We start from the raw sequence: 857,039 nt of genomic DNA on the forward strand, positions 1-857,039 counted from the left end.
GATACCTTAGATGAAGGAAGTGAGACGACTACCTTAACAGTTGGAGGAGCAAGCGGAACAGGAACAATCAATGATCCAGCAGATCCTACAGTTGCCAGTGTTAGCAGTCCTACGGTTACCGAGGGTACTGACTTAGTTCATACGATTACCTTGAGTGGTAGTACTCCACAGCCAGTTACCTATCCATTTGTATTAGTAGATGGTAGTGCTGTCGCTCCAGGAGATTATACAAATACCCCAGTGTTTAGTGACCCAGGTATTGTTTATGATTCAGTAGCAGGAACGATTACAGTTCCGGCAGGAGTTACAGACTTTACAGTTAGCTATCCTACCGTTGTAGATATTTTAGATGAAGGAGATGAGACTACTACAGTTAGCGTTGGAGGAGAGAGTGGAACAGGAACGATTCAGGATCCATTAGATCCAAGTTTAAGCGTTATCAAAACGGTTCGCGTTACAGGAAGTGTATTGAATGATGTTATCGAGTACGATATTGTAGTTACCAATACTGGAAATGTTACATTAACAGATATCGAAGTTACAGATGCCAATGCAGATGCGGGAAGTATTATTGGAAGTCCAATCGCGAGCTTAGCACCAGGTGCTAGTGTAACGGTTACGGCAAACCAAACTATTACACAGTTAGATCTTGATGCGGGCTATATAGAGAATAGTGCTACAGCTACAGGAGATAGTCCCTTAGGCGGTCCTGATGATGTTCGTGATGATTCAGATGCAGGAGATGAAAGTGTTGAGACACCAGACGGAGACGGTACTACGGATGGTATTCCGGATAATGATCCAACCGTGACTATTTTAAATCCAGACCCTGAATTGACATTAGTGAAGACAGGATTGGCTAGTGGTTCTTCTGTAGGAGATATCATCACCTATACATTTACAGTTACTAATACAGGTAATGTTACCATAGATAATATATTCATAGATGACATACTTACAGGAAGCACAAATCTTTCTGTCAATCCATCTACTTTAGCTCCAGGAGAGGAAGGAATTGCAACTGCAACTTATGCAATTTCTCAAGATGATATTAATAATGGAGAAGTAATTAATAGTGCGACAGTAATGGGTGAGGATCCAAATGGAGATGATGTGATGGATGTATCCGATAACGGTGATGAAACTGTTGATGATAATGGTGATAATGACCCAACTAATGATGAGACAATAACGGATATCGAGCAATTACCTAATTTAGCTTTAACTAAGACAGGTATTTATGTAGATGTTAATGGAGATGACCTACCTAACGTTGGTGACGAGATTCAATATACATTTACAATAGAGAATACTGGTAATGTTGATATTGTCAATATTGTTCTTACAGATCCATTAACAGGTATTGTGTTAACCGGTGGACCAATTGATCTATTAGTTGGTGAAACAGATACTACTACATTTACAGCAACGTATGTTTTAACTGCTGAAGATGTTTTATTAGGAGAGGTATTAAATCAAGCTACTGTTACTGGTCAGGATCCAAGTGGAAATGATGTGGTTGACTTATCTGACGATCCAATAAATACTACAGATGTAGACCTTGATAATGATGGGGATGCAGAAGATGAAACAGTAACCGTTATTGAAGGAGTATTTACAGATGAAGATGACCCTATTATTGTATACACGGGAATTAGCCCTAATGGAGATGGAGTTAATGATGACTTTAGAATTGTAGGGTTGAACAATTTTCCTGACAATACATTAAGAATTTATAACAGATGGGGAGTTCAAGTATTCGAAGAAGAAGGATATGAGCAACCAGGTGTAGAATTATTTAAAGGAATTAGTAACGGAAGGGTTACAATTTCTCAGAAAAATGAGCTGCCTGTAGGTACGTATTACTATGTTTTAGAATATATAAATGCGAGAGGATTGAATACATATAAAGCAGGTTACTTATACATAAACAGATAAATTTATATTTGGAATAGTATATATTTGTTATTCCCTAAATCAAATAAAGATACTTATGAATAGACTATTAACAATATTTGTGCTGATTATATTTGGCTTAATAGCAAATTATGGTATTGCACAACAAGATGCTCAGTATACTCAATATATGTATAATACAATTAGCGTAAATCCTGCATATGCAGGTAGTCGAGGTGTTATGAGTATAATGGGGTTGCATCGTAGTCAATGGGTCGGATTAGATGGAGCCCCAAGAACCCAAACATTAACATTAAATACACCAATAGGTGATAATAATAAAGTTGGGTTGGGACTATCAATAGTTAATGATGAAATAGGTCCAACTAATGAAACGTATTTCGACATTGATTTTTCGTATACAATTCCCACTTCAGAACGAGGTAAACTGAGTTTCGGAGTAAAAGCAGGAGGGCATTTGTTAAATGTTGATTTTGATAGACTATCACAATTCGAAACAGGAGATCCTCTTTTTGGTAATGGTAATATCGATAATAAATTTAGTCCTAACGTAGGTGTTGGATTTTACTATCATACGGATAAATTTTATGTTGGGTTGAGCGCCCCAAATTTATTAGAAACAGACCATTTTGATGAAGGAGCTGAAATAGATGATAATGGTAATTCATCATTTATAGCAGAAGAACGGATTAATTACTACTTAATAGCAGGGCATGTTTTTGATCTTAGTGACACTGTAAAGTTTAAACCAGCTGTACTAAGTAAATTAGTATTTGGAGCTCCACTACAGGTAGATGTTTCTGCTAATTTCTTGTTGTATGACAAATTAACGTTAGGAGTTGGATATAGATGGAGCGCAGCATTTAGTGCTATGGCTGGATTTCAGGTGTCAGATTCTTTAATGATCGGTTTTGCTTATGACAAAGAGACTACAGAATTAGGAAGAACACAATTTAACGATGGTAGTTATGAAGTTATGTTACGTTTTGAACTATTTAGAAAGTATAATAGAATGCTAACACCTAGGTTCTTTTAATTGTAAAGCATTACATAATTCAGATAAGTTAATTTTTAGATTACATAAAATATAGCCAAAAATAAAATGAAGGGATTATTACACAAATTATTATTTGTTATTGTTGGATTTTTCTTTGTGAACTCCATGTTTTCTCAAGAAAGAAAATTAAAAGCGGCACAGAATCAGTATGACAAATACGAATATATCAATGCACAAGAGACCTATCTTAAAGTCGTAAAAAAAGGATACAAGAGTGCAGATTTATATAAGAACCTTGGAAACAGTTATTATTTTAATAGCCAATTTGAGGAAGCTTCAAAATGGTACGAAGAATTAGTGAATTCTTACCCTACTGAAGTCGAGCCAGAATATTACTTCAGGTATGCGCAGACATTGAAATCTGTGGGACGTTACGATGATGCAGATGTGTATATGAAAAAATTTGTAGAAGCTAGTTCAGATGATCAACGTGCTCAATTGTTTCAAGATGAGCCAAATTATCTAAAACGAATAGATTTTCAATCAGGAAGATTTGAGATAGAGAATTCTTCTATTAATTCTTCATTCACTGATTTTGGTTCTGCTTTTTTTGGAAGATTTGTAGTTTTTAGTTCTTCTAGAGATACACTTTTATTCAAAAAAAGTGTTCATCAATGGAATGAAGAGCCATTTTTAGACCTATTTAGAGCAGAATACAATCCTACTAATGGTGAGCTTTCTGAAATTGAGAAATTTGATAGTAAAATAAATAGTAAGTTTCACGAATCCACGCCTATTTTTGCAAAAGATGGTCAAACAGTATATTTTACCAGAAATAATTATGACGGTAGAAAATACGGAAATGATAAAAAAGGAACTAACCGATTAAAAATTTATCGCTCATATAAGAATACACAAGGTAGTTGGACGACTCCTCAAAATTTACCTTTTAATAGTGACCAGTATTCTACAGCACATCCAGCACTTAGTGTAGATGAAAAAACATTATATTTTTCGTCAGATATGCCTGGCGGTGAAGGACAGTCAGATATTTATGAGGTTGCTATAAATTCTGATGGAAGCTTTGGGGAACCTAAAAACTTAGGAAATAGAATCAATACCGAAGGAAAAGAAACTTTTCCTTTTGTAAGTGCCAATAATGATCTTTATTTTGCTTCTGATGGTCATATTGGACTTGGAGGATTAGATGTTTATGTAACCAGGCTTAATCCACAAACAGATGAAGAAAAATTAGTAGTTAATATTGGTAAACCAGTAAATGGCCCGGATGATGACTTTGCTTTTATAGTTGATGATAAATCCAGAAGGGGCTATTTTTCTTCGAATAGAGATGGAGGAAGAGGAAAAGACGATATCTATAGCTTTCTGCAATTAGAAGACCTTAAAAGCTTTTGCGAAATTACAATTGCCGGTATAGTAAAGGATAAAGATACTCAAGAATTATTGCCAGGAGCAAAAGTTTCCATTTATGACAGTAGTAATAATCTTTTAGAGAGTTTTATTGTAGGAGATGATGCAGCATATAGCCACTTGGTAAAATGTAGTTCTAAATATTTCGTACGTGCAGAAAAAGAAGCATATCTAACGTTAGAAAAACTAGTAAATACACCAGGAAAAACAGAAACGGTAGATGTAACGTTATTGTTAGAGAAAAAAGTGAAATCTGCTGATGTAGGAGACGACCTTGCTAAAGTACTATCTCTAAACCCTATTTACTTTGATTTTGATCAACATTATATACGTCCTGATGCAGCAGTAGAATTGGCTAAGGTGATCGAAGTAATGAATCAATATCCAGAGATGAAAATTGATGTAAGATCACATACAGATAGCCATGGTGATGATGCTTATAACCTGTGGTTATCAGAACAAAGAGCAAAATCTACAGTTGATTATATGATTGCTAAAGGAATTTCTGCTGATAGATTGACCAGTAAAGGATATGGAGAAACACAACCTGTTAATGATTGTGGAAATGATTCTAATTGTAGAAAATCAGAATATCAATTAAATAGACGAAGTGAATTTATCATTGTTAAGTAATATATAACAGCCCTATATAGACTAATAATAAATCTTTGTCTATCTAAAACACCTTACTTGTTAAGGTGTTTTTTATTAATAATACCAGTAAATTCAAATGACAAATGGTATAAGTAAACAATTCTTTATTTTATGCCAAAAATGGGATAGATTATGAATTGCTACTACGATTTCGTAGTTTTGGGGCAATACAAAGAAATGGAAGAAGAAAAAGTCATTTTAGTCAATGAAAATGATGAGCAAATTGGGCTAATGCCTAAGCTTGAAGCGCACGAAAAAGCACTATTACATAGAGCATTTTCTGTTTTTATTCTTAATGATAAACAAGAATTAATGCTACAACAACGAGCTCAACATAAATATCATTCACCAGGGTTATGGACAAATACTTGCTGTAGCCATCAACGAGAAGGAGAAACTAATCTGGAAGCAGGAACTAGAAGATTGCAGGAAGAAATGGGATTTACTACTCCACTTAAAGAAACTATATCATTTATATACAAAGCACCATTTGATAACGGTCTTACTGAACATGAATTAGATCATGTGATGGTTGGACATTATGAAAATAATCCGGTAATCAATCCAGAAGAAGTTGAAGATTGGAAATGGATGGCGATTGAGGATATAAAAGAAGACATGGCTAAGAATCCTAACCTATATACGGCTTGGTTTAAAATTATTTTTGATAAATTTTACTCACACATCACATTATGAAGATAAAAGCCTGTAGGAAAGCACATTTTAACGCAGCACATCGATTGTACAGAAAAGATTGGAGTGATGAAAAAAACACTCAGGTTTTTGGAAAATGTAGTAACCCGCTATATCACGGACATAATTACGAATTAAATGTTGCTGTAATAGGTGATATTGATCCTGAAACGGGTTTCTTAATTGATTTAAAGATATTAAAAGACTATATCAAATCTGAAGTAGAGGATTATATGGATCATAAAAATCTCAATGAAGAAGTTGAAGAGTTTAAGAATTTAAATCCTACTGCAGAAAATATAGCTGTGGTGATATGGAATAGACTTCGTAAAAAGTTAGAGTCAAAATATGATATAGAAGTTACATTATATGAAACTCCAAGAAACTATGTAATCTATAATGGCAAATAATAACTATGGGATTAGAAGTAGGAGACAAGGTTCCTGGATTTTTAGCTAAAACAGATACTAGAGAAGAGTTCCTTAGTAATGAGTTTATTGGTAAAAAACCTTTAGTAGTTTATTTTTATCCTAAAAACTTTACCCCAGGATGTATAAAAGAAGCTTGTGACTTTAGAGATAGTTACGAAGATTTTAAAAATATGGGAGTAGAGGTGATAGGAATAAGTTCTGATAGTGTTAAATCTCACGAAAGATTTAAAAACAAATATAGATTACCATTCATTTTTTTATCAGATGAGAAAGGCGATCTCAGAAAGGTTTTTGGAGTAAAAGCTGGCCTGTTCGGAATGTTGCCAGGTAGAGAAACCTTTGTAATTGATAAAGAAGGAATAATTAGGCTAAAATTTAATAGTATCAATGCGTCACAACATTTGAAACAAGCTATTAAAAAAACCAAAGAAATGATGAATGAATAAAGATTCACTATATATATTAAAATTTAAACCAATCCTTAAAGAAAAGATATGGGGAGGGTCTAAACTAAACAATCTTTTAGATAAAGAACCAAAAGGTTCTTCTATCGGTGAAAGTTGGGAAATAAGTGATGTAGAAGGAGAACAATCTGTAGTAATTAATGGATCTTTTAGAGGAAAAACGTTAAAAGATCTTTTGACTCATCACCAAGAAAAACTGGTAGGAGAAAAGAATTTTAAACGTTTTGGGACTAAGTTTCCTTTACTTATTAAGTTTATTGATGCTAAGGAAGATCTTTCCGTACAATTACATCCAGGTGATGAAATAGCCAAACGAAAACATAATTCTCTTGGTAAGACTGAAATGTGGTACGTTACTCAAGCTGACGAAAATGCTAATATTATTATTGGTTTTAATCAGAAAGTAAGCCCTGAGTTGTATCAAAAACATGTCAACAAAAAAACTATAAAGGATATTTTGCATTATGAACTAGTATCTTCTGGAGATACGTTTTTTGTGTATTCTGGATTGATACATGCAATCGGAAAAGGAGTATTATTGGCAGAAATACAGCAAACATCAGATATAACATATCGCGTTTACGATTGGGATCGTAAGGATACCAATGGAGTTTATAGAGAACTTCATCAAGAAGACGCTTTAGAAGCAATAGATTTTAATAATAGTACGGATTATAGGGTATCCTATGATTCTAAGAAGAATGAAGTAACAGGTTTAGTTAATTGTCCTCATTTTATAACAAATATTATAGAAGTTGATTCGGAAGTTTTATTATCACATAAGGTATTTGATTCTTTTGTGATTTATATGTGCGTGGAAGGTGAAGCAGAAATAATTAATGGAGAACAGAAAATAGCTATTAGCTTAGGGGAAACCATTTTGGTTCCTGCATCTATAAATGAAGTAAAAGTTATCTCAAAAGGAGTAAAACTTTTACAGACCTATATTTAAAACTAAAACCGTTTGATAAATGGTTTAAAAGACTAATTTTGCATAAAATATATTAAAAATGGCAAATAAAAGAAATCTAAAGAAGGATATTAACTACGTATTAGGTGATATTATAGAAGAGGTGTATATCTGGGAAGAAAACAATCCTGATAAAGATAAAAAAGCAGGAGAAGTTATTATTGATGAGGCGATCACATCTTTTGATGCATTTATGGCTAGAGTTAGTGATCGTAATGTAGAAAATGCAGCGAAACACTTTAAGTCTATTAAAGAAGATTTAGAAAAAACAGCTAAATCTTTAGCTGAAAAAGTAAATTCATTATAATTTTTTTAAAAAAGTATTTGCAAATATGATTACAGAAATTATATTTGCAACCGCTTTGCCGATGTAGCTCAGCTGGCTAGAGCAGCTGATTTGTAATCAGCAGGTCGTGGGTTCGAGTCCCTCCATCGGCTCTTCAAAGTGTAAATCCCAATTTCGAAAGGAGTTGGGATTTTTTCATGTAATATTACAAGAATTTGTAGGATGTTATTCTTAAACAAAGTCGAATACATTCTTGATTCAGAATAACATAAAGATATCGTATAGTGAACTAAAAGTGAAGTTTGATGCTTTTACAGTACAGTTTAATAACACGAAAAGATAGATACTATCTTCTATTCTTTTTTTTAAATTTAATTTTCCTTTTTTGCTTCCTTAGCTTTTCGTTCAGCTAAGTATTCTTTAAGCTGTTTTCCGTAGATTGATTTTTTAACTCTCGGGGATAAAGATTTTGCCACGGTATCTAGATATTTGATGTTAGCATCAAAAACTTCGTTAAGTGTTATATACGGAGCTACTTCTAGTTTTCTATTATTGATGGCAAAATTAATTGTATATAAATATTTCTGTCTTAATAAATTTTTGTAAGCCTTGTCGTTTTCAGTTAATTTCTCTTCGTCATTTTGTTTTTTAGCTTCGTAGTCTTCCTTAATGATTCTCAGATTTCTTTCATTAAATCTTTTATTCATTTTGTTAAATTCTACTAGTTTTGCCTGATTTTTTCCTCCTACAATAATAGCGTCTCTATCAAAACCATTTAAAGAAGTATTGATTACAACTTCTCCAGCTTCTGCAAAAAATTCTATGCGGTCATTAAATTGAGTACCGTCGTGTTTGTCAAGATATAGATAATGTATTTCAGGTTCCAGAACATCTGTTTGAAATGCAAATTGTGGATCACCATCAATAATCAAAGAATCAAGATTTACTAAAATAGTATCCTGTATCTTTTGAAGATAAAGAGTTCCTTTTTTAAGCCCTTGTACAGTTCCACTTATTGAAACATTTCCTTTTTTCTTTTGAGTACTACAGCCTAGTACAAGAATAGCTAAAAATAAGACGGCAGAAATTCGTTGCATTGATAGTTTTTTGATTTAAAAAAATTGGAGTACAAAGATGCTATAAATTAGATTGAAAAACTAACTTCCAGATGCAATTTGCATTAATATTGTACACAGAATTGCACCATAAGTTCCTACTACATATCCGAAAACGGCTAATAGAACACCAACAGTAGCAAGAGACGGATGAAAAGCGGCTGCAACTACTGGAGCAGAGGCTGCTCCGCCAATATTTGCTTTACTACCTACGGCAAGGAAAAAGTATGGTGCTTTTATAATTTTAGCTACTACAATAAGTAATAATACATGTATCAGCATCCAAACCACTCCGATACCAATTAGTCCAGGATTTTTTAATATTTGAGTTAAATCCATTTTCATACCAATAGTTGCGACCAATATATAAATAAAGATACTCCCTATTTTACTGGCTCCGGCACCTTCATACTTTTTTGCTTTGGTATACGATAATAAAATTCCAATGGCAGTCGCTATAGTAATCATCCAGAAAAACTGAGAAGTAAACGATGATAATGCCGAGCTTTTGTCGTTAAAAATTTCAAAATTATCAGATAAGAAATCAGACATACCATTGGCTCCCCAATGTGCCAATCCAACGGTAGTAAATGCAATGGAAAGCATAACCATATAATCCGTCAATGTGGGATTTCTAGTAATACTCTCCGAATAGGAAGATACCTTTTCTTTAAGGGATTCTATGGCACTACTATCTGCTTTGAGCCAACGATCAATTTTTTCACTTTTGCCAATACCAATAAGTAGAATAGCCATCCATATTTGAGCAACCACGATATCCACTAATACCATACCACCATATTTATCCGGATTATACTCATAAATTTCCAGCATAGCGGCCTGATTGGCGCCTCCACCGATCCAGCTACCAGCTAGTGTAGATAATCCTCTCCAGACAGCATCAAATCCAGCTCCTCCTACAGTTTCTGGTGAGAATATAGAGATGATTAATATGGCTAAAGGACCACCAATAATAACACCTACTGTACCTGTGAAGAACATTATCAATGCCTTTGGACCTAGATTAAATATTCCTTTTAGATCAATACTTAAAGTCATTAAAACTAATGAAGCAGGTAATAAATACCTACTAGCTATGTAATATACGTCGGATGATTTTTTTATAAGTTCTCCGTCCGAATCTAACTCTTTCCATTCAGGAGCAATGATTCCAAGAGAAGTAAATATTGCCGGAATAAAATAGCAAAGTAAAAGAGCAGGAACAAACTTATAGAACCCTTTCCAAAAACTTGTTTTAATTGAAGATGTATAAAATACCAGTCCTAGACATAGAAATAGTATTCCAAAAACTATAGTGTCATTGGTAAAAAAAGGAGCATTTTCCATAGTGTGAGTTCATTTTTTTGTGAGATGGGTTGCAAAATACAATTTTTGTAAAGATTTAAATTTATTCCTTTTCGTATTTTGAAAATAACTCACATATAGAAATGATTTCCGAAGCTCTTGTTTTTAAAGTTATAAGCTTTTATTGGCGAATAAGGTAGTAAGAAAACCCTTTATCATCTTCATCCAATACTTGCACAAATAATTTTGAATCATTAATTTTTTGATACTGAATTTTTCTAGGAAAATCGTGTGATAAATTTTCAAATGAAAGTTTATCCGTTATAGAGTTATTTAAGGTAAAGTTGATTGTTTTTCCATCATTTTGATTGGGTACGGTAGCTTGGTATATAATTGTATCATTTATTTTTTTTATAAGGAGATGTTCTGAAACTTTTTTAATTCTCTCAATTAATTTATATGAAACTCCAATAAATTGATCGCCTTTTTCTTTTTTCCATTCTTCATAAGTAGTTTTGTTTTCAATCTTCCATACTCCGACCATAAAATTTAATTCTTTTATTTCAGTTTGACCTATACAGGAGTTTAAAAAACATAAGGTTATAAATATGATGCTGGTGTAATTTACTTTTTTCATAATTGTTAAGTTTTAATAAAAAGTAAATATATTTTAGAGATGTATAGTAGTATTGTAAAAAACCGACAACTTACTTTTTTAGGAAAAAATTTGCCATATTTTCATCAGTAAAACCATATTTCGAGGGGTCTTCTCCAGTAAATTCCTTGAAGTTTTTTATAAAATGAGATTGATCATAAAAGCCTGCCAAATAGGTGATATCGGACCAATTGAAGTCTTGGTGATTGAGTAAATCAAATATGTTTGAAAAACGAATAACTCTGCTAAATAATTTTGGTGTTAGTCCTATATGTGACTTAAAATAGCGCTCCAAACTTCTTTCACTTATACCAGTTTGTTCATAAACATCACTTAAAAGTACTTTTCCTTTTTTGCTAATAATTAATTCTACAGCTTCTTGACCATTAGTAGATACGCTGTTTTTTGAATCATAAAAATCTAACAAGTGGTTTTCTATATGTTTAATTTTTTTATCAAATATACTATTCCCAATAGCAATTTGTTTGATTGTTTTTAGTTTTTCCAGAAGACTTTTAGGGATATCAATTACATTGTTTGTAATCTGAAACATCTCTATATTAAAAAGGGTTTTTAAGGCCCAAGGCTGAAATTTAATGGCAAATATCCTTGTTTTACCAGTGTTTTCAAGATAAAAATAATTTTTGATCTGCCCGGCTATTAAACTCATCCCTTGCTCCGACCAGTGACCTTGGATATTAGTTTTATAAGGTTGGCCATAGTGAAAAATCATTTCAGGATATCCATCCGGAATAATTTTCTCTTTCCTTATGGTTTGATCTGATTCACTATCAACCATCCAAAAATTTTTTACAGTTTTGGATAATTGAGTATTCGGTTCTTTTTGTTTGTAAATCAATTATTAGTGTTGTAAATAGATTTTATTAATCATTAATCCAACTCTTCAAGATTGTTATTTGTTTTTTAGTGGCATCTGGATTTTGTTTTAGAACAATCTTTTCTACAGTAGGCGCAATTACCTTAGAAGTAAGTTTTAATATATTTTGATCTCGTTCTATAATAAAAACAATATCATCGCCAATATTCCATTTACTAGAATCACTAAAAAGGTCATAGATGTTTTTAATTGTGTATTTTTTATTATTAATACCTAATAAAAAATCACCACTTTTTATCCCTATATTTCTTAAAAAATTGTTGCGTTCTGCACCAGCAGTAAAAACTACTTTTTTGTTGGATTCAGAGCCTTTGATAAAAGGTTCTTGTTCATGAATAAAATAGGCAGATGGAATTTCTATTGTATTGTAGATCAATCCAGCTTTTTCCAAATAAAAACCATAATCAATAGGTGTATTGTTTACTACGTGAGACTCTAAAAAATCTGCTACTTCTGGGTAAGAAACTTCTTTTATTATTTCAATCAACTCAGCATCCTTAAAAGGTTTTTCACTACCAAATCTGCCAGATAATCCTCTAATTAGATCTACAATGCCATAAGCTCCATTACTTTTTTCACGCATAATGATATCAATACACATAGAAATCAGAGCCCCTTTTTCGTATACATTACGATAATTGTCCAGGTATGGATCTTGTAAGATGTTTTTACTCATTTTAGTAAAAGACATAGTATCATCAAATACTTTGGAGTTGTTTATCTTTTCCAGAATTCTTTCGAAAAAATCTTCTTTGCCAATAAGTGCCTGATTTATTTGAAACAGTATTGAGAAATACTCTGTTGTTCCTTCATAAAGCCATAAATGTTCAGACATTTTTGGGTTGTTGTAATCAAAATCATGAATTTCCTCAGAATGTATGCTTAGTGGTGTAACAATATGAAAAAATTCATGCGAAACAACATCGGTTAGTGATTCATTTAATTTTTCAAGGGGTATAGATTCAGGAAGAACAACTACTGTAGATGTATTATGTTCTAACGCACCAAAACCTTTAGCATCATCATTTTTGGCAGAAGAAAGGTATAGTAAAACACTGTATTTTTTTGTTGTATTTATAGGTCCTAAAAAATTCTTTTGTGCCCTGATCACTCGTTCCATTTGTGGCATCAATTGTGCCGCTCGATGCAATTTATTTGGAGAATAGACACTTAGCAAAATTTCAATCTCATTAATATTAAAGGTTACTTTATCCGGAATCGAATACATTATGGGATAATCAGCCAAATCAGCGTATCTTTTAAATACAAAAAGGTCGGTGTCATACTTGGCACCTGCCTGAGGTTCTTTAGGTAAATATTCGGATAAAGAAGTAGAAGCTTCCATATCCAAAGGGTGTTTAATAAAAAGATTATATTTCTTTTCTTTCATTTTATCAAAATATCCTACGAAAGCATATAGATTTAAAACGAAATTTTTATTACTTAAGATGTTTGTTCCTGTTGGAGAAAATATTTGATGAGTACCTTCAGTATCAAAAGTATCATTCACTAAATAAGTTATGGAACTTAACCGTTTTGAATTATTAATTTTCCAACGATTATCTCCAAGCTTTTCTACCAATAGTTCATTTCCTTGATTATCAAAAGCTTTAAATTCTTCAATATATTTTCCGTAATTATTATTTTGATAAGTGCCAGGAACGATTTTAGGGAGATAATAACTAACCGTGTCTTTTGTTAAATTGGTTACTTTTAGTTCTACTTTTACTTTATCATTGATAATATTTACTAAATCCAAAGAAGCTATAATAGGGGTATGATCTACTGTCATTGTAGATTCTGCAGTTTTACAACCCACTACAGAATTTAATACAGCGATGTAAAGGATTAGAATTCTAATCTGGTTAATTTTTCTTAGCACAAGTATTAGATATTGTTTTTAATATATGTAGCTACACCATCTTCTTTTCCGGATAGGGTAACTACATCAGCAATTTTTAAGGTTTCAGGCTTAGCGTTGGCAACTGCAACTCCAGTGCCAACAGCTTTTATCATAGCAATATCGTTATAATTATCGCCAAAAGCTACTGCATCTGATAGAGAAATTTTATAATGCGTGTTCAGCAACAATTCGATGGCAGTTAATTTTGAAATGCTTTTATGAGCAACCTCTATATATGTTGGTTTGGAGCGATATAAATGTAATGTATTACTAAAATTGGTTTCCAAAAATCTAAATGCCTGATCAATGTATTTTTCATCACCCATACACATGATTTTATGAGCACCTTTACTTTTAGTTTTCCAGTTTTCAATAACTTCTTTAGTTGATTTTACTACAGGAGTTACTTTAGTGTTTTGAGCTTCTCTATTAGCCCAAAAATCCATTTGAGGTACAAACCAATCATCATCGTGGTATAAGCTTATATGAAATAAGTTATCCTTATTAAATGTATGTAGCTTTTGTATAATATTTGGAGCTATGAACGTAGAATGAATTGGTTTTTTATCGACTAGAATTAATCCACCATTATAACAAATTAAAGGAAGGTGGGTAATATTTAGTTCTTCTTGTAAATGTGTCATAGCACTTGGCATGCGAGAAGAAATTAATATAACGGGAATAGTATCTTTTATGCGTTTTATCTCAGAAATAGTGAAGTCAGAAAGTTCTCTTTCGGCATTAAGAAGTGTTCCATCGATATCAGAAAATACAATGCGATGTGGATTCAATAATATAAGATTTGGGTTACTAAATTTTACAGATTGGTTATTTGTTCACGAAGTTAATAATACTGCTGGTAACTTCGGGCATAATTTTTAACCAGTATTCATTATAGGATTTATGATTTTCTAATCTACTTCCTTTTATCTCTCTGAGAATGTGATTCATGTTTTCTATAATTACATAATCGGCATTAGGAACAGCCTCCTTTAATTTTTCTGCTTCAGAAACTTCCACCTGTAGATCCTTATCACCTTGTAATATTAGAATAGGGATGTCTATGTTTTTTATTTCATCTGATGGAGTATATTTTATCCAGGATTTCATAAAATGCTGTAACTTATAACTAAAAATAGATTCTAGCGCCGGATCATAATTCATAGCTCTTCCTTTTTCTTTTAAGTCAGTAAATGCTACTGCTGCACTTTTATCCAATCCTGGCGCCTGTTTTTCAAGTTGCTGAATAACAATTTGATCTACAGATTGCGCATTTCCGGCGATAGATATAAATCCATCTACATCGTTTTTAGCAGCCATAATCCCTATCAATGAACCTTGACCATGACCGGCTAAAATAATCTTGGTGTAATTTCCGTTTTTTCGAAAATATTCTACAATTGATTGTGCATCTTGAATAAAGTGGTCTAGTGAGATTTCATGTTCTCGAATACCAAGAGCATCAATTTTAAAAAGTCTTTTATCATATCTATATGTGGCAATACCTTGCTTTGCTAAGTCGATAGCTAATAATTTAAAAGCATCATTCTTAGACATTCTGTCATTACCTTCTCTATTGATAGCTCCTGCATCCATAATAAAAATAACAAGAGGAACACGATCATCAGAATATGGAGTAGCCAAGGTTCCTTCAATAAAACGATTTACTCTAACAATAGCAGAGTTATATTCTTTTTCTTCACTCGCTTCTTTTTCTTGTGCTAAACAAAATGTTGTAATGGCAATCAGTAAAATTGAAAACCGTGTTTTCATAGATATAGGGGTTTATAGGATCTGTATGTAAGAAACGACAAATATGTTGCCATATTTTAGGGTTAATTCTTTTTGATCAAAATGTATTATAAAAATAACATTTAACGATTCACTAACATACCCTTTTTTATCTTTGCTTCAAAATATAAAATTATGAATACTCGCTACATTATACTTTTATTACTTCTTACTATTTCTATTAAGGGATTTTCAGTAACCGAGGATTGGGGAAAAACCGGACATAGAGTTACAGGAGAAATTGCAGATAACTATCTTACGAAAAAAGCTAAGAGAAATATCGCAGAACTTCTGAAGGGTAAAGGATTAGCTTTCGTGTCTATTTATGCGGATGAAATTAAAAGTGATGATAGATATAGAGTATATAGCCCTTGGCATTATGTTAATTTTTCTTTTGATAAAAAGTATGGAGAGGATACACCTAGCGAGCGCGGTGATTTAATCCAGGGAATACAAAAATGTATAGAGATATTAAAAAGTGACACTGCTTCTGAAGAAGATAAAGAGTTTTATCTTAAAATGTTGGTACATTTTATAGGTGATTTACATCAACCATTACATGTTGGTAGAGGAGAAGATAAAGGGGGAAATGACATTCAGGTACGTTGGTTTAATGATGGTTCTAATTTACATAGAGTTTGGGATAGTGAGATGATTGATTATTATAAAATGAGCTATACAGAATTGGCTAACAATGCAGATGAATTATCGTTGTCAGAAGTAGAAGCTATAGAAAAAGGAGATGTTTTGGATTGGATTTATGAATCTCAAAGTCTTGCAAAAAAAGTGTACGCTTCGGCTAATATAGGAGAAAAGTTAGGTTATAAATATGTATACAATCATTTTCCAACTGTACGCTCTCAACTACAAAAAGGAGGAATACGATTAGCTAAAATATTAAATGATATTTTTGGGTAAAAGAATTTTTTTTACTCACTAACAGCAAGATCCTTTCGATATTGCTTAGGAGACATAGAGAAATATTTTTTAAAAGTTTTGGTAAGGTGACTCTCATCAGTATATCCCAATTGATATGCAATTTCTGCAATAGTAAACTCGGTGTTTTGTAACCTGTATTCGACCAGTTTCATTTTATACTTAGTCACATATTGATGGATTGACTCTCCGGTGGCTTTCTTAAAATATGTACTGATAGAGCTCTGAGACATATTAAACTTATCTGCCATATAATTTATCTTAGTGAGATCATTATCATATACATTTTGCCTAATATGACCTAGTATTTGATCTATTCTAGAATCATTTAATGATACATTTCTGTTATTAGAACTGTATTTAGCAGAAATATTCCGAACAATAATACTTAATATAGTACTGATTGCATTAGAAATGATTTCCTGGTAATATATTTTCTCATTTTTAAATTCTTCCATTACCACATTATGAATATCCCAGATAATCCTGCGGTCTTCTTCGTGAGAGATTACATCTCCGGGAATAATATTGGGATGATGAAGAAGTTGCTCGATTCTCTGAAGCCAATATTTCCTATCGGGTAAGTTGACTTTACTCGAAAATAAAAGTTCGGTAAACTTAAAATGTGTAAATGCAGAGTGCTTTTCTATTTCAAAATGATGCGTGTCTTCAGGCGCTAAGAGAAATATATCATCCTTTTTATAACGAAACCGAATTCCATTAATAGTATGATAACCGCTTCCATTCTCAACAAAAATAATCTCAAAATAATTATGATTATGTGGTTCCGCTTCCCATTTATCAAATGAATATTGATGTACAACAAAGGTCTCGTGTAAGGTATAACGATTCATAATCAATTTTTCTTTTGTCTTAAAGTTACAAAAATAAAATCAAACAAAATAACTGTTTTATACTTGTATTTTTAAACTATATCATTTGATGTTGTTGATAATTAGTTGATTATGTTTTTATTGTACAAGTTGTTACGATAGTTTTACAAGTAAATAGCATGAGAGACTTATATTTTTGCAGCGCGAATTTTTTACACAAATCAGCGATGAAATTTAGAATTTATTTATATGCTATTGCAAGAATATTATTTGGACTAGCATTAACGTTTAATGGGGCTTATAACGTAATTGTTTATCCTAAGTTTTTAGCTTGTTTAGATGATCATTTCGAAAGAACTACCATACTTGATTTTGAAATTATAGAATTTTTTCTAGTATTAGTTCCCTTTGCTGAGTTTATTATTGGTTTGCTTCTGATGATTGGTTGTTATACTAGAAAAGTTTTAATATCCTCTATAATTTTATTTTTATTTATAGTTATGTATTTGTTAGACGCAAATTCTGAAATTATGATATTTGTTTATACAGTTTTCTTACTGATGTCTGGAATTTTATTAAGAAAGGATAATTATAATCTAAAATCGATGGATTATTCCAGAGACTCTTACCAAATGATATAAATAAGTAGTGATACTCATCATATGGGATTCTAACAGTTGACCTTGTTTAAAATGTAAATCTTTATGATTTGAAATGAGTTTTTTAATCAATAATTCTAAAAGTCAGATTAATACGCGGTTTCATAACTTTTTTGGATTTTGGTAATTGATGTAACCAGTTTTTCTGTGTTTTTCCTTTCATTATAAGTAAACTACCATGTTGTAGCAAGATTTTTTGTTTTAGATCTTTTGTTTTATGTTTGAAATGAAACCAGCGTTCTTCACCTAAACTTATAGACGCTATTATTGGTTCTGTACCAAGTTCTTTTTCATTATCCGCATGCCAACCATTACTATCTTGACCATCTCTATACAGATTAAGTAGGCAGGTAGTAAATATTCCTAAACTTATATTTTCTATTTCTTCTTTAATCATTAATAACTCCTCTGTAAATTGATGAGGTTTCATGGTGATATTAGAGTAAGTATAGGTGTTTTTATTGTTAGCATATAATGAAGTCAGTCGAGGTTGTTTATATACTTTGCCAAAAACCTTAATATCGTCTTGCTGCCATTTGATAGATTCTTTTAAGGCTTTAAATAAATGATCAGCTTTGTTTTTATCGAAAAAATTAGGATAATAGCGTACATCACCATCGGGCATTTTTAATTGAATATCATCATTTTGGGAAGTAAATAAGTCCAACTTGTATGGTTTAAAGGTATAAATGAGCCCAATATATTAAACCAAATTGAAGTAAAAGCCTAAAAACAAGAACTGATTTTGGTAACTTAAGGCTTGCTTTTTTATTAACTAACATATGTATATGTACAGGAAAAAATAAAATAAGCATAGCAATGATTGCCCAAATTGAAAAAAATCTAGTCTGGAAAAAAAGAACACCTACTCCTGCCATTATCTCAGTTATACCACTCAAGTACACCAATTGCCTGTGGTATGGAATATATAATGGCATAATTCTCATAAATGCCTTTGGACGAATTAGATGAAAAATACCAGCAATTATAAAAATAGCTGATAAAGAGTATAAGTGCCAACTCATTAAACTCCCGTAGTTTTTTCTTTACCAGCACTACTAAGTGCAAAATCTTTACTTCTTGTCATATTTTTTATAAAGCTTACTTTTCTAAAACGTAATGCAGTCCAATCTTCATCAATGGCTACTTGTCGTACAGGTTCTAAATTATAGTCTCCCAAAACTCCCCAGCCATGGTCTCTGGTGATTTCGGTGGTGTATCTTTTAGAACTTTTTTTAGGATAAGCAAACCAAAGAATACCATCTCCTACTAACTTGGGATATACAGTTTCAATGCGGTTTTCAATCTGTTTTTTTTCTGTAACAAAAACCAATGCAAAGTCAACTTCAGATACTTGTATTAAAGACTCTTTAACTATAACATCTTTTAGGCAGTCCAGTTCTTTACAAAATCCTTCAGGTTCATTCAATATTAATATCTCATCCAGTGATGGAGGAAGTTGTAATTTTTTAAACAGCGCAGTCATGTGAGTAAATTTTAATTAGAACAACTTGTGTTTACTAAAGATACAAAAAAATAAAATTAAGATGGTTCATTTTAACGTAATCCTTTAGTATAAAACCTCTAAAACATGATAATCCATAAAGTTTCCGATATACCATTTTTGCCATCCTCTTTAAATATTTATCAGAAACGAATACTTTTTGATTTATAACGTTTGTTAAAAGTTTGAAAGCACTTAGTATTTTGAAGGTATTAGAAAGAAAAGTATTCACTAATATAGTAACGACTTTTAAAACTAACATAGACTTAATCATGAAAAAGTATTCTAAACTCTATATGCCATTATTATTAGGATTAATAATAAGTATATTATGCATCTCTTGTGAATCTCAAGAATTTGAATCTAACGACCAACAAGATCTAAATGAAGATTTTATGTTAGAACAAGCGTATCCTAATGAAACTGGGAAATTGCTAAGTATAACATTAAATGGAGGAGAGGTAGATGTAGAGAGTATTGACAAACATTACATATTAGAAGGAGATATAAAAGTATTACCTTCTGATACTGATAAAGGAGTTGGTAGAACAGGAGGAAGATGGCCAAATAATACGGTGTATTACTCTATTCAAAGTGGAATGCCTAATCAGGCGCGTATAACAAATGCTATTGCTCATTGGGAATCTAAAACCGCATTGAGATTCGTACAACGCACGAATCAATCGAACTATGTGTATTTTAAGAACGGATCAGGTTGTTCTTCTTATGTGGGACGCATTGGTGGTAGACAAGATATTACTTTGGCCGATGGTTGTTCTACAGGTAATACGATTCATGAGATTGGTCATGCAATAGGATTATGGCATGAACAAAGTAGAAAAGATCGAGATCAATATATAAGGGTGTTGTTCGAAAATATACAAAGCGGTAAAGAATTTAATTTTAGAACGTATATCGAACAAGGTCAGGATGGTAATGAATATACCTCTAATCTGGATCTAGGAAGTATCATGATGTATGGATCTTATGCTTTTTCTAAAAATGGTCAACCGACGATCACGCGTGCTAATGGAAATACATACAATGCACAACGCAACGGATTATCCAATAGTGATGTAGCTGGAATTAATAAAATGTATCCTCCAACAACTTCAGGAGGAACTATAGACATTAAAGGAAGCAATAATAATTATGTAAGTAGTGAAAATGGAGCTAAACCTATGAATTGTAATAGAGCCACTGCTCAAGGATGGGAAAAGTTCCAGGTAATCACGCTTAGCGGAGGGAAAGTTGCATTAAAAGGAAACAATGGTAAATATGTGAGTAGCGAGAATGGTGCTAATCCAATAACGTGTAATAGATCTCAAATTGGTGCGTGGGAACAATTTACTTTAGTTAGTAGAGGAGGAAATAAATATGCAATAAAAGGTAATAACGGTAAATACATAAGCTCAGAAAATGGGTCGAAACCGATGACTTGTAATAGAACTTCAATAGGGAACTGGGAAGAATTCGTAATTTCGGGATTATAAATTTCATCGAATTTGTGAATTAAAAAAACACCGCTCATATTGCGGTGTTTTTTAGTTTAAATCTTTGATCTTTGCTGTTAGTCTATTATTTTAGAATTCTCCGGATCGTCAAATAGTTCTCCCTCGTTTTCCAGAAAGGTAATATCTGTTATGGTAGCTTCTCCTAATTTATCAGTCATTCCCTTTTCTGAAGTCCAACCATAAAATTCCCATTTAGTAGCAAAAGGAATGTCATCTACAGTGGTAAATTCCTTGTAATGTATGGCATGTGGATCGGCTTCTGCTTTAGAAGTATCACCATCACTTCCAAAAGTTACGATATAAGCTGCAGCTTGCAGTGATTTCGCAACAGGATCCGCATAGATAATATACCAATCATCTGGAGCATCACCGGTTCCAGCTTCAAAAGTTAGTTTTGCAGTACTATGTTTAATATTATTTAGCATTCTATCATCTTGCAATTCCAATTTAGTTCCGGGATCACTTAGTTTATAAGGTAATCCAAAGAAGTAAGTCCAAGTAAACATATCAAAACGAGCTCCTTTATCATTAGCATCAGCGGGACACAGGTATACATTTTCTCCATCATAAATTAACTTACTATCATCTTTTTTATCAATTCTTATCTTTGATGAATTGGTAAGCATAGTAACTTTTCCATCCAAATGCTCTTTTCCGTTAAAGATGATATTCACATAGAAACTTACTGCTTTATGATTTAAGAATTTATCTTTTTTATGAGCTTTCTCTATAGTTTTGGTGAAATGGTTAGAAATAGACAAAGCCCCGTCACCAATACCACCATCAGGTTCTACGGGAATCATGTCTTTATTTTCTGTTACTTCGGGTTCCTTATTTTTTTCTTCTTTATTTTGATTACAACTAAGTACAATAATAGAAAGTAATACTATAAAAATTCTTTTCATTGTGAGGTTATTTGTGTTATGAGTCTAAAGTACTAAAACCTTAAATAGTAGTATAATCTTTATGAAAACTGTAACAGATATAAGCGGTTAGTTATGTCAATAGAGTGAAACATAGTACTGACTTTTTTATAATTTTAAATCTAAAAATTAGACAGTTATGTTCTTTTTCCTTGTTAAAAATCAACAAATAATGTAACAAAAAGCTAATGTTGATTACTAACATCATATACATTCACTTTTTTCATTATCAATTTTATAAACAGATAAAATGAGCTGTTAAATGAAACTAATAAATTATTAGAGTAATTGAAAGCGAATCCAATCTGAACTTAAAGATCAAAAAACAAACAGATGAAACAATTATTTAAAACAGTATGGGGTACATTCTTAGTAGTGTTATGCATGTCATTTACCCAAACGTACGGACAAGAAGTTATAGGAACTTGGAAAGGAAAATTATCAGTTCAGGGAACTGAAGTCCCATTACTATTTCATATTGAAGAAAAAGAAGGTGCTTTATCTTCTACAATGAATAGTCCTTCTCAAGGTGCAACAGGAATTCCATTGGATTCTACAGTTTTTGAAAACAATCAATTAACTTTGACATTTAAACAAGGAGGGATCAAATATGTAGCATCTCTAGAAGATAGTAAACTTAAAGGAACTTTTTATCAAAGCGGAATGGAACTACCATTAGAAATGGAAAAATCAGAGAAAACAATACCAGGAAATCCAGCATTGGTTTCTTCTGATACAGAATTAGAAAAAATAGCAAGTTTGGATCAAGGGAATTATAAATATTCTGTTGAAGATTATTTTGCAAGACCAAAGGCAAGAAGTTTTCAGTTTTCTCCAAACGGAAAATATCTTTCATACAGAGAGAAAGATGAAAATAGTAAAAATCACGTATATGTAAAAGAAATCGCAACTGATAAGGTTATCCGTGTAATCGAAGAGAAAGAAGAACTAATCAGAGGGTATGGTTGGGCTAATAATGAACGATTGGTGTATGTGATGGATAAAGGCGGAAATGAAGATTATCATCTATTTGCCGCTAATATTGACGGGACAGATCAAAAAGAATTAACTCCTTATGACGGTGTTCAAGTTAATATTTTAGAAGGATTAAAGGAAGATGAGAATCATATGATCATCTCCATGAATAAGAATAATAAACAAATCTTTGAACCATATAAAATTAATATTGTTACGGGAGAAATCAAACAATTATTTAAGAATGAAGATGCCGCTAATCCTATAGCAGGATATAATTTTGACAAGGATGGTAACCTTAGAGGCTATGGTAAGATAAGAGATGGAGTAAATGTGGATTTTTATTATGCTAAGGAAGAAGGCAAATACGAAATCATAAAAAAAATGAACTGGAAGGATACCTTCTCAATTCTAAATTATGATTACTCCACAGAAAACCCTCACGATGCCTATGTAGTTTCTAACCTAGATACAGATAAATCTCAGATATATTTATATGATTTAAAAGCTGATAAAGTAATCAAAAAATTATTCTCTAATGATAAATATGATGTTTCTAACTTATCTTTATCAAGAAAAAGAGGGTACGAATTGGATTATTTCTCGTATCAAGGAGAGAAAAGAGTGATGATTCCTGTAAGTGATTACTATAAAAAATTACATACAAGAATTACTAAAGAGTTTCCTGATCACCAGTATTCGATAGCAGGAAAAACAGACGAAGAAGATAAGTATTTGATCTTTTTTCAGAGTGATAAATTGTATGGAGTCTATTACTCTTATGATACAAAAAAGGATGAATTTAAGCTGCTTTATAATTTAATGCCTCAGCTTAAAGAGAATGATATGGCAGAGATGCGTCCGATTACTTTTAAGAGTAGAGATGGATTGACAATACACGGATATATTACGTTACCAAAAGAAGCAATACAAGGTAAAAAAGTACCATTGGTAGTAAATCCACATGGGGGACCACAAGGAATAAGAGATTCTTGGGGGTTTAATCCAGAATCACAATTGTTCGCGAGTAGAGGATACGCGACGTTGCAAGTAAACTTTAGAATTTCTGGAGGATATGGTAGAGAATTCTTAGAAACTGGATTCAAACAAATCGGTAGAAAAGCAATGGATGATGTAGAAGATGGATTGCAATACGTAATTGATCAAGGTTGGGTGGATAAGGACAGAGTAGCTATTTATGGTGGTAGTCACGGAGGATATGCTGTATTACGTGGATTGACTAAAACACCAGATTTATATGCTTGTGGAGTGGATTATGTGGGAGTATCTAATCTATTTACTTTTATGAAAACAATTCCTCCTTATTGGAAACCATATTTAAAAATCATAAAAGAGATTTGGTATGATGAAGACATAGCTGAAGAAAAAGCTATTATGGAAGAAGTGTCTCCAGTATATCAAATTGATAAAATCAAAAAACCACTGTTTGTCGTGCAAGGAGCAAATGATCCTCGTGTAAATATTGATGAGTCGGATCAGATCGTAAAGGCATTGCGTGATAAGGGATATGATGTTCCGTATATGGTACGATATGACGAAGGTCATGGTTTTGGTAAGGAAGAAAACTCTATCGCTATGTACAAAGCTATGATGGGATTCTACGCTAAGCATATTGGTAAAAAAGAAACTACTAAACCTGTTAAAGGATAATTAAGTGAAACTTTTAGACACTATCTCATTAAGTGTGTAAATGAAAATATCTAGGGTAAGGCTTTTTTTAAGGCTTTACCCTTTTTTCATTATAGTTAAGAACTGATTCAATATGGTTCCTCAATTTCTAATTCGCATAGACCATTGTTTGGTAGCCTATCTTTTTTTCAAAAATACAGATTTCGTAACTGCTTGATCTATTTGAAATTAAGATTTTTTTTTGGGGTACTTTCTTGTTTTTCCATTAAGGGTAGTTAATCAGTTTATAATTTATACTGAAATTTAGCTATAAGAAACAATGCGTCTATTATGTTCGTTCTGTTTTTGATTGATGTATCAATTACAGATCTTATTTCAGCAAATACCTGAGCTGTTTTATAGTCTTGAATTATCCAGATATCTTTTATTTGGTTTTTACATTCCTTATAGCTCTCCCTTAAGCATTATTATCTGATGGCACTTCTTTGATTTCTGAAAAAGAGACTATAGGTTCCTTATCTCTAAGTATTTGCTTATAGAAAGTGTAGAGCACTTAAAACACTGTTTTCCTTTTCTAAAAAAATCTCAAGGTGATCTTATCCATTCTAACTCCAATAAAATTCGTGATAAAAAATAAAAGGATAAATGTTAAAATTAAACTAAAATCGAAGAACAGGGTTCGAGTTTTTAATTCACAGTTGTTTAATTAATATAAAGATTGTTTAAACATTTTTAAGTTCAAAATAAACTATAAACCTTTAACCAATTAGTATCATGAAATCTAATTACATTTTTACCTTATTAATTGCAATATGTTTCTTTTCTTTTACATCTATTGCGCAGACTGCTAGAGTTCAAGCAATTCATAATTCGGCTGATGCAGCCGCTGCTATAGTTGATGTGTATATTTTTACATCCGTCTCAGGGGATCAACTATTACTAGAAGATTTTGCATTTAGAACTGCTTCTACATTTGTAGATGCTCCTGCCGGCATACCCATTACATTAAAAGTAACGGTTCCTGATGGTTCTCCTACTACTCCTGTATATGAAATTACAACAACACTCTCGCCGGGTTCTACTTATATATTAGTGGCTGATGGTATCGTTAGCGCTTCTGGTTATATGCCAGCACAACCTTTCGGTATCCAGGTGTATGATATGGGAAGAGAAGCTGCTTCTACTTCGGGGAATACAGATGTATTAGTGCATCACGGAGCAACAGATGCACCTACTGTAGATGTAAATTTACAATCAGGAGGAGCTCCATTAGTTGATGATGTATCCTATACAGAATTTGCAGGTTATTTAGAACTTCCAACAGATGATTACGCTATTAATGTTTCTACTTCAGATGGCGCCACTATTGTAAAAGCATATGATGCTCCTTTAGCTACTTTAGGTCTTACTGATTCTGCTGTTACAGTGGTGGCAAGTGGATTTTTAGATCCTTCAATGAATAGTAATGGAGCTGCTTTTGGATTGTATGCAGCTACACCAGCTGGAGGTGATTTAGTAGCATTGCCAGAAAGTTCTGCTCGTGTTCAAGTAATTCATAATTCTGCTGATGCTGCTGCGACCTCCGTAGATGTATATCTAAATGATGCTATGTTGATAGATGATTTTGAATTCAGGACTGCTTCTCCTTTTATCGATGCTCCTGCTGGAGTTCCATTAAGTATTGAGGTAGCTCCAGGAACAAGTACTTCTTCTATGGATGCTATTTATGAATTACCCGCTACCTTAGTTTCTGGAGAAACGTATATTCTTGTAGCTGATGGTATCGTTAGCGCTTCTGGTTATATGCCAGCACAACCTTTCGGTATCCAGGTGTATGCTATGGGAAGAGAAGCTGCTTCCATTTCTGGGAATACGGATGTATTAGTGCATCACGGAGCAACAGATGCACCTACTGTAGATGTAAATTTACAATCAGGAGGAGCTCCATTAGTTGATGATGTTTCATATACAGAATTTGCAGGTTATTTAGAACTTCAAACAGATGATTACGCTATTAATGTTTCTACTTCAGATGGTGCCACTATTGTAAAAGCATATGATGCTCCTTTGGCTACTTTAGGTCTTACAGATTCTGCTGTTACAGTGGTAGCAAGTGGGTTTTTAGATCCTTCAATGAATAGCAATGGAGCTGCTTTTGGATTATATGCAGCTACACCAGCTGGAGGTGATTTAGTAGCATTGCCAGAAAGTTCTGCTCGTGTTCAAGTAATTCATAATTCTGCTGACGCTGCTGCGACCTCTGTAGATGTATATCTAAATGATGCTATGTTGATAGATGATTTTGCATTCAGAACTGCTTCTCCTTTTATCGATGCTCCTGCTGGAGTTCCATTAAGTATTGAGGTAGCTCCAGGAACAAGTACTTCTTCTATGGATGCTATTTATGAATTACCAGCTACACTAGTTTCTGGAGAAACGTATATTCTTATAGCCGATGGTATCGTTAGTGCCTCTGGTTATATGCCAACGCAACTTTTCGGTATAGAGGTTTATGCTATGGGAAGAGAAGCTGCTTCAACTTCTGGGAATACGGATGTATTAGTGCATCACGGTGCTACAGATGCACCTACTGTAGATGTAAATTTACAATCAGGAGGAAGTCCATTAGTTGATGATGTATCCTATACAGAATTTGCAGGTTATTTAGAACTTCCAACAGATGATTATCAAATCAATATTTCTACTGCAGATGGTGCTACTATTGTACAAGGATATGATGCTCCTTTAGCATCTCTTAGCTTAGACGACGCTGCAATTACAGTAGTAGCAAGTGGGTTTTTAGATCCTTCAATGAATAGTAATGGAGCTGCTTTTGGATTATGGGTAGCTCTAGCAGCGGGAGGACCTTTGGTTGAGTTACCAACAAATACATTGAGTATCAGAGAATTTGCAAATGTTGATCAATTAGCTGTATATCCAAATCCAAGTATAGATGGTGATTTATTTATTTCATTACCTCAATTAACCGAAGATATAGATGCGTTCGTATATGATATATCTGGTAGAGAAGTAATCAAAACAGTACTTTCTAATGAGCTTACAAAATTGGATGTACGTTCTTTAAATACCGGATTTTACATTATTACATTAAGGAAAGGGAACGATTCTTTCTCAGTAAAAATAGCTGTTAATTAATCGAATTTCATTCTGAATTAGTACTTGAAAACCTTCGCTATCTTTATTTATGGCGAGGGTTTTATATTGATGTCTATTGTTTTAGAGAAAGAAATACTAAGTAACTATGGAAATATTTCTTTTGGTCAATTTTCTAACTATGAATCGTTTGGCTTTGCTTATCGATACGGTTTTGTTGAGTTAGAGATAGAAAGATATACAATTTTGTTTATTGATATTTAGGTGAGACTTGGTTAAATTACGGGAATTATACATTTGAGATAGGAGCCAATGATTCTTAGGAACAATGAATAAAGCTTTCTATAAGATTAGTTCAGGATTAATAAGTTTTTAAATGAATTCGATTCTACTGTTTGCTATTTAATTAGTTTCATGTCTTTGATCTAAAAATATAGTTTTTAAATACGGATAAACTATATTGAAAATTTAAAGACAATTCAGTTAACTACTCAATTTCCTGCTCTGACTTTAATTCTTTAAGTAGATTCTCTTCATCTTCTAGAGTAGTATCAAGTTGAGGTCTTTTTTGTCTGTTAAAGAACCTTGGAAACAAATTTATATATCGATTAAATGTATCTATTTCAGTATTTATAAGTTCTTTATCCTGATTTTCAACCAGAGTATCCACAAGATCCCGATAATACGTTACATTATCCATGATATTTTCAAAATGCTCTTCTTGTTTTTTATAAGATAAATTTGAAAAATAGTGTAGTTGTTCTTGATATTTTATAGCTAATTGTTTCCAGAGAGATCTTGCTTTTTCTTTTTTATCTATTTGATAATAGCTGCCTACAAAAGTGTGTAATGGTGTATAATATTCATAGATATCCAAAGGCATTTTTTCTATCCCCAAATCCAGGATTTCTTCAGCTTTAAGTAGTTGGTCTTCTTTAATTAACTGATTGGCTAATCTTCCAAGATTGGTCCTAAAGGATATTCCGTTTTTTCTGGTTTCTGTATCATGATAGATTTCTGTACTATCCCCATTTCCCCAGTCCCATTCTTTGACATTTTTATACATCACATCGGTATCGACTCTTCCTAATTGATAGGGATTGTTTGGATTCACCTTAGTTTTGATGGGAATAAGTTTATACGTCATTCCGTCTAATTGCAAATAGTCTTTCATCCAGATATAATCATCATCACCAAAACTACCACCAGTAAAATAAATCGGGCGTTCCCAATTGTTATTAGCAATGATGTCTAACATGACCAGTCTGTGTTTAGGGATGTAATTACCTTTTAGATGAATATCGATATAGGGCACAATGTTATCTGTATCTTTTTCAGACACTATTCCGTTTTTTAATACAGCTTCCTTATCAACTGGTATTCGAATATTCTTTGTCGGAAACGTAGAAACTACTTTTCCGTTCATAAGCTCTCCTTTGGTTCTATCGTCATCAGATGTGATCCAGCGCATCCAGTTTTTGATGAGCATAGTATCCTTTGTTACCTCTTTGTAGAAAACTGCGTCATTATTTCCATAGGTATAAAATGAGTGTTCTAATTGGGAAGGCACAGGTTTACCTTCATAAGCAGCTTTTTTCATTTGATCGATATACCAATCTGTCGCCAATAAATTAGTGATAAGAATGCGTATATCTGTTCGATATCCTTCTATTTCTTGCAAATACCATAAGGGGAAACTATCATTATCACCAATAGAAAATAGAATCGCATCTTTCTGACAAGAGGATAAGTATGTTTTTGCGGATGATTGAGCGGTATATCGATTGGATCGATCATGATCATCCCAGTTTTGGGCAATCAATAAGGAAGGTACTCCAAGTAATGAAATGAGAATTGTTATGTACGCAGCTTTCTTAGCGTTCATTTGATCCTTTAATATGTCGAAAAGTGCATATACTCCAAATGCAATCCAAATGGCAAATACATAAAAAGAACCTACTAGAGCATAATCTCTTTCCCTGGGTTCAAAGGGTCTTTCATTAAGATATATTTTTAAAGATAATCCTGTAAACAAAAAGAATATAAACAATACCCAGAAATTCTTTTTATCATGCTTCAATTGGAAAACTAATCCAATCAAACCTAAAATAAGAGGAATGAAGTAATACGTATTTCTAGCTTTGTTTTTTAATGCATCATTTGGTAAATTATCTTGAGATCCAAGGCGATGTTTATCAATAAACGAAATTCCACTAAGCCAATTACCGTGTAAAGAAGATAATTTCCCTTGAACATCGTCTTGTCTTCCAACAAAGTTCCACATAAAATAACGCCAGTACATATAATTAATTTGGTATTGAAAGAGGTAGGATACATTATCCCAAAATGAAGGCGGTCGGACATCCAGAAATTGACCAAATGATTCTAAGAATTTGTGATAATCACTGTAATCTAATTGGTCTGCTGCATATTGTTTTCTAAAATCAATAACAGTATCTATAAGTTCCTTTTCATCCTGATATTCAGCTTTTATAGAGAATTTCAGTGGTCCGCTAAATAACATATAATTACTGATATGCTCAGTACTCCACATTCTTGGTAACAAAGTTTTATGAGTATTATCTAAATTCTGTTTAGCATTTTTCCAATCATTAACAACTATATATTTTCCTGTATTTAGATCTTTTTCGTATTTCGGTTTGTCATCTAGATATGGTTCATTCTCATCTAAATTGCCATAGATCTCAGTGAATTGAGGGCCATAAAACAGGTGCGTTTTTGGGTATTGCTCCAGATTGTAGTATGCTAATAATTCTCTGGCATTGTTTGGGTTATTTTCGTTAATCACCGTACCGGCGTTTGCTCTAATCGGAATCATTAACCAGCTAGAAAACCCAACTAAAATAAAAAGAATACAAAGCAGGGAAGTATGGATCAATGGATAGGATTTTTTTCTAGTGTATTTTAATCCGAGATAAAAACAGATCATTAAACTTATGCCGGCAATAATAGTTCCTGAATGAAAAGGTAACCCGATTGAATTGATAAAGAAGATTTCAGAACTACCAAAATACGCCAGTGTATAAGGTAGTAGCATTTTAAAAATGAACAATAATATAGCAATCACAATAAGATTGGCGATTATGAAATTATTGAGTGTTATGGTTTTATAATTTTTAAAATAATACAATAGCCCTATTGCCGGAATCGAGAGTAATCCCATAAAATGAACACCAAAGGATAGTCCAACAATAAAAGAAATTAAAATGATCCATTTATTTCCTTGCGGTTGATTCATATCTCGTTGCCATAACAATCCTAGGTAGAATAACACTGACAGAATACAAGTAGCCATTGCATAAACTTCTGCCTCTACTGCATTAAACCAAAAACTATCTGTAAACGCAAAAGCCAGGGAACCTATTACTCCGCCTCCTAGTATGATAATATAAGTGCTTTTTGCAAGATTTGATTTGGCCTTTGCCAAATTAGTCAGCAAAATGGTGATTGACCAAAACATGAAAAGTATGGTAAATGCACTTGCAATTCCTGATGTAATATTCAATGTATATGCAATTTGTTCCGGATACGTAGCAAAACTGGAAGCAAAAGCTCCTATCATTTGAAACAATGGGGCACCTGGAGGATGTCCAATTTGTAATTTTGAAGATGCTGAAATATATTCACCTACATCCCAAAAACTATTTGTTGGCTCTGCTGTATTAATATAAACTAAGAGAGAAATAAGGAATACAGTCCAACCCAGTATAAGATTCCACTTTTTGAAAAGAGATATATTCATTTGTATTGATTGCCTTTTTTTAGGTAATCAAATGACGAGTAAAAAATTAAAAAAGTGGAGCGTTAGAAGTTGTAATAAAGTACTAGTACTGGTATGATTTTATTTAAATCACTTGAAAATAAGTTGTTTATGGTAAAATTCAAAACTTTGTTAGCATTGAAAAGAAGTTATGTTTTGAGAATTTTATAGACAAGAAAGTTCTATGAATAGAGCGATATAGAATTATTTATCTAAGTGTTATAACATATAAGTGACATCTATTCTTATCAATTAATGAGGATTAAACAATAGTTAAAACTTAGTTATTTGGGGAAAAATCTACTTTTTTAAATAAACATGAACTATCTTATATAATAATAATGCAATTGTATTTTAATTAGGCCCTGATTTTTACAAATTTTTTAAAGCATGCAAACTACCGAAGAAATTAGAACTATTAGTTATTTAAGTAATTCTTCAAAATTGGATAGTGAAGAAATAGAAGAGCTTTTGATAGATACTATGACTAATAACAATAAAATTGGAATAGGTGGAATTCTTATATATAGTAATGATACTTTTTTTCAAATTATAGAAGGTTATACAAAGGATATAGATAGATTGTTTGCCAAAATAGAGCTTGATAAAAGACATTTTAATGTCTTCAAAATTTTTGATAGAAAAGTATCAATCAAAAAATTTGAAAGATTTAGTTTTAGTTATATTAGAGTTGAAGATGAAAAGATATCTAATGAATTAATGAGTTTTTTAGAAATAGGAGATAATTTTGGTGATGAAACTCATGAAATGCTAGTAGGAAAAGTAAAAAACCTTATTAAAGATTCTAAATAACACTACTATTTATTAATTAGTTCTTTTCGATTAGTGATGTGTAATTTGCTGTAAATGTTAGAGATATGTGTTTTTACAGTGTTGATACTAATAAACAATTCATTGGCAATTTCTTTATTGCTTTTTCCGGAAATGATTAACTCCTTGATAGTATTTTCTTGTTTGCTTAATGGTACTAAAATAGTTTTTCGTTGATGTCTTTTTCTTTTTACAACTAAAAAAACAAGGGTTATAATAACCAATCCGGCGATACCATTTAATACCATGCTTATGGAGTATTTTTTTTCAGTTTTTTCCTTGTGAACCAATGAAAGTTTATTCTCAAGATATAAGAATAAAGCAGGATCGATGTCACTGGCTTTTAATTCTTTTAATAACTCGGCATAGTAAGCAGTATTTTCTTTAATATCTTTTTCCAATAATTTCTTGTCATCAAGTTTTTTAATACTTATTAACTTTACCAGAAGAATTTGCAAGGAGTCTTTTACGTATCCTTTGGTCCTAAGTAAATACTTTTCGGTATCAAAATCGTCGTGCAAGCTTTCAAACTTAGATTCGAATTTTTTTAGTTGTTGCCATTCCTTGTGAGCTTTATTATTGGTTGTATAAGAATCAAAAAACGACGTTCCTTTTTCAAAATAGATGGAGTCATTCTTAGATAAAATGAATAGCTTAGAGTTTTTAGTCACACCTGTATGTCTTGATACTGATTTAATTGGATCAATGTGAACTCTGTATATATGATCCTTATTATTAAACCATTTTTGGTCAAAAGAGAAGTATCCCTCTTTAGAAATAACCGAAGAAGCAATAGGTATATAGGTATGTCCATTAGCCGTACCGTTTAACTGTACTTTGCTTAAATTTACTTTTTCTTCCCAGTTCTCAGGGTTTTCCAGTTGTAAATATCCAGAAACAATTTCTTGCCCATTCGTCTTTAGACAAATTAATAGTGTTAGTATGAAAAGAAAGATTGTATTTTTCATTTGTCTTGTTATCTAGATGGAAAGTGATATTGTAAAAATAATAAAATATGTTATAAATAAGTAGAAATAAGAAAACCGCTTCTACTGTTCAACAGCAAAGCGGTTTTGTATATGTATTCCAAAAGCGCAGCTTTCTTGTAATCTAAAGATCCAAAAGCATAGCGTTTCTAAGATTACTTAATCATCTCAAAGCTGCGTTTGACAAATTCAGTCAATTCTTCACCTTTAAGTAAATTCTGTGATAATCTTGCTAAATCCAGTGATTGCTTAATCAAGCGCTCTTTCTTTTTATCAGTTTTAGTGTCTTTAATTTGGCCAATCAACTCGTGATTTGTATTCACAATTAGATTGTACATCTCTGGCATATTTCCAAACATGTTCATTCCACCACCGCCAGTCTGTTGCATCTCTTTCATACGACGCATAAACTCTGGTTGTGTAATTATAAACGGAGAAGCATTACTATCCATAGCTTCTAACTGAACCGTATATTTATCAGCAGGAATCACTTTTTCTAGATCAACTTTTAACGCATCCTTTTCTTCATCAGATAGTTTAGAAATAGTTTCCTCGTCTTTTTTAATCAGGTTATCAATATGATCACCATCAACACGAACAAAAGAGATATTTTCTTTACTGGTTTCTAATTTCTGGATGAGATGCGAAACAATAGGTGAGTCTAGTAACAATACTTCGTATCCTTTGTCTTTTGCAGCAGATATATAAGCGTGCTGCTCATCTTTGTCAGAAGCGTATAAGACAACTAGTTTATTATCTTTATCTGTTTGATTTTCTTTTATTTTTTCCTGTAATTCTTCAAAAGTGAAATAGGTGCCATCAACAGTAGGGTATAAAGCAAATTTATCAGCTTTTTCGAAGAACTTATCTTCAGAAAGCATTCCGTATTCGATCACTACTTTAATGTCATTCCATTTCTTTTCAAAATCTTCTCTATCATTTTTAAATAGAGAACTTAGTTTATCCGCCACTTTACGAGTGATATAACTAGAGATTTTCTTTACAGCACCATCTGCTTGTAAGTATGATCTGGAAACATTTAATGGAATGTCAGGAGAATCAATAACACCGCGGAGCATTGTTAAAAATTCAGGAACAATACCTTCTACATTATCCGTTACGAAAACTTGGTTTTGGTATAATTGGATTCTATCCTTCTGCATATTCATATCCTGTCCGAGCTTCGGGAAATATAAAATCCCTGTAAGGTTAAATGGATAATCTACATTAAGGTGAATATTAAATAAAGGCTCTTCGAACTGCATTGGATACAATTCTCTATAAAACCCTTTATAATCTTCATCTTTTAGATCAGCAGGTTGTTTAGTCCAGGCCGGATTAGGATTATTAATGATGTTATCTACTTCCTGAGTAGGTGCCGGATCTTCTTCTTTTGCTCCTTCTGGTTTTGGTAGTGTTTCTGTTTTAGTTCCGAATTTAATCGAAACGGGCATAAACTTATTATATTTTACCAATAATTCACTGATTCTACTTTCTTCAAGGAATTCTGTATCATCTTCTCCAATATGTAGGATGATTTCTGTTCCTCTTTCAGTTTTATCATGAGCTTCGATTGTGTATGTAGGAGAACCATCACAAGTCCAGTGTGCCGCTGGCGCATCTGTATATGATTTGGTAATAATCTCTACTTTATTAGCTACCATAAATGCCGAGTAGAACCCTAAACCAAAATGTCCAATGATTCCAGAATCTTTTGCGCTGTCCTTATATTTTTCTAAGAATTCTTCAGCACCAGAAAAAGCTACCTGATTGATATATTTTTCAACCTCTTCTGCAGTCATACCGATTCCTTGATCGATAATATGTAGTAACTTATTTTCTTTGTCAATTTTAACTTCAATCTTAGGATCACCATATTCTACCTTAGCTTCACCAATATTCGTTAAATGTTTTAGTTTTAAAGTCGCATCTGTTGCGTTAGATATTAACTCTCGTAAAAAGATCTCATGATCAGAATACAAGAATTTTTTAATCAAAGGAAAAATGTTTTCTACTGATACATTAATACTTCCTGTTGCCATTTTATTTATGTTTTAATTTTAATTATCACTTCTGGACTCTTTATAGTCAAAAAAAATACCAATTCTACATTGCTGACAAACTGACACAGAAATAACAAGATGATTAATAAAACGTAAGGATAATACAAGTATTTCGTCTATTGTAAAACGGCGAAATTAAGTTTCATTTTTTCTGAAACAACTTTAACATATTTTTTGTTTAGGTTTTTTATATAAAAGTTAAACAATTGTTATCTTTACAACGTAAATCAAGAATTATGGCATCTCCAAAAAAGAAACAGATAATTGATAGTCACTATATCATTACTAAGTATATGAATTTTGTTTTAGAGCATGATTCTTATCCTAAATCAGTATTTAAGTTCTGCAAAGAATCTAAAATAAAAGAAGAAGAGTTTTACGAATTCTTTGGTAGTTTAGATAGTGTAAATAAAAGAATTTGGAATACTTTTTTTAGTACTACTATAGACGCAATGAATAGCAATGAGGAATATGAAAAATTATCTAGTAAGGATAAAATGCTCACTTTCTTTTACACATTTTTTGAGTTATTAACTCTAAATCGTAGCTATGTGTTATTTGCATTAAAGTATCACGAAATGCCTCTCAAGAACTTGGGGCAGTTAAAAGGACTTCGGAAACATATAAAAGATTTTGCGAAGGAACTTATTGAAGTAGATAATGATGATAAAATGTTTAGGATTGCGAAAAACCCTATCTCTGTTTACTCAGAAGGTGCTTGGTTACAGTTTTTATTTCTTTTAAAATTTTGGATGGACGATGAGTCTTCTGGATTTGAAAAAACAGACATTGCTATTGAGAAGTCGGTAAATACAGTTTTCGATCTATTCGATAATACGCCACTTAGTAGTGTATTGGATTTTGGGAAATTCTTATGGAAGGAAAAATCAATGTGGAATTAGTGGTTTCTGAATATAGACAATAAGCAGACGGATAAGATATGAAGACTATAGATAAAATACCAACTACAAAAATAGGAAGAACAACAGAGCTGGTTAAGACGGGTGTGAAGGTAGGTGGAAATTATCTTAAATATTATAGTAAAAAAGCGATCAATCCTAACACGACTAGAGATCAGCTTAATGAGAATAATGCTGCTGATATCTATGATGGATTGAAGAATTTAAAGGGTAGCGCGCTAAAGGTAGCGCAAATGCTTTCAATGGAGAAAAATATACTACCAAATGCGTATGTAGAGAAGTTTTCTTTAGCACAATTTAGTGTTCCTCCATTGTCTGCACCATTAGTTAGAAGAACATTTAAAAAGTATCACGGACAATATCCGGAAGATTTATATGATACGTTTGCAACTCAATCTGTTAACGCCGCCAGTATCGGTCAGGTACACAAGGCATCTAAAGACGGGAAAAAACTTGCTGTGAAAATTCAATATCCTGGAGTTGCAGACAGTATAAGTTCTGATTTGGCGATGGTAAAACCCATCGCCATCAGAATGTTTAATTTAAAAGGTAAAGATTCTGATAAATATTTTCAGGAATTAGAAGGAAAGCTCTTAGAAGAGACAGATTATGTGCTAGAAGTACAACAAAGTAAAGAAATAACTGGAGCTTGTTCCAAAATTCCTAATCTTACTTTTCCTAAGTATTATGAAGAATTATCCAGCAAACGTATTATTACGATGGACTGGATGGATGGTGTGCATCTTAGCGAATTTGCTAAACAAAATACAGATCAGGAAAAAGCTAATAAAATAGGACAGGCGCTTTGGGATTTTTATATGTATCAAATGCATATCCTAAAAGCAGTTCATGCAGATCCACATCCAGGTAACTTCTTAATTGATAAAGATGACAATTTAATAGCAATAGATTTTGGTTGTGTAAAGAAAGTTCCGTTAGAGTTTTATACGCCTTATTTCGAATTAGCTGAAAAAGAAAATATAGAGAATCCGGAATTTTTTGCCCTGAAAATGTTTGAGTTGGAAATACTTCGAAAAGATGATTCTCCTGAAGAAAGAGCTTTCTTCTCGGAGTTATTCCACGAGATGCTTAGTCTTTTTACGACTCCTTTTCAGATGGATACATTTGATTTTGCAGATGAAAAATTCTGGGGAGCAATAACAGAATTGAGTGAAAAATATTCTAAAGACACAGAGCTTAGAAAAATGAATGGTAATAGGGGTAGTAAACACTTCTTGTATATCAACAGAACATTTTTCGGCTTGTATAACTTATTACACGATCTAGGAGCAACAATTCGTGTTAAAAATTTCGAAAAGTACCTTTAGTCAGTCGACTGACTGGCTTTGGTTTGTTTATTTATTGGTTAGGTTGTTAGAAAGGCATGCTGTGGTTGGCGTGCCTTTCGCTTTTTATGTTTCGCGAAGCATAAACAGTTGGTCTAACTAATCCACCATTTTATTCGTTTATCGTTTAATATTATAAGGTAAATTTTGTAAAACATTCATTATCTAAGGGTTTTAACTTTTTTGAAAATATCATTTTCTAAAATTCCGTAACCCTACGTATAATGATACAATACAGTTATATGTATCTTGTACATATTAAATTATGTGTATGTCTAGATTAAAAATACTCCTATATTTTGCTATTATTTTTCCTTTTTTACTGATATCCCAGGAAAAGGAAGGTATGATTCGGTTGATGAATATGCTAGAAAAAGAAACTAATGAAACTATAAAACTAGAAATTTTAGATTCCTTAAGTGATAATATTTATCCATTTCACAGAACAGATCAGGCATTTTATCATAAAAATTATCCTAAATATTGTTTAAAATGTATTGACTTAGCGAATAGACTGGAGGACTTTGATCTTGCAGCAAAAAAAACCGCTCAATTAAGCAATCATTATTTGCAAGTTATTGATAAACCTGATTCGGCATTGATAATAATAGAAAATTCCCTTAGGGATAGTAGTGGCATAAAAAACAAAAGTAACCTAGGACATTTACTGGTAAAAAGAGGAGGGGTCTATTATGAGATAGACGATTTGAAAAAAGCAATAATTGAGTACGAAGCAGCGCAAAAGATGTATCAAAAAAGTAGAGATACTATCTATGAAGCTGATGCAGTTTATTTTTCAGGACAAACTCACGAGCGTTTAGGAAACCTGACACAAGCAATTCTTAAATACCAATCTGCTTATGAATTGTATGCTGCAATGAAAGATACATCTTATATGGCATTTGCTAAGATAGGGGTTTCAGGAATTTTTAGTCAATTATATCTATTGGATGAATCTTTTGAAGAAAGACAAGAAATCAAAACATTACTGGAGCAGAGCAAAAATAAAGACTTTGGGGTTTTATCCGAATTACACCTAAATGATGCACGTGATTTTGTGAAAAAGAAAGAGTATAAAGCAGAAGAAAAATCACTTTTAGAAGCGTTCCGATTGTCTAAATATAATTCTAACTTATATAATCAAACTTCTAGGTTGGCTGCATATCTAGTTGAGTTTTATGCTAAGCAAAATCGTTTAGAAATTGCTGAAAAATACTTGGATACCTTAAATTCTAATAAGAGTTTTATACAAAGTAACTATGGGCAGTTATTCTACTTACAAGCCCAAGGAGCATTAAAAATAGCTCAAGGTAAGTATAATGAAGCCATTCCTTTTTTTGAAAAAAAATTAATACTAAGAAAGAATTCTAATGATGTAAGGGGTGAGCTTTTTGTACAAAAAGATTTGTACAAAGCCTATAAATCGAATGAAGAGCTAACAAAGGCTTTAAACCATTTAGAGGTTTATGATAAACTAAAAGATTCTGTTTATAATCTGGATAGATCTAATAGCGTCATTTATTATAAAACACTGTATGAAACTGAGAAAAAGGAGAGTGAAATACAAATTCAAAAAGCAAATATAGAAGCTTTAGAAACTATAAATAAGACTCGCAATACTCTATTTATCTTTGTTGTTCTAGGGTTGATTTTGTTATTCTTTATTATTTATTTGATCCGTAATCGAATGTTTTTAGTCAGAAACAAAAAAACACAACAATCTTTTTTACAAGAACTTTTACAAACTCAGGAGCGAGTAAGCAAACGTATTTCTAAAGATTTACATGATAGTGTTGGTCAAAGTCTATTATTGGTTAAAAATAAATTAGTTCAGAATAATGATGAAAAATCTGCTGTTATCGTAGATGAGGTAATTGATGAAGTACGTGAGATATCCAGAACTCTACATCCTTTTAAGTTAGAAGAAATAGGTCTTACAGGAACTATACAAAGTAGTGTGGATGCAATTGATGAAAACTACGATATCTTTATCTCTACTAAGATTGATAATATCGATGGTATTTTTGACCAGGAAAAAGAAATCAATATATATAGACTGGTACAAGAAAGTTTTAATAATATACTGAAGCATTCTAATGCTACTTCGGCAGAGATCAAAATAGATAATAATTCTAATGAGATAAGAATATCAATTACTGATAATGGCAAAGGATTTGATATAGAAAGCGAAAGAATTATTCATTCTAAAATTGGGCTTAAAACATTAAGTGAAAGATCAAAGTTTTTAAGAGCTACTTTTAGTATTGTATCCGATCTGAATAAAGGAACTAAATTGACTTTTAATATCCCTAAAAATGTTTAAACCTGATATATTAATAGCAGATGATCATCCTTTATTGTTAAAAGGATTAGAGGAATTCTTAAAAGAACGAAACCATAAAGTCATAGCGACTTGTTCTGATGGATTATCCGCATATAATAGTATTATAAAAGAAAAACCTGACATAGCTATATTGGATATAGACATGCCACATTTGTCGGGAATTGATATTGCAAAAAAATGTAAGCGACATCAGGTTTCTACCAAGATAGTGTTGATTACATTACATAAAGAGAAAAAATTGTACGAGAATGCGGTTCAATACAATATCCATGGATATTTGTTAAAGGAATTTGCGTTAAGTGAAATTGAAGCATGTATTCAGAGTTTGTCAAAGGGCAACCCGTATTTTAGTGAAAGGATTTATAAACGTTTTACTAATAGGACACAAAGTGATAATTCAATAAAAGACCTTACACCTTCAGAAGTAAAAATACTTAAACGAATAGCTGCTGAGATGACAAGTTCCGAGATTGCAGAGGCTCTTAGCATATCTGTTCGTACGGTAGAAAAACATCGTGCTAACATCATAAGAAAACTAGGTTTGGAACAAAAATCTAACGCTTTACTAATATGGTCTCAGCAAAATAAAGAGTCATTGGTATAAATTTTCTGTAATTCGTATTTACGTAGGGTTACGTATTTCATTAAGATGTAAAGATGAATACTTTTGATCTGTTCATCCCAAAATCTTATTGAAAATGAAATACATTACTTCGATTATTTTTTATCTATTACCAGCAATTTTAGTAGCAAGCCATGCACAGACAGTGGTTAATGGTTTTGCAATGAATAATGATGCAAGGCATATAAGAGATAATATTTTTGAACTTACTCCAGCTACGAATACAAAAAATGGTCAAATTTGGTTTACAGAAACGCTTGATTTAAGTAAAGACTTTACGATTGACGCGATATTGAATTTTGGATCTAAAGGTTCTAATGGAGCGGATGGTATTACTTTTACCTTACAAAATGAATGCCTGAGTGCTGGTAGTGGAGGTGGTGGACTTGGTATTTCTGGAGTCACTCCATCTTTCATTGTAGAATTTGACACTTTTAGAAATTTTCAAACACTAAGCGATCCGGCAGAAGATCATCTCGCAATGTTTAAAAATGGGGGTTTAGATCATGATAGTAGTAATCTTTTAAGCAACTACTTGGGTTCCAATACTGTAAAAGTTACCAATCTTGAAGATGGAACCAACAAAACAATCAAAATTACATGGGTAGCATCAACGAAGACTTTGGAGGTTTTTTTACAAAGCACGTTACGTTTAAGATTTATAGGTGACATAGCAGGCATTATTGGAAATACTGTTACCTACTGGGGTTTTACAGCATCTACAGGAGCTTCAAATAATAGACAAAGAGTAGAAGTTATAAATTTACCTGATAATCGTGTGACTTTATCAGATCAAAAGATTTGTGAGGGAGAATCTATTCAAAACGGATTAATTGGGGTAAGTAATCCTGTATGGTCACCAGAAACAGGTGTAAGTGATATTAATATTCTAAATCCTATTTTTTCTCCAACAGATACTACACAATATACAGTAAGTTATCAGGATAATTGTAATGGTATTACCTTGAATCAATCTTTTACAATTGTTGTAGATCCAAAACCAAGCACATCCGAAATCAATGGATCAGATAATATAATTTGTAATACAAACTTCCCCGAAATTTATAGCGTAACTAATACTACAGGAAGTAACTATAATTGGTCTGTTCCTGAAGGAGCTACCATTTTGTCAGGGCAAGGGTCAAATGAAATTGAAGTTGAGTTTAATGAAAATTCCGGAAATATAAGTGTTATAGAAACTAATTCAATAGGCTGTACAGGGGATGCAAAAACTATTGAAGTTTCGTGCTTAACATTGAGTACAGTAGATATAGCATTGAATGATTTTAGTGTTTACCCTAATCCCGTAACTAACAATAGACTTTCTGTTCAGAGTGATAAAATAATAAATGTTATAGATCTTATTACAATAAGTGGACAAATTATCCGGACTATTAAGAACCCGAAATTAGTTAACAATACATATACCATTTCTAATCTTATTAGTGGTTTATACTTTATACGAATTACAAGCAATAAGAAACAGGTATTCCAAAAGATCTTAGTGAATTAAACAAATCATTATTTACTACTCAGTTTTCTAATAATTTAAAAAATGAAACTAATGAATATCAATAAAAAAGTATTCCTGATCATTTTCTCTACAATGCTTTTAGAGATAGCGGCACAAGAAGCTGTAGTAACGTTAGGTGCTGAAATAACTGATGTTGGAGGAAGTATTAGTTATACAATAGGTCAAATAGTTTATATACCAATGTCTGGAACTAGCGGTTCTATTGTCCCTGGAGTTCAGCAAAGTGTAGAAATTAATGTACTAGATGTTGATGATATAGAAAAACCGGATATTGAGATTACTGTTTATCCAAACCCAATGCATGATCATTTGATTATAGAGTTACAGACTTTTAAACAAGAGTTTGACTATCTACTATATGATACATTAGGAAGAGAGATTAAATCTAATAAAATACAGGAAGATAAAACTGTAATTTCCTTACAAGATTTTCCCGATGGTACTTATTTTTTAAAAGTGTACTCTTTTAATAAAACAATGCGAACATTTCAAATAATTAAAGCATCTAAAAACTAAAATTACATGAAAAACCGATACAGTATATTAGTTGCATTACTTATAGCTACTATTAATTGGGCTCAAATTCCTGAAAAAATGAGTTACCAGGCCATTCTAAGAAGTGCAGATGACATACCGCTGGATAATCAATCTATTGGAATGCGGTTAAGTATTCTGAATGATAGTCCTACAGGCACTGCAGTATATTCAGAAACCCATACGTTAATGACTAATAAAAATGGTTTAATAAGTTTAGAAATAGGAACAGGTACTATTGTAAACGGAGTTTTTGCAACGATAGATTGGTCTTTGGGAACCTATTTTATCCAAACTGAAACCGATCTTACTGGAGGAACAAATTATACAATTACAGGAACTAGCCAATTATTAAGTGTTCCTTATGCCTTACACGCTAAAACGGTAGAAGAACCCATTTATACTATTGGTTTGAATAGAGATTTGGGCGGCTACGTATTTTATGTTACTCCTAATGGAAAACATGGATTGGTTGCAGCTTTGAGAGATCAAAGTGACAGTATTACTTGGTATAGAGCAAATAACGTATGTAGCAATTCAGAAAACCATGATAGTAATGGTCAACAATTTACAGATTGGCGTTTGCCAACAATAAATGAATTGTACATGATGTTCCTTAAACGATCAGAAATAGGGGCTTTTGATTCCTTTTGGTATTGGAGTTCAACAGAAAGTACCGCAGAAAAAGCATTAGGTTTTTATTTTGGTGGTAGTGGAGGTTCCGGTGATCCAAATAAGGCTATCTCATACAGAGTACGCTGTATTCGTTCTTTCTGAAAACTGTAATTACGTAAGGCTACGTATGTTTTAGCATGCGGTTAACATTTAGTTTTGTTATAGTCAAATTTCAAAATTGAAATAATGAAATTAAAACAACTTTCTTTAGCAACACTTGCGTTATCTTTTATATATGATGAGGCTCAAGTTCTCCATGCAGAAAGGAATGCCTTAATTGACCTGTTTAATACTACAAACATATATAATTGGATTGATACTACGAATTGGAATACCAATGAATCTGTAATCTGGACAGGTGTAACAGTTAGCAATAATAGTGTTGTTTCACTAGGTTTTGAGAGTGATAATCTCAACGCTTCTCTTAGAGATTTACTCAATGTAAAGGATATTGAATTTAGCAACAATGAAGTATTTGGAAGAATCTTAAGCTCTTTTGAAAACCTGAAAACCTTGTTTGATATTGCATGAACAAAACTTTTTTTAATAGTTAATTACCAAAACAGGTGATATGAAAAATACATTGATGTTAACTTTTTTATTAGTCTTATTGTCTTTGTCTTATAGGGTAGAAGCACAGTTTATCTTAAAAAACAGTGCGATTCCATTAGGTAATGACTGTTACCAATTAACACCCGACGAAAAATCAACAACAGGTCAAATTTGGAATGAAAAGAAGCTTGATTTAGAAAAAGATTTTACTATTGAAGCTACCATCAATTTAGGGGCGAAAAATAGTGGAGCCGACGGTATCACTTTTATACTTCAGAGTAGTTGTTTGTTTGAAGGAAGTGGTGCAGGAGGTATAGGTGTTTCTGGAATTAAGCCTTCGTTTATTGTTGAGTTTGATACGTTCAGAAATAGCTCACAAGGTGACCCACCTGATGAATCTGGCAAAGATCATATCGCTATGTTCAGAAATGGTGTAATAAAACACAATAGTTTTTATCACCTAAATAATGATGTAGGATCCATAAGGACTGTTGTGGTTGATGATATGGAAAATGGAGAGGATATTCCTGTCAGGTTTACTTGGATTGCGTTGGATAAATCATTAGGTATTTATTATATGGATTCGTTAATTCTAAGATATAAAGTGAATATGTTTAATGATATTTTTGGAGATGAAACATTAGTCTATTGGGGGTTTACAGCTGGAACTGGAGGGTCCAGCAACAAGCAATCTGTGTGTATTACTTCCTTTCCAAGAGACGAAGCACTTGTAGATAACAATACTTGTAGTTTAAGTATTGAGAATTTCAGAGAAAAGAGTATAGATATATTTCCCAATCCGGTTAGAAACATATTGCATGTCAATTTTAAAAGCGAAATTATTACTCCTTCTCTAGAGCTTTTTGATTTAAACGGAAAGCAGATAAAAGTTGTAAATAATATGTTGTTAAACAACAATATCTCATTGAATTCATTAGCATCCGGAACCTATTTTATCAAAATTAGAAACCAGCAAAGAGTTATTATAAACAAAATTCTGAAACTATAGTATTTAGTATAAAGCCTATCAATAATAAATGATTGAAAACATCTTAAAAAATAATTTTAATACCTACATTATGAAAACAAGAATACAAATTTTGACAATTTTGTTAATGATCAGTTCCATAGGTTTTTCCCAAATCCAACCTTTTGGACATTTAACAATCTTCTCTGAGGATGGTGATAAGTTTATTTTAATACTAAATGGAGAACAAATAAATGAAGAACCACAAACTAATCTACGAGTGGAAGAATTAATAAACCCCCATTATAATGCAAAAATAATTTTTGAAGATGAAGGTTTATTATCAATAAGTAAAAACTTTTTGAGAATAGCAGATGTAGATGGAATTATGAGTGATGTAACCTATAAGGTGAGAAAGAAAAGAGGAAAATTGAAGTTGAGTTATTTTTCCAGTGTTCCCGTAGTCGAAGGCTTTGTGGTGCCCTCAAATGTCTATGTTACCAGATATGGACATTCTAATCCTCCAGTACAAGAAATAATTACTCAAGAAGAAGGAAGTATTACCCAAACAACCACTACATCCTCTACTGTAGGAATAGATGCTAATGTAAATTTACCGGGAATTAATGTAAATGTTTCGGTCAATGATCCATTGGGATCCACTACAATTAAAGAAACAACTATAGTTACTACAACGGACGGTTATGTTGATGATAGTGAACATGGAAGTTATTATAATGATGAACGAAATAATGGATCAAGGGGTTGTAAAAACAAAAGTAAAATGTGGCAACAAGATTTTAAAGATGCATTAAGCTCTATAAAAAATATAGGCTACGATCAAACAAAACTTGAAACAGCTAAACAAATCGTTTCCGGTAATTGCATGAGTGCAATACAGATTAAGCATATCTGTGATTTATTCGGATACGAGGCTTCTAAATTAGATTTTGCTAAATACGCTTTCGATTATTGCGTAGAGCCTAATAATTATTTTAAAGTGCATAAAACTTTTAATGCTACAACCAGTATCAATGAACTAAATGAATATATCCAAAATAGCTATTAAAAATAAAATTAATTTTGAGTTGAATATATAAACCTGAACGCTAATGAGTTTGTATTTAGTTTTTGATAAAAATTAGCTATCTATTAAATTTACTATGCGCGCATACAATAAGATTGCAGTTTCTTTTATCAAAAAGGGAAGAATACATATCTTGCTCTTCAGTTTTTTTAGTATTATAAGTAATATGCTATAATTACGCACAATACACACTCAATATTATAATATATGTATACTTCAAAAGTAACAGGATTAGGTAGCTATGTTCCTGAAAACGTTGTAACTAATAATGACCTTTCTAAATTAATGGATACTAATGATGCTTGGATTCAAGAGCGTACTGGTATAAAAGAAAGGCGTCATATTAAAAAAGGAGATGGAAATAGTACTTCTGTTATGGGGGTAAAAGCAGCAAAAATTGCTCTGGAAAGAGCAAAATTAACAAAAGATGATATAGATCTTATCATTTTTGCAACATTGAGTCCGGATATGTATTTCCCGGGAGGTGGAGTCAGAGTTCAGGATATGATGGATATGAGTACAATACCAGCCTTAGATGTACGTAATCAATGTAGTGGGTTCGTGTATGCTTTATCTGTAGGAGATCAGTTTATTAAAACGGGCATGTATAAGAATGTTTTGATCATAGGCAGTGAAAATCATAGTGGAGGACTTGATATGACTACAAGAGGTAGAGGAGTTTCTGTGATATTTGGTGATGGAGCAGGTGCAATGGTATTATCCAGAAATGAAAAAGAAGATGGAAGTGGTGTATTATCTACACATTTACATAGTGAAGGTGCACATGCAAAGGAGTTGTCATTAGAAGGGCCAAGTACAGAACATTGGGTTCCTGAGATTATTGAAGAAAATGATCAGGAAAATATACCTTATTACCCATATATGAATGGTCAATTTGTATTTAAGAATGCAGTAGTACGCTTTTCTGAAGTCATTAATGAAGGATTACAGAAAAATAATCTTGCCGCTACGGATATAAATATGTTAATACCTCACCAGGCTAATCTAAGAATTTCTCAATTTGTGCAAAAGCAATTTAGACTATCTGATGATCAGGTATACAATAATATTCAACGATATGGTAATACTACTGCTGCTTCAATTCCAATTGCTTTAACAGAGGCTTGGGAAGAAGGAAAAATTAAGGAAGGTGATTTAGTAGTTTTAGCAGCTTTTGGGAGTGGTTTTACATGGGGAAGTGCAATTATTAGGTGGTAGTAAAGAGAGCATTAAAATTTCAATAAAATAAAAATCGCGAAACTAGTGAGCTTCGCGATTTTTTGTTACCGGGTTATTTTTTTTCTTTAAAGGCTAATTCAAATAAATTATAACCGTAATGGTACTATAATAGACGTAACAATTTCGATAGTGTTACAAAAACAGTGTATTTTTTGCATTTATTTAACTTATGGGGTTTTTCTTTAAGTAATATTTAAATTTAACAAATAATATGCGAATAATTTATTAAATTAACATATTATTTAATTTTTTTTAAAGTATCCCTCCGCCAGATTTTTCATTTTTATCTCTTCTTTTTCTGGAAACTTTTCTGTTTTTTCCACTACCAAAGCGATATGATAATCCAAGAAAAACTGTTTGCGTTTCTCCCTGAAATTGTCCATTTTGTTCAAAAGGAAAATCTCCAGAAAATCTAAAGCGCATCGTATTAAAAATATCATTAAAGTTGATACTTGCAGTTCCTTTACCTTGTAAGAAATTATAACGCGCTCCTGTATTAACGAAATAAAATGGTTTAGTTTTAAATTGGATCCCTTCTTGTTCGCCTCTATAAAACCCAAATACCTGGAAAGTTAAGTTTTTGGTAGCCTTAAAGTTGTTATTCATCCTAAAGTTATAAACCACAGCATCCACTTCACTAGATACTTGGATGATTTCATCCATTCCATTGATTTCTACCACGTCTTCTACAATACCTTTTTGAGTTTGCGCATAGAGATCAAAACTTGCATTAAAATTCCACCATTTGGTAGGACGATAATTACTCGAGATTTCTATTCCATAAGCAGAATTATTGTCAAAGTTTTCAAAAGTTAGAATTTGACCTTCTTCTACAGTTGGATCGGCTAATAAAGTCTGATTGATTTCATCATTTATTAAACGATAGAAGGTTCCAGCCGTAATAGAGCCTCCTTTTAGTTTACGAGTATAATTTAACTCAATAGAATTTGTAAATTGTGGATCTAACTCAGGATTTCCTCTAGAAGTAATTCTAGGCGTACTCCATTCTCTAATTGGATTTACCTGATTTAATCCTGGTCTGTCTACTCTTCGACTATAACTTAATTGATAGCTATTCTTCTCGCCTGGGGAATAGGTTAAATATGCAGATGGATAAATTGTGAAAATATCATCTTCAAATACTTTCTCGTTATTAAAGATTGCTTCTACCTGATAATTTTCCAATCTCGCTCCAACTTGGTACGACCATTTTTCATAATTTTTCCCATAAGTCGCATACAGTGCATGAATATCTCTATCATATTGATACATAGAATCGTCAAATAAAGTAGACTGATATTCATTATCAGTTCGTCTTAATCGACCTTCATACCCTAGTTCTAGTTTTGCCTTTTCTGATAAAGGATTTACATAATCCAGGTTGATTGTTGTGTTTGTTCTTTCATTATTTAGTACATCATTATAATCTAATGTAGATCCTCCAATAAAATTAAAATCATCGTCGCTATCTCCATCGAAAACATTATAATCAACTTCTAGTTCTATGTTGTGCCCTTCTTTTTTAAAGTCATGCTTATAATCAAAGTTATAAGTAGACCCAAGATTACTATTATTATTTATAAGATCCTGAAAAATGTTGTCTTCTGGTGTATCAAAAAATAGGATATCTGTTGTTCCGGCAGTGGCGCCATCAAATAAATTTTGATTGGTGTAAAAGGATACTGTATTCTGATCATTTATATAATAATCAAATCCTACCTTAAATAAGTGGGATTTGTTATTATCCTGAAAACGAAAATCAGTTCTATAATTTTGATCTCCTCTAAAAACAAAACCTTGATTTAAGTTTTTGGTAATATTTGCACCATAATTTCCGTATACATTTATCTTACCACTTCTATAGTTTAGATCTATAGAGCTGTTAAATCGTGCATTTCTATCCCAATTTACTCCCAGATTTATGTTTCCGTTAAATCCGATATTGGCGTTTTTACGTAATACAATATTAATAATACCACTCATTCCTTCTGGATTATATTTAGCGGATGGATTGGTGATTAACTCTACAGATTTAATAGAAGTAGAAGGAATTTGTTTCAATAATTGTGTTGGAGAAATATTGGTGGGTTTACCATCTATTAGTATCTGTACATTGGGATTACCACGTAATGCAATATTACCATCTTGATCCACATTTACTGATGGAATGTTTTGCATAATTTCAGCAGCAGTACCTCCGGTAGTTGTTAGGTCTTTTCCGATATTAATCACCTTTCTGTCGATTTTTTGCTCGATTGTCGTTCGCTCTGCAATAATAGTGACATCGTCTAATGCCTGAGCTTCTTCTTCTAAAGAAATGACACCCACATCTATATCCTTACTTTTTCTAGAAATTTCAATGGATTGTGTGTGGCTTGTGTATCCTATGAATTGTATTTTCAATGTATAATTTCCTTTTGGAACATCTGTGATTAAAAATGTTCCGTCTTCTTTAGTAATGCCTCCACTGATTAATTTTTCTGCCCCATCATTAATAATAATAGTTGCGTAGGGGATAGGTTCGTTAAGACCTTTATCGATTACTTTTCCCTTTACAGTTCCTACAATTGCATCATTATTAGGTTGTGCCGTTACTATTGCACAGCATAATGATAGAAATAAAAGAATTAGTTTTTGGCCTGTATATTGGCCAAGTAGATTGATTGTTTTCATCTGAACGCTTATTTGATTGATTTTTATGTTAAGCACTGTACTTTGTATTACATAATACATTCGTGCTTGTTTTCCATTATTACACACGTTGATTAGGCGTGTTTTGTATATGACGACTTAGAGTAAAATCTGTTACACCATAAGTCTTTTTTAACAATAAATTATAAAATCAAAAACCGCCCCTAGATAAGGGGCGGTCCTCTATAATAATCAAATAGTAACACTAACCATCAACTATGAATAAAATTTGATTATTAAGTAACTAACTAACTAAATCTATGAAAAATCATATTTCTTTCTTATAAGACGCGAGAGGTAAGGAGTATGTTACAGGTCATTTTTGTTTTTAACATTTTTGGGTTTATTTTTAACGTTTATACCATGAAACACTAAGGTATTAACTTTATTTTGCGATTAAATTATTAAGCAATATGTCTAAAAAGACTTTAGTATTAGGAGCTTCTTTAAAAACTAGTCGATATTCTAATCTAGTTATTCATAGATTAGTAAATCATAAACAGAATGTCGTTGCGATTGGGCTTAGAGAAGGAGAAGTGTCTGGGATTAAAATAGAGACCGATTTAATTGATTTTGATGGTATTGATACAATCACATTATATCTTAATCCGGTGCGTCAACAGCAGTATTATGAATATATAGTAAGTCTTCAACCTAAAAAAGTCATTTTTAATCCGGGAACTGAAAATCCTGAATTTTATAACATCCTGAAGCGAGCTAATATAGAAGCTGAGGTAGCTTGTACTTTGGTATTACTTTCTACGAATCAATATTAGTCCCAGAAACGTGAGTAATCCATTTAGCGGAAGTAATTCATAACCGATTTTATAACCACCGATTAATTCAGGAGGGATTTTCCATACACCGATAATAATTAGAACAGAGATCAAGGCTACAATCCATGTATATTGATCTTTTATTTTATAATTGGTGAAAATTCCGAAAGCAAATAATCCTAGTAATGGACCGTAGGTAAAAGTAGCAACAGTTAGTAAATTACTGATTACATTTTCAGTTAATACATGTTTAAAAATTATAATCACAATGATTAATAAAACGCTCATAGCGATATGAGTCTTCTTTCGGATAGCTACTTGATCTTGCTCATCTTTTTTCTCGATTCCTAAAAAATCAATACAGAAAGAGGTTGTTAGAGAAGTTAGTGCACTATCTGCACTACTATAAGCTGCAGCGACTAACCCAAGGATAAATGCAACAGCCAACACGATACCTAATCCGCCGTTAATTGCTATTTCGGGAAATAATAAATCGGTTTTTACATCTCCATCTACGATTGGAGTGGCTATATTGAATTGATCCGCATATATAAATAGCAAGGCACCTAATAAAAGAAAAATAAAGTTGACTACGATTAGTACCAGACTAAAAGAAACCATGTTTTTCTGTGCTTCTTTTAAATTACGACAGGTTAGATTTTTTTGCATCATGTCCTGATCTAATCCTGTCATACAGATGGCAATAAACATACCTCCGATAAATGACTTGAAGAAATGATTTTTTTCTAAAAAGCTGTCAAAGAAAAATATTTTGTCATAGTTTTTTAATTCTTCGGAAGAGAGAAATTCTGAAAAAGACCATCCTATTTGATCGTTAATATAATAGATTGCCGTTCCTAAGGCGATTAACATAAATAATGTCTGTAACGTATCGGTCCAAACTATTGTTTTGATACCTCCTCTAAAGGTATATATCCAGATTAACAGTATAGAAAGTATAACGGTAATTTCGAATGGTACATTCCATTCATCAAAAATATACTGTTGTAATACAATTGCCACAAGATAAAGCCTGAAAGAGGCACCTAAAACTCTGGATATGAAGAAAAAGAATGCTCCTGTTTTATAACTAACTATCCCGAATCTTTCTTCCAGATATTGATAAATAGAGGTGACGTTTAATCCATAATAAATAGGCATTAAGACATACGCAATGACAAAATTACCCGCCAGATATCCGAAGACGATCTGCATATAACTAAACTGTGCTCCCTCAACCCATCCAGGAACAGAAATAAATGTAACTCCACTTAAAGAGGCACCAATCATTCCAAAAGCAACTATATACCAGGGAGATTGCTTATTAGCTTTAAAAAAAGCTTCGTTTCCTGAACTTTTTCCTGTGAAATATGAAATTAATAGTAGTACGCCAAAGTAAGCGGCGATTAAAAGCAGAATATGTATGGGTTGCATATAGAAATCCGAATTAGTAAAACACCAAAATACGAATTAATATTTTCAAAAAATAAACTACAAACTATAAACTATCGATTCCTTATGTCGCTTTCGATCATCCCATCACGTAATCGGATGACGCGATGCGCATGTTCTGCAACTTCTTCTTCATGAGTAACCACAATTACCGTATTTCCGGCTGCATGAATCTCATCAAGCAATTGCATAATCTCCAGAGAAGTTTTAGAATCCAGATTTCCAGTTGGCTCATCTGCTAGGATGATAGAAGGTTTATTGACCAATGCACGACCTACAGCAACTCGTTGTCGCTGACCCCCAGAAAGCTGATTGGGTTTATGATCCATACGATCCGCTAGTCCCACATCTGTTAATACTTCTTCAGCTCTTGCATTTCTATCTTTTTTAGAAATTCCGGCATATACCATGGGTAAGGCAACATTATCTAGTGCAGTAGTTCTAGGCAGTAAATTAAAGGTCTGAAAAACAAAACCAATTTCTTTATTTCTAATATCCGCCAATTCATCATCCGTCATTTTACTTACATCATTTCCATTAAGATTGTAAGTACCATCTGTTGGAGTGTCTAAACAACCTAAAAGATTCATTAAAGTAGATTTACCAGACCCAGAAGGTCCCATAATAGCAATGTAATCTCCTCGTTTTATTTCTAGATCAATACCTTTAAGTACATAAACGGTTTCTTGACCTAATTGAAAATTTCTAATGATACCCTTAATGTCAATAACGTTTTCCATGCGATGTATTATATTACAGCTGTAAGATACAATTTTAGCCTATATGACGCATCATAAAGGAAGTTGTTACAGTTAAAAGTAATTTTTTATTAGTATGATATTTCTCATTTTTTAATTATTTAATTAGGATTACATTTTATTCTTTTTAAAATAATCTAAAATGTCTACAATCGAAAAATCGACAAGGGTAAATAGCGATGCTATTTTAAATACGGAAAAGTTGGTCTTAAGTAAGACTAACATTAATTTTTGTGTTAAATATATTGGCGATGATATGATGGTTTTAACAAGTAGATCTAAAGAATCAGATTATGTTAGACAACCTTCTACTGTGCTGTTGCATGCAGATATGCCTAAAGCAATTTTAAAAAGATTTTGGGTGCAATTACATAGTAAAAGAAATACGATTCTTATTAACAAAAACCCAATAGATGATGGAGGGTATTACTGGGTAATTATTGATTTTGAAGCAAAACTTAATAAAGGAGACAAGACATTCTCTTTTTTTGCAAAAAGAATATCACCATCAAAACAAACAATTAAAGAGATTTCGCGACTATATAAAAAACTGTTATCTATTGAGCAGACAATGGGGTTGGAGGTGTCGGAGAAATATTTGACTCGATTTTTGAAAGAACGAAATCAAACTTGTGATGAATATATAAAAGAAACTGTTATGCTCTGATAATAAAATGTTCTTTTTCCTGTTCTTTTCTGAAAAATACAAACCCAAAATCATACGTGTCAATGGTTACTTTGATTTTGGAATGATTTTGCAATTGTTGCCAAATAGTTTGATTCTCTTTGGATTTATTTATCGAATGTAGAAGAAGAAGAGAATCGTTACGGACTTTAGAAAACAAAATATCCAAAAACTCTGGATGTTTTTTGAATTGATCAATATCCAAATAAATACAATCAAATTGATCCAGATCTTCTGGAGAATAATAGATTGTAGCAGAATTATCAATGGATAAAATCTGGCCTATAAAATTAGATGAATTTTCAACGATTAATACCTTCTTATAATTAAAATATGCTATCAATCTGTTTAGAAGTTTTACATTCTTTAAGCTTATCCCTGAAGTATTGTTTCTATAGATAGATAGAATCGATTCATAAGACGCTCTTTTCTCTCTATCGTAAAAACATTTTGTAACTAGGTTATATACAAAAGGAGAATGAACACCGTGCTGGTTGGTGGATTTCCATAAAAAATATAGATATGATTTAATTTTAAATAGCATCAGTCCTGGAAATAGATTTGATTACTCCATTTTCTCAGATAGTTCCAGCCAGCGCATTTCTTTTTCTTCAATATCGTCTATAATCTTCTTTAGCTTTGCTGATTCTTCATTGATTTTATCTCCTTCTAATGTACCGCTGACAAAAAGTGCTTCGATATCTTTCTTCTGAATTTCTAATTTTTTTAGATCACGTTCTATACGGCTATATTCTTTTTGCTCGTTATAAGATAAGGCAGTCTTGTTTTCCTTTTTCCAAGAAGTTTTTGTTTTAGGTTCAGCATCCACAGTCTTAACTTTCTCTGGTGTACGACTATTTTCATAGGTTCGATAATCAGAATAATTACCAGGAAAATCTTCAATGACCGCATTTCCTCTAAACACAAACAAGTGATCCACTATTTTATCCATAAAATAACGGTCATGAGATACCACAATTAGACAACCTGGAAAATCAAGCAAGAAATTTTCTAAAACATTTAAGGTAACAATATCCAGATCATTCGTAGGTTCATCTAGTATTAAGAAATTAGGGTTTTGTATCAGAACGGTACATAAATACAATCGCTTTCTTTCACCACCACTTAATTTTTCTACAAAATCATATTGCTTTTTACGATCAAATAAAAAGCGTTCTAATAATTGCTGTGCAGAAATTTGTCTTCCTTTTTTCAAAGGGATGTAATCACCAAATTCTCTGATTACTTCAATTACTTTTTGTCCTTCTTTAATGTTAATTCCTCGCTGTGTGTAATACCCGAATTTTACGGTATCACCAACTACTATTTTCCCTTGATCGGGTTGAATAGCTCCGGTAAGCATATTTAGAAATGTGGATTTTCCGGTTCCATTCTTACCAATGATACCAACTCGTTCTCCCTTTCTGAATACATACTCATACTTGTCTAATAAAGTTAGATTTTCGAAGCTTTTAGAAACTTTATGGATTTCCAGAATCTTACTTCCCAGACGTTCCATATTAATTTCTAATTGTACTTCATGATCATTTCTTCTCTGATGAGCCCGTTCTTTGATTTCATAGAAATCATCAATTCTGGATTTGGATTTTGTGGTACGGGCTTTTGGCTGTCGCCGCATCCAATCCAATTCTTTTTTGTAGAGTTGTTTTGCCTTACCTGTTTCAATTTCTTCGTTAGCTATTCTAGCTTCTTTATTCTGTAGGTAGTAGGCATAATTACCTTTGTAACTATATAATTTACCATTTTCTAACTCTACAATCTCATTACATACATTTTCCAAAAAATAACGATCATGAGTTACCATAAAGAGTGTGAAATTCTCTTTGGCAAAATACTCCTCCAACCATTCGATCATTTCTAGATCCAAGTGATTGGTTGGCTCATCTAGATATAATAGTTCTGGTTTACTTAATAATATATTTGCTAGTGCAAGTCTCTTTTTCTGTCCTCCAGAAAGTTGACTTACTTTTTTATCTAAATTTTCGAGCTTTAACTTAAAAAGAATTTGTTTGTATTGCGTCTCAAAATCCCAGGCGTTAAGAGCGTCCATTTGCTCAAATGCTTTTTGGTATGCTTCTGCATCATCTGGATTTTCTAAAGCTTTTTCGTAGGTATTGATCACCCGTAAGGTCTCATTGTCCGCCGCAAAAATAGTTTGTTCTATTGTTAGACTAGGATCCAGGTTTGGTTCTTGCGGTAAAAAAGCTACTTTTAGATTCTTTCTATACACCACTTGTCCTTCATCAGGCTCTTCATCACCAGCAATAATATTAAGTAAGGATGTTTTTCCTGTTCCGTTTTTCGCAACAAAACCTACTTTCTGGCCTTCATTAATTCCAAAAGAAATGTTTTTAAACAGGATGCGTTCCCCAAAGGATTTGGCTATATTTTCGACTGATACGTAATTCACATTCATAATTTAAGATGTAAAGAAACGAAGAATTAACTACAATAGAAATGTGATTTACTTAATTAGTTACGTTTCGAAGATTTTTGGATTTTAAAACGCTGATTTTCCCCTGAATACTTTCTGCATCTGCTTTGTTGTAATAGCTTTTTTTACCTGTAGTTACCGATATCCACATGCTATGATCATTTTTGTTCTTATAAATTTTATACGTAGCATCTAGATTTTTGAACGTTAAAGATATTTCGGTATTTGTTTCTGATAATGTGAATTTAGGATCGCTATTTTCCACGGCATAATCAAACTCTATTTCGCCATCTTTATTAGTGAATACATAATTAAGTTTGTCTATTTCTGATGTAAAGAGAACTACTTCTTTTGAGTTTTTTTCTAACAAAAAGCGTAATAATATAGATTCCTCGATATCTTCAATCAATAATTTTTTACTTATGGTTTTTACCATAATTGAGCCATTCCATCTTTTTTCTACCGTATCAAATGTGTATCCTGTAGTACTCATACCAGATCCTTCTTCAGAAATGAGAATGACTTTTGGGAGATCATTTTCGATAATATATTCTGAAAATTGATGCCAACAACAACCGCTTTTGGTCCTAGTGAATATTTTTTTAGTTTCATAATCAACCTGAAACATTCCGCAATATTCTTGAGCAAGTTGTGTGAATTCTGGGCTATGAGTAAAACCGTTTGTTTTACCTAAATAAACCTGATACGATGGTCCATGGTAACAACTAAATTGACCATCCTGAATCGCAAGGTCTTTTATATTGTCAAAATTAAAATCCTCATAAATCAATACACTCTGCTCTCCATAAGGTAATTGAAGTGTATTGGTTTTGATAGCTCCCTTTTCATTATGCTCAAAAGCTAGTTCTTCGGATTGAATTTTGATGATCTCTTTTTTAGTTTTCTTTTTATAAATAATTATTTTTCCTTGTTTAAAAACTTCATTTTCGGATCCTTGATTAACATAAACTTTCCCGTAATATTCATCAGAAAAATCTTCGATAAAATATTGATTTTGAGAAAATAAAGGGATAGATGCGAGAAATGCTATAATAGGCAAGAATTTCATAATAAATATTTTGTATGCTATATAAAAAATTATATTTTCTTTCTTCGTCTAGTCACAGAAAACAGAAAAATAAAAATCATGAGAAAAATGGCAACTCTTGCCAGATAATCTCCCGCTTTGACATAAAAAGTTATTTTGTCGTTTGTTTTAAGGGTTCCTTTTAGTACTCCTTGTTCATTATATCCAAGGGACGAAACAATAGTTCCGGTTTGATTGATGATCGCAGAGATTCCTGTGTTGGCACTTCTTGCAATACTTCTACGCGTTTCTATAGCTCTGAATTTTGCATAAGCCAAATGTTGTTTGTGCCCTTGTGTGATTCCCCACCACGCATCATTGGTAATGATAGTAAGAAAATCGGCATTATTCCTTACATAACCTGATACAAATTCACCATACACGCTTTCGTAACATATAATTGGTCCTGCACCAATTCCTTCTTTTGTAAAGAATACTTCACGATCAGATTGAGTTGTTTTTTTTGCAACTGTACCACCCAAATCAATCATAGCATCTCCAACAATTGGTTTAAAAACACTTTGATAAGGGAAATTCTCTACACCGACTACCAATTTACTTTTGTGATACAGTTCATCGGTTCCATCTGGTCTTACTAAAAATGCAGAATTATAATCATCATAAAATACACCACTTTTATGTTCATTAGTCTGCGAGTGAACTTTAGATGGATCCCGAAATACATCAATTAACGAAATACCAGATAAGAAATTCGCCTTTGGATATTTGCTGATGATACTTAAAGCTGTTTTTTTGGCAATAGAACTCTGAAAGTTTTTTAATCTATTATTGTCGGCAAAAACAGTTTCCGGTGCTATAATGAAATCTGTTTCATTACTAATCTTTGATGCTGTAAGAGAACTCAATAATGTTCCTACACGATCATCTGTAGTGTTATACTTTTCGGTGTAAGGGTTTATATTAGGTTGCAAAATTATGACTTCTACATCTTGACCATCTTCTTCATAGGTTTTCAGGATAACAAAAGAAACTAAAATCGGAATGAGTATAATCAGTCCATTTCGTATTGCCGATCTGTATAAGATAGATTTATCTTTATGCTCAATAAAAAGTAATACACTTTTATAGACACCAATATTTACAATCCAGATCCATAAGGTTCCTCCAAAAGCTCCTGTATATTCATACCATTGGATCCAGGAAGTGAAATTAGCAAATCCATTACCCAAATTAAGCCAAGGCCAAGAAAACTGCCATTGTAGATGCAAGTATTCGAAACTCATCCATATGCATACCAGAAAAATAGATCCAATAGTAAATGATGCTCGTCTAGCTATAAGATGATAGATGAGAAATACCAACGCCATTAGTAAACTATTTACAATTTCGGCAAACCACATTCCAAAAGGAGTAGAGTTATAAATCCACCAAGTAGTGATCATATTCCAAATAAAGAGCGTCAGAAAGGCTAATCCAAATACCTGACTTTTATGGAATTTGTTATAACGTATTTTATATTCAGTAATTAGTAACGGAACAAAACCGAAAAAAAGAAATAGCGGGAAACCATAAGTTGGCCAGCCAATTGCAAGTAACAAACCGGATGAAATAGCAAGTAGGATATTCTTCATATAAGAGTGTTCTGTCTTAATAACGAAAATAAACTTATTTCGTTACAATACTTAAAACCTAAACTAAAAAAATGTAATGATTCTAGAATACCTATCTAAAGACACTCCAGTCTACTTTAATAGAAAATACATTAGAATAAATCGCGGCACTTTGATCTCCAATATCCGTTAAGGCGTAATCCACTTGAATCCCTTTGTATTGAAAACCTATTCCAAAATTGGGTTGGAAACCTACATTGTCAGATCCATCAAACTGCTCTATATTCTGAAAGTTACCAACACCAACACGTAAGTAAACAATTTTGGCGTAATCTAATTCAAAACCAAAAGCAGGCGTGATACTGATAGCAGAAGAGGAAATAATATCATTTGTTTCCGCAAAACGAACAATCATGTCCAATTCTGTATTTAGTCCTATTTTTTTACCTAAGTCAAAATTTCTTGCAGCACCAAATTGTAGTTTTGGGATGGTTATTTCAGTAGTTTCTGGTAATTCCTGATCTCTAATTTGTGGTATTTGATCTTCATCAGGAATGCCATCTCCGTTAAGATCACCAATGGCAAAATCCTCTACGCTCCAAGCATTAAACGTAGTAGTAATGTCCCTTACCATAATTCCAAATTGCCAATTGTTTTTCTGATATTGTAATGCTGCATCAAGACCAAATCCCCAGGAAGATGCAAAATCACCTATCACTCTTCGGATTACCTTTGCATTCGCTCCATAACTTAATCCCTCAATAGGTAATTTTCTTGAGTACGAAAATGTAAAAGCATAATCTGCGGCAGAAAATAAGTTAATCCTGGTATAATCAATATTTCCATCAGCATCTACTAAGCTAGTAGTATCAAGGATATCATCTACTCCAAATCTAATTAAAGAGAGAGCAATGGCGCTTTTTTCATCTAATGGCATAGCGAAAGCTAAATAATCATAATTAGCAATATTCGCAAAATATGCTGCATGCATAAAAGATACTTGATTATCCTCCAGATGAATTAATCCGGCAGGGTTCCAATAACCGGAATTTACATCTCCAGATGATGCAACCACGGCATTAGCCATACCTAAAGCACCGGCATCTACACCAATGTTTAGAAATTCATTAGAGTATTTTCTAGTCTGCGCCGAAGAAATTGATACAGTTAGAAACAGTAAAACAATTATAATTCTTTTCAATCCAAGCAATTTTTCACAAATATCTCACTATTTTTCAACATGATAAACTTTATTTGCGATTTCATATTGTGCAGTCTATGTTAATAGACGAAAATAGTTTATTATTTTTACACAAAAACCAAATCATATGCAGCTTAAAAAGCAAATTCCTAATATAATTACGCTACTTAATCTCTTTTGTGGATGTATAGCTACAATTTTTGCAGTTCAAGGAGCTTTAGAATTGGCGGCGCTTTTTGTAGCATTGGGTATTGGTTTTGATTTTTTTGATGGTTTTGCAGCCAGAATTCTTAATGTTCAAAGTGAATTAGGATTGCAATTAGATTCTTTAGCAGATATGGTGACCAGTGGATTAGTACCAGGTATTGTAATGTATCAGTTACTGGCAAAAACCTCTGGAAGTTCGGTCAGTACAGTCTTTAATTCTTGGGATTTTAATCAAAATTCAGCTCAGGTATTTATACCTTATATTTCTCTAATAGGTTTGTTAATAACACTAGCCTCTGCATATCGATTAGCTAAATTTAATATCGATACACGGCAAACAATATCTTTTATTGGATTGCCAACTCCTGCGAATGCTTTACTAATTTTAAGTATACCATTGATTTTACAGTTTCAAACAGAAGTTTGGATCTCAGATATTATATTAAATCAATGGTTTTTGATTGGTTTAACATTGGTAAGCTGTTATTTGTTAAATGCCGAAATCCCTTTGTTTGCTCTTAAATTCAAAACTTGGGGATTTGCAGAAAATAAGGTGAGGTATATTTTCTTATTACTTACACTAATACTATTGGTGATACTTCAGTTCACTGCAATACCCTGTGTGATATTATTATACGTAATAATGTCGATGGTTTTTAAGGAAAAGTCCGTTAGTGAGTGAATTATGAGTTTTGAGAGATTTTTTAACATAAATATTCAAGGATTCACAAACTAAAATACTAACTAAAAATCTAATTTCTTTTTTCTTAGTTCAAAATTCTGACCAAGATAGACTTTACGTACCATTTCATCTTCTGCCAATTCTTCAGGTTTTCCTGCTTTAAGAATACTACCTTCAAACATAAGATAAGTTCTGTCTGTAATAGCTAAAGTTTCCTGTACGTTATGATCGGTAATAAGTATGCCAATATTTTTATTTTTAAGTTGAGCAACGATACGTTGGATATCTTCTACCGCAACTGGATCTACTCCTGCAAAAGGTTCATCCAGAAGAATAAAATTAGGATCAGTCGCTAATGCTCTGGCAATTTCAGTTCTACGTCGTTCACCACCACTTAATAGATCACCACGGTTTTTTCTAATATGTCCTAATCCAAATTCTTCTATCAAAGATTCCATTTTATGCAATTGCTCTTTTTTAGAAAGTTTGGTTAATTGTAGCACACTTAGGATATTATCCTCTATACTTAACTTTCTAAAAACAGAGGCTTCCTGGGCTAAGTACCCGATTCCATTCTGAGCACGTTTATACATCGGAAATTTAGTGATATCGGTACTATCCAGAGTGATCTTTCCGCCATTAGGTTTTACCAAGCCAACAATCATATAAAAAGAAGTTGTTTTACCGGCTCCATTAGGTCCTAAAAGCCCTACAATTTCTCCTTGGTTTACTTCTAGAGAAATCCCTTTTACTACTTTTCTTCCTTTGTATGACTTTATTAGATTTTCTGCTTTTAACTTCATAATCAGAATGACTTCTTTAGATTTTAAGTGTTGCTAAAATGAACTGGTAAATTTACACTATTCTTTGGAACCTGAAATTTAAGATTCTTTTGCCTCTAACGCATCCCAAAACTCATAGGCACGACGCAAATGAGGTATTACGATAGTACCGCCAATCAAAGTCGCGATACTTAAGGTTTCTACCACTTCTTCTTTAGTTAAACCTTCTTTATAACAAGTTTCTAAATGATATCTCACGCAATCGTCACATCTAAGAACGGTTGAAGCGACAAGACCTAATAATTCTTTCGTTTTTACATCCAAAGCTCCTTTCATAAAAGCATTGGTATCTAAATTGAAGATTCTTTTGATGATTTTATTATTATCTTCTAAAATACGAGAGTTCATTCTCTCTCTATATTCATTAAACTCTTCTACTACGTTACTCATTAGGTTTTAGGTATTAATTCTTTGTTTTGTTTTTTGATGACCATTTTAGAAATAAAAATACTTATTTCATATAGAACCAGTATAGGGATTGCAACAATAACCTGACTTGCAATATCCGGTGGTGTAATTACTGCTGATAAAATTAAAACAATAACCAGAGCAAATTTTCTATATTTTTTTAAGAATTCTGGAGTAACCAAACCTACTTTTGTTAGGAAAAACATGATTACTGGTAACTCAAATATTAATCCACAGGCAATTACTGAAGCCCTAAGCAGTCCAATATAACTATCAATATCAAATTCATTAAGAACCTCTTCACTTACTTGATATCCTCCTAGGAAATTAATAGATAATGGAGTAATCACGTAGTACCCGAAAAGAACGCCTAAGAAAAATAGAAATGAGCAAATGATGATAAATCCTTTAGAATTTTTTCGTTCTTTATCATACATTGCCGGAGCAATAAATTTCCAAAACTCATATAAAACGTAAGGAAAAGCAGCTATAAAACCTGCCGTAATTGATGTCCAAATATGGACAGAGAACTGTCCGGCGACTTTTCTACTTTGAACACTAAAAGGTAATTCTTTAAAGCATAAGCTTTCATCTAAGCCTAGTAGTTTTGATAAATTACAGAGTCCTTTATACGTTGGGAAGTCAGGTTTTTTAGGACCGAAAATCAATACGTCAAAGATAAATTCTTTGGCTATAAAAGCAGCAACTGCTGCGATTAAAATTGCTACAGTAGCTCTAATTAGATGCCATCGTAACTCTTCTAGATGATCCAAAAACGACATGGATTGTGGATCTTTTGTTGTTTTATCCCCCATATTATAAAATACCTTCTCTCATTAGATCATGAATATGCAAAAGACCTGCATACTTACCTTTTTTTTCTGCTAACAGCTGCGAGATACCGTATTCCTCAAGTCTATCTAGCGCATCAACAGCCATGGCATTTACATCAATACGTTTTGGATTGGGAGACATAATATCTTCTGCGGTCAATCCTTCAAAAGAAGTATTAGTGGTTAACATTCTACGTAAATCTCCGTCCGTAATGATTCCGATAATTTTACTATCTCGGGTTACTGCCGTAGCACCTAATCTTTTTTCGGTCATTTCTACAATAACAGCGTTAATATTAGAATCCGGACTAACTTCTGGTTTTTCATTTTTTGATACAATATCGTTTACACGAAGATATAGCTTCTTTCCTAAAGCTCCTCCAGGATGATATTTGGCAAAATCGTTGCTAGAAAAACCTTTTAAATTCAATAAAGATACCGCGACAGCATCACCTATAACTAATTGTGCTGTGGTACTTGTTGTGGGCGCTAAGTTATTAGGACAAGCCTCTTTTTCTACAAAAGCATTTAATACAAAGTCTGCTTCTTTTCCTAGAAAAGACTCTTTATTAGAAGTGATCCCGATTAAAGTATTGTTAAAGTTTTTAATTAAGGGAACTAGTACTTTGATTTCGGGCGTATTTCCACTTTTAGAAATGCAAATCACCACGTCATCTTTAAGGATATTACCTAAATCTCCATGAATCGCATCAGCAGCATGCATAAATACAGCCGGTGTACCGGTAGAATTCATAGTAGCTACTATTTTTGAAGCTATAATGGCACTCTTACCGATCCCTGTAATAATAACTCGACCATTAGAATTATGTATGGTATTTACAGCTTCGGCAAATTCCTGGTCGATAAGTTGTTCCAGATGTGCAATAGCTTTGGCTTCTTCGTTAATGGTTTTTTGGGCAAAAGAAATAATAGTATCGAGGGTGTTCAAAATTTATGAAATTTGCGTGTTATAATTAAAGATTTTATTATCTTTAATTATGCAAAGGTATGTAATACCTTATGAATTTTAAATAGTGCTGAAAAAAAGCTTACTATTTTTTTGTTTGCTTATCTTTGGTAACTTTTTGAAAAAAGAACAATCCACTGGATCTTTATTGGGGAAAAAGGTTTAAGTGATAGCGATTTTAATTTAATTGGTATATAAAAGTTAAACGATTTAATGAGTTTGAACAAAACCGACTTACAAGGAGCTTTAAAGAAGTACTTTGGTTTTAGTCAATTTAGAGGATTGCAGGAAAAGGTAATAGAAAGTGTTTTAAGCAACCAAAATACTTTTGTTATTATGCCTACAGGTGGTGGAAAATCCCTTTGCTACCAGCTACCTGCCTTAATGTGTGAAGGAACAGCTATCGTAGTTTCTCCGTTAATCGCACTAATGAAAAATCAAGTAGATGCTATTCGAAGTATTTCTTCAGAAGAAGGAATAGCGCATGTATTAAATTCTTCCCTTAATAAATCCGAGGTTAAGAGAGTAAAAGAGGATATTGTTAATGGTGTGACTAAATTATTATATGTAGCGCCCGAGTCCTTAACTAAGGAAGAATACGTAGATTTCCTAAAAGAACAAAAGATTTCTTTTTTGGCTGTTGATGAAGCTCATTGTATTAGTGAATGGGGTCATGATTTTAGGCCGGAATATAGGAATCTAAAGAATATTATAAAGAGAATAGGAGAGAATATCCCAATCATTGGACTTACGGCAACGGCTACTCCAAAAGTACAAGAAGATATTCTTAAGAATTTAGCGATGAGTAATGCCAAAACTTTTAAAGCATCGTTTAATCGCCCTAATTTATACTACGAAATTCGTCCTAAAACAAAAAATGTTGATGCAGATATTATTCGTTTTGTAAAACAAAATAGCGGAAAAAGTGGTATCGTATATTGTTTAAGTAGAAAAAGAGTAGAGGAACTTGCTCAGACGTTAGAGGTAAATGGTGTAAAAGCGGTTCCATATCATGCAGGTCTGGATGCAAAAACGCGTGCAAAACATCAAGATATGTTCCTTATGGAAGATGCTGATGTGGTAGTTGCTACCATAGCTTTTGGAATGGGTATTGATAAACCTGATGTACGTTTTGTAATTCATCATGATATACCAAAAAGTATAGAAAGTTACTATCAGGAAACAGGTCGTGCAGGTCGAGATGGAGGAGAAGGACATTGTTTAGCCTATTATGCATATAAAGATATCGAAAAACTGGAAAAGTTTATGAGTGGTAAGCCTGTAGCAGAACAGGAAATTGGTCATGCACTTTTGCAAGAAGTAGTAGCTTTTGCAGAAACCTCAATCTCCAGACGTAAATTTATATTGCATTATTTTGGGGAAGAGTTTGACGATGTTACTGGAGATGGTGCGGATATGGATGATAATGTACGTAATCCAAAGAAAAAGCATGAAGCAAAAGATGAGGTTCAACTGCTACTAAAGGTGGTGAGTAAGACCGGAGAAATTTATAAATCCAAAGATTTAGTCAGCACATTAATCGGTAAGAGTAACGCACTGATTATTTCTCATAAGACTCACGAACAGCCATTTTTTGGGACTGGTAAGTCCAGAGAAGACAAATATTGGATGGCATTAATACGACAAGTTTTAGTGGCTGGATATTTAAGAAAAGATATAGAAACATATGGTGTTATCAGAATAACTCCTAAAGGAAGAGAGTTTATCGAATCACCAGTTAGTTTTATGATGACAGAAGATCATGTATATAATGAAACTAAAGATGATTCTATTATTACTGCCGCCAAATCAGGAGGTAAAGCAGGAGGAACAGATGATCGATTGGTAGGAATGCTAAAAGATTTAAGAAAAAGTGTAGCAAAGAAATTAGGTGTTCCACCTTTTGTTGTGTTTCAAGATCCGTCTCTAGAGGATATGGCGTTGAAATATCCAGTAAACATAGAAGAACTGGGTAATGTACATGGAGTAGGAGAAGGTAAGGCTAAAAAATATGGAAAGGATTTCGTGGCACTTATTTCCAAGTATGTGGAAGAAAATGATGTCATGCGTCCGGATGATTTTGTTGTAAAAAGTACTGGGGCTAATAGTGGTCTTAAATTATATATTATTCAGAATGTAGATAGAAAACTACCACTAGATGATATCGCTGCGGCTAAAGGTATGGATATGACTGAGTTTATTAAGGAGATGGAGGCTATTGTGTATAGTGGAACTAAACTTAATATTACGTACTGGATTGATGAAATACTTGATGAAGATCAGCAAGAGGAAATTCATGAATATTTTATAGAAGCTGAAAACGATAAAATAGATACTGCTATTGAAGAATTTGATGGAGATTATGATGATGAAGAACTAAGACTATATCGAATCAAATTCATTAGCGATGTTGCGAATTAATAAATTATCATGCTTTTAATTATATAAAAGAGGATGTGAAAACGTCCTCTTTTACTTTTTTCAATTGAACAACCTCTTTATAATTAATTTTCCTGATCCTGCGGGCCGCATATAGGTAATCCATGGATGTTACAATAGAATGGAGCACCTGCAAAACATCCATTTGGAAAAAATGTTGGACATTCGGGTAATGTTCCACCATTAATTGTCTTTTGTGCATTTTTGTTCAATTCTTGAACTCCGTTTTCTTTTAAAATGTTTTTTAACATACTATAGGTTTTAATAATGATTTGTACTTCCTTAACCATTTAAAGACACTTAAGGCATATGTCTCTTAAAGTAGTTAATGTCGTATGAGGAGGAATAGTTACTTAAACTTATGTTAAAAAGGGGTTTTTCAATCCTTATTGCTTCGATTTTATTGGATTGAATTTATTGTAGAAGTTGTTTATTGGAAATTTGTTGCTTTGTTAGAACAAACGAAAAGGGGTTGTCTAAAAGGTAAAATACCATCATCAAACTGATATCTTAATATTTTTATAGTTTTTTAGACAACTTCTATTACTATATGTAAAAATCGTAAGACCAATTTTTGGACTAGAATATATTCATCGAAAGATATAAGCTAGAGGTCGTTAACTCTGAATCTGGTAGTGATGTACTTTTGGATATGTTTTTACTGGTGTATTGTCTGAAACCAACTTTAAAACGACCGGATCCTAGACCTCCACCATAAAAATAATCAGTTGTGGTGTTTTCTATTTCGTTTTCGGCAAAAACATTGGATTCTGTGCCAATATTGAAATCTACTGTCAATCCACCTTCCAGGAATAACTCGAATTTAGAGCTCAAGTATATGTGAAATCGTGGACCAACAGCCACATTGATACTTTTGTAATCTAGTTCGAATTCACTATTGGCGATGGCAAGATCACGACCATCCATCGTAAAAGCTTTATAGGTAGATTCTAAAAAGAAACTTAAATCTACTTTAGAAAAGGGTATAAACGTTTCGACAAAAACTCCATATCTAGGAACAAAAACATCTTCATAACTTACATTTCCGGCACTTCCTGCTATTGAGTTATGAGTAAAACCACTTAAATCAACAGCTGCTACAATACCAATTCTGGTTTGATTGATTTTTTTGCGAATGATATATTCGATCTTATTTCCTTTGCACTCGTTATACTTTTTAAAATATTTTTTTAGGTCACGCTGAGTATAGGTAAGTTTAGATACATCTTGGTTTTTGCAATGTACCTTTTCTTGCAACTGTTGCTGATAGGTGTTGTTTTCTTGTGGGATGATTTTTTTCCCTGGTTTCTTAGTCTCATCTGGAGTATAGAACACCTTATAAATCAATAATTCAGGGTATACTGTGTTTGGATCTGTATAGAAAAAACGATGCACGCCATTTTCAGAATATTGATATAAGATTGTTTTACTTTTAAGAATCGTTCTAAGAAATATTTTTTTATATGTAAGATTAGGGTCTTTTGATTTGGTAGACTTTCCGACTGTATCTCCGTTTAGATCAAATTGGAGTATGTATCTTTTAAACCTATAATCTTCACCTACTGCAAACTCTTTAATGTTTTCAATAGTTTCGGTTTTAGAGCTAGAGGATATAGTTCTTTTCCACTCGAATTCTGTGGGATTGCTTTTCCAAGTGAGTTTTTTGATCAGGCATTCTGTGCGCTTACCGTTATTATCAATAAAATAACCAGCCTCATAAAGACTTTGTGCACTACTAGTAGCAATAAAAAATAAGCCTACTGCAAAACAAAGTAAAGATTTCATGTGTGTGACGATCTGAGTTTGTGAAGGAGCAAATATAGCTTTTTTGTTAAAAAGCATATGTTTTTATCATTGAATTATGCTGAAAATGGGAAGATTAGACATAATGAGTGTCTGAATGTTCTACTACTTAGTATGTATCAACTTATCATTAAACACTCATCCCAACTAGTTTCGAAATCTGCTAGATAATCTATAAGTGTAAGACCGATACCTGCGACTCCTTCTAATAAAGAAACTTCTTTTTTCCATTCATTCGGACCTTTCCATTGTTTGTAGCCGGCATATCCATCAATGTGAGTCGCTTTATTCAATCCATCTTGCATCCAAAATTCACAAGCGTCTTTAAAAGTATTGTTGTTTGTTTCTTTGTACATTCTTAGAAAGATTTGTGCATTACCAAATGATCCGTGACATAGTCCTGCGTCTTTAATCATGGTTTGTTCATTGTTCGTTCGCAAGGCGGCGTGTTCCATGATTTTAATAGCAGTTTTCAGTAATGATGCATCTTGTAAGACTTTGGCGGCGTGCCAAAATCTAATTCCTATGCCTAAGTCCCCATAACACCAAGCTAGCCTACTTTTATATTCGTGGGAGCCATTTTCGTGTATGATGTTAGGAAAAAGGCAAGAACCCTCTTTGTTTGGGTTTTGATACTGTAAGATATAGGATATCGTTCCACGAAGCATTTTTTTAGAAACCTTCTCAAAATCTTTATGTGGGGATAGTTTGGTTAACATACCAACGATACTAGACATCCCGTGAGAAAGACCTAGGTTGTAACCTTTTTCTTTTGTATTCAAACCAATTTCTGAAATCCATTTATAGGTCTTATCATTGCTTTCCGATCTCTTTTCAAGAATTTCTATAGCTGCAAGTAAGCATGTTTTGTAGTTTTCTTTTAATAGTTGTGAGTTGGTGTTTTTATATCTATTTAGAAAGTAAAATGCATAGCCCAGACCTCCATGTAAAAAATCATAATGCCCTTTTTCCAGGTCATTTTTCATTTTCTTAAAGAGATATTGATCCAATTCACCAAAAAGATTGTCTAGATCAATATCTATAAAACCGTTTCGTTCTAAATGACTAATCACCCATCCCATACCTGCAATTCCTGAACAAAATGTTCCGAGATTATATCCTTCATTAATTTTTTGGATACTTTGTTCCAGAAGTATACTGCCTATATCATTATTATCCTTATCAAGAAATTTGGAGTAGTAAAATTTAAAAAGAGCAATTCCCGATAGACCGGATAAGACACCAATAGTACTTTCCTCATATTCTTGTTGATCTATAATTTTATTGATCTCTTCTAATTTTTGATGGAATATGCTAGTATTCAATGTATAAGATTTAATTTAAATGGTAATGAAAGGAGGGATAGTAGATTACTATCCTCTCCTTTTTTTAATGAATCTTACTCACATGCTTTATGTATAGAATGGCAAGTTTGCTGACTAGGTCCATTACATTCAATTGTTCCAACTTCGCAATCCCCTGATAAACAGGGTAGATTTGCAGAACAATCATTATAACTAGGACATCCTCCTGTAACAAGAATTACTCCACCTCCTTTTATGTAATTACCATTAAGTTTAGAGATCACATTTTTGTTTAGGGATAACCCATCGAACTTTTTTTTCTTCATGATTTGTAATTTTAGAATAATAAGATTCTGAACATTTATAGACACTCAGAGTTTATGTCTACTACTGATTGTTAATGTCCTTACAATGGATGTTGTTTCTTAATATTGTGTTAAGAAAAGAAGAGGTTTATACCATATACCTCCTTATATTATGTGTGGGAAAGTTTATAGATAACGTATTGTATTTAAATCGTTTTATCTATAATAAGAAATAGCGTACTATATTTTTTAGTAGTAGATCATTTCTTTTTCTTTCTCAAGAAAAGGATATACAAAATAATTAATACTAAAACAAGACCCAATCCAACCCACAAAAATAGTAAGTTATTAGATTGCGGCAACAAGGTTCCACTATCACCAATCAATACCAACGATGCCCAATAATGAGGCGAAGCCTCTGCATCGGTATTGTTGTGTAGATAGTTAAGTTTTGCAGTTCGTAAAGCCGCAGATTTGGTTTGTCCTTCACTCAGGTTTTTATAAAAATCAGAAGTGATGGTGGCGGTTGCTTTATCATTGGTACTCCATAGTGATGGAATCACAGATTTCGCTCCGGATTTAAAAAATCCACGGGCAAGGCTTAATACGCCTTCTCCACTGTTTACAATCCCTAGAGAGGTGTTACAAGCACTTAAAACTACTAAATCAGCTTGGTTTTTTAAAAGATCTAATTCCTTGTCAATCATTTTTTGATTTCTAAATGCGATCCAGGGCGCTATAGAATCTGATGCATTTGCATGAGTTGCTAGGTGAATGATTTTGTAATCAGAAGCTTCTTGTATAAAATTTTCTTTGGTAGCTTCCCCATCTAGTAATAAAGAACCAGAATAATAAGTATTTGCAGTACTTATTTCCTTTTTACTTTGTCGTAGACTAGTGAGTTCATAAGGGAAATCTACAGGAGCAATGCCTAAGAATTCTTTTTGAGCGTTTCTAATTCTTGACTTATTTTGTTTTTCAAAGGATAGTGAATAGGTGTAACTGATCTCGCAATCTTCTAATAAATACCTTCCAGAATCTATATCAGTTACTAAAGCCTCAAAAGGAATAGTATTAATAAGGTGATCGGGTATGATGGTAACCTTTTTGTTTTTTAGAGTAGATCTTACTTCTTTTGGGATAAGAGAAGTGTAAAGATCATATGATTTTTCTTGATAGGAGAGAATATCTTCTTTACTTCTAAATGGTACATCCAATCGTTTTCTTAGATCGTATATTTTGTCGTGTAGTTGTTTAGTGTTTTCTAATTGATATAACTTTTTATCATTTTTAGATAACACTAGACAATAAGTGTTAGGGAATAAACCAGAAATTCTTTCTGTCATCATGTACTGTATGATGATTTTGTCAGTGTCATATGTTATTTCAGAGAGCGGTACGATTTTAGGGAGATTTCTACTTGAAAAATAGTTAGGATAAATAGTAGATAAAGAGTCTGTAAATGTGCTTAATCGTTCTTTTTTATCAAACAAAAGATTAGATATTGAATCGATGTTTTTTTGTGTGATATTACTATTATATAATTGTTGTAATTCAATGACACTATTCTTTAAATCTACTTCTTTTGCTAATACGGATTCAGGAATTTGAGAAACATCTTTATCAATCTCCAACATTAAAAGTAAGGCTTTGTGCTTTTCTGATAGATAGAAGCCGTATGAAGTCTCATTAATTTTATTACAAGCTTCTACCCCAGCTGCATAAGTACCGGAAGCAATACTTCTCCATAAAAGTTTAGAATTGTTAGATATATTATCTTCTATCATAATATCGATCAATAAATCTGATATTTTAGTCAACTTTATCGCTTCTTTATAAAACTGAAGCTCTTTCTTATGATCTCCTAAATTAATATAGTTGGAAGTAATATCTTTCAATATTTCTAACAGGAGCATTTTATCATTAATAACAGATAATTCTTTTCTATTTAATATATTTTCAAGGTTTTGATCTGTTAAAGAAGTGTTGAAAAATGCAGAAAGTGATTTGTAATAAAAATCTGTTGCATCTTGATAATTTGTAAGTGAATTTTCTAATAGTCCTAAACCATAATAGATAGACTTTTTTATAGAAAGATCTCCTTTTGAATATTGTAAAGATTGATCGAAATATTCCAGTGAACTATTTTTATTTTTTCTAATGTTAAGCAAACCTAAGTTATAAGAAGTTTTAGATATATATTCGTTAGAATTTTGATCCTTTGCTATATCGAGTGCTTTTAAAAAATATTTTTCTCCTACAATTGTGTCATGTAATGTTTCAAAATATAATCCCCCTAAGTTATTGTATATTTTGAAAAGGCTTTTTTTGCTAATAGAAGATGAAAAAATTAGAGATTCAGCTTTTTTTAAATGTTCTATTGATTTAGAAGCATATTTTTTATTTCGTAAACTTTTGAAAGAGTCAGCGATATTAATATGATTAAAGATTATATATTTTTTATTTTTTAAATGTAAAAAAGCTTTATTATTATTATCAATAGCATTAAAAGGATCTCCTAAAAGAGCGTAGCAATCTGCTATTCTTAAATAAGCTCTTCCGTTAAGAAATTTTGATCCATCCACTGCTATTAGTTTTTTATAAGCGTTAATTGCTGCCAGATATTTTTTTGTCCTTAGGTGGTATAACCCAAGATTGTTGTAACTACTGCGCAATAAATTGGGATTAAATGGTAAAGCTTTTATGCGTGCATCAATTGCTTTTTTTAATATTTTAATAGCTTCTTGTTTTGTACCATCGTTTTTGTGCAACCATTTGGCAATTTGATGAGCGTCAGATCCTAATTGAGTATAGTTTTTTTCTTCCTCCCACGTATTTAACAATTCATTATAAAGATGAATGTTATCATAATCCGTACCGGTTAATTGATGGATGGAATCTAATTGAGGAGATATTCCTTGACTATATAAAGTTAAACCTAATACACAAAAGATATAAGCAACTATGTGTTTGTGTAAAGGTTTCATCTTATTTTTTTAAATACGAAGTAACCTAACATAATTACCAAAATCAACCCCAATCCAATCCACAAAAACAATAAGTTATTAGGTTGCGGCAACAAGGTTCCGTTATCTCCTATTAATACCAAAGATGCCCAATAATGGGGCGAAGCTTCTGCATCAGTATTATTGTGTAGATAATTAAGTTTTGCGGTTCTTAATGCCGCAGATTTTGTTTGTCCTTCACTCAGGTTTTTATAAAAATCAGAAGTGATGATGGCGGTTGTTTTGTCATTTGTACTCCAGAGTGATGGAATCACAGATTTAGCTCCAGACTTAAAAAATCCACGGGCAAGGCTTAATACGCCTTCTCCACTGTTTACAATCCCTAGAGAGGTGTTACAAGCACTTAAAACTACTAAATCAGCTTGGTTTTTTAAAAGATCTAATTCCTTGTCAATCATTTTTTGATTTCTAAATGCGATCCAGGGCGCTATAGAATCTGATGCATTTGCATGAGTTGCTAAGTGAATGATTTTGTAATTAGAAGCTTCTTGTATAAAATTTTCTTTAGTAGCTTCCCTATCTAGTAATAAAGAACCAGAATAATAAGAATTTGCAGTACTTATTTCCTTTTTACTTTGTCGTAGACTAGTGAGTTCATAAGAGAAATTGACGGGAGCAATACCTAAGAATTCTTTTTGAGCGTTTCTGGTTCTTGACTCATTCTGTTTCTCAAAGGATAGAGAATAGGTGTAACTGATTTCACAATCTTCCAGTAAATACTTTCCAGAATTTATGTCGGCTACTAAAGCCTCAAAAGGAATAGTATTAATAAGGTGATCGGGTATGATGGTAACCTTTTTATCTTTTAAAAGAGGTCTTACTTCTTTTGGGATAAGAGAAGTGTAAAGATCATATGATTTTTCTTGATAGGAGAGAATATCTTCTTTGTTTCTAAAAGATAGATCCAATCGTTTTCTGAGATCATATATTTTGTCGTGTAGTAGTTTAGTGTTTTCTAATTGATATAACTTCTTATTATTTTTAGATAATACTAGACAGTAAGTATCAGGAAATATAGCTCCAACCCGCTCTGTCATCATATACTGTATGATGATTTCATTATCGTTATATGTTATTTCGGAGAGCGGTACGATTTTAGGAAGATTTCTATTAGAGAAGTAGTTGGGATATATTGTAGATAAAGAATCTTGAAATACTCCCAATCGTGCTTTTTTATCGAATAAAAGATCGGATATAGAATCTTTGTTTTTTTGTGTGATATTGCTAGTGTATAATTGCTGTAATTCTATTATCCTATTCTTTTGTGCTAATTCTTTGTCTAATATCGATTCAGGAATTTGAGAAGTATCTTTATCAATCTCTTGCATTAGCAAAAGTGCTTTGTGTTTTTCTGATAAGTAGAAACCATATGGAATATCCTTAATTTTATTACAGGCTTCGATACCAGCAGCGTAGGTGCCAGAAGCAATACTTCTCCATAAAAGTTTGGAATCATTAGAAATATTATCTTCTAGCATAATATCAATCAAAAGATCTGATATTTTCGTTAGTTTTATGGCTTCTTGATAAAATTGATCCTCTTTTTTCTCATCTCCTAAATTAATATAGTTATGAGTAATATCCTTTAATATTTCTAATAATAACATTTTGTCTTTAATAATGGATAGCTTGTTTTTATTTAAAATAGAGTTGATATTATAGGAAGTTATGTTAGTCTTAAAAATATTGGTTAAGGATAAATTATAGTACTCTAGGGCTTTTAGATAGTTTCTTTTGGTATTTTCTAGTATACCCAATCCAAAATATGGGTATTTTGTAAAATCACTGTTTTTACTAATATTCTGTAGTGATAATTCTAAATACCTTAAAGACTTATTGTTATCTCTGTTTATATTTATTAAGCCTAAATTATAATAGGTTTTAACAATGTATTCTTCTACTTGCATATTTTGAATATTAGTCAATGCCTTAATATAATATTTTTCGGATAAGGTAGAATCTTGTACACTATGAAAATATAGTCCTCCTAAATTGTTATTTATTATATATAAGCTATTTTTCTTTCTTTCACCTACACTATATAAATTAGTTAATGAATCAGCAATTTCTAAATGTTTGATAGCTTTTTTAGAGTCATCCTTATTTCGCATCAATTCATAAGCAGCGGCTACATTGATATGATTGCTAATGAGATAACGTTTGTTGTTTTGTAGAAATTTAAATGCATTATTATGGTTTTGAACTGCGGTATAAGGGTCTTCTAATTCCTTATAACAATCTCCTATTCGTAGATATGCTCTTCCAGTAAGGTAGTCAGTAGAATCATCTATGGATGCTAAATTTTTATATGCTTCAATGGCTTCGATATATCTTTCAGCTCTTAAACTAAATAAACCCAAGTTATAATAACTTCCTTTTAAAAGTTTAGAATTAAAAGGTTTTGCATTTTTTCTTGCATTTACCGCTTTTTTTTGAATGTCTATGGCTTCTCGTTTTGTAACTGTATTTTTATGTAACCACTTGGCAATCTGATGAGCATCAGAGCCTAGTTGGGTATAGTCTTTGGTTTTTTCTTGTTTTTCGAGATGTTGGTAGTATAGTTGTATCTTTTCTGATTCTGATATATCTAAGGTGTAGAGAGAATCTAAAGTCTTAGATATTTGTTGGCATTGAATCAAATTACAAATAAAGAGCAGGATAAAAAGAGGAAAATTTCTGTCAATTTTCCTCTTTTTGTCTTTTATTTTTATTTTTTTTGTCAAAATTAGAAACCGGATGGAAGTGGATTTTGGTTACAAATAGGAGATGTTCCATCCGTTTCATATATCGTAAATCGATAATCTCCAATAATCGTTTCTGATAATATGTAATTTCGTCTAATAGGATCATCATCCTTTCTAGTAACACTTGCAACCTTTTTTTCTTCTGTTATAATAACTCCAGATTCATTAAGAAGTCTTCTGTTATACCCTTCATAAACCCATTCTTCATTATATCCGCAAGAATTAGTATTTCCGTTTAAAGCGGCAAGTGTACTAAGAACATTTAGTCTCATTAAGCTTCTGGACTCACTTATCTCTTCAAAATTCATTGATTCAGAATAAAAGACGGACATACAATCTTCACAGTCTGCATTTAAAGTGTTAAATGTAGCTTTCATTTCTACATTCTCTTGTTTAATTAGATTTTCCTCTTCAATTCCAATTTCGTCTGTCGAACAGCTTTGTATTCCAATAGCAAAGACTGCGGCTACTAATAGTAGTGTGATTTTTTTCATTCTTAAATCTTTTTTTGTTTATATATTTATTAGTATGTTCCCCTAACCTAATAAATGTTACCATGCGAAAGTAAAAAAAAATAAATAGTTAAAGATATCTTAATGCAGATAACTGAAAAAGATCAACTAAAACAGCTTGTTACCGGAGATAAAGAGCTTATGCAAAACTTGTATAAAAAAAGAATTTCCTAAGATATTAAGTTTTAATTCTTAGTTCTTTTTCTAAAGATAAAAATCCCCAGCATTAAGATAACAACTACCAACCCAACCCACAAAAACAACAAGTTATTAGATTGCGGCAACAAGGTTCCACTATCACCAATCAAAACTAAAGAAGCCCAATAATGAGGCGAAGCCTCTGCATCGGTATTGTTGTGTAGATAGTTAAGTTTTGCAGTTCGTAAAGCCGCAGATTTGGTTTGTCCTTCGCTAAGATTTTTATAAAAATCAGAGGTGATGGTGGCAGTAGCTTTATCATTGGTACTCCACAATGATGGAATCACAGATTTTGCTCCAGATTTAAAAAATCCTCGGGCAAGACTTAATACACCTTCACCACTGTTTACAAAACCTAGAGAGGTGTTACAGGCACTTAACACTACCAAATCAGCTTGGTTATTTAGAAGATCCAATTCTTTGTCGATCATTTTCTGGTTTCTAAATGCAATCCAGGGGGCAATAGAATCTGATGCATTTGCATGAGTTGCTAGATGAATGATCTTATAATCAGAAGCTTGTTGTATGAAATTTTCTTTGGTAGCTTGTTTGTCCATTAATAAAGAACCTGTATAATAAGAATGTGCAGTGCTAATTTCTTTCTTGCTTTGCGGTAGACTGGTCAAATTATCAGTAAAATTGACAGGAGCAATACCTAAGAATTCGTTTTGAGCATTTCTAACTCTTGCCTCATTTTGTTTTTCAAAGGATAGTGAATAGGTGTAACTGATCTCACAATCTTCTAATAAATACCTTCCAGAATCTATATCAGTTACTAAAGCCTCAAAAGGAATGGTATTGATCAGATGATCTGGTATAATAGTTACCTTTTTGTTTTTTAAAGCAGCTTTTACCTCTTTAGGGATCAATGAGGTATATAATTGATAAGATTTTTCTTTATACAGGTCTATATCAGTTTCATTTTTAAACGGGACATCCAGTTGTTTTCTTAGATCATATATTTTTTCGTGTAATTTTTTCGTGTTTTCTAATTGATATAACTGTTTATGATTTTTGGATAGGACTAAGCAATAGGTGTTCGGAAATAAACCAGAAACTCTTTCTGTCATCATGTATTGTATGATAATTTGGTTATCATTATACGTTATTTCTGAAAGAGGTATTATTTTAGACTTTTGTAACGTCTTGTTGTAGTCAGGATAGAGCAAAGCAATAGAGTCCTTGAGTGATTTTAGGCTTTGTTTCTGGGTGAAAAGAAGATTAAAAATGGAGTCTTTAGCTTTTCCGGACTTTGTATTATAACTCTCTTCTAAATTTATAATACTCATTCTTAACTTAGACTCTTCTTTTAATATTGATGTTGGGATGCTAATTTTTTCTTTTGAAATTTCTTGCATTAGTAGTAATGCCTTGTTTTTTTCTGAAAGATAAAATCCATAGTCAATTTCTCTAGCCTTAAAGCTTGCTTCTATGCCAGAAGCATAGGTTCCAGAGACAATGCTCCGCCATAAAAATTTGGTATTATCAGAAATATTTTCTCTTAAGATATAATCAACTATTTTATCCGATATTTTTACTAACGCAATAGCTTTTTTATAGTACTTAATGTTTTTTTCAAAGATCCCTTGATCAATATAATTATCAGAAGCACTTTTTAAAACCTCTAACAAAAACGTTTTATCCTTAATATAAACAAGATTTTTTTGATTTAGGGCAATGAGAATATTGTCAATGTCGATTTCTCTATTAAAAAGTATAGAAAGTGATTTGAAGTAATTTATAGTAGCTTTTTCGTGGCTGTGATTAGAGTTTTCAAGTAATCCTATTCCATAATGAATTGAACTTAGAACCTTTAAGCTTCCATCGTAATTTTCTAAAGATTGTTCGAAGTACTGTTTTGCTATATTGTTATCTTGGTGAATATATGACAAGCCAAGATTATAAGAAGTAGTGGCTATGTATTCCTTAACTTCTAATTTATTAGCTTCTTCTAATGCCTTTTTATAATATTTATGACTGCTCAGTGTATCGTGTATGATTTCATAATACCAATTACCAGTATTATTATATACAGTATATAGTTTTTGCTTATTGGGTTTTTGAGATTTTAATAATAAAGTTTCCGCTTTTTTTAAATGATTAAGTGCCTGATCAGTATTTTTTTGAGATCTTATTTTTTTAAAAGCACTCGCTATTCTAATATGATTACTTATTAAAAACGTGTTTTTTTTACTCTTTTTTAAATAACTAAATGCTTTATTATAGTTGTCAATTGCCAAATATGGATCCTGTAAAAATCTATAACAATCTCCAATTTTGGAATATCCTCGCCCTATCAAATAGTCTGTTTCCGTTAAGTTTACCAGTTTTTTGTAAACTTTGATTGATTCTCTATATTTTTTATCTCTAAAGTAATAAAGGCCTAAGTTATTGTAGCTTCTTTTTAGTAAATCAGGATCAAAAGAATCTGCTTTGGTTCGAGCATCGATAGCTTTTTTTACATAGATAATAGCTTCTTCTTTTGTTTTTGGCTTTTTATGAAGCCATTTAGCAATTTGATGGGCATCAGATCCTAGTTGGGCATAATCTTTAGTATCCTCATGTTTTTTTAATAGAGAATCATATAGTGTTAGTTTTTTTAAATCTTCAACTTCTAAATTGTGGATAGAATCTAATTGAGGAGATATTCCCTGCCCAAATGAAACCAAACTTAAACCGCAAAAAATAAAAGCATATATGTATTTGCGTAAAGGTTTCATCTCAATTTTTTGGATACGAAATAACCCAGTAAAATTACCAAAATAACACCCAACCCAATCCACAAAAACAACAAATTATTATATTGTGGTAACAAAGTCCCACTATCACCGATTAATACTAACGATGCCCAATAATGAGGTGAAGCTTCTGCATCGGTATTGTTGTGTAGATAGTTAAGTTTGGCGGTTCGTAAAGCTGCAGATTTGGTTTGTCCTTCACTCAGGTTTTTATAAAAATCAGAAGTGATGATGGCGGTTGTTTTGTCATTTGTACTCCAGAGTGATGGAATCACAGATTTAGCTCCGGATTTAAAAAATCCACGGGCAAGGCTCATAATACCTTCGCCTCGACGAACTTCTCCCAAAGAGGTGTTACATGCACTAAGTACTACCAAATCAGCATTGTTTTTCAGAGTGTTTAGCTCTAAATGATATAGTTTTTTATCTCTAAAAGCAATCCAAGGATTTAAACTGTCAGAAGCATCAGCGTGAGTTGCTAAATGGACTATTTTATATTTATCAATTTCTTTTTTAAAGTTTTCTTTTGTGGCTTTATCTAGACTTAATAATTCTCCATCATAATAACTATTGGCATAAGAGATTTCTTCTAAACTTTTAGGTAAATTAATCAGTTTATCAGGAAATTCAACTGGAGCTACTCCAAGAAAATCTTTGCTTGGTTTTCTTATAAACGAGTTGTTTTGTTTTTTAAACGAAAGGGAATATTCATAATTAATCTCTGTTTCTTCTATTAAGTATGTATTCTTTTCTATATCTGTTATTAGAGCTTCGAAAGGAAAATAATTAAGAATATGATCCGCTATTATGGTAACTTTTTTATTTTTTATATAGCTTCTAATCTCTTTTGGGAATAGTGACTCATATACAATATTAGAAAGTTTTTTATATTCCTGAATTTCTTTTGAAGTATTAAAAGGTTTATTTAATTGTTGTCTTAATTTGTAAATATTTTTTTCAAACTTTTTAAGACTATCTATTTTAAATAACTTTTTTTTGTCATTGGATAATAACATACCATAAGTTTCTGGTGCCACACCATACACTCTTTCTGCCATAGAGTATTGAACAACAATTTCATCATTTGGTAATGTAACATCCTCTAAAGAAATAATAGCTGGAAGCTTTGTAGATGTAAAATATTCTGGATAATAAGTAGCAAGAGAATCTTTATACGCTTGAAGTTTTGTTTTTCTGTCTAATACTAGCGATAATATTGAATCTTTTTTATTTTCTTTCGTAGTAATCAATTCATTCTGAAGATTGATTATTTTATTTTTTAAGAAATACTCTCGTCCTAGTACACTATCTGGAATATTTATTTTAGTTTTACTAACATCCTGCATTAATAATAAAACTTTGCTTTTTTCCATGAAATAAAAGGCATCTTTTAAATTATTATTAGCATTGCAAGCGTATAAAGCTATAATATATATTTCAGAAGCTAAGCTTCTCCATAATAACTTTGATTCCTGCGAAATATTTTCCTTTAAAATATGATCTATTAAGGTATTACACGTATATGCGGTACGAATAGCCTGTTGATAATATTTTAAACTATTCTCTTTTTTACCCATTAATATCCAAGTATGCATTTTTCTTTTTAATAATTCTAAGAAATACGCTTTGTCCTCTAAAACACTTATGTGTTCTGTTTTAGGTAACCAATAGATATCCGGAATTTTTGTGTTAAAAAATAAAGAAAAAGACTTCCGGAAATATTCTTGCGCCTCTAAAAATTCTTTGTTTTGTTTTGCATTATATCCAAATCCTGTATATATGTTTGCTAAATAGGCATCATCTTTTGTAGTATGCAGTAGTGCTTGATTAAGATGTTGTCTGGAAAGAATAGAGTCAATTCCTATGTAAGAAATACCTATATTATAATGTATAAATTGCATTTCGGACATAACTTTTTCATTGTTAATAATCTCTAAAGCTTTAGTGTAATAATCAAACCCTTTCTCGACATCTATAATTCCAGACCCTTTTTGATATAGATTAGCTAAGTTATTATAAATGTAATATAATTTTAAAACGTTAGGTTTTTTTCCATTTTTAATTATTGAATCTGCAATTAGCAAATGTTGTACCGCTTTTTTGGTGCCAATTTCATTTCTTATTTTTGTATATGTAATAGCAATACTTATATGGTTACTTATTATGTATTTTTCGTTTTTATTTTTTTTGAAATATTCGAACGCTTTTAATTGATATTCTATTGATTTATATAAGTCATCTAAACTTTCATAGCATTCGCCTATAATTGCATTCGCTCTTCCTTTGAGATAGTCAGTTTTACTAACTTTAATTACTTTTTTGAAGTACTCTAGAGCTTCTGTAATATTACCAGAGTATTTGTTGTAATTGGCATAGTTGTAGTAGCTTCTTTTTAGTAATTCTGGATCAGGCGGATTTGCCTTTTCTCTTGCTTCATATGCCATCTTAACAATTTTAATGGCTAGTGGTCTATCTTTCTCTCTTAGTATCCATTTAGCTAATAAATGAGCGTCATACCCTAATTGCGTATAGTTTTTTTGTTCCTTATAGGAATCCAAAAGCTCATAATATATTTCAAGTTTATCATGATCCGTACCCGAACTTTTATGAATAGAATCTAAGGCAAAAGAAATATCCTGGCAATGAACATTCATCGCCAGGATATAAAACAAAAAGAGTATATACTTTTTCAATTAATTAAATTAAAATGATGATTCATAAATAATTCTTTCTAAAACGTCAACACAATCTGTAAAGTTACCTTCTAAATAAATATAATTAGAAGGATTCAGGCTGTCGTAAGGAGAATTATCATCATCATCGTTCAATTCATCTTCCTGATTTGTTGCTTTATAAACAGCTGTAGAACCTTCAACGGTCCCACCGTCATATTCTCTAGGCAATTTAGTGCAGTCTACTCTCCAGATTTCTATATATCCACATTCAGAGGTAATAGAAGTAAAATCTCCAAATCCTTCTGTAGCATTTCTATGCTGAAACCGGAATACATCGCGCTCATAAGAGCTCATTGCATTCGTAAATATTACAAAGAGGTCACAATAAGAAGTTGAGCCTTCTAACAAATTGTTAAATGTTAGTTTTTTAGATAATAATTCCTGTTTTGTTTCTTATTCAATTCCAATTTCGTCCGTTGAGCAGCTTTGTATTCCAATAGCAAAGACCGCGGCTACTAATAGTAGTGTGATTTTTTTCATTCTTAAATCTTTTTTTGTTTATATATTTATTAGTATGTTTCCCTAACCTAATAAATGTTACCACGCAAAAGTAAAAAAAATCAAATAGTTAAAGATATCTTAATGCAGATAACTGAAAAAGATCAACTAAAACAACTTGTTACCGGAGATACGAAGCTTATACAAGACGTGTATAAAAAAGAGTTTCCTAAAATAAGAAGGTTTGTCCTTACTAATAATGGAGATATTGCAGATGCAGAAGATGTTTTTCAGAAAGCGTTGATGCAATTGATAGCCAGATATAAGATAAAACCTTTTGTTATAGAAACCTCTTTTGGAGCGTATTTTTATACAGTTTGTAGAAATTTATGGCGTAGAGAGCTAAATAAACAAAAACGGATAGTAACAAATGATGAGGTTCTGGAACACTCTAAAGAAGCAGAAGACATGACCATGGCAACTTTAGAACAAGAAAAGTGGGAGCTGTTTCAGGAGAAATTAACCGAACTGTCTGATAATTGTAAGCAATTATTACAGTTGTTTTTTAAGAAAGTACCTTATAAAGAGATCATGGAAGAACTAGGATATAACACAGATAATGTAGTAAGACAACGTATTTTTAATTGTAAATCACAATTAACTAAATTGATAAAGAACGATACCCGATATAATCAAATTAAAGAATTATGAAGGACTACCCGATAGAAATAGATGATTATCTGAGTGGTACTATGTCCGCATCAGAAAAACAAGCGTTTGAGGAAAGACTAATTAAAGATCCAGTACTTGCTGAAGAACTAAAGTTGCAAAAAGATATGCTAACCATTTATGAAGATCAAGAGTGGTTACAAGGTGATAAGGGAGCGTTACAAACAGAAGAAGCTACACAACTGAAATCTTTTTACGAAAGTGCAGAAGCGGCTAATTTAAAATCTACTATTAATGAAGTAATCACAGAAAACAGATCCGGTTCGCAGAGTAAAACGTTTTGGTTTATCGGTATTGCTGCATCCATTGCTGTACTGATTACGGTTTCTTTATTTGTTTTTAAGGATAATAATTATGATGACTTGTATGCTTCTTATGTGCATCTGGATGAGATTCCATCATTAGTAACCAGAGGCGAGGATACTAATAAATTGTTAGAAAATGCGCAGTTGTTATTCGAAGATAAAAAGTATCAGGAAGCGACAGAGTCCTTCGCAGCTTATCACGCAAAAGAAACTTCTATCGATCCATTAAGTTATATATACAATGGTATCTCTTATATAGAACTCAATAAATTTGATGAAGCCTTAGCGCAGTTTGAACTTTTAGCCAGTTCTAATACATTACAGTCCAAAAAAACGCATTGGTATAAGGCTTTAGTGTTGTTAAAACAAAAGAAGAAACGTAAGCTCAAAGATGTTTTACAAACAATTATAGCAGATAAAAGCAATTACAAATACAAAGAAGCACAAGAGTTACTAGAAAAGATTGATTAATAATTTTGAGTCTTTTTCATAACATCATTTTTTTGAATATTCTGTTATAAACCAATAAACAATCCTAAGTTTTTATACACTAAACATTAAGCAATTACCTATCTTTGCAGCTTAAAATTTAACAAGCTTAAAACACGCAGTTATGCAAGACGGATTATACGCAAAATTTAATACAACAAAAGGGAGTATTCTGGTAAATCTAGAGTATAAGAAAACTCCGGGAACAGTTGGGAACTTTGTAGGTTTGGCAGAAGGAAATATGGAGAACCAGGCAGTTCCTCAAGGAAAACCTTATTATAATGGATTAAAATTTCATAGAGTTATTCCTGATTTTATGATTCAGGGTGGAGATCCTCAAGGTTCAGGAGCTGGTGGACCAGGATATCAGTTTGATGATGAAATTCATCCTGACCTAAAACATGACGGACCAGGAGTATTATCTATGGCAAATGCAGGACCTGGAACTAACGGAAGTCAGTTTTTTATTACTCACATAGAAACTGCTTGGTTAGATGGTAAACATACCGTTTTTGGTAAAGTGGTAGAAGGACAGGATGTTGTCAATACTGTAGCACAAGGAGATATTATCGAATCTTTAGAGATTGTTAGAGTAGGAGCAGATGCAGAGAATTTTAATGCAGTAGAGACTTTTAGACAGTTTAATGGAGCTAAAGCAGAGAGAGAAGCTGCAGCAAAAAAAGCGGCAGCACAACAATTAGAGGAATTGGCAGCTGGATTTGACAAAACTGATAGTGGTTTACATTATAAAATAATTCAAAAAGGAGATGGTGCACAAGCAGAAAAAGGAAAAACTGTTTCTGTTCATTATAAAGGAAGCTTAACGGATGGTACTGTTTTTGACTCTTCATATAAGCGTAACCAACCAATAGATTTTCCATTAGGAATAGGTCAAGTAATCTCAGGATGGGATGAAGGTATTGCTTTATTGCAGGTAGGAGATAAGGCACGTTTCGTAATTCCACCATCTTTAGGATATGGAGCAAACGGTGCTGGAGGAGTAATTCCACCAAACGCTACTTTGATTTTTGATGTAGAATTGGTTGCGGTGAAATAACCCCTTTTTTAAGGATATAAAAAAACCTCTGAAGTTTATTTCAGAGGTTTTTTTGTGCTGATTGTGCGTTTTTTTATAGTGATTAATATTTTTTAACTTTATGTTAACACTTGTAGGTAGCCTTAAAATGGATGTTTTTTTGTTTCAATTTGTAATTTTTAACGAAAACAGTAAACTTTTCCATCTATAATTTAGATATTTACATCCTATTTTTAGGGTTGGGAACAAATAAGGAACCCCATTTTTTTATTAGTTATGAAGTGGATACTAGTAGTTTTTTTAACATTTTGTTGTATAAATTTTTCTTTTTCTCAGAAAGATGAAGCAACAATGGCAGCTATCTATGATCAGATAGAAATCATCGATAGTTATATGGAATCTGATGTATTTTCATTGGATCCAGAAGAATTTCTTGATCAAATTGCTGATCATGGAGCAGAACTTAATGGATATTATGAACATGAGCGTTTAAAGAAAATAATAAGAAGAATAGGTATGCCTAATGCGATGGTGATTACCGTTTTCTATTTCTGGAACGATCAATTAATTCACGTAGACTATAAGCAGCGTCAATATATGGAAAAGAAAAATGATGATGGTTTCGTAGTGATGGATTATTCTAATGCCTTCACAAAGTATGAGTCTAAGCATTATTTTGATAAAGGAGAAGAGATCGACAAAGTGGTTACAGGTAAAGCAGTTACTAATATTGAACCAGAAGAAACTTTTGTAGCATACAGCTTGAGAATGAAATCTTTATTGGATAATAAGTTTAAGAATAGAAGTACTTATGACGCTCTTCAAGGAAAATGGGTGAATGTCCAATTTCCTGATGAACATATGATTTTCGAAGAAACCATACGATTTAATTTTCGTGATGGTAAGTTTTTAAAGAGATTAAAGGTGAAAATTAAGGATGGCGTTATGTATTGCTCATCTCCAAAAGATCAGTATGTTTATAAATATAAAATTGAATCTTTAAATGCATATGAGTTAGTAGTTAAGGATTTACAAGATACATCTTCAAACTTAGTTTTATATAAAAAAATAGAATAAAAACGATACTATGAATCTTCAATATCCCATAGGAGAATTTGAATGTCCTAATATTATTACTAAAGAGCATATCTCTAAGTGGATAAATGATATAGAAGAGTTACCAGCAAAAATATCTGAACTTGTTTCGGATTTTTCTGAAGAACAATTAGAGACCCCTTACCGATCTGGTGGATGGACAGCAAGACAGGTTATTCATCATATTCATGACAGTCATCATAATGGGTATATACGTTTTAAATGGGCACTTACAGAAGACAAACCAGTCATCAAAGCTTATTATGAGGATCGATGGGCAGAATTATTTGATACTAAATCAGCACCTATTCACCTTTCATTGGATTTGATTAAAGCATTGCATGCAAAATGGGTGTATTTCTTAAAAGGACTATCAGATAATGACCTGGAAAAAGGATTTATTCACCCGGAAGGTACTATAGAAATCTCGTTAGCAGAAGATATTGGTATATATGCTTGGCACGGAAATCATCATTTGGCACATCTGCAGATAGTGGCAACAGCTACAAAATAGAGAGCATCATTCTTTGCATTTCTCTGTAACCATCCTTTAATCCAGAATAGTCCAGATTGTAATAAGAAATAGTCTTGAATTCCAACTTTTTATAAAATTGAACAGCAGGACTTGTGGTCATAACATCAAGCCAAATAACTTTTTTATTCAATTCTTTAGCAAGATTTTTTGTAAAATCCATAGCGTGTGTACCTATGCCTAATCCAGTAGCTTCAGCCAGAAGATATATTTTTTCAAGTTGAAGAGCTTCGGTTGGTGTATATTCGACTAATTCTTGGTGCTTTCTTAGTTTTAGCAATCCAAGTATCTTCTCAGACTTTTGAACCAAAAAATAAATAATGTTTTCAGTCTCAATATCTTTTTTAAAAGCGGCGGTAGTAAAACTTAAATTGACATAAAAACTAGTGTCTTCATTTTTCCAGATATGTGAGTAGTGTTCCGGATAGAATTGCTGACTTATTTTTACCAAAGCCTCAATATCATTTTCTGAACATCTATGGAATTCAATTTCAAAAGCCATACAATATATTATTCTTTCCACTTAATATTACAACCTATACTTGGCTTCTGCGGTTCTACGACCTTTGCGTTTTTAAGCACAGCGTCTAAAGCCTGACGCAGATCACGACCATTTACAGGGATTCCGTTTCCTGGTCTGGAATCATCTAATTGTCCTCTATAAATAAGTTTTAATTCTCCATCAAAAAGATAAAAATCCGGTGTGCAAGCTGCATCATAGGCTTTCGCTACTTCCTGAGTATCATCAAACAGATAAGGGAATGTATAATTGTTTTTCTGAGCTGTTTTCCACATATGCTTAGGAGCATCTTGTGGATAATTTTCAATATCATTACTGCTTATAGCCACAAAACCAAAACCCTGTATACGATAATCGTTAGCTACTCTCACAATCTCCTCATTGACGTGAATAACAAAAGGACAATGATTGCATATAAACATAATTACGGTTCCTTTTTCACCTTTGATATCTTTTAAAGAAATCTCATTATTAGTAATCGCATCTACCAAAGTAAAATCCGGAGCGATTGTACCAAGTGGCAACATGTTAGATGGAGTTCGAGCCATATTATTTAGTTTTAATGTTTTCGAAATTACAATTTTATACTATATAAGTCTAAAAAATGCTATCTTAGTTACATTAAAATTCCATAGTTATGAAAACTTTAGAAACCTGGTTTAAAGAATATGCTGTAAGCCACCAAAACAAAACAAATATTGCAATTCATTTCATATGTGTTCCTGCTATATTCTTTTCTGTTGTAGGTTTAATTATGAGTATTCCTAGTGGGTTTTTAGCCTCAATTATACCAGGACAAAACCCTTTTATAGAAAATTGGGCCTTTGTAGTTTCCCTACTTATTCTGCTTTTTTATGTTAGATTATCTGTGAAAATGGCGCTTCAGATATTAGTTTTTGTTGCTTTTTGTATTATTGCTAATTATTACATTAGTCAATATGCACCATTGTGGATGGTGTCTCTTATTATTTTTGTAGTTGCTTGGATTGGACAATTTTATGGACACCACTTAGAAGGAAAGAAGCCTTCTGCAGCACAGGACTTGCAGTTTTTGCTAATTGGACCTGCTTGGGTAATCCAAAAAATGTTTGGAAAAAAATAATATGAGTTTGCAGAATTGGAAAAATTCCGGATCATATTATTCATACAAAAACTATAAAATTTTCTACAGGGAAGAAGGAGTAGAGGTACCATTGATTCTAGTTCATGGGTTTCCAACATCTTCTTGGGATTGGAATAAGATTTGGGATGCGCTTATCAAGAAATATAGGGTATATGCTATCGATATGTTGGGATATGGATTTTCTTCTAAACCTACTGATTTTAAATATACCATTGCTTCACAAGTTGATTTATGGGAAACATTTTTAAAAGAAAAAGGGATTACTTCTTTTCATATACTGGCGCATGATTATGGGGACACAGTGGTTCAAGAAATGTTGGCTAGATCTAAAGAAAATCCTGAGTATGATTTTAAAATTGAATCCGTTTGCTTTCTTAATGGAGGAATGTTTCCGGAGACCAATTTCCCTACACTTACTCAGAGAATGTTGCTAACTCCTTTTGGTACTATTCTGAAACATTTTATGGGTCGAAACACGTTGGCAAAAAACTTCAAAAAGATATTTGGACAAGATACACAAGCTAGTGAACAGGAAATAGATGACTTTTGGGAAACGATAGACTATAACTCTGGTAAAAATGTAATACCGAAACTTATAAAGTATCTAAAAGAAAGAGATACATATAAAATTCGATGGCGTGAAGCAATACAATATACGGATGTGCCTAAAAGACTTATTGATGGAGGAATGGATCCAATCTCAGGAAAACATATGGCAGAATTCTATAAAGAAATCGTGCCTAATGCTGATGTAGTGATATTGGACACAATTGGACATTATCCACAGACAGAAGCTCCTGAAGAGGTGTTGTATCACTATGAAGAGTTTAGAAAACAATTATAACTTTTAAATAGTGCCTATTCGGAAAATACATTGGTATGAAATGTCATTGTAATTCATTCATATTTTTCAGATGCCCATTGTATAGTAGGTTCTATCCATTCTTTTAATGGTTTGAAAAGAAATCCGTGACCCATTCCTGTAGTAAGTTCAATTTCTTTAAAATGTATAATATTACAGGTTGAATTTTCTTTTCTTGCTATAGCAGATACTCCAAATGGATCTGTTTTTTCATAAATAGTCAAAATATTTCCGCAATAATTGATTTCAGGAATATCTATAATATCACGATCTCTAAAACTGGCTATAAACACAAAATTTAAATTAGAATTATTTGCCAAAGTTGATACATATTGAGCAATATATCCACCTTTCGAAGTGCCTACTACAGTTATTTTTTTAGGATCAATCCCTTTGTTTAATAAACTATCTATTTGATGTACAATATTGTTTGCGTATGTATTTGCATTCACATTTCTATTTCTTTTTTCACTAATAACCTTAAAACCTTTTTTTTTAAACTCTCTAATGATTTCCTTGTATTCAGTTCTCCCAAATTCTGGATGAAGTTCATTCAGTTCATGGGTTTCAAGAAATCGATTATGAAAAAAGAAAATAAACCGATCATTTTGATCGTAATTATTTTTGCAAGATGATAGTATCCAGAGGAATAGAACAGTAAATATTAAATGAGTATTCATGAATCTCCAAGTAATTACATTTCGTCACTAAAGAAAATAGCATTCATCAATAACTTGTTAGTACCATACCAGAAAGCTCTAAAATTAGTATTGTCTGTGAATAAAATAGTATTTCCTCTCCCTAGACTCTGATGTCTAAAGGGTACAGTGCCGGATAAGGAATCTAAATTCTTTTTACTAATGTACCCGCTTAATAATGGAGATTTTGTGTATTGAATAGGATTGCTGTAGCTCTGTTTATCAGCTTTGACAAATAAAGTAGTATTTCTAAACATAGCTATTTTGTCATTTTTATAGCCAAAATTTATAGGGTGTGATCTATCCGTTTTAGTTTGAAAAATTGCTCCGCCAATGACTTGAGCACCAAAGAAATCTCGTTTTTCTTCAAAGGAGATGTTTTTAGCGTCATTTTCTGGTTTAGAAAATTCGATTTTCATTAGTTCGTTATTCTTAAAGAATTGAGCAGCGTTTCTATAGCCAATCAATGTTCCTCCGTTTCGAATCCAGGTTTTTAGTTTATCGATAACATTTTTATCCATTGTCTGATTCCAACTATTTGGTAAAATGATATGTGTATACCGGGATAGATTTCTTCTTTCTAAATAATCTGTATTTAGTTTCGTTATTGGAATATTATAACGTTGATCCATAAGATGCCAGATTTCACCAGCATCATAAGGGGTAATTCCATTTCCTGTCAATAAAGCAATTTTTGGCAAGGATAAGGCTCTAAATTGAGTGCTTCCCAGATCAATACCAGTGGTAAGCCCCGTTGATACTCCTGTAATATTTACGTGGTTTTCTGAAGCAAGTTTTTGTAAAAATGAATAGATGTCTTCAGAGTTGAGTTTCTGATTTTGTATAGGAATCATAATCGTTCCATAATCATAACTTTTGTTTTCGATAGAAAATGGTTTCATACCTACTTTAGCTCTTAATCCTTTATGTAAGATTTTATACAAGACAGCTGGAGTATAGTATTCATGCCATTCCATGAGGTATGCGTAACTACTTTTGACAATGGTTTTTGGTTTTCTAAAATTTAACTCAGTAATTTCATCTCCTAAATCAGTAGTAGCTGATTTTTCAGAATAATCTAAGTTAAATGCTAGTGGGAATGTCCAAGCGGATACATCATAAAATAAGCTATCCTGAAATGTAGTTCTTTTCTCAAACATAGCTTTTATCAAACGACTTTGCTTTTGGTTTTTGGGTACTACATAACTGTACCCTTTTCTAAATTTTTTACCATCTGAAGTCATATCATTTTTTAGATCGTAAAACTTAATTTGATGCCGTTTTAAGATCTCTGCTAAGTGGTATGCAGAAGCAGCGTCTTTTTCATTACCAAAAACATAAGCTCCATTTTGGGCTTCTTTTCTTGCATTTGCATAAAAATTCTTTTGGTATTTAAGTAGTTCTACACGCATGGATTTTGCAGCCTCTAATGTAGAAAGAGTTGCTGTAAATTGATTTCGTATGGTAAATGGAAATGTCAATATCCCATTATCTGTTTCCTGAGCATGTCCACGAGAACTTCCTTGCTCGAATAGAATACCAATTCCTCCATTGATATCCGGAAAAGTAGAACCTTTTCCGTAATAGAAATCATCAAAGTTTTCTTCGGTGAAGTATAAAGATCCTATTTTGTTAAATGCATCGGCATGATAATTAGCAATTTTTTTGGTAAGCTCCTGATTTAATTTGGGGGTCAAAGGGTGTGTCCTGGATTGTATTCCCGGCTGAAAAAAGAATGTGCTATTGGTTCCCATCTCGTGATGATCGGTAAGGATGTTTGGGTACCAGTTATGAAAAGTTTTGATTCTAGCTCTTGATTCTGGTAATTGTACAGGTAGCCAATCGCGGTTCATATCAAACCAATAATGATTGGTTCTTCCTCCAGGCCATACTTCGCTATATTCTCGATCTTGAGGATCAGTATTTATGTTTTTACTCTTATTAGTATTTGCCCAGTATGAAAAACGCTGCAAACCATCAGGATTAAATGATGGATCAAACAAAATTACGACCTTATCCAGTAACTCATTAATTTCATTTCCTTGTCCAGCAGCAAGATAATATGCTGCTAGTAAACTGGCATTAGATCCACTAGGTTCGTTTCCGTGAATAGAAAACCCTTGGTATACAACTGCTGGCATCGACGCGATATCTGCTGTGCTCGCATTAGCCTGCGTCAATTGAAGATGTTGGGTTCTGATTTTTTCAAGGTTTTGATGGTTTTTTTCTGAAGTGATCGTCAAAAGAATAATGGGACGATCTTCAAAAGTTTTTCCACGATCTTCTAGTGTGATACGTGGAGAAGCTTCTGCTAAAGCTTTCATGTATTCCACCAGTTTGTCATGCGTGACATGCCATTTCCCTGGAACAAATCCTAAAACACTTTGTGGTGTTGGAATCTCAGGATTGTAAGACACTCCTTTTGGTAAATAATAATCTAATGATAGGTTTTCTTGCGAAAAGGAAGAAAAGAAGAATAGGGATAAGATAATTGTAAAGAAGTGCTTCATTTTAGAAAGTTTGTGCGAGTGTTGAGTTTATAGTCATCGAAAATAAAAAAAACCGCTTCAGAGATTGAAGCGGTTTGCATAAGTTTAACATAAGTTATTATGTCTTATATGTCATCGAAGCTTACATCCGTAAAACTTTCTGTAGAAGCAGTAACTTCTTCATTAGTAGTTGTTGATTCTTCGGCACTTTGTTCGTAAGATTTCTGATAATCTTTTTGATGTCTTTCGCTTATAACTTCTTCACCTTTTTCATTAACAATGAAATCAGTCATTTCAGCTAAAATTTCACTAAACCCTACAAAGTCTTCTTTGTATAAATAGATTTTATGCTTTTTGTAGTGAAAAGATCCGTCGTCATTAGTGAATTTTTTACTCTCTGTAATGGTAAGATAGTAATCTCCAGCTTTTGTTGATCTTACATCAAAGAAATATGTTCTTCTTCCTGCTCTTAAAACTTTTGAGAAAATTTCCTCTTTCTCTAACATTTCATTATCGCTCATAATCCGTATTTCTTAATTAATTAGTCTGTTACGATGGAATCAAAAATCTAAAAAATTTGTTAATCGTACAACAAAATATCAAATTTCTTTTTCGCTCAGCTGTTTTAAATATAGTTCTTTATAATACCCATCTATGTCTAATAGTTGATTATGAGTGCCTTGTTGGATGATTTTCCCTTCGCTTAAAACAATTATTTTATCTGCATTTCTTACTGTAGAAACCCTATGACTCACAATAAAAGTAGTCTTATTTTTAGATATTCTATTGAGATTGTTGAGTATTTCTTCCTCAGTTTCTGTATCTACCGCAGATAAACAATCATCAAAAAGAAGGATAGATGGATTTTTAATAATTGCTCGAGCGATAGAAACTCGTTGCTTTTGCCCACCAGATAAGGTGATTCCTCTTTCTCCTAAAACCGTATCATATCCCTTACTAAATCCCTGAATGTTTTCGTGAACAACGGCATTTTTTGCAGCTTCTAAAACCTCATTATCTGTGGCGTTTACTTTTCCAAATTTTATATTATTTCTTATCGAGTCGCTAAACAAGAAGGCGTCCTGTGGAACATATCCTATGGACGTTCTCAGATTTACTAAATTTAGATCTCCAATAGGCTTTCCATCGATTCTAATTTCTCCATCAGAAACATCATACAATCTTCCAAGTAGATCTAAAATCGTTGATTTTCCTGACCCTGTTTTCCCGATAATGGCAATTGTTTGTCCGGAATTAATTTCAAAACTTATGTTTTTTAACGCTGTAATATTGGTGTCATCATAGATAAAGGAGACATTGTCGAAAATAATATTTCCTATTATTGGCGTATTTTCGGTAACGGTATTTGTGATTTCAGGTTCCTGGCTTAAGAATTCATTAATTCTAACCTGAGAAGCTTCTGCTTGCTGTATAATGGAAGTGACCCACCCTACAGTGGCAACAGGCCAGGTAAGCATATTGACAAAAATGATAAATTCTACAATAACACCAAGGTCCTGAATCGTACCATTAATATATTGTTTGCCTCCAATATAAATAACCATGATATTACTAATACCTATAAGTAGTACCATTAATGGGAAAAATAACGCTTGTACTTTTACTAGGTCAATGTTCTTTTCTTTACTGGTATTTGATAACTCCGTAAAGTTTCTTAACGTTTGTAGTTCTATCCCGTAGGCTTTTATAACAGAAATGCCACTAAATGATTCTTGAGTGAATGTCGTTAGTTTGGATAAAAATTGTTGTACGATGGTACTTCTTTTATGTATGGCTACACTCAATTTGTAAATAGAAACAGAAAGAATAGGTAAAGGAGCAACTGTATACAAGGTTAATTTTGGAGCAATACTGATCATATATCCTATTACTAAAACAAATAGCGTAATAGTGGTTACACTATACATGATAGCGGGACCTACATACATTCTCACCTTGGATACATCTTCACTGATGCGATTCATCAAATCGCCTGTTCTGTTTTTTTTATAAAAATTAAGTGATAAAATCTGGTAATGTCTGAAAACTTCATTTTTTAGATCAAATTCAATAAATCGTGATACTACGATAAAAGTTTGTCGCATTAAGAAAGTAAAGAAACCTGCTAAAAGAGCAGAACCAAGAAGAAGTAGAAGATTGATAAGTAGATTTCTTTTTAAGTAACTATAATCAGTAATTTCTCCATCAATATATTGACGAATAAGATCAATACTGTCGCCAATAAATGTGGGAACTGCAATAGCAAAAACTCTTGCAATTATTGTAATAACTAAACCAATGATAAGGCGATATTTATATTTTAGGAAGTACTTGTTTAGATGGCGTAATGCACGCATAAAGCATTGATTTTTAGAAGCTGAATTATTAACAAATTCTTAAAGTTTAACAACAAAAAATTTTAAATTCGTAAAAATACATTATTTTAGCACCTCAATTTTGACTATTATATAATTTATAACATTTTAAAATTTCCGAAAATGATAACCGAAGTGCTTACTGCAAATCAATTAAAAAAAGAGGCTCCTGTATTTGGCCAATTGTCTTTTAACGATCACGAACAAGTTGTTTTTTGTCAAGACAAAGATACAGGATTAAAGGCAATAATTGGGGTGCATAACACAATTTTAGGTCCGGCTTTAGGAGGGACTAGAATGTATAATTATAAAACAGAATGGGATGCTCTTAATGATGTATTAAGATTGTCAAGAGGAATGACTTATAAAGCTGCTATCACTGGTTTGAATCTTGGCGGGGGAAAAGCGGTTATTATTGGAGACCCTAAAACATTAAAAACTCCTGCGCTGATGAAGCGTTTTGGTGAGTTTGTGCATACACTAGGTGGAAAATACTATACAGCAGAAGATGTTGGTATGGAGACTTCTGATATGGATACTGTTAGAGAAGTGACACCTTATGTGACTGGAATCTCTGAGTCTAAAGGAGGAGCAGGAAACCCATCTCCTGTAACTGCATATGGTGTTTATATGGGAATGAAAGCCTCAGCTAAATTTGCTTACGGAACAGATAATCTAGAAGGTAAAAAGATATTAGTACAAGGTATTGGTCATGTAGGAGAAGAGCTTGTTCGCCTAACTGCAGAAGAAGGAGCTAATGTTATTATTACAGATATAAACCAGGAAAGACTTCATGAAGTAAGCAATGCATATGGAGTAGAAATATATAAAGGAGAGGATTTATATTCAGAAACTGCTGATATCTATGCACCTTGTGCATTAGGAGCTACGGTTAACGATGAAACTATTAATAAGCTAAAAGTTAAGGTGATTGCAGGAGCTGCTAACAACCAGTTGGCTTCAGAAAATATTCACGGTCCATTATTACAGGAAAAAGGGATTGTGTATGCTCCGGACTTTTTAATCAATGCAGGAGGTATTATTAATGTATATGCAGAGATTGAAGGATACGGAAGAGACCAAATTATAACTAAAACTGAAAATATCTATAATACTACATTAGATATTTTAAACAAAGCAAAGGCTACTGGTATGACTACAAATACTGCTGCTGTTAGTATTGCAGATGAAAGAATTGCTGCCAAAAAAAAGCAATAAACAGATTTGTATAAAATTTACTTCATAAAAAGTAAATTTTAGAATTGGTAGAATAAAAATAATAGTATTTTTGCAGGGCGAAAGTGATATACACTTTCGCCTTTTTAAATATAATAGTTCTTTGTAATTTCTTATGTTAACCAGAAGACATATCCGAGTTAAAGTAATGCAGTCCCTCTATGCACTAGAGCAGACGCAAAGTGATAATCTAGATAAAGAAGAAAAGTTTTTACTTTTTAGTATTGAACAGATGTATGATTTATTTCTTATAAATCTTCAACTTCTGGTAGAAATAAGAAAGCATGCTACTGATTTCTTAGAAAAAAGCCAGAAAAAATATTTGGCTACCTCAGAAGAAAAAAACCCAAACCAAAAGTTTATTAATAATGAAGTTCTTACCTTATTAGAAAAGAACATCGAGCTTAACGAAGCGATGGATCGTAAGAAAATGAACTGTTGGGATCTTGATGATGAGTATGTTAAAATTCTTTGGAAAGAAATTAGCGAGAGTGAACTCTATGCTGATTATATGAAAACAAAGATGAGTTCTTTTAAAGAAGACAAGGATTTCATTCTTGATGTTTTCAAAGAAATTATAGCTCCTAATGATAAGCTATATGAATATATAGAAGACAAGAAACTTACCTGGATAGATGATTTACCGTTAATCAATACTGGAATTATAAAGATGCTGAGAAAGGTAAAGCAAACTCATGATGAGCATATGTCTTTACCTAGATTGTATAAAGATGTCGATGATAAGAAATTTGCAAAAGATATTTTTAGAAAAACTGCTCTTAATGGAGTAGAATTTGCAAAAGAAATAGAAGGTAGAACTCCTAATTGGGATAAGGATAGAATCGCAGAATTAGACAAAGCAGTGATTAAAATGGCGATTTGTGAGTTCCAGAAATTCCCATCTATACCTGTAAAAGTAACAATTAACGAATATTTAGAGATTGCCAAAGAATATAGTACACCAAAGAGTAGTATCTTTATCAACGGGATATTAGATAAAATATCGAAAGAATATCAAGAAAACGGTAAACTAAATAAAGTTGGCCGAGGGCTTATGTAGTTCAAAAAAAATAGTATTTTTAACCCTCAATTAATTAAAAACCCAAGTAATGAAAAAAGGAATCTTGATTTTAGCTGGTGTTTTTGCTTTGACATTTATGTCTTGTAAAGATAATGCAGCAGAAAAAGTTAAAGAAGAAAATGTAGCAGATGCTGCAGATCGTGATGCAAAGAATACAGATTTCCCTGTAATGAGCTTTGATCAAACTGAACACGATTTTGGAACAATCAATGAAGGTGATGTGGTAGAGCATACATTTACATTTACTAATACTGGTAAAGCACCATTAGTAATTGTTAATGCAAAAGGAAGTTGTGGATGTACAGTTCCTGAGTGGACAAAAGAGCCTGTTGCTCCTGGAGCTACTGGATCTATGTTAGTAAAATTTAATTCTAACGGTAAACCAAACGCTCAAAACAAACAAGTTACTATTACTGCTAATACTGAAGCAGGAAAAGAAATCCTTAAGATTAAGGCAATGGTAACTCCAAAAGCTAAACCAGTAAGCGGAACTCCGGTAAGCGAGTAATATTTATGGAAGGATTTGGAGGACAATTACCTTTTATACTTTTGATATTTGTGGTGATGTATTTTTTTATGATACGTCCGCAAATGCAAAAAGCAAAAAAGGAGAAGAAATTCGCTGCAGAGCTTAAAAAAGGAGATCGCGTTGTAACAAAAAGTGGTCTTCATGGAAAAGTTTTTGACTTCAGTGAAAAAAGTAATGCTGTTATTATTGAAACAGGATCTGGTAAGTTGACATTTGATAAATCTGCTATTTCGTTAGAAATGAGTCAGAAGTTAAATGCACCACCACCTGCTGAAAAAAAGAAGTAATCATCGGCTTATAAAGTAAAAGCGTCATATTTCTAAATATGACGCTTTTTTTATGCATTTGTTTTTCTTTGTGAATTTATTTCTTCGCCGTCAACTCAGCAATTTTAACAATCACTTCTACAGCTTTAATCATGCTTTCTACAGGTACGTATTCATATCTCCCGTGAAAATTATGTCCACCCGCAAAAATATTAGGACAAGGTAGCCCCATATAGCTCAATTGCGATCCATCTGTACCACCACGAATTGGTTTAATAAGTGGAGTAATGCCTAACGCTTTCATTGCTTCTTCTGCAATATTTACAATATGCATTACAGGTTCCACCTTTTCTCTCATATTGTAGTACTGATCACTAATTTCAGTAGTTACAGTATCTTTTCCGTATTGTTTGTTTAGTTCGCTCGTAAGCTTAATCATCACCTCTTTACGAGCTTCAAAATGCTTTTTATCGTGATCTCTGATGATGTATTGCAATGTAGTTTCTTCTACATCTCCAGTCATATTATGTAAGTGAAAAAAGCCTTCGCGATCACTCGTATGTTCCGGAGTTTCTAATCTGGGCAGAGAATTGATAAAATCCTGCGCGATATACATACTATTGATCATTTTTCCTTTTGCATATCCTGGATGTACGATTTTACCTTTTACAGTAACCACAGCGCCAGCAGCATTAAAGTTTTCGTATTCTAATTCTCCAATCTGGCTACCATCCATAGTGTAAGCCCATTCGGCTCCAAACTTTTTGATATCAAATTTATGAGCTCCTCTTCCTATTTCTTCATCAGGAGTAAAACCAATACGGATTTTTCCGTGCTTGATTTCAGGATGTTGAACAAGATATTCCATTGCAGAAATAATCTCAGCAATACCAGCCTTATCATCAGCTCCTAGAAGCGTAGTTCCGTCTGTGGTAATTAACGTTTGTCGTTTGTAAAGCTTTAAATCTTCAAAATAATCAGGAGACAACACAATATTCTCGTCTTTGTTAAGGATAATATCTTTTCCGTCATAGGACTCAATAATTTGCGGGTTCACATTTGCTCCAGTGAAATCTGGGGTTGTGTCAAAATGAGAGATAAAACCAATTGTTGGTACATCGTGATCCACATTAGATGGTAATGTTGCCATGATGTAGGCATTTTTATCAATAGTAACTTCTTCCAGACCGATTGATTTCAATTCTTCTACTAATTTATTTGCCAGATCCCATTGTTTCATAGAACTAGGAGTGGTGTCACTATTCGGATCGCTTTCGGTATCTATAGTTACGTAACTTATGAATCTGTCAATAATGTGTTTTTTTGGAATCATAGCGATGCATTTTTTTAATCTTGAAGATTTCAAAAATACACATTCATACACTTTTATTAGAACCTCCTAAGACTTATTTTTGCACAGCAAAAGAATCTTTCAATGTATAAATCGCTTGTCCGTCCAATTTTATTCAAATATGATCCTGAAGCAGTGCATCACTTTACGTTTAAGATGATCAGGATTGTGTCTAAAATTCCCTTCATCTCATCAATTTTTAGAAGTTTATATCTTGTGAAAAATCCAGTATTAGAGCGAGAGGTTTTTGGGTTAAAATTTAAGAATCCGGTTGGACTTGCAGCAGGATTTGATAAAAATGCGATACTGTATAATGAACTAGGGAATTTTGGTTTTGGTTTTATTGAAATTGGTACAGTAACTCCAAGAGGACAGAAAGGAAATCCTAAGAAAAGATTGTTTAGGCTGAAAGAGGATGGCGCGATTATTAACCGAATGGGGTTTAATAATGAAGGTCTGGAAGCTGCAATCGAACAACTAAAGAAAAACAAAGGAAAACTTATTATTGGTGGTAATATTGGGAAAAATACAGATACTGCTCCAGAGGATTATACTAGAGATTACTTGGAGTGTTTTAAGGCTTTGCATCCGTATGTAGATTATTTTGTTCTCAATGTTAGCTGTCCCAATGTAAGTAGTCACGCTAAGTTAAATGATAAAGATTATTTGTTAGAGTTGATTGGAGCTGTACAAGAAGTAAATAATGCAAGTAATACGCAAAAACCTATTGTGTTAAAAATTGCACCAGATTTGAATAACAGTCAACTTGATGAAATCATAGAATTAGTTAATGAAACCAAACTAGATGGTATTATCGCTAGTAATACTTCCATGTTTAGAGAAGGTTTGAAAGCTTCAAAAGAGCAGTTAGATGCGATAGGTAATGGAGGTTTGAGCGGACAACCTATAAAAAACAGGAGTACATCGGTTATTAAATATTTGTCAGAAAAAAGCAATAAAGCTTTTCCTATTATAGGAGTAGGCGGTATTCATTCTGCAGCTGATGCTATAGAAAAATTAGAAGCAGGAGCAAGCCTTGTACAAATCTATACTGGTTTTATTTATGAAGGACCAAAACTGATTAAGGATATTAATAAAGCTGTAATCAAAAAAGGATTATAAATAAACTATCTCAAAATTATTTTTTGGGTTTCAGTTTTTCCAAGGTTGGTATGAAGTCTTACTAAGTAAATTCCAGAATTAAGATTAGTGAGGTCTAAATTAATGTTGGTATTACTTTCTTTAAAATCATAACGTCTCACTTGCTTTCCTAAAACATTATAGACCTGGATTTCTTCTACAGTAGCAGTTTTTGAAGATGATATTGATATGTTTCCATTACTTGGATTAGGAGAAATGGTAATAGCATCATCTAGATTATCAAAATCTTGTATGCTAAGTCGTTTTTGTGTAAAAACAATAGTTCCAATTTTTTCGGATGAAAAAGGAGTAACTCCTTGTAAACTTGATATTGCTTCCTGAGGCATTGTAGTGGTATTATTTAAGCTATAGCCAGTTCCATTTTCAGTTCCTGCATCATAGGCATAGAGATCCAATGTAACTTCTGGAATCCATTGCCCTCCGTTATCTAATAAGGAAACACTATTTACCGCAATCATCCAATCAGGACTTGGAGCGATCATAGAAGCAAGACTAATTAAAGGGTAATCAGAGTTTACAGTAATATCGCTTATGGTTATAGTTCTACCAGATCCAGTAAAAAACAAACTAGGACCTTCAATAAATTGATCAGCATTATTAGCGTTTATTGCATTCGTAACCTCTGAGTTAAAAGTACCGAAAGCACCGGTTTCTGCAACTTGTTCTATTCCAGCAGTGGCTGAACCACCCATTTCAAGAAAAGTAACATTGCTATTATGTGCAGCACCTACTAATTCAGTAAAATGAGCCCCACCTGGCAATGAACCGTGCGCTTCCCAATTACTGGTAAAAATAATATCGTATGTGGCTGTTGTTTGGCCGAATGTTGCTAATGAAAGAAATAATAGTGTAGTTTTTAGAATAAGCTTTTTCATTTGTGTGGTTGTTGGTTATTTTGATTTGTGTTATATATTTTAAACAGTTGAATAAAGAATAACCCTAATTTTTCAATAATAATTTATTATAAACGTGTTTTAAAATGATATGTATACTTTTGGGCTGTCGGTTGTTTATACAAAACCTTACAAAAAACACAAATGAATTTTGAAATTTTATACACTTTTGTAATTGCTACTTCTGCTTTGGCAATTTCACCGGGACCAGATAATATTTATGTATTAATGCAAAGCATTGTCAACGGAAAAAAGTACGGTCTAGCTACGGTAGCGGGCTTAATGTCTGGTTGTTTGGTGCATACTACCTTGGTTGCTTTTGGAGTATCTGTAATTATTAAGCAAAGCGAATTATTATTTTTTGTCATAAAACTTTTGGGAGCTTTATATTTATTCTTTTTAGCTTATAAAGTGTGGAGAAGCGATGCAGCGATACAATTGACTGGGGATAAGGTTGAGAAAAAAAGTTTGGGACAATTGTTTAGACAAGGATTTATTATGAATGTATTAAATCCTAAAGTATCTATATTCTTTTTAGCATTTTTCCCTGGGTTTTTGTTTAGTAAAGAATTAAGTAGCGTAACGCAGTTCTATATATTAGGGTTTTTATTTATACTGGTTTCATTTTTTGTTTTTGGTTTAATAGCGGTGATGGCCGGATATATTTCTGATTATGTAAAAGAGAATTCTAAAGTAGGAGTACTTCTAAAATGGTTACAGATCATAGTCTTTATCGGAATCGGAACTTTTATCCTCTTTTCTGAAAAATAAAGTTATAAAAAAGGTTGTCTGTTTTTAAGACAACCTTCCGTTTTGGTATTATAGATAAGAGAAACTACCTTGATTATCGCCTGAACATGACGCTCGATAACCATTTATAGTACAATTTCCAAATCTATTCACACAAGCAAGAGATATTCCGTTGCCATTTGGAGTATATGTTGTTCCAGTCCCATAACATATTGAATCTTGTGAATTTCTTCCACCATTAATCGATTTTAATCTGTCTTTCTTTAACTTTTGTACTCCTTCTAATTTTAAAATGCTTTTTAACATAAGTTTGTTTTTTAATTATTAATACTAATTTATTGATCCCAATAGTGAATCTTTACATGTACGTTCCTCGAAAAACAAAATGTTACTATTAAAAAAACTTTTTTTTAAAAAGTAGTTGAGTCATGGTCATTTTTGTCTTGAAGTTTTTTATCCTCTTTTCTGAAAAATAATCATATTTTTATACTCTTATTTGAATTTCTTTTAGATCTACGTGTGTAAATGGCGGAAAAAGTAAAAATTATTGAATGTCCGAGAGATGCTATGCAAGGCATTAAGGATTTTATTCCTAGCGAAAAAAAAGTTCAGTATATCCAATCGCTTTTGCGTTGTGGATTTGATACGATAGATTTCGGTAGCTTCGTATCTCCCAAAGCTATCCCGCAAATGGTGGATACTGCCGAAGTTTTATCTAAATTAGATTTGTCGACGACAGAAAGTAAATTATTGGCGATTATTGCCAATGTTCGTGGAGCGAATGATGCAGTGAAACATAAAGAAATTGATTATTTAGGATATCCTTTCTCGATTTCTGAGAATTTTCAGATGCGGAATACGCATAAGACAATTGCAGAATCTGTAGAAACATTACAAGAAATTCTCAATATTGCTGATAGATCAAATAAAGAAGTGGTAGCATATCTCTCCATGGGTTTTGGTAACCCTTATGGAGATCCTTGGAATGTAGAGATTGTAGGCGATTGGACGGAGAAGTTAAGTAATATGGGAGTGAAGATTTTATCGCTTTCTGATACTGTTGGAACATCTAATCCTGAGATTATAGAATACTTATATGCCAACCTGATCCCAAAATATCCCAAAATAGAATTCGGAGCACACTTGCATACAACTCCTACAAGCTGGCATGAAAAAGTGGATGCTGCTTATAAAGCAGGTTGTAGAAGATTTGATGGAGCGATACAAGGATTTGGTGGATGTCCAATGGCAAAGGACGAGCTGACCGGTAATATGCCAACTGAGCGTATGCTCTCTTATTTTACAGCTGCAAAAGCAGATACCAATATCAAAATGATGAGCTTTGAATCTGCTCATAATGAAGCTACCAAAATATTTACTAAGTATCACTAATAGATAAATTAGTAAAACAAAACCAACTCCTGAAATAAAGGAGATATTAGAAAGTAACTGTTACGACTGTCATAGCAATCAAACAGTATGTCCTTGGTATGCTAAGGTAGTACCTGTTTCTTATTGGTTAGCTCATCATGTAGAGGAAGGGAAGGAATATTTTAATATGTCGGATTGGGAACAGTATTCAGATAAAAAGAAAGATCATAAGTTAGAAGAGTTAATCAAAGAAGTGGAGGAAGGAGAAATGTCACTTTCTTCCTATACATGGATTCATGGAAATTTGGAGATAGAAGAGATGGAGCTGCTGATCAATTGAACAAAAGAACTTAGAAAAAAAATATACTTCTGAGTAAATACTTGTGGCAAATGATTCTATATGTTTTTTAATCTGTTGTAAATGTGGTTTTTAGAAGTGTTTTTCTGGAAAAGTGATCATTCCATTCTAAGGCTACCCAATTGTTAAATTTAATGTTTATTTAGATTTAGTATAAATAAAGTTTGTAAAATATGTTTTGATACATATATTTGCATTCGAAATAAGGAACTATTTATATTAAGTCTAAATAAAACAAAGCAATGAAGGTAAAAAGTCTAATCAATGTTATATGCATATCAGGAACTATTATTTTAGGTTCATGTTCTTCAGATGATGATGCACCAGTTGTGCAGGTAGAAGCTCCTGCTGCATATGAATTTCAACGTAATGGAGAAAGTACAGTAAGTTTTAGCGGTCAAACTACCAGAATAGTGATGGCAGAAGTTATTATTAGTGAATTTACTGATAATACAAGTACAGAAGCAATTATAGATGCAATGTTCGATCATCAAGAAAATGCCGATGATTTTGAAGATGCCGATTTAAATTCTTCTGATAAAAGTGTAAGAAGCAAAACTGCTGCAAGTGCTGATTATTTTTCTGCTAATGTTACAGATGCAGCGGCCATCAAAGCAGATTTTGATACTTGGATTAAAGGACAGGTTGATGAGGTTTTTCCTAACTGGGCTATAACTGCAACAGCAGGTAATCCGGGAGTTCTTCAAGAAGCTGGTGGAGGATCTAATAGATACTTAAATGCTAATGGATTAGAGTATAATCAAGCTTTTGCAAAAAGTTTGATAGGCGCTTTGATGACTGATCAGGCTCTTAACAATTATCTGGGAACTGCCGTTCTGGATGAAGCCGATAATGTGGTAAATAATGATAGCGAAGTTGTGGCTGAAGGGAAACCTTATACTACTATGGAGCACAAATGGGATGAAGCTTATGGATATTTATATGGAGCTTCTGTGAATCCAGCAAATCCTAATACGACGATTGGTGCTGATGATAGTTTTCTGAATAAATATATTGGTAGAGTTGAAGGTGATACGGATTTTGAAGGTATTGCAGATGATATTTACGATGCGTTTAAATTGGGTAGAGCGGCTATTGTAGCTAAAAATTACACAGTACGTGACCAGCAAGCGGCTATTATTAGAGAAAAGATTTCTGAAATCATTGCAATAAGAGCGGTGTATTATTTACAACAGGGTAAAGCTGCTCTAGAAGCTTCTACTATCGATTATGCAAGTGCTTTTCACGATTTATCAGAAGGGTATGGATTTATCTATAGTTTACAGTTTACAAGAAGATCAGATAGTAATGCTCCATATTTCACTAGAGCAGAAGTGCAAACATTTATCGATCAGTTAATGGGAGGTACCAATGGTTTATGGGATGTAACACCTGCAACATTGCAATCAATTTCTGAAACTATTGCATCCAAGTTTGATTTTACAGTAGCACAAGCTGGAAGTTAAAAATTAAACAAAGTATAAAATGATAAAAAAAAGAGAGAGGAAATTATACCAATTTCACCTCTTTTTTTACATTTGCAGAACTTTATTAAGAATAAATAAAAATAAGATGAAGAAGTTTGGGTTTTTAACAGTGGTTATTTTGGTTCTTGTTGTGGCTGCGTGTTCATCGAGTGATGATGGAACAGGAACAACTGATAATTTTGATAGAAAAGCGATGCTTGAAAATATTGCTGATAATATTGTTATTCCAGCATATCAAGATTTTTCGACAGATATGACGGCTTTAAAAACAGCTGTTTCTGATTTTGTAAATGCGACTGATGAAACTAATTTGATTTCTTTAAGACAGGCTTGGTCAACAGCATTTATCTCTTGGCAATCTGTTAGTATGTTTGAGATAGGTAAAGCGGAAGAGATATCCTTTAGGAATTTTATGAATGTTTACCCAGTCAATGCTACAAATGTAGAAGCTAATATTTCTTCAGGGACTTACGACCTTACTTCAATTTCTCAGCAAGATGAACAGGGTTTTGGAGCATTAGATTACCTAATTAATGGTTTATCTGATTCTGATGCTACTATTGTTGGTTTTTACACAGATGCTACCAATGGTGATGACTATGAAACCTATCTGACAGATCTTGTTACCAGAATGGATGATATAACATCACAGGTGTTGAATGATTGGACAGGAGCCTATAGAGACTCTTTTGTAAATAACAGTGGTTCTTCGGCAACGAGTTCATTAGATAAATTAGTAAATGATTTTATCTTTCATTATGAAAAACATTTACGAGCGGGTAAGATAGGTATTCCTGCAGGTGTTTTTTCTGGAAATGTTTTAGACGATAAAGTGGAGGCGTTCTATAAAGGTGATTTATCAAAAAGACTTTTTAATGCGAATCTTGATGCTTTACAGGATTTCTTTAATGGAAAGCATTTCAGAAGTAATACTACTGGTGAAAGTTTAAAGACATACCTTGATTTTCTCAATACTATCAAAGATGGGGAGGATTTAAGTGCTTTAATTAATAATCAGTTTAATTTGGCAAGAGCCACAGCAGGTAACTTAAGTGATGATTTTTCTGCACAGGTTCGGACTAACAATAATCTAATGCTCAATACTTATGATGAACTTCAAAAAAATGTGGTTTTTCTAAAAGTAGATATGCTTCAGGCTATATCGGTAAATGTTGATTTTGTCGATGCTGATGGAGATTAAATTTATTTTTAGTATTGTATGAGTTATCATTTAAACGAATATTTTAAAAAGAATACGGAGGCTGCACCACTTGCAGTCTTTCGTATTTTTTTTGGTTTGATGATGTTGATTAGTATTATTCGTTTTTGGAGTTATGGGTGGATAGACAAATTATATATCAAACCTACTTTCTTCTTCTCATATTATGCTTTTGATTTTATTAAACCTATCGGTGTTTACACCTATTTAATTTTTGTTTTATGTGGTGTTTCTTCAGTATTTGTAGCGATTGGATATAAATACAGAATAGCCATTATAACATTTTTTCTAAGCTTTACCTACATAGAATTAATGGATAAAACCACGTATCTCAATCATTATTATTTTATTAGTATCCTGAGTTTTTTACTTATTTTTTTACCGGCTAATGCCTATTATTCATTGGATGCTAAGATAAAGAGAGCATCTTTTCAGAAAGTACCAATCTGGACAATTGATGCGATAAAATTATTATTAGGAATTGTTTATTTCTATGCAGGTTTGGCAAAGCTAAATTCTGATTGGTTGCTAAAAGCAATGCCACTAAAAATTTGGTTGCCTTCTAAATATGATATACCATTAATAGGAGATCTGATGCAACAAGAATGGGTGCATTATGCTTTTAGTTATACAGGTGCTATTTATGACTTAACGATTCCATTTTTACTTTTATATAGAAAGACTAGGGTTTTTGGTTTTGTAATGGTAGTTGTGTTCCATGTTTTAACAAGAGTGCTTTTTCCGATAGGTATGTTCCCTTATATCATGATTGTAGGAGCATTAATATTTTTCGATAGTAGTGTTCATCATAAAATACTACAATTCATTTCTAAAATATGTGGCATAAATAAAACAAATTTTGATACAAATAGAGTGTTGGTTTTCCTGCAAATTAAAACCAAAATTATGACATCAGTATTAGGATTGTTTTTTGTGATTCAATTATTTTTGCCGTTTCGATATATGCTATATCCTGGGGAGTTATTTTGGACAGAAGAAGGGTATCGTTTTTCTTGGCGAGTGATGTTAATGGAAAAAGCTGGATATGCCAATTTTAAGATTGTAGATGAGAAAACAGGAAAGAGATTTTATGTGGATAATGATGATTTTCTAACTCCTTTTCAACAAAAACAGATGGCTACACAGCCTGATTTTATATTGGAGTATGCGCATTATCTTAAAACACATTTCGAAAATCAAGGGCATCAGAATATACAGGTATTTGTGGAAAGTCATGTAGCGCTTAACGGAAGATTAAGCAGTCAATATATAGATTCTAATGTGGATCTGGGAAAACAAAAAGAATCATTTAAACATAAAACGTGGATTATTCCATTTAAGGATGAAATTAAGGGATTGTAATGTAGTTATCTTTTTTTTATTAATAACTACAATCGTTTCAGCGCAGTATACGATAAAAGGAGTTGTAAGAAATCAAAATAGTCAACCTGTTCAAGGTGCGGAGGTTTATAATAGAACTACTGGACAACAAACAATAACAAAAGGAGATGGAAGTTTTGAGTTTGCTGAGTTAGTAGAAGGATCATATTTTCTTACAGTTTTTAGTTTTGATTATGAGATTTTAGAACAAGAGGTTACTATTAGTAAGGATACTGAGATTAAGCTGGTTTTGAACCTTTTGGGAGAAGAGTTGTCGGAAGTAATTGTGACTCAGCGAAGAGAAAAGGTGTTTGGACTTAAACAATTAAAACCAGTAGAAGGAACAGCGATATATGCAGGAAAGAAAAGTGAAGTAGTATTGTTGAGTAATGTTCAAGGTAATTTGGCTTCTAATAATGCCAGACAAATTTATGCGCAAGTTGCCGGTTTAAATATTTATGAGAATAGTAGTGGAGGATTACAGCTTAACATTGGGGGGAGAGGATTGGATCCGAATCGTACGGCAAATTTTAATACTCGTCAGAATGGTTATGATATTAGCGCTGATGTGTTAGGATATCCAGAAAGTTATTATACGCCACCAGCAGAAGCGATTGAAGAAATACAGGTAGTTCGTGGAGCAGCTTCTTTACAATATGGGACACAATTCGGTGGGTTGTTAAACTTTAAAATGAAGAGGCCAAATCCAAATAAAAAAATAGAATTGGTTTCTCGTCAAACATTAGGTTCTTATAATCTTTTTACCAGTTTCAATAGTTTAGGAGGTACCATTGGTAAGTTTAGTTATTATACCTTTTTTAATTATAAAAAAGGGGATGGATTTAGAGCTAATTCCGAGTTTGATTCTAAGAATGCCTATTTCCATTTAGGATATCAGTTGTCTGATAAAACAAAGTTGATCGGAGAATTTACATATTTAGATTATTTGGCAAAACAACCAGGAGGTTTAACAGATACCCAATTTAATATAGATCCTGCATTTAGTAACAGAACTAGAAATTGGTTTGATGTAAATTGGAAATTATTTTCCTTGAAACTAGAACATGAATTTTCTGACAAGACTGATTTTAGTCTTAATTTATTTGGATTAGATGCTTCGAGATCAGCGGTTGGTTTTAGAGGGATTCCGGGTAGTCTAAATACTAATCCTATTACAGATGTAGATGAAGTTGATGGATCTGGTAATTTTGTAAACTCAAGGGATCTTATTGTTGATAATTTTAGAAATTGGGGTGCAGAAGCAAGGCTACTTACTAGATATCAATTATGGGATGAGGAGTCAGTTTTTCTTATTGGTTCGAAATATTATAAAGCTTCTAATGATTCAAGGCAAGGGTCGGGAGGTATTGGATCAGGACCAAATTTTAATTTTCAAGATGAAGCTTTTCCTGATTATCCAAATCAATCTTCTTTTGATTTTCCTAATGTTAACCTAGCTGTTTTTGGAGAGAACATATTTAAATTATCTGATAAATTTTCGGTTACTCCTGGATTTAGATTTGAATATATTAAGACAGAAAGTCAAGGAACGTTTAATAATGTAATATTTGATAATGCGGGCAACCCTATTGCTAATAGTATAGAGACAGATAATAGAGAATTGGATCGATCTTTTTTCCTTTTCGGAATAGGGTCGAGTTATAAAATTAGTAACTCTTTAGAAGCGTATGCGAATGTCTCACAGAATTATAGATCGATCACTTTTAGTGATATTAGAGTTGTTAGTCCAACATTTAGAGTTGACCCAGATATAGGAGATGAAGAGGGATTTACTGCTGATATCGGAATACGAGGTAGGTTAAACAATATGTTATCTTATGATATCAGTGTTTTTGGATTAGTGTATGATGATAGAATTGGTATTGTATTTAATGATAGGGCCGAGCGAGTAAGAGGAAATATTGGAGATGCATTTATATATGGAGTCGAGAGTTTTGTGGATTGGAATGTTTGGAATACTTTCTCAGAGGGTAATGAAAACTATAGATTAAACTTGTTCGCTAATACTTCCTTTACTACTTCAGAGTATACGTCATCTGATCTTTCTGGAGTTGAAGGAAATAAAGTAGAGTTTATACCAGAGGTTAATTTGAAAGCAGGGCTGAAATTTGGTTATAAGAACTTCCTAGCAAACATACAATATACATATCTTGCTGAGCAATTTACGGATGTTTCTAATGCTGCTGTGGCATTAGATGGAGATAACAGAAATGGTATTATAGGAGAAATACCGTCTTATTCAATTTTAGATCTATCACTATCCTATACCTATAAAAAGTTCAAACTAGAAACTGGAATAAATAATCTTTTGGATGAAAGTTATTTTACACAAAGAGCAACAGGATATCCTGGGCCAGGAATTATTCCTTCTGATCCTTTAACTTGGTATGCTACTTTGCAATTTAAGTGGTAGTTTATATAAGATTTAACTTTTGTTTACTTATATAATTAACTTTTGTTCAATCTCTGGTTTTGGTTTTAATCTATAAATTTGTTCAAAACACACGTTATGAAAGAGTTTGAGGGTTATGATAATATGATGGCAGAGTACTATAATGCTAGTTCAGCACTTGTTTTGCCACTTTCTTCTTGGGAGTTTTATGGAGAACATAACTGGTTTTTTAATAGTTTTAAGAAAGACCTTGATTCCTTGAGCAAAATCACCAAAAAGTGGGATTTTGATAATATTTATCATAACGAGTTGGTAAATAAGCAATCAGTAATAGTTGTAACTAATCCCAATCTTGAAATAGTATATGCTACCCATAACATAGAGAAAATGAGTGGATATACTTCTGAAGAAGTAATAGGTAACTCCCCTAAAATGTTTCAAGGTAAACAAACCGATCCTAAAATATCTAAGGTTATAAGAACTGCAATAGATAAGGAAGAGCCATTTGAAGTTTCTATTGTTAATTATAAAAAAGATAAATCTCCATATTTATGTCATATCAAGGGCTTTCCGGTACGTGATAAACGCGGTAGACTTGTTAATTACATAGCTTTTGAACAGGCTGCGTAGTTCTTTTTCAATTTTTTTTTTAAAACAAGCACTTTTTATAACTAGTGCTATTCTAATTTTAGTCAAAATTTATTATTGATGAAATTATTTTCCTTGTTATCTATTCAGTTAATAGTTTTGAGTTAATAATTTACCTTTTTCTGTACTTCTATTAGATAAAGAAGTATTGAGAATAGAATTTCAAATTTTTAAAAAACTATTCTCAATATATCTTTCCTAAGTTTCCTTTTAGGAATTTTCAAAATGTATACCTTGTTATTTTTAGCCCACTTTTACAGCTTATTTTCATTCTAATCTATTCGATTAGTTGCTAGCTCTTTTAGGATATTGAGGTCTTTTACGCTCTTTTGGCGGATTGTTTTTTAGTTCTTTTAAGGCTATTTCTATGGCTTTTTCTAATTGAGGGTCCTTTCCTTTAATTACTTCAGAGGGTAATTGTTCTACTTCTATATCTGGTGCTACACCAACATTTTCTACTATGAAACCATCTTCTGTCCAAATTGCAACATTTGGAGCTGTAACACTGGCGCCGTCAATAAATTCTGGAAACCCTAAAACTCCAACTAAACCACCCCATGTTCGTTTACCTACCATTTGTCCTACTTTAAATTTTCTAAACATCCATGGTAGCATATCTCCACCAGATCCAGCAGTTTCGTCAATGATCATTACTTTAGGTCCCTGAATAGACGCACTTGGTGTTTTTAAATCTTTTCCATATCTGAAATTCCAATGAGATTGATAAGGATTTAATAATAAGTTGATGTAATAATCTGCTATTTGACCACCTCCATTAAAACGCTCATCAATAATAATGGCTTTTTTATTAGCTTGAGGAAAGAAATATCTTTTAAAATATTCATGACCCGCACCGGCAGTATTTGGAACATATACATAAGCAACTTCTCCGTTGGTAGCTTCGTGTACTTTTTTAAGGTTTCCTTCAACCCAATCACGATTACGTAATCGATATTCGCTTGATATGGGTGTCACTTTTACAACTCTAGAATCTTTATAGGTGTTATTAGCACCTACAGTAATTTCGATAATTTTGTTAGCAGTATTCTCGAAAACACTAAAAAGGTTCATAGTGGCTTTTAAGTCTACTCCGTTTACGGCCAATAGGTAATCTCCTTTATTGACTAATACTCCAGGTTCTGTTAGTGGGGATCTTAAATCAGGATTCCAATTTAAGCCACCATAGATTTTCTTAAATCGATATCTGTTGTTTGTTATTTCATAATCAGCACCAAGAAGACCTCCAGGAATTCTTTCGGGAGTATTCAATTTTTCTCCACCTCCTTGTAATCTATGATGCCCTACAGATAATTCACTACACATCCATTGTATCACTCTATTAAGATCATTCCTACAAGAAAGATGAGGTAAAAACTGTCGGTATTTCTTTTTCATTCCTTTCCAATCGGAGCCATGCATTCCAGGATCATAAAAATAATCACGATTGATTCGCCATGCTTCTTCGAAAATATTTTCCCATTCATTTATTGGGCTCATTTTTACTTTTATTTCGCTAACTTTTAAGGTTCCTTTTCCGTCTTTTGGCTTTTTAGCTATTTCTGTTATTATCCATTTATTATTTTTTTGATAGAGCATTTTTTTGCCATTAGAGGAAATAGCATAATTATCCAATTCCATTACTTTAGTGTCTTTACGTTCCTTTAGATCGTATTCGTGTAGAGAAGAAGGAATTGAACGATCTAGAGGGTTCGATGAAATGTATAAGATCTTATTAGCTTGCCCCGAATTTAATTCACTATAGTTACCTGCTTTTATAGGTATATCAATGATTCTATTTTGTATTCCGTCAATATCAATTTGCAGCAATTTCTTGGAATCTTCATCTTCTGAATCTTTATCTTTTTCTTTAACTTCTTCTTCTTCATCGCTTTCTTTTGCAAAAGGAGAAATGATATCTTTTCTAAGTGTAGCTAGATAAATAGAATTGCTAGATGTCATATCTTGATTAGACTGATCAAACCAGTTAACAACCGGTCCAGCATCGGTAGAAGCAAAGAAGTAAATATAATCGCCACTAGGATCAAAAATAGGATTGGTAGCATTACTTAATCCGTCACTAATAGGATGTGATTTGGATTCTTCTATGTGATGTAAAAATACTTGTTCGTAGTTAGAATCTATGATTTTCGAATAAACAATCCATTTAGAATCCTTAGACCAATCTCCAAAAATATTTCTGAAAGCTCCTGGAACATAATATTCATCATTGGCAATTTTAGAAACCTTTTTAGAAGCAATATCTAAAATATATAAATTTCTACCATTATCCGAAAAGCTTATTTTTTTGCTATCTGGAGACCAATTTGTATAAGCATAAAAACCAGTACCAGGAATTTTAAATCTTTGAGGATCTCCTTTACCATCTTGGGATTTAATATATAATTCATATTCTCCTGAATCATCAGAGAAGTAAGCAATACTTTTTCCATCAGGAGACCAAGCCGGATATTTTTCATGACTTCCAGGGCTTTGTGTTAGATTTCTAGGATCTCCTTTGCTTTCTGGAACGGTTATAATTTCTCCTCGATAATCAAAAACAGCTCTTTTTCCCGAGGGAGATATATTAGCGGAGCGTATATATTCGGAGCCACTTACATACCTGTCACGTAACTCTAAAAGATCTGTAGCTATCCCTATGGTTAGTTTGGTGCTTTTTTTTGTGCTGATATCATAGGTGTGGAGGTAACCAGCTTGTTCAAAAATTATTTTATTAGTTCCTAAATCTGCATTAGTAATTGGAAATTTATCAAATTGAGTAAGTTGTTCTATTGTTTTCGAGCTTATCTGATAAGAAAATAAATTAAATTCTCCATTTCGGTCACTCAAAAAGAATATAGTGTCATCTTTCCACATGGGTTGTACATCATTACTTCCATCTTTAGGTTGCGGAATTTTTATAATAGATTTATCTGCAAAAGAAAACAGCCATATATTTGCTGTTGTACCACCTCTATAGTTTTTCCACTGATGAAAACGTTCTCTTATTGGAGTGTAAGCCATATGCTTTCCGTCTGGTGAATAAGTAGCATGCCATGCATTTGGTATTTCTAATTCGGTTGGGAAACCACCATTGATAGAAACTTGATAAAGCTTTGAATATCGGTTGGTATGAATTGCTCTTTGAGAGTTGAAAAGTACCGAGTTGCCATCAGGAGAGAATCCCAATGTAGTGTCTCTCATTGGGTGCCAGGTGAGTCTTTTAGGAATTCCTCCTTCTACCGGAATGATAAAAACATCAACATTTCCGTCGTATTCTGCACTAAAAGCAATAAGCTTACCATCGGGAGAAAAAACAGGGTTAGATTCTATCCCCTCATCTATAGTAAGCCTACGAGGTTGAGTTCCATCTGATTTAGCCACCCAAAGATCTTCCGCATAAACAAAAGCAATATTTGATTGGCTGATCGCTGGTGTATGTAACATTCGGGTGTCATTAGGATCTGTAGCATAAGATTTGATAGAATACAAAACTGTTAAAAGCAGTATTCTATAAAGAGTCGAGTTTAAATTTTTCATGACTTTTTTGATTGATGAAGATTTGTGTTTTTTATTTAATGAACTAAATTAAGTGTTTATGAATTGGATTTTGTTAATCATATTTTAAAGTAATATAGTTTTAGAAATTTTAAGACAAATAAATGAGTGTGTGAATATCAATATTGAAGCCTATATACCTTGCTGTTTAGCTTTCATGATCTTAAATTTTTAATTGATTATAAATTCCGAATACTATTGTTTGTTGGTTTGTTAATCTGTTGTTAAACATATTTAGCTGTTGTAACAACGCTGGATTTCTATTCGTCTTATAAGTATAAATCAATAAAAAACGAATAGAATGAAAACATTAAATGTTATGCTGTTAGCAGCGGTATTTGCAATAAGTAGTATTGCAAGTGCAAGTACGAAATCGACAGAACCAGAAACTAGTTTTACAGAAGAGGTAAAAGAATTATTGAAAAAACCTTCATTTAAAATTGATAATGAAATTAAAGCCAAGGTAGTTTTTACCCTTAATGCAGAAGGTGAAATTGTCGTGCTCTCGGTTGATTCTGAAAGTGAAATAGTAAAAAGTTTTATCAAGAACAGATTGAACTATCAGAAAATTGAAACAAAATTAGAAACAGGAATCAAATTTTATACAATACCAGTTCGGGTAGTTGCCTCGTAAAATATAGTTTTAATAAAAGAAAATCCTGGACTCATCATCTGGGATTTTTGTTTGATTTGTCTTATTGAATGTTATTGTTTCTCAAAATTGGTTTTACATTATTTCCCTTTGATATAATTTATGCTAACAGTTGCCAAATCAGAATCAGGAAATTTAGAAAAATAATTTGGGTTACTTTCTAATCCTACTTCTCTAATAATCTTAAGAAAAGAATCTATTTCTAAAATATACTGGTCAGAAAATCCGTGAGTTGCATCATAAGCGGTGGCAGCAGTACTACCTATATTTTTAGCAGCTGTGTCAGGCGGAATGGTATGTAGTTCTATAACAATTAATCCGAATTTTGAGATATGCGGAGCCCATTTTTTAAAATGATCTTTCAGATTGCGTTCTACATCATCATTATGTAATAATTTTCCTCTAAAAGCGAATGCTCCCGTAGAGTTGCTAGGTGCGTCTAGTATTGCTATGGGGTCGCTCCAGATTCTGTTATGGTCTAGAAAAGTTCTTACCGATAAAAGATCTCTTAGTTCGATTTTATAGTTTTCTTTTAAATCTTTTTTCAAGAGATCGGGATCGCTAATGTCACCCCAGATTACTTTGGCCCATATATCTGCCTGAATCAAGTTAGCTCTGGTAACTTTAAGAGCCGCTTTATTATAATCTGCACCAACTAAAAATAAAGGATGATCATCCAGGTGTTTTCCTCTTAATGTTTTAGATGCTATAATCTCAAAAAGATGGATCAAAAAAGCACCATTACCACATCCCATGTCTAATATTCCTTTAGGTTGTTCATCTAATGGTTTATTGAATAAACTGATGATGATTTCGTCAATTTTTTTGAAATAAGTAGTGTGGGCGCCACCACTTCCCCAAACATTCATTTCGCGATCTACATGAATTTCATCGGTATGATGAGTAGGATTCCATAAAACTTCCGGATTACCAAATAATAAAGCATCCATCTGCCTAAACATAGGAATGTAGGAGACTGTCACCCCATATGCGGTTGCTCTTTTAGCAAAAAATAGTCCTTTATTAGTGAATGTATAATTTTCTTTGTTTTTAAGAAACCACCCTAAATAACTTAAGAAGGTGAGGATGGTGTCGAAACTTTCTGGAAAACGATGATATTCGTCTGCGCTAAAAGATGCTTCCATAAAATATTTATGGAACATTCCACCCATTCCAAGACGTACTACCGTTGGTCCCACCAGAATACCTTCAATATGTTTAAGGATTTGATGTTGAATAGTATTTGTCAATTGATCTTCAGGAGCAGGTAACTCTAATCTATTCTGATAGGGTTTAAATAGTTTTTCTAACTTTTTAAACGGTTCTAATTCGAATTTCCTCCTATGGAATTTACCAGAATATTCAAGAAGATTAACAACACCTTCATACAAATGAAAATGATCAAAAGCTATTCCTGTATATTGATTTATGGAAACAATAGGTATGTTTTTTTTAATTTTATAGTCTAGCCATCCTTGTGATGACAACATTCGTAGTCCTACATTCAGATATCCTTCATTTCCTCTAAATTCTTTCGCAATTTCTGATACAGTTATAGTTTTATGTAGGATTATATAATCAGTAACTTTCTTTTTGAATAAAGAATAAGCTACCGGCGCTACAGCAATTCCGTCTAAATGCCTAAATAGTTCTTCTCGGAATATTTGTTTTTCCTGTTTTGTGAGCATGAATACTTAATTGGTTGTTAGTTGAGATACTACTTGAAAGCCTCATCCAAATTAAGCATTTATTTTTGAAGATGATATGCTATACTTGCTTATTTCCTGATGGTTTATCTTTTTTCGCAGGCATGGGGCCTCTAAGGTGGATCACAAGTCCATTTAAGAAATTACGTAGGATTTGATCACCACATTCCATGTATTTGGGATGATTTTCGTTTCTGAAAATAGCTCCAAGTTCACTTTTGGTGACCTTAAAATCTACTAACGAGCAGATTTTTACAATATCGTCATCACGTAATTTGTGCGCTACTCGTAATTTCTTAAAAATATCGTTGTTAGTTAATCCCATAAGGCAAAGGTACTTTTTTAAATGAGTACAAAGAAAAAAATATCGATTATGTTCCGTAAGAAATATGTTTATAAGATATTTGCATACCTAAAATTTCATAATGTATAGTAAGGAAGAGAAATTGAGTTTGTTGTCAGAAATGATAGAATTCGCAAAGGCTGATAAGAAAATAAAAGATGAGGAGTATAATTTTATTTTAGCAGTAGCTTCTCAGCTTGAAATAACAGAAGAAGAGATTGGTCATTTAGTGCGTAACAATGCAGAGAAGAAAAATCTTCAGCCAGAATCACAAAGAATATTACAATTTCACAGATTAATTTTGTTGATGAATGTAGACCAGGAAACTACTCAAACAGAAATTCATAAGATTAGAGAAATGGGATTGCATATGGGGTTACGACCGGAGGCTATAGATACTGTCTTAAAGGAAATGCATAATTATCCCAATAAGGTAATTCCGCCAAAAGAATTGATTACAATCTTTACTAGGTTTTATAACTAATCTTATAAGTATTCAGGATATTATAAATATTAAACCCTCAAGATCCACTTGAGGGTTTAATATTTTATGCGCTTTTGTCATTAAAAAAACACAATAAATGTCAAAATGACATCTTTTAGTTGTGTCAAAGTGACAAAATGTCTTAAAAATAGCAATGGAATTCTAATTGCTATATACTCATTGAATTTAAAATATAGAATAACTTAAAAAATATAATACAATGAGTTTAGTAAAAAGAACAGACAGATTACCATTTATTCTTGATGATATTCTTAATACCGATTGGTTTGGTGGAACTAGTAATGGGCAAAAAATTGGTTTTAATACACCTGCAGTGAATGTAAAAGAATCCGATATTGATTTTGTAATCGAACTTGCTGCGCCAGGATTGGTAAAAGAAGATTTTGATATAGAATTAGATAATGATGTATTAACAATTTCTTCTGAAGTTAAAAAAGAAACTACTGAAGAAAAAGATAATTACACTAGAAAAGAATTTGGTTACAGTGCGTTTAAGCGTTCATTTACCTTACCGGATACTGTAAATATTGTTGATATTTTAGCTTCTTATGATAACGGAATTTTATCGGTAAAACTTCCTAAAAAAGAAGAAGCTAAGGTTCAACCTAAGAGATTGATAGAAATTTCATAAGTTGATTTTTAGTTAGTTAATGTTGCGAAAACGCCTTCCAGAAATGGAGGGCGTTTTTATGTTTTGAAGAATGTTACTCGGATGTAGTTTCTCTTTAGTTTTCTGTAAATTATTGTAATATGGAATTTTTTTTGTATCATTGTGATATCAAAATGATATTATTATGCAAAATGAAAAAAATTTGAAATCAAGTAATGGTTATGTAATGTTGCTTGTATTACTATTAACAATAGTCGGAACGATTCTAGGTGTAGTAATTACCAAGAATTTATTGTTTTTAATTTTTATAGTAGTAATAATCCTAATTATTAAAGGCTTTTTTACAGTGAATCCTAATAGTTCTAAAGTGATGGTTCTTTTTGGAGCATATAAAGGAACTGTAAAGGAAAATGGATTCTTTTGGGCTAATCCATTTTATACAAAACAAAGAATTTCATTAAGGGCTAGAAACTTTTATAGTGAGCGAGTAAAAGTGAATGATAAAATTGGTAATCCGATTTTGATTAATGTAATTTTGGTATGGAAAGTAAGTGATACTTATAAAGCGGCTTTCGATGTGGATCATTATGAAGATTTTGTGAGAGTGCAAACAGATGCCGCAGTTAGAAAATTGGCAGGTTCTTATCCATATGATAACTTTGCTGAAGGTGAAGTTGAAGTAACACTGTTATCCGGTATGGATGAAGTGAATGAAGCTTTGGAAAATGAAATTACCGAGCGATTATTGATAGCCGGAATAGAGGTAATGGAAGCAAGAATAGGATATTTGGCCTACGCCCCGGAAATAGCAAGTTCCATGTTAAAGAGACAGCAAGCCGTGGCTATAGTCGCTGCTCGTAAAAAGATAGTAGAAGGAGCTGTTGGGATGGTAGAGGATGCGTTAATTCAGTTATCTGAAGATAAAATTATTGATTTTGATGATGATAAGAAAGCATCTATGGTAAGCAATTTAATGGTAGTATTGTGCGGTGATAAGGAGGCGACTCCCGTTATTAATACAGGAACATTACATTCATAATTTATGAGTAAGAAAAAATCATTTGTCCTTAGAATATCCCCAGAAACTTTTGAGTTAATCGAAAAATGGGCAGATGATGAGTTTCGTAGCGTTAATGGACAATTAGAATGGATGATTCATAAAAGTCTTAAAGATGCTAAACGTTTAAAATCAAAAAATAGAGATGATGATGCTTCAGATGAAAAATAATTATAACTTATTTCCGTAATAACAATCTGTAGAAAGCGCTTTAGAATAACTGGTTTTAGAATCTAAATCCATAATAAGATACGTCTCTTTTTTTAGTTTTATCTCTATTCTATTTTGTTTCCAATAGACTTTTATATCTTTAGATCTAAGATTTTTAATATAACTATATTTGTTTGCGAAATTGGTAGTTAGAGGAGGTGCGTTCCCATTTTTAGTAGCTTCTTTTGGGCTAATTGTAATAGATTCCGGATCTACGACAGAACAAAGAAAACCATCAAAATCAATTCCTTGTTTATCAGGATTCAATACATATACCCATACAGAGTATTCATCTTCTTCAATCATTAAGGTTCTACCAGATATAGGATCTGTAGAGGTGATGAAAATACCATCTACGGAGCTTTCTGACCTTGTTTTTGGAGCGCCTATGGCAAATACACTAGTAAATATTGATAATAAAATTAGTTTCATTTAGGGCATACTTTATATTATTCATAATTGTAGCAAGTATAATGTACTTGCTTTGTTATAAGTTTTAAGCCCTAATAATAAAATGAATCTAGATCAAATGAAGAATACTATCTTAAATTATGATCCAGATGATTTGTGTAGGTTACGAATGTAAGAAATTAATTGTAAAGTTGTATATATTACTACTGTATAAATTTGTGAGATTTTCCCCTCAATTTTTGACTTAAATTCATAAAAATACTTTTGGAATTATGGAACTTCAAAATAATCTCAACTAATTTTTAATTACTGTTGATGTTGTTTTGTCTAATTTGATCTTACTCACTAAGTAATGAGCAACTATAAGATTAGGAACCCAACATAACCAAGCTACAATTCTATAAGCAATTATAAAATCTCCAAACGATGCAGAAAGAATCGGTAACCAAATTCTTAAGGTAACTGCTGCAAAGCAAGCCGCCTGACTATAGTACATTAGTATTTGATGTTTATGAATTTTTCCATTTATTATATTCAGATATGCTTTAGAGGTAGTATATACCCATATAATTCCTAATGCTATAAATCCAAGAGAAGCTATTATGCCTCCTGTAGCAAAGAAAGCAACGTAAATTCCTGTAATTCCGCTAATCAAAGCTGAGATAATATATACTTTACCAAGAAATTTATGTAGCCCTAATTTATTGGAACGAATACGTTTACTAAATTGTACCCAGCCAATTAATAAAGCAATACCACCTAGAGCTATATGACTATAAAAAGCGATATTCCAAAGACTATCTGCAAGTAACTCATTACTTTTAGAACTTAATAATCCAAATTTTCGATCAACAAAAAAGTAAATAAAAGGGTATAAACCAATTAAGATACTCAGTATTATGAATATAACTCTGATCGATTTTTTCATGCGATCAAACTAAACTTAATTTTATCGCACTTTCGGCACAAGCTAATACTGCATCTTTTGTAGAGATAGGTTGCCAGCCTAAAAGTTTTATGGCTTTGTTGTTATTAACTTTTCTTTCTGTATTCAGATCGATTAATATAGGTTTTATGGTTTTATCAATATTAGAAAATAGGCGTACTGCAAAGTCAGGTAAGGCGAACTTTGGAATTTTTTTGTTAGGATATTTTTCTCGTAATATGGATGCTACTTCTTCAAACGTCAGGAAACCAGCGGAGCCTACAAATCGCTCTCCGGAAGCTTCAGGGGCTTCCATAGCTTTTATGTGCAGATCGGCTACTGATCTAACATCTACCATATCAAAACCAATCTTTGGTATTGCAGGAGTACTTCCATCCATTGTTTTGATTACAATATTCGCTGAAGTACCAAAATCTTTTTCCAATATTGGTCCTAAAATAGCTCCAGGACAAATAGTCGTTAACTCTAATCCACTTGTATCATTTTTAATAAAATCCCATGCGGCTCTTTCTGCGATTGTTTTACTTCGGAAATACGGAGTAGAGTCTTTCACGTTGGAGATATCTGTCCAATCATTTTCATCAAAAATTCCTTTTCGCTTTAACTTCTCTTTTCCATAAACAATAGCTCCAGAAGATGAGGTAAGAACAACTCTTCTCAAGCCATTTCTAGAGGCTGCTTCTAAGATATGTAAAGTGCCAGTTTTGGCAGGGATAATAAGATCATCCTGATTTTTAGGTAATTCTCGTGGAAATGGAGAAGCAATATGTATCACGTTTTGAACTTCGCTTGCGAGATCATTCCATACACTTTTATCCATTAAATCTGCTTCGGCAAAATCTAGTTTATCAATATTAGAAGTGTTTTCTGCAATAACTTGTTTGATTTCATTGGCTCTTTTCATATCCCTTAAAGTTCCAATAACTTCATATCCTTTGTTAAGTAATTGGATAGCGGTATGAGAACCTAAAAAACCAGTAACTCCGGTTAGTAATACTTTTTTATTTTTCATTTTTTTTAAATGATGTTATAATTTTAAAGATCCAACCACTTTTTGAAGTTAGAGGTTCGCTCTCGAGAAACAATAATTTGCTCTTCTTCTTGAGGCCTTAGTTTAAGTAATAATCGACTATTAAAATAACTATGAATTTCTACAACTGACTTTACCGATATCATAAACTTTCTATTAATCCTGAAAAAATGAACAGGATCCAGAATATCTTCTAATTGATCTATAGAATATTCAATAGGGTATTGCTGTCCAGTATGAGAATGTAAAAAAATCAATCCTTCGTTAGACTTAAAATAAGCAATGTCCTCTACACTAAAGGTGTTAAACTGATTACCGACCTTAATCATAAATCGCTTTTTGTATTCTTTAGAGAATAGTTTTTTGATTTTTTCTAACTTTTGTTCATCAAAAATGGCATCAGCGTTTACTTGTGTTTTTTTGTATTTATTTAGTGCATTTCTGAGATCATTTTTGTCAATTGGTTTCAGTAAATAATCCAATCCATTATATTTAAATCCTCTGATAGCATATTCATTATATGCAGTAGTGAAAATAACAGGAGGATGCTCTTCTAGCATGTCCAGAATGTCGAAACCATAACCATCATTTAGCTGAATATCCAGAAATATTAAATCTGGTTTTGGATTATTATCAAACCAGTGACGACCGTTTTCTACAGATGTAATCTGTCCGGTTATCCTTATTTCGGGAGCTAGTTCTTCAATAAGAGTTGCTAGTCGTTTAGACGCAAAATTTTCATCTTCTACAATTACTGCTGTCATCTTATGATACTTTTACAATTGCAATTTCTTTAATATTCTTAGGAAGCAAGGGAATTGTTACTTTAAAATACCCATTTTCGGTGTCGATAACCACTTTCTGATTAGTGTAAAATGAATATCTTTTTTCTATATTTTTAAGTCCGAGTTTTGTCGATTCTTCTTTTTGTTTTCTTACGTGTAAATTATTCTGAACAACAAGGCTATTTTTATGGATTGAAATAATATTGATTTCTAAAGGTTTTTCTTTAGAATAATAATTGTGTTTTAGAGCATTTTCGACTAACATTTGTAGCGAAAGTGTTGGAATCACAAAATCTTTTGGATTAACCGAAATATGTGTAGAGATGGTTAGTGCTCCTTCATGTCTGATATTCATCATAAAGATAAAAGAATCTAAAAAGTTCAATTCTTTTTCTAAACTTACCAGATCTTCTTCACGATTATCCAGAATATATCGATAACAAGTAGCTAATCTCGAAACAAAATCGGAGGCCAGATCTCTATCCTCATACATAAGAGAAGTCAATGTATTCAGACTATTAAATAAGAAATGTGGGCTTATTTGGTTTTTTAGAGATTTGTATTTTGAAGTCATTATTTCTTTCTGAAGATCGTTCATCTTATTTTCTATTTCTTTTTTCTGTTGTAAAGAATGATAAAATAAGTTGAAGATGATTAAGGCAAAACCAAGAATGGCAGCTCTAAAAAAATCAATCCTAAAACGTAACCAAGGGTCATCCGCATCAATCTGACAAATTTGATCTAACTGAAAAATCGCTAAATAATATACTAATGCCGATATAGGAAGACAAATCGCTAGGTTGATTAGTAAGACCTTAACTCCTCCTGCTAGATCAAGCCCGCCACCTGTTTTCGATTGTTGCCTTTTTACTAGCCAGTCATTACTTTCCCAAGCAAGCATGAATAGAAAGAAAGCACTACAGTAATAAAAAACACCAGGAGCATCAAAAATGTTGTCTTTTTCATCATGTACAATGGTAAGTTTTATTAAGAAGTATATCACATTAATAATGAGAACTCTTATTCCTAACTTTTTTATGGTATTTTTTTTTAGCATAGAAAATCTAAATAGTACTGCTAAAGATACATAACTACAGACCAAGTTATATGTTACATTTTCTTGAATTGTTAAAATATTAGTTGAACTGTAGTAAAAGTCATTTCATCTGAAAATAGGAGAAAATCAATAACTAAAATAGATTCAATAGTGATTTTAGACACTTCAATAGCAAAATTAACAGCTCTACTATTTTGTCTTGTCAGATTATGATCAAGTTGGCAGATTTGAGTAAAATCAACAACATTATGAAAATATACATTCTCTTATTTACGCTTTTATGTATTAACGTAATTAATGCCCAAACAGGAACTATTAAAGGACTAGTAATTGACAAACAATCCGAAACTCCATTAGTTGGTGCAACTGTAGAACTGTTAAATGCAGATAATGTCAATGGTGTAATTACGGATCTCGATGGGTATTTTACCTTGGAAAAAGTTCCATTAGGAAGACAAGTAATTCGAGTGAGTTATATTGGTTTTGAGTCTATTACATTACCAAATGTTGTTGTGACATCTGGTAAGGAAGCAATAGTAAATGTATCATTGACCGAAGCTTTTGATCGACTAGATGAGGTGATTATAACTTCAGAAACTAACAAAGCACGAGCTATAAATAAATTAACATCCGTATCCGCCAGGCAGTTTAGTTTAGAAGAAGTAACTCGTTTCTCTGGAGGTAGGAGTGATGTAGGTCGTTTAGCAGCAAACTTTGCAGGAGTATCTGCTCCCGACGACAGTAGGAATGATGTTGTGATCCGTGGTAATTCCCCAACTGGATTATTATGGCGATTAGAAGGAGTTCCAATCCCAAGCCCCAACCATTATAGTACTCTAGGAACTACTGGAGGACCGGTTTCTGCATTAAACCCTAATCTGCTGAAAAATTCTGATTTTATCACCTCTGCTTTTCCTTCAGAATATGGGAATGCTATTGGAGGAGTTTTTGACCTTGGTTTTAGAAAGGGAAATAAGGATGCTTATGAATATACTGCTCAAGTTGGAGTTTTTACCGGAATAGAAGCGATGGCAGAAGGTCCTATTGGAAAAAATAATGGGTCCTTTCTAGTTGCAGGAAGGTATTCATTGGTTGGCTTATTAGGTGTTGGAGCTGGAGGAACTTCAGCAGCTCCTAATTATAGTGATGTTTCTTTTAATCTTGATTTAGGAAAAAGTAAGTTAGGTAATTTTTCTTTGTTTGGTATTATAGGCTTTTCTGATATCGATTTTCTGGGAGATGATATTGATGAAGATGACCTTTTTGCGGCAGAAGATGAAAATACTTTTGTCGAGTCCAGATTTGGAGTTGTTGGTCTGAAACATAGAATTAATATCACCGATAGGTCTTATCTAAGGACTATTGTGTCAGGTTCATTTACCGGAAATGATTTTATGGTAGATCGTTTTATTGATAAAGATACTCCGCAAGAACGCACCATACAATATACGGAGGCTGATAATACAGAAAGTAGATTTACTTTTTCAACCCTATATAATACTAAACTAAGTAACAAAAGTACTATAAGAGCAGGAGTTTTATTAGAAAATATTGGAGTATCATCATTATTGAATGATAGAACAGAGCAGCCTGATCTTAATAATGATGGTGATCCTGATCTGTTTACGTTTAGAGATATCGATGAAGACCTAACCATCATTCAACCTTTTGTTCAAGGACAATTTAGGTTAACAGAAAAATTAACTCTAAACGCAGGAGTTCATGGACAATATAGTTCGCTTAATGAACAGTTTGTAGTGGAACCAAGGGCTGGACTTAACTATAAAATATCCCCAAGCCATCGTCTCAGTTTCGGGTATGGTTTGCATCATCAACCTGTTCCACTACCCCTCTTATTCCTAAATGAAGAAGTGAACGGGGAGTTGGTGCAAACCAATAAAAATCTTGATTTTGTGCGGAGTAATCATTACGTGCTAGGGTATGATGTGAAGTTAGGAAGCAGTTGGCGAGCAAAGTTAGAGGCGTATTATCAGGATATTGATAACGCAGCTGTAGAGTCTTTTCCTTCAAGTTATTCGTCTTTAACTGAAGGTGCAGACTTTGGGTTTGATAATGATAGAATTTCATTAGTGAATGAAGGAACAGGATTTAATCAAGGAATCGAACTAACGTTAGAAAGGTTTTTTAGTAAAGGATATTATGGATTATTGACAACTTCTTTATTCGAAAGTAAATATGAAGGTAGTGATGAAATAGAGCGTAATACACCATTTAATAATGGATATGTGATCAATCTGTTAGCCGGAAAAGAGTTTGCTATGGGAAAAACCAAAAAAGATGTATTGTTTTTTGATACCAGGCTTACTTTTTCTGGCGGAAGGTATTATACTCCTGTAGATTTAGCAGCATCACAAGCAGCTGGTTTCGAGGTATTACAAGAAGATATTGCGTTTAGTGAACAAAACGATGGATATTTTCGATGGGATGTGAAGTTTGGATATAAAATCAACAGTAGTAAAAAGAAACGCTCTCATCAGTTTTATGTGGATTTGCAGAATGTAACGGCTAATGAGAATCTTTTTGCTCGACGTTATAATAGATTGACGAATAACATAGATGAAGTAAATCAGATAGGATTTTTCCCGGATTTCGGGTATAGATTTGAATTTTAACATAAATAATTAAAAATGAACACAATGAGAACACCGTTATTAGCGTTTTCTTTTATTAGCAACTTGGCTTTTTTGGGGTATGGACAAGGAGATAATAGTGAAGGTAAGAGAGGTTTTATGGATAGCCAATTGTATGATATTGCATATTTAATTCAGTTTAGAGACTGTATGAATACCAATGTTTCTAAGGTGCCAATCGCTTGGCACTTGGATCATAGTCTAAAAGTTATTAATACAATACATGATGTTCTTAAGAGTTCTGATCCTACCGTTTATGAAAAACGTTTCAGTCTAGCTCGTAGCTTCTCATATACATTTGGCTATATACCTAGAGGAAGAGGGAAATCTCCTGCATCTGTATTGCCTCCAGAGGATATAAAAACCGAAGATATATTATCTCAGTTAGAGATTGCCAGAGAAAACCTTGCAGACTTATCCAACTTGGACCCAAACGTAAACTTTATTCATCCTGTTTTCGGTCAACTAAATAAAAAACAAGCCATACGATTTCTAAAAATACACACGAAACATCACTTAAAAATTATACAGGATATTTTACGTAAGGAATAAGGTTTAAATTTTGCAAATACTTAAAAGTTGTATTTATTGTCGGTAGCATATTTCTTTATTGGATATTTATATTGAAGTTTATTTTGAAAGATAACTACCCTTGTTTTTCACGTTTTTCTATTTCAATGGCTCTTTTATAAAATTCTCGAAACTCTTCTTTGGTATATTTTGCGCGCATTGCAGATAGCACATCAAACAAGGATAAACTACACCAATCCCACAACATAGTATCAAAATTATATATGTACATCTGCTTTCCAACTTCGTTTCTTATGGTGTCAATTTCAATTTTGTTAAAACCATTTTCCAGAAGCCTGGCTGTAACCTGTTTGTTATTTTCTTCTGTAAATTCTGTATCGAGATAAGGTTCTAAAATCCAATCCCAATTCCAACTATAGGCAGATAAAGGGATTTTATTTCTTTCAGCAAACATTTTCAATTCGTCTTTTTTCTCTGCTGACAGAAAAACAATATCATCTTTTATTTTAATTTTTAAAGTTCCAAAATCAACACAGATAGCATCAATTTCGGTTACTGTAATTAATTTTTCCGGATATGCAATGGATGGTTCAAAAGGATAGTTAGATATCAATATGGTGTTTTCATGAATTTCAGAATCCCCAACTCCACAAAATAAATTATTGGATTTAATTTTTATAATTTTGGATTTGAATATGTTCTTGAAAAATTTCACGATACACAATGGATTATTTTTATTACTTAAAATTTAAAACAATCCTGTTATTTCCCCATCATCATTGATATCTATTCCCTCTGATGCTGGATGCGCAGGTAATCCCGGCATTCTCATAATATCACCGGTAATCGGAATTAAAAAACCTGCTCCAGCGGCTATTTCAATTTCTCTTACGGTAAGTATAAAATCTTTTGGTCTACCTAGTAACTTAGGATTGTCAGATAATGATTTTTGTGTTTTTGCAATACAGACGGGTAAATGATCTAGACCCAAATTAGTGATTTTCTTCAAATGAGCTTTAGCTTTAGAAGTGTAATCAACGTGTTTAGCACCATAAATTTCTGTTGCGATAGTTTCTATTTTATCCATCACCTTAGATTCCCATTGGTACAATGGTTTAAAATCTGAAGTGTCTGATGCTACTATATCAATAACATGTTTAGCTAGTTCTAGGCCTCCTTCTCCGCCTTTTGCCCAAACATCTGCGAGTGCAACTCTAACGCCTTTGGAAACTGCAAATTCTTTGATAATATCAATTTCTGCATCACTATCCGATGTAAATTTATTAATAGCAATAACTGGCTTTACATTAAATTTAGTAATATTCTCCAGATGTTTTTCTAAATTTGGTAATCCTTTTTGTAAGGCTTCTGTATCAGGAATGGTCAAAGATTTTAGATCTGCGCCTCCATGGTATTTTAATGCTCTTATGGTAGCAGTAAGTACTACTACTTTTGGTTTGAGTCCGGCACTCTGGCATTTAATATCAAAGAATTTTTCGGCACCCAAATCAAATCCGAAACCTGCTTCGGTAACTGTATATTCTGAGTATGACATGCCCATCAAAGTAGCTATAACTGAATTGGTTCCTTGAGCAATATTTGCAAATGGTCCACCGTGAATGATGGCTGGATTTCCTTCTATAGTTTGAACCAAGTTTGGTTTTATAGCATCTTTTAGCAATGCAGTCATAGCACCTTCAGCCTTTAGATCTTTTGCATAAATAGGATTTTTATCATAGGTATAACCGATAAAAATAGTACCTAAACGTTTTTTGAGATCACCTAAATTTTCGGCCAAACACAAGATTGCCATAATTTCTGAAGCAGCAGTGATATCAAAACCGGTTTCTCTGGGCACACCTGATGTTGTTCCGCCCAATCCTACAATGACTCGGCGTAATGCACGATCATTTAAATCAACGACACGTTTCCAGCTAATGGTTCTTGGGTCTAATAGTAACGTATTGGTTTTGCTTTGGATATTATTATCAATAATGGCAGCCAGTAGATTATGTGCTTTTTCTATAGCTGCAAAATCACCTGTAAAGTGTAGGTTGATATCTTCCATTGGTAATACTTGCGAATAACCACCACCTGTTGCTCCACCTTTAATTCCAAAAACAGGACCTAAAGAAGGCTCTCTTAAAACGACAGTCGTTTTTTTATCTAAACGATTTAAACCTTCCGATAAGCCAATAGACATTGTTGTTTTTCCTTCGCCAGCAGGAGTAGGCGAAATGGCTGAAACAAGTATCAGATTGCTTTTATGAACATTTTCTTTATTGATCGCGAGTAAAGGTAATTTAGCTTTGTGTTTGCCATACATTTCTATTTGATCTGGATCGATACCAAATTTTTCTGCAATAGACGAAATAGGTGTAAGCGTGACTTTTTTGGCAATTTGTAAATCATTCATAGCAAATAGGTTTTGATCGTTTGATAATATTTAAACTTATTAATGGTTCATGCGGTTTATTTCACCATTAAAAATAATGATTATTTTTATACAGTATTGCTTATGGTTTTTACTGATTATTAGCTTCTATATAAGGCTTTTATTGTTAAAATCACAAGGTCTGTTTTAATAATTGTTGAAGCTAATAACATATTTTTTTATTGGTTTAATTCAATTAAAAGCTTTTGTTTAGACTGTTATTATCCCAATTTTTTCGTTAACCCTTTTTCTGAAAGATCTATAACCAAATGCAAAACTATGAACAGCATAAATAGATGCGCCTTGATGGTCATATAATCTCAAAACACCGCCAAAAGTATATCTCTTTGATTTTGATATGTCTGACCATGTATATTCAATGGTTTTCTTCCCTGAAGTAATTTTAAAACCTTGTTCGGTATGAACAACAGAGTTAGGTATGTGTTTAAATAAAATTAAACCAGTATATGACATTTGACCAGCAAAATATAATAGAACAAGAACTCCCGCAGTTCCTAAGAAGCCTTCATTTAGAATGATGATTATAATCCAGTATACTAGAGCTATCGTTAAACCAATGAAAAACAAGACCCCAATATATAGTATAATTTGTAGCCATATCTGATGATATAATGTGTCATTTTTCATAGTAGATTTTATACTTGTGTAAGGAGTTATTTTTGTTTAAATCAATTTCCTATCATTTTCAAGAAAACTATAGGCATCCCAGAGCAAAATGATTGTGTGTTTTATAATATTTCATCAGATAAGAGAATCATGGTTGCAATATAGTGGCTATCCATTCTTTTTCTTCCAACTTAAAAAGTGTTCTTTTATGAAACCTGCTTTTTTCGAATTCCATACATTCTATTCTAATGGGACGAATGGCATAACCACCCCAGTTTTTAGGTTTAGGAATGTCTTTATTTTTATATTTTCTTTCAGTTTCTGCAAAACTACTTTTTAAAACATTTATGTTTTCGATAGTAGCTCCTTGTTCGCTAATCAGCGATATGATTTGAGAATCTTTTGCTCTTTCATCAAAATAATATACTGCTTCAGTATCTAATATTTTAGTGGCGTTTCCCTGAATGCGTATTTGCTTTTCTGTTGCTTCTCACCAAAAAGTCAATGAGACCTTGGATGATTTTTCCATTTCTAACCCTTTTCTGGATTTTAGAGGACCTGTAATGATAAAAGCATGATCTTTTACTTCTTTTAAAGATACAAATCGAGTATTAGGATACCCGTCCAATCCATTGGAAGAAAGACAACAGGCAGAAGGTATGCTGGCTGTACTTTTCTCAAGTTCTTCAGAATACCATGTATTAAATAATTGAAATGGATTCATACTCATTTGCTCTCCTGAAAGTATTGATCAATTTTTTGTATACTGTTTTCCTTTTCCTGATCGGATAACCAACTTGCTTTAAAACTATTTTTAACCAAGGTAGTGATCTGTTCTTTAGAAAGATGTAAAGCCTTAGCAATCCCCAGATAGTTTTCATTCATATATCCGCCAAAATATGCTGGGTCATCAGAATTAACAGTTACCAGTAGATTTTTTTCCATCATCTCGGCGATAGGATGCTCTTTCATGTCTTGCACTACTTTTAATTCTAAATTTGAAAGCGGACATAAGGTAAGCGGTATTTGTAGATCGACCAATCTTTCCACTAATGTTGAATCATCCAGGCAGCGATTACCGTGATCAATTCTGGTGATTTTTAGTAAATCCAGGGCTTCCCAAATATACTCGGCAGGACCTTCTTCTCCTGCATGTGCAACGGTTAGAAAACCTTCTTCAATTGATTTTGCAAATACGCGTTCAAACTTAGAAGGAGGATTTCCTACTTCTGAAGAATCCAATCCTACCGCACTAATCCAATTTTTATAAGGTAATGCTTGTTCTAATGTTTTAAAAGCAGAAGCCTCATCAAGATGTCTCAGGAAAGACATAATTAATTTATAACTGATACCTAGTTTCGATTTTCCATCTTCTAGTGCAGAACGAATTCCTTTGATAACAGTATCAAAAGAGACGCCACGATCTGTATGCGTTTGTGGATCAAAAAAGATCTCTACATGCACTACATTTTGCTCATGCACTTTAGTAAGATAGGCCCAGGTAAGATCATAAAAATCTTTTTCTGTAATTAGTACATTGGCGCCTGCATAATAGATATCCAGAAATTCCTGAAGGTTATTAAATTTGTAAGCATTTTTTAATTCAGAAACTGAGTTGAATGGAATCTTTTTTTTGTTTCGTTTAGCGATCTCAAACATCAATTCTGGTTCAAAAGTACCTTCGATATGTAAATGAAGTTCTGTTTTAGGAATACCTTCTATAAATTTTTCTATTGAAATCATGTATGTTTTTAGTTTTGTGTTTTAATTTCACTTCAATACTATGTTAGTTTGAAGAGGAAACTCCTTGTGATATTATTTTTAGAGTTTATTTTTTACATAAACTATACTTTTTGATCCTGAACCTTAGCTTGTAGCATTTTAATTTCATCCCGTAATCTTGCTGCGGTCATAAAGTCTAACTCTTTTGCAGCTTTCTCCATTTCTTTACGAACATTACGGATACGAGTTTCTAACTGATCCTTTGTATAATATGCAGTTTCCTCTTCTGCAGCTTTTAAGGTTGGAGCGGTTTCAAATTGATAGGGTTCTACTTTTTTACCGGCCAGCGCATTATCCAGTGATTTTTTGATAGCGGTAGGAGTGATCCCATGTTTGGTATTATAAGCAATCTGTTTTTCACGGCGATAATTGGTTTGATCAATTGTTAACTGCATACTTTTTGTTATTTTGTCCGCATACATGATTGCTAACCCGTTTACATTTCTTGCAGCTCTACCGATGGTTTGAGTCAGAGATCTATTATTACGCAAGAACCCTTCTTTATCTGCATCCAAAATAGCAACCAAGGACACTTCCGGAAGATCCAATCCTTCTCTAAGAAGATTTACACCAATCAGTACATCAAAAAGTCCTTTTCTTAAGTCTTGCATAATTTCTACACGTTCTAAAGTGTCTACATCACTATGTATATAACGGCATCGAATATCAATTCTAGTAAGATATTTAGTTAACTCTTCTGCCATTCTTTTAGTTAGAGTTGTAACTAGGATACGTTCATCTTTTTCGATTCGTTTATGCATTTCTTCAATCAAATCATCAATTTGATTAAGGCTTGGTCGTACTTCTATTACAGGATCTAGTAATCCAGTTGGTCTGATAATCTGTTCCACATAAGTTCCTTCACTTTTTTGTAATTCGTAGTCTGCTGGTGTAGCACTGATATAAATTATTTGATTTTGAATTGCTTCAAATTCTTCAAATTTTAAAGGTCTATTATCCATTGCAGCAGGAAGTCTGAATCCATATTCTACCAGGTTTTCTTTTCTGGATCGATCGCCTCCATACATCGCATGTGTTTGAGGGATAGTTACGTGGCTTTCATCTACGATCATTAAATAATCATCTGGGAAGTAATCTAATAAACAGAAAGGTCTCGTTCCTGGTTCACGGCCATCAAGATAGCGAGAGTAGTTTTCAATTCCAGAGCAATACCCCAGTTCTTTAATCATTTCTAAATCAAAGTTAGTGCGTTCTTCCAGTCGTTTAGCTTCCAGATGTTTTCCTATTTCTTTGAAGTATTCCACTTGTTTTCCTAAATCCAAAGCGATCTGATCAATCGCTCCGTGTAATACATCCGGAGAAGTGACAAACATATTAGCAGGGTAGATATTGAGGCGATCATATTTTTCAACAATTTCATTGGTTTGAACATCAAAAGCTTCTATTTCTTCGATTTCATCACCAAAAAAGTGTACCCTAAATGCATCATCAGCATAACTTGGATAAATATCCACTGTATCTCCTTTAATTCTGAAATTACCGTGATTAAATTCCGCTTCAGTTCTGGAATAAAGACTTTGAACTAATTTATGCAGTAATGCTGTTCTGGAAACAAACTGACCTTGTTCTATGGATATTACGTTTTTCTGAAATTCAACAGGGTTTCCAATACCGTATAAACAAGAAACTGATGCAACAACAAGTACATCTCTACGCCCTGAAAGTAGGGATGAAGTGGCACTTAATCTTAATTTCTCAATTTCATCATTAATCGACAAGTCTTTTTCTATATATGTTCCAGTTGTTGGGATATAGGCTTCCGGTTGATAATAATCGTAGTAGGAAACAAAATATTCTATAGCATTCTCAGGAAAGAATTGCTTAAATTCAGAATATAATTGAGCGGCTAAGGTTTTATTATGCGCTAATACTAATGTAGGGCGTTGGACCTTTGAAATAACATTGGCTGCAGTAAATGTTTTACCTGATCCTGTAACTCCTAAAAGCGTTTGATATCTTTCTCCTGCTTCCATAGCATTAACAAGCTGCTTTATCGCTTCAGGTTGATCTCCTGTGGGTTTAAAATCTGACTTGAGTTCGAACTTCATTATATGGGCTATCTTTTCCGAATAAAGATACAGAATACTGTTATGATTTTTAAAACTGAATTAAAGTTTTAGGGAAAGTTTATCGTATTAAAGAAAAGTTCCCTTTACGGATTCTTCCATCACCTAATTTTACCTGGAACCAATATTCGCTGGAAGGCATTAATCTTCCACCATATGTTCCATCCCACCCATTTCCTGAAGGGATTAACTGTTTCAGCAGTTTACCACTACGATCAAAAATATAAATAATAGAATTGCCCAGTACCTGAGATGATATTCCTTCTACATTCCAGGTTTCGTGAAAACCATCACCGTTTGGCGTAAAATATTTAGGAAATCCTACAACAGAAATATCCTGAGTAACTTCTCCACATCCGTTTTTATCTCTTACATATACTGTATGAAATCCCGGAGGAACATTCGTGAACGTAGGACCGTCTTGATAGGTTCTGATGTTACTTCCATTATATGCGATTGTATATTCGTAATCACCAGATCCGTTTACATTGATAGTAACAGTATTATTATCTGATGCATCATTGATCTCAATAGGTTGTATGATCGTAGCAGGAGAAGATATTGTGACGGTTACTGTTCTGTCTTTGGAACACCTTGTTAATTGATTTGTTACCGTTACCGTATATGTTCCTTCCTGAGTAATGCTAATACTTTCTGTAGTTTCTCCAGTAGACCATAGATAATCAAAATTATTAGAGTTTCCAGATTCTAGTCCTGAGTCGATAATAACGTTAGCATCTTCACATAAAAAAGCTTCACTTACTTCTTCAATATCTGGTAATGGATTGATAAAAAGTGCTACTTGATTAATACCAAAGCATTGATTTAGATTATCCTCTACTCTGGCATAGACTATATCTTGACCTTGGGTCCCAGCTGTAGTATTGGTATAGGTGGTTATCGGATTAGTTTCACTTAATGCATCATCAATAGATTCATAATAGACAACCGATAAGTTAGGGGTGGCAATTCCATTAATAATATCTGCATCAGCATCACTCATTATAAATTCGGCAAAACCATCTTCTGTGCCATCATCATCACAAGTTGGCAAAGATGCGTTATTTGCTGAGGTTATACTTGCCTGAAGATCTAGAGTAGTGACCCTAAAGCAATTATTAATATCATCTATAATCCGAACAAATAATTGCTGATTAATAATTGTGTTTTGATAGGTGTCAGTATTTGTAATTGAAGGTGTTCCCGCGTTAGCAGATACTATATCTTCAAAAAACATAACAGTTCTATCTGAAGCGCCACCTGTAATCTGGTCCGTTGCTTCGTTCAGATTAAACAATGTGATTCCATCAGTGAGATCGTTATATTCATCACACTGTATTAAGGATGATGGAGTAGCAACTGGTAATGGATTGACTTGTATATCTAAAGTTGTAATACTACTAACACATAATGAAGATGAAATGTCTTGAACTCTAATATAAATTACTTGAGGATTAGTAATGTTTGTGTATGGTACAGTCTTGTCAATACTATTAGTACCATTTTCGGCATCAACTAGCGTTGGGTGATAGGTGATGATGTTATTGGGAAGTGCTATAGCATCCAGGATTTCAGGGTCCTTGTTGTTTAATAAAAATGTAGCTATTCCGTTAGTGTCATCGCCATCATTATCATTATCACAAATACTAAATGGAGTTGGTGTATTTATTGCGGGTTTTGGAAGTATATTAAGTATGAAACTATTTACGATAAAACATCCTGTAATAGTATTTTCTATGCGAAAATATATTATTTCTTTGTCTTCAGTACTTAAATATGGACTTACTAGAGGTTGATCACCAGTATTAGCATCAGCGGCATTATTGTAATACGATATAACCGTGTTGGTTTGTGAACCCAGGATAATAGGAGTATTACTATCGAGATCAAAAAAAGTCATTCCATCATCACTATCACCTACTATATCACATTCTGATAAATCAATATTTGTTGTAGCGTTATTTATAGGGCTATCAGGTAATAATGCAGTTCCAGTAAATTCAAGATCAAAACCTCCATTCTGAGAAAAGTTATCGATGAGAATGTAGTATTCTTCTCCTGCGAGAGCATCTATAGATCTTACAAAACCATTTCCTAGATTTCCTGGACCTTCTGTTGCATCTGTTTCAGTATCGCTAAGTCCTGTTGTTGTAGCTACATTAGCTGCAGGAGGATTTGTGGAAGAACAACGGATAGAACTACCTAAAGTAGAGCAAGTAACATTGGGGCCATATACCGCAAAATCATAATCTTCTTGAGGACTAGAAGATTGTGGAGTTATGGTGAATGCCAAAGTACCGTCTTGAATGATATTAACTCTTAGCCATAAACTTTGAGATTCAGTAAAACCACAACTAGGCGGATTGTTCCCAGCAATATTAAAATCTGAAATACCTGTACCATTAGAGTTTAATTCTAAATTAGTATTTCCACAGACTAAAATAGCATTAACACAATCTGTAGGTTCATTTTGAGAATAGCTGTAAAAAAATGATATAAGAAGTACTAAGGTGATTAGTAATTTTTTCCTCATTTACAATTTTTGTTATACAGCGAATATACTAATAATAAAATAGTACATTAAGGTGACCTTAACAGTAAATGATATATTATCTAATTAGTGAGAAGCTTCCTTTACGGATTCTTCCATCACCTAATTTTACCTGGAACCAATATTCGCTGGAAGGCATTAATCTTCCACCATATGTTCCATCCCACCCATTTCCTGAAGGGATTAACTGTTTCAGCAGTTTACCACTACGATCAAAAATATAAATAATAGAATTGCCCAGTACCTGAGATGATATTCCTTCTACATTCCAGGTTTCGTGAAAACCATCACCGTTTGGCGTAAAATATTTAGGAAATCCTACAACAGAAATATCCTGAGTAACTTCTCCACATCCGTTTTTATCTCTTACATATACTGTATGAAATCCCGGAGGAACGTTTGTGAACGTAGGACTGTCTTGATAGGTTCTGATGTTACTTCCATTATATGCGATTGCATATTCGTAATCACCAGATCCGTTTACATTGATGGTAACAGTATTGTTATCTGATGCATCATTGATCTCAATAGGTTGTATGATCGTAGCAGGAGAAGATATTGTGACGGTTACTGTTCTGTCTTTGGAACACCTTGTTAATTGATTTGTTACCGTTACCGTATATGTTCCTTCCTGAGTAATGCTAATACTTTCTGTAGTTTCTCCAGTAGACCATAGATAATCAAAATTATTAGAGTTTCCAGATTCTAGTCCTGAGTCGATAATAACGTTAGCACCTTCACATAAAAAAGCTTCACTTACTTCTTCAATATCTGGTAAAGGGTTGACAAAAAGTGCTACTTGATTAATACCAAAACATTGATTTAGATTATCCTCTACTCTGGCATAGACTATATCTTGACCTTGGGTCCCAGCTGTAGTATTGGTGTAGAAAGTGATTGGATCAGTCTCACTAAGAGCATTTTCATTAGTTTCATAATAAGAAACGGCAAGATTTGGGCTAGCGATTCCTATAAGAACTTGTGCATTTGCTTGTGTAAGATCAAATTCCCTGAAACCGTCTTCTGTACCATCATCATCACATTCGTTTAAAATTGCATCACTAGCTGATGTAGTGCTTACTAAAAGATCTAGTGTAGAAATTCTAAAACATTCTGTTAGGTCATCTATTACCCTAACAAAAAGTTGCTGATTAGCTACTGTATTTTGATATGTATTTGTATTTGATATCGCAGGGGTTCCTGCATCAGCCGAGACTAGATCTTCAAAAAATAAAATTGAACGATCTGCACTACCTCCAATAATTTGATCTGTAGCTTCATTAAGATTGAATAATGTTATACCATCATTGGTATTCAAATATTCATCACATTGAGATAAAGATGTATCGTTTGCTACAGGTAATAAATTAATAGTTACAGAAATCTCTATGGTGTCAAAACAAGCTATGTTTAGATTATTTTCTAATCTGGCATATATCGCAGTCATTGTACTTGATAATACTGCATTTGTAGGATCTGGAATCGGATTCGTATTATTCTGCGCATCTACTAGAGTAGTATGGTAACTAATAGCATAGTCAGCAACATTTTGACCGTTATAAATGTCACCATTTACTGAAGTTAAATCGTATGTTATCATGCCATTAGTATCATCGCTATCATCTGCATTATCACAAGAAACTATTGGATTAGTTGCAAAAGCTGTTGGTCCATCAAAAATCTCAATTTGGAAACTAGTTGTGTTATTGCAGTTTATATTTTCTATATTTTCAATTCTCGCAACAATGGTTTGTGGATTGTTTTCGGTTGTAAAATTTTGAGGCAATACGTTGGTATCAGCATTAGCATCTGCTAGTGATCTGAAATAACGCACCTGAAACTGATTAGGGTCTTGAGTTCCTAAAATTGTAGCATCATATAATGACAGGTCTAGATCTGATATTCCATCATTATTCTCATCACAAATGATTTCATCAGCAGGGGTGTTTTGAACAGTAGGGACTTCAAAAAAGGTCGCGTTAGCAACACCAATCAAAGGGCAACTACCATCATTGAGATCAACTTCTAATCTATAATTTCCGGTAGTAGTAATATCCAGAAAAAAGGTGTTGTTGGTAATCTGAACATCATCGACAAACCATGTGTATGTTGCTGTGGCAATATCTTGGTATTCTAATCGATAAGTATCTCCTTCACAAAGTATAAGATTTACGTTATTAGGATCTCCACTGTTAATAATATCAATAGTTTGTGCAAAAATCGATTGAATAAATGGTGGTAGTCCTATTCTGGAACCTCTTCTTCCATCTATATTTACTAATACTCCTCTATCACTATAATTAATATTAGCTGCCAACTCTTCGGGGTTCTCTATAACTCCAAGGTAGTTTCCAGTGCTAGAGTTAAAGTCAAACAGTGCTCTGTAGATTTTTCCATCGGGTCCTAGCTGTAATGCTCCTGCACTAAAAATAGATGTATCTTGTCCGTTTTCATTTAAGATTCTTGTTCCGCTAGCCGCTATTTGGTTGTCTGGTAATGTGAGGTCAAATTGCATCAAAAAACCTTCTCCTTGACCACCAACTCCCAAACCTACTGTAGTATATAAACGTTCTCCACTTTGTGAAAATTCTATTCCATATGGGGCATCACCATCGTATAATTCTATTTCATTACTAACTATTCCTGTACTATTATCAAAATCATAAAACAATACCTTTCCTGGTCCATCACCGCCAGTGACATTGGTTAATCCAAAATGCACTACAGCTAATTTGTCTCCTTCTGGAGAAGCTTTTAGATATCCTAAGGCATTCCGTCTATAACCTAAAATGGGAACCGTTACTCCAACTTGTGATGTTACGGGAGTGGTGTTTACACCAGTTTGGTCTACACTAAACGCATAGTAAGTATCAATAAAATGCGTAATCACCCAAAAAGAATCACAATCATCACTTTTTACAGCTGTGATTTTTTCAGAACATTTATAAGAACTTTCAACATTATCTGAAGGGTTGTAAGTAATCAGAGGGATATTTTTTTCACTAACAACTACATCTCCTAATCCACCGTTTAAAGTCATATCCACAACAGAATAAGTAAACCCATTATTAAAACCATCATCTTGGTTAGCTGGGAATCCTGTATTTTGATTAGGATAGGTAGCTGCATTTTCGTGATGGGGTTCATCTACTGCAAAAATAAAATATCTATTAGGGACATTGGGTTGAGGTACAATCAATGCACTTGAGGTACTTGATGGATCACCCAATAGACCAGTGCCACCATTGTAATTAGCATTAGGCATCACCTGACCATTCCGGTTCCAAGCTGTTCTTCCATCTGTGTAAAAAAGTAATTGACCCGTGGCATCAGAAATAGTAGTGCACCCTTCTAGTGTATTTATATTTCCATCTGTAAGAGGAGTAGGAGGTGTCGTGCTGAAACTTATTCCTGCGTTTTGTCCAAAATACCAATTATTAGCTTCTCCTTGCGCAAATAGTGAGGAGCCTAATAAAAATAAAAGAACAGTTGATGCGTATTTCATGAGTTGAGTTCAAAAACTCAAAGATATCATAAATCTCTCTTTTTTAGAAGATAATATGAAAGTCTCACAAATATTGCAGTCCAAACTAATACAATTAGTATCTCATACCAGTGTACAGCATAGTCTCTCTGAAATCCTTCGCCAAGTTGGTTAGCTGCAGCTTGTATAAAATTTAATCTAGACCAAGGTTCATTAATAAGATTCGCCATACTATCCAAAGGTAAGAATGGGATCATTTTGTAAATCAAGTCAGAATCGAATTTCCATTTTACTAAATTTGCTAACCCCCAAACAATTGCTTCAATAATTTGCCAAAAAATAAGAAAACCAAGGGCGAAGGCAGAACGTTTAATGAGTATTCCTAAAAACATACAAAAAGAAAAGAACCCAACTAATTTTATGAAGTATGCAAAGATAAATTCTAAATCTGTAATGATTATAGAGAATTCATTGTAGTCCGAAAATATCAAGCCTAAAACCAGTGCAACCGTAAATAAAAAGATTGTTGATATTAAGGAAAAAACTATTACCGTCAGGAATTTAGAGGTTAAAAATTCTTTTTTACTTAATCCGTCAATAAGATTTTGCTTAAGGGTTCTATTGGTATATTCATTAGCCATTATGGAAACAATAACAATAGCTAGAAAAATCTTTAGCCAAGCAGCAATATACGAGGTAAAGTGCCATATGTAAGGAAAGTTAAAGATTCCTTGATCTGCTAATCTAACTTTTACCCCTCCAAGATTAAACTCATAAGAAGCTATAAGTGCAATCGCTGTTATTAATACAAAATAAGTAATAGTAAGTACTTTGGCAGACTTATTAAATCGTAATTTCTGAAATTCTATATTGAGTAATCGTAACATTGCTTTAGTTTAAATTGTTGGTTAATTGTAAGAACTGTTCTTCCAGACTTTCTTTGCGTTTTACCAGATGGGTAAGCGTAATACCAGCCTCGTGCAACTGCTTGTTCAGACTTTCTGCATCTAATTCGCGATTTAAAAAAGCAATAAGTTTGTCTTCTTCTTCTTTAATATTTCCAAAAGTATTTTGTTCAGACAACCATTTTTTAAGTACACTATTTTGATTACTATTTAATTCAAAGAAACCATGGCTTGCATTCATTTCATCTACAGGACCAGAATATAGTTTTACCCCTTTACGGATGATAACCACATGACTACAGACTTTTTCTACTTCATCTAATAAATGCGAAGCCAAAAGAATTGTAGTTCCTTTTGAGGCAATTACCTTAATAATTTCTCTGATTTGATGAATCCCTTGTGGATCTAAACCATTTGTTGGTTCATCAAGAATAAGAATTTCTGGATCATTTAGTAGAGCGGAAGCAATCGCTAAACGTTGTTTCATACCAAGAGAGAATGTTCTAAATTTACTGTCCTTTCGATCCAAAAGACCAACAAGCTCTAACTTCTCTTCAATTTTATCAGCGGGAACTTCCTTAATTTGACAGACAAGCTTCAGATTTTGAGCAGCTGTCATATATGGATAAAAGTTAGGACGTTCTATAATTGCTCCTACTTTTTTAAGAGCCTCATGTGTAGAGGTAGTTCCGTCAAACCAGGTAAAATCTCCCGAAGATCTATTAACTACATTAAGAACAATACCTAGCGTAGTTGATTTACCACTTCCGTTAGGTCCTAAAATACCATAAACGTTTCCCTTCTTTATAGTAAAGGAAAGGTCATTAACGGCGGTTATTGGTCCGAATCTTTTGGTAAGATTCTTCAAAGTTAGAATAGTTTCCAATTGTATTTTTTTTGGCGGTTATATTAAACAAGACGACTAGTATTGATTTTTGTTACAAAAGGAATGTTGAAAAAACGAACTTAATAATGATGATATACAAAAAAAGACCAACTTTATTAGCTGGTCTTTTTTGTGTAAAATCTTTTTGATCCGTTATTTTATTTTAAAATAATTTTTTTACTTAGTTGTCTTTGATCCTTTAATGCAAGTGTAATTACATAAACACCACTACTTATTGAATTCATAACGATAGTTCCCGAAGTTCCTATATCTTCTTTTCGAAGAATCTTTCTTCCATTCATATCATAAATGTTAATGCTTTCTACTTTAGAACTGGTTTCAGATATTTGATATGTAAGCGTTTTGTTGTTTGTAAAAATATAATACCCTTCCGCTTCAAATTCAGGTGTAGATAGCGTAGCATCATTTTTAGCTATTTCAATAAGAAATTCACTACATAGCTTTGCAAATTTTGTAGCATGTTCTGCAGTTCCGGATATGCTAAATGTGTCATTTCTAGTATGGATATTTGGGTTATATTGAGAAAAGCTGGCTTCAAAAGGAAAAGAAGCTTTATATCCTTGGCTGTTCCAACTAGCGTGATCAGAACAACCATAGTTACATAGAGCAGTACTGTATGTAAGTTGATGATCTCCAGATGCATTATAGTGGTCCATTAATTGTTTAAAAAACGCATTAAGAGTAGTATCTGTATTATCAGAGATAAAATAAACATCATTAACAGAGCCATTATAATTGGTCATATCAAATTGACCAACCGCAACTACATTTATGTTATTGGCTTTATAATCTGCTGCAATTTCTGCCGATCCTCGAAGTCCCACTTCTTCTGCAGCATATGCCATCACCTCAATAGTTCTTTTTGGCTGAAAACCGATTTCAAATAAAGCTCTTGTCGTTTCAGTAATCGTTGCAATACCAGATGCATCATCGTCAGCTCCTGGAGCGTCATTATTTCCTTGGGAAGAAGTAGAATCTAAGTGACCCCCAACAATCACAAATTCATCAGGAAATTCTGAACCCTGAATAGTCATTACTACCGATTGCATTGGAGTACTAGTATGATTTACTAATCGTACGCTAACATCTGTTCTGTTATAGGTTGTAGCCATGGTTTCCCATTTTACTTTTAGATCTTGAGCTGATTGTGCTGCAGCGTTAGAAGTATGGTATCTTGTTCCATAATTTTCAAGTTCCGTTATATGGTTTGCGATATTTTGAGTATTAATAGCATCCATTGCCAAATTTACTATAGCATCTTCTGTGATAGTAAATGCCATTTTACTTTGAGAAGCACTTTTATTGTCATTTAATAAAGCTTGTTTCGCTTGATTTTCTGAAGATTTATATATAAATCCAGGACCGTGAACTAAAACACGACCGTGTAATTTATGACTTCCTTCTTCAGATATCAAAACAGCTGCTTCATTTCTTCGTTTAGCAATTATCTTTATTTCGTTAGGGTATTCTTTTTGCAGGTCTTCAGCATCTATTAAAGCCATGGTGGCATAGAATGACGATGATTCTTCTTGAGCAAAAGTGACTGTGATTGTTAGTAATGATAGCATTACTAATGAGATGAAATGTTTCATTTTAAAAGATGTTGAGTTTAGAATATGACTGTAAAGATAAGTATTTGCGGGTCATGCACATATTTACTTTCCTAAAAAGAACTTACCAATTACATATTTTGGTTAATTTTATAATCATGGAAGAAAAGTTAATGTCTAAGAAGAAACCTACCTATCCGATTAATGATAGTCTGGATAGTTATTTAAAAGAATGTAATCGTAAAATTAAAATTCCGGTGTTTTATGATGATTTGTTGAGGTTTTCTGGTTCCATAGTTGTGTATGATAGTAATGATCAGGATACGTTATGGATTCGTGTATATTATGAAGAGCATGAGCGGCCAGAAATAGAATCCAGTTTAAAAAAGGTGTACACGATACTCCATTCTGATGGAAACGAGGATGCTATAGAGTTCCTTAATATAGATGCAATTGATTACTGTACTTTTGGGAATTCAAAACCGTTTAGAGTTAGGGTTAGAAACATCCTGAATGATAACTACACCTATATTTATGTTAAAAAAGCTGATGCTTCTCGTATCTATGGATTAGAGTTAGAGCATATGTTTTCACCTAATCGGATTAACTTTTTGGTGTATAAAAATACATTGATAGAAGAGCATATAGCAGGAATCCCCGGAGATGTATTTATTAAAGATTTTTTACCGGACTTAAGTGACCAGGCAAAATCTCAGATAGCAAAAGAGTTTGTGAAATTCAATGAGCGTTGTCAGATGCGTTTGTTAGGGGATATGCGATCCTATAATTATGTAATCATCCCAATCCATGATTTTGAACATGTAGAATATAAAATTAGAGCGATAGATTTTGATCAACAATGTTTTGAGGGTAAATTAAAAGTATATCAACCACAATTTTTTAAAGAGAATTTTGATATGGTTGCTATTGTCATGAATAAACTACAACCTAGCTCTATTGAACAGTACAAAAAAGAGGAGCGTTCTGTTTTGGCAAAACGAATATTAAATTCTCGATCGCGTTATGAAACACTCATAGATTGTATGTGTAAGGACACTGTTTCTACAGAGGAAAACCTCAAAGAATTAAGAGAACATTTATATAACTTTACATTAGATTTAAAATTCAGGAGAAGTAAATCTATGGGTGAAGTATTAAAAACAGCATTAGATTTTGTAAGAAGAAATTATGAAAATGTGAACATGAAAAGATTGTTAGAGGGATAGAGTGTGAGAGGTGAGTATGTGAGTTTTTAAGTGTTAGTTTAAAACTCACATACTCAATGACTCAAATGCTACTTAATTTTTTTCTCTAGTTCAGCATTTTTATGTTTTAATGCTTCTACTTCTTTGATAAGATTTTCTGTCTTTTTATTTTGCTCAATCATATAGAGTGTAAGTTCTTCTATTTTTTGAAGCAGTTTTGCATTCATTTCTCCTAACTGAATACCGTTTTTTGCTACTTCTGCTGCGGAAGGGATGTTTTCTAAATGTCCTTTTTCTGCGATATGGTTTTCTACCTGTTGTAGTGTTGGTAGGTTATGGTTATCTTCGAATACATAGTCAGGCCAGGCATTGTATAAAGCAACTTTAATCTCTTCTGCTGCTATTTTTCCGGCAACTCCTAATTTAAAGCCTTTGGTATCTGCGGTTCCAATACCGACATTTCCATTTTTCATTATAGACATTTTACTACTTCCATCAACTTGAAAACCAAACCTAGAAGTAGCAGACCCACCTGTTATATTTATATAACTATTTCCATCTCCAGAGGTGAAAAGGTTTACATATCTACCATCAGAATATGATGTTTTAATTACTCCTCGTACGTCTAGTTTTGCTAAAGGATTTGTAGTCCCAATACCTACATTACCAGTTTTATTAATTGATAATCTTGCGGTAGGACCTGCTGTGACAGTATTAGAAGTTCCTAAGAAAAAATTACCATTCACTGGATCAAACCTTATTTCACTTGAGTATTGTAAAGGGTCTAAATCTACTCCGCCAGATGGCTTGTATAAAAAACCTATAACTTTATGTCCACCATCGTGGAAAGTATATGTATTTCCAATTTGAAGTTTTTCTTGCGGATTTGTCGTTCCAATCCCTATGTTTCCGTCTCCTTTAATAGTCATTCTAGGATTTCTACTATTAGAACCTGTATTAAAATAAATGCCATCATACGCATTAATATCCAATGCATCAGGACTATTATCTCCATCATCATGTGTTAGGATTGATAAATTATATTTGTTTGATGATGAAAAACCTTCTCTAAAAAAAAGGCCATTTTGATCTCCTGTCTGATACGCATCTAATAAAAAAGATCCTTCTACATGGAGTTTCTCTATTGGATTTGTAGTTCCGATACCCACATTGCCATTAGCCGCCATTGTCATTAATTTTTGATCATAATTGGTCCATACAAATAAGGGTCTGTTTTGTACAGCACTATTTAATCTTCTTGCGTTAAAATTTATTAGTGCATTTGTACCATTATCCATAGCATCTGATGTAGATCCCATAATTGATATAGAATACCTGTTATCTGAATCATGATATCCTTTAATTAGTGGAATAAATTGATTTGCAGAACCTGTACTATTTGCTATCTGTAGATAATCTGAAGGAGCATCAGAAACCTTAAATCGCATTAGACTTTCTGTTTGTCCTGTGTTTGATAATATATCTAGTTTAGCTCCAGGGTTTGTTGTTCCTATACCTAAATTACCAGAAGGATTAAGAGTCATTAAATGCCCTGTTCCTTTATTAAAAAAGTACATATTCCCTATTGTCTTTTCAATGCTTCCTATATAAAGTTGATTAGCTCCATTTAAGCCAAAAGCTCTAGTAAAACCTGTTCCATCATTTTTTTGAACCCTAATGTAATCCGAAGAGTTGTTTAAATCTACATTTTGAGATTTTGCCTCGATAAAAATGAGTAATACTACTATTATGAATACTGTTTTTTTCATAGTTATTTTTTGATTATTTAGTTTTTGATTCTAGCTTTTCAAGACGCATTTGTAATTCAATTAACATGCTGCTTGTTGATTTTAATTTTTTGTTTTCTTCTTGAAGTTTATAGATTTCTTTTTGTTGGTTCTCTGTCTTTTTATTTTGCTCAATCATATAGAGTGTTAACTCTTCTATTTTCTGAAGTAATTTTGAGTTCATTTCTCCTAATTGGATACCGTTTTCTACTACTTCTGCAGCCGAAGGAATGTTTTCTAGATGTCCTTTTTCTACGATATGATTTTCTACCTGTTGTAATGATGGTAAGTTATAGTCATTCTCGAAAACGTAGTCAGGCCAAGTATTGTATAGGGCAACTTTAACCTCTTCTGCTGCTATTTTACCTTTTACACCTAGTTTAAAACCTTTGGTGTCTGCGGTTCCAATGCCTACATTTCCGTTTGATGTTAAAATCAAATTGTTTCTCCAGCGCCATGCTCCATTGTTTATATAACGTGTTTGTAATAACATTCTGCCACTGGCATTAGCATTACTTTCGTTATCCGGTGTGACCATAATCCTACCTTGTTGCCAAGAATTACCCCCATTAGTATTAGCAGGTACGACAAATCCGAGAGTGGCTCCTTTTGAAACAGATCTTGAAGTATTTGTTCCTTCTATAATCAAATTAGCATCATATCTATTAGTAGAGAATTCATCAATTGAAGTAGATGTAATCTGTAGTTTGGCATTTGGACTTGTAGTTCCGATACCCACGTTACCTCCATTAGCTGATAAAAAAACGTTAGTAGGAGTGTCATATCCACCTAAATACAAAGAAGAGGTTTCTCCATCTGTTCTTATAGGCTCAATAACAGCTCCAGAAGTTCCGTGCCAAATATTGAGATATTTGTCAGTTATTGTTTCTCTATAGATTCTTAACGCATTTCTTTCTAGAGCATTTAGGTGTAATTTAGCATCCGGACTTGTCGTTCCGATACCTACGTTACCGTTATGTTGAATTCTGAATCTTTCAGTTGCTCCAGTGTACAATCCTAGTCCAGTTGCATTAGAATGTAGGTTTTCTGCAATTGCAGAGATTCCAATCCATTTATTAGTTTCTCCTGCATAGCCTGAAAGAACTTTTAGCCCAACAAAATCTCCATTATTAGAAGCGGTACCAGCAATTTCTTGTAGCCAACCGGATTGATTTTTCTTAATATGAAGTACTGTATTAGGAGTTTTCGTTCCGATTCCTACATTGCCACTAGTCAGAACACTCATTAAAGGAATATCACCGTTGTATCTTCGGTTGATGTCAAATCTATTACTGCCATTTGGAGAAGTTATATTAAACCAACTACCTGACGAAGGAGTTCTAATTTGAAATTTTTCCGAATTAATATTTCCTCTAACTTCAAGTTTTTCAGCAGGAGTTGTAGTTCCAATACCTACATTACCGGTATTTTCAATTTTATTAGTCTGTCCGTAAGAACTAAAAACGATCCCTAGAATTAGAGATGATACGATTCTAATTTTTTTCATAATTACTTTTAATAGTTGTCTTGTGGAGCATAGTAACTCTACAAAAATTTATAATGCTTTTATATACGTGTCTTGAGATTACTAATTGTTACCTTGAAAAATGAAGTTTTTTTAAATAAAGGCGCGAATTTAAGGGAAATCTAAGATTTTTTCCCAGTGCAAAGGTGAAATTTAAACAGAGGTTTGGAAGGCAGATTTTTTTGGATATCCAAAGTCAGAAGTAAAAGGATTAATAAACTACCTTACCACTTCCGACTTCGAGCTTTTTACATTTTAATCTTTTTGCTCTTTATTAAAGTATACTAGATAGTAGTACATCTGTTTTTCTTCATCCCAACCTTTTTCAACAAATTTTTCTGCTGATTCAGGATTGATGAAATCCATTTTGATCTGAATATTGGTATCCAGATTAATGGTGTTTTTTATCTTTTTTCTTGCCGCAGATACTGCTGTGTTTGCAATCGGAAATTCCGTGAGATCTTCTATATGATATTTTGGAGCTTTCTCTGATTTATAGTGCTTAAACTCAGGAATTAGATCTGGATTATCGATGACTTCATTTAGAAAAGCAGATTCTTCAAACGTATCATTTTTTGCAAAGTGATTTACAGCTCGATTCATAAACATCACTTCCTCTTTTTTATCTTCGGCAGGCAATACCACATCTTTTGCAAAATCCTGACAGAACTTCATATACTTTTTTGTATAAAAGTTTTCATCCTCAAAAGCTTCTACTCCTAAGAAATGTTCTAACCAATATTTAGTGTCATAACGGTTAGAGTCTACAGAAAGAATTTTATATCCTTCTTCTTTTTTATGATTAAAGATCAAGCATCCTTTATCAAGTTTGTTAAGGTTTACACCTTGCTGATGCAATAATTCTATGTCACTCCCTTTTTCTTCAAACTGAAGGAAGTCATATTTTAATTCTGACTTAAAAATCCCAATAGCAGCTGTTTTTTCGTTGTCTATAGTTAGATTTTCTAGATAAGCAATGTATACTTCACCACTTTTAATATGTGGATGTTGTGACTGTTCGTATAATAAAGAAGTAATTCTTTTAGACTTTTCGTGCGCAGAAGATGGGTTGTCAAAAATTTCAGTAACTATCTTAAATAGCGGATTAAATTCTACATCTACTTCATTTGCGAATTGAAAATAGTTTTCTTCTTTTTCTCTAAAGGGTTTGAAAAAGTATTCTTTTAACAAGGCTGTTAACTCATCATTAAGTTTGTAAGGAGAATCAGAAAGAAATATATTCTCGTTTCTACTTTTATTTCCTATTCTGTGAATCGAAAGCGATTCTATTTGGGTACTGTATAAGTTGATCATATTTTTTAGTTACAGAGAAGCAAAGCTACAAAGTATCAAAGATTTAATTAAGAATCTTTGATTTTTCTGATATAGCTAGATAGCATGCGCTCTATTTCTCTAGTGTCTTCGTATAACGAATTAAAATTATTTTCTTTTAAAAAGGAAAGATTTTTTCCGATTTCTAACTGCGTCTGAACTTCAAACAATGAACTAATTGAAATATTTAGGAACCGAATATATTCTTTTTTACTCTCTCTACCATAACCTTCTGCAATATTACTGGGAATTGAAACGGAGGCTCTTCTTATCTGAGAAGTTAAGCCATATATTTCTTCTTTCGGAAACTTTGCTGTTTCCAGATAAATATTGTTGACTAAAGTCATAGATTTTTGCCATATTTTCAGATCCCTATAGGTGCTCAATATTAGATTTTTAGCTTTTTTAAAAATTTAGACTTTGTAACTTAGATTCTTAGATTCTTAGATACTCAAGATTTAATTCCAATTTTCATCAAACCCTAATTCATCGTAATCATCGAGATCCAGAAAACCTTCTTCCTCATTAGTGTCGTCTAGATTATCTGCTTTGAATTCTTTATCAGGAGCATTGTCAGGAATTTGACCATGTACAAACATAACGCTTGGATACTCTTTTCCATTTTCATATTCGGCAATTTCAGCAAGTTCTACCAAAAAAGTCCACATACTAAGAAAATCATATATATAAATCAATCGGGGAGAAACTTCATGAACAACATCAATCAATGATGTTTCATTCATCAATCTTACTGGCTGATTGCCATCACTCATATCAAAAAGAGAAATCTCTTCTCCTTGATTCCATTGTTCATCACTAGTGTAAAAGGAAGCCATTTCCATACCATCAAAACCAAAAGATTGGTTGATTACGTTATGAAACTGCTCTAAAGTAGCATCTTGCTCTATTTCGATATCTCTAAAAACATCTTCTTCTGTATCCAGGATAATTCTGAAACGGTAAATCATTCTTGATTAATTTGGATGGACAAAGATACAAACTTGTTTCTGACTATTTTTAATTTTCAGGCTTCAATAGCTTTATTTTTATACACCTCTAGCATAATGTAAAACTGTACTCCAAACAATAAAGAAGATAATACTAAATGTAATGGTTGTGACAAAAAAGGAAAATCAAAATAGTACATCAATATACCTGTTAATGCTTCTAAACCAATTAGTACTAGAACCCAATTTAATTTAGATAAACCGAATTGCATTTTTTTACTATACCAAAGAAGCCAGGCGTTAATAAGGACAACTAAAATAGAAAATGACCTATGGATGTAAAAGGTAAATGTAGGTGGATTTAGCCATTCTGATTTTGATAGTTCACCAACTATTTTTATTTGTTCATCCACATATTGTCGTACTTGTGTGCCTAATGCAACTTGAACTAAAGTAAGAATAACTGAAAAAAGGAGAATACTTTTAAAAGTAGTGTTAAATTCAATAGATTTAATTCTGTCTTTCGTTAAGAAAAGAACATATAACAATATTGCTAAAATAATAAATGCTACCAGCATATGAACGGTAATTCTTAGCGGCAATAAATTAGAGTCTACCACGATTTTACCTAACCAGGCCTGGAATGCCATTGCTAGGATAGTGATACCGGCAAATAATGTAATTTTTCGTTTTTGTTTCCAAAACCTTAATGATAGAATAAACATCAATAATATTGGTATTCCTGAAAGCACAGTAACTAACCTATTGATATATTCAATCCAAGTATGCCAGACATTAAATTTGGCATAATCATGCTTTGTATATGACTTCCAATTACTAGGGTTATATGTAAAAGAAGATGTAAAATCTCTAGCTGCAATTCTCAATTCTTTGTTCAGGATTACAATAAAACCTTCCTGATATTCGTGATTAGACTTCCACTGAATTTGTGCTTCCTCTGTAGGAGGAATATAATATCCAAAGCACTTAGGCCAATCCGGACATCCCATTCCAGATCCTGTCATTCTGACTACAGCTCCTGCAATGATGATCAAATAAATCAGTATGATGGATGTGATAACAAGTGGTCTGAAATATTTTTTCATAAATTAAGAATCTAAGTACAGTCTTTTTTCTATTTATTATTTTTAAAAGTTCAAAATATAGCTATCAAAAGAATCAACTTTAAACTATCAACTATCAACTATCAACTATCAATCCCAGTTCTTCACCTTTTTTAATCATAAACTGATAAGCAGCGTTATGTTCATTAGATATTTCTCCTTCCAGAATAGCTTCTTTGATGGCTTCCTTAATGATTCCGATTTCACGAGAAGGTTTGATATTGAAAGCTTTCATAATTTCTTCTCCACTTACCGGCGGCTGGAAATTACGAATATGATCGCGTTCTTCTACCTCTACCATTTTCTGGCGGACTATCTTAAAATTGTTGTGATACTTCCTAAAGCGTTTTGGGTTTTTGGTTGTAATATCTGCTTCGCAAAGGGTCATTAGCTCTTCAATATAATCACCTGCATCAAATACTAATCTCCTTACCGCAGCATCCGTAACATCAGACGCAATAACAATAGGGCGTGAACTCATCAATACCATTTTCTGAACAAACTTCATTTTGTCATTCAAAGGCATTTTTAGACGCTTAAATAGTTTAAATACCATTTTAGAACCGACAAACTCGTGACCGTGAAATGTCCATCCCACTTTTTTACTAAATCTTTTGGTAGGAGCTTTACCGATATCGTGCAATAACGCTGCCCAGCGTAACCATAGATCATCTGTGTTTTCTGATATGTTGTCTAGAACTTCTAACGTATGATAAAAATTGTCTTTATGTTTCTGACCTTCGACCTCGTCGATACCTTTTAACGCTATCAATTCTGGTAGTATATATGGTAATAAACCTGTCTTTTCTAACAGTAAAAATCCAACAGAAGGTTTTTCGCTTAATAAAATCTTATTAAGTTCGTCAACAATACGTTCTTTGGTAATGATCTTAATGCGATCTTTATTTTTAGTAATTGCTTTTAAAGATTTTTCTTCAATCTTAAAATTGAGTTGCGTAGCAAAACGAATGGCTCGCATCATTCTAAGTGGATCATCAGAGTATGTAATATCCGGATCTAATGGTGTACGAATAATTTTGGATCTTAGGTCTTCTAGTCCATTAAAAGGGTCTAAAATATCTCCAAAGTTATTGTTAGAAAGATTTAATGCTAATGCATTGATAGTAAAATCTCTTCGGTTTTGATCATCTTGCAAAGTGCCGTTCTCAATAATTGGATTCCGACTATTTTCTCGATAAGATTCTTTTCTGGCTCCTACAAATTCTACTTCTATATCATCGGCTTTTAGCATTGCCGTTCCGTAGGTTTTGAATATCTGAATTTTTGGATTGCCTGGTAATAATTTAGAAACTTCTTTTGCTAATTCAATACCACTACCAACGGCTACAATATCAATATCCTTAGCTGTGCCTCTTTGTAAAACATAATCTCTTACGAATCCTCCAATCACGTAGCTTTCTAGCTGAAGATTCGATGCCGCTTTGGATATAGTATTAAAAACAGAATATTGTAATGCTTCTTTATAATTTTTAGCTTCCGACATGAATCAATTTACTTCCTGATAATTTTCACTGTACTATCGCCTCCTATTTTGATGATAGAGGAAGGTTTAGCATCTTTGTTTTTCAACGGCAAATTTACAACATAGTCTACGCCTTCCAAAATCTCCTTACTTATTTCTTTTAAGTTTCGAGGTGTGGATTTTCCACTAATATTGGCAGAAGTAGAAACAATAGGTCGCTTAAATTTTCGAATCAGTTTTCCGCAGAAAGGATCACGAGCTACTCGAATTCCTAGTGTGTTATCTTCTGCGATTAGATTTTCTGCTACTCGTAAAGGTCTATCGTAGATAATCGTGGTTGCTTTTTTAGCGTATTTTAGTATGTCATATGCTACTTCGGGAACTTCTTCCACATATTGCTGAAGCATTTTAAAATCGCTAACCAGACATAACATAGCCTTACTATCTGCTCTTTGTTTTAAAGCATATATTTTATCTACAGCTTCTGCATTAGTAGCATCACAACCAATTCCCCAAACGGTATCTGTAGGGTAGAGGATAAGTCCTCCTTTTTTTAGGATGTTTATTGTTTTCTCTATTTCTTCTCTGTGATCTTCCATTATTATATTGAAGTAGGAGTATTATTAATATTATACATTTTATAGTAAGAAAAGTTAAAGTAAATATAAATACAATTTTAGGCAGTAACATACTATTGACTCAAGACATTTACTTATGTGATTGGCCAATCACTAAAATTTCCTGAATGCACAGCAGGATAAACTTTGTGCAAAAATAATTTTAAAACCTAAATATTATGAAAAAAATCATTTTTTTATTGATGATTAGTGCAGGAATAGTATCCTGTGAGAATGAAAGCAACGATTTTGTTGATCAAGAAACTAGTAATGATCTATCTATCCAAAAGGAAAAAGAAATATTTTCCTTTGATAACTGGGAGGAATTTAGAAAAAGCTATCTAAAATTTGCAAAATTAAGTACAGAAGAATTAGAAGGAGTTTCTTTTTTAACTTCCCATTATGATGAGGAAATGGAAATTTCTTATGCTTTGCAGGGAATTTTGAATAAAGATAATCAATTTAGATTAGCAGATAAGATTATTTGGTTTGATCAAGGTAATTTTTATGAATTTGAGAGTGATGAAGAAATTGCAACTCAGAAATTAAATATAGAAAATCTTAAGGAGGTTGGTTCTGTGTCTCAGATACCTGTTAGTCTTTCAGAGGATACAAGTTTAGCGAAGACCGTACCAATCTCTAATCAATATCAATTCAGAAAGCAAAGCTATATAGAAAATTGTGGAACGGGTATAACTCAAGGACCTTCGCCTAGAGCATTCAAATATGTACACGAGGCCTTTGCCGAATTAATAGTTTCAGGTTCTCCATTTTATCAAGTATACCAATATGCATTACATTTAAGAGTAAAATTAGAATACAATCATAGAGGAAATAGTTGGAGACTTTCAGGAGAAGGTAGAGATATTTCAATCAATTTGACAAATACTTCTTTTTTAACGAATCAATTAGGTTCTAATCTTTCTACTGGAATTGGGGCTACAAACTATCGAACTATAAGATTTTCTAATTCCTGTGCTTCACATCAACAAGAATTGCTTAATGAGGTTAGAGCTCCCGGATTAATACCTAATTCTTTTTGGAATATTAATGTAAGTGGTACTATAACTCAGAAAATGTTTGGAGATACAGAGAGTAATCGTTGGAGAGATACTGTTAATTGGTAATTAAATATTATTTCCAAATTGTATAATTATAAAAGTGGGAATCCTTTATTGGATTTCCCACTTTGATATAAAAATATGTCAGTTAAATTTTGGAACTATATTTTCTGAGTCAATATATTTTGGGACTTCATTGTTTATTGTTTCTCCAGAAATAACCTTTTCATATAGTTTTAGATATGATTCTGTCATTACTTTAGAATTGAAATATTTTACCGCATATTCGTGACATCTTTTTGGATTGTAATCAAATTCTCTAACGGCTTTTGCGATTTCATCGGCGTTAGTACCCGTAAAACCAACTTCTGATTTTATTAATTCCGGTAATGAACCGTTCTTTGTTCCGAAAACAGCACAACCGGCATACATGCTCTCTGTAATTGCAATTCCAAAAGGTTCGTGCCAAACTACAGGAAAAACTAAAGCTTTAGAATGCTGAGCGACTTCCATCTTTTTATCATTTTCAACCATTCCGTGAAAAATAATGTTCTTATTCAAGATATATTTCAAACCTCTTTTAAAATTTCTAAAGGTCCATCGTTCGCCACCCATAACGTGTAGTTTATTACCTGATTTCAGGGCAATATCAGCAGTTCCAAATAGGTTTTTTACTTTCCAGGATGCTTTGGCTAAAAAATGAAGATATTTTCTATCATTATCCAATATTGGATCAGGATAATCATCCCAATCAATTCCGTTATAAACAAAGGCGGTAGATCCATATCTTTTTGCATGATTTCCGGATACAAAAACCATATTAATATCAAGGAGTTGATCTGGTGAAGGATTACCTTCCATAGTAAAGATATAGGGTTTGCCAACCGCTTGGTTTAATGTATTAAAAAGATGAACTACATCAACATCTGCTGGGATCTGATCTTGTAATGTTTTGTTTTCGTCATATACTAGTACAGTAGCAAAATCAGAAGAGGAACCTTCTTTTGCTAAAAAGTAGATTTTATGTCCTAATTTGGAGAGTTCTTTACCAAGCCCCCAAATCACTCGTTCAGTTCCACCATATTTTTTTGCAGGCAATAGTGCAGTTTTATCTTCTATAAGTATATTCATTTTTTAGTATCAATAATTTTAATAGTTATTTTTTTACTACCGTAGCATATTGCAAATATCTCATATCCATTGCGGTAAAAAATAACGGGAGATTGTAAAGATATGGCTTGATAGATTTTGTTTTATTAATACCTTTGTGTGTTAAAATTTTATACCCTAAACGAGTATACATATTGGCTATACTTTTCCCTGTAAAGAATCTTAGATGCGTTTTATCCATGATTCCGTGATCTTCATATTCCCAATTTTTCTTAAGAACAAGATTCTTTAGGGCACTGTGATATCTCATATTTGGAATGGAACTAATGATTACTCCATCTTTAGATAATTTGCTCTTAATCTTCTCCAAAACCATATATGGATCTACAAGGTGCTCTAGAACATCATTGAAATAGATAGCATCAAAATACTCATCAGGAAGTTTGTCGATAAAACCTTCTACTTCTCCAATAAAAACTTTGTCAAGCAGCTTCTTTGCTTTTTCTCCTTCTTCCTTCATTAGTTCAATTCCCCAGGTTTCGGTTTGATATTTTTCTTTAATGAAAGAAGCAAAAGCTCCTTCTCCGCATCCTACATCTAATAATGTTTTAGTGTTTTCGGGCAGAAAATCCAACATTTCATGACGTGTGTTATTAAAATAATTATCGGGTTTATTATCGTAATCCATCGATCTGCTTATTTTTTTGAGTTATAGAAAATTATTATTAGTCAGTTTTAAACCAAAACTAGACTGTTGTTTTATTATAATTCTTAATATTGTACAATATTTATTTGTATGAAAGTTACATTAATCAGCTTGGATAATTGGGGTTTTAATCAATTCATTGCTAAAGAATTAGAGCGTCGAGGAATAAAGGTGTGTCAAATCAATTTTTACCAGCTACGCTATAAGTATCCTTCATTTTTTCATAAGGTTTTTAATTTCTTTGCAAAACTATTTTTTAAATATAACATAAAAAAGAAGTTTTTGGAGAAAAAAATTCTTGAGGAACTAAACAAGAACGGGCATCAAGATAAAATATTGATTATTAAAGGTGATTTTTTGAACCCAGATTTTATTGAAAAGATACGCCCTTACACGGATAATTTACTTGGCTTTTTTAATGATAATTATAAAAGATCTCCCAAGATCGCAAAGATCTATAATGAGTTTGATAAGGCATTTTCTTTTGAAAAGGATGATGTAGAGCGTTTCAGTTTTTCTTTTATCACCAATTTTATTTATAAAGAAGAATTATCAAGTGAAGAAACTCTAAAACAAGAAGTTTTCAATATTAGTTCTTCTGGAAAGAGAGATGTTGTGATTCAGAATATTGCTAGAGCATTAGATAAAATAAATATTAAGTATAAAATTGTAATTGTTGGTAAAAGTGAAGAACATAAAGATGACACCCATATTTTGTACACAAAAAAAACTATGAACTTACACGAGGTAGAAGGTTTGATCGCTCAGTCTAATGTTTTATTAGATGTACATCGTGAGAATCAATCTGGTTTAACCTTTAGGGTTTTTGAAAGTATGGGGTTTTCTAAAAAGCTGATTACAACGAATAAGGATATTGCTACTTATGATTTTTATAATCCAAATAATATTTTGATAGTGGATAAAAAGAATATAGAGATCCCTAAATCTTTTTTTGAAACACCATATGAGCCAATTCCAAAAGAAATCTATGATACATATACTTTACCTTTATGGGTAAATGAAGTCTTTGGATTTTAGAAATTTAAAAGTATGAAAAACCACTCAAGTATAGCTTTATTGATTTCTACCTATAATTGGCCCGGAGCATTGGATTTAGTATTAGCTAGTGTTTTGAAACAATCTGTTTTACCAACAGAAGTCATGATTGCTGATGATGGCTCTACAGAGGAAACTAGATTATTAATAGATAGTTACAAGAAAGTTTTTCCTGTGTCTCTAAATCATATTTGGCATGAGGATAATGGTTTTACTAAGACTATAATTCTTAATAAGGCTATAGCAAAAATCAAATCTGATTACATTATACAAATTGATGGAGATATTATTCTTCATAAACACTTTGTAAAAGATCATTTGAATGCACGTAGGGATAAAATGTTTCTTTATGGGACTAGAGTTACAATTACCAAAGAAAAGTCTTTGCGATTAATGGCTAAAAAGAAGGCGAATTTGAATATTTTTTCCAGTGGACTCAAAAAACGTATGAGGATGTTGTATTTGCCTTTTGTTTATAAAAATAGAAAACCAGATAAAGCTATCTCTACAAAATTAAGAGGTGCTAATATGTCGTATTGGAGAAAAGATGCAATTGAGATTAATGGATACAATGAAGATTTTTTAGGTTGGGGTTTTGAAGATTATGATTTTGGACAGCGATTGACTTTTTTGGGAGTAATGCCTAAAAGATTAAAGTTTGCAGGAATTTGTTTTCATATTTATCATAAAAAAGCAGTATTAGAAAATCCTGAGAAAGGAAACGAAATTCAAAATAAAACCATTGAAGGTAGGGTTAAAAGGTGTAAAAACGGAATTGATAAGTATTTGAAAGATGATTAGGTTTTTTCTTTTTTAATCTTACTTTAATACTAAGACCAAATAAGTGTCTTTTTTCAACTTATATAGAAATATGCCAAATAGATTTGTAGTACATAATTCCAAAATAGATTTGAAGCCTCTAGTAAAAGAGGCTATTAGAGATTTTGAGAATTACAAAGAGATACTGGGCGATGCAGAACGTAATGTGATTAAGATAGTAAGGCTAAATGATAAGAAGTATGCTATAAAATCCTTTAAAATACCTAATGTCATAAATCAGATTGCATATCGATTTTTTAGAGAATCTAAAGCAGAGCGTTCTTATATGTATGCCAATAATCTACTAGAAGCAGGTATTAAAACACCTTTTCCGATTGCATATGACATTAGAACAACTCCCTTTTTGTTTAAAAAAAGTTATTATGTAAGTGAGTTGGTGGAATGTGATTTGACGTATCGAGAATTGACTACAGATTTTGGTATTGCGGATCATGAGGATATATTGAGAGCTTTTACCAGGTTTACATATGAATTACATAAAAATGGAATTAACTTTTTGGACCACTCTCCTGGTAACACATTGATTAAGAGGATAGAAAATGGCTATGAGTTTTATCTCGTAGATCTTAATCGAATGGAGTTTGGTGAAATGAGTTTTGAAACTAGAATTAAAAACTTTGCTCGTTTAACAATTCATGAATCCATGATTAAGATAATGAGCAACGAATATGCGAAATGCACTGGAGAAAAAGAGTCAGAAATCTTTAGATTGATGTGGCAATATACCCAGGAATTTCAGAATCGCTATCACGGCAAACGTAAGCTGAAACGAAAGATCTTTTTCTGGAAAAAGAAATATAGAGATTAGTTCATTTCCTTAAATTATAAGGAAAGCCATTTTTTAAACTTCCCCAATTTCTCTATGGCAACAAAAATGTTACTCTCTGTAGCTATTGGGTTTAGCGATACTTTTATTCTTGATTTTGAGGTGTAATACATTTGTTCGATTGATTTTAGATGAACCATATATTTTCTGTTTATCCTGAAGTAATCGGATGGATTAAGTTCTTGTTCTAGTTTTTTTAGTGAAAAATCAATAGGAATCTTTTTTCCAGTCCAAAGCACAACAAAGGTTAGTTTTTCCTCACTATAGAAATAAGCAATTTCATCAATTTCGATTGTCTTAAGGCTGTTATTTAGTTTTGCCAAAAATCTTTTCTTGTATTCTTTTCCGTTATGAAGAAACAGATTTTTATATTCTGGTAGTTGGCTTTTATTTAACTCAAAGAATTTATCAATACTTTTTAATAAAGCTTCTTTGGCAACAGGTTTCAGTAAATAATCAATACTATTCTGTTCAAAAGCTTTAATAGCATATTCAGAATAAGCTGTTGTAAAAATAATTGGTGTTTTGATATCTAATATTTTAAAAATTTCGAAAGAATATCCGTCAGATAAGTTAATATCCAGAAAAATTAGATCAGGCTTTTTAGTCGATAAATACTGGATAGACTCGTTTATAGAAGTAAGTATCTTTACGATAATAATTTGATCGTTTACTTCTTGAATTAGGTTTTGCAGTCGCATAGCTGCAATACTTTCGTCTTCTATAATGATTGCTTTTATCATATTTCTGGCTCAATTAATGGAATTGAAGCGATGTAGTTATCATTTATTATCTTAAATGTAGGAGCTAAAGAATGTAACATCTTATATTGATTAACTAGATTTTTCTGTCCGATACCAAGGGATTTTTCATACTCATTACTTTTTGGTTGAAAATTATTAATTACATCAATATTATTTTCTTGACTTATAATTGATATTTTTAATGGCTTACTGTTTTCTATAGTATTATGTTTAATTGCATTCTCAAATAGTAATTCTAATGTCATAGGAGGAATTAGTAGATGAAGCTGTGATTCTTTTATATGATTTTGAAATATGATATTATCTCCAAATCTGATTTTTTGAAGAGATATATAAGAATTGATTAATTCTAGTTCTTTTTTTAATGGAACAACAACTTCTTCGCTTTGTGTTAGATTGTATCTATAAACATTAGATAATTCTTGTAAAAAATATTCTGCTTTTTTAGTGTCAGTACTTATTAAACCTGATAAGCTATTAAAACTATTAAACAAAAAATGAGGATTTAACTGTTTTTTTAAGGCCATGTACTGTGCTATTGATTTTTCACTTTGGTATTGCGTGAGTTTAATTTTGATGTCTTGTTTTTCTTGTTGTGATTCCAGGAAAATCTCTACAAAATAGACAAAAGCAATAACAGCAAAATTGATTAATAAGATCGACCAAAAACCTAAATCAAAAAACGATTCATTAATATCATCATCATCATTAAATAATGCAGACGAAATGCCCTTTAGCATAAAGGTCAAAAAAACTGTTTTTAAAAAAATAACTACTGTCCAAATGCCTAAGAATTGAGATCTATTTTCTGTATCAATGATTTTAGGAACTAGTTTTTCTTTTAAATATAATCTTGACCAAAAAATCACTAGTGTAAAAACGAAACTAATTGGTAGTAATACGAATGTTTCCCATATACCTTCTTGTATATTCGAGGTATAAATTTCACTAATAAAATGAAATCCATTAAACAGAAGTACAATAAATAGATAAAAATATATTCGGTTAGTGTTCAATGTTTTATTTTTAGTTTTCCGTAATGGTTATGGTGTCTTCTTCTATGTCTACAGCATAAAAGTATCCTAATGCTCTATTGTTTGGATTGCTTAAATTTATTAAATTTCCTCGGATTGATGCTGGTGGAGGGTTGCCAATTATTGGATTTCCTAGATTTCCAGTTTGCACAAATAACTCATTGAGGAAATCAAAATATTCTTCAGATATTGATAATTGTTGTGCTGTTGCTATATCACCAATTTCGAAAGGTACTTCATCATTTGGGCTTACACCAATACGTTGTCTTCCATCAAAGAATTCATCAGAAACAATTAGAACTTCACTGTTTCCAGGATCTGGAACGATTACAAATTCACCGTTTTTAAAAAGGCGGTAATAATAAAAGTTAGATATATTGGCAGGGTCTGTGGTGTCAAACTTCACAAAATATCCTTCATCTGTTGCAATAGTTTCTTCTTCAAATTCAAAATAGAAATTATCAAAAGAAGGAACTTCTGATATGTTGTCAGATCCTTCATAGGTGTCCCCATTCCAGTTTATGGTGATGGTATAGGTATTTCCAATTTCAGGAATTATGTTGGAGTTTTCGTAAACTCCATTAGATGTATGAGTAAATTCCCAAGAATCAGTATTGCTCGTTACAATGACAGATGCGTCATCTACAAACGGTAATTCTTCTGTAGATAAAAACGAAGCAGTAGTAGTTAGTTGAATTTGCTGTGTTGTCAATGGAGTTATAGTGTTTCTTTCTAATCCACCATTGATGACTAAACGTGGAGTGCTTTCATTAAGTGTGATATCATTAGTTACGTCTGTTTCGCACGATAAGAAAAATAATGAGATGATTATTAAGGATGTTATAAATAGATTTTTCATTTGATGTTTTTTAAAATTTGAATTCATACGATATACTCGGGACAATGCCAAAGAAAGATAGTTTGGTTGCTTGGGTCATTCCGGTAGCTACTTCCTGATCTCCAATTTCTCCAACTTCATTAAAGTAAATGGAAGCTGCGTTTTGTCTGTTATAGACATTTACCAGACTGAATACCCATTTGCCGTTTTTACCTTTTTTAGGATTTAGAGTAGCTGATATATCCAATCTGTGATAGGCGGGTAATCGATTTCCGTTTCTATTATTGTAATCAGCTACTACTAATCCATTTTGTTCGTATCTTCCGGTAGGGTAGGTTACTGGTCTTCCTGAGCCAAAAACGAAGTTTGCTCCAAAATCCCATCTTTTATTCAACTTATAGAATCCTACTAGATTTAATTCGTGTAATTGGTCACTATTGGATGGATAATATTCATTATTATTAATGCCAAGAACTTTAGTTTCTGATTTGGCAAGGGTATAACTTAACCAACCCGTAAGTCTACCTTCATTTTTATTTAGTTGTACTTCTAACCCATATGCTCTTCCGTCTCCTTGTGCAATCTGAGTTTCTATTTCTTCAGTAAATATTAGATCTGCTCCATCAATAAAATCAGTGACATCGTTAAGTTTCTTATAATATGTTTCGAGGCTTAAATCATATTTTCCTTCATTAAATGATGTAAAGTATCCTATTGCTAATTGATCAGCATATTGTGGTTTGATGTATGGACCACTTGGAGACCATACGTCCAGAGGAGTAGGAGAGGTAGTGTTGGAGATTAGATGCAGATATTGATACATTCTGTTATAACTTAACTTAAAAGAATTAGAGTCATTTAATAAATACCTAGCTGATACTCTAGGTTCTAGTCCATTAAATGATTTTATATTCTCTCCAGAACCGTATTGTGTAGTGCCTATAACTTCATTTTCTTCATAAATATCCTGTTCAGCGTTATAGGTTAAAGGAGTTCCTGTTTCATATTCACGTATTTCTTGAGCTCCTAGTCTAAAAAAGTTAGACCATCTTAATCCATATTGAACACTAAATTTATCTGATAATTTTTGTTTTAAATCCACATAAACTCCGTTTTCTAAACCAAACTTGTCACTAAACTCTTCTTCGTTGATACTAGAACCGTTTAGAGAAGATATTTTCCCAGGTTTAAATTGATAGTAAGTCATATCAATACCAGTTTTTAGTGTGTTATTATTGTTGATGTACCAGGACAGTTTGGGTTTTAGATTATAATTGGTGATACTAGATTTCCATCTAAATTCTGAACCAGTTCTTAGATTGTCTAGATTATATTCATAATTACTGAAAATGGCAGAAGTCTGTAGAAATAACTTTTCGTTGATCACACTTGTCCATCTAAGAGTTCCAGAGGAGTTTCCCCAGGTTGTTCCTAATAATCCATTAAGTTCAAACGTGTCTCTGCCGAAATACCCTGAAAGAAATAGTCGATTATTTTTGTTAAGGTCATAATTCGCTTTTAGATTAAAGTCATAGAAAAATAAGGAACTGTCTTCGAAATCTTCTAAAAGGAATGAAAATAGATCTATGTATGATCTCCTACCGGCTAACATATAACTTCCAGAAGCTTCTTCTTTATTACCTTTTAAAATAGGGCCTTCTATTAATGCTTTGGCAGAAATAAGACCTATTCCAATGTTTCCTCCAAATTTTTTAGTATTTCCTTCTTTTTGCTTTATATCAAGTACAGACGACAACCTTCCTCCGTATGTAGCCGGAATTCCTCCTTTGTATAATTTTGCATTTTTTATAGCATCGGAGTTAAATACTGAGAAGAAACCAAATAAATGCGAAGCATTATAGATAGTAGCTTCATCAAGTAATATTAGGTTTTGATCTACAGAACCACCTCGTACATTGAATCCTGATGAAGCTTCGTTCACGCTAGACACTCCGGGTAATAATTGCAATGATTTTAGTACATCGGGTTCACCAAGAATGGCGGGCATTTTTTTAATAGTTTCTCCTTGTAGTGATATAACACTCATTTCTGTAGATTCTATTTTTTTTCTTGTGTTGTTAGAAGAGATAATAATCTCATCCAATTCGGCTAATTCTTCTGATAAATCAAAATCTAATTTTTGATTATTTGAGATTAGAATTTCTTTTCGGATAGTTCTATATCCTAAATAGCTGATTTCTATTTGATGGGTTCCTTTTTCTATGTTTATAGAATAAAAACCATAATCATTTGTTGTGGTTCCTACAGAATCATCAATAATAATATTAACTCCAAGTAATTTCTCTCCGGAACTAATATCTTTTATATATCCACTGATGGTAAGTTTTTCTTGTCCAAATGTTCCAAGGGTATATAAAAAGAGCAGGTATACAAATCTTTTAGTCATACGAATACAGTTTTAAATAATTTTTATTCAAAACTATAGGAGAAGTCCTGCTAGGTTTTAGAAATAATGATGAACCTTGAAAAAACCTGATAAACCATTATTTTTTAAATAAATGGATAGTAAAATATTGAATATATAGGGTTTAAATAGTTAATACTTAGAAAACCAGAAGTTTGGTTTTACTGTTTTTGTTTAATTAACTCTCTAAGTTTAGAATACTTCAGAAATGTAATATTGGCAGTTTGCACACAGATAACAAAGCCATTGAACCCATCCAAAAATCCAAGTCTTAGAAAATACGCCTTAAAAAATGCCCAGGTTGGGTTAAGGATGATCTTCCAGATAGGCGCTTTTTTACCAAGTTTATAATACGATTGGGCGGAGATAGTTGAGAACTTATCAGTTTTAAGATTAAACTCTTGGTATGTGGCATAATTCCAATGTAGGATATCACCTTGTAGTTTCGAAGCAGCTTTTGAATTAGTTAATCTAAAAGAATCATGTGGATTAATGCCTTCCCATTCTCCTTTTCCTTTTATAAATGCTCTAAGTTTCTTGTCAGGATACCAATCCGAGTGCTTTATCCATTGTCCACAAAAATTATTATATCTATTCATATAATATCCATCATGAGCCCAATTGGATTTTAGTTTAATCAAAGAATCCTGAAGTTCACATGACAATGCTTCATCACCATCTAAAGATATGATATGATCATTGGAAGCTTGATGTATTGCAAAATTCTTTTGTTCTATATACCCTAAAAATTGCTGTTTTATAAATTTGACATCAAACTGTTTACAGATTTCCTCTGTTCTATCTGTAGAAAAAGAGTCTACAACCACAATCTCATCAACAACGCCAACCAAAGAAGACAAGCATCTCTCTATTTTTTTTTCTTCATTATAAGTGATGATAACAGCTGATAGTTTAACCATTCGGTTTTTTTTGTAATGATTGATGTTAAAATTATTTCAAGAATATCCCGTCACATTGAGCGGAGTCGAAATGTACTCCCTAGAACAAATATTATTTCTCGACTCCGCTCGAAATGACAGTAAAGTTTATTTTTGAATAACTTACTCGCAAAAATAACTATTTTTACGCCAATGCAATTACCAGTAATAACAGTAATCATAAGTACTTATAATCAACCACAATGGTTGCAAAAAGTATTATTGGGTTATGAGAACCAGAGTATCAATAACTTCGAGATGATCATTGCCGATGACGGTTCTGGAGAAGATACTAAGAAAGTGATCTCAGAATTTTCTAAAACGACTAAATTCCGATTAGAGCATATCTGGCATGAGGATCAAGGATTTAGGAAGACTGAAATTCTAAATAAGGCAATTCCGCTTGCTAATACAGATTATTTGTTGTTTACGGATGGTGATTGTATACCTAGGAAGGATTTCATTGAAACACATTTACGATTGAGAAAACCAGGTTGGTTTTTATCAGGAGGCTATTTTAAATTGCCAAAAGATATATCAAAACAAATTTCTAAAGAAGATATAGAAAGTCAAAGATGTTTTGATGCGAATTGGCTAAAAGGGCAGGGACTTCCACCTTCATTTAAACTGAATAAGTTGACTTCTAAAGGGTTTAAAGAACGTTTTCTTAATTTTATTACTCCTACTAAAGCTACTTGGGATGGTATGAATGTTTCCGGCTGGAAAAAGGATGTTTTATTGGTTAATGGTTTTGATGAACGTATGCAATATGGAGGAGAGGATAGAGAAATAGGAGAGCGGTTATTTAATTTAGGAATCAAAGCAAAGCAGATACGATATAGCGCTATATGTTTACATCTCTACCATGAAAGAGGATATGTGCAGCCTGAAATGATCACCCAAAATAACGCGATAAGAAAAGTTACCAAAAAGGATAAAGTAATTAGAACTCCTTTCGGAATTGAAAAAGACTAAAGCAGATTAGAGTTTTAAGTTTTTAAGATACGACCTTACACTAGGAATAATCAACTCCGATGAAAAGCTTTTGTATAATTCCATCGCTTTATCTTTCATCTCTTTTGGAGTTTTATCTCCATATAGCTCAGGTTTAAAATCATAAAGATGTACTGAATCGTGTTTTACACCATCTTCAAACATATTCCAGTCTTTTTTAATAATCCAAGGTGAGAAAATTGTAAAAGTAGGTTTATCAAGAGCTTTGGCCATATTAACGGCTCCACCTTCATTTCCGATCAAAGCATCACAGTGAGAAAGGATTGTGATGAATTCACGTAAGCTTTTTCCGAATACATTAAAATGAATTTGTTTCTGAGTGCTCTCTTTTGTGAGATCATAAATAGATTTAGCATCCTTTTCCTGACTTGGGATATAATTAAATAGAATATTCGCGTTCGTTGTTTCAACAATTTCATCAATAACCTTTGCCATATAGTCAAAAGGTAATGTTTTTCTCATCTCACTACCTAGAACACTAATCATTATAAGAGGTTTCTCAGAGGTAATTCCATTATCTTTTAGATATGATTTTGACTTGTTCTTTTCCTCTTCTGTCAAGAATATTTTTGGTCGAATGATATTAGAAGAGATCTTATCTTCTGAGTATACCAGTCTCAACCTGTTTTCAATTGCTATAGAAGCATTGGTGATAGGTTCTGGTTTTCTGTAAATAACTTTCGAGTATAAAAATCTAGTGTACCATTTGTAAAAAGATACTTTTTTAGGAGCTTTAGAGAAGTACGAAATAAGGTTACTTTCTAATTTTCCATATGCATCAACTACTAAATCATATTTTGACTTTTTGATTTCTTTTAAAAAAGAGTAAAACTCTTTTTTACTGTCACGATATTCGTTTTTGAATTCGATAATATGATCGAAAAATGGATTTCCCTGGATAACAGGTCTTGTACTAGAATTTACAAGATAATCAATAGTAGCTGCGGGATATTTTTTCTTTAGCCCTTCACAAATAATAGTGCTGGTAAGCACGTCACCTATCATTTTTTGCTGAATGACTAATATTTTCATGAACTATTAATTAAAAGGAATTCTGGATCTGTCATTTCGAGCGGAGTCGAGAAATAGCATATTTCAACTCCGCTCAATGTGACAGTATTTGATATAAATATTTATACAGCTACATCGTGCTCCCTCAATGCATCATTAAGAGAAGTCTTTTTATTGGTGCTCTCTTTTCGTTTACCGATAATTAGTGCACAAGGAACGTTATAATCACCTGCTGCGAATTTCTTTGTGTAACTACCAGGAATAACAACCGATCTGGCTGGTACTACTCCTTTTCGTTCTACAGGAGTGTCGCCAGTAACATCAATAATCTTGGTAGAAGCAGTTAATACAACATTTGCACCAAGTACCGCTTCAGTTTCTACACGAACACCTTCAACAACGATACATCTGGATCCGATAAATGCATTATCTTCAATAATAACAGGAGCAGCCTGTAATGGTTCTAAAACACCACCGATTCCAACACCCCCGCTTAGATGTACATTTTTACCGATTTGTGCACAACTACCTACGGTTGCCCAAGTATCCACCATAGTACCTTCATCTACGTATGCGCCTATATTAACATAGCTAGGCATTAAGATGGTACCGGGAGAAATATATGCTCCGTGACGCGCAACTGCATTAGGAACCACTCGAATTCCTTTAGCTTTATATCCTTTTTTTAGAGGAATCTTATCGTGGTATTCGAAAATACCTGCTTCCAATGTTTCCATTTTTTGGATAGGGAAATAAAGTACAACTCCTTTTTTCACCCATTCATTTACTTGCCATCCACCTTCTATAGGTTCTGCTACACGAAGTTCTCCAGCATCTAATAAGTCTACAACTTTTCTGATAGCATCCTGAGTACTTGATTCTTTTAAAAGCTCTCTATTATCCCAAGCTTTTTCTATGGTTTCTTTTAGTTGGTTCATTTATTAAAAAATTTTGGTAAAGATAACAGCTTCATCGGAAAAACATACGCTCAATAGATATTTTAGGATACTCTTAATAATTCTTACTATTTTATAATAATGTCATACTTTTGCACAAAATAAATTATGGCAAGGATTTTGGCAATAGATTATGGAGGAAAGCGATGTGGGATTGCAGTTACAGACGAATCCAAGATCATTGCTTCTGGATTGACAACAGTAGATACTAAAGAACTATTGGGTTGGTTGCAAAACTATGTGACACAAGAAGAAGTAGAATTATTTGTAGTTGGCGAGCCGAAACGTTTGCACGGAGAAGCTTCAGAGAGCGAAAAGTTGATCAAACCGTTTTTAGAAAAACTAGCAAAACTATTGCCCAATATTCCTGTAAAACGAATAGATGAGCGATTTACGTCTAAAATGGCTTTTGATACAATGATCGCCAGTGGAATATCAAAGAAGAAAAGAAGAGATAAAGCATTAGTAGATCAGATTAGTGCTACTATCATACTTCAAGATTATCTTTATAATTTATAAGGAAATTCAATAAGAATTAAGAATAGAAAATATAGAATATTTATCAAATGATTTTACCAATTGTAGCATACGGTGATCCGGTATTGAAGAAAAAAGCAAAGGATATTGCAAAAGACTATCCCAAGCTATCAGAATTGCTCGAAAATATGTTTGAAACCATGTACAATGCACATGGTGTTGGACTGGCTGCTCCGCAAATTGGACTTCCGATACGCTTGTTTTTAGTAGATGCAGAACCTTTTGCTGATGATGAGGAACTTTCTGAAGAAGAACGAGAATTGCTTAAAGGATTTAAAAAAGTCTTTATTAACGCTACAATTGTTGAGGAAACGGGAGAAGAATGGTCTTTTTGTGAAGGATGTTTAAGTATTCCTGAAATTAGAGAAGATGTGTTTAGAAAAGAAACAATAAAGATCAACTATTTTGATGAAAATTTTGTAGAACATACCGAAACATATAGTGGTCTAGCGGCAAGGGTTATTCAGCATGAATATGATCACATAGAAGGAGTTTTGTTCACAGACAAACTATCTAGTCTTAAAAAACGTTTAATTAAAGGGAAACTCACTAATATTTCTAAAGGTAAGATTAGTGCTGAGTATCGAATGAGGTTTCCACTGGCTAAAAAAGGACGTTAAAAAGATCTGTAGCATAATTAATACAAGTAATTGTATTGTAATTTATATTGGTTAATGTTTGATTTTTAAAAATGAACTGCTGATATTTGCCAACTTTGAAAAGAAATTTATGAGCTTAGACAAAATATTATCAATTTCTGGAAAACCAGGTTTATACGAATTAAAAGCGCAAACTCGTAACGGATTTGTTGCAGAATCACTGGCAGACGGAAAAAGACTATCCGTTAGTATACAAAACAATGTGAGTATTCTTAGCGAAATTGCTATCTATACTTTTACTGAAGAAGTTCCTCTAAGAGAAATTTTTAAAAGAATTCAGGAAAAAGAAAATGGTGAAAAATCTATCAGCCATAAAGAATCTAAGAATAAATTAGAAGCTTATTTTAGTGAAGTGTTACCTGATTATGATGAAGATAGAGTATATGTTAGCGATATGAAGAAAGTAATACAGTGGTATAATATTTTACAAGCCAAAGGAATTACTGATTTCACCGAGCCAGAAGAGGTAGCTTCTGAAGAAGAAGAATAAAATTTAATTTTTGTTATAATCAAAAAAATCCTGTCTTGTAGAGATGGGATTTTTTATTTATGGCTTTAAGAATTCGTTTTCAGTTTTTTATGCTGTTAGAGGATTATGAATAAGTTATATAAATATTGCCTTATTTTCAATGAACTCAATGCCCTGTTTGGTTACTTCTTTGTATTTTTGCGCAAAATTTAAACACAACCGAACAAATAGTTAAGTTTACATGGCTAATACCAAATATGTTTTTGTAACCGGAGGCGTATCTTCTTCATTAGGAAAAGGAATTATAGCAGCTTCTTTGGCAAAATTGCTTCAGGCAAGAGGATACAGAGTTACGATTCAGAAACTGGATCCATATATTAATGTTGATCCAGGGACATTAAACCCTTATGAGCACGGAGAGTGTTATGTGACTGATGACGGAGCAGAAACAGATCTTGATCTAGGACATTATGAGCGATTTCTTAATACCCCTACATCACAGGCTAATAACGTAACTACAGGTAGAATTTATCAGAGCGTTATTGAAAAAGAACGTCGTGGTGAATTTCTAGGAAAAACAGTTCAGGTCGTACCACATATTACAAATGAGATCAAGGAAAGAATTCAGATTCTAGGAAAAAGTGGTGATTATGATATTGTAATTACTGAGATAGGAGGAACTGTTGGTGATATAGAATCTTTACCATACATTGAAGCCGTTCGTCAGCTTAAATGGGAACTAGGGGATACAAATGCTTTAGTGATTCATCTTACATTAATACCATATCTCTCAGCTGCCGGAGAACTAAAGACTAAGCCAACCCAACATAGTGTAAAGACCTTAATGGAGAGTGGTATCAAAGCTGATATTTTGGTATGTAGAACAGAACACGAGTTGTCAGAAGATCTTCGCAGAAAACTAGCTTTGTTCTGTAATGTAAGACAAGAAGCTGTTATAGAGTCTATTGATGCTTCTACAATCTATGATGTTCCTAATTTGATGTTGGAAGAAGGTCTTGATGCGGTAGTTTTAAAACAATTAGTACTAAGAGATGATAACGTTCCGAATTTAGATAAGTGGAACGATTTTCTAAAACGACATAAAAACCCAAAATGTGAAGTAACCATTGGTCTTATTGGAAAGTACGTAGAATTACAGGATTCTTATAAATCCATTCTGGAAGCTTTTATACACGCGGGCGCAGAAAATGAGGTAAAAGTGAATGTAGAAAGTATTCACTCAGAATATATCGATGATGAGACCATAGCAAATAAAATTGCACATCTAGATGGAGTTTTAGTAGCTCCTGGATTTGGAGAAAGAGGTATAGAAGGTAAGATAAAAGCAGTACAGTTCGCCAGAGAAAATAAATTACCGTTTTTTGGAATTTGTTTAGGAATGCAGATGGCCGTAATAGAGTACGCCCGTAATGTATTAGGGCTGAAAGATGCTTGTTCTGTAGAAGTAGATGAAAATACTGCTAATCCAGTTATTAACCTGATGGAAGAGCAAAAGAACATAACAGATATGGGAGGTACTATGCGATTAGGAGCTTGGGATTGTGAATTAATGGATGATAGTAAAGTATCTGAAGCTTATGGAACATCTTTAATTGCTGAACGTCATCGCCATCGTTACGAATACAATGATCAATACAAAGAACAATTAGAAAAAGCAGGACTTAGAACTACTGGAATCAATCCTAAAACCGGATTGGTAGAAATTGTAGAAATTCCTGAACACCCTTGGTTCGTTGGTGTTCAATATCATCCGGAGTATAAAAGTACTGTGGCCAATCCGCATCCACTATTTGTTGCTTTTATAAAAGCAGCGGTAGAATATTCTAATTGTAAGAAAGATGCCAAAGTGGCACAAGGATCTTAAGTGGCGAGATAATTGACAATAAAAAAAGTAATATAATTTTAGAAGGCCTTTCTAACGGATAGAGGCTTTTTTATACACATATCAATGGAAGAAAAGAAATTTGACCTTAATACTGTAATTGGATTTGTACTGATATTTGGAATTTTTGCGTGGATGTTTTACGTAAATAAGCCTACTCCAGAAGAGATAGAAGCAGAAAAAGCAAAACAAGAACAGGTTGAAGCTGAACAAAAGACCGAAGAAAATAAAACAACAGAGTTTATAAAAGAAAGTGAAGCTATCGTTGCTAACCCACAAGATTCGTTAGCATTAGTAGCTGCAAAGTCTCAGTTAGGAGCATTTGCATATGCTGCGAGTTTACCTTCTGCTAAAGAAAATGTTACCAAAATAGAAAACGAAGTTTTAAGTTTAAAAATTAATAATAGAGGAGGTTATATTGAAGAAGCTTTGCTTAAAAACTTCAAAACATATGATTCAGTTCCTTTGTACTTAATCAAAGATGGAAAAAACGCTTCTTTCAATATTAATTTTGGAACGACAGACAATAGAATCCTGAATACAAAAGACCTGTTTTTTGAACCTACTGTAACTAAAAATGGTGATAATACTGTTTTATCTATGAAACTGAAAGTTTCAGAATCTAAATTTCTGGAATATCGCTATGAATTGAAGCCTAATGAATATATGTTAGATTTTTCAATTAAGTCTCAGGGTTTACAACAGGTGATTAATAGTAGCCAGGCTATTAACTTAGATTGGAAACTACAAGCTATTAGACAAGCCAAAAGTGCTTCTTATGAAAACAGATATACGGATATTCATTATGAATATGAAGATGGTAAGGATGATTTTACTGGACAAGGAGAATTTGATGAAGATCAAGAGGAACAGGTAAGTTGGATAGGGTTTAAACAACACTTTTTTACTTCTATTTTACTTACGGATACTCCTTTTAAAACAGCTACGTTGGCATCTAAAAATGTTGCTAATGCCAGCGAATTGGATGATAAAGACATAAAAGTTACTAAAGAATTTGCTGCCTCCGTCCCATTAGAACTTCAAGGAGGAGAGCTTAGTTATAATATGAACTGGTATTATGGTCCTACTGATTATAAAACTTTAAGCTCTTATGACCGCAACTTAGATGAGATTGTACCATTAGGATGGGGTATATTCGGAGTCATTAATAGATATATATTTATTCCATTTTTTGGTTTCTTAAGTGGATTTCTTCCGTATGGTATAGCGATTGTAGTAATGACAATTGTTGTTCGTATCGTTTTGTCACCTGTAACTTATAAGTCTTACGTTTCACAGGCGAAGATGAAAATATTAAAGCCTGAAATAGCTGAGATTACTGAGAAATATAAGGATAATGCTATGAAAAAGCAGCAGGAAACAATGGCTTTATATAGCAAAGCAGGAGCTAGCCCAATGAGTGGTTGTTTGCCTGCGTTCATGCAGATTCCCGTGTTCTATGCATTGTTTAATTTCTTTCCTAGTGCTTTTGATTTAAGACAAAAGAGCTTCTTGTGGGCAGATGATTTATCTAGTTATGATACTATAGCAAAATTGCCATTTGAAATTCCTTTCTATGGAGATCATATTAGTTTATTTCCAATCTTAGCTTCTATTGCTATATTCATTTATATGATGATGACAACTGGTCAGACGATGCAAACGCAACAACCGGGGATGCCTAATATGAAATTTATTATGTACTTATCTCCATTAATGATGTTGGTGTTCTTCAATAATTATGCAAGTGGATTGTCATTATATTATTTCATTTCTAATCTAATTACAATTGGTATTATGTTAGTGATTAAGAATGTGATTATAGACGAAGATAAAATTCACGCGAAGATTCAGGAGAATAAGAAAAAACCAAAAAAACAAGGTAAGTTTCAGAAGAAGATGAAGGAGTTAATGGAGCAAGCAGAACAACAAAAAGCAAAAAAATAAGTTGAAATTTTATTCATAAATAAAGGCTCGTTTTCGATAGAAAACGAGCCTTTTGTTTCTTTATAAATACTTGCCTATCTGTTAGGAGCTATTGGAGATAATAAAACATTATCGATTACATGTATAACACCATTAGTTGCTTGAACATCTGTTGCGGTTATTGTTGCTGTATTAGCAGGATCAGCTCCATCAGAAACTGTTTTTGCGGTGGCATCTATGGTTACGTTTCCACCTAACGTATTTACTTCTCCATCAGTCAAATCAGCTTCTAGTACATTAGCATTTTCAATTACATGAAGATTTAAAGCGTTTTCTAATGTCATTTCTGGAATATCTCCAGTGGCAGTCCACATAGGATCAGTTGCCAATAGAGCATCAAAAGCAGCATTGTTAGGAGCAAATACAGTAAAAGGACCAGCTCCTTGTAATGTATCTACATAATCAAAACTATAAGCTGTTAATCCTTCTGCAAGTCTTGAGAAATTAGGATCAACAGTAGCAAAAGTAGTTATGTCTGGTAATCCAATTACTGCATCTATTTTATGTATAATACCGTTTGATGTAGCAATATCAGGAGTTGTAACGGTAGCAGCACCATTAAAAACTACTCCATTACTAGTATTGTAGTAGATACTAATAGTGGTGCCATCGGGACCTGCGGTGGAAGCTGTTTTTGCGTAACCGGCACCATTACTTGTAAGTGCAGTAGAGGTAATTTCTCCGGGAATTACATGATTTAATAAAAGTTGCTGTAGCGCGTCTGTTGGTACAGCAGCAATGTCAGCATAATTGTTAGCAGCGAGAAAAGCTTCCATGGCTGTATTTGTTGGAGCTAATACTGTAAAAGGTCCTGTTCCGCTAAGAACAGATACTAAATCTCCGTCAGCAGCACCAAGGGCAGCGACCAGTAGTGATAAATCTGTATCTGCAGTAGCAGTTACTACAATGTTCTCTGTTGGAATAATAATGTTGCCATCGTCATCATCACCACAAGATGAAATACCTAACACTAATGCTGCAATGATTACAGCGTTGGTGATTTTTGAAATAATTTTCATGTTTTTGAGTTTTAAAAGTTATAATTTGTTCGGATACTGTAACGCTGGACTGAATTTATATATTTTCAATAATTCGTTAAACAAAAGTTAACAACGGGTTGTTTTAATATAGATTGGTTGTTTTTTTGGAAGTTTTAATGTTTTTTTTGTAGGATTTTCAGAAATAAAAAGAGTTGATATTTTCTTTTGATTGTATTTTTACAGAATATTGGTATGCTTTTTGGACTATTAAGTTACCCTAAAATTAAATTAAACTATGCGGAATAAATTTTTGTTTTTCTTATTTGTTTCTAGTCTAACACTCGGAAACGCACAGGAATTTAATGCTTTTGATGTTGAAGGAAAGCGACATGGAAAGTGGCAGAAGAAATATGAGGGCAGTGACCAGATCCGATATGAAGGAACATTTGATCACGGAAAAGAAATAGGTAAGTTTAAATTCTACAAGCCTAATAGTGGTAAATCACCTACTGCTATTAAAATATTCTCTAATAAAACCGATACAGTCAATGTAAAATATTTTACTAATAAAGGAAAGGTAATTAGTGAAGGGAATATGATAGGTAAGGAAAGAGTTGGGTTATGGACGTATTATCATAAAGGGTCCTCTAAAGTAATGATGACCGAAGAGTATAATTCAGGAAAACTCCATGGAGAACAAAAAACATATTTTGAAAATGGTCAATTAACCGAAAGAACAATATATGTAAAAGGTAAAAAAGAAGGGAAGCGTGTAGTATATTCTGATAAAGGTATAATTATTAAAGAATTTACATATGTAAATGACCAATTACATGGTAATACTAAATATTATGATGCTCAAGGAAAAGTAAAAATAGAAGGTAATTATAAGAAAGATCGTAAAGATGGATTATGGAGTTATTATAAAAATGGGAAATTACTCGAGCGAAAACAATTTCCTGTTAATAAAAGAGGTTCCTAGTATAAGTTTTTCGAATTCATTCATAGAAAAAACCTTAAAGCAATGCATCAGCATTGCTTTTTTTATTTATTATTTTTGCAAATAATTTAAAAACGGAAGTTGTATTGTTTTCTTCCGTTTAAGTTATAATGAGGATACAGACAAAATAATAGTAATGAAAAGAGTTATTGTAGGTTTATCGGGAGGAGTGGATTCTAGTGTGGCAGCATATTTATTAAAAGAGCAGGGATATGAGGTGATAGGTCTTTTTATGAAAAATTGGCATGATGATTCGGTTACTATTTCCGATGAATGTCCTTGGTTAGATGATAGTAATGATGCTTTATTGGTTGCCGAAAAATTAGGGATTCCATTTCAGACTGTTGATTTGAGTGTAGAATATAAGGAACGTATTGTAGACTATATGTTCAATGAGTATGAGAGAGGAAGGACACCGAATCCAGATGTATTATGTAATCGCGAAATTAAGTTTGATGTTTTCTTAAAAATAGCATTATCACTAGGTGCAGATTACGTAGCTACCGGACATTATTGCCGAAAAGATTCTGTTACTAAAGATGGTAAAGAAATACATCGTCTCTTGGCAGGAAAGGATTCTAATAAGGATCAGTCGTACTTTTTGTGTCAGTTATCACAAGATCAATTAGCAAAAACACTTTTTCCTGTAGGAGAGCTATTAAAACCAGAAGTTAGAGAGATTGCAAAAGAACAGGATCTGGTTACAGCAGATAAGAAAGATTCTCAGGGACTATGTTTTATTGGGAAAGTACGATTACCAGAGTTTCTTCAGCAAAAATTACAACCTAAACAAGGAGATATTATTGAAATCTCTTCTGCAGAAGAAATGTATAATAAAACAAAGCCAAACTTTGATTCTAAAAAAGATGAGCTGGCATTCCTTTCTTCAAAATATAAATATGATGTTAGTGATGGTAAAATAGTAGGAAAACATCAAGGAGCACATTATTATACAAAAGGACAAAGAAAAGGGTTAGCTGTGGGTGGAACTCCAGAACCACTTTTTGTTATAGAAACTGATGTAAAAACCAATGTAATTTATACTGGGCAAGGCAAAAGCCATCCTGGTTTATATCGAAAAGCACTTTTTATTAGTAATGAAGAATTACATTGGGTGCGACAAGATCTAAGACTACAGATCGATGAAGAATTAGATGTAATGGCTAGAATACGATATAGACAACCCTTAGATAAGGCTACTTTATATCAAGTAGAATCTGGGATGTATGTAGTTTTTGAAAATCCTCAGAGTGCGATTACAGAAGGACAATTTGTTGCTTGGTATATAGATGATGAATTAGTTGGATCAGGAGTAATTTCGTAACTTGTGAAGGTTGCCAAACTACTAATGATATGAAAAATATAATCACTCTTTTGCTTTTTTGCATGAGTCAATTAGCAATTGCTCAAACGGAGGACGCTTGGGTTTATTTTGCGGATAAGGAAAATGTGGCAAGTTCTATTGCCAATCCATTAACTATACTTACTCAAGAATCTATTGATAGAAAAAATCTTCACAATGTTGCTATTGATGAAAAAGATGTTCCTGTTAATGAAACGTATATCACACAGGTAAAGAATGCCACAGGAATAACTGTACTTGCAAAATCTAAATGGTTTAACTGTATATATGTTAGAGGAACTCAAGCAAATATTAGCAGTCTATCGAGCCTTAGTTTTGTGGATCGTATAGATTATGCAAACAATTCATTAGATTCAGGAAAGTCTGTATTTTCTATAGAAGATAGAGCTCCTATAAAAAATAATAAGTTCGAAGTAAAAACGACGTTTAATTATGGAAATGCAGCGCAGCAAATCCAACAGCTAAATGCTGATTACCTTCATGAGCAAGATTACACAGGGACGGGAATGACTATTGCTGTTATGGATTCTGGTTTCCCGGGAGTGAATACCATTGATGGTTTTAAGCGCATAAGAGATGATGGTAGATTATTGGATGGATATGATTTTGTTAGGAGAGATGATAATGAATTTGCCTTTGCGGGTAGTAGTCACGGAACTCAAACATTTAGTGATATTGCAGGGTTTATTGATGGGCAATTCGTAGGGACAGCTCCAGATGCTAAGTATTATTTATTCATAACAGAAGATGCAGCCACAGAGGGACCTAAAGAAGAAGCATTATGGGTAGAAGCTGCAGAACGAGCAGATAGTTTAGGAGTACACGTAATTAATACTTCTTTAGGGTATTCTAATGGTTTTGATAATCCAGCGTATGATTATACTACTTCTGATATGGATGGACAAACGGCTTTTATTTCCAAAGGAGCAAATATGGTCTTTGAAAAGGGCATGTTGTTAGTTTCTTCTGCCGGCAATTCCGGAAATAGTGCTTGGGGTATTATTACAGCTCCAGGAGATGCCCTTGGGTCATTAACTGTAGGTGCTATTGATGTTTTTGGAACCTATGCCTCATTCAGCTCTAGAGGACCTACGGCTGATAATAGAGTAAAACCAGATGTCGTAGCCAAAGGACTTGGAGCGGCGGTAATACGCTCTAATAATGCAGTATCTACTAGTAACGGAACTTCTTTCAGTTCTCCAATAATGGCAGGTGCCGTAGCATGTTTATGGCAAGCCTTTCCGTCCATGACCAATGCAGAAATTATGCAAATGGTAAGAGAATCAGCATCACTATATAATAATCCAACAATTCAATTAGGGTATGGAATTCCTGATTTTAAGTCAATATTCGAAAATTTATCTATAGATGAGAATTTCACTGAAGGCTTTAAAGTATATCCAAATCCAGTACGGGATAGATTATTTTTTGATTTAACTACTAAAGAATCACTTGAAATTCGCATTTTTACTACCGAAGGAAAAATGGTGCAATCTGAAATATTAAAAAATTTGAATTCTATCTCATTGAACAATTTATCAAAAGGTTTATACCTTGTAGAATTAATTTCAGGAACCTCACGTTACACATTGAAGATATCAAAATACTAATGAATAAAGTCAAAGAACTTTTTAAAATCCAATATCCTATTATTCAAGGCGGGATGATTTGGGCAAGCGGCTGGAAATTAGCTAGTGCAGTAAGTAATTCAGGTGGTTTAGGACTTATAGGAGCAGGTTCTATGTATCCGGATGTTTTAAGAGAGCATATTCAAAAATGTAAGAAAGCAACAAATGAACCTTTTGGTGTCAATGTTCCAATGTTATATCCTAATCTTCAGGAAGTTATTGAAATTATAATCGAAGAAGGAGTGAAAATTGTTTTTACATCAGCAGGAAATCCCAAAACGTATACTTCTTATCTTAAGGAAAAAGGAATTACCGTCGTTCACGTGGTGAGTAGCGTGAAATTTGCTCTAAAAGCTCAGGATGCAGGTGTGGATGCAGTGGTTGCTGAAGGTTTTGAAGCTGGTGGGCATAATGGAAGAGACGAAACAACTACTTTAGCATTGATTCCAATGGTTAAAGAGAAAATAAAAATACCACTCATCGCCGCGGGAGGCATAGCTACGGGTGCATCAATGTTTGCTGTTATGTCATTAGGAGCTGATGGAGTTCAGATAGGGAGCAGATTTGTAGCAAGCGAGGAAGCTTCCTCTCATATAGATTTTAAAAAAATGGTGGTGGACGCTAAAGAAGGCGATACACATCTTACTTTAAAAGAATTGGCTCCAGTGCGTATGCTGAAAAATAAATTTTATCAGGATGTGGCAGAATTGTATACCAAAGGCCCTACCGTAGAAGAACTAAAAACCTTATTGGGTCGTGCAAGAGCAAAACGAGGAATGTTTGAAGGAGATCTGGAAGAAGGTGAACTAGAAATCGGACAGGTGTCAGGTTTGATTCATGAGATTAAACCAGTAGTAAAAATAATAGAAGACTTAATTATTGATTTTGAAGTCACCAAGCAAAAGATGAGTAAAGTTAGATTTTGATTAGTTATTCTTTGGTGATAGCAGATTCATAATATTTTTTTTCGTTCCGATATGACTGGTTTAATTCTGAAATTTTAATTTCTTTGGTTTTTCATAAAGGTATATATGGAATCTCCATTTGTTTTAGTTTATCCTCATAAGCTTTATCAGTATACCATTGTACATCATGTTCTTTATTTTTGAGATGCATTGCTAATTCTGTCACTGGATTGAAATGACCGTCTGCAGGGATACAAGCAAAAAGATTTTTTATAGGAGGCATACAGAATCTAATCTGTTATATTAAAGAAGCCTCAAATTCATACTTTTTTTTATTGAAAATTACTTTTATAATCAAATTATAGGTTACACCTTATTATCCTTACTTTTGATGTAAAATGATATCTATGAACTCCAGAGAAAACCAGCTAAAAGCTTTTGATCGCTTGCTTACGATTATGGATGAACTGCGTGAACAATGTCCTTGGGATAAAAAACAGACTTTACAATCACTTCGTCATCTTACCATAGAAGAAACCTACGAATTAGGAGGTGCTATTTTGGATAATGACCTTGAAGAGGTTAAAAAAGAACTTGGAGATTTATTATTGCATATTGTTTTTTATGCTAAAATAGGAAGTGAAACAGGGGATTTTGATATATCTGATGTAGCCAATGAAATATGTGAAAAGCTTATTAATCGTCACCCACATATTTATGGTGATGTAAAAGTTACTGATGAAGAAGATGTAAAGCGAAATTGGGAAAACTTAAAACTCAAAGAAGGTAAGAAAAGCGTTTTAGAAGGAGTTCCAAAATCTCTGCCCGCGCTAGTAAAGGCTAGCAGAATACAAGATAAAGTCGCTGGAGTTGGATTTGACTGGGAAGAACCACAACAAGTATTTGAGAAATTACAAGAAGAGCTTGCAGAATTACAGCATGAAATTGATGAACATAATCAAGACAAAATAGAATCAGAATTTGGAGATGTACTATTCTCAATGATCAATTACGCACGTTTTTTAAATGTAAATCCAGAAGATGCGCTAGAAAGAACCAATAAAAAGTTTATAAAACGATTTCAATATTTAGAAGAAAAAGCTAAAGAAAAAAGTAAGAGTTTGAAAGATATGACATTGGCCGAAATGGATGTGTTTTGGGAAGAAGCAAAAAAAATATGATCATAGTTAGGGGTTGATATTCTTCTTTAGTAAAAATTATCGATCGGATATTTTATATGGTTTTTTCCTCACTTTATTGATAATTGGAAAGTGATAATTCCTCATGTTTTTATATAAATTTTACGGTTTAACCATATTTTATTTAAATTATTTTGTGTTCGGAACACCCTTGTTTTGCTGCGTTTTTCGGTAAAATATTATCGGGACATCCGTTGTTGTGATGAATTTCTAAAAAACTTATCGTAAATTAGGAAGTATAATTATTTAGTGATAATTGTGTGGCTAATTCAAAAAAAAAAATATTAAATCCATTTTTTGGTGCCTTTATTTTTCTATTTATTTCATTGTCGTTATTTAGCAATCATGATAAGATAAATACTTTAAATAATGGGGGCATCGAATTTAATGAACTCATAATTTCTGCAACGAAATATTATGACGATAATCGGTATGCTTTAGCTATTAAAAATTATGAGAGAGCCTTAGAACAAGTAACTGGAGATTCTATAGCTATATTTAAAAGATTAGCATTTTCATATGCTAAGAGTAATCAACCGGAACTTGCTAGTAAATACATACATAAATATGTTATAGTAAGTTTGAATCCCTCTTTTGTAGGACACAGCTACTTTGATGTAATCAGTGATTCTGAAGAATATCAATTACTAGCGGACACGTATCTAAAACAAGTTGGGTTATGGTCAATTTTCTGCTTTTATGTCGCATTCATAGGGTTTTTTATATCTATAGTTTTAAATTTTAGAGAAAAATCAGACAGAGTTGCTAATTTACTGATGAGTGCCTTCATATTGATACATTCGTTTTTTATAATTCATATTGGCTTATATTTTTCTAACTATCAGTACTATCTGCCTCATATATTTTATATGTCTACATTGTTTTCTTTCTTATATGGACCTCTTATCTATTTTTATTTCAAAAGAGTTACTATAAGTTATAGTTTTAAACGTTTGGATTTATTGCATTTGGTACCTTCCTTATTATTGGTAGTGTTGTTGTTTCCAATTTACAGCCTGCCTTCGAATGAAAAACTAAGTATAATATTAAATAAAGAGAGACCTTATATAAATCTAATATCAATTTCTAAATTAATATCGCTATTAATTTATGGAGGTTTAGTTATAAAAATGTATTTGAATTCTATTAAAATCAATAGATATTTTTCCAAAATAGTATTTAACTGGCAGAGAAATATTGTTGTTTTCTGTTCTGTTTATATCGTTTCCTACGGTATATATTCAATATTGATTATAAAACAAGTTCTTAGTGGTTTTTTGTTTTACGTCCAGATTGTATCCATGGCATTACTTGTACTATATGTAGGCTATACCGCTTTTGTTCAGCCTAGTGTTTTTGGTGTTTTAAGATTGATTAAAAATAATATACCACCAGAAATCGATAAGTATAAGAAATCTGGTCTTACTGAAAGTTTGTCACTGGAGTTAAAGGAGAAGTTGCAATATCTTCTTGATGAAAAGAAAATTTATAAACAAAATGATATTACTCTTCAGAAATTAGCACAATATTTGGATACTACAAGACACAATACTTCTCAGATCATAAATGAACATTTTGATCTAAACTTTTTTGAATTAATAAATAAGTCTAGAATTGAAGAAGCAAAAGAATTATTAAAAGGAGAAAAACATAAGAACTTTAATATTATCGATGTGGCCTATGAAGTGGGTTTTAATAATAAAGTTACCTTCAATAAATCTTTCAAGAAATATAATCAGATAACTCCATCTCAATATGTTAAATCCTTCGTTGCTTAACTTGTATTAGACATAATATTATTCTAAAATAGGATGTGTTATTTTGTAATGTAACTTTAGTAAGTGGGGTCAAAAGTATCTAAGAGAACTATGAAGTTTGTTAACTAACATTTGTTTTTTGTTAATATTAAAACATAAAAAGTAAAAAACATATTTGTAAATTTGTGGATTAGGTATTTGTTTATCTCAATTATGTGGCTAACTCAACTAAACATTACCGTATCATTATCACGATTTAGGGCTTTATTTTTTTTATTGATTTTAATTTCTTTATCCGCTTCTGGTTCGAACGGAAAAAACTTAAGTTCAAAAAATGCTAAATCCCAGATTGATAGTTTGTTTTATTCTGCGGAAGATAATTTTCAGAATGAACGATTTCTTATGGCCATTTCGGAATATAAAATAGTATTAGAAAAAGGAACTATTGATTCTTCGGTTGTCTATAAAAAAATAGCATTTGCTTATACTAAATTAAACCAACCTGAACTTGCTTGTAAGTATATAGAAATATATATAAAAAGGAGTCTAGATGTTGAGTTTGTTGGACATAGTTATTTTAATGAGATCAGCTCTTCTAAGTCATATCAGGCGTTATCTAGTAAATACCTTAAAAAAATAAATTTTTGGGCTCTATTTTGTTTATACGTAGGATTTATAGGTGTATTTATATATACTGTGTTAAATTTAAGGAAGGGACCGGATAAGATTGCGAACTTTTTGATAAGTACCTTTTTGTTAATCCATTCTTTTTTCATTATTAGGATTAGCATATTAATAACTAATTACGAATATTACCTACCCCATACTCTATATTTATCTGCGTCATTTTCATTTTTATATGGTCCACTTATTTATTTTTATTTTAAAAGAGTAGCAACAAAATATGAGTTTAAACTTATAGATATATTGCATTTAGTACCTACCGTTATATTTCTCATTCTTTTATTTCCTATTTATTCTTTACCTCAGGAAGAGAAATTGAGAATGATAATAAATAATGAGAGACCATACTTACAGGTACTTGTGACTTTTAAATTAATATCACTAATAATCTACATAGGATTGATTATAACAATTTATATTACTTCAATTAAGAAAAATAAAAATTTAGTTATAGGAGAACGTAATAGGTTACGAAACATAGTAATCTTGTGTGCTATTTATATTATTGCCTACACGATTTATGCGGTTCTTATAAACCAATTCATTATAAGGGGCTTTTTATTTTACTTACAGATAATTTCTATGTCCTTACTGGCGTTATATATAAGTTATACTTCTTATGCTCGTTTAATTCTTTTTGAAAACTCAAAAGGAATAAAAGGTAAAACTAAAATACAGTTTCACAAGTATAGGAAATCAAATCTAACAGAGAGTTTATCGGCAGAATTAAAAGAGAAATTGTTGATACTTTTAGACCAAGAGAAAGTTTACCTCCAAAATGATATCACCCTTCAAAAGTTGGCAGATTATTTAGATACAACTCGTAATAATGCTTCTCAGATTATAAATGAGCATTTTGACCTTAATTTTTTTGAACTAATTAATACGTATAGAATAAAGGAAGCAAAGGAAATTCTGAAAAACGAGAAATCAAAAAATCTTAATCTTATAGAAGTTGCCTATGAGGTCGGTTTTAACAATAAAGTGACATTTAATAAATCTTTCAAGAAATATAATCATACCACTCCATCCGAGTATGTGAAATCGCTTATCACATAATATTTTACTTTTCGAAATTAGATATTTTTAGGTAAACTTATGTAGGGTTTACCCTTTTTTACTGGTATTATATGTTTTTTTATTAACGTAATCATAAGTAAGGAAGGGAGAATATAATTACAGTTTCTACGGAAATTTTATTCTAGTTTTGTAATGCATATACCTTGAGTTCGCCTTCTTTTTATTCTAGCCTTCCTCCTTATGATTATACTAAGCTAATTTATATAATCTTGAAAATTTTATTTATGAGAGTACATCATTACAAATTGTTAATGTTCATGTTTTGGATGTCCAGCATTGCATTTGCTCAACAAAAAACAATCTCGGGTAATGTAACCGACGACAAAGGGTTGCCATTGCCAGGTGTAAATGTATTGGTAAAAAATACTGATAATGGTACCCAAACTGATTTCGATGGTAATTATTCTATTAATGCAGCAAGAGGAGCTGTTTTATCTTTTAGTTATGTAAGTTTTACTACCAAAAATGTCGTAGTAGGTGATTCTGATACTATCAATGTGCAACTAGTAGTTTCAGCAGCGGAGCTAGAGGAGGTTGTCGTAGTTGCTTATGGATCACAGGTTAAAAAGAAATTAGTAACTAGTATTAGTACAGTTGGAGGTGATGATATCGAAAATATTATTGCAGATTCTCCGCAAAACATATTACAAGGTCAAGCATCTGGGGTTCAGGTGTTTTCTAGTTCGGGAGGATTAGGGGCGGCACCTACCATTAATATAAGAGGTTCTGCCTCCATAACAAGTAATACCAGACCATTGTTTGTTATTGACGGGGTAACGCTAGGGGACAGTTTTACCACCTTTAATCAAGGTACTGGAGCTGGTATTAATCCTTTGGCTAGTATCAATCCAAATGATATTGAGAGTATATCCGTTCTAAAATCAGCAGCAGCTTCGGCATTGTATGGTTCTCGTGGAGCGAATGGAGTTGTACTTATTACAACCAAACGTGGAAATAAAAATGGAAAAGTGACGGTTGATATAGACGTAAACACTTCATTTGCTAGAATAACCGACACTCCAGATTTGTTAAATGCTCAGCAATTTATTGATTTTACAACACTCGTAAGAAATGGTTCTGCTGTAACAGCAAATCCACTAACTAGTGCAGGAGGGGAATTTGACGCATTAGATGCAATTTTGAGAACGGCTATAAGCCAATCCTACAATTTTAGTATAAGAGGTGGTAACGAAAAAAGCAATTATTTTATTGGAGCTACCCGTGAGGATATAGAAGGTATAAGAATAGGTGATAATTTAGAGAGAACTAGCTTTAGATCTAATATACAAGTTAAAGCCACTGATTGGTTAACAGCGACCTTAAATGCGAATGTATCACATAATCGATTCGATAGGGTTCCGAATGAAAATAGTTTTGCTTCCCCGTATACCATTGCTTTACTGCAAAGGCCAGATGTAGAGCCATTTGATGATCAGGGTAATTTTACAACAGCTGGTAATGTGGGCGGGGGTAACGTGATAGCCCAAGAAGCATTAAATCTTAACTTAGCTACAACCACCCGTATTATTGCAAATGGATCTCTAGATTTTAATCTATCTTCTTTGATAGATGGTTTAAGTTTTAAACAAGATATAGGAATTGACAGAACGTTTACGGAAAATCAACAAAGAAATGTTGAGCTATTAACTCCAGGAGGATTTGCAGCAAACTCTGTTTTTCAACAAAATAGATATATTCTCAACAGTTTACTCTCCTATAACAAAACTTTTGGAGATGCACATAATCTAAATCTTTTGGCAGGATATTCTTTTGAAGATAATCAATTAAGGAATGTTCAAACACAAGGTACAGGGTTTTTGTCTGATGCACAATTAAATATTGAGTCGGCTTCAACATTCCCTGTTACCTCTTCAAGTGGTGATGCAACTAGGCTAGTATCTTCATTAGGTAGATTAACATACGATTACGCAGATGGTAAATATATTGTAGAAGGTTCTATAAGAAGAGATGGTTCTTCTAGATTTGGTGCTAATAACAGATTTGGAACATTCTGGTCAGCAGCAGTAGGATGGAATATATCTGATGAAGCGTTCATGCAGAACGTAGATTGGATTCAGGGACTCAAACTAAGTGCAAGTTATGGTACAACCGGAAACGATAGAATTGGAACTCTTAATGTTTTCCCAGCATTAGGACTTTTTGCAGGAAATAATTATAATGGTAATCCAGGTCTAACACCTTCAACACTAAGTAATCCAGATTTACAGTGGGAAAGTACCACAACTCGAGATATAGGGTTAACAGCAGCTTTTTTTAATAGAAGATTAACTTTTAATGTAGAATATTACAACAATGTGACAGATGATTTAATTTTATTTGTTCCTAAAGATCCAACATTCAACAATGGATTAAATGGAAGAAACGAAAACATTGGAGAATTAGAAAATAGAGGTGTTGACGTAACTATAGATGCTGTGATTTTTGATGGTGCAAACGACGGTTTTAAATGGACTTCAAGCTTAAATCTTGGATTTAATGAAAATGAAGTAACCAATCTTCCTGATGGAACTAGTGTAGATGAGAATGGGAATAAATTTGTTGATCGTACGGGTGGATCTCTAGCATTTTCAGGACAGAGAGCTGTAGAAGGTTTTTCTGTAAATACTTGGTATTTAGTTCCTTATTTAGGAGTTAATCCTCAGACAGGAGATGCAGAATGGTTAGGTGCTGATGGTAGTCCAACGACAACTCCAGTAGCTGCAGATAGACGTATAGTAGGTCAGGCAAATCCTGATGTAGTCGGAGGATTTACTAATGTGTTTACCTATAAAAACTGGTCATTAAATACATTATTCAATTTTTCTTTTGGTAATGATGTCTTATTAACTTCTAGGACATTTACAGAAAACCCAATAAGTGGATTCAATAAATCAACAAGAGTGTTAAATGTTTGGCAGCAACCAGGAGATCAGGCTTTTATACCAAGTCCTGATAGTCCAACTATAAATACTTTTAACCAAAACTCAACGGCTCAGCTCGAGGATGGATCTTTCGTTAGATTAAAAAATGTAACCTTAGCGTATACACTTTCTGATAAATATTTAGAAAAAACTTTTATTAATAAAATAAGATTATATGCTACGGCAACAAATTTATTAACTTTTAAAAGTGATGGATTAGACGGATATGATCCTGAAGTATCCAATGGTTCCGATGGTTTTGATGCGGCTGGTCAAGATTTCTTTACTTTACCACAAGCATCAACATATACTTTTGGACTTAATGTTTCTTTCTAACAGTTTAACGAGATAATACATATATATGAAAACAAGTATAAATACAAACAATAAATTTAGTGTACTAGTAATTTTATTAGTAGTACTACTAACAACTTCTTGCGAAGATAAAATAGAATTATTACCTGAAGATCTTACGGTTAACGAAGTTGTATTTTCCAATGGAGCCTTAGCATTAGGAGCTGTAACAGGAATATATAATAGAGCACAACAGGATGATGTATTGAACGGTACACTACAATTTAGTTCAGAGTGGCAAGCCGATAATGTAGATTTTATAGGTACGTTTACCACATTTGGAGAGATAAGGGATTATGCAACGTTGGCTGCTAATACTTCAGTTTTTGGTATGTGGGATGATAATTATGAAGTTATCGGAGCGGCAAATTTAGTTATTGATAATGTTCCTTTAATTGAAGATGTGAGTTTTACAGCAGAGCAGCGTACGCAGGCTATAGCAGAAGCTAGATTTCTGAGAGCCTTGGTATACTTTAATATCGCTACTGTCTTTGGTCAACCTTTGCAAGTTGGAGCAGGTGAAAATAATTTGAGTGTTCCTCTTGTGACCTCGTCAGAACTTGATCAAGAATTACCTAGAGCAACGTTAGGCGAAATATATGATTTTGTAGAATCCGAATTCTTAGCTGTTATTCCTGATTTAGCTGATGGTACTAGAATATTAGCTAATCCCGGAGCTTGCAGAGCATTTTTGGCACGATTATACTTATATCAGGAACGTTGGGATGATGCTGCAAATTTTGCAAACGATGTGATCAATGATTCTTTTTATAGTCTAGCAACAGATTATACGTTCTATGATTCACCTGATGCAACAGAGCATATATTTACACTGCTAAATGACCCAGTGGATGGTCAGGATTCTGGACAAGGTTTTTCTGGATTAAGTAATCCTGTACCAGAAGGTAGGGGGGATGTTCCTTTTTCCCAAAATTTGTTAGATGCGTATGCAGAAGAAGCTGGAGACCTAAGATTTATAACTCAGACAGGAGCTGGAGCTGAAGGTCCAGATAGAATCTTTACCAATAAATTTCCTGAGGGGGATAATAATTCAGACGATGCCCCTGTGATGAGAGTTACCGAAATGTATCTAACCAGAGCAGAAGCTAATTTAAGAGGTAATACATCTATCGGTGCTACACCGCTTGACGATATTAATGCCCTTAGAAGTAGAGCAGGATTATCTGATTTAACTAGTGTTGATTTAGATATTATTTTAAATGAACGTAGAAAAGAGTTGGCCTTCGAAGGACAAAGACGAATGGATCTTTTGAGAAATAACCTGAGTTTAAGAAGGTCTGGTCAACCAAACGAAGCTAATTCGGCACCAGGCATGGATAAAACTATATATCCTATACCTCAGACAGTTAGAGATTTATCACCATTTCTTGATCAAAACCCTGGGTACTAATTACAATAAAATATTTTACAAAAATAAAGGTCTACTGAAAAGTAGGCCTTTTTTTATTCTCATATTTTAAGATCTATCTTTTTAGCAAGTGGTTAAATTTCGTAAGAAATAATCTTTTCCAATACTATAAAATGAATTTGATAATAATATAGCATTGTCAGGGAGTGATCAAAATGCGGGTTACTAAATTAGTTAAATATTTTTGCTTCAAACAGAACAACCACCTAATCTAAAAATTAGGTGGTTTTTTGTATCAGATAGTGAACGAGACCTTCAATAGATACAATTAGGGAACTTTATCTGAACGATGTTAAATTCTTTGCAACCTAGTTTTTCTAGCCGTTTGGGTAAGTTTTCTTCGGAAAAAGTAAAGTTTCTTCGGGAAAAGTAAATCCTGATAAGGGTTGCCTTACTTCATTAATTCTATTACTTCTTTTACAGTGTAATCATAATAAGGGTGAGCAATTTCTACATAAACTTTGTTCAAGTTTTATGAAATGTAATATTTGAGTTAGCCATCAAGATATTCTAGCCATCCTTTTATGATTATACTAAGCTAATTTATATAATCTTGAAAAATTTTATTTATGAGAGTACATCATTACAAATTGCTAATGTTCATGTTTTGGATGTCCAGCATTGCATTTGCTCAACAAAAAACAATCTCGGGTATTGTAACCGATGACAAAGGGTTGCCATTGCCAGGTGTAAATGTATTGGTAAAAAATACTGATAATGGTACCCAAACTGATTTCGATGGTAATTATTCTATTAATGTAGCAAGAGGAGCTGTTTTATCATTTAGTTATGTAAGTTTTACTACCAAAAGTATCGTAGTAGGCGATTCTGATACTATCAATGTGCAACTAGTAGTTTCAGCAGCGGAGCTAGAGGAGGTTGTAGTAGTTGCTTATGGATCACAAATTAAAAAGAAATTAGTAACTAGTATTAGTACAGTTGGAGGTGATGATATCGAAAATATTATTGCAGATTCTCCCCAAAATATATTACAGGGGCAAGCATCTGGAGTTCAGGTGTTTTCTAGTTCAGGAGGTTTAGGGGCGTCACCTACCATTAATATAAGAGGTTCTGCCTCCATAACAAGTAATACCAGACCATTGTTTGTTATTGATGGAATAACTCTTGGGGACAGTTTTACCACCTTTAATCAAGGTACTGGAGCAGGTATTAATCCTTTAGCTAGTATCAATCCAAATGATATTGAGAGTATATCCGTTCTAAAATCGGCAGCTGCTTCGGGGTTGTACGGTTCTCGAGGTGCGAATGGGGTTGTACTTATTACAACTAAACGTGGAAATAAAAATGGAAAAGTAACGGTTGATATAGACGTAAATACTTCATTTGCTACGATTACGGATACACCCGACCTATTGAACGCTCAGCAATTCATAGATTTCACAACACTCGTAAGAAATGGTTCTGCTGTATCAGCAAATCCACTAACTAGTGCAGGAGGTGAGTTTGACGCATTAGATGCAGTTTTGAGAACGGCCGTTAGTCAATCCTACAACTTTAGTATAAGAGGCGGTACCGAAAAGAACAATTATTTTATTGGAGCTACTCGTGAGGATGTAGAAGGTATAAGAATAGGTGATAATTTAGAGAGGACTAGCTTTAGATCTAATATACAGGTTAAAGCCACTGATTGGTTAACAGCGACCTTAAATGCTAATGTATCACATAATCGATTCGATAGGGTTCCTAATGAAAATAGTTTTGCTTCCCCGTATACCATAGCTATACTGCAAAGACCAGATGTAGAGCCATTTGATGATCAGGGTAATTTTACAACAGCTGGTAATGTGGGCGGAGGTAATGTGATAGCCCAAGAAACATTAAATCTTAACTTAGCTACAACCACCCGTATTATTGCAAATGGATCTCTAGATTTTAATCTATCTTCTTTGATAGATGGTTTAAGTTTTAAACAAGATATAGGAATTGACAGAACGTTTACGGAAAATCAACAAAGAAATGTTGAGCTATTAACTCCAGGAGGATTCGCAGCAAACTCTGTTTTTCAACAAAACAGGTATATTCTTAACAGTTTACTCTCCTATAATAAAACTTTTGGAGATGCACATAATCTAAATCTTTTGGCAGGATATTCCTTTGAAGATAATCAATTAAGGAATGTGCAGACAACAGGTACAGGGTTTTTATCCGATGCGCAATTAAATATTGAGTCGGCTTCAACATTTCCTATTACCTTTTCAAGTGGTGATGCAACTAGGTTAGTATCCTCTCTAGGTAGACTAACATACGATTATGCAGACGGTAGATATATTGTAGAAGGTTCTATAAGAAGAGATGGTTCATCTAGATTTGGTGCTAATAACAGATTTGGAACATTCTGGTCAGCAGCAGTGGGATGGAATATATCTGATGAAGCGTTTATGCAGAACGTAGATTGGATTCAGGGACTTAAACTAAACGCAAGTTATGGTACAACTGGAAACAATAGAATAGGAGTTACTAATTTTTTCCCAGCATTAGGACTTTTTGCAGGAAATAATTATAATGGTAACCCAGGTCTAACACCTTCAACATTAAGTAATCCAGATTTACAGTGGGAAAGTACCACAACTCGAGATATAGGGTTAACAGCAGCTTTTTTTAATAGAAGATTAACTTTTAATGTAGAATATTACAACAACGTTACCGATGATTTAATTTTAGCTGTTCCTAGAGACCCAACATTTAACAATGGCTTGAATTCAGTAAGCGAAAACATTGGAGAATTAGAAAATAGAGGTGTTGACTTCACTTTGGACGCTGTGATTTTTGATAGTGTAAACGACGGTTTTAAATGGACTTCAAGCTTAAATCTTGGATTTAATGAAAATGAAGTAACTAGTCTTCCTGAAGGAACTAGTGTAGATGAGCTAGGAAATAAATTTGTTGATCGTACTGGTGGATCTCTAGCATTTTCAGGACAGAGAGCTATAGAAGGTTATTCTGTAAATACTTGGTATTTAATTCCATATTTAGGAGTTAATCCTCAGACAGGAGATGCAGAATGGTTAGGTGCTGACGGTAACGCAACCACAACTCCAGTAGCTGCAGATAGACGTATAGTAGGTCAAGCAAATCCTGATGTAGTCGGAGGGTTTACTAATGTATTTACCTATAAAAATTGGTCATTAAATACATTATTCAATTTTTCTTTTGGTAATGATATATTACTAACATCAAGAGCATTTAATGAAAACCCAATAAGTGGATTCAACAAAACAACAAGAGTGCTAAATGTTTGGCAGCAACCAGGAGATCAAGCTTTTATACCAAGTCCTGATAGTCCGACTATAAATACTTTTAACCAAAATTCAGCTGCTCAGCTCGAAGATGGATCTTTTGTTAGATTAAAAAATGTAACGTTAGCGTATACATTTTCTAACAAACATTTAGAAAGAACTTTTATTAATAAAATAAGGTTATATGCTACAGCAACAAATTTATTAACTTTTAAAAGTGATGGATTAGACGGATATGATCCTGAAGTATCCAATGGTTCTGATGGTTTTGATGCGGTTGGTCAAGATTTCTTTACTTTACCACAAGCATCAACATATACTTTTGGAGTTAATGTTTCTTTCTAACAGTTTAACGAGATAATATATACATATGAAAACAAGTATAAATACAAACAATAAATTTAGTGTACTAGTAATTTTATTAGTAGTGCTACTAACAACTTCTTGCGAAGATAAAATAGAATTACTACCTGAAGATCTTACGGTTAACGAAGTTGTATTTTCTAATGGAGCCTTAGCTTTAGGAGCTGTAACAGGAATATATAATAGAGCACAACAGGATGATGTATTGAACGGTACACTACAATTTAGTTCAGAGTGGCAAGCTGATAATGTAGATTTTATAGGTACGTTTACCACATTTGGAGAGATAAGGGATTATGCAACATTGGCTGCTAATACTTCAATTTTTGGTATGTGGGATGATAATTATGAAGTTATCGGAGCGGCAAATTTAGTTATTGATAATGTTCCTTTAATTGAAGATGTGACTTTCACAGCAGAGCAACGTAGTCAAGCGATAGCAGAAGCTAGATTTTTAAGAGCTTTGGTATACTTTAATATCGCTACAGTCTTTGGTCAACCTTTGCAAGTTGGAGCAGGTGAAAATAATTTAAGTGTTCCTCTTGTGACCTCGTCAGAACTTGGTCAAGAATTGCCTAGAGCAACGTTAGGCGAAGTATATGATTTTGTAGAATCCGAATTCTTAGCTGTTATTCCTGATTTAGCTGCTGGCACTAGAATATTAGCTAATCCCGGAGCTTGCAGAGCATTTTTGGCACGATTATACTTATACCAGGAACGTTGGGATGATGCTGCAAATTTTGCAAACGATGTGATTAATGATTCTTTTTATAGTCTAGCAACAGATTATACGTTCTATGATTCACCTGATGCAACAGAGCATATATTTACACTGCTAAATGACCCAGTGGATGGTCAGGATTCGGGAGAAGGTTTTTCTGGATTAAGTAATCCTGTACCAGAGGGTAGAGGTGATGTTCCTTTTTCCCAAAATTTGTTAGATGCGTATGCAGAAGAAGCTGGAGATTTAAGGTTTATAACTCAGATAGGACCTGGTGCTGAAGGTGCAGATAGAATCTTTACCAATAAATTTCCTGAGGGGGATAATAATTCAGACGATGCCCCTGTGATAAGAGTTACTGAAATGTATCTAACCAGAGCGGAAGCTAATTTAAGAGGTAATACATCTGTCGGTGCTACACCACTTGACGATATTAATGCCCTTAGAAGTAGAGCAGGATTATCTGATTTAACTAGTGTTGATTTAGGTGTTATTTTAAATGAACGTAGAAAAGAGTTGGCCTTCGAAGGACAAAGACGAATGGATCTTTTGAGAAATAACCTGAGTTTGAGAAGACCTGGTCAAGTAAACGAAGCTAATTCAGCACCAGGCATGGATAAAACGATATTTCCTATACCTCAAACAGTTAGGGATTTATCACCATTTCTTGATCAAAATCCTGGTTATTAATTACAATAAAATTTTATAAAAGTAAAGGTCTACTGAAAAGTAGGCCTTTTTTTATTCTCATATTTCAAGACTTATCTTTTTAGAAAGCGGTTGAGTTTAGAAAGCATATTGCTATAATTTCTATTATAGGTTTGTTGCTCTATATCTGTTTTGATATGCGTGTTAGTTGTTTATTAAATAGGTTCCTGACTGTGCAGAAATAACAATTTTATATTAGAAAAAAAACGTTCATTTCGACATCTAATCATCTATTGATTTCTTTTTAAAAAATTAGCCGTAAAACAATACAGTAGCACCTTTGTAATTTATAAAATACTCTTCTTTAGTTCTATAAGGAAATGTTTATCGGTAAAGGTAAATTTTGATCAGGTTTACCCTCTTTTTTAACTTCTATAACGTCCTTTATAAATCAATTATAAAAAGAATAGGCAAGAGATCGCCGATGATAAGTGTATAGTTTATTCTTATTGGTGATGTTATTGTTGAGTTAGCCTTCAATATACTCTTGCCTTCCTTTAAGATATTATTGATGAGCGTAAGCGGGAACTGGCTTTCGAAGGTTTTGCTTTACACGATATAAAACGTTTACAAAGCGCAATTGGGGTATTAAATTATAATGATAACTTTTTGGTGATGCCAGTTCCTCAGAGAGAGCGAGATGCAAATCCTAATTTAATGCAAAATCCAGGTTACGGAAATTAATCAATTGAGGTTGTGTTTTTAAAATACCTAAAAAGCGGATTAGATTTCTTCTTATTAGTGAAATCAAGAAAATGATTGTGGGAGAATTTTTTAGGTAGTTTTATGTTTATTTATTAGAAGAAAAGCAAACTGTCGCGTTTCTATGTCTGGTTTTTCTTCTTCACTGAAATAAAGAAACTTAATTTTCTTTCATAGCGAATTAAAAATTCAAAAGATATTATTGGCAGCGGAAAGGTGTAACTCCTTTTCATCCCTCCAAAAAATTACCCACTTGAGTCGTTATCTTAAGTGGGTATTTATATTTTAATAGAAATATTATACTACAATAGCTTATTGCTTTACAATTTTTCTGGTAGAGGATTTACCATCAATAGTGATTTTACAGAAGTAAATTCCAATCGCTAACGATTTTTCTCCTAATGAGTATCGATGTTCTCCTCGACTAACCTGTCTGCTAATTATAGTTTGAGAAGCACCGTAAACATTAATAAGTTCTATTCTGAGGTTACTCACTGTTTTTGTGGTATATAACTGTATTATAGAGTTTTCTGTTATCGGATTCGGAAATATTGTGATTTTTCCTTGAGAAGTATCATCTTCTGAAATAGTATTGCCCAATCTTATGGTATCTGGATTTTGATCATACCAGGTGCCATTATAATACCATCCATTTTGACATCTGTTAAGATCTGATGTTTGCGAAGTGCCATTATTACTAAAGATGATATTGGTACAAGATGTATTCAATAATGTATATCGATACCAACCATCTGTATCAGCTGTCATAGATTCTCCAGGCCAGGATGTAGTTAATCCTGATGGAGTAGCATTCCAAAAGTAAATAGTTGGCGATGTATAAGAATCAGATTTAAAGTATACTGTTAAATCCTGACTTTCCTCAGGATTACTATCATACCAAGTTCCATTATAATACCACCCATCTCCGCATCTTTGTAAATCTCCTGTTTGGTTAGCTCCATTACCGTTAAAAATTATATTGGCGCAGCTAATACCACTAAATGTAAACGAAAACCAACCATTACCAATATCGGTCATGGTAGCTCCTGGCCAAGGAACTGTTGATTCTATTGGGGTTGTATTCCAATAATAAATATTTGGATTGGACAGTGGTCCTTTGTAATAAACCGTCATTGAATCGGTTGTTTCAGAAAAAGTGAATGCATTACGTATAACTTCAGAAGATAATCCTTCTGTGTCATAGGAAATAGCTTTTATAGTAGTATCTGATGTAATAGCTATTGATGAGGTATATCTAATAGAGGAAGTATTGGGTTCATCTCCATTAAGAGTGTAATAGATTTCAATTCCTTGAGGAGAATTATCAGTTGCACTTAATGATACGGTTACAGTTTCTCCTTCTGCAAAAGATCCTCCTTCAGGTGACATTACTATTGTTGGAGGAGTATTTTCGGTATTTCTAGGGTCTGTATCATACCAAGTTCCGTTATCAAACCATCCATCTCTATCTCTTGTTAAGTCATCGGTTTTGATACCGCCATTATCGTTAAAGAGTAAATTAGTACTTTGGACTCCTTCAAAAATATATTCATACCATTCAGAGTTGTCAATTTGACTCATTTGTGGTCCTGGCCAGTTGCTAGGAGGTAAAACATCAGGTGATTCATTCCAATAATGTACATTGGCTTGTGTCCAAGAAGATGGTTTTTTAAAGTAAACGTGTAAACCTTCGATTGGACCAATCTGATAATTCTTTGTAATTACATCGGATGCAGTTCCATCTTTGTCAAAAGCAATCGCTTTAATAGTCGTAGATTCTGTGATCGTAAAAGAACTAGTATACTGAGAACTAACCGCACTAGGATTTGATCCATCGATGGTGTAGTAAATACTATACGGAGCACCAGCTCCTCCAACGGCTTCCATTGTAACTTGTATTGGGTTTTCGGAGTTTGTGGTGTTTGGATTAATAATTACAACTGGATTACTTGGACCATTAACACAGTTCTCAAAGAATCCTCCTCCACAGCTACCAATTAGACCAGGTCCGTTTAATACATATATTCCAGCAGATCCGGAAGTTACAGTAAAGTTTAACACTCCATTTTGTGCTGCTATTTCACGACCAGTTACGGCATCTCTATACAATCCATTTGTCATTCCCGAAATACTAAATGAAGCATTCCCATCTTTGGCTAATCCTACAGCAACTTCACTACCTTGATATACTCTGCGATAAGAAACAGCATTACCAGGAGCATCTTTCCAATCCCAGCTTCCTTTTTGTAATGCTGGAACAGCTTTTCTTATAGCATTTAGCTTTTTAATATGTTGGTATATTTTATGATTTGGAGCTTGATCTATAACATCTCCATAATAAGCTCTTCCGGTATTATTAATAGATTCCCTAATTCCTGCTTCATTATGAATGTCATTAAATTCACCAGCTTTGAATCGCATTTCGGTTCCATAATATACGGTTGGGATTCCTCTCCAGGTAAACATGAAATTCATACATGCTGCTAGATTTTCATCAGATCCTCCATAGCGTCTATTCCAGTCATTATTCGGTCCAAAATCATGATTGTCTAACCAAGTTACCAGTGTTGAAGGATCACTATATAAATTATCATATCTTGCTGCAGCTTTAACCGTTGGGAAAGATTGCCCTTCTTCAAACGTACCGTGAAAAGTAGCCTCTCCGAAGAAATCAATTACAGCAAGATCTAATGGCTGGGAGTTGTTAACTTCTCCTCTCCAAGTATAATAATGAGGGTTGGTTTCCTCTACAGGATGTAATTCGTGACGTTTTTGTGCTACTTCTCCAAAAATAAACAAATCAGGGTTTATAGCTTTAAAGGCATCATAGAAATAGATAATGTCCTCTCTGCTCATATGCTTAACCGTATCCCAACGGAAAGCATCTACTCCCATATTAATATAGGTAGCATATGCATTAACAAGATAATCTCTAACAACTTGACTTTCTGTATTTAGATCAGGAGTGTCACCTGCCAATGCTCTATTTTGTAAATTTTCTACATCATCAAAACCTTGTGCAAAGCCGTTTCCAGAATGATGATACCAATCTGGATCAGAAGTATCAACATAACTCTCTTTCCCTGGGAAATTATGTTGTGATAAATCCTCATTATAAGGAGGAGGCATTTTTGCTAAATTAGCTCTACTCCATATAAGCCCATCTTCTGGATTGGGTGTTAAACCGTCATATTCCCAATTAGGATTGTCTGGTGCAAACCAGGGTTTTGTTGGGTCTGTATTATATTTTATTTCAGCTACATCTTTTATTCCAAACCTTCCTGCATGATTAGTAACTACATCCAGTACAATTTTCATGTCACGTGCATGGATTTCGTTAATTAGGTCTTGAAATGTGGCTCCGGGAGATTCTAAACGTGGATCGACCTTAGTGAAATCCCAGGCGTGATATCCATGATAGTCTAGTGGACTGCGGTTATGCACTATAGGAGTGATCCAGATGGCGGTAAAACCAAGATCTTTTATATAATCTAATTTTTGAATCAACCCTTTAAAATCTCCTTTCCAAGTCACATCATCAGAATCGGTAATGGTTGGATTTATTTCGGGATCAGGATTATAAGAGGACCATTCTGTTGGAGCATTATTATTAGGATCTCCATCAAAGAAACGAGTGGTCATTAAAAAATAAATCGTTTCTTCTCTGAAATCTGTCTGTGCAGTTATTAAATAAGAATTTAATAGTAAGCTCCATAGGCATAGAACGCCCAGGAATTTGAGTAATGAGTTTTTCATGAATTTTAGTGTTTGTGTTTGTGTCTTGTGTGAAATTTTGCCCTTCTTTAAGAAGTTGATGTCTAAATTGTCATATCGAAATAAAAATTTAAAAAATATTAATACAATGTTATTTTTTTAATAATAAATTTGTTGAATTAGCAATTTAGGTAATAATTATTCGCTTAAGTATCAACCGAGTTACTCAAACGTTTTCGTGTTGATAAGATTTTTTATATTGGTTTTTTTGAGTAGAGTTAAACCTGAATTTTCTGTAAATAGAGTTTAGAAAATCTATTTTCTAAAGCAGATAAGTTTTTTAGAGATAATCATTTCATTATAGTTGAAATGGTTTTTAATCCAATTCAATGTCTTTTTGGTGTAGAAGAATACATGAGTAGGGTCATTCTTGTACCACCATGAATCAAAATCAATAGATTCATCATAGAGATATGTCTTGCAGTATAGGTTTCCTTTATTTTTTAGTAATGAATGTAATAATTTGAACTCTTTAATAGGGTTATAGAAATGCTCCATTACTTCGCAACACGCGATATAGTCATAAGTAGATTGTAATGCTTTGGAATTAGGGTCAAAGAATGGGTCATATGTAGTAATAGTATACCCTTGATTTCTTAGCATGGTAGTAACAACTGGATCACTACCACTCCCAAAATCTAAACCTTTATGACTCTTCTCGTAGTCTTTTGTAATAGTATTAACGATTGGAGAAACGAAATTTTGATAACCTGGATCTGTAACATCATTGTTATGTATTTCATACCTCTTCCTTTCTTTATCATCTGAAAGGAAATAAGATGGATGTAATGAAATAGCATCACAATGAGAACAATGGTGGTATGCTCGTTTGTGTACAACAGAAAATTCTGAGGTTTTTGACCCACAAAGAGCACAATTCATATTGGAATATTAGAGTTGTTTTATTTTCTTTAATTTATTCTTCCAAACTTCGAGACTGTCTTTATGCTTTTCAATGTTTTTTCGCACTTCGATTACCAATGGATTATTGTCATCTGCGTGTTTAAAGAATTGCAGGTTGTTTTCTAATTGACGTATTTCACTGTGAACTTCTTCAATCTTTTTACGTATAAAATTTTGCTCATTTCTAAGTGCTCTATCATCAGACTGATTAGCAAGTGAATTGAGTTTATTTTCGTATTTGATCATTTCAGTCTCTTGTCTGCTTAAGTTTAATTGCCCAAAAAGGCCATCCAATACTTTATTGTAATCAGACTCGATGTTGCGTTTTTTATATGGAACTCTACCTATTGTCTTCCAAATACTAATATTTTCTTTAATGGTGTCAAGATCACTTTTAGGGTCCCCAGATAGCTTTAGTTCCTTTAGTGCCTCAATATGAGCTAGTTTTTTTTCATACGCTGCAACTTCTTCCTTATTGGCTTCATTTTTTTCAGCGTGTATACGATCAAAATAGGCGTTACAGGCATCTTTAAATCTTTTCCAGATTCTATCACTATCCTTACGTGGTACGTGTCCAATCTTTTTCCAATCTGCTTGAATCTTTTTCATTAATGGAGTAGTAACAGAAAAATCATCACTATCCTTATTGTCTTCAGCAATTTTGATGAGTTCCATTTTCTTGTTCAGATTTTCGAACTGATCTTTTTTAAGACCTTTGTAGAAAGCGTTTTTATTTCTGTTAAAATCTCTTACCGCACCTTTAAACTGACTCCATGTTTCTTCATTTGCGCTGGATGGTACTTTTCCTGCTTTAAAAAACTCTTCTCTCAGCGCTTCTATTTCTTTGATTTTCTGTTGCCAGCCTCCATGATTTTTTGGATGTTCGGTAGCAACTTCAATAATCTTGGCAATAATTTCTTGTTTTACCTCTAGATTTTTTTCATAAACCTTGTCTTGTACTTTAAAAAATTGTTGGCGGTTTTCATGAATCTGTTTGGTAAGTTCACTAAATTTTTCCCAAATGGGCTCTCTATACTCTTTGCCAACAGGTCCCAAATCTTCTTTCCACATTTTGTGGAGAATTTGTAATTCTCTAAACGCTCTATTCACATCCGTTTCCTGAGCTAACTCAGTAGCACGTTCTATAATTTTAAGTTTTTGTTCTAGATTGTGTTTAAAATCCAGATCCCTAAAATCTCTATTTAGATGTAGGAAATCATAAAAATTTTCTGTGTGATGATGGTATGTATTCCAAACCGTATTGTATTTGTCTCTTGGGATTGGACCGGCATTATGCCATCTTTCTTTAATTTCCTTAAAATGATTGTAGGTAGTATTGATATTCTCTTCTACGTTCAATAAACCTTTTAGTTCTTCAATGATATCTAATCTCTTCTGTAGATTTGCTTGAAGATCTTTCTTTAGGTTTTGATAGTACGCGTTTCTTTTCTCTTTATAATCAAAGTAAACAGAGTTAAATTCTTTTTTCAGTGGAGTCGAGTAGTAGAAGTCTATTATATTTCCACCATCAGCTAAAAATTCATCTTTTTTCTGTTCTACTTCTTCGTTAAACTTAGCATTAAACTCTGTCTTAATTTCTTCTACATGCTCCTTGATAGCCTGTATTTTCTCGCTTTTTATCAAATGGCGTAATTCAGATATGAGCTCATCCTTATTCATTGCATGATAGTCTTTCTTTTCGATATCATGACGCTCTAATTTACTTTCATCCTCGCTATCCTTCGCCACTGCTTCATCCATCTCACTTTGGATTTCATCACCTGGCGCTTCAGTAGATTCTGCGCTTTCTTTTGCTTTTTCAGTATTTGGTGTGTCTTCACTAACTGGAGACTCTTCGGTAGGTTCTGCACTTTCTTTTGCTTCTTCAGTATTTAGTTTGTCTTCACTAACGGGAGGCTCTTCAGTAGGTTCTGCACTTTCTTTTGCTTCTTCAGTATTTGGTGCGTCTTCACTAATTGGAGACTCTTCAGTAGGTTCTGCACTTTCTTTTGCTTTTTCAGTATTTGGTGCGTCTTCACTAACTGGAGACTCTTCAGCTGGCATGCTGTCCTCAACAGATTCTTCTACTTTAGTGGATTCTTCAGATTTATCATCCTGTGATTCTTGTGTCTCAGAATCCGGTTCCGCTGCTTCGGAAACAGGATTTTCTGATTTTTCCTCTAAGGGTTTGATCTTATTCTCTTCATTTCCATCTGCCTTAGGCAGGTTATCGTGTGTGGACATTATATAAAATGTTTTTGTTTGTCTGAGGTTAACGATTGACTAAGATACTAACATCTTATATAAACTCAAAGCAAATGCTCGGTTTTAGGAATTACTTAATTAGGATCCAATGGGTAATTTTGTGCCTGAAAAAACAGAATACTATTGATTCCAGATTTCCCAAGATTTTTCTGCTTGTAAAATTAACATATTCAACCCATTAGAAGTTGTTGCTCCTTTTTGTTTGCCTTTTTTCATAAAGGTTGTTTGTTCTGGATTGTAGATGAGATCATACAACACGTGATTTTTGCCTAGGTATTCATAAGGAATATCCGGATGATTTTCTATATTAGGGTGGGTTCCTAAAGGCGTACAATTAATAATTAATTTATAATCTTTTATGATATCCTCATCCAGATCATTGTAACTAAGTTCTTTAAAATCTGGATTCCGAGAAACAAAAACATATTCAATATTTAGTTTATCCAATGCATATGCTATGGCTTTTGATGCTCCACCAGTTCCTAGGATTAATGCCTTTTTAATCGTTGTATTAAGCAAAGGTTTTAGAGACTCCGTAAAACCATAGTAATCACTGTTGTATCCTGTTAATTTTCCGTTGTTTTCAAATTTAATTACGTTTACAGCTCCAATTTCTTTGGCAACAGGATCTAAAACATCTAGATAAGGAATAACTTCTTCTTTATATGGAATAGTTACATTCATTCCCTTTACATCTGTCTGCTGTGTGATTGTTTTTAATTCATCAATTGTTTGAAGATCAAAATTCTGATACTGACATTTTAGGTCTTCTTTGTTAAATTTATTGGAAAAATAGTTTCTAGAAAAAGAATAGCCTATATCTCTACCTAGTAGTCCGTATATATTCATTTTGGTTTGGTTTTTAAAGTTCTTTCGCCGTACCATTCTAACCAAAGAACAATAGCAATACCTACTAAAACAAAAAAGAAGGCAATATATGTTGGTGCAATTGTTAGATCGGGAAGATAACGATCGTAATTATCAAGAATGGGATTGCCTTGCGCATCAATTAGAATTTCTCCTAAATCATTTTGTTTATACATCTTGTATTTCCAAGGCCAAACAACACCAAGAGATCCAGTTATAAAACCAATAATTGCAGCAAAGGTGGCATTTTTATAATGCTTTAATACGTATCCTAAAAAATGTGATAACGTAACTAAACCAGTGATTGATCCTAAACTGAATACGACAAGAACTTTAAGTAATCGTATTCTCTTAGCATTTTCCATAAAGGACAAATCCCATTGTATAAGGTCGGCAATGGTATCGTATAAAGCATTTACCGCGTCTACCAATAATAATACATAATTTCCAAAAAGTATAAGGATAAATGAGCCCGATAATCCGGGTAATGTCATACCAGAAACACCCACGATACCACAGAAAAATACAAAAAATAAATTGTCATTTTCTTTAGCAGGCTCTAATAAACTGATACTAATACCTACAATTATTCCAATAATAATAAAGCAGATATTACGCCTGCTCCAATCATTAAAATCTTTTACTATATAATATATGGAGCCTATAATCATCCCGAAAAAAGCTGCCCAGACATACAATTCATAATGTATGATCAAATAATCGAGAATTTTGGAAACACTAAAATAACTAATTAGCATTCCTAAAATAAGCAGTGCTAAAAAACGGCCATTTATATATCTCCAGAAGCTTTTAAACCTAAAATTAATAAATAGCTTAAGTGCCTTAAGATTTATTTTCTGCAAAGAATAAATAAATTCTTCATAAAAACCTGCGACAAAGGCCACAACTCCACCAGATACACCAGGTACTTTATTAGCAGCTCCCATAGCCAAACCTTTAATGACTAAAAAAAACTTATCGCTAAACGTTCTGGTGTTTTCTGCCATCTATTAATTATCTTTTTTTATTGCCAGGCGCTCTAATATAAGAATTAATAGAAATCCAATAGAGACAAAAAGTAGTGCCCAAATAATTCTGGGATCTCCATCAAAATTTGTAGGCAAAATACTTTTTTCAATAAAAGGAACCTCAAGACCTTCTGAGTTTGTTCTCCAGGAGACTACTTTTTTCCACGGCCAAATTTTATTCAAAGATCCAATCATAAACCCCGTAAGTAAGGCTAAGGTCATGTTTTTATGGTTGTTGAACATCCAGTTTAATACTTTAGAAAATAGTTTTAAACCGGTAATGGCACCAATACCTATGATAACTATTTTATAAAAAGCTTGCCATAACATGTCAAAATCCATGGTTGTCAATCCTTCTCTAAATTGATTAAGAATTCCAATAAATGTTTGATATGCTCCAAGGATCAATAGGATAAAAGCCCCCGAAACACCTGGTAAAATCATTGCTATTATCGCAATAAATCCGCAAAAAAGTAAATACCAGAGACTTTCTGGAGATGCTATGGGTTCTGCTATAGTAACAAAATAAGAAATAACGGCTGCTAGTATTATGCTAAGAAAAACTTTTGGGTTCCACGAGTTTATTTGCTTACCGATATACAGGATACTTGCTAATACCAATCCAAAGAAAAATGACCATAACAATAAGGGTTCATTATGTAAAAGCCATTTAATTGCTTTGGCCAACGAAAGAATACTTATGGCTATTCCCATAAATAATGCTAACAAAAAAGAAAGATTGTATTTCTGCCAGGCACTAACAAAACCTTCGTTTTTCCAAACTTTGAAAAAATTAAGATCTAATGTATTGATTGTGGAAATAAGTTCCTCATATATTCCTGAGATGAAAGCTATTGTTCCTCCAGAAACTCCTGGAACAACATCTGCAGCTCCCATAGCAATCCCTTTTAGTGAGATAACCAAGTAGTCCTTAAGACTTCGTCGCATTCTTTTTAGTTTAGCAATTGTTATACAAACAAATGTATGTATTTTTTGATTTAAAGTATGCTGTCATTTTAAGGAAATTAAAATGTGAAATTAGTTTTATTGTCTTGTTTTGCTACTACACTCGTAATATATTCAATTCCTACTACGTTTTGTACTCCAAAATGATATTTTGGACCAAAGTAAGATTAAATACACGTTCGAATAACTCTTCTAAAACAATAGTATATTCTATATCTAAGTCCAGTGCTTTTCTAAGATGAAATTCTCCTTTATCGTATTCTTGCTTTTCATAATGCAGTCCGGCCAACCTATATTGAACTTCGGCATTTTCAGGATAAAACTCTATTGCCTGATGCATATTTTGAATAGCAGCATCAGATTCACCAATAAATGTTAAAATATCAGATCGATTAAGCCAAGTTTCAAGTTCATAATTGCCTAATTCTAATGCTTTCCTGTATCCACGTTCTGCTTCTTCAAAGAAAGCTAATCTGTTATTGATTTTAGCATAGCGTTTCCAGTACAATACATTTTCTGCATCAATGCTTATTGCTTTATTTGTATAGTATAATGCTTTCTGATAGTTGCGTTTTCGCATGTAGAAGTCCGTAATGGCAATCCAACCTTTATCTAATAATGGATCTTCATGTACGGTTTTGGAAAAATGCTGAATAGCTAAATCATCGCTACCTAATTTTTCAAAACATTTTCCTATTCTTAATAAAGCAAAAGAAGTAGGGTCATCTAATTCTAAGGTAATACGATAATTTTCTATAGCTTCGTTATAGCGTTTTAGTTTCTCTAATACTTTTCCTTTTTCCAGATAAGCACCTATAAAATATTCATCACTAATGATTGCGAAATCAAATGCTGCTAAGGCTTTTTCGTAATCCTTAAGGTCAAAATATTGTTTACCTACCTGATGCCAAGCCACTTCGCAATATGGATTTTTATCTAAAAACATATTAAGATACGTAATGGCTTCTTCGTGCTGTTCTAAGAAGTCAAAACAGTATATGATATTATATAACGCAGAGTAGTCTTGATTATCAGACTCTAGACATCTCATAAAATTTACTTTCGCATTTTCGAAATCATCCATAAAGAGATATTCCATTCCGATCAAGGAATATACATCAGCCTCATCTGCTGTGTACTCCAGCGCTGTACTTAATAATTCAATTGCTTTTATATGATCGTTTTGCTTAGAGAGAATATTTGCTTTTTGGATATATATTTCTTCATTTTCAGGTTCCAAGGCGTGAAGTTGGCCTAAAAGATTATCCGCTTTATCTAATCGATCCTCGAAAACAAGGATTTCAACTTGTAAGAGTTTTAAGTTTACAGAAGACGGATGTTGCGAAAGTCCTAAAGAAATTGCCTTTTTAGCCTTTGCGATTTTTCCATTTTCCAGATAGTGATGAATAATAGATTCAAACTCATCAGAATCAAAAAACTTAACATCATTAGATCTCAGCATAGACTCATAGCGAGTAATTGAGAAATTATTTTCTTCGAATTCTTCGTGGTTAAATTTCATCCGTTCGTCCTTATTTTTAATAAATGTCAGATGGAATTCGCATAGTACTCATTCCAATATTTTTGAAATTCATAAGTATGCTCATTTCATACACGTTGATTAAAGGTGCTCTATAAATCAAAAATATGTTACAAACCTTTTTTGTCTTCCCCAACAAGCAAGAGTTGTAAAAACATCATTACTTAATTTATTTTTGCACTTTTGATTTCCTCTGAATTAAAATTACAAATGAAATTGTACGATACTACTTCAGAAATCAATTGTTTTTAACAAACTAATTAACAAAATGTGTACCATTAATAATTAACGGTTTAGCATTTTTTATATTATAAGCCACTAGATGCGATTGAATGTGTGATTCGGTAAGATATTGTATTAAAGATAAGGGTTTTAAATCAATTTAGCAGTATTGTTTTTAAAACTTTTTGTGGTTTCCAATCTCATTTAATATTTCAAGAATGATCTGGCAGCCTTCCTTGATTTCTTCTTTAGATATTGTCAGAGGAGGCGTAATGCGTACTGCTAGGGGTTCAAAAAGCAACCAAAAAAGAATTAATCCTTTGTCTTGACATCTTAAAACAATTTCATTTGTGATTTCCGCAGAAGGAGTTATAAAGGCTAACATTAATCCAATACCTCTAACTTCTTTAATTAACGGATGTATTAATAATGATCTGAATAATTTTTCTTTTTGTAAGGCTTCTGCCATTAAGTCACCTTCTGTAATTTCTTGTAATGTTGCCAAAGCGGCAGCTGCAATTACTGGATTACCTCCAAATGTTGTGATATGCCCAAGTTTTGGATTGTCCTGTAGTTGATCCATCATCTTAGAAGAAGCTGTAAAGGCACCTATCGGTAATCCACCTCCCATACCTTTACCCATAACGAGAATGTCCGGAATCATTTCGTAATGCTCGAATCCAAATAATTTTCCGGTACGTCCAAATCCGGGTTGTATTTCATCTAAAATAAGGAGCGCGCCAACTTCAGTACAACGTTCACGAACTCTTTTTAGATACTTATTTTTGGGTTCAATAAATCCTGCTCCTCCTTGTATAGTTTCTAGAATTACTCCTGCTGTTTTTTCTGTAATGCTTTGTAGATCCTCTTCTTTGTTAAATGTTATGAACGATACATCGGGAATTAATGGTCTAAAAGCTTGTTTTCGTTCTTCGAATCCCATCACACTCATAGATCCCATAGTATTGCCGTGATATGCGTGTTTAGCAGCTATGATTTGACTTCTTCCGGTTACTCTTCTTGCTAATTTAAGAGAACCTTCGATAGCTTCGGTTCCGGAGTTGGTTAAATATGTTTTTTCTAAAGGATCGGGAAGAAGGGAGGCTAAAAGTTTTGTAAGCTCCACTGCCGGTTTCTGGATATATTCTCCATACACCATTACATGTAGATATTTATCTAGTTGTTCTTTTACAGCGTTTACAACTCTAGGATGTCTATGTCCAAGACTACAAGCAGATACTCCTGCCACAAAATCCAGATACTTTTTGCTGTCCGTAGAAAAAATATAACTTCCTTCTGCATGAGAAATTTCCATAGCCAAAGGATGCGGTGTGGTCTGAGCCTGATATTTGTAGAAGTCTTTTTTCACCTTGACAAAGTTAAATCAATCTATCGAAATTTTAGTTTCTTGATGTAAGAAACTCGCTAAAGTATAATTTGTAAAATAACAATTTTGTTGCTGATCTAGATTGTTATTTTTTCTTTTTGATACTATCAGCTGATTTTTGGTTTTTTAAGCTAGTTACAGTAATACTATCGCGTTGTCTAGCAGTTCGATTAAGATCAGGATCTAAGAAGGAAGTTTTGGCAGATGTTTTCTTTTTTGAAGTTGTATCTTTTTTCTTTTTTAATTTTACTTCTTCTCTTATTTTTTCCTTTATTATTGGTGTTGAATCCAGTTCTTTATTTGTTTCTTTTAGTTGAGCATCTTCTAGTTTTTGTTCTAATAGGCGAGAGTCTTTGGATTTATTATCCTCTAAACGTTTTATGGTTTCCTCATCAAAGAAGTCATCATCTTCTACTGGTAGTGGTATTCCGGTTATTTTAGTTAATTTTGGTGGTGCTTCGCCTCTAAAAAGATCTTTTTTACTTAATATTTGTTCCTCTCCACGCCACTTAAAACCTGAGAGCTCTCTGGCATTTTCTGGCAGATCGATTTCTCGATATAAGGTTCCATCTACATTTTGATAATAAAATACGTCTACAATTTCTCGTTGTTCCAATAGTAACTTGATGGAACTGGATAATACTTTATTAATACCAATCAATTTCAGTTCTCCTTCACTTTCTCTCTGATAAAATATAGTTTCGGTGTTTTTATCTATATCTACTTGATAAATTTCATTGTCCTCAAATAGTCCGTATAAAGTTTGTCCCTTCACCTGATTATATCCAGCTTTCAGTGTGTCTTCCTGTACTAAAAAGGCATTTTGGTATACGATCAGTGAATCTAGTTTTTCGGTTTCGGGATTAGAGATAATCTTAATGGTATCTCCTGTCATCTGATTACGCTGTGACCAGATAATGGGTTTACCTATCATTTTAGTATATCCAGTTGTTTGATCTACATTGATAGAGTCACTTTTACCACTCATATTACTTTTAAAAATCCGGACATCATAAAAACCATTCATAATCCTGCGTTCAGGTTTTCCTGTTACCATTAATGTGTCACTATGAATGTATATAGAATCTTTCTCCTGTAAAGTGGCTGCTAAAGCTCTTTTGGTAATAAATACGGAGTCTTTGTCCTTAAAGACTTCGGCATAATGACCGGTAATTACAGAGTTGTTAGCTGTATCCAATACTTTTATATTATTGGTTGCGGATGCAAATTGAATTGCACTGTTGTAAAATATACTATCCCCATAAACCGTACGATTGTCATAATCAATCCGTGCATTTTTTATAGCATACCCGGTTTTTACCTTAGTATCATAAAAACCACGTTCGCAGTACAATGTGCTTTCTTCTCCTTTTACGGTTGATGGGCCATATAAATATGCGTGACCATTATCTGTGTAATAATCTAAACGATCAGAATCTACAGTGTTTTCCGGATTGACGATTTTTACTTGGGTATTAAATGAATATTGTTTTCTATCCATAAAATATCTACCTATTCTACTGGTAAGCGTATTAGAAGAGTCTCTTACAGTTCCTCCACTTCGATAGTATGCTTGCTGACGTAGGCGGTCAAAAAATAACGTATCAGTGGTTAATGTATTCGATGGAGTTTCTAAAAACACTTTTTCTCTTGCATAGGCAAACTTACTATTACCATTATACTCTGCATAAGAACTTGTCATTGTTAGTGTATCCCCTTGTTTCATTTTTACATTACCAAGAGCCTTAATGAATTTATCTTCGCTATAATGTATTGCTTGATCGCACCAAATCTCAATACCATCATGCTCAATATAAACTTGTTTGTTTACTTTGGCTAGAATCGTCGCTCCAGGAAAACGTTCCTCATTTTTAATAGTACGATCCGATTGAACCTTAATTTTTTTACCTTCTTGCGCAAATGTGATGGTAGAAAAAAACAGTATAAAAACTATATAGAAAAATGTATTTTTCAAGTATCTAATATTTGTTTGCAAAATAACGAAAATTGTATGTAATGATTGTGAGGGTTTACTTAAAATAAAATTTCCCAGTTATAAGTTCATAGATAAATACTTAAGTAATTTGGTTTTGTTGCATTTTTGTATGTAAAACTTCTATTCACTATAATAGGATTTGGTGTGTTATTATGTTTAGTTCTTTCATGTTTAATAATAGCTTTGTTATATTACAGAAGAACACTTTACCCGACAGTCATATTGAATCTGAATCGCGACTATAACTTCCAGTGAATTATATTCAATATTGAGTGTTTTTTACTCGAAATTGAATGTTTTTCATTCAATTTCGAATGTTTTTTACTCAACATCGAGTATTTTTTATTCAAGTGCAAGTGAATTATATTCTTAAAAAAGCAAAAAAGACTCTGTAAAGAATCTTTTTTGTTACTATTGTTGAATTTTTTCTATTTCAATTAATCTCTTAGAATACATTTCTATAATCGCATTTTCGTCCCATTCTTCATTTTCTGTTTTTCCGTGTCCAAGAGACATGGTAGTAATTACCTTATTATTTTGGATATAGAAATCACAATTCCATCTCATTTGTTCGAAACTATTGATAGGATTATAATTTTGAGTTTCTCTTGCATAGAGGAGTTTTCCCTTCTTTTCGAAATAAATTTCCTGAAAATAAGTAGCTTCAGCATGAGATTCTACCTGAATAATTCTATTCCCATTTTTTAATTTGCAAATCTTCCAAAACTCAGTTTTCCCATTAAAATTAGTAACACCATTTTTACTATAGAATGAGCAATCACTGTAGTTTTTGATAAACTCGGAATGAATAGAATCTCTCAATTTTTGTTCAGCTTCTTGTTGATTTTGAGCAAAACCTTGAATGATTGAGCATAATATCATGTATATCGTTAATCGCAGGGTGATCATAGTAGATTTTTGCCATATCGGTTTATTCATAAGGTCTAAAAATTAGTGGTTTGTTACATATCTTTAGATTAACTTATATTTTGGGTAAATATTCTTTTGGAATCAGATTTTTCTCGGTTTCTTAGGGCAGTATATATTTATTATCCACCTGCTTTTCCCGTCATTAAGTAATTAGATGAGAACCTAAATTTCATAAGGTGCTTTTTTAAGTTCATTAGTCATTTAAAACTTTGGTGAGTTCCATAGGAGAATCAATACCTATAAGTTGGACAACATCTCCTTTATTATCTAATACAAATTGAATACGTTCTTTGATATCACCGACTTTAAAGGTGTGATTTTCTAATAGGGTTAATTCCATTTTACCTCCTTTTGCTCTCATCTGGCCATATAAAATATTATTTTCTAAGGAGATTGTGATGTGTATACTTCCTCCCTTATAGATTCCTAGGTATTTGGAATGCATTTCTTGATCTATTGCGGTGTTATTTTTGGGAATAGAAATGAAATCAATCAAATGGTCATAATTAGAAGGGTGTATGTTTCTTGTGTTGTTTTCTTTAGCATATTCCAAAGCTAGTTTATACCCTACAGAAAAAGCTTGAGTACCTGTAGTTGATATATGTGGGATAACTCCTGTTTTTTCGAAACTTGTTTTGGTTATAGCATTAATGGTTTCTTCACTAGATACTTGTATCGTAAATCGATCATTAATCTCATGAATTGAAGCACCATTTCCTGCACCGGCAGTTGTTTTACCAATAATTGTGGCTCTACCCATATGTTTAAGCATGTAGGCGAATGATTCTGCGGCAGATCCGGTATTGGCATTGACCAGTACATATAATTTGATGTTGGGTAATTTGGTTCCCAATACATTCGGATCTGTAGAAACCCCGTATGTATGATTGTGTAATGTGCATCTATAGTCAGAAAGATGGATTGGATCTTTACTATCAACAAAATAACTGATATAGTATGCAACCATATCTTCGAAACCGCCACCGTTATTTCTTACATCTACAATAAGCGCATCGGTGTTTTTTAAGGATTCGATAGCACTTGTTATTACAGGTTTAATGTTTTCCAAGAATTGGTGTCGTGTAAAGTGTTTAATTTTTAGATACCCTATATTTCCGTCTAATACTTTGATTTTATTTAACCCATAATTCGTCCAAAGTCCAGATTTATTTACTTGTATGGATGGAGTATTAGCTGTAGAAATTTCTCTTGGAGATTTATAAACCATACTCATATGCAGATCTCCATTAATAGCTCTCAGATCTTCTTTAAGTGAATCGGATAATACTTGTGGATTTTTGATATCAGCGTAGTGACCTTTTTTATGTTTAGTGCGAATGTGATTTACAATCTGTCTCCCTGTTTCTGGTTCTATATAATACCGCTGCACTATATCCGAAATAGAATCTATAAGAGTGTTTAGTTCTTTAGCATCTACAGATTTTATATTGTTTTGTTGCGCGGATGCTCCAATTGGTGCCAGATGAATGGTTATAACTAACAGTAATATAAGTAAGAGTTTGATCGTTTTGTTCTTAGATTTGATGTTCATAATGTTTGTTTTTTGATGCTATAAAAGTAGTGGTACTGGAGCATCAAAAATAGAATGGAATTAGCCTGTTTCTTAAAACTTTCTGTAATCCTTCGGCAAGAAGCCTGTAAGTTGTTTGAAGTTTCTAATAAAATGACTTTGGTCTGTAAAACCACAATGAAATGCAATTTCAGAAAGAGATAGTTGTGTGTTTTTGATTAGATCAATGCTTTTTTCGATTTTTAGCTTTCGTCGATATTCTCCTAAATTACAATGAAAGTATTTTCGAAAGTTTTTTGAAATGGTTACAGGATGTGCACCTACTTGTATTGCGATTTCTTGTAGCGATATTGTCTCATTCCAATTATCATTTAATAATTGGCTAAGTAGTATTACCCATCTGGGTTGCTGGGTATACGTTTTTTGTTTTTGATGTGATACTAGCTCAAGTAATAATGTCTGAAGATTTATATGATTATGATTATCTTGAACAAGTAGTTCGTTTTGAATTTTTAATATTAAAGCTTTTGCATTTATATTAGATAGAATAGCATTTTTAATAGTAGGTTCAGTTAAATTATATTTTTGAAGAAAACTCTGTTCAATTTCTATATTGGCACTTTTTGAAACTGGTAGGGGAGAGATCCATCTATGTTTCTCTTCTGAATGATAAAAAAAAATACTTCCTTCTTTTTTACTGTAAGAGGTTTGATGCCTGGTTTCCGCTTTTCCTCCTTCGAATACAAAACAAATATGAAGATTCTCGTGATAATGCCAATCAGGATTATTTTTGTTTACAGCATAGAGTGTATTTGTAATAGTACTTCCTTCTATATGAGCACTATGTATAATGTCTCCTGTGTATTCTCCCTTATGTAAGGCTATCATATTTTGTGTTTAGCGTATAGATCTTTTAATGTATTTATTTGATTATTCTAAAATATGGAAAACAATTGAAAAACTAACTTTTGTTTCCAAGGAGTTTCGGATTGAAAGAAGCTAAGATTTAAATGTAGAATTTCTATTACTTACATTATAAATAAATGGCGATGATAATTATTTATTTGTTATTACGTAACATTTTTATATTGGTTTCTACTTTTTGTATATTTTCCAATAATTGTTTTTCATTAATAAGCAAGTCACCGGTCATTAGTCTGATAGAACCAAAAACATCAATAATTTTTGTTGATGAATTAATATTTATCATTCTATTGAGTATCGAAGTTCCAAATTCGGTATATTTTTTTTGCTGATTATAAATTTTTGAAATATCGTGTATAAATTCGATTTGATATTCTTGTATGATACCACTAATTTTAGCTCCTTCAAAAGCCGTATCCTCTAAATTAGCTAATCTAACTCCATTCCAACCTTTTATTTGATTGTGTTTAAACTTTTTATTGCCCCAATAAGCTTCATATACATCTGTCCCACTTAAAGTTGGAACAATACTATCCATTTTTGTTTTTATTAATTGATGATAACTGATAGATTTTTGAAGACTATTTTTATTGTCATTCAATTCCTCGAGAATATAGTTCACGGATTTTTCTCTTTCTTGTTTCGTTTTCTTCTTACTTTCTTGTTCACTAACATAGATCCCTAGAAAAACTCCGAAGGCTACAATTAAAAATTCCAGTAAATACTTCAATACACTTTTAGTAGTTTTTTTCATGTTATAGTGCTTTTTATACCATTGATTTATTGCAATACGTTGCTTTTTCAAAATCCCTAATGTTAATTGAAATGATTTGAACGGTAGGAAACATTAATTTTAATTCAATAATAATTTTTTCAGAAAGGTTCTTTTTTTGAGCTGAGGTTCGTCCTTCCATAATATTAGCAAAAATGTGAATAAAATCATCTTTAGTATTTCCAATAGTATAAAATTCAAAAGGATTAATTCTTACTTTGATGTCTCCTTTGTCGAAAAGGTCAGTTGACTCTGCTGTATCATACACTTTCTGAATAATGTTTTTCGGTGATTCTATTTTTATGATATTCTCAGAGCAATCAATTACGAAATGTGGCATATTATTTTTTTTTATTCTAGTTTTATCAGTTCATTATAATATTTCGAAAGCTGCCCTAATTCACCTTTAAGAATTAATGCCTTCTTGTTGTATGCTTTGTTTTATTTAATCTAAAGTAAGCCATTCAATCGTTTGGTAATTAAGTTGTACGTTTCTTCCATTATACGGTCAATTAATTCTTTGCAGGTTGGTATATCCTGAATCAGCCCTACTACCATCCCACATGACCATGCTCCAACCTCCATATCTCCTTCCATCATTATTTTAGGATATACGCCTGCCACTTCCTCGATGATATCCTCAAACTTGATATTCTTTCCTAACTTTTTTTCCTTTTCTAACAATCGTTGTACTGCGGCATTATTCATTACGCGTTCCGTATTTCTTAGCGGGCGCATTACCAGACGCGTATCCAGTTCAGTGGCGTCCAGAATGGCTTGTTTTACATTTTCATGGATAGGAGCTTCTTTGGTGGCCATAAAACGGGTTCCCATATTTATACCTTCAGCACCCATAGCCAAAGAAGCTACTAAAGAGCGAGCATCTGCCATTCCACCAGAAGCTAAAAATGGAATCTCAAGTTCTTCTTGGGCGCGCGGTAGCAAGATCATATTCGGAATGTCATCTTCACCCGGATGGCCACCACACTCGAAACCATCAACTGATACAGCATCGCAACCGATAGACTGAGCTTTTAAGGCATGTCTTACAGAAGTACATTTGTGAATCACTTTAATTCCTGCGTCTTTTAGATATGGTAGTACCTCTTGTGGGTTTCGTCCTGCTGTTTCTACAACGGTTACACCACCTTCAATAATAGCTTTTACATAACCTGGATAATCTGGAGCGTTAACTGTAGGTAAAAAAGTGAGATTTACTGCAAAAGGTTTATCGGTAAGGTTCTTACATTTTGCAATTTCGTTTGCTAAATCAGCTGGAGTTTTTTGGGTTAATCCCGTAATTGTTCCAATACCACCAGCATTAGAAACAGCAGCAGCCAATTCGGCAAAGCCAACATAGTGCATTCCTCCTTGCATGATAGGATGCTCAATACCAAACAGTTCAGTTATCTTAGTTTTCATTATATTACTTTTTAATAGTCAAGTTCAATTTATTATTTTTCTTGTCAGAAACCTTTAGTTCAATGATTATTTTAAGATTATTTTTTCTTCGTCCAATGCTTATAAGTTTTCGTTGCTCCTAGGGAAATTAACATTTCTCGTTTTTCTTAGGAATTAATTGGATGCACCTAAAATAAAGATATTGGTAGATGATTTCCATCTGATAATATAACAATTTCCTACATCATTTGTTATTCTTTTTGGCGACGAGAAATAATACTCAACAATAAAGTTATAAGTATTAATGATTTAAGTTCTTTCGTTAGTAAGTTTTATTTTTCTCTTTATACAAAATCAAATGATTTGGAGACTTTGCAAATAAACATAAGTCTTTGGATTAGACATAGCTGTCCTATTTGCTATATATAATGTCATCGGCTTTTTTTTGGAACTCAGGATATTCTCCACAAGCTTTTCAGGATATTGATCTCTGAGATCGTCTATGGTAATTTGATAACATTTATTATCCTAGTGAGTAATATTTTTTATAATAAGTACTTCTAATATTTAATTGTTAAACTCTAAAGATAACCAAACCAAACTCATAGAGGTTTATAGGATAGTGTAATTGCTTATTTAAAAAGTAGGCGAGTTTGAAAAAGATGATTACTTTTGCAGACGATATTAAGTTGTCAAAATATAAAGTAAGAAGAATTAAATAGTTTTAATGCGTAACTAGCTCTTCGGACATATACCTCTTATAGAGGAGAATAGACTGAAGTAATACTTTTAAGTATTAATGATTATGATATTATATCATCATAATTGCATTAAAAAAATTTAAAAAGCAGTAAATGAAGGAATTATTTGATGATGTATCATTTAAGTGTAGTAAAATTGTTACACAGAATTACAGTACTTCATTTTCAATGGGTATTAAACTGTTTGATAAATCAATAAGAGATAGCATCTATAGTATTTATGGTTTTGTGCGTTTTGCAGATGAAATTGTAGATACTTTTCACGATTACGATAAAGCCGCTTTGTTTTCTAACTTTGAAGAAGATTACTACCGAGCTTATAATCAGGGTATAAGTCTTAATCCTATACTAAATTCGTTCCAAATAACTGTTCGTAAATACAATATTGATGATGAACTAATACAAGCTTTCTTAAAAAGCATGCACAGTGATTTATCAAAGAAAGAGTTCGATGATGATGAGATTAAAGCGTACATATATGGATCGGCTGATGTAGTTGGGCTAATGTGTCTTAAGGTTTTTGTTAATGGTGATGAAGAACGTTATCAGGCTTTAAAACCTGCTGCAATGCGTTTAGGTTCTGCTTTTCAGAAAGTGAATTTCTTACGCGATATCAATGATGATATCAATGAGTTACATCGCATCTACTTTCCAATCTTAAGGGATAACAAACTAACTGAAGCTATCAAGAAAAAAATCATTATTGATATTAATGAAGATTTTAGAGTTGCTTTAGAGGGAATCAAAGAACTGCCTGATAATTCAAAAAAAGGAGTGTATGCAGCTTATCTTTATTATACTAAACTTACGACTAAGATAGCGAGTACTCCCGTAGAGAAATTACTTAATGAGCGAATTCGAATTCCTAATAGAGTTAAGATATGGTCATTAGGCTCTATTTATATCAGTAAGAAACTTAAACTGGCATAGAGCATAATAAATCACGAACTATGTCACTTTATTTAATTATACTTGTTATATCACTTGCTGGGCCGCTTGCTTTGAGTTTCGAGAAAAACCTTAAGCTCTATAAGCGTTGGAAATACCTACTTCCTGCAATTTTAATAACGATGATTATTTTTGTGACATGGGATATTATCTTCACCCATATTGGATGTTGGTTTTTCAACCCAATTTATAATTCTGGCATTTATATAAATAAGCTTCCTTTAGAAGAATATTTCTTTTTCATTGCCATTCCATATGCTTGTGCGTTCTCATTTTATGCAATTCAATTTCATTTTCCAAAATTCAAGTTAAATGAAAAATGGACAAAAGTTTTAACTTTTCTAATTGTAATAGCATCAGTTATAGTTTCATTGTTACATCAAGATCTGACGTATACTTTTGTTAATTTCCTTGTTTTGCCTGCGGTACTTTTGCTAAGTTATTATTTTAGCAGAGAAGTAGTACAGCACTATTTAGCAATATATCCGATTTTACTTATTCCATTTTTTATTATAAACGGAATCTTAACAGGTACAGGAATTGAACAAGCTGTTTTTGATTACAACCCTCAAGTAATATTGGGAATTCATATTTTTTCAATTCCGCTTGAAGATATGTTTTACAATTTTTCATTGCTTTTATCACCTTTGGCGTTAACTCATATTTTTGAAAAGAGGTCTAAAAAAACTAAAAAGGTATGAAGATTGTAATGATTGATTCCAGAATTGATGGCTTGGTTGCTGCTTGCGGATTCGTAGCCAAGGAAGATAAAGTAATTATGTTTGAAAAAAATGCATCTCATGGTGGAATACCGCTTTGTTTAGTTAATGCTAAAATTGTTGCTAATGAAATACCTGCATTGTAGATGAACCGGATAGTTAAATACATTGTTAATGAAGGGCTCCCAATAACTTTTATAGTTTTTTACTGTGTGGGGTTGACTTTATATTTCACACCTTTCACTCACAATTTATTTATAATAATTACACCTTTCACCCTGGTTTTAGTTTCCGTAGCTGTTTTTTCACATCATAAAGAGTGGAATATAAAAACGATTACTGTTTTAGCAAGTATTTTTATACTAAGTATTGTAATCGAAATTATTGGCGTAGCAACCGGTAAATTATTCGGAGTGTATGAATACGGTAGAGGACTTGGTGTTAAAATAGCTGATGTACCTATTATCATTGGTCTTAATTGGGTTTTCTTAACGTATGCTTCTAACAGTATTATCTCTAAATATACATCTAAAAATATTCTGATTATTGTAGGTGCAGCGTCACTGATGGTACTATATGATATCTTACTTGAAAAAGCTGCACCCTTAATGGACATGTGGGTGTTTTCAAAAAACGACCCGCCTATAAATAACTATCTGGCTTGGTTTTTATTAGCTTTAATCTTTAATTGGGTTATTCAGATGTTTAGGGTGAATACGAACAATAGACCTGCACGTTGGTTGTTTTTTGTTCAGTTCGTTTTTTTTATAATTTTAGTTATTCACAATATTTATATTAAAAAATGATAAGAGCCAATCATAGTAAATTGTGGGTAAAGTTTTCTAAGTATTATACAAAAATACTAATAGGCTTTTTTTTTAGTAGTATTAAGTATATAGGTGAATACGAAGAAAAAGGACTGCCTATTCTTATGATCAGTAATCATTTTTCGTTTTATGATGGTTTTATTCAAATCTTATTAAACTTCAAAATTTTTAAACGAAGATTTAATTTCATGATGTTGGAAAAGGAGTTGAGTAAAAACATGTTACTAACCAAAATTGGCGCTAGTTCAATCAACAAAGGTAAGCGATCAAGTATAGCGAGCCTTGATTATGCCGTTGAAATGTTACAGGATAAAAAGAACCTATTTTTGTTTTTTCCGCAAGGGAGAATTAAGAGCATATATATACGAGAGTTTACTTTTGAAAAAGGCTTACTTTCCCATATTTTGGAGAACACAAAGAATGATTTCCAATTAGTTTATAATATTAACCTTATTAACTATGGAACTAAACTTAGACCTGATATGTTTGTATATTACGAGACACATACTATAAGTACGAATACAAATGCTGAAGATGTAGAACGAGAATTTAATCGTTTTGCGAAATCGTGTTTTACAAAACAAGGCGTAAGATGATTTATTTCTGTTATTTTCTAATAATCCTGCTTATTATCAGATTGCTTGTAGCATTTGTTAATTATCTGTCGTTTGCTTATTTACCAAAAGTAACTTCATTAACATCGGTGCCTCGTGTTTCAATTTTAATACCGGCTCGTAATGAGGAAGATAATATCGGAACTTTATTGGAGCAATTATCAACGTTTGAATACAGTATGCTTGAAATCATTGTCTATAATGATCACTCAACAGACAAAACGGAAAATATTATCAAGCATTGGACATCACTTAAACCTAATATTAAACTATTAAATGGAGACGGACTTCCACAAGGTTGGTTAGGTAAGAATCATGCCTGCCATCAATTAGCACAAGCAGCTACTGGGGATTTATTACTCTTTTTAGATGCAGATGTAAGTGTAAAAAAAGACGTAATCAAACGTAGTGTTAGCTATCTTCAGAAACACGAACTTCACTTGTTGTCGATATTTCCAAAGCAAATAGTAAAGTCTTTCGGAGAAAAAGTTTCGGTACCCTTAATGAACTGGGTTTTGTTGAGTATACTTCCAATTTATCTAATTCGAAAGTCAAAAAACAAAATTTTTTCAGCTGCAAATGGGCAATTCATGATGTTTAAAGCGACTACTTATAAGGCAATATGGCCTCACGAAAAATATAAGTCTCATAAAGTAGAAGATATTGCTATTATAAGATTATTTAAACAAAAAGGGCTTGCCAGTGATACGCGCTTAGGAGATAATGATATTTCTTGCCGAATGTATGTAGGGCTAGATGATGCTATTGAAGGATTTATCAAGAACATATTTCAATTTTTTGGGAATAGTATTTTAGTAACTATTTCCTTTGCAATTTTAACAACCATTGCTCCATTTGTAGTGTATGCACATATGGGTTTGTGGTGGTTAACTGCATATCTCACTGGCATTGTCTGCATTCGATTTTTTGTAATGTTGGCGAGTCAACAATCAATTGTTCAAAACCTATTTTTAGTCCTGCCACAGCACATTGTATTTCTTTTAATAATAATTAAAGGACTCATAAATAATAAACAGAAGAAACTAATATGGAAAGACCGAAATATATTACAAGATTTGTAATTGCAATTAGCGTTTTGTTGCTTTCAATACAATTGGGCTTTTCTCAAAGTCCTTACCGTGACCCAATTTACAAAGCGTATTCGAGAGGTAAAATGGATGTGTGGTATGAATTAATGCATACCTGCGAAAAAAATGTAAACTCGAATAGTAGTTTTGATGAACAATTAGAACTTATTAGTTATTACTATGGTTATACAGCTTGGTTAATTGGTGCAGAAAAAGACGATACTGCTGAAGAATATATAGATAAATCGGAAAAAATTATAGATAAATTATTAGAAGAATCTCCCGAAAATCCAACTTTACTAGCATATAAGGGAGCATATATTGCGTTTACGATTGGTATTTCAAATTTTAAAGCGATTTACTTAGGTAGGAAAAGCATGAAATACATTGACAAATCTATCGAACTAGATCCAGAGAATATTCAGGGCAATATAGAAAAAGGAAACTCCATGTATTACCGACCATCTGCTTTTGGAGGAGATAAAGCAGCGGCAATCGAATATTATGTAAAGGCAGTTAAAAGTTTTGAAAAACAGGGATTGGTTGTTAATAATTGGATGTATATCAATACAATGACTGCTTTGGGACAAGCATATGAAGCTACCGATCAAATACAACGAGCTAAATTATGTTATGAAAAAATTATGCGCATATTTCCCAACTTTATGTGGGTTGAGGATGAACTATATCCGGATATGATAAAGCGTAATAACCTGTAATATTTTATTATCTAGCATATCTAGTATTATGAAATTTATCATTTATAAAATAACATTGGATAGTATAAAATTCTTTATCCTACTATGTTTTATTGTTACTCCTATAACGACGCACGCTCAAAATGAGAAGGAAGACATTTTTAATGCAGGAAAAACTCCTCCACGTATTATTCGAGCCTGTTGTGCTTTTGGTTATGATTTAAAAATATGGGGAGTGCCATTTGTTTCTATTGATCAGGTGATTAGTATTGATGAGTTGAATGAACATCATTATATGGGTAATAAAAGTGAAGGCACTGGAACGATTTATACGAATAAAGGAGGCTTTATTGATATTGGTCACTTACGAGATCAAATTGATTGGACACGTTATTTATACACCACAATTCTAAATAGTAGAGGAAAAGGCGAAGTAATTTTACCTTTACGTAAAGAAGCAGGACGTAAGACTTTATATTTAAATGTACCTGCACAGCTTAGTAATAATGACTGTATTCTATTAGCTGGAAAAATAACCTACGATCTGTCCCTATGGCATGAGATCTCTACTTGGTATGGCGCATCAACCATTCCTTTTATACCAGAAAAATTTTCTAGTTTCTCGGTTGAAGATGTATATTCAAACTTGCTTGGTATACACATAGGTATGAAAACTTTGCATTCAGAGCTTCCTTTTAATCAGGCAGCAACTAGGATTATCGAATCGACATTAGATAGTTTAGATGTTGTGAAAACGGCAAAAGAAACCTATGACGCATATGATGCTATTAATAATAAATGGTACACGAATAAAAAAAGAATCCCTAGTAAGAATATTACACTAAAGCGTGATCCTGATGTTCTTAATTCAAGTCGTCCTTGGATAGTTCCTAATCTGGTAAATAATATTGATGATCCAATTGTTTTAGAGGTTCCTCTTTTAAATAGCAAGGGTCAGTTACTTACTAATTTTTATAAATTTACCATTGATCTTAATTATAGGTTTCCCGTAGAAGAAATTTTTCCGGGTCGAGAAAGTAATCTTATCAACCAAGATGACTTTGGGATATTGCTGGATACAATTACCGATGAGTTACAAATCATGGAACAAAATATATTTGCAGAAAAGAAATTGAGTGCTCAGAAGTAAGTGTCTTCGTAAATCATTCCTGATTAAACACAGAACTGAGTTTTTATGTTTTGTTTGCACTTACTTACTAGCTGTTTTTCTTATTGTGTTAGTAGCTTCCATTTCTTAACGTTAATTCCCATAATTAATAGCCACAACATTAATAATAATTCAGAAATGTGAGTAATGATTAGTACAGGATTTGTCCATAGCGTTGCTTCTGTCCCTGGAAATAGACAACCTAATAACTAGTTTTATTCAGCATTGTTAGCTAATTTTTCTAAAACTTCAATCGCTTTTTTTGAATCTTTTGTGTCAACAAAAATATGGTCATGATAATATCCAGCAATAATATTACAGCTTATATTATTCTTAGCTAATTCTGCAGAAAATATTGCTGTTAAACCAACAGCGTCAAGTGATGAGTGAATCATTAACGTTATCCAAGAAGCAATATATTCATAATTCAAATTGATTTCGTCTGCTTTTTTCCTCTCAATAACTATAGTCGTTCCTTCTTTTTCTTTGAATTCACAAATAGTATCATTTCGATTAATCTTACTTATATCCTTTACAGTAGAAAACACATATTCTCCTATATTCAGTTTAGGAGTCATTCCTTTTAATAATTCAGAAATATTTGTTTCTCCAGCCATTTAATTTAGGTTTTTTCCAATTAACTACAGAGGTAGTTAGATTGAGTTAAAGTTAGCAAAAAGGCACGAACCTGTCGTAAATTGAGAGAATTAATCGCTAGAACATAGATGTTCTAGCGATTAATTATATGCGTCTTTGTGGTAGGTAATTAAAAAGTAAAAGCTTCAATTCTTTTAATCACCAGGCACATTTTTTAGAAGCCTTATTAGTATTAGTTTTTATTGAGTTGTAATTTCATTTCTAGCTGCTCCAGATTTTTTTCAAATCCTATTTTTTGTAAAAAAGCATCAACGGTTTTTGAGCTTTTATCTACATTAATAATTGAGAATGTTGGCCCATAATCCTCTGTTAATTTAGACATTAGCGTTGAAGCGATTCTTCGTTGTCTAAAGTTTTTATCTATCGCGATTTGTTGCAATCTTTTATTATTTGGATTGTAAATAATATATCCGACTAGCTGATTTTTAATATAAGCACCCAATGAAATATTAGTATTCTTTAATTGATCGACAATATTATTAGAGTTTTGCCAAGTAGGAGTGATATCCCAAAATGATTGTATTAAACTCCAGTCATAATCTTGTAATTTATAAATTTCTAAATTGTTGTTTAAGTTAGAAATAACTATTTCTCCTTTGTAGCAGTATAACTCTCTTTCAACTTTATAACCAGATTTTTTGTAAGACTTAATGGCTGGTGTATTCTTAGAAATGACCTCAAGGAATAATTTGTTAATTCCCTTTTCTTTTAAGACAGGTAAAATGAAATTATACATCTGTTTGGTTAATCCTAAACCTCTTTTCTTTGGGATAACTCCTGTCCCCCCGTTATATACTATTTTTTCATTATTGATTTTATCAAAACCATGTAATATAAAAGCAATTAGTTTTTTATGCTCAAAAACTCCAACTGATAAGTTAAGATGAACCTTATCGGTTAACATTTTTGAATTCAGTTGTTCTTCTGTTAATTGAAACGGAATAAAATAATCTGAAAACGATTCATTGAATACATTTAGAATGTCTTTTGTATCTATTCCTATTAAAGTATTAATCTCCATTTCGATTTTTAAATTACTACGAGTGTTCTGTATATAGTCCGTATCCCGAAGGGTGCATATGCAATATACAAATCTTACGTTTGAAATAGAATAAGTTTAATTTTCGATCAGAAAGAATGAAAATTGCGATACAAATAGAAGCTAGAGACTTCATTAACATAGGTATTCATTCCATCATAAATATTCGCATCATAAATTAAATCACCAACTTTATGATTATTATCCATTTTGTCCTTCAAGATCTATTAATTATTTATCTGTTATTTTTTATACATCTTAAGTTTGAAGTCTTGCTTTAAAGTCAAGTATAGTTGAGTTGGGTAACGTTTTTATTATTCATACAATTCATTAATTTTTATACTCTTTTTGTCTTTCAGATAATTGCTAACGAGTTTATTGTAGCAATTCAGATTTTTATAAACCATACATCCAAGGTGAAAATTTTCTATTCCGTATTTTTTTATGTTCTCCGATAAATTTCCCGAACCAACTAATCCGCTTGAAAAATACTTAACTTCATTATTCGTTAAATCAGTTTTGAATCGTTCGGTTATTTTTTTACAATCTAACTCATGGTATTCGGTTAATACTTTTTCAGTTCTTTTCATTCCAAAATAATCCATAGTAAGTTGGGTTGTGAGAGTTATAAATACAATTCCAATTCCAAGTGCAGTTAAAGTCAAAAATTTGCTTTTAATCTTTAAACTCTTTGGTAAGAAGAAGAATACAATGAGTAAAATAGCCAATACTATTGGAAAGTAAAACTCTTGATAAAAGAATTCATACATTTTGCTGTAACTGAAAACCCCCAATCCAATTCCAATTAGAGTTATAGTAAGAATTATGTTTTTCAGTTTTGTGTACATTTCTGGTCAAAATGTTGGGTAACGGTTTGTGTATAGTTAGTTGCGTGGTTCAACAACTAATTTAGCAAAAGGAAACCGAACGTAGAGAAAATCCGTAGCAATTAATTATACATGGTGTTGTGTGCTGTCTTTTTTATTTATGTTAATTCCAAGGATTATATGAACCAAAATTCCAAATATGGTCTTCAATATCCTTGCATGTATAGCCACGACCACCATATTCTTGATCCTTAATTTCTAAAAGTATTTTTGCACCTTTGGCAACAGCATTTTTATAATGTTCATCAATTTTTTCAACAATTATATAGGGTGCTTGAGTATTCATTCCGTTCAAACTGTTGGGCGCTTTTACCAATTTGCCGTATTCGTTATTGTTTTCGGAACTTAACATAATCATCGAATTTCTATATGTCAGTTGAGTATGTATAATTGTATTGTCTTCTCCTTGGACTACAAGGTGCTTTTCAAATCCGAATGCTGTACATAACCATTCGATGGCTGTTTTTGCATTTTTATATTGAATTGTCGGGATAATACATGCTTTATTTGCTGTCATGATTTTATGGATTGCTTGTCCTAAAGTTACTAAAAATGTTTGTTTTTTGACTGGATTGATTCAGGTAAGTTCGGTTTATCCAGCTGCATACAACGGCAAATATATGAATCGGAGCAAGGCAAGTAAGCCAGAACCAATTGATTTATCTGCGCTATTTTTGTTTCTTATTTAATTTATGAAAATTTAGCGTCATTGCAAAAAGGAAAAGACCTTTCGACCTAGTATTAAACTTTGCTCTGATTTTATATATAATGTTAACCACAGTGATTTTTGTCAATATTTTACCGTGTAATTAAATCCAATTCCCACCGTATTTGATTTTGTCCATTCTCCTTGGCTGGTATATCTGTAAGCCATGGTATTCCCTAATAGTCCCGCTGAAAAGAATACCTCTTCCTCAGGTTTTTGGTTTTCCAATAATTCTATTGTAGAATAGAAATCTTCTTCTACAACTATATCATATTTTTCAAGATCTAAGGTAAATTGTCCTTCTTTTACATTAATCGAGAATATTATATTTTCCTTGATTAATTTTTCGTTCGGTACTCCGTCTTTAATATTATAGAAATTAAGTCTAAAATTCACTTTTTTACTCGTGTTTGATATAACATTGGCGTGAAACTTTTTTATGTAGGTTGGGCTGTCTTTTATTTTGATTTTCACTCCAACTTCGTTACCAGCTACAGCGTTACGAAAAGCACCTCTCATTTTTTTAGATTTGGTTTTATTTCCAAGTGTTTTTTCTTTCAGTTTTTTGTTTGTAACAACAACTTCATTCAATTCCGTGATTTCTGGTAGAAGTTTTATTATTGGATTGGTTTTCAAAATTGCTACAAAATCCTTTACGAGCATTGATTTTGGTTGATAGCCGATTGAGGATAATTTTATTGTGTCGTTCATTGATTTCGATGATATTTCGAATTCAAATTTGCCTTTGTCCGTTGAGACGGTTCCTTTGTCTTTTTTTATAATTCCAATATTGACATATGGAATGGGTTTGTCCGTCCTCACATCTTTGATAATTCCTTCTGTTGATATTTGTGCGAAAAGTGAAATACTGAAAAGAAAAAGTATAATATTGGTTCCTAATTTCATTTTTTTAGTTTAATTATCAAACTAAAGACAATAGTTTTTAATAAGTGTTACAATCGATATCCTTCATTACAATGTTTTAATTTCGGCAAATTTCAAGTTTAGTTATTGAAATTTAGTCACTTTATTTCCGTTAGCATGAGGAATTAATAGGATTCTGATGTGAAGAATGTTTGCTAACGTTAAATATATGAATCGGAGCAAGGCAAACAAGCCTGAACCAATCGATTTATCTGCTCATTTTTATTTCTTATTTAATTTATAAAAATCCAGAGCCATTGCAAAAAGTAAATGACTTTTGATCTAGCGTTAAATTGCTCTGATTTTGTATATGTTGTTGTAAACAGTTATATTTTTTCTAATGAACAATTTGTGTTTTTATTAAGGATATAAATATAACTTGAATTAAAGTCATCTTTGAATGTTAATTCAATTTCCCAAGCAGAATTTTTAGCGTATTCGTGATTAATAGCATACTTTCCATTTCTACCTCTTGCAGCAAAAAGTTTTAATGGTAGACCAATTCCCCATTCGTGGTCTTCTTTTAAATTTTTTATTTCGATTAATTTAAGAGGTTTTCCTTTATTTATTATTTCAAATCCAGAGGCGGTACAATGAATTTTGATGTCAGGATCATTTAATAGTGAGTATTTGAAAGAATTATCGAAAACTAATCCATTCGAATTATCACTGAGTTGTTTTAATTGTTCATATGAGTTTGGAACAAACTTTTCGAAATGGTCTTTTGAAAACTTAAGAACTTTTAATTCTTTTTTGTTTTCCTCAAAAGTTTTATAAATAAAATAGGGTTGATCATAACGTTTTATTTTTTTTTCTTTACTATTCAAAACACCAATATGGATACTATCTCTAGTTGATCTAAGTACTTTCCCATAGCTAGTAGTGGAATAATCCCTGAGGTATAAATCAATATGCTTTTCTTTCAATACTTTAAAAGATATAAAATAATTTTCATCTAAATTATTTACCATTTTTATCTTTTCATCATAAGTTGATTCAAGCCTATTGGATATAGTTTGAGAATACTTATAATTATGCATTATAGGATTTAGTAAAAAATAGTTTAGTAGAAAAATTGCTAATGTAAGTGTAATAAATATTGGTCCAAAATACATATACCAAGGGCTTCTATCCTTTTTTATATATTTTTTTATCTTTTTAATGGAATTTTCTGTGGCATAATATAGTTTACCGTCTTTTTTTCGTAAAGTCCAATGTGTTTTGTTAGGAAAGATCGGTATGTATGCAATATGAAAGTATTGAACCCTTTTTTCTATTTTATTAGATTCTGTTTTTTTCGTAAATAGGAAACCAGAATTCCAAGGATCTAGTTGGTCATATTTAACTGAAGATTTCATAGCATCTTCGTCAGTAATTTCAAACTTTGAAAGAGGGTAAGCTTTTAATCTACAGGTTCTATATCCAATTATGGGAATCATATCTAGTTATTTTTAATTATATATAGAAAAATGTAGTCATACTCGTGAGTAATTGTGTACAACGTTTAATATACGTGTCGTAGCGGAGCAAAATGTTACCTTGCTTTCCGGTTTTTCTTGCGCATTGGTTGCTAACTTTTACTTTCTGCAAGCATTGCGCCTTACCAAATATACAAGAACTATTCGAATCATCACTTAACTGCTATGATCACATAGAATATAGTGTTGTGGTATCGTTTTCAGCGAATTCTATTTACTTTCAATTCTGTAAATACTTTTTGAGTTCCGTGAATTTTTTTTCCGTATTTAATATCAATATAATAGTCTATTTGATATTCATTCAGAACTTCATCTATTTTGTCTTTTTTACTTTTTGCAAGATCAAATTCTTGTTTGTATTCCCGTAGCATTTTATATGCAATTCCAAATGGCAAAAGTCCAATACCCATAATTGTGATATGGACATATTCAATAAACAAGCTGGGATCTCTATCATCTAAAACATATTTCCCTAATACGTAACCATAAATAATAAATGCAAGTCCTATTAAAATAAAAATTCCTGAATATAGATATGTTAAGTTTTTTCGTTTTTTAACCTTATCATATTGAATATTTACAGTTTTTAATTTATTTTCAAACTTTTCATTAAGTTCAATTTTAGAACAAGTTTTATTAAATTCAGGTTTTCGACAAGTCAATTTGCAAGTCGTACCTTCTTTTAAGCTTGTTTTTTGATTATCACATAAATTACAGTGTCTCGCTAAGTCCATTCAGTATTCAATTCTTTTGTAGTTTTTTTTTGAATTCTTAATCTTTTTTTTTAATTATTGCCAATTACTGCATAACAGCAATTACGTTTATTTTTATTTTATATACTTGATTATAACCGTTTACTCTTGTTTAATAAATCTATAGTAAACGTTTAATTCTACGGCTATTAATCCTTTTGTTGATAAATATAAAAGAAAAACCCCCTAAATCAATGATAAAGGGGATGCTGTTCTGTACAAAGTAGAGAGAAAATTAAGATTGTAATCCAGGAATTTCTACCACTTCGTTTACATCTTGATCATAATCCACTCCAGCTACCTTAAACCCAAATAGATTAAAGAAATCATTGCTGTATCCTTCTAGATCACCAATAGTTGCTAAGGTTTCTGTAGTAGCATTATCCCATAATTCTTTTATTTTAGCCTGAATATCTTCACGCATTTCCCAATCATCAACACGTATTCTACCTTGATCATCGGTTGCAATGTCGTTGCTACTATATAATCTATCCGCAAACAATCGTTGCATTTGCTCTATACAACCTTCGTGGATGTTATTTTCCTTCATTATTTTATATAATAGAGAAATATATAGAGGAATTACCGGAATTGCAGAGCTAGCTTGAGTAACTAGTGCTTTATTTACAGAAACATACGCTTTTCCGTTGATACTATTAAGTGATTTAGTAATGTCAAATGCAGTAGCTTCTAAATGATCTTTAGCGCTGCCGATAGTTCCTTTTCGGTAAACAGGTTCAGTAAGTTTTGGACCGATATAAGAGTAGGCGACGGTTTTAGCTTCTGGAGCTAACAAATTTTCTTTTTGTAACGCATTAATCCAGAACTGCCAATCTTCTCCACCCATTACGGTTACAGTGTTTTCTATGTCTTCTTCTGTGGCAGGTTCAATGGATATCTGAGATATGTCTCCGGTATGAAAATCTACTGTTTTATTTGTATACGGATCACCGATTGGTTTTAAAACGGATTTGTGTTTTACTCCGGTTTCCGGATGCACTCGAACTGGTGATGCTAAACTATAAATAACTAAATCTATTTGTCCAAGATCTTGTTTGATGAGTTCTATGGTTTGTTGTTTAATTTCATTAGAAAAAGCATCTCCGTTAATACTTTTAGCATATAATCCGGCTTCATGTGCCTGCGTTTCAAAAGCAGCACTATTATACCATCCTGGAGAAGCTGGTCTGTTTGGTTTAGGGCGTTTTTCTAAAAACACACCAATTGTAGCAGCATTAGAACCAAATGCACTGGTTATTCTGGAGGCTAAACCAAAACCAGTAGAAGCACCAATGACGAGTACTTTTTTTGGTCCGTTTATGGTTCCTTTGGATTTGATATAATCTATTTGGTTTATTACATTTTGTTCGCACCCTTTTGGATGTGCAGTTAGACAAATGAATCCGCGAGTTCTAGGTTCTATAATCATTGTGTAAATTCTTTTCTGAATATACGAACATAGCCTAAAAAGTAGGGATTTCCAAAGAAATTATCCGGTTATTTTTAGCAATAGATAAACTAGTAAATAACCGGATAATTAAAATAGTAAAAGCCTTCTAAACAAGCATTAATTTAGGCGTTTTTTTGTTTTTGTAAGCGCATACCCTGTTAGAATAATCCAACTTACCAATCCTGCTATAAATATTCTGAAACTATAAAGGTTTGTAAAAGCCACATTAAACAGCATTAATATAATTGCGGTAATACCCAATAGTATTCCCAGATAGGCTATCCATTTAGGTAGGATTGATTTTTTGACAATAACAATCGACCATAATACGATTGCGAAGCAACAAGCTGCGATGAAAATATAATCCATAGCCTTGTTTAATGCAAACCCATAATGTATAATGTGATTAATTTGTGCTATGATTTCTGTAGATTGACCATGGTATCGTTTAATAAAAAAAGATAATGCTAGTCCATTAATAGCAGCTGCCATCATTCCTGCTAGTAATCCAAATACTATTATTATAAATCCTAATAAAGAGAGACTATTGTTTTTACCCAATCGAACCGTTAATCCCCAAAATCCGAATGTGAGTATAGGAATTGAAAGAATAGCTAGCGCATGAGATGTAATAGCCATTTTTGATATTTTTAATAAATGTTCGAAATTACCGCCTACAGGGTGGAATACCATGGTGATAATAACCAAAATTGAACCGATAATGAGCGCAATACCTGCACTTTTTTCTAATTGATTTTGCATAACTTTTATGTTTTAGTAAGAAAATCAAATTTGGCTTTTTACTAAGGAAGGAGCACTTGATCCAAATCAAGAAATTAAGAAGACTTGCTTAATTTATTTCGAACTCTACTTAAGGTTTCGGGAGTGATTTTTAAATAGGATGCTATATGCTTTAAAGGGAATTTCTGGATGAGTTGAGGATTATGTGTGAGTATCGCTCTGTACTTCTGTTCTGGTGTTGGTAGATTTTGGTATAACTCAATCCCAAGTAGCGGTTGTTCTAATATTTTACCTAATTGGAAAAATGAAGGTGATCGTCCTATTAATTCATGGATGGCATGAATATCCAGTTCATAGACTGTACAATCCTCAAAAGCCTGAATGGTTGTTGTAGATGGTTTTTGGGAGGTGAAGCTCTGATGCTCCAGCACCCAATTATTTTCCAGATACAAGTTTAGTGTGATCTCATCAAGATCTTCGGTAGTTCTATACTGTCGTATAGCACCTTTTAAAATAAAATAAAACGCACTGCAGGTTTCACCGATTTTCAATAGATTTTCTTTTTTACGAAAATTTCTCAGTTTTGTTTTACTTATGATAAGTGATGCTTCTTGTTCAGAAAAGCTTGCAAATCCTTGAAAAGATTTTAATAATTTTTCTTTCATAATGATCTGATTGCTTTTAAACAAATATGGATGCTACTTGTTGTATAATTTCATTAAAAGGGTAATAAATCTGGCTCTACATATTGTGTCTTGGCCTTTTCAGAATTAAATATATCAAAACCGTAATGAGAGTCCAGCAAATCTTTGAAATTATATTTCAATATTGGGAACTCGGTAATGAAATCCTGGAAACTGTTTGATTTAGATTTTTGCACAAAATGATTCACGGTTTTAACTGCCGCAATGGTAAGGGTTTTGTTAAATTTATCTGTTTTGCCTAATTGAGTCACATAGGCTAAAATTTGATTGGAAATTTCTTTACAAGCAGTATCAACCCCATATTTAGAAACATGTATCCACGCTAATCGCAAGTGAGCTTCATGACTAAACAAAGAGGGGTCAAGATTACCAGCTTTAAATTGTTTTTCGAATTCTGAATCGCTGAGATCTATATTAGTTTTCATTACTCTGGATATTAGGTAGTTGAAATATAATAATCATTTTTATTATTATTGATAAATGTGATTAGCTTTTCTGATTTGTAACCGTAAACATAGGCAGTGAAACTTTATATTTTACGACTAATAAACGTATAATAATAATCAATAGCGTGGTAGTTATATATATGATATTGACAGGTACGTTTAGTGAATACAAGATCATAAAACAAATTCCTCCAGCTATAGAGACTGTAGCATAAACTTCTTTTCTGAAAATCACCGGAATTTCATTACACAAAATATCTCTGATCACTCCTCCAAAACATCCAGTCATGGTTCCTAACGCAACAGATACAATAGGATCAAGATCCGTTTGTATTCCTGTTTCTACTCCCATAATCGTAAAAATCCCTAGTCCTATTGTATCAAACAGGAAAAGGGATTTTTTGAGGTAATCCAATTTATTCCTAAAGATGATGGATACACCGGTAACGCCCCCAATTAGATATAAATTTATAGTGTTTTGCATCCATGATACCGGTGTTGCTCCTATAAGTACATCTCTTAGTGTTCCTCCACCAATGGCAGTAACAAAAGCGATAATAAAGATTCCGAAAAGATCCAATCTTCTGTTCATAGCGCTCAATGCTCCTGAAATGGCAAAGGCAATTGTCCCCAAAATATCCAAAGTATCGAAAAGTGTCATTTTTCTCAATTTTGGAATAAATGTAGGATATCTAATCCGAATTTTAATTTTTCGATAGATATTTAGTGTTTTTCCCTTCTATTTCCATTTGTATGATTCCTGTTTGCATTTTTAGTGTATCTGGTATGATTCCGTATCTAAGTCCGATTCCTTTTACTAGAAAATAACGAATATAATCTCTTGCTAGTTTTATATTGTCGAAAAGATAGGTTCCTCCGATAGTTTTGGTTTCTGTATTTATATAATAATATTTTCTAATAAGCCCTTCTACATTCGCCATCGTATCCATATGATTGCTAGAAATTTTCTGTAACCTTTGCTGTGATAAATTTGATTTAAATTGAACATGGACTATTGCTTTTTCCTCCACAAGTTTCTTGATTATGGGATTAAGTATTTCGTTTTAGATTTTATTTAATTGAGGATTGATCTAGTTTTTCTAGACATGAATAATGAAATAACAATAACAAAAGTTGCATTAACTTTGACGATCATCTTGCTTATTCCGAAAGCATTTATACTATCTTTCGATAGGTATAAAGAGATAATAAGTATAGCTGCGAATAGAGTTATCACAAATATTTCGATTAATTCATTTGAAAAATGCAAATCAGACTTGGTTTGTAAAATATCTTTAGAAAAAAGTATCATGTTTATGATAATGTAAAATAAGGTTGCGTTATATATTTCTAAGTATAGCCACTCAATTGTACTTGACGTTCCGGAAGAAACAATTGAGAATAATAGCAAACTATAGGTAATAGCGCTAAATAATGACCTTCTATTAAGGAATTGAACCCAATACTTTTTAGATTTTTTTAACAGTGTATTCATAACTTGTTTTTTAATAGAAATTGTTAGGGTTTTTGTTTTGTCCAAAAACCCAGAACAATTTCATCACGACTCAACTATTTTTTTTATTGATATCTCTGAAAAGCATCATATCTACAATTTTGCCAGATCCTCCGGAATAAAATCCGGATTCTCTGGGATGTACTTTTGGGTTGTTAAAAGTGCCAAATAACATATCGATAAAGGATAGGTCAGAATAGTTATAGGCATGCACCCCTTTTTTATGATGGTAGGTGTGTCCTTCCGGTCGCTGAACCAGATATCCAATCCAATGTGGAGTGATGATATTGCAGTGCTGTACAATAGTAAAAAAATTAGTAATCAAAATGATAATTACTACAGCTTTAGGGTCAAATCCAGCGATAATAGTAAAGCAGAAACTCCCTAGAAATGTAAATCCGATCATATCCATAGGACTGAAGTAGAATGCACTATAAGAATCCATACGTTCTATGCTATGGTGCATCTGATGGAAGACTTTCCATAAGAAGTCACTTGCGTGCATTGCTCTATGCCAGGCGTATAATGCGAATTCGTATATAAGAAACCCAAAAGCTGCTCCGCCAAAAACACCTAATCCTGTAAGATCAAAAAATTGGTATTCTATTAAATAGTTGTCCCAAATTAGTGGTAGATAAGAGGAAAGTAGGAAGAATACAGCAAAAGAGATTAATCCTTTTACTTTCCAGTATTTTACTTTTGGTAATTGACGTGCTGGAGCTACTGCTTCCCAAATCATCAGTGCAATATACATCCCTATAATAACCAGAGATATAGGATCCAGTACGATTGCTGATACAGATGGTAAATTCATAAATAACTCTTTCATTACCCTATATTTTTATGATGTAACCCATACTTCAATTCATTTTTTCTTCTTACCCAGTAATTTTTAAGTGTAAGTAAATCTTCATTTTTTTTGTTCCTCAACATTTTCCAAGTTTTTAAGAATTAATAATTTGTTTTGTTTTCCGGAATCAAAAGTATAGAAGAGGATAAGTCATTGCTAATAAATGGAGTATACGGTAAGTGGGCAGTCTTTTATTAAAAGTAGACAGGAATGTTTATTATGCTAATAGGAGGTAGACAGCAGGTGAACAATTATTTTTAAAACACTTATTTTCAGTGTTTTGTGTTTGTGTCTTTTAGAAATGTATTTTCATGAAATACTTAAAAACAGCACAGGGCATGCTGGATTATTCGTTTTCTAACGCTAATAAATACGTGAAGATTTCTTGATTTTGATGTAATTCGAGCTTTTTACGTAGTCGGTAACGTGCAGTTTTAGCACTCTCAGGAGAAATACCAAGGATACTTGCAGTTTCTTTAATATTAAGATTTAGTCTAGTCAGCGAACAAATTTTTAGATCGTTTGCACTTAATTCTGGATGTTTAGCTTTTAGTTTTGTATAAAAACCAACGTGTACTTCTTCAAAAAAGCGTTTAAAATCTTCCCAATCTTTATCAATGCTTAAGTTTTGTTGGATGGTTTTGTTTAGTTGATCTATTAATTTATCTTTTTCTTTTGGGGTTGATTTTTTTGCCAGTTGAGCTGTACTTTGCAAATTTTGCAATAATTCATTTTTTTGAACAAAATTGATTGCATAGGAGGTAAGTTCTTTATTTTTAAACTCAAGTTGCTGTTTTAGCTCTTGTTGTTTGAGTTTTGCATTTTCGAGTGCTTGTTGGTTTAGCGCTTCTTTGGATTGTAAAAGCTCATTACTTTTTTCTAATAGCTCTCTGTTTTTTCTGGAACGTTGTTTTACATTGGTTAGAATTAGAAAACTACTTATCAATAATACCAGAATACCAAAGGCAAGGCTCCATTTAATTAAAACATCTGTTTTTTCTTTTTCCTGAAGGAATTCTAGTTCTTTATCTTGCTGTTCCAGTTGATTTTTAAACTCGAGATAGGCAATCTGTTTAGATTTTTCAGTATTAAAAATTGAATCTTTTAAGTTTGAGTAGAAATCATAAAAAACTAATGCTTCTTTAGGTTTTTCTTGTAGTGTTCTAAGCTCTTTTAGTTCTTCGTAGGCAAGCAATTCATATTTCTTTAGGCTATTGTTTTTAGCTCTATTAAGTCCTAAATTAAGATGAATGTCTGCAGCCTCAAAGTTGTTTTCTAGCCGCAGTAGTTTACCGTATTGGATTAGGTTACTGATCATACCATCTTCGTCCCCTATCTTTTTACCTACAGAAATGGATCTTTCTATATGATATTTTGCTTGAGCAAGCTCCTTTTCTTTTAAATACAGAATTCCTAAACGATTATGAGCTTCTGCGATTCCATATTGAAAATTATTCTTAGTGTGGAGTTTTAGAGCATCCGATATATATATTCGTGCATCATTAAGGTTACCTTTTTCGATATGAATAGTTCCTATTTTTGTAAATGTAGTAGCAATACGACCTGAGAGGTTTAATGCGGTAAAATTATCGATCGCATCGTTATAGTTTTTTAATGCCTTGTCATATTCTTTAAGATCTGCATACACCATTCCGATATTAAGCATAGTATTTGCAATACCTTCTTGATCCTTGTTGTTTTGAAATTTTTTCTGAGATTGAGTAAGATATAGTAATGCTTCGTTCTGATTTCCTTGTGCCCAATATGCTACTCCAATAATGCGATTTGCCACTGCAATACCGGCATCATATGTTAATTTTTTAGAGAGCTCTAATGCTTCTTTTCCGTATTTTAAAGATTCGTTAGGATCGATTATCCAATATTCGAAACCAGTTTCATTTAATAAATCAACCTTTTTAGTATCCTCAGAAGTATGCGAATTTAATTTTAATCTAAGGCTATCTACTTTTGTGTTTTGAGAATATATACCCGAATTAATAATTATAAAGATAAGAAAGAGAAGGTGTCGCACAGTATTAGTTGATTTGTTTACAAATATATATGTGTAGAGAGTTATTGTTTTTCATTTTAGTATTTATTTAAGATGTCTATAAGCTTATAACAATTCTTAATAACTTTAGTGTAAGGTTTCTCTTCAAATTGCTACTTTTACATCAGATAAACCGAAAAAGATTATGTCAGATACAATAGAAAGAATAAAATGCTTGATTATAGGCTCAGGACCGGCAGGATATACTGCAGCAATTTATGCAGCACGTGCAGATCTTAAACCCATTATGTATACTGGTATGGAACCAGGAGGACAGTTAACTACCACTACAGAGGTAGATAATTTTCCTGGATATCCTGAAGGTATTGATGGCCCAACAATGATGGTACAACTACAACAGCAAGCAGAACGTTTTGGTACAGAAGTACGAATCGGAATGGTTACTGCCGTAGAATTCAGTAAAGAAGTAGGAGGAATCCATAAAGTTACCGTAGATAATACAAAAGAAATTGAAGCCGAAGCTGTTATTATTTCAACAGGTGCTACTGCTAAATATTTAGGACTACCTAGTGAACAGAAATTACGTGGAGGTGGAGTTTCTGCCTGCGCGGTTTGTGATGGATTCTTTTATAAAGGCCAGGATGTTGCTATTGTTGGTGCCGGAGATACTGCAGCAGAAGAAGCTACGTATCTTTCTAATATTTGTTCTAGCGTTACTATGTTGGTGCGTAAAGATTATATGAGAGCGTCTAAAGCTATGCAACATCGTGTAAATAATACACCTAATCTTAAAGTATTATATAATACCGAAGTTGATGAGGTTGTTGGAGACCAAGTAGTGGAAGGGTTGCGTATGGTGAATAACCAAACAGGAGAGAAATCTGAAATTGCTATTACTGGATTGTTTATTGCGATTGGCCATAAACCGAATACAGATATTTTTAAAGGTCAGATCGATATGGATGATACCGGATATATTATTACAGAAGGTAAATCTACTAAAACCAATATTCCAGGTGTATTCGCATCAGGTGATGTTCAGGATAAAGAATATAGACAAGCAGTGACTGCAGCTGGTACTGGTTGTATGGCGGCATTAGATGCAGAAAGATATCTAGCCACTGTAGAAACTAGCGAGGAAGTTTCTGCATAATAGATATTAAATCGAAAAATACTTTTAGACCTGACAGTTTTTAAAATTCGTCAGGTCTACTATTTTTAAGAATTTCTATTTTAATTTGAGTCTACTCGGACTATAGTCAATTTTTTTCTTGTACAAAGTAGCTTCGTTAGCAAACATCGTCATATTAATTGTAGGTTCTCCTAGTAAATAGATTTCTGTTTCATTTGTAGCTTCAATAGTAATTTCTTCATTTGCTAACACATAGCAATCACTAGAACCTTCAGCAATAATAGACGTTTTACCTGATGTCAATTTTTCACCATAAAAATCTGTATCTCCATCTGCTCTTACCAGCATTGATTTAACATCTCCTTCTAATTTTGCATATCCTTTTTGATATAAATCTATCTTTAGACTATCGGCGGTTATGATTCCTTTTAATTCTGAATTTTCGTTTACCTGATAAAATGCCTGTTTTGAGTCAACGTGTAAGTCAAGAGTTGCTTTTCCATTAGAAATACTTGTTATGCTGCCTGTATCTACGGATAAAAACACTTCTGAATTATCATTCGCTTCGATACTTAATTCTGAGGATTTTATAGGTGCCAATGATTTAAGGTTAATCTTGTCATACGCACTTATTTTTTTTAATTCTGAAGCGTATGAGATCGTTATGTTTAATGCTTTGGCGCGCCGGAAGAGTTTAGTTGCTCTTATTTTTAACACACTATCCTGTATTTCTACTTCTATAAACTCCTGAAGATTGCTATCCGCTTCAATCTTTATTATATGATCACTATCTTCATCTATAGAAACTTCGAAGTTATCATATAACTCGATCGTATGAAAAGCGTCTACGATTTTTTCTTCGGTCATGACAATTTTATTGCCTTTAATCTTTTCTTTCTGAGCATGCAGGTTTCCTAAAGCGAAAATTGAAAATAGTGATAGCAGAAGTGGTCTCATTTTGTGTGTGGTTTATTTTTTAAACACTGTTTTTTATGTTTAAGTATATCCATTCGTTAAATTTATTTATAAAAAGACTGATTTCAGAAAAAAACGTTACATATATTCAGATTTCAAAAGGTATATCGAAAAGTATAACCTCTTAATTTAAGAGGTTATACTTTTACTATATTCAAAGAGGTACGTAAAGAAATGGTGAGACATTATTTTTATTTCACCTTCTTAGCTTCTTCTGCGATTTGCCCATTTTCTCGAACAATCATTTTGGATATAATCCCTTTGTCATCTTTTATAAATTCAAAAGTTAGCGGACTTTGTTTATGAAAAAATAGGTTCTCTTTTTGAGGGTAAACAATGGCTTCCATTTTACCAGCTTTTATCTCTAACAGATTGTCCTTTTTAGTTATTGTTACGGTCCCTGTTTGTGGTGCTTGGTAAGTCCCTAAGTATTGATTCAAGATTTCATCGGATAAAGAGATTTCTTTTTTATCTGCGTTCTGGGGAGCAGGTTGGTGATCATAACTTAATGCTCTAGTCATTTTCCATTGCTCATTTTTATGCTGCCAGACGTGCGTGAATTTTGCAATCTCAGCAAGTCGTTCTGCTTTACCCTTTTCTGAAACATAAAAGACGTGTTCGCCGGTAATGATGGCTCCGTAATTATTAAGAGGAAATACATCGACACTTCCTTCTACCACTTCTCGTCGTACCCTGGGGTTTTCTGGATTACATAATCCATTTTCTACGCTGGACATCATTTTAGCAAGTCCAGATGTTAATCCTCCTTTATCATGATAGAACTCAAAATCTTCTACAAAAAATGTTTTGAATGTGTTGATATCACAGCTGTTATAGGATTTCCAGAATTCGCCGTCTAATTCAAGGATAGTGTTCTTTAGATTTTTCGGAACTTCTGATTTTTGGGCATAGCTACTATATCCGGAAGCTACTATAATACATATGAATAGGATTAAATCCTTAAGTTTTGATGTCATTTTTTCGTTTTTTGATTCGCCTGGATCAGACAGATTGATGAATGTTGATATGATTGATAATCCATCTATAGAATAAGATGGTGGTAAAAAATTGAGAATGATTAAAACATAAGAACCACCCGAAAAGTATAATATCTAAATAACTTGTCTGTCAACAAACAATGGGTACTTTTCTGGTGGTCCTATTTTTTTGGTTGGTAGTGGTTGGTTGAATTGATTGGTTAGGTTATTGATTATTAATGTCTACGTACATTTCCTCCAGAGTTATCATCTTCAGATACTTTTTGAGGATCTCCATAGTACACTACATCCGCGCCACTGGTTGCTTTTCCGGTAAACTGGTCTTTAGCGTGAATTTTTATATGCGCACCACTGGTTGCTTTTGCTTCCGAGATAAGACTTAAAAGCTCATCTGCTCTTATATCTGCTCCACTTGTTGCACTAGCTTTATGGTTATTTACTTTTCCTGATAAGTTCATCATAGCACCACTTGTTACTGATGTAGTAAGTGTTTCGGCTTTTACCTTAAGTTCTATATCTGCACCACTTGTAGCACTAATAGCAAGATCTTTCTGCACAACGGCTCCCTGAGACGTAATTCTAGCACCACTAGTTGCTGATATTTTTCCTAGTTTATCATAGGATACATAGACTGTCTTTTCATCAGCTCGATAGATATTCTTGTCAGAAGTAATATACAGAATTTCTCCTTCTACATATACTTCTATATGTTGATGTAGGTTTTCGTTTGCTTCAATAATTACTTTCTTATCTTTTTTATTAGTTAGTACCACATCTAAACCTCGACTGGATTTTATAGTATCAAAGTTTTCGTTGATAATCTTTTCTTTTCGGATTACTTCTCCTTCGCCTTTGATTCCGTCAAAAGCTATGTTGCAAGAACAACATAAAGCTGTAAGGATTACTGTTGCTATAATTTTAGTTAGTGTTGTCATAATAGTGTGATTTAATTTATTAAACTGTTCGTTTTTTGATCCGCCTTAGGCGGACAGATTGATTAATTATCGGTTTTGATTTTTATTCCGTTCTCGTCTATTTTTATATCTACTTCTTCACTTTTGATTTGTACTCCATCTTCATCGATTTTAAGATTAGCATCCTCATCATCTGAGTTGATTTTGATTTGTACTCCATCTTCATCAATTTTAAGATTGGTTTCATCATCAGTATTGTTATTGTCTTCCCATTCATTGTATTTCCATTCATCCTTAGGGCAATCCTGACAAGTAAACTTACCATCAATCAATTTTAGATATTTTTCTTCTTTACCGTCTATAGTTAGATAATCATTGTATTTCCATGAGTTGTTATATCCAGACGTATTATCATCAGCGAATATGGTCATTCCTTCTGGGATAGAAAGTATAATTTCCACTTCCTGATCATTGTATTTATTTACGTAATCAGTAATTGCGTATCCATTTAATAATAACGTATTACCTTTTATGTCATAGTCGTACTTGATGGCTGCAGCTCTTTCTTTAGCTTCATCGTAGCTGCTTCCTTCAGCATTTCTTCTAATCATAATTTTCGGAATTGAATCTTCTCTGTTTTCTTTTATAAACACTTCGATATCCTGAATTACAATTACCTTATTGTCGTTTTGATCTCTTTTTATTTTAAAATCATTTCTATGATATAGGTTTCTTACATATCTATTGTTTCCGACCATTTTTATATGTAAGGTATCGCTAGATTGAAGGTATAAGTTTCTTGAATCTTCAATTACTTCTGCGTCATAGGCTTCTTGAGTAGCCTGACGGATACCTACAATTGCTAATCCTATTACTGATAGAATCCAAACTGCCAATAATGCTAACTTAGCTGGAGTACCTATTGATTTCAGGTTATTAATAACAATTTTTAAACCTAAAATGAATAAAAAGAAAAACGGAATACCAACAGCAAACAATGTAAGTAAGGATACTAGCCACAATGGTACATTAGGATGGTTAACAACATCTATATATTCAGTAAATGGTGTTTCTATAAACCCGAAAGTACCAACAGTGAATAAACTAATAAATAGACTTATTAAAGTGATTCCTGATACAAGGATTAATAGTACTCCTATGAATTTTACAAATATTTTCAATATCACTAATAATACATCTCCAAGTGCATCAAAAAAACTGGTAGAACCACTTTTTACTTTATCACTATATTTCTGATAATCTACATCTTTTACCTTATCTGCAACATCATTAAATCCTTCCTTGATTTTTTTTTCGATGTTGCTAATATTTACAGCTTCTCCTTTCATTGCTAAATAATCTGCTGTACTTTTTGCTTCTGGCACAAAAATCCAGAATGCGATATAGATAAGGATAAAGGCTCCACTAGAAAATACGGTAAAAAGAATCCATGCTATTCTTAACCAGATAGGATCTATACCAAGATAATGGCTTAATCCAGAACTTACACCTCCTACATAAGAGTTAGAAGTATCTCTAAATAACTGTTTAGATTTTGGAGTTCTTTGGTAAGAAGATTTTGGTTCGTCTTCAAAAATCTCTTCATCTAATCTATAATCTTCGGGTTGCCCCATAACCTCGATTACTTCATCTACTTCTTTCGTACCGATTACTTGTCTTTCGTCTTTTATTTTTTCACTGAAAAGCTCTGCTATTCGTGCTTCGATATCAGCGATAATTTCATCTCTACCTTGAGAGTCGGTAAATGAACGTTTTATCGCCTGAATATAGCGCTGCAGCTTTAAATAAGCGTCTTCATCGATGTGAAAAAATATGCCTGCTAAATTTATATTGACTGTTTTGTTCATTTTTGTTTCTTTTTTTGTTTAGTAACTATAGTTACCGCATTTTGTAATTCGTCCCAAGTGGTATTTAATTCTTTTAGAAAAAGTTTTCCTGTTTCCGTAAGGCCATAATATTTACGTGGTGGTCCTGATGTAGATTCTTCCCAGCGATAACTAAGCAATCCGGCATTCTTAAGCCTTGTTAATAAAGGATATATTGTGCCTTCTACAACTAGCATCTTTGCGTCTTTAAGGGTCCCTAAAATCTCTGCTACATAAGCGTCGTCATCCCTAAGAATTGAAAGTATGCAATATTCCAGAACACCTTTGCGCATTTGCGCTTTTGTGTTTTCGATCTTCATAAAACTGGTTTTTAAAAAGTTAAACTGTTCATTTTTTGATTGATTAATTGATTGATGATGTTATCTAAATATATATTGATCAGAGAATACAACTCCAGCAATAAAGACGGATGATAAAAGATAATTGATTAGGTTAAATTTTAAATTGTATCCCTGCTCTTTTGATGTTTTAATTAATAGTATTAGTAACGTAAAACCTACTAGTAATGGTAACATCCAATATCCAAGTCCAAGCCATTCACTAATACGAGCTTCATCATTAGGATTAAAAATTGATATAATCATTGCTAATACTCTAGAGTAAAATGCAAAGAATAAAAATGGATACCAATACTTATTATTCGTTTTTTTGATGAAATAAAATATTACAAAAGCCTGAAGCATTGTAAATATGGGGCCAGCTGCACTAACTAATTGTTGGTGCCAAGCCGATTGGTATTCTCCTTCTAATAAGAATGCAGAATTAAGTGTCATTCCCATTTCGTATCCTAAGAGTTTCCCAGTGATGAAGTGAGCCAACTCGTGAAAAAAGAAGGAGGATACCACAGCTATAGCAGTAATTAGAATATATTTTATGTTGATTGATGAGTTCATTCTAAATTACTTTATGAATCTTATTGTTAACGGATATCTATATAGTTCTCCTTTATTTCCTTTTAATGCTGCGGTGATAATAAAAATGATTTCTAAAAAGAACCCCATTAATGCTATAACACCTACGAATGAGGCACCTATTAACGTTCTGAATCCTCCATCGGTAGAAAAGTTAATATCTAGCCCGTTGTGATTAAAAATATCGAATAAAGATGCATCTCCAAGGATGTTAAACATAAAAAAAGGAACAGATATCATTCCTAAAATTATCGTATAAAGCAGTACACTCAACTGAAAATTGATAGCTTCTTTACCGTGGTTATCTATAAACTCTGATTTATCCTTATTGGTAGTCCATAATAATATGGGAACTATAAAATTCCCAAATGGAATAAAGTATTTGGTAAATACCCCTAAGTGCATAAATGTTGCGATATTTTTGTGGTTGTTATTGGACATTTTTAAAAGTATATAATAGTTTCTTATACAAATATATGGCTAAAAGAAGGTATTATGCAAAACATAGTACCATATTTTAACATAAATTTATGATTTAGCGCTATTTTGTATGTCCATACTTTTTCAATACTTTAGGGAAATTAAATATGATATTATGAAGATTACTCCTAGAAAGATCAACACCTTTACAATGTTCAAGTTACCTTCTGCATGGCTTTGTGGGGTTCGTGTAAAACAAGTCAATGAATCTAGTTGTATAGTGAGTGTTAAGCACAGATGGATGAATCAAAACCCTTTTAATTCCATGTTTTGGGCAGTGCAGGGTATGGCTGCAGAAATGAGCACAGGAGCAATGGTATCGGGTCAAATCCATGAAAGTGGAAAGAAAATATCCATGTTGGTGGCAAATAACAATGCCACCTTTACTAAAAAAGCAACAGGTAGAATTACGTTTGTATGTAATGATGGACATTTGATTAAAGAAGCCATTCAAAAAACTATTGAAACGGGAGAAGGGCAAACGGTCTGGATGAAATCTGTAGGAACCAATAAGGAAGGTATCGAGGTTTCCACTTTTAACTTTGAATGGACAATTAAGTTAAAAAGTTAACAAGTTGTAGATTTTGGAAACATTGATAAATATTGTTTAGGTAAAAATGAATATGTAACATTTTTTAAAAACTTATTACTTATATATTGAAATATTCATTAATCAATAGAAACAAATAATAAAAAACATGACAGCACACGAAATAGACTATACCATTTATGGGGAAGAAATGCAATATGTAGAAATAGAATTGGATCCTCAAGAAGGAGTAATTGCCGAGGCGGGAAGTTTTATGATGATGGATGATGGTATTAAGATGGATACCATTTTTGGAGATGGCTCACAGAAAGATCAAGGATTCATGGGCAAGATTTTTGGAGCAGGAAAGAGGTTACTTACGGGCGAGAGTTTATTTATGACTGCTTTTTATAATGAAGTAATAGGTAAAAAGAAAGTAAGTTTTGCATCTCCATATCCAGGAAAAATTATTCCGATAGATCTAACCGAATATGGAGGAAAATTTATTTGCCAAAAAGATGCTTTTCTATGTGCTGCAAAGGGTGTTTCTGTTGGAATAGAGTTTTCCAGAAAATTAGGAAGAGGTTTATTTGGGGGAGAAGGGTTTATTATGCAAAAGCTCGAAGGAGACGGTATGGCCTTTGTGCATGCAGGAGGAACCACCGCAAGAAAAGAATTACAAATAGGAGAAAAATTAAAAATAGATACAGGATGTATTATTGGATTCTCTAAAGGTGTTAATTATGATATAGAGTTTGTAGGAGGGATTAAAAACACCATTTTTGGAGGAGAAGGATTGTTTTTTGCAAACCTAACAGGACCTGGAGTGGTGTATATACAATCATTACCATTTAGTAGATTGGCTAATCGAGTATTAGCTTTGGCTCCTAGAGGTGGTGGTAAAAGTAGGGGAGAAGGTAGTATTTTAGGTGGGTTAGGCGATATTTTGGATGGTGATAATAGTTTTTAATAAAGTTAAATAAGGGTTAAAAGACAGTTTTTTGGTTTTATTTGACTATATTAGATTCAACAACTTTAAAATAGTAAGTATAATCCTACAATTACTTGTATTAAACCTAACATTTTAAACCCCTATTAATTTATGGCGAGAGCAATGTTTGATTACACTAAGACTGTACTAAAAAAAGTTAGTTTTGATGTAAATCTATTTACAAAAGAGGTAATTAAAGCACTAAACAGATTACTTCCACACGAGATTGAAGAATTAAAACTTTGGATTCAATCTTTAGCACTAAACAAACCAGAGTTAGAACCTTGTTTAATTTATTTAAAATCATAAATATAAAAGCGACTTTTTAGTCGCTTTTTATTTTAGATAAAGGGCTTATAATTTGTACATTCTGAAAAGTAATTGCGCCTTTTACTACTCCTGCAATTGTAGTATGTAGTGCTTCTATTATTTGCATTTTTAATTCACTTTTATGATAAATAAGACTTACTTCTCTAGCTGGAGATGGTTCATTGAAATGATGTAAGTTTCTTTTCTCTTTTTCATTAATATCTAGTGTATGGAGATAAGGTAATAGTGTCATACCGAGTCCTTCATTAGATAACTTAACTAACGTTTCGAAACTTCCACTTTCTAACTGAAAGTGATCATCATCATAGCTTTTTTGAGTTTTACAAAGGTTAACAATCCCATCTCTGAAGCAGTGCCCGTCTTCTAGTAATAGCATGTCATCTATATCGAGATCAGAAACATCAATTTTATTCTTTTGATTTAATCTGTGACTAGGAGGAATATATCCTACGAAAGGCTCGTAATATAATACCCGTTCTTTTATATTTTCATTTTGCAATGGTGTTGCGGCAATAGCAGCATCTAGATGTCCATCTTGTAAACGTTCCATAATAGCTTCTGTAGTCAGCTCTTCAATCTTCAGTTTTACTTTGGGATATTTCTTTATGAAATTATGCAAGAACATTGGCAATAGTGTCGGCATCACCGTTGGTATCACTCCTAATTTAAATTCACCTCCTATAAAACCTTTTTGCTGGTCTACAATATCCTGGATGCGTTCACTCTCATTCACAATATTTCTAGCCTGTAGTACTAATTTCCTACCTACTTCAGTTAGTTCAATTGGCTTTTTGCTTCGATCAAAAATAAGGATGTCTAACTCTTCTTCTAGTTTTTGAATTTGCATACTTAAGGTAGGTTGAGTAACAAAAGTTTTTTCAGCTGCTTTTGTGAAATTCTGGTGTTCAGCTACCGCAAGAACATATCTTAATTGTGTTATAGTCATTGTCGTTTTTTTGCAACACAAAAATAAAAAAGCTATTGATAATATTGATCAAATAAATGATAAAAATTTGTTTTATCTATAGAAGGGTTAAGTAATGTAGTTCTCACTAAATTATATGCTATTAGATATAAGTATAGGCAGTTTTATAGTAGTTAATACGCCTGAATTATTTTGCCGTCCTTCGAAATTATCCATGCTGAAATGATAATTTCCTTGATAAATGGTATCTATTCTGGATAGAATATTGGTGATTCCTGTACCAAAAGTAATATCCTCGTTTTTTGGTAGTGACTTACCGTTGTTAGATACTTCTATGATTAAATAATTTTTAGATTTTGACCCTTTTAAAGTGATTTTTAAATTATCATGCTTCAAAGAAAATCCATGCTTTATCGAATTTTCTATAATAGGTTGTAAAACCAGAGGAGGAACCTGAAGCTCTAACAAATCATCCTCTATGTTTATTTTGAAATCAATTTTATCTCCAAACCGTATTTTTTCTATTTGAATATATTTTTTTAACAAATGCAATTCTTGCTTCAATGTAAGCAATTTTATATCTTTTAGATTTAATGTATCTCGTAGCAAGTCACTTAAATCCGCAATAGCATTTTGGGATTTTTCAACATTAATTTCCATTAAGGCAGAAATGTCATTCAAAGTGTTAAACAGAAAATGTGGTTGTAATTGTGATTGTAAGGCATTTATTTTAGAATCCAGTAACTGCGATTTTAGATTTTGCTCTCTTAACTCGGTATCGGTCTGTTTTTTAAGATAGTAATAGGCATACACAATGGCTAGCATAGTAAAGTAGACAAAAAAATTAAAACTAAGTCCACTTAAGCCTCTTACCCAAACCGACTCGATTGTTATTGGGGAAGTAGTCTGATGGATCAGTTTGCTGGATACCATGGCCATGAAGGATGAATAAAAAGACAATAAAAATGCTGCAAATGTGTGTAAGATTAGGGATTGTATAAAATACTTTCTTTTATATATAAATGGTAATGTTATATATATGGCTATACCTAAGAAAAGTGATTTATAAATATAATAAACAATAAACGTTACTATTGTTTTACCAATGTCCTGATCAACAGGGTTTGGTCTCCAGTAATTTACTAAAATAGATCCTGTAAAGTCTATAACATAGGCCATAAAATAAAATAGAAGCAAAAACCGAAGTAACTTTTTGTTTAAAAAAAAATGTTTTCGAATACTCATTTTATATTCATTTTTCGTAAAAAATCGGATTTGTAATTTTTTGTAAGGACAAAGCTTTCTCCACTATTTATGGTAATACTGTAATCCCCAAGACCCTCGCTGAATACAGCTTTTATTTCTTTTAAACAGATGATTGTAGATCTATTAATCCTTGTGAAGTTATCCGGATTTAATCTACCAATTAATTCACTCATCGAAATTCGATAGATATATTTCTCTTTATTCCTGGTAAAAATTTCGGCATAATATGCTGATGAAGTAATATATTTAATATCATTTACATTAATAAAAATATATTTTTTACCAATTTTAATTACAATTTTATCCAAATATCTATTACTTCTACCTTGATCAACTTGATTATTATCCAAAAAGTTTAGTAGATGATTAATTTTATTCCGATAGCCATTAAGTTCTTCGGATTTCAGCTTCAGTTTAGCCCTGTTAAAAGAGTCAATTAGGCGTTCCTTTTTGTAGGGTTTTAATAAAAAATCAACTGCTTGAATTTCAAAGGCCTTTACAGCAAAATTATCAAAAGCAGTTACAAAAATAATAAGAGGAATGGTAAAGAGATCATTTTTTAATTTTTTGATAACATCAAAACCGGTCATATCAGTCATTTGGATATCGAGAAAGACAATTTCTGGTGTTTGCTCTCTTATAAGGTCAATAGTTTCTTTACCTGAACTGGATTCTATAATTTGATCCAAACCATCAAGTTTATTAAGAATACTAAAAACTCTTTTCCTTGCTAAATCTTCATCATCTGCAATTAAAACTTTCATATTTACTAAATAGCCTGATTGAACAAAACCTGTAAAATAAAATAAAACATATAATCCTTTACCGAATTGATAAGAAGATTATAAAATATAGATATGAGTTACTTAATTTTTGATATAAGCTTCTAGTCTGTGGTTAAGTTATGAAATAGAAATCTATTTGATGTCAAAGTATGTCTTATTTATCACCCTTTGAATCAAAAATATCAAATCTTGTTTTATGATAAATATCTGTTTTTAGTTTTGCAAATAACAGTTTAAGTTGAATTAGTATTAAATTTTGATGAAGTATACTACTTTTTTTGGGATATTATCACTAGTGGTAAATATCTCTTGCAACGATATAATTGGTTCTGATAAAGTAAAAGCATCCGAACCAACTACTCCTTCTATAGCATTTTTAGGAACCTTTCATTTCGGATCTACAACAGATTACTCTTCTATGAAAACGGATAATTTCTTATCGGATAAAAGACAGCAGGAGATAAACAAATTGGTAGCCGCTTTGGCTCAGTATCAGCCTACCAAAATAATGCTGGAATATACTGTTAAGGAAAACGATAAAGTAATGGAGCATTTTACAAATTATCTTTCTGGAGGCTATGAACTTAGGTTAGATGAGAGAGAGCAACTTGGTTTTCGTTTAGCAAAAAGATTAGGGCACAAAAAAATTTATTGTATTGATTATAAGAAGCCGCTTCCATTAAAAAGATTATCTGAATTTGCTAGCAAACACGATCCTGATACGTTCGAGAAATTTCTAAAAAGTATTAAAGAGAATGACAAAAAAGACTCTGAATATCTTAAAAATGTAACGCTTCTTGAATATTATACTTATAAAAATACAGAAACAGAAGATTTAAAAAATAAAAATCAATACTTAGTAGATACAGCGGGGTTTATTTCGGATTCTTCTTATATAGGAGTAGAATTCGTCTCAAAATGGTGGGAGCGAAATTTTCATATTATGGCGAATATAGACTTGGAAATCGAACCAGAAGATCGTGTTTTGGTAGTTATCGGAGGAGCACATAGAGCCATTTTAAAGGATTTTTATAAAGACAGGAATGATATAGAATATGTAGAAATCAACACGTTTTTAAAATGAATTTAGATCGTATTAAAAAGTATGCAGATGTTTGTATTCGCTTACCCATAGGATTTCATTTGATATACGGAGTACAGGATAATATTTTTTCGTGGGATGATATGCTAGGATTCAGAGAATTTCTAGAAAGTCATGGATTTCCTTTCCCTTTAATAGCTGCTCATATTTCGGTCTACGCACAGTTTATTTGCGGTGCGTTGTTTATTCTTGGTTACAAAACCAGGTATGCTGCTTTGGTTATGGTTTGCAACTTTATCATAGCGATTATAGCTGTACATTTAAATGACCCTTATTTTAATAAATTTCCTGCAATCATGATGCTTTTCGGTTCGTTTTATATGTTATTACATGGTGATGGATATTACACTATTAAAGTTTTGATGAATCAATTAAAGTCGAAACAAAGAAATCCACCTTTGTCATAAATATCAAAAAATAGTAAAAACATATCTTAGGCTTTTAGGTCTATATCATTCTTAGCTAAACTAGCTTCTACTATCTTTTAATTTGTTGGAAAATCATAAGACATGAAAAAAATAGTACTACTTAACCTTATATTTCTAAATATAACGTATCATTCGAATTCTCAATCTTTTGAAAATCAAAATATACCAGACGTGACAACAACTCTATCGGCATCGCGAAGTGCCAACTTTGTCGATATTAATAATGATGGATGGGATGATATATTTTTCTCAAATGGAAGATCAGGTGGACAGAATAACATGTTATATATCAACAATACAGATGGAACTTTTACAACAGTTACAGGAGATGATATTGTAAGTGATAATAGCAGTTCTGATGGAACTAGTTTTGCGGATGCTGATAATGATGGGGACTTGGATGCATTTATGGTAACTTGGGCATCTTCGCCAAATGGTATTAATTATTTTTATCGTAATAATGCTGATGGCACCTTTACTCACGAACCCAGTAATGTATCTGGTATTTCATCTACATTTTCTGAAATGATTACCTGGGTAGATATTAATAATGATCAATTATTAGATATCTATTTTACGAATAGTGCTGGAGCTACAGCCAATCGTTATTATGAGAATCAAGGAGATGGTAGTTTTCTACCAGTTACTAATCTTTCTATTACTGGCGAAATTTTGCGTACCAGATCAGTTGATTGGATAGATTACGATAATGACGGGGATTGTGATTTATTTCTGACGAATGAAAACAATACCAGAAATTCACTTTTTAGAAATGATGGAGTCAATAGTTTTACGCAAATAACAGATCTATCGATAGTACAGGACTTTAGAACTTCTGGAGGAAGTTCGTGGGGAGATATTGATAATGATGGGGACTATGATTTGTTTGTAGCTAATTATAGCAATCAAAACAATCAATTATTTATTAATGATGGTGGCACTTTTGTCGAACAAACCTCTTCTGTCATAGCCTCAGGAGGAGGATTTTCGTTTGGTTCCTCTTTTGCAGATATTGATAATGATGGAGATCTTGATTTATTAGTATGCAATGCATTTTTGGCGGGTCAGGAAAATAATTTTGTATATATAAATGATGGTCAAGGCAATTTCACTCAGGATACCACTAGTGCATTGGCTTTGCAAACAGGATGGACGTTTGGTTGTGCGTTTGGCGATTATAATAATGATGGCTGGTTAGATGTTATTTTGGCAAATACATTGAATGAAGCCCAGACAAACTCGCTCTTTAAAAATACAGGTTCGGGAAATAATTGGGTTAAATTTAATTGCATAGGTACGACATCAAATAAATCAGCAATAGGAGCTACTGTTAGAATTAAAGCAACGATTGATGGTAATGAGGTTTGGCAGACCAGAAAAATAATGGCTTCCTCAGGTTATAATAGTCAAAATAGTTATGCAGTTCACTTTGGGTTGGGGGATGCTACTATAATTGACGAACTGGAGATTACCTGGCCAGTTGGAGATATCGAAAGGTTGACTGATCTAGCTATCAATAATTATTACACATTAACAGAGAGTTCTGTACTTAGTGTTTCAGAATTCGAAAGATTTAACGCTTATATTAAAATATTTCCGAATCCGACAGGGAACAGGTTACAGATATCTATAGATGAATCTTTTTTGGACAAAGGAGATGCTAATTACGATTTTACAATATTTGATAGCTTAGGAAAAAAAACAAAGGTTTTTAAAAACTTAAGAGCAGAAGAGTTAAATAATAATACATATTTAGAGATTTCATCCTTATCATCTGGTACCTATTTTTATGAGTTAAAGCCACACAACTCAAATAATTCAGCCAGAGGAAAGCTTATAAAGAAATAATAACTAATTGCTTTATAAGTTTAATGTGTCAAGAAGGCTAACTCATATCGATTAGCCTTTTTGATGTATTAGAAAATATTCTAATTATTACATATTACTAGACATCGAATTAAACAAAATAGATAGCATCAAGTAGATAACTCCTAATTTTAATTTATTTCTAATAAATCCTTTTGTGATTAACTATATTCTGAATTCGTTCATTCTCATTCGTAATATTTCTAGCCCGTTGTACTAATTTTCTACCTACTTCAGTAAGTTCTAATTGGTTTTACTTCTTTCAAAAAATAAGGATGTCTAACGCTTCCTATAGTTTTTGGATCTACATACTTAAAGTATATTGTGTAGTTAAAGTTTTTCTGCTGCTTTTGTGAAGTTTTTTACAGAAAATGTTTACCTCTTTCTTTTTGTTCATACTAACTACTGAAAAAACTTTAATAATAAAAACGAAAGTGATGAAATCAATTACAAAAACTACATTAATGCTAGGACTAAGCCTATTTACATTTTTAACATCTTGTTCTGAAGAAGATATTGTTGAAGAGCTTACAGGAGGCTGTGTCCCTTTATCAGCCATAGAAAATTATAGTAATACATTAGAGCGTTATTCTAATAACCCAACAGTAGAAAATTGCGAAGCTTTTAGAGCAGCTTCGATTACATATTTAAACGAATTAGATAGCTGTCCTTTTATCGAAGATGCTGATTTAGAGGAAGCATTACGCGATGCTAGCGAGATAAGTTGTGAGGACAATACTTAAAATTATTACACAAAGAAAGGGTTTTGCCTTACTTTATAGGCAAAACCCTCTTTTTGATTGATGATTATGTATTAGTTGATTAAAATCTAATTTCTAGTTCCAAATCTTCAGTACCTACTTCGAATTTAGCATCTGTCCACATAGGTGGTCCATAGCTCATGTTATTATTGGATACTCCATAACTTTCTTTTGGCATTCCATTTTCTTCAAAATCCATTCTCTCATTATTATTAGCATCGTGTACGCAAGAGATTCCATATTCTCCTGTAGGGATATCTGTAAATGTAATTTTAGCTACCCCATTTGTTATTTCACCTTTTGCTGATTTAATAGGAGCAGCTTTCATAAAAGTAGCTTCGTCATATAAACCAAAAAGTACAGCGCCGTCAGAGTTAGATACGTTAGGTACTGTTACTGTGATGGTAATTCCCGCAGTATCTTGTGCTTTGGTTACAAAATTTACGGCTGTCATTGCTAAAAGTAAAATTAGAGTTTTCATAAGAGTTTAGTTTTTTGATTTTAATTATTTCGTTTTGATGATTCAAAAGTCTATAAATCTTATGTGTATTTATAAAGTATCTAACTCAATTGTAGAATTTATGGGATGAAATGTATTCTAGTATGTGAATAGATGAGTAAGGAGTGTTTTTAAGTAAGGAAGTATGGTAGTATTTGGGTAGGTGAGTTGTTGATTGGATCAGCGTTTGAGTATTGGAGAGATCTGTATATTAAAATCGTCAATCTAAAATCTAAAACCCGAAATTATGATTATAAAAGTCCTCTTGCTTTTATCTCCAGATATTTATTGATAGTATTTACCGTTAAATCTTCAGGCGATGTTAAAACGGTCTGAATCCCATGTCTTTGTAATTCTTTTACCATTATTTTTTTATCATAAGCGAATTGCTGCGCAATCGTTTGATCATAGATTCCTTCTAAATCCTCTGCGTTATGATTTATCAATTGATGTAGTTCAGTATTCTCAAAGAAAATTACAACCAAAAGATGTTTTTTCGCTAGTGCTTGTAAATAGGGAAGTTGCCTTTTTAAAGCAGAAATATGTTCAAAGTTGGTATATAGCAATAAAAGACTGCGATGATTTATTTGTCTTTTTGCGTGTGCATATAATAATCCGAAATCAGCATCTAGAAACTGTGTTTTGACATTATATAAAGTTTCGGATACATTATTAATATATGTTTTCTTTCTACTTGCGGGTAAAAAATTACTAACGGTATTAGAAAAAGTCAGCATTCCTACGTTGTCATTTTTTTTAAGTGCTATGTTAGAAAAAGCCAGCGTACTATTTATTGCGTAATCTAATAAACTTAGTTCTTTGAAAGGCATTTTCATCACACGACTTTCATCAATAATGGAGTAAATCGGTTGTGATTTTTCATCCTGAAATTGATTAATCATCAGATTTCCGTGCTTAGCAGTAGCCTTCCAGTTAATGGTTCGTACATCGTCGCCAATTACGTATTCTTTGATTTGCTCAAACTCCATAGTATGACCTATGCGTCTGATTTTCTTAAGTCCGAACTGAGTTAATTTATTATCGATAGCAAGGAAGTCATATTTCTTCATTTGAATAAAAGATGGATATACTTTTACCATAGCCGATTTATCAAAACTATAGCGTCTTTTGACTAAGTTGATTTTAGTCATAGCATACACATGTAAATGACCAAAAATGTATTCACCTCTTTTAACAGGTCGCAATGAATATTCGAAATCTAAGGTCGATTTTGGGTTAATTACACCTGTTTTTAAGAAGTCACGTTTTTGAAACTGAACAGGGATCTCATCAATTATTTCTGTGTAGGTAGTAAATGAATAGTTGTTTTTGACTCTAACTGGAATCGCATTAAAGTCACTGTTCGAAAATTTTTCTGGAAGTAATCTACTGGCTTCAATACCATTTCTGGTGTTGAACAAAATAACAATATCGAACAAAAAAGTAATCAGCAATCCCCATACCAATAACCAAGCTAATGGATATACCGCATGAAACCAATACGAAACTAAAAATAGTACCGATAGGATTGCGAGTATATAAAATACTCTAGAACTTAGATATAAGGATTTATAGAATTTAATCACAATTAACGTGGTATTTCTACTGATTGTAAAATCATTTCAATGACATTTTCAGTAGTCATTCCTTCCATTTCGCGTTCTGGAGATAGTATAATACGATGACGTAATACAGGATATAACGACTTTTTAATATCTTCTGGAGTAACAAAATCTCTACCGCTAATCGCAGCAAATGCTTTTGAAGCATTCATGACCGCAATAGAAGCACGTGGAGAACCACCCAAATAAAGATGCGGATGTGTTCTCGTTTTGGTAATGATCTCTGCAATGTATCCTAGAATCTTTTCTTCTATAATAATTTCCTGAGTTTTTTTCTTATACTCTACAAGTTTTTCCGGTGTCATCACAGGATTTACCATTTCTAATGGCTTTTGGGCTTTTCTTTCGTGATGCGTTTTCAGAATGTCTACTTCTTCCTGTAATGATGGGTAGTCAACTTTGATTTTAAATATGAAACGGTCCAGTTGTGCTTCTGGCAATGCATAGGTTCCTTCTTGTTCAATTGGATTTTGCGTAGCCAATACCATAAAAGGAGGTTCCATAACATATCGTATTCCATCAATGGTTACCTGGCGTTCTTCCATAACCTCAAACAATGCTGCCTGTGTTTTTGCAGGAGCACGGTTGATTTCATCAATTAATACCATATTAGAAAATATGGGACCTTTCTTAAATTCGAAATCACTGGTTTTCATGTTCAGTACAGAAGTTCCTAGAACATCACTAGGCATTAGATCAGGAGTAAACTGAATTCTGTTAAATGCTGTTTCCAGTGTTTTAGCAAATAGTTTTGCAGTAACTGTTTTGGCAATTCCAGGAACACCTTCAATAAGTACGTGACCGTTAGACAAGAGCGAAACGATAAGTAGTTCAATAAAATCCTGTTGACCAATAATTACTTTTGCTAATTCAGTTTTTAACTTTTCTACCGCGTGTTGTAACTCACTAAGATCAATACGATTCTCAAAGTTTATCTTTTCCGAAGTATCTTCGGTAGTCGTCGTAGCTTCTTGCGGAGTATCAATAGGAGCAGTATTTCCCTCGGCTTCCTGAGGAGTATTTTCTAAAGCATCATTTTGTAACTCTTCGTTTTCCATATGATTATATTTATTCTCAGTAAGAGATTGTTCTATATCTTTATTGTTATGATTTATTTTTAAATTCGCTTATCATATCATATAATCGAATTAATTCTTCTTTCGAGATAACTCTTTTGCGATTGAGTTCTTCAAAATACCTAAATAAATTTTTAGTGTCTTCTATATCATTATTACTTCTGGCAGAAATATCTAGCAATGTTTTTTCATCCAGTGTATTTGTCTGTATTCTAAGATTGTGATGAACATAATCTAAAAAGAGAAGGTTTTGTTTTTCTACAATTTCTTTATGTTTTTCCTTTTCATAATACATTGCGCTAATCGTTCTGGTAAAAGCCAGCGTCTGGTTTTTAAGAGGTTCTATAATTGGGATACTTCTTTGTTTTCTTTTTCCTTCAAAAATAACGAAAAGCAATGCTCCGATTATTAAGGTATAGTATGCCCATTTTAGATATCTGTTTTGTAATAAGAAAAATAAAGGAGATGTATAAAATGTTTTTCCGGATTTATAATGATTGTCCCAGAGAATTTTCTTAGTTGGATCTAGATATGATAACATATTCTGAGTGTATTCATAATTCTTGTCTGTTAACATAAAGTAGTTTCCAAAAGCTTCAGGAAAAGAATGAAGTAGTATTTCTCCATCGCCAAAGGATTGTTTGATATAATTTAGTTTTGGGTCTTTAATCTGTAAAGTATCATTGTATAGTTGCGTAACTCCAAGAACTGTTGCGTTAACAGTATCTATTTCACTAAAATATGGATTATATATATTGCGATCATAATGATACGGTTTTTCTTCTTTTAGATTTTTATTAACCAATTCGACCATTGGTTGGGTAGAAATGTCATCGATCGATATCAGATTATCTGTATCGATTAACAGCGTGTCTAGTAGGTTTCTACTAATAGTTTTTGAAGATACAAATAAGGTGTTGCCTTTTTCTACCCAGCTCAATATTCTATTCAATTCACTATCATCAAAACCAATAGATCCATTTACAAAAAAATAGGTGCCAGATACTGTATCATTATCCAATAAAAACTCATAAGGAGGTTGGTTGATATCTTTTAATCTACGATCTCCAAAAGTCTCTTTCATTATAGAGTAAGATACAAATGTTCCTAAAGGGATTTTGTCAGTCTTAGCATAGCTCGGAAACCAGTTAATAGGTTCTGGTTCACTTGCCTCCAGAAAAGTAAGTAAGCCTATAACAGCTATGATTATAATGATAAATATTTTAGACTTTTTACTTAACAAATTATGAGGGTATGCTATTAGTTATTGATTTAAATTTTTGTTGCGCTTGATGAAACGATTTCTCATCAACTTCAAAACTTCCATACCAGATGAAGTCATATAATCGAGTAATATTCCGAAACTTGCTTTTTAAAGAGTCATCTTTCAGTTCTTTTAAATAATCGGTATTCGTTTTTTGAGATTCCCAGTCGATTAATTCGGTATCTGATAATTCTTTTAGCACAGAAAGGTAATAATACCTGATTGCCAGTCTATAATTGTTCTCTTTTAATGCTAACTCTATCAATTGTTGAATATCTTGATTCTGAATAATATCCTCATCCTCTGTAAGTATGATTTGTGGAGCTTCTTGTTTTTCGAATAGCATATCTCTTGGATTTACTCTCATAAATAACCATCCCAATAAAAACAATACACCTACAATGATTAGATAAGGTAAAAGGGTAAGCAAAATAGCCCAAAATCCTGTAACTTCTCCGACACCAAATAACCACTGTGTAAATCTATTCCATATTTGACTTAGCCATTTTTTAAACTGTGTCCAGATATTATCCGGCTCCTCATATTCGGTATAATTAAAGTCATCATCATTTAATAATTCTTGAATTTTATCAGAACTAAACTTTTTAATTTCTTTACTAGAATCAAGATCATAGACGATCTCTTGAGGTTCAGATACGGTTGTGGTATCTTGAATCTTTGCGGATACAGAAAAAGATGCGGTTAGTACTAAAAAGTAAAGTAGTATTTTCAAGTTATTCGGATTTACCTAAAGAGTCAATCTGTTCTAAAGTTCCTGTATGATGTTTTCTTTCATTTAGATTGAAATAAATGAATGCACTGGAAATTGCGGTAAAGAGGTATATAATTATATATTGTATTACCGATGCTATTGTGTTTAATACAATAAATACCCAGTCAAACATACTTGAAGGATCCGAAAAAGATCCTTCTGTTGCTGCTGTAAATGTTTTAAAGAATGTATACATTATTGCCGGGATGGAAAATATCATACTAATAATGTATGATAATATTCCGATAACAAGCAGTGTAGCAAAAGTGATCCACCACTCGTTTTTTACTAATTCAAAACTTTCACCAATAGCATCAAACACACCTGATTTACGAAAAATAAGTATAGGAAAAACAAGACTTAGAGGCACATATAAGTATATTCCTGGTATGACACATAATGCAAATCCTACTATAGTCATTATTGATGAAATAATAGCAAGTCCTATAATACTTCCTAAATCCTTTTTTACACCATCAACAACAGTTTCTTGATTAATTACACCTACGTTATCAATATATACTTTTATGTAGTGCAAAACAGTCCCAAAAACTAATCCATAAAAAAGTAATACCGTCATTAGCATGACCAATGCAGCTATTATTATTCCTCCAGAATTAAATATTTGTGAATTCCCTCCAATATTAAAAGGATCCATAATATGAGAGGATGCGTAGGTATAATAGCCTATAGCAAGAAGCATTACAATAAAGACAATGCCAGATGTTTTAACTAAAACGGAAAATAGTGGTTTAATGTTAGTTCTTAAAAATGCAAAAACATCTGTAAGAATCTCTCCTAGTTCTCTCTTCTTTTTAAATTCTATATAATTATTGTTCATCTGTCAAAATTGATTTTTTATATAATTGTCTGGGATATATAACGTAATAGAATAGAATTAAACTTAAAGATCCCATTATAATAAAAATAGCCAGCCAATCTGGCATTTCTGTATGTCGAGTTACAAAACCTTCTAAGAAACCTGCAATAATAAAGAAAGGAACTGTACTTATCACTATTTTTAATCCTGCTTTAACACCTCTAACAAAAGAAGTAAGACGTGTATATGTTTTTGGGAATAAAATAGAATTACCGACTACTAATCCTGCACATCCTGCAATAATAATAACCGAAATTTCTATAGTTCCGTGTATCCAAATAGTTCTGGCACTTTCCCAGAGTAATCCTTTTTCATAAAAGAAGTATTGAAAAGCACCTAACATAATAAAGTTTTGCATAAGCATAAAAATAGTGCCAATTCCTAACATGATGCCTAATATGAAACAGTTTAAAGCTACTCTGATGTTGTTTATAGTAATCCCAAGAAACATATTAGTCTCTTCCATTTTCTTATATACAGCCATGGGATCATCATTCTCAATATTTTCTAATGTCATATTCACATAACCATCTCCTAGAATAGATCTAACAAATGCTCCATCCGTAGCAGAAGAATAAACTCCTATAGCAGTAAAAAGTGCTGAAATTAAAAATGCAATAAGAAGCTGTCGCTGATATTTATAAAACTCTAAAGGAAATTCTTTTACCCAAAAGGAATAAAATCGATTTTTCTTTTCTTTTTTTGTTTTATAGATTTTTTGATGTGCGTTAGAAGCAAGTCCGTTTAAGTAGCTGAATGTTTGGCTATTAGGGTAGAAAGTTCTCGCGTAACTTAAATGATCAGTGATCTCAATATATAAACTGGAAAGCTCATCTGGAGTTATTTGTGCATTATTAAGCAGAACACTTTCAAATTTTAACCATTTATCTTTATTTTGCTTCACAAAAGCCGCCTCACGCATGGATCAAAAATTAGGAGCTTCAAAGAAACATAATTAATGGATAATTTTCAAATAGAAACTGCTCAAAATGTAAGTATACAGCAAAATGCAGCTGGAATAGGAGAAAGGATCTTGGCATACTTGATCGATCTCTTGATTATTATAGCCTATTTTATCGTTGCGCTTTTTTTTATAGGAGCTTTGGACTTGGATGTCGGAGATCAATGGGCATTTTGGTTGATAATAGGACTTCCTCCTTTTCTTTACTTTTTATTATGGGAAACTTTTTGGGACGGAAAAACTCCTGGAAAGGCTACTATGAAGCTTAGAGTTGTAAGATTAGATGGTTCCAGACCTGCTTTTTCGGGTTACCTTATTAGATGGTTACTTAGACTGATTGATATTACTTTAGCATCTGGAGGAATTGCTGTGGTGGCAATTCTTTTTAAAGGAACCGGACAACGACTTGGTGATATGGCTGCCGGAACTACGGTAATAAGTGAGAAACAAAAAGTTAGATTTCATCAAACGATTTTAGTAGATATTCCTGAGGATTATAAACCAGTATATCCACAAGTTACTGTTTTTAGTGACATGGAGATGCGCAAAATAAAAGGTATTTATCAAGATGCTAGAAGAAATGGGAACCATAACATCATTTTACAACTCTCTAATAAGGTAAGTGGTCTTATGCAAATTACGCCTCAAGAAAAGCCAGTACAATTTCTTTCGAAGGTATTAGAAGATTATAATTATTATACGCAGAAACTTTGATTTGGAGGGTTAGTATTTGAGTTAGTGAGTAAATGTTTTTTATAAATTTAACTTTAAGCTAAAACTTAATAATTACATCGCTAAATCTATTAAAAGTCGAGATTTAATATTTCTGACTTTTCTAACTCAGATGTATTTTGTAGTTTCCCTCAAACCTCAAACCTCAAACCTCAAACCTCAAACCTCAAACCTCAAACCTCAAACCTCAAACCTATTTAATCACCTCTGCTTTAATAAAGATATTTTCTTTTGGCCATTCACTGCCATCTACAGGTACATTGGATATTTTATCAGCTACATTCATTCCTTTTACTACCTTACCAAATATGGTATGTTCTCCATCTAGATGATGAGCTCCTTGTTTTGCAATGACAATAAAAAATTCATAGGGAGTAGAACGATTAGAAGGATTATTGACCCATTGTTTTGACAAGGCTACAGATCCACGATTGTGTTTAAGGCCTTTAATAGGTTCATGTGGCACAGTATAATCTCCAATATCATGACGTTTCTGAGCCATTTGATTACGATCACTATTTCCACCTTGAATCACGAATCCTTTGGCTACTCGATAAAAAAAGGTTTCATCAAAATATTTTTGTTTTACTAGGTAAATAAAGTTAGCCCTATGTAATGGAGATTCTTTATAAAGTTGAATATGGATATCTCCAAATTTAGTATTGATACGCACTAATGTTTCAGGATTTTCCTTACCATATTGGAGTAAGAAGCTCTTCATGTTTTTGTTAGTAAGCTTAAAAGGTTCATCCTCCGAAACAGAAGTGTCTTCAGTTTTTCCTTTTATTTCCGTTTTTAGTGTATCATTCTGGGAACCAGATTTTTCTGTAGAAATAGGCTGTTCGTTTTCGATAACGCGCTGCTTAGTTTTTTTAGATTGTGTATCTTCACAACTACAGAAGCTAAAAAAAGCAATACAACTACACACTAAAATTACTCTGTTAAATGACATTCGAAACGTTTAAAAGTTTGATTCCAAAAATACAGAAAATGTCAGTACCTGGAGAATCTTCTCATTTTATTATGGCTCCCGAGATGAGAATGCAAGAGCTTTATAAACTTAAAATAGAAGAAAAAAATCCCAGAAATGCAGCTGTACTCATGCTTTTCTATCCTAAAGAACATCATACGCATCTGGCATTAATACTACGTCCTACCTATGAAGGCGTACATTCTGGTCAAGTTGCGTTGCCAGGTGGTAAAGTAGAAGAATTTGATAAAAGTTATGAATCTGCGGCGTTAAGAGAAACTTGGGAGGAAATAGGAGTGAAGTCTGATTCCGTGGATGTATTGAAGCAGCTTACCAAAGTGTATATTCCTCCATCTAATTTTTGGGTACATCCTTTTCTTGGTGTAACTCATAAAACACCTAATTTTATTCGTCAAGAGGAAGAAGTAGCAGAAGTTATTGAGGTTCCACTAGAACAATTGTTAGATGAAAACCGAGTAATTTCTAAAAAATTATCAACTTCTTACGCCGAAAATATCGAAGTACCATCCTTTGAATTAAATGGTTACGTAGTTTGGGGAGCAACTGCAATGATGCTTAGTGAACTTAAAGTACACTTAAAATCTGCGTTGGAGGCATGATTTTGTATATTTGGCTCCCATTTTCTTCTTAATATTTAGAAGAATTTAACTGAATTGTTATCTATTATTTAATTAATTGTAATTAGTTTTAAGTGAAACTAGTTGATAGTCAGATGTTATTGTCTGTTTTGTTAAATAAGAGAGACGCTGATAAATTAAAATTATTTATGGGATTATTTAAAAGAAATCCTTTTGGTCATATATTATTTCTGAAAAAATGGCTCATAAGAATTATGGGTTCTATGACGCATAGACGTTATAGAGGTTTTAATGAATTACAAATAGAAGGAAGTGAAATTTTTAAGGATCTTCCTGATACTAATGTGCTATTTGTTTCTAATCATCAAACGTATTTTGCAGATGTAGTGGCGATGTTTCATGTTTTTAATGCAAGTTTAAGCGGACGTACAGATTCTATAAAAAATATAGGGTATTTATGGAAGCCTAAATTAAATTTATACTATGTGGCGGCCAAGGAAACGATGAACGCTGGTTTGTTAGCAAAAATATTAGCATATGCTGGTGCTATTACAGTAGAAAGAACCTGGCGAGATAAAGGTCAGGATGTTAATCGTCAGGTAAAGATGAGTGACATTACTAATATCAAAAGAGCCTTAGAAGATGGATGGGTAATTACATTTCCACAAGGAACTACTAAACCATTTAAGCCTATCCGTAAAGGAACTGCACATATTATTAGACAATATAAACCTATTGTGATTCCTATCGTAATAGATGGATTCAGAAGATCTTTTGATAAAAAAGGGATTAGAATCAAAAAGCGCGGTATCTTACAGTCAATGGTTATTAAGGAACCATTACAGTTTGATTACGAAAATGATTCTATAGATGATATCGTTGGTAAATTAGAGTTCGCAATTGAGCAACATTCTTCTTTCCTTAAAGTAATTCCTCAAGAAGAATTAGATGCAGAAGAAGAGTTGAATAAAAAAAGACGTTGGGAATATTAGATATTCCTGTATTCAAGCTATAACTTGATATTTTATTTTCAGTAAAGTATTAGGGATAAGAAAAGCCAAAAAATCATTAGTTTTTTTGGCTTTTCTATGTTAACTTAATACGTATGAAAAAAACAATTACATGATTTGGCAATATCCCCAATGACAAAAGAATTCTTCATACTCATAACCTGGAATTCCATTTAAAGAAAGACAATCCGCATGATTCCTACACTGCATACCTGTGTTACCTCCATTAATAGTTTTTTGCTCCTTTTTGTTTAAAACTTGAGCCCCTTTTAATTGCATTAATTTTTTCATTTTTTTAGAAATTACTTGATTTTATTGTTGTAGCAAGCATTTAAAGACAGTTGCTATTTTCTGTCTGTTTTGGCTAAGAATCTTCTTTATTTTTTAACGTGGGCTTAAACCTTATAATTAGGATATTGAGTTTCCTCTCCTTAGGGAGAGGATTAAGGTGAGGGTGTTCATTATTAAAAACCCTCATCCTAGCCTTCTCCCTTAGGGAGAAGGAACTAATCAAGTTTATAAAAAACTGATTATCCAATAAATTTTAAGTCGAACTCACGTTTTTTCCTTAAAAAGACGCTCTAAATGGCGCTTTTTGAACTGTTTAATTAAACGAACAAATAGAAAGTGTAACAACGTTTCCGTTGATTATTCTTTCTACTCCGCAACTTCCAGAACAACAATCGCTGTCATCGATACATCTTCTGGCTACGTTCTGGCATCCATAAGTTCCTCCATGAATTGATTTTTGATGGTTCTTTTTAAGTATTGTTACTCCGTTTACTTTTAGAATTTTTTGAATCATTGTGTGATTTTTAGATTAGAAATGTTTTAAAAGAAGAGGTCTAAAAAATAAAATATCAATGTCAAACTGAGCTTATTGAAGTTTTTATATTTTAATTTTCAAATTGTCTTCGACAGGCTCAGACTGACCACTTCTTACTTTTAGAGCTTTTTATACAACCTCAGGGAAATCATTCTTAGTCTATCTGTTCGAAACAACGACCAAAAGAACAGCTTCCTGCACATAATCTAAGACACTGATCTCCGTAATACGTTCCGGCCTTAATGGTTTGCTGTTCTTTTTTGTTTAATTTACTTACCCCTTTTAATTCTAAAATGTTATTAAGCATAATGATGTGTTTTAAGTACCTACTCTGTCTTAAGGTTTTCGGCGACCCCTTTATCAAAATGTATGAAAAATGATATCTTGATGTTGATACTAAAGTAGTAGGTAAGGAGAGGTATTAAAAAGTAAGGTTGACCATTTTGAACAAAATAGCCATAAAAAACCCTGCATATTGGCAGGGTTATTAGGGTACAAAAAAATGTAATGCTATTCAATACCTAAAGCACAAACATTCCAAAGCTCATGGCCTAGATCGACAATGTTTGTATTGAGTGTAAGAGTACTAGATCCTCCTTCTATTTTTTTCATGCCAGATGTGTTAATCCTAGCTATAGTTAACTTTTTTAGTTTGATTTTTTGTTTTCCGTTTTTTTTCATTTCTAAAATTATTAATAATTAGTTACATTTCTTTTAATCTTGAAAAGAGTAATCTTACGATAAGAAAAATGTATTTCGATAGAAATATATTTTATTTTATGTACTTAGAACAATCATGCATGGCTAAATTGTTTAAAATAGTCATAGATTATGCGGTAATTTCGGAGCTTAGTTGTTGCTTATCCAAACTCTTAATATAATAGGACGGATTGATCCCTGTTTTTGCTTTAAAGTGTTTTACCAATGAATAACTACTCTTATATCCAATCTCCGTAGCAATGGATTGAATAGAGTAGGACCTAAATTTTTTATCCTCCTTTAATCTTTTTAGAACATAGTCGATTCTAAGATCGTTGATATACTCGGTATAGTTCTTTTCTTTATAGATGTTTATGGTTTTGGATAGATATGTAGCATTTGTTTTTAACTTTTTTGCCATGGATCTGAGATTACAATCCGATTTCAGAAAATATTCCTGAGCTTCTAATTTTTCCAGTCCTTTAATAATTTTGTTTACCTTTTGCTCATCGATAGCGATCTCTTTTCGCGGTTCTTCTTTGGGGATTGAAATTTGTTTGATCGATTCTAAAACATCGATTTCTTTCATTAATTTGTCAAACAAGGTTTTGTTTGATCGTTGCTTTCTAAAATATAAGAATACACTACAGATCAATGCTATTGCGGTAACCAAAAGAATCCAGAATATCTGATTTTTTGCCAGCTTCTCTTCTGCTTGCTTTGCTTCCAGTACAGTTATTTCTTGTTGAAGTTTATCTGTTTCTTTTTCGTGAATAATGTCTACCGTTTGGTCTTTATCTTTTTGGTAATACTCATTTAAGGTAGCATACTTATTATTCCATAACATGGCCTGCTTATAATCTTCCTTTTGATTATAACAATTTGCTAATAACAAATGGGATCTAATGGCTGGAGGTTTGTATGTGTCACTTTCTTCAAAAGAATTAATACTATTTAGTAATATATTAATAGCTTTGTCATATGATTGTTTTTTATAAAAACAATTAGCCATAAAATAATCAGTTCTGATTTTTGGGAATGATTTATTATTAATTTGTTTATGGTTTAGTATTTTCTTTGCCTCGTACAAGTGTTTTAAAGACGTATCGTACTCTTTTTGGTAGTAAAAAACCATTCCTTTTTTAATTAACAAATCTAAATACAATTCATCTAATTTTAGAGATTGACTCATCTTAATACCCTTCTTAGCATAGTGTAATACAGAATCATATTGCTCAGCATCCAGATATATATCACTTAGTGTGGTTAAAAATCTTAGATGGTTTTCTTTGTTATAATATGTAGTGTTAGGGATAGTTTTTAAAGATCGAAGTGCAATTTTTTGCGCTTTAACGTTTTTATTCATTCTTGATAACACTATGATAAGCCCGGAATTGACTATGATTTCTTGTTTTGAATCTCCCGTTTTTTCAATGATCTCAAGGGCATTATGGTAATTATCTAAAGCCTCTTTATTTTTTCCATTTCTACAGTAAATATGCCCTTTCATTGTATATGCAGTGCATAAAAGTGTATCGTTCTTTAGTTTTTTAGCTATAATTTCTAGCTCATTATAAGATGCAATGCTTTTTTCGTATTCTTCTGTTTTATACAATATCATTGCTAGCTTTTTGAGCTCTTGAGCATCTTGTATCGTATTCTCTTGAGCAGAAATATAGAAGGAGTTGAATACAAGTAAAAATAATGGTAAAAAAATGTATTTACCTGATAAAAATTTATTGTGAGTTGTCATTATGATGGATATGTGTATTATCCAAAAGTAGGTAATACTTTTATTTTTTTAGAATATCCAATCAATATCACCAGAATAGAAAAGAAAAATATTGTATTTACTTGATTATCATTGAATTAAAAATTATTATGGTAATCTAATGAAAATGTGTTGAATCTATCATAAAACAAAACATTCTGTTTTATTCTAACCATTCCCTAAAATCTTTCACACGTTCCCTGGCAACGATGATCTCTTGTTCATTAAAATGATGCAATTTTATCTGTAATCTAGAATTGGTATAAGAAATGATATCCTTAATAGCATTAATATTAATATAGAATTTTCGATTGACACGGTAGAATTGTTGAGGGTTTAATTCATCTTCAAGAGATTCCAGTGTAGTATCAATAAGATAATTTCTGTTTTCGTTGGTATGAAGATAGGTGCCTTTGTTTTCGGAATAAAAACATTCAATATCCTCGACAGAGAATATTTTAAGATGTTGACCCACTCGAGCAGTAAAACGTTTTTTATATACTCGATCCATAGGATTAATTAGCAATTTTTTGATATCCTCAAAATCAACCTTTAAAGATTGTGTAGAAGGTAGTTGATTTTTATATTTTTTCACAGCAGCTTCTAATTCTTCATCATCAATAGGTTTTAGTAGGTAATCAATGCTATTTAGCTTAAAAGCTTTTAATGCATATTCGTCGTAAGCAGTTGTGAAAATAATAGAACTTTTGATCGTAATAGTATCAAATATTTCGAATGATAGCCCATCACTTAATTGAATATCGAGAAATATAAGATCCGGATGCTCATTATTACTAAACCATTCAATAGATTCGCTTACAGAATGTAGCATAGTATGAACCTTCATATCTAGGTCATCCAGCATACGACTTAATCTTCTGGCAGCAGGTTTTTCGTCTTCTATTATTATTATATTCATGTTTTTAAGTTGCAAAGTTTAAAGTTACATAATTAAAGGGTTGCAAAGTTACAGAGAATCAAAGTTTGAAAAATCCAACAATCCAATTGATCTAATAATCTAATTTACTTTTTTGATTGTACTTTTTTCCCGGCTTTCCAAACGGTTTCAATGGTTTCTATATTTTGGATATCTTCTATGGGATTTTTACGAAGTAATAAAATATCTGCAATATATCCTTCTTTTATATATCCTATTTTACCTAACTCAAATCGATCAGCAGGATAGGAGGTAGCTCCTTTTAAGACTTCTGTGTTTGGAACGCCTGCTTCAGATACTAAAATTAATTCTTTATATAGATCTGTACCATGATTGATATTTGCATTTGGCGGATCCGTACCTATTAATATTGGAACACCTATTTTATATAGTTTTTGTACTTCTGCGAACAAGAATGCGGTTTTAGTTGCGATCTCTTCTTCGCTCTTTTTTCTAATTACTTTTAACACCTCAATATTAGTAAGTAGGGTAGGTATTACAAAGAAGTCTTTATCAGAAGATAACTGTTTAAGTTTATCATATGTTAATGGCTTATCATTCCAGATATGAACTAAACCATCTGCATTATTATTAAGTACCTGATAAGCATCTTCGACTTTAGAAACATGTACGACTACCTTTTTTTCTTTTTTATGAGCTTCGTTAATGATTGCTTTTACAGTTTCATGAGATAAAGTCGGTTTCCAGGGTTCGACAATGATTTTAATATGATCAACGCCTGCATTTATTCTATCCTGAACAAATTTAGCAGCATCTTCTGGTTTTGTTAGCGTCGGGACAGGAAACCCATATTGTGTTCCGTGTCCTTCTGGTGCAGTTGCAGCATAACCAGCAACAAAGAAGCGTGCATAATTTGTAGAATCTTTCATCGATTTCATCATTGCCTGATAGGGCTCCACTCCGTGCATATCTAATAAGTTTAATACACCAGCTTGCGCAGCTTGTTCTAATGCATTCGGTGCCCAGGCATGAACATGGCAATTGGTCATTCCTGGCATTACGAATTTTCCTTTGCCATTTATAATAGTAGCATCTGTACTAATAATTTTCCCGACTTTAGAAATTTCCCCGTTTTTTATTAAAATTGATGTTTTGTCAATTACTTTTTCACCGTCAAAAAGCGTTACATCTTTAATTACAAAAGATTCCTGAGCAGTAAGCACCCCTATAAAAAATATTATAATGAGATTGATAAATGTTTTCATGTGTTTATAATATTGTTTTAGATGTCACATGGAACTCGCCAAATAATCATTTTGCTAAGTTTCAGATTTTTTGCTTTGACTTGTTTTATTTTGATCGATGTTTAGACTTCTTAGATTGTTAGAATTCTTGGATATTTAGAAAGAAGGTTAGACTTTAGAAAAAATTATATGAAAGATCTGGCAATCCAACCATCCAATTGATACAATGATTCAATAATCCAGATTACTCCCAAAGTTGTTTTTCATTGTCTTCTTCATCCATATATTTTCTGATTCTGCGTTCTTCCCAATCTTTATCAAACATAGGATTAATTCTATAAGCTTTTACTGCGTGGAAAGCCAAACCTATTCCCCAGCCAAAAGCAGCCCATAAAAACCAGGCATAGCGCCATTCATTGGTGTAATAATTTATTCCAGCAAGAAACCCAATAATAACGATGTATGAAAAAAGGTTATTATAAAATTTCTTTAGTTCGTCTACACGTTCTTTTGCTCGTTCGTATCTTTTTTGTTCTTCGAAATCTTTCATGATGGTTAGTTTTATTTTTTTTAGTTTAGATTGATCTATAATACATCCAGGGTATCATCCTTATCCATTAGTTCTTTAATTTTACGCTCTTCCCAGCTTTTACGAAAAATAAAATTATTTTTAAAAACCTTTAACCCGTGAAATAATAATCCTATTCCCCAAAGTATTGGAGTAATGTATAAGTGCCACTGCGACCAGTTTTTAAATCCCTGGCTTTCAAAATTAGTATTGATAAAGAGCACAATTATATTGATGACAATATAAAATGTTAAATGTGTATAAAACCCGCGTTCATCGTCCACTCTTTTTTTAGCTAATTTGTATTTTTTTTCGTCTTCATAATCTTGCATGATGATTCGTTTTTTAATTGTTGCTTTTTAATTAATGATTCCTTTTTTTAATCTCAGTTCAATCTATGGATTTGATTAAAAGAGCCGTCAAATTGAGTGGTTTTTCATAGTGAAACGAAGAAAAATTGTATCGAAATTAGGCTTTTGATTGAAAATTCACTTGTCTTCGATACATCCGCATGAGGCGGACACTCTGACTGACGTAATTTTTTTACTAGAACTAACGTTTTTAATCCGGTTGATATCTATAGATAATCTATAGTATCATCTTTATCCATAATTTCTTTAATTTTTCGTTTTTCCCATTGTTTACTAAAAATTATATTAGGGTTAAAAACCTTTATCCAATGAAAGAATAAACCAATTCCCCAGAAAAACGGAGTGATATATAAATTCCAGTTTAACCAGTTATTAAATCCTTCATCCATAAAATCAGAGTTTACAAACAGCAAGAAAATGTTTACAATAACATATACCGTGAGGTGGCTGTAAAATCCTTTTTCTTCCTGAACTCGTTTTTTTGCGATTCTATATTTTTTTCGTTTTTCAAAATTTTCCATTTTCTATATCTTTTAAAGATCATCGATCTTATCCATTATCTCATTAATTTTTCGCTCTTCCCATTTTTTACTAAAAATGGATCTGCTAAACTTTTTTCTTAATCCGTTTTTTTCTCTAAACGTCCATAATCCATGTCCTAGCAAGAAGACACCCCACGATAATGGAGGAATTATTAAATTAGGAAGCAAGTAACTATCATAGAAATAATCTTTTAGATATAAAATAACTGCGATGATGATTATATTGATCACTACATATACCGATAAGTGTGTATAAAAGGCTCTCTCTTCTGTAACTCTTTTTTTTGCTCTTTTGTATGCTTTTTGTAGTTCAGAATTTTCCATTTTCTATTCTTTTAGATATCATTCTTCTCTTCCATAAACTCCTTAATCTTTTTGTCTTCCCATTTTTTACTAAAAATAGATTGATTAAGTAGTTTTCCCAATCCGTTTTTCTCTCTAAATGTCCATAATCCGTGTCCTAATAAACCTAATCCCCAGAATAGTGGAGTACTGATTAAATTCCAAGGTAAGAAATTGTTATAATCTTCGCTATTTATATAGTCTCCAACCTTTATTTTGAAAATAAAGATGATAATATTCATAACAACATATACTGCAGCGTGTCCGTAAAAGGATCTTTCTTCTTTTACTTTTTTTTTGGCTTTTATATAGGCTTTTCTTTTATCAAAATCATTCATAATTTCTTCTATTAGATTCGTCCATATACTTTCTGATTTTTTTCTTCTCCCAATCTTTTCCAAATATCGGATGGTGGTCAAATGCTTCTGCATAATGAAAAAGTAGACCTAATCCCCATCCTGCCATTGGGAAAATAAACCAGGGTAGACTAAAACCTGTAGTTCTGTAATTGATGAATATTAAAAATGGGATCACAATACAGTAAGCAGTTAAACTACCGTAAAACTCTTTCATTTTCTTTACTCTGTCTTTTGCTCTTTTATATTTTATATCTTTTACGATTTCTATGTTTTGTAATGTTGTCATATCGATTGATGTTATTCTTTTAGTTAATATTGGAAGCTTTGCAATAAAAGCTGTTTCTGTTTTGAATACAGAGAATTCTCTTTTGGTAAGCAATCCGTATCGTTGTTTTACATTTCCTAAACCTACACCGCTGCTTTGTTTGATTACTTGTTTAGGTTGTAGGTTGTTTTCTACAATTAGAAAACCTTCGTCTTCATAAATTTTAATATGCAATGGTCTGTTGGGCATGACCACATTATGCTTAATTGTGTTCTCTAATAGAATCTGCAAAGACAGTGGCACTACTTTCGCTTCTGGGTTAGAAGCGGATTCGGGCATTTCAAAAATAATGCTGTCTTCAAACCTTAATTTTAATAAGGTCATATAAGTCTTTGCGAATTTTAACTCTTCATCTATGGTTACTAATTCCTTATCCTTTTGTTCTAAAACGTATCTGTAAACCTTAGACAAAGAAGTGGTAAACTTCTGTGCCATTCTAGGGTTTTCATCAATCAAGGATGTCAATACATTAAGACTATTAAACAAAAAGTGCGGATCTAATTGGTTTTTTAAAGCTGCAAATTTTGCTGAAGCTGTTCCTGCTATTATTTTTTGTTCTGTAACCTTTTTTTCTTGTAATGCTTTGTAGAAATACATTGCATGGAAGAATAAAGATAATGCTGTAGTAAAAAGTAAAGGAAAAATATAGTCTTTAAAAGATTGATTTTCAATAAATTCACTAGGGTTCTGTTTTTTTAAGATAATTACTGAAGTAATAAACTCACAAATCGCATAGCCTACAATAGTTATAATTATTGAACCCCCAGCTCCGATAAGTATTCTTTTAAGACCTTTGTTTTTCCATTCAAATTTATAATTAATGAATCTAAAATATATAGTGTTTATATAGCATAAAGAAAAAGAATACATAAAATTAATGCCCCACCATAATAGTGTCGAAATTTTTTCAAATTGGAATCCATTACTAAAGAGTGTCAATAATGCCACAACTATAGAGACTCCCAGGGAAACAATGAAAATAAATTTTATGTCTTTTAATGTATGCATGTGTTTTAGAGATCTGTTTTTTAAATGTACTAATATAATATCATTTACAGTTTTCTTTGATCCGTTCTATTTGATCTTTTCCCCAAGATGGGTAAAAAAGAACTGTTGTTTGTTTTTGGGTATTAAAAAGAGAAATTGCTTTTTCTATCTCAGGACAAAAGGCTTTTGGGTCTTTACCCCAGAATTTTGCAGCTCCCATTTGCCACTCTGCGTGATATAATATTGCTCTTGGGTTTTCAGGCTCAATAATTTTTGCTTTTTGATACAATTCTTCTACTTTACCGGAATGTGTCATTCCATATTTTGCACCGTCATATACTACATAGGCTGTATTTAGCATAGCTTCCATAATCAGAATTTCTGCATTGTTCTTAGAAAAAGTTTTAGCTTCATTCAGGTAATTCTGTGCTTTTGTTAAACGAGATTCTATTTCCTCTGCATCTTTACTACCAAAAGTGGTAACAATATGTATTTGTGCAGCATAGTAATACGGTAGCCAGTTATCTTTTTCTGCCTTGCCAATACGTTCAAATAAATTGGCGGCTTCGTCGTTTTTTTGACTTCCCCATAACTCAAAAGCTTTACCCATTCCTTTTTCGTAAGCTGCTTGAGAATTTACAGAGGTTATTGCAAAAATGCTAAGTATGATGATAATTGTTTTCATTTGTTAGTGTTTTAAGGTTTTGTTTAACTATTCTCAGGGTGACAATGATTTTTGTTTTACAGTGTAAAGATCCTTTAATACTGTGTGTTTTGGAATTATATCTTACCGAATTGTAGTTTATTGAGGATGAATTGTGCTAAAGTTTAATAGACTGATGGACTACTTGTTCTGAAACTGAAAATTTAGCATCTTCCCAGCTTGGTGGTCCGAAACTTCCTTTCGCATTGTTACTAGTTCCATAGGGCTCTTTTGGTATTTTAAAAAAATTGGTATCTAATTTTTTATTATCATTTTCATCATGATATAATGAAATCGCATACGTTCCTTTTGGTATGTCATCCAGTGTAACTATTAGTGAACCTTTTTTAGCCTTTATAGCAACCGATTTGTATGTTTTTTTATAAAAATTATCTTCACCGCTATATAAACCGATCCTAATGTTTCCTTCATCTGATTTTATATTAGTTATATTAATTTCAATACTGTTAGTATTGTTTTGAGCAAATATTGCTATTGGTAATAAAAGCGCTAAAATGGATGTAATACGTCTAGTTTTCATATTTTTTGTTTTAAAGTTAAACTGAATTTGTGCTTAAGAAATAATAGGGCCTATGTTAATGTCTTTACTTTAGAAATCACAAATTATCCAATTGATTATCTGTTTTATTATCACTGATCGTCCAGAAGAATCCTATAATAAAAAAACGATCGGCCGTTGGCCTGATGGCACGTCTGGCAAAGTCTCCATTGACATTGGGAGTATTAGCGTATTGATAGTTAAATACATTATCGAAACCGAGAACATTAGATACGGATACGAATAAAATCTTTTGCTGACTGATTAAATATGCCCAGCTTACATTTAAAGAATTAAAAGTTCTTGTTTTTTCGCCTAAAAAGTTAGCTGTATTTGGATCTGTATACGGACGTCCTGAAGCAAAGTTATAGGTAGCGCTTATTAACGATTTCCAATCTTGAGCCCAATATTTCCCTACTACCGACAGATTATGGTTTGTCGCAAAATTAGGAGTGGCTCGTTCTGGATAGTTTCTGTAATCTCTCTCTGTGTCTAGATATGAATAACTAGTCCAATACTCAAAATTTTTGATAGACTTGTTATCTCTCCAATATACATCCAATCCTGCAGCGTATCCGTCTCCAGTGCTATTATAATTACTACCAAATTCGGGCATTTCAGTATCAAATTTCGCTAAACGATCATAACTTTTGTAATATGCTTCTGCTCTTAATGTTCTACCATTGTTTTGATAGAGGTAATTAAGAATATAATGGGATGACTTTTCTGGATCTAGTGAGCTATTATATTTAAGAATATCTTGCTGTGGTGTCTGATAAAAATCTCCGTAAGCTAAAGAAATCTGAGATTTTTCCGCAATCTTATAGGCTAACGAGGCTCTTGGTGATGCCTTAGTAAAGTCCAGTAACGCATTATGAGTTGCTCGTATTCCTAATTGCATAGCAAGCTTTTTATTGAAAAATATGTTTGCTTCAGAAAAAGCTGCGGTACTATTATTCTCAAAACTACTCTGGAAATTTCCAGAGGAAATAATAGTAGCTTCTTCTTTAAAATTTCCAAGAAATTGTTCTGCACCAAAGCTTAATTTGAAACGATTACTGAATCTCTTTCTCAGTTTTATTTTTAAATGAGCTGCATTGTCATCGTTGTCAACGTTTGTTTCTTCAATTTTTATATCATTATGGTCATTGGCAAAACTAGCTCCAGTTGCCAGAGTCCAATCATTTCCTAATTCACCTTTATAGGATGCATTGATATACAAGTTTCTATTTTTAAGCCCAAAATTGATGCCTTCTGGTACATTGATGTCTTCCTGTATTAATTCGAAATCTGTATAATTCAATCCTCCGTAGAGTTTAAATAACCCATTATCGAATTGATGTCTATATACAGCCTCTCCTGATAAAGACTCAAAAGGTTTTATCCAGTCTACGCGTTGAGAAATAATTTCCTGATATGGTTTTAGATTTAGGTAAAAGGCATTTATACTAAGGGAGTTATTTTTCCATTTTTGAGTATTTCCAATTCCGAGACCAACACTAATAAAGGATAGATCGGTTTTTTCTTGTTCTGGTTCATCAATCGTATTCAATAATAAAACACTGGATAAGGCATCGCCATATTCTGCAGAGTATCCACCAGTAGAAAAATTAGTTCCTTTGAATAAGAAAGGGGAGAAGCGACCACGCGTAGGGATATTATTAGCTGTTGCTGCAAAAGGTTGAAAAACTCTAAGTCCATCAATATAGACATTAGCTTCATTGGCATCACCACCTCTCACAAAAAGTCTTCCATCTTCAGCGACAGTTGACGTTCCAGGAAGCGTTTGGAAAGCTCCGATATAATCACCTGCTGCTCCCGCTGTGGTAACAATATCTAAGGGAGTTAGCACAGATGCTTTGCTATTGTCACCGGCAGAGAAGGTACCAGCATTAAGAATAACGCTACCCAGTGAATTGACATCTTCTTTTAATGCTATTTTTAAGTCTTTCATTTCTGTTACAGAAGTATGTAATGAATAGGTTTCAAAAGAAAGAAAAGAAATGACTAATGTTTGTTCACCAGTTTCAGAAGTAGAAAAATTGAAAGTTCCGTCATCTGTAGATGATGCACCATCATAGGTTCCTTCTAAGTAAATATTAGCTCCTGGAATTGGAACTCCGGATGGTTCTGTAACAATACCTGAAATTGTGGTTTGTGCATTCAAAAACGTTACAGTGAATAATAAAATTGTAATTAATAATGATTTCATTTGGTCGTTCTTTATTGTTCTTAATTGATACCTCAAAATTGAGCTAATGAATTAGATCTTAAAATTGAATACTACCGAACTGTAGAATAATTAGGATGGATTGTGAGATTGACTAAAAACAAGGGCGTTTAAAATAAACTAAGAAATTAGTTGAATCATTCAACTAATTTCTTAGTTTTACATTTCATAATCAATCAAAAAATGAAAAAACTATTATTACCTACTGTTATTTTATTCTCTGTTATACTTAATGCACAGAAGATTACTGTATTTTATAAGGAGAAAAGAGTTCCAACCCAGGTTTCCACGCGGCAGGAACAATTTGACCCAGAAGAGTTTTCAGAATATAGAACTGAAATTAAGAAGATTATAGCTGCGATGAGAGCAGATAAAGACAAGGATTCGACTCAGATTTTTAGAGAAATGTTACAGGAGCAAGCAGATAAAATGTCTGCTCATTCTATGAAAAAACGAAGAAAGCCTTTAGAAATTCCTGAATACGATTTTATTACTGTACTAAAAGTAGATCATAAGAAATCTTTGTATTATCCACAAGAGAAAGTTAGTAATGATACTTTGTCAGAAACCAGGACTAACGAAAAAGGAAGGAAGTATACAAGAGAGCATATAAATTATAATGACTCAGAGATTATATATGTTGATCGAACATCAAAAAAAATAGTGAGCTCTCTAAAAATACATGAGTTTGATCAAAGAGGTAGAACATTTTTGATAGAAGAAGAGCTAGAACAACTACAATGGACATTGATAAAAGAAACAAAAAAGATCGATCAATATATATGTTATAAAGCGATACTAAACAACTCAGACAAAAAAGTAGAAGCCTGGTACACTAGAGAGATTAAATTAGCTCACGGTCCTAAAGGGTATTATGGGCTTCCTGGACTCATATTGGAACTAAAAGAAGATAAAAGAACGGTTAGTTTTTATAAAATCCATGTACTCCCTGAAGATGGTTTTGAACTAAAACCTCCAACTGAGGGAGAAAAAATAAGCAGAGAAGAGTTAAAGGATTTACCCGCAAAACTATTCAACGAGTATTAATGGTTTCTTACACCCGTTCTATAGCATTTTCTTCTTTATTCTTAAAAGGTCTTACGATAAGTCTGGCAGCCTTGTCATAATTGATATAATTATAGGTCCAGTTAAAGAAAGTAACAAAGCGATTTCTAAAGCCTACTAAAAACCATAGATGGATAAACATCCATATAAACCAGGCAAAGAATCCTCCAAAACGAAATTTACCTATATCTACAACCGCCTTATTACGACCTATAGTAGCCATCGATCCTTTATCAAAATACTTAAAAGGAGTCATTGGTTTTCCTTTTAAATGTCTTTTTAGATTTTTTACTAAGTGATTTCCTTGTTGGATAGCTGGTTGCGCTACCATTGGATGTCCTCTCGGATAATCCTCTGTTTGCATCAAAGCGATATCTCCTAAAGCATAAATATTATCATATCCTTCAATTTGATTAAATTGATTTACCTTATATCTATTGGCTCTTGGTATGAGGGCATCTGCATGTAACCCTTCTACAGGAGCTCCTGTAACACCGGCAGACCAAATAAAAGTTGCTGTTTTTAGAGATAAATCTGTATTGGTAGATACCAGGTTAGATTCATAATTAGTTACCTGCGTATTGGTATGAATATGAACTCCCATTTTTTCTAAGAATTTGGTAGCCTTTTCAGAAGCATGCTCGCTCATTGGAGGTAAAACACGATTAGCACCTTCTATTAAATGAATTTCCATAGTACTAAAATCCATATCTGGATAATCTTTAGGAAGTACGTTTAGCTTTAATTCTGCTATTCCTCCAGCTAATTCTACACCAGTTGGGCCTGCACCTGCTAATACAAAACGTAATAATTCCTTCCTCTTTTTGGGATCAGTTGTAATTACTGCTTGCTCCAGGTTTTCTAACACCAGACTTCTTAGATTCAATGCTTGTGGTAAGTTTTTCATCCGCATCGCATTTTTTTCTATAGTCTCATTTCCAAAGAAATTGGTTCTTGCTCCCGTAGCAATGACCAAATAATCATAAGTAATGCTACCAATAGCTGTATGAACCTCTTTATTCTTTGGGTCGATAGCAGTTACTTCTGTCATTCTGAAATATGTATTCTTACCACGTTTTACGATTTTTCGTAACGGATATGCGATAGAATCAGGTTCTAAAGAGGCTGTAGATACTTGATATAATAAAGGTTGAAATGTATGGTAATTATGTCTGTCTAATAAAATGAGTTGTACATTTTCTTTTACCATTTTTCTGGCAAGTGCAACTCCTGCAAAACCACCTCCGATAATCACTAATCTTGGTAAATTAGTATAAGGAATATTCATAAATATAATCTTGTTTTACAAAGATAAAATGATAATGTCATATACACTATAGAATATTTATTTTTGTTAAATCTGAAGAATAAAATCGCTGATTATCAAGTGATAAAGAAGATGTGTTCCGAAATAAGATCATCATAAATGGAAAAATTAATTTTTAATGTGTAACGGATTCGTTTTATTGTCTACATATAAGATGTAACTAACTAAAGTGAATAAAGAATTAGAACATAGTTTTGTAACCAATCTTGAGCAAAATCAAAATATTGTGCACAAGGTCTGCAGGATATATACAAATGATGCGGACTCACATAATGATTTGTTTCAGGAGATAACTATCCAGTTATGGAAAGCATATCCTAAGTTTAGAGGAGATTCTAAATTCAGTACCTGGATGTATAGGGTTTCATTAAATACAGCGATTACCTTATATCGTAAGTCCAAAAGAAGTATTAAAACTACGGATTTTGATACGATGGATTTCAAAATTAAGGCTGAAGAATATGATGATGAGGTAGAGCAAAAGCTTAAGTTAATGTATGCAGCGGTAAAACAACTAAATGATATTGAGAAAGCTTTGGTTTTCTTATATCTAGAAGATAAATCATATAAAGAAATTGCAGAGACTATGGGGATCTCTGAGGTAAATGCAAGAGTGAAGATGAATCGAGTGAAAACAAAGTTGAAAAAAATATTAAACCCATAATTATGGATGAATTAGAATTATTAAAAAAAGACTGGAAGAATCAAGAAGAAGGGCTTCCTAAGTTATCATATAATGAAATCTATAAGATGATTTTAAAGAAATCATCTTCAATGGTAAAATGGATTTTTGTCATTAGTGTTTTAGAGTTTATTTTATGGTCTTCGATTGATATTATTGTAAGATTAAGTGGTCACTATGATGAACTTGAGGTTCATGGATTAGAAGGTTTCTCTCTTTTTACCACAATACTATCTTATAGTATCTTAATGTATTTTATGGTTCGATTTTATCTGAATTATAGAAATATCCAAACGACAGATTCGGCTGCTGTATTGATGAAAAATATACTGAATACTAGAAAAACGGTGAAACAATATATATGGATCAATATTGGTTTTTTAGCATTGACGACTTTAGTAATTACGATTTATACGGCATTTTATACCGATGCATATACCAGTAAATCAATAGATCAAGAAGTACCGACTTATTTAATTATAGCTACTACCTTAATCGTAATAGCAATTTTTCTAGTACTTTTAGCATTATTATATAGATTGATTTATGGTATATTAACAAGAAAACTTAAGAAGAATTACGAAGAGCTTAAAAAACTAGAAGTATAAGAGCAATAAAAAATCCCTGATCAAATTAGGGATTTTTTATTTATTCTCGTTAAAGGCTGAAGGCAATAGCTGAGGAATAAACTTAATTAACAAAGGCATTAATAAACTACCTCCTGGTAAAATAAAGATAGCTAGAGAAGGTATAGTCTTACATACATCCAGTAATTGTTGTTTTACTTTTTGCTTTTCTTCTTTAGATAGATCTCTAACCGCAGACTGACCCAATAAAATCATCAAATCTTTACTTTCTGAGATCTCTTTAATTAACCTTTTCTTATTTCTAAGAATTAGTACACTCACCGTTCTAGAGGTTTGCTTATAAAAGTGATGTGCAGGATTAGAATAATTAAAAAAGGAAATATCTTCTTTATGTTCTTTTACAAATGACTGTACAGAAGACAGAGATTCTTTTACCCATTGATTGGGTAATCCTAGTTCTGCTCCCAATGCACGAATAAAATCCTGTTCTCCAAAATCAATTTCTCTATCATTCCATACTGCTAAACTGGTAAGATCTAAAATATATCTCTTCTCTAAATCATCAGTATATTCATCCAGGTCAATCTGATCAAAACTGGCATCTTCATCTGTACTGACTTTTGTATATCTTACAGATGAAGCAAATAGTTTGACTAATAACTCGTCATAATTATCTTTTTCGATTTTTGAGTTTAAAGCTAGAAAAACAATATTAGTCAAGGTTTCTTCCAGTGTAGCCGCATATTCAATAGGGTTCTTATCATGAATCAAGAAATGCTCAAAAGCTAATACATCAATAAACAGTAATGCATTCGTTAATAAATGGCTAAAGTTTTTCTTAAAAATAGATTCATTGGTTTGGATACGTGTGTGCATAATCTTCTCCAGCTTTTCACTTTTACTTGTAGTCAATGCATTGATAAAAGAGAAGAAAGATTTTTTAGTATCCAGGTATTCATAAAATTCAATAAGCGCTTTTATACAATCCTTTGGATCACCATTATCAATAGTTTCATAGTAGGTTACTACTAAAGCTGCGAAAAGATTAATTTTTGTTTTCTCCTCTTCAGAATAAATAATTTCCGAATCATTAGGTAAGACTATTTCTACTGATGTACCGTATATAAAACCTACTTTCCTAAGTCTTAGATATAATGTATCCAGAGAAGACTGAGAAAGAGTGTTGACATCAAAATCTCTTAGAAATTTATCTATCCAACCAGTAGTTGAAGGGTTCATTGGTTAATTAGTTTAATGCAAAGTTAATTTTTTTTTATCTAAACGGGGCGCTATGATCGTTAAGATGAGGAATCGACTAGTTAACAAATCTTTAACAATGTATAGAAAACCGAGACCTTTTTTTCCTCGTATGTATTGGCGTAAACATTTAAAATTAAATAAAATGAACAAGATTAGAAAAACAAATTTATTCATCCTTGGTGGGCTTTTCAGTTTAGGAGTTGTACTTATGGCAGCAGATCATATTGATGCTCCTGCTGTGGTAGGAAGCACAGCAGATATTACAGATCTTTATGCTTTTGAAGGCGCAAATCCAGACAATACTGTATTTGTAGCTAATGTTCAAGGACTATTAGCTCCTGGAAGCTCGGCTACTTTTGATGAAAATGTATTGGTAGAAATTAACATCGACAATGATGGTGATTTAGTAGAAGACCTAGTTATACAAGCAATACCTAGAGATGGTATTATGTATTTTTTTGGTCCATATCAACCTTCCCAAACAGGACTTAACAGTACAATCGATGAAGACACCCAATATCTGGGTGAGGTAGCAATCAGTTCAGGATCTGGAGCTACTACATCAGAAGCAAATGGAATTTCGTATTTCGCAGGGTTAAGAGAAGATCCTTTCTTTTTTGATTCCAATCAATTCAATGCAATCATTGGAGGAATGGCTTCCGGAGGGTTTAATAATCCGGGTAATGATGATTTTGATGGAACCAATGTTCTATCTATTGTTATAGAAGTTCCTAATTCGCTTTTAGGAGAGACATTTAGCCACCCTGCAGGAACCGGAGTTGAAGTATTTAACACTTGGGCAGAAGCAAAAAGAAAACTGTAATCAAGAATTTAAAAAATAACAGATATTATGAAACTAAATAATTTAAAAAATATACCAGTAGCGCTAGCATTAGTAATAGGACTAGTAAGTTGTAGTAGTGATGACGATGCAATAGTAATTGAGCCGCCAGTGGCAGTTGATTTTTCAGGAACATTTTCACAAGAAGATCAAATGGGACGTCCAGGAATTAATACAGTTTTTAGTGCAACACCTGATATCGAAAATAACTTTAACGTTACAATTCCTTCACAGCAAGGATCCACTTTTCAGTCTTTATTCGAAACACAGTTAGCTGGATTACACAGTGCATTTGGAGCAACGTATGAGAATAATATTTTAGGATTGGATATTACAACCTTGACTACTGTCTTAGCGTCAGATGTATTACAAGTAGCTCCAGGAGTGCCCACAACATATTTTGACGGAACAAATGTGTTAACAGGAAGAAATCTTACAGATGATGTGATTGATGTTTCCTTAATCTTATTATTTGGAGGTCAAAACGGAGATCGTTTCAATGGACAGGATTTAGATGGTGATGGTACCCCCGATTTACCAATATTAGTAACAGATGGGGTAAGTGGTGCAGGCGAAACACCATTAAGTACATTTCCATATTTAGAACCCCCTCATGGTTCATAAATAATTTTATAATTAAGTTTTTTACTGTCTAACTGAGTCTGTCTGTAAGTATAAAAAGTCAGCCCTCAAATGACTTTGTACACCTTATATAGAAGGAAAGGTGGACTCAGAATGACAGCTTATTATCAAACAAAACAAACATCAAAAAACAAACACATGAGAGTATTAAAAGGCATTATAGGCTTTATGACGGGTATGCTCATTATTTCCTGCCAAGAAAAAGAAACTTCGATAACTAACCCAAAGGATTATACAATATATCTTAAGGTACAAAATAATCAAATAGTAAAAGAAGCAACAAATAAACTTAAGTTTTGGAACACTAAAATAAAAGAAGATAGTCTACAGATCACAGCATTAGCACCAGCAGCAGCAGCATATACTGAACTCTTCCAATCAACAGGAGATATCAAGTATCTAAAATTAGCAGAAAAAGTGTTAGTTAAATCTGCAGAGGTAGCGGCCATTGGCAAATCTGGACACCTTTTAGCTTTAGCTCATAATTATATCTCTCAGCACAGGTTTATAGAAGCTAAAGAAGCAGCACAGGGAGCATATCTTTTAAAAACAAATATTAAGGCTTCAGAAATGGTTCTGTTTGATGTTTCCATGGAATTAGGAGAATACGAAAATGCACAGAAGTACTTAGAACGTATAGCAAGTCAAAGTGATTATAATTTTTTGATTCGCTTGGCTAAATGGAATGACTATAAAGGAAATCTGAATGCCACTATAAGAAATATGGAAAAAGCTAAACAGATAGCTGAGAGCAGTAAAAAAGAAGGTTTACTATTATGGTCGTACACAAATTTAGCAGATTATTATGGTCATGCAGGTAGAATTAAAGAATCTTATGATCACTACTTAAAAGCTTTAGCTATAGATCCTTCTAACGCCTATGCAAAAAAAGGAATTGCCTGGATAGTATATTCTTATGAAAAAAAACCTGTAGAAGCATTAACGATCTTAGACGCAATAACGGAAAATTATCAAAGCCCTGATTATTTTCTTTTAAAGGCAGAGATAGCAGAGTTTCAAAAAGAAGATATCACTAAAAAAGTAAATCTTAAGAGGTATGAACAAGCAGTTAAAGATGAACAATACGGATTGATGTACAATACGCATACAGCCTTGTTACTTGCAGAAGAGTACCAAAAATTTGATCAAGCTTTAGAGATAGCTGAAAAAGAGATACAGAATCGTACCACACCACAATCCTATGATCTTAAAGCGCATATTCTTAATCTAAAAGGAGATCATAAAAAAGCATTGGCAATTGCCGAAAAGCATATACTAAATAAGACGTTTGAGCCAGAGGCAAACTATCACATTGCAGAGATATATAAGGCGAATGATATGAAGGATGCAATTGTTCCGATTAAGGAAGGGTTATTAGAGAGTGGCTACGAATTAGGACCTATAACTTTTAGAAAAGTACAGGGGCTGTAAACATTTTTCACCCTCTAAACAACACTCATGAAAAACATTTTTATAATAATTTCACTGATATTCAGTGTATACGGTTACGCTCAAAATCAAACATTAAAAGGTAAAGTTATTGATGTGTTCGATACCCCTTTGTCTGAAGCTTATGTGTATAATAATCAAGCCGAAAACCATACACATACTTTAGAAAATGGAACTTTTTTACTTCCTAAAGTAGCAACTAATGATACATTAACGATACGTCTATTAGGTTTTGAAACTAAAAGAATTGTCATTAAAAAATTGGATATATCGAATGGTATAAAAGTGCGATTGGAAAACAAAATTTTTCAGCTAGATGAATTGGTTTTGAAACAGGAAATTAATCCATTACAATTAATAAATAAGTTGGATATGAGAGTAAATCCGGTAAACTCCTCTCAGGAGTTATTACGAAAAGTACCGGGTCTATTTATTGGTCAGCACGCTGGAGGAGGCAAAGCTGAACAGATTTTTATTAGAGGATTTGATGTTGATCACGGAACAGATGTATCAATTTCTGTAGATGGTATGCCTGTAAATATGGTATCTCATGCTCATGGACAAGGATATGCAGATTTACATTTTATTATTCCGGAGACCATTAATAAAATACGTTTTGGTAAAGGTTCGTTTACAGCGGATCATGGAAATTTCAATACGGCTGGATATGTGGACTTTAAAACAAAAGAAAGTTTTACTGAGAATGAGATCAAAGTAGAAGCGGGAGCTTTCAATGCATTAAGAACAGTAGGGTTATTTAATTTATTAGAAGCTTCTAATAAAGAGAACGCTACACTAGCAATAGAATATTTAGAAGGAGATGGACCTTTTGAGTCTCCTCAAAATTTTAATAGAATTAATCTAGCGGGTAAATATGCGGCACAGTTACAGAACAATAGTAAAGTGTCTCTTTCAGCTTCTCATTTTACGAGTAGATGGGATGCCTCTGGACAAATACCAAACAGAGCTGTAGCGCAAGGCCTTATTTCACGTTTTGGCGCTATAGATGATACAGAAGGTGGAAATACATCCAGAACTAGTTTTAATATGATGTATGACAAGTTCTTAACTAATAACACCACTTTTAGAACAAATGTATTTTATACGTTGTATGATTTTGAACTGTATTCGAATTTTACTTTTTTCTTAAATGATCCTGTAAATGGAGATCAGATCAGACAAAAAGAACGTAGAAACCTATTTGGTTTTAATAGTACATTTAGTTCCAGAAAATATTGGGATAAGCTCGAGTTGGAGTTTAACGGAGGAATAGGTCTTCGAAATGATGCGATAAAAGATAATGAGTTATCGAGAACGGCGAATCGAAATGAAACTCTGGAAAATGTAAGTCTAGGAACGGTAAATGAGACAAATGCATATGCTTTTGCAGATGTTACGTTAGACTTTGGGAAACTAAAAATAACACCAGTAGTGCGTTTGGATTATTTTAAGTATACCTACGAAGATGTATTACTAATACCATTTCAGATACAGTCTGAAACTAAATCAATCATTACTCCTAAATTAAGAATCTCATATGATCTAACAGAGAACTTACATTTTTTTACGAAATCAGGAATAGGATTTCATGCGAATGATACTCGCGTAGTTGTTGCACAAAAAGGAGAAGAGATTTTACCCAAGTCATATGGAATAGACGTGGGTGCAAATTGGAAACCTTTTTCAAGAGTATTTCTAAATACAACACTTTGGTACTTAGGATTAGAACAAGAGTTCGTGTATGTAGGTGATGAAGGAGTTGTTGAACCAAGTGGAAAAACAAGAAGAATAGGAATTGATTTTAGTGGTAGATATCAGATAAATGATTGGCTGTTTTTAGATTCTGATGTAACTTATACATATGCTAGAAGTATTGAAGAACCAGATGGTGAAGATTATATTCCTTTAGCACCAAAGATTACTGCTGCGGGAGGAATAAGTGTAGAAAGTTTTCATAATTTTTCTGGCGGAGTTCGGTATCGATATCTAGGAGATCGAGCAGCAACAGAAAATAATAGTATAGAGGCAGAAGGATACACAGTATTTGATATATCCTTAAATTATAAATGGAAGCATTTTGATTTTTCTGTAAGTATTGAAAATCTATTCGATACTGAGTGGAATGAAACACAATTCGCTACGGAATCAAGATTGGTAAATGAAACCCAATCCAAAGAAGAAATTCACTTTACACCAGGTACTCCATTTTTTGCAAAAGCAGGGATAATCTATAGGTTTTAGTATATAATTATAAATAAAATATGGTATTACAAAAAGTATTAGAGTCACTTGGTTTTATTTTTTGATGTTGTTATGGAGAAGCTTGTTTGCTGGTGCAGACAGGCTTTTTCTTTGTTTAATATAAAAACTAACCGTAGATTTAAATTTTTATTTTGAAAGCTTAACGACTTCATCTCAATTCATAGGTTTACAATCAAGTAGTTTACAAGAAATACACTATCATTTTATGTATCTAAATAATCCATTTCCATATAATTCTTCCTATAAGATTCACACATGTATTGGATTGATTCTTGGATTATTATTAGGGTTTATTTTAGTGGTATTGCAACCTTTTAATATCAATAACCTAGAGCATGATTATAGTGAGGTTTTGTTAATGGGATTTGGTTTTGTGAAATTCGTAAATTATTTGCTTTCACATTTTATAGAAAATATTTATTACAAGAAAAAAGGAAATTGGACCTTATGGAATGAAATAGCATTCATTTTGTTATCATCATTTTCTGCAGCAATTTTAGGATATATTTACTTGGATACTGTTTTTGAAAAACAATCATTATCATTTCTAAGATTAGTACTCTTTTTATATTATATAGTATTACCGATAATACCTTTAGTCGTTTTTCCTAAATCAGTGCTTCGTTTTTTATTGACTAAGAAGTCAATTGGAGATAACAAGAGAGAGATTGCAGAAGATGGAAGTTCTGTTTTAGAAAAAATAACCCTGAAAGGACAAAATGCTAAGGATAAATTGACAGTTTCTAAAAAGGATTTGTTATATGTTAAATCGGTTGATAATTATGTCATGGTTTACTATACTAATGAACAGACGAAAAGCATTATGTTAAGAGCGAAAATGTCCGAAATATTGATTCAGGCACCTTTCTTAATACAACCACACCGTTCTTATTTAATAAACCCGACACATGCTTTCAGAATAAAAGGTAATTCTCAAAAAGCAGTTCTTATTTCACAAAATTTTGAAGCGGTTATTCCTATTGCTAGAACCTCTTATAAAACAGTAAAGAACTTATTCAATTAGTCCCTTTTTCTAGTCAATTCATACCGAAATTTTCTATTTAACCACTAATTTAAACTATCCATAACTTTATTTTTTTTGTCAATTGATTTTGCTTTTTGTTTGTGTTAAAACAAAACATAAACAGATGAAAAAAATACTAAAAATTACTGGTTGGATACTATTAGCAATAATTGTTTCTGGAATTGGATTTGGTGTTTATAAATACAATACTGATGATATGTTAAGGGCTATGATTCATCAGGATGAATCTAAGCTTTCTTATGGTCCATTAAAAGAAATTGTGTCTTTAGAGGGGTTTAATTTTGAAGAATATGAGTTACAAGTAAACGATTCCATAAAAATCTATACATACCTGTTTAAACCTTATACCGAATATAAAGGAAATATTTTTTTTATACATGGGTCTGGCGGAAATGCCGCATATTGGTCTCAATTATATAGGCCACTTCTTGATGAAGGATATGCGGTTTACGCAGCAGATTGGCGTGGATATGGTAAAGCAGAAGGGACTCCAAATTACAAAGGTGTTTTAGAAGATACCGAGGTAGCATTCAATGATTTTATGGATAAAACTAAAAATGATAATTTAAAAACTATTGTTTATGGTATGTCCTTAGGTGGACAATTAGCCATTAAGGTCACCATGGATAATCAAGACAAAGTGAATGCTTTGGTTCTTGATGGAGCCTTTGAATCTGCGCAACAGATAGCGATAGATTATGCTCCTTTTCAATTTTTGAAAGATAGAGCAATAAAACATCCCGAAAAATTCAATCAACTCTATGTTGGTTCAAGAGATATTAGAGAAATCAAAGATATTCCTAAACTTATTATTCATAGTGTTAATGACGTATCGGTTCCTATTAGTCACGGAGAGAGTTTATTTAAAAATGCTCTTGAACCAAAAGAATTTTGGAAAACTACAACACCACATATCATGACTTTGAAAGATATATCCAACGAAGCTGTAAAAAAGATAAATAATTTAATGGATATGTAAATAATTATGATGATGACATATTAATATATCCAAGCCATCCGGAGATTTTGATGATTAAGAACCAATATAGAATAAATCGAATATTTGACGGAATAGAATAGGAGGTAATTATTTTATCATAAAAAAGTCTACCATTCTAATTTAGAATGGTAGACTTTTTTATAATACTAATATAATATCTTATTTTAAGGATTTTTGATAGCTTTCTCTTTTACAATACCTACCATGATTTCTTTATATACATGGCTTAAATCTGTAGGTAGTAAACCGTCATTTTTAGAATGGCAGGAAAAACAACTACCATATTTAGAATAAGCAGATCCATTTTGCGCATATGTTTCCATTGTACTATTAGCTAATTGACTAGTTCCGATAGCAACTCCAGACGCTGTTAAAGTATCTTTAACTGAATAACTTTTTCCGGTAGGAGGTGCACCATCATTTGTCCAGGTAGCACCAATGAAAATATAATTTTTGCGCATATCTCCATCGCTTAACTGACCAAGAACACTATTGTTAGTCGATATAATCTGACTGTTAGATGCTGCAACCGAAGCATTTTCAGGATTTGGTACACCTGCATCTGCAACTCCCCAAGGCTTGGTCATCTTAGTGTTACTGGCAGTAATTTTTTGAGAAGGGTTTATTTTGGTATATGCTACAATATCACCATTAGTATATTTCATATGTGATTGATTATAAGTACTACTTGCGCTATCATCGTTTAATAACCAATCATTTCCAGTATCCGCAGAAACGGTTTTAGTTTTAGGTGTTGGTTTAGAATTATCTAAATATGTATATGATAGATTAGGAGCGTTATTAACGTGTTCAAAAGTTGCCCAGACCATTTCTGGATGACCGGCGGTACTACCAACAATATGAATTCCTACTAGAGCAAGTTTGGCCGTTCTGGTTGGATTTTTGGTATTTGGTGTCCATTTAGTATCTGTTTTTATATAATTAGGTACAATAGCATCCATAGTAATATAGTTACTATCAGATAAGCCCGTTACATCTACCCAAGATGTTTTTATTTCTATGGCTAATGTTTCTGGATCTTTTAATGGTTGCCCTATATTATTAGCAAAAGTTTCAATACTATCTAGTTTTTTTTGAGTAGTAGGAAATTCAGTATCCGAAAATTGATCCATCTTAGCGCCAAGTACAAACTTTGCATATACATCATTCACCATAGTGATATAATACAAAATAGAATCATTTTTTTGTGCCATTAGTACATCGTGAGTCGCCTGACCTTCTTCAGTATCACTTTTTTGAAGGTTTGCAACAGCACTGATCATTTTACCAGATGCGTGTGGGATTAAGGTTCTTTCTTTGGTTCCATTTACTAAATTAATTGGTGAAACAGTATAGAAAGCAGGAGTTTCTATTACGGCCCCACTGTTATAATCCCCTTCTTTTATGGGCGATGTCATCCAAAGGAACATTTGCTCTGACCATTTATAAAAATCACAGTTGTTTTTATGGGCAAATGTCACACTATTGGCAGGTTTTACAATACCATTTTTAGAAACACCACTCTTAGATTTAAACCAAGAATTAAAATCAGTGGTATCTACCACACAAGATTTTAAAACATCAGTTGGTAATTTAGAATGGATAGGTGTTACTGCTGCTATTAATGTCTCGGTATCTTCATTCGAAGAATTCGTAACATATTCCTTTTTTTCTTTTTTATTACAAGCAGCAATGGTAATCATTGATAAGAGTACCATAAATAAAACGTTAATAGATGATTTTTTCATTTGTTAGTTATTTAGTTAGTATAGTTTTGATCTATAAGAAAAATATAGACTAAAATTACCCTAAAAAAACAAACTATGTTAGCGTATTTATACGGGTTTTTCAAACAATTCGTTGTCGGAAAATGACATGTAAAAAAACCTGTTAATGTTTAATGGAACTTAATTGTTTATAGTATTTAAAATATAAGATAAGACTAGAAATGAAGTAAATACTATTATTAATTACATATATTAGGATTCTACCACACCGAGAGTGTATAACTGTTCTAGTGTTGGAGATTCACTTCCTCCTTCTGGTTCCAGTGTTATACCAAAAGCTTCTGATTGATTAGTATTGGTAAATGAGAAAATTTTTGTTTCGTCTTCAGAAAACGTATCCAATATTCCTAAGCTGGTAGGCGTTAGTGGATCTAATTTTAAGGACCATACCTGATACACTTTTCCAGGTGGAGGAGTGGGTAATCCGGCTACATCTATATAAGCCGTTTGTTTTTCTTTATCCCAGTATACAGCGGCATATGCAGTAGGATCTATTTTTTGAGCTTGCAGCGGAATTTGAAGTATGTCTTTATCACGCAGTACACTTAATAGTGTTTTGGTTTTAGATAAATCTTCTTCTGCTACATTAATTTTTCCTTCCAGTAAATTTTGTTCTATTTGCGATTCTACTACCTGTTGGCGTAAATCTTTATTCTTATTAAACTGTATGAACAAACCAATTAATAAAGCTATAGAAGCTGCCCAACCAATATACGCGGGCCAGTTATTACGTTTTGGAGCAATTGGGATAACATCCACTTCATTATCTGTAAAACTTAATTTTTCTTTGATACGATTAAATACAGATTCTGGATTATAAGGAGCAGTAGCTGCGGATAGCTTCATAAGAGACTTTTCTATCTCTTTTACCTCTTCCTCGATTTCGGGATGTTCTTTTAGTGCTTTGTATACTTCGGCATTTTCTTTTTCGGATAATGCACCATATACATAGAGCTCTAATATTCCGGATGATATAAATTGTTTGATATCCATAATTATATTGCCAAGACTTCTCTTAATTTATTAATGCAAATTCTGTTCCGAGTTTTAATAGTTCCAATCGGAATGTTTAATTCTTCTGAAGCCTCTTTTTGTGTGAACCCTTTAAAAAACAATAAATCAATGACTTTTTTACAAATAGGTTCTAGTATATCAATGTACTTTTTTATACCTATAACATCCATCTTACTGGAGAAATTACTTTTTTCTTCTAGTATATCTACGAAATAATCTGCAGTTTGGTTTCGTTGCGAGTTTTTAAAAGCTACAGATCTTGTTTTATCGATAGCTGCATTTCGGGCAATATTAAGTATCCATGTAAAAAAACGGCCTTTTTTTTCTGAGTAAGAATCAGCTTTATTCCAAACTTTTACAAATACATCTTGTAATACTTCTTCTGATAAAGTTTCGTCTCTAAGAATAGTATAAATCACACCAAATATATTCTCTGCATACATTTCATAAATGCGTTGAAAAGCTTTTTCATTTTTTTGTTGTAGCTGAAGAATCAGTTCATTGGATTGCATAGGCCGATAAGAGAGAGTGTTTTGAGGAAGAAGTAATCTATTTGAAAAAAGAAAGAGGCTGTTAGTATCAGCCTCTTTTATGTATGTTATTCTATAATTCCTCCGCAGCTTACTCTACTTCCTGCAGCACCTGATGGTTGAGATTTATAATCATCAATACCCTGATGTACTATGATAGCTTTGCCAACAATATCCTTTTTCGCATCTCCACATCCTATACACCATTCGTTAGTTGCAAAAGTTATAGAACCTTTACCGTCTGTAGAAGCGTTAAAATTACCTATATCTCCTTTATGATACCCTTCTGACGCTCCCCATTTTCCGTGTGGCTCCATAGTTGGATTCCAATGCCCTCCAGTTGATTTACCATCTGCAGAAGAGCAATCGGCTTTTTCATGAATATGAATAGCGTGTTCACCTTCTGATAATCCATTTAAATAGGCTACCATAGTTACCATGCCACCTTCTTCTGTAAAAGTAACATTACCGGATACTTCACTGTCACTTTTTGGTGTCAAAGACATTGCCAATGTTTTTGCTTTACTAGTTTCTTCTTTTTCCTCAGTAGTTTCATCGGTAATTTCTTCATTTACCTTGTCTTCATATTCCTTTCCTTCTTTCTTATCGCCTTTACAGCTAAGAATAATGATAGATAGAAAAGCAATTACCAATAGGTTTAGAGTTTTCATAATTTAATGATTTGTTACGTTTTGTTTAAACTAATATAGGGCAGTTTTAGCTTACAGCAAAGGATTTAAGAGGTTTTTAGATTTTGTTATATGCTAATTGTACTTAATTCTGTAATACTAACTCCAGAATTAGTATCAGGTGCTAATTTGTATTGATACAATCCGGTTTCTCCAATAGCGATTAATAGATCTCCAGAAATAATTACATCAAATGCACTTTTATTAACAGATGTGACCAAGTTAGATGCTGTCGGATTAGATATATCAAATACCTTAATCTCATCATCACAAACAATTAAAAAATCACCGTATAACCCTAATCCTCGGGGAAAAGTAAGGTTTCTGGAATTAATTAAAATAGGTTCAGTTATGGTAGTGATATCATATACCTGTAAGACATTGATATTATTACCGCAAAATGTATCAGAGTGTAAGGTCACAAAAGCATGGGTATCATTAGCAATCACCGGATCACAGGCCGTAAAATGCTCTACTTGAGATAATTTTTCTGGGAATTCAGGATTTGTTAATCCATATATAAACATTCCATTTCTGGACCCGATATATAAATAGTCTTTATAGCTAAAAAGAGTTTCAATATTAAACCCAATAGGTATCGTGTTTACTTGTACAGGATCCTTAATATCTGTGATATTAAATACAGTAAGATCAGTGTTGTCTACAGTATATAAATAATCTCCTTTTAATGTAAATGTTGCTAAAGATCCTCCAGTACCGTCAGCTACAGGAGATAATGAATCGCTTGAAGAGTCGGAGTCACAACTAAATATTATAAAAGAAGTGAGTATCATATAGATATGTTTTTTCATGATGTTTTGTTTTAGTTAATTAGTGCCCACCCTACTACTACATTATTTTCAGGGATACTATATGGAAGAAACCCATCTGGTGAGCGTAATTCTGGAAATACATTAATCACTCTTTTTGTTAGGGTAATTCCGTTAGTGGTATCATATTCTACAGCAATTAGATCTGTTGCTTGGTTTATATAGATCATATTATCACGGATGGCAAGATCTGTTGATCCAGGAGCTTCCAGAAATTTTATAGGAGTAGGGGACGTAGGGTCAGAATTATCATATATATGAAAACCTTTATGTACTTCATTGATAAAAAGTAGATTATCCTTGATATAGATTTTTCCAGAAGTACTAATGGATATAGGATCCTTTAGAGAAACTGAGTTTTCGAAATTGTTGCGATCTAGTAGTACAGGTTCATATCTAGAAAAGATAGGGTCATCATCGCTATTTTCGCAATCTGTCAGAAAAGGACAGCAACTCTGTAAACACATTAGGAACAAACCTAATACTAGTAATTTTGTTTTCTTCATCTTTTGACTGTTTGACTAAAAGATGAAATTATACAGAGATGGTTGCGTTAGGGATAGGATTATATATTTATTGACCTTAAGTTAAGTATTTATATACTGACCTCTAAAAGAAGTTATAACTTCTTTATTAATTCTCTTGGATTTCTAATGCCTAACCTTATGTTTTCTGAAATGATTAAAGCTTTATCAATTCGAGTTTGAGAATTTTTAAACCCTAATACATAATAAATTAGGCTTCTTTTTTTACCTGCTGTAAAGGATTCGAAAATCTCCGAAGCTTCTGGATCACTTTGTAATACGGCTTCCAGTTCTTCGGGCATCTCTACACCATATTTAGAAGTGTCTTCAAACAATTGAACCTGAAAATAGTCACTTGGAAAAACTCCTAATTGTTTTTGATATTTCTTACTGAACATTACTGAGAATAGCTCTTTTCTTTTTTGTAAAGCTGCGTGAAATTGAACAGACTTATCCTGATATTGTACTTGAACAAGGACTCTCTTATGGTTTTGATTTATAAAAGATTCAGCAATTTCGGAAGGAATCAATATACTATGTATAGATTGTAAGGAAGTTTCAAAAACAGGACTTTTCATTTATTCATTTTGCTAGTTGTTTGGGCCCCGGAAAAGAGCCTTTGACAATAATCTCAATTAGAATTAAATCAATAATAATACTTATTTCATAAACTCAAAAATATAGAAATTTTTTAAGCCAAAATATTTCCTACTTAGAATAAGTTGTTTAATCATTTCGTCTATTGATTAGTCAAAACGTACAGAAATGACTTCTGGAGTGCTTTTTTTTTGAAAAAATTAAGAAAAAATTCTACAGGTATCCCGTAACTGTAAAAAGGGATAGTTATTATTCTGATTTTCAGAACTTGAGAATAATTAGATGAAAATATTTTCTAAACTCTAGTGTTTATGTAGGTTAACTAACAATTGGTAGTTTGATGTTTTTCATTTGTCTTTAGTGTTGAAATATATTCACTGAAAATGTAAAATGATTGAACTTTGTTTAATGATATTGGATTTATGTAATAGATACTTCGGATTTTGTTAATTTTAGTTAACACAAATTCAAAATTTATACATATGAAAAAAATGTACTCGTTTGTCTTATTTACATTGTTAATAGGACAGACAATGTTTGCACAAAACATCATGGATGGTATTGTTAAAAACCACCTCAACGAAACAACAGCTAAATCGGCTCTGACAAAAGAAGATATATCAGAGTGGAAAGTAACAAATGTAGTTCCTTCATTAAATCCTAAGATACAACACGTGTATGTTCAACAGTATTTTCAAGGAATTCCAATACAGTATGCGACTTATAAACTTACTGTAAATAATAAAGAGACAGTAACTTGGGAGATTGATCAATTCGTAAAAGATATAAAATCTAAAGTTACTTCTGCAAAAGCATCTCTCTCACCGGAGAGTGCAATTATGAATGTAGCTAGAGCTCATAATTTACAATCTCCACAATTAGTTAGAGCTAAAAGCAAATCTGATGGAACATTAGTATATGAGAATTCTGGAATTACGTTAGAGCCTATAGAGGCTAAACAAGTATATATAAAGCAAGATGACAAGTTGGTATTAACTTGGCATGTAAGCTTGTACCAAAAAGATGGTCAACATTGGTGGAATGTTAATATAGATGCAACTACAGGTAAACCTTTACTTACAGAAGATTGGGTAATTAGCTGTAATTTTGGTACTCCAGATCATGAGAATCACAATCACGGAGAGTCTATATTATTTGATAAAGATATTCCTACAGTTCCCACTAAGGCAGAAGCAACGGCTACACTTGCTCCCGATTCTTATAATGTTTACGCAATGCCAATAGAAAGTCCAAGTCATGGGAGTCGCTCGATAGTAACTGATCCAGCGAACACTACAGCTTCTCCATTTGGATGGCACGATACCAATGGTAGTCCGGGAGCTGAGTTTACAATTACTAGAGGTAATAACGTTTGGGCCCAGGAGGATAGAAACGGAAATAATGGTACAGGTTTTTCTCCTAATGGAGGAGCAAGCCTTGATTTTAATTTCCCGATCGACCTTAGTCAAGGACCAACTACTTATGATGATGCAGCTATAACAAATCTGTTCTATTGGAATAATATTATGCACGATGTATTCTATCAATATGGTTTTGATGAAGCAAGTGGAAACTTCCAAGAAAATAACTATGGAAATGGTGGTGCAGGAAGTGATTCTGTAAATGCAGATGCACAAGATGGAAGTGGAAGTAATAATGCAAACTTCTCGACTCCAGGTGATGGAGGAAACCCTAGAATGCAGATGTTCCTTTGGACGAGTCCAAATCCTGACAGAGACGGAGATTTAGATAATGGAATTATTGCTCACGAATATGGTCATGGTATTTCTATTAGATTAGTAGGAGGGCCTTCTTCTAATAATTTAGGTGGTTCTGAACAAATGGGTGAAGGATGGTCTGATTGGTTTGGATTAATGCTTACTATGAAAGCTGGTGATACTGGTACAGACGCAAGAGGAATCGGTACATATGCATTGAACCAGCCAACTAGCGGAAATGGAATTCGTCCTACGCCATATTCTATAGATAGATCTGTAAATAATACGGACTATGCAGATATAGGAGGATTAGCAAGACCACACGGAGTTGGATATGCATTCGCTACTATTTTATGGGATATGACTTGGGGATTAATTGATGCCGAAGGATTTGATCCGGACTTCTACAATGGAACAGGTGGAAACAATATCGCCATGGCTTTAGTAATAGAAGGATTGAAAAATACAGCAAACAACCCAGGATTCGTATCTGGTAGAGATGGTATCTTACAAGCAGATCAAGACTTATATGGTGGTCAGTATAACTGTATTATTTGGAAAGCGTTTGCTGAACGAGGTGTAGGTCAAGATGCTAATGAAAATAATAATGGAGGTACCAATGGACAAACAGATCAAACTGTATCTTTTGTAAACCCTTGTGATGGTGGTGGACCTGGTCCTGGTGGAGATGAGTGTACTGGTGACATAGCTTCATTCCCATATAGCGAAAGCTTTGAAGGAAATATCGGTGATTGGTCTCAAGCTTCTGGAGATGATTTAGATTGGACTGTAGACTCTAATGGGACTCCTTCTAACGGAACAGGGCCTAGTGGTGCTGTTGATGGTACTTCGTACATTTATGTAGAAGCTTCTGGAAACGGAAATGGATTCCCTAACAAAAGAGCGATTTTAAACTCACCTTGTTTAGATTTCAGTGGATTAACCTCTCCAACATTAAGTTTCCAATACCATATGGTAGGTAGTGCAATAGGTACTTTTGATGTGGAAGCAAGAACAGATAATACAGGAGATTGGACAAGCGTATTTAGCAGATCTGGAGCACAAGGAACTGACTGGAATACTGCTAGTATTGATCTTTCTGCATATGCAGGAAATGCAAGTGTACAATTACGTCTTAATACAGTTACAGGAACTAGCTGGCAAGGTGACGTTACAATCGATGCTTTAAGTATCACTAATGGTACGACTGATCCAGGACCTACTTGTGAGTCAATTAATTTCAATAACTCTAGTATAACTCCGTTTGCTAATCAAGATGCAGCAGGTAATTTCTCAGTTGTAAATGGTGGAGCTGGATTATCATTGTCTAACAATACTTGGAAATATATTCCACTTAGTTATACTGTAACATCAAATACAGTTATAGAATTTGATTTCAGTAGTACGGCTCAAGGAGAAATTCATGGAGTTGCTTTTGAAAATGATAACACATTAACTTCTACAAGGGTTTTCAAAGTTCACGGTACTCAGAATTATGGAGTAACGAACTTCGATAACTATTCTAGTGGAACAACAACATATGTAATTCCAGTAGGTAATTTCTATACAGGCAGTATGGATCGATTAGTATTTATCAATGATAACGATGCCGGATCTGGAAATACGTCAATTTTCTCTAATGTTAAGATTTACGAAGGATCTTGTGATGGATCAGCTGCCGTAGTAGCGGATTTCGGACCTACAACGCCTATCCTAGGTAATGAGGATGAAGAAGGTATCTCTAGTTTCACAATTGCACCAAACCCATTAAAAAGTGGTGGTTTATTGCAAATTTCGATGAAAGACTCTAAGAATTCTGATACTATTTATTCTATTATGAATATGGTAGGACAGATTGTTGGACAAGGAACCATAAGTGGAAGTAAAACTATCAATGTAGGTAATCTTGAAGTTGGTATGTATTTACTAAAAGTTCAAGGAGAGACGAAACGATTTATAATCAAATAAATAAGATTATATACAAAGTTTTTTATCAAGGAGGTTATCTGTTAAGGATAACCTCCTTTATTTTATGATTATTAAGTTTTTACAGAAGAAGCTATTATATAAAAAACAAGTTTATTTCGAAGGTGATACTTTTCTATTCAAAATGTATTTTCATTCCTTCATGAGAATCTATAAAGCCTAATTCTTTATAAAATTTAATTGCTTCGGGTCTTCTTTTATCAGTGGTTAATTGAAGTAAATGAGCATTTCGTTCTTTCGCCCGATTAATTGCCCAGGTGAACATTGTTTTTCCGATTCCAAGTCCTCTTTTATCTTTTCTAACTCTTACGGCTTCAATTTGAGCTCTTATTTTACCTTGATATGTTAGATATTGTATAAATGTTAGTTGCAATGTTCCTATGATTTCAAAACTTTCATTTTCTACAACTATCAATTCTTGGCTTTTATCCGAATCAATATTCTCAAAAGCTTTTAGATATTCCTTAGGTAAAGGAATTTGGAAGTTCTCTCTTGTTTTTCCAAGTTCATCGTCAGCAATCATTTGTACAATTGATATTAGATCTTTTTTTATTGCTTTTCTAAACTTCATATAATATTTTTTTCATCATTAATAGGTAGTTGTCTATACATTACTCGTTAAGAAAATTATCTAATTCGGTAGCCTTCTTTATTTTATTGGTACTATATTTTTTAAGTAAAAGAATAACTAATAAAGGAGTTAATCCATGTGGAATTCGATATAAAACTTCATACAAATTCTGATGAATAGATTGTAAAGCAAAATCCCAATAGAAATTAGCAACTATTCTTGCCATAGCCGTTAATAATCCCCATACCACAGCATACCATAATGCATATACCTGAACTTTCGGAATAAAAATCAGAATAGCAAGTATAAAGTCTAAAATACCAGCTATATATAAAAAAAATATAGCAGTTGTTTCAGAAAATCCAAAGATTTGTATGGTCATATCTATGAATTTTCCCGGAACAGGATAAAACCCAAAAGCATATAATCCGTGAGAGAAGAAAGTGAAGGCTATTAGAACCTTAAAAATGAAAGCTAAACTTTTATAATGTAACTCTTTAGAATAACTATACAACAATACAAAGGGCAATCCGAATTGAATGCTGTGTTCAAAAAATTGAGCAGTATGATAAAATTTTTCTTTTGTAAGTAATATAGTTAATATTACTAAACTGCAACCTCCTAAAAATATTGGAATTCGAAACCATCTAACTGTAGTTTTTTTTATAGCCAAGGCAGAAATAGCCGCAATAAGATATAAGAATCCATTGATTTTAATACCATTTTGTATCATTTGATCTGTACGATCACTCGTGGCATATTCTTGCCACGAAGTATTAAAAACTCCTTCAATTATAGGTTTCAATAAAGATTCATCCCAAAAGAAAGATCTATATGGAGCATCCCAAAAGAGATGCTGCCAAGCTCTACCAATGAAAATTAAAAATACTGATATTTTAAAAATAAGTTGAGTTTGATCTTTTGCCATAAATACAAAGTAAAAAGGAATATTGTTAACTGATTACAAATTCAATATTATTTTATCTATAACATATGTTGATAAACATTAATTCTTAATTAAGAATGAGTTAGGAGTTAATTTTTATTCATTTAATGAACTAGTTTTATCAATTATAAACTAACTTTATAAAACCAACTTAATTATATTTTCATGAAAAGAATACTTACCCTTCTTGTAATTCTTATAGGGTTGCAAGTCACAGCCTCTAATGACAAGTATCGACTAACCTTACGAGGAAATCCAGCAACTTCCATAGTAATAGGATGGAATCAAATATCTGGGAGTAATCCCACTGTTTATTACGGAACAACTGATTATGGAACTAATTACAGTAGTTACCCTAATTCTAAGTCCACAGACAGAACGGTTTCCTATAAAAGTATGAATAACACCTTTGCCAGGCTAACTGGATTACAACCTAATACGGCTTATTATTTTGTAGTAAGAGATAGTCAAGGTACCAGTGAACGGTTCTGGTTTAAAACGGCACCTGCTGATAAAAGTAGGCTATCTTTTATAGCAGGAGGTGATTCCAGAAATAATAGAACACCAAGACAGAATGCTAATCGCTTGGTGGCTAAATTAAAACCGCATGCAGTTTTATTTGGTGGAGATATGACCGATAGTGATTCCAGTAGTCAATGGCAAACTTGGTTTAACGATTGGCAGTTAACCATAGCTTCAGATGGTAGAATGTTTCCAATTATCGCAGCACGTGGAAATCATGAAGATAGTAATAATAGTATATATAATCTTTTTGATGTACCATCATCCAGTATATATTATGCTATCACTTTTGGAGACAATCTGGTAAGAACCTATACATTAAACACAGAGATTTCTGTTTCAGGTAATCAAACTACCTGGTTACAAAATGATTTGAATTCAAATGCCAACGTGGTATGGAAAATGGCGCAATACCATAAACCTATGCGTCCACACGTATCCTATAAATCCGAGGGGAATAGCCAATATAGTAACTGGGCTCAATTATTTTATAATAAAGAAGTAAAGCTGGTAATCGAATGCGATGCACATACCGTAAAAACCACCTGGCCGGTAAGACCTTCTACAGGATCAGGAAGTGATGAAGGTTTTGTAAGAGATGATCAAAACGGAACTATATATGCCGGAGAAGGATGTTGGGGAGCACCTTTAAGATCTAATGATGATAATAAAAACTGGACGCGAAACTCTGCAAGGTTTAATCAATTTAAATGGATTTTTATTGACGAGGATAAAATCGAAACAAGAACCATTAAAGTAGATAATGTTTCACAGGTAAGTTCGGTCTCTAATAACAATGTATTTCAGATTCCTTCTAACCTAGATATATGGAACCCTTCTAATGGAAGTGTGGTAACTATCAATAAAGGAACAATTGTTGATCCAGATCCAGATAACGGTAGTATTGAAGTGTCAATTACGAGTGGCAATGATGATGTAGAAGAACGGCAGAATGGTGATGTATATACTAATAGTAGTGATCTGGAACTGGTATATGATGGTCATAGCGATGCAGGAAACCAAACTATAGGATTACGATTTAGATCTTTAGCTTTGCCAAAAGATGTAACAATTACCAGTGCGTATTTACAATTTACAGCAGATGAAAGTAATAGTGCCAATGCAGAATTAGAGATAGCTTTACATAATAGTAGCAATTCTCCTGCCTTTACAACAGCATCGAATAATGTATCAAATAGATCCGTGTTTTCTAATAAAGTAAGTTGGAATCCTTCTTCCTGGTCTAGCGGACAAAATGGCTCAGCACAACGCTCACCTGATCTAAAAGATATAGTTCAGCAGTTAGTTAATAAAAGTTCGTGGGAGTCGGGTAATAATGCTAGTTTTATCATACGAGGGAAAGGAGTAAGCTTAACTAATACATCTGCAAAAAGAGTAGCGGATTCTTACGAAGGAGGTGCAGGCAAAGCGGCAAGGCTTATTATTAATTATACTACAGATGATACTACTCCTGTTGATATTTGTGCAGGGGTTGCTCCTTGGCAAAGTGGTATCAGTTATGCTACAGGAGATAAAGTAACGTATCTAGGTTACTTATACGAACGTACATCATCAGGGTGGTCAAACTTGGGAGCTTGTGGAACATTACGTAGTAATACAGATGTATCCAAAATACAATCACCACCGTTAAAAGAGTTACACAACGGTTTGTTTTTTGTTATATCCCCTAATCCTTTTACGGATCAGATTAGTATCACAACCTCTTTATTCAAAGCTAATAAAAAATATACTGTTAGTGTCTATACGCTTACAGGAAAAGTAGTTCATAAAGAAGATGTTTCTTCTAAATTGAAGAATATGACTATTACGGTTACTCCGAAGATTAGTCAAACCGGAATTTATCTGCTTTCTATTAAAGACGAAAATGGAAAGACCATACAAACCAAAAGATTGGTAAAACAATAAGAAATTGCTTAATTATTTTGGATAAAGAGTTTCAAAAGCGTTTGCAAGATATAAATTAACGGTTTTTACTTTTATATAGTAAAGAATTTCTTTTGAAGAGAATTGTTATATAACATTTTGATAATCATTAGATAAACAATTTTCCAATATTAATTCGGAAATTTAAGTTCTAACTCTTAAAACCATAGTTATTATGAAACTAATGAAGAAAATCATACTATTATTCATACTCTGTTTCTCATTTTCTTGCGAAACGGAAATTGATAGTATAGAAGATAAGACATCAACAATTCAAGAGAAAAGTCAAGTAAGGTTCGATGTTGTGATCAAGTTAGTAGATGAATGGACCGGTCAGGAAATTCCGGCAAGTACATTACCGGGATATGGAGCTACAAATCTACAAACTGGAGCGATTTATTTTGATTCTCGATATGAAGTCGGACTTTTCGAAAGTCTTCCGGTGGGAACATATAGATTTGATGCACGTGATGGTTACTTTGATGGGGCATCTTCTGTCATTGTTGATGTAAGTTCAGAAAATGAAACTCCGGAAGGTTGGATCGAAGTGACTTTACGATATTGGTCAGAATAATAAGACCAGAAGATTTTATATACTTTTCATAATGATAAAAGGGAAGCGTGAGTCCTGTATAGCTTCCCTTTTTGACATGTATTAATATAATGATGGTAAAATATTCAGTTTTTCGGTTGTCTTACTTCTTTGAATACAACTTTTGTGCAAGTTCAATATTTACAGAATGATCAATCCGTAGGAAATAATTCAGTTGCCATTTTTGAGTTCGCTCTGCTTGTTTGTTTTTAGCAGTGTCCCAAGGTGGATATACTCTAAAAGCCCTTTTTCCTTCTTTTTTATTTGTAGTAATAATTCCTTTTTCAATCAACTTGGATTTTGGGAAAACAAATTGCCCAAAATGATCATCGTATTTCACATTCACTATAAAATAATCGATCAAATCTGTTTCTTCAAAGGGTTCAATGGGACCGTTTTTTTTGCGTTTCCAAAAGGTTACAAACTGACCATTTTTTTTTGGTGTTATTTTAGCATTTCTGCAAACAATTTTAAGATCATTTAAATGAAAATTACAGGCTTTATATTCTTTACTTTCGGGCTCTAGACTAATTTTTTTAATCGTTAGAGCACATGGATCAAATACTGATTGTTTTATATCTACAAGTTCTTTAGGAAGATCGTTCAAATGATTTGTGTTAGGAGAATAATATAGCTATAAACTGGCTTTAAATCAATGTAGTAATCACTTGCGTTTCACTATGCAATGTTTTATGAACAGGGCATTTATCTGCAATCTGGAGGATTCTTGTGATTTGTTTTTCATCTAGATCTCCTTCCAGCTTAATTTCTCTTTCGAAAGTATCTATTTTGGCAGTTGGATCTTCACAATTTTCGCAATCTTCCATATGCTTTTTATCATAACTGGTATGTACTTCTACATTTTGTAAATCCCAACCTTTTCTGGCTACATACATTTTAATAGTCATCGCAGTACAAGCTGATAATCCTGCAGATACGAGTTCATACGGAGAAGGTCCGAAATCATGACCGCCCACGTTTTCAGGCTCATCTGCAACCATATAGTGATTTCCTACTTTCATTTGAGTGGTATATCCCTCATCATTTCCTAAACTGGCAACTACATGATGTTGGCTTTTTAGATTAGGTTCTTCGGGAACATCAACATATCTAGATGACCAACCAGCAATTACTTTACCAGCATAGATAGAATCTTCTTTTCTCATTAATAAATGATCTGCTCCATTCAAGGTTACAAAACTTTTAGGATGTTTTGCGGCGTGGTAAATTTCTTCAGCGTTTTTAATACCTACGGTAGTATCCTGTGGAGAATGCATTACTAATATGGCTTTGTTTAAGTTTTTTGCTACTGTCGGTAATGATTTAGTTTCTAGATCATCCAGGAATTGTTTCTTAATGGTGAAATCTCTTCCACTGAGGTTCACTACCGCCTTACCATTTGCTTCAATTTCTTCTAAACCGCTTCGTAATAAATGTTGTACGTGAGTAGGATCAGAAGGAGCACCTATTGTAGCTACAGCTTTTATAGAGTCAATTTCTGCTGCAGCAAATATAGCCGCGGCACCGCCAAGAGAATGTCCAATCAATAGAGAAGGAGCTTGATATTCCTGTGCTAGGAAATCTGCAGCAGCGACCAAATCTTCTACATTTCCTGAGAAATTAGTATCTGCAAAATCACCTTCACTTTCTCCTAAACCCGTAAAATCAAATCGTAATACACCAAACCCTTGAGAAGTGAGTGCACGACTAATATTACGAACTGCCCCCAAGTTTTTATTACACGTAAAACAATGTGCAAAAAGCGCAAAGTTATGTGGATGTTGATCTGCAGGTAATTCTAAGCGTCCGGAAAGTGTTTGACCCTCTGCATTGGTAAAGGTAATTTTAGAAAGACTCATGTGATTGTTGTTTTTCTTAAATGTCGTTTTTTTTGAGCTTTTCTAACTTTTTTATAAGGTTAAAAATGTGTTAAAGAAAAAAATGAAGCATCATCTTACCATCATACTTCATTTGATATGGGGACATTCTTTGCTCAAGTTATAAGCATCACAAACAAATTACAATCTCTCCAATCACAGATGGTATTCCGATATAGGTAGCAAACCCCATATCATAATATCCACCGATAAATTCTATGATATACCCAATACACCCAATCATTAAAAAGATATCAAAAAACCTAGGTAAATTTTTGGATTTATATACAAGATACCCAAAAGGAAATAACCACAGCCCCTAGAATATCTATGCAATCAAAATTCCACTATTATATGAATCCAGCGATAGCATCACTTGAGCCTGGAGCTGTTCAGGGCTAAAAACCTTTAGATATTCTGCTCCACTTATTAAGGTTAGAACATCAAGTTTATGGTTAATATTATACAGAGAAACAGGGATACTGATCAAAGCAAAAGCTACCATCAAAACCGCTTGAGTTTTATCTACATGAGCTAATAATTTGTAAAGGATTGAGGGTAATACTAAAAATGCACTGTAGCATATCAATCCACCCGTGATACTCCATCAGAATAGTATAGCATCATCTATAATATTTTATACTGTGGTTGAAGGATCATCATAAACAATTAATTCCGAAGGAAGGTATAGCAAACTAAACATGCCACTCCACTAATAATGAGAATCAAATATACTCCTGCTAATCTGGCTGTTTTCTTATTGGAAGTCATGATCTGTTTTTATGCAATCGGCGAATGACCCAGACATTTGTTACGGTACTATTAGTAACTTTATATTTTAACTAAAGTTTTTTTAGGAATAGGATTATAAAAAGAAGAATGCAGTTTCTATAACACATAATTATTAAAGAGATTATCTAATTCTTTTTGGGGATCATTACAGATTCCAGAATGTGTTTTAGAACTTTGGATGATTGTACTTCTGCAAGCCGTTAACCATCGGAATCGATCAGATAGCTCTAGTTTGCCAATTGCTCCACCAGCTGGTTCACCCTTACAGATGAGTTCCCAGGATTTTAGGTATTCTTGTATAGATTCTATATTGAATTCACTAGAAAAAGCTTTCAATTTATTTTGGTCAATCAGGTATTTAACTTTCAGGAATTTCTTTCGCTTAGAAAATACAATTACTCCCACATTAAAAAACTCTTCACGCTCCACTTTGGGAACAAATCGGATAATGGCAAATTCAAATGTACATCTATTTGGCATCTTCAGCTTCTTTAACCAGTTCATTAATTTTAGAAAGTCTGGAGTTAATAAACTCTATATATGCAGCTCTCATTTCATCAGGTGTGAGTGATTCTGATTCATGAGTCAACCAATCCTGAGGTACTTTTGATACAATTTCGTTGATTTTTTGCGGGGTCATAAGTTTTTTGATCTCTATAGCGGCTTTTGTCAGATGATTAGCACGTTCTAATAATACGTGATCTTTAATAGCAGGAAACGTTCTACTTAGATGATTTTCCCATTGTTCCCAATTATGGTGAAAGTAAAAACTGGCTCCATGATCGATAAGCCATAACTCATTTTTCCAGTTAAGTAGGTTTGTATTTTTTGCAGTTCGGTCGATATTACTAATAATACTATCTAGTAACACAACTTTAGAGGCAGTAATAGAATCTGCTATAGAAACCAGTGGATCATACATAATTGCACCGGATAAAAAATGTAATCCTAAATTAAGACCCACACTAAATTTAAGCAAGTCTTGGATTTCTTCATCAGGTTCTGTTTTACTAAAAGAATCATCCAGATTCATAAGAACCAATTCAGGAACATTTAACCCTATAGCTCTTGCCAATTCACCACCTATAAATTCTGAGATCAGTACTTTTTTACCTTGACCAGCTCCTCTAAATTTCAGCACATACAGAAACTCATCATCTGCCTTAACAATAGCAGGTAAAGAACCGCCTTCGCGCAAAGGTTGTATATATTGCACCACATCTACGGCTCTAATATTAATTGTGTTCATAGCGCCTAATATAGTAAAAAGTTGAGGCTATTAATGCTGCTTTTAGATAGATTTTCGACTATAAATTGTATTAATTATAGAAAGACTAAATCAAATAATATATGAAGTTATATAAGATCTATAAAAAATTATAATTTATGGATTTGTTATTTCACTATCCAAAATTGTCTTTACGACCCAATCATTAAGATCATATCGATTGTAAAATTTAAAGATTCTGTATCGCTAAGATTATTGATTTTATGATAATTGTATAAATGATTTAAACTCTGCCAATATTTTCTTTGTATTAAAATAGGAAAGTAACTTAATTGGTTTTTTATAATGATTTCGGGTTCTGGTCTCTATATTTATTAAAGTACAGTGCGCAAGAACGCAGAAATAATAATATTTTACTCCTTTTTAATAGATTCTAAATACCAGGTGTAGGATCGTTTTTTTTGCCAGTTTCCATCTATAGAGATATCATAAGAGATGACTGTGAATTTATTACCGTTTAACTTAGAACGATGTCCGTGAATACTTTTGATACCTTCTGGAGAAACAAAATCCTGTATCATTTCAGTTTTATCACCCTTGGTTATGATCATTGGTCCTTTTCCAATAGTGCCATCGACACCATATTGTATTACCATAGCTTGGTTTTTCTCAAAATCCCAATACTGTCTGAACTCCCAGAAAGTTCCTTGTTTTTTTCCTTTAATTAGTCCATATAATGTACCTCTCATACTTTGTTTTCCGATACCCCATTTCCATTCCATACCATATTGATCAAAAGGTTCTTTCTCGCTTTTATATTCTGAATTATCAGTAATCCATATACCTATAGATTGTTTCATGTTTTTAGTAAACCAATCGGGTGTTTTTTGTTGACTATATATGATAGTGGTTAAAATCAAAAAGGGAATACTGGTGATGATTTTTTTCATAATATTAATGGTATTTACTGTTTTTAATTATTTAAATGAGTTACCAAAGCTTCTCCTTTTTTAAAAGGGAAATATCCACAAGAGGTGAATAGAGGGTTCACATTTCGGCAAGCTCTTGCCAATTATCAAGCAAATATTCAGTGTCTTTTTCTGCTTGATCCATGCCCATAGAAAGAAAGTATCCACTTAAAAAAGGGCTATTAAATTCATATGAGAAGTCTAGTAATAAGCGAGTTTGGTAAGGACTTATCGCTTCTACTTTCCAGGATCCTGCTAATGACTTCAGCGGAAAAGGATAATCTTCTCTCTCTGTATTCACTACAAACTGAAATTCTTCTCCTGGTTTCCAGAGTGTACAGGTTTCTTCCCAACTGCTACCATCAGGTGCGCTACATATACGTTTCATGCCCAGTCCGCTTCCTTCTACAATTTCTACGTGACTAATATTTGGTGCAGTTACCTTATGGTAGTTTCCTACATCTGATATCACCGTCCAGACTTTATCTTTTGGTGCTTCAATAATTCGTTCTGCAGTATAATGTTGTTCTCCTTTTGCCTTAGGATATTGGACAAATCCGTAGACCAATAAAAGCACAATATCCAATACTAAGAATAGTGCTAATCCTTTTAAAATTTTGCGTATCATATCTATTTGTTTTGATGTAAATGTACCTAAGAAAAACGCTAAAACCCCTGTAAATAGGGTGCCCTTAATTAATTGAAACACCTTTGTTTTATATTCTTTGTCATAGAGTTTTCCATGTAATTAAGTAGTACTATTTTTATCGTATGAATAGTATAGAATCTTTTGCATTTGTGATAACTTTTTTATTGGGAGGTGTTATTCTGATAGGATGTTTTATTATGTTGATTATCCTAAAAAGTACTTTGTTAAAACTATCTAGATTCTTTTTAGCACTAACTCTTTTTGGTTTAGTTCAGCATTTAGTGACCTATTTATTGTTTACAACACAATTGATCAAACAATGGCCACATGCTTTTGGAGTGGGATATCCTTTTTTACTCTTGGTAGGTCCTTCTTTTTATTTATTTATAAGAAGTTATGGTGAAGCTGAGTTTAAGTTACAATGGTTAGATGTACTTCATATACTACCGTTTGTTGGGATGGTAAGTATGTTTATTCCCAGATATTTTGGTAGTACCGAAGCTAAATTAGAGTTGATTAATTACTATTATGAAGTGCTACCAAACGGAATAGTTTCTTTTTCGGTATGGTTTCAGAATAGTCTGCATCTTTTATTATTACTAGTGTATGCGGTAGTATCCTTTTTGTATGTATACAGAAAGGATAAAAAGAATAGTATTTTATTGAAACGATTCAGCATATTATTGGCAACCTTGGCGATCTTAGAATTGCTAATACAAACAGGTTTTTTGTTATCAGGAGCTCCAGCGATTACTGCAGAAATAGTCTTATCCAGCTTGATGTCAATTACTGTATTATTATTAGGGTATTGGATTGTAGACATCAAACAAGTATTACCAATATTAGAAGGAGGGAAGTATAAAACCTCACCACTTTCTGAAACAAGATCTAACGAAATTCAGAAGCAGATAGAAATGTATTTTGCAGAACAAGAATCCTATTTAAATCCGAATCTAAAAATTGGAGACTTAGCAAAGGATCTCGGTATACCTTCCCATCACATTTCGCAGGTACTAAGCGAACAAATGAATTTGAATTTTTATGAATTAATCAATAGCCATCGGATTACTAAAGCTAAAGAAATGCTACGATCAGGAGCATTGAATAAACTATCTGTGCAAGCAATAGGAGAAGAATGTGGATTCAGTAGTAAAACTAGTTTTTACAGAGCTTTTAAGAAAATGACACGTATGACGCCTACAGAGTTTTTGAAGTATGAAGGATAAAACAACCCTTCGGATTTTGATGAAATCGAAATGTAATAATAAATCAGGAGCTTTATGGAAATAGTAGAATAACATCACGGTTGTTCTACTATTTATTTTTTCATGATTCAGAAGATATTCTAATTAGTTAATCTTTTGTTTTAATTGTAGATTAAAATTTAGGATTGACTAGTTTTTTTTCGTCTTTTAATTCGTCTGATTGAAAATCCATCAAAGTCAAATTTGAAGTCAGAATTTTCAAGTCCTGAATGAATAATATTATCTTTCAGTTCTTTTTTAATTAAAGTAATAGAATTCAATTGCCTAGTATTACTCCGTTTTGATTGGTTCAAATTTTTTCTCAGTTCGTTTTTGCCAATATATCAACAATGGAATCCCAATGACAGAGGGTAAAGCAAATGCCAAATAGGGATTCATTACATCGTATCCTGTAACTATTGTAGAAACAAAGGCTGTCAATGTTGCGATATAACCGCCCATCATATTTCCGATATGAGTAAGATACCAGTGATATGGCTTCTCTGGTTTTTTTACAAATTGATATAGATTGGTATAAGATATCAAAAGACCTCCAATACCAAATCCTATAGACAATAAGGCACCACCTGAGTTGAATCCTCTAGAAATACCATAATACAAGCCTAGACCAATGAATGCTATATTCGCTATTGCATTTAAAATACCCGCAAACCAATCAAACCATTTCGCTGTTTGATCTTTGTGTAATTTCTTTAATTTTAAAATTCTTACACCACAAAACACACTGTAGTAGCTTAAGAAAGCAATCAGAAACAAGAATTTGTTAAAGCGAACTCCAGCAACTATAATCCCAGTGATAAAAACGCCGGTCATTGCATAGAAGTATACTTTACCGGATTTCTTATGCAATTTCTTTCCTTTTGTACTAACTATTGCAAAAAGACCAGATATGAGGGCAATTGTACCTACTAGAATGTGAGCGTATAAAATATTGTTAAAAATCATCTCCATTATTTAGAATTTTGATAAGGCAAAGCTCTAATAAGAAAATTAAAAAAGCTCCCCAATTTGTCGCTTAGTGATTAATGGGACATATTTGTGATGTATGGGAAGTGTTACTACTGTAAATTATTTAAAAAGCTTGAAACTATACTTACTTTAGCTCTGGAAACAGGAATAGTTTCTTTAATTCCTTTCAAGTGAAGTATAAGGTTTCTAGCATTTCCTTCTATTTTAATAATATAATTACCATTCACAATAAAACTGTTGTGAGATCTAAAGAAAATAGTAGAGGGTAACATCGTTTCAATATTCTTTAACCTATTACGGATTAGTTTTTTTTGAATTTGAAGAGAATCCCAAAAAAAGATCTCGACATAATTACCATCAGATTTAACATATACCAAATCTTTAGGACTTAGTTGAAGTTCAATTTCGCCCTTCTCTGATTTTATTAATACAGTCTGTTCTGAAGTTGCCTCATTTTTAGTGTTAGTAAAAAGTTTAGCATTTCTGGATTTTAAAGATTTAGTAAGGGCAGTTGCTTTTTGGAGCTGTATTCTTTGATGTTTATACTGTTCAAATAAAATTGAAATAAGAATTGGAAAAATACTTAGGGCTATTGTAATGGATGCTGTTTTTAAAATTAATGAAAAAAAAGAGGTATTGGGTTTAAGAACAAACAAGGTAAGGGAAATTGCTAGAATTAGAATGATAACAACAAATAGTACCAGCAAAAATTCTTTTCCTATTGTCCATTTATGTTCTGACATGACTTTAGGTAAGAGTTTTTTTAATGTTTTTACAGAAATTACTATTACCAAAGCCACTATTACTGAAACAATCAAGCCACTTATAACCCTATAAGGTGTCCCAAACTCTTGAAAATGAAATGGAGCAAAAACAACTATTATTAAAAACGTAATAACACTTGGAATCAAAATGCTATAGGCGTTGAAGATAAATGGATGAGGTTTTTTAAAAAATATAAACATCTATTGGTGATCTAAAAACTAGCTTTTATTTGTTTTAAAATAGGAAAGCAAAGCCAAAGATATTAGAAAGGTATTAAAAAGGAGCATTTTCGTTTATTTTTGATAAAAGCCACTTAATATCATCTTCCTTGATCTCCTTTATATCCGAAAACTTGATGCGTTTAGCATGTTTACCTTTGCCGCTAAATGTAAGTCTTTCATGATTTATTTCTTCTATATGATGAACGTACAGCATACAAGATTCGTTACTTCCTTCCTGAATTCCGCATAATACATTGTTTTTACCATTTCTGGTATAAAGAGCAAGTTTTACTTTTGCCCCTCCTAGAATATTCTCTTCTATATTATCCATATAGAGTTCAATAATTTCTTTCAGTTTAATGCCCATTTCTTTGGCTTTCGAACTTTTAAACATTTGATTGAAGTCTTCCATTTTAATTATTTAATTATGGTTAGTGTACTTATACTCTAAATATATGAATCAGAGCAATGCAAGTGAGCTTGAACCAATCGATGTATCTCTGTATTTTTATTCAAAGTATTCATATTCATAACTTATTGTAAAAGTCAATTTATCTTCTTCATAAACATCTGCTTTTTCCAATAATCCATTCTTTTTGTAAAAATGCTTGTATAGAAAATGATTATCCAAACTCATACATGGGTCCATGAAATAGGTGTATTTCTCTTTTATAGCTCCGTTTTTATAGTATGCTATTTTTGTTATTAGTTCAGAAATATCTTCACGATTACTAGATTTTATAAAATTGATACTCTTGATTCGAGAAATATTCTTTTCTCTTTTTTCTATTAATCTATGTAATGAATCATAATTGTAAATGATTGTGTTTGTTACAACATCATCTTTGTAATGAGTTTCTTTAGACAGATTATTGTTGTTGTCATATTCGTATTCTTTACGATAGATTTTTAGTTTTTCATATTCCGTTGGTTTAGTGGTTTCGATGATATCAGTTTTAATGATATCAGTTTTAATGATTTCAGTTTTAATGATTTCAGTTTTTACTTTGTCGAAACTTGTCCAGTCTATTGTTCTTGTATTCCGGGCTACATTTTTCTCATTGTTTTGACTTTCGCTTAATTGCTTTACTAGTTGATTTTTATGGTTGAAAAGATTTTTGTACTTATTCTCTCCGTCTTGAATTAGTTGATTGTTTTTGTCATAGACATAGGGTATTGAATCTATTTGAGTAGTATCTATTTTGTCTACCCATAAAGTGAAAATTTTATTATTTTTCTTGTCATAAATATTTCTATAAATAGTTCCTAGTCTTCCCATATTCCATTCTATGGAGTTTCCCTGTCTATCGTATTTTTCCCAAATAACAGTACAGCTAGAATTTGAGCCTGAAAAACAGTGTTTTTCAAAAGATGATTCTACTTTATTTTCGACAATCACATCTTTATCATTTCCGATTTGTGCAGGAACAGATTGGATTAATCCTAGTAATATTATTAATGAAATTTTTATTCTCATTTGTTTTAATGTATACAACGTCAAATATATAAATAGGGGCAAGACAAGTAAGCTTCAACCAATTGATGTATCGCTATATTTTTATTTCTTGATTAATTTATGAAAATTTAGTACCACTACAAAAAGTAAATGACCTTTGGATCTAGCACTAAACTTTGCTCTGATTTTATATATGACTTTATCGGTTTATGTTATTCAATTCTAAGAAGTTTTAGGGTGTAATCAAAGCTATTATCTTCATCGGAGGTTTCATTGGTTTTTAAATATAGTATTCTATAAGTTTCAAAAAGGCCATTGATATTGTAGAGGTTTAAATAAGTGACATTATTTAGTTCTTTGATTTTAATGTTTATAGAATCCTTATTTTTTGAAATTAATTTTGTTGGCGGTTCATTACAGTAGTCGGCTTTTTCTAATACAAAATTGTCGCTAGAGTAAAAACTCCAATTTATTATATTACAATAGTCTCTTTTAAAAATTCTAGCACTATTTAAAACAATTGTATCCTTTTTTGAATAGTCATTATTCGTGTTATCAAAGAACCATTCATTTGTTGCTTCTGATACAAAATCTCGTGATTTAGTAAGAGTTTCTTTGAATATAGATAGAATTTCTTTCTTTGTAGTTTGGTTTTGGGCATTTAAAACTCCAAATATATTTAGAAATAGTATCAGTGCAATTATTCTCATATTCTATTTTTCAGATAACAACAATATCTAATCACTAATATAATAAGTAATGTGTTTCGAACAAAGTGATCATACAACTAGCTAGCTACTTTAAAGAAAACAATACTATTTGAATAGCCTAATTCACTAACTCAAATATAAAATTTTCTTTCTGATGGTAATAGCAGATTGTTGTCAATACTAGTTATAGTTGTTTCTTAGTTACAACCTTTATAGGATGGAGATACTTTTATTATAAATCATTAAGTACAATTAATTAGCGTAACTTGGTCATCACAATTATTTATTCATTCGTATTGATAATGTTATTCACTGATTCTTAGTGAACAAAAAGGCTCATTTTTAGTATCCTTTTTTGATTATTGACACATCTGTGGTCAAATTCATGCCTGATCGCTGGCAAATAATTCTTAATAGCAATTTTATAACATGGCCATACTCATTTCATTAGTGGTGTTTGGTTTCAATTAAAAAGAGAATCATATGATTTTATCAAAGATAGGAGTTATTAGAACTTCAAAAAAAGAGGATGAAAGACGTGTTCCAATTCATCCGGAACATTTAGAAAGACTTCCGGAAAGTATTCGTAGAAAACTTATTTTCGAAAAAGGATATGGCAAACCATTTAATATTGAAGATGAAGAAATTGCCAAACAATCAGGAGGAATAGCCACAAGATCAGAGATATTATCCGATATCGGGTCGGCAATCATTGCTAAACCTGTATTATCAGATCTAGAAGAATTAAAAGCAGGAGGAGTTCTTTGGGGATATCCTCATTGTGCCCAGCAAATGCAGATCACACAAACAGCTATTGATAGAAAGTTAACTTTAATTGCTTTTGAGGATATGTTTGTTTGGAGTCCAAGTGGGAGAATCGGTAGACACACATTCTATAAAAATAATGAAATGGCAGGTTATGCTGCAGTTATACATGCATTACAACTAAAGGGAATAGATGGGCATTATGGAAACCAAAGAAAGGTCATTATTTTTAGTTTTGGAGCGGTTAGTAGAGGAGCTATTTATGCATTAAAAGCACACGGGTTTAGGGATATTACCATCTGTGTTCAAAGACCCGATCACGAAGTGAGAGAGGAAATATTAGATGTAAACTATGTGCGTATCACAAAAGGAGAAGCTAACGAACCCAGGTTAAAAGTTATTGAACATGATGGATCAGAGCGATCTCTTTTGGATTTGATCAGCGAATCAGAAATAATTGTTAATGGTATCTACCAGGATACGGATCATCCTATCAATTTTGTTATTGAAGAAGAAAAATCCAGACTAAAACCAGGAACCTTGATTATAGATGTAAGTTGTGACGAAGGCATGGGTTTTTATTTTGCTAAGCCTACCACTTTTAAAAAACCAATACTATTTATAGATGGTATAGATTATTATGCAGTAGATCATACACCTAGTTATTTCTGGGAAAGTGCTTCCAGAGCTATCTCTGCAGCATTAATAGTACACTTAGAGTCGGTGATCGCCGGTCCGTTAAGTTGGGAGCAAAATGCTACAATCAAAAATGCAATAAATATTGATAAAGGAGTAGTGGTAAAAGAGGCTATTCTTAGGTTTCAGAACCGTGAAACCGACTATCCTCATGTAGTGAGTTAGAAAATATAGTAGGTTCGAGATATTATTGATAATGTTCTTCAGAACTTAACTTTCGTGTTGATGATCTAATCGAAGAGTTCTACAAAAAAGAGCAAAGGAATTAACCAAACTTAAAAAGAATACCTTTTTAAGTTTGGTTAATTATATAGATTTAGTTGATTATAATTCTAATAAATTTGAAAATGATCAAAATAATAAATAGTAAATATTTTCGAAATTCCCTCATTTGTTCATCCAACTCTAATCTATAAAGCTCTGGTAATGGATAAAGTATTGATATTCAATATTATAATAATGCCGCTTGGTTGATTTATTGATTAAAAATCAACAATCAGACATATGTTTTCTAATCCATTATCAACGCTAAAATTATTGTTCATTAGTCCACGCATTCCAAACTTTTTTGTGTCAATAAATACTAAATGTATGCTAGGTTTGACTAAAAATTAAAAGAGTTAGTAAGAAATTTTTAATCTTCCTCGATCTACATAGAAGAATTGCCAATCTCCTCCAGAACCATTATCCCAAGTATCTAACCAAAAATAATTGCTTCCGGAAGCGTTTCCAGATACTTTGTAAACTTCTACGGCTCTTCGATTTCTATACCAATCTAAAGATTGTCTCGATACGCATCTTTCAGGAGCCGAACCATATTGGTTAAGAAAAAAGGCATATCCTACCCCAAAAACTCTGGCTTTTCCGTTTTCGTCAATACAGACAGCAGTCCTCTCATCAATACCAATTCCTTTTCCGCGAATTCCCCAATCTTTATTGATACGAGCTAAAAAGGTGACATGACGTCCTCTTCTATCAGGATTATCATAATGGGTATCAGTGATTACATCTCTTAAGAACGGATTATCGATAAAATTATGTTTTTGTAATGTCAGATAAGAGTCATAAGGATTTCGTAATGCTTCTCGAGAAGTTATGGTCCCATTAGATGCGTCAAAGTAAATCCCGCCTTGAATTGCGCATCCTGCGCTAGTACCTCCAATAAGAACTTTTTTAGTATTTCTTAGATAGTTTAAAGCACTTTCTACTTTAGTGTCTTTCCAATAACTTACATAGTCATATTGATCTCCTCCAGCAATAAAAACCGCTTCGGCATTACGGATGGTTGTTTCTACATCCGTATTGTTTGCCTTGGTTCTGGAGTTAATCAGCAGGGTTTCTACTGAATTTACTGTGCCTAGATCAAAAAGGTATTGATTATAAGCGTCTGTACCGCTAGCACGCAACACTACAATATCACCACCTCCTGATTTATTGATCATCCATACCATTGCTTCATCCACATCCGTGCTTCCTCCCATTAATAAGGTGCCAGCGGAGGTTTGTGGTGTTACATCGGTAGGATCCCCAACGATTCCAATGGAAGCAGAAGAGAGTTTTACTTGCAATGGATCCTTAGTTATACTCGAATTGTCAGGATTATTTGTTATATCTTCTTTTTCGCAGGAAGAGATTGCTAGACAGTATACAATAAAGAAGAGTAAAGAAATCTTTGATAGTTTTTTCATTTTGAATTGTGTTAAATTATTAATAAATCAAGTTTGTTCTAATAAATAACATTCATTTACTCATGTATACAGATTCTGGTCACTTCTTTATCTTTCTTTGTTCAATCTGCTGTTGGCCGCTACATATATTAAATAATGTTTAAAATCATATAGTTATCGTATTATCTGTAATTGTATTTAATCGATTAAAGCACCGTTATCTACATACCAATTCTCCCAAGTGCCGCCAGTACCTGTTGTCCAATCATTTAAATCAAAAGTAGCATTACCATCTTCAGTACCTTTTATATGGTACACGCTAATAGCGTTGCCATCAAGATTCCAGGTAAGAGGAGTATTTGGAGCACAATTCTCTGGTTCCACTGTGATTAATTCTGGATTTACCTGAATAAAGTATGCGTTATCATCATAATCAGGATATTGTCCATACACGCTTGCAATTCCATTATCGTCAATACATATGGCTGTGTTTTCGTCACAAGCGATTCCTTTTATCTGTACACCAGAATCTTTTAAAACTCTTGCCATAAAAGTGACTTGTCGCCCTTTTCTGTCTGGATTATCATAATGGGTATCCGTGATTACATTGGACAGGAATTCATTTTTTATGAAATCATCCGATTCTACAGTTACATCCGTATCATATGGATTGTTTAGTGCCGTTGATGAGGTAACGGTACCATTTTTCGCAGAAAAGTAGTATCCTCCTTGAATCGCCATCCCAGCACTGGTACCTCCAATAACAATATTTCTATTGCTAATAGCATCATTGATAAGCGTTGCTATAGGGGTGTTTCTCCAATAAGAAATATAATCCCATTGATCTCCTCCAGCAAACCAGATAGCTTCTGCATTTTTTATCTTTTGGTGTATATAATCTTCGGTACTCGCTTCTGCATTTTTAACGACAATCGTCTCTACAGAATTCAGGGTAACCCCAAGTTCTGAGAAAAAGTATGAATTATAGCCGTCTCCACCGGTTGCTCTTAATACAAGAACATCACCACCATTTGCTCTCTCCAGAAACCATTTCATAGCTTGATCATTCTCTGTTGATCCACCCATAAGACAAACTCCACCATCGGGGCTGGTAACAAGGTCTGTTGATTTTCCTGTTAAAAAAGAAGTAAATGACTGGCTTACCGGAGGATTATTATCCTCATCAACCTGTATGGGATTTGGATTTTCATCACTAGAGGAACAAGCGTACAAAGCAACAGATAGTAATATGATTAATTTTTTCATTTGATTTTTTTTCTAGTTATTAATAAATACTATTTCTTTTTTATAAATTGATGACAGCTATCACATTACCACTCAAACAAAAACAACGGCGGTAATATCAGTATCATGCCTGTTAAACATAAAATCAACACAATGGGGAACGCCCATTTTAGCCACACATTAAATGGAATTTTTGCAATAGATAATGCACCCATAGTCACTCCGCTCGTGGGTACAATCATGTTAGTCAGACCGTCTCCTATCTGAAAAGTGAGTACGGATACCTGACGACTAATCCCTAAAAGATCACTTAGTGGAGCAATGATGGGCATGGTCAATGCGGCCTGACCTGATCCCGATGGGATAAAGAAATTAAGACTACTTTGGAATAACAACATCAACTCTGCAGAAACAAACTTAGGCGTTCCTTCTGCAAGAACAGCTACAGAATTTAGCAAGGTATCTATGATCTTGCCGTCCTGAGCGATGACCAATAATCCTTTTGCCAAACCAATAACCAAAGCTGCTGTCATCATTTCTTTGGCACCTTCTACAAATGCGCTAATTGTTGTAGAGACTTTCATCCTGTAAATAATGGCCGCAATAATACCTAATGCAATAAACAAACCTGCAATTTCATTAATATACCAACTGTATTTATTAACACCATAGATTAATATAATAATAGCTCCTAATAGTGTCAATAATATTATTCTTCTTCGAGCTGTTAAATCTGGTATTTCGTGATTGTTTTCTTTTTGGATTTGATGTGCCGCAGTTCCGTATAATAAACTCTTTTCAGGATTTTTATCAATACGTTTGGCATACCTGGAAATTGCTATGCAAGCGATAGTTGTTAGAATGAACCAAACCACTAAGCGATATTCCATTCCACTAAAAATAGGAACCTGAGCAATACCTTGAGCAATACCGATCGTAAACGGATTGGTAAATGCACCTGCAAAACCGACTCCTGTCCCTATTATAGGAATCGCGGCACCTACAATGGCATCATACCCAAGTGCTTTTGATAGAGGGATGGTAATAAGGATGAACACTAAAATTTCTTCGCTCATACCAAAGGTTGCCCCCGCAAGTGAAAACAAAGCGGTAATACCGGGGACAATAAAGTTTTTATATTGGGGGTTGTTACGGCTTATTTTTATGATACTAAACAAGCCTGCATTGATAGCTCCTGTCCGGTTCAAGATGGAAAAAGCACCTCCAACAAGAAAAACAAAAGCAATTACAAAAGATGCCGAGGCAAATCCTTTAATTGGTGCAGTTAAAAAAGCTCCTAATCCTTGCGGTTGTGAGTCGATTGATTTGTATGAATTCGCTATAATTACCTCTTTGCCATCTATAATTTCCTTGTCAAATTCCCCTGCGGGAATAAGCCATGTGAGTACTATAAATAGAAGGCTTATGCAAAGTATAATCGTTATAGTATCTGGAAATTTTTTAAATATTTTCATTCTTTTAATACTTAGCGTGTTTATAAACCAAAGGTGGAGCCTGGTAATTTTACACTGAGCTCTAAGTGATCACCTCCTAAGAGACCATTGTGTTTTTCTATTGTATTGTTTGGGTTTTTTAATATAATTACTTGCGAGACTCCAACGACCCGAACTTGTTTACCTTCTACCACAATTGCAGTAGACTCATCGATACCAATCGCTATTTGGTATGGGTTTTCTAGTGCTGTGCTTATTAGTCGATTCATTCGCATTCGTTTAATAAAATGTTGATCTATAATTGTGTTCTTGAGAAAACCCATGCCTTTTGTTATTTCGATGTTATCAGCTTCAATAGTTTTAAAATCTCCTGTGTATTCCGGGTGTTTATGTTCTATGCCTGTTATCATTTTATCGCCCATTATGGCTGCGCCCGCGCTAGTTCCTGCAATGGTTGCACCATTTTGATATGCTTCGTGCACGGCTGTATACAGAGGTGTGTTTATAATACTATTCATAAATCTTGTTTGATCGCCTCCTGGTATATATATCAAGCCTGCTTTTTTTATGATTTCAATCCATGTTGACTGCTCTTCTCCTTTTTTGAAATTAAAACCTTTAACCTGTGTTGCTTTAATACCTAGATCTGTAAATTGTTTTCTGGCATAAAATATAGCTGAATCAGGTTCTTGACTTGCCATAGGGAGAATTACTGCATAGTGTTCTTTATCTAACTTACTTATATGGATAAGTTCTTGTACCAATTCTTTAGGGCGTTTACCTCCTCCGATAATAAATAGCTTTCCTTTTGCGATAACAGGATCTTCTTTTTGATTAGCTGATGTTGTAACAGAAGAACTTTCAGTATTACAAGATGCAGTTAGGATTATCAAAAAAAGTATATATATACTTTTCATAGTTTTCATAGTTTAATGACTTGATTTTTAGAAAACGAGCATAGCCAACAACTATGCTCGTTTTTATCTATCAAAATTTTTCATCTTCTTCCCAAATAAATACTTTTCGTTCATCTGTGCTCTCATTAATAGAACCTCTATACATTCCTTCAGAATTATAAGGCATGGATATATTTCCAAGATGATCTATGGCAATAAGCCCACCTTCGCCGCCTAGTTTTCCTTGATGGTCATGAATTGCTTTTTTAGTAGCTTCTTCTAATGATAAGCCATCATATTCCATAAGATTAGACACTAGAGATGCAACGGTAGCTCTTATAAAATATTCTCCTATACCGGTACAAGAAACCGCACAAGTGTTATTATGAGCATAGGTGCCACATCCTATAATTGCTGTATCTCCTATCCGCCCATCCAACTTATTAGTCATACCACCGGTGGAGGTAGCGGCAGCAAGATTACCTTGTGCGTCCAATGCTACAGCTCCTACGGTACCCATCTTTAAATTAGAATGATCCAGAAAAGTAGCCGTTCCCGATAATTTCTTAGCTAGTATCCATTGATTTTCCCTAAAAACAGTATCAAAATACTTGTTATCTACTAGTTCATGTCCTAGTTCATCTGCCAGTTGATCCGCATGTTCTCCAGATATCATCACGATATCATCTCTCTTAAGTAATGTCTTGGCAAACTCGATTGGATTCTTAATACGGCGGGTATTGGCTAAGGCACCCGCTTTTAGTGTTGCTCCATCCATGATAGAGGCTTCCAAAAGATGCTGACCACTTCTAGAGTATACAGCTCCTTGACCAGCATTAAAATGTTTACTGTCTTCCAGACATACTACTGCAGCACATACCGCATCTACAGCAGATCCTCCGCTAGATAATATTTCTTCTCCTGCAGACAAACTAGCATGAATATCTTCTGTAATTAATTTCTTTTCTGAGTCAGAAAGGTTTTCTTTAGTAATAACACCTGCACCAGCGTGAACGCACAAAGTATATGTGGGTTTCTTTGACATATTTATATATTATTTTTAATCTTAATATTCTGAGTTTGCAGTACTCTTTTCTGTTTTTATTTATTTGGTTTTTTAAAGCTGCCGTATTCATTTAAAAAAATTATGAGCCGGGATTATTAGTAACCTGGATTCTGAACAATACTACCATTAGAAATAGTAATCTCTCTTTGTGGAATCGGATACACGGTTCTAAAAGATGCTATTCCAAGAATGGATTCTGCTTGTCCTAATCGCACGATATCAAACCAACGATGTCCTTCAAAAGCAAGTTCTCTGGAGCGTTCTTCTAATAAAACGTCTACAAAACTATCAAAATCAGGTACATCTATAGCTTCTATGGGTTGCGAAGATAAAGAACGGGTTCGCACTACATTCAGATCTTCTAAGGCATTTGTTAAATCTTCAGGAGTTAATCTTGCACGTGCTTCTGCTCTGATCAAATACATTTCAGAAAGTTTTAAAAGAATTGCATTTCCTTCCAGATCCGTATTGCTGGTTCCATATTTATCCACAAATACAATTCTACCATCATCAAAGTATCTAAAACTTCTAGGATCATTATCGGCATCCATTACATCAAAAAAATCTGAAAAATTAGCAGATACTTCAGGAGGAGAAGCTGATAATAAACTTGTTAAATTATTACCATCGGTTGCTAAAAATTGTAATTCGAAAATCGCTTCTAAAGATTGCTCTTCGTCATAAATATCATTGTAATCTGTATTTAATTCATAATCATTATTGTTGATTACATCCGTTGCGAGTTGTTCAGCCATCATATAATCTCCTTGATATAGATACACTCTTGCCAATAATGCTTCCGCTGTACCTCTGGAAACCAAAAGTTTATTATCATCAAAACCTAATAAATCTATAGCATCATTTAAGTCTGATATGATTTGATCATAAGAAGCGGCTACAGAAGAACGTTCAACAGTTAAAGCGGTCTCAGAATCCAGAAAATAGGTAGATATCGGAACACCAAAATCAGAACTAGTATCGGTAAATTGACCAAACTGCCGTAGCGCATCAAAAGTTCCTAATGCTCTAAAAAACAAAGCGGCACCTTCTGATTCAGGATCCTCTAAGTCTAATTCTACGATTTTATCTAGTATTAGATTACTGGCATTGACCGTGGCATATACGTCTACCCAATTACTTTCTAAGTAGGTGCTTGAAGTAGGAACAATAGCATTGTCTAATTGTGCGTAACTTTCTTGAAACCCTGTAGCGTCTGCAATACCGCCGGTTAACGCTTGTGCCAATATGAACTCACCACCGTAATAAGAACCACTCTGTAGTACGTCATATAATCCTGTTACTGCAGAACGCAACGATATAATATCCGTAATAGCTTCTGTTGTGCGTATTTCATCATCTAGTTCTACTTCAAGTACTTCCTCACAGCTAAATAAAAGTACTATCATCAGAGATAGTAAGGGTATATAATTGATTATTTTTTTCATAATAGATGTATTAAAATGTTGTGTTCAATCCAATTGTAATTGTTCTTGCCTGACCTAAAGTTCCAAAATCTTCTCCTTGAGAAATATTTAGATCCTGTTGATTAGATGTATTGGTAGATACTTCTGGATCGAATCCCAGATAATCAGTAATAGTAAATAAGTTTTGTCCTTGAATATAGAACGAAAGGTTTTTAAGTCCTAAAGATTTAATTGTATCATCAGGCAGTGAATATCCCAGACGTAATGTTTTTAGTCTAATGAAATCGCCATCTTCTAAGAATTGAGTGCTAAATCTTTGTAATTGTCCCGTTTCAGTAGAGGGCCTTGGTACATCCGTAACCTGACCTGGTTCACGCCAATAGTTGTTGTAAACCCTTTCGCTAATGTTACCATAAGGGATTCCACTTCGGGTAAAACCAAAATTCTCATACGCATGACGACTTTGATTAAAAATCTTATTCCCTCCGGAAAATTGGAAATTAGCGGTAAGAGATATTCCTTTATAAGATACGGTGTTTACCCATCCTCCAAAATAATCCGGTAATGCGCTACCTACTACCTGGCGATCATCAAAATCTATATTCCCGTCTTGATTAATATCTTCAAATAAAGCATCTCCATTTTGAGGGTCTACACCTAAGTATTTTATTAAATATAGTGTACTTACGGATTCTCCTTCTTGTAGGATATGATTACGGCCAATGATCTCTCCATTATTCAACAATTTTTTGATTTTATTAGTAATGAAGGAAATATTAGCTCCTGTAGTCCATTTAAAATTTTTACCATCGATTACATTGGCGTTTATACTAAATTCTAATCCTTTGTTTTCGATTTCTCCTATATTCTGAAATACAGAACTAAATCCTGTCAGTCCAGATACATCCGCGCTTAGTAATAAATCTTCTGTTTGTTTTTCGAAATAATCGGCAGTCAGGCTTATGCGCTCTTTTAAAAGTCCAAAATCAAGCCCTAGATTTACTTGTTTTGTTCGTTCCCAACCAAGATCAGGATTTTCTAATCGATTTGGTGAGATTCCTGGAATGCCATCATAATCTGCATTTAATGTATAGGTCCCAATCCAGTTGGAGGAGATTTCTTGATTTCCAGTAATTCCATAACTAGCTCTTAACTTGAAATTGGATATAGTTTCTACATCAAAAAAGGCTTCTTTATTTATTCTCCATGCTATAGAGCCAGATGGGAAATAACCGTACTGATTGTTTTCTCCAAAGCGTGATGATCCATCAGCTCTTAAGGTAAAAGATAAAATATACCTATTGTCGTACCCATAATTAGCTCTACCAAAAAAGGATTGTAAGCCAAACTGATTTTTTCCTGTAGAACTTCCTGTGATGGTTCCTGCGGCAGAAATACTGGTGGTATTATTAGTAGCAAATCCTACACCTGATTGCTCTGAAAACTGAGCATCTGTTCCCTGCATCGTCCAACCTCCGGTTAAACCAATGTTATGGGTTTCTCCTAATAGTTTATTATAATTCAGGGTGTTTTCTAGTTGCCAGGTCGTTTCTTCAAAAGTAGCAAATGCTGCTTCTCCTTCGGGAGCATTGTTAGACCCAACAGGAACAAAAGATTCTTCTACAAAATTAGAATACTCTACAGAAAAGGAAGACCGAAATTTTAAGTCTTTAATAATCTTATGTTCAAAAAATATAGAAGATTGTAAACGAGTACTTACAGATTCATTTTTATATTCTTCTGCTATATATACAGGATTTTCTAATGGCCACCAGGTATTAAAATCAAAGGGATTGGTATAGTCTCCATTAGCATCGCGAATCGGAGCCGTAGGATCCCAACCTTGGGCATTAATAATAACCCCATACTCGTCATTTTCATTAATGGTTCGCTGATGATTACCTCTACTTACAAAAATTGTGGATCCTATTTTGGTTCTATCGCTCGCGTTATGGTCGAGGTTTAGTCTACCACTTAAACGTTTAAATCCTTGTCCTAGCTGTATCCCTTCTTGATCATAGTAATTACCACTAATGTAGAACCTAGTTTTTTGGTTACCACCACGTGCACTTATATCTAAGTTTTGGGTAATCCCTGTTCTAAGAATTTCATCATAAATATTAGTGTTTACACCATTAGAAGTATCGATTCCTCCAAAAAAATCCGATCCTAACCCATCAAATTCTGCCGCTGTATTAAAAAACTCTTTGAATCTAACACTATCCACTAAATCAGGAGTATCGGTAATTTCAGAAAAACCAGCATAGTATCCAATGTCAAATGTTGTCTTTCCTGTTGCTCCTCGTTTCGTAGTGATCAAAATAACACCATTGGCTCCTCTTGAACCATAAATAGATGCAGAAGCAGCATCTTTTAAAATGGTGATAGATTCTATATCATTAGGGTTAATATCTGCAAAAGGATTCGCCGGTTGAATATTATTGTTTAACGCAGAATTGTTCCTAGAAACAAGTGGTACGCCATCAATAATAAATAAAGGCTGACTACTTGCTGATATAGAAGAAATACCACGAATATTAATATTAACTGCAGATCCTGGAGTGGCAGAGGAGGAGGATATATTTACTCCAGGTGTTTGTCCCTGAAGTGCATTTTCGAAACTTGAAGAAGGTATTTTAGAGATGTCCTCTGTTTTAATGGTTTGTATACTGGTACTAATATTCCTTTTAGCCTGTGTACCATATCCTACAATTACAATTTCATCTAGTGCTTCACCAGTTTTTAAAATGATTGTATAGTTTGTCTGATCACTTAAGGCTAAAGTAAATGTTTCGTAGCCTATATAAGAAACCTTAATATTATTGGTGCCTTCTGGGATTTCTAATGAAAATAGGCCATCAAAATCTGCAACTGCACCAATATTGGTGTTTGGAACTATAATACTAGCTCCGATTAATGGTTGTTTATCTTCAGTTAAAACCGTTCCGGTAATAACTCTTTGAGCAAAAATAGTAGAGCTCAAAGTACAAAGCATAAATAAAATAACTAACTGACTAGTTAACTTCATATCTAAATGTTTTTGTTAATAAAAAAAGAATTTAAGCTGAAAAGCTTACCCAGATAGCGAACAGAAAGATGCTACTGGTTAAAAAAGATATAGGAAGTGTCTAGCAATCAAAAATTGGTTGAAGCCCTCTTAATGTAAGAGATTTTGTGTAAAAATTGATTCGAAACTGATGTAATAATTTCATCTTAAGATATGATATAATATGAATCAGTAAATGTGGTTAAACGTATGAAAGCTACGTAAATGATCAAATAAACTCGAAAGAGCAAGTGTAAAGAAGGTGAAAAAGAATTCTAGCAATCAAAAATAGGTTGTAAGCCCAATAGTGTTAAGGACTTACAGAAGTATGTAGATTTTTTTTGATTTGATATCAAACTATAGAATATTAAATTAATGTTAATAAAAGTAAAAAAATAAATTAGAAAACAAAATTATTTTTGTTTTTTAATTTTTGATTGCCTGAAAATTAAACTTGTTTAACGCGAGTTCGACATAAGAAAATTTACGTCGGTCTGATCCAGAAGAAATGGATTGTGCTTCGGCAAGCTCATCATAGCAAGAATATAGAAGACCTGTCCACCCGTCGTATGGCAGACAGGCAAGTGGTTTTTTAAATAACAGCCTGATTTAAATATAAAATTTCCTTTCTATATGGTAATAGGGGATTGTTGTAAATACTAATTATAGATTTCCGAGTTGTAGCCTAGTCACAAACTTCTTAGTGCCTTTAAAATCAAGACTATAATTGGGTTTACATAATTATTCTAATGTATAAGTATACCATAATGATACTATATGCTAACGGAAATCCATATCTAAAATGTTTCAGTAAAGAAATTCTCTCTTCATTTTCTTCTAGTCTATTTATTCTATGATTTATAATAATGGCTAGTATTCCCAGAAAAATAAAAATATATCCTACAATAATTACATATTCAATAAACGTATTGTAGGGTAGCTTAGGAAGTATGGATGCAGAATAGAAATTGAAGGCAACAACAGTTAGCATTAGTGTAAAACCAACACCTATCTGAGAACTAAACTCCTTTATCCAAAAAATTGAAAACGACGCCAGAATGATAATAAGAAGCGGAAACAGCACTTGCCATTGGTAATATCCAGATAACCTTTTTGCATTTATTTCAAAAACTATTCTGGAATAAGAATTCTTTTCTGAGTTGATATGTGGATCCATATACCTATATTTTTTTGTGGTGATATTAGTATCACTACTTATAAATACCCAATCTTCACCAAGATAGTCATCCGCATTTTCTTCCAGAAACAATTTTGGATTTGTAAAAACAATATGTCGACTACTATAAGAGAAAGGTTCTATTTTTACAAAATATTGTTGCGAATCAAACGGAAACTTAACATAGTCCATATCCGAGCTAAATGTGCCAAAAAACCGCTGCTCGTATTCAATACGTCCATTATCATAGATTTCGATGCTTATGTTAGGGGTTTCTTCACTGCCTTGTACATTGATAAGTTCGAATGCAGGAACCCATAATTCATTTTGCATAAGCTCCCTTGCTCTTGCATTTTCATAGATGATGGATTGTGTCATAGAGTCTTTAGGCTTAAAAGGAGCATCCTCGTCCATCCAGGAATACAGTAAATATCCATCTATCTGATAGGTTTCATTTACAGAGTTTATATTGTATATTTTATTAATACGCAAGGTTACAGAAACTTCTAAAGCATTCATATCAGCAGAAGATTCTAGACCTTTTTGGACACCAGAAAAAGAGTATAATAGCGGAACGATTAATAGAAGAAAATATAATGGATTGAGTGTTCTTCTCATGTTATGAATTTTGTGTAGTATGGATTTCAATTTAATTGTTTGCTGAACCTATAAAAAGTTTTTGTTATGTACTAAATTGCTCTGATTTTATTTATAATATTTGGTATTGTTCTTTTTTTCAATAGGGTTCTCCGTTACATCCTTAACGGATTTTTCCTGATAATCAATTAAGTCGCCATCCAAACCTTCTCCAGCAGAAATAAAAAACAGCTCAATGAAGATTCCCCAGTATTTCCCCCATAATGTTTTTGGTTTCCATTCAACTCTCGTCACTTTTTGGGTTTCCAATTCCTTCTCAATGTCAAATATTTCATCCCAGTTTTTAATATGTAAACGACCGAATGTTTTAAATCTCAGTCCTTTCCTTTTTTTTAATTCAATCTCGGTTTTGTGTTTGTCAAATTTTCGTTTCCTAATGGAATATTTAAGATTGGAATAATTGACTTTGTTTTTACCTCGGTTTTTATAAATTATAGTAATCAAATTTTCGTCGAATTTCAATTCAGTTATAATAGAGTTCTCTTTTCTGAAATATATAAAGTCAAAGATCAGATTAACTATTAATGGAAATGAGAAAAGAAATTTTGAAATGGGATGCCAATTAGAATACTTGTTAATATAAAATAAAATGGCGAATCCGAGGATCATATAGATTATCCATTTTAGTTGATCAGTTTTGGTGTCAGTTGCTTTAAATTTCGTCATTTTTTAAAATATTAATTATTTAAGAATCGCTTTTTTGACACGTTCTAGAATTGGTTCATAATCTTCAAAATGTGAACAACCACCCTCACTCATTACTCTTTTTCCTGCTTGTTTAATCTTTCCTTCTGCCAATTCCCAATCAAAAACATGAAACTCTTTTTTGAACACTTCCTCTAATTTCGAATGTTTATATCCGTCATTTGTTCGTTCAAAATTTTCTTCCGTTTCGATAACCTTTATAGGAATTTCATTACTTAAATAAATAGTTGTTGTTTTTCTACCATATGAAAGCCCAATTTATTCAACGATTTTATGAATGATGTTGTTATTCATCCATACTTTTAAAATTCCACCGCCATCTGTTGTAATTCCTGTCAGTTTGACCCAATCATATTCATTCAATGATAATTCTGCGTTCGAATTTATCGAATTCACTTGATGATCAATTTGTTCGAGTCTATTTTCCTGACCAAACATTACGAATCCAATAGAGAATAATATAATAGCAAATGCTTTTTTCATATAGTAATTAAGAATTATAAAGTTCACAATACAGGTATAGCCCTAAAGTATTTCATATAAGTTGTCTGAAATTTACGAGCTTTTCTGAAAGTATAAATCTTTAAGTACGCAAGTTTTAATTTTTCTGACTCCGGTTTCTATATATTTTTAGAAGGTAATTGATCCTTTGTGTACTAATATCAAGCTCGTTTATAAGTATTTTTTCGTTCCTGTTTCTGTAATCATAGCTTAAATAATATTCGGATCGTCCTCCAGAGGACGAAGGTTCAAAAATGATATCCTCATTTTTTATTTCTGACCATCTTTTGATGCGGGTTCCTTTATAGGCAATGCCTTCTTCAGATAGTATAAGCTGAACACTTCTATCTTTTATAAGTTTGTGGTTGTTTCTTATTCCATAAACGGATATCGCAATGAATCCAATACCTATGAAGTAGCTTAAAGAAAAAAAAGAATAGATCCCAAAACCCAAAAACAGGATAGAAAATTCCATATGGAATAGACTAGTAGGTTTTGAATAGTAGATCTTAGTTTCTTTAGGAGCTTTTTTGTTTTCTACAAATAGACTTTCCAGCATTTTCTTAAAATTTGCTAACTATAATATACAATCACGAATATAATCATATCTATAATGTGTTTCGGATAAGGTTTGTACTAAATACATAGGTTTTTATGCAACTTTCAATACCCTATCTAATACGTTTAAATTTCCAATATATTCAGTTTTATGCTTCCAATTAGTAGCTAGTTCTGCCCAAATTTTTTGTCGATTAATTGCTAATTGAATTAATGGTTTATTTTTTTCGTCAATTTTTCCTTCATCAACTAATTGACCAAACCCAGTGGCAATAACAGAAATGTCAACTGTATAAATATATTGTTGGTCATCAAAATTATCGTCTTCTAATTGTTTTTTAATTAATATTCTGTCAATTATATTTTCGTTGTATTCTGATAGTTTTTTTTCAGAAACACCTTCGATAGTCCACTTTATACATTCGTAAGTTTCTTTATTCGGATTATCTTTTTTCCAATCTCTAAACTCAGATAAAGCCATATCTCCTTCGTCAGAACCAAATGGAGCTAATTCGTCAATACAAGACCAAAAGAATTCTTCGGGTATTAATTCGATAGCTCTTTCGTGAGCGTTGTCTTTATCAATTCCGTAAGGTTCATCTTCTATTTCTTGAACTGTTTTTTCTATTTTCTTTTTAGAAATTTCGTTTATCTCTTTCTTTTTTCCGAAAAGGTTTTTAAAGAATCCCATAATTTTTCCTGATTTTTCACAACGATATAGAGTCACGAATATAACAATATCTATAATGCGTTTAGAATAGAGTTAGTGCTGAACACACAGGTTTTTTATTTTCTTTTAGTAATAATGATTTCTATTGATTCATTATAATCAAACGTTTTTAACTGAAACTCATATTCATTCCAAAGTAAAGAATCATAATGTATGTCAGGTTTACCTTCAATTCCATGAATAGAAAGTGATTTTTCTTCAGTTAATTTGTTTTTAGAGAGTATTAAATATGCTGTTGCTTTGGTTGGTCCATTAGCATAAGGACGTTTATGGCTAAAATATTTTAAAATTATTGACAAGCCATCTTCAAATTGTATTTCTTCATTAAGATTCAGTTTTATGTTCGTGCCGTATTTGTAATCCATTTCTTTTATACTTTGGTTATTATTTGTGGATTGGCAATTGATTGAAAGGGTTATAAAAAAAAGTGCAAATAAAAAATGACTTTTCTTTATTATTATTGAATATCCGTAATCTGTCATAACCCATTGTCTCCCCGAGCGCAGTCGAGAGGTCATTAAACCTAAAGTGTTAAAAAATAAGGTCTCGACTGCGCTCGACCCGACATTCAAGTTATTATTATGAGACATTACGGACAATCAGTTTATTATTTTTTGAATCTTAAAATCGAAAGTTTTTATGCTCTTTTTGGTTTTGGTATTCATCAGTTTCTTATTTGTATATATGAGTACAGCTTTTTCTGCGGAAAATTCCGCCTCAATAAATTGCAGCAAGTGTCATAGTGTGTGTTGTCGTATTATTTTCAATGCTTGCTAGAATCATTAAACTGCCAAAGCACATTCACAATTTGCCATTTACCATTTAGCTTAGCAATATGCATATAATCAATCCATTCATCTGCTATTAGTTTTATTGAAGCCGTTTTTTCAGAAACATCAAGAATAATCACTTCTTTCTTTGGGTTTTCGGGAAACTTATCTCCATTTTGATTGTAAGTTTCAGCTAATAAAATCATAGCATCTGTAAAAGTTTCTCTCAAGTACTCATTGTTCGCTTTTTTATTTGTCCAAAAAGTTCTTTTAACCATTCTCGGATGAGCTGAACGTTCAAACTGTTCAGGTTTTACATTATGTTGAGATTCAATATAGTCTAATGCCGCTTGTTTAATATCTATCGAGTCTTGTTTAGTTTGTCCCTGAAGAGAAAAAGTAAAAATAAAAAAAACTGATACTATTATGATAATTGATTGTTTCATAATTGATTCTAATTTTTGATGTTATCTTAAATATACTATACAAATTTTTGTAAGTACTTTTATTGCGGTTTTTCTGATTTCCAATACTCTTTTTTAGCTTTTTTCTGTCTATAGTATGCAACAAATATTAAAGAAATAGGAAAGAATAAGATGATCAAGATCCATTTAAAAATATTCAAAATCATATTTATTTTTTTTCTTCAATTTTATTTAATAATTCTTTTGCATCTAACATTCCGTATTCGGATGCTTTTGTCAAAAATTTTCTTGCATTTGTTGTGTCATTCAAATAGTAATATGCTTCTCCGATCCAACTAAGTGCATCTGGTAATTCATGATTATATTTGATCGATTGTTCTAAATCTTTTATGGCAAGTTCGTAGTTTTTTAAATAGGCATAGGAGATTCCTCGCTCAAATTCAATTTCGTATTTTCGGACATAATAGTCTGATTCAGTATCTTTTTTGCTTGAAAAATTGATAACTAAATAAGTACTGTCAGATTTAATTGCACCATTTGTTTTTAGAGCCTTGCTATAAAACTTCACAGAGGTTTTATATTCCTTAAGTCGCTTATAGTTATTTCCGATATTCATCAAGGCAATGGTATTATCAGAATCGTACTTTAAAATCTGTTTGTAATCTTCTATAGCTCCGCCATAATTTTTTAGAATTGATTTATCCGCTCCACGATTCAATAATGCAGGCTTAAAATCCGGTTTTTTTTCAATTGCTTTATCTAGGTAAGGTATGGCTTCAGCATATTTTCCTTTTTCTTCTAGTTCATATGCTAAGTCAAAATATTGTTCAGCTGTTTTTAAATCACAAGAATAAAACAAAAGAGTAATAATAAATATATAAATTAATTTTCTTTTCATTACTTACAATAATACTATACAATGATATATAGTTACGAATATAACCATATCCCTAAAGTGTTCTGTATAACTAAAAGGATTTTACATAAGGTAGATTGTTGTTAGTAGTGTTTTTATGCTTATTAACAATCTAATTCAGAGTTCTTTTTGTGTTTAATTCCATCCTTGTAATAATGAAAATACCAATCTACAATTCGGTTATGAATTCTTTTGTAAACATTATTATTATTATTATGTTGGTTTTTAATATCCAAAGCATTTAGATCCTTATTTATTTGTTTGATCATTTTATTATCAAATAGATCTTTATCATTTAATTTTTCTTTCAAAAATCCGACAAAAATCCTGTGGCACTTTTCATCAAAGTTAATATTTCCATAAGCTTTATTTCGCAATTTTTCGAGTACTCTCAATAATTCTCCTTGAACAAATTCGGCCTGACCAGACTCAGGAACAAAATTTTTTTGGATATAATTTCCGTTTTCTGAATATTCCAGATCCTCCATAATCTGTTTATTATTCAAACAGCTAGAGACGAGTATTGCTAAAATTAGATAGAATTGCTTTTTCATATTACTAGAACAATAATATACAATCACGAATATAACCATATCCGTAAAGTGTTCAGAATAAGTTTCCGTAAAATTTATTAGTCTTCATCGTGCAGTTTCGTGTATAAGCATACCATTTTCATCAACCATTGGATAGGAGATTTGATATCTAAACCTTATTAAACCAATTGCGAAGCTTACAACTTCGTATAGTTGAGAAATCATCTTTCTTAGATAATGTACTACGCACATCATTTTGATATTGGAATATCTTTTACGGTAGAGTGAAGATGACTAATTCTCCATTTGCCGTCTGTTTTCTTCCAAATTTTGGTTACATATTCTAGAGTCTTAGTCTTTTCGTTTTTTGGAAATTCTAATGTTCGAACGACATACCCAGTATCACTTGTCAATGGATAAATCTCTAGTTTATCAATTGTAGGAGTTTTAAAAGGCCTCGGTATTGAATTGCAAAATTTGCCAATCATCATTTTCGAAGGTGCCTTACGACCATTCGCTAGAAAGGTTATATTTTCTTCCATTGCTTCCAAAACTTTATCGCAGTCTCCAGCTTTGAAGGCATTTTGCTCGGCTTTAATCGCCGCTGTCATTTCCAATTTCACTGTATCATAGTCAAAAGACTGGCCATTTACATATTCTGAAGTGATACAGAAGAACAATATAAAAAGAATAGAGGTTAGATAATTTTTCATGATTAAGCTTATTATGTTATACAATGTCTATGATTAGTGTCTTAATAGTGCAAAATGTCAACATATATTTGTGTTTTTCGTTGTTTGTTTGGTTAATAACAGACAGTTTGTTTTAATTATCTACTCACGCAGCGGGTACACATGTTTTTATGCATTTTCAGTATGTTCGATTCTCTATTTTTTTTAATCCGATCCATTCGTGTTCAATGTCTCTCATTAAAAGTGCATTGTCAAACTTCACAGAGCCTTTGGGGAAAATGCTTTCATTCTCAAAGAAACTTGATTGGACTTTTTTTACATCCAGAAGAGATACTTTCCAATCATAAGCCACGAGTTCTAATCCGTCAAAATTCTGTTTATCGGGTGAGTAACCAATTGAACCATTCTCAAAGAAGTCAGAAACGCAATTCAGGTTTTCAAATACGCTGTCTTCATTCCATTTGTTAGTTTCACTTGCTTCGATGGATAAGAAGGTTTCATCATCACTAAGAAAAGAAACTTTATAGTTACCTTTTGATTCATCAACAGAAAACTTAGCATGATGATGAATCCCAGGAAAGATAGTACCTCCTGCTATTGCATTTAATTTTGAGGAGGTGTCTCTTCTCGGAATATAAACTCCTTCTTTTAAGTTACCATCTTCTGTCCATTCTACAGCAATTCTGTGCGCTCCGTTTTCAGATGATATTCCGATTTGTTTTGGCAACCCTTTTGGACGTACTTCTTTTAATCTGATCAAACAAATACCTGCAATCCCTTTTCCATTAACCAGTTTTGGTTTAAACGGAGCGGGTAAATAATTATTCAGAACATCCTTATCAACCTGATAATTGATAAGAATTCTTCGGTCAATAATTCCTTTAATTTTAGGTATTTTCATTTTTTGATAATATGGACAGTATCTATTTTTATTAGTTAATTGCTAGAAAAGATAGATATATAGTTACGAATATAGCCATATCCGTAAAGTGTTCAGAATAAGTTACCCTAAAACTTGCGAGTCTTCATCGTGCAGTTATGCATAAACAGGGTTAAACCAACTTCGAAATTAAAGACTTTTGCATAGTGGGATAAAGCAAAATGTCGTACAACATTTTTACTACTAAAACTGATATCCGATGCGTAAGTGTAAATTTATAGCGGCTTCTCCTTTGTCTTCCCCAAACCCGGAGTTTTTAGAAAAGTAATGAATATAACCAACGCCAATTCCGGTTTCATAGTTAAAATGCTTTCCTATATTCCGTCTGACTCCCCAAGTAGGAATTATAGATAGGTTAGATACTATTCTTGCACTGTCATCATCCCCAAATTTGATAAGTAGATCATCCAAACGTAAGGTAGTTTTAAGAGCAAAGAAATTACCGCTATTGCCATCTATTCGTTTTGATGTATTGTTACGCCTATTAAGGTTATAATACCAACGTGGTTCCACTGAAGTAGTAGTTACCAACAAGAAACCGGCATCAGGATAAAAATCATCATTCTCATAAGCGTCCAAACCTAATTCGGTCCGCAACGAAACTTGGTTTGAGAGTTTAAATTCATTGTAAATCCATAATCCGGCAAATCCTGTTTGAATACCGAAAATTGATTTTTCTACACTTGATTCTTGTTTTTTATCAGTTTCATTTTGTGATGTTGCGCTTAATGTAATCACACAAAAAAATAAGGTCAATACGATTTTTTTCATCATTGTTTCTTTTTATAAAGTTGACCACAAATCAATGAATTTATAAGGATTTAGATTGACCAATAGAAGCATTGGTATGTTATAATATGTTAAAAAAGATAGCGCTACCTTTCCAGCATACTTTTTTTATACTCAGAAGGAGAAAGTCCAGTTTCTTTTTTGAAAATTCTATTAAAACTGGTTCTTGATTTAAAACCACATTCGCAGGCAATTCCAAAGAGGTTGTAATTTTTGTATGTATCTAAGTGTATTTTTTCTTTTACAGCTTGCACACGATATTTGTTTATTAAATCATAGAATGTAGTATTCATATATTGATTTAACATGGTAGAAAGTATTTTATCCGTTGTCGAAATTTTTTGTGCTAATTTTCCTAATGTTAAATCCTGATCTAAAAAGGTTTGATCGGTATCCAAAAGAAGCTCAAGTTTGTTCCTTAAGGTTTTGAATTCTTCTTTTTTTAAAGGTGAGATTATTTTGTTTTTTGTCTTACTAATTTCAGATTCTATCTCACTATTTAATAAAAAAGAGGGTAATAACACTTTAGATTGATTTACACCATAATACCCTAAATAAATAACTAAAACAATCATGGCTAATACAGAAAGATAGTCGGCATTCCAAGTGAAATCACCATAAAATGATTCATATACCTTAATCCCTAGATCAATACTAATAATACCAATAGCCGACATAAGCATAATCCTAATCCAATTAAAATCATGGTGTGTTAGATTCGAATATTTATATTTTGTTAGCTTTCTATATTTTGATAATAATCCTAATGAAAGAAATAGGTATAGTATGAAATATGGATTATCAATTCTTATAATAGTGCGAATCCAATCAGTATGTGTATATGCCAGTTCATTTATCCCGAAGGTATTGAATAGTATTGTTGGAATTGTAATACTAATGGCAAATAGGAAAGTAGGTATAAAATGGACTAATGTATTCTTTACTAAATAATCTTCCTCTAAAAATAAAGATTTTACATATAGAAATAATAAAGGACCTAAAGTCATGGTAGTGATGTCATTAGGCAAGAATAAAAGCCCTGTCAACCAAACAATATCGTGCAATAATGCGTAAAAATAGAAGGCAACAGAAAAGAGAAGAAAAAAAAGTACAATTAATATTTTCTGGGGTAGTTCTTTGTTTTTTATTCTTAGTAGTTGGACTATAATTATAGAAATGGTGAAGATGCCTCCCACTAAAAAGAAATCTAAAATTAAATCCATAATGTAATATTTACCCTTTTAAATATTAGAAAACTCATTTTGATTATTTAGCTCCTGTAGATATGTTTTCATAGTATACAAGTCTCGATTTTCTATTTTTTTTCTGATTCAATCTAATATATCTTCATCGATAAAATTACATTCGTTATCAATTAACTTCTTTAAATAGGTCTCAAAACTGTCAGCAATTACTTTAAATTCATCAGGGTCGTGCAAGAATCTTACAATTTGCCCTTTCTTTCCATTAGTTGATGGGCTAAAATCTATAAATAATTGCGAAGTACCGCCATTATTCATACAATCAGAAAAATGAAGCCATTTGATTTTATCTACTTCATTGGTGATTTTATCATCTATCGGCACCTCTTCATATTTTCTTTCAATATAATCCGAATAGTATTTAATGGCTAGATTCTGATTTTCAATCATCTGTTTGGAAGATAATAGATAATATGGATATTCATAAACGTCAGAACCTAGAAAATAAAAAATGACTTTCTCTCCGGCATACTCTCTCCAATATGTTCCATCCACATATTCCATCATACTTACTAATTCATCAGGAATATCTTTATATACTTGTTTAAGTTTTTTTATATCCTCTTTACTCGCACCATCTTTAATTTTTTCGAAATGTTCCCACGATTCTTTCGAATTGTTATCAAAATATGCTTGCTTAAGACCTATAATATATTTTTCTACTGTAGTATTCATTTTTTTAAATTACTATTTTTGATTATAAACGTCGGTAGGAAGATGTCGTTCATTATCGCAAAAGGCAATTTGTCCTCTTGTGAATTGTAAGCGCCTCCGGTAAAAACGGCAACCATGTCTATCTCGGGGATTACCATAATATATTGTCCACCATTTCCAGTTGCTGTTTTAGAAACGACTGCTTTTTTGTTTATGTTAAATGGGATATTCCACCAAAAATAACCATAGTCGATTTCAGTAATTTTTATTTTTGGTGTGGTAGCTTCTTTGACCCATTTCTCGGACACCACTTGTTTTCCTTCCCATGTTCCTTGATTGAGAATCAACTGTCCGATTTTGGCCATATCACGTGAGATCATATACAATCTTTTTCCAGATGCTATGATCTCTTTGTCTGAAGTATGTCCCCAATTCACGTTTGTAATTCCCAATAGATTAAATAAGTAATTTTCAGCGAATTTATCAATAGTCATTCCTGAAGCTTGACTTATTATTTCTGCTATCAAAATTGCACCCATTGAACAGTAATTCGATACTGTTCCAGGGTCATTGATCATTGGCAGGTCGAGTGTGTATTGAAGCCAATCTTTTTTTCTGTAGACTTTATCCTCTTGTCCTTTTGATTTTTTGTCCCAATCGTTACAGTCCAGTCCACTAGACATGGTTAAAAGATGTTTGATCGTAATCTTTTCTTTTCTTGCATCAAGATTTTTATTTGGTATTGGGGTTTTAAGGTATTTTGATATTGGATCATTAACATTCTCAATAAATCCTTTATCAATAGCTATTCCCATTAAAATTGCTCTTATGCTTTTAGTTGTAGAACGAAGGTCGTGTGGTTTCTCTGCAGAGTATTCATTAAAGTACTCCTCAATAATGAGTTGGTTATTTTTTACCAATAGAATGCTATGGACTTTATTTTTTCTATTTTTCATTTGGCTAAATAACTTATAAATCAGTACTGTGTCAATATGCTGTGATTTCAGGTTATTTATTTCCCATCCGTCCCCAAGTTCTTTTGGTGGATGATATTCATAAGTATTTTGTCCATAACAGAAAGTACTTACGAATAGCGCTAAAATTATTAAGTTTACTATGTACTTCATAATAATGGGTTACAATCAGATATGGTTACGAATATAGCCATATCAGTAATGTATCCAGAACAAAATTATCACAAAACTTGCTAGCTGTTTATCATTCATTTTAGTGATTCACTATAGGTACAAAAGTAACTCTGGTATCTTTGAGATTGAAAAATTTGTTCTTACAGTTGAAACTATTACAACAATAATCAAACTTTTCATCGCGGGAAAATATCGCTACATCGAAATAATAGCGTTGTTAACGTTTGTGAACGTTATTTTTGATATTTTCATCTCCGGAATACCAAATTATCAAGCCTATGGCCTTTCAGGCAAAACTATTTATTAATGGGGAAGAGCGAAATGTACTAGATAGTACGTTTTTGTACCAACAACTGATCGATAGCAATGGTCGCCCTAAAACGAGTATACAAGGTGGCAAAATCAGTTTACTTATAGAATCCACTAAGAACGATGAATTGTTCTACGACTGGATGTTTTCTACACATACAATGTACAATGGATATGTTCGTTTTTATAAACGAGATGGCTATAGTAAGTTGTTTGATTTTGAGTTTGCCAATTGTCACTGTATCCACTTACAGGAGCGATTTAATGCAGAAGGTAACAGTCCGCTAAAAATGGAGTTGGTACTTTCTCCAGGGATACAGCGAGTACGAGATGTACTCTTAGAAAAAAACTGGAATCCCAGCAATCCTTTTGATAATACGACTCCGGTTACGGAAAGGGAGGAAAACAACTCTAAGATTTTAGATGCTTATTTTGAAAATAAGGGAGGAGAGAAAATCACTAAGATACGAAAAGGACAAGATGTATTTTTAGTACTTAAGTCGGAAAACATGAATGGAAAACAAGTTGATATCGATTTAGGTATGGATCAAGGAAGCTTTGAGCATAATGGGGAGTTATTGGAAAATAATGTATTAGAAGCTCATAGTATTACTTCGGATTTGATGAAAATAGAATTAAAATCAACAAAGCAAAACAATTAGAATGGGAACCATTATTGTAAAACAATCTGACGATACAAGTAATTCTTATTCAGGTAGTGGAGTTGAATGGGATGAATTTATACCTTTTGTGGATTTAAGTAATCCAAAAGATTATAATACAGCAAATCATGAACTTCCATTAGAGAAGGATAAAGATAATAAATATGTGTATGTTGATTTATTGAGTCAGACTAAGGATAGTAAAAAGAATAAAACGATTACTACTCTGTCAACGGAATTAAAAAAACCAGTACTTCCGTTTTCTGTTGAAAAAGCAGGTCCTGATTCCTATTTTGAAGATGACGATGGATATATAGCTGTAGAATTATCATTAGAAAAAGATAAATATGTGAAGATAGAAGGAGCTACAGCACAAATAAAACTCAAAGGTGATACAGAATATGGGGATAGGGTATTAACAAAGTTTGGGGATATTGTAGAAGTGGAAATTAATATCACTGCAGAGAAAAGCATTGATTTTTATCTTCGGTTTTTAGCTAATGATGATGAAGATACGTTTAAAGGTGAATATGAAAATTTGTTTTGCGGATGTATGAAAATGGAAACTATTGTAGTCAAATCTAAAATATATTTTTATAGTAGTACTGATGGTGAGTTTTTAGGAGAAATTGATTCTGAATTTGAAAATAATCGTACTATTATTATTGCCAATGATAAATATAAATCGTTTGAAAAGAAAAAGTTTATTAGTCAAAATTTTGAAGATGAAAGATTTAAAGAAGATAAATTCAAGTTTGATTGGAGTTTAAAAAATCGAGGAGGGCTACCTAGTTTTGGAGAAATAATTCATAATTATCCAACAAATAAAAACGGTAATAAAGCTGCACCAAGTTCTGACTCTTATGCACATAATCAATGCGCTATTAGACTTTCCTACGGTTTGATTAATTCTAATTTTAGCATTGCTGCATACCCACAAGTTAATAAAACTAGTGAAGGGTATGCAAGATCTTCTAAAGGACTTGCTGATTGGCTACATAATAACGTTTTTGTACCTAAAAAATTTAAAAATCCTTCAGAATTTAAGCCAGATAAATCAAATGGGATTATTTTTTTGTGGGATAAAAGTGAAGGAGGTATAAGTCATATAGATGTATTGTATCATGGTCAGACTGGGTCTGGATATTATGGTGCAGATGAAATTTGGTTTTGGGAATTAAAATAAATAAGATGAAAAGTTGTATCACATATTTATTGATTGTTTTTTTTATTATTTCTTGTAATAATGAAAAAGAAAAAAATAAAGACGGAGCCATTACATCATCTTCAGATAAAAAAATAACTGAAGATGCTGTCAAATTATCAAAAGATAGCATTGTAAACTACATAACAGATCAGGATATTAATTATAAGCCTAAAACTGTCGATGGACATACATGGATTCCAGTTCAATTTTTAAAGTCCATTTATGAAAAAGGAGTGAATAACATAAATAGGAATCAGACGAATTATCCTTTTGAATCTGTATTTATTGAAGATTGGAATGATAAAAAAATATATACTGAAAGCGCAGGTTTAGACTATAGAAAAATTAGAGTCAAGGTTATTAATGATAGTACGTACTATTTAACTGACTGGAACAAGCATCACTATAAAAAAAATGATTCTATTTTTATAGTTAAGCGCAATAACGAAATAGGTTTTGTTGCACAAAATGATAGTATACCTTATACATCGGGTATAGGAATTTTTCCCTTTAAAAATTCTTCATTGATCGAGAATATTCATAGAATCTCTTTGTATAATAAAACATTTAGTTTGCTTAATAATGATCAGTTAATTTTAGATGGGAAGATATCATTTGATCTATCCACTAATACAATAAATAATTCGATAAAATTTAAGCAATATTCACTTACAAGTTATTTTTTAAATGAAAATTATCTTATCAAATTAGACACGACTAAATACTTCTTTAATTGGAAAGGAAACAATATGCATTTAAAGTCTAATCAAGGTGATAGTCTGTTTTTAAAACAGATTAAAGATTAGTTAAATCATCTTATAATTGTCATTTTAAATTTTGATTCAACCCTGCTGAATACGGTACAACGACCAGAAGATTATAAAAATTACAAAGAAAAATATTTATAAAAACATCAAGACGGTTGTTATATCCTGTGATACAACGAAAATTTGTAAATTTAAAGATCTTAGAAATTAAGTTTTATGCGATCTTTGGTTACGTTGTTTTTTATATTTTGCTCATGTATAGCCTTGTCTCAAAATCAATTCACTTTAGATAGACTGGAGAAAGATTTCTCAAAATGTAGTGACTGTAAAGGTAATTACGCATATTTTAATTCTTGTCAGGCGATTAACAAAATTTCGGATATAGAAAATGAACATCTTATAGACTTCAATACAGGAGCGAGTAGGTATTATGGTACCGTCTGGAGGCAACAGGCTGAGGTGACTAAATTAGAAACTGGAATTTCTCTTTATCAATCTTATCTGGAGGAAATACAACCCTATATTAAAAAACCAGATAGTCTGCATTGTACAATTTATGCATACAAAGGACTAAAAGCAGGTTTAAACCAGATGCAGCAAAAACGATTAGAAAAGATTCATAAACAAATCTGGAAATCAAGAGAACACGCTGGATGGAGTATTGGGTATATTTTAGTAAAATATTTTGATTGGAAAGCATATTTAATTATTCATCCCGATGCTAAAGAATATAATCACTGTCTGAAATCTTATAAAAAGAATAAATCATACCCTGTATGGAAACAACCAGATATTCCGTTAGAAGCTCTATATATTATAGGGTCGGATGATGAGGTTGTTAATGATTTATTAGTAGCTAATGAATTTGGATGGGGATTTAGTGAACAAGGGATTCATACTTGGATTACCAGATATAATGAATTAAAAGAGTGTAATTGGTTAGGCGTACCTTCCAAAAAGTATCAAGAATACGATAGCGATAAGCCTCTTTTTATTTCAACGAAATTCGAAGATTATAAAGATTACGATTCCCACGTTATGATTTTTCCTCCTAAATGATTATGTATTATAATAAGAAAATATTTCCTGTGCGAAAATAGAAACTTATAGTGTGATGGGTAATCCGCATAAATAATTAGATATGAGAATAAATCTGTTGTTATTATTTTGTCTTGCAATTAACTCGGCAAGTTGTCAAGAGAAGTATGAAAAAGAAGTAATTTTTTTGGGAGAATATAACGATCAAAATGATCTAAAAGTTTTTAAAGAAGATTCTGTAGTTTTTATTAATAAAGATTCTCTTTCACAAGTGGATCAATTTAAACCAGTAGAGTTAATAAAGCTTATGGAAGCTAATGAATTATACTTTATTGGAGAAGGAGATGAGCCTTTTTGGCAATTTAAAATAAACTCGTCGAAACTTTTGTTTAAAAAGTTTGATTCAGAGAAGGAAGAAAGTTTTTCCTGTAAATTTTATTATGATCAACAATCAGGTTTCAACTTAATGTTTAAATCAAATGATAATAAAGCATTTGGTCTCATAAGAAGAGTGGATCATAAATTAGAATCAGATAACTCTTGTTCTTTAGGACTATCGGATAACTATTTGGTGTATGAAACTTTTATTACAGTAGATGGTAAAATGTATAAAGGATGTGCAAGTATTGATAAGAATTAACTACATATTTGTTTTAAGTATTTCTTTCTTTTTTATTTGTTGTAAAAACAATAATAGAGATAATGAAATTTTGATAGTTTCTGATCCGAAAGATATTCAATCAAAAACTATAGAACACTTTGAGAATGAATATGATTATAGCAAGGTTCCTAAAGATTCTTTAGTATATAAGATTACCAAAAAATGCTTTAAAGATAAATTTGTGATTGGACTTAACTTTTCAAAGAGGGCTATAGTAATCAAAAAGAATAATACTAGTTTTGAAATACCCGCAGTTAAATTAATAGAGGAAGCTTCGGATAAGGAAATGGTATCTGATTTTAATATAATTTGTAATTGTATTCCCGAGGGTTTGTCTATTAATTATGAATTTGACTTATTTCTGTATCAGTATAAATCCATTCAGCATCGTGTTATTTTTGATGATGATAATGTTTATTTGACAAAAGCATTTAATTTTTATAGCAATAGACAACAAGAAACATTATTTGGAAGTGCTTATAAAAGAAAGACGTCTTATTCTTATGATGAATTGGTAGATTTAGAAAGTGATACTACTCAATTAATACAATTTAAAAATTTTCAGGATGAAAATTACGAACAAAATATAGATGCATACTTTAGTGAAATTCAAGAATTATATTCTGATTCTAAATTTGATAAACTGAAATTAATTGCTGATATCACAGTTTTAGAATTAGCATTAAAAAATGTTCAGATTACAGATGCGTTAGCTAAATATAATAATATAGCTTATTATCTAGAACAAGCAAAAGTTTATGAAGAAGCAGTATTCCTTTTAGAAAAGATTGTTCAAAATGCACCTAATAGAACTGTTGCTTATATTAATCTTGGCGATGTCTATTGGGGATTAGATGAAAAAGAAAAAGCCAAAGAGGCTTATAAAATCTATATTGAGCAAATGAAAACTAACAGCAAAGCATCTAAAATACCTAAACGTGTTATAGAAAGATTACAATGAATAGATTAAAAAGATATTTTCTGCTAACATATATAATATCCTTTTTGATAGGATGCAATCAAAACCCTTCTGCTTCCAACAAAAGTGAAATATCGGATGCTGATGCAGCAGTAGAAAGTTCCACTGTAGAAAATAAAGTTCTTACAAAAAGGAATATTCAAACACAGACATCACTCAGTAAGTTACAGGGAATATGGAAGGGACAAAAAGATTTAAATCAGAGTATTCCGTATAGGATTCAATACAACAAAAAAACTTTAGATATACTTTGTATAGAAGGAATATGTGATGAAGGAGGTAATGATAACTCAGTTTTAGAATTAAGTTATTTAGGTTTTTTAGATAAGAACGAGGAAGAAATACTAAAAAATAAGGAATCATATGATACTAATTCTCTTCAGAATGAAGGAAAAGTGATGGTTAGGTTGCTTAAAAATGATATTAATGTTGATGAAAATTATAGTTTTGATAGTTTTTTTTATACAACAAAGCTTACTTCTAGTTATATGTATGATGAAGAGCTCTATAATCAGTCAAGTTTTTTAAGAATAGATGCTCTTCCAAAAGAAATTTTTATCAAGCTCAAAAGTAGATCTAAAGCTGACAATGTTACTTATATAAAAGAGTTTAACATTCAGGAACAATCCAAGAAAGTAAAAATAACAGCTGATAAAACATTTTTTTATACTGAAATGTCGGAAGCATCAAAAAGAAAAGCTTTTTTGGTAAAAAATGATACCGCCTATTTAGAAGATATAAATGATGATTGGGTGAAAGTGTATTATGATGGTAAAATAGTTTCTGGTGGGTATATAAAGCGATCTGATATAAAGGTTTTAGAATGATGGTCACGGATTGCAACCTTAAATCCGCGCCAGCGTGGTTTTTTTGGAATTAAAAGTTTATAGAGTAGCGGATTGTAAATCTATGCTATCGGGGACACCTGTTTTACAACGACTCTCGTGTATGAGAAAGTACCAATCTTTACATTTAATACTTGGCAGTTATGTTTTTATGCATCTTGTTACAGAACGTATTAACCATTCTGTTTTTCACTTAAACATAAATTGCATTTATTTTTTGATTATTTTTCTGGTATAATATGTTGAGTCAGTTTCTATAACTACAAAGTACATTCCATTACTCAAATTACTCATATCTACAGAATATTTTTCATTAATGGAATCATCTATTTTGACATGGAATTGAGATCCTATACTGGAAATAAGTGAAATGTTTTTTATATTTTCTTTTGTGCTGATAACTATTTTTGAGGTCGTAGGATTTGGAAGAATAGTGAAATCATTATATTGAAATGTGTCATTGGATAAAGTAGCCGTGTCAAAAGAGAATCCTGTTGCTGTATCAGTAGCTATGGCATTAGCATTAGAATCCTGATATGCTAATGTTATATCGTAAATACCATCTGCTAAACTGTTTGAGCTAGCGACAAGAATTTCTGGAGTTGACGCAAAATTTAACCCGTCAATGTTTCCACTAAAAGAAGTTGCATCAGATAGTGTTAAAACAGTATCATTATTACTAGCATCTGTAAAAGTTAATGTAACAGAGCCTGCAAGTGGTGTTTCTGGAAGTGTATATTGTAAATCTATTAGAGAACTACCCGGTGTGGTAGAAGCGTTATCCGCAGGACTAATAAGCACTGGAGGTAAGGTAACAACATCACCAAAAGAGAATCCTGTAGCTGTATCAGTAGCTATGGCATTAGCATTGGAATCCTGATATGCTAATGTTATATCGTAAATACCATCTGCTAAACTGTTTGAGCTAGCGACAAGAATTTCTGGAGTTGACGCAAAATTTAACCCGTCAATGGTTCCACTAAAAGAAGTTGCATCAGATAGTGTTAAAACAGTATCATTATTACTAGCATCTGTAAAAGTTAATGTAACAGAGCCTGCAAGCGGTGTTTCTGGAAGTGTATATTGTAAGTCTATTAGAGAACTACCCGGTGTGGTAGAAGCGTTATCCGCAGGACTAATAAGCACTGGAGGTAAGGTAACAACATCACCAAAAGAGAATCCTGTAGCTGTATCAGTAGCTATGGCATTAGCATTGGAATCCTGATATGCTAATGTTATATCGTAAATACCATCTGCTAAACTGTTTGAGCTAGCGACAAGAATTTCTGGAGTTGAGGCAAAATTTAACCCGTCAATGTTTCCACTAAAAGAAGTTGCATCAGATAGTGTTAAAACAGTATCATTATTACTAGCATCTGTAAAAGTTAATGTAACAGAGCCAGAAAGTGGTGTTTCTGGAAGTGTATATTGTAAATCTATTAGAGAACTACCCGGTGTGGTAGAAGCGTTATCCGAGGGACTAATAAGTACTGGAGGTAAGGTAACGGAATCATAAGTAATATTAGTATTAATACCACTAAGAAAAGGATTCCCTGTTGTATCTAAATACCCTAATTGTACAGAATAGGTACCATCCGGCAAAAAAGAAGAATTACTAGAGGCAACAGAAGGACTGTTTATGATATCAGAAACATCAAGAGTTGTACTGTGTTGCCCCGCATTTTCAAAGGTGTTATCAAAGGTAACTACGACTGTCATTGAACCTATAAATGTTAACGTTACGCTTCCTGACATTGCATTTAAGGGTAATGTAAAATCTACAAAAATATCATTAGCAGTAGAGAAATTGGAAGGGGGGGAATTAAGGGTCGGAGTACTTAAAGCCATTGAAGTACTAAGATAAACAGGATTGAAAGAGATATGTTCAAAACTATTTACTTCTCCCGATGTGTTGTAACTTCTACCCAGAGGATTACGATAGTCATGTGCTTGAGTAAAAAACCAAGAAAATAAGATCATAGAAAAAGTAACTATTTTTTTCCATTTAAAAGTGTAGTGTTTTTTCATTTAGAATTATTTTTTATGGTTTATAAGACTTACTACAAGTGTCGAAAAAAGGCAATTATACTTATATCATTATACCTCTCTGTTTATTTTTATTTTTTATTCAATTTATAAAAATATAGTGTATTGGCAAAAATTAAAAGACCTTATGATCAAGTATTAAACATTTTGCTTCGATCAAATATATAGTTTTACAGAATGTGTTTTTAACCATTTTACTTCTCATTCAAACCTCACACAAACCCTTAGCAAATTCTTCTTCAAAACGGGTTCGATTTTTGAATTTCGCCTGCGTTTAGCATTTCAGATTTCACAAGCATTATTAGTTTTTACTCCAGCTTCTGGTGTTAGTGCTTCTAGTGTGTTTACTTTTGCGTCATAATGTTCTTTTGACATACTTTTTTTATTTTAATCGTTATCGCAGTACTCATTACTGCTTCCATTGGTATTGTGTCAAAAGAGCAAAAATATGTTACCAGTGGCTTGGGATGTTTTTGGGAAAAATGTTCTTACAGTTGACATAATTAAAAGAATAATCAAACTTTTCGTCGCGGGAAAATATCGCTACGTCGAAATAGTAGCCTTGTTAGGGTTTGTGAACGTTATTTTTGATATTTTCATCTCCAGAATACCAAATTATCACGCCTATGGCCTTTCAGGCAAAACTATTTATTAATGACGAAGAACGAAACGTGCTGGATAGTACGTTTTTGTACCAACAACTGATCGATAGCAATGGTCGCCCTAAAACGAGTATACAGGGTGGCAAAATCAGTTTACTTATAGAATCCACTAAGAACGATGAATTGTTCTATGACTGGATGTTTTCTACCCATACAATGTACAATGGATATGTTCGTTTTTATAAACGAGATGGATACAGCAAGCTGTTTGATTTTGAGTTTGCCAATTGTCATTGTGTTCACTTACAAGAGAAGTTTAATGCAGAAGGTAACAGTCCGTTAAAAATGGAATTGCTACTCTCTCCCGGTATACAGCGAGTACGCGGGCAGATTTTTGAAAAAAAATGGAATCCCAGCAATCCTTTCGAAGATGCTGTTCCTGTTACGGAGCGGGAGGACCCAAAAAAGGTGACGGACTATTATTTAACAGATGATCAAGGAAATCAAATTGATGATTATGAAACCGGGCAAATAATAACCTTACACATAGAAACTCTTAATCGTATCGGGGATAAAATAACAATTAATATTCAAGACAAAGAGCACGATTTTAAATACAAAGGCAATGTTCTTACTAATGACACTATAAAAGATTTTATAATAGGTAGTGACTTAGAAACGATAGAATTAGAAGTAATGGACCAACAAGAACCAGCTTAAAACTGACATTATGACCAAGTTTACGATATCTTTTGAAGACCGAGAAAGAAGAACTATAATTGCGAACTATATAAAACCTGAAATTATAAGAGGTTGGTGGAGTTATGATAAGGAAGGAGAAAAACTGTATAATTATAAGCAGCTTGATGAAAATAGTAACGAAGAAAAAGTTTCCATACCACTTGGAGAAACTATGTATTTTAACATTGAAGTAAAAGGTATTCTACCTGAAGAAGAATTGGAGTTTCAATTATTCGATTATGATGAATTGTTTTGGAGCAGTAAAGATGGAGATTTAGGAGATAATTTAGATCCTGACGATTCTAAATTTCCGAACGATCCAGTATTTGAAAAATCAAAAGTAAAACAAATAGGTAACAAACGAATTGCTACGATAGAAGTAAAACTACAAGATAGTTGGGAACCTGTTATAGCAGATGATCACGATGGATATATGATGTCTAGAGATCAAACTATAGAATTATACTGGAAGATTCGTTATAAAAATGTTTCAGAAGAATTTCCAAAAGACAAAAATGATGATCGTTTACGAGTTGGTTATAATGAGCAAGATTTGTTTGTGAAACCAATGGTGCAAGGTAGTGGCCTCCCTGAATTTTATGATAATAAAGGTAAGCTAATCATTTTTGCTTTTAAAATGATGGATAAAGTTTCAAAAGCACTTAATCCAAACCCTTATCTTAGTAGCGTATTTGTAAGTACGGTCAGAATTACGGAAACTAGTGCCCTGACAGAAATAAATAAGGTTAAAAAAACACTGTTATATGAACGAGTTTCTTGGGATACCAACGAAAGTGTCAGATTTGGTTATAAAAGTGTTCAGTCTAGTAACTATATTGTCAAAGGTACTGCTACTTTTGAAGATGTAACCCAATTTAATACGGAAAAAACTAAAAAGTTTAGCGACTATTTTAATAGAAGAGATTTAAGGAATGGTTCTGATATCGCAATCAGAAAAGCTAGAGAAGTATTACGTATAATGGATTTTATAAATGCATCGAAAACTGTTCATAGTATTTTTAAAGAGCCCGAAAACGGTTTACAAATTCCTAAGCCTTCATCTGTTGTAAGTGCTATGGGACTTTTAAAAGCTATTAGAGCTATTCCAGGATTTGGAGCTTTGAGCCCTTTATTTATGGTTGCCGATGTAATAGCCACAAAAGTGGTAAATGAAATTATTAATGAGTTTACAGATGAAGCTAAGCTAGAATGGGAACATCGTAAGATGGCAGGATTAAATTCTGCATTAGCTTGGGTACAAACTAAAAATGCAGGAGCTAAAATGCTTAATCTCGATTATATGGAGTTTGTAGGTCAATCTACTTTTGAAAAAATTATGAGAGGAGAGATTAATAAATTTAGCGAATGGGAAAATGCAGAAGAAGACTATAGCTCGAATACTTATACTATTTTTTACTACGTAAAAGAAGAAAATGGCAAAGTAAAATATCTAATAGACTCAATATTTTTAAGGAATGAATAAATTAATCATATTACTTTTTGTACCCGTTTTTTTTGCTTGTAGCCAAAAGTCGGAAAAAATAGAGGTTTCTTTCTTGGATAAAGAATCTTCTTTTGAATTTCTTTTTGATGATACCGACATTGAATATTATAGAGATAGTGTTCCAGTAAGAGTTATAATTAGGAGAGCCGTAGCTTTAAAAAAAAGTCAAACAAATAACGTACCTAGAGATATAATGTTTAGTATCGATACCTTATTTGGACAAACCGTTAACCAAGGTATCGGGTATGCAGTATTACCTTATAGAAATAATAAAAGAGTAAGAATTCGAAACTTTGAATTCAAAACAAATGAGCCTTATGAATTTGATTTTAAAATAATTTATAATGCAATGATTCCTTTAAAACAAAAGAGTAGAATCATAAATAGTTCAACAAAACAAGATTTTAATAGTGAATACGATCAAAATCTTTACTTATTAAATGAGCCTAAAAAGAATCAAAACCTTATTAATAAAATCATTCCAGATAGTTTAAAAGGTTATTTAGCATTTAATATAGTAAATAAGGAAATAGAACATCAATTCTATCAGTATAAAAAAATTGACTTTTAACCGCTTCGGAAAGTCTCAAGACTTCGCGAAATTTTAGGTATACAGATATCCTCAAAGTCAGGAAACTTTGCGGAGCAGGGTAAATGTTTTCCGGTGGGACATAGAAATGTGCAGGATTATACTCAGGGATTAATTTCGAATAGGCTTCTTGTAGTTTAGATCAATATTATTTTCTATTCATTAACGCCACTATTCTTAGAATAGTGAAAGCGGGGGATGTAATACACCAGACAGCAAAGTGTTTTACCATAGTTATAAAGTAAATAAGAAGTTTTCAGCTGTCGGTAGATAGAAGAACCTATAGAGTTCGATATTTTAATTTCTTATATAGCTAACATACACAATTGGGGTGAATCCTGAGTCCAAAGCTTTTTTTCTCCAATCTGTTAACTTCATTAAGAAAATGATTGAATTAATATCAGATAATCTATTTAAATCGGTTACGCGCTTAACTATAATCCATAAACAAATTTTTTGCACAGAAATACTCTGATTATCTTCAATCTCAATTTTACTTTCATTATTTTTTAATAGCAAAATTGTATTAATAGCTTGGTCAATTACGTACCCCAACTTTTGTGGTGTTCCCTTTTTTACAAAGAACAAGGTTTCATCTTTGTAAAGATCCATTTTCTCTACTTTAAACCTATTTGCCAATACAACCAAATCTTTATCTAGGTTTATGTAATCGTCGTGCTGCGCTCTATTATTATTAAAAGTATTTTCAGATATTCCGGAAGTTATATTGAACTCAGGCTTGAAATGACAATCTATTAACTCAACTTCACGCTCAAGGAACTCTATATATGATTTATTAAATTTATGCCATTTACCATCAATCAAACAATATCTATCTGTGTCTACATAGTCTAGAATACTTCTAACAGGTTTAGAAAATCCCCTGCCTTCTTCTCTATCCACTTTAACCATCACTTCATTTACATCTGTCAAATTTTGATGAGTCATATACTCAGCTAAGGAATCTAGAGACAGTTCGATAAAAGTAGATATAGTTTGTCCTTGAGAGTTCTTCTGATAATAACGATATTGAGAACCATCCGAAAATATAAAGTCTATCCCGGAAACAGTAAATTCCTGAGTTTCGATGTCAGCTTCCTCCTGTACTTGTAAAATAGCATTTGTCAATCTATCGTCTAATGTTTGAATTAACTGATCATCTTTAATCAAATCTGCTTTAGGTATTTGAATTATAGGTGGTTCTAAAAGTTTTGATTCAATTTGAAATATTTTTTCAGGTAGTTGAATAGGTGAAATTTCCAGTTTAAGTTGAACAGAAGTTCCAAAACTGGCAACTTTACCCCAAAGCTCTTCATTGATAGTTGCAGCTTTTATGTAGTGCATAGATTCCCCAGTATCATAAGTGAAAATTGTCTCACTTTGATAGGAGGTTATTGACTGATTTTTTTGGCTTTTGTAATATTTAGAGTTCTTGATCTTGAGATTTTGCTCATCAACAATCCTCTCTGCCAGCTTCATTCCGAACTCTGTGTCACAAAATTGCCTAAGATAAAAGTGTGATTTACCCAAACTTATAGCATAACAAATTTGACTAGACTCATTAAAAATCAGTAAGGTTCCGAAATACATTTGATTTTTAGGAATTTCCTCTGGGTTACCTAAAAAATCAGTGTAAAGCTCTGTCCACCAGATATCAATTTCATCAGGTTGAGACGAATAGTAGAAACTCATTTGATATTCTCCTGACTCTATGTTCCCTGCTTCTTCCAATCCAACATTTTCTAACTTCGTTATTAGTCCTTCTTTATTTACATAAGGAATTCGATATATATTATATTTATTTGCCATTCTAATTATAATTTTACTGGTTTAAATGATGATTCTTCTTATATAAAAAAGTGAAGTTTTGATTGTTTTTCACTGGCATTACACAAAAGATTAATTATTGATATATACTAAACTGTAATTTTCGTATGTTATAAACAAAGCTATTATTGATATCAAATTTTCTTCACGTAGGACGACAATTGTTTTCGTAATATTTTTACTTTAAATCATTAGGACTACTATCAGTTTTAAATGTAGCCCATGAATTCGATTCATCAATGAGAATCCCATCATCTTCGTCAATAAAAGACCTAAAATAATCTCTTAATTTAGTAGCTGAGGTATTTATCCTGTTAAAACACCAGGTGGATTCTAATACTTTTACAGCGTTAAAATTTTCAAGTTCATCGTAAAGCTTTTGATAATCCTTGCTTTTTCTTAAGTCGTAGGTCAAAAAATAAAGTGCCATAATGTTAATTTTAAATTGTTTTCATTTTGAATTTTTCACTAAAATAATATAAGGTAATCAACTGCAATATCTCTAGCATATCAGAAACAAAGTTACCATAGGATCCTGCGTCTTCTTTACGGAAAACCACAATCGTTGCGTTATTTTTTTATTTTGTAATAAAGGGTAAAATGGTGGGGTAAGACCTCTAAACTAAGAAATTATTCTGTAAGTTAAAAACGTGATTCATTAAAAAAATAATGGGAGTATTCCCTTTTTTAAGAGCTTATTCCTTGTGGTTGCTGATAAAATAGGGTGGAGAAGTGGTGGGGAAAATTTGTTGTTTTTTTCTTCGTTTACACTGAGCGTAGTCGAAGTGTACTTAATAAGGTCTCTCCAAAAAGAGTAAAAACATTGAAGGACTTGAGGTGAGATATGTCTTGTGTGTGTTTCTTCCATACATTATGTCTCAAGTCCCTTCTGCAAATCCTATTGCGCAAAAGACTTGAGACTAATTAACAATACTTTCGATCTACTTTATTCAGAATAAGCAGGGGTAGGGACATCCTGTAGCTGATCCACAATTCGACCAATAAGCCATATAAATGGTTCGACTTGCCCGCTTAGCAAACAGGTTCCTTTACAAATACTATGAAGCAATCCTTGTACATTAGATGACTGTAAAGCGGAAACAGCAGCCTTATTCGTAAGAAGTAACGAACAAGAAGGCACATCATCATCTGTATGAGTACCCAATGTTACGTCTCCGTCCTTAAATAAAATAGTGATTGGTTCAGCTTGCTCAGAAACACTAACGGATATGGCGAGATTTGGGGTTAGTGCAGATACTCCAATAATCGATTTTTTTAGATAGTCTATGAATGCACTGGCCCATACCACGACATCAGTATGTGTCATGTTTGGATCACCTGTTTCATCATGCGTCGCAGCGATTTGCTCATCTACTTCACGTTCTGCTTCGATGAGAGCTTCTAGCGTTTTGTCTACGTCTTCATAGGTATGAGCGGCCGAGCAGATGAGTCTTAAACGACCTCGTCCGCTCTCCACAATTGGATAGGTCACTGCAGATGTTTGAATCCCACGTTGATATAAACTCTGTACTATTGCGTAAAGTTTATCCTTATCGCCAAAATGAGGAGTGACGATAGGACCGTCTCCAGTTCCTAGATCATATCCTGCATCTTCGAATTGCTGGCGCATGTAGCGAGTTGTATCCCATAATCGCTCGCGTAATGCGTCATCAGAACGCAGGCGTCGTAATGAAGTGAGTGCTGCTGCCATATCCGCTGGGCTAATCGAAGCCTGAAAGATATATGCTCTGGAAGAGGATTTCATAAGGTTAACATGCGCTTGACTAGCTGCAACAACTCCACCAAGACTACCTAAGGCTTTGCTGAGTGTTGTCATGATGAAATCTACCTCTTCAGTAACACCTTGAGCAGCGCAAATACCAGCTCCACCTTTTCCATAAAAACCAAAAGAATGCGCTTCGTCTACTAGAACGAGTGCATTATATTTTTTTGCTGTGCGTACGATTTTTGCAACCGGTGCAGCACCTTCGCCCATACTATATACACCTTCTAGAACCACTAGAATAGTACGGTATGGTGACACTTCTGACGCTAGGACAGCCTCCAAATCAGATGCATCATTGTGTTTGAACGTTCTAATAGTCGCACCGCATAGACGAGCGCCATCAACAATGGATGCGTGACAGAGCTGATCGATAACGACAACATCGTTTTTACCTAAAATCCCTGCAATCGCTCCGACATTTGCTGTGTATCCTGTCGGAAACAGACAAGCGCTGGGCTTTCCTACTAAATCAGCAAATTCTGTTTCGAACTCCAGATGTTGATCGGTCATACCTGACGCAGCAGCAGAGGTGCCCATTCCGGTTCCAAAACGCGCTAAGGCAGTAGAAGCTTCTTCAATGACTTTCTGGTCGCGGTTTAATCCAAGATATAGATTGGTTGTCCATATAATCGCTTCCTGTTCTTCATCATTGTAGGCATCACCAACTAAGCCTTTTGTCGCGCTTCCCGTTCGTAACACTTTACTATAAGGGTTTCTGCGATCGTTATTCACCATGCGCAAGACTTCTTGAACCAGTTTGCTCTTATCAGTGACACTCCATGCAGTTGCTTTTGCAGCCTGAAACGTTGGATGGCTGGACTGAAGATGTGTTTGGAAGCTAGCAAGTGTATCTGTAGCTGCACTAGGCAGTTTATCTGTAGCGCGTGTATCGGAGCTACTTCCCATCATATCCATAATATAATTGACCAATCCATTTGGGGTGGAGTGTTCAAAGATCGCATTAGCAGACAATTCTCGACCCAATAATTTAGTGAGTCGACAACTGAACTCCAATGTAGTTAGTGAGTCGAGGCCAAGACTATCGAATGAATGGTCTGGCAACACATATGCTATATCACTTAAGTTAAGAAGAGAAGCTACCTCACTCTGAATAATCGACAATAGTGCTGCTTGCTGTTCATTGCTTGAGCCTATCAAACGTTGTATGAGAATGTTGGTGCTATTGACTGCTTCAGCACTTGGAGGTATTGCAACTGCACTTTTTTCAAAATATACTTCCTCTTCCAGGCTCATGAGCTTCTTGCGATCGAGTTTGTCATTTGGTAAAAGAGGTAGTACCTTGAGGTGTTTCACAACTTGAGGAACCATATACTTTGGTAGTCGTTGTGATAAATAAGACTTGACGCTAGCCTCCGTTACTGCTTCATTTCGGCTTACCACATAGACTACCAGTATTTTTTGACCAGCACCACCATCCACGGCTGCAGCTGCAGCTGCGTCAACACCTTGCATCGACTCAAGTGTAGACTCAATTTCTTCAAGTTCAATTCGAAAACCCCTGATTTTTACTTGTTGGTCGACTCGACCAAGAAACTCAATCTCTCCATTTTCTGTCCAGCAACACAAATCACCGGTTTTGTACAACCGATTATCAGGAATCAGGTCACTAGGTTTCATCTCGATAAAACGCTCTTTGGTCAGCGCCTGATCATATAAGTAACCACGCGCAAGCTTGTTTCCTGCTAGATACAGTTCTCCAGCTACTCCATTAGAAACAGGCTGAAAAGCATCATCCAAAATATATGCACGCGAGTTTGGTACAGACTTACCAATCGTAATAACTTTAGTACCAGAAGGGATTTCGGCAATGGTCGAATAAACAGTATCTTCGGTAGGACCATATGCGTTTAGTACTCTCAGACCCGGTTTTTGTGCATAGACTTGTTCGACCAGTGAGCGTTTGAGCGCTTCACCTCCAAAAACTAGACATTGTATCCCTTCAGGTAATTTTTCTATAGATATCAATGCTTGCACCGCTGATGCAACCATTACACATGTTCTCACCTGATCTACTGCAGGAAGTTTGGTAAGTTCAAGGGCGTTTTTTGCTAATATTACTGTGCCGCCCAAAGACAAAGTTCCCATAATTTCCATCACTGAAGTATCGAAACATACAGAGGCACCGGCAAATACACCTTTCAGTTCTTGGTCACTAAATTTCTCACGCATGGATTGGCTCATGGCCACAACACTACGGTGCTCAACAGCAACTCCTTTTGGTTGTCCCGTTGACCCAGAGGTATAGACGACATATGCCAAATCTTTTGCGGATGTTCGTATAGCGTTATCCGTATGATCGCCCAATGTATTAGTCCACACTAGCTCACGCACTCCGCTGCATAGTTTTGCAGCGTTATCATTATCCACGATAGCCGCCACAGCAAGAGAATGCTCTAACATATATCGAATTCGATCTTGTGGATATTCGGGATCCAATGGCACATATGCACATCCCGCTTGCATTACACCAATTAGAGCAGCAACCAGTTCCCAAGAGCGGTTCATACATACGCCAACCAGAGATCCTGGTTCTACCTCTCGAATTTTTAGTTCTCCGGCAACCTCACTAGCTCGTTTCAAGAGCGTCTTATAATCAATCTTGGTTTTACCATCAATAATTGCCACACGTTTTGGATATTCTAACATTTGCTTGGCAATCAGTCCACAAATTGTTGTTTCCAAATCGTTGCCAATTTTTTGAGCTAGCTCTTTCTCCATTAGTTTTTGCAAATCTTGGGCATCCATCCCAATGATTTCTTCTGCATCCTTCACTCCAGCTGCATGTAACATGAGCTGTCGATTGTTAGCAATTTCACGCTTGCTCGATCCTGAATTAAAACGGTCTAATTTATCCTTATTGGTTAATAGCTCGTTAAAAAACTTAGTTAATTTATCCATTTATTTCTTCTTTTTTATAAAAGTATAGGAAGCATAGATATGTTGAATAAAAAGGAAGTATACAATAAGTAGACCTGGAGAAATAAGCTGTTAAAAAAAAGTGCACAAGAAGTGGACAGAAAACTGTATATTGTTGCTAATAAGGTTTTTGAATTTAATTTTATTTTGTAATATTGAATAATTTAAATTACACTTTTAGTGCTGTTTTGAGCTAAATTATGAGATAAAACTATTTCATATAAGAAATAGTTTAGTATTGAAAAAATGAAAGTGTTTGGACTTTTGCAAATCAAAATTTTATTTCCATTTTTTTTGAACTATCAGTAGAGCTCGATCCTACTTATTTTACATACAATCTAGATCCTTGTAAACATTAAGAAAATAAGATAGGGAAGTCGTAGAAAAATTATTTTTATGGTTAAAACATTCGGACAGACGAATTGAAATTTTGAGAAATCAGGTTTTCATTTGATCAATTTATTTAATCTAGTTTTTCAATCTCGAATCATCCAAACCAAAGAGATATGGGAATTCATATCACACTTCTTCATATGATTGCGGATTCGTCCAATAGTTTATTCTTAGTTTGTTCAAAGAGATGGAACGACCTGTTGGAAAGAATAACTACAGGAACACACCTAAGAATTTCTAATACCCGTTTTTAAGGATATTGAAACTCTATCTCTACTTCGACTAAGCTCAGCACTAGTCTCAATTGGTAAACTTTATGTTTGACGACAACAAAGAATTACTGATAACTAGTATAAGCCGCTTATTACTTTTTTTCTCGAAATCCATTTTCAGTAATTACCTCAATTCGTGAAGTATTTGATTTTACTTCAGCTTTTGTAAACCAGGCATCACGCAGTTCTTTTTTAGAAAATAACTCCAACTGATCTCCGAAATGTGGAGAATCTTTTTGCGTTGCGTTACCATAAGAAAGTAACACTTTTGCTTTTACGGCATCACCAAACTCAATAACACCAACCCAGGAATCACCACCCCCTACAAACATGTTGTCATCAGTAGCATGACCCGGCCAGGCAACACGAAATACGCCCATAGATCCATCAGAGCCGTTTGCTGGTAAATTTTTGCCATTGTAGTTTATTCTATAATAGGTTCCCCAGGCGATGTCTAAGCTTCCAAACTTAGCTTCTAACTCTTGTACGGTTTTTTCTAATAATTGAACCGCACGGTCGGGATCTGCGATACCATCTGGTGTGGTGTTGGGTTTCTCTATATTCCATTTTTCTTTGTAGTTGGTATTGTTCCAGGTATTAAATTTTTGTGCCCAAGCATAAAATAAAAGCATACCCTTGCTATCTGCATCTGCGGTTCTGTCCCAATTTTCTAAAACGACTTTAGCCCTTTTAGCTAATTCGGAATCAGAGGAATCTATCGCTATAAATAAATCATCTAAAATCCTATCTGCAAATTCTAAACGGGTAGACAATTTGTAATCAACCAATTCATCAAAAGTTATGGATTCATCTTCGATAAGCATTCTTGCAGAACGTTGAGGTCTAAAGCTCATACTTTGTGGAGACATGTATCCAGGAAAATCATCTGGGTTCAAAGACATGGGAATGGTACTTGTCCACGGTGGATCATTGGCATTTTGCAGCCAACCGTTTACAGGGTTTTTAACTTTTGGTAAATCAACATACTCATGAACTTCGGTCCATATATCAGCAGATTTTCCGCCGGGGATTATACGATCCCAATACCCCCAAGCATCTTCAGTTCGCTTGGGTACTAAACCATTGAATAGATAGAAAATATCTCCTGATTTATCGGCATACATCACATTCCAAAAAGGAATTTGTGCCATTTTTAAAGCAGATTCAAATTCATTGAAGTTATTACTATTGATCATTCGCCACCACTGTAATAGCATATTGGGTCTATCTAAACCTACCATACGTAAGGTTAAAACTTTATTTTCGGTTTTATTGACTACAGGACCATGAATCGTTTTTAGTATCGGAATTTCTTCATCAATCATTTTACCATCTTTAAGTTTTATCTTAATTGTTTTCGGCGAAGTTTCAAACGCTTTCTGCTCACCGTCTAATACATAGCCTTCGCCTTTGAGGTCTAATTCATAAGTGTCGGCATTATCTATGGTATTATTCGTATGAGTCCAGCCAAGATTTTTATTAAAACCAATGGCAATTCCAGGAAAACCTACCAGCGTTGCACCGTACATGTTTTTGTCTTTTAAATTTAAATGAGACTCAAAAAACAAAAATTCTTGCCACCAGGGCAAATGAGGATTTTGAACCAACATTGCATTCCCAGAAGCGGAACGACTAGGTGCTATAGCATAAGCATTGGAACCCATATCAGGCCATTGCTGGACACGGCCTAAATCGTTTCCCGCAATGAAACGTGTAAAAATGACATACATACTGTGCATATTCACGTCTTTTGTGGTTAAAGGTAAAACCACTTTATTCTTTTCATCAATCGCCTCAGGATGTGATGCTGCGTACGCATTCATTCCGTTTATAAAAGATTCGTATATGATTTTTAGTTCGGGGTCTTGACTTTTTTCCCAATCATCTGCTAATTGATCAAAACCCAAGGTGTGAATTAGCCTATCATTACCAAATTGCTCTTGCCCCCAGTATTCTGCTCCTTTTCCTCTAGCACTTCCATAAAGTTTTAAAACAAGATTTGCGTGATTATGCATTTGGGCCCATCCTTGAGCATAGAACAGTTCTTCCACAGTGTCGGCTGTAATATGGGGAACACCCCAGGTATCCCAAGCAATTTGGGTTGCGGTTTTTTCTACCTGAGCGCAAGCGCTGGTTAAAAAAGAAACCAGGATCAGCGTAAAGAAAAGTTTAGTTTTCATATTTTTCAATTAGATGTTTATTATTAGTACCTTAAATAAGTTTAATACGGGGATGTAGTTATCTACAGCACCATATTTTTAATAAAACATACATAGAATTTATACAAGATGCTATGGTTTCTTATGGAAAACTACAACGGTTTGTTCGTATGTTGTTTTAAAAAAAGTAAATAATTTGGGGAAATGCATCTAAGCTAAACATTTATTCTGTAAATATTAGTTCGATATAAGGATTTGGTTTAAAAAAGCCGTCAAATAGAGCGATTTTTCATAGTGACCTCTCGACTAGGCTCTAGGTGACAGGCATGTCGAGACGGATTGGATTAAAAAGTTCTCGATAAACTTTTCACTATGGTCAAAGTACTCCTGACGGGATGAGATACGCCGGCAGTTTTTGTTGTTTTTTGTCATTCCAGTGTAGACTGGAATCCACCGTGTGCTTTTTGCTATGATTTTGGATTCCGCTATGCAGCGGAATGACAATAACGGGAAGGGCTTAGATTGAAAGTTCCCAAGAGTAGACTCAATTTAAGGTTCTTTAGTTGGAGTAGGTCTTTTTCCAGATCCCCATACAACATATAAGAAAACCAATATGAAAATAACTACTTCAGATATTGTCAATCCATTTCCAAAAATGTATGAAATTCCAACATATAGTACAGTCAAAATAGCAACGGTTCTTAAAGTCCAGTTATTCCTTAAAATTTCGAATATTTTGTTCATTTTATCTATGTTGCTTTTATCAATTTGGTCAATCTAGTTAATTAGTTTTCTAAACAAATAATTTAACCAAAAACATTCAGCATTTCTTCTGTCTGTACAATCGTAGCAAACTCATCCTTAAGATTCGCAATTTCTATATCATGAACTATTTGTGCATCATATCGCCGACCGTTGGCACCGATTTTATCAAAAGCTGCTACACCATCTTCAATCAAAAACACATTAAATCCATAGTTAGATGCCATTCTGGTACTGGTAGATACACAATGTTCTGTGGTAAGTCCTACTACGACTACATTTTGGATACCAGCATCTTCTAATTGTGCTTTTAGATCTGTGCCGATAAAAGCGCTGTTTACATCTTTTTCGATCACAGGTTCGTTGGGTTCCGGTACAATAAAATCCTGGAAGTCATTGCCAGGTTTTCCTTTGGCTAAAGGGGATTCCGGATTGGTGGAGCAGTGTTTTACATGATAAATTGGTAAGGCTTCTATTCTCCATTTTTTTAGTAAGGCCTCTATGTTTTTTTCTGCTTGTGGATTATTTCGTTCGGTACCGTAATATCCAGGACTGTTGATGCCTTTTTGCACATCTATTAGCAAGAGTGCCGGATTGTCTTTTTTGGTCAATGTCATTGTTTACTTTTTTTATAAGCTCCCTTCTTTTTTAAAGAAGGGAATGAATCCGCCCAAGGCGGAGAAAGGGGAGTTAAACCCTCCGTCTCAAACTGCGTTTGAGCCACCTCCCTTTATTTAAAAGGGAGGAACTTTTTTTTAAATTTATGTTTTAAAATTATCTTTTATTTCTGCTAAAACATATGGTAAATGATCGAAAATCATTTTGTTTTCAAATCTTATTACGTTAAATCTTAGCTCATTCAGTCGTTTTGTTCTTATTTCATCTTTTTCCTGAGCTTGGGGTGTATTGTGAATTTCACCGTCTAGTTCTATAACTAGCTTTTCTGATGCACAATAAAAATCCACTATATAATACTCAATACTATGCTGCCTCTGAAAACGTTTCCCTTCTAGTTTCCTAGCTTTTAATTCTTTCCAAAGAAAAACTTCTGCAGGAGTACTATTTTTTCTTAGTGTCCTTCTAAACTCTTGGAGCTCTTTTTTAGAATGAATTTGTTTTTTATTTAGCACGGTTTCTTTTTTAAAAGGAAGGCAGATTTCGAACTTTGGGTAATCATAGAAAGTTCGGAAACTTTTACCGGTACATTTCGACTACGCTCAATGTACCGGTGAAATTATTTATTCTTTCTTCCTAAAGTCGGTATTATAGATGATACCTAACTGTAATCGGTCAAAATTTGCTCCAGTAAAATGATTTTTTAGATACCCTAATTGAATACTAAAATTAGATTGTACGTTATACCCAACAGCTCCATACAATCGATTCTGACCAAAAATAGGTTCTTGTAGATTGATAAACACTTCGTCATACACATTCAGGAACCATGTATCATTAAAAGGGTAGGTGAGTTGTAATCGATATCGTGCGCGATGTTCTGTAAAATCATCAAACTGAGTGCTGATAAAACGTTGTTCTAACCGATATCGATGCTCAAACTTTACTTTCCCTACTTCGTTTTTAAGTATAAACTGCTCAAATATTCTGTGTTCATTGCTGTTTTCTTCATCCGTGATATCCGCAAAAGTTCCATCGGTATTAATATATCCATATCCAATAGTAGCAATTGCATTATCTGTGAGATGATAATTTAAACCAGTACGCAGTAATAGTTGATTAAACGTACCTACAACCTCATAGAATCTAAACTGCGCTTCAGAATGAATACTCAGTTTATCTGTTATTCGATTGGTTCCAAAATACATATACCAAGCACCCCATTCATCTTCTCCGGTTTCTTGGGCTTTGGTGTTTGTTATAGTAATAATTGTTAGTATTGCTGTAAGTACAATGATTTTTCTCATCTATTTGTTTTATTGTTTTTTATCGATATACCTGAAATTAAAGACAGGCAGGTGAAATTTGCCAATTGTCTTTCTGAGGACATCATCCATGGTATTATGGTTCATTTTCCCTCTTGAGAGTGATGGCATTTCAACAAATTTATATTTTGTTAGAGATTCTTAGGTGTGTTAAGTAGTAATTTTATCACTCAGACAGACATACCTCTAACCCCTCCGGAGAGGGGAGTGTTTTTACTTAAATAATTCATTATTTTTATTCAAGTTAGCATATCGAATTGGCGCTTTTTCCGATTAACGTTCCTAGATGCACAACGGGTATGATAACGCTTTGTTTTACGATTCAGGATCTACTGTTTTTACTTCTGATTTCCCATCATTAATCACATCGGATCCAGGCTCTTTTAGGTATTTATCCAAGAATTTTAGAATTCTTCCATAAGCTTCAATCTGATTTTCTTTTTTTACAAAACCATGTCCTTCATCTTCGAATAACACATATTCTACAGGAACCCCATTTTTCTTTACTCCTGCTACAATTTCATCAGATTCTACTTTTAATACTCTTGGATCTTTCGCTCCTTGTAATACAATCAATGGTTTTGTTACTTTTTCTGTATGGAATAAAGGAGAGATTTGACGTAATCTTACAGAATCTGCAGTATTAGGATCACCCATTTCTGTATATAAAGCTTCTTTAAAAGATTCCCACCACGGCGGAATACTTTTTAATGTTCGTAACCAGTTAGTTACTCCAAAGATATTTACTCCTACTTTAAATTCCTCTGGTGTATACGTAAGAGCTGCCATGGTCATATAGCCTCCATAAGAACCACCAATAATTCCGATTTTATTAGCATCGATAATATCTTGTTGTGCTAACCAATCTTTTCCTGCTACGCAATCTTTTAGATCTTTATCTCCGTGGTTTTGATCGTCCATTTTGTAGAACGTTTTTCCGTAACCACTACTTCCTCTATTATTGACAGCTAAGATTGCATATCCGTGGTTCACATAATATTGAATTTGTGAACTAAAACCTTGTCTGGATTGTCCTCCAGGACCCCCATGTACCCAAACCAAGGCTGGTACTTTGTTGTCTGCTGTTGCTTGTTTTGGTTTATAATAAATTGCTGGAATTTCTAATCCATCAAAGGATTTAAAGCGAACCACTTCTGAAGCTACCAGATGGTCTTCATTGATATCTTTATTGAGTACATCTGTAAGTTGATGATATTCTTTTGAAGCTAAATCATAAGCATATACATTTCTTGGAGTACTTGATCCCGAAACATTTAAGAATGCCATAGACTCATCTCTAGAAAAACGCGCACTAGAGATTTCTTTATTTTCGAATGAAGGAAATTCTACTGCTTTCCCAGTAGCGACTTCTTTTACATCCATTACAGTTTTAGCATCTTCATTGGTAAACATCACCTTATATTTTCCATTTCTGGTAAAATAAAATGAATTGATGTCCCAGTTTTTTTCGGCTACTTTTTCTTTTGCTCCATCTGTAAGATTGTATTTCATTAAATAACTAAACTCTGCACTGTCATCAGTAGTATAATAGAATGAGGTATTATCTGGAGAAAAATCCTGAGGTCTATTACTACTTGTATTCTCATTGATTTTAGTTTTTTCTTTAGTCTCCGTATTCATGATATACAGATCGATATCATTGGTAGTGATTGCTTTAGTAAGGGCAATATATTTTCTGTCTTCGGACATTCCGCCAAAATCCATTCCGTCATTGTTCTGATAGATCATTTTAGAGGAGAAATCAGCAATATTCATTTCATAATGATCCATATACTTAGGATCTCTTTCATTACTACCATAGAAGAAGCTTTTACCATCCTTGGACCAACCTCTAAATAATGCTCTTACATTTTTCTCTGGAGTTAGGCGTGTGATACCTGAACTATCTTTTAGGAAAATCTTAAATATTTCATCTCCATTACCATCCATTCTAAATAGTATCCTATCATCCTCTGGGAAATATGAAATTCCAAAAACAGAAGAACTATCTGATTTTGTAACCGGAATCAATTCTCCACCTTTAACCGAAGTCGTATACATATTATAGATACCAGAACGGTTACTAGTCATCAGCACTTTGGACTTATCGTTAGAAAATCCATTGGCAAATGCATTTTCATTATCCATAAATTGCTCAATTGAGTACTCTTCAATTGTAACAGCTTGCGCTACCTCTTCTTTCTTTTCTTTTTTACAGGAGTGGAGTAGTAGTACTCCTAGTCCTAAAATGATCAGTTTTTTCATGTGTGAAAGTTTTATTTGATAGTGAATGTTTTGACTTCTTTAAAAGGAGAAGTTTCTAGTTTCTCTATAGATTCCTGATAAGGTTTCCAATCATTTGTAAAGAAGGCATTTGTTTTTTCTAATGCATCCATTAGCGCATCTTTAGCATGTTTTATCAAGGTTTTCTCCGTAGTAGTCAACCCATTCTGTCTGCTGCCTGTATACCAACCAGCGGTTCCTAGACGCTGCATTACCGTTACTTCAGGATTACGAGTGATTCCTTGTCTTTTGTCCTCTTTTCCTAAATACATAGCAACGGTAGAATCAATCTTTTTGATAATATTTTTAGAGGCTTTGATCTGATCTTTAAATTTCTTTTTGTCCAGTTTTTTCAATTCTTTCTGATATTTTGAAGCTACTTCTTTACTTTCTACCAACTGTTTCACAGCATCCGCAGCAGCTTGTTCCATAGCTTCCAGGTTTTTAGAAGCGGCGTATACTTCATTGATATTTTGCTGAGAAACTTGTAATCTAGGATCCGATTTTACCTGTATACTGGTTTCGGATTTCTGATCTCCATATTCCATCACCACTTTATAGGTTCCTGGCTTTACATCAATGCCGCCTGGTTCTGCTTTACGTTTCTGAATCTCTCTAGAAGGTCTATCAACACCTTTCTCATCCATAAACCAGCTTATTTTATGAATTCCGGTAGAGTCGGGAGTTTTTTGCTTTAATGTCCTGATCAATCGATCACCATCATATACTTTTAGATGGATAGAATCCCATTTCACTTTCGTTTCTTCTTTTTCATCGTCTGCAGTATCATCTTCATCTTCATCATTTTCTTTGTCCGTTTCTTTACTGTCTTCCTCCTTTTTAGACGCTTCTTTTTGCGCCACGGTTACAAAATAAGAGATATGAGCTCCAAAATCACGATTTTCGCCATTAAATAAAGCATCTCCACCGAAACGACTTCCCGTAGGTTGTTGATAAGCAGCCTGATATCCAATAGGAGGATCAAATACTTTTAATTTTTGGCTTAAGATACTTTTGTCTTTTGCTAAAGCACGTAACGGTCTTATATTATCTAATACCCAAGCAGCTCTACCAAAGGTTCCTATAACCAAATCATGTTCTCTGGGTTGGATCACTAAATCTTTTACGGAAACTGTAGGGAAACCTGATGTCCATTTCGTCCATTTGTTTCCGGCATCCAGGGAAATATATAATCCGTCATCGGTTCCTAAGAACAGTAAATTTTTCTCAATAGGATCTTCTACGATACTCAATGCATAGCTTTTTACATGAGTACCATCTACAATGCGTTGCCATGTTTTACCATAGTCAATCGTTCTATATGCGTATGGTGTATAATTAAATCTTCTGTAATCATTAGCTACCAATAGTGCTTCTCCTTTTTTCTTATTAGAAGCTTTGATCTGTACAATCCAACTACCAGCTGGTAATCCTTTAATGTTTTTAGAAACGTCTGTCCAGTTAGCTCCTCCGTTTTGAGTAATATGAACTCGTCCATCATCTGTTGCCGCCCAAAGCATATTTTGCTCTAAAGAAGAAGGTTCTATCACTAAAACTGTACAATGATTTTCTGCTCCGGTAGCATCCATGGTTAGACCACCACTTTCTGCTTGTTTTAGTTTTTCGGGATCATTAGTAGATAAATCTGCAGAGATAATCTCCCAGGTTAACCCTTTGTCTTTACTTTTATGTACAAACTGACTTCCAAAATACAGCGTATTGTTATCAAAAGGATCAATATTGATAGCAGCATTCCAGTTAAAACGTAATTTTATTTCTGGATCGGGATGTGTAGGTCTCACTGTGTAGTTATTACCTGTCATCCAATCATAACGACTTACAAATCCTTGCTGACTCATAGACCATCCATATCTAGAGTCGTCTTTATCTGGTACTACATCGAATCCATCTCCAAAAGAAATTTCTTGCCAGTATGAATTTCGGATTCCCTGAGCTTTCCAAACATACGCAGGTCCGCGCCAGCTACCATTATCCTGCATGCCTCCATATACATTGTATGGAAACTCATTATCCACATTAATATGATAAAACTGCGCTACAGGTAAGTTTCCGATAAATCTCCAGGTTTTTCCTCCATCACGTGTGATATTCAGTCCACCATCATTACCATCGATCATAAAATTACCATCCTGGGGATGTATCCACCAAGCATGATGATCTGGGTGGACTCCATTATCTACACCATAGGCTGGCATTAGTTGTTTAAAGTTTTTACCGCCATCTTCGGATACATTTACATAGGTAAATACAGAATAGACTCTGTTTTCATTCTGTGGATCTACATAAATTTCTGAATAATAGAATGGACGATTACCAATATCATTTTTATCATTTATTTTTTTCCAGTTAAATCCTCCATCTTCTGATTTATAGAGTGCATTTTTTTTGGCTTCAATTAGAGCGTAGACGATATTTGGTTTATTTCTGGAAATAGCAACTCCAATACGTCCTAAATCTCCTTTGGGCAATCCATCTTTATCAGTGCGTTCTTTCCAGGTTTTTCCACCATCGTGTGTAATATATAGTCCAGAACCTTCACCTCCAGATTTAAAAAACCACGGATCACGTTTATGTTCCCATAAAGCGGCAATCAATTTATTAGGATTAGAAGGATCCATAATCAGATCAGCTGCACCGGTTTTGTTATTCGCAAAAAGTATTTTATTCCATGTTTCTCCGCCATCTGTAGTTTTAAAAATACCTCTTTCTGGATGTTCTCCCCAAGGCGAACCTATCGCAGCGACGTATACAGTATTTGGATCAGTAGGATCCACAATTACTCTGTGGATATGACGGGTTTTTTCTAAGCCCATCAGTTTCCAATTTTTGCCGCCATCCAGTGATTTGTATATCCCGTATCCTCCATTAAGACTGTTTCTGGGGTTACCTTCTCCGGTTCCCACCCAAATTACAGAAGGATTAGATTGTTGGATTGCTACCGCTCCGATGGAAGCAGTCACTTGTTTATCAAAAACAGGCTCCCATTTAATTCCGCCAGAAGTAGATTTCCACAGTCCTCCAGAAGCTGTTCCTGCGTACATAATATCTGGATCGGAAGTAACCACATCTATAGAAGTTACACGACCACTCATTCCTCCGGGGCCGATATTACGTGGATTTATTTTTTTTACATAATCCATCGAAAATTCCTGAGCAGAAATTCCTGAAACCAGGATAAGGGATATTAGAAATAGTAATCTTTTCATGTTGTAATAGTGAGTTAATTATAGTTGTATTTGCTGTTCTAGTATTGTTAAGAAATGTATGTCAGGATATTCTTTCTTCATGTCCTGCAATTCTTGTTGTTTTATTCTTGGAGATATATGTGTTGCGATAATTTGTTTAGGATTGATATGCTTCTTAATTTGTTGGGATGCGTTATTTTCTAAAAGCATCCAATAAGGCAGAATGGCAATATCTATGTTCTCATTGATCAGATCCAATTGATTAAATAGATTGATCTCCTCCATCCAATTCGTATCTCCAACATGTAGAATTCTGTGCGTACCTAAATCGACGATGTATCCTACATTCTCTACAGCAGTATGTCTTTTTTCGACGTGATTTATTTTTAGTCCAGTAATTTTAAAATCTTTAATTGTAATCGTTTGCTTGCTGTAATTAGTTGTAGCTATGGTAAACAATCTATCTTCAGAGGTTTTAATTTCTTCGGTGATTTGATTGGATCCAAACAAAACGGAATTTTTGTTAGATGCTAGATACTCATTGGCTAAGGATGCACTAAAATGATCTCCGTGATTATGTGTAAACAGAATAGCATCTGGTTGTAATTGCTTACGTATCTTATATATTAAAGAAGTAGTTGGAAAAAGATAATCCTCGCCGTACTTTATATGTAGGCCATCAATTAATACAGAAGAATCTTCATTTGATATATAAACACCCATGTTTCCTGTGTAGATTAATGATAATTTCTTTTGGGAAAAGCCAGAAATACCTATAGAAATGAGCGTTAAAAGGAAAAATCTTTTTAACATTTTTTGATTGATTACCTAATTGTGAGCTTAAAGTTAAGAAAATGAAAATGCGAAACTCTTAAAGGGGTGTTAAGGTGAAAAATAGGTACATTTGAAGGATTAAAACTAGTACCATGAAATTTATAGAACTTACCTTAAAGAATCATATAATTGTACATGGTTTCGACGCCAGAAATCAGGAAATTACCGAGGAAGTTACCGTTGCATCCGCATCAAAAAAATTCGTGGCAGTGGATAGAATACTATCGGTTAGTGAAAAATATATTTTAATCAAATATGGGTATGACCGAATTATATATTGGGAGTATTTAGAGGAATATAAAAGCGTAAAGGCAATGTTGCTCTAAGACCAATATTAAGGAATCATTATTTTAGTTTTTTTGCTATTTCGAGCAGAGATTAACTTAAATTCCTTATTCACTTTAATAATAATAATGTTTCCTGTATGTAGATTAATCATTTTCCATCTAAAACCATACGAAGTTTCGAAAATAGCCGATCGAGCCATTTTTCTTAAATCGATTTCATCTATTTGTTCAATTACTTCTGCAGCCAATACATCAAGTCCCCGTTTCTGAACTTCTTCATCAGAAAGTTTACGGTCTATTTGATTTTGAATAATTTCAAATGTTGGCTGTTCGGTAAAAAAGTCCCTTGGGTACAATATCCCGAAAGAGAATAATAAGAAGAATAGTATATATCGTTTCATATTTTGAGGTTTAAATAGAACTATATACTACGCCTTTGACATACTATATAGCTACTAGATTATTAATGCTGTAACCATACTGTTGTTGTTATTTGTACTAAAATTAGACGTTCTTAAACTAAGGGGTAACAAAATTAATTCATAAAAAGTCTATTAAAGATATAATTTTGTTAAAAAAACGTGAATAAATCATAAAAAATGAAATTTTCAGTGGTATTTGCTGATTTTTTTTGAAGAATTGTTAAAGAAATCTACCTTTTTAAGGTAAAATTACTTATTTCGAAGCTTTTCGAAATTATAGATTTTTCTTCCTAATTCTGCTAGAAAAGGAATGCCTATTTCATCATATTCATAGTGATCATCATTAAAAATTCCATTTTCATTTACATGTATTGTAGCGGATAGTACGAACTCTATATCGTTTTTTGTATCCTTAATATATGCACAATCTGTAAGATATCCATATGCATATCCAACCTTATTGTAGATTTCTATATGTTCCGGAATGTCTTCTTTTGTATCTCCAAACATAAAAAACTTCACATATCCATCATAGTATTCCTTTTTATCATATCCTGCTTCACTGGGTAAAGTCTTCATAGCATTAATCACAAATTCATAATCGCTCTCTGAGATATCAAAACCCTTTTCTTTACTATAAATATTGGGGAACTGAATACGCTTCATCATCTCGTGTAAAGATCGCAGCGGAAGATAATTTTTTTCGGAAAAGTCTTTTGGTTCCTTTATTAATGTATCATTATAGATGTACCCTTTACCTTTTAATGTTTTTTGCAACGATAATTTTAGGTGAGGATTATTTTCTATGCTTTCTTGTTGGTATGCAACAGTACTATCTTCTGCATTTTTTTTAAAAAGAATTGATTGTGTCTTCAGGTTTTGAGCGTGTAAGGCCGATAACCGATGCGAAATTCTACCCTTAAGGTCTTTAGACTGTAATTTTTGATTAATATAATCTTGTCCAAGGAATTCGAATAGTCGATTATATGCCTGGTTATCGCTTACCGCAAAAATATTACTAATTTCTTTCTCAATATTTGTATAAAGTGTATCACGCTGTAGAATGAAATTAGTCGTTCTGTCTAAGTTGATTCCTCTTTCCTTTAATTCGTTTAATTTCTCTAGGGCGATTAGGGCGATAGGGAATTTAACAGAACTTGCAGGATAAAAGTAGGTGCTATCAGAAACGTTGAATTCATAATCCGTAAAAATCACTTTTCCATGCTCATCTCGATCAACCTGACTGTACAAAATCTGAACTTCGTGTTTTTCAATATTTTGCATTACCTGTTTTATCTGTTCCTTTTCAGAATCCAGTATTTTTTCCAGAGGATTTTTTTGTGTACAAGAGAATATCAAAAAGCTAATAATAACGGATGAAATAGATTTCATATAGATTAGAAATTATATAGTAAGAAAAGAATAATCTACTTTTTATTATATAATTTTTTACCAGCTTCATAGTATTTATCACCTTCAACCCAAAAAGGAGTTTCGGGATTGTTAGCAATATTTCTGCAAGCCAATACATAGGACTGAAAGAATTTTAACAGATAATCATAATCTAATGTATCTGGATTATCAGTCACCTGGTGGTAGTATTTGGTTATTTCTTCATCAAAAGCTGTAAAACCCATACTGAATGTTGGTGCGGGAATTCCTTTGGCCGCAAAATGTACATTGTCAGATCGATCAAATAAACCTTGTTCAGGAGCTGGATCATCAATAGCTTTTAGTCCAAAAGGAGTTGCCGCTTTTTTAATATCTTCTGCTGCGGTTGTTCGTTCCAGGCCTACTATTGTCGCGATACTCGTATCATTATAACCTCCATTATCACTATTGAAACAATATACCATTTGATCTAACGGGATCATAGGATGATTTACATACCATTTACTACCTAATAATCCTTTTTCTTCTCCCGTGAATAGGATAAATAATGCTGATCTTTTAGTAGGATATTTAGCAATGTTTTGTGCTGCAGATAACACGGTTACAGTTCCCACAGCATTATCTCTTGCACCGTTATAAATAGAGTCATTATCAATAGCTTTTCCGATACCCACATGATCGTAATGAGCGGAATAAATGACAAACTCGTTTTTTAGTTTAGGATCCGTGCCTTCCACCATTCCGACTACATTTTGTGACATTATAGTACCCTTTTTAATACCTTGAACTTCTACAGTAGCGTTAATTTCATTTTTATCTTCAAAGAATTTGCTGATTTCTTCTTTCTGATCATTGATCCATAAATAAGTGAAGTTGTTAGGTTCCTCTTCTTCAGAAACACTCATTTTTTCTCCATTAAAACTATGGTCTAGTTGTGACCATGTTCTATCATCTATGCTATTAACTTCTATAATTCCTATTGCACCTTTTTCTTTGGCTAGTGCTATCTTCTCTTGGACTTTAGAAAATGCAAATCTAAGATTGCTATTGTCTTTTGTACCGGAATAAGTAACTACTATTTTTCCTTTCACATCTAAAGTATTGTAATCTTCAGCTAAACCATAATTGACAAATACTAATGATCCCGAAAAGGAAGTATTTACTTTTTTTAGTGTTACTATTTTAGAAGTAGTAAAATCTCCTATGTTTAATGATGCGTTCGCGAATGGAGAAGTAGTATTCAGCGTAACTTTCTGAAAATAACTGTTATTTTCAGTTACAGGTTTAGCACCGTATCCACGTAACATATTAGCCAGGTATTGAGCAGCTATTTTATTTTCGGGAGTACCAGTTTGCCTTCCTTTTAACTCATCTGATGCTAAAAAATAAATATGACCCTCAATTTCACTTTTAGAAACTGTGGATGTTACTTTTTCGATATCGTTTTGTGCAAAATTAATGAATGGTAAAGCTACTAATACTGATAAAAAAATATTTTTCATAAGCCAATTAAGATGTTTAGTTATTAGATGTCTGTAATTTCTATGGTGTGGATTAAAAAATATACTTGACTTCTCAAAGATAAGAATTGTAGAGAGTTTATGGGATGAGAGCAGAAAGAGTTGTTATCTTAGGCTAATTCTCCAAAACATTTGTTAATTCTATGTGATTACCTTCCAGTTCGGTCGGTATCTTTTGCAAAATGTGTTAAATTTATATAATGAAAGAGAAAAAGGGAATTTTTAAAAAAGGATTTGCTTTTAAGCATTATGAAGCCCCAGAACAATCTCCATTTGATAAACTTTTTGATATTTTTCAGGAGATTATCACTCATACTTCAGGAGACCTGGATGAAGCTTTGGATTGGTTAAAAGAGCTGGATAAAGAATACGAACTTACTAGTGAAGACTACACGCTAGACGATTTTATTGAAGATCTTAAGAAAAAAGGATACATACGAGAGGAAATCAGACCGGATGGAAAAGGAGGTATGTCTATTACGTCCAAAACTGAACGAGCAATCCGACAAAGAGCATTGGATCAAATTTTTGGCAACCTAAAACGTAGTGGATCTGGAAATCATAGAACCAAATATACTGGAAGAGGCGATGAGCATGCTGGAGAATATAGAAACTATCAGTACGGAGATGCCTTAGAACGAATATCTATAACAGAAAGTTTAAAGAATGCTCAAATCAATCATGGAATTGGAGAATTGAATCTTACGGAAGATGATCTTGTAGTAGAGGAAACACAGTTCAAAGCCCAGATGAGTACCGTATTGATGATCGATATTAGTCATAGCATGATTTTATATGGAGAAGATCGTATCACGCCAGCTAAAAAAGTGGCTATGGCGCTTGCAGAACTTATCACAACAAGATATCCTAAAGATACATTAGATATTCTGGTGTTTGGTAACGACGCCTGGCCAATAGCGATCAAAGATTTACCATATCTACAAGTAGGACCATATCATACCAATACAGTCGCAGGATTACAGTTAGCGATGGACATGTTGAGAAGAAAGCGTAATACTAATAAACAAATTTTTATGATTACGGATGGTAAACCAAGCTGTTTGAGAATGCCAGATGGTCAATATTATAAAAACAGTAATGGATTAGATCGTCAAATTGTAAATAAATGTTATATGATGGCGCAGCAAGCCAGGAAATTACATATACCGATTACAACTTTTATGATTGCACAAGATCCATATCTAATGCAGTTTGTAAGAGAATTTACATATGCCAATCAGGGTAAAGCTTTTTATACCGGCTTAAAAGGATTGGGTGAGATGATTTTCGAAGATTACGAAACCAATAGAAAAAAAAGAATTAAAGGATAAAAGATAGTATAAATCTAGAATTTTGCTTAAAAGAAAATATGAATACAAATACAATAACGACATTTGGACAATTAAAGGAATCAGGATATAAAAGTAAAAGTATAAAAGATGAACTTAGAGATAATTTAAGAACTAAGATTAGTAATAAAGAAGGTACTTTTACAGGAATCCATGGATATGAAAACACTGTAATTCCAGAGTTGGAACGAGCAATTTTATCACGACATAATATTAATTTATTGGGATTAAGAGGCCAGGCAAAAACTCGTTTAGCTAGGCAGATGATCAATTTACTGGATGAGTGGATTCCTATTGTAGCAGGGTCAGAGATTAATGACGATCCCTTTAGTCCAATATCCAGGTATGCTGTTAATTTACTCAAAGAAAAGGGAGATGAAACGCCAATAAGCTGGATACATAGAAATGATCGTTTTGCAGAAAAGTTAGCTACACCTGATGTTACTGTGGCTGATATTATTGGCGATGTAGATCCAATTAAAGCAGCGAATCTAAAACTAAGTTATGCAGATGACAGAGTAATTCATTTTGGGATGATTCCAAGAGCCAATCGCTGTATTTTTGTGATTAACGAATTACCTGATTTACAGGCACGTATCCAGGTAGCATTGTTCAATATCTTGCAAGAAGGTGATATTCAGATAAGAGGATTTAAGCTTCGTTTACCGTTAGATATGCAGTTTGTATTTACTGCTAATCCAGAAGATTATACGAATAGAGGTAGTATTGTTACACCACTAAAAGATAGAATTGGTTCTCAGATTCTTACACATTACCCGGAAACTATCGAAATTGCCAAAACCATTACACAGCAAGAGGCACAATTAGATTCTAGGCAAAGCAATTTGGTTCACGTACCAGATTTGGCTAAAGATTTATTAGAACAAATTAGTTTTCAGGCTAGAGAAAGTGAGTTTGTCGATTCTAAAAGTGGAGTGAGTGCCAGAATGAGTATTACTGCATATGAGAATTTATTAAGTACTGCAGAATATAGAGCATTAAAATCCGGAGACGAACAAACGTTACTAAGATTGAGTGATTTTATGGGTGTTGTTCCTGCAATTACTGGTAAAGTAGAGCTTGTGTATGAGGGAGAACAAGAAGGTGCAGCATCTGTAGCACATAATTTGATTTCGGATTCCATTAAAACATTGTTTCCTGAATATTTTCCTAAAATCGAGAGATTAGAAAAAGAAAGTGAAAGAAGCCCTTATCAAGAATTGATTGATTGGTTTTTCGAACAAAGTGGTTTTGAGCTTTTAGATGAAATTCCTGAAGCGGAATACATAAAAAAGCTAGATGAAATTAAACCGCTAAATGATCTTATTAAAAACTATCAGGAAGATATAGATCAAAAAGATAGTTATTTTATGAAGGAGTTCTTATTATGGGGATTGGTAGAGCATAAAAAACTAAGTAAGTATAGATTATCTGAAGGATTCAGATTTAAGGATTTATATGGTAGTTATATTAGTGATTTATAACGAATATAGTTTATGGTTGATTGTTTATGGTTGTTGGTTTTTTTAACCTTGGCTATAGCTATGCTGAAAAAAACAACTTCATTATAGCACAAAAATCAAACTTTTCGGTTGGAAACCTTTATTCAAGACGAGTTCAATGGTATAACCAAATAATTATATTCTTTCTATCAACTTAAAAATCACCACCAAACAATAAAACATTTAGAAAAAGAATCTTCACTACTTTTTATCCAAAGTAATGGAGATTTTTTTTTGGTGAGTTGCGTATTCAGCTGATCTGAAATGGATGCAAATGTATACCAAATTTCATTGTGTATGGGATCTGTTATCCAGTCTTTTTTCTGAGGAATATAATAGAGATAAGATCCGTATTTTTCTTCTGTAAATTCTTCTTCGTGAATCCAATATCCTACAATGCAATCATTATTAAGATGATAAATTTTCTTATTTTGATACGATAATGGAACGAATAAATTTCCAAAAAAGCAGACTTTTTGTATAATATCGTTAGGTTTGATATCTAATTCTTGTAATGTAGCTGAGGTTTCAGGGCGATAGAGTAGTGGTAACTGTTTTTCTTTTAACTTGGTTACTTTTTCTAATAAACTGTCATTACGATTAGGACCAATCCATCTTTCTAGAGCTACCTCACTTTTTTTAGGATCATAGAGATAAAACTTATAAATCAATTCTATGTGTAGTATCTGTTTTTGCTGTAGGTCTTCTACCAAAAAATCTAGTTCGCCGATGGTTATTTTATCCTTAAATATCTGAAGATTTTTTAGAATGATCTTATAGTTTTTACTGCTGTTAATGAAGTATTCAAAAAAATGCTCAACCCTTTTTCCTAAGACTTCATTTTCATGAATTTGAATAGGTAGCTGATTAGGTATAAAATCATCGGAAATTTGTAAGTCAAATTGTGATAGCTCAAAAAGAGCTATGTTTTTCCATAATAACTTGCTGTCTAAAAAACCAGCATATTGTTGTTTAATAGACATTACAGTTATTATTCATTTCTAAAAATAGAAATATATTTATCTAAGATAGGTTTTAATATTTTTCGATCCACCGGTTTAGCAACAAAATCGTCACATCCAGCTGCCAAAGCTCTTTCTATATCTTCTTCTGTAGAATACGCTGTTTGTGCTACTACAGGCAGATTTGGACGCATTTTTTTGATGCGTTTTGTGGCATCATACCCATCCATAACCGGCATTTTGATATCCATTAGAACCAAATCGATTTTGTCGTTATCTTCGCATATTTCAACAGCTTCTTTACCATTCTTAGCACGATAAATAACAAACTCAAAATCGTTCATTTTGGTTAACACGGTTTTTAAAAATAAGAAGTTTATTTCTCCATCTTCTGCTATGAGCACCACATGTTTTTCCGGTATGATATTTCCTTCTTTATTCGTAGGCAGTTCTGCGTTATTTTGCATTTGGGTATAAGGAATTTTTAATAAGAAGGCACTACCTTCATTTTCTTTACTTACAAAAGAAATTTTTCCTCCGATTAAATCTGTGTATTGTTTAGCAATTGCCAGACCTAAACCAAGGCCTCCAAAATTTTTAGAAATCTCTTTTTCTGATTGAGAGAAACTCTTAAAAATAATATCTTGATCCTTTTGTTTAATTCCGATTCCTGTATCCTTAATAGATATTTCAATGGAATCTTCCACAAGATAAGAAAAGATTGTTATTGAGCCAGTATTAGTGAATTTTATACCATTATCGATTAGATTATTGAGTATTTTGTAGAGCTTTGATTTATCAGTAATGATTATATTTTTTTCTTCTGGAATTTCATTCTCTAAATGTATGATAAGATTTTTCTCTTTTGCTTTATAAGCGTATTCAGATATTAATTTCAACAGAAGTTCTTTTAAATTGGTTTCTGTAAATCGTAGTTTGCTTTGTTTGGTTTCTAGTAAAGAAATTTCTAAGATGTCATCTACCGAAGTAATCAGGTCTTTACCACTATCAATAATAATCTCGGTGTATTCCTTTCTTTCTTCAGGTGTTAAGGAATCTGATTTAAGTAATTCCGAAAAGCCCATAATTCCGTTCATCGGAGTTCTGATTTCGTGAGATATATTCTGAATAAAATTGGTTTTTATCCTGTTGCTTTCTTCTGCATTATCCTTTGCAATTTGAAGCTCTTTAGTTTTTTGTTTGATGATAAATTTTAGATAGAAGTGTATAAAAATAATACTCGCCAAAGCAGTGAAAAAAATAATAGATGAAATAATCCAGAATTTAGGCTTTTTATAAAAAGGTTTCACTGTACTGAATAGCCAATTATCCAGAATCGTTTGCTTTTCTTTACTAGAGATATTTTGAGTTGCTTTGGCAATGATATTGTTAAGCGTTTTATTTTCTTTATGAACAGCGATGCTTGGAATGTAACTATAATTTATCTCTGTTATAACTTTTAAATCATCAAGCCCTTCTGATTTTATTAGATAATTTACCAGTGCTTTTCCACCGATATATGCATCAGATTCTCCTGATTGAACTTTACGTAAACTAGTTATGTCATCAGCGTAATTTTTTATGTTCAAATTAGGATAGTTTTCTTTAAGATAGTCATCTATAGAATACCCTGTAGGTACTGCAATTCGTTTGTTTTGAAAATCTTTAAGTTTTAATGCGCTATCAACTTCTTTTCTAGCAACTAAAACAAATGGGGTTTCAAAAGATTTGGTATAGAAATTTAGATATTTTTGTTTTTCTACAGTTTCCTGCATCTCAAGTACAATATCGATTTTTTTGTTTTTAAGGTCTTCTAGCAATTTGGTCCAACTTGTGTAATATTTTTTTTGAAAAGTATAATTAATTTTTTTTTCAATAAGATTGAAATGATCTACTAAGATACCGTCGATACTGTCTTTTTTATTTATAAATTGATAGGGTGGGTAATATGGATATACGGCAACATTAATGTTACCTTGCTGGTTTAACCAGTCTTTTTCGGTTTTATTAAGAATATCATCGTTAGAACAGGATGATATTCCAATAATCAGGCATATGAAAATAAAAATGAGTGTTATCTTGTTTTGCATATACTATTTTGAATTGATAGTCTTATTTCTATTTTTAAAAACAGGGAAATATTTATTCAGCATTGGTTTAAGTATTTTTCTATCCACAGGTTTGGAAACAAAATCATCACAACCAGCATCCAATGCTTTTTGTACATCTTCTTCAATAGAATACGCTGTTTGAGCTATCACCGGTAAATCGGGCCTCATTTTTTTGATATAAGAAGTGGCATCATATCCATTCATAATTGGCATTTTAATATCCATAAGAACCAGGTCAATATTATCATTTTCCTGACAAATTGTTACTGCTTCCTGACCATTTTTCGCTCTGTAGATAGTAAAGTCATACTCGTTCATCTTTGTGAGAATTGTTTTTAGAAATAAGAAGTTGGTTTCTCCATCCTCAGCAATTAATATGATATGCTTCTCTGTTTTTAAAAGGTTTTTGTCTTGGCTAACAATCTTATCTGCTTTGTTTTTAGTGACAGGATTGTATGGTAGCTTTAACGTAAATGTGGTGCCCTTGTCTTTCTCACTAAGTAGTGTTATTTGTCCACCAATAAAATCAGCATTTTTTTTAGCAATAGTTAGCCCTAAGCCCATTCCGTCGTATTCTCCGACCGTATTTTCTAAGTTAGATGCCAAACTTTCCTGTATTTTATCTTTGTTTTTTTCGCTAATACCGATCCCAGTATCTTTTATAGCAATATGTAAAAAATCATCTTTTATAGTATACGAAATAGTTATAGAACCATTACTTGTATATTTTACTGCATTATCAACAATAACATTTAAAATCTTATTTAGTTTAGGACGATCCATGAATATTAAATTCTCAGAATTTGTCAAATTGTTCTCAATGTAAAGTTTGATATTTTTTTCTTCTGCTTTAACTTTATAATTTGATACTAATGTTTGGAAGACATCCCGAAGATTGATTTCTACTAATCGTAGTGTAAACCTTCTTGTTTGTAATTGAGAAATTTCCAAAATGTTATCGATAATAGACAATAGCTCTTTACTATTCCCAATAATCATTTGAGTATATTTTTGTCTTTCTTTCGGGCTTAAATCTTCTTCATTTAAAAACTCAGAAAGTCCGATGATTCCGTTCATTGGAGTTCGTATTTCTTGAGGGATGTTATTAATGAAATTTGTTTTTAATCGATTGCTTTCTTCTGCAATATCTTTGGCAATGATTAGTTCCTCTGTTTTCTGTTTGATCTTAAATTTCAGATAAGAATTGAAAACGATAATTGCAATAAAGGATAATAGGGTGATTAAAGATACCAATATCCAGAATTTGGGAGTGCTATAAAAAGGAGTTACATTGCTATAGTACCAGCTATTTAGAATAGATTCTTTTTCTTCTTTTGTAATACTTGAAAGTGTTTTAGAAATAATACCATCAAGAACAGTATTACTTCTATTGATAGCTAATCCAGGTTGATAATTTAAATCAATACTAGGACTTATTTTTAGGTTATCAAGTCTTTTCAATCTAATATAATAATTAACCAAAGCTTTAGGGCCTATATACGCATCATATTCTCCTGAATTTAAATTTGTTAAACAGGTCAGTTCATCTTTATTGGTCACAATATTAAGATGGGGATAGGTACGTTTTAAGTTTTCGGTTATAGCATAATCTTCAGGAAGTACAATAGTTTTGTTATTTAGGCTTTCAATATCCTTGCCGAAAATAGCTTCGTTTCGGGTAACAATTACATGAGGGGATTTAAAAAGAGGAGGGTAAAATTTTAAATAAGATTTTCGCTCTTCAGATTTTTGTATTTCCAGAATACATTGAGCTTTATTATTCTTTACATCATGAAGTAATTTTGACCAATCGTCATAACGTTTTGTTTGAAATTTATAACCGGTTTTTTTTTCAATGAGTTTTAAATAATCTATGAAAATACCATCAACTTTATTTCGCTCATTAACAAATTGATATGGCGGGTAATAAGGATATATTGCGACTGTAATACTATCATTTTTTTGCAGGAACTTTTTTTCTAAATCACTTAAAACCAATGTTTTTGAACAAGAACATACTACTGAGAGTAGGAGGAAGAGTGGGAATAAACATAGTAGTTTTTTTATCATATAAGTTCATCATTTATAACTTAACTTTTTTATTCCCTTAAATAAAGATAGTGTTTTAATAGTGTTTTTAAAAGAGAAAGTAATCAAAATCTACAAGTAAAATAGGCTATAGTATGCTATACTACATCATTAGGTACTTTTAATAATTTCTTTGCCATCTGGATATAAAGCAAAACGTCCTTTGGGTTTTTCATGAATGTGATCATAACTAGGCCAAGGCCATCCACCGAATTCTGTTTTCTGATATTCTTGAATAGCTTCTCGGATTTCGGATTGACTATTCATAACAAATGGTCCTTGTTTTACCACTGGTTCTTTGATAGGTTTTCCTTGTAGTAGTAAGAAATGAGATTCAGTATCGCCGTTTTTAATAGTTAAACTTTTATGGGCATGTGTAATGATTTGGTGATTTACGGGAATGGTATATTCTTCACTTTCGATTTCATTTCCTTTAAAAAAGTAAACGGAACGATTAATTCCTTCAGAAGCATTTGGAAATGTATATTCCGCATTTGGAGCCATTTTTATTGTCCAGATATTAATTTCATTTTCTGGATTGGCTGCCCAGGAATCGGGAGCCGGATCTACAGCGGTTTTTCCTTCTAAATTTCCAGCAATTATGATTATTTCTATAGTATTTCCTTTTTTATCTTTTACAGTCACTTTTGGTATCTCCTCATTCCAGAGCATTTTAAAATATGGAGCTACCATTTTTTTATCTCTAGGAAGGTTAAGCCAAATCTGAAATAATAAAAAGGGATTTTCTTCTTGTTCATTCAAAAGTGGAAACATTTCTGAATGTTGTACACCTTTTCCGGCTGTCATCCACTGAACATCACCGTTGCCAAAACGACCCGCAGCTCCCAATGAATCGGAATGATCTACCAAACCTTTCTGAACAATAGTTACGGTTTCAAAACCGCGGTGAGGATGTGCTGGAAATCCGGGGACAGTAGTTCCGTGATACATTCTCCAACCATCTTTTGGAGTAAAATCCTGACCAATATTTCTTCCTGTTAACGAGGCGTTAGGACCTAATTTTTCATTTCCTTTAGGATACAGATCTTCGTGATATGCACAAAATAAGAAAGGATCACTAGTTTCCCAGATAAAATCTAGCGGTTTAATTTTAATTATGGCATTCATAACTTAATATTTTGAGTCTTTGTATTTGTAAAGGAGCTTTTTTATAAAGTTAATTATTTGCAGCGTTTTTAGCGATTTCTTCCAGTTTTTTGTCAATCTTTTCTTTTGGAAGCCATTTTCCTTTGACCATAACTCCCGATATCTGTTGAAGTGATTTGATATTTTCTAAAGGGTTACTATCTAATACCACAAGGTCTGCATCCAGCCCTTCTTTAACTTGTCCAAAGGTTTTTTCCTGATGAAAGAATATTGCAGGATTACTGGTTCCGGATTGTAGAATCTGTAACGGAGTCAATCCAGCTGTTATCATACCACTTATCTCATGATGTATTGAAAAACCAGGGACATTGAACAATTGAGGAGCATCAGAACCTAATAATATTCTATGGCCATTATCTTGTAAAGTTTTGATTAACTTTCTTCTGATGCTATTAAATTGCTGCCACTGAACTTCGTTAAAATTAGGATTGTCAATTGTATATTGAGCTTTGCGTTGTTTCCAATTGGCCAAAGTAGTAGTTGGCATATATTTCATTTCCGGGTCATTTAATAATTCTTCAGAAGATATTGGCGCAAACCATCTCTCAAATAAACTTTGAGTAGGGACAATCCATACTTTATTATGATTAGCTAATTGCACTAATTCATCAATTTTAGATTCGTCAGCCAAAGGAGTAAAGTTGTACCCAAAAAAGCCATTGTCTGAAGGATTTACATTTGCTGAAGCAGGAACTAACCCTTCCAGGAAACCATCAACATGATCAATAGATGCATATTTACTTTTGAGAGCTTGACGTATTCCAACATCCACGGGTACGTGTCCAGAAAAAGTAATACCAACTTCATTAGCTGTTTTTAATACTTGATTAAAAACATCCAATTTAATTCCTGGATGAATTTTGAGAAAATCATACCCTTCTTTCTGATAGTTCGTTACCTTAGTAATAGCTTCTTCTTTAGTTTTAATAGAATTTCCGTTTAGAGAAGGACTAGATGTAAAGATTCTGGGACTCAGGATTTCTCCTTTTGCAGCTTTATCTCGTAAAACTAAATGAGAAGGATGACCTAGCATACCTCTGATTGTTGTGATTCCATTAGAAAGATATAAGAATAAAACCTCTTCAATGCGTTCTTTACTGGTAGAGGATTGCGGAATATGTGCGTGCATTTCTGCTAATCCCGGAATTATATATTTCCCTTTACCATCAATTATTTTTGAGTAGTTTCCGGGGTTTGCTATAACTCCAATAATACTTTTTATTTTTCCGGAATCTATGACGATTTGTTGTTTTTCTATGACAGAACCATTAATGACATCGATTATATTGATATCTGTAATCAGGATTGCTGATTTGCTATTTTGTCCTGGTGTTGTTTGTGTACAAGCTAATAAGGATATCGCAAAGAGCAGAAAAAGATATTTTTTCATTTTAGTGTGTTTTAATTCTTTAGGGTAAAGCACTCCAGGCAATCATATTGTTTAGTAATTTCCATAGGATCATAGACTTGATCACCCTTAACTACCTGGTAAATATCACGTGTATTTTTAATGTTTAATAGAGGATCACTATTTAGAATTACCAAATCAGAAGCTTTTCCGATTTCTATGGTACCTGTGATTTTATCTTTTTTAAGATATTTCGACCCATTATATGCTGAGCTTTGTAAAGCTTCTAATGGAGATAACCCTGCGTTAACCATTGCTTCTAATTCTCTATGTAATGAAATTCCTGAATAGGTGTATGAATTATATGCGCCACTATCAGATCCAGCAAGAAGCTTAACATCAGCATCTTGTAAAGATTTAGTTAGCCTTATAAAGAAAGCATTGAGATCTTTTCTTGATTTTCTAGCTTCATCAGAAGCAGTTAGTGCTCGTTTGATACGTCCATCATAGGTTTTAATAATTCCTTTTCCAATAATTTTTAGATAAGGGTCGTTGCTATGATCTACTTCATCAAGATAACTTAATATGTTACCAATATGCAAAGTAGGTACAACGTAGGTATTATTATCTTTTAATAATTGAAAGGTTTTTTGGGCCGTTGAATCACTATAGGTGGAAATCAAGCCATCCATTGCATTCCAAAAAGTAAGTTCTTTATTTATAATCGCTTGTGTAATCTCTTTTTCATTATCAGAGCAACCTTTTAGTATATAATAGAGATGTTCTATGGCTCCAATCCCTGAGTCTACTGCTTCATTTAGTTCTACTGTAAAAGGCATGTGACCAGAAGAGATCATTCCTCTATCAGAAGCCTGCTTTAAAATCTCCAAATAGTTTTCTCTAGAAATTCTACTGTCATATATTTTTACAAAATCAGAAGGTATTCTTTCTAACGAGTCCAGAGCTTTTATAATATCTTCAGAAGATTCTATGACTAAAGAACCAGCCCAAGTTGCATTTGCTCCGTCTAGTTTAGGACCCGAAGTATACATGGTTGGGCCAATTAACTCATTATTTTTAGTTTCTTTTTTCCACTTTAAAACTTCAGCCGTAAGATCTCCTCCTGCATCTCTTACCGTTGTGATTCCGTTAGCAATAAATAGAGGAAGCAAGTTTTTATTTTCCTCAATTAAAGAATCTCCACCTCTAAGATGAATATGATTATCCCAAAATCCGGGAAGTAAAAATTTGCCTGTACCATCAATTCTATTCTCAGTAATGTAATTCTCAATACTATCTATTGTTTCAAGTTTTACGATCGTTCCATCATTAATGTATACTGTTTTTGTTGCCACGTTTCCATCTTCAATTCGAATCAGTTTGATATTAGAAATAACAATATCATATCGTTCCTTTTCCTTTTTGGAACAACTCAAAATACTTAAGAATAAAAAAGTGAATACTATTATTTTATCACTTTTTGTAATTGATTGTATCATCTATTGTGAATTTACTTTTAAAAGAAAAAGCATATGGAGTTTCACCATGTTCCTGTAAATAATACAAACGTTCCTTAGCTTCTTCTGGAGTAGGCTTATGACCATTTTCTATATACCAGAAAGCCATATGCATTCGAGGCATTTTATGAAACCATTCTTTTTTACGTTTTAGAATTTCTACGTGATCCGTTTTATACGTAAAATTGAATAATGCATGCATACTTTCCCAAACAGACATATTAATAATCAAGAAAAGATTATCAAATACCGTAATAGCTGTTGCATTTCCTTCGTCGTCTTTTAGTCTCCATACAAAACCATCGCTTTGCTCTGCCAATTCATTAATACGATCCAGATTGTTTACAAAGTCTTCCATAATTGGATCATTAATAGGAGCTAACATTTCGGCAATATTTACTTGTGCTAATTGCATATTATTTATGATTAAAGTATACCTGATTTTATCAATGAATCAATGATTATTTATTTTACCAATACTCAAAAATTTTAGAGATTTTACCATTTTTAAATTCGAATAGGGTCATTTCAGATTTTCCTTCTTGTACGACTCCATCTTTTTTCTCTACAAACCTTTTCTCCACAACCATTCCATTAAGACCAATAATTTTGTTGATAATTTTAATGTCAATGATACTACCGTTATACCCACCGTTTTTCTGGTTTCTTACATATCCATTATATAATTTTTCTCTGGAGTAAGTACCTCCATACTTCGGGTGAACATATATAAAATCTTTTGTAAAAAGCTCAAAAATATTGTCAATATCTATCACTTTAGAATTAGCCTGAAAAACCTTTAGATTTAAAGAATAATAATTTGACACAATAGTTTCTAGTGAGTCCTTATGGATCTTATTCGCTTCTTGAGCAATCATCATATTACTTGTAATAAGAAATATGCTAATAGCAGTAACTAGTATTTTAATGTGTTTGATCATAAATCCCTACTTTCAAAATATACATAACTGTTTTTTCGTTTTTATTAGCTTCTAATTGTGACCTAAATGACATCCACAGCCTGGTTTCATAAAACTTTGGGATACTTCGTGCCAAGGAAAAGCAGTATTAGATTTAGAATTTTCCCACCAGAATTTAGTTCTTTCTTTAGAAGTATTACCAATTTCATTCATAGTATCAGTATCATATAATCTACCATTCACCATAGTATATTTTACGGTTTCAGTATTTCGAATATCTTCCAGTGGATTTTTATCAAGTACAATCAAATCGGCTAATTTTCCTTCTTTTAGAGAACCAATATCATTTCCTGCACCAATATAATGAGCGCCATTAATGGTAGCAGCTTGCAATGCTTGCATATTAGTCATACCACCTTGTTGAAGCATCCATAGCTCCCAATGTGCTCCAAGACCTTGTAATTGTCCATGTGCACCGAGATTAACTTTAACTCCTTCATTGGTTAACTTTGTTGCAGTTTTAGAAACTAAGATATGTCCATTTTCATATTCCTCATCAGGTACCATTGTTCTATGACGTGATCTGGCATCTACAATCGCTCTGGGCGTATATTTTAGAAGTTTTTTATTTTCCCACACATTATCTTTTTGGTAGAAGAAATATTCTCCATTCATCCCACCATAATTTACAATTAACGTAGGTGTATACCCGGTTTTACTTGTCTTCCATAATTCGTGTACATCTTTATAAACTGGTGCTACTGGTATATTATGTTCTATACCTGTGTGACCATCCATAATCATAGTCATGTTATGATAAAAGGTAGAACCGCCTTCGGGAACAACATTAATTCCTAACTCGCGAGCAGCTTGCATTACCTGCTGCCTTTGATCTCTGCGAGGTTGATTATAGCTTTTTACAGATTTTGCTCCAAAGGCTTTTGTTCGTCTGATAGAAGATCTGGCATCTTCCAGGTTGTTTACGACTGCTTTAAAATCACCATCAGCACCATATAATATAAAACCGGTAGAGTAGAGGCGCGGTCCGATCATTTCTCCACTTTTTATTAGTTCTGAAATACTAAATACGGTTTCTGTATTGGCTGAAGGATCATGAGCAGTTGTAACACCAAAAGCAAGATTAGCATATAATTGCCAATGCTTCTGAGTGGTTAGACCATATCTAAATGCTCCTACATGAGCGTGAGCATCTACAATACCCGGCATTATTGTTTTGCCTTTTACATCAAATACTTTGACATCTTGTGGAACGGAGATATCACCAGCTTTTCCTATTTTTTCAATTGTATTTCCGTTAATGATAATTGTTCCTTCTTCTATAACTTGATCACCTTCCATAGTAATGATACGAGCATTGATAAAAGCGATTTTTCCAGATGGTGTATCTGTTTTTGTTACTAAATCAATACTAATACCTTTTGATGTAACTTTTCCTACTTTTTCAGGGGAATTAGGTAAGAAAGTGAATCGATCCTTAATCTCATTAGAAAAATACTCATCCCCTAAGGTCCAGAATACTTTTTTACTGTCTTTGGACCAATGTAAGTTAATCCCTGCATCTTTAGATACCTGAGAAACTGGTACTGATTTGGATTTATTATCCAGATCAATTGGCTTGCCATTAATAACTAGTGGAGCTACATAGGCTTTATGTAGATGCGTAAAAGCAATCCACTTGTTATCTGGACTTGGTACTAGTCTGTTAGCGTATTTTGATTTTACGTGTGTCTTTTTATCTTTTCCGTTTAGGTCAACTGACTTTAATTCTTTAGTTAAATTCCCAAAATAAGTTCCTCCTGTTTGATAAAAAATACGTTTTCCATCTTTGGTGAAAGTTGGGTACGCTCCTTCTTTCAAAATTAGTTTTTGATTCGCTCCGGAAGAAGACATTGTATAGATTCCGGTTTTTTTGTCAAAACTTCTTCCTTGATCATTATTTCCTCCTTCTTTTCTGTAGGTAATTAAATTGCCAGAGAGATTGTAAGTTGGTGTTCTATAGATTCCTTTCTCTACTGTTAATTTGGTAGGAGTTCCTCCAGCAGCAGGTATTTTGCAAACAGATCCCAGCGTTTCGTCATTCCAGGTCACATATATTATATGTTGACCGTCTGGAGAGAAGCTTGGTTCAAACTCAAAATCTGATTTCTGTGTAGTAAGACGTTGAGGTTTACCTTTTGGTAATTTTTTACTCCAAAGATGTCCAAGAGCACTAAACACTATCGTTTTTTCATCAGGAGAAGTCACTGCATGACGAATTACTTTAGCAGTAAATTCTTCTGGAGCGACAGGTGAATTAAAATGAACGGTCTCCGCAATTTTTAAAGTAGCATCTACCGTAAATGGAATATTAGTAATCTGAGAATTTTCTGTGTTAATTTTTTGAATTTTTCCTGTAGACCAGAATATGATCTCTTTATTATCAGGCATCCAGCTGAAATTAGGATATACACCGAAAATTGCCCAGGCTTCTTGTTGATCTTTATTTAGTTGATCATAGATTGGCCATTCTTCACCTGTTTCCAGATCGTGAATGTATAATACAGTTTTGGTTCGCACTCGTTTTACAAAAGCTAGCTTTTTACCATCTCTAGATATTTGGGGTCTGGCAGCCCCTCCAGGTCCTCCTGTAACAGTAGTAGTTTCTCCAGTTTCAAAATCGTATTTCTTGATAACATAGATTTGTTTGTTTGGGTCTTTGTTATATTGAAAAAATCCTCCGGAATACATATCTTCACTATAATACATATATTTTCCATCTGGAGAAATGTTAGGTTCGTTTACGTCTTGTTGATCATTTTTTCTTTTGGTCAGTTGGATTCCGGATCCTCCGGTAATATGGTATTGCCACATTTCTCCAGCTCCTAATGAACGCTGAGAGGTAAAGTGTTTTCTGGCGATTAAATAATTACTATCTGGCATCCAGGCTGCATTGTTCAATAACCTGAATTTTTCTTTGGTAATTTGTTTAGCATCACTACCATCGGGATTCATTACCCAAATATTATCACCGCCACCGGCATCGCTAGTAAAAGAGATTTTGGTTCCATCTGGACTAAAACGTGGTTGTACCTCAAAAGGAATTCCTGTGCGTAAAACTTTCGCTTTTCCGCCAGAGATAGGAATGCTGTAAATATCGCCCATAAGATCAAAAACAATTGTTTTTCCATCCGGACTTACATCCAGGTTCATCCAGGTGCCCTCATCAGTAGTAAAGGTGTGATCTTTGTAATTAAATTGTCCATTAGGATTAGCAACATCCCATGTTGATTCTTTTTTTTCGTCTTTCTGTGCTTGAGTTGTACATACTAGAAATACTCCTAAGAGTAGGGTAGTGATAATGTGTTTGTGCATGGTATTCGATTTATCTAAACCGAAAATAGTGAATTCGAAGATAAAATGTCTTAAAGTGTTGTTAAGGGAAACATTACATTTTATCGTTTTTTGACCGTGCTACTTTTCATATCAAACTACAGCTTCAAAAGTTTTTTAGTGTAATCCAAGGTTTTAGTTTCAGTAACTCCTTCTTGATGCAACTCTAGATGTTTTTTATAAAATAGAAAATAACTTAGATTCTATTCTTTTCGTCTTCTAGTCCTGTTTTACGTTTTCTGGTAGCTTTTATTTCTTTTCTTCCGAAATTATAGGTTAAATTAAATTGAACTTGTCTACTATCCCAGCCACCATTTCCTTCTATTCTAAGATCTCCAAACTGTGTGTCACCTTTCCAAGGAGATGTGTATAATATATCATTAAACCCTAATCTCGCTGTTAATTTATTATCAAAAAAACGTTTTTGAAATGCGATATTAAGAGATCCTAAGCTTTCCGTTTGATAAGTTCCTCCCCAAATTGAAGGAGAATTAAACCATCCGGAGATTTCCATTTTAATATCTGCTGGTAAGGAAAAAGTATTTTGACCATAAAGGCTTAACGTATTTTGAGAAACAGAAACGAAATCATCATTGGTTGCTTCAAAAATACTTCTAAAAGCATTGAGGCTATAGTACACGCTCCACCATTTATTGATTTTGGTTGGATAGGAAATACTCAAATTAATGATTTTTTGATTAGCAACATTTCTAGTGATGATAAAATTTTGATCTTGACCTTGTGCTTCTGTTACTTGTGCAAAATAGTCACCTATAAAACTATAACTCAAAGCAGTGGTAAATCGATAATTATAGGTGTGAGAAAGTTTGATATTATCGGTATACTGTGGCTGCAAAAAAGGATTACCTTTTCTAAAAGATAATTCATCAATTTTGATTTCAAAAGGATTTAGATTTTGATAATTAGGACGCTGTATTCTTCTACTATAGTTAAGAGCAATAGCATTTTTATGATTTGCCTGATATGTTATTCCGCCACTGGGAAAGAAATCTGTGTAATCTCTTTTTACACGGTCATCTGTATTTTGTTGTTCACTAAATAATTGACCGTCTGATTTGGTTTGTTCAACCCGTAATCCAAATTGTAAAGATATTTTTTTAAACTTACGATTATAGTTAAAATAGGCAGCATTGATTTGTTCATCATAAGTAAAATCGTTGGATCTTTCTAGATTAAGAATATCATTTCCGTTAATACGATCAAAGAAATCAAATTCATTATCGGTACTAATGTTAGAATATTTTAACCCAACAGCTAATGTGCCTTTCCAAAACGGTTGTTCATAATCCATTTTTGCCGTAAAAATCAAAATATTAATGGGAGTGATCATAAAGTTTATAGTTTCACTTATAACCTCTGTTTCGTCACTATTAAAATAGCTATTAGGTTGTAAATTTGTTCTATCACTTGAATATTTGCCATAATCTACATCGATATTCAAAGCGTGCCCTAATGTGTCTTTATACTTGTAATTTATATTGCTATAAAGGTTGTTCGTTTTATTCTCTGAATCACTACCCGCGACTAAAACTTGATCTGGAGTAGTATTACCTTGTTGGATAATTGGTGTTCTGGAATCACTATCAGAACCACCATTATTAAAATTACCACTTAGAATGATTCCAAAAATTGATTTTGAATTTGCATAATAGTCAAAACCAAGTTTCAGATTATTACTATTGTTGTCGCTAATGGTTTCTGTTTTCGCATCAAAAATAGTATTGTTTTGCGTTCTGTATAGATTAATGAAACTAAAACTTTTCCCGAATCGATTGCTATAAGTGCCATAAAAGTTAGTTTTTTTACTTCTGTTATTAAAAGAAACAGAACTAGTATATCGAGCAAAATCTCCATAAGTGATTCCTCCGGCAATCGATCCATTCGTTCCTAATGTTTTATCTCTTTTTAATTTGATATTAATAATTCCTGCATTTCCTTCGGCATCATATCTTGATGAAGGTTGTGTTATGATTTCTATGGTTTCAATATCACTAGATTGAATTGTTTTAAGATAATTTACTAAATCTGGACCTCTTAGAACTGATGGTTTATCGTCTATGTAAATCAACACACCTGTTTTTCCTTCTACAATTAGATTATCGTTATTATCGACAATAACACCAGGTGCTCTTCGTAATAATTCATAACCAGATATTCCAGTTGCGCCCAAAGTATTTTGAACATTAAAGACAGTTTTATCTGCCATAACCTGAACAATAGGTTTTTCTGCAGTAACAACTACTTCGTCTAAGCTTTCGGTTTTTGTTTGCAATAATATATTTCCAAAATCATAATCTATCTCCTTAATTGAGAGAGTTTTAGAAATGTAATCTTTATATCCTAAACTTGATATGATAACTTTATAATCTCCTTTGTCAATATTTTGAATTTTAAAAGTCCCCGTGGCATCAGAAATAACTCCTTTGATAAACTCATTCGTAGGAACTTTTAGAAGTGAAATTGTAGCTGCTGATATAGAAACAGCTTGTTCATTAATAACTTTACCTGTAATTGTAGATTGAGCATTTATGTTACTTAAAATAAAGTTACTCATTAGAATTAATACTATAATTGTTTTCTTATACATGATTAAATAATTTGATAGGGCAAATATGAGTATTAGGTTAGCATCAGTCACGTATAAACCGACGAGTGGTCTTTGGTATCGGTGAATGGACAATCCCATTCGTCTGAGTATAGGACCATTCATCGATTTTTAATATGTAAATCGTATTTATACTTTAGTTTTGCAGGTATTGAATATAATTATGAAAAAAATATTATTACATAGAAGTTTTGCTGGTGTGCGAGTTGTAGAATTTATTGCTTTTATAGGATTTTATTTATTTTTTGCAAGTGCTTATCACATCGCTTTGTGGATTAATCGTGGAGAATATAATGGAGATGGAGGAACCTTGTTCGACCCAAGAAGTTTTATGGATGATAGTGGATTAGGCTATTTATTAAAATTACTAATTACATTACCTATTTGGTGGCTTCTGTTTAGAAAACTAAGAGCTTGGCCTATGAAGAATAGGGTACTTTTGCATATTATATTACTACCTTCTTTTGTACTTATATGGAAACAGGGATATTATTTGTTTAGTGAATTCTTTGGGTTTTTCTATTTAAAAGGAGCGGTGCAGATTTGGGATATATATCTACCAGCATTATTTTATGTATTGCAGTTCGGGATTTTACATTCTTATCAATATCATATTGATAATCAGAAAAAGATAAAAGTAGAGGGGGAGTTAAGATCGGCAGCTTTAAAGAGTGAATTGTCGGCATTAAAAGCACAATTAAATCCTCATTTTTTATATAATGTTTTCAATACTATTAGCGCATCAGTTCCACCAGGTAATGAAAAAACAAGACATATGATTGCTGAGTTATCTGATTTGTTTAGATATCAATTACAAGCTTCCAAAGTAGAAAAAGTACCTCTGCACGAAGAGCTCAGTTTTGTGAAAAAATACCTGGCATTAGAGAAAGAACGATTTCAGGAACGACTTCTGGTCAAAATTAATGTAGCTCAAGAAGTGATGAATGAAATGATTCCTCCTATGTTATTACAACCACTGGTAGAAAACTCTGTTAAACATGGTTTGGCCTCTTTAATAAAGGGTGGAACAATTTCTATAACAATCCAAAAACAGGAAAATAGGTTGTTTTTTGAGGTTGCAGATACTGGGGTAGGAATTAAAGATAAAGAAGCAATATTTGGTAAGGGAATAGGGTTAACAAATACCAAAATGCGTTTAGAAAAAATGTATCAAACAACATTACATCTTACTGAAAATATTCCTCAAGGACTTAAAATCAATTTTACTATCTAAATGAAAAAAGTAATTATTATAGACGACGAAGCAGCGGCAAGAAAATTAATAAAAGAATATCTTTTGGATTTTCCTGAATTAGTTCTGTTAGGCGAAGCGAATAATGGAGTAGATGCGGTGAAAATGATTAATGAATTTAGACCAGATCTTGTTTTTTTAGATATACAAATGCCAGGAATGACTGGTTTTGATGTGCTTACCCATATTGAAGAAATACCCCAAATCATTTTTTCGACTGCATATGATAAATATGCGTTACAGGCTTTTGAAGTTCATGCGATTGATTATTTACTTAAACCTTACACGAGAGAACGATTTAAGATAGCTGTTGAACGATTAACAGATCATAGTAAAGAAAGTGCAATAAGACCGTTAACCGAAAGTTTGCTAATGGATCGAAATAACTACCCAGAACGTATTTTAGTTCAGTCACAGAACAAGCTTATTACGATAGCAGTAGAAGAAATTATTCGTGTAGAAGCCTATGGAGATTACTCAAAGCTAATTACGATAGAAGGAACGTATTTAAGTAATTTTGGAATTTCAGTTTTAGAGGAAAAACTGGATCCATCTGTATTTATTCGGGTACACAGATCTTCTATTATCAATCTTAATAAAGTAAAGGAACTCAATAAGTATACAAAGAGTTATGATATCGTGATGCATAATCAAGATGTTGTTCGTGTAAGTCGCGGATATATGGATAATATCAAAAAATTAATGTTCTAGAGCTATCTGCCATTATCTCTTGTTTTAATATTAGCTTTACAAAGTCTTATAATTTCCAGAATTCTTTTATCTCTTGTTTCTTGTCGTTTAGCTTGATTAAGCCAGTATAAATAATTTTTTCGATAACTAGGAGAAAAGTTTTTGTAATTGGTAAAGGCTTCAGAATTGGAGTTAAAGGCTTTTTTAAGATCCTGTGGAATAATACCATTTTCTACATTATCCAAAGCTGTCCAGGAATTATTTTTTTTGGCAATTTCAATTATATCTAATCCACTTTGATGCATCAGATCATCTCTGATAAGATCAATGATATATGTTTTATTCAGTTTGCTCCACACACTTTTTGGTTTACGCGGACAGAAATATTGTCTTCTTCGTTCTTCGTCCAATCTCTTTACGGTAGAATCAATCCATCCGTAACAGATTGCTACCTTCACAGCTTCTTCCCAGCGCATACTGGGGTGTTTACTTTCTACTTTATAAAAAATCAAATAAACGCCATCAGAAATAGTATGATTTTTGTGCAGCCAATGCCGCCATTCTTTATCAGTTTTGAAATATAACTCTGGTTTAGTTTTCATTTCTCAAGGTTTTTTATCAATAGCATAATAGTAATTTAGACTTAACCATAATCGATTTTTAGTTCCGGATTCAAATAGTTGACTTAAACGATAATCTGGCCCGATTTCAAGTTTACTTTTTGGATTAACTACATATCCAATAAAAGGAATGATTCTTATTTCTAAATCAGAATTAGAACTTTGATACGAACCTAAATATTCATTATTGACTTTAAGATAAAACTCTCCAGGATCAACACGGTAACCGCTAAATGGTATTTCTACAGTAAAACGATACCTGAGTCTGAATTCTGGAGATTCGTCTTTAGTAAATGTTTGATCAGTTACAAAACGATGTGCGACTCTAGTAGACTCTAATTGTTGTGTAATAGCATATTGAAATATGGAACGATGAACAAGTTGATCTCCTTCTAGTCGCAATAAATATCCTATATTGAAAACTTTATCAGAGGATAGTTTAAAAGAAAGAATGGTGGTGAGATCCGTTAGCAAATAATCATAAGAGAAATCATGACCAGGATGGTGTTCCCATAATTGTTGACGAGACTCAAGACTATGGATCAATTTGGTGTAATTGGATAGTTTATTGGATACTACAATTTTAGGTAATAATCCAGAAGTGAAAGATGTTTGTGCTACCATTTGGTAACAAATGGTATTGAATACATAAACCAATATGAAAGCTCTTTTAGTTTTCATAATTTAATAAAGAAGATTATCCGTATTGGCATTTACAATTTTCAAAATTCTCAATAGAGATCCGCTATAATCATACAGTAATTCATAATAGCTATAACGTCGATTTTTTTTACCCTTTATGACTAATTCATAATTGACATTATAATTCTCCGTAACAGTTTTTTTATTTATCAAAGAGATAAGAGTGGATCGAGAGGCAACCCATTGTTTTTGTGTTTTTTTGACTTTTGATTTGGTGAAAATACTATCTAAAGAATTTTGAATCTGTTTTCTCAAATCTTCTGGAATAGAAGTGAAAGGAATTTTTTGTTCCACGTCTTGCGGATTTCCTTCAGTATCAAATTCGACACTGTACTTTCTGTTTTTATAAATTGTTTTTGCTTCGATACTATTACCATCCTGACTTTCTTCGGCATACCATTTAATTTTTTTATCAAAAGGCCCTTGAGTCATAAAATCTAAAGCTAATTTAGGAACGTCAGAACTCTTAATTCGATACTCTTTTTCTAATTTATTTTGTGAATAACCAGAGAAAGAAAAAACTATCGAAAAACAAAATTTCAAGACTAATGAATAAGGGTATGACATATACTTAAAAGTGCTTTTGGAGTATACTAAAATAGTAAGAATCTGTTATTAGAAAGAATCAACTATGGTAAATCTTTCTAAAATTTGAATACTCAATAAAAACGAACTCATAACATCACTAATGATGTTATGAGTTCTATTATTTTTTTGTGTAATATGCCTTTCTAGTAGAATCTAGTGTAGGCTCTAAAGTTACCCGTATTATATGGACGTGTTCTTTTTACTTGTCGTTCTGTATTGGTAGAAGTATAGTAGTAATAATACCAGTAACCATTTGGTAAGTCAACCTGATATTTTAATACCCATTTCCAATCACTAAAAGGCCAAGAAGCTGTATTCTCCCAAGCATAGAACTGTAATCTAGTTAATCCGCATACTACATTAGTACGTGTATAAGTGTCATCAAGTTCTTTCCAATCCCCTCCATAAATAGAACTTCTGGTTAAAGAATTCCATAATCCGTTATCACAGAATCTTATATCTGTAGGTGTAGAGGTAACAGGAACTCCACCGCAGTAAATATTCCTAAAATCAGTAGACCCGATGTCATAACAGGATTTTTGGATTGCAAAATCTGAGTAATTAGGGTCATTGATTTCTAATAATGCGCCACTTTTTTCTAAATTTCTACCAGATTGGTTGAATTCAGAACCCTTTGCCGTTTTTGCGATACGTTCAGGAACAGATACAGAAGATTTTGTTAAAGAAATAAATAAGTTGAATGGTGATTGATCTAAGCTATGTAGACTTTCTTCAGCATTTTTAGCAGTATCACCATATAGGGTTTCTGCTACAATCATTTCTTCTTCATCACCTACCGCTATGAAATGATACTCATGACCATTTTTTTGAATTTTAGCTACTTCAAAAGAAGTTTGATCTAGTTCATTTACATATGCTGCATTTTTAGAAGGTATTGGATTTACTTCTTGTAGTTGTTCATCTTGTAATTCTTCTTCTTTGTCCTCACAGGCTACGAATACTACTCCAAGAGTCATGGCGATGGCCAATGTTTTAAAAATTGATTTTTTCATAATTAAAGGTTTTAAAAGTGTGTAATTAATTTACTAAGGTGTTCCGGATTACCTTTCTGGGAGCAAATCTATTGTGTAAGTATTTGTTAATCAAGAAGTAAAAGACGGTTTATATACAGGTGTACAACCGTTGATATTAGGGTTTTTTTCCCTTTTCAATTATTTTGGATGGAAAAACATAAGGCAATAAACGTTTTTCTATTTGAGGAAAATAGGATAGAAAAAGAAATGATTATGCCTTAACTATAGAAGAGTTTTTATTAATAAGAAATTTATCAAAAAGATGTAATGAATGTATTATATTAAAGTATTAGTCTAAAACCATAAACGGAAAGCTCTTCTTGTTTGAAATCTAAATCTTTCGATCGTTTGAATCCAATTTTTTCATACATTTTCCAGGCAATTTGCATTGCCTTGGTTGAATGAATTATTAACTGGTGTTGTTTTTCATCTTTAGCTAATCTAATACAGGCTTCGGTTAAGAGTTTACCAATACCTTTTCCTCTTGCCGTTGGAGCCACAGCTAATAATCTAAAACCTGCTGCATTTTTTTCTTGAGGTGCAATTCCGCCAGAACCATAATATTTCATGTCACTAAAATAAACAACACCTCCATCGATTTCACCATTTTTAGAAACAGCGACCAATAACCTGGTTTTTGGTTTTTCTGTCAGACTTCCAATATTAGCAAGTGTTTTGTAATAGTTAGGTTGTTCCTCTTGATCAGGAAATCCATCTAGTTGTGAATAGACACTGACCATGAGTTCTCCAATTTTTGGAAACTCATTAGGAGTAGCATTTCTTATTGTATATTCTTGATTCATATATAAGAAACTCTATTATTTGGGTTCTAGAGACATTACATAATCATAGCTTTCGTCGAGATAAACCGCCAAAGAATCTAGGTCATCCCACATAGATTCAGGAATTAAAATATATCCTTTCATAACCGCTCCATAGGATTTATATAAGGAGGTTGATAATTCTTCCATATATTTCTGTTGTACTTCTTTAGAGAATCTAATTCCGATTTCACTTGCTTTATTAAATAAGGAAAACATATATCCATTAGCAGATGTATATGGCATCGTCTTGCCTTTTCGTTCGAATCTGGAACATTTGGCTACTAGTTGGTCATAGATTTTTAGTTTCTCCTCCCACATGATTGAGTTATATTTATATTACAGAGTAGTTATACTATTATTGTTTCTCTACAAAAACCTTAAAATTTTGCATCCATTTCTCGCCTTGTTTTCTATACATACCAGGAAATAAGATTGCCATTATTTTTGGCATGAACCAATTAATTCTGGTGTATTTCACCTCATATTCATACCTAGTTTTATTCTCGTTAAGGGAAATAAAAGAACATTTCATGGTATTGTCCATATGCTTATGATGATAAAAAGCTTCAAAAGTATCTGGAAGGCGATTTGCCGTAATCGTTTCGGTTAGCTCGATATCATATTTGTCTGATTTATAGTACATTTTAGAAATGGCACTGTCTTGACCCTCTGTTCCACTAATTAATTCTTTTCGTACAAAACCTTCTTGATATTCGCCTAAGTACTTAGGATTTTTAAACATTTCAACGACTATAGATCTCGGTTTATTGATATCTTTAAATCCTTTGAAGTTCATTGTGGTTGGCGTTTAGTGATGTTTTTTGGTTTGATAGAATTACTAATATACTTATTATTCTTCTAGTTGGATTATAAGAATAGAAGTATTTCGTTGTGCTATTTGCCGATTTGTTTAGCAATAACAATGGTATGTACTTCAGTAGCTCCATCTTTTTTAGAGTACTGTTTTTGAATAACTTTGAGTATAGCAAAATGATGCTCGGTAAATTCTTTTTTCAGGTTCGCTAAGTTATGATAGTAGAAATACATTTGATGACCAGTATTACCAGTTTGATAGCCGGAATCGTTATAATCACCTTCTACAAAACTTATGTATAAAATACCTTGATTACTTAATAAACTACCACAGTCTTTTATAAAATTGACACGGTCTGATTGAGATAAATAGGGTAAATAAAAACCGCTAATAATACCATCAAATTTAGATGGAATGGTATTTATTTTCCGTCCGTCCATAACTTTGAACTTGGCTGTGGGATTATTCTTTTTTGCCAATTTTATCATATTGGGAGCAATATCGATTCCCAATATACAGCAGTCAGGCAATTTAGATAGTAGGTGTTTCGTAATATTACCGGGTCCACAACCAATTTCTAGAATTGATGGTTTTTTCTTATTCAATTGCTCACAAAAAAAATAATAAGTATCATTATATAGCGCCAAATCCATAAACACTTCTTCATAAACAGAAGCTATTTTGTTCCACGTTTTAAATGTTGTTTGATAACGGTTCATGAATTGTTAGAATATATTATTATTTATCTATCGTTTCAATATTATTTTCATCTTTTGTCTTTATGTATTACTAAATTAAACTATATTTTAATTATTTGGAGGGTTCATGATTAAGTAAGTATTCTATAGAATGATTCCAGACTAAATATGTAATAGCTTCCTATATTTTGTTATAAAAAGTATTTTATATATTTAGATGAACTAAGATATTAGAGGATCAATAATACGCTAACTTTTATTTATTTTACCAGTAATTAAGAATTCGATAAGAGCATTATACAATTGATCACCTTTGTCACTATTAGTGAATACAACAAAACCCATATTAAGATCTTGATACATTCTGGCCAGGCATTTAAAATCTCCATTATTACCTCCGTGACCAAATGTATTTCCAAAGGGTGTTTTTTCCATATGTATACTCAGTCCAAAATACTCCTCCCAACCAGGTCTGTTTTCTCCTTTATCTTTGGGTATTTCTGTTTCTATATTAAACATCTGTTTGTAAGTTTCGGGCTTTAATCCTTTTTTTGTTGACAATCCAAGTAGGAAATTGGTAAATATTTTGGCTTCTGTATGCATACTCCAAGCCATACCGGCACGATCTGGGAGCTGCGTTCTTGTAGCCATATTATCAAAATGACCATTGGCTACTACTTTTTTTAAATAATCATTTTTTTCGAAATAGGTATGTTCTAGTCCTAATGGAGTTAATGCTTCTTCTTTAAGTAAAACATTAATATCTTTCTTTGTAATATGAGCTACCACTCGTTTTAAATATTCAAAACCTTCTCCGGAGTAATTATAATTTGTTCCGGGAGTAAATTTGATATCGAGTTTACCATCTTCGTTCATCCATGCCCAGTTTGGAAAACCGGTTTTATGAGTAAGAACATGTCTTGCAGTAATCAACTTATAACGCTCATCATGTGCAATATCTTCAAACGGTAAATATTCATATAATGGCTTGTCTAGATCAATCTCACCTCTTTCTACCAATCTCATTACTGCAAATCCAAAAACGGGTTTGGTTATAGATGCGGCTTCAAACAAGGTTGTTTCATCTACCTTTTCTTCGGTATATGCGTTTTTTACGCCATATGTTTGATGATATGCTAGCTTTCCATCCTTGATAAGAGCTAATGAAACTCCTGGGATTTGATAATATTCCTGATATGCTTTTATAAACTGATCTACTAATGCTTCTTTGTTATCATCAAACTCATGAAGTATTCCTTTTTTTGCTATAAGATCCAATTCTGGTACGATTGATAATGTAATGACAGGGGCAGTAATGGTATTGTTGTCTGATACAGTAACTTTTTGCTGAGAGTTTTTAGTATCTATTCTAAAAGCTTTATTATCTTGATTATAAAACTTTTGAGCAGAAGAAATAGTATATTCTCCAGCAGGAAGATCAATTTGATAGATACCTGTAGAATCTACAGAGGCCTGAGTCCAGAGAGAAGGATTAGTGGTAGATGTAAACCGAATATTGTTTGGATATCCTTTTATGGTTTTGTCTTTCCATGCCAATCGACCAGATAGTTTTCCGGTAGTTTCTTTTGTTTTCATCAGAATGACATCTCCTAATCTGGAAGATGATTGACTTTTACCGCCTCCTTTTCCCCAGGAAATAAAAGTATTTGTAGTAGGATCATCTTCATCTTTATCTATAATTACGTGATCAATTCCGATAGTTTTTCCTTCAGCTAATTGGCCTGTTAATTTTATTTTACATTCATAGATAGTAGTGGTTCCTTTTCGACTAAATTTTATTTCAAGTTGATCCCAACTGTGATTTTTTGTTTCGGGATCCCAACTTGTAGTTGGATCCATCATTTCTTTATAATTTTCTCCAAACTGATATAAATCCAAACCAGATCCTTTTGGTGAATGTTGACCATCTACATAGAGATTATAGGTGTCTTGTGTATTCCAGTCCGCCTTTTCTGTGGTATCCACGATATGAGAATCATCTATCACAGTAACCAAAACATATAAGGATTGTTCAGATAGATTATAACCTACCTGAAAATGTGCAGAAAAGTCATCTTTGTTTTTTGGATGGTCGCCAAAAGGAACATCTTCGATGGAAAACTTGGTAAGATCTTTTGGCCAGTCAGAGGAGTTACCATCGATTTTGATATTAGCAATAAGATAAGCATATGCAATAGCTCCATTAGAATCGTATTTGAAGGTACTCATATTAGAAACCATACTGTTACTATATCCAAAGTAACTTAGGGTAAAGGCAAGGACTAGATATATACCTTTGTTAATACTTTGAGAATTTGGAAAAATGTAGATTAGATGATTGATTAGTAACCTCATAATGAATGTGTTTGCATATAAAGATGTTTGTTTTAGGAGATTGTTACAGTTTTACTCGATAATCCAGATTTAAATGCTCTGATATTTGCCTCGAATCCAAATTAATTTTCAATCTAATACCTCAGGTAATTATCCTAAGATCGTTTATTAGTTAAAAGTTTTAGCACCTATTATGAATAATTTCTTTGCAGTGGTTGGCTTTTTTATAGTTTTGCATTTTTAAAATAAGATGATATGATTTCTGTAGATGGAATTGCAGTAGAGTTTAGTGGGGAAACCTTATTTAGTAATGTTTCTTTTGTTATTAATGAAAATGATAAAATTGCCTTAATGGGCAAGAATGGAGCTGGTAAATCTACGATGATGAAGATCATTGCAGGTGCACAAAAGGCAACCAGAGGAAATATACGCTGCCCCAAAGAAGCGGTGATAGCTTATCTACCGCAGCATTTACTAACAGATGACAATTGTACTGTATTTGAAGAAGCATCTAAAGCATTTGGTCAGATTCATGAAATGCAAAACGAAATGGACCGTCTTAATAAAGAACTGGAAACTCGTACAGATTATGATTCTGATGAATATATGAGTATTATTCAGAAAGTAACGGATTTAGGTGAGAAGTTTTATGCGATAGAAGAAGTAAACTACGATGCAGAAGTCGAGAGAGCGTTGCAGGGGTTAGGTTTTAAAAGAGAAGATTTTACTCGACCTACAAGCGAATTTAGTGGGGGATGGAGAATGCGTATTGAATTGGCTAAAATATTATTGCAAAAACCAGATCTCATTCTCTTGGATGAGCCTACGAATCACGTGGATATCGAATCGGTAATCTGGTTAGAGGATTTCTTGCTAAATAAAGCAAAAGCGGTTATTGTAATTTCTCATGATAAAGCATTTATAGATAATATTACCAATAGAACTATCGAAGTTACTATGGGTAGAATCTATGATTATAAAGCGAACTATACGCATTACTTACAACTAAGAGAAGAGAGACGTGCACATCAAATAAAAGCATATCAGGAACAACAAAAATTCATAACAGATACTCAGAATTTTATAGATAGATTTAAGGGAACTTATTCTAAAACAAATCAGGTGAATTCTCGTGAGCGAATGCTAGAGAAACTTGATATTATAGAAATTGATGAAGTAGATACTTCTTCACTGAAACTTAGATTTCCGCCATCAGCTCGCTCTGGCGATTATCCTGTAATTGCCAAAGATTTATCCAAAAAGTACGACAATCACGTGGTTTTTAAAGACGCCAATATGTCTATAGCGAGAGGAGAAAAGGTTTCTTTTGTAGGTAGAAATGGAGAAGGGAAATCTACTATGATCAAAGCCATTATGGGTGAAATTGATTTTGAGGGACAGTGTGATCTGGGGCATAATGCAAAGGTTGGATATTTTGCACAGAATCAGGCGGCTTTGTTAGACCCTAACCTCACAGTGTTTCAAACAGTGGATGAGATTGCCAAGGGAGATGTAAGGACACAGATCAAAAATATACTGGGTCAATTTATGTTTGGCGGCGATCATATTGATAAAAAGGTAGGCGTACTTTCTGGTGGAGAAAGAACAAGACTCGCTATGGTAAAATTACTTTTGGAACCTGTGAACGTATTAATTCTGGATGAACCTACGAATCATTTGGATATTAGATCAAAAGATGTTCTAAAAGAAGCCTTGTTGGCTTTTGATGGCACCTTGATACTGGTGTCTCATGATCGAGATTTTTTAAGAGGATTATCGAATAAAGTGTTTGAATTTAAAGACAAGAGAGTTATCGAACATTTTGAAACCATCGATGCGTTCTTAGAAAGAAACCGAATGGAAAGTCTTAACGAAATTCATCTTAAAAATTAGTATAAACCTTATATTGTTTACGCTAGAATATCAATCAAGTAAATAACTTTGATATTTTTTTAATTCTGTATTTAGCATTTGAACAACCGCCTGACTAGTAATAGTGGCTCCCGATATTCCGTCTATTTTTTGACCTCCTTTGATAAGATTTTTACCGTTTTGTGTTAGACCGAAGGTGTTTTTAGAAAATGATATTTTCGCGCCAGTAAATTTATTTTCAAATGTATTATAAGTTATCGCTGCTCCGTAACCTTCTGATTCTGCTACATGACCAAAAGATATTTTGCTAATTTTTTGTGTATTCTTATTTATCAAAACTTTAGCCCAAATAATATCCATATACCCTTTTCCTTTAACAATAAGAATGACTTGATCAGTATTTATAATTTCGAAAATTGGTAGGATATCAACGGATTGGGACTTAAGTGCTTTTTTATATAAATCTATTCCCTTTATTATATTTGAATCAGATAAATTTCCATTGGGATCAATAGTTTTTACTTGAAAGAATTTTTCTGGATTGGTATCATAGCCTACTTCAATATTTGCAAAAGCAATCAGTTCTTTAAAAATAGGTGACGACTGATTGTTGCTTTCTTTTTTGTCAATAATCTTTACCGAATCTGATGTTCTGATCTCTTGCTTTACAGGATCAGCTTCCTTTTTGCAAGCATACATAATAACAAGTATCATTGTGAATGTTAGTAAACGTTTCATATTTCCTGTTTTATACCATTACTTGTTATAAAAGTCGAAAATATTAAATAGGATGTCTATGATTTTTATCAGGAATATGTTGAAGAAAGGAGTTTAATTATTATTATGATTTAGTTTCTTATAGATAATTTCAGGATCTCGGGAAGATTTATAACCAATAATTTCATTGTTCTTATCTTTTATAAAAGTAATCTCATCTCCATTGAGATTGATGAATTCATCTTTTTTTAAATAAAATAAAGGGTAGTTTCTTTTATCTAAAATAGCATAAAGGGAATTTTCTCGAGCGTTTATTTTTAATGCTACTTCAGCGTTATGAAGATATTCATAAGTTCCGGTATAATTTTCGAGATTTGGAATATTTATGAAGCCATCATATGGATTATCTGGTGACAAGTTTATACCTTCTCCAGGTGTCCATTTATCGTATTCCATATGATATGCAATTTTTCTGGCCTCATTAAATCCTTGTAATTTGGCTACTAAATGTAGCGCACCATCAATCCCCGCAGAAATACCTGCGGTAGTTACTACCTTACCGTTGTCCACAAAACGCGCATTTTTTACTACCGTTATTTCAGGATAATTTTTCTCTAATCCATCAAGAGCGTTGTGAAATGTAGTGGCAGTCATTCCGTTTAACGTTCCTGCATTTGCTAAAGCGAATACACCAGTACATACAGAGAAGTGATATTCAATGTATGGTTGCGATTGTATCCAGTTTATAATTTCTGGATCTTTGAAAGACTGCGCTGCATTACCTCCGAAAAAAGCTAAAATATCAGCTTTGGGCGCATCTTTTATATTGTAATCAGGTAGTATTGTTAAAATTCCTTGAGAAACAATAGGTTCTTTGGTTTTAGAAACTGTAAATATTTCGAAATCTGCATAAGCAAAAACTTCCATAGGTCCAGCAAAATCAAGTATTTCAATTCCTGATTGTAGATAAAAAGCAATTTTTTTCTTTTCCACCTTAGGATACTTTTCCTTTAGTTCTTTTTCAGTAATTAGAGGCATTGCACAATGGGTACAGGTACCAGGTTTATCAAAGGTTAAAGTATCACAAGAACTATTACATGGTGGACAAACATAGCTATCGATAGCATTAAGGGATGATTGCGAGTGTATAGAGATACTGGTTAAAAATGACAGGAATATTAACAACGTTTTCATGATTATTTGATATAGATTGACGCTGATAAAATTAATTACTCTATTATATTGCCAAAGGACAACAATGCGAAGTATCAGGACATCTTATAGTAAAGATTTAATCTGTGTTGGTAGTACTTCTCCATGTTTTTTAAGAAGGTTTCTTAATTGATTACTACTTTTTAAACCACACTGATTAGAAACATAACTAACCTTATTTCCTTCTGCTAATAGATGTATAGCTCGATCCAGTCTGAGCTTTTCTAGATAAGCTCCGATGGTTATGCCTGTTGTTTTTTTAAATAGGCGGGTTAGGTTTCTTGGACTCATATGTACGCTTTCTGCAATATCTTCTAGAACAAATGAAGAATCAATATGTTTAATCATATAATCCTGTGCATCATGAATTCTGGTGTCCAGGTGATTCCTATATTGAAGAAAAATACTTAACTGTGGATCAGATTGGCTTCTCCTAAAGTAAATAACTACTTCTTTAGCTACATCTGCGGCCAGTTTTGACCCAAATTCAGTTTCCAAAATATACAAAGCCAGATCAATACCAGATGTTACTCCAGCACTGGAGTATAACCGATCTTCTACTACAAATAATCGATTCTTTATAAGTTCAATTTCTGGGTGCTTTTCATTAAATTCTGAAAAGTATTTCCAATGTGTAGTGCAACTTTTTCCATTTAATATACCTGATGATGCTACTAAAAAAGTTCCGGTACATACCGAACATATTTGAGCTCCATTACTATATTGATCTTTAATCCATTTGAAAAAAAGTTTATTAGTTAGGTAGAATTGATTATTAGAAATCAAAGAAAACTCTATCCCAGGAATAAATACGAAATCATCTTCTGACAATTGAAACTTATGAAAAGGTTCTAATTTGGTGAAATGTAATCCAGCACTGCTATTAACCTGAGTATCGTTATTTATTGTTACGAAATGTAATTCAATATCAGTTCCATATTCTTTAGCTTCATAAAAAATATGCGCAGGACCTATGATGTCTAATAAATGAACTTTTGATGGTATTATAAAAAGAATTCTTTTGATAATCTTGGATGAATTAAATTTTATCAATAAATATACTATTTATATGATCAGTTATTTATTCTCCGTAAGGTATTGTATTCTGTAATCTATTTTAAACGTTTATTTCAATTCTATTTTATCGATTTCTAATCTAAACTGCTCTGCTTTTTTATTACTAATAAGAAAGGCGATTTCTTGCATAGTTTCTGTTGGGTACTTTGGTAAATCTAATTTTCTACCTCTAAATGCCGGGTACATTTCTGATAATGAAATCTCAACAGTTTGCCAATCTCCGGTAGTTTTAAAATGAGCGATATAAGAATAACGGTCGTAGCTATTGGTTTTTATTCTAAATTGATATTTTTTTTCATCTCCTTTTAGTCTGATTAGAACCTTAGTAAATCCCTTGACATTTTTCGTGTCAAAACGATTGCGCACAGAGGAAAAACCACCATTGTTTTCTAAAGAAACAGTTCCTTTAAAAATAGCATTTCCTTCATTATTAATTTCAAAAACACCTTTGGATAGACCGCCCATCACACCATCATCAACTACATTCCAATTGGATAGGTCGGTATCTTTGGTAAAATCAAAAATAAGAAGGGATGATATCATTATAATTAAATAGGCACAAGATAATGCCGTGTTCATAATTTTATAAAATAATAGGTTTTACCAATCACTCCTGAAGTTGTTCTATCCTGTTTAGCGTTTCTTGAGCTTCAGCTTGCTTATCGTCACTAGCTTTACGATTTGTGTGTGATAACTTGTAAGATTCTTCCATTAAAGCTCTGTACTTTTTCTGAAGTTGTTCTTTTTCTGATTTCTTTTTGAATAATGTAAACATAGCAAACGTTTTATTATAAAGGTAGCGTAGAAGTCATTAAACATATCAGAAAGTTATCTTAAATAACTTTTTTATAAGATCTCTCTGTGATGTAATGGACCTTTAATACTATTCGATAATTTTCTTTTTACTTCTCTTTGGTTTTTGAATCCAGAATTTGCAATAGTATAGGCATTCTATATTCGCCATGCATCATTTGTATGTGATTTTTGGCTTCATCTAAATCTAATCCTACAGCCGTAATATATAATGGTTTTATGCTTTCTCCTCGAATTACTTCTTGCACATACTTTTTATTATCGTGAAAGCTAGACTTAGCGACACCAATTATAGGGATACTGTTATTCAACTTTTCATATAAATAACCACCTAACCCTAATTTTTTATCATCATTAAGGTACACATATCCATCTACTATAATAAGTTCTACATCATTAAGATTAGTGTCTTTCAAAATAGTCTGGATACAAGGAAGTTCTCTTTTGTAAAATTCACCAGGAATATAAGGAGCTATATCATTTACTTTTTTTATAATGATCTCTACTGGAGTCTCATCATTCCAATTCTGAAATACTATACAAACAGATTTTGCATATGTTTCGTAATATTGAACATCAAAAGCTAATTTCATTGGCATTTATTTCAGTTAGGTCAGGGTTTTAGATAAAGATTCAATAAATCTAAGGCTTCTTGATTTTGTTTTTCAGTTGCTATAGATAAGGCGGTATCTCCGCTAAAACCTTCTTTAGCATATACATCAGCACCGTTCTCCAGGAGAAATTTTGCAATATCTATATGTTCAAACCTCAAACTCTCAATAAGTGGAGTAGTCATAGCTTCAGGATGTTGATAATTAATATCTATTCCTGTTCTAACATAATATTTTACTAATTCTAAATCTCCGGTTTGTGATGCTAATAGCATGTCTTTCCAGTTGCCTCCTGACATAAATTTGTATATTATTTAATTAACAGGTTGATAATCTTACTGATAGGTTTTAATTCTGTAGTATCTGTTGTAATAGATTCTAAAACACTGCTGCCGACTATAGAAAAATTTTCTTGTAATGCTTTTATACAAGCTTCTGCTTCAGAAATGGTTACTCCATTTGGAACTTGATAATAGGTTTTGTTATAGTCATTAGGTTCCAGGCAATCAAAATCAAAATGTAAATAAAGATTCGTTATGTTTTTTGATTTTAGTGTCTTCACTAAATCGGTGATATCCGTCTTTTCGGGAGCATAAATTTCACCATTATCAATTCTAATTTGTTCTGTTTCATCAATATCTCTGACACCTACATAATGTATTTGGGAAGCTTCTATGGTAGAAAAGAGAAGAGAATTCATATGATCAGCACCTTCACCTAACAACATTCTTAGTGGCATACCATGAAAATTACAGCTTGGAGAATTACAAGGTTTATTAATATCAGCGTGTGCATCAAACCAAACAACACCAAGATTAGGATATTTTTCATTAAGATAGGAAACAGGTACGATTTCTAATCCACAATCTCCACCGATAGTTCTGATGGTATCGGGTTGTGCTTCATTAATGCTATTTTTTAGACGCGTTAGCTGTTCTGTAATTGCATCGTAATTATGAATATCATGTTTCTTTGTACCATCTCTTCCAGCGTATATCTCGGATAATGGTATGTGGACAAATTCTGGATCTTCTAGATAATCCAATATGGTTTTTGCTCCATCTTTTATGACTTTACCGGTTCCGGATCCTTGCCACTGAGGAAAGTAGATTTTCACGTGTTCTCTTATTAAATAGATTTAGCTTTTATATAGAAATTCGGGTCAATGCTGATTTCATTTGCAGTTACTTTTAGGGTTTGCCATTCTGCATTAGGCTGTACCCATTGATCCTTTCCATCAATTTTTAAACGCACCGGCATATCAAAATCTTCTACAATATCTATATATCGATATTTTAATGCATTATCATCAAAACCATATTCTAAAGTAGGTATTCTGGTATCTCTTAAATATTGATTAAAGAATGCTGTTAGATCGATTTTGGTTTTCTCACTAAGATAATTTTCGATTTGCTTTGTGGTAACCGTTTGATGATAGAATTCTTCGTTTAAACCTCTCAAAATGGATCTCCATAACTCATCATCTTCTAATAACTGACGTAAGGTATGCAACATATTAGCCCCTTTGTAATACATATCACTAGATCCTTCGTGATTTACATCATATTGTCCAATAATAGGTTTGTCATTGCTAATACCACGTCTAGTACCAATCACGTATTCTGAAGAAGCTTCTTTGCCATAGTGGTAATCCAGGAATAGATTTTCTGAGTATGCCGTGAAACTTTCGTGAATCCACATATCAGCGATATCTTTATACGTAATATTATTCGCAAACCATTCGTGGCCTGATTCATGGATGATGATAAAATCAAATTTTAATCCCCATCCCGTGCCGGATAAGTCATTACCGAGATATCCATTTACGTACTTATTTCCATAGGTAATAGAGCTTTGATGTTCCATTCCTAAATAGGGTACCTCTACCAGTTTAAAACTATCTTCATAAAAAGGGTAAGGACCGAACCAATGCTCAAAAGATTTCATCATTTTAGGAGCGTCTTTAAATTGTTTTTTAGCAGCTTCGAGATTATCTCTTAATACATAATAATCCATGTCTAAGATTCCTTTTTCACCTTCATACTTTTCGCCAAAATGTACGTAATCCCCAATATTGATATTAACTCCATAGTTATTGATAGGATTTCTTACAAACCAGTGATATGTTTTTGTATCAGGAGAACGCTCTTCTACTTTACGAAGTCTTCCATTGCCTACATTCATCAAACCCTTCGGAACGGTTACACTTACTAACATACTATCTACTTCGTCATACATATGATCTTTGTTAGGCCACCAAACGCTGGCTCCTAATCCTTGACAAGAAGATGCAACAAAGTGTTTTCCATTACTATCTTTTTTCCAGGAAATTCCTCCATCCCAAGGTGCGCGTACTGCTTCTCTTGGTTTTCCACTGTAGTACACCTCTACAGCATTGATAGTTCCTTTTTTTTGTTTTTTATTGAGTGTGACAAAATGAGCATTTCCTTCAGAAGTTACTTTTAACTCTTTTCCGTCTTGTAGAACTTTTTCTATAACCAAAGGTGATTGCAAATCCACTTGTAAGACATTATGATTCTCTAAAACTTTATAATGTATAGTGTTTTTTCCTTCTATGGTTTTCTTCTCAGGGTCTACGGATATGTCCAGATGGTTATAAGTGAGATCCCACCACGCTCTTTCCGGAGTTATAGAGCCTCGTAATGAATCTTGCCTGGTAAATTGTTGTTGCTGATCAAAAAGAGATGTTTGCGAAAAAATTGGTGATAATCCACAAACAATACATACTGCTAAGAAAAACTTATTCATTTCCGTGTTAATTTATTTCAATAAAAATTCAAGAGGAATATGTACGCGTTCATTCCAACTTTTTTCATCGTGCGATGCACCTTCAAACTTTTTAGTGATCCAATTTTTACCTTTGGTGTATCCCTTATCTATCATCATTTGATCTACTTGTTTCTGGTAAGGTTCATATTGAGCGTCTAGCGTTTCAGTTCCAAAATCAAAATATATTTTATGCGTTTTTGGATCTGGAAGGGTAGCAGGTAATGTTTTCATATAGGCTTCCCCTAAAACCGGAATTGGCCAATGTGTAGATACACATCCGGCAGCACTAAATACCTCAGGATATTTACAGATCGCATATAGTGATATTAACCCTCCCATAGAAGATCCCATTATAGAGGTGTTTTCGGCTTTAGTAGCCACATTGTATGTCTTATCAATAAAAGGTTTTAATTCTTTTACTAAGAACTTTAGGTACTCATCCGAGTACAAATCATCAAAACCAGTATTTTGCTTCAAAGCAGCTTTGACTTCTGCACTATTGGTTACTTCAGCTGGAGCTTCAGGCATATATTCCGAAAAACGTTTTTTTACCGTATTCCAAGGAGCAACAACGATCGTGTTTTTAATCTTTCCGATTTTAATTAAACTATCTATAGTTTCATCAACACCCCAATCAATTCCTGTGTAGGATGTTTTTGAATTAAAGACATTTTGACCGTCATGCATATACAATACGTTGTATTTATCTTTAGTATTGGCGTCATATCCATCGGGTAAAAAAACTTCTACGTTTCTTGGGATAACATGTTCTGATGTAAAGTTTTCATGAATGATCACTTTACCTTTCGTTTTTACAGATAATTTTTCTGCGATATCTAGTTGTGCAGGCAATTTTCTTTTAATCGGTTCTTGTTTACAAGAAAAGAACAGCAGCAGTGTTAGGATCGATATAGATTTAATAAGTTTCATTTAGCGTGGTTAGATTAATCATTGGTTAATATAATGAGAATTTGGCTATTTTCTGAAAACCCCAGAAGGAAATACTACAGGACTTTCATGACCATTTTTTCCTACTGTTGCTACACCAAAGAAGTAATTATCAATAACAATACCGTTTAGTGTAAAGTTATCTACATCACCTACAAAACGGCTATGATCCCAAGTAGGAGAAGTGGTGTCTCTCCAGTAGATTTTATATCCTTTTATATTTGGGTCATTTGCTTTTTTCCATGTAAACTTAGCAGAAGGTTCTACAATTCCTCCAATTTTTACTTCGGTTGGAGCGGGAGGAGCCCAAGCAATGCCTGCTAGGTTAATTGCATTGACAGCTGTTAGTTTTGCTGCGTAGTTAAAATTCACATGTTCGACAACATCCCCATATTTGATACCATTTTCTTCTCTGATATCTTGATGTTGTTGTGTATAGTTTTCGTGAGCTTCCATAATACGTATCCCTGCAAAACCAGCATCGTTAAATGGACGATGGTGCCCACCGCGACCAAAACGATCTAAACGATACACCATCATTGGATTCATCTCTGGCATATAGGTTTTTGTAGTTTTATGAATGTATCGTGCTAATTGACGCGAAATTCCGTCAACTTCACCACCATAAAAACGTCTTCGTTCTACAGTCTTTTTATCATCAGTCAGATTTGTAGGTTCGGAGAAAATTCTAAAGGTTCTATTATCAATGACTCCGTCAACTCCTTTTATGTTACCAATCATATCATTGTTCATAACCCCAATGATGTTCCAATTCTTTTCTTTGGCATATGTGGCTAAGCCTTTTCCTCCAAATAGCCCTTGTTCTTCTCCCGATAATCCAACATAAATGATACTACTTTCAAATTTATACTTGGATAAAACTCTGGCTGCTTCAATAGCTCCAGCCATTCCACTAGCATTATCGTTTGCTCCGGGAGAATCATCCGTAAAATTGGTTGGATCCGTGATCCGTGAATCAATATCACCACTCATCATAATAAAACGATTGGGATATTTTGTACCTCGCTGTATGGCGACAACATTTACTACCATAACATCTTTAATAATACGCTGATTAGTCCCTTTTTTTACCAAATCTTTTTGATAAAAAACTTCTAGACACTTATTACAATTTTCAGATATGTTATCGAACTCTGATTTAATCCATCTTCTTGCTGCACCAATTCCTCTGGTTGTTGAAACCGTGTCGCTTAATGTATGCCGTGTGCCAAAATCTGCCAGTTTTTTGATATCTGCTTCGATTCTTTCAGAAGAAACAGCATCTATAATATCATATATTCTTTGATCGGTTTGTGCAGTTAGAATGATTGTAAATAAAAAGAGTGTTGAGGTAAGAATGGTCTTCATGTGTGTTAATTTGATCGCCTAATTTAAGTAAAAGCGATCAGTGGTAGTTATTTCTTAACAAATTTATAAGATCAACAGCAACAATGAATTCTGTTTTATCATTTCATTGAACTCTCTTTTATTTTCAAATAACCTTCGAACTCATTTATTTATTTTTATTCAAACTTGTTCTCTCTTTTAAATCTCCCATCTCCATAAAAATAGGATAAGAGTATATCAGTCATATGTTCAATAGAAGAAGGTGGTTTGTTTATTATGAATTGCTGTCCGTTTTCCTCATACATAGATGAAAGTCCATCTTCGTTTAGGTTGCCACCAACCTCAATCCAATTGCTGTTGTCTGTGGAAAGAACAACTTGATGAAAATTATTCCAATTAATTCCGCTCATAGTTTCCTTAATTTGCTCAGATGTAGTGCTTTTAGAGACTATTTTTTCTTCGACACCGTAATTTGACAATACCATCAATTCCATTTTTGTATTACTTCGTTTCGTTGTTTTTTTCTTATTATAAGAACAACCGATTACCAATAGACTTAATATTAAAATCAGATTAATTCTTATTTTCATTTTTTGTTTCATTAATATACCACGACATTTTGCGTATGATTAGTTGCGGGAAGATTCGCCAGAATTATTCTGCTAAATACCAAATATAATTAATTAGTGTGAGTATTTGAGAAGGCAATTCCGAAGCAACATAATTAGACACTTCTTAAGTTTGATTCTCACTACATTTATGTATTAATCAGAAAGAACAAAAGAGAGAGTTAAGGTTCGTGTACAATTTAATTTAGTCCGTTTTAAGAACGGATATTGCCAAATTAATTGCCGGGTCATTATCATTAAGTTCAATTATCGAAGAATGAAATTGATACCAATTTTTAGGATATTCAACTTTTTTATGCGGGGGTATTCCAATATATTCATAGTTTTTACCGTTTTCCGTTTCGTAAATTTCATTAGATAACCCATAACTCCAACCATTTGGTAGCCTTTTTTGCAATACGTCGGAAAAAATTCCCATAGTATTTGAACCCACTTGAGTAAAGTTATTTAATTGTCGAGAAGCCAAAACAAATGTCTCTGCAGAGCTACCAGTTTGGGTACTTGTTAAAACTACTATTTTTCCAGAATAACTGTCTGGAGACTTTGGAATATATATAGGACTGTTAAACGTGTTATCGCCATTGTGCCATACCTTTTTTGTGAAGACTTTCTTATCCAAATCTGTAAAACCTGATAATAATTCCAAAGCGACTTGATCCGTTCCACCGGGGTTAAACCTCAGGTCTATGATTAACCCTGAAGTCTCCGAAAAGTCTGATAAAATCTTTTTCTGAATTTTTTTAGCTCCATCAACTTCATCTCTAAGGTATTGCCCTAAAGTCTTTCCATTCTCAATAGCATTAAAAACCAATTCCCAATGTTGATCCCAATACTCATCGTGCTCGATATTCTTATCTACAACTACTGTTTCTGAGTATCCATTCATACTGTTAATTTGTAAATATCCTACATCATTAACTATTTTACCCCAAAGCATAAGGTCCTTATGAAAAGATTGGAACTTTGTCTCAGGAAATAAGCTAATAATTTTTGACATCGCGGTTGTCCTAGGGTTTTTATGTTCAACGATCGTGTCATTCTTTTTTTGTTGGTCTACTATGTCGGTAGAACTCTTCTCTTCTTGTTCAGGAATATCTCTTATTGCAAGGTATGCATTAGTTATGCTGTCAGGTGCTCTAAGGCTAATATGTTCATCTTTAATAGCATCTAATATTTCTGCTATATAACCAAACAGTTCTACTTGTGTAGTTTTTTCTGTGATCAAGCCTTTGTGCTTATCATAAATAGCATCCCAGTCAATATTTCTAATCTCAGAATATGCGTAGTTTTCTTTAAAAGTGTGCCAAAAGATGTCAAAATTTAGCTTAGGATCATTAGATTCGAATACTGGAGTATTACATATGCTCAGTGGTGATGTCAACTTATTGAATTTATAAGAAGTAATCCCATATTTTAATACCATTGATTCTGAATTGATATCTACGACTTTGTATAAATCTAGTAATGTTTCTAAAGAATCGGACCAGTTATTAATTGAGCCAGAAGCAGAAGGCTGACAGGATATCTTAGTGATATCATACATTTTGTAAGTTGAATCGTTAATTTCCAGATATGTGCCATATCCTTCTTGTATCCAATGTCCTCGTATGTTTTGTTTGCTTTTTTTTGTTGAGCAACTTAGAATTAATAAAAACGTGATAAGAGCTATTAAGAACTTCATAAGTGTTTTTTGATGTAAAACTAAGAACAGATAATAACATAAAATAGAACAAACTTAGCCTGAACTATATTCTACGAAAATCTTTAGGAAGAAAAGAGGCGTATTTTTTAAAGTTCCTAACGAAATGACTTTGATCAGAAAATCCACATTCATAAGCAATTTGAGAAAGACGCATAGTACTATTTTTAATTAAGGGGATGCTGTTGTGGATTTTCAACATACGTCTATACTCTCCAAAAGTACATCTATAGTATTTTTTAAAATTTTTGGATATCGTAATTGGATGAACACCTATTGCAGTTGCAAGATCTATTAGCGAAAAATCACTCGCCCAATTTTCATTAAAATATTCGTCCATCTGTACGACCCATTTTGGTTTATTATCGTTTTTAGCACTATTTTCAAATTCGAATAGTTGAAAAGCTAAAGCCTCTAATGACGCGGACGAAGTGTTATCATTTGTTAATAATTCACTAAGCATATGAAGGAATAATAATTTTGGAGCTGGATTTTTATTTACCGAATCAAAATTAGGAGACAAATAGATCTTCTCTTTTTTTAATTTGTCAATCTTAAATTCAATATTAATATTCTTAGAATCCTTTATTGTGCTTATGGTCTTATGGTTTTCGCCAGCTTCATAATAAAACATATCTCCAGTAGTACGCTGGTAGGGAATCAAGTTCTTTTTGCATTCAATATCTGCACCCTGGAATAATAAACACATGTGAGGATTTTTGTGACTATGAAGTATACTATTGCATTGCGAACTTGTATAGTTTGTAATAGAGACTATGAAATGTTCGGTTTCAATAATATTTTTTAATATTCCTGTGTATTTTCCTTCAGCTAGTCTGATATCAAAGTCTTTTATTATTTACAAATAGCGCGTAACATTTCTTTTGTGTTAAGTTTGCATCTCGAAGGGCGCATATAGGCTATAGGACAAATTGTTATGTATTCGTTTTAATTTTCAAATTGTAATCGAGCCTTCTTTCCAAAATCTTTCTCCAAATCTACTTGTTTATTTTTTAATTGATAAGATTCGAATTTGTAGTCATGTAAATCTAATTCGTCTAACCTTTTTCCAAAAAACCTTTTGGTTTATTCAAAACAAGTTTCATATGATATGCTAGCTTGCAATTCATTCTCGATTTCTTCTAAATCTTTCGGATCAACCAGTGCCTCTTTTTTTATTATTTCTTCCTCGGGTAGAGGGAGCCCGTATTCAGAATAGACTTACCCAATTGCTTTTATATAGTTGATTAACCTATCTATTGTAAGAAGGTTACTTTAGAGATTTTTCCGTTTTCTACTTCATAAATAGCCACAGCTTTGATCTCTCTTCCATTTATGAGTACTAACTCTTCATCAATTACCTTGTTACCATAAACAATTCTGCTTTTGATTTCGCAATGTAAATCCGGTGTGCTATCAAAAAAAGGGGTATATATACTTTTCATTTTTTCTTTACCTTCATATGTCAATTCATTCGGGTAATTATATACTTTTACTCGATCCGAATAGGTGGCTAAGAAGCTCTCAATATTTCTGGTATTATAGGCATTTAATTGTTTTTGTACTACATGTTCAGGAGAAACATCAGAAACCAATGCGAGCATGGTACCTATCTTATTAGTTGTAATTCTGCTAATACCGCCAATCTCTTTGTTAAGAAAGGTATGAAAGATATTCCAATCGGTATCCATCTTAGGATTAAATTTATAGATGATATTATCTTTTGGCATTAGAATAGTTCCATTAACTAGCCAGCACATATCTTCTGCCTCAGGAATGGTGTTGATTATCTTTTTTGTTTCACCAGTAATGGGATTTAGCGATTTTATTTCCCATTTTTCGTTTTCTTTGCTGATATAACTAATAAGCTGTGAATTAGGAATTTTATGCAATGATCTTCCTACTTTCTTTTGGAACGTTTTGTTGGTATTGTCCGTAAGATTAGAAACAACCAATGATAATCCACCTTCTTCCAGTACAGAAGAAATCACTATATCTTTACTAAACCAAGTGTGATATCCAATCACAAGATTTTCAATTAATGGTTTTGGTTTTCCTGTTTTGTAATCATATTGATACAGTAATTGCTTTCCAGTAGTATCTAATCTAATAGCCGATATTGCTTTTTGATTTGGAACTTTAATAGGTGAATATTCACTGCCTTGCAATGTTTCAGAAATCCAATTGATTTTGTTGTCTCTTATATTATATTTTGCAATATCAGTCTGTCCATTTCTGGTAGCAGCAAATAATACGATATTATCATTGTAAAATGAAGGTTGATTATCATAACCATCATTATTAGAAATGTTTCTTTGATTTTTTAATTCTAAAACATTCTCATTGATAGAGATATCAAATAAATAAATTTCAGTGTCTGATTGGGCTGATAGTATAAAAACGTTTAACAGAGTGATCAGTATGAGACGATTTTGCATACTTTTTGTTTTCTAAAATACACTGAAATATTAAGGATTTTCTTAAGTATTTGTTAAGAGTTGTAAGAACTATGTTGATAAACTTTGGGAACAAATACTAACTTGTAGGTTTCTGGTGGATATCGATATTTTTAATAAGATCACTTTGGCTATACTCAATAATCTTTAACACTTGCGGAGTTGAAATTCTTCTGCTTTTTCTGGAATTATAGGGTTCTATCTATTGGTCTAGTGTATAGGATCAAAAAAATGGATTCTTCTGTTAATTTTTTTTGTTTTAATCTTTTCTTAACACGTATTGAAATTTTAATATTTAATATTTACTTAAATTAGAAGTTTTTAAGAAACTATTGGGGATAGTTTTTAAATCTTTAAATTAATTTATCGACTGACTTAGATATCCTTAGGGGGTGATTTTTTTGACCTTAAGTTTTATTATATAAGAGTTATATATTCATTAATTTATATCACAGATCATTATAAATATGGGAAAAATTACTAAGAGCGCAATTGTTTTTTTATTCCTACCGTTTGTTTTTTTTAGTCAAGTTAAAGAAAAGGAAAACCTTTATTACAATTGGTTTGATCAGGTTATAGGACAAGAACATACTGGATTGTATAATGGAAAACAGTATGTGAACCTTGATGTTAATCGTATATATAAAGGAAAACATTCATTCTTCTTAACTGATGACGTTGTTACAGGATCCATTTCATATGATGGTCAGATCTATTATGATGTAGATATGAAGTACAATCTTGAAACGGATAATCTTTTAATAGCACTTAAATCTGGTGCGGTAGCTTCCATTTTACAGTTGATACGTGATAAAGTAGATCGATTTACTATTGAAGATTATTCGTTTATAAGAATTGACGGATTCGAAGAGAATAACACTTTAGTTAATGGTTTTCACGAAGTACTGCTGGAGAATACGGCATATTCTCTGTTAAAGAGATATCATAAAATAAGAAGGAAAAAGATCGGAAATGTAGGAGATAACAAGTTGTATTTTGAATTTGTAAGTAAGAATACATATGTTTTGTTTTCTGATGGTTATTACAGACGTATCAAATCTAAAGGAGATATCATTAAGATGTATCCTACGTTAAAAAAAGAAATCAATCAGTTTTATATTAAAAATAAAACGCTTAGAAACTCAAACCCGGATAGATTTATGCAACGATTGTTCGAAACGATTGTCAAACAGTCATCACCACTAAAAGCAGCGTAGTATTATGAGAAAATGTTTTGTTTTATTTTTTTCGTTGCTAGTTTTCAATGGCTGGACTCAACAAAATGATCCCTTATTAACCATTTCTTTTGAAAATTCTGATTTAATTTCTGTTTTAAATCAGATAGAAGAGAAGACCAATTATAATTTCTATTTTATTGATTCTTGGTTAACCGATTACAAGAGTATGTCTGGTAATTATGACAAAGTACCTATGACTAAAGTTTTAGAGGAACTTTTCGAAAATACCATTGTTAACTTTTATATAATGGATGATGACAAGGTGATTCTTGCTAAAAACAGTATCATATATGATAACTTACCTGATCGATTTTTTGGTGAATATGAGAAAGATTCCGTTGAAATAGAAAAAGAAACAACCAAAATAATCTCTCCTGTTTTTACATCAACCAAGAGTACATCTAAAAAGAGTACAATGGAAACAATTACTATCGGTAGAGCACTTAGAGGTAATTCAAGAGAGAAGTTTAAATTTTATGGTTATCTCACAAATATCCAAACCGGAAAGCCGTTACCTAATGCAATTATTGTAGTGAATGGTAATGATGTAGGAGCTGATACTGATGCTAAAGGATATTTTGAGACAGAATTAACTGTTGGATCAAATATCGTAGAGATTAGCGCTATAGGAATGGAGCGTTTTAAAAAGCGAGTGATCATATATAATGATGGTAGATATGATGTAGAACTCAATGAAAAAATAGAGTTTTTGGATGAAGTTATATTAAATGCAGAGGTTAATGATAATGTAAGTGAGGTAGTTACAAAAACTAAAATTGACGTAAAAGAGTCTAAAAATATTCCTTTGGCACTGGGAGAGCGGGATGTACTTAAGGTGGCAACTACCTTACCAGGGATTACTACTGCGGGAGAAGGAGCATCTGGTTATAACGTTAGAGGAGGAAAATCTGATCAGAACTTGATACTTCTGGATGATGCTGTTATATACAATCCTCAACACTTTTTTGGAATTTTTTCTGCCCTAAACCCTTTTGCTCTAGGAGATGTTAGCATATATAAAAATAATATTCCAGCACAATTTGGAGGTAGGTTATCATCTGTTTTTGACTTAACGACCAAAGATGCTAGTGTTACCGAGTTTAAAGGAGAGGCTTCTATCGGACCAGTTACAGGAAACGTACTTATAGAAACGCCAATTGTCAAAGATAAAGCAGGAATAATGATAGGAGGAAGAGGAGCATATGCCAATTGGGTTTTACGTTCTCTAGATGAAGAATCTCTTAAGGATAGCGAAGCCTCATTTTATGATGTTGTAGCAAAGTATAATCATCAGATTACAGAAAGATCAAAAGTAGAAGCAACGGCATATTTAAGTAGAGATGACTTTAGTATTACTTCGGATTCTTTATATGTATATAATAACAGGGCATTTTCTTTAAGATGGAACTATCGTTTTAATGAAAAAAACACAGGAAAATTAGCCTTATCTAATAGCCAGTATAAATTCAATATAGAGTTTGATGGCCAATCAAATGATGATTTTGATTTAGGATACCGTATAGATGAGACCGAGTTAAAACTTCATTTTAAATACTTGTATAGTAGTAAGCTTAAATTTGATTATGGTGTTTCTAGTAAATTATATGGTGTAAACCCGGGGAGTATTGATCCCGAAGGAGGTGAATCAATTGTGACACCATTTGAGATCGAAAAAGAACGAGCGCTAGAATCGGCGGCTTTTTTAGCAACAGAAATAGATCTTACTAAAAATCTAACCTTAGATGCAGGTATCAGATATTCTGTCTATAATTTTTTAGGAGAGGGAACACAAAATGTATATCAGGATGGAGTGCCAAGAAGCGAACAGACAATACAAGAAACCTTATCGTTTGATAACAATGAGGTAATAGAAACATATGGTGGTCCAGAGTTTAGAATATCAGGAAGGTATTTAATAGGAGAGGATTTTTCGGTAAAGGCGTCTTATAATAAGACTTTTCAATTTATTCATACATTATCTAATAACACTACGGTTTCGCCAATCGATACATGGAAACTTTCCGACCTTAATATAGAACCGCAGAGCTCGCAACAATATGCTTTAGGAGCATATAAAAATTTTGATGGTGGAGCATATGAACTGAGTTTAGAAGGATTTTACAAGGAATCTAAAAATATCGTTGATTTTAAAACCGGTGCAGAAATATTACTTAATGAGAATATAGAAACCCAAGTATTACAAGGAAATGGAAGATCATACGGAGTCGAATTCTTACTTAAGAAACAAAAAGGAAGACTTTATGGTTGGTTAGGGTATACATATTCTCGTTCTTTAATTCAATTAGATAGCGAGTTTAGAGAAGAACGAGTGAATGGCGGAGATTTTTTTCCTTCTAATTTTGATAAGCCACATGATTTTAGTCTAGTAGCGAATTACAAGTTTACTAAACGCTTTAGTTTAGCAACTAATTTTGTATATCAAACAGGTCGTCCCGTTACTTTTCCTGTTGGTAGTTTTACTTTTAATGGATCGGATTTCACCGTTTTTAGTGATCGAAATAAATTTAGAATTCCGGATTTTTATCGATTAGACATCGGGTTTAATATTGAAGGAAATCATAAGAAAAATAAAGTAGGACATAGTTTTTGGACCATATCAATTTATAATGTATTAGGCCGAAACAATCCGTTCTCTGTATTTTTTGTTACAGAAGACGGAGAGGTCAAAGCGTTGCAGAGTTCTATTTTTTCTGTGCCTGTACCTTCTATTACTTATAATTTTAAATTTTAAATACGTGAGACTTTTCGTAAGGCATAGTAAAAGTATGATCAGTTGTAGAATTTTAATTCTGCTATGGATATGCACCTTGATGTCTAGTTGTATAGATCCTTTTGAAATTGAAACTGAAAATTTTGAGGATATTCTGGTAATAAATGCTACTATTACTAATGAGGTAAAAAACCAAGAAATTCTGTTATCAAGAACATTTAAATTTGAAGATGATGGTCCTCTTTCAGAACAAGGAGCTGCAGTAAAAGTAATAGAAGACACTAGTGTAGAATATATTTTTGAGGAAGCCTCTCCAGGTACATATCGTTCTGTACAGGAATTTGCGGCGAGCTCAGGTAAAGAGTATGAATTATCAATCCAAACTTCGGATGGAAGATCTTACATTTCTGATAAAGTAACTTTACCACAAGAAACATCAATTAATAGAGTATATCCCCAAAGAATCACAAATGATAGTGGAGTAGAGGGGTTAGGGATATTTGTCGATACATTTGACCCAACAGGTAATTCTCAGTATTATCGCTATGAATTTGATGAGACATATAGATTAGTTAGTCCTAAATGGTATCCTTTTGATCTTGTTGTAACTAGAGAAGGAACGTTCTTTTTTGAGTTTGATTTGGTAGAAAGATCAGAAGGTCAAAGGATATGTTACGCGAATAATAAGTCTAATAATATTAAAGTAACAAATACTACCATTTTTGAAGAAGATCGTATAACAGGACTAGAGGTTAACTTTATACCTGCAGAAGACATACGTATAGAAAATAGGTACAGTATATTGGTTAGACAATATGTACAATCCAGAGAAGCTAATGGGTTTTATGAAATACTAAGTAGTTTTTCGCAATCAGAGAGCTTGTTTTCTCAAATACAACCTGGTTTTCTTGAAGGTAATATAGTTTCCGAAGATAATGCTGATGAAAAAGTATTAGGCTATTTTGATGTTTCTTCTGTTTCTGAGCAACGAATTTTTGTCGATCGTGATGATTTTTTAGCAGATTTACCATCGTTCGAAATAGAGTGTCAGATATTTAGGCCTGAGCAAGGATTTAGTACCTTACTTGAGTACCATATGCTTATTAGTGATTTTATAGATAGTAATACGGTTAGATATTATTCTGATATACCACTTCCTCCCGATGGATCAACGATTCCTTTTACTTTTGTGCGAAGAGCTTGTGGAGATTGTACAACATTGGGAGTTAGTGAAGTTCCAGGTTTTTGGATAGATTAATAGTTTGATATGCTATAATTGGAAGGAGAGGATTTTACGTGCGGTATCATAAAGGATAAATAATGTTTTAGAAGTTTTAAAATGGTAAGAGTACTTAAGTTTATAAAGTTGATTCGAGTATTGGTATTAATATCAGTATGCAGTACTCTGAATAGCTGTATCGATCCTTTTGAAATAGAAACAGAAAATTTTGAAAATATTCTGGTAATAAGTGCTACTATTACTAATGAGGTGAAAAACCAAGAAATTCTACTATCCAGAACATTTAGATTCGAAGATGATGGTCCTCTTTCTGAACAAGGTGCTACAGTAAAAGTAATAGAAGACGCTAGTATAGAATATATTTTTGAAGAAAACTCTCCTGGAACATATCGTTCTGTACAAGAATTTGCAGCGAGCTCAGGTAAAGAATATCAATTGTCAGTCCAAACATCGGACGGAAAATCTTATGTTTCCGATAAGGTAACTTTACCACAAGAAACGTCAATTGAAAGAATCTACGCCCAAAGAATCACTAATGATACTGGGGTAGAAGGGTTAGGGATATTTGTTGACACATTTGATCCAACAGGAAATTCACAATATTATCGCTACGAGTTTGAAGAAACGTATAGAATAATTACCCCGTTGTGGTACCCCTTTGATATTGAAGTAACAGCAGAAGGGGCAGAAAGTTTCGAATTTGGTTTAGTAAATAGATCAGAAAATCAAAAAGTATGTTATGCAAACAATGTATCTAACAATATAAAAATTATTAATACTACGATTTTTGAAGAAGATCGTATAACCGCACTAGAAGTTAACTTTATACCTGCACAAGATATACGAATAGATAATAGGTATAGTATATTAGTTAGGCAATATGTGCAATCTAGAGAAGCTAATGGGTTTTATGAAATACTAAGTAATTTTTCGGAATCAGAGAGTTTGTTTTCACAAATACAACCTGGATTTATTGCAGGTAATATTACTTCAGAGAGTAACCAAGATGATAAAGTATTAGGTTATTTTGATGTTTCTTCTGTTTCTGAGCAACGTATTTTTGTGGATCGCGATGATTTTCTTACTGATTTACCAAGATTTGCCTTAGAATGTGAGTTAGTAGAAATAAAAAAAGGTCTCGATGAAGTTATTACTTTTCATCAACGTATTGGTGCATTTATAGATAGTAATGAAGTTAGGTATTTACCCGATGCACCACCTACACCCGGTGAACCTATAGTATTTCCAGGTGTTTTACGTTATTTTATACCTAGAGCCTGTGGAGATTGCACTGCTTTAGGTGTTAGTACGGCTCCGGATTTTTGGGTAGATTAGGTTTGATGTATTATAATAGGAAGGAAATGATTTTACAGTACTATAAAAAATAAATAATGTTTTAGAAGTTTTAAAATGGTAAGAGTATTTAAGTTTATAAAGTGGGGCCGAATATTGGTATTGATATTCGTATGCAGTACTTTGAATAGCTGTATCGATCCTTTTGAAATAGAAACTGAAAATTTTGAAAATATTTTGGTAATAAACACTACTATTACTAACGAGTTGAAAAACCAAGAAATTCTACTATCCAGAACATTTAGATTCGAAGATGATGGTCCTATTTCTGAAGAGGGTGCTATAGTAAAAGTAATAGAGGATGCTAGTGTAGAATATACTTTTGAAGAAAGCTCTCCTGGAACATATCGTTCTGTGCAGCAATTTGCAGCTAGTTCAGGTAAAGAATATGAATTGTCAGTCCAAACATCGGACGGAAAATCTTACGTTTCAGATAAGGTAACTTTGACACAAGAGACGTCAATTGAAAGAGTCTACCCTCAAAGAATCGCTAATAATAGTGGAGTAGAAGGGTTAGGGATATTTGTAGACACATTTGATCCAACAGGAAATTCACAATATTATCGCTACGAGTTTGAAGAAACGTATAGAATAGTTACGCCGTTATGGTACCCTTTTGATATTGTAGTGACTGCAGAACTGGAAAATAGGTTTGAGTTTGGATTAATAGATAGACCTGTAAGTCAAAAAATATGTTATGCAAGCAATATATCTAACAATATTAAGATTACAAATACTACAGTTTTGGAAGAAGATCGTATAACAGCCCTAGAAGTCAACTTTATACCTTCAGACGATATACGAATAGATAATAGATATAGTATATTAGTTAGACAATATGTGCAATCTAGAGAAGCAAATGGGTTTTATGAAATATTAAGTAATTTTTCGGAGTCAGAAAGTTTGTTTTCACAAATACAGCCTGGATTTATTACAGGTAATATTATTTCAGAAAGTAACCAAGATGATAAGGTGTTAGGGTATTTTGATGTTTCTTCCGTTTCAGAGCAACGTATTTTTGTGAATCGAAGCGATTTTCTAACAGATTTACCAAGGTTTGCCTTAGAATGTGACTTAATAGAACCAAAACAAGATCGTGATCTACTTATAACCTTTCACGAACGTCTTAGTGCTTTTATAGATAGCAATATGTTCAGATATTTACCTGGTTCGCCACTGGCACCCGATGAACCTATAGAACCTGCAGGTTCTTTTCGTTTTTTTATACCTAGGGCTTGTGGAGATTGCACTGCGTTAGGTGTCAGTACAGCTCCAGATTTTTGGGTGGATTAAGTAACAAAAATACATTATTAGAAGAATTAAAAATTTTAATTAAAATTATACTAGTGAGAATATTATCAATTATATGTGTCCTGTTTTTTTTAACGTATAGTGTTCACGGACAACGACAGTCAGTGTTAAAAACCAATAAAGATGCTTATGGCTATAATCTTGTCCCTCAAGAGAAGGTTTTTATACATTATAATACATCATTATTGTTTTCGGGAGAATATTTTTACTACCGTGTATATTGTTTTGATGCAGAAAGTAATGTTTTGAGCACTATAAGTAAGATTGCTTATTTAGTGCTTTTGGACGAAGATCAAAAGGCTATTTTTAAGCACAAAATAGAACTAGAAAACGGCTTGGGACAAGGTGATTTTTTTGTTCCCGTATCCATCCCATCTGGAAACTATAAATTAGTGGGTTATACACAATGGATGTTAAATGAGACTTCTCGTTTTTTTCAAGCGGATGTCAGTATTGTAAATCCATATCAAGGAAATCAAAGTAAGATTCTTTTTGCTGATCTTCATAAAGATTCTTTAGGGAATACCAATACACAAGTTTTAAGAGGAAGTGAGCTTAAGGCGGTTGAAGAGAATACTAAAACTGGGTTAAAATTGTTTGCAGACAGTAAATCTTATGCAAAAAGAAGTTTGGTGAAACTTAGTATAGAAACTCCGGAATTGAATACAGTAGGAGGTAATTATTCTCTTTCGGTAAGAAAAATGGATGCTTTTGCTAAAGCATTACGAGTAAGAGCTAAAGATTTCTCTACCCTATATAATGATGGTGTTAAAAGTTCAACCAAATCGGTTGGAGCTTCTGTTTTTTTGCCGGAAATGAGAGGAGAACTGATCTATGGAAAAATTGTTGCTAAAGAAGCTTCTTTTTCAGTTTCAAAACAATCTGTAGGTTTATCTATTCCGGGTAAGACGAGTGATGTGAAAGTTGTTTTAACAGACGATACAGGTAATTTTGTATTTAATTTAAACAATAGAAATGATAATGATGAAGTATTGATTCAGGTTTTAGGAAAAGATAAAGAAAATTATACGATTCAAATTTTTGAAATACCAGAAGTAGAAACCCCAAATTTGGAATTTTATCAATTTAAAATTTCACCTTCTTTAAAAGATAAAATAGTAAAGAGAAGTATTCGTAATCAAATCGATAATGTTTTTTATAGTGTAAAACCTGATACATTACAAGCACTTACAAATGCTTTTCCTTTTCATGGAACAGAAATAGAAACTTATAACCTTGATGAATATACCAGGTTTGGAACTGTTAAAGAAACAATCGTTGAAGTTGTAGAAAGCGTATGGACTAAAAAAGATGAAAATGGAAATGAAGTTTTTGCAGTAAGAGGATACTACCCCACGGTGAAAAAACAAAGTTTTTTACCATTATTAGTTGTTGATGGTATTTTGGTTCAAGATCAGGAAAGTATCATAAACTATGATGCCAGGAAGATTAAAAGCATTAGCTTTATTAGAGATCGATATTATTTAGGTACTCAAATTTTTGAAGGCGTAGTGATTATAGAAACAATAGCAGGAGATTATTTAAATTCAATTAATAATAGTGCTACAATTACGCTATCGTCTTTACAGGCAAGTAAAAAATATTTTAGACAAAAATATAATGATGATGGGTCATACAAGAGAATCCCTGATTTTAGGAACCAATTGTTATGGCAACCAAATGTGGAAATGACAAAAGGGAAGAGTAGTATCGAATTTTACACATCAGATGTTACTGGAGATTTTGAAATATGTTTAGAAGGGTTTAAAGATAATGGATTTCCTATTTCAATTAAGACATACATAACTGTAGAGTAATAAATTATGTTCTCTATTTTCTGGAACTATATAACCCTATTATAGGACCAATTGCTAAAAACAAAAATAAATAAGTAGGATTTACTTTAGTGACTAAATATGAAAGTAATTGAATGCTTATAATAGTAATGGCAAAACCTATACAATTCACTATAGTAAGCCCTGTTCCTCTTAACTCTGCAGGAGCCGCAGCAGCAACCAAAGTAGAAAACTGAGGAGAATCTGATATAACGACCATACCCCAAATACAAAGCAATGTTAAAAATATCTCTGTTGGTAGTTGGAAAAGTAGAGGAGAGGAAAGGCAAAAGAGTCCCGATAAAATAAGCGAATATCGTGCTACTTTTCTACTTCCTGTTTTTAAAGAAATATACCCCCCCAAGATGCAAGAAAAAAAACCAATTGCTATAACGATAAATGACCAAAAAGATATTGGAAGTCCAATTCGATTTTGTTCTACATATGTTTTTAACAGCACAGGAATAAAGCCCCAGAAGGCATATAATTCCCACATATGTCCAAAATAACCTAAAGCTGCTTTTCTAAAACTGACGATACTAAAAAGCTCGGTGATAACCCCTAATTGTAGTTTTGTTACAGGTTTTCTGTAAGGACCATTAGGGACAAATAAGAAAATTAATAAACCACCAACAAATGAAAGTAGGCTGGTTGATTGGATAACTACTTTGTAGTCACTATTCCAGGAAATCTCTTTTAATAAATGGGGTAATGCGGTACCCAAAACCAAAGCACCTACTAAATATCCCAGTGCTTTTCCTAATCCGTCTTTATAATAGTCTGAAGCTATTTTCATGCCAACGGGATAAATTCCGGCAAGAAAAAAACCGGTGCCAAAACGTGCCGTTAATACATTTAGTACGGTGATATTTGGTATTAACAAGGCAATATTACAAAGTGCTCCCAGAACGGCAGATATCATAAATACTTTAGAGGGAGGAAATCTATCAACCAAAGTTAACAAAGCAAAGGTTAATGTGCCTACAATAAAACCAAACTGAACTGTGGATAAGAGATATCCAAGAATATTAAAACCTGCATTAAACTGAGTAGCAAAATCATCAATGACTGCATTCCCTGCAAACCATAAAGAAGTACAGAAAAATTGCGCGATTATAATTACTGGAAGTATATAGAATTTTGGTTTCAGAGATGTCCGTTTACTAGTGTTAATTAAATTCTTTTAATAATTCATGTACTTGATTTGTATCTTCTACGTAGTATTTAGCTATTGTTTTCTTTAATCCCACTTTTACAGTATATGAAGACGAAGGTAATTCTTTAAACATATATTCATCTGTCCAATCGTCTCCAATAGCAAAAATAAAATCATAATCCTTTTCGAGTAGCATTTTACAAGCTGATTTACCTTTATCAATTCCACTTACTTTTATTTCTAATACTTTATCACCTTCTAGAATTTCCAGATTATGATTTGCTATTAGATGTTGTATGGTAGTTTTTAATTCCATAGATCTTAATTTCCCTAAATCCGGATCTACATTTCTAAAATGCCAAGCCAATGAATAATTTTTTTCTTCTATAAGAGAGCCAGGTGTTCTATCCGTAAATGATTCTAATACCGGTGCAATTGATTCGAACCAATCATTGCTAACCCGTTCTAAAAGTTCCCAGTCTTTAGTACTTTCTTTTAACCAAGCTCCGTGTTCTGTTATTAAGGTATAATCTTTATGTCCAAACCACTTATTGAAAGTGAATTTATCTCTTCCTGTTATTAGTATAACTTTCGTCTTTTTATCTTGTTGTAACCTATCTAAAATATCAAATATTTCTGGAGTTGGCTTTGCATCTTCCGGAATTTTTTCGAAAGCGGCTAATGTTCCGTCATAATCTATGTAAAGAATTCTATTTTTAGAGTTCTTAAAATCCTGAAGCATCTCCTTCTTAATTGATGAAGTCAATTTCTTAAGTGAATATTTTTTAGCGCTTGTCTTTGTAGTTTCAAGAGACTCCATAAAATCATTTGCCCATTTTTCTACGTTGTATCTCTTTAGCCTTTTTTGTAGTGCTTTGTTTCTTTTTATTTGCTCTTCTTCCGGCATTTCTAAAGCAAATTTTAGAGTATCTGCTATTTCTTCAAAGTTATTAGGATTGATAATTAATGCTTCACTCATTTCTTTTGAAGCTCCGGTCATTTCACTTAAAATAAGGACTCCTTTTTGATCAACTCTAGAAGCAATATATTCTTTTGCTACCAGATTCATTCCATCGCGAATAGGAGTTAGTAAAGCCACTTCACTAGAGGTGTATAAATCAATTAGGTTTTCGAAAGGCATAGAACGGTAAAAATACCAAATAGGCGTCCAGCTTACTTCAGAAAATTTACCATTGATCCTACCTACTAATTGATCTATTTCATTTTTTAGGAGTTGATATTGTGGTACGTTTGATCTGGATGGCACCGCTAGCATTACCAATCTTGCTTTCCCTTTAAACTGAGGATACTTGTCCAGAAAATATTCAAAAGCTCTTAATCTATTCGCAATTCCTTTAGTATAGTCCAGTCGATCAATAGACAAGATTAGTTTTGCCCGATCTCCATTAGCAAGATGTTCGTCTATTTTTTGTTGTATTTCTGTCTGATCTTTTTTCTCTTTCCCGTCATGTATTTTAGCAGCATTATGAAATTTTTCATAATCAATTCCCATTGGGAAAGAATCTACTTTAACAATTCTATTGTCCAAATGAACATTGTTGAAGTTGATTTCTAGTCCCAGAATTCTTTGTGCCGAACTTAGGAAATGACGTTCGTAATCATATGTGTGGAAACCAATTAAATCAGCACCTAGTAGTCCCTTTAATAATTCTTCTCTACAAGGAATAGTTCTGAAAACTTCATATGATGGGAATGGTATATGTAAAAAGAAACCTATGGTAACATTGGGTTTCTTTTTACGAATCATCTCTGGTAATAACAATAATTGATAGTCATGTACCCAAATAGTATCATTCTCTCCTAGATTTTCGATGACAACATCTGCAAACTTTTGATTTACGGATTGATAGGTTTCCCAATTGTCTTTGTCAAACTCTGTGTATTCCATAAAATAATGGAATAATGGCCATAAGGTATTATTGCTAAAACCATAATAAAACCCATCTATCTCTGATTCTGTTAATGGTACTCCAACACATTGATGTTTTTTTAGAGCTTCTTTAACCAGATTTTCTTTTTTAGGATCTAATTGTTCCTCCGTAAGGCCGCTCCATCCGATCCAAATACTATCACTTCCGGAATGAACTGACTTCATTCCTGTTGCTAATCCTCCAACACTGGGTATTGCATTGATTGAATTATTATCAATTTCTAATTGTAAGGGTAGTCGATTTGAGATTATGATAGTTTTACTCATAAAGCGTGGCGAAAGTTGGTTGACTAATTTTGATTTATTAAATTTCGGTTTGGCGAATAAAGGTACGTTTATTTAAAAGAACTAAGAATTATATGAATAATTTAGACTACGGAATTATTGGGAATTGTAAAAGTGCAGCGTTGATTTCAAAAAGTGGATCAATTGATTGGTGTTGTTTGCCAAATTTTGATTCTTCTTCTGTTTTTGCAAAAATTCTTGATGATAAAAAAGGGGGGTCTTTTGAAATTTTGGTTTCCTCAGGATATACTGTTTCTCAAAAATATATTGCTAAAACAAATATTCTTGTGACCGAATTTAGAAACGGAAACGATGTTTTTGAGAGTATTGATTTTATGCCTCGGTACAAAGAAGCGGATGGCTCCTTTTATGCACCGCCAGATATTATTCGTTATATAAAACATATTTCTGGAACACCGGCTTTTAAAGTAAAATATAACCCTAAATTAGAATATGCAAAGGAAGAAACTTATTTTAAAACAACAGATAATTATATTAAAAGTATAACAGATAAAGATAAGTATGATACGCTATATCTGTACTCAGACCTCAATTCTGAAGCGATTCTTAATGGAAAAGAAATCCAATTAACAACTCATGCGTATTTTATAATTAGTTATCACGAAAAATTGTTAGCGCAATCTTTGGAACGTTGTTATTTAAAATTACAACGAACTAGAGTCTACTGGCTAAACTGGAGTGAGAATACTACTTCTTATAAAGTTTATAATGATCAAATTTTAAGAAGTGCTTTGGTACTTAAATTGTTAAGTTATGAAAAATCTGGAGCGGTATTAGCCGCTGCCACTACGTCATTGCCAGAAACTATAGGTGAGGTTCGTAATTGGGATTACAGATTTTGCTGGATTAGAGATGCATCCATGGTAATTAAAGTGATCTCTGACTTGGGTCATAAAAGATTAGCACAACGTTTTCTTCAGTTTATTATCGATATTATTCCGGATAAAGATGAAAAAATACAAATTATGTATGGAATCAATGGAGAAAAAGATCTTACCGAAAAGACACTTGATCATTTAAGCGGTTACAAAGACTCCAGTCCTGTAAGAATTGGAAATGCAGCTTTTCATCAAAAGCAGAATGATATTTATGGAATTTTGATGAATGTAATATATCAACAGTTTATGAAATTTGACTGTGATCTTGATAACAGTGAGAGTTTATGGACTATAAGCAAAAGTATTGTTCATATTGTTAATGTTAATTGGGAAAAACCAGATAAAGGTATTTGGGAGTTCAGAACTGAAGAAAGACATTTTACGTTTTCTAAATTATTGTGTTGGGTAGCTGTGGATAGAGCGATAAAAATTGGAAAACTAATCGGTAAGACTAGTAATAACCCAAGATGGATAGAACTTAGGGATAGCATATATAATGATATTTATAAAAATGCCTGGAACGAAGAAGTACAAGCATACACGCAGTCTTATGGATCTTCAGATCTTGATGCTTCTACTTTATTAATGGAATCTTATGGGTTTATTGAACCTTTGGATCCTAGGTTTATAAGTACTGTAAAAGCTACAGAAAAAGAGTTATGCAATGATGGATTGTTATATCGTTATAAAAACAAAGATGATTTTGGATTACCATCTTCTTCTTTTACTATTTGTAGTTTTTGGTTTATTAATAGCCTTTATAAAATAGGTGAGACAAAAAAGGCTAAAACTCTATTTGACCAGTTATTATCTTACAGTAATCATTTAGGATTGTTTAGTGAAGATATTGATTTTAAGTCTAAAAGATTGTTAGGGAATTTTCCACAAGCGTATTCTCATTTGGCACTAATAGAAACAGCAGTTAATTTTTCGGGAGGTGTTACCAAAGAAGAACAACTGATGGAAACAATTACCTAAGGGATAGCTCGGAAATTATTTCATGTATTTATAGTTAAAGTAATTAATAGAAGCGAAAGTGTTTTCTTAAAAATAATTGTTTTGATAAGTGCAAGTTTTAATTAGGTCTTAGTAACATAGTTGAGACTAAAATAGGACCTTTTTAACATACTACAACCACTTTAAATGATTATATGTTTTGAAATCTTTTAAAAGGTAATCTGCTTAAAGCAAAATATTTTCAATACTTATTCTACAAGTACAATAGTTCCAAAAATATCTGCATTGATCCAACCTTGATTTTTATCTTCTCCTGGAACAAAGACTGAGCCCATGAAATTTTCTCGTTCTTTACTACCATCGTTATCATTATAGGCAATAGCGAAACCTATTTTTTGATCTTTAGAAAGTACTACGGCATCATTTGTTTTTCCTTCTTCATATGTATCATCATACACAATTAATTCAAACTCCCAGACAGAGACATCACCATTGGTTATACGTTTTGTAGAGACATGATTATTATAGAGAATAGGTTGTTTTTTTGCATCCATATCGACCACATTACCGTCTAATGCTACATGATAGGCAAATGCATTATTATTATATTGATGTCCGCCTCCAGAATTGTCTGCATCGATAAATATTTCTACACAATCGTCATCCCACCATAATTTCAGAGGATCTTTATTTTGATCATATAGCTTATCATCCTTGATCTCTACTAAAATATATAATGCCTCCGGAGTCCAGGCTATTTTATACCTACCTAAAAAATCTTGAATAGTAGGAAATTCTCCTATCCAGTTTTGATCCATTGGATACCATTTGGTTTGATTCCAGATTGGATCGCTCATATCTCCATCTACATTCGGAGCTATTTCAGCTTTTTTTACTTCTCGGATTTGATGATCTTTTTTTTCTTGTTGTGTATCAGTTAGTTGTTCTTTTACATCAACAACTGCCTTTTCGGAATTCTTATTTCCTTCCTTTTTACAGCATATAGTTAAAGCTAAGACTAGTATTATGGCTATTTTTTTCACAATGATCATGTTTCGATATTAAGTTTACTTTTAAAAAAGAATGGTAAGATATTAAAAACATTTACTATTTATAGGTGGATATGGTGAAGTTAAGATTTTGTAAAGTTGAAAAATAACATAGTATTAATAAAAAGTCTCTAAAAGAAAAAGCGATCGTTTAGTATAACGATCGCTTTTGGCTAACATATCAATTTAAGATATATACACTATAATAGGGACAAAAAAATTATTTTTTTATAACTTTTAATCTCGTCAGTTTCGTGCCATTTAGTTTCACTGTGCAAAAGTACATACCTTGATCTCTCATATCAGAGCTATTGATTTCTATGGTTTGGTTTCCTGCTTGAGTGTTTTTACTATATACAGTTTTAGTCTGTCCTAATATATTGGAGATAGATACTTCTAAAAGTCCATTTTTTGATGTATTTACGCTAAGAGTACCTCTATCTCTAGTAGGATTTGGCCAAAAAGAAATACTACTTTCCGTTACCGGAAAATTTTCTTTATCTGCATTATCTGCTAATTCCATAGCTCTGTTAGAAGGGCAATCATTTGTACAATTGTTAGACCAAGTTCCGGTTCTTTTTCCGTTACTACTACCGGTAACTCTGAACCATCCATCAGTTCCTCTGGTAAGATCGACGGTTTGTTGCCCATTTCCATTATTGAAAACTACACCAACATTATTGGCAGTAACTCCGCTTGGTAGTGTAAAAGTTTTTCTGCACCAGGATGTACCGCTTAGATTATTCATGCTCGCTCCAGGCCAACCTGCAGTACCAGAAAGGGTTTGATTTGTGGATTTATTATACAAATACATATTGGTATTATTACTCCATCCACTTGGCTTTTGGAAGTTTAATGTAACATCATTGGACGTTCCCGATTCACTACAATCGCTTGGGCAATTATCACTCCAGGTATTTCCTCTGTACCAGCCGTTTGTACTTCTGGATAGGTCAGCGGTTTGATTATTACCATCGTTAAAGATTACTCTAAGATTATTTGCAGATACACCAGCTGGAGGTGTTATAGTGAAGGAGTACCAATCAGTTCCTGAAATATTAGTCATATTGTTTCCAGGCCATCCACTAGTACCAGGAAGTGTTGCGTTGGCTCCATCATCGTATACGTATGCATTGATATTGGATCCCCATCCAGATGGCTTGAAGAAATTAACCGTATATGGAGGTACTGTTTCTCCACCAGTGCTCCCACCTTGTGTCCATACCGCATAATCAGTACCAGAGGTTTGTAATGTCCATCCGCTACCGTTTGGAGACCAGTTACCTGATCCTAATTTCATAGCAAGTGTTCCTGACTTACCATCGATGTACGCTGCATACAGATCTCCACGCGCTTCAGCGATACTGATGGTTGATCCAGAATGTACTCTTACGCTTTTTCTTGCAGAAATAAGATCTTTAATAGCATTTTGTACTCCAGCTCCTCCATCAAAGAAATGCGTCCAGAATACCATTGGATTTCCTGGATGTGTTAGAATGTATGCATATCCTTTTCTAAGATTAGTTTCTCCACCAGGAAAAACATAATTAGATCCACAACATTGTTGTGCAAATCCGGTATCGTGATTATCTAAGAAAGTAACGGACTTAGATGGGTTAATACCAATCATTCCAGAAGGTCTTCCTTGACCATCTCTTAAATATGATAGGTTGTTATCTCTAATTGCATTTTGCAAACTTACTTTAGTGTTAAAATCAAATGCAGAAGAGGATTGTTGCGTTCTGTTTACGAAATTGTTGGTTTGTACTCTACTACTTTCTAATAGTTCTCCAACGGCAAAGTATGGATTCGTAGCGTCATTGTACTCTTTATTGTAGATAGGATCGTATCCGTGTACAAAATCATATCTCCATCCGTCAAAGCCAATATCATTTTTTAAGAATAACATCCAATTAATGATTTCTGCTCTAACTGCAGGGTTTTGGTGATCTAAATCTCTAGCTGCAGCAAATCCACCACTAGATCCATCTGATTTAAGATCAAAACCTGGAACAAAATCTCCATTAATACTAAACTCTACAGGACCATTCACAAAATTTCGACCTTCATCATCCGCAGTAATGTAAAATGTAGGCCAAGCAGGGTTCGTAAAAGTGACTGCATCATTTGTACCAACTCTGTGATTGATTACAATGTCGCTAAGCACTTTTAGCCCCAAACCGTGATATTGATTTATTAAGTTTATCAGCTGGTTTTGAGTACCATATGCGCTATTTAAATTATTTATTTCTCTAGGTAGATATCCTTGAGGAGCAGCAGAATTACTTGGTGGCGGCATCCATATAACATCAATTCCAGCATCGCTTATTGTGTTTCTGGCATTAGATACTACGTTATACCAAGTTTGTCCTGCAGGTTGATTTTGAACATTCCAGTCAAATGCCTGAAACATTACATCCTCATCTTGAGCTTGCAATCCTACAAAAGGCAAACAAAATAAAAGGCTTACAAGAATTCGTAATACGTTTTTTCTTTTCATTTTTAAGATTTTTTTCGTTCGGTTAAGAACGATAGTTTGTAATAAGTGAGTTTGTGTTTTCTCTCAAATTTTCGTTTCGAGAAAAAATAGAAATCTGAAGTAAATAACTTAATAGAGCTGTAAAAGATAAATAAGCAGTATTTTCTACCTAAGTAAGAATTGACACTGTCTTTTGTATTGTAGTATAAAGAAAGATACTGGTTTGAGTATTATTCGATAACAATAGAATTAATTATGACGACTATTAGTAAGTAATTTTTTTCAGAGGTTTAGTTTTAAAAAATTATTCGTTATTGTTCTGACTGATATTTTGGAGAATAATTTTATCTAATTAAAGTAGCTCAAACAATTTTGAAATTTTCGGTGGAGGAGGTGTTGATTTCATAATTCATAAGTTTTAGTTTGTAAAAGTGTTTCTTGTGTTATTTTTTTACTAAGTTATTACGAAATATTCAATTTTAGTGTTTAGAAAAGTTACTACAACGTTTTCGTGTTGATAAATTCTTAGCATTTTGCATAATATGTTAAAAAGCAAGCTTTAATTAACAGTTGTTTAGTGTATTAAGAGGTGTTTTGGATAAGGAAATAAGATATTGTTTGTGTAGTATAACAGTTTTATAGAGATTTCTGTTTTTAGGTATAACGAAACTTGTTTTGAGAATTATAGCAACTAATAAAAATTAAACAACTCTCTGGTTTTTATCCTTAAGATAGAATATATTATTAAGGAATAATACAATTGTCAGTCTGAGCCTGTCGAAATTTTAACTTGGTTAGAAACCATAATCACGTAGGTATCTGTTATAAAAAACAAATTACATATGTTAAAAAATTGTATATGGTTTAATCGAGTGTCAATATAATAAACGGTTAACATGTTTTAATTTTTTACTTTATTTTGTAGTGTTATACTGTATAGTTAACAATTAGATATTCCTTCTCTAGATAAGGAACAATTACATCAAGCTATTGATACAGTAAATTTTAGAAAAAAGAATCAACGGTGTTATTACAACTTTTAAAACGTTCTAAGGATCTTAAGAATTTTTCTGCTGCTTATGATGTTTCGCATAAACTTGGGTTGTACTATTTTTTAAAAGCTAAAAAAGATAATTCTCTATATTATCTTAATACTATAAAGATAGAGTTAGAAGAAATAAAGGATGATAATCCTAAACTGGTGCAAGTTAACAAAACAGTTAAAAACCTTATCCAATCCTCATCAGACATCGCACTAATAGCCGATAAAATCGAATCTCAACACCCTAGATTAATTGTATATCTTAGGAATAAGCACCTATAACTTTCTGATACAGAGATTAGATACTACTTACTTACCAAACTTAACCTATTGGTTAAAGAGACTGGGGTGGTACTCGGGGTGGCTCCAGAAATGGTAAAATCAAGCAGAAGTAGGCTCAAAAAGAAAATAAACATTCCTTCAGAAGTATCACTCAAGGAATATCTAGATAAAACTTATATTTAGTATTTATAAGGTATCAGTACTATTTTGATGTGTTTTTAGTATTGTATTATAAAAAAAAGTGGAGATTTAGAATAGCTCCACTTTTTAATTTTAGATATATTATTTCGTTTATATGTATAAAAATTAGTAACAACTTTATCTGTGAAATAGTTACAGTATTAGCAGCTGTCTTGTTTTTTTATATTACTTTTTAAATATTTTCTTAGTTCGCACTTGTTTCACATCAGTTACTTTAATGATGTATATACCAGAAGTAAGATTACTTAGATCTACAGTGACATTTGCCTCTTCCATATTTTGCGAAAGCACTTGTTGTCCCAGGCTATTGATTATTTTAAGATTAGCAGTCTTTGAACCATTATTGTTAATAGTAAGTATATCTGTTACAGGGTTCGGAAATGCATACAGTACGCCTTCGGCATCTGAAGCTTCTAGTTCAGGACTCGTTCTTATTAGATTAGTGCATCCAGAAACGATAAGACCCGGTCCAGTTACTTCTACATAATCAATTTTAGCAAGCCCCTCAATGCTAGTAGCATTAAGTGATATCGATTTCACTCCGGCATCTAAGGTAACTGTTGTTGACGTCGTTATCCAATTACCTTGTGTATCGCTGAATAGCATATCGTTAGCCATGGTAGTTCCGTTAACAACTAAGTCAGCGGTTCTGGCCGAACCACCATAATAACGCCATACAAAAGTATACGAGCCAGCTGCACCATCAATTTCCCAATCTATTGCTTTTCCAATTGCATTTGATGTGTTGGCGTAACCAATACCAGTATACCCTTTAGAAACACTTTTAATGGAACCATCTACGTTGCAAAAGCCCATTTCATTTTCTTCAATGATTATAGTATTTGTGGATCCACTTGTAGATCCATTGAATTCTATCCAATTTAGATTTAATAAATATCCGTTGCCTCCTGTAAATACCAGATATACATCGTAAGTTCCACTTACTGCGTTCAGAGCAGCACTTACAGTTTCATAATTAGTCCATGAACCTGTGGTATCTACTGGAATAGTAGTGATTAAAGTACCAGAGACTCCATTCAGTCGAACTTCAATATCTCCTCCATTATTTTTGCTTGAAACTCGGGCATCAATAGCATTAGCACAGCTAAGGTCAATATTATTAAATCTGAGCCAATCTCCATTTTGTATAAACCCAACTTGTTGTCCACCACCAGTATCAGAAGATGATTCAATCATTACTCCTGACATCGTATCGTAATCTTCCGCTTCAATGGTTGCACAAGCTGATACTTCACTTCCATATACTTCTACTTCTGCTAAATTTAATACAATAGTTGTAGGATCAGAATGTTGTTGTATTTTAATAATTTGACCAGTAACTCCACCAGCATCCATTGTTATAGATGGATCTGGATAAGTAGTGTATGTTTTGGTATAGGTTATAGCGCCATTACTATCCATAACAATAACATCAAAATTAGATAACCTAGTATTGCAGCAATTATCTACACGGGCAAAAACGTTAATATCGTCAATAGTATGATTTGACCCTAAATCAACCTGCCACCAAGGATCTATTTCTGAGGATGTACGTGTTACCGAACCGCCAGACCATTTTCCATTGGTGTTGCCATCAATAGCCAGAAAAGCTTCACCACCACCGTTCGGATGATTGGATGATTGAGTAGCAGCTCCCTGTAAGGCAAGGTTAGTTTCATCTGGATCAGTTCCTCCGTCATCTGTAGTAATAGTTAATTGTCGCATTTTAGATGCGGCAGCTGCAAAGGTATTATTTCCGCCTTGTGAAGCTGTTATATTTGTCGTGCCAACTCCTTTAATGCGAATCTTATTGTTTACAATAGTTGCTACATTGGTATTAGAACTTGAAATGGTAACTGCAGCTCCGGAACTGGCATGTGCAAAAGGCGAAAAATCTGGATCACCTACTTTTTTATTCGGTATCTCACGAAAATCAATGAATTGATGGTAATTAGGTTTTGTTTCTCCCACTAAATAAGCTTGCTGAGGTCTAGTATAGGGTACGTAATCTGCATTCGCTTCTAATTGATCATTTACATGCTTTAATACTTCTACTTCATCAGGCATGGCTAATCCACCGTTAGTAATTGTTGTAGAAAATGTTATTGAAGCTCCGGCAGAAGTAATTCTTTTTACCATTCTATATGCTTGATCCTTGTCGTACATTAGTGGCTCGTCGTTTAAAGACCACCGTCTACGAATGGGAACAAACATATGTTTTACGAATACTTTACCTGTTTCAGGGTGTACTGATAAAGGTGATTCTTCCATATCTGTAACAGTATACTCTTCATAGCCCCAAGAATTTGATGGGGCTTTTTGTCCTCCTATAGAAGTCACATGGCCTGCTGTAAATTGAGACCATATGTCATTAGCTTGATATTTTATTATTTTGTAATCATCTTCATCTCTTTCATCTACACCATCTGAGTCAACCTTTATGCCAGGGAAATAACTTTTATTAAAATTGACACCAAGAGCAGCTCCAGGATTCGTTTCTTTAATTACATTAATAAATATATCCTTTCTGGGAATAGAATCGTCTGATCCACCAATTTTATCAATCCAATATCCATCTACCAAACCATCAAAACGCTCTAGAAACCCTCTCATTAATAGATTGAAAGCTGGGTAATTACCAAGGTTATTTCTGTTTTTATAGGCGTCCCAACCAGCTATTTGAGCGGCTGATCCTTCGCCCATATTAGGCCAGTGGTTTATGTATAGGATGACTTTAATGCCGGCATCTTTAAATACTTTGATAACATCAAAAATGATTTGTTCATTTTCTAGGCTTGGAACAAAATCAGGATGTATTTCATTCGCTACATCTATATAATTATTTTGCCGTACTGTATATAAACTACTATTCGCATTATTGGTTAAGTTTGTAATCACGTGACCAATAGTAGGATAATCTCTAACGATTTGTTTAGCTGCTTCTACGTAGTCATAACCATTGGCTACATACCGATCTAAATCTTTTCCTCCTCGAATAATTAAGCGAACACCCCAGGAACCTTCCATCCACGGAACCTCAGAGGTTTGCTGTGCCTTCCCTATATCAGAACAAAGGATTAAAAAAGCTAATAAAACAACCATTTTCATTCGAGAAAACGGGTTGTTTTTTAAAAAAACGGATATTAATTTGTTATTTTTCATCATTATATTCATTTTATGGTGTTCACTAAATCATGTACGTATGTCAGTATTTTTACTGTTTAATGATTTTACTAGTAAGTACTTTTGATCTATTGGATACTTTTAAGAGGTATAACCCTTTCGCCAATCCATTGATATCCAAAGAAACGGATCCTTCATTGATCACACCTTTTAGTATGGTCTTGCCATTCATATCACTGATGGTATACGTAGATGTTTCATTAGTGCCTAAACTAATAGTAAACTGATCCGCTACAGGATTTGGATAAATAAGGACTTCGTTAGTATCTATAACATTAGGATCTTTATTGCTTTCTATTGGAGTAATAATCCAATGCAAGTTTTGACTATTACTCGACGAATCCCAAAGTGCTATATTTTGACTATCTGATCCACCAGAACCTCCGTCTAGAGCAAATCCAGATGCATTTCGTTTTATTAACTTAAACGCTCCACCACCAACATTCACTTTTTGCCATTGCTGGTTTTGGTTATTTTCATTACAGGTCCATAAATATACATTCTGACGCGTCGCTCCACCATGATTTCCATCAATACAATGATTAGTTCCTACTTTTTGGTAAGAATAATAACCATTTCCACGATCGATCTCAATCCATTGTTGATTAACATTATTTGGGTTAGCAGACCATAAGTATACATTTTGTCCGTCTGCAACACCTTGATTACCGTCTATAGCAAAATCAGAAGCATTGCGTTTTTGAATATGAACTAATGAACCGCCCCCAGTAGTGCCTCCATCACTTTCAGCGATTTTAATATTAGATACCGTATATACTTCATCAGCGTAACTTGTTTTGGCTTGTATAATAAGTTCTAATTTATTACCACTAATATTAGCAATTGAAAGCGTTTTCAAAGCAAAAGCATTTACATTTTTAGCAATGGTTTTTTGAGCACCTCCATCTACTTTATAATACACATTGATATAATCCGAATCTTCCATGTTTCCTTCCCCTTTGATATTCAAGCTGATGTCTACTTTTGAAGCACAAGAAATATCGATAGCTCCAGAACTGTAGTTTGTTGTCTCATTAGAAACCGTGAAGTTATTATCTTTCCAAGGTAAACTGCATCCAGGAGGAGTAACGTCTGAAGGATTTACTATATCATATCCATCTGGACCATTCCAAAGAGTAACATCATCGTAAGTAACCGTTCTTGTCTCTCCACTTACGTACTCTTCATTAGCATAATTATACATACCCCATGAGCCTGGCGTAGAATAGGACTGATTATACTGACCATTTTCGTTCTGATCTCCAAAACCAATAGTCTGACCTGTTTTATTGAGCATTAGTTCATCATCTATCCAAACTTGCACGATACCGTCACTAACATTTTTTAATTTCACGTGAATAACCACTTTTACAAATTGATCTTTTGGAAAGTCAGGATAAATAACATATCTAGTAAAGTTTTGCCCCATATTATAACGGTGTTGCCATCTAAGCGACCCATCACCAAAATATTGAAGCATAAAATAATGATTTGCAGCTCCTTCCCTAAAACCCCAAGTTTGCATTAATGACATTTCAGTATTTGGATTGTTAGCTAATGTATTGCTATGTACTTTTAACCAAAAGCCAGTCCAGAATTCCTGTTTAAATACATAAGCATTATCCTTAGCTCTAAATTCTGTTTTTTTAGAAGATGTTCCGGTACCGGTATAATCACTAGGTTTCCAGGTACATTCCAGAGCACCATCCTTAAAGGTCATTCTGTTAAGGTTTGTAGTTTCAAATGGTCCCAAAGTACCATCATTGAAGTCATGTTTTAATAAATCTTGAGCGCTTAGAGTGGAGATTAGTCCTAAGCACAGTGAAAATGCTTTTAGATAAAATAATCGTTTCATAATTTATTGGTTATAATTTTTATGGCTTATTGTTTAATGATCTTACCTGTTAGCACTTTTGACCTATTGGATACTTTTAAGAGGTATAGCCCCTTTGCTAATCCATTGACGTTTAAGGAAGCAGAACCTTCGTTGATCACACCTTTAAGTATGGTTTTGCCATTCATATCACTGATGGTATACATAGATGTTTCTGTAGTGTCCAAACTAATATTGACCTGATCCGCTACAGGATTTGGATAAATAAGGACTTCGCTAGTATCGTTAGTATAAATATCTCTATTGCTTGTTATTGGAGTAATGATCCAATGCAAATTTTGACTGGTACTAGACGAATTCCAAAGCCCAACATTCTGAAGATTTGATCCACCTGAACCACCATCGATAGCAAGACTTGGATCACTACGCATAATCAATTTAAATGCACCTCCACCTACATCAACTTTTTGCCAATGTTGATTATGATTATTTTTATTCACCGCCCATAAATATACATTTTCTTCATCATTACCTACACCGCCTCCATCTAAGGCATAATCAGTATCCATTTTTTGATAAGTATAGTAGCCATTACCTCTATCGATCTCGATCCATTGCTGATTTACATTATTTGGCTTTTGACTATACAGATATATATTTTGACCATTATCTCCTCCCCAATTTCCATCTATAGCATAACCTTTGGCATTACGCTTCGTAATATGTACTAATTTGGTGCTTGAGATACTAGTCCCATAAACTTCGACCTCAGCTAAATTCATAGTAGGTGTTTCATTGGATTGCACTCTAACAGTCTGACCAGTAGCTGGTGGAATCTCTATAATCATTAAAGGATTAGGAATATCGGTGAATGTTTGTGAATATGTTGTATTACTGTCACCATCAAAAATTGATACAGTGAAGTTTGTTAATCTTCCGATACAACAAGCATCGGTTCTATTGTACACATGAATCTCATCAATGCTGAATTCATTTCCTAAATCTACTTCCCACCAAGCATTAGGACCCGTAGCCGCAATTACTGAATCTGCACCAAAAGATCCATTAGTATTTCCATCGTTGGCATAGGCCGCAACACCACCATTTTGCGTTCCCGATTGTGAAGCCGTTCCATTTAGAGCTAAATTATCCCCATTAACAATAGTAGTATCTGAAGTGGAAATGTACTCAGAAGTCGCCATATATCCTTGTGTGTCAGTAACTGCAAAAAATATTAATTCAGCATTCGTAGGAATAGCAGCGGAAATCGTATTTCCAGAAATAGTTGCATTGATTGATTCCCACGATTTGTCATTTAAGTCTATAGTATCACCATCATTGGTATAAAACAATTGAGCACTATCTATTCCAATAGCTGAACTAGCAGTCACATACCCTATGTTTGAATTAATAGAAATATTTTCTACTAGTGGTAATGCCGTACCTCCATTAACCACAGAATTAGCAAATCGATATACCTCATCACGATTTCTCCAGGTTAAATGACCATGTGCAAAGTTATCAACGTACAATAAAGTTGCAGGTCCATTAACTGTTTGTGAAGATTTCTGGTTTACAGAAAGCGAAAAATGAAAATCATTAAGTCCGTTAAGCCACAAAGTAGGAAAGGTTACGTTATCAAAATAAGCACTTCCATCATAATAGGTGTTTACAAAGTCCGCCTCTTCTTGGCTTGTTATAGCATCTCCTTGATGTCCATCTGATTCAGATAAAAACCCTCCACCATAGACCGGTAAAGCCCAAGCAAGTCGATTATCTACGCCCATAACAGTACTCGTAATGGTTCCACCCCAGCTAGAACCCATAACTCCAATTTTACTGGCATTAACCTCTGGGAAAGAAGCTATAAGTGAATGTCCTTTCATTACCTGGGCAATAGCATGATAGTACCATTGTTCTTCTATAGGTAATCGATAATCGTTCCAAACCCCATCACGTTTTGGACCTGGATTGGGGGTTGGGTCGTTATTAGGATATTGTCCTTCTAAATCCATACTAATGGCCGCATATCCTTTATCATTCCAGTATTTTACTACTTGAGGAAATGCTGTTCCGCCACCACCGTGAGCGTATACAACAGCTGGCCAACCTCCTGTAGGAGGAGTACCACTAGGTGTGCTATAATAAGCAAATACTTCTACTTTTTCTCCTAAATAGTCAATTGACTCATATAACATTCCTATCATTCCATCTTGGGCATCCACATCTGAAGTTCTCCAATTTGGAACTTCTTTTAATTCAGTGACGTTCCAGGGACCAATAGTTTCATTGTTTTGGCCACCCAACACCGTTAACACGCGTGATCGATCAGGTGCGGCATTATATGTTGCGTCACCAGCTTGAGATGCAGTTATATAAGAATTGCCTTCTCCCACGATATGAATTTTACCATTTACAATAGTAGCCACATTAGTATTCCCACTAGTGTAAGTTACTGCCAAACCTGAACTTGCGGTTACTCCTGGGTCAAAATCAGGATCACCTACACGAATGGTTGGAAATGGTGGAAAAGTAATTACTTGGTCTTGTTTAATATCCCCAACAACCACTAGTGGTCGTTCTGCTGGCACAGCAGATGTAAAAGTCCCTGCACCAGCTTGCGTTGCTGTAATAGTTGTTTTACCAGAACCTACAATACGTACTCTACCATTAACTATTGTAGCCACATTCGTATTAGAACTTGTAAAAGATATTGGTAATCCTGAAGTAGTTGTAGCTGCTATAAAATCGGCATCACCCACTTGTTTTGTAGGTATGTCCGGAAACTCAATATATTGGGTTTCTCCTACTAAACTAGCCCCTTCTGGTCGTGTATAGGGTACATAATCTGGTTTCGGATCCATAAGCATCCTAGTATTAACTACCTTCATAATCTCCATTTCATCAGACATCATATGACCCGCTCGACCGTCTCCAAGGTTTGGTGTTTGATTGGTGTTTGCAAAAGTAATCATCCCACCATAATCCGTAATTCTTCTAACAAACCTATAGGCTTCTTCGGTATTAAAAACTATAGGTACTTGTGGAGAGTGCCATCTTTCCCTAATAGGAAACCAACCGTGTTTTTGAACTTGTTTTCCGTTACTAGCGGTGTAGAACGGTTCCACCATCATATTGGGTATCATGAACTCTTCATAGGACCATGAGTTTGGCGGAGCTCCTTGTCCTAATGGTACAATATGCCCATCCGTAAAATCAGGTAAAGGATCATTGGAATCATGGAGTTTCACATAATAATCGGTAGGGTTTGTGTCATTAACACCATCTGAATCTACATAAACATCTTCTCCATTATGTGTTAATCTACTTGCTCCTCCAGAAGCAATTAAAGCCGTTGGATCAGCTTCGCGTATCATCGCTACAAAATCTCCAAAATTACCATCGCCTCTTAGGGCTGCTGTTGTATCTAACCAGTACCCATCAGCATAACTAGCGGCTGCTTCTACAAATCCTTGTACAAGATGGCGATAAGCCAAATATTCATTTCCTCCAAATTTAGTATTGTAATAGTTTTCCCAACCTGCTTTAAGGTCACCAGTGGCCCTATCCAAGTAGTTGGTAGAAATGTATAGGATTATTTTCTTACCTGAATTTCTTAAAAGCTGAATTGCTTCTACAGCAACTCCATCATTTTCCACGCTGGGAATCATTGCAGGATGTATTTCATTAGCTACATCAACATTGGTATTTGCTCTTGTGTTAAAATAATGGGAGTGTGCAAAGTAGGATAGATTGGTAATTACGTGGCCTGCTGTAGGAAGCTCATCTACTATTTCCTGAGCACCACTCATATAATCTTTTTGATTCAGATTAATTTCTGTATCCAGCCTTTTTCCTCCAAAAATAGGAAACGTCACTCCCCAAGATCCTTCAAAGCTAACTTGAGAAAATGTGGCTGTCTGTGAAGCCATTAATAATAAGATGAATAGGGCTAAGGGTTTTGATGTATCGAACAGCCAACTTCCGGACTGAGCGAATACATTTTGATTGTAGTTTTTCATGGTTGAGTTTGTGAGGTTTAAGAGTTTTGTATGATGTATTTCTCAAGCGAATAGTTTTTTTGAGAGACTAAGCTCCTTGCTTGTAATGTGGTTCAGATATTAAAATTGGTTAACCAATTTTAATATCGTACAATTGTACATAATTTACAGATAGAGTAGGGTTGTTGTCTAGAATTAGTAGGTATATAACTAGAATTCGTAAGTGATTGAAATACAATTAAATAATGTAGAGAGCTAATTTTTGATGATTGGTTTTTAGTATGATTCTATTTTAGGACGAGATAATATGTATAAATAAAAAAACCGTCTTTCCCCAACAGAAAGACGGTATCTTAAATCAAAATTAAACAACTTCCTAGTTTTAATCCTTAGGAGCGGATATATTATTATGAGAAGCAGTATCCGTTTTCTGCGGCTACTTTATCTGCAATTTTAGTTCTTAAGGCAACCACATTTGGTTGGTTAGCGTATTTAGTGAAACGTTTAAGTCCCATTAACATCATACGTTGCTCATCACCTTCAGCAAAAGAAACGATTGCTTCTTTTCCTTTCTTGATCGCGATATCTACTGCTTTGTATAGATATAACTTAGACATTGCAATCTGAATCTCCTGAGAATCTTCACCAAAACGTTTTGCGTTTTTCTCTGTACGTAAGATGGTTGATTCTGCCATATAGATCTCAATCAAGATATCAGAAGCGGCCATTAATAACTGTTGGTGCTCTTCTAATTTTTGACCGAATTTCTGCATTGCTGCTCCAGCAACCATTAAGAATACTTTCTTCATTTTTGCAACCATCTCTTTCTCTTCTGCAAATAAAGCAGAGTAGTCAGGAGTGTCAAAAGAAGGAATACCTGTTAATTCATCTGCAACTTTCATAGCAGGATTTAAAAGATCTACATGACCTTTCATTGCTTTCTTAACAAGCATACCTACCGCTAACATACGGTTGATCTCGTTGGTACCCTCGTAGATACGAGCAATACGAGCATCTCTCCAAGCAGATTCCATAGGAGTATCTGCAGAGAATCCCATACCACCAAAGATTTGTAATCCTTCATCAGCAGTATTTTGAACATCTTCAGAAACTGCTACTTTAAGAATAGAACATTCGATAGCATATTCTTCTACACCTTTAAGCTCGGCTTCCTGATGTGTGTTTCCTTCCGCTTGACGGATAGCAATTCTATCTTCGATATTTTTTGCAGCTCTATAACTAGCTGATTCATCAGCGTACGTATTGGTAGCCATCTCAGCAATTTTAGATTTGATAGCACCAAAATTCATAATTGGAGTTTTAAACTGAATACGCTCATTAGCATATTTAGTAGCTTCTCCAATTACTCTACGTTGTGCATCTAAACAAGCCGCAGCTAATTTGATTCTACCAACGTTTAAAGCATTCATTGCAATCTTAAATCCATTACCTCTTTCTGATAACATATTCTCTACTGGTACCTTAGTATCACTAAAGAATACTTGACGAGTAGAAGAGGAGTGGATACCTAATTTCTTTTCTTCATCAGCCATGGAGATTCCATTAGCTGGATCATTTTCTACAATAAATCCTGTAATATTTTTATCATCCTCGATACGAGCAAAAACAATCATTACGTTACAGAATCCGGCATTGGAGATCCACATTTTTTGACCAGAGATCAAGTAATGAGTGCCATCATCAGATAAGACCGCCTTCGTTTTACCAGAATTGGCATCTGATCCGGCACCTGGTTCTGTTAAGCAGTATGCTCCCATCCACTCACCAGTAGCTAATTTTGGAACATATTTTTTCTTTTGCTCTTCATTACCATATAAAGTAATTGGCATAGTACCAATACCTGTATGAGCTCCAAATGCAGTACTGAATGATCCAGTAGCTCCAGAAATATAGTCACATACTAACATTGTAGAAACAAATCCCATTCCTAATCCGTCATATGCTTCTGGTACAGCAACACCGAGTAGTCCAAGCTCACCGGCTTTTTTCATACACGCTTCTGTATACGCATAATCTTTGTTTTCAAATTTTTCCCAATGCGCCCATAATTCACGGTCTACAAATTCTTTTGTACTATCACGCATCATTTTTTGCTCCTCAGAAAAATCTTCTGGAGTAAATACATCTTCGGCTTTTGTTTCTTTAACAAGGAATTGTCCTCCTCTAAGAATGTCTTTGTTTAAAGTTTCTGTACTCATTTTAAATTTTGTTATTCGGTTTTTGAAAAGAGAGAAAAGATGAAAGAAAAGAGATTTTTATATGTTGAGTCCATTTTGAAAACCCATTGTCATTCTTTGCCATTCTTCAATTTTATCTTCTAATTTTTTTAAATTATTATCATTAATATATTTTCTATGGTGAGCAACAAGAAGTTGCGTTCCTAACTCAAAAGAAGAACTTAACGAATAATCAATAAAATTATTAAATGATTTATCTGTTCTTCCTGATCCTTCAGCAATATTACTAGGCATGGAAACAGAACATCTGCTCATTTGTGAGCTTAAATCATATATTTCGTGTTTTGGAAAAGCAATTAAAACATCAGATATATCATTGGCAATTTCTAATCCCAGTTGCCATATCTTTAAGTTTTTATAATTGTGTCTTTTTCTCACAAGAAATTCTTTTGTTCTTTTTTCTTTGCTCTTTATTCTTAATTAAGGAATTCAAAAATACCGGCAGCTCCTTGACCCGTACCAACACACATAGTTACCATACCATATTTACCTTTCATATCACGTTTGCGCATTTCGTCAAATAGTTGTACAGATAATTTTCCTCCTGTACATCCTAATGGATGACCAAGTGCAATGGCACCTCCATTTACATTAACGATATCCTGATTGATGTTTAGTTCTCGCATTACAGCTAACGATTGAGAAGCAAAGGCTTCATTAAGCTCAATTAGCTCAATATCGTCTTGTTTTAAACCTGCTTGTTTTAAAGCTTTTGGAATTGCTTTTACCGGTCCGATTCCCATAATTCTTGGTTCTACACCAGCTGCTGCATAATTTACAAGTCTTGCAATAGGCTCGAGATTTAATTCTTTCACCATATCTTCGCTCATTACCATCACAAATGCAGCACCATCACTCATTTGAGAAGAATTACCTGCAGTCACACTTCCTCCAAGTTCAAAAACAGGTCTAAGCTTACCTAACACTTCTTTACTAGTTCCTGCTCGAGGCCCTTCGTCTTTAGTAACAGTATAGGATTTAGATGCTTTCTTTCCGTTTTCATCCACATAGATTTGCTCTACGTTGATAGGAACAATTTGATCCTGAAAACGATTTTCAGCCTGAGCCTTTAATGCTTTCATATGAGAATTATATGCAAACTCATCCTGATCTTCTCGCGATACATTGAATTGGTGTGCTACTGCTTCTGCAGTATTTCCCATTCCCCAATAATAATCTTCGTGACCAGATTTTGCTAAATCATAATTCAATTCTGTTTTATATCCTGTCATCGGAACAGAGCTCATGCTTTCTGCACCACCAGCAATGATACAATCAGCCATTCCGGATTGTATTTTGGCAGTTGCCATACCAATGGTTTCTATTCCCGAAGAACAAAATCTGTTAACCGTTACTCCAGGAACATCAATAGACTCTAATCCCATTAATGAGATTAAACGTGCCATATTCAACCCTTGAGATCCTTCTGGCATTGCATTACCAACAATAACATCATCGATACGACTTTTGTCTAGTTGAGGTAGTTCTTTCATCATATGCTGAATAGTTTCAGCCGCCAACTCATCAGTTCTTTTAAATCTGAACACTCCGCGAGGTGCTTTTCCTACGGCTGTTCTATATGCTTTTACTATATATGCGGTTTTCATTTTTTTAGATATTTTAGATTATTCGATTTTTAGATTATTCGATTTTTAGATTTGTTGGATTCAATATGCTAACAATCCCACAAATCTGGTAATCTAATTATTCAATACTAGTTTCTTAAAGGTTTACCTTTTTTAAGCATATGTTCTATACGCTCCAACGTTTTGCGTTCTGTGCATAAAGACAAGAAAGCTTCACGTTCTAGATCTAATAAATATTGTTCTGTTACCAAGGTTGGTTCTGATAAATCTCCTCCAGCCATTACATAACCTAACTTATTCGCTATTTTATGATCGTGTTCCGAAATATATTTACTAGCCTCCATAGAATCTGTACCTACTAAGAACATACCTAATGCTTGTTTACCAAGTACTTTTACATCCTTTCGTCTTACAGGTTGTGTATATCCTTGTTCTGCCATTAATTTAGCATAAGCTTTAGCAGTAGCAATCTGACGATCTTTATTTACAACAACAATATCTTTTCCTTTTTGTAATAGATTTGTGTCAAACGCTTCATAAGCAGAAGTAGATACTTTGGCCATACCAATAGTTAAGAAATGTTCTTGAAGTACATTAAGCTCTACATCATCCTTCTTGAAAAGATCTGAAGCTCTTAATGCCATTTCTTTGGAACCACCTCCACCAGGAATCACACCAACACCGAATTCTACTAATCCCATATATGTTTCTGCAGCAGCAACTACTTTATCAGCGTGAAGTGATATTTCACATCCACCACCTAAAGCCATACCGTGAGGAGCAACAATCGTAGGTATCGAAGAATAACGCATACGCATCATAGAATCCTGGAAATATTTAATAGCCATATTCAATTCATCATACTCTTGCTCTACAGCCATCATAAAGATCATACCAATATTAGCGCCTACAGAGAAATTAGCAGCTTGATTACCTACAACTAATCCTTGGAAATTTTTCTCAGCCATATCAATAGCTGTATTTAATCCAGCAAGAACATCTCCACCTATAGTGTTCATCTTACTTTGGAACTCTACGTTAAGGATTCCATCACCAAGATCTTCCACAACAACACCGCTGTTTTTGAAAACTTCAGAAGACTTACGAATGTTATCTAAAATGATAAATGCATCTTGTCCCGGAACTTTTACTTGTTCCTTTTTAGGAATGTCATAATAATGGGTAGCTCCATTTTTAACTGTATAGAAAGAAGTACTTCCTGAAGCGATCATATCATTAACCCAAGCAGCTGGTTCATATCCTTCTGCTTTCATCATTTCAATTCCTTTTTCTACTCCAATAGCATCCCAAATTTGGAAAGGACCGTGTTCCCAACCAAAACCAGCTTTCATAGCGTCATCAATCTTATAAAGGTCGTCTGTAATCTCTGGAATACGGTTAGATACATATGCAAATAATGCAGCAAAACTTTTACGATAAAATTCACCTGCTTTATCTTTTCCTGCAACCAATACTTTAAAACGATCTACTACCTTATCGATAGTCTTTGTCATTTCTAGTGTTGCAAAAGAAGCTCTTTTCTTTTCTCTATATTCTAAAGTGTCTAAATCAAGTGAAAGGATGTCTTTCTTTCCTTCTGGAGACACATGTTTTTTATAAAATCCTTGCTTAGTCTTGCTTCCTAACCATTTATTCTCCATCATCGTATTGATGAAGGCAGGAAGTTTAAACAATTCATGACGTTCATCATCAGGACAATTATCAGCAATACCATTAGCAACGTGTACCAAAGTATCTAATCCTACTACATCAACTGTACGGAAAGTAGCAGATTTTGGACGTCCAATAACTGGACCTGATAATTTATCAACTTCTTCAATTGTTAATCCCATATCTTTTACCATATGGAATAAACTCATAATACTGAAGATACCTATTCTGTTTCCAATAAATGCAGGAGTATCTTTAGCAACTACAGATGTTTTTCCTAAAAATTGCTCTCCATATCCGTTTAGGAATTCAAGCACTTCGGTAGAAGTATCTGGGCCAGGTATGATCTCAAATAATTTCAGGTAACGAGCAGGGTTAAAGAAGTGAGTTCCACAGAAATGTTTTTGGAAATCTTCGCTTCTTCCTTCGTTCATGAATTTTATAGGAATACCTGAAGTGTTAGAAGTGATTAAAGTTCCAGGCGTTCTGTGTTTTTCTAGATTTTCAAAAACTAATTTTTTAATATCTAGTCTTTCTACGACCACCTCAATAATCCAATCTACATCAGCTACTTTTGCAATATCATCTTCTAGGTTTCCTGTAGTGATACGGTTCGCAAATTTTTGATGGTAAATTGGAGAAGGTTTGGATTTAAGAGCGGCGGTTAGTGAATCATTTACTAACCTGTTACGAACCACTTTGCTTTCTAGTGTAAGGCCTTTTGCCTTTTCTTTGTCGTTTAATTCTCTAGGCACTATATCTAATAATAGTACTTCGACGCCAATATTAGCGAAATGACATGCAATACCGGAGCCCATAATTCCTGAACCAACGACTGCAACTTTTTTAATGACTCTTTTCATTTTTTAACTTCTGGTTGTTAAGATGTTATAGATTCTTTTTTTGTGTATATTTTCTTGGTAGCAATGAGATCATTTATCAATTGAAATACTTCTAAGAAAGTATCAAGCTTTTCCTTTGGAACATGCTTTCTTACTGCATGGTCAAATGTAAATACTACGTCTTTTGAAAAATTTCTCATTTCTACTCCGAAAGGGGTTAGATATATTAGAACACCACGTCCGTCTTGGGGATTTTTCTTTCTAAAGATTAACCCTTTTTCTTCCATGGTTTTTAAAGTTCGTGATAAACTGGTGGCTTCCATACCCATTTTAGGGCCTAATGAGGTAGATGGGGTTCCATTTTCAGGATCAATGCTAATTAATGCAAAACCCGTTGCCATTGTACTACCTTTTTTACCTGCTTCTTCATTATACATCTTGGCAACAGCCATCCATGTAGCACGAAGTGCATAATCAATCGTTTTTTCTCTCATTCAGAAAATTTGTTATGGTGTAAAGGTAAGAAAAATTTATTATGCACGCATAGTAAATTATATAAAAAATTGTGAAAAGAGAAAGTAATTTACATTTTTCTGTTGAATTAATAAAAAAACTCCCCATAAAATGAGGAGTTTACTGATTTAAAGTTAAAGTTTTACACTATACATTTGTAATCAGTGAATTGAATTAGCCATAAATTTTACTATATAGATCTTGGTATTTTGCCTTGATCACTCGTCTTTTTAGTTTCATAGTAGGAGTGAGGTGTTCTGCTTCAATGCTCCATTCGTCTGATGTAAGTTCGAATCTTTTGATACGTTCCCACTTTCCGAATTTTTCATTATGCTCATCAACTTCTTCCTGTACGCGATCAATTACGGTTTGGTTACTTACGATTTCCTCATTTGAATTCCCGATGGAAATATCTTTTCGACTTGCCCAATCCTTTACAAATTCAAAATTTAGTTGAATAAAAGCGGCAGGCATTTTTTCTCCATCACCGATAACCATTATCTGTTCGATAAAACGTGATTGTTTCATCGCATTTTCTATTACCTGAGGAGCAACATACTTACCTCCTGAAGTTTTGAACATTTCTTTTTTACGATCAGTAATCCTTAAGAAACCTTCACTGTCTATTTCTCCAATATCTCCAGTGTGGAAATATCCATTTTTCAGAACTTCTTTACTTTTTTCTTCATCCTTATAGTAACCGATCATTACTTGTGGTCCTTTTATAAGAATCTCACCATCTTCGGCAATTTTAACCTCTGTTTCGGGAAGCATTTTTCCTACGGTACCAATTTTAAAACCTCTGTCTCTAATATCATTTACAGAAATTACAGGTGATGTCTCTGTTAATCCATAACCTTCCATTACGCTTATACCTGCAGCATTAAAAACTCGAGCAAGTCTGGATTGTAACGCGGCACTTCCTGATGCAATTACTTTTAGATTTCCTCCTAATGCTTCCTGCCACTTGCTGAAAATTAGTTTTCTTGCAATACCTAATTTCTTCTCATACCACCAGCCATTAGCTCCATAAGGTTCATATTGTAATCCTAGTTCTACAGCCCAGAAAAATAATTTCTTTTTTACACCTGTTAGATCTGCTCCTTTAGCAATGATTTTATCATATACTTTTTCCAGCAATCTAGGAACAGCTGTCATCATATCAGGCTGTATCTCTTTTAGGTTGTCGCTTATTGTTTCCAGGGATTCAGCAAAATAGATACCTATACCTCTATACTGGTATAAATACATTAACATCCTTTCATAAATATGACAAACAGGTAAAAAACTCAATGCTTTAACTTCTCCGTCGAATTCCGAAAATCTAGTAGAACTATGCAAGGCGTTAGTTACTATGTTTTTATGACTTAACATAACTCCTTTTGGTCTACCTGTAGTTCCAGAAGTGTATATTAAGGTAGCGAGATCATCTTCTTTTACGGAAGCCATTAACTTCTCTACTTCTTCTTGATTACTATCATCGCTTCCGAGTTCTAAAACTTTATTCCAGCTATCACAGCCTTCCAGATCATTAAAAGAATACACTTCTTTAAGAGAAGGTACATTATCTTTTATGTTTTTTACTTTTTGTAAAACTTCATCATCAGATACAAAACAATATACAGATTCAGAATGGTTTAAAACATATTCATAATCTTCTTGAGAAATAGTAGGATAAATAGGTACATCCTGAGCAGCAATTTGCAACACACCGATGTCAACAATATTCCATTCTGTTCTATTATTAGAAGAAATTATGGCAACTTTATCATTTGGTTTAACACCTAATCGCAATAAACCACGGCTGATTTGGTTTGCTTTTTCTACATATTCCTTAGAAGAAGTAGCAACCCACTTTCCATCATATTTTGTTATTAAAGCTTTGTCTAAATTGTATTTCTCTAGTTGATAATGTGGAAAATCAAATAATCTAGTAATTGTATTCATACGTTGTTTCAGATATGTTTTTTCTCTGTTTGTAAAGACCTTCTAAATTTAAGAATTATGTTTTAAAAAACGTAACCCTTAACTGTTATAATAAAGTTGTACAACAAATTTGTTTAATATAATCAAAATTCTCCGAATTCTTATGCGCTAGAGAATTTTAAAAACTACTATGCGTGCATAGTTTCGCAAATTATAAAAAATATCACAATACACAACCCTAATATATAAAAAAAGGAGCTATCTTTTGATAACTCCTTAAGTTTTATGGGTTTTAATTGAAGAATTATCGTTTTAAAATTTTAAAAGTTTTGATGTTACCATTTATTTCTATCGTTAGGAAATACAATCCAGAATTTAATTTTGAGATATCAAGCTCTTGATCTCCAGAAACTTTACTTTTAGTAGATACCTCTTGTCCAATCAAATTTCTTAGGTGTAGGCTAAAATTAGTGGAAGATGAAGGAGAAATTTTTAAAATATCTTTAACTGGATTAGGGAAAATTTTGAATTCAGAGAAGACATTATCTTGAACATCTAATACATCTTGATTTATAGAATTTACAATCAGATTATCAAAAAAGAAACCATCTTCTTCAGTATTACCATCAGAAGCAAATTGAAAACGAACTTTGATAGTTTCTCCAAGATAATCACTAAGGTTAATTTCTTCTAGTACCCAATCTGCCTGGGTTCCATCATACAGAGGCTCGCCTGTTGGTTGCCCTGCATTCGTACTACCAGAGTTCGTGAATTTTCCGCATTGTGGAATCCAGGAGCTTCCATTATCTATTGACACTTCGAATTGTGCATAATCCCAGTTGTTCTCGATATCCCATTTTGCATAAAATTGAACATTTGCAAATGCCGCATCACTAAGATCTATATTTTGAGAAAGTTCGATTGTCTTATTTTGATTAGCACTATAGTTTCCATTAGGAGATTCGGTTATTGAAGCATTAGCTGATACAAAGGTAGCCGTGGTGGTAGACCAGCCAGACTGTGTGTAATCAACTAAACTATTAGCGTCATTGTTAACAATACTCTGCAGCTCGCCATACTTTTTAGTAATATTTACAGATTCTGTAATGGCACCTCCATCAAGGAGAATTGTATAGGAAATGTCATCGCCAATTTGGACTGAATTATTGATGTTTATTTGAATGTTATCAGATATATCCGTGCCAATTTGTGTGTTGGTATAGCTTTTGGAACTGCCGATACTCGTAATATTTCCAGACACTGGTATGATATTTACGGTAAAATTTCCATTGCCAGTTACACCAAGTCTTTTAAGTGTGTAATTAGCATTAAAAGAAGTGTTTTCTCCGATAAATATATTTCCGGTACTTTCTATTTGAGCATAATTATTGGTCATTTTAGCGGCTGTAAGATTTAGATACATCATTTCTTTACAGATTCCGTCTATTTGATTAGAAGCTGGCCAGAATGAAGTTCCAACTTCTGGAGTGAAAGAAAATATTTTATTGTGCGGTTGTGTAGTTCCGCCGTACATAAAATCATCACTATCTCCCGCAAAAGGAGCATCTCTTAAAGGATTATAACCATTCTGGGATGTAAGTTCTGCACCTATTGCTATATACGTATTTTCATCTGGAGTAGGTGTGTTATCAGCATAAGAGTACGGAAAGTACAGCAACTCACCAAAAGTGTGATTGTTTAAGGCGATAACAAAATTATGTTGCTCCGTAAACCATTTCATAGCTTGATTTTCTACTTCAGAAAATGCGCTTGTACCATGATATGTCTGAGCATTAGTATTATTTGAAGATCCAGGACCTCCCCAAGTTGCGTTAGCAGAATTTCCATTTGGATAATGATCATAATTACGATTGTTATCAACGCCATGAGTATTAAACCTGTTTTTCCTCCAAAGTCCACCACCGTTAGGATTAGTTACTTGGTTGTACAGATATCCATCAGGGTTTAACACTGGTATAAAGTAAAGTTCTGTATTGTCTACAATTTGTTTAATATCTGGATTAGAATTATAGTTCTCTAATAGATACCACATATAGTAAATAAGCTGAGATAAACTTGCGGGTTCTCTAGCGTGATGAATTGCATCATATAGTATTTCTGATTCATTCTCATCTACATCGGGGTTGTCAGAAATGCGTACCCATTGTATCGTGTTACCGCCAATAGAAGGACTAACAGAATTGTCAGGAGTTCCATTTGTTACAAAAGTCCCAATATTTGATCTCTCAGAAATCAGTGTTGGATATTGAGCGCGCATGGCATCGAGATTGTCCAACATTTCCTGATATGTTAAATATCCACCCATGGATCCTAACGAAAAATTAGATGGAGTAGGGTAGTAAGTCGTAGTTCCATTACCGGAGGGGCATGTTAAGTTTTGTATGGCTTTTTGGGTTTTGGCAATTTCATTTCTTTTAATAAAATCTGCTTCTGCGTCTTCTATTATAATGTCGACTTGGAAACCAAGATTTCGTGCAGTTTCAATTTCTGTTGATGAGAAATCCGAAATAATAAAAATTCCATGTTTATGCTGGCCATGATCCATGGGAACTCCTGCTTCCATCAGTTTTTTAAAATTCTGAGGAGTATTATATGTGATTTTAGCTTTGCTATATGTTGGTTTTGTTTGAGAAATAGCAAAAGCTGAAACCAATAGAAATAGGGTTATAAGTATTTTTTTCAAGGTTTACGTATTTAGGTTTAAAAAGGGTTGTCGATACTTTTGTAAAAATACTGATTAAATTGTCATAGTTTATAGCACTTAAGCCAGCAGTACAGTTACTAGTATATAACAGTTGTATAGCAATAAACCCTAAATAAGTTTTAAATAAAAGTCAGAATTACTTTGTATCCTCAATCCATAACCTAGCATTTACAAAAGCTTCTATCCAAGGTGACACCTCATCTTGTCTTCCTTTTGGATAGTTCGCCCAGTTCCATTGGAATGTTGAACGCTCGATATGAGGCATCATTACTAAATGACGACCTGTAGTATCACACATCATAGCAGTGTTATAGTCTGATCCATTAGGATTGGCCGGATATCCTTCATATCCATATTTTGCAACAATGTTATATTGATCCTCGGGCAGCGGAAGGTTAAATTTCCCTTCTCCATGTGAAATCCATACACCGAGCGTGCTTCCTTCTAATGAAGATAGCATTACAGAGTTGTTCTCCTGAATCTTGACAGAAGTAAATCCACTCTCGTGTTTTTGAGAATCATTATGGTGCATTTTTCCGTGTTCGCTATGCTCAGGATTGATTACTTCTAATTCCATAAATAATTGACAGCCATTACAGATCCCAACTGATAATGTGTCTTCTCTTTTGAAAAAGTTATTCAAGGCGGTATTGGCCTTTTCATTATAAAGGAAAGCGCCTGCCCAGCCTTTAGCAGAACCAAGAACATCACTATTCGAGAATCCACCTACAGCGCCTATAAACTGAATATCTTCTAATGTTTCGCGACCAGAGATAAGATCGGTCATATGCACATCTTTTACATCAAAACCAGCCAGATACATAGCATTGGCCATTTCACGTTCAGAATTACTTCCTTTTTCTCTTATGATAGCGGCTTTTGGTCTCTCGACTCCGTTTGAAGTAATAGGAAGTTTTCCTGTAAAATGTTTTGGAAAAGTGTATTGTAATGATTGCTTAGCGAAATTTTCAAAACGATCCTTTGCTAGATTATTAGCGGTTTGCTTTTGATCTAAAAGACATGATGTTTTAAACCATGTTTTTCTCAGCGATTCAATATCAAAGTTATAAGAATCGTTTGAGTTTTTAATTTCTAAGGAAGCTTTATTAGTTACGCTACCAATATTGAAGAATTCAACACCGTTTTCAGAAAGAACTGTTTCTATATCGGAGTTGGCAATGCTTTGGAACACGATTCCTGCATTTTCTGCAAAAAGTAATTTGATAGTATCTTGTTCTCCTATTTCCGAAAGATCTAATGTTGCACCTAAGTTAACATCTGCAAAACACAATTCTAACAAAGTAGTAATTAAACCACCAGAAGCTACATCATGACCCGCTACAATTTTGTTATCTCTTATTAATTGCTGAATTGTATTAAAGGTGTTTTTAAAATTTTGTGCATCTCTAATGCTTGGAGCTTCAGAACCTATTTTGTTAACTACTTGAGAAAAAGAAGATCCTCCTAGTTTATAAGTGTCCTGAGATAAGTTAATATAATAGATGTTTCCGCCATCTTTTTGAAGCACAGGCTCTACTACTTTGGTAATATCATTACAATTACCAGCGGCAGATATGATAACCGTTCCTGGAGAAATTACTTCTTCATTTGGGTATTTCTGCTTCATGGAAAGAGAATCTTTACCAGTAGGTACATTGATCCCTAAATCAATAGCAAAATCCGAAATTGCTTTTACAGCTTTATATAAACGAGCATCTTCTCCTTCATTCTTACACGGCCACATCCAGTTAGCGGATAAAGAAATAGAATCTAATCCATCTTTTAGTGGTGCCCAAACGATATTAGTTAAGGCTTCTGCTATAGAGTTTTTACTTCCTGCTTCCGGATCAATAAGTCCAGAAATAGGGGAGTGCCCTATAGAAGTAGCAATACCTTCTTTAGAAGTATAATCCAAGGCCATTACTCCGCAATTATTAAGAGGTAATTGCAGAGGTCCGGTACATTGTTGTTTAGCAACTTTTCCTCCGACACAACGGTCTACTTTGTTTGTGAGCCAGTCTTTACAAGCAACAGCTTCTAGTTGTAATACCTGCTCCAGATAGGTGTGAAAACGTTCTTTTTGGTATGAAATATCCTGATAATTGCGATCGATGGTTTTATCATTCATGATCGTTTTAGGAGAACTACCGAACATATCTTCTAAAGCCAAGTCCATAGGTTTGTCACCTTTAGTCTTGGATTCGAAAGTAAAACGGTCATCACCGGTAACATCTCCTACCTGATACATTGGAGAACGCTCACGTTCTGCAATACGTTCTAAAGTGTCAATATCTTTTTTCCCGATAACTAATCCCATTCTTTCCTGAGACTCATTACCAATAATTTCTTTGGCTGATAGTGTAGGGTCACCAACAGGAAGTTTATCAAGGTCGATTTTTCCTCCGGTTTCTTCTACCAGTTCAGAAAGACAATTAAGATGTCCTCCAGCTCCATGATCGTGAATAGAAACGATGGTGTTTACATCGCTTTCTACCATACCACGGATGGCATTGGCAGCGCGTTTTTGCATTTCTGGATTAGAACGCTGAATGGCATTCAATTCGATACCGCTGCTAAATTCTCCTGTGTCTGCTGAAGAGACCGCAGCTCCGCCCATACCAATTCGATAATTTTCACCACCAAGAATGACAATCTTATCTCCGGTTTCAGGTATGTCTTTAAGTGCTTGTTCAGCTTTACCATACCCAATTCCACCAGCCTGCATAATCACTTTGTCAAAACCTAGTTTACGGGCATCTTCTTCATGCTCAAAAGTAAGTACAGATCCAGTAATTAGTGGTTGTCCGAATTTATTTCCAAAATCGGAAGCTCCGTTAGAAGCTTTGATTAGTATGTCTACAGGTGTTTGGTACAGCCATTTTCTTTCTTCCACAGATTGTTCCCAAGGTCTATTTTCTTCTAATCGTGAGTAAGAAGTCATATAAACAGCTGTTCCTGCTAATGGTAAAGAACCTTTTCCTCCAGCGAGGCGATCTCTGATTTCTCCACCAGAACCTGTAGCAGCGCCATTAAATGGTTCTACGGTTGTTGGGAAATTATGAGTTTCAGCTTTTAGCGAAATAACACTTTCAAAAGGTGTTTCTTGATAGAAATCTGGTTTATCAGCACTTTTTGGAGCAAACTGGGTAACCTTTGGGCCTTTTACAAAAGCTACGTTGTCTTTATATGCAGAAACAATATCGTTAGGATGTATTTCTGAAGTTTTCTTTATTAATTTAAAAAGAGAAGTAGGTTGCTCTTCTCCATCAATAATAAAGGTACCATTGAATATTTTGTGTCTACAGTGTTCTGAATTGACTTGAGAAAACCCGAATACTTCAGAATCTGTTAATTTTCTTCCTATTTTTTTCGCTACTCCTTCCAGATACGCAACTTCTTCTGGACTTAGTGCTAAACCTTCAGCTTTATTATAAGCCTCTATATTGTCTATTTCAAGAATTGCTTCTGGTTCAATATCTATAGTGTATATGTCTTGATTTAGACTACTATATTTTTGAGAAAGCATTGGATCAAAGTCAGTGAAACTCTCTGATATCGATTGAAATTCTTCAATTCGAATGATTCCTTCAATCCCCATGTTTTGGGTAATTTCCACAGCATTAGTACTCCAGGGTGTAATCATTGCGGCGCGTGGACCAACAAAAAAAGCGTCAATGGACGCCGAGGATATTTTAGGTTGGTTGCCAAATAACCATACTAATTTTTTGATATTTTCTGTCGAGATTTCATTAGTGGTTTGTACCGCAAATACATTCTCATTTTGGTTTCCGAAGAAGTGGATCATGCTTCCAGACTTTGTGTTGTTTTTAATAAGCTGCAAATTTACTGTTTTTCTTTACAAAGTATTGTATAAAACTTAATAGGAATAATAGAGTTATTCACTAAATTCTAAACAATGAACATAAATAAAAAAAGCGGCTAAATTGCCACTTTTCATTTTATCGTATAATTACTTTTTTGGTAATACTCCTCTGAGATGAGATAATCTCCACTAGTAGCATTCCTTGAGGGAGACTTGATAACTGAATAGTCTCTTTAATATTCTTCTTAGAAACAATTTGCTTCCCTGTAATATCATAAATGTTTAATTCGCTAGTAGCACCATTAGGAATATTAATAGTGATAGAACCATCTATTGAAGGATTTGGATACACTGTTATTAGGTCATCCAGATCCAAATCATCGACTCCTAAGGTAGGGTCATAGCAAGTCCAAGATAGATCATCAATGATTACTCTATCACTAGTTGTTGCTTTGTCTGTAAAGGAAATTACAACATTTCCTGTAACATTAATATCATTAATAGTTGTGGTTTCCTCTGTATCACCATATGGAATTGTTCCTACAGCAGTTCCGTTAACTTGTACAGTAAATGTTCCACTACCACCACCAAATGCTCTAATGGTAGTTACTGTTAAAGAACCAATACCTCCTGAAATCGAAGGAGCTGTAAGCTCTCCATTTCTAATAGTAATTGCAGCATCTGTAAGAGTTTGATCTGTTCTAGCGTCTGTTGCGGTCCAGGTTCCTCCATCATCACCTGTCCACATACGATCAAGATATTGACTGGATGAAGCTCCTATGTTGGTAAAGGTTTCTGAAGCACAATCACCGCCGCCAGTTCCTCCAGCTAAGGTTGTGCCATTTACTGAATTACTTTGTGCAGATTCGTTTCCAGCTGCATCTTTTGCTAAGACGGTAAAAGAGTACGTAGTTTCAGCACTTAAACCGTTAACAGTTGTGCTGGTAGAAGCAACAGATTTATTAAAAACTGAATTTACATATACATCATATTCTGTTACAGTGGTATTATCGGTAGAGGCTGTCCAGGAAAGATCAATGTTATTAGAAGTTTCATTAGATACCATTAAATTGGTTGGAACCGTTGGTGCTTCTGTATCTACTGTTACGCTCCATATCATTTGTACATATTCTGGATGATCAATGAAAGGATTTCTATTGTTCTGTCTTGCAAAAATAGCATCATTTCTATCCATTTCTCTTGTAGATACAGGATCCTGTAAATGCCAGGTTACAAGAATATTTAAAAAAGTATCATCAAAAACCTGATCACTAGTTCCATTAAACATAGTATATGAGTACCCCGCTACATTATCCTCATATCGAGTTGCAAAGTAGAAATGCATTCTTGCAATATCTCCTTTAAATTCGTCTATGGGCTCGAAAACCGTAGCAGTATATCCAGCAGAATATCCAGCATCTAAATTGTTACCTCTTTTAGAGTCATTGGTGGTTGTTAAATTTGGAGTCTCTACTCTTCCAAACGGGAGACTACCACGTGCACCATTTACAAATTTATCAGAAGGAACTACAAAATGAGCATCAGAACGTTGAGGAGTAACTTGATTAAAAACAGATTGCGGAATTATATGTTCACGGTTATAGAATTCTCCTTCAGAAGTTCCGCCAGATCCTGGATCCTGATCGGTAAAATGAGTGTATTCATAAGAATCGGTACCACCTGGTTTTTCAGAATACATGTCCAAAACACTACCATTATTTTCATAATACGAATCGGAATCTGAAGTTACATATGTTGTATATAATCCAGCATAACCGGGATCTGTAGATTGAAATTCTGGAGTTAAACCATCGTTGTCACTATCAATAATATTTTTTAGTTGCGTTTTTAGGGAGTATCCTGATCCGGTTGCAGAGTCATAATATCCTGATGGAACTTGACTAAAACCAAAATAAAATGCACAAAGAGCAATTAAAAGTAATCTTGTTTTCATTGTTTGTTGCGTAAGTTGAGTTATTTTCTTTCTAGTAGTGCCATATAAAATCCATCAAATCCGGATTCTGAAGAGAGCACTTTTTTATCTTTTACAAAGATAAACTCTTTTCCTATTTCTTTGGTTAAAAATGCTTTAACCTGTTCTTGGTTTTCTGAAGGTAAAATAGAACAAGTGGCGTATACTAATTTTCCACCAGGTTTTACCATTTTGGAATAGCTTTCTAATATCTCCGATTGCGTTTGCCTGATTTTATCTAGAAATTCTGGTTGCAATTTCCATTTGGCATCCGGGTTTCTACTTAAAACACCTAATCCACTACAAGGAGCATCGATTAAGACACGATCGGCTTTACCATGTAATTTCTTAATATCCTTAGTGCTTTCGATAGTTCGGGGTTCTATGTTGTGAGCACCTGCACGCCTCGCTCTTCTCTTAAGTTCTTTTAGTTTGTTACTATAAATATCCATAGCAATTACCTGGCCTTTGTTCTCCATTAATGCAGCCAAGTGTAGTGTTTTTCCACCAGCTCCTGCACAAGTATCTACTACGCGCTGACCTGGTTTTACTTCTAAGAAATCAGCCACTAATTGCGATGATCCATCCTGTACTTCAAAGAATCCCTTTTTAAAAGCTTCTGTAGAAAATACATTTGCTCTCTCTGTAAGTTGAAGAGCTGATGGATATCCTTTGATAAACTCTGTGTCTATATTTTCATCTTCAAGAATTCCTCTAAGCTTATCTCTGGATATTTTTAGAGAATTAGCTCTAAGAACTACCGGTGCTTGCTGATTTAAGGCAGCAATTTCTTTATCCCATTTAGCTCCCAACTCTTTTTCTCCTAATTCGTCCATCCAATCCGGTATGGATTCTCTAAATTTACGTGTATTGCTTAATTCATCAAAACGACCTTTGATACGTCTGGTAGGAGTAGGGATAATTTGTTTCCAGTCTGGTAATGTGATACCTCTTAGTGTTGCCCAAACAGCAAATATTCTCCAAAAATTTTCTCTGGAAAAGGGTTCAGAAACATCAGCTATTTCTGCATACAGACGTTTCCATCGTACGATATCATAAGTCGTTTCTGCAATAAAACTGCGGTCACGAGATCCCCATCTTTTATCACGCTTTAGTAATTTTTGAACTACTTTATCGGCATAAGCTCCTTCATTAAATATTTCAGTAAGTCCATCTATAACAGCAAAAACCAAAGTTCTATGTAAACGCATTGTCATTTTTTTTAAGGTTTGCAAAGGTAATCCTTTGCATTAGAATAGTCTTATATTTGATTCAAAAATATTGGGTATGAGATTTTTACTATGGTTATTAATTGTCGCGCTTCTTTTTAATTGTGGTTCTAAAGAACAGAAATCAGTTCGACACAATTTCTCTGAAGTAACTGTCGAGACTATTTTTAGTGATTCAACTAGTATCAGAGCTATAGAAATAGACGATAATCTATTAATGTTTGCTGGTAGTAATGGTGTGTACGGAACTTTTGGAATAGATGATAAGCTTGCTATTAAGAATAAAAAAATCAACACGTTAGATTTTGAAGAAAAGAAAATGCACTTTAGGGCTATTGCAGATATAGAAACTGATTTTTTTATACTGAGTATTGCATCACCGGCTTTATTATATAAAATTAATAAAGGAACAGGAGAAACAAAGTTGGTGTATAAAGAAGATCATGAAAAGGTATTTTATGATGCTATGGCATTTTGGAATAATAAAGAAGGAATTGCGATGGGAGATCCTACCGATGGATGTTTATCCATTATTATTACCAGAGATGGAGGAGAGACCTGGAATAAAGTTTCTTGTGAAGGTTTACCAAAAACAAAAGAAGGCGAAGCGGCTTTTGCAGCTAGTAATGGAAATATAGCAATTGTTAATGATCATACCTGGATTGTTTCGGGTGGTATAAAATCGAGAGTCTTTTATTCATCTGATAAAGGGAATAACTGGCAAGTTTTTGAAACTCCAATAATACAGGGAACCGAAACAACTGGAGTATATTCAATCGACCTTTATGATGAAAGTAATGGGATTGTTTTTGGAGGAGATTATACAAAACCTGAGGATAACAAAAGAAATAAGGCTGTCACTACTGATGGAGGTAAAACCTGGAATTTGGTAGCAGATGGAGTAGGAGCTGGATATAAAAGTTGTATTCGATACATCCCCAATGGAGGCGGTAAAGAAATGGTAGCGCTAGGTTTTACTGGAATCTCAATTTCTAATGACTCAGGAAATTCATGGAAAGATATTAGTAAAGAGAGCTTTTATACACTTCGATTTATAAATGATAGTGTGGCAGTGGCATCAGGAAAGAACAGAATTGCAAAATTGATTTTTAAACCCTGATTATGTATTGGAACTTCGTTATGAAAGTTTCAACCGCTATAAAATATAATGTTTTATAAGTTTCAGCATAGCATTGCTATGGTTAAGCTTAAAAACATAGTGAAACGATATGTTTTGCAGTGATTGGAAGTTGTAATAGATTTTCCAATACATAATCAGGGTTAAACAAAAAAGTAAATGATAAAGGGATCTCATTTACTTTTTATTCAAAATCAGCAAGATTTTTATTGTCAATTTCTTTGTCGTCTATCTCTCAATTGTTTTAAAAGACGTTTGTTAAAGTCCCTCTCAGCTTTAACCAATTTTAGAATTTTCTTATGAGAAATGACTTGTCTTAGATCTGTAATTAGTTTTTTACGAGCATTTAACTTTTGTTCTTCTCCTTTTATGTGGTTTCTTAAAAATTCTTCAGCTTCTTTTTCACTCAAACCTTCTGGTCCATAAACATCTTTTATTGATCTAATAGATCTACGTTCTTCCTTTTTAAGACTTTCCATGGTTTCGTCGTGCTCGTTGTAAATAGGCCAAAATTGTTGAGCTTCCCTACTGCTTAAATTTAATTGTTCTGTTATATAAGCTATTTTTAAAGCTTTTACTCTTTCTCTTGAGTCTCTTTGGGAATAGGAAACATTAATAGTAAAAACAATAATAAATAGTAATAGTATCTTTTTCATGTGTTCTTTTTTATTCAACATATATAATCTCATCAGCTAACTCTTCATCAGATAAATAATCTTCTAATTCTTCATCACTTAATTCAGTATTGCCAAATGTATCGGTTAAATTAGTTTGATCATCCAATAATTCGGCAATTTCTGCATCACTGAATTCTGCATTTCCTTCCTCAAAATACTCCTGAATATCGGCAATGTCAATACTGTCAAAACTAAAAGAATTATTTTCTTTATTTATTGAGATAGATATAATAATAGCAATCATAGCTGCAATACCAGAAACGTATAGTATTTTTTTTCTAGAGAATAGAGACACTATGTTTGTTTCCTTATTTACAGTCACTGTCTTTTGTAAAATGGTCTCTTCTATATTTTCAAAATACTTTTTAGGTGTTGTTAAGCCTGTTTTTAAGTTACTATCAAGTATGGAAGCTTCTTTTTCTTTAGAATTGAGTTTTTCCATAAGCTGATCCTCAAAAGTATTGAAATAGTCATCAGGTACATTTAGACCAGAGGATATCGTATCAGATAATAAAGAAGAGTTTTTATCATCGTCTTGAGAAATTTTCTCAAAAAGTTTCTCTTCGAAATTATCGAAGTAATCTTTTGGAACTTTAAATCCTTTCTTGTTGTTATGTAAATTATTCTTTTTCACTATATATAAGACGATGTAAATGTAAAAAGGTTTAATTAGTTTTTAAGAATTCTTCAATTTTTTTAGAAGCTAGATGGTACGAAGCTTTTAAGGCTCCTTCACTAGTCTCCAAAATTTCAGATATTTCTTTGTATTTCAATTCCTGAAAATATTTCATATTAAATACCTGTTGCTGTTTTCGGGGTAATAAAGCAATTGCCTTTTGCAATTTGAGTTGAATCTCATCACCTTCAAAATATACATCCGCTTCCAGGTTTTGGATTAGCTGTCGCTGTAATTCTTCATTACTTATATTATATTTTTTTGCCTTTTGGTTTAAGAAGGTAATAGATTCATTGGTAGCGATTCTATACATCCACGAATATAACTTACTATCTCCTTTAAACTTTGATATATTTTTATATACTTTAATAAACACGTTTTGCAATATATCATCCGTATCATCATGGTTTTTTACCATATTTCTAATATGCCAATACAATCTCTGTTTATAAACACCAACAAGCTTGCTAAAGGCAATATTGATGTCTTTATCTGTTTGCAGGGCAATAAGTAAGTTTTCTTCTTCTTGAATATTCAAAAGTAAAATATAGTTTTAATGGTAGTTCGTATGCGTTACCATGATATAAGACTAAAATACATAAAAAAGGTTTAATATGATGGTTAAAATAAATTTTGTAGGAAAATGTAGGAAAATAATATAATTTTTTAGTTAAAAGTATGTTTTTTTAGATAAAAAACATTGAATGTTTGGTGGATTAAAAAAATATAGTATCTTTACACCGTAATAATGAGTTATCACTTTCATTTTCCCCAAGATGAAAGTTTTTAATAAAAGTGAGTTTTAATTTTAGATTAAGCCCCTAAATTAAGATGATTTGTGTGAAGAAAAAGAGCGTGGAGACGCTCTTTTTTATTTTATATACTTTCTTTGTGAGTTTTCTATTGGAATAGTTCGATATTTAAGTTCTTTGATTTTCTTGTAAGTTTTAGATTACAAATATGGGATTTTTAGCTTAAACAAGTGTTAAAAAGTATGTTTTTTTAGATTAAATACACAAAATGTTTTGTCGTATTCTAAATTGATTGTATATTTACAAAGTAAAAATGAGTTAGTACTTTCATTTTCCCCAAGATGAAAGTTTTTAATAAAAGTGAGTTTTAATTTTAGATTAAGCCCCTAAATTAAGATGATTTGTGTGAAGAAAAAGAGCGTGGAGACGCTCTTTTTTGTTTTGTATATATATGGTATTCAGGATCTAGCTGTCAAAAGATTGCATGGTGACTAATTTCTGATATGCACCATTACTAGCTATAAGTTCTTCGTGAGTCCCTTGTTCTACAATATTCCCTTTTTGCATTACAACGATTAAATCCGAATTTTGTATAGTAGATAGTCTATGTGCGATTACGATGCTGGTTCTGTTTTTCATCATATTCTCTAAAGCTGATTGTACCAGTCGTTCACTTTCTGTGTCTAAAGCTGAAGTTGCTTCATCCAGAATCATAATAGGAGGGTTTTTTAGAACAGCTCTTGCGATAGAGAGTCTTTGTTTTTGTCCGCCACTTAATTTATTACCGCTATCACCAATATTGGTTTCTATACCTTTAGGAAGGTCTTTTACAAACTCCCAGGCATTCGCTATTTTTAAAGCTTCTAATATTTCTTCGTCAGACGCGTTTTCATCTCCAATAAGCAAATTATTTTTGATCGTATCATTAAATAAAATAGAGTCTTGAGTCACCAATCCCATTAATCCTCTTAAGGATTCTTTAGTGATATCTCTAATATCAATACCATCTATTTTGATGGCTCCTTTATTTACATCATAGAATCTCGTAACCAAATTGGCTATTGTGGATTTACCACTACCGGATTGCCCAACGAGTGCAACGGATTTACCTTTAGGAACATTAAGAGTAAAGTCGTTTAGCACATATTCATTCTCGTATTTAAAGGAGATGCCTTCTAAAAGAATATTATCTTCAAAATTGTTTTTGTCAACTGCTCCAGGCTTATCTTGTAATGGAGATTCTGTGTTTAAGATTTCCAGCACACGTTCAGCTGCAGCATTACCTTTTTTCACTCCATAGTTGGCCTTAGAGATTGCCTTAGCAGGAGTTAAAATATTATATGCTAAACCAATATATGCTAAAAACATTTCTGCTTCTAAAGTTTTGCTAACAAACACTAATCTTCCTCCATACCATAGCAATACAGAGATCACGCAAATTCCCAGGAACTCACTAGTTGGAGAAGCTAAATTCTGTCGATTTAATAAGGTGTTTGAAAATTTGAAAAACCTTGATGTAGATTCTTTAAACTTGTTTCCAAATATTTTTTCAGCATTAAACCCTTTAATTACTTTAAGTCCACCCAAGGTTTCTTCAACTACCGATAAAAAATAACCTTGTTCTTTTTGAACTTTATCAGAGTGCTTTTTTAATGTTTTACCAATTAAGGAAATTAGAAACCCTGAAACCGGAATAAAAATGAATACAAATAATGTAAGTGTTGTACTCAGGTAAAACATAAATATTAAGGTGAAAAGAATGGTAAGGGGTTCTCTAACTATTAGTTCTAGAATTGATAAGAAAGAATGCTGTATTTCTAATACATCGGTAGAAATCCTGGCGATAGTATCTCCTTTTCGTTTTTCAGAGAAAAAGGATAAAGGTAGACTAATGGTTTTTTCGTATAGTTCATCTCTGATGTCTCTTAATACGCCATTTCTTAGAAATGTTATGAAATACATGGCTAAATAATTAAAGAGATTCTTGAGCATAAATATGGCAATAATAGCTATTATCATATAGGTAAGGACATATAATTCGCCTCTTGAAGCTATGTTTTCTGAAATAAAACAATTTAACGAATCCATTAAATAATCCTTGGAACTAGCAATGCCCTTCCATACAGGTTCGGGATACACCGTATTTTTTTCCTTATTAAACAATACTTTAAGCATGGGAATTAATGCTATAAAGGACAATGCACTAAAAAGCGCATAAAAAATATTACATATAATATTTAGAATCCCGAAAGATTTATAAGGTTTCGCAAAGCGAAGAATTTGTTTAAAATAGTTCATTAATTATTCAGAAACGGTGATTGCCGTTATTTAAGTTAATTGTAAATCTTTTTTGATAGCTTCTATTTTACGGTCTAATTTTCCTTGCACTTTATCAAAATCTGCAATAGTTGCTAAAGACTCTTGTACACTTATATAGAATTTGATTTTTGGTTCGGTTCCGCTTGGTCTTGCGGCGATTTTACTTCCTGCTTCGGTGTAAAAGATTAATACATTGGATTTAGGAACATCTATAGTTTGCTCCGTGCGATCTTGGGTGTTTTTAGCAACACTCGTTTGATAATCCTCGATTAATACTATTTTTTCGTCGTTAAGCTGTTTCGGAGGATTATTTCTTAAATCGATCATCGTTTGTTTTATCTCCTCAGCACCTTTAATTCCTTTTTTAACAAGAGAAATCAGACTTTCTTTATAAAACCCATGATCAGTATATAGTTTTAATAATTCTTGATAAAACGAACTGCCATGAGATTTTGTATATGCCACTATTTCACAAGCTAATAGGGTAGAGGTAACGGCATCTTTATCACGAACAAAATCACCAACCATAAAACCAAAACTTTCTTCTCCACCACCTATAAAGTGTTTTTCAGGGAAGTCTTTAATGAGTTTAGCAATCCATTTGAATCCTGTAAGAACCTCTTTATATGCTACATTATAGGCTTCGCCAAGATTTCTCATCATCGGAGTTGAGACGATGGTAGAAGCAATAAATTCATTACCGTTTAAACCTTTTTCTTTATAGTGTTTTAATAAAAACCAGGTCATTACTACCATGGTTTGGTTTCCATTCAGTAATTGTAATTCTCCATGATTATTACGTATCGCGATTCCTAGTCGATCACAATCCGGATCTGTACCGATTACGATGTCCGCATCTACTTTTTTAGCCAATTCCATCGCCATAGCAAGTGCTTCCGGTTCTTCTGGATTTGGAGATTTTACCGTTGGAAAATTACCATCAGGTTTTTCTTGTTCTTTTACGATGTGTACGTTTTTATATCCAGCTTTTTCTAATGTTTCCGGAACCGCAGTAATAGAAGTACCATGTAATGAGGTAAATACAATAGTAGTATTATCTTTTGCTTCCTGAGTTGCAGCAAAGCTTCCTTTTTTAACGCTATTTTCTATAAAAGGATCATCAATTTCTTTATCAATTTTCTGAATTAAATCACTGTTCGCATCAAACTTAATATTTGCATAATTCAATGAATTAATTTCAGCAATAATCTCACCATCTTGCGGGGGAACTAATTGTCCTCCGTCTTGCCAATACACTTTATATCCATTATATTCTGGTGGATTATGGCTGGCGGTTAATACGATTCCGCAATGACAATCTAATTCTTTTACGGCGTATGATAACTCTGGTGTTGGTCGTAAACTAGAGAATAGATATACCTGGATTCCGTTAGCAGAAAATACATCAGCAACAAGTTGCGCTAATGTGTCACTATTTTTTCTACAATCATAGGCTATTACAGCTTTTGCTTGTTCTCCAGGAAATTCTTTTTTTAAATAATTACTTAAACCTTGTGTGCTTTTTCCTAAAGTGTATTTATTAATGCGATTTGTTCCTACACCCATGATGCCACGCATACCACCTGTACCAAATTCTAAGTCTTTATAAAAACTCTCTTTAAGAATTTCGGTATTGTTTTGTTTTAATTGTGAAATTTCTTCTTGCGTTTGAGTATCAAAAACAGGTGATAACCATTCTTCAACTCTAGTGTTTATTAAGGAATCTGAAATCTGCATTCGTTTATGTTTTGGTAGCAAAAATACTATTTAATTTTGTTTTGGAAGCTCCTTTAAAAAGGATGTGCTCCGTTAAATTTAAGTTATGTGCGTAGAGGAACTTCTTTTTTTAAGAAAAACCTCCCAAATAGACAGTTTTTGGTTGAAAATTACGTCACCTTGAGTGAAATTCTGTAAGAATTTTGTATCGAAAGGAAGTAACTTCCTTAGAACGATTTCAGATTTAGAGATGTATTTTCTCAGAAATGTTATATCGTTCTTTATCTCTCTTGCTTGTTAAAATGATTTCTCCCAGAAATCCAGCTAAGAAAAACTGTGTTCCTAATATCATGGATGTCAATGCTACATAGAATTCAGGTCTTTGAGCAATTAATCTTCCTTTTTTTTCTATAAAAAGTTTGTCAATTCCCAGATACAGAGAAAAACAAAACCCAACAATAAAAAGAATGGTGCCAATCAGTCCAAAGAAATGCATTGGACGCTTACCAAAGCGAGACATAAACCAAATGGTAATTAAATCTAAGAAACCATTTATAAAACGGCTCATCCCAAATTTAGTTTTACCATATTTTCTTGCCTGGTGTAGTACTACTTTTTCACCAATCTTATTGAAACCAGCATTTTTTGCCAATACAGGGATATAGCGATGCATTTCTCCGTGCACATCTACATGTTTCACCACTTGATTTTTATATGCTTTTAATCCGCAATTAAAATCATGTAATTTTAGGCCTGATGTTTTTCTTGCGGCAGCATTAAATAATTTTGAAGGTAAATTTTTAGCGATTACAGAATCATATCGTTTCTTTTTCCATCCAGAAATCAAATCATAGTTATCTTTGACAATCAGGTCATACAATTCAGGAATTTCTTCTGGATTGTCTTGTAAATCGGCATCCATGGTAATGACCACATCACCTAATGCTTCTCCAAAACCTGCATGTAATGCCTGGGATTTACCATAATTTCTTAGAAATTGTATTCCTTTTACGTTTTGGTCTTTTTTAGATAAAGTAGTAATGGCATCCCAAGATCCATCTGTACTACCATCATCTATAAAAATGATTTCATACGAATAGGAGTTGGATTGCATCACTTTTGCGATCCAATCATATAATTCGGTAAGCGATTCCTGCTCGTTAAGCAACGGTATGACAACAGAAATATCCATATTATTTTGATGCTGAATTAGTTTTAAAAACGGAACCTCCAATTAAAGATATTACAGCTCCTAAAAATATAAACCAAATTGTATACATAATAACACCAATATAAGATTTACTAGTGTCTTGATTATCAAGATTTTGTTTTACTTGATCCAATTGATCAGGAGAAAATTGTTCTGTGAATCGTAACTGTGTATTTACTTGAAAATCAGGATCGATATAGATATCATAAACGTATGCCATAGAGCAATAGCATAGTCCAATCACTCCCATAATAATGATACCACTTTTTAAGGCATCTATTATAGTTAAAGTACCTTTTAGGTTTTTATACTTTTTAATTACATATATAATGATGATAATCTCTAGTATAAAAGCGATCAAAAACGTAAGATAGTATAGAATAGGAGAGAGCTCTAATATTCTCGATAGGTAGTCCAAAGTCACTCTGGCAATACCAGATACAAGGGCTATGCCAAGGATATAGTTAAGAAAATTTTTATGAGAAATCCCCATTGATGATTTAGTAAAATGATTTGGTTGACAAATATAGGTATTCCATTAATAGAAAATATGAACTCATCTTGACTTTCTGTTTTGAATCGAAAAATTTGGCTTTTGTACTGTAATTTTATAGGCTAAATAATAAGTTATGATGAGTTCTGTAATAAAAAAATTGGATTGCCATATTGACAATCCAATTGTATTTTTTTTAAAAATTATAAATGTTTTAATATAACTCTTCTTTCTTCTGCATTATCAATCCAGAAATTAGAGAAATAATGAAGCCAAAAAATAAGCTACCTATTATAGAAAAAGCAATACTTATATATGGGCTACTAAATTTTTCAATCATGGCCATACTCTGATCAACAACTTCTTCTGTCATGTCAGGATTTTCGAGCATTTTTTCTCTCTGAACTTCTAGAACTTGCTGCGTATAATCAGGTTCGATCACAGTAGTTAATGTCAAAGTCCATATTGAGCTAACAAGACCTCCAATAAGTGCAATCCCAATGCCTATTTTTAAAGCATCAGTTAATGTTAGATATCCTCTATTATGCGTTTTATATGTTTTTAATCCATATAGTATAACTCCAATAAGGATTAAGAACCCAATTACTGAATAAATCCAATGAGGATCTGTATAAGAATTTGTTACATACAATACAACACCTAAAACAATTGAAAGAATACCTAGCAGTATTCCATAGTTTATGATGATTTTCTTTGCAGAATTGTTCTCATTTTCCATAATTATATAGTTTTGGTTATTTAGATATAACACATAAGTACATAAATGTAATAAATTGTTACAAAATAGTTGGAAAAAGATGATTGTGTACTAGATTTAATTTGATCTTTTTGTTCTATTATGGTTCATTGTTGTTGTAAATTTTAAATGAAAGAAAAAACCTTCTTTTTTTTATGTTTTTTTTATTTTATCAGTTTAAATGATGTTTTAATTAGATGTTTTGCGTTTTTATTTAGTTTTAAAACCCTTTGACTTTGTTGGTTTAAAATAAATTAGTAGTTTTACTCGGGGAATTTTATGAATAAATATTTTATTCAAGATCATTTTAAAACAAAAGTATCAGGAGTAAGCTGAAAATCCTTAAAAGAGTAAGCAAATAATTACATAAATTTAATAAAATGAAGAGTATTTTGGAATTCAAAGGAGTAAAAGTATTAAACAAACAACAACAACAAACTGTTAAGGGTGGTAATGGATCTGATGTATGTGCAGCTGCTTCCACATCAGGATCTTCTCTATTGGGAGGCTTAGTTGCGTGGGTCTTTTGCAGAGACAATAATGAATAATTATTAAACCTTGGTATTAAAAATTCCCTAAAACCCTTTAGGGAATTTTTTAAGTATTTTTCTGAAATTCAAATATCATCTCTGTTGTATTGTCAAAATAAGATTTATTACAAAAATAAAGTAGAGTACCAGAGTACCAGGGATTACCTAAAAGGATCTCTTTTTCTTCTCATAATAAGGCCACCGATAAGTGAAAATATAAAACCTATGAATATATCTTCTGCTAAAGCACTTACAAGCATTATAATTGGAGATTTAATTTTATTGGTAAGTTGGATTTTTCTATCCATGTTTTCTAGGGTAAAATCTTTAGCTTCTTTTGCGATTTTCTTTATTTGATTTCCTTCAAGCTGGGTTATTATTTCAGGATCAATGACTTTAAGAAATAAAATTTCCCATAAAGTAGCTATAAGACCTCCTAATACGGTTATTCCAATACCTATTTTTAATGCCTCTCCTAGACTTATGTATCCTTCGTTATTTTTTTTAAACATTAATAGACCAGACATAATGCTGGTTACAGTTACAATCAAAAGAACAATTAAATTAATCCAACCTTGTACAATATAGCTACCGGCTAAATATGAAGCAAGACTAAAAATAATAATAGCTATTCCTAGAAAAATTCCATGTTTTATGGTATACTTTATCATAGGAATATTCTTACTTTTTTTCACGATTTTTTACTTTTTTTATCCTCATCTATTACCAAATATACTAAAATGTTAATAGCAAATTGAGGATTTTCTATTTTTTGTACGGATAATTACTTAAAAAAGCTTATATTTACGTTGTAGGATTACGGTTAAACCGTCGTTTTTGTTGTTTTTTACAAGTAATACAAAATAAATGAAAAAGCGTATTTTAACTGTTTTTTTTTACTTTTTAACTCCCAAAATATTGGCTTATGAAAACAAAATTATTTTATATAACTAGTTTTATACTTGTTTTTTTTACTTCCTGTTCAGTGGACGAAAACTCCAATGTGCAATCCATAAATGAAAAAGAGATAAAGATAAAAAGTTTTTTAGATGCTTTTTCTAAAATTGCAGTAACCTCTCCAAGTTACTCTAAACTTTTAGATGGTATTAAAACTAAATCATCTTCTGGCTTGACAGCAGAAGAAATGACGGTGTTGGAGCAAGAGTTTTTAAGTCTGCAGAGTCCAGAATTTACTGAATTGTATAATTATATTGTGGATTTGAATTTATCAGAAGATGAAATTAGAAGGATTGTATTAGCATACTTATCTGATCGAAATAATAACAATATTTCTGAAATTAAAAGTGATGAATGTGCTTTTGGTGAAGGAGGTAGCGGCGCTTCTAGCTCTATACTGGCTATAATTATTAGTATCTTATGTGAAGATAATAAAGTATAGGATTATTTTAAAGATTAGCATGCTTGTTAAAATTGGTTGTAAAAAACAAATTTTTATTTTTTTGGGTAATTAAATGTTATCGAAAACTTAAGTTTTTAGATTATCAAATAAATTTTAATCAGCATTGCTATTTCACAAAATTTATTTACATTTGCACCTCGAAAATGATAATATAATATAATGAGAAAAGATATTCACCCAGATAATTACAGACTAGTTGCCTTTAAGGATATGTCGAATGATGAGGTTTTTTTAACTAAATCTACTGCGAATACTAAAGAAACACTTGAGGTTGATGGTGTTGAGTATCCGTTAGTGAAATTAGAAATTTCTAGAACTTCTCATCCTTTCTATACAGGTAAATCTAAACTAATCGATACAGCAGGACGTATCGACAAGTTCAAAAACAAATACGCTAAATTCAAAAAGTAATTTAGTTCGTAAGAATTATTGTAAAGCCTTTCTTCAGAGAAAGGCTTTTTTGTTTTTAGATGTTACCGTATTTTTGAACTTGATGACATAGAATAATTGAATTTTTGTAATGTAACTTGAATAATCGATAGTGGTTTCATACGGTTAATTACGTCACTTCGAGTGATCCGCTTTAAGCGGATTGTATCGAGAAGCTTTCAAAAACGAAAATTTACTTGTCTTCGATACAATTTTCTATCAAGAATTATTCTGACTGATGTAAATTTTCTGATCATTATTCGCGTTAATATGGTAATATTGATAATCTGAGTAAAATAACAATACAAACATTTCATTTTTATAGCTATGAATTATATTCTTTTTGATGGGGCTTCCAGAAATTCACTACTTCCATTTACCTATACCAGACCAGTGGCTGATATAAGAATCGGGATTTTGACTATTCGTGAGAAATGGGAGCAATATTTGGGATTTACAACATCTACAATTACCGAAGAGTATCTTAGTGGGAAGTTTCCTATGGTTGAATTAGAAGAGAATGTAATGATCAATGCTTCGTATTTACCAACAGAGAATCTAGTAATTATGGTGAAGAACTTAGAACCCAATCAAGCTATATTTTTTGAAGACGAACCAATTGCTTTTTATGCAAAAGAAGATCAGGAAGTAGATTTTGATACCTATGATGTAATTCAGTATAGCTATGATGTATTGACGGTGAAATATACCTGGGATATTTTTTCTAAAAATGAACGGGCAATCAAAGAAGATTTTGCATTACTAACCAAGGATCGCGAGAGTCAATCAATTCCGACAAGTAATAATGTAATTGCACCAGAAAATGTTTTCTTAGAAGAAGGAGCTAGATTAGAATTCGCAACACTTAATGCATCTGGAGGGCCGATATATATAGGAAAAGATGCAGAAATTATGGAGGGTAGTCTTATTCGGGGGCCTTTTGCGCTTTGTGATTATGCCACCATAAAAATGGGAGCCAAGATCTATAGCGGTACTACGGTAGGACCTCATTCTAAAGTGGGAGGAGAAGTTAATAATTCTGTAATATTTGGATATTCTAATAAAGGACATGATGGATTTATAGGTAATACTGTAGTGGGAGAATGGTGTAATCTTGGAGCAGATACGAATACCTCTAATCTTAAAAACAACTATGCGTCTGTACGATTATGGAGTTATGAAACCGAAGGTTTTGCAAAAACAGGATTGCAGTTCTGTGGATTAATGATGGGTGATCATTCTAAATGTGGTATCAATACGATGTTTAATACAGGAACGGTCGTAGGAGTTAATGCTAATATTTTCGGTAGTGGATTCCCACGTAATTTTGTACCTAGTTATAGTTGGGGTGGAAACAGTGGATTTACTACCTATTTAACCAAAAAAGCTTTTGAAGTAGCAAAAGTAGTGATGTCTAGACGAGATATAGAACTAACAGAAGAAGATAAAAAGATTCTGGAGCACGTTTTTGAAGAAACAAAAACGTGGCGTAAGAGTTATGACTCATAAAAAAAATCCCATCTGCCTAAAGCAGATGGGATTCTAATTTTATCCTATATGCGGAAAAATATATTATCTGGTGAAATGAAATTCGGCTATGTAAACTCCAGAATCATCATCATATTCTCCTTCAATAATCAAGCTACCAGTAAGAGTAGCTTTACCATCAAATAAAAGGTATCCATTTTCTTCAACACCATTTGACGGATCTCCATTAACAGTTTCTGTATATTCAAATTCTACTAAAGTTAATTTACCTTCTTCTTCATCATATGCCCAATTTCCTCTGGAGCTATATAATTCTTCTGCCTCAGCTTCGAAAGTAGCTGTACAGGTTTCTCTTGTAGCTTCATAGTCTAAATCGTTATAATTAGTTGTTTCTACATATGTATACGTACCATCCGCATTAAACGTTATGGGCAATGATAAAAGGGTATCACAATATGCGTTTTCTACCAATAATTCTGTTTCATTAGCACAAAACACAGTTGTATCATCACACTCTTCTGTTCCTATAGTATCTTCGGTTACACCATTTCTAGTTCTTTTTGTGTAGTTCCAAGTGCCTACTAAGTTTGGATTTCCTCCCCAAGCTTCTACTTCAACACAAACTTCTACTGGTTGGCTAATATTACCATCGGTATCATATATACAGATTAAATAACAAAATGTTCCAGCAGATACGCTATCTTCAAAATCTACATCAATTTCAATTTCTTGATCATTTACTTTGCTTAGTTGTTCACTAAATAATCCTTTTCTTTTTTCATTGTTGATTACGTTTGATCTACCCGGTACTGTAACGTTCCAGTATTCATCAGCCATTGTTCCGTCTGCTGATTGTACTTGAATATATGCACCTGCATAATTTGTTGGCGCATCAAAAGTAATGTCAAAACCGTTTTTCTGAAAACCAGATTGTGTGGCTTGATCCATAGTAAAAGGTAATGTGCCTGTAGGGGTTGGAGCATCACCAGGAACTATTGTTCCGTTGTTGATGATAATATTTCCGGATACATCATCGGGGTTTAAAGCAATTTCTTCTGTTGGATCAGGGGTTACAGTTACGATTCCGCTAACTGAGTCATCATCACTACAAGATACAGCTACTAGAAATAATGATGCAACTGCGCATAAATAGGTTTTTTTCATAAGATTTAGGTTGAAAATTTATGTTAAAAAAAATTAATCGATGGCGAATATACTTAAAAAACATCGATTAAAAGTGTTTTTTAATCGATTAAAAGCGATTTTTTGTATCTATGAAATCAAAGATTAAGGAGTCTTCTCTTTCCAAACCCGCTTTAATACTAAGAAGTTTTGTGGGTTATTGGTTAATCCTTTTACACTGTTTTGAACAAACCGTGTAGCTTGATCATAATATAAGGGAACTATGGGAGCGTGTGCAATGACTATAGAGTCCATTTTTATGTATAATTCTTCTCTTAGTTTGCTGTCTGTGATAGAAAAACTTTTTTCATAAAGTTGGTCAAAAGTTTCGTTTTTAAAATGAGTATAGTTGGGGCCATTTGGAGTAAAGTTTTTACTATAAAAAGGGGATAAGAAATTCTCAGCATCGGGATAATCTGCAATCCAACTTGCTCTAAATGTATCCAGTTCACCATTCCATTTCTTTTCTCTTATCGTAGAGGGAGTCATTATATCAACGATAACTGTAAGACCGACTTTTTCCATTTCTCTTTGGATAAATTCAAATAAGCTTTGATAATTATTATCTGTAGCGATCCTAATAGTTGGTTTTTTGTTACCACTGCGCTTTATATATTCTTTAATGAGTTGTTCTGCTTTTGATGGATTATATTCATATCCCTTTTGTGCATTATAACCTGGCAGGCCATTGGGTATAAATCCGCTGGTTGCTGGAGTTCCAACTCCATTCTTTAAATAGGTGATCATTTTTTGTCTATCAAAACCATAATTAATTGCTTTTCTTATCAATTCAGATTTAACCTCTTCATTATTTCCTTCTAGGTAAAAACCTAAGTATTCTGAATTTAGGTAAGGGCTTTTTGTGAACTTAATTTTGTCTTTAAACTTGTCTCTTAGTTTACCGCTAGGTGTAAGTAATTCATCCTTATAAGACGCATCTAGACTATTTAAAAAATCAATATTTCCTTTAGCAAATTGCAGAAATTCTGTTTGTTTATCGGGTAAAAAGGTAACCGCAACAGCTTCGAGATATGGCAATTGCTTTCCGCTTTTGTCTTTTTCAAAATAGAGTTCGTTACGGCGTAATACCAATTTAATATTTTCTTCCCAAAACTTGAATTTAAAGGGTCCGGTTCCAATTGGATTTGCTCTAAAGTCTGTTCCATAGAATGCTACAGCTTCTTTTGGTACTACAGAGCAATAACGCATACTCATCAATCCCAAAAAGGCAGGAAAAGGTTTTTTTAGTTGTATCCGAAAGGTAGTGTCATTAATTGCCTTATAACTTTCTACGTTTTTTAACACCCAATTTCCAGGAGATGCAACTTTGGGATCAATAAGCCTATTAAAACTATACTCAAAATCTTTTGCTATAACGGTTCGTGTGCTGTCTTTGGTTTTGAAAACTGCGTTCTTGTGAAACTTTACCTTATCTCTTAAAGTGAAAGTATAGGTTAAATTATCATCTGAGATTGTCCATTTTTTTGCAATATCCGGTTGTACATGTAATGAATCGTCTAATTGTACAAGACCATTGAATAATTGATTTGTTGCCCAAATAATTGGTGGATTTCGAGCAAATGCAGGATCCAGGGTAGGAATATTAGAATATTCATTATATCTGAATACCAGATGATCTTTGTCTTCTTTAGAAGAATTTCCACAAGAAAAGCAGAGAGTACATAGGTAAACTGTTGCTAAATAGTGAATTATGGAAGTTAATCGATTGATTTTCAATTTTAGTAAACGGATTATTGTTGGTATCTTTGACGGCTTTTAATTATGATACTAACGAAGGTCGGGATCTTTTAATTAAAAACAAGTGTAAATATAAACAGATTTCTGCCTTTGCAGAAATGCCTTCATATTTGTTAATGAGAAAAAAAGTAGCTTTTTATACCTTAGGTTGTAAACTGAATTTTTCAGAAACCTCTACGATCGCCAGAAACTTTACAGACGAGGGTTTTGATCGCGTGGATTTTTCTGAAAATGCTGATATTTATGTAATCAATACCTGTTCTGTTACGGAGAATGCGGATAAAAGATTTAAAACTATCGTAAAGCAAGCACAAAAAGGGAATCCAGATGCATTTGTTGCTGCTGTGGGTTGTTATGCTCAGCTAAAACCAGAAGAATTAGTCGCCGTAGATGGTGTTGATCTAGTATTGGGAGCAACTGAGAAGTTTAAGATCACGGACTATATTAATGATTTGTCCAAAAATGAATTTGGAGAAATACATTCTTGCGAAATAGAAGAAGTTGATTTTTATGTAGGCAGTTATTCTATAGGTGATCGTACCAGGGCATTTTTAAAAGTTCAAGATGGCTGTGATTATAAGTGTACGTATTGTACCATTCCATTAGCGAGAGGAATTTCACGTAGTGATACCTTAGATAATGTATTGAAAAATGCAAAAGAAATTTCTGAACAAGGTATTAAAGAGATTGTGTTAACGGGAGTTAATATAGGTGATTACGGTAAAGGAGAGTTTGGTAATAAAAAACACGAGCATACTTTTTATGAATTAGTACAAGCGCTGGATGAAGTAGAAGGTATTGAGAGATTACGTATTTCATCTATAGAGCCTAACTTACTAAAGAACGAAACAATTGATTTTGTTTCAAAATCGAGGACATTTGTACCTCATTTTCATATTCCATTACAATCTGGAAATGATGAGATACTAAAATTGATGCGTCGCAGGTATCTTAGTGGTTTATATGTAGATCGTATTAAAAAGATTAAAGAAGTAATGCCACACGCTTGTATAGGAGTCGATGTCATTGTTGGTTTTCCGGGTGAAACGGATGATCATTTTTTGGATACCTATAATTTTTTATCAGACTTGGATATATCTTATTTACATGTTTTCACATATTCTGAAAGAGAAAATACAGTGGCAGTTTCATTAGAAAATGTTGTTCCGCAAGATGTACGAAAGAAAAGGAGTAAGATGCTAAGAGGATTATCTGTGAAGAAAAGAAGAGCTTTTTATGAAAGCCAGATAGGAACAGAAAGAACAGTGCTTTTCGAATCTGAAAATAAGGAAGGATATATTCATGGATTTACAGAGAATTATGTAAAGGTAAAAATGCCTTGGGATCCCTCTTTTGTGAATACATTACGTAAGGTAACACTTAGGGATATTGATGATGATGGGATGGTGAGGTTTGAGCTTTTGGAGGAATAAACAGAACTGAAAGAAATAAAAAAAACCTGCTTTTGAGCAGGTTTTTGATTTTTAAAACAGACATACTTCTATATGTTAATTCCTACCGGAAGTAAGTCTTTATATTTTCTTCTATTCTTTCGCATAAACTTAGCGATAATAGGGCTAGTAGGTACTAATCTAATATTACGTTCTTCAATAATATTAAAAACAGCTACTATAAAATCTTCAGAATATCCTTTTTCTATTAGCTCATCAGACATGATAAGTTTAGTCAGGAATATTTTTCTCTCTTGTTGAGCATACTCGATCTTTGCTTTTTGACCTTCAATAGTAGTCTCGAATTGTCTCAAAAATTCATTATCTACTATTTCTAATTCCACATCGCTCATGTTCTCCATATTTTTTTTAATTTACTATTTAATAAAAATTAAAAGGGGTGTTTTAAAATGTATAGTTTTTGATTATCAGAAATTCAATAATTATTCTGAAATTAGTTCATGATTTGCATCGAATTTTGTTATTGTTTTTTTAAACCTAACTAAGATTTGTTAGTTCAATTTTTCCCTTTTACAATAATTTAATACACTGTTTACTTTTTTCTAATAAAGTATTACTATAATTTTGAATTGCAAAGATAAGAAAATTAGCGCTTTAAATGCACAAACCACTGTTAAAATACCTAGTATGAAGGAAGTTACCCATGTTTATTTTGTTCCGGGTATGGCTGCAGACGTTTCCATTTTTGAATATATAACCCTTCCTGAAGATACATATAAGACCCATACACTACCTTGGAAGATTCCAGAAAGAAGAGAATCTATTGAAAATTATGCACAGCGTATGTGCGAAGAAATTGAGCATAAAGAGTGTGTGCTTATTGGTGTTTCTTTTGGAGGGATGATAGTTCAAGAAATGAATAAGTATCTCAATGTTAAGAAATTAGTTATTATTTCTAGTGTAAAAAACAAATATGAATTACCAAGAAGAATAAAGTTAGCAAGAAAAACTAAGGCATATAAGTTAATGCCTACTTCATTAGTTTCTAAGATTGATAATTGGGAAAAACTTGCTTTTGGTGATTTTGCAAAAAAGAGAGCAGCGATGTATCAAAAGTACCTTTCTGTAAATGATAAAACATATTTGGATTGGGCAATAGAGAATATTGTATGCTGGGACCAGAAAGAGTCAATTGAAGGAATTGTTCATATTCATGGCGATAAGGATATAGTATTTCCGATTTCTCACATTAAAGATTGTATTACTGTAGAAAAGGGTACGCATGTTATGATAATTAATCGCGCAAGATGGTTTAATACCCATTTGCCAGAAATAATTGAGAATTAATTGCCAATATTCCAATATTTTACATTATTTTGGAAACATAGAAATTATTCCCCAATAAAATCTACTTACAAGATGAAGATGATAAGAAAAGTTTTAGTTTTTTTAGGAGTGCTATTTACCTTCGGTATTTTAGTCAACGCTACGCAACAAGAACCTCAGAAACCAATTGAACAAGAGCTTTTAGAGGAAAAGCTAATTAATGACTATAATGTCTACGCAGTACCTATGCCGGAAAATATAAATTTTGCCGGTGAGTTAGTACCTGTAGAAAATCCTGATATTCGTGAGCGAATGGATAGAGAATTATTAGTAAATACCTATTGGCAATCCAATGGATTATTACTTTTTAAACGAGCTAATAAATACTTTCCTATTATAGAACCTATTCTTAAAGAAGAAGGAGTTCCTGACGATTTTAAATACCTGGCAGTTATAGAAAGTAGTTTGACTCAGGCGGTTTCTCCTGCAAGAGCTACTGGTTTTTGGCAAATATTAAAAAACACAGGAAAAGAGTACGGTTTAGAGGTTAACAATAATGTAGATGAAAGATATCATATCGAAAAATCAACTAGAGTTGCTTGTAAATATTTAAAGAATGCAAAGAAACGTTTTGGTAGTTGGACATTAGCTGCTGCTGCTTATAATGCAGGTCCAGCAGGAATAAATAAACAATTACAACGACAAAATGCTACAACATATTACGATCTTTTGTTGGGGCAAGAAACAGGAAGATATGTGTTTAGAATTACAGCAGTAAAAGAAATCCTTAGTAACCCTAAGAAATATGGGTTCAACTTTACAAAGGATGATTTGTATGAGTATATTCCAACGTTTAATGTGTTGGTTGACGAACCAATTACAGATTTTAATGAGTTTGCAGCTAAATACAATATCAATTATAAAATTTTAAAACTTCACAATCCTTGGTTACGAGAGACTAATCTCAATAATACAACGGGCAAAGAATATTTGATTAAAATTCCTAGAGAAGGATATTATAAAACCGGAGTAGGACAATAGTCTTAGTACTCGCATTTAAATTATTTTAATCTTTTTATAGTGCCATAACTACATTTATTGTAAAATTGTGGTATGGATACAATGACAATCATTTCACTGGTAGTAATAGGGCTGTTGGCTGGTTTTCTAAGTGGAACTATGGGGATTGGTGGGAGCGTGGTAATGATACCTTTACTGATCTTATGGGTTGGTTTTACGCAACATCAGGCGCAAGGTACGAGTCTTGCAGTTCTCTCAGTTCCAGTTACATTATTGGCAGCTTTTAATTATTATAAAGAGGGTCACGTAAACCTGAAATTTGCAGCTATAATAGCGGTAACTTTTATTTTAGGAGGTTATTTAGGAAGTAAGTTTGCAATTTCTGTTAATCAGGCCGTACTGAAAAAAATCTTCGGAGGAGTACTATTACTAGTAGCATTGAAAATGATTTTCGGTAAATAAATATGTTTAGTATCCTAAAATTGGTATGAGTTCACCATTTTTCTTCATATACAACATTTTCCATCCCCAAACTCTATAATGATTGTTTTCATTGTTTTTGAAACCAGTAAGATAAGGTTTGTTTTTATGAGTTATAGTTGCTAGTTTTTTAGAATTAGAAATATGGTACATAATCTCACTCTTAGGGATATCAATTGAAGTGTATTCTTTTCCTTTTCGGATAGTTTTAAAAGAATCTTTGAGATCATTCTCTATGCTTTTAAAGGAAAATGATAAATTCCCAGCAGCATTCATTCTTTTTACAGATTCTTGTATTTCAATTTTATGAAGTTCTATATACTTTTTTGTTTGTCCTTTTTTAATAATATGATCCATTTTCAATGCAAGTGCAGCAAGATTTTCATAATCTGAAGTTTCAAAATCTTCACCATCGTCCCATATATGGCTGGAAATATCATTTACTTCAAAATTAAAAAAACCAGGTTTACTTTCTTCGAGCTTAATCTCTATATCCTCATCAGCAAGTTGACCAAATTCCAGGATTTCATTTTGATAAACTCCTATTTCATATTTATCTTTTTGGAAATTCCCTATAAGTTGTATTGTATTTGTGCCATTCACTAAAAGATCTCGAATGGGCATTGTTATAGATCTAGAACTAGATTTAGTATCTTCTATAGATCTGTATAATGAAGGTATTCCATTTATAAGTACGCTACCGTGAGATTCATAATTAAAATGGATGACAAAGTTGTAATTTGTCATTTTGGCTTTTTCTACTGCGATATGTTGACTTTTTAATTCTATGTTTTTATTTTCTAGGATAGACCCTTCTTTTTTTGAAGAAGTTGAGCATCCTATCAAAATCAAAAATGATAAAATCTTTAATAAATTCATTTTATTGTTTTGGTAATTTAGATATAACTAATTAATCTCTCTATAGAATTTTAAAATGAGTAATACGACATTTCTTTAATACACTATTTTTAGTGAAATTTCAGTTGAAGTGGGAAAATAAAATCGAGATTAAAAAAAACTATCTGTTCCTGTTGTTTTTTCTCTGATTGTCAATAGAATCTTTCTCTCTTCGATAACGTTCGTATTCTTCGTCTATATCTCGTTCTTCTTGAGAGCGCGAATCTCTTTCTTCTTCTTTAGTTTCTTTTTTCTTTTCCTCTTCTGAAGCGGTTAATGCGCCCTTGGCATCTAGGTCCGCAATCAAGAGGGAAACTCCTTTAGATAAAGAATTATAATGAATCGTGTACGAGTTGCTAAGTGTTTCGCTAGAGTGATGCGTCTCAATTTTACGGATGTCTAATAATTTTTTATCACTATCCATAAAATACATCATAGGAAAACCCAAGGAGTGTTTTAAATTATTAATGATGTAAGAATTTTGATTCGTTTTTTCATTTACATATAGTAACTGAATATTCTCACTGTATTCATTAACTTTCTCTTTCAGTCTTTCTTTTGTATCCCAAAACAAGACAATAAAGTCAATTTGATCATGAAATTTGTCTGATAAGTCGTTTAAAGCAGGTATTTCTCCTATTCCGGGAACACACCAGGTGGCATATGTAATTAGAAATATAGGTTTTTCAATTTCTTTAAAAGAAATAGTTTCTCCTTTCATAGGACTCATTTTAAAGTCGTCCATATAAGTACCTACAAAATGATTCTGAACAAGTGAATCAAACAAAAATTTTGCATACTCAAGATCTTGATCCTTGTACGCTTCATTACTTTTTAGGTTGTATTTTTTAATATGAGCTGCAACAGCTACAGAAAAAGGAATTTTTCTTTCCAACTGTGCATAAGCACTTCCAAAATAAAAAAAGAGTATTCCTAGAATTAATATTTTCTTCATTACAACTTTATTACGGTAGCTAAAGTACTATAAAGTCTTTAAAAATAACAGTTTTAGCTAGGCAAAACCATTTTTTTGCTTGTTTAGCACCAGACTTATTTTCCCTTTTGAACTACTAGATAACGTAATTATAGGTACAATTAGTGTGCCTAAATCTTTTTCATTTGCTGTTTCATCATGGTAATCTGCTCTTTTAGCATGCCATGCTTATCTAGTTTCTTAGCTTCTGTTAGGAGGTTTTGCGCCTCTCTTTTTCTTCTTTTGGTCATTGCTATCCCGGCAAGATTAAGTTTAGCCACTGCAAGATCCTGATTCATAGACAACCCTAATTTAATAGCTTTCTTAAGATATTTTTCTGCCTGAGTAATATTGGTTTGAGATAGCATGATGCCCAGCAGGTAGTTATAATACCCGTGTTGTTTGGTCGTAAGAGCAGTTTCTGGATTTTTAATTTTATCTAACCATTTCTTGGCCCCGGCAAAATCTTGTTTACGCAACCTTAAGAACGAAAGAAGAATTAATTCATTTTTGAAATATAAAAAGACAAAAATAGAAGCAAGTAAAATCAGCATTATCCCATTGCCAATATATCCTTCTATCATCTGCCAAACGGCCGTTCCAACAATTAATGCTGCGATTACTAATTTAATATTTTTGTTATACATGAAATGTGTTATATTTTTTGTCGCGGCAAAGGTAATAAAAACAATTAAAAATATTTTGATATTTAGGTTTGTGAAAGTAAAAACTCTTTGTATATTTGCCCGCAGTTTTGGGATGACACCCCATCAGTTTAAAAAAAGATATTTCAAGAAGATTTATAAAGATAGATAGCAATGAAAAGAACGTTTCAACCATCGAAGAGAAAGAGAAAAAACAAACACGGTTTTAGAGAGCGTATGGCTTCTGCTAATGGTAGAAAGGTCCTTGCTCGTAGAAGAGCTAAAGGTAGAAAAAAGCTATCTGTTTCTTCAGAACTAAGACATAAGCACTAATGATTCTAGTGCAATGAAAATATTAAGGTGTTACTTTTAGGAGTAACGCCTTTTTTTATATCTAGTCGATTCCTAAAAATATTTTTAATACTTCAATACCAACACCAAAATGCCAAAAAACGAAAAACTCAAAAGTATATTGATCATCGGATCAGGACCAATTATCATCGGTCAGGCATGTGAGTTTGATTACTCAGGATCACAAGCTTTACGTTCTTTGCGAGAAGATGGAATAGAAACCATACTAATCAATTCTAATCCTGCAACGATTATGACGGATCCCTCAATGGCGGATCATGTATACTTGAAACCATTGAATACTAAATCTATTATCGAAATCCTTAAGGAGCATCCACAGATTGATGCAGTACTACCTACTATGGGAGGACAAACAGCATTAAATCTTTGTATAGAGGCTGATGAGAAAGGAATTTGGAAAGATTTTGACGTAGAAATTATAGGTGTTGATATTGATGCTATTAATATTACGGAGGATCGTGAACAGTTTAGAGAGTTAATGCTCAAAATAGGTATTGGTATGGCCCCACAGGCTACTGCCGGATCCTATCTAAAAGGAAAAGAAATCGCTCAGGAGTTTGGTTTTCCATTAGTAATTAGAGCGTCGTATACTCTAGGAGGTGCTGGAGCGTCTTTTGTTTATAAAGAAGAAGAATTTGATGAGTTATTAACTCGAGGATTGGAAGTATCACCAATTCACGAAGTAATGATTGACAAAGCATTGATCGGTTGGAAGGAGTATGAATTAGAATTACTTAGAGATGCCAATGATAATGTAGTAATTATCTGTGCGATCGAAAATATGGATCCGATGGGTATTCATACAGGAGATTCTATTACTGTTGCGCCAGCAATGACACTTAGTGATAAAACATACCAACGCATGCGTGATATGGCTATTCATATGATGCGTAGTATTGGTGATTTTGCAGGAGGATGTAATGTGCAATTTGCGGTTAGTCCAGATGAACGTGAAGAAATTATCGCGATAGAAATTAATCCACGTGTGTCTCGTTCTTCGGCCTTAGCATCTAAGGCAACGGGATATCCAATTGCGAAAATTGCAGCAAAATTGGCTATTGGATATACATTAGATGAATTAGATAATCAAATTACAAAATCTACATCAGCTTTATTTGAACCGACACTAGATTATGTAATTGTAAAAATCCCTCGTTGGAACTTTGATAAGTTTGAAGGTTCTGATCGAAGACTAGGGCTTCAGATGAAGTCAGTAGGAGAGGTAATGGGGATTGGCCGTTCTTTTCAGGAAGCTTTGCATAAGGCGACACAATCTTTAGAAATAAAGAGAAACGGGCTTGGAGCAGACGGAAAAGGATATAAGAATTACGATCAGATTATAGAAAAGCTAACATACGCAAGTTGGGATAGAGTATTCGTAATTTATGATGCGATCCAAATGGGAATTCCATTGAGTAGAATTCACGAGATCACTAAAATAGATATGTGGTTCTTAAAACAGTATGAAGAATTACATTTATTAGAAAAAGAAATTTCTACGTATACAATTCAGTCATTGACTAAAGATTTAATTCTTGAAGCAAAGCAAAAAGGTTTTGCAGATAGGCAGATCGCCCATATGTTGGGTTGTTATGAAAGCGAAGTGTATAATAAAAGAGACGAATTAGGAGTAAATAGAGTCTATAAGTTAGTAGATACGTGTGCTGCAGAGTTTAAGGCAAAAACACCATATTTTTACTCTACTTTTGAAGCTGAAATAGAAACTCCTGAAGGAGAAGTCTATGTAGAGAATGAAAGCATTGTAACAGATAAAAAGAAAATCGTTGTTTTAGGATCAGGACCTAATCGTATTGGTCAAGGAATTGAATTTGATTACTGTTGTGTTCACGGAGTATTAGCTTCTGCTGAGTGTGGGTACGAAACGATTATGATTAATTGTAATCCAGAAACAGTTTCTACGGATTTTGATACAGCTGATAAATTATATTTCGAACCAGTTTTCTGGGAACACATCTACGATATTATTCGTCACGAAAAACCAGAAGGTGTAATTGTTCAGTTAGGAGGACAAACTGCACTAAAGCTGGCTGAGAAACTTGATCGTTACGGAATTAAGATCATAGGTACAACGTATCAATCACTAGATTTAGCAGAAGATAGAGGAAGTTTCTCTACATTATTAAAAGAAAACAATATTCCTTATCCTGAGTTTGATATTGCAGAAACGGCTGATGAGGCATTAGAGGTTGCAGATAAATTAGACTTCCCAATTTTAGTACGTCCATCATACGTACTAGGAGGACAAGGAATGAAAATTGTAATCAATAAGCAGGAATTAGAAGAGCATGTAGTCGATTTACTTCGTAAAATACCAAATAACAAATTATTATTGGATCACTATCTGGATGGTGCAATTGAAGCTGAAGCTGATGCGATCTGTGATGGAGAGAATGTATACATTATTGGTATTATGGAGCATATAGAACCTTGTGGAATTCACTCCGGTGATTCTAATGCTACCTTACCGCCGTTCAATTTAGGAGAATTTGTAATGCAGCAAATCAAAGATCATACACATAAAATTGCATTAGCATTGAATACTGTTGGGTTGATTAATATACAGTTTGCTATCAAAGATGATATCGTGTATATTATAGAAGCTAACCCCAGAGCTTCCAGAACAGTTCCTTTTATTGCTAAAGCATACGGAGAGCCTTATGTAAATTATGCAACTAAGGTGATGCTGGGAGAGAAAAAAGTAACGGATTTTGATTTTAAACCACACTTAGATGGATATGCAATCAAACAACCGGTATTTTCTTTTAATAAATTTCCGAATGTAAATAAGAAATTAGGACCAGAGATGAAGAGTACAGGAGAAAGTATCTTATTTATTGATGACCTTAAGGATGATCAGTTTTATGATCTATATTCAAGACGTAAGATGTATTTGAGTAAATAATTATTTGAGTAATATTTATATAAATCCCGCTTTTTGGCGGGATTTTTTTGTTTGTGAATGATTATGTTTTTAAAACTAAAGAAAGCTTTAACTTTATACTTTTATGAATAATATGTTATGATTAGATTTTTTATTCCTGTTTTTATGTTCTTTAGTTCCATTATGGTCGGACAAGTGAATAGTTTGGAAATCCAGAAACAAATCGATCAAACTGTGTGGGCACCCTTTCAGAAAGCGTATGAGGCCTTAGATGGAGAATCACTAAACGCGATATATGCAGATGAGGTATTACGTGTTACACCAGAAGGTATTGATACGAAGAATGTGTTTAAGGGTAAGAACCTAGAACGTCTGAAAGCCTCTAAAGAAAGTAATACAAAAATAAAACTAGATTTTTGGTTTGATAGTAGACATACGAATGAAGATACTTCTTATGAAGTTGGTTTTTATAAAATAGGGATTACTACCGATGGTACAACCGAATATATTTATGGTCAATTTCATATTGTATTAAAAAAGATCAATGATCAATGGAAAATCACACAGGATTGGGATACTACCGCAATTAATGGTAAATCTATAACAGCAGAAGATTTTGAGAAAAAGAAATCTTTAAGGTTTTGATGGTATATAATAGTTTACTATGTCTAGATTTATTATTTATAAATACTAAATTTAGGAATTGTAATTAGAAAACATTCGTAGATGTGAAAAGAGTTTTAAGATTGTTAATTCAAACAATAGTCATTCTGATTATTGTGTTTTTTCTTTTCGAAATGTCCTATCGGTTTTCCATTATTGATTTTTATAAAGCCGAATTTACTCATCTAAACGATGCTGATAGTATTGAGTCTAAGAACATTGATTATTTGGTGTTTGGAGATTCTTTTTCTGCAACACAAAATAACTATATTGATTTCTTAAGAAGTTCAACTAATAAAACCTTTATAAATTCTGGCGTGCAGGGTATAGGGGTGAAACAGGTTAACACTTTTTTGCATAGGAGAATACAAAAATACCAACCAAAAAATATAATTTATCAGGTGTATGTAGGAAATGATCTGATAGATGTTGACCACTTAACAAATTATAAGAAGTTACCCCTTGTAAGAAACATATATTGGGATGTATCGGATTTGTTTTTGAGTAGTTCTTATATTAATTATAAGTTAGGATATTTTAAGTCAAGAATTAAGCAGATTAATAAGACTTTTAATGACGAAAGATTTAGTGTAAAAGATTATAATCAGCGAAGTAAACTATATTTTGAGTCAGATTCAGAATACTTATATAAATCTGTAATGACTGGAGGAAATTTTGAAAATAGATATTCTATTTGGATTACTGAACTAAAAGAATTTGTAGAGAATATACCAACTGATGTTAATATTTTTATTGTTTTTATTCCGCATTGTTCGCAATTAAATTCTTTTTATTTTAATAATATGCGTCAGCTAGGAGCAAAATTTTCTGAAGAAAATGAATTTAAAAAAATAGGGTATGATTTCTTTGAAAAAGCGTCTCTAGATGTAAAACAATATCAAAATGTAATAGTATTAAATCCTTTACAACAATTAAGAGAAGTAGATGCTAAAGAGAAAAGACTTTATTATCTTAACGATCCTCATTTAAATAAAGAGGGGCAAGAGGTTTTAGGAGCTTTTTTAAAGCAAGAATTATTATCAAACAAATAAAATGTGAGTTATATTTTAGGGATTTCAGCGTTTTATCACGATTCAGCAGCTTGTTTACTTAAAAATGGTAGAATTATAGCCGCTGCTCAAGAAGAACGTTTTACTAGAAAAAAACACGATCCTTCTTTTCCTAAAAAGGCAATCGAATTTTGTTTAAAAGAAGGTAGAATTGATATAGAGTCTATTCCTGTAATCGTTTTTTATGAGAAACCTTTTTTGAAATTCGATAGAATTATTAATTCTATTCAATCTAATACTCCTTTTGGTTTTTCTTTTTTTAGAAAATCTATTAAATCTTGGACAAAAACGAAGCTATGGATTCCTGTAATCATTAAAAAGGAATTAGCATATTCTGGAAAAATCCTGTTTACCGAGCATCACGAATCACATGCCGCCGGCACTTTCTTTTCTTCGCCCTTTTCTGAAAGCGCTATTGTAACTATAGATGGAGTAGGAGAGAAAGCTTGTACTACCATCGGAATAGGAAAAGAAAATCAGGTAAAGATTATAAAAGAACAACAGTATCCACATTCGTTTGGTCTTTTATACAGTGCATTTACACAGTATTGTGGTTTCAAAGTTAATTCTGGAGAATATAAGTTAATGGGATTGGCTCCGTATGGAAAACCGGTGTATAAAGATTTAATCCTTAAGCATTTTGTAACTATCACGGATACGGCAGAGGTAGTGTTAAATCTAAAATATTTTTCATTTGATAAAGGGGAATCGACAATTAATAATGCGTTTTGTGATGTTTTAGGTCAGAAAGCAAGAAAACCTAGTGGAGAAATGACATCGTTTTATTGTGACATGGCAAGTTCTATACAATCAATTACCGAGGATTTTCTTTTAGAATTACTTAAGTATACAAAGAAAATAACTCAATCTGAAAATATATGTTTATCAGGAGGTGTAGCTCTAAATTGTAAAGCAAATGGAGAGTTGCTTACAAAGGATATATTTAAAAACATGTGGGTGCAGCCTGCATCTGGTGATAGCGGAGGAGCAATTGGAGCTGCTTTTGTAGGATGGTATCATTATATGAAAAATGAAAGAAATTATATCGATAATACATTGACGGATCAGGCTTATCTAGGAATTAGTTATAGTAATGAAGACATAGAAAACACTTTAAAAGAACATCGGATTGATTATAGCTTAGTCAATGATGAAAAACTTTGTGATGAAGTTTCAACTCAACTTAAGGATAAAAAGATAATAGGTTGGTTTCAGGGTAAAATGGAATTTGGTCCTAGGGCTTTAGGTAATCGAAGTATTTTGGCCAGTCCATTATACAGTGATATGAAAAAGCATGTGAATTTGCGTATCAAAAAAAGAGAAGGATTTAGACCCTTTGCACCAATAGTATTAGAAGAAAAAGCTAAAGATTGGTTTTCAGATATAATATCCTCTAAATACATGCTTTTCACATTTAGAAGTGATAGGAAAGAAAAAATACCATCTTGTATTCATGAGGATGGAACGGCGAGAGTACAAACTCTTTCTTCAGATGAAAACCCATTATTACATCTGTTAATTTCCTCCTTTGAACAGAAGACTTCTTGTCCTGTATTGATAAATACATCATTTAATGTTAGAGGAGAACCCATAGTTGCTTCTCCGTTAGATGCGTTAAAATGTTTTTTTCAGACAGAAATGGATATATTGGTACTAGGAAATTATATCATACAAAAAGAAAACAACAACAATGTTGATGAAATTCTTTCTAAACAAATAGAATATGAGTTGGATTAAAGGTGTTGTACGTATTGTTCAGGATAATAGCAGTGTTAAAAGAAAGCAACAACAGTTTGGAGGATTATTACTTGTACTATTATTATTAATTTTTTGTGTCTCAGTATATAAAGATGGGTTGTTGTTTAATCCAAAACAAATCTATATAGGAATAAGTTTTTCTTTACTATTAATTATTACTCTTTTACTACCAATACTGTTTTATCCTTTTCTGTTTGTTTGGTTATTTATTGGTAATATTTTGGGAGAGATGAGTTCTTTTGTTATTTTAGGGATAGTCTATTACTTACTTTTTTTCCCAATTACATTTGTTTTAAAAATTACAAATAAGAAAAAAATAACTACTGGATGGATAGATAAAGAAGAAAGTATCGATTATGAAAAACTATATTAGCAATGAATAAATCAGGGATATTTTTAGAGTTTTTGAAGTTTTTGATGCATCAAAAAAAATATTGGTTAATCCCAATTATTATTGTTTTAGTCTTATTAGGAGCTTTATTAGTTTTTACAGAGAATTCTGTAGTATCTCCTTTTGTATATTCTTTATTTTAAAAATACATATAAAAGAAGGATCATTTTAATAATGAAAATAAAATATTAACTTAATTGAAACCAGTTTTTATTCTTTTAACAGGTTTGTCCGGTAGTGGAAAAACAACTTTGGCAAAGGGTTTAATGAATTATTATTCGAACTTAGAAAACAAAGTTTGCCATTTGGATGGAGATGATTTGCGTAAGGCATTGCATTGTAATTTAGGTTTTAGTAAGGAAGATAGACATAAGCAGTTAATGTTAACAGCAGAATTATCTCTCTCTTATCTTGAGAAAGGAATCAGTGTAATTGTTTCTCTAATAGCTCCATATAATGATCATAGAGTAGCTGCGCAGAAGTTTATAGAAAATAAAGGCTTTGAATTTGAACTTGTATATGTTGATTGCCCTATTAAAATATGCATAAAAAGAGATCCTAAAGGGCTTTATAAAAAAGTACTAAAAGGAGAAATAAAAAATTTCACTGGAATTGATGATCCGTACGAACCTCCTAAACATGCTGATTTACATTTACAAACTGAAAAAGTAAATTATCAGGATTCATTGCAAAAAATGATTGAACATAATTTTATTAAAACTAAACAAGAAAAATTATAAAATAGAGTTACATTTTTTTTGAATAATATATATACTTGGTACAAACTTATATACTGAAATGGCAAGTAAAAGAATTAATTATCTTTTGGTAATGGGACATATGAGGAGTAGATCTTCCTTATTGACTCATATACTTCTTTCACATCCGACTATGATTGGGCTTGGAGAAAGTAACGCAATATATGAGAGCAATTTGAAATTGCTTTATATGAAATCTAAGACACTACTAAAGAATAAGTCTATCAATTTTTTTAAGAAAGTCTATGTAGATCAAATAAATCATAATTCTAAAACTCCTAATCCAAAGATTTTTCAAAAGAAGAACCTTAAAGTTATTATTCTAACACGACCTCCTGATGCATCAGTGGCTAGTATTATGACTCTTACTAAAAAACATTACACTCCATGGTCAGACGAAAAATCGAAAAAATATTATTATGATCGGATGTCTTATCTAATTCAGTTGAAAGAAAAATTATCTGATGATCAATGTTTAGTGATAAACTCAGATGAATTGGTGAGTACTCCAAGTGTGATTTTAAATCAAATAGGTGAGTTTTTAGATATGTCAACTCCTCTTAAATCTGAATATGAAACTTTTAATTTTACTGGAATCAGTGGAGATCCTAGTGCTAATATAAAAGAAGGGAAAATTATAAATAATTCGAATTATATTGATCCTGATACATCCAAGTATCCACAAGAATATAAATTGTTCAATGAATTGATTCAGATGCAATAAACGATGATCTTATTATGATCAATTGTAGTAAATGTCTTTTTTTAATAAATTATGATTCATCTAATATGATGTTTTATAATAGAATATAATATTAGTTTTAAACTAATTAATAGTATCAATTGATTTAATAATATCATTAGCAATAATTTCACTAATTATCGAATTACCATATTCAGAAATATGGCAATTATCAATGAAGATATTTTCTTTGTTATTATTAAAACAGTTACTGACATCTTTAAAATAATTTGAGTTTTGTAATATCGAATCAGAAATCATTTGTTGATATAGTTTTTTAAATACAATATTTAAACCTTTTTGTTTATTAAATTGAATATTTTCATATTCGGTTTTATGTTTTTTAGTATAAACAGAAGGTTGCAGATAGTTAAATACTTTAAAATCATATTGGTTGCCGATAGCGTCTATAATTTTTATATTATTTCTATAATTTTTTATGACTTCATTAAGTATTGAATCGTTTAAAACAGTAGAATAATTTACTTCTGCTGCTGGCGTTAATTTACTTTGTATTTTTTTTATGGTAGTATTAATATTACTTGATTTAAGAGCTAATTTTAGTTGTTTTTTTGAATTTTTGATTGCTTCATATGATTTTTTTATTGGCTCTTGTACATTTTTAGAATAATTAGGAAACTTTAAAAGCACTTCATTAAAACCGTCATAAAATATGACAATGTCTGGTTTTTTTTCTTTTTTTAATGCTTCTATTAGCAGTGCTGTTTCCTGAGATCTGCTATAAGCGGGAACACCATAGTTAGTGACATAGAATTTTTTTGCAGGTACTTTTTCGTTTAATTCTTTGGATATTAATGAAGGTATTGTCATACTATCTCTAGCTCCATCGCCAAACATAGTAGAGCCACCAAAACAATAGATAGTATACGTAGAATCAGTTATGAAAGAGTCTTTGTTAATAGTTTTTCTGTTTCCCTGTTGATTTATATTTATTGTTTTACCTTGATACGATTTAAGTTTGTATTTGGTAAATGGATCCCATTCATACGTTAACTTATGATAATCAATATAAAATTGTTTAATAAATGGAGTATCTTTTTCAGAATATGAATTGGATCTTAAGATACGATCTACTTTATTTGATTGATGCCGGGATTTCCTGTTTTCAAAAAAAAGGCCAAGTATAATTTCTAATATGATTAGTAGAAGAAATGATATAAAGGTTATGACAATGAAATCCTGAATTTTATTTTTCATACTAATAAAGAAGAGTTATGTGTCAAAAGAAATGTTGATTTTTGTAAATACTAACAAAAAATATCTAATAAAATTTGTTATCAATTAATATAGGACGTAAGAGTTTGTTTTTAGATAATTAATTAAATTTAGTTATAATCTTTAATATCTATTAGGAATTTAAAACAATTATTTAGTCTTTATAAATACTTAAAGAAGGATTTGTTATCATCGAATTTTAGTTTGTAAACATGGATAAAGTTTTTTTAGATTTAAATTATTATACAGAGAAGATAAAAAAACCTGATTTGTTAATTAAAAAGTTTAACTACAGTCTAGGATACCTTCCATATTTAAGTCAAAAAATACAAACCATTTCATTAAATAGAATAGCAGTTGATTTTTCTACACTAAAAGAAGGAGTTAAGTATATCTTTTATAAAGGAGGAAAAATAAGGAAATATAGTATTCCCTTTGCGTATCATAATTTCATAAATGAATTATCACCAGACTATATTTTAATACACGGAATGGGTTATGGACGATATTGTTATTTTCTACGTAGACAATTACGTAAAAAGGTAATGATTTTAGTTCAAGTTCAAGGATATGCTGAAGCTCCCAAAGGTTTTAAAAAATGGATATATACTTTGTCTGATAAATATATTGATGGGTATCTTTTTACAGGAAAAGAGAATGCTAAAGATTGGATCGAATCTAAAGTCTTTGCTGAAGATAAGGTTTTTGAAGTTATGGAAGGAGCTACAAATTTTAGATTTAACCCAGAGGTTAAGAGAAAAGAAAAAACTTTTTTATGGGTAGGCAGATTAGATGAGAATAAAGATCCGATTACCGTTTTGAAGGCTTTTCAGCAATATCTGATTAAGGAACCCTTAGCTACATTAACGATGATATATAATGGATTCCAATTGTTAGAACAAGTAAATGAATTGTTAAGTTCAAATACACTTTTAAAACAAGCAGTTAATAATGTTGGGAGATTAGATAGAAAAGAAATTGAGTCATTATATCAAACTCATCAATATTTTGTTTTGGGTTCTCATTATGAAGGTAGTGGATTTGCTCTTGCGGAGGCAATGACGTGTGGATGTGTTCCGATTGTAACTAATATTCCATCCTTTAATTATATGACTAATTATGGTTCTTGTGCTTTATTGTTTGAACCAGGTAATAGGGAGCAACTGTTTAGTGCGTTTTGTGAAACGAAAATGATAAATTATCTAGAAAAGCAATCTAAAGTTTTACAATGTGTAAATGAGAAATTGACACATAAAGCAATAGCAGAAGAGATTCATCAAACTTTTATTCATTTAGAATCAAAAAAACAAGAATAGATTACATCTGCAGTCTCTTCTATTTTAAAATGTCTAACCCGTTTGGCTTCATGATTTTTACTCAATAAAGTTGTTGATTGTTTAATTAAAGAAGCTTTATTATCTTCAAAGAAAAAATTCGTTATACGTTCTAATAAAGGAAATGTGCTAATCACTTTGCAACCACTATAAAGAGCTTCTTGAACAACCATAGAATTACCTTCGAATTGAGAAGTGTGTAGTAAAATTTTACTATCGTTTAAAAGTTCACGAACTTTTTTGTTAGGTACGTATCCCATTAATGTGATGTTTCCTCTTAAACCTAATGAATCAATTTTGGTATTAAGCATTTCCTTTTCTTCTCCATCCCCGCAGATAATAACATTTATATTTTTGAATACTTTTTTTAACTCCAAAATAATTTCAATGAATAAAGAATAATTTTTTAATGCGCCTAAATTTCCTACGCCAATAATATCAATCGGCCTTTGTTCGATGTTTAGTTCCGGAAAAGTATTGGTGTCTACAGCTACATTAGCAATTTTTTTAACGGTCATACCCCAATGTTTTTTTAAAACCTCTTGATGATTTTTTCCTACGACAATAAGTTGATCTTCAGTTGGCCTGAAAAGTCTTAGATATTTGTTGTTTGATTTTACATCTTGTCCTTGTAACCAAGTGAAATGCTTAACTCTAAAAATTAACTTAAGTAAATTACCAACTATTGCTGTATCACTATACCAGAATGATAATATTCCGTCATAGTCCGTTCGACCAAAAAGTTTGATACCTTTTATAAGCGCCTTACTGATGACTAAAACACTATTCCATTTTGTTTTAAATCCACCTCCCACTGGATATATTTTTAAAGAATTAATGCTGTACTCTTTTTTTTTATCTGGATATCGAAGTGCAATTATATCTATTTGGAGATCATCAAAATTAGTGTCTAAGTAATTACAGAATTGATAAATAAAAGGCACAATAGTGTCATCATCTTTGTTTTTTGGAAATAAAGGAGTAATAAATAATAACTTTTTTTTCATCCCTGTATGAGGTTGCTATTTTGAAAGATATAATGTTTCTCAGCAAATTTAGAAAGGTTTCTATTATGGAAAACTGCAACTATTGATAATTCTTTTGTTATTGTTTTGCTTTTTAAATACGTCATGATTTTTATCTCTAAATCTTCATTTAGTTGATTGGTAGCTTCATCAAGTAATAGAATCTTTGGTTTTGTATACAAAGCTCTTATTAAAGCTAAACGTTGTTTTTGTCCCCCTGAAATACTTTTACTATCAATATTTAATATCGTATCAAAACCTTCATCTAAATTCAAAAACCAATCTTTTAAGTCAAAACTATCAATGAGATGATTTATATAATCATAATCAATTTTTTCTTTTTTATTCATCGTAATATTTTCAATTAATGTTCCGTGAAAAATAAAAGAATGTTGAGATAACATATACACAAAAGGAAATGATATTGTATTCGTAATAACATTTTCATCTAAAATGATCCTACCCGATTTAAACGGAAGCATTCTGCAAATAATATGTAGTAATGTCGTTTTTCCACAACCTGATTTACCCATTATCCCTATAAAGTCTCCTTTTTTAATTTCTATGCTACAATCAGCTATAATTAAATCTTTATTAGGATAATTAAAATTAATATTCTCTAATCTTAAAGAGTTTTTAAATGCGGTATCGCTTTGTTCATCTATTGAATCTAGTTTGTAAGAAGCTAAGATTTCAACAGCATGTTTATTACTTTTTAGATCTACGTAGGCATTAATAATTTTATTAAATGATGGGATTATTTTAATAATTGCACTCCCATAAAAAGAAAGCAATATTAAATCTTCTATAGATCTAGAATTTAGTATAATAAAAGCAATAGAAAATGAAATAAAAATAATGGTCATTACCTCTAGGTATCTAACATTATTTTGTTTAAAAGTACTTAAGGAAGCCAATGTATCATTTTGTTTCTCATATGATTTGCCAAATCGATTAATAAAATCACTTTCGGACTTAGAACCTTTTATTTCAATAATTCCGTTTAAAATATTCATTAAGTTATTTAGAGTATCTCTATATGATTTAGAAATGATCTCATTGAAATATTTTGTTTTATCCTTTCGAAGAAGCAATAATAATATGGCGGATATAGAAACGAAAATAATTGAAAAAAGCGTTACCAAAGGGTTTAGAATAAATCCTGCTATCATAATCATTGATAGTATAATTATCTCTGATGTTAAATGGTAAATAGGAATAAGAATATTAGTTACAAAAATGGTTGGAAGTTTATGAAAATCTCTAATTAATCCCCCTTTATCAATAAGATAAAATTTCTCATAGTTTCCATAAGTGAAATTTGATACAAGTTTCTTGGATAATAAGGTTCCTATAGAGTAGAGGTATTTTGATTGTTTAGATACAATTTTGGTTTGTAGTAAGTTTTTTAATAAATAGAAAACTATTAAAATTATAAGTGCGTATAGTATATGTTTTTCCTGATATGTAATATCAAAATGAAAAACTAAAAACTCATCTACTTTCTTTTTATCAACTATTATTAGAATAAATGGTGTTAAAAATGCAATAGAGATGAAGTCTAAAATCGAATTGATGATAGAAATAGAAAAGAAAAAGGGAAGTCTTTTCCTTTTAGATTGAGGAATTAGATATTTTATATGTTTAATTGTTTTTCTCAAAATTTAAAACCAAATATTGTAGCCATTGTTATGTACTTATTTTACGTTAATATTAATGTTGATATAGATTTTTTTTAAATAATATTCTAAAGATTAATATCAGATTATATTTTATCATTTCTAAATCCATTTTAAGGAGATTAGGAATTAAAACGCCAATCAAAGACCAAAGTAAGAAAAAGCGGTTTGAACTCGAGAAAATAGAATTATTAAGTAATATATAATGCAAAGCGGAAGTTCTGTAATAAAAAGTTTCTTTAGGATTAATTCGATTTGCTATTTCTTTGTGATGAAATGCCTTACTTTTTTTTAAAATTGTAATATTAAAACCTAATTTAATACAAGCATCATAATTATCTCCAATACCGTTAAAAATGAAAACAGGATCGAATAAATCTTTTTCTGGTTTTCTTATCATTGCGCCCATTAGAGAAAAAAAAGGAAAATCATTTTCATCTTTATCCCAGTTTACAAAAATAGGCCATCCAGCTTTCGAAATTCGATTTCCTTTTTTGGTTAGTTTAGTTTTTATTCCATTAATGAGAATACTGCTTCTTTTCTTTTTAGATAAATCTGAAAAAATGGAAAGCCCAAAGAACCAATTGTAAAATAGTTTTATATCAGAAATCTCATTGGCATATGCCCATTCATTTTTTTTGTTTTTTTCTAAAATTATTCCACTAGCAGCTTTTTTTGAAGGATGTTTTTTTAAATACTCATATAATACAAATGTATATTCTTCTTCGAACACTAAATCATCATCACTTAATAAAATAATAGGATTAGAACTTAATTTAATACCAATATTTCTTTGTTCACATACAGAAGGAGTAGATTGTTCCAAAATTAAATTAATACTTTGGGGAGGTCTAATAAGATCTTTAGTTGTAAAAGCTTGATCACTTGAGTCAACAATGATTATCTCGTTAGGTTTAAGGGTTTGGTTATATAAAGAGTCTAATACTCTATTTAAAGAGTCTAATCTATTTCTGGTTGGTATTACAACGCTAATCATATATCGTCCATTTTAAATAAAGAATTTTATTTAAATTTATAATACTTCATTAGTAGCAAAGCGGCGATCGATTTTACTTTTAATTTTAATTTTTCTGTTATCGTGTTTTTATTTTTAAAATAGTTTACCTCATTGACAATTCTTCTTACTGCAAAATCATAGAATTTACGGTGGTAGGTCCTTCTAAAGTCAATATCTCTATCTGTGGAGGTATTCCAATCTGGTTGTTTGGTAATATCATTTTCGATTTCATTATACAGAGAAGTTCCTTTTATGGGATAAGCAACAGTGATTGTAAAATGTGTGGGATTAGCAACTTTTAGATGATGTATGGTTTCGGCAATATCTTTTTCATCTTCACCAGGATACCCTACCATGATAAAAGTTCCGGTCTCTATACCTAATTGATTTGTTTTTTGAATGGCTTCTCTTACTGTTTCGACTTTAACGCGTCTATCCATTGCGTCTACTATTTTTTGCGAACCACTTTCTGCACCAATCCATATTCGATAACAGCCTGCCTCTTTTAATTGTTGTAAAATTTCATCATTTAAGCGTTCCGCTCGAGTAATACATTCAAAAGGGATAACAGCATCTTGCTGTATTACTTCTTTATGAAATTCTGATAACCATTTATGACTTACCGTAAAAACATCATCAACAAACCAAATAGTATCAGGATTGTATTCTCTTTTAAGCATTGCTAATTCTTGAGCAACAAGGTTAGCAGGTCTTCTTCGATAACTTTGTCCATAAACTGCTGTACTACACCATTTACAGGTATAAGGGCAACCACGTTGTGTACTAATGGTCATAGAACTTTGTCCGTGATTGTTTTTCCAAGTATCGAGATATTTTTGCATATCGATAGCTTCTCTATCAGGAAGTGGAAGCACCGACAAATCTTTCATCTTTATTCTTGCTGTAGTTTTTACTACTTTATCATTATCTAAATAAGCAATTCCCGAAACAGCATGTATGTCAGTTTTATTCATAATCGCTTGATGAAGCTCATACAAGGTTTCTTCTCCTTCGCCTATTACGATATATTGAGCACCAGACCTTAAGTAATTTTCAGTATTGTAGGTAACATCAGGACCACCTAAAATTATTTTTGGAAAACCATAAGTAGCTTCTGTAATAAGTGTTTTGATAAGCTTTATGACTTCTACTTTAGTCATTAGATTGGCATATATAGCTACAACATCTGGTTTTTTAGATGCTATAAAACTTAATTGTTCTTCTTTAGAGCTAAAGGTGGTATCAAAAACATAATTTTCTAAACCATGTTCTTTTAAGTACCCAGCAATATATAGTTGTCCCAGAGGGGGATAAGGCTTCATAATCCTTTGTTCCTTAGGATCTGTACTTAGATAATATGCGTGGGTAAGTACTATACTCATTTCTTGACTAGGGAGATTAAATAATGATCGCTATATTTTGATAAAAATGTGAAACGCCTGAACAACATATCTAAGCTTGATAATATTTTTAAAACCCCTAGTTTATTGCGAAAGAACGATTCAAGATAAGAAGGAGGGATCCATAATCCGATAGGTTTTAACTTGTTCGTATTAAAGAGTTTAGTTGATGCTTTTTTAATGTCTTTTGGGTTGTAATACCAAGTATTTACTTCTCCTCCATCAACATTTGCTATTACAACATTACTAGTATTACGCCTAAAGGCTTGCTTAAATTTACCTTTCATCATAAAATAGATATTTTCCATCAAACATTGTTTTGGCATAATAACTCCTATGATACTACCATTTGGTTTTAACTTTTTCTCTGCTGCAATAAAAAAATGCCTTAATTGGTTTGGAGAAAGACAATTTAATCCTCCAAAATCCGAAAATATCAAATCAAAAGAATGTTCGGAGTTAAAAGTCTCTAGTTTATTAATATCTAGCTGTCGGAATTCTAGGTTTTTGTTCTTGCTATGTCTTTTGGATTTAGCAATTGAAACCATTTCTGAAGATATATCAGTCGCAATAACTCGATGCCCTTGATTAGCTAGCCATATTGCATCATGACCAGTACCGCAGTTAATTTCTAGAATATCTAAATCTTGATTGGATGGCAGTATTTCTGCTAAATAATGATATACCAAATTTCTTTGGAGTTCACCAATTTTACTATGAGTAAAAGTACTATCATAGGTTACCGCCGCTATGTCAAAACTTTCATTCATTAAGGTGTTCCATTTTTTTTAAAATTTGTGCATCCATATATGCACTTGGGAAATAATATAGTAAATATGATATTCTTTTTAAGGCAATAGTAGAAAGTTTAGAGGGATTCTTTAGAGTCGCCTTTAAGAATCGTAATCCCTGACTTTTTCTATATTCCTTGTGTACATATCTATGTAATTTTTTATAATATTTAGAATTATACGTGCTCTTAAACATCATAGCTAAATCATCAGAGTCTGTCCAATTTGCCTTAAACCTAAGGTCATCCTTTACTTTATCATAGAATTTAGTTCCGGGAAGTGGATATGATACTGATATTCCTAAATCATCGGGGACTAATTCTTTAATCATTTTTATGGTTTTAGAAATATCACTTTTTGTTTCTCCCAGATATCCAAATTGAATAAAAAATGCCACGCGTATATTTTTCTCTTTTAATAAGGTTGTAGCATTGTATATTTCTTCTACTTTAGTTCCTTTATCCATAGCATCTAAAATAGATTGAGAACCACTTTCTGCTCCAACCCAAACTTCTTGTAACCCAGATTCTGCAAGAGCATCAATGGTATCTTCTTTAAGTAATAAATCTACTCTACTTTGGATATAATATTGTAAGGTAACATTTTGTTTTTTTAGCTCTAGATTAAAATCTTGCACCCATCCAGGAGTTAAGCCAAAAATATCGTCGCACATCCAGAAACGTTCGACTTTATATTTTTCCTGTAAATATTGTATATGTTTTACGATATATTCTGGAGAATGTGTGTTATATCGATTGCCATAAATTGGTTTAGCGCACCAATTACATTTAAACGGACAACCTCTAGTAGTAGCAAGATTTAAAGTAAATTCTTTACCACCATTATTCCAGACTTTTTTATATGAATCAATATCTACAAGGTCCCAAGCAGGCATTGGTAATTCGTCTAGATTTTTTAGAACTTCTCGTTTAGGGTTTGTTATAGTTTCTTCATCCTTTATGTATACGAGGCTTTTAATTTTTTCTATGGGTTGGTTATTTTTAAGTGCAGAAATAAGTTCTAATAAAGTTAGTTCTCCTTCTCCCTTAATAATATAATCCGCTCCATTGAATAGATACTTAGCATGGTGATCTGTAGCGTCAGAACTATTAACAATTATGGTACACTCATGGCTTTTTCCAATTCTCATCATTTCAAAAGCGGCTTCGCGCATTGTGGTAAGACACATTTTGGTCAAGTAATTAAAGCCATCATCATATAAAACCAGGAATTTTGGTTTCTTTTTTATGATTTCTTTCTCAATATCATATGGGTTATCTCTCAGATTGGTGTCAAAAAGATCAACTGTAAACCCTTTTTCTCTTAGTAATGAAGCAGCATATATAGTTCCTAATGGAGGATAAGGTGTTTGATTCTTCCATTGTTTAAGATCTAAAGGGTAATAATAAGAATGTGAAAATAAAATATCAAGCATGTTCTTTTTCTAATTCTATATTGTACTTTAATTGAAATTCATTGTATCTTTTATTAAGCCTGTCGATGACTTTTTTTTGGAAATTTCGTGGATGATGTTTAGATACACCATTAGTTGATTTCATTGCTATATCAAAATCACCTTTTTTTAATGTTTGAAATTTAGTATTCCACTTTTTTAAAGTCATTTTTAAAAAAAGTTTTTCTAGAATATTACCAATTTTTGTATTAAAAATTAGTTCTATTGCCTTGGCGATAAACGGTTTATTTTTCAAATTTTTAATTGAAGATTTTCCTATTTCTAGATTAGGTAGAAAATTAGAAACCCATTGATTTTGATTATAAAAACTAGTAAAATCTCCAGAAACAGGAATTAGTGTCAATAATTCAGTTGCTGTAAATATATTTTTTTCAGATATCTCTAAGGAGTTTTCTGAAATAAAGTAATTGATACAAAAGAACTTTCTAGAATTGAGTAAGAATATTTTTTTGTACAGCATTAATAAAGTTCTGGCCACCCATAAACGCTCTGATTCTGTAATTACAAAAAAATCAACATCACCATTTTCATCGTGGTAATTTTTAGACAAAGCACCAGAAATACCAACAGCCTTTACATAGGGGAATTTAGCAATTAAAACTCCTTTTCTTATTGCTTTTTCCATGACCGACTTGGCCATTTTATTACCCTCTATACGTCGAGAAACGGATTCTAAGTTTCCGTCAAGAAAATAATAACTGTTATCAGAAGAAATAACTCCTTTTTTTTTGAGATATTCCAATTCGTTTTTGATTTCACTTTGATCAGTGGCCGCAGAAAATAAATAAACCTCTTCAGCAGAAAGGGGATATTTAAAAATGGAGAAGTATAACAAGGTTTTAAGAGATTTCACTGAGAGTTGAGTTTTAATTAGAACATCATTTTAAAATAATGTTATATGTTTTTACTAATCATTATTGTGCTGGAATCTAAATATATTGATTTTATGGATAATTACATGATCGTTGATGGGATATATAGTTAATACTTAGAGAAATTTTGAATGAATTAACATTCAAGGTTTATAACCTCAAATAACATGGTTTATTTGTATACACTCAATTAAAACATGCTAAAGAGGAAAAATTGAATGTAAAAAAGGAATATTTCAAGTTGAAAAAATAGAATTTGAAATAATTATTTCTTTTTTAAAACAAAATTGAACGACACGGAGACATCGTCCGCTATCTTTTTACTAACTATACCTGGAATCTTAATATCAAATTCTTCAGCTTTAGTTATAAAGCTTGAAGTAATAGAAATTGTATCATCACCATCTTTATTAAGAACAGCTTTTGTTTCAATTTCTTTTGATTTGCCATGCAATGATAAGGTTCCTTTAATAGTATATTCATTCTGTATATTAGTATTGTCAAAATTTAGAAGGTTACCTTTAAAAGTTGCTTTTGGATAGTCGTCTGATTCAATATAGTTTTCATTAAAATGCTCTTCCATTAAAGCATTTTTGAAACGAAATCCTTTCATTAGAGCTAAAGCTGCGAACTCTCCATTATCGGTATTTAGAATAGCAGTTACCGTTGTGTTTTTAGCTTTTACCTCTTCAAAAGCGGGTACAGAAGCTTCAAAATTAATAGTGCCTTTTTTGGTAATAAACTTTCCTTGAGCAACAATAGATGCTGAAACAAATAGTAATAAAAAGAATAAGAAATTTTTCATAGTATAACAGTTTTTATTGTTCTAATAATCCATCGGTATTCCATTGTAAAATAATATCTATGGTAGCTTGTGGTAGTCTAGGCCCTCCAGAAGGCATTAAAAAGTTAGTGTCTTCTGAAGAAACTCTATCAAGCAATCCTCTATTATCTACTGCTTCTTTTACTTGATCAAAGGTTAGAAGCGGCATTGGTGCAAAGTTAATAGGAGGGTCATTATGACAAGAAGTACAATTATTATCAATAATAGCTTTTACATTATTATCATAGGTAACAACTGTAACAGGCGGTGTCACATCTATTAAATCGTTTTCACTATCATTTTCACAACTTATACTTATTGTAATTATGCAAAGAATCAAAAATTTGAAAAAATATACTTTCATAAATTCCTTTTTGAATTTTAGTTTTGAATGGTAGAAATTAGATTAAATTTAGTTGATATGCAAAAATAAGTTTCATTAGGTGGATAATTTTCATACTTTTAAAACAAGTTTAAACAGAAAAAGTACAATGAAAAAACTACTAATAGTAATTTTAATTCTAGGAATTGCGGCTTTTGTTGGATATAAATATGTGTACCAATCTCATAGAGACATTCAGGGAGAGAAGGCTGAATTTACAGTCGATGCAACCGAATTGGTAAGAGAGTTTTCGGAGAATTCTGATGTAACTTCTAAAAAGTATCTGAATAAAACAATTATTGTTGAGGGAAAACTAACAGAAATAGAGGCTAATTCTTTAATGCTAAATGATGCTGCGTATTGTACTTTTGACATTAATCATAATATTTCTGAATCTAGTTTAAAATCAAAATATGCCATAAAAGGAAGATGTATAGGATATGATGAACTTTTGGAAGTGGTTAAGTTAGATCAAGCATCAATTATTAAATAATTTGTCTTTAATTAGTATTTTAAAATCATTTTTATGAGAAAACTCTTATTCCTTCTATTTTTACTTCCGTCCATTACATTTGCTCAAGATGACCTTCTAGAGGAGTTAGCGTCGGATGTTCAGGAAGACAATTATGTAACCTCTACTTTTAAAGGACTTAAGATTGTAAATTTTGAATCTACAAAATTAGTTAATAAGCGAAACTTATTTTTTGTGGTTGCTCATCGTTTTGGTAGTGTAGAAAATGGTATTGATGACTTTTTTGGATTAGATCAGGCGGTTACCCAACTTAAGTTTATCTACGGTATAACGGATGGGTTAAATGTAGGTATTGCTCGTAGCTCTTTTCAAAAAACGTATGGAGGCCATATTAAATATAGGATCGCAAGACAGAAGAAAGGCGGATTTCCTTTTACTATTGTTGGATACAATTTACTAACTATTAATACTGGTTTAGAAAAAGATCAATTGCCTAAATTAGAATTTAATAATAGGTTATCTTATGTGTCTCAAATTTTGATTTCTAAAAAAGTTAGTAAAAGACTTTCGCTAGAATTAGCACCTTCTTATTTACACGAAAACTTTGTTAGATTTGATGATCAGGATAATTCTCAGTTTATTATGGGAGTAGGAGGGCGTTATAAATTAACTAATCGTTTTAGTCTTAATTTAGATTATGGGTATCACTTTAATAGAAGTAGTAGTTCGACTTTTAAAAACCCATTATCTATCGGTTTTGATATAGAAACAGGAGGGCACGTATTTCAGGTGCATTTTACAAACGCACAACCTATGTTCGAAAATGGTTTCTTAGGTCAAGGATCTGGAGATTGGGGAGATGGTGATTTTTTCTTTGGGTTTAATTTGAGTAGAGTTTTTGATCTTTAGAATTGCTAAACGATGCGATCTCATCGTTTTTGAGTAAGATTTGTGTTTAACTACCTACTTAGATTTCTGTGATAGAAAAATCTGCAAATAATATTTCTTCATCTCTTAGGTCGGATGAGTGTTTTAGACTTCTATAGATACCCCATTTTGGTCGAATAAAATCAGCTTGTGTTTTCCACATTCTTAAGGTATTGTCATTATACTCGAGTATTTTTGCACCGGTTTTTAAATTCCTAATTTGTATGGAAAATTTGGCCTTACCTTTTTCTTCATAAGTAACTGTTTCGATAACATCTACCCATTTCCCTTTAAAATCACTTAAAGCCACAGATGTTAATGTGTTTTGATCTAAACCAGAAGAATATCTTAACTCTAGTCGATCAACACTTCCTTTTCTGGCAGTAAGTGTGATGAGTGGCATATCTTTATCAAATCCGCCTACAGCCTTTAATTGATGTAGATGTGTGAATTTTTTAGAAGGTCGAAACCCTTTATCCAGTTTAAATTTCCACTTGTATTCTACAGTTTCTCCTAAAACTCCTTTAAGATTATCAGGTGATGATTTATAACTTTTAATTTCGTTGCGTTGTCTGTCAAATTTCTTACAGCGATCATTATCCTCTTTTACATGAATGACAAATTTGAATACATTTTTTTGTAATTCTTTATTAAAAACTTCTGTAATATGTGTATCGTTAAAACTTGAATGGTTATCGCAATTACCTTTCTTTTTTCCTGGGGCTTCGATGGGATTATAACCAGGAGCAAGCTTAGAGGTAATAAGCTCATAAGTGTCTCCCGGACCGTCTGCAATAAGAGATACTTGGGCATACGGAGAAAAGGATGCCAAAAAGGCAAATAGTATCACGACCGATCTCATAACATTTCGTTTTTTGTTTGAACTTTTGATTAATTCATTTTTACAACTTTCTTTATAGAAAAAGTATTAGTTTTCTTATCCACTAGTTTTATAAAATAGAGTCCATTAGCAAGGTTGCTGATGTCTAATTTGTTATCGATTCTTAATCCACTTAATTTGTTAACTAATTTTCCTGATCCATTAATGATTAATACTTCGTAGTTAGTTATGTTCTCTAAAAAATTGAAGTTTATGGATGCGTTTGTAGGATTTGGGAATACATCGAACAGTTCTTTCTCTGATATCGCTGGTATAGAAAGAGTAGGATTCTCAGCTATGGAAAAGTTAGCATATAGTACTTCTTCATCTCTTAAATCGGAAGAAGAATTTAGACTTCTGTATATTCCCCATTTTGGTCTAATGAAATCAGCATTCGTTTTCCACATTCTTAGTTCAGATGAGGAATAGTTCAAGATTTCTGCTCCTGTATTTACATTGGTAATAATGATGTTATAGATCGCATTATTAGTTTCGCCGTAGGTAACTGTTTCTATAACTTCTACCCAATTCCCTTTTAAAAGTGATAGATTTACTGTAGTAAGCGTGGATTGTGAGGTAGTAGGTGCGTATCTTAATTCCAATCGATCCGGACTTCCTTTTCTGGCTGTTAAAGTAATCAATGGCTGGCTTTCTTCTGCAGAATCTGCTCCTACAGATTTTAATTGATGAAGATGGGTAAAACTTCCCGAAGGTTGAAAATTAGTATCCATCTTAAACTTCCATTTATATTGTACAGTTTCTCCTATAACACCTTTAAGATTATCTGGAGAAGGAGCGTATGTCTTTATTTCATTACGTTGTCGATCAGTGGTAGCGCATTTATCGCGATCAATATCTTCATCTACATGGATAATAAACCTAAAAACATTAATACCTAAATCGGCATCAAATATTTCGTCTATATGACGATTTCCGTCTGTACCGGAATATGTAGAATGATTATTGCAAGTGCTACCGGTAACTCCTGGAGCTTCTATAACATTTCCACTAGTCGGAGCCAAAACACTATTAATGAGTTCATAGGTATTACCAGGACCATTAGCATCTAACGTTACCTGAGCTTTACTACTAAAACTTATAAATAAAACAAAAATTATCGTAAATCGTTTCATGGTCTTTTATGTTTTAAATTATTGTTTTAATAGTGATATCCCTGCAAAAATATGCAAGGATATCATCTAAACTCAAATTAAAATCAAACTGTTTAAAAATATTTTTATTTTTTAACCATTATTGCTTTGGTAATTTTAGCCCCATCACCATATATATTCATATAATATAATCCAGTAGAGAAAGCCGTTAAATCAATAATATCTAAGTTGCTGTTTTTCTGTATTAATACTTTACCAGTTACATCTACAACTTCAAGAGATGAAATTATATCATTTTTAGAATTTATGTTGATTACATTATTGGTTGGATTAGGATAAAAAGAAAAATCCTCCGTTAATTCTTGTTCTGTTATAGAAAGAACATTAGCGGATATATTAGATTCTCCATAAGTATCTAATGGTACGGTGGTGCCTGTTAATGAGACAGGGATGTTTCTTGCTTCATTTGTACTAAGTTGCCATTCTGGGAAAGAATTAGAATTAAGACGACCGGCCATCCAATCTGTGCCCCCAACGTAACCAGTTGTTCCATCAAATCTCGCTATATACATAGGGTATTGTTCAAGAGTTACAACAGTTGATAATGAGCTATTATAATTTAATAAAGGATCACTATCAGTAAGAACTTCAACAAAAATAATTTGACCATAAGCAAATTCCCCAACTTCAGGTGAAGTGATATCATCATCATCAAGAATACTAACAGAGTCGTAAATTGTCCAAGATAAGTGGTCAGCAGCAGGTGCGGTTGTCGCATCATCAATTATTCCGTTTTCATCCGTATCGATAATTAAATCTTTAGGTGATCCAGTAGTAGATTTGATTAGCATATATGTACTACTTTGGTCATTTATACTTCCATCATAACCAATTGAATTAGTAACCGCAGAAACACTAGTAAAATTATTAAGTGTATCGAGACTACCATCTTCTGGATCCAATTCATCGGTCCATACAGGAGTTCCTTCCAATTCTACTGTAATAACATTTGCACCTGAGGCAGCTAAAGCAGCTGTATAAGGGTTGGTAATCTTAGTACCTTCAATATTAGTTCCACTTTGATCTACAGAACCTGTTTCAAAAGTCATATTTGCCACAATAGAAAGAATCCCATTGCTTCCAAACGTTAATCCGCTTAAATCTATAGCGTCTCGCACTTTTCCAATATTGCTACCTACATCACTGTCATCACCATCACCATCTACGACAATAAAATATACACCAGCATCAATGGTAGCATTTGGAGTTCCTCTAAATTCAAAATACTCAAAGACGTCATCAGCATCATATTTATAGTCCGCTATGCTAGCGTTATCCGTATGATTTACTAATGTTGAAGAAGAATTGGGAGGGCTAGGAATTATCTCATTAATGAAGTAAGTACTGTTGTCATAGGTTTGAGCTGATATCAAGCCAAAACTACCCAAAGCAGTTAATAATAGTAATAAATTTTTCATAATTATCTTATTTTAGTGATTGAGTGAAATTTATATTTGGTCAACCAAATTGGTTAACCAAATATAAAGATTTATTTTTATTTAACATAATTTTCAATGAAAATCATGTGATTTGGTTGATTTATTAATAATTTGATATCGTGAATAAGCGCTTATATAAGTTAATGCAAAAAGGTGTTTTAGTGATTGTCATATTTTAAATCTTTAACAATCTTAAGGGAGCTTTCGGTTAGTTCGGTAATTTTGTTATAATCAAAATCTCCATTTTTATCTTTAGCTATTAATTTTGATCCCATACCGACACAATGTACACCGGCATTAAACCAGTCGATAAGATTCTTTTTTTCTGGTGTAACACCACCACTCGGCATAATGCTGGTCCAAGGACATGGCGCTTTTATACCTTTTACAAAATCAGGTCCTCCAACTTGAGCTGCAGGAAATATTTTTACTATTTCTGCACCTAATTCTTCGGCGTAGTTGATCTCTGTAAGTGTTGCACAACCAGGTAACCAGGCAATTTTTCTACGATTACATACTTTTGCTATCTCTGGATTTAGAATAGGAGAAACGATAAAATTAGCTCCTTTTTGGATAAATAATGAAGCTGTACCGACATCAACAATAGATCCTATTCCCAGAATCATACCAGGAAGTTCTTTGTCGATCCACTTAGATAATTCGGTGAAAATGTCCTGAGCATGATCGCCTCTATTGGTAAACTCAAAGACTCTGGCGCCACCATCATAACAAGCTTGAATAACTTTTTTTGCTATCTCTATATCCTGATGATAGAATAGGGGAACAATTCCTGTGTTTTCCATTACTTGTGCAACTTCTATTCTTGTATACTGTGCCATATTATCTTTTTATTCGTCCTGATATGTTACCTTCAATGATACTTAATACTTCTGCTTCTGTTACTAGATTAGCGTCTCCTTCTATAGTATGTTTTAAAGCGCAAGATGCATTTGCAAATTGTAATGCTTTTATATCGTCATAATGCAATAAACCTTGAATTAATCCTGCAGCATACGCATCACCAGTACCAATTCTATCAACAACGTGTGTTATTTCTAGCTCGTTGGTCTCATAAAACTCCATACCATTCCACATTCTAGCTTTTATCTTATGCCAGCTTGCGTTAAGAGAAATTCTTGTTTTGTCAAAAACACCTTTGATATTAGAATATTTTTCTATTAAAAGCTTACTTGCTTTTATAAAATCATCATTATCGAAAGAGAAATTGGTTGCTAACAGCTCATTAATTTCATTAGGTCCTCCTATAAAAACATTAGACAATGCTACCAATTCATTAAGAATTTCTTTTGCCTCATAACCATAATTCCATAAACCACTTCTGTACGCTGGATCTGCGGATATTGTAATTCCTTTTTTATTAGCAATTTCTAATCCTTGTTTTAATGCTTTAAAGGCATTTAAGGATAGAGCAGGGGTAATACCTGTCCAGTGGAACCAATCACAATTTTCTAAGGCTTTTTCCCAATTAATTTCATTAGGATTTATATTACAAAAAGCTGAGTTAGCTCTGTTATAAGCTATAGTACTTGATCGCATGACTGCACCAACCTCCAGGAAATATAATCCCAGAGGATGACGCGAGTCAATAATCAAACCAGTATCTACTCCCAGTTTCTGCAAGTAGCTCTTTGCTGCATCACCAACAAAATCGTTGGATACTGCTGTAATATGTTGTGTATTGTTTCCGAATTGAGCGAGCGATATTGCTACATTCGCTTCGGTTCCACCAAAGTAGTATTCTAATTGGTTAGATTGTTTTAATTTTTTGTTCCCTAAAGGAGCTATACGCATTAAAACTTCTCCAAAGGTTACTACTTTTTTCATTTTATGTTTTTCTTTATATTTAAATACCTAATGCTTGTCCACCACCAATCTGAATAGTTTCGGCAGTTATAAAAGCAGCGTCATCACTTGCTAAGAAAGAAACAACAGAAGCTACATCTTCTGGCTGACCTAATCTTCCTAACATAATGTTGTTTTTCCAAGATGCAAAAACTTCAGGTTTTGTTGATTTAATTTGCGCGTGGAAAGGAGTATCAATAGTACCAGGAGATACTGCATTCACTCTGATGCTATATTCTGCAAGGTCTTTTGCTAATGCTCTGGTAATCGCATTAACAGCCGCCTTTGATGTTCCATAAATTCCCGCTCCAGGGCCTCCTGCTGTCCATCCTGCATTAGAAGTATAGTTAATGATAGAAGCATTTTCTCCTTTTTTAAGATAGGGAATAGCAGCTCTAGAAGCAAAAAATGTTGAGTCAAGGTTTAATGCCATTACAGATCTGTAAAATTCTGTTGTCATTCCTTCAAACCTGGATCTTCCACCTAATCCACCAGCGTTATTTACCAGTAGGTCAATTTTACCATATTTTTCTCCAATTTTTTCTATGTTTGAAGTTACAGCTTCTTCGTTTGTAACATCAAATCCATAATATTCGGCGGTTATTCCTTGTGCTGTAAGCTCTTTTAATCTTTCAGCTCCTTTATCATCCTCTATACCGTTTAAGATTACCGTATATCCATCGTTGCCTAATCTTTTTGCAACTGCGAAACCAATTCCACCGGTAGCTCCGGTTACAATGGCTATTTTTCCTTTTAAACTCATCTTTTTATTTTATTAATTATAAATTATTGATAGTTGATTAAATATTTATTTTTCTAAGGGTTTTTATTATTTCTTAGCCTTTAATGGCTGAATATTTCCGCATAACATCCAAACACTTGCCAGTACTATTAAGGTCAAAACAGCTCCAACTATGAATGCTGGGGTGTAATTTCCTCCAGCAGTTAACGTAGAGACTAATGCGGTAAGACCTACACCAGCAAACTTTGCTGACATTCCAGACAAACCAGAGAGCGTCCCAACTGTCTTTTTACCAAATAAGTCGCTCGGTAATGTCTGTATATTTCCAATAGCTGTTTGAAATCCAAAAAGTATAACAGCCATAATTATTACCGCATTGACAGGGCTTCCGGGATCGGATAGCAAATAGAAACAAGGAAGCATAATTAAACAGCCTAGGGTAATAACAAACTTTCTGGTTTTATTAATATTCCAACCTGATTTAATACGATTTTGTGCTAAAAGTCCTCCAAACCATGCACCAACCATTGCTCCAACATAGGGCACCCAACCATATATTCCGACGGCTTTAACATCCATACCATATACTTCTGATAGATAAATAGGAATCCAGAATACAAAAAGCCACCATATCGGATCGATTGCTGCTGAGGCAAAGATTACGCCCCAACTCTCTTTATGAGATAGCATTTTACCAGTTTCTGGATTGTACTCATCAAGTTCATTTTCATTTTCATTTTGATCTACATTTCCCGATTTCGATTTGTCAAGAATATAATTTCTCTCTTTTTCAGTAAGCCATGGGTGCTTTCCTGGTGGTGCTTTCATAATTAGCATCCATGGAATCAACCATAGTAATCCCATAACTCCGATAATTATAAATATCATTTGCCAACTAAAATGAATGGTCATAAAAGCGATGGCAGGAATTGATATGATACCTCCAATGGCAGCACCTGAGTTGAAAATTCCTTGGGCAAAAGCACGTTCCTTAGCTGGGAACCACTCTGCATTTGCTTTTGCAGCACCAGGCCAATTTCCTGCTTCAGCAACTCCTAAAATAGATCTGAAGATCGAAAAACTCAGAAAGCCCTTTGCTAATGCGTGCAATGCAGTTGCTAAAGACCAAAAACCTATTGAAATAGCGAAACCTAACCGTGTACCTATTTTGTCAAAAATCTTTCCAAAAATAGCTTGACCAAAAGCGTAGGAAAATAAGAAAATAGATGAGATCCAGCCGTATATATCTTTTCGTTCGTCTGTAGACTTATCTGGATATAATTCTTCGGCAATATCTGGCCATAATACACTAAGCGATTGTCTGTCGATGTAATTAATCACGGTAGCTAAGGCAATTAATCCTATAACCCACCAACGTAATCCTTTTAATTTGGTCATCTAATTACTTTTTTTGATGTGAAATTTCTAAAAAATCTTCTCTGATTGGACTAAATACATCAATAAGAACTCCAGCTTCAAGACAGACAGCTCCGTGAGGAACATTTGGTGGAATAAAAAATCCATCACCGGCATTTAATACTTTTTTTTCTTCTCCAATAGTAACCTCAAAGCTTCCTGATTCTACATAGGTTGTTTGAGAATGGAAATGGTCATGGATATATCCTATAGCTCCTTTTTCGAAGTCTACTTTTACCATCATTATGTTCACATCATAACCGATCATCTGACGCTTAATACCTTCGGCGGCTTGTTCCCAGGGTTTATCTTTTGTAACAAAAAATACGTCGCTTTTTATTTTTGAATAGCTCATTGTTTAGTTGGTTTTTAGATTATAATTTCCTGTCCATTGATATTCTTGGTCATCAACGGTTATTTGATGTTGTTTGTGTGGGTCGTGTTCTTGATTTACAATTGCTAAAGTGTACTTTTCATCATTTTTGAATATAACTTTAACGATCGTATAATTATCATCAGAATAGACTAACTGAATAGTACTAACATCAGAATGCGGATTTTGAACCGATTCCAGTTTCGGATCAAAATTTCCGTGAGGTTCTATAACATTTATGAACACGTGATCTTTTTTATTACTTTCTCTTAGCATATAAGAAGCATCATTTCTTAGGTTGAAATCAGGATCATTAGCTCCTAATCTGGAAAAAACCATCTTACTTTCTGGACTTATAAGACTGGAAATAGAGTAGAAGCGATTTTGGTTTAACCAAGTTAACGTGGCAAAATTTTGATCACTTTTACCTTCAGCTAGTTTCCATAAATGTTGGTATCCATTTTTAGCACCTAATTCGGACAATGTATTTTCTTTTATATACTCAAAATTAGTTTCCATTATATGTCCTTGGTACATAAAGTTAAGGTCATATTGATGTGCTTCTTTAGATTTAATAGCATAGACATCAATGATGAAAGGAGGTCTTTCTGTAGCTTGATTTTTAATCATGGTTATTGTCCTTTGCATTTTAACTCCTTCATACCCATTCTCTTCTTTTGCACTAACAATTTGAAGATTTGAATCTTTTAGATTCGAAAATAGTAGTTTTGGACTTACTTTACTTGATGCTTTTACATTAGCTCCGAATTGAGAAGTTTCATCTACTGTGACTGTATTATGAGCTATAGTTTGCTTTGCCCATGTTTTGTTCTCAGGTAAGTAGCGTCCACCTTTTTTAGACTCTACATTAAGAAATCTTGCAGCGCCATAATCTTGTAGTATTTCTTTTTTACCATCATATAAGAATAAAGAAAGTCTATCAAAATGGCCATGTCCCATTCCCTGAGATGCAAATTTAAAAACAGAAGTAATTTTCTCATCTTTTTTTCCATTCGGCATTCTTAATAATGCTAATCCACCATCTTCTCCATCTTTTCCATCTGTAATTAGTAATGGCTTTTTTTCATAGGCTTTTGGCTTAAAGCTTTTTAATGCTTTAGCAACTTCTAATCCTGCACCTGAGATACTAACTTTTTCATGTGCTAAGGTAATAGGCAATAGCGAGCTATCTTTATAATAGGCGTATGCAATATTGCTGGCAAATATCAATTCACTGGTTAAATAGTTCTTTTCTTTTAATGCATCATTAAAAGGAAAAAATGCTCCATTTTCATCAGTTAGTTGCAATACTGTGGTTACCGCTTTACCTAATAATTGATCTCGGTATTCAAAGATTTTTAGATCAGGTTGGTTGATCTGAATGGCTTGAGCGAAAAGCATAAAAGGCATCATAGCATATCGCTGATAATATGGACCTTCAGAATAATATCCTTCTGGTGAAAAAAGCATATCTATTTGTTTAAGAAAGCCAGTTTCTTTATCCTTATTACTTCCGTACAGAGCACGGTCTACCATATCCTGATCTTTGAGAACATATCCAGTCATACCAACGCCCGCTACTGCCCAGGTTCCATGATTATGTATTTTATTAAAGGTTTTTTTAGAATCCACACTAATAAATTCTGCTATTTTCTTAAAAACATTATTTTCAATTATTGTTTTGTTTTCTTTAGAAATAGCATCGCTTACCAGATTATAAGCTTGTATGGAATTAACCAGCCAAACACTTTCATTTAGTCCTTGCCAGAAAAGTTTTCCGGCTGGATGATTTTCTTTGCTTTTAGGATGTAAAGGTAGTTTAGGGTACATTTCGGCATATCCTAATAACATATCCGTTACAAATTCGGAATATTTAGTATCTCCGGTAATTATGTATGCAATTCCTGCGGAATACATTTCTCCATAATTACGTTTGTGTTTTTCGTGTGTATATCCACCACCTGGATCTTTAGGCATAGGTATTTCTACACCATTAAGAATTGCTTTATCTGCTTTTTTCTGATGTTGATCAAAAGAGGTTTTTAAAACTTTGTTTTTAGCTAATAACCCTTTGATCTCTTCTGCTTCAGAAGTAGATAACGAAAGCACGGGCTTTTGATTTTTGAGCTCCGTTTTGTTTTCTGTTTTACCTTCTTGATTACAGCTAAAACTTAGAACACCTATGATTAGGGTTAGGCAAAGAATGCCTAACCTTAACCGTTTAGTATGTGAAGGTGATTGGATCATTTTTCTATTTTTTAGAAACTATTCTTCTTTTCTAGATATTGATTTTGTTATCTTAACCTTGATCTTTCCAGTTAGTTTGATCTGTAATTGAAGCTGCTGAGTAATCTACAGCTCCAAATTCTGTTAGTACGCGGTCTGTTACGATTATCCAGTCGTAATCAGCTGATCTAGGAATATTATCTGATGAACTACCAGCGGTAAGGCGTAAGTGGAATCTAGAAAAATCAGCTGCACTATCCATAAATCCATTAAGTCTTACAGCAACTAATACCCATTCTCCTCCTGTATCTAAAAGAGGACCGTTAGATTCTCTACGTTGAGCACTCGAAGTTCCTAAGTAAATTTTAGTTCTACAATTTGCGCCATTGATTCTTAACCAAAAATGTAATACAGGATTTCCTCCAAACCTACCAGCCGGATCTAATAAAGCTGCTGATTCTTCTCCCATTTCTTCGGTACCAAAATCATCACTAAAATCATAACAATATATAGATGCTAATGTACTAGTTGTAGCTTTGGGATAATCTAAGTGTAAATATCTACTTCCAAAAGACTCTGTCATTCCGGTAAATCTTGGTTGCTCTGCTTCTTCTTCTCCTAATGACAATACAACTTCGGTAGGATCCCCATTTTTATTATCTCTTACAGTTTCAAGAGCTTTGGTATCAAAATCGTAATATTCGTAATATGGCCCATTAATATATGGTATGTTAAATACAGTTTGGCGCATTTCAGTATCAGTTATAATAACTTCTGAGATACCTGTTGTTACTCCGGATGGAACCATAAAAGTCAATTCAGTTGGTGTTGTAGTAATTGTTGCTTCGATACCATCAATTGTTACAGATGTTGTAAAATTAATATTATCTCCAGTAATTGTTACCATATTATCTCTAGTCATTATTCTAGGTATGTTGTCTGGTTCTGGTGTTGGAATATTCACTAGAAAAGAAGGACTCAATTCTTGTGCAATTTCCCCACTATTACTATTGTAAGTTAAATTTACTGCAACAGGGGCTAAAGTTCCTGGATTTGGAACTGTGACTACTATTACACCATTTTCTTGAAAAGATATCACACCAGCAACTCCTCCAAACGTAACGCTCGATACTACACCAAGATTGGCGCCTTCTATAATTAATAGGTCGTTTGCTGTAGCTTCACTTGGTATTGCGCTTGTTACAGAGGGTACAGGATATGATACAGTTAAACTTTCTGTAGAGGTAGCCGTAAATTCTAAGTTTTCTGCACCTTGTCTACTTAAATCATTAATAAGTACAATTGGTCCTGAGACAACTGCAGGGTCAATTCTAAGTAAAATTTGAGTGTCACTAATCTTACTTTTAATTTCTGTAGGTATACCACCAATAGTTGCTCTATCCACGAATTGTAGAAACTCTCCTTCTACAAGTACTTCTTCAAGTATTTCTGCGCTTGATGGAGAAAAACTAGAGATTATCGGAGTAGCGGATTCAATTTCTTCTACAGTTTGATCCACTTCTATATCCGCATCACAAGATGAGGATATTACAAATATCAACATTAAACAGAAAACCAATAGCCCTGCTAAGATTCTCTTGAAAGATGCTTCGTAATTTTTCATAATTCTATGGTGTTAATTTTATTTTTTTGCTTCCCACTTCAATCCGATACGTTGCGTTTTAAGTAACGGCGATTTCTCACTTGGAATGAAATTGTTTTTATCTTCCCATTTTGGGTTTTTATACATTACATCTGTAGCAGATGCTCCTTTTGTTATTTTTACAGTACCGCAGTCAAAAATGACACAGTTACTAATACTATTTTTGTTTCCTTTTAGATTGACAGGATTCACAACTTTGTAGCTTTTTTCGAATACTGAGTTTTTGATGTCAACTGATACAATACCTTTATTTCTTATTACCGTACCTTTTTCTGTATTACCTATATTACTGAATACCGAATTGTCAATTATAAGTTTTCCTCCTAAAGTTGACTCATCAGTTCCACCTCGATAATAGTTCACAGCCCATTGATCGATATCCTTAAAAATTGTATTATCGATATGTACTACTTGAGCACTGTATTTTCCGTTATCATCTTTTTCTTCAGATAGATTAATACCTCTATAAGCATTTTCAATTCTGGAATTGACAATACTAACGGTATCAGCAAAGGTTCCTTTATAGGCTTTGTATATGCTGCCACCTTTTTTGTTTTTAAAGCCATGAATATGACAATTATCAATAAATACAGAATAAGCCTCAGATATACCTTTGTCAGGAGAGACAACCGCATATTTTATTGGAGTACTTAAGTCTCCTGATATTTCAAGGTTATTTAATCGTAAGGTATTACCTCTTTCAACTCTAAAGAAATAAGTCGGATTTTTTTCTAATCCTTCTTTTACTTTTAATAAAGGTTTTTTGTCTTTAGACTTTCCCTGAATAGTAACACTAGTCGAAACTTTTATTCCTTTTTCTAAAATATATTCTCCCGATTTTAAATTAAGGATACTACCAAAAGAAGCTTTTTTTAGTGCTTTTCGCAAAGTCCCTACACCTGGTTCTACTTCAATAATTTCGGGTTCTACTATTGTTTTCTGAGGTGCTACTTTAGAATCCCATGAAGTACCGCTTTTTAAAACAAGTGCCTTCGGAAGCTTATTATTTCCAAGATTATATGCTCCGGCAACAAAAGTGTCTCTCTTTGTTCCAGTGATGTCAAGTTTGGTCGGCTTACCTTCAGGTTTGGAATTTTTGATTAATTCCTCATTGATAGTTTTTGGAATGTAGAGAATATCATCTAAAGTATCCCAGTTCACTTTAACCTTTGCAAAACCTGATTGATTAAAACTTTTTTCAGAATCAAGAATATTCCCATAGAATTTAAAGCCATCTAATTTATCATGTACTGCTGCAATATCACCGTTTTTATCATTGAAAATTAGATTGTTAGCGAAAACTGTATTTATGGGTGCTAATGATCTTTCCTCATCTTTTCCTGCACAAAACTGAATTGGAGAACAATTAATAATAGTGTTATTCTGAATAGAAACATCTTTTACCTGATGGTACCTGTTGGCAGGACTATTAGGTACACCATTCATAACTACGATTGGACCTCTAAAGCCGTCACCAGTAAGATTCATCATCAAATTATTTCTCACAACATGACCTGCATTAATAATTCTAACACCTCCTGTATTGGGTTTTTGATTTCCAATAAAAACGTTGCTTTCTATTAAGCATTTATTCCCATGTCTTAAAGTCAATACACCTTCACTTTCTAAAAAAAGATTGTTACGATATACGTTATCACAAGATTTGTTAGAAATAATTTCTACTTCTCCATTACATTTTTCAAAAACATTATCTTCTACAATAGTTCTGGATGATAATAAGGAATTTTTACTCGTTCCAATTCTTATTGTTTCACCGCCATTAAACCCTAAAGGAGGTCTTTCTCCAAAATAATTATGATCAATTCTATGATTGTTATTGATGTGCTCTTCACCTTTTAGCCAAACGACTAGAGTAGTACCTGAGTTAGTCTTGCCGGCAAAATAGTTGTGATCTACTCTATTGTTCTTACCCCAAACACTTATCCATTTATAATCAGTTGCTTTGGAGTTTGGATTATAATAGGTAATAGCACAATCAGTTAATCTAGAATGAGTTGCGAATTCTTTAGAGTTTATTCTAAAGGAGATTACAGATTTACCTGAAGTATAGCCATTCTTAAACCATAAACCTTTAACTACGATATGAGTCCCAGCTATTTTTAAGCTAGAGTCTCCGGTAATGAATACTTTACCGGATTCTTCTGCTTCAATTATAATTGGCTTTCCTGAGTTCCCTTGACCTTTTACTACTAATTTTACATCCTTCCATTCTCCATTTTTTAGTATAATGCGATCGCCTGCTTTTACAGATTGTATAGCTGTATTGAATTCATCAATAGTAGCTACTTTAATCTCATTAGCAAAACCTATGCATCCAATAAAAAATAGTTGGATTGACACTATAATAGTAATGATATGTTGTTTGGTTTTAAACATTAATAACCTATGTTTTGAGCTAAGTTAGGGTTTAGATCGATTTCTCTTTGTGGTATCGGTAATAGTAACTGAAAATCAGAAATGGGACTTGCGTCAAGATCTGGATTATCAGGGTTGTTATATGCAAACTCGTTAACAAAGTGCTCATTTATTACTGTTAATGCTCTATTAGTTCTTAAAAGATCAAAGAATCTGTGATTTTCGAAAGCAAATTCCAAACGGCGTTCATTTTCTAAAGCAAGTCTAAAAGCAAAACTTGAACTTACGTCGGATTCAACTATAGCTGTTAGACCAGCTCGCACTCTTACTTTATTTAGTTCGATTAAAGCTTCTGGAATTCCTCGGGCATCTACATAAGCTTCAGAAAGCATTAATAGCACATCAGCAAATCGTGTAATAGGCCAATCTACATCTCCATCATCTAGTGCATTAAAATCTGAGTTATATTTTGTTACATGTTTATTAAAGATTTCAGTTCCATTGGTGGCTATGTAACTATCAGCCATAGATGAAAGTTTTCTTTGATCACCAGTTTCATAAAGATCAGATATATCTTCAGTTGGAACATTAAGTCCATCACCATTACCAAAAACTACATTACCATCACTTTGTAAAGGAGCAAAAAAGTTAGGGAAAGGAGATCCTAAACCAATAAGCCCTTGTTCATAGCGGACTGAAAAAATAACTTCATTGTTTAGTTCATTACCAGGTTCGAAAAGATCATCATAATTTGTTATAAGATCATTTATTCCTCTGTCTCTAACATATTCTAGCTGAGTGATTGCTGCTTCTAAATCTCTTGTAGGACTTGATAAATGAACTTTTCCTAATATGGTTCTAGCTGCAATTCCTGTTGCTCTCCCGAATTCTGAATCATCATATTCTTCAGGTAAAAGTGTTATTGCATCTTCTAAGTCTTGAATAATAAAAGGATATACTTCCGATTGAGGTCTACGAGATAATTGAAAGCCTTCTTCACCTATTAATACCCTATCAACAATTACAATACTTCCATATAATCGTGTTAAGTTAAAATGCATTAATGCTCTTAGGAATTTGGCCTCGCCTTCGTATTGATTTCTTAAGTCTTGATCCTCTGCAACATCTAGATTCGCAAGAATTCTATTTGCCAAAGCAATAGTTTTATAACAATTAGCGTAATATGCTTGATTTATGGAGTTATTAGTATCTACCGTTAAGCGATCTAATGTAAAACGAGGTGCATCTGATTCTGGAGATCTATCAGGGTTGGTAAATGTATTATCAGAACGAAGTTCTGTGATATTCCATTCTACAGACATTACATCATATAGTCCAGAATATGAAGCTATTACTCCTCTGTTTAATTCTTCTTGGTTTTGATAGAAGTTGTCATCCGATCTAAAGGAAATTACATCTTCTTCAAGATCACAGGACACCATTAGTAACGTCAAGGACAATGCATAAATATTAAAATTTATGAATCTGTTTGGAAGTTTAAAAATATGTTTCATTATGTATATTTTTTAATCAATATTTCAATATTATATTAATAGCCTTAGCCAATAATATGTATGAATTTGACAATAATTAATTACCATTTAGAATTTTATATCTAATCCAAGAGCAAGCTGACGTTGTACTGGCGTAACTCCTCTTTGATAGCCTCTGATTAAAACATTATTATCAACAGTAGTATTACCTTCTGGGTTGTTACCTAGATAATCATCTGCAGCTCTATACCATAAGTTTTGTCCCGAGAGGTAAACCCTCATTTTCTCTAAACCTATCCTATTTGCAGCAGTAGTAGGGATAGAGTATCCGAGTACCACTTCTCTTAAGGATATATAAGATGCATCTTGTACTGCATAATCTGTTTCTAACCATGGAACACCTATTCTAATTCCGGGTCTACTTGCAGGGATATTCTCGTTAAACCATTGATCTTCGGCATATGTTGTTCCGTAGCGGGCAACTTCATTATAGAAGGCTTCACCCCAAACTACTTCACCTCCTTGAGATCCTTGAAAAGAAAAGTTAAGATCTATATTTCCGTAGGTAAACGTATTAGTGAATCCCCAAATAAAATCAGGAAATGGATCACCAATGACAGTTCTGTCATCTTCGTTAATGATTCCATCACCATTAACATCTACTCTTTTGAGTCCTCCTACAGCATCTGTAATACCACTAGGGTTATTTGCTAAATCTTCTGCAGTTTGAAAAATACCATCTGTACGATATCCGTAGAACTGAATATACGGTTCTCCTACACGAGTAATATACTGATCCGTTCGTTCTCCATTATTAATTGATCTCTCAGAACCACCAAAGGAAATAAGCTTATTTTCATTAAAAGAGATATTAGCATTTCCTTGCCATTTCAGTTTACCTCTTCCAAGATTTGTAGATAAGTCAAATTCCCAACCAGAATTCTGAACTTTTCCAATATTGTTCCACTGTTCGTCAAAACCAGTTGAATTAGAAATTTGTTGTCTTAATAAAAGTTTTTCTGATAATTTATAGTAGTAATCTACTGTAAGGTTTACAGCACCATTGAAAAACCCCAGATCAATACCATTGTTAAATTCTGTATTCGTTTCCCAGGTTATATCTGGATTTCCTTGTAAAAAGTCAACTTCACCTTGTCCTGTGGTAACGTTACCAGTGTTTCCTAAACTATAGTTACTGAAATCTACTATGGTTGGTGCTAAGAAGTCAAATAGAGCAGGAGCAGACCCACTAATACCCCAACTAGATCTTAACTTCAGGTTATTTACTGTGTTACCAATACTGTTTTTCCAAAAGTTTTCATTAGCTACATTCCAACCGATTGAAACAGATGGGAAAACTCCGTATTTATTGTTTTTTCCGAACTTATTAAAGCCATCCGCCCTTCCTGCTAGCGAAATTAAATAACGATCTCTATAGGCATAATTAATTCTTGCTAAATAAGACGATAATATGGTCTCATCTTTTAGGGTAAATGTGTTATCTAGATCTATAATAGTTCCTCCGTTAAGAGTTGTGATGGTTTCATCATCAAAGTTGGTTATTCTAAGGTTGCTAAGACGCTCTGATGTATTCTCGTAGGTAATACCGAATAACAATCCAAGATCATGTCCATTAAAATCTCTATTATAAGTTAATGTATTCTCATTAATATATTTAACAGTAAGTTGATCTGCTAAAATTCCTTCAGTTTCTCCATCTCGATCACCATCGGATCCGAAAAATTCTTCTCCAGTACGATATCTTACGTAACCACCTAATGAAGATCTTAATGTAAGTCCTTTAGCAATTTTCCATTTAACAGAACCATTAGCTAATAATCTATATTCAAAACGATTACGTCTACTAGACTCTTGTCTAGAGATAGGATTAAAGTTCGATGAAGACCATAGATTTTCTATATTCCCAGTGTTTTCCGTTTGACCGGTTACAGGGTCTATATAGTCAAAATTAAGATTTCTAAAATGTAATGCGTGCGCATAACTTCCTACAGGTTGTCCCGTTAAATCAGAAGTATATTGATTATGTCTAACAGGAATCCAAGTTTCATATCTTCCAGTATCCGTGAAATTGATAGAAGATCTTCTGGTAAGTGTATAAGAAGGGTTAATTTTTAAATCAAAACTTAAGTTATCTGATAATTTAGATTTAAGTCTTGCAGATAGATTTAATCTTTCTAAATCGTTATCTTTTCTAAGGCCTTCATCATAAATATAATTTGCAGATATCAAGTAGTTAGTTCTAGTTCCTCCTCCATACACATTTAGCTGATAATTATCAATTCTAGCGGGGTTTCTTAATGCTTCATCCTGCCAGTTAGTAGGCCCACCAATATTCTGTGCGATAGTTCTTTTTCCTATTTGCACATTATCATAGTTTATAAAGTTAGGTTCTCTATTTTCTTGCTGAGCATTAAAGTTTTCTACTAATTGATCTCTATTTCTATCTAAGTCAGAGAATTGAATTGCATCTAAGATGTCAATACTTCTTGCAGCTTGTTTGAAACCAGATAATGATTTAAACTCAAACGAAGTTTTTTCAGATTTTCCTTGTTTAGTAGTTACGAGGATAACACCATTAGCACCTCTGGATCCATATATTGCGGTAGAACTCGCATCTTTTAAAACTTCTATGGATTCTATCGTACTAGGATTAATGAACTGAAGACCATCATCAAAAGGAAATCCATCTACTACAACCAATGGTGCTGAACTAAGGCTAATAGAACCAATACCTCTTACTATTATTTCAGGTTCGTCACCCACGTTACCACTGGTGTTTCTGATTTGAACTCCGGCAATTTTACCTTTGATACTATTGGATACGTCGGAGTAAGGTAGTTCATCAAGGTTTTTGTTTTCTAATTTGGATACAGAAGCTGTTAAACTAGATTTTTTCTGAACCCCATAACCAATAACTACGACCTGTTCAAGTACAGAAGCTTCTTCTTCCAGAGCCACATCAATTTTTGTTTGATTGTCAATAGATATAGTTATTGTTTTCTTTCCAGTAAAAGAAAATGAAACTACATCTCCTTTCTTTACTTTAAGCTGGTATAATCCATCAAAATCTGTGGTCGTCCCAGCATTTGACCCCAATATCAGTACATTAACACCTGGTATTGGAATTCCGTCTTCTTGGGAAGTAACAGTTCCTTCTAACGTTATGCCATCTTGAGCAAGCACTGTACAATGATATAGAACAATCATTAGGATTGTTATAATCTTTTTTAAATACATAAGTAATTATTTTTTTGTTTTAGAATGCTTTAGTTTAAATAACTAATAGGTTCATTTTCGATTTAAAAGCAAAACTTGATTTTAATAATTACTTATTTTCAAACAAAGCCTCAAAAAAACAATAAATCGAAGTGCGTTTATGTATTTTTCTTATCTTTGTTATAATCTATCTATAAGCAATTATAGTCTAAATTTTACTTGTTAAACTAAGTAAATTTTCGAAAATCAAGGGATTAGTGTGGTAGCTGTCCCTTTTTTTTGTTTCTTTTTTTGTTACATATTCGATTGGTATTAGAATTATTTCCCTTGGTTTTTTATTAATTACTCTTAATCATAACAAAATTTATATAAATCTTTAAAGTGTTCTTCTAGTTTTGCAACTGCTCTATCCGGATCTTTGTCGATTATAGCGTCAATTATAGATTGATGTTCTTTTATTAATAAATGATTTTCATCTTTATTACACACTTTGTTAGCAACAAAACGAGTAATAATTTCTGGTGTGATTACTAACATTAATGAATTGATGACACTGTTACCACTAGCTTCCGATAGTTTAAGATGGAACATTAGATCTTCCTCTACAGCATTTAAACCGTTTATTGCTTTTTCACTATAGGCTTCGTGTGCAGCTTGTATTTGACGTAGATGCTCATCTGATCTCCTTGTTGCTGCTAATCTTACAGCATTTGTTTCCAGTATTAATCTGGTTTCTACTAAAGATTTAAAATCAGGCTCCTGTAATTGTAAAATATCGGTCATCATTCCATTAAGTGCAGTTACACCTATATTTGATACTCTTGTCCCACTTTGGGGATATTTTTTAACCAATCCATAAAATTCTAACCTTTGTATAGCCTGACGCAATTGATTACGACTTACTCCTAGCTTTTCAGCCAGAATTCTTTCAGCTGGAAGCTTATCACCAGGTTCAAGTTGCTTAGAAACAATTAATTCCCTAATTTTAGAGATAATTATTTCTTCGGAACCCTTTTTTGGATTGGATATAACATCCATTTCCTTTTCTATTTTAATATTCATATACTGGGTTTGATTTTAACTGGTTGACCAATCTGGTTAACCAAAAGTATTGTTTTTTTTTATTTTCACAAAATTTATATGTTAAAAAGATTAAGAAAGTTCAAAAAAGTCATATTTTTTTAATCAAATACGTATTCTAAATCCTTTTCGTATTGTGAAAAGTATACGTAAGACGTATACTTTTAATGATCAATACCATATTTTATTATATTAATGATATTGTTTCTTTTTTTACCTAATCATTCCTTTTTACCGTTAAAAATAACAAAAAATGTTCTTCTATATTGGTTATTTAAATGGAAGGTAATTAGTAAAATGTAATTTTTCATGTCATTTTCTTAGGGTTTTTCTGAAATTTTGGTTTAGTTTTTACGAAAATGATAATTATGTAATATTGTTGGTTTTTAATTTCTATGTAGAGGCTTTTTTTATGTAATTTTGTACTATCTAGTTAACGAAAGGGGCTACGGCCGACGATTTAGAGTTACTATTATGAAAACGGCAAATTTTATTTTTATAGAAGTTAAAGTTCAGTTCTTGAACGGATCAGTTGATACCAATATATCTACACGCCGCTTTCGTCGCCCCTTGGGGGTCTAAAATCATTCTGAAGTAGGTGCGTCCTGCTTCCCCTAGAAAATATTCCTTTTTCGATTTAGTAAGTATTCTTTTAGTTGATACCATGTATATCTGTATATAATCATAGATACTGAACTTTACTAAACTCGAATCTTTCCAGGAATTTTACCATTTTAAATTTTAAGTAGTTACACTTTTTAATAACGGTGAATCAATGACTCATTATTATTAAAAGTAAAAATAACGAATTACATCTGACCTGTATAGGGTAATAGAAAAGAACAGATGAAAGATATAGAAATCATAATCGCTACAAGAGATCATCTTACATATGCTCGGGAAATATGTAATGTTATATCAGACTCTGCAAAAGTTAGAGGGACTGGTATAGCTAAACGTACTCCAGAGTATATAAAAACCAAGATTAGAAATGGAAATGCAATTATAGCTTTATGTCAAGGTAAGTTTGCTGGCTTCTGTTATATAGAAGTTTGGGGACATGAAAAATATGTAGCGCATTCTGGTCTTATTGTACATCCGGATTACAGGAATCAAGGATTAGCAAAGAAAATTAAAGAGTTCACGTTTAATTATTCTTTGCAAAAGTATCCTCTTTCTAAGGTTTTTGGAATTACAACTGGATTAGCTGTAATGAAGATAAATTCAGACTTAGGGTATAAACCGGTTACTTTTTCGGAACTAACTGACGATCCCAAATTTTGGGCGGGCTGTAAAACCTGTACTAATTATGATATTCTGACTACTAAAGATCATAAAATGTGTCTTTGTACTGGAATGTTGTACGATCCAGCTAATGGAGTAAGAAAAAAAGAAAAGTGGTACAACAAAAAAGTACTAAAAAGATTAAAAAAAATAAAACAAACAATGCTTACAAGCAATAAACAATTGTTGTTATGGAAAAAGTAGTAGTAGCATATAGTGGAGGTTTAGATACATCCTACTGCGTAAAATATCTTATTCACGAAAAAAAACTTGAGGTTCATACGATATTGGTAAATACCGGTGGTTTTTCTGATGAAGAATTAGAACATACGGAAAAAAGAGCTTACGAGTTAGGAAGCACTTCTCATGTGAATAAAACAATATTAAATGAGTTTTATGAAAAAGCAATTAAATATTTGATTTTTGGTAATGTTCTAAAGAATAATACATATCCATTGTCAGTGAGTGCGGAAAGGATTTTTCAGGCGATTGAAGTTATTAATTATGCGAAGAAAGTAGGAGCAAAATATATAGCACACGGAAGCACTGGTGCAGGAAATGATCAGATTAGATTTGATGTGATTTTTCAGACGTTGGCTCCCGAAATTGAAATTATTACTCCGATAAGAGATTTAAAATTATCTCGACAAGCAGAAGTTGAGTTTCTCAAAAAACACGGAGTGGATTACAGTTGGGAAAAAGCTCAATATTCTATTAATAAAGGAATTTGGGGAACTAGTGTAGGAGGAAAAGAGACGTTAACATCTCATAATTCTTTGCCAGAAGATGCATATCCAAGCCAACTTCAAAAAGAGAAAGAAGAAACCATCACACTGAATTTTGAAAAAGGAGAATTAGTAGGTTTAGATGGGATCAAGGATACTCCTGTGAAAAATATTCAGAAACTGGAAGAACTAGCAAGTGCCTTTGCTATCGGTAGAGATATTCATGTCGGCGATACCATTATAGGAATAAAAGGAAGAGTGGGATTTGAGGCCGCAGCTCCATTAGTAATTATAAAAGCGCATCATTTATTAGAAAAACATGTATTAACCAAGTGGCAACAATATTGGAAAGAGCAATTAGCAAATTGGTATGGTATGTTATTACACGAAGGTAATTATCTGGATCCCGTGATGAGAAATATCGAGGTATTTCTAGACGACTCTCAGAAGTCAGTGACAGGTGATGTTATAGTAAAGTTGAAACCATATCATTTTAATTTGGTAGGAATCGAATCAGAATTTGATATGATGAAATCAGATTTTGGTCAATATGGCGAAATGAACAATTCATGGACCTCGGATGACGCTAAAGGCTTTATCAAAATCTACGGGAATGCAAACAAAATATATCATAATGTAAATCCAAGCGAATCATGATAAAAGTTGGAATTATAGGAGGATCGGGATATACAGCTGGAGAATTACTAAGATTATTAGTTAACCATCCGCAGGTAGCGTTGGATTTTGTATACAGCACTACGAATGCTGGTGTTTCGATTAGTAAACAACATGTAGATTTAATAGGAGATATAGATCTTTCGTTTACGGATACTATTAATCCTGATGTGGATGTTTTATTTCTATGTCTTGGACATGGTAGATCAAAAACGTTTTTGGAAACACATACTTTTTCTGATGATACCAAGATCATAGACTTGGGTAACGATTTCAGATTAGAAAATGATCAAAATTTCTTGGAAAGAGATTTTGTCTATGGCTTACCTGAATTACAAAAAGAAAAGATTCAATCAGCTCAGAATATTGCGAATCCTGGATGTTTTGCTACTGCAATCCAGTTAGGATTATTGCCGTTGGCTTCAGCAGGAAAGTTAATTGATTCAATTCATGTGAATGCTACAACCGGAAGTACTGGAGCAGGAGTAATGCCAGGCGGCACTACACATTTTAGTTGGAGAGATAACAACTTTTCTAGCTATAAAGTGTTTACGCATCAACATCTTGGTGAGATCAATCAGAGTATTCAGCAATTACAGAATGATTTTGATACTCCTATTTTCTTTATACCTAATAGAGGTAATTTTAGTAAAGGTATTTATGCTACAATGTATACTAAATATGATGGATCAGAAAAGGAGGCAAAAGAGTTGTACAGTTCTTTCTATAAAGATGCAAAATTTACAGTAGTATCTGATTCAGCAATTCACCTTAAACAAGTAGTAAATACAAATAAATGTATTCTCCATATCAGTAAAGAGAACGGAATGTTATTAATCACTTCAGTGATCGATAATTTAATTAAAGGAGCTTCCGGTCAAGCTATTCACAATATGAACTTGATGTTTGGAATAGAAGAAAAAACAGGATTAGAATTAAAAGCAAGCGCATTTTAAGATGAATAAAATAACAATTATAGGAGGAGGTAACTTAGGGAAATCTATAATATCTGGATTGGCTGATAGTGATCTATTTGAAGCAAAAAATATTACTGTAGTAGATAAATCCAAATACAACTTAAAAGAAGTAGAAGAAAATTTGGGAGTATCCACTTCTCAAAATATCATAACATCCATAAAAGATGTGAAATGGGTAATTCTATGCGTACAACCAAGACAATTAGATGCGGTTTTGCAAGAGATTAAAGACGTGGTAACACATGATCAGATATTAATTTCTACGGTTACAGGAACTTCTATCTCAGAAATTAATGAAGTAGTGCCTGATAATAAAGTCGTACGGGTAATGCCTAATACCGGAGCTGCAAAAAAACTGTCTATGACTTGTATAGCAGCTAATGATGATGTAAAAGAGGAGCTGTCAACAGTAGAAAAAATGTTCGATACTATAGGAGAAACTTTAATAATCGAAGAAAGATTGATGCAAGCAGCTACTGTTTTGGGAGCTAGTGGAATAGCTTTCTTTTTGAGATTTCTTAGAGCTATGATACAAGGTGGAATTCAAATGGGGTTTCATCCTCATGAAGCTCAGATTATTGCCGTACAAACAGCTATTGGTGCAGCAACCCTAGTAGCAGAAAATGGAACGCATCCTGAACGTGAAATTGATAAAGTAACCACACCACAAGGATGTACGATTGAAGGATTAAATGAAATGGAACATCAAGGATTAAGTTCCTCTGTCATAAAAGGAGTGATGGCTTCTTATGAAAAAATTAATACGATTAAGTAAGAGTTAAAGAGTTAAGAAAATAGAGCATAGACTTTTTATCTATTTTCTCTTCTCTTTATTCTCTGTTCTAAAAAGAAAAATATGAAATTATTTGATGTATATCCGCTATATGACGTAGAGCCAGTGAACGCTTATGATAGCATTGTGGTCGGTAAAGATGGGATTGAATATTTAGATTTATATGGAGGTCATGCAGTGATATCGGTTGGCCATGGACATCCACATTATGTAAAAAGAGTAAAAGAACAAATAGAAAAAATTGGATTTTATTCTAATGCCGTTCAAAATAGTTTACAATCCGAATTAGCGGATAAATTAGGTAAACTATCTGGGTACAATGAATACCAGTTGTTTTTATGTAATTCTGGAGCAGAAGCAAATGAAAATGCACTAAAACTAGCTTCTTTTTATACCGGTAAATCCAGAGTTGTAGCATTTCATAATGGATTCCACGGCAGAACTTCGGCAGCAGTTGCAGCTACAGATAATGCTAAGATTAATTCGCCCTTGAATATGCAGCAAAATGTCACCTTTTTACCATTAAATAATTTGGATTTAGTTGACACTGAATTAAAAAAAGGTGATGTATGTGCTGTAATCATTGAACCAATTCAGGGAGTTGGAGGATTAGATGAAGGAACGACAGAGTTTTTTAAAGGGTTAGAAAAACTGTGTAAAGAAAGTAATGTAGTATTAATTCTAGATGAAGTACAAGCTGGATTTGGGAGAACAGGAAAATTCTTTGCACACCAATATCACGGGATTACACCAGATATCATTTCTATTGCTAAAGGTATGGGTAATGGTTTCCCAATAGGAGGTATTATGATTGCACCACACATTGAACCTAGTTATGGAATGCTGGGTACAACCTTTGGAGGAAATCACTTGGCTTGTGTAGCAGCTTTATCGGTTTTAGAAATATTGGAAATGGAGAATTTGATTGATAATGCAAAACTAACAGGAGATTATTTTATATCCGAAGCGATTCGACTTCCTGGAGTAAAGAAAGTGAAAGGAAAGGGATTGATGCTAGGATTAGAATTTGATTTTGAAGTAAGTGACCTTCGGAAGAAACTAATTTATGATGAACATATTTTTACTGGAGGTGCTATGAACAAAAAGTTGCTACGAATACTTCCTCCATTGACAATAGGTAAATCTGAAATAGACCAGTTCATTAAGGCATTACAAAAAGTTTTAGTACCAGAAAAGATATAAATATGAGCATTATATTAGATATATCACAAAGAAATTCAGTATTGCAAAAGATGGCAGTACTGGTAGATCAACATAGAGATACCATAATTACCGCAAACTTAAAAGATCTTGAATCTTATTCAGGAGAAGATGTGGCGATGCGTGATCGATTAAAAGTAGATCAAAGTAAAATTGAAACGATGATTGCAGCACTTACGCAGTTAGGCAATCAAGAAGACCCAATAGGAGTGGAGCGTTTTAGATTTACGCATGATAACGGTATGCAGGTATATAATAAGACTGCTCCTTTCGGTACTGTATTAATTATTTATGAATCAAGACCAGATGTAACCATAGAAGCAGCCGGAATCGCATTCAAATCCGGGAATAAGATTTTGTTAAAAGGAGGCAAAGAGTCTTTACATTCTAATCTGGAAATTGTAAAACTTTGGCATCAAGCATTTGAGGAAAATAATATCTCATCGCATTGGGTAGAATATTTGAATTATAATAGAACAGAGACTCAGGTATTTTTAGAAAAACCAACTCAAAATGTTGACCTCATAGTTCCAAGAGGAGGAGAAAAATTAATAGCATTTGTAAAACAACATGCTACTTGCCCGGTAATAGTGAGCGGAAGAGGTAACAATTTTGTTTATGTGCATAATGAAGCAGATAGAGCTTTGGCTTTAGATAATATTATCAATGGCAAAACAGACAAAATTTCTGCTTGTAATGCCGTAGATAAAGTTTTAATAGATAAAAATCTTCCTAATAAAGAAGATTTTGTAAGAAATCTTATCACTACGCTCAAAAATTTTAATGTAGAAATATTAGGTGATGCTTCATTGTCTAAATATGTAGATGTAAATCCTATTTCTGATAATGATATATGGCAAGAAGAATTTTTAGATTATAAGATTGTCATCGGAGAAACAGAAAATGCTCCGGAAGCAATTTCGAGAATAAACAAATATAGTGGAGGACATTCTGCGGCTATTATCACCAGGAATCAAAAGGAGGCAGAGGCTTTTATGTCATCCGTAGATTGTGCAGCGGTATATCATAATGCATCCACAAGATTTACAGATGGTTTTCAGTTAGGATTAGGAGGAGAACTAGCAATAAGTACAGATAAATTGCACCAAAGAGGCCCAATAGGGTTGCAGCATCTGGTTACGAATAAATGGTATATACATGGAGATGGACAGATCAGATAAAAAGAGAATCATACTCAAGATAGGATCTAATGTTTTGACAAAAGGAACAGATCATATCTCCAGAGGTAAGATAGAAGATATTGGCAGGCAAATAGTTGCCTTGCAAGATAGATATGAATTCGTAATTGTCAGTTCAGGAGCTATTGCAGTGGCAAAGCAATTCGTAAACTTGGAGAGTAATGGAAAAGAAATTAATGTAAAACAAGCGTTGGCATCTATAGGACAACCTCATTTGATGAGAATTTTTCAGGAGAGTTTTAGAGATTTAGGTTTACTAACATCCCAATGTTTGTTGTCATATTCTGATTTTGAAAGGGAACAATCCAAAAAGAATATTGTAAACACAATTAACGTATTAGTCGCTAATAACTATATCCCAATTATTAATGAAAATGACACAGTCGCTACCGATGAAATTCAATTTGGTGATAATGATAAGTTAGCCGCTTTAACAGCTAGTTTGTTAGAAGCTGATTTATTAGTGATTGCTACGAATACTAATGGTATTTGTACTAAAGAATCAGTTAAAAATAATACATATCATACAATTGATAAAGTGGACGATATAGCATCATTGACAGACGAAATTGTTTCATCTATTTCGACACACGGAACAGGTGGGATGAAATCTAAAATACAGGCGGCAAGCATTGCGCAAAATGCAGCTATAGAAACCTGGATTGTAAACGGTTTGAATGATGGTTTTATGGTAAAAGCAATTGATAAGAAGATTCCTTTTACCAAAATAAATAGTAAGTGTTCCTTCTCCATTGAGTGAGAAGGTTAGGATGAGGGTTTATTATAAAGTGCCTCACCTTAATCCTCTCCCCAAGGAGAGGAAGTAAGATTAATAAGAATAACAAATATGAATAATTACTTTTCAATACAAGATATCGATTCACTTGATAATTGGGTGAATGAAGCGATTGAGATGAAGAAACAGCCTTTGTCTGATAAAACATTAGGGGCCGATAAGACTATTGGTTTATTGTTTTTTAATCCTAGTCTACGTACTCGGTTAAGCACACAAAAAGCTGCTTTAAACCTTGGGATGAATGTAATTGTAATGAACTTTACCGGAGAAGGTTGGTCTTTAGAATATGGAGATGGAACAGTGATGGATCAGGGTAATTCAGAACATGTAAAAGAAGCAGCCCAAGTAGTTTCTCAGTATTGTGATGTGTTGGCAATCAGAGCTTTCGCAAAATTAGAAAATAGAGAAGAAGATTATCAAGAAAAGGTACTTAAGAACTTTATCCAGTATGCTACGATTCCTGTAATTAATATGGAAAGCGCTACAGGACACCCGCTACAGGCGTTAACAGATGCCATTACAATAGCAGAATATAAACCAATACATAAACCAAAGATTGTACTATCATGGGCACCGCATCCAAAAGCCTTACCACAGGCAGTCGCAAATTCTTTTGTAGAGATGATGCAGCGTATGGACGCAGATTTTGTAATTACCCACCCTGTGGGATTTGAGTTAGCCAGTCAGATTACTAATGAGGTGCCCATAGAGTACAATCAAGAAAAAGCTTTTAAGGATGCAGATTTTGTATATGTGAAGAATTGGAGTTCTTATACCGACTATGGAAAGTCATCTCAAGATCAGAGCTGGAAAATTACAGAAGAGAAAATGAAATTAACTAATGATGCAAAGTTTATGCATTGTTTACCTGTAAGAAGAAATGTTGTTATAGATGATGCAGTTATTGATAGTGATAACTCGATTGTAATCGAACAGGCAAATAATAGAACCTATGCTGCTCAATTGGTGCTAAAGAAGATATTAGAAAAAAACTAAGAGATGAAAAAGAAAAAATTATTGGTAGCTAAGATTGGTGAGGGCAGAACGTTAAGAAAATGTCCAGTGGACATTTTTAGTGAATGAGCCAGTTGGCGGGTTGGCAAAATAAATTTGAAGATGGAAACAAAACAAAAATTATTAGTAGCAAAGATTGGCGGTAATATTATAGAAGATGAAAGCGCCTTAGATTCTTTTCTAAAAGATTTCTCTAAAGTTGAAGGTCCAAAAATCTTGGTTCACGGTGGCGGAAAATCTGCTACTAAACTAGCTTCAAGATTGGGAGTGAAAACCGAAATGATAGACGGAAGAAGAATAACTTCTGCAGAGAATCTGGATATCGTAGTAATGACTTACGCTGGATTGATAAATAAAACGATTGTTTCTGGCTTGCAAAAACATCATTGTAATGCATTGGGATTAACGGGAGCTGATGGTAATGTGATCTTGGCAGATAAAAGACCGGTTCAATTTGTGGATTATGGATATGTAGGAGATGTGACTAGCGTAAATGGTAAAACCATCAAAGGTTTTTTAGAATTAGGGATAACTCCTGTTTTTTGCGCGGTAACACATGATGCTAATGGTCAATTGTTTAATACCAATGCAGATACGATTGCTTCAGAAATTGCTTCCGCAATGGGAACATATTATGATGTTTCACTCTTTTATTGTTTTGAGTTAAAAGGGGTACTGGAAAATATAGCAGATAAAGATTCTGTAATTGAGCATATAAATTTAGAAAAGTATTCAGAATTAAGAGATGCAGAAGTAATCGCAGATGGAATGTTACCGAAATTAAAGAATTGCTTTGATGCGCTACAGAAAGATGTGAGTAAAGTGCATATTGCTAATGCCGATTTTATTAGAGATAATACTATAAAACATACGACTTTGAGTCTGTGAGTACGGTAGTAGTGAGTCAGTGAGTCAAAAAGTTGAGATTGATTAAGAGTATCAATAAGTGAGTTTTAAAAAATAAAAAATGGAAGAGATAGATAATAATAAGTTTAATACCCTAAAGAATAATGGTAGTGATCGGATACTTGATGACTCAGTCTCTCCATTACTGCCAAACTCAATTACTGCCAAACTCAATTACTCAGATACTAAACAACTAACCGAAAGGGCTATTGAGCTTTTGCATACATTGATAGAAACCCAATCTTTTTCTTCAGAAGAGAAGGGAACCGCAAAGTTGATTGAAAACTGGTTCAATCAATACGATATTCCTTTTGAAAGAGAAAACAATAATATTTGGGCGTACAATAAATATTTTGATGAAAAGAAACCCACAATTTTATTAAACTCTCATCACGATACTGTAAAACCTAATGGTAATTATACGAATGATCCTTTTAAAGCATTTGTAGAAGATGGCAAATTGTATGGATTAGGAAGTAACGATGCTGGAGGATGTTTAGTTTCCTTAATTGCAACATTTACCTATTTCTACAATAGAGAAGATCTGAGCTATAATTTTGTAATAGCAGCATCCGCAGAAGAAGAGAGTAGTGGTCCATTAGGATTAAAAAGTATTCTGAAATACTTAAAAAATGTTGAATTTGCGGTTGTTGGAGAACCAACGTTGATGCAATTAGCGATTGCAGAAAAAGGATTGTTGGTACTGGATGTGTCTGTAAAAGGAACAGCTAGTCATGCTGCACATCCTAATGAGGATAACGCTATTTATAATACATTAGAAGTAATTGAATGGTTTAAGAATTATAAATTCGAAAAAAGCTCTGAAACTTTAGGAGATGTTAAAATGACAGTTACTCAAATCAATGCTGGTAACCAGCATAATGTAGTGCCTTCTCATTGTAATTTAGTAATTGATATTAGGGTAAATGATAAGTATAAAAATGAGGAAGTTTTAGAAATAGTAAAACAGGCTATGCCCAAGAATGTTGAGGTAAAACCGAGATCATTACATTTAGGATCCTCATCGATACCAAAGGACCACGCTATTGTGAAATCAGGGGTTGCATTAGGAAGAACAACCTATGGTTCGCCTACACTATCAGATCAATCAGTATTGAGTTGTCCCTCATTAAAATTGGGACCAGGAGACTCTACCAGATCACATTCTGCAGATGAATTTATATATGTAGATGAAATCAAAGAAGGGGTAGCATTATATATTAAAATTTTAGAAGGAATAGTTTAAAATCTAAAATGAAAAACGAAAAGTGGAAAATAAAAAAAGTCTTGAATACACATAATGTAACTTTAAGTAGTAACTACTTAATACTTAATTCTAACTACTTAATACTAAATAATTATGAAACTTTGGGATAAAGGATTACCAACGGACCAAAAGATAGATATGTTTACTGTCGGTAATGACAGACAGCTAGATTTGGTCATTGCAAAATACGATGTACAGGCAACCTTAGCTCACGCTAAAATGCTGCATAAGATAGATGTACTCTCGGATAAAGATATTTCTGAAATAGAAATTGAATTAGATGTATTAGCAAAACAAATAGAAGAAGGAACTTTTATGATTGAAGATCAGTTTGAAGATGTACATTCTAAAATAGAATTTGAGCTCACCAAAAAGATAGGAGATGCCGGAAAGCGAATTCACACCGCTAGATCTAGAAATGATCAAGTTTTGGTGGCAATGCACTTATATCTAAAAGATGAATTGGTAAATATCAAATCTCAGGTTAAAGAATTGTCTGAAAATTTATTAAACTCCGCAGAAAAATATAAAGAAGTTTTATTACCTGGATATACGCACCTTCAGATTGCGATGCCCTCTTCATTTGGATTATGGTTTTCTGCATATGCAGAGAGTTTTGTGGATGATTTACACTTTGTAAATGCTGCACTAAAAGTTGTAGATCAAAATCCATTAGGAAGTGCTGCTGGATACGGAAGTTCATTTCCCATTGATAGAGAATTTACTACGAAAGAACTAGGTTTTGAAACACTAAAATATAATGTGGTAGCTGCACAAATGAGCAGAGGAAAATCAGAAAAGTCTACCGCTTTTGCAATGAGTAGTGTAGCAGGAACACTTTCTAAACTAGCTATGGATGTTTGTCTATATATGAGTCAGAATTTCGATTTTATGAGTATTCCCTCAGAGTTAACTACAGGTTCTAGTATTATGCCACATAAAAAGAACCCTGATGTGTTTGAACTTATAAGAGGAAAATGTAATAAAGTTCAAGCATTGCCTTATGAATTAAGTTTATTGACTAATAATCTACCAAGTGGTTACCATAGAGATTTACAATTGCTTAAAGAAGGAATTGTGCCGGCAATTCAAGATCTAAAAGCATGTTTAGAAATGGCAATCTACGCGTTAAAAAGTATTACGGTAAATGAGACTATTTTAGAAGATTCTAAATATGATTACCTATTTAGTGTAGATACATTAAATGAACTAGTAATGAAAGGGATGTCTTTTAGAGATGCGTATGTGAAAATTGGACTAGATATCGAAAACGGAAATTATAAACCAGAGAAGAACACAAAACATAGTCATATCGGGAGTATCAATAATCTATCTCTTGATAAAATTAGGGAAAAGTTGAATTCAGTTTGAAAAACAATATCATTTTGTCATTCTAGCGCAGGCTAGAATCCATTTTGAATAAAGAATTATAAAGTATATAAGATAAGTTGAAGCAGTTAATTGAGTGTAAGTTGAATGAAGCCGATTTTTAAAAGCGAAGCGAATTAAAAAGAGATAGCTGAATTCAATCCCGAACTTGTCTGACGATAGGCAGGCTAGTTTCGGGATCTTGATAGCTGTAAATAAGAATTTGGAGATAAGTTGAAGCTGTTAATTGAGTGTAAGTTGAGTTAGTTTAATTTTTTTGGCTTCAACCTAGACCCTCATCGGAGTAGTTAACCGGTGAGGGTTGTTTTTTTAGTATTCTGTTTTTCAATTTTCAATTTTCAATTTTTAATTGTAAGCCATTACCCATTATTAATGTTAAATATGTTATATTGAATTAGTAAAATTATTAAGGTGAAGCATATTACAATCTGTTCTATTTGTACTAATAAGAGTAAAGAAGGATATAAACCAGTTTATGCGGTTGGAGAAATAGATTCAAATTTAATGGCTGTATGTACCTGTTCTAAAGGTCATAAAACCCTAACGGTATTAATGGGTGACTTATTTGATGTATTATACACTTCCGCCATGTATGCATTTATTAGAGGATGTTATTCTGAAAGTGTTATGAGTTTTACAGCTTCTTTAGAAAGAACTTATGAATTCTTCTTAAAAGTAATTATGATTAAAGAAGGGATTTCTATGGAAACTATTGATGAATTCTGGAAAGAATTAAAAAATCAATCTGAAAGACAGTATGGTGCTTTTTGCTGTCAATACGTAAAAATAACAGATAGACCTTGGAGAATTGATTCAAATAAGGTTAAATTTAGAAATAGTGTAATTCATAAGGGACATATTGCTACAAGAGAAGAAGTAATTGATTATGCTGATTATACAACTCAATTGCAAATGAAAATTTTAGGAATATTGAAATTTGACTTTTATGAAGAATATGGAAAGTTATATTTTCATGAAAAGAAAAGGACTTTGTCAGCAAGAAAAAAGATTTTCGAAGAGAATGAAAATATTCAATTTAACCAGAGTTCACATCTATCACTTTTCAGATGGAATGATCATGATGTTAAGAATGTTACTTTTGAAGAAGCTTTAAAAATGATGAAACAATTTGATATAGGTTGGTAAGATTTAGCAATAAATAAGGACAGATGAAAATAACTTGTTTTGGAGAAGTACTTTGGGATATATTTCCGCATCACAAAAAAATTGGTGGGGCCCCACTTAATGTTGCTTTACGATTAAAAACAATGGGGATCGATTCTTCTATTATCACTAGAGTTGGAGTGGATGATTTAGGGCATGATATTATCACATATATTGATAAACAAGGGTTGTCTTCAGAAACAATACAAAAGGATTATCAACATCATACAGGAGAGGTGTTAGTGACCTTGGATAACGAAGGAACTGCTTCCTATGAAATTAGTCGGCCGGTTGCTTGGGATTTTATCAATAGTTCGAAGGAGGCTCTTGCAGATGTAAAAGCATCGGATGCAATAATTTTTGGTAGTTTGGCTGCCAGGAATGATATTTCCAGAAAGACTTTATTCGAATTACTTGATGAAGCGAAATTCAAGATTTTGGATGTAAACCTTCGTCCACCACATTACGATTCAGAATTGCTTTCTGAATTAATGAAAAGAGCAAATTTTATTAAGTTAAACGATGAAGAACTTGATGAGATCTGCAATCATTTTAGCATTAAAGAAACTACACTGCATGAGCAGATAAAAGCAATAGCAAATCATACAGATACGGATCAAATTTGTGTTACCAAAGGGGGAAAAGGTGCCACATTATTTTATGAAGGGTCTTTGTGTCATAATAATGGATACAAGATTGAAGTAGTGGATACGGTAGGAGCTGGAGATTCTTTTTTGGCAACTTTAATTTCTAAGTTACTACAGGACAGTGAACCCCAATTAGCCTTAGATTTTGCTTGTGCGATAGGAGCTATGGTGGCAGGAAGTTCAGGAGCAAATCCTACTTTTACCGATGATGAGATTACAAAATTTATTTCTAATCAATAATTAATCTAATTCTCTAACCCAAATATTTCTGTAATGTACTGGATTACTATGATCTTGTAATTTGATCGGTCCTTTACCGTGTGGTTCGTTTTTAGGAGGGCCAATATATTCTGTACTTCCCAGAATTTCTACGTGATCTTGTACAAGTACTCCATTATGAATCACTGTAAAAGATCCTGATTTGGTTTTTTTACCATCAGTATCAAATTCAGGTGCGTGAAAGATAATATCATAAGTTTGCCATTGATCGTTTGGTTTTGTGGCATTCACTAGTGGAATATGTTGTTTGTATATTGAAGTAGCTTGACCGTTAGCGTACGTGCGATTTTGATAACTATCTAGAATTTGTACCTCATATTTATTCTGAAAGAAAACTCCGCTATTTCCTCTACCTTGTCCTTCTCCTTTAACTAGGTCTGGAGCTTTCCATTCTAAATGTAATTGGACACTTCCAAAATTATTTTTGGTCTGTATATCACCAGTTCCTGGTTTTACAGTCATGGTTTTATCAGAGTTGATAGTCCAAGCAGCCGCTGTGGAATCTTTGGTTGAGATCCATTGGTTTAAGCTGGTTCCATTAAAAAGTTGTATGGCATCTGAAGGCACATTCATATCATTAAAAGAAATCGCTTTAGGTTCTGGGTCCCATACTTCCGTTTCTTTAGGATCTGTAATTTCCTTTTCAGGAGTTGGAGCTAACTCCTCTTTTTGAGTGTCGTCAACTGTTGTATTGGTCATTTCCTTTTTTTGTTCATTACAAGAAAAGATAATGTTTAGCGCAAAAAACAGGTATAATAATTTTTTCATCGTGGTGTTTTGTTGGTTATAGTCCTAGTATTTTTTTAAGTTGTTCTTTATCAATTTCTGCTCCGGCAAAATCATCAAAAGCTTTTTGTGTAGCCTCTATGATATGTTTTTGGATAAAAGGCGCACCTTCACTGGCACCTTGTTCTGGTGATTTGATACAACACTCCCATTCCATCACAGCCCATACATCGCAATCATATTGGGTGAGCTTAGAAAAAATCGATTTAAAGTCAATCTGTCCATCTCCTAAAGAACGATAACGCCCCGCACGATCTATCCAATCACTATACCCACCAAAAGCTCCTTTTTTTCCGGTAGGATTAAACTCAGAGTCTTTTACATGAAATGCTTTAATAAATTCGTGATAGTGATCTATATATTCTAGATAATCCAGTTGCTGCAATACAAAATGGCTTGGGTCGTATAAGATATTAACTCGTTTATGATTTCCGGTAGCCTTTAGAAAGCGTTCAAAAGTTACACCATCGTGCAAATCTTCACCGGGATGAATTTCATAACAAACATCTACGCCTTGTTCATCAAAATGATTAAGGATAGGTAACCATCGTTTTGCTAATTCTTCAAACCCCATCTCTACTAATCCAGCAGGCCGCTGTGGCCAAGGATGCATGGTATGCCATAGCAATGCTCCGGAGAATGTACCGTGAGCTCTGATTCCTAATCGATTACTAGCTGTTGCTGCATTTTTAACCTGAGTAATAGCCCATTCAGTGCGTTTTTTAGGATTATTTTTACAATCATCGGGTGCAAAATTATCAAACATTAAATCATATGCGGGATGTACTGCCACTAATTGCCCTTGAAGATGTGAGGATAATTCTGTGATTTCTAAACCATAATCAGTGATTTTACCTTTCAGTTCATCACAATAGGTTTGACTTTCTGTAGCTTTATCTAGATCTATTAATCTGGTTTCCCAAGTTGGGATTTGTATACCTTTATATCCAAGATCTGAAGCCCATTTGCATAACCCATCCAAGGAATTAAAAGGAGCTTTGTCATCCATAAACTGAGCTAGAAATACTGCGGGGCCTTTTATCGTTTTCATGTAATTATAGTTTTTGAGTTTTTGAGTGATTAGAGTTTTTAGAGTGCCTTGAATTCTAATAAAGATAAGAACTCAAATACTCAACTCTCCAGTACTCACCACTTTTTATATTTTAGTCCAACTCGCATTATTTTTGCTACTCTCTACTGCTGCATATATAAATTTCATTCCACGAACACCATCAGTTACTGTTGGGAAATCAGGGTTAATAGAAATAGGTTTTCCATTTTTTATACTTAATAATTCCTTAGCAAAACTTCTGTAGATCGTAGCAAAACCTTCTAAATATCCTTCAGGATGTCCTGCCGGAATTCTAACATATTCTGAAGATTCTGGATATGTGCCATTACCGCCAGGAGTATATATCTGTTTAGGTTGATCTAACCATTTTGCAATAAGCTGATTTGGATTTTCCTGATACCACTCTATACTTCCTTTAGTACCATATATCTTAACTCCAAGATTATTTTCTTCACCGGTAGCAATTTGTGAAAATGACATGATTCCTTTGGCTCCATTTTCAAAACGTAGTAAAACATTTCCATCATCATCAAGACTTCGTCCTTCGCCAAAAGCAGTAAGATCAGCGGCTATGGCTTCAATTTGGATTCCTGTTATATATTCAATTAGATTTTCTGCGTGAGTACCGATATCTCCTAAAGCACCTCCAATTCCAGAACGTTTAGGATCTACTCTCCAAGCTGCTTGTTTTTGGCCCGTTTTTTCTACTGCTGTAGAAAGCCATCCCTGTAGATAGTGTACATTAATTTTTCTGATAGTTCCGAGGTCTCTTTTGGCAATCATAACTCTTGCTTGTTTCACCATTGGGTATCCGGTATAGTTATGAGTCAACGCAAATACTTTTCCCGAAGATGCAACTACCTTTTCTAACTCTATAGCTTCGTCTAAGGTTAAAGAAAGTGGTTTGTCACAAATCACATGAAACCCATGTTCTAAAGCCATTTTTGCAGGAGGGAAATGCATATGATTAGGAGTAACGATAGCTACAAAATCCATTCGTTCCTCCTCCGGAAGTTTAGCTTCTTCAATAATCATTTCTTCGAAACTTCCATAAACTCTATTATCTGATATACCTAGTTCTTTTCCTGAAGTAAGACTTTTTTCTTTACTAGAGGAAAATGCTCCACAAACTAAATCGATCATTCCGTCTATACTAGCCGCTTTACGATGTACATCACCTATGAATGAACCGGTGCCACCACCGACCATTCCCATTTTTAGTCGAGTCATATTAACTATCTTTATATTCTATTTTTTCATTCTTGAAGAAGATAGCAAATAATATCATGACTGCTGCTGCAAAAACAGCAGGGAATATCCAAATGCTATTCCAATTGTGTTGTCCTTCTGATATTAGATTAGCATCTGTGATTTTTCCAGCAACATAAAACCCAACAAGCATTCCTAAACCATAGGTTGCTAAGGTAATTAAACCTTGTGCTGCGCTTTTGAACTTTTCTCCAGCTTTAGAATCTGTATAAATCTGTCCAGAAACGAAAAAGAAATCATAACAAATTCCATGTAATGCGATACCAACAATAAGCATAAAAGCTAGCTCCCCTGAATCACCATAGGCGAATAATAAATACCTGATTCCCCAAGCTAGCATTCCAACTAAAATGGTTTTTTTAAACCCAAACTTTTTAAAGAAAAAAGGAAGGAGGAGCATAAAAAGTACTTCGGATATTTGACCAATAGTCATTTTTCCTGTAGGTTCCGATATCTTAATTTCGGTTAAAAAATTATTAGCTTGTTGGTAGTAAAATGCTAGAGGAATACAAATTAGAATTGAAGAAATAAAAAATATTAAAAAATTTCTGTCTTTTAAAAGCTTTATAGCATCCAATCCTAAAATATCCGATATAGTTATTTTTTGCTCTTTACTGACTTTAGGAGGTGTCTTGGGTAAAGTGAAACTAAATATACCCAAAACAGCAGAAGCTATAGCTGTCATTAAAAAGGTGTTTTTTAGCATTCCAGAAGCTACTCCTTCTTCAGAATCCCAATGAAAAGCATAACTAATTAATAAACCAGCGACGATCCATCCTATAGTTCCAAATACTCGTACAAAAGAGAATTGTTTTGCAGGATCATTCATCTGATTAAAAGAAACAGAGTTTACCAAAGCTAGAGTAGGCATATAGGCAATCATATATCCTAATACATAAGGATAGAAGGCTGAAAAATCAGTAGCGTTAGCCATTTGATACATGAGTAAAGCTCCAATAAGGTGCAGTACGCCTAAGATACGTTCTGCATTAAAAAATCGATCCGCAATCAATCCAATAATAAAAGGAGCAATAATAGCGCCCCAAGATTGTGTAGAGTAGGCCATACCAGATTCTGCACCTGTTGTATTTAGAGTATTAGGTAGGTAGCTACCCATAGTTACAAACCAGCCACCCCAAATGAAAAATTCTAAGAACATCATTAAGGATAACTGAAACTGAATGAATTTCTTCATAATAAATAGTTGGTTAGTTTAGTTGTTTAGAAAGGTTATTCAATAAATCTCGGGTTGCTATAATACCTTCAATTTCACCCAATCGTTCTCCTTCATATTCAACTCCGATATATCCCTGATATCCCGAAGCTTTTACAATTTCTAACATCTTTTTATAATCTATAGTAGTTTCATTTCCTTCTGCATCAAAATCATAAGATTTAGCGCTCACACCTTTAGCAAATGGCATGAGTTCTTCTATACCTTTATATTTTGGATATTCCTTGATACATTTAGCGCCCCATCGTTCGCCCCCTTCACGTTCTAAACAGAAATTACCAAAATCAGGAAGAGTACCGCAATTTGGCTTATTAACATTTTTCATAACTTTTGCGAGCAGGGCACCATCAGAAGATAAGTATCCGTGATTTTCAACAATTACATTAATGCTTTTAGTAGCAGCATATTCGGATAATTTAGTCAATCCATCTGTTGCTACTTTTACCCATTCCTCAGGATTATTAGTTCCGAATAGATTAACTCGTATAGAGTGGCATCCTAAAAATTGCGCTGCATCAACCCATTTTTTATGATTTTCTACGGTTTGATTTCTTTCTTTTTCATCAATAACTGCCAAATCTCCTTCGCCGTCTACCATGATTAATAAATTCTGGACGTTATGTTCGTTGCTTTTAGATTTTAAAGTTTCTAAAAGCTGTTGCAGTGCTTTATAAGGATCTTTTGCGTCTTTATAAGTATATAGTTGACTTACATATTCGACTCCAGTAAACCCTAGTTCTTTCGCTTTTTTAGCAAAATCTATAGGATCTAGTTTTCCCGATTGTATTTCTTTATGAAGAGACCATTGCGCTAATGATAACTCGAAATAAGGTTCTGATGCTACAGGTTGTTCAATTATCTTTTCTTCTTTCTGTTCGATTGTCGTAGTGTTTTTTGTATTATTCTTACAGGAACTAATGATTAATAAACAGATAAGCCCTTTAAAGATGGTTTTGTACATAATTTTAAGTTTAGTTAAGTGGTTTTTATAAAGCCCAGTCTTTTCCTCCAGTTAGATTTTGAACAGAATCACAACCAATATACTCTCCGGGAACTGGTAAATAATTCAATACATTTTCGGCAATTTCTTTTGATGTTTTAAAACCATAAATAGCTATGTCTCTAACAGAAGAAAGAAATATAAAAGATATCACTTCCTGAGAAACTTTTTCTAAATCTTCGGGTGCCTTTACTTCAGACATTTCTTCCCAATATGCTTTTTGTGTTTCTTTAGGAAGCTTTAGATATTTAGATAACAATGTATCATATTCTTCTACAGTAATGTCATCAACACTTTTTTCTTCATTGACACCGAGTTCTTTTAAAATAACTCCTGCTCCATGTTTGAACATCTGTATTTCTTCAACATCATCAATGCCGTTATTGACAAATTTATCTATAAACATAGGTACATGCAATGATTTTGCACCTGGTATATCAGTTTCTGGAATGATAAGGTCTACAATTTGTTCTAAGGCTTTGCCTTCATCTATGGATAATAGTTCTGGTGTCCAGTCTAATACATATTCTTTTTGACAGCTTTGTAAAAGACTAAATATTGCAGGAGTAGCAGCTATATATCCAGCCGATAACCCTATGTTTTTTAATGCTTCTCTTCTGTTCATGGTATGGATGTTAAGCGTTTTTTTGTAGTTGTTTAGCAGCGTGCTCTGCAGCTCTGGCGGTAAAAGCCATATAAGTGAGCGATGGATTTACACAACTTGCTGAGGTCATAAAAGATCCATCAGTAACGTATACATTAGGTACTGCGTGAATTTGATTATTACCATTAAGTACAGAGGTTTTAGGATCCTTACCCATTCTGGCAGTACCCATTTCGTGAATTCCTAAACCAGGAGCTCCAATATCATCCCAAGGCTGAACATCAGTAAAACCAGCTTCTTTTAGCATGTTCATTGCTTGCTGGATCATATCTTTACGCATTTCTAATTCATTTTCTTTAAATTCTGCGTCAAAAGTTACAGTTGGTAATCCCCATTCATCTAGTTGATCATAATCCAGCGTCATTTTGTTTTCATGATAGGGTAAACACTCTCCAAATCCCATAAGACCTACTCTCCATCCTCCGGGTTCCAAAATCTTTTCTTTTAATTCTGTTCCGTATCCAAGTTCTGCAATGGTTTCTTCCCAGTTAGAACGGCTAGCACCTCCTTGATATCCATATCCTCGTTTGAAGTTTTTCTGATCTGTTTCGCCTCCGATATTTCTAAAGCGAGGAATATAAATTCCATTGGGCCTACGTCCTTTATAAAATTTATCTTTAAATCCATCATATTTTCCAAAGGCACCTGCCTTAAAATGATGGTCCATAATATTATGACCTAACTCGCCAGAATCGTTACCCATTCCATTAGGAAAGCGTTCTGATTTAGATTGCATTAATATACTTGCAGAAGCGATTGCAGATGCACATAAGAATATGACTTTAGCAGTGAATTGCGTTTTTTCTTTGGTCAAGGTGTCAATTACTTCTACCCCAGTAGCTTTTCCTGTTTTGTCCTCATATAGTACCTGATGAACAATAGAATTAGGTCTGAGTGTCATATTGCCGGTTCTTTCTGCAGCCGGAAGGGTAGAGGAATTACTACTAAAATAGGCTCCAAACGGGCAGCCTCGCATACAGCGATTACGATATTGACAGTTCATCCTTCCTTCGAAGGTTTTAGTTCCTGTGATATGTGCTGTTCTTCCTATTGTAAGAAGACGATCTTTATAATTCCGAGCTATATTCTTTTTTAAATGATCTTCTACGCAATTTAATTCCATTGGAGGTAGAAATTGTCCATCAGGTAACTGCTCTAAACCTAGCTTCTCTCCGCTAACACCAATAAATTCTTCTACTTTATCATACCAGGGAGCAATATCTTTATATCGTACGGGCCAGTCTACAGCAATTCCTTCTTTTTTATTGGCTTCAAAATCAAAATCACATAATCTATAACTTTGTCTACCCCACATCAAAGATCGTCCTCCTACGTGATATCCTCTGATCCAGTCAAAACGTTTCGTCTCGTTATAAGGATGTTTTAAGTCATTAACAAAGAAATGACGATGTGCTTTATCCGTGACATAACCAGTACGATGTTGTTTAGGTTGCTCGGCAATCTCTTTTCGTGATGGTTCACCCTTTAAATCATAATCCCACGGATCATCGTTGGCAGTGGTATAGTGGTCAATATGAGTGACCATACGTCCACGTTCTAATACCAATGTTTTTAGTCCTTTTTCGCAAAGTTCTTTAGCAGCCCAGCCACCACTAATTCCCGTTCCTACGACAATTGCGTCATATTGAGGTTCTTGTTCCATATGTGTTGATGTTTACAGACAATTTATAGTTAATACAGACGAGAAAATTCCTCGTCTTACTCTATTAATTAATAAAACTATTTCTAGTAGGCTTTTATAGCACTATTAGTAAGTTCTGATAGTAGTTTTGTTTGTCTGTTTTCTTCTTGTTCCAGAAGAAAGCTATTCTAGCTAAAACTTGTTATAATTTATAGCTGTAGAATTCATAATTATGAATTTCTGGTCCTAATATAAGAAGTTTGTTTGTGTTTTAACAATACAATTAACAAATCATTAATTAAATTAGTGATTCATTAAAAAATAACTGAAGTGTTATGTCAAAAGTAAATCGAAGAAAAGCTATTAAAAATTTATCTTTAGGTATAGGTGCGATAGGTTTAGGAAGTACAGTGATGGCTCAATCAGTATCCGAAAGCATTTCGGATTCATTCCAGGATAATTTAAAGGGAAACATTAACCATTCTGTATGTCGTTGGTGTTATCAGAATATCCCTTTGGAAAAGTTTACGGAAAAATCAAAAGATATTGGAATTAAAGCAATAGACTTATTGAAACCAGAAGAATGGAAAATTGTTACTGAACAAGGACTACGCTGTTCTTTGGCAACAGATACTTTTGCAAGTATTACAAATGGGTTTAATGATCCAAAAAATCACTCAGAGTTACAAATTAAATATCAAAACCTAATTTCTAAAGCATCTAATTCTGGTATAAAGCAGGTAATTGTTTTTTCGGGTAATCGTAATGGTATTTCGGAAGAAGAGGGTTGGGAGAACTGCGCAAAAGGATTGGATCCTTTGGTAAAGCATGCCGAGAAGAATGATGTTACTTTAATTATGGAATTGTTAAATAGTAAAGTTGATCATAAAGATTATCAATGCGATCATACTCCTTGGGGAGTTCATTTGGTTGATAAAATAGGTTCTACAAGCTTTAAGTTGTTATATGATATTTATCATATGCAAATTATGGAAGGCGATATTATTGCTACAATCAATAAGTATAAAGATTATATAGCTCATTATCATACAGGAGGTGTTCCTGGAAGGCATGAAATTAATCATACTCAGGAATTGAATTATCCTGCAATAATGAAAGCAATTGTATCTAATGGATTCAAAGGCTATGTAGCTCAAGAATTTATTCCAACCTATGAAAATAGTTTAGAAGCACTAAAAGAAGGGATAACTATATGTGATGTTTAAGTAATTAGGAGATCATCGTTTTTAAATCCTGGATCACATTGATATTATGTCTTAAGTAGGCAAAAAGTATAAATAAAATAATGATCGCCACAGTAAAACCTAATAGATTTCCATTTTTACTACTGGAGACTTTTTTTGATGTTTTCAAGTACACTTTAGATAACTTTTTTGTGTATTTAGAAACAAGTGCAAAGGCTGGTGCAAAAATCAAAATCACAATCAGCATGTCTATTATTACTAGAAGATATCCTTGTTCGTGAATATGCTTTTTTACATATTTAATTACAAATTCATTAATAAGAGCTGCGCACAGTACTGCAATAGCATAGATTGCAAATTTGGTAAGTTGTTTGTTATTCATGGGGGCACTAATTTTTATACATTGTATGCAGTTCACAAGATACTAAAAAGCTTTAATTCTAAGAATGCCTATTTATTAATATAAACGACTCGGTTGTTTTTACGACAAAACGCATTGCCATAATTCCTCTTTTTTATTGGTCTCAGATTAGGGTGAAAACCCTGCAATTTCATTGCAGCACTTTAGTAATGCGAAAAAATCTATATTTTCGATTAGATGAAATCGTATTTAAGAAAAGGTTCTCACACTTCCAGTGGTTTGACTTGCCATATAGTTTGGTGTAGTAAATATCGTTATAAAGTTTTGAAAGGAGATGTTCAGGTTCGTTGTAGAGAACTTCTAATTCAGATATGTGAGGCAGAAGATGTTGAGATTTTAAAAGGAGTTGTTAGTTCAGATCACATTCATATGCATATAGAGTATGCTCCCAAGTTAAGTGTAAGCTATATTGTAAAGCAATTGAAAGGAAGGACTTCCAGGAAATTACAACAAGAGTTTCCTCGATTGAGTTATCGTTATTGGGGGAAACATTTCTGGTCTAGTGGTTATGGGGTTTGGAGTACAGGAAATGTAACAGATGAGATGGTTAATGAGTATTTGGAACATCACAGAAAAGATGATAGTGATGATTCCAATTTCATATTGGAATAAGGCATAGGGACTTTAGTCCCTAGAAAAACCAAACCTCTGCACTTTAAGTGCAGAGTGGTTTAGTAGCGTTAAACATATTAAAATGCACTACTAAAGTAACGTTAATTAACAATGTTGTTAGGGGAATTTTCATCTTTGACTTATATATTAGAGAGCTTACTGCTGATATAGTATTATCTATAAAGCGAAGACATACTCTTTGAATGTCTTTAAATGATCAAGGACCATATTATTTTAATTAAATTTACTCTTATGAAAAACCTAAAAGAAATCGGAGCAGTATTAAAAAAATCAGACCTTAAATCGATTAATGGTGGGATGCATTCGGGCGACAGATTCGTGTGTATTGAAAATTTCCCTTTTACATATGAAGTTCGAGAAGGAGAATTATGCGATGATGGGAGTGTACCTCTATGTCCATAAACTATAAAGCAGTTATTTCTAAATATAAAAGCTTTAAAAAATAGTATAGTTTGTTAAATTGGACTTTCTTCTAAGACATGCAAAATATTGAAGTTTTTAATGTTTCGATTTTTCAAGTGCCTTAGAAAGCTATTAGATTAAATGTTTTAATTTAGAAATGTCTAGACATCATAAAACCCAGATGTATGATTCTTATATCTGGGTTTTGTGTATGATTTTAAGTTATTGCTTTTACATTTCAGAAACATGTTGCATCTTATAATATAAAAAAACTTCAATGTTTTGATGAACTCAATTATAATGGAATATTACCATGTTTTCGTTTTGGACGATCGATTGTTTTATTTTCTAACATACTAAAACCTTTGATGAGTTTTCTTCTAGTATCTTCTGGTAAAATTACTTCATCAATAAACCCTCGTTGTGCAGCTCGATATGGATTCGCAAACTTATCAGCGTATTCAGCCTCTTTTTCTTTTAGTTTGGCAGCAGGATCATCTGCAGCCTTGATTTCTCTTCTAAAGATTATTTCACTAGCACCTTTAGCTCCCATAACTGCAATTTCGGCTGTAGGCCATGCAAAATTAAGATCTGCTCCGATGTGTTTAGAATTCATTACATCATAAGCGCCGCCATATGCTTTACGAGTAATCACGGTTACTTTTGGTACTGTGGCTTCACTCAAAGCGTATAATAATTTAGCTCCATGAACAATAATACCATTCCACTCCTGATCTGTACCAGGTAAAAACCCAGGAACATCCACTAATACTAATAAAGGAATATTAAAGCAGTCACAAAAACGTGTAAAACGCGCTGCTTTTTTAGAACTATTTACATCTAATACACCTGCTAAGAACATAGGTTGATTGGCTACAATACCAACACTTCTTCCTCCAATTCTTGCAAAACCTACAATGATATTTTCTGCATAATTTTTATGAATTTCATAAAACGAATCTTCATCGATAATCCCACCGATCACTTCGTGCATATCATAAGGTTTATTGGGATTATCCGGAATAATATCCGAAAGAATATCTCTTTTTTCATCTGTTAAGGAATAAGAGATGTTTTTTGGAGTTTCTTGATTGTTTTGTGGTAAGTAACTCAGTAATTTCTTTACATCTTCCAGACATTCTATATCATTAGATGAGGTGATATGTGCAACGCCAGATTTAGATGAATGTGTGCTAGCGCCTCCTAATTCTTCTGATGTTACTTCTTCATTCGTAACGGTTTTAACTACATTAGGTCCTGTTACAAACATATAGCTAGTGTCTTCTACCATAATGGTGAAGTCTGTTATAGCTGGAGAATACACGGCACCACCAGCACATGGTCCCATAATAGCAGAAATCTGAGGAATTACACCAGATGCCTGAACATTTCTATGAAAAATATCTGCATATCCACCTAATGATCTCACTCCTTCCTGAATTCTGGCTCCACCGGAATCGTTTAATCCAATGATAGGAGCACCAACATTTACTGCAAGATCCATTACTTTACAAATTTTTTCAGCGTGAGTTTCTGATAAAGCTCCTCCGAAAACAGTAAAATCCTGTGCGAAAATATATACCAATCTTCCATCAACTGTTCCATAGCCCGTTATGACACCATCTCCGTAATAGATTTCTTTCTCCATTCCGAAGTCGGTTGTTCTATGGGTAACCAGAATACCTATTTCTTCAAAAGATCCTTCATCCAGAAAATATGCTACACGCTCTCGAGCAGTTAACTTTTTCTTTTGATGTTGTTTTTCAATGCGCTGTTCACCACCACCTAAATGCGCTTGATCTATTTTTTCTTGTAGAGCTTTTATTTTTGGATTCATATGCTAGTGTGTTGGTATTCTTAGTGTTTGTTGATCTTCTTGATATTGTTTTAATGCAATTAATGCAGCCATTCTGGCTTCCGTTTCCATTTCGAATTTTAATACCTCGGGAGTGTAATATTTTTTTACAAAGTGAGTGTCAAAATTACCAGATCTAAATGCCTCGTGTTTACATACATATTTTCCAAATGGCAAAGTCGTTTGTACACCTTCTACAATATATTCATCAATCGCTTTGATCATCAATTGGATAGCTTCTTCACGAGTTTTTCCGTAGGTTATTAATTTAGATAGCATGGGATCATAATAGATAGGAATATCCATTCCTTCTTCAAAACCATTATCTACTCGAATCCCTTCTCCAACAGGAATTCTGTATGTATCTAAGTGGCCAACACTTGGTAAAAAATCATTCAATGGATCTTCTGCATATACTCGTAATTCTAACGCATGTCCTTGTATTTCTAAATCTTCTTGCTTGATTGAAAGTTCTTCGCCTCTAGCTACTTTAATTTGGAGTTCTACCAAATCAGTTCCCGTAATCAATTCAGTTACTGGGTGTTCTACTTGTAGACGTGTATTCATTTCCAGGAAGTAGAAATTATGATTTTCATCTAATAAAAACTCTACTGTTCCTGCACCAACATAATCGCAAGCCTTTGCAACTTTAACCGCTGCTTCACCCATCTCAGTTCTTAATGTTGGAGTTAAAACCGCAGAAGGAGCCTCTTCCACTACTTTTTGATGTCTACGTTGAACACTACATTCTCTTTCAAAAAGATGAATCACATTACCGTGAGTATCCGCCATTACCTGAATTTCTATATGTCTTGGAGAGCCGACATATTTTTCAATAAATACAGAGCCATCTCCAAAAGCCGAAATAGCTTCACTAATAGCACGCTGCATCTGGGATTCCAGATCACTTTCTTTTTCTACTACGCGCATTCCTTTTCCACCACCACCAGCGGATGCTTTAATCAAAATAGGAAAACCAATTTCCTTGGCAATTTTTTTCGCTTTGACAACATCAGTTATCGCTTCATCTATTCCTGGAACCATAGGAATGTCATAAGCTTTTACAGCTTCTTTGGCAGCTAATTTGCTTCCCATCACCTTAATTGCTTTGGATTTTGGTCCAATGAAAATAAGGTTGTTCTTTTCGACTTCTTCTGCAAAGTCGGCATTTTCACTTAAGAAACCATAGCCAGGATGTATGGCATCCACATGTAATTCTTTGGCAACTTTAATGATTTTAGAACCTAATAAATACGATTCGCTAGAAGGAGCTTCACCAACGCAGACTGCTTCATCAGCAAATTTTACATGTGGAGCATTTCTGTCTACTGTAGAATAAATAGCAACGGTTTTAATCCCCATTTTGCGAGCTGTTTGCATCACTCTGATGGCAATTTCTCCTCTATTGGCAACTAATATTTTTTTCATAGTGTACTAGAACTTATGATATATCTTTTGATTTTATCTGGGGTAAGATTTTATTCGAATTCGATTAATAATTTTCCTTTATCTACGGCATCTCCTTTAGCAACAGCTATAGATTTAATTGTTCCCTCTCTTGGAGAAGTAATGATATTTTCCATTTTCATTGCTTCTAAAACCAATAGGTAATCATCTTCTTTTACTGTCTGACCAACTGCTACCTGAATATCTATAATAAGTCCAGGCATAGGAGATTTGATCGAATTTACCTGTTTAGAAGCACCAATAGAAAATCCCATTTCCGAAATCATCATATCCAATGAGTTCGATATATCTACTTGATAGGTGTTAGAATTTACTTTTACCGTATATTTCTTATTGTCGAAATCAGATTTTAAAATCTCTGAGTGATAAGATTGGTTCTCATTAATAATATGGAATTTCGAATCAGAAATTTTAATAATATCCGTTGTAGAAATATCATCCTCGGATAGTATAGCCTCAAAATCTTTATTAACTTTTACTTTATAATGTATGCTCATAAATAGATCCTTCAATTGGTGGATAAATATAAGTATTTAAAGTTATCGTTAATATTTGTTATGAAATTTTTAAAACATGTTTCATTAAAGCCTTCATTTTTACGATATAATCAATAAATGAATTAACAAAAAATAAACAATAAGGGGTTGCAAAAAGGTGTCAAAAGGGTTTCATTGTGGTAGCAAATAAATTATCTTGTATTTTTGAAACTAATAAACCTTTTGTCATACACTTTTAAAACCTCATACTCCTTTTGAAACTATTATATCCTATTATTCTTGTTTCTCTTTTTACGATTCAGAGCTATGCCCAATCCAACGATAGTGTAGCAAATCAATTAAAAGATAAGATTGAAAAGGCGACTACTGATTCAGTTCGAATTCGCTTTCAAATAGACTTGGCAAAACAATTACTTGCATCTAATGTAGATACGACAAGACTTATTATTAAAGACGTATTAAGAAGTATTGAAAATAAGGGAGGAAACCATTATCAAAGTTCTAAAGCAACTGCGTTAAATTATCTTGGCATTTTGGATACTAAAGAAAGTAAAATAGAGGAAGCATTAGAAGTATATTTAGAAGCATTAGATCTTAGTCAAAACTTGCAAGATTTTACGAATATTGGATTGACATTGCACAACTTAGGGATGTTTTATAGACGTCAAAAAGAATATAGTAAAGCAAAACAATACTTAAAGAAATCGATACGGATCAAAGAAAAGTTAGTGGATGTAGAAGATCTAGCGTTGTCACATCATATGTTAGCAGTGACTTATTATACCAACAAACAGAATGATTCTGCAAGATATCACCTATCAATTGTAAAAAGTTTGCCGTGTTCTAGTATTCGTAAATCAAAAGCGAATGGAAGCTTAGCAGCTGTATATTACTCAAATAAAGAATATGATAAAGCAATTCAGATCTACAAAGAAAATATTAGTATTTCTAAAAATGCAAAAGATTTAAATGAATTAAGTGTGAGTTATTTAAATGTAGGCGTATTGTATAATGCATTGAAACAATATGAAAATGCGGTTCCTTATTTAGATAGCGCAATAGCAGAAGCTAAAAAAATTAAGAATAAAGGATTATTACGCACACAATATTATAGTAGAAGTAATCTTAATGAAACCAGAAAAGATTATCAACAAGCGTTACAAGACTATAAAATTTATAAGGTTTATAATGACTCTATTAATGATACCGAAAAAGTGAAACGAATCACTGCGTTAGAACTCAATTATAAATTTGAAAAAGAAAAGCAAGCGGATCAGTTACGATTAGAAAATGAAGCTGCAAAAAAACGATTATACCTCATATTGTTTACCATTGCTGTGATTTTGGGAAGTGTCATTTTTTGGTTGACTCGCAAGAATGCAAAGCATCGCCTGGAGTTATCTCAGAATAGATTACAAAAAGAACAATTAGAGAAGGTACGAGCGGAACTCACCTTAGTAACTAAAGAAAAGGAGTTGAAAAGAGTCGTTGTAGAAGGATCTTTACGTCAAGAGATTTTAAATAAAACGTTGGGAGAAATAAAAGATATTATACGACTTGAAAATGAAAAAGAACGTAAGGTAGCTTTGCAATCACTTTCGGCTTCTTTGCTTTCAGAAGAAGTGACTAAAAAGGCTACTTCAGAAATACAATCCTATTTAGATAAGGTAAGTCTTGATTTTAAATTGATTTTGGATTCGAATTTCTCACAACTTAGCGAAAAAGAAAAAGAACTTCTTTGTTTGATGGCTTTGGAACTGAATGCTACAAAGATTAGTAAACTCCAGAGCAACACAGTTTCTGCAATTAAATCCACACGATCGCGAATTCGTAAAAAAATAGGAGTAGATTCTAAGGCAGATATTATCGAGTTCATAAAGAATTCAAAAACGTAAATCAAAAGTACTGTTTTATGCTTTTTATATAGATGCAAGTAGTCACCCTGACCCTGTCGAAGGGTTTTTTAACTTTCTGCAACCCCTTTGCAACCCCAAAATCCTTTGCAAAACTTAATATCTTGTTAATTTTGCACTCGATTTTAAGAAATTATTTCAACCCTTTTTACCCAAAATAGTCCCCTTATGAAACACGTTTACCTTACCTTATTTTTTATTGTTAGCTTTTTAAGTTTTTCGTCTGCTCAGGATGAATTTATCTTTAGAGTCCAGACTACTTCAGTAAATGAAACTTTTACCATACCAACTTTTAGTGGAGAAACCTATCTATACAATGTTTTATGGGTTGAAGCAGATAATTCTATTTCTTTAAGCTCTAATATAACAGGAGATACTACCTATACTTTTAAGTCATCTGGTATTCATACAGTGTATATTAGTTCTGTTCCTAGTAATGTTCTTGCTTCGTTTTTTCCAAGAGTCTATTTCAATAATTCAGGAGATAAAAACAAAATTATTTCTATCGAACAATGGGGAAATAACCAATGGACAAGTATGGAAAATGCTTTTTCTGGATGTTTGAATCTGGAAATAAATGCAACCGATAGCCCGGATTTATCTCAAACTACTTCTTTAGAAAACATGTTTAGAGATTGTATTGCTGTAGATTTTAGCTTAGCAAATTGGAACGTAAGTACGATTACCAATATGAGTGGCATGTTTGATGGAGTAAAACTCTCTACGACTCATTATGATAATACCTTAAATAATTGGGTAACCCAGAATTTACGATCAGATGTAATCTTTGATGCAGGATATAGTACCTATTGTAGTGCTTTCTTATCAAGAAGGTTTTTAACGGATCCAATTGAATTTAACTGGACAATTACTGATGATGGAGAAGTATGTGAGGAAGATATATTTATTACTGATTGGCAAACAACTTCTTCTAATGAGAGTATTACAATTCCCACAACAGGATCAGGATATAATTATACTGTAGATTGGGGAGATGGGGTACTTACCTTTGGAAATACAGGAAATGCTACTCATAATTATACAAATGCAGGAACGTATGAAATAAAAATTTATGGAGATTTTCCTAGAATTCATTTTAACAATACGGGAGATAAAGATAAAATTATCGCTGTAAATCAATGGGGAAGTATTGATTGGGTTGATATGACGAATGCTTTTTATGGTTGTTCTAATCTAGTGATCAATGCTACGGATGCTCCCAACTTATCTAATGTATCTAACTTGAATAATATGTTCAATGGAGCGATTAATTTTCAAGATAATGGCGGAGCTATTGGAAATTGGGACATAAGCAATATCACTACGATGCAAGATATGTTTGCTGGGGTAAAAATATCCAGTAATCAATACAATGCTATTTTAGATGGTTGGGTTACGGCAAGTGCAGGTGAAACCATACCTACTAATATTGATGTGAATTTTAGCACTTCAGTGTATACCGGAAATACCGATTCTTGGAATATGTTAAAGGATACTCATTCTTGGTCTATCCAAGATTATACAGATGCATTTATTACTACCTGGCGAACCAATGCACCTAATGAAGATATTAGATTAATAGTTGCTGGTACAGGAATTTTATACGATGTGGATTGGGGAGATGGTACTACAAGTACAGGATTAACAGGTATTGCAGATCATACTTATGCTAGCGCCGAAACCTATACTGTAGTGATGAGAGGCGTATATCCGCACTTTGTCATCAATAACAATACTATTTCGAGAGATAAAATCCTATCTGTCGAACAATGGGGAAACCAACCATGGTCAAGTTTAGAGCGTAGTTTCTGGGGATGTTCAAACCTGGTGATTAATGCGACTGACACTCCTAATTTATCAAATGTTACCAGCCTGGATTGGATGTTTTATGATGCTACATCAATGGTAGATAACTGTGGGGCTATAGGAACTTGGGATACCAGTAATATACAACAAATGGAACGTATGTTTCGTGGAGCCACTTCTTTTAATAGTGATATCAGTACATGGGATGTGAGTAATGTACAAACCTTTCAAGCGGCTTTTCGTGATGCTACCAGTTTCGATCAAAATTTAGGCGATTGGGATATTAGTAGTGCCACTTCTATGGGAAGTATGTTTTCTAATATAGGATTATCACAAGATAATTATGATGCTACTTTGATAGGTTGGGCAACCTTGGATGCTGGAGAAACTATACCTTCTAATATCAATATTAATTTCGGAAGTTCGCAGTATTGCGCGGGAGCATTTGCTAAAAATACCCTGAAAACAGATTATACATGGACGTTTACCGATGGAGGATTAGCATGTGATGAAACAGATAAATTTATCACCACCTGGCAAACGACAACTAACAATGAATCTATAACTATTCCCACAACGGGGACAGGATATGACTATACGGTTGAGTGGGGAGATGGTACAAGCTCAGACAATAATACAGGTAATGAAACACATACTTATGCAACAGCTGGAACTTATCAAATAAAAATATATGGTAGCTTTCCAAGAATTTATTTTCCTACATCAGGAATGCATAGAAAAATTCAGTCGGTAGATCAATGGGGAAGTATCACATGGAATTCAATGGATGGAGCTTTTGTTAATTGTATTAACTTAGATGTATTAGCCACAGATGCTCCCGATTTATCGAATATAACAAGCTTATGGGAAATGTTTTTGTTCTGTGAATCACTGGGTACTTCATCTTCTTTAGATTTTTCGGGATGGGATACCAGTACAATTACTAGCATGCGAACAATGTTTTTTGGAACTTCTAAATTCAATAGTGCCACCATTGCGAATTGGGATGTAAGTAATGTCACTAATTTTCAAAACATGTTTGAAGCAGCCACTATTTTTGACCAAGATTTAGGCGCTTGGGATATTTCTAAAGCTACAAATATGGGAAACATGTTTAGAGATAATAGGATGTCTTTTTCTAATTACGAAAGCACCTTACAAGGTTGGGCAACCTTAGATACCGGAGAAGTTCAAATACCTACAAATATCAATTTAGGTGCTCAAGGAGTAAGCTATTGCGATAAAACATATAGGGAGCAACTTAAAAATGATTATACATGGAGCTTTACAGGAGATATATTTAACTGTCCAGAAAATGATAAGTTTATAACCACCTGGCAGGTTGCTGCTGGGGATTTATCTATAACCATTCCCACAACAGGTTCGGGATATAATTATAAGGTAGAATGGGGAGATGGTTTATCCAATGAAGATATTATAGGAAATGCAACCCACACCTATGCTACACCAGGTGTAAAGACGATTAAAATTTTTGGTGATTTTCCACGAATTTATATCAACAATTCAGGAGATAAAGACAAGATCGTTTCTATAGAGCAATGGGGAACACAGCAATGGACTTCTATGGTTCAGGCATTTCGTGGATGTGCCAATCTAGTGATCAATGCTTCAGATACTCCAGATTTAAGCTTGGTTACCGATATGACTTCTATATTTGAAGGAACTACGAATCTTGAAGATCTAAAAGATAACATAGGAAATTGGAATGTAAGCACTATTGAAAACATGACCGCAGTTTTCAAATTTTCTGGTTTTAATGAAAATGTCAATAATTGGAATGTAAGTAACGTACGTTTTATGGATTCTATGTTTGAAGAAGCATTTGAATTTAATCAACCTTTAAACAATTGGATTACGGATAAGCTAGAATTTTCGAATGCTGTTTTTAAAAGAGCTTCTAAATTCAATCAGGATATAAGTAACTGGAATATGAGTTTGGTGCAGGAAACAGGACAAATGTTTTTGGCAGCAATAGATTTCGATCAAAGTTTAGCAAGTTGGGACATTAGTAGTATGATCAATATGAATGGCTTTTTTCTAGACACGCAAATATCTACAGCCAACTATGATACTACACTAATTGGTTGGGCAACTTTAACTACAGGAGAATCAGCAATCCCTCAAAACATTGTATTTACGGCAGGAAGTAGCCGTTATTGCTTTGGAGAACAGGCAAGAAATACACTAACCAGTGCGCCATATAATTGGGATATTACTGATAACGGAGCTTCTTGTTCTGCTACAGATTCATTTATCACTACTTTGCGAACGACTACAGCTAATCAAGGCATTACCATACCAACAACAGGATCAGGATATAACTATGATATCGATTGGGGAGATGGAGCAGCGGAATATGGAGTTACAGGAAACGCTACTCATGTATATGTAACCTCTGGAGTGTATCGAGTGAAAATAACAGGAGATTTTCCAAGGATTTATTTTAACAATACAGGAGATAAAGATGTCATTACTTCTATAGATCAATGGGGGACACAGCAATGGAACAGTATGGAAGGTGCATTTTATGGATGTACTGCTTTAGAATTAAATGTTTCAGATGCACCGGATTTAACTCAGGTCACCTCCTTAGAACGGATGTTTATGGGGACAAATAATATTGTAGATAATGAAGCTTCTATGAATTCATGGAATACCAGTACCATCACTAATATGGCAAATATGTTTGCCGATTCTATTTTTGACTTTAATATCACTTCTTGGGATGTAGGTAAGGTAGAAAACTTCGTCGGAATGTTTAATAATAATGCGCAGTTTAATCAAAATATTGGTGGTTGGAATGTCGGCGAAAATGTAGTAGGTACTATTAATATGCAAGCTATGTTTGACTCCACTAGTAGTTTTAATAGTCCCTTAAATACTTGGGATACAAGTAAAGTAACCAATATGGTGAGTATGTTTGGTTTTGCAACAGCTTTTAACCAACCATTAGATGCTTGGGATACAAGTACTATAGAAAATATGGGAGGCATGTTCTTTGGAGCATCGGACTTTGATCAAAATGTGGGCGGCTGGAATCTTTCGAATGTCACTAATATGGGTGCAATGTTTCAACAATCAGGACTTTCGACAGAAAATTATGATGCTACACTTATTGGTTGGGCAACTCAGGATGTAGGAGAAACAATTCCGTCGAACATCAGTATCAGTTTTGAAGGTAGCCAATACTGTTTTGGTGCTGAAGCTAGAAACACACTAATTGATGATAGCGGATTAAATTGGTCTATCTCTGATGATGGGTTGGCCTGCGCTTCAACAGATTTCTTTATAACTACATGGCAAACTACTGCTGCAAATGAATCTATAACGATACCTACTACTGGTTCAGGTTATGATTATAATATTAATTGGGGTGATGGAACCATTGAATTTGGGAATACAGGAAATGCTTCACACAGTTATACGACTGCCGGGATCTATACAATAAAGATTTTAGGAGATTTTCCTCAGTTTGCTTCCTTGGCAGGTGGAATATCTAATGCTGAAAAGCTGAGAACTGTTCAGCAGTGGGGAAATATAGAATGGAGAAGTATGCTACAAGCTTTTTCAAGATGTAGCAACATGAATATTACCGCTATTGATATCCCCAATTTATCTAATGTAACTGCAATGGATCAAATGTTTTTTGGTTGTAGCAATTTGCAATCTCCGGATTTTTCTAATTGGGATACCTCTTCCGTAACTACCATGACATGGATGTTCATAAATGCCAGAAGTTTTAATGGAAATATCTCTACTTGGGATGTAGGTAATGTAACTGCATTTGACTTAATGTTAGCTGGGGCGAGTAGTTTTAATCAGGATGTAAGTAGTTGGAACATTGGCGAACATGTAACAGGTACTATTACTATGAGTAGCATGTTTGAAAATGCTATAGCTTTCAATCAAAATTTAGGAACTTGGGATATTAGTAAAGTAACCGATATGAATCTTATGTTAAAGGATTCCGGACTTTCAGTTGCTAATTATGATGCTACCTTAATGGGTTGGGCTTCGAATGCTAATACACCTAATGGCCTGGTGCTTGGTGCAGATGGACTTAAGTATTGTGTTGGAGAAGCGTCCAGGGATATCCTTACAAGTGTACCATATAATTGGACCATTGATGATGCAGGATTGGATTGTAATGATGCTTTTATTACTACCTGGGAAACTACAATAGATGATGAAAGTATTACAGTGCCAACAACAGGAAGTGGGTATAACTATGTTGTTGATTGGGGGGATGGAACCGCAGAATTTGGATTAAAGGGAAATGCTACTCACGAATATGCTACAGCAGGGGCACATACCGTAAGAATTATTGGGGATTTCCCAAGATTTTATAACCCTGGATTGGGAGGTTACTTTACTAATGCAGCTAAAATACAATCCATAGAACAATGGGGAACGCAACAGTGGACAAGTATGGAAAGTGCTTTTGATAGTGCTACTAACTTGGTAATTAATGCTACCGATGTTCCGGACTTAAGTGCGGTTACCCATATGGGTGGGATGTTCTTTTTAAATTCCAGTCTTGCAGATAATGGCGGTACCATAGGAACTTGGGATGTGAGCAATGTGCAAAACATGTCCTATTTATTTGCTAATACTCCTCTTAATAAAGATATAAGTAGCTGGAATACTGGCAAAGTTATTGACATGTCTGGAATGTTTTTTAATACGGCTAATTTCGATCAAAATTTAGAGGGTTGGGATATCAGTAATGTAACTAATATGCAGTCTATGTTTAACAATTCCCGGCTTTCAACTACAAATTATGATGCTACACTCGTGGGTTGGGCTACGGATATCAGTGGTGTCGCAGGAGATGGTATGGATGATGTTCCTATTGGGGTCACCTTTGATGCCGGTTCAAGTACCTATTGTTTTGCTGAAGATGCTAGAAATATACTAACCAACACTCCTTATAATTGGACGATTACCGATGGAGGACTAAGTTGTAATTTCACTAATGCTTTTATAACTAGTTGGGAAACTACCGCGGCAAACGAAAGTATTACAGTTCCAACAACAGGAAGTGGGTATAACTATTCAGTTGATTGGGGAGATGGTACCATTGAAGGAGGATTTACAGGAAATGCTACCCATGAGTATACCACTGCAGGAACGTATACTGTAAAAATTACAGGAGACTTCCCTAGGATATTTTTCAATAACGGCGGTAATAAAAATAAAATTTTAACCATTGAGCAGTGGGGAACTATCGCTTGGGAATCCATGGCGCAAGCATTTAACGGATGTGCTAATCTTACACTGAATGCTATAGATAGCCCCGATCTTAGTTTGGTTACCAATGCAACAAGAATGTTTGCGAACACTACTAATTTTGATGATTTGCAAAATGTTATAGGACAATGGAATACTGGCAGCATAAATAATATGAACGCCTTGTTTATTGATTCAGGTTTTAATGAAGATATTGGGGATTGGGACGTTTCTAAGGTAACTAACTTTAGTGGAATGTTTTATGAGTGTCCTAATTTTGATCAGGATTTGGGGAATTGGGATGTTAGTGAGGCTGTGAATATGAGAAGTTTTATTACAACTACCTCTCTCGCTACTAGTAGTTTCTCTTCAGAAAATTATGATAAAACTTTAAAAGGATGGGCTACGCTGGATCCGGGAGAAACTAGAATTCCTCGTGATGTTAATGTAGATGTGGATCTTACTCGATATTGTGATGCCTTTGTGGAACGTGCACAATTGATAAATGATTATAACTGGAGAATCTCTGATCTCGGATTAGGATGCCCAGAAAATGAAAAGTTTATTACAACATGGCAGGTTGCAGCTGGAGAAACCATTACGATACCTACACTTAATGGACAACCTTATCAATATATAGTAGAATGGGGAGATAACACGACTAGTGTGAGTACCAATGATAATCCACTATCTCATACATACATAAACACAAGAACGTACACGATAAAAATTACAGGTGATTTCCCAAGAATCTTTTTTAACGGAACAGGAGATAAAGACAAAATTCTTTCTATTGAGCAATGGGGAACACAACAATGGCTAGGAATGCAAAGTGCTTTCAGAGGTTGTACAAATTTGGTGATTAATGCTACAGATGTGCCCGATTTAAGCATTGTTCAATTTATGGATTCAATGTTTAGTAATACTACTTCATTTGTAGATAACGGAGGAGAGATGAATAACTGGGATATTACCAATGTTATTAGCTTGGTTAGTCTCTTTGAAGGATCAGTTTTTAACGAAAACATCAATAACTGGGATGTAAGTGGTGTACAAACTATGGGTAATATGTTTCAGGATAATACCGCATTTAATCAATCTTTAAATTTGTGGAGACCTGAAAATGTATCAGATTTTGAACATATGTTTAATGGGGCAACATCTTTTAATCAACCTGTAGGTGATTGGACTATGACTAACGCCGCTTTTTTTGAATCAATGTTTGAAGGAGCAGCTGCATTTGATCAGGATTTAGGTAATTGGGATATCAGTACTATAGATAGAGATGGCATGATCAATATGTTTGTAAGCTCAGGTATATCTCAAGAAAATTACGATGCTACTTTAATTGGTTGGGCAACTTTGGATGTTGGTGAAACTCAAATCCCAGTAAATGTACAATTAGATGCAGATGCTACCTATTGTTTGGGAATTACAGCTAGAAATACGTTAACAACAGCTCCTTACAATTGGACTATAACAGACGGAGGAATAGGTTGTGATTTTACAACTGCTTTTATCACCACTTGGCAAACCACCGCAGATAACGAATCTATTATAATACCTACCACAGGTAGTGGATATAATTATAATGTCGACTGGGGAGATGGAATCGTTGAAGTTGGATTTACTGGAAATGCAACTCATCAATATACAGTAGCTGGAACTTATGAAGTGAAAATAATAGGTGATTTCCCAAGAATTTACTTTAACAATGCAGGAGATATAGAAAAGATTCAATCCATTGAGCATTGGGGAACTCAACCGTGGAGAAATTTTCAAAATGCTTTTTCAGGATGTTCACAACTTCGAATTACTGCTACCGATGCTCCTGACTTATCAAATGTTACCAATCTTAATAATATGTTTAGATCTTGCATCTCTTTGGATGCTCCAAATTTTTCTAATTGGGATACCAGTTCTATTATTACCATGAAAGAAATGTTCTATCGAGCCAATAACTTTGATGGAAATATTACTAATTGGGATGTTGGTAAGGTAACGAGTTTTGAATTGATGTTTTATGAAGCATTTAAATTCAATCAAAATATTAGTAGTTGGAATATTGGAGAGTTTGTGAGTACTAAGATTGTTAATATGAATAGTATGTTTTCTACAGCATCATCTTTTAATCAACCTATTGGAAGTTGGGACTTAAGTAAAGTTTCAAATATTAGAAGTATGTTTTTTAGAGCAACTGCATTCAATCGACCTTTAGATTCCTGGGATGTTTCAGGAATGGGGACCTTAAAAAGATTATTCTTCTCTGCATCAAGTTTTAATCAACCTCTGGATTCTTGGGATGTATCTACCATTTCTAATATGGATGAGATGTTTTGGGGAGCTTCTTCATTTAATCAAAATTTAGGTGATTGGAATATTAGTGAAGCCACAATAATGAACAGACTACTTTTAATAACAGCTATGTCCACTGCTAATTATGATACTACATTAATAGGTTGGGCGACTTTAGATACTGGGGAAACAAGAATACCATCCAATATAATTCTAGATGCAGATGCCACCTATTGTTTAGGTGAAGCGGCTAGAAACGTCCTAACTTCTGCTCCATATAATTGGACAATTACGGATGAAGGCTTAGATGTTAATTGTGATATAACGGCTCCTGTAATTACTTTAAACGGAGCAAATCCACAAATCATAGAATTAGGAGCTGGTTATACGGAATTAGGAGCAACTACAGATGATGGTACTGAGGTAACTGTAGATGCTTCAGAATTTATGGATTCAGTAGGAAGTTATACTATTTATTATGATGCTACAGATGCTGCTGGTAATTCTGCGATTCAGGTAACTCGTACTGTAAATGTGGTCGATACAACAGCACCAGTAATCACTTTGATCGGAGCAAATCCACAAATCATAGAATTAGGAGCTGGTTATACGGAATTAGGAGCAACTACAGATGATGGTACTGAGGTAACTGTAGATGCTTCAGAATTTATGGATGTAGTAGGAAGTTATACGATTTATTATGATGCTGCGGATGCTGCTGGTAATGCTGCAGCTCAAGTAACTCGTACCGTAAATGTGGTCGATACAACAGCACCAGTAATCACTTTGATCGGAGCAAATCCACAAACCATAGAATTAGGAGCTGGTTATACTGAGTTGGGTGCTACAACAGATGACGGTGCTGAGGTAACTGTAGATGCTTCAGAATTTATGGATGCAATAGGTAGTTATACGATGTATTATGACGCTACAGATGTTACTGGTAATGCTGCAGTTCAAGTAATTCGTACTGTAAATGTAGTTGATACCACAAATCCAACAGTTGTATGTCAAAATATTACAGTACCGTTAGACGATTCTGGAAATGTAAGTATTACCGCTGCCATGGTGGATAACGGTTCTTCAGATCTTTCAGGTATTGCATCACTTGCTATTGATATCACAGATTTTGATTGTGCTACTATTGGAGACAATGTAGTGGTCTTAACTGTTACTGATGCTAATGGAAATAGTGATATGTGTATGGCTACCGTTACAATTGAAGATAGGATAGCTCCAGAGTTTGATATGGCTACTGTACCAACAGATATGAATGTTACTTTCGATACAGGAGATATGTATACATTGGCAGATTTTACAAGTGGAGTAGTAGTTACAGATAATTGTGATACCAATAGAAGTGGATTCGCTACAACGATTACTCAAAGTCCAGTAGCAGGTATTTTATTGGGAGCTGGTGATCATGTGATTACGCTAACAGCTACTGATGATAATGCAAATGAACAAACTACAACTTTTACCATTACGGTTACTGATGATATTTTAAGTGTTGGGGAAAACACAGAAGAGGTATTTACACTATATCCTAACCCAGCGAAACAACGGTTTCAGGTTTCAGGATTCTCAGGAGAAGCAGTTTTATCCATCTATGATGTTAACGGACGTAGTTTACTTACAGAGAAGGTAGATGCTGGTCAATCTATATCTATTCAGGAGTTACCAAATGGGGCATACTTTGTAAAAATCGCTATAGGAAACACCTATGAGACGATTAGATTAATGAAAAATGAATAGATAGAACTCTTTATTTTTTGCAAAAGGTCAGTGCTACGGAGTTAAGGGGTCGTAGATACATGAGGTTGCAAGATAAAACCACTCAAGAAATTGAGTGGTTTTTTAAATATGGATAAAGAATTTTACTATACCAATTCCATGATGGCTTGTTCCAGTTCTTGTTCCCTATGTAACCCCATTTTTTTTCGAATACGATGTCTGGAGGCTTTAATAGATCCCATGGTGACATTACGAATCACCATAATCTCTTTAAGACTCAGATTCATGCGCATCAAAGCACATATTTCTCTTTCGGATTTGGTAAGATCTGGATATAAGTCTCTGAGTTTTTGGTTAAATGCTTCATCAAGCTGTTCAATATTATCTCCGATAGAATCAAATTTACTTTCTGTACTAATCTGTGCATTAAGATCACTAATCAAAGACTGAAAATCGGAAACATCTACAGCATCGGCGTGTTGTTTTACCTTTTTAAGCTTAGAAAGGAATTCCTGCTTAAACTGTAAACGCATTTTATTATCTGCTACCAGTTGCTTAGCCTGATACGTAGTGTGTTTTAGTTGTTCATCTAATAACTCTTTCTCAAGCTGTTCTTTTTTGAAACGTTCTTTATTCAGTTTTCTTCGGTTGTTTACAAAGATTAATAAGATGATAATTCCTGCTGAGACTAGAAGTAACAAAGTAATATAAAGTCGATTCGTAGCCTGTTGCGCTTCGTTTTTTAATTTGAGTTCACTTTTCTCGTTTGCAAATTGAAGGCTATCTGCTAGTTTTTCCTTCTGAAATTGATAATTCAATTCCAGAGCAGTTATCTTTTTAGCATTTTTTACATTAAAAATCGAATCGTAGTAATATTTGTGAGTTTTGTAAAAGCCAAGTGCATTTTTATAATTACCCATCTGCTCATAAATATGACTCCTTAATTGATAAATAATAGGAAATTTAGAGGTGTTACCTTGTTTTTTAGCATAATCCAGCGCTTCATCCATATAGGATAGGGCTTCCTGATATTTTCCTAAATCCGAATGAATTTTGGCAAGGTGCATTAATGTATTAGAAAGGAAGTTATAATCTTTTGTTGATTTAAAAATATAAACAGTTTCTTCATATAAAGCAATAGCTTTTTCATACTTGCCTGTAGTATAATAGATCGTTGCTATATTATCATTGGACTTTGCTTTATCTTTAAGTGTTGGGGAATAATTTTTAGATAATTGATAGTAATGCATAGCAGAATCATTCTGCTTGGTATAATAATATATGACTCCCAGCATGTTATAGGTGCGAGCCAATTGAGAACTATCTACATGTCGTTCCTGTATATCTATAGATTTTAAAAAATATTTTTTTGACTTGTCATATTCTTTTTGATATCTAAAGATCATAGCGATGCTATGATAACTCCTGGCAATTTCAAAAGAATCTTGCAGTTTTTCCCTGATTTTTAGTGCCTGTAACCTAAGATCCAGTGAGTTTTTGTAATTGGTCTGTCTAGACTCATATTTTCCCAATACATCCAAAATTCGTGCTTTTTGTTTTAAAAAGTGAGCAGAAGGAGAAGGAATACTATCAATAAACTGGAGGGTTTGGTTCATCAAATCTCTTCCTTGATCTATGCTGTATTGCTCTACTACCTGAGTAAGTTCGAAGAGGTAATGCACTTTTAGAGAATCATTGGCGGCATCATTAACTTTTTGTCTCAATTCAATTTCCAGACTGTCCTGTTGCTCTTGACTTAATATGATAAGGGAAGAGAGTAAAAAAAAGATTAGGAAAAAGGCTTTCATGATAGGTAAGGGGATTTATATATGTATTACAAATATAACAATATAAGAAGAGAAATAGAGTGATTTGGGGATATCTGTTTTCTTTGAAAACCCTTATAAATAAAGAGGTGAAACTTTTTGTAACCATTAAAAAAACATAAATCCGAAAACAGAGTTGTACCATTGTACTTTATTTCGTTAACAAAAATTTAACCTAAATAAACCCCTTATGAAAAAACTACTACCCTTATGCTTCGTGGTGTTTTATGCGATAGGATTCACCTCTTATGAATTAGCTGCCAAGACACCCGTTAAACCCTCCTCAGCATTATTTACACCACAGATTAGTATTGCTGGTCCTGATATGATGACTGTGATTGCCAATGGCGATACGACTCCTGACATGCTAGATGGGACATTGTATTTTGAAATAGGAACAGGTAACTCTCTAATGACACCTTTTAGCATCCAAAACAGTGGTACCAGTGATTTAAATATTTCAGATATTACAATTACCGGAACCGATGTTTCAGATTTTGTGCTCAATGATATGTGGTCAACCACGGTGTTAGCTGGGTCAACAGAGTCCTTTGAAGTAAGTTTTGCACCGCAATCTGCTGGAGTAAAAAACGCAATAGTAACCATCACCAGTGATGATCCTACTAATGGGACTTATACATTTGCCATACAAGGAACCGCTTTTGAAGGTGCTACAGGATTACATTTTGATGGTGTGGATGATAATATCACTTTTAATAACGGAAACTATAGCTTAAGTGATGATTTTAGCATTGAGTTTTGGATGAAACCTGATATTTCAGGCACAGACGAACATTTTATACTGGATAATACAAGTGGTAGTTCAGGGTATAGTTTACGTATCGATATAACGCAGCAATTAAATTTTACTTTTTTTACTGCTAGTGGTGTTAAAAATTTAAGCACTTCGACTATCGCAAACGATCAATGGCAACATGTCGCCATTGTTTATAATGATTCTGGTTATTCAATTTTTATTGATGGTATGCTGGATAATTCATTAGCTCTTTCGGAAGCTATTGTGGATAGTAGTAATAATCTCACTATGGGAAGTGCTTTTGGTGGTGGAGAATATTATGCAGGTGCTATAGATGAATTACGAGTGTGGGATGTAGCATTGTCTAGTTGTAGAATTTCAGATCAATCTAGTTGTCAACTAACGGGAAGTGAAAGCGATCTGTTGGCTTATTATAATTTTAATAATGGAGAAGTAAACGGAAATAACTTTCCTATGTTTAGTATACTAGATCCTAATCATACGATTACCTCTGGTATTCCTCCACAAGGAACTTTAAACAATTTTGGGTTAACAGGTACTACTTCTAATTGGATAGACACTACTGCCAATGGAATTTCAGGAACATGTAATACATATTCAGAAGCTATAATTGGGATTGCTTCAAATAGTAATGCTATCAATAATGGGGACACTACAGTAAGTTCGAGTAATAACACCTCTTTTGGAAATGTAGAATTTGGTCAGGCAGAACCTGCAGATTATACGATTAATAATACAGGTAGCGCTACACTGAATATTTCTAATATTATCATCGATGGAGCATCTGATTTTACTATTATAGAATCACCAACAACAGTAGCTGCAGGAGCTTCAGAAAATTTACGTATCCTTTTTACACCTGCTTCTATTGGAACCAAAAATGCCACAGTACGTATCTTAAATGATGACTGTGATGATGCTACTTTTGAGTTTGCTATAGAAGGAACTGGTTTTACTCCTGCCACCGGACTGAGTTTTGATGGAACAGATGATCATATCAGTATTAATCATAATAGCGCATTCAATACAAGTATATTTACAATAGAAGCGTACTTTAAAACAACATCTACTGCAGGAGGACAAGCTATTATAAGTAAGTACGATACTACAGGAATTAATGGGTTCTCTTTGTTCTTAAACAGTTCTGGAGGGATACTATTTGAGTACGCAGTACCAAACATTGAATCAACAAGTGCATCTAGTGTTTCTGGATTAAATGATGGAAACTGGCACCATATTGCTTTAGCATTTGGATATGGTAAGGTCATATATTATATAGATGGTGTACTAGACAATGAAATTACTTTTAGTAATATTCCAGATGCCCCAACAAATACAGAATCACTTTACATAGGGTATTCTGCGTTTAATAACGTTTATTTTAATGGAGATATAGACGAAGTACGTTATTGGTCTAGAACACTATGTTCTGATGAGATTTTAGCACAACAAAGCTGTGAATTAGTAGGGAATGAATCCGGATTGGTAGCATATTATGACTTAAACCAAGGAAATGTTTATGCTGATAATTCAAGTGAAACGACAGCTGATGATGCTACTTCAAACAATTTAGACGGAACTTTAACGAATTTTGCGTTAACAGGAAGTACTTCTAACTGGATAGATACTACGACAAATGGCATTTCTGGAAACTGCTCAGTTGCTTTTCCGGAAATTAATGTACAAGGTGATGGTAACGATATTCTTAATGGTGATGCAACTCCAGATACCAGTGATAATACAGATGCAGGAAGCGTTTTGGTTGGTAATTCTGCTGAAATGAGTTTCTTTGTGCGTAACACGGATGGTTCTGGTGCTTTACATATAGATGGGGTGATACTTATGGGTGATACTGGGGATTTTACCATTACGCAAAATCCTAGTAATAACGCAATACCAGCAACTGAATCTGCTTCATTAAAAATAGAATTTACACCAACATCTGGCGGTACAAAAACTGCTACTGTAATTATTAGTAGTGATGATTGTGATGAACCGGATTATACTTTTACCATACAAGGAACAGGGATTCCTGCTGGTACTGGTTTAGATTTTGATGGTGCTAATGATTTGGTGACAATTTCTCATGACAATGGGCAAAATAATTTGAATTTCTCCGTAGATTTTTGGATCAAAACTACTGATGGATTAGGAGGAGTCATCAATAAGTTTACACCAGATGGAAACAGTGGATGGCGTATTAACCTGGATGGAGGAAGAATTGAGTTCTATTATTATGCGAGTGCTTCCAATTATGTAACAAGATTGTTAAGTCCTGCAACTTCGGTCAATGATGGTAACTGGCATCATGTAGCGGTTACGCTCAACTCTGGAAATGCCAGATGTTATATCGATGGAGTATTAGCAAGATCAACCGGATGGAATGGAACCGCTACAGCTACCACGACCACAGCAGATATACAATTGGGATATGCAGCAGCAGATGCTCCTAGTGGGGATACAGGAGGATATTTTGATGGACAGTTAGACGAGCTACGTATCTGGACTAAAACATTGAGTGAATTTGAAGTTGGTCAACTAAATGGATGTACGACAGACATGTCACAAGCCGGTTTAACCGCTAGTTATAATTTTAACGAAGGCATTGCAGCAGCTGATAATAGCGGACTAACAACATTAGCAGATGGTTCAGGAAACAACTACAACGGAACACTTACTAACTTTGCTTTAACCGGAGCTACCAGTAACTGGATTGATGCAGCTGACAACAATGTTTCAGGAAGTTGTGATTGCGTTGTTACAGGTGGTGTTACGTTGACTACGCAAGCCGAAGTAGACAATTTTGTAACGACAACTCTCGGATCTTGTGGAATTATCGAAGGAGATGTAACGATTAACGGAACTATTACAGATGTATCTGGATTCTCCAATCTTCATACTATTTCAGGAGATTTGCACCTGGAAGGGAACATTGTAGATGATCTTTCTGGATTTAATTCACTAACCACTATTGGAGGAAATTTCACTTTAAAAGATATGACCAATACGACTTCTATAAGCGATTTTTCTAATATTACAAGTCTTGGAGGAAATTTTGAAGTTAACAATCTCGATCAATTAACAGAAATTTCAATTTTTGATCAAATAGCTGCTATTTCAAGTATAACGATTACCGGTAATTCAATGTTATCGACAATTACTTTTGATGAATTGCAAACGATGAGCTCAAGTTTTGTCATAACATTTAATGGGGCACTAGGCACTATTTCAGTTCCAAAATTAACTGATGTAAGTGGTGAATTTAGAATGAATAATAATAGCGCTGCAATGACGAGTCTTAGTTTACCCCTTCTTGAAAGCACAGGGAATTTCAGAATTAATGATATGAATGGTCTAGAATCCATAAATGCTCCAGAATTACTAACGGTTACAGGTAGTTTTAATGTTGGTAGTTGTGCTGCTTTAACTACCCTTACGATTCCAAAACTAACAAGTATAGATAATAATACTTCCATTGACAATTGTACACAACTTACTACAATAAATACAACATCCTTATCAACGGTTAGTGGTAATTTTAGTATGGATGATTTGGCAATAAGTAGTTTGAGTTTCCTTCAAAATGTAACAAGTATTGGTGGTGGACTTTTAATAAGAGATATGGTTAATTTGAGTACTCTTCAAGGACTTGATGAACTAACAACTTTAGGAAGTTTTAGTGTAAACGATTGTGATTTATTAACTAGTCTAGAAGGATTCCCAAAATTAGGGATTACTTCTATAAACTTATTAAACATTGCTGAAAATGAATTGATCACAACATTTGATAATTCTTTCTTAACATCATTAACTGCTATTGGTGCTCTTGGAATTAGTTTTAATGGAAATCTGGTAGAAATCGATGCCTTACAAAATTTAGTTTCTCTCACAGGAGGAAGTGACTCAACCATTAGAAATAATAATAGTTTACAAAGTATCAATCTCTATGCACTAAGAAATGTAAATTCTAATCTGATTATTCAAAATCAGGAGCTAGGTATTTCCAATCTATGTGGTTTGTATAATTACGTTACGGTCGGAGATGGTAATACAACCCTATCGTTTGTAGGTGCTAATGCAGCGGATTGGGACAGTGTACAAGACATTATTGATAATTGCGAAACTCCTGTTATTACCTTAATTGGTGATAATCCACAGACCATAGAATTAGGAGCTGGATATTCAGAATTAGGAGCAAGTACTAGTGATGGTAGTTCTGTAGTAATCGATTCCAGCGAATTCGTGGATGCCATAGGAAGTTATACAATTACTTATAATGCAGTTGGTATTTCGGGAAATAATGCTATTGAAGTTACTCGTACAGTAAATGTAGTAGATACCACGGCACCTGTGATTACTTTGGAAGGAGATAATCCACAAGCCATTGAATTGGGAGCCGGATATACTGACTTAGGTTCAACCACAGATGATGGATCTTCAGTGAGTATTGATACTTCAGAATTCATGGATGCAGTAGGCAGTTATACTATCTATTATGACGCTACAGATGCTGCGGGTAATGCTGCTGTTCAGGTGACTCGTACTGTAAATGTAGTAGATACCACAGCACCTGTGATTACTTTGGAAGGAGATAATCCGCAGACTATAGAATTGGGAGTTGGATATTCAGAATTGGGAGCAACAACAGATGATGGATCTTCGATAAGTATTGATACTTCAGAATTCATGGATGTAGTAGATAGTTATACCATCTATTATGATGCTACGGATACTGCTGGTAATGACGCAGTTCAAGTTACTCGTACAGTAAATGTAGTAGATACCACAGCTCCAGTAATTACTTTAGATGGAGCAAATCCGCAGACTATAGAATTGGGAGCTGGATATACTGAGTTAGGAGCAACAACAGATGATGGATCTTCGATAAGTATTGATACTTCAGAATTCATGGATGCAGTAGGTAATTATACCATCTATTATGATGCTACAGATGCTGCGGGTAATGCTGCTGTTCAGGTGACTCGTACAGTAAATGTAGTAGATACCACAGCGCCAGTAATTACTTTGGATGGAGCAAATCCGCAGACTATAGAATTAGGAGCTGGATATACTGAGTTAGGAGCAATCACAGATGATGGTACTTCAGTAAGTATTGATACTTCAGAATTCATGGATACAGTAGGTAGTTATACGATCTATTATGATGCTACAGATGCCGCTGGTAATGCGGCAGTTCAGGCGACTCGTACTGTGAATGTAGTAGATACCACAGCGCCAGTAATTACTTTAGATGGAGCAAATCCGCAGACTATAGAATTGGGAGTTGGATATTCAGAATTGGGAGCAACAACAGATGATGGTACTTCAGTAAGTATTGATACTTCAGAATTCATGGATGCAGTAGGTAATTATACCATCTATTATGATGCTACAGATGCTGCTGGTAATGCAGCAGTTCAAGTGACTCGTACGGTGAATGTAGTAGATACCACAGCACCAGTAATTACTTTGGATGGAGCAAATCCACAGACTATAGAATTAGGAGCTGGATATACTGAGTTAGGAGCAACAACAGATGATGGATCTTCGATAAGTATTGATACTTCAGAATTCATGGATGCAGTAGGTAATTATACCATCTATTATGATGCTACAGATGCTGCGGGTAATGCTGCTGTTCAGGTGAATCGTACAGTAAATGTAGTAGATACCACAGCGCCAGTAATTACTTTGGATGGAGCAAATCCACAGACTATAGCATTGGGAGCTGGATATACTGAGTTAGGAGCAATCACAGATGATGGTACTTCAGTAAGTATTGATACTTCAGAATTCATGGATACAGTAGGCAGTTATATCATTTATTATGATGCTACAGATGCTTCTGGTAATGCAGCAGCTCAGGTAACTCGTACTGTGAATGTAGTAGATACTACAGCACCAGTAATCACTTTAAACGGAGCAAATCCGCAGACCATAGCATTGGGAGCTGGATATACCGAGTTAGGAGCAACCACAAATGATGGTACTTCAGTAAGTATTGATACTTCAGAATTTATGGATGCAATAGGAAGTTATACGATTTATTATGATGCCACAGATGCTTCTGGTAATGCAGCAGCTCAGGTAACTCGTACTGTGAATGTAGTAGATACTACAAATCCAATAGCAGTGTGTCAGAATATTACAGTACAATTGGATGACACAGGTAATATAAGTATTACTGCAGCCATGATTGATAACGGTTCTTCTGATCTTTCAGGCATGGTATCGCTTGCTTTAGATATTACAGATTTTGATTGTACCAATATTGGAGATAATATGGTTGTGCTGACGGTTACAGATACTGATGGAAATAGTGATATGTGTATGGCTACCGTTACGGTGGAAGATACCATAGCTCCAGAGTTTGATATGACTACCGTGCCTACGGATATGGAAGTACCTTTTGATACGGGTGATATGTATACCCTTGCAGATTTTACAAATGGAGTGGTTGTTACGGATAATTGTGATACGAATAGAGCTGCTTTGGCTACTACTATTACTCAAACTCCTGCAGCAGGTACTTTATTAGGGGCTGGTGATCATTTGATTATCCTTACGGTTACAGATGATAATGCAAATGAACAAACTACAACTTTTACCATAACGGTTACTGATGATGTTTTAAGTGTCGGGGAAAACAAAGAAGAGGTATTTACACTCTATCCTAATCCAGCGAAACAACAGTTTCAGGTTTCAGGATTCTTGGGAAAAGTAGAGCTATCCATCTATGATGTTAATGGACGTAGTTTACTTAAAGAAAAGGTAGATGCTAATCAATCTATATCTATTCAGGAGTTACCAAATGGAGTGTATTTTGTAAAGATTGCTATAGGAACCACCTATAAAACCATTCAATTGATGAAAAACGAATAGATAGAACCCTTTATTTTTTGCAAGAAAATCAGTACTACGAAGTTAAGGGGTCGTAGATGAGATTGCAAGATAAAACCACTCAAGAAATTGAGTGGTTTTTATGTTTATATACAGTTATGTATTTGTTATAAGATTCTAATTATAACTTTTAGTAAGTTTGTAAATAATGAAAAAATATACAACCTCATTCTTACTGTTATTTTCTTTTTTACTCTTCTCTCAAGAAAAGGATACTATCTTGACACGTCTGCAAAAAGAAGTAGAAAATGCTATCGTTGACACTTCCAAAGTAAAAGCAATGTTGGAGCTTGGAGAATATCAATTAAAACGAGATTTTGATAAAGCAGAAGGGAGTTTTGTAGAAGCACTAAACCTTATTAAAGGAAAGTCTGAGGAATATTATAAACCATTTCTAGCTGCCATTTATGTACAGATGGGAGTGGTAAATCGCAGAAAAGCTAACTATCCAGAAGCTATAAGTTATTATATAAAAGCACTTAGATTTTATGAGGAAGAAAAAAATGCTTCAAAGATTGCTAGTGTATTTCATAATATGGCCTTAGTATATCGCTATCAAAAAGACCATCGTAAAGCAATTGAAAACTATAAAAAGGCGATTGTTTTAAAAGAAAAAGTAAAAGATACCCAAGGATTGGGAGCAGTATATAACATGTTAGGAGTATCGTATAGACAAAATAAACAATTAGATTCTGCACTTATTTGTTATCAAAAAGCAGAAAAATTATTTACCGCTATCGATAGTAAAGAAGATTTACATGGCGTATATGGTAATTTAGGAGCTTTATATGGTTTTCAAGGTAAATATGACCAATCAATTCCTTTAAAGAAGGCCAATCTAAAATATTATAAAAAAATAGGGAAACGTCTTTCAATATGTGTTGAATACTATAATATATATCAGGATTACAGAAGGATGAAGAATTGGAAAAATGCTTTGGTGTATGCAGATTCATCATTACAAGTAGCACTTGAAGAAGGTTTTAGAGAACGTATTTTGGTTGCATATCGAAGTAAAAGTATATCGTATGCAAATATGGGTAACTATAGAGAAGCACATGAAAATTATAGAATCTATAAAAAATATAATGATACTATTTTTAATATCAAAAATGCAAAAAAGATTCAGTCACTAGAGCTCAATTACAAATTTCAGAAAGAAAAACAGGCAGATAGTCTTCAGTTTATAAGGGAGAAGCGAGAGGTAGAATTGATAGCAAAAACAGAATCATCAAAAAAGAAACTATATTTTATATTATTGATCATTACACTAATCGCTGCAGGAAGTATAGCTTTTCTGATTAGGCGTAATTATAAACACCGTGCCAGAATTGCGCGAGCGGAGCATGAAAATGAAAGAATACGTTTGGATCAGGAAATAAGTAACAAAGAAGAAAGTATCAAACGGTTGATTGCAGATAACAGCATGCGTTTGGCTTTTAAAGAAGAATTATTGGATAAAATTAAAAACGAAGTAGATACAAAACCGGAGAACATCTCAAAATCTCTACAATCACTTACCGCACAGTTAAAAAGACAAATCACCACAGAACGAAAATTATCAGGTTTGCAGGAAAAGATCGATCAGGTAAATAAGGATTTTGATCAAAGACTGCAAGAATTATATCCAGAATTAACTAAAGGAGAAAGAGAAGTATGTGCCTTATTACGTCTCAATTTATCAATTAAGGAGATTATGACTATTCGTAATGTATCTTCAGATTCAGTTAAATCCATGCGTCGTCGTATCCGTAAGAAAATGAATGTGCCTTCAGAAACCGAGCTCGAAAAGTTCATTCAGGAATTAGTTTAGCTAGAAATATTGTTTTCTTGCTGCACCCGTCTAAATATTTTAACTTTAATCGTCATTGCCAATAGCTTTAGGAGGAAGTCCTCTACTACTTACTTTCTGCTTATAGTATAGCGCACTTATCTCCACAACTTTTCAAGATGACACCTTTTGACACCACTACTTTCTTGGCAGAGCCTATAGTTGTAATTAATATTACGGACTCTAATCTTAGAACCTGCAATATGATTAAGCTATTAAACAGTTATATGATAGCATATATATTCTTTTTAAACACCGAAATAGTAACTTCCGCAGTTGTTATTTTGAGTATTATGATTGTTACATTTTTTATCTGGAGAAATGTATACGATCGTTCAAAAATCAACCGAATCACCAAAGAAAAAAATAGATTGATAGAGAGACTTACAATCAAGGAAGAACAAATAAAAAGTTTGATGGCAGATAACAGTATGCGCTTGACATTTAAAGAAGAGTGGTTGGCAAAATTAAAAAATGATGTAATGGTTACTGCCGATACTAAAGAACTAAGGGAATCACTGAATTCTTTGATAGCGCAACTAAGACTTCAGATTGATACAGAAAGTAAGTTAGCGGGACTTCAGGAAAAGATAGATTATCATAATATTAGTTTTGATACAACACTTAAGAACATGTACCCTGATTTGACCAAAGGAGAACGGGAAGTATGTGCCTTATTACGTCTCAATTTATCAATTAAGGAAATTATGACTATTCGTAATGTATCTTCAGATTCAGTTAAATCCATGCGCCGTCGTATCCGTAAAAAAATGAATATCTCTTCAGAAATCGAGCTCGAAAAATTTATCCAGGAACTAATTTAAATAGTTATTCCCGAATCCCTCAAAACTCCCGAATAAAACACCTCAATATTCACTGTTATTCAAAATGACACCTTTTGACACCAGTGAAAAACTCTTAAGACCAGATATTTAAGATATTATTGTACTCAATATTTAATAAACCATAGAATATGAGAAAACTATTACCCTTCGTTTTAGCAGTTTTTTTAATATCCTTTAATGATATTGTCGCCCAGACCGGCAATCAAATTTCAGGAGCAGCAATTACTCCTAATCAATCAAATACAAGCAATACACCTTTTCCCTATGATGGTAGAACAACATTTACTCCGGGATCATCACTGACTACTGGAGATTGGAACCTTTCCATTGGACCTGGTGCGGGTGCTTCCTTAATTTCTGACTCGAGAAATATTTTAATAGGAGGTATGGCAGGTGCTAAGCTTACTGACCGAGATAATATCGTTATTGGAACATTTGCCGCTGATCAGACTGAAGGAAATTTTGACAATGTATATATAGGAAATTATGTCGCTAGATATGCTACAGGTAGTGATAATGTGGTAATTGGCCATCGCGCAGGGCAGGTTTTAACAATTGGGTTTGATAATGTAGTAATAGGAGAACAAGCAGGATTTAGATTAACCGAAGGAAGAGATAATGTACTTATAGGGGAAGATGCAGGATATGAATTGACTACTGGTAATGATAATTGTTTTGTAGGAAGTAATGCGGGGTTAAACACTACAACAGCTAGCGGCAATACTTTTGTTGGTGGAGAAGGTGATAGTAATATTCCAAGTACACTCGGGAATGGCAGTGATTATGATTTTGTACTTCTTTCGGACGGAGCTGGAGAGCGAAATAGAACGGGTGCAGCTAACACCTTCGTAGGTTCGGGTGCTGGTATGGACAATGTTGATGGTTTTGCCAATACTTTCCTTGGATATGCAGCTGGAGCTAATAATCAACATGCTGATGGTAATACGTTTCTTGGATATGGAGCAGGTTGGGATAATAATCGTACTAACGAGCGCAATAATGCTAATAGAAATACCTATATAGGAGTATTGACAGGAGGAATTAATAGAGAAGGATCTGATAATATTGGGATGGGATGGAAAGCAGATTTTTCTGGGAATGGTGCTTTTGGACCTTCTGATAATCGCAATCAACGAAATATCTTTTTAGGAAACTCTGTTTCGGTATTTGGAGATGATCAAGTAATTATTGGGCATCAAGCTAGGTCTACAGGTAATAAGGGATCAATTACGATTGGTTCACAGAGTAGTACTGGTGGTTCATATGCAGCTGCCATAGGGTATGACGTTGATGTTGCAGAAGCCAATACTATGGCATTAGGAGGAAATACTACAACTAACCGAATGAGTTTAGGGATAGGTACTGTTGCTGCCAATCAAAATGCATCTTTAGAGCTGGCGGATACTGATAAAGGTTTTTTGATAAATAGATTAACAACAGCAGAACGAACAGCCATGGAAACTACAGCCGGAAGCGGAAATGCATTAACCACCACTGATACGGGTTTAATGGTATATGATACTGATCTGTCAGCTTTGTTTTTATGGAATGGTACGCAATGGATCAATTCTACCATAGATACTGATACCGATGATCAAACTATTGATGAATTTCAGTTAAATGGTAATGATTTAGAATTATCCTTACAAGATGATTCTGAAGCTACTAAAGCGGTAGATCTTTCAAAATATTTAGACAATACAGACACACAAAGAATTGACACGCTAATGCTTAGTAGAAATAAAATGATGATATCTCTAGAGAATGATAATGAAAAATTTAAAGAGATTGATTTATCATGGTTCTTACAGGCATTAAGTTTGTCCTCAAATACATTAAGCATCTCAGGGAATCCATCTACCGTTGATTTATCTGGTTATTTAGATAATACAGATAGTCAGGAATTATCGTTTTCAACCAATACCTTAAGTCTTTCAGGAGGCACAAATACTGTAGATTTATCAAGCTATTTAGATAATACCGATGCACAAGATTTAGAACTGTCAGGTAATGTTTTAAGTTTAACTAATGATAATACTGTAGTGGATTTATCTGGGTATTTAGACAATACTGATAGTCAGGAATTGTCATTTTCAACAAACACATTAAGTCTTTCGGGAGGCACGAATTCTGTTGATTTATCAGATTATTTAGATAATACCGATATGCAAGATTTAGAGTTGTCAAACAATATACTAAGCCTTACTAATGATGGTACTAGTGTAGATTTATCGGGTTATTTGGATAATACCGATGCTCAAACCCTTACATTAAGCAATGGTAATCTAACCATTTCTGGAGGTAATAGTATCGATATTTCTTCTCTTCAAGATGGAACGGGAACAGATAGTCAAACGCTCGACTTAATAAATGATACATTAAGTATTAGTAACGGTAACTCAGTGGATTTTTCTCCTTATATCAATACAGATGGTCAGGATTTAACTTCAGCTAGTTTGGTTGATACAAATCTTACAATCGAGATAGAGAATGGTGCTTCGGTAACCGTAGATCCATCCCCTTTGTTAACGAATTTAAGTGATAGATTAGCGGCATTAGAGCAAACCTTAGGAGTCCCAGAAAACAACTTGGGAAAGGCAGAGGCAGCTATTTTATATCAAAACATTCCTAATCCATTTAATGGAACATCATCCATAAAATACTACGTACCTAATCACGTATCGAGTGCGGCTATTGTATTTAGCAATACAAGTGGTCAAGTTATGTCTAATGTAGCTATAGAAAATGTAGGAGACGGAGAATTGAATATTAATAGCGATGGACTTTCTGCGGGAACATATTTCTATACTTTGTATGTAGAAGGGAGAAAAATAGAGACCAAAAAAATGGTGATTGAGTAGACATGAAGATAAGATGCTTAATTCTAATAGTGAGCCTGAAAATAAACTAGATCCTCACAGCTTTCGAAGAAAGCCGTCTTCTATCATAACAGTGAGCCCTGCGAACGCCAAGATTACTCAAAGTTTTCGAAGAAAACGTACTAACTACTAAAAGCGAAGCGTACGAATTAATGACACCTTTTGACACCGTTAAAATTATCTTAAAATAAGATATATAGACTATTATTGCAACGATTTCTAATAAACCCCTTAATATGAAAAGAATATTACTTTATTTCGCTTTAGTATTCTCTAGCTTTTATTCTTATGGTCAGTATACGGCCATTCCTGATACTAACTTTGAAGCTGCACTGCTAGCTTATGATGACGTCCCTAATGATAACCAGATCCTAACGGCTAATATTGCTACGCTAACCACATTAGATGTTTCTAATGGTAATATTGCCGACTTGACAGGTATTGAAGATTTTGTTGCTTTAGAGTCACTCTTTGTGCACGACAATAACATTTCGACGATAGATCTTAGTAATCTAGTAAACCTTACTACATTTAGAATTACTCGAAACCAATTAACAACATTAGACTTAAGCAATCAACCAGCACTACAAACCCTTATTGCCGATAATAACAATATTGAAACACTACAAATAAACTCTACGTTACTGAGATATCTTCAGGCATTTGGAAATAATCTAACAGACATAGATTTAAGTAGCTTTTCTCAATTAGAACAATTATTTATTGGAGAAAATGAGTTAACAAGTCTCGATGTAAGTAATAACACTTCATTGTTTAGAGTAGAGTTTTCTGGAAACCAACTAAGAACGATTGATGTTACCGCGTTGCCGGGATTAAGATTTTTTAACGGATCTAATAATGACTTAGTCTTTGCTAACATAAAAAATGGTAATAACCCAGCGATAGAGGATCTTCAGTTACAGAATAATGCTAATTTACGTTGTATCCAGGTAGATAATGCTACTGATGCATATGCTGGATTAGGAAACTATGTAGGATGGCAAATAGATGGTGCTACTTCTTCGTATGCAGATCAATGCCTTACAAGGGTACCAGATGATAATTTTGAACAAGCCTTAATAGATGCCGGATACGATACTACTGGTTTAGATAATTTTGTGCCTACGGCTAATATAGCAATTGTAGTAAACTTTAATGCGGGTACTGGAGGAGCATTATATAATAAAGGAATCACAGATCTTACGGGTATCGAAGATTTTGCGTCGTTAATACAACTATGGAGTGATGGTAATCCTTTAGTGAGTATAGATCTGAGTAAAAATACTGCTCTAAATACAATGGCACTTATAGGCACAGCGTTAACAGATCTGGATCTTAGCGGAAATACACAATTATTTTTCGCAGTTGTAAGAGATAATAATCAATTAACAAGTATAAACCTTAGTGCTAATACATTGCTTACAAACTTAACTATTAGGAATAACTTATTATCTGATATAGATCTAAGCACCAATACAGCATTGACAAAATTGAATATTAACAATAGCTCATTATCAAGTATAGATCTTAGTGCTAATGTTAGATTAGACAGAATATTCATTAAAGATACTCCATTATCAAGTTTAGACCTTAATACGAATACAGCATTAGCAAATTTAGAACTCGATGCTACGGCACTTACAAGTATTGACCTGAGTACAAATACAGCACTTAGTCAGTTAATAGTAAATAACAGCTCGCTTACGAGCCTAGATCTTAGTGCTAATACAGTATTAGATTATCTAGAATGTACCAACAATTTATTGTCTAATTTAGATTTAGGTAATAATGTGCTCTTAGAAGAATTGTATTTATCAGATAATGAATTAACCAGTATTGACTTAAGTACCAATACGGCATTGAACTATTTGTATTGCAATGATAATGAATTAACAAGTTTAGACATTAACTCTAATACAAATCTTATGGAGTTAGAAGTCAAAAATAATCAACTTACTTTTCTAAATCTAAAAAATGGGACTAATGAGACGGCTGATCTTGATTACTTTAGAGCTACTGGAAACCCTAATCTAAGTTGTATTGAGGTAGATAATGTAACTGCTGCAAATGCAGGAATTGGTAGTTATAATGATTGGATAAAGGATGTTACGGCTTCGTATTCCGAATCTTGTAGGACCTATGTGCCCGATGATAATTTTGAACAAGCGTTAATTGATTTGGGTTATGACTCTGGAGCATTGGATGATTATGTGCCTACTGCAAATATTGCAGGGCTGACAGAACTAAGTGTACGTTATGATAATATATTAGATCTTACCGGTATTCAGGATTTTGTATCGTTAACCACATTACGTTGCGATAATAATGATATTACCAGCCTAGATATAAGTAAAAATACTGCGTTAATAGATTTAAGATGTCATGATAATCCATTAGGAACTTTAGATCTGAGCGCTAATACGTTGCTAACTAGAGTAGATGCGTTTCGTACCGAATTGACCAATATTAATCTTACTGGACTTACACAATTATCTATTTTAAAAGTTAGTGAAAACTTATTTTCAAGTATAGATTTGAGTACAAATACAAGGTTGACAGAATTAACTATTTCAGAAAATAATGCACTTACTAGTATAGATTTAAGTAGTAATACAGAATTGATAAAGCTATTTGCATTTGAGTGTCAATTAGGAAGCTTAGATCTTAGTGCCAATACCAAAATAGAAGTAATTAATGTTGAAGATAATCTGTTAACCGTGCTTGATATAAGTGCAAACACAGTGCTAGAAAGTTTAGATATAGAAGATAATCAACTTACAAGTATTGACCTTACTGGAAATACGGCTTTAAGACTTTTTTGGTGTGATAATAACCAATTGACTAGTCTGGACTTGAGTACCAACACCAATATTACCAGATTAGAATGTGAAAACAATAAACTTACTTCTCTTAATGTAAAAAATGGAAGTAGTGCAAACATCAGTACACTTCGTTCAACGTCAAATTTTGATCTTAATTGTATTGAAGTTGATGATCCTAATGCGGCAACTACAGGAACTGGAAATTATGGCGGTTGGTTAAAAGATGATAGTACTGCCTATGCTGATGGTTGTGTGCCATTTACTTATGTGCCTGATGATAATTTTGAGCAGGCTTTGATCGATTTAACTCTTGATGATGTATTGGATAATTTTGTGGTGACTTCTAATATTTCAGGAGTGACTTCTTTAGATTTGAATACCCAATCTATTGCAGATCTTACAGGGATTGAGGATTTTGTAGCACTAGAAACATTAAATGTAAATGACAATCAGCTTACACGATTAGACCTTAAACAAAACACAGCTTTAACTTTGGTGCAAGCAAATAACAATCAGTTACAATTCTTCTCTCTAAAGAACGGAAATAATGCTAATGTTACTACCTTTTCTGCTACAGGTAATGCAGATTTATTATGTATCGAAGTAGATGATGAAACTGCAAGTTATTTAAGCACCTGGCAAAAAGATACGACAGCTTCATTTGGTACGGTTTGTACAGCTTGTGTAGTTGATGGAACCAGAATAGAGTCGAAAGCCGAATTTGACCAGTTTATTGCATTATTAGGGACTTGTAATACAGTAAACGGAGATCTAACAATCAGAAATGCCAATGATATTACTGATTTATCAGCTTTATCTAGTATTGAAGTCATTAACGGTAAATTAGTAATTGGTGATAATGACTTGATTGCGAATTTAAACGGATTAGAAAACGTAACAACAATAACTGATGGATTTTCTATCTTCCGAAATGAATCGCTAACAGATATCTCTGCACTTTCCGGAATTGTAAATCCTACTGTGAGCATTACTATATCCGAAAATGCAATATTAACAGATATAACCACAGTACTTGATTTTACAGTTACAGGATTAATATTTATAAATAAACAAACATTAACTCATACATTAACTTTTCCGAATGTTATAACCTTAACTGGAACAAACACGGGTAATAGTGCAGGTCCAGGGTCTCTAAATTTTAGAGAAATAGGGGCTACTTCAATTAGTTTCCCAAACCTTACGACTATTGAGCACTTTTTCTCTTTTAGAGAGGTAGATGTCGGTTCAGTATCATTTCCTTTATTAACAAATGTCGGAAGATCATTTACAATTGATGGTACTCAAAATACTACAGCGTTTAACTTTAATGCATTACAAACTGTGGATGGTTTTACCTTGGATGAAACCAGTGTAACAGATCTTTCTTCGTTTGCTGCTTTAACCTCTGTAGGGACTTATTTATCTATTAACAATAACCCAAATTTAATAAGTCTGGATGCTCTTAGTAATATTGCATCTACTTCCGGGATTTATTTATATATTAGAAATAACGATGCTTTAACCAGTTTAGAAGGATTAGGTTTCATTACCGGAGCTGTTGAGACCATTACGATTGAAGATAACCTCGTGCTGACTAATATTGATGTTTTAGAAGGTGTAACAACTACAGAGCGGTTTAGTATTACAGATAATGCTCAACTCACCAATATAGATGGGTTGAGAAATATTACCGAGACTACTGATACGGAAACAGCTTCATATCTGCAATCTACTATATCCGGTAATGCAATTACATCTTTGAACCTAACTAGTTTGCGATCAGTAGGAAACCAGTTAAATATTGTTGAAACAGGAGTTACGAACTTCTGTGGATTGTATGGCTACGTAGCGGATGGTGATGGGCAAACAACTCTTAATCTTACCGGCAGCGCGTTTACCATAGCGGATATTTTGAATTGTGAAAATGTTGCGCCAGTCATTACCTTACTAGGAGATAACCCACAGACTATTGAATTAGGATCCGGCTATACAGAACTAGGTGCTACTACCGATGATGGAAGTACCATTATAATTGATGCTACTGACTTTATAGATGCTGTTGGAAACTATACCATAACATATAATGCAACTAACACTTCGGGAATGGCATCTGCCGTTGAGGTTATTAGAATCGTAAATGTAGTTGATACTACTGCGCCTGTGATTACGCTAGTTGGAGATAATCCGCAGACCATAGAACTAGGATCAGGTTATACCGAGTTAGGAGCCACTACTGATGATGGGTCTAATGTGATGATCAATGCTACTGATTTTGTAGATGCTTTAGGGAGTTATACAATTACGTACAATGCTACTGATGCTTCGGGTAATTCGGCCATTGAAGTAACACGAACTGTAAATGTAGTGGATACTATGGATCCTGTGATTACATTAGTTGGAGATAATCCGCAGACCATAGAACTAGGATCAGGTTATACTGAGTTAGGAGCCACTACTGATGATGGTTCTAACGTGATGATCGATGCTACTGATTTTGTGGATGCTGTAGGGAACTATACCATTACCTATAATGCTGCAGATGCTTCGGGAAATATGGCAGTTCAGGCGACGAGATCAGTCAACGTTGTGGATACTACGAATCCAACTGTAATTTGTGAAAATATAACCGCACAATTGGATGATACAGGAAATGTAATGATTACGGCTTCTCAGATAGATAATGGTAGCATGGATATCTCTGGTATTGTATCATTTAACTTAGATATTACAGCGTTTGATTGTGCTAATATAGGTGATAACACCGTCTTACTAACGGTTACAGATGCTAACGGAAATAGTAACTTTTGTACGGCTACAGTAACGATAGAAGATTCTATAGATCCTGTGTTTGATGTAGCAACGTTACCTGGAGATATAGAAGTACCTTTTGATACAGGAAATATGTACACACTGGCAGATTTTACGGTTGGTGTCACAGCAACTGATAATTGTGATACAAACAGATCCGTTTTAACCACTTCGATTACTCAAAATCCTTTATCAGGTACTTTATTAGGTGCAGGAGATCATGTCATTACACTCACTGTTGAGGACGCTGATAATAATATACAAACAGAAACTTTTATGATTACAGTTAATGGAGTATTAAACATAGAAGATAATGTTATTGCTAACTTAGTTATATATCCTAATCCAGTGCAAAACGAATTTACAATTTCAGGATTATCAACAAAAGTAGATGTAAAGCTACTAAATATAGCAGGAAAACTCATTAAGAGCATCCAAGATTATACATCAAGACCAATCAATGTTCAGCATTTAGAAACTGGCGTTTATTTTATAAGATTAACTTCAGGAGATGCGACAAAAACTGTCAAATTAATTAAGGAATAAATAAAGAGTTTATGAGGTTTTCTAGAATGAGGAAACCTCTATATACTAATAACCTAAATCTATAAGTCCCTTATAATTATGAAACACTTTTACCTACTTATTTTTGCAATATTAATAGGGCCGCAGCTTAACTCACAAACGCTAGTAACTAAAAGATTTACCCCCTCATCTCCAGTTACTGTAGATGGTTGCGGGACGTATTGTACGATACCAGGATTAGATCCAGTAACTTTTACTGAAGCAGATTTCCCTGGTATGAGTCCTCAAGTTACTCGAACTGATGGAGGAGGAACACTTCACATAATCACATATGTAACCCTGTTTTATCTATATACTCTAAAATGACACCTTTTGACACCGTTAAAATTGTTTTAAAAAGACAAGGACACTCTATTTTTGTAACCTACAATTATAAACCCCTAGCCCTAGATATATGAAAAAATCATTACTCGTAACCCTAACTATATATTTTGTCACTACACTAACGACCTATGCCCAACAATGTGGAACCTTAATGGAACCTGTTTCCTTAGAGAAACGAATAAAAGAATCTACTCAAATCGTAGAAGGTAAGGTTAAAAAAATGCACTCTTTATGGGATAATAATAAAAAAAATATATATACTATTTATAGCATTGATGTTTATAATAGAGCAAAAGGATCTGGAACTGAAACTATCAATGTAACTGTTCTTGGTGGTCAAGTGGATGATGAAATACAGATGACATCTAGTTCTGCTAATTTATATAATGGTGATCAAGGTATATTTTTTTTAAAGAAAAGTTTTGTTCAATTCCCTGTTAGAGGTGATGTATATGAAATGGTCGCTGCAGCACAAGGTTTTATTAAGTATAATGAATTAACAGGAAAAGCTTCAGGTGTTTTTGAGGAGTATGAATCTATAGAAAATGTATTGATAAAGAAAATTCAAAAAGTTACACGTACCAATTGGGAACAAGTACAATTAAAACCTGCAAAAAGTAAAGCTAATAATGCTGTTCTTATAACACCTACTATTTTGGCTATTTCTCATACTTCTATTAACGCAGGAATTGGAAATATTCTAACAATTGATGGATTTAATTTTGGTACTCTTAGAGGAAAAGTAAGTTTTCCAAATGCTAATACGGGTGGAACAACTTACTTTGATGCTTTAGATTCTCAGATTGTTAGTTGGACTGACTTACAAATTAAAGTAAGAGTACCAACTAATGCAGGGACAGGTAAAATTCGTGTAACCAATAGTGATCCTGTGTCTACTGATAGTAGTCAAATTTTAAAAATTAATTTTAGTCACCTTAGCTTAACTAGTGGAGGTATAGCTTATCCTTCTATTTTAACAAATAACGATGGTAATGGTGGTTATACATTTCAATACAATAATGATTTCAATAGTAGTATTGCTAAAGGGTCTTTTGAAGATGCTTTTCAATTATGGAACTGTGAGACTTTTGTAAATTTTAATTTTGGAGCGACTACAACAACAGATGAGACAGCCAGAGACGATATTAATATAGTACGTTTTGATAATGGTGATGAATTACCAACTGGTGTTCTTGGTCAAGTAACTAGACGTTACATAGGTATTTGTGCATTAACTGATAGTGCTATTGTTGGTGAAATTGATATTACCTGGGATGATGATACAAACTGGTATTATGGAGGAGGTGCACCTTCTGCGGGTCTAATAGATTTTAAAAGCGTTGCATTACACGAGTTAGGGCACGCTCATCAATTAGGTCATGTAATTAACTCTAATTCTGTTATGCATTACGCTATTGCTTCTGGTGTTACTAATTATTCATTAAATGCTGATGATATACGAGGAGCCAATCATGTAATGAGGAAATTTACAGCACCTACGGGTTGTAGTGACATATCTCCGATGATAGAAGATAATCAATGTTGTACAGATTTAGCTATTAATTTAGATCCTTCCGCAAAAGAAATTTGTGAAGGCGAGGATACAAGTTTTAGAATTACTGCAACTGCAGCTGCCAGATATCAATGGCAGGTAAACGATGGTAGTTGGAACTATATCTCCAATAGTAGTATTTATTCTGGAGCAACAACCTCTGTGTTAACAGTAAATAATGCACCTTTTTCATTAGATGAAAATCAATATCGTTGTATCATTTGGAGTTCTTGTGGCGGTAGTTTAATATCAGATAGAAAAACATTAACTGTAAAAGAGGTACCTATTGCTATGGTAGCTGTTCAAAATGCAACTTGTGCAGGTGGAGATGGCCAAATTATTTTTGATTTTACTGATAATTCTACGAGAACTGGTATTGAATTTAGTATAGATAATGGGGTATCTTTTCCTTATGCTTATAATGACAATGCAGGAAGTGAGTCGGCTAAAAATCTAGCGGCAGGTAATTATGATGTTTGGGTGCGTTGGGATAACGATGAATGTCCAGTAGATTTAGGAAGTTATGCAATTATACGGGAAGCTAATCCTACGGCAACGATTTCCGTAACAGACTCAAATTGTGGGAGTAATAATGGAATATTAACGTTTAGTTTTGCGGACACTGGAACACGAAATATGATACAGTTTAGTATCGACAATGGTGTGTCATATGCATATACTTTTGATGATGATGCAGGAACGGGTATGGCGCCTGATTTAGCTGCGGGAGATTATGATGTTTGGGTAAGTTATGATAATGATGATTGTCCTGTAAGCTTAGGAAGTTTTACTATAGGTATAATAAATACACCTCCCGTTACAATAACTACTAATACCGATGAAACTGTTTGTGATACAAACGATGGAAGCATATCACTAAGTTTAGTAGATAGTCCTGGGCAAACCATCGTAGAAATAAGTTTAAACGGTGGAACTAGCTATGATTATAGTTATAGTGATGCTTTAGGAAGTATAGCGATTAATAATTTAGATCCGGGCGATTATAACGTTTGGGCGCGTTGGGAAGATGATTCTTGCGCTCAAGAAATTGGAGATGTAACTATAGGAAGTGGTTTGGGAATTGACGCAACAGTGTCAAATGTGAATCCATCGAGAGGAATGTCTGATGGTAGGATTTTAGTATCCTTTACCGATAATGCTAGTCAAACTCAAATTAAGTTTAGTATTGATGGTGGGATTACATATCCATATACCTTTAATGATAATTTGGGAACTGCAGAAATTGCAGGTTTGTCAGCTACTAATTATGATGTATGGGCTGCATATGGAGATGATACATGTCCCGCTAAAATCGCAGATATTATACTTTCTGAAATTAACTATACAGATATTCCAGATACTAATTTCGAAAGTGCATTAAATGATTTATCCTATGATAATTATTTAGGAGATAATAAAGTTCCAACATCCTTAATTAATGTGGTTACTAGTCTCGATATAAAATCTAACAATATAGCTAACCTTTCTGGGATTGAAGATTTTTCGTCACTAACTCTACTAGATGTTTCTGATAATAATCTAACAACTTTAGATCTAAGCCCACTGTCCAATCTTGAAAACCTTATAGTTAGTAATAATAATATTGCAACGGTGGATATTTCATCAAATACAAAACTAGTATCCTTTATAGCTAGGAGTACAGGCTTAAATTCCATGGATTTCACACCAAACACCTTACTGGTAGATATTGATGTAAATGATAATAATTTAACATCATTAGATTTTTCATTAAATCTATCTCTGGTAACATTAGATGTAGCCTCAAATGCATTAACTTATTTGGATGCGTTCCTCGCTTTTTATGAAGATATAACCTTTTTCGATGCAAGATCGAATCCGGATTTAACCTGTATTAGGGTAGAAGACCCTTTATATTCAACAACCAACTGGTTAAATATCGATTCACAAACTAGTTTTTCTGGTAATTATTGCGAGTATACAGCTATTCCAGATGCGAATTTTGAGGCAACACTAGGATCACAAGGCTATGACGATATTTCGGGTGATGGTCAGGTACCTACATCATTAATTAATACTTTAACGACTTTAGATGTCAGTAATAAAGGAATTGTCGATCCTACAGGTATAGAGGATTTTACAGAACTCATTTTTCTTAATATGAGAGGGAATTCTATACTATCTATTGATTTAAGTAATTTGTCGGAACTCGAAACCCTTAATATCCAAAGAAATAATGACATGACTACGTTAAATCTGGATGATCTTTTAAAGCTTGAAATACTAATTGCAGATTTTAATAATATTTCAGAACTAACCTTAGTGTCACCAGAATTAAGAATATTACAACTTTTTGGTAATGAGTTGACTTCATTAGATGTCTCATTATTTCCAGAATTAAAACAATTGTATTGCGGTAATAATTTATTAACCGGATTAGATTTGAATCAAAATACAAAATTAGAACTGCTGAGTTGTGCCAGAAACTCTATCGAATCTCTGGATCTTTCTGGCTTACCATTACTAAATGAAATTCTAGTCGATAGAAATGAACTATCTGTTTTAAATCTAAAAAATGGGAATAACGCTAATATAACCTCTTTGAATGTATTAAGCAATTCTCAACTTAACTGTATTAGCGTAGATGATCCTGTTGCTGCAAATGCAGGCTCAGGAATCTATGGGAGTTGGACTATTGATGCAGGTGCAACATATAATGATGATTGTACTCAACCTGTTATTACCTTAGATGGTGAAAATCCTCAAATAATAGAGTTAGGAGTAGGATATACAGAATTAGGTGCGAATACAGATGATGGTTCTACAGTGGTAATTGATGCTACTGCATTTATGGATGTTGTAGGAAACTATACGATTACATATAATGCTACGAATGCAATTGGAAACTCAGCGGTAGAAGTAACAAGAATAGTTAATGTAGTTGACACTACCAACCCAATAGCGATTTGCCAGGATATAAATGTAGCTTTAAACTCTTCTGGAACGGTAACTATAATAGGAACACAAGTAGATAATAGTTCTAGTGATCTTTCAGGAATAGCATCTTTAGCAGTAAGTCCATCAAGTTTTACGACTAGTGATGTAGGTGCTAACACCGTTACTTTAACCGTTACGGATACTAACGGGAATAGTGAAACATGTACAAGTACTGTTACCGTTGTAGACACTATAGCACCTACAATGGCTTGTCAAGATATTACAGTGCAATTGGATACAACAGGAAATGTAAGTATTACTGCTACACAAGTTGATGGTGGTACTACCGATGCTGCGGGCATTGCGTCTTTAAATATTGATATTACAGACTTTGACGATACTGATATTGGCGAAAACATGGTAACATTAACGGCCATTGATAATAATGGAAACACTGATACATGCGTAGCGATTGTTACTGTAGAAGATAATGTACCTCCAGTAATCACATTAACCGGAGATAATCCTCAGGTTATAGAATTAGGAGACGGATATACAGAATTAGGAGCAATGACGGATGACGGGTCCAATGTTGTGATTGATGCTACTAATTTTGTTGATGCTGTAGGAAATTATACAATCTATTATGACGCTACGGATGCTTCAGGAAATATGGCAGTTCAAGTTACCAGAATGGTGAATATTGTTGATACTACTGCACCAGTGATTACATTAGTTGGTGATAATCCACAAACCATAGAATTAGGATCAGGTTATACCGAGTTAAGAGCCACTACTGATGATGGGTCTAATGTGATGATCAATGCTACTGATTTTGTAGATGCTGTGGGGAGTTATACAATCTATTATGACGCTACTGATGCCTCAGGAAATATGGCAGATCAAGTCACCAGAGTGGTAAATGTTGTAGATACTACTGCGCCAGTGATTACACTAGGTGGAGATAATCCACAGACGATTGAATTAGGGACTGGCTATACCGAATTAGGAGCTACCACCGATGATGGTAGTGATGCTATAATTGATATGTCTGATTTTGTAGATGCTTTAGGGAGTTATACAATTACGTACAAAGCTACTGATGCTTCGGGTAATGTTGCTACAGAAGTAACCAGAACAATACATGTAGTAGACACCACTGCACCAGTGATTAGTTTAGTAGGAGATAATCCACAAACGATAGAATTAGGAGCTGGTTATATAGAATTAGGAGCTACCGTAGATGATGGAAGTACTGTGGTTATTGATAGTTCTGGTTTTATAGATGCCGTAGGAAATTATGCAATTAGGTATAATGCTACGGATGCTTCGGGCAATGTTGCTACAGAAGTAACCAGAGCAGTAGATGTAGTAGATACTACTAATCCAACATTGGTTTGTCAAAATATTACCGTACAGCTTGATAATACAGGTAATGTTGTTATAACAGCTGATCAGGTAGATAATGGTGCAACAGATCTTTCTGGTATAGCGTCTTTAAGTTTAGATATCTCGACATTTGATTGCGCTACTATTGGAGATCATACAGTAGTACTAACTGCAATTGACACCAATGGAAATGAAAGTAGTTGTACTGCAACTGTAACTGTAGAAGATTTGATAGCTCCAGTATTTAACACAACTACATTACCTTCTGATACTGAAGTTACTTTTGATACGGGTGATATCTATACCCTTGCAGATTTTACAAATGGAGTGGTTGTTACGGATAATTGTGATACGAATAGAGCTGCTTTAGCTACTACTATTACTCAAACTCCTGCAGCAGGTACTTTATTAGGGGCTGGTGATCATGTGATTATCCTTACGGCTACAGATGATAATGCAAATGAACAAACTACAACTTTTACCATAACGGTTACTGATGATGTTTTAAGTGTCGGGGAAAACAAAGAAGAGGTATTTACACTCTATCCAAATCCAGCGAAACAACAGTTTCAGGTTTCAGGTTTCTCAGGAGAAGCAGAGCTATCCATCTATGATGTTAACGGACGTAGTTTACTTATAGAAAAGGTAGATGCTGGTCAATCTATATCTATTGAGGAGTTACCAAATGGTTTATATTTTGTAAGAATAGCTATAGGAACCACCTATCAAACGATTAAATTACTTAAAAACGAATAGATAAAAACAATTTATTTTTTGCAGGAAGTTTAGTTCTACGAAGTTAAGGGGTCGTAGAAAATAAGGTTGCAAGACAAAACCACTCAGGTTACTGGGTGGTTTTTTGTTAGCATAAATCTCTTGACTAACAAGTTAGTAGGAAAGGTATTCCAAAGTGTTCTATGCATCTTGTAGCATCCAGAAATACAGATATGTTAAAATAGCAGCACTTAAAAAAATGTCTCCTATTTGTCTCCTGAAACATTGTGTTGACTAAAAGTAGTCACTATAACTTTACACAACCAAATTATATGAACCTTTTATACCCCTTATGTTATGAGTAAACAATTATTCTTTGTAGTCGCACTTTTCTTTGGTGCTATGATGACAATCCAATCACAGACCTTTAATGAACTCTCAGGTACTGGATCTGGGGAAAGTATCACTTCAGGAAGTTATAATGTTATGTATGGAGATAGTACAGGTACTTCTTTAACATCAGGAAATAAAACAGTATTTATTGGATTTGGAGCTGGAAAATATAATACAACAGCACAAGAAAATGCTTTTATAGGATACCTAGCTGGATATGCAAATACTACAGGTTCGGACAATATTTTTTTAGGCGCTTACTCAGGAACATTAAATACCACAGGAGCGGATAATACTTTTGTAGGTACAGATTCAGGAGCAAAGAATACTATTGGATATGATAATACCTTTATTGGCGAAGAGTCTGGTGCTTCTAATACTATAGGGTATGAGAATACTTATGTTGGTGAGGACGCAGGAGCAAATATTCAGATAGGATATGATAATACTTTTGTAGGAAACCAATCTGGTGGAGCTAGTACGGGCGTCAATGGATCTGGCGATGGTACTGGATATAGGAATACTGGGATAGGGTCTGGATCTTTGGCAGATCTGAAAGAAGGACATCATAATACTGCAGTAGGAGACTCTACAGCCACAGATATAAGTAGTGGCATTTATAATACCATGATCGGTGCTGCTGCCGGTGCTGCTACAGAATATTCTAGCTATAATACTTTTGTAGGAGCTAGAGCGGGTTATGATAATAATAGAACCAACGTTACCACAAGTTCAAATAACAATACTTATTTAGGATATGAAGCGGGATATACCAATCGAGAAGGAAGTGATAATGTGATGATTGGTGCTTATGCAGATTTTTCTAACCATGCTTCTTCTGGTTCTAGTACAGGACAGTTAAATAACGCCCGAAATACAGTTATAGGTGCTTACTCTGAACTTGACGGGGGGACTTCAAGTTATGGTGGTAATGATGTAGCTACGCTAGGGTACAGTTTTTTTATAGATGCACACCAAGTAGTAGGGATGGGTTCACAATCTAGTATTGGTGGAACCGGAGCTATAGGGCTGGGATACACAACTCATATGAGTACAGATGCTGACTATTCTGTTGGGATTGGGCATCAAAATACGATTGATCAATCCAATGCTATTGGTATCGGTCGATCTGTCGATGTAGATAATACAGAAGCTATTGCCATCGGAGCCAATACTGTTGTACAAGCAGATGGAGGGATCGCGATCGGATATCAAGCCAAAACCGATGACACAGGTGCTACCTCTGGTGCCAATTATAATATAGCATTAGGCTATAAAGCACAGGCTACAGATTCCTTGTCAGTTGCTTTTGGTAAAGGAGCCATTGCTTCAGGAAGGTATTCCTACGCTGTAGGTAATGAAGCTATAGCAGCTGTGGATAGTACAATGGTACTTGGAGGTGCAACAGTACCACTAAGTGTAGGTATTGGTACCGATGCTCCAAACAGTAGAGCATCTTTAGAGCTTGCTGATACTAATAAAGGATTTCTAATAAACAGGTTAACGAATTCTGAACGAACCGACTTAGGCAAAAAATTAATAACAGCTAACGAGGGAATGATGGTCTATGATACTGAGGATGATATTGTATATACCTGGAACGGCAGTGCATGGACAACAGTAACCTCTACAGGAGATAACCTAGGAAATCATAAAGCTACTGCCCGTCTAAATATGAATAGTAATAACATTACAGGTGTTGACAATTTTTATTTAAGTTCAACTGATTATCATGGAATTTACTTTGGAACTAGCAAAAAATATGGTATTCAAATAGATGCCGAGCAAGGAAATTCATTATATAAATATGGTCCTGTAACAAGTGCTTTTGTAGGCGAACATATCAACGTAAGATTTTCTACCAGCAATAGTCAGGGAGCTGGATGGGTATGGGGTATATATAATGAGACACCAATCGCTGCATTAGACAATACTGGTAAACTTCAAATTGCCAATAGCTTAAACATAGCCGGAGTTTACGAATTTCCTATTGTTGATGGCACTACTAATCAGGTATTGACTACAGATGGTTCTGGCACATTAACCTGGTCTCCCCAAATCGATAATCAGGAATTGTCGTTATCTACACATATTTTAAGCCTTTCGGGAGGAACAAATACTGTAGATCTTTCTTCTTATCTAGATAATACCGATGCACAAGATCTGGATTTATCAGGGAATACATTGAGTTTGACTAACGATGCTACAACGATAGATTTATCGAGATTTCTGGATAATACAGATAATCAAGAGTTATCTTTTACCAATAATGTATTGAGTATTTCAGGAAGTACTAATACGGTAGATCTTTCAGTATTACAAGATGGTACTGGAAGTGATAGTCAAACTTTAGAGTTATCGACAAATACGTTGAGTATTAGTAATGGTAACTCTGTTGATCTTTCAGCGTACTTAGATAATACAGATGGACAAGACTTACAATTATCGGGAAATACGTTAAGTCTAACCAATGATGCTTCATCAGTGGATTTATCGGGTTACTTAGATAATACAGATAATCAGGAACTTTCGATTACTAATAATACTTTAAGCATTTCTGGAGGGATTACTACCATAGATTTTTCCGAATACCTGGATAACACTGACAATCAAGAGTTATCTCTAAGCGGTACCACCTTAAGTATTTCGGCTGGGATAAATACAGTAGATCTTTCTGCTTTACAGGATGGAACAGGTACCGATAGCCAGACGTTAGATTTGAACAATCATATATTAAATATTAGTAATGGAAACTCGGTAGATTTTTCGAATTATACCAACACCGATAATCAAGAGATATCCTTAAGTGGGACTACGTTAAGCATCTCTGGAGGAACAAATACTGTCGACCTTTTAGCTTTACAAGACGGAACAGGTTCGGATAGTCAAGTTTTAGCATTGAATAGTAATATATTGAGTATTAGTAATGGAAATTCGGTTGATATTTCAGCCTTCACCAATACGGACAACCAAAATTTAACTGATGCTACACTAACAGGTACGAATCTTACTATAGAAATTCAGAGCGGAACCTCTGTATCGGTTGATTTAGCGCCTATGTTATCAGATTTACAATCCGATCTAAGTACAGCTCAAAATGAAATAACTGCATTGCAAAATGAAAATTCAGCTCAGCAGGACGAGATCGATGATTTGACTTCACGTTTGGAGGCTTTAGAACAAACATTAGGTGTTCCCGAAAATAATAATATCAAAGTTCAAACTGCCATATTATATCAAAATATCCCTAATCCATTTAATGGCACTTCTTCTATCAAATATTATCTTCCGTTAGAAGTGAATAGAGCCGCTATCGTGTTTAGCAATACAAGCGGACAAATTATATCAACTGTCGATTTACAGGATCGTGGTGAAGGTGAATTACATACCAATAGTGACGGATTAGCTTCCGGAATTTATTTCTTTACCTTGTATATAGAAGGTCAAAAAGTGGATACCAAGCGAATGGTCATCGAATAGGGATCTAATCAAATTCATTCAAAGAAAGCATTTAAAAAGCTACTATCTCTGTCGTTTCGAGCGGAGTCGAGAAATAAGGGTTTTTGATTTTTAATACATTTCGACTCCGTTCAATATAACAGAATCATAAAATCAACCCTTTTTGAATCCTTTCTTTTTGATTTGCAATGAGTTCATATGCTTTAAGAATAAAAGCGCTTCTAAAAATTGAGATTCCCATCCTATTTTAAATTATATTTGATAGTGTCGTAGTCACCCTTATATAAATGGAACGATCAGTATCTTTAATATCATTTGGAAAGCATCAACTTTGGATATATGTTATAGTTGTACTTTCGGTATTTTTCCCGGGTTGTACGCCTAAAAATCAAGATGTCCCGACTATTAAAAAAGGAATATTAGATCTTTCCGGTTGGGATTTTAGCCAAAATCCCGAGGTTTCTCTTCGGGGAGAAAGCTTTTTTTATTGGAAACAATGGCCTATTGATGAAAATAATAACTTTGTTCCTGGGTTATTAAAATCAGTTGATACAATTAATTGGCCCACAGCCCTATGGATTCAAAAAATAGATGAAGGGAGAGGGTATGGGACTTTTAGATTTCTTGTAAAAAGAACAGATATGCAAAATTCTGTTATGCTCACTTTGCCTCGTTGTTTTGCTGCAGCTCAAGTATGGATTAACGATAGTAAGGTGATTTCTCACGGACAGATCTCAAAGAATCCAGATAATGAAAGGATAGATGGTCGTCCTTTACGATTTGAGTTACCAAATGAACAAATTTTGGACGTTATGTTACTTGTATCTAACCATAAGCATCGCAAGGGGGGTGGGTTTGCGTTGAGAAGCAGGATTCAGGAAACTAAATATTTTATCAATAAGAATAAAACAAAACCTCTGATTGAAGGAATTATAACCTTTCTGATTTTACTCTTTGGGGTTTATCAGATTTTAAACTTCTTCAGTTTTCCCAAGTACCCTTACTTTTTGTATTTCGGATTGTTTTGTTTATTTGGAGCGTCTCGGCAGTTATTTGTAGGAGAAGCCTTGATTTATCACTTCATTCCAGAAATTTCGTTTGAAGTTATTCAAAAGATACGATATATAGGATATTACGGAGCATTAGGATCTGTTATGATGTATCACTTTTCACTATTTCCGGGTTATTTTTCTTTAAAATTTATTCGTTTTTGTGTTATAATTCCTGTTTTAGGTATTTTATATGTGATCATAACTCCAGTTTTTTATGCGACCTATAGTGCTCTATTGTTTCAAATATTTGGTTTTTACGTAGTTTTGTTAGGTTTCTATCATATCATTCTTGCAGTAAGACACAAAAAACCATATGCCAAAGGGATATTGATTAGTATGATAGTGACTGGATGTATATTAGTTAATGATCTTTTGAACGCTATGCTTGTGATACAAACCGAATATTTGATCAATTATGGTTTGTTATTATATGTAGGTTTTCAGATCATTCTGAATAATAGAATACAATTACAGACCGAAAAACAGTTGGTAAAACTGTCTACCGATATAGAAGAGTTATCAGACCGTATTACAGAGAAAGAAGAAGAGGTTTCAGAATTACGCTCCGAAACCTTTCAACAACTGAAGTCTAAAGAAAAATTAGTTGAAAATCTTAAAAAAGTAGCTTCTAATGATGAGTCAATATCCATACAAAACCTGATTGCCGGCCTAAAATCGGAATTGTTAGAGGATTCTCAGTTAACACTGATCAAAAATGATATCGAAACGCTGAACTATGAGTTTGCTCAACGCATCAAAAAAATTCATCCTAATTTGACTAAAACAGATCTTGAGATTTGTATCTATTTACGTATGTCTTTAGGAAGAAAAGAAATTGCTCGACTACGTTTTACATCCATTGAAGCGGTCAAAAAATCAAGAAGTCGTTTACGAAAAAAAATGAATCTTTCTAAAGATATAAACCTTGAAGAATACATAAAATCTATCTGATTTTTTTATTTGATCGACTATTATAGAAGAGAAATATCCTTATTTAATAGTTTTATAAAGGTATTTGGAATCCCTTGTCTTTAAAGAGAATAAAGACCTGTCCCCCTAAGTGTCCCCTCGGTTTTTTTAGAGAAAACAAATTTTGTTAGTTATTTTGATGTGTATTCAACAATTAGCTATGTTACCTTTTTTTAAAATGATTTTTAATTCAGAAAACCCGAATAATCAGTTAGCAATGATTCAAAAGATGAAAGCAAAGAAAAAAGAATTGGAAGATACCCTGAATAATTTACAGGAGATAGAAAAAAAATTAAAAAAATAAACAAAAACAGTAACTAGATATGGTCCCCTTAAATATACAAGTTATGGTTGATAAAGAATCTCAGATATATATGCCTCCGACTTGGAAACATTATATGAATGTAGAATATATCCAAATTGATTTCACAGGATTATATAAAGATGAAGATATTATTAAATGTGTTGCTGATGCGGTGGAAATGGGATTGCAACGATCCGATAAGTCCGTAAGAGCCTTGGTATACCTCAAAAACTCTAAAACCAGCCCAAATGCGATAAGATCTATCAAGAAATTAGGAAAACTAGTACAACCCAAACTTAAAAAATCAGCACTGGTAGGTTCCGTAGGAATTGTATCCTTACTAATGAAAATATATATCAGTTATACAGGTAGTAAGATTAAATTTTTTACAGATAAAGAGGCAGCAATTAAATATTTGGCGAATGATTGATATGGATACTCCATATAAGAACAGCTATGAAGATGCTATCGTATCTGTAATTACTTCTGATAAAGAACTAGAGTTCATAGAATCGTTGTTAGCACAGAATATTAAAATACAATTGATGGATACAATTCCAAACAATATAGAATCTTGGGATGTGAGTCCTGATACCATCGTTTTGGACAGTATCATTGATAGTGAATGGGAAAAACTAGTAGATGTGTTGAGACAAATTAGTATGTATAAAGATATTCCTGTAATTGTATTAAGTAAAGAGGAAGTACAGATCGAAGACATTTTTTCGACCTATAATAAAGAGTATTTATATGTACATCGTGAAAACCAAAAATCTATAATACGAGCAACTTTGGCAACAATTACATATTGGAAAAAGTTGAATAATACCTTGTTGAAAACCAATCAGTTGAATAGAGTTTTGTCCACGAATTATTTAGTATTAGATGCTAAAAATGAGTGTTTAGAAAAAGTACAACAACAACTCAATCAAGTTAGTGAACTAGTTACATTAGACATTAAAAAAGAATTAATAAGGATAAATGGTACTATAGCCGATAATTTGAAAAAAGGAGACCACTATCAATTGTTTAAAGCACATTTTGAAGAAGTGCATCCTTTGTTTTATAGAAAATTATTGGCACTCAATAAAGACTTGTCAAACAACGACCTTAAACTTGCTGCTTTCCTAAAGATGAATTTTAATAATTCTGAGATATCTTTCTTCATGGGAATATCCATAGCAGGAGTTAAAAAAGCAATACAGCGATTACGTAAAAAATTGGGATTACAACCTGTAGCTTCATTAAGACAATTTATATTTATGATAGAAGTTTAAAAATGAGAATTAAAATTAACGTCTCCCATAAGTCTCCCATTTTAGTTTTTTAAAACAAAACCCAGAAGTACTTTTGAACTATAAAAAAGGAAGAGTTATAAAAATTAAAATTACCCAAGCCTACTTTTAATTAAATGATATAAGAACCTAAAATTAAATATGTTATGGATACTGATCGATTCAATAAAGAACGAAACCGCAAAACATACAATGATTTTTTTGCTTCTGTTTAGATTGCTAAAAATGTATGTAGAGAACTAAGAATTCCCGTAAAAAGATTAAAAACAATAATGCTTTTCACTTTAAATGTTTTAAAGTGATGCAGACTCTTTTTGTTCAAAATTAAAGGCTTTACAACTAGGAGTAATATATAAAAGATAAACTATTAAATGATTCCCTTATGAGAAAAGAATTACTATTCATTATTAGCCTGTTTGTAATTGGGATAGTTCACGGACAACAATCCAGACTTACAAAAATTCCTCTTACCAAGATGGAGCCAACATTTCAAAAATCAAGTTTTGAAACAGTATTATTTTCTACAATGAAAAATACTTCAGGAATAGAATTTAAGGCAGAGAAAAATACCCAGGATAAATTAAAGCAAACACATACTACTTACCAACAATACTATAAAGGTATCAAAGTAGAGATGGGTATGATTAAACTTCATCAAAAGGATGGAGTAAACACTTCTTATAATGGGGTGTATTTTGACATTTCAGGAGTCAGTACTTCTCCCCAAATATCAAAGAAACAAGTAATTTCAATTGCTCAAGATTACTTTAATAATGAAAAAGTCTTTTGGCTTACTGAAGAAGGTTTCACGAATGATCCTTCCAACAGTATTGAATTAATCATATTACCAAATCGGAAAGTAGGTAATTTGAATTTGGCCTATGCCATTGGTATCGGAACTAAAGGATCAACTCATAAAATGGGAAGATTATATATTGATGCTATTAATGGAAAAGTGTTAAAGTTTAAGAGTGGCCTTTTTGCCTGTTTTGAGAAGGGAACCAGTAGGGTAGAAAAAGAAAGTACTTTCAATAAAAATTTAACTTCTTATTATGCTACGGGTTCAGGTTATGCGGCGTATACAGGTTCTGTAAATTTTGAAACTAAATTAGACGGAAGTGAATATGTTTTGAACGATGAAACTCGTGCTACAGGAAATAATTGGAATTTATCTACGCAAGGAATAGGTACAAAAACGGGAATTATAACACTTGATATGCGAAACGGTACTGATTATGTTAATGGTCCTTTTTATGAATTTACGGATAATGACAATAATTGGACACCCGTAGAGATGATCGTAGATGATAATATATATGCTATCGATGCACATTGGGGAACCGAATTGATTTATGATTACTGGAAAGAAGAACACAGCTGGAACAGCTATAATGGTAGTAATAGCGCTATTCTTTCTCTTATTCATTATGATAACAATCTAACCAATGCAGCTTGGGCAGCAATAAGCAATTCTGCTGGATTTATGTTATATGGAGATGGAGCAGGTTCTTATTCGCCACTAACGACACTTGATGTCGTTGCACACGAAATTGCACACGGTATCAATAATGCTACTTCTAATTTGGATTACGAACTCGAGTCCGGAGCCTTAAATGAGGGATTATCTGATATCTGGGCGATGGTTATAGAAAACTATGCTAATGATAACCACGGAACCACTACTGATCCATCAAGAATAAATGATCAAAACGTAGGAGGGGCATTGCGTTCGTTTTCTAATCCGAACGCATATAATCAACCAGATACTTATGGAGGAACGTATTGGTACGATGTCACTGGATGTACACCAAATGGAGATGCTGCAAGTGGTAGTTATAATGATTATTGTGGAGTACATACCAATAGTGGTGTGTTAAATCATTGGTTTTGGTTATTGTACAACGGCGGTTCTGGAACTAATGATCTTGGAGATGCTTATATGATAACGGCTATAGATGTCTATGATGCGGCGGCTATCGTTTGGCAGATGCAATCCAATTATTTAACAGTTACTTCTGATTATGCCGATGCAAGAGCAGGTGCCATCCAGGCAGCCGTAGATTTATTCGGAACTTGCTCTCAGCAAGAGCAATCAGTAACCAATGCATTTTATGCTGTTGGAGTAGGCACAGCTTATATAGCTGTAAATCCTGCCATTACAAGCCAGCCAAGTGATGTTTCAATCTGCGAAGGAGATGCAACGAGTTTCTCCGTTTCAGGATCAGATTATGATTCATTACAATGGCAAGTGGATGATGGAAGTGGATGGTCTAATATTAGTAATGATAGCACCTACTCAGGAGCTACATCAACTACTTTAACAATAACGAATCCTTCGTTTTCAATGGATGCCTATGGGTATCGTATGCAATTAACAAATAATTGTAGCACTATTAATTCTAATACAGTAGCATTAGATGTAGATGAGTATCCAGTAGCTTCTGTAGCAGCACAAAATGAAACCTGTACAGGAGGGGATGGAACGTTAACTTTTACTTTTTTAGATAATAGTACGCGAAGCAATATAGAGTTCAGTATCGATGGTGGGGCTAATTACGATTATAATTATGAAGATACCGCTAGCCCGCAAACCATTTCAAGTTTAACAGCAGCAACCTATAATGTTTGGGTACGTTGGGGAAATGACGAATGTCCATTAGAACTGGGAGATTATATAATTGCTTTGGATTGTTATACAGCTATTCCAGATGCTAATTTTGAAGCTGCTCTTGATGCATTGGGCTATGATGACATTCCAGGAGACGGACAAGTACCAACCGCACTTATAGAGGTGGTATCTACATTAGATGTGCAAAATTCAAATATTAGTGATTTAACAGGAATTGAAGACTTTGTAGCACTACAAGTACTTTATTTTAGTAACAATAATGTGTCTTCGGTAGATCTTTCAAATTTTCCTGTATTAAGAAGTGTACGAGCTATTGAAAATAACTTAGCAACTTTTGATGTAACCCATAATCCATTAATAGATGACATAAGGGTAGAGGAAAATAATATTGCTGCTATAGATTTAAGCAATAATCCCAGTCTTGAAATTCTTCAAATAAATGGTAATGAGTTAACGGTACTAGATATAAGTAACAATCCTCTGCTAAGACGATTAAGAGTATACAACAATAATATCACAGAGCTTGATTTAACAAATAATACAGTACTTACCCAGATACAAGTACAGGTAAATGATTTACTAGAACTGAATATGCGAAATGGAGCAAACACTAGTATTAGTACGTTTGAAGCAAACGATAATCCAAATTTAGCGTGTATAAAAGTAGACGATGCATCATACAGCACAACCAATTGGACAACTATTGATGCAACTACAAATTTTAGTGATACCTATTGCCGTTATACATTGATTCCAGATAGTAACTTTGAAAGTGTTCTGGAAACACTTGGGTATGATGATATTTCTGGTGATGGACAAGTGCCAACTGCAAATATTGAAGTAGTGACTTCTTTAGATTTGAATAGTAAAAATATTTCGGATATTACAGGGATTGAGGATTTTATAGCATTGCAAAACTTTTCTGCAAGATCAAATAGTTTTACAGCAATAGACATATCTAATAATGTAAATATTAGCACTCTTGATTTATTCGATGTTAACTTAACTGAGATTGATCTAACTGCATTAACAAATCTTCAGAATTTAAGTCTGAGTAATAATTCAATCAGTGCAATTGATATATCTAATAATATACTTTTAGAATATGTAGCTATTCAAAATTGTACTTCACTTACCGCAATTGATCTTTCTCAAAATGTTGCGTTAGAACGATTAAGTATATGGGGGAATGCACTCCAAAATATTGATTTGAATAGCAATACAAGCTTAACTTCTATAGTGATTTCTCAAAACAATATAACAGCAATAGATTTAAGTCAAAATATACTGCTTGAAGAAGTTCTTATTAACGAAAACCCAATAGTACAGATTGATGTAAGCTGGTTAACAAATTTAGTAGTATTTGAGGCTAATGATTGTGATTTATCAAGTTTAAATATTAAAAATGGAAACAATACTAGTATTACTTATTTTTCAGCTACCAGTAATGCTGATTTAAATTGTATTGTGGTAGATGTTGCTGCTTACAGTGCTGCCAATTGGACGAATATAGATAATCAAGCGATGTTTAACGATATGAGCTGTGATTTTACGCCACCTGCCATAACGTTATTAGGAGAAAATCCACAAACTATAGAATTAGGCGTTGGTTATACAGAATTAGGTGCTACTACAGATGATGGATCAGCTGTAGTGATTGATAATTCTACATTTGTAGATGCAATAGGGAATTATACAATTAGGTATAATGCTACGAATGCTTCTGGTAATGTTGCTACAGAGGTAATTAGAATGGTAAATGTGGTAGATACTACAGCTCCAGTAATCACTTTGATCGGAGACAATCCACAAACCATAGAATTAGGCGTTGGTTATACAGAACTAGGAGCAAATATAGATGATGGAATCACAAATGTTGTTATCGACAGTTCAGATTTTATAGATGCAGTAGGGAATTATACAATTAGGTATAACGCTACAGATGCCTCAGGAAATGTTGCTACAGAGGTAACCAGAACAATACATGTAGTAGACACGACTGCACCAGTGATTAGTTTAGTAGGAGACAATCCACAAGTGATAGAATTAGGAGCTGGATATACAGAATTAGGAGCTATTGTAGATGATGGAATCACAAATGTTATTATTGACAGTTCAGATTTTGTAGATGCCATAGGAAATTATACAATTAGATATAACGCTACAGATGCTTCAGGTAATGTTGCTACGGAAGTAACGAGAACAATAAATGTAGTTGATACCACGGTTCCCGTAATCACTTTGACTGGAGACAATCCACAAACGATAGAATTAGGAGCTGGATATACAGAATTAGGAGCTATTGTAGATGATGGAATCACAAATATTGTTATTGACAGTTCAGATTTTGTAGATGCCATAGGAAATTATACAATTAGATATAACGCTACAGATACTTCAGGTAATGTTGCTACAGAAGTAACCAGAACAGTACATGTAGTTGATACAACAGTTCCCGTAATCACTTTGATCGGGGACAATCCACAAACCATAGAATTAGGAGTTGGATATTCAGAATTGGGAGCTATTGTAGATGATGGAATCACAAATATTGTTATTGACAGTTCAGATTTTGTAGATGCCATAGGAAATTATACAATTAGATATAACGCTACAGATGCTTCAGGTAATGTTGCTACAGAAGTAACGAGAACAGTACATGTAGTTGATACCACGGTTCCCGTAATCACTTTGACTGGAGACAATTCACAAACAATCGAATTAGGAACCGGTTATACAGAATTAGGAGCTACTGTAGATGATGTAATAACAAATATTGTTATCGATAGTTCAGATTTTATAGATGCCGTAGGAAATTATACAATTAGGTATAATGCTACGGATGCTTCTGGCAATGTTGCTACAGAAGTAACCAGAACAGTAGATGTAGTTGATACTACTAATCCAACATTGGTTTGTCAAAACATAACCGTACAGCTTGATGATACAGGTAATGTTACGATAACAGCAGATCAGGTAGATAATGGTACAACAGATCTTTCTGGGATAGCGTCTTTAAGTTTAGATATCTCGACATTTGATTGCGCTACTATTGGAGACAATTTAGTCACACTAACTGCTACTGATACAAACGGTAACAGTAATATATGTAATGCAACTGTAACCGTAGAAGATTCGATAGCTCCTGTATTTAACGCAACTACCTTACCTTCTGATACCGAAGTTACTTTTGATACAGGCGATATGCATACACTGGCAGATTTTACAGTGGGAGTAGAAGTTACTGATAATTGTGATACCAATAGATCTGTTTTGACTTCTACGATTACTCAAAATCCAGTAGCTGGTACTTTATTGGGTGCAGGAGATCATATGATTACTCTTACTGCTACTGATGCTAATTCGAATAAAGAAAGTGTAACATTTACCATCACTGTAAGTAATGTATTAAGTGTTGAAGAAAATGAGGAAGATCGTTTTACATTATATCCAAACCCAGCGAAACAACAGTTTCAGGTTTCAGGTTTCTTTGGAGAACGAGAGCTATCTATTCATGATGTTAATGGTCGAATTCTTAAAATGATTGAAACAGATAACAATCAATTTATATCTATTGAGGAGTTACCAAATGGTTTATATTTTGTAAGAATAGCTATAGGAACCACCTATCAAACGATTAAATTACTTAAAAACGAATAGATAAAAGCAGTTTATTTTTTGCAGGAAGTTTAGTTCTACGAAGTTAAGGGGTCGTAGAAAATAAGGTTGCAAGACAAAACCACTCAGGTTACTGGGTGGTTTTTTGTTAGGATGAATTTATTGACGAACAAGTTAGTACGAAGTGTATTCCAAAGTCTTCTATGCATCTTGTAGCATCCAGAAATACAGGTATGTTAAAATAACAGTACTTGAAAAAATGTCTCCTAATTGTCTCCTGTCAACCCTTTTGGTTACCTGGCATATGAGTTAATATTGTAACATATTTTTCGTGGTACACTAAGTAACTGCTCTAAACTTGTAAATATGAAACAGTACTACAATTGTCCTTTTGTCAATAGTAATCTAGAGGTAAAAATCATGTCAATTACTCACAAGGTCATTGCTTAAATACTATAAAATAAGGCTGTCCCCCTATGTGTACCCTCACAAAAATTTGTTTCTGAGATGATAACTTTTACTATTGTATCAGATTCAACAACATTTGTATTTAAAAATTTTATAACCCTTAATCTTATGAAAAAAAACTACCTTTTAACTTTACTACTATTTTGTACAGGAATTGCGATAAGTAATGCCCAATACACTAGTATTTCCGATACTAATTTTGAAGCAGCTTTAGAAGCACTTGGTTACGATGATATTTCTGGTGATGGTCAAGTGCCTACAGCGAATATCGCTAGTATAACCGACTTAGATGTACGAAATAAGCAAATTACAGACCTATCTGGTATCGAAGATTTTATTGCATTAAAAGAATTGATGGTCAATCAAAATCTTATTTCTTCAGTAGATTTGAGCCAAAATACAGCGCTGGAGCTACTGTTTATTGGTGATAATGACTTAACTACCTTAGATCTTACTGCGAATACCAATCTGGATCACCTCAGTATTGATGATCTTAGTTTAGCAGCTGGAATTGATATTTCTACGAATACGAAACTTACTAGATTTTCCGCCGAAAACTGTAATATCAGCACCATCGATCTCTCTAACAATACAGCAATAGAAGATCTTGATTTGAGCAATAACGCATTAACTAGTTTAGATGTAACGAATGTAACCGCTTTAGAAACCTTGACAATAGAGGATAATCAACTGACCATCATTGATCTATCTAATAATACACTGCTTAAAACTTTTGCTTTTAGCAGAAATGACTTCTTAAGTCTTAATTTTTTAGGTCTTTCTAATTTAAAATTTATTAATGGTAGTGCTAACGAAAATTTAGCTACGATTAACCTTGGAGGAGTAACAGCATTAGAAACATTTCAGGTAAATAACGGTATATTAACATCGCTGGATGTTAGTGAAGCAGTAAACTTAAGTTTTCTAAGCGTTGCAGGACATCAGTTAGAAACTCTGAATTTAAGCAATAATATAGCTCTAAACACTATTCAGATTTTTAGTAATAACCTGACAAGTTTGGACTTACGTAATATTGATGTAACACAAATTACCTTTTTTGGAGCATCAAGTAATGATAACTTAGAATGTATATCTGTGAGCGATGTGGCTTTAGCAGAAGAAAACTTGAGCTCAGATTTTCGATACAGTATAGATTGTGCTGTATATACCTATATACCTGATGATAATTTTGAAGCCGCATTAGCTGCTTATGATGATATTCCGGGAGATAATAATGTACCTACAGCCGCTATTGAGGTATTAACCAGCTTGGATATTTCTAATCAGAATATAGTTGACATAAGCGGTATTGAAGATTTTATAGCATTAACATCATTAAATGCAAGTGCTAATGGTTTAGAAAAAGTTGATTTTTCTGATAACACAAGTTTGCAAACCATTAATTTAGAAGAAAATTCATTAAGAATATTAGATGTATCTAGCTTGGTAAATTTAACAGGCCTTGAGGTAGATAAAAATGCATTATTCGATCTCAATATACAGAATGGTGCGAATACAAATCTAACCTTTTTTGATGCTACCGAAAATACTGATCTTAGTTGTATATTGGTTGATAATGCAACATACGCTACAGCTAATTTTACGAACATTGATAATCAAACCTCATTTAGTGAAACGGATTGTACGGTGTATGTTTCGATTCCCGATGCTAATTTTGAAGCCGCTTTATCTGCATATGATGATACCAGTAACGATGGGCAAATACCCTTGGTTAATATCTATTTTGTTACAACGCTAAATGTGACTGGTGAAGGAATAACTGATCTTACAGGAATTGAAGCATTCGCATCATTAAAAGATTTGAATTGTGGTAGTAATGCATTAACTTCTATTGATGTATCGAATAATACAAAACTTGAAGTATTAAATGTCGAGAGCAATCAACTTACGGTTTTAGACCTTTCCAAAAATACACTTTTAAAGGATCTTGACTGCGATGATAATGGCTTTACTGCGCTGGATTTTTCTAGTAACGTGAATTTAGTAGTATTAAGTGCAGACGATAATTCGCAGTTAACAACGATCGATATTACAGGATGTACTCTATTAGAAGAGATGATTGTTGATGATTGTAATATCAGTACGTTGGATTTGAGTACCAACATAAATTTAAAAGAATTAGATCTGGATACTAACAATAACCTGTCCTCCTTAGATGTAAGTAATAATATCTTATTAGAAGAAATCGATCTGAATAATTGTCTATTTACCACGATAGATTTTAGTGCCAATACTCAATTAAAAGACGTAGACCTTTCAGAAAATCAAATAACAAATATAGATGTGTCTGCAAATACATTATTAGAAAATGTAGATCTAGATGGTAATCAGTTTACGGAGATTGATTTTACAGCTAATATAAATCTTGAAACAGTAGATATTGATGAAAACCCTTTGCTAACTAAGGTTACTTTTGGAAACTCTCCTAATCTGAGAGCCATTTACGCTGACGAAACCGCTTTAGAAACAATTGATGTTTCATCATTCGGGGATTTAGAAATCCTGGATTTAGGTCAAACCAACCTGACAACATTAGATATTTCTGCAAATACTAATTTACGAGACTTGAGGGTCGACAATGCTGCTTTGGTAAGTTTAGATTTAAGAAACGGTAACAATAACGGGTTTTACAGAATGGACGCAACTACAAATGCCGGTCTTAGTTGTATTATGGTAGATGATGCAACTGCCGCTGTTACCGACTTTACAGATATTGATGCAGGGGTGATTTTTAGTGAAACAACTTGCGGATATACATTAATTCCTGATGCAAATTTTGAAGTATCGCTGTCTGCCTATGATGATATTGCCAATGATGGGCAAGTACCCACAGCGAATATCGAAAGTGTTTCTATCCTTGATATATCTAATAGTAACATAGCTGACCTTACAGGTATTGAAGCTTTTGGAGGTCTAGAGAACCTAAATGCCGATTCTAATAGCTTATCGACGATTGATTTATCAAGCAATACGAATTTACAGATTTTAAGTGCTATGGAGAATGGCTTGACAACAGTCAATGTATCGGGTAATCCGGAATTAGAAAGAATTAATTTAAACGATAATAATATTTCAAATATTGATGTAACTAACAATATCTTTCTTGAAATACTGGAAATCAATGAGAATAACTTAACAGCTATAGATCTTTCGACCAATACTAATTTAGAGGAATTAGATGCCTATGATAACCAAATTTCAAGTATTGATTTATCAAATAACACTTTTCTGGAGGTAGCTAATCTTGAAGCCAACGATATGAATAGTATTAACATATCAGGGCTTGCTGACTTAGACGCTTTGTTTTTAGAAGAAAATAACTTATCCAGTATCGATCTTAGTGATAATATTTCTTTAACAACACTTATCTTAAACGATAATATAGCCTTATCGACAATTAATCTTACAAATAATGTAGATATTCAGGTAGTTAGTTGTAATAATTGTAATGGGCTTTCATCTATCAACTTAGGAACTAGCACTGATCTTGAAAGTGTTAGTTTAAATAATACAGCCCTTACCAGTATTGATGTAAGTGCATTAGTGGATTTAATAGAACTTAGCGTTAGAGAAACAGATATAACCTTCTTAGATCTGTCCAATAATTCTATTTTGGTAGATATATATGCTAACGATTGTAAATTGAGAGGAATTAACCTCAGAAGTGGAGGGAATACAAGTATCGATGAATTAGTAATTACCGGTAATCCAGATTTGTATTGTGTACAGGTGGATGATGCTACCTACAGTGCTGCTAATTGGACCAATATTGATGCACAAACATCGTTTAATGATGTGAGCTGTGATTATACGCCACCGGTCATAATGCTGATCGGAGACAATCCACAAACGATAGAATTAGGAGCTGGTTATATAGAACTAGGAGCTACTGTAGATGATGGAATAACAAATATTGTTATCTACAGTTCAGATTTTGTAGATGCAGTAGGGAGTTATACAATTAAGTATAATGCTACCGATGCTTCGGGTAATGTTGCTACCCAAGTAACCAGAACAATACATGTAGTAGATACCACTGCTCCAGTAATTACCTTAACAGGAGACAATCCACAAACAATCGAATTAGGAGCTGGATATACAGAATTAGGAGCTACTGTTGATGATGGAATCACAAATGTTATTATTGACAGTTCAGATTTTGTAGATGCAGTAGGAAATTATACAATTAGGTATAATGCTTCTGATGCTTCTGGTAATGTTGCTACAGAAGTAACCAGAACAATACATGTAGTAGACACCACTGCACCAGTGATTAGTTTAGTAGGAGATAATCCACAAACGATAGAATTAGGAGCTGGTTATACAGAATTAGGAGCAAATGTAGATGATGGAATCACAAATATTGTTGTCGATAGTTCAGATTTTATAGATGCCGTAGGAAATTATGCAATTAGGTATAATGCTACGGATGCTTCTGGCAATGTTGCTACAGAAGTAACCAGAGCAGTAGATGTAGTAGATACTACTAATCCGACATTGGTTTGTCAAAACATAATCGTACAGCTTGATGATACAGGTAATGTTACGATAACGGCAGATCAGGTTGATAATGGTACAACAGATCTTTCTGGGATCGTGTCCTTAAGTTTAGATATCTCGACATTTGATTGTGCTACTATTGGAGATCATACAGTAGTATTAACTGCAATTGATGCGAATGGAAATGAAAATAGTTGTACTGCAACTGTAACCGTAGAAGATTCGATAGCTCCAGTATTTAACACAACTACATTACCTTCTGATATCGAAGTTACTTTTGATACAGGCGATATGTATACGCTGACAGATTTTACAGTGGGAGTAGAAGTTATTGATAATTGTGATACGAACAGATCTGTTTTGACTTCTACGATTACTCAAAATCCAGTAGCTGGTACTTTATTGGGTGCAGGAGATCATATTATTACTCTTATTGCTACTGATGCTAATTCGAATGAAGAAAGTGTAACATTTACCATCACTGTAAGTAATGTTTTAAGTGTTGAAGAAAATGAGCAAGATCGTTTTACACTATATCCAAACCCAGCGAAACAACAATTTCAGGTTTCTGGAATCTCAGGAGAAGCGGAGCTATCTATTTATGATGTTAACGGACGTAGTTTACTTATAGAAAAGGTAGATGCTGGTCAATCTATATCTATTCAGGAGTTACCAAATGGGGTATATTTTGTAAAAATCACTATAGGAAATACCTATAAGACGATTAGATTAATGAAAAATGAATAGATAGAATCCTTTATTTTTTGCAGGAAGTTTAGTTCTACGAAGTTAAGGGGTCGTAGATGAGATTGCAAGATAAATCCACTCAGTTTACTGGGTGGTTTGTCATTATCAAGAAGAGGTTATAAAACAACATTGATTATATTTATATTTACAAAGCCATAATTATTATTCATTGTAAATGTCATTTATAGAAGGCTTTGGTATCGGATTAGCCATGATTATATTCGTTGGCCCGGTATTTTTTTTATTACTTAACAGTAGTTTCCAATACGGAATAAAAGCTGGAGTATCTGTCGCTTTTGGTATCATAGTTAGTGATATTATCTGTGTTGTATTATGTTATTATGGACTTTCTTCTTTTATGACAGCAACACAAAATCAATTCTGGATTGGTATTATTGGAAGCTGTATTCTCTTTGTATTGGGAATTAATTACCTATTTAAAAAAGCAATAATTACCAAGGATTTATCTGTAGTTTCTAAAAAATGGAGCACATTTTTTATAAAAGGCTTTAGCGTAAATTTTTTTAATCCGTTCGTGTTTGTTGTTTGGATTGGAGTGTTTAAATATGGACAACAAAAATATGAGAATACTACATCGATTTTAGTGTTTTTGATTGCGGTTTTAGTAGGTGTTTTAACTACAGATTTGTTAAAGGTATTTCTTTCAGAAAAACTTAAAAAATTCATCTCAGAGTATAGACTAAGCGTTTTTTTTAAAGTTACTGGAGTAGTATTATTAATCTTCTCTTTTCGTCTGGCATATTTAGTTTGGTAGCATCGGATGAAATTGATTTTCGTTATATTTGAGAAACAACTTTAAATACTAACTAATATGGAATTCAATTTTTTAATTGTTGCAGCGGCAGCATTGATCCCTATGGTATTGGGGTTTATCTGGTATAATCCAAAAGTTTTTGGAACCGCCTGGATGAATGCATGTGGATTTACTGCAGAAGATTTAAAAGGAGGTAATATGGCAATAATATTTATTGTTTCATTTATTCTCAGCCTTATGTTAGCTTCTTCTCTTCCTACTATGGTGATACATCAAAATGGTTTTTTTCAAACTTTGATGAATGAACCGAACTTAGCAAAGGAAGGTACCGAGGTCTATCAGTATACTCAGGATTTTATGAATAAGTACGGAACCAACTTTAGAACATTTAAGCATGGTGCTTTACATGGAGCTATGGCTGGAATATTTTTTGTTTTACCTGTATTGGGAACCAATGCTTTATTCGAAAGAAAAGGAGCTAAATATATATTAGTAAATGTTGGTTATTGGATTGTATGTCTAGCATTAATGGGAGGCGTAATTTGCGAATTCACCTAATATATTTTGCTAATCATAAAAAAAAGGGTTCGATATTTTGAACCCTTTTTTTATGATTTATCTCCAAGTACTCTTGCGAAAAGTTTTTTAAGCATTGGAGTAGCATCCTCAATAACACGCTCTCTTTCTTTTGCTTTTAATTCACCATTAGTATCGTAATACAGCTCATAGCTGAATACAAAACGGCTAGCATCTGCGCCCATTCCTAATTGACCAAACCTAAGATCATTAAAATAGGTTTTATCATTGTCTTTTTCGATAGTATACCACCCTTCAGTTAATTTGATGAGACGCGGAATTAACGGGTCATCTTTTAGATCTCCCAATAAATGGTGGTTTTTAGGAAACTCAGCAAAGTCTATGATATCTGGTTCATCGAGAAATGAATAATAGCCGATAAGAAATGAGTCTTTGGTCTCTATATTGGCAGTCCACAAAATGCTATTAAGTGGAGTAGGACGAGTTTGTATCTCATTGTATTGTACGTGTTGATTCTCTAGATTGATCGTAAAATTAGATTCTGCAGATCGTTGAAGAAAAAGGGTGATTAGTAGGTAGGTACAGCTACAATATAATCCGAGATTATTAAATTTTCGTCTTTTCGGGTGTGTTCTCTTGTAAAACATTGTAATAATAAGAAAGATCAAAAAAGGAACTGTATACAATGGATCCACTACAAAAATGTTATTGAAAGCTACTTTGTAGTCTAGAGGCCAGAATAATTGCGTTCCCCAAGTTGTAAATGCATCCAGAATTGGGTGCGTAAACAGTCCAAGAAACATCAATTTCGTCCAATCTTTCCAATCAGCTTCTTTATTTCTATATAATTTAGCAATCAACCATCCGAAGATAGGGGCCATAATAATGCTAAACAATATAGAATGAGAAAATCCTCTATGCAATTCATTAGAAGTAACATTGTCAAAAAACAATTTAGCCATGACATCTAGATCTGGAATTGTTCCCGCAATGGCTCCCCAAAGCATTGCTTTATTGCCAACTTTTTTTCCTATGGCAGCTTCGCCCACAGCAGCACCAAGTACGATCTGGGTTAATGAATCCATAATTAACTTAATTGAAGTTTAAACGGATTTCGTACTTCGTATTCACTAGGAGAAATAAACTCGACCAAAGGCTTTAGAAGTTTATTGGAGATAGAGTTACCGTGACGAACATAAAGTTTCATTTCCACAGGTTTAGCACCAACACAACTTTTAATAATCTCTGCAGTTCTGCCCAATCTTAATTCATTAACGTTTTTATCAATAGCCAGATCAACATAGTCATATAGCATTCTTTGATAAATATCATGTGATTTGTTATATGTATAATTGATCCCAATATGATTTGCTTCTACAACATTGTTTAGAATAAAAGAAGTGGTGAAGCCGACTAGTTTATCATCTAGGAAATATGCCTTGAAAATAAATGAATCATGAAGTGTTCTTTTAAGGTTTCTAAAAGTGATGGCGTCTAATTTTCCAATTTTGAAATCAGCATTGTCTAACACTGATAGGTACAACTTGTTAATAGCAGATTTATAGGTATCTATATCTTCAGCAGTGAAATCTTTGACTATTAAATCAGAAGATTTTTTGAAAACTTTTTTAGCTCTGGTTCTAAACTTGGTCTTCATACTACTTAAATAATCTTCAAAATCATTCCAGTTAGAGTCTACTTGCAACACCATATTCACGTCAATTCTAAATTCTCTGAATTTCTGATCTTTAATATAATCACTTTGATCAAAAGACGTTGGCCAGAATTCTTTCAGTAAAATAAAAGAGGGTTTATCAGACCTTTCAGTTTTTCTGATTTCTCGTAATGCATCAGATAAATTTTCAAAAGCTTCCTTTGCACTAATCTTATCAGAATAAAGAAAACCGTGTTCTCCACAAGAAAATAGGTTCCCACAGACTAATACTCTAACATCCATACTTTTCATGAAAGTATTTTTGATAGCATCACTTATTCTGCAGGGAAATTCCTGAAATTTCAGATCTTCTGTGTTAAATGTAATAAGCTGAGTTACGGCAATACTTACTGGTTCATTTTGATCATAAAATATAATATATCTAAACCCAATAGTTTCTGATAAAGTATGCTCTAGCGTATTAAGATAATCCAATGTAAGAAAAAGATTATTTTCATTATTTATACGATTCCAGTCATTAGATGGAATATCATTAGTACTTTTAAATATTGAATAATGTAATGTGGTGGCTTTGCACCTATTTTTTATTTTGTCAAGCATAAATCCCTTACAAATGTTATTGACAAATAACTGTCCGAATTGATTCAAAAGTACATTTATTTTTAATAGCAGTCTGTTAAACGATTCTCAATTTTGATAAGAGGTTTTTTTAATGCTTTATTTCCGTAATTTAGATACGGTAAAACATTTATTGTTGTTTTGTCGTTTAAATTAGGTTTTTGAACGAAAAGTGTTCCGGAAAGTCTGGTTTTATAATGTATATGTCAAATAAGTTTAGTTCTTTTGAATGTAATTGGAAAATTTTATGGGGAAATCGGTCACTTGTGTTCTGCTAATCGACGATGATAAGGCTACAAATTTCTTTAATGAACGAGTAGTCACCAGACACAATAGTTTTGATAATATAAATACAGTACAGAGTGGGAAAGCTGCACTGGAATATCTGACTAATGTAAAAAACCAAACCGCAATGAAGCCAGATCTTATTTTTCTGGATATCAATATGCCAGCCATGAATGGATGGGAGTTTTTGATAGAGTTTGCTAAATTGGATAAAAGCACCACAGAAGGAATTAAAGTAATTTTATTGTCTACGTCTTCTAACCCTGATGACGTTAATGAATCAATAAAAAATCATTCTGTAGATGATTTTATAAATAAACCGTTATCACTAGATTTGTTAGATAACGTTATTGAAAAACATTTTTCAAAAAGTACTGTTAGTAATTTGTGAGATTACTGTAGTGCACTGGTTTAATAACGTATATTTTTTAAAATGGCTAGGTTAAAACGTTTTCTTCTCGTCGATGATAGTAATTCGACCAATTTTTTCAATAAAACCATTATCCAAAAAACAGACTGTGTAGAAGAAGTGATTATAGCTACTAATGGTAGTAATGCTATGCAATATCTACAGTCTGATACAATTCCTGAAATAATATTTTTAGATCTAAATATGCCTGTGATGAATGGTTGGGAATTTCTAGAACAACATAATCAACTATCAGCTACTAATAAAAACTCAAAAATCATAGTAATGATAGGTGCTAAATTAAGTGAAGAAGAAGAAAAGACTCTAAAATCTTTTCCTCAAGTAATCGAATTTAGAGAAAAGATGCTAACCAAGGAAATTGTTTTGGAAATTGTATCTAAATATTTCGACAAACCTTTAAACTAGAAATTAATCAACTCATTTTGTTTAACTTTTATACTTAAAATAGGTGTGAAAACTTACTTCATTATAAATAAAATACACTTTATCGGTCTTTTTTGCGTTTAAGCGTAAAGTGAGTGACTAAAATTATAATTGCTATTACTTTTTTATTGCGATGTGTTTTTTTTGGTGTATACCAACGAGAATATATTATGAATAATTTAGTTAACTGCGTTTTATTAATAGATGACGATAGACCTACCAACTTTTACAATAGTATGGTTTTATCAAAACATAACAGTTTTGCCAACATACAAGTAAAACAGAGCGGAGAAGCCGCTTTAAAATATTTAGTAAACGTTGAAAAAGGAATTGAATTAAAACCAAATTTGATTTTTTTGGATCTTAATATGCCAGCTATGAATGGTTGGGAATTTTTAATAGAATATTCGAAGTTAAATCATACAGTTATTAAAAACATTAAAGTAATAATATTAACTACTTCTTCTGATGTTAAAGACATAGAAAACTCTAAAGCTAATTCTTTAGTGAATGACCTTATTAGTAAACCATTATCATTCCCATTGTTAAATAATGTAATAGAAAAACATTTTTTTAAAACCCCTTTTATATGAAAACAATAACAAGAATACTTTTGGTTGATGATAGTGAAGCCACTTTATTTTTTAATAAAACAATACTTTCAAAAACAGGCTATGCTGATGAAATATTAGTGGCTAAAAACGGTTTAGAGGCTCTAGAAATTATTAAATCCGGAGTTGTACCTGAAATCATTTTTTTAGATATCAATATGCCTGTAATGAATGGTTGGGAGTTTTTATCTGAATTTCAGAAACTAGAAAACACATTTAAAAAAACAAACATTTTTTTAATGCTTGGTTCGGTATTACCAGAAGAAGATAGAGTAGTGGCAAATTCAATTCCAGAGATTAAAGGTTTTAAAGGAAAAATGCTTTCTAGAGTTGTAATGGATACTATAGTGATGGAATGTTTTAGTGAAGAATTAACTTTACTGGAATAAGTCCAGTTCTTCGATTTATTTACAAAATACCTCTTTTAAGAAAATTTTTGATTTTTTATTATTTATCTTGCTAAGATAATTCAAGCACACACGCATTTTTAATAGGAAATAAATTTAAAATTACCCCTTATGGTTAGATTGGAGTTTACATCCTGTATCGCCTATGTATTATTTTTTTGTTTTTGTCAAATAGTTTCATCTCAATCAAGAGCTGTAATTTCAGGTAATGTTTCTGATCAATTTGGTAGCTTGCCAGGTGCAAGAGTTAGTATAGAAGGGACTGACCAAAAGACTACCACAGATGTAAATGGAAATTATATCTTTAATGTAGATGAAGGAGAGTATATAATTACAGCTGGATTTGTGATGTATAATTCGGTTTCCAAGACAACACTGGTTAAGGTAGGTGAAACTGCTCAGGTGGATTTTATACTGGAAACAGGATTCTCTATGGATCAACCAATTTCCATTGGTTCCAGAGCAAAACCTAGATCTCTTCTTAAAACAACTGCTCCTGTAGATATTATTTCTCCACAAGAGATTACGAACTCTTCGCAAATTGAATTAAGTCATATTTTACATTACTTGGTCCCCTCATTTCATTCTACCCATCAGACCATTTCGGACGGTACAGATCATATAGATCCAGCTACACTTAGAGGATTAGGACCTGATCAAGTATTAGTTTTAGTCAACGGAAAAAGAAGACATAATAGTTCTTTACTTAATGTAAATGGAACAGTTGGTAGAGGTACTGTTGGTACGGATTTTAATGCCATACCTATTGCTTCTATAGAACGTATCGAGATATTGCGAGATGGTGCAACTTCACAATACGGATCTGACGCTATTGCAGGAGTAATAAATATTATTCTAAAAAAACAAACAGAAGTTATCAGTATCGATAATAGAGTAGGTATTACTACAGAAGGTGATGGATTTACTACATATTCTGCTGCTAATTTTGGACTAAAAATAGGAAAAGAAGGGTATATAAATGTAACTGCAGAATATAGAGATAGAGAATCAGTAAATAGAGCAGGAGACTATACGGGCACGGTCTATACAGATGATTTGGCAGAAGATGAACAATTGATTGAGGAGAATAATTTTTTTAATCAGACAGGATATTCCGGACGTAGAGTTATGGAAATCGGAAGCGCTGAAACGCAAAATCTAACGTTAGCCTTTAATGGTGAAATCAAAATGTCGGATAGCGCAACGTTTTATCTTCAAGGAGGAAGAAATTATAGAGAAGGTATGGCCGCTGGTTTTTATCGTTTTCCAAAAAACCAGGATAGAGTTGTACCGGAATTATTTCCTAATGGTTTCTCTCCTCAAATATTAACTGATATTCAGGATGATGTGGTTGCAGGTGGAATTAAGGGAGTTAAGAATGGATGGAATGTAGATTTTAGCCATTCTATAGGTATTAACAGCTTAGATTATACAGTTAATAACTCTAATAATGCTTCATTAGGCATAGCTTCTCCCAGAACCTTTTATGCAGGTGGTTTTGAATACCAACAAAATACAACCAATCTAGATATTTCTAAAAATTTTGATTGGCTTAATGGTGTAAACATTGCGTTTGGAGCCGAACTTAGAGTAGAAAATTACCAGATTATAGCTGGTGAAGAGGCTTCATATATTGATGGTGGTAGTACCTATATTAATGAATTAGGTAATGAACTTCCTAGAGAAGCCGGAGTACAGGTTTTTCCTGGTTTTCAGCCAGAAAATGAGTTAAATCGTTTTAGAACCAATAGCTCAGCGTATTTAGATATAGAAACTAATGTATCAGAAAAATTATTAGTAAAGGCTGCCGGAAGATATGAGGCGTATAATGATTTTGGTGGTCAGGCTATTTGGAAGCTGTCGAGTAGGTATAGAATTAATGATAATATTAGTGTTAGAGCAGGTTTTTCTACAGGTTTTAGGGCACCATCACTTCATCAGGTGTTCTTTCAGAATATAAGTACGCAATTTATTAACGGAGAAAGTATCCAGGTAGGTACTTTTAATAATGAAAGTGCTGTAGCTACAGAAGCTTTTCAGATAGACAAACTGAAACCTGAATTATCAAAGCATTTTAGTGCAGGAGTAAGTGGGAAACTAAATGAAAATTTTACATTTACATTTGATTATTATTCAATTAATATAGATGACAGAATTGTACTTTCTGGTAGGTTTGCCGAAGGATACGAAACGATTTTAGAACCTTTTGGAGTGGGAGCAGCGCAGTTTTTTACAAACGCCATTGATTCCAGAACATCAGGAGCTGATATAGGGCTAGTTTATAAAACCACTATTGGTACAGGAAAATTGGACGCCACATTAGGAGCTAATATTACAAACACTAAGGTAAAAGGACAGATTAAAGTTTCTCCTTCTCTTGTAGGACAGGAAGACGTATTGTTTAATAGAGAAGAGATTGCTCGAGTAGAATCCGCCCAGCCTAATTACAAGATAAATTCTTTAGTATCTTATGAGTTTGATAAATTTCGATTACAGATGGTAAATACACTATTTGGAGAAGTACAATTTATTCATCCAGATGATGGAGATCAGGCTAATTGGGTATTGAATGAATTTACAGGAACAATTGAATCTCGTGATCAAACCTTTTCTCCTAAGTTAACAACGGATTTGGCCATTTCGTATCAGGTTAATGATTATGTAAAATGTACTTTAGGAGGAAATAATATTTTTAATGTATTTCCTGATAAGCATACACATTCCGCAAATACCAGTAACGGTAATTTTGTCTATAGTAGAAGGGTTCAGCAATTCGGAGTTAATGGAGCTAATTATTATCTTCGATTATTGTTACGATTATGATAAATCACTGTTATAAATCTTTACACAAACTATGTTGTAAGTCGTATATTTCAATTACGTTGCTTATGTTTTCTGCTTTGTTTATTTCAGGAAATGTTTGGGGACAAGATACTAGTACCGAAGAGGTAAAAAGAGTACAGCGGGCAATATTTATTTATAACTTTGCCCAACAAGTTGGATGGCCTAATATAGACCAGACGGATACTTTTAAAATTGGAGTTTTGGGTCCAGATCGTACAATTATAGATCTGAAATCAATGGCTCAAAAACGTAATATTTTTGGGAAACCTGTAGAAATTATTCGTTTTCAGTTTGTAAAAAATATCAAGGATATACAATTACTATATGTCAACAATAAATATAATTATGATATTAATTATATTCTAAGTAAAATTTCAGAAAAAAATATTCTACTAGTAACCGAAGATTATAACTATAATGTCTCTATGGTCAATATGGTTAATGTTGGGAATTCATTCGAATATGAAATCAATGAAGATAGAATTATTAATGAAGATTTTGTGATAGCACCTTCATTAAAGCAATATGCAATAACTTCTTCCCAAAAATGGATAGACTTATTTAAATCCACAGAAAATTCCTTAGAAAAGGCGTTGGACGAAAATGAAGAACAAAAAGCGGCTATTAAAGATAGGGAGGAACGAATTAAGCAGCAGGAAGAAAGGATACTTAGTCAGGAAAAAGCTATAGATACTATAAAAGAGAGTATTAGTGAGAGAAATAAATGGATAGAGGAGTTATCAAGCGAAAGTAAAATACAGGAAAAGAAATATGAAGAAAAACTGCTGATAGAAAAAGAATTAGAAAAAAACATCCAGCAACAGCTAACATTTATTAGAATCCAACAAGAAAAGATTAAAGTTAGTTCAGAAGAAATAAAAAAGCAACAGGAATTCTTAAATCAGCAAAATGATCAAATCAAACAGCAGGAAACAATACTAACGGAGCAACGTTCAGAAATTGAGGATCAGAAAACAATTAATTGGTCCTTGATAGCTTTGATATTGTTAGTATTGACCGTTGGATTCTTTATTTATAGAAATTATCTAAATAAAAAGAGACTTAGTTCAGAATTAAAGGAAAAAAATAAGGAAATACAGGAGCAATCATTAATATTAGAATCTAAAAACAAAGAGTTAGAACAGTTTGCATATATAGCGAGCCATGATTTGCAAGAACCATTAAATACGATATCTAGTTTTATAGGATTGATAACAGAAGATTATGGAGACAGTTTTGATGAGGTAGGAAAAGAAAGCCTTGACTTTATTAAAGATGCTAGTATACGGATGAAGAAGCTTATTGATTCATTGTTAGAATACTCCAGACTAGGAAGAACTAAAGATTTTTCTGATGTAGATATGAATAAAATCTTGGGAGAATTAAAAGGAGATTTTAAAAATGTACTGGAGAGAACAAACGCAAAAATACACGCTAATAATCTGCCTACTGTAACAGGTAATCCAATCGAGTTACGATTATTATTACAAAACCTGGTGAGCAACGGAATTAAATTTACCAATGAAAATACGATCCCCGAAATTTATATTGATGCGGTTCAGAAAAGAAGTACAGATGACGAATCTAAAAAGTATTGGGAGTTCTCTATAAAGGATAACGGAATAGGAATCCCTGAAATTCATAAAAACAGAATATTTGATATTTTCCAAAGACTGCATTCCAGAGAGAAATATCAGGGTACAGGAATCGGTTTAGCACACTGTAAGAAAATTGTGGAATCACACAGTGGCGAAATCTGGTTAGAATCAGAAGAAGGAAAAGGAACAACCTTTTACTTTACGATTCCTGAATAAAAAGAAACTAATGTGTTTTTGATGCTTAATAAATAAACAGCGTTTTGTCTATTTATTAATAAACTTTTTTAAACCTCAGGTCTACCCTTAAGTCTCTTTTCAATTTTTTGTTTTTTAGCAGTAATGATCTTCATCATTTCCATGATTTCAGGATCCTTATTTTGTTTGTAGATTTCATTAAGACTCAAAACGAGGTCTTTAGCTTCTCTAGATGCTTCAACTCTATCACTAGTGGACATATTGCTCATACTTCTACTCTCAAACTCCCGTGCTTTCTCCATTAATTCCATAACTCAATATTTATTATAAACGTAAAAATGTTCAATTAAAACTGTCAATACTTTAAATTAAGATTAAACTATTTAATAGTTATCTAAACACTTTTGCGGTAAATATAAAAAAAAAATTAACATTTAACTCCGCTTATCTATGACATAAGTTGATAGAAACATAAATGTTAGTTATACTGGTTTTAAGCAAATAGAATTTTTCTCACTAAATGTTGTGATTACATCAGTTTTTTAACGAATTAAATGCATTATTTTTTAATCTGTTAATCTTTTTTCCGAAAAAGAAATCCAATAGGAATTACTAAGAAAATAAAAAAATACCAACCAGTAACTAAACCAATGACGGTAATTATTAATGCTATTAAAATAATTGCTAATTGTGTTTTACTAAATCTTGACATCTCTAAATTAAAATACACTATGCATAAACCGGGTTAAACATAAAAAATTAATTTAACTGGAATCTACGTTATCTAGAAACTGGACTACAATTCAATTCATAAGAAGTAATAATATTGTGTACACTAAATATATAAGAAATGAAAATTACTGATTTGGATACTAAAGAATATGACCAATATTATGGGCGATATATTAATAAGTTGTCTACAGAAATAGAACTTATAGGCGGTTTTAGAGAAGGTATGAAAGACGTTGTTCAATTTTTTGAAGCTATTCCTCAAGATAAGCAAGAATATCGTTATGATACAGGAAAATGGAGTTTAAAAGAAGTTCTCCAGCATCTTATTGATACCGAAAGAATATTTATGTACCGATGTTTTCGGATTGCCAGAAATGATAAAACTTCTTTAGCTGGATTTGATCAAAATATCTATATAGAACCTTCTGGTGCAAATCATAAATCAATGGATTCTTTGATAAGCGAATTTAAAATAGTTCGACAAAGCTCTATTTCATTTCTTGATAGTATAACTGACGATCATTTAAAGCTTGTTGGTAATGCAAATGGTGGTGATATGTCCGCAAGAGCAGCTGCATTTACTATAATAGGTCATGAGATCTGGCATATGGATATTATAAACGAAAGATATTTATAAAAAGAGTATGTATACCCGTTGTGTATTTATAATTTATTTTTTACTAAAATCCGTCACTTCGAGTGCTTCGACCCTAGGAGAAGTGTATCGAGAATAGGATTGTTGGTAAAAAAGCTATTCTCGATACATTTTGTCTCCTGTCATCTCGAGCGAAGTCAAGAGGTCATTATGTCAAAACACTACCATTGACGCTTTTATAGCCTTTCTCTTAAATGCAAAACGGGTTAAGTTTATCATTCATTAATAATGGAACTAACACTATCCTGCAATTGTGGAATGACCTCTTTTTTGAACCATTCATTTTTTGCTTGCCAAATATTATTTCTAGGGGATGGATGCGGTAAAACAAAATGATCTGGTAAATATTCTTTATAATGTTTTACGGTATCTGTTAGAGTACGTTTTAAGCGATCTCCTAGATAATATTTCTGAGCATACGTACCAATTAATAAGATAAGTTCCACATCTTTTATCTTATCCAATAATTTTTGATGCCATTGTGGAGCGCATTCTTTTGTTGGAGGTAGATCTCCAGATTTTCCTTTTCCTGGATAACAAAATCCCATAGGGATTAAAGCAATTATTTCGGGATTATGAAAAATGTTGTTGTCAATTCCCATCCACGCCCTTAAATTTTCACCGCTTTTATCATCCCATGGAATTCCGGATTTATGGACAATGCTTCCTGGCGCTTGTCCAATGATAACTATTTTACTATTAACATGTGCGGAAACTATTGGTCGTGGGCCTAATTCTAATTTTGCCGTACAGATATCACATTTGGAAATCGAGGTCAATAATTCTTTCATATAATTCAGGAAAATTTAGAAGATTAAATTATGAAATAATATAATTTCAGTAACATGTATTTATTTTTATTTAAAATAACACCTTAACGAATCGTCAAGGTGTTGAAAAAAGCTAAAGTTTAATTATGAACCCTTAATCTATCAAATTTTAATTATAAGTAGTTCCTAATTTCTGCCAGTTGCTATTCGCCTTAGAAACTAATGTATTGTGGTTGTTTTCTGCTAACCATAATTGTTGCGCATCTAACTCAATATTGTATAGGAAAAGAAAGTACTTTCCATCTTTTACTACAAATTTGTTAGGGTCAGGTCTAAATTTCGCACCTGCATATACTCCAAAAGCACAGAAACCACCGTATTGAGGCATATACTTTTTCGGCTTCTTATCGAATGCAGCTTTTTGCTCTTTGGAGGTAAAATAATATATTACTTTTTTATATTCTGATTTATAATCTTTAGTACCTCTTTGTGCAATGCCCAAATCCAGATAAGATACAGGGCTGTATCCTTGTAATGCAATGTTACTATTATCTATGTTATTCGCTTTTTTATCCTGCGCAGAAATTGCTGTAGTAAATAGTAATGCAACTAATGCAATTTTTATTTTTTTTAAAGTTCTCATTGTATATTATTTATTTTTAAGCGTTAAAATATTCTTCTTGTACAACCTTACCTTCATTATTCCAAACTCGTCTGATGATTTCATGCCAATAGATTTTACTATTATCGGCCATATCAAAATCAAAAGTAAATTCTGATGCAGAAACATTACCATCCACTATGGTATGGTGAAGCGTAATATTATTCACTTTTTTTATAGAGTTGGCAAAACCTTCCATTTTCTCTACCATTTGCACTTTATTATTGGTAGTGATATTGTTGTAATCTGAAGTAGTAGCCTTTTGCGCAAAAAATTGCTTTACGGCATCCACGATTGCTCCTTTGGCAACGATGCTATCCATTTCTGTAGCTAATGCTTTAATATCCATTGTTATATTATTTAAAGATTAATAAATATTGTTTGTAATTACACTACAAATTTCTGGATATGTCAGGAAAAGAAGCCTACAAAAAAGACGCTAGTTATTGTACTTTTTGTTTTTAAACTTCGAAGGAGATTCACCGGTATAATGCTTAAAGAAATTAGAAAAGTGATTGGGCTCTTCGAAACCTAGTTGTAAAGAGATGTCTTTAATACTTAGATCCTGATTTAGCATAGATTTAGAAGTACCAATCATTTCATGTCGGATAAGTTTCCCCAATGAAGTCTGCATCTTGTCCTTTACTTTTTTAGAAAGCGTTTTTGCAGATAGATTCATTTTAGAAGCATAAAAATCTAGGTTTCTCTCTTTGGTATGATACTGTTGCAGCAATTCCATAACGTTTTGAGAAAAACAATCTCTATTTTTATAATCAAAATCTTCTCTAAACTGAATGGGGTTTTTACCTACACTATTTTTAAAAACTCTATTAAAATAAGCAGGATCATTATATCCCAAATCGTAAGATATTTCCTTAATACTCTTATCCGTAAAAGCAATTTCTTTTTTACTTTCTAGTAATTTTTTGTTAGATAGTAAGGATTTAACAGAAACACCAACTTTGCTTTTTATCAGAGATTGAATGTTATATCCTTTCTCATTTACATATGCGGTAATATCCTGAGTACTGATATTACTAGAATATTGTTCGTCTATAACTTCTTTAGTATCAAAAATGATTTGATATTCCTCTTTGTTTGCTTTAAATGGATTTTGGAAATACCATTGCTCTGTAGAAGTATCTATAATAGTATCTAGTTCAATATTTGAATTGAATTGATGTATAATTTCGTGAAAATTATTGGATTTTTCAAAGTCAATATACCCTAAAGAGATAAGATGTTTAAAGAGTACCCTGAATTCTTTATTTCTAAAAATTGTTTCATTCGGGAATTCCATTTTGAGTACAAAAAAATCATCAGATAAGAATTTAATGTATTGCCCTTTTTCTAGGTAAATAGCTTTATCCTTCCAGTCAAAATAGTTCTTGAAATCTACCTGAATACTACCATTACCAGATATGATCTGATACAATGTATATTGGTTAATGAAGTAAACTTTATTTATTTGTGGAGTAAATTTGAGAACCATTACTAATACATATATAAGTATAGTCGAATTATTAGTAAGAAATTACATTGCATAAGAGTATTCTTTGGAGTCAAAATAGTTTCTAATAGAAAAGATACTCTTTCAATAATGTTAACACTACCTTCTTAAGGTTGTTTTTTGAATATTTAATAAAGAAAAGTTAGAAACTTTAACAAAAATTTATACAAGTACTGTTTTTATGCTTTTTTGATACATTTCTATGTGATTTATTAAGAATTATGCAATTGAATAATTGATTTTAATGTATTGTATTTCAGTGTTTTATAGGATTGATGTTAAGTTGGTTCTTTTGCGGAATCCTACACTTAAAATCTAGTGATGAAGATTCATGGGGATATGGTACTTTGATTTAATTTTTCTACTTTTAAAGCTAACGAAAGTTAGTCTTGTAACAAAACTTTAGGATATGGTCAAGTATCATAGAAACTAAAAGAATTCTTATAAGATAAAATTCATCAGACTTATTTTAATATTCACTCAATCAAAAAAGAGGTTTATGAAACGTAGAGATTTTATTCAATACACAGGATTAGGAGCAGGTGCTTTAATGATGCCTTCACTACTCCTGGGAAATGACATTCCCGCAGAAGCATTGCTTAATCCGGGAATGGACGTAGCCATTAAGAAAAAAATGGCAGATGTAGCGCTTAATACAGCAAAATCATTGGGAGCAACCTATGCCGATGCTCGAATCGGTAGGTACTTAAACCAATATGTATTTACTAGAGAAGACAAAGTACAGAATGTAGTAAATACCGAATCGTTTGGTATCGGAATTCGAGTTATCGTTAAGGGTACCTGGGGATTTGCATCTACAAACAGCGTTACAGAGGATGGAATTAAGAAAGCTACAGATCAGGCGGTAGCAATAGCAAAAGCGAATTCCAAGATTCAGAAAGTAGAAGTACAACTAGCTCCGGTTAAGTCACACGGAGAAGTAACCTGGAAAACTCCTATCAAAAAGGATTTTAAAGATGTACCGGTTTCAGAAAAAGTAGATCTATTATTATCCGCCAATGCCGCCGCATTAGAGAACGGAGCCAATTATGTGAATTCTGGACTTTTTATGGTAAATGAGCAGAAGTATTTTGCTTCTACAGATGGATCCTATATTGATCAGGATGTACATCGTATTTGGCCTACATTTACAGTAACAGCTATTGATAAAGGTACAGGTAAATTTAAATCGCGTCAGGCTATGAGTGCCCCTATGGGTATGGGATATGAATATATGGACGGATTAGCTTCAGAAAAACTGAAAGGGCCTGAAGGTCTCAATCTATATCGTAAAAGTTATGATATCGTAGAGGATGCAACGCTGGCTGCTAAACAAGCTAAGGCGAGATTAACCGCAAAATCTGTAGAAGCAGGCAAATACGATTTAGTATTAGAACCGAATCATTTAGGTCTAACAATCCACGAATCCGTTGGACATCCATTAGAACTAGATAGAGTATTAGGATACGAAGCTAATTATGCAGGAACAAGTTTTGCTACATTAGATAAATGGAAGACTAAAAACTTCAAATACGGTAGCGATATCGTAAACCTTGTTGCCGATAAAACCCAAGTTGGCTCCTTAGGAGCTGTAGGATATGATGATGAAGGAGTAAAAACAAAGAAATGGGATTTAGTTCGTAATGGTGTGCTAACCAATTATCAGGCAATACGGGATCAGGTTCATATGATCGATCAAAATGAGTCTCACGGATGCTGTTATTCTCAGAGTTGGAACGATGTACAGTTTCAGCGTATGCCTAATGTATCCTTAGAACCAGGTAAAGAAAAGTATTCTATTGATGATATGATCAAAGACGTAGAAAAAGGAATTTATATCGCAGGTAGAGGTTCGTATTCTATTGATCAGCAACGATATAATTTCCAGTTTGGTGGAACGGTATTTTATGAAATTAAAAATGGAAAAATTGTAGGTATGCTAGATGATGTAGCATATCAATCTAACACGCAAGAATTCTGGAATTCTTGTGCTAAGATATGTGACAAAGATGATTATCGAATGTTCGGGTCATTCTTTGATGGTAAAGGACAGCCTTCCCAAATAAGTGCTGTATCTCACGGAAGTTCTACAACACGCTTTAATGGTGTGAATGTGATCAACACAGGTAGAAAAATTTAAATCACAGTCTTATTACAAATAAAAAATATCATGGCAATATATTCTAAAGAAGAAGCAAAGCAGATTATGGAAAAAGCGATGAGCTTTTCTACTGCAGATGCTTGTGAAATAAATTTAAGCGGAAGCGAAAGTGGTAATATCCGTTATGCTAGAAATACCGTATCTACGGCAGGACATAGATCAAATCAAACCTTAGTAGTACAATCTAATTTTGGAAAGAAATCTGGGACAGCTACTATTGATGAATTTGATGATGAGTCTTTAAAGAAAGTGGTAAAAAGGGCAGAGGAATTGGCAAAACTTTCTCCAGAGAATCCAGAATTTATGGCGCCTCTTGGACCACAAAAATATGATAAATCTATTACCTATACAGAAGCTACAGCAAAGATAACACCAGAGTATCGTGCAGAAGTAGCAAATAGTAGTATTGAACCAGCTGCGGCCAAGAACGTTACTGCGGCAGGATTCTTTAACGACTCTGCCGGTTTTAGTGCAATGATGAACTCTAGTGGTTTGTTTGCGTATAATCAATCGACCAATGCCAGTTTTACGGTAACTATGCGTAGTAATGATGGTACAGGATCTGGTTGGGTAACTAGAGATTTTAATGATGTCAGTAAATTTGATGCCGTAGAAGCTTCTAAAGTTGCAATAGATAAAGCAGTAATGTCTAAAGAAGCTAAGGCAATTGAACCAGGTAAATACACAGTGATTCTGGAACCTGCAGCTTCTGTTGGCCTTTTAGGTAATATGGCATTTGCATTTAATGCACGTACTGCTGATGAAGGACGAAGCTTTATGTCCAAAGAAGGTGGAGGAACCAAAATGGGAGAGAAGATTGTAGATGAACGTGTAAATATTTGGTCAGATCCGTTGAATCCCGAAGTTCCTACAGGTACTTGGAATGGTTCAGGACAACCTTTAAAAAAGACAAGTTGGATAGAAAATGGAGTCGTAAAAAACCTGGCATATAGTCGGTATTGGGCAGAGAAAAAAGGAGTAGATCCTGTGCCTTTCCCAAATGGATTTATCATGCAAGGAGGAGATGCATCCTTAGAAGATCTTATTAAAGGAACTAAAAAAGGTATTCTGGTTACTCGATTATGGTACATAAGAACCGTAGATCCTCAAACCTTACTATATACAGGACTTACAAGAGACGGAACCTTCTATATAGAAAACGGAAAAATAAAGCATCCAGTGAAGAATTTCAGATTTAATGAAAGTCCGATCATTATGCTTAATAACCTGGAAACTCTAGGGAAGCAGGTACGAATCGATGGTAATCTAGTGCCTTATATGAAAATAAGAGACTTTACTTTTACCAGTTTGTCAGACGCAGTATAATCAGAAATCATTTATTATAACCCGTCACATTGAGCGGAGTCGAAATGTAGTGACTGACTACTACATTTTGACTCCGTTTGAAATGACAGGAGCGTTTATTATATTAAGATAATACTAATTAACGTTCCTTTTAGATCATCTTCGCAAATTATGATCTTAATTGCTGTTTCATCTAGTTAATTTTATATTGAGTACTAAATTTTTCTTTACGCGATTACAATATGAGTCAGGAGATTGGGATGTGGATCAGAGAATGCCTTCTAATCTATTAAACTCGCTTGTGGAGTATACTACACTAAAAGTGGATACCCAAGAAAGAATTATCCCTTTGAGTAGTGATGAGATATTCAAAAGCCCATTTTGCTATATCTCTGGCCATAAATTGGTACAGTTTACCAAAAAGGAAAGAGAAAACTTTAAGAAATATGTTAATAATGGTGGATTTGTATTTGCAGATGATTGTAATCACGATATAGATGGATTGTTTTCTAAGTCATTTGTGCGACAAATGTCAGCTATTTTTGGACCGCAAGCGTTAAAAAAGATTCCTAATAATCATGAGATTTATAAGGTGTTCTTTGAGTTTGAGGATGGTCCGCCAACGACTTCTCAAGAGCTGAATGGATGGGGAGATGATATTGTACACGACTATTTAAAAGCGATTCAGATTAATGGCAGAATAGGTGTTTTGTTTAGTAACAAAGACTACGGTTGTGAGTGGGATTATGATTTTAGAAATAAACGATGGTATAAAATAGACAATACTCGATTTGGTGTTAACATTGTAATGTATGCGTTAACATCATAAAAGATGGTTCTAGTATATAATAGTGTTGATACTCTTAACGAATCCATATCCCATCCCCAGCCCTTCCCAAAGGGAAGGTAGCTATAAGTCCTTTCCTTTGGAAAGCCTGCCTGACCGGCAAGGCAGGGATTTAGGATAGGATAAATCGTTATTCCATGAAATAAATGAAACATTTTACAATAACCAACACTATTGTAAACCAGAGCCTAAAAGATATATAAGTATATGGATAAAGAGTTAGTAAATATAGAAGAAGAGGTAACGATTCTTACCGAGAAACTTCAGAAGTTACGAAAAGAGATCGGTAAGGTAATTACAGGGCAAGAAGAAACGGTAGAGCAGTTATTGATTACCTTTCTTGCAGGCGGACATGCATTGTTAGAAGGAGTTCCGGGTTTGGCAAAAACGTTAATGATCAGGACGCTTGCACAAGCTATTGATCTTAAATTTAAAAGAATACAATTTACGCCGGATTTGATGCCGTCGGATATTATTGGTACCGAAATATTAGAAGAAGATTATAGTACTGGAAAAAAGTTTTTTAAATTTAATAAAGGTCCCATTTTCTCTAACATCATATTGGCAGATGAGATTAACCGAACACCACCAAAAACGCAGGCCGCGTTGTTAGAAGCCATGCAAGAGTTTGAGGTTACCTATTCTGGAAAAACATACGAACTAGACAGGCCATTTTTTATACTGGCTACTCAGAATCCTATTGAGCAATCGGGAACATTTGCACTTCCTGAAGCCCAGCAGGACCGATTTCTATTGTATATCAAAATAGGATACCCAAACGAATCAGAAGAAACTACAATTCTAAAAAACACCACAGGTGTCAAGAAAGAAACCTTGAATAAAGTGATTTCAGGAGAAGATATTCTCAGATTACAACATTTGGTAAGAGAAGTTCCAATTAGTGATGATCTGATCACCTATGTAAGTAAGGTTATTAGAGCTACAAGACCAGAAACAACGACCAATACCTATGTAAAGGAATGGGTGAATTGGGGAGCAGGACCACGTGCCGGTCAGGCAATGATATTAACAGCCAAGGCGCGTGCGTTGGCTCAAGGACGTTTAGCAGTAACATTAGATGATTTACAACAGGTAGCTAAACCTGTATTGCGCCATAGAGTTATTGTGAATTTTAGAGCAGAATCAGAAGGAATAACTTCTGATGATGTTACGCGCCATCTATTAAAAGCCATTGAGGTAGGGAAGTAAGACCATAGAACAAATCAAGTGAGACAAGATTATCACCAATTACTAAAACCAGAGCTCATTAAGAGTGTATCTGGATTGTCACTCATCGCGCGTGTGATTGTTGATGGATATTTGTCTGGACTAAACCATAGCTATAATGTAGGTTCGGGAATGGAGTTCACTCAATTTCGTAACTATGAACCTGGTGACGACTTGCGATTACTCGATTGGAAAATGTTAGCCAGATCCGGTAGATATTATATCAAGCAATCTGAAGTAGAAACGAATATTTCGGTAAAATTTATTTTGGACGCCAGTAAGTCAATGCTTCATAAGGAGGATGAACTTTCTAAAATGGATTATGCCAGAATACTGATAGCCTCGTTAGGATATTTATCCCAAAATCAAGGGGACGCTATAGGACTTTTTGCATTAAACGATCATCAGTTGTATAATTTATATCCTAAAATTCAGAAGCAACATTACAATCGTTTCTTACTGGAGTTGACCAATATTGAGAGTAAAGGAAAATGGCCGGAAAACCCGGATGCTTCAAAAAGTCTTCATGATCGCAATCATAAAGAACTCATATTTTTTATAACGGATCTGTATGAACATAATGAAGAATTAACGTCTTTTATCAAAAGACTAAAAACTCCGAAAAATGAGGTAGTAGTCTTACATCTTATGGGTAAGAATGAATTGGAATTTGATTATAAAGGAACCGTAACATTCGAAGATTTGGAGACTGGAGCAAAGCTCAAAATAGATGCGAAAACTGCAAAAAAAGAATATCTCATCGCACTGGAAGAAATGATTAAGAATACCAAAAATACGCTCTTGGCCAATGATATCAGTTACCATCTATTCAAACTAAATGAACATATAGGTGAAGCATTGCAAGTATTCCTGAAGAAACGAAACAAACTAATCTGATATGTTTTTCCTCAACCCTACATATCTTTGGGCATTAGCAGGACTTCTGGTTCCTTTAGCCATACATCTTTGGAGTAAAAAAGAAGGAAAAACAATAAAAGTAGGGAGTACCAAATTGCTAAGTGAATCTGATTCTAAGCAATCAAGAAGTATTCAACTAAATGAATTTTTTCTACTAGTAGTAAGAATGTTATTAATCAGTGTTTTGGTCTTACTCATTGCCGGATTTCAGATTAAAAAGAAAGCTGCTACCATACCAATTACCTATATGGTGGAACCTTCATTACTGGATGATGAAAGGATACAAACGATCATAGATACGATAGATACGGGAGCATCATTAAGACTCTTGGAATCCGGATTTCCAGAATTGGATACCGATCAAACAGCTATAGAAAGTAATACAACACCCGATTATTGGCAGTTAGCCAAAGAAATGGAAACCTTACAAACCGATAGTATTGTCGTTTTCACGAAAGCATTCATAAACGGAATCAAAGGTAGAAGACCAGAGACGAATAAGAATATTGCCTGGGTATCTTTAGACTCAGAGGAGTCATCTAAAAAAGCCCTCAAAGCCATCAAAAAAGAAGATTCTCTGCAAGTGCTATCGATGATTAGTGATCAGGATCAGTTGTTTTTTACCAAAGCATTTATTGCTGCAAATGATAAGAGACTGAAATTTAATGAAACAAATGACAGTGTGATCTTTCCGTTTAACGGAAAGGAGGAAAGTGTATCTCTTACTGTAGAAGTACCAACCAAAGTATTACTGTTCTATGAAGATAGCCTGGCTAGTCAGAAAACATACATAGAAGCATCGCTAAAGGCAATATCAAAATACCTACATAAACAAATAGACATAGAAACCGTTCAGAATAAAGAAGGTATAGATGCTGATGCTTTTGACCTGGTGGTTTGGTTATCTTCAGCTGTAGTTCCGAATACATCAACAAAGATGTTAGTATTTCAACCAGACGACCTGGCCAATAACATTATTGAAGAAGGAATTTCGAATAGGATTTTTTATCTTACGGAAGCGCTTACTACAGAGAATAGTATTGATAGAAACGTATCCGAACAGTTGCTAAAACTGTTTGATTTTCACCAAGATATTCAAGCTGAAATTAATGAGTATGATAAAAGAACTATTGATATATCAGAATTGCAACCTGCAGCGGCTAGTCTGGCGACGGGTAAAAAACAATTTAAACTTTTTGACATTTCTAAATGGTTATGGTTGTTATTGGGAGCATTGTTAGTGATGGAACGTAGTGTAGCAAAATTCAGAAAACAATAATGAGATCAGGACAAGACATATTGGTTGGATTTAGAAGGCGATGGCGACTGATGCTTTGGCTGGAGATCACTTTGTATGCCTTAGGACCAGCTATTCTTTCGTACCTGATATTTTTGAATGTATTTTGGGCGATAGCTGTATTCATCATAGTCATTTCTATCATCATATTTTTTATAAAGCCTTGGAAACATAGTTTAGAAAATGTTGCCACCTATATAGATCTTCATCTCGATGCTACAGAGTATAGTACAGGTCTTTTGTTAGTACCCGAAGAAAAGCTGTCTGGCTTGGCCAGAATACAGCAAAATAGAGTAACAACCAGACTTGTCGAAAAGCTAAAAACTATCAAACCTCCTCATCATTTAGTTCGTGGAGCGATTATTTTAGGTTCTTTTATTTTGATAGGTGCAGTGATCTATAAGTACGAACTATTATCAAACATACAAGGTGCACAACAACCAACAATAACTCCGGAAGCAATTGTTTTTAAGCCAACCGATACGACATCAACGACAGTTCAATCCCCTAAGTTAATACGTCAACAACTAACCGTTAACTATCCCAACTATACGCAAGTTCCTTCTGTAGAAACTTCCAACATGGATATAAAGGCAGTAGAAGGATCCAGAGTTTCCTGGCAAATACAATTTGACCAAGAAACCAAAAACGTAACGATGGAAAGCATGGGAAATAGCTATCCTATGAAATTATCAGATGGAACCTATACCGGAGCATCCACACTCACCAGTGCAGGTTTTTATAATTTTAAATTTACCGATCTACAAGACAGATCATACGTTTCCGAATTGTATGCTATTGAGGTAATCAAAGACAAGAGCCCTTCTGTAGAAATTAAAGGAATAAAACAGTTCACTTCGTTTGCTTTTAATGAAGATAAAAAGGTGTCCTTTACCACAACTATTAGTGACGATTTTGGGATTGAAGACGCTTACATTATAGCTACGGTGAGTAAAGGTTCTGGCGAATCTGTAAAGTTCAGAGAAGAGAAGTTAAACTTCAATAGTAAAATTCCCAAAGGGAATAAGAATATGAGTTTGTCCAAAAATATCAATCTGGATCAAATGAAGATGGAACCAGGTGACGAATTATATTTTTATGTAGAAGCGTTGGATCGCAAACGGCCGAAACCGAATACATCCAGAAGTGAGACCTTTTTTGCGGTGATAAAAGATACCGTTTCTGATGCTTTTGCTGTAGAAGGAATGATGGGAGTTGATCTGATGCCAGATTACTTTAGAAGCCAGCGGCAGTTAATTATTGATACCGAAAAACTGCTTAAGGATAAACCAAAACTATCTACACAAGACTATAAATCTAAGAGTAATGAATTAGGTTTTGATCAGAAAGTATTACGGCTGAAATATGCAGAATTTATGGGTGATGAATCAGAATTCGGTGGCACTGCAGAAGGAGACGTTGAATCTCCTGAAGAAGAAGGAGATCATCACGAAGAAGATCACGAAGAAGAAGATCCGCTGGCAAAATATACCCACGCACACGATAGCGAGAACGAACATAATTTGGTGGAAGAAGAAAAAAAGGAAGATCCTTTAGAAGAATACTTGCATAATCACGAAGATCCAGAAGAATCTACATTGTTTACACAATCTCTAAAAAGTAAGTTGCGACAAGCATTGAACGAAATGTGGGATGCCGAATTGTATTTACGACTCTATACACCAGAAAAATCATTGCCCTATCAATACAGAGCCCTAAAACTGATTCAGGAAATTAAAAACAGTGCGCGTATCTATGTGCATCGTATCGGTTTTGATCCTCCACCAATTAAAGAAGACAAAAGACTTACCGGAGAAATAGATGAGGTGCCAGGGTATAGAAAAAGTGCCGAACTAACGCAAGAAGATGCATATCCTTCCATACGTGTAACCTTGGCAAGACTGGAACAATTAATTTCTGAAAAAGGAAGTATTACCGAAGAAGATAAACTACTTTTTGGTCAAGCCGGAAATGAATTAGCAGAAAAAGCGATTGAAGATCCTGGACAATACCTGAAAACATTACAGCAATTAAAATGGATTTCTGAAGATGTAGTAGTTCCATCAGAAGCGTTGGTAGCCTTGCAAAAAGGATTGTTCTTAGCACTTCCGGAGTTGAAGCCTAATGCAGTGAAACAACAACAACAAACAAGCGAAATAAATGATTTACTATTAAAAGAGCTCGAAATCAATGATTGAGGATATCACTTTTTTACATAGTAATTGGATTGCTTATATAGCTATTGGTGCCATAGTGTTATGGTTGGTTTTTGTTTGGAAAGAAGGATTTCATTTCAGGAAACGTAAGTTCTGGATCAACATAACAGTTGCGCTGTTTGCGATTATTTCTCTTGCCATCATCGCACTAAAACCAGCGGTACCTATACTTGGTAAAAAAACTAAAGTAGTAATACTTACGAATGGGTATAACACCAAACAGTTGGATAGTTTAAAAAGAGCTCATAAACGAATACAAACGTTTCCGTACAAAGCGAATCAACCAATTTTTGAAAATATACATACATCAGACACTGTTTTTGTATTGGGAAATGGTGTAGCACCTTTTGATTTTTGGCAGCTAGAAAACCATAAGGTTGATTATATAAAAAGTGATGTGCCTTCTGGTGTGGTAAGGTTTAGATATGATCATAGTAGGGTGGTAGGAGAGCAGTTACAGTTTGGAGGATGGTATAACAATCCAACAAAAGGAAACCGATTGATTCTGGAAGGACCAGGAGGAAATGGATTAGATTCTATCTCTTTAGAATCGGGTAAAAAACAATCCTTTCAATTAGCAACACATCTTAAGTCGGTTGGAAACTATACCTTTTCGCTGGTCGAAACAGATTCGCTAGGAAAGCTGCTTTCAAAAGATCCTATTCCTATAAAGGTATTAGATCGCGAAGGATTAAAAATCCTAATCGTAAACGGTTTCCCAACCTTTGAAACCAAATACCTAAAAAACTATTTGGCAGAAATGGGTCATGAGGTATTGGTAAAAAGCAGAATCACCAGAGGAAAATATAAGTTCGAATATTTTAATACAGATCGAATACCGATAGGTGCTTTTTCTGAAAAGAACTTACAGCCTTTTGATTTGGTGATCCTAGATGCTACTACCGCAAAGAACTTAGGACGAGGTGCACGAACTGCTCTTAAGAACGCTATCAAACAGTATGGACTAGGACTTTTTATCCAACCCGATGAAGATTTTTTTAGATATAGAAAGGATGAGGTAGCTTTTGATTTTGTAAAAGAAAAAAGTACCGAAACAAGTCTGGGTACAACTCCAAAAACTAAAATAGCAAAGTATGCTTTTCTATTTAAAGATCAATTTCAATTACAGGCGATACATAAAAATGGTAAAGGCGATATCGTATCCGCCTATAAACATCTTGGAAAAGGGAAAGTAAGTACTACGGTTTTACAAAGTACCTATGAATTATTGTTAAACGGAAAAACAACCGAGTATCAGCAACTATGGTCCGAAATTATAAGTAGTATCGGTAAAAAAGAAAGCGCTAAGGTCAGTTGGGATGAACATAGTATCCTGGGGATAAAGGATCAACAATATGAGTTTACACTAAGAACCGCTATTCCTGAACCTGAAGTAACAACGGAAGAAGGATATCGTATTGCGCTACGTAGCGATATGGATATCTCAAACCTATGGACAGGTACAACCTATCCTAAGAAATTAGGCTGGAATAGGATATCTGTCGCACAAGACACCACAGCCGTTTTGGATTATTTTGTGACGGATACCACCACCTGGAAAGCAAAATCAAGCTATGACAACATGCTAAGAAACCGCAGACACTTTGGTAGATCTTCTATAAAAAACACAAAGCAAACCTTACCATTAGCACCCATAAACCCAATTGGTTTCTATATTTTCTTTTTATTATGCACGGGATATTTATGGTTAGTTCCTAAGTTGGGGAAAGAGTAATAAAAAACGTCCACTGGATGAAAGAAAACTTACTTGTCACGATAAACCGCCCAAGTACTGTCATCTCGAGCGGAGTCGAGAGACAACCAAAAACAACACCCAATACATAAAAGAACCCATATCATTTTGTAATCTGGGGAATTTTACATTATTTTTAGAAGCGTATAATAAAAACGAGTAGCACTAGTAAATATTTCTAAAAGTTTGTAATTAATCACAAATGGGATAAAAAGATAATTATGCTCGTATTTTGGCAATAAGGCAAAAGAAACTATGGTAGAAGAAAGAAGATTTGCAATTATAATAGGAATAAATGATTACGAAGTTAGTCCTTTAAATTTTTGCGTGAATGATGCTAAAGCTGTTGCTAAAATACTTGAAGAAAAATGTTGCTTTAAAAATGAGGATATTCACTTAATTACAAGTGATGAAAAGAAATCTACCAAAGATATCTCTGGACATTTCAATAATATCCTTACAGCTATTCAGAAAAACTTAAAACCCCTAAAAGATTCGATATTTTTCTTTTTTGCAGGCCACGGAAAATATCAATTTGAAAATTCTGGATTACAATTTCACGATAGTTTTATTGAAATATCACAAATTTTTGAAAAACTAAATGAACTTCAACCCAAATATCAATGCTATGTAGTTGATGCTTGTGAATCTGGAGGTAAAGTTCTTACACGAAATCAGAATAACGAAAATCTTATAAATCAGTATATTTCTAAAAGTACTGGAACTCTTTTTATGTATGCTTCAACAGAAAGTGAAACGGCAAAAGAGTTTTCTGATATAAAACACGGACTTTTTACCTATTATTTTTTGTCTGCAATTAATAATAAAGGAATCTATGATAATGAAGGAGTTTTAACACCTAATCGAATTCAAGATTTTATTGCAAGAGAAACTCAAAAAGAAAGTGACTTTAAACAAACACCTGTTATTGAAAACAGAACAATAGGGTATTATCCGTTTGCATTTCAAAACCCTTCTGAAATAATAACACCAATTAAGAAAAAAGAAGTGAACGATAAAAAAGAGTCAAGGAAAAATAAACCAACTACTATTTTGGAACAATATTTTCCAGTAATACCATTTGAAATCAGAGAATTAATATTTACAGAATTAAAAGATGAAGTAAATATTATCTTTGAGAAATTTTTAAAACAGGAAAAGTTCAGTAATTATGAACAGTCCAATGGTTCTAACTTTGATATTTATGATTATGAAATTAGTGACAAATTAAAAGATAGTGTTGTTAACAAAAGTGTTTCGGAAAAAGTAATCTCTTTGGATTCAACTTTCTCATCAGAGAGAGAGTTAATTAAGCCAAATCCATTTTTAACTGCTTTCAGTATGTTAGATGCAATGCTACAAAAAAATAAACAAGAATATCAAATAAATAATTACATAAATTGGAATGAGAATAGAATATTGAGTAAAACCTTATTTTTAAAATCTAAACAAATAACGAATGTTTCTTGTGGAATATCAATTATTGTTTATCAAGCACTTTATGGTTTAGGTCTTGCAACATTGTCATTTTATTTAGACTTTAATGGTTACACAAATAATAATTTACGAGGACCTTTTACAAAAATAAGAGCGTATAAAATTAATAATAAAACCAAGGATAACATTATTGGTCGAATTAAGAATGAACTTGAGAATTTCCTTGTTGATTTAAAAAAATGGAATGACCAAAGACAAAGTGCAATTGATGATTTTGACAAAAAATCCAAATAAGACCCCGCTACCCTTATCGAAGTGCACTTATAACAACCATACAAACACGGCCCAAAACGTAAAAGAACCTATATCATTTTGTAATGTGGGGAATTTTACGTTATTTTTAGAATCTTAAAATAAAAACGAGTAGAATTATTAAACGTTTGTAAGTGTTGTAGCTAATTATAAACGATACTATTTGTAATAGTAACTATATTCGCATATTGTTTGTCATTCCAAATAAATATAAAATTAACAGATCAAATAATTTAAAAGCTTTACATCATTGGTAAATTAAACTTATGGGCTAAAGAGGAAATTACGAATTAAAATTTATGACTGAACAAAAAAAAATATCACGTTTAGAGTCTCTTGAATTTGAAGACTTTAGAGGACTTTTTCTTGAAATTTTAGAAAGAATCGGATATGAAGAAATAACGTCTTTACCAATCCAAAACCATTTTGTTTCAGCTAGCATAAAAAGTGGCTTAAAATCAAATAGGGATATTTTTTATATGGCTACTGATACTCTTTCAGGTGCAAACGAAAATAAAAACATAGAAAGTATTGCAAAAGAATTAATGGATTATTCCAAAGAAAATAATTGTTATTCATTCTTTCTAGTTTCAACTAATTACATATCTAATGGTTTTAAAAAGAAAGTCGTCGATAAATCTGAAGGTTTAGCCTTAGATTTTCAAGGCAGAGATTCTTTAATTGAATTAATTGAAAAGCATCATAAAGATTTTTGGAAACACGATGATAGGCTTCTTATAAATTATGAGAATAATTTTACGGAATCATTAGAAGAAGATGATGACCTAAAAAAGCTAAAAATTTTTGATGAAAAATATGATAAGGTTCTAAAAATATTCATCGAACCACGAATATATTCTATTGGTGAAGATATAGAATCAAATAAGCCTACAAGAAAAAAAATAAGTTTATCATCCTTATGTGAAGAAATTGAATCTAAAATAATCGCAGGAGATGCTGGTGCAGGTAAATCTACTTTGCTGAAGCGAATAGGTCAGTCTTATATCGAAATGAATAGAGAATCTTCTTCTCCTAAAAAGAACATTCCTATATATGTAAGCTCATTAGATTTAATAGAAAGTGATTATAATCTACAGCAAACTATAGAAAAACACCTTGAAACATTTTTTGATGATTCTTTGAAAGAATTAACTAAAGTTTATCAGTTGGTTCTTCTTCTTGATTCGATAGATGAGTTTTCAACCAGTATACAAAAAAGTATACTCCAAGAGCTAGAAGAAATTACCGATATCTATGATATCAACTATATCCTTGGAACTCGAAATTCTGAGCAAATATTAGATAATAAAGAAGAATCTAAGGCGAAGGTCTATCAAATCGATAAGTTTAATCAAGACCAAATTCGTAAGTATGTTGAGAATTTTTTTCCCCAAAACACTTCCCGAGCTGAAAGTTTATTGGATGCTTTAAGAGATAATAGAATTCTCGAAAGATTACCAATTACTCCACTTACATTATCCCTAGTGTCAATCCTATATGAAGAAAGAAACTTCGAAATTCCTGCCACAATTGCTGATATTTATGATAATTTCAATCATTTATTATTAGGTAAGGCAACCGTCTCTAGCAGGATTGAATTTATAGATATTTCATTTGCCCAAAGAATTTTATCCTTATATGCATTTGAACTTTTGCATAGAGACAGTCTTACACCAATGACTTTAGATGAATTTATTTCATATTTTGAGGAATATTTCAAGAACAAAAGTTCAAACCTTGGCACCGATCAATTAAATAAATTTTTAAACCACCTTACAAACAACTCAGGAATCCTAGAATTAAAAGATGGTAAGTTTGTTCAATTCAAGCACAATTCATTCTTGGAGTATTATGCAGCACAAGAGTATTTTAAACATGAAAGAAATGATAATCGTGAAGCTGAGTTAGTAGAGAATTTCTTCGACCCAATTTGGCAAAACACATCTATCTTTTACGGAGGTATGTCAAGAGATATGCCTGAGTTTCTGAAGAAAGTAATCAAGAAAGTTCAAAGTGCCAATATGTTCCCTCAATACTTTGCTTCAGTAAATGGTTTGGGATATTTAATTCAAGCTCTGTATCAAACGGATAATCAAATTAGAAGAGATGGTATCAAACAAGCAATAGAAACAAATCTTGAAGCATTTGAATTATTCAAAAAGCTTGCGCACGATAAACAAGTAATGTTTAAGAACCATAAATTACCAATACTAAGTTTAATCAATCTTACATTTTTTTATGAGAACTTCAATTCTATTGCACTAAAACATCCTTTAGAAATGTGTTTTCAAGACTATCTATCTGCTTACCAGGCAGATAAATTCGATGTAAATAGTGGTTATAGGGCTTTAAAAGTTGCACTTACCCTAAATTCTCCTCGTTTAGATGCAATTGAACATCTAGAAAAACTCATTGACGAAACAGAAATAACATCTAATCCATATTTGTCGCTTATCGCTCATTTTGCTATTTCTTTAAACGAAAACTCTAACGAAGATTTAAAGAAAGAGCTAAAGAAAAGTTTGAACAAAAACCCAAAGATTGTCAAGGAAATTCAGGGAGCGTCTTTAAGTAAGATGAGGTTTTCACCTCTTGATAGCATACACCCGAAGAGAAAAGTAAAATTAATTGTGGAAGGTAAAACTGATGTTCAAATTATTGAACATGCCTTTATGGTATTAAGAAATGGAGAACGTCCTTATTGGAATATTGATTATCCAAAACATAAAGAAAGTGGTGGAGCAAGAGCGGTTGGGGATGTTTTAAATGGCTCAATTTCGACAATTAACCCTAACGAATTTGTAATTGGGATTTTTGATAATGACTCCGAAGGACAGCAAATGTTTAATGGCCACATAAATACTTTTGCAGTTCAAGAAGACAGAAGGATAAAGAAAGCTCCAAACGTTAATGTATACGGGTTAAAACTTCCAATACCTCAAAGAATTAAACATTATTATAACGAAAAACAATCGTTCAACTTCTTTGAAATAGAGCATTATTTTAGTGAAGAATTTTTAAGGGAAAATGGTAAATTGAAGGATACAGGAATTCCTAAAGTTTTTGAATTCTCAGGTAGTAAGTCAACTTTTGCTAATAAAGTAACAAAGGTAATTGATAATGAAGTTTTTAGAGATTTCATTGATTTATTTAAGCTCATAGATTTTATAACTAATGAAGAAATAGACTATTTAAACTAAGAGCTAACAAAGTGTCTCGTCCTAAAAAAAAATCCCCCCGCTAACGCGAGCGTCTCGCTCGTGCCGTCAATAGTGTCTCGTCCTAAAAAAAGTTTACATATTTTACATTAATCCTAAAATAGCTTTACAACTTATTCTGTCTTTAGAAAGCTTAAAAAACGTCCTAATTCGTAAAATTCCTTCGTTTCAATACTTCTCTAATCTCAAAATTAACTTTTTGTTTTCTTTAGAAATCTACTTTTACACGAATAAATCAAAAAACATTAATTTATGAAAAAAGTAGTATTAATAACTATTATAACAGTTTTAGGATTATTGAATGTTAATGCACAAGACTTTAACTTAGGTGTAAAAGGAGGTCTTAATTTCGCAACACTTACAGGAGAGAACAACGCTGAAATCGGCTGGACAACAGATTTTAATCTTGGAGTTATAGGTGAAATTAAAATTTCAGACAAATTTTCTTTGCAACCAGAATTAATGTATTCCGGACAAGGATATGGTTCAAGTGTGGATTCTGAGGGTATTATAGCACTCAACTATTTGAATGTTCCATTAATTGCAAAATACTATGTGACCAAAGGATTGAGTATAGAAGCAGGACCTCAAATTGGTTTTCTACTTTCTACTAAAGGAGGCACCAATACGAATAAAGATCAATTTAAAACAACAGATTTTGGAGTGAATTTTGGTTTAGGTTATAAACTTGATAACGGGCTCTATTTTAGCGCAAGATATAATCTTGGACTAACTAACATTAATAATACAGATGGTATTTCAGATAAAAATGGAGTATTTCAGTTATCAATTGGTTATTTCATTTTCTGAAACTTGATAACGCTGCTACCGCTAGTCTGTGCCCGAGGCGGACAAGTGCGACTAGTGGTGATACTCGTAAGAATATATATAACATCCATAATTTTTTGTGTCTTATAGTTGTTTTTTATGTAGTTAAGCATAAGGTTGTGGTGTACACTAGTTGCAAACTAGAGGCAGCAGATGATAAGGTTTAGATTTAATTGATATACTTCTTTCAGGAAGGATATCAACGGAACGATATTTGATGAAAGTTAGAAAACTAACTTTATGAAAAAAATCATCTTTATTTTATTCCTGACATTCGGAATCAAATCAGCATTTGCAGAATGTTCTAGTATCGGAATGCAGTTCTTTCCAGAAACAAAAGAAATAGGTTTGCATTCAATGTTCATTATCCAAGGTTATGCCTTAAGCCAAGAAACAATTAATAGTTTTAAGAACAGGGTAGTTTATCTTGAAAGTGAAGGAGGAGAATTAGTTGTATTAAATCTTCAAGAAATATTAAAAGGACAAATGAAATTAACACAAGCCATTTTTTGTCCATCTAAAGAACTAAAACCAAATACTACCTATTATTTAAAATATGCTGATCAAACAGAACAAGAAATAAATCAAATGAAACAGTGGAATCCAGAGAAAAAAGAAAGCGAAAGAGTATTTTGGAAGACTACAGAAAAAAAATCCTTAGCTAGCCTGAACTTAAATTTGAGTCTCGAATTCGAAAACACAGAAGTTACACGCTATGGTTGTGGACCAAGTGTAAATGCTATTTTTAAAATAAAGAACAAATCAGCATCCGAAACTTGGTATAAAACAGAAGTTATGAACCTTAGTACTAATAGTAAAACTACATTCTACAAGAAAGAAAGGAATGGACGCTTATATATCGGACATGGAATGTGTTCTGGCGCATTTACTTTTGATCGGAAGGGCAAATATAAAGTTAGATTTACACCAATGAACATAGACGGTAAATCATTAAAAACTACTGAGTGGAAAACTTTTGATAGTCCGTTTATGAATTATAAAAGTTAGTACTACCCCCGATATTGCTAATCTCCGCCCGAGGCGGACAAGTGTGACTAGTGGTTATAAAAACTAGTTGCAGCAAGGTGTTCAGATCCAGTTATTAATGCGCCCGTCTGATCGAGTAATTTTCTATAGTTCAAACCCGTCAATTCGAGTGCTTCGACATTCGGAGAAGTGTATCGAGAATAGGGTTTGAGATGAAAAGTTTCATTTTATTGAAATAGCTATCGAGATCTTTTCTTTTGTTGCCGTTGTCTTTTTGTCTTCTATTGCATCTCGATAATTTTTTTGTTCCGCTATCGCTACACAAAAAACACTCGATGTGACGGTGGAGGTATCGAGATCATTTCGTTTGTTACCGATTGGCTTTTCATCTAGGAATGCGTCTCGATACAATTTCAATTACCATCGAAATCACTCGACGTGACGGTATAGGTTTAATACGCCCGTCTGATCGAGTGTTTTTCTGGAATGTAATGGAAGAAAAATGTATCGAGATCTTTTCGTTTGTTGCTGTTGTCTTTTTGTCTTCTATTGCATCTCGATAGTTCTGCTGAGCGTGTCGAAGTACATTTTTTATTCCGCTATCGCTACACAAAAAATCGATGTGACGGTTAGAGGTATCGATCTAATTTCAATACGCCCGTCTGATCGAGTGTTTTTCAGTAATGTAATGGAAGAAAAATAGCCCGCCCATCTCAGGTGGGTATCGAGATCCATTTTTGTCAAAACTTCTTTTTAACCAAATTGGGTAACTTGTCATAATATCCATTAATCAAAGTTTCTTTTTTAGCCCTTGACCATTTCTTAATTTGTTTTTCAGTATCAATTGCTAATTGAATATCTGTGAATTCACAACTATAGACTAATTCCACAGGTCTTCTGTTATAAGTATAGCAATCTATATAAAAACCAGACTGATGCTGGAATATTCGTTTACTAATATTTGAAGTTACACCAGTATAATAAGAGTTATCCGAGCATTTCAAAATATAGACGTGAGATAATTTCATATTATAAATATAGACTTTTCGTTTGTTACTATTGGTTTTTCGTCTTGTATTGCATCTCGATACATTTTTGTACCGCTATCGCTATACAAAAACACTCGATGTGACGGTAGAGGTATCGAGATCTTTTCGTCTTGTACTGCGTCTCGATAGCTCTGCTGAGCGTGTCGAAGTACAATTCCGATTACCATCGGAATCACTCGACGTGACGGTAGTGGTATCGATTTAATTTCAACACGCCCGTCAGACCCAAAAACGAATTCGTATGCTACATACGATTTTATCATACGAATTCGTTACTTTTAAGGTCAAAGACCTTTGCTAACTTAAAGACACCTACTGTGAAGATTAAAAAGTTCTGGAAACGAATTTTATTAGGACTAATCTTAGTTCCAATTTTAGTAGTAGTAGGCCTAATGCTATATATTAAGAGCAACCAATCCGAAATTATTAAAGGGGAGATCGCAACGCTAAATAAAGAACACAAAGGTCTTATTCGTGTTGGCGATAGTGAATTATCCCTTTTTGCCAACTTTCCATACATCTCTATAAAAGTATATGATGTACAAATTTTGGAAACCAAAGAGGACAATGCGCCCATTATCATGGATGTAAAAGACATATACATAGGTTTTAACCTATGGGATATGGTGAAAGGAGATTATGATATTCAGTCTTTAGTAGTAGAAGAAGGCGTTTTTAATATTGTGATTCATGAAAATAATACGACGAATATTCAAAACTCTTTAGCCAGCACTTCTGAAACAGAAACACCATCTACCAATATTCATCTAAAAAAAATTCGATTAAAAAGTCTGGATATCCGCACCCTGGATGAAGCCACGAATACTGATGTCGAAAAGTTCATCTACGCTGGTAAAGGTGGTTTTAGCCAAAAAGATAGTATCATCGCTGGGCATATAGACACTCATTTTGAGTTAAATGTCATCAAAGACGGAGATACCACCTTCATCCATAATAAACATTTTGAAGTACATACAGACCTGGTATTTAATGAATACACAGGTATGCTCGACATACAACCTTCTGGTATTGTCATGGAAAATGGCGATTTTGAGTTAGAAGGTTCCATAGATACAAAGAATGATGTAGATCTTGACCTTGCCATAAAAGGAACAAAGCCCAATTTTGATATGCTGATTGCCTTTGCTCCAACAGATGTCATACCTATATTAGAGAAATACAAAAATGCTGGTGAAATCTATTTTAATGCTACTATCCAAGGACCCGCTAACAAAGGAAATAAACCTTTTGTTAATGCCAATTTTGGAGCCGGAAAAGCCTTTTTAGAAAATACTGAAAGAGCGAAGAAGATAGATAATATGGGTTTCAATGGTCATTTTACGAATGGAGAAAAGAGAGATACAAGTACCATGGAATTTTCGCTAACCGATATGACTGCGTCTTTGGAAAAGGGAGAATTTGAAGGTTCTATTTTTGTAAAGAATTTTGAATCTCCAGAAGTGAATATGCAAGTAAACTCGAATTTCAATCTCGATTTTGTTGCAGCCTTTTTTGAACTAGAGCAAGTAAAAGATGCCTCCGGAGAGATTTCGCTGAAAATGAATTTTCATGATATTATCGATATCGACGAACCCGAAAAGGCATTACAAAAACTCAATCAAGCGTATTTTACAGAATTGATTGTAAAAGACTTGAGTTTCGTCTCCAAAGAACTTCCTGCTCCCTTGCACGATCTGAATGTACATTTAGTAATGAATGGTAAGGAAGCGACTCTGAACCAGTTCGAAATGTTGATGGGAAATTCTGATCTATCTGTAAGTGGTTTTCTTTCGGACTTACCTTCAATTGTACATCATACGGATATCCCTGTTGACGTCCATTTGGACATTAGTTCTAATACCCTAGATATTGCCGAGTTAACCCGTTTTTCGAAACAAGACTCTACCAAAACCGGATTCGATGAACAAATAAAAGGTCTAAGTACAGGGTTTTCTTTTAAAGCTTCTGCAAAAGATTTTACAGAATCTAAATATTTACCCAAAGGTGAATTTTTTATCGATAGTTTATATGCTGATTTGAAGCACTATCCGCATAAACTTCATGATTTTCATGCGGATGTGTTGATAGATGACAAAGACTTAAAAATAGTAGATTTTACCGGGTATATAGATGATAGTGATTTTCATTTGGACGGGCTCATACATGAGTATGCTTTCTGGATGCAACCCGAGCTTAACGGAGATGTAGATTTAGACATCAATCTTACTTCTAATACGTTAAGACTGGAAGATGTTTTTTCGTATAAGGGAGAAAATTATGTTCCAAAAGAATACCGACACGAAACTTTTGATGATTTGGCATTGCATGTTGCTTCTAGTATGCATTATAAAGATTCGGCTTTACATTCTATCGATCTGGCTTTAGACAAGTTAGATACAAAAATGAAATTGCATCCACTTCGTTTTCATGATTTTAGAGGAAACATACATTACGAAGAAGAACATTTAATGATAAAAGATTTTCATGGAGAAATAGGATCCACCAATTTTAATTTCGATTTAAACTATTATTTGGGAGATGATCCGCAAATAAAGAAAAGAGATAATTATCTCGAGTTAAAGGCAAATTATATCAACTTTGATGCACTTTTTAAGTTCGATGTAAGTCCGCCAAAACCAACAACAATTGTTACTTCAAAAACTGAAGATGTAAAAGAACATGCAGATGCCTTTAATGTATATGAGTTGCCATTTACGGATATGCAGTTTAAGGCAGATATCGCTCACTTCATATACCATAGAATAGATCTTCAAAATATCAAAGCGGATTTAAGAACAACACCCAATCATTACATTTATGTGGATACGTTAGATATGGATGCTGCAGGAGGAAATATTCGATTAAGTGGATATTTTAATGGTAGTGATCCAGAACATATCTATATGCAGCCGGATTTGGTTATGAATAATGTTGATTTGGATAAGTTGCTGTTCAAATTCGAAAATTTTGGGCAAGACCATCTCGTTTCAGAAAATTTACAAGGAAAACTCACCTCTAGAATTAAAGGTAAGATTAGAGTATATCCGGATATGGTACCAGATCTGGACCAATCTACTATAGAAATGGACGTAAAAGTATTAAACGGAAGGTTGAAAAATTACGATCCAATGCTGGCGCTTTCGGATTATATGGGAGATAAAAACTTACAAAACATTCGGTTCGATACCTTGCAAAATAACCTGAATATAAAGAAAGGGAAGATTACTATTCCGGCTATGAGGATCGAATCTACGTTGGGTCATATGGAATTGTCCGGTACCCATGATAATGATCAAAATATCGATTATTATATACGTATTCCTTGGAAAACTGTAAAAAAAGCTTCTTGGAAAAAACTATTTGGTACCAAGAACGATACTATTATTAATAAGGAGCAAGAGGATGAGATTGTAGAAGTAGATCCTAACAAAAAAATAAAATATCTCAATCTGAAGATTAAAGGGAGTATAGATGATTATAAGATTTCATTGGGTAAGAAAAAAGAAAAGTAATACCAGTTTTGATTTAATAATGCACAAATAAAACACAGGTGTTTTTTTTTAAGCAAAAAAGGAAATTTAATAGTAATTTAAGCTATGCTTGCTCCGATTTATATGGTTGGCGTTTTGGCTAATGCAAAAAAACAAACACGTTTTTATAAATAAAAAAGGAAGTGATGCAACAAGTAATTTATTATGTAGCTAGTTCTCTTGATGGGTATATTGCCGGTGTTAATGATGACATAAGCAAATTCATCCCTAGAGGAAAGGGAGTGGAAAAGTATTTATCCGATTTACAAAACTTCCAAACAGTCATAATGGGACGTAGAACGTATGAATTTGGCTATCAATATGGAATTGTACCAGGACAGCCGGCTTATCCGCATATGGAGCATCATATTTTTTCTGAAACACTTAAAATCGACAAACTTGCCAATAATGTTCGAATAGAAAAAAAATCGATTGAACGAATCAAAGAAATCATAGAAACATCTAAAACAGACATATATCTTTGTGGTGGTGGACAATTTGCGGGTTGGCTTTTAGACAATGGATTAATCGATATATTGAAACTGAAATTGAATCCAATAATACTCGGCGATGGAATTCCTCTTTTTGGAAATTCTAAAACTTCATTGGTCGGACATCTAATTGAAAAAGAATCGTTTGATGATGGACTTGAAATCCTAACCTATAACCTAAAAAGCACTAGCTAGAACAAGATATAGAACTCTGTTATAGTTTTTAACTTCGCATCTTTATCAGTAAGAGAAACGGTAGAGGTTTTATTTAATTTTAATACCGTCCGTTAGGTCGAGTGTTTTTCTGAAATGTTCTCTCGACTCCGCTCGAGATGACAGAAGAAAAATAGCCTGTCCGCCTCTTGAGGGTATCGAGATCTTTTATAATCAAAGCCTCTTTTTTTTAATCTTGACCATTTCTTAATCTTTTTTTCAGTATCAATTTCCAACTACAACAATACCGTCTTTTTGAAGAATGAATTACACTTCTAAAATAATACTCGTTTTAGAAGCACCATACTCTGCGATTTTTTCAAGAAAGGAAATAAGGTGCTTATTGTTTCTAAAATAGCCTAAAACGCATAAGCAATCGTCACCAGTAATTCTATCACAACTTTGCACTTCTTCCATTGCTTGTATTTGTTTTTGAGCATCAGATGTTCCTCTTGGTCCTCGGTGCATTACTAATGTTATATATGCTTTAGTCTCAATGCCTAATTTTTCATAATTCACTTTTAAAGCATAGCCTTCTATTATGCCTTCTTCTTCCATTTGCCTAACACGCTTGCCAATGGCAGGAGCAGACAACCCAACTTGTTTTCCAATAGTAGCGAAGCTTTCTCTGGCATTAATTTTTAGCAATTCAAGTATCTTTTTATCTAATGTATCCATTTCTAATCGAAATTTTATTTATTATTATTCGATATAATCGAATTCAAATATATAATAATAAATTCGATTATAAAGTAAAAGTGATATATTACATTCTATATTTGTTGTGTTAGTTTTAAGCAGAATAGTTACCAACTCTAATTATTCAAATAGAAAAAAGATAAAACATGAATGTTATTTTAATTGATAGTATTGGTTACGGCGCTTTGATCATCAATTTATATTCGATGTCAACTAAAGGTGAATATAAGCTAAGGTTAATCTCGCTTATCGCTAATGTAGGTTACATTTTTTATGGCGCTTTAATTAGCGCTACTCCAATAATTGTAGGATGTACCATTGCAGTATTTCTGCATGCCTATCATATAAAAAGATTAAGAACTAAAAAGAACAGCAATGATTAAAATAAAAATAGCAAAAGAAGGAGACACAGAGGTTCTAGCGCTTTTAGGACGACTAACATTCGCTGAATCCCATGGTCATTTTATAGATGATAAAAACGATCTATTAAAATACCTAGACGAGAATTTTTCAGTTTCTAAAATGAAACAGGAAATAAACGACCCTAAAAATCTATTCTATATTGTTTATGCAGATGGTTTGCCTGCTGGTTACGCAAAAATAGTCGTAAACGCCAAACACGAGAATGTTGCCTCACAAAACAGCTGTCGATTGCAAAGGATCTTCATCTTAGATGATTTCATTCCGTTAAAAATTGGACAACAGCTACTAACTTTTGTTGAAGAAAAAGCTAAAGAATTACTGTTGGATACGATGTGGCTTTCCGTTTACATAAAAAACAATAGAGCCATTAGATTTTATGAAAGAAATGAATTCAAAAATGTTGGAGAATTAAGTTTTTTGGTCAATAGAAAAGCATATGAAAATATAGTTTTCTCAAAAATAATATAAGCAAGAAAGAATACTCAAAATCAAAATTGAACAGTATAAAACGCGAACACAACAGGACTTTCTAGATACAATGTATGGCGCGCATTAACGGATGTGAGATAATATTTTTGAAAGTGCTCTAAAATTTATTAATCGACGTGATCGTAGCGGTTTAGATCTAATTTTAATACGCCCGTCAGATGGATTTCTATGCTTTGATCAAAGCAACTTCACAAACCAATATTTTATCATTTGGACAATCTTTTACTATAAAAACCATCAAATGCATAGACCAAAAAACCTAAAACCAGATTAAGAAGTCCAAGACCGGTTTCTAACGGTTTGGCAACTAGTAAATACACCAGCACCCAAAAGCTCAGTATTAGAAAGATTATTTGCGGAATTGGGAAAAAAGGACTTCTAAATCCTTTTTTTGTTATATTCTTTCGTCTGACCACAAATACTCCAGCGACAGTTAATGCTGCAAACATTTGTAATACAAATCCGCTATAGATCAATACTTGCTCAAAAGTGCCGGTTAATAATAACATAATCGTTATAGTTGTTTGAAGCCAGATCGCACGAATGGGAACCTGTTTTTTTGTCTTTACAGAAAACCATCTCCATAATGTATGGTCTTCTGCCAAAACTTGAGTTACGCGTGGACCTACCCATATCATGGCACTTATACATGATACCAACATGAGTGCGATACCAAAACTGAGTACTGCGCCACCCTTTTCCCCGAAAATGGAAATTGCGGTGATTTGCCCTATTTCTAATTGTCCTTGAATAGCTTCTAGAGGGTTTTGTCTTAAGAATACGAAGTTTAACAACAAGTACAGTATGCTTACCACGGTTGTACCCAGTAGCAGTGCCTTTGGTAAATTTTTACGACTCTCTCGAATTTCATCTACAATATAGGCAGCGGCATTCCATCCTGAATATGAAAACGTAACATATACAAATGAAACCGCAAAAGCTGGCAATATAAGTTCCTCTTTCCAGCTAGCGTCCCAAAGATATGCCGACGCTACAGGAGTCTTAGTGATCCCAAAATAGATCAATATCAAAATAAGGAAAACCTTTAGTAGTGTCGTCATATTTTGTAGCATACTACTTCTTTGGATACTCAACGAATGGAAAAAACTGATGACCAAAATAGTACTCACAGCCAAAAACATACTAGGAACCTCTAGATAGGGAGCAATGTATTTTCCCAATGCCATTCCAGAGAGCGCTACAGGTGCAGAAAATCCAATGGTAAGAGAAACCCAACCTGATAAATATCCTAATAGGGGATGAAATGCTTTGGAAAGGAAATGATATTCCCCGCCAGAACGTATCCAGTAGGTGCCAAGTTCTGCATAACTCAAAGCACCGCATAGAGCCATTAACGCTCCTAGAGACCATAAAATAATGATGGACCATGTATTTATGGTGTCAACCAATTGAAACCCAATACTGGTAAAGATGCCAGCACCTATCATATTGGCAATAACAATAGTTGTTGCCGTAAAAAAACCTATAGAATTAGCTTTGGTCATAGATTAAAATAGCGGTCTTTAATTTTATTAGTGATCCGCCGTGGCGGATGAAAAGTTGTATAGCAATACATTCAAAATAGATAGTTGAACTAATCCCGCTTTTTCAGCGGGATCTCAGGTTTAATACCTCGAAGCTTGCTTCGGAATTTTAAAACTATTTTCCATTGAATACCTTGTATGCTTGCATCGAGGTAGTTTATTTATGCATATAACCTACAAGCTTTTACTAAGTTTCTGCTTACTCATTTTGTCTTGTAAAAGGCACGAAACGAACTGGGATCAGATTTTTGGTGATTATTTTATTATTTATTTTTTTTACCAAAACCAATTGCCGAACCGAATTATTGGGGCCTACAGGTATGACCATTCGTCCTCCATTTTTAAGCTGATCTATTAATGGTTGTGGAATGGATTCTGCTCCAGCTGTTACTATAATGGCATCAAAAGGTGCTTTTATAGGCCATCCGTGATAACCATCACCCCATTTTACGGTAACATTGGTATATCCTAACGCTTTCAATCGATCTTTTGCTTTCAAAGCCAGATTCTTAACAATTTCGATAGTATATACCGAATCTACAATTTTTGCCAATACAGCTGCCTGATATCCCGAACCTGTACCTATCTCTAGTACTCTATCAGTAGCTTTCACTTTTAACTCCTGTGTCATTAGCGCTACAATATAGGGTTGGGAAATAGTTTGACCATCACCAATAGACAGAGGACCGTCTCTATATGCTTGTGATCTCTTGCTTTTGGGTACAAAAAGATGCCTGGGAACATTTAACATCGCATGAAGCGTTGCACGATCTCTTATGTCTCTAGCTTTTAATTGAGTCTTTACCATGTGTTTCCTTTCGGTTGTATAATCTGTTTGACCAAAACCAGTTATATAAGCAAAGCATAATATGGTGATGATAATTCTACTCACAACGCAAGAATATTAATCACAAATCTATTTAATGATAATAAGTTACGACAATACGACTGAAAATTTGAAGATTTTAATAAACTTTAGGTCTTGTGCTAAACTTTTTAGGTTTTACTTATCAGCTTGAGCCTTCCAGAGGTAGATATGTGAAGTTAAAAGCCCCCTTTTTAGGAAATTAGGGAATGTATCATACCTACATAAAAAACACTCGGTGGGATGATAGATGTTAAGATACTATTTCAATACGCCCTTCGGATCGAGTGTTTTTCCGTATCTCAAATCCGTTAATTTTAATGCAACAATTAAATTTCACAGCTAAATTAAACCTTTTTTAAGTTGTAAAGTCTAACCATAATACACTTACATTTTAAATCTAAAAATATGAAAAACTCAAAATTCACATTTTTGTTCCTTTTAGGAGTTATTACTTTAATTTCATCTTGTAAAGATGATACGAACAACGACACAGGGGATTCATCTACCGAAGGTAGCACACCATTAGCTGCGTTTGATGAATTTAATCCCAATGCTGTTACTATTTCTTTTGATGGTGATGAAATTACCATTGAATCAAATGGTTTGCCTAATCATACATCTCCATACTGGGAGGAGACGGAACCTTTGTATATTGATCCAGTAGTGGCTACTCGTTTGACTCCTGGTCGTATAGGTGGTGATCGTAGTTTTATTTTTACTGTTCCTTCTGCACCAGAAATAGCTGCTACAAGTACAGCGACAGGGCTAGGTCCTATTGGTATTTCTGTAACCGGAGTTCCTATTTTTAATGATCAAGAAGGAGATAATAGGCCAATAGAAGAAATGATTGTAGAAACATTTGATTATGCAGGGGCTCATAATGGACCTTCTGGTTATCACTACCATGTAGAGTCTTCGGATGTTCCTGAAAATACAACACTTTCTCATGATGATGAGAAATTGGTAGGAATCTTGGCGGATGGTTTTTTAATTTATGGTAGAAGAGAAATAGATGGCTCTTATCCTACGGATTTAGATGAATCAGGAGGGCATTATGGAGCGACACAACACAGTGAAGGTGAAGAATTTTATCATTACCATATCATTAATGAACTTTATTTAGGAAATATAATAGCCCTTTTTGCTGTTGACTTGCAGGGTACTCCTAATAGTATTATGTAGGTAATGTATGAGATGATTGATTGAAAAGAAACCACCCTAAATCAGAAGAAAATTCGAATGGTGGTTTCTTTTTTAAACGAATTACTGAAATTAAAATCACTACAATGAAAATAATTTTTTGGACGTTTTTGTTTGTATGCTTTCTATTTATTAGCTGTTCCGAACAAAAAGGAAAGCCATCAATAAGCGATAATACGGATCTCTTGTTGGAAGTGCCGGAAACAATAGTGGCAAAATCAGCGCTGCACTATGATCGTAAAACATCGGTATGGACCTTAAACGATCAGCTCTATTCCGGATTCGCTGTAAGTTATTATCCAGATAGTAACTTGAAGGAAAAGTTTGGAATCTTACACGGGAAAAAGCAAAACAAGTTTATTCAATGGTATCCTGACGGACATTTTAAAAATGTTGCGGATTATCATAAAGGAAAATTACATGGACAGAAAAAAATATGGTCTTCGGATTCGGCACATATCCTAATTGCCCACTTCAATTATGATAAAGGTAAACCACACGGGGAGCAAAAGAAATGGTATCCAAGTGGTGAGCTTTTCAAAAGAATGAACATGAGCAAAGGAAAAGAAGAAGGCATACAGCAAGCATATAGAAAAAATGGTGCTTTATACGCAAATTACGAAGCAAAGAATGGTAGAATTTTTGGGTTAAAAAAAGCGGCCCTTTGTTATGGACTAGAAGATGAAAACGTTCGATATAAAAAGTAATATAATTCTTTTTAAAATGACTGATTTTTAATATTTTTTATTTGGTTTACTATGGAAATCGTAGGGTTTAACAGAAAGAATGTTTTCTATTTGTAATACACCAGTCAGGTCTAGTGTTTTTAAGTAATTTACAAATAGTGAACTGCGTCAATATCAAAACCCTCTACAAGATGATCATCCAAAAGAATAATAGTTTTCTGATCTTTCATACTTTTTAAAAATTGAAGTATTAATTGTTGTGTTTTTGTATTGAGTTCTTTTAAGGGTTCCTCCAGAATTAAAATAGGCTTTTTTGTCAATAAAGCTCTGCAATACATCAGTATTTTTTGTTGTCCTGAGGTTAAGTTACATCCCAAGTCACCGATTTTACTTTCTAGCTGTAATTGATTTTGTATTTCTTCATATAATTGCAGGTGTTCCAATAAGAGTTTCACTTTTTCTTTTGTCCCCTCTTTTCGGTTGTAAACAATAGCTTCATAGACATTTCTACCGTATAGAGGATAGTCTTTTGATACAATCGCAATATTCTTTCTAATTGCTTTTTCGGTTAGTCCACTGCTACAAAGGTCTCCAAATGCAATACTACCTTTACAAGGAGACCTAAGTTTTAATAATAATCTGATGAAAGTGGATTTTCCTGTTCCGGACTTACCTTGTAGAAGTATAGTACTTTTTGGAGTAATGCTTAGATTAAAATCTTTAAGTACAGGTGTAGAAATATTGGGGTAGCTAAAGTTAATATCTCTAAAGATAATTTTTTCCTGATCAAGGATTACATTCTCAAATGGTAATTGATTTTCTTTTGGTAAGCTAAAAATGGCAATGAGTTTGGAGAATGATATATTTCCTAATTTCCATACAATACTTACTCTTAGGCTTCGCCTTAATACAGGTAATATAGATATGATTAATAATATCAATACAAGTAAAGAAGATCCTCCTAAAGACGTATCTGGGTTTTTTGATGAAATGAATACATATAGCATGATGATTCCGAGCATACCATACGTAATAGCAGGAATAATAGCTTGTAATAGGGAAACAACTCTTGCATAGCGTTTTCCTATATCATAAAGAATCTTTGATCGTTTTAGATATCGTTTTTCTTCTGGCTGATATTTGTTAAATGCTTTTAACGATAAGATTCCACGTAAACGTGTATTAACAAAGCTTAGCATTCCAGAACGACTATTTCTTCTGTCCAGAGAGACTTTATACAAAGCCTTGTTGATTATCCAGAGTACTGTAGAAGAAATAAAAATGCACGTCGTAATTATCAATGCCAAATAAACATCAAAACATCCTATAACAAGAATAACAATACCTAGTAAGAAGACGTCTTGCAAAAATCGTATCAATCCGTTTTTCATATAGTTTTGGATACTTTTAAGATCTCCACTATAACGCAGCAAGTATTTTCCAATACCTTTGTTATCATATACTTCCATAGCAACTTGTAACTGATTTCGAAAAAGTTGTTCTCTCAATTGTTTACTAAAACCTTCTCCTATAAGCGAGATACCGTAACGGTTTAGGTACTCAAAAAGTAATCGCAGTAGCACTAATGAGAAGAAAAAGATAAGAAAGGATGTAAAATCCGGAGCATTCATAAATGGAATAAACTTAAATGCGGCTAATCTATGAGAAGAAAAGCCAAAGCTAAGCTCATAGAATTTACCAATACTTATCGGGATCATAATGGTAAGTAAATTATAACAAAGACCTGCAAAAAAAGTAAAAGCCACTAGTGTAAGATGCTTACGAGTAAATCTATTGATGATATTCCATTTATTGAGTAACATACTATTATTTTAGTAAGAAGTTTGTTGGGTTATTAAAATAACGTTGGTACCATCCTTAACCCTTCTCTTTTTAGGAGAAGGACTTTTGGATGGACTAGGAATGGGGGTAACAAATCGTATTAATAAGATTAAAAATAAGGATCGTCTAAAAAGCGAACTCTTTGATCGGCATTCAGGAGACCGCATTGTTGCTGCTTTCCAAACCAATTATATCGGTTAGCAGCTATAAAATCATATATACGATCTCTGAACACCTTGGGGGTTATCAACCACCAATGTCCTAAATACCAGGGATACTTGAGATTTCTACAGATCCGCAGAACAGCATCACTCTTTTGATAGATAATTCCATCTTCTATAAGTACAATAGAGGAAAGATCTTGAGATATGTGACTATCAGCTAATAAGCTCTCTGCAGTTTCGGATTGTAATGAAGCAAAATGATAGTGTTGGTTTTTTTCTCTTTTTAGAATAAATTGTATCCAACCATTACATAAATTACATACTCCATCAAAAAGAATTATGGATCCGGAAGTTGTCTTAAGGTGGTCTTTCTTAGAAAAAGCGACTGCCAGCTTTTTTTTCGAAGGGTTCCATAATTTCTCAACATCAAAGAATGATAAGAATATCAATCCGGTCATCTGATATCTAAAACTTATTCCCATAATAAAAAAGATACCCCAATGCATCATCCAGGTCATAAGTGCCCAAGCCATGCCCCATCGTCTTTTTACAAGAGCTAGTGGTGCTCCCAACTCCAGGATAAAGGTAAGTATACCCATTCCCAGAAATAGCCAGGTATGCTCGAATAAAAAGTCGAATAGGGGAGCAGCTTCAGAACCTAATACTTCTTTGCGTATAGCATCCACCGCAACTTGTGAGCGCATAGCACTTCCATTAGCCCATTCTAATGCCAGATCTCCAGCAAGTTTAGCTATTCCGGATAAGAAGTAAGAACCTGCGGTAACTACACAAATTAATTGTATGGGCCAACCATATTGCCAATGCACTTTAGGTGGTTTATAACCTTTTTTTGCTTTTTTAAAAGCATCCCAGGACCAGGCATCAGCAGAGGCTACTAATCCCAGTATGACCATATGCAAAATAAGAGCATTACGGTTATGATAGACCATAGACCAACTATTACGATAGGTGAAGTACAATAATATGATGATTGCAAATGCAGGACCGGTAAATTTAAACTTCCAACCGATGATGTAGGCTATATTTAAGAAAATGACGCCAATAGTTATCCACCAAAATACAGTCGAAGGTACCGGTTGATCCATCCAACTTAGTAGTCCTATTGGATCATAAGCATCTACATTTTTAATCATCTTTTGGAGCATGTTAAAACGCGAAAGCAAATACCATAAGCTAAATAAACCTGTAGCAATACGAAGTAAGGCTAATCGCTGCGGAGTCACTTTCATAAACCAGTGATCTCGTATCATTTTTAAATAAGTATTCATCATTTTTTAATTTTATGAAAGGCTACTTTTCTTTCATGAACAGGGAGTGTGTCTTGTTTTAGAAAATAATTCTCTAAATGATAATATCCTTTGACCAATTCTATTCGGACTAATTCAGAATAAGGATATTCTTTCTTGTTGGCGATTCGTTTAGCTACTTCTTGAGTATATGCTTCGGCCTTGTCCGATCGTGCAGCTTTTTTTATTTGCCTGCGTACTTGATTAAAACCACCTGTACCTGCTAGTTTGTATGAAATCCTGTATCTGTTTTGAGCGGTATCATATCCAACAAAATAATACATGCCATAGGTAGCCTGTCTTTTCTTAGAAAACATAGGATAATAGGATAATGGAAAGTTATCTTTTGGTTTACTCGCCCAGTTTTCTATTACAGGAGATAAAACCAATAGGATAACCAATACGCTTGCCAATGCGGCTTGATTCTGTGAATATTGCATAACGAAAGTTTTTTAATGGACATTGTATCCACGAGTTTATTTTACACTGCAACATTCACATTTTGTGAAAGTAGATCAATTAAGAGGTCAGATTCTAGTAATTTGTCCAATGTAAGTATTGGAATTGAAGATTGACTTTCGACTTCGGCTACTAGAAGTGGACTGCCAGTAAACAAACCGGCTAATGCAAACAGACGATCACCAAAAATCGGAGATAGTAATTGTACGCCGCTATTTACGGCAAGGCTATCACAACAAGATAAAATAACGTGATCAATAGTTTCTGTGAATAATGAATGATTTAAGAGTGCTCGTGTTTCTTGCTGGTATAATCCGTCTGCAACTTCTATAATTACATAATCTGGCTGGGCAGCTGCTACTTCGGATAATAATCCTTCATATAAATCCATAATGGTATCTGTAGCGCAGAGATAGGTAGAAGGAAAACCAAATTCAGAAAAATCGCTAACTACATCAGCTCCGCAATCATATGCCAGCATTCTGTCTTTATTAAAAACAGTTCCTGTAAGTTTAATATAAGCTACTTGATATCCAGATGTTTTTAAGCCTCTGCATAAGTAAGCGGCGGTAGTAGTTTTACCACTATCCATACTAGAACCTATTGATAAAATGGTTTTGAAATTTCTTGTTTTTTTTGAATCAAATTTTACAGGTCTTCTATGATAATACGTGGTATTAATAACATTACCTTGTTTTCCAGTTACGTATCCAACTAATTTTAGTTTAGTAGGACCTTTTAGTTCTAGTTTGTAAAACATAGATACGACTGTACCAGCTACGCCACCTTTACCAATTAGATCATACTCTTGCTGGAATTTTTCTGGTACATATCCTTCAAATTGATTACTGGCATAACGATTACCAAATGCTAACATTACTTTATCTCCAGGGAATATATAGCTGTTTCTACCCTCAAAATCCTGAATGGCATTCAAGGAACCAATATGTATTACCTCAAATATAGCTACATCTCCGGCTATAGGTTGATGGTTTTGGATCATTGTTTGGTCAATCTTATAATTGACTACATTTTTACAGATATTAGATTTCTTAATGGTTTTCATAATATGAGATATTGGTTAAAAATTAAATATTGATTCTAGTTTGATATTGTTTATACTGAATGATCAGTTTAATAGGTTTTAGCATCTGTGATCTGCACTATGGGCAAAGTAGTTTTAGAAGTGTTACTTCCTATGGATCTTGATCGAGGTGATTTTTGTCTTAAATCCAATTGATAAGAAAACCTGAACATCAAGACAGAAAAATTGTTAAACTCTCTACGAACTCTTCCGTTTCTTGGATCTACTACATTTATTTCACGATACTTACTACCTATATTAAATTCCGTTTGCCTCATATAACTTATACTGGCATTTGCTCTCCTAAAAGGCCTAAAACGTACTCCTAACGTGACTCTATGAGCGTGCAAACCATCAGGAGATTGTTTCACTACTTTATCTCCCAATTCATCTCGATATTGTAATGGTCTCCCAGAAAGATAATAATGAACTTCATTGGTTATAAAAGGAGTGGTTTTAAGAGGTAGTAATCCCCAGTTACCTGCGTGAATTCGAAGTCCATAACGAATACGATATTCAAACTTGCTTCGTTCAGGAAAATGCCATTCTGCCCTCAGATTATTTGCAAAACGTATCTTACCTAATCTTGTATTTAATCTGAAACGACCAGTGATTCGATTTCTTGCTTCCTGATCCGGATCTGAAGGATCTGACGACCTAAGATATCCTGTACCAAAACTCATCCTCTTGTTCATTCTATACGTAACATTCACGCTATTTTGCATCGAGGATAATTCAAAAGGTTCCTGACTGAACAATAATAATTGACCTGCAGTTAATCTCCATTTTTTGGTCAGTTTGGCTTGCGCACTATAACCTGTCCATAATTTAAGATCTTCTTGAGCTATTGCGATATTAGCAAACAAGCATAGAAGTAATACATTTGTTATTTGTGGTTTAGTCACTGTTATAAATTCTTATGAGTTAGTACTTTTACTTTGTTAGTATTGTTACCTGTATAAGAAAGAAAAAGGAATAGTGTGACAAGCTTTTTCAGCTTTTTTTAAAAAGTTAAAAGAGGAGAGGCATCAGAGAAATGTAATGGGAATTTATGTATGTCTGAGTTACTTTATTCCTTATAAACTGATTTAGAATAACGTAGTAGAAAAAAGAAGAGTAATGCTATTCCTAATAGTACGATCCAAACTAAAAGATTTGTAGGCTCTTTATGTTGATCGATCTCACCCAATAATATAAAATTAGCCCAGTAGTATGGATGTCTTTTATTTGGTTCTGTTTTGGAAAGATAATCTAATTTAGATCTATGTAAAGCCAAGTCGGTAGGTTGTCCTTCATGTACGTTTTCTAAGAATGAAGTGGTAATTGACATAGAACTGGTTTCAGAAGCATTCCATAGACTGGACAGAATATTATGTGCTCCACCTAACAGAAATGATTTACTTATTCCCTGAACGCCTTCTCCGTTATATATTTTACCACTAGCAGAATGACATGAACTTAATAGTACCAGGTTTGCTTTTAATCGATTTCCATATAGATCCTGAGAAGAAAGTATAAACTTCTCCTGATGATCATCAAAAATGACACAGGACCTGCCGGGATCATCCGTATCTAACAAGCCGTGCAAAGAAAGGTGGATAATATCTGCATCAGCACTATATTTTAGAAAATTTTCTAGAGAAGCATCATTATCTATAAATGTTTTTCCGTCAAAAATAGCACCACCTCGTTTTATTTCTTCTTGTGATAATGCAAGTTGCATTAGATTTTCGTTTCCGAAAAAACGTTTCCGTGTCTTTAGTTTTTTATTAAGGTCATGACTATACTTAGTCCCAAAACCTATATAATTATATGAGTGTTCACCGTGCTGTTCACGAAATAATAATGCTATGGAGTAGGAGTAAGAGATACTATAATCCTGGATTAAATATTTTTGAGGATTCTTATCTGGATCCATCAAAGCTTCAAAAGATAGCTTATGCAATTGCCCATCAGGAATAATACAAATACGTTTTATATTCTTAGCTATTTTTTTTAAACCTTTTTGAATGCATCGTTCAAATATGAGGTTAGAAAGTTTTTGAGACACTTCTAATTTGGGATCATGGCATTGCCCTATAAAATCATCCAAAGCTTTTTTGATGACGGAGTCATAAGGTGTGCTAATAGAAAAAAAATCGTCATTAGTAAGCCAGAAGCTGTATATGGTGTTTTCTGAAATAAAATATTCTATCACTGCCATATCTTTTGGTAAACTTTTCCTAGCCTCTTTTAGTTTAGGAGGAAGAATGAATGCATATTTTTCTTTGAAATAATCAGGTTCTTTTTGCTCTATTTCTTTCAAATAAATATCTAATGCGTATTGCGCTTTGGTGTATGTGTTAAGTAAGGAATCCTGATTGCGTGTGGCTTCAGTAAGTAATGCTTGTTGAGCATGCATCTCCTCACGAAGGGCTTTTTCCCGACTTAGAACTTCTTCAGATACATTGGATTTAAAGGCATCAACCTGATTTAACTCATACTGAAGTACGATGGCTTTTGTTTTTGAGGAAAAGTAATAGGCTTCTTCCAGATAATAGGAGTCGTTAGTAATCTGGTATAATTTTAAAGCATCCTCGACAGCTTTGCCATAGTGTTCGAATTTTAGATTTAAAAAATCTAGTTTAGATTGTTCAAATTGAAAAGAAACTAGGCTTCTATTAATTACAGAATCTATTTTATGTTGTGTGCTAAGTGCTTTTTTAAGAAAGCTAATGTCTTTAGATGTATTATATTGAGTTTTAAATATTCTTGCTTTTAACTCTATCAAGCGAATTAAAAATCTATCATCAAGCGCTTTGGATGATTTTATAATAGGTAAATGATTATTGTCAAAACTTCCTGTTGGTACTAGTATGTTAAATGCTTTATCCAATTGATTATTTGCACTTACGATATCACCTTTTCTAATGAGAATATCACTGAGATTTTCATAAGCCAAAGCCATTTGTTGCTGTCTTTCTCCTTTTGAATAAAGTACTTTTCTTATTTCGATAACCTTATTCATATGTGTTTCGGCGAGGTTAAACCTTTTTTCCTCTGCCTTTATCATTGCCATTAATTCTAAAGCAATAGAATAATTAAAAGGTTCGGTTTCTACATTTAATAAGGTTAATGCCTTTTGAGACATTTGTAGTGCAGTTGCATATTCTCTAAGACCTAAATAGGTCGTTCCTGCATTTAGATATACCATTGCCAAATTGTTTTGGGGGATTTCTTTTGGAAAAGAATTATAAATAGAAAGGGTATTTTTAATATATTCTTTGGATTTAAAGTATTCCTTAAAATTATTATTCATAACAATAAGGTTATTTAAAGCATCAAATTCTTTAAGTTTATTGCCACCCTGTTTTTGATATAGATTTATAGCATTTTTATAATATAATTCTGCTCGAAAAGCATCATTAAGTTCTTTATAAAACCTGCCAATCCCGTGATATTTTCTTGCTAATTTATTGCTAGGATAAGCAGTATCATTTTCAAAAATATTTAAAGCTTGATCTATATATATTTTGGCAGATTCCAAGTTGTTGAGATATTGGTAAGAAATCCCAATATTATAAATAGTATTAGCTCTTTCGGAAGCTGGTACTTTTGGGCAATCTTCCCAAGTACGCAATACTTTGTTTTCAAAACATTCAATAGCCTCTGGTTCTCGGTTCAGTTTATAATAAGATACTCCGATCTTATGCCAAATCTTTCCTTTACGATAACAATCTAGTTTTTGATAGAGAGTTTGTTGCTCTAGTTTTTTAATTAATAAGAGGTTATCTTCATAAAGGCCTTGCTTGATATTTTGATTGATTTTTTGATAGTATTCATTGAAAAAATCATTGTCATCAGTTACCCCAGCCCAGGATGTAGAAACAAGTATTAAAAAACATGTGGTAATGACGAGAGTGGGGTTCAAAACCATAAATTAATTATTAAGTATAGATGACGATTGTAAGGATAAGTTACAGATTACTAATATAATAAATGTTAAAAGTATAACAATTATATGTGAAATTTTAAATATCTAAAACTTATAAAAGGGATATACGGCTTACATCGTATATCCCTCTTATGGGTTAAATATAATTATTTTGTATTTCTGTACTATCTTTTTACTACAATCTGTGTATAAGAATTATCTTGAATATCTACTTTTGCGAAATAAATTCCAGATTTCAACTGACTACTTTCTATTACATCAATTCGGTTGGTATTGTTAGTAATAAGAAATTGATTTTGTAGTATCAATAATCCACTTTGATTATAGATCGAAATGGTAATCTGTTGATTAATAGGTTTGTTAACCTGTAATTGAAGTGTTTCGTTAAAAGGATTTGGAAAAAATAAGGATTGAGATTTCGGAGTTACAGCAGCACTGGATTTTTGAATCCGCGTATTACAGGCATTATTCAGTTGATTAAATGCAGCAGAAAAATTAATCGCTCCATTAGCAGCTACTTTTTCAAACAAATCTGATGAAGTTGTGGATGTGTTTATTAACGCACAACGAATCTGCTGATAATCAAAGGTAGCTTGGTGCGTACCAAGAATAGCGGCAAGTGCCGTAACATTAGCAGAAGAAAAAGAAGTTCCTGATCGATACCCTACGGTTCCTGCTAAGCTGGGACCAGGAATGTTTTCGCCTAATAATGCTACATCAACTGTTTGTTGACCATAACTACTAAAGGGACTTAACTTGTTATTACAATCAATAGATGCTACTGATAAAATATTGGTATTAGGATAGGAGGCAGGAAATGATATAATGTTATCAGTATCATTGTTTTCATTGGTGTTACCCGCTGCCGCTATGACCATGGCGCCCATTTGTTCAGCGTAGTCAATAGCCATTTTTAAAGGTTTGCCTGCTGGATTTACATTATAGTTCTGATAGCTAAAGCTAAAATTAAGAATGTTAGCCCCTTCATTTACAGCATCTAAAATTGCAGGAACGAGATTGGAAATGAATCCTCTTCCGAGATGATCATGAGTCTTTCTGATGTCAAACGAAATTGATGACATAGCTCCTTCTTGATAATCGAGTATATGATGTATAATACCAGCGATGTGAGTACCATGCCCATTTTGATCATCAATCACTGAATCGTCATTATTGATATAATCATATCCAGTATAATCCTCAAGAGTAAAAGAATAATCTGGATAATTGACTCCTGATTGTGGTTTAAAACCTGTATCAAAAATAGAGATCTTTATAGGATTATTGCCTAATGGATGTTGAGGAATGACATTTTGAAAACAGAAATTTTGAATATTTGCAGGAGGTATTGGAACAATATGGCCTATATTAAAATCTACTCCATCTATATCGGTTTTAGATTCTGCGTTTGCAACTTGTCCATTTATATTTGTTACACTTTGTCCTTGTGCATTGATATATGGAAATTGTACTGTATTCCATAATCGTAAATTAATTTCCTCTCGGTACCAAATCTCTTCAGAGTTGAGGTCGCTAAGTAAACTGTCTACCGCTTCCTGGGTGATAGAAGGAGAAAGTTTTACAAAATATAAAGAGGGATGTTTGATAATTTCATCTTCATCTTCGTCTTCATCATCATCATCGTCATCATCGTCATCATCGTCGTCATCGTCGTCGTCATCACTTCTGGATTCCTGAGCAGCTGTGGTTTGATTTTTATGATGAACAGCTTTTTGCTGACTAAGAATGGGTTGCAGAAATAATAAGAAAAAAAGCAAAGTTAAAATATACCTCAAGGTTTTCATATAATTGATTTTATTGGTTTTCTATATTTATAAGTAGTAGTACTTCTATAGTAAGTAGCTATTTTTCATTCAGTTCCTTTAATAATTGTTGCGCATTTTTGTAATTCCAATCGGTATTGCCTATTTGTTTCAATTGAATTTTTGCATTATTATGTTGTCCATCGAGTAGATATGCAATAGCCTGATACCAGTTTAATTCTTGTCTGTATCGATTACTATTTGTATTCATTGTTTTAAATTTCATAATAGCTTCAGCGTACTGATTATTTAATAGAAGTGCTAATCCATGATAATAAATATCTTCTTCTGTTTGTGTCTCTAGGTTCTGAAAATATTGTATTGACTGTAGATAATTCTTGTTATTAAATGTCAGGATGGCTAATGTTCTGGTCTGGTTTTCATCAGAAAAACCTTTAGAAACGCCTGGGTGCAGTATTTCCTGCTCATATAGATATTGCTGGGCCAGTGTCTGTGGATCAGAGGCAGCAGTGTTAAATAGTTGTGTAACTATGATTAGACTAATACAGGCAGCGGTAGCTAATAAAATTTTAAAGTATTTAGAAGAGAAAAACTTCTTTTTATCATTGGTTTTATTTCTTGTTATACCATATTCCTGTAGCAGCTTTATTTGCCACTTAGCTTTTAGATCTTCATCTAATTTCTTTTTTAGGATCTCTTCAAAAATCCCATCTTGTTCTTTTTTTGAGATATCAGGATCCAAAAGTCTGTTTAGTTTATTTTTCATTTGTTTCTTGTTTATTGATTGTAAGATCAGTCTATATCATCACTAAGAGGCATTAGTTAATGCTATAGGTTTATCTTGATGAATTGTTGTAGTTCATTTTATATATTTAAAATTGTTTTTAGATTAAATTGGTCTTTAAGTTTTTGTACACAACGTTCTTTTTGTTTCCTAATGGTTGCCGGACTCTTTTGGATTTCTTGAGCTATCTCTGATAGTTTCATTTTTCCATAAAAATGCCAGGTGAGTAATTGTTTACAAGAGTCTCCTAATAGCAGCCAGGCATTATTAAGTTGGCTTAGCTCTTCGGATTCTAGAGGTTCTGTATCTTCTTCTTGGGATAAGGATAGTATATCATCTACATTGGTTCTATTTTTTCTCTGGTTTCTTAATAACATCTGAGATGCCATTTTCGTAAATAGAAAACGTAGGTTTCCATATTGCAGTTTTCCTTCTACAAATCGAGCTCTAAATTCGATAAGCGTATCCATCGTGGCGTCATAAGCATCGTCATGAGTTGCTTTGTATTCTCTACGCAGATATTTCATAGTTTCTTCGAATTGCTTTAGAAATACTTGTTCAAAAAAATAGGTGTCGTTTTTTTTTAGATCAACTATGATTTTTTTAAACAATAGTTCGCTTAGTCCAAAATTTTTATATTCCATTCTTATTTTGATTTAGCCTTCATATAATATTTAGATATAAGACTAAGTAATTAACAGTTTGATTTCTGAATTACTTACCTGTATAAGGAGTGAAATTGTAAAACGTGACATGTTTTAAATAAAAAATTTTACAAATTCACTTTCGTTAGCTATATCTGGGTTAATATGTGGTGATTATTTATCATCTGAATTCTATAAATAAAAGAGATAAGGGTTTAGGTTTCTGATTTGTTTATACTTCTCCTGGGATCTTTTACAAATGATTACATTCTAATTATAGTAACATAACTATTTGACCGCATAGCGACTGTTATCCTTAACAGGTTCCTACAAGTTTGTTGTTTACAATTGACGGTTGTTTTATTAAAGTGGTTTTTCAGAAAAAAGAGCATATTTGCCATAGAGAGTTTATTTACAAATCTTTAACACCATTAATTTCTAAAATCATGTAAAGTTAGCACCGGAATTTTAGAATGATATCCTAGTTTTTTAACCATAGGTTTTGATAAAATACTTTCAAAAAAACTATGCTTTTTATTGATAAAAGAAATCATATCAATATCCTCATTTTGTATAAATATACTTAAGCCATCTTGCACATTGTTGTTATGTAGGATATGGAAAGAATATTTCAACCCTATAAAATATTCTTCGAGTAATTTTTTGTTATTTTTTTGATCTTCATCAAGCAACTGATTCTGATCAGATACATGTAAAATTCGTATAGCTGCATCTGTCATTTTTGCTATATCTGCAAGATATTGAAACTCTCTTCGTTTAAAATGTGTTCGATAATTTGTTGGAAAAGCAATTTCTTTTATCTCTTTATATATAGCTCTATGAGGAATCGCCAGAACAGGACAGTTCCTTATTTTTTCCATAGCAAGCACTGTATTACTACCATATATTTTATTTCTTGAATCCGTTCTGCCCTTGGTTCCCATTACTACCATTTCGATATCTCTTTTTGCTACTATATCTTTCATTGCTGTTAGTAGATTATCTCTACGAGATACGATAAAAAAATTATGATTGATATTTTCATCCGTAACGGAAACTCTTTCCAAAATTTTGTACAATCCTTTTTTTGATTGTTCCTCTAATTCCTTTAAATTTTTCGTGATAGTTAATTCCATAGTGAACTCATCTATGGTGTATGTATTAAGGATATAAAAGTCGCATTGCTCATTTTTGAAGAGTTCAATACTATAATCTATAGCATTCATAGCGTTTTCAGAAAAATCCGTAGGAAGTAATATCCTTTTTTTCATGATGTAAGATTTAAAAAGAAGAAAGTGTGTTATCTAAGTAATAGACTATTATGATTATCGATCAAAGCGTTTTTTTCAAGCTACCAATACAATTTTTAGGAAGTACTATTGTTTTCGAATCTCTTCAAAACCTTTTAAGTAGTATAACTCTTTTGATATATACTATCGTCTTCTATATGTATAATAGATGAAAGATCCTGTATGACATTGCTGAGTGAAAATTACCCAGATTTCACTTCAATCAAGTTTATTAGGTTTATTATTATATTAAAAATCTAAAGCCTATAAATAATAGAGATATAGACTTTAGACTTTTTAGTTCATATAGAGAGAACCTATTAATGATGTATATGGATAGCGTGTATTTTATTATTTACCTCCAGTAACGAGTAAAGAAACATTTAATTTTTCAATAACATTATCCATTGTTGACTTTCTATTAACGAGCTTGTTTAACCACCCTCTATTATCATTAAAACGACCTATACATAATAATTCTACATTGTTTTTATAAACGTACGTTGAAAGGCCTTCAATAGAATAAGGACTTTCTTCAAATTCATATTCTACCGCATTCGGAAAATTGCAAGCAGTTTTTATACGAGAAATTGCCAATTTCGCTTTATCCGAAGCAGATTTTTTACGGATACTAAAGAATTTTATGGGATTTTCAGGCTGCTTATTTAGGTCTTTAACAATTTTTACGGTGTTTTTATCGATAACATTATCAGTATTGTTATAAAAGCCTAGAGAAATATCACTGTCCGGTTGAACCATTTTTTCTTTACCAGTGATCATAATAATCCCAGAATGTTTTTTTAATAAAAATTTAGTTATGCCATCTTCTAAAAAATTAATTAACTTCTTCTCTCTCTTCCCTATAACAACAATGTCGGGATTGGTTTTCTGAATATGATCGTGAATTTCGTTTTTTACATTACCAAAAGTGAAATTATACGTGATAGCAACATTTTCTTCTTCTGAGATACGAAGTACTAAGTCCAGTAGTTTTTTTTCTGTGGTAATATGTGTCTCAGTGATAGCGCGCATCGCAGAGAGTTGATTTTCGTATCTTACAACATCTGCTGGTGGACTCACGTGAAATATCTCAATGGTTCCATTTATTACTTTCGCCAAATTGATTGCATTTTTTAATGCAGTATCCGATTTTTGAGTTAAATCTACAAGGACTAGTAATCGATATTTATTTTTTAGATCTTGATTTTTCATGGTTTTAGGCTTTTAAACTTGTATTTAAAACAGAAATAGGTTTCTATGTTTATGTATCCAACATCCTTCTAATTTTTCTCGCCGTGGTGAGGAGACTTTTTCATCCTTCCTTTTTAGGAATGGCTAAGGATGGATGTTGTTTATAAACTGTTTTTTAAATGTGATTGTCCTTATAGAGGCTGATATCTATAATAGATTTCTACAAGTTTTTATTTATTTATAATTGATTAGATTGTTGGTAAAGCAACTATTCCGAAAATATATATATGCTTTACGAGTATACTTTTGATATACTATAACAAATTGTAAACCGTTATACCTGTTCTGGAGGAGGTATAGGGATCTCTAGATGTACATCCCATAAAGAAGTCTGTGACCACGGGCATAGTGATTTTTTATTATTTGTAAACTGGTAAGAATAATCACTAGTAAGTAGTATTTCTATTTTTTCATCTTTACTATCTTTTTCCTGTTTTTCTTTTTCAGCATTTTTGTCCCAATCATAGTTCACTAATTCGTAATCTTCCTGAAATAAGAAATCAAAGGTTTGTGTAACGGGCTGAATGACCATAGTGCACACCACAAAAATAAAGACAAATTGCCTAAAAAAATGGATGCTATTTTGCGTTTTGTCATTCATAGGGTAATAATTCTGAAAATTTAGGTTGTCATAAAAATAGCTCAAATTATTATTGATCTATATTATTGCTAAAATTTCTTAATATCATAAATATAAGGGTATTAGTGATTTATCTAGTATATAAACCTCATATTAACCAGATTTTAACAACAATAATGATTAGTAATTTCTCTAAAAAAGATATCAGTATTGCTGGAACATCATGCTACGCTTCTTAGTACCGGATAATGGTGTAGAAGGGAAGGGGGTATCAATCTTTTGGTTCTTTTAATAAACTACATATAATCAGTTTTAGGTCGATAAATTCTTTAGATTAGTATTAAACCTGTTAGGATTAATTATTCTCTTTTTGCTCCTGAAATATATTTTCCAACTACGACTGCAGTAATGATCACCAAATAGAACTGACCGATTAGACCGATCAAAATAGATCCTTTTTGTGCGAGGGAAGTGACAGGTACGATCTCACCGTAGCCGATAGTCATTAAAGTAATATAACTATAGTACATGATCCGTTCGGTAAATTGTTGTTGCTGACTCATAGTTGCATTGAGTCCTTCAAAAGAACCGGGATATGCCAATTCTATACTTAAACAAATAAAAAAACTGATAAGTCCCAGCGAAATATATCCACTAATCAATCCAAAGATCATATTTTTATTAACGACTTTAGTTTCCCAAATCTGTTTGATTATTTCAAAAGTAACCATCGTATAAAACAAAAAGTACGTTCCCATATTAAGAAACTTAAGAGGCTTACTGTTTTGACTATCAAAGATATCTGCACTAAATACAACTCCTGATACTATTAGCAACGCAATAAAAAACCACATTAGTTTTTTCTTCTTTGAAATCAATAAGACACCTGCTACCAAGTTGATTAGAAATAGTAGGGGAGATATAACAATCTCAAAAAAGTTTCCGGGAACTAGTAGAGACCCAAAAAGAATGGCTATCTGGCTAAATAAAAAGAGCTCAAAACGGTATGGATACAATTTTTTCATCATATTAAATTATTCAATCACTATAAAACAATCGGAATCAGTATTATAGTCATATCCTCCTATTTGATTTTTTTCAAAACATTCGCTAAAAAGCTTGATGAGATTAATCTCATAGGTTTGTAAAGATACTTTTAATCGATCTAAAACGGATTTATGAATTCTTAGTTTTTCTTTTTTATAACCATTTTTAGAAACTAAAAAAGAAAGCTTACGACTGCTTTTGGGATAAAACAAACGAACAAAGCCTTTTGACGGATTATTAGTTTTGTCAAAACGATCTTCATATACCCTGGTATCAGAAGGAAGCAACTGATAAGGTTCAAGTTGACGAATCATCCAGTTTAGAGAAACCCCACTAATATTGGTGTTTCTATAGCCTCCGCCTACATCAGAATGTGCTCCAAAAAACCAAACTTCATTAGCTATATTTTCTGGTTTTATCTCGGGACATGTCGATACCATACGCTGTTGTGTTAGTAGTACTGGTGTAAATATAGAACTTCGATTATCATTAAGTGATAGCGCATGTACTACTTTTTTTACATTACATAACTGATCAAAATAATTATTTTGTGGCGCATAATATTCCTCATCATATTTAGGAACTCCAAGAGCCGCCACTGTATCCCAAAGCCCCATAAAATCGATCTTATAATCATCAGGGTTTAAGAGTTTCCCTGTTATTTTAAAAACATCTTTTCTTCGATCTTCTAAGGTCTTTTTAATTTTATGCGCATTATAGATTTTTTTGATAAATTGTAAACGCTTTTCTTTAGGAATATCATTAACATCTACAATCCCTGCTACGTAAATTAGGCCTGCTAGTATTCTGGATGCATATGCCCCACGACTAAATCCGAAAATATAGATTTCATCTTTTCTTTGATGGTTATAATGCTCTGCCAGATATAAATACGCTTTACATACTTCACGTCTTATTCCTGAACCTGCCACCATACCCAATATATCTGCTCCGTTTCCGACTCCTCTTAGATATACGGCACTTACATTTGGATTCTGCTGAAGGGTAGTTAGATTATAAAGTTTGGATATATTGGTATGACTCCCTTCATTATTATTAGTGCCATCTAGAAATACGGCTAGTTTTTTAGCTCCTTTTCCGTTATATATTGGATTATGAATAATAGGGGCTTTAATAGCGCAACCAGTACAAGCAAAATAAAGAAGCAGTATCAATGAATTCCTGTAAATTGATTTACCTAACTGCACATTAATTATTTTTTAAATTGATCAGAGATTACCTTAGCAAAGGCATTTAGAACTTGGTCAGCAGCGTCAGGATCTACAACATCCAAAAGACATACATTAACTAATTGTCGATCTTTTTCTAAAGCTAAATCGTAGGTAATAGATTCTAAAATATACGTAGTAGATGTAGTCTTTGAGTCTACAGATGTATCAAAATCTAATTTGTCTAGATCTGGCAAATCTTTTAGATTATCATAATCTTCTATTGTAAAAGTGCCTTTTCTTTTATTTTCTAGTTGAATTTTTCCTCGCTCGGGCTTCGAAGAACTATTGGTTTCGATAGTTTGTTTTAATGATGTTATTAATAAGCCTTCTATTTTTTTTTCTTTGAACATTTGTAGAATTTGCTGAACCTCTTCTGTTGTTCGTTGTTCTTTATCTTTGATACTAGGGAATACCTTATGCATTTCGATAGCATCGATATCTTGTCCTTTCAGTTTTGATACTATGGCTTTTTCAAACGATTTCTGAATAGCAGAATCAGGGCTTTTTGCAGCGACCAAAATCCTCTTACTTTTTACTGCTTGAAAATCTTCTGATTTCCAGGAATCAATCAATTTGATTGTAGAACAATTCCAGGTAATCATTCCAAGTAGTAGTATTAGAAGATGTTTTAGTTTTTTCATTAAATATAAATTTAGTTAATCAATTTGATTAGCTTTTTATTATGGAAAAGGGATTTCTAATTCTATAATAAATCTCTAACGTTCTAAATTTAAATTTGAGCTTGTTATCCAATAAATATTACTGATAAAAAATAATCCAAAATGGTTATAATTTAATTTTCTTATCATTAAATTTTTTTAAAATGAGTATCCCAATTTTATTCCATAGCGAAATGCAGGAAGTACAATATCAGTATCCTGATTTCCATTTATACGGAAATCAAGATTAAGTCCATCAAAAACAGCATATTCAGAAAGCGCATCAGATACATCATCATAGAATTCATCTGGTATGGGCTGCTTTTCAACAAGTTTAATCTTATTAGTACTTATGCCAGGTCCTGCAATCAAAAAATCGATAAAGAAACGTTCCCAGATCATTAATTTATAGCCTATTTCCAATCCTCCAGCAAATGTTATTATATTGGCATCAATTTCGATAGTACTGTTCATTTGATTACTATCAGTATAAACACCTAAGATTTCATCGGTAAAATTCTGATATTTTGCGTAGGCTCCAACATAAAAACCAAATAACCCATTTCTAGACTTCTGAGTATACCATCTGAATTCTGGTAAGATCTTGATTCCTTTAAAATTAAACTCATCGATAGAAATTCGATCTCCGTTAATTCCCGAAACTCTAAATATCCCTGAACCTGTTTTTAATCCTAATGAAATTCCAACACTAATTTTATCACTAATGGCTCGTTCATATTGAAGTTGAATAGTACCAAAAACAGGTAAAATAGGATCTATGCTAATATGATTTTTTTCCTGTGCCTGTGCCATACTTATTACAAGAAAACAAATGACTATCAAAATTTTATTTTGCATTATACTGCAGTTTTTTAGTACGGTTCGTTAGGTATGTTAAACCTAAATATTAGTCATTTAATAAATTCTTAAGCAATTTTTTACTCCAACAACGTATCATCAAACACATATTCTTTATAATCCACCTTATATAATACACTATAAAATGAAGGAATAAATACTAAGGTAATCACAGTACCAAATAACAATCCAATCATAATAGTTACCGCCATAGGTTCCCACATTTCTCCTCCACCTAGATATAATGGAATTAGACCGAGTACTGTAGTAAATGTTGCTAAAAGAATAGGTCGAAAACGTTGAATACAAGCTGCGATAATTGCATCTTGAGGTTTTCGTTTCAATTCGTTTTCTTCTATTTCTATCCTATCTATTAAAACAATGGCATTATTGATAACGATTCCTGCTAAGGAGATTACACCTAAGAACGCCATAAAACCAAAAGGAACTCCAAAAATTAATAAACCTATTACCATACCAATCACACCAAGAGGAATGGTAGTAACAATCATTGTCATTTTTCTAAAAGAGTTAAATTGAATAATCAATAACATGACAATAATAAAAGCGGAAAGTGGTAAATATTTAGCCACAGCGCCCATGTTTTCTGCACTATTCTCTGCATCTCCACCTAATGTATAAGTGTATTCTTTTCCCCATATTGATTCTTGTTCTTTTAACCATGGAATTACTATTGCAGTCACTTCTGAAGCATTTCCATCTTCGGTTAATTCACTGGATACATTGATGGTTCGTGTAAGGTTTAATCGCTTTATTTTGGAATATTGCCATTGCGGAATGATATTCGCCACTTGTAATAAAGGAACACTTTTTCCAGAGTTTTGGCCGTAGATATTAAGCGTTTCCAGAGAAGCTAAGGATTGCTGTTTTCCTTGATTACTGGTCATTACAATTGGAATAGACTTATCATTCTCTCTAAATTCTCCTGCCTGAAAACCATCTAATACAGTTTGAAGAGAGATGGCTACATCCTGATTTGTAATGCCTGCTAGCTGTGCTTTATTTTGGTCAATATCAATGACAAACTTTTTTCCTTTAGGTCCCCAATCATCCTTAATATTTTTAGTTCCTGAAATACTAAAGAGTTTTGCCTTGATTTCTTCGGCAATACTGGCTAGTTTATCCGGATTATCACCAGAAACCTTAATTTCTATTGGAGTTCCTCCACCGCCAGATCCTAACAACCCGACTTTTATATCTGCATTAGGAAAAGTATCAAAGCAAAAAGCATCTAGTTGCTTTACCATATCATTATTTACCAAAAAAGAGGAAGTATTGACTAAAATATGAGCGTAATTAGAATTGGGCTCATCGGCACTATACCCCAAATCATAGGATGATGGTCCTTCTCCAATATACGAAGACCAATCTACGATACCATCTGTTTTTTCTTCAGTAACTTTTAGAGTATTCGTTATAAATTCTTCTATAGCTAATATGGTTTCTGTAGTACTTTCAATTTTTGTTCCTTGAGGTAAATTAATATCTATCGTAATCATATTACGATCACTATCCGGGAAAAATACAAATGCCAATTTTGTGAAACCATAAAGTGATAAAAAGAACAATACTACAATACTTATCAAAACAGATTTTTTCCATGCTAAAGCGATTAGTATAAGATCTTTATATTTGGACTTCAATCCATCAATCATACGGTCCAAAAAGCCAACTTTGCCATCCGCTCGTTTTTTAATTTTTAGAAAAAATACACAGAATAAAGTGATGATGCTTAGCGAAATAATCCAGGAAGATAAGAGAGCAATTGTAATTACTACAAAAATAGGTCCCATAATATCACCCATTACAGATTCTGCCATAAAAAATGCAAGAAATGCTGCAGAAGTTGTTAGCGTAGAAATCAATAAAGGCATAAATAATTCGGCACACGAATCAATAGCCGCTTTTTTAACTTCAATGCCATTTTCCATTTTCACCATAATGGATTCTGCCACTACAATAGCATTATCCACCATCATTCCTAATGCCATAATCAAAGCCGCTAGTGTTATCTGATTAAGACCTATATCAATAAGTCCCATGACCATTAATGTCGTAATCGTTACAATCGGAATCAAACTGGCAATAACCATTCCTGTACGGAATCCTAAGAAAATAAGCATTACTGCTAGTACAATAGCAATGGCTTGCATCAAATTTCCTAAAAAATCACTAATCTTAAGATCGATATATTGGTCTATAGATGCTAATCGAGAAACTTCTAATCCTACAGGGAGTTTTGCTTGCCATGCTGACAATAGCAGATCAATTTCCTCTCCTAATTGAATAATATTTCTGCCTTCTTTTAAGGAGATATGTAACGAAATTGCATCTTTTCCATTAATTCGTACTTTCTGATTAGGTGGATTAATATATCCTTTTTCTATATCTGTAATATCTCCCAAGGTAACTACTTGACCACTTTGCCCAATAGGAATCAGCATACTCTTGATATCTTCTATTTCATTAAAATTACCAGTTGGTTCTAATATGATACGTTCCTCTTCAATATTAACTTCTCCACCAGAATTCAGGATATTTGTACTTGCAATAATTCCTTGCAGACTGCTGGAGGTTAATCCATATGTCTTGAGTTTTGTGTTGTCAAATTTCACAAAAACACGTTCTTCTTGTGCTCCATTGATTTCTACTTTGGCTGCATCTTCTAACTTAATCAGATCATCACGAAGATCATCTGCTTGTTCCTTCATAGCAGCATATGAAAATCCATCACTGGTAATTCCCACAGCAATACCAAATACTTCTCCAATACCATCATCATTCAATTGTGGTTGTACATTACTTGGTAATCCTTGTATTGTATTTAGCTTACGTCGCAATCGATCCCAAACTGGTTGTAACTGCTCAGGAGCAACTTCCATTTTTAGCTCTACCTGAACGATGGAAAGTCCGGTTCTAGAAGTACTGGTTACTTTTTTTAGTTCAGGGAGTTCCTGCGCTATTTTCTCAATTTTGTCCGTTACCAATTCCTCAACACGTTCTGGACTTGCTCCTGGAAATGATGAAACAACAGATGCCACACGAATCGTATATGGCGGCATGCTATCTCGTGAAAGTGAAGCATAAAAAACCATCCCCATTACCATCACTACAGCAAGAATACTTAGAGCAACACGATTTTTTTCAATAGAAAATTTAGCAAAATTCATATATTCTTCTTTTGATAGTAGTTATTGTAACTTCACTTTTTGTCCGTCTAGCAGGGTCTGAAGCCCTGCGGTAGCGATTTTTTGCCCTTCTGCAAGACCGCTTTTAATTTTAAAACCATCTGTAGTAAGTTCTCCAATTTCTACGCGATGTTTTTTTGCAACACCTTTGGTTCCATCCTCAGATTCAATTAAAAAAACAAAATTACCTTCGCCATCTTCTCCAACAGCTTTTACCGGAATTACTAATGCAGTATCACTACTGGTTTGCGTATTTCCAAAATTAAAAGTAACATTAGCGGTCATCCCAGGTTTTATTTCTTTAGTTGAATCTGTAATATCAATTTTTACAGGATAGGAAGCAGAACCTTCTCCTACAATAGGGGCAATTTCAATAACATTTCCGGAGAATTTCTTATCACCCAAAGCAGAAAATGAGATCTCGGGATTCATTCCTAATTGTACTTTGTTAATTACATTTTCTGGTAAGCCTACTTCGATATTCGTATGATCTCCAGCGTTTAATATCGCAATAACCTGCCCGGCACTTACATTTTCATTTAACTGACTGTTTTTTGCAGCAATGATCCCTGTCTTTGGCGCCTTGATATATCCATAACTGATCTGAGATTGCTGGATACTTTTATTTCGTTTTGCAGATTCGTATTGATCTAAAGCACTCTGATACGAGTTTTTGGCAGATTCATAATCACTTAAGGAATTACTCCCTTTTTCATATAAGGATTTAATACGATCTAAACTTGATTTTGCAGTATTCATAGCAGATTTGGCACTGTTCAGGGCAGAAACTGATTGTTCATACGCGAGATTGGCCTGTACATTATCTAATTTAGCAATCAGATCACCTTTAGTTACTTTTTGCCCTACCTTGATATCGAGAGTCGTAATGATTCCGGTACTTCTGAAACTTAGTTCTATTTCATCACCAGCTTTGGCGATACCACTAAAGGTTCTCACCTTTTGAGCGTTAGAACTACCTACAACTTGATATTCAACAGGTCTTAGTACTTCTTCTTTTATAACTTCTTTTTCTTTACAGGCATTTATCATTAGTAATGAAAATACCATAAGTACTATATGCTTTATAGATTTCATAGGTGGTTTATTAGTTTTTATTTAAAATATATTGGTTAGCTCTCTGAATAAAATCCTGATTACTCGCCTCATCATTCATTAAAAAGAAATATCCTATAGCCCTTTCTAACTGCATTGATGTTAATAAGTAGTCATAATTGGCTGTTGCTCTTGCAAGCTGTGCTTGTAAGTAATTTGTCTGTGCATCGATTAACTGAATCAGTGGAACTGCTCCTTGAGAATATGCGTTTTGAGTAAGGTCTAAGCTCTCTTTGGCAGCCTCTTCTGATACTTTGGATATTTCAATATTTGCAATTTGATTGATCATATCTAGCAAAATGTCGTTCACATTTCTTTCGATATTCAGTTCTACGTTTTCTTTCTGAACCAATAACTGATCTTCCTGAATTTTTGCCGTTTGTCTGTTAATGTTTCGCTGGTTTTGCTGAAATATAGGTAAGGAAAGGTTTACACCTACATTATAGGTTCCATCAGGAACATTAGGAAAACCATCAGGCACTATTGATCCTTTACCTGATTCTGAAAAAGCAAGACTATATTGACCCTGTAACGCTACTGTTGGTACAAATCGCCCCAGATTATTCAATCGATAATTACGTTGGGTAGCTTCCATATTGTATCCAATGTTTTTTAACTCAGGAGCATTTTTCTTTGCTTCTTCGATTAAAAATTCAATAAGTGCTGGTCTTAGTTTTGGATCATCTAGAATTTCTTTAAAATCCTGATATTTATAATTTTCAAATACTCCTTCGGATATTTCGGCATTATCGATATCAATCTCAGTTGCAATAGGGTTATTCATTAACTGATTAATCGCGTTAAAAGCCTGTTGTTTTTGATTTTCTGCATTAATTAAACTCTGCGTATTCTGTGCTAACTGGCTTCTGAAGCGTAGTACATCAGACTTTCCGGATTCTCCGGCAGCAAAGTTTTGATCTGCTATTTCTAAATTCTTTTTTGTGACCTGAAGATTTTGATTTTGAATTTCAACATTAGTTTTTAAAATCAATGCATTAAAATAGGCTACAGATGCATCTAATAGCGCATCTAGTTCTGCTGCATTATAAGTTTCCTCTTGTGCTTTTTGTAGGTTCTCACTGATTGTAATATTGGCTCCGGCACCTTCAGAGTAAATCACCTGTTCTAATGTTACGTTTCCAGAAGTAGAAAACTCAGGACTAGTACCATTAGAAATCTCTGCAACATCTGGATCTATGTATAAGCCACTGGCATTGGCGGTTACATTAGGAAGATAACTGCTTTTCGCTGTTTTTAGATCCTGAGTACTTAACTCAATATTTTTTCTTTCTGCATCAAGCGATAGATTTTTAGCAACCACTCCCTTCATGATATCGATAATAGAATAAGACGTACCTACTTGTTCATCATTATTACCTCCTATGAAATCTGCTGTAGCCAATAAACTATAACGTAATGGAAACCCAATCTTTTTTGCAGTATTAGCATTTATAGAAAGTTTATTTTTATATTCTAAGTAGATGGGTAACTCAGAAGCATTCGTGCCATTAATAATAGCTTCTATATCCAAAGCAATACGTCTAAAAAACTGATCGATATATGTTTCTGGTTGGTTAGATGCTAAAATTCCTCTCTGTACATCTTCGATACTATAGGCCGAAAATGAAGGTAATTTTTTTGTGTTGATCGTAGTAACCAATGTTTTAAATTCAGTATCGTTTAAATGAAATCCTGTGGTAAGATATACTGCATCAACATCATCTAAATCTGTCGCTATATTTTGATTATTCTGAAGAGGAATCAATGTATAAGTAGCTTGTTTTTTCTCAAAATAGTCGTCTAATAACTTTCTAATTGGTAATATACCTGGTAAGAAATCGTCGATGATAATACCCACTTTTTTATAGGAGTAAAGAGATTCGAAAACATCCAAATCTTTTGTATATGAAAAAGGCGCAATAAGATAGGTGATATTAGCAACTCCCGAAGTTTTTTGATCTTCCGGAAAGTCATAAAAATCACTATTCGCGGATCCAAACAAAATAACAGGTTTTGGATATTTTTTTTCTTTATCAATAATAAGCGTATTGATCACCCCAAAGGCTAGAATGATATCCGTGTCAGAATTAACGAGGGACTGGTAGTTTTCTTTTGCTATGGTCACATTAAATCCGTTTTCCAGTACTTCCTTAAAAACGATCGTTGCATCTTGTCCAACAACACCTTTTATTTCATTTTTTAATGTAGAAAGTAAGGGTTTTGTTTCTTCTGATGATGTATCGGCAAGAATACCTATGGTCACTGTTTTAGAGGATTGCGAATATCCTGACAAGTGCACGAAGATAAGTAAGAGCAGTAATCTTATATTTTTCATATTACTAAAATGATGCGTGTATACTATAAATTAAAATAATAGTTTATAATTGATTGAGTCGCTTATTTACTGACCAGGATAGTTTATCATAAAATTTAGAGAAACTCTCGAATTGTTCTAAGGGCAATATTTGTTCAAGCTCTTTATTTTGTTGTTTTACCAAGTTGTTAAAGCCATCAATAATTTCAATCTTGGTCAGTTTGGTATTTTCACTAAGCTGCTCCATTTTTAAACCATAATAGGAAGTAATAACCTTAAATCGGGCAGTTGTTTCTGGAGTCATCGCTTCATCAGTAATAAGATCCCTCATCCAATTTTCGATATAGTTGGTTTCTTCCTTCTTGAATATTTCCAAAACAGGTTTGGTATCTTCTTCAATACCTTCTGTTTGTCCAAAAATGGTTATTGAAAAAAAAGCAAAACATATACTGATAAAAATGTTTTTGAACCTCATATCTTTAGCTAAGTTATGATGATTGATATATGCTACTTGACCCAACCTTTTCTATTGTAAACACTAGTAACAATTTTACCGAAACTTTCTCGGTGTATTTTATACTGCTCGTCTGTTAGAAATTCTTTGACCTCATCATTAAGCTGAATCACCATAGCGTCAAACTTCGTTTTCATCTCGGCTTCTGTATATCCTTTATTCTTATCTCCGATACGTCCCATTTTATTGGTGTAGTATAAGAGAATACCATAATAGTCATCTCTAAGGTCTTCTGTTAGTTTCATTTTATCCACTTCTCCGGCAACAAAAACTTGTAAATTGTCTTTTTCATTGGATTCGAATATCTCTACTTTGTTCTTTTGCCTTTCTTGTAGTTTTTCTTCTTGTGTTTGTCCAAAGGCGGATATAAAGACTAGCAAGAGTAGTCCAGTGAAGTAGTTTGTCATGATTTGCGTGTTGATGAGTTTTGGTTTAATAATCGTATAAAATTAACTTTTTTAATTTAAAATAGTACTATTATGATTTTTTTATGAATTGTTGAAACTTGTTTTATTCCGAGCTATACGAAATCAAAAAAAGTTGACATTACTAATAACTCCTGAATTCTAAATAATATCAGTAAAAATTAATAGACTTTTTGCAGAACCAATGAGCACTGTGCATATAAAAACCCAATACTTTTGAACTTATTCAGAATCTATTTTTTGATATGCATTATTTAGTTCATCTGCAATCACATAGGCTTTCCCATTTGAGTTAAGTTTTGAATCTTCCTCTAATATCCGGGCTCTATAGGACCATCCTTTTGGTAGTTTAAGCCGTTTATGTAATGTTTCTAGATCATTAATGCTTAGGGTTGAGTCAATTTCTTGAGAATAGGATTGCATTCGATATACTTCCCCATCTGGATTGGTTAGTTCATAAATCATATTTCCTTTATTATATATCCAAATAGTTTGTCGGCTAACTTCATTTTCAGAATAATGTCCATCAAGTTGAGCTCCTTCCCAAATTTTAAATTCTAATGTGGCTCTAAGCTTCATCTCTATGCCACCAAAATTTACAGTTTTTCCAGTGGTTGTTTTTCCGCTTCCTTGCATCGAATTTAACACCCAATATCTAGGGCCGTTAAGCTTTACAAGCTTTGCTCCATACTGTTTTGCTAACTCATCCGCATTCAGTTTCTTCCATAGATTGGATGGAAGTTTGTTTAAACGGATAGTATTATATACTTCTGCATAGATTGTAGAGCTGCTTTGGAATATTGGAATAACTTCTCCATATCTATAATTCCGTAAGTCTCTTGGTAGTTCCGTAAACTGCGTTTGCTCAACACTTGGAATGTTCGTAGAAAAATCGTTGTTTTTACAAGATGTTACGATAAATACTGAGGTAACTAAAAAAATGAAAGCTGACTTTTTCATATAGGTATAATTATAAGATGCATTTATTAGTATCGAACTCGAACTCGCCTTTTGGTGTAAGATCCTCTAAATGTTGTTGTTCGAACATTTACATTCCTGCGAACAGTGGTTCTATATCTGGTTGTAGCATATGCCGGACGAGGTCTGTAGTAAGTTGGGTAGTATCCAAAATAGTATGGAGATACCCAAATGCTATACGTAGATCCCCAAAACCATCTTACAACCACAGGAGGAGTGGTATAGGTGGGGATAATTACATAATCCGACCCATATAATTTGACATTTCCTGTGATTATAACCTTAGAATTTCCCGAAGTATCTTTTTCTACATTTATGATGGCAACATCCTGAAATGTATCCTTCGCGACAGCTGCTTGGATAGTTACTAAACGAATATCTTCTTTAGAACTATCTAGCACTCTTAAATAATCTATGGCGCCATCATTGTTCAGATCTAGGTTAGAAATTTTAGTTTCCGGGTTATTTAGTTTTTCTTCAAAATCTTCAAGATTTTCAGATTCACCAAACAAGACAGCTACAGCTTCTAAATCCAAATCTTTTCCAATGGCTTCAGAGGTTCCTTCTACTACTGTTTTGTTCTGTGCGCATCCGGTGGTTAGAATGAATACGAATACTAAAAATGATACTATGCTTTTTGTTTTATTTTTCATCAGGTACTATTTTAAAAGTGATGTTATTTATTGTTTAATTTTAAATGAGTTCGTAGTAGTTAAATCAATTTCATTTTTGATAGTAAGATTTGTATGGATCATGAAAAACTGTGAACCAATAGTTAAAAGAAGAAAGATGAAGAAAAGTTCTGATGATCCGGAATCTTCATGGATTACTTTGCTTATGTATCCCCCAAACCAAATAGAGTTTAATAGTACATATAGAAAAAGACTAGACATGAGTATGTTAAAACTTAGTTTCCTAAAGTTTAAAATACAGGCAACTGATAGAATAATAATTAAGTTAGCAACAAGTCTCAATGGTTCGATTCTGTCTATAGTAAGATGTAGTATAGCATCCACCATTTGAATAGTTATTAAAACAACAATAAGTACCCTTATTTTTTTCATATTTCTAGAATTGTTTATTGTTATTACCATCGAGATACAATTTCAGAAGATGTCTTTGGATTTTTATCTTGATTTGGATCTATTACTATATGTTCATCTACTTCTACACGAATAGGGGTGCCTTTTTCTTTAATACATAAGTCGATGTTATTGTCATTATCATTAAGGTCAGCTATTAGAAAAGGCTTTACTTTTATGGATGTTTTATCTCTTCTTAAGGTTATTGTAAAGTTTTCTAGTTGATCTATTCCGAGTTCTTCGCCATTAGTTGCGACAACGCCTCCTGCCCATACGGTTCGTACAATAGTTGTAGTTTCATCTTTTGGACAATCGCAACCTTTTTTCTCATTGTTATAAGGATACACTTCGTCAATAACGAAATGTTCTGCATAACTTATAAAAGGGCCATCACTCAGCGGAGTTACTTCGATTTTCTGTCCTTGCATCTCTTGTCCATCTCTGCTTTGTAATTCGCCAATAATTTCTACTTCTACAGGTTCGTTTTCTGGCGCATTTCCGTATTCACCAATTAGCAATACTGTTCGTAGCTCAAATGCTTCTGAGGCAGGTTTTAATGTAACAAAATCTACTTGCATTTTTTCTCCGTTTGCAGTGGTAATCAAGAAATCATGCGCGTCTAGCGTATTAGGATCTATCTCATGAGAAAACACCAATGGCATTCCGTCTTGTCCGGGAGCTTCTTTCCACAGACCTGCTGATATTAAGGGGAGTGAGTTATCTAAACCAAAGAATGCAGAGATTATTTGAGCTTTCCTTTCTTTGTTGATTGGCGGATTTTCATCAGACAAAACATAATCTGAACTATTGTTGCAAGCCATAACCAAGATCACAAGTATTAGTAAACTTATTTTATTCATGAATGTAAGATGTATTAGTAAGTGAATATTGAGGTATTATTGATTAAAATGATACAACTGAATAGGGAAATAACGCCCCCGTTTTGTAGAAAGGAATAACGGGGGAGAAATTTCTCATCGGGGAATGATGGACGATTATTAAAACTTATACGCTAAAGACAATCCCATATTAAACGTAATAATATTAGGTTGATACTCAGAATACACTACAACTCCACCAATTCTTGTAGCGCGTTCTATTGTAACAAAACCACCCGTAAAAGTAAAAGTGGGCATCAGGGCGAAATGTTTTCCTAAATCTCTTTTTAGACCAATTCCTACTTCATATCCAAAACCGGCAACAGCATCACTAGCTCTCTGATAATTCAGTGTTGAAGTGCCATTTGTTGCAGTAACAGAAATATCTGGACTATTTACAAACATAGGACCTAGACCGATGCGTGGTAACACCGCGAATTTTTTAGTAACATCTATTTGATAAGCAACTCCTGCTAGCACATACAATACACTCCAGTCATCAGAGTCATCAACAAAGTCAACTCCTGGATTATTAGTTTCCAGTGCGTTTATTAAATCGCCAGTATCTGTGGTATACCTTTGTAACCGAATGGTACCTGTTAATGTTAGCTTTTCTTGAAATTTGTATCCTCCGTAGATATCAAACTTAATTCCGGTTTCGGCAAAACCTGAGTTTTCATTATTTTCAGAAGCATCATTAAAATCTCCCAAGGGGAAACTAGATCCAGCTGAGATTCCGATGTAATATTTAGAGTTGTTAGTATCTTGAGCTACTATAGAAGTTACTGTTATTAGTAAGCTTACTAATAAGAAATAAGTCTTATTGAAATTCATGAGGATTGAGTTTAATTGATTTGTGTTTAGTAATTATTGTTTGGTCCAAGTGAGTGTCTTTGAAACAAATCCCTTTTTTACGGTAATATTTAGTTTTTCACCTTTTAGGAGTAATGTGCATTTCATCTCTTTACCATCCTTAGGCTTTATCAATGTTGCGGTCCATTGATCATTATTAAAAGAGATATTTTCTAAAATCACTTTGTCTTTTTCTATAACAGTACCAAGAAAACCATTTGCCTGTTTGGTAATATTAACTATGAAACCTTCTTCCATTTTCCAGTTTCCTTTGAAATTGTCGGTGGATTTTTGTGCAATTGTGATGGAGCAAGTAAATAATAGAAATGTTAATAAGCTATTTTTCATGAATGCGGTTGTTTTATGAATTATGAACCGCTAAGGACTATTTTTAATCTAGAAACTAGAAATATACTAGCTTGAATAAAGTCCAGATTGAACAATCTGGACTCATTAGCAGTGTTTGAACATTTCTTTGTTTAATGTTCTTATATTCTAAGTTTAACAATAAGAATATTGTTATAATGATATTTTAATCAACTATATTCTTAGAAATCAAAAAATAAATGATTCTTAAAGCTTGGATTTAACAAAATCAGAAGGAGAAATTCCTTTGTGCTTTTTGAATATGGAATAGAAGGATGATTTACTATTAAAGCCTGCTTCAAAAGCTAAGGTAAGTAAGGTGAATTTACTGTTTTCTGGTTTTTTCGCTTTCTCAATAAACTCTTCTACTCGATATTGGTTTACAAAATCGTAGAAAGTAGTATTCAATCCTATTTTAAAAATGGTTGAGAGATGATAATAGGGGATTTCTGATATGTCAGCTAAGGACCGCAGTGATAGTTTAGGATTTAGATACGGTTTTTTAGAAGACATGCAGTTTAGTAGTTTTTGTTTGTACTCTAGAAACTGACTTTTTTCTATAGTATTATTTACATCCTGTTTTTTGTCAATTTGTTTTTTGTTCGAATTATTATTTTCGGATATTCCACCAATTTCAGTAAGAGCGATATCGTTTCTGATACCATATATTCCCATATATAGCAGTGATAAAGAAAAAAGCAAGTAGGGATATATCTGTATTTTATCATATGAAAAACCTGTTTTGATTATAATAAAATAACAAATGATAAGACAAACCCAGATAATGAATATACTATACAATAAACGTCTCAACCAATTAATACTGATTCCTTCAGAATATGAAAGTTGCATTAATTGTAATCGTTCATGACTTTTTATTTTTCGCCATGTTAAGTATATATAGAAAGGAATGATTAGAAATTGGATTAAAAATCTAATTGTTTTAATCCAAAAAGTTAATCCGTTAATCGATATATATTCAATTACCTCCACTTTTTTCTGAAAATCTAAAAAGGTATAGTTATAAAGTACTAGAAAAAGGATGACAACTGTGGGTAAAAAATGCACATAATCTTTCCACCCAATTTTGTTTGTTTGTGAAGATACGTATAGGTATAATATCGAAAATATTAGTGAACCAATTGGCATCGAAATAAAAAAGTAACTGAGACGAGTTATATCATAGTTAAAATTTGTGAATATGTTAAACTGAATGATTGCGAATGATAAAATGAAGAAACAAATTAAGAACCAATCGGGTTGATTTTTTTGCTTCTTTAGAAATACTAATAGAGCAAAAAATAAAGATTGGTAGGATATAATTGATAGAGCATTGACTAAATCCATAAATAGAAACAACAAGTATTATGATTTCCTGGTTTGCAAAATATGGAATACTTATGGCAGAATTACATAGATTATGATAAATAATCGTTATCCGCTAACAATTAATATTGATCAGAGGTTTAACGAACTAATAATCAAGATGATTGTTCTTAATAAGATAAGCAGTATCCATTATCACGTGTTTATACGTATTCTCAAAAAAGATCAACATTTTTGGTCTCCGCAATTGTATTTAGAGATATTTGATATAGAAGTTTTTTATATTACTTTTAATGAATCTTACAATGCTCTAAAACCAAGCCAGTTTTTTAAAGTAGCAAAACACTTTTAATACAAGAATAACACTCTTTTTTAAATTCAATGATGAAAAATACATTCTTCCTTATTTTTATATTGCTAAGTAGTTTTTGTGAGGCGCAAGACCTCTCTAAAATTTATGAAACTGTAAATCCAGCAGTGGTGGTCATCTTCACGCAGGAAGCAAAATTAGAGTCTAATGGTGGTATTACCAAAACAGTTACTTCTGAAGGATTGGGATCTGGTTTTATGGTTTCAGAATCTGAAATTATTACTGCATCACATGTTGTTGATGCCGCTGAAACCTTAAGAGTCAAATTTATTGATGGAGAAGTGCGATCTGCAAAAGTGATTTCTACTTTCAAATCAGCGGATGTAGCGCTGATCAAACTAGATTTTCCAAAAAAAAATGCAGTAACTGTTTCTTTTGGAGACTCAGATCAAGTAAAAATAGGAGAACAGGTGTTTATTGTTGGTGCCCCTTTTGGATATCGCCATTCCCTATCTTCAGGATATGTGAGTGGTATTATAAAAAATAAAAAAGGTAAGAATCCTTTTACTCAAGCAGAGTTTATTCAAACTGATGCTGCTATCAATACAGGTAATTCTGGAGGCCCCATGTTTAATATGAAAGGAGAAGTTATTGGTGTCGTTAGTCAAATTCTCACTAAATCAGGAGGTTTTGAAGGTATTGGTTTTGCTGCTACTGCTAATATTACCAAAAATTTAATGCTAAATAATAGAACACCTTGGTTAGGTTTTGATTCATATCCATTAACAGGTAAAACACAGCGATTATTTAACGTTCCTCAAAGAAGTGGATTGTTGGTACAGCGTGTGGTTTTTGGGTCTGTATTACATAAAATGGGATTACAAGGAGGAGATACAGAAGCTATTATCGATGGTCAAAAGCTCATTATTGGCGGTGATATTATTATGGCATTTAATGGAATTGTCTTTGATCTTACGGATGAGGCTCTGGTAAAACTTGGAGAGTTTGGCAAAAACCTAAAACCTACGGACCCTCTTGAACTTACAATCTTAAGAGGAGGAAAGGTTATGAAACTAAAAAGGTAATTGTATTTATAAAAGTAGTATTGTCATATCATATGAATCAAGGAGGATTAGACGCAAAAAAAATCATGTATACGAACAAATACTTTAACATTATAATTGTGTTACTGCTTATTGTTAGCTTAACAGGAAATAGCCAAGAAAAAGAAAGTGATTCTATTGTAACTCCTTTTCGGAAAGGAAGATGGTTTACTGGTTTGTCAGGTAGTATTAATTCTAGTACTATTAAGTTACAAAGTACAGGAGAAAATACTTCTACTAATGAATTTGGAATCAATCTTATCACAGGAAAGTTTATTAAAGATAGATTTTTAATAGGTGGGACGTTAACACTAAATCGAAGTAATAACTCCGGTATTGTAGAAAGAACATCAGAAAATATATTTATAGCTCCATTAGTATCCTATTTTATTTCCAAGAATAAACAGGGCTCTTTGTTTTTTCAATTAGCACCGGGATATGTACGTTACAAAGATGAAACCCGTATAGAACAAGCCGATTCTTTTGTGCAACAACTTGGCGAAGGTGGAGGCTTTGGTTCATTAGTAGGTATAGGGTATTCATATGCGTTTTTTGATCTGGTAACCTTCGATTTAGGACTCAAATTAAATTTATTATGGATTAATGTTGATCAGGAGGCGCTTCCCGCTAATACTGTAACATCAGAAGATATTTTTATAAGTAATATTTCTTTTTCATTTGGTTTTAACATTTTAGTAGATCAATTTTGATGCAAAAGCAAGCTCTAACATATATTCTAGTACTTATTCTATTTTCTACTACTTCGTGGTCTCAAAGCAAAGAGACTGTTTTTAAAACGGATACGATAGCAAGCACAAAAAGTATTCAATTTATAGGAGTTCCTATTGCCTTTTATACGCCAGAAACTGAATTTGGTTTTGGAGGTGGAGGACAACTTTTTTTATTAAATAAAAGCAATATCTATAATGACCGCCAATCAAACATTCTATTTAGCGGAATTTACACACTAAATGAACAGTTTCTATTTGAAGTCAAACCAGAAATCTATTTAGGCAAAGGAGATTATTTTATTGATATAGACTATACTTGGGAAATATACCCTAATTTATTTTGGGGCATAGGTAATAGTACACCAGATAGAGATGAGGAAGTTTATAATATGACTTCGCATAAACTAAAAATGGGATACCTAAGACGCTTACCTCCAAATCTTAATTTCGGATTTGAGTATGTCTTCGAAAACCATGAAGTTACCGAGGTTGAAGAGGGAGGAATTCTAGATGCTGAGACAGTTTTAGGCAGTGATCGAGCAATTATAAGCGGGCTAGGCGTTGTTTTTAATTTAGATACCCGAGATGATATTGGATCTCCTCTATCCGGACGTTATTATAAGCTTAATGCTCAATTTTCTAGTGAACTTCTAGGGGCAACTCATGGGTATAATAAATTCTTTTTGGATTTGCGGACCTACGAACCATTAACTAAAACGAGTATTCTGGCTATGCAAGTCTATAGTGAGAATACTTTTGGAGACGCACCTTTTCAAGGTTTGGCTAAATTTGGTGGAAGCTATAGTGCCAGAGGATATTTCTATGGTAGATTTACAGACAACCATATGTATATTATACAAACAGAGTATAGATGGCGTTTTAGACCACGATGGACAATAGCAGCCTTTGGATTGGTAGGCGAAGTAGCAAGTAATCCTGAAAATTTCTTTAGCATAAGCAATATGAAACCCAGTGCAGGAGCTGGAATACGCTTTAAATTACTTAAAAACAAAAGTACCTGGCTGCGTTTGGATACTGGATTTGGAGAAAATGGTAATAATGGTTTTTATTTTGGGATTAATGAATCTTTTTAATAATAAACGATGTTAAAAGTCAAGAACAAACTAAAAATGATATTGGTATAAGACTATCTTCTACTCTTTCGAGCTAGTGTAATTTTCGTAGAATTTATGACATATGGGTTTTGTGTTTTGGTGATTTTTAATTTAATATTTTCTTTTAAAACAAACATTATCATGAGAATTAATCGAATAATTCTTTAAATTTAATAAATCAAATATTTACAAGAAGATATTATGAAATCAGAAAGCACCTATCATTATCAATTTGGCGCAGTTGTAAAAGTAACCTTAAGAGATGGCGAAGTATCGCAAGAGGAGAAAACCTTTTTAGATCATTTGGCCAAAGTCTTAGGAATTTCAGGAGAAGAATATGATCACATCATGCAAAACTATCTAACCTACTCATTAGAACCCACCACTACCTATAATGAGCGATTAGAAAGTATGTATACCTTAACAAAGCTTATTTCTGAAGATGAAACCATTTCTGGAGAAAAACAAACCCTTTGGTTAGAAAGAATGGCCAAAGCAATAGGATTTACCCCGGGAAATGTTAAATACATTGTTGGAAAATCATTAGCTGTTATTGAGAGAGGGATAGATCAAGAAACATATAAAGAGGAAATCAGGAATATTAATAAGTAATTTATTGTTATCCTCACCTCTTTGGCTAAATTAGATGTATGATCATAACATTTTATGGCACCAGAGGTTCTATACCTGTTTGTGAATCTGGTTTTCAGGAGTTTGGCGGTAACACGACTTGTGTAGCTGTGTCCGGAAAAAAAGAAGGAGGAAGTGTGCTTATTTTTGATGCAGGTACGGGTATTAGAAAATTGGGAAAAGAACTCATTTCAAAAAACTTTTCTCAGGGGAATAAGATTTTTCTGACCTTCTCACATTTTCATTGGGATCATATTCAAGGATTTCCATTTTTTGCTCCTGCATATGATGTAAGCAAAGAAATCGAATTTTTTATCATTGGAGATGATGCTCCAGACATACATCATTTCAAAGAAATATTTGCTAAACAAATGGAGAGCACCTATTTTCCTATAGGTATAGATGATATGGGGGCAAATTTCACTTTTACTGTGAATAACGGCAATAAAGTTACCTTTGATGGAGGTCAAATAACAGTCAACAAACATAAGCATCCTGGTGGAGCTTATGGGTATCGTTTAGAAACTGAAGGAAAAGTATTTGTCTATTGTACAGATATAGAACACGGTGATTCGTTAGATCAAAATGTTGTCAATTTTTGTAAAAATGCTGATGTGCTTATTCATGATGCTCAATATACTCCTGAAGAATTACCAGATCACAAAGGCTGGGGACATAGTAGTTGGGAACAAGCCATTGGAGTTGCTGAGGCTGCGAATGCAAAAATGCTATACCTCACACACCATGATCCAGAACATAACGATGATTTTTTGAGAAAGGTAGAACGGCAATGCCAAGAACGATTTCCAAATTGTTTTTTGGCTCGTGAAGGGCAAGAGGTAGTCATATAAATTTATAGATCCACCCATTTTTTAAATGCTGTAGCTTTGGCTTTACTTACTATAATACGTTCTTTGGCTACTGGATTTATATTGACAATTAGTTTACCATTAAAATAGTGTTTAATATTCTCGATAGCATTTCTATTTATTATAAATTGCCTATTCACCCTGTTAAAAACCTCTGGGTTTAGTTCATCTTCTATATCTTCTAGTTTTTTATCAATGCTATATGCTTTATTTTCTGAAGTAATCGCCTTCACCACACCTGTGTCTATATAGAAATAGGCAATTTTTTCGGTTTTTATAGGAAGTAATTCATCTCTATGATGTACCAGATATGTGGTTTTATGAGGTTTTGTTTTAGCCTGAAGTACCTGTAGCATTCCTTGAATTTGATGGTCTAGAAAACCCTCTTCTTTGGATCTGTTTCTAAATTTTTCAATGGCTTCAAACAATTCATCTTCATCAATAGGTTTTAATAAATAATCTATACTATTTACTTTGAAGGCTTTAATTGCATATTGATCATAGGCAGTTGTAAAAATAATAGGAGTTTCAATTTTAACTTGTTCAAATATTTCAAAAGAAATACCATCTGCCAGATGAATATCCATAAAAATAAGGGATGCTTCTTGAGTACCAGAAAAATACTCGATTGCCATTTTTACAGAATCTAAAACCTTCAATACTTCAATACTAGGATCTATTGAGTTAAGTAAAAAAGTGAGTTGATCACTTGCTGTTATTTCGTCTTCGACTACTATTACTTTCATATTGTCAATTTAGTGGCAGTTTCACGCTGAATATATTCTCTTTCTTACGAATACTAATATGTTGCTTTTTTAATAAAAAATATCGTTTATCAAGGTTCATTAATCCATTACCTGTACTATCTACAAAAGAAGTTCTTTCTCTTATTTTGTTTTCGACATAAATAAATTCATTTTTTGAATATACGTTTACCTGTAAAGGATTCTTTTCTGAAATCTCATTATGTTTTACTGCATTTTCTACTAATAATTGTAGTGCTAGCGGAGGAACTTCTCTTAGTAAATATTTTTCATCTATTGACACATTCATCTCAAAACGATCACGATATCTGGTTTTCACCAAATGAACATAGCTATCTAAAAATTTAAGTTCTTCTTGTAAAGAGACTAGATCTCTTTCTCCACTCTGTAAAATATAGCGATACATAAAAGATAGTTCTTTTATAAACGTAGTTGCATCTTTATTATCTCTGACTATTGAATTTAATGAGTTCAAAGAATTAAAAAGAAAATGAGGATTGATTTGATTTTTTAAGGCTGTTAGTTCTTTCTGAAGGTTTTGCTGTTTTAGTTTTTCGTTCTCTAAAAGATCTTCGTGATGTATCATTTGATATTTAAGTATTCTCGTTATAAAAATAGTAATCACTAGAACTACAAAATACACAAAGTACGTAAATCCAATTTCTGAATCTGATAACTCTTGTCCTGTTACTAAAGGATATAATGAAACAAATAACTGAACCATACCTAAAAAAAATACGGTATTGAGCATAATAGTTATACATGTTCGTGAAAAAACGGAATATTGAGCGTATATATACTTCCAATTGCTATTAAGTTCCAATGAAACTAGTGACATTACAAAGAGAAATAAAAAGCGAATGATAATATCTTGTACTGAAACTTCTGAAAAAGAATCAAACAGTTTCTGATTTACATCAAATAATGTCAATGTACGTGGTAAACTAATAAGAGTCGCAATGAGCAGTGCTATCCTAAACATCACTATGTGTTTTACTTTTCTAGAGCTCAATGTAAATAATATCTTCTTTAATTCGTACTTGTTAAATTTACGGAAAATTGTACGGATCATATAATTATTAACCACAGTCATATTTTTGTTATTTATTCTTTAAACCGGAATTAAAAAGAAGAAGCCTCCGTATGGAGATTGGAGGCTTCTATGTAGAAGTGAAGGTATGGGGAAACTCTTCACTTCTTAATTTGAATCAATTAATTCTTGCAGTGTTTTTTTAACATACTTTGAGTTGATAATGTAATACGTACTTAAAAAAAGGCAGCCGAAAACACTTATTAAATCCCCGACTGCCCGCACTTAACTCAACTTAACAATTATGAAAAAACAACTTACTTATTCAACTCTTTGACTACCTTTTTAGAGAAATCTATGGATACCGTTCCGAGGGTTTGTGGATCATCAATCTCAGTTGTAATTACTGATAACAATTGTTTCTCTTTTGGTTGTGTAAGATCATATACTACAGTTTCCAGCGTATATTTTTTAACATTTTCTGTTAGTACTGTCACTGGATCAGAGTCTACATATATTGTTCCGTAGTATCTATAAAATCCTCTATAATATCCTAAACCGTAATATGACGGGTATACTGTATAAAAAGAATTGTTTTTACTAGTCGTTTTAGTATACTCTTCACTATGTTTTAGTATGGTTACTATTACTATGTCTATCCCATTTTTTTTAAGCTTATCTTTTATTTCCATCGTTTCGGATTTGCTTAATTCTTTGGTTGGAGATGAGTTTGGAAAAACAATATAGCTTTCAATAGATTGATATCCTTTTTTGTTTAAGTTTTCGACTAAATCTTTTTCAAAACGTACTCTAGCGGTTTGATCATCTGTCTTACTTACCACCATCACTTTTTTACCTTTTATTTCTGGGACCTCAAGGTTTCTCCAAGAATCTGTTATCCTTACGGATGAACAGCTTGATAAGAGTATCAACACTATCAATGTTCCTGTTATTTTATTAATAGTTTTCATAATTCTCAATTTTTTAGATGAATAAAAAAACTTCTTCTTGCTTATCTAAAGACTGAAATTCTTTTTGACTTTTGTATCTCTTGTTTCTTACTATATCACTCCCTATTTTTTGGAAGAGTGTATATAACATTGATTGTATTGTTTTCATCACATTATCTTTTAGTATTAATTTTCATGTAATTTACCTTCTAATAGCTTCGCCAGCTCCTGATCCACATTGTTCTAATTCTTTTAAGTAATGGTCAATTAGAGTCCTGATTTTTTTAAGAGACCATATTGAAAACTCAATAATTCTTTTATTACGTTTTGAACTGTTTTCTGAATATTCTCTTTTGTGATCATATACTATTCTTAAAGGTTTCGTTTCCATATCCTTTCTACTTTTAGTGCTATACTTATCTTTGTTTTCTAGTACAAATGTAGCTCGGTATGGGCTGCTAATTATTGAGTTTTCGAGTGAAACAACCAAAAGCGAAAGTGAAGCTTCCCGACTTTATACTGAAGTGTTTTTTGTTTGGACAAAAGAGAAAATGTCAGCATAGCCTATGCTACGATTACATTTTATTTTGAAGCATCAATGAAAAAGAACAGATTTTAGTGGGTAATAGTAAGTCAGAAACGGTATTAGATATGAAGGAATATAATTGTCAAGAAAAAACACATTTCTTTACGCTCTTTTTTTTACATTTATGTTTTCACAAATCATTTAAACTTCATCTACATGAAAAAAATAATAGTCCCTATAGATTTCTCTAAATACTCTGAGTATGCACTGGAAACTTCGGCTGCTTTAGCAAAAAAACATAATGCACAAATCATCGTTATTCATATGTTAGAATTATCAGAAGCGGTTTTGTCGGTATCTGGCACTGAAACACAGAATGAAACGCTATTCATGCTAAAATTAGCAAGTAAGAAGTTTGAAGAATTTTTGCAAAAGGATTATTTAGAAGGTATAGAAATTGAAACAATAATTAAGCACCATAAAGTATTTGATGAACTTGATCAAGTAGCCAAAGATATTGGAGCAGATCTTATTGTGATGGGATCTCATGGTCACAGTCGACAAGAAGGTATATTTTCTGGATCTAACACTGCAAAAGTCGTTAGACATAGTAATGTCCCCGTATTGATCGTTAAATCTAAACTTACTAATGTAGATTTTGATAAGGTAGTATATGCTACAGATTTTTCTGAAGAAAGTATTCCTGCGTTCAAAAAAGCACTAGACTTATTATCTACGATGAACAGTGAAACTACTTTATTGCACGTTAATTTGCCTTATTCAAATTTCCAAAGCACTACAGAAATAAAAGAACAAGCAAAAAAATTCTTAGAAAAAGCTGATGGAAACCTAAACAGGTTACCTACGATTGAATATATATCGGATTATTCAGTTGAAGCTGGAATTCTAAGTTATGCTAATAATACAAATGTGGATATGATTGCTATGTCAACTCACGGTAGAACAGGTTTGGTTCACTTTTTTGGAGGAAGCATATCAGAAGATCTTGTGCATCATGCAACCTTACCAGTTTTAGCTTTTAAAATGTAAAAAAAATCAGACTATGATTATAAGATAAAGTTTCTCTATATTCACAAAAGCGAAGCGTTTTATATTCTTATCAAAAATTGCCAGACTAAAATTATAGTACTAGTACTATAATTTTAGTCTGGTAATTTATTTCTAGGGATTTGAAAACCTCTAACAAGGTCTCTCTCTACACCTAATTCTTAATTGATTACTTTTAGGCAAGATATTTCTACCATTTTGCCCACCATACAAATTCCCGCCATAGCTTCAGCTTCTTTATACACTATGGATATCCTTGGCTCATTTTTCTTGTCAATTTCGAAATCAAACAGATTAACTGCTTGTAGTTTTTCACCAGTATCTAACTGAATTACCCAAGAGCATCCATCCAATCCTAACATATTTACCAAAGTACCATTTACTCCCTTAGAACAAGCTTGTTTTTCTGAACAAGATGTTATTAAAAAAACACCAAATACCGCACTTATAATATATCTTTTTATATATCTCATTATTGTAGTTTTTTACAAATTAAACATATGTTTTAAAATGAAGAATTATTCCTAAGAACACTTCAATCTATTTTTTTAAACACCATTAAGGCTTTATTTTCAGTATCAAGTAAAGACAAGGTGAGGTTTTCTATTTTATAATATCTAATTTCTCTGAGCAAGTTTTGATATTGCACTGAGGTTTTTGCTTCAATACATTTCATTCTGGTTGCTCCTATAGTATCAAATTCTAAATGTGTATTTGTTAGTCTTTTTAAATTTCCAAAAATTTGATTACAACCATCATTTCCAGTAAATTTATTCTCTCTATGATTAAATTCTAATTGTGGTCGTTTTTGAGCAACATCTTTATAGTCTTCGCCATTAATTTTTGTCATACTCCAAATATCATTTAGAAGAATTTTACTTTGGGTAGCTTCATTTCCTTCTAATGATTTATTATTTCCCTGGGTACCTTGGCAGCTATATAGTATAAAAGCAAATACTACATAAATAAGAATACTTTTTGTCATAACTAGATATATATTATTGTGTAAAAGTAGATTAAGTTTATGAAGGAGGCTATAATTTTTCTTCTGAAACAGCAAAAAAGCATAGGTGAAACGTTCTAAATGAAAAGTGAGTATCAGTTGGATATCAAATGATTTATTTGTTTTGAGTATCAGCTATCTCAAGAACTACAGTATGTATATGTCAAGATTATAAAACATAAAACTAGTTTATATTATTTCATTGTAAACATAGGATAGTTCACCTTTATTTTTAGCAACTTGACCAAAGAATACCGTATGGATCTTTTGATTATCCAGTACTTTTAATATAGTCATTAAGAAATATTAGCTAAATCTGGAAATCATGAACCTAATTCGATACCTCCATATTGTTTTTGCTTCTTTAAGCTATGTAGCACAATTGAAAGCGCAACAAACACGACATTATGATAAAGAAGTTTCTTTAACTACAGATAACGATGCTTTGGTTGCTTGGCAAATTTCTGATCGCTATTACACCTTTGGAGTAGGAATACAATACGACTTCAGAACAGAGAGACTATTACGACTTGAAAAACTATTTCCTTCTAAAAGTGATTATTTTTTTGGAACCGAATTACGTTTAGAAGGGTATACTCCTTCTAACAAATCAATAGTCATAGAATCTGATCAACAGAGTGTTTCTAATTTTGACAGACCTTTTGCAGGTATATTATATGGGACACTTGATGCAACATATGTTTTCGAAAAATCCTTTTTTGAAGTTGGTCTTTTGGCAGGGGTTATGGGACCTTTATCCCAAGCTGAAGAGCTTCAGGGATGGTTTCACAATAACATAACAGGAGGATCTACTTTTGATGGGTGGAGATTTCAAATCCCAAATCAATTCATTTTTAACATAAACACTAAAATCGTATATGATTTTACACCTAAAAGCAAATTGTTTGATGTATTTGGGATGGTAGACACACGATTAGGAAATCTATATATTGACATTAGTCCTGCCATAGGTTTACGTATTGGTAAATTCGGGGAGCTATATAAATCAGCTGCTTTTGGTAATAGTATTCTATCTGATAAAAAATTTAAGTATTACTTACAGTCAACGATTGGTGGCACTATAACAGGGTTTGATGCCACAGCACAAGGTAATTTATTTGATAGGGATTTTGAATTTGCTTTAGATAATATAAGTAATAATCATATAACGCTTACCAATGGAATCTTTCTTTCTTATCATAATATTTCCATTGGCTTCGATCATTTTTTTACATTCGGAAAAGTAATACCTGATACACAACATTTTTATGCAAGATCGATCGTTAGGTTTCGATTTTGATCAAGAGTTTTTATTACATCTATATCAATTTTGAGACGGTAAAATTACCATATCATTGAGTAAGGACGCTACCATTTCGCTGGTAAAAGTTACTGCTGCATTTTGTGAAGAAGATGGGTTAATTAAAGCACTTTGACCTGACCATACCAAAGTATTTTGACCTTCTTGCAATTCTCCTGCAACATCATATAAAACAGCTTCTATTAGATATGATTTTTCATCTTGATAATATCCTGGGGTAGAAATATAACTATATGTTCTGTAATAATATCTACCAAAACGTCTATATCCTAATGGGACTGCATACGTCTCGCCTGGCGTATACCTTTGTGATTCTTTCGTATTGATCAAACTCATCGTGATGACTCCATCAATATCATTATCCTTTAAAATTTTAATAAACTTTGCATCTTCACCTTTTTTAGGAGACATCTTTGGTGGAAAAATAGTGATCCCCGTAATTGCATGAATACCATTGTCTTTTAGTAATTGAACAGCATTATTTTCGAAGGCTTTACGCGCTGCCAGATCTTCACTGATACCAACAACTGCAATTTTAGTATATGTACGTCCTTTGTAGTCTTTTGATTTCCAGGTAGAGCCCAATTTTGGTGCGCAGGATGTTACTATTAAAAAGATAGAAGCCGCATAAAGTAAAGTTTTCATATGTGTTTATATTAATTATAATGTAAAAGGTTTTCAACTATTTTTTTTATTTCTTTTTGATGGTAAAAGTTGGTAAAGAAATACTAAATCTTACCGCCAAAACTCGTATAACAACCACTAATGCAATAGTGCTTAGATATGATATGTTTTTATCGAATTTTAAGGAGTAAAGAATGATATAACATACTCCACCAGCAAGGGAAGCTAGTGCATAAATTTCTTTTCTGAAAAGTATTGGAATTTTGTTACACAAAATATCACGAATTACTCCTCCGAAACATCCCGTCATAATTCCAAGTACAACACTTACGGCTGGATCCAAACTTGCAGAAATTCCAATTTGCACACCGCTAATTGTAAATATGGCTAGGCCAATGGTGTCGAATATAAAGAGTGATTTCGTTAAAAAATATATCCTATTTCGAAATACTATAGCCAAAATAACAGAAATGCTTATAAAATGTACCACATAGAAATGCCCCATCCACCAAACTGGTGTATTTCCAATAAAGACATCCCTTAGAATGCCTCCACCTAAGGCCGTAACGAACGCTACAATAAAGATACCGAAGAGATCCATTTGTCTTTTTATCGCTGCTAATGCCCCAGAAATAGCAAAAGCAATCGTACCTAGTATATCAAGAACATCGAAAAAACTCATCCCTTTTTTTAGTATACTATTATTACTTACTCCTTACCATTTAAAAGGCTTAAAACCAAAACCATATTCTATATAATCTGCAGAACCTCCGTCTAGTGTTTTAAGACCAATTTGTGCAAAGAAAGTTTTAGAAATATTATATCGTAATGCAGGTCTCATAAAATATCCACCTTTTCCTTTATCATCAGACACATACGTACCGATCTGAAATTTCATAGCTAATTTCCAGAATGAAAAATCATAACCAGCATGAACTCCTATTAATGTTCTTTCAGAAGCTTCAACATCTCGAAAACGATTATCGTAAAAGAAATCAACACCACCCGTTAAGGTATGTACTTCATTGAATTGATGTTCATAATCAAGCACTCCAGAAAAAGTTCCGAATACTGTATTGGTTCCAATTTCTCTATCGGTTTGTCCGACTCCTCCAGCTACATATACGCTTATATAATTTCCACCTGTTGTATCTCGAGCAGCGCGTAAAGGTCGTTTAAATCTGGCTGGCAATACATTATTTGTATATGGATCATTATCTTTCTTAAACTGAGCTGCATTATAATTATAGCGCATCCCTAAATTGATACCATACAGATTAAGACCTCTATTAGGTCTAAACGTAGAACCGTTACTAAAATGAGTAAAATCGAATCCATATAACAAATCTAACTCTCTTGTAAACTTATAGGTGAATCCAAGATCAATATTAAAATACACTGCTGCTCTGGCTCCTATAGAAGTGTTTAACTCATTGGTGTCTTCATCAAAAGGATTCAAATTATACGTAATCCCGAGAGAGGGTTCAATACTAAAAACATTTCTCTTATGAGACCCAGATATAGGAAAATTCATAAAACCATAAATAGCATTTGGATTTCCAAAAACATTAGCATCACTCAGAAATCCAACATACGCTCCAATACCATAAGATGGATATCCATATCTGCTAGCCCATCCATTTGGATTGGTTGGTTGCCATCCTAATTTCACGGTTACTCCGCCATAACCATTGTCTAAAATACCACTATTCCCTAAAGCATTATCTGATTTCAGAAAAGCACCAAAATGAGATTTTATCTCTATGAATCTGAACCTATTTTGGGGATTATTTTCAAGGTTATCCGAAGAAGATTGTGAATAGCTAAAAAAACATGTTAGTAAAGCAAGTATTAAATAAAGTTTTTTCATAACTGATATCATCATAAATAAAGTAATAACTACCCAAAAACACCTAATAAAATCTTAATAATCAAAGCATTAGATAGATCAATAAAAAAAGCACCAACCAGAGGAACAACAATGAATGCCTTAGGCGATCCCCCAAACTTTTTAGTTACTGCAGTCATATTGGCAATTGCCGTAGGTGTTGCGCCCAAAGCTAATCCAGCATATCCTGCACTCATCACGGCAGCATCATAATCTTTACCCATAATTCTAAAAACAACTACAATTACGAAAACAGAAATCACTAACACCTGTACAATTACAATTAGGAATAGTGGTCCAGCCAAATCAGTCAGTGTCCACAATTGAAGACTCATTAATGACATGGCTAAAAAAAGCCCCAATGATAAATCCGAGGCCATGGCCAGAGGTTTTGATTTTTCAGGTTCCCAATGAAAATTTTTAGAAAATACCGGAATTAGGTTGGTAATGATAATGCCTGCAAACAATGCTGTGACAAAAGACGGGAGTGAGAGCCCTATCCATACGAGCAATTCATTAATTCCTATACCCAACCCTGCTGTTGAGAAAATGAAATAAATCATTTGCAAAACGTTATTATAATTCATTTCTACAGTATCCCCTTTACCATGGCGCACTCCTACCGTAACGGGTTTGCTATCTTTTGGTTTTAGATTGTGTTTTTTTATTAGAAATTTTGCAATGGGACCTCCTATAAAGCCTCCAAGTACTAAGCCAATAGTTGCGCAAGCAATACCCATTTCCATGGCATTTTCAATACCGAAATCGTTTTGAAAAGTAGGAACCCAGGCAATAGTAGTACCATGTCCGCCACTGAAAGAAACAGAGCCGCCTAAAATCCCTGTCACACTTGACATACCAGTAATATAAGCAATACCAATACCATTAAGGTTTTGGATAAAAAGATATCCTACCGCTACTACTAAAAGTAGGGCTAACGATTTACCTCCTTTTAATAGTGTTTTTAATCTTGAAGAAAGCCCTATTGTTATGAAAAAGATGATGAGAAGTGCATCCCTTAATTCAAGAGCAAAGTTTACCTCTATACCCGTAATAGTATAAAGAATACCGAAAAATATAGAGAAAATCACTCCGCCCGTCACAGGTTCAGGAATGTTATATGCTCTAAAAAAGGATATTTTCTTGTTAATATACTTGCCCAGAAACAGGACTAGACAGGCTATAACAATAGTGTCCCTAGGACCTATTTCCATAATCTATTTGGAGTTTATAATTTTATCCATAATCATCAGTTTGTTTACCGTTTTTTCTTATTCAAAACCCAAATCGAATACCTACACCAAAAATACTTTGACTACGTCTATCACCAATACCATCTTCACTGTAATCTATACTTGCAGCAGCAAAAATATGACTGGATTTTTTAAAGTTATAGCCTACTTCGGTAATTCCGAATTTGGTGTCAAAATCACCTAGATTTTGGTCATCATCTGGTTTTAAATAATTGAAACCTGCAGCAACATGCCATCGTTTATTCGTTGAGAATTTATAACGAGCATAGAACTCAACACCTTTAGCATCATAAAAAATATCTCCTAACCGTTGATGCTGTTTTAAAATAGCATACGAAGCTGCTACTGTAAATCTATCTATTTCATAGGATACGGAAGCTACAAAAGCCTCATCTCCATCCTTAGCTTGATTTGGTAATGGATCTTCAACTCCATCATTCACTTTATTATAACCGACTCCTATACCAAGTCCTCCTATTTTATAATTAGCTCCAAATCCATAGGTATCAATACTTTCACTATTCTCTGAGATATTTCTTGCTTCTGCTTGAGCTCCCAGGCTCAATCCATTCTTTTGGTATTTTAGAACAAAAACCTGATTGGCACGACCTGTCCCAGAAACTCCACCATCAGAGATGTTCCATACACCAATAGCAGCACCTCCAAAGGCTAAGAAGCGATCTATTTCAATAGCTCCCATTGTATAATACACAGAGTTTTGTTTCCCGAATGTAAATTCAAAATCTTGATAAGAAACTCCAACAAATCCTAATCGAGTAAATACTGCATCACCAACTTGTGCAATCCCTGCTCCAGGATCTACCGCAAACTCTACGGTATCATCTCTTGACACAAGGTTTACACCAAATTCAATACCGCCAATAATATTAAAATTTTCTGCTTCGTCATTGGACAAGGCATGTTTAAAATTTAATCCTATACGTGGTGCATTATTGGAGATTCCTATTTCACCTTCTTCTGCAAAACCGGCTCCAATTCGTATACTCCCATAAGGTGTAACCCGAGAGGTAATTTCATCTATCCAATTTGAATCTTTTTTTTCGTTTTCTGAAGTCCTTGTTTCTTCAGCATTAGTGGCTTGTGCATATATTCCATTCATCAGGAGTAGAGTCATAACAATCACTATAACATTTATTAATGGAAAATTGACATTTTTCATACACTTAAATAATTTAGTCATTCAAAAAACTTATGTTAGCCTAATAATTTAGCTTTAGCATTACGAGCATTCATTTCTGCGATATTCAGTATCGAAATCCCTTCTGGGCATTCTACTTCGCAAGCACCAGTAAACGTGCAACTTCCAAATCCTTCTATTTCCATTTGATACGTCATTTCTTGCACCCGTTTGTGTTCTTCCGCTTTTCCTTGTGGTAACCTATTGAGGTGATTAATTTTTGCAGCAGTAAATAATGCAGCTGAAGAATTTTTACAGGTCGCAACACAAGCTCCACATCCAATACAAGCGGCAGCATCCATAGCATTATCGGATATTTCTTTGGGAATAGGAATGGCATTGGCTTCCGGTGCTGTTCCTGTTTTTGCGGTTATATAAGCTCCCTGTTCTATAATTCTATCAAATGCAGAACGATCTACAATCAGATCTTTAATCACCGGAAAAGAGGCAGCTCTCCAAGGTTCTACGACAATGGTATCTCCATCTTTAAAGCTACGCATATGTAATTGACAGGTAGTCATATTATCGTGTGGTCCGTGTGCACGACCATTGATAAAAACACCACATTGCCCACAAATCCCTTCACGACAATCATATTCGTAAGCAATTACTTTTTCGTTTTTAAGGACCAATAATTCATTTAAATGATCTAGTGCTTCCAGAAAAGACATATCTTCCGTCAATCCATCCACTTCATAGTCTCTAATCGCTCCTTTATCCTCAGGTCCTTCCTGTCTCCATATTTTGAATGTTACTTTCATAATATATCATTTATAACTTCTCACCGAAGGTTTTACAAATTCAAATTCTAGTTCTTCCTTGTGCAACTTAAAATCTCCATCATCATACTCCCAGGCAGATACATAAGAATAGTCTTCATCTACTCTCACTGCTTCACCATCTTCTGTCTGGAATTCTTCTCTAAAATGTGCTCCACAGGATTCGTCACGTTCTAATGCATCTGTACACATTAAAATTCCTAATTCAATAAAGTCAGCTAATCGCAAGGCTTTTTCTAGTTCTGTATTCAGTTCATTACTACTACCGGTAATTTTTACATCTTTCCAGAATTCATCACGTATTGTTTTTATTTGTGCTATAGCATTTTCCAATCCTTTTTTATTGCGGCTCATAGCGCATTCTTGCCACATCACTTTTCCTAATTCTCTATGGAAATGATCTACGGTTTTCGTACCATTGATATTCAAAATTCTATCTATATCAGCTTTTACCGCTTTCTCGGCTTTTTCAAATTCAGGATGATCTGTAGTTGGATGATCTTCTTTTAAAGCACTTGCCAAGTAATTATTTATCGTATTCGGAAGCACAAAATAGCCATCAATACTTGCTTGAAGTAATGAATTTGCTCCCAGTCTATTAGCTCCATGATCAGAGAAATTACATTCGCCTATCGCATACAATCCGGGTATCGTAGTCATTAATTCATAATCTACCCATAATCCTCCCATAGAGAAGTGCGCCGCAGGTGATATTTGCATAGGTTCTCTATAGGCATCAATCCCTGTGATTTTTTTATACATCGTAAAGAGGTTTCCATAGCGATCTTTAATCGTCTGGATTCCGAATTTTTCGATGGCATGTCTAAAATCAAGGTAAACGGCATTCTTTAATCTCCCCACGCCATATCCTGCATCTATTCGCTCTTTTGCGGCTCTCGAGGCTATATCACGAGGTGCTAAATTTCCAAAGCTTGGATATCTTCGTTCTAAATAATAATCTCGTTCATCCTCCGGTATATCGTTTGCTTTTCTTGCATCCTGTTGTTGTTTAGGCACCCATATTCTTCCATCATTACGAAGCGATTCTGACATCAAGGTAAGTTTAGATTGCGCTTCGCTAGATTGTGGCAATGCTGTTGGGTGAATTTGTGTAAAACTGGGAGCTGCAAATAAGGCTCCTTTTTTATGAGCTTTCCATAAGGCACTACCATTACATCCAATAGCCAATGTAGATAATCTGAAAACACGAGAATACCCACCAGTTGCCAGTACTACAGCATCTGCAGCGTAGCGTTTAAGTTCACCTGTTACCAAATCACGAACGATGATTCCTTTTGCTTTTCCGTCAATAACTACCAAATCCAGCATTTCACTACGTGGGAACATCTTTACTTTCTTAACACGTACCATTTTATACAACTGAGAATATGCAGCCATTAATAATTGCTGCCCTGTTTGCCCTCTGGCATAAAAAGTACGCTGTACCTGTACTCCCCCAAAACTACGATTGACTAATACGCCTCCGTATTCTCTGGCAAAGGGAACTCCTTGTTGTACGTAATGATCAATAAGCGGAGCAGAAAGTTCGGCTAATCTATAGGTATTCGCTTCGCGAGATCTAAAATCTCCACCTTTCAAGGTATCATAAAACATTCTCCAAACACTATCTCCATCATGCTGATAATTCTTAGCCGCATTGATGCCTCCTTGTGCAGCTACAGAGTGTGCCCTTCTGGCAGAATCCTGGTAACAGAAGCATTGTACATCGTATCCCAATTCTGCAAGTGTAGCAGCTGCTCCTGCACCCGAAAGTCCTGAACCAACTACAATAACATTTAACTTCTTTTTATTGGCTGGATTGATCAATTGTGATGTAACCTGATAGTTACGCCACTTATCTTCTAGTTTTCCTTCTGGAATTTTTGAATCTAATTTCATCTGTATATTCTATTTGAGGTAAACAATGAATGGAATAATCCCGAAACCAATACCCATAATAAGAGCATAAACCAAAGAGACCTTTGCTATAATCTTTAATCCTTTTTTATGATAAAAGCCTAAGGTTTTGAAACCACTTTTAAAACCGTGATACAAGTGAAATGCCAGCGGTACGGATATAATAGTATAAAAGATAACATAATAAATGTTGTGAAAAAGACTATACGTTACTTCATATACATCTTTATTCCCATCTACATCTAATGCTACCGCATCACCAAATCCTAATTTGATACGCGCCCAAAAATTCACTAAATGTATAACGATAAAGATCAAAATAAGCGTTCCTAAAATCCCCATATTTCGAGAAGACCAGCTGCTATTTTCGTTAGCGTGATTCATAACATATTTTTGTGGCTTCGCTTTTCTATTTCTGATAGTAATCAGTAATGCATACACCACATGAAGAATAATAGATAGATATAACAAATACGCTACAATCTTTATCAATGGACTTTCCCTTAAAGTAGTCGAATACGAATTATACATTCCTCTAGCAATGTCTTCGGGTAATAACAGAATGCAGTTTGCAGAAAGATGTACTACCAGGAAAACACATAAGAACAGCCCTGTTCCTGCAACAAGTGTTTTCCTAAAAAATAATGGATTAAGTGCCATAATCTATTTCTGTTAAATTAGTACGTATGAAAAAGTTCTTGCATGTCATTTAATTTTTCACCCTTGGATAGTGCAAGCATTAATAAAATTCTTGCTTTAGCCGGATTTAAATCTCCAGAGGCAACAGTGTGATAATCTTCATCTTTAAACTCGTTGTCTCGCAAAACCCACCCAGTGGCAGCACGTGTACTTCTAACAACGATAACACCATGATCTTCGTAGGCTTTCTTTGCTGCATTCAGGATGGCATCCGTCATATTACCATTCCCAACACCAGCAATTACAATTCCTTTGGCACCAGCTTTTACGTGCATATCGATTAAATCCGGAGCCATATCTGCATAGGCATAAATAATATCAACTCGGGGTAATTTTTTGACCCCCGTTATTGAAAACTTACTGGTGTTTCCGAATTTTGTGTTTGGTTCGCGAAAAAAGCCCAATCTGCCATAAAACACACCACCCAACATCCCTTTAATAGGTGATTGAAAACTATTGACATTGGTTGTATTCATTTTACTCACGTCGCGGGCTGCATGTATTTGATCATTAAGTGATACCATCACACCTTTTCCTTTGGCTTCCGGGTTCGAAGCAATAGCCACAGCATTGTATAGATTCAATGGACCTTCGGCACTAATAGAGGTTGAAGAACGCATAGAGCCTGTAGTAACAACAGGCTTGTCGCTTTTGACAACCAAACTTAGAAAATATGCTGTTTCTTCTTGTGTATCGGTGCCATGAGTTACTACGATGCCATCGACATCATCAGAAGCTAATAGTTCATTGATACGATTTGCCAATTTCAACCAGATTTCTACCGTCATATCTTGTGAGCCTACATTGGCAACTTGTTCTCCTGAAACATCCGCTAGTTTTTTTATACCAGGAACTGCATTAATCATGGTCTGAATCCCTATTTGACCTGCTTCATAACTCCCAGAAGTGGCAGATGCAGCTGATCCTGCAATAGTACCTCCCGTTGCTAGAATTTTAACATTTGGGAGGTCAATGTCTTGAGCAAATCCAACAACAGTTATAGTAACTGCTATTAGAAATAATATTGTTTTTATATGTAGAAGCTTCATATTAAAAGAATTTATTTTTCTCGATTGTTTTTGAATAACTAAAACTACTTATGTAATGCAGCTGTGTATTTAGGATTCATTAAGTTGTCTACACTTAAAATTTTATCTAATTCTTCTTCGGAAAGCAATTCTTTCTCGAGAACCAATTCACGAATTGATTTTCCTGTTGCCACAGCTTCTTTACCCAGAACATCTCCCATATGATGACCAATGTATGGGTTTAAGAAGGTAATAATTCCAACCGAATTAAACACCATTTGTTTGGTATGCTCTTCATTGGCAGTGATACCATCAATACATTTTTTGGCTAGTGTGACACATGCATTGGAGAGTAGCTCTACAGATTCAAACATACATTGTGCAATTACAGGTTCCATTACGTTTAGCTGTAATTGTCCTGCCTCGGCTGCAAATGAAATGGTCACATCATTTCCAATAATCTTAAAACACACCTGATTCGCTACTTCAGGAATTACCGGATTTACCTTCGCGGGCATAATGGAAGAACCTGCTTGCATTTCTGGAAGGTTAATTTCATTTAATCCACATCTGGGGCCAGAAGAAAGTAATCTTAAATCATTACAAATTTTAGATAACTTCACCGCTGTTCTTTTCAAAGCTCCGGAAATCATCACATACGCACCACAGTCTGAAGTCGCTTCTATCAAATTTGCAGCAGGCACAAAACTAGCCTTTGTAAATTGTTGTAAATACCCTATGGACAGTTCTGTGAATCCATCAGGTGCATTTACTCTTGTTCCGATTGCTGTGGCACCGAGATTAACTTCTAAGATAAGGTCACGACTATTTTTTAGGTTTTTAGTTTCTTCTTTTAAATTTGCAGACCAAGCTCCAAATTCATCACCCAAGGACATGGGTACAGCATCTTGTAACTGCGTTCTACCCATTTTAAGGACATTTTTAAATTCGGAAGCCTTTTTATCAAAACTAGTGGTCAGTACATTGATTTTTTCCAACAAATGATTCATATAATAATAAACAGCTACCCTAAAGCCAGTTGGATAGGCATCATTCGTAGACTGTGATTTATTTACGTGATCATTAGGATGTAAAATATCATAACTTCCTTTTTCGTGCCCGTTTAGTTCTAAAGCTACATTTGCAATCACTTCATTAGTATTCATATTTACAGAAGTACCTGCTCCTCCTTGAAATACATCTGAAGGAAAATATGCTGCGTACTTATCTAGATTTCCAAGAATTTCATCACAAGCCTGAATGATCATATCTGCTTTATCTGCCGGAATTGTTCCGATTTCTTTGTTCGCACATGCACACGCCTTTTTAGTAACTACTAATCCTTTTATAAAAAACGGATAATCTCCGATTATTGAATGCGAAATTTGAAAATTATTAAGAGCTCTTTGTGTATGAACTCCATAATACAAATCTCCGTTTATTTCTAGCTCTCCTAAAAGATCTGTTTCTTTTCTTGTTTTCATAAGTTCTTTATTTTGATTTGATTATGAGTTTATAAAATAAGACCTCCAAGTATAAATCCGAAGATGACACTGGAAGCAATCGTTACTATTCCAGGAATAATAAAAGAGTGATTAAATACATATTTCCCTATTTTGGTAGAGCCTGTGTCATCCATTTCTACGGCAGCCAATAATGTTGGATACGTAGGTAATACAAATAAGGCACTTACAGCAGCAAAAGAAGCTATAGCGGCAATAGGGCTTACTCCTAATGCTAAAGCAGCTGGCATTAATGCGGTTGTAGTTGCTGCCTGAGAGTATAGCAACATACTCGCTAAGAATAAAACAACTGCCAGCATCCAAGAATATTCATTTAAAATACCTCCTGCTGCTTCTTTAATTTCTACAATATGATTACTCACAAAGGTATCTCCTAACCAAGCAACACCAAGAACGCATATTGCAGCACTCATACCCGATTTAAAAGTGGACATACCTGTAACTTCATTAAGTTTTATTTTACAAACTAATGCAATCACCATAGCAGCTAATAACATAATGGCCATTATGGCGTGATTACGACTAATTGTTGGATCTGGAATTAGTCCCACTTTCTTAGAAATTAAGCTTGCGTAGGTTACTATAATTAATATGGCAACACCAAAAATACCCACAGACCATTTTGCGCTTTTGGGGCTTTCGCTACGTTCCTCTGTTTTCTGTTTTATCAATCCAGACGCTACACGTCTTTGATATTCTGGATCTTCAGCCAAGGGTTTCCCTAATTTGTTAGCTACAATAGCTCCAACCATACAAGCTAAAACTGTAGAAGGAATAGCAACAGCTAAAAGTTGCAAGTACGATACTCCTAAAGGCTCTAAAAAACTTGCAAAAATCACTACAGCTGCTGAAATAGGAGAAGCTGTAATTGCTATTTGTGATGCTACTACAGAGATACTTAAAGGTTTAGAAGGTCTTACGCCTCCTTCTTTAGCCACTTCAGTAATTACAGGTAAAGCAGCATAAGCGGTGTGACCAGTTCCTGCCAATAACGTCATCCAATAGGTTACGGTAGGCGCAATAAACGTAACACGTTTTGGGTTTTTTCTAAGAATCTTTTCAGATACATTGACTAGATAATCCAGTCCGCCAGCCTTTTGCATCGCAGAAATGGCAGCTATTACAGACATAATAATGAGTATTACATCTACTGGAACCGAACCAGCTTTGAGTCCAAAAACCAAGGTAAGAACAACAACACCAGCACCACCAGCATAACCAATACCGATACTTCCCAGTTTTGAACCCAAGAATATAAAAAAGAGTACAACTAATAATTCAATCCAAATCATATCTCAAGTGTTTAGTTAGTTAATTTCCAGTTTTTACGTTGATAAATACCTTTAAGAATAGCATTCCAACTGTTTTTATGAATTTCAAATTGTTTGGGGTCGAGCAGATCCTCGACATCCTTATGAAGCTTTCTTATTTGCTTCGGGAATTCATGACGGATTTGTTCGTCACTTAATTGAGTATTTGGATTCCCTAGACGTTCCATTTTGTAGGCGTGATAGACCACAATTTTCTTGTAGTCTTCTCGTAACTTCCCTGTTAGCTTCATTTTATCCATTCGGTCTTCATACCATAATGCTTGCAGTTCCTTATCATCTGTAGAAAAGACATCGACTTTGTATTCCAGACGTTCTTTTTGTTCGTCTGTTAATTCTTGTGCCTGCATATTTAAAAAACAAAAGCAAGCCAAAATGACTGTGATAAAATAATTACAATACATACATATAATTTTATAGACAATAATGATGTTAGAATTCTTAGCTAAAGTAGTTTGATATTAAGATTAAATTTCTAATCATTTAAGTGAAGTAACCTAAATCAAAAGTGAAGTGTCTAAACTTAATATTGAATCCTTTTTTGTTATAAATTTTGTGATTTTTTCTAACGATTTCAAATAATTAACAAAACAATAAATTCTGTTTAAAGGGTAGCATAAGGAATTGTGACCAATTTTGAAATGAGCTTTAATTTATAAAATGGTATAATCGATGGAACCAATTCCTACTATTGGGATTAACCCTATCATAGGGATAAGAATTAAAAGCATAGCTTAATAACTAAACTAAATCACTCATTTTATTCTTTTTTTTATTAAATTTAAAGACTAATCCACACCACACAAATCTTGGCAATAAAAGACAGAGTATTACCAGATAAAAAATCCCGATGGCGTCCTACTGCGGTTTTTCTTATAGCCGCCCTTATTGGATTAGGACTGTTTATGGCGAAAGAGTCGGAAGTAGTATCTTATATGGGTGATAATCCACAAACCTGTGTTAACTGTCACGTAATGACTCCTGTTTATAATAGCTGGATGCACAGCTCACATCGTGAATGGGCATCCTGTAATGATTGCCATGTTCCTCATGATAATGTATTCAATAAATATTATTTTAAAGCTAAAGATGGCTTATATCATGCCTCTATATTTACATTGCGTGCAGAACCTGATGTGATTTTTATGCGGGAGGCATCTCAGGAAGTTGTTCAGAATAATTGTATTCGTTGCCATGTACAACAAGTAACTCAAACTAAGTATGACGGTTGGATAGATGGGCACGCATCTGATAGAACAGATAGACAATGCTGGAGTTGTCATCGTGAAATACCTCACGGACGTAGCCATGGGATTTCGACAGTAAAATATAATATAGCACCTATACCAACAGATGAAGTAGAGGCTGTTATTCCTGAATGGTTACAAAAAAAAATTGAAGAAAAATAAATAACTAGTATTATGAAAAATAAGGTATTATTCATTGTAACTATTATCGTAGTATTTTTATTGGGGCTGCTTGCTTCCAGTATTATTAATAGAAAGTCTGAAGCAAAATACAAGTATGTACCTAAAGTAGATATTAGTGAAAATGAACCTCGAAATGCAGTTTGGGGTGAAAATTTCCAAAAAGAATATCAATCCTTTCTACAAACTACGGATACCAGTTTTTCTACCTATCAAGGAGGTTCTGCTATGCGAGATATGCTTGAAGAAGATCCACGTTTGGTAGTACTATTTGCTGGATATGGTTTCTCTAAAGACTATAATCAAGGACGTGGACATTCATATGCTATCGAAGATATTCATAATTCCCTAAGAACCGGAGGTCCGAAAGGAAAAGGTGACGGGCCAATGCCAGCTACTTGCTGGACCTGTAAAAGTCCGGATGTTCCCCGATTGATGAATGAGATAGGAATTGAAGAGTTTTATAAAGGAAAATGGGCTGACAAAGGATCAGAAGTCGTAAATTCTATTGGTTGTGCAGATTGTCATGATCCTAAAAGTATGAAACTTCGAATTACGCGTCCTGCACTGGTAGAAGCTTTTGATGCTATGGGTAAAGATATTAATAATGCAACTCATCAAGAAATGCGTTCATTAGTATGTGCACAATGTCATGTAGAATACTATTTCGATAAAAATTTACCAGGAAAAGAAGGAACTCCATATCTTGTTTTTCCATGGAAAAATGGAATGGCTGTCGAGGATATGGAAAAATATTATGATGAACTTGAATTTAAAGATTGGACTCATAAAATTAGTAAAACCCCAATGTTAAAAGCACAACATCCCGGTTATGAAACTTATGTAACAGGAGTACATGCTGATCGTGGAGTATCCTGTGCAGATTGCCATATGCCATATAAAAGTGAAGGAGGGCAAAAATTTACGGATCATCACATACAATCTCCATTAAATAATATAGCGAATGCCTGCCAGGTATGCCATAGAGAGGAAGGAAGTAAATTAATGGCCAATGTATTTGAACGTCAACAAAAATCGACAGAAAACAGATTAAAATTAGAGGACCTTTTAGTAAAAGCTCATATCGAAGCTAAAAAAGCCTGGGATCTTGGAGCAACAGAAGAACAAATGGCAGCTGTTTTAACAGACATACGTCACGCACAATGGCGTTGGGATTATGCTGCTGCTGCTCATGGTGCTTCTTTCCATTCTCCAGTAGAAACCGCTAGAGTTATAGGTGGTGGGTTAAATATTGCGCAAGAAGCTAGAGTGAAATTAGCTCGTTTATTAGCCGATTTAGGACATAATAAACCTGTAGAAATGCCAGATATATCTTCTAAGGAAAAAGCACAGGCTTATGTGGGGCTCGATATAGAAAAGTTAGAAGCAGAAAAAGAGGAATTCAAAAAAACACTGCTGCCAAAGTGGTTAGAAGAAGCAAAAGCCAGAGAAGCAAAACTGGATGTAAAAACTGTTTCTATGCAAGAAGAATAAAACAATCGAATATATCCTTTTTATAAACAAGATATCCTCAGTAGTACGCCTAATGAGGTTATCTTTCTTTTTTTAAACAACACATAATGCACAAATTATATCGTTTTTTTTCATCACCTATATTGGCTGTTTTATTATTATTGCTTTTTGCAATTGCAATGGCGACGGCTACTTTTGTAGAAAATGATTTCGGTACCGCTACCGCCTGGAAAATCATCTACGATGCCTGGTGGTTTGAACTTGTTATGATAGGACTTGGTATCTGTTTTGGTACTAATATTTATAAATATAAACTTTGGAGAAAAGAGAAGTGGCCAATCCTTTTGTTTCATGTGGCATTTATAGTTATTTTAATAGGTGCTGGAATAACGAGACATTCTTCTTATAGCGGTATTATGCGTATTAGAGAAGGAAACGCTTCAAACATTATAATTTCGGATCAGAATTATCTGCAAGCACACATTTCTGACGGAAGCAAGACAAAAGTAATTCGAAAACAATTGAGTTTCTCTCCTATTAGCGATAATGATTTTACGATAGAAACAGATTTTGATGATATACCGATACGCATTTCTCATAGCAAATTTGTCGCAGACGCTGTACCCGAAATAGTGGATGATGTAGAAGGTGGAAAAGCACTCTTACAACTAGTTGTATCGTCTGGAAACGGAAGGCAAACGGTATTTTTGGAAAAAGGTGAAGTAGAGAGTATTGGAAAACACCATCATAGAGTTGGATATAATGCCAAAGAAGAAGGAATTATCAATATTATAGAGAAAGATGGTGATTTTAGTGTGCTATCCCCACGAGATCTTGATTTCTTTATTATGGCTTCTCAAACTGCTGGAAAAATTAAGAAAGATAGTCTGCAACGGTTAACTTTACGTACGTTATATCGTGACGGTGATGCTTCTTTTGTACCGCTGTCTTTTCATCCTAGCGCCACTATAGAACTAGTTAGTGAATCCGAAAAACCAAAGGATAATGATAGAGGCAAAGATGATGCACTCATTGTGAATGTTCAGGTCAATGATCAGATAGAAGAATCCTCATTATTATATCGAGAAGGTTTTTTACCTACAACACATCAACTCGAATTAAATGGATTAACTATACAGCTTTCTTATGGTGCACAAGCACAAGAGGTGCCTTTTTCGTTATATCTTAATGATTTTCAGTTAGAACGCTACCCTGGTTCTACAAGCCCTTCTGCATATGCAAGTGAAGTAACTATTATTGACAATAAAAAAGAAACACCCTATCGAATCTTTATGAACAATGTGCTGGATTATGAAGGCTATCGATTTTTTCAGGCAAGCTATGATACCGATGAATTAGGAACCGTACTTTCTGTAAGTCATGATGCTGCTGGAACCTGGATTACTTACCTGGGATATTTCCTAATGGGATTGGGGATGTTTTTTACATTATTTGGAAAAAACTCAAGATTTCGATTGATCAATCAAAAATTAAAAAAACTAAAACAGCATCAAATTGTACCATTATTACTTTTTTTGTTCATATCTACTTTCTGCAAAGGAAATATAACTGAGCCGACTAAAGAACAACAACTTGTAGCAGAACAACAGATCGATGTGTATCATGCCGAACTCTTTGGTCGATTGATGGTACAAGATCTAGATGGACGAATCAAACCCATAAATACACTTGCTTCTGAGTTTTTGAGAAAGATATCTAGAAAACCTTATTTTAAATATTCAAACAATGGATCAAACATACGTTTAGATGCTAATCAAGCGTTTTTAGCGATGCACGTAAATCCAAATGCATGGCAACAAATCCCTTTAATTAAGATAGATCAAAAAAAAGGAGGAGTATTATTTAAGTCTTTAGTACTAAGTGAAGACGGTCTGGTTCCATTTAATGCCCTGTTAGACGAAAAAGGAGCTTATATCTTGAGTGAAGCAATTGAAAAAGCGAATCTCAAGAAACCGGCAGAGCGTAATGAATTTGACAAAGAAGTAATAAAAGTAGATGAACGTTTCAATATATTATACAATGTTTTTAGTGGAAACTATTTAAAGGTTTTTCCTAATAGTAATGACAAGAATAATACTTGGTATAGTTATACATATCATTTTAGGGATTTCCCTGCTGAAGATGGCAAGTTTGTACAATCCATTGTTCCTTCCTATTTTCAGGATGTGATTTCAAAGAACTGGGATGCAGCTACAGAGAAGCTCTCATATATAAAGACCTATCAAAATGTACTGGGTGCAGCTATTATACCAAATGATGAAAGAGTCGCTGCAGAGTTATGGTATAACGAGTTGAATCTCAATTTTTGGTTGTTTCAGGTATTTTTTACTTTGGGTTTTATAGTATTAGTAATCGCAATCACCAAAATTTTTATTCAAAAAAAGTTTATTGAATGGTTATGGAATATATTGATAATCCTATTGCTAATTTGTTTTCTGATGTTCACAGGAAACATATTATTAAGATGGTATGTGGCGCAGCACGCACCCTGGAGTAATGGGTATGAGATGTTGGTTTTTGTAGCCTGGGTATTAATGCTTTGCGGGTTGCTGACTTTTAGAAAATCAGATTTTGCATTGCCATTAGCTACTTTGTTTTCTGGTGCATTATTATTTGTAAGTTATCTAGATTGGCTAAACCCTGAAATCACTAACTTGATGCCTGTTCTTAAATCTTCCTTTTGGCTAAAAGTACATGTAGCAACTATTATTAGCAGTTATGCGCCATTGGCTTTATCTGCTATTTTGGGGCTGATGGCACTTATCTTAATGATTATCAAAACCGATAAAACAAAGGCTCCTATTGATATACGTATTAAAGAACTTACGTATATTAATGAAATATCTATGACCATTGGTTTGTTTATATTGGCAGTAGGAACATTTTTAGGCGGCGTTTGGGCGAATGAGTCCTGGGGGCGTTATTGGGCGTGGGATCCCAAAGAAACCTGGGCATTGATAAGTATTATCGTATATGCAGTGGTGTTACACCTACGATTCATTCCGAGATTGCAAGATCGATACGTGTTGAATGTCGCCAGTACATTTGCTTTTTGGTCGATTATTATGACTTCTTTTGGCGTAAATTATTATTTATCAGGGCTTCATAGTTATGCAGCAGGAGATCCAATACCTATTCCTACTTTTGTTTACGTATTGGCATTATTGATGTTACTTATTGCAGTAATAGCGTATTTCAGGAATAAAGAAGGAGTTGCCAGTACAAAACCGATTTATAAAGATTTATAACAACAATTTTCTAAAAAAAACTTTTTAAAGAAGAAAATCCAGTGATAGCAACCAAAAAGACTCTATAAAGAATCTTTTTGGCTTTTTTATGAATATAATTCACTTGAACTTGAATAAAAAATACTCAATATTGAGTAAAAAACATTCAACTTTGAATGAAAAACACTCAAAACTGAATAAAAAACACTAGAAATCAAGTAATAAATACTCAAAGTTGAACCTAATTCACTCGACGTGATGGCGCAGGCATCGAGATCTTTTTATAGTTGAAACTTCTTTTGAACCAAATTATGTAATATGTCTTCTTTTGACTATGTATGGGATTTGTGGTTGGTATCTAAGTTGAGAAAAGAATAACTAAAATGCTGAATATTATCAAAACTGATAAAAATCAGTAATAAAGATTTCGGAAAATGGTAACATTGATGTTTAACTCTTATCTATGGAGATTGCAAAGGACATTGTGTTACGGCCACGGTTTTTTCAGGATTTGGATGTGCCATCAGAAAAAGCTTTGGAGGCTTTCGAGGAAAAAGGAAAAAGCTGTAAAGATTTTAAGATAAGTTGTATCGATCATCATGTGTTCATAAGAATCCCTAAAAAAGATCAGCACTTTTGGTCTCCGCAATTGCATTTAGAGATTTATGATGTAGATGAGCAACCAAAACTCAAAGGACTTTTTGGACCCAGTCCCACGGTTTGGACATTTTTTATGTTTGCACATTTTATTGTGGCCACCGCATTCATAGGAGCAGGTATTTGGATGTATGTTAATATGAGTTTAGGAGATGATTATTTATATGCTATCATAACAATGGTCTTCCTTTTTATTACTTGGTTTGTATTGTATTTTGCAGGTCGATTAGGCAAAGAAGCTGGTAAAAAAGAAATGCATGGGTTGTATGAGTTTATGAGGAATACATTGGATTCGATTGAATAGTAATCTTTTTTAAAAATGTATTTCTATATAATTTCTTGAGTCTATATCAATCACAATGTGTTATGGAGCCTTCTTTACTTATTGATGTAACCAGTTTTTGAACTCAGGTGTTTTACTATTAGAAGTATATAGTATTATTTCAGCGTGATTTAAGGTTATGGCTACTCTGTTTTTGATGTGCTGATTGTATTTAAAAATGCTATTTCTGTTAATTATTTCACTCCTATTGATCCTGAAAAAAACATTGTTGTCCATCTGATTTTCTATATGTGTCAGAGAATCATTAATAATATGTTTTTTGTCATTTGTATCTATTGCCAGAACAAAATCTCCTTGTGCCTGAAAATACATAATTTCAGCAACCTTTAGCAGAAATACACCATCTCTCTTTTTGATAGAAAATGTGGATTTGTATTGTTTTTTTTCAAGATTAAGTAGATACTTCAGTTGATCTAATACATCAGGGGGAATCGTTTCTTTTTTAGTTTTACAAAGTAGTAAAAATTTGTTCCAGGCGGTTTCAAAAGATGCTGCAGTATATGGTTTTAATAAGTAAGCAATACCATTAGTTTTAAAAGCGTCTATATAGAAAGTGTTATACGCTGTACAAAATATAATAGGACAATCGGGGCGTATGGTTTCATATACGCTAAAAACATTACCATCTAATAACTCAATATCAGAAAAAATAATATCTAATGAGGGGTTACTATTTAAAAACTCAATAGCCTCTGTAATACTTCTTTTCCATTCGATTTTGGGATTCGAAGTAATTGATTTGATAGAGCGAATTAATTTCTCTCCGGCTCGTTGCTCATCTTCTAATATAAGAATGTTCATAATTTTCAAGATAAGTTTTTGATTAAGGGTAATGTAACAGTAAACATATCAGCATTGATAATAGATACTTCTTTACTGCTTAAAAGCTGATATCTGGATGTTAGATTTTTTAATCCGGTCCCCAAGCTATGAGTGATATCCATTTTAAGGTTTTTTTTATGACTAACAGAGATTTTATTTTTATCAATTTCGATAGTAATAATTAGTGGGTTTTTAATAGATCCTTGATTATGTTTCACAGCGTTTTCTATAAGACTCTGTAGAGTAGCAGGTGGAATTAAGTAATCTTTTAGATGTATAGATGTATTCTTTTTAATGAATTGATAAGATACTCCATAACGTTCTTTTAAAAGATAAATATAGTCATCAATAAAATTCCATTCTTCACATAGACTCACGACATCTTTTTCTGAAGTAGTTAATATATAACGATACATATTGGATAGTTTATGCAAGTATTCTTTTGCCTGCCTTGGGTTTCTATCTATTAAATCATCTAAGGTGTTTAAATTATTGAATAAGAAATGAGGATTCACCTGAGATTTTAGAAAAGCAAGTTCCATTTCAGTCTTTTCAGCTTTTAGTTTATCTATCAAGGTATTATTAAGAATCCAATCTCTCGTAAAACGGTATGCAAAGGAAAATTGAAGACATAAAAAAATAGGATTTAGTCTTCCCAAAATAATATTATCATAGCTGTTAAATTCTTTTATAAACACTAAATAAAAAGAGGTGTCAATACCCGTAATGATTATATGTATAAGAATTCTAAAACACTCAATGAGAATGATAATAATAACGGTTATAATAATGTAATGAAACCACTTTCTTTTTTTTAAATACTTAGGAATTAACCGGAATGCATTAAAATAAAAGAATATCGGAAAGAGCAGTATTGCAAATTGTGATACGGTTCCTGGTCTAAGACTTCTGTCAAACCAATTATTTGTCCAAACAGCATTTATGGTGGCAAAATAAAATACCCAGAATACTATATGAAAATAAACTTCCTTGTTTCTAAATATCTTTCTGATTTTCGAATTGCTCATATAACAATCTGGTTATGTTGTAATTATTAGACGATACTCTTTGCGATTTGTAACAATTAACGAAGGTTTTTGAGAGTCATAATCCCCCAGTTTAAATGCTATTTCACCCAGTTCAATGGAATCTTTATGTACAGCAGTAACAATTGATGATTTTACCCGTGTAATAGATAATGAAGAAAGCGGTTATCAACATCCTGTTTTGCCTATCTATTATTGCTATCAACTTAATAATAGAGCTATATCCTATAGGTAGATTGTATACAAAGTATTATGCGTGCAAATTAGATATTGAGATGATAGTTGATCGAGCTAAGCTTTCTAAAAAGGGTGCCTTTTTAGAAACAGTTCCTAAAAAACACTTTCTGGAAGTGAAGAAATTTCAAACCGAATTTTGTAACCAATTCAAATAAGAACAATGAGCTTACTTATAAAAAACGTAACAAAAACCTATGCCAATGGGGTAGTGGCTATTGATAATCTAAACCTGGAAATAAGTAAAGGCATGTTTGGATTGTTAGGGCCTAATGGAGCAGGAAAATCATCATTAATGAGGACTATAGCTACATTACAAACTCCAGATTCTGGCTCGATAGCATTTAATGATGTTAATATTTTGGATCACCCTATGAAACTAAGAAAGTTATTAGGGTATTTACCACAATCTTTTGGGGTATATCAAAAAGTATCCGCAGAGAAATTACTAGACTATTTTGCAATATTAAAAGGTGTTGCTTCCAAAAAAGACAGAAACTTAATTGTACAAAGAGTATTAGAACTTACGAATTTATATGATGTTCGAAAAAAGTATGTGAGCGGATATTCTGGAGGTATGAAACAACGCTTTGGAATTGCTCAATTATTATTAAACAATCCGCAGTTGATTATTGTAGATGAACCCACAGCCGGATTGGATCCTGCGGAGCGTAATAGATTTTTAAATGTACTTAGAGAAGTTGGAGCAGAAAATACGGTGATTTTTTCTACACACATTGTAGAAGATGTAAAAGAATTATGTACCGATATGGCTATTATGAATGGAGGTCAAATTCTTCAAAAAACAATTCCTTCTGAAGCTACAAAAGCTATTAAAAATCAAATATGGACGATAACTATTGACAAAAAATACTTGCCTGACATGCAAGAGAAATATACTGTTTTGTCATCCAGTTATAACAAAGATAACTCTATACGCATTAGAGTCTACGCACTAGAGAAACCAACTGCCGAGTTTGAAAGTGTTCTCCCCAATTTAGAAGATGTGTATTTCATAGCATTAAAAGAAACTTCTTAATAGAAAACCTATAAATCAACATTATGAATTTCAAAACATTTCTTTTTTTAATACTACTAAACCTTGTATCCGATTTTTCATTTTCGCAGGATAAGACACTGGTAAAGAACGAATACATTTCAATAGAAAAATTACATGAAGATATAGATATTCTTAAAAGTAACCTGGAATCTATTCATGCAGGTTTATATAATTATACTACGAAAGATGAGATGGATAGAGCATTTGAAAACGTAAAATCTCAAATTAAGACACCATTAACTTCAATTGAGTTTTATAGAAGAATAGTCTCTTTGCATAGGTATATCAAGAATGGGCATACGATTATAATCCCTTCCGAAGATTTTGATCAGACTACAGCCACTACAAAACCTATACTGCCGATAGATGTATATTGGGATAAGGGGTTCCTTTATGTACTAAGAAATAATTCTAATGATGGAATAACAATACCTATTGGAGTAAGAATAGATACTATAAATGGTCGAAATGCTTCAGAACTTTTTCTTGAAATGGCAAGTTTATGGACTAGAGATGGGAATAATACCACTTTTCCGGAAGGTATAACACAAAGAGCCTTTGCTGGCTTTTATATAAATTTCATAGGATCACCTAAAAACTATGAGCTGGTTTACACAGATGATTCAGGTAATTCTCATAAAACTAATATAAAAGCTTTGACAACTCCTGAAATTGATAAAAATAGGTTAGAACGGTATGGAGATATACGTTATTACTGGACAAAAGATGATGGAGATGCCATTACACTTGATATTAAAGGAAACATTGCCCTTCTACGAATTAAAACCTGTGCGAATTCCGATATTAGAAAATTTGGATCTTCGATTAAAGGAATTTTGAACAGATTCTTTCGTAAAATATTAGATAATGAGATAGCTCATTTAATAATAGACATAAGAGATAATGGAGGAGGAGATGAAATTATATCGAGAGAATTGTTTCTGCATATATCACAAAAACCATTCGTGTTATTTGATGATTCGTATCTGATAACAAATGGAATTGTAAATAAAAAATTATATACAGAAAACGTAGTTGGGGTGAATACGTTTGCTAAAATAGGCTTATATAAAGGTGATGATGGGTATTATAGACAAAACAGGTTTGGTCGTTTTGTTTTTCGCTCTAGTGCTAAATTTAAAGAGCATAAACCCTATAATAAAAGGTATAGTGGTAAAATATATACCTTAACCAATGCCTATACCTTTTCTGCAGCTGGAGAGATGGCTTCTTCAATGAAAACAAATACAGATAGTCTTTTTATAGGAGAAGAACCTGGTGGAAATTCAGCACAAGTTGTTGCAGGAGAAACATTCACACTCGTTTTACCGAATTCAAAAAATAGAGTTATAATTCCTGTAGTCAATCAAGTTCTTCATACAATAGCAACTCCAAGAGATAGAGGAGTACTGCCGGATTATGTAGTAAGAAATAGCATTAGTGATATGATTAATGCACGCGATGCTGTATTGGAGTATACGTATAAGCTTATAAGAGATTGAATTGGATTTTAATTTTAAAAAGGAAACATCATGTTTAAACATATTTTTTTATACGAATTAAAATATTGGATAAAGAAACCTGTACTGTATGTGTATTTGGTGGTATTCTCTGGATTGGCATTTATAGCAATTGCAGGTACTGGAGGCTTATTTGATCCTCCATTAGCTACAAAAGCTGCTAGATTAATCAATTCGCCTTTCGAAATTAATTATCTACTTCAGTATTTTAATAAATTACTATTATTCTTATTACCTGCTATTATTGGTGCAACGGTTTATAAAGACTTTAGAGATAATACACATAGCGTACTATATAGCTTTCCTATTAAGAAGAAAGAGTATATACTGGGTAAGTTTATAAATTCATTCACATTGGTTTTTGGAATTGCAATAACAATAACTGTTGTTATGATACTAACAGAGCACCTACCGGGTTTAGACGATAACAAAATGGGGGATTTTCGTTTAGTGGGATATCTACAAGCTTTTTTGCTATATACAGTTCCTAATTTACTTTTTTATGGAGCTATTGTTTTTGCCGTAGTAGCGTATTTTAGAAATATATATGCAGGGTTCGTTATCATTCTAATTTTATTTTTACTTCAAAATATTACACAAAATCTGTTTCAAGGTGTTTCTATAGCATTATTGGATCCTTTTGGACAAAATGCAGTAATCTATGAGACACAGTATTGGACCCTGGAAGATAAAAATTTCAAACTAATACCTGTGTTAGGTGTTGCATTATATAACAGATTAGTATGGTTTGCCATAACTGTTATAACGGTTGGTTATGTGTACAGAAAGTTTGCACTAACAGAACATCCGAGTACCACACTTTTTAAAAAGAAAACAGAAAAGCGTCAGGCTAAAAAGAGTATTGGAGGTAGTATCAATATTCGACTGCCTAAAGTATCGTATCAGTTTTCTAATCAACAACAACTCAAAAATAGTTGGTTGTTATCAGCAGTTAATTTTCAGAGCATCGTAAAAAGCTGGATGTTTTACATCATTATTGCTTTCGGAATTTTAGCGGTTTTATTTTCCATTGCTAAGGTGACTAATAATAGTGAGATGACAATTTTACCGGTAACCAATGTAGTATTAACGATCCCCGCATTTTTCTTTACTACGATCATTATGCTGCTTACCTTTATTTATAGTGGTATGCTTGTTCATAAAGATCAGGTATCTAATATGAACCAATTAGTGGATGCTACACCAATACCCAATTTTACTTTGTTACTATCAAAAATTATCGCAATCATAAAAATGCAGGCATTGTTACTTTTTATAATGATGCTCTCCGGAATCATCATCCAGGTGTATAATAGCTATTATAATTTAGAAATTGGGTTGTATGTTTTTGATTTATTTATTGTCAAATTTAGTGGACTGATTATTTGGGCGCTTGCTTCGGTTTTTATCCATACGCTGGTAAGAAATACGTACTTAGGAATTTTTATACTCCTCATCGGATGGTTTGGTATATCAGGACTAAAACAAATAGGGATGGATTCTTTTCTGATACTATTCAATTTTTCTGAACCGATGCCATATTCAGATATGAATGCATATGGTGATCAATTAGCGCCTTATTTTTTAGTAAAAGGATATTGGACTCTTTTTGGGATACTTTTGGTGACTGCATCATATTTACTATGGATTCGAGGGATGCATCAATCTATTAAAGAACGTTTGTCTTTTATAAAAACAAGATTTAATAGACGCATTCAGATTATAGGAGGGTTGCTTCTAATTGGATTTGTGGTATTAGGATTTACAATTCACAGAGAAGAAAATAAGCAGGTAGCATTATCATCACAGGAACAAGACAAAGCATTTGATCAATTCGAAAAAAGCTTTTCTAAATATGCTAACATAATCAATCAACCAAAAGTTACGGATATTAGCCTGAACATAGCTATTTTTCCGAAAACCAATGATTTAGAGGTACAAGGAAGCTATACTTTGATTAATACATCACAACAAGTAATAGATACGATCTTGGTGAAAACTGGGTTTAATGAAACTACTTCATTTACATTGGATAAAGCTTCAGAAATTGTTGATCAGGATCCTTATGTGAAGTTCTCCGTATTAAAATTAGCAAAAGGATTACACCCCAATGATAGTATACAATTAAACTTTACACTGAAAAGCAAACCTACTACACTTTTTAAGAATAACGCTAATGTATTGAATAATGGAACGTTATTTAAAAATAATATTTTTCCTAGGTTAGGGTATTTCTTACATGGAAATGAAAAACATCCAAGTGATGCTACATCAAAACAAAAACATTATTATTCACAGGATTCCGATTTTATTAGTTTAAAGACTGTCATAAGTACTTCTCAGGACCAAACAGCCATTTCTCCTGGATATTTAAAACGAGCATGGAAAGAAGATAAGAGGAATTATTTTGAATATCAGACAGATGCTAAAATCAAAAATTCATTAAGCTTTAGTTCTGGTGTCTTCGAAATCGAAAAAGAGAGTTATAAAAATGTTGATTTAGAAATTTATTATCATAAAGATCATACGTACAACCTTTCTAAAATGAAAGAAGGTCTAAAAGCTGCATTGGATTATAATGCGAAGCATTTTGGAGCATATCAATTTACAGAAGCAAGAATTGTAGAATTTCCAATAACTGAAGGAACCTATGCTTCAGTAATGGCCAATAGTATTCCTACTTCAGAAATGCGTTTTATAGCCAATAGCTCTGATGAAACTATAGATATATCGTTTTATACAATTGCTCATGAATTAACCCATCAATGGTGGGCAAATCAATTGGTGCCCGCAGATGCTTTAGGCGCAATCATGCTAAGCGAAAGTATTACAGAATATATATCCCTGAATATTTTTGAAGAACATTATGGGGCAGAGAAGAAGCTTGATTTTCTAAAAATGCAGCATGGTCGATATATAAAGGGTAGAACCTCTGAAATAGCTACAGAACCACCATTATATTTGGTAACAGCTGGTCAGCAATATCTAGCATATGGTAAAGGAACAGTGGTTTTTAATACGCTGAGTCATTATTTAGGTAAAGAAAAAACGCATACAATTCTGAAGGATTTCTTTGATCTATACAAAAACAAAGAAGCACCTTATCCCACCTCTATAGAATTAGTAGAAAGCATCAGAAAAGCGACTCCGGATTCATTGAAATATATGGTAAAAGATCTTTTTGAGACCGTTACATTTTACGATACTAAAATAGAGAATGTAAAAGTGACATCAGACGAAAAAGGGACGTATGCAGCTGAGGTTGATTTTAGCGTTTCTAAGCATAGAAATAGGGCAGAAGAAGCATCTCTTAATTTGAAGGATTACATAGAGATTGGATTTTATAATGAAGATGATGAATTGATTTCTTTAGAAGTACTTAAAATATCTCAAAATTCGAATCAGATCATTTTTCGTTTAAAAGAAAAGCCTTATAAAGTAGTGATTGATCCTAATTATCTATTGATAGAAAAGGATATTGATGATAATGTATTTAGATTATAGTTAATTATGTAGATTGGTTTAGAAATATAATTTATAAACCAATCTATAACGTATTCCCACGGTAAAATTCTAATATTTTTACACGTAATAAATATTCATATTTAGCATTGGTAAGATTGGTTTCTGCATTGTCTAAGTTATTCTTACTTGTGATATATGCTATAAAGTTAGATACACCATTATTAAATCGGATTTCATTTACTCGATATGATTCTTTAAAAGCAGTTACTTGATTCTGTAGGCTTTCATAACGTTCATAGGCAGTCTGCATATCAAAATGAACCTGTGCAATAGCATTTTTTACTTCTAGTGCGGTTCGTTCTAGTTCAATAAGAGATTCTTCAGCTTTTATCTTTTCGAGGGCTACATTGTTTTTTGCCCGAAAACCATTGAATAAAGGAATGTCTACTGCAATTCCCACAACGGTATTTAAATTGTTATCAAACTGATCCAAATACTCAATTTTTTCTCCATTAAACTGTGATTCATTTGTAAAAACAGAAATTTGTTCATTATTAACAGTTATAAAATCTCCTGTTTCCACGATATCAGAACCTATTTCTGTAAATGTTTCAGCGACACTAGAATAGTTAGTGTTTACTTGTCCAAAAAACGAAATTTCAGGAATATATTGGGCTTTAGCAACTTTGATTCCTTTTTCAGCAGCTTTTGCTCTTAATTCTTTAGCTTTAAAAGTTGCTAAATTTTGCATGGCTTCATTAAAAATATCGTCTGATGAAAGTGTGTACTCTTCGAAATCTAGTAAAATGGATGCTTTATCTATCAAAATATCTCCTTGTAAGTTCATTAATCTCGCAAGGCTTAGTTTCGCATTATTTAGATCGCTTTCTGCAGCTAGGATGTTCGTTTCATCAATGGTTTTTTGGCCTTTTATGTCTGCATAATCAGCTGGATTTCCGACCTCTTCATTGTATAAATCTTCCTGTTGTTTTAATTGCTTGTTAGTCGCTATTAATCTTGTTTTGGCTAAAGCTAATACGTCTTTTCTGTTTAAAACCTGAAGATACGCTAAGGTTACATTTAATATCAATGTTTGTTTAGCTTCTTCTATTTCCATCTCAGAAGCTTGTTTGTTAAGTCGTTGTTGACGCACTGTATTTAATAGTCGGAAACCATTAAATATAGTAGCATCCAGATTTAATCTTGCATTAGAAAACGTTAGCTCTTGATTTATAAAATCATTGGTAAATGGATCAATACTTCTTCCATTATTCACACCAATATTATAATTACCATTCAGTGTTGGTAAGATGTTGGCTTTAGATTGATTATAGTTTACTCGGGCTGTAGTAGCATTCAAAATAGTGGATTTTAAATCCAGATTATTTTCTAAAGCGATATCGATACATTGGTCTAGGGAGTACCTTTCTGTGTCTTTTCTTTGTGTAAATCCAACGAATTGTAAAAGAAAAGCACTGATATAAATAATTGATTTCAGTGACATGTTATTTTTGATTATTCAGAGACGATATGTCCGTCTAAAAGATTAATAATTCTCGAACCATAAGAAGCGTTATTCTCAGAGTGGGTAGCTTGTATAATTGTTACGCCTTCTTTGTTTAATTCAGAAAATAACTCCATAATTTCAGTACTCTGTTTAGAATTTAGGTTTCCTGTAGGTTCATCTGCTAAAATCAGCTTTGGTTTGGTAATTAAGGCTCTGGCTATACCTACCAATTGTTGTTGTCCACCACTTAGTTGCGCAGGAAATAAATCTTTTTTACCCACAATATTAAAACGATCTAACATGTCGGCTACTAGGGCTTTTCGTTCAGAGGATTTTACGTTTTTGTAGAGTAGTGGAGTTTCAATGTTTTCGTATACTGTTAACTCATCGATAAGGTGATATGCCTGAAACACAAAACCGATATACTCTTTATAAAGTTTAGATCGTCGCTTTTCTTTCATAGTATGAACAGCTTCATCTAAAAAGGTATAACTACCGTCGGTAAAATTATCTAGCATACCGATACAGTTCAATAATGTAGATTTACCGGATCCTGATGGCCCCATCAGTGATATAAATTCTCCTTCATTAACATTTAAGTTAATACTATCGAGTAATGCTATTTTCTTACTTCCAGAATTGATTACTCTCGAAGCATTTGTAAGTTGTAAGATCATATTTTTGTGATGAATGATTATAGAGTTAAATAATATTATTGAATTTCTGATATTTCTACTTCTCCTATGTTTAAACCTTTACTGATACTTGCGCCACCTTTGTAATAAAGTCTTGCTTCGCCAAAAGCTGTAAGTTTGATACGATTAGATGCTTGTATTTTAAATTCAGCTTCTCCAAAAGCTTTCAATTTTGTATTTCTATTATCGACACCAAGTAGATTTGTAAGACTTTCTCCAAAGGCCGTAATTTTTTGATTTTCGATGGTTCCATCTTTTATCTCTAGGGTACTTTCACCAAAAATGTCTACGTCCAGATTCTCAAAATTCACTTCATTAAAAACTACCTGTGACTCCCCAAAAATATTTAAATCAAAAGTTTCGGCAGCTATCTTACTTTTACATAAAATAGCCTGTTCTCCTCTTATCGAAAGTTCTTTAAGTTGTTTATAACCAATGGTAACTGTTAGTACTTTTCCTTTATAAATAGGTACTTGTCTTTTGATTCCATTGATAACTACTGTTTCATTTTTGGTAGTTTCTTTGGCATCATCCAGATAAATACGAAGCACATTTCTTTTAACAACAATGTTTATTTTATCTTCTGGTTCTGTACTTTCTTCAATGGTTACAGATTCTTCATTGCTTTCTACAAAAGTTGCTTGTATATGCGGACTTATAATTACTTTTTCGAAAGCACTAACACTCTTCTTTGTTTGTGATATTGCTAGTTGAGTACTAGTTAATACTATTAATGTTAGAAAATATTTTAGATGTCTCATGATGAATTTGTTTTTTGATTCGCCTTAGGCGGACAGGTTTATTAATTTTATTCGGTTTTTAGACTATTTATGGGATTAGCAATTGCAGCTTTAATTGCTTGAAAACTTACAGTAGCCAGTGCAATTATGATGGCTGCAAATCCTGCGATTACAAAAACGAACCAGTTTATTTCGATTCTATAAGCATAATCTTGTAACCAGTTATTCATTACAGCCCAAGCTAATGGAATAGCTAACAAAATTGCGAGGCATACTAATTTTAGAAAATCTTTTGATAGTAGTTTTACGATCCCTGTGACACTTGCTCCTAATACTTTTCTTACGCCAATCTCCTTACTACGTTGCTCTGCAGTATAAGCCGCAAGTCCAAAAAGCCCTAAGCAAGAAATTAGTATAGCTAATAGTGCAAATATTTGTGATAGTTTACCTACCAGCTGTTCACTTTTAAATACAGCATTAAATGCTTCATCTACAAATGTATATTCAAAAGGAAAAGCGGGGTTGTTTTTTTTCATTACTTTTTCAATAGAGGCAAGCATATCGTTTAAGGCTACACCGGATTTGGTTTTTATATAGAAATATCGTGCGTAATCATGATTATTAAAAAACATAACAGGATCACTTGAGCCATACATATCACCGTATTGGTAATCTTTTGCAATACCGATTACATTATAGACATCATCACCTCCTGTTATCGTTTTTCCGATAGGGGAACCATCACCCATAAGTTTAGCAAGGGATTGAGTTATTATTACATTGGTGCTGTCCAGATCTTGATTTTTCTTAAAGCCTCTTCCTTCTATAAGCTCCATTCCTGTAGTCTTAAAAAAATCTGAGTTTATATGTCTATACGAAATCAAAACTTCCTCAGTATCGGTTCCTCCTTCCCATTCCAAACCCGATCCATTATTTCCGGCAGATAATATTTGAGAGTTACTTAATGCTACGCCATCAACTATTCCTGTGTTTTTTAGATCTTGTTCAAAAACACTAAATTTTTCTATAATATTACCATTAGCGCGCATTCTAATTAAATGATCTTTGTTATACCCTAAATCTCTGTTTTTTACATGTTGGATCTGTTGATATACGAGTATGGTACAAATAATGAAAACAATAGAAATTGTGAATTGACCAACTACTAATCCTTTTCTTATAAAAGACGCAGAACCACTTTTAGCTTTTATACCTTTTAAAACTTCTACAGGTTTAAAAGAGGATAAATAGAATGCAGGATATAGCCCGGCAAATACGCCACAAATAACAGTTATGGTTAATAAGATTCCGATATGAGTAGGATTAGAGATACCTAGTATTAGATCTTTTTCGATCAGAAGGTTAAATTGTGGTAATATCAATAATAATAACAGTATACTAACTACAGATGCAAAAAATGCCATCATAAGTGATTCGATAACAAACTGAATCATCAATCTTGGGCGGCTAGATCCTATTGCTTTTCTTACACCAACTTCATTAGCTCTTTTTTCGCTTCTAGCGGTAGATAAATTCATAAAGTTGATACAGGCGATAAGCAATATTATCAATGCAATTATAGAAAAGAGACGTACAAAGATGATTTTTCCTCCAACTTTTTTTCCTCCTTCGAATTTGGATCTTAAATGCCAATCTTTTATGGTATGCAAAAAAGCATAGGTATCGCTATTTATGTTTTTTACAGGTAGTATTTCTCGAACTTTTTTATCAACTTCTTCAAGATTGGCTTCTGGAGATAGTTCAACAAAAGTATCCGAAAAATTACTTCCATACGTTGTCATCCACTCAGCGCCATCTCGATATCTTTCGAAAGGAGCAACCCAATCAAAAGGGAAGGATACGTTTTTTGGAAGATTTTCAATAACTCCTGTAATAAGGTATGTATCTTGGTTATTTACTTTAATTGTTTTTCCAAATACTTTTGTGTTTTCTCCGAAAAGTTGTGCTGCAGTCTCTTTGGTAATAACGATTGCTTCTGGATTATTAAACGCCTTATCTCTATCTCCTTCTATAAACTTAAGGCTAAAAATTTCCAAAAAGTCAGCATCTGCATGTCGACCTATTTTATTAATAGCATTATCACCAACCGTAAAAAGAAGTTCTTCTGGACTGGAACGAGTAGCTTTTATAATTCCAGGAATTTCGTCTTTCATTACTTGTGCTAGAGGACCTGGTGTGGAGTAAAATGTGCGCCATTCACCTTCGTAATTCTGATTGGTTGGAACGTAATAGATTTGATCTTGTTTTGCAAAAGAATCATTAAAACTTACTTCGTCTTCTACCCAAAGAAAAATTAAACTTGCGCAGGTGATGCCCATAGCTAAGCCAAAAATATTTAAGAAGCTATACCCTTTGTTTTTAAGTAAACTACGAAAAGCGATTTTTATATAATTAAAGATCATACTGTTAGTTTTTGATCCACCTGAGGCGGACAGGTTGAATGAATTACTTATGTTAATTATATAGAGAAGATCATGCCGAATATTTAAAACACTGATAATTAGTTGTTTGCGATTTATTTCAAAAATAAAAGTGTTCGGTTTTGATACACTTCTTGTTCGTAATCGAACACTTTAAAATTAGGATTCTTCCTTCTGGAAATAAATGTACTTAATCTAAAGAATTCTTCGAGACTTTGTCTCCGGTTTTCCTTTGTCTCACTCTCTTTTCGGGGGAGCGGGTTGAGGTGTGTGAGAAATATAAAATTTCGTTTTTTGATCCTAAAGTAAAATGAAACCAACGAAATACTCCTATGGTTATACCTTGAGATGTTTCGTTGGTTTCAAGAAATTTTTTATTTGTGCTGAATATTCGATTTCAGTATCCTTTAATTGACACTAGAACAAATTCAGTATACGTTGAAATTCCTTCGTTTTTAATTAGGTCCTTCTGGTTATTTTGAAATGATGATTAATCAGACTATTTTTTAATAAATGATTTATTTACTCCGTTTTCAAACTTTTAATTGGGTTAGCGGTTGCTGCTTTAATCGCTTGATAACTTATAGTGAGTAATGTGATGATGAGTAATACACCTATGGCTACTACAAATATCCACCAGCTTATTTCTGTATGATATGCATAGTTCTGTAACCAATTATTCATAAAATACCAGGCAATAGGTGAAGCTATAGCACCAGCTATTAGTATTAGTTTTAAAAAATCTTGTAGTACGATCGCTAAAATGTCTTTTACTTTTCCCCCTAGAATTTTTCTAATACCTATTTCTCTTGTTTTGCGGGCTAAAAAGAAAGAGATCAATCCATATAACCCTAAACAGCTAATAAAAATGGCTAAACCTGAGAACAGTTTTGTCATAGATAAAAAACGTTGCTCTTCTTTATATTGTGAGGCTACTCTTTCATCTAAAAAGCTATATTTATATACAAATTTTGGGAACACTTCTTTCCATCGATTTTCTATTGCTTGTAATTGAGTATTTATATCCTGTCCATCCATTTTTACCGCTAACTCATTATATGCACTTTTTTCTGGAGCGATAAAAACAGGACCGATACCGTTTTGGAAATTTTGATCATGAAAATTTGATATTACTCCAACTATAGTTGCTTTAATCGAACCTCTATTCACTTCTAAATTTTTTCCTATAAGTTCTTCATAAGAAGAAAGTCCTAGCTTTTCTGCAAGTCTCTGATTGACTACAACTTCTGTAATAGAATCAGAACTGAAAAAGTTACGTCCTGCTATTAATTTCAAATTAAAAGTATTCAGGTAATCTTTATCAGCAAGTTTAGCAGAGATCGAAAATTCTTCATACTGTGGTCTATTATGATATCGTATACTAGTACCCCAGTCATTATATGCGGCTCCAGGGCTTGATAAACATGCTGTAGTGTTTGATACTCCAGGTATTTGATTCAATCTGTCTTTTAATCCCTTTAGTTTTATCAACTCTATTTGTTCGGGGATTTCTAACATTACAATGGCTTCTTTGTCAAAACCTAAATCAGAGGTAATAGCATAATTAATTTGCTTACCAATCACTATTGTAGCTACAATAAGCATAATAGAAATTGCAAATTGAGTGGTAACCAGTACTTTTCGAGTTAATTTTCCACCTGTATCATGCTGCGTAAGTTTTCCTTTTAATGCTAATGTTGGTAGAATTCTTGCCATAAGAATGCCAGGATAGCTTCCTGCAAAAAAAGAAACAACTATTAAGAGTAATGTCGCAAAACCAAGAACTTTTAACGTCCACAAGGATTGTATCGTAAGCTGCAGCTGGAATAGCTCGTTAAACTTAGGTAATACCATAAGAGCTATTGCTAACCCTATTAGTAAAGCAAAAAGGCTGATCAAAAATGTTTCTAATATAAATTGCCAAAACAAATTGTTTTTGCTTACTCCCAATACTTTTCTGACTCCAATTTCTTTGGATCTGGAAAATGCTTGTGCTGTAGAAATATTAATAAAATTGATACAAGCAATAATAATTAAAAACATCCCAATCAATGAAAAGATCCAAAGAAGATTTGCATTAATTCCTCCATATCTATGATCAAAATGAACATCTGCTATTTTCTGAAGCTTGTATCTATGTACATTTTTACTTTCTGAACGATACTTAGAAACCAAAGGAATTAATGTTTTTTCGATATGAGCAATATCTTGATTAGGTCTAAGTAATGCATAGCATTGTAAGCTACTCGTTATACCTCCCCAAGTTTTACTATAAGCAAAAGAACTGTAATTTTTTAGACTCTCATAAGAGACAAAAATATCTCCTTGAATCGTAGAATTAGTTGGTATGTCCTTAAGTAGTCCTATAACTTGGATGGTTTCTTTGTTCTCTAAAATAAATGTTTGTCCCAGAGCGGGATGATCCCCAAACATTTTCTTAGCAAAACCTTTAGTGACATACGCTACGTTAGGTTCAGTAAAGTCTCGATTACCGAGTGATTTTATTACTGGAAAATTAAGAATCTGAAAAAAATCAGGTTCTGCAAAAACAACATCTTCTAATAAGCGATTATTTGAGTTATTTCCTATTCCATCTACCTGCCAATCTTGTCGAATAAAAATATTAGCCACTTTTTCCGCATAACTAAAATCGGATTTAAATACTTCTGCAAAACCAGGAGGAACACTAGGTTCATACTCTATCTCGTCCTGATGCTCTTCAGTTACTACTCTGTGAATCCTATCTTCATTATGATGAAAATTATCAAATTGAAGATGATAATTTGCGTATAGAAAGATTAAAATAGAGCATCCAAACCCCAAGGCCAATCCTAAAATATTTATGAAGGAAAATACTTTTCGTTTCTGTAAATTTCTCCAAGCTATTTTTATATAGTTTCTGATCATAATGGTTCGTTATTAGATGATTGATTTTTATTCTGTTTTAAGACTTTTTACTGGATTTTGTATAGCAGCTTTGATTGTTTTGATACTTATGGTAGCCAATGCAATTAATACAGTAATACTCCCAGCAGTTAGAAAAACCCAAAAAGTAAGATTAATATGATAGGTATAATTCTGAAGCCATTGAGAAGAGAAATACCAAGCGATAGGAGTAGCTATTACAAAGGCAATGAATACAAGTTTTAAAAAGTCAATTGATAACATCATTGTGATTTTTGAAACACTTGCACCTACAACTTTTCGGATTCCTATTTCCTTTCTGCGTTGTGCAACAACTAGAAGAGAGATGGCAAATAGACCAATGCAACTCAGAATTATAGCGAGTAAAGAACCGCTTCCAATCATTGTGACCATCGTGCGCTCGTTGTGTAACGTACGTTCTATGTTTTCGTCTAAAAAAGATCCTAGAAACTCTGCATTGGGCTCTATTGAAGCCCATGCAGTTTTGACATTAGTATAAGATTGCTCTAGGTTTTGAGGTGCTACTTTCACATATACATTTCTCAAATTCCAATTTGGTAATGCAAAAAGTGTCATCGGCGCAATATTTCGATCGAGTTCCTGAAAATTAAAATCTTTTATGACCCCTACTACAGAAAAGGCTACTGAATCTTCCAAAATGATTTTGGTGTTCAAAATTTCCTTTTCATTTAATTGTTTAGCCATCGATTCATTAATGATAACCGATAGACTATCGCTAGCTAAGTTTTTTCGAAAAGAACGGCCTTCTATAATATTTAAATCTAAGGTTTCAACATAATCTGCGTCTACAACTAACATATGGGTATACGCACCACGACCTTTGTGGTCAAAACCCATAACACTAGTAGAACGATTTCCATCTTTGCCAAAACCCAAAATATTATTGGAAGCTGTAATGCTCACAATATCTGTTTTGTTTTCAAGGGCGTCCCGAAGTAGTTTCATAGCCTGTTGATCGTTACGTTTTCCATTAAGAGGAAAAGCAATTACCTGATCTTTATTAAACCCCAAATCTTTGGTACGCATAAACTCAACCTGATTCCAAAGCACAAGAGTTCCGCTTATAAGTACTATGGCAATCCCAAATTGCACTACTATTAAACTATTTCGTAAATGATTTTTTCCATTGTTTTCCAGCTTACCTTTTAGACTTTGTAAAGTACCTATACGGCTCATTAACAAAGAAGGATAACCTCCTGCAATGATATTGATGATTACCAAACTTAAAATTAACCCGAGCAGCGTAGAGGGGGTCAATATAGTTGCAAATGAAGCTTTAGTCTCAAACAATGTTTGAAAAGGCTTTAGCAAGAAAGAAGCGGTTAAAACTCCTAGACCTGTAGAAACTAAAAAGATTATAATACTTTCACCCCAAAATTGAAAAAATAATTGCATTTTATTGGCTCCTAGTGTTTTACGCATTCCGATTTCTCGCAGTCTTTGTGCACTTTTTGCAATGCTCATATTTATAAAATTGAAGCAAGCGATACAGATAATAAGAATAGCAATGCCTAATACTAAATATTGCATGGTACGATTTACAGTAACACTACCTTGACTGAAATTAGCAAATCGGACGTCTGATACAGACAATAGTTTAATTTGTTTATAGACACCATTGGTATTTGGCTGAGCGCCATCACGTTTGGCATTATCTATTTCACTTTTATAGTGTAGTTGAGTAAAATTTATGGTGCTTTTTTCAAATTGTTCGGGTGTTATTTCTTTAGAAAGTTGCATATAAACTGTATGATTCTTCATATCCCATCGCCCTATGGTTCTAGCGTACGCATGTTTTGGTTGACTTTTAAAATTCAATGCCACATCAAATCCCATTGAACTTGTATCTGGAAAATCCTTAACAATTGCAGTAACGTTAAATGGCACCTCTTCTTCGTCTCTTAAAACTGTAACAGTTTGTCCTATGGGATTTTCCTCTCCGAAAATTCGTTTTGCTGCCTTTTCAGTAATAGCAATTGAGGATTCTGAAGTTATTGGATTCTGTACATCTCCCTTTATAATTGGAAAGCTGAACATATTGAAAAAATCAGGATCTACATAAGAAACATGCATATTTAGTTGCTTGTCTTTATGACTTAATAAAATACCAGAACCGCTATGACGTGTTATTCTTTCGACCCCTGCTATTTCATCCCGAAGGGCTGCTACAAAAGGTTCTGGTTTAGAAAGATTAGCTTCAATCCCATTTGGAGTACTGTCTTCAGAATAAATTTGATAAAGGTATTCTCCTTGTTCATGAAAACGATCAAAAGAAAGTTGGAAGACCGCATACATGGCTAACAATATCGCTACTCCAAAAGCTGCAGTAAGACCTACAATATTAAGCGCTGTAAACGTGCGATCTTTCCAAAGAGTTCTGATTGCAATTTTAAAATTATTAGGGATCATAACTGTACGTTTTTTATACTGAAACAAGTTCAGTACTAGTTGTTTTATTCTGATTTTAAACTATCTATAGGATTTACAAATCCTGCTTTAATCGTGTGATAACTTATAGTAAGTAATGTTATTAAAATTGCTAGTGAACCACTTAAAGCAAATACTTTCCAGGAAATAGAAATTCGATATGCATAGTCCTGAAGCCAATTGTCCATAATAAAATAAGACAATGGTATCGCTATAATTATTGATATTACTACTAAAATTAAGAAGTGGGTTGTAAGTAGTTTAAAAAGGTTTTTTATAGAAGCTCCTAAAACTTTTCGTATGCTTAATTCTTTCTTACGCTGTTCTACTAAAAAAGCGGATAATGCAAACAAACCTAAACACGCTACAAAAATAGATAATAGGGCAAAGCTTACGATCAATTGTCTCATATGCTTTATGTTAGAATACATTGTAGCATATGATTCATCCATAAATGTGTATCTAAAATCAAGATTAGGTACAAAAGTTTTCCATTTTTTTTCTATCATAGAAAGTACTTCAGATATATTTTCAGTATTTACTTTTATAGAAGTTATTGTTGTTTCATCACCATAAAACATAGCTAAGGATCCAACTTGTTGATGCAAGGATTCAAAATTAAAATCTTCTACAACACCAATAATAGTATATGTCCTATTACCTCGAAGCATTTTCTTACCGATAGGTTCCTCCATTCCAAATTTTTCGGCTAGTGTTTGATTGATTATTACGGATTCGTTTTCTATTGCTCGGTTTTTGTCAAAGTTTCTTCCTGAGGTAAGTTCCATTCCAAAAGTATCTAAATAATCTTCGTCTACGATCCAGGCCTGAGATGGTACACCCTCCGCATTCATAACTTCTTTATTATAAAAAGTATTACCATTACGTTTTGTTCCTTTTATAGGTAGATAATCACTATTACTAACATTTTCAACTCCTTGGATTTGTTTCATTTCGTTTGCAAATGTAGTAAGGCGATCTCCCAACATATTTACCCCATGAATCTGAAGGACTTGCTCTTTTTTAAATCCTATTTCTTTATTCAAAATAAAATCCATTTGATTATTAATAATTAGAGTACTCACTATTAATACAATGGAAATAGTAAACTGAAATACTACCAAACTACTTCTTAAACTAGAAGATTTAGAACCTTTGCTAATTTTTCCTTTCAAAACATTGATTGGAGTAAATTTTGAGAGGTAAAAAGCTGGATAAATACCTGCAAAAATCCCAACGAATAATGCAGCTAAGATTATTGTAGGGATAAAGAACCAAGTACTCCAAGGTAATGTCAGTGTTTTGCCAGAAATTGTATTAAAAAGAGATAACCCAAGTATCGCTAGTAAAACGCCTATACCAAACGCAAATATTGTAATAACTATAGATTCTATTAAAAACTGTATGATTAGTTTTTTTCTATCAGAACCTATTACTTTTCTAAGACCTACTTCTTTTGCTCTATTTGCCGATTTTGCGGTTGATAGATTAATGAAATTAATACAGGCTATTATTAAAATAAAAAGTGCAATAGCTCCAAGGATCCATACAAAGCGAATATCTCCGTGTGTTTTTCCATCATGAACACCTTTAGAGCGAAGATGAATGTCAGCAATTGGTTGTAAATCAAGATGAGAAGTACGTAAAATACGTTCAATCTTATCGTATCCATCATTCTTATATGCTGCTAAGATGTAATTGTTTAGAATTACCTTTGTCATTCTATCTTCAAAGATAGCGACGTCTGTATCTGGTTTTAGTTGTATAAAGTTGAAATAATTATTTTGAGTCCATCGTGTTTGTTCTCCTTCTCCAAATTCTACTCCTTTTAACGTTAATAAGAATTTGTAATCAAAGTTAGATGCTTTTGGAAAATCTTTATATACTCCCGTTATTTTATAAGGTTCGGACGTATCTCCATTTAGGTACATGACTTGACCAATAGCGCTTTTGTTTTTAAAAAACTTCTTTGCTTTGCTTTCAGAAATTATTATTGTTAACGGTGTAGTAAGCGCAGAAGCGGCTTCTCCTTCAATCATTTCTAAATTGAAAATATCAATAATGGCTTGATCAGCATAAGCAAAATGTTCTTCATGATATTGAGCTGGGGCCTCGTTAAGACTTATTTCATTGCTTCCTGCTCCATACATTAATTCATTATCTAATAGTCTTCCTGCGTTTTCTACTTCTTCAAATTCACGATGAATAGTGCTTGCCATCAGAGCAGAGTGATGAGCTCCCCAACCTTCTACACCATCAACTGTAGCAAAATGTGTTAACCTATATACATTATCTCTATTAGGTATTTGTGTATCATAACTAGTTTCATCTACAATAAATAATGTTATTAATAAACAAGCAGCCACCCCAATACTTAACCCAACAATGTTAATAGTGCTAAAGACTTTATTTCTTAAAAGATTTCTCCAAGCTATTTTAATATAATTCCTAATCATAACGGTTCGTTTTTTGATCCACCTGAGGCGGAAGGGTTGATTGATACCGAAACAAGTTCAGCACTAGTTGATTTATTCTGTTCTCAATGAATTTACAGGATTCGCAGTAGCAGCTTTGATAGCTTGTATGCTAACGGTCAAAAAAGTAATACTCATTGTAATAACACCGGCTATTAGAAAAATCCACCAGCTTATTGAGATTCGATATGTAAAGTCTTGTAACCAATTTTCCATTGCATAATACGCTATTGGTGTCGCAATGAATAAGGCAATAACTATTAATATAAAGAAGTCTTTAGTAAGCATTTTCATTACAGTACTCACACTCGCTCCAAGCACTTTGCGGATTCCAATTTCTTTCTTTTTTTGTTCTGCCATAAATGAAATGAGTCCAAATAATCCAAGACAACTAATAAGGATTGCTAGTGTGGTAAAAGCAACAGAAATATTAGCTAATCGTTTTTCTTCGGCGATTAATTTTTCAGTTTCTTTATCTACAAAATTGTATACAAATGGTGTGGTTTTATTAACTTTTTTCCAAGCAAGTTGTAATTGACCAAGAATTTTTTCAAAATCGGTAGTTTCAGTTTTTATTAATAACCAATCAGGACTATTATCTACATACATAAGTAAAGGTTCAATCTCTTCTTTTAAAGATGCATAGTGAAAATCTTCAGTTACCCCAATGATTTCAACTGTGGTGACATCTTCTCCTGTAGAAAAAAGAATTTTTTGACCGATCGCATCATCTAGTTTAATATTAAAAGCATCAATAGTTGCCTTATTCACTAAAACTTGACTAGTATCTTGCTTTTTTACTGCGCGTCCTGTTATAAGTTTTGTTTTTGTTGTTTTTAGATACTCTGATTGAATACCATTTACCTTAACTAATTTTGGTTTGGATGGATCACTTCCAGGTAAATAAGCGCCTACATCACTACGCAACATTTGGGATGGGAAAATATTACAACCAGAAACTGATTTAACACCAGAAATCTCACTCATCTTTGTTTTTAATGTTTCATATTGTGTAAAAGCTTCCTGAGTACCCAAGCGTATAGCTATTAAATTATCACTCTGGTACCCTAAATCCTTATTTTGGGCAAATCGAACTTGTTCTGTAATTATGTATACTGTAGCAATTAATCCGATAGATATGACAAATTGGAATACAACTAACCCTTTTCTTAATATCGTTCCTCCAGAATTTGTAGATACGGTTCCCTTTAACACTCGCGTTGGTTTGATAGAGGATAATATTAATGCTGGATAAATACCGGCAATAAAGCCTGTAATGATGCCTATAATTAGAAGGATAGATAATATACGCCAATCAAAAATTGCTGTATAACTCACATTTCCTTGTGTTAACTGGTTAACTAATGGCAATAAAAATGTAGTTAAAGGAACACTTACGATTGTTGCCAATAAGGAAAGTAAAACAGATTCACCAAGAAATTGGGCAATTAATGATTTTTTATCTGCGCCGATAGTTTTTCGAACTCCAATTTCTTTAGCACGTTTATTAGCTCTGGCTGTACTAAGATTTATGAAATTAATACAAGCCACCAGTTGAATAAATAATGCTAGTGTGATCAATAAATATAAATACTTAATATCCGATATCGGACCAATTTGCCTTGATATACCTTTAGAATGTAAATGGATGTCACTCACTTTTTGAAGATAAAGCTCTTTTTTGAAATTTAGCTTCGCAAAATCTTTGGCTCCACGAGCGTTAAGAAAAGCTGGAAGTTTTTCCTGAACTAAAGAAGCATTATCAGGAGAGTTTAATTTTACATAGGTATAGATGAAATTTTGAGTTGCAAAATTTTGCACGTTTCTAACGAACTCACCGAGACCCGGTGTATTCATTGTAACTAAATAATTTGGATTTAGGTGTGATTTTTCTGGATTACTATCATCAAAAACACCTGTAACTGTAAGTGATAATTGTTGTTCTCCACTACCTGATATAATAGTTTTATTTAAGGCAGGAATATTTCCAAAAAGTTTTTTTGCTAACGAGGAAGATAAGACAACAGTATTAGGTTCGACTAAAGCGGTATTAGGATTACCTTCGAGAAAGGCAAAAGTAAAAACATTAAATATGGTAGCATCTGCTAGATATCCTCTAGGTTCATAGAATCCTTCGTTATTTTCACTTACTCGAATCAGGTCTTCTGTACCTTCTCCTAGATAAACTAGCCTTGTAGCCTCTATTACCTCTGGGAAATCTTCTTTCATTGCAAACCCTATTGGAGGACCACTAGATGCAGCATTAAATTGGACAGAACTAGGATCATCAATTATAGTCCTAACTCGATACAATGACTCGGCGTTATCGTGATGATCGTCATATCCAAGTTGCGCAAATACATATAATAATATACTTAAACAACAAACAGTACCTACTGTTAACCCTAACAGATTAATTATAGTTTGTAATTTGTTTTTTTGTAAACTTCTCCAAGCGATTTTTATATAGTTCCTAATCATGATTGTTCGTTTTTTGATCTGCCATTGACGGACAGGTTAGTTGATACTGAAACAAGTTCAGTACTAGTTGATTTATTCTGTTCGTAATGAATCCACAGGATTAGCCGTTACTGATTTGATGGCCTGTATGCTAATCGTAATGATGGTTATAATAATTGCTCCGGAACCAGCGATTAGAAATATGTTCCAGGAAATGTCAGTTCTATAAGAAAATTTTTGTAACCATTGGCTCATAAAATAATAAGCGATTGGTGCCGATATAAAAAGTGCAATAATTACTAACTTGATAAAATCTTTAGAAAGTAACATCCATAAATTAGCAAGAGAAGCTCCAAGAATTTTTCGTACACCTATTTCTTTTGTTCGTTGTTCTGCTACAAAGGAAGCAAGTCCGAATAAACCTAAAAGACTAATAAATATCGCTAATATGGTAAATACTTTTGCTAAACTAGCGATACGCTCTTCTGCTCTGAATTTTTTGGCATATTCCTGATCTATAAATTGATAGTCGAATGGTACATTAGGAAAATTGGTTTTAAAAACCCCTTCAACAATTTCTAAATTATCGCTAATACTGTTTTCAGGATTCAACCTCAGATTATAAAAGGAAATGTTACCAAATCTATCGAAGGCGTACATAGATTGTTTTACAGGGCTATATGGTGATTGCATAATAATATCATCGATAACACCAATAATTTTAAGAGGGGGCATTGGGTTAGGATCATCCACATCAGAGTCCCGTATCAATTTCCCTATCGGATTTTTAATTCCCATATACTCAACTGCAGTTTTATTAAGAAGAACACCTAAAGAGTCCGTTGGAAAATCTCGAGAAAAACCTCTTCCTTCAATTATTTTTGCACCCAAGGTTTCGATAAATTCATAGGATACATCAGTATATGCCAAATCTTCTTGAAAACCAACTGGTTTACCTTCCCAGGTATAACCGCCTCTATTGGACCAAACATCTGTAGTAGGACTGCTTGTTGTAGCCATTTCTACAGCTCCTCCAGAAGCTATAAATTGATTTCGCATGATATCTGCTTTCCCGCTAAATTCACTACTCATGACTGGTATTTGAATCAAACCTTCTTTGTCATAACCTGTTGGTCTTTCTTTGCTATACTGAATTTGGTTCATCACCACGAGTGTACCTATAATAAGTGCAATAGATACTGTAAACTGAGTGACTACCAATACTTTCCTTGGAAGTGCTGCAAAACGACCAACTCTAAAAGTCCCTTTTAGGACGGTGACAGGATTGAAAGATGATAAATACAATGCGGGATAACTTCCAGACAAGAATGCAGTTAAAAAAATGAATATTAAGGATGTAACCCAAAATAGTGTATTTGTCCACGGAAAAACAATGACTTTACTTGCTAAATTGTTAAAGCCATCTAGACTCAATAACACAATTCCAATAGCTATTAAAAATGCCACAAATACAACTAAAAATGATTCACTTAGAAATTGAAATATAAGCTGACCTCTTTGTGAACCTATAGACTTTCTTATACCCACTTCTATAGCCCGTTTTTCTGAACGAGCTGTACTTAAATTAACAAAATTGATACAAGCCAATAATAAAATAAAGATACCGATGATACCGAATAACCAAACATTTTCAATACGACCACCACTTTGAACACCATTTTCAAAATCACCTCTCAAATACCAATCTTTCATTGGAAATAAGAAGATTTGAGGATTAAATTCTGCTTCTCCCGGAGAAGCATTCTTCTTAATATCAATGATTTTAGAAGTAATGGCTTCCATAGTTGTGTTATCATTGATCTGCACAAACATTTGAAATGAATTATTTCCCCAAGCAGTTTTTGCTCTTTCTAACCAAGGTTGTGTAGTTATATAATATTTCCAGGGTATTAGGTAATCCATTTCATTAAACGAATTATTATCAGGAATATCTTTATAAACCCCAGTAATAATTAAGTCATCCTGATTATTTACTTTTACGATTTTACCCACAGCAGCATCAGTTCCAAATAACGTTTTGGCAGAGGATTCAGATAGCATTATGGAATTTTTCTCTTTTAAACCATCTCTTACACCTTCGATAATTTTTAAATTCAACATTTCTGGAGCACCTTCCTGCATGGCATTTCCACGTCTGTAAATATTAGTTTCTCCAAAACGAATATATCTTGGTTGTTCCCAGGAGGACATGATGATATGCTTAAAATTATCTTCATAACCTTCTCTAAGGGCAAACTCTAATGGTCTTGGTATCGCAGGTCCTGTATCTATAATGTTATTCGCAGATTCATGCTGAAATACCTGAGCGATAGTTGTGTTATTTTCGAAATAATTATCATAACTAAGCTCATCATATATCCATAAACCAATGAGTATAGTGGCAGCCATACCAATTGCTAGTCCTGATATATTTATGAACGAATAGACCTTGTTTTTTAGCAAGTTTCTTAATGCGATTTTAAAATAATTCCTAATCATAACAGTTCATTTTTTGATCCGCCAGAGGCGAAAGGATTGATTTGATTGATTATTTATTCGGTTCTCAAGGAATTTATAGGATTAGCAACAGCCGATTTAATAGCTCGTAATCCTAGTGTAAATGAGGTGATGAATAAAGCTATAAAAGCAGCCAAGCCAAACATCCACCACTTAATTGATATACTATAGGCAAAACCATCTAGCCACGAATTCATCGCATACCACGCAATAGGGAATGCAATAAGCGCAGCAATACCTACTAAAATGACATAATCTTTAGATAATAAGAATACAATTTTAGTCACTCCAGCACCTAATACTTTGCGAACACCAATTTCTTTCACTCTCCTTTTCGCTGAAAAAGAAATGAGCCCGAAAAGCCCTAAACACGAAATAAAAATTGCAAGAATTGCAGTAATACTTACGGATTTAAGAATTCCTTCAATTAATAAATATTGACCGCTAACTTTATCTGTTAATCTGGATTGTATATATCTTTTTCTAGAAGGGATATTCTCAAAAGCAGTAGAAATGATGTTTTCAATACTAGTTTCATGACCTTCTTGTACACTTACTGTTAAAAATCTATGTTGTTCTAATGTATTACGATCTCTATAAATATGAACCAATGGTTCAACAGCGTTTTGTAAGTCTTGATAATGGAAGTCTTTTACAACACCTACAATAGGCTGTCCTATCCCATTTCCTCCTTTAGAATTAAGTGTTTTACCTTTAATAGTTTTCCAACCAAATGCTTTTAAAGCGGCCTCATTTATAATGACCGGGTATTCGTCAGCCTGATCAATATTTTGGTTAAAATTACGACCTTCCACAATTGGAATTTCTAATGTTTTAAAATAAGACTGATCTGCATATGACCTTCGTACCCGGACATCTGTATCGTTTGTCGGATCATAATAGCTGGTATAGTTAAAATAATACTCGGATGGAATTGCCTGGCTTGTCGAAACGCTCTTTACATAAGGATTGGACTCTAATTGATTTAAAAGTGCATTAAATTTTGATTGTGCAATATCCAATTTTTTATAATCCAAATCTATATTTCCAACTAAAACGTTATTACGTTCAAAGCCCAAATCTGCATTTTTCATAAAGCCAATTTGTTTATGGAGTATAATCGCAATGTTTATACATAGAATAGCAATTGTAAATTGAAGAATGATAAATGAGTTACGTAATAAGAAGTTACTTTTTACCTGTTGCACCTTTCCTTTAATACCTAATGTAACAGGGATTTTTACAAAGCGAAGACTAGGCAAAATAGAAACCATTAAAGTTGATAAAATCCCAATCACAATAATCCCAAAAACTACAGGGTAATCTTTAAAAATATCAAAGGAAATTCTACCAAATTCAGGACCAAACGTATCATTTAACCTTGGAAGATTTACAGTAAAAAAAAGAAATGCTGATAAAAGAATGGATACAAAAATAAGAATCCCGTTTTCTATACAATATTGGATAATAATCCCTTTTTTATCACTTCCTAATACTTTTCGTACGGCAATCGTTTTAGTGCGCCCCAACATGGTAGAAGTGTTGAGATTAAGAAAATTAACCAATATGATTAATAGAATAAAAAAGGAAGCAGCAATGGAACTGGTAATAATGATATCAACAATGGGAATGGCATCTGTTCTCATATCAGTAAATGGCACTACCTTCATTTCCGCAATCGTATTTGTATCGATACGATTTTCTGTCATCAATTGAGTGACACTATTCTTAAGTTGTGTAAGATCGCTATCCGGTCTTAACCTAAAATAGGTCGGTGAAAAACTATTTCCCCAATTGCTCTGTGCTATAAAGGAAGGGTTTGTTTTAAGTAATGTATTCGGAAGTAATACTCCTAATCGAAAAGCAGAATAGGGACTAATCGGCTCAAAAACTCCGGTAACTTTCAAGTTAAGCGTATCTGATCCAACTATGGTTTTCCCAACAGGATTTATATCCCCAAAAATTTGTTTACTTACTTTGTCTGTTAGTACAATAGAATATTTTTCTTTTAAAGCTGATGTTTTATTCCCATACTTCAAAGGGAGGTCAAATACTTCAAAAAAATCAGGATCCGCATAATCGGTTCTATTTTGAAAATCTTTCTCTTCAAATGTTAACCACATATTGTTCCAACTGTGTAAATGTGTTCCTGCAATTACGTCCGGTGAGCTATTCAACACATGATCCATTAATGGATAGGGTACTTGAGAATAATCATTACCATCTGTTAAAACGGTTTTTACATAAAAAATATTCTCTTTATCAGGTATAGGACTATCCGCAGTATAGTAAGCATATACCGAGAATAATAACGTTAGAACACTTGAAATTCCTACACTCAAACCAATGAGATTTAAAAGGGAAAGGGTTTTGTTTTTTAGTAGATTTCTTATTGATATTTTAAAATAATTCCTAATCATTTTTATTGATTTACTGTTCGTTTTTTGATAGATTGATTGGTTTATTCTGTTCTTAAGGAATCTACAGGATTCGCAGTTACCGATTTTATAGCTTGTACACTTATCGTAATAATAGTTATGATAAGTGCCCCAAAACCTGCGATTAAAAATATGTTCCAGGAAATATCAGTTCTATAAGAAAATTTCTGTAACCATTGACTCATAAAATAATAAGCAATAGGACCCGCTATGAAGAGTGCAATAATTACTAGTTTAATAAAATCTTTAGAAAGTAACATCCATAAATTACCTAAAGAAGCTCCAAGGATTTTTCGCACGCCTATTTCTTTTGTACGTTGTTCTGCTACAAAGGATGCAAGTCCAAACAATCCTAAGAGACTTATGAATATAGCTAGCATAGTAAAGACTTTTGCTAAACTAGCAATACGCTCTTCTGCTTTAAATTTTTTGGCATATTCCTGATCCACAAATTGATAGTCAAATGGAAGGTTTGGAAAATTCTTTTTAAAAGTTTCTTCTACCAATACCAAACTACTGCTTACACTTTTTGCAGGGTGTAAGCGTAGATTATAAAAACTTGCATTTTGATTTTTATCAAATACGTACATCGCTTGTTTTACAGGACTATAAGGAGACTGAACGATCATGTCTTTGATTACTCCAACAATTTTAAGTGGATCATCAGGATCTTCGGTATCAGAATCTCTAATGTATTTACCTATTGGATCCTTCAACCCCATATATTTTACAGCGGTTTCATTAAGAATTACAGCATTAGAATCAGAGGCAAATTCTCTGGAAAAACCTCTACCCGCAATTAGTTCGATATCTAATGTTTTAGTAAATTCATAAGAAACTGATGTATATGCTAAATCTTCCTGAAAACCCTCAGGTTTTCCTTCCCAGGTATATCCACTTCTGTTTGACCAAACATTTGTAGTTGGGCTACTGGTCGTTGCCATTTCTATAGCTGCACCAGAGGCTATGAATTGATTACGCATAAGATCAGCTTTACCAGTAAATTCATCACTCATAACTGGGATTTGTATCAATCCTTCTTTATTATACCCTACGGGTCTGTCTTTACTATGTTGTATTTGATTCATTACTACGAGTGTACCTATAATAAGGGCGATAGATACTGTAAACTGTGTAACTACCAATATTTTTCTGGGAACTGCTGCAAAACGACCTGCTTTAAAAGTTCCTTTTAAAACCGAAACAGGATTGAAAGAAGATAAATACAGTGCCGGATAGCTACCTGCCAGAAACGCAGTTAGAATAATAAACACTAGAGAAACACTCCAAAACTGAAGACTTAGCCACGGAAAAACAATTTCTTTGCTAGCTAAATTATTGAAACTGTTTAGGAATAATAACACAATTGCGAGCGCTACGACAAAAGAGAAAACGACGACTAGAAAAGATTCACTTAAAAACTGAAAAACAAGTTGCCCTCTTTTAGAACCAATAGATTTTCTTATACCAACTTCTGTAGCACGTTTTTCTGAACGAGCAGTACTTAAATTAACAAAATTGATACAGGCAAGTAGTAATACGAATAAGCCAATAATACCAAATAACCAAACATTTTCAATTCGCCCACCTGTTTGAACTCCGTTTTCGAAATTAGAGCGTAAATGCCAATCCTTCATAGGTAATAAAAACAACTGAGGGTTAAATTCTGCCGTTTCTTCATTAGCTTTTTTCTTGGCATCTTTTATTTTGGACGTAACAATATCCATAGTGGTATTTTCATTGATCTGTACAAAAAGCTGAAACGAATTGTTTCCCCAAGCATCTGCAGATCTTTCAATCCATTCTTGAGTTGTTATATAATGTTTCCACGGAATAATATATTCTGTATCATCAAAAGCGTTGTTAACCGGTATATCTTCGTATACAGCAGTTACTATTAAGTCATCTGTATTATTTACTTTTATAATTTTACCTAGCGGATTTTCTTTAGCGAATAGTGTTTCTGCAGTGGATTTAGAAAGCATGATTGAATTCTTTTCTTTTAATCCATATTTTTCACCTTGAAGAATTTTTAGGTTTAATACATCTGGAGCAGGTTCCTGCATAAAATTACCGTCTCTATAAATGCTTTTTTCACCATATCTTAAATATCTGGGTTGCGTCCAGGAGGACATCATGATATACTTAAAATTATCATTATAATTTTCGCGTAATTCGAATTCCAGAGGTCTTGGAATTGCAGGTCCTGTACCTATTTTACCATTAAATGTCTGACTTTGGAAAACTTGTGCAATTGTTGCCTTGTTTTCAAAGTAATTATTATAACTCAACTCGTCTGTGATCCATAAACCTATCATCATAGTTACAGCCATACCAAGAGCAAGACCAGAAATATTAATAAAAGAATAGATTCTATTTTTAAGAAGGTTTCTAAATGCTATTTTGATGTAATTCCTAAACATAATTATTGATTTACTGATTCGATTTTGATTGATTACTGATTGATGAATAACCTTTGCGATTACGTTAATATATTTTCTGTCACTTTTTGTCCGTCTAGCATTCTGATAATGCGATGACTGTATTTAGCATCGTGTTCACTATGCGTTACCATGATGATGGTGGTTCCTGCTTCGTTAAGTTCAATTAATAAATCCATCACTTCATTACCATTGGTGCTATCTAGATTTCCTGTAGGTTCATCTGCTAGAATAAGCTTAGGATTATTAACTACGGCTCTGGCAACAGCAACTCGTTGTTGTTGTCCACCAGATAACTGTTGAGGGAAGTGATTACGACGGTGCATGATTTGCATTTTTTCTAGTACTTCTTCCACACGTTTTTTGCGTTCTGCAGGTTTAACACCTGTATAGATCAAGGGTAATTCTACGTTTTCGAAAACAGTAAGCTCATCAATAAGATTAAAACTCTGAAAAACAAAACCTACATTATGTTTACGTAAGTCTGATCGTTTACGTTCTTTATAACCAGCAACTTCTTCGCCATTAAATTTGAAACTTCCACCATCGGGATCATCTAGTAATCCTAAGATGTTCAGTAAGGTTGATTTTCCACAACCAGAAGGTCCCATGATTGCTACAAATTCACCTTCTTTTACACTAAAAGACAGTTTGTTTAGCGCTATGGTTTGTACTTCTTCGGTCCTATAAAATTTTTCTAAGTCTGTTATTTGTATCATTACGTTCGATTATTTAATCCGCCTGAGGCGGACAGGTTCATTTCTTTTACTTTAATATTAATTCTTCTGTATCTCCAAAACTGTCATAACTAGATGTTACTACTTGATCACCAGGAAGTAATCCTTCGATAACTTCATAATATTCTGTGTTTTGACTTCCTAAGCGGATATTTACTTTATAGGCGCTGCTTCCTCCTTCACTGATCTTAAAAATCCAATTACCACCAGTTTTCTGGAAAAATCCACCTTTAGGAACAAGTAGTGCTTGCTTTTCTGCGCTTAAGGCTACACGGATTTGTAAGTTTTGCCCTCTACGAATTCCTTCTGGGACATCACTTTCGAATTGCATATCCACCTGAAAACGTCCATTGGTAACTTGTGTAAATACTTTTTTGATGATTAGCGTATAGGTTTTATCATTAAAAGTAAAGGTTCCTTTTTGGCCATTATAAATTCTGGAAATATAGTGTTCGTCAATATCTACACGAACTTTAAACCCACTTAAAACATCAATTTGTCCTAATCGCTCTCCTTTATTTTTCGATTGTCCGATTTCTGCATCTAATGAGGTTAACTGCCCATCTACAGGAGCACGAACGACAAGGTCACCTACTTTTTTACGCATTAATTCTAATGCACTTTGTGTTCTTGCGTATGAACTTTGAGCTTGACTAACTTCTTGTTTAGTAGCAGAAGAATCCTGACTCAATACTTGTTTAGCTAGTTGCATACGCTGTTTTTGATAGTTATAGTCGTTTTCAGAAGATTGATATTCCTGACGACCAACGGCTCCTTTATCGTACAGTTTTTTATTTAGTTCATAAAGACGCTTAGCTTCAATAAGACTGTTTTCTACATCTGTGAATTGATTTCGCCTGTTAATAGTGTTTTGACGAGCCGCATTTTGAGAAATTTGCATCTGCGTTAATAAGTTGTATACTGATGTTTCTTGATTGATTAAACTTAATTCCAGATCGGTATTAGATAATCTTAAAATAGGCTCACCTTTTTTCATAATGGCTCCGTCTTCGACAAATTTTTCTTCAACTCTTCCACCTTCTAGTGCATCCAGATAAATAGTAGTGATGGGTAACACAATTCCATTTACCGGAATATTTTCCTGAAACACATCTTTCTTAATGGTATTGATGGCAATACGCTCTTTTTCTACGTTTAATTTAGAACCTCCAGAGGACTGTATAAATACAAAGAGTATCAATGCTAATATTGCTAAACCACCTATAGTCATTGCGATACGTGATTTTGAAAATTTCTTTTTTTGAATTGGAACGTCCATGTTTGGTCTTTTGATTATTGATGCTAATTAGTTGATTTAGTTTAATTTGTTTTTAGAACTTGCAAATCCAAACCCGTTACTATATAATAGATAGTTTTGATCGATAATGGCTTCAGAAAAAACGGGAAGCTCAACTTCTTTATTCGAATTTTTTAGAATTGTAGTTAAAGAGTCTTGAGCTGTGGAATTTTCTTTTTTTATTAGATTTGATTCCTTGGTGTACTGTCCATAAAAAAAAGTTACTAGAGTTACGATTAGAATTAAAATTAATTTGCTCATTTTATTATGAATTATCTCGTTATATTTTTAATCTTATTTTTATACATCAATTACATAGTCAAGATAGTGCCAAAAACATAAACAACTGTTTTTCAGTGATTAATGTTTTTTTGTGGAAATAAAAGTGTACGGTTTCGATACACTTTGTGTTCGAAAACGGTACATTTAAAGATCTTGAATATTTTATTTTCTAATTTTTAAATGCTGAATATAATATTGTAATATTGTATCAATGGTATTAAAGGAAGCTACGATATTAGTTATAGATGACGATGTAGATGTATTAACTGCGTTACGTCTTTTATTAAAACCTTTGGTAAGAGAGGTTGTTATAGAAAAGAACCCTAGCAATATAGGTGCTCAAATAGAGCAGAAAAAATTCGATATCATTATTCTAGATATGAATTTTAATGGACTGGTTAATACTGGTAACGAAGGGATTTTTTGGTTAAATAAGATTAAGGAAAAGAAACCTGGAACCGATGTTATTTTGATTACTGCCTATGCAGATATTGATTTGGCAATTCGTGCATTAAAAGAAGGAGCCTCTGATTTCTTAGTCAAGCCCTGGAAGAATGAAAAAATTATAAACACGATTACTACCTTATTACAGTCTAAAAAATCTAAAGATTCAAAAAATAATGTTGCCCAACCAGGAGCTAATACAATTATAGGAGAAAGTGACACGATTAAGGATGTGTTCTTAAAACTTAAAAAAGTTGCACCTACTGATGCTAATGTCCTAATTCTTGGAGAGAATGGTACGGGAAAAGATTTAATAGCAAGAGCACTACACGACAATTCTAACAGAAAGGATAAGCCTTTTGTAAAAGTAGATGTTGGAGCATTGACTTCATCACTTTTTGAGAGTGAATTGTTTGGTTATAAAAAGGGAGCTTTTACAGATGCTAAAGAAGATAGAGTAGGGCGATTCGAAGCTGCTAACGGAGGAACTTTGTTTTTGGATGAAATAGGTAATATTACTTTAGGACAGCAAGTACGTCTATTAACAGTTTTACAAAACAGGTTGGTTACTCCATTAGGATCTAATGAAGCAATTTCTATTGATATTAGATTAATTTGTGCAACCAATATTGAACCACAAGTTTTAGCAGATGAACAAAAGTTTAGAAAGGACTTAATTTATCGAATTAATACAGTAGATATTATGATGCCTCCATTACGAAATCGAGGAACAGATATTACGCTGCTGGCGAAACATTTTATTAATGTTTATGCAGATAAATATAATAAAAGTGCGTTCACATTGGATTCCGGATTTATTTCTAAATTAAAAAAACACGATTTTCCGGGTAATGTAAGAGAGCTACAGTATGTTTTAGAACGTGCTGTAATTATGACCGATGGAAGTGTATTAAAACCTGAAGATTTAGTTTTTTCTTCTATAGAAAGACAAACCAATAAGACTTCTGCTGTAACAATGAATTTAGATAGTATAGAAAAAAATGCAATTCTTACCGTTTTAGAAAAGAATAAAGGAAATGTTTCGAAATCTGCAAAAGAACTAGGAATTACTAGAGCAGCATTATACCGAAGGTTAGATAAGTATGAACTATAACGGTTACATTTTTAGACTATTCTTAAGGATTCTAATTTTGGTTTCCTTGATACTAGGTTTAGTATATGCTATTGATAGTGACTATAGCAGTATTGCTACCAGTGTCACGTTTGTAATCTTGTACGTTGGATATACCACTTATAATTTTGTCAGACGTCGTTTTGTTGTTATGGATGACTTTTTTGAAGCAGTTAAGTATCGAGATTTTTCCAGATGGTTTCCTGAAGATAGGGGGCCTAAGGATATAAGATTTTTGTATAAAGGCTTTAATGAAGTGAATCGTACTATCAAAGATATAAACTCTCAGAACGAGGCACAATATGTGTATCTTCAGAAGATACTGGAGATGGTAGATATTGGTATTATTGCTTATAATCTGGAAACGGGTGATGTGTTATGGTCCAACGATTCATTTAGAGAGACATTAGATTTTCCTGCATTTAAGAATATTCGTTTTGTAGAAAAAAGAAAACCCGATCTGTACGATGCAGTTTTTGAAACCTATCACAAAGAGCCGAACTCAATTTCCATAGCCGTTCAAAATGAAAAGATAAAAGTATTAATTTCTGATACGGTCTTTCAGGTTAAGAATGATCCATTTAAACTCATAGTTTTACAAAATATCGATGATACATTAAACAAAAATGAATCTGAAGCCTGGAAAAAACTGTTAAGTGTAATGACGCATGAAATTATGAATTCTATTGCTCCAATTTCCTCTCTAGCAGATACATTACAATCACATTTGCAGCTTACTTTGGATAATCCTAATGAGTATCCGCTAGAATTAGAAGATTTAAATGCAGGCGTAAAAACCATAAAAAACAGGAGTGAAGGTTTATTAAAGTTTGCTAAAACATATCGTAGTCTCAACAAAGTAACACATCTAAATCTGGAGAAAAAGAAGATTACTGAACTGTTTGATAATATACAATTGCTAATGCAACCTTCTTTGGATGTAAAAAACATTACTATTGACTTTAAGGTAGTACCGCCAAAATTAGAATTGAATATTGATAGCTATTTAATCGAGCAGGTTTTGATTAATCTAATCTTAAATGCGGTAGACGCTTGTAAGCATAAACCTAATCCAGAAATACGAGTAATTGCAGAACAAAAACCGAATAGAAGTATTGTAATTAAAGTGTATGATAATGGCTCTGGGATTCCTCAGGATATTATGGATAGTATTTTTATTCCGTTTTTCACCAGTAAATCGACTGGTAGTGGTATAGGGCTTAGCCTATGTAAACAAATTATGTTACTTCATAAAGGTAAAATTCTTGTAAATAGTAAAGAAAATGAAGGTACCGTGTTTACGTTAGTCTTTTAGCATGTAAAATTTCAATTCACATTTTATTTCTTTTAAAATTTTCACTAGATACAATTTAGAAATATATAATCCTGCGTTTAACTTAAATAACATATTTATATTGTTGATTTATTAGTAAAACTCTGTTTTGAAAAGTTGCATAGCAATACATTCAAAATAGATAGTTGAACTAATCCCGCTTTTTCAGCGGGATCTCAGGTTTAATACCTCGAAGCTTGCTTCGGAATTTTAAAACTATTTTCCATTGAATACCTTGTATGCTTGCATCGAGGTAGTTTATTAATAGTTATAGAATCAAATAGTAGTGTATAGTTTAAAAGAAACCAACTAGTTTTAAAATAAATAATAAAAAGGAGGGTAATAATATGTTGGTTTTTGACACTAATAAGAAAATACAAAATGTAGATTAATGACAAACTTGGATAAAGATTGTAAAATTTGATTTTTAATTACTAATAAATATTTATACAAAAAACGAAATGAAGAAAATAACTTTGCTTTTAGGATTCATAGGAATAATGTTTGCTTTTATGGCTTGTCAATCTGATGATGATTCTGGTCAGGCAGATTTTTTTATAGAAGGAACTGTTGACGGAGAAAAGGTTTATACCGATTATTTAAGGCCAGGAACCACAGAAACATATTTTACGGAGAGTCATCGTTTTACTTTTCAAAGAAAAATCTCCGAAGAAAATCAGATTATATGGTATATGTCTTTAGATGATCTGGATCTGGATAGTGTAACATTTCCAATTACCTTAAGACATTTTGAGAACAACGGTGATCCATTTCTTGATTTTTCTTATATCAATGATAATGAAGGTGAAAGAAGTTCATACAGAGTTGATAATATCAATACCCAGAGATTTAGTGTAACATTAACCAATTGGTCTGATGATATTCTATCAGGTACTTTCTCAGGAGAGCTAATCTCCGATATCGATACAGATACATTTATTACAGTTACAGATGGTGCTTTTAAAATAAAATTATCGAGAGTTAATTTATAATACATGCTATTAAAGAATCCTATTATTGGTTTACAATAATAGGATTCATCAATGTATTCAATATAGTATATCACATAATACTTAAATATATCATTTAGAAAAGGCAATAATAATCATTAAGTAACATTGAGATATTTAGGTGTTTTTATAACCAATCTTATACACCCTGACCATACTTCATTCTGTATTGTTTTGGTGATACTCCGGTAATGTTTTTAAATTTTTTAATAAAATAAGGGACACTATTATAACCAACTTCATAACAAATTTTAGAGACAGTAAAGGATTGCTCTGCCAAAAGTTTGGCAGCATAATCAACTCTAAGTTCATTAAGATACTGACTGAAGGTTTTTCGGGTATGTTCTTTAAAATAACGACAGAAAGAAGATTTGTTCATGCAAGCAATATTAGCCACTTCTTCCAGAGAGATATCTCTATGATAGTTTTGAGAGATAAACTTATTTACTTTTTGAATCCTACTGGGTTGATTAATGGTTTCTTGTATGGTCGAGATTTTGTCAATAATTTCAAAAGTAGTATTCGCCCATAAGCTTTCCAGTAAAGTAAGTATCTGAATAGTCCTTTGAAATCCGGTATAATTCAAAGCTGTATAAATGCAATCAAAAGCTACAGAATTTCTAATGTCAGAAAACTTGATTCCTCCAGAAGCCTTATAAAGTAATCGTTCAATGTTTCTAAATTCTGGAAGCGCTAATAAATAATTTTTAAAAAGATCAGAATGCATTTGTATCACAATAAATTCTGACGATAAATCATCGTTGTAATATTCCTCATCATTAATAAGGAGGTGAGATACATTTGAATCAAATAAAAATAAATCTCCTGGAGAAAAAGATTTCATTGTATTTTTTACAAATACTTTTCCAGTGCTTTTTAATACCAAGACTAATTCTATTTCAGGATGATGATGATAGGGAATATCAAGATTAGGAATTTGGTATTTTCTAATTTTTAATGATCGAGATACCCCGATTTCTATTTGTTCAAACATACTATTCATATATAACTAAATTAGTAAAAATAGTCATTATTGCAAATTAAGTGTAATTAATTGCATATTAGGTATAAATAAATCGACAATCCCTGAGATATCTTTGTAAGATAACGAAACCTTACTATGACAATAAAAAATTACTATATCGTCCTGGGTATTACCAGTATTCTTTTTGGTTGTGGGAAAGAAAAAACTTCACAATTGACTGTTAAGTCGGATAATAAGATTCAAATAGAAAAAAAGAAAGCTTCACCAGAAGAAGAGGTTTTTTACCATGTGTTTCAACGTAGTTTTTATGATAGTAATCAGGACAACCACGGTGATTTAAATGGCTTTACAAGTAAACTGGATTATTTACAGGATCTAGGTATAACATCTGTATTAATGACACCATTATACCCTTCGATCTATTACCATAATTACTTTCCAGATAGTTTTGAAGGAATAGATAAGGAGTACGGAACATTGAATGATTATATATCAATGATTAAAAATTTACATCAACGTGATATGAAATTCTATATGGATATGGAGATTCATTATGTAACTAAAAATCATACTTGGTTTAAAGAATCTTATAAAAACCCTGAATCTGAATATGGAGAATATATAATTTATAATGGGGCGAATAATTCAGAACCAGAATCAATTATTTTTAATTTAACGTCATTAGAAGGGTTTGATGGTCAATCTATAGAAATTACTACGGCGGATTTATATAACAAAAATGTTCAGAACTATTTTAATGAATTATTTACATTTTGGTTAGATCCTAATCAAGACGGTAATTTTGAAGATGGGGTAGATGGTTTTAGGATTGATCATATGATGGATGATCTGGACTGGAAAGGCATAAGAACGGATTTGTTTAGTAAATTTTGGGCTCCTTTATTTATAAATTTAAAAGCAATAAACCCCGATATTAAATTTTTTGGAGAACAGGCAGATTGGAAAGATTACGGGAAAGAATATTTTGATACAGGAAAGGTTGATATGATGTTTGGTTTTGGTATTAGAGAAGGTATCATATCTTTTGATAAAGAAGAATATATCGAAAAAGTCAATGCTACCGGTTTAGCAACACCAATCGGTAAGCATCAATTGGTGTTTTTAGAGAATCATGATATTCCGAGATATGCATCCATCGTTAAAGGAGATCCAAATAAATTGAAACTAGGTGCATTTTTAATGATGTTCACTAAAGGAATTCCCAGTATTTATTATGGACAAGAAATAGGGATGATCGGTGCAGGAGGATTTGGTAAATATGGAAATTCGGATGCTAATGATATCCCAATGCGAGAAGCTTTCGAATGGTATGCTACTATTGCAGGTTCTGGTATGGCATTATGGTATAAAGATACCGGACTTTGGTGGGAGCAAACTAGTATTATAGACAATGATGGTATCTCTGTCGAAGAACAGGTTGATGATCCCAATTCATTACTTAATTTTTATAAGAAAATTATTGATATCAGAAAATCCAATAAGGTTTTACAAATTGGTAAACAAGAGTTCCTGAAAAATGATCACGGTGATGTTATCAGTTTTTATCGTACCCATAATAATCATGTGTTTTTAATCATCGTTAATGTTGGAAAAAAGATTTCTGAGGTTAGGATAACTACTTCACAAAAAAACATTTCTAAAATGGAACCGCTTTTAGAACAAGGGCTACTCGATCATAAAATTAAAGAGGGAATCATTGTTGTAAAATTAAAACCATTAAGTTACGGGATGTGGAAGTTGCAATAGCCTAAATCCTTTTTTTATAGACTTCAAATTAGTAATACATCGTTAATGTTTTAATAAAGTCATGATTAAATGTTTAACAATTATATATATTCGTTAAACAAAATTTAATTACCATGAAAGCGCTAACGAATAACTATTTATTTTACCTGTTTGTTTTTTTCTTCTCCTCAAGCCTTGTTGCACAAGATTTTCAGGGTAAAGCTTACTATTATTCTAAATCAACAATGGAGCTAGGGAGTTGGGGCGCGAGATTGAGTGAAGCTCAGAAAAAACAGGTAGCAGTACGTTTAAAGAATAGGCTGGAGAAAACATATGTACTAACTTTCGATAAAGTGTCATCGATATTTAAAGAAGATGAAAAACTGGACGTAGATGTGCTCTCTGGCGCTACAGATACTTGGGGGAAAAACTTTTCTCCTGGTGAGCAATACAAAAATGTAAAGACCAGTGAATTTGTTCAGAAACAAGAATTCTATGGGAAGAATTTTTTGGTGAAGGATACGTTACAACCGATTGAATGGAAGATGGCAGCAGACACCAAGCAAATAGGAGGTTATACTTGTTATAAAGCAACTGCAATGATACCAACAACCGATCTTACCTGGTATGATTTTTCTTGGAGTGAATTAAGAGCAGCGAATAATCCAGACAAACCTGAGGGAGTACCAATGACTGAAGTTACTGCCTGGTATGCGCTAAAGGTTCCGGTTAGTTTGGGTCCATCAGAGTTTTGGGGACTTCCTGGATTGATTCTGGAGGCCAATGTAGGTAACACTACCATGTTATGTTTCAAAATTGTAATGAATCCTGAAGATAAATCAAAGATAGAAGCTCCTGATAAAGGAAAAGAAGTTACAAAAAAGGAATACAAAGAAATTATAACCGGCAAAATGCAGGAGATGCGTAACAATCGAGGTAGACGAAGACCAGGAAGCTAACAGTTTGAATTTTAAAGATTCATACATTATTTAAAATTCATGAGAACTCTTTTTGTGTTAGCACTACTTTGTGTAGTAAATAGTACGTTTGCTCAGGTAGCGCTAAGAGGTACCGTAAAGGATAGTTTGGGTAATCCATTAGAACTGGCAAACGTAGTTGCAATTAATCAAGATACCAAAATTTTACAAGCGTATGGAACTACAGATTCCAAAGGGAATTATACTCTGAACCTTAGTAAGAATACCAAGTTTAAGCTTACGGTTAGTTACATTGGTATGAAAGATTATGAGGAAATTATTTCTGTAGGAGAGATAGACATTACAAAAAATATAGTATTAAGATTCGGAAATACCTTGGATGAAGTTCAAATAACCTATGAAATGCCGGTAACGGTAAAAGGTGATACCTTAATTTACAATGCAGATTCCTTTAATACGGGTACAGAGCGTAAACTGGAAGATGTACTTCAAAACCTTCCTGGAGTCGAGATTAACGAAGAAGGACAAGTAGAGGTAGAAGGAAAAGTAGTAAATAAGTTAATGGTTAATGGAAAAGATTTCTTTGATGGAGATACCAAAGTGGCTACTAAAAACATTCCTTCTAAAGCTGTAGATAAGATACAAGTTCTTCGAAATTATTCAGAAGTAGACCAGTTGCGGGGAGTAACTAATAACCAGGACAATGTAGCGCTTAATATTAAACTGAAAGAAGGGAAGGAGAGTTTTTGGTTTGGAAACGTAACTGCTGGCGGAGGTTTTTCTCCAGATGAAGCACTCTATTTAGCGCAGCCAAAGCTTTTTTACTACAATCCAAAATACAGTATCAATTTTATCGGAGATATTAATAATACCGGAGAAGTCGCTTTATCCAGAAGAGATATTAGAAGTTTTGGAGGAGGTTTTAGATCACCGAGCAGGAGTAGCGGGACCAGTATAGATTTAGGGAATAATGACTTAAGTTTTTTAACCAATCAGAACAATGCTACAGCGATACGAAATAAATTAGGAGCTGCAAATTTTAGTTATTCCCCTAATAAATCGTTGGATCTAAGTGGCTTTGCCATTTTTAATGTAAGTCGTCTCTCTTCAAGGCAGTCAAGCTTTAATCAGTACACGGATGCTGATTTGGGGATTCCAGATGAATCAACGGAGCAGAATAATGAAGAAAAATCTGATCAAGGATTACTCAAATTAAGTGTGTCGTACAAGCCTAACGTTAATAACCAAATTGATTATGATGTTTTGGGGCGCATTTCTAAAGATGTACAAGATCAAAACTTCTTTTCATCTGTTTTAGGCACTACTATAGAAACCGAAGAAGCAACACCTTATAGTATCAATCAAAGTTTAAAGTATTATTATACGCTTAATGAGAGTAGTATTTTCGCATTAGAAGTAGAACATTTATTAAGAGACGAGGATCCCTTTTACAATGCCAGGCTAGTAAATGATCCAACAAATAATGATGAGGTAAACCCAGATGACAGAGATCCGTTTGATAATACGGCCGAAACCTTAGGTTTGAATACAACTCTGGAAAATTATATTTTAGGACAGAATAGAAGAATTAAATCAAATCAACTAGATGCTAAGCTTGACTATTTTTATATAATTAATGCAAAGAGCAACTTAAATGTGACATTGGGAACTATTTTTAGTCAACAAAACTTCGATTCCAGATTATTTCAGTTTTTAGATAATAGTACACAATTCGATCCAACTCCGAGTTTTAATGAAGGAAGAGCAGCCAATGATACAGAATATACATTTAGTGATGTGTATCTAGGATTTCATTATAGATTTAAAACAGGGAAATTCATTTTTACACCTGGATTATCAGTACACTCTTATGTAAACAAAAACAGTCAGTTTAATCAGAAATTTAATGAAAGCTTTTTCAGGTTATTACCTGATTTTGAAACTCGTATACAGTTTAAGAAAAATGAAAGCCTTACGTTCCGTTACGATATGCGTAATCAATTTACTGATGTTACCAGATTAGCGCAAGGATTAGTATTGAATAATTTTAACAGTATTCAATTTGGAGAACCTGATTTACAGAACGCTTTATCTCATAACTTAAGTCTATTTTATTCCAGTTTTAATCTGTTCAATTATACCAATATTTTTGCACGATTGGCGTACTCAAAAAATATTGATCAAATACGAGGCTTGACTAATTTTGATAATGTAATTACAACCAGTACGTTTTTTAATTCTAGTTTTGCAGACGAAAATTTTTCTGCTTTTGGTCGTATTCAACGTACTTTTGGTAAAGTTAGAGCAACGTTAAACACTAGTTTTAATTATAGCAAGATCAACCAATTCATTCAAGATAGGAGATCCGTGAACGAAGGGTTTACCCAAAGCTACAGACCAGGACTACGAACTAATTTTAAAAAAGCACCTAATGTTAGTGTGCAATATAATTACAGTATCACCACCAATTCCCAAGGATCCAATAAAACCACATTTTATACCAATGCACCATCCATAGATTTTGATGCTTACATATGGAAATCATTAACTTTTGTTACAGACTATACATACACAAGGCAAAGTAGAAAAGGTGGCGCTAGCCAATCATTTGATACCTGGAATGCTTCGTTGTCATATAGAAAAGACAAAGATGCTAAGTGGGAATATGAATTAAGAGCTACTAATATCCTGGATATAAAGTCAAGAGTAAACAACAGTGCGAACAATCTTTTTGTTTCATCCACAGAAACCTTTGTCTTACCTAGATTCATAACTTTTAGATTACGTTATGTGTTGTAGTCTACTATATTTGGTGGGCTCTTAGAACGTGATTACTTACCGAGGTGTTTTGCATAATTTTTATTTAGTAACATTTTGTATGAAGAATCTCTGTTTGTAAATAAGTTGATTAACTGTTAGTGGTTGTGAAATTTTATAATTAAAGAGTAAAGGAATTTAAATTCTCAAAGTAGGAAGATTACATGTATAGTCGAAAATATTGTAAAAAGTATCATTTCTTGTTTTGATACTTAAATTCTGATAATCGAGATAGAAGTATGTTTAGATTTACATTTCAAATACAACGAAATATTATTTTTTAAGTAAATGTTTTAAACATGCGAATACTATTTATTTTCATTATTTTTAGTTTGACTGTTCATTCTCAAGAATTAAATCGAAGAGCCTTTTTTGAATCAAAAATATCTTGGCCTAATAATAAAATTCCGGGAGCTGAAATTAGCGAGATTCTTGAAAAATCTATTCTACATAAAGCTGGATTTAGGGAAGGAGATGTTATCATAAAAGTCGATGACAGAGCTGTTTTAAATCAAGAAGATTGGAGTGCAATAACTTACAGCTTAAGTTCTGTACGTGATACTAAGATAGAAGCAAAACGTAACGGGAAATTATTTTTAAAAAGTGTAAGATTAAAACCATTGCCACTGGAAGAAAATATAAATGTAGAAACCCTTTATGAAACTATCACTAATGATTTTGGTATAAAACAGCGAACTATTATTACGATACCAAAAGGGAAGAGAAATCAAAAAAATCCTTCCATTGTACTCATACAGGGGCTAAGCTGTTCTTCTATTGAAAAATATTCAAGTAGAAGTAATAATTGGGTTAAACTTATTCAGGATTTGGTAGAAAACTCCAATATGGTAGTTATGAGAATTGAGAAACCTGGAGTTGGCGATAGTGAAGGTGATTGTGGAAAAACAGATTTTTTAACAGAACTTAATGGATACGAATCTGCTATAAAAAAATTAAAATCAAAGCCTTATGTGGATAGTTCTAAGGTTGTTGTTTATGGTAATAGTATGGGAAGTGCTTTAGCACCATATCTAGCAACTAAGTTTAGTCTTGCAGGTGTTATTTCTGACGGAACTTTTTTCAAATCCTGGTACGAACACATGTTAGAAATTGAGAGGCGAATTTTGGAAATAGAGGATAAAACTCAAGAAGAAATCTATAATCTGATGAATACAATATATATACCACTATACTATGAAATGCTTGTGAAAAAGAGGAGCTTTGAAGATGTTTTAAAAGATAATCCTACTTATGTTAAGTACCATCGACAAGGTCTCCAGCATATGTATGGAAGACCTATGAATTATTATCATCAAGTACAAGATTTTAATTTCGCAAAACATTGGGAAAATATAAAAGTCCCTGTGCGTATAAGATGGGGTACTAATGATTGGATTATGACCGAAAATGATAACGATATGATTATATCAGTTTTAAAGGCAAAAAATCATAAAAATCATAAATTATATAAGTATAAAGATTTAGATCATTGGAGTACTATTCATCCAGATTATACGAGTAGTTTTAATTTTAAACCTGGTACTTGGGAGAAAAAGATTAGTCAACAAATCATTGATTGGACTTGGGAAATCTTAAAAAAACCTTAGCGCTTTATATTTTTTATTCTATATTTTTTGTGATTTGTAAATATTCCTTAGGTGTTACACCTTCAATGTTTTTAAAGTTTCTGTAAAAAGTTGCTTTTGAGTTGAAACCTACTTTATTTGCAATTCCCAATAAACTATATTTATTATTTTCACTTAAAGCTACTAGTTTTTTAAAGGCTTCAACTCTATATGTATTTATAAATTCTATAGGAGATTTATTGAATTCTTTTTTTAGGAATAATTTAAACTCTTTCTCATTTACTTGTGAGGCTTTTAGTGAAAGTTTCAGATCAAAATCAGTATTCAAAAATAACTTTTGAGTGTCGAAAACATCATTTATAAAGGCTATTATCTTTTCATTATTTTTTATGGTATCGAAACCTGTATATATTTTTTCACCTAGTAAAATAGGTTTTAAAGAAGGAGACTCGATAAAAGCAAATACCAACATACCTAGATTAACTATAATCGCTATGTTAATGTAGAAATTTGATGATAAAAAACTGGATGTAGCTTTGAGTTTCTCTTCACCAAACAAAAATGGAATAATAGCCTCTGATACTAGTACGATTCCATATAAAGACATTACAACAAAGAAAATAGTATATCTCTTATGAATGGGCGGTAATAGAATGATTTTAAGTTCTTTTAGAAGCAATAAACCTTTGATGAAATAAAAAAGGTAGGATGCGAAAATAAAAATATTAATAAAACCGACAAGGTTGATAATGTTTGATATATAAAAAGCATTGAAGCCAAACTTTACCGATAAATAAAAACTATGTACAATAATGGGAGGTATTAAATTTTTAAGAATCAAATGATTTTGATTTTTTTTTATGAGCACTAGCATATATAGGTAAATTAGTGATGGTAAAAACATATGTTTATAGCCACCCAATAATATATTGGCACTTAAGTTCATGTTGAACTTTGGCCAATAAATAGTATATATAAAAGACATTGCTAACAAACAACATAATGAACCAAGAATGATATTTCTTAATCTTCTGTTTAAAATATTAAAAATGCCTAGGATTATTAGTTGAGAATAAAGACATATTAAAATACCATTCATTAGCATATCTGGGAAATTCGTATTCATGTATTGTATCAATATTTAAAAATTTTAAGATGTATTTTATATCATAAATAAATGACAACGTAAGTTAGTATTTGTTACTCAAATCAATAAATTTCTTAGATAAATTAACCCTCAATTAGTCTCAAAAATACTAATGAGACTTCTAATTAACTCGTTTAAAATGGTAAGAGATTACATTTGAATACTTATACGATTATTCATGAAAGATACTATTAATGTGAAGGCTCAAACAATCAAAAAAATGTTTAGTAGAACAACTTCTATAGAAAGATATATAGATGCTAAACCTGAAATAATATGGGATCTGCTCGTTTGCGGAAAAGAGTATCCACAATGGAATAGCACGATTACTGTGTTTGAAGGTATTATTAAGCAAGGACAAACAATCAAACTAAAAAGCTATTTAGCGGAAAAACGTACATTTAAATTAAAAATTAAAGAGTTTATACCTAATAAAAAATTGGTTTGGGCTGATTTCATGGGTAGGAGAACATTTTTAATACAACCCTATCATGAAGGTGTTATGTTTCGTATGAGTGAAACTATCGGAGGTCCTCTTTTTCCAATATTTTCCAAAATGATTCCACCATTTGACGAAGCGTTTGAAAAATTCACTAATGATTTAGAAAAAGAAGTAATTAAACAAAAGAACTAAGATAATATGAATTATGAAGAAACCATAGGAACGGCTGAAAACCCCATAGTATTGAAAACTCCTTCATTATCATCCGAGTATACCATGCATGTTGCTGAGAAAGACGGGAAAGTAATTTTAGTGTGTACAGTAAAATCTACGATATTACATTATGATATCAGAATCATAAAAGATTTGCACGATATGCTCAAAAAACATGGAGATTGGATGCTTTTAGGCAGTAAAGATGAGAAAGTGGAGGCAAAAGAAGGCACAGTAGAGTTTTGGGGACGCTCTCCAGAAAATCCAATAGGAGGTTGGTACGGCTTAAAAAAAGGATTACGCGGTCGAGTGGGTATGTATATTCCTCCTTTAATGGAAGCTTTGGGTTTAGCCGAAGTTGAACATAACAAACGTAACAATAGTATGAAAGGAATTTAAATTATTGGATATATAGAGAACAAGTATATTGGATACTACTTGAAAAAATAAAATGAAAGGAAAGAAATGGTTATAACCATTTCTTTCCTTTCATTTTATCAAACAAAAAACCTATGTCATCCTCAGATCCCATAGTTACTCGTGCCCAATTTGATTTTGTTGGCCAACCACCGGCAAGCAAAATTTCATTCTTAGACATAAGCTCTTTGTAGGCTTTAAAGTTTTTAACATCAAAGTATACAAAGTTAGCTTCACTAGGAATATAATTGAGTCCAAGTTTATCAAGCTCATTGTAAAATGCATTTCGTGTTTTGATATTGTTATTTTTTGATGCTTCCAAAAAGACATCATCTTTTAAGGATGTAATTGCAGATGCAACGCTAAGTGAATTAGGCATATTACCAGGAAAACCTAAAGTGAATTTTTTCTCCATTTCGGCTATAAGTGATTCTGGTCCTAACATAAAACCAATTCGTAAACCCGCTAAACCATATATCTTAGAGAAAGTGCGAGTAACGAGAACATTTTTTCCCTCAGCAATGAGAGGTGCCATGGATTTGTTTTTCCAAGAATCCATAAAATGAATATATGCCTCATCGACAAGTACAGTGGTCTTATCCGATACAAGTCTGCAAAATGATTTTAATCTCTCAGTTTCTATAACAGTCCCTGTTGGGTTATTAGGATTACAGAGCGTTAAAAGACTAGTTTCAGAACTAATTCTGGATTCCATTTCTGTCAAATTCATTCTGAAATCTGAATCTACTTCCACAGGTGTAACTTTTGCTCCTATCTTTCTGGCAAAAAGTCCAATTACGTCAAATGTTGGGCTGGGAACAATTATTTGTTCTCCTTTACTTCCGAAATGAGTTGCAGCCCATATTAAAGGTTCAAAAGATCCATGACCCAGTAGCACATTTTCGGGCTTCAAACCCTCTTGTTTTGCTATCAGTTGTTTTAGAGTTTTTGCATCATATTCATAGAAAGTTGAATACCGGTTGCTACGAAATATAACTTGCTTAATTGTATTTTCTACATTCTTGCTTGGACCGAGATGATTCTCATTGTAAAGTAATCTTCTTACAGTACTTTTTTTACTCTTATCATCTTCGCTATAATAGTCTCCATTAATTTCAGAAAAAGCATCCAAAGGAAATAGACTTAAAGCAGCAGAGGCTGCCAAAGAGTTTTTTAACCATTGTCTTCTGTTAGTTGTATCCATAATTTTAAAGTTTTTCTAAATCAACTAAAAATTAGGGATACTCTCTATCGGATTCATGAATCCAATAGAGATTTAATATAAAATACTAGGAAACTATTCGAGTACTGTTTTTTAATCGATATTCAGATGGTGTAGATTTTGTAAATAACTTGAATGCTACATTAAAAGAAGACAGGCTATTGAAACCTGAATCTAAAGCAATAGCTATAATTTTTGTATCTGGATGACTGGAACTAAGGAGTTCTTTGGCTTTTTTAATTCTATATTCATTTATAAAATTTGAAAAATTCTTGTTGGCATGTCTATTTATTATCATAGAAATATCTCTAGGAGATAAATTAAGTCTGGAAGATAAAGACACTAATTTTAAATTAGGATCTAAATAAAGATGATCTTCCATTATTAATTTTCTTATTTGGCTTAGGTGGACTTCACCATCTTCTATAGTAATAGTAGTGTTAAGATATTTTTCTTTATTGTTTTTGTTGTCAAATATTCCCTTTCTATCATAAGCTAAAAATAGTGTTATAAACATTAGAATAGAAAATGCAACTACACCAGCAGAATAGACAGGAATTACCTTAATAAATATTAAAGCATAGACTATCCACATTAGGCAAAGAGCCAAAACCAATAAAATATACCATTCTCTTACTTTTTTGTTTACTGTAATTTGTCTTTTCTCAGAGATAAATAGACTTGCGATTACATAAGAAAATGAATGCATTAAGATGAAACTATAACTCAATTTCCAAAAGTTACTGTTAATTTCATTTGGGAAATAATCACAAAAAATAATATAAGCAGCACTAGGGATAAAATGAAATATTACCAATTTCAATTGAATTTTCGATTTTATAAAGAGTGAATATCCGTAGAGATATAATAAAGGACCCACTGCTAAATTGGCTGCTAAACCAAGATTCTTAATAAAAACAGGGAGCTCTACATAATTATAAAAAACGGATTTGGTAATCCTTAAAGTTAGCATGATAAGTAATACTCCTAATATGGTGTTCTGGATTTTTTTAATTCTAAGTAAATAAATTCCAAAGAACAAACTTATTCCAAGTCCAATACCACTTATGATCGCTATTAATAATTTGACTACCATTTTTTTTAACCTATCTTTAAAGATAAACCTACTAGAATATAAAAATATACAATAATAGAAAGAAAATCCACTTCCCAATATAATATGTAAAAAAAACTGATATATAAAGAGATAGAAGAGTAGAAGGTTTACTAATGGTGAAAGTTTTGTTCATTTTAGAGAAGCTAATGTTTACTATTTGAGTAATCCGTACATTAACTTTGGCTTTTTTCTAATTCACCTTTAGAGTCAAAAGTGATAATAAATTTGGTTCCGCTACCTAATTTGCTTTCACAATGGATTTCGCCATTCATGGCTTCTACATATTTTTTTACGATGGATAACCCTAGACCTATTGATGATTCACCAGCTGTAGGTTGCGCACTGAGTTTTTGAAACCTTCCAAATAATTTCTTCTGATCTTCTTCGCTAATACCAGGTCCGTTATCTTCGACCACAACTTTTGTTTTTCCTTTATAAGATTTTACATGCAATACCACTTTACTTCCTTTTTTAGAAAACTTGAGTGCATTAGAAAGTAAGTTTTCTAAAACCTGTATCAGGTAGTTTTTATCCACTTCGACAAAATGATTCCCTTCTTCAACTTCTACCAGTAGTTTAATATTTTTTTCTGTTGCAGCGAGATGAAAATTTTGGACTACATATGGAACTAGTTCATTCAAATTAATAATCTCGTTTATTAACTTGACTTCATTTTTCTCCAAAGCATGTGTATCCAATATACGACTTATCATTTGTGTTAAGCGATCAACAGAATTATTAATCTCATTTAAATAGGTTTCCTGGTCTTCAGTTACTTCCATAGCTGGTATATCAAGTAACCATATTAATCCTTTCATTTGATGCAGAGGAGTTCTAAGATCATGGGCAACCAAATTTACCAGCATATCTTTTTCCTCATTCAGATTGACTAGTTCTTCGTTTCGGATGGCTACTTCTGCCGTTCGTTCCTTCACCTTCTCTTCTAATAATATATTTTGCTCTTGAATCAATCTTTCATTTTCTTTGGCTGATATCAGCGCTTCTAATTGTGCATCTTCTTTTTGCTTTTTGTACATATTAATCCGATCACCTAGTGCAAAGGAAAGTAGCAATACTTCCAAGGCAGAACCAATCTGCATCGCATTTAAATAGGTCATTACAAAAGTCAGGTTTAATGATTCTAGTATCGCAAAACAGATGCCAATAATAAGAGCTCCCCACGCGAATAAGTAATAGATAGCAGGACGAAATCCTTTTAATTTAAATCGAATACCTAAGATAAGAAAATACATTGCCATGATTAGAAGACCGCCTTGAGCTAACTTCAGACCTGCTATTTTATAACCTAGTATTACAAATACACACACTAAAAAGCCTATAACAAGAAACACCATAGAACCTTTATGCAAGCGAGGATCGGATTTCTTGGTATTCAGAAATTTTTGGGTAAACAAAGTAGCCGTTATCATGGTCAATCCAGAACTGACCACTACTAATTGATTAAGAAAAGGCGTATTCGGCCAAAAGTATTCAAAGAAATATCCAAATACAGAAGCCATAAACCATGTAATACTGAATACATAGGCGATGTAGTAGAGGTATATTCTCTCTCTAGTTGAAAAATACAAAAAGAGGTTATATAGGAAGATCAAGAGCATAAAACCAAAATAGATTCCCTGAAGAAAGTCTAAATCATGCTCGTATGCTACAAAGTTGGAAAGTGTTCCTACTCTAAGAAGGAAAAACAAAGGCTGATCACTCTTTACTCTAAGGTAAAAGGTTCGTGTGATATCCTCATCAAAATCAAGAGCAAATAAATAATTACCTACTTCAATTTCCCTAGTATCGAATGGCAAGTCATCACCTGTATGTCTGGTAGAAATTAGTGTATTTCTCTCATCAAATTCATAAAGAGATATAGCATCAATGTAAGCCGAACCGACATTCAGAAAAAAATTACCTGGTGTTGTCTTAGTAAGTTTGAATTTTAACCAGTAAGCGGAAGCTGTACTGGAAAAATTTATAGTTTCTTGTGAATATGCTTTAAACGGTGTTTCTAGGTTATTATTTGTGATTTCTTCGATGGATAATCCAAGAGAAGCATCCTCCAGATAATAAGTTTGTTTTCCAATATCCTGCAGTTCTGTGGAATCATCCAGAAGAATCGCTGTCTGACCAAATGAAGTAAGAGTTGACAACCATATAATGGATAAGAACCCTAAATAGTATTTGAAATAAGTTGCCATTCTTAATGCTTAATATTTTGAAAAATCATTTTTGCATGATAAGTAAATTTATGAAATATATGAGTAAGATTCCCTAAAAATATTTATTGTATTTAACATTTTAACTCGTAAATTTAAGAACTATATACAAAACTTTACTACCATATGAACCAACTTAAAATACTTGAGGAAAAGGCTAAAGAAATTGTACTTGGAGTCTCTGATAATCCTCAAGGCCGCTATAAACTGCGTTACGAATTCTATCAAAAATATGGAGATCCTTTTATTGAAGGAAATGAAGGATTAGGAAATTCTGAATTAGCATTTATTGATTGGGAAATAAAAAGAGGGACGCTTAACCCTTTGAATGTACAACCTTCAGGAAGTCCATGGTGGAGAGAAGTGAACAGCCATTTTTTATATGTAGCAACCCTTGCCCAATTGATCAAAGAATCTGGTGAGGTGTTTCAAGATTTACCGGTTCCAGTTAATTTTTGGCTTGATTATATCAATACACCCAATGAATGTTCGTGGTATCGCGCCCATAATTCTAGTATCATTTCAGGATATCAAGTAGCCGATTCATTAGCTTATAACGAAACTATTTATGAGCAATATTTTATGAATATCGTTCTCTATCGATTACTGTATGCTCAGTCCATGGTAGAAGGCGTAAGTTTCGGAATCTTAGGTAAAATATTTGCCAATCCTCGAGGGTCTGCTGTTTCTATAATAACAGATATAGAAGCCTTTTATCCTAGTCATTATCCATTGTCCAAAGAAGATATTAAGTATGTTACCCATCATGCACATAATCTAATGGGGTTGATTGAAGACGTTTTTGATAAGCTTTTCATAGTACCACATTTAGACGAGTTATATACCGAAGCCGCTACATGGAATAACTCCCCAATAGTGAAGAAGTTTATCAAGAATAATAAACCTATTTATCCCATTAGTGAGAGTAAGCTCAGTACAATACATTTCAATAAAAAGTTAACAACTAAAAAAATTCCAATTTCTTAAAACCAACAAATCAATGCAAAACAAACAAGAGAACAAAAAGAAAATAGCCATTCTAGGTAGTGGTATGTCATCCTTAACAGCTGCTTATGAACTTAGCTCCTATGAAAACTGGCAAGATCATTATGATATCACCATCTATCAAATGGGATGGAGACTAGGAGGTAAGACAGCTACCGGAAGAGGTCCAAACGAAAGGATTCAAGAGCATGGAATTCATATCGCTCAGGGATGGTATGAAAATGCTTTCCGCCTGATTCAGGACTCTTACAAAGAATGTGAAAAACATAATCTAATGCCTGATAGCCCCTTTAAATCCTGGGAAGATGCTTTTGATCGAGAGGACACAACATTACTTACTCATTTTGATCCTAAGACAAATCAATGGATTAAAAAGAATATTATTTTTCCATCTAATGATTATATACCTGGTCAAGGTGGACCATTACCTTTTTCAGCAATTGTTCACAAAGCAGTGGGACTAATTTCCGAAATTTTGTTTGGTACAGATCCGAACAAAGATAGTCTTATGAATATGGCTTCTGAACCTGCCAAAGAAATTAAATCACCTGAGCATCATCCGCTTTGGGCAAGTTTCAAATCTAAATTTGAAGGATTTATAAAGGACAAAATTTTTAAACATGAAGGTGAAAAGTTACTTAATTATATATCCGAATTGGTTCAGAACCTGACCAGTGAGGATCACGATCATGCAAAACGAAAAGATCATCACTCCTTAATAAAAGAACTACTTGATTTACTTTCTAAATGGGCGGCTAAGCTCATTAATTCCATAGCAGATCATAATGAGTACTTCTATTGGTTGGCTGTATTTGTAGAATTCGGACTCGTTAATATGAAAGGAACATTTGATGATGTATATGATCCGGAAACTCACGAACTAGATTATGAACGTATCAATGATTTGGATTATCGGGAATGGCTCAAAAAACATGGAGCTAGTGAACGATTATTGAGTTCTGCAATGGTTAGATTTCTGTATACAGGAACATTTCACAACCTAACGGGAACTGATCAGCAAGGTAGTCTGGCAGCTGGAGTTGGACTTCATTTTCTAACAAATTCTGCAGGTTACAAAGGATCTTTTGTGTGGAAGTTTAAAGCCGGAACAGCGGATACCATGATCACTCCAATTTATTTGACACTTAAAAATAGAGGTGTAAACTTTAAGCTCTTCCATAAAGTTGAACAAGTACACTATTCGGATTCTGGAGAAATAGAAAAGGTATCTATGGCCGAACAGGTTACATTAAAAAATGGTACATATAACCCTACGTATCCTTTCAAAGGCTTAGATGTATGGCCAGGAGAACCTCTTTATGACCAGATTGATGATCAACAAGCCAAAGCGCTTAAGGAAGGTAAATATGATCTGGAAGAAGCTTGGTGTGGTTGGGAAAATGTGGGGCAACTTTCTTTAGAAAAGGGTAAAGATTTTGACTACGTGATTTTGGGAATCCCTATTGATGTTTTAGGTGGAGATGAGGGTATTTGTAAGGAGATTATAGCTAATAATACAGCCTGGAATAACATGTATAATCACGTTAAAAGTATTCCTACAATGTCTATGCAATTGTGGATTAAGCCTACACTAAAAGAGTTAGGTATGAATTTGCCGGATTGGGGTTTCCCAGAAGGATCTTTACCTAATCTGGTTACTTATGCTGATCCTCAGTATTCATTTATAGATATGTCACAGGTGATGCCGTATGAAGATTGGGAAAATGATAAACCTGGCGTATTGATATACTATACAGGATCATTCTTAGATCCTGAAAATATACCTCCATATTCGGATCAAGCGTATCCTCACGATCAATTGGAACGTATAATGCGTGTCTCAGAACAATGGTTGAAAGATAAAATGGGCTGGTTTTTTCCGAATGCTACTACACTGGAGTATCCAGAAGGAATGAAGTTAGATGTAATTCATGATTTTTCGAAAACTGCCAAAACCGATTATGGTAGATTGAAAACACAGTTTTTTAGAGCTAACGTAAACCCAACGGATAGATACACCTTATCACTTCCTGGTTCCAACAAATATCGTCTTAAAGCTAGTGAGTCTGGTTTTGATAATCTTATAATAACTGGAGATTGGATCAATTTTGGTGTGAATGTAGGGTATTATGAAGGAGCTATAGTTGCAGGTCTTCAAGCAGGTCAGGTAATGAGAGATAAACTTGGATTGCCATCCGAAACAACTATTTTTAGTGGAGTAACGTTGAAGTAGTAAAATATAAAGTTTTACTTTTTTGAAGTATAGATTCAATAAGAGGGACTCGTTTCCCTCTTATTTTTTGCTAATTGTAATTTTACTTTCCAATACAGAAATTTGCAAAAATATTACCCAATAAGTCATCGGAGGTAATCTCACCAGTGATCTCACCAAAGTGATATAAGGCCTGTCTAATATCGATAGCCATTAAATCTCCGGATATTCCATTATCAATTCCATATTGTACTTTTTGGATTTCTTCTAGAGCCTTCAACAATGCATCATAATGACGAGAATTGGTAACAATAGTTTCATCATTTCGCAAGGCTCCTGTATTGACGAATTCCAGAAGTTTGTTTTGTAATTCTTCTACACCCGTGTTTTGTTTAGCAGACAATAAATGAATGTTTTCGATTTCAGACTGTAGCGTTGAAATTTGATCATCATTAAGTTTATCAACCTTATTTGCAACAACAATTAGGGGTTTCTGAGGATACTTATTCCTAATTTGATTTAGCTCAACAATCATTTCTCTCCCTTTGGGGGAGATGCCGGAGGCAGAGGGGGATTCAGTCAACTCTGAACTATCCACCAAATAAATAACTACTTGTGCTTGTTCAATTTTTTCGAAAGTCTTTTTGATCCCAATACTTTCTACCACATCTTTAGTATCTCTAATACCTGCTGTATCAATGAATCGGAAACCAATACCTCCAATGTTAATTTCATCTTCAATCGTATCTCGAGTTGTTCCTGCAATGTCCGAAACAATAGCACGCTCTTCATTTAATAAAGCATTCAACAAAGTAGATTTACCTACATTAGGTTCTCCAACAATTGCCACAGGAATTCCATTTTTAATAACATTACCGACAGCAAAAGAATCTATCAACCGCTTTAAAACCTTAATAATTCTCGATATCAAATCCTGGAACTGAGTTCTATTCGCAAATTCTACATCTTCCTCAGCAAAATCAAGTTCTAATTCAATTAGAGATGCGAAATTGAGAAGCTCATCCCGTAGTTTTTTAATTTCATTACTAAACCCACCTCGCATTTGTTGCATGGCAATCTGATGAGAAGCTTCAGAATCAGAAGCAATCAAATCAGCAACCGCTTCTGCCTGAGATAAATCTAGTTTCCCATTGATAAAAGCTCTAAGTGTAAATTCTCCAGCATTGGCTGCTCTACACCCTTTACGAAGTAATAATTGAATAATTTCTTGTTGTATATAGCTAGATCCGTGACAAGAGATTTCTACCGTTGGCTCACCTGTATATGAATTTGTTCCTTTAAAAAGTGATACTAATACCTCGTCCAAGACACGCTCACCATCCAATATATGACCTAAATGTATTGTATGACTTTTTTGTTTAGTAAGATCTTTACCTCTAATAGAACGAAATAAAGGTGCACAGATACCAATTGCATCGTTTCCGGAAACTCGTATCACAGCAATAGCACCTGCTCCTGCAGGAGTAGCCAAAGCAACTATAGTGTCTTGTGGAATCATACTTTTATTAATCAAAACACAAAAATAGACATAATATAAGTCTTGATTTTCAATTTAGACTTCAAACTTTTTTTGTAGACCGTTTTTTCTTCCTTACTTTTATCGATGGGGTAAAAGATTACAAAAGAATAAAAGAAAAATAGTATAGAGATAGTTCAGTAATAACTGAGTTGCTTTCTTATGGAATATTTGTTTAAGGCTTAACTAACCTTAACTAACCTTAACTAACCTTAACTAACCTTAACGGTTGATTTAGTAACTAAATTTAATTTCTATATACTAAAACTTTTATTTTTATGAATTTTCACAGCACAAACTCAAGTAATAGCAGGAGACTGTTATTAAAACTCAAAATTACTGCTGCTATTTGCGCAGTATTCATGCTATTTCCCTTTATCAATTATGCTCAGGTTCAGGATTTAGCAAGACATGAAACTCCTTATAATTTAACACTAAAATCTGACGGAGTCATCAATAAAAATGGGACGGAAGTAATTACTCAAGAAGTTTCAGAAACAGGAGCTACCTGGTTACGTCTATTTTTTAAAGATGTAAACTTAGGTAATAATAGTACGATAAAGATTACTTCAAAATTAGATGGAGCTACACAAACCTTAACTGCCCAAACCATAAAGGATTGGAATAATTCCAGTGCTTATTTTAATGGTGATGCGGTAACGGTTACCTTATCGGTGGCTTCAAATGACAAATCAGCAGGAATTAATATTTCAACATTAAGTGTGGGAGAATTAGATCCTACTATCAAATCTCAATGTGGATCTAATGATGATAGAGTGGATTCTAATGATGCAGCTATCGGAAGAATGGTTCCTATTGGATGTACCGGATGGATCATTACTAATGGTAAACTAGTTACTGCGGGACATTGCGTAGGTAGCAGTGCTCAGGTAATCGAATTTAATGTACCAAAATCTAATCCAGACAGAACTATTGTACATCCTGGACCAGAAGATCAATACCCAATAGGTAATTTTGTATCACCATATCCAGGAAGCCCAAGCCAAGCAAATGATTGGGGAGTATTTACTGCCTCTGCAAATTCACAGACTGGTTTAATGCCAATTCAAGCACAAGGCGCATCATACAATGTAGTACAAGATGCACCAGGTGCTAATATTACAATAACCGGTTTCGGAACTGATACAGGAATCGATAACCAAACACAACAAATCCACACAGGACCACTTAGTTCTACTACAAATACCTTTGTTAGATATAGAACAGACACTACAGGAGGAAATTCTGGTAGTCCAATTATTGATACAGCAACAGGAAATGCAGTAGGTGTTCATGCGTATGGAGGTTGTTCTGGATCTGGAGGATCTAATTCTGGAGAAAGAGCTACCATACCTGCTTTCTGGGATGCAATGGGATTAGGAACACCACCGCCACCGCCTGTTGAGGAGTGTACAGGAGATGTTTCTTCTTTTCCGTATAGTGAAAGTTTTGAAGGATCTATTGGAGCTTGGTCTCAGTCTGCAAGTGATGATATCAATTGGACTGTGAATTCTGGAGGTACACCTTCTAATGGAACTGGACCTAGCGGAGCAGTTGACGGTAATTCTTATATCTATGTAGAAGCATCCGGAAACGGAACTGGGTATCCAAACAAGCAAGCAATTTTAAATGCTCCTTGTTTAGATTTTGGAGGAGTCTCATCACCAACGCTTAATTTTCAATATCATATGGTAGGTGATGCTGTTGGTACATTAAATATTGAAGCTAGAACTAATAATACTGGTAATTGGACGAGTGTATTTACTAGATCAGGAGCTCAAGGTACTAATTGGAACGAAGCAAGTGTAGATCTTTCTGCATATGCTGGTAATTCTAGCGTACAATTACGATTAAATGTCGTTACCGGTACTAGCTGGCAAGGAGATATCACAATAGATGATTTAAGTATCACAAACGGAACAACACCACCGCCACCAGTTTGTGATTCATTAAATTTCAATGATTTCAATATCAATGGATTTTCTAATCAGGATGCTGCAGGAAACTTCTCTATAGGTAATGGAGGTTCTTCTATAGCTATGACTAATAACACCTGGAAATATATTGCTTTGAGTTATATAGTGACGGCTAATACTGTAATTGAATTCGATTTTAGTAGTTCTTCTCAGGGAGAAATCCATGGGGTTGGTTTTGAAGAAGATAATACGTTGACTTCTAATAGATATTTTAAAGTCCACGGAACCCAAAATTATGGAGTTACTAATTTTGATAATTATTCTAGTGGTACAGCTACCTATGTGATTCCTGTTGGTAATTTTTATACCGGAAATATGGATAGATTAGTATTTATTAATGATAATGATGCAGGAAGTGGAAACACTTCGGTTTTTTCTAATGTGAAAATTTATGAAGGTTCTTGTGGGCAATCTGCAACCGCAGAAAGTTTAGTGGCTAACTTGGAATCAGCTGAAGCAATATTAGGAGATGAGCCAGAAGGTATATTTTCTGATGTTAGTATAGCTCCAAACCCAGCTACTAATAATTTTTCTATTCGTCTTAGTTCTTATGTGAAAAAGGCTAATGCTAACATATTTTCCATCTTAGGTCAGAAACAAGCTCAAATAGAATTACAATCAGGTCTCAATACTATTTCTGCTCAGAATTTATCACTAGGTCGTGGTATTTATATAGTTCGAATAGAAAGTGATGGTGAGTCTACAGCTAAGAAACTAATCATCAACTAACCAATACATCAACAATAGAACTTAAATTTAGTTACGTTAAAAGCATCTCATTTTTGGAGGTGCTTTTTTTGATTTATGCCAAAAATATCTAGAAAAAGAACCAGTTATTTGTTTATTACGAATTCTTTCGTATGTTTGTTACGAAAATATTCGTAGAATGAAACCATACACAGATAAAGAGTTTGATATTTTGACTATTCTTTGGGAATTAGAAGAAGGTTCTGTTCAGGAAATTCATGAAAAACTTAATACTTCTAGCGGGTACACTACTACGTTGAAGTTAATGCAGATCATGTTTGATAAAGGACTCTTGGATAGGAGGAAAGAAGGTAAAAAACATATTTATATCCCTAAAGTAGATCAAAAGAAAGCACAAGTTTCGGGTATTAAGAAAATGATCAATGGACTTTTTGGTGGGTCGACACTTAGTTTCGCGCAAAGTTTTTTAGGTAATACAAAACCTACCAAAGAAGAATTAGAAGCTATTAAAGAAATGATCAAAAAAATGGAGGATGAATAAGATACCTCTTTATAATTTAATAGTCATTACTTATTAAAATGATTATATGCTTATGATTTTAAGCAACTAAAGAATATTCGAATCATTCCATATTAAAAAAATAGAAAACCAAAAGTAGGTATGAAACAAATTATCACTTTACTTATTGTCATAAACTTATATCCTGTATATGGACAGACCGATAGTGAAATATTAGATAAAACAATTGCAAAATTAGATGCTTTAACAACTATAAGGTACGATGTACGGATCGTGGCTTATTCAGAAGAGATAGCTGGTAATAATGGTACTCGCAGTGGCAAAGCGTATTTTGATTTTACCAACAAAGATACACTAGGCGGTTTTAGATATCAATTTGTATCAGATAGCAAGGAACAAGTGTTTAATGGAAAACAATGCTTTAATGTTGATTTTAAAGATGAAATGGTTTTATATAAAGATAATCCAAGTACATATGATATATATAATCCTATTCTTATATCAACCTCTATTTTTGAAGCAAAAGTTTTGTTACCGCAGTTAATAAGGGATAATACCATTGTTGTTACCCGTAAGAAGGATACGGTAATCAATACTATTGATTGTTATAAGTTTAATTTTTTAATACCTGATAAGTTTATTGATATAAATGCCGTACTTACAAAATTACCCAGCCCGAATAAGAAGACACACCTAAATTATCAAATAACAATATCAAAAAAAAGATATCTACCTATTGAAATAAAAACCGTTTCCCCAGATAATTTTGGATCTTTTACAGCCACTTTTGGTAATTGTAAAACGGGAATTACAAAAGAAGATTCTGTTTGGAGTTATGATCGGTTTTCTGATAAATATGCAATATTAGAAAAAGAGCAATACTATAAGAGTAAAAAAAACAAAATGACCAATATTATTGGGTCTGGAGCTCCTGATTTTACATTGCCTAACATAGACGGAGATATGGTTTCACTTTCTTCATTTAATTCTCAACTTACCTTACTCGAATTTTGGTTTCCTAATTGTGGTGCATGTGTGATTGCTGTACCTCATATTAATGAAATACAAAAAAAATACAAGGATAAAGGGTTAAAAGTCTATGGAATAGAATATACAGAATCCAGTAAGGAAAATTTAAAATCATACATAATAAAACAAAATATAGAATTCCCGATACTTTATGAAGGAAAGGATGTAGCCAAGTCATATGATGCATTTGCTGCTCCTACAATTTATTTGCTTAATAAAAAGAAAGAGATTGTATATGCTAGTATAGGATTAAAAAAGGAAGATCTCATTAAAGTAATTAATGATCGCCTTAAATAAATCATTTTACACGGATACTTATATAAAATTGAAGACTGTATATTCTAAAACTGAGAAAGATGCTTGAGATTGTGTATGGTAAATTGTTAGATTTCTTATTGGATTCAATCTGGATTGGAGGTGTGTTCTGGTTAGTTTTATGGGTTTCTTTGAAAGTAATCAATACCAGACACGCAAAAATACGATATCAGATATCATTATTGGTTTTCTTTGGTTTTTTTGTTGCATTAAGTATTATATCATTTGGGTATGACTCGATATATCAATCGTGGTTAAAACCCAAAGTCATGATCATAATGGTTGACTATAATGGAGGACATCAATCTATTAGTTTTGATATGATTGATAGAATTGAATTATTTTTTGTTACCAATAACTATTATATATGCATATGTTGGTTTTTAGTAACAATGATGTATCTGGTAAAACTATTTAACCAATCTAGAGCAATTAAAAGTATCCAAGAGACAGGGATTTCTGATTATGGTTTGGATGTCTTAAAAACTGAGTTGATTCATAAGTTAGGAATTAATAGAGAAGTTGTAATTAAGTTTATTAGAAATGGAAGTCATCCATTTACCACTGGATATTTTAAGCCTATAGTCTACTTTCCGATACAGGTATTGACTGGTTTTTCTTTAGAAGAATTAGAATTAATTCTTTTTCATGAATTAATTCATATACGAAGAAATGATTATCTAATTAATCTAATACAATTATGGATGGAGGCTATCTTCTTTTTTAATCCTTTTGTAAGACATATTTCTAAAATAGTTAAGAATGAAAGAGAAGCTTCTTGTGACTATAATGTGATTAATGAAGGGTATTCTAAACTAATGTATGCTAAAACTTTAGAGCGCTCATACCAATTGCATTATGACTTGGCACTTAGTTTCGGTAGTCAAAATGTGTTTTCTAGAATCAAAAATCTTACATGGTTTCAAACGTCCAGCCATAAACAGCATAAGTATCAAAGCGTATTTCTTGGATTATTCGTAATAGGTTTTACTTTTATGACATTAGGTTTTGGTGTTTCTACAAAAAACAACCTTTCTAAAAAAGTTTTAACCAAAGATGTAGCTGTGTATCCAAGAATTTATTTCAACGCAGATACTGTGATTTATCAAGTTGATGACCATAGACATTTACATTTATATTGTGAGACAGAATATTCGTATTACGAAGATGGAGTTTTAAAAAGTGAAGAAGAGTTGCAGGCTAATTTTGAAATTAAAAAAGTGGATAATGGCGAGTACATTGATATCACTCATATAGATAAAACCACCGGTAAAATAATCAGTAAATCCAGTAAGATAAAAGATAATTCTGATTGGGTTAATTTGCAAGTAGCATTAAGCGAATATTGTGGAGTTCCCTCTGATGATATAATGTGGGGTATTCAATATGCGATGTTAGGTGATATTTATTTATTTGATGAAAAATTACCAACAGATTTGCAGAAAAAATATAAACAAAAACACCCTAATGCTTTTCCAAAATCCATACTAACTTCTGAGGATATTACTTTTCTCAAACAAATGGTGTATGAATTACAAAAGGATAATTTAGTAGATCCTGATTATGAGAAGACACAAGTAGTGTTTAATCCAAAACCTGGTGGGATATTGTTACTAAACAATATTCCTCTTTCCAAAAAACATGCAGAAAAATATTATATCTACTTAAAACAAACATCCGGAAAGTTTTTTTATGAAGGAGCTACGTATCGTATAAAATAACTTTTGAAACATTAATACAATCAGTCAATTAAATTACGAATAGAATCAAATAATTAAAATGAAAATCAATCAAAAATGAAGAAACTAATCTTATTAGTTGTTGTCAGCTTATTTTACAGTTGTAATCAAACTGATAAAGAAATCCTTGAAGAAACTATAGAGAAATTAAATATTCTAGAAACTTTAGAGTATAACACACGAGTCATATTTCTTCCTAAAACGGATGATAGAAATAATATTTTTATAGCGAATTGTTACTACGATTTCACTAGTAAAGACAGCTTATTAGGAGCTAAGTACCATTTTGTTTCTAAAGATGGTGATGAACAGGTTTTTGATGGTGAAAAAATGTTTTACTCATCGGCAAAAGAAGAAAGAGTTTTGTATGAAAATGTACCTAAGGACTATCAAGTAAAAAGTTCGATTTATGGGTTACGATCAATACTGGAAATCCGAAATGTTTTACCTGAATTACTTCAGGATGTTACAATCATGATTAAGAAAGAAGATACTATTGTAAATGACTTGATATGTTACAAATTTGATTTTGAAATTCCAGACAGGTATGTGTCACAGACAGGATTGGATAGAGTTCCGGATGATATGAAGAATTATATATTTAATTACCAATTAATCATCTCTAAAGAAAACAAGCTTCCTGTTTATGTGAAGACAAAAAATTCAGAAAGTGATCAAATCATTACTGCATCACTAAGCGATTTTAAAGTTCCGGCCAAAAGAGATGATATTGTATGGAGCTATAAAAGATTTCCTGAAGGATATTTAACTATGAGTGAGGGAGAATACTATAAAAGAAAAAGGATGAATATGGAAAGTAATATTGGAAAAAAAGCACCTGACTTTACTTTACCAACCCTTGCGGGAGATACGGTATCATTATCAAGATTAGAGAACAAGCTTACATTATTAGAATTTTGGTTTCCTAATTGTGGTGGATGTGTAGAAGCAGTTCCTCATATAAACGAAATGCAACAAAAGTATAAGGAAAAGGGGTTAGATATCTATGGAATTGAATTTACTAGACCTAATGATAAAGGGTTAAAGAAGTATGTTGAAAAGCAAAACATAGAGATACCTACTTTATATTTAGGTAAGGATACGGCCTCATCTTATGGCACTTCTGCAGCTCCAACTTTTGTTTTATTAAATGAACAAAAAGAGATCTTATACATACATATGGGATTAGAAAAGAAGGCTCTGATAAAAATGATAGAAGAGAACATAAAAGGATAAAATAACAGAACACACTAAAATTTATAAAACGAATGAACACTATGAAAAAAGTATTTTTACTAATGGGTGTATTAGCTCTTTTAGGATGTAATCAGGAACAAAAGGAGAAAGTCGAAGAAGGATTCGTGATCAACGGAAAAGTTACGAGTTTTAATGAAGGTACATTATTGTACCTGGATGATCCTGATACTCAAGCAAGGATTGATAGTGTAACCATAACAAACGGAGCATTTCAATTTAAAGGAAAAATTGAAGGCCCAAAACAATTAGTTATAAGTACTAAGTTTAATAACGAAGCACCTTCGGATCATAAGTATAGGTTCTTATGAGTAGATAACGGAGAGATTTCAATCCAATGAGATTTTAAAGATTTTAGATTCTCTAAAGTAGAAGGACTGGAACTTCATAACATTGATGAGGAACTTTCAAAATTGTTAAAACCATTTACAAAACAATTAGACAGCTTGTCAAATTTATATAATGCGGATGATGACCATAATAGATTGGTGTCTTCTAAAGTAAATGAAGTAATGAAATCAGAAGACAGTGCTATAATAAGTTTTATAAAGGAAAACCCCAATAATTACGTATCACTTTCTAGAGTAGGGTATTTAACAGATAAATTTTCAAAAGAAGAGTTGAGCGCCATTTATAATGCTTTGGATCAAAATCTTAAAGAAACTGAAGATGGAGAGGCTATTAAGCAATTTATGAATATTGATAAAATAATAGAAAAAGGAGATCAAATAGCAGATTTAAAAGGAGAGACTCTTTCTGGAGAAACAAAATCATTAGCAACTATAGTTAAGCAAAACAAATATACGATTCTTGATTTTTGGGCTGCAGGTTGCGGACCTTGTAGAATGCAAAGTAAACAGTATAGAGAATTACATAAGACATACAAAGAAAAAGGGTTGGTGATTGTAAGTTTTTCTTTAGATAAAAATCGTGAGCATTGGGAAAAAGCATCAGAGGAGGATAGTATTTCCTGGGTCAATATTTCAGATCTTAGGGGGAATGACGGTATTGCTCCCATGACCTATGGAATAAGAGGTATTCCTAATAGCTTTTTAATTAATCAGGAATGGAAAATAGTATCAGAATTTAATGGTTTTAATCCTAATCAAGCTCCTTTTCAGAATGAATTAGAAGAGTTTTTTGAAGAAAAATCTGAATAAACTAATAGTTCATATATTATAAAATGTCATTGGTATTAATGCTAATGACATTTTTTTGTTTAGTTATTTAAAGGTTTATAGACTAAAGAATTATAAAGGAGATTTTATCAGATGAGGTTATCAATAACCGGACGGAAAAAGTGGTGGTAAACTGTAACATTTCACTAATTATTTCGTCATATATATAAAGACTGCTAATTCTATTAGCAACTTTAAGCAATCATCAATCATCAATAAAAATCAAAGAAATCATGAGACAAGACAGATCATTACTCGTTATTACCCATTTATCACAGTTGTTAGACCTTGTAACTGGATTTGGAGGGTTTATAGTGCCATTAATACTATGGTTAACCCAGAGAGAACAGGTATTGGCAATGGATAATCACGGAAAATCAATTATGAATTTTCAGATTAGTATGTTTATCTATGCGGTAGTTTGTGTTCCATTAATATTATTATTTGGATTAGGAATTTTAGGATTAATTGTAATAGGTATCTTATGTTTAGTATTTCCTATAATTAATGCAATCAAAGCAAGTAATGGAGAAGAGCCATCGTATCCTTTATCTATGGAGATTATAAAGTAATAATACTTGCATAAATTAAATAAAGGGGTATATGAAAACATCATATACCCCCTTTCTTAAACTCTATTTCAATATGAGTAATCTATTAGCTATCCTCTCCATAAGCAGAAACACCATGCTCATGTAAGTCTAAACCATCAATTTCTTCTTTTTCAGATACACGCAGTCCAATAGTTTTCTTCAGAATAAAAAGTACTACAAAACTTGCTAGAACAGCCCATCCAATCATAGATAATGAACCAAGTGTCTGAACACCTAATTGTTTAAATCCGCCTCCGTATAACAATCCACCAGCAAAATCATCTCCTGGTAAAGCAAAAACACCTACAAGTACAGTTCCTAAAAAACCGCAAACACCATGTACAGAAATCGCTCCTACTGGATCATCAACTTTTAATTTTTTGTCTATAAATTCTATTGATAAAACTACTACTATACCAGAGATAATACCAATCACAGCAGCTCCTGCAGCACTAACATTACCGCATCCTGCAGTAATACCTACAAGACCTGCTAAACATCCATTTAAAGTCATAGAAATGTCTGGTTTCTTGTATTTTATCCAAGTAAAGAATAAAGCCGTTATGGAACCTAAAGCTGCAGCTAAGTTTGTATTTATAATGACACTACCTACTGCAATAGAATCACTGCCACCAAATGCAAGTTGAGAACCTCCATTAAATCCGAACCATCCTAACCAAAGAATAAGCACACCTAATGCTCCTAATATCATATTATGTCCAGGAATAACGTTTATTTTACCGTTGTCATATTTTCCGATTCTTGGTCCAATTAATATTGCAGCTACTAATCCAGCAAATCCCCCTACAGCGTGAACTATGGTTGATCCAGCAAAATCAATAAATCCAAGATTGTTTAACCAAGCTTTGTCATCAAATGGCCATAACCAGCTTCCAGAAATAGGATAAATAATTGTCGTTAATACGGCTGAGAAAATAAGATAAGTCGAGAATTTTGTTCTTCCCGCTACAGCTCCTGATACTATAGTCGCTGCTGTAGCACAAAATACAGTTTGAAAAAATAAGTTATGCCAGTCGTCTTGTTTAAAAAATGCGAGATCAAAAGGATCTCTCATAAAGCCCCCTAAAATTGTATCTCCTCCATACATAATTGAGTATCCCACTACCCAGAACATTAAAGAACCGACAGCAAGATCCATAAAGTTCTTCATAACAATATTACCAGCATTTTTAGAGCGGGTAAATCCTGTTTCAACCAAAGTGAAGCCTGCCTGCATAAAAAATACTAAAATAGCAGCAATAAGAATCCACAAAATACTTAGATCTGCATTAACGCCATCTACAGCAGCCTTAACTGCCTCTTGTACTTCTTGTTGTTGTATATTGTTCATAAATTTTTAGTTTTTAAGTTGATCATTTTTTTAATAAATTAAGATAAGGTTATTCCACCTTTCTCAGAAGTACGTATTCTGTAAGCTTCTTTAATGTCAGATACAAAGATCTTTCCATCACCGACCTCACCTGTTTTTGCTGCTTCTAGGATTGCTGAGATTGCAATTTCTTCGAAATCATCATTTACTATTATTGATAAATAACGTCTCTGGATATCAGTAGTGCTGTAAGATATACCTCTATAAACACTTCCTTTCTGTTCGTTACCAACTCCAGTAACATCCCAATAAGAAAAGAATGTGATGCCTTTGTCATGCAAAGCTTCTTTTACAACACGATATTTTGATCTCCTGATGATTGCTTCTATTTTCTTCATAAAGATTAAAAGTTAAAATTAATGTTAAATCTGTCTCAAAAATATGTGAATTACTTTTTAGCCGCCAAATTTTAGTGGGTAAACTAGGTATTTTTATCATTTTTAAATATTTACCCCCTAAAAAATTGGGGGTATGTATTTTTTAAAGAAATAAATAAGGATTTCGCAGTAACGTATTACAATTTTTTTACGAAAACGTTTTCATTGATGTTTTTCATAGCTAAATTGCTGTAATCCCTTATGTTATTTGAGTTTTTTTAAGAAAAACACGTTATTGAATTCGTAATTAGAAGTCGTTATTTTGTGATTATTTTATTGAAACTTGTGTTTTTTTAAAGAGCTAAGAAAAGTAATCCTGAAAGCTCTGTTTTTCTTTTTCCTTCCTTAAGGTTTTGTTAATTTCAACAACTCGAAACACTTTAGATCGGAAATAATATGAAGAAACAAGGAATGTATCTGCCAGAATTCGAACACGACGCATGTGGTGCCGGATTTATTTGTAGCTTAGAAGGAAAAAAGTCTAATGATATTATTCATAAGGCACTTGAGATTCTGGAGAAATTAGAACATCGTGGAGCAGTAAGTTCAGATGGAAAAACCGGAGATGGAGCTGGAATACTTATAGATATCCCTCACGATTTCTTTGTTGAGAATTGTACATTTGATTTACCTGAAGCAGGGCAATATGCTGTAAGTAATGTATTCTTACCTAAAAAGGAAAATCAGAGAGAATACTGCATGGATACCTTCGAAAAAAGTATTGCCGATCAAGGTCTTGTACTTTTAGGATGGAGAGATGTTCCTGTAGATACAGTTCATTTAGGTGAAATAGCTGCTACGACAGAACCTTTTATTAAGCAAATATTTATAGGTAAAAATACTAAAGAACAAAGCTATTTTGATTTTAATTTAAAATTGTTCACTGCAAGAAAAGCTACAGAACACGAAATATACAGTTCTAAATTATCAGAAAACAAGTTTTTCTATCTACCTAGTTTATCTACAAAAACTTTAATATTTAAAGGTCTTTTGATGCCAGAAGACATTAAATTATACTACACGGATCTTATGGATCCGAAAGTAGTGACTAGATTGGCTTTAGTGCATCAGCGTTTTTCGACCAACACGTTTCCTACTTGGGATCTGGCTCAGCCTTTCCGATATATGTGTCATAATGGAGAGATTAATACCTTAAGAGGTAATGTGACCAGAATGAGATCTAGAGAAGAATTATTAGAGAGCAACTGGTTTGGTGAGGATATTAAAAAAGTATTACCGGTCGTTCTGAAAGGAAAATCAGATTCTGCATCAATGGATATGGTAGTAGAATTATTATTGATGACAGGTAGGTCTTTGCCAGAGGTGATGATGATGATGGTGCCAGAAGCCTGGGAGAAGAATCCGGAAATGTCTGAAGCCAAGAAAGCATTCTATGAATATAATTCTTGTGCAATGGAACCTTGGGATGGCCCTGCATCGATTCCATTTACAGATGGGAACTATATTGGAGCTGTATTAGATAGAAATGGATTAAGACCATCTAGATATACTGTGACAAAAGATGGATACGTAATTATGTCTTCTGAAACAGGAGTAGTAGATATTGAACCAAGTAATCTGGAGTTTCACGGTCGTCTCGAACCAGGGAAGATGTTCCTGGTAAATATGGACGAAGGTCGAATTATTAATGACGAAGAAATTAAAGAAGAAATAGCAGCCAAACATCCTTATAGAGAATGGATAGACGATAATTTAGTGCACCTAAAGGATATTCCTTATAATGATTGTCCATTATTTTTAGGAGAAGAAACAATTGGTAAACGTAAAGAGGTGTTTGGTTATACTCAGGAAGATATAGATACGATTATTGTTCCGATGAGTCAATTAGCAAAAGAACCTATAGGATCTATGGGGTCAGATACTCCAATTGCAGTACTTTCCGAAAGATCACAGTTGATCTATAATTACTTTAAGCAGTTATTTGCTCAGGTAACGAATCCTCCCTTAGATGGAATCCGTGAGGAATTGATTACAGATATCAGCCTTACATTAGGAGCAGATCATAATATTTTCAATATTAATGAAAAACACTGTAATAAATTAAAAATCCAGAATCCTGTTATTTCAAAAGAGGATTTAGATAAAATCAAAACATATGCAGATAAAGGTTTTAAGGCAACTTCTGTTTCTATGTTATATAATATCAACAGAGGACTTAATGGATTAGAAGATGCTTTGGAAGATACTTTAAATAAAGTTTCAGAAGCGATTGATGAAGGGAGTAATATCATTATACTTTCGGATAGAAATATAAGTAAGCACAGAGCTCCGATTCCTGCATTGTTAGCTTGTTCTTTTGTTAATAGTGGATTACAGAAATTAGGAAAGCGTTCTCAGGTGAGTATTATCATTGAATCAGCAGAACCAAGAGAAGTACATCATTTTGCATTACTATTTGGATATGGTGCCAGCGCCATCAATCCATATATGGTAAATGAAATAATAAAAGAACAGATTGAAGATAAAAATATTACCGACTTAGAAGCATTAGAAGCGGTAAACAATTATAATAAAGCTGTAGGTAAAGGAGTGCTGAAGGTAATGAACAAAATAGGGATCTCTACCTTGAATTCGTACCGTAGCTCTCAACTTTTCGAATGTATTGGTATAAATACCAAAGTGGTAGATAAATACTTCCCAAATACGGCAACACGTATTCAGGGTATAGGGTTATATGAAATAGAGAAAGAAATAGCTAAGCGTCACAAAAGAGCTTATATAGAGAGAGAAGTAGATGCGACATTAGATTTAGAAATAGGAGGTCAGTATAGATGGAGACGTAATGGAGAGAAACATCAGTTTAATCCATTATCAGTAGCTAAACTTCAGAAATCTGTTAGGGATAACGATCCTGAAACCTATAAGGAATATGCAAGTTTGATCAATGAACAGTCTAAAAATCTAATGACGATTCGTGGATTACTAGAATTCTCTAATTATGATCCAATTCCATTAGATGAGGTAGAACCTTGGACAGAAATTGTAAAACGTTTTAAAACCGGAGCAATGTCTTATGGATCTATTAGTAAGGAAGCACATGAGAATCTAGCGGTTGCGATGAACCGAATTGGCGGTAAGAGTAACTCTGGAGAAGGAGGAGAAAATCCATTGCGTTTTTATAAAGATGTAAATGGAGATTGGAAAAATAGTGCTATTAAGCAAGTTGCTTCTGGTCGATTTGGAGTTTCTTCAAATTATTTAACAAATGCTGCCGAGATACAAATAAAAATGGCTCAAGGAGCTAAACCTGGAGAAGGAGGACAGTTGCCAGGACCAAAAGTAAATCCTGAAATTGCCAAAACTCGTAACTCTACTCCATATGTTGGATTAATTTCTCCACCACCACATCACGATATTTATTCTATTGAAGATTTATCACAGTTGATTTATGATTTAAAATCAGCAAACCGATCTGCTAGAATTAATGTGAAATTAGTGTCAGAAGTAGGAGTGGGAACAGTCGCTGCAGGTGTTGCCAAAGCAAAGGCAGATGTTGTATTGATTTCTGGTTTTGACGGAGGAACAGGAGCATCACCATTAACTTCATTAAAACATGCAGGTTTACCTTGGGAATTAGGAATTGCCGAAGCACAACAAACACTTGTAGGTAATAATCTTAGAAGCCGAATTGTTTTGGAATGTGATGGACAGTTAAAAACAGGTCGCGATGTAGCAGTAGCTTGTTTATTAGGAGCAGAAGAATTTGGTTTTGCCACAGCACCTTTAGTAGCATCTGGATGTGTGATGATGCGTGTTTGTCATTTAAATACATGTCCAGTGGGTATTGCAACTCAGAATCCTGAATTACGTAAGAAATTTAAAGGAAAACCGGAACACGTAGTAAATTATATGTATTTCGTTGCTCAGGAACTGAGAGAGATTATGGCACAACTTGGTTTCAGAACTATCAATGAAATGGTAGGTCAAGTACATAAGTTAGATCGTAAGCAAGCTATAGAACATTATAAAACTGCTGGAGTAGATCTTTCGCCAATCCTACATAAGGTAGAAGCTCCAGAAGGAGTAGAAGTATACAATTCAGAAACGCAAGATCACTGTCTTGGAAAATCAATAGATTTCGAAATTATAGAACAAGCACATCAGGCATTGTTCAGAAAGGAGAAGACCACACTAGATTTTGATATTACCAATACAGATAGAGCAGTAGGAGCAATTCTTAGTAATGAGATATCTAAAATATACGGAGCACAAGGATTACCGGATAGCACGCTGAAATTGAATTTTACAGGAGCCGCTGGACAAAGTTTTGGAGCATTTGCTACTAAAGGATTGACTATGGTAGTAAATGGTAATACTAATGATTATCTGGGCAAAGGACTGTCTGGAGCTAAGCTAATTATCAAAGTGCCTGATGAAGCTACTTTAGTGCCTGAAGAGAATGTAATTACTGGTAACGTTACTTTATACGGCGCTACAGATGGAGAGGTATATATTAATGGAAAAGCAGGAGAACGATTCTGTGTTCGTAACTCTGGAGCCAAAGCAGTTGTAGAAGGTATCGGAGACCACGGATGTGAATATATGACTGGTGGAGTTGCTGTGATCCTAGGAGAAGTGGGTAGAAACTTCGGAGCAGGTATGTCTGGAGGTATTGCGTACATCTATGATGATAAAAAGACATTCGAAGCGCATTGTAATAAAGAAGCATTAAATCTGGATCCGGTAGAAATACCAGAAGATGTGATCGAATTAAAAGAGTTGATAGAATCACATTACAATGCAACTTTAAGTCCATTGGCGCAAAGAATTCTGGAGAATTGGGAAAATGAATTACCAAAATTCATCAAGATCTTCCCAGAAGAGTATAAGCAGGCTTTAAAACGATTAGAAGAAGAAAAATTAGCACAAGCATAAACGATAAGAAACATGGGAAAGATAACTGGATTTTTAGAATTTGAAAGAGAGATAGAACAGTACCAGCCTGTTAAAGATCGTATAAAAGGATACAATGAGTTTACTGTACCTATGGAGGAAAGTAAACTAAAAAATCAAGGAGCAAGATGTATGGATTGCGGAATCCCATTTTGTCATAGTGGATGTCCGTTAGGAAATCTGATTCCTGATTTTAATGATGCTGTATACCGAGGTAAATGGGAAAAAGCGGCTAGTATATTACATTCTACAAATAACTTCCCTGAATTTACTGGGAGATTATGTCCTGCTCCTTGCGAAGAAGCTTGTGTCCTTGGAATTAATGAGGATCCTGTGACGATAGAAAATATAGAAAAGAATATAGTAGAACAAGCTTTTGAAAATGGATGGGTAAAAGCGAACCCGCCAAGAGAGAGAACTGGTAAAACTGTCGCTGTAATTGGATCAGGACCTGCCGGACTAGCAACAGCACAACAATTGAATCGAGCGGGACATTTAGTAACTGTTTTCGAAAGAGATGAAAAAGTAGGAGGGTTGTTACGTTATGGAATTCCAGACTTCAAGATGGAAAAGAATGTGATTGATCGTCGTGTTACCGTTTTAGAAGAAGAAGGTATTGTGTTTAAGACAAATACTGCTATAGGAAAGGATATTAAAGCGGATCAATTAAAGGCAGAGTATGATGCAGTAGTATTGTGTACAGGAGCAACAGTACGTCGTAACTTACCGGTAAAAGGATCTGATCTAAAAGGAGTGGTTCAGGCTATGGATTTCTTACCGCAAAACAATAGAAGAGTAGATGGCATAAAAGAGCTGGGCGAAGAAATTTTGGCAACTGGTAAGGATGTGATTGTAATTGGAGGAGGAGATACAGGATCTGATTGTATTGGTACATCGGTGCGTCACGGAGCTACCTCGGTAACGAATTTCGAAATTATGGGTAAAGGTACAATAGAACGCCCTGCCAATCAGCCTTGGCCATTTTGGCCTATGCGTTTACGTACGAGCTCTTCTCATCAAGAAGGAGCAGAACGTAACTGGAGTATTTCTACCAAAGAGTTTTTAGGAGATGAAAAGGGTAATCTTAGGGGGTTAATAACGTCAGAAGTTGAATGGGTAAAAGAAAATGGTCGTTTTACATTAAAAGAAATTCCTGATACAGAGAAAGAATGGAAATGTGAGCTAGCTTTATTAGCGATGGGATTCACCGGATCTGAGCCAACAATTGCAGAGCAATTAGGAATTGATATGGATACCAGAACAAATATAAAAGCTACTGAGGATGACTATGCCACCAATGTAAAAGGTGTTTTTGCTGCGGGGGATACTCGTAGAGGACAATCATTAATTGTTTGGGCAATAGCAGAAGGCAGACAAGCAGCATATCATATAGATACGTATTTAATGGGGAGCTCTAATTTACCTCTTAAAGGGGATGGAGATTTGCCAAGAGTATAGGATTTAGATCCATAAGGTTTTAAAAACCTCAAAAATTTTTTAGATGTTAAGAATAAGCTGCTAACTTTCGAATTAGCAGCTTTTTTATATACTACCGTTATTTATTTGGAATAAGAATTACTTCTTTAATATTCTGTCATTAACTATTTTTTCCATAATAGAAGTTCTATAGTTACGTCCTAATGGAATATAATGTGAACCAATTGTTATTCCTTCTGTTTCAATAGCTTCAATTTTGCGAAGACAAACAATAAAAGATTTATGGACTTGCATAAAAATATCCGAATCTAACTGTTTAGCGACTTCTTTAAGAGGGATTAAAGAGAGATGTTTCTTTCCATCAGTAGTATGAAAAGCAACATAGTTTTGCATAGATTTGATGAATAAGATATCATCAATATATATTTTTTTATAAGTACTCTCACATTTTATAAAAACATGATCCGATCCTGAAGTATCCTGATTCTGAGTTACACTAGTTTTACTTTGTGTCAAAAGATACTGCTCTTTTACTTTACAAACAGCTTTAAAAAAACGAGTAAACGTAATTGGTTTTAATAAATAGTCCATTACGTCTAAATCAAATCCATCCAAGGCATAGTTAGGAAAAGCAGTTGTGATTATAACCATTGGTCGAGATTTCATAGATTTTAAAAACTCTATTCCATTCATTCTTGGCATCTGAATATCTAGAAAAAGTAAGTCCGCTTGATGAGCATTCTTGATCTTATTTATTTCCAAAGGATTATTACAAGATCCTTGCAGTTCCAGAAAATCTACTTCGTTTATATAATTAGAAACACATTCTCTTGCTAAAGGCTCGTCATCAATTACAATACATTTTAAAACCATGATTTCTTTTTTTAAGATTGTAATGAAGTTAAAGGTGCAATAGGTAGTTCTGATAGAGTAGGAGCTCCATTCAATGTTACTTCTAGCCTTATCTTATAGATACCTTCCGTTTTTTTTATAGACAGTTCGTATTGGTCGTGATATACTAAATCTAATCTTCTCTGAACATTTTTTAAGCCTATTCCACTATTTTTCATCAAGTCATCAGAATTGTCATCATAATGAATGATAGTATTTGCAACTTCAAATAAGATTTTTTCATTTGAAAAATGAAAATTTATAGAAATCCAATTTTTTTGATGAGCACCTTGTGACACGTGTTTGAAAGCATTTTCCACAAAAGGCATTAAAATAAAAGGGGCTACAGAAACATTACCATAGATTTGATCTTCGATGTTAGTAATTACCTTTACAGTGTTGTCAAGTCTTAGTTTTCCTAAATCAATAAAATTCTGAAGATAATTTATTTCCTTATTTAAAGGGATTTTGGACTCATTGCATTCATATAATTGATAACGCATAAGATCCGAAAAATTGGCTAGTGATTCTGAAGCCATATCTGGATTTTTATGAATCAATACAAAAATCGAATTGATCGTATTGAACAAAAAATGAGGATTGAATTGAGACTTCAAAAATTTAAGTTCTGTTTCTACTTTTTCTTTTTCTAATAACTGCTGTCGTTGCTGTGATTTAATCCAGTTTTTTGCCAGTTTAATACTCATTGCGAGTGTCATACTCGCTAATGTAGATGACAAAGGACTTGATTTTACTAATTTTGTAAAGGTTTGATCACCAAACAATTCGTTGAGGGTGGAGTTAGAAACATAGGCTGCAACGAAATATCCTGAAGTAATTATCAATACCGTAATTAATATAGTTAAACCCAAAAAAAAGAGATACGTGAGGTATTTTCTTTTTTCTAGAAACTTGGGAATTAAATAATACAAATTGAAATAAACCGCCGCTGCCTGAAAAACAAAATAGAATAGAAATTTCACATTATAAGGCGAAAAGAAAATATTATAAGCAGCTTCTTTAATACTACCAATGCCAATTGCCCACCACATATAATGATACACAAACCAAAAAAGAAGGTGATGCGCTTTGTAGCGATATAAACCGATAAGTAATTTAGAATTCTTTATAGCATCCAATTCTATCTGCATAAAACGTAGTATTTAAGACCAAGTAAAATAAGAAAATAGTTTTGAAACACATACAGTAGCTTTGATTTATTGACGAATGTATTCAAATTATTGATGAACAGCTTTAGATCTAACTTTACCTATAATTATTGCAATAAGTAATAAAATTTTACTGATCATCAATTGTAAGTAGCGTTTTATCAATTCCAGTCATTACTCTCTTCATTTTTGGGATATTTTAGCTAATAACCACTGAAAATAATGAAGCTATGAGACATCTCAGAAACAACTTTCTTTTATTGATTTTTATTTTTACAAGTATTCAGAATATAATTGCTCAAACAGAATCGATAGCTAAAGAAAGCATCGAAGTATATCTAAATAAATTCATTGCAGATTATACTAAAGGAATGAGGGGCGCTAATCCTAAGCTTTTTGAGGAGTATTATGATGAAGATATTCGGTTGATGCCGGCTTTTCAAAAGACACTGTTAGGTAAAGAGAACGCATCAATTTATCACAAAGCATTTTTTGATCGATTTGATATTTTAGAATATAAAAGAGAGAATTTAGAAACACTGGATTTGGGCTCTCAACTTTCCGTTTTAGGAACTTTTACTATGAAAGTCAGGTTGAAGAACACAGAAAAAATAGAAGAACTCAACGGAAAATATATCGACATCTGGAAAAAAGAAAATAGCAAACTTTCTCTTATTTCACAGATATGGAATTATAATCATCACACAGATCTTACAGAGCAATTAAAATTTGATAATATTCCTGGTACTGTATTGGCATATCAGGGACATCTACCTGTTGACAATGATATACGTTTTGAACTGGCAGCGTTGAATCAATTTATGGAAGAGTTTATATCACATGGCGATTATAAAATATGGTCACAGTTGTACGCAAATGATGTCCTAGCTATGTTTAGTTATAAACCGATATATAGAGATAAAAAATCATTAGACAAATTTCTGAAAGCACATGTTGCCGAACTACCAATTTTCGAAAAATTAGATATAAGGAACAACCATATTGATGATTTAGGTACGTATATAGTGAATTATGCAAGTCATATCGCAAACTGGCGTAATGACCAATACTCAGGAATAAGTACAGGAAAAGGTATAAAAATATGGAGAAGAGAACCTAATGGTTCACTTAAGATAGTGAGACAAATAGCTACCTACGATTATAATTATTAACCAGATATCTTAAACAATGAAGTACTTTATAAAATTTATGACTTTTTCCTTTAAAACACCACTATTATGTTTGTTCATTATTTGTTTATCGCCTAATATATTTGGTCAGTATCAGATGAAGGGCAAAGTAATTAATGATACTCTTAATTCTAAAGTTTTGGCTTTGAATAAAGTAAGGTTAAATACAAAACGAAATATAAAAATTTACCTGCCGCCAGGTTATTCATCATCAAAAAACAAGTATCCAGTAGTCTATTATTTTCATAGTTTGTTTGAGAACCCAAATCACGTGATTTCGGATCATAAAACTCCTGAAATAATAGATAAAAATATTTCAGAAAATCGATCTAAGGAGTTCATTTTTGTAGTTGCGGATTTTACTTCACCTACTATTGGAAGTCTTTTTGAAAACTCTAGTACGAGTGGTTATTGGTTGGATTTTATTACAAAAGAATTAGTCCCGTTTATAGATCAGAAATATCGAACGATTTCTGATAAAAACAGTAGGGCAGTAATCGGTCATTTTATGGGAGGAAGAGGAGCGTTAAAAGTTGCTATGGCTTATCCACAAATCTTTGGAATTGTTTACGCTTTGCACCCAGTAGCTACGGGGTCGGGATATTTACCAAGAGTTTCTTTAGGTGTTGATTGGGATAAAGTGCTATTAGCAAAATCATATAAAGATGTTGGGGATGATATAAGGACCAAGATCTTTACTAGCGTATGTCAAGCATTTCTTCCTAATCCAGATAGACCTCCATTGTATTGCGATTTTCTATTTGAAAAAGACGAAAACGAGGTACTGAAACTTCATCCAAAAAATGTTAGAAAGGAACAAAAGGGGTTTCATTTAGATGAAAGATTAGATGAATATGCTGATAATTTAAGAAATTTAAAAGCAATCGCATTCGATTGGGCAAGATTCGATCAGACACAGGCTCATGTGATCTCTAATCGTAGATTCAGTAAAAAATTAATGGATTTAGGTGTTGATCACGAAGGAATTGAATTTGTAGGAGATCCCTGGAACAAATATTGGGGAGATGATGGACGCATCGCTACAAGAGTCTTACCATTTTTGAATAAACACTTGAAATTTTAACTAACTTCAAATTACAAGAAAATGAAAGGCAAACATTCATTATGGAGTATAATAGTTCTATTACTGTTCATACAATGCAAGAATAGTTTAGAAACTTCAAATTATTTTAAAGAGCAAGATCAAAAATCTGTACAGGCTATTTTAAAAGTATTAGACGATCATAGTATTTCCACGATAAATAAAATGGATGTTTGGGTAGATGATTTGGTTCATATGGCCCCAAATCATGCTGTAATTACTAATAAATCTTCATTAATAGAACATATCAACAGTGAAAAGCAATATGGTAATGTTGATATGAAGCATGAAATAGTTGAGATGCATTCTTTTGAAAAAATTGTAGTTATGCGTGGTAAGGTAACAGGAACATTTTATCCGGTTAATGGTGGTGTATCGAATACTTTTGAAACTAAAAATCTATTTGTTTTTCGAAGGATGAAGGATAATTCTTTAAAAATCTGGAAAGTGATTTTTAATATGACTTCTTAAACAAAATTCAGAATTCTAAAAGACTAAATAATGAAGAAATATATATCCTTAGTTTTTGTGTTAGTAGCGTTATTAGCCTGTGAAAACTCAAAAAATAATAAAGTTGATACATTTGAACAATCAGAAACAGTAGAAGATCTTTTACAAGAATACAATCAAAAAATTAGTAATGCTACAAAGACAAGATCGTTTGAAATAATTCGTGATTTATATGATCAAGAGTCTTTGTTAATGACAGATTACAATCCTTTAATAGTAAATAGTGATAATATTAAAATATATTATGATACCGTATTCGCCAGACAGAATATTAAGGAGTATGATAGGCAAACAATAGATGTTTTAGAATTTACTAACAGAATTATTGAGATAGGATTATTTACCAAGGTTTTTGAAAACTCCGAAAAATTAGAAGGTAAATATTTTAATGTCTGGAAAAAGGACACACAAGGAAAACTAAAATTACGTGCAGAATCATTTGGATATTTACGAAATATCGATGACCCTTCGATATTCTTAGTTCCAGAAGTTACTACCTCTATACCTAAAGTTATTACAATACCAAGAGAATTAGAAGCATATATTGCTTTGGGGAAAAATAATGTAATAACTAGAGTTCCTGAGAAAACTGCGGATTCATATACAGATGAAGCAATGTACTTACCGTTTGCTAATACTATTAAAATAGGAAAGTCTGTTTTGATAGATCACTATAAAGCATATTATCATAATCCGGCAAAAATAGATTCTCTTGAACTGATGACGTATGCATACGATAAAGTAGAAAACGGCTATATAAAATACGGTGGATTTTATGTAGATTGGACAGTTCAGGGATTTTCTGGGAGTACTGCAGGAAACGGGATTTCATATTGGCGTAGAGAAAAAGATAATTCACTCAGAATACATAGGCAAATAGGATTGCATATACATAAATAACGAAACTGCATTGAAATAAAATTTTATGGAACCCCGAAATTGAAGCCTGATAAAATTGTCTAGTCACTGATAATAGATGAAATATGAAAAATGCTGCTAACTAAAATAATTAACAGCATTTTCAATGATTGATGAATGTAATTAGTTGTTGGCTAGATTGAAATAAACACTTAAAAATGAATTTTTATTCTGGTTGCTTGCTCTAGTGATATATTTGGATCTTCATCTTTCAATGATTTTACAAATTCAAGAGTAACATTATGAATTTTAAGACTCATAGCTTGATCCGCTGTAATATTAGTATATCCTAAATCTTCAAAAGGTTTTATAAATTCGGGTGTTACATTATGGATTTTAAAAGAGATCATATCATCCATAGGTAGGTTGCCAAATTTTGTTTTCTTAAATTCTTTAATATACTCTGGTGATACATTATGAATTTTAAGAGACATCAGATCATCAATGTCCAGGTTGTTATATCCGATTTTTATATACTCGGCAGCAGCATCCAGAGATACATTATGAATTTTTAAAGACATAGCTTCTTCTAAAGAAATATTTTTATAACCAGCTTTTTTGAAGGTCTCTATAAATTCTGGAGTTACATTGTGAATTTTCAATCCTACAACATCATCTAGCGGAATATTTTTATATCCTGCATCGTGATACTTTTTTATAAAATCTGGCGTAACATTATGAATTTTAAGAGAAATAATGTCGTCTACGGAAGCATTTTCGTAACCAAGTGCTTTAAATTGTTTTATAAAATCACCTGGTGTTTGTTGCGCATCTTGATATGCTTTACCAGAACTATTGGTAGAACTTGACTGGCCATTACTCTTAGCAATTTTTACTTGCTCAGGAGAAATATTATGTATTTTTAGTTTAATTGCTTCCTTTAAGGAAATATTGCTCTGCCCGGATTTTTTAAAAGACTGTATGAGATCAGCTGTGACATTATGGATTTTTAAATCTTTTGCTTCTTTTAAAGAAATATTGGGATACCCAATCTTTTTAAAACTACTAATAAATGCAGGCGTGATATTATGAATTTTTAAGTTTTTAGCCTCTTTTAACGTAATATTTTTATATCCTGCATCTTTATAAGATTGGACATATTGCGGTGTCACATTATGAATCTTAAGGTTCTGTGCTTCTTTTGCAGAAATATTCGTATATCCTTCTTTCTTGAAGTTTGCAATAAAATCAGGAGAAACATTATGGATTTTCAATTTCATATAGTCATTTAGTGACATCTTTTTATATCCATTATCGTTATATGATTTAATGAACTCTGGAGAGAGGTTATGAATTTTCGCTTTCGTAATTTCCTTTAACGTAGCCTTTTGACCATTCACCTTATTGATAAATTTTATATAAGCTACATCTACATCAAATAGGTTTAATTTACTTACTTCCTCCATTGTATAGTTAGTGTACCCAAGTGCTGAAAGTTCTTTTCGATACAATTTTAGTTTTTCCAGAGAAAGTCCTTTATGGATAATATCTTCAAAATCATCCTGACTTAATGAAAGGTTTTCTTTTTTTAGATATGCTAAATATGTAGTATCAAAATCTGTAAGAAAACAGTGTACAAGTTCTTCATTATCTGCAGTGAACCCTTGTTTAGATAGCGCACTACTGAAACTAGCATTTGGTGTGAAAGTATATCTTCCATCTCCAATTCCATTTTCGAATTCACCCAGATATACCATAGTTCCGGCATCTCTTGTTATTTCTAGTTTTTGTTTATCACCAGCAGGGAAACCTGCAAAGAAAGATGGATCATAACATCGTGTTATAGACCAATAACTTCGTTTGAGAGGTTCTGCACTTCTGTACATAACACATAGTTTTCCTCCCCCAACTTCGGCATCCCAAACACCTTTAGTAAAATCATTTTTAAATTTTGACTCTTTAAAATGTTCATCCGTTGGAGTTTCTAATTCATTTGAAAAAGCTTCATCAACTTCAGCGATTGATGGATTAATACTAACCGGATTGAATGATAATACGGTTATGGCCAGTAATGGAATAATGATTAGGTATTTCCATCCTGATTTTGCAGTCGATTTTTTAGAATTCATCATAATTATTCGTTTTTTGAGAAATGATTGATTGTAACTTGTTGCCAAACCTGTTGGCATATCTGGGGTTGATACTTTTAGTAAATTCATTTGATAAACTTCCTTATCCTCACCTTTAGTAAGCATACCGCTATCTGTGAGATATTCGAGATTATTATCAATAGCTTTTCGATATAACCATGCAAAAGGATTAAACCATTGCACGGTCACTAGCAATTCTACCAACAACATATCTAAACTATGTTTACCAGTAATATGCATTTGTTCATGCTTCAAGATCTGTAAATACGTATCTGGATTATATTGATTTGGATTGATAAATATTCTGTTCCAGAAAGAGTAGGGGGCATGATTCGTATCGGTTTCTACTATTTTATACGTATCTACTTCTATACTAGGATGTTGTATCATTCTATATAATAGCACAGCTAATTGGATTAAAAAATTAACTCCAAAAGCCATAACTCCTAAAATATAGATATAGAGAATGATTGATTTCCAGTCTAAAGAAATAATAGAAGGAGTGATGGTATTCGCAATATTTTCTGAAGTTGAAGTCGTTATTTTTGCAGATTCGTTATATTGAATTTCATTTTCCGTAATTGGAAATTCGGTTACTTCAGTAGCTTGATGTTCAACTTCAGGTTTCTGAAAAATAGTAGTTCTGAAGGATATGTTTTCCGGTACTGATATAAAAGGTAATGAGAACGAGACAAGGATTAACCCTAGTAAAACCCATCTGTTTAAGTGGTAAAATGTCTCTTTAGAAAGGAATAATCTGTAGATTAGATACGATAAACCTATAAGTGCTGCACTGTAGATGATATAAGCCATTACTTATTGTTTTTAATGAGTTTAATGATTTCTTCTAATTCTTCGGTATTTATTTTTTCTTCTTTGGCAAAGAACTTTACCAAAGCCAGCGGTGAGTTGTCGAAGTAATTATTAACTACTTCACCTAAAACATCTTTTTGATAGTCTTGTTTAGAGATCAAAGGGTAATACTGAAAACTATTGCCAAATGCTTTATGACTAATAAATCCCTTTTCCTCTAAAATCTTTACAATAGTTGCAGTCGTATTATAATGAGGCTTGGGATCCGGTAGTTCTTCAATGATTTCCTTAATGAAGGCTTTTTCGAGTTTCCATAAACTCTGCATGATCTGTTCTTCTCTTTTAGCTAACTTTTGCATGATCTTGAAATTTGATATAGCAAACGTACTACTAATTAGTTAGTTTAGCAACTAATTAATTAGTAGTTTAACTAATTGATTCGGAGTTTTGTCTTGTAAATGCTTGTTTTAAAGGTGTTTTAAGAGATTGTTAAATATGTGCTAAAATGTTTTTAAAAAGGTAGATTGCCTAAATCCACGTTTCCTCCAGAGAGAATAATTCCTATTTTTTTACTCTGAAATCGTTCTTTTTCTCTAAGCAAAGCAGCCAATGGAACTGCACAAGAAGGTTCTATAATGATTTTCATACGTTCCCAAATCAAACGCATAGCGGCTATAATTTCTTCCTCATCTACTCGGATAATCTCCGAAACATATTTCTGTATGATAGGAAAAGTAAGATCTCCTAAAGGCATTTTGAGTCCGTCAGCAGCTGTGTTGGTGGTTTCGTTAATTTCTAATGTACCACTTTGTAGTGCTCTATAAGCATCATCTACTTCAAAAGGTTCTCCACCAATGACTTTACAATTTTTTCCATAAAAATGAGCCGCCAATGCTGTTCCAGAAATCAGTCCGCCACCGCCAACAGGAGAAAATATATATTCTAAATCGGGATAATCTTGCAATAATTCTAAAGCTGCAGTTCCTTGTCCTAATATTACATTGTGGTCATTATAGGGATGTAAAAAAGTTGCTCCTTTTTCAGTTTGAATTTTATTTGCTGTTGCTTCACGATCTTTATGAGTAGGAGGGCATTCTATAATTTCTCCTCCATAATCTTTAACTGCATCTTTTTTTACTTGTGGAGCATTAGAAGGCATTACAATATATGCTTTTACTCCTAAACTCTGAGCTGCAAGTGATAGCGCTTGCGCAAAATTACCAGAAGAGTGTGTAACCACTCCTTTAGCTTTTTGTTCATTAGATAATTGTAAAATAGCATGTGTTGCGCCACGCATTTTAAAAGCTCCCATTCGCTGAAAATTTTCACACTTAAAATATAAATCTGCTCCTGAGATTTTGTTAAGGAGTCGTGATGTTAGGATAGGAGTTCTATGTATATAGGATGCTATAGTTTGGGCAGTATTGGTAAGGCTTTTTGCATTCATGCTAATAAAAAGTAAGATCAATAACGAAGATACTATTTTTTTCTACCTATCAGTAGTGTATTAGTTCCATGAATATTGCTGTGTAGCTGAAACTCTATCTTTTTAGAATAATTGGTTATTAGCGATTGTATGTCAGAATCATCATTCAGTTGGATACCTGCATTAAAAAGCACATTTCCTTTAGGTTTTATTAATTCAATGAGTTGATCCCAAAAAGAGATCTGATAAAATTTGATAGGCACTTTTAGGTCAATGAAGAGATCTATGATGATTAGATCAAAAGAGTTTTTACAATTAATTACAAAACGATGCGCATCTTCAGAAATAATAGTCAAATCTTTATTTTCTGTAATGTCGAATTCATCTTTTGCTAATTGAATAATTATTGGATCAATTTCTACAGTAGTGATATGACCACTGTGTTTATATCGATTTCTTAATGTATCTATTACACTTCCTCCGCCCATTCCCAGTAATAGCACACTAGACTTACTATCAAAGTATATTTTAGACAATCCATAATCTAAAATACGTTGTAATGAACCATAAGAGTAGTTAGCAGTTTCACTATCCAACACTTTTTTTCCATTCATCCAGGTGATTTCCAGAGTTCCGTTAATTTTAGACTGAATTTTTTTGGTAAACGGCCAGACATAACTAACGATTTTTTTCATATACCAGTATTGATGATAGTTAGTGGTAATATTAAGACTAAAAAAAACGTGTAGATTATCAATATTTAATTTTAGATAACCTACACGCTATTTTTTTAATAATTATAAAGCGTTTGCACCAGCTTCTGCTACAGCATGATCATTTTCTACGCTACTACCGCTCACTCCAATTGCTCCTATAATCTCATCGTTTTCATTCTTGATTGGAACTCCTCCTGGGAAAGTTATTAGACCTCCGTTAGAATGCTCAATGTTATATAAAGGACCTCCTGGTTGTGATAGTTCTCCAATTGTACCGGTATTCATATCAAAGAAACGAGCTGTTTTTGCTTTCTTTAAAGAGATATCAAGAGAACCTAACCACGCTCCATCCATACGTGCAAAAGCTACAAGATTTGCTCCTGCATCAACGACAGAAATATTCATTTTGGTATTTAATGCAATAGATTTTGCCTTAGCGGCACTAATAATTTTCTCCGCTTGTTCTAATGTAATGTTCATGTAAATTCTGTTTTAAAAGTATAAATAATCAATGGCAATATCCTGAATATATCGTATTCGGAGATGAATTATATCATAAATAAAATATAAAGTTTAAAACAATTTTTTTAATAACGTATAAGTGTATTAACAACAGATTTAGGTTCTATTTTACATTAACAATGATATCTTGATGGACGTTAAACATCCCTCTAAGTCTCCTCGCCGCAGCGAGGAGACTTTACTAACTCTCTTCCTTCGAAGGAAGGGTTGGGGGATGGATGTTATTTTTCAATAAAAATTTTAATAACCTGAAAACGGGCATTTTATTAGATACACCTGTAATTTAAAAACCCAATTATCAAGGCTATTCAAAACTACAACCTAGATTTATAATGACATACGCTTGTTATTCCGCCATTTTATAAGCTTCTTTTAACCATTCCGTTAACTCTGTATCTACTTGATCAATCGATTTCAATTGAACTCTATGGGTACACATGGTGCCAAAAGGACCTGAGTTTTGAAGCCGTTCTGTAGTAGGTTTCTCTTTTAGTTTTAAACCTAGATCAATTCTGGTTTTAGTAGCTGGTTTAATAAGTGCAAACTGCTTTTTTCTAATAATGCTAACACTGGTTTTTTAGGTGTTTTAACGACATCATCACCAAAAGATCCTACGATAGTAAGAAGCTTTTCATAAATAGGAAATAAATTTTCCTTGCCCTTGTATTGGCTTGTTACCAAATCATCAGGCGTATCATTAGACTCTTTGGATAAGGAGACAATAGTATTGGCAAATCCGTGAGTTACACTATGTTCTTCTTTTAAGAATTTAACTGCTTCACCGTGTTTAGCAAATGATTTGTCTTTTAAAATTTGTTTCCATTCTTCTAAGGACTTACCTGTTTTCTCAGGCATATTATTAATCATCGTTTGTAGTGCTTGATCCATAAAGTTGATTTTACAAAGTGCCTAAGATAGCACCCATTAATGTTAATGATAATATACAATATCCGGCATTGATGAAGTATGCTTTTAAAGATTTCATTTCGAAAATATATAAAATTCCCAAAAATGTAGCAACCCAACCAAATCCAGCAAAAAAACCTGCTAATGTTCCGAATATAATATCAGCTTCTTTGCCAATAAACATTTCCAAAATTACTGTAGCAATAAAAGCTAGTAGTAAAGAAATCCCAAATGTTTTAGGAATGCTTCGGTTTTTAAGGTCATCTTTTGTGAAATTGAACAAATCCATCCAGATATGTCCGAATAGAGGACCATACCATATGCCTCCTAATAAGAAAGTTGATAATGTGGCTATTATTACCGATAACCAGTTAATTGCTTCAAAAGTAGTTGCTAGATCCATGCTTTTATTTTTAAAAGAACAATTTTAGCGAAATACTTTTTTGCAGGATAGTAAAAAATTAACCTTCTCTATCCAAAGGAAAGAAATTGGGTTCATCTTTATTGAATTCTTGCTTGATAAATTCTTGAGGATTAAAACCAGAAAAATGATTAAACTCTTTGATAAAGTGAGATTGATCTGCATACCCACATTGATAAGCCACTTGAGACCAAGATATACTTTCTTTTTGTTGAACTTGTTGCAAGATCTCATTGAACCGTAAGATTCGTTGGTAATATTTAGGGGTCACACCTATATATTTTTTGAATTGATCTATAAGATGCTTTTGAGTATATGGATAGCTCCCGATGGCTTCATTAAAATTAGTTACGGGTTCTGTTTCTAGCTTTTCTACTACAGAAAGTAATTCTTTAGATGGTATTTTAGATTCATTAAATCTATTTATTAACCATTTTTCCGCTAAACTGAATTTATCTAGAGATGCCTCTTGTTTTAGAAGGTTTTCTCTTAGTAGTACGAGTTCTTCTCCAAAAATTTCTTCAGAAGAAAGAATCGTTTCACTCAGATCTGCTGCAGGAAAATGAAAAAAAGGAAAGGTTCCAAAAGGCTTAAACTGAATCACAAACATTTCGGATTTTGGATGAGCAGAAATTGAGATATAGTTTTTGTGTATCCCAGATATCCAAGCTTTCGTATATGTTCTGTTAGGTTTTAGCGTAATATTATCAAATGTATTTCTAGGGATGTCATCTAATTCGAATATAATAAACACATGTCCAGTGGGTACAACTCGCTCTATAGAATGATCCGGTATAAAATCTTTAAAATGAAATATAGATTCAATGTACTTGCTAATTGGAGAATTCAGTTGATGAGTTTCGAATATCATATTTAATTACCGCTGAGTTTATACAGATTATAGTACTAAAGATATACATTAGAAATTAGTTGTTCTACTGTAGGATGATCATTTCCTCCAGCCGGCTCAATAGTTATGTTTAATGATGCTGCATTCTCAATATATTTCATTGTGATCATTTCCTGATTAGCAGAAATGACACCCATATCAATCATTTCTCCATTTACATCTGCCCACATCTGATAGGTTTTATCATTCTTTAGTTTAGAAAGCCCTTTTGGATTAAGGATCACTTCTTTGTTCTGATGATTTACATAGGCTATAGCAGCTGAGTTAGGCGATTTTTCATTTCCTTTTAATAACAACTGTACAACCTCTGGTTTATTGATCGCTTGATACCATTTTTCAGTTTCCTTATAATTATCTTCTAAGTTTACGAGCCTATTTTGTAAGTCATTGGTCTCTTTTTGTAATGTAATCATAGTACGTTCTGTATTTTTCCATTGGTTATACAACCAACCAGAACTCAATAAAAACAAAGCAGCAAGACTGGCGGCAATCGCAAAATTATAAGAGACTCTTTTTCTTTTTTGCGATGGAATTACTTTTTCTTTAGCAACCAGGTTAGAATTTTCCACTTCATTTAATATAGCTGTTTTGATATGAGTAGGAGGAGTAATTGCATTTTCGAATGCCATTTGCTCCATATCGTCTTCCATTTTACTGAAATACTCTCGCAACTCTTTATCCTTTTTAAGGATATTCTCTACTTCTGTAGATTGTTCCTCAGAAAGTTCACCTAATAGATATTGTTCTAGTATCCCTGTATCTTTTATCGTATTCCTATCCATCATCTCATCATTTCAATAATAATCCATACTACAAGAAGTTCTTCTTTATAAGATTCTCTTAATTTTTTAAGAGCTTGTTTTATATAAGACTTAAATGTTCCCAAAGGAACATCCATTTCCTCATGCGCTTCTCTATGAGTGAGCCCATTAAAATATACAAGCTCTAAAGCTTTTTGGTGATGAGGTTCTAGTTTTTTTAAAGAACCATCTAATTCTAAGGTGTCTTTTTCTGCTTCAGAAGTACTTCTATCTTTATATACACTTAAATCCTCATTTTGGATGAGGACGTTTTTTTTACGTAGAGAGTTTAACGTGATATTCCTTGCAATTCGATATGACCAGGTAAAAAACTTTCCTTTATCCGGATTATACGTATGCGATTTTTGCCAAATTTTCATAAATGTTTCTTGTAATAAATCCTGTGCTAAAGGTTCATCTTTGCACATTCTTAAAATTATCCCATAAAGTGCGCCAGAATAGAGATCATAAACCTTAGACAAGGCATAAGAATCTTGATTCTGTAACTTCTTTATAAGTTCTAAATCGTCTTTCATTTAGTTATCGGCTTCTTCAAATTTAAAAAAAATCTCATCCAAACTCATCCAAATGAAACAAACATGTGTATATGAATATGAAAAGCGCGTTTAACAATGTTTAATAATTAAAAAATAAAATCATGAAAAAACTAATTTTTATTGCCTCGACTATTTTCTTATTTGTATTAGCTCAATCCACATTTGCACAATCAAAAAAGGATATTGTAGATGTAGCTGTATCAGTAGACGATTTTTCTACCTTAGTAACAGCGCTTAAAGCGGCAGATCTGGTTGGAGCACTAAAAGGAGATGGACCTTTTACCGTTTTTGCTCCTACCAATGGTGCTTTTGCTAAGATTGATTCAAAAACCTTGAATTCTTTGTTAGAACCAGCCAACAAAAGTAAGTTAACTTCTATTCTAACCTACCATGTAGTATCAGGTAAAATTGATGCGGCTGCTGTTGTAAAAGCATTAAAAAGTGGAGGAGGAAAGACAGAGTTAACTACGTTAAGTGGTGCAAAACTAAAAGCCGTAAAGAAAGACGGTAAGATCTGGTTAAAAGATCAAAATGGAAATTATAGTCAAATTGTAAAGACTGATGTAATGGCTACAAACGGAGTGATTCATGTAATTGGTGATGTGGTGATGCCAAAGTAATAGTCATTATATTTTTTGTGAAGCGCCGTATTCATTACGGCGCTTATTTTAAAAAGCATATAGATAGTAACTTCTTAATGCTGTGATGATTGATCATCATAGTGTTCCTGTATCTTTTTAGTATGCAAATAGAGCCATTTAAATTTCCAGATTATTTTCAGATTCATTTACTAAAGCATTTCATTTCTCTTTATATTTTCTGAAATGAATAGAACCGATACCTTCAACAATAGAAATGCATAGTGTAGATTCGGAATTTCGAGATATAATTAAATAGTAAAATGAGTTGTAAGTAACATAGAAGTAGGCTATTCTACTCGTTATTTTCTGTTATAAGTTTTTTTATAAGTGAAATCTGTCCAAGATGGTAATAACTATGCTCAATGACACCTTCAATATTTCGTAAGTAGGTCCCATACTTTTGATCTACAAATATCTCATCCAATTTTTGATCACTCATTTTTTCTACTTGAAGAGCAAATTTTTTGGCGTTGCTTAAGAATTCGTTTATGAGGTTTTTCCAATCAGTTTCAGATGTAATAGGTGGCATATCAAAACTAAACGTATCTTTAATTTCGAGTTTTCCTCCCGTAAAAACATTTAGAATCCCAGCGAGATAGTAATTGATATGATATGTGAGTATTGCAATGGTGTTTAGGGTTTCAATCTTTTGATTGGCTTGTAGCCAAGTCACACTTTCTATTTGTTGTTTATAGTTGGTGTTCGCAATCCAAGTTCCATTCAATAAAACTTCTCTTAATCGATTGGCAATAAGTTCACTTTTTGTCATTATTAATTGGATTTAGTTTTATAGTACTGAAAATACGATAAATCTACATTTCAGTTAAAGAAATTAGATGTTTCTCTTAATTGAATTAGTACTTTTCATAGGACAGGTTGTTGTATGTAGTTTTTATTTCTTTTCTATGGTTGAATCAAAACAAACCAATTCAACTACGTTCATTTCTGGATCGAGTAAATATATGGACCTCCATTGAATCCAGTTAAAAACTCTTGTTTTAAATTGAATTTCATTCTTTTTAAGATCTTTTACAATAGATTCGTAATCAGATAAATCAATTTCCAATGCCAGATGATGAAGGCTCGATTTATTTATTTCAGGAGATTCTCGTATTTGTCCAAATTCAGTAGGGATTGAATTATCAAAGAGACCAAGAACTTGAGGATGGCCAGCAGTTCCGTCAGCAATTTTAAAGAAAACATAATTTTCCTCTTGCGCGATTATTTCAAGACCAATAATATCCTTGTAAAACTGTTTAACGGTCTCGATATTATTAACTAACAAAATCACCTCTCCGAGTCCTTTTATCTTATTTTTCAGCATGATTTCGTCTGTTTTTAAATTGCATATAACTTGTTAGTTTTTCATTAGTTACGGGAGATTATGTGATTTGCTTCCGCAATACAATATAGTAAAATGCAAGAAAAAATCCCGCATTTAGTTAGCAAACCGCTATTAACTATGCGCTTTGTTGTCATTTCGTTGATTTTTATTTTTCAGGTTTCATTTGGGTTGATTCTTTTGATTAAATATTATTACTTTAAGTTATTAATAGTTTCAATTATGTTTTTAGAAAAATTTGTTTCCGCAGTATTATATCCTAAATGTTGTAATCTAATATTTTGTTCCTTATCTATTATAAGTAAGGTTGGTAATCCCACTTGCTGAAATTTTAGTAGTTTGTATATTTCACTATTATAGTCATATGCAAACTGAAATTTATATTCAGAATTTTTTATAAATGCATTAAATTTTTCAGGCGTGTCACCACCTAAATCAGCATTTATAATATAAAAAACTACATCATCCCTTTCTTTAAATACAGTTTGTATTTTATCTAATTCTTTAAGCTCTTGTATACAAGGCTTACACCAGGTTCCAAAGAAGTCTAAAACCAGGATTTTTCCTTTCAAAGCTTTAGAATTAACTACATTTCCTGACATTTCGTTAATTGAAAAGGAAGGAAGCTGTTCAAACCGTGTTTGAGTTAAACGATTTTGTAAGTCCTTAGGAATTATTTTTATTGCCATAAATAACATTGTAATTGTTAACAGCAATAGGGAAAGGATTATTTTTTGTTTATGATTTTTATAATGTAATCCTAAGAAAGTGGATGCAAAATATATTGGAACGAAGTACCATAATTCTAGAATCTCTACTAATACAAACATTATAAATAATATTAAATATATCATCGTAATTAGTATCAATAATAATAAATGCCGTTTCTTAAAATTGCTGTTAATTAAACCTGCCATAAAAAAGATGAAGGCTCCCAAAAACAGAAGTATTTGAAAGTTCATAGTAATTTTTAACATTACTATAACCATTATTAAGGTTGATGCGATTCCCGTTAAAAAAGGTTTAAGGTATTTTTTTAAAGTTGCCATTTAGAGTTGTTTTGTGATGCTAAAATGACAAATCAATTTTGAAAAAAGTATAGATACTTGTATTCAGACTAACTTTTTTTTTCTCTAAATTGAGTCGGAGTTAATCCAGTGTGTTTTTTAAAAATAGAATTAAAAGTAGCTTTATTAGAAAAACCACAGTCGTACATGATTTCCTTGATGGGGTTGTTAGATTCTTGCAGATTTTGTTTTACTAATTCGAGCCTATAGTAATTTATGAAATCATAAAAATTTCTTTCATATTTTTTATTTATTATATGGGATAGATTCCTTGGAGAAATCGATATTCTATCTGATAAATCTTGTAATGAGATATCGAACTCTAAGTAGGGCTTTTCATCTTCGATATAATTGTTAAGTTTATCTACGTATGAATTAAATAGTTCTTCAGAAATTAAATACTCCTTTTGTTTTGTAGGTTTTACGTTCTCTTCTTTGAACCCTTTGAATAGATTTACTTGTTTTAATCCTAAATAATAAAAACAATTAATCAAAATTAGTGTCAAAGAAAAGATGATTAAAATTAAGTTATCCGTAATAAAATAAGATTGAAAATAGCTCTCTAAAAGCATAACACTAATTATTATTAATTGTATATAAATCAATATTTCTAGCCAAAATAGACTAATGTTATAGAAAGAAGATTCGGTATTTTTTAATTGATTTCTGTATTTAAACAAAGTGTGTAATGCAATGCCTAGATAGACTGTGAAATGAATTGTAACTGCTAAACCTATAAGATTTATTTTGTCAAATACTTGATTGTGAAAAATAACCAATCCAATTAAAGTGATTATGGCCGGAACAAAATGAATCCCAAACTTTTTATAATTGAAGGCTTCTAAAATTAAGCTTTTAGTATATAAATAATAAATTGGTCCATAGATAAGGCCAAAGAAAGGCCCTAAAAAAATCTGATTTATTAAACTATATTTTTCAAATATCATATAACTAAAATGAAAAATAAATAATAGACAAATAGTAATCAGTACTTTGGCAAAAAGAGGTTTAGATTTTTTGTTAAAAAGTAGAGATAAAGCAAATATTAAAGATTGGTAGATTATTAAAACACCAATAATATCTATTATATCTACTTTCATTTTTTTTATTTGGTGTAAAATTCTTAACGGTCTTGTGTATGGTTAGCTACGGAATTATTGCAACTACTTTCCTTATCACAATATACTTTATTTAAATAAAAAAACGGTTCAAGTTATTACTCAAACCGGTATTACTTATAAATCTTGTTGGCAATAGTTTAATTAAGATTTTGTGTTTTCAATTCCTATTTCTCATTCTCTTTTTTAACTCTAGTTCCAAGAGCAGCTCCAAGGACTAAACCAGCACCAGCTCCTAATGACAAACCAATTGAAATACTATTCATCAAGATTCCAATGCAAAGTCCAATTCCCGCTCCAAAAACTAAGCTTAATGTTATATGTCTATTTTTCATATTTTGATTTTTAGATGTTTAAGTTATAAACTCTGAGCAATTGACTGATTCCAAATGCCAGTTGCGGCAGTTTGCTTAGCGAAGGTTTCAAAATCTTTTGCAGGTCTACCTAGCACTTTGGCAACATCATCAGAGACCTCTTGATTATCAGGGTTTCCTAATACTTCTTTAAATAAATAACCAAATAACCAAACGTAAGAATCAGGTAATCCTGCTTTTCGCATACCATCCTTAAATTCGTCAATGGAAATAGGCACAAATTGAATCTGTTTATTAGAAGCTTCTGCCATAATTTCAACGACTTCCTTAAAGGTTCTTTTTTGAGGTCCTGTCACGGTTATGGTTTGTCCGTTATACATATCATCTATGATGACTTTGGAAACTACATCGGCTATATCATTTACATCGACAAACGGAATTTCAGCTTCAGGCATTGGAAGTGCAACAGTACCATTTAGTATAAATTCTAAAAATGCACCTTCACTAAAGTTTTGATTAAACCAAGACGCTCTAACTAGAGTATAGTTCAATCCAGAGTTAGCTACGATTTCCTCGCAAGCTTCAGCTTCAGTTTCCCCTTTGCCAGAGAGTAATACTACTTTTTCTAAACCAGCCTTTAAGGCTTTTTCTGTTAGTAATTTAATAGCATCTCTTGAACCAGGCACAGCTAAATCTGGATAATACACGATATAGGCTCTGTCCATATTTTTTAGAGCATTATCATAAGTATCAGGGTTTTTCCAGTCAAATACTGGATTTGTTTTTCTACCCACAACTCGTACGTTGTGTCCAGATTGTGTTAAATTTTCTGTAACTCGGCGACCTGTCTTTCCAGTTCCTCCGATAACTAAAATGTTGTTTTTCATAATGTTTATATTTTATATTATTTGATTTTTTTTCTGAATTGATGTTTTGATATACCAATACAGTACTACAATAGCTATAAACTCAAAACCGATAAGCCAAAAGCCTAAATCTGTAAAAAACTGATAGTATGTACCTCCATTTGGGATAATAAAAATGGGTACTGTGATTAAAGCATCTAAGGCTACTGATGTTAAAAAGAAAGTTTGTCCGACCCAATATCCATGAGTGTCAATTTCTTTTTTGTAATACTGCCTGGCTCCGAGCCAAACTAAAGGTATTATTGAAATAAATAGTAGCATATTTGCTTGTTGTTCTGCATCTTCTAAAAAGGAAATATGGGAGGATAGCGTGTATAAACTCACTCCAATAATCCAGATAATAATTCCAATACTAATAGCTCTTACTTGTTTCATGATTGTTTGTTTTTTGATTAATTATTTGGTTATATAAGTTGAATAGTTAGCTTATTTTGAGTAGAGCATTCCTGTGATTAAAAGAATAAACGCACTAAATGATGTTAATGTTCGTATAGTGTGCCAACGATTCCAAGGGTTTTCAAATCGTTGCCTTAAGTCCTTCAATTCTGATGTGGATAGATTTTCTAAAGTGGAGTTTTCTAAAATATCATTAAGTGGAACATTTTTAAATATTGTGATTAAACCAATACCCATAAAAAATAGAATGGCAGCGATTAGAAACAACCAAAATATATTAGGATCTGCTTTTCTGTTTAAATAAACATTGAAAAATAATAGTACTATTGGAGAAAAGAACACTATTAAAAAACTAGGATTTACGATTGCTCTATTCATAACCTGAAAAGATTTTAAAAATGATAAGTCATCTAACTTTCCAATACCAGGAGTAATAGCATTAGACCAAGTAAAGCAAAGTCCTGCTGTAAGACCAGTAAATAGTATACCAAGCATTAATATGATAAAATTTAATTTAAATTCCATTGGTTGAGGCTTTAGCGGATGATATCCAGGTTAATAATTCTTGATACTCTTTAGAGGTAAGTTTTATTTTTTTACCCTTAGGCATTCGTTTCTTTATAAAGACTTGATTGTAGATATCATTAGCCCAAGGATTCATGTTTTCTAAAGTGAATACACGTCTTTTGTTTCGTTTGTAATGACAAACGTTGCATTTGTTTTCTAATATTTGAAATGCTTTTACTCTAGAAGCTTTTAATGTATAGTTTGAAGCATATAATTCAGTTAGTTCGTTATACTCTTCAATGGATTCGTAAGTATTTATTGAGTTAACTGCAAGTATTGCAAAAATTCCGATTATAAGTTTTACTAATGTTATCATCATTATATCGAGTTATTAATTTGATGATACAAAAGTGCGAAGTGATCAAATAAGATTTTTGACACTTAAAGACAACCTTTTGACATTTTGCGCCAAAACGGAATTTTTAACTATTTTTTCTAAATTCTGAAGGTGTTTGGTTGGTCCATTTCTTGAAAGCGCGATTAAATGCACTTTGTTCAGAAAACCCTGTTAAGAATGCAATTTCACCAATACTATGTGAATTATCACGTAACATATCCTTGGCAAGATGCTCTTGTGTTTTTTTTATTAAATCACGATAGGTGACACCAGCTTCAGAAAGTCTTCGGGTTAAGGTTCTATTACTCATGGCCAAGAGATCACTTATTTCCTGAATTCCTGGTATACCAGTTGGAAGGCTATCTTTAATTAAAGATTCTACATCTCGTACAAATTTATTACCAGGTATTTTAATTCCTTTTGTATTTTCATCTACTTGCTGTAGCAAGTAACTATTGATACTGGCATCTGCTTTGGCAGTTCTTAAGTTTAAGTCTGACGTTTTATAACTTATAGAATAATGAAGCTGGTTAAAGAGTATAGGACATTTAAAAGCAGCATTAAAGCTAGTTAAGTCATTAGGAGGGTTGTGTTTAAAACTAACTTGAATAGGATAGATGTCTTTTTCAGACATGGCTTGCAGTACTACCACTGTGGCAGACAAGCTGGCTTCCGTTGATAATTCCATTCCTCTTCTATGTGCTTCTCTATTGAGTAGCACGTGAGAAACATTTCCTTCTTCTTTGATTTGCCATACAAAGGTGTTTGAGAGTAGTTTAAAATAGCGTTCACTACGTTCAAAGATTTCTCCAACTTTTGAGCAAGTGCGCCAGGAAAGTCCTAAAACTCCATAATCCTCAATAATCATTTGCTGACCTACACGAACTCCAAATCCAGGACCAAGCTGATTGTCGAGTATCTCATGTAATTCCAGAAATTCTTCTGCAGGAATTACCTGCAAATGTTCTGCTTCATCTATTGAAGTAGGCAAATCCATAAAATCATTTCTAGACATGCCTTCTGCGATGGCACAATTAAGCATCTTTAGATATAGGTTTATAGAAAAGTATTTCATTTTTACTTATAGAACTAAACGATAATAGGTTTTCAGTTTCTTTAAATTATTGCCAACTGTCTCGGTTACACATAGTAGGCGATTTCAAGGCACTTCATATTAGCCCACAATATGTATAGCCAATGTTGGCAACTGGGTTTTATTATTCATTACAATGTTTTTTCAATGCTTCTAAAACCATCCAATTATCGTCTCCAAATGAAACTGCTTTTTTCAAATCCGCACAAATTTTGGTCTGTTCTGATTCTGGTATTTCAGTTTCTTTAGAAGCAATTATTTGAATATCTTTTGAGTTTGATAAAGTCCGACTATTTCCAAATTCATATTTTCGGATAATTGTAAATGCTCTATTTGAATAAGCGTTTGTAAAATAAGGTTCTATTTCTATTGCTTTGTCAAAGTCTTTAAGTGCTTCTTCAAACTCAAAATTGTTCATTTTAGCGGTTCCACGTGCAAAATAACCATCTGCCCAATTTTCTTGTAACTCAATACATTTTGTATATTTTTTTATTGCTGATTTAAATTTCCTTTGTTTGTATACATCTTGAGCTTGTTTATAGTAATCGTATATTTTGTCATTGACTTTGTCTTTCTGATAAATTCCGTTTCTGTATACGTTTTTTCCTTTTAATTCTCCAGTCGAATAGTACGAAACAGATTCTCCATCCATTTTCCCGTTCAGAAAGTTTGTACGTTGTTTTAATTGTCCGTTTGGGTGGAACATTTCCCAAATTCCAATTTCTTTTCCGTTTTTGAAGTCACCTTTTTGCATTAAAGTACCGTCTTCGTAAAATCTCTTTTCAGTTCCATCTGGTAATCCATTTTCGTATTCGACTTCATCCGAAATCATTCCATTAAAGTAATACATTTGTCGTTTACCCTTTACTCTACCATTGAATAAAACGCCTTCTCCTTGTTTTTTCCCATTAAGGTGATAATCAATAAATGGTCCAGAATATGGCTGACTTTCATTTTTTAAATACCAAGTTCCATTTTTCTTGGTCATCAATTTTGTTGTTGGAATTGCTTTTATACTATCAGGTCTATTTACATATTCTTTTGTAAAAACATAAATTATTCCGTCGAAGTCTTTGTATCCATTTTTTTCAATTGCTTGTTTGTCCTTTAGGATATCAACTCTGTCAATTTCCTTTTCTGTTAATGTTCCAAACCCTTCTTTCGGTTCTTCGATAACTGGAATTGAGTCAACGATGTAAAGAACATTTTCTTCTTGGTTTTGACAAAATCCAATTGAAGTGATAAAAGTCAGAATCGTAAGTGTTATTGTTTTTCTCATTCGTGTTTTTCAGGTTGTTACTAACGATTGATGTATGAGTCGGAATGTCCTAAAGGGACATTCCGACTCATACATTCCTGTTACCATTTGTTTTTCTTTTTTTAAAGAGTGAGTTAATTGATATTTCTATTGGAGATATCCAATTGTAATTGTATTCAGTATCAGTAAACTGAATTTTAAGTTGATGATTTAGATAATTACAGAAAGCATCATTATAAGATATTTTATTTTCAACTAGCATTTATAGATTAACCTTTTAATCAGTTTTTAATGAATCAATAGTCCGGCTATAGTTTCGTTTTGGAATTGTATACAAGGACTATTCCGCGAGAACCAAGCGTTAGTTTAAAGATATGAATTTCCGAGTGAGAAATTCACCCACAATGAATTATAGTGGTTGTTAGTTTGTGTTTTCCTATTCACAAAGTTTACTTATTTCGGGTCAGCCTATAGTCCGATCTTTTTGTTTGAAGTAAGCTTTTAAGTTAATTATTCTACCATTTGTACTTCACTTATTTGGATCATGGGTTGAATATTTGTATAGTTTGGAACATCAGCTTTAAGTTTCTCGGAATTGGATTCCATTGAATTTTTGAAAGAGGACATAGTATTAAAGTAAAAATATCCAATTGCTACATATTGAACAGGCATTTCTGGTGTACCATTTGCCAATCCTTTATCGATTGACATTGCCATTAAAGAATCTCCAAACAAACTTGCAGCCATAGGCATGTGTTTATTTGAATAATAATCCATATTGAAGGTTTTATCTTCTCCATTTGGATAGAAGATGGCTACCTTAATCATCCCCTTTTTTATTTTAGAGTTGTTTAATGAAGTATTTTGCTGACAGCTAAATAAAATTCCGATGATAATAAGCAGGGCGCTAGTTTTTATTTTCATATTTAATTAACAGTTATATCTTTTTAGTTTCTTATTTCTATCAGAGAACCACTCTCTTCTTTTACGGGTTCAAATGGTCCGTGTACACCAGACATAATAGTACTTTTTCCAGTTGTTTTATCAATAATACCTGTTCCAGAAATTAGATAATTAGTAAAAGAGATTTGATATTCGCCTTCCTTTTCATAAATGGTTGTGTGATATGTTGTATCAAATTCCATAGTATTCTTTACAAATTTAATTTTCATTCTCTCTTCTTGTGTTGGTATATAAAAGGAATTGATTAGAAAATTATTGTCAATAGGATATATAGCTTCATTTATTATATCAATAGAAAAATTGTATATAAAATGATTCTCTGATTTACCTAATGGAACATATTTAAAGATTCTTCTATATTTAATTAAAATACTTTTCTTATTTGACCAAGCTGTTATGATGAAGTCATTCATATTTATTTTTAAAACAGGATATTTTTTTTCTAAAATAGTATTAGCTATTTCAATGATAGAATCTTTACCTAAAACTCTTAAGTTCTCTGTTTTAATTTGCATATTTTGATTTTGAGAAAAAGTAGTAGTACTGTTAATTATAGTAATGAATATCAATAAAATAATCTTTCGTAGTTTCATTTTTACAGAATGTATTATAACAATGAGTGCATGTTTTGTTTGGTGATAATCGTTTGCGTAATGATAGTAAAGACAAACTATTTATCAAATGAAATCATACAGAGTGTTGTGTGAAATATTTTTATTCATTCCTTTTTGCATTTTATCAAATACATTGGCTGATTTTCATTCACTTCATTGAATTCAAAAAGACCAAAGCCATTAAATTCTGCTTTTAGCGATTCTTGGTCGTAATAAAAAATCTTTGCTCCTTTGTGAAATTCATAACGGTCTTTTTCAATTGGTTTTCCCTTTCCGAAATTCGGTGCATTTTTTGTTATGGCTGTAAAAACCATATAACCGTTTTTATTCAGTTGGTTATAACAGTCACTTATCAGTTTCGATCTGTCATTTTTGTCGAGAAGATGAATAAGTGCGTAACAAAATACTCCATCATATTTTTTACTATCAAAAGGCATTTCAGTTACAGAACCGTGATGAATAGTCATATCCGTTCCATAATTTTTATGAGCCAAATCAATAGCGGTTTTGGAAATTTCAATTCCGGTTATATCAATTTCGTTTTCTTTAAAAATTTGTGCATTTCGTCCGTATCCAATTCCGGGAATAAGAATATTTTTCACCGAGTTTTTTAAAAAGAAATCTTTTGTCAGAATAGCAGATTTTGAAGGTTCAAATCCCCACATTTCTTGTTTGTCAATAAAGTTCTCTTCCCAAAATTCTGTCATTGTTCTTGATGTTTGGTCATATTGCACAAAACGTGTTTGTGTATGGTTAGTTGCGTTGGCTAGGTTAAAGTTAGTAAAAGGAAACGAACCAGAGGAAAATCCATAGGATTTTCTGAGTATGCACGCAACTAGCAATTAATTATACACATCTTTGTTAGTCTTTGGTTATTTCTTAGTTTTTATAACACGTGAAATTATTTGTCGTAAAAACTGTAACAATCATGCAAGAAAATAATCTTTAAAAAAAAGCAAATAATCTTAACAATTATGAAATTACATAAAAAACTATTGACCATTATTTTTCTCATTGCACCATTGATATTTTATTCACAAGCAGAATCAATTTTCAATGGTATTAAATTGAATGAATCATTAGAAGGAGTGGCTAAAAAATTAGGTGAAATATCAAAAACTGTGGATACCTTATCTATTGACAGACCAAGTTTTCCTTTAGCAAAAGCAAAAGAGGAACACCTAATCTGTTCTATAGTAAAGACTGATAATGGAATAATTAATAAGGTGGTATTTACATTTGCCGATAACAAGCTTAAATATATAGAAGCTAGGGGGAATGTACAGAAAGTATTTGTAAATAAGCGTATTGATACTGCAAGAGTCTATTTGGATTATGATGTCTATGTTGAGGATGGTTTATTTTTAAAGAATAATAAGAACATCGCTAGAATACTGACTCAAGAAGCAATACATACTAATTTGTTCGCTTGGGAAAATCCATACCTTAATTCCGGCTATAAGGATGAAATAAAACCTAATGATTCAAATCAAATTCCAGCATTTCTTAAAATAGGAGCATCTATTGATGAATTGAAGCCATTATTGGACGCAAAGAGTGAATTTACGAATACGGAAAAACTAGATGGATCTGATCCCAATGCTCAAATTCAGATAAATTGTTTTGGGATTTCATATTTAGGATTTCCAAGAAAAATTGAGGCAAGGTTTGGAGATAATAAACTCAATGTAGTATGGATTTTAACAGGAAAAGGAGAAGAGGACAGAATTCGGAACGCCTTGATTAATCAGTATGGAGATCCTATTTTTGTTAATAAGGACTGGGAGATTTTTAATAATTGGCAAATTGGTTTAAGAAAAGATAAACCTGAAGTTTTACTTATAGAAAAGAATATAGGATTAGAATATAAAACGAGTTATTTTAAACAGTGATTTCCGTTTAACTAATTTAAATAACTCTATGCTAGCTAGTAAGTTTTTCATAATGAAGGCTAACGTTCTAAATAAACACTCGTTTTAATGGCGTTTATTTTTTTTAATAAGCTTTTGATCACACCAATACCAGACGGCATCTTCACTACCAGATTCGTAGGGAGCAAACTTGTCGAATTCCATCCCAACTTTTTCCATTACTCTAATCGACGCTTTATTTTCTTTCATTGCAATGGCAATTATCTTTCTTAATTTGAGAGAGTCAAATCCATAAGTCAAAATTGCATCAGATGCTTCCGTTGCCAAACCTGAACCCCAAAATTCAGGCAAGAATCTATAGCCAAGGTCAATTTCATCAAATTCTGGTAGATACGCCAAACCAGCCCAACCTACAAATTGCATCCCTTTTTTTAGAACAGTAGCCCACCTACCGTATCCATACTTCTCATAATCGTTAATTCTTGTCCGTATTGCCTTTTCTATTTCTTCTCTAGATTCAACCACAGGTTCTCCAGTATACTTTTGTACCTCTGGATTTGAATGCAACTTAAATAGTTCCTCTTTGTCATCCAAAGTGATTTCTCTTAAGAATAACCTTTCTGTTTCGATCAAGTTTTTCACTTTTTGCTTATAATGTTTAGCTATGCATAGCGCGAAGTAGAAAATCACTGGTTTTCAAGCTGGCACTTATCCAAAGTTTATATTTTGTTTTTATCTTTTCTAAAATACTAAATTTAATACTTTGGCTATAAACCAACATAAGCAATGACTTTTCGACTGAGCAAAAAAACCGCATTATCGCATAGGTGTTGTCAGCCATAGTTATTTTTTTGATTCAACTTTAGATTCTAAGTAAATTTCGCCATTAACTTCAAAAACCGCAATCATAGTCAATTCCAAATCAGAAAGGTCATCACAACAAATTCCGTATTCATCCTTTTCGGTATAAATTTCAGAATAAGCTTTGCTTAGTTCAAGTACAAGGTCTTTTCTATTAAATCCGTTATTATTCTGTATTTCATAGCCAATTTGTTTTTTCAATGGGAAATTTATAAGAAGTATGGCCTTGGTACTATCAATAACTGATATATCAGCACCATATAATTTATTTAGTTCTGGATTTGCTAAATTTATTCCGCCAACACCACCTTTTTTTCGAATATACTTTTTTCCGTTTTCTCCTTCTATTTGAAATGGGTTTGCTGAAAACTATCATTCCGCCATACATCAAATCAGGTTTTATTATGTCAAAACTCTTATCAGATATTGTCTTTTCTCCACAACTAATAAAGTTTATAATTATAAATACAAGTAAACTATTTTTTTTCCATAATATACTGATAACGTATCATATAAGAAACGTAGGGTAGTGGTAAGCACTTCGTTTCGATTTAGTATTGAGCCAAATATAAATATTTTGCTTTTTTCATTTTTAATAAATGCTAAATTTTATATTTGGCGACTTTGCAAATAAGCACAAGCCTTTCGATTTACTACAAATTGTCCTATGTTTCCTTTATACATCTTATACACAGGCTATACACTATTTTTTAATTATTAAAGCCAGCCATAGTATATATATACTAAAAAAACAGTGTCAATAAATCCGTGAACAGCAATATTGAACCACAAATCGCTTTTGCGGATATGAAAAATTACAGCCAAAAGCATACCTGTAATACCTGATAAAATCTGTCCACTTATTCCTTGATATGCGTGTATCCAGCCAAAAATAAATCCAAATAGTAGAATGTTAATAGCAAGACTAATTTTACTTGATCCAAAAAACTTAGTAAACTGCCTCATTAGGTACCCTCTAAATACAATTTCTTCACCGAACGCAGCTGAAGTCCAAATAAGAGCAAGTAAACTTAGAGTAGCAGGCAAGTTTCCTTTATAAATTTCGAATTCGGAAAAATCTATCGGTTGCCTTGTAAGATAGGTAACACTTGGCATCATTACATAACCATAAAATAGGAAGATAGCTATACCCAATAGTGGCGCTATGATTAATAGGTTCTTTATGTTTATTCTTTTACGCTGAAAACCTAAAGAACTAAAAAGCTCTTTTTTGTATTCTATCGCACTTGCTATTAATAGTATTAAAGCAGCTATAATCATTTGAAAATATCCTGATAGGTATAAAATACAACAAAGAACTATAGCGATTACTGGTGTTAATTTTGAAGTTAAAAAAGTTTTATTCATTTTTTTATCGTTTTTAATTTTAAGCGAATTAATAACGATACATCAAGAAAAACAGGGGTAAACTGGTCATTTTAACTGAATGGTATCAAAATAACGGCTGAATAATCATTGCATTTTATAGTTTATTATTAAACCAGTTCATAAATTCTTGTTTTTTATATCTACTGATATTTATTTGAAAAGCATTTTTGTCAGAGATTGTAGGTTTGAGCAGAACTGATAATTTTCCGTTTTCTATCGATTTTATTTGCTCAACCGAGCGAGGGTGAAGTATAGTTTGTCTATTGGCTCTATAAAAACTTTGGTCACTAACTTCGTTTTCAACTTCATTGAGTGTGAAATCTGTAAAAATTGTAGTTCCATCAGTTTTTACAATATATACTATCTTGTTTTCACTATAAATAAAGGCAATTTCAGGATACTTAACTAAAGTTATTTTACCTCCTTGCTCAACTTTAAGCGTACCTTTTATGGAGGTAAGTTTGTGAAGTTTATAAATATCAATTGAAAATAAAAGAGCAATTCCGAGAGTGCAAATTAGTAGTGAGACTGAAAGTCCCCTTAGTAGATGATAAATACTGTATGATTCGATTCCATTAATCAAACCATTTAGACCAAAATATAAAAATAGATATAGTATCATAATATAACCCAAAGTTGAAAATAGGAAACGTAATAGTAGTTGCGTGTTAATTTTTTTAGTGAAGTATTTGTTTTTAAAATATATGAAATTAAAGCGAGCAATAAGAATTATAATAATTCCTGTAATTATTGATGCAACAATAGGGAATAAGGGAAATTTGTAGTTTTTGTTAAATGGAAAATTTTCTGGCTCAAAAAGATGGTTTGACAAAATAGAAAGTATTACAACTATAAAGCCATTTCTAACCCAAAAATTTGAAAAACTAATATGTTTTTTAAAAAAACTGTTTATTGAATTCATGTAAGATTTGAATATATCTTTTGGTTTTTTGAGTTTAGTTTAAAGGCTCTGAACTTTGGGTTAAGAACCAAAACTCGCATTAATTATAGCTATTTTTACCTGCTGGCTTTTTCTAAATTCCACATTCCGAAAGTGTTTCCAAATAGTTCGTGGTCTTTGTTTGGCTGGTTTTTCTGTTCAGTTATTTTAAAAGTAGGCCATTCTTCACTTGGAGAAAATGTATGATTTTCTTTAAGTTTAGGTTTATCCATTAAAACGAAGTAATTAAAAGATTTTATTAATGTAATAGCATCATTAAAATCTTCGCCAACTATTATTGTATCTTTTAATCCTAAGTTGTGCATTCCACAAGAGTAAATGTGACCTTGTTCATTAGATATAGAATCTAACACATACATTTCATACAGATTAGATTCTTCAAAATCGGTTAATAAATGAATCCAATGTTCTTTCATAAAAGCTTTACCTGCTGATTCAACTTTAATTCCAATTCCACCAGATTTTAAAATTGCTTTTCCTGCTTTTGCAATTTCTAAAGCGCTTTCTATATTTCCAGTCTCATAAGATAAATAAATGACAAAATTATGTTTATCTATTTCATTTAAAAAATCATCCGATAATTGGTTTGTCATTCCAGCCCATTTGAAAGAATTTCTCATTCTATCATCTCTTTCGCAAATTTCTAATTTAAATCCTTGATTGGTTTTTAGGTTTAGTAATATCATACCTGCAAAAATGAATTCATTTAGATTGTTTTCTGCAATAGAGGACACTATTTCATTTCTATCAGTCCAATTACCAGGAATACAAAGTATCGTTTTAGTAGTCAATTTAGATGGTTTATTTTTTTTCTTAAATATATCGAACATTTTTTTGTACTTGTAGGTAACGTCTGTTGTATAGTGTGTTTGCGTCCCGAAGGGAGCAAATGAATTATAAATTGTTAGCGCTAGCTTATTTTTTTAATTCCGTTATTTGCTCTTTCGCATACTTTTTGGCTCTCTCATCTCCGAATTTAACTGTCTTTTCGTAATACTCAATTGCTTTTTGTTTCTCTCCTTTTAATTTATAAGCTTGAGCAATATTTGATAGTATTATATAATCTTTTGGATTCAATTTTTCTGCTTTAAATAGGGGGTCGAGAGCTTTGTCATATTCCTTGGTTAACAAATAAGTTATTGAAAGATTTGATAAACTCTCTATGTGATTAGGATAAAACTTGAGAACTTCTTTAGCAATTTCTTTCATATTATCGAGAAGCTTATCATCCCCCGTATTATAAAGTTGTAATTGATAATCTTGTAGAGCAGAAAGGAAAAATTTTTCTCCATCATTTCTTGTCTCATTATTAGTCCAGGTCCAATTGTTTTTGTTTTTTGAAGAATATTGTATTGTTTTGACAATTTCAGAAGTGAATTTTTGCCAATCTTTGGTTTGCCCAAGTACATATATTTTACCAAATCGCATATCAAGTCGATTGGGATTATTCTTAATTCCTTCATCTATTTTATTGAAACCTTTCTGCAATTCCGATTTGTCATAGTGAATTTCGCTTCCTAAAAATCCAGCAGTCTTATTTAAACTATCTTTTATAGTTAGACTTTGTCCATTTGGTTGATTTGTTGTAAGCGCAATAATCTCCTTTCTGGATTTTGAAAAATGATAATTGAAATAACTTGTATATAGCTCTGGATCATTTGGATTTGTTTTTTTCCACTCTTTAAGAATTTTTGATTGATTTAGAGTGTCCTTCGTTTCGCAATATTTTAAAAATTCCGATTGAAAATTTTGGCAGAACCCAATTTGGGTTAATAAAGTTATAAGCAGAAATGATATTTTTTTCATTTAGTGTTTTAATTTGCGCTAGTGCTTAATATATATGTCGTAGCAGGGCAAAATGTTACCTTGCTTTTGGTTTTTCTACGCATTGATAGCTAACTTTTGCTTTCTGGAGGCATTGCGCTATTGTAAAAATACGAGAACTATTCGATTTATCATTTAACTGCTATGAACACATATATGGTGTTAGCAAAGGTTTTAATACTTTTTAAATTTACGTCGATCTATTTTGGATTTTTCTTTTAACAACTGAAGGAACTCTATTTGGGGGATTTCATCGGTTTTTATGGATTTTAAAAACAATTTAATAAGTCCCCAAATACCTATTTCACCAAATTCCGTTGTAAAATACCTTTTTTTCCAGTTGCCAGAATTAGTTTTAAAAACAAAAAATTCCACCTGATTAATTACTATTGAATTTATATCTACAATTGACTCATAATCAAATTCTTTATTGTTGAAATAAACTTTATCTGAAGTATATTCCACTTTTGATAGTCTAAGGTTCCATATAAATGTTAGAAAGCCAACAATCCATAAAAAAAGGAACCAGAAACCATCTATATCAAACATTTTAGTGAAAAAATAAATAAATACTAACGTAAACCAGGAAGTAAAATATTTTCTTCTGTTTATTGCACTAGATGATACTCGTTTTCGTTTAGTCATTTATAAATTTTTACTAATACCAAATATATGAATCGGAGCAAGGCAAGTATACCTGGACCAATCGATTTTTCTGCACTATTTTTATTTCTTGTTTGATTTATAAAAATCTAGCGCCATTGCAAAAAAGAAATTACCTTTCTATTAGAACCAGACTTTGCTCTGATTTCATATATGATGTTACCACACATTTTTTATTTCCGCCATATTAGATATTCAACCGTCATTTCTTCAATTTGCCATTTTTTTAAGGAATAATTATCTGCTGTTATTTGTGAGTCATTTAAAGTCTTTAAGTTTCCTTTTAATCGATATTCTATTTTAGAGTTTTTTTGACTTGCATAAATATTATAATGAAGGTCAGCGTGAAAACTCAGATTTGGTCGATTCAAAATTAGAGAGTCAACAGTTAATCGGATTGACACATCATATTCATCTTTTATTTTTATGTGTTTTGTTGACAAGTCTTGAATGATATTTGAATCATAAGAGTCCATAGAAATAAAGAAAACTTGTTCATTTAGATATGTTGCTTCATAAAGATTGAAATCAGGACCGTCTTGCTGTCCAATTTTCTTTTGTATTTTAAATCTAGGGAACGTTAGTTCAAGTTCACGTTTGATATTTTTTTCATTAAGTTCGTTGAGATTTAAGTTTCCTAAATTAGATTCCGTTAATAATATTTCTTCTAACTCTTCAGTTTCGATAATCCGCTTTTCAACAATTATTACCTCCTGATCATTAAGATGTTCTTTGAGTTTTTCTGAGGTCGCTATATCTTCTTTAACCCATTTTGAAAAGCCAAATATTTCAAGTCCGAAATAACCAATTCCTATTATAATAACTCCAATTATTACTATTAAAATTCCTCTTTTCATTAAATTTTTTGAATATGTGCAACGGTCTCGTGTATGAATAGTAGCAGATTTTTACTCACTAACTTTTCAGTTTATCACTGACCTACGTTTTATGTTTATATTTTGTTTTATCGGTTAAACCACTATTATTGATAAACTTGTTGACACTAGTTTTATTTCTCTTCTTTCCGAAAAATTTTCTCTAGTTTACGACCTCTTGCCAATTCATCAATCAGCTTTTCCATACGTCTACATTGTCTATACAATTCAAATTCATCCTCTATTTCTTCAATTCGATAACCACAAACGACTCCTTTAATCAAGTGTGCGTTTGGATTTATTTTAGCTTTTTTAAAAAATGTTTCAAAGGTTGCTTTTTCATCAATAAGTGCTTGTAAAGCATCTTGATCAAAACCAGTGAACCATTTAATTACTTGATTGAGTTCTTCTTTTGTTCTTCCATTTTTCTCCAATCTATTAAGGTAAAGTGGATAAATGGATGCAAAAATCATATTGGCAACCTTTTCATTTTTTTCGGCTGTAACTTTCATTTTTATTTGATTTTGAATTGATTGGTGCTAACGTCTATTGTATGTTGCGTTTGCTTCCCGAAGGGAGCAACTGAACTATACAAATTGTTAGCAAGTGTTTGTTTTATTTCCAAAATTTCCATTTAGACTTTTTCGGTTCAGGAGCTTTTCCAAAAGTTTTGTTCAATTCTGTGTCATTTTCCTTTTTCTTTTGTTCGAAATAAGTGTCATTGTAAATTGTACCTCCGTCTCCCATCACAATAGCATCTAATTCTTTTGCGATTTTTAACATTTTTAAAATAATATCATCGTTGGGATTTTTGACAGTAATGTACTTTTGATTAAATCTAAACATAACTTTTTCTGATTTATAAAGATAGTATGTTTCATTATCCGCTTCATAAATAAATTTTTTACCTGTTTGAGGATTAGTAGCTTCTATTTCACCATCCACAATTTCAAATTCTTCATCTTTATCAGCGTAATCTATCCATTCTTCTTCATAAATAGGTTCTTTTCCTTCTTCTCGTTCTATATAAACTGAATATCCCATAATTTTATTAATATAACCGTGTTAAGCTCTTTAGGTTAAGGTTTTAATACTAGCTAACGTGTTTGTATATAGTTAGTTACTTGGTTAAGCAACTAATTTAGCAAAAATGGAATGAACCAAAGGAAATTCCGAAGGAATTTTCACTTAGACTTGAACCAAGTAATTAATTATACACGTTTGTTGTGCTTAGTTTTATAATTCAATTAATTTGTCTAAAATATCAAAATGGTGATTTTCAGATCTAAGTTCAATTCGAAGTTTATCGTTTTTATGTACAATTTTATAGATCTCTTCTGAAATAAAAAGATTTTTTAATATTTCTATTAGTTCAGATAATAGTTTGGGTATATTGCCTTTTGAGTGAATCACATATTTGTTTGAGAAATCAAAATTTGATAAAGATTTACTTAGAGGTATTTTTAAAAAGTCAGTTCTATTTTTTTTTCTTATTTCGAATTCAAAATTATGAGTTCCTTTCCGCATAGTTTCCCATTGAGCCATGACCAAAAGACTTTCATATTTTGATGAAAGTAGTAAGTTTCCAGTAGAAGTGAAAGTGGATTTTTTATACATTAAACTCCAGTTTTTCGGATTTGATATTTTTCCAAAAATTAGATAGGACCAAGCATTGTAAGTTCCTTTTACTTTTCCATTTTTACTAGCGATGTAACTTTCAAAATCAGAACAAAATTCTTTATTTATAGTGAAAAAGGGAGAAGATAATTCAGCAGGAGAAGCGTTCGGTTTTATTTTCATAATGTAATAGATACTTAATTATTTGTAGTAATAATTAGCATTATGTTACATTATTAGTCATTATTCAATTCGGGTGTTTACAACGTCCCTTGTATGGTACGTTTGCTTCCCGAAGGGAGCAACTGAACTATACAATTTGTTGGATGTAGTTTTTTATTCGACTATCCTATTTTTTTAAATCCATTCGCTCGTGTAAGATTCTAATGATTTCAATTCTATCACTTGATATTTGCTGATAAAATATTATATATTTTCCAAATTTAAGTCCGAGTAAGTTTTTGCTTATTCCATAATATTCTTTTCCGATTTCGGGATTTTCTCCAATTCCATTACAAGCCATTTTTACTGTTGCATAATATTTATCAGCTTGCTTTTCAGACCATTTTTCAAAAGTGTAGTCCCAAATTCTATTTAAGTCATCAATAGCTTCTTGTCTCAGTATAACTTTAGCCATTCTTTCTTTTTTCCGCTTTTAGTCTTTTCAGATTTTCATCAAAATCAAAATTCTCAACTAGAGGACCATTAAGTCCCTCTTGTATGGCATTTTTCAATGCGATTGTTTTACTTTCTTCATTTTCCAGCATTCTCAGTCCAGCTCTGATAACTTCGCTAACGTTCTTGTATCGACCAGCAGAAACTTGAGTTTGTACAAACTGATCAAAATAATTTCCGAGTGATATAGATGTATTCTTCATTATTTTATTTTTAATCAAATTTACCAAAAATTGGTAAAAATTCAAAATCTAACTCGATTTTCAAATTACACCTAATGGCTGGGCTATGATTAGTGCGGCGAAGAAATCCAACGGATTTCCAGCTACGCGCTAAGTAAAAGCTTTTGGTTTTGTTTTTCTTTTTCTGTTCCAAAGCAAAATCCCAAAGATTTTGCGACTTTATAAATATACGCAGACCTTGGCGTAAAGACCGAAATCCGTATTAATTATAGGCTTTGTTACCATTAGATTTTCACGCTTGGTTCTTGTTGTGTTGAGCAATGTATTCCTCCACCATTATAATTTAATGTCATCACATCCAAAAGTATCAGTTCTCTATTTGGAAAAACTTCTTTCATAATTTTCTTTGCTTGTTCTTCTTTTTTAGTTGATGAACCTTGGTCAATATATGTAGACATTAAAACCAAATCATTGGTTACAAGATAATTTAGGTAACTTGATGCTGCTACCCAATTTACAGAATCGCCAACTTTTAATTCGTTTCTCTGTGGTCCCCAATTTTTTGAAACCGTCCAATCTTTGAAATCTGTATTTGAATTATTGGCAAACTCTGTTACTTTAGTTTTTAGATAAATTGGATCTGGAAGTGGGAATTTTATGATTTTAAACGGCTTGCCATCTTGGTCTATCGCATTTTCTAAAATTTTTAGATTTTCCGACATTCTTTCATAATTCCATTTGTTTATTGGGTTTAAATCTTTCTCTGATTCATCTACCCAAGCCAATAGAATTGTCGAATCGTTAACAAAACGAACAAATTCGTCTGTATGCCCAGAAGCTCCCCGACCATAATAGTTATCATATATTTTATTCCAACAAAAACCATCCTCTACAAGTCCGTTTTTAAGCCAGATTATACTTGAAACTCCGAGAACACGTTTTAATTCAGATTCAATATAATCTTTAGACTTTCCTGGGTTTCTTTGGAATGTTACAGACTCGGATTGTATTAAAGTTCCTTTACCATTGACTTCAATAGAACCTCCTTCCATATTAACATTCGTCTTAATGGATTTCGAATTATTTTTTGCCCCCATAATAGAATCAACCATTCCCGTTTTTCCCAAAGCTCTTTTATAGTAAATATCGACACTTTCTTTGTTGCCTTCGTAATAGTTTTCTAACCACTCTTTGTAGCCGTAAAATGTCCAACCAAAATCTACCACTTTCTTTTCGCCTTTTCCGTTTATAACATAAGTAGCTCCGTGGTCTCGCATCCAATATCTGTTATCTACAATAATACTAAATTGAAATTTGGTTATATCTAAATTGAGTGATGTTAATGTGTCTTTTAATCGCTCCAAAGAAGCCTGATTTTTTGATATTACCTTAATTGGTATTTTGGTATAAAGAGCTTTAGTAATTTCTAAAAACGGTTTTTGATATGGTGGATAATCAGACCACCCTAACCAGACTGCATCTTGTTTTTCATATTCTGCTGGCATATAAAAATTATCGGAAGTTAGATTAGCATCCGTAGACTTTTCATTTTTGCAACTAATTAGAAGATAAATTACTAAAGTTAATGTTATGTACTTCATTGTTTTCATAATTAATGGCAACGGTTTGTGTATGATTAGTTACGAGAAAGTACGCAGGTACTAAAGATAATTAATGCAAGTGAATTTCCGATAGGGAAATTCCGCAGCAATGAATTATAGCAACAATGTAAAAGCAGTATCCTAAGTTAGTTTAATAATTTAATAGCATTTTTTTATTATTGAAACAAAGGATACTACAAATCCAAAGTTATTTATTGGTATTGACGTACACAAACGCAGTTGGAAAATTCATACGTCTACTGATCTTTTTGATAGCTCTACATTGAGGATCCCACCTGATGGTTATGCCTTACAGAAATATGTTGAGAAATATTTTAAAGATTATCAGATATATTGTTGTTATGAGTCAGGTTGTTTTGGATTTAGCCATCATCGTTTATTTGAATCCTTTGGTTGGCATTCTATGGTTGTAAACCCTGCGGATGTTCACCGTCCGGCCAAGGCTCAATTCCAGAAGAGAGATAAGATTGATGCTCGATTGTTATGCAGGGAGTTAAAGGATGGTCGATTAAAGGGATTCACGTACCTGATGTTGAACGAGAGCAGTTACGATGTTTATTTCGTCGTCGTAATGAGTTATCTAAAGAGCTTCGTAAGATCAAAACCCAGATCAAGATGCAATTGTTGTATTTGGGTATTGAGACCCTCAAGGAATTGGATAAACCTCATTGGTCACATAAATTTCGTGATTGGTTGAGATCTCTATGTTTTGATTACAAGACGATGTATTATTGTTTACAAACCCGTCTAGAGTCTTTTGATTTTGTGGACAAACAAAAGCGTGAAGTGAGTACCAAACTAAGAGCGTATTGTCGTAAACATTATAAAAAGGATTATTATTTACTGAGATCAGTTCCAGGAATAGGTGCTATAGTAGCTTGTGGCATTCTTTGTGAGCTAGGAGATTTACGAAGGTTTAAGAATTTCAAACAACTGGCTAGTTATGTAGGTTTGATTCCTTCAATACGTCAGAGTGGAGATAACCTGATTACTTCAGGACTTACGCCAAGAGCAAATTGGATAATGAGAAGCTATTTGGTAGAGGCTACCTGGCAAGCCTTGCGATTTGATCCAGTGATGCAGGAGTACTATCGATCGCATCAAGGAAAAGATGTCAAACGTATCTTAGTGAAGGTAGCCAGGAAACTGTTAAGCTGTATTCATGCGATTATCAGAACAGAAACTCCTTATCAAATAGGAGTAGTGAGTTAAAAAGAATGAGAGTAATAAGCCTAAAAACTCGAATACCCATTTGGTACAAAATAGGACAACTAAACAACGTGGGTGAAGCTTTATTAAGTTATCACATTTCATAGCAAGTTGCCTTGTTAGCCAATGATAATCATAATGATGCTGGTGGATGGTTTTAGATCATACCACATATAGGATGCGGAGTTATAATGGGCTATTGTTGAAGTATTGATCACGCCAAAGCGTGACCAACAATTCAACAATATAAAATCATCAATATGAGTTAATTAAAAAAATAAAATATCGTATTTTTAACCTATGGCTTGGGAAAGTGTTTTATATAGGACACGTTGTTGTGTGTATTGCTTTTCCATTGATTTAAGATTAGTTTTACTTTAGAAGTAATAGTGTCTTTTTGTTTACCGTCAGTTTTATTCCTTTTCTTTTTTTGTACATTATTGTCAATAGAATTACCAGTGCCACAGTCAAAAACCGGAAAATATTTGAGTAAATTCCGCCGAGTGCATTTTCGCTTATAGAAAATATTTCCCAAGCTAAGTTCATTAGCATATGCAGGAACACAGGCACCCAAATATTGAAATTCCATTCCGCATATACCCAAGCAAATAGAATGCCACCCAAAAAGGTAATCAAGAATATTCCCAAAAGTTCATTAAATTCAGTACTTTGATATAAGTGCAATGAACCAAAGTAAAGTGCTCCAAACAAAACAGAAAGTATAAATCTGAGTTTTGCTTTTCTAAACGGTAGTCCGAATAAGAATCCTCGGAAATAAAGTTCTTCAAAAAAACCTGCCGAAATAACTGAAATCAAAAATGTATCAAGCGATATCTTGGGATTAAAATCGAAGACGAAACTGAAACCAATATACATTGGTAATGTGCAAATAAGTGCGAATAAAAAACCTTTAATGATTGATTTATTCAATCCTAAACTTTCAAAAAAGCCTAACCTTCGACTAATTAGAAGTGTTCCTGAAAAAAGAGGTATTCCAGAAATTGTATAGGTTATTATGTGACTTAATCCAAATTGACCTGTTAATTCAAAAATCCATTGCCTAAGAGATTTAAAATACATATCATCAAGGACAAAATATATTCCGAATGATATTATAATAATTAGAAGGGCTTTGGTTGTATTCTTCATTTAGACTTAATTGTGAGTTCTATTTATATAGACGCTCATTTTTGAAAAATGGTTGCCTTAATAGATAAATTAAGTTCAGATTATTGTTTTTTGTGCATTACACACAACGTTTAATATATGTGTCGTAGCAGGGCAAAATGTTACCAAACCATCGACATTTTCTGCGCATTGGTTGCTAACTTTTACTTATTGCAAGCATTGCGCCTTACCAAAAATACAAAGACCTTTCGATTAAAACTCTAACTGCTTGCTATGATCACATATCGTGTTGGGTACAGTTTTTTATTTCTATCGGGATAATATTTTGAAACGGTTCTTTGTCAGCTTTAAATTCCAATCTGTCAAATGCAATCGCAGATTTACCATTTTCTATTTCCGAATTCACTAATCCCTCTAAAAATTCAATTCCATTAGTATCGACTCCATAATAATCCAAAATTATATTATCGTTTTTGTCAAATAGTGCTTTTATTATTAGAGCCTTTCTATTGGTAAAACTCAAAAGCCCTAATTTGTCTTTTAAATTAATTCCGATCTCTTCTGCAATTCTTTGCGCTCTCAACTTGTCAATCCGCATTTTATTGATCAAGTATTTATTTACGGTCAAAGGACTTATTAATTCCATTAATGTCGCTTGTTGATAGTTTTTTGCCCAAGGAAAATCAGGTTTTTGATTTTGAAAACGTTTTATTAATTCAATAGTTAGATCAAAACCTAAAGGCAGGTATTTCCTGTCAAAATTTGGAATATAAATCCTGATAAGATTCCTGTTTTTTAATTCGAATTCAGGTATGGAAATTCCATTTATTTCAAATTCTTCGTTATGGAAAATGGTATTTGTCATAATTGTACCCAAAGGTCTCGTATAACCGTCAGTTACTTGTTAAATCAGCGTTTATTTTCGGAATTAGCACAAGTCTTAGCAATTCCGAGTGGATTCGGACGTAGTCGAATCCGCCGTAATTGCGGTTATAAATTGTTGTGCATAGTGTTTTTACTCAGCTTTGATTTCATATGGTTTTTCTGGAAATCCGAATAGAATAGCTTTTTCCTCGTCAATTTCCTTTATTCCAATTAGCGTTTCTCGTTCGTCATTTTCGAAAATTGATGCGAAATAAGTTCCTTGCAAATTTTCTAATATTAATTTCCGTCCATTTCTTTTCATTCTTTCATTCAGTTCTTGAATTACTTGACTATCTAAAATTTTGTTGAACGTGAGAGATATTTTCTCATTATTCCATTGAGCTTTGAATTCGAGTGTCTCAATTTTTTCAGATTCAAGTTCCGTTTTGGTTGGTTCAATTCTTTCATAGTCAGTTGCAAATTCAGTATCCTCCGTTTTAGATTCAGTTTCGCTCAACACAGTGAGAGTTTTCCCCATTCTGAATATTCTTATTCGATTGTCATTAACGAATTCGTATTTTGATTCTGAAAGTTTCTCCCTCCATTCAGTTCTGACTTTTGATAATTCATTTCGGCTTTTTAATTCCAGTTCAAAATGGATGATTTGGTCGTTATAGAATTCAATAAATTCAGGTCGACAATAGTCGTTTCCTGTTTTAATCTTTAACAAAGTTCCATTGAGGTTTTTCATTTGTTTTTTGCGGTTTTGGGACATTATGCACAACGCCAAATATATGAATCGGAGCAAGGCAAGTAAGCCTGAACCAATCGATCTATCTGCGCATTTTTATTTCTTGTTTAATTTATAAAAATCTAGCGCCATTGCAAAAAGGAAATGACCTTTCGATCTAGCACTAAACTTTGCTCTGATTTCATATATAATGTTACCATTTTTTTTATGCAATTCCGTTAATATAGAATTCTCTTAGATTTTCTTCAGATAAATTTATATACGCACTAAAAACACAATTTCCCCCATCAGAAATTTCTATAATTTCTCTTTTCAAATCTTTTTTAGTAAAACCAAAGCCATCATTACAAAATCCTTGAATCCATATTTCTTTTTCTCCATTCGAATTTATATAAGGCACATATTGAATAACGTATTTATCCAATTCGATAACAAACCAATCTTTCTCCAACGTTCCATTCGGATTAGAACTCTTATATGCACGAAACTCAATTGTTTTCTGTTCATTATATTTTTTTAAATACTCCTTTATGATTTTTTCAATAGTCACTATTTCTTGATTATTCAATTTCGTATTTAGAGCATTTTTGGCGACTCTTGAATATTTTTTGTACTCAATTATGGTATAGTTTAAGTCAGTGGAAGTTTTATTTTTTAAACTATTACAACTTATGAGTAATATTAGGAATAGATTTAATTTTAAGAACTTCATTGTTTTTTAATATTGATGGTAACGTTGTTGGCCGTTGCTTCTTGCCTGTTGTTATCTGCTGTCTTTGCTGAGCCACCATAAGTAAGCCTAACATTTCAACGATAACATCGGTATCCAGAACCTCTTCGCAGTAGCCTAGAAGGTGTAAATATGCGAGAAGAGCCGATCACAGCTCTTGCCCACAACGTTAAATCTGCAAGCGAGCGAAGCGAAGATTGCAGATTTAACGGTTAGTATATGAAGCGTTGCTAGCCTGAATAGGCAGCAATGATTTCATATACATTGTTGGCGGTAGTTGTTTTTTCTTCTATCCACTGATTATTTTTTTTCGAGTAAACAACAAGCTTTTTTATCAGCTCATCATTTTCCTTAACATACTTAAATTCTACTTTTTTGAACTCTTTTCCGTTTTCATAGAAAATTATTTGTTCAAAAAGAAAATCTTTTATTTTAGTATAATCTTTAGGGAATGGTGTTCCTAAGAACCCACTTTCATTGAATATAATTCTTCTTTTAATTGTCCCATAATCATTGAATGAATCCCATTTATATTCATAAAATTTATTGTTTCGGTCATATTTATTCTTAGCGAATATTCTGTCAAAAACTAAAATTTCCTTTCTGCGTATTTTCTCAATTACTATTTCATTTTTATTGAATTTCTTTTGTTCTTTCTTATTCTTGGTTTTTATAACATTACCAATGTCATTGTATTCAGTTGTTTTTATATATTTTCTATTCCAGAACTCCTCTTTTTTAAGTTGTCCATTTATATGGTATTCCTTTTCATATTTTTTCTTTGTGTCATAAATGGACTTTATTTGACCGTTATCAAAATAGGTTATTCTTTTCCATTTCTTTCCTGGAATGAATAATTCCGATAGCTTGCCATTTCTGTGATATTCAAATAAAGTGTCAGACGGTTGCCCATCTTTAAAAGACCCTTTTGTTCTTAGATTTCCATTTGAATAAAAATCAGTAACTTCTCCATTTGCTAGATTTCCACAATCAAAATATTCAGAATGAGGAGGATTACTAACATAAATTGCCAATTCAAGTTTTTTTAAAAAGATTGTATCTCGATTAACCTTATTTGAAGTTATTTCGACAGTTATAGGTGGATTGTCAATATTTACATAAAGTTTATACGGTCCAGCTTTGGGTAATTCGATTGGTTTAGATTCTAGATTTTCCATTCCATAGGCTTTGGTAGAATCCGCCAAATACCAAATCACGTCATTTTCTGATTTATTAGTGCATTGATTTATAAAAATTGGCTCATAAGTAGTTTGCCCAAATATTGTTTGAGTTAAAATGAAAAATAATATGTAAATCGATATTTTCATCTAATTACCGCTAACGTTAAATATATGAATCGGAGCAAGGCAAGAAAGCCTGAACCAATCGATCTATCTGCGCATTTTTATTTCTTGTTAATTTATAAAAATCTAGCGCCATTGCAAAAAGGAAATGACCTTTCGATTAATCACTAAACTTTGCTCTGATTTCATATATAATGTTGTAAACCGTTTTTTTATTTTATCAATTTTGAAACAGGAATAATTTTTCGTTCATCCTCCGAATAGTACATTTCTAGTTCATCAACAAATTTTCTTATAGACTCTTCAGAATGATTCACTAAATATGATGACCCAGTAGATTTTGGTATAGGTTGTTCAAATTCTATTTTTCCTTCTTTAGAATAAAGAACTCTTAAATCAAGTAAATCTTTTTTATTCATAATCCCTATAGTGGGTATCCCTAAAGACTTCGATATTGGAAATGGTTGAAATTTAATATTTCCATTATAAAATTTTTCCATATAAGATTTTGATTTATCAAGTATTATAGGAGCGAAGGAATAATATTTCCCATTTTGCCCTTGAAATATCTCTAACAAAACCAAACCAATATCAAAACCATGATTTTTAGGGTGAAAACAATCTCCAATGAATAAATCATTTTCAATATCCGATTCTAAAGGCTTAGCTTTAGGATAGGAGTTTTCGGATTTGTCGGTTTTCCAAAATTGCCACCATTTCCTATTATTTATTTTACTAATCTCTTTTGATTGTTCACCTAATATATTTTTCTCATCATATTTTTCTCCTTCATCACCAAGCACAATTGCATCAAGTTCATTAGCAATTGAAATCATTTTTTTGATAATCCATTCGTCAGGATTTTTCACACTTATCCAACCATACTCTTCAAAGAAAGTAAATGGAACTTCTCCTTTGGTAGTTTTCCATAACCCTGCATTTGGAGTAGATACAGTTAAATATTTTCCATCTTCGTGTTGTACGGAGTATTCATTAATCTGTTCAAATTCAAAATCAGATTTTATATAATTCGCCCATTCTTCTTTTGTTAATTTTGTTTGATTATCCTCTCTTTTAATATTTAATTCATATCCCATTAAAAATAAAGTGTTTATTTTGGTTTTAATCTTTGCATCGAATGGTTTACAACGTTTCTTGTATGGTGCGTTTATATCTCGAAGGGGACATATGCATTATACAAATTGTTAGCATTATTTTTTAATTCTTTCCAAGATTAATTTCTTTTCCATTTCACTGTTCAGATTTTTTTCTAAATGTTTGTTAATCCAATATTCTGAAGATTTTGGGTCTTTCTGTTGTTTGTACAAAAAACTTAGAATATACTCATAAGAAATTATCAAAGGATCAAGTACTCCGGCTAGTGGATGATTAATATCTACCTGTAAACCAGCAATATTTTCATTGATTGTCTTTTTGCCCAAAAACCATTTTTCGAATTTTGGAATGTTTCTAGATAAAACTTGGTCCAAACTATCTCTAAACTTTTTTTCATTGACAGTGCCAACAAAGTCTGGATTTACTATTTTTTTGCTTAAATACCCGTCAAGTGTTTTTAAGTACATTATTTTAGTTGATTTATCAGTTCTATGATTAACTAATTTTTTTCCAGATATAGTTGGTACAGAATAGAAGCAATTGCCAAAGGAAAAAGTACCTTTAAAACCTCTGAACTTGTGAAATTGAATTACATGTTTAATTCCCTCATTATTAAAATCACTATACCATAAGTATTTTCCATTCCAATTATTGAGTCCAATTTCGGCAAATTTTGGTGTAACTATCTCTTTAAAAATTTCAATTCTTTTTTCCAGGAGTACTTCATCCAAATTTTTAACATCATCATATAAATCACGTAAAGCTTTTCGTCTCTCAATTTCTCTCTTAATCTTAATGAAAATGTTCATTGATTCTTCAATTAATGCTAACGTTTAATATATGTGTCGTAGTAGAGCAAAATGTTACCTTGCTTTTTGATTTTTCTGCGCATTGGTTGCTAACTTTTCCATTTTGCAAGCATTGCGCCTTCATAAATATACACAAACTAATCGATTGATCACTTTGCTGCTATGATCACATATATAGTGTGCCTGTTGCACAAGTTAGCAAAAAATTAATATTGACTTATTGTTATTTTTGTGTTATTGTTTTAACTTCATGCTATGCAAGGAAAGAAGACCTATCAGGAAAAACTCTTCAATGATTTTCGATTGAGCGATCGTGTTCTGGAGAGCAACTTTTACAGACGTTTGAAAACCGTATTGAACTTTGATTATCTCTATTTCCAGACCAAAGACTATTATGGGAATAGTGGACAAAAGAGTATCGATCCTGCGGTATTCTTTAAACTTTGTTTAGTGGGTTATCTGGAGAATATTATCAGTGACCGTAAGCTTATGGATCATTGCAGTATGCGCTTGGATATTCTTTATTTTTTGGGATATAATATTGATGAAGAGTTACCTTGGCATTCTACTATTAGTAGAACCCGTCAATTGTTTCCTGAGTCGATTTTTGAGGAAGTATTTACAAAAGTATTGTCGTTGTGTATTGATAAGGGAATGGTTATCGGCCATACCCAAGCCATTGACTCAGCCCCAGTGAAGGCAAATGCATCGATGGATAGTTTGGAACTGAAAGTTCCAGAAGAAGAGCTGGAAGATCATTTACGTAAAATCCGTCATATAAGTGCTATAGATAAAGAGGCTCCTATCCGAAAAGTAAAAAACAATAAAGCTCCAAAAGAGCAACAGCGTATTAGTGCTAGTAAAAAAGAGTTACAAGGGATCACTTCAAGAAACAAGAAATGGGCTAAGGATCAAGATCAGCGTCCAGGCGCAGGGAATAAAGGCTCAAAATACACTAGTAATAAGACGCATTACAGTCCTACCGATCCTGATGCGCGTATTAGTGTAAAGCCCGGTAAGGCTAAGAAACTTAATTATCTGAGTCAACTAACGGTGGATACAGCCCATCATGTAATTACTGATATTAAGGCCTATCACGCAGATTGCAAGGACAATCAGCAACTACAAGATATTGTAAAACGAGTAAAAAAACGTTTGTGGAAACAAGGGTTACACTGGGATAATTGTGTGGCTGATAGGGGTTATAGTAGTGGAGAAAACTATGCTTTTCTAGAATCCCAAAATCTCAAAAGTTTCATTCCGCCTCACGGTACTTATAAGGGTGGTCCAGATAACTTTATCTACAAGGAAAAGGAAGACCATTATCTATGTCCTCAGGGAAAAGTGATCCCGTTTACCAAAGAGTTTCTTGATTACCGAACCAAAACTAGGAAGAAAGAATACCGGGCAAGCAAGCATATCTGTGTTGATTGTCCATTAAAGAGGCAATGTTTAGGTAAGAGCGCCCAGGAGAAAAAGTTTAGTGTTACCTACTATCGGGAAGAATACCAACGTAACAACACTAGGGTAAACAGTTCACAAGGTCGTTATATGAAAGCCAAACGGCAGAGTACAGTAGAACCTGTCTTTGGTACGTTGAAGGAATTTATGGGAATGTACAAGATCAATACTATAGGATTGGCTCAGGCAAACAAGTGTATGCATTTATCGGCTATTGCTTACAATCTGAAAAAGTACTTGAAATTTACTAGAGACACTGTGCAAAGTCAAGCAGGTGTGCTACTTTCGTGTATTTTATCATTAAAATCCTTTCTAAGGCTTCAAATAAGCCGTTTAGAACATAGCTCCATAATTAAGATACTTTAATACTGTAGACAAAAAACAGGGGTTAGATCATCGATTTTCTATGTAATCTTATTCTTTTTAGAGGCTTGTGCAACGGTTACCGGTGTTGTATGCAGTTTTCTATTTTTGATAAATTAACTCTCCAAGTTTTTGCACTTCCATAGGTAGACTATCATCAGAATTGACTAAAATAGGCATATTAGCAAGAAGAGATATGACAATACCGTCGTCTGGATATACTATTAAAACAGCGCCTGAAGAAGGCCCTTGCCCTACGTGATACCAAATTCTCCAACCATTTATATCTTTTCCTATATACCAACCCAATCCATAATTTGTTGGTTTTTTATCTCCAGTATATTGAGTCTCAAATAACTTCTTTTTAAAAGTAGTTTCAAAAAAACTCCCATATAACAACTCATTTCCAAATTTCAACAAATCTTCTGTTGTAGAGATTAAGCCTCCTGATGCGTGAGCATAGCTTAAATCATAAGGTTCTGCTTCTGCTTCGTTTGGATAGTAAGACTTAGTTTTATTTATCATCGTACTATCTGCAATATCTCCATAGGTATTAGACATTAAAAGCGGCTTCCAGATATTATCTTGCATATACTCCAAATACGTTTGTCCTGATGCTCCTTCAATAGCAGCTCCGAGTAAATTATATCCAAAAGAAGTGTATAAATATTGATTGCCTGGTTTAGCCATTAACGTATCATTTTTGAATACGTTAATGGCTTCGGTTGCATTCTCGAAATGTGGATTTTTAATCACTTCATCGATGCTGATTTCAAAATAATCACGGATTCCACCTAAATGCCCTGCTAATTGACGCGTAGTAAGCATATATTTTTTTTCAGGAAAAGAAGGAACATACGTTCTCACGTCGGCATCCAAATCTAATTTCCCTTCAGAAGCTAATTTAATCATTGCGGCGGCTGTAATTGGTTTTGTTACACTTGCAATTCTAAAACGTGTTTGCGGATTTACTTTCTTTTCATTTTCAACATCAGAATAGCCAAAGCCTTCTGAAAAAATTGTATTGTTTTTTGAGCTTACAGAAAGTTGCATCCCAGGAATGTTATAATTTTCTATAAAGGCATTACCCCATTTTGCAATTTTAGACTCTAGTGTTTCTTCTTGATTAGCGTCTTCGTTATTTGATATCATCATATGTTCGTCTGATGAATTTGAATTTATTGGAGATTTATTACTCATCAAGATTTTGGCGGAAAGAATATCAGGTGTCCTTTCCCATTCAGCAAAACTACTACTACGCGCATAACATTTGTAATTTTTTCGATCAGCCATGGTTCTGGTATCTCCAAATAATATTATTGGTGTTTTTCCCACACCTGAAATTTCTTCTGTAAATACCTTTTTTCCATCAATTAGTACAGAATCTCTTTTTATTTTATTAGGATTTGATTTCCAATATTCAGCAAATCCATTAAATAGTTTGAGGCGATCTTTATCTTCTAAAATCCATTCAAACGCCAAGAAGAAAGATTCCTGATTTATTTTATAATTATAGGGTGATAAATCAAAAGTTAACCAGCCTCTTTTATTATCCGATGTAACTACAATGCTTTCATTAAAGAGATCGTCTCCCGGTAAATTATTATTCGATTTATTTACTTCAAGAAATCTAACACGTACTTTAAATTGGGATTCCGTATTTTTAGCAATAAATAATCGTGCTTTGTCAATGAATTTTAAATCAATATCATCTTTCTTTTCAATTAACAAAGCCATAGCTCCACCAGCAGATACCGAATCTACATACGTTTGACCTTGCACAAATAAATTCCTCTTACGGTTTCCAAGCCAATTGTGTTTTTCTTTTATTTTTCTTGTAGAAGCAGAAATTACTACTTCATCAAGTACAATTTTTTTCTCAATCAAATAAATAACACTTTCTTTATTATTTGCAAAGGAATTTATTGCTAAAGATTTTTTTTCATAACCAATAGCAGAAAATAATAAATTTTCTTTTAAATGAGAAGCTGGTATTTTAATCGAGAAGCTGCCATCGCCATTTGAAATTGTCCCAAAAGAAGAATTCAGAACACCAATATTCACAAAAGCTAACGGTTCTTTATTATTTTGAGATATTACATGTCCTTTAATAGTCAATTGTCCAAAAACGGATGTGAAAACTCCAAAAGACAGTAAGCAGACTAAAAATGTATTTTTAATGTTATTCATAAATGTTAATTAGATATCTCTTATTTTAATCAAATTCGGAATGATCTTATACATCTAGAGACGCAAAAAATCAAGGAATGGTTGCTTTGCAGTAATGTTTTTAATTGCATACAACGTTAAATATATGGCAAGTAGGGCAGGTGATAAGCACAGACCTTTCCTTTAAACACTTAGCCAAAGCTTTTGTATTTTGTTTTTATCTTATTTCTCTAAAAGCCAAATCAAAAGATTTGGCGACTTTGCAAATAGATAACGCCCTTTGGGTTAATAACTAATCGCCCTATTTGCTATATATAGTGTTAGCAAATCGGCTTTATTTCTGTACTAATTTTTCAAAATCTAACTTAATTAACTCCCATGCTTTTTCCTTGTAACAGTTTGGAGTAAAATCGCTTTCTGCTATAGAAAAATCAACAACCTTTACTAATATTTCATCTTTAGGTGATCCATAAGGATTTCTTTTGAGATAAAAATTTATCATTTCATCTAATGTGTAAGTTTCTAATAGTTCATGAATATCCCAAAAATCTTTTTTTCTCCCACCATTGGCTATTACTTCAAATTTCATTGCAGCAACTTCTTCAATACTTGAAAACCTTACATTTTGTTCAACAATACAAGGAAAAACAAAAGGATCTGTATAAAATAAGTCTAATTTGACCGATTCATTTTCATTGTTACCAATAAAATAGGATTTTCCTATGCCTACTAAATCAACTGATGGCATGTCTACATAAGGAAAGATTTCATTTAATTTAGTTTCAAGTATCGTAAAATCAATACTACCATATTCAGCGTCTGTAAATAAATCTATATCAATTGATTCTCTATGGCCTATTTGTAGGCTTAAAGAAGTGCCACCAACTATTCTAAAACTATTAAATTCATCAATTGACATCAATTGTTTAAGAGAATTCCAAAGTAAATCAGAAACAGTATTCAAATATAATTCCATTTTATTAAATCAAATTATGTTCAATAATATTCTTTTCAAAAGAAGGTAAGCGACTTTTTTTTATTGATTTTATTTCCTTGGAAATATTTTTTTTCCCGTAGAATGAAATGATTTCATTTATTTCAGTTTCATTTCCTCTTTCTAAAATTCTTTTTATAACGGCTTTCTTATTTTTGTTCCAATCAATATTATTAAAATTAGTGTCCCAAAAAATTATTCTTCTTATGTTATTTATATTTGGTGTGTCTTTTATTTGAGATTCCGATAGTATTTTTACGTCATAACTTGCCTGCAATAACATAAAGTAATCTTTGTCAGTTTTAAATTCTTTTGATAATTTAATAGAAAGTTTTGGGTTAATGTCTCTTTTTTTATTGAGAATAGCACTTATGGTTTGTCTATGTTCACCGATAGTGTCTGCTAATTCACTGCCTTTTAGATTCCGATTATTTAATTCCCATCTTAATAATGTGCCAGGATGTATTCCTTTAATTTTATTTAATCTTGGTAACATAATTCAAGTTTTTAAGGTGAAAGTACAAAATTTATCAATAGTAAACAAAAATGTTTACTATTGATAAACAATATTGTTTATAATAAGGTCAAAAAACATACCAAACTCTATTCAATAGAGAGCTGTTTGCTAACGTTTAATATATGTGTCGTAGCAGGGCAAAATGTTACCTTGCTTTTCGATATTTCTGCGCTTTGGTTGCTAACTTTTACTTTCTGCAAGCATTGCGCCTTACTAAAAATACAACAACCATCCGATCCATCACCTAGCTGCTATTATCACATATATGGTGTTAGCAAATCGTTTTTATTAAAAACTAAATTCTAAAACAACAATTCTTTTATGAAAGTAATTATTAAAATTAGGATCAGAATTCAAAATTCCGGTTACCAATATTTCGTTTTGCATTATTCCAACTGCTTTTCGTTTTTCTCGGTAAGTTTTTATTAAAGGGTCAGGTTTTTTTATAGAATAAAGTGCCTGTATGTATTTTCCAATGTAATATAAAAATTCCGTTAAGTATTAAATTTATTGTGATGGCAATTTTAAATTCTGGAAATTTAAACAAAATCAAACTTAATATGATAGATGGAAATACAAGACCCACAATTTTTTCCCAGTTTCTATTAAATTCAGGAATAGCAAAATAGAATGCATAAACCAAAGCACAAATTAGTACCCATCCACCAAAAATTATAAAACCCATTTGAGCTTCTCCGTGAATATTTCCAACTCTACTCAACATTATAACAATCGGTATTAGGTTTGTAATGAGAGCAATTCCATAATAATTCCGAACGTATTTTTTTCCCTTTTTTAACATTAAGTTTTAGCCTTAAGTCAGTTTTATAATTCCAAATTTTTTAATTGTTCCAGTTTTTCATATTCGGTCATTCGTTTACCTGAGAATTGCTCAATTTTTCCCTTAAGCCATTTTTTTCGATAATTTTCCCAGCTATTATTATAGGGAGGTTCTCCACTATCATCAAATCCATATTCGAATCCGCAGGAGCAAATATCATAGGAAGGATGACCATTCTCATCATAAGGTCTCCATTCTTTGTCATCCGATTTTATTCCGCAAACAGGACAAAAACAATATTCGTCAGAACTGATGTTTAGTTCTACTTTTTCTCCGTTCCAAGTATTTATGATTTCTTTTCTCAAAATGTATGCTAACGTCTCGGCTATGGTTAGTACGGGAATTAAAAGTACTGAACTTTCGATTAAGCGATTAGCCAAAGCTTTTTATTTTGTTTTATCTTTTTTTATTCTAAAGCCAAATCAAAAGATTTGGCGGACTTTATAAAAATACACTAAACTTTGGATTAAGTACCAAAACCCGTATTAATTATAGCCATTGTTGTACACCGTTTTTATTTATTTTTTAATATCTGTTCAACATATTTTCTGTGATTGTCGAATCCGTTCTTTTCTGGATTTTCCAAGTCAACCATTCCATCAATTCCTGAGTCGTAAATCTGCCAATTATACTTTTTCGATAATTCAATCAAGGCATAAATTGCGTTTTCTCCGTATAATGACAGCATAAAATTACTTGAATGCTCATTGTCGGTAAAAAAGTCAATTGTAAAATCAGTTCCGATTATTTCTCTGTGATTATCGTCTTTTTTTATTCGGTCAAGTGAGCTTTCTAGAATTCCGCGAAAATCAGTCGTTTCCAATTGGTCTTCGTCAAGTTCCGCAACTGATTCTATTTTCTGTCTTGAATTAAAAAGTACAATGTTCCAACTCATATTTTATTTTTTCATTATTCCAGCTCGGTCAAGATATTCCCCAATAGAATATCTTGGAAGTCCTTTTTCATAACCTAATCGGTAAAATCCGATTCCATCGCTTTTTTGTCCGTTTACAGATTCTTGGATTTCTTTTGCCTTATGAATGATTTCTAATTCCGTCAATTCAGATTTACTTTCAATGACTTCTCCTTTTTTTAGTCCACCTTTTGAACCATAAGGAATTAATATAATTTTTGTCGCATTAAATGTCCTATTCCCAAATTCAGATTCCAGTTTTTCAATTCCGCTTGAGTCAAAAGCATTCCAATTAACGTTTTTTGTTCTTCCAAATCTCATCGGCAAATCAGGTCGAAAATATTGTAATTCCTTTTCTGTAAAGGGTAGATTTTCAATAAATTCCGATTTATTCTTGAAAATATCAGATGACATTCGATAGAAAATTGTTTTGACTCGAAAATTGTCAGAGAATGTCCAATTATTATCAGCCCAAAGACAATCATAAAACACTTCATAATTGTCAAATCCAATTATTCGAAATGGTCTTTCATCAAATTCCGTTTTATAAATATCTCCTAATTTCATTTTTTCGCAAATGGTGTACAACGTTTAATTATACTTTTCTATCGCTTTCTTTAAGGATTCTAAAATCAATTTTTGAGTATTTAGATCTTCCGTTTCAGTTTTGTCCAATTTTTTAGAGATCTTATTAAGTTCTATTCCGTCATTGATTGGATTTCGAAGTTGAGTAAGTACAAATTCCAATATTTCCTTTTTTTTCGAAACTCTACTTAAAAAAACTACAAATTTCTTGGGGTTTGATTTGAGAGTTTTAAAAATCAATTCATTGTTGAATTCACTATACTCAATGTTGTTTGAACATTTAGGATTAATATTCGCAAAGAAAACAGCAAAATTTTGGTCATTTAACTCAATATTTTGCTTAATCAGAGAATCAATTTTTATAAGAGTAGTTATTTCACAATTTGGTTGGGTATTGACTTTTTTCTCCGCAATACTATCCGTCGAATTTTCAATAACCATTTGTATCTCAGAAATAATACTATCGTTTTGTTCTAGTTTTTCTTGCATTTCCTTTCCTTTTTCCTCCATTTTCTCTAATTCGTTTTGGAGGGACTCTACTGCTTTTGAGTTTTTTTGGTCAGTTTTACAGGAGCATAGAAAAATTAGTAAACTATAGGTGAAAATTTGTTTCATAATGTTGTACAACGTTTAATATATGTGTCGTAGCAGGGCAAAATGTTACCTTACTTTTTGATTTTTCTGCGCATTGATTGCTAACTTTTATATTCTGCAAGCATTGCGCCTTACCAAAAATACAACAACCATACGATTCATCACTTAGCTGCTATGATTACATATATGTTGTTGTACAACGTCTTTTGTATTCATCCAATTTATTCAGCAATCCCCCAAATCGCTTTATTTTCAGCACCTATAAGCCAACTTTTCTTTTTCCCACTAATTATAGTGTCTTTTATCGAATAAATTAAATTAAGATTAACATTTTTCCGAGGATCTTCTTCTGGAACAATTCTTAAATTTTGTCCAACCGTAAAATTTCGTTCTTCACATCTTGAAAGGACCGTCACAATATTTGGTAATGAGGTATTATTAGTTTTCCCAATTAGAATAGCATATGGTATACCTTCTGTAAAACAATAAAAATTATTTTCGTGAAATTCGATTAATTCCAAATTAAATGGTTGCTCAACTTCCAGGAAGTTAAATTCCATTTTTCCATTCTCAGAATTTCCAATGATTACGTTTTTTGATTTACAACTGAAAAGTAGTAACACCACTATAATTAATATTTGGTTGTTTTTTTTCATATGTTGTATAACGTTGTGGGCAAGAGCTGCGGTCAGCAGCGTCTTGGCCCTCAACTAACTAGTTAGTTGGCAAGGGGCAAGGCGTTGTTGGCCGTTGCTTCTTGCCTGGTGTTATCTGCTGTCTTTGCTGAGCCACCATAAGTAAGCCTAACATTTCAACGATAACATCGGTATCCAGAACCTCTTCGCAGTAGCCTAGAAGGTGTAAATATGCGAGAAGAGCCGATCACAGCTCTTGCCCACAACGTTAAATCTGCAAGCGAGCGAAGCGAAGATTGCAGATTTAACGTTATAAGTATGTGTCGTAGCAGCGTAAAATGTTACCCTGCTTTTCGATATTCTTGCGCATTGATTGCTAACTTTAATTTTCTGCAAGCATTGCGCCTTACCAAATATACAAGAACCATTCGATTCATCACTTAACTGCTATGATCACATATATGTTGTTAGCAAACGTTTATTTTGACATTCTAATATTTAATTCTTCAGGAGTAATTTTACCTAAGTTGCACAGCATCATTGAATAGTATGGTTCTAGATTCTCTCCAATTTCAGGTTTATTCAGATTATTAATTAGCAAATTGAAATTTGGGTTGTCTTTAAAATTAGGTATCCTTTTTAAAGCTGCAAAACGGACATTCAAGTCAGGATCAAATAAAACAGCATAGTAAATTAAATAGAAGAAATTATTATCTCCTAACGTCATTATGTCTCCCATTCTTTCTTTATCAGTTCGGTTGCAAAATTTCTTAATAGATTGTTTTCCCTGTTCAGATAAATTAAGATCAATCTGATCAAAATTAATCTCAGTGGTTTTCTTTTTCTTGAATAGTTTTTTGAACATCTTATTGAATGTTGTCAAACATTATTATTTAAATATTTAGGATTAGATAAAGCGTTTTCGTACTCTTCTTTTGAGAAAAAAGGCCAGTATTCTCTTTGTTCAGATTGAGTTTTGTCAATAGTTTCATTTTTTATTCGAAGCAATTGGCTTAGGTACTTTTTAATATTTTCAATTAAAGAAGGTTCAGACCACTTGTATTCATAATCAGATTTAAGAAAAAGAATGGTTCTTTTTAAGACTTTCTCATCTGATTCTTCCATTTTCCATTTCCCTTGATTTTTGTGAGTCCGTATATCATCATATAAATACCAAAGTTGATATTTAATTTCACTTACTCCTTTATCATTGGTTGTTATAGTGAAGTTGATTTCATCAAACTCAAAATTATCAATTAAACAAGACCAATAATGTCGGCAAGATTCAGCAAGCTTATTTCTATTTTTTCTATCAATCATTTAGGATGTTTGCTAACGTTTTATATATGTGTCGTAGCAGAGCAAAATGCTACCCTAATTTTGGATAAATCTTCGCATTGGTTGCTAACTTTTGCTTTCTGCAAGCATTGCGCCTTACCAAAAATACAACTACCATTCGATTGATCACTTAACTGCTATGATCACATATATGTTGTTGGCAATAGTTATTTTTTCAACTGTCTATTTTTAACGACTGCGAAAACAAATACAATCAACACGTGAGTCAATAGGCAAATAGCCAATCTAAAGAGAAAACCTAATCCATACTCGTCGTGTTCCCAAATTGATTTTCCATAAATTAAGAACCCAACATATGCAATTATTAAAATTCCGTTTATGATGAAAAATTTATTGAACTTCTCCCAGCCAGAAAGCATATAAATACTTGCAATCCAAATAACAATTGGGACGAGTATGATTAATAATAGTTCCATTTTACTCAGTCTTATTTTTGTTAGCTATCTTGAAGAAAATAGTTCCTAATTCGCTTTCTTTTGTCAGCTCAAAAATTTCAAGTAAAGAACATAAACTTTCAGATTCCCAGGCATACTTTGAAAGGTTTTGATTATATCTATTCAAAAGTTTCTCAAGGTTTGATTGAGTTGTTATTCCGTTGATTTCCTTTTCTAATACAAGAATAAACTCATTCAGATTATTTACTGAAGTTTTCCAATCTCCCCAATCATTTTCCGCTTCGAGTATCTTTTCCGCAATCTTTTTGTCAGTTTTATTTTCAAATCGGTTTTCTTCTACCAAGTCAAATAATTTGTCAAAAGTCAGTAACGGGATTTCGGTCATATCATTAAGTTCTGATAAGTTTTCATTAACCATTTTCTTTTCAGCAATGCGCTCTCCTTTCCAGAAAAATCTTTTTCCAATTTTCCTTAGATGTTTGTGCCATTCTATATCAGTTGTTAATTGACCTTTTCGTTTGTATCCCACTTTATCTAATTATTGCCAACGGTTTGTGTATGATTAGTTGCTAGAAAGTACGCGAGTACTTTCCGCCGTTGCTAAAGATAATTAATGCGAGTGAATTTCCGTTGAGGAAATTCCGCTGCAATTAATTCATACACCTTGTTAGCAACTGTTCTTTAATTCTTTTTTGCAACTTCATTTGGGTCAAATCCGTACATGAATTTATTAAGCTGTCCATTCGAACTCTCAAGTCCGATAATGTCCATTAATTCCTCAAAATAAGTACAAACTCTTTCACGGTCTTCTGTGTCTAATTCCATATAAACATCGGAAAATCTAGAAAGTCCAATTCTAATTTTTTCTTGGTATTTTTTATCAGTTGGAGTATCAGATTCTGCAACGTTTTGAAAGTCAGATGCTACTTGATTAATCTTCTCTGTAAAAACCGGTCGCATTTTTTCGTCCGCAATTCCAGGATAATAATTTTCTTCTACGAATTTTTTCTTTGTGATAAATTCCGCAAACTTTTCTTTCGCGTTTTCGGGTGTTTTCATTTCAGTTGCATTTTGTCCACAAGCAGATATAGTGAAAAAGAGTATAAATAATTTAATTTGATTCATGCGCATAATAGTTGCTAACGTCTCGTATATGAAAAGTAGCGCTGAAAATAAGCGATGACTTTTCGGATAAACACAAGCCGAATTTTTAAATT

712 protein-coding genes, 1 tRNA gene and 2 pseudogenes are annotated in these 857,039 nt (G+C 33.0%); 258 read left to right on the top strand and 457 right to left on the bottom strand.

Annotated elements, in window-relative coordinates:
* From Q0910_RS00005 to Q0910_RS00045, 9 genes are all read left to right on the top strand, one after another.
* On the top strand, window positions 1-1,938 hold a 1,938-nt coding region (locus tag Q0910_RS00005; RefSeq protein WP_299210775.1), incomplete at its 5' end, for a gliding motility-associated C-terminal domain-containing protein.
* A 55-nt stretch (window positions 1,939-1,993) separates the two neighbouring features.
* Window positions 1,994-2,953, top strand: a complete 960-nt coding sequence (locus tag Q0910_RS00010) for a type IX secretion system membrane protein PorP/SprF (protein WP_299210779.1) — start codon at window positions 1,994-1,996, stop codon at window positions 2,951-2,953.
* Between the two features lie 66 nt (window positions 2,954-3,019).
* Entirely contained in the window at window positions 3,020-4,978 is a 1,959-nt protein-coding gene (locus Q0910_RS00015) for an OmpA family protein (protein ID WP_299210784.1), read from the top strand.
* 198 nt (window positions 4,979-5,176) lie between these two features.
* Window positions 5,177-5,695 carry an isopentenyl-diphosphate Delta-isomerase gene (idi, locus tag Q0910_RS00020; protein ID WP_299212659.1) on the top strand — a complete coding sequence of 173 codons (519 nt, stop codon included), beginning with the start codon at window positions 5,177-5,179 and terminating at the stop codon, window positions 5,693-5,695.
* A complete protein-coding gene (locus Q0910_RS00025) occupies window positions 5,692-6,102 on the top strand; it encodes a 6-carboxytetrahydropterin synthase (RefSeq protein WP_299210787.1) in 411 nt (136 codons plus the stop codon). The genes idi and Q0910_RS00025 overlap by 4 nt, the downstream gene beginning before the upstream one ends.
* Window positions 6,103-6,107: 5 nt before the next feature.
* The gene (locus tag Q0910_RS00030) at window positions 6,108-6,569 is read left to right on the top strand and encodes a peroxiredoxin (protein ID WP_299210789.1); all 462 of its coding nucleotides are present in this window, start codon (window positions 6,108-6,110) and stop codon (window positions 6,567-6,569) included.
* A complete protein-coding gene (locus Q0910_RS00035) occupies window positions 6,562-7,539 on the top strand; it encodes a type I phosphomannose isomerase catalytic subunit (RefSeq protein WP_299210791.1) in 978 nt (325 codons plus the stop codon). Before Q0910_RS00030 ends, Q0910_RS00035 begins: the two co-directional genes overlap by 8 nt.
* 58 nt (window positions 7,540-7,597) lie before the next feature.
* Entirely contained in the window at window positions 7,598-7,864 is a 267-nt protein-coding gene (locus Q0910_RS00040; RefSeq protein ID WP_298546861.1) for a hypothetical protein, read from the top strand.
* A 57-nt stretch (window positions 7,865-7,921) separates the two neighbouring features.
* Window positions 7,922-7,995, top strand: a tRNA-Thr gene (locus Q0910_RS00045).
* A 219-nt stretch (window positions 7,996-8,214) separates the two neighbouring features.
* On the opposite strand, the gene Q0910_RS00050 is transcribed toward Q0910_RS00045, so the two are convergent.
* The 7 genes from Q0910_RS00050 to Q0910_RS00080 form a co-directional block, all read right to left on the bottom strand.
* The gene (locus tag Q0910_RS00050) at window positions 8,215-8,940 is read right to left on the bottom strand and encodes a DUF4369 domain-containing protein (protein ID WP_299210795.1); all 726 of its coding nucleotides are present in this window, start codon (window positions 8,938-8,940) and stop codon (window positions 8,215-8,217) included.
* A gap of 60 nt (window positions 8,941-9,000) precedes the next feature.
* Window positions 9,001-10,305: a DUF819 family protein gene (locus Q0910_RS00055; RefSeq protein ID WP_299210798.1), complete on the bottom strand. Its 1,305-nt coding sequence runs from the start codon at window positions 10,303-10,305 to the stop codon at window positions 9,001-9,003.
* 139 nt (window positions 10,306-10,444) lie between these two features.
* The gene (locus Q0910_RS00060) at window positions 10,445-10,900 is read right to left on the bottom strand and encodes a DUF6265 family protein (RefSeq protein ID WP_299210801.1); all 456 of its coding nucleotides are present in this window, start codon (window positions 10,898-10,900) and stop codon (window positions 10,445-10,447) included.
* Between the two features lie 70 nt (window positions 10,901-10,970).
* Window positions 10,971-11,777 carry a helix-turn-helix transcriptional regulator gene (locus Q0910_RS00065; RefSeq protein WP_366142616.1) on the bottom strand — a complete coding sequence of 269 codons (807 nt, stop codon included), beginning with the start codon at window positions 11,775-11,777 and terminating at the stop codon, window positions 10,971-10,973.
* A 25-nt stretch (window positions 11,778-11,802) separates the two neighbouring features.
* On the bottom strand, window positions 11,803-13,698 hold the full coding sequence (locus Q0910_RS00070) for a peptidase M61 (RefSeq protein ID WP_299210807.1): 1,896 nt from the start codon (window positions 13,696-13,698) through the stop codon (window positions 11,803-11,805).
* Window positions 13,699-13,703: 5 nt separating this feature from the next.
* On the bottom strand, window positions 13,704-14,510 hold the full coding sequence (locus Q0910_RS00075) for a Cof-type HAD-IIB family hydrolase (protein ID WP_299210810.1): 807 nt from the start codon (window positions 14,508-14,510) through the stop codon (window positions 13,704-13,706).
* Window positions 14,511-14,547: 37 nt separating this feature from the next.
* The gene (locus tag Q0910_RS00080; protein ID WP_299210812.1) at window positions 14,548-15,492 is read right to left on the bottom strand and encodes an alpha/beta hydrolase; all 945 of its coding nucleotides are present in this window, start codon (window positions 15,490-15,492) and stop codon (window positions 14,548-14,550) included.
* A gap of 153 nt (window positions 15,493-15,645) precedes the next feature.
* Here Q0910_RS00080 and Q0910_RS00085 point away from each other — a divergent pair, with 153 nt between their 5' ends.
* Window positions 15,646-16,428: a S1/P1 nuclease gene (locus Q0910_RS00085; protein ID WP_299210815.1), complete on the top strand. Its 783-nt coding sequence runs from the start codon at window positions 15,646-15,648 to the stop codon at window positions 16,426-16,428.
* 11 nt (window positions 16,429-16,439) lie between these two features.
* Here Q0910_RS00085 and Q0910_RS00090 read toward each other — a convergent pair whose 3' ends face one another.
* Window positions 16,440-17,300, bottom strand: coding sequence for an AraC family transcriptional regulator (locus Q0910_RS00090; RefSeq protein WP_299210818.1), 861 nt, complete (start codon window positions 17,298-17,300; stop codon window positions 16,440-16,442).
* A 206-nt stretch (window positions 17,301-17,506) separates the two neighbouring features.
* Here Q0910_RS00090 and Q0910_RS00095 point away from each other — a divergent pair, with 206 nt between their 5' ends.
* On the top strand, window positions 17,507-17,920 hold the full coding sequence (locus Q0910_RS00095) for a hypothetical protein (RefSeq protein ID WP_299210821.1): 414 nt from the start codon (window positions 17,507-17,509) through the stop codon (window positions 17,918-17,920).
* 82 nt (window positions 17,921-18,002) lie between these two features.
* Here Q0910_RS00095 and Q0910_RS00100 read toward each other — a convergent pair whose 3' ends face one another.
* The 3 genes from Q0910_RS00100 to Q0910_RS00110 are packed head-to-tail and all read right to left on the bottom strand — an operon-like array spanning window position 18,003 to window position 19,424.
* The gene (locus Q0910_RS00100; protein WP_299212661.1) at window positions 18,003-18,563 is read right to left on the bottom strand and encodes an alpha-ketoglutarate-dependent dioxygenase AlkB; all 561 of its coding nucleotides are present in this window, start codon (window positions 18,561-18,563) and stop codon (window positions 18,003-18,005) included.
* A 52-nt stretch (window positions 18,564-18,615) separates the two neighbouring features.
* Entirely contained in the window at window positions 18,616-18,963 is a 348-nt protein-coding gene (locus tag Q0910_RS00105) for a hypothetical protein (protein ID WP_299210824.1), read from the bottom strand.
* Window positions 18,963-19,424 (bottom strand): hypothetical protein, encoded by a 462-nt coding sequence (locus Q0910_RS00110; protein WP_299210827.1) that lies wholly within the window; start codon window positions 19,422-19,424, stop codon window positions 18,963-18,965. The genes Q0910_RS00105 and Q0910_RS00110 overlap by 1 nt, the downstream gene beginning before the upstream one ends.
* Window positions 19,425-19,714: 290 nt before the next feature.
* Here Q0910_RS00110 and Q0910_RS00115 point away from each other — a divergent pair, with 290 nt between their 5' ends.
* Window positions 19,715-20,935 (top strand): M12 family metallopeptidase, encoded by a 1,221-nt coding sequence (locus Q0910_RS00115; protein ID WP_299210829.1) that lies wholly within the window; start codon window positions 19,715-19,717, stop codon window positions 20,933-20,935.
* A 77-nt stretch (window positions 20,936-21,012) separates the two neighbouring features.
* Here Q0910_RS00115 and Q0910_RS00120 read toward each other — a convergent pair whose 3' ends face one another.
* The gene (locus tag Q0910_RS00120; RefSeq protein ID WP_299210832.1) at window positions 21,013-21,861 is read right to left on the bottom strand and encodes a DUF6503 family protein; all 849 of its coding nucleotides are present in this window, start codon (window positions 21,859-21,861) and stop codon (window positions 21,013-21,015) included.
* A 402-nt stretch (window positions 21,862-22,263) separates the two neighbouring features.
* On the opposite strand from Q0910_RS00120, the gene Q0910_RS00125 reads away from it, so the two are divergent.
* Both Q0910_RS00125 and Q0910_RS00130 read left to right on the top strand, forming a co-directional pair.
* Window positions 22,264-24,525, top strand: coding sequence for a S9 family peptidase (locus Q0910_RS00125; RefSeq protein ID WP_299212663.1), 2,262 nt, complete (start codon window positions 22,264-22,266; stop codon window positions 24,523-24,525).
* 753 nt (window positions 24,526-25,278) lie between these two features.
* Entirely contained in the window at window positions 25,279-27,660 is a 2,382-nt protein-coding gene (locus tag Q0910_RS00130) for a DUF4397 domain-containing protein (protein ID WP_299210835.1), read from the top strand.
* Between the two features lie 445 nt (window positions 27,661-28,105).
* Here the strand turns inward: Q0910_RS00130 and Q0910_RS00135 are convergent, their stop codons facing one another.
* On the bottom strand, window positions 28,106-31,381 hold the full coding sequence (locus Q0910_RS00135; RefSeq protein WP_299210838.1) for a DUF2723 domain-containing protein: 3,276 nt from the start codon (window positions 31,379-31,381) through the stop codon (window positions 28,106-28,108).
* Window positions 31,382-31,789: 408 nt separating this feature from the next.
* Between Q0910_RS00135 and Q0910_RS00140 the strand changes: the two genes are divergently transcribed.
* Window positions 31,790-32,212, top strand: a complete 423-nt coding sequence (locus tag Q0910_RS00140; RefSeq protein WP_299210841.1) for a BLUF domain-containing protein — start codon at window positions 31,790-31,792, stop codon at window positions 32,210-32,212.
* Window positions 32,213-32,217: 5 nt separating this feature from the next.
* On the opposite strand, the gene Q0910_RS00145 is transcribed toward Q0910_RS00140, so the two are convergent.
* Together Q0910_RS00145 and htpG are read right to left on the bottom strand one after the other, a co-directional pair.
* A complete protein-coding gene (locus Q0910_RS00145) occupies window positions 32,218-33,198 on the bottom strand; it encodes a LuxR C-terminal-related transcriptional regulator (protein ID WP_299210844.1) in 981 nt (326 codons plus the stop codon).
* A gap of 173 nt (window positions 33,199-33,371) precedes the next feature.
* Window positions 33,372-35,258: a molecular chaperone HtpG gene (htpG, locus tag Q0910_RS00150; RefSeq protein ID WP_299210845.1), complete on the bottom strand. Its 1,887-nt coding sequence runs from the start codon at window positions 35,256-35,258 to the stop codon at window positions 33,372-33,374.
* A gap of 257 nt (window positions 35,259-35,515) precedes the next feature.
* Here htpG and Q0910_RS00155 point away from each other — a divergent pair, with 257 nt between their 5' ends.
* From Q0910_RS00155 to Q0910_RS00205, 11 genes are all read left to right on the top strand, one after another.
* On the top strand, window positions 35,516-36,181 hold the full coding sequence (locus tag Q0910_RS00155) for a TetR family transcriptional regulator C-terminal domain-containing protein (RefSeq protein ID WP_299210848.1): 666 nt from the start codon (window positions 35,516-35,518) through the stop codon (window positions 36,179-36,181).
* A 38-nt stretch (window positions 36,182-36,219) separates the two neighbouring features.
* Window positions 36,220-37,527, top strand: a complete 1,308-nt coding sequence (locus tag Q0910_RS00160; protein ID WP_299210851.1) for an AarF/UbiB family protein — start codon at window positions 36,220-36,222, stop codon at window positions 37,525-37,527.
* 289 nt (window positions 37,528-37,816) lie between these two features.
* Window positions 37,817-39,868 carry an ATP-binding protein gene (locus tag Q0910_RS00165; RefSeq protein ID WP_299210853.1) on the top strand — a complete coding sequence of 684 codons (2,052 nt, stop codon included), beginning with the start codon at window positions 37,817-37,819 and terminating at the stop codon, window positions 39,866-39,868.
* Complete coding sequence (locus Q0910_RS00170) at window positions 39,861-40,493, top strand: response regulator transcription factor (RefSeq protein ID WP_299210856.1); 633 nt, start codon at window positions 39,861-39,863, stop codon at window positions 40,491-40,493. Before Q0910_RS00165 ends, Q0910_RS00170 begins: the two co-directional genes overlap by 8 nt.
* 94 nt (window positions 40,494-40,587) lie before the next feature.
* On the top strand, window positions 40,588-42,024 hold the full coding sequence (locus Q0910_RS00175) for a T9SS type A sorting domain-containing protein (RefSeq protein ID WP_299210859.1): 1,437 nt from the start codon (window positions 40,588-40,590) through the stop codon (window positions 42,022-42,024).
* A 51-nt stretch (window positions 42,025-42,075) separates the two neighbouring features.
* On the top strand, window positions 42,076-42,561 hold the full coding sequence (locus tag Q0910_RS00180) for a T9SS type A sorting domain-containing protein (RefSeq protein WP_299210862.1): 486 nt from the start codon (window positions 42,076-42,078) through the stop codon (window positions 42,559-42,561).
* Between the two features lie 6 nt (window positions 42,562-42,567).
* A complete protein-coding gene (locus tag Q0910_RS00185) occupies window positions 42,568-43,356 on the top strand; it encodes a DUF1566 domain-containing protein (RefSeq protein ID WP_299210865.1) in 789 nt (262 codons plus the stop codon).
* A gap of 84 nt (window positions 43,357-43,440) precedes the next feature.
* Window positions 43,441-43,785, top strand: a complete 345-nt coding sequence (locus Q0910_RS00190) for a hypothetical protein (RefSeq protein ID WP_299210868.1) — start codon at window positions 43,441-43,443, stop codon at window positions 43,783-43,785.
* 40 nt (window positions 43,786-43,825) lie between these two features.
* Window positions 43,826-44,815 (top strand): T9SS type A sorting domain-containing protein, encoded by a 990-nt coding sequence (locus Q0910_RS00195; RefSeq protein WP_299210871.1) that lies wholly within the window; start codon window positions 43,826-43,828, stop codon window positions 44,813-44,815.
* A gap of 70 nt (window positions 44,816-44,885) precedes the next feature.
* A complete protein-coding gene (locus tag Q0910_RS00200) occupies window positions 44,886-45,842 on the top strand; it encodes a DUF4476 domain-containing protein (RefSeq protein WP_299210874.1) in 957 nt (318 codons plus the stop codon).
* A gap of 225 nt (window positions 45,843-46,067) precedes the next feature.
* The gene (locus Q0910_RS00205; protein ID WP_299210877.1) at window positions 46,068-47,078 is read left to right on the top strand and encodes a beta-ketoacyl-ACP synthase III; all 1,011 of its coding nucleotides are present in this window, start codon (window positions 46,068-46,070) and stop codon (window positions 47,076-47,078) included.
* 273 nt (window positions 47,079-47,351) lie between these two features.
* On the opposite strand, the gene Q0910_RS00210 is transcribed toward Q0910_RS00205, so the two are convergent.
* On the bottom strand, window positions 47,352-49,772 hold the full coding sequence (locus Q0910_RS00210) for a TonB-dependent receptor (protein WP_299210880.1): 2,421 nt from the start codon (window positions 49,770-49,772) through the stop codon (window positions 47,352-47,354).
* Window positions 49,773-50,203: 431 nt separating this feature from the next.
* Between Q0910_RS00210 and Q0910_RS00215 the strand changes: the two genes are divergently transcribed.
* Window positions 50,204-50,566 carry a CoA-binding protein gene (locus Q0910_RS00215; RefSeq protein WP_299210883.1) on the top strand — a complete coding sequence of 121 codons (363 nt, stop codon included), beginning with the start codon at window positions 50,204-50,206 and terminating at the stop codon, window positions 50,564-50,566.
* Here the strand turns inward: Q0910_RS00215 and Q0910_RS00220 are convergent.
* Together Q0910_RS00220 and Q0910_RS00225 are read right to left on the bottom strand one after the other, a co-directional pair.
* Window positions 50,543-52,000: a sodium:solute symporter gene (locus Q0910_RS00220; RefSeq protein ID WP_299210885.1), complete on the bottom strand. Its 1,458-nt coding sequence runs from the start codon at window positions 51,998-52,000 to the stop codon at window positions 50,543-50,545. The genes Q0910_RS00215 and Q0910_RS00220 overlap by 24 nt on opposite strands.
* Before the next feature lie 71 nt (window positions 52,001-52,071).
* On the bottom strand, window positions 52,072-52,758 hold the full coding sequence (locus Q0910_RS00225) for an ABC transporter ATP-binding protein (RefSeq protein WP_299210887.1): 687 nt from the start codon (window positions 52,756-52,758) through the stop codon (window positions 52,072-52,074).
* Between the two features lie 160 nt (window positions 52,759-52,918).
* Here Q0910_RS00225 and Q0910_RS00230 point away from each other — a divergent pair, with 160 nt between their 5' ends.
* Entirely contained in the window at window positions 52,919-53,443 is a 525-nt protein-coding gene (locus Q0910_RS00230; RefSeq protein ID WP_299210890.1) for a hypothetical protein, read from the top strand.
* Here Q0910_RS00230 and Q0910_RS00235 read toward each other — a convergent pair.
* From Q0910_RS00235 to Q0910_RS00255, 5 genes are all read right to left on the bottom strand, one after another.
* Window positions 53,433-54,005 carry a hypothetical protein gene (locus Q0910_RS00235; RefSeq protein WP_299210893.1) on the bottom strand — a complete coding sequence of 191 codons (573 nt, stop codon included), beginning with the start codon at window positions 54,003-54,005 and terminating at the stop codon, window positions 53,433-53,435. The two genes, Q0910_RS00230 and Q0910_RS00235, sit on opposite strands and share 11 nt — an antisense overlap.
* Before the next feature lie 21 nt (window positions 54,006-54,026).
* Window positions 54,027-55,898 (bottom strand): ABC-F family ATP-binding cassette domain-containing protein, encoded by a 1,872-nt coding sequence (locus Q0910_RS00240; RefSeq protein ID WP_299210896.1) that lies wholly within the window; start codon window positions 55,896-55,898, stop codon window positions 54,027-54,029.
* Window positions 55,899-55,950: 52 nt separating this feature from the next.
* Window positions 55,951-56,985 (bottom strand): hypothetical protein, encoded by a 1,035-nt coding sequence (locus Q0910_RS00245; RefSeq protein ID WP_299210898.1) that lies wholly within the window; start codon window positions 56,983-56,985, stop codon window positions 55,951-55,953.
* Between the two features lie 29 nt (window positions 56,986-57,014).
* The gene (gene lnt, locus Q0910_RS00250) at window positions 57,015-58,595 is read right to left on the bottom strand and encodes an apolipoprotein N-acyltransferase (RefSeq protein ID WP_299210901.1); all 1,581 of its coding nucleotides are present in this window, start codon (window positions 58,593-58,595) and stop codon (window positions 57,015-57,017) included.
* 91 nt (window positions 58,596-58,686) lie between these two features.
* Window positions 58,687-59,775: a PorV/PorQ family protein gene (locus Q0910_RS00255; RefSeq protein ID WP_299210903.1), complete on the bottom strand. Its 1,089-nt coding sequence runs from the start codon at window positions 59,773-59,775 to the stop codon at window positions 58,687-58,689.
* Between the two features lie 127 nt (window positions 59,776-59,902).
* Between Q0910_RS00255 and Q0910_RS00260 the strand changes: the two genes are divergently transcribed.
* On the top strand, window positions 59,903-60,664 hold the full coding sequence (locus Q0910_RS00260; protein WP_299210906.1) for a CDP-alcohol phosphatidyltransferase family protein: 762 nt from the start codon (window positions 59,903-59,905) through the stop codon (window positions 60,662-60,664).
* 62 nt (window positions 60,665-60,726) lie between these two features.
* Here the strand turns inward: Q0910_RS00260 and lptB are convergent, their stop codons facing one another.
* From lptB to Q0910_RS00280, 4 genes are all read right to left on the bottom strand, one after another.
* Entirely contained in the window at window positions 60,727-61,467 is a 741-nt protein-coding gene (gene lptB / locus Q0910_RS00265; protein ID WP_299210909.1) for an LPS export ABC transporter ATP-binding protein, read from the bottom strand.
* A 78-nt stretch (window positions 61,468-61,545) separates the two neighbouring features.
* The gene (locus Q0910_RS00270; protein ID WP_299210912.1) at window positions 61,546-61,896 is read right to left on the bottom strand and encodes a carboxymuconolactone decarboxylase family protein; all 351 of its coding nucleotides are present in this window, start codon (window positions 61,894-61,896) and stop codon (window positions 61,546-61,548) included.
* Window positions 61,896-62,729, bottom strand: coding sequence for a twin-arginine translocase subunit TatC (gene tatC / locus Q0910_RS00275; protein WP_299210914.1), 834 nt, complete (start codon window positions 62,727-62,729; stop codon window positions 61,896-61,898). Before tatC ends, Q0910_RS00270 begins: the two co-directional genes overlap by 1 nt.
* A gap of 1 nt (window position 62,730) precedes the next feature.
* Window positions 62,731-63,696 (bottom strand): KpsF/GutQ family sugar-phosphate isomerase, encoded by a 966-nt coding sequence (locus Q0910_RS00280; protein WP_299210917.1) that lies wholly within the window; start codon window positions 63,694-63,696, stop codon window positions 62,731-62,733.
* Window positions 63,697-63,927: 231 nt separating this feature from the next.
* Between Q0910_RS00280 and Q0910_RS00285 the strand changes: the two genes are divergently transcribed.
* Complete coding sequence (locus Q0910_RS00285) at window positions 63,928-66,135, top strand: ATP-dependent DNA helicase RecQ (RefSeq protein WP_299210920.1); 2,208 nt, start codon at window positions 63,928-63,930, stop codon at window positions 66,133-66,135.
* 83 nt (window positions 66,136-66,218) lie between these two features.
* On the opposite strand, the gene Q0910_RS00290 is transcribed toward Q0910_RS00285, so the two are convergent.
* The 10 genes from Q0910_RS00290 to Q0910_RS00335 all read right to left on the bottom strand — a co-directional run bounded on the left by Q0910_RS00290 (window position 66,219) and on the right by Q0910_RS00335 (window position 81,866).
* Window positions 66,219-66,404: a hypothetical protein gene (locus Q0910_RS00290; RefSeq protein ID WP_299210923.1), complete on the bottom strand. Its 186-nt coding sequence runs from the start codon at window positions 66,402-66,404 to the stop codon at window positions 66,219-66,221.
* Between the two features lie 328 nt (window positions 66,405-66,732).
* On the bottom strand, window positions 66,733-67,938 hold the full coding sequence (locus Q0910_RS00295) for a hypothetical protein (protein ID WP_299210926.1): 1,206 nt from the start codon (window positions 67,936-67,938) through the stop codon (window positions 66,733-66,735).
* A 137-nt stretch (window positions 67,939-68,075) separates the two neighbouring features.
* Window positions 68,076-69,281 (bottom strand): lanthionine synthetase C family protein, encoded by a 1,206-nt coding sequence (locus Q0910_RS00300; RefSeq protein ID WP_299210929.1) that lies wholly within the window; start codon window positions 69,279-69,281, stop codon window positions 68,076-68,078.
* 74 nt (window positions 69,282-69,355) lie between these two features.
* Window positions 69,356-69,586 carry a class I lanthipeptide gene (locus Q0910_RS00305; protein WP_299210932.1) on the bottom strand — a complete coding sequence of 77 codons (231 nt, stop codon included), beginning with the start codon at window positions 69,584-69,586 and terminating at the stop codon, window positions 69,356-69,358.
* A gap of 239 nt (window positions 69,587-69,825) precedes the next feature.
* A complete protein-coding gene (locus Q0910_RS00310; protein WP_299210935.1) occupies window positions 69,826-72,552 on the bottom strand; it encodes a CHAT domain-containing protein in 2,727 nt (908 codons plus the stop codon).
* Window positions 72,549-75,314, bottom strand: coding sequence for a CHAT domain-containing protein (locus tag Q0910_RS00315; RefSeq protein ID WP_299210938.1), 2,766 nt, complete (start codon window positions 75,312-75,314; stop codon window positions 72,549-72,551). Before Q0910_RS00315 ends, Q0910_RS00310 begins: the two co-directional genes overlap by 4 nt.
* Before the next feature lie 2 nt (window positions 75,315-75,316).
* On the bottom strand, window positions 75,317-75,829 hold the full coding sequence (locus Q0910_RS00320; RefSeq protein WP_299210941.1) for a hypothetical protein: 513 nt from the start codon (window positions 75,827-75,829) through the stop codon (window positions 75,317-75,319).
* Window positions 75,830-76,032: 203 nt separating this feature from the next.
* On the bottom strand, window positions 76,033-78,765 hold the full coding sequence (locus tag Q0910_RS00325; RefSeq protein WP_299210944.1) for a CHAT domain-containing tetratricopeptide repeat protein: 2,733 nt from the start codon (window positions 78,763-78,765) through the stop codon (window positions 76,033-76,035).
* Window positions 78,762-81,476, bottom strand: a complete 2,715-nt coding sequence (locus Q0910_RS00330) for a CHAT domain-containing protein (RefSeq protein WP_299210947.1) — start codon at window positions 81,474-81,476, stop codon at window positions 78,762-78,764. Before Q0910_RS00330 ends, Q0910_RS00325 begins: the two co-directional genes overlap by 4 nt.
* A gap of 9 nt (window positions 81,477-81,485) precedes the next feature.
* Window positions 81,486-81,866, bottom strand: a complete 381-nt coding sequence (locus tag Q0910_RS00335) for a hypothetical protein (protein WP_299210950.1) — start codon at window positions 81,864-81,866, stop codon at window positions 81,486-81,488.
* Between the two features lie 234 nt (window positions 81,867-82,100).
* On the opposite strand from Q0910_RS00335, the gene Q0910_RS00340 reads away from it, so the two are divergent.
* The 5 genes from Q0910_RS00340 to Q0910_RS00360 all read left to right on the top strand — a co-directional run bounded on the left by Q0910_RS00340 (window position 82,101) and on the right by Q0910_RS00360 (window position 86,124).
* Window positions 82,101-82,667, top strand: a complete 567-nt coding sequence (locus Q0910_RS00340; RefSeq protein WP_299210953.1) for an RNA polymerase sigma factor — start codon at window positions 82,101-82,103, stop codon at window positions 82,665-82,667.
* Window positions 82,664-83,461, top strand: coding sequence for a hypothetical protein (locus tag Q0910_RS00345; RefSeq protein WP_299210956.1), 798 nt, complete (start codon window positions 82,664-82,666; stop codon window positions 83,459-83,461). Before Q0910_RS00340 ends, Q0910_RS00345 begins: the two co-directional genes overlap by 4 nt.
* A 142-nt stretch (window positions 83,462-83,603) precedes the next feature.
* Window positions 83,604-84,536 carry a peptidylprolyl isomerase gene (locus Q0910_RS00350; protein WP_299210959.1) on the top strand — a complete coding sequence of 311 codons (933 nt, stop codon included), beginning with the start codon at window positions 83,604-83,606 and terminating at the stop codon, window positions 84,534-84,536.
* Between the two features lie 330 nt (window positions 84,537-84,866).
* Window positions 84,867-85,592, top strand: coding sequence for a hypothetical protein (locus Q0910_RS00355; protein WP_299210962.1), 726 nt, complete (start codon window positions 84,867-84,869; stop codon window positions 85,590-85,592).
* Between the two features lie 10 nt (window positions 85,593-85,602).
* On the top strand, window positions 85,603-86,124 hold the full coding sequence (locus Q0910_RS00360; protein ID WP_299210964.1) for a YfiT family bacillithiol transferase: 522 nt from the start codon (window positions 85,603-85,605) through the stop codon (window positions 86,122-86,124).
* On the opposite strand, the gene Q0910_RS00365 is transcribed toward Q0910_RS00360, so the two are convergent.
* Together Q0910_RS00365 and Q0910_RS00370 are read right to left on the bottom strand one after the other, a co-directional pair.
* Window positions 86,114-86,644, bottom strand: coding sequence for a GNAT family N-acetyltransferase (locus Q0910_RS00365; RefSeq protein WP_299210967.1), 531 nt, complete (start codon window positions 86,642-86,644; stop codon window positions 86,114-86,116). The genes Q0910_RS00360 and Q0910_RS00365 overlap by 11 nt on opposite strands.
* Window positions 86,645-86,652: 8 nt before the next feature.
* Window positions 86,653-87,210: a thioredoxin family protein gene (locus Q0910_RS00370; RefSeq protein ID WP_299210970.1), complete on the bottom strand. Its 558-nt coding sequence runs from the start codon at window positions 87,208-87,210 to the stop codon at window positions 86,653-86,655.
* A gap of 89 nt (window positions 87,211-87,299) precedes the next feature.
* Between Q0910_RS00370 and Q0910_RS00375 the strand changes: the two genes are divergently transcribed.
* Window positions 87,300-87,764 carry an Mpo1-like protein gene (locus Q0910_RS00375; protein ID WP_299210973.1) on the top strand — a complete coding sequence of 155 codons (465 nt, stop codon included), beginning with the start codon at window positions 87,300-87,302 and terminating at the stop codon, window positions 87,762-87,764.
* Window positions 87,765-87,771: 7 nt separating this feature from the next.
* Entirely contained in the window at window positions 87,772-88,629 is an 858-nt protein-coding gene (locus tag Q0910_RS00380; RefSeq protein WP_299210976.1) for an alpha/beta hydrolase, read from the top strand.
* A 53-nt stretch (window positions 88,630-88,682) separates the two neighbouring features.
* Here Q0910_RS00380 and Q0910_RS00385 read toward each other — a convergent pair whose 3' ends face one another.
* The 4 genes from Q0910_RS00385 to Q0910_RS00400 form a co-directional block, all read right to left on the bottom strand.
* On the bottom strand, window positions 88,683-89,327 hold the full coding sequence (locus tag Q0910_RS00385; protein ID WP_299210979.1) for an alpha/beta hydrolase: 645 nt from the start codon (window positions 89,325-89,327) through the stop codon (window positions 88,683-88,685).
* A gap of 14 nt (window positions 89,328-89,341) precedes the next feature.
* Window positions 89,342-91,855: a M14 family metallopeptidase gene (locus Q0910_RS00390; protein ID WP_299210982.1), complete on the bottom strand. Its 2,514-nt coding sequence runs from the start codon at window positions 91,853-91,855 to the stop codon at window positions 89,342-89,344.
* A 104-nt stretch (window positions 91,856-91,959) separates the two neighbouring features.
* Window positions 91,960-92,355, bottom strand: a complete 396-nt coding sequence (locus Q0910_RS00395; RefSeq protein ID WP_299210984.1) for a PUR family DNA/RNA-binding protein — start codon at window positions 92,353-92,355, stop codon at window positions 91,960-91,962.
* 78 nt (window positions 92,356-92,433) lie between these two features.
* Window positions 92,434-94,191 (bottom strand): ABC transporter ATP-binding protein, encoded by a 1,758-nt coding sequence (locus Q0910_RS00400; RefSeq protein WP_299210987.1) that lies wholly within the window; start codon window positions 94,189-94,191, stop codon window positions 92,434-92,436.
* A 141-nt stretch (window positions 94,192-94,332) separates the two neighbouring features.
* On the opposite strand from Q0910_RS00400, the gene Q0910_RS00405 reads away from it, so the two are divergent.
* From Q0910_RS00405 to yajC, 4 genes are all read left to right on the top strand, one after another.
* Window positions 94,333-95,427, top strand: coding sequence for a Glu/Leu/Phe/Val dehydrogenase dimerization domain-containing protein (locus tag Q0910_RS00405; RefSeq protein WP_299210990.1), 1,095 nt, complete (start codon window positions 94,333-94,335; stop codon window positions 95,425-95,427).
* Window positions 95,428-95,593: 166 nt separating this feature from the next.
* On the top strand, window positions 95,594-96,505 hold the full coding sequence (gene nusB / locus Q0910_RS00410) for a transcription antitermination factor NusB (protein ID WP_299210993.1): 912 nt from the start codon (window positions 95,594-95,596) through the stop codon (window positions 96,503-96,505).
* 49 nt (window positions 96,506-96,554) lie between these two features.
* Complete coding sequence (locus Q0910_RS00415) at window positions 96,555-97,034, top strand: DUF1573 domain-containing protein (protein ID WP_298546727.1); 480 nt, start codon at window positions 96,555-96,557, stop codon at window positions 97,032-97,034.
* 5 nt (window positions 97,035-97,039) lie between these two features.
* Entirely contained in the window at window positions 97,040-97,342 is a 303-nt protein-coding gene (gene yajC / locus Q0910_RS00420; RefSeq protein ID WP_299210996.1) for a preprotein translocase subunit YajC, read from the top strand.
* A gap of 76 nt (window positions 97,343-97,418) precedes the next feature.
* On the opposite strand, the gene pepT is transcribed toward yajC, so the two are convergent.
* The gene (gene pepT / locus Q0910_RS00425; protein WP_299210999.1) at window positions 97,419-98,654 is read right to left on the bottom strand and encodes a peptidase T; all 1,236 of its coding nucleotides are present in this window, start codon (window positions 98,652-98,654) and stop codon (window positions 97,419-97,421) included.
* A 102-nt stretch (window positions 98,655-98,756) separates the two neighbouring features.
* On the opposite strand from pepT, the gene Q0910_RS00430 reads away from it, so the two are divergent.
* Window positions 98,757-99,794, top strand: coding sequence for a quinone-dependent dihydroorotate dehydrogenase (locus tag Q0910_RS00430; RefSeq protein WP_299211002.1), 1,038 nt, complete (start codon window positions 98,757-98,759; stop codon window positions 99,792-99,794).
* Window positions 99,795-99,799: 5 nt separating this feature from the next.
* On the opposite strand, the gene Q0910_RS00435 is transcribed toward Q0910_RS00430, so the two are convergent.
* The gene (locus Q0910_RS00435) at window positions 99,800-100,708 is read right to left on the bottom strand and encodes a spondin domain-containing protein (protein ID WP_299211005.1); all 909 of its coding nucleotides are present in this window, start codon (window positions 100,706-100,708) and stop codon (window positions 99,800-99,802) included.
* 162 nt (window positions 100,709-100,870) lie between these two features.
* Here Q0910_RS00435 and Q0910_RS00440 point away from each other — a divergent pair, with 162 nt between their 5' ends.
* The gene (locus Q0910_RS00440) at window positions 100,871-101,497 is read left to right on the top strand and encodes a LysE family translocator (protein ID WP_299211007.1); all 627 of its coding nucleotides are present in this window, start codon (window positions 100,871-100,873) and stop codon (window positions 101,495-101,497) included.
* Window positions 101,498-101,545: 48 nt separating this feature from the next.
* Here the strand turns inward: Q0910_RS00440 and Q0910_RS00445 are convergent, their stop codons facing one another.
* On the bottom strand, window positions 101,546-101,782 hold the full coding sequence (locus Q0910_RS00445) for a hypothetical protein (protein WP_299211010.1): 237 nt from the start codon (window positions 101,780-101,782) through the stop codon (window positions 101,546-101,548).
* 219 nt (window positions 101,783-102,001) lie between these two features.
* On the opposite strand from Q0910_RS00445, the gene Q0910_RS00450 reads away from it, so the two are divergent.
* The 7 genes from Q0910_RS00450 (at window position 102,002) to Q0910_RS00480 (ending at window position 110,334) form a co-directional block, all read left to right on the top strand.
* Window positions 102,002-102,868 carry a hydroxymethylglutaryl-CoA lyase gene (locus Q0910_RS00450; protein ID WP_299211012.1) on the top strand — a complete coding sequence of 289 codons (867 nt, stop codon included), beginning with the start codon at window positions 102,002-102,004 and terminating at the stop codon, window positions 102,866-102,868.
* Between the two features lie 7 nt (window positions 102,869-102,875).
* Window positions 102,876-103,187, top strand: coding sequence for a heme-binding domain-containing protein (locus Q0910_RS00455; RefSeq protein WP_299212665.1), 312 nt, complete (start codon window positions 102,876-102,878; stop codon window positions 103,185-103,187).
* 260 nt (window positions 103,188-103,447) lie between these two features.
* Window positions 103,448-104,671: a DUF4856 domain-containing protein gene (locus Q0910_RS00460; RefSeq protein WP_299211015.1), complete on the top strand. Its 1,224-nt coding sequence runs from the start codon at window positions 103,448-103,450 to the stop codon at window positions 104,669-104,671.
* 106 nt (window positions 104,672-104,777) lie between these two features.
* The gene (locus Q0910_RS00465) at window positions 104,778-105,893 is read left to right on the top strand and encodes an imelysin family protein (RefSeq protein WP_299211018.1); all 1,116 of its coding nucleotides are present in this window, start codon (window positions 104,778-104,780) and stop codon (window positions 105,891-105,893) included.
* 18 nt (window positions 105,894-105,911) lie between these two features.
* Window positions 105,912-107,273, top strand: a complete 1,362-nt coding sequence (locus Q0910_RS00470) for an HTTM domain-containing protein (protein ID WP_299211021.1) — start codon at window positions 105,912-105,914, stop codon at window positions 107,271-107,273.
* Window positions 107,254-109,725 carry a TonB-dependent receptor gene (locus Q0910_RS00475; protein ID WP_299211024.1) on the top strand — a complete coding sequence of 824 codons (2,472 nt, stop codon included), beginning with the start codon at window positions 107,254-107,256 and terminating at the stop codon, window positions 109,723-109,725. The genes Q0910_RS00470 and Q0910_RS00475 overlap by 20 nt, the downstream gene beginning before the upstream one ends.
* Window positions 109,726-109,821: 96 nt before the next feature.
* Window positions 109,822-110,334 (top strand): PAS domain-containing protein, encoded by a 513-nt coding sequence (locus Q0910_RS00480; protein WP_299211026.1) that lies wholly within the window; start codon window positions 109,822-109,824, stop codon window positions 110,332-110,334.
* 303 nt (window positions 110,335-110,637) lie between these two features.
* Here the strand turns inward: Q0910_RS00480 and Q0910_RS00485 are convergent, their stop codons facing one another.
* Complete coding sequence (locus tag Q0910_RS00485; protein WP_299211028.1) at window positions 110,638-113,889, bottom strand: S41 family peptidase; 3,252 nt, start codon at window positions 113,887-113,889, stop codon at window positions 110,638-110,640.
* A 319-nt stretch (window positions 113,890-114,208) separates the two neighbouring features.
* Between Q0910_RS00485 and Q0910_RS00490 the strand changes: the two genes are divergently transcribed.
* Window positions 114,209-114,541: a hypothetical protein gene (locus Q0910_RS00490; RefSeq protein ID WP_299211031.1), complete on the top strand. Its 333-nt coding sequence runs from the start codon at window positions 114,209-114,211 to the stop codon at window positions 114,539-114,541.
* Between the two features lie 98 nt (window positions 114,542-114,639).
* Here the strand turns inward: Q0910_RS00490 and Q0910_RS00495 are convergent, their stop codons facing one another.
* Together Q0910_RS00495 and Q0910_RS00500 are read right to left on the bottom strand one after the other, a co-directional pair.
* The gene (locus Q0910_RS00495) at window positions 114,640-116,247 is read right to left on the bottom strand and encodes a class I SAM-dependent methyltransferase (protein ID WP_299211034.1); all 1,608 of its coding nucleotides are present in this window, start codon (window positions 116,245-116,247) and stop codon (window positions 114,640-114,642) included.
* A 79-nt stretch (window positions 116,248-116,326) separates the two neighbouring features.
* On the bottom strand, window positions 116,327-116,590 hold the full coding sequence (locus Q0910_RS00500; RefSeq protein ID WP_299211037.1) for a DUF1456 family protein: 264 nt from the start codon (window positions 116,588-116,590) through the stop codon (window positions 116,327-116,329).
* Window positions 116,591-116,690: 100 nt separating this feature from the next.
* Here Q0910_RS00500 and Q0910_RS00505 point away from each other — a divergent pair, with 100 nt between their 5' ends.
* The 4 genes from Q0910_RS00505 (at window position 116,691) to Q0910_RS00520 (ending at window position 118,951) form a co-directional block, all read left to right on the top strand.
* Entirely contained in the window at window positions 116,691-117,092 is a 402-nt protein-coding gene (locus tag Q0910_RS00505; RefSeq protein ID WP_299211040.1) for a TerB family tellurite resistance protein, read from the top strand.
* A 220-nt stretch (window positions 117,093-117,312) separates the two neighbouring features.
* Window positions 117,313-117,744, top strand: a complete 432-nt coding sequence (locus Q0910_RS00510; RefSeq protein ID WP_299211043.1) for an Hsp20/alpha crystallin family protein — start codon at window positions 117,313-117,315, stop codon at window positions 117,742-117,744.
* Between the two features lie 163 nt (window positions 117,745-117,907).
* The gene (locus Q0910_RS00515) at window positions 117,908-118,762 is read left to right on the top strand and encodes an SPFH domain-containing protein (RefSeq protein WP_299211048.1); all 855 of its coding nucleotides are present in this window, start codon (window positions 117,908-117,910) and stop codon (window positions 118,760-118,762) included.
* A gap of 3 nt (window positions 118,763-118,765) precedes the next feature.
* Entirely contained in the window at window positions 118,766-118,951 is a 186-nt protein-coding gene (locus Q0910_RS00520; protein WP_299211051.1) for an Arc family DNA-binding protein, read from the top strand.
* Here the strand turns inward: Q0910_RS00520 and Q0910_RS00525 are convergent, their stop codons facing one another.
* From Q0910_RS00525 to Q0910_RS00545, 5 genes are all read right to left on the bottom strand, one after another.
* Window positions 118,952-119,422: a hypothetical protein gene (locus Q0910_RS00525; protein ID WP_299211054.1), complete on the bottom strand. Its 471-nt coding sequence runs from the start codon at window positions 119,420-119,422 to the stop codon at window positions 118,952-118,954.
* 274 nt (window positions 119,423-119,696) lie between these two features.
* Entirely contained in the window at window positions 119,697-120,329 is a 633-nt protein-coding gene (locus Q0910_RS00530) for a DUF2306 domain-containing protein (protein WP_299211057.1), read from the bottom strand.
* 4 nt (window positions 120,330-120,333) lie between these two features.
* Window positions 120,334-121,359: an aldehyde reductase gene (locus Q0910_RS00535; protein ID WP_299211060.1), complete on the bottom strand. Its 1,026-nt coding sequence runs from the start codon at window positions 121,357-121,359 to the stop codon at window positions 120,334-120,336.
* Window positions 121,360-121,382: 23 nt separating this feature from the next.
* Window positions 121,383-122,141, bottom strand: coding sequence for a LytTR family DNA-binding domain-containing protein (locus Q0910_RS00540; RefSeq protein WP_299211063.1), 759 nt, complete (start codon window positions 122,139-122,141; stop codon window positions 121,383-121,385).
* 1 nt (window position 122,142) lies between these two features.
* The gene (locus Q0910_RS00545) at window positions 122,143-123,219 is read right to left on the bottom strand and encodes a histidine kinase (RefSeq protein ID WP_299211066.1); all 1,077 of its coding nucleotides are present in this window, start codon (window positions 123,217-123,219) and stop codon (window positions 122,143-122,145) included.
* A gap of 248 nt (window positions 123,220-123,467) precedes the next feature.
* Between Q0910_RS00545 and Q0910_RS00550 the strand changes: the two genes are divergently transcribed.
* Together Q0910_RS00550 and Q0910_RS00555 are read left to right on the top strand one after the other, a co-directional pair.
* On the top strand, window positions 123,468-125,852 hold the full coding sequence (locus tag Q0910_RS00550; protein WP_299211069.1) for a TonB-dependent receptor: 2,385 nt from the start codon (window positions 123,468-123,470) through the stop codon (window positions 125,850-125,852).
* Window positions 125,853-125,876: 24 nt separating this feature from the next.
* On the top strand, window positions 125,877-126,422 hold the full coding sequence (locus Q0910_RS00555) for a DUF1569 domain-containing protein (protein ID WP_299211073.1): 546 nt from the start codon (window positions 125,877-125,879) through the stop codon (window positions 126,420-126,422).
* A gap of 94 nt (window positions 126,423-126,516) precedes the next feature.
* Here Q0910_RS00555 and Q0910_RS00560 read toward each other — a convergent pair whose 3' ends face one another.
* The 12 genes from Q0910_RS00560 to Q0910_RS00610 all read right to left on the bottom strand — a co-directional run bounded on the left by Q0910_RS00560 (window position 126,517) and on the right by Q0910_RS00610 (window position 142,770).
* The gene (locus Q0910_RS00560) at window positions 126,517-127,116 is read right to left on the bottom strand and encodes a hypothetical protein (RefSeq protein ID WP_299211076.1); all 600 of its coding nucleotides are present in this window, start codon (window positions 127,114-127,116) and stop codon (window positions 126,517-126,519) included.
* Window positions 127,117-127,149: 33 nt separating this feature from the next.
* Window positions 127,150-128,817: a formate--tetrahydrofolate ligase gene (locus tag Q0910_RS00565; protein ID WP_299211079.1), complete on the bottom strand. Its 1,668-nt coding sequence runs from the start codon at window positions 128,815-128,817 to the stop codon at window positions 127,150-127,152.
* A gap of 228 nt (window positions 128,818-129,045) precedes the next feature.
* Window positions 129,046-129,483, bottom strand: a complete 438-nt coding sequence (locus Q0910_RS00570) for a hypothetical protein (RefSeq protein WP_299211082.1) — start codon at window positions 129,481-129,483, stop codon at window positions 129,046-129,048.
* Window positions 129,484-129,610: 127 nt separating this feature from the next.
* Complete coding sequence (locus Q0910_RS28630; RefSeq protein ID WP_366142623.1) at window positions 129,611-129,934, bottom strand: pyridoxine 5'-phosphate oxidase C-terminal domain-containing protein; 324 nt, start codon at window positions 129,932-129,934, stop codon at window positions 129,611-129,613.
* Window positions 129,935-129,952: 18 nt separating this feature from the next.
* Window positions 129,953-130,186: a pyridoxamine 5'-phosphate oxidase family protein gene (locus tag Q0910_RS00575; protein WP_299211085.1), complete on the bottom strand. Its 234-nt coding sequence runs from the start codon at window positions 130,184-130,186 to the stop codon at window positions 129,953-129,955.
* Between the two features lie 2 nt (window positions 130,187-130,188).
* Window positions 130,189-131,205: an adenosine deaminase gene (locus tag Q0910_RS00580; protein ID WP_299211088.1), complete on the bottom strand. Its 1,017-nt coding sequence runs from the start codon at window positions 131,203-131,205 to the stop codon at window positions 130,189-130,191.
* A gap of 101 nt (window positions 131,206-131,306) precedes the next feature.
* Window positions 131,307-133,313: an excinuclease ABC subunit UvrB gene (gene uvrB, locus Q0910_RS00585; RefSeq protein ID WP_299211091.1), complete on the bottom strand. Its 2,007-nt coding sequence runs from the start codon at window positions 133,311-133,313 to the stop codon at window positions 131,307-131,309.
* Window positions 133,314-133,392: 79 nt separating this feature from the next.
* Entirely contained in the window at window positions 133,393-135,864 is a 2,472-nt protein-coding gene (locus Q0910_RS00590; RefSeq protein ID WP_299211094.1) for a T9SS type B sorting domain-containing protein, read from the bottom strand.
* A gap of 76 nt (window positions 135,865-135,940) precedes the next feature.
* Window positions 135,941-139,387: a T9SS type B sorting domain-containing protein gene (locus tag Q0910_RS00595; RefSeq protein ID WP_299211097.1), complete on the bottom strand. Its 3,447-nt coding sequence runs from the start codon at window positions 139,385-139,387 to the stop codon at window positions 135,941-135,943.
* Window positions 139,388-139,413: 26 nt separating this feature from the next.
* Entirely contained in the window at window positions 139,414-140,253 is an 840-nt protein-coding gene (locus tag Q0910_RS00600; RefSeq protein ID WP_299211100.1) for an ABC transporter permease, read from the bottom strand.
* Between the two features lie 4 nt (window positions 140,254-140,257).
* Window positions 140,258-141,157, bottom strand: coding sequence for an ABC transporter ATP-binding protein (locus tag Q0910_RS00605; RefSeq protein WP_299211103.1), 900 nt, complete (start codon window positions 141,155-141,157; stop codon window positions 140,258-140,260).
* A gap of 158 nt (window positions 141,158-141,315) precedes the next feature.
* Window positions 141,316-142,770: a M20/M25/M40 family metallo-hydrolase gene (locus Q0910_RS00610; RefSeq protein WP_299211106.1), complete on the bottom strand. Its 1,455-nt coding sequence runs from the start codon at window positions 142,768-142,770 to the stop codon at window positions 141,316-141,318.
* A gap of 116 nt (window positions 142,771-142,886) precedes the next feature.
* Between Q0910_RS00610 and Q0910_RS00615 the strand changes: the two genes are divergently transcribed.
* On the top strand, window positions 142,887-143,954 hold the full coding sequence (locus Q0910_RS00615) for a hypothetical protein (protein ID WP_299211109.1): 1,068 nt from the start codon (window positions 142,887-142,889) through the stop codon (window positions 143,952-143,954).
* A gap of 68 nt (window positions 143,955-144,022) precedes the next feature.
* Here Q0910_RS00615 and Q0910_RS00620 read toward each other — a convergent pair whose 3' ends face one another.
* The 8 genes from Q0910_RS00620 to Q0910_RS00655 form a co-directional block, all read right to left on the bottom strand.
* Entirely contained in the window at window positions 144,023-145,702 is a 1,680-nt protein-coding gene (locus tag Q0910_RS00620; RefSeq protein WP_299211112.1) for a hypothetical protein, read from the bottom strand.
* 13 nt (window positions 145,703-145,715) lie between these two features.
* The gene (locus tag Q0910_RS00625) at window positions 145,716-147,227 is read right to left on the bottom strand and encodes a hypothetical protein (RefSeq protein ID WP_299211115.1); all 1,512 of its coding nucleotides are present in this window, start codon (window positions 147,225-147,227) and stop codon (window positions 145,716-145,718) included.
* A 273-nt stretch (window positions 147,228-147,500) separates the two neighbouring features.
* Window positions 147,501-148,559, bottom strand: a complete 1,059-nt coding sequence (locus tag Q0910_RS00630; RefSeq protein ID WP_299211118.1) for a nucleoid-associated protein — start codon at window positions 148,557-148,559, stop codon at window positions 147,501-147,503.
* Window positions 148,560-148,606: 47 nt separating this feature from the next.
* On the bottom strand, window positions 148,607-148,963 hold the full coding sequence (locus Q0910_RS00635) for a four helix bundle protein (RefSeq protein WP_299211121.1): 357 nt from the start codon (window positions 148,961-148,963) through the stop codon (window positions 148,607-148,609).
* A gap of 72 nt (window positions 148,964-149,035) precedes the next feature.
* A complete protein-coding gene (locus Q0910_RS00640) occupies window positions 149,036-149,545 on the bottom strand; it encodes a hypothetical protein (protein WP_299211124.1) in 510 nt (169 codons plus the stop codon).
* Between the two features lie 56 nt (window positions 149,546-149,601).
* Window positions 149,602-150,630 (bottom strand): COX15/CtaA family protein, encoded by a 1,029-nt coding sequence (locus tag Q0910_RS00645; protein ID WP_299211127.1) that lies wholly within the window; start codon window positions 150,628-150,630, stop codon window positions 149,602-149,604.
* Window positions 150,631-150,724: 94 nt separating this feature from the next.
* Window positions 150,725-152,152: an HD domain-containing protein gene (locus Q0910_RS00650; protein WP_299211130.1), complete on the bottom strand. Its 1,428-nt coding sequence runs from the start codon at window positions 152,150-152,152 to the stop codon at window positions 150,725-150,727.
* Between the two features lie 8 nt (window positions 152,153-152,160).
* Window positions 152,161-152,730, bottom strand: a complete 570-nt coding sequence (locus tag Q0910_RS00655; RefSeq protein WP_299211133.1) for an L-threonylcarbamoyladenylate synthase — start codon at window positions 152,728-152,730, stop codon at window positions 152,161-152,163.
* Window positions 152,731-152,927: 197 nt separating this feature from the next.
* Between Q0910_RS00655 and Q0910_RS00660 the strand changes: the two genes are divergently transcribed.
* Window positions 152,928-153,875: a hypothetical protein gene (locus tag Q0910_RS00660; protein ID WP_299211136.1), complete on the top strand. Its 948-nt coding sequence runs from the start codon at window positions 152,928-152,930 to the stop codon at window positions 153,873-153,875.
* A gap of 78 nt (window positions 153,876-153,953) precedes the next feature.
* On the opposite strand, the gene Q0910_RS00665 is transcribed toward Q0910_RS00660, so the two are convergent.
* Both Q0910_RS00665 and Q0910_RS00670 read right to left on the bottom strand, forming a co-directional pair.
* Window positions 153,954-154,940, bottom strand: coding sequence for a glycosyltransferase (locus Q0910_RS00665; protein ID WP_299211139.1), 987 nt, complete (start codon window positions 154,938-154,940; stop codon window positions 153,954-153,956).
* A 25-nt stretch (window positions 154,941-154,965) separates the two neighbouring features.
* Entirely contained in the window at window positions 154,966-155,607 is a 642-nt protein-coding gene (locus Q0910_RS00670) for a class I SAM-dependent methyltransferase (protein WP_299211142.1), read from the bottom strand.
* 108 nt (window positions 155,608-155,715) lie between these two features.
* On the opposite strand from Q0910_RS00670, the gene Q0910_RS00675 reads away from it, so the two are divergent.
* The 3 genes from Q0910_RS00675 to Q0910_RS00685 all read left to right on the top strand — a co-directional run bounded on the left by Q0910_RS00675 (window position 155,716) and on the right by Q0910_RS00685 (window position 158,329).
* The gene (locus tag Q0910_RS00675; RefSeq protein ID WP_299211145.1) at window positions 155,716-156,663 is read left to right on the top strand and encodes a hypothetical protein; all 948 of its coding nucleotides are present in this window, start codon (window positions 155,716-155,718) and stop codon (window positions 156,661-156,663) included.
* A gap of 12 nt (window positions 156,664-156,675) precedes the next feature.
* Window positions 156,676-157,482 (top strand): glycosyltransferase family 2 protein, encoded by an 807-nt coding sequence (locus Q0910_RS00680; protein WP_299211150.1) that lies wholly within the window; start codon window positions 156,676-156,678, stop codon window positions 157,480-157,482.
* Window positions 157,483-157,552: 70 nt separating this feature from the next.
* Entirely contained in the window at window positions 157,553-158,329 is a 777-nt protein-coding gene (locus tag Q0910_RS00685; protein ID WP_299211153.1) for a lipopolysaccharide kinase InaA family protein, read from the top strand.
* Between the two features lie 14 nt (window positions 158,330-158,343).
* Here Q0910_RS00685 and Q0910_RS00690 read toward each other — a convergent pair whose 3' ends face one another.
* The 5 genes from Q0910_RS00690 to Q0910_RS00710 all read right to left on the bottom strand — a co-directional run bounded on the left by Q0910_RS00690 (window position 158,344) and on the right by Q0910_RS00710 (window position 164,328).
* Window positions 158,344-159,090 (bottom strand): LytTR family DNA-binding domain-containing protein, encoded by a 747-nt coding sequence (locus Q0910_RS00690; protein ID WP_299211156.1) that lies wholly within the window; start codon window positions 159,088-159,090, stop codon window positions 158,344-158,346.
* Window positions 159,087-160,127, bottom strand: a complete 1,041-nt coding sequence (locus Q0910_RS00695; protein ID WP_299211159.1) for a histidine kinase — start codon at window positions 160,125-160,127, stop codon at window positions 159,087-159,089. Before Q0910_RS00695 ends, Q0910_RS00690 begins: the two co-directional genes overlap by 4 nt.
* A 10-nt stretch (window positions 160,128-160,137) precedes the next feature.
* Window positions 160,138-161,004, bottom strand: coding sequence for a DUF4249 domain-containing protein (locus tag Q0910_RS00700; RefSeq protein WP_299211162.1), 867 nt, complete (start codon window positions 161,002-161,004; stop codon window positions 160,138-160,140).
* A 10-nt stretch (window positions 161,005-161,014) separates the two neighbouring features.
* Window positions 161,015-163,390: a TonB-dependent receptor gene (locus Q0910_RS00705; RefSeq protein ID WP_299211165.1), complete on the bottom strand. Its 2,376-nt coding sequence runs from the start codon at window positions 163,388-163,390 to the stop codon at window positions 161,015-161,017.
* Between the two features lie 179 nt (window positions 163,391-163,569).
* Window positions 163,570-164,328 (bottom strand): glycosyltransferase family 2 protein, encoded by a 759-nt coding sequence (locus tag Q0910_RS00710; protein ID WP_299211168.1) that lies wholly within the window; start codon window positions 164,326-164,328, stop codon window positions 163,570-163,572.
* Between the two features lie 171 nt (window positions 164,329-164,499).
* On the opposite strand from Q0910_RS00710, the gene Q0910_RS00715 reads away from it, so the two are divergent.
* Complete coding sequence (locus tag Q0910_RS00715) at window positions 164,500-165,321, top strand: glycosyltransferase family 2 protein (RefSeq protein WP_299212667.1); 822 nt, start codon at window positions 164,500-164,502, stop codon at window positions 165,319-165,321.
* Between the two features lie 6 nt (window positions 165,322-165,327).
* On the opposite strand, the gene Q0910_RS00720 is transcribed toward Q0910_RS00715, so the two are convergent.
* Entirely contained in the window at window positions 165,328-166,392 is a 1,065-nt protein-coding gene (locus Q0910_RS00720) for a glycosyltransferase family 9 protein (protein WP_299211171.1), read from the bottom strand.
* 101 nt (window positions 166,393-166,493) lie between these two features.
* Entirely contained in the window at window positions 166,494-167,309 is an 816-nt protein-coding gene (locus Q0910_RS00725) for a 2,3,4,5-tetrahydropyridine-2,6-dicarboxylate N-succinyltransferase (RefSeq protein WP_299211173.1), read from the bottom strand.
* Window positions 167,310-167,435: 126 nt separating this feature from the next.
* On the opposite strand from Q0910_RS00725, the gene ruvX reads away from it, so the two are divergent.
* From ruvX to yidC, 5 genes are all read left to right on the top strand, one after another.
* On the top strand, window positions 167,436-167,846 hold the full coding sequence (gene ruvX / locus Q0910_RS00730; RefSeq protein ID WP_299211176.1) for a Holliday junction resolvase RuvX: 411 nt from the start codon (window positions 167,436-167,438) through the stop codon (window positions 167,844-167,846).
* A gap of 47 nt (window positions 167,847-167,893) precedes the next feature.
* Window positions 167,894-168,484, top strand: coding sequence for a peptide deformylase (def, locus tag Q0910_RS00735; protein WP_299211179.1), 591 nt, complete (start codon window positions 167,894-167,896; stop codon window positions 168,482-168,484).
* A 109-nt stretch (window positions 168,485-168,593) separates the two neighbouring features.
* Window positions 168,594-169,013 carry a DUF5606 domain-containing protein gene (locus tag Q0910_RS00740; protein ID WP_299211182.1) on the top strand — a complete coding sequence of 140 codons (420 nt, stop codon included), beginning with the start codon at window positions 168,594-168,596 and terminating at the stop codon, window positions 169,011-169,013.
* A gap of 220 nt (window positions 169,014-169,233) precedes the next feature.
* Entirely contained in the window at window positions 169,234-170,877 is a 1,644-nt protein-coding gene (locus Q0910_RS00745) for a CTP synthase (RefSeq protein WP_299211185.1), read from the top strand.
* Window positions 170,878-170,961: 84 nt separating this feature from the next.
* Entirely contained in the window at window positions 170,962-172,842 is a 1,881-nt protein-coding gene (yidC, locus tag Q0910_RS00750) for a membrane protein insertase YidC (protein WP_299211188.1), read from the top strand.
* A gap of 74 nt (window positions 172,843-172,916) precedes the next feature.
* Here the strand turns inward: yidC and Q0910_RS00755 are convergent, their stop codons facing one another.
* Window positions 172,917-173,900 (bottom strand): fasciclin domain-containing protein, encoded by a 984-nt coding sequence (locus Q0910_RS00755; protein WP_299211191.1) that lies wholly within the window; start codon window positions 173,898-173,900, stop codon window positions 172,917-172,919.
* A 256-nt stretch (window positions 173,901-174,156) separates the two neighbouring features.
* Between Q0910_RS00755 and Q0910_RS00760 the strand changes: the two genes are divergently transcribed.
* The 4 genes from Q0910_RS00760 (at window position 174,157) to Q0910_RS00775 (ending at window position 178,778) form a co-directional block, all read left to right on the top strand.
* Complete coding sequence (locus Q0910_RS00760) at window positions 174,157-174,843, top strand: hypothetical protein (RefSeq protein ID WP_299211194.1); 687 nt, start codon at window positions 174,157-174,159, stop codon at window positions 174,841-174,843.
* A 154-nt stretch (window positions 174,844-174,997) separates the two neighbouring features.
* Window positions 174,998-176,185: a tRNA 2-thiouridine(34) synthase MnmA gene (gene mnmA, locus Q0910_RS00765; RefSeq protein WP_299211197.1), complete on the top strand. Its 1,188-nt coding sequence runs from the start codon at window positions 174,998-175,000 to the stop codon at window positions 176,183-176,185.
* A 29-nt stretch (window positions 176,186-176,214) separates the two neighbouring features.
* Window positions 176,215-177,834 carry a S8 family serine peptidase gene (locus Q0910_RS00770; protein ID WP_299211200.1) on the top strand — a complete coding sequence of 540 codons (1,620 nt, stop codon included), beginning with the start codon at window positions 176,215-176,217 and terminating at the stop codon, window positions 177,832-177,834.
* Complete coding sequence (locus Q0910_RS00775) at window positions 177,834-178,778, top strand: nitronate monooxygenase (RefSeq protein WP_299211203.1); 945 nt, start codon at window positions 177,834-177,836, stop codon at window positions 178,776-178,778. The genes Q0910_RS00770 and Q0910_RS00775 overlap by 1 nt, the downstream gene beginning before the upstream one ends.
* Window positions 178,779-178,869: 91 nt before the next feature.
* Here Q0910_RS00775 and Q0910_RS00780 read toward each other — a convergent pair whose 3' ends face one another.
* A complete protein-coding gene (locus Q0910_RS00780) occupies window positions 178,870-179,040 on the bottom strand; it encodes a hypothetical protein (protein WP_299211206.1) in 171 nt (56 codons plus the stop codon).
* 124 nt (window positions 179,041-179,164) lie between these two features.
* Here Q0910_RS00780 and mazG point away from each other — a divergent pair, with 124 nt between their 5' ends.
* From mazG to Q0910_RS00820, 8 genes are all read left to right on the top strand, one after another.
* Window positions 179,165-179,938 carry a nucleoside triphosphate pyrophosphohydrolase gene (gene mazG / locus Q0910_RS00785; RefSeq protein WP_299211210.1) on the top strand — a complete coding sequence of 258 codons (774 nt, stop codon included), beginning with the start codon at window positions 179,165-179,167 and terminating at the stop codon, window positions 179,936-179,938.
* 278 nt (window positions 179,939-180,216) lie between these two features.
* Complete coding sequence (locus Q0910_RS00790; RefSeq protein WP_299211213.1) at window positions 180,217-181,734, top strand: helix-turn-helix domain-containing protein; 1,518 nt, start codon at window positions 180,217-180,219, stop codon at window positions 181,732-181,734.
* Window positions 181,735-181,926: 192 nt separating this feature from the next.
* Entirely contained in the window at window positions 181,927-183,456 is a 1,530-nt protein-coding gene (locus Q0910_RS00795; RefSeq protein ID WP_299211216.1) for a helix-turn-helix domain-containing protein, read from the top strand.
* 245 nt (window positions 183,457-183,701) lie between these two features.
* Window positions 183,702-186,734 carry a TonB-dependent receptor gene (locus Q0910_RS00800; RefSeq protein ID WP_299211219.1) on the top strand — a complete coding sequence of 1,011 codons (3,033 nt, stop codon included), beginning with the start codon at window positions 183,702-183,704 and terminating at the stop codon, window positions 186,732-186,734.
* A 25-nt stretch (window positions 186,735-186,759) separates the two neighbouring features.
* Window positions 186,760-188,163, top strand: a complete 1,404-nt coding sequence (locus Q0910_RS00805; RefSeq protein WP_299211222.1) for a RagB/SusD family nutrient uptake outer membrane protein — start codon at window positions 186,760-186,762, stop codon at window positions 188,161-188,163.
* 587 nt (window positions 188,164-188,750) lie between these two features.
* Complete coding sequence (locus tag Q0910_RS00810) at window positions 188,751-191,783, top strand: TonB-dependent receptor (protein WP_299211225.1); 3,033 nt, start codon at window positions 188,751-188,753, stop codon at window positions 191,781-191,783.
* A gap of 25 nt (window positions 191,784-191,808) precedes the next feature.
* Window positions 191,809-193,212: a RagB/SusD family nutrient uptake outer membrane protein gene (locus Q0910_RS00815; protein WP_299211228.1), complete on the top strand. Its 1,404-nt coding sequence runs from the start codon at window positions 191,809-191,811 to the stop codon at window positions 193,210-193,212.
* Between the two features lie 627 nt (window positions 193,213-193,839).
* Window positions 193,840-193,914 (top strand): RagB/SusD family nutrient uptake outer membrane protein, encoded by a 75-nt coding sequence (locus Q0910_RS00820; protein ID WP_299212668.1) that lies wholly within the window; start codon window positions 193,840-193,842, stop codon window positions 193,912-193,914.
* Between the two features lie 330 nt (window positions 193,915-194,244).
* Here Q0910_RS00820 and Q0910_RS00825 read toward each other — a convergent pair whose 3' ends face one another.
* From Q0910_RS00825 to Q0910_RS00895, 15 genes are all read right to left on the bottom strand, one after another.
* Complete coding sequence (locus tag Q0910_RS00825) at window positions 194,245-197,688, bottom strand: starch-binding protein (RefSeq protein WP_299211231.1); 3,444 nt, start codon at window positions 197,686-197,688, stop codon at window positions 194,245-194,247.
* Between the two features lie 273 nt (window positions 197,689-197,961).
* Window positions 197,962-198,588, bottom strand: a complete 627-nt coding sequence (locus tag Q0910_RS00830; protein ID WP_299211234.1) for a class I SAM-dependent methyltransferase — start codon at window positions 198,586-198,588, stop codon at window positions 197,962-197,964.
* Between the two features lie 9 nt (window positions 198,589-198,597).
* Entirely contained in the window at window positions 198,598-200,853 is a 2,256-nt protein-coding gene (locus Q0910_RS00835; RefSeq protein ID WP_299211237.1) for a DUF349 domain-containing protein, read from the bottom strand.
* A 141-nt stretch (window positions 200,854-200,994) separates the two neighbouring features.
* Window positions 200,995-201,723 carry a shikimate dehydrogenase gene (locus tag Q0910_RS00840; RefSeq protein WP_299211240.1) on the bottom strand — a complete coding sequence of 243 codons (729 nt, stop codon included), beginning with the start codon at window positions 201,721-201,723 and terminating at the stop codon, window positions 200,995-200,997.
* Complete coding sequence (locus Q0910_RS00845; RefSeq protein ID WP_299211243.1) at window positions 201,720-202,748, bottom strand: DUF368 domain-containing protein; 1,029 nt, start codon at window positions 202,746-202,748, stop codon at window positions 201,720-201,722. The genes Q0910_RS00840 and Q0910_RS00845 overlap by 4 nt, the downstream gene beginning before the upstream one ends.
* A gap of 3 nt (window positions 202,749-202,751) precedes the next feature.
* Window positions 202,752-203,717, bottom strand: coding sequence for a DUF368 domain-containing protein (locus tag Q0910_RS00850; RefSeq protein WP_299211246.1), 966 nt, complete (start codon window positions 203,715-203,717; stop codon window positions 202,752-202,754).
* Between the two features lie 142 nt (window positions 203,718-203,859).
* Entirely contained in the window at window positions 203,860-205,257 is a 1,398-nt protein-coding gene (locus Q0910_RS00855) for a tetratricopeptide repeat protein (protein ID WP_299211249.1), read from the bottom strand.
* 415 nt (window positions 205,258-205,672) lie between these two features.
* Window positions 205,673-206,866 (bottom strand): aspartate aminotransferase family protein, encoded by a 1,194-nt coding sequence (locus Q0910_RS00860; protein WP_299211252.1) that lies wholly within the window; start codon window positions 206,864-206,866, stop codon window positions 205,673-205,675.
* 103 nt (window positions 206,867-206,969) lie between these two features.
* Window positions 206,970-208,859, bottom strand: coding sequence for an OstA-like protein (locus tag Q0910_RS00865; protein WP_299211255.1), 1,890 nt, complete (start codon window positions 208,857-208,859; stop codon window positions 206,970-206,972).
* 432 nt (window positions 208,860-209,291) lie between these two features.
* On the bottom strand, window positions 209,292-209,819 hold the full coding sequence (locus Q0910_RS00870) for a hypothetical protein (protein ID WP_299211258.1): 528 nt from the start codon (window positions 209,817-209,819) through the stop codon (window positions 209,292-209,294).
* A 184-nt stretch (window positions 209,820-210,003) separates the two neighbouring features.
* Window positions 210,004-211,362, bottom strand: a complete 1,359-nt coding sequence (locus tag Q0910_RS00875; protein WP_299211261.1) for a S41 family peptidase — start codon at window positions 211,360-211,362, stop codon at window positions 210,004-210,006.
* Between the two features lie 72 nt (window positions 211,363-211,434).
* Window positions 211,435-212,229 carry an AraC family transcriptional regulator gene (locus tag Q0910_RS00880; RefSeq protein ID WP_299211264.1) on the bottom strand — a complete coding sequence of 265 codons (795 nt, stop codon included), beginning with the start codon at window positions 212,227-212,229 and terminating at the stop codon, window positions 211,435-211,437.
* 172 nt (window positions 212,230-212,401) lie between these two features.
* On the bottom strand, window positions 212,402-213,019 hold the full coding sequence (locus Q0910_RS00885) for a hypothetical protein (RefSeq protein WP_299211267.1): 618 nt from the start codon (window positions 213,017-213,019) through the stop codon (window positions 212,402-212,404).
* Between the two features lie 13 nt (window positions 213,020-213,032).
* Window positions 213,033-213,377, bottom strand: a complete 345-nt coding sequence (locus Q0910_RS00890) for a 5-carboxymethyl-2-hydroxymuconate Delta-isomerase (RefSeq protein WP_299211270.1) — start codon at window positions 213,375-213,377, stop codon at window positions 213,033-213,035.
* A gap of 110 nt (window positions 213,378-213,487) precedes the next feature.
* The gene (locus tag Q0910_RS00895) at window positions 213,488-214,459 is read right to left on the bottom strand and encodes a nitronate monooxygenase family protein (protein WP_299211273.1); all 972 of its coding nucleotides are present in this window, start codon (window positions 214,457-214,459) and stop codon (window positions 213,488-213,490) included.
* 833 nt (window positions 214,460-215,292) lie between these two features.
* Between Q0910_RS00895 and Q0910_RS00900 the strand changes: the two genes are divergently transcribed.
* The 8 genes from Q0910_RS00900 to Q0910_RS00935 are packed head-to-tail and all read left to right on the top strand — an operon-like array spanning window position 215,293 to window position 221,243.
* Window positions 215,293-216,129 carry a phytoene/squalene synthase family protein gene (locus Q0910_RS00900; RefSeq protein ID WP_299211276.1) on the top strand — a complete coding sequence of 279 codons (837 nt, stop codon included), beginning with the start codon at window positions 215,293-215,295 and terminating at the stop codon, window positions 216,127-216,129.
* A gap of 20 nt (window positions 216,130-216,149) precedes the next feature.
* On the top strand, window positions 216,150-216,848 hold the full coding sequence (locus Q0910_RS00905) for a lycopene cyclase domain-containing protein (protein ID WP_299211279.1): 699 nt from the start codon (window positions 216,150-216,152) through the stop codon (window positions 216,846-216,848).
* Entirely contained in the window at window positions 216,845-217,012 is a 168-nt protein-coding gene (locus tag Q0910_RS00910; RefSeq protein WP_299211282.1) for a hypothetical protein, read from the top strand. The genes Q0910_RS00905 and Q0910_RS00910 overlap by 4 nt, the downstream gene beginning before the upstream one ends.
* Window positions 217,013-217,672, top strand: a complete 660-nt coding sequence (locus Q0910_RS00915) for a carotenoid biosynthesis protein (RefSeq protein WP_299211284.1) — start codon at window positions 217,013-217,015, stop codon at window positions 217,670-217,672. It abuts the gene before it with no gap.
* Window positions 217,669-218,289 carry a 1-acyl-sn-glycerol-3-phosphate acyltransferase gene (locus Q0910_RS00920; protein WP_299211287.1) on the top strand — a complete coding sequence of 207 codons (621 nt, stop codon included), beginning with the start codon at window positions 217,669-217,671 and terminating at the stop codon, window positions 218,287-218,289. The genes Q0910_RS00915 and Q0910_RS00920 overlap by 4 nt, the downstream gene beginning before the upstream one ends.
* Complete coding sequence (locus Q0910_RS00925; RefSeq protein ID WP_299211290.1) at window positions 218,286-219,389, top strand: glycosyltransferase; 1,104 nt, start codon at window positions 218,286-218,288, stop codon at window positions 219,387-219,389. Before Q0910_RS00920 ends, Q0910_RS00925 begins: the two co-directional genes overlap by 4 nt.
* A complete protein-coding gene (locus tag Q0910_RS00930; protein WP_299211293.1) occupies window positions 219,356-220,114 on the top strand; it encodes a hypothetical protein in 759 nt (252 codons plus the stop codon). The genes Q0910_RS00925 and Q0910_RS00930 overlap by 34 nt, the downstream gene beginning before the upstream one ends.
* 28 nt (window positions 220,115-220,142) lie before the next feature.
* Entirely contained in the window at window positions 220,143-221,243 is a 1,101-nt protein-coding gene (locus tag Q0910_RS00935; RefSeq protein ID WP_299211296.1) for a DUF4056 domain-containing protein, read from the top strand.
* A 233-nt stretch (window positions 221,244-221,476) separates the two neighbouring features.
* On the opposite strand, the gene Q0910_RS00940 is transcribed toward Q0910_RS00935, so the two are convergent.
* The 16 genes from Q0910_RS00940 to Q0910_RS01015 all read right to left on the bottom strand — a co-directional run bounded on the left by Q0910_RS00940 (window position 221,477) and on the right by Q0910_RS01015 (window position 235,440).
* Window positions 221,477-221,878 carry an ACT domain-containing protein gene (locus Q0910_RS00940; protein ID WP_299211299.1) on the bottom strand — a complete coding sequence of 134 codons (402 nt, stop codon included), beginning with the start codon at window positions 221,876-221,878 and terminating at the stop codon, window positions 221,477-221,479.
* Between the two features lie 212 nt (window positions 221,879-222,090).
* Window positions 222,091-222,939 carry a GNAT family N-acetyltransferase gene (locus Q0910_RS00945; RefSeq protein WP_299211302.1) on the bottom strand — a complete coding sequence of 283 codons (849 nt, stop codon included), beginning with the start codon at window positions 222,937-222,939 and terminating at the stop codon, window positions 222,091-222,093.
* Between the two features lie 332 nt (window positions 222,940-223,271).
* On the bottom strand, window positions 223,272-223,805 hold the full coding sequence (locus Q0910_RS00950; protein ID WP_299211305.1) for a hypothetical protein: 534 nt from the start codon (window positions 223,803-223,805) through the stop codon (window positions 223,272-223,274).
* Window positions 223,806-223,947: 142 nt separating this feature from the next.
* Window positions 223,948-224,361, bottom strand: coding sequence for a VOC family protein (locus Q0910_RS00955; protein WP_299211308.1), 414 nt, complete (start codon window positions 224,359-224,361; stop codon window positions 223,948-223,950).
* Between the two features lie 273 nt (window positions 224,362-224,634).
* Window positions 224,635-225,456: a carboxypeptidase-like regulatory domain-containing protein gene (locus Q0910_RS00960; RefSeq protein ID WP_299211311.1), complete on the bottom strand. Its 822-nt coding sequence runs from the start codon at window positions 225,454-225,456 to the stop codon at window positions 224,635-224,637.
* Window positions 225,457-225,800: 344 nt separating this feature from the next.
* The gene (locus Q0910_RS00965; RefSeq protein WP_299211314.1) at window positions 225,801-226,913 is read right to left on the bottom strand and encodes a hypothetical protein; all 1,113 of its coding nucleotides are present in this window, start codon (window positions 226,911-226,913) and stop codon (window positions 225,801-225,803) included.
* 239 nt (window positions 226,914-227,152) lie between these two features.
* Window positions 227,153-227,686 (bottom strand): hypothetical protein, encoded by a 534-nt coding sequence (locus Q0910_RS00970; protein WP_299211318.1) that lies wholly within the window; start codon window positions 227,684-227,686, stop codon window positions 227,153-227,155.
* A gap of 253 nt (window positions 227,687-227,939) precedes the next feature.
* The gene (fabV, locus tag Q0910_RS00975) at window positions 227,940-229,133 is read right to left on the bottom strand and encodes an enoyl-ACP reductase FabV (protein ID WP_299211320.1); all 1,194 of its coding nucleotides are present in this window, start codon (window positions 229,131-229,133) and stop codon (window positions 227,940-227,942) included.
* Between the two features lie 138 nt (window positions 229,134-229,271).
* The gene (locus Q0910_RS00980) at window positions 229,272-229,916 is read right to left on the bottom strand and encodes a hypothetical protein (RefSeq protein ID WP_299211323.1); all 645 of its coding nucleotides are present in this window, start codon (window positions 229,914-229,916) and stop codon (window positions 229,272-229,274) included.
* A 74-nt stretch (window positions 229,917-229,990) separates the two neighbouring features.
* Complete coding sequence (locus Q0910_RS00985; RefSeq protein WP_299211326.1) at window positions 229,991-230,560, bottom strand: Crp/Fnr family transcriptional regulator; 570 nt, start codon at window positions 230,558-230,560, stop codon at window positions 229,991-229,993.
* Between the two features lie 53 nt (window positions 230,561-230,613).
* Window positions 230,614-231,024: a hypothetical protein gene (locus Q0910_RS00990; RefSeq protein ID WP_299211329.1), complete on the bottom strand. Its 411-nt coding sequence runs from the start codon at window positions 231,022-231,024 to the stop codon at window positions 230,614-230,616.
* A 61-nt stretch (window positions 231,025-231,085) separates the two neighbouring features.
* Window positions 231,086-231,706 carry a trimeric intracellular cation channel family protein gene (locus Q0910_RS00995; protein ID WP_299211332.1) on the bottom strand — a complete coding sequence of 207 codons (621 nt, stop codon included), beginning with the start codon at window positions 231,704-231,706 and terminating at the stop codon, window positions 231,086-231,088.
* 43 nt (window positions 231,707-231,749) lie between these two features.
* Window positions 231,750-232,076 carry a YdhR family protein gene (locus Q0910_RS01000; RefSeq protein WP_299211335.1) on the bottom strand — a complete coding sequence of 109 codons (327 nt, stop codon included), beginning with the start codon at window positions 232,074-232,076 and terminating at the stop codon, window positions 231,750-231,752.
* Between the two features lie 44 nt (window positions 232,077-232,120).
* A complete protein-coding gene (locus Q0910_RS01005) occupies window positions 232,121-232,540 on the bottom strand; it encodes a hypothetical protein (RefSeq protein WP_299211338.1) in 420 nt (139 codons plus the stop codon).
* A 70-nt stretch (window positions 232,541-232,610) separates the two neighbouring features.
* On the bottom strand, window positions 232,611-233,387 hold the full coding sequence (locus Q0910_RS01010) for a sterol desaturase family protein (RefSeq protein WP_299211341.1): 777 nt from the start codon (window positions 233,385-233,387) through the stop codon (window positions 232,611-232,613).
* A gap of 367 nt (window positions 233,388-233,754) precedes the next feature.
* Window positions 233,755-235,440 (bottom strand): tetratricopeptide repeat protein, encoded by a 1,686-nt coding sequence (locus Q0910_RS01015; RefSeq protein WP_299211344.1) that lies wholly within the window; start codon window positions 235,438-235,440, stop codon window positions 233,755-233,757.
* A gap of 163 nt (window positions 235,441-235,603) precedes the next feature.
* Between Q0910_RS01015 and trxB the strand changes: the two genes are divergently transcribed.
* Window positions 235,604-236,572 (top strand): thioredoxin-disulfide reductase, encoded by a 969-nt coding sequence (gene trxB / locus Q0910_RS01020; protein ID WP_299211347.1) that lies wholly within the window; start codon window positions 235,604-235,606, stop codon window positions 236,570-236,572.
* 75 nt (window positions 236,573-236,647) lie between these two features.
* On the opposite strand, the gene Q0910_RS01025 is transcribed toward trxB, so the two are convergent.
* The 7 genes from Q0910_RS01025 to Q0910_RS01055 form a co-directional block, all read right to left on the bottom strand.
* Entirely contained in the window at window positions 236,648-237,508 is an 861-nt protein-coding gene (locus Q0910_RS01025; protein WP_299211350.1) for a DUF2807 domain-containing protein, read from the bottom strand.
* A 209-nt stretch (window positions 237,509-237,717) separates the two neighbouring features.
* The gene (locus tag Q0910_RS01030; RefSeq protein WP_299211353.1) at window positions 237,718-238,503 is read right to left on the bottom strand and encodes a DUF4440 domain-containing protein; all 786 of its coding nucleotides are present in this window, start codon (window positions 238,501-238,503) and stop codon (window positions 237,718-237,720) included.
* 236 nt (window positions 238,504-238,739) lie between these two features.
* Window positions 238,740-239,459, bottom strand: a complete 720-nt coding sequence (locus tag Q0910_RS01035) for a head GIN domain-containing protein (RefSeq protein ID WP_299211356.1) — start codon at window positions 239,457-239,459, stop codon at window positions 238,740-238,742.
* Between the two features lie 62 nt (window positions 239,460-239,521).
* Window positions 239,522-241,306: a PspC domain-containing protein gene (locus Q0910_RS01040; protein ID WP_299211359.1), complete on the bottom strand. Its 1,785-nt coding sequence runs from the start codon at window positions 241,304-241,306 to the stop codon at window positions 239,522-239,524.
* The gene (locus tag Q0910_RS01045) at window positions 241,303-241,644 is read right to left on the bottom strand and encodes a PadR family transcriptional regulator (RefSeq protein ID WP_118457539.1); all 342 of its coding nucleotides are present in this window, start codon (window positions 241,642-241,644) and stop codon (window positions 241,303-241,305) included. Before Q0910_RS01045 ends, Q0910_RS01040 begins: the two co-directional genes overlap by 4 nt.
* A 60-nt stretch (window positions 241,645-241,704) precedes the next feature.
* Complete coding sequence (locus Q0910_RS01050) at window positions 241,705-242,238, bottom strand: hypothetical protein (RefSeq protein WP_299211364.1); 534 nt, start codon at window positions 242,236-242,238, stop codon at window positions 241,705-241,707.
* Between the two features lie 6 nt (window positions 242,239-242,244).
* A complete protein-coding gene (locus Q0910_RS01055; protein WP_299211367.1) occupies window positions 242,245-242,697 on the bottom strand; it encodes a DUF4870 domain-containing protein in 453 nt (150 codons plus the stop codon).
* A gap of 154 nt (window positions 242,698-242,851) precedes the next feature.
* Between Q0910_RS01055 and Q0910_RS01060 the strand changes: the two genes are divergently transcribed.
* The 3 genes from Q0910_RS01060 (at window position 242,852) to Q0910_RS01070 (ending at window position 244,565) form a co-directional block, all read left to right on the top strand.
* On the top strand, window positions 242,852-243,307 hold the full coding sequence (locus tag Q0910_RS01060) for a DUF4442 domain-containing protein (RefSeq protein ID WP_299211369.1): 456 nt from the start codon (window positions 242,852-242,854) through the stop codon (window positions 243,305-243,307).
* A 127-nt stretch (window positions 243,308-243,434) separates the two neighbouring features.
* Window positions 243,435-244,235 carry a TIGR00266 family protein gene (locus tag Q0910_RS01065; RefSeq protein WP_299211372.1) on the top strand — a complete coding sequence of 267 codons (801 nt, stop codon included), beginning with the start codon at window positions 243,435-243,437 and terminating at the stop codon, window positions 244,233-244,235.
* A gap of 132 nt (window positions 244,236-244,367) precedes the next feature.
* Entirely contained in the window at window positions 244,368-244,565 is a 198-nt protein-coding gene (locus tag Q0910_RS01070) for a hypothetical protein (protein WP_027392192.1), read from the top strand.
* 16 nt (window positions 244,566-244,581) lie between these two features.
* On the opposite strand, the gene Q0910_RS01075 is transcribed toward Q0910_RS01070, so the two are convergent.
* From Q0910_RS01075 to Q0910_RS01085, 3 genes are all read right to left on the bottom strand, one after another.
* Complete coding sequence (locus Q0910_RS01075) at window positions 244,582-245,532, bottom strand: LysR substrate-binding domain-containing protein (protein ID WP_299211375.1); 951 nt, start codon at window positions 245,530-245,532, stop codon at window positions 244,582-244,584.
* Between the two features lie 111 nt (window positions 245,533-245,643).
* A complete protein-coding gene (locus Q0910_RS01080; protein ID WP_299211379.1) occupies window positions 245,644-246,690 on the bottom strand; it encodes a histidine kinase in 1,047 nt (348 codons plus the stop codon).
* Window positions 246,691-246,752: 62 nt separating this feature from the next.
* Window positions 246,753-247,541, bottom strand: coding sequence for a LytTR family DNA-binding domain-containing protein (locus Q0910_RS01085; RefSeq protein WP_299211382.1), 789 nt, complete (start codon window positions 247,539-247,541; stop codon window positions 246,753-246,755).
* A 280-nt stretch (window positions 247,542-247,821) separates the two neighbouring features.
* Between Q0910_RS01085 and Q0910_RS01090 the strand changes: the two genes are divergently transcribed.
* The 4 genes from Q0910_RS01090 (at window position 247,822) to Q0910_RS01105 (ending at window position 251,701) form a co-directional block, all read left to right on the top strand.
* Complete coding sequence (locus Q0910_RS01090; RefSeq protein ID WP_299211385.1) at window positions 247,822-248,646, top strand: DUF5694 domain-containing protein; 825 nt, start codon at window positions 247,822-247,824, stop codon at window positions 248,644-248,646.
* A complete protein-coding gene (locus tag Q0910_RS01095; RefSeq protein ID WP_299211388.1) occupies window positions 248,643-249,071 on the top strand; it encodes a DoxX family protein in 429 nt (142 codons plus the stop codon). Before Q0910_RS01090 ends, Q0910_RS01095 begins: the two co-directional genes overlap by 4 nt.
* Before the next feature lie 102 nt (window positions 249,072-249,173).
* Window positions 249,174-250,940, top strand: coding sequence for an FG-GAP-like repeat-containing protein (locus Q0910_RS01100; protein ID WP_299211391.1), 1,767 nt, complete (start codon window positions 249,174-249,176; stop codon window positions 250,938-250,940).
* A gap of 455 nt (window positions 250,941-251,395) precedes the next feature.
* Window positions 251,396-251,701 carry a hypothetical protein gene (locus Q0910_RS01105; RefSeq protein ID WP_299211394.1) on the top strand — a complete coding sequence of 102 codons (306 nt, stop codon included), beginning with the start codon at window positions 251,396-251,398 and terminating at the stop codon, window positions 251,699-251,701.
* A 79-nt stretch (window positions 251,702-251,780) separates the two neighbouring features.
* Here Q0910_RS01105 and Q0910_RS01110 read toward each other — a convergent pair whose 3' ends face one another.
* The 7 genes from Q0910_RS01110 to Q0910_RS01140 form a co-directional block, all read right to left on the bottom strand.
* Window positions 251,781-252,200, bottom strand: a complete 420-nt coding sequence (locus tag Q0910_RS01110; protein WP_299211396.1) for a DUF2141 domain-containing protein — start codon at window positions 252,198-252,200, stop codon at window positions 251,781-251,783.
* A gap of 269 nt (window positions 252,201-252,469) precedes the next feature.
* Window positions 252,470-253,801: a DUF58 domain-containing protein gene (locus tag Q0910_RS01115; RefSeq protein ID WP_299212670.1), complete on the bottom strand. Its 1,332-nt coding sequence runs from the start codon at window positions 253,799-253,801 to the stop codon at window positions 252,470-252,472.
* Between the two features lie 5 nt (window positions 253,802-253,806).
* On the bottom strand, window positions 253,807-254,898 hold the full coding sequence (locus Q0910_RS01120; protein ID WP_299211399.1) for a MoxR family ATPase: 1,092 nt from the start codon (window positions 254,896-254,898) through the stop codon (window positions 253,807-253,809).
* A 46-nt stretch (window positions 254,899-254,944) separates the two neighbouring features.
* Complete coding sequence (locus Q0910_RS01125; RefSeq protein WP_299211402.1) at window positions 254,945-256,159, bottom strand: DUF4350 domain-containing protein; 1,215 nt, start codon at window positions 256,157-256,159, stop codon at window positions 254,945-254,947.
* A 1-nt stretch (window position 256,160) separates the two neighbouring features.
* Complete coding sequence (locus Q0910_RS01130) at window positions 256,161-256,913, bottom strand: DUF4129 domain-containing protein (RefSeq protein WP_299211404.1); 753 nt, start codon at window positions 256,911-256,913, stop codon at window positions 256,161-256,163.
* Window position 256,914: 1 nt separating this feature from the next.
* Window positions 256,915-257,793 carry a hypothetical protein gene (locus Q0910_RS01135; protein ID WP_299211407.1) on the bottom strand — a complete coding sequence of 293 codons (879 nt, stop codon included), beginning with the start codon at window positions 257,791-257,793 and terminating at the stop codon, window positions 256,915-256,917.
* On the bottom strand, window positions 257,783-258,754 hold the full coding sequence (locus Q0910_RS01140) for a stage II sporulation protein M (RefSeq protein WP_299211409.1): 972 nt from the start codon (window positions 258,752-258,754) through the stop codon (window positions 257,783-257,785). The genes Q0910_RS01135 and Q0910_RS01140 overlap by 11 nt, the downstream gene beginning before the upstream one ends.
* Window positions 258,755-258,790: 36 nt before the next feature.
* On the opposite strand from Q0910_RS01140, the gene Q0910_RS01145 reads away from it, so the two are divergent.
* Entirely contained in the window at window positions 258,791-259,507 is a 717-nt protein-coding gene (locus Q0910_RS01145; protein ID WP_299211410.1) for an RDD family protein, read from the top strand.
* Window positions 259,508-259,718: 211 nt separating this feature from the next.
* On the opposite strand, the gene Q0910_RS01150 is transcribed toward Q0910_RS01145, so the two are convergent.
* A complete protein-coding gene (locus Q0910_RS01150) occupies window positions 259,719-260,477 on the bottom strand; it encodes a peptidylprolyl isomerase (RefSeq protein WP_299211412.1) in 759 nt (252 codons plus the stop codon).
* Here Q0910_RS01150 and Q0910_RS01155 point away from each other — a divergent pair.
* A complete protein-coding gene (locus Q0910_RS01155) occupies window positions 260,471-261,115 on the top strand; it encodes a CoA pyrophosphatase (RefSeq protein WP_299211415.1) in 645 nt (214 codons plus the stop codon). The genes Q0910_RS01150 and Q0910_RS01155 overlap by 7 nt on opposite strands.
* Before the next feature lie 167 nt (window positions 261,116-261,282).
* Window positions 261,283-262,086, top strand: coding sequence for a lysophospholipid acyltransferase family protein (locus Q0910_RS01160; RefSeq protein WP_299211418.1), 804 nt, complete (start codon window positions 261,283-261,285; stop codon window positions 262,084-262,086).
* A gap of 126 nt (window positions 262,087-262,212) precedes the next feature.
* Here Q0910_RS01160 and Q0910_RS01165 read toward each other — a convergent pair whose 3' ends face one another.
* The 16 genes from Q0910_RS01165 to Q0910_RS01240 all read right to left on the bottom strand — a co-directional run bounded on the left by Q0910_RS01165 (window position 262,213) and on the right by Q0910_RS01240 (window position 274,510).
* Window positions 262,213-262,383, bottom strand: coding sequence for a hypothetical protein (locus Q0910_RS01165; RefSeq protein WP_299211421.1), 171 nt, complete (start codon window positions 262,381-262,383; stop codon window positions 262,213-262,215).
* A gap of 325 nt (window positions 262,384-262,708) precedes the next feature.
* A complete protein-coding gene (locus tag Q0910_RS01170) occupies window positions 262,709-262,909 on the bottom strand; it encodes a hypothetical protein (protein ID WP_299211424.1) in 201 nt (66 codons plus the stop codon).
* Window positions 262,910-263,084: 175 nt separating this feature from the next.
* Entirely contained in the window at window positions 263,085-263,237 is a 153-nt protein-coding gene (locus tag Q0910_RS01175; protein ID WP_299211427.1) for a hypothetical protein, read from the bottom strand.
* Window positions 263,238-263,440: 203 nt separating this feature from the next.
* Window positions 263,441-263,611: a hypothetical protein gene (locus tag Q0910_RS01180; protein WP_299211429.1), complete on the bottom strand. Its 171-nt coding sequence runs from the start codon at window positions 263,609-263,611 to the stop codon at window positions 263,441-263,443.
* 148 nt (window positions 263,612-263,759) lie between these two features.
* Window positions 263,760-265,382, bottom strand: coding sequence for an AraC family transcriptional regulator (locus Q0910_RS01185; RefSeq protein WP_299211431.1), 1,623 nt, complete (start codon window positions 265,380-265,382; stop codon window positions 263,760-263,762).
* A 181-nt stretch (window positions 265,383-265,563) separates the two neighbouring features.
* Entirely contained in the window at window positions 265,564-266,319 is a 756-nt protein-coding gene (locus Q0910_RS01190; protein WP_299211434.1) for a LytTR family DNA-binding domain-containing protein, read from the bottom strand.
* A gap of 104 nt (window positions 266,320-266,423) precedes the next feature.
* Complete coding sequence (locus tag Q0910_RS01195) at window positions 266,424-267,563, bottom strand: amidohydrolase family protein (protein WP_299211437.1); 1,140 nt, start codon at window positions 267,561-267,563, stop codon at window positions 266,424-266,426.
* 223 nt (window positions 267,564-267,786) lie between these two features.
* Window positions 267,787-268,092, bottom strand: coding sequence for a 2TM domain-containing protein (locus Q0910_RS01200; protein WP_299211440.1), 306 nt, complete (start codon window positions 268,090-268,092; stop codon window positions 267,787-267,789).
* A gap of 35 nt (window positions 268,093-268,127) precedes the next feature.
* Entirely contained in the window at window positions 268,128-268,442 is a 315-nt protein-coding gene (locus tag Q0910_RS01205) for a 2TM domain-containing protein (RefSeq protein WP_299211443.1), read from the bottom strand.
* 245 nt (window positions 268,443-268,687) lie between these two features.
* Window positions 268,688-269,002, bottom strand: coding sequence for a 2TM domain-containing protein (locus tag Q0910_RS01210; RefSeq protein WP_299211446.1), 315 nt, complete (start codon window positions 269,000-269,002; stop codon window positions 268,688-268,690).
* 12 nt (window positions 269,003-269,014) lie between these two features.
* The gene (locus tag Q0910_RS01215) at window positions 269,015-269,347 is read right to left on the bottom strand and encodes a 2TM domain-containing protein (protein WP_299211449.1); all 333 of its coding nucleotides are present in this window, start codon (window positions 269,345-269,347) and stop codon (window positions 269,015-269,017) included.
* A gap of 11 nt (window positions 269,348-269,358) precedes the next feature.
* Window positions 269,359-269,703: a 2TM domain-containing protein gene (locus tag Q0910_RS01220; RefSeq protein ID WP_299211452.1), complete on the bottom strand. Its 345-nt coding sequence runs from the start codon at window positions 269,701-269,703 to the stop codon at window positions 269,359-269,361.
* On the bottom strand, window positions 269,696-271,057 hold the full coding sequence (locus Q0910_RS01225; RefSeq protein WP_299211454.1) for a 2TM domain-containing protein: 1,362 nt from the start codon (window positions 271,055-271,057) through the stop codon (window positions 269,696-269,698). The genes Q0910_RS01220 and Q0910_RS01225 overlap by 8 nt, the downstream gene beginning before the upstream one ends.
* A gap of 40 nt (window positions 271,058-271,097) precedes the next feature.
* A complete protein-coding gene (locus tag Q0910_RS01230) occupies window positions 271,098-271,721 on the bottom strand; it encodes a hypothetical protein (protein WP_299211457.1) in 624 nt (207 codons plus the stop codon).
* A 136-nt stretch (window positions 271,722-271,857) separates the two neighbouring features.
* On the bottom strand, window positions 271,858-272,280 hold the full coding sequence (locus Q0910_RS01235) for a DUF2141 domain-containing protein (protein ID WP_299211460.1): 423 nt from the start codon (window positions 272,278-272,280) through the stop codon (window positions 271,858-271,860).
* 76 nt (window positions 272,281-272,356) lie between these two features.
* Window positions 272,357-274,510 (bottom strand): TonB-dependent receptor, encoded by a 2,154-nt coding sequence (locus tag Q0910_RS01240; RefSeq protein WP_299211463.1) that lies wholly within the window; start codon window positions 274,508-274,510, stop codon window positions 272,357-272,359.
* A gap of 201 nt (window positions 274,511-274,711) precedes the next feature.
* Here Q0910_RS01240 and Q0910_RS01245 point away from each other — a divergent pair, with 201 nt between their 5' ends.
* On the top strand, window positions 274,712-275,575 hold the full coding sequence (locus Q0910_RS01245) for a GLPGLI family protein (protein WP_299211466.1): 864 nt from the start codon (window positions 274,712-274,714) through the stop codon (window positions 275,573-275,575).
* A gap of 7 nt (window positions 275,576-275,582) precedes the next feature.
* On the opposite strand, the gene Q0910_RS01250 is transcribed toward Q0910_RS01245, so the two are convergent.
* On the bottom strand, window positions 275,583-276,881 hold the full coding sequence (locus Q0910_RS01250) for an NAD(P)/FAD-dependent oxidoreductase (RefSeq protein ID WP_299211470.1): 1,299 nt from the start codon (window positions 276,879-276,881) through the stop codon (window positions 275,583-275,585).
* A 208-nt stretch (window positions 276,882-277,089) separates the two neighbouring features.
* Between Q0910_RS01250 and Q0910_RS01255 the strand changes: the two genes are divergently transcribed.
* Both Q0910_RS01255 and Q0910_RS01260 read left to right on the top strand, forming a co-directional pair.
* Window positions 277,090-277,584 carry an RNA polymerase sigma factor gene (locus Q0910_RS01255; RefSeq protein ID WP_299211472.1) on the top strand — a complete coding sequence of 165 codons (495 nt, stop codon included), beginning with the start codon at window positions 277,090-277,092 and terminating at the stop codon, window positions 277,582-277,584.
* Between the two features lie 2 nt (window positions 277,585-277,586).
* Complete coding sequence (locus tag Q0910_RS01260) at window positions 277,587-278,210, top strand: hypothetical protein (RefSeq protein WP_299211474.1); 624 nt, start codon at window positions 277,587-277,589, stop codon at window positions 278,208-278,210.
* A gap of 36 nt (window positions 278,211-278,246) precedes the next feature.
* On the opposite strand, the gene Q0910_RS01265 is transcribed toward Q0910_RS01260, so the two are convergent.
* A complete protein-coding gene (locus tag Q0910_RS01265) occupies window positions 278,247-279,428 on the bottom strand; it encodes an LETM1-related biofilm-associated protein (RefSeq protein WP_299211476.1) in 1,182 nt (393 codons plus the stop codon).
* A gap of 172 nt (window positions 279,429-279,600) precedes the next feature.
* Here Q0910_RS01265 and Q0910_RS01270 point away from each other — a divergent pair.
* From Q0910_RS01270 to Q0910_RS01290, 5 genes and pseudogenes are all read left to right on the top strand, one after another.
* Window positions 279,601-280,914 (top strand): annotated as a pseudogene (locus Q0910_RS01270) (DUF4331 family protein).
* Window positions 280,915-281,070: 156 nt separating this feature from the next.
* A complete protein-coding gene (locus Q0910_RS01275; protein ID WP_299211478.1) occupies window positions 281,071-282,363 on the top strand; it encodes a hypothetical protein in 1,293 nt (430 codons plus the stop codon).
* A gap of 27 nt (window positions 282,364-282,390) precedes the next feature.
* Entirely contained in the window at window positions 282,391-284,622 is a 2,232-nt protein-coding gene (locus Q0910_RS01280; protein ID WP_299211480.1) for a TonB-dependent receptor plug domain-containing protein, read from the top strand.
* A gap of 226 nt (window positions 284,623-284,848) precedes the next feature.
* The gene (locus Q0910_RS01285) at window positions 284,849-285,667 is read left to right on the top strand and encodes a LytTR family DNA-binding domain-containing protein (RefSeq protein ID WP_299211482.1); all 819 of its coding nucleotides are present in this window, start codon (window positions 284,849-284,851) and stop codon (window positions 285,665-285,667) included.
* A 124-nt stretch (window positions 285,668-285,791) separates the two neighbouring features.
* Window positions 285,792-286,667: an alpha/beta hydrolase gene (locus tag Q0910_RS01290; RefSeq protein ID WP_299211484.1), complete on the top strand. Its 876-nt coding sequence runs from the start codon at window positions 285,792-285,794 to the stop codon at window positions 286,665-286,667.
* A gap of 185 nt (window positions 286,668-286,852) precedes the next feature.
* Here the strand turns inward: Q0910_RS01290 and Q0910_RS01295 are convergent, their stop codons facing one another.
* The 7 genes from Q0910_RS01295 to Q0910_RS01325 all read right to left on the bottom strand — a co-directional run bounded on the left by Q0910_RS01295 (window position 286,853) and on the right by Q0910_RS01325 (window position 292,640).
* Window positions 286,853-288,436, bottom strand: coding sequence for a hypothetical protein (locus Q0910_RS01295; protein ID WP_299211486.1), 1,584 nt, complete (start codon window positions 288,434-288,436; stop codon window positions 286,853-286,855).
* A 231-nt stretch (window positions 288,437-288,667) separates the two neighbouring features.
* A complete protein-coding gene (locus Q0910_RS01300; protein WP_299211489.1) occupies window positions 288,668-289,468 on the bottom strand; it encodes an anti-sigma factor in 801 nt (266 codons plus the stop codon).
* A gap of 2 nt (window positions 289,469-289,470) precedes the next feature.
* Window positions 289,471-290,001: a sigma-70 family RNA polymerase sigma factor gene (locus Q0910_RS01305; protein WP_299211492.1), complete on the bottom strand. Its 531-nt coding sequence runs from the start codon at window positions 289,999-290,001 to the stop codon at window positions 289,471-289,473.
* Window positions 290,002-290,087: 86 nt separating this feature from the next.
* Window positions 290,088-290,690 (bottom strand): superoxide dismutase family protein, encoded by a 603-nt coding sequence (locus tag Q0910_RS01310; RefSeq protein WP_299211495.1) that lies wholly within the window; start codon window positions 290,688-290,690, stop codon window positions 290,088-290,090.
* Window positions 290,691-290,776: 86 nt separating this feature from the next.
* Complete coding sequence (locus Q0910_RS01315) at window positions 290,777-291,520, bottom strand: hypothetical protein (RefSeq protein WP_299211498.1); 744 nt, start codon at window positions 291,518-291,520, stop codon at window positions 290,777-290,779.
* Window positions 291,521-291,531: 11 nt separating this feature from the next.
* Entirely contained in the window at window positions 291,532-292,044 is a 513-nt protein-coding gene (locus tag Q0910_RS01320; RefSeq protein ID WP_299211500.1) for a hypothetical protein, read from the bottom strand.
* A 113-nt stretch (window positions 292,045-292,157) separates the two neighbouring features.
* On the bottom strand, window positions 292,158-292,640 hold the full coding sequence (locus Q0910_RS01325) for a YdeI/OmpD-associated family protein (RefSeq protein WP_299211503.1): 483 nt from the start codon (window positions 292,638-292,640) through the stop codon (window positions 292,158-292,160).
* Window positions 292,641-293,141: 501 nt separating this feature from the next.
* Here Q0910_RS01325 and Q0910_RS01330 point away from each other — a divergent pair.
* The gene (locus tag Q0910_RS01330) at window positions 293,142-296,345 is read left to right on the top strand and encodes a M36 family metallopeptidase (RefSeq protein WP_299211506.1); all 3,204 of its coding nucleotides are present in this window, start codon (window positions 293,142-293,144) and stop codon (window positions 296,343-296,345) included.
* 133 nt (window positions 296,346-296,478) lie between these two features.
* Here Q0910_RS01330 and Q0910_RS01335 read toward each other — a convergent pair whose 3' ends face one another.
* Both Q0910_RS01335 and Q0910_RS01340 read right to left on the bottom strand, forming a co-directional pair.
* On the bottom strand, window positions 296,479-296,934 hold the full coding sequence (locus tag Q0910_RS01335; RefSeq protein ID WP_299211509.1) for a GNAT family N-acetyltransferase: 456 nt from the start codon (window positions 296,932-296,934) through the stop codon (window positions 296,479-296,481).
* A gap of 40 nt (window positions 296,935-296,974) precedes the next feature.
* Window positions 296,975-297,862 carry a hypothetical protein gene (locus Q0910_RS01340; RefSeq protein WP_299211513.1) on the bottom strand — a complete coding sequence of 296 codons (888 nt, stop codon included), beginning with the start codon at window positions 297,860-297,862 and terminating at the stop codon, window positions 296,975-296,977.
* A 183-nt stretch (window positions 297,863-298,045) separates the two neighbouring features.
* On the opposite strand from Q0910_RS01340, the gene Q0910_RS01345 reads away from it, so the two are divergent.
* Both Q0910_RS01345 and Q0910_RS01350 read left to right on the top strand, forming a co-directional pair.
* Window positions 298,046-300,328, top strand: coding sequence for a fibronectin type III domain-containing protein (locus Q0910_RS01345; RefSeq protein WP_299211516.1), 2,283 nt, complete (start codon window positions 298,046-298,048; stop codon window positions 300,326-300,328).
* 193 nt (window positions 300,329-300,521) lie between these two features.
* Window positions 300,522-300,920, top strand: a complete 399-nt coding sequence (locus Q0910_RS01350; RefSeq protein ID WP_299211519.1) for a hypothetical protein — start codon at window positions 300,522-300,524, stop codon at window positions 300,918-300,920.
* A 121-nt stretch (window positions 300,921-301,041) separates the two neighbouring features.
* Here the strand turns inward: Q0910_RS01350 and Q0910_RS01355 are convergent, their stop codons facing one another.
* The 7 genes and pseudogenes from Q0910_RS01355 to Q0910_RS01385 all read right to left on the bottom strand — a co-directional run bounded on the left by Q0910_RS01355 (window position 301,042) and on the right by Q0910_RS01385 (window position 306,431).
* Window positions 301,042-301,545 (bottom strand): MepB family protein, encoded by a 504-nt coding sequence (locus Q0910_RS01355; protein ID WP_299211522.1) that lies wholly within the window; start codon window positions 301,543-301,545, stop codon window positions 301,042-301,044.
* A 40-nt stretch (window positions 301,546-301,585) separates the two neighbouring features.
* The gene (locus Q0910_RS01360; protein WP_299211524.1) at window positions 301,586-302,797 is read right to left on the bottom strand and encodes a bifunctional alpha/beta hydrolase/OsmC family protein; all 1,212 of its coding nucleotides are present in this window, start codon (window positions 302,795-302,797) and stop codon (window positions 301,586-301,588) included.
* A 148-nt stretch (window positions 302,798-302,945) separates the two neighbouring features.
* Window positions 302,946-303,404, bottom strand: a pseudogene (locus Q0910_RS01365) (DUF4386 domain-containing protein).
* A 299-nt stretch (window positions 303,405-303,703) separates the two neighbouring features.
* Window positions 303,704-304,087, bottom strand: coding sequence for a DUF3037 domain-containing protein (locus tag Q0910_RS01370; RefSeq protein WP_299211527.1), 384 nt, complete (start codon window positions 304,085-304,087; stop codon window positions 303,704-303,706).
* Window positions 304,077-304,856 carry a HipA family kinase gene (locus Q0910_RS01375; protein ID WP_299211529.1) on the bottom strand — a complete coding sequence of 260 codons (780 nt, stop codon included), beginning with the start codon at window positions 304,854-304,856 and terminating at the stop codon, window positions 304,077-304,079. The genes Q0910_RS01370 and Q0910_RS01375 overlap by 11 nt, the downstream gene beginning before the upstream one ends.
* 392 nt (window positions 304,857-305,248) lie before the next feature.
* Window positions 305,249-305,785, bottom strand: coding sequence for a hypothetical protein (locus Q0910_RS01380; RefSeq protein ID WP_299211532.1), 537 nt, complete (start codon window positions 305,783-305,785; stop codon window positions 305,249-305,251).
* Window positions 305,786-305,882: 97 nt separating this feature from the next.
* Window positions 305,883-306,431: an SRPBCC family protein gene (locus Q0910_RS01385; protein ID WP_299211535.1), complete on the bottom strand. Its 549-nt coding sequence runs from the start codon at window positions 306,429-306,431 to the stop codon at window positions 305,883-305,885.
* Window positions 306,432-306,574: 143 nt separating this feature from the next.
* On the opposite strand from Q0910_RS01385, the gene Q0910_RS01390 reads away from it, so the two are divergent.
* On the top strand, window positions 306,575-307,678 hold the full coding sequence (locus Q0910_RS01390) for a helix-turn-helix domain-containing protein (protein WP_299211538.1): 1,104 nt from the start codon (window positions 306,575-306,577) through the stop codon (window positions 307,676-307,678).
* Window positions 307,679-307,987: 309 nt separating this feature from the next.
* On the opposite strand, the gene Q0910_RS01395 is transcribed toward Q0910_RS01390, so the two are convergent.
* The 5 genes from Q0910_RS01395 to Q0910_RS01415 form a co-directional block, all read right to left on the bottom strand.
* The gene (locus Q0910_RS01395; protein ID WP_299211541.1) at window positions 307,988-308,668 is read right to left on the bottom strand and encodes a hypothetical protein; all 681 of its coding nucleotides are present in this window, start codon (window positions 308,666-308,668) and stop codon (window positions 307,988-307,990) included.
* 107 nt (window positions 308,669-308,775) lie between these two features.
* On the bottom strand, window positions 308,776-309,651 hold the full coding sequence (locus Q0910_RS01400) for a LytTR family DNA-binding domain-containing protein (protein ID WP_299211544.1): 876 nt from the start codon (window positions 309,649-309,651) through the stop codon (window positions 308,776-308,778).
* A gap of 73 nt (window positions 309,652-309,724) precedes the next feature.
* The gene (locus Q0910_RS01405; RefSeq protein WP_299211547.1) at window positions 309,725-310,084 is read right to left on the bottom strand and encodes a hypothetical protein; all 360 of its coding nucleotides are present in this window, start codon (window positions 310,082-310,084) and stop codon (window positions 309,725-309,727) included.
* A gap of 96 nt (window positions 310,085-310,180) precedes the next feature.
* Window positions 310,181-311,149: a hypothetical protein gene (locus tag Q0910_RS01410; RefSeq protein WP_299211550.1), complete on the bottom strand. Its 969-nt coding sequence runs from the start codon at window positions 311,147-311,149 to the stop codon at window positions 310,181-310,183.
* Between the two features lie 191 nt (window positions 311,150-311,340).
* Complete coding sequence (locus tag Q0910_RS01415) at window positions 311,341-311,838, bottom strand: hypothetical protein (RefSeq protein ID WP_299211553.1); 498 nt, start codon at window positions 311,836-311,838, stop codon at window positions 311,341-311,343.
* A gap of 483 nt (window positions 311,839-312,321) precedes the next feature.
* On the opposite strand from Q0910_RS01415, the gene Q0910_RS01420 reads away from it, so the two are divergent.
* Entirely contained in the window at window positions 312,322-313,464 is a 1,143-nt protein-coding gene (locus Q0910_RS01420) for a N(5)-(carboxyethyl)ornithine synthase (protein WP_299211556.1), read from the top strand.
* 455 nt (window positions 313,465-313,919) lie between these two features.
* Here the strand turns inward: Q0910_RS01420 and Q0910_RS01425 are convergent, their stop codons facing one another.
* From Q0910_RS01425 to Q0910_RS01535, 23 genes are all read right to left on the bottom strand, one after another.
* Window positions 313,920-314,987, bottom strand: a complete 1,068-nt coding sequence (locus Q0910_RS01425; RefSeq protein WP_299211559.1) for a cyanophycinase — start codon at window positions 314,985-314,987, stop codon at window positions 313,920-313,922.
* A gap of 177 nt (window positions 314,988-315,164) precedes the next feature.
* On the bottom strand, window positions 315,165-316,232 hold the full coding sequence (locus Q0910_RS01430; RefSeq protein WP_299211562.1) for a cyanophycinase: 1,068 nt from the start codon (window positions 316,230-316,232) through the stop codon (window positions 315,165-315,167).
* A gap of 65 nt (window positions 316,233-316,297) precedes the next feature.
* Window positions 316,298-317,686 (bottom strand): Na+/H+ antiporter NhaC family protein, encoded by a 1,389-nt coding sequence (locus Q0910_RS01435; protein WP_299211565.1) that lies wholly within the window; start codon window positions 317,684-317,686, stop codon window positions 316,298-316,300.
* 20 nt (window positions 317,687-317,706) lie between these two features.
* Complete coding sequence (locus Q0910_RS01440) at window positions 317,707-318,582, bottom strand: cyanophycinase (RefSeq protein ID WP_299211568.1); 876 nt, start codon at window positions 318,580-318,582, stop codon at window positions 317,707-317,709.
* Between the two features lie 70 nt (window positions 318,583-318,652).
* The gene (locus Q0910_RS01445; RefSeq protein WP_299211570.1) at window positions 318,653-319,606 is read right to left on the bottom strand and encodes an isoaspartyl peptidase/L-asparaginase family protein; all 954 of its coding nucleotides are present in this window, start codon (window positions 319,604-319,606) and stop codon (window positions 318,653-318,655) included.
* A 116-nt stretch (window positions 319,607-319,722) separates the two neighbouring features.
* Window positions 319,723-321,072: a RagB/SusD family nutrient uptake outer membrane protein gene (locus Q0910_RS01450; protein WP_299211573.1), complete on the bottom strand. Its 1,350-nt coding sequence runs from the start codon at window positions 321,070-321,072 to the stop codon at window positions 319,723-319,725.
* A gap of 10 nt (window positions 321,073-321,082) precedes the next feature.
* Window positions 321,083-324,079, bottom strand: coding sequence for a TonB-dependent receptor (locus Q0910_RS01455; protein WP_299211576.1), 2,997 nt, complete (start codon window positions 324,077-324,079; stop codon window positions 321,083-321,085).
* Window positions 324,080-324,830: 751 nt separating this feature from the next.
* Window positions 324,831-325,892, bottom strand: coding sequence for a hypothetical protein (locus Q0910_RS01460; protein WP_299211579.1), 1,062 nt, complete (start codon window positions 325,890-325,892; stop codon window positions 324,831-324,833).
* Between the two features lie 87 nt (window positions 325,893-325,979).
* Entirely contained in the window at window positions 325,980-326,597 is a 618-nt protein-coding gene (locus Q0910_RS01465; protein ID WP_299211582.1) for a hypothetical protein, read from the bottom strand.
* 15 nt (window positions 326,598-326,612) lie between these two features.
* Entirely contained in the window at window positions 326,613-326,765 is a 153-nt protein-coding gene (locus tag Q0910_RS01470; RefSeq protein ID WP_299211585.1) for a hypothetical protein, read from the bottom strand.
* Between the two features lie 129 nt (window positions 326,766-326,894).
* A complete protein-coding gene (locus tag Q0910_RS01475) occupies window positions 326,895-327,119 on the bottom strand; it encodes a hypothetical protein (RefSeq protein WP_299211588.1) in 225 nt (74 codons plus the stop codon).
* A gap of 115 nt (window positions 327,120-327,234) precedes the next feature.
* Window positions 327,235-327,696 carry a hypothetical protein gene (locus Q0910_RS01480; RefSeq protein WP_299211591.1) on the bottom strand — a complete coding sequence of 154 codons (462 nt, stop codon included), beginning with the start codon at window positions 327,694-327,696 and terminating at the stop codon, window positions 327,235-327,237.
* Between the two features lie 93 nt (window positions 327,697-327,789).
* Complete coding sequence (locus Q0910_RS01485; RefSeq protein ID WP_299211594.1) at window positions 327,790-328,386, bottom strand: hypothetical protein; 597 nt, start codon at window positions 328,384-328,386, stop codon at window positions 327,790-327,792.
* Between the two features lie 95 nt (window positions 328,387-328,481).
* Complete coding sequence (locus Q0910_RS01490; protein ID WP_299211597.1) at window positions 328,482-328,790, bottom strand: hypothetical protein; 309 nt, start codon at window positions 328,788-328,790, stop codon at window positions 328,482-328,484.
* 398 nt (window positions 328,791-329,188) lie between these two features.
* Entirely contained in the window at window positions 329,189-329,641 is a 453-nt protein-coding gene (locus Q0910_RS01495) for a nuclear transport factor 2 family protein (RefSeq protein WP_299211600.1), read from the bottom strand.
* A gap of 187 nt (window positions 329,642-329,828) precedes the next feature.
* Window positions 329,829-330,518: a tetratricopeptide repeat protein gene (locus Q0910_RS01500; protein WP_299211602.1), complete on the bottom strand. Its 690-nt coding sequence runs from the start codon at window positions 330,516-330,518 to the stop codon at window positions 329,829-329,831.
* Between the two features lie 122 nt (window positions 330,519-330,640).
* Window positions 330,641-331,090 carry a hypothetical protein gene (locus tag Q0910_RS01505; RefSeq protein ID WP_299211605.1) on the bottom strand — a complete coding sequence of 150 codons (450 nt, stop codon included), beginning with the start codon at window positions 331,088-331,090 and terminating at the stop codon, window positions 330,641-330,643.
* A 230-nt stretch (window positions 331,091-331,320) separates the two neighbouring features.
* Window positions 331,321-331,782, bottom strand: a complete 462-nt coding sequence (locus Q0910_RS01510; RefSeq protein WP_299211608.1) for a nuclear transport factor 2 family protein — start codon at window positions 331,780-331,782, stop codon at window positions 331,321-331,323.
* Window positions 331,783-331,939: 157 nt separating this feature from the next.
* On the bottom strand, window positions 331,940-332,662 hold the full coding sequence (locus Q0910_RS01515; RefSeq protein ID WP_299211611.1) for a DUF2071 domain-containing protein: 723 nt from the start codon (window positions 332,660-332,662) through the stop codon (window positions 331,940-331,942).
* A gap of 222 nt (window positions 332,663-332,884) precedes the next feature.
* Complete coding sequence (locus Q0910_RS01520; protein ID WP_299211614.1) at window positions 332,885-333,472, bottom strand: hypothetical protein; 588 nt, start codon at window positions 333,470-333,472, stop codon at window positions 332,885-332,887.
* A gap of 104 nt (window positions 333,473-333,576) precedes the next feature.
* Window positions 333,577-334,713, bottom strand: a complete 1,137-nt coding sequence (locus Q0910_RS01525) for a helix-turn-helix transcriptional regulator (RefSeq protein WP_299211617.1) — start codon at window positions 334,711-334,713, stop codon at window positions 333,577-333,579.
* Window positions 334,714-334,821: 108 nt separating this feature from the next.
* The gene (locus Q0910_RS01530; RefSeq protein WP_299211620.1) at window positions 334,822-335,427 is read right to left on the bottom strand and encodes an SMI1/KNR4 family protein; all 606 of its coding nucleotides are present in this window, start codon (window positions 335,425-335,427) and stop codon (window positions 334,822-334,824) included.
* Window positions 335,424-336,533, bottom strand: a complete 1,110-nt coding sequence (locus tag Q0910_RS01535) for a serine hydrolase (protein WP_299211623.1) — start codon at window positions 336,531-336,533, stop codon at window positions 335,424-335,426. The genes Q0910_RS01530 and Q0910_RS01535 overlap by 4 nt, the downstream gene beginning before the upstream one ends.
* 299 nt (window positions 336,534-336,832) lie before the next feature.
* Here Q0910_RS01535 and tssD (Q0910_RS01540) point away from each other — a divergent pair, with 299 nt between their 5' ends.
* From tssD (Q0910_RS01540) to Q0910_RS01570, 7 genes are all read left to right on the top strand, one after another.
* Complete coding sequence (gene tssD / locus Q0910_RS01540; RefSeq protein ID WP_299211626.1) at window positions 336,833-337,525, top strand: type VI secretion system tube protein TssD; 693 nt, start codon at window positions 336,833-336,835, stop codon at window positions 337,523-337,525.
* Window position 337,526: 1 nt separating this feature from the next.
* On the top strand, window positions 337,527-338,711 hold the full coding sequence (locus Q0910_RS01545; RefSeq protein WP_299211629.1) for a T6SS effector amidase Tae4 family protein: 1,185 nt from the start codon (window positions 337,527-337,529) through the stop codon (window positions 338,709-338,711).
* Between the two features lie 5 nt (window positions 338,712-338,716).
* Window positions 338,717-339,538: a hypothetical protein gene (locus Q0910_RS01550; RefSeq protein ID WP_299211632.1), complete on the top strand. Its 822-nt coding sequence runs from the start codon at window positions 338,717-338,719 to the stop codon at window positions 339,536-339,538.
* Between the two features lie 177 nt (window positions 339,539-339,715).
* On the top strand, window positions 339,716-340,558 hold the full coding sequence (locus tag Q0910_RS01555) for a hypothetical protein (protein ID WP_299211635.1): 843 nt from the start codon (window positions 339,716-339,718) through the stop codon (window positions 340,556-340,558).
* An 82-nt stretch (window positions 340,559-340,640) separates the two neighbouring features.
* Window positions 340,641-341,177, top strand: coding sequence for a hypothetical protein (locus Q0910_RS01560; protein WP_299211638.1), 537 nt, complete (start codon window positions 340,641-340,643; stop codon window positions 341,175-341,177).
* Entirely contained in the window at window positions 341,134-342,159 is a 1,026-nt protein-coding gene (locus tag Q0910_RS01565; RefSeq protein WP_299211640.1) for a tetratricopeptide repeat protein, read from the top strand. The genes Q0910_RS01560 and Q0910_RS01565 overlap by 44 nt, the downstream gene beginning before the upstream one ends.
* Entirely contained in the window at window positions 342,156-343,004 is an 849-nt protein-coding gene (locus Q0910_RS01570; RefSeq protein ID WP_299211643.1) for a hypothetical protein, read from the top strand. Before Q0910_RS01565 ends, Q0910_RS01570 begins: the two co-directional genes overlap by 4 nt.
* Before the next feature lie 228 nt (window positions 343,005-343,232).
* Here the strand turns inward: Q0910_RS01570 and Q0910_RS01575 are convergent, their stop codons facing one another.
* Window positions 343,233-345,050: a T9SS type A sorting domain-containing protein gene (locus tag Q0910_RS01575; RefSeq protein ID WP_299211646.1), complete on the bottom strand. Its 1,818-nt coding sequence runs from the start codon at window positions 345,048-345,050 to the stop codon at window positions 343,233-343,235.
* Between the two features lie 644 nt (window positions 345,051-345,694).
* Between Q0910_RS01575 and tssD (Q0910_RS01580) the strand changes: the two genes are divergently transcribed.
* From tssD (Q0910_RS01580) to Q0910_RS01590, 3 genes are read left to right on the top strand one after another with little or no spacing between them, the layout of a single operon-like run.
* Window positions 345,695-346,390: a type VI secretion system tube protein TssD gene (gene tssD, locus Q0910_RS01580; RefSeq protein ID WP_299211649.1), complete on the top strand. Its 696-nt coding sequence runs from the start codon at window positions 345,695-345,697 to the stop codon at window positions 346,388-346,390.
* 10 nt (window positions 346,391-346,400) lie between these two features.
* On the top strand, window positions 346,401-347,894 hold the full coding sequence (locus Q0910_RS01585; protein ID WP_299211652.1) for a hypothetical protein: 1,494 nt from the start codon (window positions 346,401-346,403) through the stop codon (window positions 347,892-347,894).
* Window positions 347,887-348,486, top strand: coding sequence for a hypothetical protein (locus Q0910_RS01590; protein ID WP_299211655.1), 600 nt, complete (start codon window positions 347,887-347,889; stop codon window positions 348,484-348,486). The genes Q0910_RS01585 and Q0910_RS01590 overlap by 8 nt, the downstream gene beginning before the upstream one ends.
* 315 nt (window positions 348,487-348,801) lie before the next feature.
* Here Q0910_RS01590 and Q0910_RS01595 read toward each other — a convergent pair whose 3' ends face one another.
* The 11 genes from Q0910_RS01595 to Q0910_RS01645 form a co-directional block, all read right to left on the bottom strand.
* Window positions 348,802-350,313, bottom strand: a complete 1,512-nt coding sequence (locus Q0910_RS01595; protein ID WP_299211658.1) for a DUF6119 family protein — start codon at window positions 350,311-350,313, stop codon at window positions 348,802-348,804.
* 196 nt (window positions 350,314-350,509) lie between these two features.
* Complete coding sequence (locus Q0910_RS01600; protein ID WP_299211661.1) at window positions 350,510-350,761, bottom strand: hypothetical protein; 252 nt, start codon at window positions 350,759-350,761, stop codon at window positions 350,510-350,512.
* A 516-nt stretch (window positions 350,762-351,277) separates the two neighbouring features.
* On the bottom strand, window positions 351,278-355,036 hold the full coding sequence (locus Q0910_RS01605; protein ID WP_299211664.1) for an amino acid adenylation domain-containing protein: 3,759 nt from the start codon (window positions 355,034-355,036) through the stop codon (window positions 351,278-351,280).
* Window positions 355,037-355,811: 775 nt separating this feature from the next.
* Entirely contained in the window at window positions 355,812-357,899 is a 2,088-nt protein-coding gene (locus Q0910_RS01610; protein ID WP_299211667.1) for an acylase, read from the bottom strand.
* 528 nt (window positions 357,900-358,427) lie between these two features.
* On the bottom strand, window positions 358,428-358,622 hold the full coding sequence (locus tag Q0910_RS01615; RefSeq protein ID WP_299211670.1) for a hypothetical protein: 195 nt from the start codon (window positions 358,620-358,622) through the stop codon (window positions 358,428-358,430).
* Window positions 358,623-358,684: 62 nt separating this feature from the next.
* On the bottom strand, window positions 358,685-359,257 hold the full coding sequence (locus Q0910_RS01620; RefSeq protein WP_299211673.1) for a cysteine hydrolase family protein: 573 nt from the start codon (window positions 359,255-359,257) through the stop codon (window positions 358,685-358,687).
* Between the two features lie 144 nt (window positions 359,258-359,401).
* Window positions 359,402-359,770, bottom strand: a complete 369-nt coding sequence (locus tag Q0910_RS01625; RefSeq protein ID WP_299211676.1) for an endonuclease domain-containing protein — start codon at window positions 359,768-359,770, stop codon at window positions 359,402-359,404.
* A gap of 108 nt (window positions 359,771-359,878) precedes the next feature.
* Entirely contained in the window at window positions 359,879-360,562 is a 684-nt protein-coding gene (locus tag Q0910_RS01630; protein WP_299211684.1) for a DUF2490 domain-containing protein, read from the bottom strand.
* Between the two features lie 333 nt (window positions 360,563-360,895).
* Window positions 360,896-362,845 carry a S9 family peptidase gene (locus Q0910_RS01635; protein WP_299211687.1) on the bottom strand — a complete coding sequence of 650 codons (1,950 nt, stop codon included), beginning with the start codon at window positions 362,843-362,845 and terminating at the stop codon, window positions 360,896-360,898.
* Window positions 362,846-362,856: 11 nt separating this feature from the next.
* Complete coding sequence (locus Q0910_RS01640) at window positions 362,857-366,090, bottom strand: hypothetical protein (protein ID WP_299211690.1); 3,234 nt, start codon at window positions 366,088-366,090, stop codon at window positions 362,857-362,859.
* 18 nt (window positions 366,091-366,108) lie between these two features.
* Entirely contained in the window at window positions 366,109-366,882 is a 774-nt protein-coding gene (locus Q0910_RS01645) for an MBL fold metallo-hydrolase (RefSeq protein ID WP_299211693.1), read from the bottom strand.
* A 113-nt stretch (window positions 366,883-366,995) separates the two neighbouring features.
* Here Q0910_RS01645 and Q0910_RS01650 point away from each other — a divergent pair, with 113 nt between their 5' ends.
* Entirely contained in the window at window positions 366,996-367,229 is a 234-nt protein-coding gene (locus tag Q0910_RS01650) for a hypothetical protein (protein ID WP_299211696.1), read from the top strand.
* Window positions 367,230-367,237: 8 nt separating this feature from the next.
* On the opposite strand, the gene Q0910_RS01655 is transcribed toward Q0910_RS01650, so the two are convergent.
* The 3 genes from Q0910_RS01655 to Q0910_RS01665 form a co-directional block, all read right to left on the bottom strand.
* Window positions 367,238-367,591 carry a hypothetical protein gene (locus tag Q0910_RS01655; protein ID WP_299211699.1) on the bottom strand — a complete coding sequence of 118 codons (354 nt, stop codon included), beginning with the start codon at window positions 367,589-367,591 and terminating at the stop codon, window positions 367,238-367,240.
* 270 nt (window positions 367,592-367,861) lie between these two features.
* Complete coding sequence (locus Q0910_RS01660) at window positions 367,862-369,004, bottom strand: serine hydrolase (protein WP_299211702.1); 1,143 nt, start codon at window positions 369,002-369,004, stop codon at window positions 367,862-367,864.
* 35 nt (window positions 369,005-369,039) lie between these two features.
* Window positions 369,040-370,506: a M28 family peptidase gene (locus Q0910_RS01665; protein ID WP_299211705.1), complete on the bottom strand. Its 1,467-nt coding sequence runs from the start codon at window positions 370,504-370,506 to the stop codon at window positions 369,040-369,042.
* Window positions 370,507-370,724: 218 nt separating this feature from the next.
* On the opposite strand from Q0910_RS01665, the gene Q0910_RS01670 reads away from it, so the two are divergent.
* Window positions 370,725-371,855, top strand: coding sequence for a VWA domain-containing protein (locus tag Q0910_RS01670; RefSeq protein WP_299211708.1), 1,131 nt, complete (start codon window positions 370,725-370,727; stop codon window positions 371,853-371,855).
* 38 nt (window positions 371,856-371,893) lie between these two features.
* The gene (locus Q0910_RS01675; protein WP_299211711.1) at window positions 371,894-373,357 is read left to right on the top strand and encodes a magnesium chelatase; all 1,464 of its coding nucleotides are present in this window, start codon (window positions 371,894-371,896) and stop codon (window positions 373,355-373,357) included.
* A 179-nt stretch (window positions 373,358-373,536) separates the two neighbouring features.
* Here Q0910_RS01675 and Q0910_RS01680 read toward each other — a convergent pair whose 3' ends face one another.
* From Q0910_RS01680 to Q0910_RS01725, 10 genes are all read right to left on the bottom strand, one after another.
* Entirely contained in the window at window positions 373,537-374,358 is an 822-nt protein-coding gene (locus tag Q0910_RS01680) for a DUF1853 family protein (protein ID WP_299211714.1), read from the bottom strand.
* Between the two features lie 8 nt (window positions 374,359-374,366).
* A complete protein-coding gene (locus tag Q0910_RS01685; RefSeq protein WP_299211717.1) occupies window positions 374,367-376,427 on the bottom strand; it encodes a transporter substrate-binding domain-containing protein in 2,061 nt (686 codons plus the stop codon).
* Between the two features lie 3 nt (window positions 376,428-376,430).
* Window positions 376,431-378,446: a transporter substrate-binding domain-containing protein gene (locus tag Q0910_RS01690; protein ID WP_299211720.1), complete on the bottom strand. Its 2,016-nt coding sequence runs from the start codon at window positions 378,444-378,446 to the stop codon at window positions 376,431-376,433.
* A 201-nt stretch (window positions 378,447-378,647) separates the two neighbouring features.
* The gene (locus Q0910_RS01695) at window positions 378,648-379,664 is read right to left on the bottom strand and encodes a pirin family protein (protein WP_299211723.1); all 1,017 of its coding nucleotides are present in this window, start codon (window positions 379,662-379,664) and stop codon (window positions 378,648-378,650) included.
* 49 nt (window positions 379,665-379,713) lie between these two features.
* Window positions 379,714-381,093: an amidohydrolase family protein gene (locus Q0910_RS01700; RefSeq protein ID WP_299211726.1), complete on the bottom strand. Its 1,380-nt coding sequence runs from the start codon at window positions 381,091-381,093 to the stop codon at window positions 379,714-379,716.
* 11 nt (window positions 381,094-381,104) lie between these two features.
* Window positions 381,105-382,550 (bottom strand): amidohydrolase family protein, encoded by a 1,446-nt coding sequence (locus tag Q0910_RS01705; protein ID WP_299211729.1) that lies wholly within the window; start codon window positions 382,548-382,550, stop codon window positions 381,105-381,107.
* Entirely contained in the window at window positions 382,525-382,983 is a 459-nt protein-coding gene (locus Q0910_RS01710; RefSeq protein WP_299211732.1) for a DUF3291 domain-containing protein, read from the bottom strand. The genes Q0910_RS01705 and Q0910_RS01710 overlap by 26 nt, the downstream gene beginning before the upstream one ends.
* 55 nt (window positions 382,984-383,038) lie before the next feature.
* A complete protein-coding gene (locus Q0910_RS01715; protein WP_299211734.1) occupies window positions 383,039-383,509 on the bottom strand; it encodes a nuclear transport factor 2 family protein in 471 nt (156 codons plus the stop codon).
* Window positions 383,510-383,560: 51 nt separating this feature from the next.
* Window positions 383,561-386,860 carry an amidohydrolase family protein gene (locus Q0910_RS01720; protein WP_299211737.1) on the bottom strand — a complete coding sequence of 1,100 codons (3,300 nt, stop codon included), beginning with the start codon at window positions 386,858-386,860 and terminating at the stop codon, window positions 383,561-383,563.
* Between the two features lie 214 nt (window positions 386,861-387,074).
* Window positions 387,075-389,486 carry a TonB-dependent receptor gene (locus tag Q0910_RS01725; RefSeq protein ID WP_299211740.1) on the bottom strand — a complete coding sequence of 804 codons (2,412 nt, stop codon included), beginning with the start codon at window positions 389,484-389,486 and terminating at the stop codon, window positions 387,075-387,077.
* A gap of 181 nt (window positions 389,487-389,667) precedes the next feature.
* On the opposite strand from Q0910_RS01725, the gene Q0910_RS01730 reads away from it, so the two are divergent.
* Both Q0910_RS01730 and Q0910_RS01735 read left to right on the top strand, forming a co-directional pair.
* A complete protein-coding gene (locus tag Q0910_RS01730) occupies window positions 389,668-390,738 on the top strand; it encodes a histidine kinase (protein WP_299211744.1) in 1,071 nt (356 codons plus the stop codon).
* Window positions 390,739-391,467: a LytTR family DNA-binding domain-containing protein gene (locus Q0910_RS01735; RefSeq protein WP_299211747.1), complete on the top strand. Its 729-nt coding sequence runs from the start codon at window positions 390,739-390,741 to the stop codon at window positions 391,465-391,467.
* Between the two features lie 2 nt (window positions 391,468-391,469).
* On the opposite strand, the gene Q0910_RS01740 is transcribed toward Q0910_RS01735, so the two are convergent.
* From Q0910_RS01740 to Q0910_RS01780, 9 genes are all read right to left on the bottom strand, one after another.
* Window positions 391,470-392,048 carry a YdeI/OmpD-associated family protein gene (locus tag Q0910_RS01740; RefSeq protein ID WP_299211750.1) on the bottom strand — a complete coding sequence of 193 codons (579 nt, stop codon included), beginning with the start codon at window positions 392,046-392,048 and terminating at the stop codon, window positions 391,470-391,472.
* 3 nt (window positions 392,049-392,051) lie between these two features.
* Complete coding sequence (locus Q0910_RS01745) at window positions 392,052-392,747, bottom strand: DUF2490 domain-containing protein (protein WP_299211753.1); 696 nt, start codon at window positions 392,745-392,747, stop codon at window positions 392,052-392,054.
* A 3-nt stretch (window positions 392,748-392,750) separates the two neighbouring features.
* On the bottom strand, window positions 392,751-393,335 hold the full coding sequence (locus Q0910_RS01750) for a hypothetical protein (RefSeq protein WP_299211756.1): 585 nt from the start codon (window positions 393,333-393,335) through the stop codon (window positions 392,751-392,753).
* Window positions 393,336-393,499: 164 nt separating this feature from the next.
* Entirely contained in the window at window positions 393,500-394,369 is an 870-nt protein-coding gene (locus Q0910_RS01755; protein WP_299211758.1) for a hypothetical protein, read from the bottom strand.
* A gap of 302 nt (window positions 394,370-394,671) precedes the next feature.
* Window positions 394,672-395,193 carry a GNAT family N-acetyltransferase gene (locus tag Q0910_RS01760; protein ID WP_299211761.1) on the bottom strand — a complete coding sequence of 174 codons (522 nt, stop codon included), beginning with the start codon at window positions 395,191-395,193 and terminating at the stop codon, window positions 394,672-394,674.
* 15 nt (window positions 395,194-395,208) lie between these two features.
* Window positions 395,209-395,532, bottom strand: a complete 324-nt coding sequence (locus Q0910_RS01765; RefSeq protein ID WP_299211764.1) for a hypothetical protein — start codon at window positions 395,530-395,532, stop codon at window positions 395,209-395,211.
* Window positions 395,533-395,569: 37 nt separating this feature from the next.
* Entirely contained in the window at window positions 395,570-396,010 is a 441-nt protein-coding gene (locus Q0910_RS01770) for a hypothetical protein (RefSeq protein ID WP_299211767.1), read from the bottom strand.
* A gap of 98 nt (window positions 396,011-396,108) precedes the next feature.
* Window positions 396,109-396,747, bottom strand: coding sequence for a class I SAM-dependent methyltransferase (locus tag Q0910_RS01775; protein WP_299211770.1), 639 nt, complete (start codon window positions 396,745-396,747; stop codon window positions 396,109-396,111).
* Window positions 396,748-396,975: 228 nt separating this feature from the next.
* Window positions 396,976-399,081: a serine hydrolase gene (locus tag Q0910_RS01780; protein WP_299211774.1), complete on the bottom strand. Its 2,106-nt coding sequence runs from the start codon at window positions 399,079-399,081 to the stop codon at window positions 396,976-396,978.
* A gap of 234 nt (window positions 399,082-399,315) precedes the next feature.
* Between Q0910_RS01780 and Q0910_RS01785 the strand changes: the two genes are divergently transcribed.
* A complete protein-coding gene (locus Q0910_RS01785; RefSeq protein WP_299211777.1) occupies window positions 399,316-400,953 on the top strand; it encodes an ABC-F family ATP-binding cassette domain-containing protein in 1,638 nt (545 codons plus the stop codon).
* 30 nt (window positions 400,954-400,983) lie between these two features.
* Here Q0910_RS01785 and Q0910_RS01790 read toward each other — a convergent pair whose 3' ends face one another.
* The 15 genes from Q0910_RS01790 to Q0910_RS01860 all read right to left on the bottom strand — a co-directional run bounded on the left by Q0910_RS01790 (window position 400,984) and on the right by Q0910_RS01860 (window position 415,213).
* Window positions 400,984-401,670: an FMN-binding protein gene (locus Q0910_RS01790; protein WP_299211780.1), complete on the bottom strand. Its 687-nt coding sequence runs from the start codon at window positions 401,668-401,670 to the stop codon at window positions 400,984-400,986.
* 93 nt (window positions 401,671-401,763) lie between these two features.
* Window positions 401,764-402,843 carry a DJ-1/PfpI family protein gene (locus Q0910_RS01795; RefSeq protein WP_299211783.1) on the bottom strand — a complete coding sequence of 360 codons (1,080 nt, stop codon included), beginning with the start codon at window positions 402,841-402,843 and terminating at the stop codon, window positions 401,764-401,766.
* A gap of 84 nt (window positions 402,844-402,927) precedes the next feature.
* The gene (locus tag Q0910_RS01800; RefSeq protein WP_299211786.1) at window positions 402,928-403,914 is read right to left on the bottom strand and encodes a DJ-1/PfpI family protein; all 987 of its coding nucleotides are present in this window, start codon (window positions 403,912-403,914) and stop codon (window positions 402,928-402,930) included.
* Between the two features lie 72 nt (window positions 403,915-403,986).
* Entirely contained in the window at window positions 403,987-404,517 is a 531-nt protein-coding gene (locus Q0910_RS01805) for a CIA30 family protein (RefSeq protein WP_299211789.1), read from the bottom strand.
* A gap of 28 nt (window positions 404,518-404,545) precedes the next feature.
* Complete coding sequence (locus tag Q0910_RS01810) at window positions 404,546-404,713, bottom strand: Lacal_2735 family protein (RefSeq protein ID WP_299211792.1); 168 nt, start codon at window positions 404,711-404,713, stop codon at window positions 404,546-404,548.
* Between the two features lie 127 nt (window positions 404,714-404,840).
* The gene (locus Q0910_RS01815) at window positions 404,841-405,344 is read right to left on the bottom strand and encodes an endonuclease V (protein ID WP_299211795.1); all 504 of its coding nucleotides are present in this window, start codon (window positions 405,342-405,344) and stop codon (window positions 404,841-404,843) included.
* Between the two features lie 20 nt (window positions 405,345-405,364).
* On the bottom strand, window positions 405,365-405,661 hold the full coding sequence (locus tag Q0910_RS01820; protein ID WP_299211798.1) for an ankyrin repeat domain-containing protein: 297 nt from the start codon (window positions 405,659-405,661) through the stop codon (window positions 405,365-405,367).
* 11 nt (window positions 405,662-405,672) lie between these two features.
* Entirely contained in the window at window positions 405,673-406,479 is an 807-nt protein-coding gene (locus Q0910_RS01825) for an arginase family protein (protein ID WP_299211801.1), read from the bottom strand.
* Between the two features lie 11 nt (window positions 406,480-406,490).
* The gene (locus Q0910_RS01830) at window positions 406,491-408,131 is read right to left on the bottom strand and encodes a M1 family metallopeptidase (RefSeq protein ID WP_299211804.1); all 1,641 of its coding nucleotides are present in this window, start codon (window positions 408,129-408,131) and stop codon (window positions 406,491-406,493) included.
* A gap of 12 nt (window positions 408,132-408,143) precedes the next feature.
* The gene (locus Q0910_RS01835) at window positions 408,144-409,082 is read right to left on the bottom strand and encodes an alpha/beta hydrolase-fold protein (RefSeq protein ID WP_299211807.1); all 939 of its coding nucleotides are present in this window, start codon (window positions 409,080-409,082) and stop codon (window positions 408,144-408,146) included.
* 45 nt (window positions 409,083-409,127) lie between these two features.
* Window positions 409,128-410,468, bottom strand: a complete 1,341-nt coding sequence (locus Q0910_RS01840; protein WP_299211810.1) for a M28 family peptidase — start codon at window positions 410,466-410,468, stop codon at window positions 409,128-409,130.
* A 155-nt stretch (window positions 410,469-410,623) separates the two neighbouring features.
* The gene (locus tag Q0910_RS01845; RefSeq protein ID WP_299211812.1) at window positions 410,624-411,037 is read right to left on the bottom strand and encodes a hypothetical protein; all 414 of its coding nucleotides are present in this window, start codon (window positions 411,035-411,037) and stop codon (window positions 410,624-410,626) included.
* A gap of 223 nt (window positions 411,038-411,260) precedes the next feature.
* Entirely contained in the window at window positions 411,261-412,757 is a 1,497-nt protein-coding gene (locus tag Q0910_RS01850) for a S41 family peptidase (protein ID WP_299211815.1), read from the bottom strand.
* A gap of 64 nt (window positions 412,758-412,821) precedes the next feature.
* Window positions 412,822-413,484: an AraC family transcriptional regulator gene (locus Q0910_RS01855; protein ID WP_299211818.1), complete on the bottom strand. Its 663-nt coding sequence runs from the start codon at window positions 413,482-413,484 to the stop codon at window positions 412,822-412,824.
* 547 nt (window positions 413,485-414,031) lie between these two features.
* Window positions 414,032-415,213, bottom strand: a complete 1,182-nt coding sequence (locus Q0910_RS01860) for a nuclear transport factor 2 family protein (protein WP_299211821.1) — start codon at window positions 415,211-415,213, stop codon at window positions 414,032-414,034.
* A 485-nt stretch (window positions 415,214-415,698) separates the two neighbouring features.
* Here Q0910_RS01860 and Q0910_RS01865 point away from each other — a divergent pair, with 485 nt between their 5' ends.
* The 6 genes from Q0910_RS01865 (at window position 415,699) to Q0910_RS01890 (ending at window position 424,921) form a co-directional block, all read left to right on the top strand.
* Window positions 415,699-416,448, top strand: coding sequence for a hypothetical protein (locus tag Q0910_RS01865; RefSeq protein WP_299211824.1), 750 nt, complete (start codon window positions 415,699-415,701; stop codon window positions 416,446-416,448).
* Window positions 416,449-416,452: 4 nt separating this feature from the next.
* Entirely contained in the window at window positions 416,453-419,221 is a 2,769-nt protein-coding gene (locus tag Q0910_RS01870) for a carboxypeptidase-like regulatory domain-containing protein (RefSeq protein WP_299211829.1), read from the top strand.
* Between the two features lie 4 nt (window positions 419,222-419,225).
* Entirely contained in the window at window positions 419,226-420,458 is a 1,233-nt protein-coding gene (locus Q0910_RS01875) for a DUF4249 domain-containing protein (protein WP_299211833.1), read from the top strand.
* Window positions 420,459-420,539: 81 nt separating this feature from the next.
* Window positions 420,540-421,775: a DUF4249 domain-containing protein gene (locus tag Q0910_RS01880; RefSeq protein WP_299211836.1), complete on the top strand. Its 1,236-nt coding sequence runs from the start codon at window positions 420,540-420,542 to the stop codon at window positions 421,773-421,775.
* A gap of 75 nt (window positions 421,776-421,850) precedes the next feature.
* A complete protein-coding gene (locus Q0910_RS01885; protein ID WP_299211839.1) occupies window positions 421,851-423,086 on the top strand; it encodes a DUF4249 domain-containing protein in 1,236 nt (411 codons plus the stop codon).
* 53 nt (window positions 423,087-423,139) lie between these two features.
* On the top strand, window positions 423,140-424,921 hold the full coding sequence (locus Q0910_RS01890) for a hypothetical protein (protein WP_299211841.1): 1,782 nt from the start codon (window positions 423,140-423,142) through the stop codon (window positions 424,919-424,921).
* Window positions 424,922-424,934: 13 nt separating this feature from the next.
* On the opposite strand, the gene Q0910_RS01895 is transcribed toward Q0910_RS01890, so the two are convergent.
* Window positions 424,935-426,113, bottom strand: coding sequence for an MFS transporter (locus Q0910_RS01895; RefSeq protein ID WP_366142624.1), 1,179 nt, complete (start codon window positions 426,111-426,113; stop codon window positions 424,935-424,937).
* The gene (locus tag Q0910_RS01900; protein WP_299211844.1) at window positions 426,109-428,313 is read right to left on the bottom strand and encodes a bifunctional alpha,alpha-trehalose-phosphate synthase (UDP-forming)/trehalose-phosphatase; all 2,205 of its coding nucleotides are present in this window, start codon (window positions 428,311-428,313) and stop codon (window positions 426,109-426,111) included. Before Q0910_RS01900 ends, Q0910_RS01895 begins: the two co-directional genes overlap by 5 nt.
* Window positions 428,314-428,405: 92 nt before the next feature.
* Between Q0910_RS01900 and Q0910_RS01905 the strand changes: the two genes are divergently transcribed.
* The gene (locus tag Q0910_RS01905) at window positions 428,406-430,208 is read left to right on the top strand and encodes a glycoside hydrolase family 15 protein (RefSeq protein WP_299211847.1); all 1,803 of its coding nucleotides are present in this window, start codon (window positions 428,406-428,408) and stop codon (window positions 430,206-430,208) included.
* Window positions 430,209-430,435: 227 nt separating this feature from the next.
* Here Q0910_RS01905 and Q0910_RS01910 read toward each other — a convergent pair whose 3' ends face one another.
* Window positions 430,436-431,230: a sugar-binding protein gene (locus tag Q0910_RS01910; protein ID WP_299211850.1), complete on the bottom strand. Its 795-nt coding sequence runs from the start codon at window positions 431,228-431,230 to the stop codon at window positions 430,436-430,438.
* A gap of 226 nt (window positions 431,231-431,456) precedes the next feature.
* On the bottom strand, window positions 431,457-433,736 hold the full coding sequence (locus tag Q0910_RS01915) for a starch-binding protein (protein WP_299211853.1): 2,280 nt from the start codon (window positions 433,734-433,736) through the stop codon (window positions 431,457-431,459).
* 1,003 nt (window positions 433,737-434,739) lie between these two features.
* On the opposite strand from Q0910_RS01915, the gene Q0910_RS01920 reads away from it, so the two are divergent.
* Window positions 434,740-435,039 carry a hypothetical protein gene (locus tag Q0910_RS01920; RefSeq protein WP_299211856.1) on the top strand — a complete coding sequence of 100 codons (300 nt, stop codon included), beginning with the start codon at window positions 434,740-434,742 and terminating at the stop codon, window positions 435,037-435,039.
* A gap of 366 nt (window positions 435,040-435,405) precedes the next feature.
* On the opposite strand, the gene Q0910_RS01925 is transcribed toward Q0910_RS01920, so the two are convergent.
* The 13 genes from Q0910_RS01925 to Q0910_RS01985 all read right to left on the bottom strand — a co-directional run bounded on the left by Q0910_RS01925 (window position 435,406) and on the right by Q0910_RS01985 (window position 462,785).
* Window positions 435,406-438,402, bottom strand: coding sequence for a carbohydrate-binding protein (locus tag Q0910_RS01925; protein ID WP_299211859.1), 2,997 nt, complete (start codon window positions 438,400-438,402; stop codon window positions 435,406-435,408).
* Window positions 438,403-438,454: 52 nt separating this feature from the next.
* Window positions 438,455-440,278 carry an RICIN domain-containing protein gene (locus Q0910_RS01930; RefSeq protein WP_299211862.1) on the bottom strand — a complete coding sequence of 608 codons (1,824 nt, stop codon included), beginning with the start codon at window positions 440,276-440,278 and terminating at the stop codon, window positions 438,455-438,457.
* Window positions 440,279-440,304: 26 nt separating this feature from the next.
* The gene (locus Q0910_RS01935; RefSeq protein ID WP_299211865.1) at window positions 440,305-444,279 is read right to left on the bottom strand and encodes a T9SS type A sorting domain-containing protein; all 3,975 of its coding nucleotides are present in this window, start codon (window positions 444,277-444,279) and stop codon (window positions 440,305-440,307) included.
* Window positions 444,280-444,665: 386 nt separating this feature from the next.
* Entirely contained in the window at window positions 444,666-446,477 is a 1,812-nt protein-coding gene (locus Q0910_RS01940) for an acyl-CoA dehydrogenase family protein (protein ID WP_299211868.1), read from the bottom strand.
* A 57-nt stretch (window positions 446,478-446,534) separates the two neighbouring features.
* Window positions 446,535-446,894 (bottom strand): four helix bundle protein, encoded by a 360-nt coding sequence (locus Q0910_RS01945; RefSeq protein ID WP_299211871.1) that lies wholly within the window; start codon window positions 446,892-446,894, stop codon window positions 446,535-446,537.
* Window positions 446,895-446,932: 38 nt separating this feature from the next.
* Complete coding sequence (locus tag Q0910_RS01950; protein ID WP_299211874.1) at window positions 446,933-448,123, bottom strand: acetyl-CoA C-acyltransferase; 1,191 nt, start codon at window positions 448,121-448,123, stop codon at window positions 446,933-446,935.
* Window positions 448,124-448,230: 107 nt separating this feature from the next.
* A complete protein-coding gene (locus Q0910_RS01955; protein WP_299211877.1) occupies window positions 448,231-450,636 on the bottom strand; it encodes a 3-hydroxyacyl-CoA dehydrogenase/enoyl-CoA hydratase family protein in 2,406 nt (801 codons plus the stop codon).
* Window positions 450,637-450,653: 17 nt separating this feature from the next.
* Window positions 450,654-451,109, bottom strand: coding sequence for a MarR family transcriptional regulator (locus tag Q0910_RS01960; protein ID WP_118457218.1), 456 nt, complete (start codon window positions 451,107-451,109; stop codon window positions 450,654-450,656).
* A 193-nt stretch (window positions 451,110-451,302) separates the two neighbouring features.
* Window positions 451,303-453,075: a long-chain fatty acid--CoA ligase gene (locus Q0910_RS01965; RefSeq protein ID WP_299211880.1), complete on the bottom strand. Its 1,773-nt coding sequence runs from the start codon at window positions 453,073-453,075 to the stop codon at window positions 451,303-451,305.
* A gap of 283 nt (window positions 453,076-453,358) precedes the next feature.
* Window positions 453,359-455,758: a M14 family metallopeptidase gene (locus tag Q0910_RS01970; protein WP_299211883.1), complete on the bottom strand. Its 2,400-nt coding sequence runs from the start codon at window positions 455,756-455,758 to the stop codon at window positions 453,359-453,361.
* 157 nt (window positions 455,759-455,915) lie between these two features.
* Window positions 455,916-459,584 (bottom strand): phosphoribosylformylglycinamidine synthase, encoded by a 3,669-nt coding sequence (gene purL / locus Q0910_RS01975; protein ID WP_299211886.1) that lies wholly within the window; start codon window positions 459,582-459,584, stop codon window positions 455,916-455,918.
* 154 nt (window positions 459,585-459,738) lie between these two features.
* Window positions 459,739-461,556 (bottom strand): endonuclease, encoded by a 1,818-nt coding sequence (locus Q0910_RS01980; RefSeq protein ID WP_299211889.1) that lies wholly within the window; start codon window positions 461,554-461,556, stop codon window positions 459,739-459,741.
* Between the two features lie 20 nt (window positions 461,557-461,576).
* Window positions 461,577-462,785, bottom strand: coding sequence for an RsmB/NOP family class I SAM-dependent RNA methyltransferase (locus tag Q0910_RS01985; RefSeq protein ID WP_299211893.1), 1,209 nt, complete (start codon window positions 462,783-462,785; stop codon window positions 461,577-461,579).
* A gap of 76 nt (window positions 462,786-462,861) precedes the next feature.
* Between Q0910_RS01985 and Q0910_RS01990 the strand changes: the two genes are divergently transcribed.
* Complete coding sequence (locus Q0910_RS01990; RefSeq protein WP_299211895.1) at window positions 462,862-463,923, top strand: oxidoreductase; 1,062 nt, start codon at window positions 462,862-462,864, stop codon at window positions 463,921-463,923.
* A 230-nt stretch (window positions 463,924-464,153) separates the two neighbouring features.
* Here Q0910_RS01990 and Q0910_RS01995 read toward each other — a convergent pair whose 3' ends face one another.
* The 8 genes from Q0910_RS01995 to Q0910_RS02030 form a co-directional block, all read right to left on the bottom strand.
* Window positions 464,154-464,597, bottom strand: a complete 444-nt coding sequence (locus tag Q0910_RS01995; RefSeq protein WP_299211898.1) for a sensor of ECF-type sigma factor — start codon at window positions 464,595-464,597, stop codon at window positions 464,154-464,156.
* Between the two features lie 10 nt (window positions 464,598-464,607).
* The gene (locus Q0910_RS02000; protein ID WP_299211900.1) at window positions 464,608-465,252 is read right to left on the bottom strand and encodes a hypothetical protein; all 645 of its coding nucleotides are present in this window, start codon (window positions 465,250-465,252) and stop codon (window positions 464,608-464,610) included.
* Window positions 465,253-465,283: 31 nt separating this feature from the next.
* Complete coding sequence (locus Q0910_RS02005) at window positions 465,284-465,826, bottom strand: RNA polymerase sigma factor (RefSeq protein ID WP_299212674.1); 543 nt, start codon at window positions 465,824-465,826, stop codon at window positions 465,284-465,286.
* Window positions 465,827-466,511: 685 nt separating this feature from the next.
* Window positions 466,512-468,344, bottom strand: coding sequence for an ABC transporter ATP-binding protein (locus Q0910_RS02010; protein WP_299211903.1), 1,833 nt, complete (start codon window positions 468,342-468,344; stop codon window positions 466,512-466,514).
* Window positions 468,345-468,374: 30 nt separating this feature from the next.
* A complete protein-coding gene (locus tag Q0910_RS02015) occupies window positions 468,375-470,102 on the bottom strand; it encodes a phospho-sugar mutase (protein WP_299211906.1) in 1,728 nt (575 codons plus the stop codon).
* A gap of 223 nt (window positions 470,103-470,325) precedes the next feature.
* A complete protein-coding gene (locus Q0910_RS02020) occupies window positions 470,326-471,273 on the bottom strand; it encodes a glycosyltransferase family 2 protein (RefSeq protein ID WP_299211909.1) in 948 nt (315 codons plus the stop codon).
* A gap of 1 nt (window position 471,274) precedes the next feature.
* A complete protein-coding gene (locus tag Q0910_RS02025) occupies window positions 471,275-471,784 on the bottom strand; it encodes a DUF4199 domain-containing protein (protein WP_299211911.1) in 510 nt (169 codons plus the stop codon).
* 214 nt (window positions 471,785-471,998) lie between these two features.
* Window positions 471,999-472,523, bottom strand: coding sequence for a DUF4199 domain-containing protein (locus tag Q0910_RS02030; RefSeq protein ID WP_299211914.1), 525 nt, complete (start codon window positions 472,521-472,523; stop codon window positions 471,999-472,001).
* Window positions 472,524-472,921: 398 nt separating this feature from the next.
* Between Q0910_RS02030 and Q0910_RS02035 the strand changes: the two genes are divergently transcribed.
* Window positions 472,922-473,089 (top strand): hypothetical protein, encoded by a 168-nt coding sequence (locus Q0910_RS02035; RefSeq protein ID WP_299211917.1) that lies wholly within the window; start codon window positions 472,922-472,924, stop codon window positions 473,087-473,089.
* 143 nt (window positions 473,090-473,232) lie between these two features.
* Here Q0910_RS02035 and Q0910_RS02040 read toward each other — a convergent pair whose 3' ends face one another.
* A complete protein-coding gene (locus Q0910_RS02040; RefSeq protein WP_299211919.1) occupies window positions 473,233-473,766 on the bottom strand; it encodes a DUF4199 domain-containing protein in 534 nt (177 codons plus the stop codon).
* 230 nt (window positions 473,767-473,996) lie between these two features.
* Here Q0910_RS02040 and Q0910_RS02045 point away from each other — a divergent pair, with 230 nt between their 5' ends.
* The 3 genes from Q0910_RS02045 to Q0910_RS02055 all read left to right on the top strand — a co-directional run bounded on the left by Q0910_RS02045 (window position 473,997) and on the right by Q0910_RS02055 (window position 476,429).
* Window positions 473,997-474,470, top strand: a complete 474-nt coding sequence (locus Q0910_RS02045) for a hypothetical protein (RefSeq protein ID WP_299211922.1) — start codon at window positions 473,997-473,999, stop codon at window positions 474,468-474,470.
* 180 nt (window positions 474,471-474,650) lie between these two features.
* A complete protein-coding gene (locus Q0910_RS02050; RefSeq protein ID WP_027392055.1) occupies window positions 474,651-474,902 on the top strand; it encodes a type B 50S ribosomal protein L31 in 252 nt (83 codons plus the stop codon).
* Between the two features lie 345 nt (window positions 474,903-475,247).
* Entirely contained in the window at window positions 475,248-476,429 is a 1,182-nt protein-coding gene (locus tag Q0910_RS02055) for a GlmU family protein (protein WP_299211925.1), read from the top strand.
* A gap of 63 nt (window positions 476,430-476,492) precedes the next feature.
* Here Q0910_RS02055 and Q0910_RS02060 read toward each other — a convergent pair whose 3' ends face one another.
* Together Q0910_RS02060 and Q0910_RS02065 are read right to left on the bottom strand one after the other, a co-directional pair.
* Complete coding sequence (locus Q0910_RS02060; RefSeq protein ID WP_299211927.1) at window positions 476,493-477,572, bottom strand: hypothetical protein; 1,080 nt, start codon at window positions 477,570-477,572, stop codon at window positions 476,493-476,495.
* Window positions 477,573-477,695: 123 nt separating this feature from the next.
* Window positions 477,696-479,321: an ABC transporter substrate-binding protein gene (locus tag Q0910_RS02065; RefSeq protein ID WP_299212676.1), complete on the bottom strand. Its 1,626-nt coding sequence runs from the start codon at window positions 479,319-479,321 to the stop codon at window positions 477,696-477,698.
* Window positions 479,322-479,464: 143 nt separating this feature from the next.
* On the opposite strand from Q0910_RS02065, the gene mtaB reads away from it, so the two are divergent.
* A complete protein-coding gene (mtaB, locus tag Q0910_RS02070; protein ID WP_299211930.1) occupies window positions 479,465-480,781 on the top strand; it encodes a tRNA (N(6)-L-threonylcarbamoyladenosine(37)-C(2))-methylthiotransferase MtaB in 1,317 nt (438 codons plus the stop codon).
* Between the two features lie 68 nt (window positions 480,782-480,849).
* Here the strand turns inward: mtaB and Q0910_RS02075 are convergent, their stop codons facing one another.
* Window positions 480,850-481,152, bottom strand: coding sequence for an N-acetyltransferase (locus tag Q0910_RS02075; protein WP_298312543.1), 303 nt, complete (start codon window positions 481,150-481,152; stop codon window positions 480,850-480,852).
* A gap of 295 nt (window positions 481,153-481,447) precedes the next feature.
* Here Q0910_RS02075 and Q0910_RS02080 point away from each other — a divergent pair, with 295 nt between their 5' ends.
* The 3 genes from Q0910_RS02080 (at window position 481,448) to Q0910_RS02090 (ending at window position 483,568) form a co-directional block, all read left to right on the top strand.
* Window positions 481,448-482,107, top strand: coding sequence for an alpha/beta hydrolase (locus Q0910_RS02080; protein WP_299211935.1), 660 nt, complete (start codon window positions 481,448-481,450; stop codon window positions 482,105-482,107).
* A 72-nt stretch (window positions 482,108-482,179) separates the two neighbouring features.
* A complete protein-coding gene (locus tag Q0910_RS02085) occupies window positions 482,180-483,127 on the top strand; it encodes a lytic transglycosylase domain-containing protein (RefSeq protein ID WP_299211938.1) in 948 nt (315 codons plus the stop codon).
* Between the two features lie 72 nt (window positions 483,128-483,199).
* Window positions 483,200-483,568 (top strand): sulfite exporter TauE/SafE family protein, encoded by a 369-nt coding sequence (locus tag Q0910_RS02090; RefSeq protein ID WP_299211941.1) that lies wholly within the window; start codon window positions 483,200-483,202, stop codon window positions 483,566-483,568.
* A gap of 6 nt (window positions 483,569-483,574) precedes the next feature.
* On the opposite strand, the gene Q0910_RS02095 is transcribed toward Q0910_RS02090, so the two are convergent.
* From Q0910_RS02095 to Q0910_RS02105, 3 genes are all read right to left on the bottom strand, one after another.
* Window positions 483,575-484,465 (bottom strand): hypothetical protein, encoded by an 891-nt coding sequence (locus Q0910_RS02095; protein ID WP_299211944.1) that lies wholly within the window; start codon window positions 484,463-484,465, stop codon window positions 483,575-483,577.
* Between the two features lie 139 nt (window positions 484,466-484,604).
* Window positions 484,605-485,438 carry a redoxin domain-containing protein gene (locus Q0910_RS02100; RefSeq protein ID WP_299211947.1) on the bottom strand — a complete coding sequence of 278 codons (834 nt, stop codon included), beginning with the start codon at window positions 485,436-485,438 and terminating at the stop codon, window positions 484,605-484,607.
* A gap of 149 nt (window positions 485,439-485,587) precedes the next feature.
* Window positions 485,588-486,103 (bottom strand): DUF2892 domain-containing protein, encoded by a 516-nt coding sequence (locus tag Q0910_RS02105; protein WP_299211950.1) that lies wholly within the window; start codon window positions 486,101-486,103, stop codon window positions 485,588-485,590.
* 171 nt (window positions 486,104-486,274) lie between these two features.
* Here Q0910_RS02105 and rpmH point away from each other — a divergent pair, with 171 nt between their 5' ends.
* The 9 genes from rpmH (at window position 486,275) to Q0910_RS02150 (ending at window position 494,738) form a co-directional block, all read left to right on the top strand.
* Complete coding sequence (gene rpmH / locus Q0910_RS02110) at window positions 486,275-486,433, top strand: 50S ribosomal protein L34 (RefSeq protein WP_081414554.1); 159 nt, start codon at window positions 486,275-486,277, stop codon at window positions 486,431-486,433.
* A 109-nt stretch (window positions 486,434-486,542) separates the two neighbouring features.
* Window positions 486,543-489,395 carry a carbamoyl-phosphate synthase large subunit gene (carB, locus tag Q0910_RS02115; RefSeq protein ID WP_299211953.1) on the top strand — a complete coding sequence of 951 codons (2,853 nt, stop codon included), beginning with the start codon at window positions 486,543-486,545 and terminating at the stop codon, window positions 489,393-489,395.
* 117 nt (window positions 489,396-489,512) lie between these two features.
* Window positions 489,513-490,019 (top strand): nuclear transport factor 2 family protein, encoded by a 507-nt coding sequence (locus Q0910_RS02120; RefSeq protein WP_299211956.1) that lies wholly within the window; start codon window positions 489,513-489,515, stop codon window positions 490,017-490,019.
* Window positions 490,020-490,102: 83 nt separating this feature from the next.
* A complete protein-coding gene (locus Q0910_RS02125; protein WP_299211959.1) occupies window positions 490,103-491,089 on the top strand; it encodes a hypothetical protein in 987 nt (328 codons plus the stop codon).
* Window positions 491,090-491,092: 3 nt separating this feature from the next.
* Window positions 491,093-492,844, top strand: coding sequence for a carbamoyltransferase N-terminal domain-containing protein (locus Q0910_RS02130; RefSeq protein WP_299211962.1), 1,752 nt, complete (start codon window positions 491,093-491,095; stop codon window positions 492,842-492,844).
* Window positions 492,831-493,238 carry an SxtJ family membrane protein gene (locus Q0910_RS02135; protein ID WP_299211965.1) on the top strand — a complete coding sequence of 136 codons (408 nt, stop codon included), beginning with the start codon at window positions 492,831-492,833 and terminating at the stop codon, window positions 493,236-493,238. The genes Q0910_RS02130 and Q0910_RS02135 overlap by 14 nt, the downstream gene beginning before the upstream one ends.
* 2 nt (window positions 493,239-493,240) lie before the next feature.
* Window positions 493,241-493,399, top strand: coding sequence for a DUF5989 family protein (locus Q0910_RS02140; RefSeq protein ID WP_256439425.1), 159 nt, complete (start codon window positions 493,241-493,243; stop codon window positions 493,397-493,399).
* A gap of 54 nt (window positions 493,400-493,453) precedes the next feature.
* Window positions 493,454-493,996, top strand: a complete 543-nt coding sequence (cysC, locus tag Q0910_RS02145; protein ID WP_299211972.1) for an adenylyl-sulfate kinase — start codon at window positions 493,454-493,456, stop codon at window positions 493,994-493,996.
* A 58-nt stretch (window positions 493,997-494,054) separates the two neighbouring features.
* Window positions 494,055-494,738: a sulfotransferase gene (locus Q0910_RS02150; protein ID WP_299211975.1), complete on the top strand. Its 684-nt coding sequence runs from the start codon at window positions 494,055-494,057 to the stop codon at window positions 494,736-494,738.
* A gap of 102 nt (window positions 494,739-494,840) precedes the next feature.
* Here the strand turns inward: Q0910_RS02150 and Q0910_RS02155 are convergent, their stop codons facing one another.
* Window positions 494,841-495,974 carry an SGNH/GDSL hydrolase family protein gene (locus tag Q0910_RS02155; RefSeq protein WP_299211978.1) on the bottom strand — a complete coding sequence of 378 codons (1,134 nt, stop codon included), beginning with the start codon at window positions 495,972-495,974 and terminating at the stop codon, window positions 494,841-494,843.
* Window positions 495,975-496,204: 230 nt separating this feature from the next.
* Here Q0910_RS02155 and Q0910_RS02160 point away from each other — a divergent pair, with 230 nt between their 5' ends.
* Entirely contained in the window at window positions 496,205-497,308 is a 1,104-nt protein-coding gene (locus Q0910_RS02160; RefSeq protein WP_299211981.1) for a glycosyltransferase family 4 protein, read from the top strand.
* Here the strand turns inward: Q0910_RS02160 and Q0910_RS02165 are convergent.
* The 9 genes from Q0910_RS02165 to Q0910_RS02205 form a co-directional block, all read right to left on the bottom strand.
* Window positions 497,281-498,333 carry a glycosyltransferase family 4 protein gene (locus tag Q0910_RS02165; protein ID WP_299211984.1) on the bottom strand — a complete coding sequence of 351 codons (1,053 nt, stop codon included), beginning with the start codon at window positions 498,331-498,333 and terminating at the stop codon, window positions 497,281-497,283. The genes Q0910_RS02160 and Q0910_RS02165 overlap by 28 nt on opposite strands.
* Window positions 498,330-500,012, bottom strand: a complete 1,683-nt coding sequence (locus tag Q0910_RS02170) for an ABC transporter ATP-binding protein (protein ID WP_299211987.1) — start codon at window positions 500,010-500,012, stop codon at window positions 498,330-498,332. The genes Q0910_RS02165 and Q0910_RS02170 overlap by 4 nt, the downstream gene beginning before the upstream one ends.
* A 52-nt stretch (window positions 500,013-500,064) precedes the next feature.
* Window positions 500,065-501,027: a glycosyltransferase family 2 protein gene (locus Q0910_RS02175; RefSeq protein ID WP_299211990.1), complete on the bottom strand. Its 963-nt coding sequence runs from the start codon at window positions 501,025-501,027 to the stop codon at window positions 500,065-500,067.
* Between the two features lie 26 nt (window positions 501,028-501,053).
* Complete coding sequence (locus tag Q0910_RS02180; RefSeq protein ID WP_299211994.1) at window positions 501,054-502,430, bottom strand: radical SAM protein; 1,377 nt, start codon at window positions 502,428-502,430, stop codon at window positions 501,054-501,056.
* Window positions 502,427-503,218, bottom strand: a complete 792-nt coding sequence (locus Q0910_RS02185; protein WP_299211997.1) for a class I SAM-dependent methyltransferase — start codon at window positions 503,216-503,218, stop codon at window positions 502,427-502,429. The genes Q0910_RS02180 and Q0910_RS02185 overlap by 4 nt, the downstream gene beginning before the upstream one ends.
* Window positions 503,211-504,674, bottom strand: a complete 1,464-nt coding sequence (locus tag Q0910_RS02190) for a radical SAM protein (protein WP_299212000.1) — start codon at window positions 504,672-504,674, stop codon at window positions 503,211-503,213. The genes Q0910_RS02185 and Q0910_RS02190 overlap by 8 nt, the downstream gene beginning before the upstream one ends.
* A complete protein-coding gene (locus Q0910_RS02195) occupies window positions 504,667-505,566 on the bottom strand; it encodes a nucleotidyltransferase domain-containing protein (RefSeq protein WP_299212003.1) in 900 nt (299 codons plus the stop codon). Before Q0910_RS02195 ends, Q0910_RS02190 begins: the two co-directional genes overlap by 8 nt.
* A gap of 284 nt (window positions 505,567-505,850) precedes the next feature.
* Window positions 505,851-506,390: a YceI family protein gene (locus tag Q0910_RS02200; RefSeq protein WP_298311574.1), complete on the bottom strand. Its 540-nt coding sequence runs from the start codon at window positions 506,388-506,390 to the stop codon at window positions 505,851-505,853.
* 13 nt (window positions 506,391-506,403) lie between these two features.
* Entirely contained in the window at window positions 506,404-506,772 is a 369-nt protein-coding gene (locus Q0910_RS02205; protein ID WP_299212006.1) for a hypothetical protein, read from the bottom strand.
* A 127-nt stretch (window positions 506,773-506,899) separates the two neighbouring features.
* Between Q0910_RS02205 and Q0910_RS02210 the strand changes: the two genes are divergently transcribed.
* Both Q0910_RS02210 and Q0910_RS02215 read left to right on the top strand, forming a co-directional pair.
* Complete coding sequence (locus Q0910_RS02210) at window positions 506,900-507,283, top strand: hypothetical protein (RefSeq protein WP_299212009.1); 384 nt, start codon at window positions 506,900-506,902, stop codon at window positions 507,281-507,283.
* Between the two features lie 33 nt (window positions 507,284-507,316).
* Window positions 507,317-508,171, top strand: a complete 855-nt coding sequence (locus Q0910_RS02215) for a DUF5777 family beta-barrel protein (RefSeq protein WP_299212012.1) — start codon at window positions 507,317-507,319, stop codon at window positions 508,169-508,171.
* 58 nt (window positions 508,172-508,229) lie between these two features.
* Here Q0910_RS02215 and Q0910_RS02220 read toward each other — a convergent pair whose 3' ends face one another.
* The 14 genes from Q0910_RS02220 to Q0910_RS02285 form a co-directional block, all read right to left on the bottom strand.
* The gene (locus tag Q0910_RS02220) at window positions 508,230-509,051 is read right to left on the bottom strand and encodes a heparin lyase I family protein (protein WP_299212015.1); all 822 of its coding nucleotides are present in this window, start codon (window positions 509,049-509,051) and stop codon (window positions 508,230-508,232) included.
* A 29-nt stretch (window positions 509,052-509,080) separates the two neighbouring features.
* On the bottom strand, window positions 509,081-510,202 hold the full coding sequence (locus Q0910_RS02225; protein WP_299212018.1) for a T9SS type A sorting domain-containing protein: 1,122 nt from the start codon (window positions 510,200-510,202) through the stop codon (window positions 509,081-509,083).
* Window positions 510,203-510,306: 104 nt separating this feature from the next.
* A complete protein-coding gene (locus Q0910_RS02230; RefSeq protein ID WP_299212021.1) occupies window positions 510,307-511,659 on the bottom strand; it encodes a T9SS type A sorting domain-containing protein in 1,353 nt (450 codons plus the stop codon).
* A gap of 179 nt (window positions 511,660-511,838) precedes the next feature.
* Complete coding sequence (locus tag Q0910_RS02235) at window positions 511,839-512,519, bottom strand: bifunctional 4-hydroxy-2-oxoglutarate aldolase/2-dehydro-3-deoxy-phosphogluconate aldolase (protein WP_299212024.1); 681 nt, start codon at window positions 512,517-512,519, stop codon at window positions 511,839-511,841.
* Between the two features lies 1 nt (window position 512,520).
* A complete protein-coding gene (locus Q0910_RS02240) occupies window positions 512,521-513,525 on the bottom strand; it encodes a sugar kinase (RefSeq protein ID WP_299212027.1) in 1,005 nt (334 codons plus the stop codon).
* Between the two features lie 19 nt (window positions 513,526-513,544).
* The gene (locus Q0910_RS02245; RefSeq protein ID WP_299212030.1) at window positions 513,545-514,306 is read right to left on the bottom strand and encodes an SDR family NAD(P)-dependent oxidoreductase; all 762 of its coding nucleotides are present in this window, start codon (window positions 514,304-514,306) and stop codon (window positions 513,545-513,547) included.
* A 66-nt stretch (window positions 514,307-514,372) separates the two neighbouring features.
* On the bottom strand, window positions 514,373-515,683 hold the full coding sequence (locus tag Q0910_RS02250; protein ID WP_299212033.1) for an MFS transporter: 1,311 nt from the start codon (window positions 515,681-515,683) through the stop codon (window positions 514,373-514,375).
* Between the two features lie 4 nt (window positions 515,684-515,687).
* The gene (locus Q0910_RS02255; protein ID WP_118457114.1) at window positions 515,688-516,056 is read right to left on the bottom strand and encodes a cupin domain-containing protein; all 369 of its coding nucleotides are present in this window, start codon (window positions 516,054-516,056) and stop codon (window positions 515,688-515,690) included.
* 3 nt (window positions 516,057-516,059) lie between these two features.
* Window positions 516,060-518,321: an alginate lyase family protein gene (locus tag Q0910_RS02260; RefSeq protein WP_299212036.1), complete on the bottom strand. Its 2,262-nt coding sequence runs from the start codon at window positions 518,319-518,321 to the stop codon at window positions 516,060-516,062.
* 52 nt (window positions 518,322-518,373) lie between these two features.
* On the bottom strand, window positions 518,374-519,924 hold the full coding sequence (locus Q0910_RS02265; RefSeq protein ID WP_299212039.1) for an IPT/TIG domain-containing protein: 1,551 nt from the start codon (window positions 519,922-519,924) through the stop codon (window positions 518,374-518,376).
* An 18-nt stretch (window positions 519,925-519,942) separates the two neighbouring features.
* Complete coding sequence (locus Q0910_RS02270; RefSeq protein ID WP_299212043.1) at window positions 519,943-522,360, bottom strand: polysaccharide lyase 6 family protein; 2,418 nt, start codon at window positions 522,358-522,360, stop codon at window positions 519,943-519,945.
* Window positions 522,360-523,853, bottom strand: coding sequence for a RagB/SusD family nutrient uptake outer membrane protein (locus Q0910_RS02275; protein ID WP_299212046.1), 1,494 nt, complete (start codon window positions 523,851-523,853; stop codon window positions 522,360-522,362). Before Q0910_RS02275 ends, Q0910_RS02270 begins: the two co-directional genes overlap by 1 nt.
* Window positions 523,854-523,940: 87 nt before the next feature.
* Window positions 523,941-527,090, bottom strand: a complete 3,150-nt coding sequence (locus tag Q0910_RS02280; protein ID WP_299212049.1) for a TonB-dependent receptor — start codon at window positions 527,088-527,090, stop codon at window positions 523,941-523,943.
* Window positions 527,091-527,417: 327 nt separating this feature from the next.
* Entirely contained in the window at window positions 527,418-528,131 is a 714-nt protein-coding gene (locus Q0910_RS02285) for a FadR/GntR family transcriptional regulator (protein ID WP_299212052.1), read from the bottom strand.
* Between the two features lie 864 nt (window positions 528,132-528,995).
* Here Q0910_RS02285 and Q0910_RS02290 point away from each other — a divergent pair.
* The 13 genes from Q0910_RS02290 (at window position 528,996) to Q0910_RS02350 (ending at window position 542,446) form a co-directional block, all read left to right on the top strand.
* On the top strand, window positions 528,996-529,637 hold the full coding sequence (locus tag Q0910_RS02290; RefSeq protein WP_299212055.1) for a GNAT family N-acetyltransferase: 642 nt from the start codon (window positions 528,996-528,998) through the stop codon (window positions 529,635-529,637).
* Window positions 529,625-530,815 carry an argininosuccinate synthase domain-containing protein gene (locus Q0910_RS02295; protein ID WP_299212058.1) on the top strand — a complete coding sequence of 397 codons (1,191 nt, stop codon included), beginning with the start codon at window positions 529,625-529,627 and terminating at the stop codon, window positions 530,813-530,815. The genes Q0910_RS02290 and Q0910_RS02295 overlap by 13 nt, the downstream gene beginning before the upstream one ends.
* Complete coding sequence (gene argC / locus Q0910_RS02300) at window positions 530,812-531,789, top strand: N-acetyl-gamma-glutamyl-phosphate reductase (RefSeq protein WP_299212061.1); 978 nt, start codon at window positions 530,812-530,814, stop codon at window positions 531,787-531,789. The genes Q0910_RS02295 and argC overlap by 4 nt, the downstream gene beginning before the upstream one ends.
* Before the next feature lies 1 nt (window position 531,790).
* Window positions 531,791-532,585 carry a pyrroline-5-carboxylate reductase gene (gene proC / locus Q0910_RS02305; RefSeq protein ID WP_299212064.1) on the top strand — a complete coding sequence of 265 codons (795 nt, stop codon included), beginning with the start codon at window positions 531,791-531,793 and terminating at the stop codon, window positions 532,583-532,585.
* 81 nt (window positions 532,586-532,666) lie between these two features.
* Complete coding sequence (locus tag Q0910_RS02310) at window positions 532,667-533,806, top strand: aminotransferase class III-fold pyridoxal phosphate-dependent enzyme (RefSeq protein ID WP_299212067.1); 1,140 nt, start codon at window positions 532,667-532,669, stop codon at window positions 533,804-533,806.
* 2 nt (window positions 533,807-533,808) lie between these two features.
* Window positions 533,809-535,005, top strand: a complete 1,197-nt coding sequence (locus Q0910_RS02315; protein ID WP_299212070.1) for a glutamate-5-semialdehyde dehydrogenase — start codon at window positions 533,809-533,811, stop codon at window positions 535,003-535,005.
* Window positions 534,983-535,783 carry a glutamate 5-kinase gene (gene proB, locus Q0910_RS02320; RefSeq protein WP_299212073.1) on the top strand — a complete coding sequence of 267 codons (801 nt, stop codon included), beginning with the start codon at window positions 534,983-534,985 and terminating at the stop codon, window positions 535,781-535,783. The genes Q0910_RS02315 and proB overlap by 23 nt, the downstream gene beginning before the upstream one ends.
* 87 nt (window positions 535,784-535,870) lie before the next feature.
* Window positions 535,871-536,815 carry an N-acetylornithine carbamoyltransferase gene (locus Q0910_RS02325; protein ID WP_299212076.1) on the top strand — a complete coding sequence of 315 codons (945 nt, stop codon included), beginning with the start codon at window positions 535,871-535,873 and terminating at the stop codon, window positions 536,813-536,815.
* A gap of 120 nt (window positions 536,816-536,935) precedes the next feature.
* Complete coding sequence (gene argB / locus Q0910_RS02330) at window positions 536,936-537,721, top strand: acetylglutamate kinase (protein WP_299212079.1); 786 nt, start codon at window positions 536,936-536,938, stop codon at window positions 537,719-537,721.
* Window positions 537,722-537,800: 79 nt separating this feature from the next.
* Complete coding sequence (locus tag Q0910_RS02335) at window positions 537,801-538,985, top strand: M20 family metallo-hydrolase (RefSeq protein WP_299212082.1); 1,185 nt, start codon at window positions 537,801-537,803, stop codon at window positions 538,983-538,985.
* 114 nt (window positions 538,986-539,099) lie between these two features.
* A complete protein-coding gene (gene argH / locus Q0910_RS02340; protein ID WP_299212085.1) occupies window positions 539,100-540,377 on the top strand; it encodes an argininosuccinate lyase in 1,278 nt (425 codons plus the stop codon).
* Window positions 540,378-540,806: 429 nt separating this feature from the next.
* Window positions 540,807-541,541, top strand: coding sequence for a hypothetical protein (locus tag Q0910_RS02345; protein WP_299212088.1), 735 nt, complete (start codon window positions 540,807-540,809; stop codon window positions 541,539-541,541).
* A 23-nt stretch (window positions 541,542-541,564) separates the two neighbouring features.
* Window positions 541,565-542,446, top strand: a complete 882-nt coding sequence (locus tag Q0910_RS02350; RefSeq protein ID WP_299212091.1) for a carbohydrate kinase — start codon at window positions 541,565-541,567, stop codon at window positions 542,444-542,446.
* Here the strand turns inward: Q0910_RS02350 and Q0910_RS02355 are convergent, their stop codons facing one another.
* The 7 genes from Q0910_RS02355 to Q0910_RS02385 form a co-directional block, all read right to left on the bottom strand.
* Entirely contained in the window at window positions 542,447-543,253 is an 807-nt protein-coding gene (locus Q0910_RS02355; protein ID WP_299212095.1) for a DUF1080 domain-containing protein, read from the bottom strand.
* Window positions 543,254-543,269: 16 nt separating this feature from the next.
* Window positions 543,270-544,322 carry a sugar phosphate isomerase/epimerase gene (locus Q0910_RS02360; protein WP_299212098.1) on the bottom strand — a complete coding sequence of 351 codons (1,053 nt, stop codon included), beginning with the start codon at window positions 544,320-544,322 and terminating at the stop codon, window positions 543,270-543,272.
* A gap of 105 nt (window positions 544,323-544,427) precedes the next feature.
* Window positions 544,428-545,573 carry a Gfo/Idh/MocA family oxidoreductase gene (locus Q0910_RS02365; RefSeq protein WP_299212101.1) on the bottom strand — a complete coding sequence of 382 codons (1,146 nt, stop codon included), beginning with the start codon at window positions 545,571-545,573 and terminating at the stop codon, window positions 544,428-544,430.
* Window position 545,574: 1 nt separating this feature from the next.
* Window positions 545,575-546,807, bottom strand: a complete 1,233-nt coding sequence (locus tag Q0910_RS02370; protein WP_299212104.1) for a nucleoside permease — start codon at window positions 546,805-546,807, stop codon at window positions 545,575-545,577.
* A gap of 13 nt (window positions 546,808-546,820) precedes the next feature.
* Window positions 546,821-547,807, bottom strand: coding sequence for a sugar phosphate isomerase/epimerase family protein (locus Q0910_RS02375; RefSeq protein ID WP_299212107.1), 987 nt, complete (start codon window positions 547,805-547,807; stop codon window positions 546,821-546,823).
* 25 nt (window positions 547,808-547,832) lie between these two features.
* Window positions 547,833-548,471: a gluconate 2-dehydrogenase subunit 3 family protein gene (locus Q0910_RS02380; protein WP_299212110.1), complete on the bottom strand. Its 639-nt coding sequence runs from the start codon at window positions 548,469-548,471 to the stop codon at window positions 547,833-547,835.
* A 10-nt stretch (window positions 548,472-548,481) separates the two neighbouring features.
* Window positions 548,482-550,173 (bottom strand): GMC family oxidoreductase, encoded by a 1,692-nt coding sequence (locus Q0910_RS02385; protein WP_299212112.1) that lies wholly within the window; start codon window positions 550,171-550,173, stop codon window positions 548,482-548,484.
* A gap of 314 nt (window positions 550,174-550,487) precedes the next feature.
* Here Q0910_RS02385 and Q0910_RS02390 point away from each other — a divergent pair, with 314 nt between their 5' ends.
* A complete protein-coding gene (locus Q0910_RS02390) occupies window positions 550,488-551,378 on the top strand; it encodes a TIM barrel protein (protein WP_299212114.1) in 891 nt (296 codons plus the stop codon).
* 4 nt (window positions 551,379-551,382) lie between these two features.
* On the opposite strand, the gene Q0910_RS02395 is transcribed toward Q0910_RS02390, so the two are convergent.
* Window positions 551,383-551,739, bottom strand: coding sequence for a hypothetical protein (locus Q0910_RS02395; protein WP_299212117.1), 357 nt, complete (start codon window positions 551,737-551,739; stop codon window positions 551,383-551,385).
* Between the two features lie 216 nt (window positions 551,740-551,955).
* Here Q0910_RS02395 and tnpA point away from each other — a divergent pair, with 216 nt between their 5' ends.
* Window positions 551,956-552,390: an IS200/IS605 family transposase gene (gene tnpA / locus Q0910_RS02400; protein ID WP_299212120.1), complete on the top strand. Its 435-nt coding sequence runs from the start codon at window positions 551,956-551,958 to the stop codon at window positions 552,388-552,390.
* A 252-nt stretch (window positions 552,391-552,642) separates the two neighbouring features.
* A complete protein-coding gene (locus tag Q0910_RS02405) occupies window positions 552,643-552,813 on the top strand; it encodes a hypothetical protein (RefSeq protein WP_298311482.1) in 171 nt (56 codons plus the stop codon).
* Between the two features lie 295 nt (window positions 552,814-553,108).
* Here Q0910_RS02405 and Q0910_RS02410 read toward each other — a convergent pair whose 3' ends face one another.
* The 3 genes from Q0910_RS02410 to Q0910_RS02420 are packed head-to-tail and all read right to left on the bottom strand — an operon-like array spanning window position 553,109 to window position 556,632.
* Window positions 553,109-554,650 (bottom strand): acyl-CoA carboxylase subunit beta, encoded by a 1,542-nt coding sequence (locus Q0910_RS02410; RefSeq protein WP_299212125.1) that lies wholly within the window; start codon window positions 554,648-554,650, stop codon window positions 553,109-553,111.
* Between the two features lie 3 nt (window positions 554,651-554,653).
* Window positions 554,654-556,096, bottom strand: coding sequence for an acetyl-CoA carboxylase biotin carboxylase subunit (gene accC / locus Q0910_RS02415; protein ID WP_299212128.1), 1,443 nt, complete (start codon window positions 556,094-556,096; stop codon window positions 554,654-554,656).
* Between the two features lie 50 nt (window positions 556,097-556,146).
* The gene (locus tag Q0910_RS02420) at window positions 556,147-556,632 is read right to left on the bottom strand and encodes an acetyl-CoA carboxylase biotin carboxyl carrier protein subunit (protein ID WP_299212131.1); all 486 of its coding nucleotides are present in this window, start codon (window positions 556,630-556,632) and stop codon (window positions 556,147-556,149) included.
* Window positions 556,633-556,886: 254 nt separating this feature from the next.
* Between Q0910_RS02420 and Q0910_RS02425 the strand changes: the two genes are divergently transcribed.
* Both Q0910_RS02425 and Q0910_RS02430 read left to right on the top strand, forming a co-directional pair.
* Entirely contained in the window at window positions 556,887-558,527 is a 1,641-nt protein-coding gene (locus tag Q0910_RS02425) for a tetratricopeptide repeat protein (protein WP_299212134.1), read from the top strand.
* A gap of 186 nt (window positions 558,528-558,713) precedes the next feature.
* Window positions 558,714-569,651 carry a BspA family leucine-rich repeat surface protein gene (locus Q0910_RS02430; RefSeq protein WP_299212137.1) on the top strand — a complete coding sequence of 3,646 codons (10,938 nt, stop codon included), beginning with the start codon at window positions 558,714-558,716 and terminating at the stop codon, window positions 569,649-569,651.
* A gap of 125 nt (window positions 569,652-569,776) precedes the next feature.
* Here Q0910_RS02430 and Q0910_RS02435 read toward each other — a convergent pair whose 3' ends face one another.
* Complete coding sequence (locus Q0910_RS02435; protein ID WP_299212140.1) at window positions 569,777-571,438, bottom strand: tetratricopeptide repeat protein; 1,662 nt, start codon at window positions 571,436-571,438, stop codon at window positions 569,777-569,779.
* A gap of 208 nt (window positions 571,439-571,646) precedes the next feature.
* Here Q0910_RS02435 and Q0910_RS02440 point away from each other — a divergent pair, with 208 nt between their 5' ends.
* The 15 genes from Q0910_RS02440 to Q0910_RS02510 all read left to right on the top strand — a co-directional run bounded on the left by Q0910_RS02440 (window position 571,647) and on the right by Q0910_RS02510 (window position 618,590).
* Window positions 571,647-579,116: an immunoglobulin-like domain-containing protein gene (locus Q0910_RS02440; protein WP_299212143.1), complete on the top strand. Its 7,470-nt coding sequence runs from the start codon at window positions 571,647-571,649 to the stop codon at window positions 579,114-579,116.
* A 166-nt stretch (window positions 579,117-579,282) separates the two neighbouring features.
* Window positions 579,283-580,947 carry a tetratricopeptide repeat protein gene (locus Q0910_RS02445; protein ID WP_299212146.1) on the top strand — a complete coding sequence of 555 codons (1,665 nt, stop codon included), beginning with the start codon at window positions 579,283-579,285 and terminating at the stop codon, window positions 580,945-580,947.
* Window positions 580,948-581,084: 137 nt separating this feature from the next.
* Window positions 581,085-581,789: a hypothetical protein gene (locus tag Q0910_RS02450; RefSeq protein ID WP_299212149.1), complete on the top strand. Its 705-nt coding sequence runs from the start codon at window positions 581,085-581,087 to the stop codon at window positions 581,787-581,789.
* A 149-nt stretch (window positions 581,790-581,938) separates the two neighbouring features.
* Window positions 581,939-584,671 (top strand): T9SS type A sorting domain-containing protein, encoded by a 2,733-nt coding sequence (locus Q0910_RS02455; protein WP_299212152.1) that lies wholly within the window; start codon window positions 581,939-581,941, stop codon window positions 584,669-584,671.
* A gap of 254 nt (window positions 584,672-584,925) precedes the next feature.
* Window positions 584,926-590,868 carry an immunoglobulin-like domain-containing protein gene (locus tag Q0910_RS02460; RefSeq protein WP_299212155.1) on the top strand — a complete coding sequence of 1,981 codons (5,943 nt, stop codon included), beginning with the start codon at window positions 584,926-584,928 and terminating at the stop codon, window positions 590,866-590,868.
* A gap of 78 nt (window positions 590,869-590,946) precedes the next feature.
* The gene (locus tag Q0910_RS02465) at window positions 590,947-591,213 is read left to right on the top strand and encodes a hypothetical protein (protein WP_299212158.1); all 267 of its coding nucleotides are present in this window, start codon (window positions 590,947-590,949) and stop codon (window positions 591,211-591,213) included.
* An 88-nt stretch (window positions 591,214-591,301) separates the two neighbouring features.
* Window positions 591,302-597,844 (top strand): immunoglobulin-like domain-containing protein, encoded by a 6,543-nt coding sequence (locus Q0910_RS02470; RefSeq protein ID WP_299212161.1) that lies wholly within the window; start codon window positions 591,302-591,304, stop codon window positions 597,842-597,844.
* Between the two features lie 315 nt (window positions 597,845-598,159).
* Complete coding sequence (locus Q0910_RS02475) at window positions 598,160-601,675, top strand: T9SS type A sorting domain-containing protein (RefSeq protein ID WP_299212164.1); 3,516 nt, start codon at window positions 598,160-598,162, stop codon at window positions 601,673-601,675.
* Between the two features lie 266 nt (window positions 601,676-601,941).
* Complete coding sequence (locus Q0910_RS02480; protein WP_299212167.1) at window positions 601,942-603,657, top strand: 7TM diverse intracellular signaling domain-containing protein; 1,716 nt, start codon at window positions 601,942-601,944, stop codon at window positions 603,655-603,657.
* A 365-nt stretch (window positions 603,658-604,022) separates the two neighbouring features.
* Window positions 604,023-604,409, top strand: a complete 387-nt coding sequence (locus Q0910_RS02485) for an STAS/SEC14 domain-containing protein (protein WP_299212170.1) — start codon at window positions 604,023-604,025, stop codon at window positions 604,407-604,409.
* Window positions 604,402-605,256 carry a hypothetical protein gene (locus Q0910_RS02490; RefSeq protein ID WP_299212173.1) on the top strand — a complete coding sequence of 285 codons (855 nt, stop codon included), beginning with the start codon at window positions 604,402-604,404 and terminating at the stop codon, window positions 605,254-605,256. The genes Q0910_RS02485 and Q0910_RS02490 overlap by 8 nt, the downstream gene beginning before the upstream one ends.
* Window positions 605,257-605,656: 400 nt before the next feature.
* A complete protein-coding gene (locus tag Q0910_RS02495) occupies window positions 605,657-611,563 on the top strand; it encodes an immunoglobulin-like domain-containing protein (protein ID WP_299212175.1) in 5,907 nt (1,968 codons plus the stop codon).
* Between the two features lie 534 nt (window positions 611,564-612,097).
* Complete coding sequence (locus Q0910_RS02500) at window positions 612,098-617,257, top strand: immunoglobulin-like domain-containing protein (RefSeq protein WP_299212178.1); 5,160 nt, start codon at window positions 612,098-612,100, stop codon at window positions 617,255-617,257.
* Window positions 617,258-617,432: 175 nt separating this feature from the next.
* A complete protein-coding gene (locus Q0910_RS02505) occupies window positions 617,433-618,032 on the top strand; it encodes a LysE family transporter (RefSeq protein WP_299212181.1) in 600 nt (199 codons plus the stop codon).
* Between the two features lie 57 nt (window positions 618,033-618,089).
* Entirely contained in the window at window positions 618,090-618,590 is a 501-nt protein-coding gene (locus tag Q0910_RS02510; RefSeq protein WP_299212184.1) for a DUF1761 domain-containing protein, read from the top strand.
* A 50-nt stretch (window positions 618,591-618,640) separates the two neighbouring features.
* Here the strand turns inward: Q0910_RS02510 and Q0910_RS02515 are convergent, their stop codons facing one another.
* Together Q0910_RS02515 and Q0910_RS02520 are read right to left on the bottom strand one after the other, a co-directional pair.
* Window positions 618,641-619,654: a metal-dependent hydrolase gene (locus tag Q0910_RS02515; protein ID WP_299212187.1), complete on the bottom strand. Its 1,014-nt coding sequence runs from the start codon at window positions 619,652-619,654 to the stop codon at window positions 618,641-618,643.
* Window positions 619,655-619,656: 2 nt separating this feature from the next.
* Window positions 619,657-620,844 carry a hypothetical protein gene (locus tag Q0910_RS02520; RefSeq protein WP_299212190.1) on the bottom strand — a complete coding sequence of 396 codons (1,188 nt, stop codon included), beginning with the start codon at window positions 620,842-620,844 and terminating at the stop codon, window positions 619,657-619,659.
* A gap of 265 nt (window positions 620,845-621,109) precedes the next feature.
* Between Q0910_RS02520 and Q0910_RS02525 the strand changes: the two genes are divergently transcribed.
* The 6 genes from Q0910_RS02525 to Q0910_RS02550 all read left to right on the top strand — a co-directional run bounded on the left by Q0910_RS02525 (window position 621,110) and on the right by Q0910_RS02550 (window position 627,676).
* Window positions 621,110-621,538, top strand: a complete 429-nt coding sequence (locus Q0910_RS02525) for a response regulator (RefSeq protein ID WP_299212193.1) — start codon at window positions 621,110-621,112, stop codon at window positions 621,536-621,538.
* Window positions 621,539-621,580: 42 nt separating this feature from the next.
* A complete protein-coding gene (locus Q0910_RS02530; RefSeq protein WP_299212196.1) occupies window positions 621,581-621,982 on the top strand; it encodes a response regulator in 402 nt (133 codons plus the stop codon).
* A 188-nt stretch (window positions 621,983-622,170) separates the two neighbouring features.
* Window positions 622,171-622,593, top strand: coding sequence for a response regulator (locus Q0910_RS02535; protein WP_299212199.1), 423 nt, complete (start codon window positions 622,171-622,173; stop codon window positions 622,591-622,593).
* Window positions 622,590-623,000 (top strand): response regulator, encoded by a 411-nt coding sequence (locus tag Q0910_RS02540; RefSeq protein ID WP_299212202.1) that lies wholly within the window; start codon window positions 622,590-622,592, stop codon window positions 622,998-623,000. Before Q0910_RS02535 ends, Q0910_RS02540 begins: the two co-directional genes overlap by 4 nt.
* Before the next feature lie 129 nt (window positions 623,001-623,129).
* Window positions 623,130-625,841 carry a TonB-dependent receptor gene (locus Q0910_RS02545; protein ID WP_299212205.1) on the top strand — a complete coding sequence of 904 codons (2,712 nt, stop codon included), beginning with the start codon at window positions 623,130-623,132 and terminating at the stop codon, window positions 625,839-625,841.
* A 65-nt stretch (window positions 625,842-625,906) separates the two neighbouring features.
* A complete protein-coding gene (locus Q0910_RS02550) occupies window positions 625,907-627,676 on the top strand; it encodes a YfiR/HmsC family protein (RefSeq protein ID WP_299212208.1) in 1,770 nt (589 codons plus the stop codon).
* A 68-nt stretch (window positions 627,677-627,744) separates the two neighbouring features.
* Here the strand turns inward: Q0910_RS02550 and Q0910_RS02555 are convergent, their stop codons facing one another.
* On the bottom strand, window positions 627,745-627,966 hold the full coding sequence (locus tag Q0910_RS02555) for a hypothetical protein (protein ID WP_118457027.1): 222 nt from the start codon (window positions 627,964-627,966) through the stop codon (window positions 627,745-627,747).
* A 539-nt stretch (window positions 627,967-628,505) separates the two neighbouring features.
* Here Q0910_RS02555 and Q0910_RS02560 point away from each other — a divergent pair.
* Window positions 628,506-629,024: a DinB family protein gene (locus tag Q0910_RS02560; RefSeq protein ID WP_299212211.1), complete on the top strand. Its 519-nt coding sequence runs from the start codon at window positions 628,506-628,508 to the stop codon at window positions 629,022-629,024.
* Between the two features lie 233 nt (window positions 629,025-629,257).
* Here Q0910_RS02560 and Q0910_RS02565 read toward each other — a convergent pair whose 3' ends face one another.
* From Q0910_RS02565 to Q0910_RS02580, 4 genes are all read right to left on the bottom strand, one after another.
* A complete protein-coding gene (locus Q0910_RS02565; RefSeq protein ID WP_299212214.1) occupies window positions 629,258-629,833 on the bottom strand; it encodes a uracil-DNA glycosylase family protein in 576 nt (191 codons plus the stop codon).
* Window positions 629,834-629,981: 148 nt separating this feature from the next.
* Window positions 629,982-630,455 carry a YHS domain-containing (seleno)protein gene (locus tag Q0910_RS02570; RefSeq protein ID WP_299212217.1) on the bottom strand — a complete coding sequence of 158 codons (474 nt, stop codon included), beginning with the start codon at window positions 630,453-630,455 and terminating at the stop codon, window positions 629,982-629,984.
* Window positions 630,456-630,471: 16 nt separating this feature from the next.
* Window positions 630,472-630,822 carry a hypothetical protein gene (locus Q0910_RS02575; protein WP_299212220.1) on the bottom strand — a complete coding sequence of 117 codons (351 nt, stop codon included), beginning with the start codon at window positions 630,820-630,822 and terminating at the stop codon, window positions 630,472-630,474.
* 90 nt (window positions 630,823-630,912) lie between these two features.
* Complete coding sequence (locus Q0910_RS02580; protein ID WP_299212223.1) at window positions 630,913-631,908, bottom strand: AraC family transcriptional regulator; 996 nt, start codon at window positions 631,906-631,908, stop codon at window positions 630,913-630,915.
* A 574-nt stretch (window positions 631,909-632,482) separates the two neighbouring features.
* Between Q0910_RS02580 and Q0910_RS02585 the strand changes: the two genes are divergently transcribed.
* The 12 genes from Q0910_RS02585 (at window position 632,483) to Q0910_RS02640 (ending at window position 650,510) form a co-directional block, all read left to right on the top strand.
* Window positions 632,483-634,123 carry a TldD/PmbA family protein gene (locus Q0910_RS02585; protein WP_299212226.1) on the top strand — a complete coding sequence of 547 codons (1,641 nt, stop codon included), beginning with the start codon at window positions 632,483-632,485 and terminating at the stop codon, window positions 634,121-634,123.
* A 30-nt stretch (window positions 634,124-634,153) separates the two neighbouring features.
* The gene (locus Q0910_RS02590) at window positions 634,154-635,470 is read left to right on the top strand and encodes a TldD/PmbA family protein (protein WP_299212229.1); all 1,317 of its coding nucleotides are present in this window, start codon (window positions 634,154-634,156) and stop codon (window positions 635,468-635,470) included.
* Window positions 635,471-635,657: 187 nt separating this feature from the next.
* Entirely contained in the window at window positions 635,658-636,278 is a 621-nt protein-coding gene (locus tag Q0910_RS02595; RefSeq protein ID WP_299212232.1) for a DUF4159 domain-containing protein, read from the top strand.
* A 225-nt stretch (window positions 636,279-636,503) separates the two neighbouring features.
* Window positions 636,504-637,505, top strand: a complete 1,002-nt coding sequence (locus Q0910_RS02600; protein ID WP_299212235.1) for a MoxR family ATPase — start codon at window positions 636,504-636,506, stop codon at window positions 637,503-637,505.
* Between the two features lie 18 nt (window positions 637,506-637,523).
* Window positions 637,524-638,420 carry a DUF58 domain-containing protein gene (locus tag Q0910_RS02605; RefSeq protein ID WP_299212238.1) on the top strand — a complete coding sequence of 299 codons (897 nt, stop codon included), beginning with the start codon at window positions 637,524-637,526 and terminating at the stop codon, window positions 638,418-638,420.
* A 1-nt stretch (window position 638,421) separates the two neighbouring features.
* Entirely contained in the window at window positions 638,422-639,720 is a 1,299-nt protein-coding gene (locus Q0910_RS02610) for a BatA domain-containing protein (protein ID WP_299212240.1), read from the top strand.
* On the top strand, window positions 639,720-641,936 hold the full coding sequence (locus Q0910_RS02615; RefSeq protein ID WP_299212242.1) for a tryptophan-rich sensory protein: 2,217 nt from the start codon (window positions 639,720-639,722) through the stop codon (window positions 641,934-641,936). Before Q0910_RS02610 ends, Q0910_RS02615 begins: the two co-directional genes overlap by 1 nt.
* Window positions 641,929-643,689 (top strand): hypothetical protein, encoded by a 1,761-nt coding sequence (locus tag Q0910_RS02620; protein ID WP_299212245.1) that lies wholly within the window; start codon window positions 641,929-641,931, stop codon window positions 643,687-643,689. The genes Q0910_RS02615 and Q0910_RS02620 overlap by 8 nt, the downstream gene beginning before the upstream one ends.
* Window positions 643,690-643,962: 273 nt before the next feature.
* Window positions 643,963-645,438, top strand: coding sequence for a caspase family protein (locus Q0910_RS02625; RefSeq protein ID WP_299212248.1), 1,476 nt, complete (start codon window positions 643,963-643,965; stop codon window positions 645,436-645,438).
* Window positions 645,439-645,755: 317 nt separating this feature from the next.
* On the top strand, window positions 645,756-648,656 hold the full coding sequence (locus tag Q0910_RS02630; RefSeq protein WP_299212251.1) for an NACHT domain-containing protein: 2,901 nt from the start codon (window positions 645,756-645,758) through the stop codon (window positions 648,654-648,656).
* A gap of 270 nt (window positions 648,657-648,926) precedes the next feature.
* Window positions 648,927-649,484 carry a porin family protein gene (locus tag Q0910_RS02635; protein WP_299212254.1) on the top strand — a complete coding sequence of 186 codons (558 nt, stop codon included), beginning with the start codon at window positions 648,927-648,929 and terminating at the stop codon, window positions 649,482-649,484.
* 258 nt (window positions 649,485-649,742) lie between these two features.
* A complete protein-coding gene (locus Q0910_RS02640) occupies window positions 649,743-650,510 on the top strand; it encodes a hypothetical protein (RefSeq protein WP_299212257.1) in 768 nt (255 codons plus the stop codon).
* A gap of 719 nt (window positions 650,511-651,229) precedes the next feature.
* Here Q0910_RS02640 and Q0910_RS02645 read toward each other — a convergent pair.
* On the bottom strand, window positions 651,230-651,517 hold the full coding sequence (locus Q0910_RS02645; protein WP_299212260.1) for a GIY-YIG nuclease family protein: 288 nt from the start codon (window positions 651,515-651,517) through the stop codon (window positions 651,230-651,232).
* Complete coding sequence (locus Q0910_RS02650) at window positions 651,514-651,801, bottom strand: hypothetical protein (protein WP_299212263.1); 288 nt, start codon at window positions 651,799-651,801, stop codon at window positions 651,514-651,516. Before Q0910_RS02650 ends, Q0910_RS02645 begins: the two co-directional genes overlap by 4 nt.
* 54 nt (window positions 651,802-651,855) lie before the next feature.
* Here Q0910_RS02650 and Q0910_RS02655 point away from each other — a divergent pair, with 54 nt between their 5' ends.
* Window positions 651,856-655,050, top strand: coding sequence for an AsmA-like C-terminal region-containing protein (locus tag Q0910_RS02655; protein WP_299212266.1), 3,195 nt, complete (start codon window positions 651,856-651,858; stop codon window positions 655,048-655,050).
* A 164-nt stretch (window positions 655,051-655,214) separates the two neighbouring features.
* Complete coding sequence (locus Q0910_RS02660; protein WP_299212268.1) at window positions 655,215-655,754, top strand: dihydrofolate reductase family protein; 540 nt, start codon at window positions 655,215-655,217, stop codon at window positions 655,752-655,754.
* 285 nt (window positions 655,755-656,039) lie between these two features.
* On the opposite strand, the gene Q0910_RS02665 is transcribed toward Q0910_RS02660, so the two are convergent.
* Window positions 656,040-656,450 (bottom strand): Lrp/AsnC family transcriptional regulator, encoded by a 411-nt coding sequence (locus Q0910_RS02665; protein ID WP_299212271.1) that lies wholly within the window; start codon window positions 656,448-656,450, stop codon window positions 656,040-656,042.
* A gap of 227 nt (window positions 656,451-656,677) precedes the next feature.
* On the opposite strand from Q0910_RS02665, the gene Q0910_RS02670 reads away from it, so the two are divergent.
* Window positions 656,678-656,854, top strand: coding sequence for a hypothetical protein (locus Q0910_RS02670; RefSeq protein WP_299212274.1), 177 nt, complete (start codon window positions 656,678-656,680; stop codon window positions 656,852-656,854).
* Window positions 656,847-657,362, top strand: a complete 516-nt coding sequence (locus Q0910_RS02675) for a GNAT family N-acetyltransferase (protein WP_299212277.1) — start codon at window positions 656,847-656,849, stop codon at window positions 657,360-657,362. The genes Q0910_RS02670 and Q0910_RS02675 overlap by 8 nt, the downstream gene beginning before the upstream one ends.
* Window positions 657,363-657,589: 227 nt before the next feature.
* On the opposite strand, the gene Q0910_RS02680 is transcribed toward Q0910_RS02675, so the two are convergent.
* A complete protein-coding gene (locus tag Q0910_RS02680; RefSeq protein WP_299212280.1) occupies window positions 657,590-658,888 on the bottom strand; it encodes an amino acid permease in 1,299 nt (432 codons plus the stop codon).
* A gap of 238 nt (window positions 658,889-659,126) precedes the next feature.
* Window positions 659,127-659,819, bottom strand: a complete 693-nt coding sequence (locus tag Q0910_RS02685) for a protein-L-isoaspartate(D-aspartate) O-methyltransferase (RefSeq protein WP_299212285.1) — start codon at window positions 659,817-659,819, stop codon at window positions 659,127-659,129.
* A gap of 381 nt (window positions 659,820-660,200) precedes the next feature.
* On the opposite strand from Q0910_RS02685, the gene Q0910_RS02690 reads away from it, so the two are divergent.
* Window positions 660,201-660,977 (top strand): YHYH protein, encoded by a 777-nt coding sequence (locus Q0910_RS02690; RefSeq protein WP_299212288.1) that lies wholly within the window; start codon window positions 660,201-660,203, stop codon window positions 660,975-660,977.
* A 104-nt stretch (window positions 660,978-661,081) separates the two neighbouring features.
* The gene (locus Q0910_RS02695) at window positions 661,082-661,702 is read left to right on the top strand and encodes a toxin-antitoxin system YwqK family antitoxin (protein WP_299212291.1); all 621 of its coding nucleotides are present in this window, start codon (window positions 661,082-661,084) and stop codon (window positions 661,700-661,702) included.
* A gap of 128 nt (window positions 661,703-661,830) precedes the next feature.
* Here Q0910_RS02695 and Q0910_RS02700 read toward each other — a convergent pair whose 3' ends face one another.
* The 28 genes from Q0910_RS02700 to Q0910_RS02835 form a co-directional block, all read right to left on the bottom strand.
* Window positions 661,831-663,504, bottom strand: a complete 1,674-nt coding sequence (locus Q0910_RS02700) for an ABC transporter ATP-binding protein (protein ID WP_299212294.1) — start codon at window positions 663,502-663,504, stop codon at window positions 661,831-661,833.
* A gap of 128 nt (window positions 663,505-663,632) precedes the next feature.
* Window positions 663,633-664,976, bottom strand: coding sequence for a DCC1-like thiol-disulfide oxidoreductase family protein (locus Q0910_RS02705; RefSeq protein ID WP_299212297.1), 1,344 nt, complete (start codon window positions 664,974-664,976; stop codon window positions 663,633-663,635).
* Window positions 664,976-665,434, bottom strand: coding sequence for a hypothetical protein (locus tag Q0910_RS02710; RefSeq protein ID WP_299212300.1), 459 nt, complete (start codon window positions 665,432-665,434; stop codon window positions 664,976-664,978). Before Q0910_RS02710 ends, Q0910_RS02705 begins: the two co-directional genes overlap by 1 nt.
* Window positions 665,435-665,475: 41 nt before the next feature.
* Window positions 665,476-666,519: a hypothetical protein gene (locus Q0910_RS02715; RefSeq protein ID WP_299212302.1), complete on the bottom strand. Its 1,044-nt coding sequence runs from the start codon at window positions 666,517-666,519 to the stop codon at window positions 665,476-665,478.
* A gap of 68 nt (window positions 666,520-666,587) precedes the next feature.
* Entirely contained in the window at window positions 666,588-667,442 is an 855-nt protein-coding gene (locus Q0910_RS02720; protein WP_299212305.1) for a DUF2490 domain-containing protein, read from the bottom strand.
* Window positions 667,443-667,606: 164 nt separating this feature from the next.
* Window positions 667,607-670,447: a CHAT domain-containing tetratricopeptide repeat protein gene (locus tag Q0910_RS02725; RefSeq protein ID WP_299212308.1), complete on the bottom strand. Its 2,841-nt coding sequence runs from the start codon at window positions 670,445-670,447 to the stop codon at window positions 667,607-667,609.
* A 188-nt stretch (window positions 670,448-670,635) separates the two neighbouring features.
* Window positions 670,636-672,276 carry a S8/S53 family peptidase gene (locus tag Q0910_RS02730; protein ID WP_299212311.1) on the bottom strand — a complete coding sequence of 547 codons (1,641 nt, stop codon included), beginning with the start codon at window positions 672,274-672,276 and terminating at the stop codon, window positions 670,636-670,638.
* Between the two features lie 58 nt (window positions 672,277-672,334).
* Window positions 672,335-673,021 carry a hypothetical protein gene (locus tag Q0910_RS02735; protein ID WP_299212314.1) on the bottom strand — a complete coding sequence of 229 codons (687 nt, stop codon included), beginning with the start codon at window positions 673,019-673,021 and terminating at the stop codon, window positions 672,335-672,337.
* 98 nt (window positions 673,022-673,119) lie between these two features.
* Entirely contained in the window at window positions 673,120-673,683 is a 564-nt protein-coding gene (locus Q0910_RS02740; protein WP_299212317.1) for a sigma-70 family RNA polymerase sigma factor, read from the bottom strand.
* A gap of 431 nt (window positions 673,684-674,114) precedes the next feature.
* On the bottom strand, window positions 674,115-674,954 hold the full coding sequence (locus tag Q0910_RS02745) for a universal stress protein (protein WP_299212320.1): 840 nt from the start codon (window positions 674,952-674,954) through the stop codon (window positions 674,115-674,117).
* A gap of 369 nt (window positions 674,955-675,323) precedes the next feature.
* A complete protein-coding gene (locus Q0910_RS02750) occupies window positions 675,324-676,184 on the bottom strand; it encodes a universal stress protein (protein WP_299212322.1) in 861 nt (286 codons plus the stop codon).
* A gap of 313 nt (window positions 676,185-676,497) precedes the next feature.
* Window positions 676,498-676,824 (bottom strand): hypothetical protein, encoded by a 327-nt coding sequence (locus Q0910_RS02755; protein WP_299212325.1) that lies wholly within the window; start codon window positions 676,822-676,824, stop codon window positions 676,498-676,500.
* A 338-nt stretch (window positions 676,825-677,162) separates the two neighbouring features.
* Window positions 677,163-677,831 (bottom strand): ion channel, encoded by a 669-nt coding sequence (locus Q0910_RS02760; protein WP_299212328.1) that lies wholly within the window; start codon window positions 677,829-677,831, stop codon window positions 677,163-677,165.
* Window positions 677,832-677,837: 6 nt separating this feature from the next.
* A complete protein-coding gene (locus tag Q0910_RS02765) occupies window positions 677,838-679,058 on the bottom strand; it encodes a DUF2235 domain-containing protein (protein ID WP_299212331.1) in 1,221 nt (406 codons plus the stop codon).
* A gap of 5 nt (window positions 679,059-679,063) precedes the next feature.
* The gene (locus tag Q0910_RS02770) at window positions 679,064-679,723 is read right to left on the bottom strand and encodes a hypothetical protein (RefSeq protein ID WP_299212334.1); all 660 of its coding nucleotides are present in this window, start codon (window positions 679,721-679,723) and stop codon (window positions 679,064-679,066) included.
* A gap of 177 nt (window positions 679,724-679,900) precedes the next feature.
* Complete coding sequence (locus Q0910_RS02775) at window positions 679,901-680,599, bottom strand: DUF3575 domain-containing protein (RefSeq protein WP_299212337.1); 699 nt, start codon at window positions 680,597-680,599, stop codon at window positions 679,901-679,903.
* 80 nt (window positions 680,600-680,679) lie between these two features.
* The gene (locus tag Q0910_RS02780) at window positions 680,680-683,790 is read right to left on the bottom strand and encodes an efflux RND transporter permease subunit (RefSeq protein WP_299212340.1); all 3,111 of its coding nucleotides are present in this window, start codon (window positions 683,788-683,790) and stop codon (window positions 680,680-680,682) included.
* 21 nt (window positions 683,791-683,811) lie between these two features.
* On the bottom strand, window positions 683,812-684,903 hold the full coding sequence (locus Q0910_RS02785; RefSeq protein ID WP_299212343.1) for an efflux RND transporter periplasmic adaptor subunit: 1,092 nt from the start codon (window positions 684,901-684,903) through the stop codon (window positions 683,812-683,814).
* Between the two features lie 10 nt (window positions 684,904-684,913).
* Window positions 684,914-687,256 (bottom strand): TolC family protein, encoded by a 2,343-nt coding sequence (locus Q0910_RS02790; RefSeq protein WP_299212346.1) that lies wholly within the window; start codon window positions 687,254-687,256, stop codon window positions 684,914-684,916.
* 43 nt (window positions 687,257-687,299) lie between these two features.
* Window positions 687,300-687,710 carry a hypothetical protein gene (locus tag Q0910_RS02795; protein WP_299212349.1) on the bottom strand — a complete coding sequence of 137 codons (411 nt, stop codon included), beginning with the start codon at window positions 687,708-687,710 and terminating at the stop codon, window positions 687,300-687,302.
* 32 nt (window positions 687,711-687,742) lie between these two features.
* A complete protein-coding gene (locus Q0910_RS02800; protein WP_299212352.1) occupies window positions 687,743-688,156 on the bottom strand; it encodes a hypothetical protein in 414 nt (137 codons plus the stop codon).
* Window positions 688,157-688,396: 240 nt separating this feature from the next.
* Window positions 688,397-689,134 carry a hypothetical protein gene (locus Q0910_RS02805; RefSeq protein ID WP_299212355.1) on the bottom strand — a complete coding sequence of 246 codons (738 nt, stop codon included), beginning with the start codon at window positions 689,132-689,134 and terminating at the stop codon, window positions 688,397-688,399.
* 26 nt (window positions 689,135-689,160) lie between these two features.
* Window positions 689,161-689,805, bottom strand: coding sequence for a hypothetical protein (locus Q0910_RS02810; protein WP_299212358.1), 645 nt, complete (start codon window positions 689,803-689,805; stop codon window positions 689,161-689,163).
* Window positions 689,806-689,832: 27 nt separating this feature from the next.
* On the bottom strand, window positions 689,833-690,216 hold the full coding sequence (locus tag Q0910_RS02815; RefSeq protein ID WP_299212361.1) for a hypothetical protein: 384 nt from the start codon (window positions 690,214-690,216) through the stop codon (window positions 689,833-689,835).
* Between the two features lie 23 nt (window positions 690,217-690,239).
* Window positions 690,240-691,094 (bottom strand): hypothetical protein, encoded by an 855-nt coding sequence (locus Q0910_RS02820; protein ID WP_299212364.1) that lies wholly within the window; start codon window positions 691,092-691,094, stop codon window positions 690,240-690,242.
* Between the two features lie 138 nt (window positions 691,095-691,232).
* Window positions 691,233-691,946: an outer membrane beta-barrel protein gene (locus tag Q0910_RS02825; protein WP_299212366.1), complete on the bottom strand. Its 714-nt coding sequence runs from the start codon at window positions 691,944-691,946 to the stop codon at window positions 691,233-691,235.
* A 33-nt stretch (window positions 691,947-691,979) separates the two neighbouring features.
* Complete coding sequence (locus Q0910_RS02830; RefSeq protein WP_299212369.1) at window positions 691,980-692,312, bottom strand: DUF2147 domain-containing protein; 333 nt, start codon at window positions 692,310-692,312, stop codon at window positions 691,980-691,982.
* Window positions 692,313-692,537: 225 nt separating this feature from the next.
* Entirely contained in the window at window positions 692,538-693,182 is a 645-nt protein-coding gene (locus Q0910_RS02835; RefSeq protein WP_299212371.1) for an AraC family transcriptional regulator, read from the bottom strand.
* Between the two features lie 858 nt (window positions 693,183-694,040).
* On the opposite strand from Q0910_RS02835, the gene Q0910_RS02840 reads away from it, so the two are divergent.
* The 5 genes from Q0910_RS02840 to Q0910_RS02860 all read left to right on the top strand — a co-directional run bounded on the left by Q0910_RS02840 (window position 694,041) and on the right by Q0910_RS02860 (window position 698,396).
* A complete protein-coding gene (locus Q0910_RS02840; RefSeq protein ID WP_299212374.1) occupies window positions 694,041-695,051 on the top strand; it encodes a trypsin-like peptidase domain-containing protein in 1,011 nt (336 codons plus the stop codon).
* A 32-nt stretch (window positions 695,052-695,083) separates the two neighbouring features.
* Window positions 695,084-695,779: a hypothetical protein gene (locus tag Q0910_RS02845; protein WP_299212377.1), complete on the top strand. Its 696-nt coding sequence runs from the start codon at window positions 695,084-695,086 to the stop codon at window positions 695,777-695,779.
* A complete protein-coding gene (locus tag Q0910_RS02850; RefSeq protein ID WP_299212380.1) occupies window positions 695,779-696,894 on the top strand; it encodes a BamA/TamA family outer membrane protein in 1,116 nt (371 codons plus the stop codon). The genes Q0910_RS02845 and Q0910_RS02850 overlap by 1 nt, the downstream gene beginning before the upstream one ends.
* Before the next feature lie 222 nt (window positions 696,895-697,116).
* The gene (locus Q0910_RS02855; protein ID WP_299212383.1) at window positions 697,117-697,527 is read left to right on the top strand and encodes a TerB family tellurite resistance protein; all 411 of its coding nucleotides are present in this window, start codon (window positions 697,117-697,119) and stop codon (window positions 697,525-697,527) included.
* Window positions 697,528-697,565: 38 nt separating this feature from the next.
* Complete coding sequence (locus Q0910_RS02860) at window positions 697,566-698,396, top strand: MBL fold metallo-hydrolase (protein WP_299212386.1); 831 nt, start codon at window positions 697,566-697,568, stop codon at window positions 698,394-698,396.
* Between the two features lie 2 nt (window positions 698,397-698,398).
* Here Q0910_RS02860 and Q0910_RS02865 read toward each other — a convergent pair whose 3' ends face one another.
* From Q0910_RS02865 to Q0910_RS02880, 4 genes are all read right to left on the bottom strand, one after another.
* A complete protein-coding gene (locus Q0910_RS02865) occupies window positions 698,399-699,160 on the bottom strand; it encodes a LytTR family DNA-binding domain-containing protein (RefSeq protein WP_299212389.1) in 762 nt (253 codons plus the stop codon).
* Between the two features lie 4 nt (window positions 699,161-699,164).
* Window positions 699,165-700,160: a histidine kinase gene (locus Q0910_RS02870; RefSeq protein WP_299212392.1), complete on the bottom strand. Its 996-nt coding sequence runs from the start codon at window positions 700,158-700,160 to the stop codon at window positions 699,165-699,167.
* A 365-nt stretch (window positions 700,161-700,525) separates the two neighbouring features.
* Window positions 700,526-701,179: a hypothetical protein gene (locus Q0910_RS02875; protein ID WP_299212395.1), complete on the bottom strand. Its 654-nt coding sequence runs from the start codon at window positions 701,177-701,179 to the stop codon at window positions 700,526-700,528.
* 181 nt (window positions 701,180-701,360) lie between these two features.
* Window positions 701,361-701,549, bottom strand: coding sequence for a hypothetical protein (locus Q0910_RS02880; RefSeq protein WP_299212397.1), 189 nt, complete (start codon window positions 701,547-701,549; stop codon window positions 701,361-701,363).
* A gap of 351 nt (window positions 701,550-701,900) precedes the next feature.
* Here Q0910_RS02880 and Q0910_RS02885 point away from each other — a divergent pair, with 351 nt between their 5' ends.
* Window positions 701,901-702,734 (top strand): universal stress protein, encoded by an 834-nt coding sequence (locus Q0910_RS02885; protein WP_299212400.1) that lies wholly within the window; start codon window positions 701,901-701,903, stop codon window positions 702,732-702,734.
* Window positions 702,735-702,913: 179 nt separating this feature from the next.
* Here Q0910_RS02885 and Q0910_RS02890 read toward each other — a convergent pair whose 3' ends face one another.
* Window positions 702,914-703,225 (bottom strand): hypothetical protein, encoded by a 312-nt coding sequence (locus tag Q0910_RS02890; RefSeq protein WP_299212403.1) that lies wholly within the window; start codon window positions 703,223-703,225, stop codon window positions 702,914-702,916.
* Between the two features lie 62 nt (window positions 703,226-703,287).
* Window positions 703,288-703,737: an META domain-containing protein gene (locus Q0910_RS02895; RefSeq protein WP_299212406.1), complete on the bottom strand. Its 450-nt coding sequence runs from the start codon at window positions 703,735-703,737 to the stop codon at window positions 703,288-703,290.
* Between the two features lie 343 nt (window positions 703,738-704,080).
* Between Q0910_RS02895 and Q0910_RS02900 the strand changes: the two genes are divergently transcribed.
* Window positions 704,081-705,055 carry a lipid A-modifier LpxR family protein gene (locus tag Q0910_RS02900; protein WP_299212408.1) on the top strand — a complete coding sequence of 325 codons (975 nt, stop codon included), beginning with the start codon at window positions 704,081-704,083 and terminating at the stop codon, window positions 705,053-705,055.
* 24 nt (window positions 705,056-705,079) lie between these two features.
* On the opposite strand, the gene Q0910_RS02905 is transcribed toward Q0910_RS02900, so the two are convergent.
* The 12 genes from Q0910_RS02905 to Q0910_RS02960 all read right to left on the bottom strand — a co-directional run bounded on the left by Q0910_RS02905 (window position 705,080) and on the right by Q0910_RS02960 (window position 717,663).
* A complete protein-coding gene (locus Q0910_RS02905) occupies window positions 705,080-705,721 on the bottom strand; it encodes a hypothetical protein (protein WP_298539093.1) in 642 nt (213 codons plus the stop codon).
* 46 nt (window positions 705,722-705,767) lie between these two features.
* The gene (locus tag Q0910_RS02910; protein ID WP_299212412.1) at window positions 705,768-706,382 is read right to left on the bottom strand and encodes a trimeric intracellular cation channel family protein; all 615 of its coding nucleotides are present in this window, start codon (window positions 706,380-706,382) and stop codon (window positions 705,768-705,770) included.
* Window positions 706,383-706,415: 33 nt separating this feature from the next.
* Window positions 706,416-707,570: an acyloxyacyl hydrolase gene (locus Q0910_RS02915; protein ID WP_299212415.1), complete on the bottom strand. Its 1,155-nt coding sequence runs from the start codon at window positions 707,568-707,570 to the stop codon at window positions 706,416-706,418.
* A gap of 29 nt (window positions 707,571-707,599) precedes the next feature.
* The gene (gltS, locus tag Q0910_RS02920; protein ID WP_271764792.1) at window positions 707,600-708,802 is read right to left on the bottom strand and encodes a sodium/glutamate symporter; all 1,203 of its coding nucleotides are present in this window, start codon (window positions 708,800-708,802) and stop codon (window positions 707,600-707,602) included.
* Between the two features lie 61 nt (window positions 708,803-708,863).
* Entirely contained in the window at window positions 708,864-710,021 is a 1,158-nt protein-coding gene (locus tag Q0910_RS02925) for a porin (protein WP_299212418.1), read from the bottom strand.
* A gap of 35 nt (window positions 710,022-710,056) precedes the next feature.
* On the bottom strand, window positions 710,057-710,800 hold the full coding sequence (locus Q0910_RS02930; protein WP_149625719.1) for a succinate dehydrogenase/fumarate reductase iron-sulfur subunit: 744 nt from the start codon (window positions 710,798-710,800) through the stop codon (window positions 710,057-710,059).
* Between the two features lie 6 nt (window positions 710,801-710,806).
* Window positions 710,807-712,717, bottom strand: a complete 1,911-nt coding sequence (locus Q0910_RS02935) for a fumarate reductase/succinate dehydrogenase flavoprotein subunit (RefSeq protein WP_299212420.1) — start codon at window positions 712,715-712,717, stop codon at window positions 710,807-710,809.
* Window positions 712,718-712,726: 9 nt separating this feature from the next.
* On the bottom strand, window positions 712,727-713,395 hold the full coding sequence (locus tag Q0910_RS02940) for a succinate dehydrogenase cytochrome b subunit (RefSeq protein WP_298539111.1): 669 nt from the start codon (window positions 713,393-713,395) through the stop codon (window positions 712,727-712,729).
* Window positions 713,396-713,412: 17 nt separating this feature from the next.
* Window positions 713,413-714,483: a type II asparaginase gene (locus Q0910_RS02945; RefSeq protein ID WP_299212422.1), complete on the bottom strand. Its 1,071-nt coding sequence runs from the start codon at window positions 714,481-714,483 to the stop codon at window positions 713,413-713,415.
* Window positions 714,484-714,527: 44 nt separating this feature from the next.
* Window positions 714,528-715,946: an aspartate ammonia-lyase gene (gene aspA / locus Q0910_RS02950; protein WP_299212424.1), complete on the bottom strand. Its 1,419-nt coding sequence runs from the start codon at window positions 715,944-715,946 to the stop codon at window positions 714,528-714,530.
* Window positions 715,947-715,975: 29 nt separating this feature from the next.
* Entirely contained in the window at window positions 715,976-717,277 is a 1,302-nt protein-coding gene (locus Q0910_RS02955; protein WP_299212426.1) for an anaerobic C4-dicarboxylate transporter, read from the bottom strand.
* Window positions 717,278-717,288: 11 nt separating this feature from the next.
* Entirely contained in the window at window positions 717,289-717,663 is a 375-nt protein-coding gene (locus Q0910_RS02960; protein ID WP_299212428.1) for a hypothetical protein, read from the bottom strand.
* Between the two features lie 459 nt (window positions 717,664-718,122).
* Here Q0910_RS02960 and nrfH point away from each other — a divergent pair, with 459 nt between their 5' ends.
* The 4 genes from nrfH (at window position 718,123) to Q0910_RS02980 (ending at window position 724,422) form a co-directional block, all read left to right on the top strand.
* Window positions 718,123-718,722: a cytochrome c nitrite reductase small subunit gene (gene nrfH / locus Q0910_RS02965; RefSeq protein ID WP_299212430.1), complete on the top strand. Its 600-nt coding sequence runs from the start codon at window positions 718,123-718,125 to the stop codon at window positions 718,720-718,722.
* A gap of 12 nt (window positions 718,723-718,734) precedes the next feature.
* Window positions 718,735-720,234, top strand: a complete 1,500-nt coding sequence (gene nrfA / locus Q0910_RS02970) for an ammonia-forming cytochrome c nitrite reductase (protein WP_299212432.1) — start codon at window positions 718,735-718,737, stop codon at window positions 720,232-720,234.
* Between the two features lie 86 nt (window positions 720,235-720,320).
* Window positions 720,321-723,482 carry a cytochrome c biogenesis protein CcsA gene (gene ccsA, locus Q0910_RS02975; RefSeq protein ID WP_299212434.1) on the top strand — a complete coding sequence of 1,054 codons (3,162 nt, stop codon included), beginning with the start codon at window positions 720,321-720,323 and terminating at the stop codon, window positions 723,480-723,482.
* A 442-nt stretch (window positions 723,483-723,924) separates the two neighbouring features.
* Window positions 723,925-724,422 (top strand): GTP-binding protein, encoded by a 498-nt coding sequence (locus Q0910_RS02980; RefSeq protein WP_299212435.1) that lies wholly within the window; start codon window positions 723,925-723,927, stop codon window positions 724,420-724,422.
* 78 nt (window positions 724,423-724,500) lie between these two features.
* Here the strand turns inward: Q0910_RS02980 and Q0910_RS02985 are convergent, their stop codons facing one another.
* A complete protein-coding gene (locus Q0910_RS02985; RefSeq protein ID WP_299212437.1) occupies window positions 724,501-725,262 on the bottom strand; it encodes a LytTR family DNA-binding domain-containing protein in 762 nt (253 codons plus the stop codon).
* A gap of 5 nt (window positions 725,263-725,267) precedes the next feature.
* A complete protein-coding gene (locus Q0910_RS02990) occupies window positions 725,268-726,311 on the bottom strand; it encodes a sensor histidine kinase (protein ID WP_299212439.1) in 1,044 nt (347 codons plus the stop codon).
* A 415-nt stretch (window positions 726,312-726,726) separates the two neighbouring features.
* Here Q0910_RS02990 and Q0910_RS02995 point away from each other — a divergent pair, with 415 nt between their 5' ends.
* The 3 genes from Q0910_RS02995 to Q0910_RS03005 are packed head-to-tail and all read left to right on the top strand — an operon-like array spanning window position 726,727 to window position 732,647.
* The gene (locus tag Q0910_RS02995) at window positions 726,727-727,602 is read left to right on the top strand and encodes an ABC transporter ATP-binding protein (protein ID WP_299212440.1); all 876 of its coding nucleotides are present in this window, start codon (window positions 726,727-726,729) and stop codon (window positions 727,600-727,602) included.
* Window positions 727,603-727,625: 23 nt separating this feature from the next.
* On the top strand, window positions 727,626-729,125 hold the full coding sequence (locus Q0910_RS03000; protein ID WP_299212442.1) for a S41 family peptidase: 1,500 nt from the start codon (window positions 727,626-727,628) through the stop codon (window positions 729,123-729,125).
* Between the two features lie 30 nt (window positions 729,126-729,155).
* The gene (locus Q0910_RS03005; RefSeq protein ID WP_299212444.1) at window positions 729,156-732,647 is read left to right on the top strand and encodes a M1 family aminopeptidase; all 3,492 of its coding nucleotides are present in this window, start codon (window positions 729,156-729,158) and stop codon (window positions 732,645-732,647) included.
* Window positions 732,648-732,690: 43 nt separating this feature from the next.
* On the opposite strand, the gene Q0910_RS03010 is transcribed toward Q0910_RS03005, so the two are convergent.
* The 14 genes from Q0910_RS03010 to Q0910_RS03075 form a co-directional block, all read right to left on the bottom strand.
* On the bottom strand, window positions 732,691-734,112 hold the full coding sequence (locus Q0910_RS03010) for a TolC family protein (RefSeq protein ID WP_299212446.1): 1,422 nt from the start codon (window positions 734,110-734,112) through the stop codon (window positions 732,691-732,693).
* 11 nt (window positions 734,113-734,123) lie between these two features.
* Window positions 734,124-734,792 carry an ABC transporter ATP-binding protein gene (locus Q0910_RS03015; protein ID WP_299212448.1) on the bottom strand — a complete coding sequence of 223 codons (669 nt, stop codon included), beginning with the start codon at window positions 734,790-734,792 and terminating at the stop codon, window positions 734,124-734,126.
* A 35-nt stretch (window positions 734,793-734,827) separates the two neighbouring features.
* Window positions 734,828-735,571, bottom strand: a complete 744-nt coding sequence (locus tag Q0910_RS03020) for a DUF2807 domain-containing protein (RefSeq protein WP_299212450.1) — start codon at window positions 735,569-735,571, stop codon at window positions 734,828-734,830.
* Window positions 735,572-735,618: 47 nt separating this feature from the next.
* Window positions 735,619-737,973, bottom strand: a complete 2,355-nt coding sequence (locus tag Q0910_RS03025; protein ID WP_299212452.1) for an ABC transporter permease — start codon at window positions 737,971-737,973, stop codon at window positions 735,619-735,621.
* 540 nt (window positions 737,974-738,513) lie between these two features.
* Complete coding sequence (locus Q0910_RS03030; RefSeq protein ID WP_299212454.1) at window positions 738,514-740,898, bottom strand: ABC transporter permease; 2,385 nt, start codon at window positions 740,896-740,898, stop codon at window positions 738,514-738,516.
* A 27-nt stretch (window positions 740,899-740,925) separates the two neighbouring features.
* Window positions 740,926-743,346, bottom strand: coding sequence for an ABC transporter permease (locus tag Q0910_RS03035; protein ID WP_299212456.1), 2,421 nt, complete (start codon window positions 743,344-743,346; stop codon window positions 740,926-740,928).
* Between the two features lie 44 nt (window positions 743,347-743,390).
* Window positions 743,391-745,820 carry an ABC transporter permease gene (locus tag Q0910_RS03040; RefSeq protein ID WP_299212458.1) on the bottom strand — a complete coding sequence of 810 codons (2,430 nt, stop codon included), beginning with the start codon at window positions 745,818-745,820 and terminating at the stop codon, window positions 743,391-743,393.
* 72 nt (window positions 745,821-745,892) lie between these two features.
* Window positions 745,893-748,319 (bottom strand): ABC transporter permease, encoded by a 2,427-nt coding sequence (locus tag Q0910_RS03045; protein ID WP_299212460.1) that lies wholly within the window; start codon window positions 748,317-748,319, stop codon window positions 745,893-745,895.
* A 72-nt stretch (window positions 748,320-748,391) separates the two neighbouring features.
* Window positions 748,392-750,797: an ABC transporter permease gene (locus Q0910_RS03050; RefSeq protein ID WP_299212462.1), complete on the bottom strand. Its 2,406-nt coding sequence runs from the start codon at window positions 750,795-750,797 to the stop codon at window positions 748,392-748,394.
* Window positions 750,798-750,850: 53 nt separating this feature from the next.
* Window positions 750,851-753,235 (bottom strand): ABC transporter permease, encoded by a 2,385-nt coding sequence (locus Q0910_RS03055; RefSeq protein WP_299212464.1) that lies wholly within the window; start codon window positions 753,233-753,235, stop codon window positions 750,851-750,853.
* 41 nt (window positions 753,236-753,276) lie between these two features.
* The gene (locus tag Q0910_RS03060; RefSeq protein ID WP_299212466.1) at window positions 753,277-755,676 is read right to left on the bottom strand and encodes an ABC transporter permease; all 2,400 of its coding nucleotides are present in this window, start codon (window positions 755,674-755,676) and stop codon (window positions 753,277-753,279) included.
* Window positions 755,677-755,735: 59 nt separating this feature from the next.
* Complete coding sequence (locus Q0910_RS03065) at window positions 755,736-756,413, bottom strand: ABC transporter ATP-binding protein (protein ID WP_298545850.1); 678 nt, start codon at window positions 756,411-756,413, stop codon at window positions 755,736-755,738.
* A gap of 46 nt (window positions 756,414-756,459) precedes the next feature.
* Window positions 756,460-757,710: an efflux RND transporter periplasmic adaptor subunit gene (locus tag Q0910_RS03070; RefSeq protein ID WP_299212468.1), complete on the bottom strand. Its 1,251-nt coding sequence runs from the start codon at window positions 757,708-757,710 to the stop codon at window positions 756,460-756,462.
* A 36-nt stretch (window positions 757,711-757,746) separates the two neighbouring features.
* Window positions 757,747-757,989, bottom strand: coding sequence for a hypothetical protein (locus Q0910_RS03075; RefSeq protein ID WP_299212470.1), 243 nt, complete (start codon window positions 757,987-757,989; stop codon window positions 757,747-757,749).
* 232 nt (window positions 757,990-758,221) lie between these two features.
* Between Q0910_RS03075 and Q0910_RS03080 the strand changes: the two genes are divergently transcribed.
* The 3 genes from Q0910_RS03080 (at window position 758,222) to Q0910_RS03090 (ending at window position 761,911) form a co-directional block, all read left to right on the top strand.
* A complete protein-coding gene (locus Q0910_RS03080) occupies window positions 758,222-759,568 on the top strand; it encodes a sigma-54 dependent transcriptional regulator (protein WP_299212472.1) in 1,347 nt (448 codons plus the stop codon).
* A gap of 46 nt (window positions 759,569-759,614) precedes the next feature.
* On the top strand, window positions 759,615-760,901 hold the full coding sequence (locus Q0910_RS03085; protein ID WP_299212474.1) for a HAMP domain-containing sensor histidine kinase: 1,287 nt from the start codon (window positions 759,615-759,617) through the stop codon (window positions 760,899-760,901).
* Window positions 760,902-761,380: 479 nt separating this feature from the next.
* Window positions 761,381-761,911: a hypothetical protein gene (locus Q0910_RS03090; RefSeq protein ID WP_299212476.1), complete on the top strand. Its 531-nt coding sequence runs from the start codon at window positions 761,381-761,383 to the stop codon at window positions 761,909-761,911.
* 157 nt (window positions 761,912-762,068) lie between these two features.
* Here the strand turns inward: Q0910_RS03090 and Q0910_RS03095 are convergent, their stop codons facing one another.
* Window positions 762,069-762,932: an AraC family transcriptional regulator gene (locus Q0910_RS03095; RefSeq protein WP_299212478.1), complete on the bottom strand. Its 864-nt coding sequence runs from the start codon at window positions 762,930-762,932 to the stop codon at window positions 762,069-762,071.
* Between the two features lie 117 nt (window positions 762,933-763,049).
* On the opposite strand from Q0910_RS03095, the gene Q0910_RS03100 reads away from it, so the two are divergent.
* The 4 genes from Q0910_RS03100 to Q0910_RS03115 all read left to right on the top strand — a co-directional run bounded on the left by Q0910_RS03100 (window position 763,050) and on the right by Q0910_RS03115 (window position 770,022).
* Window positions 763,050-764,681 carry an alpha-amylase family glycosyl hydrolase gene (locus Q0910_RS03100; RefSeq protein ID WP_299212480.1) on the top strand — a complete coding sequence of 544 codons (1,632 nt, stop codon included), beginning with the start codon at window positions 763,050-763,052 and terminating at the stop codon, window positions 764,679-764,681.
* Between the two features lie 113 nt (window positions 764,682-764,794).
* Window positions 764,795-765,619: a GLPGLI family protein gene (locus Q0910_RS03105; protein WP_299212482.1), complete on the top strand. Its 825-nt coding sequence runs from the start codon at window positions 764,795-764,797 to the stop codon at window positions 765,617-765,619.
* A 39-nt stretch (window positions 765,620-765,658) separates the two neighbouring features.
* Window positions 765,659-768,397, top strand: a complete 2,739-nt coding sequence (locus Q0910_RS03110) for a carboxypeptidase regulatory-like domain-containing protein (protein ID WP_299212484.1) — start codon at window positions 765,659-765,661, stop codon at window positions 768,395-768,397.
* 317 nt (window positions 768,398-768,714) lie between these two features.
* On the top strand, window positions 768,715-770,022 hold the full coding sequence (locus tag Q0910_RS03115) for an alpha/beta hydrolase (RefSeq protein ID WP_299212486.1): 1,308 nt from the start codon (window positions 768,715-768,717) through the stop codon (window positions 770,020-770,022).
* Between the two features lie 13 nt (window positions 770,023-770,035).
* On the opposite strand, the gene Q0910_RS03120 is transcribed toward Q0910_RS03115, so the two are convergent.
* Window positions 770,036-771,100 (bottom strand): helix-turn-helix domain-containing protein, encoded by a 1,065-nt coding sequence (locus Q0910_RS03120; RefSeq protein ID WP_299212488.1) that lies wholly within the window; start codon window positions 771,098-771,100, stop codon window positions 770,036-770,038.
* 226 nt (window positions 771,101-771,326) lie between these two features.
* Here Q0910_RS03120 and Q0910_RS03125 point away from each other — a divergent pair, with 226 nt between their 5' ends.
* Complete coding sequence (locus tag Q0910_RS03125) at window positions 771,327-771,782, top strand: hypothetical protein (protein WP_299212490.1); 456 nt, start codon at window positions 771,327-771,329, stop codon at window positions 771,780-771,782.
* Between the two features lie 6 nt (window positions 771,783-771,788).
* Window positions 771,789-772,202: a DUF6855 family protein gene (locus Q0910_RS03130; protein WP_299212491.1), complete on the top strand. Its 414-nt coding sequence runs from the start codon at window positions 771,789-771,791 to the stop codon at window positions 772,200-772,202.
* A 70-nt stretch (window positions 772,203-772,272) separates the two neighbouring features.
* Here Q0910_RS03130 and Q0910_RS03135 read toward each other — a convergent pair whose 3' ends face one another.
* The 3 genes from Q0910_RS03135 to Q0910_RS03145 form a co-directional block, all read right to left on the bottom strand.
* On the bottom strand, window positions 772,273-773,424 hold the full coding sequence (locus Q0910_RS03135; protein WP_299212493.1) for an aminotransferase class I/II-fold pyridoxal phosphate-dependent enzyme: 1,152 nt from the start codon (window positions 773,422-773,424) through the stop codon (window positions 772,273-772,275).
* An 85-nt stretch (window positions 773,425-773,509) separates the two neighbouring features.
* Window positions 773,510-774,538, bottom strand: a complete 1,029-nt coding sequence (locus Q0910_RS03140) for a helix-turn-helix domain-containing protein (RefSeq protein ID WP_299212495.1) — start codon at window positions 774,536-774,538, stop codon at window positions 773,510-773,512.
* A 194-nt stretch (window positions 774,539-774,732) separates the two neighbouring features.
* Window positions 774,733-776,766 (bottom strand): sensor histidine kinase, encoded by a 2,034-nt coding sequence (locus Q0910_RS03145; RefSeq protein ID WP_299212497.1) that lies wholly within the window; start codon window positions 776,764-776,766, stop codon window positions 774,733-774,735.
* Window positions 776,767-776,910: 144 nt separating this feature from the next.
* On the opposite strand from Q0910_RS03145, the gene Q0910_RS03150 reads away from it, so the two are divergent.
* Together Q0910_RS03150 and Q0910_RS03155 are read left to right on the top strand one after the other, a co-directional pair.
* Window positions 776,911-777,771, top strand: a complete 861-nt coding sequence (locus tag Q0910_RS03150) for a hypothetical protein (protein WP_299212499.1) — start codon at window positions 776,911-776,913, stop codon at window positions 777,769-777,771.
* A gap of 13 nt (window positions 777,772-777,784) precedes the next feature.
* On the top strand, window positions 777,785-780,022 hold the full coding sequence (locus tag Q0910_RS03155; protein ID WP_299212501.1) for an NAD(P)-binding protein: 2,238 nt from the start codon (window positions 777,785-777,787) through the stop codon (window positions 780,020-780,022).
* Between the two features lie 82 nt (window positions 780,023-780,104).
* On the opposite strand, the gene mnmE is transcribed toward Q0910_RS03155, so the two are convergent.
* Window positions 780,105-781,520, bottom strand: coding sequence for a tRNA uridine-5-carboxymethylaminomethyl(34) synthesis GTPase MnmE (mnmE, locus tag Q0910_RS03160; protein WP_299212502.1), 1,416 nt, complete (start codon window positions 781,518-781,520; stop codon window positions 780,105-780,107).
* Window positions 781,521-781,816: 296 nt separating this feature from the next.
* Between mnmE and Q0910_RS03165 the strand changes: the two genes are divergently transcribed.
* From Q0910_RS03165 to Q0910_RS03200, 8 genes are all read left to right on the top strand, one after another.
* Window positions 781,817-784,243, top strand: a complete 2,427-nt coding sequence (locus tag Q0910_RS03165) for a T9SS type A sorting domain-containing protein (protein ID WP_299212504.1) — start codon at window positions 781,817-781,819, stop codon at window positions 784,241-784,243.
* A 157-nt stretch (window positions 784,244-784,400) separates the two neighbouring features.
* The gene (locus Q0910_RS03170) at window positions 784,401-784,763 is read left to right on the top strand and encodes a BlaI/MecI/CopY family transcriptional regulator (RefSeq protein ID WP_299212506.1); all 363 of its coding nucleotides are present in this window, start codon (window positions 784,401-784,403) and stop codon (window positions 784,761-784,763) included.
* A 120-nt stretch (window positions 784,764-784,883) separates the two neighbouring features.
* Window positions 784,884-786,068: a TlpA disulfide reductase family protein gene (locus Q0910_RS03175; RefSeq protein ID WP_299212508.1), complete on the top strand. Its 1,185-nt coding sequence runs from the start codon at window positions 784,884-784,886 to the stop codon at window positions 786,066-786,068.
* A gap of 59 nt (window positions 786,069-786,127) precedes the next feature.
* Window positions 786,128-787,807 carry a M56 family metallopeptidase gene (locus Q0910_RS03180; RefSeq protein ID WP_299212510.1) on the top strand — a complete coding sequence of 560 codons (1,680 nt, stop codon included), beginning with the start codon at window positions 786,128-786,130 and terminating at the stop codon, window positions 787,805-787,807.
* 75 nt (window positions 787,808-787,882) lie between these two features.
* Window positions 787,883-789,061 (top strand): TlpA disulfide reductase family protein, encoded by a 1,179-nt coding sequence (locus tag Q0910_RS03185; RefSeq protein ID WP_299212512.1) that lies wholly within the window; start codon window positions 787,883-787,885, stop codon window positions 789,059-789,061.
* Window positions 789,062-789,102: 41 nt separating this feature from the next.
* Window positions 789,103-789,390 (top strand): DUF4369 domain-containing protein, encoded by a 288-nt coding sequence (locus tag Q0910_RS03190; RefSeq protein ID WP_299212514.1) that lies wholly within the window; start codon window positions 789,103-789,105, stop codon window positions 789,388-789,390.
* A gap of 135 nt (window positions 789,391-789,525) precedes the next feature.
* Window positions 789,526-790,239, top strand: coding sequence for a TlpA disulfide reductase family protein (locus tag Q0910_RS03195; protein ID WP_299212516.1), 714 nt, complete (start codon window positions 789,526-789,528; stop codon window positions 790,237-790,239).
* A gap of 251 nt (window positions 790,240-790,490) precedes the next feature.
* On the top strand, window positions 790,491-790,829 hold the full coding sequence (locus Q0910_RS03200) for a DUF4870 domain-containing protein (protein WP_299212518.1): 339 nt from the start codon (window positions 790,491-790,493) through the stop codon (window positions 790,827-790,829).
* Between the two features lie 85 nt (window positions 790,830-790,914).
* Here the strand turns inward: Q0910_RS03200 and Q0910_RS03205 are convergent, their stop codons facing one another.
* Both Q0910_RS03205 and Q0910_RS03210 read right to left on the bottom strand, forming a co-directional pair.
* The gene (locus tag Q0910_RS03205; protein ID WP_299212520.1) at window positions 790,915-792,201 is read right to left on the bottom strand and encodes an ammonium transporter; all 1,287 of its coding nucleotides are present in this window, start codon (window positions 792,199-792,201) and stop codon (window positions 790,915-790,917) included.
* 38 nt (window positions 792,202-792,239) lie between these two features.
* Complete coding sequence (locus Q0910_RS03210; protein WP_299212522.1) at window positions 792,240-792,578, bottom strand: P-II family nitrogen regulator; 339 nt, start codon at window positions 792,576-792,578, stop codon at window positions 792,240-792,242.
* Window positions 792,579-793,013: 435 nt separating this feature from the next.
* Here Q0910_RS03210 and gltB point away from each other — a divergent pair, with 435 nt between their 5' ends.
* On the top strand, window positions 793,014-797,513 hold the full coding sequence (gene gltB / locus Q0910_RS03215) for a glutamate synthase large subunit (RefSeq protein ID WP_299212523.1): 4,500 nt from the start codon (window positions 793,014-793,016) through the stop codon (window positions 797,511-797,513).
* 12 nt (window positions 797,514-797,525) lie between these two features.
* Window positions 797,526-798,989 carry a glutamate synthase subunit beta gene (locus Q0910_RS03220; RefSeq protein WP_299212525.1) on the top strand — a complete coding sequence of 488 codons (1,464 nt, stop codon included), beginning with the start codon at window positions 797,526-797,528 and terminating at the stop codon, window positions 798,987-798,989.
* 117 nt (window positions 798,990-799,106) lie between these two features.
* Here Q0910_RS03220 and Q0910_RS03225 read toward each other — a convergent pair whose 3' ends face one another.
* Together Q0910_RS03225 and Q0910_RS03230 are read right to left on the bottom strand one after the other, a co-directional pair.
* Entirely contained in the window at window positions 799,107-799,841 is a 735-nt protein-coding gene (locus Q0910_RS03225) for a LytTR family DNA-binding domain-containing protein (protein WP_299212527.1), read from the bottom strand.
* Between the two features lie 11 nt (window positions 799,842-799,852).
* Entirely contained in the window at window positions 799,853-801,010 is a 1,158-nt protein-coding gene (locus tag Q0910_RS03230) for a histidine kinase (protein ID WP_299212529.1), read from the bottom strand.
* A gap of 248 nt (window positions 801,011-801,258) precedes the next feature.
* Here Q0910_RS03230 and Q0910_RS03235 point away from each other — a divergent pair, with 248 nt between their 5' ends.
* The 4 genes from Q0910_RS03235 (at window position 801,259) to Q0910_RS03250 (ending at window position 804,730) form a co-directional block, all read left to right on the top strand.
* Window positions 801,259-802,200, top strand: a complete 942-nt coding sequence (locus Q0910_RS03235; protein ID WP_299212531.1) for a nuclear transport factor 2 family protein — start codon at window positions 801,259-801,261, stop codon at window positions 802,198-802,200.
* 115 nt (window positions 802,201-802,315) lie between these two features.
* Window positions 802,316-803,302 carry an alpha/beta hydrolase-fold protein gene (locus tag Q0910_RS03240; protein ID WP_299212533.1) on the top strand — a complete coding sequence of 329 codons (987 nt, stop codon included), beginning with the start codon at window positions 802,316-802,318 and terminating at the stop codon, window positions 803,300-803,302.
* Between the two features lie 21 nt (window positions 803,303-803,323).
* Window positions 803,324-803,791, top strand: a complete 468-nt coding sequence (locus Q0910_RS03245; RefSeq protein WP_299212535.1) for a hypothetical protein — start codon at window positions 803,324-803,326, stop codon at window positions 803,789-803,791.
* Window positions 803,792-803,821: 30 nt separating this feature from the next.
* Window positions 803,822-804,730 (top strand): hypothetical protein, encoded by a 909-nt coding sequence (locus tag Q0910_RS03250; protein WP_299212537.1) that lies wholly within the window; start codon window positions 803,822-803,824, stop codon window positions 804,728-804,730.
* A gap of 170 nt (window positions 804,731-804,900) precedes the next feature.
* Here the strand turns inward: Q0910_RS03250 and Q0910_RS03255 are convergent, their stop codons facing one another.
* The 11 genes from Q0910_RS03255 to Q0910_RS03305 form a co-directional block, all read right to left on the bottom strand.
* Window positions 804,901-807,651, bottom strand: coding sequence for a M56 family metallopeptidase (locus Q0910_RS03255; protein ID WP_299212539.1), 2,751 nt, complete (start codon window positions 807,649-807,651; stop codon window positions 804,901-804,903).
* Complete coding sequence (locus Q0910_RS03260; RefSeq protein WP_299212541.1) at window positions 807,651-808,010, bottom strand: BlaI/MecI/CopY family transcriptional regulator; 360 nt, start codon at window positions 808,008-808,010, stop codon at window positions 807,651-807,653. The genes Q0910_RS03255 and Q0910_RS03260 overlap by 1 nt, the downstream gene beginning before the upstream one ends.
* A gap of 152 nt (window positions 808,011-808,162) precedes the next feature.
* Window positions 808,163-809,098, bottom strand: coding sequence for a pyridoxal-phosphate dependent enzyme (locus Q0910_RS03265; protein ID WP_299212543.1), 936 nt, complete (start codon window positions 809,096-809,098; stop codon window positions 808,163-808,165).
* A 32-nt stretch (window positions 809,099-809,130) separates the two neighbouring features.
* The gene (locus Q0910_RS03270; RefSeq protein WP_299212545.1) at window positions 809,131-809,772 is read right to left on the bottom strand and encodes a fused MFS/spermidine synthase; all 642 of its coding nucleotides are present in this window, start codon (window positions 809,770-809,772) and stop codon (window positions 809,131-809,133) included.
* 102 nt (window positions 809,773-809,874) lie between these two features.
* Window positions 809,875-810,273 carry a heme-binding protein gene (locus Q0910_RS03275; RefSeq protein WP_299212547.1) on the bottom strand — a complete coding sequence of 133 codons (399 nt, stop codon included), beginning with the start codon at window positions 810,271-810,273 and terminating at the stop codon, window positions 809,875-809,877.
* A 388-nt stretch (window positions 810,274-810,661) separates the two neighbouring features.
* Window positions 810,662-810,877, bottom strand: a complete 216-nt coding sequence (locus Q0910_RS03280) for a DUF5655 domain-containing protein (protein WP_366142625.1) — start codon at window positions 810,875-810,877, stop codon at window positions 810,662-810,664.
* Window positions 810,817-811,203 carry a DUF4287 domain-containing protein gene (locus Q0910_RS03285; RefSeq protein ID WP_299212549.1) on the bottom strand — a complete coding sequence of 129 codons (387 nt, stop codon included), beginning with the start codon at window positions 811,201-811,203 and terminating at the stop codon, window positions 810,817-810,819. The genes Q0910_RS03280 and Q0910_RS03285 overlap by 61 nt, the downstream gene beginning before the upstream one ends.
* Window positions 811,204-811,213: 10 nt before the next feature.
* Window positions 811,214-811,624 carry a DUF1761 domain-containing protein gene (locus tag Q0910_RS03290; RefSeq protein ID WP_299212551.1) on the bottom strand — a complete coding sequence of 137 codons (411 nt, stop codon included), beginning with the start codon at window positions 811,622-811,624 and terminating at the stop codon, window positions 811,214-811,216.
* 58 nt (window positions 811,625-811,682) lie between these two features.
* A complete protein-coding gene (locus Q0910_RS03295; protein ID WP_299212553.1) occupies window positions 811,683-812,513 on the bottom strand; it encodes a helix-turn-helix domain-containing protein in 831 nt (276 codons plus the stop codon).
* Between the two features lie 35 nt (window positions 812,514-812,548).
* Window positions 812,549-813,334 (bottom strand): anti-sigma factor, encoded by a 786-nt coding sequence (locus Q0910_RS03300; RefSeq protein ID WP_299212555.1) that lies wholly within the window; start codon window positions 813,332-813,334, stop codon window positions 812,549-812,551.
* Window positions 813,334-813,888, bottom strand: coding sequence for a sigma-70 family RNA polymerase sigma factor (locus Q0910_RS03305; RefSeq protein WP_299212557.1), 555 nt, complete (start codon window positions 813,886-813,888; stop codon window positions 813,334-813,336). The genes Q0910_RS03300 and Q0910_RS03305 overlap by 1 nt, the downstream gene beginning before the upstream one ends.
* Before the next feature lie 122 nt (window positions 813,889-814,010).
* Here Q0910_RS03305 and Q0910_RS03310 point away from each other — a divergent pair, with 122 nt between their 5' ends.
* Window positions 814,011-814,529 (top strand): fasciclin domain-containing protein, encoded by a 519-nt coding sequence (locus Q0910_RS03310; protein WP_299212559.1) that lies wholly within the window; start codon window positions 814,011-814,013, stop codon window positions 814,527-814,529.
* Window positions 814,530-814,842: 313 nt separating this feature from the next.
* On the opposite strand, the gene Q0910_RS03315 is transcribed toward Q0910_RS03310, so the two are convergent.
* The 14 genes from Q0910_RS03315 to Q0910_RS03380 form a co-directional block, all read right to left on the bottom strand.
* The gene (locus Q0910_RS03315) at window positions 814,843-815,319 is read right to left on the bottom strand and encodes a DUF1572 domain-containing protein (RefSeq protein ID WP_299212561.1); all 477 of its coding nucleotides are present in this window, start codon (window positions 815,317-815,319) and stop codon (window positions 814,843-814,845) included.
* A 123-nt stretch (window positions 815,320-815,442) separates the two neighbouring features.
* Window positions 815,443-815,874 (bottom strand): VOC family protein, encoded by a 432-nt coding sequence (locus Q0910_RS03320; RefSeq protein ID WP_299212563.1) that lies wholly within the window; start codon window positions 815,872-815,874, stop codon window positions 815,443-815,445.
* A gap of 212 nt (window positions 815,875-816,086) precedes the next feature.
* Complete coding sequence (locus Q0910_RS03325) at window positions 816,087-816,941, bottom strand: TlpA disulfide reductase family protein (protein WP_299212565.1); 855 nt, start codon at window positions 816,939-816,941, stop codon at window positions 816,087-816,089.
* Between the two features lie 68 nt (window positions 816,942-817,009).
* Window positions 817,010-818,059, bottom strand: a complete 1,050-nt coding sequence (locus tag Q0910_RS03330; protein ID WP_299212567.1) for a helix-turn-helix domain-containing protein — start codon at window positions 818,057-818,059, stop codon at window positions 817,010-817,012.
* A 185-nt stretch (window positions 818,060-818,244) separates the two neighbouring features.
* Window positions 818,245-818,412: a hypothetical protein gene (locus Q0910_RS03335; RefSeq protein ID WP_299212569.1), complete on the bottom strand. Its 168-nt coding sequence runs from the start codon at window positions 818,410-818,412 to the stop codon at window positions 818,245-818,247.
* Window positions 818,413-818,435: 23 nt separating this feature from the next.
* Complete coding sequence (locus Q0910_RS03340; RefSeq protein WP_299212571.1) at window positions 818,436-819,278, bottom strand: NmrA family NAD(P)-binding protein; 843 nt, start codon at window positions 819,276-819,278, stop codon at window positions 818,436-818,438.
* 12 nt (window positions 819,279-819,290) lie between these two features.
* Entirely contained in the window at window positions 819,291-819,692 is a 402-nt protein-coding gene (locus Q0910_RS03345; protein ID WP_299212573.1) for a DUF5367 family protein, read from the bottom strand.
* 51 nt (window positions 819,693-819,743) lie between these two features.
* Complete coding sequence (locus tag Q0910_RS03350; RefSeq protein WP_299212575.1) at window positions 819,744-820,238, bottom strand: DUF1772 domain-containing protein; 495 nt, start codon at window positions 820,236-820,238, stop codon at window positions 819,744-819,746.
* Window positions 820,228-820,599, bottom strand: a complete 372-nt coding sequence (locus tag Q0910_RS03355) for a hypothetical protein (RefSeq protein WP_299212577.1) — start codon at window positions 820,597-820,599, stop codon at window positions 820,228-820,230. Before Q0910_RS03355 ends, Q0910_RS03350 begins: the two co-directional genes overlap by 11 nt.
* A 103-nt stretch (window positions 820,600-820,702) precedes the next feature.
* Window positions 820,703-821,692, bottom strand: a complete 990-nt coding sequence (locus tag Q0910_RS03360) for an AraC family transcriptional regulator (protein ID WP_299212579.1) — start codon at window positions 821,690-821,692, stop codon at window positions 820,703-820,705.
* 142 nt (window positions 821,693-821,834) lie between these two features.
* Window positions 821,835-822,989: a tetratricopeptide repeat protein gene (locus tag Q0910_RS03365; RefSeq protein ID WP_299212581.1), complete on the bottom strand. Its 1,155-nt coding sequence runs from the start codon at window positions 822,987-822,989 to the stop codon at window positions 821,835-821,837.
* 489 nt (window positions 822,990-823,478) lie between these two features.
* The gene (locus tag Q0910_RS03370) at window positions 823,479-823,796 is read right to left on the bottom strand and encodes an EthD family reductase (protein ID WP_299212583.1); all 318 of its coding nucleotides are present in this window, start codon (window positions 823,794-823,796) and stop codon (window positions 823,479-823,481) included.
* Window positions 823,797-823,915: 119 nt separating this feature from the next.
* A complete protein-coding gene (locus Q0910_RS03375) occupies window positions 823,916-824,446 on the bottom strand; it encodes a hypothetical protein (protein WP_299212585.1) in 531 nt (176 codons plus the stop codon).
* Window positions 824,447-824,649: 203 nt separating this feature from the next.
* Entirely contained in the window at window positions 824,650-825,252 is a 603-nt protein-coding gene (locus Q0910_RS03380; protein ID WP_299212587.1) for a class I SAM-dependent methyltransferase, read from the bottom strand.
* Window positions 825,253-825,519: 267 nt separating this feature from the next.
* Between Q0910_RS03380 and Q0910_RS03385 the strand changes: the two genes are divergently transcribed.
* Complete coding sequence (locus Q0910_RS03385; RefSeq protein ID WP_299212589.1) at window positions 825,520-826,437, top strand: hypothetical protein; 918 nt, start codon at window positions 825,520-825,522, stop codon at window positions 826,435-826,437.
* An 84-nt stretch (window positions 826,438-826,521) separates the two neighbouring features.
* Here the strand turns inward: Q0910_RS03385 and Q0910_RS03390 are convergent, their stop codons facing one another.
* From Q0910_RS03390 to Q0910_RS03455, 14 genes are all read right to left on the bottom strand, one after another.
* Window positions 826,522-827,049, bottom strand: coding sequence for a GNAT family N-acetyltransferase (locus tag Q0910_RS03390; RefSeq protein ID WP_299212591.1), 528 nt, complete (start codon window positions 827,047-827,049; stop codon window positions 826,522-826,524).
* Between the two features lie 210 nt (window positions 827,050-827,259).
* A complete protein-coding gene (locus tag Q0910_RS03395; RefSeq protein WP_299212593.1) occupies window positions 827,260-827,478 on the bottom strand; it encodes a hypothetical protein in 219 nt (72 codons plus the stop codon).
* Window positions 827,479-827,994: 516 nt separating this feature from the next.
* Complete coding sequence (locus tag Q0910_RS03400) at window positions 827,995-828,645, bottom strand: CPBP family intramembrane glutamic endopeptidase (protein ID WP_299212595.1); 651 nt, start codon at window positions 828,643-828,645, stop codon at window positions 827,995-827,997.
* 115 nt (window positions 828,646-828,760) lie between these two features.
* Window positions 828,761-829,588: a LytTR family DNA-binding domain-containing protein gene (locus Q0910_RS03405; protein WP_299212597.1), complete on the bottom strand. Its 828-nt coding sequence runs from the start codon at window positions 829,586-829,588 to the stop codon at window positions 828,761-828,763.
* A gap of 95 nt (window positions 829,589-829,683) precedes the next feature.
* The gene (locus tag Q0910_RS03410) at window positions 829,684-830,457 is read right to left on the bottom strand and encodes a hypothetical protein (RefSeq protein ID WP_299212598.1); all 774 of its coding nucleotides are present in this window, start codon (window positions 830,455-830,457) and stop codon (window positions 829,684-829,686) included.
* An 85-nt stretch (window positions 830,458-830,542) separates the two neighbouring features.
* The gene (locus Q0910_RS03415; RefSeq protein WP_299212600.1) at window positions 830,543-831,433 is read right to left on the bottom strand and encodes a tetratricopeptide repeat protein; all 891 of its coding nucleotides are present in this window, start codon (window positions 831,431-831,433) and stop codon (window positions 830,543-830,545) included.
* A 192-nt stretch (window positions 831,434-831,625) separates the two neighbouring features.
* Window positions 831,626-832,096 carry a hypothetical protein gene (locus tag Q0910_RS03420; RefSeq protein WP_299212602.1) on the bottom strand — a complete coding sequence of 157 codons (471 nt, stop codon included), beginning with the start codon at window positions 832,094-832,096 and terminating at the stop codon, window positions 831,626-831,628.
* Between the two features lie 191 nt (window positions 832,097-832,287).
* Complete coding sequence (locus Q0910_RS03425) at window positions 832,288-832,971, bottom strand: hypothetical protein (protein ID WP_299212603.1); 684 nt, start codon at window positions 832,969-832,971, stop codon at window positions 832,288-832,290.
* 152 nt (window positions 832,972-833,123) lie between these two features.
* Window positions 833,124-833,501, bottom strand: coding sequence for a DUF2200 domain-containing protein (locus Q0910_RS03430; protein WP_299212605.1), 378 nt, complete (start codon window positions 833,499-833,501; stop codon window positions 833,124-833,126).
* A 103-nt stretch (window positions 833,502-833,604) separates the two neighbouring features.
* Entirely contained in the window at window positions 833,605-834,033 is a 429-nt protein-coding gene (locus tag Q0910_RS03435; protein ID WP_299212606.1) for a hypothetical protein, read from the bottom strand.
* Window positions 834,034-834,225: 192 nt separating this feature from the next.
* Window positions 834,226-834,789 (bottom strand): hypothetical protein, encoded by a 564-nt coding sequence (locus tag Q0910_RS03440; RefSeq protein WP_299212608.1) that lies wholly within the window; start codon window positions 834,787-834,789, stop codon window positions 834,226-834,228.
* Window positions 834,790-834,955: 166 nt separating this feature from the next.
* Entirely contained in the window at window positions 834,956-835,243 is a 288-nt protein-coding gene (locus tag Q0910_RS03445; protein ID WP_299212610.1) for a type II toxin-antitoxin system RelE/ParE family toxin, read from the bottom strand.
* Window positions 835,236-835,484 carry a type II toxin-antitoxin system ParD family antitoxin gene (locus tag Q0910_RS03450; RefSeq protein ID WP_299212612.1) on the bottom strand — a complete coding sequence of 83 codons (249 nt, stop codon included), beginning with the start codon at window positions 835,482-835,484 and terminating at the stop codon, window positions 835,236-835,238. Before Q0910_RS03450 ends, Q0910_RS03445 begins: the two co-directional genes overlap by 8 nt.
* 263 nt (window positions 835,485-835,747) lie before the next feature.
* Window positions 835,748-837,064, bottom strand: coding sequence for an agmatine/peptidylarginine deiminase (locus tag Q0910_RS03455; protein ID WP_299212614.1), 1,317 nt, complete (start codon window positions 837,062-837,064; stop codon window positions 835,748-835,750).
* Window positions 837,065-837,568: 504 nt separating this feature from the next.
* On the opposite strand from Q0910_RS03455, the gene Q0910_RS03460 reads away from it, so the two are divergent.
* The gene (locus Q0910_RS03460; protein WP_299212616.1) at window positions 837,569-838,297 is read left to right on the top strand and encodes an IS110 family transposase; all 729 of its coding nucleotides are present in this window, start codon (window positions 837,569-837,571) and stop codon (window positions 838,295-838,297) included.
* A 369-nt stretch (window positions 838,298-838,666) separates the two neighbouring features.
* On the opposite strand, the gene Q0910_RS03465 is transcribed toward Q0910_RS03460, so the two are convergent.
* From Q0910_RS03465 to Q0910_RS03495, 7 genes are all read right to left on the bottom strand, one after another.
* Window positions 838,667-839,443 (bottom strand): type II CAAX endopeptidase family protein, encoded by a 777-nt coding sequence (locus tag Q0910_RS03465; protein WP_299212618.1) that lies wholly within the window; start codon window positions 839,441-839,443, stop codon window positions 838,667-838,669.
* Between the two features lie 256 nt (window positions 839,444-839,699).
* Entirely contained in the window at window positions 839,700-840,287 is a 588-nt protein-coding gene (locus Q0910_RS03470; protein ID WP_299212620.1) for a hypothetical protein, read from the bottom strand.
* A 150-nt stretch (window positions 840,288-840,437) separates the two neighbouring features.
* Complete coding sequence (locus Q0910_RS03475; protein WP_299212622.1) at window positions 840,438-841,037, bottom strand: hypothetical protein; 600 nt, start codon at window positions 841,035-841,037, stop codon at window positions 840,438-840,440.
* Between the two features lie 205 nt (window positions 841,038-841,242).
* Window positions 841,243-841,749, bottom strand: a complete 507-nt coding sequence (locus tag Q0910_RS03480) for a hypothetical protein (protein ID WP_299212624.1) — start codon at window positions 841,747-841,749, stop codon at window positions 841,243-841,245.
* A gap of 248 nt (window positions 841,750-841,997) precedes the next feature.
* Window positions 841,998-843,095: a hypothetical protein gene (locus Q0910_RS03485; protein WP_299212626.1), complete on the bottom strand. Its 1,098-nt coding sequence runs from the start codon at window positions 843,093-843,095 to the stop codon at window positions 841,998-842,000.
* Between the two features lie 188 nt (window positions 843,096-843,283).
* Window positions 843,284-844,168, bottom strand: a complete 885-nt coding sequence (locus Q0910_RS03490) for a hypothetical protein (protein WP_299212628.1) — start codon at window positions 844,166-844,168, stop codon at window positions 843,284-843,286.
* 114 nt (window positions 844,169-844,282) lie between these two features.
* Window positions 844,283-844,996, bottom strand: coding sequence for a hypothetical protein (locus Q0910_RS03495; RefSeq protein WP_299212630.1), 714 nt, complete (start codon window positions 844,994-844,996; stop codon window positions 844,283-844,285).
* A gap of 255 nt (window positions 844,997-845,251) precedes the next feature.
* On the opposite strand from Q0910_RS03495, the gene Q0910_RS03500 reads away from it, so the two are divergent.
* On the top strand, window positions 845,252-846,823 hold the full coding sequence (locus Q0910_RS03500) for an IS1182 family transposase (RefSeq protein ID WP_299212632.1): 1,572 nt from the start codon (window positions 845,252-845,254) through the stop codon (window positions 846,821-846,823).
* A 99-nt stretch (window positions 846,824-846,922) separates the two neighbouring features.
* Here Q0910_RS03500 and Q0910_RS03505 read toward each other — a convergent pair whose 3' ends face one another.
* The 14 genes from Q0910_RS03505 to Q0910_RS03570 form a co-directional block, all read right to left on the bottom strand.
* Window positions 846,923-849,010, bottom strand: coding sequence for a serine hydrolase (locus Q0910_RS03505; protein WP_299212634.1), 2,088 nt, complete (start codon window positions 849,008-849,010; stop codon window positions 846,923-846,925).
* Window positions 849,011-849,323: 313 nt separating this feature from the next.
* Window positions 849,324-849,953 carry a nucleotidyl transferase AbiEii/AbiGii toxin family protein gene (locus Q0910_RS03510; protein ID WP_299212636.1) on the bottom strand — a complete coding sequence of 210 codons (630 nt, stop codon included), beginning with the start codon at window positions 849,951-849,953 and terminating at the stop codon, window positions 849,324-849,326.
* Between the two features lie 16 nt (window positions 849,954-849,969).
* Entirely contained in the window at window positions 849,970-850,479 is a 510-nt protein-coding gene (locus Q0910_RS03515; RefSeq protein WP_299212638.1) for a HigA family addiction module antitoxin, read from the bottom strand.
* Between the two features lie 454 nt (window positions 850,480-850,933).
* On the bottom strand, window positions 850,934-851,302 hold the full coding sequence (locus Q0910_RS03520) for a hypothetical protein (RefSeq protein ID WP_299212640.1): 369 nt from the start codon (window positions 851,300-851,302) through the stop codon (window positions 850,934-850,936).
* A gap of 23 nt (window positions 851,303-851,325) precedes the next feature.
* Window positions 851,326-851,721: a hypothetical protein gene (locus Q0910_RS03525; RefSeq protein WP_299212642.1), complete on the bottom strand. Its 396-nt coding sequence runs from the start codon at window positions 851,719-851,721 to the stop codon at window positions 851,326-851,328.
* Between the two features lie 134 nt (window positions 851,722-851,855).
* Complete coding sequence (locus Q0910_RS03530) at window positions 851,856-852,236, bottom strand: hypothetical protein (RefSeq protein WP_299212644.1); 381 nt, start codon at window positions 852,234-852,236, stop codon at window positions 851,856-851,858.
* A 3-nt stretch (window positions 852,237-852,239) separates the two neighbouring features.
* Window positions 852,240-852,821 (bottom strand): hypothetical protein, encoded by a 582-nt coding sequence (locus tag Q0910_RS03535; protein ID WP_299212646.1) that lies wholly within the window; start codon window positions 852,819-852,821, stop codon window positions 852,240-852,242.
* 24 nt (window positions 852,822-852,845) lie between these two features.
* Window positions 852,846-853,454 carry a hypothetical protein gene (locus tag Q0910_RS03540; protein ID WP_299212648.1) on the bottom strand — a complete coding sequence of 203 codons (609 nt, stop codon included), beginning with the start codon at window positions 853,452-853,454 and terminating at the stop codon, window positions 852,846-852,848.
* A gap of 200 nt (window positions 853,455-853,654) precedes the next feature.
* A complete protein-coding gene (locus Q0910_RS03545) occupies window positions 853,655-854,089 on the bottom strand; it encodes a hypothetical protein (RefSeq protein WP_299212650.1) in 435 nt (144 codons plus the stop codon).
* A gap of 457 nt (window positions 854,090-854,546) precedes the next feature.
* Window positions 854,547-854,933, bottom strand: coding sequence for a hypothetical protein (locus Q0910_RS03550; RefSeq protein WP_299212652.1), 387 nt, complete (start codon window positions 854,931-854,933; stop codon window positions 854,547-854,549).
* A gap of 14 nt (window positions 854,934-854,947) precedes the next feature.
* Window positions 854,948-855,388, bottom strand: coding sequence for a hypothetical protein (locus Q0910_RS03555; protein WP_299212654.1), 441 nt, complete (start codon window positions 855,386-855,388; stop codon window positions 854,948-854,950).
* 185 nt (window positions 855,389-855,573) lie between these two features.
* Complete coding sequence (locus Q0910_RS03560; RefSeq protein WP_299212656.1) at window positions 855,574-855,843, bottom strand: hypothetical protein; 270 nt, start codon at window positions 855,841-855,843, stop codon at window positions 855,574-855,576.
* Between the two features lies 1 nt (window position 855,844).
* Window positions 855,845-856,351 carry a hypothetical protein gene (locus tag Q0910_RS03565; RefSeq protein ID WP_299212658.1) on the bottom strand — a complete coding sequence of 169 codons (507 nt, stop codon included), beginning with the start codon at window positions 856,349-856,351 and terminating at the stop codon, window positions 855,845-855,847.
* A 152-nt stretch (window positions 856,352-856,503) separates the two neighbouring features.
* The coding region (locus Q0910_RS03570) for a DUF4844 domain-containing protein (protein ID WP_366142622.1) at window positions 856,504-857,039 on the bottom strand (536 nt) is incomplete at its 5' end.

Source organism: uncultured Aquimarina sp. (assembly GCF_947495315.1).
GTDB lineage: Bacteria > Bacteroidota > Bacteroidia > Flavobacteriales > Flavobacteriaceae > Aquimarina.

Coding starts and splice junctions, on each gene's coding strand:
- mnmA (WP_299211197.1), top strand. CDS start 174,998: ATGAAAAGAGTTATTGTAGGTTTATCGGGAGGAGTGGATTCTAGTGTG.
- Q0910_RS03225 (WP_299212527.1), bottom strand. CDS start 799,841: ATGGTTTTAAAATGTATTGTAATTGATGACGAGCCTTTAGCAAGAGAA.
- Q0910_RS00965 (WP_299211314.1), bottom strand. CDS start 226,913: ATGATTCCCATAATTGGATATAGAACCTGTAGATTAAAAGCTTACCCT.
- Q0910_RS01330 (WP_299211506.1), top strand. CDS start 293,142: ATGAAAAAAATGTACTCGTTTGTCTTATTTACATTGTTAATAGGACAG.
- Q0910_RS02940 (WP_298539111.1), bottom strand. CDS start 713,395: ATGGCACTTAATCCATTATTTTTTAGGAAAACACTTGTTGCAGGAACA.
- Q0910_RS03305 (WP_299212557.1), bottom strand. CDS start 813,888: ATGAAAGACGATTTAGAACTTATAAAGAAGTTACAGAATCAAGATTCT.
- Q0910_RS02800 (WP_299212352.1), bottom strand. CDS start 688,156: ATGACAAACTACTTCACTGGACTACTCTTGCTAGTCTTTATATCCGCC.
- Q0910_RS00755 (WP_299211191.1), bottom strand. CDS start 173,900: ATGAAAATTATTTCAAAAATCACCAACGCTGTAATCATTGCAGCATTA.
- Q0910_RS01445 (WP_299211570.1), bottom strand. CDS start 319,606: ATGTCAAAGAAACCCACATATACTTTGTGCGTTCACGCTGGTGCAGGT.
- Q0910_RS01230 (WP_299211457.1), bottom strand. CDS start 271,721: ATGAAAACAATTATCATCATACTTAGCATTTTTGCAATAACCTCTGTA.
- Q0910_RS02260 (WP_299212036.1), bottom strand. CDS start 518,321: ATGATCCAATCACCTTCACATACTAAACGGTTAAGGTTAGGCATTCTT.
- Q0910_RS00235 (WP_299210893.1), bottom strand. CDS start 54,005: ATGCTATTTAAAATTAAATCATATCTATATTTTTTATGGAAATCCACC.
- Q0910_RS01530 (WP_299211620.1), bottom strand. CDS start 335,427: ATGAATACTACAGTAGAAAAATATATTATAGGTCTTAAGCAAGCATAT.
- Q0910_RS01285 (WP_299211482.1), top strand. CDS start 284,849: ATGTATCTAAATAATCCATTTCCATATAATTCTTCCTATAAGATTCAC.
- Q0910_RS00930 (WP_299211293.1), top strand. CDS start 219,356: ATGGAAAGACCGAAATATATTACAAGATTTGTAATTGCAATTAGCGTT.
- Q0910_RS02395 (WP_299212117.1), bottom strand. CDS start 551,739: ATGAATAACAAACAACTTACCAAATTTGCAATCTATGCTATTGCAGTA.
- Q0910_RS01105 (WP_299211394.1), top strand. CDS start 251,396: ATGAAATCAATTACAAAAACTACATTAATGCTAGGACTAAGCCTATTT.
- Q0910_RS03330 (WP_299212567.1), bottom strand. CDS start 818,059: ATGAAAGTAGATATAATAGATATTATTGGTGTTTTAATAATCTACCAA.
- Q0910_RS00485 (WP_299211028.1), bottom strand. CDS start 113,889: ATGAAAAATTTAAACTCGACTCTTTATAGAATACTGCTTTTAACAGTT.
- argB (WP_299212079.1), top strand. CDS start 536,936: ATGGAAACAAAACAAAAATTATTAGTAGCAAAGATTGGCGGTAATATT.
- Q0910_RS00055 (WP_299210798.1), bottom strand. CDS start 10,305: ATGGAAAATGCTCCTTTTTTTACCAATGACACTATAGTTTTTGGAATA.
- Q0910_RS03295 (WP_299212553.1), bottom strand. CDS start 812,513: ATGATATTCGAAACTCATCAACTGAATTCTCCAATTAGCAAGTACATT.
- Q0910_RS01835 (WP_299211807.1), bottom strand. CDS start 409,082: ATGAAACTTATTAAATCTATATCGATCCTAACACTGCTGCTGTTCTTT.
- Q0910_RS02455 (WP_299212152.1), top strand. CDS start 581,939: ATGAGAAAACTATTACCCTTCGTTTTAGCAGTTTTTTTAATATCCTTT.
- Q0910_RS02750 (WP_299212322.1), bottom strand. CDS start 676,184: ATGAAAAATCAAGATCTAAAAAATAAATATCGATTACTAGTCCTTGTA.
- Q0910_RS02710 (WP_299212300.1), bottom strand. CDS start 665,434: ATGCAATATTCACAGAATCAAGCCGCATTGGCAAGCGTATTGGTTATC.
- Q0910_RS03055 (WP_299212464.1), bottom strand. CDS start 753,235: ATGATTAGGAATTATTTTAAAATATCAATAAGAAATCTACTAAAAAAC.
- ruvX (WP_299211176.1), top strand. CDS start 167,436: ATGGCAAGGATTTTGGCAATAGATTATGGAGGAAAGCGATGTGGGATT.
- Q0910_RS02120 (WP_299211956.1), top strand. CDS start 489,513: ATGATTAGATTTTTTATTCCTGTTTTTATGTTCTTTAGTTCCATTATG.
- Q0910_RS02995 (WP_299212440.1), top strand. CDS start 726,727: ATGAGCTTACTTATAAAAAACGTAACAAAAACCTATGCCAATGGGGTA.
- Q0910_RS01915 (WP_299211853.1), bottom strand. CDS start 433,736: ATGAAAAGAAAAAACGTATTACGAATTCTTGTAAGCCTTTTATTTTGT.
- Q0910_RS02830 (WP_299212369.1), bottom strand. CDS start 692,312: ATGAAAAATAGCTTATTAACATTTCTATTATTTACTTGCTCCATCACA.
- Q0910_RS03135 (WP_299212493.1), bottom strand. CDS start 773,424: ATGGATACAACTAACAGAAGACAATGGTTAAAAAACTCTTTGGCAGCC.
- Q0910_RS02945 (WP_299212422.1), bottom strand. CDS start 714,483: ATGAAGCTTCTACATATAAAAACAATATTATTTCTAATAGCAGTTACT.
- Q0910_RS00995 (WP_299211332.1), bottom strand. CDS start 231,706: ATGACACTTTTCGATACTTTGGATATTTTGGGGACAATTGCCTTTGCC.
- Q0910_RS03005 (WP_299212444.1), top strand. CDS start 729,156: ATGTTTAAACATATTTTTTTATACGAATTAAAATATTGGATAAAGAAA.
- Q0910_RS03245 (WP_299212535.1), top strand. CDS start 803,324: ATGAAAGGCAAACATTCATTATGGAGTATAATAGTTCTATTACTGTTC.
- Q0910_RS02525 (WP_299212193.1), top strand. CDS start 621,110: ATGGGGAAATCGGTCACTTGTGTTCTGCTAATCGACGATGATAAGGCT.
- Q0910_RS02015 (WP_299211906.1), bottom strand. CDS start 470,102: ATGCAGATTTCAGATTCCTTAATAAACACTAGAGTTGAAGAATGGTTA.
- Q0910_RS00260 (WP_299210906.1), top strand. CDS start 59,903: ATGCAGCTTAAAAAGCAAATTCCTAATATAATTACGCTACTTAATCTC.
- Q0910_RS01605 (WP_299211664.1), bottom strand. CDS start 355,036: ATGGATAAATTAACTAAGTTTTTTAACGAGCTATTAACCAATAAGGAT.
- Q0910_RS02185 (WP_299211997.1), bottom strand. CDS start 503,218: ATGAATGAAAGTTTTGACATAGCGGCGGTAACCTATGATAGTACTTTT.
- Q0910_RS02630 (WP_299212251.1), top strand. CDS start 645,756: ATGACTGAACAAAAAAAAATATCACGTTTAGAGTCTCTTGAATTTGAA.
- Q0910_RS02540 (WP_299212202.1), top strand. CDS start 622,590: ATGAAAACAATAACAAGAATACTTTTGGTTGATGATAGTGAAGCCACT.
- Q0910_RS01145 (WP_299211410.1), top strand. CDS start 258,791: ATGGATAATTTTCAAATAGAAACTGCTCAAAATGTAAGTATACAGCAA.
- Q0910_RS00675 (WP_299211145.1), top strand. CDS start 155,716: ATGAAAGTTACATTAATCAGCTTGGATAATTGGGGTTTTAATCAATTC.
- Q0910_RS03425 (WP_299212603.1), bottom strand. CDS start 832,971: ATGAAAAGAGGAATTTTAATAGTAATAATTGGAGTTATTATAATAGGA.
- Q0910_RS02565 (WP_299212214.1), bottom strand. CDS start 629,833: ATGAAAGAATTATTGACCTCGATTTCCAAATGTGATATCTGTACGGCA.
- Q0910_RS00215 (WP_299210883.1), top strand. CDS start 50,204: ATGTCTAAAAAGACTTTAGTATTAGGAGCTTCTTTAAAAACTAGTCGA.
- Q0910_RS01570 (WP_299211643.1), top strand. CDS start 342,156: ATGAATAGATTAAAAAGATATTTTCTGCTAACATATATAATATCCTTT.
- Q0910_RS02050 (WP_027392055.1), top strand. CDS start 474,651: ATGAGAAAAGATATTCACCCAGATAATTACAGACTAGTTGCCTTTAAG.
- Q0910_RS03500 (WP_299212632.1), top strand. CDS start 845,252: ATGCAAGGAAAGAAGACCTATCAGGAAAAACTCTTCAATGATTTTCGA.
- Q0910_RS00170 (WP_299210856.1), top strand. CDS start 39,861: ATGTTTAAACCTGATATATTAATAGCAGATGATCATCCTTTATTGTTA.
- Q0910_RS02620 (WP_299212245.1), top strand. CDS start 641,929: ATGATTGAGGATATCACTTTTTTACATAGTAATTGGATTGCTTATATA.
- Q0910_RS00580 (WP_299211088.1), bottom strand. CDS start 131,205: ATGATTTCAATAGAAAAATTTATAGAAGGTATTCCTAAAACAGAACTT.
- Q0910_RS02695 (WP_299212291.1), top strand. CDS start 661,082: ATGAAAATAATTTTTTGGACGTTTTTGTTTGTATGCTTTCTATTTATT.
- Q0910_RS02215 (WP_299212012.1), top strand. CDS start 507,317: ATGAGAAAACTCTTATTCCTTCTATTTTTACTTCCGTCCATTACATTT.
- Q0910_RS02335 (WP_299212082.1), top strand. CDS start 537,801: ATGGAAGAGATAGATAATAATAAGTTTAATACCCTAAAGAATAATGGT.
- Q0910_RS02505 (WP_299212181.1), top strand. CDS start 617,433: ATGTCATTTATAGAAGGCTTTGGTATCGGATTAGCCATGATTATATTC.
- Q0910_RS03065 (WP_298545850.1), bottom strand. CDS start 756,413: ATGATACAAATAACAGACTTAGAAAAATTTTATAGGACCGAAGAAGTA.
- Q0910_RS03220 (WP_299212525.1), top strand. CDS start 797,526: ATGGGAAAGATAACTGGATTTTTAGAATTTGAAAGAGAGATAGAACAG.
- Q0910_RS00610 (WP_299211106.1), bottom strand. CDS start 142,770: ATGAAACATTTCATCTCATTAGTAATGCTATCATTACTAACAATCACA.
- Q0910_RS00200 (WP_299210874.1), top strand. CDS start 44,886: ATGAAAACAAGAATACAAATTTTGACAATTTTGTTAATGATCAGTTCC.
- mazG (WP_299211210.1), top strand. CDS start 179,165: ATGAACTCCAGAGAAAACCAGCTAAAAGCTTTTGATCGCTTGCTTACG.
- Q0910_RS00270 (WP_299210912.1), bottom strand. CDS start 61,896: ATGAGTAACGTAGTAGAAGAGTTTAATGAATATAGAGAGAGAATGAAC.
- Q0910_RS01790 (WP_299211780.1), bottom strand. CDS start 401,670: ATGAAACGTTTACTAACATTCACAATGATACTTGTTATTATGTATGCT.
- Q0910_RS02885 (WP_299212400.1), top strand. CDS start 701,901: ATGAAAAAAATAATAGTCCCTATAGATTTCTCTAAATACTCTGAGTAT.
- Q0910_RS01360 (WP_299211524.1), bottom strand. CDS start 302,797: ATGAGTCTTTCTAAAATTACCTTTACCAATGCAGAGGGTCAAACACTT.
- Q0910_RS01555 (WP_299211635.1), top strand. CDS start 339,716: ATGCGATCTTTGGTTACGTTGTTTTTTATATTTTGCTCATGTATAGCC.
- Q0910_RS02480 (WP_299212167.1), top strand. CDS start 601,942: ATGGAACGATCAGTATCTTTAATATCATTTGGAAAGCATCAACTTTGG.
- Q0910_RS01925 (WP_299211859.1), bottom strand. CDS start 438,402: ATGAAAAATAACAAATTAATATCCGTTTTTTTAAAAAACAACCCGTTT.
- Q0910_RS02935 (WP_299212420.1), bottom strand. CDS start 712,717: ATGAAATTAGATTCAAAAATTCCAGAAGGAAAACTAGAAGATAAGTGG.
- Q0910_RS02930 (WP_149625719.1), bottom strand. CDS start 710,800: ATGAAAGTAACATTCAAAATATGGAGACAGGAAGGACCTGAGGATAAA.
- Q0910_RS00545 (WP_299211066.1), bottom strand. CDS start 123,219: ATGCTAAAAAAAAATACCATAAAAAAGTTAGGAATAAGAGTTCTCATT.
- trxB (WP_299211347.1), top strand. CDS start 235,604: ATGTCAGATACAATAGAAAGAATAAAATGCTTGATTATAGGCTCAGGA.
- rpmH (WP_081414554.1), top strand. CDS start 486,275: ATGAAAAGAACGTTTCAACCATCGAAGAGAAAGAGAAAAAACAAACAC.
- Q0910_RS02515 (WP_299212187.1), bottom strand. CDS start 619,654: ATGGATTCATTAACCCAGATCGTACTTGGTGCTGCTGTGGGCGAAGCT.
- Q0910_RS02495 (WP_299212175.1), top strand. CDS start 605,657: ATGAGAAAAGAATTACTATTCATTATTAGCCTGTTTGTAATTGGGATA.
- Q0910_RS03550 (WP_299212652.1), bottom strand. CDS start 854,933: ATGTTCAAAAAACTATTCAAGAAAAAGAAAACCACTGAGATTAATTTT.
- Q0910_RS02660 (WP_299212268.1), top strand. CDS start 655,215: ATGCAACAAGTAATTTATTATGTAGCTAGTTCTCTTGATGGGTATATT.
- Q0910_RS01265 (WP_299211476.1), bottom strand. CDS start 279,428: ATGAACCCTTCAACTACTGGTTGGATAGATAAATTTCTAAGAGATTTT.
- Q0910_RS00090 (WP_299210818.1), bottom strand. CDS start 17,300: ATGAATCGTTATACCTTACACGAGACCTTTGTTGTACATCAATATTCA.
- Q0910_RS02155 (WP_299211978.1), bottom strand. CDS start 495,974: ATGAAAAATAAAATTCAGGATTTCATTGTCATAACCTTTATATCATTT.
- Q0910_RS03465 (WP_299212618.1), bottom strand. CDS start 839,443: ATGAAGAATACAACCAAAGCCCTTCTAATTATTATAATATCATTCGGA.
- Q0910_RS03290 (WP_299212551.1), bottom strand. CDS start 811,624: ATGGATCTAGCAACTACTTTTGAAGCAATTAACTGGTTATCGGTAATA.
- Q0910_RS01385 (WP_299211535.1), bottom strand. CDS start 306,431: ATGATACGCAAAATTTTAAAAGGATTAGCACTATTCTTAGTATTGGAT.
- Q0910_RS01155 (WP_299211415.1), top strand. CDS start 260,471: ATGACATTCGAAACGTTTAAAAGTTTGATTCCAAAAATACAGAAAATG.
- Q0910_RS01955 (WP_299211877.1), bottom strand. CDS start 450,636: ATGAAAAGAGTCATTAAAAAAGTTGCAGTCGTTGGTTCAGGAATTATG.
- Q0910_RS01395 (WP_299211541.1), bottom strand. CDS start 308,668: ATGGAGATGATTTTTAACAATATTTTATACGCTCACATTCTAGTAGGT.
- Q0910_RS03505 (WP_299212634.1), bottom strand. CDS start 849,010: ATGAATAACATTAAAAATACATTTTTAGTCTGCTTACTGTCTTTTGGA.
- Q0910_RS00990 (WP_299211329.1), bottom strand. CDS start 231,024: ATGAAAACTAATATAGATCTCAGCGATTCAGAATTCGAAAAACAATTT.
- Q0910_RS00720 (WP_299211171.1), bottom strand. CDS start 166,392: ATGAAAATATTAGTCATTCAGCAAAAAATGATAGGTGACGTGCTTACC.
- Q0910_RS00325 (WP_299210944.1), bottom strand. CDS start 78,765: ATGAAACCTTTACGCAAATACATATATGCTTTTATTTTTTGCGGTTTA.
- Q0910_RS01425 (WP_299211559.1), bottom strand. CDS start 314,987: ATGAAAAAACTATCAAAGATTTCTTTACTCTTCTTTATTGTATACTGT.
- Q0910_RS01280 (WP_299211480.1), top strand. CDS start 282,391: ATGAAAAACATTTTTATAATAATTTCACTGATATTCAGTGTATACGGT.
- Q0910_RS01995 (WP_299211898.1), bottom strand. CDS start 464,597: ATGAAAAAGATACTATTACTATTTATTATTGTTTTTACTATTAATGTT.
- Q0910_RS03545 (WP_299212650.1), bottom strand. CDS start 854,089: ATGAAAAAAAACAACCAAATATTAATTATAGTGGTGTTACTACTTTTC.
- Q0910_RS03200 (WP_299212518.1), top strand. CDS start 790,491: ATGAGACAAGACAGATCATTACTCGTTATTACCCATTTATCACAGTTG.
- Q0910_RS00825 (WP_299211231.1), bottom strand. CDS start 197,688: ATGAAAAACTCATTACTCAAATTCCTGGGCGTTCTATGCCTATGGAGC.
- Q0910_RS00430 (WP_299211002.1), top strand. CDS start 98,757: ATGTATAAATCGCTTGTCCGTCCAATTTTATTCAAATATGATCCTGAA.
- Q0910_RS00180 (WP_299210862.1), top strand. CDS start 42,076: ATGAATATCAATAAAAAAGTATTCCTGATCATTTTCTCTACAATGCTT.
- Q0910_RS03015 (WP_299212448.1), bottom strand. CDS start 734,792: ATGATCTTACAACTTACAAATGCTTCGAGAGTAATCAATTCTGGAAGT.
- Q0910_RS02590 (WP_299212229.1), top strand. CDS start 634,154: ATGGCAATATATTCTAAAGAAGAAGCAAAGCAGATTATGGAAAAAGCG.
- Q0910_RS01760 (WP_299211761.1), bottom strand. CDS start 395,193: ATGAATCAAGAATATACAATAAGAAATGCTACTCCTAATGAGTTTCCA.
- Q0910_RS02640 (WP_299212257.1), top strand. CDS start 649,743: ATGAAAAAAATCATCTTTATTTTATTCCTGACATTCGGAATCAAATCA.
- Q0910_RS02730 (WP_299212311.1), bottom strand. CDS start 672,276: ATGAAAACCTTGAGGTATATTTTAACTTTGCTTTTTTTCTTATTATTT.
- Q0910_RS02240 (WP_299212027.1), bottom strand. CDS start 513,525: ATGAAAAAAGTAGTAACCTTTGGAGAAGTTTTAATGCGTATAGCTCCT.
- Q0910_RS00925 (WP_299211290.1), top strand. CDS start 218,286: ATGATTTATTTCTGTTATTTTCTAATAATCCTGCTTATTATCAGATTG.
- Q0910_RS03010 (WP_299212446.1), bottom strand. CDS start 734,112: ATGTCACTGAAATCAATTATTTATATCAGTGCTTTTCTTTTACAATTC.
- Q0910_RS01460 (WP_299211579.1), bottom strand. CDS start 325,892: ATGAGAAGAACACTCAATCCATTATATTTTCTTCTATTAATCGTTCCG.
- Q0910_RS02265 (WP_299212039.1), bottom strand. CDS start 519,924: ATGAAAAATTACGAAGCATCTTTCAAGAGAATCTTAGCAGGGCTATTG.
- Q0910_RS00885 (WP_299211267.1), bottom strand. CDS start 213,019: ATGAAAAAAACTACTAAAAGTGTATTGAAGTATTTACTGGAATTTTTA.
- Q0910_RS00900 (WP_299211276.1), top strand. CDS start 215,293: ATGAAGGAATTATTTGATGATGTATCATTTAAGTGTAGTAAAATTGTT.
- Q0910_RS02870 (WP_299212392.1), bottom strand. CDS start 700,160: ATGTTTAGGATAGCACTGCTCATTGCGACTCTTATTAGTTTACCACGT.
- Q0910_RS01675 (WP_299211711.1), top strand. CDS start 371,894: ATGAATACAAATACAATAACGACATTTGGACAATTAAAGGAATCAGGA.
- Q0910_RS02625 (WP_299212248.1), top strand. CDS start 643,963: ATGGTAGAAGAAAGAAGATTTGCAATTATAATAGGAATAAATGATTAC.
- Q0910_RS01610 (WP_299211667.1), bottom strand. CDS start 357,899: ATGAAAACTAAACTTTTCTTTACGCTGATCCTGGTTTCTTTTTTAACC.
- Q0910_RS02545 (WP_299212205.1), top strand. CDS start 623,130: ATGGTTAGATTGGAGTTTACATCCTGTATCGCCTATGTATTATTTTTT.
- Q0910_RS01095 (WP_299211388.1), top strand. CDS start 248,643: ATGAATTTAGATCGTATTAAAAAGTATGCAGATGTTTGTATTCGCTTA.
- Q0910_RS02650 (WP_299212263.1), bottom strand. CDS start 651,801: ATGATAAAATCGTATGTAGCATACGAATTCGTTTTTGGGTCTGACGGG.
- Q0910_RS02845 (WP_299212377.1), top strand. CDS start 695,084: ATGAATCAAGGAGGATTAGACGCAAAAAAAATCATGTATACGAACAAA.
- Q0910_RS00645 (WP_299211127.1), bottom strand. CDS start 150,630: ATGAAAAAATATTTCAGACCACTTGTTATCACATCCATCATACTGATT.
- Q0910_RS01990 (WP_299211895.1), top strand. CDS start 462,862: ATGAGATTTTTACTATGGTTATTAATTGTCGCGCTTCTTTTTAATTGT.
- Q0910_RS00495 (WP_299211034.1), bottom strand. CDS start 116,247: ATGCTCACAAAACAGGAAAAACAAATATTCCGAGAAGAACTATTTAGG.
- Q0910_RS00670 (WP_299211142.1), bottom strand. CDS start 155,607: ATGGATTACGATAATAAACCCGATAATTATTTTAATAACACACGTCAT.
- Q0910_RS00845 (WP_299211243.1), bottom strand. CDS start 202,748: ATGGCAGAAAACACCAGAACGTTTAGCGATAAGTTTTTTTTAGTCATT.
- Q0910_RS01170 (WP_299211424.1), bottom strand. CDS start 262,909: ATGATTCAAAAAATTCTAAAAGTAAACGGAGTAACAATACTTAAAAAG.
- Q0910_RS02955 (WP_299212426.1), bottom strand. CDS start 717,277: ATGATTTGGATTGAATTATTAGTTGTACTCTTTTTTATATTCTTGGGT.
- Q0910_RS03380 (WP_299212587.1), bottom strand. CDS start 825,252: ATGACAGAATTTTGGGAAGAGAACTTTATTGACAAACAAGAAATGTGG.
- yajC (WP_299210996.1), top strand. CDS start 97,040: ATGGAAGGATTTGGAGGACAATTACCTTTTATACTTTTGATATTTGTG.
- Q0910_RS00520 (WP_299211051.1), top strand. CDS start 118,766: ATGAGTAAGAAAAAATCATTTGTCCTTAGAATATCCCCAGAAACTTTT.
- Q0910_RS02020 (WP_299211909.1), bottom strand. CDS start 471,273: ATGGATATTTCTGTTGTCATACCGTTGCTTAACGAGCAGGAATCGCTT.
- Q0910_RS00155 (WP_299210848.1), top strand. CDS start 35,516: ATGGCATCTCCAAAAAAGAAACAGATAATTGATAGTCACTATATCATT.
- Q0910_RS01465 (WP_299211582.1), bottom strand. CDS start 326,597: ATGACGAAATTTAAAGCAACTGACACCAAAACTGATCAACTAAAATGG.
- yidC (WP_299211188.1), top strand. CDS start 170,962: ATGGAAGAAAAGAAATTTGACCTTAATACTGTAATTGGATTTGTACTG.
- Q0910_RS02880 (WP_299212397.1), bottom strand. CDS start 701,549: ATGGAAACGAAACCTTTAAGAATAGTATATGATCACAAAAGAGAATAT.
- Q0910_RS00415 (WP_298546727.1), top strand. CDS start 96,555: ATGAAAAAAGGAATCTTGATTTTAGCTGGTGTTTTTGCTTTGACATTT.
- Q0910_RS01980 (WP_299211889.1), bottom strand. CDS start 461,556: ATGAAAACAAGATTACTTTTAATTGCTCTTTGTGCATTTTATTTTGGT.
- Q0910_RS00050 (WP_299210795.1), bottom strand. CDS start 8,940: ATGCAACGAATTTCTGCCGTCTTATTTTTAGCTATTCTTGTACTAGGC.
- Q0910_RS00535 (WP_299211060.1), bottom strand. CDS start 121,359: ATGAAAAATAAAAAAGTATTACTAACCGGAGTTACTGGTTTTTTAGGT.
- Q0910_RS03375 (WP_299212585.1), bottom strand. CDS start 824,446: ATGCAAATTAAAACAGAGAACTTAAGAGTTTTAGGTAAAGATTCTATC.
- Q0910_RS00760 (WP_299211194.1), top strand. CDS start 174,157: ATGCGGAATAAATTTTTGTTTTTCTTATTTGTTTCTAGTCTAACACTC.
- Q0910_RS03530 (WP_299212644.1), bottom strand. CDS start 852,236: ATGAGTTGGAACATTGTACTTTTTAATTCAAGACAGAAAATAGAATCA.
- Q0910_RS00705 (WP_299211165.1), bottom strand. CDS start 163,390: ATGACTAAAAGATTTGTATACCTGCTCTTTTTATATACCCTTGGAACA.
- Q0910_RS01950 (WP_299211874.1), bottom strand. CDS start 448,123: ATGAAAACCGCATATATAGTAAAAGCATATAGAACAGCCGTAGGAAAA.
- Q0910_RS03000 (WP_299212442.1), top strand. CDS start 727,626: ATGAATTTCAAAACATTTCTTTTTTTAATACTACTAAACCTTGTATCC.
- Q0910_RS02025 (WP_299211911.1), bottom strand. CDS start 471,784: ATGGGGATTTCTCATAAAAATTTTCTTAACTATATCCTTGGCATAGCC.
- Q0910_RS00305 (WP_299210932.1), bottom strand. CDS start 69,586: ATGAAGAAAAAAAAGTTCGATGGGTTATCCCTAAACAAAAATGTGATC.
- Q0910_RS03315 (WP_299212561.1), bottom strand. CDS start 815,319: ATGACAAAAAGTGAACTTATTGCCAATCGATTAAGAGAAGTTTTATTG.
- Q0910_RS03240 (WP_299212533.1), top strand. CDS start 802,316: ATGAAGGGCAAAGTAATTAATGATACTCTTAATTCTAAAGTTTTGGCT.
- carB (WP_299211953.1), top strand. CDS start 486,543: ATGCCAAAAAACGAAAAACTCAAAAGTATATTGATCATCGGATCAGGA.
- Q0910_RS03410 (WP_299212598.1), bottom strand. CDS start 830,457: ATGTTCGATATATTTAAGAAAAAAAATAAACCATCTAAATTGACTACT.
- Q0910_RS03470 (WP_299212620.1), bottom strand. CDS start 840,287: ATGACAAATACCATTTTCCATAACGAAGAATTTGAAATAAATGGAATT.
- Q0910_RS03275 (WP_299212547.1), bottom strand. CDS start 810,273: ATGAACATTACATTAGAACAAGCGGAGAAAATTATTAGTGCCGCTAAG.
- Q0910_RS02315 (WP_299212070.1), top strand. CDS start 533,809: ATGAGCATTATATTAGATATATCACAAAGAAATTCAGTATTGCAAAAG.
- Q0910_RS02085 (WP_299211938.1), top strand. CDS start 482,180: ATGAAGATGATAAGAAAAGTTTTAGTTTTTTTAGGAGTGCTATTTACC.
- Q0910_RS01400 (WP_299211544.1), bottom strand. CDS start 309,651: ATGTTTATATTTTTTAAAAAACCTCATCCATTTATCTTCAACGCCTAT.
- Q0910_RS00935 (WP_299211296.1), top strand. CDS start 220,143: ATGAAATTTATCATTTATAAAATAACATTGGATAGTATAAAATTCTTT.
- Q0910_RS00190 (WP_299210868.1), top strand. CDS start 43,441: ATGAAATTAAAACAACTTTCTTTAGCAACACTTGCGTTATCTTTTATA.
- Q0910_RS02490 (WP_299212173.1), top strand. CDS start 604,402: ATGATTGATATGGATACTCCATATAAGAACAGCTATGAAGATGCTATC.
- Q0910_RS01930 (WP_299211862.1), bottom strand. CDS start 440,278: ATGAAACGATTATTTTATCTAAAAGCATTTTCACTGTGCTTAGGACTA.
- accC (WP_299212128.1), bottom strand. CDS start 556,096: ATGAAAAAAATATTAGTTGCCAATAGAGGAGAAATTGCCATCAGAGTG.
- nrfA (WP_299212432.1), top strand. CDS start 718,735: ATGAAAAATAAGGTATTATTCATTGTAACTATTATCGTAGTATTTTTA.
- Q0910_RS01795 (WP_299211783.1), bottom strand. CDS start 402,843: ATGAAAACGTTGTTAATATTCCTGTCATTTTTAACCAGTATCTCTATA.
- Q0910_RS00940 (WP_299211299.1), bottom strand. CDS start 221,878: ATGGCTGGAGAAACAAATATTTCTGAATTATTAAAAGGAATGACTCCT.
- Q0910_RS00120 (WP_299210832.1), bottom strand. CDS start 21,861: ATGAAAAGAATTTTTATAGTATTACTTTCTATTATTGTACTTAGTTGT.
- Q0910_RS00665 (WP_299211139.1), bottom strand. CDS start 154,940: ATGAATATACTTATAGAAGATAAAACTGCACTATTGCCTGCAAAAAAA.
- Q0910_RS00690 (WP_299211156.1), bottom strand. CDS start 159,090: ATGATAAAAGCAATCATTATAGAAGACGAAAGTATTGCAGCTATGCGA.
- proB (WP_299212073.1), top strand. CDS start 534,983: ATGGAGATGGACAGATCAGATAAAAAGAGAATCATACTCAAGATAGGA.
- Q0910_RS00830 (WP_299211234.1), bottom strand. CDS start 198,588: ATGAATTGTGCTCTTTGTGGGTCAAAAACCTCAGAATTTTCTGTTGTA.
- Q0910_RS03105 (WP_299212482.1), top strand. CDS start 764,795: ATGAAAGCGCTAACGAATAACTATTTATTTTACCTGTTTGTTTTTTTC.
- Q0910_RS01685 (WP_299211717.1), bottom strand. CDS start 376,427: ATGCAAAACAAGATAACACTCATTTTTATTTTCATATGCCTGATTATT.
- Q0910_RS03235 (WP_299212531.1), top strand. CDS start 801,259: ATGAGACATCTCAGAAACAACTTTCTTTTATTGATTTTTATTTTTACA.
- Q0910_RS03175 (WP_299212508.1), top strand. CDS start 784,884: ATGAAACAAATTATCACTTTACTTATTGTCATAAACTTATATCCTGTA.
- gltB (WP_299212523.1), top strand. CDS start 793,014: ATGAAGAAACAAGGAATGTATCTGCCAGAATTCGAACACGACGCATGT.
- tatC (WP_299210914.1), bottom strand. CDS start 62,729: ATGGGGGATAAAACAACAAAAGATCCACAATCCATGTCGTTTTTGGAT.
- Q0910_RS00660 (WP_299211136.1), top strand. CDS start 152,928: ATGAAAAAAATCATTTTTTTATTGATGATTAGTGCAGGAATAGTATCC.
- Q0910_RS03340 (WP_299212571.1), bottom strand. CDS start 819,278: ATGAAAAACAACATTTTAGTTATCGGAGGAACTGGAAAGACAGGTCGC.
- Q0910_RS03115 (WP_299212486.1), top strand. CDS start 768,715: ATGCGAATACTATTTATTTTCATTATTTTTAGTTTGACTGTTCATTCT.
- Q0910_RS02250 (WP_299212033.1), bottom strand. CDS start 515,683: ATGACCAAATTAAAAGGATTACGTTGGTGGGTTATAGGATTAATTGCC.
- proC (WP_299212064.1), top strand. CDS start 531,791: ATGAATAAAATAACAATTATAGGAGGAGGTAACTTAGGGAAATCTATA.
- Q0910_RS01885 (WP_299211839.1), top strand. CDS start 421,851: ATGGTAAGAGTATTTAAGTTTATAAAGTGGGGCCGAATATTGGTATTG.
- Q0910_RS00285 (WP_299210920.1), top strand. CDS start 63,928: ATGAGTTTGAACAAAACCGACTTACAAGGAGCTTTAAAGAAGTACTTT.
- Q0910_RS00620 (WP_299211112.1), bottom strand. CDS start 145,702: ATGAAAAAAACAGTATTCATAATAGTAGTATTACTCATTTTTATCGAG.
- Q0910_RS00375 (WP_299210973.1), top strand. CDS start 87,300: ATGAAAACTTTAGAAACCTGGTTTAAAGAATATGCTGTAAGCCACCAA.
- Q0910_RS02535 (WP_299212199.1), top strand. CDS start 622,171: ATGAATAATTTAGTTAACTGCGTTTTATTAATAGATGACGATAGACCT.
- Q0910_RS01615 (WP_299211670.1), bottom strand. CDS start 358,622: ATGAACAAAATATTCGAAATTTTAAGGAATAACTGGACTTTAAGAACC.
- Q0910_RS03535 (WP_299212646.1), bottom strand. CDS start 852,821: ATGAAATTAGGAGATATTTATAAAACGGAATTTGATGAAAGACCATTT.
- Q0910_RS03310 (WP_299212559.1), top strand. CDS start 814,011: ATGAAAAAACTAATTTTTATTGCCTCGACTATTTTCTTATTTGTATTA.
- Q0910_RS01040 (WP_299211359.1), bottom strand. CDS start 241,306: ATGAACAAAACAGTCAATATAAATTTAGCAGGCATATTTTTTCACATC.
- Q0910_RS03040 (WP_299212458.1), bottom strand. CDS start 745,820: ATGATTAGGAATTATATTAAAATAGCTTGGAGAAATCTTTTAAGAAAT.
- Q0910_RS01440 (WP_299211568.1), bottom strand. CDS start 318,582: ATGAAAAGTATATATATACTTTTTTTGATAATCCTAACTGCATCTTGT.
- Q0910_RS02785 (WP_299212343.1), bottom strand. CDS start 684,903: ATGAAATCTATAAAGCATATAGTACTTATGGTATTTTCATTACTAATG.
- Q0910_RS03455 (WP_299212614.1), bottom strand. CDS start 837,064: ATGAAGTACATAACATTAACTTTAGTAATTTATCTTCTAATTAGTTGC.
- Q0910_RS00405 (WP_299210990.1), top strand. CDS start 94,333: ATGATAACCGAAGTGCTTACTGCAAATCAATTAAAAAAAGAGGCTCCT.
- Q0910_RS01190 (WP_299211434.1), bottom strand. CDS start 266,319: ATGAATATAATAATAATAGAAGACGAAAAACCTGCTGCCAGAAGATTA.
- Q0910_RS01600 (WP_299211661.1), bottom strand. CDS start 350,761: ATGGCACTTTATTTTTTGACCTACGACTTAAGAAAAAGCAAGGATTAT.
- Q0910_RS00955 (WP_299211308.1), bottom strand. CDS start 224,361: ATGACAGCAAATAAAGCATGTATTATCCCGACAATTCAATATAAAAAT.
- Q0910_RS02990 (WP_299212439.1), bottom strand. CDS start 726,311: ATGAGCAATTCGAAAATCAGAAAGATATTTAGAAACAAGGAAGTTTAT.
- Q0910_RS00555 (WP_299211073.1), top strand. CDS start 125,877: ATGAGAACACCGTTATTAGCGTTTTCTTTTATTAGCAACTTGGCTTTT.
- Q0910_RS01050 (WP_299211364.1), bottom strand. CDS start 242,238: ATGAACTCATCAATCAACATAAAATATATTCTAATTACTGCTATAGCT.
- Q0910_RS00195 (WP_299210871.1), top strand. CDS start 43,826: ATGAAAAATACATTGATGTTAACTTTTTTATTAGTCTTATTGTCTTTG.
- Q0910_RS01450 (WP_299211573.1), bottom strand. CDS start 321,072: ATGAAAAAAATAATCAATTATATACCCTTACTATCTCTGATGATAGTA.
- Q0910_RS03090 (WP_299212476.1), top strand. CDS start 761,381: ATGAAGAAAATAACTTTGCTTTTAGGATTCATAGGAATAATGTTTGCT.
- Q0910_RS03440 (WP_299212608.1), bottom strand. CDS start 834,789: ATGAAAATAAAACCGAACGCTTCTCCTGCTGAATTATCTTCTCCCTTT.
- Q0910_RS01375 (WP_299211529.1), bottom strand. CDS start 304,856: ATGAACACAATTAATATTAGAGCCGTAGATGTGGTGCAATATATACAA.
- Q0910_RS01185 (WP_299211431.1), bottom strand. CDS start 265,382: ATGACAACTCACAATAAATTTTTATCAGGTAAATACATTTTTTTACCA.
- Q0910_RS00880 (WP_299211264.1), bottom strand. CDS start 212,229: ATGATAGCCTTACATAAGGGAGAATACACAGGAGACATTATACATAGT.
- Q0910_RS00565 (WP_299211079.1), bottom strand. CDS start 128,817: ATGAATGATTTACAAATTGCCAAAAAAGTCACGCTTACACCTATTTCG.
- Q0910_RS00960 (WP_299211311.1), bottom strand. CDS start 225,456: ATGAAATTAGGAACCAATATTATACTTTTTCTTTTCAGTATTTCACTT.
- Q0910_RS01100 (WP_299211391.1), top strand. CDS start 249,174: ATGAAAAAAATAGTACTACTTAACCTTATATTTCTAAATATAACGTAT.
- Q0910_RS02865 (WP_299212389.1), bottom strand. CDS start 699,160: ATGAAAGTAATAGTAGTCGAAGACGAAATAACAGCAAGTGATCAACTC.
- Q0910_RS02390 (WP_299212114.1), top strand. CDS start 550,488: ATGTCAAAAGTAAATCGAAGAAAAGCTATTAAAAATTTATCTTTAGGT.
- Q0910_RS02810 (WP_299212358.1), bottom strand. CDS start 689,805: ATGAAAAATAAAACAAAAAGCATAGTATCATTTTTAGTATTCGTATTC.
- Q0910_RS02450 (WP_299212149.1), top strand. CDS start 581,085: ATGACACCTTTTGACACCACTACTTTCTTGGCAGAGCCTATAGTTGTA.
- Q0910_RS03130 (WP_299212491.1), top strand. CDS start 771,789: ATGAATTATGAAGAAACCATAGGAACGGCTGAAAACCCCATAGTATTG.
- Q0910_RS01940 (WP_299211868.1), bottom strand. CDS start 446,477: ATGAGTACAGAAACTTTAAACAAAGACATTCTTAGAGGAGGACAATTC.
- Q0910_RS00810 (WP_299211225.1), top strand. CDS start 188,751: ATGAGAGTACATCATTACAAATTGCTAATGTTCATGTTTTGGATGTCC.
- Q0910_RS02245 (WP_299212030.1), bottom strand. CDS start 514,306: ATGAGTTTAAAAGGAAAAATAGCCATTGTAACCGGAGCTACCGGTGGA.
- Q0910_RS00175 (WP_299210859.1), top strand. CDS start 40,588: ATGAAATACATTACTTCGATTATTTTTTATCTATTACCAGCAATTTTA.
- Q0910_RS02205 (WP_299212006.1), bottom strand. CDS start 506,772: ATGAAAGTATATTTTTTCAAATTTTTGATTCTTTGCATAATTACAATA.
- Q0910_RS00140 (WP_299210841.1), top strand. CDS start 31,790: ATGCAAACTACCGAAGAAATTAGAACTATTAGTTATTTAAGTAATTCT.
- Q0910_RS02010 (WP_299211903.1), bottom strand. CDS start 468,344: ATGAACTATTTTAAACAAATTCTTCGCTTTGCGAAACCTTATAAATCT.
- Q0910_RS03370 (WP_299212583.1), bottom strand. CDS start 823,796: ATGATTAAGGTAGCCATCTTCTATCCAAATGGAGAAGATAAAACCTTC.
- Q0910_RS00745 (WP_299211185.1), top strand. CDS start 169,234: ATGGCTAATACCAAATATGTTTTTGTAACCGGAGGCGTATCTTCTTCA.
- idi (WP_299212659.1), top strand. CDS start 5,177: ATGGAAGAAGAAAAAGTCATTTTAGTCAATGAAAATGATGAGCAAATT.
- Q0910_RS01070 (WP_027392192.1), top strand. CDS start 244,368: ATGGCGAGAGCAATGTTTGATTACACTAAGACTGTACTAAAAAAAGTT.
- Q0910_RS00640 (WP_299211124.1), bottom strand. CDS start 149,545: ATGATTTACCGTTTCAGAATTATCCTGGATACAGAAGAAGATGTTTTT.
- Q0910_RS01720 (WP_299211737.1), bottom strand. CDS start 386,860: ATGCACAAACACATTATCACTACCCTACTCTTAGGAGTATTTCTAGTA.
- Q0910_RS03270 (WP_299212545.1), bottom strand. CDS start 809,772: ATGAAAAAAATCGTTAGTTATGTCTGGCCGTTTACCAAAAAAATTCAG.
- Q0910_RS02225 (WP_299212018.1), bottom strand. CDS start 510,202: ATGAAACGATTTACGATAATTTTTGTTTTATTTATAAGTTTTAGTAGT.
- Q0910_RS01435 (WP_299211565.1), bottom strand. CDS start 317,686: ATGAAAATATTTAAAAAATTTCCAGATACTATAACGATTATACTTTGC.
- Q0910_RS02095 (WP_299211944.1), bottom strand. CDS start 484,465: ATGAATTTATTAAAGATTTTATCATTTTTGATTTTGATAGGATGCTCA.
- Q0910_RS01765 (WP_299211764.1), bottom strand. CDS start 395,532: ATGTGGGAGGAGAAACTAAAAATCTATGACCAACTAGTAGCCAAATGT.
- Q0910_RS02530 (WP_299212196.1), top strand. CDS start 621,581: ATGGCTAGGTTAAAACGTTTTCTTCTCGTCGATGATAGTAATTCGACC.
- Q0910_RS01340 (WP_299211513.1), bottom strand. CDS start 297,862: ATGGCAAAAGATCAAACTCAACTTATTTTTAAAATATCAGTATTTTTA.
- Q0910_RS03250 (WP_299212537.1), top strand. CDS start 803,822: ATGAAGAAATATATATCCTTAGTTTTTGTGTTAGTAGCGTTATTAGCC.
- Q0910_RS01870 (WP_299211829.1), top strand. CDS start 416,453: ATGAGAAAATGTTTTGTTTTATTTTTTTCGTTGCTAGTTTTCAATGGC.
- Q0910_RS03460 (WP_299212616.1), top strand. CDS start 837,569: ATGCAGGGAGTTAAAGGATGGTCGATTAAAGGGATTCACGTACCTGAT.
- Q0910_RS02100 (WP_299211947.1), bottom strand. CDS start 485,438: ATGAAGAAAATATTAATTCTAGGAATACTCTTTTTTTATTTTGGAAGT.
- Q0910_RS03490 (WP_299212628.1), bottom strand. CDS start 844,168: ATGGGATATGAATTAAATATTAAAAGAGAGGATAATCAAACAAAATTA.
- Q0910_RS01680 (WP_299211714.1), bottom strand. CDS start 374,358: ATGTCTATTAAACAACAATATGCTGGTTTTTTAGACAGCAAGTTATTA.
- Q0910_RS01205 (WP_299211443.1), bottom strand. CDS start 268,442: ATGCAAGATTATGAAGACGAAAAAAAATACAAATTAGCTAAAAAAAGA.
- Q0910_RS01820 (WP_299211798.1), bottom strand. CDS start 405,661: ATGTCAGGAGGCAACTGGAAAGACATGCTATTAGCATCACAAACCGGA.
- Q0910_RS01965 (WP_299211880.1), bottom strand. CDS start 453,075: ATGAATACAATTACTAGATTATTTGATTTTCCACATTATCAACTAGAG.
- Q0910_RS01150 (WP_299211412.1), bottom strand. CDS start 260,477: ATGTCATTTAACAGAGTAATTTTAGTGTGTAGTTGTATTGCTTTTTTT.
- Q0910_RS02475 (WP_299212164.1), top strand. CDS start 598,160: ATGAGTAAACAATTATTCTTTGTAGTCGCACTTTTCTTTGGTGCTATG.
- Q0910_RS00855 (WP_299211249.1), bottom strand. CDS start 205,257: ATGAAATTTAACCACGAAGAATTCGAAGAAAATAATTTCTCAATTACT.
- Q0910_RS00245 (WP_299210898.1), bottom strand. CDS start 56,985: ATGAAATTCTTGCCTATTATAGCATTTCTCGCATCTATCCCTTTATTT.
- Q0910_RS01345 (WP_299211516.1), top strand. CDS start 298,046: ATGAAAAGAATACTTACCCTTCTTGTAATTCTTATAGGGTTGCAAGTC.
- Q0910_RS02035 (WP_299211917.1), top strand. CDS start 472,922: ATGAAGAGTATTTTGGAATTCAAAGGAGTAAAAGTATTAAACAAACAA.
- Q0910_RS02285 (WP_299212052.1), bottom strand. CDS start 528,131: ATGAATATTAAAATAGAAAAGGAAATGGATGTTATATCCAATCCAAAA.
- Q0910_RS01295 (WP_299211486.1), bottom strand. CDS start 288,436: ATGAAAAAATCATCTATTAACGTTTTATTTATGGTACTCTTATCAATG.
- Q0910_RS01055 (WP_299211367.1), bottom strand. CDS start 242,697: ATGTCCAATAACAACCACAAAAATATCGCAACATTTATGCACTTAGGG.
- Q0910_RS03450 (WP_299212612.1), bottom strand. CDS start 835,484: ATGAAGAATACATCTATATCACTCGGAAATTATTTTGATCAGTTTGTA.
- mtaB (WP_299211930.1), top strand. CDS start 479,465: ATGAGAAAAAAAGTAGCTTTTTATACCTTAGGTTGTAAACTGAATTTT.
- Q0910_RS00805 (WP_299211222.1), top strand. CDS start 186,760: ATGAAAACAAGTATAAATACAAACAATAAATTTAGTGTACTAGTAATT.
- Q0910_RS00715 (WP_299212667.1), top strand. CDS start 164,500: ATGCAATTACCAGTAATAACAGTAATCATAAGTACTTATAATCAACCA.
- Q0910_RS03095 (WP_299212478.1), bottom strand. CDS start 762,932: ATGAATAGTATGTTTGAACAAATAGAAATCGGGGTATCTCGATCATTA.
- Q0910_RS03080 (WP_299212472.1), top strand. CDS start 758,222: ATGGTATTAAAGGAAGCTACGATATTAGTTATAGATGACGATGTAGAT.
- Q0910_RS00115 (WP_299210829.1), top strand. CDS start 19,715: ATGAAAAAGTATTCTAAACTCTATATGCCATTATTATTAGGATTAATA.
- Q0910_RS00770 (WP_299211200.1), top strand. CDS start 176,215: ATGAAAAATATAATCACTCTTTTGCTTTTTTGCATGAGTCAATTAGCA.
- Q0910_RS03020 (WP_299212450.1), bottom strand. CDS start 735,571: ATGAGACATCTAAAATATTTTCTAACATTAATAGTATTAACTAGTACT.
- Q0910_RS01035 (WP_299211356.1), bottom strand. CDS start 239,459: ATGACAACACTAACTAAAATTATAGCAACAGTAATCCTTACAGCTTTA.
- Q0910_RS02770 (WP_299212334.1), bottom strand. CDS start 679,723: ATGAAAAAACTAAAACATCTTCTAATACTACTACTTGGAATGATTACC.
- Q0910_RS01725 (WP_299211740.1), bottom strand. CDS start 389,486: ATGTATAAGAAAACAATTATAGTATTAATTCTAATGAGTAACTTTATT.
- Q0910_RS02165 (WP_299211984.1), bottom strand. CDS start 498,333: ATGAAAAAAAAGTTATTATTTATTACTCCTTTATTTCCAAAAAACAAA.
- Q0910_RS01740 (WP_299211750.1), bottom strand. CDS start 392,048: ATGAAAACTAAACCAGAGTTATATTTCAAAACTGATAAAGAATGGCGG.
- Q0910_RS02820 (WP_299212364.1), bottom strand. CDS start 691,094: ATGAATAAAATAAGTTTACTAATACTTGTGATCTTGGTTATGGCTTGC.
- Q0910_RS02615 (WP_299212242.1), top strand. CDS start 639,720: ATGAGATCAGGACAAGACATATTGGTTGGATTTAGAAGGCGATGGCGA.
- Q0910_RS01830 (WP_299211804.1), bottom strand. CDS start 408,131: ATGAATAAGTTTTTCTTAGCAGTATGTATTGTTTGTGGATTATCACCA.
- Q0910_RS02410 (WP_299212125.1), bottom strand. CDS start 554,650: ATGAATCCAAAAATAAAAGCTCTACAAGAAAAAATAGATCAAGCGCAT.
- Q0910_RS01860 (WP_299211821.1), bottom strand. CDS start 415,213: ATGCAAAATCGTCTCATACTGATCACTCTGTTAAACGTTTTTATACTA.
- mnmE (WP_299212502.1), bottom strand. CDS start 781,520: ATGATTCCACAAGACACTATAGTTGCTTTGGCTACTCCTGCAGGAGCA.
- Q0910_RS02175 (WP_299211990.1), bottom strand. CDS start 501,027: ATGATTAGCGTTGTAATACCAACCAGAAATAGATTAGACTCTTTAAAT.
- Q0910_RS00480 (WP_299211026.1), top strand. CDS start 109,822: ATGAAAGAGTTTGAGGGTTATGATAATATGATGGCAGAGTACTATAAT.
- Q0910_RS02310 (WP_299212067.1), top strand. CDS start 532,667: ATGAAATTATTTGATGTATATCCGCTATATGACGTAGAGCCAGTGAAC.
- Q0910_RS01665 (WP_299211705.1), bottom strand. CDS start 370,506: ATGAAAAATATTTTTTTATCAGTATTAGTAGCTTTACCATTCATTAAT.
- Q0910_RS03100 (WP_299212480.1), top strand. CDS start 763,050: ATGACAATAAAAAATTACTATATCGTCCTGGGTATTACCAGTATTCTT.
- Q0910_RS00595 (WP_299211097.1), bottom strand. CDS start 139,387: ATGAAATACGCATCAACTGTTCTTTTATTTTTATTAGGCTCCTCACTA.
- Q0910_RS02775 (WP_299212337.1), bottom strand. CDS start 680,599: ATGCAAAATAAAATTTTGATAGTCATTTGTTTTCTTGTAATAAGTATG.
- Q0910_RS02780 (WP_299212340.1), bottom strand. CDS start 683,790: ATGAATTTTGCTAAATTTTCTATTGAAAAAAATCGTGTTGCTCTAAGT.
- Q0910_RS00465 (WP_299211018.1), top strand. CDS start 104,778: ATGAAGAAGTTTGGGTTTTTAACAGTGGTTATTTTGGTTCTTGTTGTG.
- Q0910_RS02735 (WP_299212314.1), bottom strand. CDS start 673,021: ATGAAAAATAAACTAAACAGACTTTTGGATCCTGATATCTCAAAAAAA.
- Q0910_RS01735 (WP_299211747.1), top strand. CDS start 390,739: ATGAAAAAAGTAATTATTATAGACGACGAAGCAGCGGCAAGAAAATTA.
- Q0910_RS00490 (WP_299211031.1), top strand. CDS start 114,209: ATGAAAACATTAAATGTTATGCTGTTAGCAGCGGTATTTGCAATAAGT.
- Q0910_RS00165 (WP_299210853.1), top strand. CDS start 37,817: ATGTCTAGATTAAAAATACTCCTATATTTTGCTATTATTTTTCCTTTT.
- Q0910_RS00575 (WP_299211085.1), bottom strand. CDS start 130,186: ATGAATCCATTTCAATTATTTAATACATGGTATTCTGAAGAACTTGAG.
- Q0910_RS01135 (WP_299211407.1), bottom strand. CDS start 257,793: ATGAACAATAATTATATAGAATTTAAAAAGAAGAGAGAACTAGGAGAG.
- Q0910_RS01770 (WP_299211767.1), bottom strand. CDS start 396,010: ATGAACTTCAAAGGATTTAAAGATATCAATAAACCGAGATCTATAGTC.
- Q0910_RS02700 (WP_299212294.1), bottom strand. CDS start 663,504: ATGTTACTCAATAAATGGAATATCATCAATAGATTTACTCGTAAGCAT.
- Q0910_RS01025 (WP_299211350.1), bottom strand. CDS start 237,508: ATGAGACCACTTCTGCTATCACTATTTTCAATTTTCGCTTTAGGAAAC.
- Q0910_RS00525 (WP_299211054.1), bottom strand. CDS start 119,422: ATGAAACTAATTTTATTATCAATATTTACTAGTGTATTTGCCATAGGC.
- Q0910_RS02075 (WP_298312543.1), bottom strand. CDS start 481,152: ATGAGCGATGTGGAATTAGAAATAGTAGATAATGAATTTTTGAGACAA.
- Q0910_RS03060 (WP_299212466.1), bottom strand. CDS start 755,676: ATGTTTAGGAATTACATCAAAATAGCATTTAGAAACCTTCTTAAAAAT.
- Q0910_RS02045 (WP_299211922.1), top strand. CDS start 473,997: ATGAAAACAAAATTATTTTATATAACTAGTTTTATACTTGTTTTTTTT.
- Q0910_RS03335 (WP_299212569.1), bottom strand. CDS start 818,412: ATGAAAAATAGACATATAACATTAAGCTTAGTTTTTGGAGCGGGAATT.
- Q0910_RS01510 (WP_299211608.1), bottom strand. CDS start 331,782: ATGAAAAATTATCTAACCTCTATTCTTTTTATATTGTTCTTCTGTATC.
- Q0910_RS03155 (WP_299212501.1), top strand. CDS start 777,785: ATGCAAAACAAACAAGAGAACAAAAAGAAAATAGCCATTCTAGGTAGT.
- Q0910_RS01525 (WP_299211617.1), bottom strand. CDS start 334,713: ATGGATTTAATTTTAGATTTCTTTTTAGTGGGAGGCATCTTCACCATT.
- Q0910_RS00920 (WP_299211287.1), top strand. CDS start 217,669: ATGATAAGAGCCAATCATAGTAAATTGTGGGTAAAGTTTTCTAAGTAT.
- Q0910_RS00870 (WP_299211258.1), bottom strand. CDS start 209,819: ATGAATAAACCGATATGGCAAAAATCTACTATGATCACCCTGCGATTA.
- Q0910_RS03190 (WP_299212514.1), top strand. CDS start 789,103: ATGAAAAAAGTATTTTTACTAATGGGTGTATTAGCTCTTTTAGGATGT.
- Q0910_RS01180 (WP_299211429.1), bottom strand. CDS start 263,611: ATGAAAAAAAACGGAAAACAAAAAATCAAACTAAAAAAGTTAACTATA.
- Q0910_RS02840 (WP_299212374.1), top strand. CDS start 694,041: ATGAAAAATACATTCTTCCTTATTTTTATATTGCTAAGTAGTTTTTGT.
- Q0910_RS02275 (WP_299212046.1), bottom strand. CDS start 523,853: ATGAAACATATTTTTAAACTTCCAAACAGATTCATAAATTTTAATATT.
- Q0910_RS00910 (WP_299211282.1), top strand. CDS start 216,845: ATGAAGATTGTAATGATTGATTCCAGAATTGATGGCTTGGTTGCTGCT.
- Q0910_RS00510 (WP_299211043.1), top strand. CDS start 117,313: ATGAGTTTAGTAAAAAGAACAGACAGATTACCATTTATTCTTGATGAT.
- argH (WP_299212085.1), top strand. CDS start 539,100: ATGAAACTTTGGGATAAAGGATTACCAACGGACCAAAAGATAGATATG.
- Q0910_RS03475 (WP_299212622.1), bottom strand. CDS start 841,037: ATGAAAAACCTCAATGGAACTTTGTTAAAGATTAAAACAGGAAACGAC.
- Q0910_RS00105 (WP_299210824.1), bottom strand. CDS start 18,963: ATGAGTTGGCACTTATACTCTTTATCAGCTATTTTTATAATTGCTGGT.
- Q0910_RS02150 (WP_299211975.1), top strand. CDS start 494,055: ATGGCAAGTAAAAGAATTAATTATCTTTTGGTAATGGGACATATGAGG.
- Q0910_RS02900 (WP_299212408.1), top strand. CDS start 704,081: ATGAACCTAATTCGATACCTCCATATTGTTTTTGCTTCTTTAAGCTAT.
- Q0910_RS02600 (WP_299212235.1), top strand. CDS start 636,504: ATGGATAAAGAGTTAGTAAATATAGAAGAAGAGGTAACGATTCTTACC.
- Q0910_RS00540 (WP_299211063.1), bottom strand. CDS start 122,141: ATGACAGCAGTAATTGTAGAAGATGAAAATTTTGCGTCTAAACGACTA.
- Q0910_RS01195 (WP_299211437.1), bottom strand. CDS start 267,563: ATGAAAACATTTATCAATCTCATTATAATATTTTTTATAGGGGTGCTT.
- Q0910_RS00010 (WP_299210779.1), top strand. CDS start 1,994: ATGAATAGACTATTAACAATATTTGTGCTGATTATATTTGGCTTAATA.
- Q0910_RS00840 (WP_299211240.1), bottom strand. CDS start 201,723: ATGAATATATACGGACTACTAGGTAGAGATATAGGCTATTCTTTTTCT.
- Q0910_RS01060 (WP_299211369.1), top strand. CDS start 242,852: ATGAAGATTACTCCTAGAAAGATCAACACCTTTACAATGTTCAAGTTA.
- Q0910_RS01220 (WP_299211452.1), bottom strand. CDS start 269,703: ATGAATGATTTTGATAAAAGAAAAGCCTATATAAAAGCCAAAAAAAAA.
- Q0910_RS01880 (WP_299211836.1), top strand. CDS start 420,540: ATGGTAAGAGTACTTAAGTTTATAAAGTTGATTCGAGTATTGGTATTA.
- Q0910_RS01855 (WP_299211818.1), bottom strand. CDS start 413,484: ATGTGTTTATTATTCCAGGGTGCAGATATTGAATGCAAAAAGAACTTG.
- Q0910_RS00895 (WP_299211273.1), bottom strand. CDS start 214,459: ATGAAAACTAAGATAACTGAACTGTTTGGTATTGAGCATCCTATCATG.
- Q0910_RS02675 (WP_299212277.1), top strand. CDS start 656,847: ATGATTAAAATAAAAATAGCAAAAGAAGGAGACACAGAGGTTCTAGCG.
- Q0910_RS00210 (WP_299210880.1), bottom strand. CDS start 49,772: ATGAAAACAATCAATCTACTTGGCCAATATACAGGCCAAAAACTAATT.
- Q0910_RS03345 (WP_299212573.1), bottom strand. CDS start 819,692: ATGAAACAAGTAAGAGCTATTAGTATTGGAATTATTATCTGGATTATT.
- Q0910_RS00435 (WP_299211005.1), bottom strand. CDS start 100,708: ATGAAAAAGCTTATTCTAAAAACTACACTATTATTTCTTTCATTAGCA.
- Q0910_RS00015 (WP_299210784.1), top strand. CDS start 3,020: ATGAAGGGATTATTACACAAATTATTATTTGTTATTGTTGGATTTTTC.
- Q0910_RS02460 (WP_299212155.1), top strand. CDS start 584,926: ATGAAAAGAATATTACTTTATTTCGCTTTAGTATTCTCTAGCTTTTAT.
- Q0910_RS01215 (WP_299211449.1), bottom strand. CDS start 269,347: ATGGAAAATTCTGAACTACAAAAAGCATACAAAAGAGCAAAAAAAAGA.
- Q0910_RS02980 (WP_299212435.1), top strand. CDS start 723,925: ATGGAGATTGCAAAGGACATTGTGTTACGGCCACGGTTTTTTCAGGAT.
- Q0910_RS03485 (WP_299212626.1), bottom strand. CDS start 843,095: ATGAAAATATCGATTTACATATTATTTTTCATTTTAACTCAAACAATA.
- Q0910_RS03185 (WP_299212512.1), top strand. CDS start 787,883: ATGAAGAAACTAATCTTATTAGTTGTTGTCAGCTTATTTTACAGTTGT.
- tssD (WP_299211649.1), top strand. CDS start 345,695: ATGGCCTTTCAGGCAAAACTATTTATTAATGACGAAGAACGAAACGTG.
- Q0910_RS01515 (WP_299211611.1), bottom strand. CDS start 332,662: ATGAAAATACCTAAAATTAAAGGAATTATTGACCGAAGAATTCTTATC.
- Q0910_RS00650 (WP_299211130.1), bottom strand. CDS start 152,152: ATGTCGGAAGCTAAAAATTATAAAGAAGCATTACAATATTCTGTTTTT.
- Q0910_RS00655 (WP_299211133.1), bottom strand. CDS start 152,730: ATGGAAGATCACAGAGAAGAAATAGAGAAAACAATAAACATCCTAAAA.
- Q0910_RS01750 (WP_299211756.1), bottom strand. CDS start 393,335: ATGTCATACCCTTATTCATTAGTCTTGAAATTTTGTTTTTCGATAGTT.
- Q0910_RS01780 (WP_299211774.1), bottom strand. CDS start 399,081: ATGAGGTTACTAATCAATCATCTAATCTACATTTTTCCAAATTCTCAA.
- Q0910_RS01865 (WP_299211824.1), top strand. CDS start 415,699: ATGGGAAAAATTACTAAGAGCGCAATTGTTTTTTTATTCCTACCGTTT.
- Q0910_RS00110 (WP_299210827.1), bottom strand. CDS start 19,424: ATGACTGCGCTGTTTAAAAAATTACAACTTCCTCCATCACTGGATGAG.
- Q0910_RS01010 (WP_299211341.1), bottom strand. CDS start 233,387: ATGAAAGAGTTATTTATGAATTTACCATCTGTATCAGCAATCGTACTG.
- Q0910_RS01900 (WP_299211844.1), bottom strand. CDS start 428,313: ATGAGTAAAACTATCATAATCTCAAATCGACTACCCTTACAATTAGAA.
- Q0910_RS01645 (WP_299211693.1), bottom strand. CDS start 366,882: ATGTTAAAAAGATTTTTCCTTTTAACGCTCATTTCTATAGGTATTTCT.
- Q0910_RS02370 (WP_299212104.1), bottom strand. CDS start 546,807: ATGAAGAAATTCATTCAGTTTCAGTTATCCTTAATGATGTTCTTAGAA.
- Q0910_RS02200 (WP_298311574.1), bottom strand. CDS start 506,390: ATGAAAAATTTCTTATTCTTTTTATTACTATTTGTTTCAGCATCTATT.
- Q0910_RS02915 (WP_299212415.1), bottom strand. CDS start 707,570: ATGAAAAAACTTTATTTAATACTTGCTTTACTAACATGTTTTTTTAGC.
- Q0910_RS00980 (WP_299211323.1), bottom strand. CDS start 229,916: ATGCAAAATCAATTAGAAAAAAGTGCAGGTATTGCGCTCATTATCGGT.
- Q0910_RS01390 (WP_299211538.1), top strand. CDS start 306,575: ATGAATAGTATAGAATCTTTTGCATTTGTGATAACTTTTTTATTGGGA.
- Q0910_RS01225 (WP_299211454.1), bottom strand. CDS start 271,057: ATGCATACATTAAAAGACATAAAATTTATTTTCATTGTTTCCCTGGGA.
- Q0910_RS02160 (WP_299211981.1), top strand. CDS start 496,205: ATGGATAAAGTTTTTTTAGATTTAAATTATTATACAGAGAAGATAAAA.
- Q0910_RS03180 (WP_299212510.1), top strand. CDS start 786,128: ATGCTTGAGATTGTGTATGGTAAATTGTTAGATTTCTTATTGGATTCA.
- Q0910_RS01320 (WP_299211500.1), bottom strand. CDS start 292,044: ATGAAGAAAACAAAATTACTAGTATTAGGTTTGTTCCTAATGTGTTTA.
- argC (WP_299212061.1), top strand. CDS start 530,812: ATGATAAAAGTTGGAATTATAGGAGGATCGGGATATACAGCTGGAGAA.
- Q0910_RS02220 (WP_299212015.1), bottom strand. CDS start 509,051: ATGAGATCGGTCGTGATACTATTTGCCTTTTTGGCATCCTTTTCTCCG.
- Q0910_RS03355 (WP_299212577.1), bottom strand. CDS start 820,599: ATGATGATAACATTAGTAAAACTTATAATCGGAATTTTTGCAATACTT.
- Q0910_RS02435 (WP_299212140.1), bottom strand. CDS start 571,438: ATGAAAGCCTTTTTCCTAATCTTTTTTTTACTCTCTTCCCTTATCATA.
- tssD (WP_299211626.1), top strand. CDS start 336,833: ATGGCCTTTCAGGCAAAACTATTTATTAATGGGGAAGAGCGAAATGTA.
- Q0910_RS00385 (WP_299210979.1), bottom strand. CDS start 89,327: ATGAATACTCATTTAATATTTACTGTTCTATTCCTCTGGATACTATCA.
- Q0910_RS02985 (WP_299212437.1), bottom strand. CDS start 725,262: ATGAACATTCTTATATTAGAAGATGAGCAACGAGCCGGAGAGAAATTA.
- Q0910_RS00725 (WP_299211173.1), bottom strand. CDS start 167,309: ATGAACCAACTAAAAGAAACCATAGAAAAAGCTTGGGATAATAGAGAG.
- Q0910_RS03170 (WP_299212506.1), top strand. CDS start 784,401: ATGAAACCATACACAGATAAAGAGTTTGATATTTTGACTATTCTTTGG.
- Q0910_RS03405 (WP_299212597.1), bottom strand. CDS start 829,588: ATGAATTCAATAAACAGTTTTTTTAAAAAACATATTAGTTTTTCAAAT.
- Q0910_RS01305 (WP_299211492.1), bottom strand. CDS start 290,001: ATGCAATCCAATGAACTGATTCTTCAGCTACAACAAAAAAATGAAAAA.
- Q0910_RS01710 (WP_299211732.1), bottom strand. CDS start 382,983: ATGCAATTAGCACAAGTAAATATTGCCGAAATGTTAGCTCCTATTAAT.
- Q0910_RS03540 (WP_299212648.1), bottom strand. CDS start 853,454: ATGAAACAAATTTTCACCTATAGTTTACTAATTTTTCTATGCTCCTGT.
- Q0910_RS01935 (WP_299211865.1), bottom strand. CDS start 444,279: ATGAAAAACTACAATCAAAATGTATTCGCTCAGTCCGGAAGTTGGCTG.
- Q0910_RS00710 (WP_299211168.1), bottom strand. CDS start 164,328: ATGGTTAAACTATCAGCTGTTATCATCACTTATAATGAAGAAAAAAAA.
- Q0910_RS01715 (WP_299211734.1), bottom strand. CDS start 383,509: ATGATCAAACACATTAAAATACTAGTTACTGCTATTAGCATATTTCTT.
- Q0910_RS01650 (WP_299211696.1), top strand. CDS start 366,996: ATGAAATTTATAGAACTTACCTTAAAGAATCATATAATTGTACATGGT.
- Q0910_RS01495 (WP_299211600.1), bottom strand. CDS start 329,641: ATGAAACAATCAATTATCATAATAGTATCAGTTTTTTTTATTTTTACT.
- Q0910_RS01485 (WP_299211594.1), bottom strand. CDS start 328,386: ATGGGATTCTTTAAAAACCTTTTCGGAAAAAAGAAAGAGATAAACGAA.
- Q0910_RS02680 (WP_299212280.1), bottom strand. CDS start 658,888: ATGACCAAAGCTAATTCTATAGGTTTTTTTACGGCAACAACTATTGTT.
- Q0910_RS02585 (WP_299212226.1), top strand. CDS start 632,483: ATGAAACGTAGAGATTTTATTCAATACACAGGATTAGGAGCAGGTGCT.
- Q0910_RS00040 (WP_298546861.1), top strand. CDS start 7,598: ATGGCAAATAAAAGAAATCTAAAGAAGGATATTAACTACGTATTAGGT.
- Q0910_RS00515 (WP_299211048.1), top strand. CDS start 117,908: ATGCAAAATGAAAAAAATTTGAAATCAAGTAATGGTTATGTAATGTTG.
- Q0910_RS00915 (WP_299211284.1), top strand. CDS start 217,013: ATGAACCGGATAGTTAAATACATTGTTAATGAAGGGCTCCCAATAACT.
- Q0910_RS02380 (WP_299212110.1), bottom strand. CDS start 548,471: ATGAACAGAAGAGAAGCATTAAAAAACATAGGGTTATCGGCTGGATAT.
- Q0910_RS02690 (WP_299212288.1), top strand. CDS start 660,201: ATGAAAAACTCAAAATTCACATTTTTGTTCCTTTTAGGAGTTATTACT.
- Q0910_RS01165 (WP_299211421.1), bottom strand. CDS start 262,383: ATGCAATTAAAAGGGGCTCAAGTTTTAAACAAAAAGGAGCAAAAAACT.
- Q0910_RS02850 (WP_299212380.1), top strand. CDS start 695,779: ATGCAAAAGCAAGCTCTAACATATATTCTAGTACTTATTCTATTTTCT.
- Q0910_RS00360 (WP_299210964.1), top strand. CDS start 85,603: ATGAATCTTCAATATCCCATAGGAGAATTTGAATGTCCTAATATTATT.
- Q0910_RS00460 (WP_299211015.1), top strand. CDS start 103,448: ATGAAGGTAAAAAGTCTAATCAATGTTATATGCATATCAGGAACTATT.
- Q0910_RS00445 (WP_299211010.1), bottom strand. CDS start 101,782: ATGTTAAAAAGCATTTTAAAATTAGAAGGAGTACAAAAGTTAAAGAAA.
- Q0910_RS02760 (WP_299212328.1), bottom strand. CDS start 677,831: ATGATGAAAAAATTGTATCCATACCGTTTTGAGCTCTTTTTATTTAGC.
- Q0910_RS03230 (WP_299212529.1), bottom strand. CDS start 801,010: ATGCAGATAGAATTGGATGCTATAAAGAATTCTAAATTACTTATCGGT.
- Q0910_RS02560 (WP_299212211.1), top strand. CDS start 628,506: ATGAAAATTACTGATTTGGATACTAAAGAATATGACCAATATTATGGG.
- Q0910_RS03435 (WP_299212606.1), bottom strand. CDS start 834,033: ATGGGATATTCAGTTTATATAGAACGAGAAGAAGGAAAAGAACCTATT.
- Q0910_RS02180 (WP_299211994.1), bottom strand. CDS start 502,430: ATGAGTATAGTACTTACCCACGCATATTATCTAAGTACAGATCCTAAG.
- Q0910_RS01755 (WP_299211758.1), bottom strand. CDS start 394,369: ATGAAAAAATCAATTTTTAAAACATTGGCCATCGCCATGACTCTTGGA.
- Q0910_RS00950 (WP_299211305.1), bottom strand. CDS start 223,805: ATGTACACAAAACTGAAAAACATAATTCTTACTATAACTCTAATTGGA.
- Q0910_RS01160 (WP_299211418.1), top strand. CDS start 261,283: ATGGGATTATTTAAAAGAAATCCTTTTGGTCATATATTATTTCTGAAA.
- Q0910_RS00130 (WP_299210835.1), top strand. CDS start 25,279: ATGAAATCTAATTACATTTTTACCTTATTAATTGCAATATGTTTCTTT.
- Q0910_RS03125 (WP_299212490.1), top strand. CDS start 771,327: ATGAAAGATACTATTAATGTGAAGGCTCAAACAATCAAAAAAATGTTT.
- Q0910_RS03255 (WP_299212539.1), bottom strand. CDS start 807,651: ATGGCTTATATCATCTACAGTGCAGCACTTATAGGTTTATCGTATCTA.
- Q0910_RS01315 (WP_299211498.1), bottom strand. CDS start 291,520: ATGAAAAAACATATCTATATGATACTCACTTCTTTTATAATATTTAGT.
- Q0910_RS01960 (WP_118457218.1), bottom strand. CDS start 451,109: ATGAGAGAAAAAACGATTGATTATGCACTTCGTGCTACATGGATGGCT.
- Q0910_RS01905 (WP_299211847.1), top strand. CDS start 428,406: ATGAATAATTTAGACTACGGAATTATTGGGAATTGTAAAAGTGCAGCG.
- Q0910_RS01410 (WP_299211550.1), bottom strand. CDS start 311,149: ATGAGAATAAAAATTTCATTAATAATATTACTAGGATTAATCCAATCT.
- Q0910_RS02290 (WP_299212055.1), top strand. CDS start 528,996: ATGAAAGATATAGAAATCATAATCGCTACAAGAGATCATCTTACATAT.
- Q0910_RS02060 (WP_299211927.1), bottom strand. CDS start 477,572: ATGAAAAAAACCTATTTATGCGCAGTTGCATCATTATTTCTAGTAGCT.
- Q0910_RS02485 (WP_299212170.1), top strand. CDS start 604,023: ATGGTTGATAAAGAATCTCAGATATATATGCCTCCGACTTGGAAACAT.
- Q0910_RS01575 (WP_299211646.1), bottom strand. CDS start 345,050: ATGAAAAAACACTACACTTTTAAATGGAAAAAAATAGTTACTTTTTCT.
- Q0910_RS01245 (WP_299211466.1), top strand. CDS start 274,712: ATGAAAAAACTATTATTACCTACTGTTATTTTATTCTCTGTTATACTT.
- Q0910_RS01695 (WP_299211723.1), bottom strand. CDS start 379,664: ATGAATGCCATAATTAAAATTAAACCGCTAGATTTTATCTGGGAAACT.
- Q0910_RS01500 (WP_299211602.1), bottom strand. CDS start 330,518: ATGAAAAGAAAATTAATTTATATATTTATTATTACTCTTTTGTTTTAT.
- Q0910_RS02670 (WP_299212274.1), top strand. CDS start 656,678: ATGTCAACTAAAGGTGAATATAAGCTAAGGTTAATCTCGCTTATCGCT.
- Q0910_RS00550 (WP_299211069.1), top strand. CDS start 123,468: ATGAAAATATACATTCTCTTATTTACGCTTTTATGTATTAACGTAATT.
- Q0910_RS02755 (WP_299212325.1), bottom strand. CDS start 676,824: ATGAATGACAAAACGCAAAATAGCATCCATTTTTTTAGGCAATTTGTC.
- Q0910_RS01200 (WP_299211440.1), bottom strand. CDS start 268,092: ATGAAAGATTTCGAAGAACAAAAAAGATACGAACGAGCAAAAGAACGT.
- Q0910_RS02795 (WP_299212349.1), bottom strand. CDS start 687,710: ATGAGGTTCAAAAACATTTTTATCAGTATATGTTTTGCTTTTTTTTCA.
- Q0910_RS02365 (WP_299212101.1), bottom strand. CDS start 545,573: ATGACTCGACTAAAAATGGGAATGGTCGGTGGTGGCACCGGTTCATTC.
- Q0910_RS02135 (WP_299211965.1), top strand. CDS start 492,831: ATGAGTTGGATTAAAGGTGTTGTACGTATTGTTCAGGATAATAGCAGT.
- Q0910_RS00815 (WP_299211228.1), top strand. CDS start 191,809: ATGAAAACAAGTATAAATACAAACAATAAATTTAGTGTACTAGTAATT.
- Q0910_RS01370 (WP_299211527.1), bottom strand. CDS start 304,087: ATGCCAAATAGATGTACATTTGAATTTGCCATTATCCGATTTGTTCCC.
- Q0910_RS03365 (WP_299212581.1), bottom strand. CDS start 822,989: ATGAGAAAAACAATAACACTTACGATTCTGACTTTTATCACTTCAATT.
- Q0910_RS01545 (WP_299211629.1), top strand. CDS start 337,527: ATGGGAACCATTATTGTAAAACAATCTGACGATACAAGTAATTCTTAT.
- Q0910_RS02555 (WP_118457027.1), bottom strand. CDS start 627,966: ATGGAATTAATGGAGAAAGCACGGGAGTTTGAGAGTAGAAGTATGAGC.
- Q0910_RS00035 (WP_299210791.1), top strand. CDS start 6,562: ATGAATAAAGATTCACTATATATATTAAAATTTAAACCAATCCTTAAA.
- Q0910_RS03265 (WP_299212543.1), bottom strand. CDS start 809,098: ATGAATGCAAAAAGCCTTACCAATACTGCCCAAACTATAGCATCCTAT.
- Q0910_RS03420 (WP_299212602.1), bottom strand. CDS start 832,096: ATGACTAAACGAAAACGAGTATCATCTAGTGCAATAAACAGAAGAAAA.
- Q0910_RS02740 (WP_299212317.1), bottom strand. CDS start 673,683: ATGGAATATAAAAATTTTGGACTAAGCGAACTATTGTTTAAAAAAATC.
- Q0910_RS00095 (WP_299210821.1), top strand. CDS start 17,507: ATGAAATTTAGAATTTATTTATATGCTATTGCAAGAATATTATTTGGA.
- Q0910_RS00125 (WP_299212663.1), top strand. CDS start 22,264: ATGTCATTTACCCAAACGTACGGACAAGAAGTTATAGGAACTTGGAAA.
- Q0910_RS02905 (WP_298539093.1), bottom strand. CDS start 705,721: ATGAAAACTTTACTTTATGCGGCTTCTATCTTTTTAATAGTAACATCC.
- pepT (WP_299210999.1), bottom strand. CDS start 98,654: ATGATTCCAAAAAAACACATTATTGACAGATTCATAAGTTACGTAACT.
- Q0910_RS00530 (WP_299211057.1), bottom strand. CDS start 120,329: ATGAAAAAATCGATCAGAGTTATATTCATAATACTGAGTATCTTAATT.
- Q0910_RS01065 (WP_299211372.1), top strand. CDS start 243,435: ATGACAGCACACGAAATAGACTATACCATTTATGGGGAAGAAATGCAA.
- Q0910_RS00220 (WP_299210885.1), bottom strand. CDS start 52,000: ATGCAACCCATACATATTCTGCTTTTAATCGCCGCTTACTTTGGCGTA.
- Q0910_RS01520 (WP_299211614.1), bottom strand. CDS start 333,472: ATGAAAAAAATCGTATTGACCTTATTTTTTTGTGTGATTACATTAAGC.
- Q0910_RS01815 (WP_299211795.1), bottom strand. CDS start 405,344: ATGAAATTAGCTTTTGATGTTCAATATTACGAAACATATGCAAAATCT.
- Q0910_RS03445 (WP_299212610.1), bottom strand. CDS start 835,243: ATGGCTAAAGTTATACTGAGACAAGAAGCTATTGATGACTTAAATAGA.
- Q0910_RS01565 (WP_299211640.1), top strand. CDS start 341,134: ATGGTAAAATGTATAAAGGATGTGCAAGTATTGATAAGAATTAACTAC.
- Q0910_RS01210 (WP_299211446.1), bottom strand. CDS start 269,002: ATGGAAAATTTTGAAAAACGAAAAAAATATAGAATCGCAAAAAAACGA.
- Q0910_RS03210 (WP_299212522.1), bottom strand. CDS start 792,578: ATGAAGAAAATAGAAGCAATCATCAGGAGATCAAAATATCGTGTTGTA.
- Q0910_RS01475 (WP_299211588.1), bottom strand. CDS start 327,119: ATGAAAAAAGCATTTGCTATTATATTATTCTCTATTGGATTCGTAATG.
- Q0910_RS01045 (WP_118457539.1), bottom strand. CDS start 241,644: ATGAAGATCGAAAACACAAAAGCGCAAATGCGCAAAGGTGTTCTGGAA.
- Q0910_RS02235 (WP_299212024.1), bottom strand. CDS start 512,519: ATGGCACAGTATACAAGAATAGAAGTTGCACAAGTAATGGAAAACACA.
- Q0910_RS00310 (WP_299210935.1), bottom strand. CDS start 72,552: ATGAAACCTTTACACAAACACATAGTTGCTTATATCTTTTGTGTATTA.
- Q0910_RS02635 (WP_299212254.1), top strand. CDS start 648,927: ATGAAAAAAGTAGTATTAATAACTATTATAACAGTTTTAGGATTATTG.
- Q0910_RS02270 (WP_299212043.1), bottom strand. CDS start 522,360: ATGTTTAAAACCAAACAACATATCATTACTATTATAGTGTCAATCCAA.
- Q0910_RS01275 (WP_299211478.1), top strand. CDS start 281,071: ATGAGAGTATTAAAAGGCATTATAGGCTTTATGACGGGTATGCTCATT.
- Q0910_RS00400 (WP_299210987.1), bottom strand. CDS start 94,191: ATGCGTGCATTACGCCATCTAAACAAGTACTTCCTAAAATATAAATAT.
- Q0910_RS02570 (WP_299212217.1), bottom strand. CDS start 630,455: ATGAGAACTTTAAAAAAAATAAAAATTGCATTAGTTGCATTACTATTT.
- Q0910_RS03285 (WP_299212549.1), bottom strand. CDS start 811,203: ATGGATCAAGCACTACAAACGATGATTAATAATATGCCTGAGAAAACA.
- Q0910_RS02835 (WP_299212371.1), bottom strand. CDS start 693,182: ATGCAACTTTCATATTCTGAAGGAATCAGTATTAATTGGTTGAGACGT.
- Q0910_RS01005 (WP_299211338.1), bottom strand. CDS start 232,540: ATGAATACACTGTTAAAAAAATCTAAAAAGTATTGGGTTCAATTCCTT.
- Q0910_RS00230 (WP_299210890.1), top strand. CDS start 52,919: ATGTCTACAATCGAAAAATCGACAAGGGTAAATAGCGATGCTATTTTA.
- Q0910_RS02375 (WP_299212107.1), bottom strand. CDS start 547,807: ATGTACAAAACCATCTTTAAAGGGCTTATCTGTTTATTAATCATTAGT.
- Q0910_RS01670 (WP_299211708.1), top strand. CDS start 370,725: ATGAAAGAGAAAAAGGGAATTTTTAAAAAAGGATTTGCTTTTAAGCAT.
- Q0910_RS00985 (WP_299211326.1), bottom strand. CDS start 230,560: ATGAAAGAAAAATTATTAAAATCTTTTCAAGGATTTGCAAGCTTTTCT.
- Q0910_RS02890 (WP_299212403.1), bottom strand. CDS start 703,225: ATGAGATATATAAAAAGATATATTATAAGTGCGGTATTTGGTGTTTTT.
- Q0910_RS03110 (WP_299212484.1), top strand. CDS start 765,659: ATGAGAACTCTTTTTGTGTTAGCACTACTTTGTGTAGTAAATAGTACG.
- Q0910_RS02665 (WP_299212271.1), bottom strand. CDS start 656,450: ATGGATACATTAGATAAAAAGATACTTGAATTGCTAAAAATTAATGCC.
- Q0910_RS01175 (WP_299211427.1), bottom strand. CDS start 263,237: ATGCTTAATAACATTTTAGAATTAAAAGGGGTAAGTAAATTAAACAAA.
- Q0910_RS01310 (WP_299211495.1), bottom strand. CDS start 290,690: ATGAAAACTCTAAACCTATTGGTAATTGCTTTTCTATCTATCATTATT.
- Q0910_RS00630 (WP_299211118.1), bottom strand. CDS start 148,559: ATGATCAACTTATACAGTACCCAAATAGAATCGCTTTCGATTCACAGA.
- Q0910_RS00160 (WP_299210851.1), top strand. CDS start 36,220: ATGAAGACTATAGATAAAATACCAACTACAAAAATAGGAAGAACAACA.
- Q0910_RS02105 (WP_299211950.1), bottom strand. CDS start 486,103: ATGTATAACAAAAATATTAAATTAGTAATCGCAGCATTAATTGTTGGA.
- Q0910_RS00240 (WP_299210896.1), bottom strand. CDS start 55,898: ATGAATGTGAATTACGTATCAGTCGAAAATATAGCCAAATCCTTTGGG.
- Q0910_RS00590 (WP_299211094.1), bottom strand. CDS start 135,864: ATGAGGAAAAAATTACTAATCACCTTAGTACTTCTTATATCATTTTTT.
- Q0910_RS02550 (WP_299212208.1), top strand. CDS start 625,907: ATGTTTTCTGCTTTGTTTATTTCAGGAAATGTTTGGGGACAAGATACT.
- Q0910_RS02210 (WP_299212009.1), top strand. CDS start 506,900: ATGAAAAAACTACTAATAGTAATTTTAATTCTAGGAATTGCGGCTTTT.
- Q0910_RS01745 (WP_299211753.1), bottom strand. CDS start 392,747: ATGAAAACTAAAAGAGCTTTCATATTGGTTTATGTATTCAATACCATT.
- Q0910_RS02190 (WP_299212000.1), bottom strand. CDS start 504,674: ATGCTTGATATTTTATTTTCACATTCTTATTATTACCCTTTAGATCTT.
- Q0910_RS03430 (WP_299212605.1), bottom strand. CDS start 833,501: ATGAAAGTTACAGCCGAAAAAAATGAAAAGGTTGCCAATATGATTTTT.
- Q0910_RS01480 (WP_299211591.1), bottom strand. CDS start 327,696: ATGCTGGAAAGTCTATTTGTAGAAAACAAAAAAGCTCCTAAAGAAACT.
- Q0910_RS01850 (WP_299211815.1), bottom strand. CDS start 412,757: ATGAAGTTCTTAATAGCTCTTATCACGTTTTTATTAATTCTAAGTTGC.
- Q0910_RS01845 (WP_299211812.1), bottom strand. CDS start 411,037: ATGAAAATAAGAATTAATCTGATTTTAATATTAAGTCTATTGGTAATC.
- Q0910_RS02645 (WP_299212260.1), bottom strand. CDS start 651,517: ATGAAATTATCTCACGTCTATATTTTGAAATGCTCGGATAACTCTTAT.
- Q0910_RS01490 (WP_299211597.1), bottom strand. CDS start 328,790: ATGGATTACAAATACGGCACGAACATAAAACTGAATCTTAATGAAGAA.
- Q0910_RS02030 (WP_299211914.1), bottom strand. CDS start 472,523: ATGGAAAATGAGAACAATTCTGCAAAGAAAATCATCATAAACTATGGA.
- Q0910_RS01655 (WP_299211699.1), bottom strand. CDS start 367,591: ATGAAACGATATATACTATTCTTCTTATTATTCTCTTTCGGGATATTG.
- Q0910_RS00145 (WP_299210844.1), bottom strand. CDS start 33,198: ATGAAAAATACAATCTTTCTTTTCATACTAACACTATTAATTTGTCTA.
- Q0910_RS01075 (WP_299211375.1), bottom strand. CDS start 245,532: ATGACTATAACACAATTAAGATATGTTCTTGCGGTAGCTGAACACCAG.
- Q0910_RS01090 (WP_299211385.1), top strand. CDS start 247,822: ATGAAGTATACTACTTTTTTTGGGATATTATCACTAGTGGTAAATATC.
- Q0910_RS01455 (WP_299211576.1), bottom strand. CDS start 324,079: ATGAAGTTAACTAGTCAGTTAGTTATTTTATTTATGCTTTGTACTTTG.
- Q0910_RS00395 (WP_299210984.1), bottom strand. CDS start 92,355: ATGAGCGATAATGAAATGTTAGAGAAAGAGGAAATTTTCTCAAAAGTT.
- Q0910_RS02925 (WP_299212418.1), bottom strand. CDS start 710,021: ATGAAAAATGTCAATTTTCCATTAATAAATGTTATAGTGATTGTTATG.
- Q0910_RS01810 (WP_299211792.1), bottom strand. CDS start 404,713: ATGTTTACATTATTCAAAAAGAAATCAGAAAAAGAACAACTTCAGAAA.
- Q0910_RS02715 (WP_299212302.1), bottom strand. CDS start 666,519: ATGAAAACCATTAAGAAATCTAATATCTGTAAAAATGTAGTCAATTAT.
- Q0910_RS01260 (WP_299211474.1), top strand. CDS start 277,587: ATGGATGAATTAGAATTATTAAAAAAAGACTGGAAGAATCAAGAAGAA.
- Q0910_RS02805 (WP_299212355.1), bottom strand. CDS start 689,134: ATGAAAAAGTCAGCTTTCATTTTTTTAGTTACCTCAGTATTTATCGTA.
- nusB (WP_299210993.1), top strand. CDS start 95,594: ATGCAGTCCCTCTATGCACTAGAGCAGACGCAAAGTGATAATCTAGAT.
- Q0910_RS03145 (WP_299212497.1), bottom strand. CDS start 776,766: ATGGCAACTTATTTCAAATACTATTTAGGGTTCTTATCCATTATATGG.
- Q0910_RS00780 (WP_299211206.1), bottom strand. CDS start 179,040: ATGCCTCCTATAAAAAATCTTTTTGCTTGTATCCCTGCAGACGGTCAT.
- Q0910_RS03030 (WP_299212454.1), bottom strand. CDS start 740,898: ATGATCAGAAACTATATAAAAATAGCTTGGAGAAATTTACAGAAACGA.
- Q0910_RS03260 (WP_299212541.1), bottom strand. CDS start 808,010: ATGCAAAAGTTAGCTAAAAGAGAAGAACAGATCATGCAGAGTTTATGG.
- Q0910_RS01505 (WP_299211605.1), bottom strand. CDS start 331,090: ATGAAAAAGCAATTCTATCTAATTTTAGCAATACTCGTCTCTAGCTGT.
- Q0910_RS03050 (WP_299212462.1), bottom strand. CDS start 750,797: ATGATTAGGAATTATTTTAAAATCGCATTAAGAAACTTGCTAAAAAAC.
- Q0910_RS00440 (WP_299211007.1), top strand. CDS start 100,871: ATGAATTTTGAAATTTTATACACTTTTGTAATTGCTACTTCTGCTTTG.
- Q0910_RS01635 (WP_299211687.1), bottom strand. CDS start 362,845: ATGAAAAAACTGATCATTTTAGGACTAGGAGTACTACTACTCCACTCC.
- Q0910_RS01110 (WP_299211396.1), bottom strand. CDS start 252,200: ATGAAAACTCTAATTTTACTTTTAGCAATGACAGCCGTAAATTTTGTA.
- Q0910_RS02140 (WP_256439425.1), top strand. CDS start 493,241: ATGAATAAATCAGGGATATTTTTAGAGTTTTTGAAGTTTTTGATGCAT.
- Q0910_RS01290 (WP_299211484.1), top strand. CDS start 285,792: ATGAAAAAAATACTAAAAATTACTGGTTGGATACTATTAGCAATAATT.
- Q0910_RS01120 (WP_299211399.1), bottom strand. CDS start 254,898: ATGGAAAACGAAGAGTTACAAAATGATGCTTTAGAAAATACTCCTCAG.
- Q0910_RS01590 (WP_299211655.1), top strand. CDS start 347,887: ATGAATAAATTAATCATATTACTTTTTGTACCCGTTTTTTTTGCTTGT.
- Q0910_RS01415 (WP_299211553.1), bottom strand. CDS start 311,838: ATGAGAATAATTGCACTGATACTATTTCTAAATATATTTGGAGTTTTA.
- Q0910_RS00085 (WP_299210815.1), top strand. CDS start 15,646: ATGAATACTCGCTACATTATACTTTTATTACTTCTTACTATTTCTATT.
- Q0910_RS00970 (WP_299211318.1), bottom strand. CDS start 227,686: ATGGACTTAGCGAGACACTGTAATTTATGTGATAATCAAAAAACAAGC.
- Q0910_RS00875 (WP_299211261.1), bottom strand. CDS start 211,362: ATGAACATCAAATCTAAGAACAAAACGATCAAACTCTTACTTATATTA.
- Q0910_RS02355 (WP_299212095.1), bottom strand. CDS start 543,253: ATGAAAAAATTATTATACCTGTTTTTTGCGCTAAACATTATCTTTTCT.
- Q0910_RS01030 (WP_299211353.1), bottom strand. CDS start 238,503: ATGACATCAAAACTTAAGGATTTAATCCTATTCATATGTATTATAGTA.
- uvrB (WP_299211091.1), bottom strand. CDS start 133,313: ATGAAGTTCGAACTCAAGTCAGATTTTAAACCCACAGGAGATCAACCT.
- ccsA (WP_299212434.1), top strand. CDS start 720,321: ATGCACAAATTATATCGTTTTTTTTCATCACCTATATTGGCTGTTTTA.
- Q0910_RS00025 (WP_299210787.1), top strand. CDS start 5,692: ATGAAGATAAAAGCCTGTAGGAAAGCACATTTTAACGCAGCACATCGA.
- Q0910_RS01705 (WP_299211729.1), bottom strand. CDS start 382,550: ATGATACAATCAATTACAAAAAGTGATAAAATAATAGTATTCACTTTT.
- Q0910_RS02255 (WP_118457114.1), bottom strand. CDS start 516,056: ATGAGCTATTCAAAAATAAAAAGCGACGTATTTTTTGTTACAAAAGAT.
- Q0910_RS03075 (WP_299212470.1), bottom strand. CDS start 757,989: ATGAGCAAATTAATTTTAATTCTAATCGTAACTCTAGTAACTTTTTTT.
- Q0910_RS00355 (WP_299210962.1), top strand. CDS start 84,867: ATGGCAGCTATCTATGATCAGATAGAAATCATCGATAGTTATATGGAA.
- Q0910_RS03415 (WP_299212600.1), bottom strand. CDS start 831,433: ATGAAAAAAATATCATTTCTGCTTATAACTTTATTAACCCAAATTGGG.
- aspA (WP_299212424.1), bottom strand. CDS start 715,946: ATGAAAACAAGAAAAGAAACAGATCTTTTAGGAGAGCTAGAAATAAAC.
- Q0910_RS01140 (WP_299211409.1), bottom strand. CDS start 258,754: ATGCGTGAGGCGGCTTTTGTGAAGCAAAATAAAGATAAATGGTTAAAA.
- Q0910_RS03140 (WP_299212495.1), bottom strand. CDS start 774,538: ATGGTAGTCAAATTATTAATAGCGATCATAAGTGGTATTGGACTTGGA.
- Q0910_RS00205 (WP_299210877.1), top strand. CDS start 46,068: ATGTATACTTCAAAAGTAACAGGATTAGGTAGCTATGTTCCTGAAAAC.
- Q0910_RS02790 (WP_299212346.1), bottom strand. CDS start 687,256: ATGAAAAATATAAGATTACTGCTCTTACTTATCTTCGTGCACTTGTCA.
- Q0910_RS02960 (WP_299212428.1), bottom strand. CDS start 717,663: ATGCAGGCACAAGAATTAACAGACGAACAAAAAGAACGTCTGGAATAC.
- Q0910_RS01660 (WP_299211702.1), bottom strand. CDS start 369,004: ATGAAATCTATTTCATCCGTTATTATTAGCTTTTTGATATTCTCTTGT.
- Q0910_RS01080 (WP_299211379.1), bottom strand. CDS start 246,690: ATGGCCTATGTTATAGACTTTACAGGATCTATTTTAGTAAATTACTGG.
- Q0910_RS00800 (WP_299211219.1), top strand. CDS start 183,702: ATGAGAGTACATCATTACAAATTGTTAATGTTCATGTTTTGGATGTCC.
- Q0910_RS01550 (WP_299211632.1), top strand. CDS start 338,717: ATGAAAAGTTGTATCACATATTTATTGATTGTTTTTTTTATTATTTCT.
- Q0910_RS02520 (WP_299212190.1), bottom strand. CDS start 620,844: ATGCTTGACAAAATAAAAAATAGGTGCAAAGCCACCACATTACATTAT.
- Q0910_RS01240 (WP_299211463.1), bottom strand. CDS start 274,510: ATGAAATCATTATTAATTACAATTTTATTATTCACTGTAACGTTTTTG.
- Q0910_RS02055 (WP_299211925.1), top strand. CDS start 475,248: ATGAATTATATTCTTTTTGATGGGGCTTCCAGAAATTCACTACTTCCA.
- Q0910_RS00945 (WP_299211302.1), bottom strand. CDS start 222,939: ATGGAGATTAATACTTTAATAGGAATAGATACAAAAGACATTCTAAAT.
- Q0910_RS01985 (WP_299211893.1), bottom strand. CDS start 462,785: ATGCGTTTACATAGAACTTTGGTTTTTGCTGTTATAGATGGACTTACT.
- Q0910_RS03165 (WP_299212504.1), top strand. CDS start 781,817: ATGAATTTTCACAGCACAAACTCAAGTAATAGCAGGAGACTGTTATTA.
- Q0910_RS02350 (WP_299212091.1), top strand. CDS start 541,565: ATGAAAATAACTTGTTTTGGAGAAGTACTTTGGGATATATTTCCGCAT.
- Q0910_RS00615 (WP_299211109.1), top strand. CDS start 142,887: ATGGAAGAAAAGTTAATGTCTAAGAAGAAACCTACCTATCCGATTAAT.
- Q0910_RS02090 (WP_299211941.1), top strand. CDS start 483,200: ATGGATACAATGACAATCATTTCACTGGTAGTAATAGGGCTGTTGGCT.
- Q0910_RS03350 (WP_299212575.1), bottom strand. CDS start 820,238: ATGGAATTTAAATTAAATTTTATCATATTAATGCTTGGTATACTATTT.
- Q0910_RS02465 (WP_299212158.1), top strand. CDS start 590,947: ATGAAACACTTTTACCTACTTATTTTTGCAATATTAATAGGGCCGCAG.
- Q0910_RS03025 (WP_299212452.1), bottom strand. CDS start 737,973: ATGATCTTTAATTATATAAAAATCGCTTTTCGTAGTTTACTTAAAAAC.
- Q0910_RS01250 (WP_299211470.1), bottom strand. CDS start 276,881: ATGAATATTCCTTATACTAATTTACCAAGATTAGTGATTATCGGAGGT.
- Q0910_RS01380 (WP_299211532.1), bottom strand. CDS start 305,785: ATGAAAAAAATCATCACCAGTATTCCCTTTTTGATTTTAACCACTATC.
- lnt (WP_299210901.1), bottom strand. CDS start 58,595: ATGAAGAATATCCTACTTGCTATTTCATCCGGTTTGTTACTTGCAATT.
- lptB (WP_299210909.1), bottom strand. CDS start 61,467: ATGAAGTTAAAAGCAGAAAATCTAATAAAGTCATACAAAGGAAGAAAA.
- Q0910_RS00625 (WP_299211115.1), bottom strand. CDS start 147,227: ATGAAAAAAATTAGAATCGTATCATCTCTAATTCTAGGGATCGTTTTT.
- Q0910_RS00390 (WP_299210982.1), bottom strand. CDS start 91,855: ATGAAGCACTTCTTTACAATTATCTTATCCCTATTCTTCTTTTCTTCC.
- Q0910_RS03325 (WP_299212565.1), bottom strand. CDS start 816,941: ATGGCAACTTTAAAAAAATACCTTAAACCTTTTTTAACGGGAATCGCA.
- Q0910_RS00570 (WP_299211082.1), bottom strand. CDS start 129,483: ATGAAAAATGACACATTATATCATCAGATATGGCTACAAATTATACTA.
- Q0910_RS01335 (WP_299211509.1), bottom strand. CDS start 296,934: ATGAAGTTTAGAAAAGCAATAAAAAAAGATCTAATATCAATTGTACAA.
- Q0910_RS03385 (WP_299212589.1), top strand. CDS start 825,520: ATGAAATTACATAAAAAACTATTGACCATTATTTTTCTCATTGCACCA.
- Q0910_RS01560 (WP_299211638.1), top strand. CDS start 340,641: ATGAGAATAAATCTGTTGTTATTATTTTGTCTTGCAATTAACTCGGCA.
- Q0910_RS00600 (WP_299211100.1), bottom strand. CDS start 140,253: ATGTTACGATTACTCAATATAGAATTTCAGAAATTACGATTTAATAAG.
- Q0910_RS02825 (WP_299212366.1), bottom strand. CDS start 691,946: ATGAATTTCAATAAGACTTATTTCTTATTAGTAAGCTTACTAATAACA.
- Q0910_RS02855 (WP_299212383.1), top strand. CDS start 697,117: ATGAAATCAGAAAGCACCTATCATTATCAATTTGGCGCAGTTGTAAAA.
- Q0910_RS00775 (WP_299211203.1), top strand. CDS start 177,834: ATGAATAAAGTCAAAGAACTTTTTAAAATCCAATATCCTATTATTCAA.
- Q0910_RS02815 (WP_299212361.1), bottom strand. CDS start 690,216: ATGAAAAAAATAAGGGTACTTATTGTTGTTTTAATAACTATTCAAATG.
- Q0910_RS00850 (WP_299211246.1), bottom strand. CDS start 203,717: ATGCGACGAAGTCTTAAGGACTACTTGGTTATCTCACTAAAAGGGATT.
- Q0910_RS00340 (WP_299210953.1), top strand. CDS start 82,101: ATGCAGATAACTGAAAAAGATCAACTAAAACAACTTGTTACCGGAGAT.
- Q0910_RS00505 (WP_299211040.1), top strand. CDS start 116,691: ATGTATAGTAAGGAAGAGAAATTGAGTTTGTTGTCAGAAATGATAGAA.
- Q0910_RS00030 (WP_299210789.1), top strand. CDS start 6,108: ATGGGATTAGAAGTAGGAGACAAGGTTCCTGGATTTTTAGCTAAAACA.
- Q0910_RS01775 (WP_299211770.1), bottom strand. CDS start 396,747: ATGAACCGTTATCAAACAACATTTAAAACGTGGAACAAAATAGCTTCT.
- Q0910_RS01300 (WP_299211489.1), bottom strand. CDS start 289,468: ATGGATATCAAACAATTTATATCATCCGGAATATTAGAGCTCTATGTA.
- Q0910_RS00890 (WP_299211270.1), bottom strand. CDS start 213,377: ATGCCACATTTCGTAATTGATTGCTCTGAGAATATCATAAAAATAGAA.
- Q0910_RS03205 (WP_299212520.1), bottom strand. CDS start 792,201: ATGAACAATATACAACAACAAGAAGTACAAGAGGCAGTTAAGGCTGCT.
- Q0910_RS01535 (WP_299211623.1), bottom strand. CDS start 336,533: ATGAAGTACATAGTAAACTTAATAATTTTAGCGCTATTCGTAAGTACT.
- Q0910_RS01640 (WP_299211690.1), bottom strand. CDS start 366,090: ATGAAAAGATTACTATTTCTAATATCCCTTATCCTGGTTTCAGGAATT.
- Q0910_RS03320 (WP_299212563.1), bottom strand. CDS start 815,874: ATGCTGAAAAATAAGATAAAAGGACTCGGAGAGGTGATTTTGTTAGTT.
- Q0910_RS00835 (WP_299211237.1), bottom strand. CDS start 200,853: ATGTCCACACACGATAACCTGCCTAAGGCAGATGGAAATGAAGAGAAT.
- Q0910_RS00225 (WP_299210887.1), bottom strand. CDS start 52,758: ATGGAAAACGTTATTGACATTAAGGGTATCATTAGAAATTTTCAATTA.
- Q0910_RS02280 (WP_299212049.1), bottom strand. CDS start 527,090: ATGTATTTAAAAAAGATTATAACAATCCTAATGATTGTTCTATATCAT.
- Q0910_RS01585 (WP_299211652.1), top strand. CDS start 346,401: ATGACCAAGTTTACGATATCTTTTGAAGACCGAGAAAGAAGAACTATA.
- Q0910_RS00100 (WP_299212661.1), bottom strand. CDS start 18,563: ATGCCCGATGGTGATGTACGCTATTATCCTAATTTTTTCGATAAAAAC.
- Q0910_RS01620 (WP_299211673.1), bottom strand. CDS start 359,257: ATGACATTGACCAAAAAAGACAATCCGGCACTCTTGCTAATAGATGTG.
- Q0910_RS02420 (WP_299212131.1), bottom strand. CDS start 556,632: ATGAGCATACATTATAAAGTAAAAGTTAATAAAGATTTTGAGGCTATA.
- Q0910_RS00905 (WP_299211279.1), top strand. CDS start 216,150: ATGTCACTTTATTTAATTATACTTGTTATATCACTTGCTGGGCCGCTT.
- purL (WP_299211886.1), bottom strand. CDS start 459,584: ATGATCCACTTCTTCGGAAACCAAAATGAGAATGTATTTGCGGTACAA.
- Q0910_RS01630 (WP_299211684.1), bottom strand. CDS start 360,562: ATGAGAAAAATCATTGTACTTACAGCAATACTAACAATTATTACTATA.
- Q0910_RS00345 (WP_299210956.1), top strand. CDS start 82,664: ATGAAGGACTACCCGATAGAAATAGATGATTATCTGAGTGGTACTATG.
- Q0910_RS00470 (WP_299211021.1), top strand. CDS start 105,912: ATGAGTTATCATTTAAACGAATATTTTAAAAAGAATACGGAGGCTGCA.
- Q0910_RS01325 (WP_299211503.1), bottom strand. CDS start 292,640: ATGAAAAGTCCTGTTTTTGAAACTTCCTTACAATCTATACATAGTATA.
- Q0910_RS00080 (WP_299210812.1), bottom strand. CDS start 15,492: ATGAAAACACGGTTTTCAATTTTACTGATTGCCATTACAACATTTTGT.
- Q0910_RS00185 (WP_299210865.1), top strand. CDS start 42,568: ATGAAAAACCGATACAGTATATTAGTTGCATTACTTATAGCTACTATT.
- Q0910_RS01350 (WP_299211519.1), top strand. CDS start 300,522: ATGAAACTAATGAAGAAAATCATACTATTATTCATACTCTGTTTCTCA.
- Q0910_RS00740 (WP_299211182.1), top strand. CDS start 168,594: ATGAGCTTAGACAAAATATTATCAATTTCTGGAAAACCAGGTTTATAC.
- Q0910_RS03360 (WP_299212579.1), bottom strand. CDS start 821,692: ATGAAATACTTTTCTATAAACCTATATCTAAAGATGCTTAATTGTGCC.
- Q0910_RS01730 (WP_299211744.1), top strand. CDS start 389,668: ATGAAAAAAATATTATTACATAGAAGTTTTGCTGGTGTGCGAGTTGTA.
- Q0910_RS03120 (WP_299212488.1), bottom strand. CDS start 771,100: ATGAATGGTATTTTAATATGTCTTTATTCTCAACTAATAATCCTAGGC.
- Q0910_RS00350 (WP_299210959.1), top strand. CDS start 83,604: ATGCAAGACGGATTATACGCAAAATTTAATACAACAAAAGGGAGTATT.
- Q0910_RS01235 (WP_299211460.1), bottom strand. CDS start 272,280: ATGAAAACTAGACGTATTACATCCATTTTAGCGCTTTTATTACCAATA.
- Q0910_RS02405 (WP_298311482.1), top strand. CDS start 552,643: ATGAAAAACCTAAAAGAAATCGGAGCAGTATTAAAAAAATCAGACCTT.
- Q0910_RS00475 (WP_299211024.1), top strand. CDS start 107,254: ATGAAATTAAGGGATTGTAATGTAGTTATCTTTTTTTTATTAATAACT.
- Q0910_RS01405 (WP_299211547.1), bottom strand. CDS start 310,084: ATGGAAGACTTCAATCAAATGTTTAAAAGTTCGAAAGCCAAAGAAATG.
- Q0910_RS02705 (WP_299212297.1), bottom strand. CDS start 664,976: ATGAATACTTATTTAAAAATGATACGAGATCACTGGTTTATGAAAGTG.
- fabV (WP_299211320.1), bottom strand. CDS start 229,133: ATGATTATAGAACCTAGAACTCGCGGATTCATTTGTCTAACTGCACAT.
- Q0910_RS00680 (WP_299211150.1), top strand. CDS start 156,676: ATGAAAAACCACTCAAGTATAGCTTTATTGATTTCTACCTATAATTGG.
- Q0910_RS00295 (WP_299210926.1), bottom strand. CDS start 67,938: ATGAAATCTTTACTTTGTTTTGCAGTAGGCTTATTTTTTATTGCTACT.
- Q0910_RS00450 (WP_299211012.1), top strand. CDS start 102,002: ATGGCGGAAAAAGTAAAAATTATTGAATGTCCGAGAGATGCTATGCAA.
- Q0910_RS02745 (WP_299212320.1), bottom strand. CDS start 674,954: ATGAAAAAAAGGATATTACTTCCTACGGATTTTTCTGAAAACGCTATG.
- gltS (WP_271764792.1), bottom strand. CDS start 708,802: ATGGAAATAGGTCCTAGGGACACTATTGTTATAGCCTGTCTAGTCCTG.
- Q0910_RS02295 (WP_299212058.1), top strand. CDS start 529,625: ATGGAAAAAGTAGTAGTAGCATATAGTGGAGGTTTAGATACATCCTAC.
- Q0910_RS03045 (WP_299212460.1), bottom strand. CDS start 748,319: ATGATTAGGAACTATATAAAAATCGCTTGGAGAAGTTTACAAAAAAAC.
- Q0910_RS02910 (WP_299212412.1), bottom strand. CDS start 706,382: ATGAGTTTTTTCGATGTTCTTGATATACTAGGTACGATTGCTTTTGCT.
- Q0910_RS01785 (WP_299211777.1), top strand. CDS start 399,316: ATGATTTCTGTAGATGGAATTGCAGTAGAGTTTAGTGGGGAAACCTTA.
- tnpA (WP_299212120.1), top strand. CDS start 551,956: ATGAAATCGTATTTAAGAAAAGGTTCTCACACTTCCAGTGGTTTGACT.
- Q0910_RS03035 (WP_299212456.1), bottom strand. CDS start 743,346: ATGATCCCTAATAATTTTAAAATTGCAATCAGAACTCTTTGGAAAGAT.
- Q0910_RS00370 (WP_299210970.1), bottom strand. CDS start 87,210: ATGGCTCGAACTCCATCTAACATGTTGCCACTTGGTACAATCGCTCCG.
- Q0910_RS00685 (WP_299211153.1), top strand. CDS start 157,553: ATGCCAAATAGATTTGTAGTACATAATTCCAAAATAGATTTGAAGCCT.
- Q0910_RS02440 (WP_299212143.1), top strand. CDS start 571,647: ATGAAAAAACTACTACCCTTATGCTTCGTGGTGTTTTATGCGATAGGA.
- Q0910_RS00060 (WP_299210801.1), bottom strand. CDS start 10,900: ATGAAAAAAGTAAATTACACCAGCATCATATTTATAACCTTATGTTTT.
- def (WP_299211179.1), top strand. CDS start 167,894: ATGATTTTACCAATTGTAGCATACGGTGATCCGGTATTGAAGAAAAAA.
- Q0910_RS03300 (WP_299212555.1), bottom strand. CDS start 813,334: ATGGATAGGAATACGATAAAAGATACAGGGATACTAGAACAATATCTA.
- Q0910_RS02510 (WP_299212184.1), top strand. CDS start 618,090: ATGGAATTCAATTTTTTAATTGTTGCAGCGGCAGCATTGATCCCTATG.
- Q0910_RS01805 (WP_299211789.1), bottom strand. CDS start 404,517: ATGAACACGGCATTATCTTGTGCCTATTTAATTATAATGATATCATCC.
- Q0910_RS01430 (WP_299211562.1), bottom strand. CDS start 316,232: ATGAAAAAATTAATCATATTACTATCTGTTGCTTTGTACGCTTGTTCC.
- Q0910_RS03560 (WP_299212656.1), bottom strand. CDS start 855,843: ATGGAACTATTATTAATCATACTCGTCCCAATTGTTATTTGGATTGCA.
- Q0910_RS02325 (WP_299212076.1), top strand. CDS start 535,871: ATGAATAATTACTTTTCAATACAAGATATCGATTCACTTGATAATTGG.
- Q0910_RS03070 (WP_299212468.1), bottom strand. CDS start 757,710: ATGGACGTTCCAATTCAAAAAAAGAAATTTTCAAAATCACGTATCGCA.
- Q0910_RS03150 (WP_299212499.1), top strand. CDS start 776,911: ATGAACCAACTTAAAATACTTGAGGAAAAGGCTAAAGAAATTGTACTT.
- Q0910_RS00795 (WP_299211216.1), top strand. CDS start 181,927: ATGTGGCTAACTCAACTAAACATTACCGTATCATTATCACGATTTAGG.
- Q0910_RS02385 (WP_299212112.1), bottom strand. CDS start 550,173: ATGGAACAAGAACCTCAATATGACGCAATTGTCGTAGGAACGGGAATT.
- Q0910_RS03520 (WP_299212640.1), bottom strand. CDS start 851,302: ATGTTAAAAAAGGGAAAAAAATACGTTCGGAATTATTATGGAATTGCT.
- Q0910_RS01700 (WP_299211726.1), bottom strand. CDS start 381,093: ATGAAAAAATATCTTTTTCTGCTCTTTGCGATATCCTTATTAGCTTGT.
- Q0910_RS00700 (WP_299211162.1), bottom strand. CDS start 161,004: ATGAAAAATCTATTTATAACATCCTTAATAATCATCTCATTATTTTTC.
- Q0910_RS03555 (WP_299212654.1), bottom strand. CDS start 855,388: ATGATTGATAGAAAAAATAGAAATAAGCTTGCTGAATCTTGCCGACAT.
- Q0910_RS01595 (WP_299211658.1), bottom strand. CDS start 350,313: ATGGCAAATAAATATAATATATATCGAATTCCTTATGTAAATAAAGAA.
- Q0910_RS02360 (WP_299212098.1), bottom strand. CDS start 544,322: ATGAAAACGATAAAAGGCCCCGCAGTATTTCTAGCTCAGTTTATGGAT.
- Q0910_RS01840 (WP_299211810.1), bottom strand. CDS start 410,468: ATGAAGACCATTCTTACCTCAACACTCTTTTTATTTACAATCATTCTA.
- Q0910_RS00135 (WP_299210838.1), bottom strand. CDS start 31,381: ATGAATATATCTCTTTTCAAAAAGTGGAATCTTATACTGGGTTGGACT.
- Q0910_RS02895 (WP_299212406.1), bottom strand. CDS start 703,737: ATGACAAAAAGTATTCTTATTTATGTAGTATTTGCTTTTATACTATAT.
- Q0910_RS02470 (WP_299212161.1), top strand. CDS start 591,302: ATGAAAAAATCATTACTCGTAACCCTAACTATATATTTTGTCACTACA.
- Q0910_RS02875 (WP_299212395.1), bottom strand. CDS start 701,179: ATGAAAACTATTAATAAAATAACAGGAACATTGATAGTGTTGATACTC.
- Q0910_RS02610 (WP_299212240.1), top strand. CDS start 638,422: ATGTTTTTCCTCAACCCTACATATCTTTGGGCATTAGCAGGACTTCTG.
- Q0910_RS00290 (WP_299210923.1), bottom strand. CDS start 66,404: ATGTTAAAAAACATTTTAAAAGAAAACGGAGTTCAAGAATTGAACAAA.
- Q0910_RS02575 (WP_299212220.1), bottom strand. CDS start 630,822: ATGGATATTAAAGCATTAGCTACAGAAATGGATAGCATCGTTGCCAAA.
- Q0910_RS03495 (WP_299212630.1), bottom strand. CDS start 844,996: ATGAACATTTTCATTAAGATTAAGAGAGAAATTGAGAGACGAAAAGCT.
- Q0910_RS02445 (WP_299212146.1), top strand. CDS start 579,283: ATGAAAAAATATACAACCTCATTCTTACTGTTATTTTCTTTTTTACTC.
- Q0910_RS02500 (WP_299212178.1), top strand. CDS start 612,098: ATGAAAAAAAACTACCTTTTAACTTTACTACTATTTTGTACAGGAATT.
- Q0910_RS02080 (WP_299211935.1), top strand. CDS start 481,448: ATGAAGGAAGTTACCCATGTTTATTTTGTTCCGGGTATGGCTGCAGAC.
- Q0910_RS00365 (WP_299210967.1), bottom strand. CDS start 86,644: ATGGCTTTTGAAATTGAATTCCATAGATGTTCAGAAAATGATATTGAG.
- Q0910_RS03400 (WP_299212595.1), bottom strand. CDS start 828,645: ATGAATAAAACTTTTTTAACTTCAAAATTAACACCAGTAATCGCTATA.
- Q0910_RS03515 (WP_299212638.1), bottom strand. CDS start 850,479: ATGTTACCAAGATTAAATAAAATTAAAGGAATACATCCTGGCACATTA.
- Q0910_RS01420 (WP_299211556.1), top strand. CDS start 312,322: ATGATTTTATCAAAGATAGGAGTTATTAGAACTTCAAAAAAAGAGGAT.
- Q0910_RS01085 (WP_299211382.1), bottom strand. CDS start 247,541: ATGAAAGTTTTAATTGCAGATGATGAAGATTTAGCAAGGAAAAGAGTT.
- Q0910_RS00500 (WP_299211037.1), bottom strand. CDS start 116,590: ATGGGATTAACTAACAACGATATTTTTAAGAAATTACGAGTAGCGCAC.
- htpG (WP_299210845.1), bottom strand. CDS start 35,258: ATGGCAACAGGAAGTATTAATGTATCAGTAGAAAACATTTTTCCTTTG.
- Q0910_RS02860 (WP_299212386.1), top strand. CDS start 697,566: ATGATCATAACATTTTATGGCACCAGAGGTTCTATACCTGTTTGTGAA.
- Q0910_RS02430 (WP_299212137.1), top strand. CDS start 558,714: ATGAAACACGTTTACCTTACCTTATTTTTTATTGTTAGCTTTTTAAGT.
- Q0910_RS00320 (WP_299210941.1), bottom strand. CDS start 75,829: ATGAAAAAAATCACACTACTATTAGTAGCCGCAGTCTTTGCTATTGGA.
- Q0910_RS02230 (WP_299212021.1), bottom strand. CDS start 511,659: ATGAAAAATTTATTACTATTATTAACTGCTTTGGGTAGTTTTGGCTTG.
- Q0910_RS03480 (WP_299212624.1), bottom strand. CDS start 841,749: ATGAAGTTCTTAAAATTAAATCTATTCCTAATATTACTCATAAGTTGT.